Raw genomic sequence first — 922,746 nt, forward strand, 5'->3', positions numbered from 1 at the left:
CCACCGCCGACCCGCATGCGCAGTGCCCGACCTGCCCGGAGTGGAACAGCGCCGACCTGCTCTGGCACCTGACCACGGTGCACCGGTTCTGGGCCGCTGTGCTGGAGCAGGATCTGCGCACCGACGAGCAGGCCGAGGCGGTCGAGTCCGGCGAGGAGCAGCAGCCGTCGGCGATCTCGGCGATGCTGCCGGAGCGGTCGGCCGCGACCGAGACGCTGGTTGACCAGCTCCGCCGGCTCGGCGACGACCAACCGCGATGGACCTGGTGGGAGCCGGAGCAGACCGTGGGCTTCACCCGACGGATGCAGGTCTGCGAGGCGACCATGCACCGGATCGACGCGGAGCTGACTGCGCGGGTGGACGCCGGCCCGATCGACGATGAGGTCGCGACCTTGTGCCTGGACCACTGCGTGGATGTGATGTGGGGCTGGATGCCCGACTGGGCCACCTGGCAGGCGGAGACCGTGGCCGAGCTCCTCGCGCCGGATACCGGCGGGCGCTGGCTGGTCGAGGTCGGGCACTGGTTCGGCACCGGGCCGGAGTCCGGCCGCGAGTTCGACGTGCCGCGGGCGGTGCGGGCGGGCGCCGGGGCCGCAGCGCCGACCGTGCGGGTGACGGCACCGGTGGAGCAGCTGGCCCGCTGGGCCTGGCGGCGTCAGGGCGAGGCCGAGGTGACCGGCGACACGGCGGCTCTGGACGCCCTCCTCGCCCAAGGCATCCAGTAGCCCGCCCCGGGCCGGCGGCGTGCGGCGGGTCAGGCGCTCGCGACCAGGCCCAGCTCCGCGAAGCCGGCCAGCCCGGGGTGCATCGGCACGATCCGCACCGTGTACCCGAACGGCCCCGACCGGCTCAGCGTCAGCTCCCGGGCGAACTGGTACCGGCCGCCTTCATAGGAGTCGGTCAACGCCAGCGGCACGATCTCGAACTCGTCGATCTCGTCATCGTCGCCCACCCGGCCGGAGGCCATCTGCACCTGCACGTCCTCAGGCACCAACCCGCCCAGAGACACGAACGCGCGCACGGTCACGTGATCGCCGACCTGCACAGTGTCATGCAGGCCCTCGGACTCCACATGCTCCACGCGCACCCCGGACCACGCCTGGTGCACCCGTGTCTTCCAGTCCGCGAGCGCCATCGCCCCGGCACCGCCGTCGGCCCTCAGCTCTCGGGCGGACTCGGCCACCGGGGTGTACAGCTCGCTGATGTACTCCCGCACCATCCGGGTGGCCTGCACCTTGGGCCCGAGCGTGGCCAGCGTGTGCCGCACGTTCGCCAGCCACTGCACCGGGAGGCCGTCGGTGCGGTCGTAGAACCGTGGCGCCACGGTGTTCTCCAGCAGGTCGTACAGCGCGGCGGACTCCAGGTCGTCGCGCCGATCGGCATCGGTCACCCCGTCGGCAGTGGGGATCGCCCAGCCGTTCTCGCCGTCGAACATCTCGTCCCACCAGCCGTCCAGGATGGACAGGTTCAGCCCGCCGTTCAGCGCCGCCTTCATTCCCGACGTCCCGCAGGCCTCCAGCGGGCGCAGCGGGTTGTTCAGCCAGACGTCGCAGCCCGGGTACAGGCTCTGCGCCATCTCGATGTCGTAGTTCGGCAGGAACACGATCCGGTGCCGCACGTCCTCGGCGTCGGCGAACTGCACCAGCTGCTGAATCAGCCGCACCCCCTGCTCGTCGGCCGGGTGGGACTTACCGGCCACCACGATCTGGATCGGCCGCTCGGGGTGCAGGAGCAGCCGGCGCAGCCGGTCGGTGTCCCGCAGCATCAGCGTCAGCCGCTTGTAGGTGGGCACGCGGCGGGCGAAACCGATGGTGAGCACATCCGGATCGAGGATGCCATCCACCCAGCCCAGCTCGGCCGGGGAGGCGCCCCGCTGCAGCCAGGACTTGCGCGAGCGCACCCGGGCGTCGGCCACCAGCCGTTCCCGCTGGGCCCGGCGCAGCTGCCAGAGGGTGGCGTTGTCGATGCCTCCGGTCTCCTTGTACCAGCCGGAGCCATCGGCGATCTCGTCCGGGGAGAAGTACTCCCGCTGTGCCTCGGCGAACATCGGGTCGGTCCAGGTCTGGGCGTGCACCCCGTTGGTGATCGAGGTGATCGGCACCTCGTCGGCGTCGAACCCGGGCCACAGGTGCTGGAACATCCGCCGGGAGACCCGCCCGTGCAGCCGGGCCACCCCGTTGGCGCGCTTGGCCAGGCGAAGCCCCATCACCGCCATGTTGAACACGGCGGGGTCGCCGCCGGTGTAGTCCTCCCGGCCCAGTGCCAGCACCTGCTCCACGCTGATCCCGGGCACCTCGTTCCCGCCGCCGAAGTACTCCGCGATCAGGTCCGCACCGAACCGGTCGATCCCGGCCGGCACCGGAGTGTGCGTGGTGAACACCGTGCCGGCGCGCACCGCCTCCCGGGCAGCCTCGAAGTCCAGGTCGCTGCCCGCGAGCAGCTCGCGGATCCGCTCCACACCGAGGAACCCGGCGTGACCCTCGTTGCAGTGGTACACCTCGGGCTCGGGGCCGCCGGTGAGCCGGGAGTGCAGCCGCAGCGCCTTCACCCCGCCCATCCCGAGCAGCAGCTCCTGGTTCAGCCGGTGCTCACTGGTGCCGCCGTAGAGCCGGTCGGTCACCCGACGGGAATGATCGTCGTTCTCCGGCACGTTGGAGTCGAGCAGCAGCAGCGGCACCCGGCCGACATCGGCCCGCCACACCTGCGCGTGCAGCATCCGGCCGCCGGGCAGCGGCAGGCTGATCCGCGCCGGAGTGCCGTCGGCCTCGCGCAGGAGGGAGAGCGGCAGACTGTCCGGGTCGAGCACCGGGTAGGTCTCCGCCTGCCAGCCGTCCCGGGTGAGCGACTGGCGGAAGTAGCCGGCGCCGTAGAGCAGCCCGACCCCCACGATCGGTGCACCGAGGTCGGAGGCAGACTTCAGGTGGTCCCCGGCGAGGATGCCCAGACCGCCGGAGTACTGCGGCAGCGCACCGGTGATGCCGAACTCCGCGGAGAAGTATGCGATCGAGGCGGGCAGAGCGGCCTCACCGGCCGATTCCCGACGGCGTTGCTCCCCCTGGTACCAGCGCTCGTCACCGAGATAGGTGCGCAGGTCCGCGGCGAGCTCGCGGGTCCGGGTGACGAACCCGTCATCGGCGGCCAGCTCGACCAGCCGCTCCGGGGAGAGCGAGCCGAGCAGGCGCACCGGGTCGCCGTGCACCTCGTCCCAGAGCTGGGCATCGATGCCGGCGAACAGGGCCCGGGTGGGCTCGTGCCAGGACCAGCGCAGGTTCAGCGCCAGCTCGTCCAGGGCGGCCAGAGGCTCGGGCAGGACGGTGCGCACAGTGAATCGTCGAATCGCTCTCACGCGGCTGAGCATAGGCCACCTGGCACCCGTCCCCGCACGCCAGCAGCCGCGATGGCCCGCTCGGCTCCGAACAGGCCTATTCCAGGTAGCCGGTCACTGGATCAACAGCGTCCAGAAGGGCGCCGATTTCCTTGCGATGCTCGAGCGGAACCGGTCATCCCGCACCGGTTCGAGATCCCCAGATCCCGACACACCGTCTTCTGCGACGACCCCGTCGTGACCATCGCCACAGCATCTCGATCGAACTCATCAGAAAACTTCTGCGGTCATGGACTCAACCGAACCATCAGCCGAACCATCAGCCGATCCGCAGGTGCGCCACGAGCCCGTCGCGGAGCCGGAAGACCAGCGGGCCCGTGCCGTTGTAACCGTTGCCGGTGACCCGAGCGGTCAGGACAAATGTATCCGGACGGTCACCGTCCTCGATGCCGAGCACCTCGAAGTGGGCCTGGACACCGATGTTGTCGGTTCGATCCCAGGCGCGTACACCGTCACGACCGGTGAACTCGCGACCCCAGTCGTAGACGCTCCCGTCCGGAGTGAAGGCCGCCACGAAGGTGTCCGAGTCGCCTGCGTTGGTGGCCTCAACGAAGGCCCTGATCGCCCGAGGAAGTTCGATGTTGTGCATGGTGCTTCTCCTCATGCGCCGTAACCGGTGGTGCGGACCTGCGGGAGTTGGCCGAAGCCGAGCCGAGTGACGTACTGCTGCTGCGGCTGCCACATTACTTCGTTGACGCTGGCCACGCCGGCTGCACTGACGTCGACGGCGGTCCGGAACGGACGAGTGCCGTAGCTACTCCAGGTACCCGGTCACTGGATCGACACCGTCCAGAAAGGCGCGAATCGACTTGCGATGATCTGCCATCGACCGCGGCCCATCCTCATTCCTCGTGGAGCCGAAGCCGTAGTCACCCTGATGTCGCCCACCGACCCACAAGAAATCGCACTCTCGACCACGTTCCCGAACCTCAAACGTCTCACCGTCGACGGTGATCACCTTGACGTCCATCGACCCCTCCCAGCGTCCGCACTGACTGCAGTGAACTCGGTAGGTCAAGCCAACGGTGCGGCCTGACCCGGCGAATCCGCGGGTGGCGTGCCATCGAGATGTACTCCGCCGCCACGATGGGTAGGTTCGACCTGTGACTACACCGAGCCCCACCCCCGCTGCCCCGATCGGCCGGATCCCCGTCCTGGACGTCGGACCGAGTGTGGAGAACGGCCGCTGGCCCACCAAGGCGGTGGTCGGTGAGGCGATTCCCGTGCGGGCGACCGTGTTCCGGGAGGGGCACGATGCGGTGGCCGCGACCGCAGTGCTGGTCCGCCCGGACGGCACCGACCACTCCCGGGCACAGATGCGAGACATCTCCCCCGGCCTCGACCGGTACGGGGCCTGGCTGGTGCCGGACGCCGAAGGCGACTGGGGATTCCGGGTGGAGGGCTGGTCCGACCCATACGGCACCTGGCGCCACGACGCTGTGCTGAAGGTGCACGCGGACGTCGACACCGAGGTGATGCTCACCGAAGGGGCCCTCCTGCTGCAGCGGGCCGCCGCGGAGCTGACCCTGACCGACGCCCAGTCCCAGGTGCTCACCGATGCTGTCACCGCGCTGCAGGACGCCGGCCGGCCGGCGCTGGCCCGGCTGGCCGCCGGCACCGCCCCGGAGGTGCAGGAGGTGCTCACCGAGGTGCCGTTGCGGGACTACGTGTCCACCTCAGCGACCTACCCCCTGGTGGTGCACCGCGAACGGGCACTGTACGGCTCCTGGTACGAGATGTTCCCCCGCTCGGAGGGGGCTCACCAGGACGAGACCACCGGCGAGTGGCACTCCGGCACGCTGCGCACAGCGGCCGAGCGCCTCCCCGGGATCGCGGCGATGGGGTTCAACGTGGTCTACCTCACCCCGGTGCACCCGATCGGGACCACCAACCGCAAGGGCCGGAACAACACGCTGGTCGCCGAACCGGCCGATCCGGGCTCCCCCTACGGCATCGGCGCTGCCGACGGCGGGCACGATGCGATCCACGCCGACCTGGGCACCTTCGACGACTTCGACCACTTCGTCGCCCGCGCGCGCGAGCTGGGCCTGGAAGTGGCCCTGGACATCGCGCTGCAGGCTTCTCCGGACCATCCGTGGGCGAGCGAGCACCCGGAGTGGTTCACCACCCGGGCGGACGGGTCGATCGCCTATGCGGAGAACCCGCCGAAGAAGTACCAGGACATCTATCCCCTGAACTTCGACAACGACCCCGAGGGCATCTACACCGCCGTCCGGGCGATGCTGCAGGTCTGGATCGACCATGGCGTCACTCTGTTCCGGGTGGACAACCCGCACACGAAGCCGCTGACCTTCTGGGAGCAGATCCTCGCCGATGTGGCCCGCGCCCACCCGGAGGTGATCTTCCTCTCCGAGGCGTTCACCCGGCCGGCGATGATGCGCACCCTGGGGATGCTCGGCTTCCACCAGTCCTACACCTACTTCACCTGGCGGCACTCCAAGACCGAGCTGGCGGAGTACTTCACCGAGGTCAGCGGTGACCTGGCCGCGGTGATGCGGCCGGCGTTCTGGCCCACCACGCACGACATCCTCACCCCGTACATGCAGCAGGGCGGACCGGCAGCGTTCGCGATCCGCGCAGTGCTGGCCGCCACCGGCTCCCCCACCTGGGGCATCTACTCCGGGTACGAGCTGGCCGAGAACGTCGCCCGGCCCGGTGCCGAGGAGCAGATCGACAACGAGAAGTACGAGTACAAGCCGCGGGACTGGGAGGGGGCCACCCGCACGCACGGGCTCACCGATCTGCTCACCCAGCTGAACCGGATCCGTCGTGAGCACCCTGCCCTGCAGCGGCTGCGGAACCTCACCGTGCACCCCACCACCGATGACGCCACGTTCTGCTTCTCCAAGCATCTGCCCGCTGCGCACTCCCCCACCGGGCAGGCGGACACGGTGATCGTGGTGGTGAACCTGGACCCGTTCACCTCCCGGGACTCCCTGATCCACCTGGACACCGCAGCCCTCGGTCTCGGTGAGCAGGGCGAGTTCACCGCCCATGACGAGCTCACCGGGGAGAGCTACGCCTGGGGACCGGTGCCGTTCGTGCGACTGGACCCACACGGGCGGTGCGCACACATCCTCGAGGTGAGGCATCGATGAGCACAGCGTTCGCACCGGCCCGCCGGCCTGGACTGACCGAGGATCCGCACTGGTACCGCACGGCGGTGTTCTACGAGGTGCTGCCGCGCGCCTTCTCCGATTCCGACGGTTCCGGCACCGGCGACCTGCGGGGTCTGATCGCCCGGCTCGACTATCTGCAGTGGCTCGGCGTGGACTGCCTCTGGCTGCCACCGTTCTACCCCTCCCCGCTGCGCGACGGCGGCTACGACGTCTCGGACTACACCGCGGTGGCCGACGAGTACGGCACGATCGAGGACTTCACCGAGCTGGTGGCGGCAGCGCACGAACGCGGGATCCGGATCATCATCGACCTGGTGATGAACCACACCAGCGATACCCACCCGTGGTTCCAGTCCTCCCGGTCCAACCCGGACGGCCCGTACGGGGACTTCTACGTCTGGGGCGAGGACCCGGAGCGGTATCCGGACGCGCGAATCATCTTCGTGGACACCGAGGTGTCCAACTGGACCTTCGACCCGGCACGCCGGCAGTACTTCTGGCACCGGTTCTTCTCCCACCAGCCCGACCTGAACTACGAGAACCCGCGGGTACGGGCGGCGATGTTCGACGTGGTCCGGTTCTGGTTGCGTACCGGGGTGGACGGGTTCCGCCTCGATGCGGTGCCCTACCTGTTCGAGGAGGAGGGCACCGACTGCGAAAACCTGCCGGCCACGCACGAGTTCCTCGCCGCGGTGCGCGCGATGGTCGATGCCGAGTTCCCCGGCCGGCTGATGCTCGCCGAAGCGAACCAGTGGCCGGCCGACGTGGTGGCCTACTACGGCACCGAGGACGCGCCGGAGTGCCACATGTGCTTCCACTTCCCGGTGATGCCGCGGATCTTCTACGCCCTCCGGGAGCAGTCCGCGCGCAGCATCGCCCAGATCCTCGCCGACACTCCCCCGATCCCTGCTGGCGCCCAGTGGGGCACGTTCCTGCGCAACCATGACGAGCTCACCCTGGAGATGGTCAGCACCGAGGAGCGTGCCGCGATGTACGGCTGGTACGCCCCGGAAGCCCGGATGCGCGCGAACGTCGGCATCCGCCGCCGGCTCTCCCCGCTGCTGGACAACTCCCGCGCCGAGGTGGAGCTGGCGCACGCGCTGCTGCTCTCCCTGCCGGGCAGCCCGTGCCTGTACTACGGCGACGAGATCGGCATGGGCGACAACATCTGGCTGCCGGACCGGGACGCGGTGCGCACCCCGATGCAGTGGACCCCGGACCGGAACGCGGGCTTCTCCGCCGCCACCGACCCCGGGCGGCTCTACCTGCCGGTGGTGCAGAACCTCACCAACCACTACAACCAGCTGAACGTCGAGGCGCAGCTGGCGATCCCCACCTCACTCCTGCACTGGGTGCGCGGGATCCTCGAGGTACGCCGAGCCCACCCGGTGTTCGGCCTCGGCGAGTATGTGCCGCTGGACAGCGATAACGACGCCGTGCTGGCGTTCCTGCGCCGCGACGAGTCCGAGACGATGCTGTGCGTGGCGAACCTCGCCGCCACCCCGCGCTCCGCCGTCGTCAGCCTGCCCGGACTCGCCGGCCGGAGCCTGCGGGACATCTTCGGGGGAACCTCCTTCCCGCGGGTGGCCACCAGTAGCGGATCAAACAGAGCCGAGCCGACGACGGCGCAGCCCGCCGATACCGGCGACTCACCTTCCGCTGGGGTAGGCCGGGGCGAAGACGGTGAGCTGACGCTCACCCTCGGCTCCCGGGACTTCTTCTGGCTCACCGTGGAGCAGCCGTGAGCGAGCCGGACAGCTCGCTGCTGCTCGACCTGATCGGTGACTGGGTCCGGGAACAGCGTTGGTTCCCGGCGAAGGATGCCGCCGACGCGGAGCTGGACATCCTCACCTCCTTCGACCTGCCGGACCCGTGGGACGAGGCCGCGTGCACAGTCGTGCTGCTGGTGCTGCGCCGCGGTGGCCAGGAGCCGGCCGTGCTGCAGGTTCCGCTGGTGGCCACCGCGAGCTGGGCACCGGACCACGGGCTGATCGCCAGTCTCGGCAAACGAGAGGTCCTGGTGGACGGTCCGCACCACCCGGCGTTCCTGCGCGCCTGGCTGGCCGCCGCGACTCCGCGCCCGGGCGCCACGATCGCGCTGGCGGAGCTGGACCCTTCCGCCGCGCGAGTGCACACCGGTGAGCAGTCGAACACGTCCGTGCGGATTCCCGGGCGGGTGGCCGACGGCGAGACGGCTACCAAGGCGGCGGTGCTGAAGATCTTCCGCGTGCTGGCCGCAGGGCCGAACCCGGATCTCGAACTCGTGGCGGCGCTGCGCGAGGCCGGCTGGCGGCACGTCCCGGACGTGCTGGCCGGCTACTCCCGGTCCTGGCCCGATCCGAGCGGCTCCGCGGTCGCCGGCGACCTCGGCGTGCTCACCGCATTCGTCCCGGCGGCCGAGGACGGGTTCGAGCTGGCCTGCGGCTATGCCCGCACCGGCCGCGACCTGACCCCACTGGCCACCGACCTGGGTGCCTGTGTGGCGCAGCTGCACACCCACCTGCGCACCGCAGTGCCCGCCGAGACCGGCAACCGAGGCGGGCCCGACCTCGCCGGCCAGCTGCGCCAACGCGCCCAGTGGGCACTGGACCAGGTACCGGCACTGGGCGTGTTCGCCGACGGCATCGAGGCGGTGATCGCCGGAGTCGTCGGCGCCCAGGTGCCACCGGACCAGCGCATCCACGGCGACCTGCACCTCGGACAGGTGCTGCACGGCACAGACGGCTGGTACGTGCTGGACTTCGAAGGCGAACCGCTCCGCCCGCTGGCCGAGCGCCGCAGCGCCGACCAGCCACTGCGGGACGTGGCCGGCATGCTGCGTTCCTTCGACTACGCCGCCGCCGTAGGCCGGGCGGCCACTGCGGCCTGGGCCGAGGAGGCCCGCGGATCGTTTCTCGCTGGCTACCGTGCCGAGCGGGCCGATCTCGACGAGACTGTCCTGCGAGCGCTGGAGCTGGACAAAGCGCTGTACGAGGCCGTGTACGAACAGAAGAACCGTCCCGACTGGTTGCCGATCCCGCTGACCGGCATCCGGCGACTCACCGAGGAGCAGACTGTGGCCGAGAACGCACCGCCGGCCGGTGAGCGACTGCTCGCCGGCATCTTTCCCAGCCCGAGCCGCAGCGTGAGTGCACCCGCCGAGGCCAGCCAGGCTGCGCCGTCGACGGCTGAGGCCCGCCCTGCACCGGTGCCGGACAGCGTGCTCGCGACCCTAGCGACAGGCGCGCACTTCGCCCCGCACGATGTGCTCGGACCGCACCTGGACACCGGCAGCGGCGTGCTGACGATCCGCGTGGTGGCGCACCTGGCGACTGCTGTGCAGGTACGCACCGCCGCCGGCAGCCACCCGGCCGAGCACGTCCGGGACGGGATCTGGGCGGCGGCGTTCGATGCCGAGGAGGTGCCGGACTACCGGCTGCAGGTCACCTACGCCGACAACGAGGTGGAGGTCGACGATCCGTACCGGTTCCTGCCTACGCTCGGCGAGGTGGACCAGCACCTGATCGCCGAAGGGCGCCACGAGAAGCTCTGGGAGGTGCTCGGTTCCTGGGTCCGGCACTACCCCGGCACACTCGGCGAGGTCAGCGGCGTCTCCTTCGCCGTCTGGGCGCCGAATGCGCGTGCCGTGCGGGTGGTCGGTGACTTCAACGGCTGGGACGGGCGCGGGGCGATGATGCGCTCCCTGGGCAGTACCGGGGTGTGGGAGGTGTTCCTCCCCGGGCTCGCGGCGGGCGAGCGGTACAAGTACGAGATCTGCGTTGCCGACGGCTCCTGGCACATGAAGGCCGATCCGATGGCCCGCGCTACCGAGGTACCGCCGGCCACGGCGTCGGTGGTTACCGAGAGCAGGTACACCTGGGCGGACCAGGACTGGATGGCCGCCCGCGCCGAGCAGGACCCGCACTCCGGACCGCTGAGCGTCTACGAGGTGCACCTGGGCTCCTGGCGCAAGGAGCTGAGCTATCTCGAGCTGGCCGAGCAGCTGGTGGAGTACGTCACCTGGATGAACTTCACCCATGTGGAGCTGCTGCCGGTGGCCGAGCATCCGTTCGGTGGCTCCTGGGGCTATCAGGTGACTTCCTACTACGCGCCCACGTCCCGGTTCGGCAGCCCGGACGAGTTCCGGTACCTGGTGGACGCCCTGCACCGGGCCGGTATCGGCGTGATCCTGGACTGGGTACCGGCGCACTTCCCCAAGGACGCCTGGGCGCTGGCCCGCTTCGACGGCACCCCGTTGTACGAGGACCCCGACCCGCTGCGCGGCGAGCAGAAGGACTGGGGCACGTATGTGTTCAACTTCGGCCGGAACGAGGTGCGCAACTTCCTGGTGGCGAACGCGGTGTACTGGCTCACCGAGTTCCACGTGGACGCGCTCCGGGTGGATGCCGTGGCCTCGATGCTCTACCTGGACTACTCCCGAGAAGCGGGCCAGTGGCGGCCGAACGCGCGGGGCGGACGGGAGAACCTGGAGGCGATCCAGTTCCTGCAGGAGGCCAACGCCACCGCCTACCGCGCGGCGCCGGGCACGATGATGATCGCCGAGGAATCCACCGCCTGGCCCGGGGTGACCACGCCCACCGAGCACGGCGGGCTGGGCTACGGTCTGAAATGGAACATGGGCTGGATGAACGACACGCTGCGCTACCTGGCCGAGGAGCCGATCAACCGGCGCTACCACCACGGCGAGCTGACGTTCTCCCTGGTGTACGCCTTCTCCGAGCAGTTCGTGCTCCCGCTGAGCCATGACGAAGTGGTGCACGGGAAGGGCTCGCTGTGGCAGAAGATGCCCGGGGATCTGTGGGCCAAGCTCGCCGGGGTGCGGCTACTGCTGGCCTACCAGTGGACCCATCCGGGCAAGAAGCTGCTGTTCATGGGCGGGGAGTTCGCGCAGAACACCGAGTGGAACGAGGCCCAGTCGCTGAACTGGGAGCTCGGAGACACCCCCGGTCACGCCGGGGTGCGGGAGATGCTCCGCCGGCTGAACCAGGTGTACGCCGACCATCCGGCACTGTGGGCCGAAGACTTCTCCCCGGCCGGGTTCGAGTGGCTGGAGGCCAACGACGGCGACCACAACGTGCTCGCGTACCTGCGCAAGGGGCGCGGCGAGGATCTCGTCGTGGTGGCGAACTTTGCCGGCTCGCCGCACGAGGACTACCGGGTGGGGGTGCCCACCGGCGGTACCTGGGTGGAGCTGCTGAACACCGATCATCTGGACTTCGGCGGTTCCGGCGTGGTGAACACTGCGGAGCGGCCCGCCGAGGAGGTGCCCTGGCACGGCCGACCGCAGTCGATCCAGCTCCGTGTCCCGCCACTCGGGGTGACGATCCTGCGCCGGGTCTGAGCGGGAGTCCCACTCTGAAGGCGCCGCCCCCGCGCCATCGGAGGCAACCTGCGGTATCGGAGCCAAGGTTAAACCTCACTCCGACCCCGGAAGGTACCTCCGTGGGGCCGTCAGCCAGCGGAGCGGCTGGTCAGTAGAGGGCGATCGCCAGGTCGCGGCGGGCCTTGACCACCTCGGGGGCGTCGTCGGCAGCGAGCCGGAACAGTTCGAGCAGGCGCACCCGGGCGCGCTCCTTGTCCTCACCGGCAGTCACTCGGATCACCTGCAGCAACCGGGCGAACCCTTCGGCCAGGCGGCCACCGGCCACCTCCAGGTCCGCGGCGGGCAGCTGGGCGTCCAGGTCGCCTGCGGGCGCCTCAGTGGCGTGCTGCAACACCTGGGCGGGGTCGAGCCCGCCGATCCGCTGCAGCAGCTGCACCTGGGCCAATCCGGCGACGGCCTCCGCATCTGCGGGATTCTCCGCGATGGCCCCTTCGAAGGCGGCGACAGCACCATCCAGGTCATCGGCCTCGATCGCGTCGTAGGCGGCCTGAATGTGCGGCGGCAACGGCGGCTCCGCCGGCTCCTGGTCATCGGCGCCGGGTTCCTGGCCGGCGTCCACCGTGCCCGTCACGCCCTGCTCCTGGGCCAGCTGCAGCAGCTGGTCGAGCACCGGGCGCACCTGCTCGGCCGCCGGCGCACCCTGGAACAGCGGCACCGGCTGCCCCTTGATCACCGCGAGCGCCGCCGGCACCGCCTGCACCTGGAAGACCTGCGCCAGCCGCGGATTGGCGGCCACGTCGATCCGGGCGAGGACGAACTTGCCGGCCTGCTCGGTCACCAAGGTCTGCAGGGTGGTGTTGAGCTGGATGCTCTGCCCTTCACCGACCTGCCAGAGCAGGACCACCACGGGCACCTGATTGGACTGCTGGACGACGTCGTTGAAGGTCTCTTCGGTGACGTCCAGGACCAGCCCGGCCGGGGTGTCCGCGCTGGGCGGGGGTGGCGGGGGTGCCGCGAGGGCGGACAGGTCCACGGCGCCGTGCAGATTGATCGACGGAGGAGGCTGCTGAGTCATGGTGTAGATCCTAGTTCGGCTCTGCGGTTCTCAGGCACACCGCTCTTCATCGCGCGGACACTCCCGCGAGACCCCGGTGAGCACCCGCTCGGCGCCGAGGACAGTCACTGCACCGTCCTCGGCATCCTCGGCGGGCACGTACATGGCCACCATGGTGCGGAACGAGGCGATCAGCGAGTCGTCGAGATACTCCAGGAGGCCGTCCTCGGAGTCGAGCGCTTCGATGTGCGGAGAAGGCACGGTGATCTCCGAACCGGAGATCGTCTTGGTGAACTTCTGCCGGGTCCGCATCTCCCCCACCACGATGTAGCCGCCGTCCTCCGTGGCCATCGTGAGCACGGGAGCATCGGTGGCGTGGGTGCGTTGGGAGAACGTCCCGGCTTCGTCGACCACGTCCAGGTTCTCCGCCTCGTCCTGGACCAGACCGTAGAACTCGTCGTCCTCGAGGGCGAAGGAGCCGGCGAAGTCGCTGCCGTCTCCTTCGGTCAGGACGTCCGCGTACTGCGCGATCGCGTCGGTCGGGCTGACCAGGTAACCGGACGCGTCGTCGGCGACCTGTGCGCTGCCGGTTGCCGGTACTGCGGTCGGCGGCATCTCCGAGCCCGGCAGCAGCCGCACCCAGTGGTGAAGCTGGTAGGGCGAGCGCGGGTCCTCCTGCTGCAGGGTGAGCAGCAGGGGCACGTTCGCGCCCTCGGCGATCTCGGTGACCACCATGATCGTGCGCGGCCAGTCCTCTGCAGCGGAGACGATCTCCACCTGCGGGGAGGTGATGAGCGTGCGCGGGGAGTAGGTGCCGTCCCCGTCCGCTGTCGCCTGGGCGAGCGCGTACTCGGCTTCGCGAATCCGCAGCGCCGGATTGGCCATCCGGTCCGACGCCAGCTCGGCGTCGCCCTCCTCGTCCGCAGCGCTGATCGCCTCGCCGAGCTCCTCGAGGACCCGGTCGATCCGCGGCTCGTCCAGAGCGGGCATCGACTCCGGTGCTTCCGGTTGTGGATCCGGTGACGGCACGGGCATGGCGCAACCGGCCAGCAGGCTCAGTGCGGCCAGAGCGGTCAGACCGGCACTCGCGCGGCGAGAGATGCGGCTCATCGGTCCACCTCCTCGTCGTTGCCTCGGTCGTCGGCATCGGGCGCAGACTCGGCGGCCTGGGCACTGTCGCGCTGATCGGCGTCCGGGGTCAGTCCCCAGGTCTGCCGCCAGGAGGCACCGGAGGCCTGCGAGTTCTCCTCGCTCGCGTCGTCGGTGCCCGCGTCGCCAGGTGCGGCCGATTCCGCCGGATCCGTGCTGCTCGCTTCCGCTGCCGCCGGCTGGTCACCTCTGGTCTGAGACTTGCCGCGCCGCTGCCACCAGCGCCGTGGGCGATCCTCATCCTCGGGTGCGGCCTCGGGCGTCGGCTCGCCGGCAGCCTCATCGGGGGCGTCCGCACCCCGCCAGGTCACGCCGGCCGCGCTGGCGGGCTCTGCGCCCAGCCCTCGGCCGGGAGCCGGGGACTCATAGGTGCTGACCGGTCCCGCCTCGCCGCCGGTGCGGCCGCTGCGGACCCAGTCGTCCAGGTCCGTGGCACCGCCGGCCTGCGAGGCCGCGGAGTCTGGCTTCTGCTCGGTCGCTGCCGCAGTGCCGTTCGCGTCGCCGGGTGCGCCGCTGATGATGGCCGTCCAGTCGCCGGGCGCTCCGGTGTCCGTGGCCTCTGCTGGCGTGGCCGCGCTGGTGGTCTCCGGGCCGGAGCCGGCCATCGTTCCGGCGCCGGCTGCGGCAGCTGTGCTGCGCTCGCCCTTTCCGGACCGGGCGGCTTCGCGGAGCTGGCGCCTGGTCAGCGGGGTGCCGTCCTCGTCCGTCGTGGCGGCGGCCGGGGCTGCGACCTCCTCGTCGGCGGAGCGCCGGCGAGCACGCCGTTCCTCACGGCGGACCAGCAGCTCGATGATCAGCCAGACCAGGCCGATCAGGAAGATCACCCCACCGACGATCATCCCGGGCACCATCAGCGGGGTGGTCACCTCGCGCGTCCAGGTCATCGAGACGGTCGGGGCGGGCTCGGTGCCGTCCGTGGCCACCAGCATCATCCAGCGGCCGTCCACCTGGGACCAGTCGTAGGTCAGCTCGCCGGTGTCGGTGACCTCTTCGATCCACAGGTCCGAGCCCGCCGGGTTCGGCACCGTGGCGTCGGCCGGTGCATCCTCGCCGCTGTCGTCGGTGGCGTCGTCAGTGGGTTCGGCACTCGCACTCTCGCTCGGGTCTTCACTGGCGCTCGGGTCTTCGCTCGCGTCTTCGCTGGCGCTCGGGTCTTCACTCGCGCTCGGGTCTTCGCTCGCGCCGTCATCGGAGCCGGTCGAGTCCTCGACGGCGAGGGTCTCCCAGTCGGTCAGTCCGGTGACCTCCTCGTACGGCGACTCACCCAGCCAGGCCCGAACATCGGCCTCCCGGCCCATCGCCAGCACCAGCGGCGTGTCCGCGTCCGGCGCGGTCACCGTCACCGTCACATTCGGGTTCACCGTGGCGAGCACGTTGCCACCGGCCACCACCACCGGGACCTCTGGGTCTTGTGGCAGAGTGGCAGTGACCACCTCATCTGCTCGCCAGATCGTGCCGGACGCGACGCCGGCACCAGCGATGGCAAGTCCGAGCACGATGAGCACGGTCGCGAAGATCCGTCGTAGCACCAGCTCTTCAGCCCTTCTCGTCGATGTCGACCGATCGCCGACGACCCCCCAGAGTACGTGACCCTTCCGTGACATTTCACATCGTGGTGATCCAGAACACGCGCGAGGCAGTGCTGGATCTACGGTTAGGGTGAGTGATAGGGGTGCGTTGCCTTGTGCCGGTGACCGCCCTCCGGCCGCTGGTCCAGCCCGGACTCGGCCCCAACTCCACCCCCGAAATCACGCCAAGGAGCACCTGTGGCTGACGACTCATCGACCTTCCCCGTAGTGATGCGTGGGTACGACCGTGCGCAGGTCGATCAGCGGATTCACGCACTGCAGCGCCAGCTCGCCGAGGCCCGCACCCAAGTGGAGTCCCTGGACGCCTCGAGCATGCAGATCTCCGGTGAGCTGGCTGATGCCCAGGCACAGCTGAAGGAGGCGGAGAAGCCCAGCTATGCCGGCCTGGGTGCCCGGATCGAGCAGCTGCTGCGCTCGGCCGAGGAGCAGTCGGCCGGTGTGCTCACTCAGGCGAACCAGCAGGCCAAGGACATCACCGCCCGGTCCCGAGCCGCGGCAGAGGAACTGACCTCGCAGGCGGAGAACGAAGCCGGCGAGCTGCTCGCGAACGCCCGCCGGGACTCCGAGAGCAGCACTCAGCGCGCGGCCAGCCAGGCCGAAGGCACTCTGCTCGCCGCGCAGCGCAAGGCCGAGGAGCTGGTGGCTTCCTCCGAACGGGAGGCCGCACGGATCTCCAGCGTCGCCCGCACGGAGCAGAGCGAGAAGCACGCCAGCCTCGAGCGCGAGCTGGGTACCGCCCGCGCGGAGGCGGAGAAGGAGATCGCCGAACGCAAGGTGGAGTCGGAACGGACCGCACGCGAGCTGAAGTCCACGAGCGAGACCGAGGCCGAAGAGGTGCGCAGCCGCGCCAAGGCCGAGGCGCAGGCCGCTCGGGAGGAAGCCCAGCGGGAGGCCTCCTCGACGATCGCCCAGGCTGAGGACGAAGCCGCGGAGATCCTCCGCCAGGCGAATGCGGACGCGGAGGAGATCCGGCGGTCGGTCGCGCAGATGCGTGAGGACGCGGAGCTGGAGATCGCTGAACGTCGGGCGGCCTCGGAGGAGTCGGACGCCGCACTGCACGCGCAGGCCAAGGCGGACACCGACGAGATGATCGCCAGCGCTCAGGCGCACGCCCAGGAGGCGGAGGCTCGGGTGGCCGAAGCACTGGCCAAAGCCGAAGAGCTCCGGTCCTCTGCGGAGACCCAGGCCGAGCAGATCCTCGCCGACGCCCGTAGCAGCGCCGACCGGGTGACCCGGGAGACCCGCGAGGCGGCAGACCGGTACCGTGCCGACACCGCAGCCGAGACCGACCAGGAGCGCCGCACCGCTCAGCGACAGGTGGACGAGCTGGACCGGCAGCGGGAGTCGATCACCGGGTACCTGGACGAGCTGCGGGCGCTGCTCGGGGCCGGACAGGTGGCCGAAGCGGCCGACCTGGCGGTGCCGGAGGCCGACCCTGAAGCTGCCAACGGTGCCGAGGCCGCAACCGAGGACGCCGAGGCCGACTCGGCCAGTGCCGCCGAGGATGCCGAGGTACTCGCGGAGGAGCCCGCCGCCGAGAACGCGAGCGCAGACCTGACCGAGGATGCCGTCGTCGCGGACGAGCCGAGCGGTGTCGACCAGACCGCAGACGCACACGCAGTCGAACCGGACGCCGCGACTGCAGACGCAGCGGATCTAGACACCGCTGCGGCGGAAACCCCGGAGGAGCCGGCCCAGGCCTCGAGCACCGCCGATGGTGACACCGAGGTGATGGACGCCGTCGTCGACGGTGAGCAGGAGTCCTCGAAGCAGAGCTGAGCGGTCCGCTCAGCGCACCATCCGTACAGTCCGCAGGTCGCCCCAGCGCTGGACCTGCTGCTCGGTGCCGTCCAGGTCGAACCCGTGCTTGCGGTAGAACGCGACCGCTCGCGGGTTGCCCGCCGCCACCCACAGGTAGCAGGGGGCGTCGCCCACGGCGAGCTGCAGCAGGTTCGCCGCCGTTCCCAGGCCGTACTCAGTGGCGCGCACGTACAGCCCCCACAGGCGGAGCGCTCGGACCTCCTGGGTGCCGGTGGCGGTCGCACTCGCGAAGCCGACCGCCGCGCCGTCCCGGTGGGCCAGCCAGACGGCGTCCCCGGTCGGGTCGCTGAGCCGGGCCTGCCACTCGCTCAGCCCGTGCTCGCGCTGGTGGGAGAACACCTCGTCGGGCACCAGCTCGGCATAAGCCTCCCGCCAGGTGTCGCAGTGCAGCTCGTGCAATGCGTCAGCGTCGCCGGCATGTGCCGGTCGGATCCGTGCGGCGGGTGGTGCGGCAGTCATAGTCGCCCAGCATAAGAGGCCCGCCCTACCGCTGCGCCACCGCTTACCCTGGGAAGGTGAGCACCGACTGGGCCCAGCAGCGCACCGAGGCCGCCCGCGAGCATGAGCGGCGCCTGGAGCAGCGCCGTCGCGCGCAGAGCGAGCGGGCCCGCGCTCTGCTGCACACGTTCGTGGCAGCCGCCCGCGCCGCAGACCTGCCCACGGAGCCCCTGGTGGTCAAGGGGTACGGGAACCGCGGCAGCGCCCGCACGCCGCTACGCGGCTGGTACCTGCGCGTGGACCGGACCAGCGCCGTCACCCCCACCGGCGACTTCTACGTGCTCACCGCACCGCTGACTGCGTGGGAGCGGCTGCGAGGCACCAGCCCCGAACCCAGCGACCCGCCGCTGGTGCTCGGTGCCGGCGGCAAGGATGGCGACTCGATCGACCTTGCCGACGCCCTCACCCGACTCCTACCCGGCTGGGACGCTGCTACACCCTGATGCCGTAGGTGAAGCCTGGGAGGACCGCCCGGGAGTGGGCCACCGAGCCGTTCAGGTGCTGCGGCACGGCTCGGGCCGCGCCATCGGCGAGCTGGACGAAGCCGGCCCGGTGGGCGGCGGCAGCGATCTGGGCGGTCACCTGCTCCGGCGGGGTCCTGCCGGTGCCGGCGAACCAGATCCAGGCCCGCCCGTTGGTGGTGATGCGCAAGATCTTGCCCCGGCTGAACTGTGGCTGGAGCGGCGGCGGGCCGATGAGGTAGATGCCCTGATGGATCCACGCCCCGCTGCGGATGGTGTGAAAGATGCCCTTCGGCGGGATGCCCAGGCTGAGACCGATGCGCCGGGTGCCGGTGACCGGCGTGATGCTGCCGGGCATGATCTCCTCGTAGCGCAGCACGTACGGCCGCAGGAACAGCGCCGTGGACCCGATCAGCAGACCGCGCTCACACACGGCGAGCGTCTCCCCGCGGATCAGGGCGTAGAAGCCCAGCACCAGCACTGCCATGACGGCCGGGAAGAGCAGGTTCAGCATCGGGTCCGGATCGGGGTTGACCGCCGCGGAGGACAGGGTCAGCAGCCAGAACGCGAGGCAGATCAGCTTCGTCCACACCCCGGGGCGGCTGTAGTGGACGGCGATCGGTGCGCCCAGCTCATCGGCGTGCCGGCGCAGCGCACGGCGGGCCCTCACGCCGTGGCGCGGGCGTACAGGTCGGACAGGGCGGCCGCCACCTCGTGAGGTGACTCGAGCGCGCTGAGGTGACCTGCGCCGTCGACCTCGATCACCTGCGTACCCAACGCGGTAGCCATCTCCTCGTGCTCGGCCAGGCTCGCCGTCGCATCCTGCGCGCCGCGCAGCACCAGGGCGGGCACGTCCAGCCTGGTCAGCGTCGCCAGTCGGTCTGCTCGGGCGGCCATCGCGCGTTGCGCCCACGCGATTCCCGACGGCGAAGCATGCCTCAGCCAGCCCGCCACCTCAGTCCGGACTGCTTCGGGCGCGCCCGGGGCGAGCAGGGAGTCCAGCATCGGCGCCACCGCCCGGGCACCGGCCTCGCCGAGGGCGTCCTCGGCCATCTGCAGCCGGTCGACCCGCTTGTCCTGAGGGTCTGCGCCGGCCTTGGTGTCCAGCAAGCCAATACCGGCGAGCAGGTGCGGGTGGCGCTGCGCCAGCTCCAGAGCGGCATAGCCGCCCATCGAGAGTCCAGCCACCACAGCGCGGGCCATCCCCGCATGCTCGAGCGTTGCGGCGACAGCGTCGGCGTAGGCGTCGAGACCGCCGTCGACCGGGGGTGAGGCGCCGAAGCCGGGGGCGTCGATAGTGATCACCGGCAGCTGCGGCGCGGCCGAGATCGTGTAGGCCCACATCCGCGAGTCCAGCGGGAAGCCGTGCAGCAGCACCAGGGGCGGTGCGCCGTCGCTCGGCTCGGGCCCGTACCTGTGCCAGGCGAGCTCATTCACCACGGACCTCCTCCACTCGCCGATCAGGCTACCTGCCGAACCTGTGGCGCACCGGCCGGAACGGTGGTGGGATGGCCTCTGTGGGCGACGAGATCAGCACCCAGACCTTCAGCCGGGAACAGCGACTGCGCTACCGGGAGAAGGTACGTCGGTGCCTCGATGTTTTCGGCGAGATGCTCGCCCACCACCATTTCGACTCCCATCCCGCGCTGACCGGCCTGGAGGTCGAGCTGAACCTCGTGGATGCTGGCGCGCAGCCGTCGATGAAGAACGCTCAGGTGCTCGCCGCGATCGCCGACCCGGCCTTCCAGACCGAGTTGGCCCGGTACAACATCGAGTTGAACGTACCGCCCCAGCCGCTGCCGGGGGACGCCGTGCTCGATCTCGAGAAGGACATCCGGGCGGCGCTGAACCACGCCGACGATCGGGCCCAGCAACACGGCGCGCAGATCGCGATGATCGGGATCCTGCCCACGCTCCGGCCCGAGCACCTCACCGGGGACTGGATGAGCCCGAACCCGCGCTACCAGGCGCTGGAGGATGCGGTGTTCGCCGCTCGGCGCGAGGACATCGAGCTGGACATCTCCGGGCCGGAGCCGCTGCGGATGCTCACCGCCACGCTCGCCCCGGAGTCGGCCTGCACCTCGGTACAGCTGCACCTGCAGGTCTCCCCCACCGAGTTCGCCCCACACTGGAACGCCGCCCAGATTCTCGCCGGGCCGCAGCTGGCCCTGGGCGCGAACTCGCCGTTCCTGTTCGGTAAGCGGCTCTGGGCGGAGACCCGTACCGAGCTGTTCCTGCAGGCCACCGACACCCGCTCCCCGGAGCTGCGCAACCAGGGGGTCCGGCCGCCGGTGTACTTCGGCGAGTCCTGGATCACCTCGATCTTCGACCTGTTCGAGGAGAACGTGCGCTACTTCCCGGCGCTATTGCCGGAGACCACCGATGAGGACCCGGAGGCGGAGCTGGCCGCCGGGCGCACCCCGCGGCTACAGGAGCTGCGGCTGCACAACGGCACGGTGTACCGGTGGAACCGCCCGGTGTATGACGTGGTGGACGGTAAACCGCACCTGCGGGTGGAGAACCGGGTGCTGCCGGCCGGCCCGACTGTGAGCGACATCCTCGCCAACGCCGCGTTCTACTACGGCGCGATGGAGATGCTCGCCCACGAGGACCGGCCGATGTGGTCGCGGATGTCCTTCTCCGCCGCCGAGGCGAACTTCACCGCCGGCGCGCGGGACGGGGTGGAGGCGATGATGTACTGGCCCGGCTACGGCGAGGTGGGCTGGGACGAGCTGGTGCTGCGCCTGCTGCTACCGCTGGCTGCCGAGGGACTGAGCCGGCGCCGGGTAGCGAGCACAGTGATCGACCGGTTCCTCGGCATCATCGAAGCCCGCTGCAAGCTGCGCCGCAACGGCGCCTGGTGGCAGACCGCGACCGTTGCCGCGCTGGAGGACAAGGGCATGGACCGGGAGCAGGCGCTGACCGAGATGCTGCTGCGGTACATGGACGGGATGCACTCGAACGAGCCGGTGCACACCTGGGAGGTGCCGGCCTGAGCGCGACGGGCGCTCAGCGGGTGCTCGGTGGTCGCTCAGCGGAGGGGGCCGCGGCGGTCCCGGGCGCGCCAGCAGCCGTTGTGCCAGTGCCGCCGGTCCGCGAGCGCAGCGTCGGCACCGAACAGGTGATCCTCGCCCCAGGCGACCACGTGCGCCACCCCGGGCGGGATCTGCTGCTGGCAGCCCGGGCAGAGGTAGCTCTTCGCCGACCCGGTGACGCTGCGCACGTTCCAGCGCTGCCCGTTGCCCCCGGACTCCACCCGGGCACCGCCGCGGAGCAGGGCGTCAGCGTCGAGCTCCGGGTGGGGCTCGCCGTAGGGACGCTTACGGGATCGACGGGCCATCAGTCCATTATGGCCGCCGGCTCTAGGCTCGGAACGTCAGGGGCGGCAACTAGCGACGGGAGACCCGTGCGCCGAGCGCGCCTGGCTTCAGTCACCGGGCCATTCACCGGTCCATCTCTCGAACGCCCGCGCCCCGCCTCGGCTGACTGCAGCTTTGACCACGGCGAAGATCGCACCCTGGATCAACGCGCCGAGGACGACTTCCTTGAACGTGTACTCGGATTCGAGCGCGTTCGGTGGATCGTCATGCTCACCCGGCACCGCGCGTTTCCAGATCTGTTTGAAGACCTGGCTCGCGACGAGGCCGGCAAGCATGCTGGTCACCAGCCCGAACGGCTGGTACAGGATCTTCGCCGACTTGTTCGGATTCTTGTTCTTCTCTGCTGACATCATCAAGCCCTTCGGTTCGGAACTGCGTGGTGGGCGTTGCCGATGCAGCTCACCGGCGCGAATACCGGTAGCGCGTGCTCGCCGGCGGAGGTCATTGTGCGAACCTACGCCCGGGGGTAGGGGGCCGCATCTGCGCGCGGGATGCCCCGCCAGCCGGGAGCACCGTTGAGCTCCGGCCCAGAATACGACCGCGAGCGCAGGCGCGTTCCGGGGCCGCTAGCGTGTCCTTATGCGTGAGCTCCAGAAGGTCATCGTCGCCGAGATGGGCGTTCAGCCCGACATCGATCCTGCTGCCGAGGCGGAACGCCGGGTCGCCTTCCTGAGCGAGTACCTCGCTGCGACCGGGGCGCGGGGCTATGTGCTCGGCATTTCCGGCGGGCTGGACTCCACCCTTGCTGGTCGCCTCGCCCAGCGTGCTGTTCAGCAGCGCCGCGCGGAGGGCGGGGAGGCCGTCTTCGTGGCTGTGCGCCTGCCGTATCGGGTGCAGTTTGACGAGGAGGACGCCCAGGCGGCGCTCGAGTTCGTGGCTGCCGACGAGATGATCACCTACAACGTGGCGCCCGCTGTGGACGCGTTCGAGTCTGAGTACCTGACGGCGACCGGCCACCCGATCTCGGACTTCACCAAGGGCAATACGAAGGCACGGCTGCGCATGGTCGCTCAGTACGCCGCCGCCGGCGACCGCGGCCTGCTCGTGATCGGCACCGACCACGGATCAGAGTCGGTGACCGGATTCTTCACGAAGTTTGGTGACGGTGCTGCCGACGTGCTGCCCCTCTTTGGGCTGAACAAGGGACAGAATCGGCGGGTGCTGCGGGCGATCGGTGGCCCGGAGCGGCTCTGGTCGAAGGAACCGACCGCCGACCTGCTCGACGGCCTACCCGGCCGGCCCGACGAGGTGGAGCTCGGCGTCACGTACGAGTACATCGACGCCTACCTTGAGGGCCGAGAGGTGCCCGATGAAGTGGCCGAGACCATCGAGGCAGCCTGGCGGCGCACGCGGCACAAGCGGACCGTGCCTGTCACCCCGCAGCACACGTGGTGGAAGGGGTGATCCTGGCCTCGCTCCTGTCCTGGCAGCCGATGCTCCCCACGCCCGAAACGACCGCCAGCTGCAGAGGTTGAGAAGATCAGCGGGTCGGGGCCAGCTCGTCCGTGGAGGTCCGCTCGGACTCCGGTCCCGGATCATCTGCCTCGGCGGGATCGCTGGGCACCGTCGTCCGGCTCGGCTGCTCGGAGGCGACCGAGAGGCTGCCCGTGGTCGGTTCGGCCTCCGATGAGCGCTCGATCCGGGTGGCCAGCGGCTTCTCGTGGACGAACATCAGCAGCACAGCGGCGATCAGGCCCAGCGGGGCGATCCACAGGAAGATCGGGGTCAGCGCGTCCGAGTAGGCGGTGATCACCAGGTCATGCACCGGCTCAGGCAGCCCGGACACAACGGCTGGGGTCAGGGAATCTGCGCTGCCCATCTGGCCGGCACTCGCTGCGGGCAGGCGCTCGGCCATCAGGCTGACCAGCCGTGAGGCGAACAGACTGCCGACCAGGGAGGAGCCGAGGGTGGCCCCAATCTGGCGGAAGTAGTTGTTCGAGGCGGTGGCGGTGCCAACCATCGTGATCGGGAAAGTGTTCTGCACGATCAGCACGAGGTTCTGCATCGCCAGGCCCAGGCCGACACCCAGCAGCCCCAGGTAGGCGCAGGCCAGCCACAGCGGCTCGTGGGGATCCATCTGGGAGAGCAGGACCATGGCAGCAGCGATGGAGAGCGCGCCGGCCACCGGGTACCACTTGTACCGGCCAAACCTGGAGACCAGGGCACCGGAAGTCGTGGAGGTGATAAGCATCGCGGCCATCATGGGGATCATGGCCAGCCCGGCCACGGTGGCGTCCAGGCCGAAGGACATCTGCAGGTAGGTGGGCATGTAGCCCAGGGCACCGAACATGGCCACGCCGATGAGGAGCCCGGCGATCGTGGTGAGCACAAAGTTGCGCTCCTTGAACAGCGTCATCGGGATCAGCGGCTCGGCGGTTCGCCGCTCCACCAGCACGAAGGCGACGGCGGTCACCACGAACAGGGCGATCAACCCCAGGACGACCGGGTCCGTCCAGGCGTAGGTTCCACCACCCCAGGTGGTCACGAGCACCATGGAGGTCGTGGCCGTGGCAATCAGGGCCATGCCGCCCCAGTCCAGGGTCGGCCGCCCGTGCTGGCGAGGTAGCTTGAGGAAGAAGGTGGCCGCCAGCAGGGCCAGCACGCCGATGGGCAGATTGATCCAGAAGGCCCAGCGCCAGCCAGGACCGTCGGTGAACCAGCCGCCGAGCAGCGGGCCGATCACGGAGGACAGGGCGAAGACGCCGCCCATGACGCCCATGTACTTGCCGCGTTCACGCGCCGGTACCACGTCCGCGATCGCTGCCTGGGACAGGATCATCAGGCCGCCGCCGCCGAGGCCCTGGATGACGCGGGCCACGATCAGTGTGCCCATGTCCGCGGAGAGCCCGCCGACCACGGATCCGATCATGAACACGGAGATGGCGAAGATCAGCAGCGGCTTACGGCCGATCTGGTCGCCGAGCTTGCCGTAGATCGGCATGGCGATGGTGGTGGCAAGGATGAAGGCGGTGATGACCCAGACCATGCTGCTGACGCCGTTGAGCTCACCGACAATCGTGGGCAGAGCCGTGGCGAAGACCGTCTGGTTCAGTGAGGCCAGCAGCATGGCCAGCATCAGGCCGATGAACAGGGGGACGAGCGTTCCCTTCGGGACCGCGGAGACGGGGGCAGACGCGGACCCCTGGCGTGCGTCCCGGGACGTGGTGGTCATGAAAGCTTCCTGTAGAGGTCCTGATAGAGGTCAAGTGCGCCGGCCACGGAGTCCGGCTGGAGCCGCCTGCCCGTGGTGCCCTGCGTGACGATGAGATAGCGCAGGGGGACTCCGGCGGCTGTGGTGAGCATGCGGGCCACGCTTTCGACGCTGTGCCCGGTGAGCCCGTCGGACCAGTCCGGATGCGCAGCCATGGCGTCGGCGAGCACCGAAGAGACGAGGTCCTCGCCCTCGAGCATCATTTCCCGACGCTGCCATAGCAGGTGCGGGAACTTGTCGAGAAGCCGAGACCGGCGGTCCTCGTCCCCCTCGGAGTACGTGCTCCGGGTCACCGTCAGCAGGAGCTCGGTGGTTCGATGGATCAGGCCGTCGCCGTCCAGGAAGTCCTCCGGCAGCTCTGGGACCGTGGGGGCCCGCACGCCGAGGATGGCGTCCTCCTTGGTGGGGAAGTAGTTGAAGAACGTCCGCTGGGAGATCCCGGCCTCACTGGCAATCGCCTCCACGGTGACCTGGGTGGTGTCGTCGTCAAGGGCAAGCTCGGCCGCGGCATCGTGGATCGCATGCCAGGTCTCGACCTTTCTGCGCTCGCGAAGTGAAGTGGTCATCGTGGGGGACATAGATACATTGTTGCGCGACTGCACTTATTGCGCTACTGCATCATGGCGTGTTGTGCGTCACTCACTGCGGGAACCGGCGTACCCGGTGGTTCCCACGCGCCAACAGTGTTCCAACGAGGCAGCGGCGGTCGGCGGCCGAGGGAAACCACCAGAACCCGCTAGTCGCCACAACTCAGGATGACTGGCCCGCCACCGGCGCGCCGCCGCGCCACACCTCGAGCACCTGCAGGTCGCCATCGGTAACGAGCACATCCGCGCGGTAGCCGGCCCGCAGCGCCCCGAACGGCTCCCCGCCGACGGCCGGGCCGATCATCTCGGCCGGAGTGAGCGAAGCCGCCCGCACCGCCGGCACCAGCGGCACGCCGCCGGTCACGGTGGTGCGCAGCACATCCACCAGATGTGCGGTGCCGCCGGCGATCGAGCCGCCCTCGGCGAGCCGGGCCACGCCGCCGGCCACCTCCACGTCCAGACTGCCCAGCCGGTAGCGCCCGTCGCTCATCCCGGCGGCGGCCATCGCATCGGTCACCAGCGCGATGTTCTCCGCTCCCACCAGCGTGAACACGTCCCGGACCAGCTCCGGGTGCAGGTGCACCCCGTCGGCCACCAGCTCCACCACCAGGTCGCCGGCGGCCGCAGCGGCCAACGCCACCGGTACCGGCCCGGGCGTGCGGTGGTGCATCGGCGCCATCCCGTTGCACAGGTGCGTCACCGTGGCCCGCCGGCCGGAGCCGGCCAGCAGGGCGTTCCCGCGTTCGACGGCGGAGCGCATCTGGGCTGCATCGGCGTCGGTGTGTCCGTAGGAGGGCAGGCTTCCGGCGGCCACCAGCGCCTGGATCACCTCGGCGGCCCCGGGCACGTCCGGCGCCACGGTCATCGTCACCAGCCGGCCGTCGAGCGCCTCGGCGAGAGCCGAGACCAGGGAGGGATCGCCGTCGCGCAGGAACTCCGGGTTCTGTGCCCCACACCGGGCCGCGGCCAGGAACGGCCCCTCCGCGTGCACTCCCTCGATCTCACCGGCCGCCACCAGATCGGCGAGCAGTTCGGCGCGGGCCAGCAGCACCTCGTCGGGCGCGGTGACCAGGGAGGCGAGCATCCGGGTGGTGCCGTGCCGGCGGTGCTCGGCGACCGCCTGCTCGGCCTCGGCGCGCCCGCCGGCGTCGGGGAAGCTGGCACCGCCGCCACCGTGGTTGTGCACGTCCACCAGACCGGGCAGCACCAGGCGGTCCGGAGCAGCCACCGGAAGCTGGTCAGCCCAGCGAGCGGGCAGTTCCGCCGCTGGCCCGACCCAGCGGATCAAGCCCTCGGCGCCGGCCAGCACACCGTCGGCGATCTCGGCCTCCGGGGTGATCACGCGACCGCGGATCAGCTGCTCCATGCGAGGGTCCTCTCAGTGGTCCGGCGGGTCAGGCGGTCGAGACAGTCAGAACAGCCGGGACTCCACGTCGTCCAGCCCGCGCATCGCGTCGTAGTCCAGCACCACGCAGCGAATACCGCGGTCGGTGGCGAGCACCCGCGCCTGCGGTTTGATCTCCTGCGCGGCGAACACTCCCGCCACCGGGGTGAGCAGCGGGTCCCGGTTCAGCAGGTCCAGGTACCGGGTGAGCTGTTCCACGCCGTCGATATCCCCGCGGCGCTTGATCTCCACGGCGACCGTCCCGCCCTCAGCGGACCGGGCAAGGAGATCCACCGGCCCGATCGCGGTCGGGTACTCCCGCCGCACCAGGGAGTGCCCGTCGCCGAGCAGCCCGATCTGCTCGGCCAGCAGCTTCTGCAGGTGCGCCTCCACGCCGTCCTTGACCAGGCCCGGATCCACGCCCAGGTCATAGCTGTGGTCGTCGATCAGCTCATGGATCGAGACCACCAGCTGATCGTCGGTCTTGGTGCTGGCCACGGTCCACACCGCCTGCACACCGGCCTCGCGCTGGTCCTCGGTCGGTTCGCTCTCCTTCAGCGCACACGGCGGACTCATCCAGTTCAGCGGCTTGTACGAGCCGCCGTCGGAGTGCACCAGCATCGACCCGTCGGACTTGATCATCAGCACCCGCCGAGCCAGCGGCAGGTGGGCCGTCAGCCGGCCGGTGTAGTCCACCGCGCACTCGGCGATCACGAGCCTCACGACTGGTCCTTCCTGCTCACACGATCCTCGAGGTGCTCGGGTCCGGCGGCGCCGCCTCCAGCCAGGACCGCAACCCGTCCAGTGCACCGTCCTCGGCGGCCAGCCGGAACTCCGCGCCGGAGTAGATGCAACGCGCCTCACTCAGCGCACCTGGGCCGTCGTCTGCGGGCCGCTCCCGGCCGAGGATGTCCATCTCCCGGCGGGCCCACCGGCGCGAGGGCCCGGGCGACAACGAGACCACCTCGTAGAAGTCGAGGTGGTCTCGGGTGTAGGTGGCGATACCGGAGGCCCAGCGCTTGCCCTCATAGACGGCACACTCGAACGAGCCGACCCGGTGGTTGAGCGTGCGCAGTCGCCAGAAGAAACCCACGGCGAGCACGACGACGACGAGCGCCGCCACGATGATCACCGTCCAGGCTGCTGGCACCGGCTCGCTCAGCTCTCCTGGGTGTCGGCCGCGGCCTCCGTGGTTGTCGGGTCGACCACGATCGTGATGTCGTCGTGGTCCACCGAGAGGAAGCCACCGCTGACCTCGAGCTCGACCGTGTCACCGCCCTCGGCGGCGCGCACCCGGACTACTCCGGGGCGCAGCACGGCGAGCACCGGCTGGTGACCGGGCAGTACCCCGAGATCACCGTCGGCCGCGGGCGCGGCGACGCTCAGGGCTTCCCCCGACCAGACCGTGTGGTCGGCGGAGACCATCTCCACGTTCAGCGGCACGCCGCCTCCTTCGTCATTGCTCCTGCGCCTGCACCGACAGGCTACGCCGAATCAGTTCGGCGTAGCCGGGTCGGCTCAGTCCAGCTCGGACTGCAGACGCTGCCAGTTCTTCTCCAGATCCTCAAGTCCACCGATGTTGAAGAACGCCTGCTCGGCGACGTGGTCGTAGTCGCCGTCCGCGATCTTGCTGAACGCCTCGATGGTTTCGCTCAGCGGCACCGTGGAACCGGCCACGCTGGTGAACTTCTCCGCCATGTAGGTGTTCTGGGAGAGGAACTGCTCGATCCGGCGGGCCCGGTTCACCGTGACCTTGTCCTCTTCGGACAGCTCGTCCACACCGAGGATCGCGATGATGTCCTGCAGTTCCTTGTTCTTCTGCAGGATCGCCTTGACCTGGTTCGCCACCCGGTAGTGCTCCTCACCCACGTACTGCGGGTCCAGGATCCGGGAGGTGGAGGCCAGCGGGTCGATCGCCGGGTACAGACCGCGCGAGGCGATGTCCCGGGAAAGTTCGGTGGTGGCGTCCAGGTGGGCGAACGTGGTGGCCGGGGCCGGGTCGGTGTAGTCGTCAGCAGGGACGTAGATCGCCTGCAGCGAGGTGATCGAGTGACCCCGGGTGGAGGTGATCCGCTCCTGGAGCAGACCCATCTCATCGGCCAGCGTGGGCTGGTAGCCCACTGCCGAGGGCATCCGGCCGAGCAGCGTGGACACTTCCTGACCCGCCTGGGTGAACCGGAAGATGTTGTCGATGAACAGCAGCACATCCTGCTGCTGCACGTCGCGGAAGTACTCCGCCATCGTCAGCGCGGACAGCGCCACCCGCAGCCGGGTGCCCGGCGGCTCGTCCATCTGGCCGAAGACCAGTGCGGTCTTGTCGAAGACGCCGGCCTCTTCCATCTCCTCGATCAGGTCGCCACCCTCACGGGTGCGCTCCCCCACGCCGGCGAACACCGACACACCACCGTGGTTGGCGGCGACGCGGTAGATCATCTCCTGGATGAGCACGGTCTTACCCACACCGGCACCGCCGAACAGGCCGATCTTCCCGCCCTGGACGTACGGGGTGAGCAGGTCGATCGACTTGATGCCGGTCTCGAACATCTGGGTCTTGGACTCGAGCTGGTCGAACGCCGGCGGCTCGCGGTGGATCGGCCAGCGCTCGGTGACCTCGAGCTTCTCGCCCTCGGGGAGGTTCAGCGCCTCACCGATCACGTTGAAGACCTTGCCCTTGGTGATGTCGCCGACGGGCACGCTGATCGCAGCACCGGTGTCGTAGACCTTGCCGCCACGGACCAGGCCGTCGGTCGGCTTCAGGGCGATCGCGCGGATCAGGTTGTCACCGAGGTGCTGCGCCACCTCGAGCGTCATCTCGGACGAGTCCTCGCCGATCTCCACCGTGGTGGTGAGCGCGTTGTACATCTCCGGGATGGCGTCCGGTGGGAACTCGATGTCGATGACGGGGCCGATCACACGGGCGATCCGGCCCACGCCGGGCTCACCGGCGGCGGCAGCCGGAGTCTCGGATGCGGTAGCAGTCATGGGTGGGGTTCCTTCGGTGTGGTTGGTGCTCAGCTGGCGGCCATGGAGTCGGCACCCGAGACGATCTCGCTGATCTCCTGGGTGATCTCGGCCTGCCGGGCCTGGTTGGCGAGCCGGGTGTAGTTACGGATGATGTCCTCGGAGTTCTCCACTGCAGTGTGCATGGCGCGCTGCCGGGCAGCGAGCTCGGAGGCGGAGGCCTGCAGTAGTGCGTTGTACATCCGGCTGCGGATGTACCGCGGCAGCAGCGTGTCCAGCACGCCCTCGGGGGACGGCTCGAACTCGTACAACGGCAACGGGTCCTCGCCCACCGGAGCAACGCCGTCGACCACTTCCAACGGAAGCATGCGCACGACCTGCGGCTCCTGCGAGACCATCGTCTTGAACCGGGTGTAGACGATGTGCAGCTCGCTCACGCCACCGGACTCAGCGGGGGCGCGGAACGCGTCCAGCAGCGCGGAGCCGATCTCCTCGGCGGTCTCCACTGCCGGGTTGTCCGAGTTACCGGTCCAGCTCCGGACGATCTCCTGACGCCGGAACTGGTAGTAGCTCACACCCCGGCGGCCGGTGACGTAGAGGGCGATCTCCTTGCCCTCCTCGTGCAGCTGGCCGCGCAGCCGCTCCGCCTCGCGCAGCACCGACGCGGAGTAGGCACCGGCCTGCCCGCGGTCGGCGGTCACCACGAGGACGGCCACCCGGTTGGTGTCGGTGCGCTCCGTGGTCAGCGGGTGCTCCACGTCGGCATGGGTGGCCACGGCGGAGACGGCGCGGGTGATGGCCCGTGCGTACGGGCTCGCCGCGACCGCGCGGTCGCGTGCCTTCCCGATCCGTGAGGCAGCGATCAGCTCCATGGCGCGGAACATCTTCTTCATGGTCTGGGTAGACCTGATCTTCTGCTTGTAGATCCGCTGTTGGGCGCCCATGCTCAGCCCCGCTTCTGCCGGACGATCTGCTCCTGATCGATGTCCACGTCGCCGTCCTCGACCGGTTCGGCCGGCGCGGAGCCCTCGGAGCCGAGGAAGGTGTCGCGGAACTTCTCCACGGCCGCCTTCAGCTCCTCCTCGGTGGAGTCCTCGAACTTGCCGGTCTCGGCGATCTGGTCGATCACCCCGGTGTTCCGGCGCACGTACTCGAGCAGCTCGCGCTCGAACCGGCGGACGTCGGTCAGCTCGACCTCGTCGAAGTAGCCCTTCGTACCGGCCCAGATGGAGACCACCTGGTCCTCGGCGTCGTACGGGCTGTACTGCGGCTGCTTGAGCAGCTCCATCAGCCGCGCACCCCGGGTGAGCTGGCGGCGCGAGGCCGGGTCCAGGTCCGAGGCGAACATCGCGAACGCCTCCAGAGCCCGGTACTGCGCCAGGTCGATCTTCAGCGTGCCGGAGACCTTCTTCATCGCCTTGATCTGCGCGTCACCACCCACGCGGGAGACCGAGATACCCACGTCGACGGCGGGGCGCTGGTTGGCGTTGAACAGGTCCGACTGGAGGAAGATCTGCCCATCGGTGATGGAGATGACGTTGGTCGGGATGTACGCCGAGACGTCGTTCGCCTTGGTCTCGATGATCGGCAGACCGGTCATCGAACCGGCACCCAGCTCGTCGGAGAGCTTGGCGCAACGCTCCAGCAGCCGGGAGTGCAGGTAGAACACGTCACCGGGGTAGGCCTCACGGCCCGGCGGGCGGCGCAGCAGCAGGGAGACCGCACGGTAGGCCTCGGCCTGCTTGGACAGGTCGTCGAAGACGATCAGGACGTGCTTGCCCTGGTACATCCAGTGCTGGCCGATGGCCGAACCGGTGTAGGGAGCGATGTACTTGAAGCCCGCAGCGTCCGAGGCGGGGGCCGCCACGATCGTGGTGTACTCCAACGCGCCGGCGTCCTCCAGGGCGCCGCGCACCGAGGCGATGGTCGTCCCCTTCTGACCGATCGCCACGTAGATGCAGCGCACCTGCTTTTCCGGGTCGCCGGACTCCCAGTTCGCCTTCTGGTTGATGATCGTGTCCAGCGCGATCGCGGTCTTCCCGGTCTGCCGGTCACCGATGATCAGCTGACGCTGACCGCGACCGATCGGGATCATCGCGTCGATGGCCTTCTGACCGGACTGCAGCGGCTCGTGCACGCTCTTGCGCTCCATCACGCCAGCAGCCTGCAGCTCCAGCGCCCGCCGTGCGTCGGTCTCGACCTCGCCGAGGCCGTCGATCGGCTGACCCAGCGGGTCCACGACGCGGCCCAGGTAACCCTCACCGACCGGGACGGAGAGCACCTCACCAGTGCGGCGCACGCTCTGTCCCTGCTCGATGCCGTCGAACTCCCCCAGCACCACCACACCGATCGTGCGCGTGTCCAGGTTCAGGGCCAGACCGAGGGTGCCGTCCTCGAAGGTGAGCAGCTCGTTGGCCATCACCCCGGGCAGACCCTCAACTTCGGCGATGCCGTCGGCAGCCAGGGTGACGGTACCGACCTCCTCGGCCGCGCTGGTCGCCGGCTCGTAGGAGTTCACGAAGCTGTCCAGCGCCGCCCGGATCTCCTCGGGCTTGATCGTCAGTTCAGCCATCTGTTCGTCCTTCTCCTTAGACCGCCTGGTGGCGATCGGTTCACATCTGAGTGGGGCTTGTCAGCCGGCCAGCCGCCGGCGAGCTTCTTCGAGGCGGGAGAGCATGGTCGCATCGACCACCTCGTCGCCGATCTGGATGCGCACACCGCCGATGACGGAATCGTCCACCGCCACGTTGATGTGGGCGCTACGACCGTAGGCACCTTCCAGGATGCCGCGCAGCCGATCCTGCTGGGCCGTGCTCAACGGCCTGGCCGCCGTCACCGTGACCACGAGCTGCTGGCGGCGGTGCGCCGCTGCCTCGATCAGGCGCACCAGGGCGGCGGCCAGCGAGGTCTCGTGGGAGGCAGTCAGTGCACGTTCGAGCAGCACCTGCGTCTGTGCTGCCACCTTGCCCTGCACCAGCGAGGACAACAGTTCGGCGCGGGCGCCGACGCTGCGGTCCTTGTCCGCCAGCGCGAGCCGCAGCTCGCGGTTGTCGGCGAGGATGCGCTGCACGGTGAACAGCTGGGACTCCACGTCCAGCAGTGCATCGTCGGCCTCCGCGCTGGCGAGCACCGCATCGGTGCCGATCAGCTCCACGGCGGCCCGCAGATCGTCGTCTGCCGACCAGCGCCGCCGGGCCATACCGTCCAGAAGGTCCAGCACCTCGCCGCGCACCTTGCCGCCGAAGACGGCATTGACCACGGCAGCCTTGTCCTCGCCCTCGCGGGAGGGGTCGGTCAGCGCCCGGCGCAGGCCGCCGCTGCCGTCGAGCACATCGGCCACGGCGAACAGGTCAGTTCCCAGCGCCTGCGCATCGGCACCCGCCTGGCGCAGGACGGCGGCGAACGAGCTGCGCGCGTCGTCGGTGGAGGTCTGGCTGCTGGCCCGCATCACGCCTCCGAGTCAGCCGCGGCGGGAGTGGATTCGGACATCGTGGTCTCGATCTCGTCGAGGAACCGGTCCACCACACGGGACTGGCGTGCGTCGTCGGCGAGAGACTCCCCCACGATCCGCGAGGCCAGCTCCGTGGCCAACGTGCCCACATCTGCCCGCAGCGAGACGACCGCGGACTGCCGGGCAGCCTCGATCTGCCGCTGTGCGTTCTCGGCGATCCGGGCGGCCTCGGTCTGCGCCTTGGTGCGTGCCTCGGCGACGATCTGGGCGCCGTCGCTGTTGGCCTCCTCGCGGATGCCAGCGGCCTCCTTGCGGGCAGCAGCGAGCTCGCGCTCGGTCTCTACCTTGGCCTCAGCGGCTTCAGCCTGCGCCTTCTCGGCGAGCTGCAGCCCACCTTCGATCTTGGCGGCACGCTCATCCAGGATCGCGTTCAGCTTCGGCAGCAGATACTTGAAGAAGAAGAACCCGATGATGACGGTCACGACCAGTGACCAGATGATGTCGTACGCCGCCGGGATGAGCGGGTTCGGTGTCCCGTCTGCTGTGATCATGTCGGCTCCCAACGCCTACTGGTGAGGGATGGATCAGAACATGAGGCCGGCGACGAGGCCGAGCAGACCGAGCACCTCGATGAGGGCGGCGCCGATCATCATGTTGGTGAACAGCCGGCCGGCCACCTCCGGCTGACGAGCCGTGGCGATCTGGGTCTGGCCGAAGACGATACCGAGGCCGATGCCCGGGCCGATCGTGGCGAGACCGTAACCGATGGTTGCGAGGTTACCTTCCACTGCATTTCCTTCCTGTGGCGCTCACGGTGAGCGTCTGGGTGTGTCGTGCGAACTGCTGACCCACCGGAGCGGGCCGAAGCCTCTCGGTGAGGTCAGTGCTCCTCTTCGAGGGCCATGTTGAGGTAGATGGCGGACAGAAGCGTGAAGATGTAGGCCTGCAGGAGAGCGATGAAGATCTCGAACAGGGTGATGAAGATCCCGCCGGCAAAGGCGAGGGCGCCGGTGGCCTTGATCAGGCCGCCGCCCTCGAGGATGAGGAAGTGGGTGGCGGCGAAGCACAGCACCAGCATCAGGTGCCCGGCCATCATGTTGGCCACCAGCCGGATGGTCAGCGTGGCCGGGCGCAGGATGAACACCTGCAGCGCCTCGATCGGCGTGATCAGCACGTAAGCCGGCCACGGGATCCCGGGCGGGAAGAGCTGCGCCTTGAGGTACTTGCCCAGGCCGTGCTTGCGGATACCGGCGGACAGGTAGACCACCAGCACCCAGAGCGCGAGCAACAGCGGAAGGCCGACTCGGGAGGTACCGGCGATATTCAGGAACGGGACCACTCCGGCGAGGTTCATCGCCAGGATGAGGAAGAAGATCGTGGTCAGCATCGCCACGTACGGTCGGGCGCGCTCCTTGCCCATGATCTGCTCGGCGACCTGCTCGCGCACGAACGTCACGCCGAACTCGATGATGCTCTGCCCGCGGGTCGGGATCAGCGACGCCTTGCGGGTGCCCAACCAGAAGAGCAGCAGCATCAGTGCCACCACGATGAGCCGCACCATCATGATCCGGTCGAAGCCCCACACGGAGGTCAGCTCGGTACTCCCGAACAGCGCGTCCGGGAAGAACTCGTCAAGTCCTGGGGCGTGGAAGCCGCCGCTGTCCTCACCCTCGGCGAGGACAGGCGCGGCAGGGGCTGCGGTGGACAGAGTGAACTCCCCAGGTACATCGAGCTCGACCATCACTGCACTATGGGCAGCGTCGCAGGAGACAAGCTCAGGTGGGCTGGAAGTGAATATGTGTAGCGTACCGGATCACTCCGGACGATCGTGACCGTCCGGGTGGCGCTGAACCTTGGAAGGATCGGCTGAATCCGTAGCTTCCCGGACATCCTCACCGGCCGTAGGTGGACTCGTCAACTCCGACTCAGCGCCCGATGAGGCGGTGGGGGTACCTTCACCCTCCCCCGGACCGGGATCGGCCACTGTGGAGGCGCCGTCGTCGTCCTGTGACGGTTCTGTGCTGCTGGGGGCAACGTAGGGGATACGGGCGGTGACCAAGGTGCCGATCTCGACGATGAGTCCGACGATCACCACCACGAACAGTGTGGCCAGGAACACACCGCGGTGATAGAAGTTCTCGTTCCGCAACCAGAGCAGGAGGACCGCGAGCAGACCCATCTTCAGGATCCACCCGCCGAGCAGGACGATCTGCAACAGCTCCGGCCCGCGGCCGACGATCGCGTACAGGCTGGCCATCGTGGTGCCGGTGAAGAGCACGCTGATCGCCGTGGCCAGCAGCGCGCTCCACAGGCCGGGTAGGCCGCCGACGAGCAGGCCGACGCCCACGCTGACCACACCGATCACCGCCGAGGCGAGCAACAGCCGGCGCAGCACCGTGCGGATCATGGTCAGGACCGCCTCGGTGCGGAGGTAGCGGTCGTTCAGGAAGGCGGGCTCGGGCACGGCGGTGGTGTCCTTCAGCTGGGGTGGTGAGCGGTCCGGCGCTTGCCGAACGAGGGGGTGGGGATCGGTACCACGGTAATGATCACGGCGATCACGACGCCAATCGCGGCGCCGATCAGCACCTGGTACACCGGGAACAGCACCAGGGCGGCGGCGCTGCACGAGGCCACGAAGGTCCACACGTACAGGATGGCTACCGCGCGGCGGTGCGAGTGGCCGCGATCGAGCAGCTTGTGGTGCAGGTGGGTGCGGTCGGCGTGGAACGGGGACTTGCCGGCGAGCAGCCGCCGCAGGATGGTGATCGTGACATCCATCAGCGGCAGGATCAGCACGGCGACCGGCAGCAGGATCGGCACGAAGGCCGGCAGGGCGGCTGTGGTGGAGACCAGGCCGGGGTTGATCTGGCCGGTGACCACGATCGAGGCGGCGGCCAGGGTCAGCCCGAGCAGCATCGCCCCGGAATCGCCCATGAACACCCGTGCCGGATGGAAGTTGTGCGGTAGGAAGCCTACGCACACCCCGACCAGCGCGGCCACCACCATCGTGGCGAGGTCAGAGTAGTCGGCCGGGCTGCTGGTCCGGGTGAGCACGTAGGTGTAGACGAAGAATGCGGTGCCGCCGATCGCGATCATCCCGGCGGCCAGCCCGTCCAGCCCGTCCACCCAGTTCACTGCATTGATGGCCACCACCACAGCGATCACGGTGACCACCAGGGAAAGCCGCGAGGAGCCGATGGTCAGCCCGAAGATCGGGAAGCTGATCAGCTGCACGCCCTGCCAGGCCATCGCCCCGGCCACGATCACCTGGCCGACCAGCTTGGTGAACCAGTCCAGGTCCCAGATGTCATCGGCAACGCCGAGCAGGCAGATGGCGGCGGCGCAGCCGAGGATCGCCCAGGGCAGGTTGTCGTCGAAGACCGGCTGCAGGAACTCGATCTGGGATGCGACCAACAGGGCGCCAGCCAGTCCGGCCAGCATGGCCACCCCACCCAGGCGCGGGGTGGGCACGGAGTGCACGTCCCGGACCCGGACCGGGGTGACGGCACCGATGCGCTGCGCCAGCAACCGCGCCACCGGGGTCACCAAGTAGGTGACCGCTGCCGCGATCGCCAGCACCAGCAGATAGATCCTCACGGCACGCGGCCGTCCGGAGTCTCGTCACTCTCCTGCTCGTCAGTCCCTTCGGCGACGGCGTCACTCACCGGGGCATCGCCGTCCTCGCCGACGGCGTCACTCACCGGGGCATCGCTCTCCTCGCCCGGCTCCTCGCTCTCCTCGCCGACGGCGTCACTCACCGGGGCTTCGCTCTCCTCGCCGACGGCGTCACTCACCGGGGCATCGCTCTCCTCGCCCGGCTCCTCGCCCAGGTCACCGTTCTCCTGCGCGTCGTCCGCACCATCCTCGCCGGCCGCATCCTCGATCACCTCGGGTACGTGCATCGGCAACAGGTCCGGCACCACGGACCCGAGCTCCTCGGCGGTGAGCGCTCCCTCGCGGACTACCCGCAGCTGCTCCCCGGTGGCGTCCACGATGGTGGACGCGACCCCGCCAGGGGCAGTTCCGCCGTCGAGATAGACCCGCACCGCCCGGCCCAGCTGCTCAGCGGCCTCGGCGCAGGTGAGTGCGGCCGGCTCGCCGCTGCGGTTGGCGCTGGAGACGGCGAGCGGCCCGGTGCGCCGGAGCAGCTCGAGGGTGATCTCGTGGTCGGGCATGCGCAGCGCCACAGTGCCGTGGGTCTCCCCCAGGTCCCAGCGCAGGCTGCCGTGCGCGCGCAGGATGATGGTCAGTGGACCGGGCCAGAACTCCTCCACCAGATCCCGCACGGCGGCGGGGATCTCGGTGGCCAGGCCGTCCAGCGTGCGCAGGTCCCCGATCAGCACCGGCGGCGGCATCTGCCGGTCGCGGCCTTTCGCGGTGAGCAGCGCGGTCACCGCACGGGGGGTGAACGCGTCCGCAGCGATGCCGTACACGGTATCCGTGGGCAGCACAGCCAGCCGTCCCTCGGCGAGCTGATGCACCGCCTCGGTGAGGTGACCGGCGCGCACTGCAGCATCGGTACAGTCGAGGAGTTCTAGATCTGGCACGTGGCTAAGCCTCTCACGCCCGCCGGGCCGCTCCGGCGTGGGATCGTACCCGGGTGACCACTCCTGCCGGCAGCTCCGCTCTGCTCCGCGCGATCTTCGTGGCGACGATCGCGGTCCAGCTCATCGTGCTGTATCTCCCCCAGCCGCCGAGCACCGCGGAGGTCGGCGTGCCCGGGGCGGACAAGGCGATCCACGTGCTGGTCTTCGCCCTGGTGATGCTTACCGGCGTCCTCGCCTCCGTGCCCGCGCGCTGGCTGGCCCTCGTCCTGGCGGCGCACGCGGTCCTCAGCGAGGTGGTCCAGCACCTGCTGCTGCCCAGCCGGAGCGGGGACCCGCTGGACGCAGTGGCCGATCTCGCCGGCATCGCCCTCGGCTGGTACGTGGCGTCGATGATCACCCGGCACCGGCTGTCCGGCGCACCGCGTCGCTAGCCGATGGCCTCACCACAACCGCCCTCGGCGCTCCTCCGGACCCTTCCGGTAGCCGGCCTCCTCGCGCTGATCGCCGGCATCAGCTGGCCGCTCCGCGCCACGGTGTACCGCTCGGTCGCACCGTCAGTGGCAGCTTCGCCGGTGGGCTCAGCGCTGGCCGGTGCCTTCGCCCAGTACGGACCGCTGCTGCTGGGGGTCCTGGCCGGTGTCCTCGCGGTGAGCTCCTTCTGGCGTGAGCGGGCCGTGTTCTGGCGCCTGGTCAGCGGGGGCGTCGGCGTGATCGGCGCCTCGGTGCTCAGCACGCTGCTCAAGCTGCTCGTCACCGAGGAACGGCCCTGCCGGGTCTGGGACGTCGAGACGGTGCTGGCCTGCCCGAGCGTCGGAGACTGGTCCTGGCCATCCGGCCACTCGACGGTCGCCGCGGCGTTGGCCACCGCCTGCATCATCGCGGCACCCCGCACCGCCTGGTTCGCCGTCCCGGCTGCCGTTCTGGCGGGTGCAGCGCGGCTGGCCGCCGGCGTGCACTACCTGCACGACGTGGCCTCCGGGCTGGCTCTGGGCGCGGTGGTGGTCGCCCTGGTGGTCGTGCTCCTCCGCCCGTTGGCGGCTCGCCTACCGGTAGCCCGCGGGCGGTAGCGGAGGCTACCGGAGCACCCCGGTGCGGGTGGCGACGACCATCCGGTCCCGGCCGGTCAGGTCCACCTCGGTGCGCACCTCGGTGAACGCGCCGGTTGCGGCGACGATCTCCCGCAGCGCTGCGGCCTGCACCTCGGCGTGCTCCATCACCAGCACTCCCCCGGTGCGCAGCAACCGGGCGGCAGAGGCCACCACCCCGCGCGGCACCTCCAGCCCGTCGGTCCCACCCCCGTAGAGGGCCAGGTCCGGATCGTGATCACGCACCTCCGGGTCCTGAGGGACCGCATCCGGGGGGATGTAGGGCGGGTTCGCCACCAGGACGTCCACCCGGGCATCCAGCTCGCTCAGCGTGGAATCCGCCGTGGCATCAGCCTGGACCACCCGTACCGGCAGGCTGAGCCGGTCAGCATTCGCACCGATCGCGCGGACCGGTTCGCCGCCCAGCTCCACGGCCACCACCGCTGCGGCCGGCACCTCCTGGGCGAGTGCGAGCGCGATCGCACCGGACCCGCTGCACAGATCCACCACCACCGGGTGGGGGCCGGCGGCGCGGGCGGCCTCGATCGCGGCCTCGGCCACCAGCTCGGTCTCCGGTCGGGGCACGAACACCCCCGGCCAGATCGCCAGTTCCAGGTAGCGGAACGGCGCCCACCCGGTGATCTGCTGCAGCGGCTCCCGCAGCCGACGGCGCTCCACCAGCTCGGCGTATCGGCCCGCGAAGTCGTCCGTGAGCTCCGGCGGCCGGACCAGGTCGAGCCGGTCGACGCCGAGCACGTGCGCGGCCAGCGCCCGAGCATCAACGTCCGGTGAGCCGACGCCCGCCTCGGTGAGTATCGCCGTCGCGGCCTGGATCAGCTCGCGCAGCCCGGCCGGGCGCGCGGCAGGTACCTGCTCAGTCACCGGCCCCGGCCAGCCGTTCGGCCTCGTCCATCTCGATCGCCGAGGTGATCACCGGGCCGAGGTCGCCATCGAGCACATGGTCGAGGTTGTACGCCTTGTACCCGGTGCGGTGGTCGGCGATCCGGTTCTCCGGGAAGTTGTAGGTGCGGATCCGTTCGCTGCGGTCCACCGTACGAACCTGGGAGCGGCGCAGTTCGGCGGCCTCGGCGGCAGCCTCTTCCTGCTGAGCGGCGAGCAGCCGGGCGCGCAGCACCCGCAGCGCCTGCTCCCGGTTCTGCAGTTGGGACTTCTCGTTCTGCATCGAGACCACGATCCCGGTCGGCTCGTGGGTGATCCGCACGGCGGAGTCGGTGGTGTTCACGCTCTGCCCGCCGGGCCCGGAGGACCGGTAGACGTCAATCCGCAGGTCGTTCGGGTCGATCTCCACCTCGCCGGGTTCGTCCACCTCGGGGAAGACCAGCACACCGGCGGCGGAGGTGTGGATCCGGCCCTGGGACTCGGTGACGGGGACCCGCTGGACCCGGTGCACCCCACCTTCGTACTTCAGGTGCGCCCACACTCCTTCGGCCGGGTCGGTCGCGCGGGACTTCACCGCGATCGAGATGTCCTTGTACCCGCCCAGGTCGGAGCCGGTCTCATCGAGCAGCTGCACCGACCAGCCCTGCCGTTCGGCGAACCGCTGGTACATCCGCACCAGGTCGGCGGCGAACAGGGCGGACTCCTCGCCGCCCTCACCGGCCTTGACCTGCAGGATCACGTCCCGGCCGTCGTCCGGATCGCGAGGCACGAGCACACCGCGCAGGTGGTCGGCAGCAGCATCGGCGGCCTGCTGCAGCGGCTCCACCTCGGCCGCGAACGCGGGGTCGTCGGCGGCGAGCTCCACCGCCGTCTCCGCATCCTCGGCAGCCGAGCGCCAGGTGCGATAGGCGGTGACGATCCGGCCGAGCTCGGCGTACCGGCGGCCGAGCGTGCGGGCCTTCGCCTGGTCAGCATGCACACCGGGGTCGGCCAGGGCCTCTTCCACCTGCGCGTACTCCGCCAGCAGCGGCTGCACCGCCGCGAACTCCTCTGTCATGCCTGCTCCGTCCGCCTCCCGTGCTGGTCCTCGATGCCTCGCGGGTGGCCGGATCGGCGCGCCCGCCTCTCGCGAGTGGCCACTCCTGCGCAGTTGCTGGTGATCAGAGACTGCCGGAGTGGCCGCTCGCGATGGAGAGCGGCGCTAGTCGCGGTCTCCCGCGGACGGGCGGCTCGGCGTGGTCTTCTGCACGGTGAGCAGGAACTCGGCGTTCGAGGAGGTGGCGCGGAGCTTGGACTGCAGCAGCTCGATCGCCTGCTGCTGGTCCAACGAGCTCAGCAGCCGGCGCAGCTTCCAGACAATCTTCAGCTCGTCGGCCTCCACCAGGATCTCCTCCCGGCGGGTGCCGGAGGCGTTCACGTCCACGGCGGGGAAGATCCGCTTGTCCGCGAGCTGGCGGGACAGGCGCAGCTCCATGTTCCCGGTGCCCTTGAACTCCTCGAAGATCACCTCGTCCATCTTCGAGCCGGTCTCCACCAGCGCCGAGGCGAGGATGGTCAGCGACCCGCCGTGCTCGATGTTGCGGGCGGCACCGAAGAACTTCTTCGGCGGGTAGAGCGCGGAGGCGTCCACGCCACCGGAGAGGATCCGGCCCGAGGCTGGTGCCGCGAGGTTGTAGGCGCGGGAGAGCCGGGTCAGCGAGTCCAGCAGCACCACGACGTCCTGGCCCAGCTCGACCAGGCGCTTCGCCCGTTCGATCGCCAGCTCGGCGATCAGGGTGTGGTCGGTGGCCGGCCGGTCGAACGTGGAGGCGATCACCTCGCCCTTGACCGTGCGCTCCATATCGGTGACTTCCTCGGGACGCTCGTCCACGAGCACCACCATCAGGTGCACATCGGGGTTGTTCGTGGTGATCGCATTCGCCACCTGCTGCATGACGATGGTCTTACCGGCCTTCGGCGGGGCCACGATCAGGCCACGCTGGCCCTTACCGATCGGTGCGACGAGGTCCACGATCCGCGCGGTGACCTGCCCGGGGGTGGTCTCCAGCCGGAGCCGCTCCTGCGGGTACAGCGGGGTGAGCTTGGTGAACTCGGGACGGCCGGTGGCCTCGGCCAGCGGGACCCCGTTGATCGAGTCGAGTCGCACCAGAGCGTTGAACTTCTGCCGCTGGTTACCCTCACCGTCACGAGGCTGGCGGACCGCACCGGTGACGGCGTCGCCGCGGCGCAGGCCGTACTTCTTCACCTGGCCGAGGGAGACGTAGACGTCGTTCGCACCGGGCAGGTAGCCGCTGGTGCGCACGAACGCGTAGTTGTCCAGGATGTCCAGGATGCCGGCCACCGGGAGGAGGACATCGTCCTCGGTGATCTCGATCTCTTCCTCGACGTCGCGCCCGCGGCGCTTGCGGTCCCGGTCGCGGTACCGGTCGCGGCCGCGCCGGCGCCGACCGCCGGAACGGTCGTCGTCGTTATCCCGGCTGGTGCGGGGTGAGTCCTCCGGCTGGTCACCGTCGATCCGGCGGCCCTCCGGTAGCTGGATGTCGTCCAGCGAGGGACGGCGGTCGCCGCCCTGCTTCCGGTCGTTGCCACCCTGGTGAGGGTCGCCGCCGTTCTGACGCTGGTTACCGCCGCCCTGACGCTGGCCGGCGCCGTTCTGACGCTGGTCCTCACCGGTCTGACGCTGGTTACCGCCGCCTTGGCGCTGGCCTCCGCCACCTTGGCGCTGGTTGGCACCACGTGGGCGCTGGTCGTTGGCCTTGCCGTCACCACCGCGCGTGCTCTGGCGGCCGTCGTCGTTGCGGTCACCCGTGCGGTCACCGCCAGTGCGGTCACCACCGGTCGTTTCGGCAGGTGCCGTCTTCTCGTCCCGACCCGCGGTCAGCGCGGAGAGGTCGAGCTGGGGCTGACCGCCAGCGGAAGCGGCCCGGCGGTTACGCCGAGCCGGCGGCTGGCTGTTGGCAGCGTCGGCCGTGCTAGCCGCCGCACCGTCCTGGGCGGGTGACGCACCAGTCGCCGGTGCACCGGAGGCGGCGCCCTTCGCCGATGCCTCGGAGGCGGCGCCCTTTGCCGGTGCCTCGGAGGCGGCGCCCTTCGCCGGTGCGTTGTCGGTCTTCTGCTGCCGTCCGGCGGGACGCTGCCCGCCGTCGGTCGCGCCGTCTCGGGCGGCGCGGATGGCAGTCACCAGATCGCTCTTGCGCATCTTGGCGGTGCCCTTGATCCCGAGCTCACCGGCGAGTGCCTGCAGCTCGGCCAGGCGCAAGGCGGACAACGCCTTGCTACGGCCCGGAGTGGTCGTGCTTTCGGTCACGAGGTTCCTTCCCTCGACACAGCCCGACTCAGATTTGTCAGGCTGGAGATGTCCGGATCGAATGTCCGGGTGGAATAGATCACGCGCAAACATCAGCAAGGATGCCAGCGTGGGAGGCACCGCCGCGGTGAGCGAGTCACCTGCGAACTATGGCGCACCTGCGAGCCTACCATCGACACCCGCGCCGTCGAGGGCGACCCGCGACCGAATGCGCGCTCGCCTGCTGGTGCGGCTATCCGCGGGACGGCTCGGGGACGGTGACCTGTCCGCCGTCGAAATCGATCGACGGCGAGAGCACCTGCCATGCCTGCCCCACCACGGCCTGCTGCGCCGCGGTGAGCGGCGCGAGAACGAGCACGGTGGGACCGGCTCCGGAGATCACCGCGGGCGCACCCGCCTGACGCAGCCGGTCCACGAGTGCCGAGGTCGCCATCATCGCGTCCGCACGCTGTGCCTGGTGCAGCCGGTCCTCGGTGGCCGGCAACAGCAGGTCCGGCCGGGTGCTGAGCGCCAGCACCAGCAGCCCCGCCCGGCCGGCGTTGAATGCAGCATCGGCATGCGCCACCGTGGCCGGCAGCACCGCACGGGCACGGCTGGTGGGCAGGCGGTCCGTGGGGATCAGCACGGTCGGCTGCACGTCCGGGTGCAGCGGAATCTGCGCCGCCCGCGCCTGCGGGCCCTCCATCCACGCCACGGTGACTCCACCGAACAGCGCCGGAGCGGCATTGTCCGGATGTCCCTCGAACTCGGTGGCCAGGTTGAGCAGACTGTCGTTGTCCAGCGCCTCCGGCTCGTTGATCAGCCCTCGCGCGACCAGCAGCCCGGCCACCACCGCCGACGCGCTCGAACCCAGCCCGCGACCATGCGGAATCGCGTTGTGACAGTGCAGGCTGAACCCGGCCTGCGGGGCCCCGGCGTAGTCCAGCCCGGCGCGCAGCGCGCGTACCACCAGGTGGTCCTCGCCGGTGGGTACCTCGCCGACCCCTTCACCGGTGACCTGCACGTCCGTCGCACCGGCGGTGGCACGCACGGTGACCACGTCATGGATGGCGTGCGCCAGACCGAACGCGTCAAAGCCAGGGCCTAGGTTCGCACTGGTGGCCGGAACCCGCACGGTCACCTCGTCCCGCATGAGTCGCATGCTCAGGCCAGGCCGAGCGCGCGGGCCGCGTCCGCCGTGTCTCGCCCGATCACTTCGGGCTGCACGGGGCTATCGCCGAGCGCGGTGGCGGTGTCCTTGAGACCGTTGCCGGTTACCGTGCACACCACTGTGGCCCCGGCGGGCACGTCCCCGGCGTCGGCGCGGGCCAGCAGTCCGGCCACGCTTGCCGCCGAGGCAGGTTCGACGAACACTCCCACGCTGCGGGCGATCAGGGCCTGGGCATCGAGGATCTCGGCATCGCTGACCGCGTCGATCCGCCCCCCGGAGTCATCCCGCGCCGCGACGGCCAGCGACCACGAGGCCGGGTTGCCGATCCGGATCGCCGTGGCGACGGTCTCCGGGTGCTCGATCGGCTCGCCCTTGACGAACGGCGCGGCCCCGTCGGCCTGCACCCCCCACATCTGCGGTGTGCGGCTGGACTTCCCGTCCGCGGCGTACTCGGCGTAGCCCATCCAGTAGGCGGAGATGTTCCCGGCGTTGCCGACCGGCAGCACGTGCAGGTCGGGCGCGTCACCGAGGGCGTCCACCACCTCGAAGGCGGCGGTCTTCTGCCCCTGCAACCGGAACGGGTTCACCGAGTTCACCAGGGCGACCGGGTAGGCGTCGGCCAGCTCGCGCACGATCCGCAGGCAGTCGTCGAAGTTGCCGTCCACGGCGAGCAGCTGGGCGCCGTGCACGATCGCCTGGGCGAGCTTCCCGGCGGCGATCTTCCCGTGCGGCAGAACCACGGCGCAGGTCAGGCCGGCGTGCGCGGCGTAGGCGGCCGCGGAGGCGGAGGTGTTCCCGGTGGAGGCGCAGACCACTGCCTCGGTGCCCTCGGCCACCACCTTGCTGATCGCCATCGTCATCCCCCGGTCCTTGAAAGAACCGGTCGGGTTGGCACCCTCGACCTTGAGGTAGACCTGCGCACCGGTGGCCTCGGAGAGTGCGGGCGCGGCCACCAGCGGGGTGCCCCCCTCACCGAGGGTCACCACCGGATCCCCCTCGGTGATCGGCAGACGGTCGACGTACTCGGCGATCACACCGCGCCACGGCTGAGCCATCAGTTTCCTTCCACACGCAGGATCGAGGTGATCCGCTTGATCACGTCGAGGGTATCGAGGTCGACGACGGTCGCGGCAAGCGCGGACTCGCTCCCCTCGTGGGTGACGATCACCAGTTCGGCGACGTCGTCCACGTCGAACGCACCCTGACGCACGGTCTCGATGGAGATGCCACGCCCAGCCACCAGGGCGGCGACCTCGGCGAGCACACCGGGCCGGTCGACGACCTCGATACGAATCTGGTACCGGGTGCGCACCGCCTCCGGCGGCATCGAGGTGAGCGCCGCATGCGCGGACTCCGAGGGCGCCTTGCCGCCGTTCACCACGTTCCGTGCAGCGGCAACCACGTCCCCCAGCACGGCACTCGAGGTAGCCACTCCCCCGGCACCGGCGCCGTAGAACATCAGCGTGCCCGCGGCCTCGGCCTCCACGAACACGGCGTTGTACGGTCCGCGCACACTGGCCAGCGGGTGATCGGTGGGCACCAGGGCCGGGTGCACCCGGACGGCGATGCCCGGGGTGCCGTCGTACCGGCCCACCTCGGCGATCGCGAGCAGCTTGATCACGTGCCCGGTCTGGGCGGCAGAGTCGATATCGGCCGGGGTGATGTCCCTGATGCCCTGCGCCGGCACGTCGGCCAGGGAGGTGCGGGAGTGGAAGGCCAGGGAAGCGAGGATGGCGGCCTTGGCGGCAGCGTCGAGTCCCTCGACGTCGGAGGTCGGGTCGGCCTCGGCGTAGCCGAGCTGCTGGGCCTGGGCCAGCGCCGTCTCGAAGTCCAGGCCGGAGGCGGTCATCTCGTCCAGGATGTAGTTGGTGGTGCCGTTCATGATGCCGAGGATCCGGGTGATGCGGTCACCGGCGAGCGATTCGCGCAGGCCGCGCACCACTGGCACCGCTCCGGCCACCGCCGCCTCGAAGAACAGGTCCACCCGGGCGTCGTCCGCGGCTGCGTAGAGCTGGGGGCCGTGCTGGGCCAGCAGCGCCTTGTTCGCCGTCACCACGCTGGCGCCGGAACCGATAGCCTCCAGGATCAGCGCCCGGGCCGGCTCGATACCGCCGAGCAGCTCGATCACCAGGTCGGCACGGCGGACCAGGCCGGTCAGGTCCTCGGTGAGCAGATCGGTCGGTACCACGCTGTCCCGCGGGGTGGCCACCGAACGTACGCCGATGCCCACCAGGTCCAGGCGCGTCCCCGTGCGGGCGTGCAGCTCATCGGCGTGCTCCACCAACGTGCGGACCACCTCCGTGCCGACCACCCCGCAGCCGAGCACGGCCACGCGAACCTTCTGGGCACCTTCGTTCATGCTGTCCTTCCCTGGTTGCGGCGGGTGCGGCTCTCCCGCCCACGCCCGCACCACAATAGACGCAGCAGGGCCGGGCGTTCCGGGCCGTGCCGCAGAGTGGACGGTCCGGTCCACCTGGCTGCTCGGCCACCCACCAGCGGGCCACTCGGCCACCCACCAGCGGGCCGTTCGTTACCTGGCCCGTCCAGTCGTGCTCCGCGAGCACTACTCACCGCGCCAGGTAACGAGTGCATCGATTCACGGGGGTGGGCGGGGTGTGGGTGTGGGTGTGGGGCGGGCGGGGATGCGTGGGTGGGTCAGCCGAGGTCGAGGGCGAGGATGTCCTCGATCGTCTCCCGGCGCACGATCTCCCGCGGCTCCCCGTCCCCGACGGCTACCACGCCGGGCCGGGGCAGCAGGTTGTACTGGCTCGCCATCGACCGGCCGTAGGCGCCGGTGGCCGGAACCGCGAGCAGGTCCCCGGCCTGCACGTCCGCGGGAAGCTGGACCTGGTGCACCACGATGTCCCCGCTCTCGCAGTGCTTGCCGACCACGCGGGCGAGCACCGGGGCGGCCGTCGAGTCGCGCACCAGGGCGGCGTGGTAGTCGGCGCCGTAGAGCGCGGGCCGGATGTTGTCGCTCATCCCGCCGTCCACCGAGACGTACCACCGCGCGCCGCCCTCGTCGAGCGGCACGGGCTTGACCGTGCCCACCCGGTACAGGGTGAGCATGCTCGGGCCGACGATCGCCCGGCCCGGCTCGAAGGAGAACTCCGGCATCGGGGTGCCCAACCGCTCGCACTCCTGCGCGCAGGTGCGGGCCAGCGAGCCGGCGAGGGTGGCGATGTCTGCTTCGGCCTCATCGGGCAGGTACGCGATCCCGTACCCGCCGCCCAGATCCAGCTCACCGAGCAGCACGCCGGTGCGCTCGGCGTGCTCCGCGCGCAGCTGCAACAGGGCGCGGGCCGCTGCGGCGAACCCGTCCGGGTCGAGGATCTGGGAGCCGATGTGGGAGTGCAGACCGAGCAGCTCCAGATGCGCACGGCCGGCGATCCGGCTCAATGCCTCGGCGGCGGTCCCCCCGGCGAGGGAGAGGCCGAACTTCTGGTCCTCGTGGGCGGTGGCGATGAACTCGTGACCACCGGCGTGCACCCCGGTGGTCACCCGCACCATCACCGGTGCCCGCACCCCGCGGCGGGCCGCGAGTGCCTCGACCCGGTCGATCTCGTCCAGCGAGTCGATCACGATCCGGCCGACACCGGATTCCAGGGCGCGGTCGATCTCCTCATCGGACTTGTTGTTGCCGTGCAGGCCGATGTCCGCACCAGGGACTCCGGCGGCCAACGCCGTGGCCAGCTCCCCGCCGGACGCGGTGTCGATGCGCAAGCCCTCCGCGTGCATCCACCGGGCGACGGCGATGGACAGGAACGCCTTGCCCGCGTAGTAGACCTGCACCGGCGCCGGCGCGAAGGCCTCGGCAAAGGCGCGGCGGTAGCGCGCGGCGCGCGCCCGGAGCCCGGGCACATCGAGCAGATAGGCAGGCGTGCCGAACTGCTCCGCGAGCTCGGTGAGCGGCTGCTCGCCCAGGTGCCAGACGCCGTCGACGATGGTCAGGTTCTCCGGCCACAGGCCGGGCTGTTCGGGATGGGTCACAGGTGCTCCGGAGCGTGCAGGCCGAGCGAGGCCAGTCCAGTGGCGAGCGCCACAGCAGTCGCCTCGGTCAGGGCCAGATGGGTGCGGTGCTTCGAGGTTACCGGTCCCGCCCCGCGCGGTGCGGTGCGGGTGCCGGCGTAGAAGTCCTGGTAGGTGGTAGCGAGGTCACGCAGCGCCACGGCCGCACCGCGCCCGCCCGGGTGGTCGGCGGTCAGGCGGACCAGCAGCGCTCGAGTCAGGTCCCGGTCGACGACGGCGCTCCCGGTGGTGGTCAGCTCCGCACCCAGGGTGGGGCGTACGCCGTGCGCGCGGGCTGCGCGGGCAACGTTGCGGCACCGGGCGTGGGCGAGGGCGACCGGGAGCAGACCAGCCGGCCATCCGCCGTCGAGGGCCCGGGTGGGTGTGGCGCCAGCTCCGGGCCGGAGCAGCCGACGCACGCTGTCCAGGAGGACGTCGGTGGTCAGCGTCAGGGTCAGGTAGCCGGCCTCGGTGCGCACCTCGGCGAAGCCGGGTGCACCGCGCAGCCGGTCGGCGAGCTCACCGGCGAGGCGCTCCGCGGCCGGGCCGGAGCCGGCCGCGGCGTAGGCGACCGCGGTGCCGAGATCACCCGGCTGCCCCCGGCGGACCGGGCGCAGCCGGATCGGTTCCGGCGTCCTGCAGCCGAGCTCGCTCAGGTGGGTGCTGAGCAGTTCGGCCAGCTGGCTGGGCACCCGATCAGAACGGCAGGGAGCCGTAGAAGGACTGAGCCGTGTCCGCGTCCGGGGCGTCGATCTGGTACACCACCGCCGAGTCGTCGTACCAGTAGACGCTGTACACATCGCCGTCGTAGTCGATCCGGGTACCGAGCCCGTTGCCGTTGTCCGACTGCCAGACATCACCGGAGTAGTCCGGATCGCCACGCTCGTCCTGCACACCGGCCACATAGGTGTCGGCCGCCCCGGAGTCCGGGAAGGAGATCGCGGTCATCGTGATCTCCCCGGCGTCGGAGCTGTAGGTCGCCGTGTAGGCCTCCATCGCGTCCGCGCTCAGGTCGCTGGCGTCCGCCCAGTCACCCTGGATGGTCCAGGTGTTACCCGAGTCGCCCGCCACCTCGGCGGCCTCGGTGCTGAGCAGGTCGTAGAGCTCGCCGCCACCAGCGTCGGTGCCACTGGAATCGTCGGTGGACTCGTCGGTCGCGTCATCGGTGGGCTCGCTGTCGGCGTCGGCGCTGCCGTCGGTGCTCGGGTCCGTGGCCGTGGGGGTCGGTGTGGGGATGGTGTCGTCCCGGCCGTCGATCAAGGTGATTGCGCCCCAGATCAGCAGGGCGAGGACGAGCAAGCCACCGATCACGATCCCGGCGATCACCCCGGCGTTGCTCCGCCGACCACCTGGGGGTGGGCCTGCCGGACCGCCGGGCTGGTTCGGACCGGTCCCGTCGGGCCCGCCGGGTCCGTCCGGCCCGCCGGACCCGGACTGAGCCGGAGCGGGCGGGCCATAGGGCTGCTGCGCAGCACTGGCGCCGTCAGGCTGCCCCGCCGGAGCAGCGCCGTAGGACTGCTGCTGGCCGGCGCCGTAGGGATACTCCCCGCCTTGCTGCGGCTGCTGTCCCGGTGCACCGTAGGGCTGGGAGTCGCCGGCTCCGAACTGCTCGGGCGACCCGTACGGCCCGGGCTGACCACCTGGCTGGTCGGGTGGGTTCTGCGTCACCGTGCTCTCCTCCGGTCTACCTCGCACGCTTGCTCTCCGATGAGCAATGCTACGGGGACCGGCCGCGGGTGGCTCGGCCGGAGCCGATTTCAATCAGCGGCCCCTCCCCTGATAGGCTCACGCCGCGGCGAAAGCCCCTGTAGCTCAGTGGATAGAGCGTCTGCCTCCGGAGCAGAAGGTCGTGGGTTCGAATCCCGCCGGGGGCACCGATTTAGACCGGGTCCGGGCGCGTCCGCTCGGCGATCACCGGATGCGGCACCACGGTGTACAGATGCGCCGACGCGAGCGCGAGCCACGCCCATCCGGCCAGTACCGCGAGCCAGAGCAGCGCCACACCCGCCGGAGACTGGGCGAGCGCCGCTCCACCGACGAAGCCGGCGACGATCACCACAGCGCTGACCACGCCGAGCCGGGACTGGCCCGACGCACCCCGCTGCGCCGCCCAGCGCGAATAGGTGAACGCCGCGACCGCCAGCGCCACAAAACCGAGCGCACCGGCCATCAGATGCCCGATACCGCCGGCCGAGGCGACCCCGCCCTCAGCCCCCGGCGGGAATCCCGCGACCGGATCGGGGATGACGATGCCACTGAGCACCAGGCAGAGCCCGTACACACCGGTGAGAATCCCGATCGCGAGTCCCCGACCGTCCCGGATCGCTCGAAGCACCCCATAGGCCGCGGCGAGCACCATCAACCCTGCGACGATGATCGTGGTGCGCTGCATCCAGCCATGCTCGCCCAGCATCAGCAGGCTCAGCGCATGACGGCTCAGGTCGAAGCCGGACCGGGTCAGCGCCAGCACCAGGCCGACGACCAGATAGAAGGGACCGGCCACGACACCCCAGCCGAGCAGACTGCGGGTCACCGCCGCGGCGCGGTCAAAAGTCGAAGCGTCATCGCTCATGGCCCGATGCTAGCCGGTCGAGAACTAGACTGTCCAGTACTATTCCGTAGGATGAGCGCATGACTGAAGGCACAGCGGAACCGGTGATCGGACGCTCGGCGCGAAAGCGGCAGGCGATCACCGCCGAGGCCACCACCCTGTTCCTCCGCCAGGGGTTCCGCGGCACGAGCATGGACGAGGTCGCGGCAGCGGCAGCTGTCTCGAAGCAGACCGTGTACAAGCAGTTCTCCGACAAGGAGGGGCTGTTCCGGGAGATCGTGGCGGGCATCACCCGGAACGCGGACGCGATCATCGCCAGCATCACTGCGGCCTTCGGTGCCACCCCGGCCGGCAACCGGGAGGAGCTGGAGACACGGCTCACGGGAGTGGCTCGCACCTATCTGGACGGCGTGCTCCAGACCCGCGTGTTCTCGCTGCGGCGGCTGATCATCGCCGAGGCGGAACAGTTCCCCGACCTTGCTGCCGACTACTACCGCCAGGCACCGGCGGCCGGGATCGAGACCGTCGCCGCGCAGCTGGAGCCCTACCGCGCCTCAGGGCTGATCATCGCCGACGACGTCCGAGTCGCTGCTGCGCACTTCGCCTACCTGACCCTCTCCCCCGCCCAGGACCGGGCCATGTTCATCCCCTCGGACCTGCCCAGTGCAGCGGACCGGCAGCGTTTCGCCGCGACGGCTGCCAGCGCTTTCGTTGCCGCCTATGGCGCGAGCGCGCGCTGAGGTCAGCCCGGTCCGGCCGCCCGGGCGCGGAGCAGAGCGGGGTCAGCTCCGCTGCAGCCGGTACCACCGCGGCCGAGTCCGGTTCATCGGCCAGCCGAGCCCGGCGGTCTCCGCCGGCTCCGAGCTGGTCAGCCGCCAGCCGGGGAACGCTTCGCTCACCTGTTCCTCGGATACGCCGCCGATCATCGAGCGCAGCCGGGTGCGCCCGAAGGCGAGCATCAGCACCCGAGCGCGCGGCGCCGCGCGCTCGGTCACACTCCGGCCCACCGCGGCGCGCTCGGGAGCCTCGAACCCCTGGAAGCACCCGATGTCCAGGAACAGGTCGAACTGGCCCAGGTGCGGATCGAGATCGGTGACGTCCGCTACCTCGTACCGACCGCCGTCGGGGTCCTTGCGCCGTGCCCCCTCGATCGCTGCTGGAACGATATCCACGCCCACCGCGCTCCACCCGCGGCGCACCAGCTCCGGGGTGAACTGCGCGCGGCCGCAGCCGAGATCGAGCGCCCGCCCGGGCGGGTCGTCCGCCTCCGCCCGTTCCCGGTCCAGCACTGCGGCGATGCTTGCGCTCGCTGCCTGCCCGTACCGCTCCCACGGGGTCATCCCCAGGCGGTACATCAGTGGATAGCTCGGCATCAACACGCTCCTACTCGTCAGTGCTGGCGAGCACCGCTGCCAGCGGGGTGGGTACCCGGTCCTCGGCCATCGCAGCGCACATCGCGGCGGCATAGCGCTCCTTGCGCCCGCTGAGCGTGCCCATGAAGCGCCGCAGCTGGGCCGTCAGGCCTCGCTCGCGCTGGGCCGGCTGACGCTGGAAGAGCCGCCAGGCACTGAGGTCGCCCTCCGCGGCGATCACCTCGATCGTGCCGCTGCCGCCGAGAGCGCGGATGAGCTCCTCCTCCAGGTCGGCCCGGCAGACCAGGACGTCCTCGGCCGGTAGCACCGAGCGGAAGAACCGCTCCTCGCCGGCATCGCACAGCCCGGTCAGTGACAGGCCGAGCCCACTCGGGCCGAGCAGCTCGGCGTAGCGGCGCACGTTCGTCGCCCCGCCCATCGGAATCAGGGCAACACCGCGGCCCTGAAGCGGCGGGCCGGTCCGAGCGGCGAGCGTCTCCAGCGCTGCGACGTCACTGATGCCCTCCACCAGGACTGCTCGATGCAGGCCGCCGATCTCCGCCCGATCCAGCGCCCGCCCGCCCGCAGCCCAGCCACGCACCGCTGCGCGCACGTCTGCCGGTTCTCGCACCCGACCATTCTGTGCCACCCGCGCGAGCAGGACCAGGACTTATCCTCCGCACCGTGCGGGGGCGTTGCCTGGTCGTCATTCGGCACGACGTTGCCCGGTCGTCAGGCGATGCCGCCGGCAGCTATCGTGCACACTGCCACGCCGGTCACCGCGGACCCTGGGGAGCCGGCGTGAGCTGAGCACCCTGCCACCACCATGACGAGCGGAGGACCGACGCGTGACCCAGGACTTCTCCTCCGACGAGGCGGGCGCCGCGGAGCAGGCAGCCGTGCCGGAGGAGGCCGAAGCCCTCCCCGCGAACAGCGCCGACGGCGCCGGGCAGGACACGGCCAGCCACGCGCGGCCGAGCCCGGCGGGCCTGTTCAAGTCGATGCGCCTGCGCGCCGGTGCGATCATGCGCGCTGTCCGCGAGCCTACCCAGCAGATCGTGGTCACCGACCGGGAGGAAGAGATCTCCCAGCGCCATGCGCGGGCAGTGATCGATCTGTGCCTGCGCGCCGGTGAGGCGATGCTCGCCGCCGGTGCCTCCGCTGCTGACGTCGTCGCCACCACGTTACGGATCAGCGAGTGCTACGGCGTTACCGGAACACAGGTGGACATCACGTTCACCTCGATCACGATCTCGGTCCGCCGCGGCCTCGATGAGGATCCGATCTCGGTGCTGCGGGTGATCAAGAACCGCACCACCGACTACTCCCGGCTGCAAGGTGTGTATCTGCTGATGGCAGAGATCACCGATGCGGACGAGCCGATGGACGTCACCGAAGCGCTGCGCCGGCTGCGGGAGATCGTCACCCAGCGTCACCCCTACCGCCGCTGGGTGGTCACCCTCGGGAAGGCGGTGCTGGCCGGTGGCGTCGTGGTGATGTATGACGCCAGCCCCGTTCTCATCCTGGTGGCCGCTGCCGCCGCAGTGGCGGTCGACCTGATCACCCGGCTGATGGAGCGGTGGGGCATTGCAGCGTTCTTCACCCAGATCGGCGCCGCCGCCATCACCACCTCGATCGCGGCGTTCATGTATTGGCTGCAGTCGCTGGGAATCGAGCTTCCCGGCGCGAACCGGCCCACAGTGATCGTGATCTCCGGCATCATCATGCTGCTCTCCGGGATCGGCCTCACCTCGGCCGCACGCGATGCCATCGACGGCTACTACGTGACCGCCTCGGCGCGTGCGATGGAGGTGGTGATGCTCACGCTCGGCCTCGCCGTGGGTATCTCCACCACGCTCGGGATCGCGCTCCGCCTCGGCGTCCCGATGTACGTGGGCACCTCTCTCGGGCCCGACGGCGGTCTGCTCGCCGGCACTGCCGGGTCCGCCCTGATCGGTCTCGGCTTCGCGCTCACCTCCTATATCCGCCTCCGCGTGGTCCCGTTGCTGCCGCTGGTGGCCGGGATCGTCTTCGCGGTCTACTACCTGCTGCTGCCGTTGACCAATCAGCCAGGCTTGGTACCCGGCCTCGCGGGAGTGGTGGCCGGCGTGCTCGGACACCTCACCTACCGCTGGTTCAAAGTGCCGGAGGCCGCGATGACGATGGCCGGTGTGATCGGACTGATCCCCGGACTGGCGGTCTACCGAGCGCTGTACTCCCTGATGGGCACCGAACACGCGGTGAGCCAGGCACTGCCGGCGCTCGTGCTGGCGTTCGCGACCGGTTTCGGTCTGGCTGCCGGGTCCACGATCGGCGGCTACCTCGCCCGGCGCCTGTTCGGCGAGGACGCGGCCTCGGAGAAGGCCTCCCGGCGCACCCAGGAGGCAGACTAGGTGCGGGGCGTTCGTACCCGCACCAGATGGACGGTGCAGCCGGGCCCACCCGGATCGCCGATAGGGTCAGTGGCTGTGAATGCACTCACCGGTCAGCAGTTCGAGATCCGCCACGGCGGCGCCTACGCCGTGATCACCGAGGTGGGCGCGCACCTGCGCCTGTTCCAGACCGACGGACGAGACGTCGTCGTGCCGTTCGGTGCTGACGAGCTACCCCCGGCATGCAACGGCGCTGTGCTGGCACCGTGGCCGAACCGGCTCCGGGACGGGCAGTACAGCTTCGACGGCGCGGACTACCAGGTACCGCTGACCGAACCCGCACGGCAGACCGCGCTGCACGGGCTGGTCAGCTGGCTCCGCTGGGAGGTGCGCTCGCACACCGCCTCCGCCGTCGAGCTGGCCGTGGACCTGCCCCCCACTCCCGGCTATCCCTTCCCGCTGACCGTGGCCACCCGCTACGAGCTGAGCCAAGCCGGGCTGGAGGTGACCACCACCGGCACGAACACCGGGGAGAGCAACGCTCCCTACGGCGTCGGCTTCCACCCGTGGCTCTCCCCGGGCCCGGGCACACTCGACGACGCGGTCCTGGAGGTGGACGTGGCGCAGTGGGTACCGACGGATGACCGGTTGCTGCCGACCGGGGTGGCCGAGGTTCCGGCCGAGTTCGATTTCCGGTCCCCGCGGCCGCTGCGCGGGGTCGACCTCGACGACGCCTTCCTGTCCCCCCGGTTCAACGCCGACGGCCGGGCGTGGCTACGCCTGCGCGGTAGCGACGGGCGCACTGTGCAGGTCTGGATGGACTCTTCGCTGACCTGCTGGCAGCTGTGCACCGGTGACCACGTGCGCGCGGCTGCGGCGCGCCGCACCGGGTTGGCGGCGGAGCCGATGACCTGCGTGGCGGACGCCTTCCGGACCGGGGAGAACCTGATCCGGCTCGCTCCCGGGGACCGGCACACCGTGCACTGGGGACTGCAACTGGTCTGAGCAGCTGCTCGCCCGGCTCCCGGCTCAGCCTCGCAGCGGGTGCTCAGCCTCTCCGTGGGAGGCTCAGCCCTCGGCGCACTGCAGCGTCTCGCTGTTCAGCGGTGCTGCGGTGCTGGCCAGCCAGCTCTCCGGGTCTATCGTGGTCTGGGCTTCGTCCAGGTGCACCTCGAAGTGCAGGTGCGGACCGGTGGAGTTGCCGTAGGAACCGACGGCGCCGATCACCTCGCCGGCGCTGACCTGCTGTCCCTCGGAGACGTAGACGCCGTTCGGGTACATGTGCACGTACCAGGTCCAGATCGGCTGGCCGTCCACCTCGTGCTCGATGATCACCAGCATGCTGCTGCGGCCGTCCATACCGTTGCCGGCGTGCACCACCGTTCCGTCGGCGACCGCGTGGATCGGTGTCCCGGCGGCAGCCGCCATGTCCAGTCCGGTGTGCTCGCCGTAGCTGCCGAAGATGGGGTGGGCGCGCACACCGTACCGGGAGGTGTAGTGGTAGCTGCCCTCGGAGAGCGGCATCATCACCTCGGGCGTGATGACGACCTCCACCTCGCTGGCGAGTACGCCGTTGGCCTCCATCGCACCGGCCGCGCAGGTGCTGCTGCGCTCATCACTACGGCTGGTGGCCACCATCGAGCGCACCGAGGCCAGCGGATCAGCCGCCAGGGCGGCCGAGGCGTCGGTGGAGATCTGGGTGCCGCCGCTGGAGAACACGTCCAGGGCGCTGGCCTCGGCGAGTGGGGTTCCGGTGCTCGGATCGGACGAGGTGGTCGGTAGCGCGGCGCCGGTCAGCGGCACCACGGTGGTCAGCGCCGCGAGCGCACCGAGCACAGCCAGTCGAGGCAGCCACCGGCGCGCCGGTGACTTCTGCGCAGCCTTGCTCGCGCGGGACCCGGGCACGATCTCGGCCCACGAGGTTCGCGCTGGCGGGGTGACCGGTCGCTCGTCGGCGGCGACGTTCGCGGCGACCGCAGACGGCCGCTCGTCGCTGGCGAACGGCTCGTCCGCGCTGGCTACGAGCACGTCGTCGTCGGCCGGCGCCGGGGCGCTCGATGCCGTCGGCTCGCCCGATACCGATCCTTGCGCTGCGGCCTGTCCCGCCTGCTCGGCGCGCGCTCGTTCACGCAGCTGGCGCCGGGTCAGCGTTGCGGGCGCCGATGTCGGGGCCGGCTCCGCGACGGCGGCCGGTGTGGCTGCACTGGTGCTCGACGCAGCTGCAGGAGCTGGATCGGTGGGCTGGGCAGCACGGGCCGCTTCGCGGAGCTGTCGACGGGTCGGGTAGGCGTCAGCGGTCCAATCACGCTGCGAGCTCACACGACCTCCGGGCACAACAATTCATACGGGCACGTTTCTGGGGTACTGCTGGGGAAGGATCCGCAGCTGGCGTCTTCGTCGAGACAACCGCGCAGATTACGGAATCATAACGGACCTGCCATGCTCGGTCCACCACCCCTGGCTGCACAGCCGCGATCGTGCGGCGGATCACTGGGATCGTGCACACAATCTCCACGACTGCACGGTCTGGGGCTGTCGCGTCCACGACATTTTCACACTCCGGCCGGCGTCAGCGCGTTCGCTGCATCGAGTCCCGCACCTCCCCGACCAGCTCTTCGAGGATGTCCTCGAGGAAGACGACACCGACCGACTCTCCGGCCGGGCCCTTCACCCCGGCCACATGGGCACCGGTGCGCTGCATCGCCCCCAGCACGGTCTCGATCTCGTCGTCGGTGTGCGCCACCGCCAGGGGCCGCACCCGCCACGGGGGCACCGGAGCCGTCCGTTGCACCGGTGTCTCGGCGTAGAGCACGTCCTTCACGTGCAGGTAGCCCACGATCGTGACGTCCTCCACGATCGGGAACCGGGAGAAGCCGGTCCGTGCCACCGCACGCTCGACCTCTGCAGGAGTGCACCCGATCGGCAGCGTGGTCAGTCCGGTTCCGGAGACCATCACCGATCCGGCGTCGGCCTCGGAGAACTCGATCGCCCCGGTGAGCAGGCCCAGCTCGTCCTGGAGCAGCCCCTCGGCGCGGGAGCGCTCGACGATCGCTGCCACCTCCTCCGCGGTGAAGGTGGAGGTGACCTCGTCCTTCGGCTCGATGCCGACCAGCCGCAGCACCCCGTTGGCAAGCCAGTTCAGGAACCGGATCAGCGGGGAGAGCACACGGGAGATCCACACCAGCGGCGGGCCGAACCACAACGCAGCCCGGCCAGGTGCCGCCACGGCCAGGTTCTTCGGAACCATCTCTCCGATCACCACGTGCAGGTACACCACGATCGCCAGGGCGATCACCAGGGCGACGGCGTGACTCGCCCCGGCGGGAAGGCCCACCGCGGTCAGTGGTCCCTCGAGCAGGTGGGCGATCGCCGGCTCGGCTACCGCGCCCAGACCCACGGAGCAGACCGTCACGCCGAGCTGGGCGCAGGCCAGCATCAGCGAGACGTGCTCCAGCGCCCAGAGCACCGTCCGTGCCGAGCGGGACCCGGCGTCGGCCAGCGGCTCCACCTGAGAACGCCGCACAGACATGATCGCGAACTCGGCACCGACGAAGAACGCGTTGCCGAGCAGCAACACCACGGTGACCAGCAGCGCCGTCGGTGAGCTCACTCGTCCCCCTCCGGCTCGGCTGCAGCCACGGCCCGCACCCGCAACGTCTCCACCCGGCGCACGTCCATCGTCTCCACCCGTAGCCACACCCCGGGTACCTCGACCTCGTCGCCCACCTGGGGCATCCGGCCGAGCACGGTCATCACCAACCCGCCGAGCGTCTCGTACGGCGCTTCATCGGGCACCCGCAGACCGGTGCGCAGCGCCAGCTCGTCCGGGCGGACCGTCCCGGGTACCAGCCAGGACTCCTCCGGCCCGGCCCGCACGTCCCGGCGGCGGCGATCGTGCTCATCGGCCACCTCGCCGACCAGCTCCTCGATCACGTCCTCCAGGGTGACCACTCCGGAGGTACCACCGAACTCGTCCACCACCACCGCCATCTGTAGCCCGTTGCGCAGGCTCACCAGCAACGGTGCCAGTCGTGCCGTCTCCGGTACCTGCGGGGCCTCGTCCATCAGCGCCGCGACCGGTACCTCGCCACGCCGGTCGTGCGGCACCCCGATCGCCCGGCGCAGCTGCACGATCCCGACCACGTCGTCCGGTGAGGTCTCGATCACCGGGAACCGGGAGTGCCCGGTGCTGCGTGCCAACGCCACCAGCTCCTCGGCGGTGGCGTCCCGGCGCAGCGTCTGCATCCGCATCCGGTCGGTCATCACATCTTGGGCGGTCAGCTCTCCGAAACCGATCGACCGCGTCAGCAGCAGCGCCGTGGACCGCTCCAACGTGCCGGCCTTGGCCGAGTGCCGCACCAGGGCGGCGAGCTCGGTAGCGGACCGGCCGCCGCCGAGCTCCTCCCGTGGCTCGACACCGGCCAGGCGCAGGATCTTGTTCGCCGACCCATTCAGCACGGTGATCACCGGGCGCAGCGCCGTGGTGAAACCGTGCTGCGGGCGCACCACCAGGCGGGCCACCCGCATCGGGTCCGCGATCGCCCAGTTCTTCGGGACCAGCTCACCGAAGAGCATCGAGAAGGTGTTCACGATCAGCAGGCTCAGGACTACCGCGATCGCCGCTGCCCCGACCTCGGCCAGCGCGGTCACGGCCAGTGCCTCGGTGAGCAGGTTCGCCAGTGCCGCCTGCATCGTGTAGCCGAGCAGCACCGTGGTCAGCGTGATCCCCACCTGTGCACCGGAGAGCTCGGTGGCCAGCTGGCGGAGCGCCCGCTGCACCAGCCGGGCGGTGCGGTCGGTGCCGCGGGCCCGCTTGTCCACGGCCGCAGGGTCGAGCGCCACCATGGAGAACTCGGCCGCCACGAACAGAGCGGTGCCGGCAGTGAGTACCACGCCGAGTGCGACCAGGAGCCAGTCGGTGATCATGACGCCGGGTTGCACCTCGAGGCGCCGGTATGGCCAGACATGATGGAGGTCAGAATAGCGGCCCGCGTACCTCCCGACAACGAATCGCAGGTGCGCCCTGCAGCCGCCACCGGGCCGAGGTGTGTCAGGCTTTGCCGCATGAGCCCCTCGCATACAGTCGTCCTGGTGGTCGAGGACGAACCGGAGATCGCCACCCAGATCGCTCGCCGTCTGGAGGCGGAAGGCTGGCAGGCGCACACGGTCGGTGAAGGCACCACCGCGGTGAGTTCCGCCGCCACGCTGGCGCCGGACCTGATCGTGCTGGATGTGATGTTGCCCGGTATCGACGGTCTCGAGGTGTGCCGGCGGATCCAGGCGGACGCCACCAGCGCCGGACGGCAGGTGCCGCCGATCATGATGCTCACCGCCCGCGATGACGAGACGGACATGCTGGTCGGCCTCGGCGTCGGCGCCGACGACTACATGACCAAACCGTTCTCGATGCGAGAGCTGCTCGCCCGCCTGAAGGTGCTGCTGCGCCGCGTGGAGCGCTCCCAGGCGCCGCCACCGGCCACCGGCGAGGCGGCGATGCAGCTCGGTGACCTGACCATCGACAAAGCCGCCCGCCGGGTCACCCGCTCGGGCAGCGAAGCGCATCTGACCCCCACGGAGTTCGACCTGCTGGTCTGCCTGGCGGCAAGCCCCCGCACCGTGCTCTCCCGCGAGCGCCTGCTCGCGGAGGTGTGGGACTGGGCTGACGCCTCCGGCACCCGCACCGTGGACTCGCATATCAAGGCACTGCGGCGCAAGCTCGGCTCGGACCTGATCCGCACCGTGCACGGGGTCGGCTACGCCCTGGAGCCGACCGAGTAGATGTGCTCCCACCGCTGCGTGCCCGCCCGGCAGAGCACCCGATGACCAGGCATCAGCGGCTGTTCCGGCACGCTCGCAGCAAGACCGGGTGGCAGGAGGCGCAGCACGCGCTGTACCGGGACCTGCGCCCGCTGGACCCGTTGCGCTCGATCAAGATGAAACTGATCGTGATCATCGGCGCCATGGTCGCGCTCTTCACCCTGGTCACCTGGGCCGGCGACCAGTTCGGTTTCGGTGTGCTGCGCACGTTCCCGGTGGCGCTGGTCTGCTCCCTGGTGCTCACCCAGATCCTCGCCCGGGGGATGACCCGTCCACTGCGCGAGATGACCACGGCGGCGCAGGCGATGGCCCGGGGGGACTACAGCCAGCAGGTGCACACCAACAGCCAGGATGAGGTCGGCGAGCTGGCCGCGGCGTTCAACTCGATGGCCCAGGACCTGGACACGCTGGACACCCGGCGCCGCGAGATGGTCGCGAACGTCTCGCACGAGCTCCGTACGCCGGTCGCCGCACTCCGGGCGCAGCTGGAGAACCTCGCCGACGGCGTGGTGTCGCCATCGCCAGAAACGCTGGAGTCGGCGCTCGATCAGGTGGAGCGACTCTCCCGGCTGATCGCCTACCTGCTCGATCTGTCCCGGCTCGAGGCCGGTGCGGCCGACCTGGACCTCACCGAGATCGAGATCGGCCCCTTTTTGCAGGAAGCGGCCACCCAGTCCCGGCACGCCGCCAGCGAGACCGGCCACGATCTGGAGTGGGAGGTGACCAGCACGCCGTCGGACCTGCGGGTGGTCGGCGACCCGGAGCGGTTGCACCAGGTGGTGGCGAACCTGCTCGCCAACGCTGCCCGGCACTCCCCCGCCGGAGGAAAGATCTACCTGGCCGGTCGCTACGAGTCGCTACCGGACGCCGTCGTGATCGAGGTGCAGGACGAGGGGCCCGGCATCCCGGTCCAGGACCGGCAGAAAGTGTTCGAACGGTTCGAGCGCGGCAACACCCCCGCCCAGCGCGGTGGGCAGTCCACCGGGGGTACCGGTCTGGGGCTGGCGATCGCCCGGTGGGCGGTGAGCCTGCACGGCGGAACGATCGAGGTAGTCGATCCGACCCGCGGCAGCGGTGCCATGATCCGGGTGACCCTGCCGGCCACCGGCCCGGTCGAGCACAGCTGAGCGGCTCCAGGACAAGAACACTTCCCCCTCATCGGCCGCAGCGTCGCACCTGACCGATTATTTGCCCCGGCTTGAACCGATGTCCCGCAGAGTGCCTGGTTGACCACACAGATGGGTCGAAACACCCGGATCTGCGGTTGTCCTCGTGCGGCGTCACCTAGGCTGGTAGTACGCATCCACCACGCACAGCATCGGAAGAGGGCGATCCCCGAGTGTCCCAGCAGGCACCCCACGACTCGACATCCGCAGCCGAGGCCTTCGGCGGGAACGAGTGGCTCATCGAAGAGCTGTACTCGCAGTACAAGCAGGACAAGAACCTCGTTGATCCGTCCTGGTGGGCGTTCTTCGAGACGTACTCCCCCGCCGACCTCTCCAGTTCCGAGAACGGCAGTGCCGCTGCCTCGGCCGCCAGCCCGACCCCGGTGGCTCCCACCCCGGTCGGGCAGTCGGCATCCTCGGCGAGCGCACCGGCGCAGCAGCCGCCGGCGAGTGCCGCCAAGGACACCGAAGCGGCGCCGACCACCGCACCACAGGCTGAGCCGGCCGACCCCAAACCGCAGACCTCCTCGGCCACCTCCGCCCAGCAGAGCGACACCACGCCGCCGCCGGCGGAGGTGCAGGGCGACGTTCCCCCCGAGGCACCGGTGGCCACTGCAGTCGCCCCCACGGCCGCCTACACCCAGGCAGTCAGCGGCGGCGGGCCGCGGGAGGCCGGTGGTGAAGGTGAAGCGACCCGGCTGCGCGGCGCCGCCGCCCGGGTGGTCACGAACATGGAGACCTCTCTGGAGGTCCCGACCGCCACCAGTGTGCGCACCATCCCGGCCAAGCTGATGGTGGACAACCGGATCGTGCTGAACAACCATCTGGCCCGCAGCCGTGGGGGGAAGGTCTCCTTCACCCACCTGATCGGCTTCGCCGTGGTCGAGGCTCTCAGCGACATGCCGGAGATGAACGCCGGGTACCGCGAGGTGGACGGTAAGCCTGGTGTGGTGCGCCCGGCGCACGTGAACTTCGGGCTCGCGATCGACCTGGCGAAGCCGGACGGGACCCGTCAGCTCCTCGTCCCCTCGATCAAGGGTGCCGAGGAGATGGACTTCGCCGAGTTCTGGCACGCCTACGAAGAGCTCATCCGCAAGGCCCGCTCCGGCGGGCTCGAGGTGGGCGACTTTGCCGGTACCACGATCAGCCTGACCAATCCCGGCACCATCGGTACGGTGCACTCGGTGCCGCGGCTGATGTCCGGGCAGGGCACGATCATCGGTGTCGGCGCGATGAACTACCCCGCCGAGTACCAGGGCGCCTCCCTGGAGACCGTGTCCCGGCTCGGCATCTCCAAGGTGATGACCCTCACGTCCACCTATGACCACCGGATCATCCAGGGCGCCCAGTCGGGTGACTTCCTGCGCATCGTGCACGCCAAGCTGCTCGGTGAGGACGGGTTCTACGACCGGGTGTTCGCCTCCCTGCGGGTGCCGTACGAACCGGTGCGCTGGACCGTCGACGTCACACCGAGCAATGAGGAGGACTTCGGCAAGCCGGCCCGGGTGGCCGAGCTGATCCACTCCTACCGCTCCCGCGGTCACCTGATCGCCGACACCGACCCGCTCGCCTACCGTCAGCGCAAGCACCCCGACCTGGATGTGCAGACCCACAGGCTCACGCTCTGGGACCTGGACCGGCTCTTCCCCACCGGCGGCTTCGGTGGCAAACCGAAGATGCTGCTCCGGGACATCCTCGGACTGCTGCGCAACTCCTACTGCCGCACCATCGGCGTGGAGTACATGCATCTGCACGACACCACCCAGCGCAAGTGGCTGCAGGAGCGGCTGGAGTCCGGCTGGTCCAAGCCTGACGGGGACGAGCAGAAGCGCATCCTGCGCACGCTGAACGCCGCTGAGGCGTTCGAGACGTTCCTGCAGACCAAGTACGTCGGACAGAAGCGGTTCAGCCTGGAGGGTGGCGAGTCCCTCATCCCGCTGCTGGACCGCGTGCTGGACCGTGCCGCCCAGGAAGGGCTGGACGAGGTCGGTATCGGGATGCCGCACCGGGGCCGGCTGAACGTGCTGGCGAACCTGGCCGGTAAGTCCTACGGGCAGATCTTCGCCGAGTTCGAGGGCAACCAGGACCCGCGCACCGTGCAGGGCTCCGGAGATGTGAAGTACCACCTCGGCACCGAGGGCACGTTCACCGCGCTGAACGGAGCGACGACCAAGGTCTACCTGGCTGCTAACCCCTCCCACCTGGAGGCCGTGAACGGGGTGCTCGAGGGGGTGGTCCGGGCCAAGCAGGACCGCCTCAACCTGGGCGGCGACGGGTACTCGGTGCTTCCGGTGCTGATCCACGGTGACGCTGCCTTCGCCGGCCAAGGTGTGGTGACCGAGACGCTGCAGCTGTCCCAGCTGCGCGGCTACCGCACCGGCGGCACCGTGCACATCCTGATCAACAACCAGGTCGGGTTCACCACCGGTGCCTCCTCCTCCCGGTCCACGATGTACGCCACGGACGTGGCCAAGGGGCTGCAGGTCCCGGTGTTCCACGTCAACGGCGACGACCCGGAGGCGGTCGCACACGTGGCCGAGCTGGCCTTCGACTACCGGCAGGAGTTCAACCGGGACGTCATCATCGATATGGTCTGCTACCGCCGTCGCGGTCACAACGAGGGCGACGACCCGTCGATGACCCAGCCGGTGATGACCTCGCTGATCGAGAAGAAGCGCAGCGTCCGCAAGCTGTTCACCGAGGCACTGGTGGGTCGCGGCGACCTCACCGAGGACGAGGCTGAAGAGGCGCTGCAGCACTACAAGAGCCAGCTGGAGCGGGTGTTCACCGAGACTCGCGAAGGCAACGCCCGCACCGATCACCAGGTGCAGGGCTTGGAGCTGCCGGAGTCCCAGCAGGAGGACGCCGGGGTGATGGTCGGTTGGCAGACCGCTGTACCGGCCAAGGTGATCTCGCACATCGGCGCGGCGCACACTCGCCCGCCGGAGGGCTTCACCGTGCACCCGAAGCTCACCCAGCTGCTGGAGAAGCGGCAGCAGATGTCCACCGAGGGCGCTATCGACTGGGCCTTCGGTGAGCTGCTCGCCTTCGGGTCGCTGCTGATGGAGAACATGCCCGTGCGGCTGGCCGGGCAGGACTCCCGGCGCGGTACGTTCGTGCAGCGGCATGCCGTGCTGCACGACCGGCGCAACGGAGCCGAGTGGACCCCGCTGTCCTACCTCTCCCCGGACCAGTCCAAGTTCTGGGTGTACGACTCCTCGCTGAGCGAGTATGCGGCCCTGGGCTTCGAGTACGGCTACTCCGTGGAGCGCCCGGACGCACTGGTGGCCTGGGAGGCGCAGTTCGGCGACTTCGTCAACGGCGCCCAGACGGTGATCGACGAGTTCATCTCCTCCGCCCAGCAGAAGTGGGCGCAGACCTCCTCGGTGGTGCTGCTCCTGCCACACGGCTACGAGGGTCAGGGACCGGACCACTCCTCGGCGCGCAAGGAACGTTTCCTGCAGCTGGCCGCCGAGGACAACATGATCGTGGCCGAGCCATCTACCCCGGCGAACTACTTCCATCTCCTGCGGCGCCAGGCGTACCAGCGCCCGCGCCGCCCGTTGGTGGTGTTCACCCCGAAGCAGCTGCTCCGGCTGCGGGCCGCGACGTCGTCGGTGGAGGACTTCACCTCCGGCACGTTCCAATCGGTGATCGGGGACTCCACCGTGGACCCGGGTAACGTCGACCGTGTGCTCCTGTGCAGCGGGCGGGTCTACTACGACCTCGTCGCCGAGCGCACCAAGCGCGAGGACGACCGCACGGCGATCGTCCGCCTGGAGCAGCTCTACCCGCTCGACCACGAGGCCGTCCGCGCTGAGCTCAGCCGGTACTCGAACCCGGAGTTCGTGTGGGTGCAGGACGAGCCGAAGAACCAGGGGGCGTGGAGTTACCTCGTGCTGAACATGGTCGCCGCCCTGCCGAACCTGCCCGAGCGTGAGCAGCTGACCGGCAAGTCCCTGCGCGTGGTCTCCCGCCCGAACATGGCGGCACCGTCGGCCGGGACCGCCAAGAAGCACCAGGCGGAGCAGTCCGTGCTGATCAGCGAGGCCTTCGCCCGGTGAGCGCGCCGGACCGGCAGCAGGAATTGGTGCGCCAGCGGATCTGCGTCGTCGGTGATGAGCTGGTGGCCGGTGTCGGCGATGCCCGCGGGCTCGGCTGGACCGGCCGGGTGGCCGCCCGCTCCGCCGGGGAGGAGCCGGCCCAGTGGTACCCGCTGGCCGTTCCCGGGGAGTCCAGCACGGCGCTGTCCGGGCGCTGGGAGTCGGAGTGCAACCGGCGCTTCGGTCCCGGGGACAACCGGCTGGTGGTGGCCCCGGGGGCCGCTGACCTGCTCGACGGGGTGTCCCTGGCCCGGAGCCGGCTGAACCTGGCGAATGTCCTCGATGACGCCACCAACCGGCGGATCCCGTGCTTCGTGCTCGGCCCACCGCCGCGAGCCGATGTGGACGCCGAGGCACTCGCCGAGCTGTCGAACGCGTTCGCGGACGTGTGCGGCCGGCGCCGGATCCCGTACGTCGAGACTCATCAGCCGCTCCGAGATCATGAGCAGTGGGTCGCCGATCTGGCGTCCACCGACGGTACCCACCCGCAGCAGGCCGGTTACGGACTGCTCGCCTGGTTGGTGCTGCACAACGGCTGGCACGACTGGATCGGCCTCCCGCAGGACGCCTGAGCCGCGCGCAACACCACCGACCGCCACAACCACGGTGCGCCCACCGGCGGTGGGTGACATGAGCGTCGCTTCCAAGCGATCTAGCGACGCTCATGTCACCCGCCGGTAGCCGGCGGCGCCCATGGCTGCCGGCGGTCGGGCTTAACCGGCCGGCGGGCTGGCGTCGCTGACCGGTTCCGCCTCGTCCGCTTCTTCCGGGTGCCGGCGCAGGTGGATGATGGCGACCACCAGCCCACCCCAGACCAGCAGCAGCGCGATGATCATCATGATGAGGGCTGGTGTCGTCATCGGAGCGCTCCCTTCTTCTCCGTGCGCGGACTCTGACTCTCCTCCAGCTCCAGAGCCTCAACCACTCCGGGCTTCCACTTCATGTTCGAGAGCACCACGGCGATCACGAAGATCGCCACGCTCATCCCCCAGCCGAACATCTCCACGTACCAGCGGGGCATCTCGCCGTAGCCCTCCTGGACTGTTTCGATCAGCTTGCTGATGAACATGAAGCCGAGGACGACGGGGGTCACGACGGTGAGGAGGATCGTCCAGGTCCAGCCCACTTTGAACGAGGAGACCGAGTTCAGGTGCCCCCGCATCACCCGCAGGTGGCGCAGACCCCAGCCGAGGGTGATCGTGATGGTCAGGCCCGCACCAACGATCCCGAACTGGTTGGCGAAGTTGTCGACGACGTCGAGCAGGTTCAGCCCGGTGGTGGTGGGGAACAGCACCAGCGAGACCACCGCCATCAGCCCGCCGACCAGCAGCACCGAGGCGGTCCGGCTCAGGCCGAACTTGTCCTCGAAAGCGTCCAGCACCACCTCCACGATGCTGACCATCGAGGTGATCCCCGCCAGCACGATCGAGGTGAAGAACAACACGCCGATGATCACGCCACCAGGCATGGTGGAGATGATCGCCGGGAAGGCGATGAACGCGAGTCCGACGCCTTCTGCCACGACGTCCGCGATCTGTACCCCGGACGCCTGAGCCATGAAGCCGAGCGTGGCGAACACACCGATTCCGGCGAGCATCTCGAACCCGGAGTTCGCGAACGCCACCACCAGCCCAGGGCCGGTGAGGTTGGTCTTGCGCTTCAGGTGCGCCGCATAGGTGATCATGATGCCGAAGGCGATCGAGAGGGAGAAGAAGATCTGCCCGTACGCCAGCACCCAGACCTGCGGATCCTTCAGGGCCTCCCAGTTCGGGGTGAACAGTGCGTTCAGTCCCTCGACCGCCCCTGGCTGGCGCAGTGCCTGGATCACCAGGATCACGAAGAGCACCACCAGCACGGGGATGAACACCTGGGACAGGCGCGCGATCCCCTTCTGCATACCGGCCCGCAGCACCACCAGAGTGAAGATCCACACGATCAGCAGCGGGACGAACACCGCCGGCACCAGCGACACACCGATGGTGAACTCCCCGCTCTGTTGCAGGAACTCTCCACCGAAGAAGCCCTCGGGATCATCGCCCCAGGTCTGGTTCACCGAGAAGCCGACGTACCGGACCGCCCAGGCGATCACCACGGCGTAGTAGACGGCGATCACGAAGCAGATACCGACCTGCCACCAGCCGATCACTTCCGTGCCCGGATGCAGGCGGCGGAAGCTCAACGGCGCGGAGCCACGATACTTGTGACCGATCGCGTAGAGCAGGAACAGCAGCGGGATGCCGGCGGTCAGCAGCGCGGTCAGATAGGGAATGATGAAGGCGCCGCCGCCGCCCTCATAAGCCACGTACGGGAAGCGCCAGATGTTGCCCAACCCGACGGCAGAGCCCATAGCCGCGAAGATGAACGCGCTTCGCCCCTTGAACTGCTGTCGTTCACTCATCTGCGAGCCTCCACATCGACGTCCGCCGGCGAACGTCCTCGTCCACTGTCACTTCAACCGGTCGGTGTCCCACACCGTAGCCACATCCGCACCGTTCGTCACGGATCAACGCGGTGGGTCCACCGATCGGGCCCGGCCCCCGGCTCATGCCTCGCGGGTGAGCACCACCTTCCCGAACGCCTCACCCGAGGCGAGACGGGAGAATGCGGACCGGACGCCGTCGTCCTCGGCGAGGTCAAAGCGAGAGTCGATCACTGGCCGCACCCCGGTGGCCAGCAGCATCGCGGTTACCTCGTGCAGCTGGGCCAGTGTGCCCATCGTGGTGCCGACCACCCGCAGGCTACGGAAGAACACCCGGTTCAGGTCAGCCGATGGCGCCGGCCCGCTGGTGGCCCCGGCGACCGCGACCACCCCGCCCGGCCGCAGCGAACGCAGCGAGTGCTTCCAGGTGGCCTCACCCACAGTCTCCAGCACGGCGTCCACCGGCTCCACGCGGGTGCCGGTGGGCACGGCTTCGTGGGCACCGAGCAGCTCGACGGCGCGGTGCTGCTTGGCCTCACTACGCGAGGTGGCGATCACGTAGCAGCCAGCGGCGCGGGCAAGCTGGATCGCAGCGGCGGCCACTCCCCCACCGGCGCCCTGCACCAGCACCCGCTGGCCGGGCCGGACCGCCGCGGCGTCGAACAGCATCCGGTAGGCGGTCAGGTACGCCGTGGGTACGCAGGCAGCCTCGGCAAAGGTCAGCTCGGCAGGTTTGGGCACCAGGTTGCGCGCCGGCACCCACACCGTGTCGGCGAAGGTGCCCGGGTGCAGCTCGGACAGCAGCGTGCGCTTCGGGTCCAGCGTCTCCTCCCCGACCCAGTCGGGTGAGGCGATCACCGCGTGCACCAGCACGTCGTTGCCGTCGGGGTCGGTGCCGGCGGCGTCCGTGCCGAGCACCATCGGCAGCCGCTCGGCCGGCAGGCCCACACCGCGCAGGCTCCACAGGTCGTGGTGGTTCAGGGCCGCGGCGCGCACTCGGACCGGCACCCAGTCCGCCGGCGGATCCGGGTCGGGGAGGTCGGCGATCTCCAGACCGTGGAGCGGGTTGTCGGTGTCCTGGCTGGCAGCGTAGACGGCGCGCATCCCTCCACCGTAGGGGCGGCTCCGCGGCGGGGCCAGGCGGGCGGTGCGTTCAGCCGAGGAGCCGGGGTTCGGCCCGCCCCTGCGGATGTGGGATCATAGGCGGCGGCCCGAATTTCCGCCACCAAAGGAGACACCGATGAGCAAGCGTGGTCGTAAGCGCAAGGACCGCAAGCGCCGCAATGCCAACCACGGCAAGCGCCCCAACTCCTGAACCAGTGGCGCCCACACCGGCGCTCTGATCCACCGACGCCGAGCCCGTCATTGGGCTCGGCGTCGTCGTGTCGAGGCCCTCGCCCCGTACTCTGGGACCGCACCATGGCAGCAGGTCGGGGAGGACTGGGCGGGATGCGGGATGTCGAGTTCGAGATCGGTGCCGGCACAGACAATCGCGGCGACCCGGTCAGCCGGATCGAGCGCGCGCGGCCGCTGCTGCCCTGGTTCCTGCTGCTCGCGGCCGGCCTGATCGGCGCCGGGTCTGGTCTGGCGCAGCAGACCGAGCTGCCCCTCTTCGCCGAAGAAGACAGCGAGACGCACTACCTCAGCCAGAACGCGGACGGCGGCGTGACCGCCTGGTCCTGGCGCGGCGACCAGTTCCTCGACCACGGCACTATCACCCGGGTCGGTGCTGCCCTAGCCCCGTCCACGGACGTGCCCGAGTGGTCCTGCCTCGATGCCGACGAGCCGGACGCTCCCGCTGCGCCCTACCCGGAGGTGGCGGGCGGGATCCTGTGCACGGGCTCGGGCTGTCATGTCGATGGCGCAGCAGAGAACAGGTCGCCGTGCACCGTCACCCAGTGGATCCCACCCGAAGGTTGGGAATGGCCCACCGACGGTGCTACCAGCGTGAACTGACCCGCACGGCGGCCAGCGGGCCCGAACCGCCGCACGGCCGGACCTGCTACCTCAGACCGACCGGCTCTGCCGCAGGATCGTCAGCTGGGTGCGCACCCGCATCCGCAGCGCATCCGGGGCCACCTCCGCGCAGGAGCGCTTCAGCACGATGCGCAGCTCACGCTCGCGGCTGACCTCGTCCAGGCACGTGTTGCACTCATCGATGTGGGCGCGAAGCCGGCCCAACTCTATTTCGGACATCTCCGCGTCCAGGTACTCATACAGATGCTCCAGCGCCTCTTCGCACCGGCATCCCTCTAGGCCGTTCTCCGCGGTCATACCTTCTCCACCTTCATCCCCAACGACCGAGCGTGATCGGCCAACAGCTGCCGCAACTGCCCCCGGCCACGGTGCAACCGCGACATCACGGTGCCGATCGGGGTGTCCATGATCTCGGCGATCTCCTTGTAGGCGAAGCCCTCGACATCGGCCAGGTAGACCGCCAGCCGGAAGTCCTCCGGGAGCTGGGCGAGCGCATCCTTCACCTCGGTGTCGCCGAGCGCATCCATCGCCTCGGCCTCCGCCGAACGCAGCCCGGTGGAGGTGTGCGAGGCGGCACGATGGATCTGCCAGTCCTCGATCGAGTCGGAGTCCGACTCCAGCGGGGCGCGCTGCTTCTTCCGATAGGTGTTGATGAACGTGTTCGTCAGGATCCGGTACAGCCAGGCCTTGAGGTTGGTGCCAGGCTTGTACTGGTGGAAGGCGGCGTACGCCTTCGCGAACGTCTCCTGCACCAGGTCCTCGGCATCGGCCGGATTACGGGTCATCCGTAGGGCTGCACCGTAGAGTTGGTCGATATACGGCATAGCGTCGGTCTCGAACCGCCGCTCCCGCTCTAGGGCGCTCTCATCCTGGGGCGCGCGCTCAGTCTGCTCGGTCATCACCGACGAGCCTAGCCTGGCCTCGTCGTGACGCATCACGGTATCGCCAGCAGCGGACACGTGCGGGGTGAGCATGGTGATCGCCGCCGGCGCGCTCTGCCCGGGGCCGCCCAACGGCGGCGTCGCCGAGGCGGACAGCGGCACCAGCGTCGGATCCACGGTGCAGGAGTCGGGGCCGCACACCATGCCGAAGGCCGCAGTGGTGGCGGTGCTGACGGGGCTCTGGGTACTCATCACCGGTATCAACCACGGTGATGGCCGTTCCATTCCGACGCCCGGAGCGCGCCGTGCTCGCCGCCGTGGCCGGTGCGCCGCCGGGGCCTGGCCACATTTTCGTTCACCGTTCGGGTTCGCACCGCGGCCCGATCTGCGGTAGCAATGGAACATGGATCCTGTGCGCGCATTCGCCCGCCCCCTGCTCGCTTCCGTCTTCGTGGTCGATGGGCTGGACGCCCTCCGCCACCCGGAGAAGCATGCCGCCCTGCTCGAGCCGTATGACGCTGCTCTGGACAAGGCCGCCGAGACCGTCCCCGGCCTGCCCGCGAAACGCATCGTCCTAGTGCGAGTCAGCGGCGGTGCGTCGATCGCCGCCGGGGTGCTGCTCGCCATCGGCAAGGCACCGCGACTGGCCGCGGCGACCCTCGCCGTCATCGGCCTGGGCAGCACGGTGGTGCGGCACCCGTTCTGGTCGAAGAAGGGCGAGGAGCGGCGCGAGGAGCTGAGTGCCTTCCTCACCCGTGGTGCGGTCACCGCCGGGGCGGTCTTCGCGGCCACCGACCGCCGGGGCAAGCCCTCGATGGCCTGGCAGTACCAGAACTGGCGGGAGCACCGCGAGGAGCTGGCGATCGCGAACGAGGAGTTCGAGGCCCAGCTCGAGGAGGTCAAGGCCAAGGCGAAGGAGAAGGTCGCCAAGGCCAAGTCCTGACCTGGCCGAACACCGGGTCGTCATGTGGCGAGTGCGCTGGGGCGCACTCCTGACATGACGACCGAGGAGAGGGGCACGGCTAGGCTGGGGTGGTGTCTAATCTTCCCCCCGCCTGGCCCGCGCCCACCGCGACCGGTCCGCTGGACGCCACAGTCACCATTCCTGGGTCCAAGTCGCTGACCAACCGGGCCCTACCGCTGGCCGCGCTGGCCAGCGAGCCGACCACGATCCGGGGTGCGCTCAGCTCCCGGGACGCCGACCTGATGATCGCGGCGCTGCGCGCCCTCGGCACGCAGGTGGAGTCCGCCGATCGCGGCACCACCCTACGGATCACCCCGGCACCGATCACCGGTGGACGGCGGGTGGACGCCGGCCTGGCCGGTACGGTGATGCGGTTCGTGCCGCCGATCGCAGCGCTGGCAGACGGCCCGGTCACTCTGGATGGCGACCCGGCCGCCCGTAAGCGCCCGATGGGCCCGGTGCTGCGCGCGCTGGCCGCCCTCGGTGTGCAGATCACCGCCGCCGGCGACCAGCCCAGCACCTCCGCCCCGGCATCGAGCGACGGCGCAGCGCCGGAGTACCTGCCGGTCGTGGTGCACGGCACCGGTCAGGTCCGCGGCGGCGAGATCGAGGTGGATGCCTCCGCCTCGTCGCAGTTCGTCTCCGCGCTGCTGTTGGCCGCTCCGCGGTTCACCGAGGGACTCACCCTGGCGCACATCGGCGAGGTGCTGCCGAGCAAGCCGCATATCGACATGACGGTCGCTTGTCTGCGTGAGCGGGGCGTTGCGGTCACCGAGTCGGCCGACGGCGTCTGGCGGGTGGCTCCCGGACCGATCAGCGGCGGTGAGGTCACGATCGAGCCGGACCTGTCCAACGCGGCCCCGTTTCTCGCCGCCGCACTGGCCGCTGGCGGCACGGTCCGGATCCCGGGCTGGCCGACCGCGAGCACCCAACCGGGCATGCTGCTGCCCGAGATCCTCACCCGCATGGGTGCGCAGACCGACGTCGTTGACGGCCTGCTCACGGTGACCGGTACCGGGACGATCACCCCGGTGGATCTGGACCTGTCCGCGGCCGGGGAGCTCAGCCCCACGATCGCGGCCCTGGCCGCTCTGGCCGACGGCGTGACGCACCTGCGCGGGATCGCTCACCTGCGCGGACACGAGACCAACCGGCTGGCCGCCCTGGTCACCGAGATCACCCGCCTCGGTGGGCATGCCGATGAGCTCCCCGACGGGTTGGTGATCCATGGTGGCGGCCTGCGCGGCGCCCGGGTCGAGACCTATGCCGATCATCGGATGGCCACATTCGCGGCAGTGGTCGGTATGGCGGTACCGGAGGTCGGCGTGGTGGACGTGGCGACCACCGCCAAAACCATCCCCGACTTTCCTGGCCTGTGGCACGAGCTACTCGGCGGCAGCGGGAACTGATGCCCCGGCGGCGGGACTACTCCGAGGCGGACGTCCGGGTCCGCCCCAGCGGGCGCGGCACGCGCCCTCGCTCCAAGCAGCGCCCCGGCCACGCCGACGCCGTCCCGGGACTGGTCACCGCCGTCGACCGTGGCCGCTACCAGGTGCTCACCGACGCCGGTGGACCGGTGGTGGCGATCAAGGCCCGCGAGCTGGGCCGAGGGGCGATGGTGGTCGGAGACCGGGTGGACCTCGTCGGTGACGTCTCCGGCACGGAAGGGACCCTGGCCCGGGTGGTGCGGGTGCACGATCGACAAACGGTGCTGCGCCGCAGCGCCGAGGACAACGACTCCCATCAACGCGTGATCGTGGCCAATGCCGACCAGCTGGTGATCGTCACCGCGCTGGCCGACCCGGAGCCCCGCCCCCGGATGGTGGACCGCTGCCTGGTGGCTGCGTTCGACGCCGGGATGGACGCCCTGCTCTGCCTGACCAAGGCCGACCTCGCCCCGCCGGAGCCGTTCCTGGAGCGTTACACCGGGCTGGACGTGCCGGCCGTGTCCACCCAGCGGGTCGAGGAGCAGATCCACGGCCTGGACCGGGTCACGGAGCAGCTCAGCGGGCGGGTGTCGGTGCTGGTGGGCCATTCCGGGGTGGGCAAGTCGACGCTGGTGAACGCGCTGGTGCCCGATGCCGATCGGGCCACCGGAGGGGTGAATGCGGTCACCGGGCGCGGTCGGCACACCTCCTCCTCCGCTGTGGCGCTGCCACTGCCCGGCGGCGGGTGGATCATCGACACCCCGGGGGTGCGCTCGTTCGGGCTGGCGCATGTGGATACCGACCGGTTCCTGGCGGCGTTCACCGACCTGGCGGAAGTGGCGCAGGAGTGTCCGCGCGGGTGCACACATGCCGCCGACGCCCCGGACTGCGCACTGGACGAGTGGGTGACCGGCGCCGGGCCGGTGGCCCATGCCCGTCTGGACTCGTTCCGGCGGTTACTGGCCAGCCGCACCGGTAGCGACGACTGACCGCAGCCCGCGAACCCGGCGCGGAGGTTCTTCTGGAGCTGGGAGGTCTGATAATTGCACCTCCGTGCACCGGGAGCACCTCCGCGGCCATCGCGACGCGGACGGGGCGCCGTCCGGAGTGGATCAGCGGCGGTGCGCCAGCGCGGAGAGCACGTCCCGGTCCATCCGGGAGATCAGGTCGATCTGGATACCCTTCGGGCAGGCGGCCGTGCACTCACCGATCTGCGTGCAGCCACCGAAGCCCTCAGCGTCGTGCTGGGCGACCATGTCCAAAGCCCGGGAGTGCCGCTCCGGCTGACCCTGCGGCAGCATTCCGAGGTGGGCGATCTTGGCGGCCATAAAGAGCGACGCGGACCCGTTCGGGCAGGCGGCCACGCAGGCCCCGCAGCCGATGCAGGTGGCGGCGTCGAACGCGGCGTCGGCGTCGGCCTTGGGCACCGGGGCGGCGTGCGCGTCCGGTGCAGTGCCAGTCGGTGCGGTGATGTAGCCACCGGCCTGGATGATGCGGTCGAACGAGGACCGGTCCACCACAAGGTCCTTGATCACCGTGAACGGCTCCGCGCGCCAGGGCTCCACGTCGATCACGTCACCGTCGGAGAAGCTGCGCATGTGCAGCTGGCAGGTGGTGACGTTCTGGCCCGGGCCGTGCGCCAGCCCGTTGATCACCAGGCCGCACATCCCGCAGATGCCTTCCCGGCAGTCCGAGTCGAAGGCGATCGGGTCCTCACCGGAGATGGTGAGCTCCTCGTTCAGCACATCGAGCATCTCCAGGAAGGACATGTCCTCGGAGACGTCGGCCACCTGGTAGGTGTGCATCTTGCCGCGGACGTCACTGTTGGGCTGACGCCACACCCGCACGGTGATGTTCACTTATAGCTCCGCTGCTTCATCTGGATGTTCTGGTACACCAGGTCTTCCTTGTGCAGGATCGGTTTGTCCTCGCCGCCGAACTGCCACGCGGCCACGTAGGCGAAGTTCTCGTCGTCGCGCAACGCTTCACCCTCCTCGCTCTGGTGCTCGGCGCGGAAGTGCGCACCACAGGACTCGTCCCGGTGCAGCGCGTCGATGCACATCAGCTCGGCGAGCTCGAAGAAGTCCGCCACCCGGCCGGCCTTCTCCAGCGTCTGGTTCAGCTCCTCGTTCACGCCGGTGACCTTGACGTCCCGCCAGAACTCCTCACGTAGCTCACGGATCAGGTCGATCGCCTTGACCAGACCCTCCTCGGTGCGTTCCATCCCGCAGTACTCCCAGACGATGTGGCCCAGGTCGCGGTGGAACGAGTCCACGGTGCGGCTGCCGTTCACGGCGAGCAGCCGCGCGATCCGGTCCTTGACGTCGGTCGCGGCCGCGACTGCCTCCGGGTGCTCGGCGGAGACCTCCTCGAATGGGGCGTCAGCGAGGTAGTTGCCGATCGTCGGCGGGAGGACGAAGTACCCGTCGGAGAGGCCTTGCATCAGCGCGCTGGCACCGAGCCGGTTCGCCCCGTGGTCGGAGAAGTTCGCCTCACCGATCACGAACAGGCCGGGAATGGTGCTCTGCAGGTCGTAGTCCACCCACAGCCCGCCCATCGTGTAGTGCACGGCCGGGTAGATGCGCATCGGCACCTCGTAGGGGTTCTCGCCGGTGATCTGCTCGTACATCTCGAACAGGTTGCCGTACTTGGCCTCCACGGCCGGGCGCCCCATCCGCTCGATCGCCTCGGCGAAGTCCAGGTAGACCCCTCGCCCGCCCGGGCCCACGCCACGACCCTCGTCGCAGACCTGCTTCGCCGCACGGGAGGCGACGTCCCGAGGCACCAGGTTGCCGAAGGCCGGATAGCGCCGTTCCAGGTAGTAGTCCCGCTCCGCGTCCGGGATGTCCCGCGGGTGGCGGCTGTCGCCGCCCTGCTTCGGCACCCAGATGCGGCCGTCGTTGCGCAGCGACTCGCTCATCAGGGTGAGCTTGGACTGGTGGTCCCCGGAGACCGGGATACAGGTCGGGTGGATCTGGGTGAAGCACGGATTGGCGAAGTAGGCGCCCTTGCGGTGTGCCCGCCAGGTGGCGGTGACGTTGCAGCCCATCGCGTTGGTGGACAGGAAGAACACGTTCCCGTAGCCACCGGAGCCGAGCACGACGGCGTCAGCCATATGGGTCTCGACCTCACCGGTGACCATGTCCCGCACGATCACGCCGCGGGCACGCCCCTCCACCAGCCCCAGCTCGAGCATCTCGTGCCGGGTGTGCATCTCCACGTTCCCGAGCCCGATCTGCCGCTCCAGCGCCTGATAGGCGCCGAGGAGCAGCTGCTGCCCGGTCTGACCACGGGCATAGAAGGTACGGGAGACCTGCACACCACCGAACGACCGGTTGTCCAGCAGCCCGCCGTACTCCCGGGCGAACGGCACACCCTGGGCCACGCACTGGTCGATGATCTCCACACTCACCTGAGCCAGCCGCCAGGAGTTGGACTCCCGGGAGCGGTAGTCCCCGCCCTTCACGGTGTCGTAGAAGAGGCGCTGGATGCTGTCGCCGTCGTTGCGGTAGTTCTTCGCCGCGTTGATCCCACCCTGAGCGGCGATCGAGTGCGCCCGGCGCGGCGAGTCCTGATAACAGAAGTTCTTCACGTGGTAGCCGGCCTCACCGAGGGTGGCTGCGGCAGCGCCGCCGGCCAGACCGGAGCCGATGATGATCACCGAGCGCTTGCGCCGGTTGGTGGGGTTCACCAGCTTGGCGTCGAACCTGCGCTGGTCCCAGGACCTGCTCAACGGGACGTCCGGTGCAGCGGAGTCGGCGACCGGTTCGCCATCGACGTAGTAGTTGCTGAGGTTGACGCTCACTTAGCCGACCAATCCAAACAAAATCGCGAAGGGTGGGAGGAGGAAGCCCAGCGTGACCACGACGGCCACGAGGGTTGCCAGCATGTTCAGTTGGCGGCGGCGCCGCTGGCTGGTGTTCGCACCGAGGGATGCCAGTGCTGCCCAGACGCCGTGCCGCAGGTGGAACCCGACGGCGAGCAAGGCGATGGTGTAGGAGAGCACCACCCACCAGATCTCGAAACCGTTCACCACCCGCTCGTACGGGCTGTCGGTGGCGCCACCCGGGGCGATCGTGTTCCAGGTCAGGTGCAGCAGGTGATACACCACGAAGAGCACGATGATGATCCCACCCCCAGCGCATCGTGAATGAGGCGTAGGAACGCTGGCTACCGCGGGGGGCCTTCTTGGACTCGTAGCGGCCGCCGCCGCCCCCGGCGGTGGCTACCCGAGCGCGGCGCCATAGGGTGACCGCGGAGAAAATGTGTATCCCGATCGCCACCAACAGCACCACGCGGATAATCCACAGCACTCCGGCGTAGGGCAGCATCGGCTCGCCCATCTCGCGCAGGTGGTGGGAGTACTCGTCAAAGGCCGCCTGACCGGAGAAAACCTTCAGGTTCCCGTACATGTGCGCCAGCAGGAAGAGCACGACTATCAGTCCGCTGATCGCCATCGCGACCTTGAGGACGACGGTCGATCGCCATACCGATCTGGCCGTAGTTGTCACCGTTCGCGTTGCCACCCTTCTAACTTAGCCCCTTCCGGCGACGCCGAGGTGCAGGACCAGCCGGGAGGTGACGAACTGTCCGCATCGCACGGCGGGCGGCAGCCGGGTAGAGACGGGCGGCAGCCGGGCAGCGACGCGCGGCCGGCCAGCGGCCGCCCGCCGTGCGAGTCAGGTCACCGGGACATGGTCAGGCTGCTGGCGAAGAACCGCTGGGCACTGAGGAAGAGCACCAACGTCGGGATGGACACCACGAGGGCGGTCGCCAGCGCCACCGGCGGCCCGACGCTGTAGATGCCACCGGTCAGCTGCGCCAGTGCCGCCTGCACCGGCCGGATCTCCGGACTGGTGGAGAGCGTGATCCCGAACAGCAGGTCGTTCCAGATCCAGGTGAACTGGAACACGAACGCCGCCATCAGGCTGGCCTTGATCAGCGGCAGGTGGATCTGGAAGAACAGCCTGCCCCAACCGGCACCGTCCAGCTGCGCAGCCTCGGCGATCTCCTCCGGAACGGTCATCAGATAGTTCCGGATGAGGAAGTGCGCGAACGGGATGCAGATCGCCACGTAGATGATCATCAGACCGAACTGGGTGTCATAGATGGCGGTCTGGTTGTAGGCCTTGAACAGCGGCGGCAGGAAGATCTGCAACGGCAGCAGAGTGCCGGTGTAGATGAGCCAGAACCACAGCGCCGGTCGCTTCACCGGCATCACGACCACTGCGAACGAGGCCAGCGCCGCGAACACCACGGCGCCCAGTCCGCCGGTGACCGCATACAGCAGCGAGTTCAGCAGTCCGCTACCGATGTCGGCCTGTTCGGCCGCCACGTTCAGGTTCTCCAGCAGCCCGAAGCTCCCGGGCCACCAGCTCGCCTCGCCGGCGTAGTCGCTCATCGGAGTGATCGCGTTCACCACCAGCAGGTAGAGCGGTACCAGCCACGCTGCGGACACCAGGGTGAGCAGCAGATAACGAATCGTCAGTCGTGCCATCGGTTATCGACTCCTCCGGGGCATCTGGGCGCGAAGGTAGATCCAGGACGTGACCACCACGATGATCGTGAGCACCACGGCCACCGCGGACCCGACCCCGTACTGCCCGAGCACGAAGGTCCGGCGGTACATGGTCACCGCGAGCGCCTCGCTCACCTGGCCGGGCCCGCCACCGGTGAGCACCCAGATCAGGTCGAAGACGCGCAGCCCGTTCGTCAGCGAGATGCCGATCACCACCACGGTGATGGCGCGCAGCTGCGGAAAGATGATCTGCCAGAACAGTGCCGGGCCCTTGGCCCCGTCCAGCTGCCCCGCCTCGATGGTCTCCTTCGGCACGGCATTCAGGCCGACCAGGAAGAGGATCACCGCGACCCCGGACACCTGCCAGACGTAGACCCCGATCATCACCAGGGTGTTCACCGGCCAGGTCAGCAGCCAGCCCTGGGCGAGGGATCCCAGCCCGACGCCGGCGAGCACGGTGTTGATCGGCCCTTCGGTGCTAAGCAGGAAGGACCAGATAGTTCCCGTCGCTACACCGGAGAGGGCGTAGGGAACGATGAAGACCAGCTGGAAGATCTTCCCGAACCGCAGGTGTTGGGTGAACGTAGCGATCGCCAGTCCCACCCCTGCCGGGAGCAGGATCGCACCCACGGTCCACAGCACGGTGTTCAGCAGCGAGTGCAGGAAACCGGCATCGCGCATCAACGCGATGTAGTTGTCCAGACCGATGAAGGTCGGCGGCTCGAGGCCGTTGTCCTGGGTGAAGCTCTGATAGGTGGTCAGAGCGAACGGAACGAGGAGGAGGACTCCCACGACAAGGACAGAGGGTGCCAGAAATGCGCCGTTCTGCACTGTGGTCGCGAAGGTCGACCGCGTTCGCGCGGCTGGGCGCGGGCGGCCGGTTCGGCCGGGCCGCCTTCGACCGTTCTTTGAAGGCGGCCCGTCTGCCTGAAGGTTTGCCGTGGCCATCGAGGTGCCTATTCGCCGTCGTTCCAGTTGGCCCACTCGGTCTCCGACCGGTCGGCCATCGCGGACAGGGTGCTATCGATCGCACCCTCGGACGGGTCGGCCATGAACGCGGCGAGATCCTGCACGTTGCCCTCGACCAAGGCCGGCGGACTGGCTTCCCAGTAGCGGGTGAGCACCTGGTACTCGTTCTCGGCCACGTCAGCCGAGACGGTATCCAGCACCGGGTTCGGCGGCGTGACCTCCACGGTGGGGCTCATCCCCTGCGACTCCTCGAGCGCAGCGGACTGTGCGTCCGGGCTGACCAGGTTCAACAGCCAGTCGGCCGCATCCTCGGTCTGGTCACCACCGGAGGCAGCAGCGATGATCCCGCTCTCGGAGATCACCGACGGCGGCGTCCCGTCCTCGATCACCGGCATCACGAAGGCTCCGTAGTCGTCCTCGGTCAGGCCAGCCTCGACGAACGAGCCGTTCCGCCACGCGCCCGCCACGGTCATCGCGACGTTCCCGGAGGCCAGCATCGAGGGTTCGTCCGCCCACGGGGTGTCCGCGGGGGTGAAGTAGTCGCTCTCGTACATCTCGAGCCACAGCTCCATCACCTCCCGGACCTCGGGGTCGGTGTACTCGGCGTCCCCGCTGGTCAGGTCGATGTACAGCTGCGGGTCGGTCTTGCTGAGCAGTTCCTCGAACCAGATGAACGAGGTCCATCCGCCGTCGATCGTGGCGAAGAACGGGGTGATGTCCTCTTCGGCGATCGCGTCGGCATTCGCGGTGAACTGTTCCCAGGTGGTCGGCACCTCGAGGCCGAGGTCGGCGTAGATCTGCTTGTTGTAGTAGACCACCCAGTAGTTCGCGTCGAACGGCATCGCATACACGCTGCCGTCGTAGGAGAAGGCGTCCCGAGTGGAGTCGTCCAGCCACCCGTTCGCGACGGCTTCGTCCCACTGTGCGGTGATGTCCAGGAGTCCGTCGCTGCGGGCGAGCTCCTGGAGGCGGTACCCGTTCCACCACTTCAGCAGGTCGGGCGTGCTCGCCGAGGTGAGCGAGGACCGGATCACCTGCTGGTAGTTCTCGGTGGACTGGACCGTGCGGGGCGCGAACTGGAGGCCGGTCGCTTCTTCGGTGACCGCGGCCGCTGCCTCGAGCTGAGGCAGCACTGCCGCTTCGTCACCGATGTAGTCGAGAGTGCTCTCGTCCGAGCTTGCTGTCTGTGAACCTTGGCTGCAGGCGGCGAGCATCATGGCAGCAGCTGCCATGGCTCCCACCATCACGGGGGTACGTCTCACGATCACTCCTTTGGATTCGTCTTGCGTGGGGGTACGTCCTCTACTGCGCGGCCTGTCGTGGCGGCCGCGTTGCCCTGGAGCGTCACTGCCGGGTCGCTGCCTCCGCATCTACGTCGTAGCTGACCCCGGCTACCCGGAGTCCGCGGAGCACGGCATCGGCGTCCACCTCGGCCAGCTTCGGACTGGCGGTCACGGTGCCGGAGGGGTCCACCTGCACGCCGAAGATGCCGGAGATGATCAGCTCCACCCAGGAACCCGCCGACGAGCAGGACCAGTCGATCAGGTACGGGAACTGCGGCGGGGTCTTGCGCGCTCCCCCATTCAGCGGCTCGGCCGCCTCCTCCACGAAGTGCGCCTGCCCGGGAGGCCCCTGGTTGGTGCTCCGCGCCAGACCGGGCAGCCACTGGGCCACCACGTCCGGGCGGCCCAGGTCGATCACGGCCCGGGCCGCGTCCGGCGGCCATGCCGGGTAGGCGCCGTTCCACTGGTGGTCGGCGCGCAGCGAGTAGCCGGCGTCGGGGTCGTGGGGGGACAGGGCCCGCATCCAGGACGGGCTCTGCAGCTCGCGGGTGAAGAAGTCCACCATCTCCGCACGCACCTGCTCGTCCAGGTCGTCGGCGATCGTGGTGCCGACGGTGGCGAAGTCGTAGCAGTGCCGGGTGGGCACCAGGGTCCCGTCGGGCTGGCGGGCGTGGAAGAACCCGGCGCCGGGGATGTACAGCTCCTTCACCAGCTCGACGAGCTCGTCGGCCTCCGTGCGCAGCTGCGTGGCTTCCTCGGCGTCCCCGTCCAGCTCGGCCAGCCGGGCGGCGGTGCGCAGGCACCAGACGTTCGCCGCGTTCAGGCTGGCCACCTCGTGCACGTAGGAGGAGACGCACTCGAGCAGGTTGTCGATCTCGCCGTAGTCGGCCAGCCCGCTGGCGGAGCGGATCCGGTGCCAGGCGCGCGCCCAGGAACGGACGTGGTCGCGCATCGGCCGAGCGACGCCGCCGGGGGTGGTGTGCTCCTCACCGAGGAACGCCTGGTCCCCGGTGTAGGCCACGTAGTCGCGAACCAGACGGGTCATCGCGTAGTGGTTCACCGAGTACCAGTAGCCGACCGGTCCGCCGGTGAGCCACTCGGTGCCGAAGTGGGAGTCGATGTCCAGGCCCACCCAGTGCCCGAGCTGACGGCGCATCACGGCCGGGTCGAGCAGCGCGTGTACCTGGGAGGAGAGCGAGTAGTCCCAGATGAACGTGGTGGTCTGCCAGTACCGCGGCATCAGGGTGTCGTAGGTGCGCCCAAGCACGGAGGCCGGGTTGTCCCGGCGGAACCAGAGCACGCCGACGGCGCCCCACCAGTAGAGCTTTCGCAGCGCCTCGTTGCTGGTGTCCAGCACGGGCAGGCTGCCGGAGAACTCGTCGTTGCCGGCGTCGAACATGGCCGCGAGCTTGGCGTTCCAGGTGCTCTCGCTCACCGCCGCGGCCTGATCCAGCCCAGCCACCAGGGCGTCCGCGGCACCGGCCGCCGCTGCCTCGGTGGCAGCGATGGCGTGCACATACCCCCCGGTCACACTGCCCCCGGCGGGCACCTCGACCTCGGCCTCCACTACGCGGTCCCCGCCGTCGATGAGGACGGCACCCTCGGGCAGCACGAGCTCCTGGGCGGACCAGGCGCTCTGGTCGGTGCCGAGCACTCGGGCCCCAGCCCGGGTGGTGGTGTTGGCGGCTTGCGGGGGCTCGGCGGACAGCCAGGCCTCGCTGGCGCGGGTCACTGTGGAGGTGAGCCAGACCCCGAGGCGCAGGGTGCGCGCCGGGCCGGTGTTGCGCACCTGCAGCTGGACCGCCACCCCGGGCTGGCCCGGCGGGCACACGGTGACGGTCTCGATCTCCCAGCCGTCGATCGTGGTACGGCGCTCCACCCGGTCCGGGCGCCACCGCACGCGCACCGGCTGACCGTAGGAACGGGCCAGCCGGCCGCCCAGGTAGAGCTGGCCGGAGATGGAGTCTCCCTGAGAGATCGGGGGCACGTTCAGGCTGCGGACGGCGAGGACATCGTGGTCCACCTGGGCGGTGGCCCAGTGGTTGGTCAGCCCGGGCGGGTTGACCATGTCGTCGAAACGGTCCAGGTCCTCGTCACCGGCCAGGTCGGCGCAGGTCGGGATGAGCGGGTTCGGCACGTGGGTCTCTCCTGTTGCTCAGGTCGCGTGGGTCGGTGTCGTCATCGGGTCAGTTCCCTCAGCCGGGGAGCTGCTGGTGCAGCCAGCCGGCCAGGTGGGCTTCGTCGTGCGGGCCGCCGGCCTCGTGGCCGTTGTAAGGCCACGTCCGTACCTCGGGCCGCACCTGGCCAAGAGCGTTGATCGCGCCGAAGATGCCCGACGGTGGGCAGATCAGGTCGGTCAGACCGACCGAGATCCAGGTCGGGCAGGCGATCTGCGGGGTGAGGAAGGTGAGGTCCACATGGTCAAGCACGTCGAGGACCTGCTCGGCGCGGTCACGGTACAGCGCAAGGTAGGCGGACAGCTCGCCGTACGGGACGGCGTCGGTCAGCTGCAGGTTGCGGGCGATCCCGCAGAGGAACGGCGCACGGGCTCCGGTGGCGGCCACCCTCGGGTTCAGCGCTGCGGCGGCCAGCGCCATCGCCCCGCCCTGGCTGTGCCCGATGGTGGCGATCCGATCGGGGTCGGTACCGGGAAGCTCAGCCGCGGCGTCCACGGCCAGTGCCGCATCGGTGAGCAGACGGCGGTAGTACAGCTGGTACGGGTGCTCCACCCCGCGGGTGAGCAGCCCGGGGGTTGCCGGGCCGCTGCCGTGCGGGTCCGGGGTGTCACCGGTGTTCCAGATACCGCCCTGGCCGCGGGAGTCCACCACCAGCTGGGCGAAGCCGTGCGCGGCCCAGGTGAGGCGTTCGTGCACCAGTCCGCGCCCGCCGCCGTAGCCGAGGAACTCCACCACCACCGGGAGCCGGTCGCCGAGCCCACGCGGTACCAGGTGCCAGGCGTGCACGTCGTGGCCGCCGAATCCGGAGAAGGTCACGTCATAGGCGTCCAGCACCGCCAGGCCGGCGTCGACCGCCTGATAGCGCACCGATCCGCCAGCGGCGCGACTCTGCGCCAGCGTGCGCTGCCAGTACTCGGTGTGCCCGGGCGGCGCCGCCCGGGCGGTGCGGTAGCTGCGCAGCTGCTCCAGCGGCAGGTCGAACTGCGGCATCAGGGCCACCTGGCGTACTCGGCGGCCAGAGCCGGAGGCAGCCGGTCGTCGGTGTGATCGGCGAAATCGCTGTTCGGCAGCAGCGGATACCAGTCCGGCCGGCCGGGGTCGCGGTCGTAGGGGTAGGGGCCGAGCTCGCGGTAGAGCTCGGCATACTCGGCCACCTTGTCCCGGTCCAGGGTGACCCCCAGTCCCGGTTCGGTGGGCACAGCCATCTTCCCGTCGGTGTACGGCCGCAGTCCCCCGGTCACCACATCGTCGAGCAGGTGGTGGTAGTGCGCGTCCGCAGCGAAACTCAGGTTCGGTAGCGCCGCGCCCAGGTGCAGCATGGTGGCGAGCTGGATGCCCAGCTCGCCGGAGGAGTGCACGGCGATCCCGAGCCCGAAGGTCTCACAGATGTTGCCGGCGCGGATGCACGCCCGGATCCCGCCCCAGAAGGTGGTGTCCAGCAGGATCACGTCCACCGCCGGGTGGAGCACGTTCGCGGCCAGCTGCTCGAAGTTGACCACCACGGTGTTCGTGGCCAGCGGCACCCGGGTGTTCTCCCGCACCCGGCGCATCCCGGTCAGCCCGTAGACCGGGTCCTCCAGGTAGTCGTTCGGCAGGTCCTCGATCGCGTGGGCGAACCGGATCGACTCCTCCACACTGAGCGCACCGTTCGGGTCGTACCGGAACCGGTCCTGCGGAAAAGCCTCCGCCAGGGCGCGGTAGCCGGCCAGCTCGACGTCGGTCTCGAACACTCCGGACTTGAGCTTGTGCACCCGGAAGCCGTGCTTCTCCTTCAGCCGGCCGGCCTCGGCGACCAGCTGGTCGATGGTGCGCACCTCGCCGGTACCGTCCCGGCCCGGGTAGCGGTAGAACAGGTAGGAGGCGAACTCCACCTCGTCACGCACCTTGCCGCCGAGCAGATCGTGCACCGGCAGCCCGGCGTGCTGGCCCACCAGGTCCAGGCAGGCGAACTCGATCGCCGCCAGCAGCTGGGTCCGGTTGTTGTACAGGCTCGCCGTCGGGTTGGCGATCATGAACCGCAGCGCCTCGAGGTTCGCCGGATCATGGCCTTCCAGGTACGGCTGCAGGGCGAGGATCGCTGCTTCGGCGCTCTGCCCGCCGCCACCCATCTCCCCCAGGCCGATCAGCCCGTTCGTGGTCTCGACCTCCACGATCGTGCGCACGAACCGGCCCCAGTGTGCTCCGTTGGAGTGCCGCAGCGGCGCCTCCAGCGGCACAGCCACAGTGGTCGCCCGAACCTGGGCGATACGAAGCGAACTCATCTCAGCGGTTCTCCTTGGTGTCGTCTTCGGGCAGGACGACGGCGTTGCCCGCGGTGAGTCCGCCGTCGACCTTGATATCGGCTCCGGTCACGAACGAGGCGTGCGGGCCGAGCAGGTAGGCGACCACATCGGCCACCTCCCGGGGCTGGGCGACCCGGCCGATCGGGTGTGATCGGCCCCAGTCGGCCACGATGGCCTCCACCTCGGCCTCGTTCTCGGCATGCAGCCCGGCGGCCCAGCGCAGCATCGGGGTGTCCACCGAGCCGGGGCAGACCGCGTTCACCCGGATCCCCTCTCCGGCGTGGTCCACCGCCATCGCGCGGTTCAGGGAGAGCAGCGCACCCTTGGTCGTGGCGTAGGCGGCCACACCCTGCTGAGCCACGTAGGCCTGAACGGAGGAGACCAGCACGACGGCGCCGCCGCCGTGGCTGCGGATCTGCGGGATGGCCAGGTGGGCGGCCAGGAAGGCCCCGCGCACGTTCACGTCCATCGTGCGGTCGTAGGTGGTCATCTCGGTGGCATCGACAGTGCCGTAGGTCTGGATGCCGGCGGCGCAGACCAGGGAGTCGATCCCGCCGTCGGTGGCGATCTGATCGAACGCTGCGGTCATCGCCGCCTCGTCGGTCACATCGGCCGGGACGGCAACGATCCGCCCGGCGCCGACCGGCCGTGCGGCGAGCGCCTCGAGGGCGCGTACGTTCACGTCGATGGCATACACCACCGCGCCCTGCTCGGCGAGCAGCAGTGCGGCCGCCTCACCGATCCCGGCGGCGGCCCCGGTGACGGCCGCTCGCCGTGGCGGATGGCCGCCCGGCTGCGCCGGGTGAGTGGACAGATCTCGGTGAGCTCCGCCGTCGGGCTGGGATACGGACATGGCGACCTCCGGACAGATAGGGCAACGACTAGAACTGGCCCAGGGACAGGCCCCGGGTGAAGATGCGCTGGGTGGCCAGGAACAGCACCACGGTGGGCAGCGAGACCAGCAGGCCACCGGCGAGCACTGTGGACATCGTCGAACCGCCGTAGGTGCTCTGCAGTGCCGAGAGCGCGGTGACGATGGGGCGCACCTCCGCCGACTGGGTCAGGGTGAGCCCGAGGAGCAGGTCGTTCCAGACGAACGTCGCCTGCAGGATGAACACCGCCACCAGCGCCGGCACGGCCATCGGCAGGTAGATCCGCCAGAAGATCCGCCAGGTGCTGGCGCCGTCCACTACTGCGGCCTCGAACACGTGGTGCGCCACCCCGGTGAAGAAGTTGCGCATCACGAACGCCGAGAACGGCACCGCGATCACGGTGTAGACCAGGATCATCCCGAGCCGGGTGTTGAACAGTCCCGTCTGGGCATATCCGACGAACAGGGGCATCAGGATCATCTGGAGCGGGAAGATGGATGCGGCGAAGATCACCACGAGCCAGAAGAACCCGTTCCGCAGCCGGAGCGCCACGATGGCGAACCCGGCGGCAGCACCGACCACCACGGCGATCGCCGGGGCGACGATCGCGTAGATCGCCGTGGAGAGCACACCACTGTTCAGCTTTCCCCGGCTCCAGGCATCGAGCATGTTCTGCCAGAGTCCGCCCAGGGTCCCTGGCTCCCACAGGCCGTAGCTGCCGAACTCCGCAGGAAGCTTCGAGGCGTTCGCCAGCAGCAGGTACACCGGTACCAGCCAGATCAGGCCGAGGACACCGAGCACGATCTTGCGCGCGAGCATAGTGGGCTCCTTCCTCACATCGACCGGCTGTCGGCCAGCTGACGGCGTAGGTACAGGATCGAGGCGAGCACCGTGATCACGGTGAGGAACAGCGCGACCGCTGCGCCGAGGCCGTAGTCGTTGTTCACGAACGTTTCCTTGTACATGGTCAGCGCGAGCGTCTCGGAGACTCGGCCCGGGCCACCCTGGGTCATCGCCCAGACCACGTCGAAGGTCTTCAGGCTGCCCACGATCGCCAGACCGACCACCACAGTGGTCAGCGGTGCGAGCATCGGCCACGTCATCGTCCGGAACAGCGTGAACCCGCTGGCACCGTCGACCCGCGCAGCCTCGATCGGCTCCTTCGGGATGGACTGCAGCCCGATACCGAACAGCAGCGCGTTCACCCCGGCGCCCTGCCAGCTGGCGGCCAGGATCATCATCACCGTGTTCAGCGGTCCGTCCAGCAACCAGCGCAGATCCGCACCGGGGAGGTGGAGAAAGGCCATCGCCTGGCTGAGCGCGCCGTTGGTCTGCAGCACGAAGGACCAGATCACGCCCACGGCCACGCCGGAGATCGCGTACGGGACGAGGAACGGCAGCCGGAACCAGGTGGCACCGCGCATCCCGTGGCTGAGCACCGCGATCAGCAGGCCAAGCCCCACCGGAAGCAGGATGGTCCCGATCACCCAGAACAACGTGTTCCGCAGCGAGACCAGGAACCCCGGGTCGGCGAACATCGCCGTGAAGTTCTCGATGCCGACGAACTCGGGATCGCCGAGCCCGCTGTACTCGTTCAGGCTGATCCAGCTGGTCCAGATGAACGGGAGATAGAGGACGACGGCAACCAGCAGCACCCCGGGTGCGACGAATCCGATACTGGAGACCCAGTACGGATTCTTCGGTTTCTTCCCCCTCGGGAGCAGCTCGGCCCGCCGGGCGGTCGGAGCAGACACACGGTCTCCTTACTCTCAGCGTGGGCAGGGGTGGGGCGGACCGTGGTCCGCCCCACCGAGCAGGTCAGGAGTTCTCGGCCCAGTAGGCGTCCGCAGCATCCTGGATCGCCTGCAGGTGGCCCATCGGGTCGTCGTTGTTGGTCACGAACGCACCGAACTCCTCCGAGGCGACCGTGTAGATGTCGTTCGGGGTGGCCTCGAGGTAACGGCGCATCTGCAACGAGTCCTCACTGGTGGCCTGCGTGGTGATCTCCTGCAGCCCCTCGTCGGTCACCGTGGCCTCCGGGTTGAAGGAGACGTCGCCGCGGGACTCACTCCATGCCGTCTGGGCATCGGTGGTCATCCACCACTCGGAGTAGGCCAGTGCGGCCTCCTCGTTGGCGCTGTCCGCACCCACGCAGAGCGGCCCGGTCTCGACGACCACCGGAGTCTGCGGCTGGTCACCGTTGACAGCAGGCAGGAGGAACGAGCCGTAGTCCTCGCCGGAGACCATGTCCAGATCGTTCAGCTGGCCGGTGAAGAACGTACCGAAGTAGGCCATCGCGACGTCCCCGCTCTGCAGCAGGACCTGGGGGTCGGTCTCCACACCGGGGTCGATGAAGTAGCCGTCAGACTGCATCTGGTGCCAGGTCTCCATCGCCTCCACGACTACCGGGTCGGTGTAGCTGACACTGCCGTCGGACAGACCGTCGTAGGCCTCGGGGTCGAGTCCGGCCAGGATCGCCTGGAACCAGACGAACTCGAAGATGATGTTCATCTGGTGCAGCGGAGTCACGTCGTTGGCGACCAGCGTGTCGGCGACGTCGATGAACTCCTCCCAGGTGGTCGGCACCTCGACGCCGTTGTCCTCGAAGACCTGGGTGTTGTAGTACATCACCCAATAGACGACGTTCAGCGGCACGCAGTACTGCGCACCCTCGTAGGTGTAGTTCTCGGCGAGCTCCTCGGTCACATACCCGTTGGCGATCGCCTCGTCCCAGATGTCGGTGGTCTCGGCCACCAGTCCCTGGTCCACCAGCTGGGCCAGCTGATCGCCCGTGTGCCAGGTGAACAGATCGGGGCGCTCGTTGGTGCGGAACGACTGCTTGATGAACGCGTCATAGGCGGTGGGGTCGGAATAGCCGGTGAAGTCCAGCTCCGGCGCCACCCCCTCGGACGCACCGTTCATGTCCTCGAAGGACGACTCCCAGGCCGCTTTGTCGGTGAAGAAGCTCAACGTCGTCTCGGCCGGGTCGCCACCACCACCGCCGCCGTCATCGCCGGAACATGCGGTCAGCGCGAGGGCAGCCGAGGCAAGCATCGCCGTGGCCATCGCCATCTTGGTTCTCATCGAGACACCCCTTCGTGGTCGGGTGATAGGTGATGTGGATCCGCCGCCGCCCGGTCCGGCGGCGGAGGTGGAGGGACTCCGCTAGACGCGGGCCCGGACTATCGCGGATACCTCTTCGAGGTGCTGGCGGGCTGAGGACCTGGCGTCCTCCGGCCGGCCCTCACGCACTGCTGCGGCGATGCGCGCATGTTCGTCGTAGTCCTCGACGGCGTCCCCGTGCAGGCGCAGGATCTCCCGTTGCGAATCGGCGTGGATCAGCACGATGGAGTCGAGCACCTCGGCGAGCACACTGTTGCCACTGGTCGCGGCCACGGCCCGGTGGAAGTCCAGGTTCGTCAGCCAGAGGGCGTCGTCCCGTTCGGCCACCTGCTGGCGCGCACGCCCGAGGGTCTCCTCCATCCAGACGAGCCCGGCGCCATCCTGCACCTGCGCGGCCAGTCCGGCGATCTGTGGCTCGATCTGCAGCCGGGCCTCGAGCAGCTCGAGGAGCTGGCCCTGGTCCGGTTTCGGGCTGAGCGGGTTGGCCAGCACCCGCCGGCCGGCGTTCGCACCGACATAGATTCCGGACCCGTGCCGGAACTCCAGCACGCCGAGGCCTTCCAGCCGGCGCAGTGCTTCCCGCATCGTCGGCACGGCGACATCGAAACGGGCCGCGAGCACCTTGACCGAGTCCAGCGCATCACCGGGACCGAGACCGTTGTCGTTGACCATCCGCACCACAGCCCGCGCCAGGTCACTGGAGAGGGTGTGCCGGAGCGTGGGGGCCGAAGACATAGAGTGATCTAATCAGTTGATCACCCTGATGGCAAACCACCAGCCGCTTTCGAGATCATCTTGTGACGTGCGCTATCAGCGACCGGCCCGCACTCGGCGAATGGTCAGCAGAGCCGTTCCGGCGGCGAGGGTGAGCGCAGCGGCCAGCACAGCGCCGGTCCCGGTCCCGGTGTTCGCCAGCGACCCACCAGCCGGCCGGTCACCTGCCGGGGCGGCCGCGAGTGTCGCGTCCTCGCTGGGCTCGGCGTCCGGGGCGTCGGGTGCCGTGGCGGTTGGCTCCTCGGCCGGAGCCGTCGTGCCGGCCGGCGTGGGGTCGCCGGCGGGGTCCGGCTCGCTCGTCGGCGCCTCGGTGGGCACCTCTGTCGGCTGCTCCGTGGGCTCGTCCGTGGGCGCCTCGGTGGGGTCCTCCTCGGGGGCCGGTGTCACGGTGAAGTCCACCTGCACGAACCGCGGCCGGTAGATGCTCACGTCCTGATACAGATCAGCCGACTCGAAGCTGTTCACGTTGTAGGACAGCAGTGCACTGTCGCCGGTCCGGAACTGCGGGTGCTCGTGGGCGTTGTAGGCGTAGATATTGGGGTTGCCGTAACTGCCGGCGGCGCCGACCTCGGGCATCTGGTGAATCGTGCCCACCTCCTCGAACGGGCCGTTCGGGAAGCAGGAGGTGTAAGCCTTGATCTCGGCGCTGAACGTCTCGTGGGTGTCCTGGGTGATCAGCAGGTACCCGTCGTGGAAGGCGGTCACGCTGTACTCGTTGGCGACGCCGTCCATCACCCGGGCGCTGTGTGTCTCGTCGCTGTCCCAGCCGTGCCCGGTCCAGTACTCCCACTCACCCCGCAGGTCCGGACCGCTCACCCGGGCCACGTGCATGTACTTGCTTTCCCCGGCGTCCTCGATGCCGTAGACGTAGGTCACCTCCCCCGCCGGCTCGATCCAGCTGGACCACTGCACCCCCGACTCGGACGGCAGGTCGCTCACGTCGAGCAGCTCGAAGGTGTCGGCGTCGAAGGTGGCGAGATGGTTGCTGTCCCACCAGAAGTCCCACATCCCGCCGCCGCCGGAGGAGAACTGCGCAGCGGTCACCTGGAGGTTGCCGTCGGCGTCAACGATGCTGTCACCGACCCAGTACCAGCTGTTCTCCGCAGGCGGCGGCAGCAGGCTGTCCGGCTCGGCATCGGTGCCTCCGCGCACGGTGCTCAGGTCGAGACCGTCCTGGACCACGAAGCTGTTGTTCAGGAACGGCGTGCTTTCCGGTCGGCTCAGGTCGTCGTTGACCGGCCCGAGAAAGGTATCCGAGAAGACCCAGACCTGACGGCCATCGTCCAACTCCACCGAGTACGTGGAGTCCCCGCCGGTCCACCCCACGCCGCTGTCGGAGTAGGTGTCGAACAGCGTGGTGAAGTCCTCCCGGACCGCCGAGGTACTGGTGATCTCGGCCTGCCCGAGAGAACAGCCGTCGTTGGCATCTGCCCGAGCGGGCTGTGCGGTCGCCGTCAACAGCAGACCGCTGCCCACGAGGGCAGTCGCAGCCGCGACGGCGCACCCTCGCCTGGACATCGGGACTCGACCTGGTGAAGAGATGGGCATAGGGCTCCCTCGCCTGGAGTAGTTGGCGGCCGAGGATCGTCGGGGCCGCCCCGGAGTAATAGATCGAGCGTTCCGTGGTAGCGAACGCTTATTCCGACGATGGTACCGAACCGGGCTCGCCGGTCAGAGGGCGCGGGGCAGAGTGAGTGGTTCGGGCAGGCCCGTGTCCATCAGTTCCCGGAGCCGCAGCCCGAGCCGTGGCAGGCGAGGGGCCAACCGCTCGGCCGGCATGGTCACGCTGACCGCGGCGATCGGCCGGCGGGTCCGGAGCACCGCCACGGCGACGCACCCGATGCCAGGTTCGGAGTCGCCGTCCTCGCAGGCATACCCCTCCAGCCGGGCGGAGACGATCGCCTGCCAGGACCGCAGCACCTCCTCCTCGGTGAACTGCGCCGGTGGCGCGAACCGAGTCAGAGTGCGCTGGTCCACCTCCTGGGCAGCAAGGATCGCTCGGCCGAGGGCCGTGGTGATCGCCGGCAGACGCCGGCCCACCTCGCTCCACACCCGGATCGCCCGCGGCGGCTCAGCCTTGTCGACGTAGACGATGTCGGTGCCATCGAGCACGCCGAGCTGGCAGAGCTCGCCGAACTCGTCCCGGACCGCCGCCAACAACGGGTGCAACAGTGCGGGCAGATGCTCGTGATCGAAGAAGTTCGCGCTGAGCGCGAGCGCTGCGTGCCCCAACCGGTAGTCGCCGGTGCCGGCGTCCTGGCTGACGAAGTGCCGGTGCCGCAAGGCAGCAAGCGTGCGGTGCAGGGTCGACTTGGAGACCCCGAGCCCCCGGGCGAGCTCTGCCAGGCTCCGGCCCCGCGGCCCGGCGGCGGACAGTTCGGTGAGCACGAGCAACGCCTTGTCGACGCTGGCCATCGGCGAGGTACTCGTCATCGCGCCCGGTTCCGGCGCTCCGTGCTGAGTGGCCACGGAACCTGAGAGTACGCGAGCACGGAGCGCTCGGAGGGCGCTTCGTCCCGCGCGCCCCGACCGGCCCTGCCTGCCCGGACGGTACGTTGCCGCTATGACCAACCCCGCCGACCCTGCCCAGCCGGCCCGCCGACGCTACGACGACGACCTGCGTCTGGCACATGTGGTCGCCGACCAGGTGGACGCCCAGACTATGGCGCGGTTCAAAGCCATCGACCTGCACGTGGAGACCAAGCCGGACACCACCCCGGTCACCGACGCCGACCGCACCGCCGAGGAGATCGTCCGCTCTCAGCTCGCCCGCACCCGCCCGCGGGACTCGGTGCTCGGCGAAGAGTTCGGAACCACCGGGCACGGGCCGCGGCAGTGGGTGATCGATCCGATCGACGGGACAAAGAACTTCGTCCGCGGGGTGCCGGTGTGGGCCACCCTGATCGCGCTGATCGACGACGGCGTCCCGGTGCTCGGTGTAGTTAGCGCACCGGCGCTGAACCGGCGCTGGTGGGCAGCCACCGGCTCCGGTGCCTGGACCGGCCGCTCGCTGTCCTCCGCCACCCGGATGCAGGTCTCCGGGGTGACCGAGCTCGAGGACGCCTCGCTGTCCTACTCCAGCCTGGCCGGCTGGGAGGAGGCGGACCTGCTGGATGAGTTCCTCGGCCTCGAGGCCTCGGTATGGCGCTCGCGCGCCTACGGCGACTTCTGGTCCTACATGCTGGTGGCGGAGGGCGCCGTGGACCTCGCCTGCGAGCCGGAGCTGGAGCTGTACGACATGGCCGCACTGGTTCCCGTGGTCACGGAGGCCGGTGGACGCTTCACCTCTCTGAACGGTGAGGACGGACCGTTCGGAGGCAACGCCGTCGCCAGCAACTCCCACCTGCACCAGTACGCCCTCGCTGCCCTGCATCGGGCCTGAGCGGCTCGCTCAGTCTGTACCTGCGTCACGCTGGCCGAACGGCACCCCGATGACGTCATCGCTGCGGGGCGTCAGCCCGAGCACACTGAAGGCGTGACCGGCGACGTCGGCCAGCTCCAGCTCAGCAGGCGGGCTGTCCGGCACACCTGCACCCTGGGCCGCGATCCAGGCGGTACGTTCCTCCGGAGAGTCGCCGCCGTGCCCGCCTTCCGGGCGGTGCCCGTGGTCGGTGGCGGCGATGATCACCCAGTCCTCCTCGGCCCGCGACACCCGCGCATCCACGGCGCGCACCAGCTGCCCCACCCGCTCATCGGAGGCCCGGACCAGCTCGCGATAACGCTCGCTCACACCCGTCTGGTGACCGGCCGTGTCGCAGCCGTGCAGGTACACGAAGGACGCTGATCCGCGCCGGCCGTCCAGCCCGGCAAGGAAGGTGGCCGCCGCATCGGTCACCAGCTGGTCGGCGCGGTGCCAGTCGGCCGGCTCGGCCTCCTCACCACGCCGGCAGTCCGGCAGATAGCCCCCGTCGGCGAACAGCGGTCCGCCGCTGTGCGCGGTGACCAGTGGCTGCCAGTCGGCACCGATGAACGCCTGCAGGTCCGGCTGCGCGCGGCGGGCCAGGTGGACGAAGTCCGGATTCGCCGCCAGGGCGTGGCCGGACAGGTCATTGTCGTAGATGCGGTGGGTGCCCGGCAGCACTCCGGTGACCATCGTCGCCCAGCTGGGTCCAGAGATCGTCGGGACCTGCGGGTGCACCTGGACGGGGCGCCGGAAGCCCGCGGCCGCTATCGCATCCAGGTGCGGGGTGTCGACCTCGACGAGGGTGTCGTAGCGCACCCCGTCGACGCCGACCACCAGCACGTGGGCAGCTGGAACACTCATCGATCGAACCCCCTCGACGTCATACCGTCGATGCTAACGGTGGGCTCAACCCGGACACGCCCTCGACCGTCTGTGCACAACCCTCCCCCGCGATGTCAGCGACGCGAGTTAGCCTCGGACCATGCGCTTCCTGCACACCGCCGATTGGCAGCTGGGGATGACCCGGCACTTTCTCGATGCCGATGCGCAGGCGCGGTTCACGGCGGCGCGCACCGATGCGATCGCGCGGATCGGTGAGGTGGCCGAGGCCGAGAACTGCGAGTTCGTGCTGGTCTGCGGGGACGTGTTCGAGTCGAATGCACTCCCCCGTCGGGTGGTGGCCCGCGCGTGTGAGGCGATGCGCGCGATCAACGTGCCGATCTATCTGCTCCCCGGCAACCACGACCCGCTGGATGCGGCCAGCATCTACGACTCGGCGGCTTTCACCGAGGCGGCCCCGGAGCACGTGCACGTGCTCCGGGGCACCGCACCGATCGCCGTCGGCACGGGGGTGCAGATCCTGCCCGCCCCGTGGACCTCTAAGCGCCCCACCTCCGATGCCGTTGTCCCCGCCGTGGCACACCTGCTCCAGGACCAGGCCGACGACGGCGCTCCCCCGGCAGAGCTCGACGTCACCCCTTCCGGGGCTCACCCGGGCACTCCCGGCATAGTGCGGATCGTGGCCGGCCACGGCGCCGTGGATACGCTCAGCCCGGACGCACACGATCCCGCGCAGATCCGCACGGCGCCGCTGCTGCAGCTGCTCGCCGAGGGCCAGATCTCCTATGTGGCCCTGGGCGACCGGCATTCCACCACGGAGGTGGCCCCGGGGATCGCCTACTCCGGAGCGCCCGAGGTCACCGACTTCATCGAGACCGACCCGGGCAACGTGCTCGTCGTCGAGGTGACCGACGCGCGCGCGAGGACCACCCGTCACCCGCTGGGCACGTGGTCCTTCCAAGACCTGCAGTTCGATCTAGACAGCGCCGAAGAGGTCGCGGCGATGGACCGGGTGCTGGCCGAGCTGCCGGCCAAATCCCGCACCGTGCTGCGCCTGGCGCTGCGCGGCACGCTCACCCTGACCGAGCATGCGGAGATGGAAGCGGTCCTGGAGCGGCACCGGGAGACGTTTGCCTCGGTGCGGGTGTGGCAACGGCACACCGACGTCGCGGTGCACGTCTCGGACGAGGACCTGGTGCAGCTCGGCGTGGGCGGTTTCGTCGAGGAAGCAGTAGCCGAGCTGGCCGGCACCGCCACCGGTGAGGGACCCGACCGGGAGGTCGCGCGGGACTCCCTCGCGCTGCTCTATCGGCTGTCAGGCGGAGGAAAGCGATGAGGATCCACCGCCTCCGGCTCGTCGACTTCCGGGGTGTCGCCGACCGGGAGGTCGAGCTGCCGACCTCGGGCGTCGTGGTGCTGCAGGGCGAGAACGAAGTGGGCAAGACCTCGATGATCGAGGCGATCGACCTGCTGCTGGACAAACCCGACTCCTCCAAGGCACGCGAGGTGCGGGAGGCCAAACCGGTCAACCGGGACGTCGGCCCGCTGGTGGAGGCTGACCTGAGCTGCGGCCCCTACCGATTCACCTACACCAAGCGCTGGCTGCGCGAGACTCGCACCGAGCTGCAGGTGCACTCGCCGCGGGCGGCCAGCTTCACCGGTGCCGAGGCGCATGCCGAGGTGCGCCGGATCTTGGACGAGACGCTGGACACCTCGCTCTACCAGGCCCTGCGAGTCCTGCAGGCCAGCGAGCTCACCTCCGCCGCTCTCGCTGAGAGCTCGGCCCTGGCGGCGGCGCTGGATCAGGCGGCCGGCACCACCGGATACGACGACGACGGCGACGCCCTGCTGGAGGCCGTGAACGCCGAGTACGCCACCTACTTCACCCCGACCGGTCGGGAGACCGGTGAATACGCAAGCGCCCGCAAGGATCTCGCCGGTGCCGAGGATGCGTACGGGGAGGCCGAACACCGGCTGCTGCAGCTCGCCCGCGATGTCGACGCCAGCGCCCGGCTGAGCGCTGAGCGAGACGCGCTGAGCGAACGGCTCGATCTGGCTCGCCGGGACCTCACCGCACATGAGCAGTCCTGGCAACGCCTGACCGGTCTGCGCGAACGCGTCGCCGAGGCCCAGGCGAACATGCGCACCCGCAGCCGGGAGCACGGCTGGCTCACCGAGGCCGCCGAACGCCGTGCCAGCCAGGACCGTGCCCTGGCCGGAAAGGTAGCAGCCTGGGAGGAGCTCACCCGGCGCCTGGACGAAGCGCGCGAACAGCTGCACGAGGCTCGCACCGAGCAGCGCACCGCCACCGCGGCCGTGGAGACTGCTCAGGCCGAGGAACTCCGACAGCGCGACCTGGTGGACGCTGCGAACCGTGCCGCCGAACGGCTCCAGGATCTCGCCGAGCTCGACCGGGTCCGCACCAGGCTGGCCACGATCGAGCACGCTCAAGCCACGATCGAGGAGTGCGAGGCGATCCTGGCCGACTCCCGCATCGATGCCGAACTGCTGGCGGCGATCGACGAGGCGGACACCGAGCTGGCGGTCAGCCGGGCACAGCACGAAGCAGCGGCAGCGCGGGTCCAGGTGACCGCGCTGACCGAGGTGGACGTCACCGTCGACGGCACCAACCATCCGCTCAGGCCCGAGGAGGAGCTCGACGCCGCCGTGACCGAACCGGTGCAGGTGGAGCTCCCCGGCACCTTACGGGTCTCGATCGCTCCGGCACGGTCCAGCGCGGACACCGAGGCGGCGCTCACCGCTGCCCGGCAGCGGTTCGAGGAGGTGGTGCATCGGGCCGGGGTCACCGACCGCCGCGCGGCGCACCGCACGTTCGAGTCCGAACAACGCACCCGCACCGAAGCCGCTCGAGCTCGGGAACGGCTCGACGAAGAGTTGGACGGCCAGTCGGTGAGCCGGCTCCAGGCCGAGCAGGCGCGGTTGTCTGCCCGGCTGACCCCCGGCGCCGAGCGCGCCGGCGGTGGGCCGGACGGCGCCCGCGGTGAGCCCGACGCGGTGGTCGACGGTGAACCGGGCGCGCCGCCGTCGGTCACGGCGCAGGTGGACACACCTGCGGATGCAGCCTCCGCGCAAGCCGCCAAGGAGTCAGCGGTCCAGGCGCACGCCGCCGCTCGGGACCGCAGCGCAGAGGCCGCAGCAGCACGGGAGTCGTTCACCCAGAGGGCAGCGCGGCTCGAGTTGGACTGCACGCTGATCGAGGGCAAGGCCACTATGGCTGAGACCGATATCAACGACCAGCGCACCGCACTCGCCGCCGAGCGGGAGAAGACCCCAGACGTCGAGCTGGAGGAGGCTGCCGATCACGCCGCCCGCCAGCTCACCGAGGCCAGGGAGGCAGCCGCTGCCGCCGAAGCCGAGCTCGCCGACGCCCCGGTGGAGCAGATCGAGGCGGCCCGCACCAATGCCCTCGCGCTCACCGAGCGCCTGGCCAGCGAGAGCAACGACGTCGAGGAGCAGCTGCGCCGGCTGAGCGTCTCCCTGGAGATGCGCGGCCAAGAGGGTCTGCAGGAGGACTACGACACAGCGCGTACGGTCCGCGAGGCCACCCGAGCCCGGTTGCACCAGCTGGACCGCCGGGCCCAGGCCTGCCGGCTCCTGCACGAGACGCTGCACCGGGCCCGGGATGCGGCCCGGTCCCGGTACGTCCGCCCGTTCCGGGAACAGGTGGTGGCCCTCGGCCGGATCATCTACGGCACGAGCTTCGACGTGGATGTGGACGAGGACCTGACAATCCGGTCCCGCACCCTGGATACGGTCACCGTGCCCTTCGACCAGCTCTCCGCCGGAGCACGCGAGCAGCTCGCGATCATCACCCGGCTCGCCTGCGCAGCCGTGGTCGAACCCGAGCAAGGCGTCCCGGTGATCATCGACGACGCGCTCGGCTACTCCGACCCGGACCGGCTGGAGCGGATGAACGCCATGATCGGGTCGCTCGCCGCCGACGCACAAGTCATCCTGCTCACCTGCACCCCGGACCGCTACCGCGGCATCGGCAATGCCTCGGTGATCCGCCTGGAGCGCTCCCTGCCTGCTACCGGCTGACTCGGAGAGCCTCAGGCGCTACCCGCCTGGTGAGGATGATGCTCAGGATCGCTCACCGATGCGGGACCTGCGGGCGGCAACGAGGAGCTGCAGGCGTTCGCGTCGACTCAGCGTTCCCTCCTGCACCAGCCGGGTGCTGACGTCCTCGACGTGCCAGAGGAAGGCATCCCGGGAGTCCCAGTCCAGATCGTCCTCGATCGCGTCGTTCACCGAGCTTCGTCCCCAGGCGATGCGGTTGGTCACTCCCGAGTCCTGCGCACCGATGATCACAGTCTCCCGCTCATCGGGCTGCCGGGACTGCCGCCGCGGACTGGTGACCTCCTCGCCCATCCTCGTGGGCAGCGCCCAGTACCGGCCACCGGAATCACCGAAGTAGATCCGGGATTCGGTGAACTCGGATGGGTCACCATCGGCCCAGAGCGCGAAGAACGGGTCAGCCTGCTCGAGCGGGCGGCGTGCATAGCTGTGGTTGTACTCGCTGTCGAGCGTGACCTGCACGGTCTGCGTCCAGGACTGTCCCAGACCTGTGCTGCGCCAGAGGGCCATCTCACCGCCGGTCTGATAGGGCTGCGGTCCGGTCCCGGTCGGCGCGTAGACCAGCCACTCCTCGCCGTCGAAGTACAAGCTCCCGGAGTCGTAGTTGTGATCAGAGGTGGTGATCTCGGAGGTCTCCCACGCCGTGCCGGTCCACCGCGTCAGCTCCCAGGTGCGTGGATCACCATCGGGGCCGGGCTGGTGATGGCCGCTGGTGACGTACAGCACGGCGGGGTGACCGTCGCCGTCGAAACCCAGGTCCTTGACGTACACCAGCCGGTCGGACGCCTCGTAGTCGACGACCAGCGCGGGATTGTCCCGCCCGGTCAGCGGAAGGTCGAGCAGCTGGCCGTCCATCGTCGTCCAGGTCTGCCCGAAGTCATCACTGGTCACGACGTACAGGTTGGTACGGATGTCGACATTGCCGCCTCGGTGGTAGTCGAAGGCGGTGACGATCCTGTCGCCGTGGTGTTCACTGACCTGGTAGTGACCGCCGAATCCGGCCAGCTGGCGGTCCTCGCTCCAGGTGAGGCCGTCCGTGCTGGTCTCCCAGTACAGCTCTCGACCGTTGCTGTACTTGGTGAACAGGTTGACGAATCCCCGACCGTCGATCCACCGCGGTTGCGGATAGGTCATCTCCTCGACGGTGACCTGTTCGAACTCTGCGACGCTGTACGGTTCGGTGCTGCGGTACTTGTATCCCGGGCGGGCGGTGGCTCGACCACTGATGAACACCCACACGTAGCCCTCGCCGTCCAGAGCGATACTGGCGTTGTCATGCGGATCGTTGACGCCGATCTTGTTGTGCACGACGGTCGGCTGCGGCACCTGATGGTGGTGATGGTCATAGGCCGAGGCCATGATCAGCAGGTGCCGCTCATCTGCCGCTGTGGTGCCCCCGTAGACGAAGAAGGTCTTGCCGACCTCCGCGGCGTGCACGGCGATCGGCGAGTGCTTCATCGTGTAGGTGCCCAGGCCGCCGGAGTACTTGTCGCCCCACTCGGAGACCTGGTCGAGGGCGAACCAGATGCCGAGGTAACCCGGGATCTTGGTGTTCGGTTCACCGGCCGGCGGGGGCTGCTGGCGAAGCTCTTCGCGAGGACGTTCGCCGGGAAAGGCCTCGGCGGAGGCTGCGACGGTGTAGTCGGAGACCACCACGACGCCGGCCTGGTCGGCGATCTGCACGCTCACCGTGTGCTCCCCGGCCGGGACGGCAAGCCAGTAGACCGTCTGCGGCCGGTGCGTCTGGTTCGCGGACGGCCAGGTCAGACGATGGAAGAACGCGCCGTCGAGATGAATGTCCAGCACGGCCCCATCGCGAGAGACGGCGTCGATGAAGATGCCGAGCACCGCGTCCTCGTCGTAGTGCGCGGTCAGCGTGAGCGGGTGGAACAGCTCCGCCCCACCGCGATGGCTGCCGTACACCCTGCTGCTCAAGCCTTCGGCCGCGGCGCGTGCTTGCTCCGGGGTGAGATCGCGAAGGTCGAGCGTCCACGTGTCTGGAACCGTGTTGACCTCGGTCACCCCGGGCACGAGAACCAGTGGCTCAGCCGGTAGTGGTTCCGCCCGTGCCGCCGGAACGGCCTGCGGTAGGCCCCCCAGTCCCGCTACTCCAGCTGTCGCCCCGAAGATCGTCAGGGCACGCCGCCGACTGATGCTCCCCGCCATCTGGCCCTCCTTTGTGACCGACGCGCTATGGTGATAGCGCTTTCCGGAGCGTATGGGCAGCCACGCGGTACGTCAACCCCAGCTCCGATCTGCGGTGCGAGCAGCAGGTGAACCTCACCAGACTCGCCTGCGCCGCCGTGGCGGATCCGAGCAGGGCTTTCCGATGATCATCGACGACGCTCGGGGCCGTCCGTCTCGTGCTGCAGTTGGTCTCGTGCTCCAGTTGGTGCCGTGCTGCAGTTGGTGCCGTGCTGCAGTTGGTGCCGTGCTGCCCTCAGGTCGCGTCCGGGCGGTAGCGCAGACCATCGAAGAAGAGCCGCACCATCGCTTCGGCACTCTCCCGCGAGTCCTCGTTGCCTGGCGCGGGGGCGGACACGTTCGCGATCACGTGCAGCAGTTCACCAGCGACAACGTCCTTGTGGATGTCGCCGGCCTCCCGTGCTGCCGAGAGGAGACCGTCCAGCGCCGGGCCGAGGTGCTCGGTGAAGTAGGCCGGGAGCGCCTGGAAGGCCGCGTCGCCAGAATGTAGCGCCGCAGCCAGTCCACGCTTGGTGGCCACGAACTCGGTGTAGCGCAGCAGCCATCGCAGCAGCGCCTCCCCCGGCGGGAAGGCCGCGGCGAGCACCGGAGCCTGCGCAGCGCAGGCATCCACCTCCCGGCGGAAGACTGCGGCCACCAGATCCGAGCGTTGCGGGAAGTGCCGGTAGACCGTACCCACCCCGACGCCAGCCTCCGCGGCGATCCTGCGCACCGGAGCATCCACACCGTCGGTGGCGAAGATCGCCTTGGCCGCCCCCAGCAGCGCATCCAGGTTGCGCTGGGCATCGGCCCGGCGACGCGGAGCCGATGCGGCCGCCGGCTGCGTTTCCACCGACCCGGCCGATGCGCCCTTGCGCGCTGCCATAACCACCCCTTGCATAACCGGAACACTGTTCCGTATAGTTTCGACATAAGCGGACGAGCGTTCCGCTTCTCCAGGATAGTTCACTGGAGCAGCACCCGCACGCACGGCGAGAAAGGCTTCCTCATGCACTACCGCACCCTCGGGCGGACCGGGATCAAGGTCAGCCCCTACGCACTGGGCGCCATGATGTTCGGCGCCGCCGGTAATCCCGACCACGAGGACTCGGTGAAGATCATCCACCGCGCCTTCGACGCCGGAATCAACTTCGTCGACACCGCCGATGTGTATTCAGCCGGTGAGTCCGAACGCATCGTCGGCAAGGCGCTGCGCGGCCGTCGCGACTCGGTCGTGCTCGCCACCAAGGTCCGGTTCGGGCAGGGTGAGCGCCTCGGCTCGGTCGATCCGCACGACCCGAATCAGCTCGGCGCGTCCCGGCGATGGCTGATCCGCGCAGTGGAGGACTCCCTGCATCGGCTGCAGACCGACTACATCGACCTGCTCCAGATCCACCAGCCCGATCCGGACACCGACCTGGAGGAGACCCTCGCGGCACTGACCGACCTGATCCGCTCGGGCAAGGTCCGCACGATCGGCACCTCCTCGCTGCCGGCCTCGGAGATGGTCGAGGCGCAGTGGGTCTCGCAGCGGCGCGGCCTTGCCCGGTTCCGCACCGAGCAGCCCGCCTACTCGATCCTCAGCCGCGGTATCGAACGTGAGGTGCTGCCGGTGGCACAGCAGTACGGGCTCGGCACCCTGGTGTGGAGCCCGCTGGCCGGCGGACTGCTCACCGGGCGCTACCGCAAGGGTGAGCAGGCACAGACCCACCGCTCCCGGTTCGGCTTCAGCCATCTGACCGACGAACGCCGTCTCGACGCTGTCGAAGCGCTGCTGCCGCTCGCTCAGAGCTCCGGGGTGTCCCTGACCCATCTGGCGCTCGCCTTCGCGATCAGCCATCCGGGGGTGACGTCAGCGATCATCGGTCCGCGCACGATGGACCAGCTCGAGGACATCCTCGCCGGCGCTGACACCGCGCTCGACGAGCAGACCCTGGACGCCATCGACGAGATCGTCCCCCCGGGCACCGACGTCGGGCGTCTGGACATGGCCTACGACCCGCCGGCGATCAGGCAGCAGCACCTACGCCGGCGGCGGCCGGTGGAGCGGGCGGCAGCCTGAGGCGCCGCGGAGGGAATCGCTGAGGCACTGCACCGACTGAACCTGCGGCGCTGGTCAGCCTTCGGCGGCCAGCGCCGCACGTTCGGTGACGTCGTACCAAAGCAGATCCAGCTCGGCGACCTGTGCCTGAGCGTCCGGCTCGCCCCGGCGAGCGGCCGTGACCAGGGCGCGGACGCCGTCGTCGTTCTCGTCCGCATGAAAGCTGACCACCTGCGACCAGACCACGGCCGGAACGCTGACCCGGGCGACCTCATCGCCAGCCTGCACCTGCGCCTCCGGGACGTCCGCCGCCGCCACCACCCGGCGAGCCGGGTCCGCCTCGGTCAGCAGCGCCAGCGAGTCCTCGGCCGCGAGCACCAGAGCAGCGAACTCCGCGGTCTCCTCGTCCGCGCCCCCGCCGAGCGCCGTGTGCAGCGCTGGGGTCACCGCACGGGCCTGGCGACCGCTCGGTCCGGCAGGGTCGGCGAGCTCGGTCAGCGTGATCGGAAGGAAGACGCGCATGGGCCCTAGTCTGCCGTAGCCCGGGGCAAAGTCGGCGGCAGCACGCGACGCAGCCCCCGTTCGCGGGCCGGCGCCGGTCGCCCGGCAGCAGTGCGCAGCGTGCTGGCCAGGTCGGTGAGCACCGTCCGAGCCGGCGAGCGCCCGCCCGCCTCACGCCAGGTGGTGCCGGCCAGCAGAGCCCGGTCGCACAACGCACGGTCGTCCGGAACGAGGATCGGATCGAGCACATCGGCGAACCGGGCGAGCGCCTCGGCGACTGAGTCGGCCGCTCGCGGACCGGCCGCACTGCCACGCAGCCGGTTCACCACTACGCGGCGGGTGCCGGTGGTGGTCAGGTCGTCCAGGTCCAGCAGGGTCTGCACCAGCCGCTCGATACCGATCGGCTCGCCGGCCCCCACCACGATGATCTCGTCCGCCGCGCCGAGCAGGCTGCGGGCAACGTCGTTGCGCCCGGGGCCGAGCAGATAACCACCGTCATCATCCGGGACGAGCACCGGGGCCTCCACCACCACCCAGGTCCCGGCACGCTGGGCCGTGTCCAGCAGCGCCTCCATGCTGACCGCACTGACCTCCCGCCACCGCGTGGCGCGCGCCAGGCCAGGCAACACACGCAGCCCGTCGGCAGCTCGAGGGGCGAGCCGGGCGAACGTACCCGCATCGAGCGTGCCATGGTCGGCGGCTCGCACTGCAGCGGAGAGCCCGGCTGTCTCGGCGAGCAGGCCCAAGGTCTGCGCGATCGCCCCACCCCACAGATCGGCGTCGATCAGCACGGTCTCTTCTCCGTGCCGGGCCAGTTCCTGGGCAAGGTTGATCGCGATCGTGCTCCGCCCCGGAGCCCCGATGGCTCCGGTGACCACCACCAGGCGCGGCGTTGCGCGCCGTGGTGGCACCTCGGGCTCGCCGGCGCGCAGCCGTCGCCGCCGCGCGCTGCGGGTGGCGGGCAGTTCGGGCGCAGCCGGGCTCGGCGCCGAACCGCCGCCACCGGCCTCAGACCCACCCGTGCCAGGCACTGCCATCCCGGCCGCCGCTGCACCATGCTCGGCCGCCGAAGCCTCGGCGCCCGGCACCTCCGTGCCGGCAGGCTCCGTGCCCGGAGGCTCCCCCGGCTGGAGCGCGCCGGCTCGCTCCGGATCTAGCACGGCGCTGACCCGTTCGACGTCGTCGCGCTCCTCGGCCAGAGAGCGGATCGCCGGGACCGGATCCACCTCTCGCGCCAGCGCCAGCGTTCCCAGTGCGTCATAACGGGGAACGTCGGCGGCGTCACAGCACACGATCGTGCGGGCTCCGTGCCCGCGCAGCCGGTCGACGAGGGTGCGGTCCACCCCGAGCTCGGCGTCCAGCACAGCCACCCGGGCGAGTCCGGCGATCACAGCAGCAGTCACCTCGGCCAGATCGGCACACCGGCGCACCACGGTCAGGCCCGGCTCGGTGGCGAGCCGGCGGACCAGGTCCTCCTCCGCGCTCCCTTCCAGCGCGAGCAGCACGCCCACCGGAGTTCGTGCTGACATCAGCCGGGCACCGGAACGATGGTGATCTGCCCGCCGCCGGTCTGTGCGGCCAACACTGCGGCCAGGTCGTCAGTGGGTACGAGCACCTGGGCGATCATCTGGTCCGCCCCGGCGAAGATCGAGGTGTCTTCGTGGACCTGCGCCACCTCCACGCCCTGCACGAGCGGCTCCGGGGGCAGCAAGGACTGGGTGCCGGCCCCTTCCGCGGGCTCGGCCACCCAGAGGTCCACCCGCGAACCCGGGCCGATCGTGTCGGCGAGCGCGGCATCCAGGGCCACGGTCACCGTGCGCACCTGCACGGCATCGGCCGAGCCGAGCGCGGTCAGCGGCACCATCTCCCCCTCCCCCACAGTGCGCAGCACCACGAAGTCCTGGTCCAGCCCGACCTCCGGGGTCAGGTACATGTCCGCCACCTCCGGCACGCTGACCTGGGTGGCGATCACATCCTCCTCGGTGAGCTCCTCACCCGGCGCGAGCACGCTCGCCGCGGTGAGCACGGTGACCGTGTGGTCCGCTCGGGCGATCGTCCACGACCCCAGTGCCACGGAACCGGCCACCAGCAGCACCCCTACGCCAAGCCGCGGGTCCCGCCAGCTCGGACGACGTATCCGTGACATCACCGGCTCAGTCATGCGCCCCTCCACCCTCGGCTCGCTGCGCGTGGGTTCATGCTGCCAAACCCTGGGCCGTCATGTGCCGGATTGGGGGGTTTTCCACAGGCGCTGAGTCGCTACCCATTCGGCCAGGAGTGGTGGGACACTAGAGCCATGGAGCAACGCTTCCTGTCTCTCGCCGATGTGACCGAGATCCTCTCGATCAGTATGTCGCAGGCTCGCGCACTGGTGCGCAGCGGCGAGCTTCGTGCGATCCAGGTGGGGGGCAAGGGCACCTGGAGGGTGGAGAACAGCGAGCTGGAGGACTACATCCAGCGCCAGTACGCCAAGTCCGCTGCACGGTTGCAGGTCGACGGCAGCTCTCTCGACTCGATGGACTGATCGGGGACCGGTCAGAACGAGTCGACGCTCAGCAGCGCTCGCCATGGGACGGTGAGCACCCCGGCATCGCCGGCGAGGTCGAGGTGATCGGCCCCCACCCGCAGGATCTGGCCACGGTGGTCACCGGTAGCGGTGCAGACCAGCGCCGGAAGCCGCTGTTCGGCCAGTGCGCGCAGCGCATGTCCCAGTCCGATGCGGGCCTCGACCGGCCCCGGTTCGGGTGCGCTGCCGTGCAGCGGCCACGCGAGCACGACGGCGGTCAGTGGCACGAGGGAGCGTCGGTCACCTTCCGCGAGCAGTACCCAGGCGCGAGTGGCATCGCGCACTGAGCCGGATCGAGTGCTGCCGTCCTGCAACCGGACGGTCAGCGGCTGCCCACGTCGGGCGCGGCAGCGGTCGGCGAACGTGGTCCCGGCGACCTCGGCCGCCACCAGGGCACTGAGCTGCGCCTGGCTCTCTTCCCGCTCGGCGGCGACGAACTCGGCCGCCAGCTCGGCGAAGACGTCATCCCAGCGCATGACTTCACCCTAGGGCGCTCGCCCGGCCTGACGAGGCGGTCCGTCCACAACCGTCACCGAAACGGTAGACAGCAGCACCAGCGAAGAGTACACATAGTGCTACTCAATATGATGAACCGACACGAACTGAAATGAAGATGATCACAGTGGCACACGGTAGGACTCGGTGGGTTGCGGTGCGCGGGGCAGGTCTCGGGCTGCTGACCACCGCCGGGACTGCGATCCTGGCCGCGCTTCTCGGCGGCTTCACCATCGAGGCTGTGCACACCCTGAGTGGTCCAGCCACCGGCCTGGGCTCGGCTACCACCCTCGAGGCGTTCCTCGCCGCGGTAGTCACCGGCACGGGAGCGCTCATCGCCGGCTGGTACGCACTCAGCGGGTCGGTCGCTACCTGCTGCACCATGGCGCGGGCCGTCGGCGGAGTCTGGCGGGCCGGTGAGCTGCTGCTGCGGCGGCGCGGCGCGCCCGGAGTGGCACGCCTGGTCGGGGCCGGAACGGGGGCCGTGCTCACCGCGAGCCTGGTCCTGGCGCCCGCCCAGGCCGAGCCACCGGAACCGGCGCCGGAACCCGCCGTCGCCGAAGACCTCACCTGGGCCGCGGCGGCGGACGGGCCGAACCAGAGTGAGTCTGATGCCGCCAGGGAACCCACCTCCACCGCTTCCGCTGAAGCGCCCAACTCCTCCACCGCTTCCGCTGAAGCGCCACCCGCCGAGGACTCGCCCGCATCGTCCTCCCGGAACGCCGGTGCCCGGCCCTCGGAAGCCACCGGTGACGACTACGTGGTCCAGGACGGCGACAGCCTCTGGGCGATCGCCGCGGCCCACCTGGACCCCGACGCCTCCGCCGACCGGATCGCCGCAGCATGGCCCAGCTGGTACGAGACCAACCGCGCGGCGATCGGCGCCGACCCCGACCTCATCCTGCCCGGCACCGTCCTGCACGCACCTGACTGACCCGGTCTGCACCGTCCGGTGCACACACCGTCCCGCACCAACCCCGCAGCAAAGGAGCTCCGATGTCCGTTCTGACCGCCCCCGCCGTACCCGTACCGCTGGCCCCCGCTCCGCCCGACCTCGGGCCGGACTGGGATCCGGTCGCATTCTCCGTCACCGCCGGTTCCTGCCACCGAGACGACCAGGACCTGACGTCGCGACCCCAGCTGGTGTGGTCGAACGGGCGCCGACGAGAGCTACCCGACCCGCAGACCTGGGCCGGCACCGTGGCCCGGGCTTGCGTCGAAGCGCTCCGCGGCATTCGCCCGGCCGCTCAGCTACACCGCTGGCTGGACCCGGAGGTGTTCACCGCGCTGCACCGGCGCGCTGCCCTGGCCGCGCGGGTCCGCCGCCATCCACTGCGCCGGCGCGTCGTCCGGATCCGGCGAGTGCGGCCGTGCCGGGTGGCGCCGGGGGTGTGGGAAGCCGCTGTGGTCCTGGTCGACGGAAGCAGGGTGCGCGCGGCCGCGGTGCGGATCGAGGAGCACCGCGGGCACTGGCGCGCCACCGCCATGCAGATCGCCTGACCGCAAGGGTGGGGTGCTCGGGCACTCCGTTGCCCATCAGCGGTCGGCCTGCGCGTCTGCGGTGAGGAGAGCAGCGTGGCCTGACCAGCTGCCTGGGCCGTGGGCCGTCAGCGCCGCTTCTGGGCCGTCAGCGCTGCTTCTTGGCCGCCTTCGCCGCGCGGCGGCGGGCCTCCCGGTTCGCGCCGCCGCCCGCAGGCGCCGCGGTATCGGTCGCCTGCTGGCTCGAGCCACCCGCCGGCGCGCTGCTGCGCACCGTGTTGCCGGAATCGCCGTCCACGCTCGGCGCGGAGTAGCGCAGGGTGGTGGCCCGGTCCGGCTCACCTAGGCCGAGCGGATCCTCCGCCTTCTGGGCCGGCTGCGGGATCGACTTCTTCCCGGCGCGACGGCCACCGTCACGGGCAGCGGAGTCCTTGTTGCCGCCTTGCGGGGCACCCTCCTTCTCGGCGCCCTGCCCGCCACCGGCGGTCCGGGTGCCCGAGACAGCCGCCTTGGCCGCGGTACTCGCCGCTGAGGCCGCGGTCAGCGCCCCGTCGGCGCCTTGCCCGGCCTCGATCGTCGCCCCGGACTCCTCGTCCTGCTCGCCCGGCTTCTTCACCTCGAGGTTGAACAGGTAGCCGACCACCTCGTCCTTGATCGACTCGTTCATTGCCTGGAAGAGGTGGTAGCCCTCGCGCTGGTACTCCACCAGCGGATCGCGCTGGGCCATCGCCCGCAGGCCGATGCCCTCCTTGAGGTAGTCCATCTCGTAGAGGTGCTCCCGCCACTTGCGGTCCAGCACGGAGAGCACCACCCGGCGCTCGAGCTGACGCATCGTGTCCGAACCGAGCTCGTCCTCGCGCTTCTCGTAGGCCACCTTCGCATCGGCCACGAGCTCATCGTTGAGCTGCTCAGCGGTGAGGCGGGTGCGGTGCCCCACCTCCTCGAGCACGTCCTCCTCGCTGATCGAAACCGGGAAGACGGTCCGCAGATCGGTCCAGAGCTGCTCCAGGTCCCACTCCTCTGGATGCGGGTCAGTCGTGGCCTCCTCGACCATGCCGTTCACCACATCGACGATGAAGGTGGACACCTGGTCCTGCAGGTCTTCACCCTCGAGCAGCTCGTGCCGGGTCTCATAGACCACCTCACGCTGGCGGGAGAGCACATCGTCGTACTTGAGCACGTTCTTACGAATCTCCAGGTTCCGCCGCTCGACCTGGCCCTGGGCGCTCTCGATCCCGCGGGAGATCATCTTGAACTCCAGCGGCTGGTCGTCCGGGAAGGAACCGCTCATGAACCGCTCGGCAAGCCCGGTGTTGAACAGACGCATCAGGTCGTCCTCGAGGGACAGGTAGAACCGCGACTCCCCCGGGTCGCCCTGACGGCCGGACCGCCCGCGGAGCTGGTTGTCGATCCGGCGGGACTCGTGCCGCTCCGTGCCCAGCACGTACAGTCCACCGAGCTCGGTGACCTCGTCGTGTTCGGCTGACACCGACTCCTGGGCCTCGGCCAGTGCCTCCGGCCAGGCCTCCTCGTACTCCTCCGGCGATTCGTTCGGGTCCAAGCCCTTCTTCTCCAGGGCGGCGATCGCCAGGTGCTCGGCGTTACCACCGAGCATGATGTCGGTACCACGGCCGGCCATGTTGGTGGCCACGGTGACTGCGCCCTTGCGGCCGGCCATCGCCACGATCGAGGCTTCCCGGTCGTGCTGCTTGGCGTTCAGCACCTCGTGCGGCACCCGCTTCTTCTTCAGCATCTTGGAGAGCTTCTCGGACTTCTCCACGCTGGTGGTGCCCACCAGGACCGGCTGACCCTTGGCGTGCCGCTCGACGATGTCCTCGACCACGGACTCGAACTTGCCGTCCTCGTTCTTGTAGACGATGTCGATCTGGTCCTTGCGCGCCAGCGGCCGGTTCGGCGGAATCGGCACCACACCCACCTCGTAGGTGCTCTGGAACTCCGCCGCCTCGGTCATCGCGGTACCGGTCATCCCGGACAACTTGTCGTAGCGGCGGAAGTAGTTCTGCAGCGTGATCGTGGCCAGAGTCTGGTTCTCGGCCTTGATCCGCACCCCCTCCTTGGCCTCCAGCGCCTGGTGCATCCCCTCGTTGTAACGCCGGCCCGGCAGGATCCGGCCGGTGTGCTGGTCCACGATCAGCAGCTCGCCCTCGAGCACCACGTAGTCCTTGTCCCGGGCGAACAGTTCCTTGGCCTTGACCGCGTTGTTCAGGAAGCCGATCAGCGGCGTGTTCAGCGACTCGTACAGGTTCTCGATACCGAGGTAGTCCTCGACCTTCTCGATCCCGGGCTCGAGGATCCCGACGGTCTTCTTCTTCTCGTCGAACTCGTAGTCGGTCTCGTTGTGCAGCCGCCGGACCAACCGGGCGAACTCCACGTACCACTTGTTCACATCGCCGGAGGCCGGTCCCGAGATGATCAGCGGGGTACGGGCCTCGTCGATGAGGATCGAGTCCACCTCGTCCACGATGGCCATGTTGTGCCCGCGCTGGACCAGCTCGCTGGTGGCCCAGGCCATGTTGTCGCGCAGGAAGTCGAAGCCGAACTCGTTGTTGGTGCCGTAGGTGATGTCCGCGGCGTACATCTCCCGCCGCTGGTCCGGCTTCTGCCCGGAGAGGATGACGCCCGTGGTCATGCCGAGGAAGCGGAACACTCGCCCCATCAGTTCGCTCTGGTACTGGGCGAGGTAGTCGTTCACCGTGACCACGTGCACGCCCTTGCCGGAGAGGGCGTTCAGGTAGGCCGGCAGGGTGGCGACCAGTGTCTTGCCCTCACCGGTCTTCATCTCGGCGATGTTGCCCAGATGCAGCGCGGCTCCGCCCTGGATCTGCACGTCGAAGTGCCGCTGGCCGAGGGTGCGCTGTGCGGCCTCGCGCACGACTGCGAACGCCTCAGGCATCAGGGCGTCCAACGACTCACCGTCAGCGACGCGTTCTCTAAACCGGTCGGTCTCCTCGCGCAGCTCGTCGTCGGTGAGGTCCGAGACGGAATCCTCCAGGGCGTTCACCTGCTCCGCGATGCCCTGGAGCCGTTTGAGGATCTTCCCCTCGCCCAAGCGCAGGATCTTGTCGAGGATCGAAGGCACACGGACTCCCAGATGGTTGGATCACTTCAGGCGCCGTGACCGGCGCCCCAAGAGTCCATGGTATGCGAGTGCTCGCCCTGACTGCACAACCGGGTCCGGAGAGACCCTGGGCGCCACGACCGCATCAGAATCCACTGTCCCCGATGGCAGCCACCGACAGCCGGATTCGCAGCCGGCTCGTGGATTCCGATGCGGTGCGGGCAGCGCGGTTCGCTCAGGCGCTGGCCGCGGTCATGCGCCCGCCGCGGTCATGCGCTGGCTGCGCTCAGGCGCTGGCCGAGTGAATCGTCTCCTCGGCGGCCTCGCTCCCGTTGCTGGTCGCGGTGTAATTCAGCCGGATCACCCCGTAGGTCCAACCACGCCGGTTGTAGACCACACACGGGTGCTGTGTCTCGGCGTCGATGAACAGGTAGAACGGGTGCCCTACCAACTCCATCTCCGCGAGCGCCTGGTCCACGGTCATCGGTTCGGTCTCGTGGACCTTCTGCCGAATCACCACGGGGGAATCGCCGAGCTGCGCCTCCACGGCAACTCCTGGTTCGGTGGGTGGCTGCGGCGTCTCGGGCACCTCCTCCTCAGCAGCGGGCTGCTCGCCGACGATGCCGAGTTCCTCCGGCGTCGGTGGCTGGACGGACCGACGGCGGTGGTGCGTCTTGCGGCGGTCCCGGGCCCTGCGCAACCGTTCGAGCAACTTGGCGGTCGCCAGGTCCAGCGCGGCATATCGATCCGACGCACTAGCTTCGGCACGCACCACCGGGCCCTTGGCCCGAACCGTGAGCTCGACCCGCTCAGAGCGGTCTGCGAGCCTCGGGTTGTTCTCGTGTGTCACCTCGACGTCGACGCGCTGCGCGTACGGAGACAACTGTGGCACCTTCGCCAGCTTCTCCTCGACATGCCGCCGGAAGCGCTCCGGCGACTCGGTGTGACGGCTGACCAGGACAATCTCCATGACGAACCTCCACGGATCTTCACAAGGGGTCCGGGTTCAGCCCGGACCGTTGAGACGACGCGGCCGTCGGTCCCCCGAACAGCCGCGGAACGCTAGTCGGCATCACCTCCCCTGCGCACCACGTGAGTGTTCATCTCAGCTGAGGTAGCACTCACTGGTGGCTCCATGACACGACGCTAGTCCACGTTCGCGGGTAGCGACACCCCAACGCGCGCACCGGTCCCGCGGACCGGCTTGGATTCGAAGAAGGTGGCCTGACCATCTCCGCCGTTGCACGACGTGGCCGGGCCTCCGGGCACCACCGGCACTAGGTCGCCGGGCCTCCTGGCACCACCACGGGGCGTCCGGGTCGAGGCGTGGCAGCGAGCGCAAATGCCCCGATCACCTCCGCGCCCGCTCCGGCCAGCGCCGTACGGGAGGCGTGGATGGTGGACCCGGTGGTGACGACGTCGTCGACAATCAACACGGGCACGCCCGTGGGCACAGCGGTGACCACCCGCGCCGAGCCACGGCCCCGGCGGGTCCGGGCAGCGGCACCGAGCCGGTGGCCGCTGCCGCCGCGCCGGCGCAGCACGTCGACAGCCCAGACCCGTGCCCCGGTCCCGGCGGCAAGGCCACCGGCCAGCGCTGCGGCCAGGTCGGCAGCGACCAGCAGACGAGCCGTCCGGCGGCGCCACCCCGACGGCGCCGGGACCACCAGCAGGTCCGCCCCCTTGGCGCCGGAGGCCGTGCCGGAGCCTGCGAAGGTAGCGGAGCCAGCGGGCAGCACCAGCTCCGAGGCGAGCCGGCGCCCGGCCCGCTCGCCGACCTCGGCAAGGACCCGGGAGAGGTCGGGGCGGGCACCGGACTTCCAGGCCAGCACCACATGGCGCGCCGGTCCGGCGTATGCAGCGGTGGTCCAGGTGGGCAACCCCAGCGCGGGCGCATAGTCCTGCGCACCGAGCACCACCGTGTCCTCTTCGCAGCGGTACGGCGCCCCGAACAGTGCAGCGCACGCAGCGCACAGCGAACGTTCCCCGCGGCCGCAACCCGCGCAGGCCACCGGCAGCATCAGGCCCACCACGTCTTCGGAGAGCGCGACGGCGGAGCGCACCACGGTCTGCAATCTCACCTGGCGCTCCTCTCCCCTGCGCCCAGACTCTCCCCTGTGCGCGGAGGCACTCTCTGCAGATCGAGGTGTGAAAGGAGCACCTCGGTGCCACATGAGTGTCTCCACCGGATCGGCCAGCCGTGCGCTGCGACGCTCACGGCACGAAGAGACGTCGGCGCGGACGGGTGCGGGGCACTCCGGCGCGCTCGAGCTTCCGCTCCAGCGGATGCACCCGCCACGCGTCGTCCCAATCCCAGCGTCCGAACTTCTCCACCTGAGCACGGATCTCATCCTCCCGACGCTTCTCTCGGACCACCCGCTGTGCTGCGCGCGTACCGGAGCCTGCGTCCAGGTACTTGCCGTGCCCATCGGCTTCCATCGCGATGCCGAGCTCCGGCCAGCAGAAGTCCACCCAGGCGTACTCGCCGAGGTCGGGCAGCCAGAAGCGGTGCTGCAGCTCCGGAGCGGCGAATCCGAGCTCCTCGATCACCAGTCGGCTGATCGACTCCAGCGCACCGTCGGCGAACGGCGTGGCGCGGCACAGCACAGCCGCCGCGCGAGCGTGCCCACGGTACGGGCGTAGCCGCTCGTGCTCGCCGGACAAGACCTCCGGAGTGAGCAGCGGCGCTCTTTCGGCATAGGGCGGGTGGCGCAGAGCAGCGTCGGCGGCGACCAAGCCCGCAGCCAGGGTGGCATTGCGGGCTACCTGAATCACCGTGTATGCGGGCGCGGTCAGCCGGATCCCGTCGACGCGGACCTCCGGGGCATCCAGGCGGTGACCGATGTAGCGCACGTCGCCGCGTCGAGAACCGTTCGGACCGCCAGCGAGCACGTAGACCGCGCGCGGCCACCGGCCCACGATCGGCAGTCCGAGCAGGGCCGCCGCGGAGTAGGAGGTGAAGACCCGGCCAGGCATCTGGTGCGCGGCCGCCCGGACGCGTCGCAGGTATCGCGCAGCATCCGCCCGGGGACCGCGTTGTTCCTCCGTCTCGGTCACCGCGTAGACACCGGGCCAGACGCGCGTGAGCGTGCCCGCCTGGTGCAGCCGGTGCACGCGGTACCTGCTGCCCACCGCCGAGGCATCTGCGACCAAGATCAGTCCGTCCGGCCGCACGGGAAGATCGTCAAGAAGTGAGTGCATAGGTGACAGACCACCAGCTTCACCGGGCGGCCCGAGAGCGGAGGCGGGGGTGTTGTGGATAACGCAGCAACGTCAGCACCCACACCCAGACCCACACCCACTGCGGAAGTACCCGGCACCCACACCCACTGCGGAGGTACATCTGTGGCAGGGAGGTGCAATTCTTCGCCCTCAGTGCACCGGAACGACCTCCGCGCCAGGCAGCACTACCCCGGGAACGTCGGAAACCGCACTCCGCTGATCACCGGCGCCCAGCCGTTCCCTGAGCGCCCATAGAGCCCGCCGTCCTCGGTGGCCAGATACAGGTCCCGCACGCCCCGGCCGGAGGCGATGCGCACCGTGTCGGCCACGCTGGGCAACGGGGTCGTGCGCCCACCGACCTCCACCACGTGCACCGTCTGGGTCGCCTGGCTCACGCCGAGCACGCCTAGCTGGGTCTCGTCCACCCAGACCACGTCGCTGGCGTCGCTGAGCTCGCGGCCCACCCCGCACGCCGGGTCCGATCCCGGTGGGAGTTCCGTCGGCGTCGATGGTGATCGCGTGCACCATCACCTGCACCGACCCGTCCGAGTCGACGATCATCGCCAGCCGTGCGCCGTCCCTGCTCACCCGGAGGGCGCGGATGTTCATCCCGGCGAGCGTCGGCGTCTCGATCGCCTCCAGGTTCCCTTCGGCGCGGGCGATGAGGAGCTCGCCAGAGTTCTGCTGCTCCCCGGTCCAGATCCACCCGTCCGGAGCGTACGAGGGCGGCAGCAGGTTCTGTCCCTCCAACAGCACCGTGGCCTCGGCCTCGGCACTGGCCGCGGTGAGCAGCTGCGAGCCGCCCCGCGAGCAACACCGTCTGCTGGTCGGAGCTGTACCCCACCGCCGGGTCGGCCGGATCCAGCGAGCCCAGATCCACCGCATCCGGCACCGGAGTGAGCTCGGCACCGTTGTAGGTAGCGAGCTGGTTCTCGTCGTTCAGCACGGTCAGGGTGCGGCCGACACCAGGGTCCACCGCGAGGTCCGGGGTCGCGGCACTGACCTCCAGCGGCACATCGCCCACGGTGACCTCCACGCCCTGGACCTGCGGCAGCGCCGTCAGCGTCTGCTCGAGCTGCGCCACCAGGAGGGCGCGGTCGTCAGCGCTAGCGGTCTGCACGGCCGAGGTGAGGGGAACGTTGGCGGTCCCGCCGCTGACGGTGACCGAGTCGATGGACAGCTCGGTGCCGTCCGGGATCGCCGAGATCACCGCCGGTGAGAGCCACTCGGCGGCTCCGGCCAACAGCCCTCGGACCGCGTAGGTCGCTCTGTTCCGCAGCGGGTACCAGCGCAGATCGGGCACCAGGGTGCTGCCGTCCGCACTGAGGAAGTACACCGCAGTCTTGCGGTACAAGGTGCCGAAGTTCACCTCGGACATCAGCACACCGTCCGGCAGGCCGCTGATCCGCCACTCCCCGGACGCATCCTGGACCACCGTGTAGGTCATCGTGGAAGAGGTACCCGGTGCAGCCTGGGTGTAGATCCCGTCGCTGTCCACTGTCGCCACGACGGTGACCTCGACCTCCACGGTGCCCTCGACCGAGTCGTCGTAGGACAGTGGCACTGACCCGTCGTAGATCACCACCTGTGCAGCGGGGTCCCAGTCCGAGCGGGTGGAGTCGGTGAGGAACTTGCGCGCCGTGGTGAACTCGTCGCCATTCCCGGCCACCGCAGCGGACTGAAATCCGCGCACGATCTCATCCGGCCCGGCCCCGCGCTGGGGGTCAGCTGCCACCACGTAGCCGACCCCTTCCTCCTGGCCGGCCTCCACCCCCGGCTGCACCGCGCCGTCGGTCGGCAGCGAGGCACAGCCGGCCATCAGGGCGAGCGCGGTCAGCGCGGCGAGCAGGCGGGGCGATCGGTTCACGACTCTTCCTCCTGCTCCCATTGTGGGACGGCGGCCGGGCCTGCCGGGTCGTTGGCGCGGGCCAAGGTGGCCTCGGCGCGCTCCGGTCGCAGCCGCAGCGGGGACTCGCCGATCTCCAACCCCGCCCGGCGCGGAAGCGTCAGCCGGAACGTGGCCCCCTCCCCGGGGGTCCCCCAGGCATCCAGGGTGCCGCCGTGTAACCGCGCGTCCTCGAGCGCGATTGCCAGACCGAGCCCGGTGCCGCCGAGGGTCCGGGCGCGGGCCGGGTCGGCACGCCAGAACCGGTCGAACACGTGCTCGGCCTGCACCGGAGTCATGCCTATCCCGTGGTCCCGCACGGCGACCGCCACGGCGGTCTCGTGCTCGCCGACGAGAACCTCGATATCTTTGCCCTCGCCGTGCTCGACGGCGTTCACCAACAGGTTGCGCAGCACGCGTTCGACCCGTCGGGCATCGGCGTCGGCCACCACAGGCGCCTCCGGCGTTTGCATCCGGATCGTGGATCCGCGTTCGGCGGCGAGCGGTTCGGTCAGGGCGGCCACCCGGTCCAGCACCACGCGCAGATCGAGGGCTTCGACGTCCAGCACTGCGGCACCGGCATCGAACCGGGAGATCTCCAACAGGTCGACCAACAGGTTCTCGAACCGGTCGAGCTGATTCTGCAACAGCTCGGCCGAGCGCGCCTGCGACGGCCCGAAGCTCTTCCTGGCCTCGTAGAGCACCTCGGCCGCCATCCGCACGGTGGTCAACGGGGTGCGCAGCTCGTGGGAGACATCGGAGACGAAGCGCTGCTGCATCCGGGAGAGCTCGGCGAGCTTCTCGATCTGGTCCTGCAGGCTGGTGGCCATCTCGTTGAAGGACTTGCTCAGCGTGGCCAGCTCGTCGCGCCCCCGCACCTCCATCCGCTCGGTCAAGTGACCATCGGCCAGGCGCTCGGCCGTGCGGGCCGCCTGCTGGACCGGATCGAGCACCTGCCGGGTCAGGTACCAGGCCATCACCAGAAGCAGCACCACCAGGCTCGCTGCACCGACCGCCAGCACCCGCTGCAGCAGGCTCAGCTGCGCCTGCTCCGAGGCCAGCGAGTAGACGATGTACAGCTCGTTCTCCCCGGCCACGGGCATCGTCACCGGCGAACCGACCGCGATCCCCGGAACTGTCCCGGAACCGTCCGGCACGGCCACGGACTGCCACTGCTGGAACTGTTCGTCGCGGACCTGCGCACGCAGTTCGTCGCTGATCACCGGGCGCAACGCGTTGTTGGTGGCGGGAGCTTGGATCAGCCCCGAGCCGGACTGGTCCGGCGAGGGCAACAACAGCACCCCGGCGGCGTCCAGGGAGGACTGCTGCAGGGCGCGCACCATGTCGTCCCCGAGCTGCTGCACATCCTGCACGCTGGAGACCGTGGTGGAGTCGAACTGCTGCTGCGCCTGCTCAGCGCCGTTCGCGGCATCGGCGAGCACCTGCTCACGTCGCTGGTCGAACAAGCCGTCCCGCACCTGGTCGGCCAGCACTACGGCGAGCAGCACCAGCGCGAGGGTGCCCACGGCCACCGTGGTGGCCGAGACCCGCAGCCGCAACGAGTGCCGCCACGCCCGGAGCGCTACCCGGGCGCGCCGTCGCAGCCACCGGCTCGCCTGGATCGAGGTACGTACGGCCCGTTGCCACCAGGACCGTTCCCGTCCGGCGGGAGCGTTCACGAGACGGGCGTGCCTGCCCGGTATCCGACGCCGCGGACGGTCACGACTACCTCAGGGTTCTCCGGATCCTTCTCCACCTTCGCGCGCAGTCGCTGCACATGCACGTTCACCAGCCGGGTGTCCGCCTGGTGCCGGTATCCCCACACCTGCTCGAGCAGCACCTCCCGAGTGAACACCTGCCAGGGTTTGCGGGCGAGTGCGACGATCAGGTCGAACTCCAGCGGGGTGAGGTTGATGGCCTCCTCGCCGCGGACCACCCGGTGCCCGGGGACATCGATCACCAGGTCCCCGATCGGCAGCCGTTCGGTGCCCTGGGTGGTCCGGTTCCGCAGCCGCGCCTTGACCCGGGCTACCAGCTCGGTGGGTTTGGCCGGTTTGGCCATGTAGTCGTCGGCGCCGGCTTCCAAGCCCAGGACCACATCGGCGGTGTCGCCCTTGGCGGTGAGCATCACGATCGGCACACCGGACTCGGCCCGGATCCGCCGGCAGATCTCGATCCCGTCCATCCCCGGCAGCATCAGGTCGAGCAGGATCAGGTCCGGCTGCTCGGTGCGGTAGGCCTCGACCGCTTTGGCACCGTCGGAGCAAAACGCCGTCTCGTACCCCTCGGACTGCAGCACGATGCCGATCATCTCCGACAGCGCGGCGTCGTCGTCCACCACCAGCACGCGTCCATTCATGGTCCTATCGTGTCACCTTCGCCGCACAATCGGGGTGAGGTCGGGCACAGAGCAGGCGGCGCACGCCGGATCCGGGGGCCTGCCCGGCGGTATACGAGTGTCTGAGGTCGTCAAGGCGGTCTGAGGCTGTCGGCGCTTACCTCCGACGGCGGAACCTCCCTCCGTTGGCAAGTCACCGGGGGTGGGTGGTGCGGCGGGTGGAGGCGGGCCGGGCGCGGATGAGTCCAGCGCGGCGTCCGTGCGAAGATGAGGCGACCACCACGACCAAGGGGACGCAGACCACGATGAGCCACCCGGATCCACCAGGGCAGAACGGAGCCGAGCCGCCCAGCTGGGGCGGTCCGCCCTCGCCGCCGCCAGGCCCGCAGCCACCTGGTGCGCCCACCGGTGGACAGCCCCCTGGTAGCCAGCCCCCTGGATCCGGCCAGCCGTCGGGATGGGGCGAGGCCCCCGCACCTGGCGGCTACGGACAACCGACTGGCTACGGGCAACCGAGTGGTTACGGACAACCCGGTAGCCCTGCCGCCGCCGGGCAACCCGGCTACGGCCAACAAAGTGGCTACACGCAGCACGGCGGCTACGGCCAACAGCCAGGCCAGCAGCCCGGAAGCGGCTACGGCCAACAGCCGGGCCAGCAACCACCGGGCCAGCAGCCCGGAGGCGACTACGGCCAGTACGGCGCGCAGGCCGGTGGGATGCCGCCAGCGTGGGGACCGGCACCGCAGCCCGGCATCATCCCGCTGCGTCCGCTCACTCTCGGCGAGATGTATGACGGCGCCATTCGATCCATCCGGACCAACCCGGCCGTGATGTTCGTCCTCTCCGCCGTGCTGGTCTCCCTGGCGATGCTGGTGCAGGGCATCGCCACCTGGGGCGTCTTCGAGGATCTGAACGCCCTGGTCGGGATGGACCCGGAGACGATGGCCACGCTGGACACCAGCTCGCTGCTGGCCACGCTGCAGTCCGCCGCGCTCGGCTACGCGATCTCCGGGCTGGTCTCGTTCCTGATCACCACGATCCTCAACGGTCTACTCATCCACGCGGTGAGCCAGGCGGTGATCGGTCGGAAGATGAACCTGGAGGAGGTCTGGCACGCCACCAAGCGGCAGATCCCCCGGCTTCTGCTGCTCAGCCTCGTGGTCACCGTACTCATGCTCGCCGTGGTTGCCGTGCTCGTCGGCATCATCGCGCTCCTGGCGCTCACCGGGAGCACCGCCGCGATCGCCCTCGGCGTCCTGGTCGTTTCGCTGCTGATGCTGGTCGGGATCCTCGCAGTGGCCACCCTTACCGTGCTGGCTACACCGGCCCTGGTGCTTGAGCGTGCCGGAGTGTTCACGGCGCTGCGGCGTTCGTTCACGCTGGTCAAGCAGTCGTTCTGGCGGGTGCTGGGCATCTACCTGCTGACCGCGATCCTGGTCGGCATCCTGAGCTCGATCATCGCCTACCCGGTCGCGATCTTCGGTCAGTTCATCGGCTCCGACGGGATGTACGTCCTGAACCTGGTGGCCAACGTGATCGCGCTGTCCATCACCACCCCGTTCATGGCCGCGGTGACCGCACTGCTCTACATCGACGTTCGGATGCGCCTGGAAGCGCTCGACGTCGAACTCGCCCGAGCCGCCCAGGAGTCGTGAGCGTGCTTGGCCCCTGGTCGCGGGACGTTCCTCTGACGCCGTCGGCGGACGATGCCCGCGAGTGGGCCCAGGCCGAGCTCGCCAAGGCCATCTACAACGACGAGCCCACGCTGCTGGAACGGCTGCTGTTCTGGCTGTCCGAGCTGTGGCGCAAGCTGATGTCCTGGAACGAGGACGTCGGCCCGGTGGTGGTCCCGCTGGTGGTGCTGGCCGTGGTAGCGCTGATCGTGGCTGCGGCGCTGCTGATCGGTGGACCGATCCGGCGCCGTCGTGCACGGCAGCAGGGTGCGAGCGCCGTCGTGCTCGACGGTGACGAGCGCACCTCGGGTGAGCTGAGGTCGGCGGCCGAGGCCGCGGCCGCCGCCGGGGACTTCTCCCGGGCCGTGCTGGAGCGATTCCGCGCGATCGTGCGGTCTTTGGACGAACGGGTGGTGCTGGAGGACCGGGCCGGGCGCACCGCCTACGAGGCCGCTACCGAGGCCGGGCGTGGGCTGCCGGACTGCGCCGCAGACCTGCTGGTGGTCTCCCACCTGTTCGACGCGGTCTGCTACGGCGACCGGCAGGCCGAACGCGATGACTATGACCGAGTGGTGGCCGTGGACGACGCGGTCGCCGCCGCCCGACCGGTGCAGCTCGCCGGGATGGAGCACGACGAACCGGCGGTGACCGGATGAGGGCCGCCCCGGCCACGTTCGACGCGCTCGGGCGGCGCGCCAGTGCCCCCGAGGACGAGAGCACGAAGCAACGCTCCGGCCGGCGCAGCCTGATGTTCGTCGCGATCGCGCTGGTGGCGCTGATCCTCGCGGCAGTGCTGCTCAGCCGGCTGTCCCCGGACACCAGCCAGGCTCCCCTCTCGTCGACCAACCCGGATGAGGTCGGCGCCCGGGCGGCGGCCCAGATCCTCGGCGAGCAGGGTGTGCAGGTCACCGAGGTCAGCAGCACCGATGCCGCCCTGGCCGATGCCCGCCCGGACGCCACCTTGTTGATCACCGGCGCCGACGAGCTGCGTCCCGAGCAGCAGCAGGCACTCGCAGACGTGCCGGCCGATGTGGTGCTGATCGGTCTGGGCTACGGCGATCTCGCCGAGCTCACCGACCGGGTCCAGGTGGAGGGCGGCGGCGGGCAGAGCACCTACCCGGCCGAATGTGCCAACGAGCACGCCCAGGCCGCCGAGGGCCTGTCCACCTCCGGGCCGAGCCTGACCACGCAAGCGGATATCGAGGGCTGCTTCCCGCTGGATGACACCGGCGCCGCCGTGGCGTTCGGGACCTGGACCGAGGAGGACGGCCAGACCTGGTCGGTGCTGCCGAACCCGCACCCGCTCACCAATGCCGGGCTGGACGAGGCCGGGAACGCGGCGCTGGTGCTGCGCATCCTCGGCCAGCACGAGCACCTCACCTGGTACGTGCCCGACCCCAACGACGACTTCGGGATGACCGAGGAGGGCACGCCGTCACTCGTCCCGGGCGTGGTCGCCGTGCAGGTGCTGATCGCCCTGGTGGCGTTCGCCTACTGGCGCGGCCGACGGCTCGGCCGGGTGGTGGTGGAGCCGCTGCCGGTGATCGTGCGTGCCACGGAGACCACCCGCGGACGAGGCCGGCTGTACCGCAGAGGTCGGGCGCACGAGCATGCAGCTGCGGCCCTGCGCGCCGGGACCATCTCCCGGATCGCTGCTCGGCTCGGCCTGCCCCGCACCGCCACCGGTCCGGACGTGGTCGAGGCGTTCGCGCGCGCCACCGGTCGACCGGCGGACGCGATCGACTCCCTGTTGTACGGCCCACCACCCACCGACGACGCATCGCTCGTCACCCTGACCCAGGCCCTGGACACACTGGAAAGCGAGGTTCATCGCTGATGACCACCCCCTCAGGACCCGCCGCCTCCCACCCCGAGCAGGGTGAGCAGCCGAGCTCGCCGTACGCTCCCCCCGCACCGCAACCACCTCCGGAGTCCGGCGGTGCGCACGCGGCGCCCCAGGGCGGCACCCCCGCCCCCGCTGGGGGGCCTCCGCAAGGCGGCGCCCCCAGTCCAGTTGGCCAGCCCCCGCAAGGCGGCTCCCCCAGTCCAGCCGGCCAGCCTCCGCAAGGGGGCTCCCCCGGCCTGTCTCCCCAGGGCGACGGCGCCCCCTCCGCGGGACCTCCGCCGTCGCCCGGCTTGTTCGGTCAGGCCAGCGGACAGGCCGCCGGTCAAGACGGACCTCCGCCGTCGCCCGGCTCATTCGGTCAGGCCAGCGGACAGGCCGCCGGCCAAGGCCAGCCCTACCCGCAGTACTCCTACGGCAGCACGGGCGCGCCGCTCTATCCCGGTCAGGGCCAGCCGGCACCGCAGGGCGGGCAGACCTACGGGCAGGGCTACTCCTACGGACAGGACTACCCGGCTCAGCCCGGCGGCGCACCAGCACCGGATGCGCACCCGGCCCAGCCCGGTGTGCCCGCCGAAGCCCCCGCCAGCGACTCTCCGGTGCGCGCCACCCTGGCGGCAGTGCGCGGTGAGGTGGCCAAGGCGGTGGTCGGCCAGGACGCTGCGGTGACCGGTCTGGTGATCGCCCTGCTCTGCCGTGGCCACGTCCTGCTCGAAGGGGTGCCCGGGGTGGCCAAGACGTTGCTCACCCGCACCCTGGGGGCCGCGCTGGAGCTGGAGATGAAGCGGGTCCAGTTCACCCCGGACCTGATGCCTGGTGATGTCACCGGCTCGCTGATCTACGACGCACGCACCGCCGAGTTCTCCTTCCGCGAAGGTCCGGTGTTCACCAACCTGATGCTCGCCGACGAGATCAACCGCACCCCGCCGAAGACCCAGGCCTCGCTGCTGGAAGCGATGGAGGAGCGGCAGGTCAGCGTGGACGGCGAGCCGCGCCCGCTGCCGGACCCGTTCATGGTGATCGCCACCCAGAACCCGGTCGAGTACGAAGGCACCTACCCGCTTCCGGAAGCCCAGCTGGACCGGTTCCTGCTGAAGCTGATCCTGCCGCTGCCGCAGCGGGGCGAGGAGATCGAGGTGCTGCACCGGCACGCCCACGACTTCAACCCCCGGGACCTGGCCGCGGCCGGTGTGCGGGCCGTGGCCGACGCCGAACAGCTCGCCGCTGCGCGCGCCGAAGTGGCCGAGGTGGAGATCGGACCCGAGGTGCTCGGCTACATCGTGGACATCTGCCGGGCCACCCGCACCTCCCCGTCGCTGCAGCTGGGGGTCTCCCCCCGCGGTGCGACGGCGTTGCTCGGCACCTCCCGTGCGTGGGCGTGGCTGTCCGGTCGCCGGTTCGTCACCCCGGACGACGTCAAGGCGCTGGCGCACCCCACGCTCCGGCACCGGGTACAGCTGCGCGCCGAGGCCGAGCTGGAAGGCGTGACCGCCGAGACCGTGCTCGACGGGATCCTGGGGTCCGTCCCGGTTCCGCGCTGATGGTCATCACTGGTCCGGCTGTCGCGCTGGTCGCGCTCGGCATCCTTCCGGTGGCGCTGGTTCCTCAGGCCGCCACCGTGTGGGTATGGGCGCTGATCGTGGTGCTCGCCGTGGCGGCGGACCTGCTGCTGGCCGGCTCGCCTGCGGCAGTGCAGGTGCGGCGTGGCTCGCTCGGGTCGGTGCGCCGGGAGCAGCCGGTCACCTCGGTGCTCACCCTGACCAACACCAGCAACCGGACGCTGCGGGTCCTGGTGCGCGACGCCTGGCAGCCGACCGCCGGCGCCGGGACGAACCGGTTCCGGCTCACCGTGCCGCCCGGCGAGTCGCGCCGGGTGCGCACCCCGCTGCGGCCGCACCGGCGCGGGGATCTGCAGGCGGACCTGGTGACGGTGCGCTGCTACGGCCCGCTGCGGCTGGCCGCCCGGCAGGCGTCCCGGAACGTGCCCGGCAGCCTGCGAGTGCTCTCCGAGTTCAAGTCTCGCCGGCATCTACCGTCCCGACTGGCCCGGTTGCGGGAGATGGACGGGCGCACGGCAGTGAACGTGCGCGGGCAGGGCACCGAGTTCGACTCATTGCGCGAGTACGTGATCGGCGACGATGTCCGCGCGATCGACTGGCGCGCCACCGCCCGGCGCTCCGAAGTGGTGGTGCGCACCTGGCGCCCGGAGCGAGACCGGCGGGTGATGATCGTGCTGGACTCCTCCCGGCTCTCCGCCGCCCGGCTCGGGGACGAGCCCCGGATCGAGGCACAGATCGAGGCCGCGCTGCTGCTCACCGCGCTAGCCTCCAAGGCCGGGGACCGGGTGGACCTGCTCGCCCTGGACCACACGGTGCGCGCCCGGGTGCGCGGCAACCACGGACCTACCGTGATGGCCAAGCTCGCCGATGCCCTCTCAGTGGTGCATCCTACTCTGGTGGAACCTGACTGGACCCGGACCACCCAACAAGTTCGGGACACGCTCTCCCAGCGGGCGCTGGTGGTGCTGCTCACGGCGGTGGAAGCGGGAGTGGCCGAGACCGGGCTGCTGCCGGCTGTGGCCACCCTCGCCCGGGACCACCAGCTGATCGTCGCCTCGGCCACCGACCCGGGCACCGACCAGCTGCGCCGCTCCCGGGAGACCTCCGCAGAGGTGTTCGACGCTGCCGCCGCCGAGCGCAGCGACCTGGAGCGTGCGGCGTTGGCCGCGCGGCTGCGGCGCACCGGCGCCGAGGTGGTGGAGCGGCTGCCCGACCACCTCCCACCCGCGCTGGCGGACACCTATCTGGCGCTGAAGGCCGCCGGCCGGCTCTAGTCCGCTGCCAGGGCGCCGCTACCGGCCGTGTGCCCGGCTGAGCTCGATCCTGGCCGTGCGCCCGGCTGAGTTCGATCCTGGCCGTGCGCCCTCCTGGTCGAGCGCACCCCCGGCTGAGGACCGATTGGCAGGCTGAGCACCCGATTTCCGGTACTCAGCCTGCCGAACGGTGTTCAGGCGCCCGTCGATCAGCGCCGCCGCCCACTCACGGTGCCCTCGTACTCCTCAGCGAACGCCTCGGCCGCACGGTTCATCACCAGGGTCACGGCCTCCCCACCGGCCGTGACCATCAGGTCGATCTGCGCGAGGTAGCGCCCGAGCACGTGCGAGTGGACGTGCAGGGTGTTCTCGTCCAGCCAAGCACCTGAGCTGTGCGTCTCATAGCCGTAGCCGGGCAGGCCGTGCCGCACCAGCGATCCCAGTCCGAACCGGAACTCCCGTTGCTGGCCATCAGCGGTGTGCAGCCGAAGCACCCCGAAGTCCGGTGAGACGTCCAGTTCCAAGCCGACGAACGCCGTCGGACCGGGATCGAGCTCGTACTCGGCACGGAACCTGCCTCCCGCCCGGCTGCCGGTGACCGGCACCGGGGCTAACGCCAGTGAGCGCGCGTAGCGAGCCAGCTCCGCCGCGGAGTCCGGGTCTACGGCGCGCGGTGCCCCGAGCGCCGGCACCAGTTCCTCCGCCACTGCGTCGAAGAACGCCTGATCGGCTCCACCGACGCCCTGGTTGTCGCCGGTGGTGACGATGACGACGTCCTCCTCCGGCAGGCACAGGGCGATCTGACCGCCCATGCCACGCATGCTGTACCCGCCGCCCCGGTTCCGCCAGAACTGGTAGCCGTAACCGCACCTGCCGTCCGGGAACGCTGGGGACGTGAGCGCCGTCGATACCTGGTAGTCGGTAGCGGCGCGCAGGAACTCCGCTGAGATCACCTGGTCGCTCCCCCACCTGCCCTGGGCCAGGCAGAGCTGCGCGACGCGGAGCAGGTCCCGGGGTGTGCAGAACACTCCGGACCCACCGTGGGAGGTGCCCTCGGGGTTTGACTCCACCTCCCGCCAGGTTGGCTGCCCACCCCGCTCGGCGAGATCCATACCCGTCGGACTGACGAGCGAGAACCATGGGTCCTGCACACCGATCCGCGTCAGCACCCGGTCCGTCAGATACTCGGTCAAGGGCTTCCCGGAGAGGCGTTCGACCAGGGCAGTCAGCACCACCGATCCCGAGGTGTCATAGGAGAACACCATGCCTGGCTGCCGGTTCGGCGGCACGGTGAAGAAGGTGCGCACCCAGTCGGTATCGGCCACCTGCTTGAAGGTGGTCGAGCCGTGCGCGGTGCGCATCGTCAGCAGGTCGACCACCCGCATGGCCGTCAGGTACGGGTCGAGGTCCCCGGACGGTAGCTTGTCCGGAAAATGGTCGATGATCCGGTCCTCGAGGCTGAGCCGGCCGTCGTCAACCAGAGTGCCGATCGCCAGCGACACCAGCGACTTGCTCGCCGAGTACAACCGGTGTGGCGTCTCGGGCGAGTACGGGTGCCAGTAGGCCTCGAACGCGATCGCGCCATGACGGGCGATCAGCAGCGAGTGAGCGTTCAGACCGCGCCGTTCCATGCGGCGCAAGAGTGCGAGGATAGCGGAGCTCGGAATGCCGACGGTCTCCGCGCTGTCGGAGCTGCGCAGGACGGCACTCACGTCGGTCTGAGACATGGTCTCGGCTCAGGCCGCCATCGCCACAGTGTCCTCGGCGTGCTCGGCGCGCACGTCGCCGGTCTCGCCGTCGCGCACCGCCCGCCGGCCGAGCACGATCGTGTAGACCCCAGTAGGCCGCGAGGACGAGCGCGCCGATGGTGATCTTCACCCCGGTGGGCAGGTTCGACGGCGTGACAAAGCCTTCCACGAGGCCGCTGACCCCGAGCACGATCGCCAGTCCGATCGCTACCGTCACAATGGCTCGGCCCTCTTCTGCGAGGGCCCGTGCGCGGGTACGCGGGCCCGGGGACACCCAGGCCCAGCAGAGCTTGACCCCGGCACCAACGGCGATGAAGATCGCGGACAGCTCCATCAGCCCGTGCGGCAGGATCAGTGCGAAGAACACGTCCAGGTAGTCGTGCTCGGCCATCACGGCCGCGGACATCCCGATGCCCTGAGCGTTCTGCAGCAGGATGTAGATCGGGAAGACCCCGGTGATGCCGCCGCCGATGGCCCGAGCGGTGATCCCACGCATTGTTCGTCCATACCTGGGCCGCGAAGTCCGGGGCCGGGTAGTTGGAGTAGTACGCCTCGAACGCCTCATTCGCGTACTGCTCGCGCATCGCCGGGGTACCCATCTGTGCCAGCACCGCCGGGTCGTTATAGGCCCAGAACCCGGCCGCCACCCCGTAGACACAGAACAGCAGCATCGCGGCGATCGTCCACCAGCGCACCCGGTAGAACGCCGCCGGCAGCGAGATCACCGCGAACCGGGCGACGTCGTTCCAGGCCGGCTCGTGCGCCCCCGCGATCAGGCCACGAGCGCGGGCGAGCAGGATGGACAGCCGGGTGACGATGCTCGGGTCCGGGGCGCTGGTGCGCACCCGGGACAGGTCGGTGGCGGTGAGCTGGTAGTTACGGATCAGTTCATCTGCCTCGGCACCGTCCAGCCGGCGCTGGCGCAGCAGTGCAGCGAGCCGCTCCCACCGCCCGGAATTCACCGCCACGAATGCATCGATGTCCACAGCGACTAATGTGCCATAGGTGAGCACCTCGAACCCATTCGCCGCCCCCGCCGCAGCGGCTGGCTCCCGATCCGCGGCCGCGGCGGGCCCGAGCGGGCGACCGGCACCGGCCGGTCCGCAGGGGCAGCCGCCCGGCCCGGGGCAGCCCGGCCCGGGGCAGAGCCAGGGTGGCCCACGCCCCTCGGCGCAGCCGCCGGCCACCAGCTCTGGCCCCAGCGACCCGACGAACCCGCTCGGCCTGCCGGATGATCTGATCATCACCGGTGAGGCGGTCGCGCTGGATGTGCGCCCGGCGATGCTGCTCAGCCGCGTGGGTTCCGGGATCATCGACCTTGCCACCTACGGTCTGGCCGGGCTGATCCTGGTGCTGCTCGGCCTACGACTGGTCTCCAACGACGCGCAGATGAGCGTGCTGATGGTGGTCGCGATGGCCTCGGCGATGCTGATCCTGCCCACCACGGTGGAGACCCTCACCCGCGGGGTGTCCGCGGGCAAGTTCATCACCGGGATCCGGATGGTCCGGGACGACGGCGGACCGGTCCGGTTTCGGCAGGCGTTCGTGCGTGCCCTGGTGGGTACCGTGGAGATCTGGGCGACCTTCGGTGCGGCGGCGGTGATCACCTCCTTGGTCAACGCTCGCGGCAAACGCCTCGGCGACCTGCTCGCCGGTACCTACGCCGCCCGTATCCGTGGCTCGGAGATGCCGTTGCAGCCGCTGCTGATGCCGCCGGACCTGGGCAGCTGGGCCGAATCCGCCGATATCCGGCGACTGCCCGACGCGCTCGCCGTGCAGGCCCGGGTGTTCCTCTCCCGCACCGGCACGCTGCAGCCCCAGTCGCGGGTGCGTGCGGCCTACACACTGGCCGCCGCCGTGGAGCCCTACGTGGCTCCACCGCCGCCGTGGGGTGCGAACCCGGAGCGGTTCCTGGCCGCAGTGCTGGTGGCCCGCCGGGACCGCGAGTACGGGAGCAGCCTGCGCCGGCAGGAGCAGGAGGCGCATCAGGCCGAGCGGATGCGCGAGCTCCCGTTCGGGGTCACCGACTACTCCTGAGGCTCCACCCGGGCATCCGGTGCCAACGGCCAAGCGGGCGTGCGGCGGGCACCCCGTTCGTCACCGCGCTCGGGGAGTAGATACCCGGGAGCACGACCCAGCGTTCCCGGTGACGAATGAATCGATTCACGCGGATTCTGAGGTGGCTATTCGGAGGCGGTGACGGTGCCGCGGGCGCGGTGCACCCGGCCGCGCCACCAGAGCAGCGCACTGCCCACCAGCGCGGCGAACACCGAGGCGGACAGTACCGCGATCTTCGCGTGCTCGTCCCGCGGGTGCCCCACCCCGAACGCCAGCTCGGCCACCAGCAACGAGACGGTGAATCCGATCCCGGCGAGCACGCCCATCGCGCCGATGTCCAGCCAGCCGAGCCCGCGGGCCAGCGTGGCGTGCCGGGTCCGGGTGATCAGCCAGGTGGCGGCCAGGATGCCGAGAGGTTTGCCGACCACCAGCCCGAGCGCCACCCCGATCGCGACCGGATCGCGCAGTGTCGCCCCGATCACGCTCGGGTCCACCATCACCCCGGCGGTGAACAACGCGAACACCGGCACCACGAACCCGGCCGATGCCGGCCGCCAGACGTGCTCGAAGTACGCGGCCGGGGACTGCTCCGCCGCCCGCGCAGGGGCCCTCGAGGCAGCCTTACCCTTCAGCGGCAGCGCGGGCGTAGCCATCCCCAGCGCCACCCCGGCGATGGTGGCGTGTACCCCGGAGGCGTGCATGAAGTACCAGGTGAGGATGCCCAGCGGGAGCAGAACGTACCAGGCAGTGATGCCCTTGCGGACCAGCATGGAGAACACCGCCACACAGGCGACCACGGCCAGCAACCACAAAAGCGCCAGCGAGTCGCTGTAGACCACGGCGATGATGATGATCGCCAGCAGATCGTCCACCACGGCGAGAGTGAGGAGGAAGGCGCGCAACGCCGTCGGCAGCCATTTGCCGACCAGTGCGAGCACGGTGACCGCGAAGGCGATATCGGTGGCGGTGGGGATCGCCCAGCCGTCCGGGGCGCCGTCGGCCATGGTGAGGTTGAACGCCAGGTAGATCAGCGCCGGTGCGGCCATCCCACCCGCTGCCGCGGCCACCGGCACGATCGCCGTGGACATCCGGCGCAGCTCCCCGGTGACGACCTCCCGCTTCAGCTCCACGCCGACCACGAAGAAGAACACCGCGAGCAGCCCGTCGGCAGCCCACTCGCCGATGCTCAGGTCCAGGCCTAACGCGTCGATCCCCAGCCGGGTGTCCCGCACAGCGGCGTAGGAGTCCTGCCAGGGCGAGTTCGCCCAGATCAGCGCGACCACCGCACCGACGATCAGCAGCACCCCGCCGATCGTCTCCCCGCGCAGGGTGTCCAGGAAGTTGCGCTCACCGCCCGGGGTCAGCCTGGAGAACAGTGGCTCCCGCCCGCCGGATCCACCGGCATCTGCGTTCGGCGCCGCATCCTTCTTCTCGCTCACGCCCGCCTTCTCAGTACCGGTAGTGCTCGGACTTGTACGGTCCGGCGACGTCCACGTCGATGTACTCGGCCTGCTCCTTGGTCAGCTCGGTCAGCTCCACCCCGAGCGCCTCCAGGTGCAGCCGGGCGACCTTCTCGTCCAGCACCTTGGGCAGACGGTGCACGTCGAGGTCGTAGGTCTCCTCGGCATCGGGTGCGTACAGCTCCATCTGCGCGATCACCTGGTTGGCGAAGGAGTTGCTCATCACGAACGACGGGTGCCCGGTGGCATTGCCCAGGTTCAGCAGCCGGCCCTCGGAGAGCACGATGATCGAGTGCTCGTCGCGCTCAGCGGTGGCCGGGAAGGTCCACTCGTGCACCTGCGGCTTGATCTCGGTGCGCTGCACCCCGGACCGGGCCAAGCCGGCCACGTCGATCTCGTTGTCGAAGTGGCCCACGTTGCCCACCACGGCCTTGTCCTTCATCCCGGCCAGGTGCTCCGTGGTGATCACATTCACGTTGCCGGTGGTGGTGATGAAGAAGTCACCCTCAGCCAGTACCGACTCCAGCTGGGCGACCTGGTAGCCGTCCATCGCGGCCTGCAGCGCGCAGATCGGGTCGATCTCGGTGACCACCACCCGGGCGCCCTGACCGCGCAGCGACTCCGCGGCGCCCTTGCCCACATCGCCGTAGCCGCACACCACGGCCACCTTGCCGCCGATCAGGATGTCGGTGGCGCGGTTGATCCCGTCGGGCAGGGAGTGGCGGATGCCGTACCGGTTGTCAAACTTGGACTTGGTGACCGAGTCGTTCACGTTGATCGCCGGGAACAACAGCTCCCCGGCGGCCGCGAGCTGGTAGAGCCGGTGCACACCGGTGGTGGTCTCCTCGCTCACCCCGCGGATCCCGGCGGCAACCGTGTGCCAGCGCTGCGGGTCGCTGGCCAGAGAGCGGCGGATCACGTCCAGGAAGACCACTTTCTCCTCGGAGTAGTCGGCGTCCCCGGGCTGCGGGGCGGGCCCGACTGCTCCGGCCGCCTCGAGCCGTCGACCCTCGTGCACCAGCATGGTGGCGTCTCCGCCGTCGTCCAGGATCAGATTGGGGCCGCCGTCCGGCCAGAGCAGGATCTGCTCCGTGCAGTCCCAGTACTCCGCCAGGCTCTCCCCCTTCCAGGCGAACACCGGCACCCCGCGCGGGTCCTCCGGCGTCCCGTGCGGGCCGACCGCCACGGCAGCGGCCGCCTCGTCCTGGGTGGAGAAGATGTTGCAAGAGGCCCAGCGCACCTGCGCGCCAAGTGCCGTGAGGGTCTCGATCAGCACTGCGGTCTGCACGGTCATGTGCAGCGATCCGGCGATCCGCGCACCGCGCAGCGGCTGAGCGTCGCCGTACTCGGCGCGCAGCGCCATCAGGCCGGGCATCTCGTGCTCGGCCAGCCGAATCTGGTGCCGGCCGGCCTCGGCCAGGGACAGGTCACGCACCTTGTAGCGCCCGCTTGCTTCGGAAAAGGTCATAGGGGTGAGCGTACGGCACCAGCAGGCGAGAAACGGCAGGTATGAGCCGGCGACGGCGGAACTCGCCTGGTGCGGCACAGTCCGCTGTCGTAGGGCTCGCGTGTGGGTCTGTTGGTGCCAGCGCCCCAGCAGACCCACACGCGAAGTAGCACTGCATAACGGCGAGGGCCGGCCACCCCTCGGGTGACCGGCCCTCGCCGTTATGCAGTGCTACTGCTCATGCAGTGCTGCTCGTCATGCAGTGCTGCTGCGGCTCACTCAGCGGCCGGCAGCTCCGGAATGGCGTCCGGGTACTCCTCGAGGAACTGCTCGATGCCGGCAGCCGGGTCGTCCGGGTTGTCGTTCACCACGGCCGACTCCATCCCCGCGTACTGCTCGTCGTCGAGCGCGATCTGGCCGATCCACTCGGCAACTTCCGGGAACTCCCCGCTGAAGTCGATGTTCGCCAGGAAGTGCAGGCCCTCGGACTCCCCGAGTGCACCCTCCGGGTCTTCCAGGTCACGCACCGGGTAGGCGTCGTTCGCCCAGAACGGCCGCCACAGGGTCACCACGATGGGCTCCTCGGCGTCGATGGCGCTCTCCAGCTCGGTGATCATCGTGGCGGTCGAGGAGGTCTCCAGGGTGAAGCCGGCATCGCCCAGCCCGTAGGTGGGGAACACATCGTCCTCGGTGACCCCGGTCAGACCGGCGCTGGGCTCGATGCCCACGACCCGGCCACCCAGCTCGTCCACGTGGTCCGGCAGCTGATCGATCGAGGTGATGTCGCTGTACTCCGGCACCGCGAAGGTCAGAACGGCACCCTCGTAGTAGGTGGCCAGGTCCTCGATATCGTCGCCGTACTCCTCCATGTAGGAGGCGTGGGTCACCTCGGGCCAGGCGGACGGGTAGAGGTCCACGTCGTTCTGGGCCAGCGCGGTGTAGAGGATTCCCGCCTCGCTCAGCTCCTCGTGCTCGACGGTGTAGCCCGCCTCGGTGAGGAAGTGGTCCAGCAGGTAGGCGGTGCTCAGACCGTCCGTCCAGGACGGGAGGTAGCCGAGGGTGATCGTGTTGTCACCGCCGCCTTCTCCGCCGTCGCCACTGTCGCTGCCACCGTCGTCACTGCCGCAGGCGGCCAGGGACAGGCCGATGGCACCGGAGGCGAACAGAGCGGTCACCTGACGGCGACGCAGCGTCTTTTGGGGGGTCTTCATAGAAACTCCAACTCTCTTTCCTAGCGTGGAATAGGTGTCAGTGAGCGCCTTGCAGCGCCTTCTCGGTCTCCTCCGAGTCGGTCTCCGGCGCAGTGGCCTGCGCCTTGGCCTTCTTGGCAGCAGCCTTGCGGCGACCGCGGAGCATCGTGGCCAGCGAGCCCTTGTTCTCCTGGCCCACCGCACCGGTGGTCCGGTCCAGGAAGATCGCCAGGATCACGATGCCCAGACCGGCTTCGAAACCCTTGGCGACATCGACGGTCCCCAGGGCGGCGACCACCTCTTTACCCAGGCCGGGAGCACCGACGAACCCGGCCATCACGGCCATCGACAGACCAAGCATGATCACCTGGTTGACGCCGGCCATGATGGTCGGCAGGCCGAGTGGGAGCTGGATACCGCGCAGGATCTGCCCGCCGGTACCGCCGAAGGCCTGACCGGCCTCCACGGTCTCGGAGTCAACCTGGCGGATGCCCAGCTCGGTCAGCCGGATACCCGGAGCCATCGCGAAGATGATCGTCGCCACCACACCGGGTGCGTAGCCGATGCTGAAGAAGATCACCACGGGCACCAGGTAGACCAGCGCAGGCATGGTCTGCAAGAAGTCGCAGATCGGGCGGACGATCGCACTGACCGTGCGACTCTTCGCCGCGAGGATTCCGACCGGGATGGCGATGATCACTGCGACCAACGTGGCCACCAGCACCATGGCCAGAGTCTGCATGGCCAGCAGCCACAGCTCCATGCTGATGATCAGCCCCATGCCGATCACCACAAAGATCGCGAACTTCCAGGACCGGACCACGAACGCCAGCAGCGCGAAGACCACCGCCATGACCAGTGCAGGCAGGAACATCAGCACATCGGTGAGGGTCTCCGAGGCCGTGTTGAACGTGTCCTGGATGCCCTGGAGCAGCTCGGGCATCGTCTGCTTGATCCAGTCGACGGCTTTGTCGGCGAACTCGCCGAGCGGCGGGTGGGGCAGCGGGGACTCACTCATCGCGCACCTCCTTCGCTCAGCGCTGGCACTTTGTCGTCAGGGTCGGAGTGGCCGTTGCTGGACGGGAGGCCGACCGGCTCCAGCTCCACCTCGTCGTCACCGAGGGTGAGCGCGCTGAGCAGAGTGACGCGGGGGATCAGCCCCACCAGCACATCCTTGTCGTTGACCACAGCGAGCGGGGCATGGGTGGCCGCCGCGTACGGGAACAGGTCTGCCAAGGGAGTGTCCTCGGCAACTTGAGCAACGCCGTCGTGCTTGATCGGCAGGGTGTCCTTACCGCTGCGCACGGCCTCGGCGATGTCCTCCTCCCAGACGATCCCGCGCACGTGCCGGTCATTGCTGACCACCAGCAGGGACCGGGTCTGGTGCTCGCCCATCAGCCGGTGGGCGGCGCGCGGACCGTTACCCGGGCCGACCACAGCCACCGGACGCTCCATCACGGCGCTGGCGGTGAGCACCCGGGTGCGGTCCACATCGGCGACGAACTGGGAGACATACTCGGTGGCCGGTTCGTTCAGGATCTCCTCGGCGGTGCCGATCTGCACGATCCGCCCGTCCCGCATCATCGCGATCCGGTTGCCGAGGCGCATCGCCTCGTTCAGGTCGTGGGTGATGAACAGGATCGTCTTGTCCAGCTTGCCCTGCAGGTCCAGGAGCTGGTCCTGCATCTCCTTACGGATCAGCGGGTCGAGGGCGCTGAACGCCTCGTCCATCAGCATGATGTCGGTACCGGCGGCCAGCGCCCGAGCCAGTCCGACGCGCTGACGCATCCCGCCGGAGAGCTCCGAGGGCAGATAGCCACCCCAGCCACCTAGGCCGACCATCCCCAGCGCCTCATCGCCCGCCTTCTCCCGCTCGGCGCGATTGACGCCTCGAAGCTCGAGAGCATAGGCCGCGTTCTCCCCCACGGTGCGGTGCGGGAGCAGGGCGAAGTGCTGGAACACCATGCTCACCTTGTTCCGGCGCAGCGCCCGCAGGCCCTTGGTGGAGAGCGTGGTGATCTCCTCGCCGGCTACCTGCAACGTCCCGGCGGTGGGCTCCAACAACCCGTTCACCGTGCGGATGAGGGTGGACTTACCGGATCCGGAGAGACCCATCACCACGAAGATCTCGCCGGGCTCCACATCGAACGAGGCATCGATCACCGCCGCGGTGAGGCCTTCCTTCCGCAGCTGGGCGCGGTCGACGCCTTCGCGCAGCATCTTCACTCCACGCTGCGGTCGTCGTCCGAAGATCTTGGTTAAGCCTGTTGCCTCGATGGCCGGCACGATGCTCCCGGGGTTCGGGGATACTGACAGATCACCGGGTTCGCCGAGACGCTTCCGGTGGGGAGAGCAGGCGCGCCGAACCGAGGTCCGCACCCTGCCACGACGTTCCACTTTGCCTGATCTTGGTCACAGATGCACACTCAGGCGGTTACGAGGCTATAACGATCAAGGACTGGTGAACGGCCCACCAGGCTCAGGATCTGGCGGCGGAAGCGACACCGGTGAGATCCTCCGGCAGCGTACGGTGTCCTCACCTGTTCTGACCGATTCTGGGAGCCGTTACCGTGAAGATTGCCGTTGCCGGGTGTGGGTACGTCGGCCTGTCCATCGCCACACTGTTGGCCCAGCACCACGAGGTGGTGGCCCTGGACGTGGACCAGGACAAGGTCGATGCGGTCAATGCCGGCCACTCCCCCATCGTGGACCCGGAACTCTCCGAGTACCTCGCCTCCGGGCGACTGAACCTGCGCGCGACCGTCGACGGTGCCGACGCCTACCAGGGCGCGGCCTACGTGGTGGTCGCGACCCCCACGGACTACGACCCGAAGAACAACTACTTCAACACCTCCACCGTGGAGACAGTGGTGGCCGAGGTGGAGCGGACCAACCCCAGCGCCGTGCTGGTGATCAAGTCCACGATCCCGGTCGGTTTCACCGAACAGATGCGCACGGAGCACCCCGGGCTGCAGGTGCTGTTCTCCCCGGAGTTCCTCCGCGAGGGTAAAGCCCTCTGGGACAACCTGCATCCCTCCCGGATCGTGGTGGGCGACCGGAGCAGTGCCGGCCAGGAGTTCGCCGACCTGCTGATGCAGGGCTCGCTGGAGTCGGAGGTACCGGTGCTGCTCACCGATGCCACCGAGGCGGAGGCGATCAAGCTGTTCGCCAACACCTACCTGGCGCTGCGGGTGGCCTACTTCAACGAGCTGGACACGTTCGCGGTCACCCGGGGCCTGGACTCGGCGCAGATCATCCAAGGAGTGGGTCTGGATCCCCGGATCGGCTCGCACTACAACAACCCGTCCTTCGGCTACGGCGGATACTGCCTGCCCAAGGACACCAAGCAGCTGCTCGCGAACTACCAGCAGGTGCCGCAGAACCTGGTTCGGGCGGTCGTGGACTCGAACACGACTCGGAAGGACTTCATCGCCGCTGATGTGCTCGCCCGTCAGCCGCAGGTGGTGGGAGTGTTCGGGCTGGCGATGAAATCCGGGTCGGACAACTTCCGGGCCTCCTCGATCCAGGGCATCATGAAGCGGATCAAGGCCAAGGGTGTCGAGGTGATCGTCTACGAGCCTGCGCTGGACGCCGAGGACTTCTTCCGCTCCGAAGTGGTCCGGGACCTGGCGGAGTTCAAGCGCCGCGCGGACGTGATCATCACCAACCGCCGTGACGACGCTCTTGCCGATGTGGCCCAGAAGGTCTACACCCGGGACGTCTACGGGCGGGACTGAGCCGGCGGCCGGTCAGGTCAGCCGCCTTCGGGTCCGCCCTGGGCGGTGCTCTCCGCCACGATCGGCACCAGCTGACGGCCGAGCGGGCGGGTGAGGGTGCGCACGTAGCTGTCGGTCAGGTGCGAGCCCTGCCGGTAGACGAGCACATTGCCGATCACCGGCACGCACTGCTCCTCCGGGCAGATCGAGTCGGTCAGGTCCACTGTGCGCACCCCGGGCACCTCGTCGGCAGCGGCGAGCTGGGCGGGCTGCCCGGAGCGGGCGATGCCATCGGCCCGGTCGAACGCGCACGGGCGCAGATCGTTCAGGTGCGCGGCCACGCACTCGTACACCGTCTGCTCACCCGGGCTCGGGTTGTCCAGGATCACCACGACGGCGCTGCCCGCCTCCTCGAGTTGCCGCCAGCTGGTAGCCAGCGCGCTGACCATCGCCGCCTGGGTCTCGGCCAGCTCCTCGGAGATGTCCAGGGCCGTATTCACGTAGTTGGACACGAGCACCACATCGGGTGGGTCGGCGAGCAGATCAGTCAGTACGTCCTCGTTCCACGCCCGGCAGTTCAGGTAGGGCTCACCGTGATTGGTCTGCAGGCCGGCGTGCAGACCGCAGTTGGACTTGGTGTAGGAACGCACCCGCCAGGAATTCTCGCGGGCGAGCGTGGCCACCGCCGACTGCCACTGCAGGATCTTCGAGTCCCCCACCATCGCCACCGTGATCTCGCCGTCCGGGTCGCCGAAGTCGCATCGGAGGGCCTCCGCGTCCTCCTGGTTCTGCTCACAGCCGTACTCGTAGCCGCGCGGCATGTCGTAGCGGGCATCGTCGGTGTCCGGGATGAACCAGGCCACGTCGCGCAGCGCCTCGAGAGAGCCCGGTGGGTCCTCGTCGACCGCTTCTCCGTCCCGGTCCAACGCCTCGGCACCGGGTGCGTTCGCCGTCTCGGCGGGAGCCTGCGTGGGCGGGCCGGTGAGCACCAGCGCGAGCAGGAAGGCGGTAGCGAGCACCAGGGCCACGTTGCCGGTCAGCGACCAGCGCAGCGCAGGCGAGGCGAACCGCGTCGCCGTCGCCGCGCGCGAGCCAGGGGTCCGTCGATCCGTCATTGCTGCGTGCGCTCTCCCGCGGCTACCCCACCGCCTCGTTGACGGCGGGGACGAGTCGGTCGGCGAGCTCGGGCGCGAGGGTGCGCGCGTAGGTGCTGGTGATGTGCGAGGTCTGGCGGTAGACGAGCACGTTGCCGATCACCGGCACGCAGGTCTCCTCGGGGCAGATGAACTCGGTCATATCGATGGTCCGGACCCCATCGACCCGGTCTGCTGCCGCCTGCTGCACTGGTGCGGCCGAGCGCTCGATGCCTTCTTCGCGGTCGAAGGTGCAGGCCTCGAGGTTGTCGAGGTTGTCCGCCACGCACTCATAGACCGAGATGTCACCCGGGCTGATCGTGTCCAGCATCACCACGACGGGGATACCCGCCTCGGCGAGCTGGGTCCACCGTTCGGCGAGGGCGTCCTGCATCACCTGCTCCGATCGGGAGTCGACGTCGGTGGGATCGGCCAGAGCATTGTCGATCCGATTCGAGACGATGACGACGTCCGGATCCGCTTCGAGGATGAGGGGCAACATCCGCTCGTTCCACTGCGCACAACTGGTGTAGGGCTCGCCCTTCGCTGCCTGCATACCGGTGCTGAAGGCGCAGGCCGACTTGATGTAGGAGGAGACGTGCCAGCCTTCGTCGGTGGCGATCTGCTCGATCGCGGACTGCCACTGGATCACCTTGGAGTCACCGATCACTGCGACGTCCAGGTCGCCGTCCGGATCGCCCCACTCACAGACGATCGGTTCGGGATCGGTCTGGTTCTGCGAACATCCCGCCTCGGACGACTCCGGATTGTCGCTAGTCGCGACGGTGGCTTGGGGGGTGAACCAGTCGATGCTGGCCAGGCTCTGCACCGATCCCGGGGGTTCCTCCTGGTTGGCGGACCCACCCTGACGCAACGCCGCAGCCCCAGCAGCCTGCCCCTCCTGAGGATTGGTCCCCACCTGCGGAACCACGAGCATTAGCACGAGTCCGGCGGCGACTCCGGCGAGGGAGAAGTTGGCTCCCATCGACAACGCCAACCGGTTCGACTTCGCGATCGGCTTGGCGAACCGGAACGGGTTCTCCACAAACCTGTAGGACAAGTACGCCGGGATGAAACTCGCCCCAGCGACCAGCAGCCCCCGCTTGCCACCGAGCTCACCCCAGAAACCAGCAGCAGCAACCAACAACGGCCAGTGCCACAAATACAACGAATACGACAGGCCCCCCACCCACACCGCCGGCTTCCACGACAACAACCCCGCCGCACCCGCCCGACCCGAGGTATACCCCGCCACAATCACCGCAGCAGTACCCAGTACCGGCCACACCGCCGCATACCCCGGCCACGCCACCGCACTACTCAGGAACACCCCACTCGCGATCACCGCGACCAAACCAGCCCAACCCAACACCACCGCAACCAACCGCGGCACCCGCAACCACCACGTGGCCCCGATCGCGACCAACGCCCCCACACCCAACTCCCACAACCGCGTCGGAGTCACAAAGAACGCCGCCTCCGGATTCGAAGCCGTCATCACCACCGACCAGATCAACGAAGGCACGATCACCAACCCGATCGCCACCCCCATCACCGGCCGCAACCGCGCACCACTGCGCCGACGCACCCACCAGGCGACCAACACCAACAACAACGGCCACACGATGTAGAACTGCTCCTCCACCGCCAACGACCAAAAATGCTGAACCGGCGAAACCCCCACACCCTCAGCCAGATAATCCACCGACCGCCCAGCAAGAACCCAATTCACCACATACAACGCCGCACCCACGATGTCCCCACCAAAAGTGCGCCACTGCACCACCGACACCGACGCCCACGTCAAGGCCGCCGTGACCACCAACACCAACCCAGCAGCCGGCAACAACCGCTTCGCCCGACGCGCATAAAACCGGCCCAACGACACCCGACCATCACGCTCGAGCTCCCGAATCAACAACCCCGTGATCAAAAACCCCGAAATCACAAAAAAGACATCAACCCCCACAAACCCCCCAGGCACCAACTCCACCACCCCAGCGTGATAGACCAGCACCAAACCAATCGCCACAGCCCGAAGCCCCTCAATATCAGGCCGAAAACCCCCACCCCCACGCACCCTGCCGCCAGCCTCTCGCCCAGCACCGGTTGCCCCAGCCCCAGCCGCCGCCTCGACACGCGAACCCATCAACACCCACCTTCCACAAAACCGACCCCGCGTACTGTAACCGCTCCACCCACACAGACCCGCCCCAGAACGCTACCCACACACCGACCCCTCAGCCCCCACCCCCCACCTCACCCACCACCGGAACAAGACGGTCGGTAAGGTCGGGGATGAGGGTGCGCACATAGGCATCGGTGACGTGTGAACTCTGGCGGTAGACGAGGACGTTGCCGATCACCGGCACGCACGTTTGCTCGGGGCAGACCAGGTCGGATAAGTCGATGGTCTGGACCCCGTCGACCCGGTCGGCCGCCTCTTGCTGAAGCGGTGCCTGGGAGCGGTCGATGCCTTCTTCGCGGTCGAAGGTGCAGGCCTCGAGGTTGTCGAGATTCTCGGCGACGCACTCATACACCGAGAGGTCTCCGGGGCTCGGGTTGTCCAGGATCGGCACGACCGGGATCCCCTCATCGGACAGGTGAGCCCACTGTTCGGCGAGAGCATCGGTCATCGCCTCCGTTGAGCCGCTGTCCGGGTCCTCCCAGTCCTCCAGCGCCTCGGCGTTCCGGCCGGAGGTGAGGACGACGTCCGGGTCGAGCTCGACCAGGTCCGCGAGCACATTCTCGTTCCACTGCGCACAACTGGTGTAGGGCTCGCCCTTCGCTGCCTGCATACCGGCACTGAACGCGCAGGAGGACTTGGTGTAGGACTGTACGTGCCAGCCTTCGTCGGTGGCGATCTGCTCGATCGCGGACTGCCATTGCAGGATCTTGGAGTCGCCGACGACGGCCACCACCATGTCGCTGTCGAGGTCGCCGTACTCGCACATCACCACGTCTGCCGATTCCTGGTCCTGCTGGCACTCGTCGGCGTAGGCGGAGGGCACCGATGCCGTGGCTTCGGTGGCTTGGGGGGTGAACCAGTCGATGCTGGCCAGGCTCTGCACCGATCCCGGGGGTTCCTCCTGGTTGGCGGACCCACCCTGACGCAACGCCGCAGCCCCAGCAGCCTGCCCCTCCTGGGGGTTGGTGCCGACTTGGGGGACGATGAGCATTAGCACGAGTCCGGCGGCGACTCCGGCGAGGGAGAAGTTGGCTCCCATCGACAACGCCAACCGGTTCGACTTCGCGATCGGCTTGGCGAACCGGAACGGGTTCTCCACAAACCTGTAGGACAAGTACGCCGGGATGAAACTCGCCCCAGCGACCAGCAGCCCCCGCTTGCCACCGAGCTCACCCCAGAAACCAGCAGCAGCAACCAACAACGGCCAGTGCCACAAATACAACGAATACGACAGGCCCCCCACCCACACCGCCGGCTTCCACGACAACAACCCCGCCGCACCCGCCCGACCCGAGGTATACCCCGCCACAATCACCGCAGCAGTACCCAGTACCGGCCACACCGCCGCATACCCCGGCCACGCCACCGCACTACTCAGGAACACCCCACTCGCGATCACCGCGACCAAACCAGCCCAACCCAACACCACCGCAACCAACCGCGGCACCCGCAACCACCACGTGGCCCCGATCGCGACCAACGCCCCCACACCCAACTCCCACAACCGCGTCGGAGTCACAAAGAACGCCGCCTCCGGATTCGAAGCCGTCATCACCACCGACCAGATCAACGAAGGCACGATCACCAACCCGATCGCCACCCCCATCACCGGCCGCAACCGCGCACCACTGCGCCGACGCACCCACCAGCCCACCAACACCAACAACAACGGCCACACGATGTAGAACTGCTCCTCCACCGCCAACGACCAAAAATGCTGAACCGGCGAAACCCCCACACCCTCAGCCAGATAATCCACCGACCGCCCAGCAAGAACCCAATTCACCACATACAACGCCGCACCCACGATGTCCCCACCAAAAGTGCGCCACTGCACCACCGACACCGACGCCCACGTCAAGGCCGCCGTGACCACCAACACCAACCCAGCAGCCGGCAACAACCGCTTCGCCCGACGCGCATAAAACCGGCCCAACGACACCCGACCATCACGCTCGAGCTCCCGAATCAACAACCCCGTGATCAAAAACCCCGAAATCACAAAAAAGACATCAACCCCCACAAACCCCCCAGGCACCAACTCCACCACCCCAGCGTGATAGACCAGCACCAAACCAATCGCCACAGCCCGAAGCCCCTCAATATCAGGCCGAAAACCCCCACCCCCACGCACCCCAGACACCCCGCCACCAGGTTCGCTCTTCTGCCGTGCCTCGCTCACGCTCTGTCCTCCAGGGTCCGCCGGTCTGGTTGCGCCAGTTCGTGCAGCGATGTGCACGCGTGGCAGGTACGGAGTGTAACGACTTCCGCTGAAGTAACCGGCCCGGCTTCCGGGCGTGGTGGATTCGCGTGCCTGCCCTCGTGACGGACCTAGCCCATCGAGTCGATAGCAGCAGTAATGCGCGCGCAGTTGCGGTGGTCGCTGTGGCTGAACACGCGGCTGACCCTGTCGGTGTACGTTCCCTCGCGGGTGAATCCCTGCCCGGCGTACGCGGCGACTGCCTCGGCTGCATCGTGGACGGTGGTGACCACTGGTCCGAACCCGTCCCGGTCCGGATCGAACCAGGACGTCCCGCCATGTCCCGCCGCGTACTCGTCCCGGTCAAACTGGGTGTAGATGACCGGTGCTCCGACGTAGGCAACATCGAACTGCACCGAGGAGTAGTCGGTGACCAGGAGCGCGCAACTGCGCAGGAGGCACGGGATATCCGCCGTCATGCCGTCGAGGATGCTGATGCGCTCACTGCCGAGGTGTTCCGGTCGCAACAGCCCGGCCAGGTTGTAGTGCGGGACCACGAGCATGGTCAGATCATGCTCCTCGAGTGCTTCGGCCAGATCGGGACTCGCGAGGAGACCATGAACGAACTGCTGGTAGGTCGATCCTTCATAGCCAATGAGCGCATTGTCGCCGGCTCCGAAGAGTTTGGGTACCAAATATCGGCGCCAGGTAGGCATGAACAGCACCTTCCGGCTCGGTCGCTCCGGCACGAGATTGTCGTAGCGAGCCAGGCCGGTCTGACGCAGCTGCGTCGACGTGTAGCCGGAGGTTCGAGCTAGGGCCTGCGTCTCCTGCGGTCCGACGGTGAGGACGAGGTCATACCCGCCGTTGGACCGTTTGACGGCGTCCGGACTCAGATGCACTCCGTGCTTCAGGTAGACCCGCCGGGCGCCTACCCGCCAAGCACACTGGTTCATGTATGCCCCTGGCCGCCACCTGCTCGGCAGCATGTGCTTGATCGAGTAGGCGTTGGCGATCACTGCCGCATGCAGCATGAGGATCCGGTGTTGTAGTGATGAGTGCCAGACCACATGTCCGAGTTCGGCGACCGCTGCCGCGCTTGGACTGTCCCGCGCGATCACATAGAAGACCGGATCCTCTGGCCGCTGCTGCCGCAGGTGAGCGAAGAATGCGAACCCGTTGTCGCGGGCTGTCTCCCGTCGCTCCCCGATCAGCCAGATCGCTCCTCGGGGAACGAAGATCCAGGTCAATACACGCACCAGGCGCACCCACGTGAACCGGCGCGCATGGATGGCAAAGGCGAATTCGCGACCAACGTTCCGCAGGGCCCAGCCGACCTGAGCAGGCTTGGACCAGGAGGACAGCCTCAACCACGTGGCGGGCTGGCCCGCGGCAGGAAATACCTGCAGCCGCCGCGCACCCACCGGCTCCGGGCGTGAATTCGCGAGGATCCCCGGGGTCGTACCGACCGGCGTCCACACCCCGGAGCCGACCCGGCTGATCTCTAGACGCAGAGCCCCGTTCGGGAGTCGGTCCACAGGAAGGGCGAACCGTAACGCGGCCCGGGTTCGGTGGCCCACCGTGTTGACGCGATCGACGACCGGCGCCTCTACCGTGAGTAGCGCTGCTCCCCATCTGGTCCGCAGCCGGAGCCGGAATCGGGCATCTGCATCCTCGTCGCCACCGCGCAGATGGACACCAATAGTGAGCCGACCGGGGTTGCGGTCGACGAACTCACACACCGGTCGAAAGCTCATAGCCCACTCACTTTACGAGAAGGAAGTCCGAACACCGGCGCATCGGCACTAGTGTCGGTCAGACCAGTCCGAGGTTCACGACCCAGGGAGGCCCACCGGATGACCGATCGCCCGGTCGTGATCCTCATGACGAGCAACGGCGTAGGCATGGGCCACCTGTCCCGGCAACTCACCACTGCTCTCAGCGGAGCGCATCGCTTCGATCCGGTGATCTTCTCGCTCTCGCGGGCGCTACCCCGGATCATCACAGCGGTCGAGAGCAACGAACTGACCGAGGCCCACGGACGTCATCTTCGGTTCGAATATGCACCCAGCTGGGAGTCCGGTTGGTTTCCGACTGGCTGGCGCGCACCGGTCCGGCGCCGTTACCGCTCCTACCGGTGGGCTCCGTATCTACGTGACCGCATTCACGCTCTCGCCGTCGAGACCGGCGCGCGTGCGCTGATCTTCGACGGCGTGGCTCCCTACCCGGGTCTCGTCGCCGCCCGAGAGGCACTTCCAGAACTCCAGTTCGCCTGGGTGCGCCGCGGCCTGTGGCAGTCCCAGGCTCCATCGGAACGCCTGAACTTGTCCCGATACTTCGACCTGACGATCGAGCCCGGTGACGTCGCCGGTGCGTGGGACCGTGGCCCGACGAGAGATCGTACCGACGCGATCCGGCTGGACGGACCGGTGAGCCTCACCGACGTGCTCGAGCCGTTGGCGCCAACTGCCGCACGTCTCGCGCTCGGGCTACCCACCGAACGGCCAATCCTGCTACTGGCGCCAGGTTCGGGGGCGCTCGGCTCAGTGGATGCGACCGCCGCCGAGGTCCTGACGGCGGTGCGGCGCACTCATCCCGACTGGCTGGTCGCAGTCACTCGCCAATCGATCGCGCGGCACTCCGTGCAGGGCAACAGTGACCAGGTGGTCATGCTCGACGACGTCTACCCCCTCGCTCGTTTCTTGGGTGCGTTCGATGCTGCCGTCGGCGCGGCGGGCTACAACGCGGTGCACGAGCAACTTGCTGTCGGCCTTCCTACTCTGCTGATCCCGAGCACCAGCCACGTCACCGACGATCAGCCGACCCGGGCGCGTGGCGCGGCCGAGCGCGGCGCAGCGCTCGTCGTGGAGGACACGATCGCAGCGGCCGTGACCCGCCTGCTGGACGCCGCAGAGCAAGAGCGTCTGCGGGACGGAATGGCTCAGCTGGAGGCGGCGGATGGTGGGCGCGACATTGCCGAGAGGGTGGCTGACCTGGCTGCCGCTGGTCAGACGGCACCGCCGTGGACAGCGGTGCCCCCGTCCCGCCCGTTGCCGGACCTCCGTACTCGCGCTACCGAGGGATCCGAGGGTGAGCTGGCCTGGACCAACCAGCTGGATCGGGAGCTTCTCGCTGGCGTTCGTCCGGTGGAGCACCTGCTCCCCGGGAGTTCACCGGCGTATGTCCAGGCTCGGCGCACGACGGCGAACTGGCTCTATCGGACCTGACGGTGCGCTTGTTCACCCTGACGGCGCCGTTGCCTGGACAGGGTGCGCCCCCGCCGGACCCTCCCCAGGAGCGACCGCGCTGCGACCAACGACCGGCGGACCTGCAGCCGCACACCCTCCGTGCGTGCCCAGCGTCGAACGTCGGTCCCGGCGCCGTTGAAGGTGGCCACGCCGACCTCGTCGGCGCGTACCCAGGCACGCGCCTGAGGGTCGACGTGCGACAGGTGAGCCCGGTCGAACGCGAGGCCGTAGGCCGGGAGGTTCTCCAGATCGATGCCCTGACGGCGAAGCCACGCCCCCGACCACAGCGCGACTCCTCCCGGGTCCTGATCAGGCAGGAGCACGCGGGTCACGATCCGGTTCGGATGCGCGGCAAGATGCTGGATGCGCTTGACCGCCCCGTGGGCGAAGACGACGGGCGAGGACACCACCAGCACCGCATCCGTCTGAAGGTGACGGAGGAGGTCGGCGGAGCCGATCTGCGCGACCTGGTCCTGCAGGCTCATCGCCACCGCGTGCTGCGACGCGTCAGACCACTCCTGCGTGCACAGGAGAGCGTGTACCGACGTGGTTGGGTTCAGCCGCATATCTGGAATCGTATGTCACTGACGAGGACCGAGCGCTGGCCCCGATGCTTGGCTCAGATCCCTATACTCGCCGGGTGGACATTCGCAGGGACAACCCCGTGGGGCGCGTGCCCGACACGCGGTCCACACGGCGGCAGACCCTTCAGCTGAGCAGCGCAGGATGGTCCCTGGGGCGTCACAGTGGGCCGTGGACCCTGGCCGGCATCGACGACGTCGTCAGACGGCTCGACACTGCGCATGCACTGCACTGGACCGGCGCACTCCTCCCACTGCATGCACCGCTATTCGCTGAGCTGGCACACCGGGCCGTCGCACGTGGGACGTTCGTCAGTGGAGCACTGGACGAGGCGGTGACGGCGCACCTGCCCGAGTCCCTGGCTAGGTCGATTGCGCCCGCACCGCACCCCGGAGAGGTGGGGGACCTGGCGTGGGACGTGGCGGCCGTCAATCAACGCCGCGCCGCCCTGCAGCCGCTGATCGGGCCAACACCGTCGATGTCCGCAGTGCTGGTCAGCCAGCGTCCCGAGTTGATCATCCCGATGGTGCGCCAACTCGCTGCCCTGCACTACGACAAGCTCGAAATCGTGGTGGCATCCCACGGCGCCCCATTGCCAGACGGTCTGCAGACTGCGGCAGGCGAACGCCCCGTAGTCGCCCGGGAACTCGATAGCGCACTGGTATTCGGAGACGCACTGAACCAAGCGTTCGCTATGGCCTCCGGCGATCTCGTCAGCAAGGTCGACGACGACGACTACTACGGCTACCACCATCTCTGGGATCTTGCCGCGACCCACACATACTCCGGCGCGACGCTGGTTGGGAAGACGACGACGGTGGTCTACCTTGAAGCGCTCGACACGACCGTGCGACGTGTGTTCGGTGCCCGAGAGACCTTCACCCACCGGATTGCCGGCGGCACCATGACCCTGTCCGCACAGGACCTGAGGGCAGTGGGCGGTTGGCCCGCGGTGCCGCGTGGGGTGGACACAGCGCTGCTCCGCTCGGTGCGCGAAGCCAGCGGCACGGTGTACCAGCCTCACGACATCGGCTATCTCTACGTGCGCGGGCATGATCATCAGGCCCATACCTGGACCGCTGACGTTGGACACTTCCTGCGGAACGTCCGGGAGCAATGGATCGGCCTGCTGCAGCACGCTGCCTTCGGCACCGACGTCAACTCAGATGGAGCACCCTCTCGATGACACCTTTTGGTGATCTGACCCTCATCCTGACGGTGAGGGGACCGAGTCCCTCGAGCCTGCACTGGCTGAAGGAACTCAGCAAGAACGACCTATTGCGCAATGTCCGCCTGGTGATCGCCCACCACCCGGATGCGGACCCGATCGTCAGCCAGCTCCGTGTGCAAGTGCCGGCGGCAACCTTCGCTGAGCTACCGAGCGATGAGGGCCCCGACGACTCACCGACAGCGGACGCGTACGCACAGGTCTTTGCCGATATCACCACCCGCTACGCCGCCCTCACCGAGCCAGGCAAGAACGAGAACGATCCGATCGGGGATCTCCACCGCGAACTGGTGGGGAGCCGTGCCCGGGTCGAGTCCACCGGTCTGAAGATGGAGGAGACCTGCCTCCTCTACACCAAGCACGACCGGTCTACCCCCACTCGCGCCTACATCCGTTATGTGCAGGCACAGGGCGAGACCGTCGCACCATTGACCGACTACCTCGGATACCTCGCGCTGATGGCCGGGTCCCACAGTCTCGAAGGTGTCGATGCTGTCTACACGGCATCAGCTATAGACCTGCAAGCCCGAGTGTCGATCGGCAAGTTCAACTCGTCCTCACCCCCGCCCTGGAGCTATCGCTTGGCCATCGGCGACCGTCGCGGACCCACCCATGCCGAGGCGCGCGCCACGATGACGGAGAGGATCAGCAACCAAGGCGTTCGACGCTGGGAGAACGTCAACGCTCGCGTGCCACTGGTAGACATTCCCGACGGCAACCACGTGATCACGGTCAGTCTTGACACCACATATCCCGAACTACAGGTCTCCCGGCCCCTGCGTCCGCGGCCGGGAGCCCTAGCGTGTGCCCGTACCTTCGTGGTCGGTGGCGAGGAGTCACCGCAGCAGACCCGCTACCTGATACACGCCATCAGACGGGCACCACAGACATGGATCACCATCCAACACGGCGTCGGGAAGAAGGCGCGCCAACGGTGGTACCGGGCGTTGCTCCGCAAGGATCTCCGCACGATCCTCCGCGATCGTGCCGCGGGGATACGGATGCGCTCCGCCCGCCTGACCAGACTGGTGACCGCACCGTTCATGCGACGCCAACAGATCTGGCTCATCGGTGAGCGGGCAGACACAGCGCAGGACAACGGCTACCACCTGTTCCGTCACCTGCGGACGGAACATCCCCGCCGTCAGGTCTACTACGTGATGGACAAGACCAGCCCACATCACAGCCGGATCCGCGACCTCGGGAACGTCGTGCAGCACTCGTCGCTGCGACATCAGTTCCTCATGCTGCACGCGAACGTGCTGGCCAACGCCTACTCCGTCAAACATATGATCCCGCGGCAGTGGAGCCCCACCGCCTACACCCGCCACCTGGCCTGGCGGGTGGGCGCGGCACGGGTCTACCTCAAACACGGCGTCAACGTGTCCGCGAACTCGGTGAAGCGCGGCACCGGCGGCTATGACCTGTACCTCAGCGTGAACCCGATGGAGAGCGCGGCCCTGCGAGAAAGCTCGGGATACGACCGCCAGATCGCCGAGACAGGCATGCCGCGCTACGACGCCCTAGAGCCTGGCCCGCAGACCCGCACCGTGCTCTTCATGCCCACCTGGCGACGCTACCTGGTACCCAAGTTGTTCAGCGGTATGGACGAGGCACAGGTGCCGTTCGAGGGGTCCACCTATGAGACGTTCCTGCGTTCCTTCCTCGGCAGTCCACGGTTGCACGAGATCCTGGAGCGGTACGATTACCGGCTGCAGTTCCTCCCGCACTACAACCTGCGGGACATCCTCTCGTCCTTCCCCCTGACCAGCGCGCGGACGCTACTTGCCGACACCGACCAGACGTCGTTCCAGGAACTGATCCGCGGCTGCGACGCCTTCGTCACCGACCACTCGTCGGTGCATTTCGACGTCGCCTATCTCGGTACGCCGATCATCTATACGCATTTCGACGCCAAGGAGTATGCCGAGGGGCACGCCTCGGTCTCGTGGTTCGAGCATGTCCGGGATGGCTTCGGGCCGGTGGTCTACACCCTGGACGAAACCCTGGACGCACTCGAGGAACTCCTCGCCCGAGACTGCGCTCCGGACCCGTTCTACACGGCACGGGTGGATGCGGCGTTCACCTACCGCGACCACAGCAACTGCCAGCGCGTGGTCAGGGTGGTGGAGGACCTGCTCCGCCGCTCGGCAGTCAACCCGTAGCGCCTAGGTCCTGCCACCGATCACGCTGGCTTCTGGTCGCCGTATTCCACTCCCAACGCGCCCTCGTCAGCCAGATCCGCCAGTAGGCGAGCGTAGGCGTTCTCGTAGATCGCGCCCAGCTTCTCGTCCCATTCGGGCACGAGCGACGGCGGACGGCCAGGGTTCTGGGTGATCTCGCCGAAGACGATGCCCCGATCGGTCTCGTAGAAGTCGATCCGCTGAATGGGTCGCCGAATAGCCTGAGACAAGATCCGGCTCGCCTGCGCCACTCCTTCGAAGTCTTCGGGTGCTTTCACGTCGGTACCTGCGGAGATCAGCGCCCGCACGTTGGTCAATTCCGTGCCGTCCGGGAGGAAGGTACGCAGCCGCTGCTCGGTCTCCCGCGCCCGGGACCAGTCTCCGGTCCGAACCTCGATGAAGGCCGGCTCGCCATAGAAGCAGAACACTTTGATGTCGTGGGGCATCTGGCCCGGCTCCCCCGACTTCGCCTGGAGGAACTCCTCGGCGATGTACACCGACTCGTCTTTGTGCTTCTTCCACAGTTTGGCCGTGACCTCCTCGGGCGTCACCGGCTGTTCGAGCATCCGGTCGATGAAGCCATCGCCGGTACGTTCCAGCGGGAACACACTGATCCCGCCACCTCCCCGGCTGGACTTGAGCACGAACCGCTCCGGCAAGGAGTCCCAGTCCACCGCATCCGGGTCGGCCCAGCGGCCCAACTCGGCAGGAATCTGTATCCCATGTGCTGCCGCGAACGCTCGTCCGGCCGTTTTGGTGTAGAGGTCGAGGATCGGCTCGCGCAGGCCCTCGCGGGTGTTCACACCCGTGGTGTTCGCGCGACGGTGGAAACGGGCCGAGAGTGCGTAGGAGGGCTTACCCGGATCATGCTCCGGGTCGGTTGTCCCGGTCGCCTGGCGCTCGGCCGGAGTCTTGACCTCCGCGGAAAGCACATCGATCTGTGCCTGCAGCACCTCGTTGCCGACCAATCTCTTCTTGAGACGCCCCCGCAGGGTGGTCAGTCGCTCTTCCGCGCGCGCAGAAGTCTCGCTGCGGGTCCGCCCTGGTTCAGTCGTCACACTGTCTCCTCGTACCGGAAAGTACCCCCGGGTGTCCGGTTATCCAAGGCTCCGGCACGGTAGGGCTGCATCAGCATGCGAGCGTGTCCGCGGTCGAAGGCCCTCCCCAGACGCTCATCCCACTCAGCGGTCATGCTCGGAATGCGGGCGAGGGTCACGTCGATCCCGCTGAGGATCATCGCGCCGTTTTTCTCGTGCCAGCCGATCTGGACGTAGGGCCTCGAGATGTGTTCGGACAAGACTCGGGAACTCCGCACAATCTCGCCGAGCCATTCCGGCACTGCGATGTCCGGGGCGTAAGTGTCCCCGGGGCGGATGTCCCCCAGGTCCTTCCCGCCTGAGCTGACATGCTTGACGCGTCCGTCCTGCCGCAGTTCGATCAGCGGAGTTCGGCCTCTGAAAGCGTGTACGACGGCGGTCGGTTCGCTGTCCAGATCGACGCCGAACTGCATGCCGTGCGAGCGGACATAGGCTTCTGTCTGCGCAGGGTCAGTGAAGATGGCACCAGCACCGTCGAGACCAGCGTGAGGATCGCTGGCCTTGGCGTGGATCCGCTGCATCATCCGCGCACCGGCCACCAGGCTCGGGACGCCATTGGTCTTCTCGACCTTCAACCGAGGCAAGACGCGCTTGCCGTGCTGCGCACCGAGCACCTCTTGTAAGCGAAGCCGTTCGGCCTTGAGCGCTTCCCGCTGCCGGCCTGCCGCTTCGATCTCACCTCGCACGGTGGCGATCTCTGTCTTCAAGGTCCGCAGATCTCCATCGGTCGCCCCTGCCGATGGCTGTCCCTGAGTTCCAGAAGACGCTCCCGTCGCAGGCGAATCCGGTTCGTCCGAAGATCCCTGCGCTGCGTCCTTCGAGCGCCGCATCTTCCGCACGATGCGCGTCACCGTTCCAGTCGAACCCTTATCTTGCCGCATTCTTCGAATCATCGCACAGCGGTCTGTGATCCTCGCGACTACTCGCCGCACCCCGAGGGAACTGTTCGCCTTGGCGGGACCCGGGACCGTATGCTGTCTCACGGCCCGAGTTCACGCAGCGGCCGTTGACGAAACGCACCTGGCCCTAGGGAGTACGGCAGTGACAGTAGACGTAGTGATCCTCGGTTTGGGGTACGTCGGATTACCACTCGCGCAAGAGGCGGCACGCAGCGGTCTGTCGGTCCTCGGCTTCGACATCAGTTCGCACGTGGTCGAGGGGTTGAACGCCGGACGCTCGCACGTGGACGACCTCTCCGCGGCGGACATCCAGGAGATGCTCGACGCGGGCTTTCGCGCCACGAGCGACGAAGCCGAGCTGGGCAGCGCCAGCACCATCGTGGTGTGCGTGCCCACGCCTCTCGCGGAGGACGGCTCCCCTGATCTCGGCGCCGTCACCGGCGCCACCCAGACGGTCGCTCGCCAGCTTCAGCCGGGGCAAGTGGTGATCCTGGAGTCCACCACCTGGCCGGGCACAACCGAAGAGATCGTCCAGCCGCTGCTGGAAGAGGGTGGGCTCCAGGCCGGCACTGACTTCCATCTCGCGTTCTCGCCAGAGCGGATCGACCCGGGCAATCCCACCTACGGCATCAAGAACACGCCGAAAGTCGTCGGCGGCGTCACCCCAGCGTGCACGGAGCGTGCCGCGGACTTCTACCGGAAGTTCATCGATACCGTAGTGCCAGCCAAAGGTAGCCGTGAGGCCGAGACCGCGAAGCTGCTGGAGAACACCTACCGGCACATCAACATCGCCTTGGTCAACGAGATGGCGCGATTCTGCCACGAGCTCGGCATCGACCTCTGGAACGTCATCAGCCTCGCTGCGACGAAGCCGTTCGGCTTCCAGGCCTTCTACCCGGGCCCCGGCGTCGGTGGGCACTGCATCCCGATCGACCCGAACTACCTCAGCTACACGGTGCGGACCCGACTTGGTTACCCGTTCCGCTTCGTGGAGCTGGCCCAAGAGGTCAACTCGGGTATGCCGGGGTACGTCACGCGCCGCGCCCAGGACATCCTGAACGAGGACGGCAAGGCGTTGCGCGGTGCGAAGGTGCTACTGCTCGGAGTCACCTACAAGAAGAACATTGCCGATCAGCGTGAATCGCCCGCTGTTCCCCTTGCTGAGCACCTCCGCTCCGGCGGTGCGGAGGTGACGTACCACGATCCGGCCGTGCCCGCCTGGAACCTGCCGGACGGGACCCTCGAGCGGGTGCCGGACCTCGAGCAGGCGGTGGGCGCAGCGGACCTGGTGATCTTGGTGCAGAGCCACTCTGCCTACGACGTGGAAAGCCTTGCCTCGCAGGCCCAGCAGTTCTTCGACACCCGGGGTGTCACCTCCTCGCCAGGGGTGCACCGGTTGTGACACGTCGCGGGCGGGCCGAACAGAAACCGCCCTCCGCACTGGCCAGACTGGCCGCCGACCACGGTCTGACGGCGATCGGAGGCCGTCCCTCACTGGGCGGCTATATCCGCTCGTTGTGGCAACGGCGGGCGTTCCTGTGGGCGATGGCGTCGTCCCGCTCTTACGGCAAGAATCAGAACAACTATCTGGGTCAGTTGTGGTCGGTGCTGAGCCCACTCAGTCTCGCTGCCGTCTATTACCTGGTCTTTGGGCTGCTGCTGGCGCGCGTCAGTGACGGTGTCGACAACTACGTCGGATTCCTGACGGTCGGCGTGTTCATCTTCTCCGCAATGGCCAGCACGATCACTTCGGGCTCCACGGCAATCACGAACAACCTCAACCTGGTGCGTGCTCTGCACTTCCCGCGCGCAATCCTGCCCATCTCCGTGGCGCTGGCAGAAGCGATTTCTCTTGTGCCGGCGATCGCAGTGATGCTGGTCATCGTCGCCGTCACCGAGCAGGCGGTGAGCTGGTCCTGGTTGTTGCTGCCGGTGGTAGTGGTGCTCTTCTTCCTGTTCAGCGCGGGCGTGGCGATGATCGCCGCACGCTTGGTGGTCGGTGCCCGCGACCTTCGCAACCTCATCCCGATGGCGATCCGCCTCTTGCGTTACGTCTCCGGGGTATTCTTCCTGATCAGTTCACTCGATGCGCCACGAGTCCTGACCGCGGTCATGGAGTACCAGCCGGTCGCCCTCTACCTCACCCTGGTGCGCTCGTGCGTGCTTGGCGAGTTCAGCCCGCAGCTGGACCAGTGGCTGATGGGAGCCGGGTGGGCGATCGTGACCGCAATCATCGGATTCATTGTGTTCTGGCAAGCTGAGGATCGCTATGGCAGAGACTGACGACCGCGATTTCGACGAGATCGATCACGAGGCCGACGACCTGGAGGACGCTCCGGCGGAGCCGGCCCATCCCCGATCGCTGGCAGGTGCGCCGGTGGTGGTGGCCGACGATATCCACGTGCGCTACCGGGTCTTCGGAGGTCGGAAGAGCACTGCTCGTGACATGGGGCGGATCCGTCGCCTGCTGAACCGCTCACGCGCCCATGTCGGTGCCGTCACCGAGGTCCATGCCGTGCGTGGTGTCTCGTTCGTGGCTCGGCACGGTGAGTCGGTCGGACTGATCGGCACCAACGGAGCTGGAAAGTCCACACTGCTGCGGGCGATCGCCGGACTGATGCCGACCAGTTCCGGGACGGTCTACGTGGGCGGCAGCACTGCGCTCCTCGGCGTCAACGCGGCCCTCGTGCCCGCATTGACAGGGGCGAAGAACGTGATGATCGGTGGACTTGCGCTGGGCCTCACCCCCGATGAGGTGCGTGAGCGGTTCGACGACATCGTCGAGTTCGCCGGTATCGGTGATTTCATCAACCTTCCGATGAAGGCCTACAGCTCCGGTATGGCGGCTCGGCTCCGATTCGCCATCTCCACTGCGGCGGTCCCGGACATCCTGATGATCGACGAAGCCCTCGCCACCGGTGACGCCGCGTTCCGCACCCGCAGCCGGCAGAAGATCGAGGAGATCCGCGCGCACGCAGGCACCGTGTTCCTGGTGAGCCACTCGACCCAGACCATCGAACGCCTCTGCGACCGAGCGATCTGGATCGACCAGGGCGAGATGGTCATGGACGGCCCCTCCGCCGAGGTGGTCGAGCAGTACCGGCAGGCGCTGAAGAAGAAGCTGTGACCACTACGGCCCTGCGCATTCTGGTCGTCACGGTCGTGCACGACCCGGAGGATGCGCGGATCCGCTACCGGCAGATCCCTGCTCTGCGCGAGGCGGGCCATGCGATCACCTACGCCGCCCCGTTCCACGCCTTCGGACGCACCGTGCCGACCGGAGTGCACGGTATCGATCTGCCACGGGCGACCGGCCGCCGCCGCCTGGTCGCCGTCCGTGCCGCGCGGCGGCTGATTCTCAAGGTCGGCCCCAGTGCCGACGTGATCCTGCTGCATGACCCCGACCTGCTGCTCGCGGCGGCCGGTCTGGCCAAGCGGGTCGCGCCGATCGTCTGGGACGTGCACGAGGACACCGCCGCAGCTCTGTCCATGCGCAGCTGGGTGCCGAACCTGCTACGCCGACCGCTCGCCTGGGCCGTGCGGCTGGCAGAACGGCTCGCGGAGCGCCGGTTCCACCTGCTGCTCGCCGAGCACAGCTATCGGCAGCGGTTCCGGAAAGCGCACCCGGTCGTCCCGAACTCGGTGCGGGTGCCCGCGGACCGGCCCGAGCCGCCAGGCCCCGACCGGGTGGTGTACCTCGGCAAAATCTCCCGGGCGCGCGGCGGCGAAGAGATGCTCGCGCTCGCTCGAGCGGTTCCGGAGCTGACCTTCCAGCTCATCGGCCCCGCGGAAGCAGCGCTGCGTCCGCAGCTGGCTGCAGCGCACCGGGCGGGCGAGCTGGAGTGGTTCGACTTCCTTCCCAATGAGCAGGCACTGGCGAAGTTGCCCGGTGCTCTGGCCGGGCTGGCGTTGCTCCATGACGAGCCGAACTACGCCCGATCCCTGCCGACCAAGCTGGTGGAGTACCTGGCCCATGGGGTGCCGGTGGTGAGCACTCCGAACCAGACCGCCGTCGACCTGGTAGAACGCTCCGGCGGGGGTGCCGTCGTGCCGTTCGGGGACGTCTCCGCGGCAGCAGCAGCGCTACGGCGCCTAGCAGCAGACGAGACACGCCGCCGGTCGCGGGCCACCAGCGGGTATGACTACGTGGCCGCTCACGTGAACTGGAACCGCGACGGAGCAGAGTTCGTCCGAGTGATCGAGGGCTTCAGCAGGAGCTAGCCGCCGGCACCCTCGGATCCTGGCGACGTGCGCTCCACTCCGTGCGCGCGGGCAAGATCAGGTTCGAGGTAGATCACCAGCTCCAGCGGCGTACTTTCCCGGATGCGAACTTCTGCCGCGTCGATCGCCCACGCCACCGCAGCGGCGCTAGCCCCCGTCTCCACGGCCACCTTGGCAGCGACGAGCACTCGGTCCGGACCCAGGTGGAGAGTACGCATGTGGATCACCGAGGTGATCCCCTCGCCCACCACGGCAGTCTCGATCGCGTCCTGGTGCTCCGGCAACGCGGACTCGCCCACCAGCATCGACTTCATCTCCACCGCGAGGAACGAGGCGATCACCACGAGCAGCACACCGATGGAGCCCGAGCCGATCGCGTCCCAACGGCCGTCGCCGGTGATCAGGGTCATCGAGACGCCGAACAGCCCGAGCACCAGGCCGACCAGGGCACCGATGTCCTCGAGCAGGATCACCGGCAGCTCCGGCGAGCGGGACCGGCGCACGAACCGCAGGAGGGACGTCTTGCCGCGCACGTGGTTGGCTTCCAGCACGGCGGTGCGCAGGGAGAAGGACTCCATCACGATTCCCGCTACGAGGACCGCCACCGGCACCCAGTGCCAGGCGGTGATCGGGTGCGGTTCGGAGAACTTGTGCCACGCCTCGTACAGGGCGAAGCAGCCACCCAGGGTGAACAAGATGATGGACACGATGAACGCGTACACGTACCGCACCCGGCCGTAGCCGAACTGGTGCGTCTCGGACGCCTCCTGCTTGGCTCGCTTACCGCCGACCAGCAGCAGCACTTGGTTGCCGGCGTCGGCCACCGAGTGCACCGCTTCGGCGAGCATCGAGCTGGACTGGGTGAGCAGATAGGCAATGAACTTGGTCACCGCGAGCCCGCTGTTGGCCAGCAGTGCCGCGATCACGGCCTTGGTGCCGCCGCCTGATGCCATCTGTCAGTCCTCTCGCCCCGAGTGCTCCGGGGAGAGCATAGCGGTCCGGCGGCCTGTTACTCGGGCTCTTCGCCCTGACGGACCAGGTCGAGTACGCCGTCGCGGATCTTGATCATGATGTCCTCGTCCTGAGCCTCGACGTTCAGGCGCAGCAGCGGCTCGGTGTTCGAGGAGCGCAGGTTGAACCACCACCGCGGAGTGCTGTCCCAGTGGCTGTAGGTGACGCCGTCGAAATCCTCGATCTCGACGGTGCCGGCATCGATGTCGTCGGCAAATGCCTGTCGGACCCGCTCGTGCGCCGCACCGACGTCCGCCACCCGGGAGTTGATCTCACCGGAGGCGAAGTACGGGGTGTAGATCTCGGCGAGCTCGGACAGCTGGGCTGTCCCCTCCCCCAGGGCGCGCAGCACGTGCAGCGCGGCGAGCATGCCGGTGTCGGCAAACCAGAAGTCTCGGAAGTAGTAGTGCGCACTGTGCTCGCCGCCGAACACTGCACCGACCTCGGCCATCTGCGCCTTGATGAAGGAGTGGCCCACCCGGGTGCGTACGGCCCGGCCGCCAGAGCCCTCCACCAGCTCGGGCACGGCCCGGGAGGTGATGTGGTTGTGGATGATGGTGGCCTCACGTCCAGCGCCCTGCTCCTTGAACAGCTCGCGCAACCCGACCAACGCCGTCACTGCCGACGGGCTGACCGGCACCCCACGCTCGTCCACCACGAAGCAGCGGTCCGCGTCGCCGTCGAAGGCCAGGCCCAGGTCGGCTTCCTCCGCGATCACCGCCGTCTGCAGGTCCATGAGGTTCGCGGGATCGAGGGGATTCGCCTCGTGGTTGGGGAAGGTCCCATCGAGCTCGAAGAACAACGGCACGATCTCCATGCCGACGTCGGGCAGACCGGAATCCGGGCCGAGCACTGCGGGAACGGTCAGGCCGGCCATCCCGTTGCCGGCGTCCACCACTACCCTTCAGCGGGCGGATCCCCTCCAGCGGAACGAGCCCGCGCAGGTGCGCGGCGTAGTCCGCGAGCAGATCGGACTCGGTGACCGTGCCACTGTCACCGGCTGCGGGGATGCCCTCGGCCAGGTACTGCGCGGCCAGGTGGTGCAGATCAGCCAGCCCGGTGTCCTGCCCCACCGGTCGAGCCCCAGCGTGACACAGCTTGATGCCGTTGTACTGGGCCGGGTTATGGCTGGCAGTGAACATGGCCCCGGGGACGTCCAGAGAGCCGGAGGCGTAGTACAGGCCGTCGGTCGAGCACAGGCCGATCATGGTCACGTCCACACCACGCCACGCAGCGCCCTCGGCAAAGGCTCGGGCGAGCCCGGGTGAGGAGTCGCGCATATCGTGCCCGATCGCGATCGCACCGGCTCGGGCAGGGGCCGCCACTACATCGGCAAACGCACCGCCGAGGGCGCGGGCCACCTCGGCGTCCCACTCCTGCGGGACCACGCCCCGGATGTCGTAGGCCTTGACGATGGCATCGAGATCAGACACGCGGCCAGCCTACAATGGCCACAACCGCAACCCGCAAACCCTGTTTGATTACCCACCGACGGTGACCCACACCAGCGGTAGGGACGAGAGATACCCATGGCGCAGGCACTTCGTAAATTTATTGAGCGGCACTTCGGTCCGATTCGACGCCGCGACGAAAAGATCACTACACAAAAGAAGCTCTTGAAGCGTAGCCGTCGTCAGGTGGTGCAACTCCGTCGACGGCTACGGGCCGCCGAAGCGGAACTGAGCAGGCTGCACAGCGAGAAAATGGCACTGGTCAGCGGGCAAGAAAATGCCGACGCTCAAGAGAAGAAACGGGAGGAACTGCCATCCTTTCGACGTGAAATATTATCGCATCGAGCACTCGTGCGCCAGGCACGGTTCATCGATCCGGAATCAAAGACCGCACTTCGCCAGATCCCGCATAAACTCCGGACCTACACTCTTGCGGAATCGCACGGACTCCGCACTCCAGAAATCCTCGGCCTGTGGCCAGATATCGACTCGATTGACTTTACCGGCCTCCCCGAAGCTTTTGTACTGAAATCAGATGGCGGCGCGGGCGGTCAAGGCATCTTTCCACTCATCCGCACGTCGGAAAATAGATTCACCATCGCCGGTTCAACAAACGAGGTTACCCAGCAGGAAGTGAAGGACACTATTCGGTCCTTACGTCCCGGCAAGGCGCGACCACCCTTTTTTGTCGAGAAATTTATCACTTCAAAGAATCAGCAAGACCCGATACCTCAGGACATAAAAATATACGCATTCTATGGAGAAATAGGACAAATACTTCTCCGTTCAGTATCACAGCACGGCTCTCATCACGGGACCCGATACCGCTTCATCTGGCCCGATGGTTCCGATCTCGGTGAAGTCTCGTTCGACACCGCTGCCCCTGCGATCGACGCTAATGTCCCAATACCGGACAACCTCGACAAGTTGGTCGAGGTCGCACGCCACCTCTCGCTCTGCGTGGGTACGTCATTCATTCGCGTCGATGTGTACGACACGTCCGGCGCTCCCACGATCGGCGAGCTCACGAGAGTTCCCGGAGGCCAGCACAGGTACCGCACGGAACATGACCAGGTGATGGGTGCCATGTGGTTGCGTGCCCGGGCGCGTCTGGAGTACGACCTCACGGCTGGCCGCCCTCCGGGAGCTATACATGGCGAGCACTCGGCGGTCGATTACTATCAACAGCTCGGAACGGTCCAAACCGGACCTGGGTCCTGGCCAACGATCCACCGCCCATGCTCCCAGTGGTGCCAGCGGCCGCTCGCGTGAAAGAGTAACTCTCTGGCGGGACACAGCAACGGAGGCCCTCCGGTATCGCAGGGTATACACCGCATCCCGCGCCATCATCCTCGAGGTAAACGTGCCGCGAATTCGGTATGAACTTTTCGAGATGTGGTCGGCCCGTATCGCACCTATCGTCCGTTGAAACGTATCGTTGGAGTCCATGTCGTCAACCGCACCTTCCCGTCGATGAGTTCCACGAAAGCTTGGCTGCGCGCCCGCATCCGGCCGATCGCTGTTCGCGACCGAACCATCGCAGAACAGAAGTCGACCCTCACCAAGCTCCGCGGCGAACGAGAGCGGTACCGGCAGCAGATCGAGACGCTCACCCAGGACCTTGAACACACCCGGACGGCTCACCACCTGGAGCAGGAGCGCCAACGGGAGCGGGCCAATGGCACCCCCTCTTTCCAGCACCTGCTGCACTCCCTCCGGCAACAGGCGAACATCTCCGTGCGGTACGACGGATCAGCACAGACGCCGCTGATGCAGATCCCCTACAAGCTGCGGAACTATCGGCTCGCCCAGTCGCACGGCATTGCGGTGCCGGAGATCCTTGCCGTGTGGGAGTCGGCCGCCGCCGTCCGCGACCTCGGTCACCTTCCTGCGCAATTCGTCCTCAAGTCGGACGGCGGAGCAGGCTCGTCCGGGGTGTTCCTGCTCGAACGAACCGGCACGGACGGGTACACCATGCTCGGCACGACTAGCACCTTCAGCGAGCACGAACTCACCTCGCATCTGGCCAGCCTGGATTCTCGTCGCGTGCGGCCTCCCTTCTTCGTCGAGGCCTTCTTGAATACCGGCCCGTCGACCGGCCCGATCCCGGAGGACGTGAAGATCTACGCGAGCCACGGGCGCATCCTGCAGGTCATGCTCCGCCGCGTCGGCAAGCACGGGGCACCGAGCACGATCCGCACCAGGTTCGTCGACGCCGAGGGAGAGGACCTCGGGTCGGTGGCGCTGGACCGCACCGGCGACGACACGATCCCCCTCCCCCAGTGGCTGCCCGAGATGGTCGCTACCGCCCGGCACTTGTCCCGCGCGATCGGCGTCCCGTTCTGCCGGGTCGACCTCTACGACGGTGTCGACGGCCCGATCCTCGGCGAGATCACCCGAGCTCCCGGCGGTACGCAGCGCTACAGCGAAGACCACGACCGATGGATGGGCGAGCAGTGGCTGCGCGGCGCGGTCGATCTTGGTCGAGACCTGGCGGGCGGCCGGCCCTACGGCGTCCTGCACGGCGACCATCCAGCCACAAACTTCTATCCGGCGGGCCACCTCTCGCAGGCGGCTGATCCCGGTCCGTGGCAGCAGCAGGTGGTCCACTGCGGCCGGTGGTGCTGACCGGGCCTACTCCCCGTCGCCGCGGATCACCCGCAGGTGCCCGCGTCGGCCCACCTCCGGGGTCGGGCGTGGCGCGGTGACCGGAGCCGCCGGCCCTGGAAAGTCTCCACGCGCTGCGGGTACTGCAGTAGGCGGCGGTGTGCGGGAGGCCTCCCGCACGGCGTCGGCGAGGGCGAGCAGGTCATCCGGGCTCGGCGGTGCCGGCTCGAACTCGGTGGCCAGGCGCACCACATCCCAGCCCCGGGGCACAGTGAGCCGCTCCGCGTGCTGCACGCACAGGTCGTAGGTGTGCGGTTCCGCGTGGGTGGCCAGTGGCCCGAGCACCGCTGTCTGGTCGGAGTAGACATAGGTGAGCGTCGCCACGGCAGCTTCCTGGCACGCGGATCGGGTGCAGCCTCGAGTCGCTCTCACAGAAGATCACCGTACTCCGCCACGCCGCTGATCTGTGCCTACCACGCCGTGACTCTGGCAGGCTGGCACTATGACGCCCGCCCTGCCTGAGACCTCGCCGCGCAAGCGCCGGCGTGACCGGCACGGCCGTGGCCTGCGCGGCCGGTTGCTGCCACCCACCCTGCCAGGCTGGCGCACCCGCGCCGAGCGCTTCGACGAGCTGATGTTGTCCGCAGTGCAGCGCCTGGAACGGCACGTCGGGCCGGAGCTGGACGGTGTCGAGTTCGCCGTCGAGGCGGTGCCGCCCTCAGACCCGGCACCGTGGGAGGTCGGCGCCGTGCCGCTGGGCCGGTACTTCCCGGCCAACCCCGCGGCCGGCCTCGCCGACCGCATCGTGGTCTACCGGCACCCGGTCATCGCCCGCACCGACAGTGAGGCAGAGATCGCGCTGCTGCTCCGCGATGTGCTGGTGGAGCAGATCGCCCACCTGCTCAGCAGAGCCCCGGAGGACATCGACCCCGACTATCTGAGCTGATCGGAGCGCCGGCCGCCGGTCAGTACCTGCCGAGGCGCACCGACACGGACTGGTCCCGGTCAGCATCGGCGGTCAGCGGCAGCACGCCCACGAGCGAACCGTCACCAGCGTCACCAGACAAGGCCAGGCTCGCCAGCACCGGCCCGCCGGTGATCTCCACTGCGCTGGCCTCGCCCAGCTGCAGCTCATCGTCGTCGCCCACGGTCACGGTGGCACCAGCGGGGACGCTCACCTCGGTCGCCTCGCCGGCCTCACCGTCGGCACCGATCGGGCGCACGCTAGCCTGCACCTCGGCCTCGCTCGGGTTGGCCACGGCGACGGTGGCGTTGTCCACCAGCGAACCGAGCCCCAGCAGCGGCAGCAGACCGTGCTCGGCCGGCGGGGTGGCCGGCACCCAGGCCCGGTCGATCACCGGCTGGTCCGGGTCCTGCTCACCCGGCTCCCCGGTGCGGGAGAGCAGCACCGACCCGGTCACCGGTTGATCGGAGTGCACGGCGATGCTCACGTAGCCGGGATCGATCCCGTCCAGCGCCACGTCGGTCACCGTGTGCGGGTCGATCTGCAGGTCCTGTGCTCCGGGCAGCCCGGTGCTTCCGTCGGCGCCGAGCACATCCAGGGACACGGTGGCCACCTCGTCGCCCGGGTTCACCAGCCGCAGCGAGCCACCACCGTTGTTGTAGATCGGCACCGGCCCGATCTGCACCTCCTCGGCGGGCGCCACCGTGGGGGTGACAGTGGCCGTCCCGGCCGCTACCAGACCGTTCAGCACGGTGTCCTGGATGCTGGCCGCCACAGCGCCGCCGTCCACACTCAGGTGCACAGCCAGCCGTGGTTCCATCGAGACCGACTCGAGCAGCACCTGGCGCACATCGTTCGCCGGGATGGTCACCGTCACCGGCTCCTCCAGGGCACCAGTGGCGCCCCACATCCGCGCGGTGACGTTCACCGGAGTCTGACCCGGGTTCGCCAGGGTGAGCCTGGCGCTGGCACCGGCCTCGGTCTGCCCACCTACCAGCCAGGTCGACGGCGCGGGCTGGCTGCACGTACCGGCCGTCAGGCCGCGCAGGTCGCCGGAGTCGCTACGGGCCAGCGCGGCGCCGGTCGCGAGCGCCGTGGTGTCCGCCGAGGGTGCCGCCTGCAACGCGACCGGTACCCCGTCGGTGCTCTCGAACAGGCGCAGGTTGCCGGACGCGGAGATCTCCTCCGGGTCACCGGCACCCACCTCGCCGGCGGAGGCGGTCTCTGCCGGCCCGTCCCGGCCGAGCACCATCAGCTGGCTGAGTACCTGGGCCTCCGCTCCCCCGGTGCCGAACTCCTCGTCGTAGTCGATGTCTCCGCCGTCGCCGGTGGGTACCACCGGGGCCGGCGGGCAGACCAGGGACAGGGAGGCGGCGCCGACGTCCACCGCCGGTGCGGGGACCGGCTCCGAGCCGGGTGCCTCGGCGATCATGCCACCGGCCACTCCGGCTGCGGCCAGAGCCACCACGCCGGCACCGGTCACTGCAGCGCCGAGCACCCGCAGAGTGGTGCGCAGCCGTCCACCAGCCATCAGCCAGTCTCCCCTCGGCGCCGCCTGGTCGGCAACGCCAGTAGCACGGTGAGCACACCGACCACCACGGCCACCACCCGCCACGGTCCGAACCAGAGCGGGCGATGGTGCAGCACGAGATCGCCGGTGGCCCCATCGGGTACCAGGAAGGTCTGGCGCCAGGGGTCCTCACCGGCGCGCAGCGGTGTGCCACCGAGCCAGGCGCGCCAGGCCGGATCGGCCCGGTCGGCCAGCGTCACGGTGCGATCGCTACCCTCGGCGGTGATCGGTCCGCCCAGGTGCGCATCGGTGGCCGGAACGTTCTGGATCAGGGTGCCGTCGCCGTCCCGGAGCTGCAGCCGTGCGATCGCGGAGTCGGAGCTGCCCTCGCCCAGACTCAGCCGCCAGATCACCCCGGCGCTGTTCTCGGTCACCCGCTCCAGCCCGGGCACCGCGTCCAGCTCGGCGATGATCGCGGAGCGGCCGGAGGTATCCACCGCGGCGGGCCCGGTCACCGTAGTCTCCTCAGGAGGAACGATCACGACGGCGATCGCGTGCTCGGCGAGGGCGCCGGCAGCGTCCTCGGCGGTTCCGCTGACCAGGGCGGCCACCAGCTCGGTGAGGCTGGCATCGGCCGGGTCAGTGGTGCCGGTGGTGCGCTCTGCCCAGCGCTGCACCTGCACCGTGGCGGCGGTCTCGGTGAGCTGGGGACCGTTATCGCGCCAGAGCTGGGCGTCCACCCCGGCGGAGGTCGCGGTGACCATCAGCACCCGGGACTGCTGCTCCGAGCTCTGCAGCTCCAGGCCCAGCGCGGGCACCGGGCTGATGCCTCGGGAGCCGATCAGCATCAGCTCGCTCTCGCTGGTCCCGGAACGATCGGCCAGCACCTGGGCGGTGAAGCCCACAGCGCTGGCAGTCAGGGTGAGCAGCACCACCACGGTGGACACGGCAGCAGTCACCTGCCGCCAGCCGAAGTTCGCGTCGCTGAGCGTCCCGCGCAGCCCGTCGGCGGCACCGAGCATGGCGATCAGCAGCCCGGCGAGCACCAGCGAGGTACCCGGTCCGGCCCAGCCGTGCACCACCTGGTCGAGGCCGTCGCTGCCGCGGCCGATACCGACGGCGACCCGGGTGCTCACCAGCGCCGTGGCCAGGCCGGCGAGTGCCACCAACCACCCGATCCGCACGCCGCGGGCTCGCCCACCGCCACGGAAGAGGGCGGCGACGGCGCCGAGGAGGATCACGGCGGTGCCGGCCAGCGGCACCCAGCCGGCGATACCGGCGGGCAGGATCGCCAGGTCCAGCGGCTGCTGCGGCCAGCCGAGCATCGCCAACCAGGCGGGCCCGGGATCACTGGGCACCGGAGCACCCGGGTCCGCGAACAGCACTCGCCAGCCGTTCTCGGTGCCGGCGGCATGCAGGAGGAGCGGAACGAGCGCGACCACGGCGGGCAGCAGCACCAGGACCAGGCGGCCGCGTCCTACCGGCAGGTTCCGCCGCCGGCCGAGCGCGAGAGCCAGCACCACGGTGGCCAGGAGGCCGGCGCCGAGCAGCACCGGGGCCCCGCTCACCACCACGGTCAGCGCCAGGCCAGCCGCGGCGGCAGCGCCGAGGGAGCCCGCGCGGGAGACCCGGGAGACGACCGCGGCACGGGGCTGCTCGTCGGCGGCGGATTCGTAGGGGGTGCCGGTGTTCGACGGGATCGGGCTCACACCGGTCCAGTCCAGGCCCGACGACGTGGCTCGGGGTGTGGGCCGGTCGGTCGCCTGGGTCGGCGCCTCGTCGTCGGTCGCCTCACCGGCGTGCTCGCCGTCAGTCGCCTCACCGGCGTGCTCGCCGTCAGTCGCCTCACCGGCGTGCTCGCCGTCGGTCGCCTCACCGGCGTGCTCGCCGTCGGTCGCCTCACCGGCGTGCTCGTCGTCGGTCGCCTCGTCTGCGGGAGTGCCGTCCGTCTCCTCGCTGGCCGGCTCAGGTGCCGTACCCCCAGCATCCGTCCGGTCGGCCGGTGCCGCCGCAGCAGCGTCCGCCTCGTCCCGCGTGGACTCGGCGCTCTCCGGCTCCGCAGCGTTCTTGTCCGGTTGGTCCGAGCCGGGCCGGGCCACCCGGGCGAGCGCAGCGAGCCGCGCGCGTTTCGCCTCCCGGGCGGACTTCCCGGCGCATGAGGAGGTGCGCTGTGGCATCCGCTGGGCCCCGACCATACCGGAGACGAACACGTCCCGGCGGTCCAGGCCGAGGCTGCGCACCACGGCGAGCACCGCGAGGGGAAGGACGATGTGGGCCACCACACCACCGAGGCGTCCGGCACCGAGACCGATCAGCAGCGTAGGGCCGAGCGCCCAGGCCAGCGCCGCCCACGCCCGCAGCAGCACCGAGCGGGTGACGGCCCCGGCGGCAAACCAGGCGGTCAACGCGGCCAGTGGTATCGCCAGCACCAGCAGGATCGCCACGGTGAGCTGGACGGGGACGCCGAGCGGCCCCCCGGTGAGCCCGGAGATGCCGGTCAGCACCAGCAGGAACGGGTCCGGCGGCCCGGCGTACCCGTCTCCGGAGGCGATCCAGGAGGAGGTGGCCGCGCGCCACAGCTCGGCGAACGTGTCGTCGCTCGGCAGCAGGGCGCCACCGGTGAGGGCCCCGGAGAACGCCGTCGGCGCCACGGTGACCAGGCTGAGTGCGACCGCGACCAGGCAGACGGCGGCCAGCGTGATCCGGCGTCGGCGGGCCACGGCGGCCCGTTCGGCGATCTCCAGCTCGCTCGGGGTGCGTGCCGCGCGCCGTGCGGCTGCCGCCTGCATTCGCCGGTCCCGGCGCAGGCGCGCCACTTCGCTCCAGGGCGCCTGCAGTGACCGGAGCCGCCGCTGGGGTAGCCGGCGAGTACGCCGTGCTCGGCGGCGGGCGCGAGCGATCGCGCGCGGGTGGCTGAGCACCACCAGCGGTGCGATCACCTCGGCCACGGCGAGCCCGAGCTCGTTGGCGCTCACCCGCCACAGCGCGCGGGCGGGCCCGGCCAGAACCGCGAGCACGGCCAGTAGCGGCACCGCCAGGGCCCGGGCGGAGGCCAGCCGCAGGTGCAGCACCGCCTCCCGGCGGGCCCGGAACGAACGGCGCGTGTCCGAGGGCGTGTCCGGTTCCTCGCGCCACCCGCGGTAGCCCGCCCGGGCGTGCCGGACCACGGCGCGCGGCACCACCACCACCCGGTGCCCGGCCAGTCGGGCCCGCTGGCTGAGGTCGCGGCCGTCCTCGAACGGGCCGAGCACGGGATCGGGGCCGCCGAGCTGACGCCACAGCCTCAGGTCGATGAGCATCCCCGCGGTGCCCACGGCGAGCACGTCATCGGTGCCGTCGTGCTGACCCTGATCGATCTCGCCGTCCTCGATACCGGTGAACCGGCGCCCCCAGCGGGTAGCGCGGGCGCCGACCGAGATCAGCCGGTCGGGGTCCTCCCACTCCACCTGCTTGGTACCGGCCACGGCGATCGAGTTGCTCACGTCGACGGCGGTGAGCAGGTGCTCCAGCGCTCTCGGCTCGGGTGCGGAGTCGTCGTGCAGCAACCACAACCAGCTCCGGTCGGTGCCGCCTGCACCCGAGGAGGCTGCGCCGTCGTCGATCGTACGCAAGGCGCGCCGCACCGCTGCGCCGAAGGTGGGAGCTCCGGCCGCCGGGACGTGCCGGACCCGGTCAGGGTCCAGGCAGGCGTCCGCCAGGAGCCGGTCCCAGGTCTCGGTGCTCGGCTCGTGGTTCCGGTCGACGGTGGCCAGGACGATCTCGTCCGGCCGATGGGTCTGGGTGGCGAGAGCCGCCAGCGTCTGCGCGAGGTAGGGCGAGTCGAGCGAACCGACCACCATCGCGCGCAGGTAGGTCTCACGGGTGGTCATGGCGTCATCGCTGCGCCGACGCACCCGGCGTCATACTCGGTTCTCACATGGCACGGCGCTTGAGCTTGCGCCGCTCCCGCTCGGACAGGCCACCCCAGATGCCGAACCGTTCGTCGTGAGCCAGTGCGTACTCCAGGCACTCCGCCCGGACCTCGCAGGAGATGCACACCTTCTTCGCCTCGCGGGTAGAGCCACCCTTCTCCGGGAAGAACGCCTCCGGATCGGTCTGCGCGCACAGCGCACGCTCCTGCCAGGACAGCGCACCGTCGTCGTCGAACACCTCCGCCAACGGCAGATTTGCCTCGGGCCGCGGGGCTGGTTGCGGGATCCCGTTGGTGAGAGGACCCTCTCCTAGGATGTTCCACACGGGCTACCCCAATCGTCGGACGCTACTGCCGAGCGACTCTGCTCGCTCCCTGCCTACGTAAATTACAAGCGTGTCATCCCCACAAAGTCAAGCCCAGAGGTGATATCCGCAGACATTCACTCCAGCGCATATTCTGGTGTCATGACGATGAACCGCTCCCCCGTGCTCGGACTGCTGGACTCCTGGTCAGGTGGCCAGGGAGCACCTGCGCTGACCTGGTATGGCCCGGCCGGTGAACGGGTGGAGCTCTCCGAACGGGTGCTGGCCAACTGGGTGACCAAGGCGGTCAACCTGCTCACCGATGAGGCCGACGTCGCTCCCGGCAGCACGGTCGGGCTGGACCTGCCGATGCACTGGCGCACCCTGGTGTGGGCCCTGGCTGCCTGGGGCTGCGGAGCCACGGTGGTGCCCTCGGAGGAGGGCGCCTCCCCTGCTGGGGTGGACGTGCTGGTCACCGCCGACGAGGCTGCCGCGGCACCGGTGGTGATCGCGATCGCCCTCCCGGCACTGGCCCGGCAGGTGGACCAGCTCCCGGCGGGAGCGGTCGACGGGGCCGCCGAGCTGATGGCCCAGCCGGATGTGCTGATCAGCCCGCCGGACTGGGATCCTGGCGCCCTCGCACTGGGTGCGACCCGGCACGCGGGGCTCGCCGAGGACCTCGGCGTCGAGGTGCCGAGCCGGGAACGGGTCCTGGTACCCGCCAGCGGGCTGGACCAGGGTCTGCGCACCTGTCTGGCGATCTGGTCGACGGGCGGCTCGGTGGTCCTCGTCGGCGATCCGGATGCCGACCTGGACCGGATCGGCGAGCAGGAAGGTGCCCTCCCGCTGCCCGGATGAGCTGCGCGAGCTCGTGAGGACGGTGCGGCGAGTCAGGGCACGTCGGCCTGGACCAGCACCCCGGTGCCGGCCACCTGGAGGTCGCCCTCATCGGCAGCGACGAACACCGCCTGGCCGCGGCCCAGGGTGCAGGTCTGCTCCGCGGTGGCCACGTGCACCCCGCCGTCCAGACCGAGGAGCACCCGCGGGCCCCGGCCGGGCAGGCGGCTGCCGGGATCACCGTCCAGCCGGGTCAGGGACAGCTCGAAGTCGTCCACCGGGGCGTAGAACACACCGGTGGCCTCGGTGAGCAGCTCCGGTGCGATCCGGATCGGTGGGGCGGCCACGCTGTCCACGGCGGCGAGCAGCTCGGGGATGTCCACGTGCTTACCGGTCAGTCCGGCGCGGAGCACATTGTCGGAGTTGGCCATCACCTCCACACCGAAGCCGCTGAGATAGGCGTGCACGCAGCCGGCCGGCACGAACATCACCTCCCCCGGCTGCAGGGTGACCGGGTTCAGCAGCAGTGCCGCCACAGCGCCGGGGTCGCCGGGGTGGATCTGGGCCAGCCGAGTCACGATCGCGTCGGCGCGCTGCGAGGGCGAGGTGCCGGCAGCGAGCCGGGCGGCGCACTGGCGGACCACCTCCTGCACCTGCTCCGCGGTGCCGATCTGCAGCAGCCGGCCGAAGGCGGCGTGCACCCCGATCGCGCTGGGCTCGGCGCGCAGACGCACCAACAGGTCGCGGGCCAGCGGGGCGGACAGGTCGGCGAGCAGCTCGGCGGCCCGGCGCGGGGCCCGGAAACCACACACCGCCTCGAACGTGGTGAGCGCGTACACCAGCTCCGGCTTGTGGTTCGCGTCGTGGTAGCTGCGCCGCTCCCGTGGCGTGGCCCCCGCCTCCTCCCGGGCGAAACCTTCGCGTGCCTGGGCCAGATTCGGGTGCACCTGCAGGGAGAGTGGCTGCATCGGGGCGATCAGCTTCAGCAGGTAGGGCAGCTGCGGGCCGAACCGGGCGACGACGTCCGCCCCGAGACGTTGCTGCGGCGCCTCGGCGAGGTGGGTACGTAAGTCCGTTCCGCCGTCGGTCATCGACGGTGCGCTCGGGTGAGCGCCGTACCAGGCCTCGGCCACGGGCACACCCGTGGCCGTCTCGCCGAGGAAGTGTGGGATGACCTCGGGTGAGCCCCAGGAGTAGTGCTGGGGCCGCGGAACCAGGGTGAGCACTCCGCTAGCGTTGCACGTCCACCGGGGGCAGGTGGACCACCGGGGTGGCGTGGCGTCCCTCCCGCTGATACCAGTCCACCATCGTCTCGATCCCCTCCGGCAGGCTGACCGAGGCAGTGAACCCGACCTCGCGGATCCGGTCCGCGGTGAAGGCGGTCTCCGCTGCGGAGAGTTTCTGTACCCGGGCCGAGGTGATCGGCAGGTCCTTGCCGGTGGCGCGGCCGACCAGATCGAACGGTTTGGCGGCGAGCAGCACCGGCGCCAACGGCAGCCGGGCGCGAGGTTCGCGCCGGCCGAGCGCCCGGTACACCAGGGACACCGTCTCCCGCGAGGCCAGGTCTGGCTTGTCGACGTAGTTGTACACCTCCGGCTCACCGTCCGGCAGTCGGGAGGGCGCCGACCACAGGTAGCCGATCGCCGCCACCACGTTGGCGACGAAACACATACTCTTCCGGTTCGCGCCCGGCCCCACCGGGAGGAACCGGTGGCGGTCGATCTGGCGGATCAGCTTGTACAGGTTCGCGAAGTTCCGTGGGCCGAACACCACAGCAGGGCGCACGATCAGCGCGCGCCGCCCGCCACCGGCCTCCCACTGGCGGTAGACCGCTTCGGCGGCGAGCTTGGAGCGGCCGTAGTCGTTGACTGGCTCCGGCGTGGTGTGCTCGTCCGGTGGGGTGGCGTGCTCGCCGTAGACGGCGACCGAGGAGTAGAAGCACAGGTTGGTGATGCCGTGGTACTCCATCGCGGCGCAGATCGCGCGGGCGCCGCCGACGTTGACCGATTCGAAGGTGGCGGTGCCGATGCCGAAGTCGTGGTGGGCGGCGGCCAGGTTGAGCACGGCGGTGCAGCCGGCCATCGCCTCGATCAGCGCGTCGACATCGCGAACGTCGCCGATCTGGGTGGGCCGGGCGCTGTGCGGGTCCGGATGCAGGTCGAAGCGGACCAGCTCCACGCCGAGGGCGTCGAAGACCGGCGCCAGGTGGGAGCCGACGAAGCCCGAGCTGCCGAGGACCAGCACCCGGTCACCAGAGGTCAACGTGTTCGTCACCAGCATCTCCTTCACCTGGTGGCTGTGCTACCACCGGTGGTCACGGTACCCGTCCCGGCTGAGGGTACTGTGGACGCTGCCCGGAACCGCCGGGGTACCCACCAGATGCGGGAGGTCCGATGCCGCGGGTGTCCGTGGTGATGCCGGTGCACAACGCCGCCGAGACCGTGGCGGCCTCGATCCGATCGGTGCAGGCACAGTCGCACCCCGACTGGGAGCTGCTGGTCACCGATGACGGCTCGAGCGACGACTCCTGGCAGATCCTGACCGAGCTGGCCCGGCTGGACTCGCGGATCCGCCCGGAGCAGAGCACCGAGCAGCTCGGCGCCGCACGGGCACGCAACGCCGCTATCGAGCGGGCCACCGGGGAGTACGTGGCGTTCCTGGATGCCGACGACCTGTGGCTAGCGGACAAGCTCACCCGCCAGCTCGACTTCGCCGCCGAGCACAAGGCGCCGGTGACCTTCACCGCGTACTACAAGATCGCCGCAGATTTCGACGGCGACGCTCGCGACTTCTCGCCGAACGGTCGGGTGGTGCCCGCCCGGGACGAGCTGACCTATTCCGCGCTGCTGCAGCAGAACTACATCGGCTGCCTGACCGGGATGTACCAGGTGAGCGCGCTGGGCAAGCGATTCATGCCGGACCTGCGCAAGCGCCAGGACTACGGGCTGTGGCTGTCCCTGCTCCGGGACGGCACCGTCGCCCGCGGGCTGGACGAGCCGCTGGCGCTGTACCGGGAGCAGCGGGCCGGTTCATTGTCCGGGTCCAGCCGGCTGTCGTTGGCGAAGTACAACTGGCAGCTGTATCGGAAGGTGGAAAAGCTCTCCCTGCTCCGGTCCGTGTGGGCGCTCGGTCAGGCCACGGTGCGTTCCACCCTCAAGCGCCGGATCTGAGCGTCGTCTGACTCTCCAGTGCACTACTCAGCAACGTAGCCGCTCCGCCCAACGGCGGCTCTTACCCAACGCGTGCTGCAGCTCGGCGATCCTTTCGTGACGTTCTTCCGACGCAGAACCCCGCCTACACCGCACCGTTGACCGCGAAAGTAACGAATTGCCGTTCCTCGGTCATCGACGGCGCTCGAGCTCGTCGATGGCCGTCACAACCCGGGCACTGTTGTCGCGGTCGCGGTAAGTGAAAGAGTCGGCGACCCGATTCGCATACATCTGCTCGACTGCGCAGTCCCTTTCGAGCAGGTGCTCTAAGGCATCGAGAGTCTCGTCCACTGAGTGAGTGACCGGGCCGTACCCGTCCCGCTCGTAGTCGAACCAGGACGCCGAAGCGTGCCCCGCCTCGTAGTCATCCTCGTCGAAGCGCGCGTAGATGACCGGGGTGCCCAAATAGGCAACATCGAAGTGCACCGACGAATAATCGGTGAGGAAGGCATCGCAGGTGCGCAGGAGCTCCTGGAAGCTGGTCAGGTTGGTGTCCGCTACTCCGATCCGGCCAGCCGCCGCCAGGGTCCGATCGAAGTGCGCGGTCATGTTGTAGTGGGGCAGAAACGTCAGCCGGTAGTCGTACTTCTCCAGCATCTGGAGCAGCCGAGGACTGTGCAGCACCCCGGAGATAAACCGCTCGTATGCCGAGCCTTCGAAGGGAATCTGGCCCGGGTTCGCCCTGCCACTCAGTCGAGGCACCAGGTATTGCCGCCAGGTCGGCATGAAGAGGACAGTTCGACTTCGTGGCGCCGGAGTAAGGCCGTCATACCGGGGCATGCCGATCTCGTGAATCTGCCGGTCGTAGCCGGACACGGCACGGAGTGCTTCGCTCTCACGCGACATGACCGTCAGCACCATGTCATAGCCGGAGAGACCGCGCTTAAAGGCGTTGGGGTTGAGATGCACACCGTGCTTGAGGTACACGCGCAGGGCACCGATCCGCCAGGCGAGGTGTCGCACGTAGCTTTCCTGACCCCACGGTGTCGGTGTGAGGTAGCGGATCGAATAGGCGTTGGCCAGCACACCGGCGTGCAGCATGAGCACCTGATGTCGCAGCGAGGAGTGATCGACGACATTTCCCAGGTGCGCCACCCGATCGCGCTGCGGACTCGAGCGGTCGATGACGTAGTAGACACGACGCTTCGGGTGCGTCTTGCGAAGGTGTTTGAACAGATGCAGACCATTGTCCTGGGCGGTGTCGGTCCGCTCCCCGATCAACCATATCTGCCGACCAGCGAAGAACGGGCGGGTCAGTAGGCGCACCAACCGCAACAAGACCATTCGACGACTCCCCCGCCGTCGAAGGAGTGAACCTAGATCCTTGCGCACCATCGTCGCCCCCCAGCGGAGCCGTCCTTGCTGACCACGGCCGCTCTGGACGGTGAGGAAGGCGACGAGGCCGCTCCCCGTGGTGTGCAGCAGGTAGCGGACGACTTTGCTCGGGTCCGTCGGCGCGACCATCTCGACGGTACGGGCATCGAGCAAGACGCCCTTCGCTGGGCGCATCCGTCGACTGATTCGGAATGCCTCAACTTCTGTTTCCAAGTGAAGTGCCAGCCGATAATTTCCATCTACGGCAGCGTCCAGCGAAAGTGTGCCGCTACAGTCCTCCCACACCGCATTTCCATGCTTGTCGACACGCTCAGTGAGTCGAACCGAATCTGACGTGATGCGGCGATCTTGGGCTTCCAGGACGAGGCGGTACCGCCAAGGCGGACGACGCATTCCAGGAGGGAACCTCGCGGCCATCCATCCGAACACCTGAATATCGCCATCACGGGGATCGACGGCCTCGACTCGCGGTGTAGAAGCGAGGAGAGAAAGGCGACCCAAGTAATCAGCGAAAGGCCCAGCCACACTCGGCGCCACAGATAACGCGTGGGCAATATATGAGGCTACCTCTAACTGTGAAGTCTGCCTTGTCCAAACCAAGAGTGGAACAGGGGTATCGAGTTCTACTTCACGTAATCTACGTTCCTCCCGACGAAATGCTCGGGACCAAGATCGCACCCCTCGCACCCTGGGTAAGCTACTGATCGAAACATACCGCTCATCCGAATTCTCTAAATCAATACACGCGGCGTCAGCCAACTCGCTCCGCGAGCCGCCCTCAGCCTCGATGAACCGGACACTCGGATGATGAACTGCCGCCTCGCCCACGTCCGCCCGGGCGTCCCGTGGGTAGATGACCGTTATCGAAGTTCCGAAAGCGAGTTCGGTACGAACCCTATGCAACGTATCGACAAGTCTCCACGCCACATTAGCCGTAACCATGAAGACGACACCGACGTCGTCCGGCGGCAAGCCCTCAACAACAGCGGACGATCCCGAAACCGCCACGACGTCCGGCTCATCCATCACCCTTCCTGGCGGATCGGCCAGCGGAACCTCCACTGGCTGCGATTGTGGCGCTCCAACAAATTGACTGATCGCGCCGATATACGCGCCACGTCCGAACCGTTCCCTCATGATCGCTAGACCACGATCGGATTGCTCTCGGTAGCGAGCCGGGTCAGCATACAGAGAGCGCACAAGATCGGAAACCTCAGATGGGTCCGCATAGAGCGCACTCTCGCCGAATATGGAGGCGAACCGAGGGGGCAAGATTGTGACGCAACCGCTCGCAATCGCGCGAGCAGCCGTAGGCTCGAACACCTCGATCGAAGACGGATGAGGAAAGTACGCGTAGAAGTCGAGTTGATCAACGAACTCTCGCAGGTCGAACTCGCGCTTCCGAAGTGAGACCCACGAGGTTGGACGCTCTGCGGACCCGAGCAGTTCCGTCACCGGTTCGTCGTCACCCAGAATTCGCACGCTCATGCTGCCATCGGCGGGATACACGCTGAGCAGCTCTTCGCGAGACGCCGGCCAAGCCGATGTCGCGTCATCACCTTGGCGACCCAACACAGGTAGGGAACTCCGGAAACTGTCCCGACCGACATTCGACGCAGCGACGTCCACAATATCGGGAACGACGATCTCGGTGAGGCGGTCGGACGGGATCTCGTCGGAAAGTAGCGACTGCACCCTGGCGCTCTGTGCCGCCCAGATCGGCTCCGCTGAAAACAACGAACGAACATTCCTGTCGCACGCACTCGGTGAGTAAAGATCGAGCCCATCTATGCTTCTCGGCGCCTTGTCCGCCACGAGGACCACCTGACCGATATCAAGCGCGCTCTTGTTCGCCGGCGGGAACTGCAGCAGCTCTGGCGACCGCACTATCAGCAAGGAAGCAGATGAGACCTGGTCTAGTGCGACAAAATCCACGACCCGGGAATTGATCAGATCCAAAACCTCGGGACGGAGCGGTAGTCGACGTCGACTCAAATGCAAATACGACTCTATTTGGCTCACGCCAACCCGATACCCAGCGTCTGCCAATGCAGAAATCTGGTCGAGCAACGCCCGCTGGGCTGTCTCGAGGTGGCGCCAATCGCTCAGCAACAAAACATCGTAGCGAGGCGGATTCACGGCGATTCGATCCTGATCGATTTGGAATCGCTGGGGAATTGCGAAACGTCGCTCATCCTGGAATCGCGGCAAGTATAATTCACGACGCGTCCTGACACCATTGTGCCACCGCTCGTAAGCGTTTCTATAGATGTAGCGCGAGACATGATGCCATCCGGGAGTGAAATCGGCCCGGGAAAGGGAGCCACTACCCATACGGTACATCGACAGAGGTGCTTCCAAGTCTATCGTCAACCGTCCCGTTGCCCGCTCGAGCCGTTTACGATACTCGGTATCGGCACCTTTTCTCGAACTATCGAAATATCCGACCGTGTGCAATGCAAGCGCACGACGAAACATCAACGATACAGCGTTCTCTTGACTCGTCTCATATCCGGGCCTCTGGAAGTCAAGGTTCTCTTGCACTCTGAAACAGTAGCTCCGCGAGGCTGGCGCGTCGGGGTTCTCCAGCAGCGCCTTTGCCTGCAATTCGATCCGCCTCGGATGTGACCAGTCGTCCGCATCCTGACATGTAACGAACTCGCCCGAAGCTAAGTCAAGTGCAGCGTTCCGCGCAAGATAGGTGCCCCCGTTCCTCGCCATCCGATGGAGTCGAATTCGCGGGTCGAGGGCGGCGCACTCGGCCAGCAGTTCCGTGTACTCGGGTGGTGAGGCGTCGTCCATCAGGAGAATCTCAATATTGCGCCACGTCTGGTTACAGATTGACCGAACGGATGTGACGAGTCCCGGGCCTGGCTTGAACACTGACAAGATCACGGTCACAAGCGGGCCGTCGTCAACCGCGGAATCGACCTCGCAGGTGAGGCCGTCAAAAGGCGTCATCGCCCCATCAGTCACCGCGATCGGCTCGAGCTCATGTTGCGCGAACATCTTGTCAACCAGACGCTGCCAGGCGCCGCGCTCCTTGCGATCCTCACCGGCGCCGCGTCCGCTCGCGAACGGGTTGGTCAGGTCTGCGTTCAGGAACAGACGGGAGTGCGGCTTCAAGTCAGTGAAATCCGGAAGCCACGACCTGAGAAGGTCGGTGGCACCTGCCTGCCACAACCTGTCGACGACGACCTGCTGATCCGCGGCTGAGAACGCTGAGCGCCCATGCTGGCGCCTGACCTCTTCTAGCAGCATGACGGAGTCACCGAGATCACCGTCGTCAAGGTTCTGCATACCGATCAGTTGCGCCAGCGCGATCGTCCACGCAGGTTCGAGTGGTGGGAGTGGATCGCCTGACAGGCGGCTAGCTCGGGCCTTCGAGATGAGGTCGTCACAGGACCAGCCGCCCGGGGCCGCCGCATAGGCAAACAAGTCACGTGCGGCTCGCGACCTGGTACGAAGAGCCGTCCGTAGGAGCGCGTTCATGCCCCGCCGCATCGGCAGTGTCCCGAGGTAACTCGTAGCAAGAGCGGGCTGCAACCGAGCCGTTCGCTCGTTCTTGGTCATGTGTCGAGTACTCCTCCAGTTGCCAGTAGCCGACACAGGATATCTGACCGTGTGAACTCCATGCCGTACTCTGTTCCAGTCAGTCACGGCCTGCTCACCCCAACCGTGGGCTCAGATGGAACGGACGTATGCTCGGTACCACGAGGCGGCAGCGCGCCCTCACAGGGGCGGTCCTGATTGTTGCTACCGGGACCGTCACCGCCGTGTTACTCGACCTGCCTCAGATCGGGCTAGCAGGCATCATTGCCCTGGTCACACTCGGCGTCCTGGTGGTCCTCAACATTCGGGCTCGACTCAAAGCCCTTGCCAGCGGCGTCCGCCGTGCCGGTCGAGGTGAGGATTCCTCCCGATCCCTTCGTCAGCGCCTACGCGAACTAGAGGGGGAACTTGCGTCCGTCCAGCACGAGCGTGACCGTCTCGACGACCTGACCAGTGCCTCGTTTCGACAGTCGATCCGGCAGTACATTCGGGTGGTGCGCGCCGAGCATAAGCTCAAAGATCCGCATCGCTCCGCGGCCCTTCAGCTGCCGCACAAGCTACGGAACCTGGAGTTCGCTGCCAGCCACGGCGTCGGGGTCCCCACCGCCTATCAGGTGTGGCCGGACATCGCATCGATTGACCTAGGCGCTCTGCCGGAGACCTTCGTGCTCAAGTCTGACGGGGGCGCAGGCTCAGTCGCTGTCTTCCCCCTGCAACGGCTCGACGACGATCGGTACGGGGTCATTGGCGGGAAGGCCGAATACACCGAGTCCGAGTTGCTAGGACACCTGCGCTCTCTCGGCCGTCGCGCGCGCGCTCCCTACTTTGCCGAGGAGCTGCTCGTCGCTGCGGACCGTGCCCCGCTCCCCGACGACGTCAAGTGCTATATGTTCTACGGCGAGGTTGGACAGATCTTGGTCCGCAAAGTTGGCGAGCACGGTGACCCGTCCACCATCCGGCTCAAGTTCGTTAACGAACAGGGCAAGGACTACGGCCCCGTCGCAGTCGGTAGAACACACGACGAGACCATCCAGGTGCCGAACTCTCTGCCCGAGATCTCCACCGCCGCCAAGCATCTGTCCCGGGCGATCGGACTACCGTTCTGCCGCGTCGATCTCTATAACACTTCGCGCGGGATCGTACTCGGCGAGATCACCCGAGCTCCGAGTGGTGGCAATGAGTATTTCGTCGAGGACCATGATGAGATGCTCGGCTGGCAATGGGTCCGGGCCAGCGCTCGGTTGGAGGTCGACCTGAACTCCGGGCGGCCGGCTGGGCCGGTTTTTGGCACAGCAGCGGATCTACGCCTCTATCCACCTAGTGATGATCCTCTCTCACCGGCCAACTTCGGCCGGACCACCGTGGACTGCACGCAATGGTGCGAATGATCGCACCACACACGGCCGACCGTCTTGTTCCGGTGGTGGGTGAGGTGGGGGGTGGGGGCTGAGGGGTCGGTGTGTGGGTAGCGTTCTGGGGCGGGTCTGTGTGGGTGGAGCGGTTACAGTACGCGGGGTCGGTTTTGTGGAAGGTGGGTGTTGATGGGTTCGCGTGTCGAGGCGGCGGCTGGGGCTGGGGCAACCGGTGCTGGGCGAGAGGCTGGCGGCAGGGTGCGTGGGGGTGGGGGTTTTCGGCCTGATATTGAGGGGCTTCGGGCTGTGGCGATTGGTTTGGTGCTGGTCTATCACGCTGGGGTGGTGGAGTTGGTGCCTGGGGGGTTTGTGGGGGTTGATGTCTTTTTTGTGATTTCGGGGTTTTTGATCACGGGGTTGTTGATTCGGGAGCTCGAGCGTGATGGTCGGGTGTCGTTGGGCCGGTTTTATGCGCGTCGGGCGAAGCGGTTGTTGCCGGCTGCTGGGTTGGTGTTGGTGGTCACGGCGGCCTTGACGTGGGCGTCGGTGTCGGTGGTGCAGTGGCGCACTTTTGGTGGGGACATCGTGGGTGCGGCGTTGTATGTGGTGAATTGGGTTCTTGCTGGGCGGTCGGTGGATTATCTGGCTGAGGGTGTGGGGGTTTCGCCGGTTCAGCATTTTTGGTCGTTGGCGGTGGAGGAGCAGTTCTACATCGTGTGGCCGTTGTTGTTGGTGTTGGTGGGCTGGTGGGTGCGTCGGCGCAGTGGTGCGCGGTTGCGGCCGGTGATGGGGGTGGCGATCGGGTTGGTGATCGTGCCTTCGTTGATCTGGTCGGTGGTGATGACGGCTTCGAATCCGGAGGCGGCGTTCTTTGTGACTCCGACGCGGTTGTGGGAGTTGGGTGTGGGGGCGTTGGTCGCGATCGGGGCCACGTGGTGGTTGCGGGTGCCGCGGTTGGTTGCGGTGGTGTTGGGTTGGGCTGGTTTGGTCGCGGTGATCGCGAGTGGGGTGTTCCTGAGTAGTGCGGTGGCGTGGCCGGGGTATGCGGCGGTGTGGCCGGTACTGGGTACTGCTGCGGTGATTGTGGCGGGGTATACCTCGGGTCGGGCGGGTGCGGCGGGGTTGTTGTCGTGGAAGCCGGCGGTGTGGGTGGGGGGCCTGTCGTATTCGTTGTATTTGTGGCACTGGCCGTTGTTGGTTGCTGCTGCTGGTTTCTGGGGTGAGCTCGGTGGCAAGCGGGGGCTGCTGGTCGCTGGGGCGAGTTTCATCCCGGCGTACTTGTCCTACAGGTTTGTGGAGAACCCGTTCCGGTTCGCCAAGCCGATCGCGAAGTCGAACCGGTTGGCGTTGTCGATGGGAGCCAACTTCTCCCTCGCCGGAGTCGCCGCCGGACTCGTGCTAATGCTCGTGGTTCCGCAGGTGGGGACCAACCCCCAAGAAGAACAAGCAGCAGCCGGAGCACAGGCGGTCGGTTCCGGAACCGAACCGCCAGCCGGGTCGTTGGCGAGCCTGGCATCCGTGGAATGGTTCGTTCCGGCCGCAACCCAGGCAACCGAGGATATTCCCCCGCCGGCAGCACAGGAGTGCCACGCAGGTCAGCAGACCTCGGAGGCGCAAATGTGCGAGTTGGGCGACCCGGACGGCGATATGACCATCGCCATGGTGGGTGATTCCAAGATGCTGCAGTGGTGGTCCGCGGTGGATCAGGTCGCTCAAGACCAGGGCTGGCGGGTCATCTCGTTCACCAAGTCCTCCTGCGCGTTCAGTGCCGGGATGGAAGTACGGTCAGGCGAGCCCGACACCACCTGTGCGCAGTGGAACGAGAATGTGCTCGCTGAACTGCTCGAGCTCGACCCGGACGTCGTCCTCACCTCCGGCCGGTCTTCCGAGGCGCTGGAGGACTGGAACGATCCGGACAGCGGCTCACGCGCGGCGATGGCCGACGCTCTCGTCGAACAGTGGACACCACTGACCGACGCTGAGATCCCCCTCATCGCCCTGCTAGACAATCCGAGTCCCAACGGGAACGTGTACGAATGCGTCGCCGAGCATCCGGACGACCTTGCTGAGTGTGCCTTCGGCCTCGACAACGCTATCGACAGCAGCGGAGCCTCAGCGCAGTTGGTCGCCGCTGAGCGGGTCGACGGGGTCCAGACCATCGACATGAGCCCCGTGATCTGTCCCGAGGACAACGTCTGTGTTCCGGTGATCGGAAACGTCCTGGTCTACCGCCAGGGCTCACACCTGACCGACACATTTGTCCGTACCACGTCGAGTCGATTGGAAGAGGAACTCGTCGCAGCAGTGGCCGCGGCCGAATAGCCCGCACTCTGAGGCCGCGGCCGCTCCGGCTGGACTCTCTCGGCAGCCCGGTTCACTGGCGCAGCGCGGCATGGACACCTTCCACCTGCGCATCCGTGACGGGTCGCCGCAAGGGGTTGCACCGGGGCCATCTCGTCTGCACAGGCGAGGCTCTCAGCGGATCTGGACGCGGCCACACGGGCCGAGCGCGCCGACCGGGGCATCCCGGCCGAGCGGAGGGGCGCAGGAGTGGCCGCACAGGTGGTGCTGGCCCGGCGGGTGTCACCCGTGCGCGGCAGTCAGTGCCTGGGTCTTGCCAAGGCGTTGATCGCCGAGATGCCGCATACGCTGTCGGCACTCGCACACGGCCGCCTGAACGAGTGGCGGGCCACTCTGCTGGTGGGAGAGAGCGCATGTCTGACCGTGGCCGATCGTGAAGCCTTTGATGCTGAGCTGTGTGGCGACCCGGACCGGTTCGCCTCGTGGGGCGACAAGCGTTTCATTGCTGAGGCACGGTCGCTCACTGCACGGCTGGACCAGGCGGCGCTGGTACGCCGGGCCGCCAAAGCCGAGGCCGACCGGAGGGTGACGATCCGTCCGGCGCCGGACACGATGGCGCAGGTCACCGCGTTGCTTGCGGTCGCGCAGGGCGTCGCTGTGCATGCCGCACTGCTCCGGCGGGCCGACGAACTGCGGGCCCAGGGCGACGAGCGCTCCAAGGGACAGATCATGGCCGACACGTTGGTGGAGCGCGTCACCGGCCGGACGTCGGCCGAGCGGTGCCGGGTGGACGTGCAGCTGGTGATGACCGACCGGTCGCTTCTGAACAACGCCGACGACCCGGCGTTCGTGCCCGGACATGGGGTGGTGCCAGCCCGGTGGGCCCGGGAGCTGGTCGCTCGGGCGAGCGACACCACCGACGACGGTGGCGGGCTGGGGGCCTGGGTCCGGCGGCTGTTCACTCCACCCGGCGGTACTCAGCTGGTTGCGATGGAGGCACGTTCCCGGATAGCGCCGCCCGGCCTGGCGCAGTTCCTACGCCAAGGAGGCAGCCGGCTGGCGATTTTGCCTAGCCTTCGTCCTACACTTTGCCTAGTTTCCGTCCTACATTTTGCCTAATCATCCGCAGGCAGTGCGTCCCCGACGTCGGCCACGATCTCCGGTGCGATCTCCTCGATCGTGTCCAGGCAGCGGGTGAAGCCGCCCTGGTCGCCGTACCAGGGGTCGGGAACGTCCCCGCCACTGCCGTCCGGCGGATAGGACCGGTACAGCCGGATCTTCTCCTCCGGCACCCCCACGCGGCGCAGCCCGCGGACATGCTGCCCGGTCATCGCCAGGAACAGGTCGTAACGCTCGGCATCTGCAGCGGTAACCTGCCGGGCCGTGTGGTGCGGCACCGGGTAGCCCCGCTCGCGCAGTTCCTGCTGGGCACGTGAATCGATCGGGTTGCCATGCTCCTCATCGCTGATCCCCGCCGAGTCCACCCGGACCCGCTGAGACAGTCCGGCGTCGTCGAAGCGCTCGGTGAGCACCACCTCGGCCATCGGCGAGCGGCAGATGTTGCCGGTACAGACCACCAGCACGCGGTAGTCCGGGTCGGGCAGCACACTCATCTCGAGACCTCCACCGTCAGTTCGTCCTCGCCGATCCCTGTGCACGTTACCTGGAAACCGCTCACCGTCAGTGACTCGTTCGGCTTCATCCCGCCGCGGTCAGCTCGAGGGCGCCGTCGGCGATCGCGGTGCAGGTCACGGACAGGTCGCCGACGCTCACCTGGTCCCCCGCGGCGCACTGGCTCTCGGTGCCGCCGATTGCGAAGGTCGCGTCACTACCGGCGATGCTGACCAGCTCGAAGGTGATCTCACCGGAGGTGGTCAGGCCCAGGGACAACGGGTCGATCTCGGTGCTCGCACCCTCACCCTTCAGCGTGATCGAGCATGAACCGCCGGAGCAGCTGTAGCTGGTGCTGGTGCAGCCGGTCAGGCCGACGAGGGCGAAGGTGATGGCGGCAACTGCGGTCAGGGCGGTGCGGACAGGAGATCGGGACATGCGCTCAGCGTGGCATGCCTCGACCGGACCAGCCGCTCTCCGGAACGGGCAGCACTACCCAGGGGCAGCACTCCCCATCGGGAGCTCAGCGAAACCGTTCGCCGCGCTCCACGACCTGAGTTCCGCCGTCGGGCGTGGGCTGCTGCACCACCGTGCCGCCGATGATCACGTGCTCACTACGGGCGCCGATCTCCAGCGGGTCCGCGTCCCAGACCACCACGTCCCCGTCCCGGCCGGCCTCCAGGGCGCCCACCCGATCGGCGAGGCCGAGGATCTGGGCCGGATTGGCGGTCAACGCCTGCAGCGCCACCTCCCGCGGGAGCCCCTCCTTGACCGCAAGCGTGGCCTGGTGCACCAGGAAGTTGATCGGCACCACCGGGTGGTCGGTGGTGATCGCCACCTGCACCCCCGCAGCCGCGATCGCGGCCAGGTTGCCGATCGCCCGATCACGCAGCTCGACCTTCACCCGGGAGGTGAACATCGGGCCGAAGATCACCGGGATGTTCTTCTCTGCGAGCACGTCGGCGATCTTGTGCCCCTCGGTGCCGTGGTTGATCACTAACCGGTAGCCGAACTCCTCGGCAATGCGGATCGCGGTGGCCATATCGTCATGGCGGTGGCAGTGCTGGTCCCAGGCGAGCTCGCCGTCGAGCACAGCCACCAGCGTCTCGTGGGTGAGGTTGCGAGCGAACGGCTCCCCCTTGCTCTCGGCGTGCGCCCGTGCCGCGGCATAGTTCTGCGCGGCCACGAACGCCTCCCGGAGCACGGCGGCCACCCCGAGCCGCGTGGACGGAGTCTCCTTCTTCTCCCCGTAGACGCGTTTCGGGTTCTCCCCCAGCGCCGACTTCACCGAGACGTCCGCGCGAATCAGCTGCTCGTCCACGGTCCGCCCGCCCCACGTCTTGATCGCCACCGTGCGGCCACCGATCGGGTTCCCCGACCCGGGCTTGACGACGGCCGTGGTCACCCCGCCGGCGAGCGCATCGCGGAAGCCGACCTCCTCGATGTCGATACCGTCCAGAGCGCGGAAGCGGGCACCGTTCGGATCGGTCATCTCGTTCGTGTCGTCACCGGACCAGCCCTCACCGTCCTCAGCGACGCCCAGGTGCGCGTGCGACTCCACGAACCCCGGCAACACCCACTTGCCGCGTGCGTCGATCGTCTCGGCGCCGTCCGGGACAGCGGTGTCGGAACCCCCGACAGCGCTGATCACCCCATCGGTGATCACCACAGTGCCGCCGGGGAGGTCAGGTGCGTTCACCGGGACCACATGGCCGCCGGTGATGGCCAGGATGCGTGCGTCAGTCATGCACCCAGTCTGCTACAGGGCGCAAACAGAACTGACGGAGCCGCTCACCCCAGCGCATTCGGCACCTACTTCGCCCGGTCGTGCTCCCGGGTATCGACCGGCCGCAGGAGGTGACGAGTGAATGGATTCAGCGCGCGGTGCGGGTTTGCGGCAAGGAGCGGTCAGCCGACGCCGATGCTCAGGTGCCGAACGCCATCCCACCGGGCCGGGTCGGTGAGGTGGCGCCCGTCCACGAGCACCTGGATCCCGGGCAGATCGCTCGGGCCGAGCTCGGTGTACTCGCGGTGGTCAGCCTGGACGATCGCCGCATCGGCCGGCTCACCCAGGTGGTAGGCGTCCAGGCCGTGGGCGGTGAGTTCCTCGTCGGTGAACATCGGGTCGTGCACCACCGCCCGGGCCCCTGCTTCGGTCAGTGCAGCCACAGTGGGGAACACTCCGGAGAACGCGGTCTCCTTCACCCCGCCACGGTAGGAGGCGCCCAGGACCACGACGGTCTTCCCGGCCAGGTCCCCAAGGGCGCCGGTGAGTAGGCCCACGGTGTAGGCGGGCATCGCCATGTTCGCCTCGCGAGCGGTGCGCACCACGCTCGCGTCCGGGTCGGTCCACAGGTACAGCCGCGGGTAGACCGGGATGCAGTGCCCGCCCACAGCGATCCCGGGCCGGTGGATGTGCGAGTACGGCTGGGAGTTCGAGGCGGCGATCACCTCGTGCACGTCGATGCCGTGCGCAGCGGCGAACGTGCCGAACTGGTTCGCCAGCGCGATGTTGACGTCCCGGTAGGTGGTCTCGGCAAGCTTGGCCATCTCCGCTGCCTCGGAACTGCCCAGGTCCCACACCCCGTTCGGGCGGTCCAGGTCCGGCCGGTCGTCGAAGGTGAGCACGTCGGTGTAGAACGCCGCTGCCGCGCGAGCCCCTGCCTCGCTGAGCCCCCCGATCAGCTTCGGGTAGCGGCGCAAGTCGGTGAACACCCGCCCGGTGAGGACCCGCTCCGGGGAGAACACCAGGTGGAAGTCCTCCCCCTCCGTCAGCCCGGAGATCTCCTCGATCATCGGCTTCCACCGGGTGCGGGTGGTGCCCACCGGCAGGGTCGTCTCGTAGGAGACGAGCGTGCCGGGCGTCAGGTGCGTGGCCAGGGACCGGGTGGCGCTGTCCATCCAGCCGAAGTCCGGCTCCCAGGTGTCGTCGTCCACGAACAACGGGACCACCACCACTACGGCATCGCTACCGGGGACGGCGTCGGCGTAGTCAGTGCTGGCGCGCAGCCGGCCGGCAGCCACCTCCTCGGCGAGCTTGGCATCGAGGTCTGCCTCACCAGGGAACGGCTCGGTGCCCGCGTTCACCTGGTCCACCACGGCCTGGTTCACGTCCACGCCGATCACCTCATGCCCCCGGGAGGCAAACTGCACGGCCAGCGGGAGGCCGATCTTTCCCATCGCGACGACGGTGATCCTCAATGTGGCTCCTCGGCTCCTCGCAGACTGGAACGGTGCGGGCACCACAGAGTCAGTGCGGTCCACCGCCCTCGCCGATCATACCGACCTCGTCAGCGAGCAGTTCGATCTCCTCGGCGAGCAGGCCCAGTCCGCTGAACCCGTCCTCGGTGAGGGTGGTCAGGTCCCGCTCGGAGCGGGTCACCCAGCGCGGGCGGCGGCCGAAGGCGTGCCGACAGCCGTCGGACACGGCGAGGTGGTCGAGCACCTCCTCAGCACGGGTGGGCACTCTCACCACGGTGAGCACCGCCGTCGTGTGCACCCGCGGGGGCGGCTCGCGGCGGGTGAGCAACAGATGCGGATCTGGCACCAGCACCACCCGGGCATCCACCGGCGTGGTCGAGGCGAGCAGGTGACACTGCGAGCGCGCGGCGCGCTCCAGCACCTCCGGGTCCAGGTCAGGGCGCTGCGCCCGGGCCTGGAAGGCGTCCTCCTGGTGGAGCACGCCGAGTGTCAGCCCACTGCTCGCCACCTGCTGGAGTAGCTCGTCGAACCGGGCCAGGTCCACCGCACCGACGGAGAGGTCGGCCACCACGAGCACGTCCACCTCCGTCGGGTCGAGCTCTCCGCGCGCTGTGGTGAACGATGGTGGCGCAGCGAACGGCCGGGTTCCGTCGGCCGGCATCCGCAGCTCCGCAGCGGTGCGGTGCCAGTGCCGATAGCTCTCCCGGTAGAGCAGCCGCTCCGGGTGCATCCACCCGTACCGGAAGTCCGACCGAGAGAGCGTGCCCGCCCGCAACCGGGTGATGGCCAGCGGCTGCGACACGTCGAGCACCGGGCCGACGGCGTGCTGGATCCGTTCGTAGAACTCTGAATCGGCGCTCTTGCGCACGGGGTCGAACGGACCCACCGCTGCCAGCACCTCATGGCGGATCATCAGGGATGAGGCGTTCCGCCGGCGCGGCGAGTACCCCAGCCACTGGTGGGTCAGGTCGTCCATCGCGCGAATCGCCTCACTGAGAGATCCGCTCGCCTCCGGATTCTTCTGCAGCACGTCGAGCTGTCTGCGCAACCGCTCCGGGTGGGACCAGTCGTCGCTGTCCTGGAAGGCGATGTACTCCCCGGTAGCTTCTCGGAGTCCGGCGTTGCGCGCCGGATACGTACCGCCGTTGGCCTCCAGGGTGAGCACCCGCACCCGGGAATCCAGAGCCTGCGCCCGCTCATACCAGGGCCAGTAACTCGGGCCGGAAGCGTCGTCGACGATGATCAGCTCCAGGTGCGCGTGCGTCTGCGCCAGGATCGATGTGACCGAGGTGAGCAGACCGGCGTCCGGGCGGTAGGAGGGCATGATCACACTCACCAACGGTCCTCCGGTGGAGGGCGACGACGGCGCAGCGAGCCCGTCGAAGAACGTCGCCTCTGTGGTGCTCACCGTGGGGGGCGTCAAACCGGCCTGGGCGAACGGCTCACCCAGGAGCCGTTCCCACACCCGGTGCGCAGCCGGTCCGGCGGCGTTGCCGATCGGTCGACCGGCCTGCGAGTACGGGTTGGCCAGGTCCACCTCGAGATAGTGCCGGATCGTGGGGTGCAAGCGTTGCCCCGTGGCAAGCACCGTACGCACCACGTCCCGGCGACCGGCCTGCAGCGCCAGCTGCGCGAGCAGCAGCTGGGCGGTCTCCCCCATACCCGCGGCGCCACGCGCCCGCTGGAGCACCAACCAGCCCGCCAGGGCTGCGTCAGCGTGCGCACCGTCGGTGGACAGAGCGGTGAGCAACGAGGCGAACGTGGCTCGACGACGGGAGTCAAACCACGCCGATGGCACCGCCGGATCGCGTAACCGGGCAGCAAACCCGGTGTGGTCATGCTCCCCGCGAGTGGTGGCGCGAGCCAACAGGTCCAATACCGCCCCGGACCGGGTTCGCAGGGCAGCGCGGGTGTAACCCACGGGGTTACTGAGCACGTCCGCCTCGGGGCTCCGGGCGATCGTCACCAACTGTTCATCACATGGAGGACTGGCCGTCACGTAGTGATCCCTCTTCTCTGGTGTGGTCGGAGAAGTTCCGCTTCTGACGACTGCACCCGAGGAGGGCACGTGATGATGAACACCGCGAGACTAGCAGGAGGACGAGCGGCGTGAGGTCACGCAAGTTTCTGCTCGGTCTCGGCGTTCTCGCCGTTCCAGCGCTGTTTACTGCGGCAACCGCAGCCCTCGGCCATCCCTGGCTCCCCGCTGTCGGTATGGCGGCTTTGCTCCTGCTGATCGGTGCCGTCGCGTTGGACACAAACAAGCGCTCCCGGGCCCGGTACGGCCAGCGGCCGGTAGCCGCGCCGGTCAAGGCTGCACCGGCCACTACTGAGGAGGATCTGATGGGCACGATCCGCCTGCTGCAGGCCCAGTACGTGGGTCGGCTGGACCGCGCCCAGGACAGCTTAGAACTCGCCACCACTGCCCTGGTGGCGGCCGCTGAGGAGCGGGCCCGGGCCGGGGCTCAGCAACAGTGAAGGAGCGTGCACTGAGCACTGCGGCAGTGCATGCAGACCACGCCCGACTAGCCGGTCGCGACCCGGCGGCACTCGCCGCCACACTGCTGCGCACCCGGTCCGTGGCCGGGCGCGAGGTGCTCGCACACCTGGCGAGTCTGGGCCGGCTCTCCTCAGCGGAGATCGCTGCACTGCCCTATCGAGGCCTGGACGCACGGGGGGTGCGCAACTTGCTGGATCCGCAGTGGGCGGCCGAGCTCGCTCGCGTCCTGGCGCTGCAGACCGGTGACCTGGACGAACAGCGGGCAGCGTTGGACCTGTTCGAGGCCCTCGCCGAGGCGGGCGGGCTCCGTGCTCTCGGTGATCACAGCACGCTCTACCTGCAGCTTCTGATGCGTCATCGCCGGCGCGAGCAGCTGGAGCATCTGCTCGTCAGCGCCGATATTCCCGGCCGTCAGCACCGCGGCATCGTGGCGGATCTGCAGAACCCGTTCCTGCCCGGCGGCCCGGAGGTGACCGGACCCTGGTTGGCCGAGCTCAGCAGCGCGGTGCTGAAGCGTTCCTTCGCTCCCCTCGAGCTACTGCCGGGCAACGCAGCACCGCTGGACCGAGTCGGCGCCGAGCTGGGCGTCCCGGTGACCGGTGGCCCGCTGATCACGGTCATCATGGCAGCCCACAATCCTGGTGCCGAGCTGCTGACCGCGGCGCGATCGATCCGGGACCAGACCTGGCAGCGCTGGGAGCTGTTGGTGATCGACGATGCGTCCACCGCTGCCGCACCTGGTATCTGGACACAGGTACGGGCACTCGATGAGCGGGTGCGGGTCATTCACAAGGCAGTCAACGGCGGCACCTACCGCGCCCGGAACACCGCGCTAGCCCAAGCGCGCGGCGAGCTGGTCACGTACCTCGACTCCGACGACTGGGCCCACCCGGCCTACCTGGCCACCGGTGCCGCACCGTTGCTGAGCTCGCCCGGAGTACCCGCCACCCGAGGCTGGGGAGCGCGGGTGAGCGCGAACCTCGAGGTCACCCGGCCCGGATACCAGGTGGTGGTGCCGGCAGCTACGTCGCTGATGTTCCGGCGTGAGCAGGTGATGGCCCGGATCGGGTTCTACGACCCGGTCTACAAGGCTGCCGACACCGAGTTCGCCCGACGCCTGGAGGCCGCGTTCGGCCGTGCGATCACACTGACCACGAAGGCTGCGCTGACGCTGATGCGGGCAGATCCGGACTCCTTGTCCGCCTCGGACTTCGCTGCCGGCTGGCGGCACGGGTCCCGGAACGAGTACACCCAGGCACACCGGGACTTTCATGACCAGATCCGCGCTGGCCGGTCCGCCTATCTCGATCCGCTCGCGGAGCGCCCGTTCCCGGCGCCGCGGCGGTGGTCCACCCGGCTGGCCGACGCTCATGCGCCCGCTCCCAGGTTCGACGTCGTGTTCGCCGGGGACTGGCGCCGGCATGGCGGTCCGCAGAACTCGATGTTGGCGGAGATCGCTGCCTGCCGGGCCGACGGACTACGGGTGGGCATCATGCACCTGGAGGCGCTGCGATTCATGACCCGGCGCAACGACGGGCTCTGCCTCCCCGTGCGTGAACTCCTCGCCGCCGGCGAGGTGGAGTGGATCCATCTCGACGACCGCGCCAGTATCGGCACCCTCCTGCTGCGCTATCCCCCAATCCTGCAATACCCACCGCACACGCTGGCTGCTGTCCGGCCGGAGCGGGTGCTGATCGTGGCGAACCAGGCGCCGTGTGAACCTGATGGGTCTGACCAGCGGTACGTGCCGGCGGACGTCACCGCAAACGCCACCACGTTGTTCGGGGTGCCGCCCACCTGGGTGCCCCAGGGACCCACAGTGCGACGCGCGCTGGAGCGTGCCGGCGGGGCGGCGCTGGCGGACTGGGACAACACCGGGCTGATCGACACCGAGGCCTGGGAGGTGCGCCGGAACCGGGCGCTGGGTCGGCCGCTGGTCGTGGGCCGCTACTCGCGGGACGATGCGATCAAGTTTCCAGCGTCGGCCGAGGAGCTCCTCACGGCGTACGCCTTCGCGGCCACGGTGCGGGTGCGGATGATGGGCGCGACCAGCACTGTGCCCCGGTTGCTGCGCCAGGCGGGCCGGAGCGTGCGTGTCCCGGGCAACTGGGAGCTGTTGCCGCACAAGTCCCAGGACGTGCGCGAGTTCTTGGCCGGGCTGGACTTTTTCGTCTACCTGGACAACCCGCGCGCGAACGAGGCGTTTGGCCGGGTGATCCTGGAGGCAGCGGCTAGTGGTGTGCTGACGATCGTCTCGCCCAAGCACCGGGACACCTTCGGCGACGCGGTGCTCTATGCCGAACCGGACGAGGCGGTAGCGCTCGTGGATCGGTTGGTGGCCGACCCAGCCGCCTATGCGGCCCAGGTCGAGCTCTCCCGGCGTCGGGTGTCCGAGCAGTTCGGTTACGCCGGTTTCGCTACCCGGATGCGGTCGCTGGCCGGTGAGAGCGCTGCGGCATCGCGGCTCCCCCGGGGCCCCGAGTGGGCAGTTCAGGTGGCCCCAGACCGTCACCTGCCGCTTCCCGCCCACGACGGCGTGGCTGAGCGGGTGATGTCAGTCGCCGTGCGCACGCTCGCCGATGGGCAGCGGGCCGGTCGGCTCGATCTGGTGCACCCGCGGTCGGCTCCACCGGCGGAGGTCCAGGCGGCTCTGGTCGCCGCGCTGGCGGAGCTGGAACAGCAGCCTGCACGGCCCGTTGCCGAGAGCGGCGTGCAGGCGACGGCTGACACCGTCGGCTCATGAGCGCATTAGGTTACGCTCGGGTCACACTCCGATGAAGGGATGCGCTGGTGCCCAGACGTCAGCTCGCGATGGTCGCCGTAGTGGCGACTGCGGTGTTCGGTGCGGTCTTCCTTGTGTGGCGCGGTGAGGGCCTTGCCGGGGCATTCCTGCTGGTCGGTCTCGCCGCAGCAATACTGATCCAGTTGGACGCCCGCAAGCGGCTCTCCGATCTGGCTGCCGATCTGCGCCGGAACCGGGCGGAGCTGCGGACCCTGGCCGCTCGGACGGCGAACCAGGCGACCGAGCTGAAGGAACTCAACCTCGGAGTGAGGCGGAACACGAGAGTCACCCGCCAGGCTCATGATGAGGTCACCGCGGTCGCCGACCAGGTTCGCGCCGTCGGCGGCCAAACGCGCGATGTCGAGGCCCTTCTTACCGACGAGGCGGAGCGGGCGCGCAAGCATCGCCAATCAATGCGCTCCAGGCTGCGGGCGATGAGCCGGGACTCGCTCACCCAGAACCAAGCGCTGCTGCAGTTGCACGGGCAGTTCGCCCCGAACGCGCCGCTCCCGGCAGTGGCGGGGTGGGCGATGGAACCCACGGCGTTGGTGGAGCTGGTCAACTTGATCTCCCGGCTCCGTCCGCAGCTGGTCGTCGAGTGTGGCTCCGGCACTTCCACGCTGTGGATCGCCTATGCGTTGCGCCGCAATGGCAGCGGCCGGGTGGTGGCCCTGGATCACGACGCCGAGTACGCCGCGGCTAGCAACCGCGTGATCGCCGAGCACGGCCTGAGCGACTGGGCCCAGGTGCAGCACGCACCGCTAGCACCGACCAGCACCCCGCGGGGCGATATGCCCTGGTACTCCGCCGACCTCACCGGGTTGGCGGGTATCGAGCTGCTCATCGTCGACGGGCCGCCGCAGGCCACCGGCGAGCTCGCCCGCTATCCTGCCCTCCCGGTCCTCGCCGACCGGCTGGCCCCCGGTGCGCACATCCTCTTCGACGACGCCGACCGTCCCGGTGAGGTCGCGGCCCTGGACACCTGGCGGGAGGGCCACGCGCTGGACACGGTGCGCGACCTCGCCGGCCGGGCACTGCTGCTGCGCCTGCGGACCGACTGAGCCCGCACCGGCCCGATCAGGCCAACTGGATCGGCAACTCCAGCGAACCCGGGTCCGGCCCAGCAGAGACCTCGCACGAGTCGATCGTGGACAGCTCGGGAGCGAGCGTGAGCACCGCTGCGGTCATGTCCAGCGGGATGTGGAAGAACATGCTGCCCTCCATCTCGATCATCTCGCTGCCCTCGAGATTGTCGGTCGCCAGCGGCTCGGTCGGCTCACCGCCCTCGGGGGTCAGCGTGACCGAACCGGCCGGCAGCGACCATCGCGGCGAGCAGACCCCGATGCCCTGATTCGTGCTGATGCCGTCGATCTGCAGGTACGCCTCTCCTTCTGGCGCCCACCCGGGCCCGTCGATCCAGGCGTGCCGGGAGCCGGTGGCGCCGTCCAGACCGATGGTGAACTCGACGTCACCGCCAAGTATGGGCTCCATCAGCGGGTCCACCGCGCGCAGGGTGGCCGACATCGTCTCCGAACCCGACAGCTCAGCCCAGGCACCGGGCAGCAGGCGAGTGCTGGTCGCGTCCACGGCATCCCCGCCTAGCTCACCGGTGCGCAGATCGAGGGTGGTGCTGCGGTCGGCATCGGTGACCTCGAGCTGAACGGCGCTACCCTCCGGCACACTCACCAGGAGCAACGCCCGCTCCTCGGTCATCGGGACCAGGTCCGCGGTGAGATCGTGCTCGGTACCGCCAGCCGTCAGCGTCACCGCCGGCTCACCGCCGTCAGAGTAGGAGGGTGCCGCCCGGTCCAACCGCGCGAGCACGAACTCCTCCCCCGGCGCCGGCGCGAACGCTTCCTCGCCCAAACCGAAGCTGGTGGCATACGGCTCCTCGATCGTGTCGAGGACCTCCAGGGAGGTCAGCTGGAAAGCCACGTGCGGCATGGCAACCGCGGCATCGGTGATCTGCTGATCCAGGGCAGCCATCGAGTAGCTCTGGCTCAGGTCCAGATATCCGGGGCTCCTCTGCTCGGGGCTGCACGCCGTCAACCCAGCGGCAACCAGCAACACTCCGACACCAGCGGCGATCCTTCTCACAGCGCCGATGCTAGGGGCTCACCTCTCGGCGCCAGGCCGCCGGGAGCGGGCAGAACTGCCCACCCGAGGGCTCAGCCGCTCTGGGCCTGCTCGTGGGCGCGGATGGCTGCTACCTTCTCGGCCGAGGCCGAGCTCTCGTCGAACCGATAGTCGAGCCATTCGGAGGCCAGCCGTTTGGCGACTTCGAGACCGATCACGCGCTGGCCGAAGGTGAGCACACTCGCGTCGTTGGAGAGCACGGAACGTTCTACCGAGTAGCTGTCATGCGCGGTCACGGCGCGCACTCCCGGGACCTTGTTCGCCGTGATCGCCATTCCGAGTCCCGTTCCGCAGATGAGCAGGGCCCGGTCGGCCTCTCCGCGGGTGAGACGGCCGGCGGCCTCGACGGCGACATCAGGGTAGATGGTGTGTTCCTCGGACGTGACGCCGACGTCGGTCACCTCCGCCACACGCGGGTCGGCTTCGAACAGCGCCTTGATGGCCGTCTTGTACTCATAACCGGCGTCGTCACTTCCGACGACGATCCGCCACGTGGTGGACATCGGTGGTCAACTCCTCTTCTCGGGTGGGTCTAGGTCACGGCACGTGCGGCTGCACGGGCACGTCTAGGTGGAGATCACCTGTTCACGGTCATCGTCGATCCACGCACCTGCAACTCCGGGGCGAACCGGCGGTGTGCCGGGGCGTGGTCACTCCCGGTGCGGACGCGTTGGATGATCCAGTCGACGGCGGCCGCACCGATCTCCTGGACCGGCGCCCGCACCGTCGTCAGCCCCGGGTTGAGGAAGGCCGAGAACGGGTGGTCGCCTTGCCCACAGACGCCCAGGTCTTCGGGCATGGACAGTCCGAGCTCGTTCGCAGCACGGTATACACCAAGGGCAAGGAAGTCGTTACCGGCGATGACGCCGGTTCCCCGCGGGATGTGTGCCAGCCGTCGCCGTGCTTCGGCATAGGCGGACTGCGGCTGCCACGGCAGCGTGCTGTTGTTCTCCCGCGGACTCTCGATCCGGACGATCGAGACGTCCTCGGGCGCCCGCCCTCGGGCTACACAGGCACGGTGGACACCGGCGATTCGCGAGTGCACCGTGGTGATCTCCAAGTCCTCCTCGAACACCACGAGCGGCCAGTGACCACTGTCGAGCATGTGCACCGTGGCATCGTAAGCACCCTGCTCGTAGTCGATGCCGACCAGCTCGCAGTCCACCTCGAGCAGCGGTCGGTTGACGCAGATCATCGGCACCCCGTTGGCCATCAGACGCTGCCACGGGGCGTCGGAGCCCTGAGAGGACACGACGATCGCGCCATCGACCCGCCACCGCAGCATCGCATCGACGGCGCTCTCCTCGTTCTGCAGGTTCTCCTCCGTTGCCGCGAGGTGCAGCATGTAGCCGTCTTTCCGGCTGCGCCGCTCGACTACGCTGAACAGCTCGGAGTAGAAGGGGTTGGACGGATTCGTCATGACCAGTCCGAGGCTGTTCGCAGAGCCCAGCACGAGTGCGCGGGCAGCAGCATTGGGGACGTAACCCAGTCGGCGCGCCTCCGCCAGGATCTTGTCCCGCGTGGTCGGACTGATGCTGCCCGAGCCGCGGAGCGCACGCGAGACGGTGTTCGCAGTCATCCCGACGTTCTGCGCGATCGTCTTGATCGTCGGCGGTCGAGCGGCCTCCGGCGTCATGGCCCACGCCTCCGATACACGATCCCCTACCCCACCATCATCCGAACCTTCGCGAGACCACGGCCTGCAGACCCACAGAACATGCTACGCGGACCCGGCAACGGGCACTCCTCACTTCACCGACCCGCTCATCAGTCCGCTGACCAAGTGCCGACCAAGAGCGAACAGGAGAACCAGGATCGGCACCACGGCAAGGATCGCGGCCGCTGTCAACGGTCCCCAAGCCCTCCCGAAAGCAGTGATATAGGAGTAGATCGCTACCTGTACCGGCCGCAGCGTGGGGCTCTGCACGAGCACGGTCCCAGCCAGGAACTCACTCCAGGCCCCGATGAAGACGAGCATTCCAGCCGCGAAGATCCCCGGACGGCACAGGGGCAGGATCACTCGGGCGAGAATGCCGATATTCGACAGGCCATCGAGCTTGCCGGCTTGGTCCAGCTCTGTGGGCACCGCCTCGATCGCACCTTTCATCACCCAGGTGGCGAGCGGAAGGTTCAGCGCGAGGTAGATCAACGGCAGCGTGTACCACTGGTTGCTGACGCCCAGCGCCGTGAAGTAGATGTAGGTGGGGACCACCAGAATCGCTGCTCCCATCGCAAGGGGAACGCAGGCCACGATGACATAGAAGACCAGCTGCCTCATCCGAAACCTGAGGCGGTCCAGCGCGTACGCGGTCATCGAGGCAAGGATCACGGCGAGGCAGGTCGCCATCGCTCCGTAACCAAGGCTGGTGAGGAACGCCTTGCCGAAACTGCCGAAGATGACCGTCTCATAGTGTTCGGTCGTCGCGCTGAAGCCCCACAGTCTCGGTTGTGGCGACAGGATCTCCTGCACGGGTTTGAGCGAGGTCGCCATTCCCCACAGCACGGGGAGCAGATTGACCAGGGCGATCAGAGCAACCCCGACCATCGCCGCGAGGCGGCCGACGAACGCGTTCTGCCGTTGGCCATTCATAGGTCCGGCCTCCCAATTCGGCTCAGCCTGGTATAGGCAAGAACGAGGAATATGTTGATCACCATCGCGGCGCTCGCTAGCGCTGCGGCACCGCCGAACTCGAGGTCGGTGAACGCCGTCTGATAGATCTGCAGCGCCAAGGTCATCGTCGCGTCACCAGGGCCGCCGCCGGTCACGACGAGGGGCACCTCGGCGTTGTTCAGGCTGCTCACCAGCAGGACGATGACCACGATGGTCAGTGATGTCCTCAACAGCGGAACGGTGAGTAACCAGAATCGTTGCAGCGCTGAGGCGCCGTCGACCTTCCCGGCCTCAAAGACTTCTGCGTCAATCGACTTCAGGCCGGCAACGAGCAGCAGCACCGCAAAGCCGAGCGTGCGCCACGTGGCTACCAGAATGAGGCTCACCATGGCGCTCGCTGGTTCCAGTAGCGGGGTGATTCTCGAGCTGAAGAGCACCTCCGCGAGCCATGATCCGATTCCCAGGCTCTCCAACCAGGTCCACCGAAACAACAGCGAGGCCACAACCGTCGAGAGCACCCAGGGAACGATGACGACGACTTGCAACGCCAGCGACCGGTTACGGGTGAGCCGGTCCAACAAGGAGGCGATGGGAAGCGCGAGCGCCACCGTGAGCACGACAGTGCCGGCCACGAAAACTGCCGTACGAGCCAACAACGGCACTGTCGAGGAGGTGAACACCGCCTGCTGCCAGTTCTCCAGCCCGGCAAACCCGGCCACGGTCGCGAGCCGCAGGTCCAGCAGGCTGTAGACGAAGGCGAAGATCGTCGGCAGGACGAGAACGATCAGCAACAGAATCGCGGTGGGGGCGAGGAGGAGAGCGGCAAGACGCCGCTCCCCTCCTCGAATCGTTGGCGCAGACGACATCAGTCAGCGGCGAATTCTTCGGCCGCAGTCTGCAGCGCCGTCGCCGGATCCGTACCGTTGGTCATCACGTCGAGCACGATCTGGTTCATCACCGGGCGATAGTCCCCACCGGCGCCGGCGGGAGGAAGCCACCCGTCGTCGAACGCGGCATCGGCCACCTGGAGATACTCCGGTAGATCGAGCTCTTCAGTCGTCGATTGACGGGCCGGCGACTGCCCAGCGGTCTCTACCCACAACCTGTCCGCCTCGGGGCTGATCAGGTGGGCGGCGAATCGTGCGGCGGCTTCCTGGTGCGGGCTTCCCGACCAGACGCCGACGGTCCACCCGTTGATGACGTTCGAGGTGCCCTCGGCGGACGGGAACAGAGCGAAGCCGGTCTCCTCCTCGCCGAGTTGCTCCTGGATCGTGGGGACACGAGTGGCCGAGGCCATAGCGGCAACGCAGTTTCCTGCGGAGAACTGCTCGTAGGGATCCTCACTGCTCCAGGTGACGGACTCCGGCGGTGTGATGCCGTCCTCGACCAGACCCACCGTGTAGTCGAGCGCTTCGACCGCCTCGGGTGTATCCCACATCGGCGCACCGTCATCAGCGAACAGCGTGCCCTGCTCGTAGACCATCCGTGCTGCGAGCGTCGTGACATCGGAGGTGGCTTCGCTGAAACCTTGGCAGAAGCCCCACTGGTCACTGTCGCCGAGTTCGCTGAGGGTCTCGGTGAACTTCTCCCAGGTGTCGAGATCGCTCGGCGAGACGCCAGCCTCCTCGAAGAGGTCGGCGCGGTAGAGATACCCCATGGCTACCCGGGAGAGCACCACCCCGTAGGTCTCGTCACCCTCGGTCAACCGTTGCCAGAACGCATCGTCCAGGTCTTCTCGGTCCTCGTCCGTGAAGGCGCCGGAGACATCGGCGAACAGTTGATTATCCAGTACCGGATCGAGATCGAGGACGGTCACCCAAGCGAGGTCGGGTGCATTGCCCGAGGCAGCCGCGGCCATGAACTGCGGCGCCAGCAGGGACCACTGCGAGGTCTGCACCTCGACGTTGATTCCTTCATTGGCCTCTTCGAAGGAGTCAATCAGCTCCCGCAAGGCGACTTCTCGTCCACTCTGACCGTTCGGATCGAGGAACGTCGACATGGTGATCGTGATCGGCCCATCCTCTTCTGAGCCGCCTGGACCGCACGCTGCGAGACCCAGGGCAGTGGCCACCGCGACACCCGCTATAGCGGCCTGACGTTGCTTTGTCATCTTCTATCCTCCGTTGGACTAGATTCCGAACTTCTTTGCCCGGTATCTGTGACTCATCGAGCCGTTCCCGGCCCAGGCGCGCGCTCCGCGCCCAGGCCGGTCCGACTACGCCTTGAGAGCCAGAAAGATCGACCCCTTCACCTGCCCTTGGCCGGCAACCGAGCCGCGGACCCGCAGCCACCCGCCGAAGTCGCGCACCGACCAGGACGTCACCCGGGAACCGGCCACGTGCGGCTGCACGTCCTCGAGCGGGCACCAGTCCAGACCGTCCGGCGAGATCTCCGTCTCGAGTCGGAACTCCACCCCGTTCGGCGGCTCGTCCAGCACCACGAACCAGCGGGCCTCTCGGGCCCATGCGACCTCATAGGGTTCGGTGGCGAACTCCGAGGCGAATTCAGTATTGCGTTCGATCAGAACAGTCAGCGATTCATTCACGGTGGTCACCAGTCAATCGAAACGAGGGCGGAGTCGATGTAGAGGAAGTTGCGCACGTCGGCATGGGTGCGCACCGAGAAGTAGAAGTTCAGCAGCCCGTTGAGGGAGCGGTACTTCTCCGTATAGAGCGGAACGTCAACCTGTGAGGTGTCGTAGATTCTGTCGTTGACCTGAAGTTCGACGTTCGTCCGCGTCTCGGTGTCGAATTGCCACCGCAGATAGTGCCAGTTGATCTTCGTCGGCACCTCGTTGTAGCAGAGGTCCTGCGGCTCGGTGAACGGCTTCCAGTCATCGGGATTGGGCGCTGTGAAGTCGTCGAGCTTGCTGTAGTTCACCTTGCCGTCGAAGCGCTCTTTGCCGGTCGGCTCCACCACGGTCGGCGCCCACCAGCGGCGGTCCGGGACATTGTCCATCGTGGTGTTCATGTACCGAGCGACAACGTGGTACCGCGTGCCGTCGTCCATGTCGCTGCCGAGGGTGAAGGCCCCGAACAGGTCTTCGGACGGGTGGTAGTTGCCGTCCCACTCCTTGGGCGGGGCGTTCTTCGGATCCAGAGCCCTGGCCTCGGACTTGTAGGTGAAGTAGGCCTCCAGCTGCACTTTGCCGCGTACCGGCATGGTGAGCCGTCGGATGGCGGTCGCGGTGTGCCCCTTGATCGGCCTGGTCGCCATCTTCAGCGCGTAGGTGCCGCTCACCGCGCCATGGGTGCCCACGTCATAGAAGTTGCACGAGCTGAGCTGCGGCGGACGGAAGTCCGACATCTGCGGCTCGAGGGTGTCCAGGTTGCCCGCGGCGTCGTAGTTGCCGGACAGCTGGGTCCAGCCATGGGTACCCGAGTTGAAGTCGTCGTGGGCGATGATCCGTGACAACGGCTGGAACTTCGTCACCCCCGGCGCAGCATCGGAATGGGCCCGCCGCATCGTTGTGTAGTCGGGCGCTGCTCGATCGGTCACGACTGCTCCTCCATCGTTGGTTCCAGTAGTGGGTTCGAGGCCGAGCCTCCACTCGCGGAGAGCGAGGAGCGACTTTGCGTCCAACCCGATCTCAACGTTTATATATTAACGTTGAGATTTGCGCAAGCCGTTCCGGTGTAAACGTTGAGATCGGGGCGCCTGTTGACATCGAGGCAACCACGACTGCCCTACCGAGTGTGGGTGCTCCGGGGCGCGCTCTGGGGCCCGGTCCGGGGCGCGCTCCGGGGCCCGGTCCGGGGCGTGCCGCGGGGCGCACGCCGTAGTGCGCTCCTCACCAGATCGGGCCTGCTGGGCTCAGTCGGAGATGTGCGCCTGGACCTGGTGGATCTTCTCCCGCAGCTGCGGGTAGCTGTCGATATAGGCGTCCACGAAGTATGCGTACTCCTCGTGCCTGTCCCGATCGGGTTCCACCACATCGGTGCGGTGCACCATCGCATCGGCAGCGGCCTGGACCGAGTCGAACAGTCCCGCCCCGGCTGCGGCGAGGATGCAGGAGCCGAGGACGGCAGCATCGCCGACCTGAGTGATGGCGATCGGCACGCCTGTCACGTCAGCGTGCATCTGCATCCAGTCGGCCGAGTTCGTCGCACCACCGCAGGCGACCATCTCCTCCAGCTGGAGCCCGGCCGTGCGCATCGATCGCAGGATGTGCTCGGTGCCGTAACAGACGCCCTCCTGGATCGCGCGGTAGAGGTGCTCAGGTCCGTGATGCAGGCTCAGGCCCCAGATGATGCCGCGCGCCTGGCCGTCGGTGTACGGGGTGCGATTGCCCTGGAAGTATTCGTTCACGATCAGGCCCTCGGAGCCGGGAGGCAGATGCCGGGAGCGCTCGTTGAGCACGTCGTAGGGGTTACGGCCGGCGGCTTCGGCAGCGGCGGTGACGTCCTTGGCGAAGTTGTCCTTGAACCACTTCAGCACCGACCCGGTCGAGACCTGACCTCCCTCCACCGTGTACTGCCCGGGCAGGACACCATCGGTGTAGGCGCCGAAGAAGCCGCGACCGGACAGCGCCTTGTCGCTCTGCCCCGAGAGCACATGGGAGGACCCGGTGATCAGCGCCATCCGGCCCGGTTGCAGCACATTGAGTCCAATCTGACCGGCCCAGGCGTCCGCACCTCCTTGGGCCACCGGGGTTCCCGGTACCAATCCCAGGTCGCGGGCCGCGCCGGCAGTCAGACCGGCCACCGGGGTGCCCAGATCGAGGACCCGCTCGGGGAGCTTCTCGAACACGTCGCCGGCACCGACGTCCGCGTAGAAGTCCTCGGGCCAGCCCCCCTCGTCCCGGTCGTAGTACATCCGGTGCGCTGCGGAGTTGATGTTGACGGTCCACTCACCGGTCAGCCGGTAGTTGATCCAGTCCGGGGCGTCGATCAGGTACTTCGTGGCCCGGTAGGTGTCGGGCTCGTTCTCCCGCAACCAGGCGGCCTTGAACGGGTACCACTCCGGGCTTGCCGGCCCGGTGCCATCGCCGTTGTAGCGCCTGGCCACCGACGCGCTCGCTTCTGCCCGCTTCGCCTGCGCCACCGCGCGCACATCCATCCACATGATGGCGGGCCGGAGTTCGCGGCCGCTCGCGTCCATGGCGACGACGGTCATCGTGGTGGCGTCGTAGGAGATTCCGGCGATCTGCTCCGGCTGCAGGCCGGAGGCCGTGAGGCACTGCGCCGTAGAAGCCGATAGGGCCTCCCACCAATCGTGCGGACTCTGTTCCGCCCAGCCGGACCGGGGATGGTGCGTGCGGTAGGGGGTGGCCGCGAAGGTGACCGGCGTGCCCGCGATGTCGAAGATCGCGACCCGACAGCTCTCGGTGCCGAAATCGATGCCCATCACGAACGGGCCGTCAGAACGGGGGGAAGTGGTCATGGTCTGCCCCTTCATCGAGTCGGTGCGGTAGGAGGCGCGGGCCTGGTGTGCGAAGCAGACTACTGTCGCCGACGCTCGGCCGCTGACGAGTGCTCAAGCGAGCGGGCGTGACCGGGCAGGCAGCGGGCGAACCGGCCCCGAGGGCCGGGAACTGCCCACCGGCGGCGATACACTCCGAAGCATCCCCCGATCCGAAGGACACAGGTGATGGCGACCCCCGCCCCGGACACCCACGACGCACTGCACCGGCTGCGGCAGGCGATGCCCGAGGTCACAGTGCTCAGCGCCGACGACGAGTTGCAGGCGCACCGGTGGGACCGGGCGCTGGACCCGAACGCCGGTGTCCCGCTGGCGGTGGTACTGCCCCGCAGCACCGAGGACGTGCAGCAGATCGTGCGGTATGCCGGTGCGCACGGCATCCCCCTGGTGCCCCGCGGCGCCGGCTCGGGGCTGTCCGGGGGAGCCTCCGCCGTCGACGGCTGCCTGGTGATCTCGATGGCGGAGATGACCGACTACGAGATCGACCCGGTGACCCGGATGGCCACGGTGCAGCCGGGCATCATCAACGCGGACCTGAAGCAGGCGACCGCCGCGGAGGGGCTCTGGTACCCGCCGGACCCGGCGAGTGTGGGGTTCTCCTCGATCGGCGGCAATGTGGCCACCAATGCCGGTGGACTGTGCTGCGTGAAGTACGGGGTAACCACCGACTACGTGCTCGGGTTGACCGTGGTGCTCGCCGACGGCACCGTGGTGAACCTGGGCGGCCCGCGGCTGAAGGAGGCCGCCGGGCTGAGCCTGACCAAGCTGTTCGTGGGCAGCGAGGGCACGCTGGGCATCATCACCCAGGTCGTGCTCCGGCTGATCCCGCCGCCGCCCCCGGCGTGCACTGTGGTCGCCACGTTCGCGGACCTGGATGCCTCCTGCCAGGCGGTGCTCGAGGTCGCCTCCACCGTGCGGGCCTCGATGCTGGAGTTCATGGACGCCGCAGCGGTGAACGCGGTCGAAGATGTGCACGGCTACGGGTTGGACCGCACCGCAGCGGCGATGCTGATCGCCCAGTCCGACCAGCCCGGTGAGGCCGGTACCCGCGAGGTGGAGGTGATCGCTGAGGTGTTCCGCAAGTTCGGTGCCACCGAGGTGCTGGTCACCAGCGACCAGGCCACCGGGGACACCTACACCGCCGCCCGCCGGGCCGCGATTCCTGCCGTGGAGGCCAAGGGCCGGCTACTGCTCGGCGACGTGGGCGTCCCGCTGCCGGAGCTGGGCTCGCTGGTCACCGGCATCGCCGAGATTTCCGCCCGGCACGAGGTGGTGATCAGCGTGATCGCACACGCCGGCGACGGGAACACCCACCCGCTGGTGGTCTTCGACCCCGACGACGCAGCTCAGGCCGCCCGCGCCGAGGTCGCCTACGGTGAGGTGATGGACCTGGCGATCGGGCTCGGTGGCACGATCACCGGGGAGCACGGGGTGGGCCGGACGAAGAAGGCCTGGCTGCCGGACTATGTGGGTGAGGACGTCGTCGCACTGAACCGCACCATCAAAGACGCACTCGACCCACGCGGCCTGCTCAACCCCGGCGCCATCCTCTGATCACACCCGCGCCACGCCCGCTCGCCCCGCTCGCAGGGCGAATCCATTCACTCGTCACCCGCTGCAGGGGTCGTGCTCCCGGGTATCGACCGGGCGAAGGACGTGTCGAACCGATTCTTGGGGTGCTCCAAAACGCGCACCCAACGCGCTCAGCGCGCCGCGGGGGCCGGCAGTTGTCCAACGCCGCGTTGGACAACTGCCTTGGCGCAACTGGGACCGCGAGATCTAGCGGGCGAGCACTGACGCCGCCATCATCCGCAGCGGCGCCTCCCGCGCCAACAGGTGGCTCAGGTCCCGGGTGACCAGCGTGCCCGGCCGTCCATGGTGACGCCGTTCCTGGGCGAGACGAATGAGCACCTCGGCTGCGCCGTCGCCGGCAATGATCGTATCCAGCAGCGCCCGGTCCGCCCGGGAGAGCACGGCCTCGCACCCCGGTGCTGCCCGCAACAGCGCCAGCGCCACCTTGGCCAGGTCCGCTCGCTCGGTCGCGGTCCAGGTCTGCGGCTCCGGGCGGTGGTAGACGGCGCCGAACAGGTGGATGCGCAGGTACTTCACCACGGCGGCGCGGCGCTGCACGAGGTCCAGGCGGGCGAACCAGGACCGCTCCAGCAGCCGGGTGAGGAACTTCAGCTCCTCGGCCACCGGGCGGGGACTGTAGGTGATCCGGTCTGCGGCGTCCTCGCCGATCACGTAGGCCGGCCCGCGGCGGTCGAAGGCCACGGCGGCCTGGAACCACAGCCGGGTGACGAAGCCGACGTCTTCCCCCACCGCCACCTTCTCGTCCAGCCGTAGGCCGAGCCGGGCGATCGTGGCCGTGGAGACCAGGCCGAGGGGTGCGGACCGGTAGCAGAGGCGGTCCTTCACCCCGTCCAGACCGGTGCGCCGCCACGGCCGGGTCGGCGGGGTGGGCACGGCCCGGTGGCCGCGCTCCAGTCGTGCGATCACCGCCTCGGCACCGGTGTTCTTCGCGAGCCAGTACCAGGACGAGATCGCCCCGGGCTGGAGGGTGTCGTCCGAGCCCATGATGGCCACGTACTCCCCGGTGGCGGCCTCGATGCCGGCGTTGAACGGGCCGGCGGGCCGGCGGCGGCCATCGTGGTGCTCCAGCCAGGTGACCTGCTCCCGGTGCTGCTCGTCCACCTCGGCGCGGATGGTGTCGGCGTCGATGTTGTGGCAGACCACCGTCAGCTGTACCCCTTCGCCGTTGTGGTCGAGCACGGACCGGACCGCTCGGGCGATCGGGCGCTCGGGGGTGTGCACGGCGATCACCAGGTCCACCCCGGGGCGCACCCGCTCCGGGCCGGTGGAGGGGTCAGTCACGGCCGGCGGCCCGGGTGCCGGTGCCGGCGTATACCGCCGCGTACTGGCTCGCCACCTGGTCCGGGGCGAACCGGTCGCCGATCGTGGCGGCCACGTCCGAGGCGTTCAGGTGGCGGGTACGGCGTTCGACGGCGGAGATCGCGTCCGCGTAGGCACTCGCCTCCTGCTCGCTCACCAAGGCTCCGACGCTGGGGTCGATGTACTCGCCCTGGCCTCCGGTCGCACCGACCACCACGGGCCGGCCGGCCACCAGGGCCTCGGCGGCCGAGACGCAGAAGTTGTCCCCCTTGGTGGGCAGGAAGAACAAGTCAGCGGCGGCCAAGGCCTCGCGGACACCCGAAGAATCGGTGGCCCCCGGCAGTCGGACCAGGTGCTCGACGCCGCGCTTGCGTGCCCGCCGAGCGACAGCCTCACGCAGCGGCCCCTCCCCCACCCAGGTGAGCCGTGCCGGGCTGCCGCGGCGGTCCAGCTCGGCCACCGTGTCCACGGCGATCAGCGGGTCCTTGCGGTCCACCAGGCCGCCGACGGCGACCAGCCGGGTGGGCGTGCGTGGCCGGATCGGGCGGGGGTCCAGGTGCTCCGGCGGGGGCACGATGCACGGCACCACCACGGTGGGGCCGGTGTTCCGGCGCTGGCGAATCGGCCGGGCCAGGTAGTCGCAGACGGCGGTGACCACGTCCGGTCGGCGGACCAGCGGCCAGAGCAGCGGCAGGGCGAGCCGCCAGAGCAACGGCAGGGTGCTCGGTGTGGTCAGTCCGGACCAGTGCTCGGTGTGCACCCAGGTCCCCTTCGGGCGCCACCAGGCCATCGCGAGCAGCGTGGAGAAGGCCATCGTGTGCACCAGGTCAGCGCCGCGGACCTCGTCGCGCAGCGCCTTCCCGGCGGCCAGGATCTGCGCCGGTGAGGTGGTGCTCATCGGGATCCGGACCACGTCCAGGCCTTGGTAGGTCAGGCGCCGGGTGCCGTCGTCGGTGTGTGGAGGTACCAGGTGCACCACCCGGATCTCGCTGACCTCGCGCCGAGACTTGATCGCCTGGATGTCGGCGAGGGTGAAGGTGCCCGAGGTGGGCACCTTTTCCGTGGGGAACCAGGTGGTGACCGCGACGACCTTCATCGGCGTGCCCCGGGCAGGCGGCCTGGTTCGGTGGAGGTTCGCACGGTTACGAGTATGGCCCACCGAGGGGTTCCGGTGCCGGGTGGGAGCGGTGAGGTGCACCACCCGGGTGGGTCACCACTCGGCGATGCTGCCGTCGGTACGGTGGAACCCGGGGGTGCGCCAGCGGTGCGGGCTCTGCGCGGCGCGGCGCACCGCGGCCTCGTCGATCTGCACCCCCAGGCCTGGACCGGTCGGGCGGTGGATGTAGCCGTCGGCGAAGGTGAACACTTCGGTGTCCAGCAGGTAGTCCGTCAGCTCGGCGGAGCCGGCGTTGTAGTGGATACCGAGGGACTGTTCCTGGATGAGGAAGTTGCTGCTGGCGAAGTCCACCTGCAGCGCGGCCGCGAGCGCCAGCGGCCCGAGCGGGCAGTGCGGGGCGATCGCGGCGCCGTAGGTCTCGGCCAGGACGGCGATCCTGCGGGTCTCAGAGATGCCGCCGGCGTGTGCCAGGTCGGGCTGCACCACGCTGACCCCGGCGGTGAGCACCGGCAAGGTGTCCCAGCGGGAGTAGAGCCGCTCGCCGGTGGCGATCGGGATGGAGGTGCTGGCCACGAGCTGGTCCCAGGCGGTGTTCAGCTCGGGCACCACCGGCTCCTCCACGAACAGCGGGTGGAACTCCTCCAGCAGCGGCAGCAACCGGCGGGCGTAGCCGGGTGAGATCCGGCCGTGGAAGTCGATGGCGAAGTCCCCCTCGGTGCCAAGGGTCTCGCGTGCTGCGCGAGCGCGGTCCAGGATCGCTGTGGTCTCGGCCAGGGATCCCAGGTGCTCGGTGGCACCGGAGGCGTTCATCTTCACCGCGGTCAGCCCGGTGGCGAGCTGGGTCTCGATCGCGGCGGCCACATCGCTCGGATCGTCCCCGCCGATCCAGCCGTAGACGCGGACCTTGTCCCGCACGGGTCCGCCGAGCAGCTCGTGCACCGGGACCCCAAGCGCCTTGCCCTTGATGTCCCAGAGCGCGTGGTCGATCCCGGAGACGGCGGAGCCGAACACCGGGCCGCCGCGATAGAAGCCGGTGCGGGTCATCAGGTGCCAGAGGTGCTCGATCCGGGTGGCATCCTGGCCGATCAGCAGGTCGGTGTACCCGTCGATCGCACCCTGGACGGCCTCGGCGTGGCCCTCCAGACTCGCCTCGCCCCAGCCGACGTGCCCGTCCTCGGTCTCCAGCCGGACCAGCAGCCAGCGAGGGGCGACCTGAAAGGTTTCGATGCGCTCGATGATCACAGTGCCCACCGTACCCAGGTGCCGAGACCGTCCCGACGAGTGAACGCCGTCGGCCCCCGTATCGCAGGCAGGGGCGAATCCTGACCCAGGTCGGCTCACTCTCGTCAACTCGTTCTATGACTCCGAGGCTGGCGGACTACATCAAGGCGGGCATGGCCTTCGATGCTGACGAGCGCCTTGATGCCGCGCACCACCTATTGCTGAGTGTGGATCAGGATTCCGACGTGGACGGGGCAGGCATCGATGCGGCGTGGGACGAGGTCATCGACCGCCGCGTCGAGGAGATCGTGAGTGGCAGGGCGGAACTTGTGGACGGGCGCGAGGCGCACGCTGGAGTCCGCGCCGAGATCGCCGCGCTCCGCAGGTGAACTTCGCCGGGCGCGATGGTGCTACATAGGTGCTACATTGGAATCATGAAGACAGTCAGTCAGCGTGAGTTGCGGAACGACTCCGGCGAGGTCATGCGGCAGGTCCAGCAAGGTGCCTCGTTTCGCGTGACCAGCCGCGGTGTCCCGATCGCGCACCTGGCACCGATCGAGGAAGACCCGCTGCAGGAACTGACCCTGCGAGAAGGCACCGGAGTCATGGAGTTTCCTCCCGGTTCGCAGGTACCGGAGTCAACCGAAGATGTCCTGTCGGAGCTTCGCGGCGACCGATGATCCTCCTCGATACCTCAGCACTGGCGAAGCTACTGGTAGACGAGCGGGAGTCGTCAGAGCTGCGCACTGCCCTTGCGAACGAGAGCGCCGATCGACAGGCCTTCGCGATCTCAAGAGTCGCGGTGATCGAGTTGCGTAGGCTCGGAATTCGCTTCCATCTCGCCGTCGAGAACGTCGAAGCCGTGCTACGCCCGTTCCGCATCCTGCGCCTCACCGAGGCGATGATGCAACTGGCAGCACGGCTTCCGTTTCGGCATCTGGGCACGCTGGATGCGTTGCATGTCGCAACAGCTCTGGCGGCCGAGGCGCGCGGCCTCCTGACCTACGACGCCCGACAGGGCGAGGCCGCTGAGGCTGAGGGTCTGGTCGTGACTCAACCAGGACACTGACCGCCTGCTGGTGGACACACGCACCAGTTGACGCGTCGACTCGCCAGTGGTGGTGGGTCCCAGCCTGAACACCCTGCCGGACTGGAGGGTCGGCGAGGATCGGGGGCAGGCAGAACACCTAGACTCACCGGCATGAAGATCCTGAGCGTGGTGGGGGCCCGTCCGCAGTTCGTGAAGCTGGCACCGGTGGCGGCGGCGTGCCAAGAACGCGGTGTGGAGCACGTGATCGTGCACACCGGTCAGCACTACGACGCGGCGATGTCGGACGTGTTCTTCACCGAGCTGGGCATCCCCGCCCCGGACACTCACCTGGGCATCGGTTCCGGCTCGCACGCCGAACAGACCGGGAGGATGCTGATCGGCCTGGAGGGCGCTCTCGCCGAGGCCGACCCGGACTGGGTGCTGGTCTACGGCGACACCAACTCCACCCTGGCCGCCGCAATCGCCGCGGTGAAGCTGCAACTGCCGCTGGCGCACCTGGAGGCCGGTCTGCGCTCGTTCAACCGGCGGATGCCCGAGGAACACAACCGGGTACTCACCGATCACGCTGCCGACGTGCTGCTCGCGCCCACCCAGGTGGCCGCCGACCACCTGGCGAACGAGGGCCTGGCCGCGCGCACCCAGGTGGTCGGCGATGTGATGACCGACGTGCTGCACCAGGTGGCCACCACCGTCGGGGATCGGGTGCCGGCTGCGGTCACCGCCGCCGGCCTGACCCCCGGGGAGTACTCGATCGCCACCATCCACCGAGCCGAGAACACCGACGACCCCGCCCGGCTGGAGGCAGTCCTGGACGGCCTGGGTGCCGTGGACCACCCGGTGCTGCTGCTCGCCCACCCGCGGCTGCGGGCCACCGGAGCGAACCTGGAGCGCGGCAACATCCACGTGGCCGACCCGCTCGGCTACCCCGACCTGATCGCGGCAGCCGCCCAGGCACGCGGGGTGATCACCGACTCCGGCGGGCTGCAGAAGGAGGCGTTCGAGCTGCGCACCCCGTGCACCACTGTGCGCACCGAGACCGAGTGGGTGGAGACCGTGCAGCTGGGCTGGAACACCCTCGCCGAACCTGCCGACATCCCGGCCGCGGCCAGCCGTCCGGCCCCACCGGCCACCAAGGCCACGCCGTACGGCGACGGCCACGCCGCAAAGCGGGTGCTGAGCGTGCTCGCCGCCTCCTGATGCAGCCCAGCACCTGGCGGCAGGTCGACCGCGCCGAGCTGCTCCGGCTCAGTGGCGAGGACCCGTTCCTGCGCTGGGGGACCGATGACCGGGTGCTGGCGATCGCCGGGCCGGCTGGCTGGGCCTGGCTGCACCCGTGGCGCCCGGGCGGGCGGCACTGGGGTGGGGCCTTCGTAGGCCCAGATCACGACGGCGGAGCGCTGGCCGGGTCTGCGCTGTCCCGTCTCATCTCCCTCGCCCAGGCGCGCGGGGTCACCCCGGAGTGGTTCTCCACCACCGATAGCAGCCCGCTGCCGTTGCCCGCGGGTTGGGAGCAAGCGGGCGTCGGCGAGTGGCACTTCATGTGGGCCGAAGACGTCACCGAGCGGGCACCTACTGAGCTGACCTTCATCGAGCTCGACGACGCGGCCGACGCCGCCACGATCGACGCCTTTGGTCAGGCGCACAACGCCGCGTTCGAAGGTTTTCCCGGGATCGGCTACGCGCTGCTCTGGCTCGGCATCCGGGAGCGTGGTGAGCTGGTGGCGATCGGCGCCCTGCATGCCCTGGCCACCGGAGTGCCGCACCTGGCCGGGATCGTCACCCACACCGAACGGCGCGGCCAAGGCCTGGGCCGCGCGATGGTGACCGAGCTGACCAGACGAGCGATCGCCGTCGCCGGAGTGAGCACCCTCGGGGTGACGCGCACGAACACCGCCGCCGTCCGGCTGTATCAACGCCTCGGCTACCGGACCGCGCACACCTTCCGCACCGCGGACCTGACCCGCTGAGTCCTCAGCGTCAGACCACTCAGCGCTGGGCGCGCTCCGCGAGCGCGGCCACCGGCTCGGCCCAGCCGGCCACCTGCTCCTCGGCGCAGAGCACCCCAGCGGCCGCGTCGGCCGCCTGCTTGGCCGCCGTCACGCCGTCGGCAGTGAGCGCATCCACCGCTGCGGCGAATGCCTCCGCGGTGAAGTCCTCGGCCACAGTGCCGAGATGGTGCTCGGTGACCAGTGCGGCCATCTCCGGGCTGGGCCCGACCAGCAGCGCGAGCCGGGCCTGGACGAAGTCGAAGAACTTGTTCGGCAGCGCCCAGCGGAAGTTGAACGAGATCGGCGGCAGCGAGTACACGCCCACGTCGTAGCCGTTCAGCGTGGGCACCACCTGATCGGTGGGCACTGGGTCGTGGATCCGGATCGCCGGGTGATCGCGGTAGCGCTCGCGCAGCCCCGGCACGTACCCGTCGCCCTGGTCGATCAGGTACAGGTCCAACGTGGCGCCGGAGGTGATCAGGTCCATCGCCTCGAGCATCACCTCCAGCCGGGTGGCCACCCCGTTGCCGGCGTGCACCAGCCGCAGCGGGCTGGCCACCGGGGTGGGTCTCAGGTCGCTGCGATGGTGCGGGGCGTTCATCACCACCCCGGCCTCGAGGCCGAACTCGCGCCGATACTCCTCGGCGATTCCTCGGCCGACGGTGGTGACCGAGTCTGCGCGGGTGCCATAGCTGCGCACCAGCCAGCGGTAGTAGGGCGCCACGAACCAGCGCCAGCGGCGCAGCTCCTCGTTCTGCCGCGGGTGGTACTCGTGCAGATCGGCGTGCACTCCACCGCGCGGGGCCAGGTCCAGCGCGAGCGGGACGGTGTCGATATCGTCGGCGAGCACCACGTCGTAGCGCCCGGCCCTGCCGGTGAGCAGGTCGGTGGCGGCGCGGACCACCGGGGCGGTGCGGTACGCCGCCCGGTAGCGGCGCAGGATGAGCAGCCGCCGGTCCTTGTGCCAGCTGATCGCCGACTCGGGCAGCTGCAGGTGCTCGGACACCCCCTCCGGGGCGGGGCCGTAGCCGAGCGTGCTGACGGCGTAGCCCTCCTGCTGGAACAGCCGGATCTGGCGGAGCACCCGGGCGTCGGAGCGCAGCGGGCTGAAGGACAGGATCAGCAGGCTCGGCGCCTCAGCCACGGCGGCCTCGCAGCACCCGGGTGTAGAGGTCGATCAAGTCGGCGGCCTCGTGCTCCCAAGTAAGTTCGGCGGCGGCCGCACGGGCGGCATCCCGGTAGCCACTAGGGTCGGCGAGCACCTGCTCGATCGCCGCGGCGAGCTCTTCGGGTGTGTCGGCGTCGAACACCTCACCCACCCCGTACTGGCGCACGATCGCGGCCGTGTCCGGCAGGTCGGCGGCCACGATCGGCAGCCCGGCGTGGATGGACTCGAACAGCTTGTTCGGCAGCGAGTACAGGTAGGACAGGCAGATCGGGCGCACGTACACCACCGCTGCGTCGGCATCGGCGAGGGTCTGCGGGACCTGCGCCGAGGGCACGCTGCCGGCCAGGTGCACCCGCTCGGCCACCCCCGCCTCGCGGGCGCGGTGGAGCAGACCGGTGATGTAGGCCTGGTCGCCGTAGCCGAGCAGCACCAGGTGGACATCCGCTGGCAGGAGGGCGACGGCGTCCACCGTCTCCTCGAGTCCTCGTCCGGTGGTGATACCTCCGGTGTAGGAGACGATCTTGTCCGCCGGGCTCAGGCCGGTGAGCTGGCGTAGCCGGCCGTGGGTGGGGTCCGGGACGGTGCGCGCGGTGGGGATGTTCCGCACCAGAGTGGGGCGTTCCGGCAGCCGGTAGGTGCGCTGCAACCAGTCCGCGATCGACCCGGAGACAGTGATCACCCCGCCGGCACGGCGGATGCCGATGCGCTCGATGATCGCCTCGGCGGCCGGAGCAAGCCACCGGTCTTGGCGGATGTTTCTCCGCCGCCACAGCTCGTGCGAGTCGTAGACGACCCGGGCCCGGGTGCCCGCGCAGATCAGCAGAGCCGGGACCAGGGCGTTGGCATCGTTGGCGTGCACCACGTCCGGGGCGAGCCGGCGGCCCTCGCGCACAGCGCCGATCCACCAGTAGGTCAGCCGCGCGGTCTGGTAGAGCCGCATCCAGGCATCGGCGGCGAAGGCGGTAGCGCGGGTGGCCGGCGTGGGGTTGGGCGCCGGTGCTGCCGGTGCTGCCGGTGCTGCCGGTGCCAGGCTGGCGGCGGCGGGCGTGGGGCCACCAGCGGTCCGCTCCTCGCCAGCACCCCCGGCCGAGGTGACCTTCTCCTCCCCCGCCGACCCTCCGCCGTCGGCCATCGGCGACACCAGCGGCTTCCCGGTGACCAGATCCTTGCCACGCAACCGGCGCCAGGCCCGGGTGAGCCGGGGCAGCATCCGGGTGAGCAGCAGGTCTGGGGCGCGGTGCACCTCGGTCTCGCCGACGTACCCGATCCCGGCCGAGTGGCCGGCCAGGTCCCGGGCGGAGGCGACGATCCGGGCATCGGCGCCGGCGGCGCGCAGGGTGGCGGTGGTCTTCAGCACCCGAGAGTCGGTGCTCGCGTCGTTGTAGACCAGGGAGACCACCCGTGGGCCGCGGCCTCGGTGGGTGGGGAGCGGCGGGATGCTCATCGTGGGCCTCCCGCTATCGGCGAACCGGTGGCGGCTGGGCCGTCGGGGTCGGCGGCCTCCACGTCCGGGTCATCATCCGGATCATCGAGGTCGGCATCGGCGACCAGTCCGGCGAGCGCGGCCTGCTGGGCGAAGTCGGGTTCGGCGGCCACCACCTCGTCGAAGGAGCCGTGCGCCACCAGCTCGCCGTCGCGCATGAAGCAGACGATGTCGGAGTGCCGGATCGTGGCCAGCCGGTGCGCGACCACCACGATCGTCACCTCACCGGTGAGCTCGGCGATCGCCGTGGTGACGGCAGCCTCGGTGGAGGTGTCCAGCGCGGAGGTGGCCTCATCCATCACCAGCACCAGCGGGTCGGTGTACAGGGCGCGGGCGATGCCCAGCCGCTGACGCTGGCCGCCGGAGAGAGCCAGGCCGCGTTCCCCGATCCGGGCGTGGATGCCGCCGGGCCGGGCCTCGACCACATCGAGGAGCTGGGCGCGGGCCAACGCACGGCGCACCTGGTCCTCGTCGACATGCTCGGCATCCCAGCTCAGCGCCACGTTCTGGGCGATGGTGGAGTCGAACAGGGACACCTCCTGGGGCACGTACCCCACCCGGGAGCGCCAGTCCGCCAGTACCCGGCCCATCGGCACCTGGCCCACCAGGATCTGCCCGTCGGTAGGTTCGAGCAGGCCGAGGAGCAGGTCCACCAACGTGGACTTCCCGGACCCGGAGGCACCGACCAGGGCCAGCGACTGACCGAACGGGAGGTCGAAGGAGACCCGGTGCACCGCGTGGTCCTCACTGCCCGGATACGCGAACGTGACGCCTTGGACGTGCACGCTCCGAACGCCGTCGGGAATCGGCTCCGTGGCGATCTGGGCGGACTCGGCGGAGCGCTGCTCCCCCTTGCGGATCTCGTCCAGCACCTGCTGCGCGAACGGCATCGAAGCACCGGTCTGCGCCATGATCGACTGGAACCGGGTGAGCGAGGGCACGATCCGGAAGCCCGCGACGGCGAACAGCGCCACTGCGCTCAATGCACCCGCGGTCTCGTTCTGCAGGTAGCCGACCACGGCACCGAGTGCGAGGCCGCCGACCAACCCGGCCTCGAGCACATACCGCGGGATCACGCCGAGGAAGGACATGTTCGCGCGGGCGCGGGAGGAGAGCAGGCGTTCGGCGCGGACCACCTCGGCCACCTCGGGGCCCTTGTCCCGCAGGGTGATCTCTTTCAGCGAGTGCACCATCTCGCTGACCAGGCGCACGGAGCGGGTGGAGTGCTCCCGGTTGGTGCGTCCGGCGTGCACCGCTTTGCGCAGCACCCACAGGTACAGCACAGCGCCGATCAGTCCGAAGTAGACGATCGCGACGGCCGCGATCAGTGGTTCGGCCACGATCAGCACTGCGAGCACGGCCACGAAGGTGAAGACCTCCCCGGAGAGCATCGCCGAGGGGATCAGCACCCCGGTGACAGTGGTGGCGACGCCGACGTCGGTGGAGCGGACCAGATCGGTGGAGTTGCGGCCGAGGCGGTCGGTCCACGGGGAGCGGAAGAAGGCATCCAGCAGCTGCACGCCGAGCTCCTGCTCGAAGGTGGCGAACCGGCGGGTGGCCAGCCACTGCAGACCGATCGCCAGCACACTCTTGGCCACGATCAGCGCGCCGACACCGGCGAGCAGGTAGGGCACCTGGTCGGCGGCGATCTCGCCGATCACCGGCAGGTTCAGCGGTTGGCCGGAGAGCAGCGGGGACAGGGTGAGGGCGAGCAGGCCGAGGGCAGCCACGTCCAGGATCGCCAGGGCGCCGGAGGCGATCGCGAACGCGACGATGAACCGGCTGGAGCCGCCGGGCAGCACGCCGAGCAGGGCGCGCATCATCCGCCACAGCGCACCCATCTGCTCACCTCCGCTTTTTCTGGCCGCCGGCCCGGTGCTGGGCGCGGCCTCGGCTAAACCCTATGTCGAGGCAGGGTGGGCGCGGGCCCAGGCGCGCCCCGGGCCGGTGAGGGGCCGTGCTGACCCACCAGCCCGTCCCACCCCGCCCAAGCTACGCCGAACCTCCAGTCCGGCAGGGTGTTTCCGGCTCGTACCCACCACAGTTGAGGTCTCGACGCGTCAGTCGGCGCCGGCGGCCGCGTTCCAGCTCGACGGCGGGCCAGAATCCTGCTGGAACGGCCTGATCGTTCCTGCAAAACCGACATTGGCCGTCCTGCAAAACTGACATTGGCGCGGAGGAGATCATGCCCGACAGTGCTGCTCGGTATACCCCGGGGCATCGTGCCCCTTACCAGGACCACCACCAACCCGCTCGGCGAGAAGCTGTGGGCGATGCCGATCGCGGCGTTGTGGCAATAGACCACCGGAGGGGTCTGTGGGTCAGCCGGTACGCGCCGCGGCCGTGATCGCCGCTGCGCTGCGGTGCCCGACCGCGGCCAGTGACCGGTGCTCGGCCACCCAGGCGGCGAGCCGGTCCCGGTCATCGTCGGTCGGCCTGGTGCGCAGCGCGGCGATCATCGCTTCGGCCACCTCGCCGGCGTCGTAGCCAGTGGCCCGGCCGAGGGACTTCTCCGCAATCAGGTCGGCGGCCGGCCCTACCCCGGCGAAGGTCACCGGCGTGCCGCAGGCCAGAGCGGCGAACATCTTGGTCGGCATCGCGAAGTCGTAGCCGATGCCGGGCTTCAAGCTGACAACGGCGGCGCGGGCGGCGCGCTGCCAGATCGCAGACGTGGCGGCGTCCACCGGGTCGTGCAGCTCGATCGCACCGGTAGGCAAGTCCGCCGCGAGCGCGCGCAGCGCCGGCCAGGAACTGCCCTGCCCGAGGTAGACCAGCTTCGCGTCCGGGAGCTCCGCCAGCACGCGGGCCATCGCTCGGGCGAAGATCTCCGCGCCCTGCCACTCCGAGGCAGTGCCGGCGTAGAGCAGGAACGGGACGGCAGGGATCCCGGCTGCACGATCGTCTGAGTACCCGATGGACATCGGAGTACCGAACCTTCGGCCCTCAGATGCGGTTTCGGTACTCAGACGATCGTCTGCCGGTGCCGGGTGAGGTGAGTCCGGTGCCGGGTGAGGTGAGTCCGGTGCCGGGTGAGGTGAGTCCGGTGTCGCGGGCGCGCCGCGGTGAAAGATCCCGGTGTCCACCCCGTTGCCCACAGTGACCACCTCGCCGGCGCCGAGCTCACGGACCCGGTCGGTCACGCCGTCGTTCACGCTCAGTACCGCCGCCGCACCGCGCAGCGCGAACCGCTCCATCGCCCGCACCACGCGCACCACCACTGCCGGCGCGCCGGTGGAGGCGGAGGCATCGGACCACACGTCGGCGGCGTAGTACACGTACGGGATCCGGCGCAGCGCGCAGACCGCCCGCACCACGGCCCCGGTGGTCGGCGGCGGTTCGACCACCACCACGTCCGGGCGCCGGGTGCGCAGCAGCCGCCAGGCCAGCGGCACGTCGAAGCTCAGGTAGGGCAGATACCCACGCACGTACCCGGAACCGTCCCGCAGCACCGGGGCACGCCGCACCCGCGCGGGCAACCCGGGCGAAGGTGCGCCGTCTCCCCGCTCGACCCCTGGGCCAGGTGCCGTGGTGAGCACATCCACCCGTGCGCCGTCGTCGGCAAGCGCCCGCACCAACGCGGCCAGCCGGAACGAGGCGGCAGAGGGCTCAGGCAGGAAGATCCGGGAGACCAGCGTGACCCGCACGCCGCGGCCCGCCCGCGCAGCGCTCCCGCGGGAGCGTCCGGCCCGGCCATTCGGCACCCGCCCGGCCCGGTCATCCGGCACCCGCCCGGCCCAGTCCCTGCTGCCGCGGAAGCGCCCGATGCTCATCCCAGCGAGACGCTCTGCCCGGTGGCGGCCGATTCCAGCACAGCCTCAGCCACCCGCACCGTGTTCAGGCCCTGCGCCATCGTGACGATGTCGGTGTCCTTGCCCAGGATCGCGTCCCGGAAGTTCTCGTGCTCGGTGCGCAGCGGCTCCGGCTTGTCGATCGCGAACCGGATCATGTCCCCCTCGGACACACCACGGAACTGAGCGACGTCGTCCCAGCGGGTGACGATCTCGCCGTTCGCGTGGAAGGTCAGGTCGGCGAGCAGCGTGTCGGCCACGAACGCCCCCTTCTCCCCGGTCACCACGGTCACCCGCTCCTTCATCGGGGAGAGCCAGTTCACCAGGTGGTTGGTCACCACCGGGCCGGTGAGGAACCCGGTGATCGCCACCAGGTCCTCGTGCTCGCGGCCGGACTTGTACGCGGTGCGGGCGGCCACCGAGGTGAACTCGCGCTGGGCCACCCAGGCGGTCAGGTCGATGTCGTGGGTGGCCAGGTCCTTGACCACGCCGACGTCGGCGATCCGGGACGGGAACGGGCCCTGGCGGCGGGTGGCGATCTGGTACACCTCGCCCAGCTCACCGGCCTCTAATCGCGTGCGCAGGGACTGCAGCGCCGGGTTGTACCGCTCGATGTGCCCGACCGCGCCGACCAGCCCGGCCGCCTCGAACGCGTCCGCGAGGCGCTGCGCACCGGCGGTGTCGGAGGCGAGCGGCTTCTCGATCAACGCATGCACCCCCGCTTCGGCCAACGCCAGCCCGGTCTCGGTGTGGAACCGGGTGGGGGCGGCGACCATCGCATAGTCGATCCCCGCACCGATCAGGGCCTGCACATCCGGGAGCACCTCCAGCGGGCCGGCCACCCCGTGCGGGTCCCCGGCCGGGTCGGCCACGGCCACCAGATCCACACCCTCGAGCTGGCGCAGCACCCGGGCGTGGTGCCGGCCCATCATGCCCAGGCCGATCAGACCCGCTCTCAGGTTCGCCATCTCACGCTCCTGCCTTGGCCACCGTGTTGACGGCGGTGGTGATCGTTTCCAGGTCGGCCTCACTCAGGCTGGGGTGGACCGGGAGGGAGAGCACCTCGGCCGCGGCCTGCTCGGTGACCGGTAGCTCGCCGGCCGGCGCGTACCGGGTCAGGGACTCCAGCCGGTGGTTCGGGATTGGGTAGTACACCCCGCAGCCGACGCCGCGGGCGCGCAGTGCCTCCGCGAACGCGTCCCGCTCCGCGTGGGAGGCGCCGGTGAGGCGGATCGTGTACTGGTGGTAGACGTGCGTGGCGCCCTCCCGGACGGTGGGGGTGGCCACGCCTTCGAGGTGAGTGTCGAGGAAGGCCGCGTTCGCCTGCCGGGTGCGGGTCCAGCCGGGCAGCTTGCCGAGCTGGACCCGGCCGATAGCGGCGTGGATGTCGGTCATCCGGGCGTTGAAGCCGACGATCTCGTTCGCGTACTGGCGCTCCATCCCCTGGTTGCGCAGCAGCCGCAGCCGCCGCGCGATCTCGTCCGATTCGGCGGCGACCATGCCGCCCTCACCGGAGGTCATGTTCTTGGTGGGGTATAGGGAGAACATCGCGAAGGTGCCGAAGGCCCCGACCGGGGTGGCTTGCCAGGTGGCGCCGTGCGCCTGGGCGGCGTCCTCGAATATCTGCAGGCCCCGTTCGGCCGCGAGCGCGGTCAGTGCGTCCATATCTGCCGGGTGCCCGTACAGGTGCACGGGCATGATCGCGCGGGTGTTGGCCGTGATCGCTGCTTCGACGCTGGCCGGGGCCAGGCAGAAAGTGTCCGGCTCGATGTCGGCGAACACCGGGGTAGCGCCGGTCAGGGCCACCGAGTTGGCGGTGGCGGCGAAGGTGAACGAGGGCACGATCACCTCGTCCCCCGGTCCGATCCCGGCAGCGAGCAGACCCAGGTGCAGCCCGGAGGTGCCCGAGTTCACCGCCACGCAGGTCCGCCCGGCGGTGAGTGCGGTGGCGAACTCCTCCTCGAAGGCCGCAACCTGTGGGCCCTGAGCGATCATGCCGCTGGCGAGCACGGCGTCGACAGCGGCTCGTTCCTCTGCCCCGACGATCGGCTTGGCCGCAGGGATCATCGCCTGGTTCACCTGGTCTCCTCGTTGTTCTCGACGGCGCTGGTGTGCTCGACGGCGGTCAGTACCCCGTCATTCTCCCGGTACCGGGCATGGGTGGCCGGGCAGGCCCACTCCCCCGGGCCGTCTTCGGTCAGCGGCACCCCGGCCTTGCCCACCCAGGCGATCCGGCGGGCCGGCACCCCGGCCACCAAGGCGAAATCGGGCACATCCTTGGTGACCACGGCCCCGGCGGCCACTGTGGCCCAGGCACCGATGGTCACCGGGGCCACGCACACGGCGCGGGCGCCGACGCTGGCGCCGGTGCGCAGGGTGACCCCGACCGGTTCCCAGTCGGTGCCGGACTTGCGGGTGCCGTCCGGGTTGATCGCGCGGGGGTAGACGTCATTGGTGAGCACTGCGGCCGGGCCGATGAACACGCCGTCCTCGAGGTGGGCGGGCTCATAGACCAGTGCGTAGTTCTGCACCTTGCAGTTGTTGCCCAGCTGCACCCCGGAGCCGATGTAGGCCCCGCGGCCGATGATGCAGCCCTCGCCGAGCACAGCACTCTCCCGCACCTGAGCGAGCTGCCAGATACTGGTGCCGTCGCCGATCCGGGCAGTGGGATCCACCTCGGCGGAATCGACGATCATGGGCTTCCTTCTCGGCTGCGGCAGGGTGCCTCGGCAGTCTCCCATACCGGATACCGGGCAGCGGCGGATCTGCTCCGGACCTGCACGCGCGTCTGAGGCACCGCTGCTGCACTGAGGTAGGAAAATTGCACCTCCGTGCACCAATCGAACCTCAGCGCGTCGGTGCGCGGGGTGCGCGGGGCGGGGAGCGGGGCGCGGGGAGTGGCGGGCCTGACACACGATCGCCGCCGGTGCTGGAAGAATGCTCCCCATGCCGACCATCGACGACACCTGGATCGTGGTGCCGTTGTACAACGAGGCCGCCGTGATCGCCGGCGTGGTCCGGGACCTGCACGCCACCTTCGCCCACGTGGTCTGCATCGACGACGGCTCCACCGACGCTTCGATTCCTGCCGCCGAGGGCGCCGGCGCGCTGGTGATCCGGCACGCCACCAATTTGGGCCAAGGCGCGGCCCTGCAGACCGGCATCGACTTCGTGCTCGAGCAGACCGAGGCCCGCTACCTGGTCACCTTCGATGCCGATGGCCAGCACCAGGTCTCGGACGCCGCGGCGATGGTCACCCGCGCCCGCGAGGAAGGCCTGGCGATCGTGTTCGGCTCTCGGTTCCTGGACGAGCGCACCAAGGCCGGCTGGGCGAAGCGGATCGTGCTGAAGACCGCCGTGTGGGCCACCAACCAGACCACCGGCCTGAAACTCACCGACGCCCACAACGGGCTGCGGGTGATCCGCCGGGACGCCGCCGCCGGGGTGATGCTGAAGCAGAACCGGATGGCCCATGCCTCCGAGATCGTGCTGCAGCTCGGACGCACCCGCCTACCGTGGGCAGAGCATCCGGTGCACGTGCTCTACACCGACTACTCCAAGAGCAAGGGCCAGTCGCTGCTGAACGCGGTGAACATCCTGGTGGACCTGGTGTTCCGATGAGGCGGAGGGTGCGATGAACGAGGAGAAGATCTGGATCCAGCTCCTGCTGCTGCTCGGCGTCGCCGTGGTGACAGTCCTGCTGACCCGGTCCACCGCCGACGCCCGGCACCAGGCAGTGCGCCGGGTCCTGCTGGCGCTGTTCGCGCTCGCCACCGCGGCAGCGATCCTGTTCCCCACCCTCCTCGGCCGCGCCGCTGGCCTGGTCGGGGTAGGTCGCGGCGCCGACCTGGTGCTGTACCTGCTGGTGATCGCGTTCCTGTCCTTCATCGCCACCACCTACCGGCGGATGAAGGCCACAGACCGCCAGATCACCGAGCTCACCCGCGAGCTGTCCCTCACCGAAGCCCGGCTGGAACAGGCCGGGCTGCCCACTGCGCACCAGGCCGGCGACGGCGGAACCCACCCTGGTCACGGCCACGCCCCTGCCGCTCCGCCTCAGCAGGCGCAGCCCCGGCCCGACGCAGCAGCGCAGCCGGACACTCCTCCTGACACCGAGCCCGACACGCCGTGACCAGCACGAGCATCCTCGGCGCCGGCTGGGCGTTCGTGGTGGGTGGAGTCCTGCTGTTCGCCCCCGGCATGCTGGCCCTGCGGCTGGTCCGGCTGCGCGGACTGACCCTGCTCGCGCTGGCACCGGTGATCAGCATCGCCGCCTACGGCCTCGCCGCGATCGGCGCACAGGCCTTCGGGGTGCGCTGGGGTCTGGCGCCGGCGCTGGTGGGTGCCTTCGGGGCGGTCGCGGTCGGTTTCGCCATGCGCGCGCTGGAGGCCCTTATCCGGGTGACCCCACGCAGTGGTGAGCCGCGCCTGCTCCTGGCGCTCGCCGTGGTGATGGGGAGCGTGCTGGCCACGGCGGACATGTGGACCGGTGCGGTCAGTCCGGACGCGATCCTGCAGCGCTGGGACGCGATATTCCACCTGAGCGCACTACAGCTGGTGGAACAGAGTGGGTCCGCTTCCTCTCTCACGCTCGGGGCGCTGTCCTACGGCACCGGGCAGGACGCCATCTATCCGGCGGCGTGGCACGCGTTCACCGCACTGCTGCCCGGGGAGAGCCCGCCGGCGGCGCTGATCGTCTCCTCCTCGCTCTTCGCCGGGCCAGTCTGGGTCCTCGGCACTGCTGCGCTCGCTCGCGAGCTGTTCCCGGGCAGCCGCTGGGTACCGATGGCGACGGCGCTGCTCGCCGGGATCGTCACGGCCACCCCGGCCTCGCTGTGGGTGGGCTGGGGACATCTGCCGAACGCCGCAGCGTTCGCGATGGTCCCCGGGGTGGCGGCGTTCCTGCTCCGGATGCTGGTCCGCCAGCGGCCGACGACTGCCGGAGCCCGGGCCGGGGTGCTGGTGGTGCTGCTGGCCGCAGGCGCCGGACTCGGCCTGACCCACCCGAACGCCTTCCTGGCGCTGGTGCTGCTCACCGCACCCGCACTCGCCTGGGTGGTGGCCGATTTCGCGCAGCGGTGGTGGCGGGCCGGACGGCGGACGCGCGCCGTCGTCCTGCCCACGGTGCTCGCCCTGGCGATGGTCGCCGGTGCGGTGGTGTTCCTGGCCAGCCCGCTCTCCGCGGCGGTCACCGGGTACGAGGGCAGCCCGGTCAACCCGCCGCTGGTCGCGCTCGCCGAGACGCTCACCGGCTGGTACGACCTGTGGGGAATGCCGGCGTCGGCGATCGTGCTGGTGGTGGCGCCCTGGGGGGCTTGGCTCGCCCACCGCCGCGGTGGAACCTGGGTGCTGGCCACCCTGGCGGCGGTCTGGCTCGCCTATCTGGACGCCGCGCTCGGCAGTCCGGTCGGGCTGTCCGGGCTCTGGTACTCCAGTGCGGCGCGGCTGTCCGTGGTGGCGACGATGGTGACCCTTCCGCTGGGCGTGATCGGCTGGTCGGACCTACTGCGCCGACTCGGCGCGTGGGCTCACAGAACGGCACCCAGCCGCGCGCGCGGTCTGCTCCGGCAGGCGGTGCTGCTCTGGGGCACCGCCCTGCTGGTGTGCGTGCTGGCCGTGATCAGCTCGGTCTACACCGCCGGCCGCGCAGAGAAAGTGTTCGACGCCGACCGCACCGACCAGCCGCGGTTCGCTGCCACCGCCGAGCTGGAGATGATCACCTCGGTGCACCTGGACCCCGACAGTGCCGTGCTCGGCAGCCCGTTCGCCGGTACGCCGCTGCTGTACTCGCTGCGCGGGCAGCCGGTGGTGTTCCCGGTCGCGGGGCAGGTCTGGTCCCCGGAGCAGACCGCACTGATGGACAACCTCGACGATCTGGTTGGACCTGAGGCCTGCGCCGCCCGGGCGGCGCTGAACGTTCAGTACCTGTACCAGGACACTGCCCCGTACCAGGTGGACCATCGGTTCGAGGAGCTCGACCAGATCCAGGTGCCCGGTGCCCGAGTGGTCGCCGAAGCCGGAACCGCGCGGATCCTCGAGCTGCCCGCCTGCTGAGGCGGCCCCGAGTTCCAGGAGAGAACTCACCGAACAAACCCATTGACAGATCCGCACATGTGCGGACAATCGAACAGATCGCCTGCTCGTTCCGACGATGAGCAGCGCCGAGGATCGTGCGCAGGGGGCCGCAGACACAAGCGGCAGGGGGCCTGTGGCCACGAGCCGTGCAGGGGGCCACCATCACAACGTGCATGGGCACTGGAGCAATCGCTATGGGTCAACCCACCATCACCGTCTTCGGACGATTCGAGATCACCGCCGACCCCAAGCCACTGAGCCTTGCCGGCGGACTGCAACGGATGCTGCTGGCACTGCTCGCCGGCAGCCAAGGTCGCTGGGTGCCAGGATCTCTCCTCGCGGAGGGCCTCTGGCCAGGAGCACCGCCCGGGGCCGCGATGTCTCGACTGCACGTGCACGTGCACCGGCTGCGCACCCGGCTCGGCCCGGGAGTGGTGGAAGCCGGTCCGGACGGCTACCGGCTGCAGCTCGCGGCCGACAGTGTGGACGCCTGGCGGTTCGACCGTGCGGCCGGCGGCACCCTCGCCGCGCACTCCGACGGCGGTGACGAACTGGCGCTGCTGGAGCGGCTGGACGAGGCCGCGGCCTGCTGGCGCGGAGAACCCTACCCCGGTGTGGACCACCCCCTCGTCGACGCTGAACGGCACCGGCTCACCGAGCTGTACCTGCTCGTGGAGGAGACTCGCGCGCAGCATCGTCTTGACCGGGGTGAGCACCGCGAGCTGCTCGAGCACCTGATCCCGGCTGCGTGTGCCCATCCCACCCGAGAACGCCTGCACACCCTCTGGATGACCGCGCTGTACCGCTGCGGCGACCATGCTCAGGCACTCGAGGTGTACGCGAACGGACGCGAGATACTCGCGGCCGAGCTCGGCCTGAGCCCGGGACCGGCGCTGGAGGCCGTCCACGCACTGGTCGTCGACGCCTTCGAGGGAACCGATGCGGTGCCGAACGCCTCCGGGGCGAGGCAGCCGGCACTGCCACGAGTCGACCGGACGCCGTGCTCGGACGCGGTCAGCCTCCCGGCCGGACACGAGCAACTGCTGCGGGAGGAGCTGGCCACCACCGAGTGCCCCGATCAGCGGGCCCTGTTGCGCCGTCAGCTCGGGATGCTGCTCGGTAGCACCGGGCGGGTCCAGGAGTCCCTGGAGCTGCTGTTCCAGGCGGAGGCCCGCTATCGGCTGCACGGCCCGATCCGCGCTCACCGCTCGGTGCTGCAGCAGCTGGCGATGGAGATGAGCAAGGTCGGCGACCTGCGCCGCGCCATCCGGCTCCTGGACGAGGCCCAGCAGACCTATCCGGGCGGTCGTGCCTCGGACCGGCTGCGGATCGTGCGCGCGATCGTGCTGACGCATATGAAGGACGCGGCCGGTGCGGAGACGGCGCTCGCCGGGGTCAGTGCACCGGGCCCGAACGACGACCCGATCCTGGCCAGCATGTGGTGGCGGGCTCGGAGCATCGTGGCCCGGTTGCGGGGTCGACACGAGGACGCGATCGCCTCGGGGCGGGTGGCGCTGCGTCTTGCGCAGCAGGTGAACGCCGCAGCGCTCGAAGGGGTGGTGATGGTCGACCTGGCGTGCGCGCTGCGCGACGCCGGCCTGCCGGAGGCGCACCGGTGGTACCGGGCCGCGGTCCGGCTCGGTCACGAGCACGACCGGGCGCCGCTGATCGCCCTGGCCGAGGCTGCGACCGCGAAGGCCGTCCTGCTCGCTGGCGACCCGGCAGGAGCCACAGTGCATGCTCGCGAGGCGCTCCGGCACGCCCGTCAGGCCGGGGCCTGGGGACTGGCCGGGCGCGCCAGCGCAAGGCTCGCCGAGGCTGCCGAGGACCTCGGCGAGACGATGCGCGCGGGCTGGTACCGGCAGGAGAGCCTGTCTCAGTACCGGCGGGTGGACTACCCGCTCACCGAACAGGAGCAGCGGCGAATCGCCGCCGGCCCCACATCCGGCCCCACATCCGGCCCCACATCCGGACGCACTGTGGCGGCGGCCGGGGCTTGAGTCTCCACATAATCTCCCCGGGATGCTCGCCAGGTAGCCGCCCGATTGCGCACTTTCCGACCTACGATCGTTTCGATGGCTACCTCTGACACTCGCGCTGCCCCACGTGGCCCGCGGCACTCCACCGGCCGGGCGAACCACCCGTTGCTGCGCGGCCTGCTGGTCGCGCTGGTGGGTGTCGTCGCGTTCACCGGTACCGGAGCCGCGTTCGCCTACCAGTCGCTGCAGGGCGGGATCGACCGGCATGACGTCAACGACATCCTCGGCTCGGACCGGCCCGAACGCGAGCAGGAGAACCCGGACGACCCGAACGCCGGGAACGAGTACAACATCCTCGTGATGGGCTCGGACTCTCGTGAGGGCGATGACAACCAGGCGATCGGCGGCGGCGACGTCCAGGGCATGCGCTCGGACACGACCCTGCTGGTGCACGTGGCCGCCGACCGGTCCCGGGTGGACGTGGTCTCCATCCCGCGCGACCTGGTGGTGGACATCCCCAACTGCCCGCTGCCGAACGGCAGCGAGACCGAAGCACGGCTCGAGGGTCAGGGCTGGAGCGACGACAACCGGATGTGGAACACGGCGTTCGCGCTCGGTGCGGAGAGCGGCGACCTCGGCTACGCCGCCGGGTGCACGATCCGCACCTTCGAGAACATGACCGACATCTACGTCGACGATTTCGTGATCGTGGACATGTCCGGGATGGAGCGAATGGTCGACGCCATCGGCGGCGTGGAGATGTGCTTCGAGGAGGACCTCTACTCCCCCCAAGCGAAGCTGGACATCGAGGCCGGCTGCCAGACCCTCGACGGTGAGACCGCCGTGGCGTTCGCCCGCGCCCGGAAGGGTCCGGGGTTGGGCGATGGCTCCGACATCGGCCGGATCGGCCGGCAGCAAGAGCTGCTCACCAACATGGTCGAGCAGGTGCTCGACCGGAACATCCTCACCCAGTCCGGTGAGCTCTACCGGTTCCTCCAGGCCGCTACGTCGTCGCTGACCACCGGAGACGAGATCGGCGACCTCACCGCGATGGCCGGGCTGGCGTACTCCCTGCGGGAGATCGACATGGAGAACGTCAACTTCGCGACCGTCCCGTTCGACTGGGCCGGGAACCGGGTGCGCCCGAACTACCTGTCCGATGAGCTGTGGGACTCGATCCGGTCCGATGATCCGATGGCGCTACCGGACGATCCGGAGGCCGAGGAGGAGTCCGAGAACGCCGACGGGGCCGAGGACGGTACTGGGCCAGAGGACGCCGACGGCACCGGTACTGAGGATGCCAACACCGACACGGGCGAGGCCGGCACAGAGGGCTAAGACTGGCCACACTGCGTGGCGGTACCCGGCTGGGCGCACCGGCGGCTCTACTCTGTGGCGCGAGAGCCTCGCGCCAGCCGGCACTTCCCCAATCCCTGCGGAGAGCACGAGCGGATGACTGACCAGAACCCACCCGGGCCCGGCGACCCGTTCGCCGACGAGCCGCGCCGCGCCCCCGGGCGGCGGCGTCCTTCGTCGGGAGCCAGCCGAGCACGCCAGGGTGGGCCGGCCCGGCCGTTGCCGACCGAGAGCGGCAACGCCCCGGCGCCCGGTCGTTCCTCCGGTGCCCCCGGGCGCCGGGTGCCTCCGCGGCCCCGGACCCAGCCGCCGGCCACCAGCCAGAAACCGCCGCCGAGCTTCGCTCCCGGCTCCGGTCAGCGGATCGACCGCGGCAGCGACTCCCCCACCGCTACCCGGGTGATGCCCACCCAGCCGGCCGGCCAGGCCCGCGGCGGCGGGCCCGCCGCCGGCCCGGGTGGTCCCGGCGGCCCGAACGGCCGCCAGCAGCCCGGGGTGAGCGCCCCGCCCCGGGACCCGCGCAGCCGAGGCAAGGTCCGCCGTCGTCGGATCGTGGTGGTCTTGGTCCTCCTGCTGGTCCTGGTGCTCGCCTGGCCGGTCGGGCTACTGATCTGGGCGAACGGCCAGATCCAGCACGTGAGCGCGCTCAGCGATGCCGCCGACACCCCCGGCACCACGTATCTGCTCGCCGGCTCCGACTCCCGCGAGGACTCGGATCTGACCGACTCCACCGAGGGGCAGCGAGCGGATACGATCATGCTGCTCTCCGCACCGGAGAGTGGCACACCGTCGCTGATCTCCATCCCGAGGGACACCTTTGCGGAGATTCCCGGGTACGGGGCGAACAAGCTGAACTCCGCCTACTCCTTCGGCGGGCCCGAGCTGCTGGTGCAGACCGTGGAGTCGCTGACCGGTATCACCGTGGACCACTTCGTGGAGATCGGGATGGGCGGTGTGGCCGACGTGGTGGACGCCGTCGGCGGGGTGGAGCTGTGCCTGGACTATGACGTGGACGACGCCGACTCCAAGCTGACCTGGACCGCCGGCTGCCACGTCGCCGACGGGGAGACCGCACTGGCATTCTCTCGGATGCGGCACTCCGACCCCCTCGGTGACATCGGCCGCACCCAGCGCCAGCAGCAGGTGATCCAGGCGATCAGCGCCGAGGTGGCCACCCCGTCTCTCGCCGTCCGCCCGGGTGACCAGGTGGCGCTGCTGAACGCCGGTCTGGGCGCGCTGCGCGTCTCCGAGGGCACCGGCATCATCGACCTGGGCCGGATGGCACTGAGCTTCCGCTCCACGATGAGCGAAGGGATACACGGCACGCCACCGATCGGAGTGATGGACTACCGGCCCGGTGGCGTCGGCTCGACCATTCTGCTCGACGAGGAACGCGCCCCGGGGTTCTGGCAGGCTGTGCTCGACGGCACAGTGACCGAGGACGATCTGCAGGAGTACTGACCGCCAGGCGGGCAAGGAGCTGGGATGAGCCATCACAACGACCCCGAGGTGATCCGTCGTCTGCTCACCACCCCAGGCCGGTGGGCGGTGGTGGGCCTGTCCACGAACACCTCTCGTGCCGCCCACGGTGTGGCCCGCTACCTGCAGCGCAATCTCGGCCAGGAGATCGTGCCGGTGCATCCGAAGGCGGAGACCGTGCACGGTGCGCCGGGATACACCGAGCTGGCCCAGGTGCCCGGCCACGTGGATGTGGTGGACGTGTTCGTGAACTCCACCCTGGCCGGTGCGGTGGTGGACCAGGCGATCGCGATCGGCGCCGGCGCGGTGTGGCTGCAGCTGGACGTGATCGACGAGGAGGCGGTCGGCCGGGCCGCGGCCGCCGGGCTGGACGTGGTGATGGACACCTGCCCGGCGATCGAGGGCCCCGGCCTCGGCCTTTCCTGACCCCGCCTCAGAAGCTGCGGTCACCACCGAGGATCGATCCCAGCCCACCGAGGACGGAGCCTTCGCCGCGGTCCTGGCCGCCGGCCTGCGGGGCAGCGGCGAGCATCCGGCCGGCCATCCGGGAGAACGGCAGCGACTGCAACCAGACCTTGCCCGGGCCGGTGAGCTTGGCCAGGAACACGCCCTCCCCGCCGAAGAACATGCTCTTCACACCGCCGACCGCTTCTACGTCCATGTCCACCGTGTCGTGGTAGGCGACCACGCATCCGGTGTCCACGTCGATCCGCTCACCGGGGGCCAGCTCCCGCTCGATCACTGTGCCGCCGGCGTGCACGAACACCCAGCCGTCGCCTTCGAGCTTCTGCATGATGAACCCCTCGCCACCGAACAGTCCGGTGAGGATCTTGCGCTGGAAGTGGATCCCGATGGAGACTCCGCGGGCTCCGGCCAGGAAGCTGTCCTTCTGGCAGATCAGCCGGCCGCCGTGGTCGGCCAGCCGCATCGGCAGCACTGTGCCCGGGAACGGGGCGGCGAAGGACACGTGGGCCTTCCCTGAGCCTTCGTGGGTGAACATCGTGGTGAACAGGGACTCGCCGGTGAGCACCCGCTTCCCGGCGGACATCAGCTTGTCCATGATTCCGCCACCGCCACCGCCGGGGCCCGCGCCACCACCCGGTGTGGAGCCGTCTCCGAACACGGTGTCCATCCGCACCGAGGCGTCCTTGACCATCAGCGCGCCGGCCTCGGCGATCGCCGTCTCGCCGGGGTCCAGCTCGATCTCGACGAACTGCATATCCTCGCCGTGGATGGTGAACTCGATATCGTCCGCTGCCCGCGCGCGACCGAGCGGCGGAGGCGGAGGCGGGGGTGCGCCCGCGTCGGCATCCAGCTCGGGCACCGAGCGGATCGGTAGCCACTCGCTGAACCCCTCCTGCCACGCGTGTCCGTCGGGCTTGCGTGCGGCCTGGGCGCGCGCGTCAGCGTCATCGAACGGACCGGACCGCTCCCCGTTGTAGCTGAAGAACCACTGGGCCATCTCCGCACTCCTTTGTTGGTCGGTCGTTCGGAGCATAGCCGCGGGCGGGCCCCGGCGAGCATGCCTTTGCTCCGGTCCGGCTACGGTTTCGTACCCTGGAGTCCATGACCGCACATCGAACCGGGCTGATGCCGCCCGGGCGCCGAGCCCGGGTCCTGATCGCGCTGCTCGCATTCCTGCTGCCGGTGGCCGCCGTGACCGGCTGCAGCCAGGTGCGCGAACAGGCGGGAAGCGTGGTGGAGCACGCCATCGAGGAGGCGATCGAGGGTCTGGACCTGACCGACGGGCTGCCGCCGGACTTCCCGGTCGATGACGTGCCGCTGGTCGAGGGATCGGTCCGGGGCGCGTCACAGACGGATGCGGACGGGCAGGCCACCTGGGTGGTGCTGGTCGAGGCCGAGGACGCCGGCGAGAGCGCACGCCAGGCGCTCCTCGACGCCGGCTTCGAGATCACTCATACGGTGACCACCGATGCGGGGGTGCTGGCGGAACTGGCCGGCCATGGCTTCGCCGTGAAACTGATCGCCTCCACCAGCCGGGTGGTCTACGTGGTGACGTCGAGCTAGTGCCTACCGCCGGCGTGGCCTGGTTCATCGGGCTGACGACGCTGGACGTGGTGCACCGGGCCAGTGCACCGCCGTCGGCGAACGAGAAGGTCACCGCGAGCCGGCAGGACGTGGCAGCGGGCGGACCCGCGGCGAACGCCGCAGTGGTGGCTCGCGCCCTTGGTATCGGCGCCCACCTGATCAGCGCACTGGGCGGCTCGCCGATGGCGGCCGCCGCCCGCGCGGACCTGGAGGCGGCCGGTGTCCAGGTGGTCGATATCGCACCCGAGCATGAGCTGGCGGTCTCGGCGATCCTGGTGGACGAGGGCACCGGCGCCCGCTCGGTCACCTCTACCGACGGTGGTGCCGCGGACCCGGCCCCGCCGGACTTCAGCGGATCGCCCGATCCGGCGGTCGTGCTGATCGACGGGCACTATCCGCGGCTGGCAGTCGCGGCAGCGCGGGCGGCGCGCGAGCGCGGAGCGCTGGTGGTGCTGGACGCGGGCCGGTGGCGGCCAGTGTTCGCCGAGCTGATCGGTCTGGCCGACCTGGTCGCCGCCTCGGCGGACTTCGCCCTGCCCGACGGCGGTCGCGGCCCGGGTGCGTTGGTGGCAGCCGGCGCCGGGGCCGGCGTGGTCACCGCCGGGTCGGGTCCGGTCCGCTACGCCACCGGGACCGAGCACGGCGAGATTGCCGTACCGGCGGTGCCGGTGGCGGACACGTTGGCTGCCGGGGACGCGTTCCATGGCGGGCTGGTGGCCGGGTTGGTCACCCGCCGGCTCCGGGCACCCGGACCTGGTGCGTCCCTGCCCGCTGCACCGTTACGCCGTGCGCTCGACTACGCCGTCGCCGTGGCCTCTCACCGGGTGCAGCACGTGGGACCGCGCAGCTACCTGGAGACGCTGCCCAGGCGCTGACCGCCCAGACGCGGATCGACTCAGGCGTTGAAGCCGGTGCGGTGGGACCGCTGGGCGCGTAGCCGGGCCCCCTTCTCCTGAGCCGCGGTACGCAGGTCGGCCTGGAAGGTGCGCATCCGCGCCCGCAGTGCGGCGGCCTGCTCATCGGCGCCGGCAGCGAGGATCCGGGCGGCGAGCAGACCGGCGTTCTTCGCCCCGCCCACGGAGACGGTGGCCACCGGGACACCGGCCGGCATCTGCACGATGGACAGCAGCGAGTCCATCCCGTCCAGGTGCGCCAGTGGCACCGGCACCCCGATCACCGGCAGCGGCGTGACCGCGGCAAGCATCCCGGGCAGGTGGGCGGCCCCGCCGGCACCGGCGATGATCACCCGCAGCCCGCGCTCATCGGCCTCCTGCCCGTAGCGGATCATCTCCTCGGGCATCCGGTGCGCGGAGACCACGTCCACCTCGGTCTCGATCTCGAACTCGGCGAGGACGTCCGCGGCGGCGGACATCACCGGCCAGTCCGAGTCCGACCCCATCACCACACCGACTGCAGCAGTCATCCTGTTCCCTTCCGACCTGAGCGTTGCGGTGCCTCACTGCGGCACAGCTCGTCCCTCGCCGTACCTCCGTGGGGGCTCCTCGCGCTCATGTCAGTTCCTTTCCTGCCTGAGCGGCCTTCCAGCAGTCGGGCCGCTTCCTGGGCCCGACGGCGTACCTCGGCCGGGTCGGTCCCGGTCACCGTGACATGTCCGAGCTTGCGCCCCGGACGTACCCCTTTGCCGTAGAGGTGCACCTTCGCGTCCGGATAGTCGGCCATCAGTTCCGGGTAGGCGATGGCCGGATCGTCGAGCTCGGAACCGAGCACGTTCACCATCGCCGCGACCTCGGCGGTCAGGTCGGTGCTGCCCAGTGGTAGGTCCAGGACGGCGCGCAGGTGCTGCTCGAACTGGCTGGTGACCGCGGCGTCGATGGTCACGTGGCCACTGTTGTGCGGGCGCATCGCGAGCTCGTTCACCAGCAGGATCCCGTCCCGCGCCTCGAACATCTCCACTGCCAGCACGCCGGTCACGTCCAGGCCCTCGGCGATCGAGCGGGCAACGTCGGTGGCGTCCTCGGCCACGTGCGCGGGCAGTCCGGGGGCGGGGGCGAGCACCTCCGCGCACACTCCGCCGGCCTGCACGGTCTCCACCACCGGCCAGGTGCGCATCTCCCCCGATGGCCGGCGCGCCACCAGGACGGCGAGCTCACGGGTGAAGTCCACCTTCTCCTCCAGCAGCACCTCCCCGCGCGGGTGGCTGAACCAATCGGCCACCTCGGCGGCATCCCCAGGTCCGGCCAGCACGGCCACGCCCTTGCCGTCGTACCCGCCGACGGGGGTCTTGGCGACCACCGGCCAGCCGAGCCGTGCGGCCTCGGTGACCAGGTCCTCCTCGGTGCGCACCGCGGCCCAGCGCGGACACGGTGCACCGAGCTGGCTCATCCGCTCCCGCATCACGATCTTGTCCTGCGCGTGCCGCAGCGCGGCCGGGCCGGGCTGCACGTTCACCCCGGCGTCCACCAGCGCGGTGAGGATCTGCTGCGGGACATGCTCGTGCTCGAAGGTGAGCACATCGGCGCCCTCGGTGAGCGCGGCGATCGCCTCGGCGTCGTCGGACCGGCCCACGGTGGATGCCGGGATCACCTGCGCGGCGGCGCCATCATCGGCCTCCACCAGGGCGCGTAGCTGGATCTGCAGGGCACCGGCGGGTTCGGCCATCATGCGAGCGAGCTGCCCGCCTCCCACCACGGCTACGACTGGTCCCATGACCGACCAGCCTACCGACGCTGAGAGCCTGCCGGTGCACGGCGTCCACGCCTCGCCGGTGGGTAGGCGTGCTGCGCCGGTGGGTGGGCGTGCTGCGCCGGCGGGGGCCGGAGGTGTCGTGGGGCAGGCTACTGCTGACCGGGCCGCTTGCGGCGGGCCAGCAGGGCACTCACCTCGGCCCGGGTGGCGAACATGATCTCCGCGGACGCGCGCTGCGCCACCTCCGGCTCACCGGCGGCGACGGCCTCCGCGAGCTCGCGGTGCCGGCGGGCGGACTCGGAGTCGAGGCTCTGCGCCGTGGAGTACGACCGGGAGGCAGCAGTCCCGCGGATGTTCAGCGAGGTCATCACCGTGTCCGAGAACTGGGAGATCAGCGCATTCCCCGATCCTTCGAGGATCAGCCGGTGTAGCTGGGCGTCGGCGTCGAAGAACCGGTGCGGATCATGCTCCGCGTAGGCCTTCTCCATCGCCTGACCGGCGGCAACGACGGCGGTGCGCTCCTCGGCACCCATCCGCTCCGCCGCGAAGTGTGCGGCCGCATGCTCGATCCCGAGGCGGAGCTCGAGCAGCTCATACATCTGCTGCAGGTAGTCGGGACCCTCGCCGCGCCAGTGCACCACCCGCGGATGCAGCAGGTCCCACTCCTGCCGGGGCAGCACCCGGGTGCCACGCTGCGGTCGCGACTCCACCAGGCCCATCGAGCTGAGGGTGCGTACGCCTTCGCGGACCACCGACCGAGAGATGTCCAGCTCGGCGCAGATCTGATCCACGAACAGGGTGGTTCCGACCGGGATCGCCCCGTTCACGATCTGCTCCCCGATCACATCCACGACCCGGTCATACAGGCCGCGACGGCGAGTCGCTAGGCGGGTGCGGCCCGTACCCGTGACGAGAACCGCGGCAGCATCGTCGGTCATGACTGCCCCTTCGCGGTCGGCTTCTCGTCAAATCTGTCTAAAGTATTGATAGAGCATACGTATCGACCCTATGGTGAGTCCACCGCGAGGTAGCGGTTGGGACAGTGCAAGGACGCACGGGAGGTCACTGATGCAACACCGACAAGCAGTACGGGTCGCCGTCATCACGACGGCCGCAGCACTCAGTATGGGAACTCTGGCCGCGTGCAGCGGCGACGGCGATGGCGAGTCCACGACGCTGAATGTCACGCTCGCCAACCATGTCTGGACCGACATCATCACGGAGAAGATCCCCGAGTTCGAGGAACAGTCAGGGCTCGACGTGGTGGTCACCCAGCTCAGTGAGGACCAGCTCGTCGACAACTACAAGGTGAAGCTGAACGCCGGCTCCACCGACGTCGACGTGATGATGTACCGGCCGCTGCAGGTCGGCAAGCTGTTCGGTCAGAGCGGCTACTTCGCCGATATCACCGAACAGGTCAATGGTGCCGAGGATTGGAACTGGGACGACTTCCAGGCGGGTCCGGTCGGCCTGACCACCTACGAGGACCAGATCGTCGGCGTCCCGATGATCACCGAGAGCGAGATGCTCTACTACCGCACCGACCTGCTCGAGGAGGCCGGGCTCGAGGTTCCGACCACGATGGCGGAGCTGGAGGAGGCGGCCCGCACCATCAAGGAGGAGAACGAGGGCACCGCCGGGATCGTGATGCGGTCCCAAGCCTCGGCCGCCGTCACCCAGTTCTCCGGTTTCCTGTACAGCTTCGGCGGTACCTGGATCGACGATGACGGAAATTCGGCCATCGACAGCCCCGAGGCGCAGGAGGCCTACGCCTACTACGGCGGCCTGCTGCACGACTACGGGCCGGACCAGATCAGCACCGACATGAGCTGGCCCGAGGCAGCCGCGATCTTCGCGCAGGGCGATGCCGGGTTCTGGATCGACGCCTCCAGCCTGTACGAGAACGTCTACAACCCGGAGAACTCCCAGGTCGGTGACCAGGTCGGGTTCGCGCCGTTCCCGGAGGGTCCGGCCGGGTCCCAGCCGTACAACGTGGCCGCATGGGCGCTGGGCATCAACTCCGCATCGGAGAACCAGGAGAACGCGTGGGAGTTCATCCAGTGGGCGACCAGCCCGGAGATGACTCTGGATATCCAGACCGAAGGTGTACCGAGCGCACGAACCTCGGTCTGGGAGGACCCGGAAGGCACAGCGAGCTTCCCCGAGGATCTCGCCGCGGCGATCGCCACCAACGGCGAGAACGGTGTCGGCCAGGACCGGCCGCTCGTGGTCGGGGTGGCCGAGGCCCGCGAGATCGTCGGTGCGCCGATCGTGGCCGCCATCACCGGAGAAGATGCCGCCGCGGCTGCCACCCAGGCCAATGAGCAGTTCCAGGCCCTGCTGGAATCCGAGGAGTAACCAACGGTCCCCCGACCCGCTGCGGTCGTCCGGTCCAGCGTGCGCCAGAGCGCACGCCTGACCGGACGACCTCCGATCACGGGCCGGCAATGACGACGACGAAGCGAGAGCCGGGTATGACATCGACCTCGACCCACGGCGTCCCGATGGCGGAGCGCCTCTCCCTCTGGGCCAACCGGAACCGGAAATGGCTGTTCGCGGCACCTGCAATGGTGTTCACGTTCCTGCTGATCTGCATTCCGATCGGGTGGACCCTCTATCTCAGCCTCACCGACGCGAAGGGCTCGGTGCGCCGGCCCGCTGACTTCATCGGCATCGAGAACTACGTCGAGGTGCTCACCGACACGGACAGGTTCTGGCCGGCGGTGGGCCGCACGGGCCTGTTCACTTTCGGCGCGCTCGCGCTCGAGCTGATCCTCGGTATGGCCATCGCGCTGCTGCTCTGGCGCTCGTTCCGTGGTCAACGATGGGTGCGGGTATCGATTCTGCTGCCGTTCGTGGCCACGCCGGTGGCGATCGCGATGATGTGGCGGCTCATCTTCGAGCCGAACATCGGGTTCGCCAACCGGGTGCTCAGCTGGGTCGGACTGCCCGCGCAGCCGTGGCTCGCCGACCCCGGGATGACGTTACCGACGCTGATCTTCATCGACGTCTGGGAGTTCACCCCGATGGTGGCGATCATCCTTCTCGCCGGTCTGTCCACCTTGCCGGACGACCCGGACGAAGCGGCGCGGATCGACGGCGCCGGCGTCTGGCAACGCTTCTGGTACATCACGCTGCCGCTGCTCAAACCCGTGGTGCTGGTGGCCGTGCTGCTGCGAGCGATCGACGCGCTGAAGACCTTCGACCTGCTGTACGTGACCAAGGGGCAGGGCGGCGGTTCCTTCCACGAAGCAGAGACGCTGAACATCTACGTCTACGGACTCAGCTTCAAGTACAACGACTTCGGTGTCGCCTCTGCGGTGCTGATCCTGTTCTTCCTGATGATCCTCGCGGTGATGTGGATACTCACGTTCCGTCGGAAGGGAGCCAAGCTGTGACGACGACTTCGGCTGCGCCCGCGCGCACACCCCTGCCCCGCCGGCGCCGGCCGGCCCGCGCCCGTGCCTACACCGCGTTCCGCACCACGATGATCATCTTCGTCGTCCTGGTGTTCGTGGTCCCGCTGCTCTGGATGGTGATGGCCTCGTTCAAGACCAACGTCGACATCCAGGACACCACCAAGACGTTCGCGTTCACCCCGATCCTGGACAACTACGCCAACGTACTGCGCAACGACAGCTACCTGAGCTTCGTCCGGAACAGCTTCGTGGTGGCCGCCGGCGCCACCGGCATCTCCCTGCTGCTCGGCGTACCAGCGGCCTACTCGATGAGCCGGTTCAACATGCAGAAGTCGGCCCTGATGGTTCTCCTGGCGCGGATCATCCCGGGCGTGAGCCTGCTGGTGCCGTGGTACTACGTGTTCGCGAACCTCGGCCTCGTCGGTGGCTACAGCGTGCTGATCATCTCGCACATGTTCATCCTGATCCCGATCAGCGTGTACATCATGATGTCCTTCTTCGACTCGATGCCGCGCGAGCTGGAGGACGCCGCCCTGGTCGACGGCCTGACACCGATCGGCGCGTTCCTGCGCATCCTGCTGCGGCTCTCCGCGCCCGGGGTCGCGACGGCAGCGATCCTGTCCTTCATCTTCTCCTGGAACAACTTCATGTTCGCCCTGGTGCTCTCCGGTGCGAACACGAAGACCTTGCCGGTGGCCGTGTTCGACTTCGTCTCCTACGCGAGCATCGACTGGGGTGCGATCATGGCGGCTACCTGCATCATGACGCTGCCGATCATCGTGGTGGCTCTACTGGCGCAGAAATACATCGTCTCCGGGCTGACCGCGGGCGCAACCAAGGGGTGAGGATGCCGACGACGATGCCCGCGGTGGTCAAGCACGGTCCAGGTGAGGCCGGGGTAGCGCTGCGCGAGGTGCCGGTTCCGGTGCCAAGGACCGGTCAGGTGCTGCTGCGGGTGGTGGCAGCGGGCGTCTGCGGCACCGACCTACACATCGCCCGGGACGAGTACCGCCATGAGGCTCCGGTGGTGATGGGCCACGAGCTGCTCGCCGAGGTCGAGGACGTCGGCGGCGAGGTGAGCACCGAGTGGGTCGGTGCTCGAGTGGTGTGCGAGACCTACTTCTCCACCTGCGGCAGCTGCCCCCTGTGCCGGGCCGGCCGGCCAAACCTCTGCCCGTCCCGCCGGTCGATCGGCTCCTTCGCCGACGGCGGCTTCGCACCGCGGCTGGCGCTTCCCGTGGGCAACCTGCACCGGATCGAGCAGGGCGGGATCGGCGCGGTGCTCGCCGAACCTCTCGCCTGCGCTGCGCAGTGCCTGTGCGACCCCGCCGTGGTGAACCCGGGCGACGAGGTGCTCGTGCTCGGGCCCGGGGCGATGGGCCAGCTCAGTGCACAGATCGCCCGCGCCCAGGGCGGCACGGTCACCCTCGCCGGGCTGCCGGAAGATGCGCACCGGCTGCAGATCGCTGCCGGCCTGGGGCTGCAGACACTGGCCAGCACCCCGCCTGCGGAATCGTTCGACGTGGTGATCGAGGCCACCGGCAGCGGCGGGGGTGCCCGCGCCGCGCTCGCCGCCGCCCGGCGCGGTGGCCGGTACGTGCAGGTCGGCATCATCGGACAGGAGACACCGCTGAACCTCGACGCCGTGCTGTACAAGGAGCTGACCCTCACCAGCGGGTTCGCCTCCACCCCGCAGTCCTGGCGCCGGGCGCTCGCTCTGATCTCCGCCGGTCAGGTCCGGCTCGAACCACTGGTCACCAGCCGGTACCCGCTCTCCCAATGGTCTGCGGCGTTCCAGGCCGTCCGGACCGGCGAAGGGGTAAAGACCATCCTGGAGCCCGAGGCGTCACCAGCCCCCGGCGTCCTCGCGTGACGACGTGACGCGGCGGCGGACCCCGAGAAGAGTTGCCCCGCCGAGGCCGAGCAGCAGCACGCTGGCCAGCAACCAGGTGGATACGTCGAGACCAGTGCTCGGCAGTCGTGGATCGACAGCGTTCGCCGGGGTCGAGTCGGGAGCCGGGTCGGCGGCGTCTGCGTCGGGAGCCGGGTCAGCGGCGTCTGCGTCGGGAGCCGGATCGGCCGGGTCCGCGGGAGCCGGATCACCCGGGTCCGCGGGAGCCGGATCGCCCGGATCCTCAGGCGTCGGGTCGACCGGCGGCACCGAGTCAGCGGTAACCGTCCAAGTCACGGCCACCGTTGACGCGAGATGGTTGGCGTCACCGCCGTAGTTGACCTCCAACGGGTAGGAACCCTCCGCCAGGTCCGCAGGTAGTGCGCACGCTGTGCCACCGTCGGACACCGGCTGGCGGCACAGCTCGGTCTCCTCGTGAGTCACGACGATCTCACCGGTGGCAGCCGCAGGAAGTCCACCGACTGCGAGTGACGTGGCCGAACCCTGGACGCTCTGCAGGTCCGATGCCGAGACCTCGGTCGGGGCCCGGGTGACCTGTAGCTCCGCGGTGATCGTCGTCGAGGCGTAGTTCGCGTCACCGGAGTAGCGGACCTCCAGGTCGTAGGACCCGGCCGCCAGATCAGCCGGCGCCGAGCACGATGTCGCCGTCGCGACGTCGTAGGAGCACAGGACTGTCGTGCCGGTGGCGACCGTGACTGTCCCCGTTGTCGCGGGAATGGCCGCGATACCGATCCCGGCGGTGTCGAACGTCCGCCAAGGCGTCGCCAGTGCGCCGGGCTCCGAAGGGCCAGCAGCCCCAGGAGCGCCGTCGGCCGCGATGGTCACCGCAAACTCGGCCGCCGTCCCGTACACCGAGGACACCGGCTCCAGGGCGAGCTCCACCTCTCCACGGCTGACGGTCCCGGTGAACTCCCGGTCGGCGAAGACCTCACCGGAGGTGACCCGCAGCGTGACCGTGTACGGACCGGCCTCCTCCGGCGCGCCACCGAGGGCCCCGGCGGACGACAGGGTCACGCCAGCCGGTAGCGCGCCGCTGAGGACCGTGTAGGTGAGCGCGCCGTCACCGGTGGCCGCGAGCTGCTGACTGACCGCGGCGCCCACCGCCATGTCGTCCAGGGCAGTGCTCTGCCACTCCGGCGGCAGCGGACCGTAGCCGGCGTAGAAGATCACGCCGAAGGGGCTGCCGTCGCTGCTGGCAGTGCTGATGCTGGTGTCGTCGCCGATCGGGGTGCCGTCGGCGGTGGGTGTCAGGTGCCAGCCGTTGAACGGGTCGTCCAGTCCTGTCGGGGTGGGCAGGTCAGCCAAGGCCAGATCTGCGCCCTCGAAGGTCTCCGAGTAGACGGTCATGTCGCCGGGCGCCCCGGTACCCCCGCTGGCGTCGAAGGTGACGGCGAAGTGATGGTCGGTGACGGTGAGGTCATCGCCGACCGCCACAGTGTGCGTGATGGACCCGCCGTTGTCGACAGCGCCCCCGCCGTTGATCGCGCCATCCCCGGTGATAGTGCCGTCGTTGACGACGGTCGTCCCGGCCGGGACGGTCATCCGGCTGTCGGAGAGGATGGTCAGGGTGCCGTGGTTGGTCAACGAGCCGAACGCGGTCGCGTCGGCGCCCGGACCGATGGCGCTCTCCTGCGCGCTGGACACTGTGACATCGGCGTCCTCGGCGATCGTCACGACCCCGCCCGGTCCGGCGTCGCCGCCGCCGATCCCGGCGCCGCGGTCCCAGGGGTTGTCGGGGTTGGCCTCGGCCGCGGCGATCACAGTGCCGCCGAGGATGTCGATGGTGCCGCCCCCGCCCTCCTCGGTGACGGGGTCGCGGCTGTAGCCACCGCCGATGCCCGCCCCCGCACCGGATGCCGTGGCGCTCACGTGCGCAGCACCGCTGATCTCGATGGTCGGGGTCGAACGGGAGTACTGCCCGGAACCGATGGCGGCGCCGGTGCCGCTGGTCGTCGCGTCCACGGTGCCGCCGGTGATGGCGATGGTGGGTCCGGGCGAGCTGCCGTTGGACCCGATCGCTGCGGCGCCGCCGCCGGCGGTCGCATAGACCTCACCGCCGTTGATGGTGACGTCCGTGGCGGTGTTCCAGCCCTGCCCGCCGCCCAGGCCGGGACCGCTGGTACCGGTCGCGTGCACCTCGCCGCCGTTGATGGTGATCTCGCCACTGCCGGTGTCCAGTCCGCCACCGATCCCGGTTCCCCCGGTAGCGTGCACCTCGCCGCCATTGATAGTCACCGGCTGCGGGTCGTTGCCGACCCTGCTGTTACCGCCGCTGCCGCCGATCCCCGGGGCGTGACCGGTGCCGGTGGCGTGCACCACGCCGTCGTTGATGATGACCGTTCCGCCGTTGTCGCCGCCGCTGCCGCCGATACCGGCGCCGTTGCCGTACTCGTCGGTCGCGCTGGCGATGATCGTGCCGCCGTTGACGATCAGGGTGGCGTGCTCCGGGCGCGGACCCAGCTCGATGCCGGCCTGCGAGGCACCGGCGGTTGCGGTCAGTGTTCCGCCGCCGACGGTGTCGTCGATCGTCAGGGTCGCGTCGGCACCCACGGCGAGCGCGGTCCGCTGCCACCGTCCGGTGGCGGTCAGGTCGTGCCCGGCCAGGTCCAGCGTGACCGATCTGCCACCGGGGACCCGGAGCTCGTTGTCGCCGGGCACGACAGTGAGGTCACCGCACAGCGTCACGGTCGAACCGTCGGTCGCCGTGCTCAGCTCCCGGGCGAACGTGGTCGCCGTGCACTCGCTGAGAGCGTCCCAGTGGGCGTAGATGGTCTGACCGGCGAGGTCGGCATCCGGGTCGACCCGCTCGCCGCCCTCTGCTGCGGTGAACCAGCCGACCAGCGCGTGGTCCGGGAGTATCGGCCAGGGCGTGGGCAGCGAGCCCACGGCCTCGATGGCCCGGCGGATGTCGGTGGTGTAGACCTCGACCGTTCCGGGTGCGTCGGCGCCATTGCCGTCCAGCGTCACGGACCCTCCGGTTCCACCCCATACGGGTGCGTCCGCGCCGGGAGCGCCGTCGGCGCCGGCCGGATCGCCCGCACCACCCGGGCCGGCAGCACCGCCGACGCCACCATTGACGCTCTCGGACCCGTCGGCGATCACCAGCACCGAACCGGAGATGAGGATGCCGGGTGCGGCGTCGCCGCCGTCACCGCCGTTGCCACCCGCGCCGCCGTCGGCGCCCTCTCCTCCTTCGCCGCCGGCGCCCCCGTCGCCGCCCGTGGCCGTGAGGTCGACATCCAGCAGGGAGAGGCGGGCGCCGTAGAGGGTGTAGACAGCTGGCGCTCCGTAGCCACCGTCTTCACCGTCCCCACCAGCGTCGCCCCCGGTGCCTGACGCCCCCGGCGCACCGTTCCCACCGTTCCCGCCGACGGCCGTCAGCACGCCGTTCTGGACGACCAGGTCGCCCTGGTTCAGGACCGCCACCTGCTCGACCAGGTCGTTCGGATCGGGCGGGCCGGCCGATCCGCCGGACCCGGTGACGGTCAGTTCGTGCCCGGCCAGGTCGAGGGTGAGCGCAACCCCCTCGGCCAGCACCAAGGTCTCCGAGACTTCGACATCCTGGTCGAGGGTGAGCTCGCCGCCGGAGGCGAACGCGTCCAGGACGTCCTGTCCGGTGACGGCCGCGGCTGCGGGCGAGGCCAGGGCAGTCAGCGCGCCGAAGGTAGCGACGACTGCGGCCAGGGCGGTGGTCCCGACCCTGCGGATCAGACCAGCCCGCCGGTGGTGAGGCAGCCTCCCGGCGCCGTGCGTGGTCGATCGCGTGTGCATAGAACTGGACCTCCGTCATGGACTACGTGCCATACCCCCGACCACTGGCACGGGCAGGCCCGTCGGTCTCGGTGGACCAGCGGAACCGGACAGCCCGGCGAAGAGATCGCCAATCGTACGGGCGGCCGGCCCATCCCAGTCGCTCGTACAACAACATCCTATACAGGGAAGTAAGGAAGAGGGAAGGGGGCGCGAGGTGACCGGTTGAGGTGCGCCCACGGTGAGAAGTCCCCAGGCCCCGGCCCGCGTCGCCCCGGGACGGGTGGCTATCCTGGATCGATGACCTTCACCGACCGGGCCCGACGCCTGCGCGCCTGGCTGGGCGAGCTCGCTCGGTTCGGCACGGTCGGTCTGCTCGCCTTCGTGGTGGACATCGGCCTGATGAACCTGCTCCGGTTCGGCCCCGGTGAGCTCCTCGGCCCGAAGCCGCTGACCGCCAAGGTCATCTCCGTCTCGGTGGCCATGCTGGTGGCCTGGCTGGGCAACCGGTACTGGACGTTCGCCGCCAAGCGCAGTGCCCCCACCGCCGCAGCGCGCAGCCGCGAGCTGGTGCAGTTCGTCGCGGTGAACCTGGTGGGGATGGCGATCGGCGTGGGCTGCCTGGCGATCTCGCACTACCTGCTCGGGTTCACCTCACCCTTGGCGGACAACATCTCCGCCAACGGAGTCGGCCTGGTGCTGGGTACCGCCTTCCGCTACCTGGCCTACCGGTACTGGGTGTTCACCGGCGACGGCGCCGACGCCCCACCACCACCAGAGCCCCCGGTGGCAGCACCGAGTTCGGATCGAGACGCTTCGGAACTGCGCTGAGGAAGATCGCGAACACCGGCGGGCGCCGCTGCGCCAGCTCCAACCGGCCACCGTCGGCGGTGACCAGATCGCGCGCCAGCGCCAGTCCCAGCCCGCTGCCGCGCCCGGCAGTGACGTGCCGTTCGAAGATCCGCGGCGCCAGGTCATCACTGACACCGGGCCCCTCGTCCGCCACCTCGATCACCACACCGGTGTCCGATCCGGACTTGGACTCGCGCACCCGCACGCTGGTGGTGCCCTCGCCGTACTTGAGCGAGTTCTCGATCAGGGTGGCCAAGGTCTGAGCGAGCGCCCCCGGAGTAGCGAACACCGCCTCATCGTCACCGGCGTCGAACTCCAGCGAGCGCCCGTCGCGTAGATAGGTCTGCGACCACTCGTCGGCCTGCTGAGCGAAGACCTCCTCGAGGCGCAACGCCTCGGTAGTGCCGCCGTCGGCCTTGCGGGATGCCTTCAGCAGATCGTCCACCACGTGGACCAGCCGCTCCACCTGCTCCAGGGAGATCCGCGCCTCCTCGCGCACATCCTCATCCTCGGAGAGCAGCTGGATCTCCTCCAGCCGCATCGACAGCGCGGTCAGCGGGGTGCGCAGCTGGTGGGAGACGTTCGCGGCGAACTGCCGCTCCGCAGCGATCCGCCCGGCCAGCCGATCACTGGTACGGACCAGCTCGGCCCCCACCAGGTCGATCTCCTCCACTCCGGAGGACTCCAGCCGTGGCCGCACCTGGCCGGACCCGATCTGCTCGGCAGTCGCGGCCAGGTAGATCAGTGGTGCGGCGAGGCGCCGGGCAGACCACAGCGCCACCATCGCCGCCAGCGCGAATGCCACCAGCGAGGCGATCACCACCAGGATCACCACCTGCGCGGCGCGCCGCCAGAACACCAGCGGACCCGCTCACTTCGAGGGTCACGGACGCCCCCGACGGCGAGGTGCTCTCCGCAGCGTAGGTGCTGCCAGGTTCGCCGACATCCGGACCAGCCGTGGTGACCGTGCCGTCCAGATCGGTGACCGTGATCCGGACCGGCATGTCCGACTCCACGTCCACCCAACGTTCCAGGAACTCCTCGTCCACGGGGTAGTTCAGGCTCACCCGGGTCTCCACGGCCCGGGTGACCGACTGGGTGCGCAGCTGCAGGTTCTGGTCGATGCTCTCCCGGGCGTTCAGAGCGCCGAAGATTCCCATCGGCACACCAAGGAGCAGCACCGCGACGGTCACCGCGGCCATGGCAGCCGTCAGGACACGTCTGCGCAGGCTAGCTCACCCCGTTCTCAAACCTGAACCCCATGCCCCGCACGGTCGAGATGTACCGAGGGGCGTTCGCGTCGTCACCGAGCTTGCGGCGCAACCAGGACACATGCATGTCCAGCGTCTTGGTGGATCCGGTCGGATCGGAGGCCCAGACCTCACGCATCAAGGCGTCTCGGGAGACCACCGAACCGGCCTCACGCACCAGCACCCGGAGCAGGTCGAACTCCTTCGCGGTCAGCTGCAGCTCGCGGCTCGCCTGGAACGCCCGGTGGGCGGCGACGTCCACGCGCACGTCCTGCGCGGAGATCTCGTCGCTCTCCTCCCCCTCGGCTCCGGCCCGGCGCAGCAGCGCCCGCACCCGGGCGAGCAGCTCGGCCAGCCGGAACGGCTTGGTGACGTAGTCGTCGGCACCGGCGTCCAGGCCCACCACCAGGTCCACCTCGTCGGCCCGTGCGGTGAGCACGAGGATCGGGGTGGTCAGCCCCTGGTTGCGGATCCAGCGAGCCACATCCAGCCCGTCCATGTCCGGGAGGCCCAGGTCGAGCACGAACAAGTCGGCCTGAGCGGCGTCGTCGATGGCTCCCCGGCCCGTGCCGTGCACGGACACGTCGTAGCCCTCACGCGTCAGTGCCCGCGCCAGCGGCTCGGCAATGGCCGGGTCATCTTCTGCTAATAGAACTCGGGTCACAGTGTCATGCTAATGCCACGATCTCTTCGTTGGCGCGTACTTTCGAAATTGCGGTGCGCGCCACACCTGCCCCGGCCCGGCTGCACCACTGGCTAGTCGGTGGTCGTGCTCCTCTGGCGCTGCACCTGCACCGGGCGCACCTCCCCCAGGCCCTGCACCTGGGCCGGAGCACTGTGCACCATCTGGAACTCCTGCCCCGCCGGCAGGCTCTCCAGTACCGCTGCGGAGACGTCGTCCATCAGGATCGTGAACGGGTCAGCCAGGTCGGTCAGCCGGGAGGCGAGGTTGACCACCGGGCCGAAGACGTCCCCGGACCGGGAGAGCAGCCGCCCCCAGACCACGGCACCGCGCACCGGAAGGTTCTGGGCGGCCATCACCTGCACCAGGCTGGTAGCCACCCGTGCACCGGCAGGCAGGTCGTCGGCCACGAACAGCACGGCGTCACCGATGGTCTTCACCACCCGGCCGCCGTAGCGGGCCACCACGTCCCGGGCGGCGGACTCGAAGTCCTGCACCAGCGTGGCCAGCGCCTTCGGGGTCAGGTCCGCCGACCGGGTGGTGTAGGAGACGATGTCGATGAACCCGATCGCGCGCTCCAGCGGCAGCTGGTCCGGTTCGCCGACCTCGGACCCGAGCCGCGCGATGTCCCGGTCGATCCGGCCCAGCAGGGCGATCAGCTGGCGCCGCCAGGCATAGTCGAGCTGTTCGCGCAGCAGCGGGCTGAGCTCGACCATCCGGTCCAGCACCACCAGCCGGGCGCTGACGTCGTCCAGCCGGTAACGGGCGGACAGGTCCTGCACCATCGCCTCCACCTGCCAGAGCACCAGCCGGTCCATCGAGTGCCCCAGCCCGCGGACCAGGTCCTGGGCTGCATTCAGGCTCACCGTGTCGGACTCGACGGCCTCGGCCAGCGCGCGCAGCGCCGCCACGTCGGTATCGGTGAACCACTGCTCGTCGCCGGGCACGTCCGGGAAGCCGAGCGAGCGCCAGTACTGGCGGGCGATAGATTCCTCCACCCCGGCCCGGGAGGCGAACTCGGCGGCGGTCAGCTCCGGTGGACCGCCGAGCAGGCGTTCATGGTGGCGGTTCACCGTAGTGCGGCCCTCATCGCCCGACGGCGCAGCGTGCGCTGCGTGGGGTCGCTCACCGTCCGTAGGGGGCGGGGCGGTACCAGGCGGGGCGTTCACAACGCCGAGGGTAACGGGTATGGCCGCCAGATCCGCAGAAGGACGGCCTCGGCGCGGATCAGGCGCCGTGGATAGCGGCGGCTACCTGCTCGTCCAGCACGGCACGAACACAGGCGGCGGCCAAGCGGATCACGTCCGCTCGGGAACCAGGCGTGCCAGGCGGTCCGAGGCCTCGGGCAATCCGGCCCGCTTCGCCCCCTGCAGCGCCTTCCTGTCCAGGTACGGCACCAGCTCCGGCCAGACGGCCTGCGCCTCCCGGCAGAAGATCTGCGCACCGGCCGGGCCGATGCCGGGCAGCTCCTGGAGTCCGGTGCGCAGCGCCGCGGCACCCTCCAGGTGGTCGCCACCCTCCTGGTCGTCGCCTCGTAGTCCGCGCAGGTCACCGCCTCGTAGTCCGCGCAGCACCGCTCGGCGCGTGCATCACTCGCGCGCCGATCTCGCCTCCGCTACGCCGGCCACCGCCGATCGGAGGCACTTTGCGGGATCGGAGGTCAGGTAGAAGGTGCCTCGGATCCCGGAAGTTACCTCGGTCGGGCTGGGTGGTCGGGCTGGTGGTCGCGCTGGGTGGTCGGGCTGGTGGTCGCGCTGGGTGGTCGGGCTGGTGGTCGGGCTGGTGGTCGGGCGGACTGCGGCGCGCCAGTCGGTCGCGGCACTGATCTCACCGCGCAGCCCGCGGCGTTCGTGGTTAGCGTGGAAGGCGAGCCAGGGGCGGGCCGATGGCTGAACAGACATCCAGAATCGCGAAGGGAGCCCATCATGGCTGATCTCACCGGAACGACGGTGGCATTCCTGCTCACCGACCACTACGAGGACAGCGAGCTGACCAGTCCCTGGGAAGCCGCCACGAACGCGGGCGCTACCGCCGTCCTGGTCTCACCGGCCAAGGGCACAGTGTCCGGAAAGAAGGGACACAGCCAGTCCGTCGACCTGCGCGTCGAAGAGGCGAACGCGGCGAATTTCGACGCGCTGATGCTGCCCGGCGGTACCGGGAATGCCGATGCGCTGCGGATGAACGCTGACGCCGTCGCCTTCACCCGGGACTTCTTCGCCCAGCACAAGCCAGTGGGTGTCATCTGCCACGGCGCGTGGATCCTCACCGATGCCGGGGTGCTCGCTGGCCGCACGCTCACCTCGTTCCCGAGCTTGCAGACCGATCTGCGCAACGCCGGTGCCGCATGGGTTGACGAGGAAGTGGTGGTGGACCAGGGACTCGTCTCCAGCCGCACCCCGGACGATCTACCGGCGTTCAATGCGAAGTTCGTGGAGGAGCTCGGCGAGGGCAAGCACTCCGGGCAAACCACCTGAGCCAGCCCGCGAGGCCTCAGCGCCCCGCAGGGCGTGCCGCACCCGCTCAGGCCGGGCCGCCGAACCTCAGGCCGGGCGCAGGTGAGTCACGTCGCCGGCGCGGACCACACGGTCGGTGCCGTCGTCCAGGCGGACCACCAGGGCCCCATCCTCGGCGAGGTCGACGGCTTCACCTTCCAGTGCGCTCCCGTCCGGGCGCCCGACCCGCACTGCGGTGCCCAGCGTCAGGCACATCGGGGCGACGAGCTCGCGCGGGTCGGTGCCGGCGGCCCAGTCGGCCAACGTCGCGGAGAGCTTGCCCCGGATGGCCCCTGCCAGGCGGGTCGGATCGGTGCGCACGCCGAGGTCGGCGGCGGTTCCCGCCCAGGGCACCGGCAGCCGGTCCCCCACCAGGTTGATCCCGATACCGAGCACCAGCGAGCGCCCGTCCGGCAGGACCTCGGCCAGCAGCCCGCCGACCTTGCGCAGGCAGCCCCAGTCCTGCAGCACCTCGGTACCGCCGAGATGCACCACATCGTTGGGCCACTTCAGTCCGACAGCCACCTCACGGGTGACCGCACCCACTGAACCGGCAGCAGTGGTGGAATCGCGGGAGAGGTGACCTGCGCCGTCGGCCGAGGCCTGCGACAAGCGGGACTCCCCCGCCAGGTCAGTTCCGGCGTCGGCGGCGGGCATCGCCGCTCGCAACGCCTGCACCACGGCTGCCCCACCGAGCAGCGGAATCCATCCCCACCGCTCGCGAGGTTCCTCCGGGCGCAACAGGATCGAGAAGGTCAGGGCCGCGTGCTCGTCCGTGGTCCAGGTGCGCCCGGACCTGCCCCGCCCGGCGAGCTGGCGGCGGGCCAGGAGCGCGGACAGGTGCGGCCAGGCACCCGGATCGCTGCCGGCCACCCGGGCGAGGTCAGCGTTGGTGGAGCCGGTAGCCTCGACGATCTCCAGCCGCGGCTCCGGACGGTCTTCCGGGCCCATTCCCATCTGCCCAGCCTGCCATCGCGGCCCCCGCCATGGCGAACTGGCGCGCCCGACCCAGGAAGAGTTGTGGACATTCCACAACGAACCACGCGACGCGCGCGGGCTTGCCGCCAGCAGATTGGCGGGTGGACACAACTACAGTGCCTATGTGACCTCCGAGATTCACCCCGACACCTCCACCACTGCCGGCAAGCTCGCCGACCTCGCCGGGCGCACCGAGACCGGTCCCCAGGCTCTGGCGGCGACAGCGACCGAGAAGCAGGGGGCCCGCGGCAAGCTCTCCGCGCGGGACCGCATCGACCAGCTGCTCGACGAGGGCAGCTTCACCGAGCTGGACGCCTTCGCCACTCACCGCTCGGTGAACTTCGGCCTGGACGCCAAGCACATCCCCGGTGACGGCGTGGTGGTCGGCTACGGCACGATCGACGGCCGCCAGGTGTGCGTCTACTCCCAGGATTTCACCGTGTTCGGTGGTTCGCTCGGTGAGGTGCACGGGCAGAAGATCACGAAGGTGATGGATCTGGCGCTGCGCACCGGGGTGCCGCTGATCGGGATCAGCGACGGCGGTGGTGCGCGGATCCAGGAGGGGGTGGCCGCGCTGACCCAGTTCGCGGAGATCTTCCGCCGGAACGTGGCTGCCTCCGGGGTGATCCCGCAGATCTCGCTGATCCTCGGCCCGAGTGCCGGCGGTGCGGTCTACTCCCCCGCGCTCACCGACTTCATCGTGATGGCCGATCAGACTTCGAACATGTTCATCACCGGCCCGGACGTGATCCGGGCGGTCACCGGCGAGGACGTCGGCTTCGAGGAGCTCGGCGGCGGGCGCACGCACAACGAGCGCTCCGGGGTGGCGCACTACCTGGCCGCCGACGAGGAGGACGCCTTCGACTACGTCAAGGCCCTGCTGCACTACCTGCCCAGCAACAACCTCTCCGACCCGGAGACCTACCCGGAAGAGGCGGAGCTGGAGATCACCGACGCCGATGCCACGCTGGACGAGCTGGTGCCGGACTCGGACAACCAGCCCTATGACATGCATGCGGTGATCGAGCAGGTCCTCGATGACGACGAGTTCCTCGAGGTGCAGCCGCTGTACGCGCCGAACGTGATCGTCGGGTTCGGGCATGTGGAGGGGCACCCGGTGGGGGTGGTGGCCAACCAGCCACAGCAGATGGCCGGCACCCTGGACATCGCGGCCTCGGAGAAGGCCGCCCGGTTCGTGCGCACCTGCGACGCGTTCAACATCCCGGTGCTCACCTTCGTGGACGTGCCGGGGTTCCTGCCCGGTACCGACCAGGAGTGGAACGGGATCATCCGCCGCGGTGCGAAGCTGATCTTCGCCTACGCCGAGGCCACGGTGCCGCTGATCACCGTGATCACCCGTAAGGCCTACGGCGGGGCGTACATCGTGATGGCCTCCAAGCAGCTCGGCGCGGACCTGAACCTGGCCTGGCCCACCGCGCAGATCGCGGTGATGGGCTCGGGTGGGGCGGTGAACATCCTGCAGCGGCGCACGCTGAAGAAGGTCGCCGAGGATGGTGGTGACGTCGAGGCGGAGCGGGCCCGGCTGGTGGCGGAGTACGAGGAGGCGATCGTGAACCCGTGGGACGCCGCCCAGCGCGGCTACGTGGACGCGGTGATCCGCCCGGCCGAAACCCGGGTGCAGATCGTCAAGGGACTGCGGGCGCTGCGCACCAAACGGGCGTCGCTACCGGCGAAGAAGCACGGGAACATTCCGCTATGAGCGCGCCGAGCCACTTCTCCGGCCAGGGTGAGGTGCCCGCCGGCCTGGTGCGCGTGCTCCGGGGTGCCCCAGACGAGGCGGAGCTTGCCGCTCTTGTCGCCGGGATCGTCGCTGCACGAGCCGACGACGGCGCCGCGGAGTCCGAGGAGGACCTCACCTCGGTCTGGGGTGACCATGGCAGGCGGCTGGGCCTGGCGGCCCGGCCCGGTGGTGCGGCCTGGCGGTGGAGCGCGCGGGCGTACTGAGCAGACGACCCGCAATGTGGTTCAGGCGGTGACCTCTGTGATTGCCTCGTCGACGGCTTCGATGGCGGCCTTGAGCTTCTCCAGAATGGCAATCGCCTTCTTGATAGCGTCGGTGAGCGTGCCGGTCCACTTGAGTGCACTCGTTGCCGTATCGGCGATCGCGATCGATGCCTGGCCGATCACGACCGGCAATGCCGCGCCCAAGGTCGCCCCAGTTTCGATCACATAGGAGATCAATCGGCCGACCAAATCGGCGATCAGGTCGCGGACGATCGTCCGGACAAACTCCACCACTGTGCTGGCGACGGCGAAGCCGCACCCGATCCCCATGGCGGCAGAAGAGAGCCCAGTGGTCAGACCGATAAGGAACTCCATCCGCGCGCGATACGCGTCTGCAGCTGCGCCGCGCCACTTGGCCAGCATCTGACTCATCGCAGCCTCGAGGGCAGCAGCCCTTTCGGTGAGCGCCCGCGAGACATTCACCCAGGTCTCACCGATGCTCATCACCAGCGCTGGGTTACCGGCCAGCACATCCAGCATCTGCGGCAACGGCGGCATGTAATCGAGCAGGAAGGCAGCACAGGAGGACATCAAAGTGCCCAGTGGATCTGAGACAGCCGCTGCGATGGCTGTGCCCGCACTGGCGGCCGCTTGCAGCCCACCGGCCCAGTCCCCTTCTCCGAACGCTTTCGCTGCGTCGTAGCAGTCCCCGACGACCGGGGCATAGTCGAGCATCTTCGTCGGGTCTTCGACGGACGCGGCGAACTGGTGGAACGCCTCTGTGCCGTCGACAGCAATGAGGTCATTCATCTCGGCTCCCCCTGACGATCGCCTGCACGTTCCCCTTGCTCCCCATCGGTACTCCCCTGTCTCTGGGTCTGTCGTCAGCGTCTCGGACGACCCACCGCCATCGGAAGGAGCCGTCCCTCGTTCACCACGTTAGGGGAGTGAATCAGTCCCGGCGATGGGCAGATCTACCCCGTGGCGCCAGCCTCGAGCAGACCCGCCACGTGGTCGGCCAGATCCAGTCGGCGCAGGGCTGCCGCGGTGCTCGCATCACGATCTGCGCTGATCAACACCCAGCGACCGACACAGACGATCTTCAGCCAGTCCTCGTGCCGGACCTCCAACGCCGGCCGCAACGCAGTCGCGATCACGGCCTCCAGACCTGCCGGCGTGAAGAGCGCTGTGCTGGTGCCGAAGGGTTGCGGTACCCGGGACAGGCCCACGGCCGGCTGGACGCGCACCGTCCGGGCGCCGGCAGCATTCATGCGGGTGAGGACGACGGTGCGGGGCAGCTCGATTCGCGCTTCCACCCCCACTACTTCACGACGGCTGGTGTCCAACCGGGACATCACGCGGACCCACGTGTCTCGGGAGTGGACGAAGGCTCGGCGGCCTCGGTGCTGACCGGTCGCTTCGTCGGTGATCCGGATCGGGTCCGCGCGCTGGCTCGTCTCTACCTCGCTCAGTGCGTCCGGTGGGATCTCCCTCGGTCGCGGGTGGTAGGACCAGCCCACCGAGTGGGCCCACGCCGTCCGCTGCTGACCGGTGGCAGCGTGCACGCGCTGCTGCCCGCCACGGCGAGCGAGCGATGCCACCACGATCACCACCACCAGGACCACGCCGATGATGGCCAGCACGATGGGCGGATCGTCGGCGATCCGCTGGAACGAGCCGCGGGCGCGCGCGAAAGCGATGGTGACGACCACGAACAGCCCGACCCAGCCGAGCAGGACGATCAGGAACGCACGCCGACGCGCCCGCACCGCGCCAGCGGCACGGGCCGGGTCGGGCGACGAGGGGTCGTCGTTCAGGCGGCTACTCCGACTCCTCGTCGTCCAGGTCGACCGGCATGGCCTCCTGGACTGCTGCCTTCGTCGCGACACGGAGCTCTTCGGCGTCCGCGTACTCCTCGTCGGCGATCGTGTCCATGCCCTCCTTCCACTTGCGGAGGGCATCGTCATGGGCCTTCTGCACGGCCCGGCTGAGGGTCATCGGTGACTCCGTCGGTGCCCACTCGGCGAACTCGAGGTCGGCCACCAGGCCCTTGGAGTCCAGAGCCACCCGGACCTCGCGCCGCGTCGACCACGCTTCGACGGAGAATTCCTCCATCCGCGCTACGGCCCGCTCGGCCGCCGCACCGCGCTTCTGCGCCATCTCCCGGAACTGGTCGATCTGTGCCTGGGCTTCTTCCGGACTCTGGAAGATGTCAGCCATCACTATCCCCCTCCTGCACTCTGTGCTTGTGAGTTACCGCTGTTCAGCGCACCGATCACCGTCTGGATGTGACCCAGTGCGTCCTTGAGTTGCTCGGTCATCTCGGCGCCGGTCTTGATCGTCTTCACCAGGTCGTCGCTCCACTTGGCCGCCTGCGTGACCGTGTTGGTGATCGCCGTGACCGCTTGTCCGATCACCACCGGCAACGCGACGCCCAACGTGGCACCGGTCTCGATGATGTAGGCGATCAGACGCCCGACCAGGTCGGCGATGATGTCACGGGTGATCGTCCGGACAATCTCCACCACCACGCTGGCCACCATGAAACCTGCGCCGATACCCATCGCGCCCGCCGAGAGCGCGGTGGTCATCCCGATGAGGAACTCCATCCGGGCCTTGTAAGCATCGGCCGCGGCCCCCCGCCAGTTGCTCAGCATCTGCGCCATCGCCGCCTTCAACTCTGCGGCGCGTTCGGTCAGCGCACCGGCCACGTTGGTCCAGGTCTCACCGATGCTCTGCACCAGCGCGGGGTTACCGGCCAACGCATCCAGCATCTGCGGCAACGGCGGCATGTAGTCGATCAGGAACGCAGCGCAAGAGGAGAGCAGCGTACCGAGCGGGTCGACGGCGGCCGTGACGGCACCGACCACGGCGGCGCCTCCACTGAGTATGGCCCCTGCCCAGTCACCATTGCCGAGCGCCTGGGCGTACCCGACGACGTCCCCGACCACGGGCACGTACCCGAGCATCGTGGAAGGATCTTCGACGCTGGCGAAAAACTGGTGCGCGATCTCCGTTCCATCGACGGCGATCAGATCGTTCATCAGACGCTCACCGCGCCGCCCGGAAGACCCTGCCAGCTCTGACCGGCGTCGTTCTGCGCCAGCTTGGTGTAGCGGCGGGCGGCATCGTCATCCACCTGCACATAGTCGGTGTGGCACTGCTCTACTGCCTGGGCAGTCTTCTCGATGCCCTGGGCCAGTACGTTTCAGCGCAGCGATCTCGATCCCCTGCACCAGCTGGGCCGGCGGGGTGAAGAACGAACACAGGATGCCGAACGAGAGGGGTGCGAGGCCGTTGCTCACATTCGCTGCTTCCAGGATGTCGCCGAACCCGCCGCGAATCCCCTGCAGCTCGGAACAGCCTCCGGTCAGCGCGCTCAGCTCCACCTCTACTGCGTCGCTCATGCCTGTCCCTTCATCTCGGTGAAGATCGCGTCCAACTGGTCGGCGACCGTACTGTCATGGAGCGCAGCGGCCGGGGACCGTCCACTGCTCGGCGGGCGCACCTTCTCCTGCGCCGCCTGCAGGGCGTCCATGGTGACCGTCCGCAGCTCCTCGGCATCCAGGTCTGCGACGGCATGGTCGAACTGGACAGCGCGGAGCAATCCCTTGCCGTCCACGGTGACCGTGGCCTCACCACGTTCGGACCGGCCGGTGCCGGTCTTCGCTGGTTCTTCCGCGGTGTACTCATCGGACGCCGCCATCGCGTCCGCCAAGCTCCGCTGGATCTGCTCGTGCAAGGCCGCGAACTGGGCCCCCGCGTCTTGACTCATGCTGCTGACTCTACGAGCCGCGGGCCGTCCAACTCAATGGGAAGGACTCCCCATCGTGCTTCTCACAGCATCGAGGCGTAGCCCAGCTCCACCAGCGCGGCCCGAGAGGCGGCGAGCGCCTCGAACGGATCCCGGCCGTAGGTGCTGTCCTGCTCGATGAACAGATACTCGGCGCCGGCGGCAATTCCGGCTTCCACGATCGGGCCCCACTCCAGGTTCCCGGAGCCGACCTCGGCGAACTGCACCGGGTTGCCCCAGAACTGCCCGAACGCTTCGCGGTCGCCGGCGGCCGCGGCGTCGATCACCTCGGCCGGTGGCAGGGTGAGGCGGAAGTCCTTCAGGTGCACCAGGTCCACTCTGGGTGCGAACCGTTGCAGCGTGCGCACTGGGTCCGCGCCGCCGCGAGCCACCCAGTGCACGTCGATCTCCCAGGCCAGCGACGGCGCCTCGTCGTTGATCAGGTCCATCACCTGGCGTCCGCCGATGCGGGCGAACTCCACATGGTGGTGGTGATAGGAGAGCTGGATACCGTCCTCGGCGAGCCGCTGTGCCGTCTCTTCAGCAGCCCGGCAGAAGGCGAGGATGGAGTCCAGGTCGCGCATCGCCGTCAGCGGCATCATGCCGATCCGCACACGCGAGGCGCCGAGACTACGGCACTGGGCCACGACGTCGTCGTACTCCTCGACCAGGGAGGGGTTCGCCCCGGGCCGGGCGGCCTCCATCGTGCCGGACAGCGCGCCGAACTCGACGCCATGCTCGCCCCGGGCACGCACCATCGCGGCCACGTTCTCCTCGGTCATCGCCACCTGGGAGACCTCGATCACCGGCAGTCCCGCGGCGGCCAGGCGGCGCAACACCTCAGCCACGCCGAGCTCGGTCACCTTCTCGCGCACGGTCATCAGCTGGACACCGATGCGGGCCATGGTCATCTCCTTCGAGTCAGGGGCGCAGATTCCGTCCAGTCTGGCCATGCCCGACGGCGCAGCGTCAGTAGTTGCTCTCAGTTGCCGCCCGTTGCGGGTACCTGGGGCGTGCGCTGGGCTGCTGACCGGGGGCGGATCATCTCATCCGGGTTCCACCCAACCGTGCGGAGATCGCCTCGCCGGCGGCGAGAAGCCGCGGCAGGGTGCCCTCGGCGCGTGCACCGGCCAGCCGCTCGGACGGACCGGAGACCGAGAGAGCGGCCAGAACCCGCCCAGAACCATCGTTGATCGGAACTGCCAACGAACTGATGCCGCCGATCGCCTCGTCCGCGGCCTCGGCGTAGCCGTCCCGACGGATTTGTGCGAGTCGGTCCCGCGTCTCCTCAACGGAGAGCGGGTTCTGCACTGCGGCGTCGTACTCCCGCGAGCCCAGCGCCCGCTCGACCTCAGCCTCCGTCATCCCGCTGAGCAGCACTCGGCCGTTGGCCCCAGACCAGAGCGGGTACATCCTGCCGAGCTCGGAGGCGAAGCGGAGCCCATGGGTGCTCTGCACCTCATCGATGAACACCCGCGCCGTCCCAGCGGCAATCGAGATCCCGACAGTCTCACCCGTCTCATCACGCAAGGCGACCATCTGTGGACGAGCCTCGTTCAACAGCGTGGTCGCCCCGTTGTAGCCGAGACCGATCAACAGTGCCTGCGGGCCAACGCGGTAACGCTGGGTCTGCAGGTCCTGGATGACCATCCCCGTCGCCTCCAGGGTGGTCAGGATTCGCTGGGTCGTACTGCGGGGGACCCCGGTGGTCGCTGCGAGCTCCCGGGCGCTACCCCCGTCGGCCAAGGTGCGCAGAGCACTCAGCACATGCACAGCCTTGGTGATCGCGTTGTCCCGGCCGGCCTCCATGCGCGGCAGTGTATCTGCCACCGCCGTCACGGAGTCGACCCTCACTCGGACGGGAGGCCGCCACCCCGTGCCGCGTACAGGTCGAGGATCTGCTCGCGAGGGACAACTCCGCATCGTTGCGCCCACGCGGTGTACGCGGCGCTCAGTTCGGCGACGATCTGCGGATGCTCCGCGACCTTGTCGTCGAGCTCGGTGCGGTCAGCAACCAGGTCATACAACTCCCACGGCTGAGCGTGCTTCTTCACCAGCTTCCACTGCCCGCGGCGCACACCACAGTTGCCCTCGTGCTCCCAGTACAGCAGCCGGTCAGCATCGGTGGCTCCCGCCTGCAGCGTCGGCAGCATGCTGACTCCTTCCAGCGGTAATGGCGTGCCCTGGGGGCCGGCGGCGGGGTACTCCACACCTGCCGCGTCCAACAAGGTCGCCATCACATCGGGGAGCTGGTGCGGCTGCTCGCGCTGCACACCACGCGGTAGTCCGGCCGGCCAGTTCACAATCAGTGGAGTGGCGTTTCCGCCTTCGTGGATCCAATGCTTGTACTCGCGAAAGGGTGTGTTCGAAAGGTTCGCCCACGACCGGCCGTAGGTGGTGTAGCTGTCCTCACCCCCCGGCTCGATGCTCGGGTCGTTGCCAGCGTGTACCTCGCGGCCGTCGCGGGTCTGAGCGTCGAAGCTGACGTACGTGGTGACAAAATCCTTGGCGGTCTCCACGGGCATCTCCTCGGCGCACCCGCCGTTGTCGGAGAGGAAGAGCACGATCGTGTCGTCGCTGATCCCTTGTGCGTCGAGCTCGCCGAGGATCCGACCTACTCCCTGGTCCATCCGGTCGATCATCGCCGCATACACAGCCATCCGGCGTGCCTCCCACCCCTGGTCGGCGACGTCTTCCCAGGCGGGTACGCGCGGGTCCCGGTCGGTGAGGGGCCAGGTCTCGTCGATGATGCCCGCGTCGACGAGGCGGCGTAACCGCGCGCGGCGTAGCTCGTCCCAGCCAGCATCGAATCGACCGAGATACTTGCGAACATCCTCCTCCAGGGCGTGCAACGGCCAGTGCGGAGCCGTATAGCCGACATAGAGGAAGAACGGGTCCTCGGCGTGCTCCGCGCCGTGCCGACGGACGAACTCGACGGCGTTGTCACTGATCGCGTCGGTGTAGTAGTAGCCCGGGTCCGCGGCCGCCTCATGCTCGATGTTGTTCTCATCGCGAGTCAGAGTTCGGGGCAGGAAGTAGCTGCCGGCACCTTCCAGCGTGCCGTAGAACTCGTCGAAGCCGCGGCGGGTCGGCCAGGAGCGAGACGGCGTGTGGATGTCCCTGGCGACGTGCCACTTGCCGGCGAGGTAGTTCCGATAGCCCGCTGGCTTGAGCGCCTCGGCGATCGTGACGCACCGGTCGTTCAGGTCACCGGGATAGCCCTCGGGTGAGTCGTCGTAGTTGAGGATGCCGATCCCGGTCTGGTGCGGGTGCAGTCCGGTCAGCAGCGAGGCACGGGAGGGGCTGCACCGGGCCGTGTTGTAGAACTGCGTGAGCGAGACGCCCGTCGCTGCGAGCTGATCGATGTTCGGTGTCTCGATCTCCCCGCCGAAGCAGCCAATATCGGAGAAGCCCATGTCGTCGGTGAGGATCAGGACGATGTTGGGCCGCGTGTGAGTCATCGGTGTTCCATCCCTTCTGGTGGTGCGGGTCAGTGGTCGGCGCGAGCGGTGATGCGCAACTCTTCAGCCCTGGCCCGTAGCTCGGTGTCGATCTCCTCGTGCGCGGTCTCTCGCAGGAAGTACAACGAGACGAGCGCGATAGCCGCGGCCGCCATCACATACACCGCCACCGGCCAGGCCGATCCGGTGACGGAGACGAGCCATACCGACAGGGCCGGCGCCACGGCACCGGAGGGCAGCACGCCGAACTGGTACACGATGGACATACCGGTGTAGCGCACTCGCGCGGGGAACAGCTCCGCGAAGGTTGCCGCTTCAGCGCCGAACATCGTGCAGGCACCGAGCGACCAACCGAGCACGACCGCCACCCAGATCAATTGCTGTACTCCGGTGTCGATCAGCATGAAGGCGGGGAACGCCGTGACGAGCGCCACGAGTGCTCCCGCACCGAAGATCGGCCGACGACCGAACCGGTCGGACATCTTGCCCGCCACCGGGATGATGACGAAGCCGATCACGCTCGCGATCAGCAGCGCATTGAGCGCGTAGCTGTTGTCCAGGCCCAGCACCGTGGTGGTGTAGGTGACGATGAAGGCGTTGTAGACATTGAACGTGATGCTCTCACTGAAGCGCGCGCCGATACCGAGAATGATCTGTTTCGGGTAGTTCCGGAGCACCTCAAACATCGGCACCTTGGCTCGGGTGTCCGTGGCCACCATGTCCCGGAAGGACTGCGGCTCCTGGACCTTCAGTCGCACCAGCAGACCTACGACGACCAGGAGGATGCTCGCCAGGAACGGGATTCGCCAGGTCCACGACTGCAACGCCTCGTCCCCGGGGAGGCTGACCAGGTTCACCGCCAGGGTCGAGAGCAACAAGCCCAGTGGCACACCCGTCTGTGGCCAGGAGGAGAACAGCCCGCGCTTGCCGCGTGGCGCGTGCTCGAAGGTCAGGACCGCTGCCCCGCCCCATTCGCCACCGAGGCCGATTCCCTGCAGCATCCGCAGTACGAGCAGCAAGATCGGCGCCAGGACGCCGATCTGCTCATAGGTCGGGAGAGTACCCATCAGGAACGTCGACCCGCCCATGATGAGCATGGTGATGACCAGGATCTTCTTCCGGCCGATGCGATCGCCGAAGTGACCGAAGATGACCCCGCCGATCGGTCGCGTGATGAACCCAGCAGCGAAGGTCGCGAAGGCGACCATCGTGCCGATCAGCGGGTCGAACTCGGGGAAGAACTGCTTATTGAAGACCAGCGCCGCCATCGTCCCGTAGAGGAAGAAGTCGTACCACTCCACCACCGAGCCGAGCATGCTCGCGATCACGGTGTTGCGGTTGTGTGTGCGGGTTCCACCCGGCGAAGGCACGGCCGAAGCGTCATTACCTGCGTGCATCATTGAACTCCTTCTGTCCCGTAGACTGGGACAGTGTCCCATCTGTGAGCTGTTCTGACAGTAGGCGAGGCTGCGGCGCTCCGTCAACCGGCCACCACCGAGCTCACGGTGTGGCCGGTTGACCGGGCCACCGAGGAGCACCGGGGCACACGCTCTCGCGTTCACCATGTCGTGGATCGCTCGTCGGTCGGCGTTCCTGACCACGCTCGCCGTATCGGACGCGAGCCGGCCGGCAGCAGGAACCAGGTGCCGACTGCCGGAGTGCCGGTTAGGGTCGGCGGGTGAGCCACGCATCGACGCCCCGCACTCCCACCCCCACCGATGTCCTCGCCGACGAGTACGTCGCCACGCTCACCCGGCTGAGCCCGATGACAGCCACCGCGATCGGGCTTCCCGGCGCCGAGGACCAGCTCGACGACTTCTCCCCCGGCGGGTATCAGGCCGGCACCGACGCCGCACGACGGGTGCTCTCCGACCTGGCCGAGATCACCCCGGTGGACGAGACCGACCGCATCACCCAGCACGCGATGCGCGAGCGGATCGGGCTGGAGATCGAGCTGGCCGAGGCCGGGGAGGACCTGGCGGACCTGAACGTGATCGCCTCACCGGTGCAGCACGTGCGCGAGGTGTTCGACCTGATGCCCACCGACACCCCGGAGCAGTGGGAGACGATCGCGGCGCGGATGGAGGCGGTCCCGCAAGCCCTGGCGGGGTACATCGAGTCGCTGCAGGTGGCCGCCGAACGGGGCCAGGTGGCGCCGATCCGGCAGGTCGAGGCGTGCATCGCCGAGGCTGAACAGCTGGCCGGGCCGGACTCGTTCTGGCGCACCTTCGCCGCCGGAGCAAGCGTGGACGGCAAACCGGTGAGCAAATCGGTCACCACGGCACTGAGCACAGGCGCACAGAGCGCGGCAAGCGGGTACGCCCGGCTCGCAGATGCACTGCGTGAGCTGGCCCCCCAGGCACCGGCCGACGACGCTGCTGGCCGGGAGCGGTACACCCGGTTCTCCCGGATGCACATCGGTGCCGAGGTGGATCTGGACGAGACGTACGAGTGGGGGCTGGCCGAGCTGGCCGCGATCACCGCCGAACAGGAGCAGGCCGCCGCACAGATCTCCGGGCCTGGGGCGAGCGTCGAGCAGGCGATGGCGGACCTGGACGCGGACCCGGCCCGCACCCTGCACGGCACCCAGGCGCTGCAGGAGTGGATGCAGACCACCGCCGATGCGGCCCTGGCGGCGATGGCCGGCACGCATTTCGACATCCCGGACCCGGTGCGCACGATCGAGTGCAAGATCGCCCCGACCACCTCGGGCGGGATCTACTACACCCCGCCGAGCGCAGACTTCTCCCGGCCCGGACGGATGTGGTGGGCGGTGCCAGCGGAGGTCACCGAGTTCAACACCTGGCGGGAGACCACCACGGTCTACCACGAAGGCGTACCCGGACATCACCTGCAGCTCGGTCAGACCATCTACCGCGCCGAGCTGCTGAACACCTGGCGCCGGCTGGCCTGCTGGGTGAGCGGGCACGGCGAGGGCTGGGCGCTGTATGCCGAGCGGCTGATGAAGGACCTCGGCTTCCTCGACGACCCCGGTGACCTGATGGGCATGCTCGACGGGCAGCGCCTGCGCGCCGCCCGGGTGGTGATCGACATCGGCGTGCACCTGGGCAAGCCCTGCCCGCCGGAGTGGGGCGGCGGCACCTGGGACGCGGCGAAGGCCTGGCCGTTCCTGACCGCGAACGCGAACATGGCCGAGGGGTTCCTCGCGTTCGAGCTGAACCGGTACCTGGGCTGGCCCGGGCAGGCGCCCTCGTACAAGGTCGGCCAACGGCTCTGGGAGCAGCTGCGGGACGAGACCAAGGCCCGCGAAGGCGCCGGCTTCGACCTGGCTGCCTTCCACCGCCGCGCGCTGGACGTCGGCTCGGTCGGCCTGGACACGCTGCGCGCCGCTCTGCTGCCCTGACCCAGCACCCCACCGCGCACCGGCCGACCTCGTCGCCATCTATCTGGACCGAGTGTTCGCCCGGCCGCCACGCCCTGGCGACCTACCGGCTGATCGGCTGCAGTGCCGAGTTGTTGACGTGAGCCGGACACCGGCTGCTCCGATCACGATCAGAGATCGCCACCCCACCGGCGAACCGGTTACGGTCGCCCCGTGCCCACTATGCGTCCCCGTCTGATCCTCGCCTCCGCCTCCCCTGCCCGCGCCGGACTGCTGCGCGGTGCCGGGGTGGACCCGATCATCCAGGTGGCGGACGTGGATGAGGAGGCGCTGACCGCCGCGCACACCGCCGCCCACGGGCCGATCTCTGTGGCCGAGTCCGTGCAACTGCTCGCGCGGGCGAAGGCGGAGAAGGTCGCCGCCGAGATCTTTGCTGCGACTGAAGGGCCCACTGACGGCGGTGCTCCGCTACCCGCCGCTTTCCCCGCCGATGGGCCCACCGCAGTACTCGGCTGCGACTCGCTACTCGAAGTCGACGGCGAAGCGCTCGGCAAGCCGCACACCCCGGAGCGCGCCCGCGAGCGCTGGCAGCGGATCCGGGGCCGCTCCGGAGTACTGCACACCGGTCACCACCTGATCACCGCCTCCTGCGAGGCGGGCGCCACCTCGCACACTACGGTGGACTTCGCCGAGATCACCGACGCCGAGATCGAGGCCTACATCGCCACCGACGAGCCGCTGGAGGTGGCCGGGGCGTTCACCATCGACGGCTACGGCGGGGCGTTCATCCGCCGCATCGAGGGCGATCACCACGGGGTTATGGGGATCAGTCTGCCGCTGCTGCGCGACCTGCTCGGCCAGGTGGGCCTGACCTGGGTCGACCTGTGGAGGCATCGACCCGCACCCGGTCTCACGCACCCGATCAGCGTGGATCCGTGAGCTCTGCCAGCGGCGGGCCGACTGCGCCACCACCACCGAGCACCAGGAATGGGCTCGACACCCGGCAGTACTGTTGACGAGGTGACTTCCGCCTACCTGCGTGATCCCGATGTCCATGCCGAGCTGGTCACCTTCGTCGCCGTCGACGATATCTGGCTCGCCCCCGTCTCCGGTGGCCGCGCCTGGCGGCTGACCCACGACCGTGCCCCGGCCCGTACGCCCCGGTTCTCCCCGGACGGGCAGCGACTCGCCTACGTCTCGCATGCGGGCGGCCACCCGGAGCTGATGCTCACCGACATCGAGTCGGGTCGGCCGGTCCGGCTGACCTGGTGGGCCGGCTCGGTGATGATCGTGCTCGGCTGGGCGGACGAACACACGGTGCTGGTCGCTTCGAACGCCGGGGAGGCGAGCATCCGGCACACGGTGGTCAAGGCCGTGCGCACCGACGGCACCTGGCAGCGGCTGCAGATCGGTGCCGCCGGTAGCCTGGCCATCCACGCTGGCGGCGCGATCGCGCTGAGCACCTTCAACTCCCGCGGGCCCGCCATCTGGAAGCGCTACCGCGGCGGGACCGCCTCCCGACTGTGGCTGGACCGCACCGGCGACGGGGACTGGCAGCGCCTGTTGCCCGAGGAGCGAGCCGCGCTGGTCAACCCGCTCTGGCTGGGCGATGCTCTGGCGTTCGTCTCCGACCGGGCCGCCGGGTTCCCGGACCGCGCCGATGAACAGGCGAACCTGTGGCTGTGGGAGACACCGGGCGTGGGCGAGCCGCGGCAGATCACCCATCAGGGCCCGGAACAGGGGTACGTGCGCGATGCCAGCACGGACGGCACCCGCCTCACCTGGCACAGCCGCGGCCGGATCTGGCTGCTCGAGGATCTCCATGCGCAGCCGCGCATGCTCCCGATCACCCTGCCCGGCAGCACGCCGGCGCCGGTCGCTCTCGACCCGACCGTCCGGCTGGAGGCGCTGGCCCCGGACCACACCGGCACCGCCAGCGTGGTCAACTGGCGCGGGAAGGCGTTCTGGCTGACCCACCGCGACGGCCCGGCCCGGGCGCTGGCGGCCGAATCCGGGGTGCGGGTGCGCGAACCGGTGCTGCTCGGCCGAACCGGACGGGTGGTACTGGCCACCGACGCCGAGGGTGCGGACACCCTGGAGGTGCACACCATCGACGGCTCGGCGCCTGCGCACCGGATGCTCAGCGGGCAGCTGGGACGCGTGCTGCACCTGGCCTCCGACCCGGCCGGGAATCGCCTGGCGGCGATCTCCCACGATGGCTCGGTGCGGCTGATCGAGCTGGCCAACGACGGCGCAGCCCCGGTGGTCCAGGATGTCACCCGGTCCAGCTATGGGGAGCCGATGGGCCCGGTGTTCTCCCCGGACGGGCGCTACCTCCTCTGGTCCGAGCCCACCGATGCCGAGAGCAGCCAGCACCGGGTGATGGTGCTGGACACCCGCCACGGCGGGGAGCCGGTGGCGCTGACCAGCGGCCAGTTCCACGACCGTTGCCCGGCGGTCACCGACGACGGCAAGTTCGTGGTGTTCCTCTCCGACCGGACCCTGGACCCGGAGTACGACACCCAGGCGTTCGATCTGTCCTTCACCGGCGCCACCCGGCCCTGGCTGATCCCGATCGCGGCCCGGGAACCGGCACCGTTCGGACCGAGCGTGACCGGCCGGGCGCCCGCGGCGACGACCCCGGAGCACGGTGCTGGTGACCAGACCCCGGCGAGCTCCGCCGTCGCCAGCCCGGAGCTGGACGCCACGGACGCCGAGCAGCGGATCATGCCGTTCCCGGTGCCCTCCGCCAGCTACCGCGACCTGAAGGCCGCCTCCGGTGGGGTGCTCTGGATCAAGGCCGCCGAGGAAGTGGGCGTGCTCGGATCGCGGCGCGCGGGAGTCAGCGGTGAACCCGCCACGGATGTGGTGCAGCGCTGGTCCTTCGCCGACCACGAGGTCACCACGATCGTGGCCAAGGCGGACTCCTACGCCGTCTCCGGTGACGGGCAGCAGCTGGTGGTGCTGCACGAGAAGGAGGTCACGCTCACGCCGGCCACCCGCAAGCCCGCCGAGGGTGGCGACTCCGCCGTGGTGACCGTGGACACCGGCCGGCTGCGGTTCGACCTGGACCCGGCGGCAGAGTGGCAGCAGATGTTCGCCGAGACCACCCGGCTGATGGCGGAGCACTTCTGGCGCGCGGACATGGACGGGGTGGACTTCGCTGCGGTCACCGAGCGGTGGCGCCCGGTGGTGGATCAGGTGCGCAGCCACGACGACCTGGTGGATCTGCTCTGGGAGACGGTCGCGGAGCTGAACACCTCGCACGCCTATGTGATGCCGGCCGATCCGCCGGGTGATGCCGCCCGCCGCCTCGGGCTGCTCGGCGCGGACCTGGCGCCCGCCAAGGACGGTTGGCGGATCGAACGGATCCTGCCCGGCGAGTCCAGCGACCCGGGCGCGCGCTCCCCCCTGCTCGCCGCCGGGGTGGGAGCCCGCCCCGGCGACCTGATCGTGGCGGTGGACGGGATCGCCGTGGACCCGGTGGCCGGCCCGGGGCGGCAGCTGGTGGGGGCCGCGGACAAGCCGGTGGAGCTGACCCTGCGGCGCGACGGCGCCGACCGCCGGGTGGTCGTGGTGCCGCTGGCCGACGAGGAAGCCCTGCGCTACCAGGACTGGGTGCGTTCGCGCCGGGAGTACGTGCGGTCCGCCAGCCAGGGTCGGTTGGGATACCTGCACGTACCGGACATGATGAGCGCCGGCTGGGCCCAGCTGCACCGGGACCTGCGCAGCGCCAGCCACGCCGAAGGCATCATTGCCGATGTGCGGTACAACCGCGGTGGGCACACCTCTCAGCTGGTGATCGGCAAGCTCGCCGCCCGGGTGATCAGCTGGAGCCGCACCCGGTACGAGGACCGGCCCGCCGCCTACCCGGACAGCGCTCCGCGCGGGCCGGTGGTGCTGGTGGCGAACGAGTACTCCGGCTCCGACGGGGACATCGTCAACGCCGCTGCCCAGGCGTTGGGCGTGGGACCGGTGGTCGGCGTGCGCACCTGGGGTGGTGTGGTCGGCATCGACGGCCGCTATGACCTCGTGGACGGTACCGAGGTGACCCAACCCCGGTACGCCACCTGGATGCAGGGCAAGGGCTGGGGCGTGGAGAACTACGGTGTGGATCCGGACATCGAGGTGGTGCACACGCCGGCGGACCTGTTCAGCGACGCGGACCCGCAGCTGGACCGCGCGATTACCGAGGCGCTGGCTCGACTGGAGCAGGCTCCGGCGGCCGCTCCGCCGCCGTTGCCTGAGCCGAAGGTCCGGCCCTGACCGTCCGGCGCGGGCGCGGGCGCCGGCCCCGCTGGGTGCCGGGCGGGCGCCGCCAGCCGCGCCGCACGGCACCTACTCGGCTTTGTGTGACCTGGACTACGGCAGACGGGTCCGGATGCGCCATGCCGGGCTCGTCCTTGTAGGAAACCTACAAACTGAGCCGGGTCGGGTTGCCAGGGCGTACAGACTTCTCCGGCACCCGGTGCGGTGGTTGGGCCCGAAGGGCATCGCGGTATTAGCGTGGACCGACGCCGTGTGTGTCACCGTCCCGGCTCACCCCACGGTGCACGGGCCCCAAAGAACTTCGAGGAGAGTGCATGTCGACGAGCGCGGCGCCGCAACCAGCAGTCCGTCCGGTGCGCAAAGTGCTCATCGCCAATCGGGGCGAGATCGCTGTCCGGATCGTCCGCGCCTGCCGGGACGCCGGTCTGACATCGGTGGCGGTGTACGCCGACCCGGACCGGGAGGCACTGCACGCCGCACTGGCCGACGAGGCCTACGCGCTGCACGGTTCGCGTGCCGCGGAGACCTACCTGGACATCAACAAGATCCTCGATGTAGCCCGCCGAGCCGGTGCCGACGCTGTGCACCCCGGCTACGGGTTCCTCGCTGAGAACGCCGAGTTCGCCCGTGCCATGATCGCCGCGGGCCTGACCTGGGTGGGTCCCCCGCCGGAGGCGATCGAGGCCCTCGGGGACAAGGTCAGTGCCCGGCACATCGCCGAGCGTGCCGGTGCGCCTCTGGTGGCCGGCACCCCCGAACCGGTCACCGGAGCGGAGGAGGTGCACGCCTTCGCCGCGGAGCACGGACTGCCGGTGGCGATCAAGGCAGCGTTCGGTGGCGGCGGTCGCGGGCTGAAAGTAGCGCGGACCAGCGACGAGATCGACGACCTCTACGAATCCGCTGTTCGCGAGGCAACGGCGGCGTTCGGCCGCGGGGAGTGCTTCGTGGAGCGGTTCCTCGACCGCCCCCGGCACGTGGAGACGCAGTGCCTGGCCGACGACTTCGGCACCGTGGTGGTGGTCTCCACCCGAGACTGCTCGCTGCAGCGGCGCCACCAGAAGCTGGTGGAAGAGGCCCCGGCACCGTTCCTCACGCAGGAGCAGGACACTCAGCTGCGCGAGGCCTCCCAGGCGATCCTGGCCGCCGCCGGCTACCGCGGCGCAGGTACCTGTGAGTTCCTCATCGGCGCCGACGGCACCATCTCCTTCCTCGAGGTGAACACACGGCTGCAGGTGGAGCACTGCGTGACCGAGGAGGTCGCCGGGATCGACCTGGTCCGCGAGCAGTTCCGGATCGCCGCCGGTGAGCCACTGGGGTACACCGAGGTGACCACTCGCGGGCACTCGATCGAGTTCCGGATGAACGGCGAGGACCCTCATCGCGGGTTCCTGCCCTCCCCCGGCACGATCGGCACGCTGCGCTGGCCGGGAGGCCCCGGTGTGCGGATCGACTCCGGGGTCAACGCCGGGGACGTGATCTCCGGTGCGTTCGACTCGATGCTCGCCAAGGTGATCGTCACCGGTGCCACCCGCACCGAGGCGATCCAGCGGGCCCGGCGGGCGATGGCCGAGACCGAAGTCACCGGGATCCCCACGGTGCTGCCGTTCTTCCGCGCAGTGCTCGGCGATGAAGACTTCGCGGCCACCGAGGCCGCCAGCTTCGGCGTGTACACCACCTGGATCGAGAGCGAGTTCGCCGAGCGGCTCGCCTCCTATGCCGACGGCGCAGCCACCCCTGCGCCTGTTCCGGCACCCGCCGCTTCGGCCGAGGAGGCCATGGAGCGCGTGGTGGTCGAGGTGGGCGGTAAGCGCCTGGAGGTCGTGCTGCCGGCCGGGCTGAGCATGGGCAGCGGTGGCCGCAGCAAGTCGAAGAGCAAACCCTCTCGCCGCAACGGTGGCCGCACGGCGGCCGGCGCTTCCGGTGGCAACGGGCTGGCCTCGCCGATGCAGGGCACGATCGTCAAAGTCGCTGTGGCCGACGGTGAGCTGATCGCCGAGGGCGACCTGGTAGTCGTGCTGGAGGCGATGAAGATGGAACAGCCGCTGGTGGCGCACCGCGCCGGCCGCATCCACGGACTGTCCGCCGGTGTCGGCGAGACGGTCAGCGCCGGCACGGTGATCTGCCAGATCGACGCGGCCGAGGACGCAGCCGACTGACCTGACCGGCGCCGCGGAGGCCGAGGACATCGACCAGGAACCTGCCGACCGACGTCGCGAGCGACCGGTCCCCGTGAGGCCCACCCAGGGGCGGGCCCCACGACGGCTCACCGCATGAACTCTTCCGGGTCGAAGAGTTCCTGCTCGATCCCGCGGTCCCAGGCTTCCTGGTAGCGCTGCTGAAGTGCGTCGAGCTCGGTGGCGATGTCAGTCGACGGCTCCAGCAGAATTTGCTCGATGGCCTCCGTCGCGGTTGCACCCTCGACGGGAATGACCCCGCCCGGCTTCTTCGGCCACTGCTCGTCGGTCTCGTTGATGGTGAACTCCTCGAGGAGCGGGTTTGCTTCGACCGCAACCTCCCAGGCGTCCTGACTGGCTGGCGGCACGCCGCCCTCGGCCAGCGCGGACTGCATCTCGGTACCCGCGATCACTTCGAGGACCGTGGCCGCGGCCTCCTGGTCCTCGGCGGTCGAGGAGATCGAGTACGGGAAGCCCGCGTTCATCGGGGAACGCACCAGTTCTGTGCCGTCGGCGACCGGGATCGGTCCGGCGGCGAGATCGATGTCGGCATTCAGCGCGTGTACTGCCGACGTCGTGCCCGAACTGCCCATCAGCATGCCGACTTCACCCTCGGCGAATGCGGAGACTGCGCCGGAGATGTCCATCGTGGAGGCACCCGGGAACGCCCAACCCTCCTCGAGGAGCGTCCGGTAGTGCTCCATCACCTCTTGGTATTGCTGCGACTCGAACTCGCCGGTGGCGATGTTGAACAGACCATTCTGTGTCAGGTCCGGGTTGGATGCCATCACGTGCAGGTCGACGAACCAGTCCCGGAAGCCCACCCACGCAATCGGCAGGGCGGTTCCGTACACCTCGCCACCGCTGTTCTCCGCGATCTGCTGCGATGCCTCCTCCACCTCGGAGAACGTCTGAGGCGGGTCATCTGGATCGAGACCCGCTTCCTCGAACACCGCACGATTGATCATCAGTCGGTTCGAGAACGTGGTGGTCGGGATCGCATACGGCTGGCCGCCCCAGACCAGCTCACTCGTGTCCGGCAGGAACTGCTCGGCCGAGGCCAGGGTTTCCTCAGCGATCAGGCCGTCAAGGGGAGCGACCCAGCCGGCGGCCACATAGGCGCCGATCTGTGAGCTCGGGCCGTGAAAGATGTCCGGTGCCCGGCCAGTCTGGAAGCCCTGATTGATCAGTTCCTCGTACCGGTCGATCGCCTGGGGGACGTACTCGACCTCGATGCCGAGATCGGCACCCTCCGTCTCGTTCCATTCCTCGAAGAACGGCGCGCGGACATCGGCCTCCGCGCCCGCTCGGTCCCAGACGGTGACGACGGTCGTATCGCCATCGCCTCCGCCGTCGTCGCTACCACCGCAGGCGGCCAGCAGCATCGATGCCGCCACCACCACACTCGCTGTACGGATCGCCCTTCGATCTCTTCGGTGTCATCTGACTCAGTCCTCTTCTCTTACTCATCGAGATACTTCTCTTGGACAGTTGCGAGGCAGCGCAGCGGAACCTGCGCCATCACTGGCGGCGCCACCAGGGCCGCCAGCAGGGCGACCGGTGCTGGCATGAGCCAGAGGAGGGCAGCGCCGGCAAGCAGCGACGCCAGGGTGAGGGTGGCTGCCGCGGGTCGGCGCAGTGCGCACAGGTACGAGGTGCGGATCGCATCCCATGCCCCGCGGGACCGGCGCTCCAGCAGCAGGAAGGACCAGGGGGCGGTGAGCAACCAGGTGGCGAGGACGGAGAACACGACAACGCGGATCGCCTGGCCGGCCGGCCCATCCGGTACCGCACCTGTTCAGGCTCACCAGGAAGTAGACACCGACGGCGAGGTGAATCAGCGCCAACCGCAGCGCGGGCCACGTGCGCGCCACGATGTACCGGCCCACCTCGCGCGCGCCCTCGCCCGCGTCGCCGACAGTCTGTCTGCGCACGGCGTGCACCAGCCAGATCGTGGCTGCCGGTGCGGTCAGCACAGGCAGGCAGCCCAGCCACCAGAGCAGCCCGAGCCGTGCGTAGGCCCAGACGACGTCGACCGCGCGGAAGATGCCGGTGCTTGCAATGACCAGCATCAGCCCTTCACCGCCCCTTCGGTCCAGCCCCGCACGAAGTAGCGCTGGAGGAAGACGAACACCACGATGATGGGGATCAGGGCGATGTTCGCGCCGGCAAGGACGGTGTTGTAGTTCGCCAGACCTTCGACGGCGTCGTACTGCAGGGCGTTGACGCCGACCACCAGGGTGCGTAGCTCCGGCGCGGACAGCGAGAACGTCAGGGGCACCTGGTAGTTGTTCCAAGACGCCTGGAAGCCGAGGATCACCGTGGTGGCGATGATCGGCGTCATCAGGGGCAGCACGATGCGGCGGTAGATGCCGAAGAAGCCACAGCCGTCGATCCGGGCGGCATCCTCGATCTCCTCTCCCTGGCCCTGCAGGTAGCTCTTCATCAGCAGGATGTGCACGACCATCACGCTGGCGAGCTCGACCAGGGTCATGCCCATCAGATTGTCGAGGCCGAGGGACTGCGCGATTCGGTACTGGGGGTAGAGCACCGCGGTGGTCAGGCCGATGAACAGCGTGGTCATGTACAGGCCCTCGAGTGCACGTTGACCACGCATCCGCCGCCGGGCCAGCACATAGGCGGTCATGCTCGATGCCACCGTGTCCAGCAGGACCACTCCGGCAGTGATGATCACACTGTTGACGAAGTACCGGCCAAAGTTGCCTCGGGTCCAGGCCTCGGCGTAGTTGCTCCACTGCCAGGTCTCCGGGATCACCTGCAGGCTGGAGCTGAGCAGCTGCTCCAGGGGGGTCACCGAGGCCAGCAGCGAGAATGCGATCGGCGTCATCATCACCACGGCGAGCAGCACGAGGCCCGCGAACAGCAGTGCTCGGGTGAGCTTCCGGCGCCGCGAGCTCTTCTTATCGGCGAGCACTCGGCGCGGCGTGGCGTCCTGCGTCAGGCCCGCCGCGGCGTCCCTGTTCGTCGTGGGGATCGGGGAGGTCGGTCCGGATGTCATCACTTGCCCTCCCGTGACAGCCGCAGGTGCACCAGGGCCACGATCGCGATGATCACGCTGGCCACGACCCCCAAAGCTGCCGCATAGCCGATCTGGGGGATGGTGTCGGGATTGAAGAAGAAGCGGTACAGATGCGTGAACATCACCTCGGTGGCGCCGGCGGGGCCGCCGTCGGTGAGGGTCTTGACGATGTCGAAGCTGCGCAGGATGCCGATGATGGTGATGAGGATGACGATGCGGGTCATCGGCGCGAGCATCGGAAGCACGATGTGCCGGAACAGCTTCCACTCCCCGGCGCCCTCGAGCGCGGCGCTCTCCATCACCTCCTTGGGGATCTGCGTCAGACCAGCGAAGAAGAGCAGCATGATGATTCCGACGTTCGCCCACGACCCGACGCCGATGATGCTGCGCAAGGCGTTCTGCGCATCACCTAGGAAGTTGATCGCGTTGTCGGTCAGCCCCAGTCCCATCAGGAACTGGTTGAGCGGGCCGCCGACTTCGGCAAGGAAGAAGGAGAAGATGATGCCGATGATCGCCGGGGCCAACACATGGGGCAGGAAGTAGAAGGTGCGCAGCGCATGGGCGCCACGAATCCCGCGGAACATGATGTAGGCGAGTCCCAGACCCACGGGGATCTCGATGAGCAGCCGGCCCCCGCCGTAGATCAGCGTCGTCAGAACCGAGCCCCACCACTGGTCGTCCCGTAGCACTCGGGCGAAGTTGTCGACTCCGATGAAGACCGGATCGGTGTATCCGTTCCAGCGAAAGAAGCTGTGGTACACCAGCCAACCGATGGGAATGATCGCGAACAGCAGGTACGGCACGAAGGCTGGGAGCAACATCAGGTAGCCGATCAGGTCCTCCCGCGCGCGCCACCCTCGAGTGCGTAGCGTGTCGACCTTGCTCTTCACGGCGATTCTCCTCTGAATCGTGTCGGGACAGATCGTGCTCGGCCGCGGGGCTGCGACGCCGGATGTGGACACCTGCGCCGGTGCGGAACGCCAACGGCGGCGGTCATCATGCCCAGCCCGCCTCGGTCACGGTCTGGAGAACCTCCGAGGGATCGTCAGGAAAACCGGTGACGCCCCGGGACCGATCGAACTGGTAGATCCGCTCCCTGGGCCAGATCTGGTACGGCACGGTGCGGAGTGAGTTGCCGTCAAACGCGTCCGTGAGGTCCTCGGCTCTGAGCTGTTCTACCAAGAGGTCGTACAGGCGAGCGGCTGTCGCGGAGTGCTCCACCCCTAGCGGGTGGCACTCGTCCGGATCGGCCTTGAGGTCGAAGAGCAGCTGGCTGTCCCCGTTCGCCATCCAGATCAGCTTGTGATCGCCTTGGCGCACCATCGCCTTGAATCCGCGCGTGCCCGGCTCTCCGTGGAATCCGAAGAGCACCTCTCGGGCCGGTCGCCCGGTCTCGAGGCAGCCGAGGATGTCTACCCCCTGCCGGAGCTCGGACCGGCCGGCCGCGGAAGTCGCGACACCAAAGAGGTCGGTGAGGCAGACCAGATCCTCGCGTACCTGTTCGTGGGGAAGGCGCTCTGGCCAGCTCAGCAGGAACGGGACGCGGGTGGAGGCTTCGAAGAAGCTCTCCTTCTGCCAGGCGTGATGATCGCCCATGTGATCGCCGTGGTCGGCGTAGAAACAGATCAGCGTGTTGTCGGCGTCTGCGCGGGACTCGACAGCATCGAGTATTCTCCCGATGCAGTGGTCGATGTAGGAGATCTCGCCGTAGTACCGGGCGGTCAGTGTCCGAGCGAGCGAGTCGGGTACATCCTCAGCAAACACCGCGTGGTTCATCCACGGGATCTGCTGGTCCAGATGATCATTCTCGAGGGCGCCCTTGACCGGGACGGGCATGCGGTCCGGGTCGTACATGCGGTTGAACGGTAGCGGTGGCGCCAGTGGCGGATGGGGTCCGATAAATGACACGAACCCGAAGTAGGGCCGATCGTCGGACTGGCAGATCAGCTCTGCTGCCTGGTCGGCTGCCCACGCTTCAACCGTCAGCGACGGGGGCAGGGGGCTCATCTGCGGCGCATAGTACATTTCCGTACGTTCGCCCATCAGGGCCTCGATCCACGCGTACTCCGGGTGCTCCTCAGCGAGCCATGAGGCGTAGGCGTCACGCTGGCGCTGATCGGCGGACTCATAGAGCTCTTCGCTGTGCATCTGGGTCTCGAACCCTTCGTCGGCATCCCAGGGCAACGTATGGAACTTGCCTACTCCGAAAGTCCGGTAACCGAAGCTCTGCATGCGATCGGCGAGATACGGACCGCACCGCTTGGCGACCTTCTCGTGTGTACCCGGGTCCGCTGTATTGGCGAAGACGCCCGTGCGGGTGGGTTCGCATCCCGACCGGATGGTGTAGCGGGCGGGCATACACACCGGGCAGGTCGAGTACGCATTGTCGAAGGTCACCCCCCGTCGAACCAGACGATCGATGTTCGGCGTGCGGATGCGGTCATTGCCCAGGGAGGCGATGGTGTCGAAACGCTGCTGGTCTGTCATCACGAACAACACATTTGCTGGGCTGTCCATCGCGTACTCCTCTTTCCTGCAACGTGATTGTCGGTGTCCACCGGTCAACGGGTGCCATGCCCGCCGCGGCTCGCTTCTCCTGCTGCGGCCCACGGCACCAGCGGGAAGCTACTGCGGCGCCTCCTGCGCCCGCCTGTCCGGAATCGACCACTCGTGCCTGCCTGAGCCAACCTGGATGATGTCCTCACCAGGGAGCTCGACCACTGCTGTGGTGTTCGGTGGCAGGACGGCATGGATGCGGATCTGGCCGTCGGAGGCCTGCCACCCGGCCTCAGCCGGTCCGTAAGGCGTCTCGTGCCGTGCGTTGGCAGAGGACAACCCGCTGATCGGGACCGGCGCGATCCGCAACCGCTGGTAGCCGGGCGTGTCCGGGCCCAGACCGGCCAGTCGGCGATAGAGCCAGTCGGCGACAGCCCCGAAGGCATAGTGGTTGAAGGAGGTCATCTCGCCGGGGTTGATGGTGCCGTCCGGCAGCATCGAGTCCCAGCGCTCCCAGATCGTCGTGGCACCCATCGTGACCGCGTACAGCCAGGACGGGACGTCGGTCTGCAGGAGCAGAGCGCCGGCCACTTCAGGATGTCCGGTGGTCGTCAGCGCGTCGGCGATGATGGGCGTCCCGACGAAGCCGGTCCCCATGCGATATCCGGACTCACGGACGAGCTGCGCGAGCCGGTGGCCCATCACCGTGCGCAGCTCAGCGTCGACCAGTTCGTAGGCGATCGCCATCGCATAGGCAGTCTGTGCGTCGGAGACGATCCTCCCCTCGGACGTCGTGTACGCACGCACCCAGGCGCCTCGCGCTTCCTCAGCGAGCGCGCCGTACCGGTCTGCGTCCTGATCGTGACCCAGCTCAGCGGCTGCTCGAGCCACTAGCCGCGTCGACCGGACCAGGTGGGCGCTGGCCACGATGTCGCTGTCGACCTTTGCCGCTCCGGGCCGGTCCGCCGGGGCGTCCGGGTCCAGCCAGTCGCCGTACTGGAACATGCCTTCCCAGAGTTTCTCTTCACCGGCGAGCTCCAGCAGCACGTCGACCCAGGCGCGCATGCTCGGATACTGATCAGCCAGCGCACGCCGATCGGCGAAGCGCTCAAAGAGGACGGTGGGCACCACCGTGGCTGCGTCACCCCAGGCTGCTGCCGGCTGGTCTCCGTCCGGTAGCACCTGGGGCACCACGAACCCACAGACACCCCCGGCCGCTGCTTGCTCAGCCGCGACGTCCTTCAGCCACGCGGCAAGGAAGGCGTCCGCATCGAAAAGGGTGGCCGCGGTCGGGCTGAACACCTGGATGTCCCCCGTCCAGCCCATCCGCTCATCCCGTTGCGGACAGTCGGTCGGGATCGACAAGAAGTTGCCGCGCATGCCCCACACGACATTCTCGTGCAGGCGATTGACCATCGGCTCGGAACACTCGAACCACCCGGTGCGGCGCATATCGCTGCCGACCACGACCGCGGTGACCGCCGCAGGGTCACACTCACCTGGCCAGCCGTCGATCTCCGCGTAGCGAAAGCCGTGAAAGGTGAACTCTGGTTCGAACAGGTCTTCGCCTCCGGACAGCACGAACTCGTCGGTGGCCCGCGCATGGCGCAGCGGACGAACCCCGAGTTCGCCGTGCTCGAGCACCTCAGCGTGACGGACGACGATCTCCTGGCCGCGAGGTCCACGAACCCGCAGTCGCAGCCAACCGACGAGGTTCTGGCCGAAGTCCAGGACCGTGCGCCCGGCCGGAGTAGTGATGACCTCGCGCACCGGCAGCTCCTGGGTCCGGCGTACCGGCTCAGCCACGGCGGCCTCCGGGACGGTCGCCACCTCACGGACGGCGACGGCCGACCAGTCGCTGTCCTCGAAACCTGGCTCATCCCATCCGGGGAGGGCACGACGGGCATCGATGCGCTCACCCTGGTAGATACCGCTGCGCTCCACCTTTCCGAGCGCAGCACCCCGCCAGTGCGCACCGGTGGTGATGAGGTCCTCAGTCCCGTCCGTGTAGGCGATGTGGATCTGCGCGGCGGCCGCCGGCTGATCGCCGTAGACACGGCGGGCCTGACCGTGGAACCCGTACTCCTCGGTGAACCATCCGCCGGCAAGGCGGATGCCCAGGGCGTTGCCGCCGGTGGTGAGCATCGCTGTGACGTCGGTGGCTTCATGCTCGAGCCGGTACTGGTAGCTGGTCCAGCCCGGCTTGAGGACGGAGTCGTCGACGTCACTGCCGTTGATGCTCACCTGGTAGAGACCGTGAGCCGTCGCGTAGAGCGTAGCCGCCCGGACTTCCTTCGCGATCTGGACCTCGGTCCGCAGCAGACCCGGCTGGGCCTGCCTGGTGTGGTTGCCGAGTTCGATGAACTGCGCCTGCCACGCGCCGTCTGCCAGAAACCCGCTCTGCATCTCCACGGGGCTGCTCCAGCTGGAGACGTCGCCATCGGGGCCGAACACGCGGACCTCGAGAACATGCCGCGAGTGTGGTGCCAGGGGCGGAAATGGCCAGTCGACGAAAACCGACTGGTCGCCCTCCAGGCGAACGACCTGCTCTTCGTCCAAGCGGACCTCGGCAGCGGTCTGGTTCCAGCCCGAGATTGTGGTGGAGATCGTCCAGGACAGCCTGGGTGCCGGTGTGTCGGCAACGGCACGGTCGCGACGCCGCTCGACTCGGACATCGCTGACCTGGGTGGACACCATCGTTCCTGCTCTCGTTCGCTGCCGTGACCCGTGCAGGGCCGTACCGGCGACTGTCGGTGCGGCGGATTCACTCTGCGGTCCGGCACTCTGAGCCGTGTCAACCGATCTACGTTTGTAGACTGAATCCTTTCATGTTTCGGACACGATAGTGTTGCCTTAGGGTCGTGTCAACCGATCTACGAAGCGGAGTCGTGATGACTGAGCATTCACCTGCCGGCCGGCACCAGGAGCGGCCTGAGGCGGGTTCAGCAGCGTCTGAGAACCACGATCGGCCGAGGCGTTGAGCGGCAAGGCGGCCACCATCCAGGACGTGGCCGCGGCAGCGGGAGTCTCTCGTGCCGCCGTCTCGAAGGTCATTCGGAACGCCTATGGTGTCTCACCACAGATGCGAGATCGGGTCGAGTCGGCAATCGCGCAGCTGGACTACCGTCCGCGTATCGCCGCGCGGGCGATGCGCGGCTCCACGTTCACCCTGGGGTTGGAGATCCCGCAGATCGCCAACGACTTCCACTCGGTGATCGCGGAGAGCGCGACCGACGTGCTGGCCGGCACGAAGTACCAGCTGGTGATCGCGCCGATCCGCAACCCCGAGGAGGGTGACCTGGCCATCCAGAGCCTGGCTGACCGGCAGGTGGACGGCATCGTCGCGATCGCGCCGGTGGTGAGCACCGACTGGCTCGACCAGCTGGCCGCGCGCATTCCGATCGTGATGATCGGCCACCACGACATCTCAGCCCGCTACGACACCATCGCCGGTGACGATGCGAGCGGTACCGACGCGGTGATGTCCCACCTCATCGACCTCGGGCACCGGCGGATCGCCTTCCTGGACTCCACCGGGATGCAGTATCAACCGCCCGGGAGCTCGGAGATGTCCCCCGGCCGCGATCCGCTCGCGGTCCGGCGGCGCGTCTACTCCGAGCGCATGCACGCACTCGGCCTCCCTCCCCAGCTGGTCCGAACCGCAGGCAACATGGAGGAGGACGCGCGGGTCGCCGTCGCCGATCTCCTGGCGAGCGAAGCCCGTCCGAGCGCGATCTTCGCCGGGCACGACACCCTCGCCATCGGCGCGCTGCGCGCTATCGCCCACGCAGGTCTGGACGCCCAGGACGTGTCGGTTGCCGGGTTTGACGACATCCCGATCGCCAGCCACCCGATGATCTCCCTGACCAGCGTGGACCAACAGGGCTATGCCATCGGGCAGGAGGCGATCCGGCTCGTGCTGGAACGCATCGACGGACGCACCGAGCCGGTACGGCTGCAGATGCCCACTGAGCTCAAGGTCCGGCGCTCCACCGCGCCGCCCCGCCACCCCTGACCCGCGGGCGGGGAGCGAGCGCGAAAGTACCTCTGCGCACGGCGCGCAGACCTACCCGCGGTGAGCTCCGCCGTCGGGTGACAGCTACGGTGAAGTAGTGACGGGTGAAGAGTGGGTCGAGTGCCGGTGCGGGATGCGGCACTGGGGTGCATACGGCGCTGCTGGCCTGCTCCTGGTGGACCGGGTGCCCGCGCAGCAGGTGGTGCTGCAGCACCGCGCCAGCTGGACCCACTTCGGCGACTCCTGGGGCATACCCGGCGGTGCCCGCCACCGGGGCGAGGACGCGACCGCCGGCGCGCTGCGCGAGGCCGAGGAGGAAGCCGGGATCGCGGCGGCCCACGTGCAGTTGCTGGCCACCCGCGTGCTGGCTCACCCGGACTGGAGCTACACCACTGCCCTGGCGCGAGTGGCCGGGCCGGTGGACCCGCAGGTCACCGACTCCGAGAGCGCCCAGATCGAGTGGGTGGACCTCGGCGCGGTTCCTGAGCTGCCGTTGCTTCCCGCGTTCGCCGACGCCTGGCCGGAGCTCGCGGCGATGGCCGCCACCACCGCCACCCTGATCGTCGATGCCGCGAACGTGGTGGGCTCGCGCCCGGACGGGTGGTGGCGCGACCGGGCCGGCGCCACCACCCGTCTGCTCGCACAGCTGGAGACCTGGGCCGGGCACGGAGTGGCCGCGGACCTGCTCGACCTCCCGGGGCAGCGGTGGTGGCCGCAGATCGTGCTGGTCACCGAGGGGCAGGCCCGGCGCGTCCCGGCGATCGAGGGCGGCCAGGTGCAGGTTGTGGCGGCCGAGCGCGACGGCGATACTCAGATCGTCGCCGAGGTCGCCGAGCGTATCGCGGGAGCGGGCACGCAGGCGGTCTGCGTCGTCACCGCCGATCGCGAGCTCGGCCAGCGCATCGAGGCACTCGGCGCTCGCCGCATCAGGCCCCGTGCGCTGCTGGACCTGCTGGGCCGGTCCGCCGCCAGGTAGCCCGCCCCCGGCCCCTCCGCCGTGGACCGCCCCTATCGCGCACCGTCCTGCCCCGCAGGTCGGTGCTACTCGAGCAGATCATCCGGCGGACGAGGGGCCGATTCCGCACCGACCCCCACCCCGACGAATGCGTACTCGACCTGCGCTCCGGCGGTGAAGTGCATGACGCCGATCCGGCCCTCGTCGAACGAGCGGCTCTGCGCCAGCACAGACCAGTGCTCAGGTTCGTCGGTGCCGGCAGGCCACAGCTTCGCCCGAAGCTCGTCACCGTCGCGTTGGAGCACCACGTGGTACCAGGTGTCCTCGTCCACCGAGAACGGTAGCGGTGCGCTGGCCAGCGTCCCGAACGAACCGTCCTGGTGCTGGTTGATCCGCAGATGGTTGGCGGACGAGCCGTTCACTCGGGCGTCGACGTAGAAGGCGTTCGCCTCCCCCGGCCCGGTACCGGAGACATTCAGACCGAGCTGGAACAGCGTGGTGTCACCTTCGCCGCGAACCATCGCCGCGACCTCCACATCGCCGCGGACCACGCCATCCTCCCCGACGGCGTCGAGCACCAGGGCCTGCCGCCCGTCGCCGGGCTCACGGTCCTGGACGTCGTGGTGCAGTCGGCTCGGGTCGTCCAGCACCGCGAACGCGCTGTCGTTCCACCACGAGCTCCAGTCGGCGGGAGCCGCTCCGACGACGTCAGTGGAGAAGTCCGTCGCGTACTGCTCGTCGGGTGACCCGGGTGGTGGCGGAGGCGGTGGATCCACAGCACCGGGATCGGAACAGTCCGCCAGCGCGAGGCCTTCCACCTCGTTGCTCCGACCCCGTTCATCGACCAGATCGGGGATCAACGTCATCATCGGCTGCGCCATGGTGAGGAAGACCGACTCCTCGCTCACCCGCTCGGTGGCGATCCCGAACGCCTGGGTGTGCTGTTCGATCTGCTCGGCCTGGTAGGTGTTCAGCAGGTAGCCGCACGGTGGTGGGTCGAGCACCATGTCCGCGGGTGGTGGCTGGGTGTCCCAGTCGGCGCCGCGCATGAAGAACGGTTCACTCTGGTTCTCTCCTCGTGCGGCCGCCCGGCCCGGCGCCTCGGCCACGACCTGGGCGACGGCGTCGGCCCGCTCGCGCTGGAACCGCAGCGATTCGTGCGCAGTGGCCAGCTGCAGGTCCACGCGCGTGGCCAGCGTGCCGCCGAAGGACTCGATGAGCAGGCCCAGCCCATGCCGCAGCCCCAGCGACTGGCTGAGGAACTGCGATGACTCCTCGCCGTCATCGGGAGACCCGTAGTGGTCGGTGTCCGGGAAACCCGCAGCCTGCACGCCGGGGAAGACGTAGTCCTCCACCAGGTCCACGTTCAGGTCGTACAGCTGATCATCGACGTTCAGATTGCGTTGCCAGGCGATCCGCAGCCACGGGGTCTCTTCCGGCTGGTGCCGCGGGGACCCTTCATGGGCGTCCAGCGTCAGGTCAGGAGTGAACTCCTGCAACACTTGGGCGATCGTCTGCGCCTCCGGAGTGCGCAGGTTGAGGTGGTCGCGATTGATGTCCAAACCTTGCCCGTTCCGGCGGGTGTTGGCTGCGACGCCGTCCGGGTTCGCGTTCGGCAGCACCAGGATCGCCGTCTCGGAGAGCTGCTCGATCAGCTCCGGGTCATCGGTGAAGGCGAGGTCGCGCAACAGCTGCAGCGCCATCTCTCGCCCGGCTGGCTCGTTACCGTGCTGACCCCCGATCACCAGCACGTTCGAGCGCTCGGCCATCCTCTCGTCCGCCGGCGGCGCCGGGTGGCCGAGGCGCACCAGGTTCAACGGCCGACCCTGCGAAGACTCGCCGACAGCCGAGACCGCCACTCGCGGGGACGCCGCTGCCACCGCGTCGAGGAAGGCGAGCTCTTCATCGTTCGTGGTGGTGCCGTCGTCTCCCCGGCTTTCGAAGCCGGTCTCGGGGAGCTGTTCGGGAACCACCTGGAGTGCGGTCCCGACGGTCGTCGATCCCAACTCACGCGGATCCGGTCGCTGGTTGGGGAGGAAGATCCGCAGCCGGAGGTCGTAGTGGCCAGGCTCGAGCTCGACTGGCACCACGGCGTCGACCGTGTTCTCCCCCCGCTCGGCGCGTCCCTCGGCCGCGTCGCCGTCGAGCAGCTGCCAGTCGCCGGCGCCGCCGGCGGCGCGCGCATCGATCGAGTAGCGCCAGGGTCCGTCCGTGGAGAACGCCACCTCGATGGACTCCCCGGCCGCTGCCGTGACCGGCGCTACCGAGGTCGGAGACTCGATCTCCACCTGGTGCCGCTGGTCAGCCTGAGCCGCCGGCCCACTCGCTAGCAGACCAGCGATCAGCGCAATCACACCGGCAAGCGCCATGGCGGCAACCTGCGGTCGGGACGCAGCGCCGCGTCGCTCTGCCGTCAGCATCTTGAGATCTCCCCCGCCCAAGGTGCCACGCCTGTGCAGCCCTATGCCTGGACGTTCCCAGAATTGTTCATGCGATGGTCATGATTGATCCTAGAAAGATTCCATGGATTCTATGCAGAGTCAATGGCGAGGAACTCGCCTACCACCGCTCAGTCGTCCACGCTCACCGCACCGCTGGCCACATCCACCGTGACCTCCACCTCATCGCCGTCGGCGGTGATCTCCACCTGATAGGTGCGTTCGCCGTCGTCGAACTCCAACTGCCAGCTCCGCACCGGACCGTCGACCTCCGCCACGGCCAGGTCGATCGCCTGCTCCGGGGTCATCGGGTCGGCCGGGTCGACGGCTTCGACCTGGTCGTCGCTGGACTCCTGCTCATGATCGAGCACGTCCCCGGTGTCGGCGTCGATCTCGACCTCATGATCGGTGCCGCCGGTGATGGTGTCGATGGTCCACACCCAGGCGCTGTAGTGCTCGGAGTAGTCCAGGTCGATCGAGTAGACCACGGTGTCAGCGCCTACTTCATCAGCGGAGATCTGCAGCGCTTCGGCCACAGCCACACCCACGCTCACCTCGCGGAGGTTGGCATCGGCCGGGGTGCGGGCCGCGTCGCCGGAGCCCTGAGACGAATCGGTCGCCGTCTCGCTCGGCTCGCTCCCGCTTCCCGTGCTCTGATCGGCGGAGGGGTCCTCGGACGCGGTACTCGACTCCTCGTCGCCCACCACGATCGGGTCGCCCGGGCTGGTCGTCTCCTCGCCGTCGCCGCTGCCACCACAGCCGGCGAGCGCGAGAGCGCCGACCAGCGCCAGTCCCGCACTTCGCGTGCTCCGCATCCTCGTCCTCCCTCTGCTGTCCTGGGCACAGCGTAGGCACTGCGGCGGCCGGGCACCACTTCGGCTCTGCGCGGACCGCATCCCGGTCCGGCGGGTCAGCACGTACGCTAGGCGACATGAGCGCACGTGCTGCCTGGGGCATCGGCCTGGCGACCGTCACCGAGGACGACCAGACCCTCGACGTCTGGTTCCCGCGGCCCGCCCTGGGCGATGCGCCACCGGAGGCGTCGGGCCCGTATGGGGTGCCAGCGGACCTGGCCGCACTCGCGGCCACCGACCGGGCTCGTCGGACTCGTCAGGTGGTGCGCCATCTCCAGGTCGACCTGGACGCCCCACCGGCCGATACCGCCGATGCGTACCTGCGCCTGCACCTGCTCTCCCACCGGCTGGTGCAGCCGAACACGATCAACCTGGATGGCCTGTTCCGTGTGCTGCCGAACGTGGTCTGGACCTCGGCGGGGCCGTGCGCCGTCGGTGGCTTCGAGCAGACCAGGCTCGCGCTGCGGGTGGCCGCCAAGGGAGCGCCCGTGCACGTGTTCGGTGTGGACAAGTTCCCGCGAATGACGAACTACGTGTTGCCCAGCGGGGTACGCATCGCGAACGCCGACCGGGTGCGACTGGGGGCGTACCTGTCCGAGGGCACCACGGTGATGCACGAGGGTTTCGTCAACTACAACGCCGGCACTCTCGGCGCCTCCATGGTGGAGGGCCGGATCTCTCAGGGTGTGGTGGTCGGGGATGGTTCTGATATCGGCGGCGGTGCCTCGATCATGGGCACGCTCTCCGGCGGCGGAAGCCACCGGGTGGCCATCGGGCAACGCTGCCTGCTCGGTGCGAACGCGGGGGTGGGGATCTCCCTCGGCGACGACTGCGTGGTGGAGGCAGGTCTGTACGTGACCGCCGGTACCAAGGTCTCCATGCTGACCGACGGCGGTGAGCAGGTGGTCAGCGCCCGTGACCTCTCCGGGCGCTCCCAGCTGCTGTTCCGGCGCAACTCGGTGACCGGGGCGGTCGAGGCAATCGTGCGGGAAGGTGGCGGCGCCGAGCTGAACGCGGACCTGCATGTCCAGTAGTCGGCGCGGCCGGCCGGCCAAGATCCTGGTCACGGCGCTGGTTGCTCTGCTCCTGGTGGTCGGTGGGGTGTTGGCGGTGAACCGGCTGACCGGCACCGACACCAGGTTCACCGCGCGCTGCGTGGCCGGTACCGAAGGGGACGCTGCGGCGCTGGACCTGGAGCAGGCCGACACCGCCGCACTGATCGGGGCGGTCGCACTCGAGCGCGCGCTGCCCGCGCGGGCGCTGACCATCGCTATCGCCACTGCGATGCAGGAGTCCCGGATCCGGAACATCGACTACGGCGACCGAGACTCCCTCGGCATCTTTCAGCAGCGCCCTTCCCAGGACTGGGGCAGTCCGGAGGAAGTCATGGACCCCTACTACGCCACGAACGCGTTCTACGACGTGCTGGTCACCATCGAGGGGTACCAGGAGATGGAGATCACCGACGCGGCCCAGGCGGTGCAGCGGTCCGCGTTTCCGAACGCCTACGCCCAGCACGAGACGCTGTCCCGGCACTTCGCCTCGGCGATGACCGGCCACTCCCCCGGCACGCTGACCTGCCGGCTGCCCCCGGCCGAGCCGGAGGCGACCGCGGGCCTCGGGGAACAGCTCCGTTCCCGTCTCGCCCTGGACCTGCCCAGTCTGGAGGTTGCCGACGACGGCGATCGCCAGGTGATCGACGCCGTCGCCCTGGGTGGAGGTGCTCAGGTGGAGCGGATGGGCTGGGCGGTAGCCGCCTGGGCGCTGCTGACCGCCGAGCACACCGGCGCATCCTCGGTCACCGTCGACGGGCAGGTGTGGGACCGGGCCGACGGTGCGGACGCCGCCTGGCGCCCGCTCGCCGAGGGCGAACCCGGCTACGGTGACGACGCCGGCCTGGTCGGGGTGAACTGATCCGGGCCGACGTCACCGGCCAAGACAGGGAACCTAGCCGGTGCCCCAGCGAGGCGAGCAGACGATAGCCCGTCAGCCGATCGCCCTGCTCAGAACTCGTCGCAGCTCTGCTCCATGGCAGCCAGGGTGGTCTGTGCCAGCTCCGCGTCGAACGTGCTCATCGCCTGGAACAACTCTATGCCCTGCTCGCCGAACGCCTCGTAGTCCTCGTCACCGGTCGCCGCAGCCTTCGCGAGCGCTCCGGCCGCTTGCAGCTGCCAGATCAGCGGTTGGTCCAGGGCCATCGCTTCCTCGCTCACCTGGTCGACGCTGGCCTCGACGTAGGCGCAGGCGGTCGCGGCATCATCAGCGGCCCCGCCGCCGGCGGCTCCACCGCCGCCCAGCAGCGTGCTACCGGCCAGCACCCCGACGAGCAGCCCGACCACGACCCCGATCCCACCGAAGAGCAGCGGCTTGCCGCCTCCCGGCGGTGCTGGCTCGGACGATGCTGATTGGGACGGCGGACCCGGGTACGCGCCGGAGGAACCAGGTGGCGGCGGCTGCTGACCGGCGGGCGGGTATGCCCCGGAGGAGGCGGGTGGCATCGAATCACTCATCCGCTGACCTTAGCCGAGCACCCGGTACCGCCCGCGACCGGCCAGTGGTGGTGGGTGTTCGGTCCGCAGCCAGCACACCAGGCCGATCGCAGGGCAGCACAGCGACCAGGCACCGGGCCAGCGTCCCGGGGTGTGGTCAGTGCCAGCCGGAGAGCACCGGGAGACCCGTCGCGGCGAGTATCGCGGAGGCGACCCACGCGATCACGAGGGCCCAGCCCCCGGTCAGCCGCCGGTCCCCGGCACCGAGCAGCGGCCTCGGCCGCAGGCGGGCGGCCGCCAACTGCGCACTCAGCCGCAGGGGACGCGGCTCGAGGGCGAGGAACGCCACCCAGAGGGGCGGTATCGCCCAGACCAGCCAGAACCAGGCCCACTTGGTCGCGAACCACGGCCGCGGACTGGTGATCAGCATGATCATGCTGGCGACGATGACCAGCAGCCCGACCGGCATGACCCACGGCCCGAGCGCTGCGACCACCCACCCCTCGGGCGTGACCGTCGCCTCGTTCCGGTACTGGTCGACCGGGACCACCCGGACCGGAACGCCGGCGGTGCGGGCCTGCGCCAGCAACGGTGCTGCCTCATCCACCCCGGCGGACGGGTCGTACTCGTACAGGGTGAAAGAGTCGAACAGGCCCGCATCCCAGCGCACCGGAAACCGGCCCTGGCCCTCGGCGTCCGGGCCGGCGCGCACCACCTCGATGGCAGTCACCCTGCCCTCGACCAGATCGCGCTGCAGGTCGCCGAGGGAGGCCTCCCGCGCCCCGGTCGCGGCGTTACCGGCTATCACCAGCCAGGCCAGCACCAAGGCGACGCGGACGATCACGAGGACGAGGGTGGGCCGCCCGCCCTGGACCGTGACCGGAGGTACCGCCCCCGGATGCTGCGCCGTCGCCCCTTCGTTCCCCATCCGTCCACGCTAACGCAGCCACCCCGCACCGAGTGGTCGGTCGTGCAGGGTGATTGCGGTCCACACCCGTCACAAGCGCCCACTCGCGGACCGTGCGCGGCCCACCTGGCGGACCGCACGAGTCGCTCCCCGCGGGCAGGCGGCGCACACGCCGCCGGTCGCCGTCAGCGAGCGGCGACGTCGGTGTAGTCGCGTTCCGTGTAGCCGGTGTAGACCTGCCGCGGGCGGCCGATCTTGGTGGCCGGGTCGTTCATCATCTCCCGCCACTGGGCGATCCAGCCCGGTGCACGGCCGACGGCGAACAGCGGGGTGAACATGTTCGTCGGGAAGCCCATCGCCTTGTAGATCAGACCGGTGTAGAAGTCCACGTTCGGGTAGAGCTTGCGCTCGATGAAGTAGTCGTCGGAGAGAGCGATCTCCTCCAGGCGCATGGCGATGTCGAGCAGCTCGTCGCGCTTGCCGAGCTTCTGCAGCACCGTGTCGGCGACCTTCTTCACGATCGCGGCGCGCGGGTCATAGTTCTTGTACACCCGGTGGCCGAAGCCCATCAGGCGTACGCCCTTCTCCTTGTTCTTCACCCGGTTCATGAACGTGTCCACGTCATCGTCGCTGGAGTGAATCTCGTTCAGCATCGCCAGCACGGCCTCGTTCGCCCCACCGTGCAGCGGTCCGGAGAGGGCACCGATACCGGCGGCCACGGAAGCGTAGATGTTCGCGTGCGAGGAACCCACGATCCGCACCGTGGAGGCGGAGCAGTTCTGCTCGTGGTCGGCATGGAGGATGAGCAGCAGGTTCAGGGCGCTGACCAGCTCCGGGTCCACGTCCTGATCGCCGCCGTTGGCGAAGCTCATCCGGAGGAAGTCCGGCAGGTAGCCGAGCGACTGGTCCGGGCCGATCATCTCCTGACCGCGGGACTGGCGGAAGGCGTAAGCGGTGATCGTCGGCAGCTTGGCCAGCAGCAGCACCGTGGCCAGCTCCACCGCATCGGCGTCGAACGGGTCCACGCTCTCCGGGTAGTAGCCCGGCAGCGCGGACACGGCCGAGGTGAGCACGGCCATCGGGTGCGCGGAGTCGGGGAAGGCGCCGATCAGGGCCTTGAAGTTGTCATGCAGGTGGGTGTGCCGCTCGATCCGCTCAGTGAACGCGGAGAGCTGCTCGGCCGTGGGTAGCTCGCCCTTGATCAGCAGATAGGCCACCTCAAGGAAGGAGGACTTCTCCGCCAGCTGCTCGATGGGGTAACCGCGGTAGCGCAGGATCCCGGCCGCACCGTCGATGTAGGTGATCTCGGACTCGCAGCTGGCAGTGTTCACGAAGCCGGAGTCCAGGGTCACCAGGCCGGTCTCTTTGAGCAGCTTGGAGATGTCGACGCCGGCATTCCCCTCGACCGCAGGGACCCGAGCGAACTCGAGCTGATGATCGTCCACCGTGAACGTAGCCGGGGGGAGCGTGGCGTCGGACATATCGTCCCTTCCTTGCGTTAAAGAGGGTTCCCACGGGGCTACCGGATCACGGCAGCCTTCATCACTTCTTCACTCAACGTACCCGCCCGTCGCGCCAATCGGGAAATCAGCAGGGTCGTCATGTCAGCAGTGCGCTATGACGCACGGCTGACATGACGACCCTCCAGGCGGGTGGCTGCTTCCTCGATCCGCTCGTCCGTCGCGGTCAGCGCGAGCCGCACGTGATCGCCGGCGGAGTCGCCGTAGAACGCGCCAGGGCCTACCAGAATCCCCAGTTCGGCGAAGTCAGCCACCATCTGCCAGCAGGTCTGCGCCGCATCGGCCGGCCGGGTCCACAGGTACAGACCCGCTTCAGAATGGTCGACGGCGTACCCCGCCCTGGTCAGTGCTGGTACCAGCCGCTGGCGGCGGCTGTGGTAGATCTCACGTTGGTTGTGAACGTGAGCCTCATCTTCCAGGGCTGCGATCATCGCCGCTTGCACCGGCGCGGGAACGATCATCCCGAGGTGGCGGCGCAGCAGGAGCAGCCGGGAGATCAGATCGCCGTCGCCGGCCACGAACGCGGCCCGGTAGCCGGCCAGGTTGGACTGCTTGGACAACGAGTACAGGCTGAGCAGCCCGGTGTGATCACCGCCGGTGACCTCGTCCGCGAGCAGGCACGGGACGCCGTCGCCTGCCCACGGCTGCGCCCAGGCCAGCTCGGCGTAGCACTCGTCGGAGGCGACCACAGCGCCCAGGCGCCGGGCAGCGGCGACCACCTCTCGCAGGTGTGCAGCCGAACGCACCGCACCCGTGGGATTCGACGGGGAGTTGACCCAGACCAACCGGACGGCCGGATCGCCGGCCCAGGCTGCGACGTCGTCGGCAGCACGCACCTGTGCCCCGGCCAGGCGAGCGCCGACGGCATAGGTGGGGTAGGCGACCTCCGGGAGGACCACCACGTCCCCGGGCCCGAGGCCGAGCAGGGACGGCAGCGTGGCGACCAGCTCCTTGCTGCCCACTGTCGGCAGCACCGCCTGCGGCTGCAGACCCGAGACTCCGCGACGGCGGGTATACCAGTCGCAGACCGCTTCCCGCAGCGCCGGGCTGCCATGGGCCTTCGGATAGCCGTGCGCGTCGGCGGCGGCGCGCAGGGCCTCCTGCACCACGGCCGGGGTGGGATCCACGGGAGTGCCGATGGACAGGTCCACCACACCGCCGGGGTGGGTGCGGGCGCGCTCGGTGTAGGGAGCGAGCTGGTCCCACGGATAGTCTTCGTCGAGGGGGACGAAGCCCACGTCAGCCGGCCTGGGGCGGCAACTTGGCGATGATCGGGTGGTCCTTGGGAATGAGGCCGAGCTTGGCCGCGCCACCGGGTGAACCGATGTCGTCGAAGAAGTTGACGTTCGCCTCGTAGTACTCGGCCCACTGCTCGGGGGTGTCGTCCTCGTAGTAGATGGCCTCCACCGGGCAGACCGGCTCGCAGGCGCCACAGTCCACGCACTCGTCCGGGTGGATGTACAACGACCGTTGGCCCTCGTAGATGCAGTCGACGGGGCACTCGTCGATACAAGCCTTGTCCTTGACATCCACGCATGGCTGCGCGATCACGTATGTCACTGCAGTCCCTTCATCGCACCAGCGGGGTGGGCGGTGCACCCATGTCCTGCCTTCTAGTATCGCCCATAGCGGACCTTTCGGGGCCACCGGACGAGCATCCGCCGATGTGGGGCAGCACCCCGACCCGCGAGCAGGGCGGGCAAGCAGGAGTGGAGGTGGATCGATGGCCGCGCAGTTCTGGCGCGAGTGGCAGGTCGGTGAGCGCGTGGTGGTGCGCTACCGGGTGAGCGGCGGCTACTCGGACGCGCTCGGCGAGCTCACCCGCATCGATGCCAGCGGGGTGGAGGTCAGCACCCGGCGCGGCCTGGTTGCGGTACCGGCCGCGGACATCGTGCTGGGCAAACATGTACCGCCACCACCACCGCCCCGCCACCGGTAGCGCAGGCGGCGGGTCAGCTAGTTGTCGTTGCTTTCGTCGTTGCCGCTGTCGTCGCTGTCGTCGCTGTCGTCCTCATCGTCGTCGTCACTCGGCGGTGCGCCGCAGATCACCCGGTTCCACGCGCTGTAGGCGTGGGTGTAGGTGCGCTGCTCGACGACTTCGTTGCCCTTGCGCACGGTGCGGGTGACCTGGACGCTGAACCCGCTCTGGCCGCCGCCTTCCGGGGTACAGCTCGGCGAGGTGTTGTAGACGGTGCGCGGCGAGGTGAAGTTGTACCGGTCACCGGTGCTGATGGACACATCGAACACGTCCGTTCCCCACATCCGGACCACGACGTTGGAGTCGGACACGTAGGCCTGGATGAGCACTCCGTAGCCGGTGTTGTTCTCGAACACCATGTCGATCGACGGATCCCAGAGCGTCGCCTCACGCCCTTCCGGGTACCGGGAGAACCAGCGGGAGTGCGGCTGGTGGGTGACGTCGGTCAGACCGGACTCGAAGGCAGCATTGAACGTGGTGGTGGACACCTGGGACAGGCCCCCGCCCACGGCGTTCGACTCGAACCCGTTCTCCACCACCCCGGAAGAGACATACCCGTTCGAGGTACTGATCGGGCTCAGCGCAGCCAGGAGGGAGAACTCCTCCCCCGGCTTGACCAGGGTGCCGTTGATGTGTGCGGTGCCGGCCTCCAGGTTCTGCGTGCGCTCTGGGTTGTACGGGTAGGGGGTCTCGTAGCTGCCGATCAGCTCGGTGACACCGAGCTCCTCGGCGTCCTCGGTGGAGAAGTCCGGGTCGGTCTGAGCCAGCTCCACCGTGGCGGTGCGGTTCTGGGCATCCACGGCACTGTCTCGCACAGCCGGGCCGAGCTCGTCCGGGTCCAGACCGGTGCCGGTGACGGCAGGGATGATGCGCGGTTCGCCATTGCGCAGCACGATCCGCGCATCCTCGGGGGTCTCCCCCACGGACGGCACCTTCTCGGTGACCAGCTCGGCCAGCCGCTCACCGTCCAGCGCCAAGGTGAGCTGATCGCCGTCGACCTGCATCGAGGCGGCGGAGACCATCTCGGCCGGGCTGAGCTCGGCCTCGGTGTCGTTGACCGCCACGGTTACCGGGCCGCTCATCATCACCTCGACCTGATCGGTCATCGCCGCGTCAATCTGCTCCTGGCCGACCTGCGGCGGCACGGCGGTGGTGGGCAGCGCGAACGGACGGTCGCCGGTGAGCCAGTTCTCGGTGAGCTCCTCGGCAGCGGCCGGGACGTCCAGCTCGGTCCCCTCCTCGGGCTCGGTGACCTGCGGCTCGCCGTCGGCGAACTCGATCACACCCTCCACCGGTGCGACCGCAAGCTCTTCACCGAGCGTCTCCAGCGTGGAGTTCAGCTTCTCCTCGTCCACTGTGGTCACCGCGGGCTGCTCGCCGAGGCCGAAGAGATGACCGAACACCACCTTCGGGTCGAGGGTGAAGCCGGTGAACGCGGCGACGGTGGCTTCGGTGTCCAGGGTGAGCCCGGCCTGCTCCGGGTCAAGCTCGGTGGTGGAATCGCCGAAGGTGACCTCGATCGGCTCAGTGGTCTGGTCCGCCAGTCCGTCGGCGAGCACCTGCTCCGCTTCGTCGACCGGCAGCCCGGACAGGTCCACCCCGGCCACGCTGGTCTCTCCGGGTACGCGGTCGCCGAGGAACCAGGAACCGGCCACGTAGGCACCGGCGAGCACCACCAGGATGGCGGCACTCCAGATCACAGCCTTCGCCCCGCGGCGTCGCTTCTTCGGTGTCACGGGTTCCTCGTCTATGGGCTGGTCGGCATCGTCAGGGGCAGTGGCGGACAGGACCTGGGTGGCGTCGGCGTCGGGTTCGGCATCGGGTGGTTCGCCCGGCGTGCTCTCCTCGGCGGGGAGCTCGCTCGGCGCGCTCTCCTCGGCTGCGGACTCGTCACCGCTGGCCTCGCTGCTGCCGGCGGCCAGCTCGGTGGTCTCCGGCGTCTGAGCGTCGTCGGCGTCGTCGCCAGCTTCAGGGGTCAGTCCCCACCTACTCGTCGCCGTGACATCCTCGTCCGGCTGGTTGCCGCCCGGCTCCTCAGAGCCTGGCTCCTGCTCACCTCGCACCCGTTCGCCCTCCACGTGTCGGCCACTTCTCGACGACGTGGCCCCCGCCGGATTCTACCGGCAGATCCGCGGTTTCTCGCACACGCACGCGCCCACGTCGTCACTTTCTCTGACGCTTGCCAGGCGCGGAAGGTTGTGTCGGTCAGCGCAGGGGTCGAAGTCCGCCGAGATGGTGAACGACCGCACCTGTCTTCTCCGGGGCGACTCCGGTGGCCAGGACGGTCCCGACGACCACATCGTGGCTGGCTGCGGGTCGCACCCAGGTGGTCTCGCACTCCAGCCAGGCGGCCGCTGCGGTAAGGACGGCGGCCCCGGAGAGCTCCCCGCGGGTGTGCGGAACCCGGACGAGCTGGTCCAACGTGGGCCGGCCTGGGGTAGCGAGCCAGTCCGCCTCGGGGAGCCCGCTCTCGGCGAGGATGCTCACCGCCCAGCGGCTTCCCTCGGACACCGCGTCGGCGATCCGGGCGTCCGAATGCACGCAGAACAGCACGGTCGGCGGGTCGAGAGAGACCGATACCAGCGAGGTGGCCGTCATCGCCAGGTCGTGCCGGCCGTCCCGCGCGGCCACCACACTCACCCCGGACGCCAGCCGCGACATCACTGCGCGGAAAGCGTCCTTCTCGTCAAGGCTCGTCACGGAACCATCCCTTCGGTGCGGCCATCCCCACGACCCCGGCCACCAGCGCGCCTACCAGCCAGATGTACCCGATCGGCTGGGCGGTGACCAGCACATCTCCGCCAGGACGCCACCAGGTGGTCGCGAAGACCGTCACGGTGACGGCGAGCGCGTACCCGACGGCGCCACGACGGTCGGCGAACGTGCGGGCGAGCACTCCCCCGGCCGCCACGGCGACCAGCGCCATGATGATGCCCCACGGCGGGGTCCACCGGTGGAAGGCGGTGCCGGCGAAGGCGAAGATCACCCCCATCACCACGGTGAAGGCCGTCATCGCGGTCAGGTACCAGCGCGGCACCTCGTCGACGGCGGAGCCGTCCTGGCCCGGTCCGGTTCGCCCGTCCAGATCGCCGACGGCGGAACTGGCGGTGGTCAGGTCCGTCAGGGTGGTGCGCAGCGTCGCGGGCGCGCACCAGCTGGTGTCAGCGCGCAGCCAGGCCCGGTTGTACAGGGGTTGCAGGATGTCGTTGCTGAGTGCGAACCAGCCGATCACCGATTCCGGGCGGGGCGGGGCGCCGGGATCGTGCGCCCGTGCGCTCGGTGCGGCTGGTGCCTCCGGTACCGCTGGTGCCTCCGGTACCGCTGAGGCGGCCGGTGCCGCCGGAACAGCGGCTACCGCCGGTACCGCCCCTTCGGCGAGCGTGGCTTCCTGCACCTGGCTGCGGTGGGCGCGCACCGCGGCGAGGAGCTGGTCCGCTACTGCGGAGGTGTCCACTGTTGCGTCCACCTGCTCGTCCGGGACCACGATCGTGGGCTGCTCGCCCTCGGCGTCGACCACCTGCAGCGCGCGCCCCATCATGCTCAGCCGCGGGCGGGCCGGACTGTGCTGCAGCCAGGCCGCGGCAGTGCGCACCTCGGATGCTGGCCGCACGATCCAGGCGAGAGCCGGGACCCACCACGGATCGCCGTCGACGGCTACCTCCGGATCGGCCGCCAGCCGGACCGCTCGAGCCGTCACCCGGGCGGCGTGCACATGGTCCGGGTGACCGTATCCGCCGTCGGGCTCATCGGTGACCACGAGCGCCGGGCGCAGTCGGCGCAGGTGCGCGGCCAGCACCCAGGCCACCTGCTCCGGGTCCGCCTTGCTGAACGCGGTCCGGTCGGCGCCGGGATCGGACAGCGCCCGCACCCGGGAGGTGCCGTCCCAGCGCATCCCGGAGTCGGTGTAGCGGGCCGGCCCGGTGTGCCCGGCGAGCTGGTCGAGGAAACGGTGCTCGGTCACGCCGAGGGCGGCCAGCGCAGTGCCGAGCTCGGCCGTGCGCAACTCGGCGAGCTCGGCCGGACGGCCCTCCAGATGGGCGATGTCGGAGGGGATCACCTCACCGCGCTCACCACGGTTGCTGGTGACCAGGTGCACCTGCGCGGTGCGGGCCAGTTGAGCGAGCAGACCGCCGGCGCTGAGCGTCTCGTCGTCCGGGTGGGCGAAGACCGCGAGCACAGGTCCGGGCTGGACGGCGGGCTCGGTCGGCGGGGTGCTCACCCGCCCATCCTCTCCCATCACGGGCGCGGGGATGACACCAGCCGTGCCGCAGACCCGGCTGAGTACCGATTCGCAGGTGGAGTACGGGAATTCCGGTACTCAGTCTGCCAATCGGTGTTCAGACGAGTGTCTGGCGCGGCATCTGTGGCGGGTGGACCCTCGCGAGCAGCCCGCGCGGCTCAGCCCTTCCGGCGCGCCGCCTTCACCCGGCCGTGCTGGTCCAGGATCACCTTGCGGATGCGCACTGCCTCCGGGGTGACCTCCACGCACTCGTCCTCGCGGGCGAACTCCAGCGACTCCTCCAGGGTGAGGGTGCGCGAGGGGGTGAGGTTCTCGAACGTCTCGGCCGTGGCGGACCGGATGTTGTTGAGCTTCTTCTCCTTGGTGATGTTCACGTCCATGTCGTCACCACGAGCGTTCTCACCCACGATCATGCCCTCGTAGACCTCATCGGTCGGCTGGATGAAGAACGTGCCACGGTCCTGCAGGTTCAGCATCGCGAACGGGGTGGCCACTCCGGCCCGGTCGGCCACCAGCGAACCGGTGGTGCGGAACTCGATCGGCCCGGCCCAGGGCTCGTAGCCCTCGGCGATCGAGGCGGCGATCCCGGTGCCGCGGGTCTCGGTGAGGAAGCGGGTGCGGAAGCCGATCAGGCCACGGGCGGGGACCACGAACTCCATCCGGACCCAGCCGGTGCCGTGGTTGGCCATCGTCTCCATCCGGCCCTTGCGGGCGGCGAGCAGCTGGGTGACCGCACCGAGGTAGTCCTCCGGCACATCGATGGTCATCCGCTCCATCGGCTCGTGGGTGCGGCCGTCGATCTCCCGGACCACCACCTGCGGCTTGCCGACGGTCAGCTCGAAGCCCTCGCGGCGCATCTGCTCCACCAGGATCGCCAGGGCGAGCTCACCGCGGCCCTGGACCTCCCAGGCGTCCGGGCGCTCGGTGGGCAGCACACGCAGGGACACGTTGCCGATCAGCTCCCGGTCCAGCCGGTCCTTGACCTGGCGGGCGGTCACCTTGGCGCCCTTGACCCGGCCGGCCAGCGGTGCGGTGTTGATCCCGATCGTCATCGAGATCGCCGGGTCGTCCACGGTGATCAACGGCAGCGGGCGCACGTCGTCGGGGTCGGTGAGGGTCTCCCCGATGGTGATGTCCTCGATCCCGGCTACGGCCACGATGTCGCCGGCGCTGGCCTCGGTGGCCGGCACCCGGTCCAGCGCCTGGGTGCGCAGCAGCTCGCTGATCTTCACGTTCCGGGTGGTGCCGTCGTGACGTACCCAGGCCACGGTCTGACCCTTGCGGATCGTGCCGTTGTGGATCCGCAGCAGCGCGAGCCGGCCGAGGAACGGGGAGGCGTCCAGGTTGGTGACCTGCGCCTGCAGCGGGGCCTCGGGGTCGAAGGAGGGAGCCGGGATGGTGCCGAGGATGGTCTCGAACAGCGGCTCCAGGTCGGCGCCGTCGGGCAGGTCGCCGTCAGCGGGCTGGGACAGGGACGCGCGGCCGGCCTTCGCGGAGGCGTACACCACCGGCACGTCCAGCACGGCGTCCAGGTCCAGGTCGGCCGCTTCCTCGGACAGGTCGGCGGCGAGGGAGAGAAGCAGGTCCTGGGCCTCGGAGACCACCTCGGAGATGCGCGCGTCGGCGCGGTCCACCTTGTTCACCACGAGGATCACCGGCAGTGCCGCGGCGAGGGCCTTGCGGAGCACGAACCGGGTCTGCGGCAGGGGTCCTTCGGAGGCGTCCACCAGCAGCACCACACCGTCCACCATGGACAGTCCGCGCTCCACCTCGCCGCCGAAGTCCGCGTGCCCGGGGGTATCGATCACGTTGATCGTCACGCCTTCGGGGTGGCCGGCGGTAGCAGCGGCCGGGCCGGCGTAAGCGATGGTGGTGTTCTTGGCGAGGATGGTGATGCCCTTCTCCCGCTCCAGGTCGCCGGAGTCCATCGCCCGTTCGTCCACGTGGTCGTGGTCGCCGAACGCACCCGACTGCCACAGCATCGCGTCCACCAGGGTGGTCTTCCCGTGGTCGACGTGGGCGACGATCGCCACATTGCGCAGGTCGGTGCGCAGCGCGGCAGGCAGGGTGGGCACGCTCATCCGGGTACTCTCTCTTCGCGTGGGAGGAAGGCAGCGCCACAGATCGCACTCGACGCGCTACCGATCGCAGGTTCGTTCGGGCAGCGGGAGACACGGGCGCCAGAGGGCAATCTTACCGTCTAAGGCCGCGATCTGGTGAGGGCCAGGTCACAGAGGCCAGCGTGTGATTCGTCACCGCGGCGTCGGTGCGAGTGAATCGAGCCCGTCGACCAGCCGCCAGGCTCCTCGTTACTTCGCCCGCCCGGTCGTGCTCACGGAGCACGACCGGGCGGGCGAAGTAACGAATCCGCGGTCTACGGCGCGGCGGCGCCCCGCCGCAACCGGGTCAGACCCCGGCGCCGGGCCCGCGCTGGGTGTCCATCCCGTTCAGCCGGTCGCCGCCGCCGTGGGTGGCGGCGTACTCGTCGTCGGCTGCCTGCTCCGCAGCATTCGCCGCGAGCAGCGCGTCCCGGCGCTCCCGGCGGGTCCGCTGCTCGGCCGGGTCCGGTACCGGCACCGCAGCGATGAGCCGCTGAGTGTAGGCCTCCTGCGGGTCGTTGACGATCTGCGACGTGGGTCCGATCTCCACCAGCTTGCCGTGGTGCATCACCGCGATCCGGGTGGCGAGCATCTCCACCACGGCCAGGTCGTGGCTGATGAACAGGCAGGCGAAGCCGTGCTCGCGCTGCAGCTCGGTGAACAGCTCGAGCACGTTGGCCTGCACCGAGACGTCCAGGGCCGAGGTGGGCTCGTCCGCCACCAGGATCTTCGGCTCCAGGCTCAGCGCCCGGGCGATGCCCACTCGCTGCCGCTGCCCGCCGGAGAGCTCGTGCGGGTACCGGTTGCGCATAGCGCGGGGCAGCTCCACCTGGTCCAGCAGCACATCGATGCGTTTCGTGAGCTCGGTGCCCTTGATCCCGGTGTGCAGGTAGAGGGGTTCACCGATCGACTCACCGATCGGTAGCCGCGGGTTCAGCGAGGAGCCCGGGTCCTGGAACACGATGCCGACCTGCTTGCGCAGCGCCCGCAGCGGCTTCGGCTTGATCCCGACCATGTCCTGGCCGGCGATCTCCAGCTTGCCCTCCTTGACCGGCAGCAGACCGACCACGGCCCGCCCGATCGTGGTCTTGCCGGACCCGGACTCGCCGACCAGACCCACCACCTCACCGGCCCCGATACTGAGGTCCACCTGGTCCACAGCCCGGAAAGCGGGCACCCGGCCGCGCTTGGGGTACTCGATGACCATGTCCTGCGCCACCAGCACGTGCTCGCCGCCCAGGTCAGCGGCGGTCTGGTCGTTGGTCCCCGGGGTGGGTGCAGCGCCCGGTGCGGGTTCGGTGACGTCCAGGGCGGACTTGCCGCCCAGGTGCGGTACGGCGCCGAGCAGCTCGCGGGTGTAGGGATGCTGCGGGTTGTTGAAGATCTCGTCGGCGGTGCCTCGCTCCACCACCTTGCCGCGGCGCATCACCACGATTGAATCGGCCATATCGGCCACCACGCCCATGTCGTGGGTGATCAGGATGATGCCGGAGTCGATCCGTGACCGCAGGTCCCGCATCAGCTTGAGGATCTCCGCCTGCACCGTCACGTCGAGCGCGGTGGTCGGTTCGTCGGCGATCAGCAGCCTCGGGTCGCAGGCCAGCGACTGGGCGATCATCGCGCGCTGGCGCTGACCACCGGAGAGTTGGTGCGGGTAGGAGTGGAACCGGACCTGCGGGTTCGGCATTTCCACCAGCTCGAGCAGCTCCAGCGCACGCTCGGTGGCCTTCGACGGGCCCATGTCGAAGTGCGTGCGCAGCGTCTCCACGATCTGGAAGCCGACCGGGTAGACCGGGTTCAGCGCGGTCATCGGCTCCTGGAAGATCACCGCGATCTCGTTGCCGCGGATCTTGCGCAGTGCCGGACCGGTGAGCCCCACCAGCTCGGTATCGCCCATCTTCGCGCTGCCACGGGTGCGCCCGTTCGGAGGCAGCAACCCGAGCAGCGACATCGAGGACTGGGACTTCCCGGAGCCGGACTCGCCGACGATGGCCAGCACCTCACCGGCCTTGACCTCGTAGGAGATCTTGTCGGCAGCAGTGAACCACTCCCCCTCGACGTAGAACTCGACGCTGAGGTCGCGCACCTGCAGGAGGAACTCATCGCTGCTGGTCGCAGAGTCCGTGGTGGTCGGCGTGCTCACGCGTGGTCACCGTTCCTTCCTACCGGGCCCGCCGGGTGCGCCATGCGCGCGCGGCAGAAGTTGTTTGGGAGCATAGAGCCATGGGCGAAACTCTCACGTTCCGCACGCCGATGGCCCGGGTGCTGACGATCGGGGTGGCTGTGGTCGCCGTGGTGGCGCTGGCCTACTTCGTCAGTGACGGCGGCATCCGCGAGCTCTGGCGCTCCGGCCCCACTGTGCTGTGCATCGTGGTGGTGACCTGGGCGCTGTTCTGGCGCCCGCAGGTGCAGGTCTCCGACGGCGGAGTCACCGTGGCGAACATCCTGCGCACGGTGCACGTGCCCTGGCCGGTGCTGCGCGCTGTGGACAGCAAGTGGTCCTTGACCGTCACCGCAGCGGACCTCACCGTCAGTGCCTGGGCGGTACCGGCCAGCAGCGGAATGGCCGCTCGCACCCGCCGCCCGGGCGCGCGCGGCGGCCAGGAGACCGCCAGCCCGTTGAAAAGCAGCGGGAACGCGGACGCCGCAGCCCTGGCGATCGCGCAGCGGCGCGAAGCCCTCGTCGAGGCCGGGCACCTGAAGGCTCAGCCGATCGGCTCGTTGTCCCCCCAGACCACGTGGAACCTGCCGGAGGCCGCCGCGCTGGCCGGTTCGCTGCTGCTCGCCGTGGCCTCGTACCTGTTCAGCTGAGACCGCGAACATGATCGAGCGCTCGACGGCGGCCGGTCGCCAGGGCGAGCACGCCGTCACCATGGCCGGGCTCACGAGGCCGAGGCTTCCGTGCTCTGCTGTGCGATCCGGTCGGCTCGCTTCATCGAACGCGCCGACGGCAGCTTCTTCTGCCGGGGGTCGAAGGCATCCCGCAACCCGTCCCCGATGAAGTTCACGCTCAGCACGACGACGATGATGAACAGCCCGGGCCACCAGAACAGCCACGGCCGGGTACTGAACGAGCTCTGGTAGTCGCTGATCATCCGGCCCAGGGACACGCTCGGCGCCTGGATACCGAAACCGAGGTAGCTCAGGGCGGTCTCCAGCAGGATCGCTGCGCTCATCATCAGCGTGACCGACACGATGATCACGCCCATGGCGTTGGGCAGGATGTGCTTGAAGATGATCCGGGAGTTGCTGGCACCGGCCACCCGGGCGGCGTCGACGAACTCCCGTTCTCGCAGGGAGAGGAAGTCTCCGCGGACCAGCCGGGCGATCGTGGTCCAGGAGATGAATCCCAGGGCCAATGCCAGCGGGAGGGCACTGGCACTGCCGACCAGCTTTCCGAGCACCGCACCGACCACCAGCGTGGGCATGGTGATGAACAGGTCGGTCAGCCGCATCAGACCGGTGTCCGTCCAGCCGCGGTAGAAACCGGCGAGCGCGCCGATCAGCACTCCGACCACGGTGACGACGACGCCGACCACCACCATGATCACCAAGGAGGTCTGCACCCCCTTCATCGTGCGAGCGAAGATGTCCCGTCCCAGCGTGTCCTGGCCGAACGGGTGGGCACCGATCGCGAAGCCGGCATCGCTCCACGGCATGGTGAGCGTGGGGGCTCCCCCGGGGTTCACCAACGCCGGCGTCTCCACCGGGTTCCACTGCCACCAGCCGCCGACGTACCAGCCGAAGACCGGGAAGCCGATCGAGGAGAGCGCGAGCAGCGCGATCAGGATCAGTGCGACGAGGCCGATGATCGCGCCCCGGTGGCTGAAGAACCGTTCCCGGACGATCTGCCCCTGGGACTTGCCCTCGACGGCGCGCAGCTCGATCGCGTTCTCGGCCTCGCCGGCGCGGGACTCGTCGGGGGGCTGCGGAGTGTTCATATCGCTACTCATGCTTCCACCCGGATCCGTGGGTCGAGGACGGCGTAGATCAGGTCGGCCACGATGTTCGCGACGATCGCGAGGAACGCGACGATCAGCAGGTAGGCCATCACCGGTTCGATATCGCTGGCGTTCAGATGTCGGACGAACATCTGCCCCATCCCCGGTCTACCGAAGATGTTCTCGGTGATGATCGCGCCACCGATCAGGGTGATGATGTCGATCGGGACGATCGTGGCCATCGGGATCAGCGAGTTCCGGAATCCGTGCCGCATGATCACCGTGCGCTCGGTGAGGCCCTTGGCCCGCGCCGTGCGGATGTAGTCCTGGCTCATCACCTCGAGCATGCTGCCGCGGGCGTACCGCGTGTAGCTCGCGAAGGAGATGAGCATCAACGAGACGGTCGGCAGGATCAGGTGGGTGTACTGGTCCAGCGTGACCACCCAGAAGTTTCCACCCAGGTTCGGTGTGGTGTCCCCGATCGTGGGGATCGGACGGCCACCGATGGCGTTGGCATTCGTGTACGGTCCCCAGACCTGCATCACCTGGTCGATGAAGATCAGCGCCGCCACCGGCACAGCGGTGAGCGCACCGGTACGGACCGACTGACGCCAGTCCGGGCCGCGGTAGAGGGCTCCGACCACCCCACCGACTACACCGGCCAGCACGCCGAGGCCAAGCACGAGGGCCCAGTTCATCATCGGGGTGAGGTAGTAGAACACCCACTGCATCGGGATGTACAGCGCGACGCCGAGGACTGCCACAGTCAGGGCGGTCAGTAGCGAGCGCCGGTTCTTCAGACCGGTGGACAGCGTGGTCACGCCGAGTGCGATACCCAGGGAGGTGATGGTCAGCAGCACCGGGCCGATGTTCGGCGTCGTCCACCAGTCGGTGAGCTGGATGTAGAGCAGCACAGCGAGGGTCACCGCGCCGGCGGCGGCGCCGTTGATCAGCCTGCGCTGGGGAGCCCCGCCCAAGGCGAGTGCCCAGACCAGGCCGAACACTGCGGCGATACCGATCATCACCGGGATCGCGATCACCGGGTCGCGGAGGAAGTCATTGTACCCGATCGCTGCCCACTGCTTCAGCAGGACCGCCACCCAGAACGAGGGCAGCGAGAACATCAGGAAGGAGACGAAGGTGATCAGGTAGTCGAAGGAGGAGTACTGGCGCAGTGCGGAGACGATGCCGACTCCGATGCCGAGGATGATCGCCAGCACGGTGGAGGCGGTGACCAGCTGCATCGTGGAGACCATCGCGCCGGCGAGGATATCCACCACTTCACGGTTGGTGGTCCAGGCGGTACCCATGTCCCCAGTGACGAAGTTGCCCAGCCACATGAAGTAGCGGCTGATCACCGGTTGGTCGAGGTGCAGCAGCTCGATGCGCTGCTGCATCAGCAGCTCTTTGGTCGCGTTCGAGTCCGGGCGCATCCGGATGTCTTCGAGCGGGTCCATCGCCAGATCGACCATCAGGTACATCAGCAGTGATGACAGGATCAGGATGCCCACGCCGATCAGGACTCGGCGGACAATAAATCTCAGCATAGGTGGGAACCTCGCGGGGCAGCACGGGCGAACCTTCGGCCAGCTCTAGCGCCAGCCTCTGGCAACGCACCGGACAACGGTGGAAGCCTCACGCGGCACTCGTGGGGGGCGCCGGGCAGGCGCCCCCCACGAGCTGTGACCGCGTCAACGGCTAGAGCCAGGATCAGGCGTCCGACTCCTCGCCTCCGCCTTCGTCATCGGTCAGGGTCGTGCTCCACTCCCAGAAGTTCCAGAAGATGGTCGGAGCCAACGCGATCGGGTCCACACCCTGCAGCTCCGCGTTGTACCCGGTGATCAGCGGGTGCTGATAGATCGTGTTGCCGAAGCCCTCTTCCACCAGGATCGTCTCGACCTGACCGAGGATCTCGATCTGCGCGTCGGGGTCGGTCTCGGTCTGCAGCTGGTCGAAGAGGCCGTCGACCTCGTCGTTGCTGAAGCCACCCATATTGTTGATGCTGCCGGTGCGGAAGTTCGCGTCCGGGGCGGTCACCGCAGTGGAGGTGGACTGCCAGCCGAACATCGAGGCGTCGTAGAGGCTGTTGTCGGACAGCTCCGAGCCCCAGTCACCGCTGGAGACGTCCACGATCTCGAACAGACCGTCGGCGCTCACCGCCTGGGTGATCAGCGTCAGCTGATCCTGACGCCGCACGTTGTCGGCGGCAGTGAGCATCCGGACCTCGACGGGGGTCTCCACGCCGGCGTCCTCGAGCAGCTGTGCGGCGCCCTCCGGGTCACCGTCGACCGGGTAGGCCTCGGCCATCCCGTTCACCTCGGTGATCGGACCGTAGCCCGGTGCACTCGGGGTCTGGCTGTAGGACTCACGAACCTCGGCCTCGGGGTTCAGCGGGGTGATGATCCGGTCGATGATCTCCTGCCGCGGGATCAGCTTCAGGAAGGCCTGTCGCACCGCCAGGGCGGTGTCCTCGTCACCGTCATAGGTGGCCGGGTCGAACGGTCCCCCGTTGTTGAAGACCAGGTCGACGTGCTCATACGTCGGGCCGATCCCGGTGAGCACCTCGAATCCGTCGCCGAGGTCCTCCAGGGCGGTCAGCGTGTCCGCACTCGCCTGCGGGGAGATCAGGTCCAGCTCGCCGTTCTCCAGCGCCTGCACCTGAGCCATCGGGTCCTCGTTGAACCGGACGGTCACCGTCTCGATCTGCGCGGCGTGCTCGCCCGTGTAGTCCGGGTTCGCCTTCAGGGTGATGTACTGGTCGCGTACGAAGTCGTCGAGCACATAGGCGCCGCTGGACAGGTACAGGGACTCGTCGTCCGGCAGGGTGTCACCGAACTGGAAGCCCGTGTTCCAGAACTCCGAGATGGGCGCGAGCGCTTCAGCGTCGTTGTTCGCGAACGCGTCGACCAGGGCCTGCTTGGCCTCGGTCGGGTCCTCGATGCCGAGAGCGTGCATCGCCACCACGTGTGCCGGGACGCCCATACTGAGGTTGGTCTCCCAGTCGGCGAACGGCTTGGTGTAGGTAAAGGTGATGGTCTGGCCATCCTCGGAGATCTCCGGCATGTCCTCGATCAGGGCGACCGTGTCCACGGTGGCGTTGAAGAAGACGCTGTTCGCCAGCTGGTCCTCCGGGACCGGGTCCCCGTTCTCGTCGATCGGGGTACCTTCGGCGTCGGTCTCGAACTCTTCCGTGTTGAAGTTGCCGCTGACCGCGCCCCAGTACATGAGCAGATCGGCCGCGGTCACCGGAGTGCCGTCGGACCACTTCTGATCGTCGTTGATCGTGTACTCGACGGTCAGCGGGTCATCGCTGAGCTTCTCGTAGCTACCGAACGAGGTGTCCTGCACCAGGTTCAGGTCAGCGTCGTAGTAGTTGAACCCCGCGTTCAGCATGTAGTTGATGTTCGCGTTCGCCGTGGCGTTGCCGGTGGCGCTGTCATCGTTGTACTCGTAGTACGACTGGTTCCAGCCCACGGTGACGGCTGTGCTCTGGTCGATGCCAGCGTCGTCGCCTTCTTCTTCGCCCGGCGTCTGGCACGCACTCAGTACGAGCGCGCCCGCTGCAACCATTGCAGCGGCGGCGGAAATTCGCCTGATCTTCAATGTTCCTCCTAGAGATGGCGTCGGTGTTCGGCCCCGGACCGGTATCCGGAATGACCTGGTGGGCCTGCCGAACTGAGCGTCCGCCATGGACACGGGAACTGTACACACGCCCCGTTGCTGTTGGACCCGCCAATCGCGATGTTGTAGCCGCATCGTTACCTAAGAGAGACCCGGATGTCTACCGACGGGCCTTTCAATGGCACTCATCGTGCCGGAGAAGCTGCTTCTTGGTCACCGGACCGAAGGGGCAAAGTCGGCCAGGAAACTGGCCCGTCCCAGGGTTCGGACGGCAGAGGAGGCACGTCTGCGCTGCTCAGGTGGACAACTTACAAACGATCTCACATGTTGATATTCCCGTCTAAGCAGGCGAGACGGGATGCGGCGAGGCGGGAAAGTGCCCGTTTATCCCGCAGCCACGAAGGCCACCTATTCGAGCAAAAACAGACCGTCCATTTCAGGTCGCCCGGAGTGATCGAGCGGGCATTGTTCTGCCCCGTTCGCCGCCACCTGCTCGATTGCCCGGGGCGCCGACGCCCTACCCACACGGCATCGGTGCGACCACGCCCTCTGCTTCGGCGCCGCGCAACCGAGAGCGCGGTGGCCGGGGTCACTGCTGATCTAGCCCGAAGGAGATATCTTGATGTCGAGCAATTACCAGACACAGCCGAGACGACGGGAACGACCTGCGCATGTCCACCATCATCTACACCCACACCGATGAGGCGCCGATGCTGGCGACCCACTCCCTGCTGCCGGTGATCGAGACCTACGCAGCCAGCGCGGGGGTGCAGGTGACCACCCGGGACATCTCCCTGGCGGGACGCATCATCGCCGGCTTCGGCGACCGCCTGCCGGCCGATCAACGCATCGGCGATGCGCTCGCCGAGCTCGGCGAGCTGGCTACCACCCCCGGCGCCAACATCATCAAGCTGCCGAACATCTCCGCCTCGGTGCCCCAGCTCAAGGCAGCGATCGCCGAGCTGCAGGCACAGGGCTACCAGCTTCCGGACTACCCGGAGGAGCCGGCCACCGAGGAGGAGAAGGACGTTCGCGCCCGGTACGACTCGGTCAAGGGCAGCGCCGTGAACCCGGTGCTGCGCGAGGGCAACTCGGACCGGCGGGCGCCGGCCGCAGTGAAGGCCTACGCGCGCAACCACCCGCACCGGATGGGCGCCTGGTCGCCGGACTCGAAGACCAACGTCGCCACGATGGGCGCCGACGACTTCCGCAGCAACGAGCAGTCCGTCGTGCTGGGCAGTGCCGACACCCTGACCATCCGGTTCGTCGGCGCAGACGGCACCACCACAGTGCTGAAGGAATCCATCCCCGTACTGGCCGGTGAGGTGGTGGACGCCACGGTGATGCGCGCCGTCGCCCTGGATGAGTTCCTCGCCGCGCAGGTGCAGCGTGCCAAGGCCGAGGGCGTGCTGCTGTCCGTGCACCTGAAGGCGACGATGATGAAGGTCTCCGACCCGATCATCTTCGGCCGCGCCGTGCGCGCCTTCTTCCCCGAGCTGTTCGCCACCTACGGCGACCAGCTGGCCGCCGCGGGCCTGGGCCCGGAGCACGGGCTGGCCGCCATCCTCGGCGGACTGGACACCCTGGAGCCCGAGGTAGCCACCGGGGTGAAGTCGCTGATCGACAAGGGCCTGGCCGAAGGCCCGGATCTGGCGATGGTGAACTCGCACAAGGGCATCACCAACCTGCACGTGCCCAGCGACGTGATCATCGACGCTTCGATGCCGGCGATGATCCGCACCTCCGGGCACATGTGGAACGCCGATGACGCAGAGGCAGACACTCTCGCCGTGATCCCAGACTCCAGCTATGCCGGTGTGTACCAGGCGGTGATCGAGGACTGCCGCGCGAACGGTGCCTTCGACCCGACCACGATGGGCTCGGTACCGAACGTCGGCCTGATGGCGCAGAAGGCCGAGGAGTACGGCAGCCACGACAAGACCTTCGAGATCAGCGCTGAGGGCACGGTCGAGGTCGTCGACGCGGCCGGCACCGTGCTGATGAGCCACCAGGTGTCCCCCGGTGACATCTGGCGCGCCTGCCAGACCAAGGACGTGCCGATCCGCGACTGGGTGAAGCTCGCCGTCACCCGCGCCCGTGCTACCGGCACCCCGGCGGTGTTCTGGCTGGACGAGACCCGCGCGCACGACCGCAACCTGATCGCCAAGGTGACCGAGTACCTCGGTGAGCACGACACCGAGGGCCTGCAGATCGAGATCATGTCTCCGGCGGAGGCCACGACGTTCTCCCTGGAGCGGATCCGCCGGGGCGAGGACACCATCTCGGTCACCGGGAACGTGTTGCGGGACTACCTCACCGACCTGTTCCCGATCCTGGAGCTGGGCACCAGCGCCAAGATGCTCTCCGTGGTGCCGCTGATCAACGGTGGCGGTCTGTTCGAGACCGGTGCCGGTGGCAGTGCCCCGAAGCATGTCCAGCAGCTGGTGGAGGAGAACCACCTGCGCTGGGACAGCCTGGGTGAGTTCCTGGCGCTGGCGGAGAGCTTCCAGCACCTGGCCACCTCCACGCAGAACGCCCGCGCGCAGGTGCTCGCCGACACGCTCGGCGGCGCGACCGCCACGTTCTTGAACGAGAACAAGTCCCCGAGCCGCAAGGCCGGTGAGATCGACAACCGCGGCAGCCACTTCTACCTGGCGCTGTACTGGGCGCGCGAGCTGGCGAACCAGAGCGCCGACGCAGATCTGGCCGACCGCTTCGGGCCGCTGGCCGCAGCGCTGGCGGAGAACGAGGAGGCGATCGTCGCCGAGCTGCTCGCGGTGCAGGGCTCCCCGGCGGAGATTGGCGGCTACTACCGGCCGGACGAAGCCAAGGTGAATGCCGTGATGCGGCCCTCGGCCACGCTGAACGAGGTGCTCGCCACCCTCGGCTGATAGATCACGCACGACGGCGGGCGTCAGGTGGGGATAGCACCTCACCTGGCGCCCGACGTGCGTGGACATGCCCCGTGCCCCGCGTGCGTGGGCATGCCCGGTGCCCTCATCCGGAGGGGCAGAATGGCGGGGTGCGCTACGACCCGGCCAGGCACCACTGGCGGCCACTCACCGTCGATGCGGTGATCGCCCTGCTGGGCTCGAGCAGCACGAGATGGTGGCTCTCCGGCGGCTGCGGCCTCGACCACTGGCTGGGTCGCACGACCCGGGAGCACGGCGATATCGACGTCAGCGTCATCCGCGAGGACTGGCGGCGGCTGGTCGCCGAGTTGCCCACCAGGCTCGAACTGCTCGCCGCGATGTCCGGTGCGCTGCTACCACTCGCAGAATGCGCTGACGACCCCGCCCTGCACAACATCTGGGTGCGATCAGCAGAGACCGGCGAGTTCGTGCTGCAGATCAACATCGAGGACGGCGATCAGCACCTCTGGCGGTACCGCCGCCTCCCAGCGATCACCCGAGCCTGGGCACACGCGGTCGAATCGGTGCGCGGTGTGCCGACGGTCAATCCCGCCGTCCAGCTGTTGTGGAAGTCCGCCCGACCGGTGGACAAGGACGATGAGGATCGGGCTGCGATCCTGCCTGTGCTGACGAGGACCGACCGCCGGTGGCTGACCGATGCTATCGAGCGGGCCCACCCGCAGTCCCCCTGGTTGAGCGGTCGGGAGAACCTCGCTGACTGACGGGCCCGGCGCTGACTGACGGGCCCAGTCTCGCTGATGGGCTCAGTCGGTGCGCCGGGCCGCTTCCCTCGCGGCGGACTGCACCCGGTCGTAGTACTCGCGCCACCAGGCGGCGTCCTGGCTGGGCAGGTTGTCGTTGCCGTCACTGAGTCCGGCGGCGGCGTCGATCGACTCCCGAACGATGTCCGCGTGGCCGGCGTGCCGAGCGACCTCGGCGAGCATGTGCACCACAATCCGCCCGAGGGTGACCTCGACACCGCCGTTGCCCCACCAGGGCACAACTCCCGTCGCGTCCAGGTCGAGCGCGGCGATGGTCTCGGCGCCGTGCTCCCGCACCCGAGCGAACAAGTCGAGGATCGACGCGGTGGACTCCTCGGCGGTGACCCACATGTCGACGTTGTCCGCAGGCTCCTCGTCCAGCAGCCAGGCCGGCGCGTCCGGGAACGGGCGACCGAACACCAGGCCGAAGTACTCTGCCTCCACTGCGGCCACGTGCTTGACCAGCCCGAGCAGATTCGTACCGGTCGGCGTCAACGGCCGGCGCAGGTCGTACTCCCCGAGTCCGTCCACCTTCCACAGCAGCGCTGCGTGCTGCTCGTCCAGGTACTGGGTCAAGACTGCTTTGAGATCATCCATCTCGGAACGGTATCGCCGACCTCCGGACACCGGCACTGCATTTACTGCGCACTCAGAGCCCCAGACCAGGTGCATCCGTGACTCATCACCTACACCTCGACACTCACGTCCTGGTGTGGATGTACTCCGGAGAACACGATCGCATCTTGGCCGCATACCCGGCACACGCCGTCTGGGCCTGAATCAGCCGGCACGTTCGGCCGCGTCGTTGCGCGCGGGGACCGCGATCAAGCCAGTCCGAGACCGGCGAGCTTCGCCTGCAGGTCCTCCTCGCTCGGCTCCACCTGGTGGCTGCCGTCGGGGAAGACGACCACCGGGATGTTGGTGCGCCCGCTGATCTGCTGGGCGCGATCGGCGGCACTCGGATCGGCCACCAGGTCCACGTACTCGTACGCCACGCCGGTGCGCTCGAGTGTGGCCTTGGCGCGGCGGCAGTCCCCGCACCAGTCGGCGCCGTACACGGTGATCCTGGGCTGATCGATCGGCGGCACAGTTTCTCCCTCTCGCCAACGGTAGGAACGGTCCGCAGCACTCTACGTCCGCCGGTGATGGCGCACGATGATCATCCGGGATGCACCCACCCCGCCAGCAGCGCCGCACTCTCCTCGGCCGACATCCGCCCGGTCGCGACAGCGATCACCAGGTCATACGCGGCGTCCTCGGGCGCATCGAAGCGATGCCCGTTCAGGCCGTAGAACACGAAGACCGCCGTCCAGCCGAGTCGCTTGTTGCCGTCCACCAACGGGCGGTTCCGGGTGATCGACTCGAGCAGTACCGCGACCTTGTGGTGCAGCGACGGGTACGCCTCCCGGCCCCACAGCATCGACGTCGGCCGGTGCGCGGCCGCGTCCAGCAAGCCGACGTCACGCACCGCACTGACCCCGAGCTCACCGGCCAGGAAGAGCAGGTCGTCCACGGTGAGGAAGGTGGGCGACTGCTCGTTCACCGGGACAGTCGATCGAGCAAGCCGGCGTAGCGCTCGCGTCCCTCATCGGAGAGCGCCTGAACTCGATCCCGATGAACCGAGCGGGCCGCTGCATCCTCGATCGCTCGCACAGCAGCCTCGTGCTTGCTCATCCGGTGCGCTGCAGCGAGCGTGGCCAACGCTTCGTCCTGTTCCGGTGTCAGCCGCAAGGTCATCGCCATGAAGCGATGGTATCACTGTGGTATCACACCCGCCTCGCGACGAACACCCACTCCCGGCCCGGGCGGTCCGGCGCATCGCGCACCTGCTCCACCTCGAACCCGCATCGGGCCAACGAGGCCTCGATCGCCGCCCGGGAGCGAAACCGCAGCGTGGAGACGTCCGGGATACTCACGCCGTCGTCAACGAACCGCGTCACCCCACGGAAGGTGACCAGCTCCCCGCGCACGTCCAGGAGCTCGTTCCAGGTCTCCACCCTGCCCACACCGGGAACCCGCACCGCAGTGAACGAGTCCTCCCGGCTCCACCGCTCCCAGGCCCGCACCTCGGGGATCCGGGTCTCGAACACCAGGTGCCCACCGGGCACGAGCGCGGCGTGGATACCGGCCAGTGTGTCCTCCCACTCGGTATCGGTGGTGAACACCTGGGCCACGTTCGCGGTCATCGTGGCCAGGTCCACCTGCATCGGCGGCAACGTGGTCGCATCCCCGTCCAGCCAGGTCACCGCAGCCGCACCGGTCTTCGCGCGGGCCACCTCCAGCGAGGCGGCCGCCGGGTCCACCCCGGTCACCTGGTAGCCACGCTCGGCGAGCAGGACAGCGAACGTGCCGGTACCGCAGCCGACGTCCAGCACGCTGGCGGCTCCGAGTTCCTCGGCCAGCGCCACGTAATGGTCCAGGTCGGAGCGGTCCGGATCGAGTGGGTCGTACAGCGCGGCCAGCCGCGGGTCGCTGAAGCCGCCGTCGGCAAACACCTCCCGATCCGAGACGGCGGCGATCGCCTCCACCTCCACCAGCTGGCCGGTGTAGCCGAGCACGGTCACGCCCATCAGCGTGCTCGGTACGTCGTGGTCGCCGAACGCGGCCCGGACCACGTTCCACACCGTCACCAGGTCGGCTTGGTCGCTCGAGGCGACCAGTACGCGAGTGGAGACGACGTCGTGCAGGTTCGCTCCGCCGTCGGCAAGGGCCTGGATGAGGTTTTCCACGACGGCGCGGGCCTGGGCCTGGTAGTCCCCCTCCCCGACCGTTCGCCCACTCGCGTCCAGCGGGCACGCGCCGGCGAGGAACAGCAGGCGGGACGAGGCGGGCACGCTGGCGGCGTAGGCGTAATCGGCGGGGGCGAGGGTGGCGGAGCGGATCAGGCGGACGGTCATAGCGGTGACGCTACGGCCCGCAGTACCTGAGCGGCCAGGCGAATTCCGCCCCGCTGCGTCAGGTCAGTGACCGACCCTGGTCGGCGAGCGCGTCGGCCAGGATGCGCACCGCCCGCGGGCCGACCCCGTGCAGTGCCAGCAGCTCCGACTCGCTGCGGGCGGCAACCTGGTCCAGGTCGGTGATCCCGGCGGTGACCAGCGCCCGAGTGGCCGGCCGGCCGATCGCCGGCAGGTCGGTGGTGACCTCGCCGGAGTCCGCGCTGTCGGCGTCTCGGCGCAGCTGCGCGGGCGCCCGGTGGCGCCACGCCCGGGCCACCAGCGCGTTCAGGACCATCCCGTTCACCTCCGCAAGCGGCACGTGCAGCCCCTCCCGGTTCGGGGTGCAGCCGGGGTGAGCCTGGCGTACCTCGGCCGCGTCCTCGGCAGCCATCCAGAGGTCGACGGCGGAACTATCGGTGGTCAGGGCCGCGAAGGTGCTCCCGTGCACGGTGTAGCTGCGAGGCGGTCCGTCCTGGCGCTGCACCTCGGGCAGGGCGCGAGCCGCCTTGTCCAGCTGTGCCTTCGTAGTCATGGCTGCGATGCTAACGGGCACGCCGGGTCAGGGTGCGCGTGGCAGGCCGGGTCAGGGTGCGCGTGGCAGGCCGGGTCAGGGTGCGCGTGGCGGCCGGGTCAGGGCACGTGATGGCCGGCCGCGCGGGCCAGCTCGTACCACTGCGGCCGGGTCAGGGCCAGCGCCGAGCCCTGCGCGGCGGCGCGCACCCGGCCGGGGTTCGTGGTGCCGAGCACCACCTGCATCTGCGCCGGATGCCGCGTGATCCAGGCGGTGGCGATCGCCATCGGATCCACGCCGTACTCGGCGGCAAGCCGGTCGATGACCTCATTCAGCTCCGGATAGTCCGGCGAGCCGAGGAAGACACCCCGGCCACCACCGGACTGGAACGGCGACCAGGCCTGCACCGTGATGTCGTTCAGCCGGCAGTAGTCCAGGGCGCCACCGTCGCGCATGATCGACTGGTCCTGCCCCTCCCGATTCGCCGAAAGGCCCTGGGTGATCATCGGCGCGTGGGTCAGGGAGAGCTGCAGCTGGTTGACCACCAGCGGCTGGTTCAGCGACTTGCGCAGCAGCTCGATCTGCCCGGGGGTGTGGTTGGAGACGCCAAAGGAACGCACCTTCCCGCCCGCGTGCAGCTCGTCGAAGGCGCGGGCCACCTCCTCGGGCTCGACCAGGGCATCCGGGCGGTGCAGCAGCAGGATGTCCAGGTAGTCGGTGCCCAGCGCCTGCAGCGAGCCGTGCACCGAGTCGATGATGTGCTGGTAGGAGAAGTCGAAGTACGGGCCATCGGCCACGATGCCGCACTTGGTCTGGATGATGAGCTGCTCGCGCTCGCTCGCGGACAGGTTCAGAGCGCCTGCGAACCGGCGTTCGCAGGTGTGCGGCTCGCCGCCGTAGATATCGGCGTGGTCCAGGAAAGTGATCCCGGCATCCCGGGCGGCCGCCACCAGCTCGCGGATCTGCTCGTCGGTCTTGTCCGCGATCCGCATCAGCCCGAGCACGACGTTCGGCACAGTGAGGGTGGTCCCGGGCAAGGTGAAGGTTCTCATGGGTGCAGGCATGGTGCGACGATAGCGGCCGCTCGGCCCGGGGTGCTTCCCGCCGGATGGTGGCGGCCCCGGGGGCGCCGCCCGCCCGGGGGTGCTGCCGGCCCCGGGAGTGCTGCCGGCCCGTCAGCGCAGCAGCCAGCGCGGCACCTGCTCACAGTAGGCGCGGTAGGCCCTGCCGAACTTCTCCGCCAGCGCTGCCTCCTCAGCAGGGATCTGCAGCTGGTCGATCGCTAGCACGAACCCACCGGCCGGCACCAGGGCGCGGCCGGAGCGGAGCCAGAGCGCGTGCGCGACCAGCAGCCCGGCCAGGCCGAGGTAGAGGGGGTTGCGGGTGGCGTCGAACACCCCGGTGGTGACCAGTGCCGATGTCTGCGACGGGTGGCGGGGATCGAGCGTGGTCTCGGCTGCTCCCAGCTCGCTGGCACCAGCCACCAGCAACCCGATCGAGGCGGCGCCCACACCCACGCTGAGCACCCGGCGGCCACCGCGGCGGCGCCGGCGCTCCGGCTCCGCCGCCTTGCCATGCTCAGCGTCGGAACATTGCCGGGCCGGCTTCTTCCGCCGGGCGAGCAGCCGCTGACCCACGGCGGCGAGAGCGAACGCGGCCGGCGGGACGAGGGCCATACCGGTGGCGGCGGTGGCGGTGGCGGTGCGAGCAGAGGACATACGATCAGCGCTCCAGGGTCGGGGTTCTATCATCGCCGCAGACCGGGGCAGATGGCACCCCGAGGGCAGGGCAATCTGCTACCTCTCCTGCTCGAGTCCCGCATCCTGGCCGGCGCCGGCTCCTGCGACCGGGCGGCGCAGCACCGTCCGGTACAGGTGGCGCAGCATGGCGACGAACACCAGCAGACACACCAGCATCGCGAGCCAGAGCTCCGCCCGGCCGATCCAGCCCACGATCGGCAGCATGTCCGCCTGACCCAGGTAGATCCCCGCGACCGCGTACATACCCAACGGGAAGACCATCGACCACCAGGTGGCCTCGTAGCGCAGCGGGATCCGGTGCCGCCAGTGCCGCCACAACCCCACCCCGAACAGCACCGGGATCAACCAGGTCGCGAACGCCCAGAACACCACCGCCAACCCGGCGACCAGCCCCCGGGTCGCATCGACCATCGGAGCCGCAGCCATCTCCACGATCCGCGCACCGGCAAGCACGGTGATCGCACAGGCCCCCATCGACACCCAGTACGGCGGGTTCAGGTCGACCGGCTTCAGCTCGTACAGCATCATCCGCAGCGCCACCAGTACCCCGGCGGCGGCATAGAGGAACAGCCCCACGGACCAGGTCAGCACTGCGACGATCGCGAGCGCACCGCGCACGCTCGGGCTGGTGGGCTCCAACGTTGCGGCCGCGACCGCCACCGACTGGCTGGCCACCACCCAGATGAACCAGGTGCCGTTCGCATACTTGACCACCGGCCGCTCGGACTTGGACAGCACCGCCGTCCACGGCACCACGTAGCCGAGCACGAACCAGGCCAGCAGGGTCACGATCAGGAAGACGGCAGTCACTGTGTGGTAGCCGGCCATGAACAGTCGCACCCCGAGCACGTTCGTGCCCGCCACGTAGGTGAAGAAGCCGAACGCGCGCGCCGGATCGAGGAAGTCCTCGACGATCCGGTCTCGATGCCGCACCAAACGCAGGGCGGTCAGTGCGAGCAGCAGGACGAAGGTCACCAGGCAGAGCACGAGCAGCACGTTGGACAGCACCATCACCCCCTCGAGCGCCGCCCCGATGGACAGGATCCCGGTAGCCATCACTAGCGCGAAGTAGCCGGGAGTCAGCCCGGCGACAGCGCTGTCCGCCCGCATGCTGATCGTCCTGCTCACCCGGCCGATGGTAGCGCCGGAGCACACCGCCGGCAGGTACCACGGGCAGCCGCCGGCGGTCACCGCCACTCTCCCGTCGGAGGTAGCGGCGGCGGTCGGAGGTCAGCCCGGACAGCCTCCGACCGCCGCCGCTACCTCCGATGCGAGGAGCAGGGGTCCTCGAGGTGCCCTGGGTCACTGCGCCGGGCGGACAGATCGGGTAGTACTTGACCCATGGAGCGTTCCTCCGGAACTGAGGCCGCCACATTCGAGGTGGTGGTGATCGGAGCCGGGCAGGCGGGGCTGGCGGCGGCCCGCACGTTGGTGCAGGCGGGGCTGCGCCCGGGGATCGACCTGCTGGTCCTGGACGCCGGCGACGGGCCGGGCGGCTCCTGGCGGCACCGGTGGGACTCGCTGACCCTGGGCCGCGCACACGGGATCGCTGATCTGCCCGGACTCCCGCTCGGACCGGTGGACTCCGAACGCCCTGCGTCGCAGGTGGTCGCCGACTACTACGGGCGCTACGAGGACGAGCACGAGCTGCAGGTGCGCCGCCCCGCGCAGGTGACCGAGGTCCACTCCGGGCCGCGGCCGGACCAGCTGACCGTGCACTACGAGAGCGAGGGAACGCCGTCGAGTATCACCACCGGAGTGCTGCTCAACGCCACCGGCACGTGGACCCGGCCGTACGTGCCCTACGTCCCCGGGATCGAGACCTTCACCGGCAAGCAGCTGCACACCACCGGCTTCCGCGCGGCCGAGGACTTCACCGGACTGCGCACCCTGGTGGTCGGCGGCGGGCTCTCCGCTGTGCAGTTCCTGCTCCAGCTCGCACCGGTCACCGAGACCGTCTGGGCCACCCGGCGCCCGCCGAACTTCACCGACCGCGCTTTCGATCCCCGCTGGGGTCTGGACGTGGAGAACGCGGTGCGCGAGCGCACCAGGGCCGGCCGGCCGCCGGCGAGCGTAGTGCGCACCACCGGCATCCCGTTGCTGCCCGAGTACGTGGCCGGCGCCGAGTCCGGGGTGCTGGTCAGCCGCGGGATGATTACCCGGATCCACCCCGAGGGCGTGCACTTCCCCGGGCAGAGTGCTGCTGCCGGCGACGGCGCGGAGGGGCTTGGTCCGTCGGCGTCCGGGGAACTCGTGGTCCCGCAGTCCTGGCAACCGTTCGAGGCACCGGTCGATCTGGACCTGGACGTGATCTTCTGGAACACCGGGTTCCGGGCCGCGCTGGACCACCTGGCGCCGCTGCGGTTACGGGAGCGCGGCGGCGGGATCCGGATGCGTTCGGAGGTCGAGGTCGCCGCCGACGAACGGGTGCTGCTGGTCGGCTACGGCTCGAGCGCCTCCACGATCGGGGCCACCCGCGCCGGCCGAGCGGCCGGCCGGGCCGCGCTGCGGCGGCTGGGCCGCACCCGGAGCGCACAGCCGTGAGACCAGCACTGGCAGCGGCCCGCAGGGAGCGACATGATGGTGCCGGTCCGAGCAGAAGGAGCCTCAGCCGATGACCCCCGCCGAGCCGCCGACCCGAGCCGCCGACGTCACCACCGGCACCCGCAGCCCCTCCCCCCTGCTGATGCTCATCCTGGCGACGATGGGCTTCGCGGTGAACTTCTGGGCCTGGTCGCTGCTCAGCCCGCTCGGCCCGGTGTTCCGGGACACCGGGCAGCTCGGCGCCCTGACCGAGTCGCAGGTCTCGCTGATCGTGGCGGTCCCGGTGCTGGTCGGGTCCCTCGGCCGGATCCCGGTAGGGGCGCTGACCGACGCCTACGGCGGCCGGGTGATGTTCGTGATCGTCTCGCTGGCCACGATCGTGCCGGTGCTGTTCATCGGCTTCTACGGCCAGACCAGCTTCGTCGCCCTGCTGATCGGCGGCTTCTTCCTCGGCATCGGCGGTACCGCGTTCGCCGTGGGGGTGCCGTTCGTGAACTCGTGGTTCCCACCCGCCCGGCGCGGTCTGGCCGTCGGCATCTTCGGTGCCGGGATGGTCGGCACTGCGATCAGCGCGCTGACCACGGTGGGCCTGTACACCTCGGTCGGCTCCACGGCACCGTTCCTGTTCGCCACCGCCGGGCTGGTGATCTTCGCTGTGGTGGCCTGGGTGCTGCTGCGTGATGCCCCTGGCCGCCTCGCCCCGACCACCTCGATGATGGCGCGGGTGCGCTCGAACGCGGTGCTGCCGATCACCTGGCAGGCCTGCATCCTGTACGCGGTCTCGTTCGGCGGGTACGTGGCCTTCTCGGTGTATCTGCCCTCCTACCTGAAGACCACCTATGACCTGTCCGCCGCCGACTCGGCCACCAGGATGGCTGGATTCGTGGCCGTCGCCGTCGTGATGCGCCCGATCGGCGGGTGGCTGTCGGACCGGTGGGGAGCGACCCGGGTGCTGGCCGCGGTGTTCGCGATCGTGGCGGTCGGGGCCGGGATCGCGGCGCTGGAACCGGTGTTGGAACCGGCCGGTGCAGGGGCGTTCCTGGCGATGGCCGCCGCGCTCGGCGCGGGCTCCGGCGCCACCTTCGCCCTGATCGCCAAGGCCACCGACCCGGCACGGGTGGGTGGGGTGACCGGTCTGGTGGGCGCCGCCGGCGGCCTGGGCGGGTTCGTGCCACCGCTGATCATGGGCTATGTGTACGGCCGCACCGAGTCCTACGCGATCGGGCTGTGGTTGCTCGCGGCGACGGCTGTGCTCACCCTCGTGCTCACGCTCACCGTGGTGCGGCGCACCACCGCAGCGGCCGAAGACACGACGGCCACTGACGGTGCGGCGGCCGAATGAGTACGCCGCGGCCGCGGATCGCGTGGACGTCGGTGACGATCATGGCGCCGGCACCGCGCGAGCTGGCCGCGTTTTACGCCCGGCTGCTCGATGGTGAGGTGACCGCGAGTGAACCGCCGGGCGCCGGCGACCCGGAGCATGCCGGGTGGGCGCAGGTGCGCGCAAGCGGGCGCACCCTGAACTTCGAGTTCGAACACTGCTGGAGCCCGCCGGTGTGGCCGGCGCAGCACGATCGGCAGATCAGCAGCCAGCACCTTGATCTGCACGTGGTGGACCTCGCCGCGGCCACTGACTGGGCGCGCGAGTGCGGGGCGATACTGGCCGAGGTGCAGCCGCAGGAGGACGTCCGGGTGCTGTTCGACCCGGCCGGTCACCCGTTCTGCCTGTTCCGCTGAGGTGTCTGCCCCAGCGGTTCGCTGCGGCGGCGCGGGAGGAGTGCCGCGATCGCGAGCACTGCGGCCATCCCCTCGGCCACGGCACTGAGGGTCTTCAGCGGGTACCAGGCGGGATCATGCATCGCCGGGATCGGCCCGAGCGCCGGAGTCACGAACCAGGTGGCGGCCAGCACCGCGGCCAGGGCCGAACCGGCCACCAGCAGACCGAACGCGTAGGCCGCCAGTCGGCCGGTGAGCAGCACCAGTAACGCGGCGATGGCGGCTGCACTCGCCTGCAGCCGGAACACGGTGTCCCCGCCCCAGCCGCCCGGTGCGGCGAGCCCGAACGGCTCGGCGAGATGCCAGTGCACGATCGCGTCCACCAGCAGTCCCGCCGTCACGCCCACCCGGAGCAGCCACCCGGGCCGGCGCGGCCGCTTGCGAGACAGAGCGGAAGGATGCCGGGGTGCCGCCACTCAGCCCACCACCAGGGTGCCGGTCATCTGTGGGTGCGGGATGCAGTGGAACGGGTACTGGCCGGGTTCGTCCGGCGTGGTCAGGGTGACTTCCTCCCCTGGGCCGACCGGCACATCGAAGATCTCGGGCTCGTCGGAGGTGACCGTGTGCCCGACGTCGTCCTCGTTCCGCACGGTCACGCTCGCTCCGGGTGGCACCGTGTCCGGGACCTGATAGCTGAACTCGGAGATCACGATGGTCATCGCCTCGTCGCTGCCGGCTGCGGTGGGTGTGGCGTGATCCTCCTCCCCGGGCGAGGAGCAGGCGGTGAGCAGAAGCAGCAGGGCGAGGACCGCACCGCCCGTACCTGCGGTGCGCGGCACGAACGGTTCGGGGCGCAGGGAACTGGTGGCGGCCATGACAGTCATACGTGCCGCAGCCACGGCCGAGATTGCCTGACCGGACGGCCGGTCACAGGTCGGCCGAGGACCAGACCTGGCCGTCAGCACCGATGAGCTGTACCTGGCGCAGCTCAGCGTCACTGCCGGGCTCGATCACCCAGCTGTTCGGACGCTGGTCGGAGAGCTCCCAGTGCGCGACGTCCTCGGTGCTGCCGTCGCCGCGGACCAGGCGGCAGGTGTAGGACTGCCCGGCCGGACCGTCGATCACTTCCAGCACCAGCACCGGACCGTCAGCCGAATAGCTGCGGGCGACGCGACCAACGTCCTGCCCGTCGGCGGCCACGAGCGGCGCCTGCCACGCGGAGGTCGCGGTCGGTTCCTGTTCCCCGCCGGGCCACCAGGCGATCGCTCCGCCGCCGACGCCCAGCACCACGCCGAGGGCCGCCGCCGCGGCCACGAGCAGGAGATGCCGCCGCGGTGCGTCCCGGGTGCCAGCCTCCGGCGTGGATGCGCGATCATTGCCGGCGCTCTGGTGCGCGGACCGGAGCCGGTCCAGCACCGTGACCTCGAAGTCCACCGGCGGTGAGGTCCGCGGTGCGGCCGGCAGCACCAGAGCGATCGAGGCGGCGACCTCGTCGTAGTGGGCGCGGCAGCCGGCGCAGGTGGCCAGGTGCTCGGTGACCTGCGGGCTCTGGCCGGGGTCGAGGTGGCCGAGCGCCAGCGTGACCAGGTCATCCTCGGCCGGGTGGGTGGGCTCAGTCATCGCGCACCTGCGCATCCTGACGCAGACGCCGTAGGCCGTCCCGGATGCGGGTCTTCGCTGTACCCAAGGGGATCCCCTCTCTCTGGCCGACCTCAGCCGCGGTGCAGCCGCCGAGCACGGCCAGCACCACCGCGCGGGCCTGCTGCGGTGACAACTGGTGCAGGTGCCGGATCGCTCGTTCGGTCTCCACCTGGTGCACGGCGGTCTGTTCCGGATCCGCCGTGGCTGCGGAGGTCTCACTGAGCAGCTGTTCCAGCAGAGCGCCATCGGTCGGCACCTGCCGTCGGGCCCGCACCGCGTCGATCGCGGCATTGCGGGTGATGGTGAGCAGCCAGGTGAGCACCGAAGCCCGGCGGATGTCGTAGCTGGCCGCGGCACCCCACGCGCGCAGAAAAACCTCCTGGCTGACGTCCTCGGCGAGTCGTGGATCGTGGGTGATGCTGACGGCCATCCCGAACACGGCCCTCTGGAACCGGCGCACGAACGCGGCGGAGACGTCCGGGTCGTCGAGAGCCAAGCCCGCGAGCAACGCAGCATCGTGAGCCCGGTCCGCGCGGGAGAGCACAGCCATACCCCACGATACGGCTGCGGCACCCATCCGGGATTGCCGAGGGCGAGGACTAGTTCTCGACCAATCGCTGTGCCACTGCGCGGACGTACCACTTCCCATCAGACGAGTCGGCACCTGGCCGGCCCGACGGACGAAGGAGACGGGCGATGCGACGATCGGCAGCTGTCCTCCTGCTCGCGGCGGCCGCCGTCCTGGCGGGCTGCGGCAGCGACGCAGGCACGGACGAGGACCCAGAACCGGCCGCTGAGGCGACCATGCTCACGGTGGCGAGCTCCGCCGTCGGCGACATCGTGGCCGACGGCGCGGGGATGAGCCTGTACCTGTTCACCGAGGACTCCCCGGGTACCAGCACCTGCACCGGGGACTGTCTGGAGGCCTGGCCGGCGCTGGAAGGTGAACCGAGCGCCGGTGAGGGTATCGACGCCTCGCTGCTGGGCACGATCGAACGGGAGGACGGTACGACGCAGGCCACCTACGCGGACTGGCCGCTGTACTACTTCGCTCAGGACACCGCACCGGGCGACGTCACCGGTCAGGGGGTGAACGAGGTCTGGTACCTGCTCTCGCCGGCGGGTGAGTCGATCACCGAAGCGGTGCCGGCGGACACCTCCGGCTACTGAGCGGCGGTCAGAGCCGCGCGGGCAGACCGAACTCGGCGAACCGCTCCTGGCTGCCGAGGAAGGTGATGATGTGCGCCACCTGGCCGGCGCGAAGCTCCAGGGCGAGGATCGCGAACGGACGCAACACTCCGCCGTCGTCGGGGCGGTACTGACCCAGACCGGTGGTGCCGTTCACCGCGATCGGCACCAGCCGGTCCCCGGCACAGGCATCGCTGCTGGTCATCACGGCCGCGATCTGCGCCCCACCGGAGAGCCACCAGGCGAACGGCGGCATCGAGGAGGCGGCGTCGGTGCGCAGCAGTTGGACCAGCTCGGCGACGTCGTGGGACTGGAACGCGGCCACGTACCGGTCCAACAGGTCCCGCTGGGCCGGATCGCTCTCGTCCCGCACCTCGGCCGGGGCCAGCGGCCGGGCGGCCAGCGTGGCACGGGCACGCTGCAGCGCACTGTTCGCCGCGGCCTCGGAGGTCTCGACGATCTCTGCCGTCTCCCGTGCGGTGAACGCCAGCACCTCGCGCAGGATCAGCACAGCGCGCTGCCGGGGCGGCAGGGTCTGCAGTGCGGAGAGGAAAGCCAGCCGCACACTCTCTCGGCCGGCCACCTCCTCCGCCGGATCGGCCAGCACCCGGGAGTCCGGCATCGGCTCCAGGAACACCTGCGGTGGCAGCGGTGCGCCGAGGTCGCCGCTGGTCGCCGCCGGTCCCAGGTCTACGGCGAGCGCCCGCCGGCGCGCGCCGCGGAGCAGGTCCAGGCACACGTTCGTGGCGATCCGGTGCAGCCAGGTACTCAGCTGGGCCCGGCCCGGATCGAACCGATCGGCGTGCCGCAGCGCCCGGATAAAGGTCTCCTGCACCGCATCCTCGCACTCGGCGGAGCCAAGCATCCGGTAGCAGTACCCGGTCAGCCGCACCCGGTGCGTCTCCAGCACCTCGGCGCTGACCTGTGCCGTGACCGTCATCGGCTGCCTCCTCGGGGAGTGATCACCACCAGCGTAGATCCACCGACCCACAGGGCGGAAATGAGTTCCGCCGCGCCCTCCCGCTCACTAGGCTCGCCGGTGCAGCGCCCCACCGCATACTCCGGAGCCCAGGACGGTGCCATGTTCTCCCCCGTGGTCACCGAGTTCTGGGACCGCAGCTTCGCTACCGCCACTGTCAGCCCAGACGGCGGGGCGACTGTGCTGATCGACCCGCACCGGGAGAGCGGGGCCGCCCTGCTCAGCACCCCGGACGGGCGCGATCGAGTGGCGTTGTCCCCGCAGGTGGCCACGGCCAGCGGGCTGGCCGCAGGTGCCGCGGATATCGCCGCGGTGCACCGGCGCCTGGAGTCCATGGGCCTCGCCCTGGACGACGCTGCCGAGCTGTACTACCTGCCCGAGCACGCCAAAGAGGAACTGCTCGGGCAGGAGACCGCGGCTCAGGTGCGCCCGCTCACCTCGGCCGATGCCGGCCGGTTCGCGGCGCTGACCGCCGTCTGCTCCGCCGAGGACCTGGACGAGGCCGAGGTGGAGCTGGACGACTGGGACGTGCTCGGCGTCGTTGCCGAGGACCGGCTCGTCGCCGCGGCCAGTGCCTACCTCTGGGCGGGCAGCCAGATCGCTGACCTCGGCGTGATCACCCATCCCGACCACCGCAACCAGGGACATGCCCGGGCGCTGGTGCGCGCATTCAGCCGGCGCCTGCTCACCGCCGGGTACGAGCCCCAGTACCGCTGCGACCCTGACAACTATGCCTCTGCGGCCGTGGCCCGTGCGGCAGGTCTGGCCCGGTTCGGCACCTGGACCACTGTGGCGGATGGTTAGGGTGCCCCTATGAGCACCGAGAATGCCCCCACGCTGGAGCCCTTCGACGAGGACATTGCGCGTGTGCTGTGCGTGGTGGCCCACCCGGACGATATGGAGTACGGGGGGTCCGCGGCTGTCGCGGAGTGGACCTCGCGCGGGGTGCAGGTCGCCTACCTGCTGCTCACGGCCGGCGAGGCCGGAATCCGGGACCAGGAACCGGCCCAGGTGGCGGCCCTGCGCGCGATCGAGCAGCGCCGGGCGTGCGAGCTGGTGGGGGTGAGCGACCTGACGATCCTGGACCTGCCGGACGGGCTGTTGCAGCCCGATGTGGCTACCCGGGAACAGATCGCGCGCCAGATCCGCCAGTTCCGCCCGGATGCCGTGGTGTGCACCACCTGGGAGCTGGAGGCGGGCTGGGGACTGAACCATGCCGACCACCGGGCCGCCGGTATCGCCGTGGTGGACGCGATCCGGGATGCGGACAACCCGTGGCTGTTCCGCTCCCAGATTACCGAGGAGGGTCTGGAAGCCTGGTCCACGCGGTGGCTGCTGGTCAACGGGGGCGCCCCCACGCACGCGATCGAGCTGACCGAGGAGTCGGTGGAGCGGGGCATCGCCTCGCTCGCTGCCCACGAGGTCTACCTCGCCGCGCTGCCGGACCACCCGACGCCCCGCGATCTGGTCACCGGGATCACGGCAGATGGTGGCGCCGCGGCCGGAGTCGACCGTGCGCTGCCGGTGCGTGCGATTCGGATGGGCTGAACGGGCCCCGCTCCTCTGGACTACTCCCGGTCGGTAAGTGCTCGCCGCCCCGTGATCACCCGGAGGATCTCCCGCGCGGACAGCTGCAGTGGTTCACCGTCACCGACGCTGACCTCGGCATCGGTGGCCACCAGCCGGCGGCCGGCAAGATCTACGCCGAAATACTTCAGGCTGCGCGCGTCGCTGCCGGCCAGCACCAGGGCGATGCGCTGGGTGGGCGGCCCCGGCAGGCCCAGCGGCTCGGTGATGTCCAGACCGTGGATCACGTCATGGCCGAGCCCGGCCTCCGGCCCTCCCCCGCTGGGTGGCCAGGGAGTACGCAGGTTCGCCTGCACGATGCGCAACAGCTCGGCGTCGCTCATCCGGGCGGTGTCCCGGCGGGCAGCCGGTGCGGCATACCGGTCGTAGTTGAAGCGAGCACGGGCCATACCGGCGAGCATCCGCAGCGGCGACGTGTGGAACGGTGCGGTCATATGGGCCACCACCTCCCGCACTCGCCAGCTGGCACAGAGCGAGGGGTGGGCCCACTGCTCGGGGGTGAGTTCCGCCAGCAGACCGGCGAGGCGGGTGCGCTCGGCGTAGGCCTCTTCGGTGAGTGTGGTGGTGTCGGTCATGGCCGGTTCCTCTCGATCGGTGTCACTGGTACCTACGACGCCGAGCGGCCGAACTCATCGCCTCCGCACACGCCCGCTCCGACGACGAGCCCGCACCTCCATGCGCGCCCGACGCCCGGCTGAGTAGCGACTGGCAGGCTGAGTAGGCGCAGGTCGGTCCTCAGCCTGCCGATCGGTCCTCAGCCGCACGGAGAACCTCGGATAGTCTGGGGCGCAGACGAGCCGGGAGGGTGATCGGCGCCCAGGTGGGAGGACGATGGGCCGCGAGGTGGTGCTGCACCTCCCGTTCGCCGGGCGCTCGCTGGTGCAGATGAGTCCGGCCCGACGGGTGCCCAGCCATGGCACCGACCTGATGGGGTCGCGGTACGCGATCGACTTCGTCGGAGTGGACGCCGAGCACCGGCTCGCCGCGGTGACCGACTGGCGCACCTACCTGGGCACCGAGCCTCCGGAGCGGTTCGTCTCCTTCGGCCGCCCGGTGCTCGCCCCGTGCGGCGGCGAAGTGGTGGCTACCTGCGACGGTGAGGAGGACCACGAGGCCCGGCGCTCGCCGATCACGCTGCTCGGCTACGCGCTCACCCAGGCATCCCGGGTGCGCGCGGGAATCCCGGCGATCGCCGGCAACTACGTGACGATCGCGGACGAGGCCAGCGGTGCGTTCATCACCCTGGTGCATCTCCGGCGCGACTCGCTGCGCGTGGCTGTCGGAACCCGGGTCCGCGTGGGTGAGGTGCTGGCCGAGTGCGGGAACTCCGGGAACTCCACCTCCCCGTGCGTGCATGTGCAGGCGAGTGACCGGAGCGACTTTCGCTCCGCCGTCGGCGTGCCGTTGACGTTCCACAGCTTCCGGGAGTGGCACACAGCCACGACCAGCAGTACCCGCCACCTGGCTGTGCCCGACGAGCGCACGGTGGTGGAACCGGTCCCTCCGCCAGCCGGCTGACCGCCGCCGGTCAGGGCTCCTCGTCCGGCTGAACGATGTCCCGATAGGCCTCGATGAACTCCGCCAGCAGAGCGTTGAACTCCGCTGTGTGCTCCGTGCCCATCCGCTCCAGCGCCTGCCGGTAGCCGTTCAGCGACCGGTCCACGTCTTGATCGAAGGCGGCGATGCCCTCCTTCGTGGCGAGCACCAGGCGGGCGGGCTGATCGTCGGAGATCTGCACCAGGTTCGCGCGGGCGGCGCTGTTCACCTGCCGGTTCACCGTGGACTGTTCGAGGTTCAGCTCCTCGGAGATCTCCCGGAAGGTGCGCGCTCGGTCGTCGGAGAGCAGCCAGAGCAGGCGCATGTCCGCCGGATTCAGGCTGTGCCGCCGCGCCATTGCTCGGCGCAGCGCGTCGAGGTGTTGCAGCTGGCCCGCCAGGGAACGCCCGGGGTGTGGGCTCCTGTCGCTGCCGGACGCGGACCGGTGTGCCATCGCTCCTCCAGATTGACCATGTGGGACACTTCCATGTATCTTACACATAGTCGCATGTAAGTACCATACATAATCGTCGGAGTTTGATGCCATCATCACCGCGCACGCGAGCGCCGTTTATCGCGCCGCCTTCGCTGATCATCGCAGTGCTCTGCTTCGGCAGCCTGTGCGGCTCGCTGATGCAGTCCCTGGTGATCCCGATCCAGTCCGAACTGCCCGAACTGCTCGGCACGAACGCCTCCAACACCTCCTGGGTGGTCACTGTCACGCTCCTCGCCGGTGGCATCGCGATGCCGGTGTCCGGCCGGCTGGCGGACATGTACGGCAAGAAGCGGGTGATCGTGATCTCCGCGATGATCCTGCTGCTCGGTTCGGTGGTGACGGCCGCCTCGAGCACCCTGCTGCCGGTGCTCGTCGGTCGCGCGTTGCAGGGCGTGGCGATGGGCTACATCCCGGTGGCGATCTCGCTGGTGCGGGAGATCGCGCCACCGCACCGCCGCGCCGGTGCCGTGGCAACGGTCAGCGCCACCCTCGGCGTGGGTGGCGCACTCGGGCTGCCGCTGGCAGCCTGGATCGCCCAGTCGCGGTCCTGGCACGATCTGTTCTGGGTGTCCGCCATCCTCGCCGCCGTGGTGATCGTCGTCTCCTGGCTGCTGGTGCCGGAGCAGGGTGCGCGAGAGCCGGGCCGCCTGGATGTGCCCGGGATCATCGGCCTGGCGATCGGGCTCGCTGCGCTGCTCATCGGTATCTCGAAGGGCTCGGCCTGGAGCTGGGGGTCCGTGACCACCTGGGCGTGCATCGCCGGCGGTGTCCTGGTGCTGCTCGCCTGGGGCGTGTATGAGCTGCGCCAGTCGGAGCCGCTGGTCGACCTGCGCACGATGGTGCGTCCGGCGGTGCTGTTCACCAACCTGGCCGCGATCCTCATCGGATTCGGCATGATGGCGCAGATGATCGTGGTGCCGCAGCTCCTCGAAGCGCCCGCTGCCACCGGCTACGGCCTGGGCCAGCCCATCTTGATGGTCGGGCTGTGGATGGCACCGGGCGGGCTGATGATGCTGGTGATGGCACCGGTATCGAGCCGGATGATCACTCGGCTCGGCGCACGGCTGACGATGGCGATCGGTGCTGTGGTGCTCGCCGGCGGGTACTGCGTGGCGCTCGGCCTGATGAATGCCCCGTGGCAGCTGATGGTGGCCACCATCGTGGCCTCGACCGGGGTGGGGATCGGCTACGCCGCGATGCCGACGCTGGTGCTGGACAACGTGCCGAAGGGTGAAGCCGGCTCGAGCGTGGGGGTGAACTCCCTGATGCGCTCGATCGGCACCACCACCGCCGGTGCGGTGATGGCGGCCCTGATGACCAGCCAGACCCAGGTGCTCGCGCCCGGGACGTCACCGATCCCGACCGCCAGCGCGTTCCAGCTGTGCTTCGCCGTCGGTGCGCTCGCCGCGCTGGTCGGTGCGGCGATCACCCTGCTGGTCCCGCGCGACCGCCCCGAGCGAACCATCCCCCCGGCCCCGGGCATGGCGGCATCGGCGGCATCGGCGGAGTCGGCGGCACCGACCCTCGCGCACTGAGCCGCCACGCTCTTCGCCCGTGGCATGCTGACCCGATGACGGACCGGAACGATCACGTCCAGGCCAGTCCCGCCGTCGGGAGCGTGCACCATATCGAGCTCTGGGTGCCCGACCTGGCCCGGGCGGCGCGGGAGTGGGGCTGGCTGCTGAGCCGGCTCGGCTACCGGCCGTACCAGGACTGGCCCGATGGCCGCAGCTGGCGGCTGGGCGACGCGTACCTGGTGGTGGAGCAGTCACCGGCGCTCACCGCTGCCGAGCACGAACGCCGCCGCCCCGGTCTGAACCATCTGGCGCTGCATGCCGGCAGCCGCGCGGACGTGGACGCGCTCACCGCCGAGGCGCCCGCGCACGGCTGGAACCTGCTGTTCGGCGACCGGCACCCGCATGCCGGCGGTCCGGACCACTACGCCGCCTATCTGGCCAACAGCGACGGCTTCGAAGTGGAGCTGGTCGCTCAGCCGGTCTCGGGCAGCCCGTCGGCGTGAAAATGCCTGGTCCGGATCGCGGACCGCCTGGTTGCGTGCTCGACTATGGACGGATTCGACCGCAGGACCAGCTTTGGCCCGGATCGCCGGGTTGCGCCTGGCACAGCGGTACGGCTGGTGGGACTCCCGCCCGTTCGATGCCTCCTGTTCCTCGCACGTGTCCGTCTACCAGCGCTCGACGGCGCAGGCGGGGGCCGCGTAGGCCGTCCCGCCCGGGCCTGAGGTACTCGACGGCGCAGTCCGGGCAGGCGTGGCTCGTCTCACCTTGGTCTGAGGTACGCGACGGCGCAGGGCGCGTGGGCCCGGGTGACTCGCCCGGGCCAGGTCTCCAGGTGTGACAGAGTGCGCACATGGGGAGCGAGCCGGGAGGAGAGCTGCCCCGGGTGTTCCGGTGGTTCTGGGCCGGCGAGGCGGTCTCCGGTCTCGGCTCCTGGATCACTCTGCTGGCCCTGCAGGCGCTGGTGGTCACCGAACTCCAGGCCGGGGCGACCGGCACCGGACTGCTCTCGGCGGCCCGCTGGCTGCCCTACCTGGCCCTCGGTCTGCTGATCGGCGCATTCCTGGACCGGCGGGCGCGCCGGCCGGTGATGATCGGCACAGACCTGGTGCGATCGGTGCTGCTGCTGGCCATCCCGGTGTGCTGGTGGGCCGGTGTGCTCTCCCTGCCGCTGCTGCTGGTGATCGTGCTGGCCTTCGGCACGGCGACGCTGATGAACGACAGCGCCTCGCAGGCGTTCGTGCCCCGGCTGGTGCCCCGGAAGCAGTTGCAGACCGCGCACGCGCGCATCGATGGCACGAACGCGGTGGCCGAGACCGCCGGTCCGGCTGCCGGTGGCGGGCTGCTCGGCCTGGTCGGCGCCCCGGTGGCGGTCCTGGCGAACTCGGTGACGTTTGTCTTCTCCGCCGTGATGGTGGCGCTGACCCGCGTCGAGGAGCCGCCCCGCAGTGAGGAGCTCCGGCCGGACCTGCGTGCGGAGATCGGCGCAGGTCTGCGCTGGGTCTACCGCAGTGGGAGCCTGCGGCATCTGGCGGTCTGGACCCATGTGTGGTTCGCCGGCCAAGCCATCCTCGGCGCGGTGCTGGCGGTCTACCTGCTCACCACGATGGACCTGAGCTACCTCTGGTTCGGGCTGGTGACGGCGGCGTTGGGGGTGGGCGGGTTGTTCGGCGCGCTCGCCTCGCTCCCACTCGGCCGGCTCTGGGGCAGCGGCCCGACCGTGATCGTGGCGCACCTGCTCAGCGCAACCGGTGTGCTCGCGCTGCTCCTCGCCCAGGTGCCCGAACCGGTGTGGGCGACCTTGGTGCTGCTCTGCTTCGGTCAGGCGCTGCACGGCTTCTCCATCGGCGCGAGCAACTCCCATGAGATGGCCTACCGGCAGCTGATCACCCCGGACGAGCTGCAGGCCCGCACGAACACCACGATGCGCTCGATGAACCGGGCGGTGGTGGTGATTGTGGCGCCGGTGGCCGGAGTGCTGGCCGAGGTCGTCGGGATCGTCCCGGTCCTCGGCGCCTCCGTGGTGGTGTTCACCCTGACCGCTGTGGGGCTGTGGTTCAGTCCGTTCCGGCACGCCGAGCTCGCGGTCGAGGAGAGCTGACGCTCCAGCGCCGGTTCGATCGAGTGGTGCTCTAGCGTCAACTCATGGCGAAGCAGGCGACGTTGGCGCAGATCGCAACGGAAACCGGTGTCTCCCTCGCCACCATCTCCAAAGTGCTCAACGGCCGCAGCGACGTCTCCCCCGGCACCGGAGATCCCCGCGGTGGGGTCGGCGAACTGGTGCGGCGGACTGGCTGCCGTCCGGCACCTGATCGAGGAAGGACACGAGCGGATCGCGGTGATCAGCGGGCCGAAGGACATGATGTGCTCGCACGCCCGGGTGGACGGATACCGCTCGGCAATGGCCTCAGCCGGGCTCCCGGTCCGGGACGCGTCGGTGACGTTCGGGAACTTCCACATCTCCGGCGGAGCGGAGCACGGCGCCCACCTGCTCGATCTACCCCAGCCCCCGACGGCGATCTTCGCCGGCAGCGACCTCCAGGCGCTCGGGGTCTACGACGTGGCGCGGGAGCGCAGGCTGCGCATCCCGGACGATCTCTCCGTGGTCGGCTACGACGACATCCCGCTGGCGCACTGGGTCAGCCCGCGCCTGACCACAGTGCACCAGCCACTGGTGGCGATGGGCCGGGAGGCCACGCTGCTGGCTCTCCGGTTGGCGGACGGGACCGGAGAACCGAGTCCGCGGATGGACCTGGCCACCAGCCTGGTGGTGCGTGAGTCCACTGCGCCGCCGTGCTGATCAACACCTCCCCCGGCCACGCCCACCGGCAGCACCAGCGCGTGCACCGCCGCTCGCGCCCAGCCACACCGCCATCCCCATCATCGGGGTGGGCCCGGCGCAGTCGCTGCGCTCAGCGCATCCGGTGCGGGGTGAGTTCTACCTGGGCCGGGGTGCGGGTGATCGTGAAGTTCACCGACGCCGATCCGGTCCAAACGCGATAGTCGCCGTGGAACCCCGTGACCCGCACCCGCCCCTGGGCGTCGGTGCGCAGCGTGGTGGGCGGCAGCCACCACTCACCCCTGATCAGCCCATCCAGCGCGTCGTAGGCAGGTTTACGAGAACCGTCGGCGCGGAGCAGCCCGGTCGGCGCGCCGAGCCACGCACCACGGTCGGTCAGCCCCCAGTACGTGATCGCCGCAACAGCCGGGTGGCCGACCAGGGTGCGGTAGTGCCGCTCGATCTCCTCCGCCTGCCGGGCCTCCCCCTCCTCGGTGGAGGGCCACTTCGGCACCACGTGGTCGTTCAGGTCGACCACGTCGGCCGGCATCAGGTCCCCGGAGACCAGGCTGGTCTCGGTAAAGTGCAGTGGCAGCCCGAACTGGGCGAACCGGTCGGCCACCTCGGTGAGTTCCTCCTCGCCACGGAACCCCTGGTGCATATGGGTCTGCAGCCCGATCGCTTCGAGCGGCACCCCGGCCTCGAGCAGCTCGGTGATCAGCTCCTCGTAGCGCGGCGTGAGGTCGAAGTCGTTGATCAGCAGCCGGGCCGCCGGATTGGCCTCTCGGGCCGATTCGAACGCGAGCCGGACGATCCCCACCCGGCCGATCTCCCGGGCGAGACGGGAGATCGCGTTCGGGACGCCGTCGGGCTCGTTCCCGAACTCCGGCATGAGCACCGTCTCGTTGATCGCATCCCAGGTGTCGACCAGACCGGCGAAGTCGCCGGCCTCGCGGCGCACCCGCGCTCGTACCACCTGCTCCACCTCGGCGGTGGGCAGCAGGTCCAGCCACGGTGCTTTGACCGTGTGCCAGACCAGGGGGTGGCCCTTCACCCGCACCCGCCGCTCGCCGAACCAGCGGGCGGCCGCACGCAGCCGCGCGGTGTCCGGCCGGCCTCGCTCGGGTTCGAAGGTGCCCCAGTAGAAGGGCAACGTGGCGGTGTTGAACAGCCGCAGCCAGTCCGCGGCGAGCCGGTCCTGCTGCTCCTCCCCGGTGGCGTGCGCGACCAGATCGAATCCGATGTTGCCGAACTCGAAGCCGTGCCGGGTCTGCTCCACCCTCACGTCCTGATCGGCGAGCGGCTCACCGGTGGGTGCGGTCAGGGTGAGGTCGGCGGTGCCGGTGCGGTGCAGCACAGTGGCGGTAGCGGTCATCCCTTCACCGCACCGGTCAGTCCGCTGACGATCCGCCGCTGGGCCAAGGTGAAGAACAGCAGTGCGGGCACCATCGCCAGGGACGTGAACGCGAGCACACCGGCCGTGTCCTGAGAGTAGGTGGTGGAGTAGAACTGCACCCCGACCGGCAACGTGGCCTCGGCGGGGTTGCCGAGCACCAGGAGCGGCAGCAGGTAGGCATTCCAGCTGGTCACGAAGGCGATCACGCCGACGGTCACCAGACCCGGTCCGGACAGCGGCAGCATGATCCGACGGAAGAATCCGAACCGGCTGGCACCGTCGATCGAGGCAGCGTCCTCCAGCTCGGCCGGGACCGAGCGCAGGAACGGCACCAGGATGATCACCGTGATGGACATCTGGAACGCAACCTGCGGGATGATCACCGCGAGCAGGTTGCCGAGCAGCCCCATCCCCCGCAGCATCGTGAACAGCGGCAGCACGGCAACGGTGAGCGGAAACATCATCCCCGCGGTGAACAGGGTGAACAGGGCCGCCCGCCCGCGAAACTCATACCGCGCGATCACGAATGCGGCCATCACCCCGAGGATGACCACACCGGCGGTGGTGGCGACCGCCACGAGGGTGGAGTTGGTGAACTGGGTCCAGAACATCGGGTCGGTGAGCACCCCGGTGTGGTTCTCCCACTGCCACGGTGCGGGCCAGCCGCTCGGATCGCGGTTGATCTGGGCGGTGGAGCGAAACCCGTTCAGCACCACATAGACCACCGGTGCGACGGTGATGCCCACCACCACCAGGGCCACCAGGTAGGCGAACGGCTGGGACCAGTCGATCCGGTTCTTCTGTGAGCCGGCGGTCATTGGAGCGGTGGCCATATCAGCCTCTCCCTGTGACGGCGCCGACCATGTCGCGGCGCAGGACGGCACGTTGATAGATCAGCGCGATGACCAGGGAGATCAGGAACAGGATGACGGCCACTGCGCTACCGAACCCGATCTGGCTGCGGCCGTTGCCGATGTCGACCATGTAGGTGGCCATCGTCTGAGTGGCATTAAGCGGTCCGCCGCCGGTGAGGATCCAGACCATGTCGAACAGCTGCAGCGAGCCGATCATGGACAGGAACGCCCAGATTCGCACTGTCGGGCCGAGCAGCGGGATGGTGATACGCCGCTGGGTCTGCCACCAGGAAGCGCCGTCCAGGGCGGCCGCCTCGTGCAGCTCTTCGGGTATGCCCTGCAGCCCGGCGAGCATCAGGATGATCGCCAAGCCCAGATACTTCCAGGTGAGCACGGCGAACAACGTCCAGAACGCGATGTCCGGGTCGGCGAGCCACTGCGGCTTGGGCCCGCTCCAGCCGAGCGAGGTGAGCACGCCGTCGACGGGACCCTCCGGGGGAAGCATCAGCCGGAACGCGAGCCCGGCCACCACCTCGCTGAGCACGTAGGGCACGAAGATCAGCGTGCGGATCAGCGTGCGCCCGCGCAGCTTGCGGTTCAGCAGCAGCGCGATGCCGATCGCGAGCGGGCCCTGGATCGCCAGGGAGAGCACCAGGATCACGACGTTGTTGCGCAGTGCCCCGAGGAAGACCGGGTCGGAGAACGCGCGCACGTAGTTCTCGAACCCGATGAACCGCTCCAGCGGGCCGAGCCCGTTCCAGTTAAAGAAGCTGAACACTGCAGCGAGCGCCACCGGCACGATCACGAAGCCGATGTAGACCACTAGGGCGGGTGCGGCGAAGCCCCAGACCAGCGCCAGGTCCCGCAGCGAGCGGCGAGACCTGCGGACCCGGGCCGGCGCCGGGTCCGGGTCCGGGCGCGCCGGTGTGGCGCGCCCGGCCGTCAGATTCGGTGCGGTCATCGGCTACAGAGTGGCGGCCGCGTCGGTCATCGCCTGCACGATGTCCTCCGGTGCGCCCTGACCACCGACGAGCTGGACGACGGCGTCGTTCATCGCGCCGCCCACCGTCGGCCCGTAAGCGGTGTCGAACCAGAGCTGGACGTAGCTGGCCTCGCGCAGCCCGGCGAGCACCTCCTGCAGGTTCGGGTCCCCGATGCCTTCCTCGGACCCGGGGGTGACCGGCACTCCGGCACCGATCTCGCCGAACCGGGTCTGCACGTCCGCGCTGGAGATGTACCTCAGCAGATCCACGCACTCCGGTGGTGCCCAGGCCGAGCAGGAGAACCCGTCACCGCCACCGAGCGCTGCGGTCGGGTCGCCCGCTGCGCCCTCAATCCCAGGGAAGTTGAACCAGCCGAGGAACTCCGGCGGACTGGCCTCCTCCTCCCCGGTCTCCTCCTGCAGGATGCCGCCCATCACGCCCGGGTTCCAGTGGCCCATCAGCTCCATGGCGACCTCGCCGGTGGCGAGCATCCCGGCCGAGCTGCCGGCACCCTGCTGGGCGCTGGTGGCCAGGAATCCGTCCTGGAACGGTTCGGCAGCGACGAACTCGGCCAGCATCTCCCCGGCCTCCACGAAGCACGGGTCATCCCAGGCCAGCTCGGACTGCGACTGCTGCAAGACTTCCGGGGAGCAGGACTTCAGCGCGAAGTTGTACCAGTAGTGCGCGGCCGGCCAACCGTCACCAGCGCCGACGCCGATCGGGGTAATACCGGCGTCCTTGAGCGCGTCGATCGCGTCGTAGAGCTCCTCGAGGGTGGTCGGGAGCTCCGTGATCCCGGCCTGGTCGAACAGCTCCTTGTTGTACCAGAATCCCTCGATCCCGAAGTTGTACGGCAGACCGTAGGTCTGGCCCTCGTACTGCCAGGGAGCGACCACACCGCCGAGAGCCTCCACCTCTTGCGTCACCTGGTCGGAGACGTCCATGACGTAGCCGGCATCGACCTGGCCGGCCAGCTCACCGGCACCCCACTGCTGGTACAGGTCGAGTCCTTCGCCGGTACGCAACTGGTTCGGGATGAGCGTGCGCTGCAGCTCCTCGTTCTGATAGCCCTGGACCTCGACGCTCACCCCAGGGTTGTCTGCTTCGAACTCGGCGGCGACGTCCTGCCAGAAGCCGGTCAGTGGCTCCCCGGTCGCGTTGTGCCACCAGACCAGGGTCACCTCACCGTCACCCCCGCCTTCATTGCTGGAGCCGCCGCTGCAGCCGGCGAGCACGCCGACTGCGAGGGCGGAGGCAGCGGCGACCGCGGCCCACCTGATATTCGTGTTCATCATCGAACTCTCCTCGAAAGTTTCGACGGCGACGTCGAAAGTATTACGGACAGCCTCAGCGTAGGCATGCCCGGTTTTGCTGTCAACAGCAACTTATCGAGGACCGCGAACCGGCCGGCACCACACGTCACCCATGGTCGGCCCTACCTCCTGCCGATATCGGCAGCAGGTAGGGCACGCCGAGCCCAACCGCCGAGAGTTTCGGCAGCCAGCAGGAGGAGTGGGCCAGGTCGGCCCGGTCGGCGGACTACTGGGCCCAGGGCGGAGTGAGCCGCTCCCCCGCCGCGGTCACCGCCTCGAGCCCGCGGGTGGTGCTCACCCAAGCGGTGCCGCCTTCCGGCCCGCCGTCGATGCGCACTTCCACGTCGGCAGGCACGTGCAGCACCTCTCCCGGCACGAGCGCGAACTCCTCGCCACCGAGTGCGCCGCACAGCGTCCCGCTGAGCACGAGCAGGACCTCCTCGTTGCTCGGGCGGTGCGCCAGGCCCCGCGCACCGGGCCTCACGACCAGGCGCCAGGCGCAGAGGTCCTCGCTCCCAGTCGACGGCGCGACGTAGGTCTCGAACTGAGCGTCACCCAACTCGTGGCGAGTGGAGTCTGTAGGACGAACGACGGGCATTGATCCCTCCAAGTAGTCAGGTTGATTGACTATATGGTCAAGCGTGTTGACTACATCTGTCAAACTGGTGGCCATGGGCCAGGAGTGGACGACGGCAGTGGCCACCTTGCGGGTCGCTGGCCAGCTGGTGGACGGCATTCAGCGGGGAATGCGCGAGCGCGGCTATACCGACCTGCGCCCGGCCCACGGCTTCGCCTTCATCCGCCTGAGCGCCGGGCCGGCCACCACCGTTCAGGTCGCCGAGCACCTGGGCGTGACCAAGCAGGCGGCCAGCGAGATGGTCCGGAACTTGACCGCACAGGGCTATCTGCGCCGCCAACCAGACCCCGTGGACCGGCGCCAGGTACTGCTCGAACTCACCGCCCAGGGGCAGGACGCCACCGCTGCTGCCACAGCCGCTGCCACCGAGACGGTCGCCGCGTGGCGAGACCAGTTGCCGGACGGCGACCTCGAGCGCCTGACCGCCGCACTGCTGCACCTCGCCGAGCCAGGACCGCTACGGCCGGCATGGTGAGCGGCGATCACTGCCGCCTACCTCAGCACTCTTTCCTGGACGGGGAGTATCGATCTCGCCGCACTACCCCGCCGATCTGCCCTCGCGAAGAAGGAGCCATCATGTTCACCGGCCTGAGCGCGTTCCCCCTCACTCCGCTCCACGATGACATTCTCGATGAATCGGCCTACGCGGGCCTGATCGATCGTCTCGTCGGCGCCGGAGTGGACTCCATCACTGCGCTCGGCTCGACCGGGTCCTACCTGTACCTCGACCGCGACGAACGCCGCCGAGCAGCCCGGATCGCGGTCGAGCACGCCGGAGATGTGCCAGTGGTGGTCGGTATCGGTGCGTTGCGCACGTCGAGGGTGCAGGCCCTCGCCGCGGACGCGCAGGAAGCGGGCGCAACAGCCGTGCTCCTCGCCCCGGTCACCTACCAGAGCCTCACCGACGACGACCTCGTCGGCCTCTTCGAAGACGTCAACGCCGAACTATCCGTGCCGTTGGTGGCGTACGACAACCCCAGCACCACCCACGTCACCTTCACCGACGATCTCTACGCCCGCATCACCGCCCTCCCACACGTCGCCTCCATCAAGATCCCCGGCGTTCCCGCCGACCCCGACGACGCGGCCGCACGAGTATCGACGATCCGAGAGCGTATTCCCTCTGGCGTCACCCTCGGGGTGTCCGGCGACCCGGCCGCCGCGACCGGGCTGAACGCCGGATGCGACGCCTGGTACTCCGTCATCGCCGGCACCCTCCCCGCCCCCGCACTCACCATCACCCGAGCGGCACTCAGCGGCGACCACGACGCCGCGACGCGCGAATCCCAGCGCCTACGACCCCTGTGGGGGCTGTTCGCACAGTACGGCAGCTACCGGGTCACCGCAGCCATCGCCGAACACCTCGGCCTGGTCCGCGAGAGCCCTCTCCCCCTGCCCATCCGGGGACTCCCCGCCAGCGCCCGCGCGCGCGTCGCCGACATCGTTGCCGCACTCGACCTCCACGCCTGAGTGCCCGCCTCCACCACGGGCACCCACGGGCGTCAACCTTTGTTGACACTGAACAGCGGCGTCAACTAAGGTTGACACATGTCCGAGGATCTGATGACCGCAGCGGCAGGTGCCGACCCAGCCACCGGGCTGCGTGCCGTCCGCTCACTTCGCGAGCTGGCCGATCGGCTTGAGCTGTTGCAGGTTCGGCGCGCCCGCGAACTCGGCCTGCCCTGGCAGGAGATCGCCGAGGCGCTCGGGGTCACCCGGCAGGCCGTGCACAAGAAGTACCGGAAGGAGCTGTGATGTTCGAGAGGTTTACCTACGAAGCACGCATCGCCGTGGTCGGCGCCCAGGAGGTGGCCCGCGCCCGCGGTGCCAGGCAGATCACCACCACCCATCTGCTCGTCGCCCTGCTCTCCCCCGGCGCTGAGACCACCGCTGCAGTCACCGCGGCCGGCGGCGACGTCGAGGCCCTTACCCGACCTGGCGAGCACGGCGAGCTGGATAGCCACGCCCTCTCCGCCGTCGGCGTGGATCTGGAGCAGGTCACCGCCCGGGCCGAAGAGGTGTTCGGCCCCGGTGCGCTGGCCCGCGCCGGCCGATCTCCCAAGCACCTGCCGTTCCGCCGGGAAGCGAAGAAGGCGCTCGAGCTGGCACTGCGCGAGGCGGTCCGCCTCCAGGAGCGCACCATCACTGGCCGCCACCTGTTGCTGGGGCTGATCCGGGCCGAGTGCGACGGCCGCACCGCGCTCGTTGGCGCCGGCACAGACCTGCCCGGCCTGCGCGCGGCACTGGAGCAGCCCAGGGCGCAGAGCGCCTGATCTGCCCACTCAGCCAACCAGCTCAGCCAACCCCGCTCACCATCGGCGGGACCGCTGAGGGCAGTCAGCCGATCAGGATGCCGGCGATCGTGGCGCTCATCAGGTTCGCCAGCGTGCCGGCCAGCACGGCACGCAGGCCGAGCTGGGCGATGTCACCCCGGCGCTTGGGGGCGATGCCGCCCAGCCCACCCAAGAGGATGGCGATCGAGCCCAGGTTGGCGAAGCCGGTCAGCGCGAAGGTGATCACTGCCTGTGCCTTGGCGGAGAACTCACCGGCCTGCGGGCCGAAGTCACTGAAGGCGACGAACTCGTTCAGGACCACCTTCTGGCCGAGGAAGCTGCCTGCCTGCAGGGCCTCGGGCCAGGGCGTCCCGGCGAGGAACATCACCGGCGCGAAGACATACCCGAGGATCTGCTCAATGGTCAGATCCGCACCGAACCAGCCGGCGACCCAGCCGAGGATGAGGTTCGCGAGCGCGATCAGCGAGATGAACGCCAGCAGCATGGCACCGACGTTCAGCGCCAGCCACAGACCGTCACCGGCGCCCCGGGCGGCGGCGTCGATGACGTTGCGCGCCTGGCCCGGTTCGTCCTCGTCCCGGTCCTCGTCGCCGGTGTCCGCCGGTACGGCCGTCGCGGCGTCGGCGGCGGCTTGCTCGGCCGATTGGTCGGCCGATCCCTCGGCCCCTCGGTCGGCTACCACCGTGCCGGTCTTCTTCCGGCGCCGGTAGCGATGCCCACCGAGTGCGGACTCGTCCGGGGCGGTGCCTGCCGTCTCCGCCGTCTCGGCCGGCCCAGCAGTGGCGACCGCGGCTGCCTCCCCGGTTCGCTCCAGGGATCCGGCGGGCACCAGGATCTTGGCCATCGCCAACGCACCCGGCGCCGCCATGAAGCTCGCGGCGATCAGGTAGTCCAGCCGAGCGCCGAGCAGCGAGTAGCCCACCAGCACCGAACCGGCCACAGTGGACAGGCCTCCGACCATCACGGCGAACAGTTCAGACTGGGTCATCTTCTTCACGTACGGCCGGATCACCAGCGGCGCCTCGGTCTGACCCACGAAGATGTTCGCCGCGGCGTTCATCGACTCCGGTCGGGTGGTACCGAGGATCTTCGCGAGCCCGCCACCGATGATCCGGACCACCCACTGGAGCACGTTGAGGTGATAGAGCACGGCGGTGAGCGAGGCGAAGAACACGATCACCGGGAGCACCTGGAACGCGAACACGGAGCCTTCCTCCGGCAGGATGGCGCCGAAGAGGAAGTCGATCCCGTCCGCCGAGGAGTCGATCATGGCCTGCACGGCGGAGGACACCCCGCCCAGGACGGCCTCCCCCCACGGGACGTACAGCACCAGGACGGCGATCACCAGCTGAGTGGCCAGTGCGAGCCCCACGGTGCGGACTCGGATCTTTCGTCGGTCGGCGGAAAACAGGACAGCGAGCGCGAGCAGGGCGAGCATTCCGCCCAGCCCCCAGAGCAGATCGACCACGGAGCACCCCTTTGAAATCTGTGCGATGTGCACCTGCCAGGCTGGCATGCCTCCGCATGGGCAGCACGCTCAATTCCTAGGCGGGGGTGCCCGGGATCCCGTCCAGACCGGCCCGGCCTGGCCCGCGCCGTCCGCAGCCCGGCCCGCGCAGTCCGCAGCCCCGCCCGCGCCCGTCTGCAGCCCGAACGGCGCCAGCCGCAGCTCGGCTCAGCCCGCCCGGGCCGGCGGCTCGCCGGTGGGCCTGTCCTCCTCGGGCAGCACGATCACCCGGTCCTTGGCGATCACGTAGTAGAGGATGCCGGCGATCGGGGCGCCGATGAACCAGCCGAAGTCTTTGATCACCGAGAACCACGGCACCAAGGCGAACTCAGTGCGAATCCAGGCTCCTGGCGGTGAACAATCTCCCGACCGGGGTCCGATCGTCCCTCACTGACGGCAGTGCACGTGGACAAGCAGTTGTCCGAATGGCCGCGGTACAGATCCCGCCCGTTTGAACCGCGATAGAGAACGACAACACCTCGCCCTGGGCTTGAACCCTCCAGCGAAGCTCCCTGGGGCGCCCCGGCCCTCCTCCTACTACCAGCACGCGGTCAAGTTGAGTATGACTGACCCGAATATCGTCGACGATCTGTCCGACCACTCGACCAGGCCACCCTGAAGATAGGCAGCGTTTCCGCCCCGCACGACCAGATCGACCATAGGCTGTGCCGTGTGCCGTGTGCCGTGTGCCGTGTGCCGTGTGCCGTGTGCCGTGTGCCGTGTGCCGTGTGCCGTGTGCCGTGTGCCGTGCGGCCCGGGAATCGCAGCGTTGCTCATGGGTCTGACTTGGTTCTGGTCGACGGGAGCTTTATCTTTGGCTAAAGTGGAGAGACGACTCGTCGTCAAGGGAGCGTTCTACGACGTCGAGTGTGCGCGAACAGCCGACGGGTCCGAACCAGCCGGTCAGTTCCTAGATGAACTCAAGAAGGGCATGTGGGATGGTGATCCAAACGATCCGGATAGGCCGTCTGACGAGCAGATTTACGACTATCCGGCGATCCTTGCCGTCCTCAAGCATGTGGCGACTGTGGGCGAACCGCCGCACGCCCGGGCAGTCAACTACTTGGAACGAGGCGTCTGGGAGTTCAAGCGCGCTGCCAAGCGTCTCTCGTTCTTCGATACGCCGGGCGACGGCACCTACACGGAGCGGCCCAAGATCCTCGACCGAACAAACGGGATCGAGTCGGTGTACTGGTGGTTTCCCAACTTCGACCACCAGCTCAGGCTGGGGCACTGCTTTGCCAAGCTGGGGGAGAAGGCGTTGCCTCAGGACGTTCAGCGGTCCCTTGACGTACGAGAGGAGGATCTGACGTATGACCAGGACACCTAGACAGAAGCTCAATGTCAGCGATGATCGCGTGTCGATGCTGGACGAGCTCGTTTCGACACCGCGAGGGCGGGCGGAGCTCGCCGCAGCCGAAGCAGCCCTGCGGGCTCAAGCTCTCATCGAGCAAGCCTTCGAGGAGACGGCACTATCGGCACGAGACGTTGCGAACGCCTTAGGGGTCACTGAGGGCAGGGTATCCCAGTTGCGCCATGGAGATGGCAACGTCCGTTTGAGCACCCTCGCCAAACTGATGAGCGTGTTGGACCAGAACCTGGCGCTTGAGGCACACCACACGGCATCTGAGCGCGGCCAACAGGTCGCCGACGAACGTGACGATGCAACGAGCAAGTTCTGGGTCCAGCGATTCGTCGGCATCGATGGGGTGCACGAGGCTACGTATGAAGGGCCGTCGTCACCCACGTCGGTGACACCCATCGGGGAACCGGAAGAACGGAGCCGACGTCGGGACGCAGCTTGGTCGCGCTATGCGAAGCATGCAGTCGCGGCCCGTTCGCAGACGCAGCAGCCACAAAGGCGTTTGGCTGGACTGTGAGACCCCAACCTGACCACGGTGTGCACGACGACTTCCCATTCCGGCTGAGCATGTTGGCCCTAGACCACATGGAGGTTGACCGGACGGGGTTCCTCGACCGGCCTGGCACGTACCACTGGACGACGGAGTTCCGTGTCACGGATCAGGACGAGGTCGTTCTGTGCCTGATCGTGAATGAGGTCGTGCTACAAGACTCAGAGAGTCGGGCACTTTCGGGCACCGAGGAGCCCTCCGTTCCGGACAAGACCTCGAACGGCGAGCAGGTCGCCGAGAAGGGCCCCGAATCTGACGCAACGGACGTCGCACGCATACACATGGCACACATGGGTATATTCACCAAGCCTGACATCGGCTCGCTTTCCTCAGAGCAGCGTGCTGAGCTTGTCGACGTCACCCGTATGTCGGTCCAACCGCTGCTCCGGGCCCAAGTCTTAGCCTCGACGGCCGATCTCGGCTTCCCTCCGCTGACATTGCCTTTGCTTCTGCGGGGTCAACTGCCACCCGCGATCGACCTTGGGGCGACGCAAGATGACGGGGCCGACAGCCGAGGATCTCGGTAACTGATGCGGCCACCGCGTGTGCTGAGACGACGATTCCGTCCATCATCGACTCCGTGGCGTTGAAGTTCACTACCAGGATGCGCGTCATCACTCTCTCGGCTCGATTCCGAGATGCGGAATTTGACCTCCGCATGATGAGTGGAGGATAGTCCTGCCTGCCGAGGAAGTCCAGCCTTCCAGACCCGCGAACCCTATGCGCCCGGGGGACACGCGCCGGTCGACGCCTCGGCGCGCTCACGCCAGTGCGCCGAGCACCTCGTTCAGCGCCTCGGTGGCCGAAGGGTGGGTGTAGATCGCGTCCCGCAGCTCGGAAGCGGTGATCGAGTGCCGCATCGCCAGCGCCACCAGGTTGATCACTTCCTGGGAGTGCACATGCATCAGGGCCACACCCAGGACCCGGTCGTTCGCCCCGTCGACCACGCACTTGACGATGCCGCGGGGCTCGCCCTCGATCTTCGCTCGCGGGGCCGCGGCGATATCGGCCATCTGCTTCGCTGCCACCCGTACGTCGTAGCCCTGCTCGCGCGCCTGCGCCTCGGTCAGGCCCACACGGGCCAGCGGCGGGGTCAGGAAGATGGTGTACGGCACGGCCACCCGGTCCTGCGTGGATCGCTTCCCGGCCCCGAACAACTGATCGGCCACGATCCGGTTGTCGTCCAACGACACATAGGTGAACTGCGGACCACCGTTGACATCACCCAACGCATAGACGCCCCGGGCGGTGGTGCGCAGGTACTCATCGACGGCGACGAACCCGCGGTCGTCCACGTCCACTCCCCCGCGCTCCAGACCCAGCCCGTCGGTGGCCGGTTCCCGGCCGAGGGCCAGCAGCACGGCATCCGCGCCGAGCCTCATCTCGCGGCCGTCGGCCGCATAGGTCACCTCCGCCTGCTCCGGACCAGCAGCGATCGAGGTGACCTCCGCGGCCGAGGTGACCTGGACGCCGTCGCCGGCAAGGATGCTCACGGCAGTTTCGGCGACTTCCGGATCTTCCTGCCGCAGCGGGCGCTCGCCCCGGTCCAGCACAGTGACCTCGGCGCCGAAGTGGGCAAACATCGAGGCGAACTCCAGCCCGACGTAGCCGCCGCCGACCACGATCAGTGAACCCGGCAGCGGCGAGACGTGTTGCAGAGTGGTGGAGTCGTGGATCCGCCCGCCCACGTGCGCCCCCTCGATCGGCGGGACGGCGGGGCGGGAGCCGGTGTTGACCAGCACGGTCTCGGCGGTGATCCCTAGGGTCTCGTCACCCCCGGTGACCAGTACCTCGCGGTCACCGGTGAACTCAGCGTGCCCCGAAACCAGAAGCACAGAGTCGAGCTCGTCCAGCAGCTGGAAGTTCTTCGTCCGCATCGCGCTGGTGAGAGTGTCGCGGCGTTGGACAGCCGCCGCGAAATAGTCGTCGGGGTCATCGGCCTCGCGGCGCTGGTCCGCCTGGTGCACGAGGATCTTCGTGGGCACGCAGGCGACGTTGATGCACGTGCCGCCGATCATCTCGGCGGACTGCTCGATCAGGGCGACCCGCTTGCCCCGGCGGGCAGCGGTACCGGCGAGGGTCTTGCCGCCCTTGCCCCAGCCGATCACCAGGAGATCAACATGTTCGGTGTGGTCGGCGGGACCGCGCTGCGTGGACATCGCTCGTCACGCTACTCCCGGCTCGCCCGCTCCGCGCCTGGAGCACTGGCTGTGCCCAGGGCACGCTGCCCCGCCGCGGGTCGCACGCCGCACCCGGCCCGCCGCCGGGAGCGGGCCGGGCTGCTGGAGCGGGCAGGCCGCTACTATCGAGGAAGCGACCCGTCGGTGTGCGTCGCGCCTGGCCTTGGCTGCACGAGGTCGAGCCCACTGCCGCCATGGGCCGGGCTCTCATCGCGCCGGAGGCACTCGCCATGGACACCCCGAACACGGCCCCACCCCAGGACACCGCCGATACCGGGGCCGGCCTGACCGTCATCCAGACCTCCCCCGACCCAGAACACAGCACGCTCGCCGCGCGTGGGAGCACCATCGCGATGCGGGTCCGCGCCATGGGGCGCACCCGCGTCGGTGCCCTGCTCCTCCTGCTCGCCACTGTGGCGGCGATCATCTGGGCGAACACCTCCCCGGGCAGCTACAGCGGGTTCTGGGAGTCGCGGGTGCTGATTGGGATCGAGGACCTGCGCCTGGAGTTCACCGTGCATGCGTTGGTGAACGACGCCTTGATGGCGCTGTTCTTTTTCACCGTGGGCCTGGAGGTGCGGCGGGAGTTCGCCATCGGTGAGCTGACCAGCTGGTCCCGGGCTCTCGTGCCCGTGGTCGCAGCCGCTGCCGGTCTGGCGGTGCCCGCGCTGCTCTACGTCCTGATCACCGCCGGAACCGGATACTCCGGTGCCTGGGGGGTGGTCATCTCGACGGACACCGCCTTCCTCATCGGGGCACTCGCCCTGATCGGCCCCCGCGCTCCCGGGCGGCTGCGCGTCTTCCTGCTCGCTCTCGCCGTCGTCGACGATATCGGCGCGCTGACCATCATCGCGTTCGTCTACACCGACGAGTTCATGCCCGCGCCGCTGATCATCGCGGCCCTCGGTCTGCTCGGCGTGTACCTCACCAGGTATCTGCGCAGCGGCCGCGGCCCGGTGTACGGCGTGCTGGCCGTGGGAGTCTGGCTCGCGTTCCTCGCCTCCGGTGTGCACCCCACCCTCGCGGGCGTCGCGATCGCCCTGCTGATTCCGGTCTACCGCCCGGAGCGCCGCGACGTGGAGCACGCACTGGACCTGGCACGGACCTTCCGGCAGTCCCCGAGCTCGGAGTACGCCCGAGCCGCCGCGAACAGCCTGCGGGAGTCGATCTCGATCAACGAGCGACTGCAGTCCGCCTACGCCCCTTACATCGCCTACGTCGTGCTCCCGCTGTTCGCGCTGGCCAATGCCGGGGTACGGCTGAGCACCGACATCCTCGTGGCCGCGTGGAGCTCGCCGATCACCTGGGGCATCATCGCCGGACTGGTGCTCGGCAAGCTCCTCGGCGTGGCCGGGGCCACCTCGCTGTTGCGGGTGCTGGGGGTGGGAGACGTGGGCACCGGGCTCACCACCGGGCGCCTCGCCGGTGGCGGGGTGCTGTGCGGTATCGGGTTCACCATCTCGCTGTTCATCGTGAACTTGGCCATCACCGATCCGGACGTGCAGAACCAGGCGCGGGTGGGGGTGCTGGCCGCGTCGGTGATCGCCTTCGTCGTGGCCGCTGTGGTGTTCCGGATCTCCGATATCCGGCACCCGGCAGCTGAGGCGGGGCGAATCCTGAGCCGCCCGGTGGATTCCGGCCGGGACCACTTCTGGGGCCCGCCGGAGGCACCACTGACCCTGGTGGAGTACGGGGACTTCCAGTGCGGCTTCTGCCTGAAGGCCACCGGCTCGGTCGAGGAGGTGCACCGCATCTTGGGTGACCGGCTGCGCTACGTCTGGCGGCACGCCCCACTCACCGAGTACCACCCGAACGCTCTGGCCGCTGCCGAAGCCGCCGAGGCGGCCGGCCGTCAGGGGCAGTTCTTCGAGTTCTCCCGCAGCCTGTTCGCAGACCAGGAGCACCAGCTGCCCTCCGATATCGTCCACCGGGCAGAGGAGCTGGGCCTGGATGTCGAGCGCTTCGAGTCTGATCTGGACACCGGCGAGACCGCCTCCCGGGTGCGCGACGACCTGCTCGACGCCGAAGCGATGGGGATCATCGCCGTCCCCACGTTCTTCATCAACGGGCGGCGGCACACCGGTCCGTACGACGCCCAGACACTGATCCGCGAGCTCGAGCGGACGGCACCGGTGCAGCGGTGAGCAGGTGGACGGCAACGACCGCACACGGCTGAGCTCACCCGCGACGCCGGTCGCTGCGTCTCCTACGATCGAGAAGATGACTCCCGCTCTCCCGCTGCTGATGGCGACCACGCCGCCGAGGCACACCCGACCGCACCGCAGGAGCGCCGATGGTGCGCGGTAGCGGCGGGCAGCAGGACCCCGACTCCCTCCGGCAGGTACGCAGGTTCACTCTGCTCTCCGTGGTGATCCTGGCGGCCGGGGTGATCGCTGTGGTGACCGGCGCCGTGCTGATCGGCATCGTCGCGATCCTGATCGGCCTGGCGAGCCTGCTGCTGTGGTCGGCGATCTGGATCGGGTCTCGACGACCGGCCCAGCCCACCGGATCCGGCCGGTCACCGGGCAGGGACGTCCCGGTCGTGGTGAGCGTCGCCGTGATCCTGATCGGCCTGGCGAGTCTCGCGTTGTTCGTCTTCGCCCTGACCTCGTGGGACACCACCGGCCTCGCCACCCGGGCCCGCTACTCCCAGCCGATGGCGCTGGCTGCCAGCGCCATCGGTACCGCGTTGTTCGGTGGTGGCGGCGTGCTGCTGCTCGTGCGGCGCGTCCGCGGCCAGCGCGGCACGCCACCCGAGTGAGGGTGGACCACCACCGCCGACGCTGTCGCTGGCTCGGCCCCTGCGCTGCCGGTACAGCGCTGCCTATCATCGAAGGGATGCCCGACTACGACGCTCGCCACCTGGTGGACCTGAGCCACACGATCCGTGCCGGACTGGTCACCTACCCCGGCCTGCCCGGGCCGCGGATAAGCCCGCACCTGAGCCGGGAGGCCTCGGCCTCGCACTACGCCCCGGGAACCACGTTCAGCATCGATGCGATCACCATGGTCGGGAACACCGGCACCTATCTGGACACGGCGTTCCACCGCTACGCCGACGGTCCGGACCTGGCGGCGCTGGAGCTGGAGACCCTGGTGGACCTGCCCACCGAGGTGTTCCATCTCGAGGAAGCGGCCACGCGGGGCATCGTGGCGTCGGCGCTGGCCGAGCGGGACGTGCGCGGCAAGGCGGTGCTGCTGCACACCGGCTGGGACCGCCACTTCGGCACACCCGCCTATGGCGAGGATGCACCGTTCCTTACCGCCGACGGCGTCCGTCACCTTCTCGAGGCCGGCGCCACTGCCGTGGGGATCGACTCGGTCAACCTGGACGACGCCTCGCCGGCTGCCGAGGGCCAGCGGCCCGCGCACAGCACGTTCCTCGGTGCCGGGATCCATGTGCTCGAGCACCTGACGAACCTCGGCGCCCTGCCGGCCAGCGGCGCGCGGTTGACCGTGGTGCCGCCGAAGATCGAGGGCTTCGGAACCTTTCCGGTGCGGGCATTCGCGACGGTTCCTGCGGTGCACTGATGGCCCGCCGCCGACTCCCGCCAGGGCAACGCAAGCAGCTGCGCGAGGCCAGGCTGATGACGGTGATCGGACTGGTGTTCGTGGTGGCGGGCGGCTGGGGAATCAGCCAGGGATCGGTGGGCTTGGGCGTGGCCGCGGTGCTGTTCTTCGGCGCCTGCCTGCTCTTCGGCATCCTGAACTGGTGGTCGACCGAGGCGGAGCTGCGTGGGACTGACAGCGAGGCCACGACCAAGGCGTTCGTGATCGCGCTGCTGGGCATCTCCGTGCTCCTCGGCCTGGGCTGCCTGGCTGCGTTCGGCCTCGCCCTGATCGGCTGGGACCAGTTCAGCTTCGCGACCACGGTGATGTTCCCCCGAGCCCTCGTGCTGGTGGCCGGACTCGTCGGCGGAGTCTTCTTCATCGGCGGGCCGATCGTTCTGGTCCTGCGCAACGGGCGGCCGTTCGGCACCAAGGACCCCGGCGGCGAGAACGCCGCGAATCGCGGCGGTGAGGACACCAAGGACCCCGGCGCGGACGCGGACGCCGACACGACGCCGACGCCGACGCCTGAGACTCCTGCCTCCGGACCACCGAAAGATCCCACGGATCAGACTTTCGGGTGACGATCCTGCTGCGCACCGGCACCTAGCGTGCTCGGCATGTCCTCACCCACCGACACCCAGCAGCACCCGCCCACCGGCCCGACCGGGCCCACCCACCTGCCGGCGGGCCAGCCGACAGCCACGCGACTACCGGCCGACTCGACTGCGCGGCTATCGGGTGGTTCGGCTGCGCGGCCGTCCGGTGGTTCGACCACCCGGCTGCACGGTCTGGACGCCCTCCGCGGCGGCGCGCTGCTGCTCGGGATCGTGCTGCACGCGCTGATGCCGTTCCTCCCCCAGTCGACCTGGATGGTGGTCGACTCGCAGCCATCGGCGCTGGCCGGGCCGATCGTGTTCGTGATCCACCTGTTCCGGATGGTGCTGTTCATGATGCTCGCGGGCTACTTCGGGTCGATGGTGCTCCGGCGCCGCGGCGCCCGCCGGTACTTGGGCGACCGCAGCAAGCGGATCCTGCTCCCGGCGATCGTGTTCTGGCCGGTCTCGGTGATGTCCACCTGGCTGATCAGCGCACTCAACCTGAGCGTGCGCGATCTCCCACCGCCACCGGCGGCCGAGGACGCGAGCCTTTGGCTGATCTTCGGGCCCGGTGTGCTCTGGTTCCTCTGGACGTTGATGGAGGCGCTGCTGATCGTGGTGCTGGTCCGCGCTGTGCTGGTGCGCACCGTCGGGGCCGAGCGCCTGGGTCGCGCGGCACGCGCGCTCGGCCGGCTGCTCTCCTCGCCGGGTGCGGTCCTGCTGCCCGCTGTGCCCTACGCCGTCGGGCTGGTCCTGCAGGGCAGCATCAACGGCGGCCTGCGAGAGCCACTCACCCTGATCCCCCAGGGCTCCTCCCTGGTGACCTACCTCGGCGCTTTTACCACCGGGTGGCTGCTCTTCGCCCAGCGCGGCAGCCTGCAGCGCCTCGCCGGGCAGTGGCCGGCGCACCTGGCCGCCGCCGTGGTCGGCACCGCCGCGGCCTACCTGGCCGTGGAGCAGGACGTCCCGTTCGTAGCTGGCGCGGCCATCCTCGCCGTGGCCGGCTGGTGCTGGGTGTATGCGCTGATCGGGGTGTGCGTGCGGTTCCTGCGCCGAGAGCGCCCAATGGTGCGCTACCTGGCCGACTCCTCCTACTGGGCCTACCTGCTGCACCTACCGATCCTTCTGCTGTGCGAGCTGGTGATCGCCGACCTGACCTGGCCGATGCCGGTCAAGCTCACCCTCACCCTGGCGGTGACGACGGCGCTGCTGCTGTCCAGCTATCACCTGCTGGTCCGGCCCCGCGCCCTCGGTGCGTGGCTGAACGGGCGCCGCTACCCGATCTGAGCTGCGCGGCCGGATCACGCGATTCACCCGAGCGAGGGGCCGGTTCACCCGTGCGGGGAGCCCCTTCACCCGCGCGGGGAGCCCCTTCACCCGCGCGGGGAGCCCCTTCACCCGTACGGGGGAGCCAGCGACCACCCACCCGCTCCTAGCGTGACGGCATGCGCACTAGACAGGCTCCTGAGCTGCCCACACCCGAATCACACCGAACAGCGGCACGGCCGAGCACCGGCCCACCCGCCTGGTTCACCACGCTGACCGCCGCTTGGTTGGTCGGCTATGCGGTGGTCCGCCTGGTGCTGATGGCGATCGACGTGTCGGTCCCGCTCTCGGCGATCGGAACCGACCTGATCGTCCTGGCCGATCCAGCGGCCGCCGGCACGCTGGCCGTCGGGCTGCTCACCGTCGGCGCCCAGGCGGGGCTGCAGCGGCGGGCTGCCACGTCAAGGCTGCGGTTGCTGGTCACGATCATCGGCGGGTGCGCCGCCGCTGCGCTGATGGCGGCGAGCGCTCTGGTGATCCTCGACCTCATCGGTGGCCTCCTCCCGGGCCTCGGCCTGCCCTTCTTTGCCTGGGGTGCACTGAGCCGCCTGGGCTGCGCGATCGCGGCGGTGCTGATCGGTACCCACACGTGGCTGTTCTGGCGAGCGACCGGCACGTTCCGTGGCGCCCGACCACAGGTGCAGCAGACGCCCGGCTGGGCGATCGCGGCCGGCTACGTCACAGTAGCGGCCTGCCTGACCCGGCTGGTCGCCCAGCTGATCGTCGGCATGGAGATGAACCCGCTCGCAGACGGCCCAGCGCTGGTGGTGTTCGAAGCCGGATTCCTGCTCGCCGGAGTGCTCCTGCCGTTGGCGCTGGTGCATCGCTGGGGACGGGTCCTGCCCGGGTGGATCCCCTGGCTGGGCGACCACCGGGTGCCGCGGCCGCTCCTGCTCATTTGCGGGGCGGTGCTCGGCGTCACCATGGTGGCCTACTTCGGGATGATGACGGTGATGATGGTCCTCGACCGGCTCGCGGGGCGCAATCCGTTCCCCCCGTCTCCAGGCATGGATCTGCCCGAGGCCTTCTTCTGGGTGTCGGTGCCCGCGTACCTGGTCTGGGGAATCGGCCTGGTGATCACCACGCTGAGCTACGCACGAGTGACCGCGCGCCGCCGCGAGCGGACTGCGGCCTGATCACCATCTTCCGTGCGCGGGCGTGGGCTCAGGGGCCAGCCGCCGCCCCCGCCCACAGCACAAGAGAAGCCCGGGTGCCACGCCGAAACGTGGCACCCGGGCTCTGGACCTCGACCGCAGCAGCGGTCAGCCAGCAGTGCTCAGAGGGCCGCCGGCGCCTCCACTCGAGACTCGGGACGGCGCAGCGTGCGCCGACGACGGATCTTGCGCGGCGCAGCAGGACCCTTGACGCTCGCGAGCGTACCCGGCCACGGCGGAACGGCAGTGGCCGGAAGCCCGGCTCCCGAGCAAGGGCTGCCGGTGGAACGGGAGGTGTGGGCAGGTACCGTGCCGTAGGTCGTCAGGTCGACCTGGCTGCGGCAGTGTGGGCAGACGTTCGGCGATCCGAACGAAGAACCGAAGAAGCTCATGGTGAGTCTCAGCTTTCCAGACGGATCGCTGCGCCAAGGAGAGAACGAGGCTAAGCAACGCGCGAACACGTGGGTCGCCACGCCACCTTGAAGGCAGCGATGCGGGTGATAAATGAATGGTGATGCCGTGCGGACCCCGTCGGTTCATCGACCACTCCAAACACTACCCCAGATCGCGCCGGTTGAAAAGCGACTTTTCCGCACCAGAGCAACGCAAACAGGGTGATCTGGCGCACCCGGTCCGCACCCCGCCGGTGCCGCAAGTGGAGGCGCGCATAGCCGTCATTGAATAAGCACGTCCGGCGATAGCATTTTGGCAAATAGAACGGTTGACCATTGCCAATTGGTCACCCTGATAACTCGCCTGCCGCCGAGGTTGTGCCGACCGGTCGATTCAGGTCAGTCGGCAGCGGAAGGACAGCACTGTGGTCCTCGCCCCGGAGGGGGTGGCCTCTTCGCGAGCCTCCCCCACTGCGGTGAAGCCCGCTCGGGTCAGCGCGCGGCGGGAGCCCAGGTTCTCCGGATGGGTCCGCGCGCGCAGTTCGCCGAGTCCTCGTGCGCGTGCGAGCCGGGCCGCCACCCGGAGCGTCTTCTGAGCCACCCCTCGACCTCGCGCCTGGGGTGCGAGCCAGAAGCCGACCTCCGCACTCTGGTCGCCGATGTCGAACAGGACCAGCGAGCCGAGGAAGACGTCGGTGTCCGCATCGGCCACGGCGAGCACAGCGAGACTGTCCGATTCCAGACCGTCCCGGATCACGCCGTCGATCTGCTCCCGAACGATCTGCGGGGTGTACTCAGCCAGCGGCAGATGACCGTACTCGCGCACTGCCTCATCCCGGGTGCCGGTGGCGAACGGTTCGGCATCGGCCTCACCCAGCCGGCGTACCAGGACGTCTTCTTCACGGCTGGGCAGCTGGTCGGCCACCGTAGCCACCGGACCGAGGCGGTAGACGTAGTGCAGTGGCGGGTCGATCGGGTTGTCCGGCTCGAGGTCACCTTCGGCGATGCGCTCGAAGCCGGTGGCCTCCAGCAGCCGCCAGGAAGCTCGGTTCCCGGCCACGACCGGGACGACGATCTCGGCGGCCTCCGGGTGAGCGACGCGCAGATCGGCGACGGCGGCACGGAGCATCGCCGCGGCCCATCCGCGGCCGCGATGGGCGGCCCCGAGCAGGTAGTCCACCGTCCACGCCTGCGGCGAGAGCGGCGTCAGGGCAGCCAGCGATGTGGCGTACTCCGAATAGTCGGCCAGCCGGCACCGTTGCACCAGCCCGGCCGGAACGCCGTCACCCAGAGCGAGGAGATCTTCGCCGGGTTCACCGCGGTCGACGCTGGGGCCGAAGTCTCGCTCGAGCGCTTCGTCGCTGACCTCGTGGTACCACCATCGCGCGACGACGGGATCGGCCAGCCATTCCTGCAGCTGGTCGAAGTCCTCACGATGCAACCGACGGAAGTTCCAGGTGGGCACAGCGAGTCGATCGTCCACATCGCGTACCCTACCGCCCGCCGGTCAGCATCCGCTTTCCACCTCGGGGCCGGATCACGAGGACTATCACGTTGACCCGTTCAGCGGCATCGGACAGCCTGACAGAGCCCTGGGACAGGACTCTGTCCAGCCGCCTGCTGCCCGCTCGGAGACGCCTATGTCCACCTTCCTGTGGATCGCGACTGGAGTGCTCGCCGCGATGATGCTGATCGCCGGACTGACGAAGTCACTCCAGACCAAGGAGAAACTCTACCAATCCGGGCTTACCTACGTCGAGGACCTTCCGGCGCGGTTCGTGCGCGTCCTCGGCGTGGCCGAAGTGCTCAGCGCGATCGGGCTGGTGCTGCCGGGCTTGGTGGGGGTGGCGCCCGTTCTGGTCCCCATCACGGCGCTGTGCGTGGGCGTGACGATGGTCGGTGCTGTGGTGGTGCATGCGCGCCGGAGCGAGTGGGACAAGGTGCTCATGCCGATCGGCCTGCTGGTGCTGGCCGCGCTCGTGGCGTGGGGCCGGTTCGGCTCCTGGCCGCTCTGACGGACACTGCCGACAGCGGAGGCCGGTCGCGGCAGCACTCACCCCTGATCGGCGCGCTCCTGCTGCTGGCGCGGCCGGAGGATCGCGCCGCTGATCGCCATCGACGCTGGCCAGGCCACCATCGTCAGCGCGAACGCGATCGGCCACGCGATGAGGAACTGCTTGGGCCAGCCGGCCAGCCACTGCATCGATGGTCCCGCGAAGATCAGGCTCATGATGGCCGACATCGTGGCCGCCATGATGAAGGTCATGATCACCTGGGTGACGAGGGCGCGCTTCTTGTTCATCGCCAGTTCCTTGTCCCGGACGACGGCGCCATCGGCTCTCGCTGTGGCGCCACCATCCGCTACGTCGAGGGGTTGGGCGCCTCGGGTTCGCGCTGGCGGCGCGACTTCATCTCAGCAGTACCGAGGGCTGGAATAACCACACCAGCCTGAATCTTTTAGGCGCGTTCAGTCTATCGGCGACCAGGGGTTCGGGCTCGGGCCTCGCTGGTGTGGTCATGCACACGATCCGCCCGCTTGCCCTGCAACCGTGGGGCCCGGCCAGTAACCGTGGGGCCCGGTGCCGGGTACGCGCAGGTCCGGTGCGGTGCGGTGCAGGGCCGGTGCGGTGCAGGGCCGGTGCGGTGCATACTCTGGCCAGTCAGAGCTCAGTGGCCGTCTCAGCCAGGAACTGGCGCACGATCCCGCCGTACTCCCGGGGGCGCTCCACCGGGGCGAAGTGTCCGGCGCCCTCGATCACCTCGAGCTGCCCACGGTGGGCTGCAGCGGCGGCGTCCCGGGGATGACGCAGCGGCACCGCGGCATCGTTCTCGCCGTGCACGAACAGCACCGGTTGGCGCAGTTCGGGGATCCTGCTGCTGAAGTTGACCCGGTGGTGCCGTGGTGCGGTCTCGAACCGGTTCCAGTCGCAGAACATGTGCCCGCCGTGCTCCCGTTTGGTGAGCAGTTCCTCAGCCGCGAGATCGGCCAGCGCGTCGATATCCTCCTGCGGGACGTAGTCGGCGAAGGCCACCTTGGTGCGCACCCAGTTCCGCATGGACTGTGCGGTCATGGTTCGCCCGATCAGCCAGGAGAACGGCCGGCGCAGGGAGAGCCAGGCGAGCTCATGGGTCTGGACCCGATTCTGCAGACCGCCAGTTGAGGTCAGCACGAGTCGCTGCACCCGCTCGGGGTGGCGCAGCGTGTAGCCCAGTGCGGTGGCCGAACCGAGGGAGAGCCCGATCAACGTGGCACGCTCGAGCTGCCAGTGGTCGAGCATCCTGGCCAGCATCTGCTCCTGACCGCGCTGATCGGCCCGCTCCCGCCAGGGCCAGCTCTGCCCGTGCTTGGGCTGGTCCGGGACGTACACGCGGTGGTCCGCGGCGAGCTCAGGTGCGAGCCATCGCCACATCCAGTCGCCGTTGTCGATACCGCCGCCGTGCAACAGCACGACGGCGGGACCGGACTCTCCCAGGACGCGGTAGTTGATCCTGCCCTCGGGCAGGTCGGCGCTCTGGTGGGTGATCATGAGGGGTCCTTCTCGATGGTGGGCCGGGCTGGGTGCTCTGCCGCTGCCTGGAGTACTTCGGTGAAGAACTCCAGGATCGCTGCCCCGAGCACGTCCGGACGGTCGTAGGAGACGATGTGGCCGGCGTCGGGGATGGTGAGTATCCGGGAGTCTGGGGTGGCGGCGTGCGCGGCGGCGATCGCGGCCGGATCGATCGCCCCGTTGCTGCGTCCGCCGGCCACCCATAGCGTGGGAACGGTCAGCCGGTGCAGCTCCGGGATGCTGTGGTAGCGCATCCGGAACGGGCCGAACCAGTCGATCTGCCAGTCGTCGAGAGCCTTCTCACCGTGCCGGTCCTTCGCCCGCGCCTCCTCCATTGCCCGGGTGATGATCCGGTCGAAACCCGGTGTGGCGGCGCCGTTGGTCAGGTGGCTGTCCATGCTGGAGCGCTGGTAGCCCTCCGTGCGGGCCAGCAACCAGGTGCACAGCCGCAGGAATCCGGGGACCCGCTGGGCAACCCAGATCGGGAACTGGTACGGCCGCGTCGCCTCCAACCCGCCAGGTTCGATCGCCACCAGGGCGCTGACCCGGTCCGGATGCGCGAGGGCGAAACGGTGCGCTACCCCGCCACCCATGGACAGGCCGACGAGCGCTGCCCGGTCCAGACCGAGCTGATCGAGAAGCTCGGCCATGAAGCGGGTGTAGAAGGCATCGCCGAGCATGCCCGTCCAGGGACGGCTGCCGCCGTGGCGAGGCATGTCGATCGCGTAGACCTGATAGTCCGGGGCGAGCTGACCGGCGATGTCGTGCCAGACGCCATGGGCCGTGTCCAGCATGGCGCCGTGCAGCAGCAGTACCGGCGGTCCGGCATCCCCGGCGCGGTAGAGGCGGACCGGCCCGCCGAGGACGGTCAGGTCGACGGAGGTGTCGAATGGGGTCATCGGGACTCCTCCGCAGGATCGGTCTGGAGCTGGTCGAGCTGGGTCTCGAGGCGTTCGATCAGCGCGAGCTGCGCGCGTCTCGCCGCGCCGGCATCGGGGGTGGTGTCGGCGTTCTGGATGGTGTCGGCGTCGGGGGCGGGGGTGGTGTCGGGGGCGGCCGGCCGCCGGGGCGCCAGGCCACGATCGACGAGCGCGGAGAACAGCCCCACCGTGCTGTGCAGTTCCGCATCGGTGATCGCGCCGAGCGTGCCGGGCGCGTGCAGCAGACCGATGGTGAACACACTGAGCATCCGCACCGCGGCCGGCAGCTCGACGTCCGAGGCGATCAGCCCCGCGTCCTGCAGCTGCCTCAGGTAGTCACCGAGCCAGTCGAAGCGCTGCCGATATCGGTCATCATCCACAGCGCGCACATGATCGCCGAGCGCACCTTCGTCACCCAGGTAGAAGGCCCGCATCAGCGGGTCGGCCAGCAACGCCTCCACACCGAACCGGTAGATCGCCGACAGTCCGACGGTCTCCTCCGCCTCGAGCACCCGGCGGCGCACCTCCGCGCCTAGCGAGCGCATCCCACAGTTGACCAAGGCGTCGAGGATCGCCGCCTTGGTGCTGAACTCCAGGTACACGGCACCCTTGCCGATCCCGGCCCGCTCGGCGATGTCGGACACGGTCGTCGCCGGCCACCCCTGCTCGAGCGCAAGCTCTCGCGCGGCGACCAGCAGGTGCTCCCGACGCTGCGGGATCCGGGGTCGCGGCATAACCTTCCCTCCGTAGTGACTCATTTCTAGTTTCGAGTCACTACCGTACCTCCTCATCGCCGGACCGACTGACCACATCCTCCGCTCGGTCACAGCGGAACCACAGGCTGCTCAATGCCTCCAATGCCCGCCATTACGAGCTCGAGGCGGTTACTGAAGGGGACCAGCGCCTCGATCTCGTCCAGATCGGCGCCGACCAGGGTCTGCTCGCCCACCCCGTCACGCACACCGGCCTGAAGCTGGCTCCCGCGGAGCGCTATGACGTGATCATCGACTTTGCGGCCGTGCCGGTCGGAACTCTGGTGCGCCTACGCAACCGGATTGGCGCCGGTGTCACCCGCGACGTGATGGCGTTCCGCGTCGCGCGCGCCGCTGTGGACGACAGCCACATCCCGGACGCTCTCGCCGACGACATCCCTCAACTCCATCGCGCCGAGGCCACCACAGTGCGAGAGTTCTCGTTCGGCGCCGGTCAGATGATGCACGGTCGCGGCTGGGTCATTGGCGGGAAGGCCTTCGACCCCGCGCGGACCGACGTCAGCACCTCCCTCGGCGCCGTCGAAGTGTGGCGGTTCGTCGCCGACGTCCATCACCCGATCCATCTCCACCTGGTCGGATTCCAGGTGCTGTCCCGCGGCGGGGGTCCCCGTTGCTCCAGGACGCAGGGCTGAAGGACGTCATCTCGTTGCGACCCGGCGAATGGGTCGAGATCCTCGCCCGCTTCGACGGCTATCGCGGCCGCTACCTCTTCCACTGCCACAACGCTGAGCACGAGGACATGGGGATGATGGCCAACCTAGAGATCACCTGACCCCCGCACGACGCGGCGGTCAGCGGGGCCGCCGACGACCAGGACGGACGGGCTGCCACAGCTGACCATGTCAGCCGGTGAATGCGACCTACCGAGGGGCTGCGTCCGGGAGCCGGAGCCACGGCGTGAGGCCATGCCCAGATGGGCAGTTTCCCTCGACGAACGAAAACGACGCTCGTGACGACACTCATGCGCAGCCGGGAAACCCGCGCCGCGCCTGGCACCGTCCCGAGCAACGCGGTCACAACCAGCTACCTGCTTCGACGACGACCAAGACCGGCTCTGCGGGCCCCCTCGACGCTGTCCCAGATCGCCACCACGATCAGGAACGCGGCGATCGAGCCAATCGGCATCGACCACGTGACCTTCTCGTCAAAGGCGTCGGCGAGCTGTTGCGGCACGTTGTCCATCAGGAGGCCGCCCCCGATCAGAGGAACCACGGTGACGACGGCTCCGATGCCGTTCGCGACGATATTCACGACCGCCAGACGAGGGCTCCAGCGACCGAGGCGCCACACCAGTAGGACGAGAACGACATCGAGTGCGAGCACCGCGACGATGAACACTCGCCACAGCAATCCCACGTCGGGATCGAGAACCTGGATCTGGAATCTGTCATCGGCAACTCCGGTGAACTGCCACACCGCAACGACGATCAGCACGAGATAGAAGAGCGCTGAAGCGATAGTGCCCGCGGTTCCACCCTTCCTGCCCGCGCTGCGCCGGGAGTCCTCACCCCCGTTTCGGACCGGCTCGTCAGCGCTGTCTCGAGCACTCGATCGGGTCGCACGCCCGATCATCGGAGGACCCCGAGTGCGGCCCCGATGCCGGCGGCAGCCGCCAGCGAACCCATCACCAGCACGACTGCTGCGACGACCGTCAGCACCAGCGACGTCGTCGTCCATGGCATCACCGGCAGCGATCGCACAACAAGAAGACCGAGCGGCAGCAGTAGCAGAGCGCCGCTAAGGGTCCCCGGCATCAGACTCCAGGACACGACGCTCAGCACGACATGGCTTCCGGCATTGATCATCAGCGCATAAGCGACGCTGACCAGGACCCCCTCGCTCCATCGGGCGCGGGTCGCCACCGCGATCAGGGCGATGACCAACACCGCCGCAGTCACGATCGCCAGAGCGATGGCGAACTGCGCCTGGTCCCCATGCAGGGAGCGTCCCGGCAGCCAGGGATGGTCAGCCATCCAGCCAGTCAGGCCGAACAGCCATTCCTCGGCGTTGTGCAGCGCCAAGCCGCTGACCATCAGCGCCCACAGCAGGCCTAACCGCCGCGGTGTCACCGCTCGGGGATTCGCCTCGGCGGACTTCAACATCTTGGTCATCTCACCTCTCTCTTACATTCGTAAGACGTGCTTCTCGTACGAGTGTAAGGTAGGAGCATGGAGCGATCAAGAGATGGAAAGCGTCGGATCGCCGAGGCGGTGTGGCGAACCGTGGCGCGCGACGGTGTGGCAGGAGTGAGCGTCCGGGCCGTCGCAGCCGAGGCCGGCGTCACGGGCGGCACGGTCCAGTACCACTTCCCCACCCATGCCCAGATGCTGCACTTTGCCATGGAGCTCCTCGCCGAGCAGTTCACCCAGCGGCTGGTGAACATGCCACGCTCCGGGCCGGTGCTGGAGTGGACGCGCGCCATCCTGCTCGAACTCCTTCCCCTTAGCGACGAGCGCCACCGCGAGTTCCAGGTCTGGCTGGCATTCACCACCCACGCGCACACGGATCCCGGACTGACAGCGCTCAAGCAACGCTTCGCCACCCAGCTCCGCGAGCTCTACCAACGGCTCATCCACGCGCGTCACGCTTCGAGCGGCCGCACCAATGTCCCCTCGAGTCCTGCACCCGACACCGCAGACGATCAGGACGCCGCAGTGCTCCAAGCGGTCATCGATGGGCTCGCGCTGCAGCTGGCAGACATGACGCCGAGCGAAGCGGGCGCGATGGGACCGTCGCTCCTCGATCACTTTCTGGAGATCGCGGCGGCTAGCGCCGACCTCCACCCACATCACTCGGATCGGGGATGAATTCGTGCGGCGATCACGCTGGCACTCCGCATGTCCCGACACGTTGAACCAGGACTCCACGACGTTCCGGCGATAGCCGGCTCCTGCCACGCCGAGCAACCAGGAGCTCTCTTCGGCCGAACGGGGATGCTGACCGACGCGTTCATCATTGCCGTTCCGTTACGTGCTAGCATCGTAATGTGACGAAAACTTCCCGGCTGATGTCTGGCCGACCGCAGGATGCGCGCAAGCGCGCGGCGATGTTGGCCGCAACGCTCGATATCCTCCGGACCAAGGGGTACGAGGCGCTGACTCTGTCCGACGTGGCTCGGGGCGCGGTGACCACCACGCCGGCGCTCTACCGCCGGTGGACCAGCAAGGTCGAGCTCGTCGCAGAGGCACTCGGAAGCCTGCAGCCAGCACCGCGGGTCGCGCCGAGCGGCAGCGTGCGGGCAGATCTTCACACGCTCGCGGATGCCCTGACCGCCTCCGACGCACGCACGGATGCCCCACTCGTACTGGGTGTGCTTGCCGCGGTGCACCGGGAACCGGCCCTTCGGAAGGCATTCGATACGCATTACCTTGCGCCCCGGATCGCGTCGATCCGGGCAGTGCTCGCGGCCGCCGTCGACCGGGGAGAGCTAGCGCCAGGGGCTGCCTCGGACGACATCGCGCTGCTGTTCTCCGCCATCACCCTGCAGGACTATCTCGTCCTGGGTCGTCCCCCGGACAAGGCTCGCGGCCGCCGTGTCATGGATGAGGTCGTCCTCCCCCTCGCCCGACAAGCCAAGCACGTGACGGAGTAGCCATGACGTCCCTGCCTTCGGAGACCGGCAGCGCCGCTGCCGTAGTCGTCATCATCGGGGGCACCACCGGGCTCGGTGCGGCGCTCGCTGCATCGTTGACCAGGCGCGGTGCCGCTGTCGTACTCACCGGACGGGGCCCGAGGAAAGCGCAGGAGGTCGCGCAGAGGCTGCCGGGCGAGGAGACGCTGGGACTGGCCTGTGACATACGAAGTCCTGGCAGTGCTCAGGCCGTGTGGGACGCGGCCATCGAACGATTCGGCCGGGTCGACCACTGGATCGTCAATGCCGGCATCGGACTGCCGATGCACAGCCTGGATCGGGTGGATCCTGGCGAACTCGCTGCTGTTCTGGACACGAATCTCACCGGCAGCCTGATGAGCGCGCAATGCGCGCTGGCCGGGATGCTGCGCCAAGGGTCCGGTCGGGTGTGGCTCACCGAGGGTCTCGGCAGTAGTCGACGACCGGCCGTTCCCGGTTCGATTGCCTACAGCGCCAGCAAAGCTGGTCTGACGCGGGCAATTGAGCTCCTCACGGCCGAATACCGGTCATCCCCGGTGGGCATCGGGGCCATCCGGCCGGCCATCATGGCGACCGGCCTCACCTCAGCTGGTCCCGCTGCCCCGCCCGGCCCGGCCGGATACCTCTCCCGGCTCATCACGGCGTCCCCGGAGGACGTGGCAGAAGCATTCGCTCCGCAGATCCTCTCCGCCAGCGGACCGTTCGTCCGTGTCAACTGGGCAGCCCCGGCCAAGGTGGCGGGCCGGATCGCCCGAGACCTCCGTCCCGGTACGTTGTTCGGCGCCCAGTAAGCGATAGACGGTCATCGGCCAGTCGGTCAGGTGCCGGACGTCAGCGCCCGACGTATCTCTCCGGCCGTACCTGGCACAGCCAGGCAGCATCGGCCCGGCGCTGATCGCCCTGGCTCGTGCCCCTCCCCCAGGTCGCACCTTCTGGCCGCCCTACTGCGGCAGCCAGATCCACCCCTCGCGGGAGGCAAGGTCCCGAAGCGCGTCAGGAGGCGGCACGCATCTCATCAGATCGACTTCGCGAGCAATCACCGCAGCAAGCACGGCATCCAGCGCGTTGTCATCGGCGGCGCACCGGTCCTGGTGCCCATTCCAGTCCAACCAGGTGAACTGCTGCGAGAGCCGAGCCACGAGATCGGCACGTGGTGCGGCGTTCTTCTTTCCTTTGTAGCCCCGGTAGGGAAGCGACCAGCATCGAAGCGCTGCCGCCGGATAGACCTCGCAGATGACTCCGGAGCCATCTCGTGACGGGGACAGGCCGAATTCACGCAAGCGCGCCTCGATCCCCGCCCAGCGCATCGCCGGGTGAGCGATCCGATCGGTGGAGACGCTCAACGGAGTCAATCCGATGCGTCGATAGACCTCGCGGTCGGTGGCGCGCATCGCCAACCCTCGCCGCCACTGGGGACCGGTCGTCCCGGGAGCAGGCAGCGTGCCAGCGGCGTGGGCCCTCAGAAGGTCGACAAACGGCTCCGGCCACCCCAGTGGGACATCGACTCCGGCGCGCGTAGCAGTCCGGATCGCTTCGATGATGGTCTCGTCCTCAGCACCGACCTCGACGCGCTCGAGGACGCACCGGCCCTCGCCGCGCATCACCGCGAATCCGGTGCGTACTGGATCAGCGGCGAGATCAACTCCGACGAACGTCACGCCGTCAGCCTAGGCAGCCACGCTCCAGCTTCAGCCGGCCGACTCCCGAATCCTGGCGGCGGTCGCGTGATAGACGGCGTCGGGAACGGCGCCGACCGCCCGCATCTGTTCCAGAGCGGCCAGCTGCTGCTCGGGTGGCAGCGTGGAGTCGATAGTGACCGTCATCTGCGCGGAGTCCTCGGACGTGGGGCGCTGGGCCGGAGCCTGCTGGGCGCGCTGGGCGTACGCCCGGCGAGCTGTCTCGGTCGCCTCAGCGAACGCCTTCACATCCTGCGGGTCGAAGCCCAGGCATCCGATGCGGTAATTATTCGTCCCGTCACTGCCACTGACCAGGATGCCGTCGTCGCCCTCATGGCTGAAGATCTCAACCTTCTGCATCCCCCAGAAGGGCAGTTCAGCCCCCTGCACCTTCATCTCCTTGTCCCGAACTCGCTGATATGCGCCCCACCGGATGCTCAGCCCGTCGTCGAAGAGCACTCCGGCGTAGAAGGTGGCCTCGGACAGCTTGAAGCCGTGCAGCACTCGCCGGGGGGTGGCACCTGGTGGCACGGCTTCGAGGTGGAGCGTGACCTGTTCCTTCGAAGGAACGTCAGCCGACTGCGCCAGCACCTCCAGCAGCTCAGGAGTCATCTGCGGAAAGTCGGTGTACTTGGCTCGGATCTTGGCTGCGCGGCGTTCACGTGCCTTGGCGCCGCGACCGTAGAACATGTCGGAAATCCCCATGGACCTGACGGTAACCGACCGTGGCATGCCGGGCAGATTCACGCGCACGACCGGCAGTCGATCACCGTGACCGGGAAAAGACCGGTGTCACACCCAGGACAATCATCCTCCAGGCGGCTATACGGTGTGGGGAAGTTCACGCGTCGAGCCAGGCTCAACGGGTGCTGTTCCACCACACCCACGAAAGGTGCGTAGTGTTCAGTCCTCTCCGGCGCGCAGTGGCGCTGGCAGCTGCAGTCATCGTGATCGCGGTGGTCATCTGGGTGGACGTGATGACGCCCGTCTGGCAGAACCTGGTGATCATCGCCGGACTCGTCGCGGGTGCGGTCACGTTTCTGCTCACCACGCTCTTCATCGACCGGTTCCTCCAGCGCGCCGCACGGCGCCGGTGGGCGCCGGTGACCCGGCTGGCACTCACCGAGATGCTTCATCAGCTCGCTGCGGACGACGGCGGGGACGCTCAACGCCGAGCCGAACCACACCGTCTTCCCATTCCCGCCGGCACCGGCGGGCCGCAGGCCTTGCTGGCGGGGACCGCGGAGTTGCGCACGGCCGTGCGGTCCGAACGCAGTCGGCTATCCACAGCGCTGGTGACCTGGTGGGCCCTCTTGTCCTCGATTCCAGACACCGAGGAGATCATCCGGCATACGGCGGACGTCGCGCTCCTGTTCGACGGTGTGCGCGACGCCTCGTTAGCACTGGACCAGGCGGTGACCAGCGGAGCGAAGGCCAACGAGACCGAAGCCGCTGAGCGGTCACTGCGCTCGCAGATCATGGCCTGCAACCACTCCATCGCCGGCATCGTTGAGGAGATCTCCGCCCGGCTGGCGCAGGACCAGACCGAGCTGAGCGGGAAAGCGGAGCAGACCCTCGCAGCCATGCACCGGCGGGTCGCGCACGAATAGGGGCTGCCGACCGGCCGCTCACGCTGCGTGCCCGCCCCGTGTGAACCACACCTCACTTGCGCCACACCGACCGTTGGGATACTCGTCCTCATGAAGCGGCGGAGGAGGCATGGTTGGCTGCCCGTCATACTGAACGCCCTCGGCCAGCCGGAGACGAGCACGGCCGTCGGCGAGCTGGTGGACGCGTTTGAGCTCCCGCCGGTGGAGATCTGGGAGAAGACCGCGGGTGCTCCCGTTCGCCAGGTGCGCCGGCTCCTGTTCGACTCGGGTGGTGAGATCGTCCTGCACAACGACGCAGTGGCCGCCGTTCTCCTGCATCTCCTCCCGACCGGGAATGCCACACGCGGCGTGCATCTCGCCCACTGGATCGCCGGAAGCCGCAACGACGCATCTCTCGACGATCTCGCGAAAGCTCTCCGGAGCCCCGCCCGCACCGCCCCAGAAGCCATGCCCTACTTCTCCGTGGACGGCGGATACCTGCAACCGACGTTCAAGCCAGGCCACCCCTGGCGGAAGAAGGGTGGCCTGCTGCGAGTCACCATCACCCCCACGAATCCGGGAAGAACGGCCCTGCCCAAGGACGATGACTGCCCCACTTGCAGACGTCTGCTCGTCCGAAATGACGATTTTCGGGGCGGCGTCGATGTCGACGCCACCATTCGCGAGCTCACGTCCAACCAGGCAGTCGGTCTGCTCACCGAGGACGCGACCCGGGTCAGGCTCGCCGACCTGCGTCCGCTCTACGACTCAGGGCTGATGGAACGCGTGGAGAGTCAGCTCACCTGCAAGAGCTGCAAACGGATCATCTGCTTCACCCTGGCCCGAGACTCCGCCCCGACGTTCGACTACTACACCTGGAGTGCCGCGGTCATGCGACCGCGAGATCCGATCCCGCCCGTCGAGCAGTGGGGCGACGCCGCCCGAATCGTCCAAGCGGAGGATGAGCTGCACTACGTCGACCACGCGCGCAGCGGCTGGTTCCTGCTCAGTCGGCGCGCCGACCTCTACCTGGACGCCCGCTACTCCTACAGCGGCATTATCGACGACTCCGTCTTGATCCGGCTCGACGAGTCCGAGTGCGAGGCCTACCGCACGGGCGGGCGCGACTACCTCTCGGACCTCGCCATGCGCATGCACAACAGCAGCCCCTTTCAGGAGAAGTCGCCCTACTACGCGCGGGATCTGTACCGCGGACCGGACGGAACGAGATACCGGCGCGAGGTGAGCGCCGCCGTCGCCGACCACACCTGGATGGCCGAACGGCGCCGAAATGCCGCGGATCGACAGCGCTGACCTCGGAGCGCGACGACAGATGAGCAGTCCGGCCCAACCGGTCACGGACGGAGCAAACGGGCCTGCACCAGTCCGCTAACCCGTTGCGATAGCCTCAGCCGGGCCCACCGCCGGGGCCCATCCAGACACCGTGAACCGAACGAGCGATCTGTCGGCGGCGCACACCTGACGTGGGAGAAACAATGACCGCACTGACCGGGGAGATCCTCCCCTACCTCGACGCCATCGGGACCACAGACGGGTCGGAGGCGATGATTGCCGCGATGAAGCTTGTCGGCACGAAGTTCACCATCGACGAGTACACGTCGGCGGGGATGCACGAGAAGTACCTGGTGTTCGGTAAAGGCGGCGTCGATTTTCTCGTGATCGACGACATCCTCGACACGATCTTCTTCCGCCTCGTGGCCACCGAGAACGGCGCACCGTACGCCCGGCCGGAGGCCCTCATCGACGGCCTGCATCACGGGATGTCTCGAGGCGCAGTTGTCGAGATCCTGGGCGAGCCACTTCGCAACGAACCGCACTATCTGCTGTACGCCATCGAGGCGAAATTTCTGAACGTGCAGGTTCGAGACAACAAGGTGGAGGACTTCTCCATCCACCGCGTAGATGTCGCCGCTGGATTCGAGGATTCACCCGATGTTCCGGTCGCCACCCCTCTCACCGGCGAGATCTCCCTCTTCATCGACGCAGCAGGCACCGCATTCGACGGCACGGTCATGAGCGACCTCATCGATGCCGTTGGACCCGGTTTCGACTCGCACAACATCGACGACGACCAAGGAACAGGCCTATTCCTGGTCTTCAGAGACGGCGGCGTCGACGTGCAGTATCGCAACGGGATCCTCACCGGAGTGCTCATCCACATCACGGGCGACGAACGCGTCCCCTATCCGCGCCCGCACACACTCGTCAACGGACTCACGTTGCCTGCGACCCGAAACGAGGTCACCACCGCGCTCGGTACCCCGCAGCAATCACTCGCTGACATCGACCTGTTTCACGAACGTGGCCGACACATCCTGTTCGACTACTCAGGCGACAATCTCCAGACGATCAGCATCGTCCACGTGCCCAAGCACGCGTAGCGAGTTCGCGCTACAGCGCCGACAAGCTACGAGGACGAGCGCGTCCGATGTCGGGGCACTGCCGAGTGCTGATCGTCCGGGTGCCGCGGAGTCCGGTGGGTCCGCGCGCTACAAACCGGAACAGTGACGCGGCCGCACGGTCACAGTCGTGCCGGTCTCCCGCGGCCCGTCGGCCGCAACCGGACCCAGCGGACGGACATCGCCGCCGTGGGCGGTGACCATAGCCTCCACGCTCATCGATCCCTGCTTGACCCTGACGCGACGTCAGCGTTTCAGATGGTCGCATGGTACGGATCATCGTCTTCTATCTGGCTTCCTTTGGCACATCGCTGCTGGGCAATTCAATCACCGCGATCGCGCTCCCGCTGCTGGTCCTGTTCACCACGGGCAGTCCGCTGGGGGCGGGGGCCGTCGCTGTCGCGGCGGCGGTGCCCTCGGCTGTCGCCGGACTGCTGATGGGCTCGCTCATCGATCGGATCAACCGCCGCACCGCCGCGATCCTCTCCGACGTGATCTCGGCTGCAGCGCTGCTGATCCTGCCGTTGATCGATCTCACCGTCGGACTCAATCTGGGATGGTTCATCGCGGTGGCGGTGCTGAACTCCTTCGGCGACGTTCCCGGCATCACTGCCCGGGAGGCCATGGTCCCGGCGATCGCTCGGGCCGCTGGGATGGATCCCTCGCGGCTGATCGGCCTGCGGGAGTCCATCGCAGGGGTGTCGCTGCTGGTCGGACCCGCCATCGCCGGAATCCTCGTGGCCTCCCTGGAGCCGGTGACCGTGATGTGGGTGACCTCCGGCATCGCAGCATCGGCGGCCCTGCTGACCCTCGCCATCCCCTCCCGTGCCTCGAGACTGCCGCGTGCACAGCAGGGAAGTTCTGGGGCCGAGGCGCCCGGATCCATCTTCGAGGGCCTGGTGATCATCACTCGCACACCGTTGCTGCGCGTCGTCGTCCTGCTGGGGCTGGCGCTGGCAGTCGTGCTCGCCGCCACCCAGGGCATGGTGATCCCGGTGCACTTCGCATTCCAGGATGAGGCCGGGGCCGTCGGATTCGTTCTCAGTGCGTTGGCCGCGGGCCTCCTCGTCGGCGGTGCGCTCTTCGCCGGATTCGGGGCCAGGATCCCGCGCCGGGGGTGGTTCATCACCGGAGTCATCGTCGTCGCGGTGGGCTTCGTCGTCCTCGGTATTCTGGGGCCTATGTGGTCGATCTTCGCCGGGGCTGCGATCGTCGGCGTCGGCGGTGGTTGCATGAATGCCGTCGTCGGGTTGACCTTCGTCGAGAACGTCGCAGATGCCCAGCGCGGGAAGGTGCTGGGTGCCCAGAACGCCGTCATGACTCTTGTCCCGGCGGCGGGCATCGGGGTGGCTGCTCTGCTCATCGAGATCGGCACCCTGCATCTGGCCACGACCACCCTCGCGCTCCTGTGGATCGGCGCGGCGGCCCTGGCCCTGCTGAGTCCCAGCATCCGCCGACTCGGGCAGATGTCACCCTGATGCGCATCTCAGCGCTGGCGGAGCTCGCCGGGGTGACGGTCCGAACCATCCGCTACTACCACCAGATGGGCGTGCTGCCGGAGCCTCCGCGTCGATCCAACGGGTACCGGGACTACACCGGGGATCATCTGGTGGCAGTGCTGAGGATCAGCCAGTTGACCGGCTCTGGCCTTTCGCTGGCGCAGGCCGGAGCCGTGGCCGCCGGCTCCGGTTCCTCCTCAACCGAGGAGGCGCTGGATGACGTGGACCGGGCCCTGGAAGCGAAGATCACGGCTCTGACCGCGCAACGCGAACGATTGGCCCGCGCTCGCGCCGGACACCACGTCGGACTCTCGGGAGCGGCAGCCGCGCTCAGCCTGACACGCGCCGACATCCCGGTCGCGATCGTGATCGCCCACCTCTACCGGGATCATCCGCAGACCGAAGTTCTCGCCGACGCGCTCCGTGACCCGCAGACGCGGTCGGCCTTGGCGTCCTTGCAGGAGCGCTTCGACGCCATCGACGGGACCACCACCGACGGCGAGCTCGGTGAGCTCATGGCGCAGGCGCAGTCGCTGGTCGCCGAGGTCGCCGACGGAATGCCGCCGCTGGCCGAGAAGCAGTTGCAGGTCATCCTCGACCTGGCCGAGAAGGGTCTGAACGACCGGCAGAAGGACTTCGTGCGCACGGGGATAAGGCCACCGTTCTAGGCCAAGCCTCGTGCTCGCGCGGCCTCGCGGCCTCGGCGCAGAGCACCGCCGCGACGTGTCAGGTGATCGCCAGGTTCTCGTAGGCGGCCGAGACTTTGCACCATCGCGAGACCAGATCGAGATGCCGCTCCACGACGTCGCAACCCCAGTGGCACCGGAACTCAGGCAGAGGCGCGTCAGTCATGCCTCATTTTGACGGCGGCCAGTCGGAGCGAGATCAGTTCGGCAGTGACGTTGCCTCGCAGCGCTTCGGCGAGTGGCGGGAGATGGGCCTCAACGAGGCCGCGCACGATGTCAGCGTCGACTCCGAAGCACTGGTGGACGAAGACATTGCGGAAGCCCCGGATCTGCGGCCAGGCTATCCCCGAACTACACGCCCTTCGCGGTCATGGCCTCACACAGTCCACGGGTTCAGAACCCGAACACCTGTCTCCGCAAAGTCCTTTTCGTTGCGCGTGGCGCACATCGCACCATGTGCTCGACAGATCGCCGCGATCTGCGCATCAGGGGTACTGATCGGCAGCCCCGCTTGTTCTCGAGCGAACAGAACTTCTGCATACTCTTCAGCAGCCTCATCATCGAACACGAGAAGCGAACGCGTGTTGCGGTAGGGATCGATCGCGGCACCGAGCGCCGCCTCCAAATCGCTCTTACGCCGACCATCCGGCAGCCATCGCACACCCGCGAGCAATTCGGCGAGTGTGATCGTCGTGATCGCAACGTCGTCAGTGAGGGACTCGAGCCACTCGATCACACCAGGATCAGGCGTCGGCCGGAATGCCTCCGAGATGACGTTCGTATCGAGAACGATCATCCGAAATCTACCGAACGCGCGGCGTCCGACCGTTCCGGAATCCGCAGTTCCTCAGCGCCACCGGCCTCGCGGGCGACACGCATGAGCGCGATGCCGATGTGCGGCCTCAACGATGCACGCATCAAGATGTCGCGCACCTCTGCTTCCATAGAGCGGCCATGTTCCTTTGCCTGCGCAGCCAGACGGTCTTTCACAGACTCATCAAGACCGCGGACGATGATCGACGACATCAGAACCACCTCCTGGAGTGATAGCACCAATGCTATCACTCCGCTTCGCGTTCGCAAGTGCGGCGAGGATCGGCTCGAGGTCAGGCATTAACCTCTTGAGCCCAGGTGGGCATGGCTCGGTCTGCGACCGGCGCACATGCGGGCTGGAGGCCGTCACCGAACGCTCGTCCGGCGAGACAGTTCCGCTGCACGACACGAGACGCGGCGGGGCCCAGGATGCCGCTCTGCCAACGTGCCGGAAACCTTGACCCGGACGCTCCACTCCCCCGGCGAGTCCTGCTCACGAAAAGTCTGGGGCGTGATCATGCGCCCACTGTTGATAGGGACGCGCCGCGGCACCCGTGATCTGGTCAAGCGTGAGGTAGGTACCGTCTTCTGGCGCGGTGGTCTCGTGAGGTTCGTCCGCGACGCCCTCGACGCCATCGTAGCTCTCGAAGCCGAACAGGAAGTCAGCATTCGCCGCCGCGAAGCCCCCTTGTTCCTGGTAGAAGGCACGCGCTTCGCGTGCAGTGACCTCGTCGAGAGTAATGGTCTCTCCGACAGCACTTGCGATCGCCGCGATCTGTTCGCGTTTTGTGAGGCTGTCAGGGCCGATGATCGTATCGATCCGCCCACGACGGCGAGAGTCAAGCAGATTGGCCAGGACGACCTCTGCCACGTCATCCTCATGGACGGGATGGCCGACTTGATCAGGGAAGGGTTCGACGACTCGCCGGCTTCTGCTGATCGACGGGCCCCAAATAAGAAGCGAGTTCGTCGCGAACTCGCCGGGACGGACGATGCTCCACTGCAGCCCCGAGCCTTGCACAGCCTCCTCCGCGGTCGCGTTGTACGTGGTGTCGTAGCCGGCTGTCACCGCTGCCGAGGAGATCAGGACGACGTGCTCGATTCCTTGGCTGCGTGCGAGCGCCAGCACGTCGTCGATGGTTTCCGGCACTGCGATCAACACCAGCTGTGAGACGCCATCAAACGCGTCCCTGAGCGAGGAAGGGGAGTTCAAGTCTCCGTAGGCGACCTCTGCGCCCGGGGGGAGCGATGCGCGTTCGGGGCGGCGAGAAGTTCCGCGCGCGGAGCGCCCAGCTTTGAGGAGTCCTGAAACGACGCGACGACCGATGGCACCCGTCGCGCCGGTGACCACCGTGAGTTGCCGCGAAGCCCTATGAGACATCATAGTCTCATTATAAGCCATCGTAGTATCCTCATTCAATGCACCTATCGCCGCAGCGCGCCCGCACCCGACAAGCGATCCTGGATGCGGCAGCCGCGCGCTGGACTCACGACCCCACTGCCAGCCTGAGCCACGTGGCCTCCGCTGCAGGAGTAGGTCGCGCCACCATTCACCGCTACTTCCCCGATCGCTCGGCCCTTCAATCAGCGCTTGTCACCGACTCCTGGACAACCCTCCTCGGGACAGTCCGAGAAGCCCAACCATCCATGGGCTCAGCAATCGAGGTGATCCAACGGATCGTCACTGCGATGGTGTACGAAGGCGACCGAGTGAGATACCTGTTCACGGCCACCGAGGGCTCCCCCTCGGACGAGGACGCCGGAATCGCCCAGACGGTGGACGAATTGATCCTCGATGAGATAAAACGGGGCCAACATGAAGGGACCCTTGATCCAGCCGTCCCGCCGAGGTGGATCGAATTGATGATCTGGAGCACTGTTTACACAGGCCTGCAAGCCGCATCGGACGAACTCGTGCCCCGACACGGCGTAGAGGCACTGATACACCGCACCCTCAGGCGCATGATCACCATCGATTCCCAGGGTTCCCCTGGGCACCCCTAAGAGCATCTCGACGGTATAGATCAATTCACTACGTGCGATCGGGGTTAGACGTTGAACCGGAACTCAGGCAGAGGCGCGTCAGTCATGCCTCATTTTGACGCCTGACCTGTGCTTTTGGTCCATCAAGCAGGCACGGTGCTACACATCACGAGGAGTCCTCGTCGCAATCCAGGGCTCCTGTCACGACGTCAGGAGGAGTCCGATGGCGTACCCGCACCAAGGTGGTCCGCGGCGTCGTGAACCAGACGTTGCAGTGTCTGCACGGTGCCGAGAGTCCGCTCGCGTCGGTCCATCCAGTCGACCCGGATCCTCCCGAGGTATTCGTCTCTGGCCAGGCTCAGCAGTTCGGCCTCCGCCTTGACCAGACGAGGGCGAACCCGCTCAGCGGCTTCGTGCTTCGGAAGTATCTGTCCCGATTCGGCCGTGACGACCATCCGTGCCAGGGTCAGCAGGACATTGCGTTCGTCACCGACCAAGCCGTTGGGCATGTCGGGGAGAAGCGCGAGCTGAGCCCGCTGGAGCAGAGTCGGAGGGACGCGAGGAACGACGTCCTGCAGTGCCTCTCCGTGCAGCACCCGGTGAGAACCCAGCGCCGTGAACAGGAGGATCACCACATCCGGATCATGTTCCGGGTCGGATGCGAGGCCGTCGACGAGTTCGCCGCGCATCCATTCTCCGTATTGGAAATCGGGACGCGGATTCTCCGTCAACGGGTGCACGTCGTCCACGACTAAGCTGGTCACTTCCAGCGGTCGACGGCCGGCGACCTCGGGAAACCGGCTCTCGTTCCCACTCCACCCCGAGACGCCGAGCAGTAGAGCGACCAACGAGGCCCGCTCCGCTGCGGTCAGAGTTCTGCGGGTGAGGACGAGCAGGTCGATATCGCTGTCCGGGCACAGTCCGGTCGTAGCACCCGATCCGTAGAGGTAGACGCCGACCAGCCCGCCGGGGTCCTCTTTGCGCAGATGATCAAGAACCGGACGGATCTGATCGTCTACCGCCGCGATGGAGCTGCCGCTCACGCCACCTCCAGCGGCGTGATCGCGGCGATCTGCTCCCCGGCGCGGTCCTCTGCGCGATCCAGGTCGTAATGGCTCTGCAGGTTGATCCAGAACTCTGCCGACGTGCCGAAGTACTTCGCGAGCCGCAGGGCGGTATCAGCCGTGATCCCCCGCTTGCCATGCACGATCTCGTTGACCCTCCGCGGCGGCACGCGAATCGACACGGCGAGCTTGTTCTGCGTGATCCCGAACCCCTCGATGAAGTCCTCCATGAGCACCTCACCGGGGTGAATCGGATCGATCCTGTCAGTGGTAGTCAACGATCTCCACCTCCTCCGGTCCGGCCGCGGTCCACACGAAGCAGATCCGCCACTGGTCGTTGATCCTGATGCTGTGCTGTCCGGCCCGGTCGCCCTTCAGCGCTTCGAGCCGGTTTCCTGGTGGAACGCGAAGGTCCTCCAGAGACTCGGCGGATCCCACCTGACGCAGCTTGCGCAGCGCGACCCGATGGATCCGAGGATCGATCGAACGCGCGCGTTCACGACGCCACAGACGCTCGGTGTCCTTGCTTCCGAACGATCTGATCACGGGACCAGCGTATAACGGAAAGCGTCAATAACGCTAGACGTTAAACCTGAACTCCACCACGTTCCGGCACATACCATCCTCTGGGCCAAGGCAAAGCGGGCACACACAGCGGGAACTGTCGGCAGAGGGGCCGCCCCTCCTCGGAGAGTCCGAGGAGGGGCGCGCCGCGATCAGTCGACCACCGAGCGAACGATCTCCGCAATGCGCTTCTCTGTGTGCGCGTCCACCGTCTCGAAGTACCAGGCAGCCGGCATCAGCGTCCCGTCGACGCCTCCCGCTGGCCGCAAGTCGGCCTTCTCGGTGAGCGCGAGGTTCAATCGCTCGTCGTTGCGCAGCGTCACGAGTGCGGGCGTGCTCGCCGACATCGCATAGGCAGGCATTCCGTACCAGATCCGCGGCTTGAGAGCGGGGGCAGCGGCCACGATGATGTCGTGCACACGTCGCACGACCGACTGCCGCGGTTCCTCCATGCTCGAGATCTTGTCGATGACTTGGGTCAGGTTCTTCTCGTCCTTCGACGACATGTCATGTCCTTTCGTCGGCCGATATCGCATCGGCGGGAATGAAGTTGGCGCATCGTGCGCCGCACCCCATCCGGACATGTCCTGAGCGACTCAGGTCTCTCCGCGATGATTCACGTGACCTCACGTGGAAGCGCAGTCGGTGGCGTACCACCAATGTCAGGCTACCTGCCGCCGAGTCAGCGAGTCCAGCCCGATGCGTGACGCGCACGGGTCGCGATCACCGAGTCAGACCAGATCGTCATGAGTCAGGCCATCGTGCACGACGACACAGATCGTCGCGCTCCGACGATGACAACCGCCCGCCCCAAGCTTCGTCTCACCTGCGGATCGCTCAACGGCGGCAGTCTCAACCGGTCAGACGTTGAACCGGAACTCGACCACGTCGCCGTCCGCCATGACGTAGTCCTTGCCCTCGATCCGCACGCGGCCGCGCGCCTTGGCCTCGGCCATCGAGCCAGCGTCCATGAGGTCGTCGAAGGAGACCACCTCGGCCTTGATGAAGCCGCGCTCGAAGTCTGTGTGGATCACACCAGCGGCCTGCGGCGCCTTCCAGCCCTTGCCGATCGTCCACGCGCGCGACTCCTTCGGCCCCGCGGTCAGGTAGGTCTGCAGGCCGAGCGTGTCGAAGCCGACCCGGGCGAGCTGGTCCAGGCCGGACTCCGGCTGGCCCGACTCGGCAAGCATCTCCGCTGCCTCGTCAGCCTCCAGCTCCACCAGCTCGGCCTCGAACTTCGCGTCCAGGAAGATCGCCGACGCGGGGGCGACCAGCTCACGCAGCTCGGCTTGCATCGCCTCATCGGCCAGACCGTCGTCGTCGGTGTTGAAGACATAGATGAACGGCTTCGCGGTGAGCAGCTGGAACTCGGCGACAGTCTCCGGGTCCAGGCCTGCCGCAGCCCCGCCCGCCGAGATCGTCTGGCCCGCCTCGAGCAGCGCCATCGCACTCTTGGCCGTCTCCAGCACCTGCGGTTCGATCTTCTTGCCTCGCAGCTCCTTCTCCAGCCGCGGCAGCGCCTTCTCCAGAGTCTGCAGGTCGGCGAGGATGAGCTCAGTGTTGATCGTCTCGATGTCGTCGGCCGGGGAGACCTTGCCGTCGACGTGCACCACATCCGGGTCGGAGAACGCGCGGGTGACCTGGCAGATAGCCTCCGCCTCGCGAATGTTGGCGAGGAACTTGTTCCCCAGCCCCTCCCCCTCACTGGCGCCCTTGACGATGCCGGCGATGTCCACGAAGGACACCGTCGCCGGGATCTCCTTCTCGCTGCCGAACACTTCGGCGAGCTTGCCGAGCCGCTCATCGGGCAGCGGCACCACCCCCACGTTCGGCTCGATCGTGGCGAACGGATAGTTCGCCGCGAGCACGGTCGCGCGGGTCAGAGCGTTGAAGAGCGTCGACTTGCCCACGTTGGGCAAGCCAGCAATACCGATAGTCAGGGCCACGGGAGTCCAGTCTACGGGTCAGAAGCACAGGCCGACGCCGACCCCGCCGGTCCGCCCAGCACCGCCATCAACGCGGCAGCCGCAGCGCCATCGCCACCTGCACCACGTCACCTTCGCCGATCTGCTCGGCCTGTTGGACCGCAGCCTTCACCGGCAGCAGGTACCGGCCGTCCTTCGGGAACAGCGCCGTGGTGAACCGGGTGTCCCCGATCACTGCCTCGACCGCCACCTGCCCCCAGTACTCCAACCCCCGGGCGGCGGACTTCACGTCGGCAGACAGCTCCGGGTCCAGGTCGACGAACAGGAACGGTGCCGGGCCGCGCCACTCGATGATCTCGCCGTCGAACTCCCAGTCCATCCGACCCACTCTAGAGGTGGGTCGTCAGGTGAGGAGTGCGCGATGGCGCACTCCTCACCTGACGACCTCAAGCTTGTGCCACCACCTGCTGCAGCAGCTCCGGGGTGCGCCGGTCGTACCAACGCCCACCCATCCGGATCCCGATCAGGCAGGCCGTTACCCCCCAGACCACGCCGACCACCAAGCAGGCCCAGCCGAAGGCCAGGGACTGCGCAATGGTCAGGATCGCCAGCACGATCACCGGGGAGGACAGCACCAGCGCCGCGAGCACGCCCACCCCCTGGGCGATCATCGTCGGGATCACCGCGCCCTGCGGCTGCTTCATCGGGCTGTCACCGGGCTTGACTGCCGGGTAGATCAGCCGGGCCGAGGTCACCGAGGACACTCCCGCGGTCACGCCGAAGGCCGCCACGGTGATCCCGATCAGCATCAGCGCCAGCTCCCAGCGGCCGGTGGCCACCAGTGTGCCGATCAGGAAGATCACCAGCACCGGCACCGCGAGCGCCGTCAACGCCAGCACTCGGCCGCCTCGGTCCGCCCGGCCGGAGACCGCCGTGGAGGCGTGCAGGGCGAACGCGGTGTGGTCGTAGGCGATGTCCGCGGAGATGCTGAACGCCAGGATCCACGCGGTCAGCGGCGCGAGAATCAGTACCAGCTCGGACAGGCCACCACCGGCCACCGCCAGCACCACCGGCAGCAGCGGGATGATCGCGATCGAAGCGGAGTACCGCGGATCGCGGAACCAGTAGGTCAGGCACCGGGCGGCCACCGCGCCGGTCGGGGTGCTCGGCATCCGATCAAACCAGCCCAAGCCCTTGGCCTTGCCGCCACGCGCCGTCGAGGTCGGCGGGCTGACCAGGGACTTGGCGAGGGTGACGTCCCAGACCCACCAGGCGACCCCCACAGTGACCACAGACACCAGGAGACGCGCCAGCGCCAGCAGCCATGCGCCGTCGTGCACGGACAGGCCGATCGCCCACGGCGCCCCGAGCGGGGTCCAGGAGAGCACTCCCACCACCGAGTCCAGCATCGCGGAGATGTCGGCCGCCGAGAAGCCACTGCCGTCGAAGTATTCGGCCACTGTGCCGATCATCGGACCGATCAGCACGATCGGTATCAGCGCCACCACCATCAGCACCTCACGCGAACGGCGCGAGTCCAGCAGCGGTACAAGCGCCGTGGTCAGCGCCCGCGACCCGATCACGCAGGTCGCCACTGCGAGCGCGGCGCCGACCAGCGCGAACGGAACCACCAGCGGGGTGCGCCACCAGGCGAAAGACACACCGGCAGCAACCAGCAGCGTGGCCGCGCCGGGGATCGAGGTCAGCCCGGCGGCGGCGAGCCCGGCCAGGAGCGAGCGCCTCGGGATGCCGAAGGTGACGAATCGCTGCGGGTCCAGCGTGGCGTCGGTACCGAAGGCGAACACCGGGATCACCAGCCAGCCGAGGATCACCAGGGAACCGATCACCACGATCACCTGGCCGGTCAGGTCGGCATTCACAGCGCCGCCTGCCACGGCCCCGATCACCGCCATCACCACGATGAACAGCGCGTAGAGCACGCCGAGGATGAAGCCGATGGTCTGCCACACGCTCCGTCGGAACGTGTTGGCCATCAGGGTCAGTCGGAGTCGGACGAGGTGCGCAACCATTCCAGTCCCTCCGTCTGCTGCCGTCCGCCGACCAGCTCCACGAACCGGTCCTCCAGGCTCGCGCCGGCCCGCACCTCGTCGATGGTGCCGGCGGCGCGGATCTGCCCGGCCGCGATGATCGCCACGTGGTCGCACATCCGCTGCACCAGGTCCATCACGTGCGAGGAGACGATCACGGTGCCGCCGGAACGCACGTAGTCGGCGAGGATGTCGCGGATGTTCGCCGCCGAGACGGGGTCGACCGCTTCGAACGGCTCGTCCAGCACCAGCGTCCGCGGTGCATGGATCATCGCGCAGCCCAGGGCGATCTTCTTGGTCATCCCGGCGGAGTAGTCCACCACGAACGTCTTCGCGTCCTTGGTCAGGTCGAGCGCGCGAAGCAGGTCGTCGGTGCGGCCGGCGACGGTGTCCCGGTCCATCCCGCGCAACAGGCCCGCGTAGGTGAGCAGCTGGGCACCGGTGAGCCGGTCGAACAGGCGCACACCATCGGGCAGCACGCCGAGCTGAGCCTTCCCGGCGACCGGGTCGGCCCAGAAGTCCTTCCCGTGTACCGCGACCGTGCCGTGGTCCGGGCGAAGCAGCCCGGTGGCCATCGACAGGGTGGTGGTCTTCCCGGCGCCGTTCGGACCGACAAACCCGTAGAAGCTGCCACGCGGCACATCCAGGTCGATACCGGCCACTGCGGTCTTCTGCCCGAACCGCTTCCACAGCGCGCGGATCGAGAGCGCGGCGCTGGCATCGGGCGGTGGGGCCTGGCTCTGTGACGGGTACTGCCCCTGCGGCGCGTACTGCGCGGCGGGGTCGGTACCCCCGGCGTGGCCGGACATCTCGGCGGAGGCCGGCGACGGCGGTCGTTGTGGTTCGGTCATAGCAGTCACCTTATGCGGAGGCCAGGCCGGGACAGATCGGCCGCGTGAGGGAAATCTGCCGTTGCTCACCCTCCTCCGAGCGGATGAGATCGCGTGTCCGGTGCGGGGTGGCTCAGATGTGGTCCCGCGGGATGGACCGGCTCCAGGTCTGGGAGTGCACCCGTTCTGCGCCGAGCCACGCGTCCTGTTCGGCATAGACGTGGAAGTGGGTCGGGCTGGAGGTGAGCACCGTGCGGGTGGTGGCGTGGGTCTGCCAGTCGCCACGGCTGAAGCCCATCTCCCACACCGTCTCCCCGCGCACGGAGTTGAAGTCGTTCCCGACGAACCGGTACCGCTCGTTCGCACTGCGCCGCACGGTCAGGTCGATACCGGGGAAGTGCACGACGCCCAGGTCCTTGACCACCTCGAGCTCACCGGAGAGGTCCACCATGTTCCGGCTCACCCGCCAGTCCTGCTCTCCGGCCTCGATCTGATCCACGGCCAGAGGCGGTGCGCCCTCCGGCTCTCCGAACGACGGCGGAGTCTCACCCTGGTCCACGCCGACCGGTCGCACCGGCAGCACCAGGGAGCTGCTGTCCGGGTAGACGGTCAGGTTCACCGGCTCCGGAGCGGGCCAGACCACCGGCCAGTAGGAGGTGGACACGGACAGCCGCAACCGGTGCCCGGGCGGGAAGGACTGGGCCATCCCGTTCAGCGGCACCCGCACCCGATACCGCCTGCCGGGCTCCAGGAGCGCGGGCTGATGGTCGCCGCGGTGGTGGTTCAGGTTCCGCACCCCGTAGCTGACCCGGGTGGCGGCACCGTCCGGTGCGACCTCGGAGAGTCGGACGATCAACTGCGCGACCGGCTGGTCGACCGAGACCTCCAGATCGGCGACCGGGGCGCCGAGCACCTCGAGGGTCTCGTCGAGCTCCACGCTGTTGAAGACCAGTGATCCGCCGTCCTCCTCACGCTGGTCGTACGGCATGTCCGGGGGTGCGTTGTAGGAGCACCACTTGCCCGCGAACTGCCCCACCGAGAGCGGGGACTGGACCGTGCTGGCCGGCGAGCTCGCAGAGTCACCGGGCTGCAGAATCCGGTACAGCTCGAGCGGGTAGGTCGTGTCCACGATCCGGTCGCTGGGCCAGGACGGCTCCCCCACCCAGCGCCCCGGCCGGTCCTCGTAGGTAGTGGCCGGCGGTGCGGCATCCTGCATCCAGATGGTCAGAGCCGGCCCGTCCATCGCGCCGTTGTCCGTGGCGTCCTTGAGCCAGTGGTCCCACCACGCGACCATCTCCTGCAGGAACCCGATCGCCGGGCCCGGCTGCCCGAGGTGGGGGTACTTGTGGCTCCACGGCCCGATCAACCCTCGGGTGGGCACCTGCAGACCGGCGAGCAACCGAAAGACGGAGTTGGAGTAGCCATCCGCCCAGCCGCTGACCGCGAACACCGGCACCTGCACGCTGGCGTAGTTCTCGATGATCGATCCGTGCCGCCAGTAGTCGTCCCGGCGCTGATGGCGCAGCCACTCCTCGAGCCACAGCCCGCTGCCGTCCAACCGCTGGTGCCACATCTCCAACCAGCGCTCACCGACGATCGCCGGATCGGGCGGGCAGGAGTTGTAGGCGAACATGGTCGAGGCCCAGGACAGATTGTCGGTGAGCAGGCAGCCGCCCATGTAGTGCACATCATCGGTGTATCGGTCGTCAGTGGAGCACACGGTGACGATCGCCCCCAGGCTGGGCGGGCGGCGAGCGGCGACCTGCAGGGCGTTGAACCCGCCCCAGGAGATCCCCATCATCGCCGTGCGACCGTTGCACCAGGGCTGATCGGCCAGCCAGGCCAGCACATCCTCGGCGTCGGCCAGCTCCTGCTCCAGGTACTCGTCCTCGAGCACTCCCTCGGAGTCGCCGCTACCGCGCAGGTCCACCCGCAGGCACGCGTAACCGTAGCCGGCCATGTAGGGGTGGTGGATCGAGTCACGCTGGGCGGTCAGGTCGCGGCGGCGGTACGGGATCAGCTCCAGGATCCCCGGCACCGGTTCGTCCTGCGCCGACACCGGCCGCCACAACCGCGCGGCGAGCCGGGTGCCATCGCTCATCGGGATCCAGAGATGCTCGATCTCCTCCACCTCATGTGGCAGGGAGGTGACAGTACGCACTCAGGCCTCCTCGTCGTCGATCGTGAACGGCAGCGTGCTCACGAACTCCTCGTACTTTCGCTTCAGGTCGTCCTCGTCCGCGCCGCCGAGGAACACTTCGGCGAGCACGTAGCTGTAGCTGTCCTCGCCATACCCGTCGGACAGCCGCGCGCCTTCCTCGACCTTGACCAGCACCGTGCAGCCAGGTACCCGAGCCTCCAGATCGGCAACTTCCCCCGGCGTGGGTGTCCGGCGCACCACACCGTCGGCGAAGTGTCGCAGGAACCATTTGGCGGCCATCGCGTACTCGCCCTCGCGGCGCGGCAGCTGCGGATGGTGGCCCAGCCCCAGGCTGACCATCGCGGCATGGTTCGCTACGCCGTCGACCATCTCGAACAGCCGCGCGTGCTCCTGGGAGTGGCGCGCGTTCACCTCGAGCAGGCGCAGCCTGCTCGCGTCCGCATCCCAGAAGAACTCGATGTTGAAGGTGGAGTTGTCCAGGCCCGAGGCGCTGATCACCTCGCTGGCGACCTCGACGATCCGCTCGAACACCCCTTCGCTCATCGCCGAGGGGTACTGATAACGCAGGAAACTGTCACTGCCGGGGTAGTCGATCGAGGCCACCAACCCGTACACGTCCACTGTGCCACCGGCGATGTAGCCCTCGACGGTGACCTGCTGACCCGCCGCTGCCTCCTCAGCCATGTACGCGGCGCCGCCGATCTGCTCGATCTCCGGGGGCAGCTCGATCATGTCCAGGACGGCCTCGAACGGCCGGCCCAGCCGAACCACGTCCTCACGGGCCTGGGGCAGGGTGCGGGCAAGCTGCTCGGTATCGGTGATCCGGTAGGCGCCCTCGGAGGAGGCCGACTCCACGGGTTTGATCCACGCCGGGTAGCTCACTCCGGCCGGTAGGTGCGGTTGCTCGGCGTCCAGGTCGAGCAGACCGAACGCCGGCAGGGCGTTGGTCACGCGGCTCTGCACCAGCCGGCTCCAGTACTTGTGCTCACAACGGATCACAGCCTTGAGGTCGGCGGAGGGCAGCCCGCGGCGCCGGCAGAGGATCGGCACCATCATCGTGGCGGGGAAGTCCCAGTAGGTGACGATCGCGTCCACCGAACCGTCGAAGTCCGCGAGCTGGGCCTCGGCCCGCTCCAGCAGATCAGGCACGTTGACCTCTCCTTCTTGCAGCTCGTCCTGGGTGAGCAGCTGGTGGAAGGTGAGCGAATCGGCGTCGGGCAGGCCGCGCAGCACCTCGCGGTTGGCGTCGTCCAGACCGAGCACGAAGACGTTTTTGTTCATGTGCCCGATCGTCGCAGCGGGCGGGTGGGCCCGCATCTGCGCCGCAGCCGGACCAGCCGCCGACGTGGTCCTCGTGGGCGCGCTGTCGTCGCGATGTCGGTGGCTGCTGAGAGCCTGACGTCATGGACATCATCTGGCTGGTTGTGGGGCTCCTCATCGGCGGTGCGTGCGGCGTGCTGCTGGCCAGGCGCACCACCGGCGCCGGCGAGCCTCGGCTGACAGCGGCGCAGGCGGAGATCGCGCGCCTGGCCGAACGGTTGGCGGCGCAGCAGGAGGCGCACGGGCGCGCGCTGGCCGCGGCGGAACGGGCCGCCGACGAGCGCACCGATCTGCAGCAGGCCGCCCACGAGCGAGAGCTGGCCACCGAGCAACGACGCAGTGCCGAGCGTGTAGCTGAGCTGAAGGAGAGCACGCAGCGGCTCAGTGACGAGTTCGAAGCGCTCTCGGCGAAGGTACTCGCCCAGACCCGCAAGGAGTTCCTGGAACATGCCGAGGAACGGTGGACGCGGACACAACGGGAGTCAGAGGCCGAGCTGGCCAAGCGCGAGGAGGCGGTACGGCACCTGGTGGAGCCGCTGACGCGCACTCTCGGGGAAGTCAAGCAGGAGATGACCAGCGCCGAGAAGGAGCGGGCGTCAGCGCATGCCACGCTCACGGAGCAGGTGAACGCGATGCGCTCCTCCTCCGAGCATCTGCGCACCGAGACCAGCCAGCTGGTCAACGCCCTCCGTGCCCCGCAGGTGCGCGGCCGCTGGGGTGAGCTGCAGCTGCGCAACGTGGTGGAGTCGGCCGGGATGGTCGAGCATGTGGACTTCGTGGAGCAGCCCAGTTTCACCACCGACGACGGCGCACTCCGCCCGGATCTGATCGTCACCCTTCCCGGTGAGAAGCATGTGGTGGTGGACGCCAAGGTCGCGTTCAACGGGTACCTGGAGGCGATGGAAGCCAAGGACGACCAGATCCGCGGCAAACGGTTGGCCGCCCACGCCAGGCATGTGCGCGAGCACATCGACTCCCTCGGCGCGAAGTCGTACTGGGAGCACGTGCCGCACACACCGGAGTTCGTGGTGATGTTCCTGCCCGCGGAGGTGTTCCTGAACGCAGCTCTGGAAGAGGATCCGACCCTGCTGGAGCGCGCCTTCGAGAAGAACGTGGTGCTGGCCACCCCGGCCACCCTGGTGGCGCTGCTGCGCACCGTGGCCTACACCTGGCGCCAGGAACGGCTCGCCGACGATGCCGCGCAGGTGTTCACCGCCGGGCGGGAGCTGCACAAGCGGCTCGGCACCCTGGGCAAGCACCTGACCACCTTGGGCAAGCGGCTGAACTCCACTGTGGAGGCCTACAACTCGTTCAACGCCTCGCTGGACTCCCAGCTCGTCACGCAGGCTCGGCGGTTCTCCGCCCTGCAGGGACTCGAGCCGGGTCTCAGCGCCCCTCCACCACTGGAGGTGCTGGCCGTACCGGCGCAGAAGGAGGACGTGCACGCCTCGGCTGAGCTCGAAGCACTGGTGGACCGGGCGGCTCAAGACGCCACGCGTGCGGGTGCCACCTCCGGCCCCGATGCTGACCTCGGGCACTCCACCGGTACGTGAGACTACCCACGCACGTGCACATCCGTGATAGATACTGCACCTATGAGCAACCCACTCACGATCGACCAGCAGGTCCTGCACGTCTACGTCGCCCTGCAGAACCTCGCCCACGGTCGCGCCGTCAATGACATCGCCGCCGATATCGGCAAGTCCCGCTTCGCCACTGCGCGAATGATCAAGCGAGCCCGCGCGCTCGGTCTGGTCGAGGTCCGGCCCACGGTCTCCGCGCCGGTGGACGTCGGACTGTCCGCCCAGCTCGCCCAGCGCTACGGCCTGCGAGGCGCGTTGGTCGTGGCCACACACTCCCCGGACGTGCTGGAAGCCCGCGAGGCGATCGCCCGGATCACGGCACGCTTCATCGTCGACAACGTGGCCGAGGACGACATCCTCGGATTCGCGCCGGGCCGCACGCTGGTACTCGCCTCTCGGCTGATCGAGGCTCTCCCCTCGGCCGATGTCGTCCAGCTCACCGGGGTGGGTGCGCCCCGCCTGGAGGACGGCGTCGAGGTGATCGCCAACCTCGGCCGGTTGACCGGTGGGGCGACCCATCCGCTGTACGCACCGGGCATCCTGACGAAGGACCCGGAGGCCCGGGTCATCCTCAAGCACCCTTCGATCCAGCGGACGCTGCGCAAGTTCGAGCACATCGACAAGGCGTTCCTGACCATCGGCGGCTGGCCGGAGGCCTCGCTGATGGCAGGCCAGCTCTCCGATCTGGGCGAGCGGGAGGAGTACGAGCAGAAGGGCGTGGTGGCCGAGATCGGCACGATGCTGCTCGATGCCGATGGCGGCACCGTCTCCGGGCTCGAGGGCCGGTTCGTGGGCATCTCCGAGGAGCAGCTGCGGGCAGTGGACATGCGGGTCGCGATCGGCGGCGGGCCGGGCAAGGAGCACGCGGTGCTGGCCGCGCTGCGGTCCGGGATCGCCGACCACCTGATCACCGACATCCGGTGCGCCAAGGCGGCTCTCGCGGTGTGAGGAGTGCTCAGTCCAGGTGCCGGAATCGGTCCCAGAGCTGCGGCCATGGCTCGACCGGGCCGGTGCACACCAGCACCGGCTCCCCCTCCTCTTCGGTGTCGACGCCCAGCCCGTTGTCGAGCTCGGCCACGCGGCGGCAGGAGTCGAACCAGTCCGGTGCCCGCTCGCTCTGGCCACCGACGATCAGCGCAGTCTGCGCATCGTCCGGCGACCGGTCCAGATGCCACAGCTGCACGTGCCCGCTGACCACCGGCAGCCCGCCGGAACCGAACCGGTCCAGGGCGCCCGCCTCGCCGTAGTTGCTGGTGATGATCACCTCCGCACCGGACTGCGCGGCCCCCTGGCGCACCTGTGCGGCGTACTGCGGCCAGCCGACCTGATCGGCGGCAGCCGAGTTGACCGCCGCCAGCCCGCTCGCACCGAAGGTCCGCACCGGCAGCACCGGTAGCGCGGCTACTGCGCAGCCCAGGGAGTTGACCACCAGCAGGGCGACCATCGCCCGTCGCCGGGACCGGCTGCTCAACCACTGCGCCACACCGGCCGAGCCGATCGCCACCAGCACCCCGAGCATCCCGGCGGTGTAGTAGAACTGTGTCCCCCCGATAAAGACGAACGCGACCACCAGAGCGAACGCGACCGCGAGGAACCGCAGCGGCCGCCACTGCGGGCGCCGGAACATCCCGACGATCGCCACCACCCAGAACGCCGCGAGCACCGGCCCGACCAGCAGCACCAGCATCGGCCACATCATCACCCGGACCTCGCCGGAGTTCGACCCCCGCAGCGCCTCACCCATCGCCAGCTGGGGCCATCCGTGCATCGCCTGGTACAGCACGCTCGGCAGCGCGAGCAGCCCGGCGATCGCCACACCCCACCACAGCCGGGCCGAGCCGAACCACGCCCGCGGGCCACAGACAGCGAGCCCGAGCGCGATCCCGAGCATCAGGACCACCACCAGCAGCTTGTTCGCCGAGCTCACCCCGATCACCGCCCCGGCAGCGATCCACCACCTGCCGTCCTCGCGCAGCACCGCCCGGATCGCCAGCAGCAGCACCACCGGCCAGACCACCAGGTCCAGGCTCGCGGTCAACAGCACGTGCCCGAACTGCAGCGTGAGAGTGGCACCAGCCATCCCCCACCCGGTCAGGGCCTGAGCGCGCCGGCCACCACCGACCTCACGGGTGATCAGCGCCAGCACCGGCAGGGAGGCCACGGCACAGAGCAGAGCCACCACTCGCAGCGCCACCACGCTGTCCCCGAACAGCGCGATCGCGGTCCGCGCGAGCAGCGGGGTGAGGAACGGCTGGTCGACATACCCCCAGGCCGGCGGGAGCATCCGGAAGTACAGCTCGTCCCGGTGATACCCATACTCCGGTGCCAGGACGGCGAGCAGCACGGCAAGGGCGAGCATCGCGCCGATCACCGGCCCGCGGGCGAAGCGTTCGCGTACCAGGCCGGGTCCGATCACGAGGCTAGTCTGCCCGGCAGCGCAAGCCACGACCCGTGGCGAGACGGCTCACGCCCCGGACGCTCCGCCGTCGGCCGCCTTCAGAGTGGGGTGACGTCCAGGTTGTGGCGCCCGCCACGCGGCGGCCGTCCTGCTTCCTGCCCGGCCTTCTTCAGGTCGGCGCGCAGTTCCTTGGGCAGGGAGAACATCAGGTCCTCGGTGGCGGTGCGCACCTCGGTGGTCTCACCGAAGCCCCACTCGCCGAGGCGTTCGATCACCCCACGCACCAGGATCTCCGGCACCGAGGCACCGGAGCTCAGGCCGACCGACGTCGCGCCGTCGAACCAGTCCGGATCCAGCTCGGCAGCGGTGTCCACCCGGTACGCCGACGTGGCGCCGGCCGCCAGCGCCACCTCGACCATGCGTACCGAGTTGGAGGAGTTCGCCGAGCCGACCACGATCATCACGTCCGCGTCCGGGGCGATCTTCTTCACCGCGACCTGCCGGTTCTGGGTGGCGTAGCAGATGTCGTCGCTCGGCGGGTCATGCAGCTCGGGGAACCTCTCCCGCAGCCGCCGGACCGTGGCCATCGTCTCGTCCACCGACAGCGTGGTCTGAGACAGCCAGACCACCTTCGCCGGGTCCCGCACGGTGACCCGATCAGCGGCCTCCGGCCCGTCCACGAGCTGGACGTGCTCCGGCGCTTCACCCGCGGTGCCCTCCACCTCCTCGTGGCCGTCGTGGCCGATGAGCAGGATCTCGAAGTCGTCGCGGGCGAACCGGACGGCCTCCTTGTGCACTTTGGTGACCAGCGGGCAGGTGGCGTCGATCGTGTCCAGGTTGCGCTCGGCCGCCTGGGCCCGCACCGCCGGAGAGACCCCGTGCGCGGAGAAGATCACCCGGGCACCCTCGGGCACCTGGTCGGTCTCGTCCACGAAGATCGCACCACGCTCGGACAACGTCGTCACGACGTGCTTGTTGTGCACGATCTCCTTGCGCACGTACACCGGTGCGCCATAGTGGTCGAGCGCCTGCTCCACCGCTTCGACGGCCCGGTCGACCCCCGCGCAGTAGCCGCGCGGGGCGGCGAGCAGGATCTGCTTGGTCGGCGTAGTCACGCCATCCAGTGTAGGCGGCTGGCCTCCGCCGGTGGCCGTTCTCACTGCGGCGCCGAGAAGCCGTGGGAGGAGAGCCAGTCGAAGAACTGGCCCGCGTCCAGCACCGGTTTGCCGTACTCGCGCGCTTTGCGCGCCTTCCCGGACTGGGTACCGGTCTCGGCGGTCACCAGGACGTCGGTGCGGGTCTTGGTCATCGACGGCACGGGGTGTAGGCCGCCGGCGCGCGCCAGCTCCTCCATCTGCGTGCGGCTGAGGGCACCTCCCGACGGCGTGAGCACCTCTCCCGTGAAGCACACCCGGGCGCCGGGGTACAGCGCCTCCGCGGCTCCGACGATCTCGGGTGCCTGGGCCGCGAGCTGGTCGGTGAGTCCAGAGCCGAGCAACGTCTCCAGCCCGCTGAGCCGGTCCAGAACGGCGGTACTGGCCGGCACCCGGCCGGCGGCCGTCAGCACCTGCGCCCGGGCCAGTTGCACGGTCGGCCCGGACAGGTCCGCCATCGCAGGCACGGGGCCACCGAGCAACGCCGCTGAGATCGGCCCGCTCACCGCGAGCAGGTCGGCGAGTCCCGGCAGGTGCGCCGGCTGCGGCGCCGGGAAGCCGGCGTCCCGGGTGAGCAGGTAGCCCAGCCCGCCGGCCGGCAGGTCAGTCTCGGCCGGGTCGGTGAACGCGTCCACCGCGTCCGTGGCGGCGCCGTCGGTCTCGAAGGCGGTCAGAGCCTCCCGGGCCAGGTCGAGTGCCGACGGGGCCGGCGGTACCGACAGGGCCGGCGGTACCGACGGGGCCGGCGCCGAGCGGCCAGGCCGGGCCGGTACGGTCACCAGGACGCCGAGCGGCAGCGGGACCACCGCCCCCAGTCGCTTCAGCTCGAAGTCGATCAGCGCGATCGTCTCGTCGATGTTCGCCCCGACCGGCGTATACCCCTGAAGCACCGGTGCAAGCACCGCCCACGCTTCGGCCAGGGTGGGGGCCAGGGCGACATCCGCCGTCGTGATCTGATGGCGCGCCCGAGCATCGGCGAGGTCGCGTTGCGGGTTGACCAAGGTGCTCAGCGCTGTGCCGTCGGGCAGCGCCACTGCCAGCTCCACCGGACGAGGACGGCTGCGCCGCCCCTCCTCCCCCACGACCAGGGCGGCGATCGCGCAGAACCGGCCCTGCGCCGTCGACGGCCGTGCCGAAGCGAGGAAACGGGTGATCCGCCGGTCGGACTTGAGGTCCTTGGCCAGCACCGGGCGCCGCAGCACCAGTCCTGCCATCGAGGTGCAGCGGCTCAGTGCCACATACACCTGCCCGGCGGAGAACGTGCCACCGGTCAGGTCGACCAGCACCCGGTCCAAGGTCTGCCCCTGGCTCTTGTGGATGGTGACCGCCCACGCCAACCGCAGTGGCAGCTGGGTGAACGTGCCGACCACCTCGTGCCGTAGGGCGCCACCGTCCAGCACCGGCCGGGTCGCCTCCCAGACGTTCCGGCCGACCTCGGCGGCCGACCCGTCGGTGAAGGTGACCACCACCGACAGCTCGCCGGCACCGCGGCCCGGATCGATGTGCTCGATCCTCCCGAGGGTGCCGTTCACCCAACGGTCGGCGGGATCGTTGGTGAGCATCATCACCTGGGCCCCCACCTTGAGGTGCAGAGTGGCATCCGCGGGCTCGTCCAAAGTGGACAGGTCGCCGGTGCGGGTCGCGGTACTGAGGTGCTCGGGGGTGTCCAGCTGTTCCAGCCGCTGCCGGTTCCGGGAGGTGGCCAGCCGGTTCGTCGGCGTGAGGGTGAGCCAGAGCTCGCCGGCCGGTGGCTGGAACTCTGGATCGGTGCGCTCGTTCAGCTCGGCCATCGCGTGCCCGAGCAGCGCGCCTTCCCGCAGCGCGTTCAAGATGGCGGTGAGCCGGTCATCGCCGGCCTGCCGGAAGACCGTGGTCAGCTCGACCGTGGGGAACAGCTCGCCCCGGTAGCTGTCCGCAGAGAAGAAGAACGGGCTCGCGTACCGGGTGCTGAAATAGTCCGCCTCCCGGTCGGTGACCACCGGCGGGAGCTGGTGCAGATCCCCGACCAGCACGAGCTGTACCCCGCCGAACTGGCTCCCCGGGCGCGGGCCGAACCGTTCCAGGGCAGCGGTGAGCATGTCGAACAGGTCGGCGCGCACCATCGAGGCTTCGTCGATGATGAGCGTGTCCAGCCCGGTGAGGGTCTTCGCGAACCTGCCGGGGCGGTAGCGGCCGCTGCGCACGTCCTCGACGGTGGTGGTGGCGGTCAGGCTGAGCAGCCGGTGGATCGTGTACCCGGTCACGTTCAGCGCGGCGATCCCCGTGGGCGCCGCCACCACCACGCGGCGCTTCGTGGTGGCCAGGAACTGTCGGATCAGCGTGGACTTCCCGGTGCCCGCCCGCCCGGTGAGGAACAGGTGCTTCCCGCCCTCGAGCAGCTCCAGGGCACGGCTGAGCTCCTCGGTGCGGACAAGACGGGCGGTCATGGTCACCACCGTAGGTCCGCGCACTGACCGGTGCGCACGCGTTGTCACCGGGGTGCGGCACAGTAGGGGTCATGAGCACCACCGAGCCTGCTGGCAGCGACCTTCCGGCCAAGGCCCTGGAGACCACCGCCGAACGGCCGTGGCCGGTGCGAGTGCTGAGCAGCAAGATCGCCGCCTACGTGGACCGGATGGCCCCGGTCTGGGTGGAAGGCCAGCTGGTGCAGCTGAATGCGCACAACGCCTCATCGATGGCCTATCTGACGTTGCGCGACACCGATGTGGACATGTCGCTGAACGTGACCATGCTGAAGCGGCTGCTGCATGGTGCCGGGGCCGGCGTGGAAGAGGGTGCGCACGTGGTGGTGCGTGCCAAACCCTCGTTCTGGGTCAAGCGCGGCACGCTCAGTCTGCGGGCCAGCGATCTGCGGGCGATCGGCGTCGGTGAGCTGCTCGCCCGGATCGAGGAGCTGAAGAAGCACCTGGCCGCCGAGGGGCTCTTCGACGCCGAGCGCAAGCTGCCGCTACCGTTCCTGCCCGGGCGGGTCGGTCTGATCTGCGGCCGGGATGCTAAGGCCAAGCACGATGTGCTGGTGAATGCCCGAGCCCGGTGGCCGCACGTGCACTTCGAGATCCGGGAGGTGGCGGTGCAGGGGCCGAACTGCGTGCCGCAGGTGTCCCGGGCGATCGCCGAGCTGGACGCGGACGAGGACGTCGAGGTGATCGTGGTGGCTCGCGGTGGTGGCTCGGTGGAGGACCTGCTGCCGTTCTCGAACGAGACGATGGTCCGGGCGGCCGCGGACTGCCGCACCCCGCTGGTCGCCGCGATCGGGCACGAGACCGACACCCCGCTGCTGGACCTGGTGGCCGACTACCGGGCCTCCACCCCCACCGATGCCGCGAAGCGGATCGTGCCGGATGTGGCCGGTGAGCTCACCAACATCGCCGCGGCCCGCACCCGGATGGCCGAAGCGCTCACCCGCCGGCTGCACCTCGAGCAGGACCGGCTCACTGCGATGCGCAGCCGCCCGGTGCTCGCCGATCCGACCACGATGGTGACCACCCGGGCCGAGCACCTCGACCGGCTGCGCCAGTCCGCCCGCAGCACGTTCTCCGGACGGCTGGACCGGGCGCACGGGGAGGTGACTGCGCTACGGACCGCCCTGCGCACCCTCTCCCCCAAGGCGACCCTGCGCCGCGGTTACGCCGTGCTACGCACCGAGAGTGGCGCCGTCGTGCGGGATCCGGACGAGGTGAGCACCGGCGAGAGGCTGCAGGCCCTGGTGGCCGACGGGAAGTTCGACGTAGAGGTCCGCCCCGGGCGGACGGACGAGAAGGACGTGGTTTGATGAGCACCGTGAACTCGCAGGCACCCGATGTGGCCACGCTCAGCTACGAGCAGGCACGCGATGAGCTGGTGGACGTGGTCGGCAAGCTGGAGAGCGGCGCCGCCTCGCTGGAGGACTCCCTCGCCCTGTGGGAGCGCGGTGAGGCACTGGCGGACAGGTGCCAGAGCTGGCTGGACGCCGCCCGAGACCGGCTTGCCGCCGCCAAGGGCGACTCGGTGGTCACCGCTGAGGAGAACGGCGGCGCAGGGCCGGCGGCCGGCGAGGACGCCGAGAGCGAGCCCGCCCCGTGAACCAGCGCGCCCTGGTGATCGGGGAAGCGTTGGTGGACGTGGTGCACGCGGCGGACGGCACCGTGACCGACTACCCGGGCGGGTCGCCGGCGAACGTGGCGCTCGGACTGGCCCGGCTCGACCGGATGGCCGAGCTCGCTGCCTGGTTCGGCACCGACGAGCGGGGCCGCCTGGTCCGGGACCACCTGGAAGCCAGCGGAGTGCAGCTGGTGCCCGGCTCCGACCACGCCGAGCGCACCTCGACCGCCGTGGCCACCCTGGCCGGTGACGGCGGAGCGACCTACACCTTCGACCTCACCTCCCAGGTGCCGGAGGTGGTGCTGGACGACTCGATCGCGGTGCTGCACACGGGCTCGATCGCCGCCACCCTGCCGTCGAGCGCCGACGCGATCGCCGAGCTGTGCGAGGCGGCCCGCGAACACGCCACGATCAGCTATGACCCGAACGCCCGGCCCACCATCATGGGTGCCGCTGACCAGGTCCGTCCGCGGATCGAGGCGCTGGTGGCCGCAGCGGACGTGGTGAAGGTCTCCGACGAGGACGTCGCCTGGCTCTACCCCGGTCAGGACGTCACCGCTGCGGTGCGCCACTGGGCGGCCACCGGACCAGCGCTGGTGGTGCTCACCCGCGGCGGCGAAGAATCGTTCGCGGTGACCTCGGCCGGTGTCGAGGTGACGGTGCCCTCGCCGCAGGTGGCCGTGGTGGACACCGTCGGGGCCGGGGACTCCTTCATGGCCGGCCTGCTCGACGGGCTCTGGTCCGCCGGCCTGCTCGGCGCCGGCCACCGCGAGCTGCTGCATCAGATCGACGCCCAGACCACCCGCGACGCGATGGCTCATGCCGCCCGGATCGCCGCGATCGTCGTCTCCCGCGCCGGGGCAAACCCGCCCACCCGCCGTGAACTGGAGGACACCGAGTGACCGAGACACCCACCCTGCCGACCACCCCCGCGGAGGCCTGGGCGGCCCTGCAGGAGGGGAACGTCCGGTTCGTCGGCGGTCAGGCCGACCACCCGAACCAGAACGTCGAACGGCGCTCCGAACTGTCCGCTGCGCAGAACCCGTTCGCCGTGCTGTTCGGCTGCTCGGACTCCCGGGTGGCTGCGGAGATCATCTTCGACCGCGGGCTCGGCGACCTGTTCGTGGTGCGCACCGCCGGACACGTGGTGGACACCACCGTGATCGGGTCGATCGAGTTCGGTGTGGACCTGCTGCACACCCCGCTGGTGGTGGTGCTCGGCCACCACGGCTGCGGTGCTGTGGGAGCCGCCGCCGACGCGTTGGCCACTGGCTCGCTACCGAACAACTTCGTCCGGGCGATCGTGGACCGAGTGATCCCGAGCCTGGTGACCGGCACCGCCGAGCAGGACGGCGCCGACGGCAGCGTGAACAAGGACTCGCTCACTCTGCACCTGGCCGACCAGCGGCACCTGCTCACCGAGCACGTCCGCTCCACGGTGCACATGCTGCACGACTACTCCGCGGTGCTGGAGGAGGCGGTGGCCGAGGGACGGTGTGCGATCGTCGGCATGGAGTACGACCTCGCCGACGGCACAGCCCGCACCGTCGAGGTGATCGGGGACATCGGCGCGAGCTGAGCGCCTCAGCCTGACCGCCAGGGTGTGGGTGCGTCCCGATCGCGCGGGTGTGGGTGCGTCCCGATCGCGCGGGTGTGATTTCTGTCGCCGAATCGCGGTTCCGCGACAGAAACCTCACCCCGCGTGGTCGCCGACCTCGCCCCTGGCGATCGGCGGTCAGTCCCTGAACGTCTCGATCTGCGCGCCGAGCCGGATCAGCCGCTCCTGCAGCTGCTCGTAGCCGCGGGAGATGATGTCCACCCCGCGCAGCACCGAGGTGCCCTTCGCGGCGAGCATCGCCAACAGGATCACGACGGCGGGGCGCAGCGCAGGCGGGCAGCTCACCTCTGCACCGGACCAGCGAGTCGGGCCGGTCACGTCCAGCCGGTGCTGGTCCAGCAGCCGCACGTCCGCGCCCAGGCGGGTCAGGTCGGTCAGGTGGATGGCGCGGTTGTCGTAGACCCAGTCGTGGATGGTGGAGGTTCCGGAGGCAGTCGCGGCGATCACTGCGAAGAACGGCAGGTTGTCGATGTTCAGACCGGGGAACGGCATCGGGTGGATCTTGTCGATCGGCGCCTTCAGCTCGCTGGGGTGCACGGTCACATCCACCAGCCGGGTGCGCCCGTTCGCTGCCGCGTACTCCGGCGAGATGGTGTACCGCAGGCCCATCTCGGCCAGCGTGGCCAGCTCGATCTCCATGAACTCGATCGGCACTCGGGACACGGTGATCTCCGAGTGGGTGACGATACCGGCGGTGAGCAGGCTCATCGCCTCGACCGGGTCCTCACCGAGGGAGTAGGTCACGTCGGTGTCGATCTCGCTGAGGCCGTGCACGCGCAGCGTGGTGGTGCCGATCCCCTCGACCTGCACACCGAGCAGCTCCAGGTAGAAGCACAGGTCCTGGACCATGTAGTTCGGGCTGGCGTTGCGGATCACGGTCACGCCCGGGTGCCGGGCGGCTGCCATCAGTGCGTTCTCGGTGACCGTGTCACCACGCTCGGTGAGGACCACGGACAGTTCCTCTGGCTGCCCGCCCGTGACCGCCGCCTGGTACCAGCCACCGGTGGCGAGTACGTCCAGGCCGAACGGCCGCAGCGCGATCATGTGCGGCTCCACCGTACGGGTGCCCAGGTCGCAACCACCGGCGTAGGGGAGCTGGAAGCTGCTCGTGCGGCCCAGTAGCGGGCCGAGGAACATGATGATGCTGCGGGTGCGCCGGGCGGCGTCCTCGTCGATGGCGGTCAGATCCAGCTCGGCCGGCGGCACGATCTCCAGGTCCTTGCCGTCCTCGGACCAGGTGGCCCGCACTCCGATGGAGCGCAGGACGTCCACGATCCGGTCCACCTCGACGATCCGGGCCACCTGGCGCAGCGTGGTGCGGCCCCGATTCAACAGCGAGGCGCACAGCAACGCCACGGCACCGTTCTTGGACGTGTTCACCCGGATGGTGCCCGAGAGCTGCTGCCCACCGGTGACCCGCAGGTGCGCCGGACGCGGGGCACCGATGGAGAGCAGATCCGCATCGAGTACCTCGTTGATCCGCGACAGCATCTCGACCGAGAGGTTCTGGCTGCCTTGTTCGATTCGGGCGATCGCGCTCTGACTCGTACTGAGCAGCTCGGCGAGCTGACTCTGGGTCATCCCCCGGTTCTGCCGGGCCCCCCGGATCAGGCTGCCGATCTGGGCAATGGTCGTTCGCGAATCCTCGATCACCGTCGTCATATCAGCACCGTATCTCAGATCTGAGATACGTCGAGCCCAACACGGGGTTCTGAGACGTAATCTACGCCACTACGACCGGCCGAACATGCGGATAGCGGATGATGGCGTACTCTATGCACCCTCCAGCATCTCGGTCACCAGCGCGGCGACCGGGGAACGCTCCGAGCGGGTGAGGGTCACATGGGCGAACAACGGGTGCCCCTTGAGCGACTCGATCACCGCGGCGATCCCGTCGTGGCGACCGACTCGCAGGTTGTCCCGCTGGGCCACATCGTGGGTGAGCACGACTTTTGACTTCTGCCCGATCCGGGAAAGCACCGTCAGCAGCACATTACGTTCCAGGGACTGCGCCTCGTCCACGATCACGAACGCATCGTGCAGCGAACGGCCCCGGATGTGGGTGAGCGGGAGCACCTCGAGCATCCCCCGGCTCATCACCTCGTCCACCACGTGCGAGGAGACCACTGCACCGAGAGTGTCGAATACCGCCTGGGCCCAGGGGTTCATCTTCTCCGACTCGCTGCCCGGCAGGTAACCCAGCTCCTGACCACCGACGGCGTACAGCGGGCGGAACACCACCACCTTCCGGTGCTCGCGGCGTTCCAGCACCGCTTCCAGCCCGGCGGAGAGCGCGAGAGCGGACTTCCCGGTCCCGGCGCGCCCGCCCAGGGAGACGATGCCGATCTCCGGGTCAAGGAGCAGGTCGATGCCGATCCGCTGCTCGGCGCTGCGACCGTGCATACCGAACACCTCCCGGTCCCCGCGCACCAGCTGGATCTGCTTGTCCGGGGTGATCCGCCCGAGTGCCGACCCCCGTGGGGAGGTCAGCACCAGTCCGGTGTGGCAGGGCAGGTCGCGAAGACCCTCACCGCCGGAGACATCCGCCACGGCGATGCTCTCCTCGCTGAACAGCTGATTCATCTCGGGTTCGGACAGCCCGCCCTCGGCCATCCCGCGCCAGCCGGACTCCACGGCCAGCTGTGCCCGGTATTCCTGAGCGCTCAGCCCCACGGCCGAAGCCTTCACCCGCATCGGCAGGTCCTTGGAGACCACCACCACCTCATGACCTTCGGCCCGCAGGTTCGCGGCCACGGAGAGGATCCGGGTGTCGTTGTCCCCGAGCCGCATCCCGGACGGGAGCACAGTGGGGTCGGAGTGGTTCAGCTCCACCCGGACCGTGCCGCCGGCCTCGGCCAGCGGGACGGGCTGGTCCAGGAAACCGTGCTCCACGCGCAGGTCGTCCAGGTGTCGCAGGGCGCTGCGGGCAAAGTAGCCGAGCTCGGGGTGGTGGCGTTTCGCCTCCAGCTCGGTGACCACCACGATCGGGAGCACCACGTCGTGTTCGGCGAACCGGAACAACGCGCGCGGATCGGAGAGCAGCACCGAGGTGTCCAGCACGTAGGTGCGGCGCCCATCGGTGTCGGTGACACCCGGCACTGCTGCCGTCAGCTCCTCACCTCCGGACGTGGCTCCCGATACCTGATGGGACGGCGCGGGCGTGGCGAGGGACTCACGGCTCACGGCTAGCTCCTGCTGTTCAGCCTGCCTCGCCGTCGGCAACGCCGCGGCGAGTGCGGGGTGCGGACCGGCGACCCTTGGGGCCGGCGGCCCCTCACCCACATCAAGTCGAGTTCCATGGGCTGGCCTTCCGGTGGGTGGCGGGTGCCACCCGATGACCTCAACGTACGACGCGGGTGAGCACTTCTCGGTGATGGGACCGGGCGTGGCGCAGATCACATCTCAGAGTTCATCCGCCGTTCACTCGGAAGGCGGAAGGCGGGAGGCGGGAGGCGCGATCCGGGCAAGTTCCGCCGTCACCCTCTCGCCGAGTGGTCGCGAACGGGGTGCCACCACGGCTAACCCCGCACAAGTGACCACTCACCGGAGCAGGGCCTGGCCTCCCGGCGGGAGGAGCCGCCCCGGTGGGCGCCGCCGTCACCGTGATGCCGGACTCAGCGCCCCATCCGGCGCTCCCGGCCGGCGTAGTCGCGCAGCGCGCGCAGGAAGTCCACCCGGCGGAAGTCCGGCCAGAAGGCCTCGCAGAAGTAGAACTCGCTGTGCGCACTCTGCCAGAGCAGGAAGCCGCCCAGTCGCTGCTCCCCGGACGTGCGGATCACCAGGTCCGGATCCGGCTGGCCCTTGGTATAGAGGTGCTCGGCAATCTCTTCCACGGTGACCGACTCGCCGATCTCCTCGACCGACTTGCCTGCCGCCACATACTCGGCAATCAGCGACCGCACCGCACCGGCGATCTCGTGCCGCCCGCCGTAGCCGACGGCGATGTTCAGGTGCAGACCGGCGACATCGCTGGTCAGCTCCTCGGCGGCACGCAGCCGGTCCGCGATCTCGCTCGGCAGCAGGTCCAGCTCACCCACCAGCTGCAGCCGCCAGCGCCGGGTGGTGGCCAGCTTGGCCACCGTCGCAGCGATGATCTCCAGCAGGTCGGTGACCTCACGCTCGTCCCGGCGCAGGTTGTCGGTGGAGAGCATCCACAACGTCACCCGCTCGATACCCACGTCCTCGCACCAGCCGAGCAGGTCCGCGATTCGATCCGCCCCGGCCTGGTGCCCTTGCGCTGTGGCCAACCCGACCGAACGTGCCCAACGGCGGTTGCCGTCCAGCATCAGACCCACATGGCGCGGCAGCCGGGCGCCCTGCAGTGCTCGGGACAGCCGACGCTCGTAGAGCCCGTAGAGGAACGCGGGTGGGCGCATCGAGTCTCCAGAGGTGGTCCATGCAGATGTGCTCGCGTGCGGCGCTCCTGGCCCACACGTCGATTGACACCGTAGCCCTCACTACCGAGCCGATGACGGAGTTTCGCTCCGGCACACGGAGCCCACACATCATCTCTACATCGTCGATCGCCTACCTACGCTTGCGTAACTTACGATGGCGTAGGAACGTCGTCTGCAGTACCCCACTCCCTGGAGCCCCTATGCCCCGTCCGCACGTGCCCGCCTCCGCGTCCGAGTCGACGCCGGAGTCGGTGGTGCTGGCCACCGCGGGGGCACGGGAGCCGCAGGCTCCGATCGAGGAGTCCGTGCCGGCGCCGGAGGTCGGTGGCGAGACGGTGGCGGCCAAGCCCCGGCTGCGGGGCTGGATCCATGCCGTGATGACCCCAGTGGCCCTGGTGGTGGCGCTGCTGCTCACGATCGGCGCGCCGACGGTCACCGGAACCGTCACCAGCGCGGTGTTCGGAGCTGCCACGGTGCTGTTGTTCGGCACCAGTGCCGTGTACCACCGCGGTACCTGGTCGCCGAAGGCTGCGGGTGTGCTGCGCCGGATGGACCACTCAAACATCTTTCTGGTGATCGCCGGCACCTACACGCCACTCGCCGCGCTGCTGCTGCCGGACGGCACGGCGCGGCTGCTGCTCTGGCTGGTGTGGGGCGGCGCCGTCCTGGGTCTGCTGGCCCGGGTGTTCTGGCTCGAGGCGCCACGCTGGCTGTATGTGCCGATCTATCTGGCCCTCGGCTGGGTCGCCGTCGGATTCCTCCCGGCGTTCTGGACCGCTGGTGGGCCGACGATCGCCCTGCTGGTGATCATCGGTGGCCTGGGCTACACCCTGGGTGCCGTGGCCTACGGCTTCAAGCGCCCGAATCCCGTTCCTGGCTGGTTCGGGTTCCACGAGCTGTTCCACACCGGCACGGTGATCGGCTACGGCTGCCATGCGATCGCGATCGCCCTGGCGGTATTCACTCTCTAGAGGAGTGAGTCAGGCTCACTCCTCTAGCCTGCGGCACTACAGTGGGCCCACCCCGGCGAGAGGAGCCCGATGGGCGCGCACTGGTCCGAACCCGTGGCAAGGCTTTTGCGGGTCGGCGAGGACTTCGATCTGCCCCGAGTGGACCGCAGTGCCACCCCTGGCTGGGACCACGGGAAGAAGAAGGCCGAGAAGTTCATGGCCAAGCGCGGCAAGGAGCTCTCCGAGTTGCAGGAGCGCCTCTACGCCGACGGGCGCAGCGGCGGGAACCGATCGGTGCTGCTGGTGCTGCAGGGTCTGGACACGGCCGGCAAGGGTGGGATCGTCCGGCACGTGCTCGGCATGGTGGACCCGCAGGGGGTGGCCCTCGCCTCGTTCGGCGTGCCCACGGCGGAGGAGGCTGCCCACGACCATCTGTGGCGGATCCGCCGGGAGCTGCCGCCGCCTGGCCGGATCGGGGTATTCGACCGGTCGCACTACGAGCAGGTGCTCGTGGTGCGGGTGAACGGGTTGGAGCCGCCGGAGGTGAACGACTCCCGATATGCCGAACTGGTCGACTTCGACTTGGAGCTGGCCGCGACCGGGACCACCGTGATCAAGGTGGCGCTGATGGTCTCCTACGACGAACAGTTCGAGCGACTCGCCGAGCGGCTGGACCGGCCGGACAAGTACTGGAAGTACTCCCCCGGCGACATCGACACTCGACTGGACTGGGACGACTTCCAGGCCGCGTATGCCGAGATGCTCACCCGCACGTCGGTACCGCAGGCACCCTGGTACGTGGTCCCCGCCGACCACAAGTGGTACGCCCGGCTGGCCGTGACCGAGCTGGTCATCGAGGCGCTGCGCTCCCTGGACCTGGGCTGGCCACCGGCGGACTTCGATGTGGAGACCGAGAAGCGAAGGCTCGCCGCAACCCACTAGCCGGACGGCGCTCGTGCCCAGCCGCCGGAGCGCGCGCAACTGGCGGACGTGCGCAGCTGGCCGGTGTGCGGCGGCGGCGAACACGCGCCGGTGGCGCGCCCTCGACCTCAGCCGGTGGGCGGTCCGGGACGCACGTGGAACTGCCGGTGGCTCAGACTGGGCACCTTCGCGCGCGCCTCAGCGATCACGTCCTGCGTGAGGGTCGCAGCAAGGATCACCTCGTCGCCGGTGCCACCCTGGTCGATCACCGTACCCAGCGGCTCGATCAGCGCTGACCTACCGACGCGGCCCTCCCCCGGCTGGCTGGCCAGGAGCAGGTAACAGGTATTCTCCAACGCCCGGGCGCGGGTGAGCACCTCGAGCTGCTCGGCCTTGCCCGGCCCGTCCGCCCAAGCCGCGATCACCACCAACACGTCCGCACCGGCGTCGGCAAGCAACCGGAAGGTCTCCGGGAAGCGCAGGTCGTAACAGGTAGCAACCCCCACCCGCAGCCCACCCAGGTCCACGGTGAGGACGTTGTCCCCACCGGGCCGGCCGCCGTCGAGCACGTCGGACTCGCGCACCCCGAACGCGTCGAACAGGTGCACCTTGCGATACTCGCCGGCCACCTCGCCGTCCGGGCCGAGGAGCACCGCGACGTTCTCGCACCGGCCCGAGGGCCACTAGGGCTCGGCGTAACCATCCCGGCCACCACCCATACCTTCGCCTCGGCAGCCGCGGTACGAAGGGCGGCCAGGAACGGGCCATCCGTCTCCTGGGCAAGGTCTGCCGTGATCGTCGGCGCCCAGCCGGAGGCGTACTCCGGCAGGATGACCAGGCGAGCACCCCCGCGGGCGGCGTCTCGGACGGCGGCCGCGCTGCGGCGAGCATTCGCCTCGGCGTCGGAGTCCGAGGCGAGTTGGGCGATGGCGACCGAGAGGCTCACCGGTGCGCCCCGCCGTCGTCCTTCGGCTCCACCACACCCGAGGGGTGCGACGCCACCCCCGGAGCAGTATTCGAGTCTGGAGCTGCCCGAACGGACGACGCCCCCTCAGCAGTCTCGCTCGGCGCACCCTCAACAGCCTCGTCCGACGGCTCTTCGGGCCGAGCCTCTGCCTCCTCGGCAGCGACCGGAGCCTGCGCCGCACCGGAGGTGGCTGCGCCGGCCTGCTCGGCATCCGCCTGCTCCCCATCCGCCTGCTCCGCCGCGGCCTGTTCTGCCCGCTCCGCCGCATCCTGCTGGGCGTGGGCGCGGATCCGACGCTGGTGCCGAGTGAAGGACCAGGCGAGCAGGATGATCACCAGCGCGAGGATTGCGAACGTGATGAACGCGCCGATACCCGGACTGGCGTCCTTGGGGTCCACCCCTCCGGCAAGCAGCACGGGCAGGCCGGCGATCATTGCCGGAGCCCGGCGAACAGATCGTCTTCCGGCGTCTGGACCGGCACCCGAGACTGGGCCAGCTCGAACTCCTCCACCGGCCAGGCAACCTTCTCGATCTCCCGCGGGACAGCGAAGAAGAATCCGTCCGGATCGATCTGGGTGGCGTGGGCGAGCAGGGCGCGGTCTCGGTGATCGAAGTAGTCCGCGCACTCGATCCGGGTGGTGACCTTCTCCGCCCGGTCGTCCCGGTCCCACCGGTCCATCCAGTCCGCATACGGCGACTCCCGCCCGGCCTCGAGCAGCGCCTCGTGGACCGCCACGATCCGGCTCCGGGAGAAGCCGTGGTCGTAGTAGAGCTTGGATACCTCCCACGCCGGGCCGGCGTCGGTGAAAGCGTCCGGGTCGGCGGCGGCATCGAAGGCTGCGGCCGAGATCTTGTGGGTCATCACGTGGTCGGGGTGCGGGTAGCCACCGTTCTCGTTATAGGTGGTCATCACCTGCGGACGGAACTCACGCACCACCCGGACCAGGGCCTCGGTCGCAACGTCCAACGGCTCGCGGCCGAAGCTGCCCTCCGGCAGCGGCGGCAGCGGATCACCTTCGGGAAGGCCGGAGTCGACAAATCCGAGCCACTGCTGGGAGATGCCCAGAGCCTCGGCCGCGGCGGCCATCTCCCGCCGGCGGAAGCCCGGCATGTCCCGCAGCACCTCCGGGTCGTTCTGCAGACGGGGGTTGAGGATGTCACCCCGCTCACCGCCGGTGCAGGTGACTACCAGGACCTGCACCCCCTCGGCGGCGTACTTGGCCATCGTGGCCGCGCCCTTGCTGGACTCGTCGTCGGGGTGGGCGTGCACGGCCATCAGCCGCAGTTCTTGTGCACCGGCCACTGAGGATCTCCTGAGGCTCGTGAGAGTGTGACAATGAGGGACGGACGCTCGCCGGTCGGCCACTGGCGTCCATCGGTCTTTCCAGTCTAAGGATGTCACGCGTTGGTGGAGTCACAGGCACCAGGCACCGCCCAGGATGCCCCGAGCGCTGCCCAGGCCGAACGCACCGCCCAGGTGATGGCCGAGCGTTACGGCTCCCGTCCGCCGGTGCGGCGGCGCAAGCGCGCGCTGTGGCTGACTGCCGGTTCCCTGGGGACGATCGGGATCGCGACCCTGGTGTGGATCTCGGTGCAGTTCTTCGATCCGGACGCCACCTCCGAACAGGTCGGCTTCGACGTGGTGGACGACACGCAGGTCCAGGTGATCGTCGACGTGAGCAAACCGAACGAAGCGACCGCGACCTGCACGCTGGAGGCCCTGAACGAAGGCTACGGACAGGTCGGTATCACCGACATCACCATCGGCCCGCAGGACCAGCGCACCACCCGGCTGACCGTCGACATCGCCACCACTGAGCTCGCCACCACCGGTGTGGTGCGCGAGTGCAGCCTCGTCGACTGAGCCACCAACCCGGCCGGCGAGTGACCCGCGCCAGCCACACGGCCAGGTCAGCCGAGTGACCCGCGCCAGCCACACGGCCCGGTCAGCCGAACTGCTCCTGCAGCCAACTGCTCCACCCCTCGGCGGTAAACGCTACGCCGTCGCGCTCGACCAGGGACCACAGCGGTTCCCCGGTTGCCAACGCCTCGTCCGCGAGCGCGTAGACATCCACTCCCAGGCTCTCGGCGTAGGCGTACAGACTGCCGCTGAGGGCATAGGCACAGGTGGCGTCGTCCGCGTCCACGAAGTCCTGTTCGGTGGGGAACGCGCTGTCCATCTCCGCTACACAGCCCCGCAACGTGCGGCCGGTGACTCGCAGGCGCGGTGCGTAGGTGCCGCTGCCCTGGAACAGCGACTCGTTGTAGGTCGCCCACCCTTCGGCGATCACTGACGAGGAGCCCGATCCGTGCGGCACGTTGGTGACGTGGATCGCGTGGACGAACTCGTGCACCAGGGTGTCGGTGGTGTCGGCGATGCCGTACTGCAGCCCGTTCGGGCCGACGGTCAGGATCCCGCCGGCGTTGGTCATCCGGTTCCCGGTGGCGATGCTCGGGTCGAGTCCGGGTGCGGCCAGCGGGCGGCTCTGCGGGAACATCGTGCCCGCCCGGTCACCGATCCATCCGGCGAGATCCTCGGCGTCGATGAACCAGGAGTTGAACCGGTCGTCGGTATCGGTCACGAACGTGAGGTATCGGTTCGCGTTCGCGACGCCGGTCCGCTCCTGGTAGGTCTCGGTGACCCACTGCGCGGCCTCCTCGGCGGCACCGGCGGTCTCGTCCACCAGGTCCCGCTCGTCGGCGTATCCGGCCACGACGGCGTGGTCGCCGATCACGGCGTACAGCGGCTCCAGGTCCCACGGTGCGGTGTAGCGCTGCGGCTGCCACCCGGTGATCACCCCACTGGCGCCGTCGTCGGTGACATGGATCGTGACCTGGTAGAGGTTCGCCGGTGCGTAGCTGAGCCCAGCGTCCGGGTGCGCGGAGTCGGCCGGGATCTGCGGCGAGCCGGCGGTCACGGCGCCGAGGAGCACCTGCTGGGTGACGGTGTTGTCGGAGTAGTCCGACGTCTGCGGCGCCTGCAGGGAGATCGCCCCAGTGGTCCAGCCCAGGGTGTCCATGTTGTCCCACCACAGTTCCAGCGGCTCCACGGCAGCGCCGTCGACGTAGCTGAAGAAGGTCTCCCGGTCCCGGGCCGCGAGCGCCTCGTTCAGCCGAGTGATCAGGTGCTCGCCGGTGAACTCCCCGCTCGGTGCCGTGTTCGGCTGCCCGTAGCCGTCCTCCCCTTGGGTCACTGTGGGTGGCGTGGTCGGTGGCGTGTCCCAGGGCCGCCGTTCCTGTTCGGCCACGGTGACGGCGCCCATCACCGCCACCGCGACCACCAGGACCGTGATCAGCGCCCAGGCCCAGCCGGGCGTGTGCGGGCGGGGCCGATGTGGCGGTGGCGGGAACTGGGGCGGCGGGTAGTAGGGCGCCGGCTGGTAGGAGTAGCCGGCCCCTGGATCCGGGGGAAGGTAGGCGCCCGGGTGCGACGGCGGTGCGTACGACCCGTGCTGCGAAGGCCGACTCGCATCACCCATAGGTCGAATGTACCCAGTCTTCCCATCCCGCCTGCGCCACGTCCGGGCCGGCCAGGTGCTCGCTCACTTCGATCAGCGACTGCCCGGAACTGCGGGCCTGCCGAGCGAGCTCGAACGGGTCCACACCACGCTCGGCGGCGTAGGCGTACACGCTGGCGCTGAGGGCGTAGGCGCAGAAGATGTCCGCGCCGTCGGTATCGAAGGCATCATCGCTGGGATAGCCCCAGCCATCGGCGAGACACTCCTCGATCCGCTCCGCCCGCCAGGAGCCCGGTGGCGCGAACTCGCCGCTCGAGTCCCACAGTTCCTGCAGGTACTCGGCCCAGCCTTCGCTGATCACCCGGGACCGGTCCTGCGGCACCGGGAGCCAGGCGAAGTCCACTGCGTGGGTGAGCTCGTGTGCGGTCAGTGAGCGGAAGGCCTCGGGCGAGTCCAGTCCGCCCGGACCCACGATCACCACTGTGGAGCCCCACTGGGTCTCCTCGTCGGTAGCGATCCGCGGGTGCAGCCCTGGCGCCTCGCCCAGGCGCAGCAACGGGATGGTGAACCCGGCGAGCTCATCGTTGTGGTCGCCGGTGTCGAACCAGGTGCCGGCGCGCTCGGGGTCCTCGGTGAGGAAGAGGGTGAACCGGTCGATCGGCGATCCGTGCTCGGCATCGGCGTACCGGTCCAGCACCCAGCTGGCTGGCTCTTCGGCGGCGCCGGCGAACTCCTCGAGCAGCTCCGCTTCGTTGGCGTCGCTGGCCACCAGCACGTGCTCGGTCTGCACCGCGGCCAGCCGGCCCTGGTCCCACGGCTTGACCGGGTCGGTGGGACGCCAGCCGCTGATCACCCCCTCCCCGGCCGCTGAGACCGAGATGGTGATCCGGTACCGGGCGGCGGCCACCAGGTACTGGCCCGCGTCGGCGTACTCGGAGTCGTCCCCGGCCCGCGGGGTACCGAGCGTGATCGCGCCCAGCCGGATGGTCAGATCGGCCGAGCCACCCGGCCCCAGCCCGTCCAGCGTGCCCGACTCCACGGACAGACCGGCGCCGCTCATCCCGAGCGTGGCCATGTTGTCCCACCACAGGTTCAGCCCGTCGACAGCACCCGGTCCGACAAGCTCGAAGAAGCGCTCGCGGTCCGCATCCGCGAGCGCTTCGTTCAGCATGCGCAGGAAGCCCGTCGCGGTGAACGGCGCACTCCCTCCACCGTTCTCGGTGCCCGAGGAGGGTGGACTGGCACTCGGCTGCGGGATCGCGGTGGCGGCCGGTGGCGGCGCCGGATCGGTCTCGGTGCTGCCGGAGAGCAGCATCGGAAGATACTGCAGCCCGCCGAGCACCACGGCGGCCACGGCAACGATGGCGATCACCGCGCCCGGCCACTTGCGCCGCTGTCGCAGCGGCTGGTCATCCGGCCGCTCGCCCAGGTGCCCGCCCGGCCGCTCGGGCAGACCGGAGGCGGGTTCCGCACCGGTTCGATCCCCGGCTTGTTCCTGCCCCGGATCATGACCGGTCATCGGTGCCCCTTGGCCGTCAAGTAGCGTTTCTCGGGCAGCCTAGCCGTCCGCCCGAGCGTATAATGGCCCACGGCCAGGATTGACGTTGACCACCGGTGCCGCGGAATCGCTATGATGGTTCTTTCCGCCGCCCCGGCGCGGCCGCATCGGTAGCCAGCCCGGGGACCGGAGTTTCGCACAGCCATCCCGAGTTTGCGCCGTCGCAGCCGCCTGTCGGCATGACGAAATGAAGGAGGAACCGTGTCCGAAACCACATGGCTCACTCAGGATGCGTATGACCGCCTGAAGGGCGAGTACGACCACCTCGTCGGTGTGGGACGGACCGACATCGCCGACAAGATCGAGTCTGCTCGCGAAGAGGGTGACCTCAAGGAAAACGGCGGCTACCACGCCGCCCGTGAGGAGCAGGCCAAGCAGGAGGCCCGGATCCGGCAGCTCGACGAGCTGCTCCGCAACGCTCAGGTGGGCGAGGCTCCTGCCGACGACGGCGTGGTCGAGCCCGGCATGGTGGTGACGGTCTCCCTGGCCGGTGAGGACCTCACCTTCCTGCTCGGCTCCCGCGAGGTCGCCGGAGACACTGACCTGGACGTCTACTCCTCCGGTTCACCGCTCGGCGCAGCGATCCGGGACAAGAAGGTCGGCGAGACGGCCGAGTACGCCACGCCGAACGGGAAGATGCTGAAGGCGAAGATCCTCAAGGCGACGCCGTACTCCAGCTGAGGCACGCGCAAGCGCGCCCGCGCGACGCCCGAGGCAGACGCCCGTCTGAGTAGTGGGCCTCAGCGACAGCCGAGCCCCACTACTCAGACGGGCGTTCAGTTGGAGAGCACCCGGCACCCGCCAGGTTCAGTTGGAGAGCACCCGGTACCCGGACTCCTCCAGCTCGACGAGTACCTCGCTGCAGTGCCCCGGCCCCTTGGCCTCGCACTCCACCGCGATATCCACCTCGTCCACGGCCAGCCCGACGGCGGTACGTACGTGGGCTACTTCGAGCACGTTGGCATCCAGGTCCGCCAGGCAACGCAGCAGCGCGGCCAGATGGCCCGGTGTGTCCCGGACCCGCACCTTGAACTGCAGGAACCGGCCAGCGGCCGCCATCCCGTGCCGGAGCACCTTCATCAGCACCAGCGGATCGACGTTCCCCCCGGAGAGAATCACCACGACCGGTCCCTCCAGCCGGCCCGGTCGCCGCATCAGCTCGGCCACCCCTGCCGCACCGGAGGGTTCCACCACGAGCTTGGCCCGCTCGGCCAGCACGAGCAAGGCCCGGGAGAGGTCCTCCTCGCTGACTGTCTCCACCCGGCGCACGTGCTCGCGGACGATCCCCAGCGGCACCTGCCCCGGGGTGCCGATCGCGATCCCGTCGGCCATGGTGTGCATGCTCTCCAGCGGCACCGGGCGGCCCGCGGCCAGAGATGCCGGATAGGCGGCAGCTCCCTCGGCCTGGACGCCGACGATCTGCACCTCGGGGCCCAGCGTGGCGTGCGCGGCGGTCGCGATGCCGGCGAGCAGGCCGCCGCCGCCGGTGGGCACCACGATGGTGCGTGCGGTCGGTACCTGCTCGGCCACCTCGAGGGCCACGGTCGCCTGCCCGGTCACGATGTCCTCGTGGTCGAACGGGTGGATCACCACCTGGCCGGTGCGCTCGGACTCGGCTCGGGCCTCGGCGAGGGCCTCGTCCACCGTCCGGCCGTGGATGCGTACCTCGGCGCCGTAGCCGCGGGTGGCAGCGAGCTTGGGCAGTGCAGCGCCCTGTGGCATGTAGATCGTGGCGGAGATGCCCAGCAGCCGAGCGGCCAGGGCCACCCCCTGGGCGTGGTTACCGGCACTGGCCGCGAGCACGCCGGCAGCCTTCTGTTCGTCACTGAGCCGGCACATCCGGGTATAGGAGCCGCGGATCTTGAACGAGCCACCGGTCTGCAGGTTCTCGCACTTCAGCCACACCTCGGCCCCGGCGAGCTCGCTGATCGCGCGGCTGTACTGCACCGGGGTCTCCTGCACCACCGGCCGCAGTGCGGCAGCAGCCTCTCGAATCGCCTCGATCGTCACGCTCATGTGCGCCTGGCCCGCACCCGTTGGATCAGTGGCGGTATCTCCCGGTGCGGATCCTGGCCGCCGTTGAGATAGTGCAGCACCGTATTCGCCACCGCCACCACGGGTACTGCGAACAGGGCGCCGACCACGCCACCGACGATTGTTCCGGTGGACACGGCGAGCAGCACCGCCACCGGGTGCAGCTTCAGCGCCCGGCTCATCAGCAGCGGTTGGAGCAGATTGCTCTCCGCCTGCTGGACGAGCAGCACCACACCGAGCATCGCCAGGGCGATCCAGATGCCCTGGTCCACCAGTGCCACGGCGACCGCTACCGAGCCGGTCACCACGGCACCGACGATCGGGATGAACGATCCGAGGAACACCAGCACACCGAGCGGCAGCGCCAGCGGTACGCCGAGCAACCATGCGCCCAACCCGATGCCGACGCCGTCGATGAAGGCCACCATGATCTGGGTGCGGGCGTAGCTACTGAGGCTGAACCAGGCCTTCTGCCCAGCCACGTCCACGCGGTCGCGAGCGACCTGCGGGAACAGTTTAACCAGCCAGCTCCAGATGGTCGAGCCGTCCTTGAGGAAGAAGAACAGGCAGAACAGCGCGATCAGCGAGCCGGCGAGCACGTTGCCCACCGAGGTACCGACCGAGAGCGCACCCGAGGCGATGGTCTGCGCGTTCGACTCCAGCTGCGCCTGGATCTGCTGGACGTAGGTATCGATGTCCTCCTGGCTGAGTTGCAGCGGACCGGTGGACAGCCAGCTGAGCAGCCTCTGGATGCCCTCCCAGGCGGTCGCACTCAGATCTCGGATACCGGAGGCGATCGACGCGCCGGCCAGGGTGAGCAGCCCACTCAATAGCAGGACCATGGTCAGCAGGGTGATGAGGGTTCCGGCCGTCCGCGGAATCTTGTGCCGCTCCAGCCAGTTCACCGCAGGGCCGAGCAGCGAGGTGATCAGTGCAGCCACGAGGATCGGCACGACGACCGTCTTGATCTGGATCAGCCCGTACCCAGCAACCACTCCGGCGGCGACGATCACCAGGAACCGCCAGGACCAGGCAGCCATTCCGCTGACCGCGGGGGTGACCGGGGACCGCTTCGGGTCGGACTCGACCACGGCGATCACGTCATCATCGTCCTGACGCTCGGCGGCGAGCGCGGCAGCGGCACCGACCGCGATGTCCTCAGGCTCGGTGCGCCCCCGCTCGGCAGTCCCGTCGCGACCTGCGGCGACCGTGGCGTCGGCGGACTCGCGCCGCCCGTCCTGACCCTGACACTCGGCCCGGTTGCCCTGCTCCAGGTCCTGATCCTCGGGCGGGTGCTGCTCGTCCCGACCGCCAACAGGATCAGGTGTCGATCCTGGTTCACCCTTGTGCATGGCACCACCCTCTCTCGGACTGCATTCAGGGTACCTGGCGGGGAACATCTCGCCCTGGCGTAGCGTTGTCGTGGACGGCGCGAGTTCAGCGGATCGATCCGCTCGCCCGTGGTCCACCTGCCACCGGGCGAAGGTTGCGCCGCACGAGCGCAGGAATGAGGGAGCCAGATGATATTCGGTGCATGGACGAAGGCCACGATGGTCGCCCCCGAGGACGCTCTCTCCGGCCGGGAGGAACCGCTGCCGGTACCGGCCACGCACACCGTGCTGGGCACCTCGCTGCAGGGCCCCTGGCCGGCAGGCACCCGCACCGTCCAGGTGGGGATGGGCTGTTTCTGGGGCGCCGAACGCATCTTCTGGCGGCTGCCGGGCGTGGTGTCCACCGCCGCCGGGTACGCCGGGGGCTACACCCCGAACCCCAGCTACGAGGAAGTGTGCACGGGGATGACCGGGCACACCGAGGCGGTGCTGGTGGCCTACGACCCGGAGCAGATCGACCTGGAGCACCTGCTCAAGGAGTTCTGGGAGAACCACGATCCCACGCAGGGCTTCCGGCAGGGCAACGATCGCGGTACCCAGTACCGCTCGGCCATCTACTGGACCGACCCGGCCGACGAGGCCCTGGTGCGGGCCTCACGGGAGGCGATGAACGCCGTCGCCCACTCCAGCGGATTCGGTGAGATCACCACGGAGCTCGCCCCGGCGGGTGAGTTCTACTACGCCGAGGACTACCACCAGCAATACCTGCACAAGAATCCGGGCGGCTACTGCAACCACGGCCCGAACGGGATGAGCTGCCCGGTGGGGGTGCTGCGCCAGGACCAGGTACCGAGCCAGGAGTCGGTGCTCGCGAACCAGCGGGAGGCGCGGCCCGAGACCGCCTGATTCCACGAAGTGGGACCGCGACGTTTCACCACCCGGTCCCGGGTGGTGATACATCGGCAGCGGTGTCGGGCACCCACGGGGTCTGGCCGGCGTCGAGCACCTCGCGCGGCCCGGCCGGGAACCACCCTCACGAGGTGTGCCGCAGGATGGCCTCGGTCACGATCGGCCAGATCATCCGCGGTAGGCCCTGGCCGATGCCGGGCAGCGTGATCAGTTCAGCGCCAGGGATCTCCGCAGCCAGCGCCACCCCGTTTCCGTGCGGGAAGAACAGATCCTCCTCGCCGTGCAGCACCAGGGTCGGCGCGGTGACCTCGCCGAGGCGCTCGCGCCACCGCGGCGTGCAGTCGATCGCCGCGAACACGGTGCCCAGCTGGCTCGCCTGCTGCGCGGCCGGGGTCGGCGCCGCCCGGTCGAACACCGCGCCGGCACTCGCGCGAACCTCCTGCTCGTCGAAACCCCGCGAGCCGGACGTCAACCGGGCGGAACCGGTCATGTACTCCACCACGCTGGCTCGATCGGTCCAGTCCGGCTCGGAGGCCGAGAACATCTGCCCCATCAGCTCCGGGTCGTGGTCGGGCAGGTCAGGATCGACCGGACCGGGTGCGACCGGGCGGGTGGCCACGAGCGTCAGCGACGCCACCTGCTCCGGATGGTCCAGCGCGAGCAGCTGGGCGATGAACCCGCCCACTCCCATCCCGACCACGTGCGCAGCACCCAGGCCCAGCGTCCGCAGCAGGTCTGCGGCGTCGGTGACCAGGTCGCGCAGGTCGTAGCCGGGGGCCTGCGGGTCCACGAACGTCGACCGGCCGGTATCGCGCAGGTCGTAGCGCAGCACGTATCGCCCGGCCAGCGCCGTACACAGCTCCGCCGGCCAGCTCAGCATGGTCACGCCGACCAGCAGCACCGGCGGATCCGCCGGATCCCCGAACGTCTCCACACACAGCTCCACGCCGTTCACCGCTACCTGCATACCGTGTCCCTTCCGCCTTCATGATGGATCGCCTCATCACCTGGTACGACCCGGCGTGCGCAAACTCATCGCCGCGGCTGGCCCCACCCTGTGCCGATCAGCGGGTGGACGCCGCTGGCGGGCCGGAGCGTCGCGATGACCACACGCCGTCGAGAGCGCCGCGGCCGTCCCGGAGCAAGTAGGCCCCCTCGACGTAGACGGTGTCGAACGGGCCGCCGACCACGTGGAAGGACGTGGCCCGGTTCGGCCCGGCCGCGATGTGCGCGGACATCGGGTCCGTGGCGCAGTGGTACATCCAGATCCCGGCCCGCCCCGCGGTGAAGGTGTAGCGGAGCGAGGCCCCCGGCGCGATCGTGCGCATCGGCCCGTCCGGGGCGAGGGCCCCGGCGTGGAAGTCGATCGAGTGCCCCATCGATCCGTCGTTGACCAGCGTGACCTCGAACGTGTCCCCCACCCGGCCGTGCAGTGTGGGCCCCGGTACCGTGCCGCCGAAGGTCCAGCGCCGCTGCCACACCCCGGGCGCCACCTCGAGCTCGACCTCCTGCACCTCGAGGGTGAGCCGGTGGGTGCTCTCCTCGGTCAGCTCCGGCAGCTGCGGATCGATCACGTTCTCGACGGCGGGGCTCACCTGGGCGGTATCCGCACTATGGTCCGCGCTGCTGTGCTCCCCGTCGACGGCGGCGCCCGGCGGGGCGGTGGTCTCACCCTGGTCGGTGCTCGTCTGGTCCCGACCGGCCTCGGCGGTGGCTCCGGAGGCCACCAGGGTCAGCGTCATTCCCAGCTGCCGATGCCCGGCGACAGTGCACCAGCCCTCCAGGTCCCCGCCGACCACACCGATGTCCAGACGCTGGCTCTCGCCGGGGGCAAGCCGTTCGGAGGTCGCGCCGCCGACGGTCAGGTCGTGCACGTTCTGCGGATCGTCGTTGGTCAGCTCGATCACCAGCCGGTCACCGGCTGGCACGCTGAGCGTGGCCGGGACGTAGCGCATGTCCTGCGCGCTGACCTGCACAGTGGTGGTCTCGCCGGTGGCGGCCACGTCGCGGTGGGCACTGCCGGCTGCGTTCAGTCCGGCCGCTGCCGGGTCGATACCCACGCCGATGCTGACCGCGAGCAGCACTGCCACCACGGCGACCACCAGCTGAGAGCGGCGCCAGAACACCGCCTCCTGCGCAGCGGGTGGGGCCGGCGCCCCGTGCCCGGCCTCGCCGGCGGTGCGGCGGGACCGGATCGCGCCCACCATCATCGGTAGGAACGAGGCGAGGCCCACCAGCACCAGCACCGAGCAGGCCACCCGCACCCAGCTCGGCACCGGCAGCAGGCACAGCAGCAGGGCGACGTTCGTGGTCACGATCCGCACCGCTCCGTACCGGTCGAACCACGCACTGGCGGCCTTCAGCTTCGCCGGTCCCCCGCCCAGGGCCACCGGGAGCAGGTAGGACAACGCGCCGAGCAGCACCTGAGCAGCCACTCCGACCACGAAGATCACCGTGGCCGGGGTGAACGCGCCCGCCACCTGTTCCCAGGAGTCGGCGCGCGCCGTGGCCACCGCCACCACCACGAGCCCGGCCAACAGCCAGACCAGGGCGGCTGCCACCGACGCCGCCGGGAACGAGCGGGGCGGACGCGCGATCGCGGGCCGAGCCAACGCCCGGCCCCAGCCGAGCACACCGAGGGTGTAGGTCGCGATCCCGGCCACGGTGACCCAGCGCAGGTCCGCGACTGCGCCAGCGAGCGTGGCCAGCAGGCCCAGCAGCAGCACCGGCAGCGCCTGGCGTGCCCAGCGTTCGGCACGCTCGTCGATCCGCGTGCGCAGGATCGTCGGCCAGAGGGTGAGCAGCGTTCCGGTCACGGTCAGGCCCACCCAGCCGAGCAGGTTGACCATCGTGTGCCCCACCAGCAGTCGGCCATGCCAGTCGCCGGGCAGCCCGCGCGCGAGCAGTACGCCGAGCACCGCACCGACCGGGAGCATGCCGCAGGCGCCGAGGTAGTAGCGGATGGTGATCCGAAACCGGCCCGGCAGCGCCCGGCGGAGCCGGCGCACCAGCTGCACCCCGTGCCAGAGCACAGCAGCCACGACAGCACCCGCACCGGCGATGACCACGGGGAGGGACGCCGTCGGCACGCCGATCAGCACAGCAGTCACGCCGGCCAGCAGTAGCCAGAGCCGCCGGGACTGGACGCGGCGGTCGTCCAGCGTGGGCGGGGTCTTCAACAGCGCCTGGGCGAAGTAGGTGCTCCACACCATGATCGCGTGCGTGATCGCCCCGAGCAGCACCAGATGCACCATCAGCCAGCGAGCGGAGGGGACCGCCTGGTGCGCCACCGCGAGGATCGCCGCCAGCACGAGCCAGAGCACCGCCGGATAGTCTCGCAGCGGCCATCGGCCCCGGGAGGCCACCGGACGAGATCTCGGACCGCCGGAGCTGGTCATCGCTGCAGTCAGCCCTGCCGGGTCAGCCGCAACGTCCAGGCTTGCGGGCCCTCCTGCAGGTAGGTGACCTGCACCGGGTCCCGGTCGGCGATCTGGGCGAGCAGCGGCTTCGGGTCGTGCGGGGCGACCAGGTCCAGCGATCCTCCGGCGGGTACGGCGCCGAGGGCGCCGAACACGGTGGCGTGCCGGATGGCATGGGGGATCTCCCGCACGTCCAGCATCGGGATTCCCTCGTCCGTGCAGCCGCATGCGCACCCGGAGGCGCTCACATCGGTCACCGGCAGCGTCGCGGGAGCGGCGGGCTGTGCTTGGGGATCGGTCATCGTTCCTCCTCATGTTGGGCGCATCGCCGTGGCGAGAAACCACTGGTCGATTCCGGTGGTGGACCACCTCCTCGAATATTACACTCCGAATTGTGAATAATTCTGCTGCCTTCGGGCCGGTGCCGACGCCGGAGCCTTCGGCCGCTCCCGGTCCGGCGCAGCGCGTCCTGTCGACTCTCGGCCCGGCCGGCCAGACCGCCTCCGTGACGGACCTGAGCGCGGCCACCGGCACCCACCCGAACACCGTGCGCCGGGCCTTGTCGGACCTGCACACCGCCGGCCTGGTGCAGCGCTCCCGGGTACCCACCGGCGGTCGCGGCCGGCCGCACTACACCTACTCCCTGACCACCGCCGGCCGGCACGCCCAGCCGACCGGCAGGGCCTTCCGCGAGTACCGCAGCCTCACCGAGGCATTCGCCACCCACCTAGCGCAACGCTCCGACGATGCCGGGGCCGACGCCCGTGCGATCGGGCGGACCTGGGGCGCCTCGCTGGCCGAAGAACAGAACAGCAGCGCCCGCCCGGCCGCTGAGGACCGGGTGACCGACCTGCTCGCCGAGCTCGGCTTCGGGCCAGTGCCTGACGACGAGGGCACCGCCCTGCGCACCTGCCCACTGCTGGAACTGGCCAAGGAGATGCCCGAGGTCATCTGTCAGGTGCACCAGGGCCTGGTGGAGGGCGCACTGGAGAGCTATGGCGCACCCGCCGGCGACGTGCAGCTGACTCCGTTCGCCGAAGTCGGGGCCTGCCGGCTGCGCCTGCACGCCGAGCCGAGCCGAGCCGAGCCAATTCTCCGCTACCGCTGACGGAGAACCGGAAAGCGAACAATGAATCGCCCACTGAACTTCACGCACATTTCCGCGGAAATTAGTGCCGCCGAGCCGGCTCGATTTAAGCGACGTGAGCGTGCGGTAAATCGCCCTGGAAATCGCAGTTCGTGCTGGTTGCCGCCCCTATTCGGTCGGGTTATGTTAGGACGAAATACTCACTCGTCTGCAGTTCCTCAGGAGGGCACATGCTCGCCCCAGCAGTTACTGATCTGCCGATCGCGGCCGGGGGTGGTGCAGTGGGTCCGTGGCGGCGCGGGCTGCCGGCGCCGGCAGGCACCGAGCCCAGGGCGGGTGGCTCGCGATGACCCCGAGCAAGCTGTCCGTCGAGGGGCCGCTGGGGGCTGCGCTGGTGCAGACCCGCCGATTCTTCACCGCTGACGCCGAGGTCTCCGACGACAACCGCACCCTCAGTCTGACCGGTGGGCGCTCCGGCGATTCCTTCTACCGGGACCGGTGGAGCCACGACAAGGTGGTCCGCTCCACCCACGGGGTGAACTGCACCGGCTCGTGCTCGTGGAAGGTCTACGTCAAGGACGGGATCATCACCTGGGAGGCGCAGCAGACCGACTACCCCTCCGTAGGTGATGACCGGCCCGAGTACGAACCTCGCGGCTGCCCCCGTGGTGCGGCGTTCTCCTGGTACACCTACTCCCCCACCCGGGTGCGCTACCCGTACGTGCGCGGCACGTTGCTGTCGATGTTCCGCGAGGCCCGGGCACGCCTGGGCGATCCGGTGCTGGCCTGGGCCGAGATCGTGCAGGACCCGGAGAAGACCACGCGCTACAAGTCCGGGCGTGGCAAGGGCGGCCTGGTGCGAGCGACCTGGTCGGAGGCGGTGGAGCTGATCGCGGCCGCGCACGTGTACACGATCAAGCGCTGGGGTCCGGACCGGATCGCCGGGTTCTCCCCCATCCCGGCGATGTCGATGGTCAGCTATGCCTCCGGCGCCCGGTTCAACGAGCTCATCGGCGCTCCGATGCTCAGCTTCTACGACTGGTACGCCGACCTGCCGGTGGCCTCACCGCAGGTCTTCGGCGACCAGACCGACGTCCCCGAGTCCGGGGACTGGTGGGATGCTGCCCTGCTGATGATGTGGGGCTCGAACGTCCCGCTGACCCGCACCCCGGATGCGCACTGGATGACCGAGGCGCGCTACCGCGGCCAGAAGGTGATCGCGGTCGCTCCCGACTACGCCGAGAACGTCAAGTTCGCCGATGAGTGGATCTCTCCGGCTCCCGGCACCGACGCCGCTCTCGCCCTGGCGATGGGGCACGTGGTACTCAAAGAGTTCTTCGTAGACCGCAGCACGCCTTTCTTCGACGAATACGTGAAAACCTTCACCGACCTTCCTTTCTTGGTGCGGTTGGACAAGGCCGACGACGGAACGTGGCGTCCGGGGAAATTCCTCCTCGCCGCAGACTTCGACAATCCCGAGTCGACAGCAGAGAATTCTGAATTCAAACCCGCGGTCCTGGACCGGATCACCGATGCGCCGGTGGTCCCGAACGGGACGCTCGGGCACCGGTACGGCGACGAGGGCGAAGGTCGGTGGAACCTCGACCTGGGCGACGTGGACCCCGTGCTCACCCTGCACGCCGAGGGAGGCCCGAGCGAGCAGGTGCTGCTGCCCCGGTTCGACGCCCCGGACGGGAAGGTCGCCCACGAGCCGCGCGGCGTGCCGACCCGGCGCATCGGGGAGCACCTGGTGACCACGGTGTTCGACCTGATGCTGGCCCAGTACGGCGTGGCCCGGCCCGGACTCAGCGGCACCTGGCCGAGCGGGTACGACGATCCGACCACGGCCGCCACCCCCGCCTGGGCGTCCGAGATCACCTCGGTGCCGATGGAGAAGATCATCCGCCTGGGCCGGGAGTTCGCGCAGAACTCCGAGGACTCCCGGGGTCGGTCGATGATCCTGATGGGGGCCGGCACCAACCACTGGTACCACTCCGACCTGATCTACCGGGCGATGCTGATGCTCACCACGATCACCGGCTGCCAGGGGCGTAACGGCGGCGGGTGGGCGCACTACGTGGGGCAGGAGAAGGTGCGCCCGTTGACCGGGTTCCAGCACAGCGCGTTCGCCCTGGACTGGAGCCGGCCGCCGCGGCACATGAACCAGACCGCCTACTGGTACGTGAACACCAGCCAGTACCGGTACGACACCTACGACGCGGACACGGTCGGCGCCGGCACCGGCGCGTTCGCCGGGCAGTCGGTGATGGACCTACTGTCTCTGTCGGTACGGCTCGGATGGACGCCCAGCTACCCCACCTTCGACCGGAGCTCGCTGACGATCGCCGACCAGGCGGCCGAGGCCGGACAGGACCCGGTGAGCTACGCCGTCGACGAGCTGGCGAGCGGGCGGATGCGCTTCGCCGTCGAAGATCCGGAGGCGGAGGAGAACTGGCCCCGCCTGCTCACCCTGTGGCGCTCGAACCTGTTCGGCTCCAGTGCCAAGGGCAGCGAGTACTTCCTCAAGCACCTGCTCGGTACCGACCACGCGGTGACCGCCACTGAGGCCCCCGAGCGGCAACGCCCGGCGGGTGTGGAGTGGCCGGAGCAGGCACCGCAGGGCAAGCTCGACCTGCTGATGACGATCGACTTCCGGATGACCAGCTCGACCATTCTCTCCGACGTGGTGCTACCGGCGGCCACCTGGTACGAGAAGTACGACATCAACACCACGGACATGCACCCGTACGTGAACACCTTCAGCCCGGCCATCCCGCCGCCCTGGCAGTCGAAGACCGACTGGGACGCATGGAAGGCGATCGCCAAGACGTTCTCCGAGCTGGCCGGCACCCACCTGGGCACCCGGACCGACCTCGTCGCCAAACCGCTCTGGCACGACACTCCGGAGGCGATGGCCACCCCCCGCGGCGAGGTGAAGGACTGGCGGGCCGGGGAGTGTGCGCCGGTACCCGGCAAGACGCTGCCGGTGCTGGTCCCGGTGGAGCGGGACTACGCCGCCGTCTACGAAAAGATGACCTCGGTAGGGCCGCTGCTGGACCGGCTCGGCACCACCACCAAGGGCATCACCTACGACGTGCGGCCCGAGCTGGATCTGATCGCGGGACGAAACGGGCGCCGTCAGGGTGGCGTGGCCGATGGCCGCCCCGCGCTGGACACCGATGTGCAGGTGGCCGAGCTGATGCTGACGCTCTCCGGCACCACGAACGGGCGGCTGGCCACCGAAGGGTTCAAGACCTTGGAGAAGCGGGTCGGCCGGAACGACCTGCACCACCTGGCGGCGGAGAACGAGGGCAAGCGGATCACCTTCGCCGACGCCCAGATCGCGCCGGTGCCGGTGATCACCTCCCCGGAGTGGTCCGGTTCCGAAGCCGGCGGGCGACGGTACAGCCCGTTCACCATCAACATCGAGCACCTGAAACCGTTCCACACCCTCACCGGTCGCCAGCACTTCTACCTGGACCACGACTGGATGCAGGCGATGGGCGAGGCGCTGCCTGTCTACCGGCCGCCGCTGAACATGACCGAGCTGTTCGGCGAGGCGAAGATCGGCGAACAGAACGAGCTCGGGGTCTCGGTGCGCTACCTCACCCCGCACAACAAGTGGTCCATCCACTCCGAGTACCAGGACAACCTGTTCATGCTCAGCCTCTCCCGGGGCGGGCAGACGGTATGGATGTCCGACCGGGACGCGGCCAAGGTGGGGATCGCGGACAACGACTGGATCGAGCTGACCAACCGCAACGGCGTGGTGGCCGCACGCGCGGTGGTCAGCCACCGGATGCCCGAAGGCACCGTGTACATGCATCACGCCCAGGACCGGCTGATCGACGTGCCGCTGACCGAGCGGGACCGCAAGCGCGGCGGGATCCACAACTCGATGACCCGGATCATGGTCAAACCCAGCCACATCATCGGCGGCTACGCCCAGCTCGCGTACCAGTTCAACTACATCGGCCCGACCGGGAACAACCGGGACGAGGTCACGATGATCCGCAAGCGCACCGCGCCGGTGGAGTACTGACGTGGCCACACCTACCCGTAGGGAGTCAGCATGAAGGTCATGGCGCAGATGGCCATGGTGATGAACCTGGACAAGTGCATCGGCTGCCACACCTGCTCGGTGACCTGCAAGCAGGCGTGGACCAACCGGTCGGGCATGGAGTACGTCTGGTTCAACAACGTGGAGACCCGGCCCGGGCTCGGCTACCCGCGCGGGTACGAGGACCAGGAGAAGTGGCAGGGCGGCTGGGTCCGTGGCAAGAACGGCCGGCTCCAGCTGCGGGCCGGCGGGCGGGTGAAGAAGCTGCTGACCATCTTCTCCAACCCCAAGATGCCCTCCATCCAGGACTACTACGAACCCTGGACCTACGACTACGAGACGTTGCTGAACGCCCCGGCCCAGGACCAGGTACCGGTCGCCCAGCCGTACTCGCTGATCTCCGGGCAGAAGCACCAGATCACCTGGTCGGCGAACTGGGACGACGACCTCGGCGGCAGCCAGGAGCACGCAGTCAACGACCCGATGCTCAAGGGCCTCGAGGACAAGGTGAAGATGGAGTTCGAGGAGACCTTCATGTTCTACCTCCCTCGCATCTGCGAGCACTGCCTGAACCCCAGCTGTGCGGCCTCCTGCCCGTCCGGGGCGATCTACAAGCGGTCCGAGGACGGCATCGTGCTGGTGGACCAGGACAAGTGCCGCGGCTGGCGAATGTGCGTGACCGGCTGCCCGTACAAGAAGGTCTACTTCAACCACAAGACCGGCAAGGCGGAGAAGTGCACGTTCTGCTATCCGCGGATCGAGGTGGGCATCCCCACAGTGTGTGCGGAGACCTGCGTGGGCCGGCTGCGCTACATCGGGCTGGTGCTCTACGACGCCGACAAGGTGCTCGAGGCCGCGTCGGTCGAGGATGAGCATGAGCTGTACGACGCTCAGCGTGAGGTGTTCCTGGACCCCCACGATCCGCAGGTGCAGCGCGCGGCCGAGGCCGAGGGGATCCCGCTGGACTGGATCGAAGCCGCGCAGCGCTCCCCGATCTACACGCTGATCAACAAGTACAAGGTGGCGCTGCCGCTGCACCCGGAATACCGCACCATGCCGATGGTCTGGTACATCCCGCCGCTGTCCCCGGTGGTGGATGCCGTCTCCGATACCGGAGCCGACGCTGAGGACGCCCCGACCCTGTTCGCGGCGATCGAGAAGATGCGCATCCCGATGGAGTACCTGGCGAACCTGTTCACCGCCGGGGATACCGCACCGATCGAGCGGGTGCTGCGCCGGATGGCTGCGATGCGCTCCTACATGCGAGACATCAACCTGGACAACGACACCCAGCCGGAGATTCCCGCGTCGGTGGGGATGACCGAGGACGAGATGTACGCGATGTACCGGCTGCTCGCCCTGGCCAAGTACGACGAGCGGTACGTGATCCCCTCGGCGCACGGCGAGGAGGCACACGCGCTGGAGGAGCTGGCCACCGACTGCCCGGTGAGTGGCTTCGACGAGGAGCTCACCCGCGGGTCCGGACCGTTCGGCGAGGGCTCGGGCGGCTACTCCACCGTCGCGGTGGAGAACTTCCAGATGCTGCAGAACCGGCAGACCTCGGACCAGCTGGCCGGTGGTGGGTCCAAAGCCGGCCGGGTGAACCTGCTGAACTGGGACGGCAAGGGGATGCCTCCGGGTCTGTTCCCCGAGCCCGACGGCGAACGTGAGCCTTCGGACCAGCCATGATGCGCACCTGGCGCCGGCACCGGCGCACCCGACCGGCGATGGAGGCGCGCCAGCAGGCTGCGGTGTGGCAGTGCGTGTCGCTGCTGCTGGAGTATCCCGAGCCGGCGTTGGTCGAGCGGCTGGACCTGCTTGCCGAGGTCGCCGGTGAGCTTCCTCCAGCGGCCGGGGAGCCGATCGGCGCCCTGGTGGCCCACCTGCAGGACCGAGGCTTGCGCGAGCTGCAGGTGGAGTATGTGGACACCTTCGACGTGACCCGCAAGTGCAGTCTGCACCTGACCTACTTCACCGATGGCGACACCCGCAAGCGTGGTGTCTCGCTGGTCCAGTTCAAGCAGGCCTACCGCCGCGGCGGCGTGCACCTGACCGATGAGCAGGCGGAGCTGCCGGACCACCTGTGCGTGCTGCTGGAGTTCGGTGCGGTGCACGATCCGGACACCGCCTGGCGGCTGCTGAACGACCACCGGGTGGGCATCGAGCTGCTGAACCGGGCCCTGGAGCAGCGCACCTCACCCTGGCGGTATGCGATACGGGCACTGCGAGCCACGCTGCCCGAGCTCGGTGGGGATGACGAGGACGCACTGCGCCGGCTGATCGCCGAAGGCCCGCCGAGCGAACAGGTGGGGCTGGACTCCTCCCCCTACGCCGCCTTCGACCCGGCACTGGATGGCCCGGCCGAACGGCACCCGCTGGCACAGGACCCGCACGCCTCCGGCCCGCCCGGGGTCGGCGTCCCTGCTGGCGTGGCTGGACAGCCCGCCGGCGCGGGGCGGCCCGGCGAGGTGGCACACCTGGGGCCCACCATCGACGTCGGGCACCGACGATGACCCCCTGCAGACCGACTCGGATCGGAGCCTGGCGATGAACATCGCACTGTGGATCGTCTTCCCCTACGTCTGTCTCGCGATCTTCATCGGCGGACACATCTGGCGCTACCAGTACGACAAGTTCGGCTGGACGACCCGGTCCTCACAGCTGTACGAGCGCAAGCTGCTGCGGATCGCCAGCCCGCTGTTCCACTTCGGCATGCTCGGGGTGGCGGCTGGCCACTTCCTCGGCCTGGTGATCCCGCAAACCTGGACGGACGGCATCGGGCTGAGCCACACCGCCTACCACGTGATTGCGATGGCCGCTGGTATCCCCGCCGGGATCGCCTCCCTGGCCGGGCTCGCTCTGTTGATCTACCGACGGCGGACCGTCGGCCCGGTCTTCCGCGCCACCACGATCAACGACAAGGTGATGTACGCGATGCTCGCCTTGGTGATGGTGCTCGGGATCTGGAACACGATCGCCGGTGGGGTGTTCAACCTCGGCGGGGAGTACAACTACCGCGAGGGTGTCTCCATCTACTTCCGGGAGATCTTCTACCTGCAGCCGGACGCGACCCTGATGGAGTTCGCGCCGTTCGGCTTCCAGGCGCACGCTCTTGCCGCGTTCGGGTTGTTTGCGATCTGGCCGTTCACCCGGCTGGTGCACGTGTTCAGCGCGCCGATCGGGTACCTCACCCGGCCGTACATCGTCTACCGCAGCCGGGACAGCCGCACCGGGTCCGGGACCGGGTCTCGGGCCCCGAAACGCGGCTGGGAAAAGGTGCAGTGACGCCGCACGAGGGGGCTGTAGCCGGTGCGGGAGACGGTTCCACTGGGCCCGGAACGGTCAGCGGCGGATCTGGTGGACTAGGCGGATCCGGCGGGCCAGGCAGACCCGGGGGGCCAGGCAGACCCGGGGGGCCAGGCGGGCCAGCCAGACCCGGGGCGCCAGGCGAGCCAGGTGAATCCAGAAGGCCCACGTTCGACGCGCTGATCCTCGCCGGCGGGCAGGGCCGGCGCCTGGGCGGGCGGGACAAGGCCACACTGCCGGTGGCCGGGCAACCGCTGCTGCAACGGGTACTTGCCGCGTGTACCGGGGCGCAGCGGGTGGTGCTGGTGGGCCCGGGCCCAGCGCCGGACGGCGTGCTGCGAGTTCAGGAGGACCCCCCTGGCGGCGGACCGGTGGCCGGGATCGTGGCCGGCCTGGCGCAGGTGCGCAGCCCCTGGGTGCTGGTGCTGGCGGTGGACCAGCCGGATGCGGCCCGGGCGACACCGGCCCTGGTGGCCGCTCTCGCCGATGAGCCGGAGGCCGATCTGCTCTGCCACCGGGACGGTACCGGGCACCCGCAGTGGCTGCTCGGCGCCTATCGCGCGCGGGCGCTGCGCGAGGTGCTCGCACCGTTGGGGGCCGGGCACGGTGTTCCGGTGGCACGGGTGGCCGACGGACTGCGGATGGTCGAGATCAGCGACGGCGCCGCGCATGTGGGCGATATCGACACCTGGGACGATCACGCCGCTTGGGAGCGCCGCCTGCGCGACTAGCACCGCCCGCCACACACTCCGCGTCACCCACCCATCGGAGGTAGGTTGCGGGATCGGAGCGAAGCTAGAAGTCGCCTCCGATCCCGCAACCTACCTCCGTTGGGGCGGGCGGCGAGTGCCGGGTGGAGCGGCGATGACCGGGCAGCTGGGGCGCCGACTACTCGAGGCGGGTGGGGAGCGGATACCCGGACACGGTGCTCAGCGGGCGTTCAGGATGTCGACGACGAACACCAGGGTGTCGTCGCCGCCGATGCCCGCCTGCGGCACGCCGCGGGGGCCGTAACCCTCGTGCGGCGGGATCGCCACCAGCACCCGGGAGCCGATCGGCTGACCGACCAGGCTGTTGTCCCAGCCGGCGATCACCGTGCCGACGCCGATCGGGAACTCGATCGACGAGCCGCGGTCGTAGGAGTTGTCGAACATCGACCCGCCCCAGACCTCGCCGTAGTAGTTCACCTCGATGGTCTGGCCGGCCTCCACCAGTGGGCCGTCGCCCGGGCTGAGCACCTGGATGGCGAGCTCGGCCGGTGCCGGGCTGTCCGGGAAGGTGAGCGTGGGCTTATCGCCGAAGGAACCGGAGGCGGTGGGCAGATCGGTCATCAGGGGTCCGTTCATGGTCGGGAGCTTTCCTGCTCCACCCTACGGGCGGCCACCCGCCGCACACCAACCCCGGGCCTCCCACGCCCCGCCTCCGCAGACAAGCTCGCGCCACCAGGCCGGCATGGCAGCGGCCCGCGCCCCCAGGCACACCAGCTTGGCCGGGCAACCGGATCAGGCCCGAGTCCCGGCCATCGCTAGGCGAGCGCCCGGCATGCGAAACGGGCGCCCGGACAATGCCGGCCGCCCGTCTCGCGCACCTCGAGAAGTGCAGGGCCGTCCAGCGCCGTCGCGCAGCGCTGGACGAGGAACGCCTGTCGTTCGGTGGCTCAGTCGCCGCCGCGCAGGATCGCCAGGATGCGGAGGAACTCGATGTACAGCCAGATCAGCGTCACGGTGATGCCGAAGGCAGCGGCCCAGGCGAACTTGCGCGGCGCACCGGCCTCCACACCCCGCTTGATCGCATCGAAGTCCATGACCAGGCTCATCGCGGCCAGCAGCACAGCAACCGCGCCGATCACCACGCCGATTGGGAGACCGAAGATCTCCATGCTGCGCATCCCGAAGGCGCCACCCATGTCGGTGAACCACATGACGCCCAGGTTCACCAGGCAGAAGATGCCGTAGCTGATCAACCCGATCATCAGGACCTTGGTGAACTTCGGGGTCACCCGCACCTTGCCGGACTTGAACAGCGCGAGGGTCACACCGAAGGTGACGAACGTGGCCAGTACGGCCTGGACCACGATCCCGGGCCAGAGCGTCTCGAAGAACCCGGAGATCATCCCCAGGAACACACCTTCCAGGGCTGCGTAGCCGAGGATCAGCGCCGGGCTGGGCTCCCGCTTGAACGCGTTCACCAGGCCGAGCACGAACCCGCCGAGGGCTCCGACGATCATCGCGGGGAGCGTCAGTGCGGGTGGCACCAGGAACCAGGAGGCGACCGCGACGCCGACCACCACGGCCAGCACACCCGCGGTCTTCATGATCACGTCGTCATAGGTGAGCCGTCCGGTCTGCGCCGACCCGGCGGATGGGCCGTAGAAGGACTGCTCCACCCCGGCGAACTGCTGCTCGTAGCCCGGCGTGGCCGTGGCCTGCGCGCCGCCCGGGATCGGCTGGTTGCCCCACGGGCCGCCCTGCTGCTGCGCCTGGCCCCGTGCCTGGCCGCGACTCGGGTAGGGGTTGACTGCTCTGCGTTCCCCGAAGATCTTGCTGTTACTGAAGTACGGATTGCTCATCGTGCCTCCTGGTCGCGACGGCCAGGCCGCGGTCGCGGACTGACGGGGGCGTTCCTGAACCCCATCCTAGGTGTCATACCCCGCGTGAACCGACCGGCCGCGGCAGAATTTCTCCCACTGTGACCGGTCCGTGACACATCGGGTGCGTCTACCCATGCAACGACCGACCAGTGCGCGATGTTCCCCGTCACCGCCAGGAGTTTCCGCGCGCGCCGCCGCCGGCAGGTGAGCCACACCACCAGAGCTCCGACCTAAGGATGAGTTCTCCGCCCCCGGACCGACCCTCGGGCCGGTGCAGAATCCCCCTACAGCAGGTGTCCTCAGCCGTTCCGGCGCAATAACGTGGGACACGGATCGGCGATACAGCGCATGATCGCGACAGAGAGCGAGACCACCATGATCGAGGCACACGGCCTGACGAAGAGATACGGCGAGAAGACCGCCGTCGACAATGTGTCCTTCACGGTCGAGCCCGGCCGGGTGACCGGCTTCCTCGGCCCGAACGGTGCCGGGAAGTCGACCACCATGCGGATGGCGGTCGGGCTGGACCACCCCACGGCCGGCCACATCACCGTCAACGGCAAGCCCTTCAGCCAGCACAAGGCCCCGCTGCGCGAGGTCGGTGCCCTGCTGGAGGCCAAAGCGGTGCACACCGGCCGGAACGCCACCAACCACCTGCGCGGCCTGGCTGCTACCCACGGCATCGGCCGCAAGCGGGTGAACGAGGTCATCGAGATGACCGGCCTGGGTGCGGTCGCTGGTAAGCGCGTCGGCGGCTTCTCCCTCGGGATGGGCCAGCGGCTCGGTATCGCTGCCGCCATGCTGGGCGACCCGCGCACGCTGATCCTGGACGAGCCGGTGAACGGCCTCGACCCGGAGGGTGTGAAGTGGGTGCGGACCTTGGTCCGCTACCTGGCCGACGAGGGCCGCACCGTCTTCCTCTCCTCACACCTGATGAGCGAGATGGCCATCACTGCGGACTCGCTGATCGTGATCGGCCGCGGCAAGATCATCGCCCAGGGTCCGGTGCAGGCGATCATCGACTCCTCCAGCACCGCCTCGGTGCGGGTGCGTTCGCCGCAGTCCGGCGATCTGGCCACCCGGTTGCACGGTGACGGCGTGACCGTCACCTCCGTGGAGGGCTCGCTGCTGGAGGTCTCCGGACTGACAGCAGAGCAGGTCGGTGAGGCCGCTGCCGCCGCCGGCATCGTCCTGCACGAGCTCACCCCCCAGCGCGCCTCCCTCGAGGACGCGTTCATGTCCCTGACCGCGGACGATGTGGAGTACCACTCCACGGACGTCCCGGAGAACGAAGGAGCCCTGCAGTGACCGCCGCCGCCACCGCCCGTCGCGCCGACCCGCTGGCCGGCGCCCATGTCACCTTCGGCCGAGTGCTGGGCTCGGAGTGGATCAAGTTCACCAGCCTGCGCTCCACCGTCTGGACGATCGCCGTCACCCTGGTGGTGATGGTCGGCTTCGCCCTGCTGATGGCCTGGGGGATGTCCTTCGCCAACGAGGCACCCGCGGGCGCTGAGGCGCCGCCGATGCCCGACGGTGCCATGCTCGGCCTGGCCGCAGTGACTACCAGTTACGGCCTGGCACAGATCGTCATGGCGGTCTGGGGTGTGCTGGTGATCAGCGGTGAGTACAGCACCGGCCAGATCCGCTCCACCCTCACCGCAGTACCCACCCGCCTGCCGGTGCTCGCCGCCAAGGGCCTGCTGATGGCTCTCGCCTCGTTCATCGTCGGTGCCCTCGGCGTAGCGCTCTCGGTGCTGGCAACGGCTCCGATCCTGTCCTCGAACGACATGGCGCTGGACCTCGGCGACAGCGCGACCCAACAGGTGCTGATCGGCGTGCCGCTGTACCTGACCGGTATCACGCTGCTCGCCCTCGGGATCGGCGCCCTGGTGCGACACTCCGCCGGAGGGATCGCGGTGGTGCTCGGTCTGATCATCGTGCTGCCGATCCTGACCACCATCCCGCTGGACTTCATCGACACGATCGCTCCGTACTTCCCGTCCGCCGCCGGTGAGCGGATCGTGATGGGGGAGATGACCGGCGCGGTCCTTACTCCGTGGCAGGGCTACGGCGTGTTCATGATCTACGTGGTCGCCGCTCTGGCGGCTGCGGGTGTGCTGCTGCGTCGGAGGGACGCCTGAGCACACGTGGAGGGCAGACGCCGGCGGGTACCCACCCGCCGGCGTCTGGTGTGTGCGGGACCGAACCGGACACGCTCGACGGCGCAGGTCCCGGGGAAGAGGTCGTCGCACCTCCCGTAGTGGCCGAGGAGGACTTTGCGCGCCGAGGGCCGGTGCGCCGGTTCATTCGCCGCCACCCCTGGGTGATGGACCTGGTGGTAGTCGCGGTCTTCCTCCTGCCGAACGTCATCTCGACGACGTTCATCGGCTCCGCCTGGATGCACCTGACAGTGGCCGTGGTGATCGCCGTCGCACTGATGTGGCGGCGTAAGTACCCGATCGCGGTGACGGCACTGTCGGTGGTGCTGGGCGTAGCTGCCATCGGCTCCTCCGGTACACCCGGCGATGCCGACCTGGCGGTCGCATTCGGCCTCTACGCCGTAGTCACCGTACGAGGCAGCCGGACCGGCTGGCTCTGCCTCGCGGGCACGACAGTGGCGTACTCGCTGGCGTTGTCGGCCTGGGCCCAGCCGGCCGTGCTGGACCTCTTCGGCGCGCCGTCGATCGGGCGCCCGCAGTTCGTGATAAGCAACGTGGCATCGTTGCTGGTTCTCTGGCTGATCGCCGTCGCCATCGGCTTGAACGTACGCAACCGGCGCGATCAGATCCAGCGCCTGGTGGACCAGGCGAACCAGTTCCGCCTGGAACGGGACCAGCGGGAACTGCTCGCCGCCGCCTCCGAACGAGCGCGGATCGCTCGGGAGATGCACGACGTCGTCGCGCACAGCCTGTCCGTGATGGTCGCCCTCGCCGATGGTGCACAGGCGAGCCTGCGCAAGACACCGGACCGGTCCGCGACAGCCCTGACCGAGCTGTCCGGAACCGGCCGGGCCGCCCTGACCGATATGCGCCGCATCCTCGGCGTGCTGCGAGCCGAGCCCACGGACGCCGAGGCCGCGCTCAGCCCACAGCCGGGGGCGCCTGCGCTGGAGGACCTGATCGACCGGTTCCGCGCCACCGGGCTGGACGTCGCCTACAGCCACACCGGCCCGCCGTTGCCGGAGGACGCCGGACTGCAGCTGACCACCTACCGGGTGGTGCAGGAGGGGCTGACGAATGTGCTCCGGCACGCACCTGGGGCGGGTGGGATCGCCGTCTCCGTGCTGCACCAGGGGGAGATGGTGACCATCCGGGTGCGCAACGACCGGCCGGCCCGGCCCGGGGAGGCACGCGCCGGAAGCGGTCAGGGGCTGGTCGGCATGCGCCAGCGCGCCGCGGTCTACGATGGCACCGTGGAAGCCGGGCCGGACGGGGGCGGATGGACGATGACCGCGCGCCTGCACGTCCCGAACGGCATCGAAGCGGGGGCCTCATGATCTCCGTGCTGCTGGTGGACGACCAGTCGCTGCTCCGGCTCGGTTTCCGGATGGTGCTCGAGGCCGAGGACGATCTCGACGTGGTCGGTGAGGCCGGCGACGGTGCCACGGCCGTGCGGATGGCCCGCGAGCTGAACCCGGACGTCGTGCTGATGGACGTGCGGATGCCGGGGACGAACGGGATCGAGGCGACCGGTCAGATCACCGCCACACTGCCGGAGACCAAAGTGATTATCCTCACCACCTTCGATCTGGACGAATATGCCTTCGCGGGGCTGCGTGCCGGTGCTTCCGGCTTCCAGCTGAAGGACTCCGAACCGGCCGAACTGGTCGGTGCGATCCGCACCGTGCACAGCGGTGATGCGGTCGTTTCCCCCAGGATCACGCGGCGAATGCTGGAGATGTTCGCCGATCGGCTCCCCCAGGACGCCGAGGGCGCGGTGGCCGATCCGACCAGCGCCGGCCCGGCCTCGCACCTCACGGAGAGGGAGCGTGAGGTACTCCTGGCCATCGCCCACGGACTGTCCAACTCCGAAATTGCTGCCCGTTTGTACGTGTCCGAGGCGACAGTGAAGACTCATGTGGGTAAGGTGCTGGCAAAACTGGGGTTGCGAGATCGCGTCCAGGCAGTCGTGTATGCCTATGAAACCGGGTTGATCCGCCCCGCGTGAACGCATGGTGCTCGCGCACCGGGAAGGGCATGAATGGCTGAGCAGGTCCGCCAGGGCTCGGTGGGTGTCCGGGCAGCCGGCCCGGAGGACGCCGAGTTCCTCGTCGACATGCTCCTCGAGGCCTTCAACTGGTCGGGTGAAGAACGCTTCACCCGCAAGCAGATCCTCAAGGACAAGTCGACCTCGCTGTACGTCGCCGGCTGGCAGCGCGAGGGAGACCTGGGCGTGATCGCCGTCGACCTGGCCGGCCCGAGCGGGCTGCAGATCCCGATCGGCGCCGCCTGGCTGCGCCGATTCCCCGCCCGCAACCCCGGGTACGGCTTCGTCGCCGAAGACGTGCCCGAGCTGTCCATCGCCGTCGCCAAGGCCCACCGCGGCCGTGGTATCGGCACCGGCCTGCTCCGCTCCCTGGCGAGCAAGGCCCGCGAGCAGGGGGTGGGCCGGATCAGCCTGAGCGTCGAGCACGGCAACCCCGCCAAGGAGCTCTACACCTCACTGGGGTTCACGACCTTCTCCGAGCAGGAGAACGCGGTCACCCTGGTGCTGGACCTGCGCACCTCGCCGCTGGGCCAGCCGGCGCGCTGAGCCTCTAAGCGCGCGAGCCGGTCAGAGCGAGCCGGTCAGCCTCAAGCGCGCGAGCCGGTCAGAGCGAGCCGGTCAGACCGTGCGCTGGAACACCACGGTGCGGTCCGGCACGTCCACGCTGAACTGCGCCACCACCTGGTCGATGCCGGTGACGGCATAGACCCGGCGCGTTCCGTCGTCGGTGGGCATCGGCATCTCCACCAGGGACAGACCAGGGCTGGCTTCGATCACCGACTGGAGCACCTCCAGCTCGGTCCGGTCACTGTTCGCTCCGCCGGAGAACCGCGCGAGGGCTTCCCATCGGGACTGGCCCACCAGGTCCAGAAACCGGTCCACCGCCCCGGTCGGAGAGCCGAGACCGACACCGGCATCGACCAGCACCGCTCCGTCGTCGCGAGCCAGCGGGGCGAGGTACTCCAGCGTGCCGCCGGTCCAAGACAGCAGGTACTCGTACTCGCTCTCCGTGGTGGGCCCGGGGGAACCGGTCGTGGTGATCGCGAGGCTCACCTGCGCCAGCGGGTTCCCGTGCCAGCTGCCCACTACGCGCGCGTTGGAGACCTGCACGTCCACCTCCGCGACCGGGTCCCGATCCGCCCAGTCCTGCGCCCAGGCGGCGGCCACGGCAGCCACCTGATCGCTCAGCTGCAGCTGCGCGCGCAGGTCGGCGACGGCGACCTGCACCGTGGAGTCCGGTTCGATCAGCTCGTTCCCGTCTGTCTCCCGGGTGCCGAACGCCGTCGCGATCTCGCCGAGCATCTCGGTCAGCTCAGCACTGGCGCCGCTGACCGAGGGCGCCGGAACAGGTGCCGGTTCCGGTTCGCGGTAGGCCTGGGTGGAACATCCGGCAAGGCCCACCGCCAGCAGCACCGCACTGAAAGGCGCCCCTATCCGCAGGCGGCGTGGCATCGTCGTCCTTCCCCCTAGGATCAGTGGCAGCGGCGAACAGGTCGGTCCCGATCGTAGACCATCCGTACACCAGCGCAGAGGAGGGTGAATGCCGGAACCGGAACGCAGGCCGCCGGAGATTCCCGGCTTCACCTTTCAGCGGCTCATCGGGCGGGGTGGCTTCTCCGACGTGTACCTGTACCGGCAGCGCATGCCGACCCGGGACGTCGCGGTGAAAGTGCTGCGTACCGAGGACTTCAGCGAGGCCAGCCGTGCCCAGTTCGCCGCTGAGGCGAACCTGATGGCCCGGGTCTCCAGCCATACCGCGATCGCCTCGATCTTCACCGCCGACGTCGATGACGACGGTGAACCGTACCTGGTGATGGAGTACTGCTCGGGCGGGAGCCTGGGCGGGGTCTACCGCAAGACTCCGTTATCCGTGGCCCGCACGCTCCGCCTCGGAGTCCGGCTGGCGAGCGCGCTGGAGTGCGCCCACCGGGTCGGGATCGTGCACCGGGACGTGAAGCCGGCGAACATCCTGTTCACCGAGTATGACGTCGCCGTGCTCAGCGACTTCGGCATCTCCACTATCGACGACGAGTTCCCGGAGGCCACGCTGGCGCGCGAACAGGTGTACTCCGGGGGGATCGAGGACTCCACCACGGTGGGCCTGAGCCTGCCGTGGGCGGCACCGGAGTCGCTGGGTGAACGGCCGGTAGCGGATACCCGCTCGGACCGGTTCAGCCTGGCTGCCACGCTGTACACGCTGGTGGAGGGCCGCTCGCCCCGGGAGGTACCAGACGGACCGAACGGTGCCACCGCTATCCGCGCCCGGATCCAGACCGGGTTCATCGCCCAGATGCAGCGCCCCGGGGTTCCCGAGTCGTTCCAGGAGGTGCTGCGCCAGGGAATGTCTTACGACCCGAGCCAGCGGTTCTCCAGCATGCTGGAGCTGGCCCGGGCGCTCCAGCAGGTGCAGCGTGAGCTCGGTGGTGAGATCACCCCGGTGGAGGTGCCTGGGGCGGAAGCCTACGACGACGTTCCTCCCCCGGGTGCGGCGCTCACCGCTGCCGGGGGTGCTCCGGATGGCAAGGCCGGCGAGGTCGAGGCCGACTCGGCCCCGTCTGCTCCGGCCGAGGACACCTGGCTGCCGGCCGATGCAGCACTGCCGCCGCCGGACACCAAGGACCGGGTACCGCTGCCTCCTCCCGAGCCGCGCAGTGCTGAGTCCCCCCAGCACGCCCTGCGACTGCCGCACGAGCACACCGGCGCCGCTGGCCCGGTGCACACCGGCTTCCCCGACCCGCGCACGGTTGACCCGCATCTGCACGGCACGTTCGCCCCGGCCGGAGGCCCGGCCTCCTCCACGCCACCCGCCGGCCCAGCGATCCTGCCGATGGCCCCGGAGGACATCAGCTCACCCCCGCCGCGCTCGGCCACCACGAAGAAGCTGGAACGTGGCGCGCTCGTGGCTGGTGTGGTGTTCGTGGTGGTGGCTCTGATCGTCGGATCCAGCGTGCTGATCCGGCACTTCCAAGAACCGCACTTCACCGGTGCCGCGATCGACAACCTCACCGTCACCGAGACCTCCGCCGACGCCTACGACGTCGCCATTCCCGAGGGTCTCGAGCTCCCTGAGGATCTGCAGATCCGGGTACTCGACCCGGGAGAGGGGGAAGCACTGACGGAGTTCGGCTACGCGTTCGTCTCCACCGACCACTCCACCTGGCCACCGGGTGAGACGGTCACGCTGAACCCCTGGGCCAGCGATGTCGCCAATGACAACGTGGGCATCGACGCCCGCGATCTGCGCACTGAGCTCGCCCTCCCGGATGACCTGGAACTCCGGCCGGGCACGATCCTGCTGGCTGTGGCCCCGCGGGCGTACTTCGCCAACCGAGCACCCGATCTCGGGATCACCGACGGCGACTCGGTGCTGGCGGTCGTCACCATCGTGGGCTAGCTGGGCGAGAACAGCTCCCGCCGCTGGCTCCCCTGCCGCCTCTAGCGCCCCTAGCGCCCCTAGCGCAGGATGCCGGCGTGCAACGCCCGGAGTACCGCATTGGTTCGATCGCGGGCGGAGAACTTGTCCAGGATCGTGGAGACGTGGTTCTTCACCGTGCCCTCGGCCAGGAACAGCACGCCGGCGATCTCCCGGTTGCTGTAGCCCTCGGCGAGCAACCGGAGCACCTCCACCTCGCGGGCGGTGAGCGGCTGCACCGGTGGCAGCCCTTCGGCTTCCGGGGATGCTCCGGACCGGATCGCCCGGAGCATGCGATCGGTGATCGACGGCGCGACGAACGTGCCGCCGTCGGCCAGGGACTGCACCGCATGGGTCAGCTGTTCGACCGTGACGTCCTTGAGCAGGTAACCGCGCGCCCCGGCGCGCAGGGCCTCGAGCACCAGCGTGTCGTCGTCGAACGTGGTCAGCACCAGCACCGGGGTGTCGATCCCGAGATCACGTAGCTGCTGCAGCGTCCAGAGCCCGTCGTAGCCGGGCATGCGCAGGTCGAGCAGGATCACGTCCGGAGCGCACTGCGCGATCACGTCCAGGCCGGCTCGTCCGTCGTCGGCCTCGCCGACCACCTCGACGTTCGCGATCTCCAGCAGGCTGCGGATCCCGTGCCGCACCAGGGTCTGGTCGTCCACCAGCACCACCCGGGTCATCAGCTCGGTACCTGGGCGGTCACCCGGAAGCCCGCGCTTCCGTCGAAGGTGATCGCGCCGCCGAGGGCCTCGAACCGTTCGGCGAGCCCGGCCAGGCCGTGCCCGGGTGCCGGATCGGGGTGACCGTACCCGTCGTCGACAGCAGTCAGTACCGTGCCTGTCCCATCGGCGCGCACCTCGATGTGCAGGCGCCGGGCCTCGGAGTGCCGGATGGTGTTCGTGGCGATCTCCTGAGCCGCACGGACGAACGCGGCGGTCCGCTCCTCGTCCAGGCGGAGATCGTCATCGATCTCGACAGTGGCCTGCAGCCCGGGGAGGTCGCCGACCACCTCACGCAGAGCGGCCGGCAGGTGGGACGGCGCAGCGCGGAGCTCACCCACGGTCTCCCGCACGTCACGGAGCAGGTCGCGGGCCACCTGGTTGGCCCGGTCCACGTGGTTCCGGGCCTGGTCACCGTCACGGTGCCGCGCCGCCTCCAGCTCCAGCGTGAGCACCGTGAGCTGGTGCCCGATCAGGTCGTGCAGCTCCCGGGAGATCCGCAGCCGCTCTGTGGTCCTGGCCGACTCGGAGAGCAGAGCACTCGCCGCCCGCAGCTCCACGTGCGCGGCGGTGAGCTCACGGCGGGTGTGCTGCTCGCGGATGAAGGCGTGCGAGCTCAGCAGTGAGGCGAGCTGGATCACCAGGTAGAAGGCGACCACCACGACCGACTCGGACGGGCCGTCTCCACGGGCGGTCTTGATCCAGATGATCACCCCGGTGTTCGCCGCGATCACCACCAGACCCACCGGCACTGGCACGACGGACGCGCTCACCGCGGCGACCAGCACCAGCAGGATCCAGAGCATGTCCATCGCCATCGCGGTGAGCACCACCGACCAGGAGATCAGCACAGTGACGGCGAAAGCGGTGTACCGGACCTGAGGCCGCTCTGCCACCACAGCCACCAGGAGCACGCCGAGGAAGAGGGCGAAGAGGGTGGACCAGCCGGCGCGTGGGATGTCCGGCGGCACCATCCCCACCAACACTGGTGTGCCCACCGCAATGGCTGCGACGAGCATGAACAGCCCCGCCCACTCGTTGGAGCCGAACCGCCGCATCCCGTCACTCTAGGCGGACTCGGCGTGTACCCTCCAGTGCCAGAAGTCATGGCGCCACGTGATGACCAGCGGCACAGGCGCCGGAGTGCTGGTTCTTCCTAGCGTGGTCGTCATGACCACGAACAGCACTGCCATCGAGGCGACCGGCCTGCAGAAGAGGTACCGCGACGTCGTCGCCGTGGCCGACGTCAGCCTGACCATCGGCGCCGGCGAGGTGTTCGGTGTACTCGGCGCGAACGGCGCCGGGAAGACCACCACGATGGAGATGATCGCCGGTCTGCGTGCACCCGACCAAGGACTCATCCGCGTTCTCGGTCTGGATCCGCAGCGGGACCGCGCCAAGCTCCGGCAGGTGCTCGGGGTCCAGCTACAGGAGGCCTACCTGCACGGCGCCCTCACCGTCAGCGAGCTGATCGGGCTGTATCGCAGCTTCTACCCGCGGCCACGGCCGGCAGCGGAGCTGATGGAGCTGGTCGGGCTGACCGAGCAGAAGCGCACCCGGTTCGAGCGGCTCTCCGGTGGTCAGCAGCAACGGCTGTCCATCGCCCTCGCGCTGGCCGGCCGGCCACGGGTGGTGATCCTCGACGAGCTCAGCACCGGCCTGGATCCACGAGCGCGGCGGCAGATCTGGCGCACGGTGGAGCAACTGCGCGACGACGGTGTCACCGTGCTGCTGGTCAGCCATGCGATGGAGGAGATCGAGCGGCTCTGCGACCGGATCGCCCTGCTGGACGGCGGGCGTGTGATCGCCCTGGACACCCCCGCCGCAGTCGTCGCCCGGTCCGGGGCACCCACTCTGGACGACGCCTTCGTGGCGCTCACCGGAAAAGAGCTGGAGGTCAGCGAATGAGTATCGCCATCGAAGCCCACCGACCGGGTGCGCGGTCCCTGATGATCATGGTTGCCGGTGAGGCAAAGATGGTCATCCGGGACACCGCCGGTCTGGTCATCCCCCTCGCCCTCCCGCTGCTGATCATGCTGATGAGCGCCTCGGCCGCCGGCGAGGAGGTGGTGGCCAACGGACGAACGGTGCTGGAGGTCTTCGTTCTCCCGCTGGCTCTGACGATGGTGGTCGCCACGATCGGGATCATCAACATGCCCAGCTTCCTGGCCTACTACCGGCGGTCCGGGATCCTGCGCCGGCTGGCGGTCACCCCCGCGTCCGCGGTCATGGTGCTCACCGCCCAGGTGATCGTCAGCGCCGCGCAGACCGTGATCGGCGTGGCGATCGCCATGACGGTGGCGATGATCGGGTTCGGCGCACAGCTGCCGGTGCACCTGGGCGCGGCGCTGGCAGTGTTCGCGCTCGCCGCGGCGGCGATGTACGCCCTGGGCATGGTGGTGGCGGCGATCGCACCGACGCCGAACTCGGCGGTGGCGATCGGGCTGATCGGCTTCTTCGCGATCGGTGCGCTGGGTGGCATGTTCGGCGGGCGGGATGCACTGCCCGAACCGCTCGCGCGAATCGGTGAGCTGCTGCCCTTCGGCGCTTCGATCGACGCCCTCGGAGCAGCCTGGGTCGGCGCCACCCTTCCCCTGGAAGCGCTGATCAGCATGGCCGTGACCATTGCGGCTGGCACCACGATCGCCGCCACCCTGTTCCGCTGGGGCTGAGCGAGTAGCATCAGGGACCCGTCGACAGCCGCGACCTGAGGGGCATGATGTCTGGCCGTTTCGTGTACTGGATGAACATCTCCATCGATGCCCGGATCGAGAGCGACCCGGCAACGCCGGGCGGCGGTGACTGGCTGCAGATCACCGAGGAGCTGCACCGGGAGTTCAACGCCCGAGCGCGTGCGCTGGCGCTGATGGTGCAGGGCCGCAAGGTGTATGAGCTGATGGACCCGTTCTGGCCAAATGCCCGGGACGACGCCTCGCTGCCCGACTACCTGCGGGAGTACGGCGAGATCTGGACCTCGAAACCGAAGATCCTCGTCTCCCGCACCCGCTCCAGTGCCGAGCACAACACCCGGGTGATCGGCGGCGATGACGCGATCGACCAGCTCGCCGAGGTCCGGGCCCGCACCGACGGCGCAATCGGCGTCGGGGGCGCCACCCTCGCCAGCCAGCTGCTGCGCGCCCAGCTGCTCGACGAGCTGCTGCTGTTCGTTCACCCGGCGTGGTTGGGGTACGGCCGACCGCTGTTCGACCCGCCGCAGGAGCCGCTCGATCTGGAACTGCTCGAGCACCAAACGTTCGACGGCGGAGCTGCCCTACACCACTATGCGGTCCGCGGCGTAGCGGGCTGAGCAGTCACGGGCCCTCACCGGCCATCGTGTAGGCGCCCCCGTCGAGTCGGTCGATCAGCTCCTGGGTCCACGCGATGGCACTGTCGGCGGTGCTCGCCCAGAGTCGGATCGCCTCGACGTGATGCTGCCAGTCCTCGTCCAGACTCTGCTCGTACTCATCGACGACCCGAGCTCGCTTCAGCTGGTAGGCCGCCACGCGCTCGCGCAGCAGCTCGAGCACCCGGTCGCGCGGCAGCACCGTCATGAACCCGATTCCGGCGATAGCCTCGGCCAGGCCGCCATCGGCCGAACGCAGCGAGGCCTCGAGCAGCGTGAAGAACTCCCGCTCGCCTGAAGCGGTCAGGGAGTACTCGGTGCGAGCCGGTCCGGCCGGCTCTCCGACGCCGGTGACTTCGCGGACCAGATGTTGATCGTGCAGGCGTTTCAGCCCGTGATAGATCGACCCCTGTTTCAGACTCCCCCACAGACCCGCGCTCCATGACTCCAGATCGAGCCGGACCTGGTACCCGTGAGCGATCCCTCGTTCTCGGATGGCGCCGAGGATGAGCAGTCGGGTCGCGGTCATCGGTCAGCTCCTTCCCGGTCGAAACGCTCGAAACGCTCGACACCAACCTAGTACATCTTGACTAGTTGACGTAGGCTTCTGACTAGTCAAGTTGTACTACTCATCCACCCGGTCGACTCCGCACCGGGCCGACGCTCAACCGGAGGACCAATGACAGTTCGAGGCACGCGATGGCTCAGGGTGGGATACCTCGGGGACGGGCTGTTCAAAGCAGTCCTGGCCGCCGTCTACGCCCTGGCTGCGGCACCGATCGGCCGGCTCCTCGGTGTGGACGTTCCGCTGATCCTCCTCACTGCGGGGATCCTGCTGCTGAGCGGCGTGGCTGAGATCGTGTTCGCGCGGCGCCGAGCGGCTCAGCCGTACATCTGGTACCTGGTGGGTTACGACTCGGGCTGGCTGGTGCTCACCGCCCTGGCCCTCATCCTTGCTGGGCAAGGCAGTTCGGCCGGCGGAGAGCTCTGGTTCGCCTACCAGGCGCTCGGATCAGTGGTGCTGGCGACGGCGTTCGCGATCGGTGCCCGGTCACGCCCGGCGAGTCAACGTGCTGCAGCCGGCACCTGATCGTTGGCCGGCCTCAAGGAATGGCCTCCGTCAGAGGCAGCCACCCCAGGCAGCCAGCAGCAGGGGCAGGTGGACGGCGGCGTTCACCACGGCGAGACCGGTCAGCAAGACGGCGACAACGGCCGCGGGACCATGGCCGCCGGCTTCCGGTGGGCAGACCAGGTGCCGGATGCGATCTGGTCCGGCGGCGTGCAGCACCTCCGGACCGGCTCCGGTGAACGCTGCCGGTTCGGCCCGCTCCCCCAGCCGGAGCAGCGCACTGGCCAAGGCCGGGGTGCCGGCGCGGCGCCGAGCGGCATCGTCGGCGGCAATCTCCAGGTAGTGCGGCAGCGCTGCCCGGATGGCCGCCAACAGCGGCACCCAGGACAGTGCGCGCACCAGGGCGCCGACGAGCGCGAGGACGAGATGGTGACGTTGCTGCACATGCGCCTGTTCGTGGGCCAGCACTGCGGCCAGTTCGTCCTCTTCCAGCGTGCCCAGACACCCATCGGAGACCACGATCCCGCCGTGCCGGGCCGGGAGCGCGAAGGCATACGGGCGCTGGTCCGGCACTCGCCACACCTGGTGACCGAGCACCGTGGCAGGCTCGCCGAGGAGCTGCGCCGCCACCCCCGCGGTCCGCCGTCGGCGGCGGCGCACCTCCGCCACCCCGGCACCGACCAGCAGCGCACCGCCGAGCACCGGGATGCCGAGCAGCGCGACGGTGGGCACGATCGTGCTCACCGCGGAGCTGCCGAACGGGTTGGCCGAGTCCAGGCACCGCTGGCAGACCTCGCCGGCCGGACCGGTGAGCAACGCCGGACCGTCGTTGACCCAGGAGAGCATCGGACCGAGTGCCAGCAGCGTGAGCACCCAGAGCCCCGCCGTCGCGAGCAGTGCGACGGCGGCCAGGCGTGGCACGCGAACCAGTACGGGGACTGCTCGGCGGACCAGCCACGGTCCGCCTACTCCCGCCACGATCAGCCCAAACCCGAGTAGCAGTACCAGGAGCAGCGCTGTCACGTCTGCTCTCCCTGCCGGTCGAGATACTCGCGCAGCAGGTCCAGGTCACCGGCAGGCATCGTCTCTACGAAGTGCAGGATGGAGGCGGCCCGGTCCTTGCTGGCATCCAGCGCATAGCCCATCACCGCGGCCGTGTGCTCGCCGCGGCTGAGGGCGGGACGGTACCGGGTGGAGTGGCTGGACCGCTCAGCGGTGACCAGCTCCTTCCGATTCAGGTTCGAGAGCACGGTGGCGATCGTGGTGTAGGCCGGCGTTCCGCCGAGCCCGTCGATCAACTGACGCACGGTCTGGCCCGGCTGGTCCCACAAGGCGTCCATCACCTGAGCCTCCAGGGCGCCGAGGCGGGGCGGCTCTGGCCGAGCCGAGCCTTCGGACGCGCCGGTCACCGGGCCACCTGGACATCGCCCGCCGGGAGGGGGCAAGCCACCTGGCCGCGCAACCGCCAGTACAGGCCCAGGCCGGTGAGCAGCAGAGCGCCCAGTGCCAGCACCGGCTGCAGCGGCGCGAACCAGGTGAGCGCCCCCGTGTAGCCGAGAGCGATCAGGGCGATCTTGTTGCACACCGGACAGCCCACGGCGAACCAACCGAGCACGGCACCCGCGACCCCGAACCGTCCGCTGCGCTGCTCGGTCTGCTGGTCAGTGCGCACATAGGTGGCGAGCAGCAGGCCGGCCAGCAGTGAGGTCAACAGCCACACCGGGTAGTTCCACCACACTGGCGGGATGTCGCGGGTGAACACCGAGTTCGGGATCAGCACAGTAGCCACTCCCATCAGCAGGGCGATCGCCACGCTCGCGATGGCGGCGATCGCGATCTGCTTACCGGTCCAGCTGCGCAGCGCCAGCAGCACCTGAACAACAGAGGGCCGGCCCGGGCGCGGTGGCGCTTCCTGGGCAAGATCAGGGCGGTCGGCAGTGGTCATCGAGCCAGTATGGCATGTTCTACTATGGTGCATAGTTACTATGCTTCATAGTCGACCGAGGGAGCCTTCGTGACCACTACGCCCGGACGCCGATCGCCGCTCGTGCCGGTACTGGTCAGTGCGGTGGCGATCGCGTTGATCGTCCTGGTGTTGGCGCTGCGCGGCGGCGGCGACGAACCGCCCGCCGCACTCGAGGAGGAGGCGACCACCGCTGGCACGGGAGAGGGCAGCGGACAGGAACCGACCGCCGTCGAGAATCCGGACGAACCGGACCTGACCGTGATCGAGCAACGCGACGCGGATGACCCGCTCGCCGCGGGTCCGGTCGATGCGCCGGTGGGCCTGGTGGTCTTCTCCGACTACCAGTGCCCGTTCTGTGCCACCTGGAGTCGCGAGACGCTGCCGGTGCTGATGGAGCACGTGGAGGCCGGGGACCTACGGATCGAGTGGCGGGACGTGAACGTCTTCGGCGAGGACTCCGTCCGCGCTTCTCAGGCCGCCTACGCCGCGGCGCAGCAGGACGAGTTCTGGGCCTACCACGACGCTCTGTTCGCTGATGGCCAGACGCGGCCTGCCGGCGCCCTGACCCGGGAGGCCCTGGTGGACCTGGCCGGCGAGCTCGGCCTGGACGTTGAGGAGTTCAGCACAGACCTGGATTCGGCGCAGACCGCCGAGGCGGTGACGGTGAACGCTGAGCTGGGCCACGGACTCGGCGTGTACTCCACCCCGGCCTTCGTCCTGGCTGGGGAACCGATCCTCGGTGCTCAGCCGACCGAGGTGTTCGTGACCGCCTACGAGCAGGCCTTGGCGGAGGCGGGCTGATGGACATCGGCCTGCTCGCCGCGTTCCTCGGCGGTGTCCTGGCGCTGCTCAGCCCGTGCGGGGCACTGCTGCTGCCGGCATTCTTCGCCTCCTCCGTGGGCGGCGGCCTCCGGCTGGGACTGCACGCGCTGGTCTTCTACCTCGGGCTCGTGGTGGTCCTGGTCCCGCTCGGACTGGGCATCGGCGCGCTGGGCGCGTTGTTCGTCACCTATCGGACCACGATCGTGGTGGTCGCCTCGGTGCTGCTGATCGGATTCGGCGTGCTGCAGCTGCTCGGGCTCGGATTCAATCCGGCGCGGCTGATCCCCGGCGCCCAGGGCCTGCAGCAGAAGGCGGCTGCCCGAACGGGCCTGGTGAAGACTCTGCTGCTCGGCGCCGCGAGCGGGTTGGCCGGAGTCTGCTCCGGACCGATCCTGGGGCGCCGTACTCACCCTGGCCGCAGCCCGAGGAGATGCGATCCTCGCCGGCGCCCTGCTGGCGGTGTACGCAGGCGGAATGGTGGTGCCGCTGGTGCTGATCGCCTGGGCCTGGACGCGGATGAGCGACCGCGCCCGGCGTGCGCTGCGGGGACGGTCGTTCACTGTGCTCGGGCGCGAGCTGCACACCACGTCGGTACTCACCGGACTGCTGCTGATCGGCGTCGGCGTCCTGTTCTGGGTCACGAACGGGCTGGTGAGCGCTCCGGCGCTGGTCCCCTCCGGAGTGCAGCTGTGGCTCCAGGAGCGCAGCGCACTGCTGTCCGGGCCAGTCGTGGACATCGTCGCCATCGTGGTGGTAGCCGGGGTGATCCTGGCTGTGTGGGCGCGGCGCGGGAAGCGACGTCGGCCGCCGGAGCCGGTGGCCGACGAGCCGGATCACACCGGCGGCGACAGGGCGAGGCGTTGATGCGGCGGCACACGCCAGCGGTTGCCGGCGCCGGGCTGCTGGCCGTGGCGCTGGCCGGATGCACCGGCTCGGCAGAGGAGCCCGAGGGCGCCACGCCCGTCGAGCAGCTCGACCTACAGCGCGAGCCTCAGCTCAGTGACGACCCCCTCCCCGAGGTGAATCCTGAGGACCTGTGGCTGCCGTACCAGATCGAGCAGCTCGCCCTGGTGGCCCCGCCGTGGCCCATCGGGGCTGCCCAGGAACACCACGGCGTGTTCGTGGCTCCGCAGGAGACCGACGGCGCGCTCGAGTTCCGGGCCGTCGACGCCGACGGGAGCATCCTGTGGTGGGCGCAGCGACCGGCCAGCTGTACCGGCTTCGTGCTGACCAGCACGACCGAGGGACAGGACATCGCCGTGCTCGCTGATGTGGGCGGTCCATCGGCGGAGCTGGCCACTACCGTCAGCGCCCACGATCTGCACACCGGCGACCTGGTCTGGGGCCCGGTCGAGGTACCCGGTCCGCACCGGGGCCCGGGACTGGTGTACGCCGAGATGCCAGACACCTTCGGTCAACCGGCGGGGACCGTCGCACTGGACGCCGACACCGGGCGGACCCTCGACGTGGCCGACCCTGTGGACACCCGGATGGTGGGCGAGTACGACGGCGTGCTGCTGGCCGTCGACGAGACGGAGCTGACCGCACTGGAGTCGGGCGGCGGGAACGGACTGGAGGTCCGCTGGCAGGTGCCGCTGAGCGACTACGGCTGGTCGGCAGATGAGGTCGCCGCGGCCGCCGGCACCAACCCGGGCCAGGACGTCGCGCTGCTGGACGTCGGAGCCGAGGGGCACAGCCTGCTGGATCTCACCGACGGTGCGGTGCTTGCCGAAGGCGTACGGGATGCGGTCACCGACGCGGCCACCGGTGCCCGGGTGCTGCTGGACGCGGACGGGCTGCACGGCCTCGACCCCGAGGGCGAGGCGTCCTGGTCAGCACCGGCCGGAGCAGAGGCGCAGTTCCGGGCCGTCGGGGGTGCGTTGGTCTACCTGCTCGACGGCGGCGCGGTCCGGGTGCACAACACCCTCACCGGGGAGATCGCGGTCGGCTACGACTCGGCAGGGTCGGGCGACATCGCGATCCCGGAACTGATCGCCCCGACCGGTGCCGTCCTGCTGACCGCCGGCGACCAGAGCGTGCTCGCGACCACCCAGCAGGGGCCATCGGGCGATGCCGCGAACGGTGCTGAGGGCGGTGGCACGATCGGTCGAGCGAATAGTGCTGAGCCCTCTCGCGGGATACGGCGCCGATAAGACCGATCCGGACGCCTTGTAGCGTTGTGCCTGACCGGTCCCGACGGGCCACCGAGATCTGGATCACGGCCCTGCACCGACGGCTGATCCTCTCCCCTCTGCTCACCGTTCCACTGATTTACCTGACCATCGTCCTCGTACTCGTGCCCGGGTGGCGATTCCCCGGCCGGGAGGCGGTCTGCGTGCTGATCGCGGTGCCGGTCGTCACCTGGGCGGCCTGGCCGTTCCACCGTGCCACCCCCGAGGACACGGATTCACTTCCAGGCCGGGGCTCGGCGCCTCGGCACATGTCGACGGTCAACTCGCCGGTAGTGCGGACCTGATCCGCGAGCACGAGATACCGATCCCCGCTGCCCTGCGCCACGACGCCGATCAGGGCTTGGGCCCCGGGGTACACCGTGGTCCTCCTCGCCCGCGGGCAGGAGGTGGTCGGCGCCCTCTGGCCGGCCGACCGGCTTCGCCCGCACGCGCAGAACCTGCAGACCGTTCTGCTCACCGGCGATGGTGAGCGCGCAGCACGCGGGTAGCCGATCAGCTGGGTATCAAGGAGGTCCGGGCTGGTGTGCTACCGGCACGTCGGCACCCACCATTCGGGGACTTCACTTGACCCGTGCGCACGCTCTGTTGATAATAGTTCTCATTATGAGAACAGCACTCTTCTGCGACAACTGATGCCGGCTGGCCCTGAGCTGACCGCACTGCGGCCTGCACCCGCGCCCGACGGCGACCGGTCCACTGGTTCCCGCCGCGCCGCCGTTCTCATGGCGGGTCTCACTGCTGCGCTGCTCGTCTCGATCCTTGTCGCGATCGGACTGGGATCGTCCCTGGTTCCTCCGGCCGATACCGCTCGCTACCTCTGGGCGGCGGTGACGGGTGGGACGATCTCCGCCGACGAGGTCACCCGCTACCAGATCATCTGGCAGATCCGGACGCCTCGGGTACTCCTGGCCGCAACCGTTGGCGCGGGGCTCGCGACGGTGGGCGCCACGATTCAGGCATTGGTGAGAAACGCTCTGGCCGACCCCTACATCCTCGGGGTCTCGTCGGGTGCGTCGGTCGGGGCCGTCACCGTGTCGCTGTTCGGAGCACTGTCGGCGCTCGGGATCTATGCGGTCTCCGTCGGCGCGTTCATCGGCGCGATCGGGGCGACCGTTCTGGTGTACACGATCGCCTATGGAAAGACCGGCGCTAGCCCGCTACGACTTGTCCTCACCGGCGTGGCGCTCTCGTTCGGGTTCCAAGCGGTGATGAGCGTGATGATCTACTTCGCCCCCACCGGTGAGGCCACAAGTACGGTGTTGTTCTGGACGATGGGCTCCTTCGGCGCCGCGACCTGGGGAGCTTTGCCGATTGCTGCTGGCGTCGTGATGGCGGGAACTGTCGTGATCCGCAGGTTCAGCCGACCACTCGACGTGATGTCTCTGGGCGACGAGACGGCAGCAAGTCTCGGGATCGATGCGACGCGGACCCGGAAGTCGCTCTTCGTGATCACCGCTGTGATGACCGGCGCGATGGTCGCCGTCAGTGGAACGATCGGATTCATCGGACTGGTCACGCCGCACATCACCCGCATGCTGATCGGCGCGACCCACGCACGGCTACTCCTGATCACCCCTCTCATCGGCGCGTCCTTGATGGTCTGGGTGGACCTGCTCGCCCGGACGCTCGCTGCCCCACGGGAACTACCCGTCGGGGTTCTCACCGCGATCATCGGTGTGCCCGTGTTCATCTACCTGATGCGTCGCAAAGGCTACGTCTTCGGGGGCAAGTGATGGAACTGCACATTGACGAGCTGACCGTCACCATGGATGGGCGCGACCTGGTCCAGCGGTTGAGCCTGACGGCACTCGTCGGCGAGGTCGTCGGCCTGGTCGGGCCAAACGGCTCCGGGAAGTCGACAGCGCTACGTTGCGTGTACCGCGCGCTGAAACCCTCCAGCGGCGTGGTGCGGGTCGGCGGGGATCAGATCTGGCAGCTCCCACTTCGGGAAAGCGCACAGCGGACGGCAGCGCTGACCCAGGAGAGTGGAGCGGATTTCGACTTCACCGTCGCCGAGGTGGTCGCTCTTGGCCGGACACCGCACACTCGCGGGAACGAACCTCTCAACGAGGCCGGGCGACAACTCTGCCAGCGCGCGATGCGACAGATGGATGTCCTGCACCTTGAGCACAGAGGGATCCTCGAACTCTCCGGCGGCGAGAAGCAGCGCGTCCTGATCGCCAGGGCGCTGGTGCAACAACCCCGGGTACTGGTCCTGGATGAACCGACCAACCACCTGGACCTCCGCCACCAGATCCAGATCCTGGGATACCTGCGACGCTGCGGCCTCACCGTCGTCGTCGTCCTCCACGACCTGAACCTCGCCGCAGCCGCCTGCGACCGGATCGGTGTTCTCGCGGACGGGCAGCTCATCGCCAACGGAACGCCCCGGGATGTGCTGACCGAAACCCTGATCGCTCAGGTTTTCGGCGTGCAGGTCTCCATCGTGAACCACCCGATCACCGACGACCCTCAACTGCTCTTCGATCTCACCGCCGAGCCCATGCAGCCCACCGCCGAGCCAGTCCCCACGATGAGAGGAACCCAGTGATGACGCCCATCGCACGTAGCCGAACGAGAGTCGCGGCGATCATGGCGACCGCAGCAGGAGCACTCCTGCTGGCAGGATGCGGCGCACAGATCGACGCCCCCGACGAGGGGGACGACACAGCGTCGACCGTCACCGTCAACCGGTGTGGTGAAGCCGTGGAGTACACCACCCCACAGCGTGCCGTCGTCTACGAGGGGGGTAGCGCCGACAAGATGTTCGCACTAGGGCTGGCCAATCACGTGCACGGATATGTCCTCCCACCCGCGAACCCTCCGGTCAGCGAATCCCCGTGGGCGGCCGAGTACGAGAGCGTGGAGTTCCTCTCGGATGATCTCCTCAATCGCGAACTCGTCGTCGACGCGAATGCAGACTTCGTGGTCGCCGGGTGGAACTCTGGGTTCTCCGATTCGCGCGGTATCACCCCGGAGATTCTGGACACGCTCGGCATCCAGAGCTTCATGCACGCCGAATCGTGCTTCAACTACCCGGGCTACCCCGAAGAACACACCCCGTTCGAAGGCCTGTACACAGACCTTGAGCGCCTCGGCCAGATCTTCGACGTCGAGGATCGCTCGGCCGACCTCGTCGCCAACTACAGGCAGCGGGTCCAAGCGGTGCAGGAGCGGGCCCCGGAGGGCGACCCGATCAACGTCTTCCTGTACGACTCCGGCACCGATAAGCCTTTCACCGCAGCCAGCCAGGTCCCGCCGAACGACATCATCACCTTCGCCGGCGGAGTGAACATCTTCGGCGACGTCGAAGCGCGCTGGACCGAGGCCACCTGGGAGGCGGTGGTCGAAGCAGAACCCGAGGTGATCATCATCCTGGAGTATCAGGACCAGCCGGCCACGGAGAAGATCGACTTCCTGAAGTCCAACCCTGCGACGGCAACACTGCCCGCTGTGGTCAACGAGAACTTCTACATCCTCGATTACAACGAGGCGATCTCCAGTCCGCGAAACATCGATGGCCTCGAACGCTTCGCCGACTATCTCCGTGAGTACGCCGAGTCCCGGTAGGGCTGACGGTCCCAGACTGACCGCACCGGACCACTTGATCGTTCGAGCGTTGTGGCCAGTGCTCCTCGCGGCCGTGATCAGCCTGTTCCCGTTCACGATCTTCTCCACCTTTCTCGTCCCGATTGCCGCAGCCGCGAATGAGGAGACGTCGGTGGTGGGGATGCTTCGGGGACTCGGCGGAGTCGCGGCGCTCGTCACCGGGATCGGGATCGCGCCACTGATCGCACGATGGTCAGCACCGCATACCACCGCCGCCAGCCTCGTGATGCTGTCCGGCACGAGCCTGATCGCCACCGTTGGCACGCTTCCAACTCTCATCGTCTTCTGCGTGGGTATTGGTGCGGCGACGGCGATCCTCACGCCCACGCTGCTCCTGACCGCGACCACCAGGTACCCGAACCGGGGCGACTCCGGACGGGCGGCAACGATCGTCACCGCCACACAGTCCCTCGCAGCAGTGCTTGCCGCGCCCGTGATCGGTGGAATCGCCCTCTGGCGCGGCTGGCAGGGCGTCCTGTGGATCACCGCCATCGCCGCCTCGATCCTCGCCGTGTTCTTCCTCCGGGCATCGCGAGTTCCCCGGGCCGGCAGTGCACCACGCCTTCCGTACGCGGTGTCCTTCGCGCAGTTGCGCCACCGCCACGATCTTCTCGCGTTGGTCGCGATCGCCTTCCTACGCACCACGGCGTTCATGGGCTACCTCGCCGTCCTCGCGGCGCACTACCACGACCGCTTCGGCCTCGAACCGACCGCAGTCACGCTCGTCTGGACCCTCAGCGGGGCGTCGTTCTTCACCGGTAACTTCCTCGCCGGCCGCTGGGCGAGAGGAGGTCGCCGTCGGCAGAAGCTGCTCCTCGCCCTGGGACTGATCGGGGCCGCCATCGCACTCATCGCTCTGTTCACCACAGAGGTCCTCGCCGGGGCGTTGATCGCGACGGTTCTGATGGGCTTCTGCCACGCCATCGTCGCAGCGTTGATCACCACGCTGATCGCAGAGCGGGGCGACGAGCTGACGGCAGCCGCCTACAGCATCAACGCGGCTGGGATGAGCCTGGGCGTGTTTACCGGCGCACTCCTCGCTGGGGCGGGACTCGCTTTCGGCGGAGGCGGTGCCATCGCGTGGGCGCTGGGCATCCCTACCCTTCTCGCACTAGTGTTCGTTCCAGTCGCCACTGGCCGAACAGCGGTCCACAACGGCCCGTGAACGGGACCAGGAGCTGCGCAGTCGCCGCACCGCGAGTTCGTCACCGTCGTCCCAAGGTGTGCCAGCTCAACCAGCAACGTCCCGGCACTGGAAGGCGGCGAACCCGGTCACCAGCAGCGCGTGAGGCGGGCGATCCAGATCTGGCTGGAAGCTCGACGAAACGCACGTCCTGACCGCTCCGGTGCCCCCACTGGGACTCGAACCCAGACTGAACCGATTTTAAGTCGGCTGCCTCTGCCGGTTGGGCTATAGGGGCGGCTGCTCTGGGCATCCTACGGGCAGCTGACCTACCAGTTGGAGACACGCGTCTGCAGCACGATGCGGTACCTGCAGGTCCTTTCCGTGTGCGTCAGATACCACCGCGAACTACAGACCGTCATGCGGCGACGCGGAGCGCATGGCGCCCCGGTCACCGGTCCGAGCGCGCTACTTGCCCACCGGCTCCTTGTTCGCCCGGTCCGCCCGGTCCGCGGCTGCGGCAGTGAAAGCCTCACGCGGGCTCTGCAGCGACCCGAGGGCCACCATCTCCCGGTTGAAGATCAGCGCAGTGGTCCAGTCCAGCAGGATGCGGGCCTTGCGGTTGAAGCTCGGCATGGCCCACATGTGATAGGTCCGGTGCATGAACCAGGCGAGCGGGCCACGGAACTTGATCCCCTGGATCTGCGCGACCCCCTTGTACAGCCCGAGCGAGGCGACCGTGCCCATGTTCTTGTGCGAGTAGTCGGTGACCGCCTCACCACCGAGGTGCCGGACGATATTGTCGCCCAGATGCCGGGCCTGACGCACCGCATGCTGCGCCGTCGGGCCGCAGTAGACGTCCGGCTCGCCGGTGGAGATGTCCGGGACACCGGCGCAGTCCCCTGCGGCCCAGGCTCCCTCGACCACGGAGCCTTCGTCATCGACCACCTGCAAAGTGGGCAGGGTGCGCACCCGGCCCTGCTTGTCGATCGGCAGGTCAGAGGCGGCGATCACCGGGTTGGCCTTCACCCCAGCGGTCCAGACCAGGGTGTCCGAGTCGAACTCGTCCCCGTCGGAGCAGACCATGTGCCCGTCCTCGGCAGAGTTCAGGAACGTGTTCAGCTTGATCTCGATACCGCGGCGGCGCAGCTGTTCGAGCGCGTAGCCGCCGAGCTCGTCGCCCACCTCGGGCAGGATCCGGCGGGTGCCCTCGATGAGCACGAACCGCAGGTCCTCGGGGCGGATGGAGTCGAAGTCCTTGCAGGCGGCGCGCGCCATGTCCTCGATCTCGCCGATCGCCTCGATTCCGGCGAAGCCGCCACCCACGAAGGTGAAGGTGAGCATCCGGCGCCGTGCCTCCGGGTCCCAGGTGGAGGCGGCCACATCCATCTTGTTCAGCACCTGGTTCCGCAGGGCGATCGCTTCTTCGATCTGCTTGAACCCGATGCCATTCTCAGCCAGGCCCGGGATCGGCAGCACGCGCGCGACCGCGCCGAGGGCGACCACCACGTGGTCGTAGGAGACGTCGTAGGACTCCCCTTCCACCGGAGTGATCGTGGCCTTGCGAGCGCCGTGGTTCAGGTCGGTCACCCGCCCGGAGAGCACCGTGGACCCGCGGAGCAGCCGGCGGTGCGGGGCGACCACGTGCCGCGGCTCGATCGACCCGGCAGCCGCCTCAGGCAGGAATGGCTGATAGGTCATGTAGGAGCGGGGATCCACCACCACGATCGCCGCTTCGCGCCGGCCCATCCGCTTGCGGATCTGCAGTGCGGTGAACAACCCGACATAGCCTCCGCCCAGAACCAGGATCCGGGGGACCTTACGGGCCCGGCCGGTGCGGGCACTGAGGGTAGGTGCTTCGCTCATACCTCCACTCTAGGGTGAGCGGCCGAGGCCGGCACCGTGGTCTTGCACACGCTCGCAACCGGGGGCTTGCCCGCCCCGAACCAGAGTACGAACGCGCAGCGAGCACGCCGACCAACCATCGACCGGCTCGAGCGAAGGGACCGGTCAGACGTCCCGCGCCCGGGTGAGAACGCCGTCGAGCATCTCCTCGGTGAGCCGGCCGGTGAAGGTGTTCTGCTGGGAGACGTGGTAACAGCCGAACACGTGCACCGGCGCACGTCCCCCACCGCGGCGCTCGGGTGGGAACACCAGCGCCTCTGCCCCGTGACCGAACTTCGGCAGCGGCCGTGGCACCGTCCAGCCGAGCCGGCGCAGTGCGGCGAACGTGGCCTGCCAGCCGATCCCGCCCAGAGCGAGGATCGCCGTCACCGTGGGGGTAAGCAGCTCGATCTCCCGGTCCAGCCAGCCGGCGCAGGTGTGCCGCTCGTCGGGGCTGGGGGCGTTGTCCGGCGGCGCGCAGCGCACAGCGGCGACCATCCGGGCATCGGTGAGGGCCAGCCCGTCCGCGGCGTCCACGCTGAGCGGCTGGTTCGCATAGCCGGCGCGGTGCAGCGCGGCGAAGATCCAGTCCCCGGACCGGTCGCCGGTGAACACCCGCCCGGTGCGATTCGCCCCGTGCGCGGCCGGGGCCAGGCCCACGAGAAGCAGCCGAGCCTTCGGGTCTCCAAAGCCCGGTGCCGGCCTGCCCCAATACGGTTGGTCGGCGAACGCACGCCGACGGCGGTGGGCCACCTCCTCGCGCCACGCCACCAGCCGCGGGCAGGCCTGGCAGACGCTCGAGCGGGCATCGAGCACCTCGAGGCTGCGGGCGGAGGCGGCCAGGCGCTTGACCTGGTCGCCGTTCTGGGCACGGGTGGTCCGCGGTGCTGCCGGATCACCGGGCCAACCGGTGCCGGGCGGCACCGGGGACGGGTAGAGGTCACCGGTGCGCGGGTGTGGCAGCTGCTCGCTCACGACGGCGCAGGGTCAGTCACGTCCGCCACCTCCGCGTGCAGGTGGTCGGTCAGGGCGTCCCCGTCGACCGTGGCGGCAATGCCGTGCCCGCCGGCCCCGATCGAGACCCGGCGGCCACGGATCCGCTCGTCGGCGACCACCGGCCACGCCTGGGTAGCGCCGAACGGGGTGATGGTGCCGCGCTCGTACCCGGTGACGTCCTTCGCCGTGGCGGCATCGGGCATGGAGAGCCGGTTCACCCCGAGCAGCGTGCGCAGCTTCGGCCAGGAGATCGCCCGGTCCCCGGGAACCAGCACGAACAGGTAGTCGCCCTTGCCGCGGCGCACCACCATCGTCTTCACGATGTCGCCGGGGTCCACACCGCGGGCGGAGGCTGCCTCGGCCAGCGAGCGCACCGGGCCGTGCCGGGTGACCTCGTGTGCCAGGCCGGAGGCGGCCAGCGCCTCAGTGGCGGGGGTACCGGGTGCGTCGTCGGTCATTTGTTCACTGTACCGAGCCGGCGCTGCGCGGCCCGCCGCTCGCTAACTCCCGGCAGGCCTGCTCAGGCGCCGCTACCGCACAGCACCGGCGCGGGCAGCCCCCGTGCGGCGGAAGGTGTTCACGACGACCCCGGTGGAGAGGGGCTCGGTCTCGACCCGGGCGAAGGTCGAGGCGGGGAACCCCTCACCGAACAGCTTCGTGCCCCGGCCCAGCACCAGCGGGTAGAGCGCCAGCCGGTACTCGTCGACGAGGTCGTTCTCGGCGAGCGTGCGGATCAGCTGCGTACTGCCCCAGACGCGGATCTCGCCGTCGATCTGATCCTTCAGCCTTCTCGCAGCAGCAGGTACATCCGCATCGAGGAGGTGGGAGTCCTTCCAGCCAAGCTCGGTCAACGTCGTGGAGGCGACGAACTTCGGCACCCGGTTGTAGCGGCGCGTCAGCTCTCCTTCCAGCCCGCCGGCGTTCTCGTCCCAGACGCCCCAGGCTCCCGCCCAGATCTCGTAGGTGATCCGGCCCAGCAACAGAGCGGCCGTCCGCGTCTCCCACTGCCGGACCAGCGCGTTGATCTCTTCACCACCGTGCTCGGCGTCATAGTCGAGCGTCCAGTTCGGCTGCTCCATCGGCGTCTCGTCCTCTTCGTTGCTCGACTGCACCACGCCGTCGAGGGTGAGGAATGCCTGCACCACGATCGCGCCCATACCCTGTCCTCTCGTTTCCGCTACCGCCCGCTCTACTGCGGCGATTGCGTTGCTGTACGTCCTTGTTGGAACAGTTCCTTTTGAACTTCATTTAGTGAAGCGTACTTCATGGCTATCAGTCAAGACGTACACTGGATCGCATGCGAGATCGTTCCTACGGCCAGTTCTGTGGGCTGGCACATGCCGCGGAGTTGCTGGGTCAGCGCTGGACGATCCTGGTGCTACGCGATCTGCTCCTCGCACCGCGCCGCTACTCCGAGCTGCAGGAAGGACTGCCGGGCATCCCGTCCAATGGGCTGGCACGCCGACTCAAGGAGCTGGAGGCCGACGGACTGATCGTGCGCGAGCTCAGCGAGGCGCCGGACCGGTCAGTCCGCTACCGGGTGAGCGAGCGTGGGCAGGAGCTCATCCCTGCCCTGGATGCCCTGGCGCGATGGGGTGCCGCGGACATGCGGGAACCGCGCCCCGGCGAGGTCGTGACCGCCGCGTCGCTGGCGAGTGCGCTGCGATCGGGCATCCGCTCGAGCACGGCGGCTGCGGACCGGACCGGCAGGACCGTCTACCAGGTCCGGGTGGGTGATGCTGTGGCACATGCTGTCCTCGAGGACGGCGTGGTGCAGGTGGGCGTAGGTCCGCGCGAGGACGCCACTCTCAGCCTCGAGGGTGGTCCAGCCTTTCGCGACGTACTGGCCGGGGACTTGGAACTGGCAGACGCCGTCGATCGTGGCGAGATCACCGCGCACGGTGACCATGGCCTGTTCGAGGCCTTCACCGCCACGTTCCAGGTGCCCTATCGGAACGCGAACCCGCCGGTCGAAGCGGCTCCGTCTGGACGTTGAGCTGGCGGCGCCGCCAGCGAGGTGTGGTGCAGTCCACACTCGACGCGCGCACCGCCGCCGGAGGCCGTAGCCTCACTGCCACGGCGCTGAGTACCGGCGCCGAGGGAGGAGCGGTCGTCGTGGAGGACAAGCCGGCAGTCAACCGTCTGAATGCCCGCGTGGTCGGGATCTGCATCGCCGCAGCGCTCGGCGGATTCCTCTTCGGTTTCGACACTGCGGTGATCAACGGTGCCGTCGATGCGCTGGCCGGGCAGTTCGAGCTGGGTGCCGGCCTGAAGGGGTTCGCGGTCTCCTCGGCGCTGCTCGGCTGCGCGGTGGGGGCCTGGTTCGCGGGGCCGGTGGCGAACAAGCTCGGCCGGGTTCCGACGATGATGATCGCGGCGGTACTGTTCTTCATCTCCGCAATCGGCTCGGGCCTGGCGTTCGGCGTGGTGGATCTGATCGTCTGGCGGGTGATCGGCGGCTTCGGCGTCGGCGCCGCGTCGGTGATCGCGCCCGCGTACATCGCGGAGGTCTCCCCCGCCCGGGTGCGCGGCCGGCTCGGGTCGCTGCAGCAGCTGGCGATCGTGACCGGTATCTTCACCGCCCTGCTCTCCGACGCGCTCCTGGCGAACACTGCCGGTGGTGCCGCCGAGATGCTCTGGTTCGGCCAGGAAGCGTGGCGGTGGATGTTCCTGGCCGAGGCCATCCCGGCGGCCGTCTACGGGATCATCGCGATCAAGCTGCCCGAGTCACCGCGGTTCCTGGTGGCCCGCGGGAAGCTGGACAAGGCGTCCCAGGTGCTGCACGACTTCACCGGTGAGCTGGACGTCAACCTGAAGATCGAGCAGATCCGCAAGACCCTGCAAGTGGAGAAGCGAGAGTCCCTGGGCGATCTGCGCGGCCATCGGCTGGGGCTGAAGCCGATCGTCTGGGTAGGCATCCTGCTCTCGGTGTTCCAGCAGTTCGTCGGTATCAACGTGATCTTCTACTACTCCACCACGCTGTGGCGCTCGGTCGGGTTCGAGGAGTCCGATGCGCTGACCATCACGGTGATCACCTCGGTGACGAACATCGTGGTGACGATCGTGGCGATCCTGCTGGTGGACAAGGTGGGGCGGCGACCCATCCTGCTCGCCGGGTCGGTGCTGATGACGCTCTCCCTGGGCTTGATGGCCCTGGCGTTCTCCTTCGCCACGATGGTCACCGGCCCGGACGGCGAGGCCACGGCCGAGCTCGGTGAACCGTGGTCCTTGGTGGCGCTGATCAGCGCGAACGTGTTCGTCGTCGGGTTCGGGGCGAGCTGGGGACCGCTGGTGTGGGTGCTGCTCGGAGAGATGTTCCCGAACCGGATCCGGGCAGCCGCACTCTCGGTGGCGGCAGCAGCGCAGTGGGTGGCCAACTTCTTCATCTCGACGACGTTCCCCGCCTTCGCGGAGATCGGCCTCACCTTCGCGTACGGGTTCTATGCCACCTTCGCGCTGCTCTCGTTCTTCTTCGTGCTCTGGAAGATCCCGGAGACGAAGGGGCTCGAGCTGGAGGACATGGGCGAGAACCCGGTGGTCAGGCGCGGCAAGGTGGTCAAGGCGGACTGAGCTGGGGCGACCGCCGGGCTGGTGTGGCTGCCGACCGTCCCCTCTTGACGCCCGTGGCTGGTCGGAGCAGAGTCTCTGCCACCAACGATCGCTACGGAGGGCCTCTCATGGCGCACGGCGACATCACCCACATCGATATTCCGGTCGGCGACCTGGACCGGGCCACCCGCTTCTACCACGAGCTGTTCGGCTGGCAGATCAGCGAGATCCCCGGCTTCGAGGGCTACCCGATGTGGCGAGCTCCGAACCAGATCAGCGGCGGCGGGCTGGCTCCGCGTGGCGAGGGTTTCACCCAGCCACGGTCCTACGTCGAGGTCGACTCGATCGAGGACACCCTGGCCAAGGTCACCGCGCTCGGCGGTGAGGTGGTGATGGGCAGGAGCCCGATCTCCGACACCAGTGGGTTCGCCGTGTTCACCGACGCCGACGGCAACACCATCGGCCTGTACGAGGGCGTCACCGAGAGCTGATCGGCTCCCGCTCGCGGACCGCTCTCTGGCACCGCAGTGCGCGCGATGGCGCCGCGCGAACCTGCGTTCGCGGACCGCTCCGACCTCAGACCGAGAGGGCGATACCGTCCAGGATGTCGTGCTCACTGGTGATGACCTCGTCCAGGTGACCTCCGCCGTCGGCGACCGCCTGGGCGACCCGATCGACCACCTCGGCCCAGATCAGGGCTCCGGCACCGATCACGTCCACCCGGCCCGTGTGCATGAAGGCGAGGGCGCCCCGTTCCTGGCGCGACATGGTGAGCAGCGCTTGCGCGGCGGCCCGCACGTGTTCGAGCGAGAGCCGCGCTCCGTTGATCTGCTCCGGACGGTAGGCGTCCAGCCCGAGGGCGAGCGCGGTCAGCGTGGTCACCGACCCGGCCACCCCCACCAGCGTGCGCACCCGGCTCAGGTCCAGCTCGTCAGCGGCCCGGTCCAGGGCGGCGCCGATGTCCCCGCGGGCGGCAGCCACCTGCTCCGGGGCCGGCGGGTCGGTGCGGATGTGCCGCTCGGTCATCCGCACCGAGCCGATGTCCAGCGAGATCGCCCGGTCCACCTGGCGCTCACCCAGCACCAGCTCGGTGGAACCGCCACCGATGTCCACCACCAGATTCGGTGCCGGGTCCTGCGCACCAAGGATGCTCACCGCGCCAGCGAAGGAGAGGGCGGCTTCTTCCTCGCCGGTGATCACCTCCACCTCGACGCCGAGCGCTTCGCGCACCCCGGCGAAGAACTCCTCCCGGTTCTCAGCGTCCCGGGTGGCGGAGGTGGCCACGAACCGCAGGGCCTGCACGCCGTGGGTGCGGCACTCGGCGGCGTAGTCCCGGGTCGCGGCCAGGGTGCGTTCCAGCGCTTGTGGGTCCAGTCTGCCGGTGCGGTCCACCCCCTGCCCGAGCCGGACGATCTCCATCCGGCGCACCACATCGACGAGGGCACCCTCGGCCCGGTCGGCGATGAGCAGGCGGATGGAGTTGGTCCCACAGTCGATGGCTGCCACACGAGTCACGGCGCCTACCTTGCCACGTCTGACCCGGCACTCGCCGCACTCGCCGCACGGCAGCCCGGAACGGGCACCGAGACGGCAGGCGCGGCCGCGGGCTCGGCCGACGACCACTGCGACCCGGTCAGCGGGACAGGTGCCGCGCCCAGGCGAAGCAGTACAGGCCGAAGCAGGTGAATCCGGCGGCCACGATCACCAGGGCCGCTGGACCGAAAGGTTGCTCGAGCAGCCGAGCCAGGGCCTCGTCGAGCCCACCGGAGCGCTCCGGGTCCCGGGTTGCTGCTGCCCAGACGAACAACAGCCCAACGAGGAGGAAACCCACGGCCCGCGCCGTGTAGCCGACCTTCGCAAAGGCACCGATGGCCTTACCGCGGGCGCCGACGACGCCTCTGCTCTCCAGATTCTCCTCGAACCGCCTGGACAGGGCCCAGTAGACGGTACCCACGGCGTAACCGATCGCGGCCACTCCCACAGCCGCGACCAGCACGCTTCCATAGGGCATGTCCATCAGTCGAGCGCTGAGAGTGTCCGGCCGGGTCTGCGTGCCGCTCGAGCTCGAGCCGAGGGCGATCTTCACCGCACTCACCCCGAGAGCGCCGTACATCACCGCCCGGCCGAGTGAGACCGCCCGCCGAAGGGCACGCTGTACCCCCTGCTGGCTGCGGTGCCCGACGAACGTCTCCAGCAGCTGCCAGAGCACCAGCGCAGCGAATCCGGCTCCGAGGATGACCAGAAGACCCCGCCCGGCGGTGCCTCCCGCCAACGCACGCAGCGCGCCCGAGGTGCTCACGTCGGCATTGCGGGACCCCAACGCCAGCTGGAGCATCAGCCAGGCGAGCAGCAGGTGCACCACCCCGTAGGAGCTCAGCCCTACCCGCACCGCGCGGTCGAGCGCTGTGCTCGACTCCGCCTGACGGCCTGCGTCCTTCGCCGTCTTCGTCACGTCGTCGACGCCCATCAGAGCCTTTCTCCACTCGCCGCAGAATCGGGCTCACAGTACCGGCAATGCCCGCAGCCAGCCCGGTCAACGCGCCCCACATCCGACCCGCTACTGATGGTGGCGACCGCCCGGGAGTAGCGGCGCCGGCAGTCTCAGCAGGTGCACCGGTCCGGGCGCCACACGTGGGCGATCAGCTCCAGCGCCTCGTCCCCGAGCGGGTTGACCCCCGGCCCGACGGCCAGCGAGTGCGCCACCAGCACGTGCAGGCACTTCACCCGGGTGGGCATGCCACCGGCGGAGATGCCCTCGATCTCGGCCACCTCGCCGAGTTCGGCGCGGCGGCGCAGGTAGTCGGTGTGGGCGCGTTGGTAGGCGGCGGCCAGCCCCTCGTCCTCAGCGAGGCGGTCGGTCATCTCCCGCATCATGCCGTCGGCCTCCAGGGTGCCGACCGCTTTCACCGCACCGGGTACGGTCAGGTAGAACGTCGTGGGAAACGGGGTCCCGTCCTCCAGCCGTGGCGCCGTGCGCACCACCAACGGGCGCGAGCACACGCACCGTGCGGCCACCCCCACGACTCCGCGGGGTGGGCGGCCCAGCTGCTCGGCGATCACGTCGAGGTCGCCGGCGCGCAGTGGTCCGGGCGCCTCAGCGCTCACTCGTCGGCCTCGCCTGCCACCTGGACGGATTCCCAGACGGTGAGGTACCAGGGGCCCTCCTGGGGCACCGAGACGGGGCCGTCCTCACCGAGCTCATCAGGCACCTCCTCACCGGTCACGGTCTGCGGGTCGACCACACGGTACGGCGTCTCCCCCGGCATCACGAAACCGAGCCGCTCGCGGGCGCGGGCCTGCACGAAGGCCGGGTCGTCCCACTTGTCGATCTCATCCTGCAGCACGACGTTGCGCTCCTCGGTGGCCACGATCTGGGCGGCGAGCTCGCGGTGCTGCTCCTGTTGGGCGACATAGGCGCGCAGCGTGGGGGCGAGCACGATGAAGGCCATCAGCACCACAACGAAAAGCACCAGGCCGCGGACGGTGATCTGCCGCGGCTCGTTCGCTGTCTCGCTCTGGGCTGGCGCCTTCCGGGCGGAACCTCTGCGGGTCGCGGACTTGGCCCCCGGTTTCCCGCGCGGGCGGGGCGGGACCGAGGGCGGAGCCTTGCGGGTGCCGGTCGCGGCGCTGCCCTTGGTGCCGGTGGCCGCCGGCCGCCGAGGGCTGGTGCTCCGCGATCGTGCGGAGCCGCTGCTCGTGCGAGCCGACGCCCCGGTCCCCGCAGCCCGCGTACGGCTGCGCGGCGTGGGTGGGCGTCGCGTGTTCACCTGCTCATAGTCTCGCAGCGTCCGCCGATTGGCCGGGAGCGCAGCGGCGCGAGTCGCCGGGTAGCACTGCCCATCTGCCACCGACCGAGGTCGCGCCAGCCATCTCGCCGAGTGGTCACCTGAGCCGGGGCGCAGCGCTGAGGACCCTGCACACGCGACCACTCGAGCCCTGGCGGTTGGCGTCGGTTGACCCACTGTGCGGGCCCAGGAGAAGTGCAGCCGGCTTGCCCGGAGGAGAACAACGACGGCGGAGCCCACCGTGGCACGGTGGGCTCCGCCGTCGTTGTAGTGCTCTGGGTGAGCGGGCCCGGCGGGGCCGATCAGACTCGGCTGATCAGGCGCCAACACCCTTCCACCGCGGGAAGGCCGAGCGGCCGGCGTACTGCGCCGCGTCGTCCAGCTCGTCCTCGATCCGCAGCAGCTGGTTGTACTTGTTGATCCGCTCGCCGCGGGCTGGGGCACCGGTCTTGATCTGGCCGGCGTTCACTGCCACGGACAGATCGGCGATCGTGGTGTCCTCGGTCTCCCCGGAACGGTGCGAGACCATCGCGGTGAAGCCGGCGCGCTGGGCCATCGTGACCGCTTCCAGCGTCTCGGTGAGGGTGCCGATCTGGTTCAGCTTGACCAGCAGCGAGTTGGCCGCGCCGAGCTCGATGCCCTTAGCCAGGCGCTCCGGGTTGGTGACGAACAGGTCGTCGCCGACGATCTGCACCTTGTCCCCGATCTTGCCGACCAGCTCGGCCCAGGAGTCCCACTCGTCCTCGGACAGCGGGTCCTCGATGGAGACCAGCGGGTAGTCCGTGACCAGGGTCTCGTAGTAGGAGATCAGCTCCGAACCGGAGAGCGACTTGCCCTCGAACTGGTAGGCGCCGTCGGAGAAGAACTCGGTGGCGGCCACGTCCAGCGCGAGTGCCACCTGCTCGCCGGGGGTGTAGCCGGCCCTCTCGATGGACTCCATGATCAGGTCGAGTGCGGCCCGGTTGCTGTCCAGGTTCGGCGCGAAGCCACCTTCGTCGCCCAGGCCGGTGGCCAGGCCGCGCTCCTTGAGCACGCTCTTGAGTGCGTGGTAGACCTCGGTACCCCAGCGCAGCGCCTCCTTGAAGGACTGGGCACCGATCGGAACGACCATGAACTCCTGGACGTCCACGTTGGAGTCGGCGTGCGAGCCTCCGTTGAGGATGTTCATCATCGGCACCGGCAGCAGGTGCGCGTTCGGGCCGCCGACGTAGCGGAACAGGGAGAGGTCGGCGCTCTCGGCGGCGGCGCGGGCCGCGGCCAGGGAGACGCCGAGGAGGGCGTTGGCGCCGAGCTTGCCCTTGTTCGGGCTGCCGTCCAGGTCGATCAGGGTCTGGTCCAGGTGCCGCTGGTCGGCGGCGTCCAGGCCGAGGATCTCCGGGGCGATGGTCTCGGTGATGGCGGAGACGGCGTTCTCCACGCCCTTGCCGAGGTAGCGCGACTTGTCTCCGTCGCGGCGCTCGACGGCTTCGAACGCACCGGTGGATGCGCCGGAGGGAACGGCTGCCCGGGCGAACGACCCGTCGTCCAGGGCGAGCTCGACCTCTACGGTCGGGTTGCCGCGAGAGTCGAGGATCTCGCGTGCTCCGACGGCCTCGATTGTGGCCACATTGACTCCTTCATGAGAGTGCATCATCTTCAGTTTCCGCGGTCCACTGTAGTGGGGCGGGGGTGTCGGGCTCGCCGGGGAGCAGGTGACGAGACAGTGACGATCCGGGGCGGCCTCCTGCGTGGCGGTTGCCGGGGTGCGCAGGCAGCGGTTGCCGGGGTGCGCAGGCAGCGGTTGCCGGCGGGACGGGTGCAGCGGTTGCCGGGCTGACGGAGGTAGGTTGCGGGATCGGAGTCAGGGTAGAAGCCCACTCCGATCGTCAAGGTTGCCTCCGTCAGGATCGGGCGGCCTCAGCGGCGTGCACTGTGGCCTCCACGTCGCGGATTCGGGAGCGCAGCGCTGCCTCGGCATCGATACCCTCGGTGCGGGCACGGCGGACGGCGGCGAGCAGGTCGTCGGCGACGGAGCCGACAGGGCCAGTCGGGTGCGGGTGCGGGACCGGGTCCGCCGCCGCGCCAGCCAGCGTCGTGGCCGTCGGGGCGGGGTGGGGGCCCGGGTCTGGCTCCGGGTCTGGGTCCGACGACGCTCGGTCAGCCGCCACCGGATGCAGGTCGATACCGGCACGCTCCGCGCGGGAAAGCACCTTCTGTGCACGTGCCAGTGCGGGCAGCGCGGCTGGGATGCCCTCCAGCACGGAGCTGCGCGGCTTCTCGGTGGCCTTGATCTCGTCCCAGCGCTGGTTCACCTCGTCCGGCGTGCTGGCGGCCCCGTCGGCGAACACGTGCGGGTGCCGCCGGACCAGCTTGGCGATCAGAGTGGCGGCCACGTCGTCGATGTCGAACGGTGCGCCGAGGGTTCCCTCGGTACCCACTCGGGCGTGGAAGAGCACCTGCAGCAGCAGATCACCGAGCTCCTCCACCAGCGCGTCCCGGTCACCGGTCTCAGCGACCTCGGCCAGCTCATGCGCCTCTTCCACGGCGTAGGGTGCCAGCGAGGCGTGCGTCTGTTCGGCGTCCCACGGGCAGCCACCCGGTGAGCGGAGCCGGTCCATCACGGCGACGGCGTCCAGCAGGGTGCGTCCTGCCGGTTCGGCTGGCGAGGTGGTCACGTTGGACACGGTGGCTCAGCCGAGCGGTTGCTCGGTCTCGTCGGTCGGGGCGAGGATCCACTCCGGCGTGATCGGCGCGATGAAGCTGCCGCCGGCGGCCTCCGGGTCCCACTCTCCGTAGCGGGGTGAGAGCTCCACATCGAGCTCATTGATCCGCTCGGTCAGGTCAGCGGAGACCTGCTGGGGGTCCACGCTGCCACCGTTGAGTACCTCGACGACGATCTGCATCCTGGCCACCTCAACGGCACCGTCCGGGTACTCCTCCGGCGGCGTCACCTGCGCCTGCTCGGCCCGGTCGTCCAGGTACTGCACGGCGTCATCCACGGAGGCGCCGATGCCGTGATCGGCGGCAACGTCCAGCAGCACCGGCGCTTGGATCATCGGCGCGAGCATCGCGGCCGGGCTGAGCCGGTCCTGCAGCAGCGGCTGCCAGATCTCCACGGTCTGCGCCACGTCGTTCTCGGAGATCCGCTGACCGTCCACCACGGCGGCCGCACCGGGCTGGCCCGAGCAGGCCGTCAGCGCGAGCCCTGCTGCGGTCAGAGACGCTGCGATACCGAGCAGTCGAGACTTACGTGCCACCGATGGACCCTTCGCCGATGCGATCGTTGCTGGCACCATGGTAGGCGAGGACGCCGATGGTGATGCGCAGCTGCAGCTCCGAGGCACCAGGTAGCGATGCGCAGCCGTGCCTACGCGGTGCCGGATAGGCCCGTTCCACAGTAGTGCCAGGGCCTCATCGAGTCGGGACGGATCCGGACATCGTGGCACCGACGAGGCCGCGCGGGAGCACCTGTTCTATTTAGGCCTGTCCGCATTGCCTATTCAGTAGGCGACAATACTCCTGGTGGTCGATAGGGTGTGAGCAACGGACGAGTCGAACAGGAGGCATCGATGCCCGGCACTGAGCACAGCAGCCGGCTGAGCGTGAGCCTGACTGAGCTGAACACCGGCTCCGATGCACCGGAGATCCTCCCCGAGGGCCAGGAATGGCCGGACCGCCGAGCGTTGATCGAGAGCGTGTGGCGGGACTTCATCGGCGTCCTCGATGAACCGGGAACCGGCGATCTCACCGTGCGGGAGAAGTCTCGTGAGGACGGTGAAGCCTTCGAACGGTGGTCCGTGCAGATCGACGGCGGCGACATCGGTCCGATACCGGCGCACCTGCTGGTTCCGGATGGTGCCCTGACCGCGGCCACCGGCACCATCCCGGCGCCCGCGATGATCGCCTGCCACCCCACGAACCCGGACGGCCAGGCAGCCATCACCACCGAGTCCGGCGAGGGCCGCCGGCCGTATGGGCTGGAGCTCGCCCGGCGCGGGTACGTGGTGATCGCACCGGACTGTCTGAGCGCCGGTGAGCGGATCTACGACGGCCACAAGGCGTATCGGACCAGCCCGTTCTACCGCGAACATCCGGACCGCACCATCGTGGCGCGCAACATCTCCGACCATCAGAGTGCACTGAATGCGCTGTGCCAGCTACCGTTCGTCGATGCCGACCGGATCGGGGCGATCGGGCACTCGTTGGGCGGCTACAACGCCTACTTTCTGGCTGGCCTCGACCCGCGCGTGCGCGCGGTGGTGAGCTCCTGCGGATTCGGCCCGTTTCGCCACGATCCGCGCCCCGGCCGCTGGGGCCGGCGGGACTGGTACACGCACCTCCCGGCGATCACCGACGAATTGGAGCAGGGCCGGGTGCCGTTCGACTTCGGCCAGATCGCTGCACTGGTGGCCCCGCGCCCGTTCTTCCACTACTTCGGGCAGACGGATGCGATCTTCCCGCACTGGCAGGCCATCAGCGAAGCCCTGCAGGGCATCCGGCAGCTCTACGACTCCCTCGGTCACGTGCAACGGTTCGAGATGCTGATGGGCGGTGGATCGCACGACTTTCCGGCCGAGATTCGGCAGCTGTCCTATCAGTTCCTGGACCACTGGCTGGATGCGAGCGACCCCTCGGGGGCCTCGGCGTCAGTCGGCGACGGCTAGGACGTCGGCGGGCCGCGGCCGAGAGGGCGAGACCGGCTGCCGCCCGACGGACCGGGTAGGCCTTCGGCGGGCCGGAGTTCAGGACGAGCCGGCTGAGGTACTCACTGCCACGGCCAGGTCGGGCCGACGTCGCTCTTGGTCAGCGGGAGGGTCGTCATGTTGTGCCGGAGCGGACTGGTCTCGGCGTACCTGTAGGTGCCGTCAGCCTGCTCCATCAGGCCCGGATCGGCGACCTCGATGCCGGGGACGTCGCCGAGCTCGTCGACATTGCCGCCGAAGAACAGATTGCCCTGGTAGACGTCGCCGACGGGCGGGTCGATCTCCTCGATCAATGAGATCGGGGAGGCGTCGTCGCCGAGGATGGCGTTCTCCCGGTAGGTGACGTTCTCGACCGGGACGTCGATCCCGTTCTCCGGGTCGTAGAGCTTCCCGACGACGACGGACCGGTAGTTCTCGATGAACGTGTTGTTCTCGACGACCACATCCTTGGTCGGGTAATAGCTACCGACACCGGGACCGTTGTCGGCGTTGCCCTCGAACAGCTCCAAGGCTCCCCGACCACTCTGGCTGCATCCCTGGACGTAGTTCTGCCGGATCACGTGGCCCTCACCGATCATCAGCATCCCGCCGGTGTAGAACCCCTCCTGCTCCTCGAGACCGGGGAGGATGAAGTTCCGTTCGACGGTGTTGAAGCTTCCCGACCGGCTGCAGATGGAGCCCGATGCTCGCCGGAAGGTGTTGTCCCGGATGGTGCTGTTGCTGCACTTCAGGCTGACGATCCGGCCTCGGCCCTGCATGTCCTCGAAGAGATTCTGTTCGATCACCGAGCTGCCATCGGTCAGCGAGTCGGTCTTGTCCAGGGTGATGGCCACCGACCCCGCGCTGTAGGGGGTGTCGACGACGTTGCCGAAGTAATTGTTGTCTACCTGGAAGTAGCTCGCCTGTTCGTCGAAGCCTCGACCGACGATCACCTTGGAGCGACTCGTCTTGCCGAGGAATGCGCAGTGGTCGACCCGGTTGTGCTGACCCCACAGACTGACCCAGATATCCGTACCTTCCGGAGCAGGCGCCAGCTCCTTGTTGAAGGCGTCGACGACCACATTGGTGAGGCGGCAGTGGTTGGCGTAGGTCACGCCCGGAGTCTCCTTGCCGTCGTCCCCGGCATCGCCGAAGCCGATCACCTGCTGCGTCTGCAGCGGAGCCGCCCCGTCCCGGAAGGTCAGGCCGTCGACCACCAGATGGTCGCCGACGATCTGCAGGTACGACTCCCCGGAGATGATCACCTGGCCGGCGGACTCGGCGCGCAAGGTGATCGGCGAGCTCGCGCTGCCGGTGGCCCGGAACGCGACCTTGATGTCCCGCCAGGTACCGTTCTTCATCGCGATCGTCTCGCCCGGGAGCGCTGCTGCGATCGCCGCCTCGAGCTCCGCCGGAGTTCCGACCAGAACCGTCCGCGCGGCCTGAGCGGGGGTGGCATCCAGGCCGGCGATGCCGATACCTCCGGCGCCGGCCATCGCCAGGAATCCTCTCCGCGACCAACGAGGGGACCGGACCGGAAGATCGGACTCTTCTGCAGTGGCGTGCGACATGCCTTCTCCCTTGATGAGCTGATGAGCACGGACAGGTGAGGGCGCCCGCTTACGCTGCGCCGTCGTCGACCCAGATGTCCTTGAAGTAGTAGCGCTCGGACTGGGTGTGCAGCTCCAGACCCTGCACGCGCGGCTGGGCCACCATCACTGCTGACCCCCAGAACACCGGGATGGAGACCTCGGACTCCTCTCGCAGCGTTGCCGCCTCAGCGAGGATCGCGTTCTGCTCCGCCACGACGGCGGTCTCGCTAGCGTCCGCGACGCGTTCGGCGTAGGCCTGTGCTTCTGGGGCAGACTCGGTGGCCAGGATCTCCTCGAGCTGGTCGTTCCGGTCGGTCAGGCTGAGGTCGGAGTTCTGGTTCACCTCCAGGTACTGCGCGTACCCGTCGGCATTGAGTGCGAACTCCCGGGTGAAGGTCGGGTTCCAGAGCTGCTGGACCTGGTGGGACCAGGTGCTGAGTCCACCGAATGAGCCATACCAGAAGCCGACGTAGTCCTCCTCGTGCAGCTCGGCCCGGCGCTCGACGTAGACACCGGCCTCCACCACGTCCTTGTTCACGGTGATCCCGAGGTTGGTCTGCCAGGTGTCCACCATCGCGTCCAGCTCCGGAAAGTCAGCGGCCGCAAGCAGGTTGATGGTCGGCAGGCCCTCGCCGTCGGGGTAGCCGGCTTCGGCGAGCAGCCGCTGGCCCTCCGCGACGGCCTCCTCACCCCACATCTGGTCGTGGGCGGCGATGCTCTCGTCCCAACCGGGCACCAGTGGGGAGACCAGCGTGGATGCCGGCTGGTTCGTCTCGCTGATCCCGGCGATCTCCTCGCGGCCCAGACCCAGGCTCAGCGCGCTGCGTATCTGCGGGTCCTCCAGCACAGTGTTCCGGCTGCGCAGGAGGGTGAGGTAGTGAGTACTGGAGTTCTCCAGCACGTACAACTGGTCGGCCAACTCCGGGTCATTGATGAACGTGGCGATCTGTGCGGGTTCACTCAGATCTTGAATGTCCACTTCGCCGTTCTCGTACGGCACGGTGGTGTTGATCGACCCCTGCTCGATCAGCTGGACGTCGATGCTGTCCAGGGCGACGTTCTCGGCGTCCCAGTACTCCTCGTTGCGCTCCAGGCGCATGCTCGAGTTGGCGACCCAGTCGGTCAGGTTGTACGGCCCGTTGCCGACCCAGTTCTCCGGCTGCTGCCAGTCGTCCTCACTCTCGACCGCCTCGGGGTACAGCGGGAGCAGCGAGGGGTGGGTCAGCCCCATCAGGAAGCCGGGGTTGGGGGCTTCCAGGGTGAACTCCAGCGTGGACTCATCGATCGCTTTCACTCCGACCTCGTCGAAGTCCTCCACCTCCCCGGAGTTGAACGCGGTGGCATTCTCAATGCCCATCCTCGCCTGGTAGGTGGTCTGCTGGACGCCCGGGCCACCAGCGCCGCGGTCCGGGTCGAGCAGGCGTTCGTAGGTCCAGGTGAAATCGTCGGCGGTGACCGGCTCGCCGTTGGACCAGGAGGCCTCGGGGTTGAGGTGGAAGGTGTAGGTCATCCCGTCCTCGCTGACCTCCCACTCCTGCGCCACCCCCGGACGCACATCGGTGCCGTCCAAGGTCTGCAGCACCAGCCCCTCCAACACGCCTTGCTGCAGCAGCCACATCCCGAAACTGACCGTATGGGGATCGATGTGGGCGAAGTTCTCCGACTGGATGGTGATGTGCCCACCGCTGCTGGCGCCGCCGTCGCCCTCACCGTCGGTAGCCCCGCCCCCGAACAGGTTGCACCCAGCCAGCACCAACGCGGCCGAGACTGTCAGGGCCGCTGCACCGGCCCGTCGACGAGGTGCGGTGCGCCCCCTGGCTCCAGCTGCCATCGATTCCTCCTCGAAACGATCCCTACCATTTTATACTGTCCATAATACGGATAGTTTCTTGACCTTATATGGCTGCGCAAACGGGCGTCAATGCCTGCGCCGCAGGCGCCGGATGATCGGTGAAACTCCGCGCACCACTGCGCTCGCGCAGTGACCGAATCGCCCGACGGCAGAGCTCGCCGCCCTCGCGGCCGGTACGAGGGACCGCCAATTTGAGCTGTGCACATTTCGCCCTAGCACTCCGGCCCTACTGGCGGCGCGGCACGCTCCCGAACGCTAGGCTCAAGTCTTCGAGATCACCAGGAGGGCAGATGAGCAGGCAGCGCAGCGGACCTGCACTGGAGGACGTCACCGTCGGAGTGGTCGGTGCAGACAACTTCCTGCACCGGGTCGCCGACGTCGCTCGTGCCGAGGTGCGCGCGCCGTACCGATTGGTGACCGCATCCGAGGCGGGCGCCAGCGGCGCGCAGGGGCAGGCGGTGCGGATCGCCAAGAGCGTGGACGTGCTGCTCTTCTCCGGACCGCTGCCCTATGACGTCGCCATGGCCGGCGAGCCGCTGCCGGTACCGGCGACCTTCGTCCCGCTCGGCGGGGTTGCGCTACCGACCGCTCTGCTGCGCGGCGCCCTGACCGGCACTGTCGACACCAGGCGCCTCAGCATCGACTCGGTCAACACCCGGGAAGTGCGCGAGACCTACGCAGAGCTCGAGCTGCCGATGGACGCCGTGCACGTGATCGAGTACCACGAGTCGGTCTCGGAGAAGGAGTTCTTCGAGTTCCATCTGGAGCATTATCGGGCCGGGCGGACCAGTGGCGTCATCACCACCGTGCCGACGGTCGCGGAGTGGTTGACCGCGGAGGACATCCCGAACCTGACGATGGCACCTGCGCCACTGACCCTGCGCAACGCGCTGCGCACGGCACGGCTGCTGGCCAGCGGCGCGCGGATGGACGACTCCCGGATCGCGATCGTGATCGTCCGGCTGCCTGCGACGGCTCTGCCCAACCGGACCAGCTCCAGCAACTACTGGTTCCAGGAGCTCAAGCTCTTCCTGCACCGCACCCTGCTGCACGAGGCCCGCCGGATGGATGCCGCGGTGCTGCAGCGCGATGAGCAGAGCTATCTGGTGATCACGACGATGGGCTCACTGCGTGCCGGAACCGACGACCTGCGTCGGGCACCGTTCCTGGCCAAGGTCTCCGCGGACCTGGGCATCGACACCGAGGTCGGGATCGGGCTCGGGCGCACCACCCTGCAGGCGGAGGAGAACGCTCAGGACGCGCTGAACCTCTCCGCCGAGCGCCCCGGCGACCGCGCGTACCTGATCGGCGGGCCGGGCGGACCGATCTCCCTGTCGGCGTTTCCCGATCACGATCCCGACACGCTCGCCCCGCCGGTCCCGGACCAGAAGAACGAGACCTTGCGGCAGATCATCGAAGCGTTGGACGCCGACGGGGACAGCAACCGCGTGGTCGACGCCGAACGGGTCGCGACCGTACAGGGCGTCACCCTGCGGACAGCCCGGCGAACCTTGCACAACCTCGTGGACGCGGGCCTCGCCTGGCCGATGCCGCCGGCCCGGCAGCAGAAGGTGGGCCGGCCACCGGTGCGCTATCAGTTGCTCGATGAACGACTCCAGGCTTCAGATTCGGCGACGCCGAAACCTAAATTCAACCTTGCCTAAATCTCCTTGAGTCGGCAGGCTTGGGGATGTGACGTCCCTCCCTGGCAACGATGCTCTGCCGCTGACCCTCTGGCCCTCCCCCGCCGACGCCGAGCAGGTGCCGTGGTCGGCGTATGCCGCCGAAGTGCTCGACCACGCCGGCTTCAGCTACGCGACCAGCACCGACCCGAGCGACCTGGCCCCTGGCGGCGTTCTCCTCCTCACCGCGGCGGTCAGCGCGCAGGAGGCTGACAGCGTGACCACCTGGGTCACCCGCGGCGGCACCGCCGTGCTCGCCACCGGCGCCGGGGTGCTGGCCGGTTCGGCCGACCTGGCCGCGTTGGCGGGGGTCAGCACCGGGCGCGGCATCGGCTCCGAGCCGGTGGAGTGCGCACCACTGTGGGCCGATCGCCCACCCACGGCACTGCGGGCCCTGGCCGGACAGGCCCTGCACGCCGAGGAGGGCGCCGAGGTGCTCGCCACCTTCGCTGACGGGTCCGCAGCGATCACCCGCCGGCGGGTGGGTGCCGGTCTCGTCTTCACCTTCGGTGTGGACCTCTGGTACACGATCGTGCGCATCCAGCAGGGCTATCCGGTCACCGCTGACGGCATCCCGGCAGCCGACGGCACAGCGCCGATCGATGATGGTCTGCTCAAGGCCGAAGATGGGATGGCGCTGGATCTGGAGACCGACCGCTCCATGCCGCCCGGGTATCCGGCCCTCACGGACGAGTACACCCACACCTACCCACCACCGGCCGCGGTGCCGATCTTCGGCCAGCCGCACGCCGACTGGTGGCGCTCCCTGCTGCTCCAGACGCTCTGGCAAGGAATCGAGCACAGCGAGGCGGCGCTCGTCTGGCTGGACTACTGGCCGGCAGGGATCGACGCGGTGGCCCATATGTCCCACGACGCCGACGGCAACGATCCTGAGGACGGCCGGGCCGCGCTCGATGCGTTCGCTGCCGCCGAGGTCGCGGTCACCTGGCACCAGGTCTTTCCCGGCGGCTACGACGGCGAGCTGTTCGAGGCGATCGCCGCGGCCGGGCACGAACATGCGCTGCACTACAACGCGATGGCCGACACCGATCTCTCCACCTGGGGCTGGCCGCAGCTACGCGCGCAGTACGCCTGGGCACAGGCGGTCACGGGCCGTGAACGGATCGTCTCGAACAAGAACCACTACACCCGCTGGCAGGGGTGGACCGAGTTCTACACCTGGTGCGAACGGGTGGGTCTGCAGATCGACTCCTCCCGCGGGCCGAGCAAACAGGGCACGGTCGGGTTTCCGTTCGGCACTGCGCACGTGTCCTACCCCCTCACCCCGGCCGGCAACGAGCGGCGGTTCCACAACGTGCTGAACCTGCCCCTGCACACCCAGGACCTGGCCTGGGCGGGACACATCGCCGTCCGTGATGTGATCCTCGACGGCGCACAGGCCCAGCACGGGGTGGCACACTTCCTGTTCCACGGACCGCACCTGAACCTGCGACCGTTGACCCGCCAGGCCTGTGTCGAGGTGGCCGCCGAAGCCCGCGGCCGGGGTATGCCCTGGTGGACCGCCGAGCAGATCAACACCTGGGAGCGCGCCCGTCGCGGCGTCCGGCTGCAGATCGAGACGGTCGACGGCGGTTGGCGGGTCAGCGCACACAGCTCAGTGGCCATGGTCGACGCGGCCCTGGTGCTCGCCCTGCCGGACTCCGTGCAGCCGGCGGACGCCGGGGCCACGGTGCGCCCTGTGCACCGGCACGGCCATGAGTTCATCGAGCTCGGCGTCAACCTGCCCGCGGGGACCAGCACCTGGCTGTTGCACCGATGACGCACAGTCCAGGGTGATCAAGCCGTGATCTGAGATGCATTGACGGACGCCCCGACGCCACATAAAGTCAGGGCACTACCCATATTTCGGACAGTCTAAAATGTCAGGGATCGTTTCGAGGAGGAATCGATGACATCCAGCAGCACCCCCAGACGACGGATTCGCGCCGCCGCCCTGACCGCATCAGCCGCGTTGGTGCTGGCCGGGTGCAACCTGTTCGGTGACGGCGGCACCGACGGCGAGGGCGAGGGCGGCGACGGCGGGGCAAGCAGCGGTGGGCACATCACCGTCCAGGCCACGAACTTCGCCCACATCGACCCGCAGTCGATCACCTTCGGCATGTGGCTGGTGCAGAAGGGGCTGCTGGAAGGATTGGTGCTGCAGACCCCCGATGGCACCGACGTCCGCCCAGCGGTCGCCCAGGAGTGGGAGGTCAGCGAGGACGGGATGACCTACACCTTCCACCTCAACCCCGAGGCCTCCTGGTCCAACGGTGAGCCGGTCACCGCCGACGACTTCGTCTGGACCTATCAGCGCCTGCTCGACCCGGACCGCGGTCCCGGTGGTGTCACCACTGAGGCCTCCTCCTACCAAGTGACGATGGGGATCGAGAACGCCGAGGCGTACAGCACCGGTGCCGAAGAGGACTTCGGGGCAGTCGGGGTGGAAGCGATCGACGAAGCCACGCTCGAGTTCACTCTAGAAGCCCCCAACCCGGGCTTCGTGATGGGGCTGACCCACCCCTCGATGCTGCCGCTGCATCCGGAAACCCTCGAAGGTGAGGGCGACTGGCAGCAGCCGGAGAACTGGGTCGGCAACGGTCCCTACAACCTGACCGACTGGGTCGCCAACTCAAGCATGCGCCTGGAGCGCAACGAGGAGTACTGGGACGCCGAGAACGTCGCCCTGGACACGATCGACGTCCAGCTGATCGAGCAAGGATCGATCAACACCACCGTGCCGTACGAGAACGGCGAAGTGGACATCCAGGCCCTCGGCGAGCCGGCCGACGTCTCCCGGTTCATGAACGACCCGGAGCTGGCCGACCAGGTGCACGTGCTGGAGAACTCCGGCACCACGTATCTGGCCCGGCTGCACAGCCAGAACACCTTGCTGGAGGACCCGCAGATCCGCAGCGCGCTGAGCCTGGGTCTGGGCCGCGAGGAGATCGCCGGGATCAGTCCGACCAGCCAGCCGGCCTCCACGCTGGTCTCCCCGCTGGTGCCGGGCTGGGACGAGAGCATCGCCGCCCACGACCAGATGTGGGGCGAGGAGGCCGTCGCGGAGGGCCAGCGTCTGCTCGCCGAAGCCGGCTACCCCGACGGCGAAGGCTTCCCCACGCTCCACCTGCTCGCCGGTTCGGACTTTCCGGAGCTGGACGCCGTCATCGACACCTGGCAGACCAACCTCGGGATCACTGTGAACAAGGACGTGGTGGAGGTCGGCGTCTACGTCGAGCGCCGGGCCGAGCTGCACGAGGAGGACTACCTCGGCTTCTGGTACGGCTCCTTCTCCGGGGTGAGTACCTGGCCCTATCAGGCCCAGCAGCTCTGGGACCCGACCTGGACCCGCGAGTACGCGCTCAGCGCCGACGGGTACCAGGAGTACCTGGAGGTCGGCCAGGACAGCAACCTGGGCGCAGTCGAGCGGAACGAGCAGCTCGAGGAGATCCTGGCGACCGAGTCTGCCCCGGAGGCTCAGGCCTATGCCGAAGGCGTCGAGGCGGCCGGTGAGACCGTTGTCGAGGAGGAGCAGCACGCGATCCTGGCGGAGGCAGCCGCCGCCCGTGAGCAGTCCCAGATCTTCATCCCGGCCACCTGGAGCTCCACGGTCATCGTGGCTCAGCCACGCGTGCAGGGCCTGGAGCTGCGGGCGCAGGCCGATCGCTACTACTTCAGGGACCTCTCGGTCGACGACGATGCGGAGTAAGCGGGCACTGATGACGAGGAGGGGACAGCCGTGATCTCCTTCATCGCCCGCCGCGTGGTGCGGATGTTCGTCTCCCTGATCGCCGTCTCCATCCTGGCCTTCACCCTGTTGCAGATGGCGCCGGGAAGCTTCGCCGACATCCAGCGCGCCACCTCCGGAGCCACCGGGATGGCCGGTGGGGACATGCAGTCGGTCGCTGGGGAGTTCTCCTCCCGCTACGGCGACGACGTCCCGGCCTGGCAGCAGTACCTGATCTTCATGCGGGGCGCACTGACCTGGAACCTCGGGCCGTCCTACCGGTACCCGGCCCAGAACGTCGAAGACCTCATTGCTCAAGGGTTCCCGATCTCGGCCACCCTGGCAGTGCTGGCGGTGCTGGTCGCGCTGACCATCGCCATCCCGGTCGGTGTGATGGCGGCGCTGCGGCAGAAGAGCCTCTGGGACACCGGGTCGATGTTCGTGCTCACCATGGGCCACGCCCTGCCGAACTACCTCACCGGGGTCTTCCTGGTGCTGATCGTCTCCGGGTGGCTGCGCATCCTGCCGGCCGCCGGCTGGTCAGGACCAGAGCATCTGGTGTTACCTGTGCTCGCCCTCGCCGTCGGACCGCTGGCGGTGCTGGCCCGCTACGTGCGCTCAGCGATGCTGGAGACGCTGCGGGAGGAGTACGTCACCGCCGCCCTGGCGAAGGGTGGTCGGTACTACGTGGTGATCATCAAGCACGTGCTGCGCAACTCCCTCGTCCCGCTGGTCACCGTCAGCGGTCCGATGCTGGCGGCACTGATGACCGGCACGGTGTTCATCGAGACGCTGTTCCGGATCCCGGGTCTGGGCCTGGCCTTCGTCCAGGCGGCGAGCAGCCGGGACATGCCGCTGCTGATGGGCACCACCTTGTTCTTCGCCGCCATCTTGATGGTGACCAACCTGATCGTCGACCTCGTGTACGGCCTTCTCGATCCGCGCGTGCGCGCAGAAAGTGGGCGGAAGCCTCGTGGCACTCGAAACCGCAGAACCGCACTCTCCGACCCCTCAACAGACGCAGAAGACGGGCGTCGGGCCGTGGTCCAGGGCGTGGACTAGGTTTCGGCGCAACCGGATCGCCGTCATCAGCCTGGTGGTGGTCCTGGTCCTGGCGCTGGTCGCGATCCTCGCACCGGTCATCGCTCCGTACGGCCACGCCGAGACGAACTACGACCAGACCCTGGCGCCGATCGGCACTGCCGGCCATTTCCTCGGCACCGACGTCCTGGGCCGGGACATCCTGTCCCGGATGATCTTCGGCTTCCGCACCGCTCTGCTGGTAGCTGTCGTCGCCGAGATCATCTCGGTCGTGTTCGCCCTGCTGGTGGGGGTGACCGCGGGGTACCGCGGCGGACGGGTCGGATCGTTCCTGATGGCGATCACCGACGTGATGTACGCCTTCCCCGGCTACCTGTTCGCGGTGCTGCTGGTCACCGTCTTCGGCCGCAGCTTCTGGGCCGTCATGCTCGCGATCGCGATCGCCGGCTGGGTCACCCAGGCGAGATTGATGCGCGCCCAGGTGATGACGCTGAAGCGACGAGACTTCGTCGAGGCAGCCATCGGGATGGGAGCGAAGGGACCTACCATCGCCACCCGGTACATCCTGCCCAACGCCATCGGTCCGCTGTTGGTCACCACGAGCTTCGCCGTCCCCGCAGCGATCACCACGGAGGCCGGGCTCTCCCTGCTCGGGATGGGCATCGCCGATATGCCTTCCTGGGGGGCGATGATCAACGAAGGGGTGCGCTACGCCACCTCGATGCCGCACATGGTCATCTCCCCCGCTCTTGCCTTCGCGATCACCCTGCTGGCCTTCACCTGGATCGGCGACGGGATCCGCGACGCTTTCGATGTCACCCAGGAGGAAGGATGACTCAGCAGTCCCCCCAGCCCACCACGGAGCAGACCGCGCAGCCGTTGTTGCAGGTGCGCGGGTTGCGCACCGGGTTCCGCCGGCCCGATGGCAGCACCTTCGTTGCCGCCGACGGCGTGAGCTTCAGTCTGGAGGAGGGCCGCGCCCTGGCGATCGTGGGTGAGTCGGGCAGCGGTAAGTCGGTCACCGTCCGCTCGCTGCTGCGCCTGCTCCCGAAGACCGCGTCGATCCTCGATGGTGAGGTGCTCTACCGCGGTCAGGACCTGGTCACCACCGCCCCGAGCAAGCTCCGCCGGGTCCGGGGCCAGGAGATCGGCATGGTTTTCCAGAACGCGATGGAGGCGCTGAACCCGACGATCCCGGTGATCAAGCAGCTCGCCGAAGCCCTCACCTGGCACGACCTCTGCTCCCGGCGGGAGGCCCGCCGTCGTGCCGTACAGGTGCTGGAGGAGGTGGGCATCCCCGATGCGGCCCATCGGGCCTCGATGTACCCGTTCCAGTTCTCCGGTGGCATGCGCCAGCGGGCGATGATCGCGATGGCGATCATCAGCTCCCCCCGGCTGGTGATCGCCGACGAGCCCACCACAGCTCTCGACGTCACCGTCCAGGCGCAGGTCCTGGACCTCCTGGCGCAGATCAAGGAGCAGGGCACCGGGATGATCATGGTCACCCACGACCTGGGCGTGGCCCGGCGGTTCTGCGACGACGTGATCGTGATGCACCAGAGCACAGTGGTCGAGTCCGGCACGATCCAGGAAGTGCTGGACGACCCCCAGGACCCCTACACCCAGATGCTGCTCGCGGCCACTCTCGAGACCGGCCGCACCACCCGCCACGTGCCGATCCAGGCAGTCCCGGAGGGGTCTGGCCCGGGCGCCGAGGACGCCGGTAGCGATCCCGGCACCGGTAGCGCACCGCCACCGGGCCAGAGCGCCGGCGGGGCGGGCCTGACGGCCGGCAGCGCCCGACGGCCGTCCTCCGCGCAGCCGATCATCATCGCGAAGAACCTGCACAAGACCTTCCACACCTCCGGCGGTGAGATACCCGCCGTGCAGGACGTCAGCCTGCAGATCAAGCCGGGAAGCACCCTGGGGCTCGTCGGCGAGAGCGGGAGTGGCAAGTCCACGGTCGCCCGGCTGGTGATGGGCCTGTATGAACCGGACGAGGGTTCGGTGCACCTGGATGGGGTCGATGTGCACTCCAAAGCGGCGCACGAGCACCGGAACCGCATGCAGATGGTCTTCCAGAACCCGCACGGCTCGCTCATCCCGCAGTACACCGCCGGCACGAACATCACCGAGGCACTGCGGCTGCAGAAGATCGGCACCAAGTCCGAACGCATCGAACGTGCAGCGGAGCTGTTGCGCCTGGTGGGCCTGTCCCCGGACGACGCCCAGCGCTATCCCCAGCAGTTCAGTGGCGGCCAGCAGCAGCGCATCGCCATCGCTCGGGCCTTGGCGCCGGAGCCTGAGGTGCTGGTCTGCGACGAGCCGACGTCCTCTCTCGACGTGTCCATCCAGGCGCAGATCCTGGACCTGCTGGAAGAGATCCAGTCCCGGCTCGGTGTCGCCTACCTGCTGATCTCGCACAACCTGGCAGTGGTGGAGAAGATGTCCGACACCGTGTCCGTGATGCGCCACGGCAAGATCGTCGAGCACGGCGACCGGGACGAGGTCTTCGCCAACCCCCAGCACCCCTACACCCATCAGCTGCTCGACGCGATCCTGCCGGTCCGGGCCGCAGCCTGAGCGAAAGGCCAACGATGCCGGCCACTGCCACCTTCTCCCGTCGCGCCCTGTTTGCCGGCGGAGCCGGCGCCTTCGCACTGACCCTCACCGGCCCCGGCCGGGCGATGGCCACCACGTCCGATCTCACCGAAGATCTGGACTACAGCTCCCCCGAAGCCTTCGCCGTGGCCGAGCAGGCCTATCTGGACCTGGCGGCGGAGAACAACGAGGCCGGTGGCTTCGCCTGGGGTGAGTCCTACTACCTGAACGCCCTGCTGCTGATGTACCGGGCGCACGGCGATCCCCAGTATCTGGACCAGTTCGAGGACCGCCTCGACCAGGTGCTGGCCAGCACCGATGCCGCTCGCGGGGTCAGTGACTACTCCGGCCGCTCGGGTCCGTGCTGGCGGGCTGGGGGCAACTACACCGCCGGCCACGGTGAGCTGCTGCTGACCGGCGGCGCTCCGGGGATCCAGGTGCGCTGGGCCGGGGCCACCTCCGGCGATGCCACGGCCACGGTCACTCGGATCGACGCCGACACCTTCGATCTGGAGCTGTACCACCCCTCCTCCAGCATCACCCTGACCAGCCTCAGCCTGGACCCTGCCAGCCAGAGCTACGTCGTCGACGCGGTGACCGAGGCCTACACCCCGTGGCAGCGGTGGACCGCGATCGATCATCGCGCCGAGCACGCCAGCGGCGAGGAGCTGGCCGAAACCGCCGTGGCCTTCGAGTCGCAGTTCTACGCCTTCGCCGTGCACACCGGGATGATGGTCCTGCCGATGTGCCGCTACATCCGCCTGGTGGGCAGCACGCCGGAACTCTCCGGTCGGACCGCCAAGGCCACCCGGCTGATGCGGGCGGTGCGCGAGTCCATGCGCTACCACCGCGATGACGTCCACGTGGACGAAGACGGACTCGGTGACTTCCGCGCGCCGCTGGGGGCGCCGGTTCCCTTCGACGGTGCGATCCAGCCGCTCAACCAGTCCCACGGGCTGGGGGCGGCCTTCGCCGAGATGTACGCGCTCACCGGGAACCAGCGCTACCTCACCAAGGTCAACGGCCTGCTGAAGAGCCTGCGGTTGTCGCTGGAGAACCACGACGGTGCCTACCAGTGGCCGTACTGGCCGGTGCACTCCGAGATGTTCCAGGGCTACGAGATCGAGGACGAGGTGTCCAGCTACACCCCGTCCTTCACCCCGCACACCCAGTGGGAGGACATCAGCCACGCCGCGATCACCCTCGAGTTCATCCAGTCGGTGCACGAGTGTGGGATCGCGGACATGAGCGCCGACCGCGAGCGGTTCGCTGCCACGTTCACCGACACGGTGATCCGCAGTGAGGACTCGCTCTGGTACCGGGTGGACGGTGCCACGGACACGACTCCGGCCACTGCGGTGCAGTCGGCCCGCTGGCTGATGCTGGACGATATCGAACCGGCCATCCGCGAGCAGGTCCTGCGGGTGTTCCGGGCCGAGGCGCTGGAGCCAAGCCAGGGCTCGCACACGCTGGGGATCGCCTACCTGAACTACACCGCCTGACCGGGCCGCGGCTCCCGGTGCCGGCGGTCAGCGGCTGACCGGAAGCACCCGGTCCAGCACGTCGAGAGCGAGATCCTGGATCTCCGGCGGGAAGTCGTGGCCACAGTCCGGATGGACGGTGACCAGGTTCTCGTCCGCGTCCAGCGCGGCGTAGGTGCGCCGGGCGCGGCCGACCAGTCGCCGCACGCTGGCGCAGCTGAAGTTGTCGTCATGCTCTGGCGCGCTCACCAGCACCGTCCGCGGTGCGAGCGCGGCCAGCAGCTCGTCGAAGTCGAACGGGACGCCGTGCTCTTGGCCGAGGAGCGGCATGTAGCGTTCCTGCTGCCAACCGGACAGGTCGCCGCCGGCGTAGTCCGAGAACGAGTCGAAGCCACAGCTGGTCACCACCGCCTGGATCCGGGGATCGAAGACCGCGGTGTACAGACCGTTGTGGCCACCGAGGGAGTGGCCCACGGCGGCCACCGGTCCCGGGCGGACACCGGGCAGTGACTCCAGCAGGTCGATGCCCCGGACGTTGTCCCAGATCGCCTTCATCGTCCCGCTGCTATACCCCAGCGCGGCGAGATCCGGATGGTAGCCGGCCAGCAGGGGGTACGCCGGGGCGAGCACGACGTACCCGGCCTGGGCCACGCGCCGGCCGTAGTCCCGGCCGGGCCTGCCGCCCAGACCCACCACGACGCCGTGCCCGAGGGTGTCATCGGTCGGGTGCAGGGCCAGCGCAGCCGGGGCAGTGGCCTCCCCCTCGGCGACCGCCCGCGGCAGGAGCAGGTACGCCGGGGTCCACTGCCCGTCCTCCGACTGGTAGCTGAGCAGACGGCGGATCACACCGTCGGTCTCGACCTCTTCCGCCACGCGAACGGCCAGATCGGTAGGGCGCCGCTGCGGCAGGAACGGGCCGGTCACCTTCTCCATCTGCGCCTGGACCTCCGCCAGGGCCGGCGAGCTCGTGGTCATCGGGGACATCCTCTCGGCAGTAGTCGTGGCGGTCGCAGGGCCAGCGGGCGGGCGGCGGCGCAGCTACTCCAGGAAGGTCAGCAGCACTGTGGCTCGTTCCTGCAGGTCCTCGCCAGCGCGATCGGTCAGGGTGTCGGAGTCGCGGACCCCGTCGAGATGGCGGCTGAAGCGTTCCAGCCACCGGGCGGCGGACTGCGTGTGTCCACTGGCCACCGCCTGCTGGGCCCGGTCCAGGGTCAGGGTCAACGGCCGCTCGATACCGCCGTCGACGTCACCGGAGGCGATGTACCCCTCCAGCGCCGCCACCAGCGCGCGGACCTCGCCGGGCCGCTGCAGGGTGATGATCATCGCCGCCACCTCGCTGCGCCAGGCCCGGTACTCGCCGGCGTCCCGGGTGAACTGCGCCTGGTCGGTCACGATCGCCTCGGCACTGAGCAGCTCGCGGGCGCGGGCCAGGTCAGGCTCGCCCGCGCCGTGCTGTTCGGCCCGGTCGATCGCCTGCTGCAGGACGTTGAGCAGGTTGAAGTCCTCCATCCCGTCCCGGAAGTTGTGCAGCCGCTGAGAGGCCAACGGGCCGTCGGCGCCGGGATAGAACAGCGAGCCGTCGCCGTTCGCCGTCTCGTAGGTCTGCGGATCCCAGTCGCTGAGCACCCCATCGGTCATCGGCTCACGGTCGGGCCAGCGCATGATGTTGTAGTACAGGAAGCCGTCGACGCCGGTGGTGTGGGACAGCGGTCCGAGCAGCACCCGGGTGTCGCTCGGCGGATAGCCGTTGAACCAGTTCGGCAGCGGGTGGCGCACCGCCTGGTGGGTGTACCAGTACACCTCGTCGCCTCGCTGCTGTGCTCGCGCCATCGCCTCGGTGTCGAGGGTCTCCACCCCGGGCACCCAGATGTCGATCTCCTCGGCCAGTCCGGAGTCCACCCCGAGCGAGGGGTCCATGAACGTGCTCATCACCTCAAGATCGGGGAACTCCGCCTTGATCTGGCCGAGCACGGCCTGGGCCAGCTCGGTGTCGCTGCGCTCGTCGAAGCCGTAGATGTAGGCCTTCTCGGCCAGGCCGGCGTCCTCGTACTCGGCCATCGCCGCCCCGACGATGTCCAGGATCTCGTCGATCTCCGGTTGCCAGCTGTCCGGGTCCTCCGGATCGAACTCCCGGTCGGCATAACCGGGCAGGTAGAGCACGTTGAACTGCCGCAGACCGATACGTTCCTCGAGCTCGAGCAGCTCGGCGACGGCGGGTGGCTCGGTGTTGTAGATGAGGTCCGGTTCGATCTTGAAGTCGCCGAGGAAGTCGATGTAGGCGTGCCGGAGGTCCTCGAACTCCCCCTGGCCGGCCGAGTCGTAGACCTGCTCGAGCATGTACCAGCGTTCGGAGTACTCCGTGGGCGCACCCGGGTCGGTGGACTTGGTGGTCATCGACGTCGCCAGGTCCGGGCGGTCCGGGATCTCGAACGGCCAGACGGTGGCTTCGACCTCCAGCTGCTGTGCCTCCACCCCGGCTGCCTCGAACTCCACGGTCACCGTGTACGTGCCGGGTGGGGCTTGCGCGGGGGCGTGGAGCTGCAGCCAGTACGGCTGGAGCACCCAGGGCTGCAGGTCCACACTGGTCAGGTCGGTGCGCACCGGATCGGGGATCCAGCCCTCGTAGTTCTGCGGGCGGCCGGGCATCGCCGGGAGCACCACGTCGGTGTTCTGCACGAAGACCGAGCCCAGCGGGTGCACCCTCGCCTCGAGCCCGGTCGGCGCCTCGGCCGCATCGTTCTCGGTCGGCCCATCGGCCGGATCGCTCTCGACGGCGTCACCCGGCCCGCGGACGTCCGTCACCCGTGCCTGCACATCGGCGAGGCCCTGGGTGTAGGGCAGCAGGACGGTCTGGATGGACTCGTACTCCCCCTGAGCCAGGGAGAGGCTCGGGTTCTGCTGGGTGCAGGCCGCGCAGGGCAGGTCGCTCGGGTAGACGAGGCTCATCGCGTCGGCGGTGGCGATCCCGAACGGTGCCTCCGGGCGTTGCCGGCGCGCCTGGACGAAGTCACCGAGCCGGTCCACAGCCAGGCCGGTCGCCTCGGTCTCCTGCCGGATCTGGTCGAGCTCGGTGAAGTCCCCGGTGAGGTCTTCGGCGCGCTCAGCCAGCTCGTCGAGACTGGCGGTGTGGTCGGCGGCGCGTGCGCGCAGGCCGGCGTCGTCGGGGTGATCGGCCTCGGGGATCTGCTCGCCGATCCGGGTCAGCGTGGTGCGCACCTCATCGATACCGGAGAGCAGGTGGTCCAGCCGTTCCTGCCGGTCGCTCTCGTCCAGGATCGCCAGGCGCATGAAAGCGCCGAAGTGGCCGGTGGACAGCGGGTCCGTTCCGGTCGCCTCGATGGTCAGCGTGTGCCGTCCCTCGGGCAGCGCCCGGGTGTCGATGTGCTGGTAGCTGCCGGCCTGGATCGACTCGGCGTACAGGTTCAGCTCGGTCGGGGACTGCTCGTCCAGGGCCACCTCGTAGGTGCCGTAGCTCGGTGCCAGCAGCGGCTGCAGGGAGATCTCGTACTCCGCATCGGCGGGGACCTCGAACGCGAGGGTCAGCCGCTCCCCCGGTCCTGCCGAGTTCTGGAAGAGCAGGACGTCGATATCCTGGCCGATCTCCTCCCCCGTCATCACCCTCGTGCCCTGGCTGGCGTGGGCCACCTCCAGGTCGGCCGCCCGGTGGACGGTGCCGAAACCAGGATCCTCGGCAGCGTCCGCAGTGGCTGTGGCCGGCTCGTCCGTGGCTGGCTCCTCGGCGTCGGCGTCGGCGACTGCCGCCGTCGCGGACAGCGCGCCGAGTGCGAGCGCTGCACTGAGCACACCGGCCAGGCTCCGGGTGCGGTGGCTAGCTGCCGGCCGCATCAGCTGTGCTCCGGAACGATCCGCAACATCTCGGTAGCACCGAGCCGGGTGTAGAGGTTGCCGTAGTCATCGAGCGTCAGGTGCGGGCCGGCCCCTTCGTAGAGCACCTCGAGGCCGGACTGGGCCGCACCGCTGCGCAGTGCGCCGGCCGGGTCGAAGCCGAACACCCGCCCACCGACGTTGCCGTAGATCGTGCCGTCCTCGGCGGTGACCAGCTGGGCATAGTTGCCGGAGATCCGCCCCTCGGGCTTGAGGTCGGGAAACACCTCTTCGGTGTGGATCCACTCCAACGTCTCCGGGTCCATCGCGAACAGCCAGCCTTCGGCGTAGAACCAGACCGTGCCGTCGGCGGCGGCGGTGGCCCCGCTCACCGCGCGCAGCCCGGGCTCGGGCAGGGCCACCTCGTCGACCTCTTCGGTGGTCTCGTCGAAGACCATCACGCTGGCTTCGTCCTGCTTCGGTCGCTCGGTGTAGGCGTAGTAGATGTTTCCGCCGCCGAAGATGCGGTCCCCGCTACCGGTAAGGGTGTCCACCGACTGGAGGCCGATCGGCCCTTCGATGGTGTGGCACTCGCCGGCAGCGGTGTCGAACCACCCGAAGGCGCCGACGTCCTGACCGGAGGAGCCCGCCTGACTGCCGTAGTAGAGCCGGTCACCGGAGCTGTGCAGTCCGTAGGGGCGGTTCTGGCCGGCACCGATCTGGCACTCCACTGTGGGCTCCTCCTCCGCTGCCAGCTGGGCGGGGGTGAAGGAGGTGATCTCCCCCCGGGGATAGGCGCCCTGGAAGATCCGGCCGTCGTGGCTGATCATCTGCTCGGCCTGTCCGCCGAGCTCGAACGTCTCGTGCGCGTCGTCGCGCATCGGCGTGTACCGGCCGATGCCGCCCTGCAGGTATCCGGAGCTCCAGATCGACCCGTCCGGACCGGTGGCCAGGCTGTTCACCCGCACCGACACGTCCGGGATGCCCTCGATCTCCTCGACGCTGATCTCCTCGTTCTCGATGTTGTACCGGGTCAGGAACCCATAGGAGTTCAGGCCCACCAGAGTGGACCCGGGCCACGCGGGATCGTCCAGCTCGACGATGTCCCACTGCCGGGCGAGGATCACCACGTCCTCGGGCAGCTGGGTCTCCTCGCCGGACTCGATGGTGTAGCGGAACAGCGGCCAGCCTTCGTGGCCGGCTTTGGTGTAGTAGATCTGGCCGTCGACGATAGGGCTGGAGCCGGGGTAGGCCACACCGCGGATCTCGTCGATGACCTCGGCCTGCAGCTCACCGCTGTCGGTACGGTCCACGTCGAGCACCACGAGCCAGTCGTTACCGGTGCTGCCGGCGTCTCCGGCCCAGGCCAGCACGTAGCCGTCGCTGATCGTCAGAGTGCGGACCTCGACGGAGTCCTGGATCTCCTCATCCAGCAGCGGGGCGAGGTTCTCGCACTCGTTCGTGTCGATGCTGCAGGCGAACAGGTTGACCTGGTTCCCGGTGCCGACGAAGACGGTGCGGCTGGCCTCGTCATAGCCCAGGGCACGGGTGTAGTTCGCGTCCTCGGTCAGCGGCAGATCGCCGAGCACTCCGGTGAAGCCCTCACCCTCGGTGAACGTGTACACCGAGGCCCCGGGGTAACCCGCCGTGGGTTCACCCCAGCCACCCCCGTAGGCGTTGCCCTCCTCGTCGAAGGCGATGCCGTAGGCGAAGTTCCAGTGCGGGATGTCGGGCTTGCCGGCATTGACTGCTTCGTCCTCACCGGGGGTGTACAGCCACAGGGCAGCCGCGCCGTAGGTGCCCACGTAGACCGTGCCGGTCACCGGGTTCTGATTGACCTCCCAGCCTCCGGTGACCCCCGGCAGCCGCACGGTTCGGGTGACTTCTCCGGTGAGCACATCGGTGGCCAGCAGGATCCCGGGGTCGTCCTCGCTACCGGTGGCCATCGACCAGAGCACGTCGCGGCCGTTCTCATCGACGCCGGCGTCGCTGGACAGCATCCGGGGCTGGCGGACCACCTGAGCGCCCAGTGCGGTGTACTGCGCACTGAGCAGCACGTTGTCCACGCTCAGCTCGCCGATGGCGCCGACCTCGACCTGCACACCGGTGGCTCCCTGCGGTGCCTCGGCACTGAGGTCCAGCCGGTCGCTGCGCACGTCGCGGCGGGTGTGTTCGACGTCGATCACCTCCCCGTCGGCGTCCACCCAGTGCAGGCCGAGCCAGGCGATCCTGCCGTCGTGCACATCCGCCCAGGCGGTATAGCTCTGCCCGGACTCGACCGGGGTGCTCTCGCTGATCACGCCGGCCTGGCGGCAGCTGCGGTCGGCGCCGATCAGCAGCGAGAGGTCTCCGGCGCTGGACCAGTCCTCGGTGGTGGAGAGCGCATCGGCACAGGCGTCACCGGCGGGCTCGCCGTAGCCGTCGGTGAGGGACCAGCCGCCGAGCCCGTCCTCGAAGCTGTGGTTGGTCACCAGCGCGTCGCCCGACGCCGGGTCGGCCGCCGCCTGCGGTGGCTCGGTATCGGCAAGCGGTGTCCCAGCGTCGGCCTGGGCAGCCGGCATCCCGGCCGGATGCACCAACGCGGCGGCCAGCACGCCACCCACGGCTACGGCAGCGAGGTGACGGAGAGACAGTCGACGGCGCTTCATTACGTCCATGTCAAAAACCTATTACAAGCAAGGCACAAATAGAAGGCCTGGTCTCGATCCGGTGCCTGATCCCGTGCCTGATCCGCCCCGTTTACTCCGGTAGACCAGGCAGCACCCGTCGTGCGTTCTGTGCTGCCAGCGCCTGCCGGGCTGCGTCGTCGATCGTGGCAGTGGCGAGCTGGTAGGCGCTCGCCACCGGCTCTTGGACCGGCTGGCAGGTGCCGTAGGCGAGCATCGACGCCAGGGGGGTCTCGCACATGGTCCGCAACACACCGATCGGGCCGTTCATCCGCCAGGTGTCCAGCAGCACCCGGCGCAGGTCGTGACCGGCGTCCAGATTGGCGCGGACCTCGGTCCAGTCCCCCGATCGCAGGCCGCTGAGCACGATCGGCACCGGCTGCGCGAGGCGCAGGAAGTCCGCGATCTGACTGGTGGTGCATTCTTCGACGATGTACCGCGGATGGCGTTCCCGTGGGTCTTCCAGGGTGGTGGACAGGTGCAGAGCGATCCCAGCGTCCTGGACGGCGGCGACCAGATCGGCCGCTGCCGGGTGGCCCAGGGTGTAACCGTGGTAGCCCGGCACGATCCGTACCCCGCGTGCCCCGTGCCCCAGCGCCCAGGCCAGCTCGGCCTGCCAGCCCGGCTCGGTCGGGTTGAGGATCGGCGTGAAGGAGAATCGCGGCTCTGCCTCGACCACGCGGTGCAGCTCCTCGTTGCCGCTGCGGGTGTCGTAGCCGAACACCGAGGCCAGGTGGCTCAGGCACAGGCCGGAGAGCCCGAGCCGGTCGGCCTGCCGGGTCAGTGCCGCGGCGTCGGCGTGCGCCTGCAGCCGCCATGGGAAGAGGCCGAGGAACGCGGTGACGTCCACCGCCTGCTGGGTGGCGAAGGACTCCAGTGGATCGCTCATGAGCGCACCTCCTTCAGCAGCTGGGCCATCGTCGCGCCCATCACCAGCTCGCTCTCCTCGGGCCGTAACTCGGCGGCCACGACTTTGCCGATGCTGTGCCCCATGCAGACGCCGTGCAGATCGGAGCCGAAGACCACGCGCTCGGCGCCGAGCCGGTCCACGGCGATCCGGACGGCACCGCTGTTGATCGGCGTTCCGGAGGTGTCGGTGCGGATGTTCGGATAGGGCGCGATCGTGTTCATCGCAGTTTCGACCTGTCCGCCGAGGTGGGCCATGATGATCCGCGCCTCCGGGTAGCGGGCACCGATCCTGGCGATGTTCTGCGCGTTCGACTCGTACGGCAGCTGACCGGCGGTCTTGCGCCAGGCGTGCATGAGGATCGGTATCCGGTACTCGATCGCCTGCTCCACCACGGGATCGACCAGCGGGTCGTCCGCCGTGGTGGCGACCCAGAGCTTGATCCCGACCATGCCGCGCTCCTCGACGTTGCGCCGCAGGTCCTCCAGTGCGGCGCTGCCGTGGCGCGGGTTCACATAGCAGTAGCAGGCAACGAAGTCCGGATGGTCGCGGTGCACGGCGTACAGGTCCGCGTTGGCGGCTTGCACCGCCTCCAGGCTCGGGTAGTGCTGGTAGCCGGCGATCGAGGAGACCATGATCGTGTCCACGCCGTGGGCGTCGCACTCCTCGATCACCTGCGGATGGAGCTGGGAGCCCTGCAGGTGCGCGTGTGCGTCGATGATCACCGCTGGGCCACCTGCTCTGCCACCTCGGCGCCGGCCTGGTCCAACCGGTGCACCGTCTCGGCGATGTCCTCGGAGGTGTGGGAGTAGTTCACGAACGGGACGTTGGTCAGGGACACCCCATGACGATAGGCCGCGCGGAAGAAGGTATCGAGGACGCCGGGCTGGCCGTCGGTGGGCCGGAACGTCGGGCAGGGCGCCAGGCCGGTCAGCACCAGCGGGATGGCTCGGCTCTGGAAGATCGCGTTCAGTCCATCCCGCAGCGCGGCCCCCTGGCGCCACAGGTGGCCGATCACGTCAGCACCGGTGTAGGTGTCCAGGCAGGCTGCGGCGGCCGCCAGGGAGAGCGCCTCCCCGCCGAACGTCGAGGAAACGACTGCGCGGCCGGGGCCGCAGGCCGCCATCACCTCGCGGCGGCCGGCGTAGACGGCGATCGGCATACCGTTGGCCATCCCCTTGCCATAGACCATCAGATCGGCGCCCACCTCGAAGTACTCGTTCACGCCGCCGAGGGCGATCCGGAAGCCGGTCACGATCTCGTCCAGGATCAGCAGCGTGCCGTGCTGATCGAGCAGGGCGCGCAGCTGGGGATAGTACGTCGCGCCGTCGGCCATAGCGGCGTAGTCCGCGGCGACGACGACGGCGGCGACCTGGCCCGGATGCGCGGTGAGGATCTGCTCGACCGCCGCCAGGTCGTTCCATGGCACCGGGTGGTGCAGCGCCGCGACGGCTGCCGGCACGCCGGCGGGCACCGGTGCCGGCTGTCCCGGGAGCGCGGCCGCGCCCGCGCCGAGGGCGTTCAGCCAGCCGTTGTAGCCGGTCTGGATCACGTGGTCGCGGCCGGTGTAGCTGCGCGCGATCCGGATCGCGGCGGCGATCGCCTCGCCGCCGGTCTTGAGGAAGCGGGCCTGGTCCATCCCCGGTAGCTGGGCACAGAGGCGCTCGGCAACCTCCGCCTCCAGCGGCGTCGGATGGCCGAACACGATGCCCCGGTCCAGCTGCGCGCGGATCGCCTCATCCACGGCCGGGTAGCGGTAGCCCAGGCTCACCGGGCCGAGAGAGTTTCGATAGTCGATGAACTCTCTGCCCTGTTCGTCCCACACCCGGCAGCCGTCTCCGCGGACGATCACCTCGGGCTCGTCGGGGAGCAGCCGAGGTGCTTTGGACGCGGTGCTCGAGCCGAACGGCATCACCGTGGCGAACCGGTCCGTCCAGGAGGTCTGGCTTCGCGTCTGATCCGTCATCGAGGGCGTACTCATCCTGGTCCTATCGCTGTGGAGTCATATCGCTGATTGCTCCCGAGGAATCAGGGCTGCGGGTGCTCACCGTGGATTCCGCGGATTGGCAGAGGCATAGACGACGTGCGCCAGGCAGTACAGCGACGACGGGAGCTCGTCGAGAACGCCCGAGTCGAGCAGCGCACGGGTATGACCGAGCACCCCCTGGTTCCAGGGGGTCAGACTCGCCCAGGCCAACGACTGACGCTCGTAGGCCGGCATCCCGGTGGCACCATCGCCGTCCACAAAGCGAAAGACGCTGGGCGAACCGTCGTCTTCTGTCGTTGCCACATTCTCGGTGTAGGTGGCGGCCAGTCCGCGTAGCTCGGCCGTGCCGAACGGCGGGCGGCGCCCGGGCCGGAAGGACCGGAGGCCGCGGTAGTACTCGAGCGCGAAGTTCACATCGATCTGGGCGTGACTGGTGTCTTCAAGGACTTGGTTCGGCGGATACCAGGGCCGGTACTGCGAACGTGGGCTGTCGATGTCCCAGCCGTTGTAGGCATCCCCCTGCGGCCGCCAGTACGGCCACACGTAGGCCGAGCCGTCCGGCACCATGCTGTCTCGCAACGTCCACCCCAGGGCCGTGGCGCGGTCGATGTACTGACGGTCACCGGTGACGGTGGCCATCGCCGCGATGGCCCGGCCGAGGGCAAGGAAGTGGTTCAGCGGGTTGTCCATCCCGGCGTGCCACACCGGCGCATCGGGCAGCGTGACGTAGTAGCCCGACCCCTCCGTGGTCTCGCGCCACTCCGGGTCATGGACAGCGATCGCATCGGCGGCTGCCGCCAGATAGGTCTCGGCCCGCTGGGCGTAGGTCGGGTTCGACCGCAGGCCCGAGTCGCCTCGCACCAGCTGGGCGAAGAGCACCATCGGCTGCACGATCTGGCCAGTGTGCGCCTCGAAGATGTAGGGCGGCGAGTGCATCTGGTACTCGCCCGGTGCGATATCGGTGGCCGCCGGGTCCGCACGGAGGTCTCGGAGGGTGATCAGCATCCGCTGCGGGGCTTCGGTCTTGAACCCCTCGAGCACCCGCTGGACCGCGTAGTGAGGATCGGCCGGGTCGGCGCTCAGGCCCTCATGGGTTGTTGTTCGGTCATAGTGAGTGTTGTGCGCCGACAGGCCGAACTCGCCAGCGGCTCCCGACGTCACCGTGACGGTAGTCCAATCGGCATAGGCGAGCGCCGACCGCACTTCGAAGACCGGTTGCCCGGTCCTGTCCGGGATGGTGGCGTAGCCCACTGTCTGGTGGTGGTCCGCACGCCAGGCCGGGTGGGAGACGCCGGCGAAGTCGGTCACGCCACGTTCACTGTCCCGGCTGGCCAGCACGTGATCGATGTGGTCGATCATCTTGTCCAGGTAGTGCGTGTCGTGAGTGGACTGATACATCAGCGCATAGCCCTGCAGCACATAGGCCTCACCCCAGGCAAGCTTCCCGCTCAGCCCGGAGCTGTCCTTGTCGTTCGTCTCGTGCTTGTACCCGTCGCCACCGTTCAGCGCAGTGTCCAGCCGATCAAAGTGCGCACGGGAGATGAGATCGTCCGGCGCAGTGGCGCGTGCGAGCGGCGGACGGCGATCCAGGAGCGTCATGCCGACAGTGGCGGCGCCCACGATGCCTACGCCGCGCAAGAACCCCCGGCGTCGCACCAGCCGATCATCGCGGTGCGGATGAGTCACGATTCTCCTGTCCGACGCGGTCCTGGCAACGCCTGTGGATGCCGTGTCACCACTGCACTCACCCGCCCGCCTGGACCGTGCTGGATTGCAGCTCCGCTGCGGCGCCGGCCACCTTGGCCAGGGCGGACGCGACGGCACTGGTCTGATCCTCGGTCCCGGAGAGGTAGCGGTGCGGGAGCCAGATCGTGTCGGTGGAGACCAGGTCGGCCTGCGGGCACGGTGCCTCCGGGTAGGGCTGGCCCAGCCGGGCGGCCACCTCCCGGGCGTCGGTGACCACTGCCTCGTTGCGGTGCAGCGGCACGTAGCCGGGCGAAGCGTGCACGCCTTCGGCGGCGAGCGCCTGCACGGCGGCGTCCCGCAGCCCGAGCCGGCCCAGCTCGGCCAGGCGCAAGATGAACAGGTGGTGCCCGTGGCTGGTGAGGTTCGGATCCGGCGGCGCGAGCTGGACGCCCTCGACCCGCTCGAGCTCGGCGCGCAGCTGCTGGCTGCGGCTCTCCCGCAGCTCCTGGTCCGCGGGATGGCGCCGGAGCTGGGGGCGGAGCACAGCGGCCTGGAACTCGGTCAGGCGCAGGTTGTAGCCGACGTGCTGGTGCTGATACCAGCCGCCGCCGCGGACCCGGCCCACGTTCACCAGCGAGTAGAGCGCGTCAGCGAGCGCGGGGTCGGAGGTGGTGACCAGACCGCCCTCACCGGCGGTGATGTTCTTGCTGCTCTGGAAGCTGAACGTGCCCATATCGCCGAGGGATCCGACGGCCTGGCCGCGGAAGCGGGTGCCGATCGCCTGGGCGCAGTCCTCGATCACCGCGATGCCGCGGGTGCGGCCCAGCTCGCGGAAGGCGTCCATATCGGCAGCGCGGCCGGCCAGGTGCACCGGGACGATGGCCCGGGTGCGTTCGGTGATCGCCGCGGCACTGGCCGCCGGGTCCAGCAGGTGGGTCTGCGGGTCGACGTCGGCGAAGACCGGCACGGCGCCGAGGAACAGCGCCGCAGAGGCGGTCGCGATGAACGTGTACGGCGGCACGATCACTTCGTCGCCCAGGCCCACGCCGCAGGCTCGCAGGGCCGCGACGATCGCCAGGGTGCCGTTCACCAGGGCGGTGCCGTGGGCCGCGTCCTGGTAGTGGGCGAACTCCTGCTCGAACTCGGCCACCACCGGCCCGGCAGTGCTCCCCCACTTCCCGGAGCGGTAGACCTCGAGGAGTGCTTTCTCCTCGTCGGCGTCCGGTTGCGGCCAGGTGGGAAAGTCGCCGAGGCCCTGCAGTGCAGGCGTGCCTCCATGGACGGCGAGCTCCGACATGGACAATCTCCTTCGAGTTACGGTCATGCCTTTATAGGCTTCACAGTAGCGACAAAATTATGGATAGTCGATAGCGTGTGCGGAACGACCGCATCCGGAAAGGCGAGAACCCTGCTATGTCCGACCAGCTGGCCCTCGACGGCGGAACCCCGATCCGCAGCACACCGTTCCCGCAGGTGGGCGACGCCTCGGGACGCACCTTAGGTGAGGAAGAAGCGCAAGCTGCTGCCGCCGTCGTGCGCAGTGGGCGCCTGAACCTGACCGTGGGTGAGCAGACCCGGGAACTGGAGCGTGAGTTCGCCGACTACTACGGCGTGGGCCACGCCGTGGCCTCCACCTCCGGTACCGCGGCGATCCATCTCGCCGTGGCCGCGGTCAACCCGGAGCCCGGTGCGGAGATCATCACCACCGGGATCTCCGATGCCGGCACCATCATGCCGATCCTGGCGCAGAACGCGATCCCGGTGTTCGCTGACGTGGACGCGAACACCGGCAACCTGGACGTGGAGTCCGTGCGGGCGCTGATCTCCGACCGCACCTGCGCGATCATCGCCGTGCACCTGTTCGGCTGCCCGGCGCCGGTGACCGAGCTGCGTGAGCTGGCCGATGCTCATGGCATCACCCTGATCGAGGACTCGGCGCAGGCGTATCTGACCAGGACGGACCCGGACGGTGCCCTGGCCGGCACGGTCGGGCACATCGGCTGCTTCTCCCTGCAGCAGTCCAAGCACATCACTGCCGGAGACGGCGGGCTGACCATCACCGACGATGACCAGCTGGCCCGCCGGGCGAGGCTGTTCGCGGACAAGGCCTGGCCGCGAGACACCGGGGAGCGCACCCATTTGTTCCTCGGACTGAACTACCGGATGACCGAGCTCCAGTCCGCGATCGCCCGGATCCAGCTCACCCGGTTGGCCGGTGTGGTGCAGCGCCGGCGGGAGCGAGCCGAGGAGCTGACGGCCGTGCTGTCCGAGCTGCCCGGGCTCGAGCCGGCGCCGAGCCGCGGGCACAGCTACTGGCAGTTCCCGGTGTTCGTGGACGAACACACCGCAGGCGGGGACGCGTTCCGGTACGCCGAGGCGCTGGTCGCCGAAGGGATACCGGCCACCGGGGGCTACATCACCCGGCCGCTGTACCTGACCCCTGTGCTCACCGAGGCGCAGACCTATGGCACGTCGGGATACCCGCTGGCGCAGGCGAGACAGGAGTATGCCCCCGGGCTGTGCCCGGTGACGGAGTCGCTGATCAACGGCCGGCTGCTCGTGATCGCGTGGAACGAGCAGTACACCTCCGGCGATGTGGCCGATATCGCCGCCGGCCTGCGCAAGGTACACGCTGCGAGCCATGGCTGATCCGGTGGGGGGTACAACAGTGCGAGCGGGGGTCGCGGTCCGGGACGTCACGCCGGCGAGCGGGTCGCCGATGTCCGGTTACGGGGTGCGCACGGCACCGTCGTCGGGGGTGCACGATCCGCTGACGGTCCGCGCGCTCGTGGTCGAGCACACCGCTTTGGTGACCGTGGACGTCGTGGGCCTGCACGAGGACACCTGCGCCCAGGTGCGGGCCGCCTGCCGGCCCTGGGCCGAGCACGTCCTGGTGCACGCCACGCACACCCACGGCGGTCCGGTGAGCATGCCCGACCGGCTGGGCGAAGGCCTGGTCCAGGCCTGGCTGGAGACGGTGGTCCACGCCTGCCGGGACGCCGTCGCCGAGGCCAGCGCCGCGCAGCAGGAGGTCACCGTGCGAGCCGGTTACGGCGCCGACCCGGGGGTGGCGAACAACCGGCGCCGCCCGGACGGTCCGATGGACCCGGCGCTGCCGGTCCTCCAGCTCGCCCGCGCCGACGGCAGCGTGCTGGCGACCCTGATCTCCTACGCCTGCCATCCGGTGGTGCTGAGCGCGGACAACCTCCTGCTCACCGCCGACTACCCCGGCCCGACGCGCCGCGCCCTGGAGGAGCAGATCGGCGGCACGGTGCTGTTCGCCACCGCCTGTGCCGGGGACCAGAACACCGGCCACTCTGCCGAGGTCACCGCACAGGGCGAAGCCGACGACCGGACCTTCGCCCGCTGTGAGCAGGTGGGGATGCGGATCGCCACTGCCGCCCGCGAGGCCGAGCTGCGCAGTAGACCCGAGGTGCACAGTGCTTCCGGGCAGCACGGTACTTCCGAGCAGCACAGTAGTTCAGAGCAGCACAGCGGTGACGGCGAGGTGACCTCCGCAAGCTCCGCCGTCGAGCTGGCTCTGGACGTGCCCAGCGCGGCCGAGCTAGACCGCGAGAGGGAGCACTGGGCCGCCCAGGCGGCCACCGGCTCGCGGAACACCCCGCTGTACGAGAACTGGCACGAGTGGGCCGCCCGGACCGACCCGGCAGGTCCGGCGACCTGGCAGGCGCGGGTGAACGTGCTCCGCTGGGGTCCGGCGGTGATCATCACTATGCCGGGGGAACCGTTCTGCCAGGCCGGTCTGGACCTGCGAGAGCAGGTGGCCGGCGCTGCGGCAGTGTTCGTGCTCGGCTACACCGACGGCTGCCCGGGATACCTGCCCAGCGCCAGCGAGTACCCTTTCGGCGGGTACGAGGTGTGCGATGCGCACCGCTACTACGGGATGCCCGGACCGTTCGCGCAGGGGTCGCTGGAGCGGCTGGTGGACGGCGCGGTGAAGCTGCTGCCCACGGCCGGCGTCGAGGTCACCGGCGGCACCGGGGTCACTGCCGGCTGAGTCACTGCACCACCCCGCGGGTTCACTGCGCCGCTGCGTTCACTGCGCCAGCCCGCGGGTTCACTGCGCCCCCTCCCGCGTTCACTGCGCCAGCCCGCGGGCGGTGACCTCGATCTCGAACCCGTCCGCCCAGGGCATCAGCACCCAGGGCAGCACCGGCGGGCGCACCCGCGCGGACAAGGTCACCTCGGCCACCTGCCCGTCCGGGGTGCCCGTCGGTGCCGCCACGGCGAAGTCCTCGAACTCACCGGCCACCGAGGCGGGCGCCGCCGCCAGGTAGTCCTGCACCGCGGCGTGCACGGAGGCGTCGGTGAGCGGCAGGTGGGCCACACCGGGGTCGGTGTAGTAGGTCTCGGCGTCCACCGCATCGGCAGCGTCGGCGGCGAGCGCGTCGGCCAGGGCGAGCAGCTCCTTACGCTCCAGGTAGATCGAGGAGATGGATGCGACCACCAGCACCAGGGCCAAGGTGATCACGCCGAACACCAGGGAGAGCAGCAGGATCTGCCCGTCCTCGCGGCCGGCGTTCACTCGCGCCCACCGGGCACGCCACCAGGCGATCATTGCGTCTCCCGGAAGTCGTCGACGGCGGTCATCGCCTCGGCCTCGACCCGCACCGTATCGCTGAGCGCGTCATCGAGGAACGGCGGGGTCAGCGGGAGGGGTACGTCGGTGGCCACTTCCAGGTGCAGGTACGCCCCCGGGCTCAGGCACGGGTCCTCCTGGCAGGTCACCTCGAGCGCGCTGGGGCCGTCGACGTCCATCCCCTGATCCGCGAACGCAAGCTCGACTGCGACCGCGGCATCGGCAAGGCCCTGGTCGAAGCTCTCCGCCTGGGCGATCAGCCGGCCAGCATCGCGGGCGGCGCCGTCGGCTGCGAACGTGGCGGCCTGGACTCGGCCGAGGGTGATGATCAGGTACACCGTGGGGATCAGCAGCACGAGGGCGACGCCGAGGAACTCCACCACTGCGCTGCCGCTCTCGTGGTCGCGGAGCCGGGCCAGGCGGCGGCGTAGCCAGAGGATCGCTTTCACCGGTCCGCCTTCGATGCCCGCTGCAGTGCCTCACTCCGGCTCATCGGCGTTCGTCCACTGCCCGGCCGGTCACGTCGATCATCCCGGCGGGCCCGAGCAGTCCGAGCACCGGCACCGGGGCGGCGATGTGCACCTCCACCACCTGGACGTCGCGGTAGTCGGCGCGCCCGGTCTCCACCTGTTGGGCGTAGTCAGCGGGCAGGGAGGAGTCGATCAGCCAGCGGGTGCGGGCGGCACCATCGGCCAGGGAGTTGCCGTCCAGCGCGGCGTACCGGGCCCCCTCGGCGGCGCTGTCGATGAGGCTGGTGCGCACGTGCAGGGTGAGCGCCAGTTGCACCACACCGAGCACCAGCACGGTCACCAGCACCGAGACGAGCAGGAAGTCCACCAGCGCTGATCCGCGGTCCTGGTCAGCCGGCCCGTTCCCCCGGCCATCCGGCCGCCGCTCCTGGTCAGGACCTTCAGGCGCCGAGGACACGGTCCATCGCGGTCTGGAACACCTGGCTGAGCGCATCGCCGGCGAGCGCCCAGATCAACACCACCAGCCCCGCCGTCATCAAGGTGACCATCACCCACCCGGGCACGTCGCCACGGTCCGGCTCGGCACGTAACCGGCCGACGGCGCCCGCCCACCAGCGGCGCATCTGCAATCGACTCGCTCTCATCGTCATACTCCCTCTCTGCCCGGCCGAACGGTGACCGTCCAGCTCTCGTCGTTCGACTCACGCCACGGCGCAGCTGCGCGCCGCACGCTCTGCTCATCCGATCCGCAGCACCACCAACCCTGGGAAGATCGCGAACAGGATCGAGATCGGCAGGATGATGAAAACGACCGGTATCATCATGAAAATCTCCCGCCGACCGCCCTCCTCCATCAACGCCCGGTGCCCCACTTCACGCGCATCCTGCGCTTGCGCACGAAGCACATCCGCCAGCGGAGTGCCACGATCGACGGCGGTGGCCACGCCGTCGGTGAACCGCGCCACACTGGACAAGTCCGTGCGGGCAGCCATCCGGTCCAGCGCCTGGGTGAGCGTCCGACCGGACCGGACATCGGCCAAGGTGAGCTCCAGCTCGGCGGAGAGGTCGCCCCGCGTCGTCCGGACCACACGCTCCAGCGCAGCGACTGGGGACTCCCCCGCCGCCACGGCCAAGGCCAAGAGCTCGGCGACGGTCGGGAACTCGGCGATCATCCGCTTCTCCCGCGCATTGGCTTGATGGCCCAGATACTGTTCCCGGGCCACTGCACCGGCCACGCCGGCCAGCACCACCAGAATCACCAGCGCAGGAAACGGAGCGTCCCTGGTGGTGCCCAGTACCAGCGCGAGCGCCAGGCCACCGGCCAGACCGAGCGCAGCCCAGATCACCTGCTCCACCCGAAAATGCTCGACGGTCATGGCCGAGCCCGCCCGGGTCAGCCGGCGCTGCACACCAGTAGCGGGACTACCGATCCGATCGAAGGCTCGCACCAGATCCCCGAGCACCGGTTGCAGCATGCGTTCCAGGGTGGGGAACGGAGTATGTGCCGGTCGGCTCCGCAACAGGCGCGACGTCGACGGCCGGTCACGCAGGTAAGGCGAGACCCGGTCGATGAGCCGCACCCGGCGGGCACTCAGCCGCCAGAGGACAAGGACCAGACCGAGACCGAACGCCAGCCCGAGCCCGGCGCCGGCCAGTGCCGCGCTGCTCGCCATCAGCGCAGCACCCGTTCGTCCTCGGGCAGCCGACCCAGGCGCACCATCACCAGGTAGGCACCGACCGAGGCGACACCGCCGATGAGCAGCACCAAGGCTCCCACCGCTGAGTTGAACGCCTCCACGGTCTGCGGCCGGGTGCTCAGCATCGCCAGGATCAGCCATGGCGCGGCAGCCGCCAACCGTGCCCCGTTCACCGTCCAGGACTGCCGAGCCTCGAGCTCACCGCGAGCACGCAGGTCCTGGCGCAGGAACTGGGAGAGCGTGCGCAGCAACCGGCCCAGATCGGTGCCGCCGACCTCGCGAGTGAGTCGCAGCGACTCGATGAGGCGGTCAGCCACCGGGTCGGCAAGCCGAACTTTCAGCCGCTCGAGCGCATCGATGAACCGCCCGGTGGCACGGTAGTCCTCAGCGAACTCCGCAAACGCCGGCCGGAGCTGCTCGGGTCCGCGCTCGGCCAGGCTGCCGACGGCCTCGGGCAGCGACATTCCTGCGCGGATCGCCGAAGCGAGATCGTCGACGGCGTCCGGCCACAGCTCACGTAGCGCCACCCGTCGACGCCGAGCCCGGACGCGGATGTAGGTCTGCGGTGCCAACAGGGAGAGCAGACCGAAAGCCGCAGCGATCGTCGGTGACCCGGTCAGGCCGAGCACCACCACCCCCACCACCACGGCGACCGCCACCGAGGTGGTGAGCACCGCCGTCGGCGTGATCGTGGGCATCCCGGCCTGGACGAGCAGATCGGTCAGCTTGCTCTGCCTGCGCTCGCCCCGGTCGCGTCTCGGTGTGAGCGGCCACCAGGACCACCAGAGGCACACCAGACCGGCGCCGAGGAGGAGTCCGACGATGGTGCCCACGCTTCAGCCCTTGGCCAGGAGGTCCTGGAGCTCGAACCCCGCCCGCTCGAACCGTTCCGGGTGCGGCGGGAAGCCGCCGGTGCGGACAAGGTCCCCGCCGGTGCGCGAGTACAGCGGCGACAGCTCAACGACGCCAGCTTCCACGCGTCCGGAGAGCGCGACGATCTCGGCGACCTGCCGGTGCCCGTCGGCGTGCAGGTCCAGGTGCACCACCAGGTCGAAGGCGGCAGCCACCGTGGGGACCACGAACTGGGCGGAGACGTTCTCACCTGCGAGCAGGGGCAGCGTCGTCATCTTCACGACGGCGTCGCGCGCGGAGTTGGCATGGACCGTGCACGCGCCAGGGATGCCCGCGTTCAGGGCAATCAACATGTCCAGCGCCTCGGCCTCGCGCACCTCCCCGATGATCAGCCGGTCCGGCCGCATCCTCAACGCTTCTTTCACCAGGCGGCGCAGGGGAATCTCGCCGGTACCCTCCAGATTCGGTTGCCGGCACTGCATCGCCACCCAGTCGCGGCAGTGCAGCTGGAGCTCGAAAACCTCCTCGCAGGTGACCACATGCTGATGCGCGGGTATCGAGCCCGCGAGCGAGTTGACCATGGTGGTCTTGCCGCTCTGGGTGGCTCCGGAGACCAAAATGTTCAGCCCGCTGGCGAACGCCGCGTGCAGGAATGCGGCAGCGGCCTCGGTCAGCGACCCCAGGGCCACCAGGTCGGCGAGACTGCGCGAACGGACCAGGAACTTGCGGATGTTCACCGCCCAGTGCCGGCGGGTGACGTCCGGGATCACCACATGCAGCCGCTCCCCGGTGGGCAGCGTGGCGTCCACAAAGGGGGTGCTCAGATCGAGGCGGCGACCCGAGGTGCGCAGCATCCGCTCGACGAGCTCGTGCACCTGTTCTTCGGTGAGCATCGTGGTGGTCAGCTCGGGCCGACCGTGTCGCGCGACAAATACTTTCCCTGGGGCGTTGATCCACACCTCCTCGACCTCGGGGTCGTCCAGGTGCTGCTGCAGGGCGCCCAGTCCGACGATCGCGTCGCGCACCGACTTCACGGCCGCGTCCAGGTCATCGAGGCGGGGCACCAGGCCCTGCAGGGAGCGGTCGTCGTAGTCGGCGACGGCGTCCCGGATCAGGGTCTGCACGTCGCCGTGGTCACGGCCCGGGTCGAGCCCGCGACGGCGGATCAGCTCGCGCACCTCGCCCTCGAGGAGCGCTACCCCTTCGGCCATCATCAACGTCCCAGATTGCCCGCCCCATCCGCCCCGGCGCGGTGAATGCGGTCCAACCTAGCGAATCTTGGGCCGGCGCGTGGCCCGATTGTGGATAAGTCTGCCGATCCGGTCGATTGCCTGCCGGCCGGCACCGCCGAGAACGGCGAAGCCCAGCAACGCCACCAGGGTCGGTACCAGGGCCACTGGCGCGAGCGTCTCGAGCGAGGCCCGCTCCAGCACACCGCTGCCGAGCGCAGAACCCGCGGCGATGCCCAGGTTCATCGCCACCGGTATCAGCGTTCCGGCGGTGGTGCGGTGCCGCGTACCGGCTTGGCGCATCACCCGTGTCTGGATCGCCGGCCCCAGGCCACCGACGGTCAGTCCCCAGACGAGCACGACGGCCACATCCGTGATCGCGCTGCCGCCGATCAGCATCAGCCCGGCCAGGCTGAGCGCCAGCATCCCGGCAAGCACGATGGGAACGGCCGCCGGGTAGCGATCGCTCGTGGCTCCGACGCCCACCACACCGCCGACGCCCACCAGCCCGAACAGCAGCAGCAGGAGCAGCGGTGTGGGCACGGCGCTGGGCTGGAACAGTTCGGCGACGAAGGTGAACGCCGCGAAGTGTCCGATCAGCAGGCTGCCACCGAAGGCGGTCGTGACCAGGATCGGGCCGAGCCCGCGCAGCCGTTGCCTGGCGCCCACCTCGGCCTCGGCCTCGACCGGCTGGTCCTCGTGCCGGACCGGATAGCGCCGCAGGACCAGGAGAATGGCGGCGGCCGCCAGCAGGGTGAGCGCCGCGAGCGCCAGGAACGGCGCCCGCCAGCCGACCCACTGTGCGATCGCGTTCCCGGCGGGGATGGCCGCTACGGTGCCGAGGGTGCCACCGAACAGCACCACCGCCGTCGCGCGTCCGATCTGTACGGCCGGCACGATCGATGCGGTGTGTGCGTTGATGGTCGACCAGAGCAGACCGGTGGCCGCTGCGGCCACCAGCCGCGAGGCCATCGCCACGGGGTAGTCGCTGGTGGTCGCGGTGACCACAGTGGCGAACGCGGCGACCAGTAGTGCCCCGGCAATGACCGTCGGCCGCGGCACGCGGGCGGTGACTCGAACGAGGGGGAAGCTGGCCACCACCACGGTCAGCGCCCAGGCGGAGACCAGCAGCCCCGCGCGGGCTAGGGACACGTCCAGCCCGGCCGCCAGCTGCGGCAGCACCGCGGTGGGCATCATCTCGCCACTGACCACCACGAAGATCGCCACGGTCATGGTGATCAGAGCCGGCCAGGGCAGTCGGTCCGGACTTCTCTTGCCGGCGACGGCGGAGGATCGGGTGTCGTGGTCGTCGCGGCGGCGGCGTAGCTGTTCCGTCATCTGACCGACGGTAGAGTTTGACATTGGTGTCAATGTCAAGGTGGTGTGGCTCACCGGCTACCGGGGTCGCGCCGTCCGGCGCGGAGCACCAGCTGCGGAGCCACCGTCACCTTCTGCGACGAGCGCTCGGTCGCGGGCTCGAGTGAGCGCTCCACGGCGAGCCGGAGGGCGAGCCGGCCGACCTCTCGCTTGGGTGGTGCGATCGCATCCAGCGGCGGGTCAGCGAGGGCGGCGATCTCATCGTCGTAGGCGATCAGATCCAGCTGGGCGGGGATCGTCACCCCTCGCTCGCGTGCGCGTTGCGCCAGCACCCCGGCGGCGACGTCGGAGTGCACCAGAGCACCGGTGATCCCGCGGCTGGCGAACCGGTCGAGGATCTCGTCCATGCGAGTCTGCATCGCCGGCTCGTACTCCGGGGCGGAGGCGATCGTCAGGTGTTCGCTGCGCCCAGTGTCGAACAGTGGGCGCTTCGTGTCGAATCCGGCCTGCAGCCAGCCGGCCGTTGCCGTGGACTCGGCGCACACCAGCGCCACCGCCCGGTGGCCCAGGTCGGCGAGCCGCTGGAACGCGAGGCGAGCGCCCAGGGCATGGTCCGACCGGACCGAGTCGAGGTCGGTGAACTCGTCCCCGCCGTCTCGTTCCATCAGCACCACCGGCACCGCCTGCTCCTGCAGCAGCCGGTAGGTGCTCGGATCGCGTTCGGGCGTCTGGGCGGGGGTCACGACCAGCGCGCTGACGCCCCGCCTGATGATCCGGCGGATCTGTTCCTGCTCCTGTGCCACGCTGTAACCCGAGTTCGCGAACGCGATCGGCACCCGCGCGGCCGCGGCCGCCTCTTTCATCCCGTCCAGGACACGCAGGTAGTAGTAGCGAGTGGACGGGATGATCAGCCCGATGGCGCCGGCCTGCGAGCGCCGCGCCGGGCGGCGTTCCCTCGGGCTTGGGAGAGGTTCCGGGCCTCCGGTTGATTCCCCCTGGCCTGCGGTGGGACCCGGCCGACCGACGGCGATCGCGCGGCCATACGCTCGGCGTGCGACGCCCTGGGCGACCAGGACGTTGAGGTCCCGCCGGATACTCACCGGAGACACCGCCAGCGCCGCTGCCAACGACGAGACGCTGACCTGGCCGGTGATGGCCAGCTCCCGCTCGATATACATCCGGCGTTCGGCAGCTCGCACGTCGACCTCTCCTGAATCCGCGACCATCGGCGCCGCCGTGGTGGAACCGGTCAACCGATCAGATCGGGTTCACGGTACGCCAGCCACAGAAGGGCAGACCATTGGCGACCTGCTCGGCCCAGTGACGCGCTCGGCAGAGGTGATCGTTTGAACGGTCTGTTTTGACAGACCTGGCCGGCCAATGGATGGATAGCGGAATCTCGAACCCTCACCGCGGAAGGTCTTGCTATGGATTCTCACGACGGCGTGCAGACGAATCTGTCCCGACGCAGCCTGCTCCTTCTTGGCTCGGCACTGCCGCTGGCAGCGGCGATCCCGGTGTTCGGTCCGGGAGCGTCGCCGGCGCACGCCGCCGATGCGTTCGAGGATCTGCGGGTGCGGTGGGCGCACTACCTGACCGGCGGCCCCGACCTCGACCTCGACCACCCGCAGATCGCACCCCAGGTGGCCAGCCTGTCCGACGATGCCGCCGAGCACCTGGCGACTGCGGACCACAACCCGTCAGCTGACGCCAGCATCTGGGCCGACCTGCCGATGGTCAGCAACGACGCCGCCAACATGGACCTCACCTACCAGCGGATGCTCGTCATCGCGACGGCCTGGTGCACTGCGGGCACGGACCAGCATGATGCGGCCGAGGTGCAGGAGGTCCTGATCCGCTGGTACCGGCACATGTACACCTCCTGGTACAACCTGGAGAACTGGCGCGGCGGTAACTGGTGGTTCTGGGAGATCGGGATCCCCAGGGATCTGGGCTACCTGTCGATCTTGTTGGCCCCGGTGCTGACCGAGGAGGACCGGATCGCGGCCACCGACCGGATCCGGCGGCAGGCTCCCGACCCCAACCTGCGCACCGGCACGTCGTTGCGCGAGACCGGCGGCAACCGGGCCGACAAGGTCTTGGCCTGCATCTTGCGCGGTGTGGTCGCCCACAATGAGGATGACATCACGTTGGCGCGCGACGCGCTCAGCGACGTCGAGGGTGACGGTGCCCGGAGCCTGTTCCAGTACGTCTCCTCGGGCAACGGCTTCTACCCGGACGGTTCCTACATCGACCACGGCTACCTGCCCTATGTGGGGACCTACGGCAATGTGGCGCTGATCGGTGTGGCCCGGTCGCTGATGCTGCTGTCGGGCAGCCCCTGGGCGGTCACCGACCCGAACGTCTCGGTGATCCTCGACGCTCCGGAGAAGTCGTTCTCGCCGTTCATCTGGAGCGGCCGGATGATGGAGACGGTGCGCGGCCGCGCCGTCTCGCGCGAGCACGAACGGGACTACGACGACGCCTGGTCCGCGGCCAACGCCGTCATGCTGCTGGCCACACAGATCGACGAGCCGTACCGCTCGACCTACCGGTCGCTGGCGAAGGGGTGGCTGACCCGGTGCAGTGCGGACTACAGCGCGGCGGCCGACCTGAGCGACCTGTCCCGCGCACTGCCCCTGCTGGCTGACCCGAACGTGCCGGCGGCGCCCGAAGGCACCGGCCATCGGCAGTTCGGCAGCCAGGAACGCATGGTGCACCGCGGCGAGGGATGGGCCTACACGGTCGCCACGTCCTCGGCCAGGATCGGGCGGTACGAGTGGGGCAACAACGAGAACAATCTCGGCTGGCACCAGGGCGATGGTGCCGCCTACCTGCACCTGGAGCACGACCAGGGTCAGTTCGCCGACGACTACTGGCCCACCATCGACCCGTACCGCCTGCCAGGCACCACAGCGTCCCTCACCCCGCGGGAGAGTGGCGAGTCCGGTGCCGGAACTGGCATCCCCCGCGCGGCGAACCGCTGGGCCGGCGGCGTCGGGCTGAGCGCGAGGTGGGGCACCGCCGGGATGGACCTGACCAACAGCCTGGGCACGGTCACGGCGAAGAAGTCCTGGTTCCTCCTCGACGACATGGTGATCGCCCTTGGTTCCGGCGTCTCTGCCGACGGGGATGACGCCGAGACCATCGTGGAGAATCGGTCTTTCCCCCGCGGCCGCTCCGGGGCGCTGACCGTCGGCGGCAGGACCATCACGACGACGAACTACCGCCGCACGCCCGGCTGGGCGCATCTGGAGGATGTGGCCGGCTACGTCTTCCTCGGTGAACAGCAGGTCCGTGCCGAGGTCGCCAATCGCAGCGGGTCGTGGCAGGAGATCAACTCCGGCGCCGACACCGGCGGCAGCCCCGATGAGGTCACCCGCAGCTACGCCACCCTGGCGGTCCAGCACCCGGCCGGCACCAGCGGAGGCCAGTACGGATACGTCATCCTGCCCGGCCGAAGCCCGCAACAGACCCGGGCAGCGGTGCGGACCCTCGATCTCGAGGTGCTCCGTCAGGACGACGTGGCGCACATCGTCCGGGTGCGCCAGAGGGGCCGGTGGTTCCTGTTCGCCCACCTCTTCGCGGCAGCCACGGAGGGTAACGTGCGAGCGTCCGGACCCTGCGCGGTCCTGGCCTCCGGTACTGGCAACACCGCCGCAGTCGCGGTCTCCTCACCGTCGAAGTCGCTCGAGCACGCGAGCATCGAGCTGGACCTCGGCCGGCCCTTCCGCCGCGTGACCGCAGCACACGAACGGCTCGCGGTCACCGGCGGGCACCAGATCGCGATCGAGGCCGAGTTCGCCCATGCAGCTGGCGCGTCGTTCGAGGCTGAGCTGCGCGTCTGACCGGCTCCGGGCCACCGCGCGTAGCCGCCGTGGCTCGACGGCTAGAGTGTGACATTGATGTCAATGTCACGGTGGTGAGTCAGATGAGGATCGGTGAGCTGGCGCGACGCTCGGATGTGGCGCCCCGGCTGTTGCGCTATTACGAGCAGCAGGGGCTGATCCAGGCCGCACGTGCCGAGAACGGCTACCGCGAGTACGCCGAGGAGGATGTAGCGCGGGCACAGCGAGTGGCGGCCATGGTCCGCTCCGGGATCCCGACCCGACTGGTCCGGGCCATCCTCGATCTGGAGACCACCCCGAGCGCTGGAGTGGCCAAGTGCAGCCGGCTCCTTGCCGAGCAGCTCGCCAGCGAGCTGACCGAGATCGAGGGCCGCATCGACTGCCTGGCGAAGAGCCGGGACACGATCCGCGGCTTTCTCGCCCAGACCGAGCACAGCGCGCTGGTCACGCCGGCGGCGACCACCGCTGCATTCGACCAGCGACCGCGGCGGCCAGTCGCTTCGGGGTGATGCCGGTCAGCACGTCCCGCGCCACCGCCCCGAGCGGTGAGCGCAGCTGGGCAACGCGGCCGGCGGCGCGGGAACTCCGCGCGATCTGCTGGCTGCGCCTGCGGCGGACGGTGTCGTAGCGCTGCAGGGCCGCCGGCAGCTCCCGGCCCCGGAGCAGCAGGGTGAGGGTGACGGCATCCTCGATGGCCTGACCGGCACCCTGGCCGAGGTCCGGGGTCATCGCATGCGCGGCATCGCCGAGCAGCACGGTGCGGCCGCGGACGAACGAGTGCAGCGGCCGGGCGAGGTCGTGGATGTCGTGCCGGAGCACAGCGTCAGGGTCGGTGGCTTCGACCAGGTCGCCGATCGGGTGGTGCCAGGACGCGAACCGGTCCAACACGGCCTGGCGCTCATCGGGGAAGCTCGTGCCGGCCGGCAGGGCGTCGGTGGCGAACCAGTAGACCCGGCCGTCCGGTAGCGGCACGATGCCAAACCGCCTGCCCCGACCCCACGTCTCCCCCGCGCCCCCGCCGACCTCGGCCGGCTCGGTCGTCACGCCTCGCCAGGCGGTGTAGCCGGCGTAGCGCAGCCCGGTGTCCAGGCCCAGGGCGTGGCGAGCAGCGCTGCGGATGCCGTCCGCCGCGACTACCAGGTCGTAGGTCTGCGCGCCGCCGGAGGCGGTGAGTGTGGGTGACCCGTCGGCGGCGACGGTGGCCGTAGCACCCGACCGGAGCGTCCCCTCGCGCAGCTGCCCGAACAGCGCCTCGTGCAGGTCGGCGCGGTGCAGCACCCGGAGGGTGTCCACCGACCCGGGAGGACTCAGCACCACCCAGCGTCCGGACGGGGACCGTTGCCCGGTCGTGGTCACCGTCTCCAGGGTCGCGGGCGCTGCCAGCACCTCACCCAGACCCACCGCTTCCATGGCGGCGATGGAGTTGCCGAACAGGGAGATGCCGGCACCCACCGCGCCCGGTTGCTCCTGCCGCTCCAGCACGGTGGCCTCGTGCCCGTCCCGCTGCAGAGCGGCGGCGGCCACCAGCCCGCCGATCCCGGCGCCGATGATCCCGATCCGCATACTCACTGCTCGCTTCCTCTTGCCGTATTCCATCACGAACCCTACAGTTGGGCACATGCCCAAGTCGAACGCACAAGACCGAGGGGACCTCTCCGCCGTCGCCCGTGGCCACGCTGTCCGCACCAGACTGCTGACCGCAGCAGCGGACCTGATCGGCGAGATCGGCTGGAACGCCGTGAGCACCCGGAACCTGGCCGAGCGCGCCGGAGTGGGGCCCGGCCTGGTGCACTATCACTTCGACTCGTTGCAGGCGCTGCTGCGCCAGGCGGCGCTGGCCCAGATGCGCCACGTCCTCGAGGAGGTGAACGCAGCGGTCGGAGAATCCGGCGACCTCGCCGGGAGCCTGGAGGCCATGCTGTCCCAGCTCGATGACTACACCGGCGCCGACCCGTCGTCCCTGCTGGTGATCGAGGCCTACCTCGCCGCCACCCGCGACCCGGAACTGCACACCCAGATGGCCGAGCTGATGCTGGGCTGGCGCACGGCCGTCTCCGAGGCACTCAGCGCCGCCGGGCATCCCCACCCGGAGGCCGCCGCCGCCCTGCTCCTGGCAGCACTGGACGGTCTGTTCCTGCAGAAGGGACTGGACCCGGACCTCAGCCACACCCAGGTCGCACCGCTGCTGCGCCAACTGATCCAACCCGAGACCACAGGAGGCAACCGATGAAAGCACTGATCTGCGGGGCCGGGATCGCCGGTCTGGCCCTGGCGAACCGACTCGACGCCCACGGCTGGGACGTGATCGTCCTCGAGCGCACGCCGGGACCGCGCGAGGAGGGGTACATGGTCGACTTCTCCGGCCCCGGCTTCGAGGCAATCACCGCGATGGGGCTGCGGGAGCAGCTCCTCGCTGCCGCCACCTCTGTGGGCGAGTTCCGTTACATCGACCGGGGCGGCCGCGCCACCGTGAGCCTCGACTACGACCGGTTCGTGACCGCCCTCGACGGCGAGATCGTGAGCATCATGCGACCCACGCTCGAACACCTGCTCCAGGAGTCGCTGAGCGAACGCGTCGACGTCCGCTACGGCCTCAGCATCGACGAGGTCACCGATCAGGCCGATTCCGCGACCGCCGTGCTCACCGACGGCACTCCGGTGACAGCGGATCTCGTGGTCGGCGCGGACGGGGTGCACTCCCGGGTCCGCGCGCAGATCCTCGGCCCCGAGCGGGATTACCTGCGCTATCTCGGCATGCACACCGGCGCCTTCATCTTCCACGACCCTGAACTGTTCGACCACGTACACGGCCGGTTCGTCCTCACCGAAACCCTCGACCGGCAGATGGGCTTCTACGGTCTGAGCGAGGGCCAGGTGGCGGTGTTCACCGTGCACCGGACGGCAGACCCCACCCGGCCGGAGGACCCGCGGGCCGAGCTGCGGTCCCAGTTCGCCGGGATGGGCGACATGGTCGACCGAGCACTGCGGCACTGCCCGCCACCGGCGCAGATCTACTACGACCAGGTCGCTCAGATCCTCGCACCCCGCTGGCACACCGGGCACGTCGCCTTGGTCGGAGATGCGGCGTACGCCGTGTCCTTGGTAGCCGGGCAGGGCGCGTCGCTGGGTATCGCCGGTGCCTACGTGCTGGCCGAGATGCTCGCCGCACACGCCACCGTGCCCGAGGCGTTGGCCGAGTACGACCGGCGCTGGCGCCCCGTCGCCACCGAGGTGCAGGACTCCGCCCGGGACCGGGTGGTCGAATGGTTCCTGCCTACCTCGCGGCTCACCCTGCTGCTGCGCCGCTGGGGCTTCCGGGCGATGAAGCTGCCCGGGTTGAGCAAGGTGATGGTCGGCTCGCTGCTGCCGAAGGACCACCAGACTGTCACCGAGCTGGCGAGCGCCACTCACTGGGAGACATCGGCCTGAGGTTCGCCCTGGCCCCGCCGCGGGGATGCGACGATGTCCCGAGACAGTCCCCCGCCCGGAAGGTGCCATGTCGACGATCGCTGCCCGCCCCGCACGCCTGTACGGCGTGCTCGCCCTCGCCGAGATGATCACCTGGGCGCTGCTGCTCAGTGGCATGTTCGTGAAGTACGTGCTGGATGGCTGGGACGGCTTCGTACGCATCGGCGGCAGCATCCACGGGTTCGTCTTCCTGTCCTATGTGGTCGTGACCGTCCTGGTCGCCGTCGACCAGCGGTGGAAGTTCTCCTCGCTCGCCCTCGGGCTCGGCTCCGCGATCATCCCGTTCCTCACGCTGCCGTTCGAGCGGTCGGCGGCCCGGCGCGGCATGCTCGGTGCGACCTGGCGGCTGCGCTCCGAGGAGCCGACCACGCCGGTCGAACGGGTCGCGGCGCTCGCGCTGAAGCATCCGGTACTCGCAGCGGTCACCGCCGTGATCGTGGTCGCGGTGGTGTTCTCGGTGCTGCTCTCCCTCGGTCCGCCGACCGAGTGGTTCAGCTGAGCCTGACCGAGGCCCGCGGCGCAGACCGTGCGAGGGGGCCGAGCCAGCCCTTGGGTCGGCCCGCGCCGCGATGACCGCCGGCCGGCCGATGTTCGCGCCGGCCTCAGCCCCGCGCCGCGACCGTCCGGAACCCGGCGTTCCCCATCGAGGAGTCCGGGGTGTTCGAGGAGCGGGCGGCGTTGCGGTACCTGTTGCAGTAGGAGTCGTGGCACAGGTAGGAACCGCCACGCATCACCCGGGCGGTGCCGATCTTGGCCCCGGCCGGCTCATGCTCGGGTGAGCGGGCGTAGTAGCGGGCGTTGAACCAGTCCGCGCACCACTCCCACACGTTGCCCACGGTCTGCCACAGGCCGTAGGCATTCGGGGAGAAGGTGCGCACCGGCGCGGTGGTGAGGAACCCGTCCTCGGTCGTATTCGAGCGTGGGAAGTCGCCCTGCCAGATGTTCGCACGCCACTTTCCGCCCTTGCCCGGAAACTCCCCTCCCCAGGGGTACCGGACGCCGTCGATGCCGCCTCGGCTGGCTGCCTCCCACTGCGCCTCGGTGGGCAGCGCGCGCCCGGCCCACGCGCAGTAGGCCGCGGCGTCGTTCCAGGACACGTGCACCACCGGGTGGTCCTCGACGCCCTCGATCGAGGAGTCCGGGCCGCCCGGGTGTGCCCAGTCGGCGCCCTGGACGCCGTACCACCACGGTGTTCCGGTGGCCGGGCCCATCACAGCCTCCTTCGGAGCGGCGAGTGCCAGGTGGAACACTGCGGAGAATCCGAACGACTCCGCTTCGGTGCGGTACCCGGTCGCGGCCACGAAGCGGGCAAAATCGGCGTTGGTGACGCTGGTGGCGTCGATGCTGAACTCCTCCAGGCGCACCGGGTGCACCGGCGTCTCCCCGTCCGCTGGGTAGCCCACACCGTCCGCATCGCCCATCTGGAAGGTCTGCGCCGGAACCACCGCCTGCTCGATGCCGTGCCGCTCCCCCGAGGCGCTACCCAGCGCGAGATCAACGGAGACCGGCCCCTCCGCCGTCGGCTGCTTCTTCGCCCCTTCATCGCGCATCGGCGCACAACACGAAGACACTCCGGCTCCTTCCACAGACCGCGGGCCAATCTTCACACAGTGAGCTGCACGAAGGCGCGCAGCTCCGGATCGTGGTCATGAGTCTCGGTGAACCCCAACGCTGTGTAGAAGGCGCGCTGGGCCGGATCGGCGTCGGTGAGCAGCACCCGCTGACGCACGTGTGGGTCCGCGGCGAGCACCTCCTGCACCAGGCGCCGGCCGAGCCCGCGGCGCTGCCAGTGTGGATGCACCAGCACATCCTGCAGGTAGACGATCGTGACGGCGTCGGAGATGGTGCGGGCCAGCCCGACCAGCACGCCCTCCGCACGTGCGAGCGCCACCCGGTGCGAGCCACGCACTGCGGCCAGCAGCATCGCCGGCTCGCGGGTATACGCGGACCAGCCGACCGCGTCGTACAAAGTAGTCAGCTCGGCCTCGGTCACGGTCTGCGGGTCGGTGAGCTGCACTGTCGGCACGGCACGAGCCTAAGACGTCGATCCCCGTTCGGCCTGCAGACCCGAGCCGGATTGCCTAGGGTCAGGTATGGCAAGCGTCGGCACTTCGCTCCCCCGGCTCCCCCGGCAGGACTCCCCCTCCCAGAGTTCCCGGGTGCGCGGACTTCTCGGGCTCCTCTGCGCGGCCAGCGGCCTGCTGCTGATGATCGCGCAGGTGCCGTTCTTCGTCTCCATCGCGCTCACCGCGCCGCTGACTGCGCGGATCGGGCTCGGTGCGCTGTGGCTGCTGCAGTTCACCCTCGGGGTGCACTGGCGGAGCAACCGGCCGATGCTGCCGCTGCTGCTGGCCGCGCTGATGACCGGCACCTGGTACCTGCTCGGTGTGGTCGCCGCCCCCTATCTGGGCTGGACGCTGGAGCCGCTGGGCTGAGTGTCACCGGGCGGTGGCAGAGTAGAGGTATGTGCGGACGGTACGCCTCATTTCGGGAGGCGCAGGACTTGGCCGACGCGTTCGACGTCGAGGAGATCAGCGCGGCCGCACGCGAGGCACCGGCTAGCTATAACGTCGCGCCTACCGATGGGGTCCGGGTGGTCATCGAGCGCACCCCCAAGGCCACCGGCGACGGCGCAGCCTCACCTGGCCAAGGCGGCTCACCTGCCCAGGAACACAGCTCGCAGAGCGGGCGTGCCAGCACGCCTGCCGAGGAATACGGTGCCGCCGGCGAGGCGGGCAACAGTTCTGCTCAGGCCTCCGCGCCGGTACGGCGGGAGTTGCACCTGGCGCGCTGGGGGCTGGTGCCCGGCTGGGCGAAGGATCTGAGCGTGGGTTCACGGATGTTCAACGCCCGCTCGGACTCGCTGGCCACGAAGCGCTCGTTCTCGCCCTCCTTGGCGAAGCGGCGCTGCCTGGTGGTGGCCGACGGCTATTACGAGTGGCTGAAGGAGGAGGCGCCCGGGCAGTCCAAGCCCAAGCGCACCCCGTTCTACATCCACCGCACCGACGGCGCCCCGATCGCCTTCGCCGGCCTCTATGCCTGGTGGCCGGACCCGACTAAGGACAAGGGCGACCCGGACCGCTGGGTGCTGTCCACGACCATCGTCACTACCGACGCCCACGGCGGTCTGGAGCAGATCCACGACCGGGAGCCGGTGGTGCTCGCCGAGGCAGGGGCCCGTGCCTGGCTCACGCCCGAGATCAGCGGTGCGGATGAGGCGCTGGCAGTGCTGACCCGAGAGGGTCCGGCGCTGAGCTGGTACGAGGTGTCCTCGCGGGTGGGGTCGGTGCGCAACAACGATGCGAGCCTGATCGACGCGGTCTGAGCGGCGGGCTTACCCGGCGTCACCCCCGCTGCCACCTCACGCGGCGTCGTCCAACGCGACCACCTCACGCGGCATCGTCCAACGCAGCCACCTCACGCGGCGTCGTCCAACGCAGCCACCTCACGCGGCGTCGTCGAGCGCGAACGGAAGCACGGCTCCCTCGGCGGCGAGGAACACCGCGCGCACTCGCACGTCTGCCTCAGACATCGCCAACCGCAGCATCGTGTGCCAGGCGTGATCGGCTTGGGTGCGCCGCGAAGGTCCGGGTCGCTCCAGCAGCATCACCACGCACCCCTGGGGCGCGGATCCGGACAGCAGGGAGCCAAGCGCTTCGGCGATCCGGGTGGTGCCCTCGGCGTCAGGCAGGTCGGGTATCTCCTCGATCGGGATGATCTCCGGCAGCGGCACATCCTCCTCATCGAGCAGCAGCACCCACAGCGTGCGCATCCGGGGATGGACGCCGTGGTTGATGAAGCGGGCCCAACGCAGCAAGTCGGCGTCGGTGCGCAGCGGTTCTTCCGGGGTGACGGGTTCGATCTCCATCGGCCCAGCGTGCGTGACCTCCGCGCACGGCGAGAGAGTTATCCACAGAGCCGCCTCGACAATGCCTTCCCGGGCGAGTTCTCCACAACTGCGCTACCCCCGCGGACTGATGCTCCGCCGTCGTGCTCCACCTGCGGTTGGACGCCGATACCGAACCGCCGCTCGTACGCTGGGGCTGTGACACAGCCGGCGACACCGCCACGGACGGGCTCCTCCTGGGCGCGCCCGTTCACTGTCGACGCCATCATCGCCGCCATCCTCGTGTTCACCCTCGGCATGCTGTCCGTGGCGATCGGCATCGCCTCCAGCAGCGCCGTGGGTGGCATCGTGGCCGCGTTGACCGGCCTGGGCATGCCGGCCGCGCTCGCCTGGCGGCGCACCCGACCAGTGGCCTCCTCGGTGGCCGTGTACGCGATGGCGCTGGCACACGTGCTCGCCGGAGTGATCCTCACCGGCTCCGACGTGGTGATCTTCATCGCGCTGTACTCGGTGACCGTATACGGCCCGGTGTGGGCCCGGCGCACGGCGCTGTTCTCCGGCATCTTCGGCTGCCTGATCATCGGCGGCTGGCTGTTCTTCGCCCGGGGTGAGGTGACCACCAGCGCAGTGGTCGCTTCGCTGAGCGTCGCAGGGTTGCTGTCCGCGTTCGTGCTCGGCACCTGGGCGATCGCCCTGATGCGGCGCGCACGGGTGGTGCAGATCGAGACGCTCGCCGAACGCGCCGCCCGGCTGGAGGTGGAGCGGGACCAGCAGGCGCAGATTGCCACCGCCGCCGAGCGGGCCCGGATCGCCCGCGAGATGCACGACATCGTGGCGCACTCGCTCTCGGTGATCATCGCGCAGGCGGACGGCGGCCGGTACGCGGCCGCCACCTCCCCCGAGGCGGCTACGCACGCGTTGACCACGATCTCCGAGACCGGGCGGGACGCACTGGCGGACATGCGCCGGATCCTCGGAGTACTGCGCAGCGACGGGCGCGGCGATGCGGCGCTCACCCCGCAGCCGGCACAGGCCGACCTGGACACTCTGGTCGCTCATGTGCGCGATACCGGGCTTGCGGTCTCGCTGGTGCGGATGGGCACGGCGCGGGCACTACCGCCGGGCGCCGGGCTGACGATCTACCGGATCGCCCAGGAGTCGCTGACGAATATCCTCAAGCACGCCGGTCCGGGCGCCGGCGCCACGGTGCTGCTGCAGTGGACGCCGGCCAGCCTGGTGCTCCAGATCGACGACGACGGTCGGGGCGCCGCAGCGTCCTCCGACGGAGCCGGGCAGGGGCTGCTCGGGATGCGAGAACGAGCCACGATGCTCGGTGGCACCCTCGCTACCGGACCGCGCCCGGGTGGCGGCTACCGGGTACATGCGGAGATCCCGGTGCCGGCCGGGGCTCCGGTGGTGGGCCACCCGGGCCAGTCCGAACCGGCCGGTGTTCCCCGCGGCGCCCCCACCGGGCGACCGTGGCCGCCACCCCAGGCTCCACAGCAGGCATTGCCGATCCGGCCGCCGAACACCGTGGGCCCGGGCCGGCCGCCGACGGCACCGCTCACCTCTGGCCATCCCGCACCTGCCGAGTGGCAGACTGGGGCTGGCCAGCCCTACCCCGCCTCTCCCGATCATGAGGACCACTCCCGACGATGACCATCGACCCACCGGCCACCGGTGCCCCGATCCGAGTCGCCCTGGTGGACGACCAACAGCTGGTGCGGGCCGGGTTCGCCCTGGTGATCAACTCCCAGCCGGACATGGAGGTGGTGCTCGAGGCCGGTGACGGCGCCCAGGCGCTGCGGTTGCTCACCTCACACCAGGTGGACGTGGTGCTGATGGACATCCGGATGCCGATGATGGATGGGCTTGCCGCCACCGCGCAGCTCACCGACGCGGACACCAGCCGCGTGGGTGAGTCCCCGCGCGTGGTCATCCTCACCACGTTCGACCTGGACGAGTACGTGCTCCAGGCGATCAAGGCCGGTGCCAGCGGCTTCCTGCTCAAGGATGCCCCGCCGGAGGAGATGCTCACTGCGATTCGGACTGTGCACAGCGGGGACGCGGTGATCGCACCGTCCAGCACGCGCCGGCTGATCGCCCACCTCGCGACGGTGCTCCCGGACGAGCAGAAGGCACCGGCGACGATCCTGGACTCGCTCACCGAACGCGAACGCGAGGTGCTGGTGCTGATGGCCCGCGGCCGCACCAACTCCGAGATCGCTACCGACCTGTTCGTGGCCGAGGCGACGGTGAAGACGCACGTCGGCCGGGTGCTGGCCAAGCTCGGCGCCCGGGACCGGGTGCAAGCGGTGGTCACCGCCTATGAGACCGGGCTGGTCAATCCCGGCTCGTAGCCGGTTGCGCGGACGCTCGTCGGCCGGATGCTGGTGTGCCGGTCGATAGCCGCTGGCGGCCGGTCGCCGGTCACCGGTAGACCAGCAGACCGGTTCGATACTTCCTGCGGCGAGGCGATACCCGGGAGCACTACTGCCCGGGCCAAGTAACGAATGAATCGATTCACGGGTGCGGGTGCGGGTGCGGGTGCGGGTGCGGGTGCGGGTGCGGGTGCGGGGGCGGGTGCGGCTGCGGGACGGGGGTGAGGCGGGCGCTGGCTGGCGGGGTGGGTGGAGCCGTGTCACCCCCGGGTCCACCTACGGGATGACAGCAGAACCAGCCCCTGGCGCGACGACGACCCCGGCCCGTGCTCCGTAGCGTCAGCAGCATGACGACAACAGCGCAGAACCCACCGGCCGCAGTCAGCGCCCGCGACCTCACCAAGGTCTACGGCAGCGGCGATGTGGCAGTGACCGCCCTCGACCAGGTGAGCGTGGACTTCGCCCGCGGTGCCTTCACCGCCATCATGGGCCCCAGCGGCTCCGGCAAGTCCACCCTGATGCACCTGCTCGCCGGGTTGGACTCGGCCACCTCCGGCCGAGTGGTGCTCGGCGGTACCGAGCTGACCAGCCTCACCGACTCCCAGCTCACCGTGCTGCGCCGGGAGCGGATCGGGTTCGTGTTCCAAGCGTTCAATCTGCTGCCGATGTTCACAGCGGAGCAGAACATCACCCTGCCGTCCGAGCTCGCCGGAAGCAAGATCGACCAAGAGTGGTTCGACCTGCTGGTGGGCACCTTCGGGCTGACCGACCGACTCTCGCACAAGCCGCACCAGCTCTCCGGTGGCCAGCAGCAGCGGGTGGCGATCGCCCGTGCGCTGAGCACCCGGCCGGATGTGATCTTCGCGGACGAGCCGACCGGCAACCTGGACTCCCGGTCCGGGGTGGAGGTGCTCTCGTTCCTGCGCCGCAGCGTGCGCGAGCTGGGTCAGACCATCGTGATGGTCACCCATGACCCCGCCGCTGCCTCCTACGCCGACCAGGTGGTACTGCTGGCCGACGGCCGGATCGCCGGCACCATCGCGGACCCGACCCCGGACTCCGTGATGGCCGGACTGGATGCGCTGCGCGCTGCCGAGACCACCGCGACGGCCCGCTGATGCTTCGCCTCACCCTCACCCAGATGCGCGCGTCCGCGGGCCGGCTGGTGGCCGCGGGGATCGCGATCCTGCTCGGCACCGCGTTCGTCGCGGCCAGCCTGATGGCGGGCGCGGTGATGGAACGCACCACCTATGACGCCGTCACCAGCCAATACGCCGACGCCGACCTGGTCCTGTCCGGGGACGCGATCACTCCCGAGCAGGTGGACCAGGTTCGCCACACCGACCAGGTCGCCGCCGCGGACCCGATGACCAGGGTGGGCGGACAGCTCGAAGCCGGGGCGCGCACCGAGTACGCCTCCCTCGGCGCCACCGCGAGCGACGAACGGCTGAACAGCGCGACCCTCACCGATGGTGAGCTGCCTACCCAGACTGGACAGATCGCCGTCGCCGAAGGGGCAGCCCAGCGCCTCGGCCTGAGCATCGGCGACGAGTTCACTCTGGTCCAGGAACAGTGGCAGTCCACTGACGACGGCGGCACGGTGACCAGTGAGGACCGCCCGGTCACCGTGGTCGGGCTGATCGCCTCCCCGGACACCTATCTGTTCGCTCCCATCGGTGCGCTGGTCACCGCCGACGATCTGGCCGAGATCCTCGCGTACTCCGCACCGGAACAGGAGGGCGCAAGCAGCGAAGTGCTGGTCGCCCTGGAGCCCGGCGCGGACGTCCACGCGGCCGCCGCCGAGCTCTCCGACCTCGCCGGCAGTGGCGCGCGGGTGGAGACGGTGGAGGAGATCGCCGAGCACCAGACCGCCGATCTGACCGGATCGGACCGCACCATGCTCGCCCTGCTGCTGGCGTTTGCCGCGGTGGCTCTGATCGTGGCCGCGCTGGTGATCGCCAATACCTTCCAGGTGCTGGTCGCGCAACGCACCCGCACGCTGGCGTTGCTGCGCTGTGTCGGCGCCGACCGCCGCCAGATCCACACCTCGGTCCTGGCCGAAGCAGCGATTCTGGGCGCGGTCAGCTCACTCGCTGGTGTCGGCGTCGGAGTGGGCCTGATGGCTGTCGGGCTCCGGGTGCTGGCCGGCTCTGACGCGCAGATCCCGCTGTCCACCGATCTGGTGATCACCCCGGCTGCGGTGATCGTCCCGGTGCTGACCGGCCTGGTGGTGACGATCGCGGCGGCGTTGCTTCCGGCCCGGCTTGCCACCCGGGTGGCGCCGCTGGCCGCGCTCCGGCCCGCGGATGCACCCCCTACCTCCCGCGCCTCCAAGGTGCGGGTCGTGATCGCGGCAGTGGCCGTGGTCGGTGGCGGCGCGCTGCTCGCCCTCGGTCTGTCTCTGGCCGGCTCCGGTGGCGACTCGGACCTGCTGATCGTCGCCCTGGGGGTGGGCATGCTCGGCGGATTGCTCTCCCTGTTCGGGCTGCTGCTCGGCTGTGTGCTGATCGTGCCGGCACTGATCCGGCTGGTCGGGCGCCTGCTGCAGCGCAACGTCCCGGCCCGGGTGGCGGTGGCGAACGCGGTACGCAACCCCCGCCGCAGTGCGGCCACCGCCAGCGCCTTGGTGATCGGGGTGACCTTGGTGACGATGATGAGCACCGGTGCGCTCGCCGCCGGCAACGCACTCAGCTCAGAGCTGGACTCACGCTTCCCGGTGGACCTGGAAGTCAGCACGGCGACCACCCTCGGCGACGAACAGGTCCAGGCGGTGACCACCACCGACGGCGTCCAGGACACCGCCCTGCTCGCGAGCACGGCGACCACCGGGGACCTGCCGGACCTCGGTGAGGTGAGCCAGGACGTGGCCGCGGTGGCGACCGGCGACCTGAACCAGGTGGTCCGCAGCAGCGACGCGACCGCCGGGCTGGCCGAGGACACCATCGTGGTCGGCCACCAGCTCGCCGAGGGCTATCAGCTCGATACCGGCGACGAGATCGCGCTGACCGGCAGGAGCGAGGAGGAGGTGACGTTGACCGTCGCGGTGACCAGCCTAGACGGCACCACCTCGCTCGTCACTCCCGACGTTCTCACCCGCCTCGACCCGGAGGCCCAGACCACGATCCTCTGGGCCCGGGTGGCCGAGGAGGGCGAGTACGACACGGTGACGGCGGTCCAGTCCAGTCTCACCGACGCCTCGCAGACGCTCGACGGTGCCGACACCCCGATGGTCAGCGGCGCCGCCGTGGAGCGGGCCGGATACCAGCAGGTGGTGAACACCATTCTCGCCGTGGTGATCGGTCTGCTCGCCGTCTCCGTGGTGATCGCGCTGATCGGGGTGGCGAACACGCTGTCCCTCTCGGTCCTCGAACGACGGCGGGAGTCGGCCATGCTCCGCGCGCTCGGCCTCACCCGTGGTCAGCTTCGCGGGATGCTCGCGATCGAGGGTCTGATGATCGCCGGCGCCGGGGCGCTGATCGGGATCGTCGCCGGTCTCGTCTTCGGCTGGGCCGGATCGGCCATCGTGCTGACCCAGATGGCCGAGGTGCCGATGGTGGTGCCGTGGCGGGACCTGGCGCTGGTCGCCGGCGTCTCGCTCGCGGCGGGGCTGCTCGCTTCTGCGCTGCCGGCCCGCTCGGCGGCACGCACGCCCCCGGCCGCGGCGCTCGCCGTGGACTGAGCGCGACCGCCTGGCGCCCGGCGGATCGGAGGCAGCCTCCGGGATCCGAGGCAACCTCTACGTTGGCTCCGATCCCGGAAGCTACCTCCGACGCCGGGTGGCCCCGACAGCAGCCGCCGTTGTCCACAGGGCTCCGGCGGCTTCTGCGCACGCCGGGCACGATCGAGGGATGGACATTGCTGCACGACACCACCTCGCGGTGACCGCCGGGCCCGGGGTGGGCTGGGTGGTCCCGCTGTGCGCGGGCGCAGTGGTGGTGGGCCGCGGTGAGGACGCCGACCTTCCGCTCCCCGATCCGGCTCTCTCCCGCCGGCACCTGCGGGTCCGGGACCGCGGCGGGCGGGTCCGGATCCAGGATCTGCGCTCGGTCAACGGCACCCGGCTGCGGCTGGCTCGAGGTCAGCCGGCGGCCGGTGCACCGCCCCGGCCGGCCCGGTGGACCACCCGGGCGGGACGCCGCTGGCGACCGCTGCCGGTGGGCAGCCGCATCCTCGCCGGGTCGTCGGTGCTGGAACTACGGGCGCACCCCGGGATGGTGCTGCCGGCCGACCCGGAGCACGCAGCCGACCTCGGTGGTGGTCTCCTCGGCCGGCTGATGCTGCCGCTGCTGATGTCGGTGTCCACGCTGCCGCTGCTGCTCGGTGGCGGGGGCGGCCGGTGGCGGGTGGTGCTGCTGATCGCGCTGCCGGTGGTGCTGATCGCGGCGATCCTGTGGCCGGCGTTGCGGGAGCGTGCCCGGCGGCTGCGCCGGGCCGTGGGTGGCCAGGAGCCTGAGCCACCCGTTCCCCAGCCGATCGCGGATCCGGCTGCGCTGCTCGCCGCGGCCGGCGCCCCGGTAGTGCTTCCGGAGGAGGGTCCGCGCTGGGAGATCGGCCGTGCGAACGTGCGCGCACCGGTGCCGCGCCGACCGGATGGCCTGCTCCGCGGGCGGGTGGGCCGCCGCGCGGAGCGGATGCGGTTCGTGCCGATGCCCGCACCCGGGTCCGGACTGGCCCTGGTGGGTGCGGCGGAATCGGTGACGGCGTTGGGCCGGTGGATCGCGTTGCGGCACGCGGCGATGACCGCGGAACGGGTGCAGGCTCCCTGGCCGGAACTTGCCGGTCTGGCCAAGCAGCGTGGAGCCGTCGACGGCGTGCCGCTGCTTCGGGTGGTCGAGGCTCACTCTGGTCTGGACTTCCCTACCGCCGAGGAGGGTGCCCGGTACCTCGTGCTGGCAGCCGGGATGGCACAGGTGCCCCGGTGGTGCTCAACCGTGGTGGAGGTGCGCACGGGGCACGATCGTCAGGTAGGTGCGGACTGGGCCCGGGCCGTGGTGGCCGAGCTGAACCACTCCCCCGACGGCGCAGCCACCGTGCCCAGTGCGGTGCACCTGGCCGAGCTCCTTCCCGAGTCGGAGGAGGCGCTGCTGACCGGGTGGGCAGAGCCGGCGGTGCGGGCGCCGCTCGGCATGAACGACCAGGGTCCGGTCTGGCTCGATCTTGCCGAGCATGGTCCGCATGCGCTGGTGGCCGGCACCACCGGATCGGGGAAGTCGGAGCTGTTGCTCGCCTGGATCCTCGCCCTGGCACACCAGGGCTCGCCAGCGGACACCAGCTTCGTGCTGTTCGACTATAAGGGCGGGGCGACGTTCACCCCGCTGCGCGAGCTCGCCCACGTCGCCGGGGTGCTCACCGACCTGGAGGAGTCCGCGACGGCACGGGCCCTGACGAGCCTGCAGGCGGAGCTGCGGGCCCGAGAGCGCGCGCTGGCCGCGGTCGGCGCGCACGACCTGGCCGAGCAGCGCCGCCGGACCGAGGGAGCCAACCGGCTCGGCCGGCTCCTGGTGGTGGTGGACGAGTTTCGGGTGATGGCCGATACCCACCCGGAGCAGCTGGAGGCTCTGGTCCGGTTGGCTGCCCAGGGCCGGTCGCTGGGCATCCATCTGGTGCTCGCCACCCAACGCCCGGGTGGGGCGATCACGCCGGACATGCGCGCGAACCTGACGGTGCGGCTGTGCCTCCGAGTGCTGGAGGAGACCGACTCCCTCGACATGCTCGGCGACTCCACCGCCGCGCGTCTGCCGCGGATCCCCGGGCGAGCGGTGCTGCGCACCGAGATCGCGCAAGAGGTGCAGGCGGCGTGGTGCGGAACCGCGGCCGAGGGGTGGGTGACCAGACGGGTCACGGCGCTGAACCGGGCGGCCCTGCTGCTGGTCGACCAGGAGCCCTGGCGCCGCGCGCTGCGACGGCCGTGGGCGCCGCCGCTCCCGGAGTCCTGGTGGGCGGAGCAGCCGGCCGCCGGCAGTGCAGCGGCCCCCGACCACGCGCTCGCCTCGGCCGACGCCGGTGCAGCGGCGCCCGACCACGGGGTCGCCTCGGCCGACGCACCCACAGTCCACCGACCGCTCGCCCCGGCCGATGACGAGTCATCGTCGCGCTACCGCCTGCCCTGGGCGCTGCTGGACCTCCCCGACGAGCAGCGCCTGGGCACGCGGTGCTTCACCGGTGGGACCCTGCTGGTCAGTGGCCCACCAGGCAGTGGACGCAGCACGGTTCTGCGCGCGCTGATCGAGGCGGCGTTGCGCAGCGGGACGTGTGTGCATGTGCTCGCTGAGGACGCCGAGGCGTGGCCCGGCCACGACGCGCCGGCCGCCGGCACCTGGTGCCCCACCGACGATCCGCGACGCTGCCGTCGGCTGCTGGAGCGCCTGCTCGCCGGATCGACTCCCGGGCTGCTCGTGATCGACGATGTGGAAGCGGTGGCGACGTGCCTGGACGAGGTGGGCAGCCTCGGCGATGGCACCGAGCTGCTGCAGAGCGTGCTCCGCCGGTCCCGGCGGCTCGGGCTGGACGTGGTGCTGACCGCGGCAGAGAGCTCCCGGCGGTGGGCAGCCTCGGCGGATCAGCAACTTCTGCTCTGCCCCCGGGATCCTGCCGACGCGGTACTCGCCGGGGCTCCCCGTGGGTTGGTCGCCTCGGGCTGGCCGCCGGGGCGTGGGGTACTGCTCGGGCGCGGTGACGCCTGGGTGGCTCAGGTCGCGCTCGCCGCACCGGACCCGCAGGAATGGCAGCCGGCCGGTGCGGACCCGCTGCGGTTGGCGCCCTTGCCGGTCACTGTCCGGCTTGCCGAGGCGCCACCGGGCGATCAGCCCTCGGACTCTTCTGCGCCGCCGGACTGCGGTGCGATCCCTGGCACTCCTGCACCACCGGGCAGCGGCGCGATCCCCGGCACTTCTGCGCCACCAGGCAGCGGCGCGATCCCCGGCACTCCTGCACCACCGGGCCGCGCAGCACTGGCTCTTGGCCGGGGCGGGGACGATGCCTCATGGCTGCATCGCACGATGGACCGCGGCGACACCTGGCTGGTCTGCGGACCACCGGGTTCGGGGCGGTCGAGCGCGCTGGCGGCGATCACCGCCCAGCTCACCGGGCACGGTTGGCAGGTGTTTCAGGGAGGCGAGCCGCTCTCCAGCCAGAGCGCGGACGCGCTAGCGCCGTCGGGCAGGGAAACCGGAGCCCCGCAGGTACTGGTGATCGACGACGCTGACCGGCTCCCTGGCGCCGCTGCCGAGCACTGGGCAGCGTTCCTGGACGAACGACCAGGTGTCTGCGTGCTCGGCAGCGCTCGAGCCGAGTCACTGGCCAGCTCGTTCCACCCGCTCGCGATGCGGCTGCGCGAACCCGACCTGAGCCTGGTGCTCGCCGACCCCCGGCCGGCGCACGCGTCACTGGACCTCCGGAGCGTCCAAGACCCGGTCACCCGGCCCGGCCGCGGTGTGCTGGTCGACTCCACGGGCGCCGTACCGCTCCAAGTGACCACAGTGGACGGCGACTCCCGCGCGGACTAGAGAACGCCGTCGGGACGGCCGTGCTGAGCAGTGGCCGCCAACGAAGCCGGCAGCAACAGGCACACCACCACGATCACGGGCAGGACCAGCGCGGGCACGAGTGCCCACCACTCCAGCGCGCCCCAGGAAGTGACCGCTACGAAGAACTGCAGCAGTTGCCACGTGATCACCGGACCTCGGCCCCACCGCTTTCCCTGCCACATCGCGCGCACAGCAAGAAGGAGGAATCCACCGATCAGGATGAGGACGGCAAGCACGCCAGCATTGGTGCCGAGCATGTCCCCGTGGTCCAGCAGAGAAGCGACCACGACCCCGATACCGAGCACCACGAGAACGGCAGCTTCGAGCAGCACCACAGCCAGGCCGATCAGCAGCGGTGCCGAGCGGGAGGCAGGCTTCTCGTCAGTCACCCTCACACCCTAGCCAGCACGAGCACGAGCCTTGGTGAGCAATACCACAGAGGTGGCGAACTAGTCTCCGGCGACATCGCAGAGTGGCGCGATTCGGCGGCTGATGTGACTCATCTCTCAGGCAACATTGATTGAAAGTTCGCAAGAACCCCTTGTGTACGGCGAGTGAACCATGTGACAGTTGTTCTTAGAGAAATGACGCGAACGCGCGGTTCTCACCTCCTGCCTGACGATCGAATCGGGCTCCCAGCGCGTTTGCATGCCCCTAGAAGGAGAGTACGCATGGATTGGCGTCACGACGCGGCCTGTCTCACTGAAGACCCCGAGCTGTTCTTCCCCATTGGGAACACCGGTCCGGCGCTGTCTCAGATCGAAGAGGCTAAGGCCGTCTGCCGCCGGTGCCCGGTGGTCGACACCTGCTTGAAGTGGGCGATCGAGACGGGGCAGGACGCCGGAGTCTGGGGCGGGATGTCCGAGGACGAGCGTCGCGCTCTCAAGCGCCGTACCGCCCGGGCGCGCCGCGCCGGCTAACCGGACTGCACTTCTCGAACGGCCGATCCCCACTCCGGGGGTCGGCCGTTCAGTATGTCCGGCCGGCTGAAGGCTGGGCTGGCTGAAGGCTGCCGCGGCCCGGGTGTGCCGGTCCCGAGCTGACTGGTTCTGGTGGGCTCGTCTGAAGTGGCGCGGCTCAAGCCTCGCGGATCTCCGCCAGCCGCGCCTTGAGCACCACTTCGGTTCCGCCACCCTCCAGTGGCGCCCAGTCGATGCTGCCGTCCAGTTCGGTCGCCACCAGAGTGCGCACGATCTGGGTACCCAGCCCGTTCATCGCCGCCTGTGGTTCCATCCCTGAACCGTCGTCCATGACCCGCACGCGGAGCATGTTGCCGGAGCGCTCGGACTCGATCGTGACCGTGCCGCCGACCTTAGCCAGACCGTGCTCGACGGCGTTGGTCACCAACTCGGTGAGCACCACCGCCAGGGCGGTGGCATCGGTGGCCGGGACCCGGCCGAAGGTGCCGGTGCGCACGGTCTTCACGTGCGCCTCACCGGAGGCGACGTCAGCAGCCAGCCGCAGCGTGCGTCCGAAGACCTCGTCGAAGTCCACCACCTCGTCGATCGTCTGGGAGAGCGCCTCGTGCACAGTGGCGATCGTAGCCACCCGGCGCATCGCCTCCTCGAGGGCGGAACGAGCGTCGGTGGAGTCGGTGCGGCGCGCCTGCAACCGGAGCAGGGCGGCCACGGTCTGCAGGTTGTTCTTCACCCGGTGGTGGATCTCCCGGATGGTGGCGTCCTTGGTGAGCAGCTCACGTTCCCGGCGGCGCAGTTCGGAAACGTCGCGCACCAGAAGCACCGCCCCCACTCGCTGGCTGTACTCGGTGACCGGCACCGCACGCAGGGACAGGCTCACCCCTCGCGCCTCCACCTCGGTGCGCCAGGCCGCCCGGCCCATCACCACCAGCGGCAGCGACTCGTCCACGGGGGAGCTCGCCTCGATCAGCGGGGTGACCACCTCGGCGAGCGGACGCCCGACGATCTCGTCGGTCACCCCGAGCCGGTGGAAGGCGGACAGCGCGTTCGGGCTGGCATACAGCACGTCGCCCTCGCTGTTCAGCCGAACCAGCCCGTCACCCACGCGCGGTGCCCCACGGCGCGGGCCGGTAGCAGCGTTCGGGAGGGGGAACTCACCGCGGGAGATCATCCCGCACAGCTCGTCAGCCGACTCGACGTAGTTGACCTCGAGCCGGCTAGGCGTGCGGCTGGCGCCGAGGTAGGTCTCCCGTGCGATCAACGCCAGAGTCCTGCCGGCCCGGACCACCGGGATGATCTCCTCGCGGATGGCGTATGTGCCGTTCCATCGGGCCTCTTTGGCGCGGCTGATCCCCTCGCGCTCGCGTGCCCGCGTGAGTGTGTCGCGCAGACTGTCCGGCACACTCGAGCCGACGACGTCGTCATGGTGCACGGTTGCACCGGTGGACGGGCGGGAGTGCGCCACCGCGACGAAGTCTCCCCCCGTGGTGGGGAGCCAGAGCACCAGGTCGGCGAAGGCCAGGTCGGAGATGACCTGCCAGTCGCCCACCAGCAGGTGCAACCACTCGGCGTCCTGAGTCGTCAGGTCGCTGTGCTGCTTGACTAATTCACCCATCGTGGACACGCGCATAGCCTACGCATCCCGAGCCGGGACTCTGACCGACCCGGCGGCATTCGCCGGTGACCTCGCCGACAGTGTGCCGACCACGAACCCTGGTGGGCGGACTGCACATCCGCTACCGACCGCGAGTCCTGGTCCGACATGCGTCAGACGCGCACTACTCTGTCGCGATGCAAGCTGATCGGCAGGACGGCCAACGCGTTGAGGCGCTCACTCGCGGCCTCACCGTGTTGCGGAAACTGGTCGACGCCGGACGGCCGCTCAGTGCGACCGCCATCGCACAGGAGATGGGACTGCATCAGTCGTCGGTGTCCCGGCTCCTGGCTTCGCTGACCGACACCGGGTTCGTCCGGAAGACCTCCGCCGGTTTCACCCCGGATTTCGGCGTGCTGTCCCTGGCCTCCGCCAGCGAGCAGTTCCCACTGATCGATCGGCCTCGGGCTGCGATGCGGCGCATCGGCGAGCGGGCGGGAGGTCTGAACGTGTCCCTCGGGATGCTCTGGCGCAGGCAGATGATCTACTTCCTGCGCAGGCTCGCCTCCGGGGAGATGATCGACTTCTGGTGGTCCAACTATCCGATCCAGGTCTCTGCCCCGGGCATGCGGCTCCTCCTCGACCAACCGGAGCACGATGCGTTGGCGACCCTGCAGGCCTCCCGGGTACGGCACGGGTGGCACGGCAATCACGACGTGCTGCCCGCGACCGAGGAAGCAGCGCTCGCAGCGGCACGGGAGCGGACCGAGCACGACGTCCTGGTCCTGCGGCACTGGCACAACCCGGGCGAAGTAGGCGCCGCCATCCCGATCCGTGCCGATGAGGCCTACCCGGTGGCACTCGCGCTGTCCGGACCGGCTGAGATTGCCGACGATGCCACCCTCCGCATCTGGCTGCACGACTTCCGCCGCGAGGTCGAGGCCACGCTCCAGAACAACCCTCGCCTTGGACATGCGCATGACGCATAGTCAGGGAAAGTCATGCGTGCTAGCGTGCCACGATGGTCGGGATACAGCAGTCTGACTCCCTGTTTCGTGACACCACTATGGGCCGCCGGGCCTTGTTGGGTGGGATGGGCGCCGCAACTCTGGCCTTCACCTTCAACATGCCCGACCCCGCGTCCGCCCGGGTCCGGGAACCACGGTTCCCGTCCAATCCCTTCACGCTCGGCATCGCCTCCGGAGATCCGCTCCGCAATGCCGTCGTCCTGTGGACACGGCTTGCCCCGGAGAAGTTCGCTCCGTACGGCGGCCTGGACCCGAGCGCATCGATCCCGGTGCACTGGCAGGTGTCCAAGGACGAGAACTTCACCACCATCGCCCGGGAGGGTACCGAGCTCGCCCATCCGGAGTACTACTTCTCTGTCCATGCCGACGCTCGAGGTCTTCGGCCCAGCTACACCTACTTCTACCGGTTCATCGCCGGTGACTACGTCAGCGAGGTCGGCCGCACCCGCACGGCACCGGCCCCTGGGACACGCCTGGGCCAGCTCAACTTCGCCTTCGCCTCCTGCAACTCCTTCGGCGCCGGCTACTTTACGTCCGCACGGCACCTGGGGGACGAGGACCTGGACCTCGTCTTCTTCCTCGGTGACTACATCTACGAGTACGCCATCAGCACGGAGACGAGTCTGCGCGTGGGGATGGAGCCCGTCCCGACCGAGCTGAACGTCGAGACGGGATCACTCAGCAGGTACCGGCTGCAGTACTCGTTGTACAAGTCGGACCCGGACATGATCTATGCGCACCGACAGGCACCGTGGATCGCCACCTGGGACGACCACGAGGTGGAGAACGAGTATCCGGTGGAGGAAGCCACCGCTGACGATGTGGTGCGGAGAGCCAACGCCTACCGGGCCTACTGGGAACACATGCCGCTGCGAAAGCCGCAGCGGCCGGCGGGGCCAGAAGCGCGGATGTACCGCAGCTTCGACTACGGCCGCCTGGCGCGTTTCAACGTGCTGGACGTCCGCCAGTACCGCAGCGTGGAGTTGTCCACCAAGCCGATCCCCGACTCACCCGAACGGCGGGACTCCGGCCGGACGATGCTGGGTGCTGACCAAGAGTCCTGGTTCCTGCAACGCCTCACCTCCTCACCTGCCCGCTGGAACATCGTCCCGCAACAGGTCTTGATGGGGATGCTGGACACCCTGCCGGGCGAACAGTCGCAGTTCGCCCCCGCCGGGTGGGACGGCTACCAGGCGTCCCAACAGCGGGTGCTCAACACCGTCGCCGAGCAGGACGTCTCCAACTTCGTCGTCCTCACCGGAGATATCCACCGCAACTACGTGTTGGACCTCAAAGCCGACTACGACGACCCGGACTCAGCGACAGTCGGCGCGGAGTTCGCCGGCACCTCTCTGACCAGTGGATCCGACGGCACCGATGATGACAGCGGTCTTGACGACCGTTATGCGGCCAACCCTCACCTGCACTGGGGCTCACTGCAGCGTGGCTACGTCCGATGCCACCTGGATGAGGACCTGCTGCAGGTGGACTACCGGGAAGTGCCGTACGTCACCACGCCGGGCGCTGCGGTCTCGACGCGCTCCTCGTTCGTGGTCGAAGCCGGAGTGCCCGGCGTCCAGAATGCCTGACCGCACCGTCCGTTCCGGGTGATCGGCGGTTGCCGCCCCGGCGGTCCTGGCTGATCGGCCGTACCCGCTGATCCGGCCGTACCCGCTGATCCGCCGTGCGCGCAGCGGGTCGTGCTGGTGCGGTGCGGTGTGTTGGTGGCGTGTTTGTAGCGCGTCGGTGGGCACCTACCTGGCCGTGGTGCGGGTGGTCGACGCGTTGGAGTGTGCTGGGTGCTGTTGCCCGGGGTGTGTGGGTTTTGCTGCTCTGGTGGGGCCGGTGGTGGTTGGTGGTTGGTTTATTGGCGTTGTGGTGGTGTGGGTGGGGGTGGGGTGTGGGTGGCTGTTGGGGGTGGGATGGTGGTGATCTCTTGGCCGTGGGGGTCGGTGAAGGTCCACCATCGGGGCTGGTCGGGGCTGTGGGCGGGGTGGGCGGTGATGCTGAGGTGGTGTTGGTGGACGAGGGTGTGGTGGTACCAGCACAGCAGGATCGCGTTCTCGGTGCTGGTGTGTCCTTGGTGGTACCACCAGATGCTGTGGTGGATCTCCCCTTGTCCCGGGGGTGCGGTGCAGGAGGGGTATTGGCAGTGCCGGTCCCGGGCGATCACGGCCCGGGTCTGGGCGGGGGTGAATAAGCGTTGGGTGCGTCCGGAGTCCAGGATCTCGCCCTCGGGACCGAAGATGACCCGGTGGAACTCTCCATCGCAGACCAGCTTGGTCAGTTGCCCGTGCGGGATCGGGGTGCCATCAGCAAACGTGGCCGGTGCCGTCCCGCGCAGGAGGTCGTAGTCCAGTCCGGCCGGGATCACCACCCCACCACCGCTGGCATTGGCATCACTGAGGGTGGGTTGGCCGAAGGCGTCTCGGGGGGTGCAGGTGGGTCCGGTGGCGCCGAGGAGGCGTTCGAGGGTGGTGTAGTCGATGGTGATCGCTAGGTGGGGTCGGATCCGGGCTCCGGGTTGCAGGGTGCCGGCATCGAGGAAGGTCCGGCACAGGTGCACCAAGGCATCCGCGCGGCGTTGAGCGGGGGTGCGTTCATCCCCGGCAGCCGGGGTACCGATCACGGCGTCCAGGGCGGTGTTGATCACGGCTCCTTCTTCGGTGCCGAGCCAGCCACGAATATCGGTCCCGTCCAGCACCTGGGAGACGAACAGCTCCCGCGTCGCGCCCTGCTCGCGCCAGTTCCGGTCCCCGGCACCGGGGTCGGTGCGCAGCGCCCAGGTCTTGACCACCCCGGTAAAGTCCTCGGCGTTCATCCGCCCGGCCGCAGCGACGAGGAATCCCTCACCCATGGCCTCGTCCTCGAGCTGGGCCCGTTGGCCCTCGCTCTTGGTGAACCGGGCCAGTACCCGGGCGTGCTCGAGTCCTAACTGCCCCTCAGTCAAGGCTTGGGCGGTCAAGGGGAGGCGCTCGCGTAGGTCGCGGGCCAGCATCCGCGTCGCGTGCGAGGTCGACCGGCGCCGGTGGGTGTGCAGGCTCCACCAGGCGGCGAAGGACTGATACCCGCCCCTGGACCACGCCTGCCCGGAATCGATACCCCCTGCGCACTGGGTCTGCAGCGCTTCCACCGCGCGGGTGACCTGCTCCACCCCGGCGACCACGACCCCGGCATCAGCCTCGGTGAAGGAACCGAACGAGGCCCGCGCCAACACCGACAACTCCTCCCGCACCCCCGCCAGGCGCTCACACACCTGCCCCGCCGTGACCGGGATCTGCGTATCCGTGGTCAACGTCATACCTCATTCACCTCCCTTCCCATATGCCGAATTGTTCTGCTCTACTCTTACGCTTCTACGAACTAGTGTTCGAGGTTTCTGTTTCTACTATACCCACCACCACCGACACCCCATCAAACACCGACACACCCGGATTTGAGAACCGCTGACGAAGCCGAGACTACCGACCCGGGCACGACTATCTTGGACCGCGACGACCAGACGCGAAGGGGTGCGACCACCCCACCACCACGGATCGCGACTACCAGACCTCCAGGGGTGCGACCACCCGATCTGCGCGCCGTTTACTACGATCCTGCCCCACCCGAGGGCTCACACCACCACACCCACGAAGGGGGCTGTGGAAAACCTGGCACCAAGATCCCGAAACACAATCGGGGGTGTGGAAAACGTGGCAATAAGTCCCCGAATCACCGGGAGGGTTGTGGAAAACGTGGCAATATTGGAACGCTTCATTCGCCGCCCTGGATATCTCAATCGATCCTCTAGACCGCGACCGCTCCTTGCTGCGACAAAAATGCTTGATATAGCCGCGCAACATGGCGTTCACGAGCTCATCGGGCCCCGCCACGCGATCACCCGCCCCAGCCGCCACGAGATCGCTGATAGGCGACCCGTCCACGCTCCGTGCACCGCTCCGCCCACCGCGTCGACCGGGCCGAGCACGCCCGCGACTCCCCCAACCAGGCCACGTATCATGGAGGCATGCGAATCGGTATCGGGAGCGACGCCTCCGGCAGCGAGCTCAAGTCTCTGGTCATCACCCATCTGCGCGAGCAGGGACACGACGTCGTGGACTACGGCTTCACGCCGGAGACCGGCGGGGAGGCCGAGTACTCCGCCACCTACGCCCGGGAAGTCGCCCACGCGATCCGCGACGAGACAGTGGAGCGTGGTGTCCTGATCTGCGGAACCGGGATCGGCATCTCGATCTCAGCGAACAAGGTGCGCGGTATCCGCGCCGCGGTCTGCTCTGAGCCGTTCACCGCCCGGCACACTCGGGAGAACAACGGCTCCCAGATCATCGCCTTCGGCGCCTTCGTGGTGGGCCCGGAGATGGCCACCAGCATCGTGGATGCCTTCCTCGGCGCCACGTTCAAGGGGGAGAGCGACCCGGAGTTCGTCGGCCGGTTCAACAAGATCGCTGCCATCGAGAACGAGGAGCTGGCCGCCTCCGAGGCAGCGGCGAGCTAGAACCACACCACCCCGGGCGACATCGCCACGCCGCCCGCTACAGCGCCCGGGCGATACTCCGCCGCAGCAGCAGGCTGCCCAGCAGCAGCACGGCGACCGCCATCGCCACCAGCACTGCGAGCGGGCCGAGGATGTCGCCGAGGCCACCGTCGTGACGCTGGATCTCCGCAAACGCCCGATAGGCCCAGCCGTGCGGGGTGAACGAGGAGACGAACTGCAACGACGCCGGGAAGATCTCCTGCGGCACCATGCAGCCGCCGAGCGCCGCCAGTACCAGGGCGATCCCCACCCCGAACCCGGAGGCTGCACCTTCGTTGTCCAGCAGGGATCCGATGGTCATCGCTGCTCCGGCTGCCACCGCCGCGAACACGGCCAGCACCAGCACGCACAACCAGATGTTCCCCCAGCTCACCCCGAACAGCACAGTGGTGCCGGCCATCACGTAGACCCCTTGGAACAACGCGATGACCCATCGGCCGAATACCTGACCGGCCACCACGGAGACCACCGACACCGGCGCGGCGAGGGTCCGGGCGATCACTCGGTTCCGCCGGGCATCGATCAGCGTTGCCGAGCCGGCCAGGGCGGTCAGGAACACGAACAGCAGCGCCTGGGACGAGGCCCCGACGTCGAACCCGGTCACGCCGGCGAACGCCTGACTGACCTCATCGACATCCACCACCTCCAGGTCCGCCGGTGGCACCTGCTCCTCGGCGTCCTGCCACGCCGCCGCAGCATCTTCCTGGCCCACCCCCGCGTCCGTCAGGGCCGCGACTCCGGCCTGCTCACGGTCCAGCTCGTCCACCCCGGTCTGTACCAGCTGGGCCACGGCCGAGGCATTGCTGGATGCCGCCGAGATCATCTCCAGCTGCACCGGCTCACCGGTATCGAAGGCAGCGGCATCGTCGGCGTCGATCAGCACACCTACATCGGCCCGACCGCGCGCGAGCGTCTCCCGAGCGTCGTCGGCTGAGCTGACCTCCACGGTGAGGTCCCGCTCGGTCAGTTCGGCGGCGATGCGCTGCCCGAGAGCGCTGGAGTCGTCAGTGAGGACCACTCGGCCGTTGCTGGCGCCGCCCCCGAACTGAGCGCCGATCACCACCACCAGCATGAACGGGAAGATGAAGGTGAAGAAGATGTTCGACCGGTCCCGCAGGAATCGGCGCAGCTCCACTGTCGCCACCGCCCACGCCGCGCTCATCGCGCACCTCCCCATGACCCGCACTGCCGCGCGAGCGGCACCACTGCCCCTGCCGCGCTCACTGCGCCACCCCGCGATTCGGGATCAGCCGCGAGGCCACCAGGCACACCACAGCGAAGCCCACCATGATCGCCACCGGCACCCCGATCTCGCCCAGTCCACCGCCGCCGGAGGTGATCCCCAGCCCTCGGGTGAAGGCGGCGATCGGATTCAGGTCCACGATGGTGCCGAGCACCCCCTGCGCGGTGATCGGGAAGAACGCCCCTCCGGACATCCCGAGCACCAGCGCGATGATCGACTGCACCACATTCGCCTGTTCGGCGGTGCGCGCCAGCCGGACCACCACGAACGTCAGCGACGTCGCGGCCAGCACCGCAGCGAGTACCAGCGCCCCCACTGCCGGTACCGAGCCGAAGTCGACCCCGAACAACAGGGACCCCACCGTCAGCAGCACGCTGGTGGCGACCAGCCCCAGCACGAACGCGGTCAGCGCCTTGGCCGCCACGATCGTCGACATCCGCACCGGCATCGACCGCAGCCGCACCAGCGTGCCCTCCTCGCGCTCGGTGATCAGCCCGAGCACTCCGAACCCGACGGTGAACATCAGGAACAGCCCCGCCTGACCAGCGATCAGCATGCCACCGGTGCTCAGCTGCTCCGAGGATGCCTCACCCTGTTCCAGCTGCACCTGAGCCTGCGCCGCAAGCACCTGCTCGGCGAGCACACCGGCGTGCTCGGGATCCAGTCCGGCCGTACCGGCCGCCACAGCGGCCACCGAAGCACCCCGGAACTGCTCCACCACCCCCTGCGCCACGGTGACGAGCACCTGCCCGGACAACCCTGCGCCGTCGCCGATCACGAACCGCACCGGCGCCTCCTCACCGGAAGTGAGCGCAGCGGTGAACCCCTCGGGCACCACCATGCCCAGATCGGCCGAACCGGCCTGAACTTCCGCCCGCGGGTCTTCGCTGTCGATCACGGTCACGTCCACGATGCCGGTGTCGGCCAGAGCATCGACGAGCACACCGGCGAGCTCGTCGTCGGACTCAGCGGACACCGCCAGGTCCACGGGCTCGAACTCCCCCTCGTTCACCCCACCGAGGAGCAGGTTGAGCACGGTCATCAGCGCCAGCGGAACCGCCAGGGAGAAGATCAGCACCGATTTGTCTCGCAGCCGGCGGCGCAGATCCACCGCGGTCATCGTCAGCAGGGCGCGCATGGTCTAGTCCCGCAGCTCCTTGCCGGTCAGATGCAGGAACACCTGCTCCAGATCCGGCCGGGTGATCTCCACATCGGCCAGCTCCAGCTCGCGCGAGGCCGCGGTGACGATCGCGGCCAGGTGCGCGGGTGCGTCCGTCACCGAACACACCACGCCGCCGCTGACCAGATCCACCCGCTGCACCCCGGCCACCTGCTCCAGCGCACGCACGGCGGCGTCGGTGTCCCCGGTTCCGGCCAACCGCACCTGGTCGAGACCGCCGACCAGCCGAATCAGCTCGGCGCGGGTGCCCTCCGCCTGGATCGCGCCGGAGTCGATGATCCCGATCCGGTCGCAGAGCCGCTCGGCCTCCTCCATGTAGTGCGTGGTGTACAGGACCGCCATCCCCTCACCGGAGAGGGGCTTCGACCGACTCCAGGATCGCGTTCCGGGACTGCGGGTCCACGCCCACGGTGGGCTCGTCCAGGATGAGCAGCGCGGGCCGGTGCAACAGCCCGGCGGCGATGTTCAGCCGTCGCTTCATCCCTCCGGAGTACTCCTTCACCGGGTCCTTGGCGCGGTCCGCGAGCCCCACCACCTCGAGCACCTCGTCCACCCGGGCTCGCAGCTCGCTGCCGCGCAGGTTCTGCAGCGCCCCGAAGTAGCGCAGGTTCTCCCGGCCCTTCAGGTCCGGGTAGAGGGCAAGGTCCTGCGGCACCAGCCCGATCCGGGACCGGATCGCCACGTGCCGGGGACCCATCGGCTCACCCAGCAGGGACACGCTGCCGGAGTCCGGGGCGAGCAGACCGGCGATCATCGAGATCGTGGTGGTCTTACCGGCACCGTTCGGGCCGAGCAGCCCGTACGTCTCCCCCGGGGCGATCTGCAGCGAGACTCCGGCCACGGCCTGCAGGCCGCCGAACGAGCGCGTGACGTTGTCCACGCGCACCACCTCGGCGCTGGTCCCGGCTTCTGTCATCGCATGCCCCGTCCCTGGCCGGCCGACGTCTCTCCGCGCCGAATACTACTCACCTGTGCGGGCCGCGTAGGCTCGCCGTGTGTCGCACCCTGCTCGTGGAGACCTGCTCGCCGTGGCCGACCGGGCCCGCAACGGCACCTTCGAAGCTCTCGCCGGCCCGCACTCCTATGACGCGGCCGCTGCCACCGGTTTCCGGCAAGCTGCTGTGCTCGCCCTGTTCACGCCGACGGCGCAGCGCACCGGCGCAGGTCCCCTCGCCGTTGATCAGTCGGTCACCGTGGGTACCGAGTCGGTCACCGCAGCAGGTCAGCCCGCCGCTGCGATCGATGCCGACGACGGCGCAGCCCGGCGGGAGCGGGCATCGGCACCGTCCGAAGCGCTTCTGGATACCGACGTGTTCCTGGTGCAGCGGTCCCCGCTGCTGCGCCACCACCCCGGGCAGATCGCGCTCCCGGGCGGGTCGATCGACCCCGGCGACGACGGACCGGTGGCAGCGGCCCTGCGAGAGACCGAGGAGGAGACCGGCATCAGTGCCGACCAGGTGGAGGTGCTCGGCGAGCTCCCGCCGGTGCTGGTACCGGTGAGCTCGTTCGTCGTCACACCGGTGCTGGCCTGGGCCCCCTCGGTGCGGGCGGGGCGGGTGCTGGATACCGCGGAGGTGCTGCACACGCTGCGCGCGCCGGTCGATGAGCTGCTCGATCCGGCCGCGCGTGCCACGGTGTGGATCGGCGGTCACGGTTCCAGCGGATTCCGGGTGCCGACCGGCTGGGTGTGGGGCTTCACCGGTAACCTGCTGGACCACCTGTTCACCGCGCTCGGCTGGACCCGGGACTGGGACAGCTCGGTGCGGCACACGATGAGCTGGGACGAGGCGCGCGGCGCACAGCTGCTCGGCCACGTACCCTCCCCGGACTGACGCCGGAGGCCAGCGAGACCCGACCGGCCCTGCCTCAGCGCGGACCGATCAGTTCCGCCACCCGACGGTGCGCGATCCGGCGGGCGCGTGCGGGGTCGATCCGGCCATCCTCGGCGACGATGCTCACCGCCAGCCCGTCCAGTAGAGCGAGCAGCTCGGTAGCGTCCTGCTCCGCGGTGTCAGCGCGCCCGCCGGCGGCCGGCAGCAGTAGCCGCAGGCCCGCGCGCATCCGGCCCCACAGGTCGGCATAGGCCGCCGCGGCGGCGTCGTCCACGGTGGCGCGGGCAGCGAGGGCCAACCAGATCCTCGCCACCACATTCTGGGCGTCCGCGGGTAGGAGCCGGTCCACGAGGGCGGACAAGCGCTCGGCCGGGTCCTCGATCTTCTCCAGCTCGCCGTACCGCTCCGCGGCGCCGGTGGCGATCGAGGCCATCGCGGCGGTGAGCATCTCGGCCTTGGTCGGGAAGTGGTGCTGCACTGCGCCCACCGATACCCCGGCGCGGGCGGCGACGGCACGCACGCTCAGCCCCTCGAATCCGGACTCCGCCACGATCGCGATCACTGCAGTCACCACGCCGTCCCGCGCGCTCGAACTCATCGGTACCTGCTTCCGCGATAGGTGCTGTACAGACGCCATGCTGCCATCCCGGCACGGCGGGCCAGCTCGGTGGGCTCAGGTTGCGAGTCCGCGGGTGCGCGGTGCGCCACCGCAGCCACTGCCAGGAGCAGGACGCCCAGCCCGAGCAGCGCCGCCTCGACCGCTTCCATCAGCAGCTCGACCACGACGGTGAGACCTTCGTGCCCTTCGATCGGAATGTCGACGGCACGGGTCACCACACCGAGTACCCCGAACACCAGTCCGCCGAGGATCCAGCCCATCGGCCGGCTCCGGTCCGGCCGGTCGACCAGGGCTGCGACCACCAGCAGCGCGACCGCCACTACCAGGAACAGGAACCGCAGCCACGCCCAGGACCCCATCTGCTCCAGCACGCCCGCCATACCGCCACCGGAGCCCAGGGCGGTAGCGAGACTCGCCCGTTCACCGATCACGCCGATCCCGGAGGCCAACGCGGCCACCACGCAGCCCGCGATCCCCCACCCGAACGCAGCACGCGACCGCCGCCGGTAGCGCACCAGCAGAACTCCCGCCGCGACCGGGGCCAGCAGTCCGAGCAGCTCGATGATGCGGAGCATCACTTCTCCAATACGATCGACATGGTCATGAAGTACGATCGTATGGCTAGGACGACGCGCCGCACAACCCCCTCGCGCCGATGGGAGTGCATGGTGGGTGACCTGAGCGTCGCTCCGCGGCCGTTTCGCGACGGAAATCTCACCCGGCGAGCACAGTCGACGGCGGAGCTCACCTGGGCCAGGTGAGCTCCGCCGTCGTACGTGGTTGCGATGGGCGCCTAGACGCGCCGGAGCACCTCGTCGAAGATCGCATCCAGGTGCGGGTCACCGCCCTGCCGGGCCTCGTCGGCCAGGTACCAGTCCAGGCTCTCGCCGAAACCCTCCTCGAGCGTCGCGGTGGGCGCGAACTCGGGCACCAGGGCGCGGATCTTGCTGTTGTCCAGGACGAAGTCGTTGGCCTTGTCCCCCAGCGCGGAAGCGCCCACGCGTTCGTCGACGGCGGCGATCGCCTCCGCGGGTACGTGCGCGAGCTCTGGCGTCACCCCGAGCAGATCGGCAAGGGTGGTGTAGATCGCGTTCCAGGTGGGCGCCAGATCGGAGGTGATGTGAAATGCCTCGCCGAGCGCCTCGGCCCGGCCGAACAGCCCCACGAAGCCGATCGCGAAGTCCTTCGCCCGGGTCACCGTCCACCGGGTAGTGCCATCGCCGAGCACCACCACCGGGGCACCACGGCGCAGCCGCTCCACGTCGGTCCAGCGCCCAAGCGTGGGAATCCGAGTGCGGTCATAGGTAGCCGAGGGCCGCACCACCGTGACCGGGAAGTCCGACTCCTCGTGGGCCCGCAGGAGCAGTTCTTCGCTGGCCGCCTTGTCCCGGGAGTACTGCCAGTACGGGTTCTCCAGCGGAGTCTCCTCGGTGACCGGAAGCCGTGCCGGCGGGGTCTGGTAGGCGGAGGCAGAGCTGATGTACAGGTACTGGCCGGTGCGCCCAGCGAACAGGTCGACTGCAGTGGCCGCATGTTCAGGGGTGAAGGAGATGAAGTCGGCGACCGAGTCGAAGCTCGCATCCCCGAGCGCAGCACGTACTGCGGCCGGGTCGCGGACATCGGCATGCACGCTGCGCACGCCGCCGGGCAGGCTGCGCACACTGGACTCACCGCGGTTCAGCACGGTCACGTCCCAGCCGCGGGCCAGCGCTACCGGCACACAGGCCGCGCTGATCTGACCGGTACCTCCGACGAACAGCACACGGGGCATGGCTCGCTCCTCTCCGTCCGCCCCGGGCAGGCGGCTCCGTGGTGAACCTACCGCGCCGCCACTCTGCTCGGCTGAGCATCGGGACTCTTGCCCTCGGGATCCGGGCTGCCGACCGGTGGCTCAGGTTCCCGTGAGCGCCTGCGCCGCGGCAGTCAAGGGACCCGGGGTGGTCCGGTAGTAGGCCCAGCGCCCCCGCTGCTCCCTGGTGACGAGTCCGGCGTCGACGAGGAGCTTCATGTGGTGGGAGACGGTCGGCTGAGAGAGCCCCACAGGTTCGGTGAGGTCGCAGGCGCACATCTCGCCCGGGGCGGACCCGCCGATCAGAGAGTACAACTTGACGCGGGTGGGGTCACCGAGCGCCTTGAACACCCGCGCGATCAGTTCGGCGTGCTCGTCGGTCAGCGGCTGCTGGGCCGGGTTGCAGCATCCACTGAGCGCGTCGGCGAGAAGCTCGGGTGCGGTGCCGATGGTCATGACTCCTAGTTTGCACGATGCATTGACACCTGTCGATACGTCGTGCCAGGCTCGACCGCGCACGCATTGAAGTTTGTCGATATGAGGAGGTTGTCATGGAGCTACCAGTGGTGGTGATCGGTGCTGGTCCGCAGGGCCTGGCCGCGGGAGCTCACCTGCTCGAGCGCGGCATCGAGCCGGCGATTTTCGAGGCCGGGCGGCGTGCCGGTGCGGCTGTTTCTGAGTGGGGCCATGTGCGGTTGTTCTCGACGTGGAGCGAGCTGATCGACGCCGCCTCTGAGCGACTGCTGGCAGCTGCAGGATGGCGGCGTCCGGACGAGGGGTATCCCACCGGGGCGGCCTGGGTCGAGGACTACCTGACGCCGTTGGCCGACCTGCTCGGTGATCGGGTGTCACTCGGCGCACGGGTCGTGGGTGTGGCGCGGAACCGTCGCGACCTGTCGGTGGATGCAGGCCGCGACGAGGCTCCGTTCGTCGTCCACGTCCGGCACACCGACGGCCGGGAAGAACGAATCGAGGCCCGCGCAGTGATCGATGCCTCGGGCACCTGGACGAGCCCCGCCCCGGCAGGCGCAGATGGGCTCCCCGCGCTCGGTGAGACAGCGGCGGCCACGGCCGGACTGGTCTCCGCTGGCATTCCTGACGCTGGCGAGGCGGAGGCGTTGGCGGGTGCGCATGTGGTGGTCGTCGGCGCCGGACATTCGGCAGCGACGGCTGTCATCGCGCTCGCTCAGGTGGCGAAGACGCAGCCCGCGATGCGCCTCTCGTGGGTGCTGCGCCGCGGTCAGGTCGGTCAGGCCTTCGGTGGAGGTGACGCGGATGAGCTGCCTGAGCGTGGTGCGCTGGGCCTTCGGGCGAAGCAGGCCGTTGCCGATGGGCTGGTGGAGCTGGTGACCGGGTTCCGCACCGAACGTATCGACAGCGACTCGGGCCGGGCAGTGCTCGTCTCGGAAGACGGGCGCGAGCTGGCTCCGGCGGATCGGGTGTTCGTGCTCACCGGGTTCCGTCCCGACCTGTCGTTCCTGTCGGAGGTACGCCTGGACCTGGATGTGCGGTTGCAGGCTCCTTCACGGCTGGCGGTCGAGGTGGACCCGAACGTCCACTCCTGCGGCAGCGTGCGTGCCACCGGCGCTGCCGAGCTGGCACATCCGGAGGTGGGCTTCTTCATCGTGGGCGCGAAGTCGTATGGGCGGGCGCCGACGTTCCTCGCGCTGACGGGCTTCGAGCAGGTGCGTAGCGTCGTCGCGAGCCTGGCCGGTGACCATGAGGCCGCCGTGCGGGTGGAGCTCGACCTGCCGGACACCGGGGTGTGCGGAGGTAGCGGGGTGTTCGATGCTCCGGCAGAAGTGGACGCCACCGGGTGCTGTGCGCCGCAGCCGCAGCTGGTGCAGCTCGGTGCCCGGGAGCCGGTATGAAACGGGCGCGTCTGGTGATAGTTGGCGGCGGCCAGTCCGGCCTCGCCGCCGCCCGGGCGGGCCGTGATCGCGGCTGGGAGCCGATCGTGCTGGAGGCTGGGCCGGAGCCGATCGGGTCCTGGCCCGACTACTACGACAGCCTCCGTCTATTCTCCCCACGCCAGTTCAGCAGCTTTCCTGGCTACGACTTCCCAGGTCCCGCAGACAGCTATCCCGCGCGGGATGAGGTGGTGGACTACGTGCGCGGGTATGCCTCCTGGCTCGGCGTTGACATCCGGACCAGGTCCCGCGTCACCAACGTCACCTCGGACCGTGCTGGGGGCTTCACGGCGCACCTGGCCGACGGAGCCGCCGTCTCCGGCGATGTGCTGATCGCCGCGAGCGGATCGTTTGGCAACCCTTATATTCCGCCGGTCGCCGGCGGTGAGGAGTTCGGCGGCCAGGTGTTGCCTGTGGCCGAGTACCGGTCGCCGGAGTCGTTCGCCGGGAAGCGGGTGGTGGTGGTTGGCGCGGGGAACTCCGCGGTCCAGGTCGGCCACGAGCTCGCCCAGGTAGCCGAGGTCTCGCTGGCGGTGCGGGATCGGGTGCGGCTGGTCTCCCAGCTGGTCGCGGGGCGCGATCTGCACTGGTGGTTGCGGCTGACCCGGGCCGATCTGCTGCCGCCGTGGGCGCTCGACCGGTTCGTGACCGGTACACCGGTGATCGACGCCGGCCGCTATCAGCAGGCTCTGCACTGCGGGCAGCTGGATCAGCGGCGGATGTTCACCGCATTCACCCGCGACGGTGTGGTCTGGCCCGACGGCACCCCGGAGCGGGTCGATGCGGTGATCTTCGCGACCGGGTATCGCCCCCATCTGCCCTACCTCGGTTCGCTCGGCGCACTCGATACCGACGGCGCACCGCGGCACCGGCACGGCATCTCGACGTCTGCGCCCGGGCTGGGGTTCCTCGGGTTGGAGTTCCAGCGGACGTTCTCCTCGAACACGTTGCGCGGCGTGCACCGCGACGCCGGCTTCGTGGTCGGCGCACTCGCTCATCAGCGGCGAAAGGTGGCCGTTGGCTAGCACGCAGCAACAACGCGCCAGCGTGCAGCCTGGCGGGCTGCGCCCGCGGCTGGCGGTGGTGTTGGCGGCGCTGTGCGTGACCGAGATCGTCTCCTGGGGCCTGTTGTACTACGCCTTCCCGGTCCTGGCGCCGTTGATCAGCGCCGATACCGGTTGGTCGTCGGTGAGCGTGAGCGCCGCGTTCTCGGTGGCGCTGGTCGTCTCTGCCCTGGCTGGTGTGGCAGTGGGGCGGTTCATCGACCGGCACGGACCACGTCGGATGATGACCACCGGCTCGGTGCTCGGTGTGATGGCACTCCTCGTGGTGGCCAGCGCACCGAACCTCCTGGCGTTCTTCGCCGGGTGGGTGCTGGCCGGTGCGGCGATGTCCGGAGTGCTCTACCCGCCGGCCTTCGTGGCGATCACCGGCTGGTTCACCACCCGGCGGCTCGGTGCCTTGGCCACCCTGACGCTGGTCGCCGGCCTGGCCAGTACCGTGTTCGCGCCGCTCGTGGCGAGCGCAGGAGCGCAGCTGGGTTGGCGGGGTACGTACCTGTGGGCGGCCGCAGTGCTGGCGATCCTGACGATCCCGGCCCACGCCCTAGTGCTGCGACGTCCATGGCCGGCCAGCGAGCACGCGCACGACGATGCCCGAGCAGCGGAGAAGGCCTACACCTCAGCCGTGGTGGCAAGCCCCCAGTTCCGGCTGCTCACGATCGGGCTGACCGCGGTCTCCGTGGCGATGTACGCGGCGCTGCTCGCCCTGGTGCCGCTAATGCTCGAACGCGGCCTCACTGCCCAGTCGGCGGCCTGGATCCTCGGCCTCGGCGGACTCGGGCAGGTCGCCGGTCGTCTGGTCTACACCGCCCTGGCACGCCGCGCCTCCCTCCCGGTCCGGACCGCGAGCGTGTTCGTGCTGGTCACGGTGAGCATCGCCGCGCTCGCAGTCCTGCCCGGGCCCACCGGTGTTCTGGTGACACTGTCGATGATGGCCGGCGTCGGGCGGGGCGTGGCAACGTTGCTGCAGGCCACAGCGGTCACCGACCGGTGGGGGCCACGCGCCTACGGGCACCTGTCCGGCATGCTCGGCCTACCGGTGCTGCTGGCCACCGCCCTGGCGCCCTGGGCCGGTGCGGTCCTCGCCGAGGTCACGGGTAGCTACGCGACCGGGTTCGCGATCCTGTCCGTGCTGGCCGGCCTCGGCACCGTGCTGATGATCGCCAGCACCCGCAGCCCGGCCGCGGTCACGGCGTCGAAGGCGGGGTGACCAGGCTCTCGATCAGCGCCTGGACGCGCGCCTTGATGTCGTCCCGGATCGGCCGCACCGCCGCCAGACCCTGGCCGGCGGGGTCGTCGAGCGTCCAGTCCTCGTAACGCTTGCCGGGGAAGATCGGGCAGGCATCCCCGCAGCCCATCGTGATCACCACATCAGAGGCATGCACGGCCTCAGTGGTGAGCACCTTCGGTGCCTCGGCTGTGATGTCGATGCCCTCCTCACGCATGGCCTCGACCGCGACCGGGTTGATCTGCTCGGCAGGCATCGACCCGGCCGAGCGCACCTCGATGCGCTCTGCCGCGAGATGACGCAGGTACCCGGCGGCCATCTGGGAGCGTCCGGCGTTGTGCACGCAGACGAACAGGACAGAGGGTTTCTCGGCGGTCATGATTCGGCTCCTGAACGGTGAACGGTCATCGGGAGGGAGTCCAGCAGGGCACGGACACGGTCGGCGAGGTCGTTGCGGATCGCCGCGACTCCTTCCGCTGAGGCAAGGGCGGGGTCGGCGACCGCCCAGTCCTCGTAGCGCACGCCCGGAACGATCGGGCACACGTCGCCGCAGCCCATCGTCACCACCACATCCGCGGCACGAACCGCGTCATCGGTGAGCGGCTTCGGAAACACCGTCACCTCGTGCTGGTCGAGCTCCTCAATCAACGCGCGCACCTGCGGGTGGACTTCGGCTACCGGGGCCGAGCCGGCCGAGCGGGCGATGACCCGGCCGGCAGAGAGGTGGTGGGTCAGAGCGGCGGCGAGCTGGGAACGGCCGGCGTTCGCCACACACACGAACAGCACCTGCGCCTGGGCGTGGTCGCCGTCTCGGGTGAGATCGGCCAGGCGCTGTTTCGCGAACCGCTCGGTCAGCGGGATCAAGTGCCGGGTGATCTTCGCCGACCTGGCCAGCGCGACATAGGAATCCCGGACGATCCGCAGCACCGTCTCCCGGCCCAGACCGGTCGCCGTCGCCGCGAGCTCATCGGCCAGGCGGGCCACCCGTGCCTCTAGCTCTGCCGCCTCCGGTCCCGCCAGCTCTTCGGTGCTGATGTCGGTCGTGAGAGCTGCGGGGGCGAACGCCTCGAGCAGCGCGGTCACGGCGGCACGACGGCCAGGTTTGATGCGATACCAGACCCAGGTGCCACGGCGTTCGGATTCGAGTACTCCGACCTCCTTGAGGACCTTCAAGTGGTGGGAGATCGTCGGCTGTGACACCTCCGCCAGCTCGGTCAGGTCGCACACACACGACTCACCCCGCGGGTCGGTCGCAATCGCCGAGAGCATCCGCAGCCGCAGCGGGTCGGCCAACCCTTTCAACGTGGCTGCGAGCACTGTGGCCGGCCCGGTGTCTATCGCCTGCGCCGCGATCGGCGCACAGTCCTGGCCGGTGAGCGTGGTCTCGGTCATCGGGTCTGCTCCTTCACTGCTGGCGGCAGTGCGTAGGGGTCGGTGTGGAACCAGGCGCGGGCCGCCCAGAGGGAGACGTAGACCAGGCCGACCAGGACCGGAACCTCGATCAGCGGGCCGACCACCCCGGCAAGCGCCTGCCCGCTGGTCGCGCCGAACGTACCGATGGCCACAGCGATCGCGAGCTCGAAGTTGTTTCCCGCCGCAGTAAACGCCAGCGTCGTCGACCGCGCATACCCGAGTCCTAGACCTTTGCCGAGGAGGAGTCCGGCGAACCACATCAGCGCGAAGTACACCAGTAGCGGGAGCGCGATCCGCACCACGTCCAGGGGGTTCGAGGTGATCGCCTCGCCCTGCAGGGCGAACAGCAGGACGATCGTGAACAACAACCCATAGAGCGCCCACGGACCGACCGCGGGCAGGAAGCGTTCCTCGTACCAGGCCCGCCCCCGGCGCTGCTCACCAATCCAACGCGAGGCGAACCCGGCGATCAGCGGTATGCCGAGGAAGACGAGGACGTTGAGCGCGATCTGCCCGACCGACACGTCCAAGCCTTGGGTGTCCAGGCCGAGCCAGCCGGGCAGGATCGTGAGGTAGAGCCAGCCCAGGAAAGAGAACGCGATCACCTGGAAGACGGAATTGATCGCCACCAGCACCGCGGTCGCCTCCCGATCGCCGCAGGCCAGGTCGTTCCAGATCACCACCATCGCGATACAGCGCGCCAGGCCCACGATGATCAGCCCGGTCCGGTACTCCGGCAAGTCGGGCAGGAGCAGCCAGGCCAGGGCGAACATCACCGCCGGGCCAGCGATCCAGTTCAGCACCAGCGAGGAGACCAAGAGCTTCTTGTCACCGGTCACCGCGGCGACCTTGTCGTAGCGGACCTTCGCCAGCACCGGATACATCATCACCAACAGACCCAGCGCGATCGGCACCGAAATGCCCGCTACCTCCAACCGGACCAGCAGGTCGGAGACAGCGGGAACGAACCGGCCCAACAAGAGACCGGCGAACATCGCGAGACCGATCCAGGCGGGCAGCCACTTGTCCAGCGTGGACAGGCGCGGCACTGCCATCGGGCTCGCGACTACGCTCCGCTCTTGGTTCGACACTCTTCTATATTGATAGATATCGAATCAACAGGCAAATCGGCAGTCATGAAATCCGGTCCAGCACCCGAGCAGGAGAATGCTCAGTGCTCAGTGGTGGCCAGGTGTCCGAACCGGTGCATCGTGCGGGAGATCGCCTGCTCGCGCAGCACGTAGAGCAGCTCCCGGCGTCCGGATGCGAGCACCTCGCCAGGTAGCGGGTCGACGTCGGCACGCTCGTCCGCCGCCGCCTGCCACAGACCGGGCACCTCGCCGATCACCCGGAGGCGGCCGGTCACGTCCCCAGCAGCCACTCGGTGGCAGAAGTCCTCGTCGGACTCCACACCCCAGCCAAGATCGCCGACCTCGGCGCCGAGCAAGCTCTGCGCCGCACTGGCCACGTCCGGGTGCAGGCTCACCTCCACCGGTACTCCGGCACAGGCGGCGGCGAGCACCATCCGGCCCACCTCCACCGGGAGGCCGTCGGCGCCGGCGCGCACCGCCAGCAGAGGGGCGGGCCGGTACCGGAAGATGTTCGCCTCGGCGCGCAGCCCGGTCAGGTCGCTCTCTTCGCGGTAGTGCTCGTCCCGCGCCCAGGCATCGCTGGCCACCGACGCACGCAACCACTCCGCCTGAGCGGGGTCGGCCGCCAGGCGCAGATACGTGCCGAGCAGATCGGCCACCCGGCTGCCGACCGCACCCTGGCCGTGCGGTCGTTCCCGCGTGGTCCAGGCGCCGAGCTGGGCCACATAGTTCGGCCCGCCGGCCTTCGCACCCGGGCCAACCGAGGACCGCTTCCAGCCACCGAAGGACTGCCGCTGCACGATCGCACCGGTGATGTGCCGGTTGATATAGGCGTTGCCGACCTCGACATGCGCCAGCCAGTGCCGGATCTCGTCCTCGTCCAGGCTGTGCAGCCCGCCGGTGAGGCCGTAGGCAGTGGCGTTCTGCCACTCGATCGCCTGCTCCAGAGTCTCGGCGGTCATCACGCCGAGCACCGGGCCGAAGTACTCGGTGAGGTGGAACGGAGAGCCCGGCCAGACCCCTTCCTTCATCCCGGGGGACCAGAGCCGCCCGGTCTCGTCCAGTTGCCGCGGCTCCACCAGCCAGTTCTCCCCCGGCTCCAACCGGGTCAGTGCCGTGTGCAGCTTGCCCTGCGGGGGCTCGATCACTGGGCCCATGGCGGTGCTCAGGTCGGTCGGCCAGCCCACCGGGAGCGAGGCCACCGCATCGATGAGCTGGCGGCGGAACCGCTCGGAGGTGGCCACCGAGCCCACCAGGATCAGCAGCGAGGCAGCCGAGCACTTCTGCCCGGCGTGTCCGAACGCGCTCCGCACCGCGTCCGCGACGGCGAGGTCGTAATCGGCGCTCGGGGTGACGATCAGGGCGTTCTTCCCGGAGGTCTCGGCGAGCACACCGGGACCACTGGGGTGCTCGGACCGCCACGAGGTGAACAGCCGGGACGTCTCATAGCCGCCGGTGAGAATCACCCGGTCCACCTCCGGGTGGGCGACCAGACGCTGACCGGCCCCCTCCTCCTCGGCGCGGACGATCTGAATGGTCTCGGCCGGGATTCCGTGCTGGGCCATCGCGGCATGGATCGCCGCCACTGCGATCTCCGCGCACCCAGGCACCGGCGGTGCCGGCTTGATCACCACGGCGGACCCCGCTGCGAGCGCGGCCAGCATGCCCCCGGTGGGGATCGCCACCGGGAAGTTCCACGGTGGGGTGACCAGCACCACCGAGTCGGCGGTGAAGGTCAGCCCCTCCTCCTCCTCGATCCTCGGCAGTTCCTCGGCGCGGTCGGCGTAGTACCGGGCGAAGTCGATCGCCTCGGAGACCTCCGGGTCCGCTTCGGCCACCGTCTTGCCACCCTCGTGGCTCATCGCGGTGACCAGCTCACCGCGCCGGGCCTCCAGCTCGTCGGAAACGGTGCGCAGCACGGCGGCACGTTCGCTCGCCGGCCGAACCGCCCACGCCGCGGCGGCGGACCGGGCACGGGCCACTGTGCGGTCCACATCCTCGGCACCGGCGAGCATCGGGGAGGTGAGCTCACGGGCCGGGGCGTGGACCCACTCCCGTGCGGCGGCCCGTACCTGCGGCAGAGCGGGATCGGAGTCGGTGGTGTTCACGAACGTATCCGGCGTCGCCGGCCGGATGTCCGTGCGCCGGCGCTGCGCGCTCAGCTCGGTCGCCGCAGCCACGCTGGCGCGGAACCGCGCTTCCTGGTCCGCCATCGGCGAGAGGCTCACCTCATCCCCCTCGTGCGGGGCGAAGATGGCGTGCACGAAGTTCTCCGGGGCGGCGTTCTCCTCCAGTCGCCGCACCAGGTAGGAGACGGCAACGTCGAAGTCCTTCGGGGCGACCACCGGCGTGTACAGGATCAGCGGTCCATGGGTGTCCACGTCCGCCGCTACGGCTCGCGCCTGAGCCGGAGCCATGCCCTGCAGCATCTCCACGTCCATCGACCGGGTCACCCCGCGAGCGGTGGCGAGCTGGAAGGCGAGTGCCAGGTCGAACAGGTTGTGCGAGGCGACGCCGGTGCGGACCGCATCGGCCACCTCCGGGCGGAGCATCCGGTCCAGCATGCGCACATAGTTGGCATCGACGTCCGCTTTGGTGGGGTACGGCGCCTGAGCCCAGCCGTGTACCTCCGCCTCGACCCCTTCCATCGCCAGGTTGGCCCCTTTGACCAGCCGCACCTTGATCGGGGCGCCCCCGCCGGCCACCCGCTTCTGCGCGAACGTGGTGAGCCGCTCCAGTGCCGCCACCGAGTCCGGCAGGTAAGCCTGCAGCACGATGCCCATCTGCAGCTGGGCGAACTCCGGCTCGGAGCAGATCGCCTCGAACACTGCGACGGTCAGGTCCAGGTCGCGGTACTCCTCCATGTCCAGGTTCACGAACGCCGCCGGCGACTTGGCTGCCGCCGTGCGGTAGAGCGGACGAAGCCGCTCCAGCACGCGCGCCACGTTCTGCTCGGTGTTCCAGGTGGAGAGCTGGGAGACGAGCGAGGAGACCTTGATGGAGACATAGTCCATATCCGGGCGCTCCAGCAGGGCACGGGTACGTTCGGTGCGGGCGGCGGCTTCGCTCTCGCCGAGCACCGCCTCACCGAGCAGGTTGATGTTCAGCCGGCGGCCGTCCGCCTTGGCGTGGGCGAGGTGGTTCGCCAGGGCCGGGTCCTCAGCGTCGACCACCAGGTGACCGACCAGCTGACGCAGCCGGGTGCGCGCGAGGGGCACTACCACCGAGGGGGCCAGCCGGGAGACGGCCGCACCGGCACCGAGCATCAGCCGGTCCACCGGGGAGAGGAAGCCCCCGGCCGCGGACGCGGACAGCCGGGCGAGCTCCCGGGCGGCCACCCGCAGGTCCTCCGGCCGGGCCACCCGGTCCACGAACCGCACGGCCAGGTCTAACCCCTCGGGGTCGGCGACCAGCGCCGCCAACCGCTTGCTGGTCCGAGATTCGGCACCGGTGGTGGACTGGGCGGTCGCTTGAGCCCACCGGTGCGCCAGCTCGACGGCGGGCTCGACGGCAGAGTCGATCGTCGCAGAAGTCATGACACCATCTTGCGCCGGATCCTGGCTCTGCGTCTTGTCGGATCGCCGCGGCGGCACCCGCGCATCGGTACCAAGGGTGTTCACCGGCGTCACCCGGCGGGCAGCCAGTAGCATCAGCCCTCGTCATGTCCACTCCTGCCGACCGGGCTCGCAACGCGCTCAACCCGGCGATGTCCGAGCTGTTCGCCTCGCTGACCACCACGATGTTCTGCGCCAAGGACGTCACCGGGGCCTACGTCGCGGTCAACGACGTGTTCGTGGCCCGCACCAGCGAGCGCACCCGGGCCGCTGTGCTCGGCCGCAGGGCCCTCGAGCTGTTCGTCACCCCGCTGGCACTGCGGTACGAGAAGCAGGACGCCGCTGTGCTCACCGGGCGCACTCTGCGGCACGAGCTGGAGCTGATCCGCCGTCCCGGTGGTCGGCCGGGCTGGTACCTGACCACGAAGGTGCCGCTGCGCACCGACGGCGAGATCGTCGGCGTCGTGAGCATCTCCGAGGACCTGCACGTGGCCACCGAGACCGCCGAGCCACTGCAGTCCCTGGCGCGAGTGCAGGAGTGGATCGCAGCGCACCTGGAGGGGCCGATCCAGGTGGCGGACCTGGCGGCAGTCGCCGGCTGCTCCCGGCACGCACTGGAGCGGCGCACCCGCCGGGTGTTCCACCTCTCCCCCGCCCAGGTGGTGCTGCGGGCCCGGATCGACCGCGCCGCCGAGCGGCTGACCACCACCGCTCTCCCGATCGCGCAGATCGCCACCACCTGCGGCTTCTACGACCAAGCGGCCTTCACCCGCACCTTCGCCCGGGTGACCGGGGAGACCCCGGCCCAGTTCCGCCGTCGGGCGTGGTGACCTGCGCGATCGTTCGTCAGCCGACCGAGGCTTTCGTGGTGGCAGCGTCGGTCCGTGCCGGTAGCAGCGCCCAGGGCCGGCGATACCGGACCAACGTCCCGATCAGCACTGCGGCCAGGAGCGCCGCACCACCGTCGGTCACCGCGCTGGGCAAGATCCCGGGCACACCGTAGCGCTCGATCACGGCGGTCCACATCTGCGACGGGATCATCGCGAATCCCAGTCCCTGGGTCAGATTGACCGCGAGAACGACCCAGAACAGCCACCGCGACCGCAGCCAGAAGGCCAGAATTCCGAGTGCGTTCCCGAGCATGTAGAGGCAGCCGACGATCCGAAACCCGGTGGTGAAGCCGGGGGCCTCCCCGCCCGGGTCCGCCCCACCCGCCTGCGTCATCATCGTCTCGATCAACGCGACGTCGACCACCACGAAGTTCTGCAGCGTGGTGCCGATCAGGAAGACGACGGAACACAGAGCGGTCAGCACCTGCAGCGGTCGGGTCCACCGGGACGGGGTCAGGGCGGGCGACGAGGACATGATCTTCCTTCCCTATCGGTGATAGGGAAGGACTCTACCACCGATAGAGGGTCTGCTAGATTCCGGTGATATGCCCATCGACCCGCCCCCCGAAGCGCCGACCCACGCCCAGGGAAGGACCCGGCTCGATCGCAACCGGATCGTCACCGCGGCCATCCAGCTGCTGGACGAGGAGGGGATCGCCGAGCTGAGCACGCGTCGGCTGGCGGCACGGCTGGGGGTCCGATCTCCGACGCTCTACTGGCACGTCCGGGACAAGGCCGAGCTCCTCGACCTGGTCGCCGAGGAGCTGTGCGCCGACAGCTTCGACATCGACGCCGGACTGCCGTGGCGCAATCAGCTCGAGCAGGGTCTGCACCAGTTCCGCTCCCTGGTCCTGGCGCACCGGGATGTCGCGGCGTTGCTGCGGGACCGGCCACCCCATGGTCCGAACCGGCGGGGCCACATCGAGACAACGGTGCGGATCCTGCTCGAGGCGGGACTCACCGTCGAGGATGCGGCGGGAGTCTCACGGCTGCTCGTCTCGCACGTGCTGAGCACCCACCCTGGCGATCTTGCCCCGCTGGCCGAGGCCGCCGGCGAGGTCGGCTCGAGTGACGACTATCCGAACCTGCGCCGTGTCGCTCCAGCCCTGGCCGGACTCTCGGGGGATGCACTGTTCGAGCTGGGGATGCAGGTCATTCTGGATGGCATCGAGGCGCGCCTGACCGCACACCGCTGACGGGCGAGCTCAGCCGATGCTGGAAGAACCCGCGATCAGCGCCGCTGCGCGGCTAGCCAGGCGTCCTCAGCGGCATAGTCGAACAGGTGGGCGCCCATCGCGGCGAACTCGGTCAGCTCGGTGCGCCACTCCCCGGCGGCCGCCACCTCCTCGAGCCAGTCCAGATAGTCCGGCAGCGCCTCCACGTAACCCAGCACCGGCCGGTAGCCGAGGTCGCGGCCGGCCGCCGCCATGTCCAGCACGATCGGGGTGGGCACCGACCACGGCGTGAGCCCGAGGGTGCCCTCCGGGTAGCCGTGCAGCCGGTGCACGGTGAGCTCATGTCCGCGCGCGGCACCGACGCTGGCCACGATCTCGGCCACGGTGAGGGCCGCTGGGTCGGCCACGTTCAGCACCCGGGCGCCCGGACGACCCGCGGCCAACCGGACCAGTTCGGCAATGGTGCGAGCCGCCGTCGTCTGGAACCGGGAAGCGCCGCTGTGGGCGAGGAGAACCTCGCGGCGGCCGTCGAGGATCCGCTTCAGCACGTACCACTCGCGGGGGTTACGCGCGTACCGGCCATGAATGGCACCCGGGCGCAGCACGGTGACCAGAACGTCACTGGCGAGCCACCGATGCTCATAGCCGACCTTGCCACCGGCGTAGCCGGGCAGGTCCGCCGACACCGTCGCCTGGTCCTCGGCGATCGGCACCGGGAGCTGCGGCGGGTCCGCCGAGCCGAGGGTACGCCCGGCCTCGTCGGCGTACACGGCCGCACTGGAGAGGACGACGGCGGAGCCCAGCCGGTCGGAGTGCGCGAGCACCCGCTCGGCGTCGGTGGCGTCGAAGCCGACGCAGTCCACGAGCAGGTCCACCCCGTCCCCGATCGCTCGCGCCAGGCCTGCCGGGTCGGCGTAGTCGCCACGCACCTCGGCGACACCGAGCTCGGCCAGGCCGGGGGCCAACGGCCGGCTGCCCCGGTGCAGTACTCGCACCGCCCAGCCCTCTCGGGCGAGCGCGCCGGCGGTGGGCACTCCGGTCTGTCCGTTGCCACCGAGGATGAGGGCCGTGGTCACCTGGTCAGGCTAGGCCGGGGCAGCGACGGGGAGAAGTGCCCGCTGCCGAGAGCAGAACCGCGCAGGGGCCGCCATAGGGTGGTGGCCATGACCACCGCTGAGCAGATCGCCGCGTGCGAGCGCACGTTCCGGCGTTACGGGCTGCCGCTGCTGGTGCACGGTCACAGCGCTCGGCGGGATGTGTTCGGGCGAGCGGCACCGTTCCTGGTGGTGGTGCTGCTGCTGGAGGCGTTCGCCACCATCCAGCTGGACTGGCCGTGGTGGCTGAACCTGCTCGCGCCGATCGGCGTACTGGCCGCGCTCGGGGCCTCCTACGCCGGCCTGAACGTGGCCCGCGGCCGGCGCTGGTCCACGCTGCCGCAGGACGTCGGCGGTCCGGAGCTGGCATTCTTCGTACTCGCTCCGGCGGTGCTGCCGGTGCTGTTCGGCGGGCAGTGGGTCACCGGTCTGGTGAACGCCTTGGTGAACGTGCTGCTCCTGCTGGGGGTCCGGGCCGTGGTCGGTTACGGCCTGGCGGCGACCCTGTGGTGGGGTATGAGCCGGGTGGGCAGCGAGCTCGGTTCCTCGCTGGTGCGGCTGATCCGGTTCCTGCCGTTGCTGCTGATCTTCTCCATCGCGCTGTTCTACAACGCCGAGGTCTGGCAGGTCTTCGACCACACTCCCGGGGCCTCGGACGTGATCCTCGGCATCTTCTTCGCGGTCCTGATCCTGGTGATCCTGTCCATGCGGCTGCGCCCAGAGACCGCCGAGGTGCTCACCCGGGCCGAGGCCGAGCACCCGACCGCGGGCGATCTTCCCGCGCTCACCCGCGCGCAGCAGTTCAACGTCACCGCGATGGTCGGTGCCAACCAGCTTCTCCAGGTGATCGTGGTCAGTGCCGGTGTCGGACTGTTCTTCTTCGCCCTCGGCGTGCTCACCATCACCCCGGGGGTGCTGCAGGAGTGGGGTATCGACGGCGGCACCTGGCAGGTGGAGCTTCCGTTCTGGGGCGAGACGCTGCTGGTCAGCCAGACCCTGCTCCGGGTCTCGGTGGCGCTGGCCACGTTCACCGGGCTCTACTACGCCATCTCGGTACTCACCGACGCGGTCTACCGAGCCGACTTCATCGACGAGATGGTGGTGAAGATGTCCGATGTGGCCGGTCATCGGGTCACCTACCACCAGCTGCTCAGCCAGGCTCGGGCCGGCGCCGACCAGCCCGGCTGAGCGGGCGACCCCGGCACCCGGCCAGCCCGGCTGAGCGGGCTCTCCGGCACCCCCGCCAGCCCGACCGCCCCGCCACTGTTCCCGGCCGGGCACGGGGCGCGAGGTGAGCAGCTGCTCCCTCAGCCGAAGATCTGCGCGATCTCCGTGATCCGCTCCTCCCGCTGCTGCGGTGGCAGCCGGCCGTCCCGCTCCAGGACGGCGACTCCGTGCAGCATGCTCCAGAACAGTTCGGTGCGGGTGTCCGCGTCCGGGCTCTGACCGAACAGCACCACGAGTGCATCGAATGCCCGGCGCAGCTGAGCCGGGGTCTGCTCGCTGGCGAACCTGTTCAGCGAGGGCATCTCGAACATCGCCGCGTAGAGCGCGCTGTGCTCGCGCGCAAAGGCGAGGTAGGCACGGGCGGTCTGCGCTACTGCCTCTGGATGGGTCGGCTCGGGAGGCACCCGGTCCGCGAGCTGGGCGAACCCGCTGCGGGCGACCGCTGCGATGATCTCTGGGCGCCCGTGCGGGAAGTGCTGGTAGAGCACCGGCTGGCTGTAACCGATCGCGGCAGCCAGCCGGCGCACCGTCACCGCCGGCCAGCCCTCACTCTCGGCGATAGTGCGCGCCGCCGCGACGATCGCTGCCTCCCGGTCCGGCGGCGCCGCTCCCGCTCTACCGCTCGCCGCCTCTTTCGGCTTCGAGCCCGCTCGTGTCGGCGCGCCCGCTCGCGTGCTCGCACCTGTTTTCGGGGTCGAGTCCGCTCGCGTGCTCGCCGTCGCTCTCCTGCTGCTCACCGCTGCCCCTGTTCACCACTGGACCCTGTTCACCACTGCAGCCTAGCAATGCTAGATTGCCTTCGTTACCATACCTAGCGTTGCTAGATTCGAGGAGGATGCCATGTCCGAACTGCTGATCGGCGCCACCATCGTGGTCGCCGGCGTCCTGGTCGGCGTCGAATTCTGCGTCGCTGTCCTGGTCAACCCGATCGCGGACCGCCTACCCTCCGGCGGCGGCCTGACCTTCCGCAGCTCCGCAGGCCGACTGCTGGGCACGGTGATGCCGCCCTGGTACATCGCCACGGTGGTGCTGGCCGTGGTGAGCACTGTCCTGCTGCGCTCGTCGTCCGCAGGGGTACTCAGCGGCGTCGCCGCCGCGCTGTTCGTGGCCACGATCGTGCTCGCGGTGACCGTGCTGGTACCGATCAACAACCGGGTCAAGGCGTGGTCAGAGGGCGACCACCCACCGGACTGGCGCCGCCAGGTGCAGCGCTGGGACCGATGGCACCTCCTCCGGGTGCTGCTCTGCACCGCCGGGCTCATCCTGCTAGTGACGGCGGCTCTCACCGCGCCCTGAGCCCGCGCGGCTCCGAGCACGTGACCATCTGCCAGGTCGCGGCCGAAGAGAAGGCGCGACACCTCCGCCCGTCAACGCTCCAGAACGCCGTCCTCAGTGCGCCAACGAAGCGCGGCGTAGCCCACGAGGAAGGCAGTTGTCGCGATCTCGATGATCGAGAAGTAGGCGTAGTGCAGGGTCAGGCCGCTACCGACGAGCAGCGATGCCGCCTGCACCACCGTCATGACGCTGCCTGCCGCAACGGTTGCCCACCGGGCCACCTTCCGCGGCGCGATCCGGGACACCAGCACCATCGCCATCGGGATCGACATGAGCACAGCCGAGCCGAGCAGGAAGCCCTGGGTGACCGCGATCTCGCCGGCGCGTCCCGCCAGCAGTTCTTGCAGATGCGGGGCGTAGTAGAAGCCCAGCACATCGCAGTAGAGATAGTTCAGTGTCGCGAACAGCCAGAGCGCTGACACCAGGCGGCGCGGCCGCAGCCACCCGGATCCGGCTCGTTCGGGCGCGGGCGCCGGAGTGATGGTGGCCATGAGGTCTCCCTGAGTCTGAGCACCCGGCTGCCCGGCGCTGTCTTACGCTGTAAGATCGACCTTACAGCGTAAGATCGATGAGTCAAGAGGGTCAGTCAGGAGGAGTAGTGAAGGTCACGCCGAGTGCACAGGAAGCGATCACCCCGGAGCGCATCGTTCACGCTGCCGTCAAGATCGCCGACGCGGAGGGGCTGGCCGCCGTCACGATGCGCCGGCTGGGCGCCGCACTCGACCGCGAGGCGATGACGCTCTACCACTACACTCCGAGCAAGCACGCGCTACTGGCGGCTCTGATTGACCACATCCTCGGCCAGATCGCACACGAGTCGGCACGCATCGCCCACGACGACTGGCGAGACACGGTGCGGAGCCGCTGTCTCGCCGCACGTAGGCTGATGCTCCGCCACCCCTGGGCTCCCGCCCTGATCACCGCGCAGGACGAAACTCCGGCTGCAGCGTGGCCGATCTATGAGTTGCTCATCGCCACCGTGACCGCCGGCGGATTCGACAACGAGCTCTCCCACCGCACTGTGCACGCCCTCGGGTCGATGCTGTTCGGCTTCAGTAGCGAGCTGTTCCAACCTGACGCGCAGTCCCCCGAGCCCGATCCCGCGGCCATGCGCGCGATGGCGGAACGTTTTCCGCACTTGGCGCGGATGGCATCCGCCGTCGTGCACGAGAGGGATGGAGCGCTCTCGATGTGCGACACCCGTGCCGAGTTCATCTTCACTCTCGACCTTGTCCTGGACGGGCTCGAACGCGCACGCACGGCCTGACTGCCTGCTCCAGCCCCGCCACCCTCGTCCCCAGTTCCGCCGCAGACCGGTGCGTGCGAAGATCGGGGACATGCAGGAATCTCCCGACCAGGTGTCGATCGAACGCTCCAGCACGCGCCGCTACGTCGCCCGGAACGACCGCGGTGCCGAAGTGCAGATCGGTGGTGAGGAGACCGATGCGGTCTTCACACCCGGCGAACTTCTCGCCATCGCGCTCGGTGCCTGCAACGTGATGAGCGCGGACATCCCGCTCAGCCGACGCCTCGGCGAAGACTTCACGGCGAGCGCCACGGTGCACCGGACCAAGCTCGCCGAGGAGAACCGGTACACCGCCGCCGCTGTGGAGCTGGTACTCGGACCCGAGGCGGCCGGCCGGCTGGCCGAGCTGGAGCCGGTGATCACCCGCGCGGTCGAGCGCGGCTGCACGGTGGGACGTACCCTCGAAGCCGGGCTGACCGACAGCCTGACGATCCGCGCCGACCCGGAGGGGTGATCTGTGCCTCGTAAGCCAACTCGCAGCGAGCGGCTGCTGGACTCTGCTGTGACCATCCCGAGCCAACGGATCCGCGGCTACGTCGACTCCGTGCGCCGGGACCATCCGGACGCCGACCCGGAGGAGATCATCGAGATCCTCACCAGTCGGTACCTGTGGACGGTCAGCGGCTCTGGTGGGGCTGTCGGTGCGGCCGCCGCGTTCCCGGTGGTGGGCACCACGGCTGCCCTCGCCCTGACCGCCGGACAGGTGACCGCGTTCCTGGCTGCCTCGAGTGCGCTCTGCCTCGCGGTCGCCGAGGTGCACGGGATCGGCACTGAGGACGCCGCCCGCCGCCGGGCGCTCCTGCTGAGCACGCTGGTCGGCGAAAGCGGACCACGGCTGCTGGAGCAACAGTTCGGCCTGTCCACGGCTACCTGGGGAAGGGTGCTGCTCACTCGGCTGCCGGTGGCCACGGTGAAGACGGTGAACCGCACGCTGCGTGGCCGGATGGCCAAGACGGTGATCACTAAGGGGTCCACCGTGTTCCTCGGCCGGTTGCTGCCGTTCGGCATCGGCGCGGTGGTCGGCTTCGTGGGATCGCGGGCGATGGGAAAGAACCTGATCGTCGGGCTGGCCGAGGCGTTCGGCCGGCCTCCGGCGGACTTCCCCCACGAGATCGGCGCCGCCTCGGAGGCGGCCGCGATCGAGGGCGATCTGTTCGCCCGGGCCGACACCCTGATCGAGCCGGCCGGGGAGGACTCGGACGCGCCCTGAGTGCGGAGCATGCGGTCCGCACCGGTGTCGCCGACCTACACTGCGGGTATGCCGGACACCCAATTCGAAGACCTGCTCGCCCATGTGCTGAGTGAGGGCACTGCGAAATCGGACCGGACCGGCACCGGCACCCGATCGGTCTTCGGCCACCAGCTGCGCTACGACCTCCAGCGCGGCTTCCCGCTGATCACCACCAAGCGGGTGTTCCTGCGCGGACTGGTCGAGGAGCTGCTGTGGTTCCTGCGCGGATCGACCAACGCCAACGAGCTGATCGCCAAGGACGTCCACATCTGGGACGAGTGGGCTGACCCGGCCACCGGTGAGCTCGGCCCGGTCTACGGCGCCCAGTGGCGGTCCTGGCCCACTCCGGACGGCGGCCACATCGACCAGCTGGAGCGTGTCCTGCAGCAGCTGCGCGAACAGCCCGACTCCCGGCGGATTCTGGTCTCGGCATGGAACGTCGCCGAGCTGGACAAGATGGCCCTCGCCCCCTGCCACGCGTTCTTCCAGTTCTACGTGGCCGACGGCAAGCTCTCCTGCCAGCTCTACCAGCGCAGTGCGGACCTGTTCCTCGGGGTCCCGTTCAACATCGCCTCCTATGCGCTGCTCACCCACATGGTCGCCCAGCAGAGCGGCCTGGCCGTCGGCGACTTCATCTGGACCGGCGGCGACTGCCACATCTACGACAACCACACCGACCAGGTGCGCACCCAGCTGGACCGGGAGCCGTACGAGTTCCCCACCCTCGAGCTGCACCATGCACCGGACCTGTACTCCTACACCTTCGATGACGTCCAGGTGCTCGGCTACCAGCACCACCCCGGGATCAAGGCGCCGGTGGCCGTCTGAGATGTTGGGAATGATCTGGGCGCAGGCCCACCACCGAGTGATCGGACGGAACAACGACCTGCCGTGGCATCTGCGCGAGGACCTGAAGCACTTCCGCACCACCACCGCGGGCGATGCGGTAGTGATGGGTCGCCGGCAGTGGGAGTCGCTGCCGGAGAAGGTGCGCCCGCTGCCTGGCCGGCGCAACGTCGTGCTCACCCGGGACCCGGACTACCAGGCACCCGGCGCTGAGCTAGCCGCGAACCTGGAGCAGGCGCTGGCGCTGGTGGCCGATGAGGACGCGTGGATCTGCGGCGGCGGGCAGGTCTACGACGAAGCGATCGACCACGCCGACCTGCTGGTGGTCACCGAGATCGATCTGTCGGTCGAGGGCGACACGTACGCGCCGCAGATCGGCGCCGAGTTCCAGACCAGCGAGGTCGGCGCTTGGCAGCAGGCCGAGAACGGGGTGCGGTACCGGATCCTCACCTACCGGAGGCGATAGCACCGGTGCCCTCCCCTGATCCGTCGACGACGCCGGACGCCTCGCCCCGAGCCGGCGACTCGGCGTCGGGGCGCCGGCTGCACGCCCTCACCCAGATCGCGGCGGTCGGCTTCGTGGCGCTGTTGCTGGTGGTCGCCGCGACCGCGACCGGCGCGTGGGAGCTGAACCCGGCCTGGGAGGTCGAGGGACCGAGCACTACCGACGCCCCGCCCCCGCCGCCGGCCACCGGGGTCCCGAGCCAGACGCCATCTCCCGATGTGCCCTTCGATTCCGACGACGTCCCGACCCCGGACCTGACCTGGCTCGCCGTGGTGGTGAGCGTGATCGTGGCGGCAGTGTTGCTGCTCGTGCTGCTCCGGGTGCTCGCCTACCTGCGCCGTCCCCGGGCCGAGGACCTCCCGGATCCGGGCACCAGTGCCGACTACGGCGAGGAGGAGCCGGAGCCGGACCTGCCGGCGCTGCACGAAGGGGTGCGCCATGCCGTGGAGCAGCTGCGCGCGGTGGGGCCGCCGCGGGACGCCATCGTCTCGGCCTGGTTGGCGATGGAGGAGGCAGCCGACCGCTCCGGTGTGCATCGCCGGCCGGCGCAGACCCCCACCGAGCATGCCGCGGCCGTGCTCGCCCGCACCGGGGCGGACTCCGAGGCCACGGACACCCTGCTGCACCTGTATCACCGGGCCCGGTTCTCCAACAGCGAGCTGGGCCGGGCGGATGTGGACCGGGCCGGACGTGCCCTGGAGGCGCTGGCCGCGTCCTGGCCCGAGCTCGCTCGCGGGTCGAGCAGCAGTCCCGCCGAGCCCGCCACCGGAGCGGACCGGTGACCCGCGCTGAGGACCGGCGGGACCGACGCGCCGCGCTGGGCAGGCGCTGGGCGCCGTTGGCCGCCGCGATCGTCACCCCGTTGTTCGCGCTGCTGATCGGCGCCGACCTGCCGCATGCGCTGCTGCTCGGCGGCGGGCTCGTGATCGCCACCCTGGTCAGCCGAGCGTTGCCGTACGGCAACCGCGCCGCCTGGCCGGTGCTGCCCTACGGCCGGCGCGCCGGCGCACGGCGGGACGTGTCCAGCCTCACCTGGACGATGATCGACCGAAGCGGGTCGATCTCCTCCACCGGTGAGCAACGGCTGCGCACTGTGCTCACCGCTGCGCTGGAGCTGCGCGGAGTGGACCTGGACTCGACCAGTGGCCGCGAACAGGCCGCAGCTGTAGTGGGCTCCGGTGTGGCCCGCTGGCTCAGCGACCCCGAGCCGCCCACCCCGGATCCGCGTGCGGTGCGCCGGACCATCGCCCATCTGCTCGACGAGAACGTCACCACCTGAGAAGAAAGGTATCTCGTGACCGAGACCCCCATTGCCCCGCTGTCTGCCACCCAGGTCGCCCACCTGGGCGAGCAGGTGCTGACCGAGGTGAGTTCCGTCGTCGTGGGCATGACCGAGCCGCTGCGTACCGCGCTGGCCGCGATCTGTGCCAGCGGCCACGTGCTGTTCGAGGATGTGCCCGGCCTCGGCAAGACGCTTGCTGCCCGGTGCCTGTCCGCAGCGCTGGGCCTGGAGTTCCGACGGTTGCAGTGCACACCGGACCTCCTGCCGGCGGACATCACCGGCTCGTTCGTGTACGACCCGGCCAGTTCCGACTTCACCTTCCGCCCGGGGCCGCTGTTCGCCGGGCTGTTCCTGGCCGACGAGATCAACCGCACGCCACCGAAGACTCAGTCCGCGCTGCTGGAGGCGATGGCCGAGCGGCAGGTCACCGTGGAGGGCACCAGCTACCAGCTGCCGAGGCCGTTCCACGTGCTCGCCACCTCCAACCCGGTGGAGTACGAGGGCACCTACCCGCTGCCCGAGGCCCAGCTGGACCGGTTCATGGTGCGGCTCTCCGTGGGCTACCCGGACGCCGCCGGTGAGGCGGACGTGCTGCTGCGCCGGATCGAGCGGCGCCAGGAGGAGGCCACCGTGGCGCAGGTGACCGACGCGGACACCCTGCGCGCGATGCAGGCCGGGGTGGAGGCTGTGGACGCCGACCCCGACGTCGCTCGCTACTGCGTGGACCTGGCCGTGGCCACCCGGTCCCATCCGGCGGTGGAGGTCGGTGCCTCTCCGCGCGGCTCGCAGGCGCTGCTGCTGGTGGCCCGCGCGCGGGCGGTGCTGGCCGGGCGGGAGTTCGTCACCCCGGAGGACGTCAAGGCGATCGCGGTACCGGCCCTGGCGCACCGTCTGGTGCTCACCCCGGCCGCCTGGGCACAGGGCACCACACCGGAGGCCGTGGTCGCACAGCTTCTCGACGAGGTGCCCGGGCCCGCGGCGACCGCGAGCGCGGGTGCACACCAGCAGTGAGCTCGCCGCGCTGGTTCGTCGGGCTGGAGTCGCTGACTCTGGCTGTGATCGGCGTGCTCGCTCTTGCCGTGGGCGTGCTCGCCCGGCGTCCGGACGTCGCACTGCTCGGGGTCCCGTTCCTGCTCAGCTTCGCCTGGGGCTGGATCACCCGCCCGACGGCGCAGCCTCAAGTAGTCCTGCGCCGCACCGCTGCACGGGCTCGTGCGGGCGCAGTGGGTGCCGAAGTACAGCTGCAGCCCACTGCCGGTGCGGACGTGACCCGGCTGCGGCTCTCCTCGACCGGGTTCCGCCCGATCGAAGCGCTGGTCGATGCCCGGACCGAACGGACGGTGCCCGCCGAGCTGGCCACCGCCCGCACCGGCATGCAGGAGATGTTCCGGCTGGACCATCTCAGCTCCGGCTTCGACGCTGCGGTGCTTTCTCCGGTGGAGACCGCGCCGCCGTTGCGGGTGACCGTGCACCCGCCGCTGGTCACCCTGCAGGGCACCCCGGTCCCGCCACGGCTGGCCGGGCTGACCGGTAACCACACCTCCCGCCGCCCGGGCGACGGCACGGACTTCCGCGATGTGCACCTGTTCACCCCGGGCGACCGGCTGCGCCGGATCGACTGGCGGGTCAGCGCACGGCGGTCCCTGGACGTACGCACCGGACGGTTGACCGAGCTCTACACCCGCCGCACGTTCGCCACAGCGGACGCGTCGGTGATGCTGGTGGTCGACTCCCGGGACGCTGTCGGCCCGGACGTGTCCGCCTGGGGCGGCGGACAGGCTGCGGCCGTGGACGAGCCGATCTCCTTGGACCTCGCTCGGGAAGCAGCGGCCGCAATCGCTCATGTGGTGCTCGCTGCCGGGGACCGGGTGGGGCTGGACGATCTCGGGCTGCGCCGCCGGCCGGTGCGCCCGGCGGCGGGCCGGAGCCAGTTCGAGCGGATCTCCCGGCGGCTGGCGGCGCTGCACCCGGAGAGCTTCCCGACGCCGCGCAAGCGGGCCCCCCAGGTGCCCTCTGCCGCGTTGCTGGTGGTGTTCTCCACGTTCCTGGACGACGAGGCCGCCCGGATGGCCCGGACCTGGCGCGGGCAGGGGCACCGGGTGATCGCCGTGGATACGCTGCCGCCGGTGCGCACCACCGAGCTGGACTCGCTCGGCGACTTCGCCTACCAGGTGGTGCGGCTGGAGCGGCAGGTGCGGTTGGCCCAGCTGGGCCGCGCAGGCGTGGAGGTGCTGCGCTGGATCGACCCGGATGGACCGGCCGGTGCCCGGTCGATCAACGTGGCCTGGCGGCTGCTCACCCGGGCGCACCGGCGCCGCGGCACAGGAGTTCCGGGACGCCCTGGCGCGGGGGTGGCTCGATGACTGTCAGGAACGATGACCCCGGCCGGAGTCCGGGCATGCGTGAGCAGATCGCCTCGATGTGGGGCGACTGGGACGTGACCACCCCGCGGCCGCGGCGCAAGCCCCAGGTACAGCTGCAGCTGGGCCGGTGCGTGCCGGCCTGGCTGGTGCGGTTGGTGGCGGGGCTGCTGGTCGCTGCGGCCGGAGTCTTGGTGGCCAGCGGTGTCACGCAGCTGGTCGCGGCTGGGTTGCTGGCCGTAGGGGTGGCGGTGAGCAAGAACGGCGTACTGCCCGGGGTGAGTGTGGCACTACTGCTGGTGGCCATGCTCCTCCGGCTCCCTGGGGAACCGGGACTGGTGACCGTCTCCGGGCACCCTCTGGTGACGGCGGCGCTGCTGCTGAGTCTGCACGCGATGGTGTTCCTGTCCGGGAAGGTCACCGAGCTGGCCGCTGGAGCGAAGGTCGAGCTTGCGGCGCTGGCGGCTGGGACCCCGGCAGCGGCGGCGATCCAGGCGTTCGCCCAGTTGCTCGGGGTGGTGGTCGCCCTCGCCGGGGACGCGGGCGCCGGAATGACCTGGCTGGCAGTGGTGGCGCTGGTCGCACTGGTGGCGTTGGCCTGGCTCGGCCTACGCGCGCTCCGTCAGCATGCCTAACCCACCCCGCACACCCCTCCCGGCATGAATTGATTCATGCGTCACTTGCGACGCGGAGTCGTGCTCGCTGGTATCGCGCCAGCGGCGGGAGTATCGAACCCGCGACGGGGACCGGTCGCGACCTCCACCGGTTAGATTGTTGCCGACGACCACGGAAGAGGCAGGCGATGACCGAGACGAACTGGGCCGGCAGCTACACCTACACCGCGCAGCGGCTGCACCAGCCGGACACCGTGTCCCAGGCGCAGCGGATCGTGGCGGACGCCCACCAGATCCGGGCACTGGGTTCGCGGCACTCGTTCAACGACCTGGCCGACAGCGCCGGAGACCTGATCAGCCTGGCGGCTCTGCCCGCGGACATCCACGTGGATGCGCAGGCCCAGGTGGTGCGGGTGGCCGCCGGAGTGCGCTACGGCGACCTCGCCGCCGAGCTGGACCGCGCCGGCTGGGCCCTGGCCGCGATGGCCTCGCTGCCGCATATCGCGGTGGCCGGTGCGATCGGCACGGCGACCCACGGCTCAGGTGACCGGGTCCAGAACTTGGCGAGCGCCGTCGTCGGCCTGGAGCTGATCTCCCCTGACGGCGACCTGGTCACCCTCGACGCCGACCACCCTGACCTGCCCGGTGCAGCCGTGCACCTGGGCGCACTCGGGGTACTCACCAAGGTGTGGTTGCGGATCGAGCCGAGCTACCAGGTGGCGCAGTACGTGGTGAACGACGTGCCCTGGGATCACGTCCTGACCCATTTCGACGAGATCACCTCCGCGGCGTACAGCGTGAGCCTGTTCACTCGCTGGGACGCCGATGTGGCGGACCAGGTGTGGCTGAAGAGCCGGACCGGCGAGGTCAGCCTGCCGATGGGTGTGGCGGCTCCTGGTCCGCAGCATCCGATCCGGGGCGTCGACCCGGCCTGGGCCACCGAGCAGGCCGGTCTGGCCGGCCCGTGGTTCGACCGGCTGCCGCACTTCCGGCTGGAGTTCACCCCCAGTGCCGGAGAGGAGATCCAGGCCGAATACCTCGTGCCTCGCCCGGCTGCGGTGGCGGCGATCCGTGCGGTCCGCGACATCGCGCCGCAGATCGCGCCTCATCTGCAGGTGTGCGAGTTCCGGACGATGGCCGCCGACGAACTCTGGCTGTCGATGGCCCAAGGGCAGGACACGGTCGCGCTGCACTTCACCTTCGACCGGGTGCCGGAGGCGGTGCGGGCGCTGCTCCCGCTGCTGGAGGAGACCCTGGCACCGTTCGACGCCCGGCCGCACTGGGGCAAGTGGTTCGCGATGGGCATCGGCCGGCTGGAGCGGCTCTACCCGCGGATGGCCGGCTTCCGCGACCTGGTCCGCCGCTACGACCCCGACGGCAAGTTCCACAACGCGTTCCTGCAGCGGACCGTGCTGGCGCGCTGACCCGCTAGCCGGCGGACGCTGCTGCCTGCGGCGCACGGTCGCAGGCGTGGACGGCCAGATCCACCAGGTCGTGCTCGCCGCCGTCACCGCCGAGGAACGACGGCGGCGCACCGCCGCGGTGATCGAGCAGACACTGCGGCAGGTCAGCCCTTGACCGCGCCGGTGGCCAGCCCACTCATGATGTAGCGCTGCATGACGATGAAGATCGCCAGGATCGGCACCACCGCCAGCAGCAGCGTCGGGAAGACCACCTCGTAGTTGGTGCTGTAGCTGGAGACCGCCGCATACACGCCGGTGGTGATCGTCTTGAACTGCGAGCCGGGGCCGAGGATCAGCTGCGGGCTGACGAAGTCGTTCCAGGCGCTGAGGGCGTTCAGGATGAACGCAGTAGCCACGATCGGCTTCATCAGCGGGAACACGATGGTCCACAGCACCCGTTGCCGGCCGGCGCCGTCGATCGCGGCAGCCTCGTCCAGGGACCGCGGCAGCATCCGGATGTACCCGGTGAAGATGAACAGCGTGAACGGCACCATGGTGGCCGACATGAACAGCACCAGCCCCGGGATCGTCCCCATCAGACCGAGGCCCTTGAGCACCAGGATGGCCGGTACCAGGATGATCTGCGGCGGGATGAACATCCCGGCGAGGAAGAACAGCAGCAGGAACTGGAAGAACGGTTTCGGTGTCCGAGCGATGACATACGCCGCTGGGACCGCGGTGCCGATCGCGACCAGGTTGCAGGCCAGCACGAGGAACAACGTCACCGCGTAGCCCTCCACCACCGGGAACGCGGTGTTCGACCAGGCAGCAGCGAGGAAGTCGGTGGAGGCGGTGTCCGGGTTCAGTCCCAACGGGGTGCGCAGGATCTCCTGCTGCGGCTTGAACGCGTTCACCACCATGATGTACATCGGCACGAGCATGGCCACCGACAGGATGGCCACGAACGCGACCCGCAGCCGGGCCGGGATCCGCGATGCGCCTCTCATGAGACCGCCTCCGCTCCGGTCTCCGCGCGACGGCGGAGCGCGATGATGGTGAACGAGAGCAGCCCGGCGACCAGGATCAGCAGGACCGCCTGCGCACAGGCGAGGCCGACCTTGTTGTTCGCGAACGAGACTGCGAGGATCTCGTACGCCCAGGTCTGGGTGGCATCACCCGGACCGCCGTTGGTCAGGCCGAGAACGACGTCGTACACCTTCAGCAAGGAGAGGATGGAGGTGACGATGGTGACCGTCACCGTGGGTGCCAGTGCGGGCCAGGTGACGTGCCGGAACACCTGGACCCGGTTCGCGCCATCGATCCGGGCCGCCTCCTGGAGCTCGGCGGAGACCGCCTGCAGCCCGGCGAGGTAGAGCACGAGCTGCACGCCGAACTGTCCCCAGACGATCACGCCGATCATCGTCGCCAGCGCCCAGGTGGGGTCGGACAGGAACGGCAGAGTGGACTGGCCGGCGCCGGCGAGGATGTTGTTCACGGCGCCCTGTGGGCCGAGAATCGCCTGCCAGAGGAAGCCGACGATCAGCGCGGACAGCACGTGCGGGTAGAACATCACCGCCCGCGCGAACGTGTTGAACCGGTTCGTGCGCTGCAGCAGCAGCGCGAGCCCGAGTGCGGCGGCGTTCACCAGGAAAGCACCGATGAGTGCGACCGCGGCGGTGACCCACACGGCCGGGCGCATCTCGTCGATCGGATCAGTGATGATCCGTAGGTAGTTGTCCCACCCGATCCACTCCGGCGCCTGGCTGGGGATGCCGTTGTAGCTGGTGAACGAGTAGTAGATGGCGAAGCCGACCGGGACCACCATCAGGACCACGTAGACCGCGGCCGCGGGGACGGTCAGCGTCAGGGCACCGAGGGTGTCCCGTCCCCGCGTCCATGTCGAGCGTGCTGCCATATCAGCCGGTGGCCTCCGCGTCGTACCAGGCGGTCAGGTCGGCGGCGACGTCGGCAGCGGGCCGGCCCTGCCACAAGCCCTGCACCAGCTCGGTGAACTTCGGGTTGAACCCGGCTACCGGAAGGGCGTAGTCGCCCACGGTCTGGTTGCCCGGGACCGCGAACGACGGCGCCGCCTCGACGATCTCCTGGACGCTCGCCGAGTACTCGTCGGTGGTGACGTCCAGTCCTTCGCGGTTGAAGTTGTCCATCTCCGCCTGGGTGGCGATCGCGTCCTCGTCGGTGACCAGGTACTCGACCAGCTGGGTGGCCGCGTCCACATCGCTGGCACCGTCGCGCACCATGTACGGGAAGGCCAGGGTGGCGCCCATCGGGCCCGGGGCGTCGGCCGCGTCATCGACGGGGGCGGCGAAGACACCGACCTCGAAGTCCGGTGGCGAGGCCGCGAGCGTGGTGGTGAACCAGGACCCCATCGGGTAGATGCCGACGTCCCCGGCGATGAAGTTGGCCTCCTGGGTGCCGCTGTCGGTGGCGACGTCATCGGCGGTCGTGTAGCCGGCCTCGACCCAGTCGCTGACGTGGGCCAGCATCGGCTCGAACTGTTCACCGAGGGTGCTCGACCCGTCCGCGACACTCTCCTGCCAGCCCGGGGTGGCCACGTTCTGCTGCGGATGCCACATCTGCTGCACCTGCACCCCGGTCGCCCAGTCGGCGGCAAACCCGATCGGCGTGGGGACACCGGACTCCTGCAGTGCCGCGAGCGCATCGTCGAGCTCGGCCCAGGTCTGCGGGGGCTCGCTGATGCCGGCCTGGGAGAACAGGTCCTTGTTGTAGAAGAGCAGGGACTGCGCCTGCATCCCCACACCAACGACGTTCACCTGCCCGTCGGTCGCGTACAGGTCGGACATCGGGGTGTCCTGGGCCCACTCGAACTCGGTGAGGTCGAGGATCTCCGGTGCAGTGTCCGGGCTCGGGAAGATGGACTCGATCACGTCCGGCGCGGTGCCCGCGGCCAGCTGCGAGGGGAACGTCTCTGCGACCGATTGCCCGGTCGGGCCCTCGATCTGGACGTCGATGCCGGTCTCCTCCTCGAAGGGGGCAACCAGCTCATCCCACTTGGCCTGGGTGAGGTTGTCGGTGATGTTCACCAGCATCCGAACGGTGCCGCTGCCCCCTTCGTCTCCTCCGTCACTGCCGCCACAGGCTGTCGCCACCAGTGCCGTAGCGAGTGTGATGGCCGTCGCCGGCAGTGCCCGGCTGCGTCGTGTGGACATCCTCGTCTCCTTCATTGATCCTGTCACTTGTCATACATCCTATATATGCTGAATTGTGGGTGGAAGCCTAGGCCGACCGGAGGTGGCCCAGGTAGGGGAGGTCGCCAAAAGCGGTGACGTCGGTCGGCCGGGTCGACTCATCGATCCGGTAGATGCCCTCGTCGGCCACGAAGAACACCGGCGCCTCCGGGTAAGTCAGCTCCTCGGCCAGCGGCTCCTTATCCGTCCAGGCGAAGAACGAGCGGCCGAAGGTATCCCGGTCCTTGCGGCCGAAGATGCTCAGGTCGCCGGCGGTCAGCGGGCTCTGGATGCTCCAGTGTTCGCCGTACTCGGCCCAGATCGCCCGATCGGTCAGGAGCACCGCCTGCCGCTCCCGCGGGGCGAAGACCTCGTCCCAGAACGTCGCCGGGGTCTCCTGGTTGCGGGCCAGGAACAACAGGTCGTGGGCGTGCCAGGCCGTGCTCGGGGCCACATCGGCCTCGTTGTGCCAGCCGGTGGCGGAGGCGAAGAACCCGGCCGGGCTCTGGTACGCGGCGTAGGTGCTCAGGCACTGCTCGACGAACTGGGACAGCTCAGCGTCCGCGCCGTCGATGAGCAGCTCGTCCACGCCGTACAGGGACAGGCCCATCCCGGCGATCAACATCGGCGTGCTGGTCCGGCGCTGGGTCTGGCCACGCACGTACCAGTACCGGTGGAAGCGGGTGAGCCCGGCCTCGTCCACCCAGGCGGAGCGGACGAGGTGCCGGGCGATCCCGACGGCCTCGGCGCGCAGGTCCGGGCGGTCGAAGCGCCGGGCACCGAGCACCAGCGGCACGATCATCAGCCCGTAATACTCGGCGGGTTCCAGGATGCCGCCTTCGGCGCGGTCGGTGGGTTGCCGGTACGTTGCCACGCAGTCCGCATCGGGCACTCCGGGCACGTGGGCGAGGTGCACCAGGGAGTCCAGGTCGTCCTCGAGCTCGTCAGCGTAGACCGGGTCCTCGGACAGTTCGGTATACCGGAGCTTGGCCCACACCCGGGCGTACTCCTGGTTGACCGTACCCTCCGGTGTCGGCCGGCCACCGCCGTAGGCGCGGCAGGCGTCCAGGTTGCTCCGCACGGCAGCGAGGATCTCGGTCACCTCGTCCGGCTCGAGCAGGTGCCCGGCCGTGCGCAGGCCCTCGAGCAGGCCGAGACAGCCGGCCATGTTGTGGATCAGTCCGGAAGTGGCCGACTCCCCCACCTGGAACCCGATGTGGCAGAACTGGCCGTCGGGCTGGACGGTGCGCGCCTGGAACAGCATCATCGACCGCCAGAGCCGCCGCCCGCGGTCGTCCGGGCGGCGGACCAGTGCGGTGGCGAACGCGGCCAGCGCGGGCGCGGAGAAGGCCTGGTGACCACTGGTGAAGTCCTGGAAGGTCGCCGGGTTCGTCCCCCAGACGCTGTGGTTGTGAAAGCCGCGGAGCTGTCCGTCGTCACCCACCCAGCTGCGCAGCCATCCGGCAAGAGCGGCCACCTCGGGAACTGCTGCGGTCATCGTGTGGTCCTCTCCATCTCTTCGGTCTGTGGCGCCGGCACGAGACCACGCCGGTCCATCTCGGTCCAGATCTCCTCGGGCACCTGCGCCCGCATACGGTCCACGTTGGTCCGCACATGGGCCGGCGTCCGCATCCCGAGCACCACTGAGGCCACCGGTGCGAACTGCAGCGGGTACTGCACAGCGAGGTCCGGCAGCGTCAGGCCGTGCTGCTCGGCCACGTCAGCGATCTGGAGCGCCCGGCGGTGCAGGTCCTGTGGCGCCCGCTGGTAGTCGTATCGGGCGTCGGCCGGCGGCCGGGCCCGGGACAGCAGTCCGGAGTTGTACACCGCGGCGGCAACCACGGCGACCCCGCGCTCTGCGGCGGCCGGGAGCAGGTCCTCGTGTGCGGCCTGGTCGAGCAGGGTGAGCCGTCCCGCGCACATCACCAGGTCCACATCCCTCTCCCGGACGAACCGGGCGAGCATCGTCGCCTGGTTCATTCCCACGCCGACGGCGGAGATGACACCTTGGTCCCGCAGCTCCAGCAGCGCATCGAGCGCCGTGGTCGAGGCCTCCGGCCAGTGGTCGTCAGGGTCGTGCAGGTAGACGATGTCCACCCGGTCCACGCCGAGCCGGTCCAGGCTGCCCTCGAGCGAGCGGCGCACGCCGTCGGCAGAGAAGTCCCACTCCCGCACGTAGCTGGCGGGCACAGCGAAACCGTGCTCATCGCTCAGGTGGGCGCGCTCGGGGGTGGCCACGAGCCGGCGGCCTACTTTGGTGGAGAGGACGTACTCGTTCCGGGGGTGGCGGGCGAGCGCGGCGCCGAGACGCCGCTCGGAGAGGCCGAGGCCGTAGTGCGGGGCGGTGTCGAAGTAGCGGATCCCGGCATCCCAAGCGGCATCGACGGCGGAGGTCGCCTCCTCGTCGGAGATGCTCTGGTACAGGTTGCCCAGCTGGGCCGCTCCATAGCCGAGGCGAGTCAGCGATGTCCCGGTGCGCAGCGAGCTCTCGGCGAGCGTGTCGGTCATATCAGCTCCTCGGGATAATGCACGGCCTCGCCGCGGACGAACCGCTCGACCTCGAGCACCACGTCGAGGCCGAGCCGCTGCAGCTCGTTGCCCATCGAGCCCGCGATATGCGGGGTGAGCAGGACGTTCGGCAGGCGCCACAACTCGCTGTGACCACCGGGCGGTTCGGGATCGGTGACGTCCAGAACGGCGTCCAGCCGGCCGCGCCGCAGCTCGTCCAGGAGCGCGGACTCGTCGAGAACAGCTCCACGGGCGGTGTTGATCACCGTCGCACCGTCGGGCAGCAGGCTGAGGATCCGGGCATCGATCTGCCCAGTGGTGGCGGCAGTGAGCGGCTGGTGCAGGGAGAGCACCTGGCTGGCGGCCGCGACCTCCTCCAGGGTGCCGGTCTGTACACCGAGCCGCTCCGCTTCCTCCTCGGCCAGCGTCGGGTCGTACACGATGACGTCCAGGTCGAACGGGCGCAGCAGCTCGATGACGAGGCGGCCGACCTGGGAGGCACCCACGATCCCGACGACCCGCTGGTAGTTACCCACTCCCGGCCGCAGGACTGGCTTCTCCCGGAGCACGCGATACTCCTGCGCCGCCGGCCGCGCACCCTTGTTCGCGAGCAGGATCATCGCCAGGGTGTACTCGGCCACCGGCACGGCGTTCGCTGCCCGCGCGTTGGCGGCCACCACGCCGCGCGCGGCAAACTCCTCCGGATCCTGCAGGCAGGTGCGGGCCACGCCACCGGCGTAGAACACGCCGCGCAGCTGCGGCACCGCGCTGCTGGGCACGCGCGGGGCGCCCCACCCGGCGATCAGCACTTCGGCCTCGGCCAGCTGCGCGCGGGCCGCGGCTGAGGTGGTCTCGGTGAGCACGACGCCCGTCTCGAGCCGGACTGCGCTGGCGAGCCGTCCCCACAGATGCGGCGGGAAGATGTCCGCCGCCAGCGTCGGTGGGTCGAACGCGAGGACGGCGCGGGGCCGGGCATCCATCAGGCCCTCGCTTTCGGTCCGGAGCAGTCAGTCATCAACCCACCTGGGCATTCCGACGTCGTGCCAACTGCAGACCGGCATCGGCGGAGCGCACGTGCGGGCCGGCGGGCACCTCCCAGTGCCCGGTCGCCGTGTGCGCCGCGATCGCAGCCTCGTCCACATCGATCCCGAGCCCGGGGGCGTCGCCGAGCACCAGTCCGCCGTCCGCAATCTCCTGATCGACGCTCAGTCCGACCGGTGCGCACAGGTTCTGAAGCTCAGTGCTCAGATGGTTCGGCACCGCCGCTGCTGCATGCGCGACCGGGTTGGTGTTGTAGGCGACCGGGCTGACCGGGAGGTCCCGGCCGAGTGCGAGTACGGACACCCGGAGGAAATGGGTGATCCCCCAGACACTCCCGGTCTGCACCACCTCGACGGCATCGGCATCCAGCAGCGCCCGGTACTGCTCCAGACCGGTCAGATTCTCTCCCGTAGCGACAGCTGCCGTGGTGGCTCGGGCGACGGCTCGGTGCCCGGGAACGTCCCACCGGCGTACCGGCTCCTCGATCCAGGTCAACGCCACACCTTCGTCCGCCTGCCGGGCCAAACGCACAGCCTGGTGGCGGCCCCAGCTTTCGTTGACGTCATACATCATCGCGGGCTGGTCGCTGTTCACCCGGAGTACGTCCCGGACCGCCTCGATCCGGTGCAGGTCGCGGTCGATGTCCAAACCTCCTTTGACCTTCGCGCCGGTGAAGCCGCGGTCTGCCCATCGCTGGTACAGCGCTACCAGTTCGTCGTCGGAGAGTGCGTAGTCCAGACCCGAGGCATACCCCGGGACGAACCGGTCCGCGGCGCCGAGGGTGCGCCAGAGCGGCTCGCCAGCCGCTTTGGCCTTCAGGTCCCACAGCGCCATGTCGAGGGCTCCGATCGTGGCGAACGTCGCTCCACCGTGGCCGGTCTTGAACACCCGAGCGAGCATCCGGTCATACAGCGCGAAGGTCGCCCGCGGATCCTGGCCCTCGAGGGCGGGAAATATCCGGTCCACGTCTGCGTGCCCGCCCAGACCGACACCGGTCAGTCCGTCGTCGGTCTCCAGCAGCACGAGCGGAACCTCGGTGACCCCGTCGGTCACCACACCGTTGACGTCACCGACCGGACGGCGCCAGTCGTGCACCGTGGTCAGGGTGCGGTATCCGATAATGCGCATGTCGCGGTTCTTCTCCCGTCTCGGCACCGAGACAGCAGACCTCGGCGCCCGGACCAGCGTTCTTCCGAGCGCCTGGTACTTGTCACTTATGATACGAGTGATAACACTAACACGGTCGGCTACCCTGGTGAATCCGGGCCGGCCGCCCGGTCACGAGGTCGAGTGCGATTGGCGGAATTCATGGAGACCACCCCTGCGCGTCCCCCGGCGGTGCCGCTCCCCCATCGGCACCGCCCGCCACTCTCCGAGGCGGTGATCCGGAGCCTGGTCACCGAGATCGTCGTCGGCACGTATCCGCCCGGCTCACCACTCCCGTCGGCGGGGGTTCTCGGGGAGCACTACCAGGTGAGCCGCACGGTGATCCGGGAGGCGACCACGTCGTTGACCGAGAAGGGGCTGGTGGCTACCCGGCAGGGCTGGGGCACCGTAGTGCTCGACCAGGGGCAGTGGAGCCTGCTCGACCCGATGGTGCTGGACGCGTTGTTCCAGCGCGAGGACCGGCTCGTCTACCTGGATAACCTGATCGAGATCCGCGCACTGCTGGAGTGCTCGATGGCCTCTCGGGCCGCAGACCGAATCGACGACAGTGGCCGTCGCGAGCTGCGCGCCGCCGTCGAACGCCTGAACGGTTTGCGCCACGATCCGGACGCCTACCCCCCGGCAGATATCGACTTCCACGAGTGCATCCATCAGATCTCCGAGGACGCGTTCGGACGCGCGATCGTGAAGAGCATCCAGGGCAAGGCCGTGCGCTCCCCGCAGTACCGCGGACGTCCCGGTGAAGAGGAGATGGCGATCACCCACCAGGCGCACACGAAGATCGCCGACGCGATCCTCGACGGAGACCCGGACGCCGCTGCCGCCGCGATGCGTGAGCACATCACCTCCTCCTGGGATCGGCGCCGCCCGAACGCTACCGAACCGGTTCAGGCCACCTAGCTGCGCACACTGACGCGCTGACCACATCCCGGCCAGCGCCGCTCCGCCGACCCCACCACCCGGCACCGCCCAGCCGGCCCCACACCACCCGGCACCGCCCAGCCGGCCCCACACCACTCGGCACCGCCCAGCCAAGCACACCGTTCTCTCCACCCGGACGCACCACCATCGATGGTTAGCACTTGTGATATGTGTTAAGTGCTACCTGTCCGATCAGGCTCGTGGCGGTGATGCCGCCACTACATATGGGAGAGAGCTCGATGATGAGAACACGACAGCGGCTCCGTATCGCGGCGCTGACGCTGGCCTTGGGGCTGACCGCTCCGCTGGTCAGCACCGGTGGGACGCCCGCCGCCGAGGCAACGACCGGAACCGGGCCGGTGGTCTACGTCGCCACCGACGGTGACGACGGCAACCCCGGCACCCTGGAAGCCCCGTTCGCCACCATCACGGCGGCGCGGGACGCCCTAGCCGGTCGCACCAGCGCCGAGGAGGTGGGGACCGTGTGGATCCGGGGCGGCGACTACACCTTGAACGAGGCGATCACGCTGACCGGTGAGGAGAACTCGTGGGTCAGTTACGGCGCCTACCGCGGCGAGGACGTGCAGATCACTGGCGCCCACGACCTGGAGACGCAGGACTGGCAGCGGTTGGGCGACCTCGGGGCGGACGAGCTGGCACAGACCCAGCTCTCCTCGAACTCCCGCCTGCCGGAGGAGGTGCGTGACGACGTCTGGGTGTACGACCTGGGCGAAGCCGACGTGAATCCCGGCACCCTGTACAAGAACGGCTTCAACTGGGTTCCGCAGCCGTTCGCACCCGAGCTGTCTGTGGACGGCGGGCTGCAGACACTCGCCCAGTACCCGAACGAGGGTGACTGCAGTACCACAGAGACCGAGTGCCACTTGTGGGGCACCGGGGACAAGTGGGGTGCCGAGGGGACCGAAGACCTGATCCAGGTCGACCTCGACGAACGATTCGGACTCCAGGACGACTGGCAGACCAGTGGCACCACGCCGCGAGCGCGGTTCGAGGACAAGCTGCAGGGCCGCGAGTCGGAGGACACGTGGAGCCTGGAGGAGATGTACCGGATGACTCCGTCGATCTTCGAGATCGGCGGGCGTCTGGTCGACGGCGACCGGTACCAGACCTGGGCGCCCGAGGCCGCGCCGACCATCGACGATGCGGGCACCCGCGGATTCGACGAGTACTCGGACATCCCGGTGCAGAGCGATCCGGAGTGGATCGAGACCATCGACAACAGCCAGTACGAGACCGAAGGCTGGCTGTCCGGCTACCTGGGCAACAACTACGCGGTCGACATGGTGCGCATCCTCTCCTGGGACGGCACCACGATGTATACGAAGTACCCCTCGATGTACATTCCGCAGGACGAGTGGACCAAGGTCACCGCGATCAACATCCTCTCCGAGCTCGACACCGCCGGCGAGTACTACATCGACCGCTACGACGGCAACGACATGCTCTACTTCCTGCCCGAGGACGGGACGATCGAGGGGCACGACATCTCGCTGTCCACCTTCGACGACAACTTCTTCCGGATGGAGGGCACGACCGGAGTCACGCTGCGCGGCCTGACCATGACGGACTCGCTGACCTCCGGCGTGCAGCTCCTGGATGCCCACGACACGCTGATCGACGGCGTGGAGATCGCGAACGTGAGCATGGATGCGGTCCGGATCGGTGAGACCACAGAGTCGATCACCGCCATGCCCGACTACGAGGCCGTTCGCGGGGGCACTGGCAACGTCGTGCAGAACTCCTTCCTGCACGATCTCGGAGGTGGTGGTGTGCTGCTCGGCGGCGGCGACCGGGACACACTGGAGCCTGGCAACAACGTCGCCCGGCACAACGAGATCGCCCGGTTCTCCCGGCTGGCGACCTACACTCCGGCCGGCTACCTGTACGGCGTCGGGAACACCTTCGAGTACAACGAGGTCTACGACGCCCCGCACATGGCGGTCCAGATCATGGGCAACGACATGCAGATCACGAACAACTACTTCCACGATCTCGTGCTGAACGCGGGTGACCAGGGCGTGATCTACACCGGCCGGGACTACACCTACCTGGGCAACGAGGTGGCCTACAACCTGTTCGAGGGCATCGGCGGTTCGAACGATGCGTTCTACATGGACGACGGCGCGTCCGGAATGCGGTTCCACCACAATGTGGTCAAGGACGCGCGATCCGGGCTGTACTTCCAGTCCGGGCACAGCAACACCGCGAACGACAATGTGTTCATCGACGTCGGCCGGACCGGCCACGACCGCCAGTACGCTCTCGACGGCGAACCGGGCCTGCCGGTCTCGAACGCCTGGGTAGTGCACAGCCGGTTCAACGCCTTCCTCGATGTCCGCGACGGAGAGAAGTACTCCGCCACCCCGGAGATCGTGCAGACCTGGCACGAGCACTACACCAGCGGTGAGCACGCCTATACCGACGGTGAGCCGATCCTGTTCCCGGAGATCGAAGACTGGTACATCCCGCGAGTGACCGAGACGGGTGCGGAGTGCTTGCCCGAGGACTACGCCGTCGACGCGACGAACGGCTGCAGCCGGGCTACCGTCTGGGAGGACCCGAACTCCCTGTATGTGCCGGCCCGGGTGGAGATCGACCACTCGGTGATCATCGGCGGCGGGGAGTATGAGCCCAGCACTGCCCACTTCAGCGAGCCGGCGGCGGAGTACACGCTGTCCACCTGGTCGGAGGAGATCAACACCAACCTGGTGCAGCCGGAGTCGACCGACGCTGCTGGATTCGACCTGGACACGATGCAGTTCACCGAGTCCGGGCTGGTCGCCGAGACGTTCGGCGCGCAGTGGGTGCAGACCTGGAACTCCCTGGTCTCCCGCGACGGCATCGGCCGCCCGGAGGCCGGCGATGCCACCGCGCTGTGGGAGACGGTCAAGCAGGCGGAGGAACTGCTCGCCACCGATCCGGCCGGTGACACCGCCGACCTGGCAGAGGCGCTGGCCCAGGCCATCGAGGTCGGCGAGCGCACGGACGCCTCCCAGGCGGAGATCGACGACGCCGAGCAGGCCCTGCGCGCGGAGCTGGAGGCCCTCCTGCCACCCGCGCCGGGGACGGCCGTGCTCAGCGACGACAACTCCCACGACGGCGTACGCGGCAGCGCGTTCACTGTCACCGCGAACCTGTGGTGGGGGCAGAACGGGACCTCCTTCCGGCTGTTCGAGGACGGCGAGCTGATCGCGGAGGTGCCGCTGACCGACGACACCCCGCACGCTCAGGAGGTGAGCGTTCCGGTCGAGGGCCGGGCGAACGGTGAGTACACCTACACCTGTGAGTTGGTGAACGCCGGTGGCGCGACCGAGTGCGAGCCGCACACCGTGGTCGTGAACGCGGCCGCCCCCGGCACGCCGGTGCTCAGCCACGACAACTGGGACGGCGACGGGGACTACACCCTCAGCGCCGACCTGTGGTGGGGCACCAACGCGACCTCCTGGACGCTGACCGAGGACGGTGAGGAGATCGACTCCGGTGAGCTGACCGACCGCACTCCGCAGGCACAGCACGTCGAGATCCCGATCACCGGACGGGAGCCGGGGTCACGGGCGTATGTGGTGACGTTCAGCAACACGCTGGGGAGTACGCACAGCGAAGAGCTGACCGTCTCGGTCGACTGACGGTTCCCGGCGAACGGCAGCGGCGGTCTCCTGGAGATCGCCGCTGCCGCCGTTCGTGGTCAGGGTGTGGCTTCGAGCACCAGGTTGAACGGGGTCTGCGCCACCTGACGCACAGTGGCGAACCCGCCGGCCCGGATCACCTCGGACAGTCGCGCCGGGCCCGCCTGGGTACCCAGGGCGGCACCGACATCCTGGGACAGTGAGGACGGAGTGCAGAGCAGCGTGGAGAAGCCGTAATAGGTGCGGCCGACCGGGTTGAAGTTGTCCTCGACGCGGTCACCGGCCATCGGTTCGACGATCATCCAGGTCCCGTCCGGCGCGAGCACATCGTGGATCTGTCGGGCTGTGCCGACCGGATCGCCCATGTCGTGCAGACAGTCGAACATGGTCACCAGGTCATACGGCCGGCCGTCGATACTTCGCGCGTCGGCCGCGGTAAAGGTCACCCGGTCGGACACGCCAGCCGCGGCGGCCCGCCGCCGCGCGGTCTCCACGGAGGCGACGTGGGAATCGACCCCGGTGAACCGACTCCTGGCGAAGGCCTGTGCCATCAGCACGGTGGAGGCGCCATGTCCGCAGCCGACGTCGGCGACACTCGCGCCGCGCTCGAGCTTGGCCACGACCCCGTCCAGGGCGGGCAGCCAGGAATCCACCAGGTGTGCCCGGTAGGAGGGCCGGAAGAACCGTTCGCAGCCCAGATGCACGTTCCGGTGGTGGGCGTGCCAGCCGACGCCGGCCCCGGTGCGCGCGTCCGCGATGATCTGCGGAGCGTCGTGGATGGTGCCCTGGACGGTCTGGAACAGTCCGGGCAGGAAGAACGGTGAGTCCTCATCCGCGAGGGCGACGGCGTGCTCGGCGGGCAGAGAGAAGGTTCCCTGGCCCGGGGCATAGGTGACGATGCCGCCGGCCGCCTGGGCCCGCAGCCACTCCCGGGCGTAGCGCTCATCGGTGCCGGTACGGGTGGCGAGGTCGGCCGGAGTGGTCGGGCCGTGAGCTGCCAGGTCCCGGTAGTAGCCGAGCTGGTCGCCCATCACGATGAGTGCGCAGTTCAGTGCACTACCCGCCTCGTCCACCGCCCGGTGGACGAAGGTCATCACCGCGTCCGGATCGATGCTCGCCTGGTCTGTGGTGGGGTGGTCTGTGGTGGTCATCTCAGGGCTCCTCGGTGCGTGGTGGGTCGGTGGGTGGGACGAACTCTGCGGTGGTGTCGGCGAAGAAGATCCCGCGTTGCGGCAGGCGCACCGGGCCGATCCGCGGCGCTACGGCCAGTGGCTTCGGTTCGCCCAGGGACCGCCGGCCGATCTGGGCGGCGGACTCATGCACCAGCCACATCCGCAGGGGCCGGACCCGGAACCGGTGCCCGTTCGGGGTCCGGCCGGCCATCTGCACGGGACCGGTGCCGAGCACGGCGCCGGCGATGCCGCCGAGCAGCCACAGGGCCGTATCGGAGTGCCAGACCTGCTGCGGGAGCACGCCGGCGAGTGCGGAGAGCATCCGGGTGGTCACTGGCTGCGCCAGCCGGAGGCTCCACTCGAGGTCGGTCCCAGCAACGATGTCGAGGGTGTCCTCGCTGGGCCAGTGCAGCGAGATCGGCACGGTCATGGCGTGCTCGACGGCGGAACTCATGAACCGTGCACAGCTCACCTCGGGCGGTGCGTCCGCGTAGAGGGTCCAGGAACCTCTCGGGCTCCGGTGCCACACCGAGGTGTAGCCGGGGCCGAACGAGCTGATCGGCCAGCGGCGTAGTGCCAGGTAGTCGCCGGAGGCGAACGGGACTCCCATCACCCCACAGCCGACGACTCGGTCCGCACCGAATTTGGCCGGTCCGGTCGGCGTCGGCGGGTGCCCGGCATATGTCTGTGGGCTGGTGTGCATCGCTCCTCCTCGGTCCTGCACCTACTGTGCGCGCGCAGGAGGGAGCGGCGCATGGGTCAACTGCCCCATCTTTGCCGGTCAGGGGAGGGCGGGAGGCGGGGGTGGGTCGAACGGGCCGACGAGGCCGTGGTCGAGAGCGAAAAGAGTCGCGCTCACCCGGTTGCTCACCCCGAGCTTGACGTAGATGTGCTCCAGATGGTGCCGGGCGGTCTTCTCGGTGATCACCAGGTCACCGGCCATCTCCCGGGTGGACCGGCCGCGGACCAGCAGCCGGAGCACCTCGAGCTCGCGAGTCGTCAGCCCGGCCGGGCCCACAGTGCGGCGCCGTGGGCTGTTCCCGGCAGCGGTGAGCACCGCCTCGACGGCCTGGGGATCGAGGTGGAAGTCGATCACGTCCTTCCGGAGCCGCTCGGAGCTCTCGGCCTCGGTCCGGGCCGCCCGGTGTGGACGGTCCTCACGCCACGTGCAGTAGCTGTCCGCGGCAGCGAGGATGCGCTGGCTCAGGTCCAGGCCGGTGGCATCGACGCCCCTCGGGTACCCGGACCCGTCCAGGCGTTCGTGGTGCGCCCCCGCGATGCGAGCGATCTCGGTGAGCCCGGAGACGCGGATCAGGATGCGTTCGCTCAGATAGGGGTGCAGCCGGACCCGCTCCCTCTCCGCATCGGTGAGCGTGGCCGATTTGTCCCACACCGCGTTCGAGACGCCCATCCGGCCAAGGTCATGCACCGAGCCGGCGCGGCGTAGGTCCGAGCGAGTGCCCTCCGGCAGGCCGAGGACCTCGGCGGCGGTCTCGGCCAGGTACGACACCCGCCGGGAGTGGCCGGCGGTGTAGGGGGACTTCAGGTCGGCGAAGTCGCCGAGTGCGGCGAGGATCTGGTCGAGCTGGGCGGCGTCGGCCACCCGGTCGGCGGAGGTGAGGCGAAGCACCTGCGTCCAGGTGTCCGCCTCCAGCAACTCGTCGGTGAGGTCGGCGGAGCGGGCGCAGAACCGGTCGGCGACATCGGGGTCGAAGTGGCTCCCGCGGCGCCGGCGAACCATCTGCTCGGCGGCAACGCAGCCACCTTCGCGCAGGTACACCTCGGCAGTCTCGGCGAGGTGTACCACGCGCATCTCGATCGGCACCTGATCCCGGCGCACACCGCGTGGCAAGCCTGCGCCGTCCCAGCGTTCGAAGGCGTAGCCGAGCAGTGCGCCGACATCCGCACCGACGCCCACCCGCTCGGCCAACGTTCCAGCGGAGGAACAGTGCGACCGGATCAGCTCGGTCAGCGCCGCCCGGCCGGTGGCCAGGAAGCCCGCAGCGTGGCCGAGTCTGCTGGCGGTGGACTCGGTGCTGCCGACCCGTCGGAGCAGGAACAGCAGCATCGGGAAGCCGCGCTTGTCCAGGGTGTAGGTACCGCGGCGGAAGTCGATGTCGTCGCCGAACAGCTCGGTGAGCTCGTGGGAGTCGACGTGGCAACCGAGCCAGGAGAGCAGAGTTGCATAGAAGACCCGGTCCCGCTGATCGGCGCTCAGGCCGAGCTCGTCGGCCAGCCGCATGCCGAGCAACCCGGCGCGCAGCATGTGCTCCATCGGCTGGCCGAGGCCGAGGTCGATAGCCAGCGAGAGCGCGGCGAGCAGCTCCACCCGACGCGGCAGCGTCGACTGCCCGCCGCCGGCAGGATCCGTGGTGACGCTGGAGGTATCCATACCGAGCCCTCGAACCGAAGTGAGTCGACAGTACTCCTGCTGGCAGGATGGCGACCATGGCACACCAGGTGATCGGGATGCTCGGCGGGATGAGCTGGCAGTCCACGGCGAAGTACTACCAGCTTGCCAACGAGCTGGTCGGCGAGCGCCTCGGCGGGTTGCACTCGGCCCGGCTCGTGCTCGCCTCGGTGGACTTCGCCGAGGTCGAAGAGAGGCAGCGCGCGGGCCGGTGGCACGAGGCCGGTGAGCTGCTCGCGCGCGAGGCCGTCGGGCTGCAGGCGGCCGGTGCCGAGCTGCTGCTGATCTGCGCGAACACGATGCACAAGGTCGCCGAGCAGGTACAGCAGGCGGTCGATATCCCGCTGCTGCACCTGGCCGACGCGACCGCGATGGCGGTTCGCCAGCGCGGCCTGAGTACTGTGGGCCTGCTCGGTACCGCGTTCACCATGGAGCAGGACTTCTACCTCGACCGACTCGCCGCCCATGGCCTGCAGGTGCTGGTGCCGGAGGCGGCGGACCGGGCCGAGGTACACCGGATCATCTTCGACGAACTGGTCCGCGGTGAGATCCGTGCCGACTCCCGGCAGATCTACCGGGAGGTGATCGGCCGGCTCACCGGCGCCGGGGCCGAGGGTGTGATCCTCGGCTGCACGGAGATCGAGCTGCTGATCGGTGCCGCGGACTCCCCCGTGCCGGTCTTCCCGACCACTCGGCTGCACATCGAATCCGCTGTGGCGGTAGCGCTCGGTACTGCCGACGTCGGCGGGTTCGCCCCCCGCTGACCCGCTGGTGGGCAATACTTGCTCGTGTGAACAATCGCGGGTCCGGGCACCGCTGGGTCCCGTGGGTCGCCGCCGGTGTCCTGGTGGCAGTGTTGGCCGGTTTTAACCAGGGCACGGTGATCATCGTGCTCGCGGTGATCACAGCAGTGCTGGGTCTGGCTCTGCTGCTGGTCCGGGGCCAACGCGGCCGTGGGGCAGTGCTGGCCGCCGCCGGCCTGGTGGCCTGCCTGATCGGCGCCGCGGTCCTCGATTCCGAGCCCACCACTGAGCCACCTACCCCAAGCGCTTCCGCGGAAGCGTCCACCGCTCCCGAGGTGAGCACCCCTGCTCCGGTGCGGGAGTCGCCGTCGCCGACCGCTTCCGCGGAAGCGTCGCAGACACCCGCCCCGAGCGCTTCCGCGGAAGCACCCTCGCCCAGCCCGGCCCCCACGGAACCCGAGCCGAGCTCCGGCGGCGAGCTGCGCGCCGTCGACGTGCTCGCCCTGCTGGAGATCAAGGGCCGGGCAGCGAAGACCGGCTATGACCGGGATGCCTTCGCCTACCGCGAGGTGGACCTGGACCGGAACGGCTGCGACACCCGCAACGACATCCTGAACCGGGACCTGCAGGCAAGGACCCACCGGCCGGGCACCGATGGCTGTGTGGTGCTGACCGGGATGCTCGAGGACCCCTTCAGCGGCGAGTGGATCAGCTACGTCCGTGGTGCGGACACCTCCAGCGACGTGCAGATCGACCATGTGGTGGCACTCTCCGACGCCTGGCAGAAGGGGGCGCAGGCGTGGGATGCGGCCACGTTGCAGGCGTTCGGCAACGACCCGCTGAACCTGCTCGCCGTCTCCGGCCCGCTGAACTCGCAGAAGGGCGACGGGGACGCCGCCACCTGGCTGCCACCGAACCGTTCGTACCGGTGCGACTACGTGGCCCGGCAGATCGCAGTGAAGTACGCCTACGAGCTCTGGGTCACCGAGGCCGAGCACGAAGCGATGGCGCGCATCCTCGGCTCCTGCCCGGACCAGCTGCTGCCCGAGGGCGCCGAGCCGGCCCAGGAGCCGACCACCGACGTGCCCACGCCAGGACCGGTCGCCGAACCCAGCCAGGCTCCGTCGTCACCTGCTCCAGCCGACGACGTTCCCGGGGAGCCGTCCTACGCGAACTGCTCCGAGGTGCGCGCCGCAGGTGCCGACCCGATCCGAGCGGGTGATCCCGGATGGAGCCCCAGGTTCGACGGGGACGGTGACGGCGTCGGCTGCGAGTAGGCCGCGGTGGTGCACCACGCGCCGCGCGGCTCCCGGCGGGGTCAGCGGCGGCAGCCGAACCGACCGGAGGCTGCCCCCATCGCGCTGCCGATGGCGATCCCGATGGCGACGCCGATCGGCAGGTTGTCCATCAGGATCCCGATGGTCACGCCGACCACCGCGCCGATGCCCATCCCGGCCCATGGTTCTGCTCGTCGGGGCCGGTTCGCGCGCTCGTCGGGGACCATGAGGTTCACGCTACGTGGCCGCTGCTGCCCCGAGATCCCCCGCGCGGCGGAGATCTGCGCCCGCCCGCACGGGGGATTGGCTCAGGCGGTGGCGCGGCCGATGAACTCCAGCTGCTCCGGGCTGGGGCCGCCGTGCTCGCGGCGGATCTGCTCGGAGTTCTCCGCCTGCATCGCCAGCAGCGACTCGCGCATCTGCTCGTCGCCCCGGTGGAACTGGGCGAGCAGGTCCTGCCACTCGCGGCCCAGGGCCCGCCCTTCCGAGCTGGTCGGGTCCACACCGTTCTCGACGGCGGTCTGCACCCGGCCGATCAGGTGTGGCCAGGCGGCCTGCACCTGGGCGATCTGCTCGGCCTCACCTTCCTGACGCTGTGCCAGCTCGGCGAGCTGGTCCGGGGTGAAGTACTTCTCCACGATCTTGTCCACGACGATCACCTTTCTGATCAGGGTCAACAAGTCGGCGGCAGTCCGGTCCTCGGCAGCGGTCAGGGTGGCCTGCAGGCTCGCCCGCAGCCGGGTCAGCTCGGCGAGCTGGTCCTCCACGGCGGCGAGGTGCTGGCTGAGCACCGGTCCGAGAGGGGCCGAGTTCGCCAGCACCTCGCCGATGGTGGCGAGCGGCACGCCGAGCCGGCGCAGCGCGAGCACCTGGTACACCCGCTCCACGTTCGCACCGGTGTAGTACCGGTGCCCGGAGAAGGTATCCCGGCTCGGTGCGACCAGACCGAGGTCGTCCCAGTGGTGCAGCGTGCGCACAGTCAGGCCGGTGGTTCGGGCGAGCTCACCGATCTTCCAGGTCTCCTGCTCGGCCCGGGCCTCCTGGTCGCTGGTCACGACTGTCCTTCCGTCGACTTCACCGGCCACGGGTGCGGCCGGCGTCATGGACGCTAGGACCTGACGTCACGTGAGGTTCAAGTCCTCGGTTCGCCGCGGTAGGGGCCGAAGGACCAGAGGTTACCTTCCGGGTCGGCCGCGGCGAACTCGTAGTTGCCGTAGTCCTGGCCGGCCGGTTCGCGCACGATCGTAGCGCCGGCGGCCTTGGCCCGGGCGTGGAGCTCGTCGACGTGTTCGGTGACCACGTAGCCGCCGAACGTGCCCGGCTCGCGGGTCCATTCGGTACCGGGCTGGTAGGAGCCGAGCATGATGCCGCCGCCTTCGGGCCAGTCGAGCTGAGCGTGGGCGACCTGGTCGCCGTCGGCGTAGACCGCGGTCTTGACGAAGCCGAAAGCCTCGACCAGGAATTCGATCAGGGCCGGGCAGTCCCTGGCCTGCAGCGTGGGCCAGACGGTGGGCGCGGGTGTGCCGTGGGGTGCTGACTGAGGAGTGTTCATACGCTGGAGTCTGCTCCGCCCAGGTGGCCGCCGGCTTGGATAATTCGGCGCTCCTGGGTGATCCACTCGGTGGGCGCAGCGTGGGTGAGCTCGCGGAACTCCCGCACCAGGTGGGACTGGTCGTAGTAGCCGCACCGGTGCGCGACCTCGGCGAGCGTTCGCGGGTATCCCGTGCTCGCCCCTTGGGCGACCTGCTGTGACGCGTGCTGGAACCGCATCAGCCGGCTGACCACCTTGGGGCTGTGGCCGACCTCCCGGTCGAAGAGGGTGCGCAGCTGCCGCGGGCTGAGCGCCACGTGCTCGGCCAGCCCGCGCATCGAGCCGGTACCGCGGTGGCGGGCCATCCAGGTCCACGCCTCCACCAGCTCGGGACGGACGCGGCCGGCACGGCCGGCGGTATCGGTGCGACGGCGCAGGTAGTCGGCGATCAGATCGAACCGGCGCGGCCAGTCCGGCTGCTCGAGCAGCTGGTAGCGCAGCCGGGCGATCTCCGCCCCGAGCAGGTCCGTACCCTCCACGGTGAGCGGGTCCAGCTCGCCGGCGGGAGCCCCGAACAGGACGCGAGCCGCCAGTGGGTGCACGGCAATCTCGATACCGGCCTCGTGACTGGGCTGGCGCACGTAGGCGGGAGCCGTGTGCAGGCCGGCCACCAGGACCTCATTGGAGTAGGCATGGCTCGAGGCCAGGTGCTCCGGGCTCTCCCCGGTCGCGATCGGCTCGTCCAGCGAGATGATGAAGGTCAGGTGCGGCGAGGGCAGTCCGCGGTGCACCCCGGGGCGCTGGCCGGAGCTGTGGTAGCCGACAGTGGAGGCGACCAGACCGGGCAGGGCTGGAGCGGCTGCCAGGAACGTGTACGGCGGGACGCCCTCGTCCTGCCGGCTCTCATCCTGCTGCGGGTGCTCATTCTGCACCGCCTGCTCGGTGCCCATCCCGCCACGGTAGTGCGCGGGCGGGTGCGACCGGTAGATCAAGTGGCCCCGAATGCGCAGTGTGCGCCGATATCACTGCGCGTTGGTGACCGGTCGATCGGACGCCAGCGGGAGTCAGAGCAGGCGTTCGACCAGGGCGTCGGTGTAGTCCTGCTCGAAATGCTCCGCCCCGAACACCACCCGGAGGTAGAGCGGGGCGAGAATGTGGTCGATCACCTCGAGAACCTCGGGCGGGGCTTCGCCGCGTTCCCGGCTCCGGTCGAGCATGGCCTGCAGCTGGTCATAGCGTTCGTTCGCGAACTCGTCCCGCAGCTGCACACCCGCTGCACCTCCGGCGGACAGGGCGATCGCCAGGCGCAGGACGGCCGGACCGGCGGGTCCGGTGATGTCCTGAGCTACCTGGGCTGCGTAGGCGCGCAGGTCCCCTTTCAGGCTTCCGGTGTCCGGAATCGGGGACTGCTCGCTACGCACCACCTCGATGAGCAGCGCATCGAGACCGCCCCAACGGCGATAGATGCTGCTGTCGGCCACTCCGGCTCGGGTGGCGACGTCACCGACGCTGAAGTTGCCATATCCGGATTCATCCACGAGGTCGATGACCGCCCGATGCACGGCTGCCCGGACCCGGGCGCTGCGGCCACCGGGCCGGCGGGCCGGGTGTTCCTGCTCGTTCACACCGTCAGCATAACGCAGTTCGCTCTTGCGTTTACGGTCCTGCTCCTGCTACGTTCGCAAACGCAGCTATCCACTGCTTTAGGAGTGAGAGTGAAACCCCTGTTCTTCCCTGACGACGCCCAGTTCTGGTTCGAGACACTGCGTACCTTCGGGCACATCACCTACGGCGGCGCCGACTTCGGCGAAGTCGCGGTGACCGCCGAGCGGATCACCTCTGGTGACTACGACAGCTGGCACGACCAGTGGCGGCACACTGCCGACCGAGTGGCCGGCGAAGGCCGCGACAGCCTGGCCAGCGGTCACCGGATCAGTGCCCGGGACGCCTTCCTGCGCGCCTCGAACTACTACCGCAACGCCGAGTTCTTCCTGCACGGGGACCCGGCCGACCCGCGGATCCGCACGGCCTACGACGCCTCGGTCGACTACTTCCGGCGGGCCGGAGCCCTGTTCAGTCCAGCGATCGAACCGGTCGAGATCCCCTATGCCGACACAGTGCTGCCCGGCTACCTGTACCGGGCCGACCACTCCGGCGCCCCACGGCCGACCGTGGTGATGTTCAACGGCTTCGACGGCAGCGTGGAGGAGATGCACTTCTTCGGCGCTGCCGCCGCCCTCGAGCGCGGCTACACGGTGCTGTCCTTCGACGGCCCCGGCCAGCCGGGCACGCGCCACCACCACGGACTCACCTTCCGCCCAGACTGGGAGAACGTGGTCGGTCCCGTGCTGGACTACGCCGGGACGATTCCCGAGGTCGACCCGGACCGGATCGCACTGCTCGGCAACAGTATGGGTGGCCTGCTCGCTCCGCGTGCGGCAGCATTCGACCAGCGGATTGCTGCGCTCGTCGCGCTGGACGGTGTCTACGACCTGAGCCTCGTGGCGACGTCGCTGTTTCCGGGCGATGCGGCCGAGGCCGAACGCCGGCTGCGAGCCGCCGATGACCCCGAGGTGGACGCCGCACTCGCCGCCGCCATGGCCGCGGACCCGACGGCACGCTGGGCCATCGAGCACGGCATGTACGTGCTCGGCGCCGCCACCCCGCGCGCCTTCGCTGCCGCCTACCTTGACTACCACCTGCGGGACGGCATCGCGGAGCAGATCAGCTGCCCCACCCTGGTGTGCTCCGGCACCGAGGACGACTTCTTCGCCGGGCAGCCCGAGCTGCTGTTCGAGCACCTGACCTGCACGAAGACACTGGTGCCGTTCACTGCGGACGACGGCGCTGGCGCGCACTGCCAGGCCGGCGCCCAGCGGCTGGCCTACGCCCGGGTCTACGACTGGCTGGACGACGTCTTCGGCGCCCAGCCCTCGCGCGCCGCGAGCTCACCCACCTAGGAGATTGCATGGCACTGGCAGTCGAAACCCGCAGCACGCCGTACACGAAGCGCTGGGCCGCCCTCGCCGTCATCCTCGGCGCGGAGGCGATGGACCAGCTGGACGCCTCGATCGTGGCCGTCTCGGTGCCGACCATCCGCGACGACCTCGGCGTCTCACTGCCGGTCATGCAGTGGATCGTCGCGGGCTACTCGCTCGCGATGGCCGTCGGCCTGATCACCGGCGGCCGGCTCGGTGACATCGTCGGCCGCCGGCGGATGTTCCTGGCCGGTGTGCTCGGATTCCTGCTCACCTCCCTGCTGTGCGCGCTCGCACCTTCTGGTGAGGTATTGATCGCGAGCCGAATCCTGCAAGGCCTGTGCGGGGCCCTCATGCTCCCGCAGGGCTTCGGGATGATCAAGGAGATGTTCCCGGCGCAGGAGATGGTCAAGGCCCTGGCGATGTTCGGACCGGTGATGGGGCTCTCCTCGGTCGGCGGGCCGATCGTCGCCGGCGTGCTGATCGATCTCGACCTGTTCGGCCTGGGCTGGCGGTCCAGCTTTCTCCTCAACCTGCCGGTGGGGCTGCTCACCCTCGTGGCAGGGATACGGCTGCTACCGCACCGCCGCCAGGCACGAGCAGCCCCGGTCCGGTTGGACCTCCCGGGGGTGCTGCTCGCGGGCTCCGGGAGCCTGCTGCTGATCTTCGGTCTGGTCCAGGGTGGCGAACTGGGCTGGCCGAGCTGGACGTTCCTCGCGCTCGCCGCCGGCATCGCCGTCTTCGGCGTGTTCGCGCTGCGCATCCGGCGGGTGCGGTTCCCGCTGGTGGAGCCGAGCCTGTTCGGCAAACGGGCCTATACCGGCGGTGTACTGATCGCCATCATGTTCTCCGGACTGGTCGCCTCGCTGGCGCTGATCCTCAACCTGCTGACCCAGCTGCAGCTGGGCTACTCCCCGACCGAGGCGGGCGTGGCGATGGCACCGGTCTCTGTGGGCGTCGTGATCGGAGCGGTCGGCGGCTTCGGTCTCGCTCGCCGGATCGGACGCCGCACTCTTCAGCTGGGGCTGATCGTGACCGGGGTCGGTCTGCTCACGCTGCTGGCCCTGCTGCCCGAGGCAGGCGGGAGCCCCTGGTATCTCGTTCCCGGGGTCTTCATCGCCGGCCTCGGCATGGGGCTGATGATCGCGCCCCTGTTCTCTTTCATCCTGGCCGGCGTGGATGACCACGAGGTGGGCTCGGCCTCCGGCGTGCTGACCGCCAGCCAGCAGCTCGGGTCTGCCCTCGGGGTCGCGACGCTCGGCACGCTGTTCACCGCCACCTCGTTCAGCGCGACCCTGCTTGCCATGGGCGCGGCGCTGGTGCTGACCTTCGCTCTGGTATTCCTGCTCCCCCGGCACGGGCGCGCCGAGACCGCCTAGCTGCCCCGACCGGAATTGCGATGAACCCTGGCAGGTCTGGCAGGCCCGGCAGGCCCGTCAGGTCTGTCAGGCTCGTCAGGCCCGATAGCGACCAGCGACAGCTTCGGCACGGTCACGCAGCGCCGTCCGCAGTGAGTCTGGAGCCAGAACCTCGGCGTCGGTGTCCAGCTGCCAGACGGCCCACACCGCATGCCGCAGATCCTCGAAGTCGACGTCGAGACGAACCCAGCCGTCAGCCTCTGACTCTTCCGCACGGACCGCACGCACGGTGTTCAGGAGTTCTTCGCGCCGCGTCGGATTGACTCTCACCAGTACCTGAAGGTGGTTCTCAGCGAGAAACTGGGCACTGCGCTCGGTCCAGATCCGGTCGAGGTCCACCTGATCCGGGCGCTGCGCACGTTCCGGCAGCACTGCTGCCGTCATCATGCGCGAGACCCGGTAGGTGCGATCCTTCCCCGCCTTGATAGCCAGCAGGTAGGTACGGCCCCGGACGGTGACCAGACCAATCGGGTCAACGGTGTGCCAGCGGGGTTCCCGCTCTGGCGCGGCGTAGTGGAAGCGGAGCCGGTGCCCGGTGAGCACGGCCTGGCGAACCTGACCCATCACCGCGCTCGCTGCCTCCTCGGGGACCAGTCGCCTGGAGAGCAGATCGGTCTCCGGCTCAACCAGGAACCGAGTGGCGGCATCGTCCAGGCTGGCCCGATGCCCCTCGGGCAGCGCATCCACCACCTTCCGCATCGCGGAGGCGAGAGCGGTGCCGAGGCCGAAGACCTTGGTGCCGCGCCCCGACCCGGCGGTGAGCAGTGCGAGCGCCTCGTCATGGTTCAGCCCGGTCAGCTCGGTGCGCAGGCCCGGTAGGAGCGAGAACCCGCCGTGTCGCCCGCGATCAGCGTAGAGCGGGATGCCTGCTGTCGACAGGGCCTCGACGTCGCGCAGCACAGTACGCGCGGACACCTCCAGCTCGCCGGCCAGTTGACCCGCAGTCATCCGGCCCCGCTGCCGCAGCAGCAGTACCAGAGAGACCAACCGATCGGCACGCACGTGGTCATTCTTATCAAGAATCATGACATGACGTGTCGTGTTTTGTTGTCAGGCTTGGTCTGAGGGGCGTCGAGGACGGCGGCTACCCAGCCGCCGGGCGCCCCGCAACGATGGGAGTCGAAGTGGAACGCACAGCAGTCAACCCGGTGACCTGGTCGCTGGAGCTGGGGTTCAACCAGGGTGAGGCCGTCTCTGGGGCGACCCGGACCCTGTACATCTCGGGCCAGACCGCGATGAGCGGGGACGGCACACCGGAGCACGCTGGGGACATCGCCGCGCAGCTCCGGCTCGCCGTGGACAACCTCGAAGCAGTGCTCAGCGAGGCCGGCATGTCATTGGCGAACCTCGTTCGTCTGAACGTGTACACCACGGACGTGGACGCCCTGTTCCCGCACTACGGTGTGCTCGCCGGAAGGCTCGGGGCGGCGGCCGTCGCGCCGACCACCACGATGCTCGGGGTGACGCGACTCGCGGTACCGGGCCAGCTGGTCGAACTCGACGGCACAGCTATCGCCTAGAGCCACTGCCACCCCGGGGCAGAAATGACGAACGGCGCAATCTCGACTTTCGCCTGAGATTGCGCCGTTCCTTAGTGGCGGGGGGAGGATTTGAACCTCCGACCTCCGGGTTATGAGCCCGGCGAGCTACCGAACTGCTCCACCCCGCGTCGGTATCCCCTACTCTACGGCAGCGCCGGGAGCAGGGGCAAATCCTTGGCCGGTGGCCCCGGTCACATCTGCGCCGGGGCCACCGCCGTCACCGCGGCGAGGTCATCCCTCGCCGTCGGTCGGTTCCTCGCTCGCGCCACCTTCACCAGAACCGCCGTCACCCGTGCCGGCCACCGGCTCACCGGTGATCTCGGCTTCGGCCTCCAGCGCCTCGGCCAGTGCGGTGTTCAGCCGCTCCTGCGCCTCGCCGTACGCCGCCCAGTCACCAGCAGCCATGGCCTCGGAGGACTCCTGCATGGCTGTGGACGCCTCGTCGAGCGCCTGGGTCAGCCGCTGCTGGGCATCGGCGTTGCCGCTACTGCCGTCGCCAGTGTCCTGGCCTCCGTCCCCGGAGCCGTCGTCGGAGCCGTCGCCGGTACCAGCATCGTCGCCCGGGTCCACTCCGGCATCGCCGGCGTTCGCCCCGGAATCACCCTGGAACACCTGGTCGAGTGCCTCGTCCAGAGTCTGGGCGAACCCGATCTCGTCACCGAAGGCCACCAGTACCCGACGCAGCAGCGGGAACTGCGTACTGCCCGAGGACTGCACGTACACCGGTTGCACGTAGAGCATGCCCTGACCGACAGGCAGCGTGAGCAGGTTGCCCTGGATCACTTCCGACCCGCCTCGGGAGAGAATATTCAGCTCGTTCGCGGCATCGGTATCGGAGTCGAAATTGTTCTGCACCTGCCCGGGCCCGGGCACAGTGAGGTCTCGCGGTAACTCCAGCATGGTGATCGTGCCGTAGTCCTCAGCCACCTGCCCGGCCTCGTTCCCGGGTTCGGCGTTCACCGCCATGAACCCGGTGAGCACATTGCGTTGGTCGTCGTCCAAGATGAACGAGGACGTCAGCGAGAAGTTCGCGTTCTGCTCATCGCCCGGCATCGCCAGAGTCAAGTAGTACGGCGGCTGGCGTACCTCGCTGCCCTCGGTCGGATCGTTCGGCACCCGCCAGAAATCACTGCCGGTGTAGAACGTCGCGGCATCGGTGACGTGATACTGGCTGAGCAGCTCGCGCTGCACCTTGAACAGGTCCTCCGGATAGCGCAGGTGGCTCATCAGGTCACCGCTGATCTCCGACAACGGCTGGATCGTGCCCGGATAGACATCCATCCACGTCTGCAGCACCGGATCCTCGGGGATGAACTCCTCCCCTTCGTTGTTGCCCTGACCCCAGGCGTACAGCGTGACCGAGCCGTCGTGGGCGTTCACCACGGCCTTCACCGAGTTACGGATGTAGTTGATGTACTCCGGCAGCTCGGTGATCTGCTGCTGCTCACCAGTGGACAACGAGTCGGTGATCGCCGACTCCAACTCTTGCCGGGCCGAGTAGGGGTACTCGTTCGAGGTGGTGTAGGCGTCGACGATCCAGACGACCTCATTGGTGCCGTCACCGTCAGTGTCCACGACGGCCGGGTAGGTCGTACCGTCAGTGGTCAAGAACGGTGCCACCCGGTTCACTCGGTCAATCGGGTCCCGGTTGTACAGAATCTGCGACTCTTCGGTGACCCGGTCGGAGAAGATGATCTGCTCGCTACCGAAGCGTGCCGCGTACAGCAACTGGTTCCACCAGTTGCCCACGGACGGACCGCCGTCGCCGGTGTAGGTGTTGTTCACCACCCCGTTCGGAGCGCTGTCATCCGGGTAGTCCAGCTCCCACGGATCCGTACCCTCGGGCGCGCCCACGATGGAGTACTCCGGCGAGTTCGGGCTGAAGTAGATCCGCGGCTCGTACTCGCCGAACTCGCCGACACTGGGGATACCGCGCTGGATGAACTGCGGACGCCCATCCGAGGTGACGGTGTTGCCGCGGGCGGCGACCACGCCGAACCCGTGGGTGAAGACGGTGTGGTCGTTGACCCAGCTGCGCTGCCCGGAGCCCTCCAGGTCCAGCTCGCGGACGGCGATCACCGTGTCCGTGCTCTCCCCGTCGATGTCATAGCGGTCCACCGCGAGCGTCTCGGGGAAGGTGTAGTACTGCTTGTTCTGCTGCAGCTGGCGGAACGTCGGGGAGACGATGTTCGGGTCGAGCAGGCGGATGCTCGCCGTGGACGCGGCATCCTCACGCAGCGCCCCGGCCTCGGCCACGGTCTCCGCCTCGTACGGCTCCACCTCCACCCGATTCAGCCCGTAGGCGTCATAGGTGGAGTCAATGTTGCGTTGGATGAACTCCGCCTCGAGCGCCTGGGCGTTCGGGTTCACCCGCACCTGCTGGATGATCGCCGGGTATGCCCATCCGACCAGGAGCCCGGCAACGACCATCAGCGCCACGCCCACGGCGGGCAGGCGCCAGTTCCCGCGCACTCCGGTCCACACGAACAGCAGCGCCACGAACACGCCGATGACGGCGAGGATCGCCTTGGCCGGCAGCACAGCGTTGATGTCGGTATAGGAAGCGCCGTCGAACCGGTCGCCCACCTCGGAGAGCAACGAATACCGGTCCAGCCAGTAGTTCGCAGCGATCAGCACGGTGATCACCGCTGCCAAGATCGCCGTGTGGATCCGCGCCGCCCGGGAGATCTTCTCCCCCTGCCCCATCGGCTGCAACGCCCCGTACAGGTAGTGCGTGAACACCGAGACCACAGCGCTGAGAATCGCGGTGACCATCAGGAAGGACACGATGAACCGCAAGAACGGCAGCGTGAACATGAAGAAGGACAGGTCGATCCCGAACTGCGGGTCGGTCTGCCCCCACTCACGCCCGTTCAGGGCCAGCAGCGCGCTCTGCCACTGTGCGGTGGCCGTGGAGCCGGCGAAGAAGGCGGCCACGATCGGCGCACCGATGAACACCGCACGGCGCAGCGGCTCGAACGCCTCCCGGTAGCGGTCCAGATCCTGCTGCTGCGGGGTTGTCGGCACGTACATCGGCCGGTTCCGGTAGGCGATCCGCAGGTTCACCCAGATCGAGGCGCCCATCACCACAGCACCGGCAACGAACAGCGCCGCCCGGGTGAGCCACTCGGTACGGATCACGTGGGTGTAGCCGAGCTGGGCGTACCAGAGCCACTCCGTCCAGAACCGGGAGAGGATGAGGAAGAGGACAACCACACCGACGATCACCAGGATCGTAGGCAGCAGCGGACCCCGCCGTCGGCGCCCAGTGGAGCCTGATGCGGGGCGGCTGGCAGCAAATGACACGAAAGCACCTCGGGAGGATCGTCGGGGCGTGGCAGGCCCGGCACTCGCTGGGGCTCTACTGCCACAACGCACGGGCCTCCAGTAAAGTTTCGCACACCCTGGAAGTGCTGCGACCATAGGCGGTATGGACTCCGAGTACTCTGCGCGCACCACGGCACTGGCCGAGGCAGTCCGTGAGGTCGAACGGCACGTGGCCAGCCAGGGCTGGGACTCCTCGGTCGCGGTGTACTCGTTAGTCCGGTCGGCCGCTCTGGTCGCCACCAGTGCGGAGCTGGCCGAAGAACTTCCCGACGGCGCAGCCTCCGATCCCGAGCATCTCACCGCGGTCATCCAGGACGGTCTGCCCGAGGCGGACACGCTGGAGGACCTGCTCGCCCAGCTCGCCTGGCCGGAGACGGTGGACGGGACCGCCGTCGTGGTCGAACGCGTGGTGGTCCCGCCCGAGGCGGAGGCGGCGATGCCCGACAGCTCCGAGGGCGGCCTCGAGTATCTGATGAACCACCCGGAGCGACAGGACGTGCGGATCGCCGCCGGGGTGTTGCGCACCGGGGAGTCCTGGTGCGCGCTGCGCTCCCGCGCTCACGACGACGACGCAGCGGTCGGTGGTGGCCCGACAGCGGTGCCCGGCCTGGTCGAGGCGCTGGCCGCGACCCTGCGCTAGGCGGCGCGACCCACGTCGTCGATCAGCTCGAGCACCAGGTCCGCGAACCGCGCTTGACCCTGCGGCGCTGCGTCGTCGAGATAGCCGGAGTGCCGGTAGCCGGCCATCACCTCCAATCGGACCTGCGCATCCAGCCCGTGCGCGCCGAGCGTGGCCAGCAGCACCTGGGTCTGCTCCCGGCGGCCCGGGACGTCATCGGCGGCGAGCACGATCAGCGTGGGGGCAAGTTGGCTCTGTGTACCGACGTGGAACAGCGGTGCTGCCTCGTCGACCAGGACGCGACGTGGATCGATCCCGCGTTCGCGCAGGACGTTGAAGTGGGTGGTGCTCTGTCCGGCGTCGAAGACCCAGCCGGCGACGTCCGTGACAGCCGCGCCGGCGCCGGCCAGCCAGTGTGCGTCGAAGCAGAGCATCATCGCCAGATATGCCCCTGCCGAGCTGCCGCCGACGAGTAGTGGGCGCTCGGGAAGCTCTCGAACCGCCCATGCGACGCAGGCCGCGGCATCGGTGATGAACTCCGGGTAGCGGGCATCGGGGTAGAGGCGATAGCTGGGCGAGGCGACGGTGACCCCGGTGCGGGCCAGCCGGTCGAGCACACCGGCAGCGTCCCGCCGATCGCCTCCCTCCAGTCCACCGCCGTGGAAGTAGACCAGCACCGGTGCGCCCCGTTCGGCTCCGGCGGTGCGGATGTCGACACGCTGGCCAGGCAGGCGCCCGTATGCCGTGGTGCGCAGGTCCACAGCCGGATCAGCCGGCACAGCTGGGCAGATCAGCGGCGCTGCCGTCGGCGATCGCCTGCACGGCCTGCTCCGCCTCTGCCAGGGTGGCGACGCGGATCACCTGCAGCCCCTCGGGCACATGTCCGACCACCTGGTCGCAGTTGCTCACCGGCGCCAGGAAGTACTCGGCACCGTCCCGCAGCGCGGCGAGCATCTTCAATCGGATGCCGCCGATCGGCCCGACCTGTCCGTCCGGGGTGATCGTGCCGGTACCCGCCACCACGTGTGGGCCGGCGATCGGGCCGGGGGTGAGCAGATCGATGATGCCGAGCGCGAACATGGTGCCGGCGCTCGGTCCACCGACGTTGTCGATCTCGATCTGCACGTCGATCGGATAGTCGAACTCGGCATTCAGGTACACGCCGAGGACGGCACCGCCCTGCCCGTCGTCGCCGGTGGTGATCTCCAGGTCGGCGGGCGCGCCGTCCCGGTCCACGGTCAGGGTGACAGTGCTGCCGGCGGCAGTGGCGGCGAGCGCGTCGGACAGATCCTGGTACGTGTCGATCGGTTGCTCACCGTCGGCGGTGCGCAGGTCGGTGATCACGTCACCGCGCTGCACTGCGCCGACGGCCCCACTGCCGGAGACGGGTTCGACGATGGTCAGCACAGCGGGGACGTCATGGCCGAGCGCGGTCAGTGCGGACACGGTCGCGTTCTGCTGCGAGGAGGCCATCTGCCGCGCAGCGGCCTGGCTGCGCTCCTCTTCGGTGACATCCGGCGCGAACACCGCCTCGGCCGGTTGCACCACCATGTCCTCGGCGAGCCAGCCGCGCAGCACGCTCCCGGCGGTGACCGGGAAACCGGGGCCGCCGGCGGAGGTGACAGTGGTCAGCCGCAGCTCGCCTTCCTCATTCGGGTAGGTCTCGGTGCCGTCGACGCTGATCAACGGATGCTCCGCCACCTCACCGAGGGTGTTGAACGTCGGTCCGGAGGCTTCGACGGCGTAGGGCACCGGCACCAACAGCATCGCCACGAGCAGGCCGAAGGCGGCGAGGCCGGACCCGACCATGGTGATCGCCCGAGTGCCGATCCGATACCGCTGGCGGATCTGCTGCCACCGGCTCGGGCCGGGCGGCGGCACGCTGGTCTCGGGAATCATCTCTCCATCATCGCGCGCCCGCGGGGATGGTGAGGCACAGCGGGCGTTGGTGCGCCGAGAGCGAAAGCACGACCCGGCGTCTGGTCCGGCCGTGCGCTGGTGGTTACCGTGAGGCATGACCGAGGATGACTCCCGCGAGCAGATGCGTCGGATGCTTGAGCAGATGCTCGGACCGGACGGCGCCGAGGAGGCGCTGCGCGCCCTGGAGGCCAGCGGGATGGACCCGGCCGCCTGGTCCTCGGCGGGGATGCCGGTGAACCCTGAGCAGATGCAGGCAGCGATGGCGCAGATGCGTCAGGTGCTCGCCGCAGGGGACGACGACGAGTCCCGCTGGCGGATGGCCCATGACGTCGCCCGGCAGGTGGCACACAGCGGTGGCGACCCGTCGGTCACCTCCGCGGAGGCTGCCCGGGCCCGTTCCATCCTGTCCGTGGCAGACCTGTGGCTGGATGCGGCCACCGAGCTGCCACCCTCTGGCGGGTCGCACTTGGCCGTCTCCCGAGCGCAGTGGGTGGAGCGCACACTGCCCACCTGGCGGGCGGTGGCCGACCCGGTCGGCTCCTCAGTGGCCGATGCCCTGGCTCAGATGGTCGACCCGGAACAGCTCGCCGAGCAGGGGCTCGCCGTGCCGGAGATGCCGATGCTTGCCGGTGCCGATATCGGTTCGATGATGCGCACGATGGGTTCGCTGAGCTTCGCGATGCAGGTGGGTCAGGCTGCCGGCACCCTCTCCCGTGAAGTGTTCGGCGGCACCGACGTCGGTCTGCCGCTGCTTGCCGAGCCCGCACTGCTGCTGGTACCGGCGAACGTGGCCGAGTTCGCCGAAGGCCTGGACGCGCCGGCCGACGAGGTCTGGCATTTCCTCGCGGTCCGCGAGGCAGCGCACGCCCGGTTGTTCACGCATGTGCCCTGGCTGCGCGCCAGTTTGCTCGGTGCCGTGGAGGAGTACGCCCGCGGCATCGAGATCGACCTGGAGCAGATGGAGGAGTCGATGCGCGGCATCGACCCCACGAACATGGACCAGCTGCGCTCGGCGTTGGCCGGGGGAATCTTCGCTCCGCACCACACCGAGGCCCAGACCCGGGCACTGAGCCGGCTGGAGACCTCGCTGGCGCTGGTGGAGGGCTGGGTGGAGGAGGTGACGGCCACTGCCGTCGCCCCACACCTGCCGCACGCGGTCCCGCTGCGGGAGATGCTCCGGCGCCGGCGCGCGGCCGGCGGTCCCGCCGAAGACACCTTCCGCACTCTGGTCGGGTTGGAGCTGCGGCCCCGGCGGGCCCGCGACGCCGCCACGCTGTGGGCGATCGTCGCCCAGGAGCAGGGACAGCACGCTCGGGACGAGCTCTGGTCGCACCCGGACCTGTTCCCCAGTACGGCGGATCTGGACTCCCCGACCGACTTCCTGGAGCGGCGCGCCGCCCGCGATGCCGAGTCCTCCGAGATCGATGCGGCGCTGGAGGCGATGCTGGACGGGACGCTCGGCACCGAGACTCCCGACGGCGACGGCGGCGGCGGCGAGGAGCCTGGCGCAGATAGCGCCGAGGACATCTCAGTCGATGGCGACGCCTCCGATCAGGGGGGCGGGACCGATGAGGGGGGCGGGACCGATGAGGGGGGCGGGACCGATGAGGGGGGCGGGACCGATGAGGGGCACGGCCCCCCGGGTGGGCCCGCGGCGGGCGAAGACGGCGACACCGAGCCGGGGCACAGCACCGACTGAGCCACCCTCCCGAGCCCTGCGTTCTCCCCGCCAGCGCCGGCCAAGCCCAGTGCCGGCCAAGCCCAGTGCCGGAGCGTCGTGACCCACTCCCTCACCCTGGCGGCGACACCATATGGCAACGCAGGGGTGCGCCGTCAGCCGTGCCAGACGTGCGTGACCCCGAGGAGGAAGCCTCGCGCCCGCTCGGTGTGCGGATAGGTACCCAGCAGCGCCCAGAACTCGTCCCCGTGCCCCGGTTCGATCAGATGCGCCAGCTCGTGCAGCAGCACGTAGTCGATCACCCAGGACGGCATCCCCTGCACCCGGTCGGAGATACGCACGGTGCGCCGTGCCGGGGTGCATGAGCCCCATCGGGTGCCCTGGTTCGAGGTCCACCGGATCGCTTCCGGTACCGCACGCTCGTCCAGATACTGCCGCGCGAGTGCCGCGGCGCGGCGGGTGAGCTCAGCCCCGTTCGGGCTGCGCCGCCGGTCGGAGTCGGCGAGGCGGGCGAGCATCCGGCGCACCCAGGTGTCCTCCTCCGCCCGGGTGAAACCGCTCGGGATGGCGACGATCGTGCGGCCGGCTTCCCGATGGGCGGAGACGGTCTTACGACGGCGACTGCTGCGGCGCACCACCACACGTTGGCCGTCCACCTGACGCGCGGAGTCGCGTGTGTTCACCGGGCAAGCGTGGCACACCCGGCCTGGGTTATCCACAGCCTTGGCGGCAGATCCGCACGGGCGCCGCAGATGTGCCAGCCTCGCTGGAGGAGGGAGCGATGATGCGGTTACGTCCCGGCTACGAAGTGTTCTGGCGCGGGCCCGGGTCCACTCAGATCGGCGTGGACCCGAGGTGCGCGGTGGTACTGGACCGGCTCAGCGAGGCCGAACAGCAGCTACTCGCCGACCTGCCCCAGATGATGGATGTCACCTGGCTGCAGGCTCGGGGCAACGAGCTCGGCATGCGGCCGGCGCAGGTGCGGGCACTGCAGCGCCGCCTGGCCCGGTCTGGGGTCCTGACCGAGTCCCCTGCCGGCGGGACTACCAGAGCGGACGAGCAGTACTGGCAGCTCGCCCAAGTGGCCGGCGTGGACCGTCCGGCGGACCGCCGTCGCGGGGTGGTGGAGCTGCGTCGAGCAGACCCGGTGGGCCTGCGTACTGCCCTGGTGCTGGCCCAGGCCGGGGTAGGAACGATCGTGCTCACCGACCCCGGCCAGGTTCTCGCCGAGGACATCGCCGCCGGCCTGTACCGCTCCGATGACCTGGGTGAGCCGCGGGCACGGGCAGGGCTGAGCGTGCTGCGCAACCTCGCTCCGCACCTGCGCACCAGCGTGCCGGCCGGTCGCCGGCCGGATGTCGTGCTGCTGGTGGACCATCTGGTGGTCGATCCGGTGCCGCTGCGCCAGCTGCAGCGCACCGGGCAGCCGTACCTGAACGTGCTGGTCACCGAGGTGGCGCTGCGGGTGGGTCCGTTGGTGCGCGCCGGGAGTGGCGCCTGCAGCACCTGTGTGGAGCACTACCGCAGTGCCGCCGATCCCCGCTGGCCCGCAGTGGCGGCGCAGGCGGCGGTGCGCGGAAGCGGCCGCGTAGAACCCAGCCTCGGCTGGTGGGGTGCGGTCACTGCCGCACAACAGTTGCTCGCCCTGGTCGATGGGCGTCAGGTGGCCGCCGAGTCGGCGACGGTGGAGCTGACGGCGTGGGAGGCGGTGCCCACCCGTACGGTCTGGTCACCGCACCCGGACTGCGAGTGCGTCTCGAGGCGGCGAGGGCGGACGCGGCCGTCCTCACGCAGCTCCACGGCTGCGTGAGGACGACGGCGCGTACGGGTCGTTCTTGCGGGGGCGTCCGCGGCCGCGCTTGCGGGCGACTACGGCACCGTCGACGAACACCTCGCCACCCCAGACGCCCCACGGCTCTTGCCGCTCGAGGGCGCCGGACAGGCACGCGGCCTGCAGCGGACAGTCGGCGCAGAGCGCCTTGGCCGCTTCGACCTCATCGCTGCGCTCAGCGAACCAGAGGTCCTGGGTGGTGGTGTCCTGACACGGCAGTGGCTGGTCTGCGACGCTGACGGTGTCGGTCAGCGCCGGAAAGGTCCAGCTCGTTGCCGAGCCTCCGCGGGAAAGTTGATCAAGTACGGAGGTGTACTGCACGACGTGCTCCTGGTGCGAGTTCTGGGTGGTCTGCCAGGGGGCCCGTGCTTCCGGAATGGGTGATACCCGGAATGAAGAAAGCCACGGACCCGAGGGGTTCCGTGGCTGCTGCGAAGCAGATGTGGCCTGCTTAGCGCAGTCCTGGCCCGGAACCCGGTGCGAGAGTGCCGCCGGTGGCACCGATACCGCATTCAGCGGTGGCGCCACGGAGGCCGGCGGTGCGATCGATGCGCGGGTAGGTGAACACCTGGGCATCGCGCACACGTGCGCCGGTCTTCGGCAGAATCATCGTCGCGATCATTTCCATGCTGTTCACCTCCTTCTATTCATCGAACCGCTGGTGCTGGCTAGGCACGGCTCGTACCGATCAGGAACGTTGACTACTCTAGGGGCAGCCTCATCCGGGGCCCAAGCCTTTTTCTGAACTTTTTTGAGAATTCTTGTCGGACTACCCGTTTTCCGCGTGATGCTGCGGGAAAGTCATCTCGATCTGATCGGTACTCGCCTCCGGATCGGCCCGGAAGCCCCAGGGCGCAGCCGAGATCTGCGCCACCGGCTGCGCTCAGTCGGCCGCTCCTGCGGGATCCTCTCCACGCACCACCGCGAGGATCTGCGCGCCGTAGGCTTCGAGCTTGGTCGGTCCGATACCGCGTAGCAGCGCGAGCTGGCGCAGCTGAGTCGGCTGGACCGCGGCGATCGCCACCAGCGTGGAGTCGTGCAGCACGGTGAAGGCGGGTTTGTCGATCGCCTGAGCTGTAGTCGCCCGCCAGGCGCGCAGCCGCTCGAAGACCTCGGGATCGGCATCGTTCTCGGTCAGAGCTGCGGACAGTGCGTCGGCTCGGCCGGCCCGGGACCGGCGAGACTTGGGCTTGCTCCCGCTGTCCTCGGCCGGCCAGATGCCGTCGAGGAACCGGGTGTGCCGCCGGGTCCCCCGGCCGCCGACGTTTCGGGCACGGGAGAAGGACAGGTGCAGGTGCTCCCGGGCGCGGGTGATGCCGACGTAGAGCAGCCGCCGCTCCTCGGCGACGGCCTCCTCGGTCTCCGCCATCGAGATCGGCAGCAGCCCGTCGCTGACACCCACCAGGAACACCGCATCCCATTCCAGACCCTTGGCGGCATGCAGGGAGGCGAGCGTGACGCCGTCGACGGTGGGCGCGTGCTGGGCGGACGCCCGCTCCACCAGCTCGGTCACCAGATCCACCAGCCGCGCCCCGCGGCTGGTGTGCAGATCGTCCGCCAGCTGGACCAACGCGTTCAGCGACTCCCACCGCTCCCGCACCGCACCCCGAGCCGCCGGAGGCTCGGGCGCCCAGCCGGCACCGGTGAGCACGTCCCGCACCGCATCCGGCAACGGCATCTCGCCCTGGCTCCGGGCGGCGCCGCGCAGCAGCACGATCGCGTCCTTGACCTCCTTGCGGGAGAAGAACCGTTCACCGCCACGAACCAGGTAACCGATACCGGCCTCGCTCAGCGCCTGCTCGAACGCCTCCGACTGGGCGTTGGTGCGGTAGAGCACGGCGATCTCACTGACCGGCACTCCGCTGTCGACCAGCCGTCGCGCCTTCTGGGCGACACCGGTGGCCTCGGCCTGATCGTCGTCGTAGGCGGTGAAGGTAGCCCCCGGACCGGAGGGGCGCTGCGCCTTCAGCTCCACGGTGGCCTCCGACCGGTGCCGCCCGGCTCGGGCCAGCACCGAGTTCGCCAGGGACACCACCTGCGGGGTGGACCGGTAGTCGCGCACCAGCCGGATCACCGGTGCCTCCGGGTAACTCCGGGAGAAGGTGGTCAGGTACCGGGAGGTGGCACCGGTGAAGGAGTAGATCGTCTGCGCGGCATCGCCCACGACACACAGTTCCTTGCGGTCCCCCAGCCAGAGCGAGAGCAGCCGGTGCTGCAGCGGGGAGACGTCCTGGAACTCGTCCACCACAAAGTGCCGGTACTGGCGGCGCACGGTATCGGCGACGTCACCGCGCTCAGAGAGGATGCCAACCATCAGCAGCAGCACGTCCTCGAAGTCGATCACGTGCCGGTCGGTCTTCGCGTCCTCGTAGACCGAGAGCAGGCGAGCGATCGTGGTGGCGTCGAAGCCGGCCACCCCCTCCCGGCCGGCCCGGGCCGAGGCACGGGCGTAGTCGTCCGGGGTGACCAGAGAGACCTTCGCCCACTCCACCTCGGCAGCAAGGTCCCGGATCGCCAGCCGGTCCACGGACATCCCGAGCCGGCTGGCCGCCTCGCCGATCAGCGGTGCCTTGTGCTCCATGATCCGGGGCACGCTGCCGCCGATCGTGGTGGGCCAGAAGTAGGAGAGCTGGCGCAACGCCGCCGCGTGAAAGGTGCGCGCCTGCACCCCGGCCACGCCAAGATCCCGCAGCCGCGAGCGCATCTGTCCCGCTGCCCGGGCCGTGAACGTCACCGCCAGCACCGTGGTCGGGTTGTACACCCCGGCCGCAACGCCGTGCGCGATCCGGTACGTGACCGCCCGGGTCTTGCCGGTGCCGGCACCGGCAAGCACACACACCGGACCGGTCAGCTGCTCGGCGACAGCACGCTGGTCCTCGTCGAGAGCATCGAGGAGGGTGTCGGCATCCGGCGGGGCTGGTGTGGTCATCGCCTCGATTCTCGCAGCCCCCGCCGACATCCCGGCCCAGGGTGTGCACAGCCGGCGCCACGGCCGGAATACCGCCTCGTCGGCAGCGGTTGACCGCAAAAGAGCAACCGACCGTGCGACCACCGACCGCACCCCACTGGAGGACTTGTGAGCAGCACCGCCCGACCGGAACCAGGCAGCGTCGTCATGTACAGCACGACCTGGTGCGGCTACTGCCGCCGGCTGAAGACCCAGCTCACCGGAGCAGGTATCCCGTTCACCGAGGTGAACATCGAGGACGAGCCGGCCGCGGCTGCACTGGTGGAGCAGGTGAACGACGGCAACCAGACCGTGCCCACGCTGGTGTTCCCGGACGGCTCGGCGGCCACGAACCCGTCCTTGGCGCAGGTGACCGAACGCCTCGGCGGCTGAGCGGAGAGACCGCAACTGGTCGGCAGAGGGCCCTGACCACCAGCTGGTGGTCAGGGCCCTCTGTGCTGTGCTGTGCTGTGAGGAGTCTCAGGCGCTACCGAAGTTCACCGAGACGTTCTCCACCGCGTGCGAGACAGAGATCCGCACGCCTGCGACCGATCCATCCGCCAGACCGGTGATCAGCTCGGTGAGCTGGTCCGACCGCTCGTCGGCGGTCCCGGCGAGCTCGTCGGCGTACTCGGCGATCTCGGCGTGCTCGGCATAGGTGGCGGCCTCGGTCAGTGCAGCGAGAACGTCCGCGACGGAGTCCTCGGTGACCTCCACCTGGGTCAGCTCGGCGAGCTGGTCCGCACTCACCGTGAGGACGGTCCGGTAGTCGTCATCGGTGAGCACGGTGTAGGCCGGGCCCTCGGTCGCCGTGTGCCCCTCAGAGGACAGGCCGACATCGCCGGAGTCCTCACCACTCTCGTCGCCGGAGTCCTCATTCTGCTCGGCGGAGGCGTCCTCGGCCGGAGCGGAGGCAGCCGGAGCGTCTTCCTCCGGGGCGTCCGAGGTGGCGGACCCGGCGCCACCACAACCTGCCAGGGCCAGCACTGCCATGAGTGCTCCCGCAGTCCACAACCGCTTCACGTACGTCCTCCGATGCTCTCGAGTGGGCATGACGATGTTGGCCGAAAATCTCGGCCAAGGATGAAGCCCCCGTCGCGCCCCGATATCTGGACGCTACGCGGAGCTGAGAACGGCGGTCAAACAGTTTTCGGTGAGGCAGATCGCACTGTGATCAAGGACACCGGCACAGCTGCTCCGCCCCGGCGCGACCGGGCGTCATTCCGGCTGCGGGAGCGGGCGTCCGAACCACTCCTCGATCAGCGCTCGGGCCACCGAGGTCGGCCGCGGTGGGCGGATCACGCCCTCCGCCCATGCCTGGGCGATCTCCGCTCGGGCGACGAACCGGGCATCGACCACCTCGTCGCCGTCGGGCACCGGATCGCGGTCCTGGGTACGACCGGTGAACGCGCACATCAGCGACGCGGGAAACGGCCACGGCTGGCTGGCCCCGTACTGCACTGGCCCGACCCGCACCCGGGTCTCCTCGAGCACCTCTCGGCGCACGGCCCCTTCCAGGGACTCCCCCGGTTCCACGAACCCGGCCGGCACGGAGTACTGAGTCGCCGGCCAGTGCGCGGAGCGCGCGATCAGCAGCCGGTCGTCCGGGTCGGTGATCGCCATGATCACCGCCGGATCGGTCCTGGGGAAGTGCTGTGAGCCGTCCACCGGGCACCGCCGGACCCAGCCGGCGGCCTCCACGTCGGTGACCGCACCGCACCGTGGGCAGTGGGTGTGGCCGCGGTGCCAGTTCGCCAGGGCGAGGGCCGCGGTGACCAGCCCGGCGTCGATCTCGCCGAGCAGAGCGCCGATGTCCCGCAGATTCACCGCTCGGGGTCCGCCGGTGGCCAGATCGGGCGACCCGTCCCCCGCCGGCCAGCGCTGCTCGGCCCCTTCGTCCGCACCGGCGGCCGGTTCCAGCGCCGCCAGGTAGCGCCGGCCATCGGCAACGCCCAGGTACGCCCAGAGGACCTCAGCTCCGGTCGCCGACGCCGGCGGAGTACCCTCAGCCGCCGTGGTGACCAGCGCCGGCTGCCCGGTGCGGAAGTCGGCGAGCACCTGGGTGCCGCGCACGGTGAGCACGCGGGTGGCCGGATCCGCGGCGAGGTCGTCGAGCAGCCCCTCCTCGACCCGCCGGGCGGTGTCCCGGTCCAGCCCGAGGCGGGCGAGCGGGAGTTCGTCCGAGTTCACCGGTCCACCGTAGTACCGCGACGGAGTTCGGGGCGCGCCGCGACCAGCGCCCGGGGAAGAGCCTCGGCTGGCCTACCGTGGTGCCGTGCCCGAGAACCAGCGCTCCCCTCTCGCCCTGGCGGCCTTGGCCACGGTGGCGATCCGTGGTCTGGACGTGGTCGCCACGCGGCCTCCGCGCAACCCCGGCGCCGACTTCGACGTGGTCGGAGTGATGGATGCGCAGCGACGGCGATGGATCGTGCGCGCACCGCGCACGGCGGCTGCCGGTGCCGCGCTGGAGGGCGAGGTCGCGCTGCTGGAGCAGCTCGGGCAGGCCGTCGACGGCGGAGCGTTGCGTTTCCAGGTCCCTCGCCCAGGTGGGTTCGCACCTCTTCCCGAAGGCGGTCGAGCCATGGTGTACCGCGAACTGGTCGGCGCGCCGATCCAGATCGGCGCGCTGCGGCAGGGGCCCGGCCTGGCTGCTCAGCTGGGCCGGGCGCTGGCATCGGTGCACGAGCTGGACCCCGCTCTGGTGGCCGACGCCGGTCTGCCGTCCTACGACGCCGAGTCCTACCGACAGCGGCGGCTGACCGAGGTGGACGAGGCCGCCCGCACCGGACACGTTCCGGCCGGTCTGCTGCGCCGGTGGGAGCATGCCCTGGAGAACGTGGCACTGTGGCGTTTCGGTGCCACCCCGGTGCACGGCGACCTCGCGGCAGAGCACCTCCTGGTCGACGACGGTGACGTGACCGCCATCCTGGACTGGTCCGAGGCCCGGGTGGCCGATCCCGCCGATGATCTCGCCTGGCTCTATGCCGAGGCCGGAGACGAGGCGCTGGAGTCGATCCTGGAGGCCTACGCGCTCGCCCGGACGGAGTCCACCGACGACCACCTCGGCGACCGCGCTCTGCTCGCCGGTGAACTAGCGCTGGCCCGGTGGCTGATGCACGGCGTACGCACCCGGGACGGGCAGGTCATCGACGAGGCGATCGCGATGCTCGGCCAGCTGGAGGTGGACCTTGCCGGTGCGGCCCCGATCGGCCATGTGGAGCCGGTGGTCGAACCGGTGGAGCCAGTGGTCGAACCGGTGGAGCCGGTGGCCGCACCCCTCGACGACGAACTGGTCGAGGACTTCGACCCGGCGGAGGACTACGCCGACGAATCGGCCCCCGACATCCCCGCTGAGGACACCGGGCCGGACGAGATACCGGCGGAACCGGGTGGCACCACCTTCATCGGGGACGATTCGGACACTGCGGAGCTGCGCCGTGAGGACCTTCGGGTGCCCGACTACGAGCGGCGCTCGGTACCGCGCGGCCAGGACGACACCCCCACCACGCAGCTCCCGCCCCAGTCGCCCGCCGAGGAGGACTGAGGCGACGAGCCTGCGCCGTCACGCTGCAGCACGCTCGAACTGGGACCGGTAGAGCTCGTCGTACCGGCCGCCGGTGGCGAGCAGCTGGGCATGAGATCCGGACTCGACGATCCGGCCGGCCTCGAGCACCAGGATGGTGTCCGCGGACCGGACGGTGGAGAGCCGGTGGGCGATCACGATCGCCGTGCGACCGGCCAGGGCCTCACCGAGGGCTTCCTGCACGGCAGTCTCGGAGGTGTTGTCCAGGGTGCGCGGTCGCCTCGTCCCAGGATCACCACCTGGGAGCGGGCGAGCAGCACCCGGGCGATGGTCAGCCGCTGACGCTCACCACCGGAGAGGCGGTAGCCGCGCTCACCGACGACGGTGTCCAGCCCGTCGGGCAGGCCGGTGACGAGCTCGGCGAGCCGTGCCCGCCTCAGCGCGTCCCAGAGTTCGGTATCGGTGGCCTCGGGCCGAGCCAGCTGCAGGTTGGCCCGGATCGTGTCATGGAAGAGGTGACCGTCCTGGGTGACCATCCCCACCGTGGTCCGCAACGAATCTGCGCTGAGGCTCCGGACATCGGTGCCACCGATCCGGACCGTGCCCTCGTCCACGTCGTACAGCCGAGGCAGCAGCGAGGCGATGGTCGACTTCCCCGCACCGGAGGAACCGACCAGAGCCACGGTCTGGCCCGGTTCGGCGCGGAAGGAGACCTCGTGCAGCACCGGTTCGCCGCCCCGGTCGTCCAAGGCGGCGACCTCTTCCAGCGAGGCCAGGGACACCCGCTGCGCTGACGGGTAGCCGAAGCTGACCCGGTCGAACTCCACGGAGACAGCGCCGGCAGGCACCGCCTGAGCGTCGGCACGGTCCTGGATCAGGGGCTCCAGGTCGAGCACCTCGAAGACCCGCTCGAAGCTGACCATGGCACTCATCACCTCGACCCGGGCGTTGGCCAGCGCGGTCAGCGGGGCGTACAGCCGGGTGAGCAGCAGAGCGAGGGAGACCACATCGCCGGCCGCCAGCCGGCCGTCCAGGGCAAGGGCCCCGCCGAGGCCGTAGACCAGCGCCAGCGCGAGCGCGGAGACCAGGGTGAGGGCGATCAGGAACACCTGCTGCAGCATGGCGCTACGGACGCCGATGTCCCGCACCCGCGCGGCGCGCTCGGAGAACTCTGTCGACTCCTGAGCGGGCCGGCCGAACAGCTTGATCAGGGTGGCGCCCGGGGCAGAGAACCGCTCGGTCATCCGGGTGGTCATGGTGGCGTTGTGGTTCGCCGCCTCGCGGCGCAGCCGAGCAAGCCTGGCCCCGAGCTTGCGCGCGGGCAGGACGAACACCGGGAGCAGCAGCAAGGTCAGCAGCGTCACCTGCCAAGACAGGCTGGCCATCACCACCAGTGCCAGGAGCAGCGTCACGGTGTTGCTGACCACCCCGGAGAGGGTGTCGCTGAAGGCCCGCTGCGCCCCGAGGACATCGTTGTTCAGCCGGCTGACCAGTGCCCCGGTGCGGGTGCGGTTGAAGAACGCGATCGGCATCCGCTGCACGTGGTCGAAGACCGTCGTGCGCATATCGAGGATCAGCCCTTCACCGATCGTGGCCGAGAGCCAGCGCTGCGCCATGCTCAGCCCTGCCTCGACCATGGCGATCACCGCGATCACCACCGCCAGCGAGATGACCACCGAGAGCGCCGCACCGGCGACGATGGCATCGATCACACGACCGGCGAGCAGCGGCGTCGCCACAGTCACCGCGGCGAGGACGACGCCGATGCCGACGAATACGGCCACCCGCCGCCGGTGTGGGCGCGCGAACCCACCGATCCGGCGCAGCGTCTCCTTCGAGAACGGCCGCCGGTCCTGCTGCGCGTGCATCGCGGTGTACATCGAGTGCCACGCGGCCGATTCCATACTCATCCGAACAACTCCCGTCCAATGGCTCTTGCGGGTCCAGCCTGCAACCTCAACAATGGTTGAGGTCAACAGGGAGAGGAGTGTGAGGATGACCACGCCAGCCTGGCATCAGGGTGAGCTCAGCGTGGGTGAGGTGGCAGCCCGCAGCGGAGTCCGTGTCTCGACCCTGCACTTCTACGAGCGCAGCGGGTTGATCCAGGCCCGCCGCACCACCGGCAACCAGCGCCGGTACCGGCGCGATGTCCTGCGCCGGGTCGCCCTGATCCGGATCGCTCAGCGAGTCGGGATCCCGCTCGCCGACGTGCGCGCAGCACTGGCCGAGCTCCCCGAGGCACGGACCCCCACCCGACGGGACTGGCAGCACCTCTCAGAGCGTTGGCAGGCCGAGCTGGACGAGCGGATCCACCGCCTCCAGCAGCTCCGGGACGACTTCACCGACTGCATCGGCTGCGGCTGCCTGTCCATCGACCGGTGCTCACTGGCCAACCCCGAGGACGCGTTGGCCACACACGGCCCAGGACCCCGGCGGCTGCTGGAGTCCTGAGCTCAGAGCACAGAACTCAGAGCACGGTGGCGGCGTCGGCGAACTCCAGCCGGGGCAGCCGCGGCAGCGCCGTACCGCTGCCCTCGGTGTAACCGACGTTGACCACCATCAGGGACTGCCAGCCGTTCTCGGCGAAGAACTCGGCGTCGACGGCGTCGAAGTCCATTCCGTTCATCGGGCCGGTCGCCAGCCCCGCGGCCCGCAGCCCGACGATCAGGTAGCCGGCCTGGATCAGCGCATTGGTCCGAGCCATCGGCGCACAGGCTTCCGGTGACTGGCTCAGTTGCTCCTGCACCTGCGGAGCGTGCGGGAACAGGGTCCCCATGTGCTGGTAGAAGGCGGGATCAGCGGCGAGCACCAGGGTCATCGGTGCCGTGGCGACCCGTTCCCGGTTCCCTTCGGCCATCAGCGGCACCAGCCGCTCGCGTGCGGCTCCCCGGCGCAGCACCAGCAGCCGCAGCGGCACGATGTTCATCGCGGTCGGTCCCCACTTGATCAGGTCGTAGACGTCCCTGATCTGCTCGACACTGACCTCCGTGTCGGTGAACTCCCGCGCTGTCCTCGCGGTGCGGAACAGCTGGTCCGCGGTCTCCGGATCGAGCTGCAGGTCTCGGACGAGGGTGTCGATACTCATAACCAGAAGCCTACGGTTGAACGTTGAACAAACTGTCATCGGGCGGCCGTGAGGTTCCCCACGGTCGCCACCGATCGCGGCTCAGGTGACGGTCGCCAGCACCTCGTCGATCTCCGCCTCCGTGATGGTGCCGGAGCTGATCGACTCGCCGGCACCGACGTAGACGAACGACGCCTGGATCATCTCCAGCGGCTGAGCGTGCAGCCGGGACCAGGCCAGCCGGTACAGCGCGAGCTGCATCTGCCGAGCGCGCAGTGTGCGGGTGTCCCGCGGTGGCGCCCCGGTCTTCCAGTCCACGATGTGCACGCCACCGTCGGATGCGGCAAAGACGGCATCGATGCGACAGCGCACCATCACCGACCGGACCGGGGTCTCGATGTCCACCTCCACTCCGACCGGGGTCGCAGTGGCCCAGTCGCTGGCCAGGAACGCGCGCTGCAGCTCGGCCAACGCAGCGTCCTCGCCACTGAGATCGTCGTCAGCACCCGGCAGATCCTCCCAGTCGAGCAGGGCTCGGGAACCGAAGTACTGCTCCACCCAGGCGTGGAACCTGGTGCCCCGGCGGGCCTGGACGCTGGGCTGGTGCGGCACCGGCCGGCGCCGGCCCCGCTGGAAGGCGGTCTGGTCCTGGGCGAGGGCGACCACGGCGGAGGCGGACAGGTGCGCCGGCCGGTCCGGTGCTTGGGCCCCGGCGCGGTCCCGTTCGGCCAGCAGCAGCTCGGCATCGCGCCACCAGTCTTGCGCCTGCTCGCTCACCCCGGGCAGCGAGGCGGTCCTCGGATCGGGCCAGAGCTGTTCCCACTGCCGGCCGATGGCTGCCTCCGGCTCCGGCCAGGCCGCGACCCGGGCGGCGGCACCGGCGGGATTGCTCTCGTACTGGGACTGGGCAGGCAGCGCTGCCAGCTCCACCAGGCCGGCGTCGAGCAGCTCCACCAGGAACGGCGATGGACGCTTCGGCCGGATCTGATTGACCCAGAAGGATCCGGTGAGCAGCAGATCGTGCCGGGCGCGGGTCAGCGCCACATACGCCAGGCGCCGTTCCTCCCGGAGCAGGCGCTGCCCCTCGTCCAGCCGGAACGCCTCGAGCGCGGACTCCATCTCGGTGTGCGTCCCCGCCTCCTCCACGGCCAGCTCGGGCAGCGAAGCAGCGTCACCGCGCAGGAAGTACGGCAGGGTACCGATCGGGCTGAGCCAGCCACCGCTGGTCACCGGCTTACCCTCGGCCGGAGTGTGCTGCAGGGAGGGGAAGTCGCCCATGTTCATCCCGGCGACCACGACGCAGTCCCATTCCAGACCCTTGGCGGCGTGCACGGTCATGATCTGGATCGCGCGGGAGTCCGGTTCGGCCTCGACCACTTCCAGCCCGCGCTCCTCGTCCTCGGCGACGTCCAGGTAGGTGAGGAACGCGCTCAGCGTGGGCGAGTCGGCGGAGCCGGCGAAGTCGGCACCCGCCGCGGTGAAGGCATCCAGGTGACGGCGGGCATGTCCGGCACTGCCGGGAGTGGCCGCCAGCACCTCCATGTCCAGCTCGAGCGCCTGCTCCGTGGCGGTGATCAGTTCCGGTACGGACAGGTGGGTGAGCGAGCGCACCTGGCGGATCGCACGGGCCAGCCGCTGGAGCCGACTGGTCGCCACCTCGCTGAGGGACCGCCCGCGCGGACTCTGCCAGCCCGCCTTCGGAAGCCGGTCCACCGCTTCCACCAGGCTGGCTTCCTCGACTGCCTCGCGAACCTGCGGAACCTCCTCACCGGCGTCCGGCTCGGCAGCAGAGTCCGCACTGCTCGGCCGGGCCCAGGACTTGGCCTGGCTGCGCGCCCAGTCGGCAAGTACCCGCAGGTCGGCCGCGCCGAGATTCACGCTCGGCCCGGTGAGCAGCCGCATCATCGCGTCCCCGCGGGAGGGGTCGTGTGCCACCTGCAGCGCCGCCCGCAGATCGGAGACCTCGGGCGTGGACAGCAGACCGGCCAGGCCCACCACCTGGCACGGCAGCCCGGCAGCGGTCAGCGCCTGCTCGACGGCGACGAACTGGGCCCGCCGGCGGCACAGCACAGCCGCCGAGAAGCCCTCCGGCGACCATCGAGGAGCGAGGTAGTCGGCAATGTGCTCGGCCTCTTCCAGATGAGTCTCGAGGTAGCGGGCCTGCACTCGCCCCGGCCCGGCCCCCGGGCGCGGGACCAGCGGTGCTACGGCGCCGGAGCGTAGCGGTGCGGCCAGATGGTTGGCGGCGTGCAGCACGGCCAGGTCGTTGCGCCAGGCCGTGCTCAGGTTCACGCTCCGAGCCGGACCGGCCGCCCCCGGGAAAGTGTCCGGGAAGTCGAGCAGAGTGCCGGCAGCGGCACCGCGCCAGCCATAGATGGCCTGGTTCGGGTCGCCGACCGCGGTGACCGGGTGCCCTGCGCCGAACAGGGCGCGGAGCATCTGCACCTGTGCGATCGAGGTGTCCTGGTACTCATCCAGCAGCACTGCCCGGTACCGGGACCGCTCCCCTGCGCCGACGTCGTCGACCTGGGCAGCGATCGTGGCTGCCAGGCGCACCTGGTCACCGAAGTCCACCACACCGTCGGCACGCTTGCGGGCGCCGAAGGCGGCCACCAGGTCCATCAGCTGCAGCCGGGTGCGCAGCGATCCGACCACCTTCAGCACGGCGGCACGCACCCCCGGCTTCTTGCCCGGTTCGTCCTCCTTGTCGAGGATCGTCTGGATCAGCCGGTCGATCTCGGCTGCCGCCTCCTGCGGGCTGCGGCCATGCTCGGAAAGCTCGGCCGCCAGGGCCGCCACCGCATCGACGACGGTACTCACCGCCGAGGTCGTCTCCAGGTCCTCTGCCCAGGTCTGCACCAGGTCGTCGGCAAGCTGGTACCGGCCGGCGTCCCCGATCAGCGTGGCGTCCGGATCGATCCCGATCCGGAGTGCGTGGTCGGTGACGATCCCCGCGGCATAGGAGTTGTAGGTGGCGATCCGGGGCTGGTCCTCGACCGCGTCCGTGCTGATCACCCCGGCCCGAGAGAGCCGCCGTAACCGGGAGCGGATTCGCACGGACAGCTCGGAGGCGGCCTTCCGGGTGAAGGTCAGGCCGAGGATCTCGCTGGGCCGCACCCGCTGGTTGGCCACCAGGTAGACCACCCGGGCGGCCATCGTCTCGGTCTTGCCAGAACCCGCGCCGGCCACCACCAGCATCGGTTCCAGTTCGGCCTCGACCACCACCCGCTGCTCATCGGTGGGGGGCGGCTGGCCGAGTGCTTCGGCGATCGCCGCAGCGGTCCAGTCCGCACCGGCCGGTGTTCCTGCGTGCTGGCTCATCGGGCGACCCGATCGCCGGTGGGCTGCGCCGGGCAGGAGGTGAGCACCGGGCAGGTGCGGCAGGTGTCGTTCGGCCTTGCCTCGAACCGGCCAGCCGCCATCGTCTCGGCGCCATCCCGGATCAGATCCTCGGCCCAGCGGGGATCAGCGGCCTCGGTGAGCAGCCCCTGGTCCCGCTGGGCGGCATTCTTCGCCTTGGTGCCCACGTAGAGCAGGGCGGCCCCGGCACTGCGGCCGAGCTCCTCAGCACCGGCGGCGACCTGCTCGTCGAACGCGTCGGCGAAGCCTCCCCGGTCAGCGGCCACCTGGTAGGAACCGAGCTGCGGGTGCTGCGCTGCATCGGCAGCAGTGACCGCGGTGGAGCCGGTCTTCAGGTCCACGATCCGCACCCCCGTCCTGGTCAGTTCGACGCGATCGACCTGACCACGCAGAACCGCCCGGCCCAGGTCCACCTCGAACGGCACCTCAGTGGCTACCGGATCCGGATGGGCGCCGAGATAGTCGGCCAGCTTGTCCGTCATCTCCTCGGCGCGGCGGCGCTGCACGTGACCCACCCATCCCTCGGGCAGGTCCAGCTCGTGCCAGCGTGCCTCCAGCTCGGTGCGCAGCTCGGCGCGCGTGCCGTGCGGGTGGGTCGCGGCGATCTCATGGATCAGGTTGCCCAGACTCTGGGCGGCACTGTCCGCAGGCTGGCCACCGGACCGGGTGAGCATCCAGCGCAACGGACAGGTGTTGACCAGGTCCATCGTCGATGGGCTCACCGGCACCGGCTCGCCGGCTTCGGCCAACGGTCCGGAACTGGTTGGAGTGAGCAGTGCGGGCCACCCCTGCGGGTCCGCCCCGGGGACGTCCCGCTCGGCCAGGTGGCTGAGCACCGCCGCAGCCTCCGAGGCGAGTGCCAGCTCCTCAGCGCCCGCCTCCTGGCCGAGCAGCACCGGTCGGACCTGTGCGCGCAGCCGCCCGACCAGACCTCGAAGGTCCAGCGGATGCGGCACCTGCGCGACGGCCGGGACTTCCTCGGTGTCGGGCAGCAACGTCTCGAAGAACATCGACGGCCGGGCGTCGGTGTTCAGCACGGCGGTGACCAGCACCTCCTCCCGAGCCCGGGAGCAGGCGGAGACGAACGCGCGCAGCTCACCCTCGTACACCTCCCGGCGGGCCCGGCGGAACCTGTCCAGCTCGGCGCCGGCCTGACCGCGGGAGGTGGCCACATGCCGCGCTGTGGCGATATCGGCCAGCTCGGCGGCACCCAACAGCGAATCCCGGATGCGCAGATCTGGCCAGATCTCCTCCTGCACACCGGCCACCACCACCACGTCCCACTCACCTCCGGCGGCACCGGCCGGAGTGTGCACCGCGACCGCATCACCCAGACGGCCCTGCTCGGCGAGAGTATCGGCAGGAAAGTCCTGGGCCTCCAGGTGCCCGAGGAACCCGGCCGGAGATGCCATCGTGGCCCGGTCGGTGAACTGCTCCGCTGCCCGGAACAGCGCCATCACCGCATCCAGGTCGGTATCTGCCCGGTCCGCACCGGCTCCACCCGCCAGCGCCTGCCGCTGCCAGGTGCCGGACAGCCCGGTGGCCGACCAGATCGCCCACAGCACCGTCTCCACAGTGGCTGCCTCCTCACCGAGGGCCGCTCGGCCCGCAGCCAGGACACCGACCACGCCGCGCACCCCCCGGGCCAGCCGGGCGGGCAGCTCTAGCTCGGTGTCCAGCTCACCCGTGGCGGCACCGGTGAGCAGGGCCGCGACCAGCTCGTCGGAGTGCCGGGCGCCGCCGGCAGCACGCTCCGCCTGACGCAGGTGCCGGCGCAGCGCGCGCACAGTGACGGCGTCCATCCCCCCGACCGGGGAGCAGAGCAGCGCCACCGCAGCCTCGGCGTCGACCTGTTCGTCGAGGATGCAGCGCAGCGCGAGCAGCAGCGGGCTGACCGCCGGCTCGTCCCGCAGCGGCCGATCCGGCAGCGCCATCTCCAGCGGGACCCCGGCACTGCGCAGCCCCCGGCGGATCGCGCCGGCCAGTGCGCCGGAACGCACCAGTACCGCCATCTGGGACCACGGCACCTCCTGGTGCACATGCTGTTCGCGGAGGTGGCGGGCGATCGCGGCGACCTGTTGCGCCTCGCTGGCCAGCAGGGTGGTGCGCAGCTGGGACCCGGTGTGGGTCGGGGTGGCGCGGCGGCGCTGGGTCTCCTGCAGAGTGGGCAGTGCGGCGGTCAACGTCGCGATCGGTTCCCGCAGGCCAGAGCCGTGCCGCCACACCTGGGCAAGGACGTGCGAGCGAGCGCCCCAGGCACCGTCCTGGCCCGGGGGCAGGGACGCGGTGTGCAGCAGCGCCGGGAGCCCGCCGCGGAACTGCTGGACCGCGAGATCGGCATCGCCGAACACGGCCAGCCGGGCGCCGTCGTCGGCAAGTGCGTCCAGCAGTCGAGCCGTGGCCAGGGTGGCGTCCTGATAATCGTCATGCAGCACCAGGTCCCATCGCGGCCGTTCGGTGCCAGGAGCCTCCTGGTCCCAGGTACGCAGCGCATGGGTGGCCTCGTCCACGATCGAGGCGGCGTCGTAGCGCGCCCCGCGGTCGGGTGTGGTCTGCCCGAGCGCCATCACCTGGGTGTACTCGGCGAGCAGCGCCCCGGCGGCCACCCACTCCGGGCGGTCATGCCGGCAGCCCCACTCGGCCAGCCCCTGCCCGTCCAGACCGGCTTCGGCGGCGCGCATGTGCAGATCGCGCAGCTCGTCGCGGAAGGCGCGCAGCTCGAGTGCCTCTGGCGGGACGGACGCCGGCCAGTCGATCCACGCACCGTCCCCGGCGGCATGCCCGGCGAGCAGCTCGGTGAGGATCTGGTCCTGCTCGGGTCCGCTGATCAGCGTCGGCGGCGGTTCCCCGCGCAGGGTCGCACGCAGGCGCAGGATGGCGAACGCCAGCGAGGCCGGGGTGCGCACCAGCACCGAGGAGGTGGTGCGCTGCAGGCGAGCGGCGACGGCGTCCCGCACCACCGCTGCCCGGCGGCGGGTGGGGACCAGCAGCACCCCAGTACCCTCGGTGGTGGTGAGCCACCGCGTGAAGGTGTCGATCGCCGTCGTACTCTTTCCCGTTCCGGGTGCCCCGTGCACCACGTGGTGTCCGCCGGCGAGGATCGCCTCACCGGCAGCGCGCGCGATCGGGTCCTGCGGGATGGTCATGATCCGATCCCATCATCGGCTACCGACATCCGCACACGTCTCAGGGTGCCGGCCATGCGTTCGGCACGCAGCCGTCCAGAGTGATCGTCTGCTGCTGCATCACCGGCGCTACCTCGCCGGTGCCGGGGCAGTCCTGATGCTGGTGCCCCAGCAGGTGCCCGACCTCGTGCGTGATGACGTACTGGCGGTAGCCGGTGATGCTGCCCTCGGCGAGGAACTCCTCCGTCGCCTGCGCGAACCGCGTCGCGTTCAGTGCCGCGTGCCCGTACCGGCCGCAGGAGTACTCCCCGACGGTGCGCAGCGGGGCGCACATCTGATCGACCTGGTCCGGGGAGGCGAGCACCACCCGGAAGTCCGGCTCACCGTCGGTGCGAGCAAAGGAGACCGCGCCGTCGTGCCCCCAGCCGCGTTCGTCGTTCAGGGTGTCCATCACGAAGCCGGCGAAGGTCTCGCCGTCGATGGCGAGCCCGTCCTCGACCTCGACCCGCACGGTGACCACCCGCTCGGCGCCGGGATCGGGAGCGTCCTGCTCACCGGAGACTACCGAGAGCGTGCCGTCGGCGGAGTCGGGGATCTCCCGGTCCTGGACCCCGGCCCTGCGGTCGGCCCGCTCGGCTGGGGACAGGGTCGGTTCCTCGGTCGGCTCGTCCGTGGGCTCGTCCGTGGGCTCGGCAGTGGGTTCCTCGTCACCGGCGGTCGACTGCTCCGCCAGCGCCTCCGGATCACGTTCGGACTCCCGGCTGACGCCGTCCTCGCTACGCAGGTCACCGGCCGTGGGAACCAGCTGCTGGCCCGCAGGGGTCAGCACATGCGGGGCCACGAGCACCCCGATGACCACCCCGACCGCCACTGCGGCCATGGCTAACAGGAACCGACGCATGGGTCCATGGTGTCACTGCGGGGACATACGATGGGACGCAGCAGGCCGGGCGGGGTCGCTCGGCGCGAGTCGCGACATGAGGAGTAGCAGTGGAGATCACCATCGGGGTGAAGCACGTCAGCCGGGAACTGACCCTGGAGGTCGACGGCGAGGCGAAGGACGTTCTCAAGGCCGTCAACGACGCCTTGGCGGAGCAGGCGAAGGGCAACAGCGCCGCTGTGCTCAGCCTGACCGACGAGAAGGGGCGACAGGTCGTGGTGCCGGCCGCATCGCTCGGCTACATCGAGATCGGCGCGCAGGCACCACGGCCGGTGGGCTTCGGCACGAACTGAGCTGCCTGACTCACCTGCTCGCCCCTGGCTGAGCCGATTGAGCGCCGAGACCCGCTAGACTCGGCGCTGTACACGGTTGCCCGGTCGCCCGAAGGAACGGTAGATCACGCGGTACTCGCCGGTATTCCCGGCACGGCATCTCTGCGATCGGCTACCACGACCAGGTGAATGGTGCTGCCCCGCATCGCGTGCGCGGGACGCGCAGCACCGCATCACCACGATGCGAACAGGTAACTCGTGACCGAATCGATCCAAGAATCCACTCCTCCGACTGCGGAGGACCTCGACGACGTCGTCGTTGACACCGTCGAGGCCGGCCCGGTGCCGGACCCTCACGCCGAGGAAGCGGCCTCGTTCGCCGATTTCGGCGTCCGCGCCGAGACGGTGCAGTCCCTCACCGACGTCGGCATCACCCACCCGTTCCCGATCCAGGCACTCACCCTCCCGGTGGCACTGCAGGGCCGGGACATCATCGGTCAGGCGAAGACCGGCACCGGCAAGACCCTCGGCTTCGGTATCCCGCTGCTGCAGAAGATCGTCGCTCCGGGTGAGGACGGCTGGGACACCTTCCCCACCGCCGGTAAGCCGCAGGCGCTTGTGGTGGTGCCCACCCGCGAGCTCGCCGTCCAGGTCGCCGGCGACCTGGCCACCGCTTCCCGCAGACGCAACGTGCGGGTACTGCAGGTCTATGGCGGCCGTGCCTATGAACCACAGATCGATGCCCTCACCCGGGGCGTGGAGGTCGTGGTCGGCACCCCCGGGCGGATGATCGACCTACTCAAGCAGCGGCACCTGGACCTGGGGCAGGTGCGCACCGTGGTGCTGGACGAGGCCGACGAGATGCTCGACCTCGGCTTCCTGCCGGATGTCGAGACCCTGCTCGCCGCCACCCCGGGCAGCCGGAACACCATGCTGTTCTCGGCGACCATGCCCGGTCCGGTGATCGCCATGGCCCGCCGGTACATGTCCCGGCCCACGCACATCCGCGCCCAGGATCCCGGCGACGACAAGGCCACGTTGGCCACCACGCGCCAGCTCGCCTACCGCGCGCACGCGATGGACAAGGTGGAGCTGCTCGCCCGCATCCTGCAGGCCGACGGTCGGGGGCTGAGCATCGTGTTCGCCCGCACCAAGCGCACCTGCGCGAAAGTTGCCGACGAGCTCAACGATCGCGGGTTCGCCGCGGCGGCGATCCACGGCGACCTCGGCCAGGGGGCTCGCGAGCAGGCGCTGCGGGCCTTCCGGCACGGCAAGGTGGACGTGCTGGTCGCCACCGACGTAGCCGCTCGCGGTATCGACATCGACGACGTCACGCACGTGGTGAACTACCAGTGCCCCGAGGACGAGAAGACCTATGTGCACCGGATCGGGCGCACCGGCCGGGCCGGCAACACCGGCACCGCGATCACCTTCGTGGACTGGGACGACGTTCCGCGGTGGATGCTCATCGACCGCACCCTGGAGCTCGGGGTGGGTGAGCCGGCGGAGACCTACTCCTCCTCTCCGCACGTGTACTCCGACCTGAACATCGCCGAGAACGTCACCGGGCGGCTGCCCCGCTCCGAGCGCACCCGCGCTGGGCTGGACGCCGAAGCGGTGGAGGACATCGGCGAGACCGGTCAGCGTGGTGGCGGCGGCGGTGGCCGCGGCGGGCGCGGCGGCTCTGACCGCAGCGGTGGCCGTGGCGGGCGCGACGGTGGCCGTGGTGGCTCCGGTCGTGGTGGCGGCCGCGGGGACGGTGGCCGGGGTGGCCGTGGCGGTTCCGGCCGGGACGGTGGCGAGCGTTCTGGGTCGCATCAGCGCTCCGAGGGCGGCGAGGGTTCGGGCGGCTCCGCCTCCCAGCGCCGCCGGCCTCGTCGCCGCACCCGTGGCGGTAACCCGGTAGAGCGTCCCAGCGGCGAGTAACGCTGCACGCTCCGGCACCGCTGCACTCCGGCACCGCTGCACACTCGTCTGAGTACCCGATGAACATCTGAGTACCGAACTTTCGGTACTCAGATGTTCATGCGGTACTCACACCGGGCGAATGCCTCCTCAGGCCTCCTCAGACCGGGCGGATGCCCCCGGTCAGCCGGCGAGGATGAAGGCGCGCACCGCGTCGGCGATCAGCTGGACCGCGATCGCGGCCAGCAGCAGACCCGCGATCCGGGTGACCAGGATGGTGCCGCCTTCGCCGAGCACCCGGTGCACGATCACCGAGAACCGCATCGACAGGAACAGGCACAGGTGCACGGCCACGATCGCCGCGATGATCGCCACCCAGCCGGGCACGTCCCCGCCGGAGGACTGCACTGCCAGCATCGCGGCCACGATCGCCCCCGGGCCGGCCAGCAGCGGAGTGCCCAACGGCACCAGCGCCACGTTCACCTTTCCGCTGGCTGACGCCTCTTCCGCCTTGCCGGTGAGCAGGTCCATCGCCACCAGCAGCAGCAACAGGCCACCGGAGGCCTGCAGTGCGGGCACGGAGATGCCGAGGAAGTCCAGGATGTACTGGCCGAACAGGATGAAGGCCACGATCACCCCGAACGCCACGGTCACCGCCTGGATCGCCGCGCGCGCTCGTTGCTTCCCGGTCATCGTGGAGGTCAGCGCCAGGAACACCGGCACAGTGCCGATCGGGTCCATGATCACGAACAGGGTCACGAACGTGGTCAGGAACAGCGTCCCGTCGATCACTGCCTCCATCAGCGCACCACCTCCAGCCGGCCGCGCTCCGCGATCTGCTCGAACACCTCGGGCGCGGTGGTGTGCTCCCCGAGCCGGTTCGGCTTGCCGGCCCCGTGGTAGTCGCTGGCGCCAGTCACCAGCAGGTCGAGCTCGCCGGCCAGTGCCCGCAGGCGCGCCTTGTCCGCCTCGGTGTGGTCGCGGTGGTCCACCTCCAGCCCGGCCAGACCGGCAGCAGCGAGCTCGCGGATCACGTCTTCGCTGACCACCCGGCCCCGGGTGCTGGCGCGGGGGTGCGCGAACACCGGAACCCCTCCGGCGGCCAACACCCGCTCTACCGCCTCGGTCACCTCCGGAGCGTGGTAGCGCACGTAGTACGGGCCGCGGGGAGCCAGCATCGTGGCGAACGCGGCGCCGCGGTCGGCGGCGTAGCCGCGGGCGACCAGAACGTCGGCGATGTGTGGGCGCCCGATCGTGGCGCCGGGCCCGGCCTGAGCCGCCACCTCCGCCCAGGTCAGGTCGAAGTCCTCGGCGAGCCGGTCCACCATCGCTCGGGCGCGTCCGTCGCGGGAGGACCGGGAATCCGCCAGCACCTCGGCCAGCGCCGCGTCCGCGGGATCATGCAGGTAGCTGAGCAGATGCACGCTGATCCCGCCGGCGGTGCAGGACACTTCGGTGCCACGCACCAGCCCCAGCCCCTCGGCCTGCGCGGCACGTGCCGCTTCGGCCCAGCCGGCGGTGGTGTCGTGGTCGGTGAGTGCCAGCACGTCCAGCCCGGCGCGGCTGGCGTCGGCCACCAGCTCGGCCGGGCTCTGGGTTCCGTCGGACACGCGCGAGTGCGTGTGCAGGTCGATGCGCACGATCACCCAGGGTATCGGTGAGTGTCCGGTTCCTGAGACGATCCACATTTGAGACGATGGGGCCCATGGTCACCACGCCCTCCGAACCGTCCCCCCTGTCCACCGATCAGCCCAGCGAGGAGAAGCAGCAGCTGGCCGACCGGGGGTCGAACCGGTCCCAGCGGCCGAGCTCGCAGGCGTTCCGCGACTTCATGGCCTCCGACTGGGCTCCCCGCACGGCGCCCCAGGTGGCCCGGGAGGACGTGGCCGACCACACCGAGCGGCGCCGCGCGCAGGTCAGCGCTGCCTTCCCCGGTGAGCGTCTGGTGGTTCCCGCCGGCGGGCTGAAGGTGCGCTCGAACGACACCGACTACCGGTTCCGGCCGCACTCGGCCTTTGCGCACCTGACCGGTCTGGGCAGCGACGAGGAACCGGACGCTGTGCTGGTGCTCTCCCCCGAGGAGGCAGGCGGCCACGAGGCAGTGCTGTACTTCCGCCCGCTCGCCGGCCGAGACACCGAGGAGTTCTACGCCGACGCCCGGTACGGAGAGTTCTGGGTGGGCGCCCGGCCCACTCTCGAGGAGCTGGAGACCCGCACCGGATTGCGCTGCGCGCACATCGACGAGCTCGGTGATGCGCTAGCCAAGGACGCCGGACTGGTCCGGCTACGCGTGGTGCCGGGAGCGGACCAGGCGATCTCCGCCGTCGTGAACGAGATCCGTGACGCCAGGGCCGAGGAGGCGGACGCCCAGCTGGCCGAGACGCTCTCCGAGCTGCGCCTGGTCAAGGACGACTGGGAGGTGGAGCAGCTGCGCGAGGCGGTGGCGGTGACCATCGCCGGATTCGGCGACATCGCCGGTGAGCTGGACCGGGCCACCTCTCACCCACGTGGTGAGCGGGTGATCGAGGGGGCGTTCGGCGCCCGCGCCCGGGAAGAGGGCAACGGCATCGGCTACGACACCATCGCCGCCGCCGGGAACCACGCCACCACCCTGCACTGGATCCGCAACGACGGCACGGTCCGGCCCGGGGAGCTGGTGCTGGTGGACGCCGGGGTGGAGGTGGACTCGCTGTACACCGCGGACATCACCCGCACGCTGCCGGTCGATGGCACCTTCACCGACACCCAGCGCCGGGTGTACACCGCCGTGCTGGATGCTGCCGATGCGGCCTTCGCCTTCGCCCGGCCGGGGGTCAAGTTCCGGGATATCCACACCACCGCGCTGCGGGTGCTGGCCGAGCGGCTGCAGGAGTGGGGGCTGCTGCCGGTGAGCGTCGAGGCGGCGATCTCGGCCGAGGGGCAGCAGCACCGCCGGTGGATGCCGCACGGCACCAGCCACCATCTCGGCCTGGACGTGCACGACTGTGCCCAGGCCCGCCGCGAGATGTACCTCGACGCCGAGCTGGTCCCGGGCATGGTGTTCACGATCGAACCCGGCCTGTACTTCAAGGCCGACGATCTCGCCGTACCGGCCGAGTACCGCGGTATCGGGGTACGGATCGAGGACGACGTCCTGGTCACCGAGACCGGGGTGGAGAACCTGTCCGCCGCACTGCCGCGCCGGGCGGAGGATGTGGAGGCGTGGATGGCCTCGCTGCGGTGACGTCGGCCGAGGCGCCGGCCCCTGCCCCCGAAGGCAGGACCGACCGCACCCGGCTGATCGCGGCGGGGGCGGTCGGGGTGATCATCGCGGGCGTCTACACGCTTTTCTCGGCGCGGCAGTGGGCCCGGTTCGACGTGCCGTCCTGGGACCTGGGCATCTTCACCCAGGTGCTGCGCCAGTACTCCGAGCTGGCCTCGCCAGTGGTGACGATCAAGGGCGAGGGCTTTATGATCCTCGGCGACCACTTCCACCCGCTGCTGGCGCTGCTCGCCCCGGTCTACCGGCTCTTCCCCTCCGGGCTCACCCTGCTGGTGGTCCAGGCCGTGCTGATCGGGCTGAGCGCCGTGATCGTCACCGCGTGCGCCGCCCGGCACCTGGGCACCCTTGCCGGAGTGCTGCTCGGCCTGGCGTACGGGCTGTCCTGGGGGTTGCAGTCGGCGGTGGCTTCGCAGTTCCACGAGATCGCCCTGGCGGTGCCGTTGTTAGCGGCCTGCTGTGCGGCTCTGGTGCGCCGGGACCACCGGGCGGCCGCGCTCTGGGCCGCACCGCTGGTCCTGGTCAAGGAGGACCTGGGGATCACGGTCGCGGCGGTCGGGCTGGTGCTGCTGATCCGGGGCAGCCGGCGGCTCGGGATCACCCTGATCGGCGGCGGGGTAGCGGCGTTCTGGCTCACCACCGAGGTGATCCTGCCGGCGCTGAACCCGGACGGGGTGTGGGACTACGCCGAGGACTCGATCCTGTCCCTGCTCAGCAACGATCCGGGCGCGGCGGTGAACGTGCTGCTCGCTGGCGCCGGGGAGAAGGCGCTGCTGGTGCTCTCGGTGTTCGCGATCGTCGGCTTCCTGGCATTGCGCAGCCCGATTGCCCTGATCACTCTGCCCACGTTCGCCTGGCGGCTGACCTCGGATGTGCCGTTCCACTGGGACCTGCACTGGCACTACTCGGCCGTGCTGATGCCGGTCGTGTTCCTGGCCGTGGTGGATGCCCTGCGGCTGCTGCCGGCGCTGCTTCGCTGGGCCCGTTGGATCTCGGCCGGGCTGGTCGCCGTGAGCCTGGCGGTGACCACGCAGTTCCCGTTGGCGGACCTGATCGAGCCACGCACCTATGCGCCCTCGGAGCACGACGGCGGAGCTCAGGCTGCGTTGGCGGTCGTTCCCGATGATGCCGTGGTCGCCACGGATATCACCCTGATGGCGTATCTCGCGCCACGGGCGCAGGTGTACTGGGTGGGCAACGAGGACAACCCGGTTCCGGATTACGTGGTGGTGGACCGCAACTCCGGTGTCTACGGCGGGAATCCGCCGGAGGATGTGGTGGCCTACGCCGTCGAGAAGTATCCGGGTGCCGAGTTCGTCGAGGTACTCGACGAACAGGGCTACGCCGTGGCGGAGCGCACGTCCTAGCGCTGAGCGCACGTCCCAGCGCCCTGGCCCTCGCCTGCGAGTGGGTGCTAGCTGCCGAAGCCGCCGGTGGAGTCCGACGGCTGTTCGCTGCTCGACAGCTCGCTGAGCAGCCGGCGGGCCGCCTCGGCCTTCTCGGTCAGGCAGAGCACGGAGAACGCGCCGGCCACCACCTGTGAGGTGGAGGTGAAGTCCCGCTTTCCCCCGGTGAACGCGTAGGCGATCACGGAGAACAACATCCCGGCGCCGGCGCCGATCAGCACCGCCGGCAACAGCACCTCGAGCAGGCCGCCGCCCATCAGGAAGAGCAGCAGACCGATGAAGAACCCGAAGTAGGCACCGGAAGCGGCACCGCGCAGGGCCACGCTCGGGTAGGTGCGCCGGCCAGTGATCCGCTCCACCATCTTCAGGTCGGTGCCGACGATCGTGACGGCGTTGACCTCGAACTCCTTGTCCGCGAGGAAGTCCACGGCACGCTGGGCTTCCAGGTAGGTGGTGTAGGAGGCGATCTCATCACCGCGCGGCTGGAGGCTGCCTCGGGGGTCGGTCGGACGCATCGCTGACATATGCCCAGTATCCCCCACTGGTAGCCGGGTGTCACCCGAGCCACCCCGTGCGGACGGGTGCCCGCTGCCCGGGTGCGAGCGGGGGTGCTGACATAGGCTGACCGCGTGAACACTGCGACCGGCCGAATCTATGTGGCACGCCTGGCTGGCACCGGGGTCTTCGACCCGCTCGGCGACCGGGTGGGGCGGGTGCACGATGTGGTGGTGCTGCTCCGGGTGCGTCAGCCACCCCGGGCGCTGGGCCTGGTGGTGGAGGTGCCGGGCCGACGGCGGGTGTTCCTGCCGCTGTCGCGAGTGACCTCGATCGACTCCGGTGCGGTGATCACCACCGGGCTGATGAACATCCGACGGTTCTCCCAGCGGGCCGCCGAGACGCTAGTGCTCGGCGAACTGCTGGACCGTGAGATCCGGCTGCGGGACGGCTCCGGCACCGTCACCATCCAGGACGTGGCCCTGGAGCAGCAGCGGAACCGGGACTGGCTGGTGACCCGGTTGTACGTGCGCCGCAGCACCGGCCGGGGCGGCTTGCTCCGCCGGGGTGAGCGGCTGACCATCGACGTGGACCAGGCGCTCGGGCTGGCGCCGACCACCGAGCAGCAGGGGGCCTCCGCACTGCTGGCCACGATGGCCGACCTGAAACCGGCTGACCTGGCCGATGTGCTGCACGATCTACCGCCACAGCGGCGGGTGGAGGTGGCCTCCGCACTGCGGGACGAGCGACTGGCGGACGTGCTCGAGGAGCTCGGCGAGGACGACCGGGTGATGATCGTGTCCTCGCTGACCACCCAGCGGGCCGCACAGGTGCTGGACGAGATGCAGCCCGACGACGCCGCCGACCTGGTCTCCGAGCTCTCCACCCAGCAGGCCAGCGAGCTGCTCGCGCTGATGGAACCGGACGAGGCCGAGGATGTCCGCCGGCTGCTGGTCTACGACGAGCACACCGCCGGTGGGCTGATGACCACGGAGCCGATCATCCTGCCCCCGGAGGCCACGGTCGCCACAGCGCTGGCCCACGCCCGCCGCCAGGACGTCACCCCGGCGCTCTCGGCGATGGTCTTCGTGGTCCGGCCGCCCCTGGAGACACCCACCGGGCGGCTACTCGGTGTGGTGCACCTGCAGCGGATGCTGCGCGAGCCCCCGCACGAGGCGATCGGCACCCTGCTGGACCAGGACCTGGACCCGCTGGGCCCACACGACGTGCTCGGGAAGGTCACCCGGCTGCTAGCCACCTACAACCTGACCGCGCTTCCGGTCACCGATACGGAGCGCCGTCTGCTCGGCGCGGTGAGCGCGGACGACGTGCTCGACCACCTGCTGCCCGAGGACTGGCGCGAAGCAGACGACGAGGTCACCGACCAGGCGATGGGAGCACAGCGTGTCTGACCGGCTCGACACCCCTCTGCGCAGCCGACGCCGCTGGCTGCCGAAGCGACCCCGGAACAAAGATGCCTTCGGCAAGATCGCCGAGGGGATCGCCCGATTCCTCGGCACGCCACGGTTCCTGCTGTACATGACGGCGTTCTGCGCTGCCTGGCTGGGCTGGAACACCCTCGCCCCGGAGGCGGCCCAGTTCGATCCACGGGCGCTGAACTTCACCCTGCTCACCTTGATGCTCTCGCTGCAGGCCTCCTACTCGGCGCCGCTGATCCTGCTCGCCCAGGACCGCCAGACCGACCGGGACCGGGTGGCCGCCGAGCAGGACCGGCAGCGGTCCGAACGCAACCTCGCCGACACCGAGTACCTGGCCCGGGAGGTGGCGGCGCTTCGGCTGGCGATCAGCGAGGTGGCCACCCGCGACTTCCTCCGCAGTGAGCTGCGCTCGCTGCTGGAGGAGCTCCAGGACGACCGCGAGGAGGAGAGGAGCTCAGCCGCGGACCCGGGGTAGGTGGGCGATCCCACACCTCGCCCGCTCCCCCGACCCCGCCCGCGGCTTAGACTCGGAGTATGGCTGAGTTGATCGATCGTGTACACGAGGCACTGACCACAGTGCTGGACCCGGAGATCAGGCGGCCGATCACCGACCTGGACATGGTCCGCGGTGTGGAGGCCATCGATACCGGCGATGGCGCGCAGGTGACGGTCACCATCGCACTGACCACCTCGGGATGTCCGCTGCGCGAGACCATCACCCGGGACGTCACGAACGCCGCTGAGTCCGTTGACGGCGTGACCGGCGCGTCCGTGACCATGACCGTGATGACCGATGACGAACGCACCGCCCTGCGTACCAAGCTGCGCGGCGGCATGGCCGAGCCGGTGATCCCGTTCTCCCAGCCGGACAACCTCACCCGAGTCTTCGCTGTCGCCTCCGGTAAGGGTGGCGTGGGCAAGTCCAGCGTGACGGCGAACCTGGCGGCGTCGATGGCCGCCGACGGCCTGAAGGTCGGTGTCGTGGACGCGGACGTGTACGGCTTCTCCCTCCCCCGGATGCTCGGGGTTGAGCTGCCGCCGACCAAGGTGGACGACATGATCCTGCCGCCGGTGGCCGGGGACGTGAAGGTCATCTCGATCGGGATGTTCACCGACCCGGGCCGTGCGGTGGTCTGGCGTGGACCGATGCTGCACCGGGCGTTGCAGCAGTTCCTCGCCGACGTGTTCTGGGGTGACCTGGACGTGCTGTTGCTCGACCTGCCGCCGGGTACCGGAGACATCGCGATCTCCGTGGCGCAGCTGCTGCCGAACGCCGAGCTGCTGGTGGTCACCACACCGCAGCTGGCCGCCGCCGAGGTAGCCGAGCGGGCGGGCTCGATGGCCAAGGCCACCAACCAGCGGGTGGCCGGGGTGATCGAGAACATGTCCTGGCTGGAGCAGCCGGACGGCTCCCGGCTGGAGCTGTTCGGGTCCGGCGGCGGGCAGCGGGTGGCCGAGCAGCTCACCGAGGCGCTCGGCGCGGAGGTGCCGCTGCTCGGGCAGGTGCCGCTGGAGGTGGCGCTGCGGGAAGGCTCGGACTCCGGTCACCCGCTGGTGAGCACCGACTCCACTTCTGTGGCGGCCGAGGTGCTGCGCTCGGTGGCCGGTACCCTGGGGCACCGCTCCCGCGGCCTGGCCGGGCGCAAGCTGGCAATCTCGCCGGTGGGCTGAGCCGGGCGCAGGCCCAGGCATCTGAGTACCTGCTGCACATCGGAGTACCGAACTTTCGGACCTCAGATGTGCATCCGGTCCTCAGACGTTCGCTGGCCGCTCAGGTGGCCTCGGAGTCGAACGGCGCACCGTCGGCGAGCGGGTCCACCACGTCCTCCGGCGCCGGGCTGTCGGTGGGGGCTGCGGCCGCCTTCGTGGTCGCGGCACCCGCTGCAGCGGTACCAGCGGTCGCAGCAGCCGTGCCTGCGGAGTTGGACGAGCCACCGCTCGAGCCCGACGAGCTGGACCGCGACTTCCGTGAGCTCGAGGAGCTACCGGTCGATGAGAGGTCCTCGGCCAAGGCGTCCCTGACGATCCGCCGTGGGTCGTACTGGCGCGGGTCCAGCTTGGTGAAGTCGAGATCCGCGGCCTCTGGTCCGAGCTCTTCTTTGATCGACTGGGTGGCACCGCGCGCCATATCCCGCAGCGTGCGCACGAGTCGAGCCAGCTGCTCGGCATACTGCGGTAGGCGCTGGGGCCCCACGATGACGGCGACCAGCACCAGCAGAATGACGATCTCACTGCCGTTCACGCGCCCCAGCCTAATCTGCGCGGGGGCGTGCCCAGGACCTCACCGGCTCTCGGTCTCCCCCAGCGTTACCTGCAGGTCCGTGTCCTGATCGTCCTCACGCACCGTCAGAGTGACGACCTCGCCGGGGGCGCTGGCCCGGATTCGCACGATCAGCTCGTCCGGACTGGTCACCGGATCACCGTCGATGGCCACGATCACGTCCCCGGGAGCAAGACCGGCCTGGTCTGCCGGTCCCCCGGGAGTGATCGCCGGAGCATCGGTGGCATCCTCCTCGGTGACCACCTGGACTCCCTCACCCCGGTAGGCGGTGTTCAGCAGGGCGCCGATCACCGGGTAGGTGGCCTGCCCGTTCTCGATCAGCTGCTCCGTGGTGCGGCGCACCTGACTGCTCGGGATCGCGAACCCCAGGCCGACACTGCCGCTCTGCCCCGAGGTGGCGGTGGTAGCGATCGCGGAGTTCACCCCGATCACCTCGCCGGCGGCATTCACCAGCGGTCCGCCCGAGTTGCCGGGGTTGATCGCGGCGTCGGTCTGGATCGCGTTGATGAACGTGGCGGTCTCCTCACCGGGAACACTCACCGGTCGGTTCAGCGCACTGACGATCCCGGAGGTGACCGTGCCCTCCAGCCCGAGCGGCGCTCCGATCGCCACCACCGGCTCACCTACCAGCAACCGGTCAGAGTCACCCAGGACCAGCGGCTGCAGATCGTCCCGGTCCACCTCGAGTACGGCGAGGTCGTAGTCCGTGCTCGCGCCGACGATCTCCGCTTCCTCCTCGCTGCCGTCGGAGAACACCACGGTGATCTCGCCGCCGCCTTGCCGGGCGGGGGCGATCACGTGCTGGTTGGTGACGATATAGCCGTCCTCGCGGAGCACGAACCCGCTACCGGTGCTGCCCTGGGCAACGTTCACTACCTCGATATAGACCGTGCTGGGCAGGACGTTCGCGGCGATCGCGGCCACCGACCCGTCCTCCAGATCTCCTCCGGCCGACCCACCGGTCCCCGGACTCACCTGCGAGCTGGGTAGCTCGGCGCTGCGCTCACCCAGCAGCGGCGGGCCGACCAGCACACCGAGGAGCAGCCCGACCAGCAGGCTGACCGCCATCAGCGGGACGGCCACAGCGAGCAGGATCTGCCGCCGTGGGCGGCGCTCCGGGGTGTTCCGGTACGACGGCGGTGCCTCCTGCCGTCCTGGCATCTCCTGCCGTCCTGGCATCTCCTGCCGCGCAGGCGGCACCGGAGGCTGTGGACCGGTCACCGGCTGGTAGGGCGGAACGAACGGTCCGTGACCGGGGCCCGTGGGGGTGCTCAACTGCGTGCTCCTCTGCGTCGCTCAGCCGCTACCGAGCAGCACATGCACACCCTGGGCGAGGCGGTCCACCACACCGTCCTCGGTGCCCGCGGGCATCCGGGCGAGCAGCTCGTGCGCCGCTGCGGGATCAGCGCCGGAGGAGACGGCCACCACCGAGTCCCCGCACTGGGCCACCCACCAGTGGTCGGCCACCTGGAACACCTCGTGTCCGCCGACCAGCACCGGCTCCAGCGGTGCTGTCGTGTCAGCATCCAGCATCCCGCGGGCTTCCATCACCTGCACAGTGCCGCGCGACCCGGCCAGGTCGATCTGCAGGATCTGCGTGCCGGCCTCGGCGTCCCCGGTGACCAGGACATCCTGCACGGACATCCCGTGCGGCAGGTCCGCGGGTGCGGACCAGCCGCTGCTGTTCATCCAGTCCAGCACCGTGGCAGAGAGGCCGTCGCTGCCGCTGGTGACTGGGGTGATCGCCGCACTCGGAACGGCGGCAGAGCGGCTGTCCGTACCTCGGTCCGGCGCCACCAGCGGGGTGAGGTCGTCCACCTCACGCTGCTGTCCACCGAGCACGAACAGCGCGGCGGTGAACACTCCCACCGAGGCGACCGCTCCAGAGACCACCCGAAGCCGGGCGCCACGGCCGCTCCGCGGCGACCCGTCGGATCCCTCGGTCGCGGCACCGGCCGACAGCGGGCCCGAGGTCTGACCGGGCAGGTTCATCGCGAGCAGCTTGCGGGTGAGGTCGGCACTGGCGTGCACCTCGTCAGCGGACCGGGCGGCAGCCTCGCGCAACGCCCGTTCGGCCTGCACCTGGGCACGGCAGCCGGCGCAGCAGACCAGGTGGGCGTAGGCACGCTCGGCCTTGGCCGGCGCCAGATGACCGTCCACCAACGAGGAGACCAGGGGTCCGAGGTGACTCACCCGGCGACCTCCGTGACCACGTGCGGGCTGCGGTGCGCCAGCGTGCTGCGCAGCTGCGCCCGTCCCCGGTGGATCCGGGAGCGCACCGTGCCCATCGAGATGCCGAGCACCTCGGCGATCTCCTCGTAGGAGAGCCCCTCGATGTCGCAGAGCACGACGGCGGCCCGGTACTGGGGCTTGAGCCCGTCCAGCGCCTCCTGGATGTCCCGGTCGAGGTTGTCGTGCTCGTACCGGCGTTCCGGTGAGCCCGAGTCGGTGGTGGCGGCGATCCGCTCGACCGCCGGACCGAGTGCGTCGAAGCGGATCCGCTTCTTCCGGCGCTGTCCATCGAGGAAGAGGTTGGTGGTGATCCGGTGCAGCCACCCGGCAAACGTTCCCGGCCGGTAGGAGTGCAGCGAGCGGAACACCCGCACGAACACCTCTTGGGTCAGGTCTTCCGCATCTGCCCGGTTCCCGGTGAGCCGGTAGGCCAGCCGGTAGACCCGGTCGGTGTGCTCCCGAACGATCTCCTCCCAGCTGGGCGCCACCCACTCCTCGTCGGCCACGGCCTGCTCCCCTGCCGAGCGTTCGTCGGCGGGCAGATCGGCGGGCGGTGGGAACACAGCGGGGCTAGTCATCAGACTCCTATGCTAATCGGCTTGGCTGGGAACTTCCTGAGAGCCGCACTGGCTCCGGTCTCCCCGCCGGATTCGCGCTCGCGCTAGCATCGGAGCACAGCAGCGGGGCACATCGCTGCCGATCACCAGTTTCTGCCGCCGACAAGCCCACCTGGAGGCCCACCATCGTTGCCGACAAGGCCCTGAGCTGGGCATACACCGAGGAGTTCCTCACCGAGTCCGAGCCGGCACGCACCGCCCGCGCTCGTGCCGAGGAGTTCGGTATCGACGCCGTCACCGTGGGAATCGGCGCCGCCCTGCGGATGATCGCTGCGGCGAGCAACGCCCGAGCGGTGGCCGAGGTCGGCACCGGGACCGGTGTCTCAGCACTGTGGCTGCTGGAGGGAATGGCCGAGGACGGTGTGCTCACCACGATCGACGTGGAGGTCGAGCACCAGCGAGCCGCGAAGGAGGCGTTCGCCGCCGCCGGCATCCGCTCCACCCGCACCCGGACCATCTCCGGCCGCGGGCTGGACGTACTCCCCCGGCTGGCCGACTCCGCCTACGACCTGGTGTTCCTGGACGCCGAGCCGAGCGAGACCAGCGACTACGCCGAACAGGCCATCCGGATGCTGCGCTCCGGTGGCGTGCTGGCCGTCTCCGAGGCGCTCTGGCACGACCGGGTCGCCGACCCGGCCCGGCGCGACGAGCTCACCGTGGCCATGCGTGAGCTCGGCCGTACCGTACGGGAGAACGAGGACCTGATCCCGACGCTGCTCCCGGTCGGCGGCGGGCTGCTGATCGCCGTGCTGCGCTGAGCAACTCGCTGGCGCTGCGATGGCGGAGGTCACTCCCTGGACGGTGTCGCTGCTGGTCGCCCATGTGCTGGTGATCTTCGTGACGGCGACGTCGGTGTCGGCGAACCGGAAGCCGTCCTCTGCGGTCGCCTGGCTGCTGGTGGTCCTGTTCATCCCGGCGTTGGGCGTGATCGCCTACCTGCTGATCGGCACGGCGAAGCTGCCGCAGGACCGGCGGGACAAGCAGCAGTTCGTCACCGAGCAGATCCTCGCGCGCACGCCCGGTGACCTGGACCAGCTCCTACACAGCTCGCCCTGGCCGGACTGGCTGCCCACCGTGGTGCAGCTGAACCGCACGCTGGGCTCGTTGCCGATGCTGCCGAACAACCGGGTGGAGCTGATCGGCGAGTACGACGAGATGATCGCCGCCATCGCAGCTGACATCGACCGGGCGCGAGACTATGTGCACGTCGAGTTCTTCATCTTCACCCTCGACGAGACCACCCAGCCGTTCTTCGACTCGCTCGCTCGGGCCCGAGACCGCGGCGTCACCGTGCGGGTGCTGGTGGACCACCTGTCCGCGCTCACCTACCCGAACCGCCGAGGAACGGCCGACGCCCTGGCCCGCATGGGTGCGGAGCTGACGATGATGCTGCCGATCAGCCCGATCCGCTCCGGCCGACGCCTGGACCTGCGCAACCACCGCAAGCTGGTGGTCATCGACGGCCGGATCGGCCACACCGGGTCGATGAACATGATCGCCGAGCACTACCACAAGAAGAAGGCACTACGCCGGGGCCTGCACTGGCACGAGCTGATGATGCGGATGGAAGGTCCGGTGGTCCGCGAGCTGGACGCGGTGTTCGTCACCGACTGGTACTCCGAGACCGACGAGCTGCTGCCGTTGGACTACTCCGCGGTGCCGGCCACGGCAACCGAGCTACTCGATGCTCAGGTGCTGCCGAGCGGCCCGAGCTTCGACAACGACAACAACCTCAAGCTGTTCGCCGCAGCAATCCACAATGCCCGCCGCCGGATCAGCATCACCAGCCCGTACTTCGTCCCGGACGACACGATCCAGAAGGCGATGGTGACCGCCGCCGCCCGCGGGCTGGAGGTGGAGCTGTTCGTCGCCGAGATCAGCGACCAGTTCATGGTGTACCACGCGCAGCGCTCCTACTACGAGGAGTTGCTCCGCGCCGGAGTGAAGATCTACCTGTACCGGGCGCCGACCGTCCTGCACGCCAAACATCTGAGCATCGATGAGGACGTCGCCATCATCGGCACCAGCAACATGGATATTCGGTCGCTGAGCCTGCACATGGAACTGATGGTGATGTTGGTCGGCGAGTCCGTCGTCACCGACCTGCGCGCCGTCCAGGACGACTACCGGTCGAACAGCCGCGAACTCACCTTGGCCGAGTGGCTCCAGCGCCCGCGCCGGGAGAGGTGGCTGGACAACCTGATGCGGCTGACCTCAGCATTGATGTGAGGCCAGCCGGCGCCGGTATCCGTCGGCGCGGTTGTCAGTCGGCGACGGCGCTGAGCGCGGTGCTCAGCTCGCTCGCCTCGGTCGGGTTCAGCTCAACAACCAGCCGGCCGCCGCCTTCGAGCGGCACGCGCATGATGATCCCACGGCCCTCCTTGGTGACCTCGAGCGGTCCGTCACCGGTCCTGGGCTTCATGGCGGCCATGGGCATGCTCCCTGATCTGTTCGGTTGAAACGCGTTGCTGGGACCATTCTATGCCAGAGGTGCCCGGCGGCTCCAAAGCCGGCCCACGCTCTCGCCGGCCTCTGGAGCGGACTCCCGGCAGCCAGGCGGGCAGCCGGCCGGCGGAGATCAGTGCCGTGACGAGCAGCACCACGACAACCACGCCGAGGAGAATCCAGGTCACCGGCGTCACCCAGCCCATCGGCTTACTCCGGTCCGCCGGGAGCAGCCTCGGCGGCGGCATCGGCTGCCGCGGCCATCTCCGCGCGGCGACGGCTGCGGTTCGCCTCGATCACTACCGCTACGGCCTCGGCCGGGTCGTCGGTGAGGTGCACCAGGTCCAGGTCGTGCGGGGAGATGGTGCCCCGTTCGGCGAGGGAACCACGCAGCCAGTCCAGCAAGCCGCTCCAGAACTCGGTGCCGATCAGGACGATCGGGAACTGCTTCACCTTGCGGGTCTGCACCAGGGTGAGTGCTTCGAACAGCTCGTCCAGGGTGCCGTAGCCCCCAGGCAGCACGATGAACCCCTGCGCGTACTTGACGAACATCGTCTTCCGCGCGAAGAAGTAGCGGAAGTTGACGCCCAGATCCACGTACTCGTTCATCCCCTGCTCGAACGGCAGCTCGATACCCAGGCCCACGGAGACCCCACCGCCCTCGGCGGCCCCCTTGTTCGCGGCCTCCATGATCCCCGGCCCACCGCCGGTGATCACCGCATGATCGCGGTCGACGACGTGCCGGGCCACCTGCACGGCCAGCTCGTACTCCGGTTCACCAGCCTTGAGCCGCGCGGAGCCGAACACGCTGATCGCCGGGCCGAGCTCGGCGAGCGCACCGAAGCCCTCGACGAACTCGGACTGGATCCGCAGCACCCGCCACGGGTCGGAGTGCAGCCAGTCGGCCTCCTGGTCCGGCTCGAGGAGACGCTCGTCCGTGGTCTTCTCCGGAATCAGCTTCCCGCGCAGCCGCACCGGCCCACGGAGGTAGTCGGTCCGTCGCTCCGGCATGCTGCCATTCTGCTCAGCGCTCATCAGGTTTGCCTTCCTCACGCAGGTGGGTGCACAGGGGATGTTCCGGTCAACCAGGCCCGCAGCGCCCGGGTACAGGAGTGGATCTGATCGATGGGGACCTGCTCGTCGTCCGCATGCGCCAACGAGGGGTCCCCGGGCCCGAAGTTCACCGCGGGAATGCCCAGCTCGGCGAACCGCGCCACATCGGTCCACCCGTACTTGGGACCCGGCCGGCCGCCGGTGACCGCGGTGACCGCGGCGGCGAATTCTGCCGCCAGCGGGTCATCCAGGCCCGGCCGGGCGCCGCGCGCAGCGTCGGCCAGCTCCACGTCGAAGCCGTCGAAGACCTCGCGCACGTGTGCCAGCGCGCTGTCCACCGTGGCCGAGGGGGCGAACCGGTAGTTGACGCTGACCACGCACTCGTCCGGAATCATGTTGGTGGCGATGCCACCGGTGATGGCGACGGCGTTCATCCCCTCCCGGTAGACCAGACCGTCCACCTCCACCTCGGCCGGGGTATAGCCGGCCAGGCGGGTGAGCACGTCCGCGGCGGCATGGATCGCGTTCTGCCCCAGCCACGCTCTGGCCGAGTGCGCGGTGGTCCCCCGCGTGCGCACCTGGACCCGCAGTGTGCCGTTGCAGCCGCCCTCGATCCCGCCGGCAGTGGGTTCGCCGAGCACGGCGAAGTCCGCCGTCAACCAGTCCGGGTGGTGGCGCGCGAGGCGGCCGAGCCCGTTCAGCTCCGCCGCCACCTCTTCATGGTCGTAGAACACCCAGGTGACATCCACTGCCGGATCGAGCAGGGTGACGGCCGTGTGCAGCGCCATCGCCACACCAGCTTTCATGTCCACCGTGCCACGGCCCCAGAGCACCTCATGCTCGCCGTCGGTGCGTCGCTGGGTGGGCAGGTTGCCAGCCAGCGGCACGGTGTCCAGGTGCCCGGCCACCAGCACGCGCCGGTCCCGGCCGAGCTCAGTGCGAGCGAGCACCGTGTCCCCGTCGCGATAGGTCCGCAGGTGCTCACAGCTGCGCAACAGCGTCTCCACTGCGTCGGCCAGCGCCGTCTCCCCGCCGCTGACGCTGGGCAGGTCGCAGATCGCCTGGGCGAGGGTGACGACGTCTACCGTGCGCGGGTCGGGCAGTGCGGCTGGGACAGGCATCACTCGAGGATATCGGGCCCGACGCCGCCTCCGGTACGCCCACGACGAGCCGGTCGCCGGTCGGTTCAGCCGTTCTCGATCCTCGAGGTGCGCAGGTCCGCGGGTAGTGCGGCGGCTGCGTGCTCGTCCAGGAAGACGGCCACGTCCTGGTGGGTGCGCAGCGCACTGGCCGGAAGGTCCGGCGTGACCGGGCCGGTCAGGGCTGACGCGACCGACGCAGCCTTGGCGGGGCCGAGCACGGTGACCACCAGAGCGTCGCCGCGCAAGATCGCCGGCACCGTGAGGGACAACGCGTGGGTCGGCACCTCGTCCAGGCCGGGGAAGAGACCTTCGTCCACCTGCTGCTTCCGGGAGGCGTGAGTGAGTGCGACCTCGCGGACCAGGATGGTCGAACGGAAGTCAGTATCGCCGGGTTCGTTGAAGGCGATGTGCCCGTTGACGCCGATACCCAGGCAGATCAGGTCGATCGGGCCCGCGGTGAGCAGGTCGGTGTACCGGCTGACCTCGTCGTCGCTGGTGCCGTGCGGGCTGATCCGGTCCAGACCGGCTTGCGCCGGCGCCGGCAGCCGGTCCGCGAGCCACTGCCCGAACGCCGCAGGATTGGCCTCCTCGATCCCGCGGTACTCATCGAGGTGCATCGACTGCACACGGCTCCAGTCGATGTCCGGTGCCGCTGCCAGGGTTCGCACGCAAGCGTCCTGTGACGGCGCGCTGGCGAAGATCACGCGGGCACGGCTCTTCCGGCGCAACACCTCCCGCAGCGCAGTGGCGGCGCGCTCACCAGCGGCACGTCCGGCCGCAGCAGCGGAGGAGCCGATGTGCACACCACCGGCCACCGGAACCTGCTCCGTCAACGACATCGACTCACCCGTGCCCTCACCTCAGGAGTATTCCTGCTCTTTACTACTGCAATCGGTTGCAGATAGCATGTCAGAAGTCTTGCTGAATTGGCAACCGATCGATGAAAATCCCGCCTTGCACGCCGCGATGTGGCGCTCTATTCAGCACAGCTGACACCCGCCCTCTCAATGACCAGTGACTGATAGCCAGAAGGTGGCACTGCTCCGTAAGGTGAACCAGAAGAGGAGGACCATGATGACCGTTCTGGCTGAACCCGAGATCGGCTACCCGCAGCACCGGACCACCTGGGAGAACGTTGTTCGTCCGCAGGTGATGGCGCAGTTCCGGGACGAGATCTACGGCCGGGTACCGGAGGGCAGGGTCGAGTTGGACTGGCGCCTCCTCGAAGAAGGCCGCGCACCGGGCGGCGCTATCCGTCGGCAGATTGCGGTGACGCTCTCCGGGCCCCTCGGCACGCTGACCGTCACCGTCCTGGTACACCTGCCGGTACAGGCGGGGGGCGTGCCTGCGTATCTGGGACTCAATTTTCGTGGCAACCACACCTGCACCCTGGACGATGCTGTGCTGCGCACCGGGATCGACCACCCCGCGCAGACGGGGCAGATCCATTACGACGGCCTGCGAGAAGCGTTCGAGATCCCCCCGGCGCGAGGTTCACACGCTCACCGGTGGCCACTGGAACGCATCGCTGAGCGAGGGTACGCGGCGATCACGGTCAGCTATCTCCAGGTGGGTCCGGACCACGCGGGGATCTTCTCCAGCGGGCTGCACACGATCCTGTCCAGCACGGGCAGCAACGACCGGCCGGCGGAGGAGTGGGGTGCTATCGGCATGTGGGCCTGGACCCTCTCCCGCCTCCAGGACGCATTGGAGAAGGGCATGGTGCCCGAGGTCGATCCGGCCCGGGTAACGGTGGTCGGTCATTCCCGGCTGGGAAAGACCGCCTTGTGGGCCGCTGCCACTGATCCTCGGTTCGCCGCGGCGATCAGCAACGATTCGGGTTGCCTGGGCGCCGCGCTGTCCCGGCCGGTCGGTGAGACCCCCGAGGTGCTGGCCCGAATCCGCCCCTACTGGTTCGCGCGTGCGTTCAGCTCCCGCGTGCTCGAGGGCCGGCCGCTACCCGTCGATCAGCACCAGCTGATCGCGTGCATCGCACCCCGGCCCGTGTACGTCGCCAGCGCGAGCGAGGATGACAACGCCGACCCGGAGGGCGAGTTCCTCTCCTGGCGAGCCGCCGCGCGGGTCTGGGAGCTGTACGGCTATCCCCGGCCGAGCGGCGGTTTCCCCGCACCCGGTGGCACCCGCGAGAACGGCCGGACCCCGCTGGGCTACCACCTCCGGCCCGGAGAACACTCCATCGAGCGGTTCGATTGGGAACACTGGCTCGACTTCTGCGACCGCTGGGTTCCCGAGCGTCCCTCGCGCTGACCGCGCCGGTGGCCTCGAACCGGCCGTACGCGTTCAGAACTTCAGCGCACCCTGAGCGATGCCGCTGGAGAACTTACGCTGGAAGAAGGCGAACACGATGAGGACGGGCAGAACACTGATCACCATCCCGGCGAAGAGGATGGCCCAGTTCGAGGAGTAGTCGGCCAGCTGGTTCAGTCGGAAGATGCCGACGGCCAGCGTGTACACCGAATCGTCCTGGACAAATGTCAGGGCATAGATGAACTCGTTCCAGATGTGCAGCACGTTGACGACACCGCAGGCCGTCAGCGCGGGACCGGTCAGCGGCAGCACGATCCTGCGGAACGTCTGGCTCGCCGACGCTCCCTCGATCGCGGCCGACTCCTCCAGCTCCAACGGCAGTGTCTGGTGGAACGAGGTGAGGATGAACGTGGTCAGGGGTAGCTGCATCGCCACGTACACCAGGATCAGTCCGGTGCGCGTATTGAGCAGCGAAGCCCAGGAGAGCGCATCGAACAACGGCACCACCAGGGCGAACGGAGGGATCATCATCGCCGCCATGAAGACCGCTTTGAGGAGGTTCCGCCCCGGGAACGCCACCCGGGCGAAGACGTAGCCGCTGAGGCTGCCGAGAATAAGTACCGCAGCGGTCGAGATCGTGGTGACGACCACCGAGTTCAGCAGGTACGTGCCCATCTGACCGATGCTCCAGGCGTCGGCATAGTTCTGCCAGAGCGGTGTCTCCGGCGGCGCCCAGGGACTGGTCGCCATGATCTCCGCCGAGCCCTTGAGGGACGTGCTGAGCAACCAGATCAGGCAGAGCACATTGAAGAGCGCGTGTGTGGACAACGCCAGAAAGACGAGGGGGTGACGGCGCACGTTCCGGGTCATGCCGTGCAGCGGGCTAACTGTCAAAACGATCACTCCTGAGCATCCTCGACCCGATCAGGCTGATCACCAGGACGATGATCGTCATGACGATCGCCATCGCCGACCCGTAGGCAAACATCCGACCCTCGAAGGCCATCCGGTACATGTAGGTCGCCATCACCTCGGTCGATCCGTACGGTCCGCCGTTGGTCATGACGTAGATGAAGGCGAACGTCTGCATGGACTGGATGAACCACAGCACCAGAAGGGTGCTGAGCACTGGCCAGAGCAGCGGCAGGGTGACCCGCGTGTACACCTGCCAGTTCGAGGCTCCATCCAGTGACGCTGCCTCGTTGAGCTCGGTCGGGATCCTGTCCATCCCGGCGAGGATGAGGATGATCCAGGTGGCGATGCCGTGCCAGATCACCGCGATGACGATGCCGAGCATCGCCGTCGACGGGTCGCCCAGCCATGGCCGGGTGAGGGCCTCGAGCCCCACCGCCTCCAGCACGGTGTTGATGATTCCGAAGTTCGGGTTGTAGATGAACTTCCAGAGGACCCCGGCCACTGACACCGAAAGGACTGCCGGGGCGAAGATGGCGAGCTGGAAGAAGGAGCGGCTGCGCTTTGTCCGCAGCAGCGCCCAGGCGATGAACAGCGCCATCGGGAAGAGCACCACGAGGGACAGGCCGAAGTAGAGAAGCGTGTTCAGGACGGCACTGCGGAATAGGTCGTCGGCGATCAGATCCCGATAGTTCTGTAGGCCCACCCAGTTCGTCGTCTGGAACGTTCCGAACCAGTCGGTCATCGACATCGAGATGGACTGGACGAACGGAAAGACGAAGAGTGCTCCGAGCAACACGCACGGAAGTGCCAGGAACGGTAGCGCTAGGCGTCGGCGCTGTCGATCAACATTGTTCATCGCGTGCTACTCACTCTCTCGAAGGTCGCACCCCTCACGAGGCTTCACCGTCCTCGGGAGCCGCTTGGAGAGTGGGCCGGCCCAACGCGTCGTTCCACTCCCAGACCTCGTCGAAGTCCCAGCCCAGGGTCTCGGCGTAGAACTCCTGGGAGGAGGTCTGCTGCTGCGAGACCGGCCCACCCCGCGGGTTGTCCGGCGCCGGGTCCATCGTGTAGCTCTCCGACCCGACCTCCATGTCCTCCCTCGCGTAGTTGCCGTCCAGGGTGGGCGTACCCGAGGAGTAGCGCCCGAGGATCGCGTGCGCAGACTGGACGGCTGTCACCGATGAGTTCAGTGCCAGGGAGTCGCGGATCGTCGTGCCGCCGTAGGCGTAGCCGACCAGCCCGCCGGCATTATTGGTGCCGGAGGTCACGTCACCGGCCGCGTACACCCGCTCGGTCGTTGATCCGGAAGCGCCGACGCCGACCACGCCACCTGTCTCCGTGGCGATCGTGGCCACGGTCGCCAGCGAGTAGCTGTCCTGGATCACCCCGGCCGAGTTACCGACGAGGCCACCTATCCGCGCACTGCCGGCCACGGTCCCGGAGGTCCAGCTCTGTTCGATAGTTCCGGAGTTGCTGTCGGCAAGGAGCCCACCGATGCGTGGCCCGCCCTCGACGCGAACATCGGCCACACCCAGGTTGCGGATCGTCCCGGCATTCTCGTCGAACAGCCCGGCTCCGAGGGCGTACCGTCCGCCGCCTGCTGCGGCGTCAGCACGGAAGCCGTAGATCGTGTGTCCGCCGCCGTCGAAGGTCCCGGTGAACGCTCCCGGACCTCTGGTCGTTCCGTTGGCGTCATCGCGGAGCACCCACTCCGCGCCGATCTGTGGCCGTGGCGTCTCATGGAGCTCCAGGTCGTTGGCCAACAGATAGTGCGCATCCGGATCCTCAGCGATCAGCTCCATCTGGTCCCAGGAGTGGATCAGGTAAGGGTCAGCCTCCGTTCCGGAGCCGATGAAGCCCTCGTGCACGGTCACCGGTTCCACCAGGACGTTCCCCTCGGTGTCCCGGATCTCCACGACGGCGTCCTGGTCCCGCGCGACCGGGAGCGGTTGGTCGAACGAGACTGCCTGCTCGCCACCGTCGCGGACCATCGCCACCTCCTGGGTACGGCTCTCGATCACGTTCTCACCGGCTGCGTCGTACGTCTGCGCCATGACGAGGACCCGCTCCGGAGAATTGGCGTACCCGGCCAGACCGACATCCAGCGCACCGTCGACCACCGCCGCGGAGCTGAGCCGGATCTCCTCGCTCTGGCTCTGGCCGATGGTGAGCTGGTCGATCAGGTCACCGTCGCTGTTGTAGGCCTGCAGCTCGAGGCCGGCGTCGGTCAGCTCGAGGATCAGTCCGGTCTGGAGGTCCTCGTCGTAGACGACGTCATCCCACCAGAACTCTTCGTTCTCATCGAAGTGTGCTCCGGCTGAGCCGGTCGTGACGAAGGTGGTGCCCAGCGCGACCTCTTCCGGCGTCTGTGCCACTTCTCCGTCGGTGATCGTGGTCCGCTTGTAGAGGTGGTCGTGGCCTCCGAGGTAGAGATCCACGCCCAGCTGCTCGAAGGTCTCGGCGATCATCGCCTGACCGCCCGAGACGCCGTAGTCGGAGCTGTTCGCACCGCCGTAGTAGGAGTAGTGCCCGACCACCACTCGCCATCTGGCGTCGGTGGTCCGCATGTCCTCGACCAGCCACTCCAGCTGGGTGTCGAGGTCGTAGCGTGCGTTCAGGACCGATACGTGGACGTCGCCGTGCTGGAAGGAGTAGTTGCTCTCGCCGACCTGACTCCCGTTGTCGGGAAGGTTGTACATCCCCTGGAATACGGAGTTGCGGTCAGCGGAGACCTCGTTGAACTCCTTGTCTCCGTCCGGAGCATCAAAGACTCCGGTCTCTCCGTCGCCCACTGCAGTGGCGAGCGGCAGGTCGAGACCGGTGAACACGTGCTCGGACACTTCGTCCCAACGCTCGGCGTGCCCACCGGGATTGACCAGATCGCCGGTCTGGAGCAGCACCTCACCCTGATCATCCTGGTCCCGCAGGACGTCGAGCATGTCGGTGAACAGCGCGTAGTCGGAAGCGTCCGAGGAGTCGACCTCAAGGTCACCGAGGACATACAGCGGCGTGTTCTCGTCCGACGGCGCGGTGAACGTGCCGGAGACGTCGGTCCAGGGCCCCGACTCGCTGACACCGAGACGGTACTGGTACCGCTCCCCGCCCTCCAGTGCGCTCAGATCGAACTCATGACTACGCAGCGGCTGACCGCCGATGGAATCGATGTAGTTGTCCGCCTCGCGTCCTTGACGGGCGACCTCGTAGACCTGATCCCCCGCGGTGGAGACCGTCTGCGCCTCGTCCCAGTCGCTGGCTCCCTCGGGAAGGTACTGCAGATGAGCCTCGGTGATCGCCACGTCGGTCGAGACGCTGATGCCGACCTCGCCGGCTGACTCCCCGACACCGACCGTAGGACTGAAGTGTCGATAGACGCCCTCGGGATCCAGTGCGTCCTGGCGGACCTGGATCCGGTAGTAGGCCGCCGCCGTACTGCCTTCGTCATCTGTCGCTCGGACCACCACGAAGTGGTCGTCGTAGCTGGCGATGTCGAACGAGTTCCTGTCCTGGGCCACCTCGCCCTCAGAGTTGTACACCGTCGTCTCGATCTGCGGCCGGACTCCGCTGTCGTCCTGCATCCGCACAGCGGGCAACGGAATCGACTGCCCGTAATCGGCGGTCTCCGGCATCCGGCCGCCCAGCTCGATCTCCGGGGCATAGTTGGCGTCCTGGACCCGGTCGCCGATCCAGATCGGCGCGGAGACGATCATGTCACCGTCCGCCTGGAGCACCTCGACCCAGAAGTAGTCGCCGTCCTGGACGTCCAGCGGCACCGTCAGATCGACCCGGGGGCCCAGATTTTCCTCGGTGTAGACCACCTCACCGCCGTTGGAACGGACGATGACCTCGGCGAAGGTATCTGTCAGGTCGGCATCCATCGCCTCGATCGCCAGGTCCAGGGTCGTGGCTCCCCCGTCGAGGATGGAGCCCATCATCTCCCCGTTTCCCCGGACGAGCAGCTGGGCATTGTTGTCCTTGGTGGTGTAGACGGACCGTTGCCTCACGGCGTCATAGAGTGCTTCCTGGGACTGGGCCTGCGCCCAGATCCCGGTGACCGCGGCATTCTCGCCCCACCGGTCGTGGTGTTCATCGTCGCCGTAGACCGGTGCGATGTGCCAGCCGGCGTCCAGGGCGATGGTGTACTCCTCCCGGAACCGATCGTCGGCACGGACCTCGATCGTGTGCATCCGCGAGTCGGCCTCCGGGGTGATGTGGTTGAAGTCGAAGAAGTTGCCTCCGCCGCCCGGGGCTGGGTGGTTGAACTGCCCCCAGGCGCCGGGGTCCTCGGCCATCCGGGCGTAGAACATCGGGAGGTCGAACATCATGTTCCCGATACCCCAGACACCGGCGGCATTGTGGGTTCCGCCGCTGTGTGCCGTGGCGAGCCAGTCGGTGTTGAAACTGTTGATGTGACCGGCGAAGTCGTACCAGGTGTGCTCGGTGCCCGGAACCGCTACCAGACCAGTGGATTCGACGTCCGCGTTGAACTCCTGGGCCTGCGCGTTCACGAGCCGCCACTCCTCGGAGATCGCGTCTTCCCAGTTCTCGGTATAGAGGTCGGCGTTTCGCACGTCATAGGTGACGTCGTGCTCGGTCACCCCGAAGAAGTCCAGATCGGAGGCTTCGGCCACATGCTGCCAGGCATCCATCGGCTCGCCGCGGGTGGTGGGGTGGTCGCTGCTGATCCCGGTGTGGGAGTGGAACTGGCCGGTGTAGTGGTTCAGGTCTCCGCCATCGAGCTCTCCGTCGTCGACCTCGTCCTGTCCCTCGTCCGCTGCAGCGGCCCGGAGGGTCGGCCGGGTGAGCTCCTCGTCCCACTGCCAGGTCTCCTCGAAGTCCCAACCGAGAATGTCGGTGTAGAACTCCGGGGATCCGCTCTGCCAGGCCGCGACCGGGGCGCCCTTCGGGTTGTCGGCCGCGGGCTCGTCCGGGTAGGCCGCAGGGCCCACCTCCATGGCCGCACTGGCATAGTTGTTGGCGAGCGTGGGCGCACCGGAGGAGTACCGCCCGAGGATCCCGTGCGCCGACTGACTACCGGCGTGCACTGTCGGGTTCAGCGCGACCGAGTCCTGGATGGTCGTCCCGCCATAGCCGTAACCGACCAGCCCGCCGGCGTTGTTCCGCATCGAGGCCACGCCGCCGGTGGCGTAGACCCGTTCGGTCGTCGATCCGGCCCGGGCGACGCCGACCACCCCACCGGACTCGGTGGCACCCGAGACCACGATGGCCCGGGAGTAGCTGTCCCGGATCACTCCCGTGGAGTCCCCGGCGATCCCGCCGACCCGCGAGCCGCCGGAGATCCTTCCCGAGGTCCAGCTGTTCTCGATCGTGCCGGAGTTGAGGTCAGCGATGATCCCGGAGCGCCGTGACCCGTCGACGATCTGTGCGCCCGTCACCACCAGGTTTCGGATCGTGCCGGCATTCTCGGCGAACAGCCCGGCGCCGTCCTCGGCGACGAATCCGGAGATCGAGTGACCGTTTCCGTCAAAGGTGCCGGTGAACTTGCCGATGGCATCGGAGGCGATCTGCGCCCGCGGGGTGCCATCGAGCTCCAGGTCCGCCATCAGCCGGAAATGAGCGTGGGGAGCCTGTGAGAGCAGTTCGATGTCCTCCCAGGAGTGCAGTTGGTAGGGGTCGGCCTCGGTGCCAGACCCCTCGAGCCCGTCGATCGGCTCGGCACCTTCGTCCGGTGCGGCGGCCTGGAGAGTGGGCCGGCCGAGTACGTCATCCCACTGCCAGGTCGCCTCGAAGTCCCAGCCAAGGCTCTCGGCGTAGAACTCCTCGGAGGCGGTCACGCTCCGCGCGACCTGCTCTCCCTTGGGGTTGTCGGCGGCTGGATCATCGGAGTAGTTCTCCCGTTCGACCTCCATGTCCTCGACGGCATAGTTGTTGGTGAGCGTGGGGTCACCCGAGGCATACCGCCCCAGGACCGCGTGGGCGAAGGCGTTGGCGTGGACGGCCGAGTTCAGCGCGAGCGAGTCCTGGATCGTGGTGCCGCCGTAGCCGTAGCCGACCAGCCCGCCCGCGTTGTTCGTCGTCGAGGCCACCGCACCGGTGGAGTACACGCGCTCGGTGGTCGATCCGGAAGTGCCGACGGCAGCCACTCCTCCGGACTCGCCGGCCTCGGAGGTCACCGTGGCGAGCGAGTAGCTGTCCCGGATGACACCGGAGGAGTTACCGGCGATCCCACCGACCCGCGAGTCGCCGGTGATCGCTCCAGAGGTCCAGCTGCCCTCGATCGTCCCGGAGTTGACGTCTGCGATGAGGCCGGCGATCCGCGGGCCGGTCTCGATAGCGGCCTCGGTCACCGCCAGGTCACGGATCGTCCCGGCGTTCTCGGCGAACAGTCCCCCGCCGACCTCAGGGATGCCCACGAACCCGGAGATCCGGTGCCCGTTCCCGTCGAACGTCCCGGTAAAGCCGGTCGCGCTCGCGCAGGCGATCTGGGCTCGGGGTGTGTCGTCAAGCTCCAGGTCCGCCATCAGTCGGTAGTGGGCGTCCGGTTCGCCGGAGACGAGTTCGACGTCCTCCCAGGAGTGCAGCTCGTAGGGGTCCTCGGCTGTTCCGGAGCCGGAAAGCTCCGCACTCGGGTCGCGTCCGGAACTGCCGGGGCGTTCCAGCGGCTCGCCCCACGCGGCGAAGATGGTGCGAGCGATGTCGACGTTCTCCAAGTACTCGCCACGGACCGGATCCTGCGCGGTGGCGCGTGCGCCGATCTCTTCAGCGCCGACTCCCCGGGCGAAGACCGGCACCAGGTGGTTGGAGTGGCCACTAGTGTTCCACTCGGCGCCCGGCAGCTCGCCTTCTGCTCCGCTGATCGGCTCCCACGTCGGATCCGATCCGGTACCGGCCAGGTAGCCGGTCTCATGATCAGCGGTGACGACCACCAGGGTCTCCGACCAGCTGCTCTCCCGCTCGACCCACTCGATGACGGTCTCGATCGTCTCGTTGAAGGAGAGCTGTTCTTCGATCATTCGGTTCAGCCTGTTGGCGTGGCCGTTCGCATCGATCGCCCCGCCCTCCACCATCAGGAACAGACCCTCCTCGGAGGCGTCGTCCAGGACGTTCAGGGCACCAGCAGCCATCACGGACAGGTCGGGCACGGACTCCACGGGCGGCGCTTCGTAGGGCAAGGCACCGGGGACCGGGTCACCGTTCTCATCCCGGTCCGGTCCGCTGCGGTCGTACTGCAGTCCTGCGCCGACCTCGGCGAGGCCGAAGAGGCGTTCGGGAGTCTCGTCGGCGGTGGCAAGGTCGGCGAACGCCTCATGCTCGCTGATGTACTCGAAACCGCTGTCACCACTGCTCAGCTGTTCATAGGTGGTCTCATCGACGAACTCGAAGTCGGGGGCGTCTCGCTCCTCGCCGTCACCGTCGAAATAGGGGTGCCCCGTCCCCATGACGACGTCGATGTCTTCCCCGGCCACCATCTCCTGCGCGATCGCGTGGTAGTTGTGGCGGGAAGGATTGTGGGCGACGAAGGACGCGGGCGTCGCGTGGCTGAACGGGACGCTGCTGACCACACCAGTGGCCATCCCGCGCGCACTCGCGCGTTCGGTGACGGTCTCGACCGGCCGTCCGCAAGAGTCGAGCCCGATCGCGCCGTTGAAGGTGCGTACCCCGGAGGCCAGGGCGGTACCACCGGCAGCGGAGTCGGTATGGCTGTTCAGTGCCTGAGAGAAGTCAGACCAGGTGGCATCCGGGTCGTAGCTGTTCCCGTGCTGGTAGGTCGCTACGGCTTCCTGCACCGGAAAGTCCTGGTAGGCCGGGTCCACCTCGCCGGGCAGGAGCTCGATCTCGCCCGTGGCCGGGTCAGCCCGGAACTGGTAGTTGCTGGTGCCGTGCTGGAACATCGACCCGGCGTCGATCTGGTTGAAGCCCATACCGTCACCCACCAGATAGATGACGTTCCGGGGGCCTTGCCCGCTCTCGGTCGTCTCCCCGCCCGGTGCGGCAACCGCGATCGCGGGTGCAGTCATCGTCATGGCCAACGTTGCCGCCGCCACCGCGCGTACTCGCATCCTCGTCATACGTTCTCCCCGTCCCCACAGTGAGTCAGCTGTCCGATCGCTGCCGACCGATCGGTCCATTCGTCGTTCTGGCACAAGTCAGCGCCGCCAGCGGTGCCGCAGGAGGTGCCGAACCGGCCGTGCGACACCTCGAATCGATCAGAAGTCGCGGCTCATCGCCTCGGTCAGGGCGTCGATGAACTGGGCGGCATCCTGCTCACCGAAGAAGAATCTGGCGACTTCGCGGTAGTACGCAGCATGCCGGTCCGGAACGAACTCGGTTCCGAAGTACCGGTAGTTGAGTTCGCCGGCGCTCGCGAGCAGCTCGTCCAGGCCTTCCACACCAGGAGGGCCAGGCACTCCTTCCACCGCCGATACTGCACCTTGTTCGAGCGCTCGATCGGTCTGGGTCTGCGCTGAGGTCAGCTCACGCATGTACGCAATCGCGGCGTCGATGCTCTGACTCTCCTTGTTCACCACCATGATGTTCGACGCCGACGTGAAGCTGTTGTCCTCCCCGTCCTCGGTCACCTGCGGGAACGCCACCACCCCCAGCTGGAAGTCGTCCGGGATCGAGTCCTTCATCTCAGCGGACAGCCAAGTTCCCATCAAGATCATGGCAGCGTTGCCTTGGAAGAACTCCATCTGCACCGCCGTGAAGTCGGTGCCTTGGAAGCCGTCGAGGAACGCACCTTGGTCCCGTAACGCTTGGAATCGCTCCGCGGCCCGAAGATATCCGGGATCGGCATAGTCCCCGGAGAAGGCTGCGTCCCGGGCAGCCTCGTAGCCCACCTCGCGCTGGAACAGGTAGTCGACCCACATCCCCATATAGGGCTCGTACATTCCGGTCACCGCGATCGGATCGATCCCCTCTTCGCTCAGGGTGCTGCTCACCTCGAGCAGCTCGTCCCAGGTATGAGGTGGCGTGATACCGAGGTCCTCGAAGATCTGGATGTTGTAGAACATCGCGATCACGTGGGTATCGGTCACTGCGCCGTAGATCTTCCCGTCGAGCTCTGTCTCCTGAATGGCCGCATCCAGGAAGCTGTCCCGCCAGGTACCTCCTGCCCCGATCTCCTCCTCCATGTACGGGGTGAGGTCGAGCAGGTTCTCGGCGAAGTCGTGGGTCGCGGGAACCTGCGCGTTGAACACCTCGTAGTCCGTGTCTGGTGGGTTCCCCGCCCGCCAGCGCTGCTCGATCTGCGGGCGCACCTTGGTGTTGACGAAGGTGTAGGTAAAGGTGAACTCAGGGTGATTCTCGGTGACCTTGTCGCCCACGCCGACAAGAAAGTCGTAGCCGGATGTCCCCTCAGCGGGCTTGACGCCGATCTCCGCTTCTTGAGACCCCGAGGAGTCTCCCCCATCTCCCTGCGAGCCGTCCCCCGAACTGAGCGGGCCACAGCCAGCGAGCGCCACGGCACCGGTACCCACGCCCGCCATCTGCAGCAGACGTCGTCGGGACACTGCCGTGGGCACCGCCCGACGACCAGCGGTTTCTCTGATTGACTCCATCGTCCACTCCTCAGCAGGTTGTCCGGCATCTCGCCGGCACGGGCCATTCGAGATGCCTGCCGGCTCACCAGGACGTTGCGCTACTTTGCAACCGATTGCAACAAATATATCACCCCCTCAAACGACGGGTCAAGGTAGCCGGTATCGGTGACGGCGCTGGTCACCGCAGAGGCAGCCGAGCACCAGGGCGGCCACCCCGAGCGCCGCCAGCACCAGGACCGACCAGGGCTTCCCCCGACCGGTTGCCGGCGGTCTCAGCCATGCGCATCGTGCAGCAGTCGGCTCGCCTCCGCGATCGAGCCGGACAGCGACGGGTAGACGGTGAAAGCGTTGGACACCTGGTCCACAGTGAGCCGGTTGCTGATCGCGAGGGTGATCGGGAAGATCAGCTCACTGGCTCGCGGGGCGACCACCACACCGCCGATCACCACGCCAGAAGAACGGTGGGAGATCAGCTTGAGGAAGCCTTCGCGGATGCCGAGCATCTTCGCCCGCGGGTTGCGCGCGAGCGGCAGGGTCACCACCTCCCCGCGCACTTCCCCGGAGGTGACCTGCTTCTCCGAGACGCCCACCGTGGCGATCTCGGGGGCGGTGAACACGTTCGCCGAGACCTGGCTCAGATCCAGCGGCGAGACGGCGTCGCCGAGGGCGTGCCACATCGCGATCCGGCCCTGCATCGCAGCCACGGACGCCAGCGCGAGCACACCCGTGCAGTCCCCGGCCGCATACACCCCGCGCACCGTGGTGCGGGAGACCCGGTCCACGTGGATATGCCCGGACTCGCTCACCTCCACCCCGGCGCCTGCGAGACCGAGGTCCTCGGTGTTCGGCACCCCGCCCACGGCGATCAGGCAGTGCGAGCCGGTCACCACGCGGCCGTCGGTGAGCTCGACCTCCACCCCGTTCTCGGTGCGGCGGGCGCCGGCGGCCCGGGAGCGGGAGAGCACCTGCATCCCCCGCCGCTTGAACACGGCCTCGATCAGGTCGGCGGCGTCGGAGTCCTCCCCCGGCAGCACCCGGTCCCGGCTGGAGACCAGCACCACCTCGGCACCGAGCGCCCGGTAGGCGCCGGCAAACTCCGCCCCGGTCACCCCGGAGCCGACCACGATCAGCCGCTCGGGGATCTCGGTCAGGTGGTACAGCTGGGTCCAGCTGAGGATCCGCTCACCGTCCGGCTGGGCGGTGGGGATCACCCGCGGGCGGGCCCCGGTGGCGAGCAGCACCACATCCGCGTCCAGCGACACGGACTGGCCGTCCGCATGCTCGGCAACCACATGTCCGGGCCCGTCCAGCCGCCCGGTGCCATCGATCAGCTGCACCCCCTCCCGCTCCAGCCGGGTACGGATGTCCCGGCTCTGCGCCTGTGCCAGGCGGAGCACCCGGGCGTCCACTGTGGCGAAGTCGGCTTCGAAGGAGGCTTCGGACTCCCCGCGCGGGCGGATTCCCAGGTCACCGGCGCTCTCGGTGAGGGTCATCCACTCCGCCGTGGCGATCAGCGTCTTCGACGGCACCACATCGGTGAGCACGGCGGAGCCGCCCACCCCCTGGCGTTCCACCAGGGTGACGGCGGCACCGAGCTGGGCGGCCACGAGTGCGGCTTCGTAGCCGCCGGGGCCGCCTCCGATGATCACCACCCGTGAGCCTGCGCGGGTGCTGGAGCGGCCTACGTTGGTGTGCTGGTCTGCGGTCACCGGGGTGCTGGGAGTGGTGGTCACGGCTGCCATTGTGCCGCTCCGGAGCACACTGGGGCGACTGCGCAGGTAGGTTTCAAGGGTGAACACCGCGCTCGAGTCCTCCGCTGACCCCTTCGACGCCGCTCGCGCAGCCGCTGCCACCATCGCGGAACGCACCGGTGTGCCCCGCCATGACATCGCCCTGGTGCTCGGCTCCGGGTGGGGCGGTGCCGCTGACCTGCTCGGCGAGCAGGTGGCCGAGTTGCCCGCCGAGGATGTGCCCGGGTTCAGTGCCTCCGGGGTACCCGGACATGCCGGCACGCTGCGCTCGATCCGGATCGAGGTCGACGGCGGGACTCGCCATGCACTGATCGTCGGCGCCCGTACGCACTACTACGAAGGCAAAGGCGTGCGCGCGGTCGCGCACGGGGTGCGCACCGCAGCTGCCGCCGGCGCCTCCGCCGTGGTGCTCACCAACGGGTGCGGCGGGCTGCGCACCGAGTGGCCGGCCGGGACTCCGGTGCTGATCAGCGATCACCTCAACCTCACCGCAGCGTCCCCGCTGGAGGGCGCGACGTTCGTCGACCTGACCGATCTGTACTCACCGCGGCTGCGCGCACTGGCCCGGGAAGTGGACCCGAGCCTGGCCGAGGGGGTGTACTGCCAGTTGCCCGGCCCGCACTACGAGACCCCTGCCGAGGTGCAGATGGTCGGCCGCCTGGGCGGGGACCTGGTGGGCATGTCCACCACGCTGGAGGCGATCGCCGCCCGGCACGCCGGGCTGGAGGTGCTCGGCATCTCCCTGGTGACCAACCTGGCCGCCGGGATCTCCCCGGAGCCGCTCTCCCACGCGGAGGTGATCGAGGCCGGGAAGGCGGCCGGGCCACGGATCTCCGCACTGCTCGCCGAGATTGTCCGCCGGGAGCTCTCGTGACGCTCCTCGACCGGGTGCGCACCTGGATCGCCGACGACCCGGACCCAGCCACGGCCGCTGAGCTGACCGCCCTGCTCGATACTGCCGGCGGTACCGGTCCAGCCGCTGAAGAGGCGCTCGGCGAGCTGGCCGACCGGTTCAGCGGACCGCTGACGTTCGGCACCGCGGGTCTGCGCGGCCGTCTGGGCGCCGGGCCACACCGGATGAACCGGGCGGTGGTGATCCGGGCCGCCGCCGGCCTGGTCGGCTACCTCACCGAGGCGCTCGGCTCCGGCCAGCACCCGGTGGTAGTGATCGGCTACGACGCCCGGTACGGCTCGGCGGACTTCGCCACCGACACTGCGGACGTGGTGGCCGCAGCCGGAGGCCGCGCATTGCTGCTGCCCGGCCCACTGCCGACGCCGGTGCTTGCCTATGCAGTCCGAGCCCTGGAGGCGGACGCCGGGGTGATGGTCACCGCCTCGCACAACCCTCCGCAGGACAACGGCTACAAGGTGTACCTGGGCGGCCGGGTGGTCACCGATGCCGGGCAGGGTGCCCAGATCGTGCCGCCGCACGACGAGAAGATCGCCGAGGCGATCGCTGCCGTGCCCGCGGTGGCAGCGGTGCCCCGGTCCGCCGAGGATGCGCACCGCTCGGGAGGCCGGCGTGAGCTGCTCGAACCCGCGCTGGTGGAGGACTACCTGGCCCGGGCCGCAGGCACGCAGGTCTCACCAGACCAGCCGCTACGGGTCGTGCTCACCTCGATGCACGGCGTGGGCGGGCAGCTGGCACAGCGGGCACTGGAGGGCGCAGGCTCCGAAGTCCATCCGGTGCCCGAGCAGGCCGAACCGGATCCGGACTTCCCCACGGTGGCGTTCCCGAACCCCGAGGAGCCCGGTGCGCTCGACCTGGCCCTGGCCCTGGCACGAGAAGTCCGCGCCGACCTGGTGATCGCCAACGACCCGGATGCGGACCGCTGCTCGGCGGCGATCCCTGACCCTGCTGCTGAGGGCGGCTGGCGCCAGCTCACCGGCGACGAGGTGGGTGCCATCCTCGGCCAGGACGCCGCCGAGCGGCTGGTGGCCGCGGGTGAGCAGCGAGTGCTGGCCAGCTCGGTGGTCTCCTCCCAGCTGCTGGCCGCGATCGCCGCTGAGCACGGGCTCGAGCACCGGGCCACGCTCACCGGGTTCAAGTGGATCAGCCGGGTGCCGGACCTGGCCTACGGGTACGAGGAGGCACTCGGCTACTGCACCGACCCGGATGCGGTCCGGGACAAGGACGGCATCTCCGCGGCCGTGCGCCTGGCCCGCCTGGCCGGCGCCCGGAAGGCCGAGGGCGGCAGCCTGCAGTCGCTGCTGGACGAGCTGGCCGTCCGGCATGGGGTGCACGCCACCGCCCCGGTGACCGTACGGGTGGAAGACTCCGGCGACATCGCCGTCCTGATGGACCGGCTACGCACGGCGCCGCCGCAGACCCTGGTGGGCTCCGCCGTCGTGCAACGCGTGGACCTGACCCGGGGCAGCGACGACCTCCCGCCCACCGACGCGCTGGTGCTCGCCACCGAGGCCGGGGACCGGGTGATCGTGCGCCCGTCCGGGACGGAACCGAAGCTGAAGTGCTACCTGGAGGTGATCGAGCCGGTGTCCGGGCCGGAGACGCTGACCCAGAGCCGCGCCCGAGCCACCGGCCGGCTGCAGCAGCTACGCACCGAGGTGAGCGCCGCCGTCAGCCTGTGACTACTGGTCTCCGCCGGCCGGTCCCTCGAGTACGTCGCCGTCCCGGCGGCCCTGTGGCGGCTGCGGCAGCGCGGGGGTGGAGGGGGCGGGCAGGGTCTGCTCGGTGAACGTGACCCGCTGCAGCGGGAGAGCCTCGGGATTGTGTTCGCGCAGCCAGGTGGCGAGCCCTTCCCGGACGTCGCAGCGCAGGAACCAGTCGTCATCGGTGTCCTTGGTACTCACCTGAGCCCGCACGGTGAGCCGCTCGGTGGAGGAGTCGGTGACCCGCACCGCGCGGGAGCGACCGTCCCACATCCCGCTCTCATCCACCAGGCGCTCGAACTCGGCCCGGAAGCCGGCCAGGTCCACCCGCCAGTCCAGGGAGAAGTAGATCAACCCGATCACCGACTCCCCGGTGCGGCTCCAGTTGATGAACGGGGTGGTGGTGAAGTAGGTGGACGGAAGCACCTTGTGCTGCTCGGTCCAGATGCTCACCACCACATAGGTCAGGGTGATGTCCTCCACCGTCGCCCAGGTGCCGTCCACCTCCACGATGTCCCCGATCCGGATCGCATCGGTGAACGCCAGCTGCAGCCCGGCGAACATGTTGCCGAGCGAACTCTGCGCGGCGATACCGAGCACCACCGACAGCAGACCGGCCGAGGCCAGGATGGTGGCGCCGATCTGCTCCACCCCCTCGAACGTCAGCAGCACCATCGCGCCACCGAGCACCACGAAGACGGCGTTCACCACCCGGCGGATCAGCAGCATCTGGGTCTGCACCCGCCGCTGGGCCCGGTCGTCGTCGCGCATCCGGGCAACCACCCGCTGCTGGGTCTGCCAGAGCCAGGCCAGCACCAGCGTGGCCACCAGCCACACCGCGGAGACGATCACCGCGATCAACAGCACGTGCAACCCGATGTCCCGGAACGTGGAGGGGTTGGCCGCCTGTGAGAAAGAGATCCGCAGCGCCACGCTGAGCAGCAGCGCGGCAACCGGTCGACGCACCCGGGTCCAGGCGCGCTGCACCGGCCGCACCTTGCGTCCGACCCGGTTCAGCACCAGGTTGACCACCACCAGCACGATGAGTGCGCCAGCGGCCGCCGAGAACACGGCGATCAGCCATTTCAGTACCGGCCAGAAGTCCATGTCTCCATGACAACACACCCTCCTAGACTTCCGCCCATGAGCTTCGACACCCACCAGGTCACCGCGACCACCGTCCGCGAGGCGGCTCAGCGGATCCAGCACGCTGTCACCCGTACCCCGCTGCAGCCGTGGCACCGGGTGAGCGAAGCCACTGGGGCCCGCGTGCTGGTCAAGCGAGAGGACCTGCAGGGCGTGCGCTCCTACAAGGTGCGCGGGGCGTTCAACCTGATGCTGCGCCTGGACGAGGCCGAACGGGTGCGTGGGGTGGTCTGCGCGAGCGCCGGCAACCACGCCCAGGGGGTGGCGATGGCGTGTGCGGAGCTCGGCATCGCCGGACGGATCTTTGTACCGCGGACCACGCCACGGCAGAAGCTGGACCGGATCGCGGGCCTGGGCGGCGATCAGGTACAGATCGTCGAGGTCGGCTCCACCTACGACGAAGCCTCCGCGGCAGCGCGGGCGTTCGCCGAGTCGGACGGCGCGGTGATGGTCCACCCCTTCGACGACCCGCGCACGATCACCGGGCAGGGCACGGTGGCCAAAGAGGTGCACGACCAGCTCGGTGCTCCCCCGGATGTGGTGGTGGTGCCGGTCGGCGGGGGCGGGCTGGTGGCGGGGATGGCCGCTTACTTCGCCGAGGCGTGCCCGCGCACCCGGGTGGTGGGGGTGGAGCCGGCGGGGGCGGCGAGCATGGCCGCCGCACTCGCCGCCGGAGCACCGGTCACTCTCACCGAGGTGGACACCTTCGTCGACGGCGCGGCGGTGCGCCGGGTCGGGGACGCCTCGCACGAGATCGTCGCCAGGCTGCAGGTGCCGATGGTGGCGGTGGACGAGGGCCGGATCTGCGCGGAGATGCTGGATCTGTACCAGGTGGAGGGGATCATCACCGAACCCGCCGGGGCGCTCGCTCTGGCCGCAGTGGGCCCGACCGGTTCCGGTGCGACGGTGGAGGTCGGCCCGGGCGCGACCGTGGTGTGCATCCTCTCCGGTGGGAACAACGACATCTCCCGGTACGCCGAGGTCCAGGAGCGCGCGCTGGTGCACGCCGGCCTCCGGCACTACTTCGTGATCGAGTTCCCGCAGGAACCCGGGGCGTTGCGACGGTTCCTGGACGCGGTGCTCGGCCCGGAGGACGACATCTCCCTGTTCGAGTACACCAAACGGTCCAACCGGGAGACCGGGCCGGCGTTCGTGGGGCTCACTCTGGGGTCAGCCGAGGACTACCGGCCATTGCTGGAGCGGATGGACGCCTCCCGGCTCACCTACCGCCCGATCCCGCCGGACTCGCCGCTGTTCCGCTTCTTCGCCTGACCCTCGCGGCGAGTATCGTGAGGTCATGACCGAGTCCGGGTACGGCGACTTCGAGTTCGAGCGCAAATTCCTGGTGCGTGCTCTGCCCACGGACCTGCTGGTCGGTGCCACACCCGATGTGATCGTGCAGAGCTACTACCTGGCCAGCGAGGGCTACGCGCTCCGGGTGCGGCTGCAGGCGCCGGCACCGCCCGAACCGTTCCGCCGCTCCGCGGACATCCCCGGAATTCTCGCTGCCGTGGCCGGCGACTGGTCGATGTGCACGCTGACCGCCAAGGGCCCGGCTGTGGGCGGCACCCGGTACGAGGCCGAGCGCGAGCTGGACCCGCTGGTGGCCGAGGAGATGGTCCGCCGGGGTGGCGCGAAGGTGCTCAAGCTGCGCCACGCCGTCTGGCTCGGTGAGGACGGCTGGGTGCTGGATGAGTTCCTCGGCAGCAACGCGCCACTGATCGTCGCCGAATGCGAACGCACCAGCCCGGTGACCGATCTGGTGATCCCGGACTTCTGCGTCACCGAGGTCTCCGAGGACACCCGGTTCGGCAACGAGAATCTGGCCTCGCGCCCGTATGCCGCCTGGGCGCGGGAGTTCGAGGCGGAGCTGGTGGCCGGTGGCACCGGGTACCTGACCTCGTTCGGACGGAACAGCCGCGTCTGAAGTGCCAGGGCGGCGGAGCCCCGACTGAGGCCCGCGACCGATGGTCGGGTAAATCTGGGAATCCGCTGTCAGCGGAGAACGCCTATTTCGCGAACAGATGCTAAGATGTTCGGGTAACCGGACGATTCCACTGCCGGTTGAACGGCGTGGATACCTGAACGGGAGTGTGCGCTCATGGCAACCGATGAGGTGCTGACTGCTGCCGAGGTGGAGCGTCGCATCGTCCAGGTCATGCGTGACCGCCTCCCAGAGACCTGGAAGGTCACAGGCCCTGCTGAGCTACAGCAGCGTTCGCCGCGCCCCGATCTGTCGATCCAGCTTCGAGCTTCCGATGGGAAGGCCGCGAGACTCCTCTTCAAGGTCAAGCAGGTCATCGAGCGCCGTGACGTCGCACACATCGCAGACCAGGTTCGCCTCATCGCGGTGGAATTCGGAGGCGTTCCCGTCGTGGCAGCGCGCTATCTGTCAACTTCCGTGCGCGAGGCTCTGGTGGAGGACGGGCTGTCCTATGTAGATGCCACCGGCAACATGCGCATTGCTATCGACTCCCCGGCCATCTTCATCTCTGACCGGGGCGAGGACCGAGATCCGTGGCGCAAGGGCCGTCCGCGGGGCACGCTCAAGGGTGAACCCGCGGCGCGTGTTGCTCGCGCTCTCTTGGACTACAACCGCGACTGGACGGTCCGTGAGCTCACGGCTGCGTCGGGCGCGTCCACGGGTGCGGCGTACCGGGTGTTGGAGTATCTGCAACGCGAGGACCTCGTCATCAAGGGGGACAAGCGTTACCGCGTGACCGACTGGGAGCGGTTACTGCGCGCGTGGAGTTCTGACGCCGCCTTCCAGACGACGACGCGCGTGATGGCGTTCATCGAGCCGAGAGGAGTGGATGCCTTCCTCGCGAAGGTGGCCGCGGAACTTACCTTGCCGGCGGCTGTGACGGGGTCTGTCGCTGCGAAGCAGTGGGCGACGTACGCGCCGGCCAAGGCCGCCTACGTTTACGTCTCGTCGATCCAAGAGACATCGGAGCGGTGGGGCCTGCGGCCTAACGCGGCTGCGCCCAACGTGATCCTCTTGGAGCCCAGGACGGTCGGCGACGTCCCGTTCCAGAATACGGCGCGGGCCGAAGGTGGCTACCCGGTGGCGGCCCCCGCCCAGGTGGCCGCCGACCTGCTGAACGGACCGGGTCGCGAACCTTCCGAAGGCGAATACCTGATCGAGTGGATGAAGGCCAACGAGGAGCGCTGGCGTCGTGATTGACGAGGTGACCATGGCGCGGATGGGGCTGCTCGACGCGCTGGAAGCATTGGAGTCGCACCTCGACGCGCTCATCATCATCGGCGCACAGGCCGTCTACCTGCACACGGGAGCGACGGACATTGCCCTGGCCGAGTTCACCACCGACGGCGACGTCGCGGTGGACCCCAACCTACTGAGTTCCGACCCGCTGGTCGAGGAGGCAATGAGCGCGGCGGGCTTCTCGCCGGATCCGCGCCCGAGCGCGGTTGGGTCATGGATCTCCCGGTGGGGTGTGCCGGTCGACCTGATGGTGCCAGATGCCGTCGCCGGCGCCGGGCGCCGAGGGGTTCGGGTGCCGAGGGGTTCGGGTGCCGCCGCACGACGCGAAGTCGATGCGGAGGGCGCGAGGCATCGAGGCGGCGTTGATAGACAACTCCAAGATGATTATCCGGCCGTTTGATCGTGCCATCGACCGTCGGGAGTTCGAGGTCTCTGTGGCCGGTCCGGCAGCGTTGTTGGTGGCCAAACTGCACAAGATCCATGACCGGCTCGAGACCCGGTCGAGACAGGACAACAAGGACGCCCACGACGTCTACCGTCTGCTGCGGGCAGTCGAGACGCAGGTACTCGCCGAAGCGATCAGCCGGCTGCTGGGCGAGGACCACAGCGTGGAGGTGACACGCGAGGGCCTCGACCAACTCCGCGACCTCTTCGCGCAAGGATCAGGCGCTCGCGGATGCCTCATGGCTGGCGCAGCGGAGGAACTGGTGGGCGACCCAACTGCCGTGTCCGAGAGTGTGGCGCTGCTGGCGCAAGATCTGCTTGAAGCCGTGGACTCCCAGAGCACCTAGCACGACGACGTTACTCGCCAGCATAGGTCGGTCGGCACGCCTAGACTCGCCCCATGGCTGTCACGACCACTCACCCGGCCACCCGCTCGGCGAGCCAGGTGAACACGGACGCGAGCGCCGTCGTCGGCTCGGCCCAACTGAGCAACACGGCCCTGCGCACGTTCCTGCACGGGCTGCCCGGAACCGATGCGGTCGGCCTGGAGGGCCGCGCCGCCCAGCTCGGTTCCCGTTCGATCAAGACCACCGCCAAGGCGTGGGGGCTGGACACGATCATCTCGATGATCGACCTGACCACGCTGGAAGGCGCCGACACCCCCGGCAAGGTGCGCTCCCTCGTCGCGAAGGCGCTCACTCCGCAGCCGGGCGATCCGAGTTGCCCCCGGCCGGCCGCCGTCTGCGTGTACGGCGATCTGGTGCCGGTGGCCAAGGAAGCGATCGGCGCTGCCCCGGTGGCGGTGGCCGCGGTGGCCACCGGCTTCCCCGCCGGGCGGGCCGGGAAGGCGGCGCGACTGGCGGATACCGGCGATGCGGTCGAGGCCGGGGCGGACGAGATCGACATGGTGATCGACCGAGGTGCGTTCCTGGCCGGGGACTACCGCAAGGTCTACGACGACATCGTCGCCGTCCGCGAGATCTGCCAGTCCCGCACCACACCGGCGCACCTGAAGGTGATCCTGGAGACCGGTGAGCTGGCCACCTACGACAATGTCCGCCGCGCCTCCTGGCTGGCGATGCTCGCCGGTGCGGACTTCATCAAGACCTCCACCGGGAAGGTCTCCCCCGCGGCGACGCTGCCGGTGACCGTGCTGATGCTGGAGGCGGTCCGGGACTTCCTCGCGGCCACCGGCGTGCAGATCGGGGTCAAACCGGCCGGTGGTATCCGCTCGGCGAAGGATGCGCTGAAGTACCTGGTCGCGGTGAACGAGGTGGCCGGCGAGGCATGGCTGGACCCGGAGTTCTTCCGCTTCGGGGCCTCCTCCCTACTCAACGATGTGCTGTTGCAGCGGATCAAGCTCAGCACCGGCCACTACTCCGGTTCCGACTACGTGACGATCGACTGAGGACGGGCGCTATGAGCAAGTTCGAGTACGCACCGGCCCCGGAGTCCCGTGCGGTGGTGGACATCGCCTCCTCCTACGGGCTGTTCATCAACGGGGAGTTCACCGACGGGGCCGGCGGTGCCATGAAGACGGTGAACCCGGCCACCGAGGAGGTGCTCGCCGACGTCGCAGTCGCCGACGAGGCGGACGTCGACCGGGCGGTGGCCGCCGCGCGCCGTGCTCAGGAGAAGGTCTGGGGGCCGATGCCCGGCGCGGAGCGGGCGAAGTACCTGTTCCGGATCGCGCGGCTGCTCGCCGAGCGGGCGCGGGAGTTCGCGGTGCTGGAGACGCTGGACAACGGTAAGCCGATCCGGGAGTCGCGGGATGTGGACGTGCCCACGGCGGCGGCGCACTTCTTCTACTACGCCGGCTGGGCGGACAAGCTCGGCTACGCCGGGTACGGCGCCGATCCGCGCCCGCACGGCGTCGCCGCGCAGGTGATCCCGTGGAACTTCCCGTTGCTGATGCTGGCCTGGAAGATCGCCCCGGCACTGGCCACCGGGAACACGGTGGTGCTGAAACCGGCCGAGACCACCCCGCTGACCGCGCTGCTGTTCGCCGATCTGCTCCGCCAGGCCGAGCTCCCGCCCGGAGTGGTGAACATCATCACCGGTGCCGGGCCTACGGGCTCCGCCCTGGTGAGGCATGCGGGAGTGGACAAGGTGGCCTTCACCGGATCGACCGCCGTCGGGCGGCTGATTGCGAAACAGATCGCCGGTACGCGCAAGCACGCCACCCTCGAGCTCGGCGGTAAGGCCGCGAACATCGTGTTCGAGGACGCCGCCATCGACCAGGCGATCGAGGGCATCGTGAACGGCATCTACTTCAACCAGGGGCAGGTGTGCTGCGCCGGGTCGCGGCTGCTGGTGCAGGAGTCGGTGGCCGAGGAGGTCACCGAACGGCTGAAGCGGCGGCTGTCCACGCTCCGGGTGGGTGACCCGATGGACAAGAACACCGACGTCGGGGCGATCAACTCGGCAGCGCAGCTGGAACGGATCACTGCACTCACCCAGGTCGGGGAGGACGAGGGCGCCACCCGGTGGACCAGCGACTGCCCGCTGCCGGAGACCGGGTACTGGTTCGCGCCGACAGTGTTCACGAACGTGTCCTCCGCGCACCGGATCGCCCGGGAGGAGATCTTCGGGCCGGTGCTCTCGGTGCTGACGTTCCGCACGCCGGCGGAGGCGATCGCGAAGGCGAACAACATCCCCTACGGGCTCTCGGCAGGGATCTGGACGGAGAAGGGGTCGCGAATCCTGGCGATGGCCGATGCGATGCGCGCCGGGGTGGTGTGGGCGAACACGTTCAACCGGTTCGACCCGACCAGCCCGTTCGGCGGCTACCAGGAGTCTGGTTACGGCCGGGAGGGTGGCCGGCACGGCCTGGCCTCCTACCTGGTGGAAGGAGGTGCGCGATGACTGCCCGGGTGGATGTGCGCAAGACCTACAAGCTGTTCGTCGGGGGTAAGTTTCCGCGCAGCGAGTCCGGGCGCACCTATGAGGTCACGACGGCGAAGGGCACCTTTGCCGCGAACGCCGCCTTGGCCTCGCGCAAGGATGCCCGGGACGCTGTTCGTGCTGCGCGGGCGGCTCAGTCCGGTTGGGCCGGGGCGACGGCGTACAACCGCGGGCAGGTGCTCTACCGGGTCGCTGAGCTGCTCGAGGGCCGGCGTTCGCAGTTCGTGGCGGACGTGGCCGCCGGTGAGGGGGCGAGCGCGAAGAAGGCTGAGGAGCTGGTCTCGGCGGCAATCGACCGGTGGGTCTGGTACGCGGGCTGGACGGACAAGGTGGCGCAGGTGGCCGGGAACGCCAACCCGGTGGCCGGGCCGTACTTCAACCTCTCGGTGCCGGAGCCGACCGGGGTGGTGGCGGTGCTCGCGCCGCAGCGATCCTCACTGTTGGGGCTGGTCTCGGCGCTGGCGCCGGTGCTGGTGACGGGGAACTCGGTGGTGCTGCTGTCGTCTGAGGACCGGCCGCTACCCGCGATCACGTTGGCTGAGGTGCTGGCCACCTCGGACGTGCCCGGCGGGGTGGTGAACGTGCTCACCGGCCACACCGCGGAGGTGGCCCCACACCTGGCCACGCATATGGACGTGAACGCGATCGACCTGACCGGCGCGCTCGGCGCGGACAACATCACCTGGGGTGAGCTGGAGGCGGATGCGGCGGAGAACCTGAAGCGGGTGCGCCGCCCGGCCGGCGATGCCGAGGGCGACTGGTTCGATGCTCAGTCGCTGGAGCAGATCCTGGCGTTCACCGAGACGAAGACGGTCTGGCACCCGAAGGGAATGTGAGCGCGGCCTTCAGCTGATCAGTTGGATGTCCACGTTTCCGACCGGCGCCCGCGCCAACCAAGCGTCGCAGGTGAGCAATGGCGCGCCGAGTCGATCCGCGAGCGCCACGTACTGGGCGTCCGAGGCACGGAGGGAGCCCCGGCGCGACCACGCGTCGTGGAGCAGGAGTTCACTGGGGAATCGCTCGCACTCCACTCGTGACCAGGCGTCCAGTGCACGCGTCGCTTCCACTCCGGTGACAGCACCTGCACGTTCCAGCCGAGCCAACGCGGAGAGGACCTCGGAGTCGACCAGACCCGGGGCCCAGACCTCGGTCCCGCTCATCGCGTCGAGCACGCGCGCTCCGCGATAGCCGGCCAGGACTGAGTCGACCCCAGCACTCGCATCGAGAACAATCCTCACCGGTGCGGGAAAACGCTCGTCGGGGTCATACTCCTCGCGTGCTTCGTCCAGGGCGGCGACGACGTCGATCTCCCGTCGAGGCTCGTTGCTCCGTCGCTGTCTGGCGATCCAGTCCCTCGAGCGTTGGCTTGGCCAGGTCGCGTTGCAGCACCTTGGTGACGTAGTCCGACATGGTCATCCGTTCGCTTCGGGCACGCTCCTTCAGAGCCGCGTGCAGTTCGTTCGGGAGGTTGCGTACCTGAAGCATCTTCACTCGATCAGTGTTTCATGTGCAGCACATGTTCGCCATGCTGTGGATAACTGTGGAGCTCAGGTCGCGCTCACCCAACTCAGTCAACATTTACTACGCAAAGTGTCACCAAGATCGTGCCACTTTGTACACTAATTGGATGTCCTCTATGAAGGCTGTCCGGATAATCGGCCGAGCGCCGATGCAGACCGTCCGCGCACAAGCCCTGGAAGGAGCTTACGCTCGTCCACGCAAGGCCTTGGCCGATCTCGAACAGCGCGGCGTTGTGCACAAGCTCGCCTACGGCTATTACTGCCTCGTCCCGGCCAACATGAACCCAGACACCTGGCTTCCGGAGTTGGAGACGGCCGGCGCTGGAGTCGGAGCTGCCATCTGGGGCGACGGCGTGGCTGTTCTGATGGGGCAAAGCGCTGCCCGAGTTCACGGAGCACTGCCCCGCGCCACCGGAGAAGCCGTCGTGGCCGCGCCAACCGGACACCGGCTGATCCCGCTGGCCGACAGGCACGCAACGATTCGGTTCGTCACCCGCGACGTCGAAGTTCTGGAGGCAGTGAGGGTTCGTACCGAGCTCGGCAGAGCGCTGGCCACCACGCCAGCGCAGACCGTACTGGACCTGGCGCGCGACCCGAAGGCGGCTGACCAATCCGAGCGGATCGCCGTCATCAAAGCCCTGCTCGCGCAGACCAGCCTGGATGAGGTGGTGGAAGTCGCCGACACACAGGGCCGGACTAGGTCGGCATTGGAGCGCGTGCGGAAGTTAGCCGCCTCATGAGCGCACTGGACGAGGAGATGGACACGGTCGCTGCGGCGTTTGGAGTCTCCGCCGGTCAGGTCGCGCGCGATCGCTTGATCTCCCACACATTGGCAGCCATCTCTCGCGACGTGGGACTTGATGATCTGATCTTCTTTGGCGGGACGGCACTGTCGCGGACCCACCTTCAGGGTGTGCGCATGTCGGAAGACATCGATCTGATCGCCACCGGTCATCGAGCCACCATCGCTGCCACCATCCAACGCGCCGTGCGAAGCCTGCGACGCACCCATGGAACCGCCACCTGGGAGCCACCGCTCACCGAGACCCGCGAGACCGAGCCATCGGTGCTACGCATCGACGGCGATCTATCGGTGCGGGTGCAACTGCTGAGCCAGGCTGGATATCCGCAATGGCCGACCGAAGTGCGGAGCATCATGCAGCGGTACTCGGACGCGCCGCCAGCCCGGCTTCGGGTGCTGACCGCGCCCGCTTTCGCGGCGGCCAAGCTGTCGGCTTGGCTCGATCGCCATGCCAGCCGAGACCTGTACGACCTCTATGCGATGGCTCGGTGCGATCTCATCACTCCTGAGTCCGTCAACCTCTTCACCCGTCACGGCTCACTCACTCGGCTCCCGGGAGGCTGGGCCTGGTCTGAGCCGCCTAGCCTCGAACAGTGGAGGATCGATCTTGGGCATCAGCTGCGGCTGAAGCGACCGCCGGTGGCTGATCGGCCGTCCGGCCTCACCCGTGCAACCGCGCCAGGAACTCCCGGGTCCGCGGCTGCTGCGGGTCACCGAGCACCTGCTCCGGCGGCCCGGACTCCAGCACCTGGCCGCCGTCGAGGAAGCAGACCTGGTCGGCCACCCGGCGGGCGAAGCCCATCTCGTGGGTGGCGATCAGCATCGTCATCCCCTCATCGCGCAGGCCGGCGAGCAGGTCGAGCACCTCGCCGATCAGCTCCGGGTCCAGCGCCGAGGTCACCTCGTCCAGCAGCAGCAGCTCCGGGTCGTTCACCAGGGCGCGGGCGATCGCTGCGCGCTGCGCCTGACCGCCGGAGAGCTGGTCCGGATAGGCGGTGACTTTGTCCGCCAGGCCCACCCGGGTGAGCATCTCCACCGCGGCGGCCTCGGCCTCGTCCTTATCCCGCTTGTGCACCAGCCGCGGGGCGAGGGTGATGTTGTCCAGCACACGCATGTGCGCGAACAGGTTGTAGGCCTGGAACACCATGCCGAGCCGGGCGCGGACCGCATCGGCGTTCACCCACGGGTCGGCGATGTCCACCCCACGCAGCTCGATCGACCCATCGTCGATGTCCTCGAGCAGGTCGACGGCGCGCAGCAGCGTGGACTTGCCCGACCCGGACGCCCCGATCAGCACCACACAGGAGTGCTCGGCCACCTGCAGATCCACACCGCCCAGCACCAGGTGATCCCCGAAGGACTTGCGCACCCCACGCAAGCGCAGCAACGAGGCGGGCGAACCGCCCGAGGTGAGCTCCGCCGTCGACGGCTGGATCGGATCGCTCATCGGATCGCCCCCGCCACACCGCGGGCACCGCGCCAACCCCGGCGGGCGTTGTAGGCATCCACAGCTCGGGTAAGTGGGATGGACACCAGCAGGAAGAGGAACCCGGCAGCCACGTACGGAGTGAAGTTGTAGTCGCCACTGACCGCGATCTGCGCCACCCGGATCGCGTCCACCGCACCGAGGATGGAGATCAACCCAGAATCCTTCTGCAGCGCGACCACCATGTTCAGCAGCGCCGGCACCACATTGCGCACCGCCTGCGGCACCACGATCCGGCGAGTGGTCTGCGCCTTGGTCAGCCCCAGCGCGCGGGCCGCCGCCACCTGCGCCGGGTGCACCGCCTCGATCCCGGAGCGGAAGATCTCCGCGAGGTAGGCGCTGTAAGTCAGCACCAGCGCCAGCGTGCCCAGGAACGCAGCCTGGATCGGCATCCACGGCAGCCGCAGCGCCGGCAGACCGAACCCGACCACCAGTAGCACCAGCAGCACCGGAACCCCGCGGAAGATGTCCACGAACGCCACCACGGCCGCGCGGAGCGGGAACAGTGCGGGCGCAGTGGTGGTGCGCGCGATCGCCAGCAACAGCCCGAGCACCAGCGAAATCACCCCCGCGATCACCCAGACCCGCAGGTTCAACCACAGCCCGTCGGCGAGCGCGGGCAGCATCTCCACGAACCGGCCCGGGTCGAAGAACGCCTCCCGAGTGCGCTCCCAGCCGGGCGAGCTCACCAGCACCCACCAGGCCAGCGCAGCGACGACCACTGTGGAGGCCAGTGCCACCAGGAACGACCGGCGCCGGCCTCGACGGCGGTAGGCAGCCCGGACGAGCGCCTGCTCGGTGGGTTCGTGGGCCGCCGCCGGCCGATCTGCTGCCATCGGCGCCCCGGTCAGCTCAGCTCGGGGATACCGTCGGTGTTCAGCCACTCGCTCGCGAGCGCGTCCAGCGTGCCGTCGGTGCGCAGCGCTTCCACAGCGTCGGAGACGCAGGTGGTCAGCGAGGACTCGACGTCCAGCACGAAGCCGAGCTGCGCCGGCTCACCGGAGGCAGGCAGGGTGCCGATCACGGAGGTGTCCGGGAAGTACACCGTGGAGGCGGACACGCCCTGGCTCACGTCCATCACCACGGCGTCGATCTGCCCGCTGCTCATCGCCTGCATCGCCATCCCGGCGTCGTCATAGGGCACCAGCTCGACGGTGTCCCCCCAGGCGGCCTCGGCATCGGTCAAGGAGGTCTGCCCGGCGGTCACGCCGATCCGGGCACCCTCGAGGTCGGTCAGCGCGCTCGCCTCGGCGTAGTCACCGGAGTCGGCCACCACCACCCCCTGATAGGTGTCCAGGTACGGGGCGGAGAAGTCCACCACCTCGGCCCGCTCGGGGGTGATCGTGGTCTGGTAGGCGGCGAAGTCGAACGGCTTGATGTTCGGGGCGATGATCTGCTCGAAGGTGACGTTCTCCCAGGTCACGTCCTCTTCGGCGAAGCCGAGCTGATCAGCGACGGCGTAGACCAGCGCGGACTCGAAGCCCTCCCCGGTGGTCGGGTCCTCACCCACGTACCAGGGCTCGTACGGGGTGGACGTGCCGACGGTCAGCGTGCCCTCGGTGAGAGTCTCCAGCGCAGCCGGATCGCAGGTCGCGGTCTCGGTGCCTTCGCCGCCCTGGTCGGCAGTGGTGCCGCCATTGCTGCTGTCACCACCCGAACACGCGGTCAGGGCCAGTGCGAGGGCGGCAGTGGTCAGGACAAGAGCACGACGGCGCACGATGAACCTTTCCCGGGACAGCGGTCATCACCTGAACTGTAAAGCATTCGGCACTGGGCGGGACCGGTCGCTGGTGAGAGGTGATCGGGCTCACAGCACGGCGCCCGCTCAGCGCTTCCGCTGAAGCGTTCCGGGCCGGGAGGCGCTTCCGCGGAAGCGCATACCCGCCGACCGGTGGCCAGCACCGACATTGTCGGCCGGCCAGCAATGTCGGCCGGCCGGCAATGTCGGTGCTCGCTCCTAGTATCGAACACCTATTCGAAGAGGACGGTGAGGACGATGACGGCCAACGCCGATGACCGGAACACGCCCGCAGGGAAGCGGCCCGCCGGGGACGATCTGAGCGAGCGGCCGGTGTGGCAGCTAGCAGCAGAGCTGGGCTCCCTCGCGGCCGGGATCGCGGCCAGCACCTGCCGGTTCCTGGTGCTGCTCGGTGAGTTCGACGCGCGCGACGGGTGGGGGCACTATGCCGGAGTCACCTCCAGCACGCACTGGCTGTCCTGGCAGTGCGGGATGGCCGCGGTGACGGCTCGGGAACAGGTCCGGGTGGCTCGTGCGATGCGCAGTCTGCCGCTGACGTGCGCCGAGTTCGGGGCGGGCCGGCTGAGCTATTCGAAAGTGCGGGCGATCACTCGGGTGGCCACCCCGGAGAACGAGGCGGAGCTGGTGCAGGTGGCCGAGGCGGGCACCGCAGACCAGGTGCAGCGCTTCTGTGCCGGGGTGCGCACCGCCGCCGGTTCCCTGGCGGAGGTCAACGAGCGCCATGACCGCGCAGCGGTGACCTACCGGACCCTCGACGACGGGTCGGTGAGCGTCTCGGTGCGGTGCTCGCCGGAGCAGGGTGCGGTGATCGTCGACCGGCTGCACGAGGCGCGTGAATACCTGAAACGGACCGCCGCGGATCAGGACGAGTCGGGCTACTCGCTGCTCGATGCCCTGGTGCTGGTCTGCGAACAGTCCGAGATCGAGGCCGGCGCGAGCCGGACCCGTGGGTCCCGGCGGGCGGAGACCGTGCTGCACACCACACTGGCGGATCTCGCCGGTACACCGGTGACCGCGAACCAAGGCCCACCCGCCCTCATCGGCCCACGGCTGGAGTCCGGTGCGGCACTGCACCCGGAGACAGCGCGCCGGCTGGCCTGCGACTCCGGGCTGGTGACGCACCTGCACGAGGACGGCTCCGCTCCCCCGGGCGACTGGGTCCGGCCGAACCCTCGGCCCGGCCGCACTGTGGACCTCGGCCGGCGGCGGCGCCTGCCCAGCGCCGCCCTGTTCCGGGCGATGTGGGACCGGGACCACGGCTGTGTCTATCCCGGCTGTGGGCGGCGGCAGTACCTGCACGGTCATCACCTGGTGCACTGGGTCCGCGGTGGACGCACCGACCTGGACAACATGGTCCTGCTCTGCGGGGAGCACCATCGTCGGCTGCACGAAGGCGGCTACCAGATGCGGCGCGGGCCGGGTGGACCGATCGTCGTGCTGACGCCGGACGGCAGCCCGGTGTCGCAGCCGAGCAGCACAGCCAACGGGCCCGTTGTCCCGGCGGCTGAGGATGCATCGTTGGTCGCTCTCGACGGCGGCCGGTTGCACCTGGCCTACGCCGTCTCCACTGTGGTGACGAACTGGGCACGACGGCGCCAGCTCGCCGCCGAGCAGGACGGTCACGCGGCGTAGCGGTACCGCTTCCGCGGAAGCGCTCAGCGGCGTTGCTCAGCCGAGCGATGCGACGATGTGCTCGGCGATCGCCAGCGACGCGGTGGCACCCGGAGACGGCGCGTTGCGCACCTGAACGAGCGGGCCACGCTGCTCGATGGCAAAGTCGTCCAGCAGCCGGCCATCCCGGGTCATCGCCTGGGCCCGGATGCCGCGCCCGACGGGGGTCAGCCGCGCGCCTTCCAGCGCCGGGACGTAGCTGCGCGCCTCGGTGAGGAACCTCTCCGGGGAGAGCACGCCCGCCAGCTCACGCACCGCCGTCGGCATGTTCCTGGCGGCGAAGCGCCAGAACCCTGGCCAGCGTGCGACCTCGGCGAGGTCCCGCGGGCTGACCTGGCCCCGGTAACCCTCCCGAGCGCCGGACAGGAACGCATTCGGGCCGACGGTGAGCGCGCCGTCGACGCGCCGGGTCAGGTGCATGCCGAGGAAGGGGTAGCGCGGGTCCGGCACCGGGTAGATCAGGCCGCGGGTGAGGTGGGTGTGCGCGTCGTCGATCCGGTAGTACTGGCCGAAGAACGGGATGATCGCCGGTTCCCGGTCGCCGCCGGCAGTGCGGGCGAGGCGGTCCGAGGCCAGACCCGCGCAGGCCACCACCCGGTCGAAGAGCTGCGGAGAAGTCTCCGGGTCGGTGACCACCCGGACCCCGCGGGTCACTGGCACCACAGCGTGCACCCGGTGCCCGAGGAGCAGTCGTCCCCCGGCGGCCCGGACGTCCTCGGCGAGCGCCCGGGTGATCGCCGCGTAGTCCACTACCGCAGTGGTCGGGGAGAGCATCGCGGCCACCCCGACCGCCTCCGGCTCCACCTCGGCGAGCCCGGCCGGACCGACCATCTCGACACCGGGCACCCCGTTCGCCCGAGCGCGCTCGGCGATCGCTTGCAGCCGGGTGTGTTCCTCGGCGTCGCGGGCGATCAGCACCTTGCCGCACTCCAGGTAGTCCAGCTCCCGGCCGATGCAGAACTCCCGCAGCAGCTCCACCCCGCGGCGGCAGAGCCGGGCCTTCAGCGACCCGGGCGGGTAGTAGAGACCGGCGTGCACTACTCCGGAGTTGTGCCCGGACTGGTGCGCGGCGAGGTGGTCTTCCTTCTCGAACAGGGTGAGCTCGGCGCCGGGGTCGCGGCGCAGAATCTCCCGCGCCACAGCACAGCCGAGGATCCCGCCGCCGACCACCGCGTAGCTCGTCACGGCTCCACGATAGGGGCGCTTCCGCTGAAGCGCTGCGAACTCAGTGCAGCGGTCAGGCGCGGGCGGCGGCGAACCCGGGCTCGATCTGGCTGGTGACGATCTGCTGTTTGATGTGGTGCGGGGCGAAGGAGTTCCAGGCCGCCAGCAGGGTGGCCTCCTCCAGATCGTCCAGCGTCCAGCCGGCCTCGGTGACCAGCCGCTCCATCTCGTTGCTCATCGAGGTGCCGGACATCAGCCGGTTGTCGGTGTTGATGGTGACGGCGAAGCCCAGGTGCCACAGGGTGCTGATCGGGTGGTCGGCCACGGTGGTGGCGATCCCGGTCTGCAGGTTCGAGCACGGGCACACCTCCAACGGGACCTGCCGATCCAGCACCCAGGCGGCCAGCGTGCCGAGGGTCGCCTCGGTGGCGGTGCCCGGCGCGGCATCGGCCGGGGTGAGCTCGATGTCCTCGATGATCCGCACCCCGTGCCCCAGGCGGAGCGCGCCGCACACCTGCAGCGCCTCCCAGATGCTCTCCGGCCCGGCCGCCTCACCGGCGTGGATGGTGTACGGGAAGTTGGCTTCGCGCAGGGTCTGGAATGCGCTGCGCAGCCGGCCCGGACCGAACCCGTCCTCCGGGCCGGCGATGTCGAAGCCGACGGCTCCGCTGTCCCGGTTCTCCAGGGTCAGCGCGGCGATCTCGTCCGCCCGGTCGGCATGGCGCATCGCGGACAGCAACGTGCCCGCCTCGATCGTGTGCCCGGCGCGGGCGGCCTCTGCCTTGCCCTCCTCGATTCCGTCGTGCACGGCGTCCACCACCTGCTGCAGGCTCAGCCCGCGCTGCAGGTGCTGCTCCGGGGCGTAGCGCAGCTCGGCGTAGACGACTCCGTCGGCCGCCAGATCGACCACCGCCTCACGGGCCACCCGAGTGAGTGCCTCGGTGGTCTGCATCACCGCGATGGTGTGGTCGAAGGTCTCCAGGTAGCGCACCAGCGACCCCGAGTCGGCCGCCGCCACGAACCACTGCGCCAGCGCCTCCGGGTCCCCGGCCGGGAGCTGGTGACCCACCTCCGGCGCCAGCTCGAGCATCGTGGCCGGCCGCAGCCCGCCATCCAGATGGTCGTGCAGCAGGACCTTGGGCAGAGCGGCGATCGTCTCGCGGGTGAGGCTCATGGGTTCAGCGTATCGAGGATGTTCGCCACCGCCAGCGCCGCGCCGATCACACTGAGCACCATCACGGCCACGGTCACCTGCACGAGCACGGACCACCGGGAGGACGCGGTGGGCTGCCAGTACCGCAGCCGGCGCAACGCTCCACCCAGACCGGCGATCGCGGCCAGCGCCGCCAGCCCGGACAGCACCGGGTGACCGAGCCGTTGGGCGGTCATCGACGCCACCAGGGCGCCCATCGTCACCGCCAGCACCGTGCGGTGCCAGGACAGCATCGTCCGTTGTGGCTGCGCGCCCGGGTCGCCGTCGATTCCGGTGGTCACGTCACCAGCTGCACGATCACGTACCCCACCATCAGCAGGGCGAACAGCCCGACGGCGATCACCAGAGCGGGCAGGATCCGTGGCGCGGGTAAGGGCTCGCCCAGGCGCAGGGCCCGTTCCCGGCGCTGCCACCCGGAGAGCGCAGCGAAGGCGAGCACGCCGCCGGCGATGCAGGCGAGCCCGGCGACCACATCCAGGAAGGCGTTCCCGGCGCCGAAGGAGGCCAGCGTGGTCAGTGCCACCCCACCGGCCACCAAGGCGAGACCGGTGCGCAGCCACGCCAGCGCAGTGCGCTCGTTCGCCAGGGAGAAGCGCACATCGGGTTCGGTGCCCACCCCGTAGACCGAGCGGGGCCGGCGCCGGTCCTGCTCGGGCTGGCCAGCGGAGGCGTCGGTCATGCCGGGTCCACCCGGTCCAGCAGCACCGAGCCGGAAGCCGGGCGGGCCCCGTCAGCGGCGATCGTGACCGCGTCGGCGAGCGCCTCCTTGGCCCGGTTCACCTTCTCCGGGGTGTCGGTGTGCAGGGTCATCAGCACCTCGCCGGCACGCACCGCGGCCCCGGGCTTGGCGTGCAGCTGGACGCCGGCGCCGGCCTGCACCGGCTCGTCCCGGCGGGTCCGGCCGGCCCCCAGACGCCAGGCGGCCAGGCCGACGGCGTAAGCATCCAGCCCCACCAAGGTGCCCTCGGCCGGGGCGAGCACCTGCTCGGTGTGCGTCGCGGTGGGCAGCGGGGCGTCCGGGTCGCCGTCCTGGGCGCGGATCATCGCCTTCCAGGCGTCCATCGCCTGCCCACCGGCCAGGTGCTCGGCCGGGTCCGCATCGGGCAGCCCGCCGGCGGTGAGCATCTCCCGCGCCAGGGCGACGGTCAGCTCCACCACATCGGGTGGTCCCCCGCCGGCGAGCACCTCCAAGGACTCGGCCACCTCGAGCGCGTTCCCGGCGGTCAGCCCGAGCGGGGTGGACATATCGGTGATCAGCGCGGTGGTGCGCAGTCCGGCATCGGTGCCCAGGTCCACCATCGTGCGGGCGAGCTCGCGGGCGTCGGCCAGGTCCTTCATGAACGCCCCGGAGCCGACCTTCACATCCAGGACCAGGGCCCCGGTCCCCTCGGCGATCTTCTTGCTCATGATCGAGGAGGCGATCAGCGGGATGGCCTCCACGGTGCCGGTCACGTCTCGCAGCGCGTACAGCTTGCGGTCGGCTGGGGCGAGCCCGGACCCGGCCTGGCAGATGACCGCGCCCACGGCGGAGAGCTGGTCGCGCATCTCGTCGTTGCTCAGCGCCGCCCGCCACCCGGGGATCGACTCGAGCTTGTCCAAGGTGCCTCCGGTGTGCCCGAGGCCGCGGCCGGACAGCTGCGGCACCGCGAGCCCGAACGAGGCCACCAGCGGCGCCAGCGGCAGCGTGATCTTGTCCCCCACCCCGCCGGTGGAGTGCTTGTCCACACTGGGCCTACCCAGGCCGGTGAAGTCCATCCGCTCCCCGCTGGCGATCATCGCGGCGGTCCAGCGGGAGATCTCCGCCCGGTCCATCCCGCGCAGCAGGATCGCCATCGCCAGCGCGGACATCTGCTCCTCGGCCACCACCCCGCGGGTGTAGGCGTCCACCACCCAGTCGATCTGTTCGGGGCTCAGCGCGGCGCCATCGCGCTTGGCGGTGATGACGTCGGTGGCATCGAAGGCTTCGCTCATACCGTCCAGCGTAACGGGGTGGCTGCGCCGCTCAGCCAGTGAGGTGATCCGGCCCGAACGCCTGCGGGAGCACCTCGGTCATCGGCAGCACCCCGCGGGGCGTCTCCACCAGCAGGGTGGGCCCGCCGTGCTCCCAGAGCAGCTGGCGGCAGCGCCCGCAGGGCATCAGCACCTCGCCCTGACCATCGCAGCAGGTGAACGCGATCAGCCGGCCGCCGCCGGAGGCGAACAGTGCCGAGACCAGCGAGCACTCCGCACACAGCGTCACCCCGTAGGAGGCGTTCTCCACGTTGCAGCCGGTGACGACGTCGCCCCGGTCGGTCAGGGCGGCCGCCCCTACCGGGTAGTGCGAGTAGGGCACGTAGGCGTTCGCCATCGCCGTCCGTGCCGCCGTGCGCAGCCCCTCCCAGTCGTAGCTCACGGGTACGGTTTACCACTTGCGGCCGGCGGCCGCACCCGCCCGACCAGCCCGGCCACGGCAAAGATGGTCGCCAGGTAGGGCAGCATCGACATCAGCTCGTAGTCCACCGGCGAGCCGATATTGCGCAGCACCCGGTTGAGGGCGTCGGTGAAGCCGAACAGCACCGCCGCGGCCAGGGCACCCTTCGGGGACCAGCGGCCGAGGATCATCGCCGCCAGGGCGATGTACCCGCGCCCGGCGGAGACCTCCTTGGTGAACGCCAGACCGGCGGCGAGGAAGGATGCACCACCGAAGCCGGCCACCGCCCCGCCGAGCACCACCGCCCGGTACCGGGTGCGGTTCACCTTGATGCCCACAGTGTCGGCGGCCCTCGGGTGCTCACCCACGGACCGCAGCCGCAGGCCCCAGCGGCTGCGGAAGAGCATGTACTGCAGCACGAACACGGCCACGTACATGGCGTAGACGATCACCGTCTGGTTGAACAGCGCCGAGCCGATCACCGGAATGTCCGCCAGCACCGGGATCCGCCAGGTGGGCAGCGGTGGCGGGGAGTTGTAGGCCTGCGGGTTCTCGCTCAGCACGGTGGAGAACAGGTAGTTCGTCAGACCGAGGACCAGCACGTTGACCACTACGCCGACGATGATCTGGTCCACTTTGTAGGTGATGGCGAAGGCCGCGAGGATCAGCCCGACCAGGGCGCCGGCGATCGGTGCGGCGATCAGGCCGACATAGGCGTTGCCGGTGAGCGACGCCGCGATCGCGCAGAGGAAGGCACCACCGAGCAGCTGGCCCTCGATGGCGATGTTGATCACGCCGGCCCGTTCGCAGAGCACACCGGCGAACGCGCCGAACACCAGTGGGACGGCCCAGGTCATCGTCATCCCGAGCAGGAACGGGATGCGCAGGGTGCCGGTGCTGGCCGACATCACCCAGACCAGGAACATCACCAGCATCAGCGCGCCGAACGCGACCAGGTACCAGCGCCGCGGCTTGCGGGCAGCAGCCGCCTGGAACGCCAGAGCGGTGAGCGCGGCGGCGAGCAGGACGCAGATCACCAGCACCAGCTGAGCGGGTGCGTGCCAGGTCGGCCACTGCCAGGACCCGTCCGGTTCGGTGAACGCGAACTGGGCGATCGCCGTCGACGGGGTGAACAGCACGAAGGCGAAGAAGGTGACCACGGTCAGGGCGGCCATCGTGATCGGGGTACGCCAGGAGACGGCACCGAGCACATCGGCGCGCAGCATCCCGTCCGGGCCGACCGGGCCGGGGGTACCGGCCATCACCGGGGCGGTCATGATGCCGCCTCCACGGCGCGGCGGGTGCCCGGACGCCCGGGCAGGTGGAAGAGCGTGCGCACCAGCGGCGGGGCGGCGATGAACAGCACGATCACGGCCTGGATCACCAGCACGATGTCGATCGGGGTGTCCGACTCGGTCTGCATCAGCGGCGATCCGGCTCGCAGCGCCCCGAACAGCAGGGCGGCACCGACGATCCCGGCCGGTCTGTTCCGGCCGAGCAGTGCCACGGTGATCGCGTCGAAGCCGATCGTGCCGGCGGTGGTGGCCCGCAGGCTGTGGTCGGCCCCGAGGAGCTGGGCGGCGCCGCCGAGCCCGGCGAGGAGGCCGGCGGTGACCATCACCATCACGAACACCAGGTTGACGTTGATCCCGGCGGTGCGGGCGGCGTCCATGTTCGCCCCGACGGCCCGGAACTTGAACCCGATGGTGGAGCGCTCCATCAGCCACCAGACACCCACGGCGGCGAGCAGCGCCAGCACGAAGCCCCAGTGCAGCCGGAACTGACCCCCGAGCAGCAGGGGCAGCTTCGCCGTGGGATCCACGGCCGGGCTGATCGGCCGGTTCGGGGCACGGGCGAGGATGCTGGTGGTCAGCAACCAGGTGATCAGCCAGGTGGCGATCCAGTTCAGCATGATCGTCACGATCACCTCGTTGGCGCCGGTGCGGGCCTTGAGCACACCGGCGATCGCGGCCCACAACCCGCCCATCAACGCGGCGCCGAGGATCGCGACCAGCACGTGCAGCACCACCGGCAGATTCAGCGCGAACCCGAGCCAGGCGGCGACCGCGGCACCCATCAGGACCTGCCCCTGGGCGCCGATGTTGAACAGTCCGGCGCGGAAGCCGATGCCCAGGCCCAGAGCCGCGAACAGCAGCGGGGTGGCCGCCACCATCGTCTCGGTGATCGGGCGGATCATCCGGGCGCCGCTGGCGCTGTAGTCGAACACGGCACCGCGGAACAAGCTGGTGTAGGCGCCGGAGACGGCGTCCCATGCCGCACTGACGGTGTCCCCCGGCCGGTCGAAGAAGTAGCCGGCGCTGGCGCGCACCGCCGGGTCGGCCACCACGATCAGGACGGCGGAGATCACCAGGGCGGCGAAGATCGCCAGGAAGGTCAGCAGCGGCGAGGAGCGCGCAATCTGGTCCCAGTTGATCCGTGGGCGGTCAGTGGTCTCAGTCATCGTGGGCCTCCGCCGGTGCACCGCCGTCGGCGGGAACGCCGGCCATCATCATGCCGAGGGTGTCCCGATCGGTGTCGGCGCCGACGATGCCGATCACCTCGCCGCGGTACATCACCGCGATCCGGTCCGCCAGGCCCATCACTTCGTCCAGCTCGGTGGAGACGATCAGCACCGGGATCCCCGCGTCGCGCTCTTCGATGATCCGCCGGTGCACGAACTCGATCGAGCCCACGTCCAGCCCACGGGTGGGCTGGGAGGCGATCAGCAGCCGGAGCGAGCGGGACATCTCCCGGGCGAGCACCACCTTCTGCTGGTTCCCGCCGGACAGGTTCCCGGCGAGGGTGTCCACCGAGTCGGTGCGCACGTCGAAGGCGGTGGTGAACTCCTCCGCCTTGGCGCGGGCGTGGTCCAGGCTCAGTGCCAGGCCCCGTGCGTACGGGGCGCGGTCGTGCTGGTCGAGCAGGAAGTTCTCCAGCACGCTGAAGGAGCCGATCAGGCCGTCCTTGCTGCGGTCCTCGGGCACGAAGCCCACTCCGGCGTCCAGCACGCCGCGCACCGTGCGGCCGACCAGCTCGGTGCCGTCCAGCTGCACCGACCCGGCGCCGACCTCGCGCAGTCCGAGGATCGCCTCGGCCAGCTCGGACTGGCCGTTCCCCTGCACCCCGGCCACGGCGAGCACCTCGCCGCCGCGCACGGTGAAGCTGACGTCGTCGACGACTTTGGTGCCGGCGGCGTTCAGCACGGTCAGGCCGCGCACCTCGAGCTGGTGGTCGGTCAGCTCGGCCGGGTTCTTCTGCACCCCGAGCACCACGTCCCGGCCGACCATCAGCGAGGCGAGCTCGGCCTGGGAGGAGGACGGCTCCGCCGTCGCCACCACCTGACCGCGGCGGATCACGGTGATCTCGTCGGCCGCCGCGCGTACCTCACGCAGCTTGTGCGTGATGAACACGACGGCGGTGCCTGCGTCGGCGAGGCTGCGCATGATGGTCATCAGCTCGTCGGTCTCCTGCGGGGTGAGGACCGCCGTCGGCTCGTCCAGGATGAGCACCTCGGCGTGCCGGGAGAGCGCCTTGATGATCTCCACCCGCTGCTGCACGCCCACCGGCAGGTCGCCGACCTTGGCGTCCGGGTCCACGTCGAAGCCGAACTTCTCGGACAAGCTGCGCACCAGCTCGCGAGCGTGGCCCAGGTCGATGATGCCCAGCTGCCGGGTGGGCTCGTGCCCGAGCACCACGTTCTCCGCCACGGTGAACACCGGGATCAGCATGAAGTGCTGGTGCACCATGCCGATCCCGGCGGTCATCGCGTCTCCCGGCCCGTCGAACGTCACCGGCGCATCGTCGATGAGGATCTGCCCCTCGTCGGGGCGGTAGAGCCCGTAGAGCACGTTCATCAACGTGGACTTGCCGGCGCCGTTCTCCCCGAGCAGGGCATGGATCCGGCCAGGCTCGACCAGCAGGTCGATCCGGTCGTTGGCAACCAGAGCGCCGAAGCGTTTGGTGATGCCGCGTAGTTCGAGTCTCACCTGCTGATCAGTTGGCGCTCGGCGAGTCGACCACCAGGTCACCGGCGATGATCTGCGCCTGCAGGTCCTCGATCTCGGTCTGCAGCTCGGCCGGTACCTCGCCCTCGAAGTCGTGGTACGGCGCCAGAGACACGCCGCCGTTCTCCAGAGTGCCGACGTACGGTTCGGAGCTGAAGTCCCCGTTCACCGAGGACTCGATGGTGTCGAAGACCGAGTTCGCGATCCCCTTCATCACCGAGGTGAGGATCAGGTCCTTGAACTCATCGTTCGCGGGCTGCTCGTAGCCGTCGGAGTCCACCCAGATCACCGAGACCCCGTCGGCCTCGGAGGCGGCACGCAGCGACCCGGAACCCACCGGCCCGGCGACCGGGAGGATGATGTCGGCGCCGTCGGCGATGAACTGCTGGGTGGTGCTGTAGCCGGCTTCGGTGTTCGAGAAGTCACCGGTGAACGAGCCGTCCTGGGCGTCCTTGTCCCAGCCGAGTGCCTCCACGTCGGCGTCGTGCGCCTCGTTGTACGCGGCGACGCCGTCCACGAAGCCGTCCATGAAGATCGTCACCGAGGGCAGGGCCTGGCCGCCGTAGGTGGCGACAGTGCCGGTCTCGGTCATCCCGCCGGCCAGGTAGCCGGCCAGGAACGCGGCCTCCTGGGTGTTGAACAGCAGCGGCTTGGCGTTGTCGTAGGTGACCGGGTTGAAGTCGGCGTCGCTGAAGCCGGAGTCGATCAGGGCGAAGTGCATGTCCTCGTTCGCCTCGGCGGCCTCCTGGATGGCGTCCTCCAGGTTGAAGCCGACGCCGATGGTCAGCGAGCAACCGGCCTGCACCATCGCGTCCACGTTGCCGGTGTACTGGCCGGGGTCGGTGGACTCGGCGTCCTGCACGGAGATGCCGAGCTCGTCCTCGGCGCGCGTCAGCCCGTTGAAGCCGGACTCGTTGAAGGAGGCGTCGTCCCAGCCGCCCTCGTCGGAGATCATGCAGGCGAGGAAGTCGCTGTTGTCGGTGCCACCGCCGGCATCGCCGCCGGAGTCTTCCTCGGGTGCGGCGCCGCACGCTGCGAGGGTCAGTGCTGCTGCGGCCGCGAGGGCCGCGGGGATGGACTTCTTCACGTCGTGCTCCTGAGGGGGGTCGATGCCGTCGTCGGCTGAAGTGACACTAGACCGTCCTCACCGTTGCGTGTCGCATGCTGAGACAGAACGGGTGAGTTGTTACCGAACTGGTACCTGCGTGCTAGCTCTGCAGGTCGCGGCTGGCATCGGCGGCTACCCGGGCGAGGAACCGGGCGCCGACGCCGATCGCTGCCTCGTCCACGATCAGGTCCGGGCGGTGCAGATCGTAGCTGCGCCCACCAGGAGAACGCACACCGAGGCGGGCCATCGCGCCGATGGTGCGGGTCAGGTACCAGCCGAAGTCCTCCCCGCCCAGGGACTGCTCGGTGAGGACCAGGGCGTCCGGGCCGAGCACGGCACGGGCGGCCTCGTCCATGATCCGGGTGCTGCCCTCGTCGTTGTCCACCGGGGGCACACCCCGCACCAGGTTGACCTCCACCTCGACTCCGGTGGGTGCGACCACCTGGGTGATCAGCTCCTCCAGCAGCGCCTCCGCCCGGTCCCGGGTACGCGCGTCCAGGCAGCGCAGCGTGCCGGTGATGGTGCCGGTGGTGGGGATCGCGTTCGCGGCCGAGCCGGCTCGCACACTGCCCCAGGTGAGGTTCGCACCGGAGCGCGGGTCCAGTCTGCGGCCGAGCAGGGCCGGAGTGGCGGTGGCGACCAGGCCGAGGGCGTAGACGATGTCCCCGGTCAGATGCGGGCGGGAGGTGTGCCCGCCGGAGGAGGAGAGAGTGACGGTCACCGTGTCCGAAGCAGAGGTGATCGGTCCGATCCGGGTGCCGACCTGGCCCACCGGAACCTTCGGGTCACAGTGCACGGCGAAGATCCGATCCACATCCTCCAGCACCCCGGTCTCCAGCAGGTCCAGCGCGCCGCCCGGCTGGATCTCCTCGGCGGGCTGAAAGATCAGCCGCACTGCGGAGTCCAGCGCTCCGTGGCGGGCGAGGTCGGCCAGCACCAGACCCGCGCCGAGGACCGCGGTGGTGTGCACATCATGACCGCAGGCATGGGTGACGCCGGGCACGGTGGAGGAGAACGGCAGACCGGTGGCCTCCTGCATCGGCAGTGCGTCCAGGTCGGCGCGCAGCGCCACCCGCCGCCGGCGCCGGGTGGCCGGGCCCGGTTCGGTGCCCGGGTCGATGTCCGCGGCCAGCCCGGTCGGGGAGAACCGGTGCACTTTCAGCCCCGCAGCCTCCAGCCGGGCGGCCACTTTCTCGGTGGTGCGGTGCTCGGTGAAGCCCAGTTCGGGGTGTGCATGCAGATCACGCCGGAAGTCGACCAGCTCCTCGAGCAGGGCATCGGTCAGGGAGTGGATCTGGGCGGTCAGGTCGGCGGAAGTGAGCACCCTCGAAGGCTACCGCTGCCCGCGGGGCGGTCAGCTCTTCCGGTTGTAGATGAACATCGAGATCGGCCCGAACACCGCCACCAGCACCACGCAGTAGAGCAGGACTGTGGCCACCGAACCGGCCTCGAAGGTGCCGGCCATCAGCTCGCGGATGCTGGTCACCACCACCGAGACCGGGTTCACCTCCACGACCGGCTCCAACCAGCTCGGCATCGTGCGCGGGTCCACGAAGATGTTCGAGGCGAACGTCAGCGGCATCAGGATGAACATCGAGACGCCCATCGCGGCCTGCTCGCTGCGCACGGCGAGGGAGATGACCGTCCACACCCAGGACAGGCTGAAGCTGAACACCAGGAGCAGGACGAACGCGAGCAGTACACCGAGCACACCGCCGTCGGGCCGGAACCCCATCACGAACCCGACCGCCAGGATGATCACTCCAGCGAGGGTGTACCGCACCTGGTCTCCGAGCAGGGCACCCACCAGCTGGGCCGGGCGCCAGGTGGGCAGCGAACGGAACCGGTCGAACACCCCTTTGGAGATGTCCCGGTTCAGCGTGAGACCGGTGTACATCGTGATCATGATCAGGGTCTGCACGAAGATCCCGGGGATCAGCCACTGCACGTACCCGTCCACCGATCCGGCGATCGCGCCGCCGAAGATGTAGGTGAACATCACCGTCATCATGATCGGGAAGACGGTCACGTCGAAGAGCTGTTCCGGGACGTGCTTGATCTTCAGCAGTGCCCGCCAGCCGTAGGTCAGCGATGCGGACAGCGGTCCGGCACGGCGTGGCCGGTCCCCCGCCGGCATCAGCACGGTCCGGATCTTGTCCGCGTGCACCGCGGAGCCGCCGGTGGGCTGCTCAGTGGTCTCTGTCGTGGTCATCGCGCACCCGCCGTCGTCTCGGCCGTCTCGGCTGTCTCTTCCTCGGTCGGCTTACCGGTGAGGGTGAGGAACACCTCGTCCAGGCTGGGCTGGCCGAGGGCGAACGTCTCGATCCCCAGTCCGGCCTCCTGGAGAGCGGACAGCGCGGCTGCGGCCCGGGCGGTGTCGGCCACCCGGAGGGTCAGCGCACTCGGATCGCCCTCGCGGTGCGCCTCGGTGCCGATCGCGCGGGTGAGCACCGCTGCGGCCTCTTCCCGATCGGCCGGGTCGAGCACGCGCACGGTCAGGGCACCCGAGCCGACCTGAGCCTTGAGCTGGCCGGGGGTGCCCTCGGCGATCACCTGGCCGTGATCGATCACGGCGATCCGGTCGGCGAGCTGATCGGCTTCCTCCAGGTACTGGGTGGTGAGCAGGATCGTGGTGCCACCGGCCACCAGGGTGCGGATGATGTCCCAGACCTGGTTGCGGCTGCGCGGGTCGATCCCGGTGGTCGGCTCGTCCAGGAACATCAGCTCCGGGGTGACGATCAGGGAGCCGGCGATGTCTAGCCGGCGGCGCATCCCGCCGGAGTACTTCTTCACCTGCCGGGTGGCGGCGTCGCTGAGCCCGAACGCCTCGAGCAGGTCGAGTCCGCGAGCGCGGGCGGCAGCCGAGCTCAGGCCGAGCAGCCGGCCGAGCAGCACCAGGTTCTCGATCCCGGTGAGGTCCTCGTCCAGGGAGGCGAACTGCCCGGTCAGGGCGATCTTCTCCCGGATCACTTTCGGCTCGGCGAACACGTCGTGCCCGAGCACCGAGGCCTCGCCCGCATCGGGCCGCAGCAGCGTGGCCAGCATCCGGATCGCTGTGGTCTTCCCGGCACCGTTCGGGCCGAGCACCCCGTAGATTCCGCCGCGCGGGATGGCCAGGTCGATCCCGTCCACGGCCACGGTGGCACCGAACTTCTTCACCAGCCCTCGGGTCTCGATGGCCAGGGAGGTGGGCACGCTCATCCGCGGTCCTTTCCGGTGCGCAGGGTGGGGGTGGGAAAACTACTAGAACACGGTCAGCGGCCGCGGGACCATAGATTTTCACCGACGGCGTAGCCGCCGCCGTCGGAGGTTCGATCGGCGCACTGAGGTGCTCCTTTTCGGCCTCCGTGCGCCAGGAGTGCCTCAGCTCAGAGCAGGTCTGCCCCGTCCTGGTCATCGGCGAGCGCGGAGACCACCTCTTTGACCCGTTGCGCCTGCTCAGTGCTGGTCACCAGCAGGGCATCGGGGGTATCCACCACGACGGCGTCCGGCAGGCCGAGCAGCACCACGCGCCGTCCGGAGTGGGGCACCACGAGCGCCCCCGGTGAGTCCTCGATCAGGGTGAGAGACGGTTCGCCCAGCACCCGGGCGCCGTCGCCGGACCCTCCGGAGGAGGCGGGCAGCAGCTCGGCGAGGCAGGCCCAGTCGCCCACGTCGTCCCAGCCGAACTCGCCCGGCACCACCGCCACCCCACCGGTGGCGGCGACCGGCTCGGCGATCGCGTGATCGATCGCGATCCTGGTCAGCGCCGGCCACTCCTGGGCGAGCACCTCCTGCTGCTGACCGGTGTCCCAGGCGGCCGCGATCGTGCGCAGGCCCTCGGCGAGCGCCGGTTGCAGCCGGTCCAGGTGGTCGAGCAGCACCTGAGCGCGGACCACGAACATCCCCGCGTTCCACCGGTACTCCCCGGTAGCCAGATAGTCCGCGGCGGTGGCCGGATCGGGCTTCTCAGTGAAGCTGCGGACCTGGTGCCCGCCGGCGATGCCGGAGATCTCTTCACCCAGGCGGATATAGCCGAATGCGGTGGACGGGCCGGTCGGGGCGATCCCGATCGTGGCCACATAGTCCGCCCGGGCCAGCTCGACGGCGGTGCGCACGGCGTCTGCGAACGCCTCGGCATCGGTGATCACGTGGTCCGCGGCGAAGGAGCCGATCACCACGTCCTGATCCGGGTGCCGGGCGGTGAGCACGGCGGCCGCCAGGCCGATAGCAGCCATCGAGTCCCGTGGCGAGGGTTCAGCGAGCAGGTCGGCGGCCGGCAGGGCGGGCAGCTGCTCCGCGACGGCGGCGGCGTGCGCCGTGCCGGTGACCACCAGCTGGGCGTCGGCGACCGGGGCAAGCCGGTCCCAGGTGGCCTGCAGCAGGGTGCGCCCGCTCCCGGTCAGATCGTGCAGGAACTTCGGTGCACTGCGCCGGGAGAGCGGCCAGAGCCGAGTGCCGGCGCCGCCGGCGGGGATGACGGCGTAGAACATGGGCTGCATCGGCTCAGCGTAGCCAGCGGCTCAGGTCCGGCGCACCGGTCAGCCTTCGCGGGCACCCTTCCACTTGCGCCGGGTCCAGCCGATCAGCCCGCCCCAGTACGGCGGTGGCGGCGGCGGCTCCTCCGGCTGCACCTGCCCGGTGATCGGGTCGTGCTGCCAGTCCAGGGTCTCCGGTGCGGACAGGGTCACGTAGTTCGGGGTCTCGTCGGCGTGGGTGATCATCTCGTCGGCGACCACTGGCCGGGGCGGTGGGTTGGCCATCCAGGCCGCCACCATCAGCGTGATCCGCACCAGGAAGTTCACCCAGAGCAACAGGACACCGAGGGCGGCCGATCCCTGGAACAGCGGATTGTCCGAGACGCTGCCGACCACGGCGGTACCCAGGTAGCGCAGCACCCCGGACCCGATACCGGCGAGCAACGCTCCGACCCACAGCTCCCGCGGTGGCGGCCGAATACCGGCGAGCACCCGGTACACCCAGACGAACACCAGCATGTCCACGATCAGCGGCACCAGCACACCGAGGATGGTCAGGGTCCATCGCCCGCCGGTGCTGTCCTCCAAGCCGACCAGGGAGAGCACCCACTCCCCCGCCGCCCCGGCAGCCACGCTGAGCACTGTGGTGAGCAGCACCGAGATCGCCAGGCCGAGAAAGCCGAGGAAGTCCCGGACCTTGCCCATCACCGGGCTGACGTCGGGGGCGAGCAGGCCGAACATCGCCCGCACCGCGTTCCTGAGGTTGGCGGGGACCCGGGTGGCGGTGTTCAGCAGCACCAGCACGGCGATGATGCCGGCGACGCCGGTACCGCCGGAGGGCTGCAGCTGGTCGGGGCTGATCTGGCCCTGGTCGGAACCGATCAGCTCCGTCGGCATCGCATCGTTGATGGTGTCGATCACCTGATCGCGCAACTCGATGTTCTCGCCGATCACCAGCATGAACGCACTGAACCCGATCACCAGCGCCGCGAAGATCGAGAACAGCGCGGAGAATGCGATACCGCCGGACAGCATGGCGCCGTTGGCCACACCGTAACGGGCGAGCATGCGCGCCAGGCGGGTGCCTTGCCACCAGGTCATGAGTCTTTTGATCCGGTCTCCCATGACCCCCAATATGTCGAAACTGGGCCGGGCTCGCACCTTTCCGGCCGAGGTCAGGAGGTGAGTGCGAAGTCCGCAGTGTCTCGCCAGACACCGTCGATGCCATGGAAATAGAGGGAGAAGTGCACCACCGGGAAGATCGCGTCGAACGCTGCCAGGGCGCTCTGCGCGCGGTCCAGCGTGTCCTCGTCAAGCTGGTGGGCGATGGTCACGTGCGGGTGGTAGGGGAAGCGCAGCTCCTGGGTGAGGACGCCGGCGTTCACCTCCTGTTGCAGCCGGCCGCACTCCTGCGCGCCGGCGCGCAGCTGCACGAAGACCACCGGGGAGACGGGCCGGAAGGAACCGGTGCCGGACAGCTCCACGATGAACGGGGGGTGGGCGGCGGCTACTGCCGCGAGCTGCTGCTCCACGCGGACCAGCTGGTCGGCCCGGACGTCAGTGGGCGGCACCAGGGTGATGTGCGGGGGGACAGCATGCGCGAGCGGGTCGCCCGCCTCCACCCGGGCGCGGGTCAGCCGGGCCGCATAAGGTTCCGGGATCGGGATGGAGACACCGATCCGCACCACCTCGCTCGGTGTGCTGCGCCGGTCGTCCACGGCCCCCTGCCGCATCGTCCTCTGGTGGCCCACGCTGCTGAGCCTACCGGCAGCCAGGAGTGTTCACTTTTGATCAATTCCGTTCCTTGCTGTGACATACTGCGCTGGTGTCTGATCTGACTACTGACGCTGTCCGACGCACCCGCACCACGCTGGCGGACGGGCGAGAGTTCTTCTACTACGACGACTCCGAGCCCTACCTCTCCGGCGGATCCACCCGGCGCCTGGACGACCCGCGCCCGCTCCCGGACCGGTTCGCGCCGCTGGTGGCCGAGGACGGCACCGAGCAGCCGGTCACCGGGCCGCAGATGCGCTACGACGTGCTCACCGGCGAGTGGATCCCGATGGCCACGCACCGGATGAACCGCACCTTCCTGCCCGGGCCGGACACCAACCCGCTCGCTCCGGCTCAACCGGGGGCTGCCTACACCGACGGTGAGATCCCGGACACCGACTATGACGTCGTGGTGTTCGAGAACCGGTTCCCCTCCCTGCTCCGGGTGCCCGGAGCGGACGAGGCGTCCGGCTACGTCGACGGAACCGACCTGTGGCCGGTGCGACCCGCCGTCGGGCGGTGTGAGGTGATCTGCTTCTCCCCGGAACCCGACGCTTCGCTGAGCACGGTGACCCCGCAGCGGATGCGCACGATCGTGGAGGCCTGGGCGGACCGCACCCAGGCGCTGAGCCAGATCGACGGCGTGCAGCAGGTGTACTGCTTCGAGAACCGTGGCGCCGAGATCGGCGTGACCCTGCAGCACCCGCACGGGCAGATCTACGCCTACCCGATGGTCACCCCGCGCACGGAGCAGATGCTCCGCCAAGCGGTCGCGCACCGCCAGCACACTGGACGCAATCTCCTCCGGGACGTGCTGGACGCCGAGCTCGCCTCCGGCCGTCGGATCGTGGCCGAGTCCGAGCACTGGGTGGCTTACGTTCCGGCCGCGGCGCGCTGGCCGGTCGAGGTGCATGTGGCACCGCGCCGGGACGTGCCGGACCTGCCCGCCACCACCGATGCCGAGCGGACCGACTTCGCCGAGCTGTACCTGCACCTGCTGCAGCGCCTGGACCGGTTCTTCGTGGCCGAGAACGGCGATCCGATGCCGCTGCCGTACATCTCCGGATGGCACCAGGCCCCGGTGCGCACCGGTCGGAAGGACCTGCGGCTGCATCTGCAGCTGTTCTCCATCCGCCGCGCGCCGGGCAAGCTGAAGTATCTGGCCGGGTCGGAGTCCGGGATGGGCGCCTGGATCTCGGACACCTCCCCGGAGCAGATCGCCGACCGGCTGAACGAGGTGACCCTCTGATGCTGCCCGCCTGGGACGAGGCCGAGGGCAGCGCGCGGGCCCGCGAAGTGTTCGCTGCGCACTTCGACGGCGAGCCGACCGGGGTGTGGTCCGCACCGGGCCGGGTGAATCTGATCGGTGAGCACACCGACTACAACGGTGGGCTGTGCCTGCCGATCGCGCTCGAGCACCGCACGTACGTGGCACTGCGCCGCCGCTCTGACGATGCGATCCACCTGTTCTCCGAACGGGAGGGCAGCGCCTGGCAGAGCACGCTGGCCGAGGTGGCACCCGGAGCGGTCTCCGGATGGGGCGCCTACCCGGCCGGGGTGGCCTGGGCGCTCGGCGAACTGGGCCAGGACACCGGCGGGTTCGACGCCGCTGTCGCCTCCTGTGTGCCCTACGGTGCCGGGCTGAGCTCGTCGGCCGCGCTGGAGTGCGCGTTCGCGATGGCCTTCGCCGCCGCACCCGGATGGACCGGTCCGGACCCGGACACTGACGCGGGCCGGGCCGAGCTGGCCGGCGCTTGTGTGCGGGCGGAGAACGAGATCGCCGGGGCGAACACCGGCGGGATGGACCAGGCCGCCTCCCTGCGCGCCCACGCCGGGCACGCGCTGCTGCTCGATACCCGCGATGCGTCGGTCCGGCACATCCCGTTCGACCTGACTGCTGCCGGCCTGGAGCTGCTGGTGATCGACACCCGCGCCGAGCACGCGCTGGTGGACGGGCAGTACGCCCAGCGCCGGGAGACCTGCGAGGCGGCCGCGGCAGCACTCGGCGTGGCGACCCTGCGGGAGATCGAGCCGGCGGATCTCGTGGCGGCGCTGGACCGTCTGGACTCCGGAGTTGCCCGGCGCCGGGTGCGGCACGTGGTCACCGAGATCGTCCGGGTGGAGCAGTTCGTCACACTGCTGCAGACCGGCCGAGTCGGCGAGGTGGGGCCGCTGATGGACGCCTCGCACGCCTCGCTGGCCACCGACTATGAGGTCTCCTGCGCGGAGCTGGACGTCGCCGTCGAGGCGGCCCGAGAAGCCGGGGCGCTCGGCGCGCGGATGACCGGCGGCGGGTTCGGTGGGTCGGCGATCGCCCTGGTGCCGGCCGGTAGCGGACCCACAGTGGCGCAGACGGTGACGGCTGCATTCGCGGCGGCCGGCTTCACCGCGCCCGCGTTCCTGGCCGCCACCGCCGCCGCCCCCGCGCACTGACCCGCCTCAGGGTCTCCCCTGGTCCACCACTCCGGGTGAGAACCGGGGTGCTCCCCGATGCCGGCGGCACAGCTGTGGGCCTACTTTTCTGGCTATGTCGTCCACTGGAGGTCTGGCCGCGCGGTATGTCCGCAGCGACGTGCGCACGAACAAGGGTGTGCACCTCGCACTGACCGCGCTGCTGGTGCTCAGTGCGTTCCTGATGGCCACCGGTGCGATGGTCGCCGAGCGGCTGGTCGGCTCGATCGACCGGCTCTTCGAGGTGGCCCAGCCGCCGGACTTCCTGCAGATGCATCGCGGCGAGTACGATCCGGCGGCCCTGGAGCAGTTCGCTGCCGAGCATCCGGAGATCGAGTCCTGGCTGGTGGAGGAGATGCTCGACTTCGACGGCGCCGCCGTCAGCTGGCAGCACAGCAGCACCGGGGCGAGCGGCAACATCTCCGACAGCGTGATGGACAACCTGTTCGTCACCCAGAACTCCGAGTTCGACTTCCTCCTCGACGAGGCCGGGGCGATCGCGCAGCCTGCCCCCGGGCAGGTCTACGTGCCGGTGACCTACCAGCAGCGTTACGGCCTAGCGGCCGGGGACCGGCTCACCATCAAGACCGACGCCGAGCCACTCGGGCTGGAAGTCGCCGGGTTCGTCCGCGATGCGGGGATGGCCTCGTCGATGTCCTCCTCCACTCGATTCCTGGTCTCCGAGCAGGACTTCCAGGCCCTGGAGGGCGCCGGTGGCGGTGCCGCGGAACTCATGTTCGAGTACCAGCTCGTCGACGGCGCTGCGGCTGGGGACCTGCAGCGGGCCTACGAGGCCGAGGCTGACCTGCCGAAGAACGGCCAAGCGGTGACCATCGGCATGATCCGGCTGCTGAATGCGCTCGGCGACGGGCTGGTCGCCGTTGCCCTCATGCTGGGCAGCCTGATCCTGGTGGCAGTGGCGGTGATCAACCTGCGGTTCGTGATCCGCGGCACGCTCGAGGACGAGGTGCGCGAGATCGGCGCGATGCGGGCGATCGGCGTTCCGCAGCGCCAGATCAACACGCTCTACCTGGCCAAATACACCGCCTTGATCCTGCTCGCCTGTGTGCTCGGCGGGGCACTGGCAGTGATTGCCACGGCGGCACTGACCCGGGGGATACAGGTGAACTACGCGGCGGCACCAGTGGGGGTGTTCGCCGTGCTCACCCCGGTGGCCGCCCTCGGCGTGCTGGCAATCGGCGTGCTGCTGCTCTGCCGCGGTGTGCTCCGCCGGGCCGGGAAGGCGTCGGTGGTGGGTGCCCTGGTGGGTGGCAGCACGCTCAGCGACCGACAGATCGCGCGCCGTGCGCGCCGCGGAACAGTCCGTGCACGGCGGCACCGGTTGGCCTCCTACCGAGGCAGTCGCGTGAACGCGTTCCTGGCGCGGCTGGACCTGCGCGCCGACGCGCGGCAGTGGGCCCTGCTGCCGATCGTGTTCTTCCTGCTCAGCGTGCTGATGATCCTGCCGATGAACGTGCTCAGCACGTTCGAGAGTCCGCGGTTCGGCGCCTCGATGGGCGCCCCGGACGCTGACCTGTTGATGGACCTGCAGCTCTCCGACGATGTCGACCAGACGCGCACCGATCTCCTTGCCGCGCTGGACACCGACGATCGGGTGAGCGACGTCCGGGTGCTGGCGACCGAGCTGCGGGAGGTGCCCGGAGACGAGGGCTGGGAGACGCTGCGGGTCCAGGTCGGCGACCACGCCGGCGCTGCGGTGCAGTATCTGCACGGGCAGGCACCCGTCCCCGGACAGATTGCTCTCTCCGTCCTCAATGCCGAGCGCTACCAGCTCGCCACCGGAGATGCACTCCCGGTGCGGAATGCCGACCAGGTGAGCTCCGCCGTCGTGAGTGGTATCTACCAGGACGTGACCATGGCCGGCTACACCGCGAAGCTGCCCGGCGAGCCGAGCACCGGGGCCGCGGGGTACGCGATCTACGCCGATGTCACCCCGGCTGCCGACCCGGCCACCCTCGCCGCCGAGTACGCCGGCCGTTTCCCGACCGCCTCCGTGATCGACCGTGAGGAGTACCTGGGGCAGACGATGTCGTTCGTGACCAGCGCCTTCGGCAACGTGGCACTGCTCGCCGTCACGTTCGCCCTCGGCGTCGCCATGCTGATCAGCGGGCTGTTCCTCAGTCTGCAGGTGAAACGGGACCGGCAGCGGATGGGCGTGCTCTCCGCGCTCGGGTTCTCCCGCCGCGAGATCATCGGCCAGGTGCGCGGTAAGGCCCTGGCCGCCATCGCCCTCGGCACGATCGCCGGGGTGGCCTTCAGTGCGGCTGCCGGGCAGTGGCTGGTCGGCGGCTTCGTGGCCGCGGCCGGCCTGGGGATCACCGAGCTGCAGCTCTATCCGCGCCTGCCGCTGGTCTACGGCGTCTACCCGGTGGTCCTGATCGCCGCCGGATTTCTGGTGACCGTGCTGGTCACGACCCGGCTGCGGGGTGCCCCGACGAGTACCTGGCTACGAGGATGAGGAAACACCATGACTACTGACACCATGCTGCAAGCCACCGACCTGACCAAGGAGTACCTGAGCACCGACCCGCCCACGCAGGTGATCAACGGCGTGGATCTGCAGGTGCGCACCGGGGAGTTCCTCGCCGTGATGGGCGCCTCCGGATCGGGCAAGTCCACGTTGCTGTACACGATCAGCGGGATGGACCGGCCCACCGGTGGCCGGGTGCACCTCGGTGGCCAGGACCTGACCGCGCTGGGCGAGGCCGACGCCAGCCGGCTGCGGTTGACCATGATGGGATTCGTGTTCCAGCAGGCGTACTTCCTGCGCAACCTGAGCATCCGGGACAACATCCTGCTGCCCGCACTGAAAGCCACCCCGGGGCAGAAGAAGCAGGTGCTGGCCCGCGTGGACGCCCTGATGGAGCGGTTCGGTCTCGCTCGCCTCGCCGCTCGCGCGATCACCGAGGTCTCCGGCGGCCAGCTGCAGCGTGCCTCGATCTGCCGGGCGCTGGTGTGCGAGCCGGAGATCGTCTTCGCCGACGAGCCGACCGGCTCGCTGAACAGCCAGATGACCGGCGAGGTGATGGACGCGCTCACCGAGGTCCACACCGACGGCCGGACGCTGGTGATGGTCACCCACGACCCGGCCTGCGCTGCCCGCGCGGACCGGGTGGTGTACCTGCGGGACGGCCAGCTGGTCGACTCCCGCGAGCTGGGCACCTGGACGGAGGCGGACGCCGACCGGCGCACCGGCGAGCTGCTGGACTGGTTGCGGCCGCTGGGCTTCTAGGCCCGGGCCCACACCTGGTCGGGCACCAGATCGATCAGGTCCTCGAGCAGCCGCAGCGTCGGCTCGATCTGCTCCAGCTCGGGCCGACGCTGGAATACCGCGTACAGGTCTGCGCTCTCCACGCCGAGGAAGATCGCGCGCCGGGCGTCGGGCTGCAGCAGCCGGTCCATCATCGCCTGGTGCAGGAAGTCGGTCGGGAACTGGTTGTCCGGGCCGCGTACCCACCACGCCTTCTCGAACTGTGGGTAGCCAGGCTTGATCACGCGGTCGAAGCGACGCTCGCCCACGCCGTCAAGGTCGGCGAGCGAGCGCAGGAACTCTGCACCCTCGTCCTCCGGGGCCAGCCAGAGCCAGGGCAACGGTTGCGGCAACTGCATCACCACCACGTGCTGGTGCGTGCCGTACTTGTCCAGGGCGCTCTGCCGTTCGCCAAAAGTGTCCCAGTAGCTGTACTGGAAGGACACAGCGGGCCGGCCGGACCAGGTGCCGTTGACCACTTCGGTGGCCCGTCGCAGGTGCCCCTCGTCGAACGGATCGCCTTGCCACCGGCCGACCAGTGCCGGGTTCTCCGGGGCGAATGCCCACCCGTGGGCGGCTGCCCAGTGCTGCGCCGCCTCGGCGCGCTGACCGGTGAAAGCGTTGACGTCCTCGAACATGGCTGGTCCCCTCCCCGAGACTGCACGGTAGCGTTCTAGCGGCTGGCCCGCCACATCGCGATCGCCGCGTCCACCAGCTCCACCCGGTCCAGGCCGGCCACCTCGGTGAGCGGGACCCACCGGCACTCATCGGTGGAGCCGCCCACCTCCGGGCGCAGCTCGCCACCGGCGATCCGAGCCTCGTAGACGGCGCGCACCGCCTTCATCGGGCCGGTGCCGTGCAGCCGTCGCTCGGCCGGGATCCAGTGCGTGTCCAGGCCGAGCAGGCCGAGCGGTTCCACCTCGTACCCGCTCTCCTCGGCGACCTCCCGCACCATCGTCTCTTCCGGGGTCTCGGTGAGCTCGGCGCCGCCGCCGGGCAGCGTCCACCGAGGCCGCGGGCCCTCGTTCCACAGGGCGAGCAGGACGCGTTCGCGGGAGTCGACCATCACGCCGTAGGCGGCGAACCGGGTGTCGAAGTCCACAGCGGGTCAGTCCCGCACGGCCTGGAAGACGTGCGTGCAGTACGGCATGGTGATCATGCCGTCGGCGCCGGCCACCTGACCGGCGAGGTCACGCACCCCGGCCAGGATGCGATCCCGGTCCGCGGGCTCTGCGGTAATCACGTACGAGCGGGAGGCGGCGAGCGTGACCAGCGACTCGGCGTCGAACACCATGCTCCAGCTGACCACCTGCTCGGCCAGCGGCCCGAACGGGCCGGCCAGCCGGACGCCGTCGTCACCCTCGATCAGCCGTTCGGCATTGCTGGAGCCCATCACCTCACCGAGCTCGGCCACCCACTCCACCGAGGTGTCCCGGATGTTCCAGAGCAGTCCGAGCACACCACCGGGCCGCAGCACGCGAGCCACTTCGGCGGAGGCGGCCGGCACGTCCACCCAGTGCCACGCCTGACCGAAGGTGACCAGATCGGCGCACTGGTCCGGCAGCGGGATCGACTCACCGGTGCCCACCAGCGTGCCCGCGCCGGGGACCCGCTCGGTCAACCGCGCCAGCATCGCCTCGTCCGGGTCCACGGCGATCACCTCCCGGCCGGGTGCGGCGAGCGCGGCGGTGAGCTTGCCGGTACCGGCGCCCACGTCCACCACCTGCCGGGGGTGCTGGGTCAGCAGCAGGTCGACGGCGTCGCTCGGGTAGGTCGGTCGGGCTCGGTCGTAGGCATCGGCCGCTTGGCCGAACGAGGTGGCGTCAGTAGTCACCGAACCAGCGTGGCAGAAAGGTCAACCCGGCTCGAGTGGCGCGATCGCCTAGAACCGGTTCAATAGTCCATGCGCACCAACCCGCGCATCCCCTGGACAAGGAGTTGACTTTATGGGCTTCCTCGGATTCCTCATCGTCGGCCTGATCTGCGGCACGCTTGCCAAGGCGATCCTCAAGGACCGTGCCGTAGGCGGCTGGCTGGCCAGCCTGATCATCGGCGTGATCGGTGCGTTCGTCGGTGGGTGGCTCGGTGGCCTCCTCCTCGATGCCGAGCTGGGCAGCTTCTTCGACATCAAGACCTGGCTGCTGGCCCTGGCCGGATCGATCGTCGTGCTGTTCATCTACACCGCGATCACCGGGAAGCGGGCTACCCGTCGGTAGGTCAGCTGCTCGCGGCGAACGCCTGCCGGAGGAGGTGGACCACCTCGGTGTCCACCTCCTCGACCGCGGCCAGCCGGATCCGCCGGTCGAGGGGCTGGTCCCGGTTCGGGGCGAGCACCTCGACCCGGTCGGACGCCGGCACCTCCAGCCGCAGCCGCAAGTGCACCTGCGACTTGGTAGCCGGCACCACCTGCGCGAACATCCGCCGCGGGGTGCGCAGGGCGATGTAGGTCTTGCGTGCCTGCAGCTGTAGACCCGGCCAGCCTGCGACTGCAGCGAACACTGCATCGGCCACCGGCCGCAGCTCCGGCCGGTCGGCGTACTGCGCCTCGAGGAGCTCATCGCCGGTGGCGGTGAAGAACTCCGGCAGCCCGAAGGCGGCCCAGATCACCGCGTCCTGCCCGCGGCCGCCGACCCCTTGGCCGGTGAGCCAGTCCCGCGCGTGGGCCTGGTCGCTCAGACCCTCGTCCCGCAGGCGCTGGGCCCAGTCCGCACTGGAGGTTCCGGTGCGGCGCACCAGGATCGCCTCGCACTCCTGGACCATCGACTGCCAGCCAGCGAACTCCATGGTCACAGATCGTAGGTGACCCGCAGCGGGGCATGGTCGGAGAACCGCTGGTCGTAGGCGGCGGCTCGGTCCACCACCGCATCCTTGGCGCGCTCGGCGAGCTCCGGGGTGGCGAGCTGGTAGTCGATCCGCCAGCCGGAGTCGTTGTCGAAGGCTTTCCCGCGCCAGGACCACCAGGTGTACGGGCCGTCCACCTCACCGGCAAAGCGCCGGGCCAGGTCCACCCAGCCGAACTCCTCGAACCAGCGGTCCAGGTAGGCCCGCTCCTCGGGCAGAAACCCAGAGTTCTTCCGGTTGCCCTTCCAGTTCTTGATGTCCAGCTCGCGGTGGGCCACGTTCACGTCCCCGCCGACGACGGCGCAGCCGCCCTGGTCGGCGACCTCACCCAGGCGGGTGGTCACCGCATCCAGGAAGGCGTACTTCAGGTCCATCGACGGGGTGCCCGCGGTGCCGGAGTGGATGTAGGTGCTGATCACGGTCAGCGCCGTGCCGTCGACCTCCAGATCGGCCTCGACCCAGCGGCCGATCTGGTCCTCGGCGCGCCCGGTTTCGGCGTCGATACCGATCCGCACGGCCTGGAGCGGGCGCCGAGAGGCGATCGCCACCCCGGCGCGGCCCTTCGCGGCGCCTTCCTCGTGGACCAGGTGCCAGCCGTCGCCGAAGAAGCTCTCCAGGATCTCATCGGTGGCGCGGACCTCCTGCAGCAGGATGACGTCGGGCTGCTCGGTGGCGATCCAGGCGTCCATCCCGCGGCGGAACGCGGCGCGGATGCCGTTGACGTTGACAGTGGCGATGCTGAACATGGCTCCATCCTCTCCCACGCCACCGACACCGCTGGCCCACTGCTCAGTCGGCCGGTATTCGCTTGGCCCAGGGCCACCAGCTGCGCCGGCCGATATCGTGCACCAGCCCGGGGACGAGCAGGCTGCGCACGATGAAGGTGTCGATCAGTACGCCGGCGGCCACGATGAACGCAAGCTGGGCCAGGAACAGCAGCGGGATCACCCACAGCGCAGAGAACGTGGCAGCCAGCACGAGACCGGCCGAGGTGATCACCCCGCCGGTGGTGGCCAGTCCGCGGTTCACTCCGGCCCGGGTGCCCAGCAGCAGGGACTCCTCGCGTACGCGCGTCATCAAGAAGATCGAGTAGTCGATACCCAGCGCCACCAGGAACACGAATCCGTACAACGGCACAGTGGCATCTGCGCCGGGGAAGTCGAACACGTGGTTGAACATCAACGCGCTCAGGCCCATCGCCGCGGCGAAGGAGAGCACGTTCGCCGCCAACAGCACCAGTGGTGCCACGATCGCGCGCAGCAGCAGCATCAGCATCAGGGCGATCACGATCAGCACCACCGGCACGATCACCCGTAGATCCCGTGCGGCGGTCTCCTGGGTGTCCAACCGTTCCGCTGCGGTGCCACCGACGAGAGCGTCCGGGTCCACCTCCCGCACGCTCTCCCGCAGGTCGGTCACCGTGACCAGCACCTCCTGGCTCTCCGCAGACTCGGTGGTGATCGCCTCCACCAGGACGCGGGAGTCGATCTCACGGACCTGGTCCTGCTCGTCGGTGACCAACGAGGCCGAGGTCACCCCGGGAACCTCCGCGGCCGCCGCCCGGACGTCCTCGGCGGCGTCGGTAGTGGTGACGATCTCTACCGGCTCTACCGTGCCGACGTCGAAGTGTGCGGCGAGCACCTCCTCGCCGTCGACCGACTCGACCTGACCGAGGAACACGTCGTTGTCGCCGGTGCCGCTGGCCTGCAGCGTGGTGGCGAACCCGGCGAAGACCGCCAGCACGATCGCGGTGGTGATCCAGACCAGGCGGGCCCGGCGGGTGATCAGATCGGCGACCCGCTGCCACAGTCCGCGCGTGGCGGGCGCTGCCTGCGCTGTGGTGTCCGCGGCGGTGTAGAGCGGGCGACTGGGCCAGAACATCACCCGGGCACGGCGGCCCGCCACCAGCAGCACCGCGGGCAGGAAGGTCAGCGCCCCGAGCACTGCCGAGACGATCCCGATCGCCGCCACCGGCCCGAGGCTGGAGTTGGAACGCAGATCGGACAGCAACAGGCAGAGCAGGCCGACGATCACGGTGCCGGCGCTGGCCGCGATCGGCTCCAGCGTGGCCCGCCAGGCCACCCGCATCGCCGCTGCCGGATGCTCGTGCCGGGCCAGCTCCTCCCGGTAGCGGGCCACCAGCAGCAACGAGTAGTCCGTGGCCGCACCGATCACCAGGATGGAGAGGATGCCCTGGCTCTGCCCGTTCAGCAGCAGGGTGCCGGAGTCGGCCAACGGCACGATCACCAGCGCGGCCAGGCAGAGCCCGAACAGCGCCGTGGCGATCACTGCGACCGGCAGGATCGGGGACCGGTACACCACGGCGAGGATGATCAGCACCACCAGCAGGGCCACCCCGAGCAGGATGCCGTCGATCCCGGCGAACGCGGAGACCAGGTCGGCCACCCCGGCGGCCGGCCCGGTGACCCAGCCGGTCAGGCCGGCATCGGCCAGCCGTGCCTCGGACTGCTCACGCAGCGTGTCCACCACCGCGATAGTGGCCCGCTCGTCGCCGATCTGTTCGTTCGCCTGGTCCGCGGCCAGCGAGACCGGAACGAGGAGGGCGAGGCCGTCCTCGCTGGGGACGACCGGCACCTGGTCGCTGCTGAGCACGTCAGCGATCGGGCTGCCGTCGGACAGTTCGAGGTCAGGGACCGTCTCGGCCCACTGGGAGACCGCCGCGATCTGCTCCTGGGTGACTTCTCCGCCGTCGGTCGGCTCGATCACCAGCAGCGCCGGAAGGGCATCATCCACGGAGAAGTCTGCGATGATCTCGCTCGCCTGGGTGGACTCGGCGCTCTCCGGCAGGAACGCTGCCTGGTCGTTCTCCTGCACTTGGGAGAGCTGGCCCTGAGCGATACCGCCGAAGCCGCCGATCGCGAGCCAGGCGAGCAGAGCCAGGCCTACCAGGATCGCGCGCGGAAGCGTCCGGCTGCGGCGGACCGCGTGTTTACTCAGCACGTTGAGTATTTTCCGTTCCGAGCACCCCGGGCGCAACTCGGGCGCGTTCTCTGATGCCACGTCCGGGCGTGAATCGTGTCACGATATGCGCTGTGCGAGCAGATTCTTCCGGCGACGGCGATGCTTCAGCGGGCGGGGCGCCGTCACCTGGCAAGGGCCCAGGGGTAGGCGATCCACCGACCGAGTGGCCCACCGGAAGGCTGCTGTCGACCGCAGCCCGACGGGTGGAGCGGGCCTGGGACGGCTATCTGGCGCAGTGGTCGCTGAGCCATGCGTCCCTGCCGGTGCTGGCGGTGCTGGTCGGTGGCGAACGCTCCCAGCGGGAGATCGCCGCGCACCTCGGCGTCACCGAGCAGTCCACCAGCCGGATGGTCGCCGGGCTGGAGCGGACCGGATACGTCGAGCGCAGCCGGCACCTCCAGGACCGGCGCCGGCACACGGTGCGGATCACCGAGGCTGGGCGGCGCACGCTGCGCGAGTTGAACGTGCGGGACGCGATCGACTCACTCGTCGGACACGACCTCAGTGACGGCGAGCTGGCCGACCTGCGCCGGCTACTGATCCGGTTCCTCGCCGGCGGCTAACCGGGTTATCCACACGGAGGCGGGTGTGAGTCATGGAGGTGTCGTTCATGACTCCCCCCTCCCCGGAGTGCCAACGCGCGCGCCAAGCCGTTCGTTACTTGCTGCAGGGACTCGGCAGCGCGGAGCACGAATCTGCGCAGGCGGTAACGAGTGAATGGATTCAGCCCGAGCGGGGTGGGTGGATCAGGCGGCGCGGCGGCGCTCGGCGGCCTCGACGGCGTTCCGGAACAACATCGCGATCGTGGTCGGACCGACCCCGCCGATCCGCGGGGTGATCGCCCCGGCCACCTGCTCGCAGGCTTCGTCCACGTCCGGCAGCAGCTTGCGGCCCTCGTAGCGCACTCCCCCGCCGACCACCGTCACGCCCGGGGTGAGGTGCTCCGGCTGCAGGATCCCGGGTACCCCGGCGGCGGCGATCACCACCTCGGCGCGGCGGGTGTAGTCCGCCCAGTTCGGTACCCCGGTGTGCACCACGGTCACGGCGGCGTTCGCCGTCGGCCGCTTCTGGGACAGCAGCAGCGCCAGCGGCCGGCCGAGCGTGGTGCCCCGGCCGAGGATGCACACCTCCCGTCCGGCGATCGGGATCTCGTAGTGCGCCAGCAGCGCCTCGATCCCGGCCGGGGTGCACGGCACCGGACCGGGCATGCCCAGGGCGAGCCGGCCCATGTTCACCGGGTGCAGCCCGTCCACGTCCTTGTCCGGGTCGAGGGCGAGCAGAGCGGCGTCGAAGTCGATCTGCGGCGGGGTGGGGTGCTGGATCAGCACCGCGTCCACATCTCGCGCCTCGTTCATCTCCGCCACGGCGGCGAGCACGTCGGCCTGGGTCGCATCCTGGCCGAGATGGAGGTGCGGGGAGGTCAGGCCGAGCTCGGCGGCCTTCTCCTGCTTCATCCGGATGTAGCCGGCGCTGGCGGAGTCGTCCCCCACCAGGATGGTGCCCAGGCCGGGGGTGTGCCCGGCAGTCGCCAGGGCCTCGATCCGCGGGCCCAGATCGGCCAGCACCGCTTCGGCCACCGGCTTGCCCGGCAGCATCCGCGCCGCGGTCCCGGCTGCGCTCTCCCGGGCGGGTTCGCCCGCGCTCACTGCTGCAGGCCCGGGTAGAGCGGGAAGGCGTCGGTGAGTGCCTGCACCCGCGCTCGAGCGGCCTCCACATCTGCGCCAGCACCGGCGGCGAGCACCCCGGCGATGATGTCGGCCACCTCGGTGAACTCGGCCGCACCGAACCCGCGGGTGGCCAGGGCCGGGGTACCGATGCGCAGCCCGGAGGTGACCCGCGGCGGGCGCGGGTCGAACGGGACGGCGTTGCGGTTCACGGTAATCCCGGCGTCGTGCAGCAGGTCCTCGGCCTGCTGCCCGTCCAGGCTGGAGTTGCGCAGGTCCACCAGGGTCAGGTGCACATCGGTGCCGCCGGTGAGCACGGCCACTCCCGCCTCACGGGCATCCGCGGCAGTGAGCCGCTCGGCGATGATCTGCGCGCCCTCCAGGGTCCGGCGCTGCCGGTCGGCGAACTCCTCGCCCCCGGCCACCTTCAGCGCCACCGCCTTGGCAGCGATCACGTGCATCAGCGGCCCACCCTGCTGGCCCGGGAAGACGGCGGAGTTCAGCTTGCGCCCGAACGCCTCCGCATCGCGGGAGAGCAGCAGACCAGAGCGGGGGCCGCCGAGGGTCTTGTGCACCGTGGTGGAGACCACGTCCGAGTGCGGCACCGGGTTCGGGTGCAGTCCCGCGGCCACCAGTCCGGCGAAGTGCGCCATATCGGTCCACAGGTAGGCACCGACCTCTTCGGCGATCTCGGCGAACGCGGCGAAGTCCAGCTGGCGGGGGTAGGCGGACCAGCCGGCGATGATCACCTTCGGCCGGTGCTCCAGCGCAGCGGCCCGCACCTCATCCATCTGGATGCGGTGCGTGGTCTCGTCCACACCGTAGGCGGCGACGTTGTACAGCTTGCCGGAGAAGTTGATCTTCATCCCGTGGGTGAGGTGCCCGCCGTGGGCCAGCTGCAGCCCCAGGATCGTGTCTCCGGGGGTGGCCAGGGCGTGCAGCACGGCGGCGTTGGCGGTGGCGCCGGAGTGCGGCTGCACGTTGGCGTAGTCGGCACCGAACAGCGACTTGGCCCGGTCGATGGCCAGGTTCTCGGCGATGTCCACCTGCTCGCAGCCACCGTAGTAGCGCTTACCCGGGTAGCCCTCGGCGTACTTGTTCGTGAGCACGGAGCCGGCTGCCTGCAGCACGGCACGGGGCACGAAGTTCTCGCTGGCGATCATCTCCAGGGTGTCCCGCTGGCGGGTCAGCTCACCCTCTAGAACGGCAGCGATCTCGGGATCGAGTTCGCTCAACGCCTGGTCCTGAACGACGGCGGTGGTTGGCTGGGTCATGGATCCTCCACTAGGCGATGCATCATCGGGTGATCCTCGTGGCCCAGGCGGGCGACCTCGAAGCAAGAATGTTGCATCGCTCCCCGGTGGTGATCCACCTGCGCCAGTCGCGATGGGATCAGCCTAGCAAGACTCACCTACACCCTGGCCAGGGTGAGTGCACCAGGGGGTGCGTCAGCGTGTGGTGTGGCAGGTCCCGTGGGTGCCGGGGCTGGAAGAAGCAACTCGTGGACCCGGCACCCGCCGGACGGGCCGTTACGGTGTGGGTTTGACCTGCCCCGTACGTCACAACAACACCACAGTCGAGGACCGTCGCGATCACAGTGGCATCAGGACTCGCGGGCGCCCATCGGCTCTCCGGAACGACCCCAGCGGGTGTCTTCGCATCGGATGGTGCAGTGCACCACCACGAGGGGCGCGAACCTGCGCACACGCTCAGTCACCACATCGATGACCCATACCCGTGCACCAGATCAGGCGGTGGCGCCGTCGTCGGCCTGATCCTCCTCCGGCGAGGTCTCGCCGCCGGCCATGCCGCCGAGGATCTTGCGCAGGTAGGCGTAGGTGAGGTCACCGGCGTTCTGGTCGTACTGGTGCTCGAACCCGTGCTTGGCGTACAGGGACAGGTTCTGCTTGGAGTCCTGCCCGGTGAACACCCAGACCTCCTCGGTCTGCTCCGGCAGGTACTGCAGCACCGCCATGATCAACTTGGTGCCGATGCCCTGACCCTGCAGATCCGGGACCACCGCCAGGCGACCGAGCAGGGCGCGGTTGGCCTCGAGACCGACGCGGATCGAACCGACCAGACGGGGGCCGATCGAGGCGCCGATGGTCACCACGTCGCTGCGGCCCAGGTCCTCGACCAGCTCGGGCAGGGTCTGGGTCAGCGACGGGATGTTCGGGTCCCCGTACAACTGCGCCTCGGTCACGAACGCGGCCCGGCGCACGGTCAGCAGCTCGCCGGCGTGCTCGGCATCGACGACGTCGATCCTCAGCTCATCCATGGCTCCATCTTCCCATCCTCAGACAGCACCGCGCGCACGAAACGCGCCGGAGGGCGACGACGGCGGAGGGAGGAACTACCCTCACCGGTGTGACGAACGAACTCGCCGACGCCCCGCACTGGGTGCTGACCCTCTCCTGTCCCGACCGCCCCGGGATCGTGCATGCCGTGGCCGGAGCCCTTGCCGCGACCGGCGGTAACATCACCGAGTCGCAGCAGTTCGGGGACCCGGAGACGGGCCTGTTCTTCATGCGGGTCCAGGTGCAGGCCCGCGCCAGCGAGGACACACTGCGCCAGGCGCTGGAGCCCGTCGCGCGGGAGTTCGCGATGACCTGGCACGTGGATGCCGCCGGCCGGCCAATGCGCACCCTGGTGCTGGCCTCCACCACGGAGCACTGCCTCGGCGACCTGCTGTTCCGGCAGCGCTCCCAGCGGCTGCCGGTGGACATCGTGGCGGTGGTCAGCAACCACACCGTGCTGGAGCCGATCGCACAGTTCCACGGGGTGGACTTCCACCACGTACCGGTCACCAAGGACACCAAACGAGAGGCGGAGGCCCGGCTGCTGCAGCTGGTGGACGAGCTGGACGTGGAGCTGGTGGTGCTCGCCCGGTACATGCAGATCCTCTCCGACGAGGTCTGCGAGGCGCTCGCCGGGCGGGTGATCAACATCCACCACTCGTTCCTGCCCAGCTTCAAGGGGGCACGCCCGTACGCGCAGGCGCACCACCGCGGGGTGAAGCTGATCGGAGCGACCGCGCACTACGCCACCGCATCGCTGGACGAGGGTCCGATCATCGAGCAGGACGTGGAGCGGGTCGATCACGCCGACGATGTCACCGAGCTGGTGGCGATGGGTCAGGACGTGGAGCGGCGGGTGCTGGCGCGCGCAGTGCGCTGGCACGCCGAGCACCGGGTGCTGCTGGACGGGCACCGCACGGTGATCTTCCGCTGATGGCGCCTTGGCCGGCGCTGCGGTCACCAGTGGCCGGCGTCGAGTCTGGTCACTGCCCCAATGCGGTGAGCAACATCGGCAGGGAGGCGTGCAGCTCCCGTTCCCAGTAGTCCCAGCCGTGCGTGCCCGGCCCGTAGAAGCTCGTCTCCAGCTGGGTCGCTCCGAGTTCTTGCATCTGCTGCGCAAGAGCAAGGTTCTGGTGGTAGAAGTCGGCCTCCAGGGCGCTGTACGCATCGGGTGGGTCGAAGGGGCCGGCATGCCCGTTGCCACTGGACAGGTAGACCGGGATCCGCTTGAGACGCTGGGCCAGGTAGTACGGGTCGTGCGCCTCCCAGATCTCACGCTGAGCGACCGGATCACCCCACACGTTGGTCGGGTCGTTGCCGTCGTGGGCGAAGAAGCCCATCAACCGGTCGATCGATTCCTGGGTGTCCAGCGGGTGCACTGATCCGGAGTACGACGCTGCCGCAGCGAACATCCCGGGGTGGCGAGCCGCATACAGCAACGCACCCTGACCGCCCATCGACAGTCCGGCCACCGCGCGATGGGCGGAGGCGCCGTAGTCATGTTCCAGCAGGTGACGCAGCTCGTCGGTGTGGAACGTCTCCCAGTCGTCGCCAGTGCCCTCACCCTGGTTCCACCAGTCGGAGTACCACCCGTTCCAGCCGGCCTCCGGCATCACCACCAGCACGTCGCGCAGCTCGGGGACCTCGGCCACGTCGGTCAACTCGGTCCACGAGGAGTAGTCACCGCAGCACCCGTGCAGCAACCAGAGGGTCGGCCAGTGCTGGCTCCGGTCCCCCGGGTCCCAGCCGTCCGGAGTGAGCAGGCGGACGTTCACCTCCTGCCCACCGAGGGCCTGGGAACGGACCGTCAGGTCGACCTGACGGTCGGCGACCTGGGTGGTGGCGACCACCTCGGCACCCAGAGGATGCGCCTGAGCAGGCGGACGCCCCGGGGCAACGGCGACCAGCCCGATGACGAGCAGGCCCACAGCCAGCAGCGAGATGGGTAGTGATCGAGCGCGACGCAGCATTGAGTCTGACCTCCGTGCAGGAGGCTAGCGCTATCCCGCCCTCAGCGACAACCGCCTCCAGCTAGCCCGTTCGGCAGCTAGCCCGCTGAGGCGATACCCCGGAGCACGACTCGGCGCGCTACGTATCGCGTGATTGGATTCACGCCGGCATGGGTCAGCGGTAGAGGTCGCCCAGGGAGCGCTGGCCGTCGTCGTCCCGCTCGTTGCCGGACTGCGGCTGGCCGGCTGCCGGAGGCTGACCGGTTGCCTGCTGGGGACCCGGAGCGTGCTGCTGGCCAGGGCCCTGCTGCCACGGACCTGCGGGCTGCTGCTGCTGCGGGCCGGGACCGTAGGCGCCGGCCATACCACCGACCGCTGCTTCCCCCTGGGCCTTCTTCGCCTTCGACAGCGAGACCGCTCCGCGGATACCCACGATCAGGCCGATCAGACCGAGGTACCAGGGGAACCAGTAGCTCCCGCCGGTCGGCGAGGAGGCGGCGATGGCAAAGGTCACCACGGTCACCAGGATCGTGGCAGCCAGCATGCCGAAGCCGACCAGCATCGACCGCTTGTGCCCCTTGATCTGACTCTCGACCAGGGCCGCATTCGCCGATCCGGGGGCGTGGGAGGGGCCTCCGCCGTTCCCACCGGCGTCGCCGTAGCCGCCGGGTGCTGCCGGACCGTACCCGCCGGATGCCGGAGCAGCAGTCGAAGCAGCGTCGTCGACCCAGAAGTTCCAGCCGGCGGGTGCCGGCGGCCAGGACGGGTCCGGCTGCCAGCCGGTCGGAGGGACAAAACCTTCGGGCACCTGCCAGCCCGGAGGGGCGTTGAATCGTTGGGACATGAGGCCAACTTTACCTCAGTACGCGCTCGCAAAAACCGCGCGTCCATGGGCAGAACTGCCTATCGCGGCCCGCCCTGATCAGGTCGACATCATCGCCCTCGAGCGCCGAGGCTTAGCTGAGAAATTCCGCCACCCGATCGATCACACCGGCGTCCCGCAGGATCCGCTGGTGACCGAGACCGTCGGTGGTCATCAGCTCGGCTGACCGCCATGCCTCGGCGACTCGGGCGCCGTCGGCATAGGGCACCTCCTTGTCGGCGCGGTCGTGCACCACGAGGGTGCGGGGCTGGCTGTGCATCCTGGCGAGATCGAAGTCGGCGAGCGGCCGCCCCGCGAGGTTCGCCAACCGGGCGTCGAACCGGGTCTTGGTGCGATCGGTGTAGCCAAGGCGGTGCGCCATGACATCGGTCATCGTCAGCACGGCGGCATTCGGGGCCACCAGGACGAGCCTGCCCGCGGGCATCCCGTCCGCGGCAGCCAGCGCGGCCGCGGTACACCCGAGGGAGTGCGCGAGGACGCCGCTCGCCTGGCCGTACCGGGCGGTGGCGGCGTGCAGGGCGTCGGCAAACTCGATCACCGTGCTGCGCCGGGGACCGAGCTCGCCGGGCGGTGACTCGCCGTGGCTCGGCGCGTCCAGGGCCACCACCCGCCGGCCCGCGGCCACCAGCGGTGCGACGAATGCGCCCAGCTGCCCACGCCATCCGCCCCAGCCGTGCAGCAGGTACACCGGCTCCCCCTCACCCCACACCTCGGTGACCACCGAGCGTCCGCCGGGAAGCTGCAGGCGGCACGTCTCGCCGAGGGAGGTGCGCTCATCGCGGCGGCGGCCGCCGGACGCGGGCATCGTGCACCACAGCCGCACGGCCCAGCGGGCGGCGACCTCCGGTGCCACACGATCCAGGGTGGCGAACGCGGCCCGGATCCCGGCCAGGCGGGCCCGGTCGCGCAGCCGAGGCGCCGTGGCACCCGATCGCCCTCGGCTTACCGCTGCCGTCGCGCGAGACTCGGAACTCATCGGTGCTCCTCCGGTCGATTCTGGTCCAGCAGACGCTCGAACGCGGTCCGCGCCCGGGCCTCCGCCCGAGGGTCGTCCAGCAGCCGGTGCCAGTGGTAGAAGGCGAGCATCACGCCGTCCAGGTCGGCGGCGAACTGGTCGGGGTCGGTATCGGCACCCAGGTGCCCTTCCTCGATGCAGGTCCGCACCACGCGGGCGAGGGAGTCATACAGTCGGCGGTGGTCGCGGGCGAGCTGGTCGCGCACCGGACCGGGCTGTTCGTCGAGCTCGGCGCTGGCCTTGACGAACAGGCAGCCGCCCGGTGCGCGGGTGCGTCCGCTGTGCACCCAGTTCTCGAAGAGGGCCCGCAACCGCGGCTCCCCGCGCGGCTCGCCGAGTGCAGGTAGCACCACCTGCTCGGCGAACTCCCGTGCCGCCTCGGCGAGCACGGCGAGCTGCAGCTCTTCCTTGGACCCGACGTGGGCATAGAGCCCGCTCTTGCTCATCCCGGTAGCGGTCGCGAGCCTGCCGATGGTCAGGCCACCAAGACCCACGCGATAGGCGGCCAGCACGCCCTCGTGCAGGATCGCCTGTCGAGTCATCGCCCCCTTGCGCTCTTCTCGCACCATCGCCCGAGAATAGCACGATCGTTCGTGCTACGAGCGGAAAGTTGGATACCTCTCCCGCCGCATGTCTGGTTGCCACCGTCACCATTGCGCAGTTGACTGGGCGTGATGGGGCACTGGTGCCTCACCTGATCAGATGGGGAGTGGGAGATGAGGGCGGCATCACCGTCAACTGTGCGCGGCCGGTTCGGGCGGGAGCTCTGGTACTACTCCCTGATCCGCGGCATCATCGCGGTGGCCTTCGGGATTCTGGTGCTGGTCTCGCCGATGGCCACGGTCGTGGTCGGGGTGGTCTGGCTCGGCGTGTTCTGGATCGTGGACGGCGTCATCGCCGTGATCGACGGCGTCCGGCGCCGGGGCAGCACCGGCGCCGGCTGGGAGATTGCCTTCGGAGTGATCGGCATGCTGGCAGGTCTGTTCCTGGTGATCCAGCCCCTGCAGGCGGCGAGCACGTTGGTGCTGATTGCCGCCATCTGGGCCATCATCGGCGGTCTGACGATCGCCCTCGGCGCGCTGCGCGGACGCGGCCAGCCGGGCTGGGGCTGGGGTGTGGCGGTCGGCGTGATCACCCTGCTGTTCGGGCTCGTGATGGTCTTTCAGCCGGGCCTGGCGCTCGCCACGTTCGTGCTGCTCGTCGGCTGGTACGCGATCGTGCTCGGGCTGAGCATGGTGGTGCTGGCGCTGCGGATCCGGGTCGAGGGCAAACAGGCCGCCAAGGACGCGGCCCGTCGGGCCTGACCAGGGCACTTCGCCGCGGACCTACGACCCGGGCCGCCCCGGGAGAGTCCCGGAGCGGCCCGTGAAGTAGCGCGCAGCGCGGTGGGTCAGAGCAGGCCCAGCCCCTTGACGGCGTCCCGCTCCTCGACCAGCTCGGCCACCGAGGCGTCAATCTTGCCGCGGGAGAAGTCGTTGATCTCCAGCCCCTGGACGATCTCCCAGCCGCCACCGGAGAAGCGCACCGGGAAGGAGGAGATCAGGCCCGCCGGCACCCCGTAGGAGCCGTCCGAGACGACGCCGGCCGAGGTCCAGGAGTCCGCGCTGGTCCCGTGGGTCCAGTCGTAGACGTGGTCGATCGCGGCGTTCGCCGCCGAAGCCGCCGACGACGAGCCTCGGGCGTCGATGATCGCCGCACCGCGCTTGGCCACCGTGGGGATGAAGGTATCGGCAATCCAGGCCTGGTCGTCCACCACCTCGGTGGCCGGGCGGCCGGCCACGGTGGCGTGGAAGATGTCCGAGTACTGGGTGGCGGAGTGGTTGCCCCAGATGCTCAGGTTCTTGATGTCGGCGACCGGGGCGCCGGTCTTCGCGGCGAGCTGGGACAGCGCCCGGTTGTGGTCCAGCCGGGTCATCGCGGTGAACCGGTCGCTGGGCACGTCCGGGGCGTGCGCGGAAGCGATCAGCGCGTTGGTGTTCGCCGGGTTGCCGACCACCAGCACCTTGACGTCGTCCGCAGCGCCGGCGTTGATCGCCGCACCCTGGGGGCCGAAGATGCCGCCGTTCGCCTCGAGCAGGTCGCCGCGCTCCATCCCCGGGCCACGCGGGCGGGCGCCGACGAGCAGGGCGAGGTTGGCACCCGCGAACCCTGCGGTGGGGTCGTCGAAGATGTCGATCCCGGCGAGCAGCGGGAAGGCACAGTCATCGAGCTCCATCGCGGTGCCCTCGGCGGCCTTCACCCCCTGGGGGATCTCCAGCAGCCGCAGCTTGACCGGAGTGTCCGGGCCGAGCAGCTGGCCGGAGGCGATCCGGAACAGCAGGGCGTAACCGATCTGCCCGGCGGCGCCGGTAACGGTCACGTTGACGGGCTGAGTCATGACGAGCTCCTCACATCTTTCTCGGCCTGGATACCCCCACAGATTACTCGACATCGAGATATCTGCGCCCCGGTGACGATTGCCGCGCCACTCGATCGTCATCACTGTGTCAGACGCCCTCGGGGCGACACACTGAGCACAACCCAAAGGAGATCACCATGCGTTACGCACTGCTGCTGCACAGCTACGAGCCCACCCCCGGCGAGATCCCCCAGGAGGGGTTCGAGGAGATGGAGCGGCTCTTCGACGCCTACGGGAAGGCACTGCAGGCGGCCGGGGTGCTGATCGGCGCCGACATCATGCAGTTCAGCCACGCCACCACCACACTGACCCGCCGCACCGGTAGCACCCAGGTGCAGGACGGACCGTTCGCCGAGACGAAGGAAGCGTTGGCCGGGGTCTTCATCATCGAGGTCCCGGACGCCGACGCGGCCCTGGCCTGGGCGGAGAAGTGCCCGGGGGCGAGCTACGGGTCGGTCGAGATCCGGCCGGTGGCAACCTCGTTGGCCGATGGCACCTGGACCTCGCACGGCCCGGCGTGAGGCACTCCCCCGCCGCCGAGGCGGCCGCAGCAGCGGCACGGGACGGCTACGGCCGGCTGGTGGCGCTGCTCGCGGCCGCGGACGGCGATCTCGCCGCCGCTGAGGACGCTCTCGCGGACGCGCTGGAACGTGCGTTGCGCAGCTGGCCGGACCAGGGTGTGCCGGACAAGCCGGAGGCTTGGTTGCTGACCGTGGCCCGGAATCGGCAGCGGGATCGGTGGAAGTCCGCTGAGGTGCAGCGCACAGCACCGCTGGAACCCGACCGGGACGGTGCCCGTGCGGCGATCATCGAGGACGTGGACCCCGATGCGATCGGGGACCGGCGTCTGGAGCTGATGGGGGTCTGTGCGCACCCGATGATCGATCCGGGGGTGCGCACCCCACTGATGCTGAATGTGGTGCTCGGGTTCACCGCGGCGGAGGTCGCCGCGGCCTTCGCCGTGCCGAAGGCGACGATGGCAACCCGTCTGGTGCGGGCCAAGCGGCGGATCAAGGATCTGCAGCTCACCTTCCACCTCCCGGACCGGAACGAGCTTCCGGGGAGAATGGAGGCGATCCTGGAAGCCGTCTACGGCGCGTACGTGATCGAGTGGGCCGCCTCCGACCCGCAGCCACGCCTGCTGCCACCGGAGGCCGAACGGCTCGCCGAGGTGCTTGCGCAGCTGGCACCAGGTGATGCGGAGGTCCGCGGCCTGGCGGCCCTCGTGCTGCTCTCCGCCGCTCGCGCCCCGGGGCGCACCGATGCAGCGGGGAACTTCGTCCCGCTGGCCGACCAGGACCCGGCCCGCTGGGATACCACGCTGATCGCCCGTGCCCATCAGCACCTGCGCGAGGCCTACGCCCAGCGGAGCCTGGGACGGTTCCAGGTAGAGGCAGCGATCCAGGCGACGCACTGTGCCCGCCGGCCCGGCGCCGTCATCGACTGGTCCACCTTGAAGCAGCTGCACACCACGCTGCACCGGCTCGCGCCCACCCACGGCAGCGCGACAGCGCTGGCCGCGGTCCTGGCCGAGACCGACGGCCCGGCACCGGCTCTGGCTCTTCTCGATGAGGCGGTGCCGGAGTCGGTGGCGTTCCAGCCGGCCTGGGCCACCCGGGCGAACCTGCTCGCTACTCTCCGGCGGCCGGCAGCGGCAGCGGCCGCCTACGACCGGGCGATCGCCCTGACCACCCGGCCAGCGGAACGGGACTACCTCACCGGGCGGCGCCACGCCGTCGACCCGGAGCAGAGCTGAACCACCGGCAGCGGCGGCTTTCAGCAACTTCTCAGCCTCGTCTGCAAAGATCGGTGCTGTTCACCGACTTCTTTCGACGGGACCTCGCATGACCAGCCAGACCGACACGGTCGACTACGACACCGGCGATGTGGCCACGGCGGTAGCTCCGCCGAGCCTGTTCGCCCGGTTTGCCGCCGAGTTCCTCGGCACCTTCCTGCTGGTGTTCATCGGCTTCGGAGTGACCCTGTACAGCGGTGTCATCACCAACCCGGACGAGAGCCTGCGGATGCTCTCCTGGGGCGTGGCGCTGCTGGTGGCCATCGCCCTGTTCGGGCATGTCTCCGGCGGACACTTCAACCCCGCGGTGACACTCGGTTCGGCGATCGTGGGCCGGACGTCCTGGGCTGACGTGCTGGTCTACTGGGTGGGTCAGCTGGCCGGCGCCGCCGGCGCAGCAGGCCTGCTGTTCCTGACCATCCCGGCGGCGCTGCCCACCGCGGTGGGCGCGGCGTCGAAGCAAGCGATGTTCAACACCAACGCCAGCGGCTACGGCGAGCACTCGATGGTCGGCCAGCTCTCCAGCGGGCAGGTGTCCTCCGATCTGGTACCGGTGCTGCTGATCGAGGTGATCGCCACCGCGCTGTTCGTCGGGGTGGCGCTGATGGCGCACCGCTGGGTCGGCGGCAAGCGAGTGTCCGCGGGCGTGGTAACCGGTCTGGCCTACGGCGCGCTGTCGGTGACCGCCTACACCCTCAGTGGTGGAGCGTTGAACCCGGCCCGGGCCACTGCAGGTGCGGTCTTCGCCGAGGGCTGGGCACTGGGTCAGCTCTGGCTGTTCTGGGCGGCGCCGATCGTCGGTGCGGTGATCGCCGCTCTGCTGGTGAGCGTGTTCGCCCCGGACCCGCTGCCCGTCTACGACGACGAGGACTACGACGAGGACGAGGACGTCGACGAGGAGTACGACGACGGCGAGGACACCGACCACGAGGTGGAGCTGGACGGCGAGGGCCAGGACAGTGCCACGGCCGACGACCCGGGCAGCATCCCGGAGGAGAGCACCGGCCGGGACGACGCCTTCACCGAGGACTACGACGTGACGGCCGACTACGACGAGGACACTCCGGCGCAGCCCGACAAGGCCGAGTCCACCGACGCTGAGCCGCAGGCCGAGGCCGGCAAGGACGACGACGAGCCGGACACCACGCCGGGCCGCTGACCGGCTGACCCGCCATCCCTGGGCGGCGGGCTCACATATTCTGCGCAGTGAGCGCGAGCACGGCCATCAGTACCCCGCCGCCCATCAGCACGGTGACGTCGAACGCGCGCGAACGCGCCGAGATGCCGTACGGCGGGCGGCGGGCGACTGCGCGGACGAAGCCGAGCGCCACCAGCTCGACCGCGAGCGCCACCCCGCCGGCCCGGGGACCGAGGAGGAACGTGGCCAGCAGAGCGAGGACGATCCCGGCCAGGGCGACCCACATCGTTGGACGCCGCCGGCGGCGGACCGGACCGTCCGCGGCGGGCTGGGATCTGCTCATCGGCCCTGAGCCTACCGGCCCCGCCGGGCCCAGCCGGTAGCGTGGGCGCCGTGACGACTGCTGCTCATCCGGACCGAGTCCTGGTGGTGGGCGCGGGACTGGCTGGCCTGCGCACCGTCGCCGAGCTGCGAGCTGCCGGGTATACCGGCCATGTGCAGCTGATCGGAGCCGAGGAGCACCCGCCGTACGACCGCCCACCGCTGTCCAAGGAACTGCTCAGCAAACCTGCTCCGGTGTGGCTGGCCGAGGACCTGGGACACGACCTGGCCGCGCTGGCCGACGACGTGCACCTGGGGGTCCGGGCGGCCTCGCTGAGCGTTGCCGGCGACGGCGTTCAGGTCACCTCCGCGGGGGGCGTCACCTTCGCGGCCGATCAGGTGGTGCTGGCCACCGGCAGCCACGCGGTCCGGCCACCCGAGTGGACCGGGGTCCTCACCCTGCACACGCTGGACGAAGCGGAACACCTGCGCCGCGCACTGGCCGAGCGGCTCGAGGTGATCGTGATCGGCGCGGGCTGGATCGGCGCGGAGGTGGCCGGGGTGGCCGCCGGAGCAGGGAGCACCGTACAGGTGCTGGAATCTGGACCCGTGCCGCTGTGGCGTCAGCTCGGCGAGGAGCTGGGCGGACGGACCGTGCCCTGGTACGCCGAGGCCGGGGTGCGCCTGCACACCCAGGCCGCCGTGACCGCCGTCGAGCACGGGAAGGTGACGTTGGCCGACGCCAGCACGCTGACCGGAGACCTGGTGCTGTGCGCGATCGGCGCACGACCGGACACCGGCTGGCTGGCCGGCAGCGTGCCGCTGACCGACCGTGGGCAGGTGCTGGTCGATGCCGGTGGTCGGTCCCCGGTGCCGGGCGTATGGGCGGTGGGCGATGTGGCCGAGCGGGACCACCCCCTGTTCGGCCGAGTGCCTGGCGGGCACTGGTCGGCCGCGCTGACCGACCCGGCGGCCCTGGCGCGCGCGATGCTCGGCCAGGAGCTGCCCGCCGCCGAACCAGCGCCGTACCTGAACTCCAGCCAGCTCGGCCACCAGCTCACCGTCTACGGCCGGCTCACCAGCGACCGGATCACCCGCGGCGACCCGGCGGCGCCGCCGTGGACCGAGCTGTGCCTGGAAGGCGACCGGCTCACCGGAGCCGTGATCGCCGACGCCCCCCGCGATGTGGCGGCGGTGCGCAAGCTGCTCGGTCGCGGCGAGCTGCCGGTGCTGGACCGGGTAGCGGCCGCCGATCCTGGCGTACGGCTGACGCGAGCGGTGGCGTAACACCGGCCGTGACCGGACCGCACCGGGCCCCGACCCGCCAAATTGTACGTAGATGTACAATTTGTACATGAGCACAGTGAACGCGAGCCAGGCCCGGCAGACCCTTCCGGCCCAGCTCGACCGGGTGGCGAAGGGCGAGTCGGTCGAGATCACCCGGCACGGACGCGTCGTGGCGGTGCTCGTCTCCCCCGAGTTGCTCCGGTCTCGTCGCGCGCTCGAAGCGTGGAAGGACGCCGACCTCATCAACGAGCGGCTCGAGCACGCCCGCCGCGAGCCGATCCCGCCACCGAGCCTGACCGCCGAGCGGGCCGAGGAACTGGTCACGTCGGTGCGTGCCGACAGAAACGCGCGATGAGGGAACTCACCGCGTTCGATGCCGACGTGCTGATCTACGCCGCGACTGCGGACCACCCGCTCGGCATCCGCGTTGCCGCGGTGTTCACCGGCGCTCGGGGCATCGTCGGCACGGGGTCGGTGCTGTTGCTCACCGAGGTGCTGGCCAAGCCGATGCGCCAGGACCCGACCTCGGCGGAGACTGCCGCCCTGATCGGCCTGTTGAGTCGCCTGGAGCTGCTTCCACTCGACGACGGCGCAGCACGCCTCGCGCTGTCCCTGGCCGTCTCGTACGGGCTTCGGGCGACGGATGCGGCACACCTGGCCACGGCGGTGGCCGCAGGTGCCGATCGGTTCCTCACCAATAACCGCAAAGACTTTCCCCGCTCGATCACCGAGATCGACGTGGTGTACCCCGAGAACCTGCCAGCGCCGACGGGCCGCTGACGAGTCCAGGAGGTATGGGTCACCATGGACCCCGAACCTCGTCGAGCAACTCATCGATCGTCGCGGCAGTGGTCAGCTCGACACGCTCACGTGCTGCTCGTGCCCCCGGGTGTCCGTCGGCACTCGCAACCGGCGCACGTCACCACGCACCCAAAGACTCCATATCGGCGAGCACCTGCTGGGCCTCCTGCAGATCGACCGGATCGGCGGCAACCTCAGCAACTTCCGCCCGCCAGCGTTGCTTGACGCGGCGACTCGCGGAACCTCAGTGCGCGAAGTGCCGGGTGCCGGTGAAGTACATCGTCACCCCGGCCGCCCGGGCTGCGGCGATCGAGTCCTCGTCCCGGATCGAGCCACCCGGCTGGACCACAGCGCGCACGCCGGAGTCCAGCAGCACCTGCAGACCGTCGGCGAACGGGAAGAACGCGTCCGAGGCGGCCACCGCTCCGCGGGCGCGCTCGGCGCCGTCGGCCAGAGTGTTCGCCCGCTCGACCGCCAGCCGGCAGGAGTCCACCCGGTTCACCTGGCCCATCCCGATGCCCACGGCGGCGCCGGCATCGGCGAGCAGGATCGCGTTCGACTTCGCCGCCCGGACCGCGTGCCAGGCGAACGCCAGGTCCGCCAGGGTGGCCGCGTCGGCCGGCTCGCCGGCGGCGAGGGTCCAGGCGGCCGGGTCATCGCCGGCGGCGTCGAGCACGTCCCGCTGCTGCATCAGCAGACCACCGGAGATCGGCCGGGTCTCCACGCTCACCTGACCGGTTTCGGGCAGGCGCAGCACCCGGATGTTCTTCTTCCGCTGCAGCACCTCCACGGCGCCCTCGGCGTAGCCCGGGGCAAGGATCACCTCGGTGAAGACGCCGGCGACCTGCTCGGCCATCTCAACGGAGACCTCGGTGTTGCTGGCGATCACCCCGCCGTAGGCGGAGACGGGGTCGCAGGCGTGCGCGCGCTGGTGCGCCTGGGCGATCGTCTCCCCCACCGCCAGACCGCACGGGTTGGCGTGCTTGATGATCGCCACCGTGGGCTGGCTGCCGTGGTCGTGCGCGGCGCGCCAGGCGGCGTCGGCGTCCACGTAGTTGTTGTAGCTCATCGCCTTGCCGTGCAGCTGCTCGGCCGTGGCCAGGCCGGCGCCGCCGTCGGTGTACAGCGCGGCCCGCTGGTGCGGGTTCTCGCCGTAGCGCAGCACCTCGGCGCGTTCCCAGGTGGCACCGGCCCAGCCCGGGAAGCCGGAGCCGTCGTCATCGGGGGCCACCACGTCGCCGAGCCAGGAGGCGACGTGCACGTCATAGGTGGCGGTGTGCCGGAACGCTTCAGCCGCCAGCGTCTTGCGCTGGGCGAGGGTGAACCCGCCGGCACCGGCGGCCTCGACGACCTCGCCGTATCGGCCGGGGTTGACCACGACCGCCACGCTCGGGTGGTTCTTCGCGGCGGCGCGCACCATCGAGGGCCCGCCGATGTCGATCTTCTCGATGCACTCGTCCTCGCTGGCGCCGGAAGCGACGGTGTCGGCGAACGGGTACAGGTTCACCACCACCAGGTCGAACGGTTCCACCTCGAGCTCGTCGAGCTGCTCGTTGTGGGAGTCCAGCCGCCGGTCGGCGAGGATGCCGGCGTGGATCCGCGGGTGCAGGGTCTTCACCCGCCCGTCCAGGCACTCGGGAAAGCCGGTGATCTGCTCCACCGGCGTGACCGGAACCCCGGCGGCGGCGATCACCCCGGCCGTGGACCCGGTGGAGACCAGCTCCACCCCGGCAGCGTGCAGGGCGGTGGCGAGCTCGGTCAGGCCGGTCTTGTCATAGACGGAGACGAGGGCGCGGGTCAGGCGAATCTGGTCGGTCATAGCTGCTCCAGTCGTGGGGGAGGTCGACGACGGCGGTGGCCGGCGCTTCCTACCGCGGCACCCAGGCGTTCGGTGCTGGAGGAGATGATCAACAGGGCCGCTTCCCGGTGGTGCTCCACCTCTGACGCCAGTCACGCCCCTTCGCGGCCAGTCTAACGGCCTGATCCGCACGAGACCCAGAACGCGCCGCCTCCCACGGCACCGGATACGGCGCTGGCGGTGCGCCCTAGGCTGAGCCGTGACCACCACCTCCACCTGAGGACCCGATGCACACCTCCGCCACTCTGATCCTGCGCCGTGTCGACCGTCTGGTCCGCGAGCGCCTGCAGCCCGCCGTGATCGCCGACCGCCGTCCGCTCGAGCTGACCGCGTGGGAGGCGCCCGGAGAACCCGTGCCGTTCGCCGAGGCCACCGGCCAGACCTACGCCCCGGCCGCGGCACGGATGGCCTGGGGCGCGCCGTGGAGCACCACCTGGCTGCACGCCCGGGGCCAGGCGCCGGCGCACTGGCCCACCGACGACCGGCACCGGATCGAACTGGCGGTGGACCTCGGCTTCACCGGCTCCGGGCCCGGCTTCCAGGCCGAGGGGCTGGTCTACACCCCGGACGGGGCGATCGTGGAGGCGATCTCGCCTCGGAACCAGCGGGTGGTCCTGGACGACCCGCGCGCCGCCGTCGAGATCTACATCGAAGCCGCAGGCAACCCGGACGTGAGCAACTTCGACGACTTCCGCCCCACCGCGCTGGGAGTGCCGGAGGCACGCGAGCAGGGGCCGTTGTACACGCTGGGGCACGTGGACCTGGTGCTGCGGGATTCGGAAGTGGCCGAGCTGCTCGCGGACGTCACGGCATTGGTCGAGCTCGCCCGGGAGCTGGGTGAGGACTCCACCCGCCGCGCTCAGGTGCTGCGCGCCCTGGACCAGGCCGTGGATCTGGTGGACCCCGAGGACGTACCGGGCAGCGCTGCGGCGGCTCGCGGGCGGCTGGCGCCGGTGCTGGCGGTGCGCGCCGCTGAGGGCACCCACGAGGCGGTAGCGGTCGGGCATGCGCACATCGACTCCGCCTGGCTGTGGCCCACCCGGGAGACGATCCGCAAGTGCGCGCGGACGTTCGCCAACGTGCTGGCTCTGATGGAGGAGGACCCGGACTTCGTGTTCGCGTGCTCCTCGGCACAGCAGTACGCGTGGATCGCCGAGCACTACCCGCAGCTGTTCGAGCGGATCAAGGCGCGGGTCGCCGAGGGCCGGTGGGTGCCGGTCGGGTCGATGTGGGTGGAGTCGGACACGAACATGCCCGGCGGTGAAGCGTTCGTCCGCCAGCTGGTGGCCGGGAAGCGGTTCTTCCTGGAGCACTTCGGTGTGGAGACCCGGGACGTGTGGCTGCCGGACTCGTTCGGCTACTCCGGGGCGCTGCCGCAGCTCGCGCGATTGGCCGGAGCGCAGTGGTTCCTCTCCCAGAAGCTGAGCTGGAACGAGTCCGACAAGATGCCGCACCACACCTTCTGGTGGGAGGGCATCGACGGCTCCCGGGTGCTCACCCACTTCCCGCCGGTGGACACCTACAACTCCGAGCTGTCCGCGGCGGAGCTGCGCCATGCCGAACGCAATTTCGCGGACAAGGCCATGGCGTCGTCCTCGATCGTGCCGTTCGGGTATGGCGACGGCGGAGGTGGCCCGTCCCGGGAGATGCTCGCCCGGGCCAGGCGGTACGCCGATCTCGACGGCGTGCCCCGGGTCCGGATGGACTCACCCGTGGCGTTCTTCGCCGCCACCCAGGCCGAGGTGCCGGCCGACCTGGGCACCTGGACCGGAGAGATGTACCTGGAGTTCCACCGGGGCACCTACACCTCCCAGGCGCGCACCAAACGGGGTAACCGGCGCAGTGAGCACCTGCTCCGGGAGGCCGAGCTGTGGGCGGCAACCGCCGCGGTCCGCACCGGCGCCGACTACCCCTACGACGTGCTGGAGCGCAGCTGGCACACGGTGCTGCTGAACCAGTTCCACGACATCCTGCCCGGCAGCTCGATCGGCTGGGTGTACCGGGACGCCGAGGCGAGCTATGCCCAGGTGAGCCAGGACCTGGAGAGCGTGATCGAGCAGGCGAGTACCGCCGTCGCCGGTCAGGGTGAGCAGCAGGTGCTGCTGAACGCCGGACCGCTGGCGGTGCGTGGCGTGCCTGCGGGGGCCGGCGGCGTGCCGGCCGTAGCCGACGGGGCGGAGGTGGAGCTGGTCCGTGCCGGCGGCGCTGTGGAAATCGACAACGGGCTGCTGCGGGTGCGCATCGACGAGCGCGGCCTGGTCACGTCCCTGGTGCAGCTGCCCAGCGGGCGGGAGGCGATCGCGGCGGGGATGGCCGGGAACCTGCTCACCGTGCACCGGGACGTACCGCGGCAATGGGATGCCTGGGACACCGATGTGGAGCACCGGCGGGTGGCCACCGACCTGACCTCGGCTGACTCGGTCGAAGTGAGCGCCGAGGATTCGGAGGCGATGAGCGTGCGGGTACGGCGGACCTTCGGGGCGTCGACCTTCGAGCAGGTGCTCACGGTGCGCCGCGGGGATCCGGTGCTGCAGATCGAGACCGAGGTGGACTGGCACGAACGGCAGAAGCTGCTCAAGCTGGGCTTCCCGTTAGCGGTGCATGCAGACTCCTCGGCGGCGGAGACCCAGTTCGGGTACGTGCGCCGGCCCACGCACACGAACACCTCCTGGGACGCGGCGAAGTTCGAGATCTGCGCGCACCGCTGGGTGCATGTGGGTGAGGCCGGATTCGGGGTGGCGGTCGCGAACGACGCCAGCTACGGCCACGACGTGACCCGAGTGCGGGCCCCGATGCCCGATCCGGCCGACACCGCGCCCGGGCCGCTGCCGGTGAGCGACGAGGGGCCGGCGACCTTGGTGCGCCAGTCGCTGCTGAAGGCGCCGCTGTACCCGGACCCGGAGGCCGACCAGGGCCGGCACACCTTCACCACACTGGTGCACGCCGGGGCCGGGATCGCCGAGGCGGTGGCCGCCGGCTACCGGGCGAACCTGCCCGCGCGCACTGTGACCGGGGCCGGGCCGGTGCAGCCGCTGGTCCGAGTGGATGGCGAGGGCGTGCTGGTGGAGTCGGTGAAGCTGGCCGAGGACCGTAGCGGCGACGTGGTGGTGCGGCTGTACGAGGCGCTCGGTGGGCGGGCCGAGGCACGGGTGCACGCCGACTTCGACTGCCGCGAGGTGGTGGTCACCGACCTGCTGGAGCGCGAGCTAGAGCCGGTGGGCGGGCCGGGCGCGGGCGCGGCGGGCGGGAGCGCAGGTGCGGCAGGTGACCGCGCGAGTGCGGGCGACGCCGACGGTGCACGTGCAGGCGGCGGCTCCGATGCAGGTGCGGATGATGGCTCGAGCGCGGGTATCGAGGTGCAGCTGCGCCCATTCGAGGTGCGCACGCTCCGCTTCCGCCGCTGACCCCACTATCCGATCGTCTGAGTACCGTCTGAACATCTGAGGACCGGAATTTCGGTACTCAGATGTCCAATCGGTACTCAGATGCGCGTGCAGGGGCGCGGGCCCGGGCGGGGCGCGGTCAGCCGATCAGCACCCGGCGGCCCTGCACCCGCCAGCCCTCGCGGGCCAGCCGCCCGGTGCACTCCACCAGCTGTGCGCGCTCGGCCACCTTGATCCGCTCGGTGAGGGTCTCCTCGGTGTCGTCATCGCGCACCGGCACCGTCACCTGGGCCACGATCACCCCGGTGTCCACGCCCTCGTCCACCACGAACAGGGTGGCACCGGCTACCTTCACCCCGTACTCCAGGGCGTCCCGCGGGCCATGGATGCCGGGGAAGGCGGGCAGCAGCGAGTTGTGCGTGTTCAGGTAGCGGCCGCCGAATGCCGCCAGGAACGCGGGGCCGGCGAGCTTGAGGAACCCGGCGGAGATCACCAGATCCGGTTCGTGCGCCGCCACCTCCGCCGCCAGGGCCACGTCCCAGTCGGTGCGTTCGGGATAGTCGCCGAGCCGGCAGATGAAGGTGGGCACCCCGGCATCGGCGGCGAGCTGGAGACCAGCGGCGCTGGGGCGGTCCGCGCCCACGGCCACGATCTGCGCGCCATAGGCGGGGTCCTCGGCCGCGGCGAGCAGGGCAGCCAGGTTGGAGCCGCCGCCGGAGATGAGAACGACGATGCGCGTGGACTTCACAGGCAGCGAGCGTAGTGCAGCGGTGGGCATCTGGGAGAATGGCCATAGTCCCGATCACCAAAGGAGCCTCGTGCGCAACCCGTATGCCCCGCCCGACCCGTCGGCGCCGCCACCGGTGCGCCGGCGTCCGGAGAATGGGCAGGACGGCGAACAGGGACCGGAGCAGGGGCCGGGTTGGCAAGACCCGCACGCGCACGACCCGCGACGGCCTTTGGATCCCCGCGCCGATCCGCGGCGCCGGCAGGACCCTCGGCAGCAGCGCCCCGAGCGCAAGCCCCCGACTCCGGAGGAGGCGGCAGCCGCCGGCAAGAGCGTGCTGAAGTTCGGGGCCGCACTGCTGGTGGCGATGCTGGCGATGCGCTGGCCGATCCCCTGGCAGCTAGTGGCGCCGGCGGCTGGGCTGCTCGCGGTGTACCTGGGCGTGCGAGCGCTGATCACCTACCGCAAGGTGGGGATGACCACCTTCGCCTCGGTGTTCCTGATGCTGGGTGTAGCCATCGCGACGATGCTCGCGCTGAGCTCGCTGACGCTGCTGACCATGTGGAACGAGCAGGTCACACACCAGGAGTGCATGGACCGAGCGTTGACCGTGCAGTCCGAGCAGGCGTGCACCGACGCCTACGACCAGGCGCTGCAGGAGCGGCTCAACCCCGCCGTGGACTGAGCCCGGACGAGATCGAGGGGGATCGCGGCGAATCAATCGCAGGCGAAATGGCAACTGCGCCGGACTCCTCACCGTCGCGGTCGCGCTCGGCGCCTCGACAGGCTGCGGCTCCCCCGCACCCAAGACCTAGGTGGCGACGCCAGGCTCGCATGATGCCGCAGATGCGGGCGTGCTACTCCGCTTGCGCTCGCTCGTAGTGGAGCACAGTCGTGCCCCCGGGCAGTGGCGTCACATCGGCCCTCGTCCACGTGCTCAGCTCGAATGTCGCCTCGGCGCCCCAGAGCGGAACCCCCGTGCCGATCGTGACCGGGCTGAGCTTGACGATCAGTTGGTCGATCTCGGATCGAAGCGTAGACGCGAGAGATCCTCCTCCGACCAGCCAGAGGCCCTTTCCTGGTTCGGTCTTCAAGGCACGAACACGCTCAACCGGGTCATGCCGGACCAGTTCGACGGGATCGGATACGGATTCCAGAGTTGTCGAGAACACCAGGTGTCGCAGATGTGGATAGGCGTCCCGGACGCCGGCGGCCAGACCCAGCTCATAGGATCGGCGACCCTCCAGCACGGTGTCGAAGCGGGTCCCCTGCGCTGAGACTCCGAGCGCCTCCCGGCCGGCGGCGGGCAGCGTCTCGGGATACTCCTGCGCGAGGAACTGGATGTAGTCGTCGGTCAGTGGCCAGAAGCCGCCGGCACCCGTCGGATCGTTTCCCCCAGGTCCTGCGACAAACCCGTCGATCGTCGCCGCAATGAAATAGGTCAATGTTCGAACACCAGTCATGGGTTCTCCTGCCCCCCCTTTAGATCCACCTCAGTCGCATATCAGACTAGGGCGGGTCACTTTCTCGTCCCGGTGACCTGCTCCCACCAGACGCCCGCCGCCGCGCGCAGCCGGCGCAGACCGGAAGCGGTGATCGGGTGGGCGAGCACGATCACCACACCGGCGCCGAGTGCGCCCTGCCAGGCCATCGCGATCCCGGTGGCGAGCCAGTCGGCACCCATCGTGGCCATCCGGCCCGGACCCACTCCCCCGGCGGCCAGCGCGCTCAGCCCGCCGAGCACCAGCCCGGCGAGCACCGCGCCACCCACGACGGCGCCGAGCATGCTCAGCGCACCACGTTGGCGCAGCCGGCGCGCCATCCACACCCCGGCCGCCAGACCGGCGAGCAGGCCGACCAGGCCGAGTACCGGCAGCTGGCCGAGCAGTCCGTCCGGGTCCGGCAGCGCGCCGAGCAGCGGAACCAGCGGCACGGGCCCCGCCTCGATCCCACTCGGGGCGAAGACCGTGTCCGCGCCCACGGCGAACCCGGGCCCGAGCAGATAGGCCGCCACCCAGAGCATCAGGTTCGGCAACACGAGCAGCTGCGCGAGCACCAGCACCACCGCGCTGACGACGTCCGGGCCAAGCTGATCGTGCACCTCCCGGATCGTTCCGAAGCCGGTAACCACCATCCAGGTGGTCGCCACGGCGGCCACGCCGACGTGCACCAGGGCGATCCGCCAGCCCAGCCCGACGGCGTCACGCGCCCAGGCGGGAAGTCTCGCCTTGGCCTTCACCCACCAAGACGGCGCCGGCACCCCGCGCAGCCCGAGGCTCACCCCGCACACCGTCACCAGGACGGCCCCGAGCAGCCCACGCCCAGCTCCCGGCGTAGCCGCGAAGGTGACGAACGCCGTCGTGAGTGCGAGGTAACCGACGGCGGCGAAGACGCCGGTGGCCCACGAACCCAGGCGGGCCCGGCGGACCGAGGCGGCCAGCACGCCCAGAGCCACCAGAGTGATACCCAGCGGCATCAGGGTGATCGTCAGGTCCGCCAGCGTGATGCTCGCGCCATGGCCGAGCAGCCAGGTGGCGGTGCCGACCCGGGCCGCCTCGAGCCAGCCGGCCGAGCCGAGTTCCGGTGAGGAGGCCGTGGCCACGTAGGTGGCGATCGCCGGGATCGCAACCACCAGCCAGCTCAGCACCGCGGCCTCACCACCGGCGAGCAGACCACGCAACCACTGGTCCGGGAGCTGCACGCGGGGGGTCGCGCCGGCGGGTTCGACCACCCGGCGCGCACTGGTCGAGGTACTCACTCCCTCATGGTGCGCCAACGCCGCCCCAGCGCTGGTGTGCCGGGGCGGCGTGTCGAGCGGTGATGGGTCAGGCGGAGAGGATCTCCTTGACCAGCTCAGCGGCGTGGGACGGGGTCTTCCCGACCTTCACCCCGACCGCCTCGAGGGCTTCCTGCTTCGCCTGCGCGGTGCCGGAGGACCCGGACACGATCGCACCGGCGTGACCCATGGTCTTACCCTCCGGGGCAGTGAACCCGGCCACGTAGCCGACCACCGGCTTGGTGACGTGGGCCTTGATGTACTCGGCGGCCCGTTCCTCGGCGTCGCCGCCGATCTCACCGATCATCACGATCACGTCGGTCTCCGGGTCGTCCTCGAAGGCCGCGAGTGCGTCGATGTGGGTGGTGCCGATCACCGGGTCGCCGCCGATGCCGATGGCGGTGGAGAAGCCGAACTCCTTGAGCTCGTACATCATCTGGTAGGTGAGCGTGCCGGACTTGGACACCAGTCCGATCGGGCCCTTCCCGGTGATCGTGTGCGGGGTGATCCCGGCCAGGGACTCCCCGGGGGTGATGATTCCCGGGCAGTTCGGACCGATCATCCGGGTCTTCTTGCCCTCGAGGTAGGCGAATACTTCGGCACTGTCCTGCACCGGCACGCCTTCGGTGATCACCACGAGCAGCTCGATACCGGCGTCGATGGCCTCGATCGCGGCGTCCTTGGTGAACGCCGGCGGTACGAACGCCACGGAGACGTTCGCCCCGGTCTCGGCCATCGCCTCAGCCACGGTGCCGTACACGGGCAGCGTGACGTCGTTGCCCTGGTGATCCTTGTGGCTCACCGTGGTGCCGGCCTTGCGCGCGTTCACGCCGCCGACGATGTTCGAGCCAGCGTCCAGCATCAGCGCGGTGTGCTTGGCACCCATCCCGCCGGTGATGCCCTGGACGATGATCTTGGAGTCAGAGTTCAGGTAGATCGACATGTCTGTGTGTTTCTCTCTCGGCTTCTGGGGCGGCTCAGGCGTGGGCCAGCTCGGCGGCCTTGTCGGCCCCGCCGTCCATGGTCTCGGCCAGGGTGACCAGCGGGTGGGCGCGATCGTTGAGGATCTTGCGCCCGAGGTCGACGTTGTTGCCGTCCAGGCGGACCACCAGCGGTTTGGTCGCGGCCTCGCCGAGCAGGTCCAGGGCACCAACGATGCCGTTCGCGACCTCGTCGCAGGCGGTGATCCCGCCGAAGACGTTCACGAACACGCTCTTCACCTGCTCGTCACCGAGGATCACGTCCAGGCCGGCGGCCATCACCTGGGCGTTGGCGCCGCCGCCGATGTCCAGGAAGTTCGCGGGCTTGACGCCGCCGTGGGCCTCTCCGGCGTAGGCGACCACGTCCAGGGTGGACATCACCAGGCCGGCGCCGTTACCGATGATGCCGACCTGTCCGTCCAGCTTGACGTAGTTCAGGTCGTTCTCGGCGGCCTTGGCCTCCAGCGGGTCTGCGGCCTCCGCGTCCTCGAGCTCGGCGTGCTCCGGATGGCGGAAGTCGGCGTTGGCGTCCAGCGACACCTTCCCGTCCAGGGCGACGATGTCACCCGCGCCGGTCTTCACCAGCGGGTTGACCTCCACCAGGGTGGCGTCCTCCGCGGTGAACACGGTCCACAGCTGCTGGATCACGGCGGCGACCTTCTCCGCCGTTCCGGCCTCGAACCGGGCCTCGCGAACGATCTCGGCGGCCTTCGCCGCGTCGATGCCGACCAGCGGGTCGATGGCCACCTTGGCGAGGGCCTCGGGACGCTCGACGGCGAGCTGCTCGATCTCCACACCGCCCTCGACGCTGGCCATGGCCAGGTAGCGGCGCTCCGCGCGGTCCAGCAGCACGGAGAAGTAGTACTCCTCGGCGATCTCCGCACCGGCGGCGATCATCACCCGGTGCACGGTGTGCCCCTTGATGTCCATGCCGAGGATCTCGCCGGCGCGCTCAGCGGCCTCATCGGCGGACTTGGCCACCTTCACCCCACCGGCCTTGCCGCGGCCACCGACCTTCACCTGAGCCTTGACCACGACCACGCTGCTACCGGCGCCGAGCATCTGCTCAGCCGCGGCGCGGGCCTCCTCGGGGGTCGTGGCGACGATGCCAGCCAGCACCGGAACCCCATGCTTCTCGAACAGATCTCGTGCCTGGTACTCGAACAGGTCCACCTGCGCCTCGCCCTTCGTCTCACGCGCCGTCCTCGATGCCTCGACATCGAGACTTTCCTGAGAAGGGTACCGCGCGAGCGAAATCCCGGGCTTCCGTCGGCAGGTGACGTGCCCCACGGTGCGGGCAGCAGAGCAGGGCGCTGAGGTCGGTGTCAGCCGGCGAGCTCGGAGAGGGCGGCCTCGACCACATCCGCGTAGAGGTGCATCCCCTCCATGTCCGGGTGGATGTTGTCCGGCTGCAGCTGGTCCGGATGCTCGGTGGCGGCGGTGTTCCAGTCCGCGACCACCACGTTCGGGTAGTCGGCAGCGATCTCCTCGAGGTTCTCGTTCGACTCCGGCACCCAGGAGCTGGCGCCGTAGATGTTCACCAGCACCACCTCGCGCTCGGGCCCGATGTCGTCGAGTGTCTCGCGCACGATCTCCTGGTCGCGCACGCCGGCGTTGGTGCCGGCGGCGATGATCACCACGTCACCGATCGAATCGTCGTCGATCGCGTTCTCGACGGCTGCCTGCACGTCCGGCCACTGCCGGTTGGAGACGGCATCGATGTTCATCTCCGGGAAGGCTTCGGTCAGCCCCGGCGCAGCCACGTACATCATCGAGTCACCGAAGCCGGAGATCTCGTCAGCGGCGTCCCCGCCGCCCGAGCTGCTGCCGTCGTCACCGGAACCCCCGGAACCGTTCGATCCCTCGGAGTCCTCGGAGCCGCCGGAGCCTTCGGAGTCACTGGAGCCTTCGGAGTCACCGGCCCCGTCGGAGTCACCGCTCTCCGCGTCACCGCTGCCGCCGGACTCGTCCTCACCATCGCCGGATTCCTGCTCACCATCGGTCGCACCGGAATCCTCGCCGGCACCCTCGCCGGCCTGCTCCTCACCGGAGGCACCAGTTCCCGGATCGGCCGCCGTACCGCCACTGACCAGCCCGGCTGCTTCGTCCATCGCTATCTCTACCTGGGACCGGTCCGGCGCCGTGCCGATGGCCACACCGAACAGGGCCAGGCAAGCGACGGTCACCCCGGCACCGATCCGGGCGGAGGTGAGCCGGCCGGGGGCTGCGATCGCGCCACCGATGCGGCGGAAGGTCTCCCTGAAACCGTTCCGGCGGACCGGGTTCTCGATCCATCGGAACGAGGCCGCTGCGAGCGCGATGCTCAGCACCAGGGCAGCGCCGCGCTGCAGCCAGCTACCGAGACTGTCCGGGGCCACGGCCGGGGTGAACGCTGCGAGCAGCAGGATCACCGGCCAGTGCCACATGTAGATGCCATAGGAGCGCTGGCCGATCCACACCAGTGGGGGGAGGTCGAAGAAGGCCCGCAGCGCGTTCCGCCGGCCGGGGAAGGCGCCGATCACCAGTGCCGTGCAGATCGAGGCGAGCAGGATGCCGCCGCGGTAGGCAAATGAGCTGGACGGCTCCAACCAGAACATCAGCACCACCAGGCCCACCAGTCCGGCGATGCCGAGCAGCACCCGGGAGCGGGCGTACCACCGCTGGGCGAAGATGTTCCAGGACTCCGAGGCGGCGCTGATGGCCATCGCGGCCCCGATCATCAGACCGAACGCATGGGTGTCCGTGCCGTAGTAGACCCGGGTCGCGTCCTGCCCGGGGGTGAACAACACCGCCATCAGGATGGCCGAGGCGGCCGCCAGGCCGAGCAGGATGCCGACCCGCTGCCGGCCGGTGCGGGTTGTGGCCATCAGGATGATGAACGCCAGCGGCCAGATCAGGTAGAACTGTTCCTCCACCGCCAGCGACCAGAAGTTCACGAACAGCTGGGGCGAGGTGGTGTTGAAATAGCTCGAGCCGGCGCTGATCTCCAACCAGTTGTTGGAGAAGGTGAGTGCGCCGATCACCTGCCGCTCGATGTGCACGAGCAGGTCGTTGCCGGCGAACAGCGCCAGCACCACCGAGACCACCACCACGGTGGCCAGAGCGGGCAACAGCCGGCGGGCACGGCGGGTCCAGAAGGAACGCAGGTCGAGCTTGTGGTTCTTCCGCAGCTCGCGCACCAGCAACGTGGTGATCAGGAACCCGGAGATGACGAAGAAGACGTCCACGCCCAGGTAACCACCGGGCAGGCTGAGCGGGCGCAGGTGGAACACCAGCACAGCCAGGATCGCCACGGAACGCAGTCCGTCCAGGCCGTGGATGTGACCAGACTGTGCTGTCGAGCTCTCGGCCGCCCCATCCCTAGGGGTCACACCGTTCCCCTTCCTCGAGAATGACCACCAGCCTCAGGATACGGTCCAGCGCCCGCCAGGCTGCGGGCACACGCCGGAGCGCGCCTGAGCCGCTGCGCCTCAGCTGCCCTGCGCCACGGTGAGCAGACTCGGCTGCTCCTCGTTCTGCGAGCTGAGCACCGCAGCGGAGTCCGTGCTGGAGAGCCACCCGGCGGTGACGTCCTGCCGGTCGATCTCCTCCCCGGTGCTGGTGTCGATGCGCAGCAGCTGCCCCTGCGGCCCATCCGGTGAGGTGACCACAGCGGTCAGCACACCGGCCTCGCTGACATGCCCGAGGGTCAGAAAGCCCGCGCCCTCTCCGTCACCGGCCACCCACAGCTCCTCACCGGTCTGGGCGTCCAGGGCGGTGAGCAGGTCGTCGCCCGTGGAGACTACCCACGCGTTCCGCTCGCCGGCAGGGATCGGATCCACCTGAGCAGGCACCTCCATGTCCAGGCCGGACTGACCGGGCACGCTCCAACGCTCCTCGCCGTCAAATCCGAGGGACTGCACCGGTGCGTCCTCGGTGGAGAGGTCCACCCGCAGGCACCCGTCGACGGCGGCGTCCGGGGCCGCGAGTCCGTCACCGAAGCAGGGCGCTACGTCGTCTGCGGGCTGCAGCAGGGTCTCCGGATCGTCCTCGCTGGTCCAGTCCAGCAGGGCCGACGCGCTGACGCCCTCAGTGCCCCAGAGCTGCAGGATGGCCAGATCGGCTGTCACCTGGCTGACCCGGAGCTCCTCGTTCTCGTTCTCCGGCCGCAGTTCCTCCGCTGCTGGAACCTGCCAGCCGATCTCCCGGGCATCGACCTCGCCGCTGGCCGGGTCGAACCGTTGCACGGTGAGCGCCTCGTCGGTCACCTCGGCGCTCCACACCTCATCGGTAGCCAGGGCATCGGTGGTCTGCACGGTGCCGGCGCTGGGCAGGTGCTCCTCGCGCACCTCGCCGCTGGCGGCGTCCAGGGTGATGACCCCGGCACGGTCCGGTTCAGTACCCGCGCACGGCGGCCCGTCGGACGTCATCGACACCACCTCCGCGGCCGGAAGAGCGCTGAACCGCCACGGATCACAGCCGCCCAGGTCCTCGGCGGACAGGCTCCACAGCTCCTCACCGGAGGCCCAGTCCAGCATCGTCAGCGCGCTGCTGTCCCCGTCCGGAGTGAGCACAGCGACCCCTGCCTCGGTGGCGAGCGTGGTCGGCTCGTAGTAGTCCTCGATCACCCCGGGGTAGGTCCACAGCTCTTCACCGGCGGCGTCGTACGCGGCGACGTCCCGGGTCGTCCCGTCGTCGCTGTTCTCGGGTTCGCCGACGGCCAGCACCGCGGTGCCGGGTGTGGACGCCACCACGATGGCGCCAGCAGGCACCTCGACCCAGTCCCCTAGCTCCACTGAGGGCTGCGTCGGATCCTGGCTCGGGTCCGCGCCGCCGTCGGAGTCCGCGCTGCCGTCGGAGTCCGAGCCGCCGGCCGCAGCGTCGCCGCCGCCGGGATCTTGACCCTCGGTGCCACAGGCCGTGGCGAGCAGGGCCAGGCCCAGCCCAGCGGCCGTCACCACCGTGCTGCGGATCAGGCGATGCTGGTTGCGAATACGACTGATGGACATCTTCCCCCTCAGGTAGATGTGATCTCACGCCTGGCCCCCACCGGACGCTTCGACATTCAGGTCGGCCGGGGCCGTCCCCTCGAGTGCAGTGGACTCTGCCACAGTCCGGCCACGAGTGCACGCATGAATTCGGCTACGTCCAAATCTCCCCCACGCGGTGGAGACACATCGGCCGGAGGGAGTACACCGCTCGTCCGCGCCGTCCGCCGCTGTGGTGAACCTCACGCTGAACCCTTGTCCAGCCTGAGACCGAATTGTTACGAAGGGGTGCATGAGACGCAAAGAGAGGGTCCTCAGATCAGCACCAGCAGCCGCGATCGCCGCCGCCGCGATCGTGATGGTCGGAGCCGTAGTCCCTGCGGCCGCCACACCTGCTCCGACCGGTGGCGGATCGGCAGGTGCCGAACGAACCCAGGTAGACGCCCCCGTGCCCGACGTGAACTGGGGTGACTGTGGCGAGGGCCTGGAGCAGTTCGACTGCACCAGCGTGGAGGTGCCCAGCGACTACGACGAGCCGAACGGGTCGACCACCGAGATCGCGATGACCCGGATGCCGGCCACCGATCCGGAGAACAAGATCGGGTCGCTGTTCCTGAACTTCGGCGGCCCCGGCGGCCCGGGCGTGCAGAACCTGCAACTGATGGGTGATGCCCTGTTCACCGACGAGGTTCGCGCCCAGTTCGACATCATCGGCTTCGACCCGCGCGGCGTCGGTCAGTCCGATCCGGCGACCTGCTTCCCGGACCAGGAGACGGAGAACGAGTTCCTCGCCGGGATGGATGCCTTCCCGATCACCCAACGCGAGGAGAGGCGGATGATCGCGCAGTCCGCCGCCCTCGGTATCTCCTGCACCGCGGTCTCCGGGGACCGGATCTCCACCTCGTCGACGGCGAACGTTGCCCGGGACATGGACCTGCTCCGCCAGGCCGTGGGCGATGAGGAGCTGAACTACGTGGGCTACTCCTACGGCACCTTCCTCGGCGCCACCTATGGTCAGCTGTTCCCGGACCGGATCCGCACCATGGTGCTGGACGGCACCGTGGACCCGGAGGCGTACGTCGGTGAGGGCGACGACCGCACCATGGGCCGGCGGATGGGCCAGCACGTGGCCACTGACGAGACCTACCAGCAGTTCCTGCAGCTGTGCGAAGAGGCGGGACGCCAGCAGTGTGCACTGGCCGGGCTAGGTGACCCGGAGCAGGTGGTCGAGGATCTGTTCGACCAGCTCAAGGAGAACCCGGTGGACCTGGAGCTGCCGGACGGGTCGACGATGGAGTACGGCTACGACGACGCCGTGATGACCATCTTCCAGGCGATGTACTCGCCTATGCAGTGGGGCGACCTGGCCGCCACCCTGGCGGCGCTGGTCGAGCCGGCAGAGGCCAACCGCGCCTTCTCCACCCAGTCCGGTGGGGTGGACTCGATCCGGGACTTCCTCCGCGCGATCGGGTTCTTCCAGGACTACGCCTCGGTCGGCGGGGCGATCGCGAGCACCTGTGTCGATGCCGAGCACCCGGGCACCCTGGCCGACTACCCTGCGCAGGCCGACGCCGCCGAGGAGGAGGCCGAGCATTTCGGTGCGGCCCGCGCCTGGGTCGGTTCGCAGTGCGAGACCATCAGGGCCAATGACGAGGACGCCTTCACCGGCCCCTGGGAGCAGACCACCGACGCCTCCGTGCTGGTGATCGGCACCCGGTACGACCCGGCGACGCCGTACGCGTTCACCGAGCCGTATGCGGACCTCTGGCCGAATGCGAGCATGCTGACCGTCGAGGGCTACGGGCACACCACGATGATGACCCCGAGCGCATGTGCGAACACGGCGATCGAGGACTACCTCATCGACCTCGAGGCCACCGACGGGGCGACCTGCACGCAGGACGTTGCCCCGTTCGCCCCGGCCGCCCAGTCCGAGCAACCGGAGGTGGCCCCGGCCACGATCGGCTGACCCACCCCAACCGCGAACGCGTCAGCCGCGAGGGTCGCCTTGATGTCGCAAATCCACCGGATCCCGACATCAAGGCCACCCTCGCGGACTGATCAGTGCCAGTGAACGCTCAGAGTTTGGTGACCGGGGAGTAGCGCAGCAGCAGGCGCTTGGTGCCGCTCTCGCCGAAGTCGATCTTCGCCACGGAGTTGTTCCCCGAGCCTTCCAGGGCCACTACCCGGCCCATCCCGTAGGCGTCGTGGGTGACCCGGTCGCCGATGTCCAGGCTGGGCACGTCCGCGCGCGGGGTCGCTGAACCGAACGACGGCGCAGCCTCGCCTCGCGTGGTGCGCGCCGCCGGGCGGGACGGTCCTCGGGAGCCGCGCCGCCCGGTACCCGACCCGATCGCCCCGCCGACGAACGACCCGCCCCGCAGCGTGGCCGAGGATGCCTCGGCGCGCTCGTAGTGCACCAGCTCCTCGGGAACGTCGGCGAGGAACCGGCTGGCCGGGAACTCGTTCGGCAGGCCGAAGGTGGTGCGCACCGCGGCGCGGGTGAGGTAGAGCCGCTCCCGCGCCCGGGTGAGCGCGACGTAGGCGAGCCGGCGCTCCTCAGCGAGCTCGCTGGAGTCGGCCAGGGACCGTTGGTGCGGGAAGGTGCCGTCCTCGAGGCCGGTGACGAACACCACCGGGAACTCCAGCCCCTTGGCGGTGTGCACGGTCATCAGCGTGACCATGCCCTTACCGTCGTCGTTCTCCGGGATCTGGTCAGCATCGGCGACCAAGGCGACCCGCTCCAGGAAGGCGCCCAGATCGCCGTCCGGCTCGGCGGTGGTGAACTCGGCGGCCACCGCGTGCAGCTCGGCCAGGTTCTCCACCCGGGAGGCGTCCTGCGGGTCGTTGCTGGCGCGCAGCTCGGCGAGGTAGCCGGAGCGGTCCAGGGCAGCGTCGAGCACCTCCGCCGGCGTGGCATCGCCCTCGGCGAGCTCGCGCAGCCCGGTGATCATTTCGGCGAAGGACTGCACGTTGGCCATCGACCGGGTGGCCAGGCCGAGCACGTTCTCGTGGTCGTCCACGGCAGCGCCGAAGGAGATCCGCTCCCGTTCGGCGTGCGCGGCGAGCATTGCCTCCGCGCGGTCCCCCAGACCGCGCTTGGGCACGTTCAGGATGCGTCGGATACTCACCGAGTCGTCCGGGTTGATCACCGCGCGCAGGTAGGCGATCGCGTCCTTGATCTCGCGCCGCTCGTAGAACCGGGTACCGCCGACCACCTTGTACGGCAGCCCCACCCGGATCAACACTTCTTCCAGCGCGCGGGACTGGGCGTTGGTGCGATAGAAGATCGCCACCTCGCCGGGCACGATCTTCCCGGCGTCCACGAGCCGGTCGATCTCCGTCGCGATGTACCGGGCTTCCTCGTGCTCGTTGTCCGCCACGTAGCCAACGATCTGCGGCCCCGCACCGGAGTCGGTCCACAGGTTCTTCGCCCGCCGGTCCGGATTGCGGGAGATCACCGAGTTCGCCGCCGTCAGGATGGTCTGTGTGGAGCGGTAGTTCTGCTCGAGCAGGATGGTGCGCGCCTGCGGATAGTCGGTCTCGAACTCGACGATGTTGCGGATCGTCGCACCCCGGAAGGCATAGATGGACTGGTCGGCATCGCCGACCACAGTGAGCTCGGCGGGCGGAAGCGAAGGCGCTGAGTCCTCGGCAGGTGAGGCTCCGCCGTCGGGCTCAACCCCGGTGAGCTCACGGACCAGCACGTACTGCGCCTGGTTGGTGTCCTGGTACTCGTCCACCAGGATGTGCCGGAATCGGCGCCGGTAGTGCTCGGCCACTGCGGGGAAGGCCTGCAGCAGGTTCACCGTGGTCATGATCAGGTCGTCGAAGTCGAGCGCATTCGCCTGCCGGAGCCGTTCGGCGTAGAGCCGGTAGGCAGCGGACAGATTCTGCTCGAAGGGGTTCGACTCGGAGACGGACGCGGAGTAGGCGTCCGGATCAGCTCGTTCTTCAGGTCGGAGACCCGGTGGCTGAACATCTTCGGTGGGTAGCGCTTCGGGTCCAGGTCGAGCTCGCGGCAGACTAGGGTCATCAGCCGCTGGGAGTCGGCGGCGTCGTAGATGGAGAACGAGGAGCGCAGTCCGAGGGTTTTCGCCTCCCGGCGCAGGATCCGCACGCACGCCGAGTGGAACGTGGACACCCACCATGGTCCGGGCCCGGTCGCCGACCAGCTCGGCCACCCGTTCGCGCATCTCCGCCGCGGCCTTGTTGGTGAACGTGATCGCGAGGATCTGCCCGGGCCGGGCGCGGCCGGTGGCGAGCAGGTAGGCGATCCGGTGGGTGAGCACCCGGGTCTTGCCCGAGCCGGCGCCGGCGATGATCAGCAGCTGCCCGCCTTCGTGCTCCACGGCGGCGCGCTGCTGCGGGTTCAGGCCCTCGAGCAGCGCTTCGGCGGCCAACGACGGCGGAGCGTGCGTCCCGCTCTCGGCCTCCTCGGCCGCGGGTGCGGTGGGCAGGTGGGAGTTGGAGCCCAGCGGGGGTGCGCCGTCGAACATGGGCAGGTCATCGAACAGTGAGGTCATGGCGGGTCCGAGCCTACGTGCTGGCGCCGACATCGTGGCGCGGTGTCCACCGGGCTCCGGCCGCTCGGCGCAGTGGAGAGTTATCCACAAGCCGGTGCCAGGGGTGCGGCTCGGCCGTAGACTCCGTAGGCATGGCGGACCACCTTGCTGGAACAGGACCGGCCCGACACCGACTGACGCGCTACGGCAAGGAGCGTCAGTTGGGCAGCCAGCGGTCCGTGTCCTGATCGAAGGTCCACGCCCGGGGAGCGCCTACCTGAACCGAGGTGAGCCAGTGGGTCGCGTCCGGGCCCCAGCCGGCGATCATCGTGGCGCTGTGGTCATCAACGGGCAGAGGGCGGGTGGCGCCGGCGAGATAGGCGGCAGTGGTCAGGTGCACCGCGTCGTGCCGCTCGGCAACCGCGGCCCAGTCCGGGATGACCCAGCGCCCGTCCCGGCCGGTGACCCGGTACCAGTCGTGCCGGCGGGAGTCGGTTACCTCGAGTGGATGCGACCGGCACAGGTCGGCCCAGACCTGCGGGTGGTCGATCTCCAGCACGCGGGCACCAGCGGGCACCTGCACCTCGAAGGCGCGCGCCTGGTCGTCGCCGGCGTCCTCGGTGAGGTCCAGCCCGGCGGGCACACCGTCGATCGCGCGGGTGGAGTCCACGCCGTCCGGGAAGGACCACCATTCACCGCTGATCGGGGCGTCGATCTCCGCTGGCCGTAGGCCGGGGGTCGGGGACCAGCCCTCCTTCGGATACTCGACCCGGTTCTTGCGGCGCAGGGTAGCCGCTCGGTGCTCCTCGGCGAGCGTCTGCTTCCGCCACTCGGCGAGGTTCGGAGACTTCCCTTCGCGTGGGTCGTGGCCCCACCAGCTGACGGCCCACTGCTCCGGTGCCATCGGCGCGATCCACCAGTCGGGAACATGCGGGGCGAGCCAGGTGGCGATCCGGGCGAGACCGTGATCCAGCTCCTGGTGACCGGCGAGTATGTCCTCGCCGTGCGGCGCCTGCCAGTACATCGCGGTGGAGACGGACTCGACCAACGCCTCGGCGACCCGGGTGGGTGCCGCGCCGCCCGCAGGCAGGTCGACCTGCTCCAGGAGCCGGGCCACATCGCCGACCGTCGGGATCGCACGCGCCGCCTCGGCCGCCCGTGCCGCGTCCATCTCTTCTTGCGTGGACCCCGGCGAGAACGCCATCGCCCGGTGTAGTGACGTGCCCTTGCCGGGGTCCAGCTCGTAACCGCGATCGAACACGGCCAGGCGAAGGGCCTCGTCCAGCACGCAGGCGAGGCTCAGGCAGAGCCGCCGCCCCCTCGGGCCGATCGTCAGCAGCTCAGGGTGCATCACGCGAACCTAGCAGCCGTCAGCTCCCGGACTCAGACGTGGGAGCAGGGCCGCGGATCAAGGCCGTGGAATCAGTGGGAAACGCGAGTGGCCGGGCACCTGGTGGGTGCCCGGCCGTTCGCGCTGGTGGGTGGTTCAGGCGTGCTGTCGGCGTGCCCGGGTTGCGATACCGGTACCGACCAGGAGTAGGAGTGCGGCCAGGGCGGCCAGCACACCGACGTCGGCTCCGGTGGTGGGCAGGTCGCCACCGGTGGACCCCTCGGTAGGTGCCTCACTCGAACCAGTTGGCTGCTCGCCTGGGCCGGTGGAGTCCTCGCCTGGGTCGGTGGGGTCCTGGCCCGGGTCGGTCGGGTCCGCACCCGGGTCGGTGGGCGCCTCCTGGCCGGCGGTGCTGAACTCGAAGGTCCACTCCGTGGTTGCACCCTCCGGTAGCACGTAACCCTCAGCTGCCCGGGCAATGATCGTCACCGAACCCTGCGCCGCATAGGTCCCTGGTTCCAACACCTCATCCGGGGTAGGCACCAACGCCGTAGCCAGGGACCGCCCGAGCACCGACCGCGACCCCGCCACACCAGGACTCCCCCCGGCGCTCTCACCGAGCAGGACATACTCCACACCCTCGACCTCAGGGATCGTGAACGCATCATCCTCGGTACCGGGTTCGTCGGTGAAGACCACCTCTTCCGGGGTCACCTCCACCAGTTCCCCCGGCCCACCGGTGGCATCGAAGGTGTGCGACCACTCCACCGTCGCACCCTCCGCGAGCTCATAACCCTCCACGGCCTGCGCGGTCACCGTCACCGTGCCTTCACCGGGGTGGGTCCCAGCCTCGATCACGTCACCACCGGCCAGGTACTGCACACCCTCGACCTCAGGAACCACGAACGAATCGGAGTCCGTACCGGGCTCGTCGGTGAACGTCACCTCCTCCGGAGTGACCTGCACCGGTTCCTCGGGTTCGGGCTGCCCAGCTTCGATGCCGGTCAGGTACTCAAACCCCGACGTCGCGAAGGACTCCCCATCGCCAGCCATGTCGTACTCCAACGCGTAATACGCGATCGGAGCCTCCTGCGCGGCAGCGAGGATCTCCTGCAACGCCATCTCGCCCTCACCCAGATTCGTGAACGTCGGACCATCCGCACCACCCAGGTCGGTGGCGTCCTTGATGTGCAGCAACTCGACCCGATCCCCATAGGTACCGATCAGCTCGACCACATCCACACCCGCATGCGCAGCCCAGGCCACATCCAGCTCGAACGTCACATACTCCGGGTTCGTCTCAGCCACCAGGATCTCCCACGCCGACAACTGCTCACCCTCATGCTCATACATGGTCGTGAACTCACCATCATGGTTATGACCGAAGAACTTCCCCACCCCGGCCTCCACCGAAAGCTGACCCAGCCGGTTCATCGTCTCCGCAGTCGCCAACGTGTCCTCATACGAGCCGATACCCGGAGCAGCGAAACCACCCGAACCCACATACTCCTGACCCAACGTGTCCACGAACTCCAACGTCTCACCGAAAGAGTCCTCATCGACGTTGTAATGCGAGGACGGAACACTCAACCCATACCCCGCAGCCAGCTCACGAAACTCCTGCGCCGTGTAGCCCTCGAAATTGCCACCAAAAGGCTCAATATTGACAAACCCGATCTCACCCAGGCGCTCCAACACCGCCTCCAGACCAACCTCATCCACCCACGGAATCAGAGAGAACATCTGCAACGAGACATCCTCCACCGGAACAGCCAACCGCTCCGGATCAATGTTCGTGAACACGAACGACCACTCCGCCGTCGCACCCTCAGCGAGCTCATAACCCTCACCTGCTTGGGCAGTGATGGTGACCGTGCCCTCGCCCGGGTGGGTACCAGCCCCGATCACGTCCTCACCGGCCAGGTACTGCACACCCTCGACCTCAGGAACCATGAACGAATCATCCTCGGTGCCGGGTTCGTCGGTGAACGTCACCTCCTCCGGAGTGACCTCGACCGGCTCCGCCGGTTCCTCGTCCAGTGCCTTGATCTGCACGTCGCGGTAGTAGAGGGTTTCCCCGCCACCGTGGTTCTGCAGGCCGATGAATCCCTGGCTCAGGTCCCGCGCGGGGTCGGTGCTGGTGAAGTCATTGATCAGCACCCCATTGAGGTAGATCAGGACGTTGTCTCCCTCGACGCGGATGTCGTAGGAGTTCCATTCACCCACCGGGTGGAGCGCGGCATCCCGGGCCTCTTCGTCGGCGCCCTGGAAGGTGTAGATGGCACCGGTCGTCCGGTCCGGTTCGTCCGAAGCGTCGATCTGCACCTCGTATCCCTGGTCGACGGCAACCCACGGATCGTCACCGGGATCGGGGAAGCCGATGAACACCCCACCGTTGTCGTCCTTCACCATCTTCCAATCCAGGGTGAGGCTGTAGTCGCCCACGTGTTCGTCGGCGTGCCACAACAGACCCATGCCGCCGCTGGTCCGCAACGTGCAGTTCTCGTCGCGTCCGAACGAGCCGTCACCGGCCAGGCTCCAGTCCTCGAAGCTGGCGAGAGTTCCGTCGAACAACGAGGAATAGCCGGCTTCTGGCTCGACCGGTGTGCAGATGTCCGGTTGGTTGATGGAGAGGACGTCGAGGTTGACGTTGCCATCATCTCCTTCGTCGTACCGCAGCGACACGTCGTTGGTTCCGGCGTCGAGCTCCAGATCACGGCTGACGGTGTCCCAGCTCTGCCAGGATCCTGTGCTCGGCAGCTCCCATGGACCGACTCGTTCGCCATTGACGTACAAGGACACGGTCTTGGGCCCGTCGAACGGATTCGGACCGTTGGCGTACCGCAGGAACGTGGGATAGGTGCCCGCTTCTTCCACCGTGACATCGAAGCTGACCCCGGCACCGACCTCTTGGATGGCATCGGCGAAGCCGGCACCCGAGTAGCCGCTGTGCTCGGTGTCGATGTCGGCGCCACCGCTCAGCGTCGCCTGCTCGGCCTCGTAGAAGCCACGGTCGGCCGGGCCGACATATCCGGGCAGCTGGTTCAGCGTGTACCACGCCTCGGTGCTCCAGAGCTGCTCGCCTCCCTCGGACTCGAACGGCTGTGGATCGTGCGGGGAGCGAATGTGCACGACTCGGTCGGGCCGGAGGCCGTCGATCTTCAGCGTCACGGTGGTGCGATCCGCTGAGGCCTCAGCACTCACCACGGGGAGTACCTCTTCGCCGACCTTCGGGCCGCCGTAGGAGGAGGTGGGCACATAACGCCACTGCGAGACGTCGTAGGCGTCCGCGAGGTTGTCGACAGTCGCTTCGGACAGCGGCTCGGTGTAGGTGATCTCGAAGCCGTCCTCGACGAGGTTGACCGAATGCATGTCGAAGGTGTCCTCGTTCACCGGAACGAGCTTCTGCAGCCCGTAGTCCAGCTTGCCCGGCTCGCTCCAGTTGCCGGCTTCGCCGATTCCGCCGACGTAGACAGAGCCGTCCGGACCGACGATCGTCCGGTTGACACCGGCCTCGAGGCCCGCGCTGTGCCGGAAGACCGCACCTTGGTATTCACCCTCGACCTCTTCGAGCGCGATGCGCTGCAGCCCGCCGTAGGTGACGTCTCCGAAGAGCATCTGGCCGGCGAAGGGTCCCGTCTCCATCGTGATGGGAGCACTCGGCGAGTTTCCGATGGCGTTCTGCGGGATCCAGACGGCCGGCGGGGTCACCGGCTGATCGTCGAACGGACCGGCCGGCTGGTTGTAGTGGTTGAAGAAGCGGTCCTGCTCGATGTGCACGAGCTTCGAGCTCGGCAGCCAGTCGCCCTGATTGTCCATCACGAACAGGTCCTCGTTCGGACCCCAGGCAATGCCGTTCGGGGTACGCAGTCCGCCCGCGATGTAGCTCACTTCGCCCGTCTCGCGATCGACCTTGATGGTCGTCCCCCGGTTCTCGGCAGGCTGCGGTTCGGTCGAGGCACCACCCTGATCGATGGCCACCGACAGGCTCAGGTAGAAGTAGTCCTCGTCGTGGATCAGGCCGAACGCGAACTCGTGGAAGTTCTCTCCGAACGGCCAGGTGGCGATCTGCTCGCGTTGGTCGTACTGACCGTCACCATCAGGGTCTGTCAGCTCGGTCAGACCGTCCCGTTCGGAGACGAAGATGGAGTCGTCGATGATGTCGACGCCCATCGGGTTGAACAGTTCGGAGGCGACCAGTGTGGCGGTGACGTCCTCCGGGCCGGTGGCGTCCTGGACACCTTCGAGGAGGTACACCTCGCCGGAATGTGGATCGTCGGTCCAGCCCCCGGGGCTCACATTGCCCGAGGTGACGACGACCATGTCGCCCTCCGCGGTGAAGTCCAGTGCCGAGACCATCGGCTCGAAGCCCTCGGGACGGAGGTCGACCAGCTCGTAGTTGGGGTTTACGTCGAAGAGCGGGAGGCCGTCTCCGGCGGTGTCACTGTCACCCACGCAGTTCTTGATCCCCGGTGCGGTCACCCGCACCACTCCCGCCTCGGTGCTCAGCACGTCGTTGGGTACGGTGACGAACTCGCTGGTTCCCGGGACCTTCCACTCCAGGGTCAACCGCTGATCGTTCGTACCGTCGAAGTGCTCGATGCGCAGTGCGTGGAAACCGGCCTCCAGGGTCACCGTGCCGGTCACGGAGGTGGAGTCCTGGGGACCATCGTTCTCCAGGATCAGCTCGTCGTCGAGGTAGAACAGCGCACCGTCGTCATTGGTCATCCGGAACTCGTAGTCGCCTGCTTCGGCAACGTCCAAGTTGGCGAGGGCATGGGTGACGAAGTGGTCACCAAGGCCGAACTGCTCCTGGGAGTCCCAGTCGATGGTCTCCATCACCTTGTCGACGTTGGGTGTGGTCCCCGGCACCAGCTCGCAGACCGCCTCAGGAGCGCGGCCCAGCTGGAACGTTCGCAGGGTGACACCGGCCTCCTGCTCCGGGAGGGCATTCGGAGGCACCGGAGCAGCGCTCACCCCGGCAATAGTCAGCGGCATCAGCACTGCGGCGGACAACGCAGCAACGGCCCCTCGGGCCAGCCAGCGGCCGCCTCTGGAAGGTCTGGACACAGTCTCCTCCTTGAGTTCTCCCGGCAGACCGGGCGCGATCGGCGTGCACCGACTACCGATGTCGTGCTGCCCTCGTCGATCAGCCCGTGGGTGAGGGCGCGCGACAAAAGCCTTGGTTCGAGGTGTCGCTGGCAAGGTGCTGCCTTACACCGCACAGGGACCCTAGCAGAACTTTCGCTCTCGACAACACAAAAGTAGTGCATCAATGCACTGGGTTACGTCAGCGAATCCGCAATTCGCAGCGACGGCGGTGCGTGCCGCGCGGCGCCAGGAGTGGTAGCGACGCGAGGCATCGAGGCATCGAGGCATCGAGGCATCGAGGCATCGAGGCATCGAGGCATCGAGGCATCGAGGCATCGAGGCATCGAGGCATCGAGGCATCGAGGCATCGAGGCATCGAGGCAAGCGTGCACCGAATGAGGACGCACGGAATCGCGGTCGGCCGAACATACAACTGGACACAGCCGCCCCGCGACGGGGCAACCGGGGCTCAGGAGCCGCCGGAGAACCGCGCCAATACTGCCGGTTCGCGCGGCAGCCGGAGTCGGCTCAGCTCACCAGAGAACGGCGATGGCGACGTTGACCACGGTCAGGCCGGCGATGCCGCCGAGGAACCCCTTGGACACCTTCTCGCGGCGACCGCCCACGATCACCAGCGCGGTCACCACCAGGGCGATCACCAGTTTGATGCCCATCTTGATGTTGTCCGGTTCCGGTCCAGCCACCCCGGAGGACCCCAGGCCCATCATGATGATGCCCGCGATCAGCGCGGTGAGGATGCCGTGCAGCATGCCCTTGTTCATCTTGCTCTCACGCAGGCCGTACACCGCGCCGCCGAGAACGAGGGCCCAGCCGATCAGATGCAGGATGAGGACGATCCCGTAGACGATTTCCATGTTCCTGACACTACGTCAGTTACGGGGCGTCGGGCGACCTCCGAGCGACCACCTCGTCCAGGGCAGCTGTGATGCTGGTCTCACCGTTCACGAACGGGATCGTGGTGCTGGCAGTATCCGGGCGGGCGAGCGCCTCGGCAGCCACCTGAGCGACGTCGTCGCGGGTGATATCACCGCGATCCTCGGCAAGCGTGATGTGGCCCGTGCCAGGGTCGTCGGTGAGCTTGCTCGGCTGCAGGATGGTCCAGTGCAGCGAGGTGCCGCGCAGGTGCTCGTCGGCGGCAGCCTTGGCCTCGGCGTAGGGGAAGAAGGCGGAGTCCTCGGGGACGCCGTGGTCCGTGCGAGCGCCGAGGTAGGACACCATCACGAACCGCATCACCGCAGCGAGCTGCGCGGCGTCCATGGAGCGGATGGCGGCGTCGCGGTCCACCGCGTAGGTGCGGTCCGGGTTGCCACCGCCAGCACCGGCGGACCAGACCACGGCGTCGTGCCCGGCGATCACCTCGGCGATCTGGGTGGCGGAGAGGTTCTCCACGTCGGCGACCACAGGGCGGGCGCCGGTGGCCTCGACGTCGGCGGTGTGGTCCGGGTTGCGGATCACCGCGGTGACCTCGTCGCCGCGGCCGGAGAGCAGGGATGCGAGCCGGAGGGCGATCTTGCCGTGGCCTCCGATGATGGCGATGCGTGTCATGTCCCCACGCTAACCCGTTGGGGGTGGCGCGGCCAGGAGGCGTTGGCCACCCGTCTGAGCACCATCTGAACACTGGAGTACCGAACTTTCGGTCCTCACATGTTCATCCGGTACTCAGATGGGCGTCTGGCCGCAGTGGCCGCCGCCCGCGCCACCTCAGAGGAGTCGGCGCACCGCCGCCCATCGGGTGAGCTCGTGCCGGGAGGACAGCTGCAGCTTGCGCAGCACGGCCGAGACATGCGTCTCCACGGTCTTGATGGAGATGAACAGCTCACTGGCCACCTCCCGGTAGGTGTACCCGCGGGCGATCAGCCGCATCACCTCCTGCTCCCGGGCGGAGAGTCGGTCCAGCTCGTCGTCAGCAGTGGCCACATCCGCCGGCGCAGTGCCGAATGCATCCAGCACGAAGCCGGCCAGCCGCGGCGAGAACACCGCGTCCCCACCGGCCACCCGGCGAATCGCATCGGACAGGTCCGGCCCGATGATCGCCTTGGTGACGTAGCCGCGGGCGCCGGCGCGGATCACCGAGACCACATCCTCAGCGGCATCGGAGACGGACAGGGCGAGGAACCGCACGTCCCCGAGGAGGTCGGCGCAGGCGCGGAGCACTTCGGCGCCGCCGCCACCCTGCCCACCCGGCAGGTGGACGTCCAGCAGCACCACATCGGGGCGCTGCTGGTGGGTGATCGAGATCGCCGAGGGCACATCGGCAGCCTCGCCTACCACTTCCAGGTCCGCCTCGAGCTCGCTGCGCACCCCGGTGCGGATCATCCGGTGATCGTCCACCAGTACGACTCGTAGTGTCATGGTTCCTCCGCTGTCGGGCTGGTCGTCCCTGATGGACTCGTCTCCGCTGATGGGCTGGTCGTCCCTGATGGGCTGGTCGTGTGCGGCATGGCCAGGTGCACCTCGGTGCCGCGCTCGGAGTCCGTGCGGATCGTCGCCCGTCCGCCGTGCCGATCCATCCGCTCATAGATCGAACCACGGATGCCGTGCCGGTCCTCGCCGATCGCGTCCAGGTCGAAGCCGGGCCCGCGGTCGCGCACGAACACTTCGGTGACCCCGGCCCCCACCTCCACGTAGACCGAGACCGGCGGCGCGCCGTGCGTCACCGCATTGATCAGGGCTTCGCGGGTGGCAGCGATCAGGGCGGTGGTCCGCGCATCCGGCGTGGCATCGCCCGCGGTGACGACATCGATCGGCACCCCTCGGGAATCCTCCACCTCGGCGGCGGCGTCCCGCAGCGCCTGGGCGATCGAGTCGCCCTCCTCGGCGCGGTCGGTGTAGAGCCACTCGCGCAGCTCACGTTCCTGACCGCGGGCCATCTGCCGCACGAACTGCGGGTCGTCGGCGCGGGAGCGGATCAGAGATAGGGTCTGCAGCACCGAATCGTGCAGGTGAGCAGCGATATCGGCGCGCTCTGCCTCGCGCTCGCGAGCGGCGCGTTCGGACATCAGGTCCCGCCACAGCCGTAACCCCAGCGGTGCGAGCACGAACGCAGTACCGGCCAGGATCGCCAGCCCGGCCAGCACGCCGGTGACCACATCACCAAGCGGACGGTCCCGCGCCACGAAGATCACCACACCGAGGATCGCCAGCGCCACCCCGCCTCCTACCCGCAGCACCACCGAGCGGCGGCGCACCCGCTGGCCGGCCAGATGCTGCTTCTCCACAGCGTCGAGCTGGCTCCAGGCCAGGGCGGCGCCGGCGATCAGCACCAGCAGCGGGAGCACCCAGGCGATCCCGTCGTTGGCCCCGGTCTGCAGCAGGAGCAGCAAGGCGGCCACCACCAGCAGAGCGCCACCGACCACCAGATCGCCGGTGGGCCGAGAGGTGGTACCGGACCGTAACCGCGGCACCAGTCGGGTCAACCGGGTAGGCCGACTCTGGGCGGCGGCATCCTGCGGATCACCCACCGGAACCGTCACGACGAACCAGAGGTAGAGCAGCAGCCCGGCGCCGAGCATCAGGGTGAGCACGCCGAACACCACCCGCATCACGTTCGCCCGTACGCCCAGATGTGCGGCCAGACCCGCGCACACTCCGAGCAGCACGCGGCCGGACAGCGGCCGGCGCAGCGGGAGCGCTCCGACCGCCTGGCCGGTGCCCGCACGGGCTGAAGGAGTGGTCATCACGGTGCCCATCGTGGCACGTGCCGCCCGCAAGCAGCAGTGCCGGAGGCCACATTTTCGGCTCGGACACGCGGATTTCAGGGTTGTTCCGGATCTATCGGCGGCGAGTGGACCGGTGAGGATCAGGGACGGGTCAGGGTGTCCCCGGATACCGTTCTGCCCGCTGGCGGAGTTGACTTCTGGGTATGACTTCGACTCCTCCCCCACCGCGGCCGGCCGGCACCGGCGCGGCCAACGGGTTCTTCGACTCCCTGCGCCGGCTGAACATGCCGCGCGGCCAGGAGCGATGGATCGGTGGCGTCGCCAGCGGTATCGCCTCCCGGTTGGGCATCGATCCGTTGATCGTGCGCGGTGTGTTCCTGGTGATCACGATCTTCGGCGGCTTCGGACTGCTCGTCTACGGGATCGCCTGGGCTCTCCTGCCGGAAGCCGCCGACGGCCGGATCCACTTGCAGGAGGCCATCCGTGGCCGGTTCGATGCGGCCCTCGTGGGCGCCGCCGTCTTCGCGGTGATCGGCCTGTCCCGGGTCGGGTTCTGGTGGGACGGCTGGGTGGGCATCCCGTTCATGGTCGGGATGATCGCCTTGGTCGCGCTGGCGGTGGTCGTGGTCACCGCGATCCGCAACTCCTCCACTTCCACTCCGCCAGGCGGCACACCCCCGCCCGGAGGCGGTACGCCGCCTGGGGGCGGCACTCCCCCGCCGACGGCGCAGCCCAGCTCGGGCGGGCATGTCCCCTTTCCGACGGCGCAGTCCGGCTCGGGCGGGCATGTCCCGTTCCCGACGGCGCACCCTCAGCAGAGCGGGTCCGCCGGGTTCACTACAGGGCCGGGCACGCAGACCCCTCAGATCACCTCGGGCGAGCCGGGCGGTCAGGCCGGTGCCGGCCCTTGGTCCGAGGCGCACGCCGGCGGGCCCTGGTCCGACGAACCGTCCGGCTCGGTGACCTCGACCGGCACTGCCAAGGCCGCCGAGCCGGACGGCGACGAGCGAGCGGCCGACGAGGACACCACGGCGGCCGCGGCAGGTACGGGCACCACCACGGAGTCGGAATCCGAGACCGATCCTGCCGGGAAGACCGAGGTCTCAGCAGATCCCGCCACGGCCCACCTGGCCACGGATGCCACGCCTACTGTCGCCTACCCAGGCGCCGCCACGGACGCCATGCCTCCTGCCTCCCACCCGGATGCCCCCACGGACGCTGCCTACAGCTCGACCACGCACGCGGATCAGACCTCCACCTGGCCCGGGCACAAGGATGCCGGTGGCGGGACTGCCTGGGCCACCGGTGCGAGCTCTGCGCCACCGGCCACGCCGCCACCCCCACCGGCCGGCGAGCCTCCGCCGCAGCCCCCCAAGCCGCGGCGGGGTCGACCTGGCCCGGGCAGCGTGCTGGTGCGGGTCACCTTCGGTCTGGCGCTGCTGGTGATCGCTGCCCTGGTGCTGGCCGCGCACTACTTCGAGTGGCAGACCAGCCCCTGGTTGGTGGCCCTCGGCGGCGGCCTAGTGATATTCGGGCTCGGCGCCACCCTGGCCGGACTCCTCGGGCGCCGGTCCGGCTCCCTCGGTGTGATCGGCACGCTGCTGGCCATCGTGCTGGTGCCGTGGGCGGTCAGTGAGCCGTGGCTCACCCAGTACAACATCACCGACTCCAGTAACTACGGCGACCGCTACTGGTCCCCGCAGAGCGCGGACGAGGCCGCAGACGGCTACAACCTGGCCGCCGGAACAGTCCAAGTCGACCTGAGCGACCTGGCCGACGAGCAGATCAGCTCCCCGATCGACATCGAGCTCGGCGCCGGAGAGGTCGACCTGCGGATCCCCGACGGTATGCCCGTGATCGTCGAGTCCACCCTGACGGGCGAGATGACCGTCATCAACCTCACCGAGTGGTCCGCCGAGTTGAACGGCGAGCCGGTCAACCTCAGCGAACGCACCGACCTCGGCTGGAACATGGGCAACTCGACCGAGTTGCTGCTCACCTCACCCGAAGCAGAGGAGAGCGACCCGATCACGGTGACCGTCGACGTCGGCTTCGGCGCCATCGAGGTGCGTGAGCTGCGATGACTGAACCGACTCCACCGATCGAACCGAACCAGAATCCCCGTCCCGACGAGAACCCCACGGAGGAAGCGATGACTACCCCCACCACGTCCAGTCCACCCGAGGGTGACTTCTTCACCCAGATGGGCGGCCCGGCCACGTCCGAGCCCGTCGGCGCTGAGTCCACCGATGCCCGGACCGAAGGCGGCGCTTCCGGTGCGCCCACGATGACCTACTCCGGCCCGCAGGAACCCGCACCGCCCAAGGGTCCCCGGATGCGCAGCGTGGCCTGGGGTCTGGTGCTCGCCCTGCTCGGCGCCGTGGTGATCGCAGTCGGCTTCGGCGTCCGCCTGGACCTGGAGCTGGTGTTCATCGGCATCCTCGCAGTGGCCGGTCTGACCCTGCTGGTCGGCTCGCTGGTGTCCAGCAGCCGCAAACGCTGACCTCTCCGATGGTCCGGGCAGCCGGTCGGGTTCTCCCGGCCGGCTGCCGCGCTGTTGCATGGCCTGCCACAGTGAAATGACCGGGCACCGCTACACCGCAAGGATTCTGATGCCGACACTGAAGGTGAACGACACCACCATCGCCTATGAAACCAGCGGTGACGGGCCACCACTGGTCTTCGCTCATGGTCTCGGCCTGAGCCGGGAGATGTGGCGCGGGCAGATCGAGCACTTCAGCGCCACCAACCGGGTGATCGCTTTCGACGCGAGGGGCGCGGGTGAATCAGGCCAGCTGGCCCGGGGTGAGGATGTGCTTCCGCGCCAGGCCGCCGACCTCGAGTCCCTGCTGGACCAGCTGGACGTATCCCGGGCGGTGCTCTGCGGAGTCAGCTACGGCGGTGTGCTCGCCCAGGAGTTCGCCACTACCTCTGCGGACCGGCTCGCCGGCCTCGTGATCGTCGACTCGTTCCCGGACTCCCGGTTGGCGAATCCGATGCAGCGGATCGGGCTGCGGGTGAGCGCCGCGCTGGCCGGGCCGATGCTGTTGCTGCCGCCGGCCCTCATGCTTCCGGCCGTCCGGCAGGCGTACGCGCAGTGGCCGCTCGCCCGCGAGGTGGTGACCGACGGGTACGCGACGATGCGGCGGGTGGAGACTGCTCGGGTGCGGCGTGCGATCAACCGGGCCGACTACGTTCCGCGGTTGGCGCAGGTCTCCGTGCCGACGCGGGGCATCGTCGGTGACACCTCACCGGTGCTGGTGGAGCTGATGCACCGGTTGATCGATGCTGTGCCGAACGCTTCGCTCGATGTCGTGCCCGAGTCATTCGATCCCACCAACCTGTGTCAGCCGGAGCGGTTCAACGCACTGCTGGAGGGATTTCTCGCGGAACTGGGGTGGACGGCGCACAGCTGACATTCACTACCCGCGGCTGCGCACGCTCGCCCGAGACAGCTCCGCCGGCCCCGAGCAATGAGAAGATCACAGCGTGCGCATCACCCACGTCACCGACTCCTACCTGCCCCGGCTGGGCGGGATCGAGGCTCAGGTGCACGGACTGGCGATCCGCCAGGCGCGGGCAGGGCACGAGGTGCACGTCCTCACCACCACCCCCCGCGAACCGGGCGATCACGGCCAGAGCACTGAGCACGACGGTCCGCTGACCGTGCACCGCCTCGCCGCGCGGCTGCCGATGAACCTACCGGTGCACCCGCGCGGACCCCAGCACTTCGACGCGCTACTCGCCCGGCTGCGTCCGGACGTGGCGCACCTGCACTCGGGCATCGTCGCCCCGGTCACCCAGGCGATGTTCGGCACTCTGGTCCGCCACCGGGTGCCCACCGTCTTCACCCAGCACAGTGTGATCGGCCGCTACCAGGGTGCCTTTGCCGCCCTGGACCGCCTGACCGGCTGGTCCCGCTGGCCGGTGCTGTGGACGTCGGTCAGCGAGATGGCCGCGTCCCCGCTGCGGCGCGTGGTCGGCGACCGGGGCCAGGTGTGGGTGCTGAACAACGGGGTGGACCTGACCGAGTGGCAGGTACCGCGCACCGAGCGCACCGGCCGCGCCGACACCCGGGTGCACGCGGTGGCCGCGACCCGGTTCATGCCCCGCAAACGCGTGCTGCCGATGCTGCACAGCTGCGCCGCCGCGGTCCAGCAGCTGCCCACCGACAGCCTGCGCGTGACCATCGCCGGCGACGGCCCCCAACGGGCTGCCGCCACCCGATTCGTGGAGCGCAGCGGTCTGGATGAGACGGTCCTTTTCCCGGGCCGGCTGACCCGGGAACAGCTGCAGGACCTGTACGGCCAGGCGGACATCTTCCTCGCGCCCGGCGTGGCCGACTCGTTCTCGATCGGCGTGCTGGAGGCACAGGCCGCCGGCCTGGCCATCCTGTGCCGGTCCCAGTCCGGTGCCGCCGAGCGGATCGAGCCTGAGGTCAGCGGTCTGCTCGCCGCAGATGACGAGTCGTTCACGGCCGCGCTGGTGCGCCTGGTCCGCGAACCGGACCTACTGGCCGCGATCACCGACCACAACCAGGCGGTTCCGCCGACTTCCGGATGGCCACAGGTGCTGGCCCAGGTGGAGGCGGCCTACGCTGAGGCGATCCGGATCACTGCCCGCACCTGACCGCACCGCGGCCACTCTCGCCCGATTGTCGGTACCCGGCGCTACGTTCGGCAGATGAGCGAGCAACGGCACTGGGTGATCGTCGCCTCCCGTGACCATGCCCGGCGCGGCCTGGCCCACGGCTTCGTGATGGCCAACCACGGCAAGCGGGCACCGCTGGCACGGATGTCGGCCGGTGACGGCGTGCTCGTCTACTCCCCGACCACCACCTACCCGCGCGGTGAGCCGCTCCGGGCGATCACCATCCTCGGCGAGATCACCGGGCTCGAGCCGGAGGAGAGCGAGGTGATCGCGGGCGGGTTCCGCCGAGCGGCTGCACTCCGCGAGATCGAGCCACTACCGCTCGCGGCGATCCGCCAGCATCTGCCGGTCTCCCGCCTCCGGTTCGGCTTCTTCGAACTCGATGCCGCCGACGCTCAGGCCATCCGGGAGCTCGCAGCCCAACGGCCAGTCTGAGCCGGGCTCACTCCCACTCGATGGTGCCGGGCGGCTTGCTGGTCACGTCCAGCGCCACGCGGTTCACCTCGGGCACCTCGTTGGTGATCCGGGTGGAGACGCGGGCGAGCAGGTCGTAGGGCAGCCGGCTCCAGTCCGCGGTCATCGCGTCCTCGGAGGAGACCGGTCGGAGCACGATCGGGTGACCGTAGGTGCGGCCGTCGCCCTGCACGCCCACTGAGCGCACATCGGCGAGCAGCACGACCGGGCACTGCCAGATCTCCCGGTCCAGGCCCGCTGCGGTGAGCTCCTCTCGGACGATCAGGTCCGCGGCGCGGAGGGTCTCCAGCCGCTCAGCGGTCACCTCACCGACGATCCGGATGCCCAGGCCGGGCCCGGGGAACGGCTGACGCCAGACGATGGTCTCCGGCACGCCGAGTTCGAGGCCGACCGCGCGCACCTCGTCCTTGAACAGGTCCCGCAACGGTTCGATCAGCTCGAACTGCAGGTCGTCCGGCAGACCGCCGACGTTGTGGTGGGACTTGATGTTCGCCGCACCTTCGCCGCCGCCGGACTCCACCACGTCCGGGTAGAGCGTGCCCTGCACCAGGAACCGGACCTCCTCGGCCTGGCTGCCGGCGCTCTGGTGCGCCTCGGCCACCACAGCACGCGCAGCGTCCTCAAAGACCCGGATGAACTCTCGGCCGATGATCTTGCGTTTGGTCTCCGGGTCGCTCACCCCAGCCAGTGCGGACAGGAACCGCTCCCGGGCGTCGACCACCTTCAGCTGCACCCCGGTGGCGGCGACGAAGTCGGTCTCCACCTGCTCCACCTCACCGGCGCGGAGCAGACCGTGGTCCACGAACACGCAGGTGAGCTGGTCACCGATGGCGCGCTGCACCAGTGCGGCAGCGACCGAGGAGTCCACCCCACCGGAGAGTGCGCAGATCACCCGGGCGCCACCGACCCGGTCCTGGATCGCGGCCACCTGGTCGGCGATCACGTTGCCTGAGGTCCACTGTGGGGCCAGGCCGGCGCCGCGGTAGAGGAAATTCTCCAGAGCCTGCTGACCGCGCTCGGAGTGCTTGACCTCCGGGTGCCACTGCATCCCGAACAGGCGGCGCTCGGCGTGCTCGAACGCGGCCACCGGAGAGGCCGCAGAGGTGGCCAGCACCTCGAAGCCTTCCGGGGCGGCGTGTACCGCGTCACCGTGGGACATCCACACGGTCTCTCCGCCTGGGGAGCCCTGCAGCAGCGTGCCCGCGTCATCCACGCTCACGCTGGTGCCGCCGTACTCGCGGGCCCCCGTGTGCGCCACCACACCACCGAGGGCGCTGGCCATGGCCTGGAAGCCGTAGCAGATGCCGAGCACCGGGACGCCGGAGTCGAACAGCGCCGGATCCACCGCCGGGGCACCCGGGGCGTAGACCGAGGCCGGCCCACCGGAGAGGATGATCGCGGCCGGGTTCTTCGCGAGCATGTCCGCCACCGGCATCGTGTGCGGGACGATCACGGAATACACCCGCGCCTCCCGCACCCGCCGGGCGATCAGCTGCGCGTACTGCGCGCCGAAGTCGACGACGAGGACGGGGCTGGGATGTGCGTGGTGATTCACCACTCAAGGATACGCAGCGCGGACGGGTGAGCTGCGCCGTCGCGAATCTCCAGTGCAGCATTTCGGGTGGTGAGACGAGGCGAGCCCGGTGAGCTGCGCCGTCGCCCTCCTGGCGGAGAACCCTCAGCGCTCGGTAGCAGCCTCGCCACGCCGGGCCGCGAGCGTGGTCTCGGTCCAGCCCTGCGCTTTCTGCTCCATCACGAAGGACAGCACGGGGATCACCCCACCGGCGATCAGTACCACGATCCGACCGAAGCTCCACCGCATCCGGCTCCACAGGTCGAACACGGTGACCGCGTAGACCACGTAGATCCAGCCGTGCACGAACGCGATCCACGAGCCGAGTACCGGCTCACCGGAGCCGTTCACCTGCACCACGTACTTCAGCAGCATCTCCAGGCACAGCAGCAGCAGCATCCCGCCGGTCACGAAAGCCATCACCCGGTAGCGGGTGAAGGCACCCCGGTCCTTCATCTCCTGGGCATCGCTGACCGGTGCGTCGCTCTCACTCATCCCCCCATTCTCACCCACGGCGCTACCTGCCCAGCACCGATCCCTCGGTTACTCTGACCGGCATGCGCAGGTGGGTGATCGTGGCGGTGGTGTTGGTGCTGGCGGCCGCTGGCGTGACGATGGCGCTCACCCGGGATGCTGGCGGGGACAACGCCGCCGCTGCCGATTGGCAGGCTGACCTGACTGGCTGGGAGGGCGAGCAGGCGCAGGCTCTGGTGCCGCCGGACGGGCCGGCGCTCAGCGCCGTGGTCACCGGAGAGGCGATGTCGCCGCTCGGCGGGGACGGCACTGAGGAGTCCGTCGACGAGGTGAATGCGGCCTGTACGAGGCTGACCGCGTTCGCCGACCAGGTCCGCGACACCCCCGGCCCGCCGGCGGTTCCCGCGCAGGTGCAGGTCAGCGAGGAGCAGACCGCGGCGTTCGAGTCCGACCTCGCTGCGCTGACCACGTTCCAGCAAGCAGTGCAGGAGCCCGCCGCGACACTGCGCCAGTTCTGCGGCACCTACCCGGTGTTGATCGGTGCGCACCAGAGCGACGGTGACGCCGACGAGGCCCGGCAGACGTTCGCGCAGGCGCTGGACGCCCAGTGTCCACTTCCCGACCTGGCCGACGCCTGCAGTGCGCTGAGCGCCGGTGCGCAGCAAGGCGGTGAGGGATCAGGCGGTGAGCCAGGGTCGCCGCCGGCGATCGAGCCGGCACGAATCCGCCAGGTGATCGTCGCCGAGCTCACCGCAACCGAGGAAGCGATCGACGACGCGGCCACGGCTTTCGCGGCAGAGCTCGCCTCGGCCTGACGTCACCCGCCCTGGCCGCCGGGACTCAGGCGGCCGTCGCCACTGCCGAGCGCTCCTGGCGGATGTGCCGTACCTCGTCGCGCACCATCCGCCACCAGAGGAACAGCGCGAAGCCACCGAAGATCCACCATTCGGCGGCATAGGCGAGGTTGCGGATGTTCAGCCCGGCGTCCTCGATCACCGGTGGACCGACCGGCTCGATCGCCGGCAGTGCCCCGGTAGCCGGCGCCGGCTCCTGGGCTTGCAGCCGCAACTGCCCGGAGTACATCGGCCCGCCCCAGACATTGACCAGCTGCGCCGGGCTGATCAGCCCGATCTCCGCCCCGGTCGGCAGACCCGGATCCAGACCGGAGGTCGCCGCCTCGGACCCTGCCACGAAGCCGGTCAGCTGTACCTCACCGTCGGGGACCTCGAGGTACGCGGGATCGGGTTCGCTGACCCAGCCGCGGACCACCGGCAACACGGCGTCATCGGCGTCTGCCACGGCGAAGGCGCTGAGCAGGTAGTAACCCTCGACGCCCTCGTGCTCCCGGGCGTCGATGAAGAACTGCTGGTCCGGGACGTACTGCCCGGTCACCGTGACGTGGCTGCCGACCATGTTCTGGGTGAAGCTGGTCTGGGGGGCGACCACGTCCCCGAGCGGTACCGGGTTGCCGTCTACCCGGGCGGCCTGCTCCAGCGCGGCGGCCTGGTCGCCGCGCTCCTGGGCGCGGTCCAGCTGCCAGGCACCGAGCCGGATGCACAGTGCGGCACCAGCGAGCAGGATCACCAGGATCCCGAGCAGCCGGGGCCGGGTGCCCGCCCGCAGCCAGTCGCTGAAACCACCACCAGTCGCCACTCCTCCAGCCTACGTGCTCGCCGCTGTGCCGCCGGCCCGCCACCTCTCCCGGCAGACGATCGTCTGAGCACCGAACCGCAGGCTGAGGTCCGACATGTTGGTGGTCAGCCTGCAGTCCGGTGTTCAGACACCTGACCACCCCGGGGGCGCGCAGGTGAACCCACCCTGCGGGACCTTTGGCCCTGCTCCCGCACCCCACCGGCGGGTAGCGTTCATCCTGGTGCGCAGCCGCGCGCCCGGACGCAGGAGCAGAGCAGATGACCACCAGTGTGTACGTGGCCTCCGCGGAGGGGCACACCGGGAAGTCCTCCGTGGCCCTCGGGCTGGTAGAAGCCTTCGCCCGCCGCGTGCAACGGGTCGGGGTGTTCCGCCCGGTCAGCCGCGGCAACGCCGGCGAGCCGGACTCGGTACTCAGCCTGCTGGTCAGCCGTGCCACCGCCCGGATCCCGGAGGCCGAGTGCGTGGGGGTGGACTACGACGCCGTGCACACCGACCCGGACGCCGCGCTGGCCACGATCGTGGCCCGCTACCGGGAGATCGCCAGCCGGTGCGACGCCGTGGTGATCGTCGGCTCGGACTACACCGACGTGGCCGGCCCCACTGAGCTCACGTTCAACGCACGCGTGGCCGCGAACCTGGGCTCCGCCGTCGTGCTGGTGGTCTCGGCGCGCGAGCGCGAGGCCGCTGAGGTGCGCCAGATGGTGGATATCGCCTCCGCGGAGCTGTCCGCCGCGCACGCCTCCCTGGTCGCGGTGGTCGCCAACCGGTGCCCTTCCGAGCACCTGGCCGAGGCGTCGTCCGCGCTGGCCGACCTGACGGTGCCGGCCTGGGTGATGCCGGACCTGCCGCTGCTGTCCGCACCGAGCGTGCGCGAGCTGATGGCGGCCGTCGATGGCACGCTCACCGCCGGCGACCCGGAGCTGCTCGACCGCGAGGCGGAGGCACTGATCGTCGGCGGGATGACAATGGAGCACATCCTCACCCGGCTCGCCGAGGGTGCGGTGGTGATCGTGCCCGGGGACCGGTCCGATGTGATCCTGGCGGTGCTCGCCGCCCACGCCGCCGATACTTTCCCCTCACTCGCCGCACTGATCCTGAACGGCGGCTTCACGCCGGCGGAACAGGTCAGCCGGCTCGTGGAGGGGCTCAGCCAGCGGCTGCCGGTGATCGCCACCGAGCACGGCACCTTCGAGACCGCCAGCGCTGCCGCCCGCACCCGCGGACTGCTCTCCACCGGCTCCCAGCGCAAGCTGGACCTGGCCCGATCCACGTTCGAGAACGCCGTCGACATCGAAGCGTTGATGGATGCGGTGAACGTGCCCCGCAGCCAGGTGACCACCCCACTGATGTTCGCCCACGATCTGCTCGAACGGGCCCGCGCCGACCGCAAGCACATCGTGCTGCCCGAAGGTGGCGACGACCGCATCCTGCGCGCGGCGAGCACGCTGCTGTCCCGCGACGTGGTGGACCTGACCCTGCTCGGCGACGCCACAGCGATCCGCGCCCGCGCCGCCGAGTTGGGCCTGGACGTGAGCGCCGCGCAGATCATCGACCCGGCTACCTCGGAGCTGCACGAGAAGTTCGCCACCCGCTACACGCAGCTGCGTGCGCACAAGGGGATGACCACCGAGCGGGCCCGGGAAGTACTCACCGATGTCTCCTACTTCGGCACGATGATGGTGGCCGAGAACCTCGCGGACGGGATGGTCTCCGGCGCTCAGCACACCACGGCGCACACGATCAAGCCCTCGTTCGAGATCATCAAGACCACACCGGGGACCTCGATCGTGTCCTCGGTGTTCTTCATGTGCCTGGAGGACCGGGTGCTGGTCTACGGCGACTGCGCGGTCAACCCCGACCCAGATGCCACCCAGCTCGCCGACATCGCGATCTCTTCGGCCGCCACCGCCGCCCAGTTCGGGGTGGACCCGCGGATCGCGATGCTGTCCTACTCCACCGGGGAGTCCGGCTCGGGTGCGGACGTGGACAAGGTACGCACGGCCACTGCGGAGGTCCGCGAGCGCGCCGGGGATCTGGTGGTGGAGGGCCCGATCCAGTACGACGCTGCCGTGGACGCTGCAGTGGCCCGGGCGAAGATGCCGGACTCGCAGGTGGCCGGGCGGGCGACCGTGCTGATCTTCCCGGACCTGAACACCGGCAACAACACCTACAAGGCGGTGCAGCGCAGCGCCGGCGCGGTCGCGGTCGGGCCGGTGCTGCAGGGCCTGCGTCGCCCGGTGAACGACCTGTCCCGCGGGGCCCTCGTGCAGGACATCGTCAACACGGTGGCGATCACTGCCATCCAGGCCCAACAAGGAGTCCGATGAGCATGAGCACGACGGCGGAGCACGTGTTGGTCATCAATGCCGGCTCTTCTTCGCTCAAGTATCAGGTGGTGGACGAGAGCACCGGTGCGGCCACGGCCACCGGTCTGGTCGAACGCGTCGGGCAGGCCAGCGGGCACCTGACGCACACCACTGACGACGGCGAGTTCGACCGCGACCTGGAGGTGCCGGACCACACGGCGGCGATGAAGGCGATGAGCGCTGCGTTCGAGGAGCACGGCCCGGACCTGGCCGCCGCCAATCTCGTGGCCGTGGGCCACCGGGTGGTACAGGGCGGCGCCCGGTTCGGGCACTCGGTGCTGATCGACGACGAGGCCGAGCGCATCATCGACGAACTCTCCGATCTGGCACCGCTGCACAACCCGCCGAACCTGGCCGGGATCCGTGCGGCCCGCGAACTGTTCGCGGACCTGCCGCACGTGGCGGTCTTCGACACCTCCTTCCACCTGAGCATGCCGGAGCGGGCCGCCACCTATGCCCTGGACCGGGAGGTTGCCGACCGGTACCGGGTGCGCCGGTACGGGGCGCATGGCACCTCGCACCAGTACGTGGCCCGGGAGGCGTCCCACTTCCTCGGCCGGGATCCGGCCGAGACCAACCTCATCGTGCTGCACCTGGGCAATGGCGCCTCGGCCACAGCGGTGGCGAATGGCAGGTCGGTGGACACCTCGATGGGTCTGACCCCGCTGGAAGGGCTGGTGATGGGCACCCGCACCGGGGACATCGACCCGGCGGTGGTGTTCCACCTGTCCCGGCAGGCGGGGATGAGCATCGACGAGATCGACAACCTGATGAATCGCCGCTCCGGGATGTACGGGCTGACCGGGATGATCGATATGCGGGACATCACCGCTGCTGCCGATCAGGGCGATGACGCAGCGGTTCTGGCGCTGGAGATCTACTGCTACCGGCTACGCAAGTACATCGGGGCCTACACCGCCGTGCTCGGCCGCGTGGACGCGATCGCGTTCACCGCCGGCATCGGGGAGAACAGCGCCCCGGTGCGCGCCGGGGTGCTCACGGACCTGGCGCACCTCGGTGTGCGGCTGGACGCCGCCGCGAACGAGGAGCGCTCAGACCGGGCGCGGCGGATCTCTACCCCGGACTCCCCGGTGGCGGCACTGGTGGTACCCACCAACGAGGAGTGGGAGATTGCCCGCGAGGCCGTGGCGATCACCGCCGGCTGAGCGGGCTGAGGCGGTCACCGCCGGCTGAGCGGACTGAGCGGACTGAGCGGACTGAGCAGCGCGCCCGCGCTGTGGGCGCCCGGAGTCCTGCGCTCAGGCTGAGCTTCTTGCCCAGGTGATGCTCGCCCGTGCGGCTCGGACGCGGCTGGTACTCGGAGCACTGACCCCAGCCAGAGCAGCCGTGCCGAGAACGGTGATCGAGGTGGCCTCCCAGTGCGGCGGAACGGCGAATTCGCACGCAAGGCCGTCGCGGTCAAACCCGCGAATCTGGTGGGCGGCCAACCCCAGGGCCAGTCCCTGGAATGTCATATGGGCCACCGCCTGGCCGAGGTCGTACCGGGCGAACTCCGAGTACTCCTGACCGGGTGTGCCTTCGACGCTGATCTGGGCCAGGTTCACCACGAGCAGTGAGGCATCGGGGGCCCAGCTCGACGAGCTCCGCGCGAGGTGCCGCACGATCCGCCTATGGTTCACGTCGCTTCGATGGCCGACGATAAACATCCACGGTTGAGAGTTGCCTGCCGATGGTGCCAGTCGGGCGGCGTCCAGCAGCAGGTCCACCTGCCCGGGCGTGACCACGGCGCTGCCGTCGAACCGGATCGGGCTGAACCGGTGCGCCAATGCGGTGCTGACCTTCAGGGACGACCGATCCCCCGTCATCGTGCCGGGCCGGGTAGCGGCAGATCGGCCGGATGCTTCACCGCTGACGCAGACAGACGCCGCGCGGCCCGGTTCAGCATCGCGCGGACCAGGACCGGATGGAGCCGGCGCACCAACGCCACGCGGGCACGGCCCCGTGGGTTGCGCCGCTGCACGGTCGTCGTCAGCACGACCCGGTCGGATTCGCGGCGCACGGATGCACGCAGGTCCAGGTGCCGCCCGCGAGCGCCGAGCAGCACCTCGTCGTCGCTGTGGGCAAGCGTCTTGGCAGCGCCGGCCCCGCTGCGGTGGATCCCCGTCACCAGGTGCCATCCGCCGGCGGCCACCGTCGGCGAGCGTGGCCAGTCGCGGAAGATGGCCTCCGCCCAGGTCTGCGGGTCTTGCGGCATGCCGGGCAGGACCTCGAGACTCTGCGCGTCAGCCCAGTCGACGCCGGGCAGCGTGCCGGCGAGCAGCGAGGCGACGGGGATGGCTGCGGCGCGTGCGCGCGGCGATTCCGACAGCCGCAACAGCCCCACCCCCAGCGACCGCCGCGGTGACCGCTGCGGTTCGTTCCCGACCATGCGTTCAGCGTTGTCGAGCAGTTCCTCCACCACGGCGTCGTGTGCCCATCGGACCGCCAACGGCCAGGCCAGCACCATGACACCGCTGAGCTGAGCCTCGGCCACAGCCCGTACCAGGGTGTGGGTGAGACCTGACGGTTCCGCAGTGATCCTGAACCACCCATCGAGCCCCTGTCCGGGAGCAAACTCGACCTCGACCTGACGACCGGGCTGATGCACTGTGACGCGGTAGCGAATCGAGCCGTGACCGCCGGCAGCGCCTACGCCCATCGGTCGGTCGAGCACCATCGGCTGCCAGGCCGGTGACGGCCACAGCATGTCGTTCGGCCCACCGAGCCGGTCGAGTAGTGGCCCGACCCACTCGATCGGCGCGGCCACCAGCCGCTCGTGCGCGTTACGCGTCATCGTGGATACCTCTATCCCGAATCTGTCCGAAACTGTTTCCGAGGGCGAGGCGGGCGAACACTGTCACGCCTCCCCAGAGGTGCGCACCACCGGCCGTGCCTACGGGTGGCTGCGGGGCTGAGGATCTGTAGGTGGTCACGAGCTGCCCATAGCGATAGCGGTCCCGCCGTCCGGGGCCGGGCCTTCCAGCCCGAGGCCGGTGCGAAGGTCCGGAATCGTCGGCGTCCAGCCGAGCTGTTCGGTGGCTTTGGCGTGTGAGGCTCGGAGCCGGGTGTCCACCAGCAGGCAGCCCAGGTAAGGCACCATCAGCCGGATGACCCAGCCGGGGACGGAGAGCGGCCGCGGGGTGCGGTGAGCCTCGGCGACGGCATCGATGAACTCCTGCCAGGTCGCAGGAGTGTCATCGACGATGTTGTACGCCTGGCCGGCCCTGCCGCGCGCGAGCGCCGCCACCGTTGCCGCGGCCGCGTCGTCGACATGGATGAAGCAGTTCGAGCCGGCCCCGCCCAATGGGCGGATGGGGAAGTGCTTGCGGAGCAGTCCCGCGAACATGTCGCTGAAGGCGTTCGGCCCGTAGAACATGCCGTACCGCAACGCGATCCCGTCGATGCCGTCCGCGGCGAACACCTGCCGCTCGGTGGCCACGCAGCCCGCGGCGACCAGGTCGCCGACACTGCCGACCGGCTCACCGAACGGATCGTTCTCGGTCAACGGCCGCTCGCCGTGATCCCGATAGCCGTAGCCGGTGATCAGCGATTGGGTGACGAACCGGCGAGCGCCCACCGCTCGCGCCATCGCCAGCAGGTGCCGGGTGCCGGCTTCTCGCAGGGCGTTGGTCGGATCGTCCGGCCCGAGCGTGCGCTTCGCCGTCCGCAGTGCGGTGGCCTGGTGCAGCACTGCGTCGGCGGTCAGTCCCTCGGCCGCGGACAGCAGCGAGTCTTGGTCCATCACGTCGGCGATCACCGGGGTGGCGCCGAGATCTTCCACCAGCTGCCAGTGTGCCGGGTTGCGGATGAGCGCATGGACCTGGTGGCCGGCGGTGGACAGGGCAGCCAGTAGTGGCCGTCCGATGGCGCCCGTGGCGCCGGCAAGGATGACCCTCATGGCGCCATCGCCGTCAGTCCGTCGTGGATCGACGGGTAGGCGGGGTGCCAACCCAGATCCCGTTTCGCTTTGTCGCAGTTGAGCCGGATCCTCGAGACGGCCATCAGGCTGTGCAAGTACGGCAGTGGCTTGAGCAGCCACGCCGGCACGGTTCTCGGCGGTCCGGCCCCGACGCTCGCGGCCAAGGCGGTCAGGAACTCGGTGAACTCGACCGGCTGGTTGTCGGCGATGTTGTAGGCGTGGCCGGCCCGACCGCGCTCGAGGGCTGCAACGGCGGCGCTCGCGGCGTCGTGGAGGTGGATGGGCGAAGTGAGGCCGCTCGGACGGACGGCGGGCAGTAGCCGCCGTCGGGTCAGGTCGGCCATTCGCTGTGTCATCGGCTCGGGGCCGTAGAACATGCCGTAGCGCAGGGCGATGCCGTCTATGCCGTCGGTCTGCAGGACCTGGTCCTCGCAGGCGCGCATGGAGCGCATGTGTCGGTCGGTCTTCCGGTGTCCGGTCAGGGTGGCGAAGGGCTGGTCTTCGGTCACCGGCGTGGGCCCGTGGTCGTGGTACCCGTACCCGAGGAAGAACGACTGGGCGACGAATCGGCCGGCGCCGATCAGCGCGGCGGCGTCGAGCAGGTGCGCGGTGCCCTCATCCCGCAAGGCATCGGTGGGGTACAGGTCGCGATGGAGCATGGGAGGGCGAGCGATCGCGGTGGCTTGGTGCACCACTGCGTCCGCACTGTGTCCATCGAGCGCACGGAGCAGTTCGTCGCGGTTCATCAGATCCGCCAGCACGGGCTCGACGCCGGCCTCGCGGAGCTCGTCCGCACCACGGCCGGACCTGGTCAGCCCAAGGATCGAGTGGCCGGCCTCATGCAGCTGCGGCACCAGTTCCCGCCCGATAACCCCGGTCGCCCCAGCCAGCAGCACTCTCATCGGGCCTTCTCCTCGACGCGTTCGCCCTTCGTGTCCGCAGCGCGGTGCCGCCGGGTCCACCGCAACCGGGCCACGAGCCCGACTCCCGCGAGGGCCGATATCGCCAGGAGCCCCCAACTGTCTGCGGCGTGGCCACCGTGGGCGAGGTCGAGCGCGTGGTTCAGCGCGTGGAAGGAGTTGGTGAAGATGAAGCCGGTCAACACCACCCCGATCACGTCCCGCCACCACAGCCCCAGCAACATCATCAGAGCGATGCCGATCTGGAAGACACCGGCGTCATGCAGGAAATGGACATGGTTCGGCCAGTTTGCCCACACGGCGAATCCCGCTGGGTCCACCCGTGCCCAAATCCCGGTCGTGAGCATGGACAGTGCCGCGAGCACCACGATGACCCTGACGACGCGCATGGGAAGCCTTCCACTTTGATGGGGAACGATCCGGTTCGTTCCCTCAGGGCGCGACGCTAGCAGATTATCGCCGCTACAGGAAACGGACCGGTTCGTTTCCCCGTGCCGTAGGCTGTCCGGATGGCGAAAGCACCCGATCAGACCCGACGCAACCCACACTCCACCGAGGCGATCCTGCGGGCCTCCCTGGAACTGGCGCAGGAGCACGGCTGGGCGAAGGTCAGCATCGACGGCATCGCGGCCCGGGCGGGGGTGAGCAAACGGACCATCTATCGGTGGTGGCCGTCCAAGGGCGCGGTCGTCCTCGATGCCTATGTGCAGCGGATCCAGCACACCCCCCTGATGACCCCACAGCCCACGCCGCACGGGGACATCCGCACCGATCTGGTGCGCCTGGTCAAGGACGGCTGGATCCAGACCGTGGGCGACTCGGCCACCTTGGTCGCTTCGCTGATCGGGGAAGCGCAACACGACCCGCACCTCGGCACCCAGCTGTGGGAGCACTTCATCACCCCCGCGAACAAGAGCGTGATGGAACGCATCTCGCTCGGCCAGGACGAGGGGGAACTGGCGCCCGGAGTCGATCCCTACCGCGCGACAGAACTGATCTACGGGCAGATCTTCGTGCGGCTGCTCCAGACGCCCGACGCCGTCGACGCCCCATTTTTGGAGAACTGCGTCGACCTTGCCCTCAGCGGACTCAGCCCCAGCCGGCCCGCGCCGGAGAGCGAGTCTTCGTAAGGCGACTGCAGCCCGGACGAGGTCTCCGGCCTACTTGCTCAAGTTCTTGAACTGCTGCACGGCCAGCGGCAGGAACACGGCCATGATCAGCGCGGGCCAGATCACCGCCCCGGCGATCGCGTGGCCGTCGATCCAGTAGCTGGCCTCCCCCACCCCGGCGCCCGGGGTCTGGAACAGCTCACGGATCGCGTTCGCCGTCGAGGACACCGGGTTCCAGGCCGCTACCGCACCCAGCCAGCCCGGCATCATCTCCGGGGGCGCAAACACTGAGGAGATGAAGCCCAGCGGGAACGCGACGGCGAACAGCGAGCCCGCCACCTCGGTGTTCTTGATCATCAGCCCCAGGAAGATGCCGACGAAGATCAACGCTAGCCGCAGCCACAGCAGCAGGGCGAAGGCGAACAGGGTTGCCGCGAGGCTGCCGCCAGTACGCCAGCCGACGATCAGTGCGATCCCGCCGATGACGGCGAGGTCGAGGGCTGCCTGGATGATGTCGGAGACACCGCGGCCGGTCACGACTGCCGAGGGGGACATCGGCATCGACCGGAAGCGGTCCATGAACCCCTTCTCCTTGTTCAGGGTGACCGCGAACGCCGTGTTCATGAACCCGAACGCCATCGTCATCGCGAACAGTCCGGGCATCGCGTAGTCGATGTAGCCCTCGCCGGCGCCCTGGCCGGTGACGTCCATCGCCGAACCGAACACGTAGACGAACATCAGCACCATCACTACGGGCATGCCGAGCTGCCACGCGAAGGTGGAGGGTTGGCGCGCCACGTGGGTGAACTCCTGCATCACGATGGTCCAGCAGTCCTTGATCGCCCAGCCGACCCGCGAGGCAAGAGAGTCCAGATCGGGCGGTCCAGGTGCCGCGGCGGTCTGCTCGGTGGTGGTCATCAGGCGGCCTCCGTCATCGTTCGGGACGTGGTCAGGTGCAGGAATGCTTCGTCGAGGGTGGGTCGGCGCAGCCCGATATCGGCGATCTCCAGACCGCGAGCGCGGATCTCGGCCGCCACCTCGGTCAGTGCCCGGACGCCGTCGGGCACCGGGACGCTGATACTGCCTGCGGCCTCGTCCACGGCCACCTCGAGCCCGGTGACCTGCTCGACCACGGCAGCGACGCTGCGCAGCACCGCGGGGTCGGCCGCGGCAACCTCCAGGCGTTCGTCCCCGATCCGTCGCTTCAGGCCGGTCGGGGTGTCCTCGACGAAGTTGCGGCCATGGTCGATCACCGTGATCCGGTCACAGAGCTTGTCCGCCTCGTCCAAGTAGTGGGTGGTGAGGAGCACTGTGGTGCCCTGCGCGGCGAGGTCACGCACCGCATGCCAGACCTCGCGCCGACCGGCCGGGTCCAGTCCGGTGGTCGGCTCGTCCAGGAACAGCACCTGCGGGGCAAGGATCATGCTGGCTGCGAGATCGAGCCGGCGGCGCATCCCACCGGAGAACTTCTTCGGGGTGCGGTCGGCCGAATCCTGGAGTCCGAAGAGCTCCAGCAGCTCATCGGCACGACGGCGGGCGGCCGGCTTGTCCAGTCGGAAGAGCCTGCCGAACGTGGTCAGGTTCTGCCGGGCGCTGAGCAGATCGTCGACGGCGGTCTGCTGACCGGCGAGGCCGATGCTGGCCCGGACGTGCCGAGGCTGGGTCCGCACGTCGAATCCGGCTACGGCGGCGTTGCCGTGGTCGAGTCGGGTGAGCGTGGTCAAGATGCGCACCATCGTGGTCTTCCCGGCGCCGTTCGGGCCGAGGAGGCCGTGCACGGTGCCACGGGGCACGGCGAGGTCGACGTCGTCGAGGGCGAGCTTCTCCTTGTAGCGCTTCGTCACGCTGGTGGCCTGGACTGCGAACTCTGGTGGTCCCACGAGAATCTCCTTACTGGGTGCGGCGTACGCAGAACGATAGCGTACGGTGTGCGCAGAAGGCAACAGTGAAGAAGGCAGGACTGAAGATGGCCGAGGACAACCCGCTCGCGCACAGTCATCGGCTGCTCTGGGAGGGGCTGCCGGAGTCGCGGAAGGGTCCCCGACCGACTCTGACGCTGGAGCAGATCGTCACCGCGGGGATCGCGCTCGCTGACGCCGAGGGGGTGGACGCGCTCTCCATGCGTAAGCTCTCCGCCGAGCTCGGCGTGGGCACGATGTCCCTCTACCGGTACGTGCCGAACAAGCATGAGCTGCTCAACCTGATGCTCGACCAGGTCCTCGGCACGCAGATCGGCCGGACCGAGCCGGGCGCACCGTGGCGGGAGACCCTCACCGCGATGGCGGAGCACGGCCGGGCGATGTACCTGAGGCACCCGTGGCTGCTCCAGGTGAACTGGAGCCGACCGGTGCTCGGCCCGAACGCGATCGCTCAGATGGAGGAGACCGTGGCCGGGCTGACCGAGCTACCGTTCGGCGACCAGGAGACGATGATGGTCGTCTCCGCACTGGATGCGTACGTGACCGGCTCGGTGCGTGAGGAGATCCTCTACTCCCAGGCGGCTGCCGAGAGCGGCCTGACCGAGGAGGAGTTCTGGAACTATCAGCTCCCCGTGCTGGTCCGCGCGATGGAGTCCGGCCAGTTTCCGGCGATGGCAGCGCTGAGCGAGGACGTGTTCGACGCGGGCTGGGAGAGCTCGTTCACCCTCGGGCTGCAGTTCCTGCTGGACGGGATCGAGCAGCAGGTGGTCCGCCGCACCGGCGCGAAACAGTAGCCGGGCCGCTCGGGCAGGTCTCGCTCGGGCCGACCCCGGTTCGATCTGGTCAGCGGTCGCGGTCGGTAGCAGCGAGCAGCCGCGCGCCGAATTCTCGGAAGGGAGCCGCTAGCTCGGCCTCGCTGCTGACCGTGAAGTCTGCGTCCAGGAACGCGAGGCCGAGGACGAGGCGTTGCCAGGTATCGATCGCCACCGTGAGACGGGTGCGGACCTCGTCGATCTGCTGGACCTCGACGTCGTCGTAGCCGAACACCTCCAGCACGCGTCCGGTCGGTGCCTCGACTACGACGCAGACCTCTCGGCGATCACGATGCAGCCCCTGACGCAGGTACTCCAACGCAGACTCGGCCGGGAGCGGGCGCGGCGCGAAGTGCTTCGCGGTCCGCCGCAGGTCGTCGACCCGGTCGAGGCGGAACACCCGCCAGGCGGACCGGCCGATGTCCCAGGCGAGCAGGTACCAGCGCAGCAGATGGTGCACGTGCCGGTACGGTTCGACGCGGCGTGCGGTGCCCGCCCCCTGTGCGTCGGTATACCCGAAGGTGACCACCTCGCGCGCAACGATGGCCTCGCCGAGGACAGCCAGCTGCTCGGCGCTCACCGGTGGGGTACCGGCGGCGGAGGTCTCCAGGCTGGATCGCAGGGCCGCAAGCCGCGGGCGTAGCCGCGCCGGGAGGAACTGGTCCAGGGTGGCGTAGGCCCGGGTCGCGGCGTCCTGGACGGCTCCCGTGGCCAGCGGGCCGCCGCCGGCGAACGCGGCCAGCGCCACCAGGGTCGCCACCGCCTCGTCGTCGTCGAAGGTCAGCGGGGGCAGCGCAGCACCAGCAGCGAGCAGGTAGTGCCCGCCCGGTCCGGGCTGCGTGCGCACCGGGTAGCCGTACCCACGCAGCCGGCTGATGTCCCGGCGCAGGGTCCGCCCGCTCACCCCGAGGCGGTCGGCCAGCTCCGGCCCGGAGAACGAACGACCGGACTGCAAGGTCGCGAGCAGCGCGAGCATCCGTTCGGTGACATCGGCCATAGCGTTCATGCTGGCAGAAGATGCGGTCAGGATCAGGCCACATCTGGTCGTAGCGTGCCGGTCATGACCGAACGCGCGATGACTTTCCGTGGTGTCCACGTCAACAACCTCGTCGATCTGGATCTGGACATTCCCCGAGGACAGCTGGTGGTGGTCATCGGCCGATCCGGGTCGGGCAAGACCTCGCTGGTGTTCGACACGCTGGCCGCGGAGGCCGGATATCAACTGAACGAGACGTTCCCTCCGTTCACCCGCAACCGGCTGCCGAAGTGGACCCGTCCGCAGGCCGACCGGATCACCGGGCTGTCTCCAGTGATCGTCATCGACCAACGCCGGATCGGCGGCAACGCCCGCTCGACCGTCGGCACCAGCACCGAGATCTGGACCTACCTGCGGCTGCTGTTCTCCCGGCTGAGCACACCGCAGGTGGGTGAGTCGGGCCGCTTCTCCTTCAACGACCCGTCCGGGATGTGTCCCACCTGCTCCGGGCTGGGCGAGGTGGTGGTCAGTGCCGTGGAGGAGTTCCTCGATCTGGACAAGTCCCTGGCGGAGGGGGCGATCCGGCTACCCGGATTCGGTCACGGCGGCTACTGGTACTCCCAGTACGCCGATATCGGCACCTTCGAGGCCGATACCCCGCTGCGGGAGTGGAGCCCGGCACAGCGCCACGCGCTCCTCTACGGCGGGGAGGCGGCAGCAGCGCTGGGCACCCGGCCGCCGGAGGGTTACGAGGGGGTGGTGGACCGGTTCGAACGCATCTACCTGCACACCTCCGACCACCTCTCGGAGAAGAAGCAGGCCACGATCGCCGAGTTCACCCGGGCCCAGACCTGCCCGGCCTGTGACGGTGACCGGCTGAACGAGGCCGCCCGGGCCGCGACCGTGAACGGCCACACCATCACCGAGCTGGCCCGGCTGGAGATCACCGACCTGGCCGAGGCGGTCCGCGGCGTCGAGGCCCCTCAGGTCGCGCCGGTGACGGAGGCGTTGACCGAACGCCTGGCAGCGATGATCACCATCGGGCTGGGCTACCTGACGCTGTCCCGGACCAGCACCACGCTCTCCGGCGGCGAGTCCCAGCGGATCAAGACGGTGAAACACCTGGCGTCCAGCCTGACCACGATGACCTACGTCGTCGACGAACCGACCGTGGGCCTGCACCCGGCCGATGTCACCACGATGCTCGACCTGCTCGCCCGGCTGCGCGATCGGGGCAACAACGTGATCGTCGTCGAGCATGATCCTGCGGTGATGGCCCGCGCCGATCAGATCATCGAGATCGGCCCGGGCGCCGGCGCCGACGGCGGCACGCTGGTCTATCAGGGCCCGTGGGCGCAGTTGCAGCACTCAAGCACGCCCACCGCCCGCGCGCTCGCTCGGCGCCGGCCCACCAGCACCTCACCCCGCCGGGCGACCGGCCAGCTGACCGTGCGAGAAGCGGACCGGAACAACCTGCGCCGCCTCACCGTGGACATCCCCACCGGAGTGCTGACCGTGCTCACCGGCGTCGCAGGATCCGGCAAGTCCAGCCTCGCCGCCGAACTGGTCGACCAGCACGGCGCCACCGTGATCGACCAGCGACCCGTGGCAGCCAACCGGCGCTCCACCCCGATCACCTACACCGGTATTGCCGCGCCGATCCGCACCCTGTTCGCCAAGCGCAACGGCGTCTCCGCCCGGCTGTTCTCGGCCAACTCCGCCGGCAGCTGCCCGCACTGCCGTGGGCTCGGGGTGATCTACACCGACCTGGCGTTCCTGGACGGTCAGGAGCTGACCTGCCAGACCTGCCAGGGCCGGCGGTTCACTGCCGAGGTGCTGGGCTACACGGTGAACGGGCTGACCATCGCCGACGTCAACGACCTCACCGTCGAGCAGGCGGCGGAGCAGCTGGACGAGCCGGGGATCACCCGCCGGCTCGTCCGGCTGCGCGAGGTCGGCCTCGGCTACCTACGCCTGGGCCAGTCGCTGACCACCCTCTCCGGCGGGGAGTGCCAACGGCTGAAGATCGCCCGTGAGCTCGACGAGGCTGACGAGCCGCATACCTATGTGCTCGACGAGCCCACCACCGGACTGCATCTGGACGATATCGAGGTACTGGTCGCGGTCCTCGACGGCCTCCTCGCCCGCGGGCACACCGTGGTGGTGATCGAGCACAACCTGGACGTCATCCGCCACGCGGACTGGCTGATCGACCTCGGCCCCGGTCCCGGCCGGCACGGCGGCCGGGTGCTCTACCAGGGCCGGGTGGGCGACTACTCCGGCGCCAGCACCCCGACCGGTGCAGCGCTCGGCCACTGACGCCAACCATCGTGGCACTCTCAGTGGCACGGACTGCGCTACAAGCCCTTTGCCGCGAAGAGCTCTTGCGCCGTCACCTCGTCAATGATCAGTTCGGAGATGTGCCCACCACGAAGCGCACCATTGACCGCATCGGTCTTATGGGTGCCGGAGACCACGCAGATCCGGTGCGCAATATGTTTCATCTTCGCCAGGTCCGGGCCGGTGCTTCGATCATTGATGCGGATCGCCCGGTACTCACCATTCTCGTCGAAGAAGGTGGTTCCGATATCGCCGACCGCCCCGTCCTCTTCCAGCTGGGCAAAATCATGGTCGGTCAGGAATGAGCCGTACAGGTGCGGGGAGCTCGGCACACCGGTGCTCACGGTGCCGATGCTGAAGAGCATCACCCCCGCCTTCTCGCCCAGCTGCCGGACGTGCGCGAAGATGCTCTCCGCCATGGACAGGCGTTTCAGATGAGCTGAGTCGAAAAAGATCGGCGCCGGGAACTGCTGGACATTGGCCCGGAACGCCTCCGCATACCGGTTCATCATCGCGTGCGCATAGTGCACCCCGATACCGCTACCGTGACCGATCCCGTTGAGCTGGACCAGCTTGCAGTTGGTCACCGCCTTCGGCTTGAGCTGGTAGCTGATCGCATTGACCATCGTGCCCCAGGCGACCGCCAACACCGTGTCGTGCCCGACGACCTCGCGAAGATGCTCAGCAGCGTATGCCGCGGTCCGCGCGTGCCGCTCCTCCGGACCGGTGCCCTCCGGCATCGTGACCACGGTGGCCTCGACGCCGTAGGCCCGCTGCAGCCGACGCTCGATCGCCGTGGCACGCAGCTCGGGGCGGGCAACTTTGATCTCGACCAGGCCGACGTCCCGGGCGTGCGAGAGCAGCCGGGAGACCGTCGACCGGGAGACGTCGAGCTCGCGTGCGATCGCCTCCATGGTCTTGTCCTCGGAGTAGTACGCGACCGCGGCGGTCAGAGCTTTCCGGAACTGGCGACCCCGCGCTCCGTCCTCGACGGAACGGTCCGAGAGACCAGCCACGGCCGTCCTACCTCCTCCTGCATATGCGTGCATAGACTCGCTCTTCCGGCCTGGAAAGTATCAGATCGACCTCCCGGACCGGACGCACATTGGTGCAGCGCGCCGACCGGCTGTCTACTTAGACCTATCAGCGCGAGTTGAACGTTGAGCAACCGAGGGGTGTCGTGATCGTGCGCAGTGGGCCCTTGGCCTCCGCAGCCACGGCTGCGGCCACGCTGCCCGTTCAGCTGGTGGAGCGCTTCGATGTCCCGGTAGCACTCAGCCGCTGACGCTCAGCCCGGCGGCCGGCCGCACCAGCACGGTGGGCACACCGGCAGCGTCGCTGGCCGACCAGGCCGCGCCGCACGCTGCACGGAGCTCGTCCAGGCTGAGCCGGCCGCCATCTCCGAGGTCGTGGTCCGCACCGGCCCGGCGCAACCGGACCGTTCCCTCGTGGATGCTCGCGACGGCGTCGCGGCAGGTCCACCAGCCGTTCTCACCCTGGGTGGGGGCCGGGTGGGTCTCGGCGAGCGCGCGCAGGTCCAAGCCGAGATAGTGCGGCCGGTCCGGGGGTCGGGCGCAGAGCAGGTCGGCTGGGCCGTCCACGCCGGTCAGCACGTGCAGACCGGCATAGCCTGCGGCCCGCGCGCCGGCGATGTCGCCGCTGAGCCGGTCACCCACCACCAGCGGGTGGCGCGCACCACTGCGGCGAGCAGCCTGGTGAAAGATCCACGGCTCGGGTTTGCCGGCGTCGCGAGGCACGCGCCCGGTCGCGTGCGTCACGGCTGCCACCATCGCGCCGTTCGCCAGCACCACGCCTCGGTCCGTGGGCACGCTCGCGTCCAGGTTGGTGGCGATGTGATCCGCCCCGGCATTGATCGCATAGACGGCCTCGGCGAGGTCGCGCCAGCTCAGCGAGGGGTGCATTCCCTGCACGACGACGGTGGGCGCCTCGTCCGCGCTCGTCACCACGGTCAGTCCTGCTGCGATCAGGGCGGCGCGCAGAGCATCGCTACCGATCGCCAGGACCCGGGTCGTGGCCTCGCCCTGATGGGCGATCAGGCTCGCTGCCGCCTGCGCCGAGGTGACGATCTGCTCCGGCGTGGTCGGGATCGCCAGCGTTGTCAGCCGCTGCGCTACGTCATCCGGGGAGCGGGAGGCGTTGTTCGTCACGAACATCATCGCCATCCCGCTGCCGCACGCTCCCTCGATCGCGTCGGCAGCGTGCGGCACGGCCTGTGGGCCCCGGTAGACGACGCCGTCGAGATCGAGCAGCGCCGCATCGAATTCCTGCTGGAGCGGACCTGATGTACGACGGAGGATCCCGAGGCTGTCCTCTGGCCCGGTCACTGGGCTGCGGAGTGCGTGGAGCCCAGGTAGGCGCCACGACCAAGAAGCTCAGCCTGCACCCGCGGCAGATCCACGCTCCGCAGTTCTCCACCGGCCGCGGCCGCCTGTGCCGCAGCGATCCCGGCTGCCTCTCCCATCGCGAACGACGGCGGCATCACCCGCACGGCAGCCAGTGCCTCATGGGTGGCGGAGATGCACCGCCCGGTCACGAGCAGACCGTCCACCTCGGCCGGAACAAGGCTTCGATAGGGGATCTCGTACTCGTTCGCTGTCGGCGGGATTCCGTCGTCGAAGGGACCCTGATCACTGGACGGGCTGTGGATGTCGACGGGATATCCGGCGACGGCGATCACATCGTCGAAGTGCCGGCCGGTGACGAGATCATCCAGAGTGAGCTGGTACTCACCGGTGATCCGCCGGGACTCCCGGACGCCGATCGTGGCGGCGGTATCGATGAGCTTGCAGTCGGCCAGTCCGGGCAGCTCCCTTTGGAAGAAGTCCATCAACACGTCCACCTGTCGGCGAGCGTCGATCTCTCCGCGGGTCAGGTCTGCGGCATCGGTTCCATCGAGACCGAGCACCCGAGTGGTGTTGATCCGCCAGACTCCCGGCTCCAGCGTCTTGAACAGTTGCACGCCGCGGCGAGGCAACGTGTAGCGGCCGGTACGAGTGGCTTCTTCCACGATGCTCTGGAACGGGAAGAGCTCCTCCGGGTGCTCACGCTTGTACTGCTCCACCGCCGCATCGTCGACGTTGCCGATCCGGAAGAACAGCGTCATCGGCTGCATCAGTCCATCGCTGTCCCTGCCCATAGCGAACTCGGCACCGGAGAGCGCAGCGATATCGCCGTCGCCGGTGGCGTCGATGACCGCCTTCGCACCCAGGTAGGACATACCGGACTTGTTGACGACGACGACCCCCTGGATCGCGCCGTCCTCGACGACGGTATCGACCGCCCAGGTGTGCAGCAGGAGATCGACGTTCTCTTCCAGCACCATCTCCTGGGCGACACGCTTGGCTGCCTCGGGATCGAACGGGGTGACCGCGTCATGTCCGTAGCGGATGAAGCCCGAGTAGGGGGTGCCTCCCTTGGTCTGGGAGGGATGGACGGCGCCGCCTCTTGCTTCCATCCGCCGGATGAACTCGTCGAAGACCCCGCGCACGAGCTGGGTCTGGCCGTCGAGCGAGAAGGAGGTCATGCACGGGCCGACGAGTCCGGCGGTGAGGTTCCCGCCGAGGAAGCCGAACCGTTCGACCAGTCGAACCGACGCTCCGCTGCGGGCCGCCGCCACGGCGGCAGCCAAACCTGCTGGGCCACTGCCGACGACGAGGACGTCGGTGGGTTCTGCCACTGGAATCGTTCGGGTATAGGTTCTCGTGCTCACTGTCATCTCTCTGTTGTGTCGGTACGAGCTCTGCTGCCGGTCACCTGTTCGAGGTCGGCACCCGCCTGCGCAGATAGCGCTCGATTGCTTGGGCTAGGTCGGCGCCGAAGGCGCGGGAGGTGGTGGCGTTCACCTCGGCTCCCTCGGCGTTGGCATAGGGAAATTCGAGAATCGCGTGCATTCCCGCCGCAGGCTCGTCATCGAGGAACCAACCGATCGACTGCTGCGGGACAGCGCGTTCGTCTCGGGTGACGAAGTTTCCGGCGACGTTCCAGGCGGTGCCGAAGGGCAGGTCGTTGGCACGCCGATAAGGCAGCGGCCCCACGGCCGCCTGTTCCAGCTCTTCGGCGAGCAGCTGCACCGCCGCCCAGTTGTCGGCGTCGGGAGAGCCGACGAAGTAGATCCGCTCGCTGGTCCGGCCGACGATGTTCGGGCAGTGCAGATCGAGCACCACATCGAATGGGCGAACCTGCGGTTCCCGGAGCAGGTCGCGAATCGCACGCACCGAGGCATACCTGCCCTCTGCCGGACCGTAATCCCGGCCGTGATCGTGCGGTGCCCGGTTCTTGCCCTGGTCGCCGGCCTCCACGCCGTCGGTATCGACGAAGGGCACGACCACGAACTCGACATGCTCGAACAGCCATCGAGAGGCCGGGTCGTCGGCAGCGAGAATGCGCTCCATCGCCCCTTCGAGCACGTGGCTCGCCATCATCTCGCAGGCGTGGTGCCGGCAGGTGAGCAGCACTCTTGCCTCGGCACCGCCATCGATGCGGCCGAACTGCAGCATCTCCACCCGCCGCCCCTGCTCGGAGCGGGTCAGCTCGTGGCGCACCACCCCTGCCCGCCCGGCACACCGGGCAAGGAAGGCGTCCAGATTCGCAGCGGTGTACGGCATCCCCAACGAGAACCGCACGTCATCGCAGTCCTGGGGAACGGTGAACGCGAACTCCCCGTCGTGCACCTCAGCAGCGCCCAGCCACCGCCAGCTCCGACCGGCGTCCACGCTCACTGTTGGCCCGCGGCCAGCCACGGGGGTGCGCGGTTCGCCCGCGACCTGCACCGTGAGCCGGCGCCCCGCAGCCCCCCGCACCCGGAAGTACCAGTAGAACCAGTTGCCGATGGTGTCGCGCAGATCGGGGCGGACCGCGATCTGCCCGTCGCCGAGGATCTCGGTCAGGGCGTTGCCGCCCGGGATGTCAGTGTCAACCTGCATCAACGGTCCCGCGCAAGCTCTTCCCGCGGTAGCGCTCGGGGGCCGGAATCCCCAGGTGGGTCAGGATGGTCGGCGCGATATCGACGTTCTCGGCGTCCTCGGCCCACTGCGCTTGACCGCCGAGCACTCCGGCGACGACGAAGGACTGCCGTTCCTGCCACGATCCACCGCCGTGCCCACCCTCATCGAGGTGACCGTGATCGGTGGTGACCATCACGAGCCACTCCTCGTCGGCAAAGCTCGGCCGGCTGCGGAGGCAGTCGATCAGCCGGGCGAGCCGGGCGTCCTGGCGCGCGATCGCCCCCTCGTACTCCACACCGGTACCGAAGTCGTGGGCGATCTGGTCGGTCTCACCGAGGTAGACGAACGCGAGATCGGGATCCTCCTCGCGCAGCTGACGCTCGGCCGCCTCCTGAATCAGCGGATCTGTTTCGGTGAACTTGCCCGGATAGTGGCGCCGGTCCACCCAGTCCACTGTGCGGACGCCGGGGCCGAACAGCGGGCCGGGCCCGAACGTGGTGCCGAAGATCAGCGCCGACGCGGCACCGTAGGTGGCCAACGTCGGTCGCTCACAGAAGGCGGTGGTCAGCACTTCCGGGTAGCGGTGCAGCCGGTTCAGCTCTTCTTCATTGGCCAGTACGCCGTGGTCGCCGGGCCACACCCCGGTGAGGATCGTGGACCAGCCCACGGCCGTGACCGTCGGTGCGACGTCCACGTCCGGTAGCGTCGTGGTCCACCAACGGCCAGCGTCCGCGACCTCGGTCAGTGCCGGCAGCGCCAGTCGTCGCGCCGTGTCATCGCGGACACCGTCCCACCCCACGAGCAGCACCTTGCGCCGCTTCATCTGTCCTTCATCCCGCATCCGTCTCATCCCTTCACTGCGCCGGCAGCCAAGCCGGCTTTGAGTTGCCGTTGCCCCAACACGAGCACCACAGTGGTGGCGGCCATCACCATCACGGTCGCCGCCATCACCAGTGGCCACGCTGTGGTGGCGACGCCCTGCATCGCCTTCAAACCGATCTGGACCGTGCGGACCTCCTCGCCACTGGCGACGAGCAATGGCCACAGGTACTTGTTCCACGTCGTGATGAAGCTGTACACCGCGAGCGTGGCCAGCATCGGACGGGAGAGCGGGAGCACCATCGAGATGAAGAAGCGGAACCGCGAAGCGCCGTCGATCTGCATGGCCTCGTGCAGCTCCGTCGGGAGGGTGCGGAACGCCTGCCGCAGCAGGAAGATCCCGAACGCCATCGCGAACGACGGCACGCTCAGTCCCTGGAACGTGTTCAGCCAGCCGAGGTCCCGGATGGTCTGGAAGTTGACGATGATCGTCGCTTCCCACGGAATCATCAAGGTCGACAGCACGATGCCGAACAAGATGCCTCGCCCGCGAAACGGTATGAACGTGAACGCGAAGGCGGCCAACGAGCTCGTCACCAACAGGGCGACTGTGACCAGCGCGGACATCACTAAAGAGTTCTTCAGATAGTGAAAGAGCGGAAACTTTCCGAACGCCTCCGCATAGTTGCCGAAGCTCAGCGGCCAGGACGGAAGCACTGCGCCAGAATTGAATTCTGCCTGCGACATCAGGCTCGCCGAAATAGCGTAGAGCACGGGAAAGGTGGCAAGTAGGGTCGCCGCCAACAGTGCGACCCAGACAAGGATACGCGAAGTTCTCCCTTGAATAAGTTTCACTGGTAATGCACCTTCCGCTCTCCGACCCGGTACTGCACCACCGAGAGGACCACCACGATCAGGAAGAGGATCACAGTTTGTGCGCTGGCGTAGCCGACGCGGTTATGCACGAACGCATTTTGGTAGATCTCGTACACGATCAAATTGGTGGCGTCCGCTGGGCCGCCTTCGGTGAGGATATCGATCTGGCCGAACGACTGGAACGAGTCGATCACCAGCACAATACTGACGAAGAACAGCACCGGAGAGAGCAGCGGCAGGGTGATGTGCCGCAACTGGCGCATCCGTCCAGCGCCATCGAGAGCGGCACTTTCGTAGAGCTCTGTCGGCAGTGACTGCATCCCGCCCAAGAGCACGATGAAGTTGAAGCCGAGATGCATCCATATCGTGGTCAGAGCTACCGCGAACAGCGCGAAACTGGGATTGGTGAGCCACCCGATGGGGTCTATCCCCACTAGGCCGAGCATGGCGTTGAGAATGCCCTGACTCGGGTGGAATATGAGCCGCCAGACCACAGCGGCGGCCGCTGCCGAGACTGCTAGAGGCAAGGCGTAGACGGTGCGGAAGAATGCCGAACCACGCACCTTCTCGTTGGCCAGGATCGCCAGGACCAAGGCAATCACGATCGTGACCGGCACGACCATCACGGCAAACTTCAGGGTATTCCAGAGACTGGTCCTGAACGCATCGGAGGTCAGGTTACTGATGTAGTTTTCCAGCCCGATGAATACGGTCGGCTTTCCGAGCACGTTCGTGTGGAAGGCGCTGAGCCATCCGGTCTTGATGGCCGGATAGAACAGGAAGATGGCAAAGATCAGCAGTGCGGGGGCCAGGTAGGCGAGCCCGCTGAACGCGTTCCGGACCTCACGGCGGCGCTGGGCGCGCCGCCGTGAGGTGCCCGCAGGTCGGGCGCTGGACGTACGCGCCGTCACTTCGGTCTTGACTGGTGCCATCAGTTGGCCTCGCTGTAGGTCTCCAACAGTGAGGTGACCTCGTCGGCAGCACCATCGAGAGCGGTCTGTGGATCAGCGCCGCCGTAGATGGCTTCCCAGGTGTCCGCAATCGGCGAGGAGATGTCCACACTGGACAGGACACTGAGGCCACCGGCCTCGCCGTCGGCGGCCTGAGCCTGCTCGTTCGCCGAGGCTAGCGCCGGCAGCTCGTCCATCGCGTCGATCAGCACCTGCTCCTCATAGGCACCGTCGTTCACCGGGAAGTACCCGGTGTTCGCCGCCCAGCGTGCCTGGATCTCGGGGGAGACGAGGAACTTGACGAACTCGTAGGCGGCCTGCTGGGTTTCGTCAGGGCTGTCCTCGAGCATGAAGACTCCGGCCCCGCCAGTAGGAGACTGGCCGGGCTCGACACCGTTGGGCACCGGGGTCGGCATCGAGTCGAACTCGAAGTCGGCCGCCTCCTCGTGCATGATCGTGGCCGCGGTGGTGTCGACGATCATGCCGATCTGTCCCGTGTACCACGGCTGGCGCATATCGTCGTGGCTGCGGCCGTAGTTACCGATCAGGCCCTCATCGAACATTTCCTGCAGCCACGTCATGATCTCCACACCGGTATCGCTGTTGAATACCGCTTCGGTGGCAGGTGCAGAGTGGCCATTGTCATTGTTGACCATCGGCTCGCCGCTCCGGCTCATCATCGAGTGGAACCCGGAGTTATTGATAAGGAATGCCCCGCCCTGGTCCATCCCGAGCTCTTCCTGCAGAGTCCGAGCAGCGTTCTCGAAGTCATCGAAGGTGACCAGTGGCTCGTCCGGGTCAAGGCCTGCCTCGCGGAAAGCATCGACATTGTAGAAGACGACTTCCATCGAGGCCGCCTGAGGCATGTACTGCAATTCTCCATCGACGGCGTAGGAGTCGCGGACGACCGGCAGGAGAGATTCAATGTCGAACTCATCATCAGCATCGATGAACTGCTGCATCGGAGCGACGATCCCAGCGTCGACAGTTTCCTGGACGCGCCCAGAGTTGATCTGCATCAGGTCGGGAGCCTCATCGGTACCCACCACTTGCATGAGCTTGGTGTACGCCTCGTCATACATCCCGTGTTCGGATGCGTCGATGAAGATCTCTGACTGACTGTCGTTGAACTCTTCGATGTACTCTTGCAGCTGCTCGCCGTTATTTCCCCGCATCGAGTGCCAGAAGGTGACGACGGTCCTGCCTTCATCGTCGGTCGCCGGTTCATTACCCGAACAACCACTCAGTATCAGAGCAGCAACACCGACGGCCGCCAGCCCGGTCAGCCCTTTTCGTGCTCGTCTCATCCCTCGCGCCTCCAGTGCTTTGGGTATTCGCGTGATAGTCGTCGAATAGACGGATTCGGAACAGCGTCAACGTACCCCGCCTGCCCGAGCCTGCCGACGCTGTGCACGTACGTGCAGGTAGTTCTGCGGTATTCTCCGGACCGTCATGCTCTGTTTGCACCAACGTGCATCTGCTTTCTTGCCATCCGGACAGGAGCGTTGACCGGCGGGGCTGGAGTGCTGCACCCGGCGGCCTGACCCGGGCTTGCATCCATATCCGCGATGCTGAAGGCTCGAACCGGCGGCCCAGCACGAGCACCCTCAAGGAGAACCGTGACCCTCGATCAGTTCGCCACGCCCGACGGCGGTACTCGCCTTCATCTGCGAGCCGGCGGTGTCGCGGTGGTGCTCGACGTCCCCGCCGCCGGCCTGCCGCGGATCCGGCACTGGGGCACCGATCTCGGTGCGCTGGGCGAAGCGGGGCTGGATGCGCTGGTGGCCACCGGGCACGAGCAACAGCTGACCGACCTGCCCGGTGACGGCGTGCCGCTGGCACTGCTGCCCTCCCCGGCCGACGGCTGGTTGTGGACGCCCGGGCTGACCGGCCACCGAGGCGGAGCACACTTCTCCCCGGCATTCACCGGCACACAGGCCCAGGTGACCGACCCGGACCGCCCGGAGATCGCCCACCAGCTGAGCGTCACCGCTACCGATGCGGTGGCCGGTCTGGAGGTGGCGATCGAGATCACCCTCGCCCACAGCGGGCTGCTCGGTACTCGGGTGAGGGTGACCAACACGGCCGAGAGTAGCTATGACCTGGCCAGCCTGGAGGTCGCCCTGCCGGTCCCGGATGAGGCCCGGGAGCTGGTGGACATGACCGGGCGGCAGCTGCGGGAACGTTCGTTGCAGCGGGCCGCGCTGACCATCGGCACCCACCTGCGCGAGTCGCGCCGAGCCTCGGCCCACGAGGCCAGCCTGCTCACCGCCGTCGGTACGCCCGGATTCTCCTGGCGCAGCGGCCAGGTCTGGGCGATGCACGTGGCCTTCTCCGGCAACACCCGCAGTTATGCCGAACGCACCAATACCGGCGCCCGGCTGCTCGGCGGGGGCGAGCTGCTGCTACCCGGGGAGGTCCGGCTGGCAGCGGGTGAGTCCTACACCTCACCGTGGGTCTACGGCTCCGCCGGTACCGGCCTGGACGAGGTGGCCACGCGGTTCCACGAGTTCCTCCGAGCCCGCCCGGAGCACCCGCGCTCACCCCGGCCGGTGACGTTGAACGTGTGGGAGGCGGTGTACTTCGACCACCGGCTGGACCGTCTCGTCCAGCTCGCGGACCGGGCCGCCCGGGTGGGCGTGGAACGGTACGTGCTCGACGACGGCTGGTTCCGGCATCGCCGGGACGATACCGCAGGTCTGGGCGACTGGTACGTGGACGAGGAGGTCTGGCCGGACGGCCTCGGCCCGCTGGTGACGGCCGTCCGCGAGCGCGGTATGCAGTTCGGGCTGTGGTTCGAGCCGGAGATGATCAACGAGGACTCCGATCTTGCCCGAGCCCACCCGGACTGGATCATGGGCCCCGGCGAGCGGCTGCCGATCCGGCACCGCCACCAGCAGGTACTGAACCTCACCGTGCCCGCGGCGTATGTCTACCTGCGCGAGCGGATCAGTGCGCTGGTCTCCGAGTACGCCATCGACTACCTCAAGTGGGACCACAACCGGTCCCTGGTGGAAGCTGGCACCCGGTCCACCGCCCGCCCGGCGGTCCACCAGCAGACGCTGGCGCTGTACCGGTTGATCGACGAGCTGAAGGCGGCCCACCCGGGGCTGGAGATCGAGTCCTGCGCCAGCGGCGGGGGCCGGATCGACCTGGGCATCCTGGCGCGCACGGACCGGGTCTGGGCTTCAGACTGCAACGATCCCACCGAACGTCAGCTGATCGAGTCCGGCACCCGGCTGCTGCTGCCACCCGAGCTGATCGGCTCGCACGTGGCCAGCCCCACCTCGCACACCACTGGCCGCACGCACACCCTGGCCTACCGGGTCGGGACGGCGTTCTTCTCCCACCTGGGCATCGAGTGGGACCTGACCGCGGCATCCGCGGAGGACCTGGACCAGCTCGCGAACTGGATCAGGGTGCACAAGCAGCACCGCCACCTGCTGCACACCGGCACTGTCGTGCGCGCCGACCACGCACCCGAGGGCGGCTGGTGCCACGGCGTCGTGGCGAGCGACCAGCGCGAGGCGATCTACGCCGTCGTGAATCTGCAGAGTTCGGCTACCGCACCGGGTGGCCGGATCCGCCTGCCCGGCCTCGACCCGGAGGCCAGCTACCGGCTGCGCCCGCTGGCCCCGGGCGACGGGTCCGAGCTGTTCAACAACCACGGCACACCGTCATGGTGGACCGAGGGACTGACCGTTCCGGGCCGCGTGCTGACCGAGCGGGGCGTGCAGCCGCCGGCGCTGAACCCGGAGCGGCTCGCGCTGCTGCACCTCGAGCGAGTCTGAGCTGCCACCGCCGGCACCCTGCTGTGCGGCACCCCGATCCCCTCTGACCCGACCCCTCGGAATCTGGTTGCAACTGGATTCCGAGGGCCGAACTGGATTCCGTGGGACCGGTGGGGCCGGGCCGGAGCACGTGCGCGGCGGGCCCTCAGGCCGAGTGGCGGAGTTGTTCGGCCCACCGGATGTCGCCAGATCGCCCGCGGCTCTCCAGCGTCCGGGCGAGAGAGTCCCGCATCATCTGCAGGTCGAGGAACGCGTGCACCGCCTCGTGGCCGGCGATCGCCGACTCGAACAGCTCGACCGCACGGTCCAGGTCGCCGAGCTTCTCGTAGCACCAGGCGAGTACGCCGTCGGCACTGCCCCAGTACTGGCCGAACCGGAAGAGACCGTGCTCGCCACGATGGGGCAGCAGATGCGTCACGCACTGGTTGATAGCGCTCTGCTCGCCGGACCGGATGCAGACCCGGCCCAGCAGCAGCAGCCGGGGCACGATGTCGCTGTCCGGGATGTCCTGGTCGCGGACCTCCTCAAGCAGGTCGGCGCACCGGTCACGCGTCTCCTCCAGCGGTGCCGAGCCGGAGCGCAGGTAGGCGCTGACGTAGCGCATGATCGGGTGCCTGCTGGCCCAGCTGGGGTTGCTCAGCAGGGGCGAGCGGCGGGCGGCCTCCACATCGCCGGAGACCATCGCCAGATAGGTGCGCTGACCGTAGAAGCTCGCTGCGCGGCGGGCGTTCTCCGCCGGGTCGAGGTGCGGTGGTGCGGCGAGTGCCTCGTCGATGAGCCGGTGCCCGCGCTCGATCTGGCCAGTGGCGATCGTGGTGGTGATCCGCCACTGGGTCAGGTCGAACCGGGTCTGGTCGTCCGCCTCGGTGATCGGCACCGGGCAGGCCGGCTGATCGTCCATGGCCCGGACTCCGGCGGCGACCTCGCTGACCCACAGCCGCAGCCAAGATCCGACCGGGTCGGCCGTCGGGTCCTGGACCAGCTGGCGGGCGGTGGCCAGCTGGTCCGGTACCGTCTGGTGCTCCCAGACGGCCGTGCGCAACCGGCCGGTCAGGGCGGGTTCGACCTCAGTGGCGGCAGCCAGCAGTTCCGCGGCGCGGCCGGGCCGGTAGACCTGGATCGCCGCGAGCGCGTCCCCGGCCAGCTCCGGCAGGTTCGCGATCACCCCGGTGCTGCTGGCCTGCGCCACTGCCGCGACCAGCGGGTCGGTGACCTCGGGGCCCACTCGTCGGGCATAGTGCGTGCGCAGGTTGCCGAGCGCCGCGAACAGCTGCCATCGGGGCATCCCGGCGGTGCGCGCCAGCTGCAGCTGGGACTGGTACAGCTCGTTCGCGGACTGGGTCTGCCCGGCGGCGGCGCACGCTCCGGCAGCGGCACCGAGCAGCTGGGCGGTGTCCTCGTCCGGCGAGTGCTCCGGATCCATCGCCAGATAGTCGAGCCCGGCCCGGTAGTGCGCGGCGGCCTGGGTGAAGTCGAGCTGGGCGGCGGCGGCCCGGCCGGCGGCGGTGAGGTGGTCGACCACCTCACGGGTACTGGTGTGCGGCCAGCCACGCATGTAGTGGTGCGCGAGCAGGTCCGCCGGGCACGGCCGGCTGAGGGCGAGCCGGCTCAACGCCCGGCCGATCCCGGCGTGGGTGCGGGTCTGCTCCTCCGCGGCGAGCTGCTGGTAGAGGTGCTCCCGAATGAGCGTGTGCACGAACTCGTGCGACCCCGCCCCGGCGGCCTCGCGGATCAGCCCGTGACTGGCAGCCACGGTGAGGTGGTCGCGCCAGGTGGGCAGGTCCTGCCGGAGCTCACCGGCCAGCGCCGCCAGGGTCATGATGGTGAAGCTGTCGCCCACGGCGGCGGCGATCCGCAACGTGACCAGCACCTCCTCGGAGACGATCTGCAGGTGCGCGTCGATGGCGGCGCGCAGATCGTCCGGCCGGTCCGCGGTGATCACGGTTCCGGCCTGGTGGAGCTGGTGCAGGTACAACGGGTTCCCGCCGGTCAGCCGCTGCATCGCCGCAGCACGGTCGGGGTCACCGCCGGCACCGATGAGCTCGGCGACCGCCTCATGGTCCAGACCCGTCAACCGGATCCGCCGGGTGATCCACGGGGCCAGCTGCCTGCCCGCCGTGCGGCGCCGGGTGGTCAGCACCACCGCCATCGGCAGCGGCCCGGCGCGATCGAGCAGCGCCGCCAGTGCTTCTGCCGTGCCGGGCGGCGCCCAGTGCAGGTCCTCGACCACCAGCACCAGCCCAGCGGGCGAGGCGATCGCCCGCAGCCGCCGGGACAGCTCCTCATGCAGGACGTCAGTACTCACTGCCGGTTCGGCACTCGCGTCACCACCGAGGAGCCGCGCCAGCGGTGATGCGCTGTCCTCGTCCGGGACGAGCGGGGCGAACAGGGCGTACGGGAGGGTCCGGCGGGGGTCGCACGGCAAGATCAGGGCGCGGGGCGCCCCTTCGGCGGCCAGGCGTGTCAGCGCCGCGCGCACCAACACGCTCTTTCCGATACCTGCCTCACCGGAGATCACGACGGCGGCCGGTCGCCCCGTGCGGATCGCCGTCGCCGCCGTATCGGCGACAGCCTCCAGATCGGCCGTGCGACCGACCAGTGCTGCACGGTCATCGGTCGGGGTGGCCTCGGCTGCCCGGACGGCGACCGCGGGGTGCCGAGGTCCGCTCGAGTGACCGGGGCTGGCCACCTGGCCACCCGGGCGAGCGGGCGAAGGTGCGCTGGCAGCGGCGTCGCCGAGCCGCTCGATCGCGCGGGACAGCTCGGGCCCGGGCTCGATGCCCTGGTCGATCAGCGCGCGCCGGGCCCGGTCGCAGACCCGGTGGGCGTCGGCAGGGTTTCCGAGCTCAAGGTGGCAGCCGATCAGCAGCGCCTGACTGTGCTCCCACTCCGGCCGCGCGGCCGCCACCGGCTCGAGCAGCTCGATCGCTTCGCTCGTGCGCGCGTCAGCGGCGAGCAGCTCGGCAAGTCGTTCCATCGCCCCCAGGCGCAGCTCGGTCAACCGGTTCGCTTCGGTGGCCGGCAGGTGCGGCGGGGGCTCCTCGGTGCCGCGCCACATGGACAACGCTTGCCCGAACGCGGCGGTGGCAGCGGGCCGGTCGCCGGCCCGATCCAGCGCACTGCCGCGCAGCAGCAGCGCCTCAAAGTCCGCGGCATCGATCCGGCACCGTGCGGTGACCAGCCAGTACCCGTACGGGTCGGAATCGATGACGCGGGCACCCCACTTCTTCCGGAGCCGCCACACCAACGTCGCGAGCGATCGACGGGGCCGGGGCGGGAGCTCACCGGCGTAGACGGTATCGACGAGCTCGGCGATCGGCAGCCGCGCCTCACGTCGCGCGGCGACGGCAAGTGCCGCGATCAGACGCCGCTGGGTGGGTCCGCGCGGGGTGACATCCTCACCGTCGACAGCCACGGACAGCTGCCCCAGGATCCCGATTCGGACGACGGCGTCGGCCCCGTCGTCCGCTGCCGGCACGCGCGCGGGCGCACTCCGTCCAGACTCCGTCGCCGACATCCGCTCCCCCGGATCGTCATCCTGCCTCGTGCAGGCCGTAGCAAGTGTATAACCCTGGACGCCCGATCAACAGTGACTTGGATCACAGTTAAGGTGCTTCTCGGCTCGATCAACGCCGGACTGATGAGAGCGCCGGACTGATCAGAGCGGATGGTCGTCCACGTCGATCACCGAGATCGACGCGACCTGGGGGTCCCGGTGCGCGATCAGGTCGGTCAAGCGCTGGGAGACCGGGTGGCCGCCGAGCTCGGCGACCGCCTGCCGCAGCACAGCCAGCGCATCTGCCTGGCGGTCGAGCAGGTGCAGCGCCCGTGCCAGCAGCAGCCGGAAGCCGAGCCGGTCCGGATGTGCGGCCACCAGCTGACGTAGCTGGGCGACGGTGGTGAAGTCCACCCCGGACTCCATGGCGAGCTCCTGCTGCATCTCCAGCACGGCGAGCCGAGTCCGGCTGAGCGCCTCGATCGCGGGCATCGCATCGAGGAGGTGAGCCAGCTCGGGATAGGGATCGGAGCGCCACAGAGCCAGCGCGCGCTCGACGTCCTCGGCGACGCGCTCGTGGTCCCCCTCACGCCAGTGCTGACGCGCGTCGGCCGCCAGGGTGGCGAACCGGGCGGCGTCGATCACCTGATCGTCGGCGGTGAGCCGGGCGCTTGCCGGTTCCAGGGTGAGTACACCCGGGAGGTCGGCGGCCAGCCCACGCAGCACGGCGCGGGCGCGTTGGTCGGGGTCGGACGGACCGTCATCGGCCAGCAGCTGAGCGAGGTCGGCGATCCGCACCGGCCGGTTCGCGTGCATCACCAGCCAGCCGAGCACCACGCTCGCCTGCCCACCGACCCCGACCGGACCGTTCGCGGTCTGGACCTGGAGCGGCCCGAGAACCCGTATCTGCATCATTCTCTTCCTCCAGGGCACCACCACCGGCGCCACACCGCGCCGGCGACTCCGGTTCAGCGTAGTCACGCGGGCGCACCTGCCGGTCACCACTCGGTCTCCGCCTCGAACCGCACTGTTGACCGGGCGGTGACCGAGCCACCAGGACAGGTGACCGGCCGGTGACCCGCCCTCCCTCCCCGGTTGCCACCGTGATGGCTGCTGCGGCCGTGAGCCGCACCGCACAGACACCATCGAGGGGAGTTGCCGCAGGCCATGTACACGAGCAGAGGTCCGGGGATCGGAGTAGCAGCCGGTCTCGCCTACACCGGAGTCGCCACCGGCTTCTACCTGGTCGTGGCGCTGGTGGTCGTCGTGGCTGGCCTGCTGCTGGTCCGCGCGGCCAGGCTGCGGAAGGCCGAGCACCGATGATGCCGCTACTGATCGGCATCTCGCTGGCCATCGTGGTGATGTTCCTGTCCTACCTGACCACGATCGCCCGGGCGTTCTTCCGCCGTCGGCCGGACCAGCCGGGTGAGGCAGCCGCGTTCGAGTGGCACATGTTCGTCCCCTGCCGGGACGAGGAGGTGGTCATCGGTGCCACGGTCGACGAGCTGCGGCGCTCCTTCGGCCAGGCGCATGTGTGGGTGATCGACGACGACAGCGACGACGCCACTGCGGAGGTGGTGACCGGCCGCGCGACGGGCGACGCGATGGTGCACCTGGTCCAGCGCCGTCGCCCACTCGCCCGCACCGGCAAAGGGGATGCACTGAACGCGGCCTACCAGCAGTTGAACGACTTCCTGCCGGCCGGTTGCGACCGCTCCCGGGTGATCGTCTGCGTGGTCGACGCGGACGGGCAGATGGCCGACGACGCCCTGGACCACGTGGCCGGAGCGGCAGTCTTCGGTGACCCCCAGGTGGGTGCGGCGCAGATCTCGGTGCGGATGCGCAACCGTGACGAACGCCTGCCCCGGCCGGCGAAGGGACGAGTAGCCAATGCGCTCTCCCGCTACCTGGTCCGGATGCAGGACATCGAGTTCCGCACCTCGATCTGTGCGATGCAGGCGCTGCGCACCAAGACCCGGAGCGTGGGCCTGGGCGGTAACGGCCAGTTCACTCGGCTGACCGTGCTCGACGCGATCGCCGACCAGGCCGGGCAGCCGTGGCACGGCGCGCTGCTGGAGGACTTCGAGCTCGGCGTGCATGTGCTGCTGACCGGGTACGAGGTGCGCTTCGTGGCCGATACGCACGTCTCGCAGGAGGGCCTGACCGACGTCAAGCGCCTGTTCACCCAACGGACCAGGTGGTCCCAGGGGAACGTGCAGTGCATCAGCTATCTGCCGCAGATCGTGCGGTCCCCACACTTCACCTCAGGCGCCGTGCTGGAGGCGGGCTACTACCTGCTGCTGCCGTTCATCCAGATGGTCGGGCTGTTCCTCTGGCCGACGCTGCTGGTGCTCACCGTGTCCGGGATGCTGCAGCTACCGGTCGGCCTCGGCGAGCTGCTCGCCAACTCGTGGTGGTTGCTCGCCCTGTTCTTCCTGATGAGCGTGGTCCCGTTCGCGATGTGGGGCCCGATCTACCGGGCCAAGTGCGAACCCGCCTCCGGGCGCTGGCGCTCGATCGGCTGGGGCCTGGGGCTGTGGCTCTACACCTACTACATGTACGTCTCGGTGACCCGAGCGTTCATCCGCCTCGCGCTGCGCCGCCGCGGCTGGGCGAAGACCCGGCGCAACGCCGAGAACCTCACCATCGGACTGACAGCGAAAGAAGCGTGACCCGATGACCTCAGTACCCACCACCTACCCGCGCTCGCGCAGGATGGTGCGCATCGCCGTCGGGCTGGTCCTGCTCGCCGCGGCGACGGCGTTACTCACCTGGCAACCGCAGGTACGCGCGGGCGAGATGGGCCTGGCCGGCAGCTGGTTCCACCTGGTGCTGGCCGGAACCACCCACACCGCCGGGGACACCATCTACTTCAGCTGGACCGGCGGGCCGTTGATCGGCCTGCAGGACACCTGGGAGTGCACGGTCGCGCTGCTGGCGGCACCGCTGTGCGCCATCGGCGGAGCGCTGCTGGCGCTGACCCGAGTACCCGCGCACCGGCTCCTGACCGGGCTGGTGCTGGCGCTGGTGCTGGTGGTCGCCGTGAACCAGGTGCGCCTCGCGATGATCGCGATCTCGCTGCAGCGCTGGGGCCTGGACGGCTACGACCTCAGCCACAAAGTTCTCGGATCGATCGTCGCCATCGCGGGCTTCGTCCTCGCCGCGATGGTCTTCCTGAAGATCGCCGGGGCATCCCCGAAGGGCCGGCACCGGCCGGTCGCACCACTCGGATAACACCAAGGGAGAGGAAACACGGAAATGAAGACACGAACACAGAGACACGGCGCGAGGCGGGCACTGACCGTGCTGGCCGGAGTGGCCATGGCCCTCGGGCTCGGAGCGGTTGCCGCCCCGGCTGCCCAGGCGGCTGATACCGATGCCGACCTGTCCCTCCTCAACAGCGGCCAAGGCCGTTGGGGCGAAACCGCTCCCGGTGCGTTCAGCATCGGAGCCCACAACCACGGACCGGCCGTGGCCACGAACTGGGTCGCAACCGCAACCTTCACTGACTTGGTCACGATCGATCCGGCCAGCGTGACCTACGAGGGCGCAGTGACCTGCCCGGTGGTGACCGATCAGGAGATCATCTGCTCGGGCGATGCCTTGGCCGTCGACGAGGAAGCCGTAGTTCGATTTGAGGTCATCCCGAGCGGACCGGGCACCGGTTCATGGGAGGCGTCGGTCACCGCCGACGAGGTCGACCCGAATCCCGGGCCCAACTCCGTGTCCGGCCCCTTCGAGGTCACCCCGGTCGACGAGCCAGATCCCGCCGGCTCCGGCGACTGGGGCACCACCGGAAGCAATGTGATGGCGCCGGGAACGAGCGCGTTCTACGACCTGGCCTTCACCTGCCTCTCCACCGAGGGCTGCGACTACGGGCCAGGCGTGACCATCACCGACAAGGCGGTCAACGGCGCCACCTTCAACGCCGGCACCAACAACGTCTTCATCAACGGCGAGACGAGCATCGGCGACTGCGACGTGACCACCACCGACATCAGCTGCACGGTCACCGAGACCGGGCATGCCGACCAGGGTGACGTGATCAGCTCGCAAAGCATCAGCTACAACGTCTCCGAGGACGCCCCGGCTGACTCTCAGGTGTTCGCCCAGACGATCGCCTTCCCCGCCGGCTGGACCGGGAACGACCCGAGCAACGACGTCTACCCGATCTCCACCCCGCCCGAGGTACCAGGACCGATGGTCTCCTGGCAGGTCGGCGCCGGCCTCGGCGGGCTCGTTCTGCTCCTCGGCGGCGGCGCTCTGCTCTGGCGCCGGCAGCACAGCCCGCAACCAGTAGCGGCCTGACCGCCACACAAGCCGCACCGCCGGGTGGATGCCTGCCCATACAACCCCACCCGGCGGTGCTACCCCACACAGCACGTTCAGAAGGGAGGGGTGAGCGATGGCCACCCTGGCGCCTGAACCCGAGGCACCGATCGCCGTCGTGCTCGGGACCCGCCCGGAGATCATCAAGCTCGCCCCGGTGATCCGCGAGCTGGGCGAGCGCGCCTGGGTGATCCACACCGGGCAGCACTACGACCCGAACCTGGCCGACACCTTCTACACCGGCGCCGGTCTGGTGCCGCCCGAAACCCAGCTCGACGGTGTGGGCGGGCGGACCCGCACTGCGCAGATCGCCGGCATCCTCAGCCAGCTCGAGACCCTGTTCACCGCTCGCCGCCCGGCAGCGGTGATCGTGCAGGGCGACACCAACTCCACCAACGCCGGCGCCCAGGCGGCCAGCTATCACGGCATCCCCCTGGTGCACGTGGAGGCCGGGCTGCGCAGCCACGACCGGGCGATGCCGGAGGAGCTGAACCGGCTGCTGGTCGGGGTGCTCGCCGATCTGCACTGCGCCGCGACCGAGCACAATGTGCGCAACCTGCAGCAGGTGGGCGTACCCGCTGAGCGGATCGCACTCACCGGAAACACCATCGTGGCGGCCGTGGAGAACATCCTCGGCCAGGCCGACGACGGCGTCCGGGCGGGCCACGACGCTGCCGAACGCTTCGTGCTCGCCACCATCCACCGGCCGGAGAACACCGACGACCCGGCCCGGCTGGCCACAGTGCTGACCGAGCTGGCCGCCATCGAGCTCCCGGTCCTGCTGCCGCTGCATCCACGCACCCGCGCGCTGCTCGCCCGGCACCAGCTCGAGCACCTGCTCGAGCCGCTCATCGTGCTCGACCCGCTCGGCCATGCCGATTTCCTCACCGCGGCCGCCAACGCCGCGCTGCTGATCTCCGATTCCGGAGGCGTGCAGGAGGAGTGCACCGTGTTGAAGAAGCCGCTGATCGTGGTGCGCAACTCGACCGAACGCCCGGAGTCCATCGACGCCGGCTTCGCTCACCTGGTGCCGCCCGGGCCGGCGATCCACACCCTCGCCGGTGACCTCCTCGCCGACGCCGACCTGGCCCGCCGGTTACGGGCCACCCCCAGCCCCTACGGCGACCAGCACGCCGCCGCCCGGATCGTGGCCGCGACGCTGCGCCTGGTCGGCGGGTCCGGCACCGCGCATTCGAACAACGAGGGAGCGGCAGCCCGGCGCCCGTTGGGCCGAGACCCCGACCGTGTAAAAATGGTTTCCGTCCCAACTGATTTCTACGTTGCTCGTTGACGTAATGTGCCGGTCACGGCATAGTGTGGCCCACGCCACATCGAAGTGCTGGAGGGAACCGACGTGCGTCTGCGCCGCGCCACTGTGACCGCGACTGCTGGACTTCTGTTCGCATCGCTGACCCCGATCACCGCTGGAGCAACCAGCCAGCCGGCCGAGGTCTCCACTGACATCGACGCCATCATCGAGGAGATGACCCTCGAGGAGAAGGTGGGTCAGATGTTCGTCCCGTACATGTACGGCTCGACCATCGACGCGGAGGACTCCCGCAACCTCGCTGCCGCCGGTGTGCTCAGCATCGGGGAGATGATCGAGGAGTTCCACCCAGGCGGGATCATCTACTTCGGCTGGTCGAACAACCTCGATTCTCCGGGGCAAGTGGCCCAGCTCTCCAACGACATCCAGGACCGCTCGGTATCCACCGGCGGGGTACCGATGACGATTTCTATCGATCAGGAGGAGGGTGTGGTCCGGCGCCTGCCCGAGCCCTCGGCGCAACTGCCCGGTGCGATGGCGCTCGGAGCAACCGGCAGCGCGGAGCACGCCCGCAACGCGGCACGGATCACCGCGGAGAAGCTCGCTGCCGTCGGCGTGACCCAGAACTACTCCCCGATCGTCGACGTCAACTCCAACGCGATGAACCCGGTCATCGGGGTGCGCGCGTTCGGTGGTCAGACCGATCTGGTCAGCGCACTGGGACAGGCGCAGGTGGCCGGCTTCCAGGACGACGGCGGGATCTCCGCCTCGGTCAAGCACTTCCCTGGCCACGGGGACACCGATGTGGATTCGCACTACGGCGTACCGTTGATCGACAAGTCCGAGGAGGAGTTCCGCGCCGAGGACCTCCCGCCATTCCAGGCCACGATCGACGCGGGTGCCGACTCGATCATGACGGCCCACATCGTCGTGCCGGCGCTCGATCCCTCCGGCCGGCCCGCGACCTTCTCCCACACGATCCTCACCGACCTGCTCCGTGACGAGATGGGCTTCGAGGGGGTGGTCGTCACTGACTCACTGAGCATGGACGGCGCTCGGGAGGAGTTCGGTGACGACCGCGTCGCGGTCGAGGCGATCCTCGCCGGCGCCGACCAGATGCTCATGCCCCCAAACCTGCGCGTCGCCTACGACGGGGTGATGGCCGCCGTCGCGGACGGGGAGATCAGCGAGGAACGGATCGAGGCCTCGGTGCGGCGCATCCTGGAACAGAAGCAGCAGCGAGGGGTGATAGCCGACCCGCTGGTCGACGTCAGTGCCGTGGACGGGGTGATGGCCACACCCGAGCACTACGCCACGGCGGCACAGATCGCCGACGACAGCGTCACGCTGCTGGAGAACCACGACGATCTGCTCCCGATCGCTGACGGGGAGGAGGTACTCCTCACCGGCTGGGGTGGCCAGGACCGCCTCGACACGATGGCAGCCGAGCTGACCAGCCACGGCGCGGCGGTCACGGTGCACCCTGCTTCGGATCCCAGCGATGAGCAGATCGCCGCGGCTGTGGCTGCCTCGGCCGACCATGACGTCGTCGTGGTGACCACCCAGTCCGGGACCTTCGCGCCGAGTGCGTCGCAGCAGGCTTTGGTGGCGGCGCTCGCCGGCGGTGACGTGCCGGTCGCTCAGGTCTCCCTCCGCAATCCCTACGACGTGGCTAGTACCGCACCGACGGAAGCGGCGCTCGCCGCCTACAGCTGGGCCGACGTCTCCCTCGAGGCAACCGCACGGGCGCTGATGGGCGCAGTCAACCCCGTGGGCCAGCTCCCGGTGCGGATTCCGACCGCTTCCGGTGCCGGCACCGAGTTCGACTTCGGGCATGGCCTGCACTACCCCGTCACTCCAGAGCCGACGACCTTCACCGACCGGACTGGCCGCGGCCAGGACACCTACGAGATCCCGGCGGTCCAGGGGGTGGATTATCTCGTCGACGGCGAACCCGCCGAGGCCGGGACGTACCGGAGTCCCCAGGACGTGACCGTGACCGCCGTGCCCGCCGAGGGGTACGAGCTGGTCGATGGGGCGGCGACCGAGTGGGCCTCAGACTTCACGCCGGGCATTCCCGGCGGGCCTCCGCCGGGGCACGCCGGGTAGTCGCCGGGGCACGCCCGGGTAATCGCCGGCGGGCCGGGCCTCGCGCCGGTCGAGGCACCGGCGGCCCCGCGCTACCTACGGGTGCGTCATCGACATCACGTCGAGCGCGGCATCCAGCTGCTCGGCGGTGACCTCCCCACGCTCCACGTAGCCGAGGTCCTCCACAGCCTGGCGGATCGTGATGCCCTCGGCGATCGCGTGCTTGGCGATCTTCGCCGCCGCCTCGTAGCCGATGTAGCGGTTCAACGGGGTGACGATCGACGGTGAGGACTCCGCGAGCGCTCGCGCGTGCTCCACATTGGCACTGATCCCGTCCACGCACTTGGTGGCCAGGTGCTCCGACGCGGTGGCCAGCAGGGTGATCGACTCCAGGATGTTGCGGGCCATCACCGGCAGCATCACGTTCAGCTCGAACGAGCCGGAGGTGCCGGCGAAGGCGATCGCGGCGTCATTGCCGATCACCTGGGCACAGACCATCAGCGTGGCCTCCGGGATCACCGGGTTCACCTTGCCGGGCATGATCGAGGAACCAGGCTGCAGGTCCGGGATGGCGATCTCGCCGAGGCCGGTGCGCGGACCGGAACCCATCCAGCGCAGGTCGTTGCAGATCTTCACCAGGGAGACCGCGATCGTGCGCAGCTGCCCGGAGGCCTCCACCAGGGAGTCCTGCGCGCTCTGCGCCTCGAAGTGGTTCGGCGCCTCGGAGAGCGGCAGCCCGGTGCGCTCGGCGATCAGTTCGATCACCCGGGGGGCGAACCCGACCGGGGTGTTGATCCCGGTGCCTACGGCGGTGCCACCCAACGGAAGCTCGGCAAGCCGCGGCAGAGCAGCGGCGATCCGGTCGATGCCGTTGCGGACCTGCTGGGCGTACCCGCCGAACTCCTGGCCGAGGGTCACCGGGGTGGCGTCCATCAGGTGGGTGCGGCCGGCCTTGACCACCTCCGCGTACTCGTCGGCCTTGCGCTGCAGCGAGGCGGCGAGCGTCTCCAGGCCCGGCAGCAGCTCAGACATCACCGCCTGGGTGGCGGCGATGTGGATGGAGGCCGGGAAGGTGTCATTGGAGGACTGCGAGGCGTTCACGTGGTCGTTCGGGTGGACCTCGAGCGCGTCGGTGCTGGCCAGGGTCGCGATCACTTCGTTGGCGTTCATGTTCGAGGAGGTGCCCGAACCGGTCTGGAACACGTCGATCGGGAAGTCATGGTCGAACTCACCGGCGATCACCCGGTCGGCAGCGGCCTGGATCGCCGCCGCACGCTCGGCGTCGAGCACCCCGTGCTCGGTGTTCGCCTGCGCGGCGGCGCGCTTGATCTGCGCGAGGGCCGCGATGTGGTGGGCGGAGATGCCGCTCCCAGAGATCTGGAAGTTCTCCACCGCCCGCTGGGTCTGCGCCCGGTAGGTGGCGTCTTTGGGCACCCGCACCTCGCCCATCGTGTCGTGCTCGATGCGGTAGGCGGTCTCGTCGTTCATCAGCTGGTCATTGCTCCGGTTCGCTGGGTTTGTGGCCTGGGGCCAGTATCGCACCGGGCCACGGGCACCTAGCACCCGGTCGCTGACACTCGGCGACGGAACAGATCCTCGCTGTCCCAGGTTGCAGTGCACATGGCACAGAGCGGAATAGACCGACAGGACTACATCCAGCCCGCAGAGGGCTGGGTGCGCAAGCAGCTCGACGCGATCGACGGAGCCGGCGGGAACACCTCCGCCGCACAGGTCCAGGGACGACCTGTGGTGGTCGTGACGATGATCGGGGCGCGCTCGGGCCGGCCGCGTCGGGTTCCGCTGATGCGGGTGGAGCACGAGGGGTGCTACCTAGCCGTGGCGAGCAAGGGCGGCGCACCCGCCGACCCGCAGTGGGTGGCCAACATCCGCGCCCACCCCGACGAGATCCGGGTGCTCGACGGAACCACCGAGACAGCGATGACCAGCCGCCAGCTCACCGGCGAGGAGCGCGCCACCTGGTGGGATCGCGGGGTCGTGGCGTTCCCGTCCTACGCCGACTACCAGCGCAAGACCGACCGCGAGATCCCGGTCTTCCTCCTCGAGCCGCGCTGAACCGCCGACCACAACCCTCGGCTCGATAGGGCACTGCGGGAGACTGTCCACATGGTTGACCTTGAGGACGTCGTCACCGCAGCGGAAGCCTTGCTACCGCTCGGTGAACGGGCAGACGGGAACCCGGCATGGCAGTCGGCGGCTGCGCCGACGTCGTGGAGCGCAGCGCACACTGTCGAGCACATCGCTGACGCGTTGACCTTCTACGCCGGTCAGATCGCTCGACGAGCCGACCGGCGGTTGCCGGTCCTGCGCGATGGCCGGGCTGCTCCGCCGGGCGAGCAACTGGACAACGTCCTGACCGCGGCACATGTGTTGACCGGACAATTGCGCTGTCTCGGCGCTGAGCGCGCCTGGCATCCCAGCGGGCTGGCCGATGCCGCTGGTTGGGCCGGGATGGCAGTCACCGAAGTGCTGGTGCACGGCACCGACGCTGCCCGCGCCGTCGGAGTGAGGCTGGAGCTTCCCGCCGCGGTGTGCGCGCGCACTGTCGCACGCGTGTTCCCGTGGATTGATCGAAGTCTGGCGCCGCCGGCAGAATTGCTGCTCGGCGTGACCGGCCGGCTCGCCGTTCCTGGTGTGCCGTCGGACCCGGGATGGTGGTGGCAGTCGGCGCCTTTGCAGGAGTGGGACGGCACCCCGCAACGACGCGATATTTCGCCCGGGTGGCTGTGAGCGCCGGACCTACTCCAGGAACTCGGTCCCGTGTCGCGGCCGGCTCAGTCCGCAGCCGTTCCAGGGATCGACGACGGCGGAGCCGCCCTGGTCTGTCGCCGCACGGATCCGGGTGGTCACCCGGGCGTCACCGCGGGGCGTACGGGGAGAGCACGACCTCCACCCGCTGGAACTCCTTCACGTCGGAGTAGCCCGTGGTGGCCATCGCTCGGCACAGTGCGCCGAACATGTTCAGCGTGCCATCGGCGCGGTTGCCGGGGCCGAGGAGGATCTGCTCCAGCGTGCCCACCGTGCCCACTCGGACCCGCTCGCCCCGGGGCAGCTGGGGGTGGTGCGCCTCCGAGCCCCAGTGCCAGCCACGGCCCGGTGCCTCCTCGGCACGGGCAAGCGCCGCGCCGAGCATCACCGCGTCGGCACCGCAACCGATCGCCTTGACCAGGTCGCCGCTGCGGCCCACGCCACCATCGGCGATCACATGCACGTACCGGCCACCGGACTCGTCCAGGTAGTCCCGGCGGGCGGCGGCCACGTCCGCAACGGCGCTGGCCATCGGAGCGTGGATGCCCAGAGTCTGCCGGGTGGTGTGCGCAGCACCGCCGCCGAATCCGACCAGCACACCGGCCGCACCGGTGCGCATCAGATGGAGGGCCGCCGTGTAGGTGGCTGCCCCGCCGACGATCACGGGAACATCGAGCTCGTAGATGAACCGCTTCAGGTTCAGCGGCTCGGCCTGGCCGGAGACGTGCTCAGCAGAGACCGTGGTGCCGCGGATGACGAACAGGTCCACCCCGGCATCCACGACCGTGCGCCAGTGCTCCTGGGTGCGCTGCGGTGACAGGGCACCGGCCACGGTCACCCCCGCGGCACGGATCTCCTTCAGCCGTTGGGTGATCAGCTCGGGGATGATCGGGGCCGAGTACAGCTCCTGCATCCTCGCGGTGGCGCTCTCCGGCGAGAGCTGGCTGATCTCGGCGAGCAGGTCGTCCGGCGACTCGTACCGTGTCCACAGACCCTCGAGGTCGATCACGCCGATGCCACCGAGCTTGCCGAGGGTGATCGCGGTGGCCGGGCTCATCACCGAGTCCATCGGCGCCGCGAGCACCGGCAGGTCCACCTGGTAGGCGTCGATCTGCCACGCGATCGACACTTCCTCCGGGTCACGGGTGCGCCGGGACGGCACCACCGCGATGTCGTCGAAGGAGTAGGCGCGGCGACCCCGCTTACCTCGGCCGATCTCGATCTCGTTGCTCACCCCAGCAGGTTACCCGTCAGTGACGATCCGCACGGACTCTCGGCCGCTGACCAGCACCGATTTTCTCCCGTCGGCGAGTACGACCGGGCATTGTCGGTGGGCTGTGGCAGCGTGAGGGCCATCGACGGACGAAGCGAGGCGACGATGACTTGGATGGATGGCCCACTGCTGGGGTTCGACACCGAGACGACCGGCGTGAACCCGTTCCGGGACCGGATCGTGACCGCAGCCCTGGTGGGACGCGGTCAGCACGGCACCGAGGAACGTACCTGGCTGATCGATCCAGGGGTAGAGATCCCGGAGCAGGCTGCGGCGATCCACGGCATCAGCACCGAGTACGCACGCGAGCACGGGATGGCGCCGCGCAAAGCGCTGGCACAGCTCTCCGCCGAGCTGGTGGCCGCGTTCTCCCGGAACATCCCGGTGGTGGCCTACAACGCCGCCTTCGACCTGACCATCATCGAGCGAGAGCTGGAACGGCACCACTTGCCCACGATCGGTGAGCGGCTCGGCCGGCCACTGGCGCCCGTGCTGGATCCGTTGGTCCTCGACCGCGGTCTGGACCGCTACCGCAAGGGCAAGCGGAAGCTGGTGGACCTGTGCGGCCACTACGGCGTGCAGGAGTCGGGCGCACTACACACTGCGGATGTGGACGTGGCCGCCACCCTGGATGTCCTCGCCGCGCAGGCGAAGGTGCACCCGCAGATCATCGAGCGGAGCTTGGTCGACCTGCACGAGTGGCAGTCGAGCAAGCATCGGGAATGGGCCACCGGGTTCAACGAGTGGCGCAGCCGGCAGGGCCTGGATGGCCCCGGCGCTGGGCTGGAGTGGCCGCTGCACACGGTGGAGGAAGGGGCGGCTCCGGCGCAGAAGAGCGCCTGATGAACAGTGCGTCGCCACCGACGACCTGACACTGATCGGAATCCGTCACAGGGACCAGAGCGCGGCGATCGGCAGCGCCGTGATGCGATCGCCAAGAGCACGGGCGTGTTCGCCCGTGTGCAGGACGTAGCCGCCGACGAATCGATCCCCAAGCGATCACGCAGCGCGCGCAGCCCCGCGACGTCCGTGCTCCGGACCGTCGCCGCGGCCTTCACTTCGATCGCCACGACGCGGCCGTCGGGTGCCTTTCAGCGGCTGCCGTAGTTGGGCGACTCGGCCACCATCTGCACGTCGTGCGGGTGGGACTCCTTCAGTCCGGCTGCGGTGATCCGCACGAACTGCCCGCGCTGCTGCAGCTGCGGCACGGAGTGGGCACCCACGTAGAACATCGACTGGTGCAGCCCACCGGCAAGCTGGTGCACCACCTGCGAGAGCGGGCCCCGGTAGGGCACCTGCCCCTCGATGCCCTCGGTGATGATCTCCTCGTCGGACAGATCACCCTGGAAGTAGCGATCCTTGGAGTAGGAGCGACGGTCCCCGCGGGACTGCATCGCCCCGAGCGAAGCCATCCCGCGGTAGCGCTTGTACTGCTTGCCGTTGACGAACACCAGATCCCCGGGCGACTCATCACAGCCGGCGAGCAGGCCACCGAGCATCACCGAGTCCGCTCCGGCCACCAGAGCCTTGGCGATGTCGCCGGAGTACTGCAGGCCGCCATCGCCGATCACTGGCACCCCGGCGGGCTTGCACGCCAACGCCGCCTGATAGATCGCGGTCACCTGCGGCACGCCGACACCGGCGACCACGCGGGTGGTGCAGATCGAGCCGGGCCCCACCCCCACCTTGACCGCGTCCACACCGGCGTCCACCAGCGCCTGCGCACCGTCCCGGGTGGCGATGTTCCCGCCGATGACCTGGACATGCGTGGTGCCGGGGTCGGACTTGAGCCGGCGCACCATGTCCAGCATCAGCCGGGCGTGCCCGTTCGCGGTGTCCACCACCAGGGCGTCCACACCGGCCTCCACCAACGCAGTCACCCGGTCCCAGGCATCACCGAAGAAGCCGACGGCTGCCCCCACCCGGAGCCGGCCCTCGTCATCCTTGGTGGCCAACGGGTACTGCTCGGACTTGACGAAGTCCTTCACGGTGATCAGGCCCTGCAGCACGCCGGCGTCGTCCACCAGAGGCAACTTCTCCACCTTGTGCTTGCCGAGCAGGGCCGCCGCGTCGTCGGCGGAGATGCCCACCCGGCCGGTGACCAGCGGCATCGACGTCATCGCTGCCCGGACCGGGGTGATCTCGAAGTCGGAGTCCGCGATGAACCTGATGTCCCGGTTCGTGATGATGCCGAGCAGCACGCCGGCCTCGTCGGTCACCGGCAGACCAGAGATCCGGTACCTGCCGCACAGCTCGTCCATCTGCGCCACAGTGGCGTCCGGGCCGATGGTGAGCGGATTGGTGACCATGCCGGACTCCGAGCGCTTGACCAGATCCACCTGGTTCGCCTGGTCGGCGATCGGCAGGTTCCGGTGCAGGATGCCCAGACCACCCTGGCGCGCCATCGCGATCGCCATCCGCGCCTCGGTGACCGTGTCCATGGCAGCGGAGACGAGCGGCACCGCGAGGGAGATCTCCCGGGTGAGCCGGGTCGCGGTGTCCACCTCGCTGGGGATGACATCGGTCTCCCCGGGAAGCAGGAGCACGTCGTCGTAGGTGAGTCCTACGAAGGAGAACGGGTCCCGGGCGTTGGTGGTGGACGAGGATACGGAGAACGGCTCAGTCACCTCTCGATGATAACCGCGCTCCCTGGCCGTGGCGGACGTCAGCGCTGCAGTGCTCGTTGCTCGGAGAGCAGGTCATAGATCTCGTGCACTGCACCGCCGAGAGTACGCGCCCGCGGCAGGTTCTCCATCGCCGCGGGGAGGTCGTCGGTGGAGACCACGAACGGCACGCAGTCGGTCTCCGCGAGGATCTCCACCACGGTCGCAGCGTGCGCCGGAGGTCCGAGCAGCACCACCATCTGCACCCCCGCATGGGTGACCGTGGCCGCGACATCCAGCTGACGCCCCCTCCGGGACGGTCGCAACACCCGAGCCCGCGCCCCACGCAGCGCCAGCTCGGCGGCGAGGACGTGCGCATCCAGGTGACGATCGCCGTCGGCGTGGATGAGTAGCGAGCCCCCGGTACCACCGCCCTCGGCAACGGTGCGGATCACCGCGAGCAGCGCTGCGCCGAGCGCCGCTGCCGGATCCCGGCCGGGCCGGTCGCCGTGGTCGCGCGCCTCCACCAGATCCAGTGCCGGACGCACCAGCGTCTGCCAGGCGGTGAGCACCTCGTCAGTTCCCACCGACCGGGCGATCATCCGGTGCAACCGGGCATCGTCGGCCTCGACAGCCGCCGCGGCCAAGGAGAGCGGGTCGAGCACCTCAGCCGTTTCCTCGTGGTTGCGCTCCTGCACCGCGTCGTCGGCGCCGTCCGGGTCCTGACCCAGAGCGAGCCGGGCCGCGTCGGCCGGAGCCACCCCCTCGCCGGTGAGCCGGCGCATCGTCTCCAGCCTCGTGACGTCATCGGCGTCATAGCGGCGATGCTTCCCGGCAGTCCGTGCCGACGGGCCGAGCCCGTACCGGCGCTCCCAGGTGCGCAGCGTGGACGCCGCCACCCCCAGGCGCCCGGCCACGGCGGCCACGGTCAGTCGGATGCCGTCATCGAGACGGCGATTCGAGGGCCTATGGCCGGATCGCGCGGCTGCCACCACTGACTCCTCTCCAGGAACTGTTGCGCGCAGCACGGAGCAGTCGCGGTGCGCCCGATCGCCCCACACAACTGGGACTGACTTGAGATTACGTGGCGGACCGTTCTTGAACAACTTGACCGGACCGCACGACCGATTTGTGCACGGGTCTTGAACAACTTCTGAATGAGTTGTAGGTTGGCTGCACGCGATGAGGACAGCGACCGACCATCGGAAGCCCCGAGTCACTGGGAGGAAGCTCCATCGCAAAGAACGACTAGAGCACGACGGTCCATCCGGACCGGCAGGGTGCAGTCCCGGCCGGCCCGGCCAAGCGAACGGAAGGTGGCATCGTGGCAGAGCTTTCAAGGCTTCCCGGCCCGATTATGGATCTGTGGGAGTGGCAGTATCAGGGCGCGTGCCGACAGACCGGTGACGAGCAGTTCTTCCACCCCGAGGGCGAGCGCGGCGCGGCACGGCGCCGTCGCGATGCGAACGCCAAGACCATCTGCGCCACCTGTCCGGTCATCCAGCAGTGCCGCGAGCACGCACTCCAGGTGCGCGAGCCGTACGGCGTCTGGGGCGGACTCACCGAGGAGGAGCGCTCAGGCATCCTCGCGCGGCAGGCTCCGGCGGCGAGCTGAGGCGCACGACTTCCCTCGGCGCACCTCTCCCCTCGGCGCCCCTCCCCCGCGAGTGGCCAAAGTCTGTTGGCGGAGCATCCTCCAGGCAACGAATTCTGACCAGTCGGCGACACACACGACGAAGGCTCCGACCCATAGCGGGTCGGAGCCTTCGCGCGTCAGCTCAGTGAGTCACTTCTGGACCACGGCGAGCACGTCGCGGGCGGAGAGAATGAGGTACTCCTCGCCGGCGTACTTCACCTCGGTGCCGCCGTACTTGCTGTAGATGACAACGTCGCCCTCGGCGACGTCCAGCGGGACGCGGTTGCCGTTGTCGTCGACCCGACCCGGGCCGATCGCCAGCACCTCACCCTCCTGGGGCTTTTCCTGAGCGGTGTCCGGGATAACGAGCCCGGACGCGGTGGTCTGCTCGGCCTCGAGCGTCTTGACGACGATCCGGTCCTCGAGCGGCTTGATGGAGACCGACACTGCGGACCTCCCCTTCGCATGAGTGGTGAACATTGACAAAGCTCTCCCGCCGCCTCAGCACCCAACCGCCGTCGCGGGGGCCGGTCAGGACTGGTGCGTGCGGGTGAACGCTCCCTCCGAAGAAGAAGCCTCGTGTCTAAATCTAGGCACCTGTTAGCACTCGGTCAAGGCGAGTGCTAAAGCGAGTCGACGGCGGGGTCCACTCCACCGTCGTAGTCACCTGGCTCCGGGGCCGCCTGCGGCGGGCATGCGCGCCACTGCTGGCGCAGCATGGCGATGTCGGTGAGCACCGCAGCGTCGGTGACCACGAGCGCGAAGTAGTCCCGCAGAATCTGTGCCGCGCTGATCACCTCGGGCTCGTGCAGCGAGTGCAGTTGCACTCCGTCCCAGAGCGCTACCACTGTGGCTGCGGCGGTCTTCGGGTCCACCCCCGGGCGCAGCAGTCCGGCCGCGGCCAGCTCCTCGAACTCGGCGGCGATCCCCTCCCGTACCTTCGCGAACCGGGAGGCGAAGTACTCCTGGGCCGGGTGGCCCCGGGTGGCCGACTCGGCGCTGAGCACCGCGTACAGCTGGATCAGGTGCGGGATCTCCTCGTTCGCCACTGCCTGACCCACCACCCGGTCGGGGAACCCGCGCACTCCGGCGTTCCCGCCGGTGAACTTGTGCGCGTCCCGGTGGGCCATCGTCGCCCAGAGCAGTTCCTGCTTGCTGCCGAAAAAGTGCAGCAGGCTCGAGGGGCTCATCCCCGCCTCGGCCGCGATCTGCCGGATCGTGGCGCCGCGGTAGCCGTCCCTGGAGAACGCCTGCGCCGCCGCGGTCACGATCCGCCGGCGCCGCTCGGCAGACTTGCGGTAGTGCCCCCGCGGGCCGCGCGGAACGGACGCTGCTGCCACCTGCACTCCTTTCCTGGAGCCGAGTCTCGTGCTCCGGCCCGGGCCGCGGGCAGGGCCCCGGCCCCTACCTAGGGTCGAGCCCTTGGTCTGGTCGAGCCGCGGCCTGCGGCGGTCTGGTCGAGCCTCGGCCTTGAGACCGGTTCTCGGATCCTTCGCGATGCGGTCGGCGCTGCCGAGCGTACCGACCAGTCTAATCTCGAACGCTCGATCGGGTTTGTGTTAGCGTGCCGCACGTGTCCAGGAGCACAGGTAATCGGCTCCTCGCGCTCCCTCGCCGCACGATCGCGCCATGCCACCGCCGAAGCCGCAAAGGAACCCTCCGTGCCCGACACTCCGCAGACCACTGCTGTGCACACTGCCACCCCGGCACCCGGTGCCCCGATCCCGGGCTCCCCCGCTGCACCGCACACCTCCTTCGCACCGGGAAGCGGTGCCCTGGCCCCGGCGCGCTCCGCGCTGCACAGCGATGCCGGCCGCCTCGACCTCAGCGGCCAGTGGCAGTTCCGCCTGCTGCCGGGAGTGCCCGCCGCCGCCGGCGCGCAGGCCGCACCTAGCACCCCGGCAGGTTCCGCCTCCCTCCCCGAGCACGAGGCCCCCGAGTCGTTCGCCGCCCCCGGCTATGACGACTCCGGCTGGGACACGATCGCCGTGCCTGCGCACTGGGTGCTGACCGGCCAGGGCCGCTACGGCCACCCGATCTACACCAACGTGCAGTACCCGTTCCCGATCGATCCCCCGCACGTGCCGGACGAGAACCCGACCGGCGACTACCGCCGCACGGTCACGATCCCGGCCGACTGGCTCGGCACCGGCCGGATCCTGCTGCGCTTCGACGGGGTGGAGTCCTTCTTCTGGCTCTGGGTGAACGGTGAGCTGATCGGCTCGGCGGCGGGCAGTCGGCTGGCGCACGAGCTGGACATCACCGAGGCCGTCCACGCGGGTGAGAACACGGTCGCCGTGCGGGTGGCGCAGTGGTCGGCCGGCTCCTACCTGGAGGACCAGGACCAGTGGTGGCTGCCGGGGATCTTCCGCGAGGTGACCGCCCTGCACCGGCCGGCGGGTGGTGTCCAGGACGTCTGGCTGGACGCGGACCGCGACCCGGTCACCGGCGAGGGCTACCTGGTCCCGGAGATCACCGCCACCGAGGACGCGTTCCCGATCCGACTCCAGCTGCCTGCCCTCGGCGTAGACGTGCACTGGGCCTCCCCCGAGGCGGTGGACACGATCGACGTCGGGCCGGTGCAGGCCTGGTCGGCCGAAGACCCGGTGCGCTATCAGACCACGGTGAGCTCCGCCGTCGAGACGGTGACGCTCGAGGTGGGCTTCCGCAGGGTGGAGATCGTGGGCGATCAGTTCCTGGTGAACGGGCGCCGGGTGGTGTTCTCCGGGATGAACCGGCACGAGTCCCACCCCGACCGTGGCCGGGTATTCGACGAGGCCGATGCCCGTGCGGACCTGGCGCTGATGAAGCAGCACAACGTGAACGCGATCCGCACCTCGCACTACCCGCCACATCCGCGGCTGTTGGACCTGGCGGACGAGCTGGGCCTGTGGGTGGTGCTGGAGTGCGACCTGGAGACACACGGTTTCGGCGGCGGCGGCTGGGTCGGCAACCCGAGCGATGACCCGCGCTGGCGCGAGGCCTACCTGGACCGGATCGTCCGCACAGTGGAGCGGGACAAGAACCATCCGAGCGTGGTGATGTGGTCGCTGGGCAACGAGTCCGGGACCGGCCGCAACCTGGCCGCGATGGCCGAATGGGTGCACGACCGGGACCGCACTCGCCCGGTGCACTACGAGGGTGACTACACCGGCGCCTACACCGATGTCTACTCCCGGATGTACGCGAAGGTGCCCGAGACCGCCTCGATCGGCACCGACGGGGACCACACCGCGCTGCTGGGCTGCTCAGTGGCTGAGTCCACGCGGCAGCGGACCAAGCCGTTCGTGCACTGCGAGTACGCCCACGCGATGGGCAACGGTCCGGGCGGCTTGACCGAGTACCGGCAGATGGTGGACGAGTTTCCGCGGCTGCACGGCGGCTTCATCTGGGAGTGGCGCGACCACGGCATCCGCACGTCCACCGCCGACGGCGTCGAGTTCTTCGGCTACGGGGGCGACTTCGGCGAGGTGGTGCACGACGGCAACTTCGTGATGGACGGGATGATTCTCTCCGATGCCACCCCGACCCCGGGGCTGGCCGAGTTCGCCGCGGTGGAGGCGCCGGTGCTCCTCCGGCGCGCCGGGCGCGGCGTGGTCGAGGCGCGCAGCCGCTACCACTCGATCGACACCGCCCACCTGGAACTGCACTGGCGAGTGGAGGTCTCCGGGCACGAGGTACTCTCCGGCGCTACTGCCCTTGCCGACGACGCCGGCACGCCAGTTCCACCCGGCGGGCGCACCCAGGTGCACCTCTTCTCTGCCGAGTCGCTCGACGGCGCAGCTCACCGGGGCGAGCGCGTGGTCACCGTGACGGCCGTGTTGCGCGAGGATGCGCCGTGGGCGCCGGCCGGGCACGTGGTCTCGCGCGGGCAGTGGGCCGAGCCGGTCGGTGGTGGCCCCGCTCGTACCCGACGCAGTCCGCAGGTGCCGCTGGCGCAGGCGCCGGTGGTGTTCGCCGGGGCGGAGCTGACCGGTCTGGCCGGGGAACAGGTGGCGGGCCCGGCGGTGGAGCTGTGGCGGGCGCCGACGGACAACGACGAGGGCGGGCACTCCTCGAACTATGACCAGGTGGACCCGCGCGACTTCAACGATCGCACGCCGTCGGCACCCTCAGCGGACCGGTGGCGGGCGCAGGGTCTGCACCGGCTGGTCTCCCGGGTGGTGGAGGTCAGCGGCGACACTCAGGTGCGCACCGTGCGCCGGCGGGTGTCCACGGCGGACTCCCGGGCCGGGATCGACGTGCTGGAGACCTGGACCGCTGAGCGTTCCGCGGAGGAGGTGGTCGAGGCAGTGCTTCGGGTGACGATGACGCCGAGCCCGCACTTCGAGGACGTGTGGCCGCGGCTCGGGTTGCATCTGCGGCTTCCGACCACGGTAGACGGTGCCCGCTGGTTCGGGCTCGGCCCACACGACGCCTACCCGGACACGATGGCCTCGGTGTGGCTGAGCCGGCACGAGGCCGGGATGGATGAGCTGACTGTCCCCTATGCGCGGCCGCAGGAGTCTGGGCACCGGCCGGGTCTACGCGAGCTCACGCTGTTGCGCGGCGGGCAGCCGTGGCTGCAGATCGTGGCGGAGCCGGATCCGGCCGGCCGGCGGCCCGGGTTCACCCTCGCCCGGCACAGCGCTCAGGAGGTGAGCGCGGCGGAGCACCCGCAAGAGTTGCCGGTGCCGCAGGTGCATCACCTCTACCTGGATGCTGCCCAGCACGGGCTGGGTTCGCGGGCCTGTGGGCCGGACGTGCTGCCCGGGGACATGCTGCGCCCGCAGGCGCGCACGCTCACCCTGCGCCTGCGCGCCCTCTGACCCGGGGCGCCGCCCACCCGACACCCATCTGAGTACCGATTGAGCATCTGAGGGCCGAAAGTTCGGTCCTCAGATGCTCAATCAGTACTCAAACGAACGGTCGCGCGATGCAGCGACGGCCACTCAGACCCTGAGCGCGGCACGGAACCGTGCCCGCGACTGCCCCATCTGGTTCAGCAGAGCCATCTCGTCCTGCCGGGCCCGGATGCCGGTGTGCCCGGTGTGCAGGTCCTGACGCGCATACGCCAGGGCGATGGCACTCTTCTGGAACTTCTTCATCGCGTCCTTGCCCTGAGGCCCACTACGGGCCGCCCAGTTCCGCGCGGTGCGCCGCCCCTGCATAGAGCTGATCATCTGGATCTCCTGCGGCACCACCCAGCCGGACGGCACGTACTCACCAAGCCGTTCGGCCACCACCTTGATCTCCCGGCGACGCAGCATCACCACGATGATCGCCCAGACCACCAGCGGCAGCCAGTTCACGAAGACCACCAGGGCAGCGAGGTCGGCCAAGCTGTAGGCCAGACCGGCGAACCCGTTCCACGCCATGTGCAGCAGCATCGCGCCGACGTAGCCGATCGGCAGCGCCCACACCCAGGCGATCTTGCTCTTCGAGCGGGACGCCAGACCGAGAGCGACACCGATGCACGCGGTGTAGATCACATGTCCGAAGGGGGACACCAGACCGCGGATAATGAAGGTCTGCGTCAGGGCCTCGCCGGAGCCGACGAAGTACTGGATGTTCTCCACGAAGGCGAACGCCACTGCGATCACCGAGGCGTAGACGATACCGTCCACCGGACCGTTGAACTGGCGGCGGCGGAACAGGAAGATGATCAGGACGCCGAGGCCCTTCCAGAACTCCTCCACCACCGGTGCACCGAACACAGGTGGCCAGTTCGCCGGGTTCATCGCCGGCGCGATCACTGACCCGATCGCCGGCCCCACCACGCCATTGAGCAAGCTGGACAGGAAGGTGGCGACGCCACCGCCCCAGAGGAAAGCTGCCGCCAGCAGCAACCGCGGCTCCGGCTCCCACCGATCCACCCAGATGATGGCGGAACCGACGATGGCCAGCGGGATTGCCGCGAGCAGCGCGGCGACGAGGACATTGTCAGCCCCGGCACCGATTGCCATGAAGCCGACGAAGATGAGGACGCCCAGGATGCCGAGGGAGAGCAGCACGATCTCCAGGGCGACCCGGCGTTTGCGGGGCATCGCCATGGGTACTGCACCCCACGGCTGCTGCGCGGCGGGTGCGTACTGTGCCGATGGCGGGTTGACTGCCACCGGGCTCGGTGCCGGGCGGCCGTAGGCTCCGGGCCCCTGGCCGCCCTGGTAGCCACCTGGCGCTGGTGCGCCCTGGTAAGCCTGCTGCTGGGCGTAGGCCTGCTGCTGCTGGGCGTAGGCCTGCTGCTGTTGCTGCTGGGCGTACGCCTGCTGCTGCTGCTGGGCGTACGCCTGCTGCTGCTGCTGGGCGTACGCCTGCTGCTGCTGCTGGGCGTACGCCTGCTGCTGTTGAGGGTGCGCCTGCTGCGCGGGCTGGCCCTGCGGCGGCACTCCGAACCCCTGCTGAGCCTGGGGCTGCGGCTGACTCTGTGGCGGCTGTTGACCGTATCCCTGAGGCGCCTGCTGTTGGCCAAAGCCCTGCTGCGGCTGCTGCTGCTGAGCCTGCTGCTGAGCCTGCGGCTGGCCCTGAGGTGGTCCAAAGCCCTGCTGCGGCTGTTGCTGAGCCTGCGGCTGACCCTGAGGTGGCCCAAAGCCCTGCTGCGGCTGCTGCTGCTGCTGCGGCTGCGGCTGCGGCTGCGGCTGCTGAGGGGCACCTGCCTGCGCGCCTTGCTCCTGCGGCTTCTGGGCAGGACCCGGTCCGCTCGGCGTAGTTTCCCCTGGGCCCGAGTAGCCGTCGGGCGGCGGCGTAGAAGCAGTCACAGCGAGAACCGTATCTGGTCCGGCCCACCGGATGCATCGATTGGCGTGGGCTGAACTCCCCACTCTGGTGCCGTTCCGGGCTCCCCCACTCACCGTGGGAGGATCGTAGCGTGGACTCCCGCGCGCTCTCCCTGCTGCTCTCCCCCGAGGGGTGGACACTGCTGAACCAGTTGCCGCCGTACCAGGAGGACACCGCCCTGAAGATCGCCGACGGCCTGCGCTCGCGCGGGATGGACCCGGAGCTGGTGGCGGCTGCGCTGACGCAGAGCAAGCTGCGCGCCCGGGCACGGGAGAAGTTCGGCGAGTTCGCGAACGAGCTGCTGTTCACCCGCGCCGGGCTGGAGCAGGCCACCCGGCTGCCCGTCGCCGCCCGGCATGCCCGCCGGTACGCCGACGCCGGCGCCACGCTGGTGGCCGACCTCGGCTGCGGCCTCGGCGCGGACGCGCTGGCGATGGCCGGTCTGGGTCTGCGCGTGCTGGCGGTGGAGCTGGAGGAGGAGACGGCAGCACTGGCCACGGTCAACCTGCGCGCCTTCGAGAATGCCCAGGTCCGGCTCGCCGACGCCCGCGACCTGGATCTCGCCGCCGAAGGAGTCGACGCCGTGTTCGCCGACCCGGCCCGCCGGACCCGCTCCGGCGCTCGGGTATTCGACCCGCGCGCCTACTCTCCGGACCTGGACACTCTGCTCGGGTTGCGCACCCAGGTGCCGAACCTGGGACTGAAGGTCGGGCCTGGCATCCCGTACCACGCACTACCCTCGGACACCCACGCCCAGTGGGTCAGCGTGGACGGCGCCGTGGTGGAGGCCGGGCTGTGGTTCGCCGGCCTCGCCCCGGAGGGGTCCGGCCGCAGCGCACTGCTGCTCGCCGGCGAGGACAGTCACCTGCTCTCCTGGCCCGGGGACGCCGACGCCCCCGCACCCCAAGCGCCTGCCGGCCCGCTGGGACGCTTCGTCTACGAGCCGGACGGGGCGGTGATCCGCGCCGGACTCGTCGCCCCGCTGTGCACGGAGCTCGACGCCACCCTGCTGGACTCCTCGATCGCCTACTTCAGCACCGGCACCCCTGTCGACACCCCGTTCGCGACCGGCTTCCGAGTGCTCGACTCCTTCCCCTTCGGCCTGAAGAAGCTGCGGGCCTACCTGCGGGAGCGCAACGTGGGGCGAGTGGAGATCAAGAAGCGAGGCACCGCCGTCGTGCCGGATCAGCTGCGCCAGCAGCTCGCCCTCAAGGGCGAGAACGCGGCCACGGTGATCCTCACCCGGTTGCAGGGTAAGCAGAGCGTGCTGGTGGTCGAACGGGTCTGAGACAGACCGGCCAGCCTCTGCCGCAGTCCGGCCGCGAGTGCAAAGATTGTGCCCGTGACGATCGAGTTCGCTCATTCACCGCGCTCCACTGTGGGTGTCGAGTGGGAGCTGGCCCTGGTGGATACCGACTCCGGCGACCTGCGCCAGGTAGCCCAGACGGTGCTGGACGCCGTAGCCCCGCCCGGCGGGGGTCAGCATCCGAGCATCCGTCAGGAGCTGTTGCTGAACACCGTGGAGGTGGTCTCCGGGGTGTGCACCAGCGTGCCGGAGGCGATGCGGGACCTGGACGCAGGCGCCGCCCTGGTGCGCGAGGTCAGCGAAGCGCTGCGGGTGGAGCTGATGTGCGCCGGCACGCACCCGTTCGGGCACTGGGGCAACCAGAAGGTCACCGACAAGGAGCGCTACGCCACCCTGATCGACCGCACCCAGTGGTGGGGCCGGCAGATGCTCATCTACGGCGTGCACGTGCATGTGGGCATCGAGTCGCGGGACAAGGTGCTGCCGATCCTCGGGGCGCTGCTCGCGTACTACCCGCACCTGCTCTCATTGTCCGCCTCCTCCCCGTTCTGGGACGGCCGGGACACCGGATACGCCTCCAACCGGGCACTGCTGTTCCAACAACTGCCGACGGCGGGACTTCCGTTCACCTCGATCGGCACCTGGGACGAGCTCGAGCACTACGTGCGGGACATGCTGCATACCGGGGTGATCGAGGACTTCGACGAGATCCGCTGGGACCTGCGCCCCTCGCCGAAGTTCGGCACGCTGGAGATGCGCATCTGCGACGGGCTCTCCAACGAGCTGGAGCTGGCGGCCGTAGCTGCGCTCACCCAGTGCCTGGTGGAGCACTTCTCCCGGATGATCGACGCCGGCGAACCGCTGCCGCAGATGTCGCCGTGGTTCCTGGCGGAGAACAAGTGGCGCTCGGCCCGGTACGGGATGGAGGCGATCATCATCCTGAACGAGGCCGGCGACGAGGAGCTGGTCACCCACGCGGTCGCTCGGCTGGTGGAGGAGCTCGCGCCGGTGGCCGCGGACCTGGGCTGCACCGAGGCACTGGCCGGGGTACATCAGATCATTGCCACCGGCGGTGGCGCCCACCGGCAGCGGCAGGTGGCCGCCGCCAATCCCGGGGACCTGCGCGCCGTGGTGGCGCACCTGGTCGCCGAGTTCCGCGCCGGCCGGCCGCTGCCGGTGGGCTGATCCCCGCCCCCGGTCCGGGCACCCCACCTCCGGGGTCCCACCCATCGGAGGGCACCCTGCGGGGACGGAGCCAGGTTCTCCCTTGCTTCCGTCCCCGCAGGTTGCCTCCGCCAGGTCTAGCCGATTACGCGCCGATCTCCGAGGCGGCCGCCGCACGGACGATCGCGCCGGCATCACGCGGGGTGATCACGCCGTCGTCGGCGAGCGGCTGGACGATGGCTCCGACGTGCCGGACGAACTCGCCCTGGCTCTGGTAGTCCCCGTCCTCGTCGATCCGGTCATTGATCGTGCAGCCGTCGCCCAGGTCAGCGTTGGCCACACCGGTGTCGACACCATCGATGATGACCGTTTCCCGGGTGTCCGGGCACTCCCCCGGGTCGGTGTCGCCCTCGACCACGGTGAAGCTCACGCTGTCCTCAGCGGTGTTACCCGCCACATCGGTGGCCCGGAAGTCGACCGTGTGCTCACCGACCTCAGCCACCGTCACCGGCGACTCGTACGCAGCGAACTCACCGCCGTCAAGGCTGTACTCCACCGACTCCACACCAGAATCAGCATCCGTGGCCGTGATGGTCACCTCAGCCGCACCGACATAAGCGCCAGCGTCGTCCTGCTCACCAGCAACCTCCGCGGCAACCTCCGGAGCAGTGGTGTCCTCACCCGGATCGGGCTCACCCTCGACCACGGTGAAGCTCACGCTGTCCTCAGCAGTGTTACCCGCCACATCGGTCGCCCGGAAATCAACCGTGTGCTCACCGACCTCAGCGACGACCACAGGTGCGTGGTAGTGCGTGTACTCGCCGCCATCGAGGCTGTACTGGACGGTCTCGACACCAGAGTCGGCGTCGGTGGCCGTGATGGTCACCTCAGCCGAACCGACATAGGCGCCAGCGTCGTCCTGCTCACCAGCAACCTCTGCAGCAACCTCCGGAGCAGTCGTGTCCTCACCCGGATCGGGCTCACCCTCGACCACACTGAAACTCACGCTGTCCTCAGCGGTGTTACCCGCCACATCGGTCGCCCGGAAGTCGACCGTGTGCTCACCGACCTCAGCCACCGTCACCGGCGACTCGTACGCAGCGAACTCACCGCCGTCAAGGCTGTACTCCACCGACTCCACACCAGAATCAGCATCCGTGGCCGTGATGGTCACCTCAGCCGCACCGACATAAGCGCCAGCGTCGTCCTGCTCACCAGCAACCTCCGCGGCAACCTCCGGAGCAGTGGTGTCCTCACCCGGATCGGGCTCACCCTCGACCACGGTGAAGCTCACGCTGTCCTCAGCAGTGTTACCCGCCACATCGGTCGCCCGGAAATCAACCGTGTGCTCACCGACCTCAGCCACCGTCACCGGAGACTCGTACGCAGCGAACTCACCGCCGTCCAGGCTGTACTCCACCGACTCCACACCAGAATCAGCATCCGTGGCCGTGATGGTCACCTCAGCCGAACCGACATAAGCGCCAGCATCGTCCTGCTCACCAGCAACCTCCGCGGCAACCTCCGGAGCAGTGGTGTCCTCACCCGGATCGCCGCCGCCGCCGTCGGTGACCACCAGCTCGCCCCACATCATCCCGTGGCCCGGGATCGCGCAGAAGTACCGGTAGGTTCCGGGCGTGAGGGTGATCTCGGCCTCGTAGTAGCCCTCGTTCGCGTCATAGGGGTTGGCGGTGATGTTGAGGTCGACATCGTGGTTGTAGCCGGGGGTGGACGTGTCGAAGGTGAGGGTGTGCGGCATCCCAGCCGTGTTCCCCGCCGCCACGCTGTTGTCGAAGATGACCGAGACGGTGCCGGCCTCCGCAGTCGTCGGAGCAGAGGTGTACTCGGTCACGCTGTTGCCGGCGGTCCAGGTCAGGACCTGCTGCTCCTGCTGCGGGGCAACGGGCGCCGAGATCGCGGGCGCCGTGGCACCGAACAGCGCGGTCACCGCCGCGAGGAGCGTGATGACGAGCCGGTGGACGGGCCGCCAGCGGCTAGTCCGAGGTTGAGGGGCAGTCACTTGCTGAGACATGAGAGCAATACACCTTTCGCGTGACGAAATGCTCAAGTTCAAGGGCCGGTGCGGCGGGCAGTAACTGCCCGCCACACCGGCCCGTGGGCAGACCTAGGACAGGTCCTGTACCCGGATGTTGCGGAACTCCATCAGGTCGCTGTCACCGTGGTTCTGCAGACCGATGAATCCACTGGCGAACTGCCGCAGATCCGTGGGCGGGTCACCGTCACGCGAGGACTCCTGGCCTGGCGTGTTCTCGAACTCGTTGATGACCTCACCGTTGCGCAGGATCGTGTAGTGCTGACCGACCACGCGGATCTCGTAGTCGTTCCACTCACCTCGATCCGTGGCGCCGGCATCCTCGAGGCTGACCGGGTCGAAGTTGTACACCGACCCCGTCTTCTGCGGTTCACCGGAGGGTCCGTCGTAGATCTGGATCTCGTGACCACAACTGATCGCCACCCAGGCCTCGGACTGACCCTGCCCGCACTCCGGCTGCTCCTCGGCAGTCGGGTCCGGGAACCGGACGAGCACTCCGCTGTTCGCGTAGTGGTCGCCCTCGGACACGTCCCGGAACTGCAGCCTCAGCGAGTAGTCCTCGAACTCCTCGGCCTCGTACCAGAGCATCCCCAGGCCGCCTTGTGAGGCCAGTGACCCGCCCGGAAGCAGATCGAAGTGACCACCCGGTGCCTGCCGCCAGCCTTCGAGAGACTCGGCGGTCCCGTCGAAGAGCCACCGGTAGCCGGAGTCATCGGCGTTGCCGACGTCCGACCGGGTGGCGGCATTGCTCAGCCGCCCGGCGTCACGACCGGCAAGCACATCGTTCTCGCGCAGCTGGTCGATCACGTCGTTGACGTGCCGGATGAACGCTCCGTGGTTGTCCCACTCGCCCTCATCGTTGATGAGGTCGGCGATGGTGCAGCCACCGAGGTCCTGGTTGGCTACCCCGGAGTCCTCGTCACCGATCCACACCGTCTCCCGGGAGTCGGGCACAGCGCACTCGATGGTGGCGCTGGTCTCGATGGTCTCCTCGGTCCCGTCCGCGTAGGTCACGGTCAGGGTGGCGGTGTACTCGTCCACCCGGGTGTAGGTGTGCTGCGGGTCGGCTTCGGTGGAGGTGGTGCCGTCACCGAAGTCCCACTCCCAGGCCACGCCACCGGAGTCAGATCCGGTGAACTGCACGGTGAGAGGGCTGCTCTGGATGCTCGCGGCCGACGCGGTCGGCACCGGGGTCGCCGGGCCGCCCGTGTAGGAGATACGGATCAGCTTCTGGTTCTCGTGGAGAGTGAAGAAGCCACTGCCGTAGTCGAGCATGTACAGGGCACCATCAGGCCCGAACTCGGCGTCCATCCAGCTCTGCAGCTCGTTGTCGCCACCACCGGAACGGATGATCTGACGGAGATCCTCCGCGAACGCCGGCGCACCCTGCTCGTCGACCGTGTCCGGGTCGACCGTGATGGCCGTGCGGTTGGTCGCACTGGTCTGGTCACCGAGGAGCCACTTGCCCTCCCAGTACGAAGGCCAGGCGACGTCGCTGTCGGCGTTCACCTGCGACATCCGGTAGGTCGGGCCGGACATGACCGCCTGACCGCCGCCCTGCAGGTACGGCTGGGTGTAGGTGGCCTCCTCCTCCATGTAGCTGGGGATGCCGTTCTCGTCGAGCGGGAAGACCGGGCCACCCCCGCTGGGGGCGTACCAGATCATGTTGTCCCGGGCGTCCGGAATGTCCACCAGACCGGTGTTCCGCGGCGAGTTGTTCTGCAGGTCGTCGCAGTCGTACCAGTCGGTGAGAACGGTGGCATCCTCGTTGCTGCGGTCGCGGTACGGCTGCTGGTTACCCATGCAGTAGGGCCAGCCCTGATTCCCCGCCGAGGTGATGATCGTCGCCGTCTCGTACTTCGCCGGGCCCAGCTCGGGGTCCGGCAGGTAGGCGTCCGGTCCCACCCAGGCTGCGGTGAGCCAGTCGGTGTCCGGGTCGATCTGGATCCGGGACGGGTTACGCACACCCATCACGTAGATCTCCGGGCGGGCCAGGTCTCCACCACCTTCTTCCCCAGTGAACAGGTTGCCCTCGGGGATGGTGTAGGTGCCGTCCTCTTCGGGGTGGATCCGCAGGATCTTGCCGTTGAGGTTGTTGGTGTTACCGGAGGTGCGCCGAGCATCCTGGAAAGAGATTCCGGCGTACTCCTCGGTCCAGTTGTTACCCGAGTAGCCGTCCGACCCCTGGGAGGAGTTGTTGTCCCCCGTGGAAACGTAGAGGTTTCCGTCGTCGTCGAAGGCCATCCCGCCGCCGGCGTGGCAGCAGCTGTGGATCTGCGTCTGCCAGTCCAGCAGGTCGACCCGGGTGTCCTGGTCGATGGTCTGGTTCTCCCGGTCGTAGGTGAACCGGGAGATCGTCCGCATACCGGTCCGGTCCTCGGTGTCGATCGAGTCGTACGGCATCCAGTAGACGTACAGCCAGTTGTTCTCCGCGAAGTTCGGCGAAGGCTCGATGCCCAGCAGACCTTCCTCGGTCTTGACCAGCTCACCGCCGCTACCGCGGTTGCCGAACACGTCCAGCACGGTCAGCAGGGTGACCTCACCGTTCTCCGGGTCCCACTGGTGGATGGTGCCGCAGCCCAGGCCCACGTTCTCGTCGTCCCAGGAGGGGATCGGGCCGGTGGCACACGCGCCGCGACCGATGTAGAACACTGTGCCGTCGTCGGCCACCGTCAGCCCGTGCGGCTCACCGATCTGGTCGAGCTCACCCTCGGCGTTCGTCGCCGTCAGGCGCTCGATCTCGTAGTTCGAACCGATCGTGGCCTGGCAGTCGGCGCGTACGGTACCGGTGGTCCATTGCAGGGCACCGAGCAGGTGGCTGCGGAACTGCTCCTCACCGTAGCTCTCCTCGGTGCCACCCATCCCGGTGTAGAAGGACCGGCCGCCGTCGTAGTCACGGCACCAGGAGATCGGGTGGAATGCGCCGTTGCCGTTGTCGCCGGCGTCGTAGTCCCACTCCTGCACCTGCGCCACGGTGTGCACTTCACCGATCGGGTTGGTTTCCCAGTTGTACCACTTGTCCGAGCGGGTCCAGTTCAGCGGTAGCCCCTCGTTCGCCACGTGCTGACGGTCGACGACGTTGACCGTCGCTTCCTGGACCGGGATCTCGACGTCGGGCGGCTCGATGGGCTCCTCGGGGACCACCAGCCAGTCGGCGAGCTGGGTGGAGGAGTCACCGGCGTTCTCAGTGATCTCCAGCTGGAGGAACTGGTACGCCTCGGAGTTGTCGAGCTCGTACTCCTGGCGCTGGAAGCGCTCGTCGAACTCCTCACTGCGGGTGTCCAGCTCCGTCCAGGTCTCCCCGTCCGTGGAGCCACTGACCGTCCAGGTCTGCGGGTCGCGGCCGGGGAAGTCGTTCGCGGAGACCATCGCATACTCGGAGATCACCACTGGCTCGGTCAGCTCATAGGTGATCGTCGCGGTCTCCTCGAAGGCGAGCCACTTGGTGTTCTCGTCACCGTCGGTGAGGTTGCGGGCGACTTCGCTCGGCGGGTTCTCGGCGCTCGCCACGACCTCGGTGACCAGGTTGGTACCCGCGGGGCGAGCACCGATGAGCTCGGTGAACCAGGTCGACTCCTGCTGCGCCTTCGCGGCGTCCCGGATGCCCAGGAAGCCGCCACCGTCGTTGATGTAGCCCTGCAGCGCCGCCTCTTGACCACCACTGAGTTCAGTGCCCTCGGCGGACAGGAAGACGACCCCGCGGTAGCCGTCCAGGTTCTCGTCGGTGAAGTCCGCGGGATCGGTCGAGGAGGTGACGGTGAAGCCCTGCTCCGCACCGATCTCCTCGATGGTGCTGGCGGCCTCGAGGACCGGGTCCTCCTGCTCGGCCGGGTCGCCGTGGAAGACCAGGACGTTGATGTCACCCGGCGATTCCTGGGTGGTGTCCGCGGAGTCGTCATCCTCCCCGGATGGGTCCGCGAGGGCCGGTGACGCGCTCACACTCAGCATGAGGGCGGCACTGGCCATCAGGACACCGGCATGCTTGCGTCGGCGTCCTCGGCCAGCAGGTTTGCTGGCGGGTGCTCTTGAAGTCGTGCGCACTGCTCCTCCTTTGGAGTACGTCATTCACCGGCCGGATACCGGAGACCGAGCTGGTTTAGCTGCTGTGGCCTCCTTCGTGCTGATGGAACCGATCGATCGCAGCCTGGGCGCCGTCGGGCATGGACCCGTCCTCGTTGCGGACGAGGAAGACTCCGGCCATCCCGCCATCGGAGTGGAACTGGACGTGGCAGTGGTACATCCACGCCCCAGGGCCGACGTCCTCACCGGCCACGACCTGGAATCCGAAGGAGGAGCCGGGATTGAGATCCCGGTTGTCGATGACCTCGCTGGAGTCGAGCGACCCCTGCAGGTAGCCGGTGCGGGTGTTCGCCCAGCGGTGGGCGTGCAGGTGGAACGTATGGAACAAGTCCCCGTGCCCGATACAGATGAACTCGACCGTCTCGCCGAGCCGCGCCTCGAACATCGGGGTGTCGGGCGCGGTCTTGTTGTTGATCAGCATGCCGTTGAACACCACGGTGAACTGGTGGTCCGGCAGGACGTCCCCGCGGCGGCGCACGATCAGCGCGCCGTACAGACCGGCAATCAGGCCACCGCTCCCGTGCGCGCCTCCCATGGCGTGATCGTGATAGTGCCAGTAGCCCGCACTGCCTGGTCGGCTCCGCCGGCCCAAGGACTTCTCGTGGGTGGTCCGCCAGATGTAGGTACGGGTCTGCCCGGGATCGTTGAAGGAGTCGTTGAACGGGGAGCCGTCGGACTCGGTGTCGTACAGCACGCCGTGGGGGTGGATGGACAGCCGCTGTTCGGTGGTGTTGACCAGGGTGATCTCCATGGTGTCCCCCTCGTACATCTCGAGGACGGGACCGGGGATCGTCGCCTCACCTGGGGCCAGTCCGTAGCCCACCTGGCCACCGCCCAGGTCCTCGGCGTACATGGTGATGCGGTGGGTCTCCCCTTCGGAGGTGTCGTCCTCGTCGCCTGGTGCAGCGGTGGCCGGGGTGCCGAACGCCGCCACAGCGGCCGGGGTCAGGATCGCCGTGGCCGCGCCTGCCAACACCGCGCGTCGCTGCAGCCCGTGTTCCCGTGGACCGGTTCTCGTGCTGTTCTCGGTCATGCGTCTCCCTCCGGCTGGCGCCAGAATTCCCTCCCACACCCGCCCACTCAGTGACGGGCGCCGTGGCCGACACGGATCGCGAGCTCCTCAACCCTCCCCGGGTGCGTCACTGCGTGCATATGAGGGGCTCGCCAATTGCGTGTCAGCGTAAACGACCTTCTGGATGTCGTCAACCAAAACCACTACCCCCAGCGCGATCTTCTGTACGCTATCTTCATGAAGGGGTTGCTGTTTGCCCGCTGAAGCGCTTGACTCTCTTCCGGGGTTTCCCTGACATAGATGTCCTCCACAAGGAAGTTGTGGCACATGAGATACGGAACGTTACGGACGCGACGCGCTGCGCCTCAGCGGTGCAGCCACGCGGCCGGAGCAGTTCTCATCCGGACGTCGATCCAGGTCCGCGGACACGGAGAGTTCGCGGCAGCACCCCGCTGTCCCACCACCCAGCACGTGAGCCGTCGAAGCGGCGTGCCCGGGTACCGCACCACACACAAGGAGAAGCGATGAAGAAGAGACTGTCCAGTGCTCTGATCGGCGGGCTGGTGCTCGCCGGGTTCGCCGGGTTCGGATCCGCCCCTGCCCAGGCCGCACTGACCACTCACTGCGTCGGTGAGGGCGGCGAGGTCACGGTCCCGGGCGATCTCGTCGTCCCCCAGGGCGAGGCCTGCTCCCTGGAGAACACCACGATCAACGGCAACGTGCGCGTGTCTGCCGGTGCCGACCTCGTGGGTGAGGGCGTCACCGTCAACGGGAACATCGTCATTCGCGATGACGCCTACCTCGACCTGGCCGAGTCCACAGTGGACGGCAACGTCGTCAACCGCGGCTCGTTCGGGGTCTACCTGGAGGGCACCGACGTCAATGCCTACACCACCCAGGGCACCGCCAATCCCGAGTCCTTCCTGTGGACGGACGGGGCGAACTTCAACGCTCGGGTCGCCGCCACGGGTGGCTCGTTCCTGCTGGAGAGCTCGTTCGTCGAGGGTCTCGTCCAGACCACCGACACCCAGTACACCGACATCGTCGACTCCGTCGTCGGCGGCACCCTGACCGTGACCAGCGCCGAGTTCGGTGCGATGGTCTGCGGCAGCGAGGTTGACGGCCACGCGACGTTCGCCAGTGTCGGGGTGGCGGTCCAGCTCGGCGCCAGTGGCGCACTCGCCGACTGTGCGCAGGGCCCGAGCGTCTGGGGAGGGAACCTCCTGGTCTCCGGCACGACCGGCACGGTCGAGGTCTCGGACAACATCATCCGGGGCAACCTGGCCGGCACCGGCAACGACTCGGTCGCCGCCAGCGACAACCGGGTCCGCGGTGACCTCGAGGGTCAGTTCGCCGAGCAGGAGGAGCAGTCCCTCATGCAGATGCAGCGTGAGGCGCCGGCCGAGGCCGACGCCGGGCGGGAGCTGCTCGAGGAGCTGCGTAGCGACCGGCTCGGTGACGCCGAGGAGCTCGCCGACGCTGCCGGACCGGCCAACCTCTGACCCCAGCGACGCACGCGGGCCTGCACCGTCGCACAGGCGGTGCAGGCCCGCGGGTCGAACGCTCCCGACAGCTCGGCACACAGCCCAGCACACCCCCAGGCTTGCCCACGCCCGGCCCAGCCAGCCACTGAGCCGCGCGGCGGTTCAGTGGCTGCGCAGCCAGGCCACCGCCTGGCGGGTGAGCTCATCTGGCGCCTGGGCCACGTCCAGCACCAGCCCGGACTCATCGGCCTCGAGCGGTTCGAGCGTCGCGATCTGGGAGTCCAGCAGGGTGACCGGCATGTAGTGACCCTCCCGGGCGCCCATCCGCCGCCGGATCACCTCGGCGGAGCCGTCCACCAGGATGAAGTCCACCGACGGCGGCCCGGCCCGGAGCACGTCCCGGTAGCTGCGCCGCAGCGCGGAACAGGCCATCACCGTGGAGACTCCCTCGGCGGCCCGCGTGCTCATCCAGGTGGCGAGCTCGGCCAGCCACGGCCACCGGTCGGAGTCGGTGAGCGGCTCCCCTGCGGCCATCTTGGTCACGTTCGACTCGGGGTGGTACTCGTCCGCCTCGGCGAAGGTGAAGTCCGTGGCTACGGCGATCCCGCTGGCCACAGTGGTCTTGCCCGACCCGGACACCCCCATCACCACCACATGCTGGGTGTTCACGCTGGACTCCTTCCCTCGTTCTCAGCAGCTCGAGGCGGGTAGCCCGCGAACCTGCACCGGCAGCGTACCTGGGGCATCGGCCTCACCGGTGAGCACGTCCACCGCCGCTTCGAAAGTGCCGGCCGTGTGCCCGAAAGCCGCCAGCTGCACCGGGTTTCCGGCACCGCGCAGCAGCCAGGGGCCGTCCAGGGCGATGGCCACGTCCGAACCGGTCTCCGGAGTCTCGGCGGTGACCAGCCGGATGTCGCTGTCCGCGTCCTCCTCCAACGGCACCACCTCCAGCCCACCGGCCTCGGCCGCCGCGACGAACGCGTCCCAGTCCTGCGTGGACCCGCCGCGCACGTGCACCCGCGGCCCGGCCAGTACTCCCCCGCACTCCCCGGCCACCTGGGTGATCGCAGCCCGGCTCAGCGCCAGCGAGGCGGCGGCGCCGAAGCTGGACTCGTCCGGGTCGACCGGGCCGGTCGCCTCACCGGCCTGCGCCTGCCACCGCATCATCGCGATCACCCGGCCGGCCGCCTCATCCACCCGGTCGCGGTCCAGGCTGCCGTCCTCAAGCGCATCGACGATCCCCTGGTGAGCGGCGCCGACGTCGGTAGGCCCGAGCAGCAGATCGGCACCGGCGTCCAGAGCCATCACGGCGATCTCGTCCGGGCCGTAGCTGTTCGTCAGCGCCCCCATGTCCAGGCCGTCGGTGATCGCGACCCCGGTGAAGCCGAGGTCCTCGCGCAGATGCTGGTAGGCGGCCGGTGAGAGCGAGGCGGGCAGGTCCTCATCCCAGGCGTCGACGGCGATGTGCCCCATCATCACCGTGGCGGCACCGGCGTCGATACCGGCCTGGAACGGCACCAAATCACGGCGGGTGAGCTCTCGGGCACTGGCGGTCTGCTCCGGCAGGCTCTCGTGCGAGTCGACAGTGAGCGATCCGTGCCCGGGGAAGTGTTTCAGGCTGGAGATCACGCCGCCGTCGGTGAAGCCGTCGACGGCGGCGCTCACCGTGGCAGCGACCCGTTCCGGGTCGTCCCCGGCGGAGCGGGTACCGATCGCGGCGTCGTCGGCGCCGATGGTCACATCCGCCACCGGGGCGAAGTCGAAGTTCAGCCCGCTGGCGCGCAGCTCGATCGCCATCGCCTGGGCGGCATCATGGGTCACCTCGGCGTCGTTCGCGGCACCGGCCGCCATGAAGTCCGGGAACGAGGTCCACGGTCCGGTCTCTGCACTCAGGCGTTGCACCAGCCCGCCCTCGTTGTCGACGGCGAAGATCGCCGGCCAGGACCGGTCCAGCTCTGACTGGGCTGCTTGGATCGCCTCCGAGGTGGCCACCACCTGGTCCAGTGAGCCGACGTTCTCGCCGAAGAGCACGAGTCCGCCCAGGTGGTACTGGCTGAGCTGGTCGGCGGCGGCCGCCGGGTCGGTGCCCGGGTAGCGGGCCAGGATCACCTGACCTGCCACCTGCTCCGGGCTCATCGCCGACGCTGTCGCGATCGCGGCCTCCACCTCGGCCTCGGTGGGGCCCCAGGGCAGCGGTTGCGCTGTTGCGCTCTCCGACGGTGACTGCGAGGGGTCGGTGGTCTCCTCGGGCGGTGTGGTCGGCGGCTCCGCTGGCCCGGTGGGCGTGCAGGCGGCGAGCGCGAAAGCCGCCAGCACCAACGCCACCAGTGCGCGCAGCCCCCACCCCGCACCACGCCCACCGCGCACCCCGCGCCCCACGCGCACCCCGCCTTTCTCCGTCATGAGGCGGCGAGGACCTGGGTGAGCGGCATCCCGGAATCGATGGTGATGTCCAGGTCCGACGGCGGCAGGCCGGCGGCCACCACGGCCGAGCCGAGCGCTGCGATCATTGCCCCATTGTCTGTGCAGTAGCGGATCGGTGGGATCCGCACGGTGATCCCGGCGTCGGCGAACCGTTCGGCGGCCAGCTCGCGCAGCCGGCTGTTCGCGGAGAACCCGCCGCCGATCACCACCGTGTCCACTCCGCGGCTGGTGGCCGCGGTCAGCGTCTTGGTCACCAGCACGTCGGCCACGGCTTCGGAGAACGAGGCGGCGATATCGGCTGCCGGCACGTCCTGGCCGGCGTCCTCGAACCCCTCCACCACCCGGGCCACGGCGGTCTTCAGTCCGGAGAAGGAGAAGTCGTAGGCGTGCCGGGCCAGGTCCCGGCTACGGCTGAGGCCGCGGGGGAAGGCGAAGGCTGCCGGGTCTCCGGTCTGCGCGAGCCGGTCCACGTGCGGTCCGCCCGGATAGGGCAGGTCGAGCAGGCGTCCGACCTTGTCAAAGGCCTCGCCAGCGGCGTCGTCAAGAGTCTGGCCGAGCTCGGTGACGTCGGTGGCGATGTCCCGCACGTGCAGCAGGCTGGAGTGGCCACCAGAGACCACCAGCGCGAGGAACTCCTCCGGGAACGCACCGTCCACCAACGCATCCACCGCCACATGCCCGAGGATGTGGTTCACCCCGTACAGCGGCACCCCGAGGGCGAGGGCGAGCGCCTTGGCGGCCCCTACCCCCACCGTCAGCGATCCGACCAGCCCGGGACCGGAAGTCACTGCGACGGCGTCGACGTCCGCCAGGGTGATCCCGGCTCGCGCAGTGGCAGCCGACAACGTGGGCCCGAACGCCTCCAGATGGGCTCGGCTGGCCACCTCGGGGACGATGCCACCGAACCGGGAGTGCTCATCCATCGACGAGGCGGTGACGTCCACCAGCAGCTCGTTCCCGCGCACCAGCGCGATCCCGGTCTCGTCACACGAGGTCTCGATGCCCAGCACCAACGGAGAAGGGTCGGACTCGAGCGCCATAGGCACCAGCCTACGCCGGTTCGCTGGGGCCCGAGCCTGGCGTCTCCAGGCCGGTCGCCACCGGGCGAGCAGCATCGGCGGCCCACTGGGAGAAGGAGCCGGCGTAGAGCCGAGCATGCACCCCGATGCTCTCCAGCGCGGCCACCTCGTGTGCCGCAGTGACCCCGGACCCGCAGTAGACCACGACGTCTGAGTCGGCGGCCACACCCATCTGCGCATACTGCTGACGCAGTTCGTCAGTGGACCGGAACCGGGCCGCCTCGTCCAGGTTCTCGCTGGTCGGGGCGCTGCGGGCACCGGGGATGTGCCCGGCGCGCACGTCCACCGGTTCGTTGTCACCGGTGTACCGCTCCGGGGCGCGGGCATCCAGCAGTACCCCGGCCTGCCCCACCCGAGCGGCCTCGTCCGCATCGGCCACCGGCATCTGACCATCGACCAGAGTCACATTCCCGGGTGCGACCGCGACGTCACCGTCCTCGAGGATGCCGCCCAGTTCGCTCCAGCCGGCCAGACCGCCGTCGAGGATACGGACATCGGCCACACCGCCCCAGCGCAGCAGCCACCACGCGCGGGCGGCAGAGGTGCCGCCGGCGTCGTCATAGACCACCACCGTGTCGCCGTCGTCGACGCCCCAGCCGCGAGCGGCCTGCTGCAACCGGGGCAGGTCCGGGAGCGGGTGCCGGCCGGCCTCCGGGGTAGCCGGGGAAGCCAGGTCGGCATCCAGGTCCACGAACTGGGCCCCGGGGATGTGCCCGGCCACGTAGTACTTGTGCCCGTTCGGTTCCGCCAGGGACCAGCGCACGTCGAGCAGCACCACCCGGTCCCCTCGTGCCATCAGGTCCTGCAGCTGAGCCGGGCTGATCAGGACGGCCGCTCGGGAGTCCTCAGTGTCCACCAGTTCTCACTCCTCAATCGCCTCTGACCCGACCGGGCCGAGGCTAGGGGTCATCGGCCGCAACGCCAGCTGCATCACCAGCGCGTCGGCCCCTTCGGGTTGGTAGTAGCCGCGACGCACGGCGAGCGGTTCGAAACCGAACGACCGATAGAGCGCCTGAGCTCCGTCGTCGCTGATCCGCACCTCCAGGAACACTGACTCTGCCCCGGTGCGGCGCGCCTCGTCCAGCAAGGCAGTGAGCATGGTGCGGGCATGTCCCTGCCGGCGGTGCGAGGCCGCCACGCCGATGGTCATCACCGTGGCCTCGATCCCGGTGGCCAGACCGGCATAGGCGATCACCCGGTCCGGTTCGCTGGATGTCCCCACGGGCGTGGCGACCACCAGGTAGCACCGGTCGGCGCGCTGCAGTTCCTCCTCGTACACCCCGCGGGACCACGCTCCGGCACCGAACAGCTCGGGCTCGAGCGCGATCACCACGCCCAGGTCCTCGCTGCGCATCGGGCGCAGCAGTGCGGTCATGACGCGCGTTTCCTCCGGCTCGGCGGGGCGATGTCCGGGCTGCGCAGGTACAGGGCCTGAGTGGGTTGTGCCGCACCGGCGGCGGCCCGTTCCTGGGCCAGCCGGCCCAGCGTCGCAGCATCCACCACGTATCCACCGACTGCCTCGATGGCCGCCTGGTCGCGCCCGGGTGCCAGCGACTCGGGGTAGAGCCGGACGCCGGCGCCGACCGCCGTCCCGGCGTCGATCAGGTCGGTGTGCTCGGCGGCGAGCTCGGCAGCGGTGGCCACCCCCGGCCCGGCCACGGTCTGCACCCCGGTCTCGGTGCGCCGGTAACGCCCCCAGTACACCTCGCGGCGGCGGGCGTCGGTGGCGACCAGGATCTCGGTGCCCGGGGTCGCGGCCGCCGCGGCGATCGCCTCCAGCGAGCTCACCCCGAACGCCGGGATGCCGCGGGCCTCGGCGAACGTGCGCGCAGTGATCAGCCCGACCCGTAGGCCGGTGAACGGCGCCGGACCGGTACCCACGGCCACCTCGGTGATCTGCGCCGGGTCCGCCTCGGCCTGCTGCAGACAGGCGGTGATCAGCGGGGTGAGCGTCTCCACGTGCCGGCGGGTTTCCTCGCTGCGGGCTCCGGCGATCTCTTCTCCGGCTCGCAGCAGCGCCACGGCCACCCCGTCGGAGGTGTCCAGGCACAGCGTCAGGCTCGCGGTCACAGTTCTTACTCTAGAACGTCCGCGAGCGCCGCCAGGTCGGTCTGCGCCCACCGCTCGCCCACCGCGCGGAGCACCGCGCGCCGGGGTGGCTCGACGGCTCCGGGGTCGGTGCTGCCGCGGGGACGTTCCAAGACGACCTCCAGCCGGTCCTGGGCGAGCTGCTCCACCAGATCGGCGCCCCACTCCACCACGGTGACCGCGGCGTCCATCGAGCTGTCCAGATCGAGGGAGTCGACCTCGGCCAGCGAGGTGAGCCGGTAGGCGTCCACATGGATCAGGCCTGGGCCGGAGCCGAGTGGGCGGTGCTCCCGGGCGATGATGAAGGTGGGGGACGAGACGCGTCCGCGCACGCCGAGGCCGTCACCGAGGCCCTGGGTGAGGGTGGTCTTCCCGGCGCCGAGCCCACCGGTGAGGATCACCAGGTCCCCGGCGTGCAGCAGGGAGGACAGCCGGCACCCGAGCGCTGTGGTGGCCGCCGCGTCGGGCAACGTGACGACGACGCCGTCCGCGCTCACGCTGTGCCTCCTGTGCGCAACCACTGCGGTGCCTCGCTCCGGCACCCTGGGCCCGCAGCGGCTCCCGGCGTACCTACGCGGGGGCTCCTCGCGCTCACGGCGTCCTCCCTGCGTGAGCACTGCGGCGCCTCGCTCCGGCACCCTGGGCCCGCAGCGGCTCCCGGCGTACCTACGCGGGGGCTCCTCGCGCTCACGCGCCTTCCCCGAGGTAGACCCGAGGCACCTGCCTGCCGAGCCGGGTGACGATCTCGTAGCTGATCGTGCCGGCCGCTTCCGCCCAGTCCTGCGCGGTCGGTTCGCCGTCTGCCCCGGACCCGTACAGCACGGCCACATCCCCGGCCTGCACCCCACTCCCGCGCCCGATGTCCAGCACGAACTGGTCCATGCACACCCGCCCGGCAATCTGGTGCCGACGCCCGCCGAGAAGCACCGGCGCCGCGTTCCCGGCGTGCCGCGGGATACCGTCGGCATAGCCGAGCGGGATGTTCGCCAGCGCAGTCTCCTCGGTGGTGGTGTAGGTGTGCCCGTAGGACACCCCCTGCCCGCGGGGGGCGTCCTTGACCAGGTGCACCTGAGCCTCCAGCCGCATCGCCGGGGTCAGTCCCGCCTGCGCGGACGGCAGCGTGTCCGGCATCGGGGAGAGCCCGTACACCGCGATCCCCGGGCGGACCAAGTCGTAGTGCACCTCGGGCACGCTCAGCGTGGCCGCCGAGTTTGCCAGGTGCCGCACCTCCAGCGCTGCTCCGGCCTGCTCGGCACGCTGAACCGCCTCGGCGAATACGCCGAACTGCTCCCGCACCCCTGGGTGGTCCACCTCGTCGGCACGAGCCAGGTGGGACCATACGCCCACCACGGCCAGTACTCCTTCGGACTGCAGCCGGACCGCATCGGCGAGCACCGCCGTCCAGTCCTCGAAGAACGCTCCGCCGCGGCCCAGGCCGGTGTCCACCTTCAGGTGGACCCGGGCGGTGATCCCGGTGGCGCGTGCTGCTGCGGCCACTTCGGCCAGCGCCCAGGCGGCCGGTACGGACACGTCGATCCCGGCGCGCAGCACGGATTCGAACGGGGCACCCGGCGCGTACAGCCAGGTGAGGATCGGTGCGGTGATCCCGGCCTCGCGCAGGGCGAGGGCCTCCGTGATCTGCGCGGCGCCGAGCCAGGTGGCCCCGCCGCGCAGGGCTGCGCGGGAGGCCGGCACCAGGCCGTGCCCGTAGGCGTCCCCCTTGACCACGGCCATCACCTGGCTGCGGGGGGCGAACTCCTGCAGTCGGGTCACGTTTGCGGCGATCTGGTCCAGATCCACGACGGCGCGCGCCGGGTAATAGCTCACTCCCCTAGTGTGCCAGGCAGGCACCCGTGCGACGGCGGAGCTCCCCCTCGCAGGCGCGCGTCACGCGGTAGAGGCCAGCCGCGACGGCGGAGCTCGCCCGGGCGGGGGTGGGTCACCTCGGCGGGCTCAGGTAGCCGCGGGAGAATGCGGCGGCCACGGCGGCGGCACGATCGTTCACCCCGAGCTTGGCGTAGGCGTGCAGCAGGTGGGTCTTGACCGTCGCTTCGCTGATGAACAGCTGCTTGGCCGCCTCCCGGTTCGTGCAACCGCCGGCGACCAGTTCCAGCACCTCCAGCTCGCGGCGGGACAGCGGCTCGGCAGCGGGGCGGCGCATCTGGCCCATCAGCCGGGCCGCCACCCCAGGGGCGAGGATCGCGTTCCCTGCTGCGGCCGCCTCCACCGCCCGGAACAGCTCCTCCTTCGGGGTGTCCTTGAGCAGGTATCCGGTGGCCCCGGCCTCGATCGCGGGCAGCACATCGCTGTCGGTGTCATAGGTGGTCAGCACCAGCACCCGCGCCGGGTTCCCCCGCTTGGCGAGCTCCCGGATCGCCGTGACCCCATCGGTGCGCGGCATGCGCAGGTCCATCAGCACCACGTCGGGGCACAACGACTCGGCAGCGGCGACCGCCGCGCTGCCGTCTGCGGCCTCACCGAGCACCTCGAACCGGCGGTCAGCGCTGAACATCCCGTGCAGTCCGTCCCGCACCACCGGATGATCGTCCACGATCAGCACCGAGATCATCGCTAGCCTCCCACCGGGATCGCCGGCACGGACACCGAGACCGCGGTGCCGGCGCCGGTCTCGGACTCGATCGCCATCTGCCCGGCGAGCCGCTGCGCCCGGCGGCGCATCCCGATCAGGCCGAACCCGCCGTCACCGGTCTGGCCGCTGGGCGTGGCCTGCGGATCGAAACCTACGCCGTCGTCCCGGACATCCAGGGTGACCAGATCGGCCATGTAGGACAGGGTGATCCCCACCCGACCCGCGCGGGCGTGCTTGGCCACGTTGGCCAGGCTCTCCTGGGTGGCACGCAAGAGGGTGACCTCCACCTCGGTGTGCATCGGGCGGGCGTGGCCGGTAGTGGTCAGCTCGGCCTCGATCCCGTGCGCTTGAGACCACCGGCGGGCAACGGAGTCGATCGCCTCCGGCAACAGTGCCTCGGCAAGCAGCGCGGGCTCGACCGCCTGCACCGTGCGGCGGGCCTCGGCCAGGCTCTCCCGGGCCAGGTTCATCGCCTTCCCCAGGTGCGAACGCCCGGCCGGGTCCTGCCCGGACTGCTCCGCGGCCTGCAGCTGGGTGAGGATGCCGGCCAGGCTCTGGGCGAGGGTGTCGTGGATCTCCCGCGCCATCCGCTGCCGTTCGTCGTGCACCCCGGCCTCGCGGGCCTGTACCAACAGCTGGGCGTGCAGCCCGGCGTTCTCCTCGGCCGCCTCCTCCAGCTGCAGGTTCGCCTGGTGCAGAGCGGTAAGCGCCTGCTGCTGCTCCTCAGACCGCGCCAGCCAACGCTGTACCCCGTACAGGGACGCACAGGACAGGACCGCGGTCAGCGTGGCGAGCGCGAGCCAGAGCCACCACTCCTCGGCGTCGATCCTGGGCAGCCCACCCATATACGTCACGGCCATGATCATCGAGGTGAGCGCCGCCCCGACGTACGGCCAGCGGCCGGTCAGCGACTCGAGGGCGTGCACCCAGCCAGTGATCGCGAAGATGCCGTACCAGGGGGCGAGGGCGACCAGCGTGGCTGCGAGCACGATCAGACCGGCGTAATAGCCAGCCATCAGCAGCCGATGGTCCCGGCGGCGCGGATACTGGGTCGCGAACCCGGTCAGCCAGATCGCTGCGGCCGCCGTCAGGGCAAGTACGAGCGGACGGTTCACCGGCATCGGCTCGAACAGGGTGATCAGAGCGCTGATCGCCAGCAGCGCGAACGGGAGCGTCCGGACCAGTGCGGCCTCGCGGCGCTCGGCGGCCTGCGCCCGCTCCCGCAGTTCGGCCTCGATGCTCACCGGCTCGCTCCGCTCACAGCCCTACTCCCACCGGAACGTCCGCGCCGCGAGCCCGCCGGCCACGATCGTCCACGCTGCCAGAACACCGACGTGGAGCACCTGTGGCCATCCACCGGCGGCAGCATCCCCCAATGCTTGCACACCGGCGCCGAGCGGGGTGAAGTCGCTGATGGTCAGCAACACCTCGGGCATCGATTCCCGGGGGATCCAGAGCCCGGCGAAGAACAGCATCGGAAACAACACCAGCAGACCGATCGCCGTCGCCCCAGTTCCGCTCGGCGCCAATGCTGCGGCGAGGAGTCCGAGGCTCAGCGTCGCCAGCGTGGTCAGACCGAACGCGAGCAGGTACCCGAGCAGGTTCTGCGGCACAGCCACCTCGAAGCCGAGCGTCGCGATGGCCAGCACCGCAACCATCGTGACCGCGGCGATCGCCGTACACATCATCAGGTGCGCGCCGAGCAGCACCGAAGGGGTCACCGGAGTGGTCCGCATCCGGCGAAGCACCCCCTTGTCACGGTAGGTGGCCAGCTGAGGCGGAAGGTGGGTGAACGCCACCATCGCGATAGCCATCGCCAGGATGATCGGTGGGTACAGGTCGATGATCCGGAGCCCGCCGAGGTCCGGGTTGGGTTCGTTGAAGGACGGGATCACGCCGAAGACGATGATCAGGATCGGGGGCAGCGCGAAGGTGAAGATCATCGAGATCGGTTCGCGCAGGAACAAGCGAGTCTCGGCGCCGGTCAGGCGAAGCAGGGCGGACATGGCTGGTCTCCTCAGTTCTCGATCGTGCGGCCGGTGAGCGCGACGAACGCGTCATCCAGCGAGGTCTGGTCGACCCGGAGGTCGGCTGCGGTGATCTGGCGCCGGGCGAGCATCGTGGTCACGGCCGCGAGCAGGTCGCTACTACCGGTCACCACGAGCCGGTCGCCACGCTGCTCCACGCTGGTGACCTCCGCCAGCGTGGTCAGCTCGGCGGGCTCCAGCGGCGCCGAGGGCCGGAACGTCAGGCGTTGCTGGTCGCCGGCCTGGGCCACCAGGCCGGCCGGGGTGTCGATGGCCACCACGCGGCCGGAGTCGATCACCGCCAGCCGGTCGCAGAGGCGTTCAGCCTCCGCCATGAAGTGGGTGACCAGCAGGATGGTCACGCCGCGGTCGCGGACCTGCTCGATCAGGTCCCAGGTATCGCGTCGGGCCTGCGGGTCCAGCCCGGTGGTGAGCTCGTCCAGCACCACCACGCGCGGGTTGCCCGAGCATCGCGAGCGCGATCGACAGCCGTTGTTTCTGCCCTCCGGACAGCCCCCGGAACTGGGTGCCGAGCTTGTCCCGCAGCCCCAGGGCCTCGATCAGCTCACGCCAGTCGGCGGGCTCGGGGTAGAACGCGCTGTACAGGCGCATGATCTCGCCCACGCGGAGCTTGTCCGGCAGCTCGCTCTCCTGCAGCTGCACCCCGAGGAGCTGGCGGAGCTCGCGGCTCTCGTCCCGGGGATCGAGCCCGGCCACCCGGGCCGTTCCTCCGTCCGGGCGGCGCAGGCCTTCGATGCACTCCACGGTGGTGGTCTTCCCGGCGCCGTTCGGCCCCAGAATGCCGAAGATCTCCCCCTGCTCGACGGCGAAGCTCACCTTGTTCACGGCAGTGTGGCTGCCGTATCTCTTGACCAGGTCCTGGACCTCGATGATTGCCATGGCTCCAGCCTGTCGCCGGGCCAGTGTGCTGCGGATCGACCGCTCGGTCACGGCAAGGTGGAGGGCCGGTGGAGGCCGGGGTCCACCGATCAGTGGATGCCGGCCAGCGGGCGGGGACCGAGCCCATCCCCTCCGGAGTGGTACCATTAATCGGTACCACTTGACGAGCGAGGGGTCATCGCCGTGTCTATGAGTGCGAGCGAAGCGCGCAAGATGCTCTTTCCGCTCATCGAGCGCGTGAACCAGGATCGTGACGCTGTCGAGATCGTCTCCCGCAAAGGCAGCGCCGTCCTCATCTCGGCGGACGAGTTCGCCGCGTGGCAGGAGACCGCTTACCTGTTTCGGTCACCGGCCAACGCTCGGCGACTGCTCGACGCCTACGAGCGCGCTCGCGCAGGCCGAACCGAGACGCACGACCTTGATCGTACGGACGAGGATGCCTGAGTGCGTCTGGTCTGGGACCCGTCCGCATGGCAGGACTACACGCACTGGCAAGCGGCTGATCGACGGATCCTGAAGCGGATCAACTCACTGATCGACGCTTGCCTGCGCGATCCGTTCGATGGCATCGGCAAGCCGGAGCGGCTCAAGTACGGCGCAGAAGGGGCTTGGTCACGGCGGATCACCGACGAGCACCGGCTCGTCTACCTCGTCGACCGCGATGACCTGGTGATCCTTCAGGCGCGTTACCACTACTGAGCAATGCGGAGACAGTGATCGGTGGAGGCCGGGGATCGAGTGGGAGCCACCGGCGAGATCAGCGATGCATCGTGACCTGATAGCGGTAGGCGGCGTTCGCCGAGTCGGTGGTCGCAGTGTCGTCGATCCGGCAGGTCAGGCCGTGCTCGCTGGCGATCGCGGTGAAGAACTCCCGCGGCAGGAACAGCTGGTCGAGACCGGAGTAGTCGAGGCCTCGCTCCCGCTGTGCCGCCTGCCGCATCGCGAGCGCCTCCTCGCGTCGGGCGAGGTCGTTGACGTCGAAGATCCCGATCGACCGGGTCGCCTTGGCGATCATCAGTTCGGTGACGGTCCGGGCGTACTCGGCGGACTCGAAGTAGAGGAACACGCCGTTGCTGAGCACGACGTCGTAACGAGGTTCGGCCTCGATCCCGGCCGCATCGGCGTGCACCAGATCGCCGGACGACGGCAGCGCCGCGCGCGCGTGCTCGACCAGAGGTGCGGCGAAGTCGGCGCCACCGACGCGCGCGCACTGATCGTGCAGCCAGTACAGCAGCGCCCCGCCGCCGCAGCCGACCTCGTAGACGGAGTCATCAGCACCGATCGAGAGGCTGTCGCGCACATACCGGAAGTGGCGCTCGTAGGCGCTCAGCGCCCCTGCGGCGGTGGGCGAGGTGTAGCCGCCCAGCTCCATCAGCACTCCGAGAGTGCTCGCATCGGGAGCGCGCTGAGGCTGCACGGCGGCGCCTTTCGCGCTCCAGACCTGCTGCCATCTGACGTTGACCACGACTCTCCCAGCGTGTTCTCCGTGCGAGGTCCACACTAGCGCGGCACGAGTCGCTCGTGGCCGATTGCGAGTCCCGGTATGAGCCGCTGGTGGCCGAGGAGCCCGGCACTACCGTCGCGGGCAGCGCTGCAGGATGTCGGCGATCGTCGCCGGGATCGCGTCGAGCAGGTGGTGGGCGCCGATCGGGCCGCCGGCTCCGGCCAGCCGGGCGGCCTGGCCGTGCACCAGGGCGGCTGCGGCAGCGACCCGGCCGAGCGGGGCGCTCGAGGTGGCGGCCAGCGCCCCGAGCACTCCGGCGAGGACGTCCCCGGATCCTGCTGTGGCCAGCCACGGTGAGCCGTCCGCCTGGCTGAACACTGCGCCGTCGGGCTGGGCGATCACGGTGACCGGACCCTTGACCAGCACGACAGACTCGGTGAGCTCAGCGGCACGGACGGCCCAGGCGGCCGGATCTGCCTCGACCGCGGTCCGGTCCACGCGCTCGCCGTAGGCGGTGAGCAGGGTGGCGAGCTCACCGGCGTGCGGGGTGAGGATGCTGCGGGTGGCGCGCAGCAAGTCCTGCCGGCCCGGGAGAAGCTGGAAGGCGCCGGCGTCCCAGACCACGACCGGAGGCTGGTCCTGCGGGGCGTGCTCGATGGCCGCGACCACCGCGCCGGCCAGGTTGGCGACCGGCTCCTCGCCGGCAATACCCGGGCCGATCACCAGGGCCTGTACCCGGCCAGCGGCGGTGACCACCTCGGGGAAGTGGTCCAGCACGCGGCTGGCCACCTCGGGGGCGCCCAGGTAACGGACCATGCCGCAGCCGGTGGCGGTGGCGGCACCGGTGGTGAGCACACCGGCGCCGGGATAGTCCGGGGAGCCGGCAACCACGCCGAGCACGCCGCGGGTGTACTTGTGGTCAGCGGGCCGGGGCACCGGCCAGTCGGCGGCCACGTCCGCGCTGTCCAGCCGGGTGACGGCGGCCGGTTGCGCGGCGAAGTCCTGTTCCAGTCCGAGCGGGGCGAGGTGCAGCGTGCCCACCTGGAGTGCGGCCGGTGGCAGCAGCAGCCCGGCCTTGACCCCGCCCATCGTCACCGTGTGGTCGGCGGTCAGGAGCGGCCCGTCCAGGCGGCCGGTGCCGGCGTCGATACCGCTCGGGGTGTCCACGGCGACCACGGTCGGAGAGCCCTCCTGGCGGAGCTCGGTCAGCGCGGTGACCAGGGCGGCGGTCTGGCCGCGCAGCCCGCCGCGGATGCCGATACCGGCGAGAGCGTCCACCCACACGTGCGCGCGCCGGGCAGCGTCCCGCCAGCCGGGGGCGGCGAGCTGCTCCTCGGTGGTCACCGGGAGCAGCTGGACGTGGGCGCAGCGCGCGCGGTCCAGCCCGCCGGGGTGCACGTCCTCGCGGGCGAGCAGTGCGGTGACGGCGGCCCCGCGGCGGGCCAGGTCGGCGGCAGCGTGCAGCCCGTCGCCCCCATTGTTGCCGCCGCCGACGAGCACCAGCACGCGTGCGGCGCGGGCCTTCCGGCCGTCCACGGTGAGGACTTCGCGCACGGTGTCAGCCACCGCCTGGGCGGCCCAGCGCATCAGCGGACGGCCGGCCGCGAGCGCTGCGGCCTCGGCGCCGCGAACGGCGTCGGCATCGTAACCGTGGGCGGTCATCGCGGTCAGCCTTCAGCGATCGCGACCGCGGAGGCGATCCCGGCATCATGGGAGATGGACAGGTGCCAGCTACGCACCCCGGCCGAGGCTGCTGCGGCCTGCACGGTGCCGGTCAGCTCCACCACCGGTGGCCCACCGGCCACCCGCCGGACGGTTGCGTCCTGCCAGCGCAGGCCGGCCGGGGCACCGAGGGCTTTGGCGATCGCCTCCTTGGCGGCGAACCGAGCGGCTAGGGAGGCGGGTGGCAGCTCGCGCTCCGGTGTGGTGAACAGCCGCTCGCGCAGGCCGGGAGCGCGCTCCAAGGTGGACACGAACCGGTCCACGTCCACCACATCGATGCCGACTCCGACAATCATGCGATCACGCGGCTATTCGACGGTGACGGACTTGGCGAGGTTGCGCGGCTGGTCTACGTCCAGGCCCTTCGCCCCGGCGAGCGCGCACGCGAAGATCTGCAGCGGTACCACGGTCACCAGCGGCATCATCAGCGTGGGCGTGCGGGGCACCCGGAACACGACCTCGGCGAACTCGTTCACCGAATCGTCCCCCTCTTCGGCGATCACGAGCGTCCGAGCACCGCGGGCGCGCACTTCCTGGATATTCGAGACCACCTTGTTGTGCAAGGTGGGCCGCCGCGGGGTCGGCACGATCACGAAGACCGCCCGACCAGGCTCGATCAGCGCGATCGGGCCATGCTTGAGCTCCCCGGCGGCGAACCCCTCGGCGTGGATATAGGCGAGCTCCTTGAGCTTCAGTGCACCTTCCAGCGCGACCGGGTAGCCGACGTGCCGGCCCAGGAACAGCACCGTCGGGGTGTCCTTCATCTCCTCGGCGACGGCGACGACCTCCTCCTCGGCGTCCAGGATCTGCTGGATCTTGCCGGGAAGCTGGGCCAGCTCGTCGAGGTAGCCGGACACTTCGTCCACGTACTTGTAGCCGCGCAGCTGAGCCAGGTAGAGGCCGAGCAGGTAGCAGGCGGTGATCTGGGCGAGGAACGCCTTCGTGGAGGCGACAGCGACCTCGGGGCCGGCGTGGGTGTAGAGCACCGCATCCGATTCCCGGGCGATCGTGGAGCCATGGGTGTTCACGATGGCGAGGACCTTCGCCCCCTGCTCCCGGGCGTGCCGGATCGCCATGATGGTGTCCATCGTCTCCCCGGACTGGGAGATCGCCACCACCAGGGTCTTCTCACCGACCACCGGGTCGCGGTAGCGGAACTCGTGTGCGAGCTCGACCTCGACCGGGATACGGCACCAGTGCTCGACGGCGTACTTGGCCACGTGCCCCGCATAGGCGGCGGTCCCGCAGGCGACGACGATGATCTTGTCGATGCCCCGCAGTACCGACTCGTCCACGCGCAGCTCGTCGAGGACCAGGTTGCCGGCTTCGTCGTGCCGGCCGAGCAGAGTGTCGGCAACCGCTTTGGGCTGGTCGTGGATCTCCTTGGCCATGAAGGTGTCGTAGCCACCCTTGACGGCGGCGTCGGCGTTCCAGTCCACGGTGTACCGGCGGCCCTCGACCGGCTCGCCGTCGGCGTCGACGACGCGCACGTCGTCCGCGGTGATCGTCACCACCTGGTCCTGGCCGATCTCCAGTGCTTCCCGAGTGCCGGAGATGAACGCCGCGACGTCCGAGCCGAGGAAGTTCTCCCCCTCGCCCAGGCCGATCACCAGGGGTGAGTTACGGCGGGCTCCGACCACGGTGCCGGGCTGATCGGCGTGCAGCGCCAGCAGCGTGAAGGCGCCCTCGAGCCGGCGGGTGGTGGCGAGCATCGCCGCGGTCAGGTCGCCGGCTTCGGCGTAGTCACGGGCGAGCAGGTGGGCGACCACCTCGGTGTCCGTCTCGGAGACGAGCGTCACCCCCGCCTGGGCCAGCTCGGCCCTGAGCGCGTGGAAGTTCTCGATGATGCCGTTGTGGATCACGGCCAGACGGCCGCCGTCGGCCAGGTGCGGGTGGGCGTTGATATCGGTCGGCCCACCGTGGGTGGCCCACCGGGTGTGCCCGATCGCTGCCGTGCCCTCGGGGATCGGGTGCGCCTCCAGCTCAGCCACCAGGTTGGCGAGCTTTCCCGCCTTCTTCGCCGAGGCGAGTCCCTCAGGTGTGGCGACGGCGACTCCCGCGGAGTCGTACCCGCGGTACTCGAGCCTGCTCAGCCCTTCCATCACGACCTCGAGGGGCCGCGGCCCGGGCTCTGCTGGCCCGACGTATCCGACGATTCCGCACATGGTGCCCAGCGTAACCGGCGGGGCTGCCCCTCGTCCGCGCACGGCCGGCTCGGCGGCCAGGCGCGGGGAGCGCACCCGCCGCCCCGCTCGAGGTGGAAGAGTAGTCCCCGTGCTTCCTTCCGATGCTGCATCCTCTGACCGGGCCATGACCGGTAGTTCCAGCGACCCGGCGCGACCACTGGAGCTCGTCTCAGCGGTCAGCCCGTTCATCGAGTTCGACCGGGACGCCTGGAGCCGGCTGTCCGCCTCCACTCCGCTGCCGCTGACTGCGGAGGACGTGGAGAACCTGCGCGGTCTGGGGGACCCGATCGACCTGGCCGAGGTGGACACTGGCTACCGGCCGCTCTCGCGTCTGCTCACCCTGTACGTCGCGGCGTCGCAGCGGCTCCGGGCGACGACGGCCACGTTCCTGTCCGAACGGGCCCACCGCACACCGTTCGTGATCGGCGTGGCCGGCTCGGTGGCGGTGGGCAAATCCACTGCTGCGCGGGTGCTGCGGGAGATGCTTCGCCGCTGGCCGGAGACCCCCCGGGTGGAGCTGGTCACCACGGACGGCTTCCTGTACCCGAACGCGGAGCTGCAGCGGCGTGGGCTGATGGAGCGCAAGGGGTTCCCGGAGTCCTACGACCGGCGAGCGCTGCTGGACTTCCTCACCCAGGTCAAGTCCGGGGCCGAGGTAGCGACCGCCCCGGTGTACTCCCACCTGACCTACGACATCGTGCCGGATCGGCGGATCGAGGTGCACAGCCCAGAGGTGCTGATCGTGGAGGGGCTGAACGTTCTCGCGCCGGCGCGAGTGAGTGCCCTGGGCGAGCCCACCCTGGCGGTCAGTGACTTCTTCGACTTCAGCATCTATATCGACGCCGCTACCGAGCATGTGCGGCAGTGGTACATCGACCGGTTCCTCGACCTGCGGCAGACGGCGTTCGCCGACGAGCGCTCCTACTTTCACCGGTACGCCAGCCTGGACGACGACGAGGCCAGGGCGAAGGCGAGCCAGATCTGGGGCTCGATCAACGAACCGAACCTGGTGGAGAACGTGCTGCCCACCCGCGGCCGAGCCACACTGGTGCTGCGCAAGGAGTCCGACCACCGGCTCAGCCGATTCCTGCTCCGGAAGATCTGAGTTCGATGAACACCTCGGGGCCAGAGAGGGGCACGCGATGAGCGAGACCGTAGTGGCCATGACCGCCAGCGGCCGGGTGCGCGGCGAGCAGCGCGAGCGTTCCCTCGCGTTCCGCGGGATCCCCTACGCCGCCCCGCCGGTGGGTGAGCTGCGGTTCGCCGCACCGGCACCACATCCAGGGTGGGTCGGAGTCCGCGATGCGCTGGCGAACGGGCCGACACCGAGCCTCGGCCCGACGACGGATACCTATTCGATCCCGGAGCCGGTGGTGCCGGGGGACGAGGTGCTAAACCTCAATATCTTCACCCCCACGCTCGAGGCGGGTGCCCGGCTGCCGGTATACGTGTGGATCCACGGTGGTGGTTTCGTGGGCGGCTCGCCCGGTGGGGCATGGTTCGACGGCGACGAGTTCGCCCGCCGAGGTGTGGTCACCGTGGTGATCACCTACCGGTTGGGCTTCGAGGGGTACGGGGACATCCCCGGCGCACCGGGCAACCGGGCGCTGCGGGACGCGATCGCCGCGCTGGAGTGGGTGGCGGAGAACATCGCCCACTTCGGCGGCGACTCCGGCCAGGTGACCGTCGGTGGGCAGAGCGCCGGGGGCAGTGCGGTGCTGGCGCTGCTGGTCTCCCCCGCCGCCCGTGGCCTGTTTCGCCGTGCGGTGTGCCACTCCGGGCCGTTACCGGACATCCCGCAGGCACGGGCGGAGCGGGTGGGGGTGGAGATGGCCCGGGGCGCTGGACTTCCCGAGCATGATCTGGACTCCTGGCAGCAGGTGCCTCGCGAACACGTGGTCGCCACCGAGCGGGCGCGGGCCGGTGCCGACCTGCTCTCCGCGGTGCGGGACCTGCACCAGGTGCTGAGTGGCCGGGACCCGATCACCGATTTCGGTCCGGTGATCGATGGTGACCTACTGCCCGAGGATCCGGTGACGGCGATCGGCTCCGGCGAGAGTGGGCAGGTGCCGCTGCTGCTGGGAGTGACCAGCCACGAGTTCAACCGGGTCACCGCGGTGGTGGAACGTTTCCTCGCCTCGGGGGTGTCCGCTGCGGTGCTGATGGGGCTCGGGGTGCCACCGGTCCTGGCCCGCGCCTACCCGCGTGCCTATCCGGACTTCTCTCCCGCGGAGCTGCTCGGCCAGGCGGTGACCGACCGGGTGTTCCGTATCCCCGCCGTGCGGGTGGCACTCGCGCGCGCCGAGGTGCAGGCCCCTACGTGGCTGTGGGACTTCCGCTGGCGGTCACCGGTGACCGACCGGGCGTTGCATTGCGTGGACCTGCCGTTCGCCTGGCACCGCCTGGGAGTGGACCGGGTAGCGAGGATTGCTGGGGAGGACCCGCCAGCGGGGCTCGCTGAGGAGTTCCACGGGGCGGTGGTGGAGTTCATCACGGGCGGTGGTGTGGACTGGCCGAGGGTCACCGTGCAGGAGCCGGCGGCGAGAGTCTGGGACACACACTCGTGGGTGGGCCGGGACCCGTTCCGGTTCGAGCGAATCGCGCTGGAGCAGCTGGGCCTGGCACGCACCGCCTCGGACTGAGACCCGCCGGCCCCAGGCACTCAGGCTTCGCAGCTGCGAGCTCCAGGTGCTGCCTGCAGGCCGAGGCTCAGGGAGTGTGCTCCAGCTCCTCGTCTGCATCCTTGAGGGAGAAGTCGGGCTGCATGGTCTCCTCCGGGGTCAGGCCCTTGCGGCCCAGGACGCGGCGGACGATGAAGTCGACGACGAAGCCGATCGCCACCCCGAGCACCACACCGACGAGCACACCGATGAGCGGGTGCTCGTGCAGGAACGCACCGGCGCTCACGCCGAGGAGCACCGAGTAGCCGGCCCACATCACCGCGGCGATCCCGGTCACGTAAACGAACCGCCGGTAGGGGTAGCCCACGGCGCCAGCGGTCATGTTCACCGCGACGCGGCCAACCGGGACGTACCGGGCAGCAAGAATGAACACCGCACCCCGACGTGCGAGCGCATGCTCGGCCCACGCCAGGGTTTTCTGCCCTCGCCTGCTGCGGAAGATCCGGAACCGGTGGATGGGGAGCTTGGTACCGATCAGGTAGGCGATGTTGTCCCCCACGAAGGCACCGAGTGCTGCCACCAGCGCGATCCAGAGGATGTTCGGCGCTTCACCGCTGATCGACAGGCTGGTGAGCGCGATGACCAGGGACTCGCTGGGAATCGGAGGGAAGAAGCCGTCGATGACGCAGCAGGCGAAGAGCACCACGAGCACCCATGGCGACGCCGCCATGGCCAGAACGGTCTCTACTGCAGTTTCGAACACGTGCACTCCTCGCGTCGGATCCCAGTCTCCCACGCTAGAGACTCAGGTTCTCATCCGGAATCGGGGATCGCCCTGATCCTCCCCTGAGCCCGCACGGCCCGCGCACGGCGTGGGCACGACATCATCACCGTCCCTCTGAGTTCGGTCATGTCGTTAGTGCCTTGGATCGCGGACCTGAGGGCGTCGATGATCCGGAATCGGGACCCCTCCGCGGTGGAACGGCCCCGCCACCGTCCGTCGCGAGGAATATCTACCCCGTCCCCAGCCGTTCCATGGGTAGGTGTAGCCGAGATCTGTGCTCACCACACATGCTCCAGCCGCACCACTGCCTGGTGCTGCACGAGGCACCTTCGACACGCTGTAAGGAGAGAAGTTGTCACGGTTAGACGGAAAGATCGCCCTGGTCACCGGTGGAGCCAGCGGGATGGGTGTCACCCATGTTCGCCTGCTCGCCGCGGAGGGCGCCAAGGTGATGATCGCCGACATCGACCGAGAGGGCGGCGAGAAGCTCGCTGCGGAGTTCGGTGCCGAGGTCGCCTTCACCCACCTCGACGTCACCTCCGAGGAGTCCTGGAAGGCCGCCGTCGCGGCGACGAGGGAGCAGTTCGGCACCGTCACCGTCCTGGTGAACAACGCCGGGATCTCCGGGGGCGCGGGGGTCACCGCCGACATGGACCTCAACACCTACTACCGCACGATCGACGTCGACCAGCACGGCACGATGCTGGGGATGCGCGCCACCATCCCGGCTATGGTCGAGGCTGGCGGCGGATCGATCGTCAATATCTCCTCTCTGGCCGGGATGACCGCAGCGGTTGGCTTCCCGAACATCGCCTATGTCGCGGCCAAGTTCGCGGTCCGCGGCATGACCAAGGCCGCCGCGATGGAGTACGCCGCGCAGAACGTCCGGGTCAACTCGGTGCACCCCGGTACCGTCACGACCCCGCTGACTGAGGACATGCTGACCCAGTACGGTGAGGAGTTCCGCCGTTCCTACACCGACAAGATCCCGATGAAGCGCCTGGCGACGCCGGAGGAGATCTCCCACGCGGTGGTGTTCCTGGCCTCCGATGAATCCGGCTACATGACCGGAACAGAGATCGTGATCGACGGCGGCCAGCTGGCCGAGCAACTAGCCCGACCGGCTCTCCCCACCGCGAAACGCCCTTCTTGAGCGGGGCGATACCGACCGCATAGGTCGTACCCTCGTTCGAGCAGGGCGTTCTCGTGTGCCTGGACTGGCTTCTGAGCCCTCGGTCCTGGGTTCGGTCAACGCGATCGTCGCCGGGTGCAGCCGCCGCAGGTGACGGAGCACCTGGCACAGCCGAGCCCACAGGGGCGGTGATACCCGCCCGCCAGCAGACTCAGCGATCCAGTCCCGGGTGACGGACCCCGATGCCGCCCGCGAGCCTCACACCTTCCGAGACGCGCGCCGGTGGCGTCTTCACCGAGGTGTGCGCCCTGAGCCTGGTTGGTTGGGGGGTGGTTAACGCAGTCAAGCCACCCCGGGGTGGGGTGGCTTGACTGGAATGGTTGTCCGGCGGTGTCCTACTCTCCCACGACCTCGCGGTCGCAGTACCATCGGCGCTGAGGGGCTTAGCTTCCGGGTTCGGGATGGATCCGGGCGTTTCCCGCCTCGCTATGGCCGCCGTAACTCTATGGAGATATCAAACCCCGGGGCCCCCGTGTTGACACCGGTGGTGTGGTGGGGGGTGGTGGTTGCCGGTATCTCGGGAACCGCACAGTGGACGCGTAGCAGTGATGACTCTGGGGCACTACCCCCTTGGGGGGTGGTGTGTGTTTAAGTCTTTGGCGTATTAGTACCGGTCAGCTTCATGAGTCTTGAGTCCTCACTTCCACATCCGGCCTATCAACCCAGTGTTCTAGCTGGGAGCCTCTCGGGGCACGAAGTCCCCTAGGAAATCTCATCTTGAAGCAGGCTTCCCGCTTAGATGCTTTCAGCGGTTATCCCTTCCCAACGTAGCTAACCAGCCGTGCTCCTGGCGGAACAACTGGCACACCAGAGGTTAGTCCGTCCCGGTCCTCTCGTACTAGGGACAGGCCTTCTCAAATTTCCTGCGCGCGCAGCGGATAGGGACCGAACTGTCTCACGACGTTCTAAACCCAGCTCGCGTACCGCTTTAATGGGCGAACAGCCCAACCCTTGGGACCAACTCCAGCCCCAGGATGCGACGAGCCGACATCGAGGTGCCAAACCATGCCGTCGATATGGACTCTTGGGCAAGATCAGCCTGTTATCCCCGGGGTACCTTTTATCCGTTGAGCGACGGCGCTTCCACGAGCCACCGTCGGGTCACTAGTTCCGACTTTCGTCCCTGCTCGACCTGTACGTCTCACAGTCAAGCTCCCTTGTGTACTTACACTCGACACCTGATTGCCAACCAGGCTGAGGGAACCTTTGAGCGCCTCCGTTACTTTTTAGGAGGCAACCGCCCCAGTTAAACTACCCACCAGGCACTGTCCCTGATCCGGATCACGGACCGAGGTTAGATATCCAGAACGACCAGAGTGGTATTTCAACGTTGACTCCACACCCGCTGGCGCGGATGCTTCAATGTCTCCCACCTATCCTACACAAGCCGTACCGAACACCAATACCAAGCTATAGTAAAGGTCCCGGGGTCTTTCCGTCCTGCTGCGCGTAACGAGCATCTTTACTCGTAGTGCAATTTCGCCGAGTTCACGGTCGAGACAGCGGAGAAGTCGTTGCGCCATTCGTGCAGGTCGGAACTTACCCGACAAGGAATTTCGCTACCTTAGGATGGTTATAGTTACCACCGCCGTTTACTGGGGCTTAAATTCTGAGCTTCGCCCACAAGGGGCTGACCCGTCCTCTTAACCTTCCAGCACTGGGCAGGCGTCAGTCCGTATACATCGTCTTGCGACTTCGCACGGACCTGTGTTTTTAATAAACAGTCGCTTCTCCCTGGTCTCTGCGGCCCTCAAACGCTCTCTACCGCAAAGGGTAGGTCACGCCTCAGGCCCCCCTTCTCCCGAAGTTACGGGGGCATTTTGCCGAGTTCCTTAACCATGATTCTCTCGATCGCCTTAGTATTCTCTACCTGACCACCTGAGTCGGTTTAGGGTACGGGCGGCTAGAACCTCGCGTCGAGGTTTTTCTCGGCAGCATAGGATCACCCAATCATCCAGCATACGCTGTCACCATCAGTTCTCAGGCTATATGAGGTGCGGATTTGCCTACACCTCGCCCTACAAACCTTGGACGTGCCAAGCCATAAGACACGCTGGGCTACCTTTCTGCGTCACCCCTGTTAATACGCTTACCTACTGCCGGTTCGGGTCACGCGCTCCACCAATACTCCTTGTCCCGAAGGACTCGGTAGCACTGGTTTCGGGCGTTTAGCATCACCGGGCTCGGTATGGGCGGTTCTTCGCCGGTAGCAGAATATCAACTGCTTGTCCATCGACTACGCCTGTCGGCCTCGCCTTAGGTCCCGACTTACCCAGGGCGGATTAACCTGGCCCTGGAACCCTTGGTCATTCGGCGGACGGGTTTCTCACCCGTCTTTCGCTACTCATGCCTGCATTCTCACTCGTGTGGCGTCCACGGCTAGGTCACCCTGCCGCTTCACTCCCCACACGACGCTCCCCTACCCATCCACACACCTGGACCAAGTCCCACAAGGAGACCAGGCCTGGTTACTGCATGAATGCCACAGCTTCGGCGGTGTACTTGAGCCCCGCTATATTGTCGGCGCAGAATCACTTGACCAGTGAGCTATTACGCACTCTTTCAAGGGTGGCTGCTTCTAAGCCAACCTCCTGGTTGTCTGTGCAACTCCACATCCTTTCCCACTTAGCACACGCTTAGGGGCCTTAGCTGGTGGTCTGGGCTGTTTCCCTCTCGACTACGAAGCTTATCCCCCGCAGTCTCACTGCCGCGCTCACACTTACCGGCATTCGGAGTTTGGTTGACGTCAGTAACCTGGTTGGGCCCATCAGCCATCCAGTAGCTCTACCTCCGGTAAGGAATACGCGACGCTGCACCTAAATGCATTTCGGGGAGAACCAGCTATCACGAAGTTTGATTGGCCTTTCACCCCTATCCACAGCTCATCCCCCCAGTTTTCAACCTAGGTGGGTGCGGTCCTCCACGCGGTTTTACTCGCGCTTCAACCTGGCCATGGATAGATCACTTCGCTTCGGGTCTAGAACACGCGACTATGGCGCCCTATTCGGACTCGCTTTCGCTACGGCTCCCCCACACGGGTTAACCTCGCCACATGCCACTAACTCGCAGGCTCATTCTTCAAAAGGCACGCTGTCACCCCAACTAAGGAGGCTCCAACGGATTGTAAGCACACGGTTTCAGGTACTATTTCACTCCCCTCCCGGGGTACTTTTCACCTTTCCCTCACGGTACTTGTCCGCTATCGGTCACCAGGTAGTATTTAGGCTTACCAAGTGGTCTTGGCAGATTCGCACGGGATTTCTCGGGCCCCGTACTACTTGGGATACTCATCAGGAGGCTACGCAATTTCGTCTACGGGAGTCACACCCTCTATGCTTGGCCTTTCAAGACCATTCGACTACCACGTAACTTTGTAACTCCTCACCAGCTCGGCAGAACCAGTCAACGAGTCCCACAACCCCACAAGTGCAACGCCTGCCGGCTATCACACACCCATGGTTTAGCCTCATCCGCTTTCGCTCGCCACTACTCACGGAATATCTCTTCCTGCGGGTACTGAGATGTTTCACTTCCCCGCGTTCCCTCCACGCACCCTATATATTCAGGCACGGGTAACCGGGCATGACCCCGGCCGGGTTTCCCCATTCGGACATCCTCGGATCAAAGCTCGTTTGCCAACTCCCCGAGGCTTATCGCAGGCTACTACGTCCTTCATCGGCTCCTGGTGCCAAGGCATCCACCGAATGCTCTTACTAACTTAAACCACAAAAATCAAAGATGCTCGCGTCCACTGTGCAGTTCTCAAGCTACCGACGATCCCACCACCAACCACAGAAAACCCTGCAGCCGACCAGCAGGCCGTACCACCAAACAACAACCCACCCCTAACGGAGTAGCTCGCTGCCCGGGAGCCCAACAGTGTGCCCCCACACCACCAGCCCCGCATAAAACAGGACCCGTGTGGGGAGTAATGATCGATGTTCCACCCATGAGCAACCAACCCACACACACTCGGTGTAGGCCTGGCCCTGCACACCCCCACCACATGAGCGGGGAATGTGTAGAAGCTCCTTAGAAAGGAGGTGATCCAGCCGCACCTTCCGGTACGGCTACCTTGTTACGACTTCGTCCCAATCGCCAATCCCACCTTCGACAGCTCCTCCCCACAAGGGGTTAGGCCACCGGCTTCGGGTGTTACCGACTTTCATGACGTGACGGGCGGTGTGTACAAGGCCCGAGAACGTATTCACCGCAGCGTTGCTGATCTGCGATTACTAGCGACTCCGACTTCATGGGGTCGAGTTGCAGACCCCAATCCGAACTGAGACCGGCTTTATGAGATTCGCTCCACCTCACGGTATCGCAGCCCTCTGTACCGGCCATTGTAGCATGCGTGAAGCCCAAGACATAAGGGGCATGATGATTTGACGTCATCCCCACCTTCCTCCGAGTTGACCCCGGCAGTCTCCTATGAGTCCCCACCATCACGTGCTGGCAACATAGGACAAGGGTTGCGCTCGTTGCGGGACTTAACCCAACATCTCACGACACGAGCTGACGACAACCATGCACCACCTGTACACCAGTGTCCAAAGAGCACTCTATCTCTAGAGCGTTCTGGTGTATGTCAAGCCTTGGTAAGGTTCTTCGCGTTGCATCGAATTAATCCGCATGCTCCGCCGCTTGTGCGGGCCCCCGTCAATTCCTTTGAGTTTTAGCCTTGCGGCCGTACTCCCCAGGCGGGGCACTTAATGCGTTAGCTGCGGCGCAGAATCCGTGGAATGGACCCCACACCTAGTGCCCAACGTTTACGGCATGGACTACCAGGGTATCTAATCCTGTTCGCTACCCATGCTTTCGCTCCTCAGCGTCAGTAGTGGCCCAGAGACCTGCCTTCGCCATCGGTGTTCCTCCTGATATCTGCGCATTCCACCGCTACACCAGGAATTCCAGTCTCCCCTACCACACTCTAGTCTGCCCGTACCCGATGCAAGCTCAAGGTTGAGCCTTGAGTTTTCACACCAGACGCGACAAACCGCCTACGAGCTCTTTACGCCCAATAATTCCGGACAACGCTTGCGCCCTACGTATTACCGCGGCTGCTGGCACGTAGTTAGCCGGGCTCTTCTGCAGGTACCGTCACCCCGAAAGGCTTCTTCCCTACTGAAAGAGGTTTACAACCCGAAGGCCGTCATCCCTCACGCGGCGTCGCTGCATCAGGCTTTCGCCCATTGTGCAAGATTCCCCACTGCTGCCTCCCGTAGGAGTCTGGGCCGTGTCTCAGTCCCAGTGTGGCCGGTCACCCTCTCAGGCCGGCTACCCGTCGTCGCCTTGGTAGGCCATTACCCCACCAACAAGCTGATAGGCCGCGAGTCCATCCCCCACCAATAAATCTTTCCGAATCCCACCATGCGAAAGGACCCGAATATCCAGTATTAGACGCCGTTTCCAGCGCTTATCCCAGAGAAGAGGGCAGGTTACTCACGTGTTACTCACCCGTTCGCCACTAATCCCCCAGTGCAAGCACCAGGATCATCGTTCGACTTGCATGTGTTAAGCACGCCGCCAGCGTTCGTCCTGAGCCAGGATCAAACTCTCCATACAAAGCCATAAACACCACACCCAAAATAAAGGCGCAGCATCAACAACCATACGAAAACAAAAACCCTGACCAAACAACCACCCCCAAGACGGGATCCCGAAGGCAGCCATTCAACCAATAAAAAACTGGCATCAATCACTACAAACACACTGTTGAGTTCTCAAACAACGAACACACACCATCAAACCCACCCACAACAGGCAAGCCATCCGGGGCAACCGCTCCATCCTACCCGAAGTTCGATCCTCTCCGCGACCGGAGCTGATCGTCCTCCCGACGTTCCTCGGTGCGCAGCACCGTGTGGTTCGTTTCGGATGGGCTGCCCTGCTGGGATCCGGCCACCAGATCGGTGTCCGTTCCTCCCTCGCTTGGGGCAACGAGTGATGACATTACGCGTCCCGGGGGTCGGGGTCAAATCCTGCCCCGACCCTCGGACGGCGCTGTCAGGCAGGCCCCCTCGGCCCCTCTGCACCGGCTGTCAGGCGCTAGATTCCGCGGTTCTCGTGCCGCGCACCGTTGACTCCGCGTGCTCCGAACACCGGACGTCAGGCTCCAGAGCGCCGTGATCCGAGCGCAGTTGTGGTGCACCACACACTCGGTGGTTGCTGGCCGAAGCGAGGGCGCACCACGGGGACCCACCGTGCGGGTTCGCTGCACCGGCGCATGGCCGGACATCGTCGGTTTTCAAGCAGTGCTGGTGGTGGGCGGGAGGAGGCACCAACCGTGTGTCCGGTAGGGACAGAATGTCGTGTCTCCGGCAGCGACCGAATGGCCGGCCCGCAGGGTCAGCCGGCTCAGGCCAGGGCGAGTCGCTCCCGGACGACGTCACTGAGAACATCCGCCTCACGCTCGGCCTGATCCTCAGAAGCGGCCTCAACCATCACCCGGACCAGTGGCTCAGTACCGGAAGGGCGCAGCAATACCCGGCCGCTGGTGCCCAGCCGCTGCTCGGCTGCCGTGACGGCAGCGGCGAGCACCTCGTCGCTGTCCACCCGGGACTTGTCCACTCCGGGCACGTTCACCAGCACCTGCGGGAGGCGGGTCATCACCCCCGCCAAATCGGCCAGCGAGCGGCCGCTCGCCGCCATCCGGGCGGCAAGCTGCAGGCTGGTCAGCACACCGTCTCCGGTGGTGGCGTGCTCGGCCAACACGATGTGCCCGGACTGTTCTCCGCCCAGGCTGTGCCCGCCGGCCCGCATCGCCTCCAGCACGTACCGGTCCCCCACCCCGGTCTGCACCAGGTTGATCCCGGCCTCCTGCATCGCCAGGGTCAACCCGAGGTTGCTCATCACGGTCACCACCAGGGTGCTGCCGGCCAACCGGCCGGACTCGTTCAGTCCCACGGCGAGGATGCCCATGATCTGGTCGCCGTCCACGAGGGCGCCGGTGTTGTCCACGGCCAGGCACCGGTCGGCGTCGCCGTCGTAGGCGACGCCGAAGTCGGCCCCGGAGGCGAGCGTCACGGCCTGCAGCTGCTCCGGATGCGTGGACCCACACTGCTCGTTGATGTTGCGCCCGTCCGGCGAGGCGTTGATCACCACCACATCCGCACCGGCCGCACGCAACGCGGCCGGACCCACCTCACTGGCGGCACCGTTGGCGCAGTCGACGGCGATCCGCAAGCCGGACAGGTCGACGTCGATCGTGCCGAGCAGGTGCTGGACGTACCGGTCCCCGGCCTCGCCGCGGTTCTGCGTCACCGTGCCGACATCGGCCCCGATCGGCAGCTCCCAGTCGGTAGACAGGTTGGCCTCGATCGCGTCCTCGACCGCATCGTCGAGCTTGACCCCGCCGCGGGTGAAGAACTTGATGCCGTTGTCCGCCATCGGGTTGTGCGAGGCGGAGATCATCACCGCAAGGTCCACGTCCTCGGCACCGGTCAGGTAGGCGACCGCCGGGGTGGGCAGCACACCGAGATCCTCCACGTCCACTCCGGCGCTGGACATACCGGCCACCACCGCGGCGGAGAGGAAGTGGCCGGAGAGCCGGGGGTCTCGGGCCACGATGGCCCGGGGCCGGCTCCCGGTCAGCCGCCCTTGCTCCCCCAGCACGTGCACGGCTGCGGTACCCAGATGCAACGCCAACGAGGCAGTGACCTCTCGGTTCGCCAGTCCCCGCACGCCGTCCGTTCCGAACAGTCGTCGCCCCATCTGTGGTCCTTCTTTCGATTTTCCGCCCGCTGCTCGGACGTGCCTGGATACACCATCGGCCCCGGCGGACTAGGTCCGAACGGGGCCGATGATAGTGCGCGGGTCAGCGCTTGGAGTACTGCGGTGCCTTACGGGCCTTCTTCAGACCGGCCTTCTTCCGCTCGGTGGCGCGCGCGTCCCGAGTGAGGTACCCGGCCTTCTTCAGCGCGGCCCGGTTGGAGTCGGCGTCGATCTGGTTCAGCGCACGGGCGATCGCCAGACGCAGTGCACCGGCCTGGCCGGAGGCGCCGCCACCGGTGATGCGGGCGACGACGTCGAAGCGGCCCTCCAGGTCGAGCAGGGCGAACGGGGCGTTCACCAGCTGCTGGTGCAACTTGTTCGGGAAGTAGTCCTCCAGGGTGCGGCCGTTCACCTTGTAGGTGCCGGTGCCCGGAATCAGTCGCACGCGGGCGATAGCTTCCTTGCGGCGGCCCAGGGCCTGGCCGGGGGCGGTCAGCGAGCTGCCTCCACCGGTCGGTGCCTCACTCTCGGAGGTGTAGGTGCTCGGGGCGTCGCCCACGAGTTCCTCGGTCTCGGCTGTGGTCTCGGACACGGTTCTCCTCAGTTCAGTGTTCGCGTCAGCTCGCCGCGTTACTGCGCGACCTGGGTGATTTCGAAGGTCTCCGGCTTCTGCGCACCATGGGGGTGCTCAGCGCCGCGGTAGACCTTCAGCTTGTTCATCTGGGCACTGCCCAGGCGGTTCTTCGGGATCATGCCCCGGATCGCCTTCTCCACGGCCCGCTCCGGATTCTTCTCCAGGAGCTCGGCGTAGCTGGTGGCCTTCAGTCCACCCGGGTAACCCGAGTGGCGGTAGGCGAGCTTCTTCTCCCGCTTCGCGCCGGTCAGCGCGACCTTGTCTGCGTTGATGATGATGACGAAGTCACCACCGTCCGCATGCGGGGCGAAGGTGGGCTTGTGCTTGCCCCGGAGCAGCGTGGCGGCGTGGGTCGCCAACCGGCCCAGGACGACGTCGGTAGCGTCGATGACGTACCAGGCACGCTCGGTATCGCCGGGCTTGGGGGTGTACGTACGCACGGTCGTAGCCTTCGTTCCTCTGCTGGTCTGTGGGGCTCGCCGTAACGGCCGCGGGCGGAATGCCCGCGCCATCGGAGACGAACCCCTTGGTCACTTCAACGTTGGTGAGCATCCTCCGGTCACGCGATGCGGTGAGTGGGAGGCACCGACCAGCGAGCGGACGCACAACGAGGCACCAGAGTACTCCGCGCCCCGGTCAACGGTCAAAGCACAGGATACCGGCCCGGGGCGATCTTGGTCACGTTCGCCCCACTGCTGCCGAGCCCAGCCCTCGCCCACGACACAGTACTCCGGGCTGGCGCCAGCCCGTGCGTGCCTGCCGCGTGCGTGTCAGGGTGAACAGATGAGCTCCACCGACGATACCGGGCCCGGGCCGGCCCCGGACTCCAACCAGCTGCCCCTGGAGGACACGCTCGAGGAGCGCGGCACCGAGGACCTCTTGAACGAGAGCTACTCCCCACCGGAACGCTCCCCCGGCCCGCACTGGGGTGAGACGCCCTATGAGGAAGCCGTCGGCGAACCACAGGGCGTCCGACTCTCGGCCGAGGTGCCAGAGGATGCCGGCCCGGACGCGTCCCGGCAGGCCGATCGCGCCGGTCGTCTCGTCGAGGGCGAGGCGTCCGACCAGGCCGAAGATGTGGGGGTGGCCGGCGGTGCCGCTACCGCCGAGGAGGCTGCGATGCACCTGGTGGACGAGGACGGCCAGGCGCCACTGGCCGCTGTCACCCCGGAGCAGCCCTGACCCCAGGTGGCCCGCAGCGGGGCTGATGACGGTCCTCCCCGGAGCGGCCCTGACCCCAGGGCCACGCCGGCCTCCGCCGACCCCGGTGAGCTACGCCGTCGGCGAGGTGGGAGGCAGGGTGCGCATCGCGCGCGCCTGCTGCGCTCGGAGGCCGTACGCCTCCTCCTGCGGGTACCCGACCTCCTCGAGGGCCAGCCCCAAGGCGGGTGCCACCTGGACCGCCGAGTCCCGCAGACCGGCGCCGAGCACCTCGGCGGGCCAGCCCACCGGCCGGCGGCCCTCCCCCACCGCCAGGCTCGCGCCCACCAGCGCGCGCACCATGGAGTGACAGAACGCATCCGCGCGCACCCGCGCGAGAACCAGGCCGGACTCGGTACGCTCCCAGGCGAACTCCTGCAGGATGCGGATGGTGGTGGCGCCCTCGCGTGGTTTGCAGTAGGCGGCGAAGTCGTGCTCGCCGGTCAGCAGGTGCGCGGCGGCGTTCATCGCCGTCTCGTCCAGGGCGCGCCGGTGCCAGAGCACCGAGGACCGCCGCAGCGGGTCGCGGGTGGTGAGGCGATCGCTGATCCGGTAGCTGTACCGGCGCCACAGGGCGGAGAAGCGGGCGTCGAAGGTCTCCGGCACCTGCCGCACACCCTGGATCACCACATCATCGTCGAGCACCGCGCTCAACCGGTGCGCGAGCGCCACCGCCGGAGTCCGGTCGCTGCGGCCAGGAGTGGCACTCCACTGCTCGGCCGGCAGGTCCACATGGGCCACCTGCCCGCGGGCGTGCACTCCGGCGTCGGTGCGCCCGGCCACGGTCAGTCGCGGCGGTTCGGCCAGCCGCAGCACTTGGGCCAGACCCTCCTCGACCGCCTGCTGCACCGTGCGCAGACCGGGCTGGCGGGCCCAGCCAGAGAATGCGGTGCCGGCGTAGGCGATGTCCAACCGTGCCCGCACGGTGGCAGGGGCCTGCGGCTCCGCCGGTGGTGCGGTGTGCTCCCCGCTGTTCTCGCCCACGAGCCCCAGTCCATCACACCTGGCCGGTAAGGTGGGCGGAGTGCAGCAGACCCCGCCCACACTCGCCGTCGACTGCGGTGGCGGCGGTATCAAGGCCTCGGTGCTGGATGCCGCCGGGACGATGCACGCCCAGCCGGTCCGGGCCGCCACCCCGTACCCGCTGTCCCCCCAGCGGCTGGTCTCGCTGATCACCGATCTGGCCGGAAAGCTGCCGGAGGCGGGGCGAGCCACCGTCGGGATGCCGGGGATGATCCGGCACGGGGTGGTGGTGGCCACCCCGCACTACGTGACCAAGGCCGGTCCGCGCACCCGGGTCCTGCCCGAGCTGGTGGACGCCTGGTCCGGGTTCGACATGCGCGCTGCGATCGAGCGCGGGCTGGAGATGCCGGCGCTGGTGCTCAACGACGCCGAGGTGCACGGTGCCGGCGTGGTGGCCGGGGCCGGGTTGGAGCTGATGCTCACCTTTGGCACGGGGCTGGGTAATGCTCTTTTCGACGGCGGAGTGCTGGCTCCGCATCAGGAGCTCTCCCAGTCTCCGGTGCGGTGGGGGCTGACCTACGACGAGTACGTGGGCGAGCACGAGCGGCTCCGCCTCGGGGATGCCCAGTGGTCCCGGCGGATCCGGCGGGTGGTGGAGGCGCTGCGCCCGGTCTATCTGTGGGACCGCCTGTATGTGGGCGGCGGGAACTCTCGCCGGCTCACCCCGCAGGTGGTGGAAAAGCTCGGTGATGACGTGGTGATCGTGCCGAACAGTGCCGGGATCATCGGCGGTGTGCGGGCCTGGTCGCTGCAGGTCTGACCGACCGGGGCTGGCCCGGCGAGAACTGGCACGGGCCGGGTCGGTTCACTCGTCGAAGGGCAGGTCCGTGCTCGTCGGGATCAGCGCGTCTGCGCGATCGCTGATGCTGGCCGCCGTGCTGGGTACCCCGGCCGATGCCGCACTGCCGTCGAGGGCAGCGACACCCTCCTCGGGCACCAGCCGCAGCCGTGGTGTGGGCCGGGGCGCACCGGTAGACATCGCACCGGCGGGCCAGGTCTGAGCCAGGCCGAGGACGTCATCGGTGGCGGTGTTCAGCCGGGCGCGCTGCGCATCCGTGGGTACATACGAGGGCAGCTCCCCCGCCGCCCCGGCGCCGGCCAGATCGGGGTAGGGCGTCCCGCCGGGGGCGGGCGCGGTGTACCCGTGCTGCCAACTGCCGAGCCACTGCTCCAAACCCGCACCCGCGGTCCGTAGCCGGATCCAGCGATGGTTGTCGAAGCCGTGCGTGGGTACCTGGCCCGGCTGCGGTCCGGCGAACACGTCGACCAGGCGGCCGGCGGCGGCGTGGCCCCGGTCGGCCAGTGCGCTCACCACCTCGGGCGGCATGGCCAGGTTCATCCCGCCTTCGTCCTTGGTGTGCCTGATCAGCACCACCCGGTCGCGGTAGCCAGGAAGCACAAGCTGGGCTTCGTCCACCCAACTGCGCGCGGTCTCCACCAGCGCGTTCAGAAAGCCGAACAGGCCACCGAGGCCGATCGGCGAGAGCGTGCGCCAGGTGCGGTAGCCGCCGCCGATGTTGTTCGTGGGCAGGTAGACGTTCTTCGCCGGGTCCGGATCGGCCTGCGCGCCGTCCGGGAGCTGACCCAGATTGATCGCGAACGTGGGCCGGGTGGGCAGCGGGCTGTCGAAGAAGTGCACCGGCAGATTCGCGCACAGGCCGCCGTCGCTGAACCAGTTGGTGGCGAACTCCGGGCGAGAGCGCACCGCGGTGAGTGCCTCGGCCGGATCGGAGTCCGGGTTCGCGGTGAGCCACTCCTCGGCCTGGCTGCGGAAGGAGGTGTTCACCTCGCGGGAGAAGTCCACGGCGAGCAGCGGGACGGCGGCGATGAGCACCGGGAAGCTCAAGCTCAGCCGGGTGGCAAAAAGGATGGGCACGCGCTCGGGCGGGGGCATCCGGACCAGGCCGCGGTCGCGTGCACAGGCGTCGAGCACTGCACCCCACCGGTCCCGGCGGCTGGTGGCTGGTGAAGCCGGAACGGGCCCGGTGAGCCAGTCGACCACGTCGGCCGGGAAGTAGTCGGCCATCACGGCCGGGTCCAGGTAGTACTCGCGGGCGGCCCACGGCATGCTCATCGGCTGGTGCCGGGTGACGTTCGTGGTCATCGTCCGCAGGGTGATGCCTGCCTCGTTCAGGTCGCCGAAGGTCACCGGGGCATCGGTGGGTGCCCGCCCGGCCATGGTCTGGATCCGTTCGTGCAGCCACGGGGTGAGCGCCGGTGCCCCCTTCGCACCCACTCCGGGCATCCCGGTGCACATTCCCCATCCGGTCAGCCTCCCGGCCAGCCCGACGGCGGAGAGGGCGAGACCGAACACCCCGCCCAGGATCGCCAGCACGACGGCGGCGACCACACCCGCCCACCCTCCGGACTGACCGGCGAGCACGGCGAGCACGATGCCGGGAAGGGCGCCGACCAGCAGTGACCACCAGAAGCCGCGGAGCACGGCACCGACGATGCCGACAGCTCGCGACATCCCCTTCTTCATCGCCGCGGTGAGCACCCCGAACAGCGGCGAGGCCATCCGCGTGGGCTGGAACAGCCGGAGCAGCACGGAGCCGCCGGCCGGGGAGGGTGCGGTGATGTCGTCCGGCATCTGCTCCAGCTCGGTGAACCCGCCGGACTCGCGGCCGAGCTCAGCGGCGGCCGCGGCTGCTGCCGCGATGGCTCCGGCGGAGGCACCGCCGACGGAGCGCAGCCGGTAGGTCTTGGCGAGCTCGCACACCGCCCGCGGGTAGATGACGCCGGAGGTGATGCCGCCTTTCATCACCAGGTCGCACTCGAGGGGCGGATGGGTCGGGTACGCGCTCATGGCGGGCTCCAGGACGGGGGCTCAATCGTCCCACCGAAAGGCCTCGTGCGGGGCAGAATCGCCGCGACGGTGAACGCCCGTCCAGTCCGCCCGCTTATCACCCGGGCAATTCCCGCTCCGATCCCAGAAAACTTCGCCCATCTTTTGGTTGAATAAGAGCCGGCCCCTGGTGCAAGGAGGACCTCCGATGGCGGCGCCCAACGACGGCCACGTCGACCCGGCGCAGTTGCGCGCGCAGGCCCGTTCCCAGCGCAAGTCGCTGAGCCGGCTCTCGGTGCTGATCCGGCAGAGCGTGCGGCTGGTGTGGGCCTCCGGGCGCGGACTGTTCCTGGGGCTGCTGGCGCTGCAGATCGCCGCCGCGCTCGCGCTCGCCGGCCAGGTGCTCGCCGTGCAGGCGGTGCTGGCTGCGGTGCTCGATCTGGAGGCCGGTTCGCAGGCGAGCGCCGCACTGTGGGTTCCGGTGCTGCTGCTCGCCGTACTGACCGCGGTGACCTCGATCATCAGTGCCGTGCAGGGGCACATGCAGCGGCTGCTCGGGGAGCGGGTGGCACGGTCGATGTGGGACCAGGTGCTCGAGGTCTCCACCGGGGTGGGCCTGGCCAGCTTCGAGTCCCCGGACTTCTTCAACCGGCTGCAGCGGGTGCAGTCGAACGCGCTCTCCCGGCCGTACCAGGTGACCCAGGGCCTGATCGCGATGGGTGGGGCGCTCGCTGCCGGCATCGGGGTGGGCGCCGCACTGGTGAGCATCAGCCCGCTGCTGCTCCCGCTGCTGATCATCGGCGGGGTTCCGGTGCTGCTGTCCAGCCGGCGGGAGAGCCGGCTGGAGTTCGACTTCGCGATGACGCAGACCCCGGTGCTGCGGATGCGCCAGTACCTCACCCTGGTGCAGACCGGACGGGAGGAGGCCAAGGAGGTCCGGGCGTTCGGGCTGGCGGCGTGGCTGCACGCCCGGTTCGCCCTCGTGTACGACACCTACCTGGGCGATCTTTCTCGCCACCTGCGCCGGCGCGCCACTCTCTCCGTCCTCGGAAACCTGGGCAGCGCCGTCGTGCTGGTGCTCACGCTCGCGGCTCTGGTCTGGATGATCCTCACCGGCCAGGTGACCGTGGCGGGGGCCGGGGCGGCGATCGTGGCGATCCGGATGCTGGCCACCCAGATCCAGACGCTGTTCGCCGGGGTGCAGCGGATCTTCGAGTCCGGCCTGTTCCTGGAGGACCTGCGCGGGTTCCTCGCACTCGCCGAGCCGGCGCGGGAGGACGTGCGCGGCCCGGATGCCCCGGCCGGCTTCGCCGCGGTGGGCGCGGATCGGGTCTCCTTCACCTATCCCGGCTCGGAGCAGCCGGCGGTGCGCGAGGCCACAGTGGACCTGCGTGCCGGCGAGGTGGTGGCGGTGGTCGGGGAGAACGGCTCCGGCAAGACCACACTGGCGAAGATGCTCGCTGGCCTGTACGAGCCGAGCACGGGCGCGATCCGGTGGGACGGCACGGACATTCGGCAGTGGTCGTTGGCGAGCGTGCGGTCCAAGATCGCGGTGATCTTCCAGGACTTCGTGCGGTATGCGCTCAGCGCCGAGGACAACATCGCCACCGGTGATGTTTCCCAGCCACCGACCAGTGACCGGGTACGGCGGGCGGCGCGGGCGGCCGGGGCAGCAGAGGCGATCGAGTCGATGCCAGACGGCTACGCGACCCCACTCTCCCGGCTGTTCGCCGGCGGCCGGGACCTCTCCGGAGGGCAGTGGCAGCGGGTGGCGATCGCCCGCGGCTACTACCGGGATGCGCAGCTGGTGATCCTGGACGAGCCGTCCGCCGCACTGGACCCGCGAGCCGAGCACGAGCTGTTCGCGAGCCTGCGGCACACCCTGGAGGGGCGCACCGCGCTGTTCATCTCGCACCGGTTCTCCACGGTGCGCGCAGCTGACCGGATCTACGTGATGGACGCCGGCTCAGTGGTGGAGCACGGCACACACGAGGAGCTGATGGCCGCCGAGGGTCAGTACGCGGACCTGTTCCGGGTGCAGGCGGCGGCCTACCTGCCGCCGGAGCAGGCCGGCGAGACGGTCTGAGATCAGCGCAGCGGATCGAACGGACGCAGCTCCGTCGGCCTCCGACCGGCCATGATCTGCTCAGCCAGTAGGCGCCCGGTGGTGGGGCCGAGGGTGACTCCCCACATCCCGTGGCCCCCTGCCACGAACACTCCAGGCGCGCGCGTGGCCCCGATCAGTGGTAGCCCATCCGTGGTGCAGGGCCGCGATCCCACCCACTCGTCCTCACGGTCGTCCACATCCACGCCTCGAAGGAACGGTCGAGCCGCATCGGCGATGGCTCGTACTCGTCGCTGGTCCAACGGCGCGTCGGGCTGGCGAAACTCCATCATCCCAGCCACGCGCAGCCGCTGACCCAACGGAGTACAGGCCACCCGCTGAGTGGGCAGGTAGATCGGCCCCGACGGCGGAGTTCGCACCGGCACGCTGAAGCTGTAGCCGCGGCCGGCCTGGACCCGTGCGCGTACTCCGAACGGCCTGGACAACGCGTTCACCCGGGCTCCGGTGGCGATCACCACAGCGTCACACCGGTGGATGTCGCCGTCGGCGGTAGTGAGCCGGGCTCCCTCGTCGAGGGCACGGATCGAGTCGACGGCCGCCCCGGTCTGGAAGGTACCGCCCCGCCGGCGCACTGACTCCGCGAGCGCTGCCACGTACGCGCCTGGCGCGATGTAGCGCTGCCCGTGCAGTCGAATCGCCGCCCCGATGCCCTCGGAGAGGGTCGGCTCGACCGCACGGGCCTCATCTCCGGTCAGCAGCTCAAACTCCACGTCCTGCCCGGCACGCTGGATCTGCTCCAGCTCCCCGCGCAGAGCGGCACGCTCGCGAGTCGTCCGGAATGCTGCCAGGAACGAGTCCGCCGCCAGCGTAGGCGCCGCGACGCCGCCGTCGGAGAGCAGGTCGAACGACTCCAGGGCAAGCCGATTGATCGGTACCAGCTTGTCCATTGCCGCCGACCATCGCGATGCTGTCGAGTTCCGGGCGAAGCCGAACAGGAACCGGACCAGCGAGGCGTCGGCCGACGGCGGGACGTACACCGGCGAAGCCGGGCTGAGCACAGCCTTCGCGCCATAGCGCAGCACCGACGGTTCGGGAAGCGGCGTTGCCAGGCCGGGGGTGAGCCATCCGGCGTTGCCCCACGACGAACCGGCGCCGACACCTGCGCTGTCGAACACGGTGACCGCGGCGCCCCGCTCTTGCAGGAACCACGCCGTCGCCAGACCCACCATCCCGGCGCCCACCACCCCGATAGTTCGCGGAGCCGTTGACTCAACCATGCTGCTCCCTTCCGCGTGAGCCGATGACTGAACTGCGCTGGGCTGGTCGGTGAGTTGAGCGTGACGCGACCGCCAGGGTCGCGGGCCACGCTGCAGTAGCGGAGCTACTTCGGAAGCCAGCCCATTCCCGTCAGTAGGTCTCCACACCCCCAGGGAGCGGCACGTTGTACCGCACCACCGCGTGGCCCACCCCGCCCAACCGGAGCACCGTCCGAGAGCAGTTGCTCGCCGGCGCCATGCTGTGGTGCCCCGGGCTGGGAAGGCCCGCCGCGTAGGCCGCGCCCACTTGGATCGACCCGCCGTGGGTGAACACGAGAACCTGGTCGAGACCGGTCTGCGCGAGCTCCTCCAGGCACTCCGAGACCCGGGCACGCTGCTCCACAAAGGTCTCCCCACCGCCACGGCGTGGGTCCAGCCCGGCCTTGGAGGCAGCCACCACCTCAGGTAGCTCCGCAGCCACCTCCTCCAGCGTTCGACCTGACCAGTCGCCCACACTGATCTCGCGCAGGCGCTTGTCCTCCACCACGGTGGCACCGGTGAGATCGGCATACGCCTGTGCGGTGTCTCGTGCCCGGGGCAGGTCGCTGCTCCAGACTGTCTCCATTCGGCCGACTTCCTCCACCAGCGTGCGGGCCGCCTGCGCTGCTTGGGCGCGTCCCCGTTCGGTGAGGCCGGAGTCGGCCTGCCCCTGGTAGCGCTGCTCCACGTTCCAGTGCGACTCGCCGTGACGCACCATGATGACCTGCATGTCCTATGACTCCTCCCACGGCACCAGCCGTGTCTGCGACCCGTACTGGTCAACTAGCACTTGCACTTCTTGATACTGCCGCCGGCGAACCGCAGCGGCGTCCCGGTCAACGGCCTCCGGGTCACACACGGCACGCAGCTCCCTCTCGAGCTTGCCGACGATATCGGGCCGGTCCGCCCAGAGGTTCACCAGCTCCTCCGGGTCGTCACGGAGGTTGAACAGCTGGTGCGGGGCTGCCGTGTGATAGAGCAGCTTCCACTCACCCAGCCGCAGCATGAACGATCCTCCGCGGACGTTGTGTCCGTGGTAGGTGGCGAACGCCGGCCGGCTCGGGTCATCGGCGGGGATCAGCTGCAGGGGCACACCGCGCCACGCCTCCGGTCGGCGAGCGCCGACGGCGTGGAACATCGCGGCCTGCAGATCGAGGCTGGAGACTGAGGTGCTCACCCGCTGGCCGGGCGTGAACCCAGGGCCAGCGGCGATGAGGGGGATGCGCACCGAATCCTCGTACATGCTCGTCTTGCCCCACATACCGAACTTGCCAAGCATCTCACCGTGGTCGGTGGCATAGCAGACCACGGTGTCCTCGGTCAGGCCAGCGGCGTCCACGGCGTCAAGCAGTCGCCCGAGCTGGTCGTCTACGTAACTAACAGCGCCGAAGTAGCCCTGCCGCAGCTGACGGACGAGCTCCTCAGTAAAGTCCCAGCGGCCGTTGTCGCGCGCGTCCTGGGCGTGCGGATGCTGGGCCGACTCCTGCTCGAGTCCGCAGGCGGGCACATCGCCAAGCCCCTGGTACATCTCCCAGTAGCGCGGCTCCGTGGTGTACGGAGGATGGGGCGGGTTGATCTCGATCGTCATCGTCCAGGGTCGGGCCAGTCCTTGACCCCGAGTCTGCAGCCAGTCGATCGCATCGTCGATATGAGCTCCCTCCGGCGCATACATGTCCTCGACGGGGCCGTGGGCGGTGGTCGTCATCAGCGGCTTTCTCGAGGGACGCTCGGCCTGGATGGAATGGGTCCCTAGGCCCTTGCCGGTGCGTCTCACTCCCAGCATCTCGGAGAATCCGAGCGCGAACGGGTCCCGGTAGAGGTTGGACCCACCACCCACATAGACGGTGTGTACACCCTGCTCCGCAAGCTCTCCCCCGTAGCTGGGATGACGCCGTTCCAGCACCTTCGAGTTGTTGTAGGCCTGCGTCTCGTGGGTGTACCGGCCCGCCATGAAGGCCGTTCGCGACGGCACACACAGCGGCGACGGGCAGTAGGCGTTCTCGTACACCGTGCCACGAGCCGCGAGCCGGTCCATGTTCGGGGTCCGGACCACCTCGTGACCGTAGGTCGAGGAGTATCGAGGATTGTGCTCGTCGCTGACGAGCAGCACCACGTTCGTCATGCACGCACCCTTCGTCGGATCATCACACCGGTCAGCACGAGCATGAGCACGGCGATCAACAGCGGTAGCTGCTCCGCTCCCGTGCTCGCCAGCTCGGAGCTCGGAGCCCCTGCTGCAGCGGGTGCGGGACCCTCTCCCGGGACAGGCTCGTCCACCGCAGGCACCCCTCCCGGAGCCGAACCACCAGGAGCGGGAGCCTGCCCCGGATCAGGACTCATCGGATCTGGCTCATCTGGGGCGGGGCGCTCCGGGGCGGGCTCAGTGGGCGCCGGCTCGCTGCCCTGCGCCTCCCCTGTGCCGGTGAAGACCCCGAACTGGACGATGCCCTCATCGAGATCGGCATCGGCTGTGCCGGTCAGCGCCAACGTGCGCAGTCCGTCGACGTCGTCGGTCTCGACGACGTCCCTGGTGACGGCGAACCACCCGTACGGAACCCCGTCCTCCAGGTCCTCCCAGGTCACCGTGGCGTCCTCACCGGAGTCATGAGTCACCGCGCCGATGATTGCCTCGGTGGGCGTCAGCCCGACGAGCGCGTCGGTGGTGAACGCCGTGGTGCGACCCTGGGTCTGGATCGGCACCCGGAAGTCGTCCTCCTCGCCGTTGTAACGCTCGTCGGTGTCATAGTCGGTGGCACCGAACTCGTCCAGATAGGCGGAGTAGGTGTCCACACTCAGTTCGCCACGGTCGAGGTCGAACTGGAGCAGCCGGAAGAACGTGGCACCGAAGGTGACGGGTGTGTCACCGTCGTAGTTGCCGATGTCGGTCAGACCAAGATGGTCGGTCCCGATCCGGTAGCCCTGGTAGTCATGGGTGAGCTCGACCACGTTGTTGCCGTTCTGTCCCACATCCTGGCGAACGTTGATGGTCACGCCGGTGACGTGCCCGGCCAGCAGCAGCATGACGTTCGGACTCTCCTCCATCACGCGCTCGCTGATGAGTTCCCCGTCGGCCGTGCGCACCCCATCGCGGCCATTCGGCTGCGAGCTGGTCTTGTGGGCCGCGTGGGTCATCACGATGCCGTTGCGAGCCGAGTACTCCTCGAACACAGCGCTGGCCCAGTCGCCTTCCTCCTCGGTGACCTGATACCCGAGAGTGACCACCACGAAGTCCTCACCACCTGCGGAGAAGAGCACGTAGCCGTTGTCATTGTCACCGGGCTGCCACGGGTGGTACTCGGCATCGCGCTGTCGCCAGCCCTCGCTCTGGGCGAGCTGCTCGTAGCGCTCCGGGCCGAAGTAGCTGTTGTAGAGGCTGTCCGAGCCAGACTCCTGACCGTTGAGGTTGTCATGGTTGCCCGGCAGCACGGCGTTCGGGATCCCGGTCTCCTCCAGCATCTCCTGGCTCTGCAAGGCGAGCTCGAACTGAGCGATCGCGCGGTCCCGGTCTGAGTCGTTGGCCCAGCTATCCACGAGGTCACCCGTGTGCGCGACGAACTCGACCTGGTGCTCCTCGCCGTGCTCGGCCAGCCATCGGTAGGAGTCCTGGTAGCCGGCCAGCCACTCGTCCTGCTCGGCGGGCGGCTTGTCCGGGTTGGTCGCTGCTCCCACCATGTACTGGGTGTCGGTGATGTGCATCAGCGAGAAGTCGACGCCGTCAGGGTCCTCGAACCCATCCTCGACCGGGTTGTCCAGGTCGTCGGCGAACGGGTCAACGCCCACGACGAGGGTCCGGACCACGCCGTCGACATCGTTCTCCTCCGAAGCCGAGGTGCTCAGCTGGATCTGGCGATCTGCGGAGCCTCGGGCCGAGTCCGCCACCTCATACCGGCCGGTCTCGGTACTGAGCAGGAGTAGGTGTACTTCACGGGCTGGGTCGACATTGCCGCGCCACACCACGGACTGGCCGGCCGCGGTGAACGGCACATCGGCCTGCAGGGCGGGGATCTCGGCGCTGGCGGGAGAGTCGAACTCTTCGCCGTCAGCCGGAAGCAGCGGATCGTCGACGGCGCTCGCCTCCTGCAGCTCGACGTCGCCCGCCACGCCCGTCTCACGGTCGAAGGCAGCCGCACGGATACTTCCGGATTCGGCCTGCTCCGCTGCGGAGAGGTCCCCGGCCAGGAACGTGGTGCGAAGCGCGCCGCCCGTTGGATGGGTCGCTCGGGCGGTGAGCTGCGCCGTCCCATCTCCGCTGCTCTGGGTTGCGCCGTCACCGGTGGGGATTGCCGCTGCGGTGAACGTGACGTCGCCGGCTATGGCGCGTCCCAGTCTGTCCATTCCTCGGTAGGCGAGGGTGTGCTCGCCCCGGCTCAGGCCAGGTCCGATCTCGTCCCCGGGCGTGATCTGCTCACCGTCAAGGCTGAGGGACAGGTCGCCGGCGAGCAGGTCCGCATTCTGCACGTCCGCTGCCAGCGTGGTCGGTGCCCGCAGCCGCGACTCAGGGGCGGGGCTGATCAGCTCGAAGGATGGCTCCTGGTCGGTCTGCTCGGCGAACACCTCGGCGTACCGGGCCGCCACCTCCTCGGCCGAGAGCGCGCTGCTGTACAGGGCCGCCTGAGCAAGTTGTCCGGTGGCGATGAACTCGGGGTCGCCGGCCGGGTCGGTATCCGCGGCGAGGTAGAAGTACTCGGCCGACGGGGTCCTGATCTGATCGCCCTCTGCGGCGACCTCGTCAACGAGCTCGCCGTTGATATACAACGCGAGGGCGGCGCCGTCCCAGACCCCGGCCACGTGGTACCAGACTCCGTGGGCAATGTCTGTCTCGACCGTGTAGTAGGTCCCGTCCACGTTGAGGAGGACCTTGACCTGCTCACCTGCGTTCAGCGAGAAGCCGCCGCCCTCCTTGCTGCCGCAGAAGTTGTTGCGGTTGTCCACTTCCGATTCCGGTCCGCCTACGCGAATCGTGCACTCGACGGTGAACTCGGTGGTGTCATAGATCCCGGGCACGTAGTACCGCACGGCATTGGTGCCGTCGAAGGTGGCAACGGGGTGGCCGAGCGCCGGCCCCGGCGCGATCGGCGGCTCCGTGCCCACCACCGTCGGCTCGCGGCCCATGGCCGCGTCCTGAAACGGCTCCCCGGTCAGGTCCACGTCGAGCAGGTCCGGCTCCGGGGGCGCTGCCTGCCCGGGGCCCGGCTCCGCTGAGGCGGAGGCTGACCAGAGACCTAGCGCGAGCACCCCGGCGAGTGCGGTCGTGAGCGTGCGCCGCAAGGCTGAGGCGGGCAGGGGTGATGTGCGGCGGGAGTGAACCATGCGGATGCTCCTTGGTCGGCGATGATCAAGACTTGACAGAGCCGATGAGCACTCCCTTCTGGAAGTGCTTCTGGATGAACGGGTAGACGACGATCATCGGCAGGGCGGTGATCACTACCGCGGCCATGCGAAGCGTGAGCGCGGGTGTCACCTCATCCGGGTCGAAGGCTGCATCGGGGTTTGAGGTGAGCAGGTCGCGCAACACCACCTGCAACGGCTGTAGTGACGCGTCCCGCACGTAGAAGATGGCAGCGAAGAAGGTGTTCCAGTTGGCCACGGCGTAGAAGAGCCCGATGGTCAACAGCACCGGCACGGCGAGCGGGAAGATGATCCGCAGCAGCAGCCGCACCTCACCGGCCCCGTCCAGCCGGGCTGACTCCGATAGCTCGCTGGGTAGCCCCTCGAAGAACGTCTTCATGATGAACACGTTGAAGACGCTCAGCGCCGAGGGGATGATCATTGCCCAGATCGAGTTGAGCAAACCTGTGTTCTTGACGATGAGGTAGGTGGGGATGATTCCCGCGTTGAACACGGTGGTGAACACCAGCGCCAGCAGGATGAAGGTCCGGCCCGGCATTTCCTTGCGGCTCAGGGGCCAGGCGATGCCGGTGCTGAGGATCATGTTGAGCGCCGTCCCCACCACAGTGACGAAGGTGCTCACGAGCATCGCTTGCGGGATTCGTGTGGTGTTCCACATCGCGATGTAGCCCTCAAGGGTGAAGCTCGTCGGGAACAGCACGTACCCGCCATTGGCGAGAACCTCGGAGTACGGTGTCAGCGAGGCGGCCACCACCACGAGCAGCGGCACCAGGGCGAAAAGCCCAATGACGATCAGGGCGACGACAACGATACCGTCGAACACCCGGTCCGGTGTAGATCGCTTTACCATACTTGACCATCCCAGCGTCGCGCCATCCGATTCACCGTCACCATGAGAACGAATCCGATCACCGACTTGAAAAGACCCACCGCGGCTGCCTGGCTATAGTTCAAATCGACAAGACCCGCTCGATATACCCAAGTATCGATAATGTCGCCTACCGAGTACACCTGCGGGTTGAGAAAGACGAAGATCTGATCGAACCCGGCGTCGAGGATTCCGCCGATCTTCAGCACGAGCAAAAGGATAATGACGTTCCTGATCCCAGGCAGTGTGATGCTCCAGATCTGACGCAACCTCCCGGCACCATCCATGCGAGCAGCCTCGTACAAGTCCTGGTTGATTCCCACCATTGCGGCCAAATAAATGATCGCTCCCCAGCCAATGTCCTTCCAGACGTCGGAAGTGACCAGGACGGTGCGGAACCAGTCGGTGGAGTTCAGAAAGGGAACCGTAAAGCCGAAGGTATCCGACAGGAAATTGTTCAGCACCCCGGTACTTTGCGAGAGCAGAGCGACACACACACCGTAGACAATCACCCAGGAGAGGAAGTGCGGCATATAACTGACGGTCTGCACCGTGCGACGGAACCAGTTGGTCCGGCACTCGTTGAACAACAGCGCCACCACGATGGCCGCAACCGTTCCGATGACGAGTTTGTACACCGAGATGAGGAGGGTGTTCGTCAATAGCTGGCCGGCGTAAGGCGAGCTGAAGAATTCTGAGAAGTGGCGGTACCACGGGTCGGCCCACTGACTCGCCAGGATCCCGAGGCCCAGGTTGTAGTTCTTGAAGGCAATAAGCAGGCCATACATCGGGCCGTACTTGTACACAGCCACATACGCAAGGGCCGGCACCATCATGATGTACAGGGCCTTGTACCGCTTGATATGAGCCCAGGTGCGGCGCCTGCGGGAGGGAGCCGGTCGCTTGGCGGCCCTCTGCTCCGTATGACTCAGCTGGTGCTGAGCGGATTCTGCCATCACCATGTCGACCGCCTCCGTCCGGCGCTCTTGACCTTCTGCCGACCCTCTAGCACGGAGGCCGACAAACTCGTCACCAGAGTCGCCCAGACCCACCCCAGGACAAGCAGCAGCGGCGGCACCAGCACCACGCCGACCACGACGGCCACCGTGAGCATCAGCGCCGCGACCGTAGTCATCGGCCGGCCGAGGCCGGCCGCCCCGGCGATCCGCAGACTCGCAAGCAGCGACCGGCCTTCCGGCTGTGCACGCAACGGCAACGCGGTGACTACGGCGCCACCGACGGCAAGAAGGCCGAGGAGGCCCGCAGCCTGGAAGACTACGGCCAGCGTCGCATCGCGCAGGGCCATGCCCGTCGTCAGCGTCTGCACCGCACCAAGCAGCGCGAGCAGGATCACCAGCGTGATCCCGGCACGCGCTAGCGGCGCCCGCCTGAACCCCGCCCAGTAGGCCCGGGCTATCGGACGGTACTCACCACGGCGGCGCTGACCGACCACCTCGAAAAGCGCCACGGTCGAGCTGCCCGCAGTGAGCACCGGCAAGCAGCCCAGTACCCAGAGGGTATTGAGGCCGACACATTCCCAGAACCGCTCGAGCACGCCATACAGGCGAAGCGTGCCTCGAGCGGGTGCGGTCGCCGTCCGTGCCACTTTCTCAGTTCTCAGTGTTCACGTCTGCGAGTTGCTCGCGAGCAGCATCAACAAACTCCGCGTAGCCGAACTGCCCTTGCAGCGTGTCGACGACGTCCTGGTAGTTGGACGCAGGCTGCTGACCGGTCATCAGCTGCACCATCTGATCCTCCGAGAACCTGTCCGCGTCTGCACGGTTGTAGCCGTCCGGCGGGACGACGTACTCCTCCCACGTGGTCACCGTGGGCTGGCCATGAGCGACTTCGATGTAGTCCATCAGGTCGGGGAAGAGGGCTTCCAGGTAGGGCAGTTCCTCACGGCCGGCCACCAGGTAGATGAAGAAGATGCCATTCTCAAAGTCATCTCGGGCCGGAAGTGCGGAGATGTTCCCGTCATCGTCCACCTCGTAGTGAGTCCCCTCCTCGCCCCACATGGCGAAGCGGTTCCCCTCCGGCGTGGAGAGATAGTTGATCAGCCCTATGATCTTTTCGATCTTGGCGTCGTCGCCTTCCAGAGATGATGGAATGGCGTACATCGAGGCGGAGTCGGTGCTGACGGGCAGCATCCCCGGGGATCCGTCGGCCTGCTGGAGCTGGTCGATCTGCGCCCACTCAGCATCGGGGTTGGCCTCCCGCCCCAGGCTCGCCGAGGGCTCCTTGACCACGGCGGTCCAGCTCACACCCATGACTCCAGCCGTGCCCTGGAAACCGCGGTCACGCGCTTCCAGCCCATCGATGGTGTAGCTGTCGGGATCGACAAATCCGGATGTCTCAAGATCTGCGATGTACTCCACAGCTTCGGCCATGCCCTCGTCCTGGTAGCTGTCCCGGATCTCACCGGCTTCGTCGGCGTAGATCCGCCCGGGCCCGGGTGTGCCGAAAGCTCCCCACAGGTACTTGTAGGTTCCCGGGGAGGAGCCGGTGAGTCCGTACGTGTCGTCGCTACCGTTGCCATCGGGATCGTCCTCGGTGAACGCTCGGAGCACTTCACGGAACTCCTCGGCGTTGGTGGGGATCTCCATGTCGAGGTTGTCCAGCCAGTCCTGGCGGACCCAGTACGTACCATCGTTGGTGTTGTTCTGATAGGGCGTGATGGCCATCAGCTGGCCATCGATTCTGCCCTGGTCGACGGTGTCCTGTCCGACGAAATCGACGTAATCACCCAACTGGTCCTCATAGGGAGTCAGGTCCAGCACCAGACCTTGTTCCATATAGGTGTTCAGTTCGTTCCTGGTCACCTGGAAGATGTCCGGGGAGTCACCCGCCGCCAGTGAAGCCGAGACGTCTTCCGGCTCCTGGTCATGGATGACGGTGGCGCCAATCGCCTCACCAATTCCGGTGGCAATCGGATTGTCCTCGGGCGGGTTGTGGTTGTTACCCGATCCGCCCAGTGCGATATGAATCGTCACATCGTCACCTGAGCTTCCACCGTCGTCAGAACAGGCCGTGAGCGCCATCAATGAGATTGCGCAGGCACTAGCAATGATGGTGTACCGCTTTGACGTGGTCATCTGGCTTTCACCCTTCTATCGTCCCGGGCTGCATCACCCGGGAACTCTGCCGCGCGAATCACGTCAAGCGCGGATGGTTCAACGCGTGCAAGATGTTGATGAGTAGTATCGCGGCCGACCCGGTCAGTAGATCGGTTTACCAAAGCGTAATCACCCTGTTCTTGTGGATCAAGTAAAATCGGTTTACTGGTTCTGACCTGCATCGATACCAGGCGTCGGCGGATCAGCGAGCGTCTCGGTCGGTCGGGGCCCCGTGACCAGTCCGTTGCATTGACGCCGCGGGCCATGGTTACCGTCGCCAGCGATCTGTTGTTGATCTCTGGCAGAGCCCTCACGCCGACATTCGATCCAATGCTGCCACCGCCTCCGGGAGCCAGCCGGAGTCCCACCGGTGGTCGCGGTAGGTGTCGTTGTCGTACACATGTGGGATGCCGAGGCTGGTCATCAGCTCGTGCGCAGCGCCCAGGTGATCGAAGGTCCACTCCGGCGCGTTCTTACCGAAGTTTCCGTAACCAAACAGGCCGATCCGCGGGTCCGAACCGAGATCGCGACCTCGAGTACGGAGGAGGTGTGGGATCGCGAAGTCCTGGAAGTGCTCCGGGTTCGGCCAGAAGTAGGGCATCTCCCACTGGTCGGGCTGCTCCTTCATCACCGGCGAGTCGAAGGCCGCCGCCGCCTGGAACATGTCGGGGTAGCGCAGCAGCAGCTGCAGCGCCGCTGATCCGCCCTTGCTGTAGCCGATGAGCAACCGTGTCGCATCCGGATGGAGCTGGTCGATGAAGCCCACGACATCTTCGATGAAGTACAGCACCTGCTGGAACATCTGCTGATCCGGCAGGTCGGTCATCCATGGCCAGTCGGCGAACGTGGGGGCCACGGCGATGAACCCATACCGGTTGTGCAGGTCGTGCTTGAGTACCTCATCGAGGCCATCGCCGGATCGGTGACTGAGCTCTGGGCAGGAGGGCAGGAGGAAGAGGATCCGAGGGCGGACAGTGGTGTCCAGACGATCGGGTTCGAGCACGCGAATCGTTGTCTCGACCATCTGCCGGTTTGAGGTCACGACGTACTGCAGGTAGTTGAGCCGCAAGGGCGCGGAGTACTGCGCGGGCACGGGGGTGTTCCTTTCCTAGGGTCAGGCCGTTCCGGGACTGAGCGAACGCCGCGGCATCCTCGGTTCTCGCTGCACCTTCAGGTGCCGGCGCCGCCGTCAGCCCTTGAGATTAACGTGCACGAGGACTCGGGCAGGATGTTGTGAGCTCGCGCCTCGGATCCGCACCCGCACCCAGGTCCCGAAGGTGGTGAGCGCGTTCTCGGTGATGGACTCCTCGATGGTGAGAGTGCTGCGCCCACCTCGCTCGATCCAGGTGATGCCGTCAGGCGAGATCTCGGTGGCGACCGTCAGCTCGGGATGCTCTCCTTCCACCTGGGTGAAGAACACCGCCTCGCTTGCCCAGCCAGCCTCGTAGGCGAGCGTGGCGTAGTCGTCATCAATCCATATCCGGCGTGCGAGCACGGAGGTGTTGGTGGTCTGCATGGGTGATTCCCTTCGCGTCACTCGGTGGAGTAGACAACCGAGTCCAGGAACAGGTGTACTGGGCGGTCGGTGTCGGTCTCGACGTAGAAGATCGGGTTGATGAGGTTGTCGATAGAGCGGTACCGGTCGGCCAGAGTGGGCTGGATGCCCCGCATGTCGAAGGTCTGGTCCATGCTCTGCAGTTCGATGTACTCGCGCTTGCGCACGTCCACGAGCAGGCGTAGGTAGAGCCAGTTGATCTTGTCCGGGCTCTCGTTGTAGAGCAGGTCCTGCTCGCCGCCGGGCAGCCACTGATAGCCGTCGGTGGAGCCGTCCTCGTAACGCCGCCCGTACCAAAGGTTGTCGATGCCCGGCGCGCACCAACCATCTTCCACGCCGAAGTTCCAGTCTGCGTGGGTGATGCCCTCGCGGGCCTTCCAGTACTGCCACCGCTTGACGAGTTGGCCATCGAGAGAGTTCACGTAGCGCACACCAGGCATATACCGGTGCTCGCCGTCCTGAATGTCGAAGTAGAACCCAAAGGCGCGGATGTCCTCCTCGCCGATACCTTCACGGTCCTGGGCCGGGGTGTAGGAGTACCACGTCTCCATCTGGATCTTGTCCGGGTCACTGAACCGCGAGAGCCGCTTGACCGCTACGCCCATGCTGCCGTCTGCCGGCGGCTCGGTGTGCGGGGCAGCAGCGGCCCGGGTGGTCAGTTTGAGCGAGTACGTCCCCTCCATCGACCCATGGGAGGCGGCGAAGCGCATCGGGGCCGAGCTGAGCATGCAGGGCGCCCAGCTAGTGAGGTCGACGGCGCTGTTGAAGGACTCGTAGTTGTCGTAGACGAAGTTCGGGGTCAGGTCCATCCACCCGTTGAAGCCGGTGTCGAAGTCATCGAAGGTGATGACCCGATCCAGGGGGTTGAACCGTTCAAGCTGCCTGTCGTAGGCGATGTGTCGTTGCATGCCCTTCCTCAGTTGCTATCGGTGTGTGCTGCTGGCGCAGCCACGGACTCTCGCGGGCGGATCTGCGGCGCCGCCCCCACCGTTTCGGACTCCTGCACGTCCTCACCGTCGATATAGGCGATGAGGGTGCGCACCGCGCACTGCCCCAGCTCCCTGAGTGGCAGCGCCACCGTGGTGAGCCGGGGCGTCGTGAACTCCACCGCCCAGCTGTCCTGAACGGCCACCACCGACAGGCTCTGCGGCACTGCGCGGCCCGACTGCTGGGCAGCTGCCATGGCGCCGGTGCCGATGAGCACGTTGGCGGTCACGACTCCTGTGGTTCCCGGCGCTAACCGGAGCAGCTTCTGCATCGAGGCGAAGCCGCTCGGCGCGCTCCAAGGCCCATGGACGGTCTCCAAGGTCCCACCGACCTCGGCAACTGCGGTGGCGGCACCCTCGAGGCGGGCGGAGTTGGTGTAGGTGCCGGCCGGGCCGCCGATGAAACCGATCTGACGATGCCCTGCCCTGATGAGGCACTCGGCTGCGCTCCGGCCGGCGCTGCGTTCATCGACCTGGATCCCGGGCGAGAGGCTTCGGCCGGGGGTGTTGAATACGACGGTGGGCAGCGTCCCGGCGATCTCGTCGATGGCTGACCCCAGATGGGCGTGGCCGTCCTGCATGATGAGGCCGTCGATGCGGGCTCCTCCCAGGTACAGCCGCCTGCTGGAGTCGTGAAAGGCGATCTCGTCGGCGTCAGTGAGCAGCAGCAGGTAGTCGCGGGAGGTCGCCTCCTCCCGGGCTCCCTCGAGCAGGTCGACGACGATGGTGCTCGCCAGGTCGTGCACGGCCAAGCCGATGACCTTGGTGCGTTGCTGGCGCAGCGCCCGTGCCGAAGCGGATGGCACATAGTTCAGCCGCTGCGCGGCGGCCTCCACTCGATGCCTGGTCTCATCGCGCACGCTGACTGTCGGGTCGTTGTTCAGCACGCGAGATGCCAGCCCGATGGAGACCTGGGCCGCCTTGGCCACGCTTGCCAGCTTCGGCGCCCGTGCCTTCGGCAAGGTCGAGGATGGTCGCTTCATGGATCAGCCTCCCACCAACACATCCGTCATCGCCGGCGTCGACGCGTCGGGCAGACTGACACCGAGCACGGCAGCGAAGGTCGGCGCCTCGGCGAGCATGCTCCGCCGGCCCAGATCCAATCCCGGCCTGAACGCCGGGCCTGCCGCGATGAACAGCGGCTGACCGCCATAGGCGGGGATGTGCCCGTGCGAACCTCGACCGCTGGGAAAATCCGCGTCGCCGTCCGCCATCACCGGCCGCCGGGTCCATGAAGCACCCACGGACACACCGGGATCGGACTCGACCACCCACTCGAAGGGCCCGTCCAGGCCGAAGGCCTCACGAGTCTCGTCGGAGGTCCAGATCCGCCTGATCCGGTACTGCGGATCAGCCTCGATCTCGGCCAACAACTCCTCAACCTCGCTCCGACGTTCGGGGGTGATGTCCGGGCCGAGGAAGAGCTGCCCGGACAGGCCGGCTCCCAGGCAGAACACGTCATAGCTGGCCACTGTGTCGTCGTTGCCGATGCGCAAGAAGCCACGGTCGGCGAACACGGCGTTGAGGCTGGTGTGCTGGACCAGGTCGATGTGGCCATGGTCGGAGATGATGGCGATGTTGGTGGCGTCCAGCAGCCCGCCCTCCTCGAGCACATCGAGGTAGCGGCACAGGGTGGCGTCCACCGCGCGCAGCGCTTGCTCCACATGAGGCCCATAGGTGCCGTGGGCGTGACGTGCGAAGTCAAGCTCCACCAGGTGCGCGAGCATGAGGTCGGGGCGCTCGGCTCGAAGGATCTCGGTGGAGACCTCACTGACGAACCGCACGTACCGCGGCTTCGGCTGTTCGCGGATGAGGTCCAGGTTCGGGAGGACGTACCGCTCCAGCGTGGCCGCGTTCGTGGTCTGGCGGTACTGGTCCTCGAGCCCGGTGAACAACCACGGGCTGGCGATCTCTGGGATCAGCCAGTCGACGTTCGGCTCGTTGGCTGTGACGGGCCACTGGACCGATGCCGTACTCAGGCCCGCTTGCTTCGCCGCGGCGAAGATGGTGGGTACCTGGATCAGTCGCGAGTCCCAGAACCACTCCGGGCGGGTCCCGCGCTGTGGCTGGAACTGCTCGTTGTTGTACACCCCGTTGACCGCAGGTGGGCAGCCGGTGATCTGGGCAGCATGGCTGGGGTAGGTGTTGGTAGGAAAGACACCCTCGATCTCCGCGACTGAGGCATGCTCGAGGATCCGGGCGAACCCTGGCAAGGTGCGCGCGAACGGCAGGTCGTCGATCTGCATCGCGTCCACAGAGACGACCAGAAGCTTGGCTCGTGGCTGTTCAGACATGCCTTCCTTCCCTCGGGCGCGGTCCGCCGTTGGCATCAGAAAAAACAGATGCGCGCTGCTTGTGGGCGGCTGTGCCACCGAGATAAGGCGCTTCAGTAGATCGGTTTACCGAGCGTATTCACGGGAGGGTCGCCTCAGCAAGTAAAATCGGTTTACCCCAGCGATGAGGCGACTCTTGGGTGCCTGCGCGTCGTTGAGTTGGGCCGGGAACTCAGGGCGCAGTCAGTCGACGGCGGAGGTTCAGCTCCTCTCGACGGCACGGCTGTCGATCGGCAACAGCGCGGCTCAGCCTGGGACTTCGTTCTCCTTGCTCACCGCGGTGTCGTCGATTGCTGGTCGCGCATCGACCAGGTGATGCGCGAGCCGCACGGCGAGCGCCGCGGCGAAGAACGTCGGGTTGGCTTCGGCCGAGGTCGGAAAGACGCTGGTGGAGGCGAGGAAAAGGTTGCGCGTACCGTGCACACGCAGGTCGGCGTCCACCACACCCGCGGCCGGATCTCGACTCATCCGGGTCGTGCCGATGCTGTGCAGGCCGTGGACTGCCTGTTCCCACGCCAACGCACGGATTCCGGCGGGGTCCTTGGCGAGATACTCGAGCCGTCCGAGGCCGGCGGATCGCAGATCGGCGTCCAGCAGTTCGTGGCACCGCAGAACCGAATCGATATCGGCTTCGAGGTAGCGGTAGTCGACGTCGAGCACAGCCTCCCCGTCATCACTGGTGTGCATCATGACTCGGCTGTCAGGATTCGGAAGCTGTTCGGCGTGGTAGTGAACGGCATATCGACCGCTGTCGTTGCGGAGGATGAACCCCGGCTTGCGGACCGGCGAGAGATAGCGCCGGCGGATGATGTCAACGACATCGGCAACGATGCGCCACGGGTGGCGCAGGATGTTCCTTAGGTGCATTCCTACGCGGTAGGGACGCGGTCCGATGTGCCGCAGCCGCATGCGTTCGGCAACGATCCTGCGACCGATCGGCGGGATCGCCATCGCGAGAAAGACAGCCGACAAGGTGGCGTTGTGGTGTTCGTACTCGTAGAACGCAGGGTTGTCGAGATAGAAGCTGGTATTGAGTACGCGATTCTCGCGCTGTGCTTCCTCGGAGAGGGTGAACCGCCGGCGGACGTAGGAATCGTGCCCGTCGCGGACGAAGTCGAGGTCGACCACCTGGGCAGGGTCGTCGAGGACGATCTCGGCAATGCTGCCGGTGGTGTGCCCCATGTAGAAGCGACCCAGCGGCCCGTCAATGCCACCGAAGGCAGTGGGCAGCCTGCGCTGAACCTCGAGCAGAAGGCGGGGAATCTCCAGACCACCCATGGCCAGTACGTACTGGTCGGCGTGCAACCGGATCCGTGCTCCGTTGTGCTCGGCAACAACTGCGGCGATCGATCCGTCGGCGTCGATCTCCAGATCGGCCAAGCGAGTATCCAGCAACGTGGTGACCTGCGGGTGAGCGAGTACTCGCGCGCCGAGGCCCGGGTCCAGCCGCGGCTGCCGCGACCACCGTTCCAGATTCGACATCTCGAAATTCGACAGGCCGGGCCAGTCCGGTGCCTCGGAGCGGAATACGGGCGGCCCACAGTCGAGGTGGCGCGCGGCCGCCCGGTACCAGGGCACCACATCCTCGAGGGTGATCGGCCACTCGCCGCCAGGCACATAGTCGCGCTCGGCGAGGTCGATCGGTTCGAGCGCCACGCATCGCCCGCCCCACAGCTGTGAGGTGCCGCCGATCCCCCGACGGATGGCTTGCTCCAGCGGAGCGTGGCGGTCGGGATCGACGATATGGGTCTGCTGGCCGGACAAGGAGGAGATGGGCCGTCTCGCCGATTCGCCGTTGCCGGCGTCTATCAGCAGCACGCGAGCGCCCGCGTTGGCCGCCTCCATCGCGAAGGTCAGCCCTACAGGCCCTGCGCCCACCACGCAGCAGGCATAATCTTCGGCCGGTCCGGGGGGCGGGGCGGTCATCGGATGTCTTCGGTGTTCGCTCGACTTGATGCGTCGCGGTCCCAACCACGGTGGCCCTGGCGCCAGGTTCGGAGTGCGCGCCGACGCGCCAGCAGGGTCAGGACTGTGTACCAGCCTGCGTCGATGGCGCTGCGCGGACCGCGGACGGATCGCAGCAGCGCTCGACCGCGCGAGGACGCCTCGTCAGTAGCGCCGAGCTCGAGGACGCCGCGACGACGACGGGCCAGGACGGCGACCAGGTCGGCAGCGTTCCGGGGCGTCCGGACGCGCATCGGAGCGGTGGCGACCACCCGTTTCTCGCTGGCGTGGAACTGTTCGTCGAACCACGAGTCATCGGCGATGACATCAGCAAACCTGCCAAACCGGCGGTGGCCCTTCTCGGTGGTCGCATACCCTCCGGCGCCCCACAGCCGAGCGGGTGGAGCGGGAATGCGACTCCGGGCCCGGTAGTACGCGCGCACCGGGATGCTCACGCCGATCGCGTCATAGACATACCTTGCCCGAGCAGCGAGCACGCCGGGCTGTGCGAGTGCGGCGAACACGGCGAGCACGCTGTGTGGGTCAGCGTCGATATCCGCGTCGAGATACAGCCGCGGCCACGCTGTCGCTGCGTCATCACCGAGATTCATCGCTACCGTCTTTGACGCCTGATCGGTCTCGATCACCTGAACGCCGGCAAACTCACGGGCGATCTCGGCGGTGTCATCGGTGCACCCGTTACAGGCCACGATGACTTCCATGCCCTCGACGGCAGTCAGCGGGGCGAGAGCGCGCAAAGTGCGAGCGATGACTGCGGCCTCGTTGTGCGCCGGAACGATGACCGCGCCGTCAGCGGAGGTCGGGAGTGGCCCCGCTGCGAACTCGGGCATGCGCCGGAACTCCACGGACCCGTCCTTCGGGTACTCAGACACACCTGGGGCCATCCGGAATCACCCGCCATCGAGATGCACTCGGACGAGTGAGACAGTACTCCGGATGGTCTCCCTCCGGGTGCGTATACGGAACTCGTCGCTCAGCTGATCACCTCGAGTTCCTCGCCAACAGCGGGCCCCTGGCCATGCCAGCCCGCAGCCGCCTGCGGATGTCGGCCATCAGGGGGCTGGTGACGAACCGGTCGCCGGGTGCTGCCAGCTGCAGCGGAGAGTGCACGGTGATCCCTACTATTCGGTGCAGCGCGCCGATGGCCCCGAAGATGATGAACATGGTCCCCACGAACGTCGAGAAGGAGAACGAGTCGAACGTGCCACTTGCCATGAGTGCAGCCGGAAGAGTGGCCGCCAGCGCCTGACCCAAGTGGCGCGTCTCCTGATCCTTGGCTCGCAGTCGAACGCTCCGCGCCAGCAGATACGGCACGAAGAACAGCATGACGAGGCCGAACAGCCCGAGAACCCCACCGGCCAGCAAGGTCATGTACAGCTGGTTGTCCAGCAGGATGTATCGCTCTGGGGTGACCATCCCGGCGCCACGGCCGAGCCAGGGTCGCAAGGACCAGAGGTCAATCACGTAGTCGGTGCGGGCAATCCGGTCCTGCACGCTCGGGTCATTATCCGCGTTCAGAAACAATCCCTTGATCGTTCCCAGTACCCCTCGGTTCACGACGTGGAAGGCAGCCGTCGCAAGGATCGCGATCACCCCTGCGTTGTACCGCTGCCGCCATGGCCAGACCACGGCCAGCATCGACACCGCCACCATGACGGTGAGGATCGCTGATCGGGAGATCGAGAAGGGGATACCGGACGCGATGAGGCCGACCGCAACCCACCGCCACACCCGCGTGCGCCCTGGAGGGGAGAAAAGTGCGTAATGCAGAGCAATCGGAAGCATGAGGGCCAACACCACACCAAACTCAATGTAGTGATTCGCGGTGCTGGCGACTCTGGGGAAGTTGCCGTCACCGCGAGCGCTGATCCCGATCTGCTCGGCATTGAGATGGAGTCCCGGGATTCGAATGTAGCGAGTCAGATCCACGATGCCGAAGAACTGCAAGGCCCCGATCAGAGCCATCACCGCCGCGACAAGGACCACGGCGCAAAGCAGGCGATCAACCTCGCGCCGATCCCGCAAACCATCCGACGCTGCCAACGCAACGCCGGCCATGGCCAGGATGAAGATCAGCCACATGTTGGCGCTGCTCAACTCATCCGGCGTCGGCCCCCGATCCACGCCGATGGCGTATCCGAACAGCTGTAGCGCCACGAAGCCACAGATGAGCACTCGGATCGGTGCGGTCCCTGAGGGAAGCTGATGCGGCCGGATAGCCGCAACCAACCAGAGGAAGGCGATCATGACACCGACGGCCACGGATGGACGGCCCGCAGCACCCATCCCACCGATGACAAGCCTGGACGGGATCAGAAACTGCAAGGCCACAAACGCGATCAGCAGGCCCAGCACCGTCAATTGTCGACGACGGAGCAGCAGGGGGATCCAGTAGACCCACAGTCGATGGAGAACTGGGGGCACACGCAAAAGTGCGGGTTTCCACTCGTCGTTCACCGTGCGGGTCCTGCGGTTCCCGGTGATCGCCGGTGCGCGACTGGCCGGAGTCATCGCACGATCAAGCCGCAGTATTCGGATCACGCACGGCGGCGTGACGACCGGTGATCACGATCGCTCACCGACAGGCGACGTGTCCCGAGAACTGCGTACTTCAGCGTCAGGCCGATCCGGTTCCCGCGGAACTCTCGACGGAACTTCCGTCGTGACGCCCTCGGCCGGGTCCACCTCGTTGGCTCGCTCAGCACCATCGTCGGTACGGGCCTCCTCCGCCGAATCAACTAGTTCGTCTGCTCGTGCTTTGCGCCGACGGCGACGACGCCTGACGAGCCCCACGATGTCATCGAACAGAACAGCGACCACGAGTGCGACGCTTGCGCCGAGGATGCCGATAATCGCCTGCACCCGCAGTTTGCCGTCGTAGATCGCCTCAAGCACAGAAGGGGGCGCGAGGACATCGATTCCGTACTGGCTGGAGCTGGGCACCTCCGCCGCACTCTGACGGGCAGTCAGTTCTGCCTCGACCATGTCGATGAGGGCTACCCCGGTAGTGACGGCGGTTTCCGGATCGTCTGCCCGCACGGTGAAGTACATGATCGTGCTCCGCGACTCTGGGACGACCTCGTACTCGGTGCTCAGCCCTTGTTCGACGATCTGAGCACGGGACTCCGTGCTGTTCAGGACGATGCCGACGGCCTGGTTCGCCTCTTCGAGCCCGCCGTACGGGTTCGGGACTTCAGTCGCCGCCGTTCCCGGTGTCAACATGATCGTGGCCTGTGCCTCGTACTCCGGCTGGATCCCGTTCCCGGCCGTCCAGGCTCCCCACCCGGTCAGGGCCAGTAGGGGCAGCAGGATGTACCAGCGACGCAATGCCGCCAATGTGATCCGCCAGACGTCCATCGAGCGCCACCTCTCTCACGTTGCGCATCGTTGCTCTCAACACCGGACATGTTAGGCGCGAAGAGCCTCCACGTTAGCGGTCCGCGCCGGATCCGCGCAGGAGTTCTCCAGCGACAACACAAGAGGCACATAACAGCACCACAATTTCCTGCGTGGATGCGCCGGTCCACAGCGAAACCGTAGTACAACGAGGGTGCATGATTTCGGCGCGTGATTCAGGTGTAGAAACGCTACTCAGATGCGTCGCCACCGGCCATACTGGAGCTATGTCCGGGCTTCAGGTAGTACTCGCTGGTGCCGCTATCGGCAACGGCAACCGGGGCGTCGAGGCGCTCGGGCGTTCCGTTGCGGATGCGATCCAGCGAGACTCGCCGGGGAGTCGGCTCACGATCCTCGACGACGGGTGGGGTTGCCGCCCGGACTCGAGCGGTCGCTACCCCGCTGCGGAGATCGAGTATCTCGGCGTCCGTATGTCACGACGGTGGCACCGCCCCGAGAGCTGGGCACAGATCCGTCTGGCGCAACGGCTCGCTCCGCGACTGAACCCCGCAGCACGTCGGTTTGTCGACGCAGATGCAATCCTCGACATCTCCGCCGGTGATAGTTTCACCGATCTATACGGCCCCACCCGGCTCGCGTCGGTCTCTGAGCCGAAGGAGGCGGCACTACGCGCCGGTCGGCCGCTGGTCCTGCTGCCACAAACCTACGGACCGTTCACCACCGCGGACGGCCGGCGGAAAGCCGAACGTTTGGTGCGCGCGTCCGCCATCGCGTACGCCCGAGACGAGTGGAGCTACCACCAGCTCCACGACCTCGCCGGTCCCGACGCCGACCTCTCGCGCCTGCGCCAGGGTGTCGACGTCGCCTTCGCGCTTGAGCCTCGTGAACCCGACAGCGCCACGGTCAGTGCACTGAACGGTCTCGGCGAAGACGTCCGCGCTGGCGTCAACGTGAGCGGACTTCTTCGTGACCGATCCGGCCACGAACGGTTCGGTCTAGCAGGCAACTACATCGAGACGATGACGAGTCTGGTACGGCGTCTGATTGCCGATGGGGCACAGGTCGTCTTCGTGCCTCATGTCCATCTGCCAGGTGGCGCCGGCGAGAGTGATGTGGCAGCCATCGAGGCTGTTCGGTCCGGGCTCGACGAGACCGAGGTTGCACGCACCAGCGACATCCCTGCCACCCTGGATGCAGCCCAGTTGAAGTGGTGCATCTCGCGGATGGACTGGTTCGTCGGCAGCCGGATGCACTCCACGATTGGCTCCCTCTCGACCGGAACACCGACGTTCGGGTACGCCTACAGCGACAAGACCCAGGGCGTTTTCGACAGTTGTGGAATGGGATCCGAAGTTGCCGACGCACGTCGCATCGCCGGCGAAGACGCTGTCAACGCCATGTTCGAGTCGTACGCATCGCGTTCTCGCCTCCGTGCGGAACTCACCCGTTCGATGCCCCCAGTAGTCGAAGAGTCGCAACAACAGCTGCGCGACGTCCTGGCCACGGTGGCCGGATGGCCCAAATCTGACATTGTGAGTGCGATCGCATGAACACCCGCCTCAACAGCATCGATGCCGTGGTCGACGCGCACCTGTGCACCGGCTGCGGCGTCTGCGCCCACCTGCGACCTGATGCCCTCCGGATGCAAAACATCGACGGCGTCGGTGCACGTCCGCTGCCTATCGTCGGAATCACCTCTGGCGTCGCTGGCGATGCCCTCGCAGCGTGCCCCGGTCGTTCCCTGGAGCACGAGAAGGTCAGCCTCGAGGGGGCACCGTTCCGCGGCGAGTGGGGTCCAATCCTCGATCTCTACGAGTGCTGGGCTTCGGACCCCGAGGTTCGACATCGCGGTTCCTCCGGCGGAGTGGTCAGCGCCCTTGCGGCCCACGCGGTCACGTCCGGGGCGGCCGTGGGCGCTCTTCAAGTACAGGCACGGAAGGACGCTCCGCTGCTGAACGAAACGCTGCTGAACCGCAGCTACGCGGAGATCGTCTCGGCAGCCGGGTCGCGGTACTCACCGGCGAGTCCTTGTGAGCGCCTCGATCTGGTCGAGGCAGCCGAGGGGCCATGTGTGGTGGTCGGCAAACCATGCGACATCGCCGCGACCCGTGCAGCTGCAGATCGACGCCCGGAACTAGCCGAGAAGGTCGGGCTCACCATCGGGATCTTCTGTGCCGGCACACCGTCGACGGCCGCGACGGCCGACCTGGTCCGTGGCCTCGGAGCTGACCCTGCGGACGTCGAGCGCCTGGACTACCGAGGCGAAGGCTGGCCCGGTGAGTTCCGTCTCCAGACCCGATCTGGAGATAGCCACTCGCTCAGTTACGCCGAGTCGTGGGGCTCCTTGACGAAGCGGCGTCAATGGCGGTGCATGATCTGTCCCGACCATACCGGTGAGTTCGCTGACCTATCCGTTGGCGACCCCTGGTATCGCCGTACCGAGGGGCAGGACGGCCGTTCGCTCGTGGTGGTGCGCACCGAGCGCGGTCGAGCGGCCCTGCGCCAAGCAATCGCCGACGGCGCAATCGAAGGCGGGCAGCTACCGCTCGACAAGCTTCCCGCATCGCAGCCCAGCCTGGAGTCGAACCGAGGGGCTCTCTGGGGACGATTGGTCACGCTGCGACTCGCCCGCGTGGGCCGGCCGACCTATCGTGGCCTTCCCACCTTCCGACTCTGGCTCACGCTCAAGCTGGGCCAGAAGTTGTCCTCGTTCGCAGGCACCATTCGTCGAATAAGAGTGCGGAGCCTGCGCCGACCTGAGTTCGACCGAGAGCAGCGCTGACGTGTCACATCGGGCGGACATCCTGATGATCACTTACAAGAGCGCGGGCTACCTTCACCTGAGCCTGCCGAGATTGCTAGAGACCTTGGGAGAACACGACCGAGTCTGGCTCTGGCACAACGGTGACGACGAGGCCACCATTGAAGCCTTACGACCGTTCACCACCGACTCTCGAGTTCACCGGTACCACCACAGCCGGGAGAACGTGAAACTTCGCGAGCCCACGACGTGGTTGTGGCGCGAGTCGACGGCACGATTCGTCTCGAAGGTAGACGACGACTGCCGAGTAGCACCGGGATGGCTCGACACCTTCGCGGATGCTCATGGCACCAATCCCGAGTTTGGCGTCATCGGAAGTTGGCGGCACCCCGAGGAGGACTTCCGCCCGGAGTTGGCCAGGAAGAAGATCCAGACTTTCAACGGTGGCCACCAGTTGATGCGCAACCTGTGGGTGCAGGGAAGTGGCTATCTGATGTCTCGCGCCCTCACTGACAGGCACGGCTACCTGGAGCCCGAAGAATCGTTCACTGGCTACTGCATCCGGCTGGCACGCGCAGGGGCGGTCAACGGTTTCTACTTTCCGTTCGTTCCCGAGGATCACATGGATGACCCGCGATCCAAGCACACCCTCATCCACACGGACACCGATCTCCGCGAGCGAATGCCGCTGTCGGCCCAGGCGAACGGGGTGCGCACCGTCGCAGAGTGGACCGCGCAACTTGTGCAGAGTGCCGCGGTACTGCAAAGCGCCTCGCTCGATCCACGGGCTTACGGAGGTTGGCGAAAGAAGCTGAAGTCCGCGCAACGCCGACTGCGCACCATGAACGGCAGACCCGCCCAGTGGTGATTCAGGAGCCTGTGCTCGCTCCGACCTCCAACGTCGATAGCGCTCACAGTTCACCACCCGACGTTGGCGTAATCGCGGTGACCTACAACGCTGCAGCAATCATCGAAGATTTCCTCCGTGCTCTCCCGGATGCGCTCTGCGGTATCGACTCCACAGCAGTCACCATCGTGGACAACGCGTCTGCGGACGGCACCGCCGACTTGGTCGAGAGAATCGCCCCCTGGGTCAGACTCGTCAGGTCTGACGTGAACCTGGGCTACGCAGGAGGTATCAATCTCGGCTACGAGCGGGGACTCGGTAGTCGCGGTACCTACATCCTGAACCCCGATGCCGTTCCTGCGAGCGGAAGCGTGCGCGTCCTGCTTGACGTGATCGAACGTGACCCCACCGTTGGGGTGGTGGCCCCGATGATCCAGAACGCCGAGGGCGGACTCAAATTCTCGCTCCGGCGGGAGCCGACACTGCTTCGCGCCGTGGGGGAAACCGTGCTCGGCGGACACCGAGCCGCCCGCTTCGCCCCGCTCGGCGACATGATCCGGGATCCCACCGCATACCGTGAAGGCGCCACTGCCGACTGGGCGACAGGCGCCGCTATGTTTCTCTCCCGTCAGGCAATCGACGACGTGGGCCTCTGGGATGAGAGCTTCTTCCTCTACTCGGAGGAGACCGACTACGCGCTCCGGATGCGTGATGCGGGCCACCGCCTTCACTACACTCCCAGGGCAGCCGTTCAGCACCCGGGTGGCCAGATGAGCAGGTCGCCCTTTCTCTGGAGCCTGGTGGCGACAAGCCGCATGCGCCTCTACCGGAAGCGACATGGGCCGGTCCGGTCGGCTGCCTACTGGGCCATTCTCGTGGCGAACGAAGGCATTCGTGCTGCTATGGGTCGCCCGACTCACAGGGCCGCATTCCGAGCGCTGCTCGGCATCGGGGAAGACCCGCGCGCCCAACCCACCTCCTGACCTACGCCCGGTTGGCAGGCGCTGTCATTCACCTGCGGGCGGAGGTCTGGAAACAAGCGCAGGGTCCCGGCTGCTCTGCTCGCGGTGGAGGTTCTGCTCTCGGCTCTCGAAGTCACTCAGCCAGTGACCAAGGGATGCGACTTTAGCTACAGTCGCGACGGGAACACCGCGTCCCGCCTGCAGGGCCGAGACGGCGGCCGCGATGGCATCCTCCGACACCAGCCCGGGGACAGCCATCGAGCTCTGCACGAACGTTGCGATTCGGTCGGCGAAGGTCGCCCTGGTTTGAGCCCACAAGTCGAGGGGAAATACGTTGGTCCGCTCGTCCCACCATTTCGTGACGGCGTTGGCTGCGTAGCGCTGATCCAGTCGTCGTGCGCCGACGGCGCCGGCCCGTCGACCGACGCGCCTCAAACCGGCGATCGGATGGCGAGACGCCAGTTGCGCCAGCTGTGCGCCGTAGCCTCGGTCACTCGACCAGTAGACGTGGTTCAAGGAATCAGGGCTGTTCCCGTCGTCGCCTCGTCCAATCCCTGCAGTCCTGGTAAACACCTGTCGCTGGACCTTCAGATGCAAGCGGCCGTTCAGCCGCTGCTCGGCTGTGAGTGCGGCGCAAAAGCGCAGGAACCGCGAGTCGAGGAACGGGGTCTCCGATCTCATCCCGCCTCGACGAACAGCAGTCACGAGCGCATTGCCCCATCGGACCTGACGGTTTGCGATTCGCCAGAAGACCGAGAGGTCGCTTCGATCCCAGCCGGACCACGTCGAGAGCGAAGACGCGACGCCATCTGCGAGTACCGACGTCAGACCGTCGCGCACGTCAGCATCGAGAAACGGTCGAATTGCGGCGATGGCCCCGCCGTAACGGCGGACCGTTGCGTTCACGATCTCGTTCGGCTGACGTAGCCCCATGGACTTCTCATCACCCCAAAGCGGACCACCGCCGGCTCCGTTCACGAGAACGTCAGCCACCGTCGACAGCGTCTGTCCGAACCACAGTTCGTACATCTCTGCGGGGCTGTGGACGCCGTCCAACCTCGCGAGAATCGACGGAGCCGCAGGCATGAGTCGCTCGTCCACGACGGGCAGCTGCAGATGATCGAAACCGAGTGTGGCCGCGACCTCAGCAGCCACCCGCGACTCGATCACCTGCTCAGTTCCATAGGCGAACGTGAGCGGCCGTGCACCGACGAGGGCGGAGCCTGCCGCGACCGCGCGACTATCCAGGCCGCCGCTGACCCCCAAGGCGACGCGTCGCTCAGCATTCCGCTCGAACATCTCCCCCAGCAGGGTCTTCCAGACGTCCTCGAACGTCTCGATCGCCTCCGCATCACTCATCGCGTCGTTGTTGGGCGTGAAGATCGGGCGGGCCTGCACCCGAGCCCCGCCCAGCGGCGACCACTCCAGCAGGCCACCGGGCGGCAGCACCCGGACCCCGTTGAGGATCGTCTGATCACCGAGTGGATGGAGGAGCACTAAATACTCGAGTGACGCCCCCTGATCAAGTCTTGCCGGAACGCCCAAACTCACCAACGACGCGAGATGGGTGGAAACGTAGAGGCCATGCTCATCTGCGAACCAGTAGACCGGGACAGCACCGATGCCGTCTCCGCTCACCCGTACGCGCCCATCGGGTTCAATGGTGATACGGACGTGCCCAGCCTCCGAACCGACCGACCGGGCTTCCTCAATCGGGCCAGCTCCGGCCGAGAGCCCGCGCGCGTTGGTAGCCACAACAGCTGAGACCATTCCGGCCGTGCTCCGGAGCTCGCCCTCAGATCCGCCGGGCGGGTCGGTCGCTACGAGAGCAACAGCCGTGGCACCCAGCGATCCCACCTCACTGCCCGTTGCCCCTGGCACCCGCACAGCCGCATGACGCAGCGTGCTGGACACCGGTCCGGTCTGTGCTGACCGTGCCTTGGCGATCGCAAGCAGTTCGTATGACATCAATGCTCTCTGACGATTATCGTGCTGATGCAGCGTGACGGTCTAGCCCAGTGACACATCGTCGCCGGTGTCCTCCCAGGTGTTTCCCTCCCATATAAACCCCGGGCCACCCCCACTGTTCAGGCCGGCAACCGGGCCGTATCTCCCGCAGGTGTCGAAGAACTCCTGACCGAAGACGTTCTCGATATAGCGAACGTCTAGGGCAGTCGGGAACGGTTTCGAATCAAGCGATCCAGCGTACGTACAGTAGGACCCCGTTGTATTGAAAAGGTTCCGAGTCACAAGAGTGTCCGTGATGCGCGAGTTGCTCCCATACATGACGAAAGCACCGGAACAGCCCGGCCCGTCGCAAGTGACCGTATTCCCTTCAATGACGTTGTGAGATCCTCCATTGATCCCGATGGCAGACCGGTGCGAGTCGGAACCCTCGTTGCTAAGATCGGCCAGGATGTAGTTTCCTCGGATGACCGACCCCGAGGTGAGCCGTACGGCGGATCCGACCCCGTAAATCCGAGAGTCTTCCAGGGTAAAGGGACACGGTGCATACACGGCTTTAGCTTGATCGTCCAGTATCGCCGGATCGCCGACAACTTCGATATTCTGAACGATGACACCCGTCGGGCACGTCCCGTCGGGGTCAGCCTCGATGAGAAGCGCATACTGGCCGGGCACGGTAGCGATGTGGTTGATCCGGACGTTGCGCAGAACGACGTTGTCGTGGACGATACGCACCCGGCCGTCCACCTCGACACCCTCGATCACCTCCCCCACCTCTTCTGAGGAGACGGATTCGGAGTGTTCCAGCTCCGATCGCGGCACGAGTGGGCCCGTCGATTCCATGGTGGGAAAGGCACCCTGCTCCTGTTCTCCCGCGGCACCAGCTGCGACTGTAGGGCGCTCGGAAACTGGCTCACCCTGCGTCGTGGGTGAACAGGCAGCCATCAGTGCCGCACACGCCATCGTGACGAAGACCACGGACGGCCATCGCGGTCGCCGACCAACTGTTCGGATCTTCATGGCTGCTCCACGGCCGATGCGTCCTGATCCATTCGGCCTCGCGATGTCCGTACTTCAGCGGGGCGACGCCTCAAACGCTCGCGCGCCACGGCAACGACGTCGCGCAGTTCGGGCGATACTGCCAGCACGACCAACCCGGCAGTGAGCCCACCTGCAGCCCCAGCGATCACCAACTCGAGAAGCGGCGCCAGACTCAGGACCCACACCACACCCCCTGTGACAACGACGGCGACAAGTGCTCCTACTCCGCCAGGTACCCAGGCGCTCATCATGTCCGCCAGCCGAACCCCTAAGACTCGGGCAGCCACAGCCACGATCAGGATCGAACTCATAGCCGTGGCGGTGATCATCGCAACACACAGCACGATTAGGCCACCCGAGCCGCCCGCCAGCCAGGCTGCTGCAGCAAGCGCGAGGACTTTCAGCCCACTGGAGATCCAGATGACGATCGAAAGTGTGCCCGGTCGGTTGCGGGCTTGGAGTGCTGGACCCAGCAGGAGCGAGATGGCTGTGAAAGCCTGCATGATGGCGAGCAGTTGGATGGCTGTTGCGGTGCCCTCCCACTCCTGCCCGAGGATCTTTTCGAGTGGCGACGCAGCTCCGGCGAGGAGCCCTAGCAGCGGGAGTGCCAACATGCTCGTGATCCGCTGCATTTTCAGGAGGCGGGTCGCGAACGCCGTCGAGTCATCCTGGATGCCCGACAGGCCTGGCAGTGCGACAGCTTGCATCCCCCGCGCGGTGACGTCGACAGCCGTCGACGTCAGCCGCTGAGCGAGGCGGTAAAGGCCAACGACCACCGGCCCGAAGAAGAGACCAGTGAGAAGAACGTCGACCCGGCCACCGATGAACAGCCCCAGACTAGAACTGGCGGCACGCGTCGAGTACGACCAGAGCTCGCGGGCCGCCACGCGGTCAACCCGAAACCGCGGCCGCCACGGCGAGACCGTCCAGAGAACGATCACCACCACGACCGACGTGACAACCTGCTGAAGCACCAGGGCCCACACCCCTAGGCCGAAAACTGCCCCAAGGACCCCAGCGATCCCGCCGGCAACCAGCGACACCCAGGTCCGCACCGTCAGCTTCTTGAAGGCGAGGTTGCGCCGCAGGAGGGCCTCATGGATGACCACAGTTGAGGTCAGCGGGACCGTCAGAGCGAGGACTCGGATCACCGGCGCAAGTTCAGGCAGGCCATTGAGGTCAGCCCACCACGGAGCGATCACGACCGCGGCAATGGTGCACGCCAGTCCTACGGCAGTTACCAGCCAGAACGCGGTGTCGGCATGCCGATCGGTGAGCACTTTCCTCGACACGATCGCCGGCATGAGGCCCTGCTGCTGCAGCATCTCGACAAAGTTGATAAATACCAACGCCATCGCGATGACGCCAAATGCCCGCGGGCCGAGGAGCGCAGCCAGTACGAAAGCGAGGCTCAGGCTGATCGCCATCTTCCCCAACGAGAGGGCGTAGGACCAACTGGTCGCCCGCCGCAACGAAGTCTCCGGCGCACGCTCTGCCATGGAGCCCTTCGTCGCGCTCACCTTCCCCGCCCTCATCCTCGGATGCCGCATAGCGTTTCCGATGCTTGGCCATTGGTGCATGAGGACATGCACCAGATAGCAGTGCTTCGATGCTAGGTCACGGGCAGATTAGCGAGAAGGTGAACAGCGGGTGATTCCAGGGCTGCTTCAGAGGTCACCCTCAGGGTGACCTGAGGGCGATGCACTGGCGTGCGTTGGCACTACGGGGCTTCTCAACGGCTTCAGAGCACGTGGAGCCAAGCCCAAGTAGGGGCATGGCTCCACGTGCATCGACGAAGTGCTCAGCGAGCACACCTTCGATCAGAAGGTGATCGGCTCTCCACTCTCGTGCCAGACGTTCCCACTCCACTCGTTGCCACGGACACCACTATCGAACGCCGCTATCGGTCCGTACTGGCCGCAGTTCGGGCCGTACCTCGTGGAGAAGTGGTTGTCGATGAATCGAATATTCGACCCGTTGGGGTAGGGCTTGCTCCCGACGCTCCCGCCGTACGCGCAGTAGGAGCCGGTGGTGGCAAGCAGGTTGTGCTCGACCAGGTAGTCATCCACCTGGGCGAAGTCGCCGTACATCGGGATCGCCGCGGAACAGCCACCGCCCTCACAGAGGAGCACATTGTTGATCAGCGCGTTCCCTGTGCCTCCGTTGTGCCCCACCGCACCGCGGTGTGCTCCAGAGTCGCCGGTACGGGAAGAGAAGATGTAAGAGTTGCTGATGGTCGTGTCGTTGACCACGCGCGAGGACCGCCCGACGTCGTGGATGTACCCATGGTCGAAGGTGTAGCCACACTCCGGCGAGTACAGCGGGATATCATTCTCCGCCGCATCCGATCCGTCGATCTCTACATAGTTGAACGTCACGTTCGTGGGGCAGGTGCCGTCAGCTGTCGGGACGACCTGAATCATGTAGGTCCCGGTGCCGTTGACGAGGACATCGCGCACAACCACGTTGTCGTGGCTCACGGTGAGTCGCCCGTTGACGGTCGTGCGCTCGATGACCTGTCCTTCGCTCGAGGAACTCAGTGATCCAGTCGAGGACTGCGACGCGTACCGCGGGCCGGTCGTCTCGGGTGTGGGCCAGTCACCGTCCATCTCGGGAGGAGTCGTGGGCTCCGGCTCCGGCTCAGGCGTGGGCTCCGGCTCAGGCGTGGGCTCCGGCTCAGGCGTGGGCTCCGGCGTGGGCTCAGGCTCCGGCTCAGGCGTGGGCTCCGGCGTGGGCTCAGGCTCAGGCGTCGGCTCGGCACCAGTCGGAATCAACTCGAACGCCTCACCGTCCACCGTGCTGTCGATGACCGTCGTGGAGTTGTCGCCGTTGCTCATGAAACCGTTTCGGCAGCCCTCAAGCTCAACCCGCTCTGCGATGTAGCCACCGAACACGATCCCGTTGGTCCGCTCAGAATCGAGGCACTCGACCGTGGAGTCCTGGATGAGAGTGCCGGTGGCACCTGGATAGATCCTGATGCTGTGGTACCCGCCATAGGTGACGGTCGTGTTCTTGATCGTGACATCGTCGGCCTGGACCGCGATGGACCCTTCGACATGGAGCGCGTCGATGACCGCGCCATCCTCGGTGACCGTAATGCTCCCTGACTCCGTCAGGTCGCTCGGCTGATCGCGCGGAGTACTTCCGCCTGGACTTGCAGTAGCAGAGGCCATGCTTCCGACAGCGGTGAGCAGCACAGCTGCCATCGCGATTCGAGTACCCCGTGTACGGCGTTCTCTCGTTTTGTTGCTGATCACAGCTTGGGTTCTCCCTCGGTGTTCAGGCTGATCTCGTGGAGACCGCCTCGGACGTCGAGGCCCTGGCAATTCGATGTACCCGGACCTTCCGCACCACGGCTCAACACCCAAACGTCAGCTCAACGCTAGGAGACGTGCAGCCGACTGTGTCTCGCTATGGCGCGGGTGGGTACCCCCGCCCGGAGCGTCCTCGGCCTCGCAACAATTGCGGTGCGAAGGAGCACCCGGACCCGCGGTGGTTGCGATCCGATGTTGCGGAAGCACAACCACCATTCAGATGTAACGGCAAGGTAACAGCGCCCGGGAGAGGGCGAAAGTTGACTTCCCGCGCCTCCTCCGCCGGCCGGCCCGGATCGGCCAGCGAACCGTTCCTCACCGCCATCAACCCATTCGAACCGGGATCATTCAGCCTGTGACAAGGATCACTTTATTGCCTGTGTCCGCCCCAGGTGCCCTCAGGGCCTCATCACAGGTGCGCGCGACCTCGCGCGTGGATGGGACTGGCAGGCTGCCGTCAACGCCAGCGCAGCTCCTCATCGAGACGCCCGGCTTCCTTGTGGTCGAGGACCGTCCGGATCCGCAGGTACTTGGCCGAGGTGAATTCTTCCGCGGTGAGCCCGTGGTCCTGGTAGGCACGGTAGAGCTCCGCGACCCCGGCTGGCACCGTCCACTTCGCTTGAAAGCCCGGCAGCTCTGCGGCGATCCTGGAGAAGTCCACCCGGTAGTTGCGCGCGTCCGGGCTGGCCCCGGGCGCGTACTCCACGACCGATCCCGGTACCACCTGCTCGACGATCTCGGCGACTTCCTTGACCCGGTAGTTCTCCGACGTCACGCCCACGTTGAAGGCCCGATCATGCACCACCTCGCGCGGCGCCTCGAGTGCGGCCAGGAACGCGCGGGAGATGTCCTCGATGTGGATCAGTGGCCGCCACGGCATGCCGTCGGACTTGATCAGCACCTTGCCGGTGGTGATCGCGTAGCCGACGAGGTTGTTCACCATCAGATCCGCCCGCAGGCTCGGTGAGACGCCATAGGCCGTGGCATTGCGAAGGTAGACCGGACTGAACGTCTCGTCGGCGAGATGGGTCAGGTCCTGTTCGACCTTGATCTTCGACTCCCCATAGGGAGTCAGGGGGTTGAACCCGGCCGCCTCGGTGAGGTGTTCGTCGCCAGCGGCACCGTACAGGCTGCAGGAGGAGGAGAAGAGAAACCGGTCGACCCCTGCCTGCTTCGCGGATTCGGCCAGCTGCACAGTGGCGAGGTGGTTGATGTCGTAGGTCAACTGCGGGCGCAGGTCCCCCAGTGCATCGTTGGACAACGCGGCCAGGGCGATCACCGCGTCGATCCCCTCGAGGTCGGTCGGTTTCACGTCGCGCATGTCCTTGCGGATGACATCCGTCGGGCTGACCTCGGCATCGAACTGGCAGCCCTCGTAGTAGAAGGTATCCAACCCCACCACGTCATGACCGGCCGCGCGCAGCAGCGGCACCATCACCTGTCCGATGTAGCCATTGTGGCCGGTGACCAAGACCTTCACGGCGCGTCTCCTCCGAGTAGTACTGCCTTGCGGCTGTAGAACGCCTCGGCGTAACGGCCGGGCGCGTGGCATTCCATTCCGCGTAGGCGCATGAGCCCGCGGAAGGTGTCGTCGTCGTACCAGGGCTTCGCGAACTGCGAGGCGTAGTGCTCACCCAGGACCCGCAGCTTGGTGGCCACATCCTCCGCCGAGAGCGGCACAAACACTTGGGGGGCTCCCATATCGCCGTCCCACTTCGGGATCTCGTACTCGAGGATCAGGTGGTCCCGGAAGGTGTTCCAGGTCAGGTCCGAGATCGTCCGGTGATCCTGGTGTCGGTCGTGGCGTTGATGGGTCAGCACGAGGTGGGGGTCGAACTCGGCCTTGATCAGCTCAAATCGGTCCTTGATCGCATCCCCGACATACGGGAAGTACGACTCCCGGTACTCCCCCACCCAGATGCTGACGGAGCGGGCGAGGCTCAGCAGATCGGTCGCCGCCGCGCGTGCCTCCTCGGCGCGCTGAGGGGTGGAGGAGAACACTTCGTACCGGACCTCGAGCCCTCCGGCTCGCTGGGCCAGTCTGCTGAGCGTCCCGCCGCAGCCGATCTCCACATCGTCGCAGTGGGCGCCGAGCGCGAGCACGCGCAACGGTTCAGACTCATCGATCCCGAGGTCGAGCGAGATCATGCTGACGCCGCCGGGTCCTGCTCCCAGACCTTCCACGGCGCCCGGCCGCGGGCGTTCATCTCGTCCATCTCCTGGCGGTCTTTGAACGTGTCCATTCCGGCCCAGAAGCCCTCGTACTTATAGCCCACCAACTGGCGAGCCTCGAGAAGCCGGCCGAACGGCTCGTAGACGAGTTCCTCACCGGGACCGATGTAGTCGAAGACTTCCCGGCGCAGCACGAAGAAGCCGGCGTTGACCCACATGTCGGCACCGCTGGACTCACTGATCCCGGTCACGTGCGGGTCCTCGTCGTCGAAATTCACGATGTGGAACGTCTGGCTCGGTTTGGTGCACAGGAAGGTCGCGATGGCGTCGTGTGCGTGCGCGTGGTCGATCAGCGCGGGCAGCGGGACGCTGGAGAGTCCATCGCTGTAGTTGGCGAGGAACTCGGTGTCGTCGCCGAGGAAGTCCTTGACCTTCACCATCCGCTGGCCGATGTTGGTGGTCAGCCCGGTATCCACGAACGTGATCTTCCAGTCCTGGGCATCGGTGTGCAGCATGGTGATCTCGCGGCCACCACCGGAGAGCACGAAGTCGTTGCTGAGCCATTCCTTGTAGTGGAGGAAGTACTCCTTGATGACCTCACCCTTGTAGCCGAGGCACACAATGAACTCCGTGTGCCCGTAGTGGGCGTAGTACTTCATCAGGTGCCAGATGATCGGGCGCGATCCGATCGGCACCATCGGTTTAGGAACGGACTCGGAGAACTCACGCATCCGCATCCCCATGCCGCCGGCGAACAACACCACCTTCATCGCAGACTCCCTTCGGCCGGCCAGTCGACGATCGCGGCCTCCGGGATCGGCACGACGCATCTGCCGCCCCACTCCTTGATGTAGTCCAGCTGTGCGACGATCTCGCCGGTGAGGTTCCACGGCAGGATCAGCACATAGTCGGGCTTCGTCTCCGCGATCCGGCCCGGTTCGTGGATCGGGATGTGGGTGCCGGGGGTGTAGCGGCCGTGCTTGTACGGATTCCGGTCCACGGTGTAGTCGAGGAAATCGGTGCCGATCCCGCAGTAGTTGAGCAGGGTGTTGCCCTTGCCGGGAGCCCCGTAGCCGACGACCTGCGCACCGTCCCGCTTGACGCCGATGAGGAACTCGAGCAGCTTGCGCTTGGTCTCGCGGACCTGCTCGGCGAACAGCTCGTAGGTCTCCGGCCGTTCCAGGCCCGCATCCAGTTCACGTTGGCGCAGCTCCAGCAGGCGTTTGCTCAGTGCCGGTGCATCCGCGCCGGCGTGGGTGGCGTGGATCCTCAGCGAGCCACCGTGGGTCCACAGCTCCTCGACATCGTGGATGACCAGCCCGTGCGCTGCGAAGATCCGCTCCGCGGTCACCAGCGAGAAGTAGGAGAAGTGCTCGTGGTAGATCGTGTCGAACTGGTTCTCCTCCATCAGCCGCAGCAGGTGGGGGAACTCGATGGTGATCAGTCCACCGGGTGCGAGGAGGAGCTTCATCCCGGCGACGAAGGTGTTCAGGTCCGGCACCTGCGCGAGCACGTTGTTGCCGGCGATCAGGTCCGCCGCAGTACCCTCGGCCACCAGTCGCCGCGCCAGCTGTTCGTCGAAGAACTCGACCAGGGTCGGCACGTCACGCTCGTCGACGGCAACCTTGGCGACGTTCGCGGCCGGCTCGATCCCGAGGACGGGCACGCCGGCCTGCACGAAGTACTGGAGGAGGTACCCGTCGTTGCTGGCGAGCTCCACCACCAGGCTGTCCGGGCCGAGACGTCGTTCAGTGATCATCGTCTCGACGTAGGTCCGGGCGTGCTCCAGCCAGGCGTCGGAGTAGGAGGAGAAGTAGGCGTACTCGGTGAAGATCTCCTCTCGGGTCACGTACTCCTGCAACTGCACCAGGAAGCACTGGTCGCACACCCAGGTGTGCAGAGGGTAGAACGGCTCCATCGCGTTGACCTGGTCCGCTGGTACGAAGCTCTCGCACAGCGGGGACATGCCGAGGTCGGCGAAGGTGCGGGTCAGCGGTGCCCCGCAGAAGCGGCACGGGCCGCCGGTCAGCGCATCGGACATCGTGGCTCCCGATCAGAGGGTCTGGATGTGGGCATCGACACCGAGTTCCGCGAGCGTCTGCCCGATCTCGGTGGCGTAGTACGGGTTCATCACCAGGACGGTGCCGGGCGGGTCGGTCACCAGCGCCTCCGGCGCCACCACGGCCTGCCCGGTTCCGGCGAGGAAAGTCCCCTGCTTGCGGGGATTGACGTCGACCACACGATCGACGGCGTCGGTCACGCCGAGCAGGTTGAAGACGCCGACGGCCTTGGCCCCTGCGCCCCAGGCGACCACGCGTTCGCCGTCATTGGCGAGTTGAGCCAGTTGGTCCGCCCACGCCGTCACTCGCTCCCGGGCGCGCTCATCGAAGGCCTGGATGTCGGCCAGCACGTCCGGGTCCGGGGGCGTAGGTGACGGGCGCTGTGGCAGTTCGGCGGGCCGGGCCTCGACGGCGAGGAACTGCCCGTCGTAGGACTCACGCAGGTCCAGGATCTCGAATCCGGCGGACTCCACGGCGGTGCGCAGCGAGGATGCGAGGAAGTAGGAGACGTGCTCGTAAATGAGGTCGCCGACCGACAGCCGACGCAACGCCAGCAGTCCGTTCGGGACCTCGAGGTACAGCACGGTGTCGGAGCGGTCACCGATGCCCTCCCGAACGGAGCGCAGCATCCCGGCCGGATCGGCCACATGCTCCAACACGTGTCGACAAACCACCAGGTCCGCCTCCGCGTCGACGTGGTCCCGGGAGAAGTACTCATTGACCACACGCACCCGGTCCGGGAGCGGCTCGGCGTGCTCGGCGTCGTAGCTCGGGTCGAAGCCGGTGCCGCGGTTCTCGCCGAGGGCGCAGACGAGGCCGAGGAAGTGCCCGCTCCCACTGCCGATCTCGACGACATCGGCATCCCGGATGCCGTAGGTATCGATGAGCCGCTGAGCCAGGTTCTGCTCGTAGTCCTGGAACACTGCGGAGAAGTGCAGGGCGTTGTCGTAGCTGTGTCCGTAGGCGTTCCGGCTCGCGTCGAAGCCAGTGTTGTAGACCAGCCCGCACGTGGTGCAGTAGCCAAGCTCCAGGTCCCCGCGCGGGCACTCAAGCGCCTCCCGGCGAGTGGGCCAGAGGATTCCAACGTGCGTCGGAACGCCCGCTTGCGCGTAGAACGGGCGGAGCTCCGCCGCATCGCACACCGGGCAGCGCATCCCCGGACGCACCATTGACGTCACCCTCCAGACACTAGTCCAGCGCGGCACCGACCGTAGGGCGATTGGATCGCGTAGTGCATGTGAACCCATCGGCTAGGGCACCGGCGTCACGGTGACGTTCCCGAACGTGGCGTCCACGTGATGAGCGATCAAGACGACCGACCCGCTGGGGACCGAATCGTCGTCGGTGATCGTGCCCATCCACGACGTCGGCTCCGCAGTACCCTGCTCCCACATCTTCATCGAGTAGGTAGCACCGCCAGAGGGCAGCGACTCAGCTCGGACACGCATGATGTAGGTATCGCCGGGGCCAAAGTCGATAGCGTTCCGCCGACCCCGATCGACTGGGGTGTTGTGGTTGCCGAAGAGTTCCCAGCGTGGCCCATTGTCGTGGAACCGGTACCAGGAGTAGGCGCCGGCCGGGTACCAGCCGTATGGCAGCGGCTCACCCTGGACCCGAGTGTGTCCCTGCCATCGGAGACCGATGCCGATCATGGCCGCACCGGAGAGATATTGCCCCGCCCCGGGTCCGAAGGCGTGCAGGGTCATCGGCACCGTGACCTCGTAGTCCGTCCACGACGAGTCGCCGACCGCGAGGATCCGGTCATAACCGAGCTGGACCGTGCTCACCGACCCGTTGCCTGTCTGCCAGAGGCCGTCCACCGATTGCGCCTGCAGCTGCAGCGGTTCGCTGGCGGACCAGTCGGTGGCGTAGGGCAGAGACAATGCCTCAGCGGCGTACACAGTCACGTTGACCGTTTGGGTCGCGGACGATCCGTCCGAGCCGAGGGCACTGATGGTGACGACATTCTGCCCGGTGTTCAGGTCGGTGTACGGGATGTCGGCGTTGAAGTCTCCGGGTGCGGCCAACCTCCGGTTGTCGGGCCCGATCGACAGGCCCCGCGCCGATCCACCGTTGACGCTGTAGGTCAGGGAGGTCACGCTCGCCGAGTTACTGACCGACCCGACGATGTTGACGCGTTCCTGTGGCCGCGCCGGGGACCCGAACGACTGGTCAGGGCCGTACCAGACATCGATGGCCACGGACGATGCCGGCGTCGTGAACACACCGTCCCCCGTCACCGTGGTGTTGCCGCTGGTGTCGGTGGCGGTGACGCGGTAGTGATAAGTGGTCTCTGCGGCTAGTCCGGTCAGGGTCGCCGAGTGCGACGTACCCGATCCCGACGACGTCCTCGTACTCCCGTAGGACGTGGTCTCCCCGAAAGCCACCGCCCCGGTGGTCTCCTCATCCGTGGACCACGAGATCACCGCCGACGACGACGTCGGCGACGCCTCCACAGCGCTGACCACCGGCGCCGTCACATCCGGCTCAGGCTCCGGGTCAGGATCAGGATCAGGCTCCGGGTCAGGATCAGGATCGGGATCTGGATCCGGGTCCGGTGCAGGACCAGCGCCACCATCCTCAGGAACAATCGGGTTCGCCCGATCGAACACAAAATCCACCAACGCCGTGTACTCAGCAGGGTTCGACCCCGCATTCGCCGCGAACGGGCCCACCGCACCGACCGTCAACGCCTGCGAGAACGTGCCAATCACCTGCGGCGAACCACCATCAACCGCCACCGTCATCGTCCAGACATTCCCCGCCCGACTCACCCCCACCACCACAGAGTCCGAAGGCTGAACCGGCAACACCTGATTGAACCGCATCTTCGACGACCCATTCGTCGTCGCCCCCGCAAACGCCCGCACCACCCCACCACTGGAGAAAACATCGAACCGCAACCAGTTCGAAGCATCCTGCTCCACCAACACACCCTGATCATCATTCGTCGCCGCAGGAACCGAATCAAACCCCGCATCCACCGCGAAATCAGAATCCGACACCGCCTGCATCACCCGCAACGACCGATTAGTCCGCCACGCATCATGCGACTCCCCCGCCCCCACCGTCAGCGACAAATACGCATCCCCCGTACCCTGCGCCACCAACTCCACCGACCCATCCCCCACGTGATCAGTCACCGACCACTCAGACCCCAACACCGACCCAGAAAAATCATCAGAAGACAACACCGCAGCCGCGGGGCTAGCCACCGAAGTGGTGAAGGTCAGGTCGGTCGAGCTGCCCGCATTGCCGCTGGTGTCGGTGGCGGTGACGCGGTAGTGATAAGTGGTCTCTGCGGCTAGTCCGGTCAGGGTCGCCGAGTGCGACGTACCCGATCCCGACGACGTCCTCGTACTCCCGTAGGACGTGGTCTCCCCGAAAGCCACCGCCCCGGTGGTCTCCTCATCCGTGGACCACGAGATCACCGCCGACGACGACGTCGGCGACGCCTCCACAGCGCTGACCACCGGCGCCGTCACATCCGGCTCAGGCTCCGGGTCAGGATCAGGATCAGGCTCCGGGTCAGGATCAGGATCAGGATCGGGATCTGGATCCGGGTCCGGTGCAGGACCAGCGCCACCATCCTCAGGAACAATCGGGTTCGCCCGATCGAACACAAAATCCACCAACGCCGTGTACTCAGCAGGGTTCGACCCCGCATTCGCCGCGAACGGGCCCACCGCACCGACCGTCAACGCCTGCGAGAACGTGCCAATCACCTGCGGCGAACCACCATCAACCGCCACCGTCATCGTCCAGACATTCCCCGCCCGACTCACCCCCACCACCACAGAGTCCGAAGGCTGAACCGGCAACACCTGATTGAACCGCATCTTCGACGACCCATTCGTCGTCGCCCCCGCAAACGCCCGCACCACCCCACCACTGGAGAAAACATCGAACCGCAACCAGTTCGAAGCATCCTGCTCCACCAACACACCCTGATCATCATTCGTCGCCGCAGGAACCGAATCAAACCCCGCATCCACCGCGAAATCAGAATCCGACACCGCCTGCATCACCCGCAACGACCGATTAGTCCGCCACGCATCATGCGACTCCCCCGCCCCCACCGTCAGCGACAAATACGCATCCCCCGTACCCTGCCCCACCAACTCCACCGACCCATCCCCCACGTGATCAGTCACCGACCACTCAGACCCCAACACCGACCCAGAAAAATCATCAGAAGACAACACCGCAGCCGCACTGGCCGAGGGCACTACTGCGGCGAGGATCAGGGCACTCGTACCGACGGTCGCGAGCAGTGCCCGGACCGCACGGACCTGCAACACTGGCGAGGTCATCTGGGGGTTCATGAGACTTTCCCGTCCACTTCGTGGATGAGCTCGGCCGGGGCGGCCGCCGTACCGCGGAACCTGGCGCGCAGTCCGCCCGCCGCTATCCGGGCTCGGCGAGCCGAGTAGGCAGCGGCAAATCCGGCAGCAGCACCGAGCCGATCAGGGATCGGTGCTGCCCCCGTTGCCAGAGCTCCGGTAGTGCGTCCGAGCAGCTTGAGCCGGACGAACGATGGCGCGCTCCGCGAGGCTGGATCGAACCACCTGGCCACTTCCGCCGCAGTGGTGTGGCCCTGCCGCGAAGAACTCTCGTGGACCCGGCGCAGGAACAGCCGCTCATCGACCAGTGCGAACGAACCGAGCGCCGCCATCTCCGCCAAGAAAGTCACGTCGGATGACATGTACGGCCGAATCAGGCCAGTGCTGGCCATCGTCTCTCGCCGCATCACCCCGAAGCAGGCATTGCAGAGATTGAACCGCCAGGCAAAGGACGCAACGCGGCGCCATGGTGTCGAGGCGACGACGTCCAGCTTCTCCGCATAGGGACGGATTCGCCGGCCAGCACCGTCGATGATCGTCGCTTGTGCGAACGCAATCACGGCCGCCGGGTTCGCATCCAAAGCCGCCACACAGGAACGCACGTAGCCCGGTTCGAGAAGATCGTCGTAGCCGGACCACTTGAAGAGTTCGGCGTCTGAGTCTGCGACGAGACGGTTGTAGTTGTAGGCCGCTCCCCTGTTCCGGTCATTCCGGACGAGCCGGACCCGCGCATCCCGTTCAGCGAACGACTCGACGATGCTGACGGTGGCATCGGTGGACGCATTGTCCGAGACGACCAGCTCGAAGTCCTCGAAATCCTGCGCGAGGAGGCTCTCCAGCGTCTCCGCCAGGTAGGCCTCGCCGTTGTACACGGGCAGGCCGATGGTGAGCCGGGGGGTACTCACAACGCTTCCACGATCGGAGTGAGTCCGAGGTCGGCGAGCTCGTTGCCGATCTCGGTGCGATAGGCCCCGTTCATCACGATCACCAGCGCGGGTTCAACAGTGGTCAGCTCTTTCGGTGCCAGCACCCGGTGACCGGTACCGGCCATGTACTGGTTCTGCTTGAACGGGTTGATGTCGACCACTCCGGCCACGAGGTCGGAGTGCGCACCGAGCGCGGCCAGAAATGCCACCCCTTTGGAACCTCCGCCCCAGATGACGGTTCGGCCACCGCCGGCCTCGACGGCCTGGATCCGGTCCCGCCAGTGCTCCACCATCGCCTGATGACCGCGCGCGAATCGCCCGGCGGCTTCGGCCAGCTCGGCCGGGCTCTCCTCGATCGGGAGCACCCCTGCTAGACCACCGATCGCGGGCCGAGCCTCGACGAGCAGTGTCTGGTCGGAGTACGCCCGCTCGATGCGGAGCACCTCGAAGCCGGCCGCCCGGAACAGCCGGCCCACCGAACCGGCAGAGAAGTAGGAGCTGTGCTCGTAATACACGTCCCAGAACGCCACCTCGTCGAGGACCCGGAGCACATCGGGGACCTCGAACAGGAGCACGGTACGGTCCGGCTCGGTGATCGCTGCCCGGATCGAGGTCAGGAACTCTCGGACCGGGGCGATGTGTTCCAGCGTGTGGCGGCAGACGATGGCGTCCGCGCGCAGCTCGGGCAGGTCCTGCGGGAAGAGCCCTTGGATCCAGGTGATCGGTACGTCGTCGGCAACCCGGGAGGGCTGCACGCCCGGGTCGATTCCGATCGCGGTACCGACGCCGGCGCGGGTCATCTCCACCAGGAACTCCCCCTTGCCGCAGCCGATCTCGACGACGGTCCCACCGCTGAGCGAGTACCTCTCGGTCCAGTCGGTGGCGAGCTCGCGGATGAACGCCTGGAAGGTCGGTGAGAACCCTTGGGTCTCCTCGTAGTCTTGCGAATACGTCGTGAGCGCCGGGTCGAACTGGCCGTTCCAGATGAGTCCGCACGCCGGGCACAGGGCGAGCGCGAGCTCCCCCTGCGGAAAGTCGACGGCGGCGGCCCGGTCTCGCAGGAGCAGGCAGCTGTTCACGGGTACGGGTTCGCCCAGGTGGAACGGCTCGGGAGCTGCGGCGCCGCAGGCGGGGCAGCCACCGACGTCATCGATGCTCCCGATGACCACTTCGGTGCCCCTCATCTCGTCTCCGCTCCCATCCGCGTTCTGCACGACCCCCGAGACGGGTGACGCCCCGGCGTCGCGGCTCCGGCTCCGACCTGCCGGACGACCTCGTGACGCGCTTCTTCGCGCCCCATACCGGCATCGCCAGACTAGCGTTTTACGCATGTCCGGACAGGGGTGAACCATGGGTGATCCTGGCCCTCAGAACGCCTCACCCCGAGGGTGAGACGCCGTAGGGTCGCGAGAGTAGTTCCGGCTCGATCACGGTCCGGCAAGGGCTGAGTTACCATGTTCCCGATGGAAAAGACCGGCGTCGGCCTCCGATCGGATGCCGACGCCGGACACCGACAGTGAGAACGACGTTGACCGCGCTGGAGGTCGGCATGGCCCGCCTGGGGTGGCATCAGCAGGCCTGGGACAGAATCCATGCGTTGGAGTAGACCTGGGTTCTCGCCCGGGGTGGGAAGCGCACACCTGCTGCTGGTAATCACACTGCTGGCGCTCCTGACCGGTTGCTTCACCGTCCGGGACAACAGGTCCACCGCGCCAGAGGGCCCCGAGCCGACCGCCCGAACCGTCGTCGACGGCGTCGAGACATGGGATCTGACCTTCGAGCCGAGCGAGGAGGGGTTCGGCATCGAAGGAGACAGCACCGCCGAGATCTACGAGACCGACGAGCCGAGGACCATCGTCCTGAAGCTGCCGGGCGGGGAGTCTCTTCGCCTCGACGCGCAGGTCATCGCGTTCTCGCGCTTCTCCGGAGCCGCCGGTGATCGGTACACCGTCGGGGTTCGGGGAGCGACTGTCGAGCCCGAAGATCTTGGCGAGCAACTGCGAGTCCTCCTCGAGCAACTGGAGACCTCCCCCGACGAGGTGGACGAGTTCATCGCCGAGGTGAACGATGCTCCGGCCGATCAGACCGAGCGGGTCCGGTTCTCCTCACCACGGGTGACCTTCGGCGATCTGAGGCTGGGCGTCGGGGCCAACGTCGCTCCGATCGCCGAGGGGGGACGCTTCACCCTCGGCGGGGCATGGGACTGACCGTTGGGTCGACGTGACAGAAGGGGAATCATTGATAGCGCAGTCGGATTCGAGGGGAACGCCTGACCTGCCGGGGGGCGACAAGGGCGGACCTGCCTGGTCGAGACTCGGGAGAGAACCGGAGAAGGAATGACGACACGCACCGGCACGCACCACCCGCGAACACGACGCTGGACCATCGGTATCTGCGCCGCTCTTGCTCTGGCCCTGGCTGTCGGCCTAGGGCTGTGGTTGCGATCCGACGGTTTCCGCATCGCCAACGAGATCGGCGACCTGACCGGGGTGGAGTCCGCCGGGCTCGTGCCCACGGAGGGGGCCGCATCCGAAGAGATCCTCCGGGTGGAGATCGCTCCGTCGACGGGAAGGGCGGAGATCGAGACGATCCTTGAGACGACCGAGGAGGTGATCGACGACGAAGTGGTGCCCGCTGCCAGAGTCTCTCTGGGGACTGCAGAGGTGAAGGTGGGCGCTCGCTACAGGGCCGGGATCCGCGATGCCGCGCAAGTCCTCGTCGCGCTCAGCACGCTGGCGGACGGCCGGGCCATACTCGACGAGCGGAACATCGTCTTCGTCGAAGCGACCGAACCCCCCTTGGCGAACATTCTCGATTGGCTGACGCTGATCGAGGAGGAGAGTCTCCGCGTCGAGGACGTGACGGTCGAAGGTGAGGACGGCTGGAACGCGATCTCCATCTACCGGCCGCAGACGAACCATCGAGAGGCCCTGGAGGCTCTGCGCGAGTGGGACCCGGATGTCACCTCCATCACTCTCGAGGAAACCTCTCTGACAATCCGGACGACCATCCCGTTCCTCGATCTCGGGCCGCTCGCCCAGGATGCGCAGTCGGCAGCACGCATCCTGAACCCTGAGTCACCGCGCGTCAGGCTCGAGACTTCCGATCAGCGCAGACTCTCCGTCGGTGACGAAGACCCCGGCACCGCCTTGGAGATGGCGGGCAAAATCGAGGACGACGGCTGGGCAGTGCACAGCCTCAACAGCGGTCTCACATCCATCGACGTGGCGCACGCGGATCGAACCGTGGACCCGTCGCAGCTGCCCGACCTCGCAGAGGCTCTGCGCTCCGCTGGTCTGCCACAGGAGGCGACGACCCGGGTCGACGAAGGTGCTCTGTTCTGGGGAACGCGCTCCGACCTCGAGGACCTGGCGCCGTCGATCGCGCAGGCGCACGCGGACGGGTACCTCGTGCGCTGGACGCGTGATGACCGAGGCCCGGGTCCTGATGCGCGCGTCTGGGTGGAGCTGCCCACCGGCCACTCCTTGTCCGAGGGCTCCGATCTGGCGGGCGCCATCGACGTGGCACGTTCCATCCCATGGCCCGGCACCGGCCTGATCACGCTCCAGACCACACCCGAGTCCGGGTCGTACAAGGACGAGCGGGAGGTGACGCTCAACTCCACTGCCACCGGAACCGCGGAGGACGTCCAGGTCGACCCGGACTACCTCCCCGGGGAGGGGCAGGTGCAGGATGCGTGGGACGCCACCGCGACAGAGAACTAAGACCTCCGGCGCTCCACCAGCTGGTCGAACACCCCGACGTAAGCTCTCGCCTGGAGCGACCACGCCAGCTCGGTCTCGATCCGAGCCCGGCCGGCTCGCCCCATCTCTGCCCGGCGTTCGGGATCGTCCAGCAGCTCCGCGATCGCAGCCGCGGTCTCGGCCGGGTCCGCACCGGAGACGTAGACCGCGGCGTCCGCAGCACACCGCCGGGTCTCCTGCAGATCGGTGGCCACCACGGCCACCTCGTGCGCCATGTACTCCAGCGTCTTGTTCATCGTCGACCGGTGGTTGAACTCGTTCTGCGGGTCCGGGGTGACGCCGAGGTCCGCCGTCGAGAGCCACCGGCCGAGCTCCTCATGGTCCACCCGACCGGTGAACGTCACCCACTCATCGAGCCCCCGCCGGGTGCAGTCCGCCATCAGCCCCTCGAGGCTGTCACCGAAGCCGAGCAGCACAAACCGGGTATCCCGGCGGTCGAGCTGGTGGACGTACACGTCGACCGCGGCGAGCAGCGCGTCGACGCCGTCCTGCGGGCCCATGATGCCGACGTAGCAGACCAGGTGGCTGAGCCCGCCGCGTAGCTCCGGGTGCTCGGCTGCCCGCCGCATCCGCTCCGGATCCGGAGTACTCATCACGACGGCGGTACGCGCCTGGGGTAGGCGGCCTCGCTGCACGGCGAGGTCGCGGTAGGAGGGATTGGGCGAGACCACCCGATCGGCAACCCGATAGGTCTGCCGTTCGAGCCAGAGCAGCGCCCGGTGGAGGAAGCCGCGCTTGCCGAAACGGGCCTCGTAGACCTCCGGGCACAGATCATGCTGGTCGAAGACGAACCTGCGACCCCGCAGCTTCCACCACGCCCCCAGCAACCAGTAGGTATCGGGCGGATTGCACGCCTGCAGGACATCGAAGCGCCGCTCCCGGTTCACCCGGACGCTCAGGCGCGCCGCGTGCAGCCAGCAGACGACGAACTCCCGTGCATAGGACAGCAGCCCTCGCGCACCTTCCGGCGCCGGGTAGGAGAACACCACAGCACCGTCGATCTCGTGCCGATCGGGCTCGGCCGAGTCCTCCTTCGGACAGATCACGCTCACGTCGTACCCGGCGTCCAGCAGCGCCCGGCACTCGTTGCGCACCCGCCGGTCCAGGCGCAACGGCAAGTTCTGAATAATGATGAGGGCATGGCCTCGAACGAGGGCCATCGGTGGTCTCCCTCAGCTCCGGCGGGACAGGTGTGCAGCGCTAGGGCAAGGATGGCACGGTTCGCTGCCGGGCGAGGGCTCATTCACACGATGCGTGCGGCGGCGATGCGCTAGATTCCAGATCAGTCACCTGCAGCGACGAGGCGGCGGTGAGAAGCAGCTGGAGGCTGGCGATGAAGTTGCGGGCGAACGAAGTCAGCGTGCGTGAGATCGACGGCGAGATGGTGTTGCTGGACCTGCGCACCTCCAAGTACCTGAGCGCCAACCGGGTGGGCACGATCCTGCTTCAGCTGCTCGCCGAGGAGCGGTCCGCCGACGAGCTGGCCGATGCGCTGGTGGCGGAGTTCGACGTCCCGCACGAGACGGCCCTGGCCGATGTCACCATGTTCGTGGACGAGCTGCGCACCCGCGGCCTGCTCGAGCCCGCCGGCTGATCGAGCGGTGCCGAGCCGATGAGAAGGGTGCCGGTCCGCGAGGTCCCCGCGGTGATCGCCGCGCTGGCCCTGGCCTGTGCGGTGGAGGTCGGGCTGCGCACCCTCTCCCTGCCGCGCACGGCACGACTGGTCGGCGCACCCCTGCGCAGCACCTCCTCCCCCACCGCTCCGCAAGTGCGCGGCGCCCGGCTTGGCCGCAGGGGACGGCGTCAGGCACGTGCGGTACAGCGGGTGATGCGGCACTGGCCGTTCGGGGACACCTGCCTGCGGCACGCGCTGGTTGCCGGCCACCGGCTACGCCGGTTCGATCCCGAGCTGGTGGTCGGTGTGGCCAAGGTGGACGGCGAGATCCGGGCGCACGCCTGGCTGGAGTTCGACACCGGTCTGTACGACCCGTTGCGCGCCGCCCAGGCCTACCTCCCGCTCGGCTCGCCCCGGCCCGTGGAGGAGGAGTGAGGACCGCACTGTACGGCCTGGTGGTGGACAGCGAGATCCCGCTGCACCACGACCGTGCGGCCACCGGGCCGGCCGACGTCACGATCCGGTACGGCGCACCACGGCAGGCCACGCACGAGCCGCCGGACGGGCGCCGGATGCTGCACCTGGAGACCGACCGCTCCCTGTTCACCGCCGCGGAGACCGAGACCGGCTACCTGCTCCGGTTCTACCAGACCTGCGACTTCGTGATCGATGCGGACCTGGGCGCTGTGACGGTGCATGCGGTCCCGGGTGCGAAGGAGGACACCCTCGGTGTGCTCATCTCCGGCACGCTGCTCTCGTTCCTGCTCTCGCTGCACGGCGTGGCCGTGCTGCACGCCAGCGCCGTGCAGGTCGGGGAGTCCGCCCTGGCCTTCGTCGGCAGCTCCGGGATGGGGAAGTCCACGATGGCCACGCTGGCCTGCGCCGGTGGAGCGCAGCTGATCACCGACGACGTTCTCCGCCTGGATCTGGCCGCAGACCGGCCACGGTGCCACCTGGGCGGGACAGCCTTGCGGCTGCGCAAAGCGGCCACCGACCTCTCCACCCTCTTCGGTGCCGCGCCGGCCCACCGAGTCACCGGCGACGGCCGGGACGCGCTCACCATGACCCCGGCGGTGCAGGAGCTGGTGCCGCTGGCGGCGATGGTGATCCCGGCGCCGCAGCACGACTCGGTGCTCACCCGGCCCGAGCTGGTCCGGCTGGAGCCCAAGCAGGCACTGCTGGCACTGCTGCAGTTCCCGCGGATCGTCGGCTGGGAGGACGCGGGAGTGCTGGACCGTCAGCTGCAGGAGCTCGGCGTCATCGTGGCGCAGACCCCGGTGTACGTGGCCCGGCTCCCGTGGGGGCCGCCGTTCTCCCCATCGCTGGCTGCTGACCTGTTCGAGGACCTTCGGCTGCGACCCGCGGCAGCTGCGGCAGGCCGTGCTGGTGCAACCACGCGATCTGCGCAAGGAAGTAGCTCACCGGGTGCGGTCGCGGACTCAGCCACACCTCCTGCAGGCGCGCATCGTCGATGAGATCCGGATCGAAGGCGCCGCCGGTGTAGCTGCGCGCGAACTCGCGTTCGGGCTCTGCCCAGCGGGAGGCGTTGAACGCAGCCTTGCTCCGCCGGGCGAGCACGGCGTCCGGGAGCAGATCCGCGCCCAGCCGGCGGAACAGGTGCGTGCGGCCCGGGAAGCCCCACCCGCCGCCTTCGGCCGCGAGCGCGGCGACCACCGCAGTCTCGGCGATCGGGTGCCGCATGGTCAGGCCATACTCGGCGGCACTGACCACGGCGTTGTCCAGACCCAGCCGGGTGGTGCGCTGGTGGTGGATCGCCCAGGTGGCCACATCCCAGCGGAGCGGGCCGCGCAGCGCCGCTTCGTCGGCGGCGAGGATCTCCCGCGCTGCCGGCCGCAGCCAGGGCAGCAGGTCCGGGTCGGCATAGGTGCGCCGAGCCTGCGCACGCACCACCGCCGCAGGCAGCAGCGCTGCTCCCGCCGCGCGGAGCAGGGCGAGGCTCGGGAGCCGGCGGCGCCGGCGGAGCAGAAACAGCGGCGTGACCCGCCGCCCCTCGAGGAAGGCGTCTCCGCCCTCGCCGGTGAGCACGGTGCCGCTGCCGAGCTGGGCGAAGAACAACGGTTGGGTGTGCACCGCTTCCGGCCACACCAGCCCGCGCCGGCGCAGATGCGTGGTGGCCAGCTCGCCCAGGGTGGAGCGTTCGTCGGTGACCGAGAGCACCAGGCGTTCGGTGAGGCCGAGATGCTCGAGCACCAGGTCCTGCCAGTCGGTCTCGTCGGCCTGCTCGTCCCCCGGGTAGACGGCGGTGACCGGGACCGGATCGTCCGCGCCCAGCTGGCGGGCGGCGTGGGTGGCCAGGGCGAGGATGAGCGAGGAGTCCCGGCCGCCGGAGAACAGCACATAACAGGGGCCACTGCTGCTGACAGCGTCGGTCACCGCCCGCTCCAGGGCGGCCCGGACGGTGCGGGCGTCCGCTGCGGGATCGTCATTGACCACCGCAACGGAGCCCAAGGGTGCAGCGACGCCGACCTCGGTGTCGGTCAGCCGCTGGTAGATCAGCACGCCGGGATCCTTCCGATCAGAGGTGTGCCGCGTGCCGGCTGGGCCGGCACGCGGCACAGTGGGGTGTGCTCAGCTGAACTCACCCGGAAGTGGGATGGTGACCTTCCACAGCCGGATCTCGTCCGACCAGTCCTGCAGGTTGGCACCGCCAAGGGTCATCTCGCGCACGCTCCCGACTTCGGTGAGCATAGGAGCCTCGTAGATACTCATGTGTCCCTCCCTTCCTCTCTTCCAGCGGTGTGGCACCGCGCCGCCCCCTGGACGGGTGCCCAGGCGATCTGACCAGACTAGGAGGAGGGGCCCTCCGGCGGCACTGAAGCGCCGGGTGATCTGAGGGTGAGGCCCGGCAGCGATCGAGGGTGAGGAGGGTGAGCCGCTACGCCTCACCCCCACGGTCAGGACGTGGCTTCCACCCGGTCCAGGTACAGATCGAGCGCACCGTCTCCGGCCGGGGACCGGCCGGTGCGAGCCTGCGCGGGCCGCTCGCTCAGACGCCGGGCCACGCTCTGCGCGGACGCCAGCGTGGTCCGCACTGCCCCGGGCCGTACCGCCCGTGCCACCAGTCGGGCCACCCCAGGCTCGGTGCGGGCGGCGGCGACCGGAGCCGCGCGGTCGACCGCGGCGGTGAGCGCTCGGAACGCCGCCGTGCTGCCGAGCAACCGGTCCAGACCCTCCGGGAGCTCACCGCCGAGGCTGCGCTGGGCCCGGTGCAGGACGAGCGCCACGTGCGGGGCCGCCCGCCAGTCGGCCGCCCGCTCCCCCACCAGCGCCCAGTCGGTGATCCGCGCGGCCATCCGCTGCGCATCCACCAGGTAGAGCAGCTTGTTCGCCCCGGTGAGCGCGGCGTGCAGGCAGACGTGCAGCAGTCCGTCCACCGGATCGAGGGTCCACGCCGAGGCGAACCCGAGCGAGACCTGTTCCCGCCGGTGCAGCAGGTCCGCAGTCGGTACCGTCAACCGCCGGCGCCGGTCCGCCATATTGATCATCGACCAGTGCAGGTCCATCAGCACCCCGGTAGGGCTGCGCCAGTGCATCTCGCCGGGCAGCTGCGGGTTGCGGAGCATGTCCTCGAAGTCGGCGATCGTCCAGCCCGCGCCGAGCAGTCGGACGCTCACCTCGCGCAGGTCCTCCGGGCGGACCAGCAGGTCCAGATCCTGATAGCTGCGCAGACCGGGCACCGGATGGGCGAGCTCGGACAGCACGGGACCTTTGAACACCACCCAGCCCACGCCGTCGAGCAGGTCCCCGAGGTGACCGAGGAGCGTGGTGGCGTGCAGGTGCAGCGCCCGGGCCTGGTCCCGGTCCCGCTGGACCGCCTGGGCCAGGTCCGGCTCGCCATCCCGGAGCAGCACGTGCGCCAGCGGCGCGAGGCGGTGATAGCGCGCGGCGCCGGCGAACGCCGCCGGGTCCGCACGCAGCGCAGGGGTGATCGACGGGCGCTCACCACGGGCGATCGCCACCAGGCTGCGCGACAGCGCCTGTTGCCGCGCAGCGTCCTGCGCGGCAGGTCTCCGGCTCAGAGTTCGTCCTCCCGCTCGGTCGGCGTCAGCACGCCGCTGGACGTCAGGATAGGGGACGTGCACACCCGCCGTGATGCGAACGACGGCGCACGCCGGGTTGGCCGTCCGGCGGCAGCTTCTCTGCCGGTATCGCGGGCAGACGCTCAGGCGTCCTGCAGGTACTCCGCGAGCGCGGTATCAGCCGCTGCTGGCCGGTAGCCGGTGGCGATGATCTTCGCCAGGTCCAGCACGCTGTTCGCCGGCCGGGGGGCCACCGGGGCGGTGGCACCGGCGAAGTACTCCGGTGTGCTCACCTCCTGCACCCGGGCCGGATCGTGGCCGGTCAGCGAGAACACGGTGCGGGCGATGTCGGCCCAGGTGCGCGGCGGCCCGGAGCCGGTCACGTGGTAGGTGCCGTACGGCGCGGCCGTGTGCAGGAGGTGCACGATCGCCGCCGCCAGGTCCGAGGTGACGGTGAGCCGGCCGACCTGGTCGGCGACCACCCGGGGATCGATCCCGCGCTCGGCGAGTGCGGCCATCGTGCGGACGAAGTTGGGGCCGTCACCGATCAGCCAGGAGGTGCGCACCAGGTAGTGCCGGGGTGCCGTGCTGGCGGCAGCCTCACCGGCGGCCTTGGACTGCCCGTAGACCCCCAGGGGGCACAGGGGCGCGTCCTCGGCATACGGAACCGGAGCTGCGCCGTCGAAGACGTAATCGGTGGAGACCTGCACCAGGGTGAGGCGGTGCTCGGTGGCCACCCGCGCGAGCGCTGCCACGGCCGTGGCGTTCACCGCCCAGGCCTGCGCCCGCCCCGCCGGAGTCTCGGCCCCGTCGACGTCGGTGTAGGCGGCGGTATTGATGATCGCCTCGTAGTCGCGCCAGTGCCGCGCCTCGGCCAGGCCGGGGTCGGTAAGGTCCAGGTCGGTGCGGCCGGCGTACTCCAGGTGCGCCGCCTCGCCCAGCCGGTCCCGGAGCGCACGGCCGAGCTGACCGTCGCTGCCGAGCACCAGCGTCTTGCGTGGGCGGACGCCGGTGACCTCCGCCAGGTGCGGGTGGCCCTGGTCCTTGGCGGAGACCACCGCATCGGCCAGCGGGATCGGCCAGTCGATGGCCAGAGTCGGGTCAGCCAGGTTCAGCAGGGGGTAGGAGGCCTCGGCCGTCCAGTGGTCGTTGACCAGGTAGGTGTAGGCGGTGCCGGGCAGCAGGGTCTGGAACGCGTTGCCCACCCCCCGGGGCACGTACACCGCCCGGGAGGGATCGAGCTCGGCGGTCACCACGCGGCCGAAGCCCGGACCCTCCCGCAGGTCCACCCAGGCTCCGAAGAGGCGCCCGGTGGCCACGGAGACCCACTTGTCCCACGGTTCGGCGTGGATGCCGCGGGTGGTGCCGATCTGGTCGTTATAGGAGATGTTCTGCTGCACCGGGGCGAAGTCCGGCAGGCCGGCGGCCACCATCTTCTCCCGCTGCCAGTTCTCCTTGAACCAGCCCCGGTCATCACCGTGCACCGGCAGGTCCACCAGGAGCAGCCCGTCGATCGTGGTGCCGGTGATCGTCAGTGGCTTGCCGAACACCCTCACTGCCCCTTGGTCGCGTAGAAGCTCTCCGTGGCCTCCTTGGCCGGGCGCCACCAGCCCTCGTGGGCCTGGTACCACGCGATCGTGGCCTCCAGGCCGTCGGCGAAGCCGGCGAAGCGTGGCCGCCAGCCCAGCTCGGTCCGCAGCTTCGTGGCGTCGATCGCGTACCGCAGGTCGTGCCCGGGCCGGTCGGTCACCCGGTCGTAGGCATCCGGGGACTGGCCCATCAGGGCCAGGATCAGCTCGACGACGTCCCGGTTGCTGCGTTCACCGTCGGCACCGATCAGGTACGTCTCGCCGATCCGGCCGCGTTCCAAGATGGTCAGCACGGCCGAGGAATGGTCCTCGGTGTGGATCCAGTCCCGCACGTTCGCCCCCGCGCCGTAGAGCTTGGGCCGGATCCCGGCCAGCACATTGGTGATCTGCCGGGGGATGAACTTCTCCACGTGCTGGTACGGGCCGTAGTTGTTCGAGCAGTTCGAGATCGTGGCCCGCAGCCCGAAGGAGCGCATCCAAGCCCGCACCAGCAGGTCACTGCCGGCCTTCGTGGCCGAGTACGGCGAGGACGGGTGGTACGGGGTGTCCTCGGTGAACCGGTCCGGGCTGTCCAGGGCAAGATCGCCGTACACCTCGTCGGTGGAGACGTGGTGGAACCGCACGTCGTGGGCACGCACCGCCTCCAACAGGGTGTAGGTGCCCACGATGTTCGTGGTCAGGAACGGGCGCGGGTCGTGCAGCGAGTTGTCATTGTGGGACTCGGCGGCGAAGTGCACCACGACATCCGCCGCCGGCACCAGCTGCCCCACCAGCGCAGCGTCGGTGATGTCGCCGCGGACGAACTGCAGCCGGTCGGAGGGCAGCCCGGCCAGGGAGTCCCGGTTGCCGGCGTAGGTGAGCGCATCGAGCACCGTGACAGAGGCCTCGGTGTGGGCCAGGACATGGCGCACGAAGTTCGAGCCGATGAAGCCGGCACCGCCGGTCACCAAGAGCCGCATCAGTAACGCCCCCGATCCAGCAGGCTCAGCAGATAGGTGCCGTAGCCGGACTTGGTGAGCGGCTGGGCCCGCTCGCGCAGCTCCTCATCGGTGAGGAAACCCTGCCGCCAGGCCACCTCCTCCGGTGCACCGATCTTCAGACCGGTCCGGCGCTCCATCGTGCGGACGTAGTCGGCAGCGTCGGTCATCTGGTCGAAGGTGCCGGTGTCCAGCCATGCAGTGCCCCGGGGCAACACCTCCACCTGGAGTTTGCCGCGGTCCAGGTAGTGCCGGTTCACGTCAGTGATCTCGTACTCGCCCCGGGCGCTGGGTGCCAGGTGGCGGGCGATCTCCACCACGTCGTGATCGTAGAAGTACAGACCGGGCACCGCATAGCTGCTCTTCGGCCGTGCGGGCTTCTCCTCCAGAGACACCGCGTGGCCGGCCTCGTCGAACTCCACCACCCCGTACGCCTGCGGCTCGGCGACCCAATAGGCGAACACCGCTCCGCCGTCGAGATCGTTGAACCGGCGCAGCCGGGTGCCCAGACCCGGGCCGTAGAGCAGGTTGTCGCCCAAGACCAGGGCGACCCGATCGCCGTCGATGAAGTCTGCCCCGATGGTGAACGCCTGGGCGAGACCGTCCGGTGAGGGTTGCTGGGCGAACGAGAGCGAGATACCGAACTGCGAGCCATCGCCGAGAAGCCGCTCGAAACCGGGCGCATCCCGCGGGGTGGTGATCACCAGGATGTCCCGGATCCCGGCCAGCATCAGCGTGGCGAGCGGGTAGTAGACCATCGGTTTGTCGTAGACCGGGACGAGCTGTTTGGACACCCCCGTGGTGATCGGGTGCAGCCGGGTCCCGGAGCCGCCGGCGAGGATGATTCCCTTCACGGCATCACCCTTCGCCGGGCCCAGCAGGGCCTCGGCCGGGAACGGTCAGTACGCGCCACGGCCACCGAACACCGCCCGGAAGGTCCGGCCGAGGATGCCCAGGTCCATCAGCAGCGACCGGTTGTCCACATAGTGCAGATCGAGCCGCACCGTCTGTGCCCAGTCCAGGTCCGAGCGGCCACTGACCTGCCACAGACCGGTCAGGCCCGGCTTCACCCGGAGCCGCTGCCAGGCGTCCTGGTCGTAATCGGCGACCTCCTCGCGCAACGGCGGCCGAGGACCGACCAGCGACATGTCCCCGCGAACCACGTTCCACAGTTGCGGCAGCTCGTCCACGGAGAACCGGCGCAGCATCCGCCCCACCGGGGTGATCCGCGGATCGTTGCGCATCTTGAACATCACCTCGTTGCCGTCGCTGTGGGCCAACAGCTCGGCCCGGCGGCGGTCCGCGTCCACGTACATCGTGCGCAGCTTGAACATGGTGAAGGTCGTGCCGTCCCGGCCCGCCCGCTGCTGGGTGTAGAACGGCGAGCCCGCAGATCCGATCCGGACCAGGAGCGCCGCGACGGCCAGCACCGGCAGTGCACCCGCCAGCAGCACACCGCCGAGCACCCGGTCCAGGGCCACCTTGATCGAGTGCTGGGTGCGGCTCGGCCCGATCGCCACGGTGAGCAGCGGGGTTCCGGAGACCGGGCGGACCGCGACCCGGGCCGCCGCCACCTCTTCGATGTTCGGGGCGATCAGCAGCTCCACCCCGCGGCTCTCCACCTCCCAGCAGAACCGGCGTAGCTCGGCCGCCGCCATGCAGGAGGCCGCCACCACCACCACACCCACGCCGTGCTCGGCCACGACGTCCGCCGCCTCGGTGACATCCCCGAGGACGGGCACTCCGGCCCAGCCCGGGGCAGCCCCGTTGACACACAGACCCACCACGTCCAGCCCCTGGTGCGGATCCTGGCGCAGCTGCATGGTCAGGCTGCGCAGATGCTCGGGGTCGCCGACGAGCAGGGTGCGGCGCTGCCACTCCCCGTGCCGGCGGCGCCGGCGGACCAGCGCGCGCTCCAGTGTGCGGGCGAGCAGCACAGCGGTGAGGCTGCCCGCGATCGCCCCGATGACGTAGATCGGCTCGATCGCCACCTCGGCGACGTACAACACCGTGATCAGCAGAGTGGCCCACACCCAGCCGGCCCGGACGATCACCTTGTACTCGTGGCTGCCGGACCCGGTGCGGCGCAGGTCATAGCCGCGGGTGGCGCCGATCAGCAGGGTGAAGGCCATCCCCGCGGCGAGGCCCCCTGCCAGAGCGAGGTCGAGGCCCAGGGCGGATGCCAGGACAACTGCGACGGCCGCCGTCACCAGCAGGAGATCGCCAGCGGCGATCCCCCACTGGTACGCGCGGCTCCATGTACCTTCTGGCCGGATTCTCGAGCGAGCGCCGGATCTCGTCGCGGCCAGTGGGGTGGGAACAGTCGGATCGGGGAGAACAGTTCCACGGAGGGGGCGGTGCGCACGGACGTGAGTGAGGTCCAGCGCCACCGCCCTCACCCCTTCCTTGCAGGTACATAGAGCCGCGCCCGGCGACCAAGGACGAGGTGTCCGGGCTCATCCATTACTCAAACAGAACCCGAGCCGTCAGCACAGAATGAAAGACGGGTGAACAGCGGCTCAGCAGGCCGTACCCCCCAGGGTGAGATCAGGGTGAGGCAGGGTGAGGCAGGGTGAGTCGTCACGCGGTGGGGGTGAGGGGTCACGCGGTGGGCGTGAGGCGTGCGCCGAGACGGTGTGGCGAGTGGGGGGGCGTAGTCGGGTGCGGGCGATCTGGCGCGCTACTGGTCGTTGAGGAAGTCGGCGAGGATGGCGTTGAACGCCTCCGGCTGACACAACGGGGTGGGGTCGTTCGAGTCGGGGACCCGGATCAGATGTGTGCGGGGCACGGCACGTCGGAGTTCTTCCATGAAGGTGAGCGATCGCGGCCAGGAGTTCTCGCCGACGACACCGAGGATCGGATAGTTCGCGGCGTTCAGCGCGGGTGGGTAGTTGACGAGGTTGATCGCGCATCGAGTCTTGAGCGCATCGAGCGGTCTCAGCCGCGTCACGGCCTCGGCAAGGTAGTCGGCGGCGTGCGGCCACCGGCGGTACTGATCTCGCATGAGGCGAGCCAGGGCGGCAGGCGGGAGGAGATTGGAGATCGAGCCGGCGTAGACCGACGCGAGCCACAGCGCTTTGCCCACGGAGGTTGGCCGAGTGTCGCTGTAGGCGTCCACGACGATGAGCCGCTGAACACGCTCTGGATGACGTGCGGCGAAGTGCTGGGCGATGACACCCCCGAAGCTGACCCCGCAGACCGCTGCCTGTTCCTCCGCGAGGTGGGTCAGCAACTGTGCGATGTCATCGGCGATCTGATCACGCACCTGCCACCATCCGCTGATCGGTCCCGATCGACCGACCCCGCGGGCATCGAACACGATCACGCGGTGGTCTTGCGAGAACCTCTCGACCTGAGCCGACCACATCCCGGCTCCGGCGCTGATGGCGTGGATGAGGACCAGTGGGCGACCCCGGCCATGGGTTTCGTAGTAGATCGGCGCGCCACCGGACCAGAAGACTGGCATCAGCGGTCGGCTCCCTCATCGCCGGCGGTAGCCCGGGCGGCGTCCAGCAGGTGTGAGTCGGTGTAGAGGCCGTAGGTGTACAACTCCAGCAGCGGGATCGTGATCCGGCGGGTGACCGCCTCCAGATCGGGGGCGCCATCCAGGAGGCCGCGCAGCTGCCGCTGCATCACCAGCGGCAGGAGACCCTGCAGTGTCACCAGGACCGCGAGCATGCGGGGGTTCTCGTGGGCACGGATGGTGCCCGCTGCGACACCACCTGCGATCCCCTGCTCCGTCTGGGACACGAGCCGTTCGAGCAGCGAGCCCGAGGCCTCTGGGCCCTCGACGAGCATCCGTGCTAGGTAGTTCAGCAGCACTGTCTCTGACCGCGCTGCGTGCAGCCATCGCTGGATAGTGGCCGCAGGGTCGGCGGCGCCCAGTTCATCCTTCGCGTCGAACACCGCGGCGAGGACGTGCTCGTCGCAGGCCCGGCGCAGGTCCGGCTTCGAACCGAAATGGTGAGCGACCAGTGCCGAGCTGACCCCAGCGGCCTCGGCGATCGCGCGAACACTCGCTCCGGCATACCCCCGTTCGGCGAACAGCGCGAGCGCTGCATCGCGAATGCGCGCACGTCGGGTCAGGTCCGTGTCTGGTGCTGAGCGCATGGTCAGCAAACTACACGATCGATCAGTTTTACAGGACGGCAGGTAGCGGCAGTGTTGCGGGCAAAGAGCATCAGGGCACAGGTCTGGGGTGTGCTTTCCATTCCTGGCTGAGCCGGGCGAGCTGGACCACCACGCGTGCGAAGATCTCCGGCTGATGCGCCGTGATGATGTGACCGGCACGCGGGATCTTGACCAGACGCCCATACTGAACGGCGTCGAGGAAGGCACGCTCCTCGATCCGGAAGTGGTCCCAGGTGCCGTTCACCAGCCACACCGGCACCTTGATCCGGGCCAGGTCCTCCAGTGGGTGGACGGCGGCCATCGCGCGCAGCGCCGGCACCATCACCTCGAACGCCACGTCCTCGTTCAGGTCCGCAGCGGAATCTTCACCGAGCACCAGCCGGGCCATCAGGTCGTTCACCGCCCGGCCCTCGTCGGGCAGCTGGGCGAATACCTGGGCGGCGAGCTGGTAGGCCCACAGCGGCAGCCCTCGGGGGCGGACACTGCACGAGGCGGCCAGTACTGCCAGCGGTGGGTTCGCGGTCCGTGCCGCCCAGTTCAGGGAGAGGAAGCCGCCGAGGGAGAGACCGGCGACCACTGCCTCGCCACCGAGTCCGGCCATCCCCTCCTCGATCGCCTCCCGGCATGCGGCGATGGTGAACTCCTCACCCCGCCGGCGCCCGTGCCCGGGCAGATCGATCACCGCGTGGCGGATCCCGGCCCGGTCCAGCAGCGGCTGCACCGGGCGCCACATCGTGCTCGAGCTGCGGATGCCGTGCACGAGCAGAACGGGCGCGGAGTCCATCGCCTCAGTCTACGGACCGCCGGCCCCGCGACCTGCGCCCCGCGAGCTGGCACCCATCGGAATCCACTTCAGACCTCGGAATCCACTTCCACCCGGATTCCGAGGCGCAAGGCGGATTCCGAGCCGGTGGATGTGCGGGGCAGAGCGGACGCACGACGACGGGCCCGGACCGGGAGATCATCCCGGGCCGGGCCGGTCGGTGGCCGACGTTCGACCGGTCAGGTCGGGGTGCGGCGCATCCTCACGAGGAGGAGTACTTACTTCGAGTCGTCCTTGGACGCCTCGGTGTCCTCGGTGTCCTCCGCAGAGGCGGCGGAGGAAGCAGCGGCCTCCGGAGAAGCAGCAGACTCAGCGGCGGCGTCCTCCGGCGAGGCGGCTGACTCAGCCGATTCAGCAGATTGAGCCGACTCAGCGGACTCCGCCGACTCAGCTGCAGCGTCGGTGGCGGCAGCAGTGGCGGCCGCATCCTCCTTGACCGCACGCTTGGTGGCGCCCTCGGCCTCCTTCACCGTGGCCTGCTTCGGGCTGACCGGCTCGGTCACCAGCTCGATGACCGCCATCGGGGCGTTGTCGCCCTTGCGCGGGCCGATCTTGGTGATCCGGGTGTAGCCACCGTGGCGCTCGGACATCGACGGTGCGATGTCGGCGAACAGGGTGTGCACGATGTCCTTGCGGGAGAGCACCGCCATCACCTGGCGGCGCGCGTGCAGGTCACCGCGCTTGGCCTTGGTGATGAGCCGCTCCGCGACCGGACGCAGTCGCTTGGCGCGGGTCTCCGTGGTGCGGATCGCACCGTGCTCGAACAGCGACTGGGCCAGGTTGGCCAGCATCAGGCGTTCGTGCGCCGGTCCGCCACCGAGACGAGGACCCTTCGTGGGCTTAGGCATGATCTTTCCTCAGTTCCTTGTGTGATGGTCCGGCGGCTCAGCTGTACGCGTCGAAGTCGTCGCCGTCGTCGTACGCGCTCGCCACCAGCGACGGGTCGAAGTCCGCGGGGCTGTCCTTGAGCGAGAGGCCCAGGCCGACCAGCTTCTCCTTGACCTCGGTGATGGACTTCGCACCGAAGTTGCGGATGTCGAGCAGGTCCGCTTCGCTCCGGGCGACAAGCTCACCCACGGTGTGGATGCCCTCGCGCTTGAGGCAGTTGTAGGACCGGATCGTCAGGTCGAGCTGCTCGATCGGCAGCGCCAGGTCCTCGGCCAGGGCCGCATCTGTCGGCGACGGGCCGATCTCGATGCCCTCGGCCTCGACGTTCAGCTCGCGGGCCAGCCCGAAGAGCTCCACCAGGGTCTTCCCGGCCGAGGCGAGTGCGTCCCGCGGGTCCATGGACCGCTTGGTCTCCACGTCCACGATCAGCTTGTCGAAGTCGGTGCGCTGCTCCACACGGGTGGCCTCGACCTTGTAGGTGACCTTGAGCACCGGCGAGTAGATCGAGTCGACCGGGATCCGGCCGATCTCGGCGTCGCTGTACTTGTTCTGCGTGGCGGAGACGTACCCACGGCCGCGCTCGACGGTCAGCTCGATCTCGAGCTTGCCCTTGTCGTTGATGGTCGCGATGTGCAGGTCCGGGTTGTGGATCTCCACACCGGCCGGCGGCGTGATGTCCGCAGCGGTGACCGTGCCGGGGCCCTGCTTGCGCAGGTACATCACCACGGGCTCGTCGTTCTCGGAGGAGACGACGACGTTCTTCAGGTTCAGGATGATCTCGGTGACGTCTTCCTTCACACCGGTGATCGTGGAGAACTCGTGCAGCACACCGTCGATGCGGATGCTGGTGACCGCTGCCCCCGGGATGGAGGAGAGCAGGGTGCGGCGCAGCGAGTTGCCGAGGGTGTAGCCGAAGCCAGGCTCGAGCGGCTCGATGACGAACCGGGAGCGGTAATCGTCGACGACATCCTCAGTGAGGGTGGGGCGCTGTGCAATGAGCACGGGATAGTCCTTTCAGCAGGCGTCCGCTATATGACGCCTTGCAAAACCCCTCGGCCATCGGTCCGGACGAGGGGGTCCTACAAAGTTCGCGGGATCAGACCCGGCGGCGCTTCGGCGGGCGGCAGCCGTTGTGCGCCTGCGGCGTCACGTCCTGGATGGAACCGACCTCGAGGCCCGTGGCCGTCAGCGACCGGATCGCGGTCTCCCGGCCGGAACCGGGGCCCTTGACGAACACGTCGACCTTCTTCATGCCGTGCTCCTGCGCCTTACGGGCGGCAGCCTCGGCGGCAAGCTGGGCGGCGAACGGGGTGGACTTGCGCGACCCCTTGAAGCCGACCTGGCCGGAGGATGCCCAGGAGATCACCGCACCGGACGGGTCGGTGATCGAGACGATCGTGTTGTTGAACGTGGACTTGATGTACGCGTTGCCCGCGGAGACATTCTTCTTCTCCTTGCGGCGGGGCTTGCGGGCGCCAGCTGCCTGGCGAGTCTTGGGAGGCATTCGCTTCTCTCTTCTTCGGTGAGGTCGTCGGTCCGCGCGCTGGCGTGCGTCAGCGGACTACTTAGCGGCCGGCCTTCTTCTTGCCGGCGACGGTGCGCTTGGGGCCCTTGCGGGTACGCGCGTTGGTCTTGGTGCGCTGGCCGTGCACCGGCAGGTGACGGCGGTGACGCAGACCCTGGTAGCAGCCGATCTCGACCTTGCGGCGAATATCGGCGGCGATCTCGCGACGCAGGTCACCCTCGAGCTTGTAGGTGCCCTCCAGGTAGTCGCGCAGCTGCACCACCTCGGCGTCGGTCAGGTCCTTGACCCGGACCTCCGGGCTCAGACCGGTGGCGGTCAGGGTCTCCGCGGCGCGGGTCCGCCCCACCCCGAAGATGTAGGTGAGTGCCACCTCGAGCCGCTTGTCGCGGGGGAGGTCGACACCAACGAGTCGTGCCATGAAATTCTCACTCCTGTGAGTTACGGAGGTCTTCCACATCACCGCCCCGCGTGCTGCGGGCCCCGGCCTCCGACCGGGGGTGACCCGCCAGGCGGCGGGTGGTGATGCGCTGGTGCGTCAGCTGACGCTCAGGTGTTGCTCAGCCCTGGCGCTGCTTGTGACGCAGGTTCTCGCAGATCACGCGCACAGTGCCGTGGCGACGGATCACCTTGCACTTCGGGCAGATCTTCTTGACACTCGGCTTGACCTTCATGGATTTCCTTTTCCCGCGCGACGGCGCTCCCGGCAGACTGCCTGGTCGCGTGGACGTGATGGTGGAGGTGGACTACTTGTAGCGGTAGACGATGCGGCCACGGGTCAGGTCGTAGGGGCTCAGCTCGACCACCACCCGGTCCTCGGGGAGGATCCGGATGTAGTGCTGACGCATCTTGCCCGAGATGTGAGCGAGTACCTTGTGACCGTTGCTCAGCTCTACGCGGAACATCGCGTTCGGCAGTGCCTCGACCACGTGGCCCTCGATCTCGATGACCCCGTCCTTCTTAGCCATGTCCTCCGCTAACTGCAGTGCTGTTCTGACATCGGTGCGCATGCGACACACCTCACCCACCCCGACGAGCAAGAGGGACCAACGACCTCACGCGATCGTCGGAAAGGTGAGCACACGACACGCCCAGCGACCTACTCTACGCCACGGACCAGCTTTGACGAAACCCGCCCGGGACGCCAGCCGTGCGGTCTGCCTCACATCTGCAGCTGGTCCGGCGCAGCAGGCAGCAGCCGCAGCTCTCGTGCCCGGTCGACAGCACGCTGGCGGTCATGCACCCCGAGCTTGCGATAGATCGCGCGAAGCTGGCTCTTCACCGTGTTCGCGGAGACGAACAGCCTACTGGCGACGGCGACCACCGGCTGCCCCTCCGCGATCGCCTCCAACACCCGCAGCTCACCCCGGCTGAGCTCGACCACCGGAGCGGGGAGGCCGAACAGGTCCACCTCGTTCAGCAGTGGTGGCTCGCCGAGGAGCTCGCGCATCTGGGGCACCAGAGTGGCGATAGCCTCCAGATCGCCGCGAGGAACCAACAGGTAGGGGCGCACCAGGCCATGGGTATGCGCGATCAGCATGGCGCTGTGCAGGGTGTCGGCCGCCTCCTCGATCCGGTCCAAGCGATGCAGGGCGCAGGCACGCAGGAGGATGATCTCCACCTCGAACCGCGGAAGCAGGCCGTCGGGGTCGGCGTACCCGCCGCCGCGGTCGTGTCCGAGCACCCCGGTGAAGTCTCCGGCGTAGAACGCCAACCGGTGCCGCAGCCACCGCTCCGTCGCATCGGCGGTGCTCTCGGCAAAGGCGAGCAGCTCCCGGCACCGCTCCAGCTGGTGCCCGGCCAGGAACACCGTGGTCAGCACCTTGACCAGCACCGTCCGGGCGAGGGTGTACTCCACCCCCGCGAGTCGATGCAGCCGCAGCTCGAGCATCCTGCTGTGCTCGGGCACCGGCGAGCTGAGATTCAGCTCGCGGGTCACGGCCAAGGCAGTCTCGATCAGTTCCAGTCCCGCGGGCACGGTGATCTCGGCAGGGGGCGGCGGGGTACCGATCGTATACGTCGAGAGGTCCGGCCAGATGTCCTCGTCCGTGAACGTCATCGAGTCCAGAGCAACCAGTTGCTTCGCCACCCGGACCAGGCCGGCAGTCGCCGGAAGATCGTCGCGACAGGTGCGCAGCCACTCCTCAGCCTCGCTCACCGCGCCGGCCATCGCCCGGCCGAAGGCCAGACCCGCGACCGCCTGCTGCGCAACGTCCACTTGACCGAGCGACTCTGCCCGGTCGAGCGCATCCCGCAGCGCTTCTTCGCCGTCGGCGAGCTCACCGGCACCGAGCCGGGCCAGGCCCCACTGCGCCAGTGTGCTCGGCAGCGCCGCACCGACCTCGCCCGGCGGTGGCGGACCGGACATCAGCCCGGCATCGACGGTGGCACCGCTCTGCCGACTGAGCACCCAGGTGCGCGGATCCTCGTCCAGACTGACCGAACCCAGGCTGGCCGCAACCTCGCGAACCAGCTCGGGGTCGTCGGCGAGGCGGAGCCACTCCTGAAGCAGGATGCGTCGGCACCGATCGGCGTCACCGGCGTGCAGCGCATGGCGGAGCGCGCGCGAGATGTCACCCTTCTGCTCGTACCACCGGGACAGTCGCGCGTGCGCCTGCTCCGCAGCCGCCGGATCGAGCTCGGCGTAGCTGGCCGCCAGAGCACTGCGGACCACGGCGGTCAGCCGTCCGTCCTCGCCGGTCAACCCGGCCTCGACGAGCGGGTGCATCGCGGCGGTGAGTCCGACGCTGTACCCCAGCAGCCGGACGATCTCCTCGTCGAGCTCGTCGGCCACCGCCAGCCGCATGGCCGAACCGATCACCTCTCGGATCGACGGGTCCCGAAGCACCACCTGGAGATAGCTGTTGATCACATCGCCACTCTCGCTGGGCCCGGACGGGCCCGCGAACGTGGCGCGGACCAGCGCCGGCCAGCCACCGACCGCCGAGGTGAGCTCGGCGGCCTGCTCGGTAGTCACGTCGGCGCCAAGTTCACCAGCGACCTCGTGCACCTCGACGGCCTGCAACCGCAGGTGCTGCACCCGGAACACCACGCCGTCGGCCTCGATCGGGGCGAGCGTCTCGATCGAGCGCTCGGTCCGGCTGAGTGCCATCACATACAGGCCCCCGATGTGCACCACCGCATCGACCAGGGCTTCGTCCACAGCCGGGTCGCTGACCAGGTGCAGGTTGTCCACGGCGAGCACCAGATCGCGCTCCCGCGCGGCGAGCACCTGGTCGCAGTGGGCGTGGTCGTCCAGGTCCAGGTGCAAGCCCAGGTCAGCCAGTCGTTCGCTGACCAGGTCCCAGAACTGCGCCGCCGTGATCGGCCCGCGCACGCTCACCCAGGCGAACTCGTACTCCGGCCCGAGCGAGCGGAGCCAGGCGGTGGCCGTCGCGGTCTTCCCCCAGCCGCGGGGCGCACGGAACACGGTGATCGGGGCGAGCGAGCCGAACCGGGCAGCCGGCTCGGCGGCGGGGACGAAACCGTGTGGCACCCGGGGCAGGCCGAGCCCGTCTCCTTGTGTTCGCATCATCACGCCTCTCCTCAGCAACACCGCTGGGCCTGAGGCGCGTCGCGTTGACCCGCCGTCAGGTATGGATCATTATACGCCCGACCTTCGCCAAGGCCTGGTTTCGGTTCGAGACGTCCAGCTTTCGATACACGGCACGCATGTGCGTCTTCACCGTGTTCACGGACAGACCGAGCGCATGTGCGATCCCGACCGGCCCGGCGTGCTCCTCCAGCGCGTGCAGCACCTGGGCCTCCCGCACCGTGAGGGTGACCATCGGGATGTCGTCGTCGACCTCCTCGGCGACCTCGGAGGTGGGCAGGTGGTCGGGCCACAGGGACAGGATCGACTCGTCGCCGCCGGCGAGTGCGGTGAACGCATATCGGTGCATCAGGGCGAGCCCTCGGCGCTGACCGGTCTGCCGGGCCCGGGTGATCGCTGCCCGGAATGCCTCCCGCGCCTGCGCGAACCGCCCCGACCGGAGCTCGGCACTGGCGATCACCCCGTGAGCAGCAAGCAGGTACCGCCCGGACGCCGCGCTGCTGTGGATGGCGGTCCGGGCCGCTTCGATCGCCTCCGGGTAGCTCTCCTGGGCCAGCCGCAACCGGGCGATCGCGTTCCAGGTGAAGCCGCGGTGCTCCATCGACTCGGTCACCTCCTGCGCGACCATCAGCATGCCGCCCTCGATCAGTACCTCGACCAACGTCGCGGTGAGCAGGGCTTCCATCAACGAGCCGCGGCGGATGTACCGCAACGCCGAGCGGACCACGTTCGCCTGCCGGACCACCTCCTCGCTGCTGCCCACCCGCATCACGTGCAGGGCACGGATGAACACCGACAACGCCCACAGCTCGTCCCGGTGCCGCGACTCGGCAAGCACCTCCACGGCGGCATCGGCCTCCGGGTGGGCGGCATCCACCAGAGCGAGGGCACGCGCGGAGAGCGCGAGCAGGGCCATCGCGTCTACGGTGCCGTCCTGTTGCACTCGCTCCAGCCAGTCAGCCACCCCGGGTTCGTCCAGCCAGCGCAATGCCTGGTCCGGCTCACCCTGTAGCGCGTGCACCAGCGCGAGACCGGCGGCGCCGAGGTAGCTCTCGGTCTCGCCGTCGGTCATCATCGCCCATGCTCGCGCCTGGGAGAAGGCGTACATCGCCGTATCCAGATCACCCATCAGCAGGCAGGTGGCGCCCCACTGCATCAACAGCAGGAGCTCGTCGTCCCCGGCATCGACCAGCTCGGTGCGGTGCATGGCGATCTCGGCGTTGAAGCTAGCCGACTCCGCCCCTGACCAGACGGGTTTGCCGACCGGACCGGCCACCTCGGACAGATACCGGGTGGCCACCCGCAGGCGCACGTTCTCGGCGACCATCGGCGCAGGGAACATCTGCGCGGCCTGCACCAGCGCCCGTGGCGCAGTGGTCAGCAGCATGCCCCAGTCGCTCTCGATCACGTCCAGTGCCGCGGTCCACTCCCCGGCGTGCACGGCGTGCACCAGCGCCTCGGCGGGATCGTGCCGGCTGGTCGCCAGCCGCATCAGCTCCAGGTGGACCTCGTGCTCCACCTCGGGGCGGGACTCGCGCATCACCCGGATCAGCGCCGCACGGATCGCCGGCGGGTAGGAGTAGGACGGGCCGTCCACGGTGCGGCGCTCGGCGAGCAGTCCGGCGGCGCGGATGTTGCGCAGCATCCGGACCGTGTTCCCCTCGGGGGCGATCATTCGCGCGGTCTCGATGTCGAACTGTTCCGGGATCGCGGTCCGGAGCAGGAACGCGCGCACGTTCTCGAACCGCAGGTCCCGCACCATCGCGCCGATGTAGTTGTCGGCAAAGGTGACCTCGGCCGTGTCCCGGCCGCCGCTGGCTGCTGCCCGTTGCAGGCCAGCCCGGATCGCCGAGGGCCATCCGCCCAGGTCGACGACGATCTGCTCCGCCCGGTCGTGGGTCAGCTGCACCCCGGTGCGGGTCGCGAGCGCGTACACCATGTCGCCGGTGAGCCGCAGCTCGTCCGGGCCGATCACCAAGGTGTCCACCGAGAGCGACCCGACGGTCTCCAGCGCGCGCAGCGTCCGCCCGGCCGCAGCCAGGTAGAGCTGGTCGTTCTGCCGGACCAGGTCCACCAGGGTGTCGTCGATGCTCGCCGCCCCATGCCGCAACCCGGCCTCGTGGTAGTCATCGATGATCACCAACAGCGGTTCGCGCCGCTGCGCCAACCAGGTCGTCACCACCCGCTCGTCGTCGTCAGCCGCCGACGGCGCAGGGTCCAGCTGGCCACCCGCTCTCGCCAAGGCGTCTCGCAGCTGGGCCCAGAACCCTTCTCGTTCGTTCGACTCGGTGGTGAGCGTGGTGTAGACAACCTCGGGCAGGTCCTCGGCCTGGCGCAGCCAGGTCACCACCGCGGAAGTCTTGCCATAGCCGCGCGGGCCGCGCAGGATGCTCAACGGATGCAGCCGGGCGAGCGCCTTCACCAGGTCATCGGCGATCCCGCTCTCCAACGGGATCCGGGGAAGACCGGACACAGATCGCAGTGAACTCTTCATCGTCAGACCCCACGCATGCGCGCCTGCTGCACTGCGGCAACAGGCGCAACCCAACTCGGCATGACGACACCAGGAATGGCTGACTGCCCTTCACTCACGCGACCACCACAGCATGGCGCACTGACCCGATCACCTTCGAGACTACTCCCCAGCGTCGTCCGCTGCTAGGAAACCGGGTATCGGTCCGCACCGCCTCAGGCCAGCGGTACCACCTGCACACCGCGTGCCGCCAGCTCCGCTGCTCCCCCGTCGCGTGCTGTGAGCACCCAGAGCCCGCCGTCGTGCACGGCCACAGTGTGCTCCACGTGCGCGGCTCGGGAGCCGTCCGCACTGACCACGGTCCAGTCGTCCTCGAGCAGCCGGGTGGCTTCATCGCCGCGGGTGAGCATCGGTTCCACCGCCACGCACAGCCCTGGCCGGATCGACGGCCCACGCGGCCTGCGTGCGTAGTTGAACACGTCCGGTGGCTGGTGCATCGCGGTACCGATGCCGTGGCCGGTGTACTCCCGCACGATCCCGTAGTCACCAGCGGCATCCTCCACGGCGGCACCGACATCGCCGAGGCGGCCGCCACCGTCGAGCGCAGCGATACCGGCCCACATCGCGGCCTCCGTGGTCGCGACCAGCTGCTCGTCGGCCGGGTCGACCTGCGCCTCGTCACCAGGCACCACCACGGAGAACGCCGCGTCCCCGTGCCACCCGTCGACCACGGCGCCGGCATCGACGGAAACCACGTCCCCGGCCCGGATCACCTGGTCACCGGGGATGCCGTGCACGATCTCGGAGTTCACCGATACGCAGAGCACTCCGGGGAACCCGTGATAGCCGAGGAAGTTCGACGTGGCCCCGGCGCCCGCCAACACGTCCCGGGCGACGGCATCCAGCTCACCGGTGGTGACTCCGGAGGCGATCGCGGCGCGGACAGCGTCGTGGATATCGGCCACTACCAGCCCGGCCGTGCGCATCCGGCGGATCTGGTCGGGCTGCTTGTACTCGATCCCCCGGCCGAACATCTAGCCGGCCGAGGAGCCCAGAGCGTCAGCAAGGCGCGCGGTGACCTCGTCCACGTCTCCCATCCCGTCCACCTGCACCAGCAGACCGCGGCCCGCGTAGATGCGCACCAGTGGCGCGGTCTGCTCGACGTACACGTCCAGCCGGCGGCGGATCACCGACTCGGTGTCGTCGGCGCGGCCCTGCTCCTCGGCCCGGTTCAACAGCCGGGCGACCACCTCGTCGGTGTCCGCGGTCAGCTCCACCACATGGGTGAGCTCGTGGCCGTTGCCCGTCAGGATCGAGTCCAGCTCGCTGACCTGCGCCTCAGTGCGCGGGTAGCCGTCGAGCAGGAACCCGTCGGCGGCGTCCGGCTCGGCCAGCCGGGCGGCGACCATCTGGTTGGTCACCTCGTCCGGGACGTACTCCCCGGCGTTCATGTACTTCTGTGCCAGCTGGCCCAGCTCGGTTCCCTCCGAGACGTTGGCGCGGAAGATGTCGCCGGTGGAGATCGCCGGGACGCCGAGCCGGGTGGCCAGACGGGCGGCCTGGGTCCCCTTACCTGCTCCGGGCGGGCCAAGGAGGATCAGACGGGTGCTCATCGCAGGAACCCTTCATAGTGACGTTGCTGCAGCTGGGAGTCGATCTGCTTGATCGTGTCCAGCCCGACGCTGACCAGGATCAGCAGCGAGGTGCCGCCGAACGGGATCGAGGTGGACACACCCATGATCTTGAAGGCGATGGTCGGGATCATCGCGACGATCGCGAGGTACAGCGCACCGGCGGTGGTCACGCGGGTGATCACGTGCTGCAGGTACTCGGCCGTGGGCCGGCCGGCGCGGATGCCGGGGATGAATCCGCCGTAGCGCTTCATGTTGTCCGCGACCTCGTCCGGGTTGAACGTGATCGAGGTGTAGAAGAACGCGAAGAAGATGATCAGCAGCACGTAGATCGCGATGTAGATGTTCTGCCCCGGGTTGGAGATGTTCGCGGCGATCCACTGCACCCAGCCCTCGGACTGGTCCCCGAACTGGGCGGCCAGCATCGGCAGCGCCAGCAGCGAGGAGGCGAAGATCACCGGGATCACACCGGACATGTTGATCTTGATCGGGATGTAGGTGCTGGATCCGCCGTACATCCGGCGGCCGACCATCCGCTTGGCGTACTGCACCGGCACCCGGCGCTGGGACTGCTCCACGAACACGATCAGCCCGATCACCACCAGGGAGATGAGGATGAAGATGATCAGCTTGACCAGACCGTTCTCGGCGGCGTTGATCTGCCCGAGGGCGGAAGGGAAGCTGGCCGCGATCGAGGTGAAGATCAGCAGGGACATACCGTTGCCGACACCGCGCTCGGTGATCAGCTCACCCATCCACATGATCAGACCGGTTCCGGCGGTCATGGTGAGGATCATCAGCAGCAGCGTCTTGATCGAGTCGTCCGGGATGATCGGCACGTTGCAGCCGGGGTACAGGTTGCCAGAGTTCGCGACCGTGATGATCGTGGTGGCCTGCAGGATCGCCAGCCCGATGGTCAGGTACCGGGTGTACTGGGTCAGCACGGCCGTGCCGGACTGACCCTCCTTGTGCAGCTCTTCGAAGCGGGGGATCACGACCCGCAGCAGCTGCACGATGATGCTGGCGGTGATGTACGGCATCACCCCGAGGGCGAAGACGGACAGCTGGAGCAGGGCACCGCCACTGAACAGGTTCACCAGCGCCAGCGCGGAGGTGTCCTCCCCCATCGGAGCCGCACAGGTCTGCACGTTGGTGTAGTCGATACCCGGCGTCGGCACGAAGGACCCGAGACGGAAGACCGCCATGATCGCGAGCGTGAAGAGCAGCTTCCGCCGCAGATCCGGCGTACGGAACGCGCGGGCGAATGCGCTGAGCAATGGTCCTCCAGAGAGGGTTTCACGGGACGGTGTGTGCCGGGAGCCACCACGGAGGAGCCCCGGCGAAGAAGTCAGTACGAGTGCTTACGGTACGGCATCAGGCGATGGCGTCGGCGCCGACGCCCGATATGCCAGCGGCGGTGCGGGTCATCGAACCCGCACCGCCGCCCGTGCACTGCTGGCCTGGATCAGGCCTGCTCGACGCTGCCGCCGGCCGCGAGCACCTTCTCCTTGGCCGAGGCGGACACTGCGTCCACCGCCAGGGAGAGCTTGACGCTCACGTCGCCGGTGCCGAGCACCTTGACGGGGTGTCCGGCGCGAACCGCACCCTTGTCCACCAGGTCCGCCACGGTGACGTCGCCACCCTCGGGGTAGAGCGCGGTGAGCTTGTCCAGGTTCACCACCTGGTACTCGGTGCGGAACTTGTTCTTGAAACCGCGCAGCTTGGGCAGCCGCATGTGCAGCGGCGTCTGGCCACCCTCGAACCGGGCGGGCACCTGGTACCGGGCCTTGGTGCCCTTGGTACCGCGACCGGCTGTCTTACCCTTGGATCCCTCACCGCGACCCACACGGGTCTTCGCGGTACGAGCGCCGGGTGCCGGGCGCAGATGGTGCACCTTCAACGGGCTCAGCCCGTCGGTGTCCTTCTCCTGCTCAGCCATGTTCAGTCGACCTCCTCGACGGTGACGAGGTGCGCCACCGTGGTGACCATGCCGCGAATCTCGGGCCGGTCCTCCTTGACGACAGTGTCGCCAATACGCTTCAGCCCGAGCGAACGCAGCGTGTCGCGCTGGTTCTGCTTGCCGCCGATGGCGGACTTCTTCTGGGTGACCTTGAGCTCGCTCATGAGGCCGCCCCCGTCTTCTGCTCCGTCTTCTCCGCTGCTTCGGCGCGACCCTCGGCCTGCGCGCGCAGCAGGGCTGCCGGAGCCACGTGGTCCAGCGGCAGCCCGCGACGGGCAGCCACAGCCTCCGGCTGCTCCAGCCCCTTCAGGGCGGCCACCGTGGCGTGCACGATGTTGATCGCGTTCTCCGAGCCGAGAGACTTGCTCAGCACGTCGTGGATTCCCGCGCAGTCCAGCACCGCACGCACCGGACCACCGGCGATAACACCGGTACCCGGGGACGCCGGACGCAGCAGCACGACGCCGGCAGCGTCCTCGCCCTGCACCCGGTGCGGGATGGTCTTGCGGATCATCGGAACCTTGAAGAAGTTCTTCTTCGCCTCTTCCACGCCCTTAGCGATGGCCGCGGGTACTTCCTTGGCCTTGCCGTAGCCGACGCCGACGGTGCCCTCACCGTCGCCGACCACCACGAGGGCGGTGAAGGAGAACCGGCGGCCACCCTTGACCACCTTCGACACGCGGTTGATCGTGACCACGCGCTCGACGTAGGTGTTGCGGTCGTTGTCGCGACGGTTGTCCCGGCGGTTGTCGCCGCCACGGCGGTCGCGACGATCGTTGCTGCGCTCGCCGCCGCCGGACGTCGCGCTGGTGCGCTGCGGTGCAGCCATCATGCGATCCTTTGTTCGTTGGTCTGCTGGACTCCGGTCACAGGGACAGCCCTCCCTCGCGGGCGCCGTCGGCCACTGCGGCCACACGTCCGTGGTACTTGTTGCCCCCGCGGTCGAACACCACGACCTCCAGGCCCTTGGCCTTCGCGCGCTCGGCGACCAGCTCGCCGACCTGGCGTGCCTTGGCGGTCTTGTCCGCCTCGGCGCTGCGCAGATCCGCCTCCAGCGTGGAAGCCGAGGCCAGGGTGGTGCCGGTGGTGTCGTCGATCACCTGCGCCACGATGTGCCGCGCGGAGCGGTTGACCACCAGGCGCGGGCGGGTGGCAGTGCCGGTGATCCGCTTGCGTACGCGGAGGTGACGGCGGGACCGCGCGTTGCGCTTCCCGGTTCCCTTGATGGAAACAGCCATGGCTACTTACCAGCCTTTCCGACCTTGCGGCGGACCTGCTCGCCCGCGTACCGCACACCCTTGCCCTTGTACGGCTCCGGCTTGCGGATCTTGCGAATATTGGCAGCGACCTCGCCGACCTGCTGCTTGTCGATGCCGGAGACGGAGAACTTCGTGGCCGACTCCACTGCGAAGGTGATGCCCTCCGGAGCGGTCACCGACACCGGGTGGGAGAAGCCGAGGGCGAACTCCAGGTTCGACCCCTTGGCCAGCACCCGGTAACCGGTGCCGACGATCTCGAGCTTCTTCTCGTAGCCCTGGGTGACACCCTGGACCAGATTGGACAACAGCGTGCGGGTCAGCCCGTGCAGGGCCCGCGACTCGCGGGCCTCGTCCGGACGGTTGACCACGATGGCGCCGTCGTCGTCGCGGACGACGGTGATCGGTGCCGGGACGACGTGCTCGAGGGTCCCCTTGGGACCCTTGACGGTCACCGTGGCACCGGAGATGGTGACGTCGACGCCGCTGGGCACGGCGACCGGGATCTTGCCGATTCGTGACATGAGTGTGGCTCCTTTCGATCCCTCGATCACCAGACGTAGGCGAGGACTTCCCCACCCACGCCCTTCTTGGCTGCCTGCCGGTCGGTGAGCAGGCCGGAGGACGTGGACAGGATCGCCACGCCCAGGCCGCCAAGCACCCTCGGCAGGTTGGTCGACTTCGCGTACACCCGCAGTCCGGGCTTGGACACCCGACGGACTCCGGCGATCGAGCGCTCCCGGCTCGGGCCGAACTTCAGGTCCAGGTGCAGCGTCTTGCCCACCTCAGCATCGGCAACCGACCAGCCGGTGATGTACCCCTCGGCCTGGAGGATCTCTGCGATGTGGGACTTCAACTTCGAGTACGGCATAGTCACCGTCTCGTGGTACGCCGAGTTCGCGTTGCGCAGGCGCGTCAACATGTCGGCGATCGGGTCTGTCATTGTCATTGCGGGCTCATGCCCTTCCTCGTCGCGGTTTCCTCATCGGACCTGCGACGTAGTCGATTTACCAGCTGCTCTTGGTCACGCCGGGAAGCTGACCCGCCAGGGCCATGTCCCGCAGGCAGACGCGGCACAGGCCGAACTTGCGGTAGACCGAGTGCGGACGGCCGCACTTCTGGCACCGGGTGTAGCTCCGGACCTTGAACTTCGGCTTACGCGCGGCCTTGTTGATCAGAGCGGTCTTCGCCATCTCAGTTCTCCTTGAACGGGAAGCCGAGCCGGCGCAGCAGCGAACGGCCCTCGTCGTCGTTGGTCGCCGTGGTCACCACGGTGATGTCCATCCCGCGGACCCGGTCGATCTTGTCCTGGTCGATCTCGTGGAACATCGACTGCTCGGTCAGGCCGAAGGTGTAGTTCCCGTTCCCGTCGAACTGCTTGGGCGAGAGACCACGGAAGTCGCGGATCCGCGGCAGCGCGAAGCTGAGCAGACGTTCGGCGAACTCCCACATCCGGTCCCCGCGCAGGGTGGCGTGGGTACCGATCGGCTGGCCCTCGCGCAGCTTGAACTGCGCGATCGACTTGCGCGCACGGGTCACCAGGGGCTTCTGCCCGGTGATCGCGGCGAGGTCGCGCACGGCGCCCTCGATCAGCTTGGAGTCGCGAGCGGCGTCCCCCACGCCCATGTTCACCACGATCTTGACCAGACCGGGCACCTGGTGCACGTTGGTGTAGCCGAACTCCTCACGCAGCGCGGGGAGGATCTCCTCGCGGTACTTCGCCTTCAGCCGCGGGGCGGCCGAGGGCGCACTCGTTTCGGTTGCTGTGCTCATCACACGTCCTTACCGGAGCGCTTGGCCACGCGGACCCGGGTGTTCCGGGTGCGTCCGTCGCGCTCGACTTCCTCGGTGCGGTACCCGACCCGGGTGCCCTTCTTGGTCTCGGGGTCCACCAGCATCACGTTGCTGACGTGGATGGATGCCTCGATGGTCTCGATGCCGCCGCTGCTTCCGCCCCGCTGGTTCTGTGACACCTTGGTGTGCCGCTGGACGCGCTGGACACCCTCGACGATCACTCGGTCGCGGTCGGTGAGGACCTCGAGAATCCGGCCCTGCTGCCCCTTGTCGCGACCGGCGATGACGACCACCAGGTCGCCCTTCTTGATCTTTGCCATGGTTACAGCACCTCCGGTGCGAGCGAGACGATGCGCATGAACCGCTTGTCCCGCAGCTCACGGCCGACAGGGCCGAAGATGCGGGTGCCGCGCGGTTCGCCGTCGTTCTTCAGGATCACGGCTGCGTTCTCATCGAACCGGATGTACGAACCGTCCGGACGACGGCGCTCCTTGCGGGTGCGCACGATGACCGCCTTGACGATCTCGCCCTTCTTCACGTTCCCGCCGGGGATCGCATCCTTCACGGTGGCGACGATGGTGTCGCCAATGCCGGCGTAGCGACGTCCGGAGCCGCCGAGCACACGCACGCAAAGGATCTCCTTCGCGCCCGTGTTGTCGGCGACCTTCAGTCGCGACTCCTGCTGGATCATTCGATCTACTCCTGTCGTCGTGCCGGTTCTCGCCTCTCAGCGAGCCTGGCCGAACGGATGGTTGTCTTCTCCTCCGGTCCACCCACGCGGGTGGACTGGATCACTTGGCCTTTTCGAGGACCTCGACGATGCGCCAGCGCTTGGTGGCTGACAGCGGCCGAGTCTCCATGATCGACACGAGGTCGCCCACGCCGACGGCGTTGGTCTCGTCGTGCGCCTTGACCTTGTTGGTGCGTCGCAGAACCTTGCCGTAGAGCGGGTGCTTGACCCGGTCCTCGACCTCGACCACGACGGTCTTGTCCATCTTGTCGCTGACCACGTAGCCGCGGCGGGCCTTGCGGATGTTCCGCTCAGCGGCGGGCTTCTCGATGCTCATCGCTACCTTCTCGTTCACTTCGCCTCGGCGGTCGGCGCGCTGCGAATGTGCAGCTCGCGCTCCCGCAGGATCGTGTAGATGCGGGCGATGTCGCGCCGCACGGTCTTCAGCCGGCCGTGATCCTCGAGCTGGCCGGTGGCAGAGGAGAACCGCAGGTTGAACAGCTCCTGCTTGGCCTTCTTCAGCTCAGCGGCCAGGCGCTCGTTGTCCATCCCGTCCAAATCGGCAGGCATGAGGTCCTTGGACCCGATAGCCATCAGATGTCACCACCCTCACGAGAGATGAAACGCGTCTTCATGGGAAGCTTGTGCTGGGCACGCCGGAGCGCTTCCCGAGCCAGCTCTTCGTCGACACCGCCGAGCTCGAACATCACTCGACCGGGCTTGACGTTGGCTACCCACCACTCGGGGGAGCCCTTACCGGAACCCATCCGGGTCTCGGCCGGCTTCTTGGTCAGCGGACGGTCCGGGAAGATGTTGATCCACACCTTTCCGCCACGCTTGATGTGCCGGGTCATGGCGATACGGGCCGCCTCGATCTGCCGGTTGGTCACGTAGGCACGCTCGAGCGCCTGGATGCCGTAGTCACCGAAAGCGACTGTGGTGCCGCCCTTGGCGATACCGCTGCGCTTCGGGTGGTGCTGCTTGCGGTGCTTGGTGCGCCGGGGGATGAGCATGGCTCAGGCCTCCGTCTCGGTTCCGGTTGCGGGCTCAGCCGCAGCGGACGTGGGTGCGGGTGCGTCGGTAGCTGCCGCTGCCGGGGCACCGGACTGCTCGCCGCGGGACTCGCTGCGCGGCTCACGGCGGTCGCCACCGCGGCGGTCGCCGCCACGGTCGTTCCCCCGGCCACGGCCACGCGGGGCGCGCGGTGCAGCAGAGGCCTGCTCACGGGCGAACTCACGCTCGGTCTGGTCGCCCTTGTAGATCCACACCTTGACGCCGATGCGGCCGAAGGTGGTGCGGGCCTCGAAGAAGCCGTAGTCGATGTAGGCGCGCAGCGTGTGCAGCGGCACCCGACCTTCGCGGTAGAACTCGGTGCGGCTCATCTCCGCTCCACCGAGCCGGCCGGAGACCTGCACGCGGATGCCCTTGGCGCCGGCGCGCTGGGCGGACTGCATGCCCTTGCGCATCGCGCGGCGGAAGGAGACACGCGAGGCGAGCTGCTCGGCGATGCCCTGGGCGACCAGCTGCGCATCGATCTCGGGGTTCTTCACCTCGAGGATGTTCAGCTGCACCTGCTTACCGGTGAGCTTCTCCAGCTCGCCGCGCAGGCGGTCGGCCTCGGCGCCGCGGCGGCCGATCACGATGCCCGGACGCGCGGTGTGCAGGTCGACGCGGACCCGGTCCCGGGTGCGCTCGATCTCCACCTTGGCGATGCCGGCACGCTCCAGGCCGGTGGCCATCAGCTTGCGGATCTTCACGTCCTCGCGGACGTAGTCGCGGTACCGCTGACCCTCCTTGGTGGAGTCAGCGAACCAACGGGACCGGTGATCGGTCGTGATGCCGAGCCGGAACCCTGTGGGGTTGACCTTCTGGCCCATCAGCGAGCCCCTCCCTTGGTCTGACGCTCGGCCACGATCACGGTGATGTGGCTGGTGCGCTTGAGGATCTGGTTCGCGCGGCCCTGTGCCCGAGGGCGGAACCGCTTCAGCGTCGGACCCTCGTCTACGAATGCCTCGGTGATCACGAGATCACCGGGGTTGAACGGCTGCGAGGCCTGCTCCGCCTTCACACGGGCGTTGGCCAGCGCACTCTCCACGAGCTTGCGGACGGGCTCCGCCGCCGCCTGCGGGGCGAACCGGAGCGCGGTCACGGCCTCCTCGGCCCGCTTGCCGCGGATGTTGTCCACGACGCGCCGGGCCTTGAGGGGCGTGACGCGAGTAAATCGCGCCTGCGCCTTGGCTTCCATCGATGTCCTGCCTTCTTGATCAGTTCGGGTAGTTGTTCGCTCGGTCAGCGACGACGTGCCTTGCGGTCGTCCTTCTCGTGCCCACGGAACGTGCGGGTCGGGGCGAACTCCCCGAGCTTGTGGCCGACCATCGACTCGGTGACGAACACCGGGACGTGCTTGCGACCGTCGTGCACCGCGAAGGTGTGGCCCAGGAAGTCGGGAGTAACAACCGACCGACGGGACCAGGTCTTGATGACGTTCTTGCTGCCCTTCTCGTTCGCAACGTCCACCTTTTTCTGCAGGTGGTCGTCGACGAAGGGGCCCTTCTTCAAACTGCGAGGCATCTCGTGGTCCTCTCCCTATCAGCGCTTCTTGCCGGTGCGCCGACGACGCACGATGAGCTTGTCGCTCGGCTTGTTCGGACGGCGGGTACGACCCTCCGGCTGGCCCCACGGGCTCACCGGGTGGCGACCACCGGACGTCTTACCCTCACCACCACCGTGCGGGTGGTCGACCGGGTTCATCACCACACCACGGACGTGCGGGCGCTTGCCCTTCCAACGCATCCGGCCGGCCTTGCCCCAGCTGATGTTGGACTGCTCAGCGTTGCCGACCTCGCCGATGCTGGCGCGGCAGCGAGCGTCCACGTTGCGGATCTCGCCCGAGGGCATCCGCAGCTGGGCGTACGGGCCCTCTTTCGCCACCAACTGCACGGAGGCACCAGCCGAACGGGCGATCTTCGCCCCGCCACCCGGCTTGAGCTCCACGGCGTGGATCACGGTACCGACCGGGATGTTGCGCATCGGAAGGTTGTTACCGGGCTTGATGTCTGCCCCGGCGCCGTTCTCCACCCGGTCGCCCTGCTTCAGCCGCACCGGAGCGAGGATGTAACGCTTCTCCCCGTCGGCGTAGTGCAGCAGCGCGATCCGTGCGGTGCGGTTCGGGTCGTACTCGATGTGCGCGACCTTGGCCGGCACGCCGTCCTTGTCGTGGCGACGGAAGTCGATCACGCGGTACGCACGCTTATGCCCGCCACCGATGTGCCGAGCGGTGATCCGGCCGGCGCTGTTGCGCCCCCCGCTCTTGGTGAGCGGACGGACCAGCGACTTCTCCGGCGTCGTACGGGTGACCTCGACGAAGTCGGCGACGGAAGAGCCACGGCGGCCCGGCGTCGTCGGCTTGTACTTACGGATTCCCATGAGATTCGATCCTCACTCTTCTCCGGCGGCTCAGGCGCCGAAGATGTCGATGGTGCCCTCGCGCAGGGTGACGATGGCGCGCTTGGTGTCCTTGCGCTTGCCCAGCCCGAAACGGGTGCGGCGCGTCTTCCCCTTGCGGTTGATCGTGTTCACCGAGGCCACCTTCACGCTGAAGATCTGCTCGATGGCAATCTTGATCTCGGTCTTGTTCGAGCGCGTGTCCACCAGGAAGGTGTACTTGCCCTCGTCGAGGAGGTTGTAGCTCTTCTCCGAGACGACCGGTGCGATCACGACGTCGCGCGGGTCCTTGGTCAGTGCAGTCACTTCTGCTCCTCCTCGGCAGTCGTCGCGCCGGCGGGTGAGACCAGCGCCTCGAGGGCAGCGGACGTGAACACCACGTCGTCGCTGACCAGCACGTCGTAGGTGTTCAGCTGGTCCGGGTGGATCAGGTGCACCGTGGGTACGTTGCGCAGGCTGGCCCAGGCGAGCTCGTCGTCACGGTGCAGCACCACGAGCACGTGGCGGGACTCGGTGACGTTCGCCAGCGCCTGCACGGCGGTGGAGGTGGACGGAGTCTCACCCGAGACGAGCCCGGAGAGCACGTGCACGCGTCCACCGCGGGCCCGGTCGGAGAGGGCTCCGCGCAGGGCGGCGACCTTCATCTTCTTCGGGGTCCGCTGGCTGTAGTCGCGCGGCACAGGGCCGTGCACGATGCCACCACCGGCGAACTGCGGGGCGCGGATCGAACCCTGACGGGCGCGGCCGGTGCCCTTCTGCCGGTACGGCTTGCGGCCACCACCGGCGACCTCAGCGCGAGTCTTGACCTTGTGCGTGCCCTGGCGCGCGGCCGCGAGCTGGGCCACGACCACCTGGTGGATCAACGGCACGTTCGCGGTCACGTCGAAGATCGACGCAGGCAGAGTAGCGGTGCCGGACTTGGCACCCTTGGCGTCGAGCACGTCGACGGTCACGTCATTCTGTGCGACAGCGGTCATCTTCGTCACGCCCCCTTCGCAGCGGTACGGACCACGACGAGGCCACCCTTGGGCCCGGGGACGGCACCGGAGACGAGCACGAGGCCCTTCTCCGCGTCCACCGCGTGGATCGTGAGGTTCTTGGTGGTCTGGCGCGCGTTGCCCATCCGGCCGGCCATCCGCTGGCCGCGGAACACGCGACCTGGGGTGGCGGCGCCACCGATGGAACCCGGCTTGCGGTGGTTGCGGTGCGCACCGTGGGAGGCGGAGACGCCGGCGAAGCCGTGCCGCTTCATCACACCGGCGGTGCCCTTGCCCTTGGTCGTGCCGACGACGTCGACCGTGGCGCCGGCCTCGAAGGCGTCAGCGGTGATCTCCTGGCCGAGGCTGTACTCGGCGGCGTCGGAGGTGCGGAACTCGGCCACCCGCCGACGCGGGGTCACGCCTGCCTTGTCGAAGTGGCCGCGCAGGGGCTGGGTCACGCGTCGGGGATCCAGCGATCCGAAGCCGAGCTGGACGGCAGAGTAGCCATCGTTCTCGACCGTGCGGACCTGGGTCACGACGTTGGTGCCCACCTGCACGACCGTGACGGGCACCAGGCGGCCGGCGTCGTCCCATACCTGGGTCATGCCGAGCTTGGTGCCGAGGACCGCCTTGACGACGCGCTCGGACTGGGAGGGAAGTGAAGTCATGACTGATGTCCTCAGAGCTTGATCTCGATGTTCACGTCAGCCGGGAGGTCGAGTCGCATCAGCGAGTCGACTGCCTTCGGCGTCGGGTCCACGATGTCGATCAGCCGCTTGTGCGTCCGCATCTCAAAATGATCGCGGCTGTCCTTGTACTTGTGCGGAGAACGGATGACGCAGAACACGTTCTTTTCCGTTGGCAGCGGCACCGGGCCCACGACCGTCGCACCAGCTCGGCTCACCGTGTCGACGATCTTGCGCGCCGAACTATCGATGACCTCGTGGTCGTAGGACTTGAGCCGGATGCGGATCTTCTGTCCCGCCATGGCGTCGTCTGACTCTCTCTCGTTGAACCGCTACTGACCGACCCCCGCGCTCGGGCGTGTCGCGACTTTCTGACACACCCCACCGCTGCGCACCGGGATTCGGTGCTGGTCGGAGGATGACTTTCGTGTGTTCACCGCCTGGCCATGCTGGTCAGTCGGTCTCGAACCACTGGGATGGTTACCATCCCGGGCCGCCGGCGGAGGTCCGAGCCAAGACTTCGGCTGACGCACACACTGACGCACCTCACGGGCGAGGCAACCTGTACAGTCTGCCACACGGGGCCCGGATTCCCCAAGTCGGGCTCGGGTGGGCTGGACCACAATCCCCGCCGAGGCGACCTGAGGCGGGCGAGCTCCGCCGTCGCCGGCCTGCCCGCCTGCCCGCCTGCCTGCCCGCCTGCTGAGGTTCTCGTGTCGCACGGAGGTTGAACAGGAGCACCTCCATCTGCAAGCAGTGCCTCCGTACCGCAAGCGCGCCTCACTGCCGCGCACCGCCCCAGTGGAGGGTGCGCAGCGGCGTCACCGCACAGCAGCCGCACGCCCAGCACCGCAGCCGGCGCAAGCGGAAGGCCCGCCGAGCGAACTCGACGGGCCTTCCGTGATCGCCAGGGAATCCCTGGCATCAGATCACTTGAGGATCTTGGTCACACGACCGGAGCCCACGGTGCGGCCACCCTCACGGATGGCGAAGCCGAGGCCGTCCTCCATGGCGATCGGCTGGATCAGCTCGACCGACATCTCGGTGTTGTCGCCCGGCATGACCATCTCGGTGCCCTCGGGCAGCGTGATGACGCCGGTGACGTCGGTGGTGCGGAAGTAGAACTGCGGGCGGTAGTTCGAGTAGAACGGGTTGTGCCGTCCACCCTCGTCCTTGGCCAGGATGTAGACCTGGGCCTCGAAGTTGGTGTGCGGGGTGATCGAACCCGGCTTCACCACGACCTGACCGCGCTCGACGTCCTCACGCTTCGTGCCGCGCAGCAGCAGACCCACGTTCTCGCCCGCGTCGGCGGTGTCCAGCAGCTTCCGGAACATCTCCACGCCGGTGACGATGGTCTTCTGCGACGGACGGATGCCGACGATCTCGACCTCTTCGTTCACCTTCAGCTGACCGCGCTCGACACGACCGGTGACCACGGTGCCGCGGCCGGTGATCGTGAAGACGTCCTCGATCGGCATCAGGAACGGCTTGTCGATGTCGCGCTGCGGGTCCGGGACGTTCTCGTCCACGGCGTCCATCAGGTCCTCGATGGCCTTGACCCACTTCTCGTCGCCCTCGAGCGCCTTGAGTGCGGACACCTGGATCACCGGAACGTCGTCGCCGGGGAAGTCCTGGCTGGACAGCAGCTCACGGACCTCCATCTCGACGAGCTCGAGGATCTCCTCGTCGTCGACCATGTCGGACTTGTTCAGCGCCACCAGCAGGTACGGCACGCCGACCTGACGGGCGAGCAGCACGTGCTCACGGGTCTGGGCCATCGGACCGTCGGTCGCGGCGACCACGAGGATCGCACCGTCCATCTGGGCGGCACCGGTGATCATGTTCTTGATGTAGTCAGCGTGACCCGGGGCATCGACGTGCGCGTAGTGGCGCTTCTCCGTCTGGTACTCCTGGTGGGAGACGTTGATCGTGATGCCGCGCTGCTTCTCCTCCGGCGCGTTGTCGATCGCGTCGTAGGCGGACGCGGTGTTCACGTCCGGGTACTTGTCCGCCAGCACCTTGGAGATCGCCGCGGTCAGCGTCGTCTTACCGTGGTCGACGTGACCGATGGTGCCGATGTTGAGGTGCGGCTTGGTCCGCTCGAACTTGGCCTTCGCCACTGGTGTTCCTCCTGGAACTCGGGTAGTTGTGCGCAGCTGCTGCGGCGACGGTTGTCACCACGTGGGGCGTACGCGTCCTACGGGTCGGTTGTTGGTGATGTTACTGGTCGACCAGTGGGACTACTCGCCCCGGGTCTTCTTGATGATCTCTTCGGCAACATTCCGAGGAACCTCGGAGTAGTTGCTGAACTGCATCGAGTACACCGCACGTCCCTGCGTCTTGGAACGCAGGTCGCCGATGTAGCCGAACATCTCGGTCAACGGCACCAAGGCGCGAACCACCTTAACACCGCTGGCGTCCTCCATCGACTGGATTTGGCCACGCCGGGAGTTCAGGTCGCCGATCACGTCACCCATGTACTCCTCAGGGGTCCGCACCTCGACGTCCATGACCGGCTCGAGCAGCACCGGGTCGGCGCGCTTGACGCCTTCCTTGAGAGCCATCGAACCAGCGATCTTGAAGGCCATCTCCGAGGAGTCGACGTCGTGGTAGGCGCCGTCGAGCAGAGTGGCCTTGATACCCACGAGCGGGTAACCGGCGACTGCACCGCCGGTCATCGCGTCCTGCACACCGGCGTCGACGCTGGGGATGTACTCGCGCGGGATCCGGCCACCAGTGACCTTGTTCACGAACTCGTACATCTCGCCGGCCTCGGAGTCCAGCGGCTCGAAGGTCATCTGCACCTTCGCGAACTGCCCGGACCCACCGGTCTGCTTCTTGTGGGTGTAGTCGAGCTTCTCCACCGTGCGGCGGATCGTCTCGCGGTAGGCCACCTGCGGCTTACCGACGTTGGCTTCGACCTTGAACTCGCGCCGCATCCGGTCGACGAACACGTCCAGGTGCAGCTCGCCCATTCCGCCGATCTCGGTCTGCCCGGTCTCGTCGTTCAGGGACACGGTGAAGGTCGGGTCCTCGGCCACCAGCTTCTGGATCGCCGTGGACAGCTTGTCCTGGTCGCCCTTGGTCTTCGGCTCGATCGCCACGAAGATCACCGGCTCCGGGAAGCTCATCGCCTCCAGCACCACGGGCGCGTCCAGCGCGCTCAGCGTGTCACCGGTGGTGGTGTCCTTCAGGCCGATCACCGCGTAGATGTGCCCGGCGTGCAACTCCTCGACCGGGTTCTCCTTGTTGGCGTGCATCTGGAAGAGCTTCCCGATGCGCTCCTTCTTGTTCTTGGTGGCGTTCAACACCTGAGTACCGGGCTTGGCGGTACCGGAGTACACCCGGATGAAGGTGAGCGTGCCGAAGAACGGGTGCGTGGCGATCTTGAACGCCAGCGCCGAGAACGGGTCGTCCTCGCCGGCCTTACGGGTGAGCTCGATCTCCTCGTCCTTCGGGTCGTGACCGCTCATCGCCGGCACGTCCATCGGAGAGGGCAGGTAGGAGATCACTGCGTCCAGCATCGGCTGCACACCGCGGTTCTTGAACGCGGAGCCGCAGAACACCGGGTAGGCCTGCGAGGTGATGGTCAGCTCGCGGACACCGGCGACGATCTCCTCATTGGTGAACTCTTCGCCCTCGAGGTACTTCTCCATCAGCTCTTCGGTGGCGTCGGCGACCTGCTCGACGAGCTTGGCGCGGTACTCCTCCGCCTTCGCCTGCAGCTCGGCCGGGATCTCCCGGGTCTCGTACGCGGCGCCCAGGCTCACGTCACCCTTGGCATCGCCTTCCCAGACCAGCGCCTTCATCGTGATCAGGTCGACCACGCCGACGAAGTCGGACTCGGCACCGATCGGCAGCTGCATCACGATCGGGGTGGCACCCAGCCGCGAGATGATGGTGTCCACGGTGTGGTAGAAGTCCGCACCGAGCTTGTCCATCTTGTTGACGAAGCAGATCCGCGGCACCTCGTACTTGTCCGCCTGCCGCCACACGGTCTCGGACTGGGGCTCCACACCCTCCTTGCCGTCGAAGACCGCGACAGCGCCATCGAGCACACGCAGGGAGCGCTCCACCTCGACGGTGAAGTCGACGTGCCCGGGGGTGTCGATGATGTTGATCTGGTTGTCGTCCCAGAAGCAGGTCACCGCGGCGGAGGTGATGGTGATGCCGCGTTCCTTCTCCTGCTCCATCCAGTCGGTGGTGGAGGCACCATCGTGGGTCTCACCGAGCTTGTAGTTCACCCCGGTGTAGTAGAGGATCCGCTCAGTGGTGGTGGTCTTCCCGGCGTCGATGTGCGCCATGATCCCGATGTTGCGGACCTTGGTCAGGTCGGTCAGCACGTCCTGTGCCACAGTTGCTCTCTTCTGGTCGTAACGAGCGAGGTCGATGCCGGCGGTCGGGCGCCTCCGAGGGAGGCGCCCTGGCCACTCACCAGCGGTAGTGCGCGAACGCCCTGTTGGACTCGGCCATCTTGTGCGTGTCCTCGCGGCGCTTCACCGCGGCACCGAGGCCGTTGGAAGCGTCGAGGATCTCGTTCATCAGGCGCTCGGTCATGCTCTTCTCCCGGCGAACCCGGGCGTAGTCCACGAGCCAGCGCAGCGCGAGGGTGGTCTGCCGGGGGGTACGCACCTCGACCGGGACCTGGTAGGTGGCGCCACCCACGCGGCGCGAACGCACCTCGAGCGTGGGGCGCACGTTCTCCAGTGCGCGCTTGAGCACGACGGCGGGGTCCGACTGGGTCTTATCCCGCACCCCGTCCAGGGCGCCGTAGACGATCCGCTGCGCCGTGGACTTCTTGCCGTCCACCAGCACGCGGTTCACCAGCTGGGTCACAGTGCTCGACCCGTACACGGGGTCGGCGGTCAGCGGCCGCTTCGGGGCCGGGCCCTTACGAGGCATTACTTCTTCTCCTTCTTCGCGCCGTAACGGCTACGGGCCTGCTGCCGTCCACGTACACCCTGGGTGTCCAATGCACCGCGCACGATCTTGTACCGCACACCCGGCAGGTCCTTCACACGTCCACCGCGCACGAGCACGATGGAGTGCTCCTGCAGGTTGTGGCCCACGCCCGGGATGTAGGCGGTGACCTCGGTGCCGTTGGAGAGCTTCACACGCGCGACCTTGCGGAGGGCGGAGTTCGGCTTCTTCGGGGTGGTCGTGTACACGCGGGTGCAGACGCCACGACGCTGCGGGCTGCCTTTCAGCGCCGGCGTCTTGGTCTGGCCGACCCGTGCGCTGCGGCCCTTACGGACCAACTGCTGGATGGTGGGCACTACTTCTCCGTCTCGAACGATTGACTGCTCTGGGTGATCGGGGGCCGATCGATGGTTCCGGCGCACGGCGCCGGCGGAATCCACCCCGAGAAGACCCCCGCGCTCGGGTGTGTCGCCACCTTCTGGGCTCGCCGCACGACCGGACCGAGAAAAAGTGTGGGGGTCGTGCTCGCGTCCAGCTGGTGGAGAACCACCGCACGCCAGGCCGGGACTCGTAGACGAATTCCTACCGTGTTGCGCGCACGCGAGAGCCCGACAGAGCGGGCACTGCCGACCAGAGTACTCCGGACGCGGTAACGGCGTCAAAGCCAGGGCACTGTGGTCCGTGCCACGTCACCGGCTGACTGAAACGGACGGCCGAGGCTTTGGCTGCTGACGCGATTGCGCCCACAGCCAATGCCCAGCGTGGCACAGTGACAGCGTGCGAACAAGCAGCGGCACGCCTGCCGTCACGGTCGATGCAGTCCCGGTGCGGCCCACTGCCCCGGCGCGCTACGCCGTCGGCATGTTCGGCACCTCGTTGCCGATCAACATGTTCACGGCCTTCATGGCCTACTTCTATATCAACGATCTGGGCATGTCCACGCGCGCGTACGCGGCGGTCCTGGCGGTGTACGCGGTGATCGACGCCGTGGACAACCCGGTGTACGGGTACCTCTCCGACCGGACCCGGACCCGGTGGGGCCGGCGCCGGCCGTGGATGGTGCTCGCCGCTCCGGTGCTGGGGATCTCGTTCGTGCTGTTCTTCTCCCCACCGAACCTGGACGGCTGGGCACTGGTGGCCTGGTTCGCGCTGTTCGTGCTGCTCACCGGCACCAGCGACTCCCTGGTGAACGCCAACTACGGCGCGCTGCTGCCCGAGCTCTTCCCGCAGGAGAAGCGCCGGGCGGTGGCGAACTCCATGCGGCAGGGCTTCCAGCTGGTGGCGATGATCCTCTCGGTGGCGATGGTGCCGATGGTGGCCGCGCAGATCGGCTACTCCGCGACGGCGCTGATCCTGGCGGTGGTCGCCGTCGTGGTGATCATCTTCTGCGCCACCGGTGCCCGGGAGGACCCGGCGGCCTGGCAGGTGGAGCCGCCGCGCCTGTGGGACACGGTGAAGACGATCGTGTCCCAGCGCAAGTTCTGGATCCTCGCCCTGGCCGGTGGCGCGTACTCGGCCGGGATGGCGCTGGTGATCGCCGCGGTCGCGTTCTTCGTGGACTACACCCTGGGTCTGCCGAGCGGGAACTCGACCTACCTGCTCGCCACGGTGATCGGGGTCAGTGCGCTGTGCCTGCTGGTCTGGACCAAGCTGGTGCGCCGGTACGGGCCGGAGCGGATCTGGCGGCTGGCGCTGATCCTGCTGGCGGGGGCGTTGGCGCTGATGTCGCTCGCCACCGGGCTGTACTCCGCGATCGCGATCGGGATCCTGGTGGGGATGGGCTACAGCGGGGTGATGGCCACCAACGACCTCATCGTGGCGCGACTGCTGGATGAGGACGCGGCACGCACCGGGCAGCGTCGGGAGGGGATGTTCCTGGCCGCCTTCGGGTTCTTCAACCGGCTGAATGCCTGGATCAAGTCGCTGGCGTTCCTGGCGGTGTCGGTGCTGTTCGGGTTCGAGAGCGGCGAGGATCCTGGTCCGGCGCCGGACCAGGCCGCCCGGTTCCTGATCTCGGTGTTCCCGGCGGTGCTGGTGGCGATCGCGGCGGTGCTGTCCTTTTTCGTCCGGTTCGACCGGCGCGTGGTGGCGCGGGCGCGAGCGGGAGCCGACGGCGGGGACGGCGGTACCGGCGGGTCGGGCGGCGGGGCGGCCGCCTCGGCACCATCTGAGGTCACAGGTGCGGTCGGAGGTCAGCGCGGCGCGCCTCAGTCCGCAGCCGGTACCTCGGATGGGCCGGCGGATCCAGGTGGCGCGGACCCCACCGGCACCGGTGACGGCGTCGGCGGCCGCAGCCAGTGACCGCGGGCGTTCGGCTGCGGGTGGTGGCCGATGATGTCGGCCAGTCCGCCGCGATCGACGACGGCGTTGCTGCCTTGGCCAGGGCCGGTCACCTGAGCGCAGCGTCGGTGTTGGTGCGAGCGCCGGGTGCGCTCGCGGCGCTCGCCGCGCTCGACGGGGTGGTCCCGCTCGGTGTGCATGTGCAGCTGGAGCCAGCTGAGCTCGCCGGCGCCAGCAGCGCACAGATCACCGCGCTGATCACTGAGCAGGTAGAGGCGATGATCACCGCCGGCTACTCCCCTGCACATCTTGATCTGCACACCGCTGCGTTGTACGGCCTGGCTGAGGGCGAGAGGCGTACCGGCGAGAGGCGCACCGGCGGGAGGCATACGGGCGAGAGGCGCACGGGCGCGAGGCGCACCGGCGGGAGATGCACCGGTGCGGCGCGGGAGGGCGGAGTGCTCGCCGAGGCGATCGCGGTGGCTGCGGCCTACCGACTCCGGTTCCGGCTCCCCCGGCGGGCGCCGGTGGGTCTCAGCGGTGCGCACCTCGCGGCACACGCTCGGGCAGTCGCAGCGGCCCAGGCGGCTGGGGTAGAGCTGCCCGACGTGCTGATCACCGAGATGCCCGACGCCGCGGCCGTGCCCGCGTTCCTCGCCGAACTTTCGAACCTGCTGGCGAGCGGACCGGACGGGCCAACAACTGCGCCGCTTCGAACCGGCCCGCAGCCCCAGGGACTACGCGGTGAGGTGGAGCTGGTCACCCATCCCGCGCTGCGCGCTGACCCGGGCGACCCGCTGGGCCCTGAGCGGGTGCGCCAGCACGCGCTCCTCGCCTCGGGCGCGCTGCACCCCCGGTGACGCACCCCAGCCCCGCGAGCTCCGCCGTCGCCGGCGCTTGAAATCACCCCCGCCGCCGCGCCGCACACCTGCAGACGCGTGTCTGAGGACCCCGTGCACATCTGAGGGCCGAAACTTCGGTACTCCGATGTCCAGGAGGTACTCACATGGGCGACCGGTGCGCCGGTCAGAGGTCGGCGAACAGCTGGAAGAACTCGCGTGGGTGGCGGAGCAAGATCACCGGCGGCACGTCCGGATCCGCGTGCCAGCTGCGCATCTGCGCGCGTTTGCGTGCCCAGCTGCGGAAGTGCCACCAGATGATCGAGTCCCGCGCCAGCGTCCGCCGCCACGTCTCCACGTTGCCGTTGCAGACGAGCTCCTGGCTGCGGATCCGGCGGACGGTGCGGCGGAGCAGACGGCCCAGGGAAAGGTACCGGGGATAGTCGAGCGCCACGATCACGTCCACCCGCTGCAGAGCGTGAGCGTGCTGCGGGCGGTAGATCGAGTCGAACACCCACGAGGGCTCGTCCAGCCGATCGGTGATGATCGCGTGCTGCTCCGGCGCGGGCCGCTGCTGCCAGCCCGGTAGCCAGCAGATGTCGTCCACCAGGGTGACCGGGAGATCGAGGTAGGTGCCGATCATCGCGGCGGCGGTCGACTTGCCGGACCCGGTGGCCCCAAAGCAGAGCACCCGCCGCGCACCGCGCAGGTCGGCCACGCTCCCCTGGCTCACCGGCGGTCCCCTCGTCGTTGCTTCTTGCCGTTCATCCGGGATGGGCCGCGCCACCCGCCCGCCGCGCACTCGTTACTTCCCGCGCTCGGACGATACCGCAGAGCACGATTTCCTGCGGCGAGTGACGACTGCATCGATTCACGGCGAGGGGCGGCGGGTGGGTGAGTGCGGGCTGGTGGGCTGGTGGGCTGGTGGGCTGGTGGGCTGGTGGGCTGGTGGGCTGGTGGGCTGGTGGGCTGGTGGGCTGGTGGGCGGACGTTAACGAGCGACGGCCCGGCACCCCTGTGGGTACCGGGCCGTCGCTCGTCAGCCGGGCTGGCTCAGCGGAAGTCCGCCTCGTAGCCGCGGCCCAGGTCCAGCTCCTCCAGGGCGATCGCGTCGCCGCCGTCGGTCATCGGACCATAGTCGATCTCGTCATAGCCGAAGCTCGGGTAGAGCTCAGCCTTGGCCTCTTCGGTGGGCTCCACCCGGATGTTCCGGTACCGGGGCAGACCGGTGCCGGCCGGGATGAGCTTACCGAGGATCACGTTCTCCTTCAGGCCCATCAGCGAGTCACTGCGACCGCTCATCGCGGCTTCGGTGAGCACCTTGGTGGTCTCCTGGAAGGAGGCCGCCGACAGCCACGAATCCGTGGCCAGCGATGCCTTGGTGATACCCATCAGCTCCGGACGACCCGAGGCCGGCTGACCGCCCTCGGAGACCACACGCCGGTTCTCGTCCTCGAACCGGGCCCGCTCGGCGAGCTCGCCGGGCAGCAGGTTCGAGTTCCCGGAGTCCAGCACGGTCACCCGGCGCAGCATCTGCCGCACGATGACCTCGATGTGCTTGTCGTGGATGTCCACACCCTGGGAGCGGTAGGTGTCCTGCACCTCGTCCACCAGGTGCTTCTGCACCGCGCGCGGACCGAGGATTCGCAGCACCTTCTTCGGGTCCACCGCACCGGCGACCAGCTGCTGACCGACGGCCACGTGGTCGCCGTCGTGCACCAGCGAGCGCGCACGGCGGGTGACCTGGTAGGACACGTCCTCGGTACCGTCGTCGGGAGTGACCACGATCTTCCGGGCGCGGTCGGTGTCCTCGATGGTGACCCGGCCGGCCACCTCACTGATCGGCGCCTCACCCTTGGGGGTGCGGGCCTCGAACAGCTCGGCCACACGCGGCAGACCCTGCGTGATGTCCTCGGCGCTGGCCACACCACCGGTGTGGAACGTCCGCATCGTCAGCTGGGTACCGGGCTCACCGATCGACTGGGCGGCGATGATGCCGACGGCCTCACCGATGTCCACCAGCTTCCCGGTGGCCAGCGAGCGGCCGTAGCACTTGGCGCAGGTGCCCACGCGAGACTCACAGGTGAGCACGGAGCGCACCTTGAGCTGCTCCACGCCAGCGGCCACGAGGTTGTCGATGAGCACGTCGCCGACGTCGTCGCCACCCTCGCCGAACACCGTACCGTCCGGTCCGGTGACCGCACCGGCCAGGGCGCGGCCGTACACGCTGGTCTCCACCGTGTCCGCACGGCGCGTCGACCCGTTCGGCAACTGCTCCACGATCGGCAGGGTCAGACCCCGCTCCGTGCCGCAGTCGTCCTCACGGATGATCACGTCCTGGGAGACGTCCACCAGGCGCCGGGTGAGGTACCCGGAGTCAGCGGTCCGCAGCGCGGTGTCAGCCAGGCCCTTACGAGCACCGTGGGTGGCGATGAAGTACTCCACCACGGTCAGGCCCTCGCGGTAGTTCGACTTGATCGGCCGCGGGATGATCTCACCGTTCGGGTTCGCCACCAGGCCACGCATACCGGCGATCTGGCGCACCTGCATCCAGTTACCGCGGGCGCCGGAGGTCACCATGCGGTTCACCGTGTTGTCCTCGGTGAAGTTCTTCTGCATGGCCTTGGCGACCTCCTCGGTCGCCTCGTTCCAGATCTCCACGAGCTCCTGACGCCGCTCGTCGTCGGTGAGCAGACCACGGTCGAACTGCCCCTGGACCTTCGCGGCCTTGGCCTCGTAGGACTCCAGGATCTCAGTCTTGTTCTCCGGCGTGGCGACGTCGGAGATCGCGATGGTCAGCCCGGACCGGGTGGCCCAGTAGTAACCGACGTCCTTGAGGGCGTCCAGGCTCGCAGCCACGACCGCCTTCGGGTACCGCTCGGCGAGGTCGTTGACGA

Annotated in this window: 826 protein-coding genes, 3 tRNA genes, 3 rRNA genes, 12 pseudogenes and 2 riboswitches (2 of these 846 running past the window's edge); of the genes and pseudogenes, 311 read left to right on the forward strand and 533 right to left on the reverse strand. The window is 69.0% G+C overall.

Features of this window, described 5'->3' with window-relative positions; genetic code table 11:
• Nucleotides 1-725, forward strand: the 3' portion of a protein-coding gene (locus tag FU260_RS15455; RefSeq protein ID WP_147917872.1) for a maleylpyruvate isomerase family mycothiol-dependent enzyme. The gene continues 55 nt to the left of window position 1, outside the view; the window shows 725 of its 780 coding nt (coding positions 56-780); the start codon falls outside the window, past its left edge; the stop codon is at nt 723-725.
• A 29-nt stretch (nt 726-754) separates the two neighbouring features.
• Here the strand turns inward: FU260_RS15455 and glgP are convergent, their stop codons facing one another.
• The 3 genes from glgP to FU260_RS15470 form a co-directional block, all read right to left on the reverse strand.
• The gene (gene glgP / locus FU260_RS15460; protein ID WP_147917873.1) at nt 755-3,346 is read right to left on the reverse strand and encodes an alpha-glucan family phosphorylase; all 2,592 of its coding nucleotides are present in this window, start codon (nt 3,344-3,346) and stop codon (nt 755-757) included.
• A 298-nt stretch (nt 3,347-3,644) separates the two neighbouring features.
• Nucleotides 3,645-3,974, reverse strand: a complete 330-nt coding sequence (locus FU260_RS15465) for a nuclear transport factor 2 family protein (protein WP_147917874.1) — start codon at nt 3,972-3,974, stop codon at nt 3,645-3,647.
• Nucleotides 3,975-4,139: 165 nt separating this feature from the next.
• Nucleotides 4,140-4,355 carry a hypothetical protein gene (locus FU260_RS15470; RefSeq protein ID WP_147917875.1) on the reverse strand — a complete coding sequence of 72 codons (216 nt, stop codon included), beginning with the start codon at nt 4,353-4,355 and terminating at the stop codon, nt 4,140-4,142.
• A 133-nt stretch (nt 4,356-4,488) separates the two neighbouring features.
• Between FU260_RS15470 and FU260_RS15475 the strand changes: the two genes are divergently transcribed.
• From FU260_RS15475 to glgB, 3 genes are read left to right on the forward strand one after another with little or no spacing between them, the layout of a single operon-like run.
• Nucleotides 4,489-6,504 (forward strand): alpha-1,4-glucan--maltose-1-phosphate maltosyltransferase, encoded by a 2,016-nt coding sequence (locus FU260_RS15475; RefSeq protein ID WP_147917876.1) that lies wholly within the window; start codon nt 4,489-4,491, stop codon nt 6,502-6,504.
• Nucleotides 6,501-8,270: a maltose alpha-D-glucosyltransferase gene (treS, locus tag FU260_RS15480; protein WP_147917877.1), complete on the forward strand. Its 1,770-nt coding sequence runs from the start codon at nt 6,501-6,503 to the stop codon at nt 8,268-8,270. The genes FU260_RS15475 and treS overlap by 4 nt, the downstream gene beginning before the upstream one ends.
• Nucleotides 8,267-11,866 (forward strand): 1,4-alpha-glucan branching protein GlgB, encoded by a 3,600-nt coding sequence (gene glgB / locus FU260_RS15485; RefSeq protein WP_147917878.1) that lies wholly within the window; start codon nt 8,267-8,269, stop codon nt 11,864-11,866. Before treS ends, glgB begins: the two co-directional genes overlap by 4 nt.
• Before the next feature lie 130 nt (nt 11,867-11,996).
• Here glgB and FU260_RS15490 read toward each other — a convergent pair whose 3' ends face one another.
• Genes FU260_RS15490 through FU260_RS15500 form a run of 3 tightly spaced genes read right to left on the reverse strand, consistent with a single transcriptional unit; the run spans nt 11,997 to nt 15,580 of the window.
• A complete protein-coding gene (locus FU260_RS15490; protein WP_147917879.1) occupies nt 11,997-12,923 on the reverse strand; it encodes a tetratricopeptide repeat protein in 927 nt (308 codons plus the stop codon).
• 30 nt (nt 12,924-12,953) lie between these two features.
• Entirely contained in the window at nt 12,954-14,012 is a 1,059-nt protein-coding gene (locus FU260_RS15495) for a DUF8094 domain-containing protein (RefSeq protein ID WP_147917880.1), read from the reverse strand.
• The gene (locus tag FU260_RS15500; protein WP_147917881.1) at nt 14,009-15,580 is read right to left on the reverse strand and encodes a hypothetical protein; all 1,572 of its coding nucleotides are present in this window, start codon (nt 15,578-15,580) and stop codon (nt 14,009-14,011) included. Before FU260_RS15500 ends, FU260_RS15495 begins: the two co-directional genes overlap by 4 nt.
• A gap of 237 nt (nt 15,581-15,817) precedes the next feature.
• Between FU260_RS15500 and FU260_RS15505 the strand changes: the two genes are divergently transcribed.
• Nucleotides 15,818-17,419, forward strand: a complete 1,602-nt coding sequence (locus tag FU260_RS15505) for a coiled-coil domain-containing protein (protein WP_147917882.1) — start codon at nt 15,818-15,820, stop codon at nt 17,417-17,419.
• 9 nt (nt 17,420-17,428) lie between these two features.
• Here FU260_RS15505 and FU260_RS15510 read toward each other — a convergent pair whose 3' ends face one another.
• Nucleotides 17,429-17,920 carry a GNAT family N-acetyltransferase gene (locus FU260_RS15510; RefSeq protein WP_147917883.1) on the reverse strand — a complete coding sequence of 164 codons (492 nt, stop codon included), beginning with the start codon at nt 17,918-17,920 and terminating at the stop codon, nt 17,429-17,431.
• Nucleotides 17,921-17,976: 56 nt separating this feature from the next.
• Here FU260_RS15510 and FU260_RS15515 point away from each other — a divergent pair, with 56 nt between their 5' ends.
• Complete coding sequence (locus FU260_RS15515) at nt 17,977-18,402, forward strand: hypothetical protein (protein WP_147917884.1); 426 nt, start codon at nt 17,977-17,979, stop codon at nt 18,400-18,402.
• Here the strand turns inward: FU260_RS15515 and FU260_RS15520 are convergent.
• Nucleotides 18,392-19,090, reverse strand: a complete 699-nt coding sequence (locus FU260_RS15520) for a hypothetical protein (protein ID WP_147917885.1) — start codon at nt 19,088-19,090, stop codon at nt 18,392-18,394. The genes FU260_RS15515 and FU260_RS15520 overlap by 11 nt on opposite strands.
• Nucleotides 19,087-19,857: an alpha/beta fold hydrolase gene (locus FU260_RS15525; protein ID WP_235912449.1), complete on the reverse strand. Its 771-nt coding sequence runs from the start codon at nt 19,855-19,857 to the stop codon at nt 19,087-19,089. Before FU260_RS15525 ends, FU260_RS15520 begins: the two co-directional genes overlap by 4 nt.
• 80 nt (nt 19,858-19,937) lie before the next feature.
• Here FU260_RS15525 and FU260_RS15530 point away from each other — a divergent pair, with 80 nt between their 5' ends.
• Nucleotides 19,938-21,416, forward strand: coding sequence for a glutamate-cysteine ligase family protein (locus tag FU260_RS15530; protein WP_147919534.1), 1,479 nt, complete (start codon nt 19,938-19,940; stop codon nt 21,414-21,416).
• Nucleotides 21,417-21,451: 35 nt separating this feature from the next.
• Here FU260_RS15530 and FU260_RS15535 read toward each other — a convergent pair whose 3' ends face one another.
• Nucleotides 21,452-21,760, reverse strand: coding sequence for a hypothetical protein (locus FU260_RS15535; protein WP_147917886.1), 309 nt, complete (start codon nt 21,758-21,760; stop codon nt 21,452-21,454).
• A gap of 87 nt (nt 21,761-21,847) precedes the next feature.
• Nucleotides 21,848-22,153, reverse strand: coding sequence for a DUF4235 domain-containing protein (locus FU260_RS15540; RefSeq protein WP_235912450.1), 306 nt, complete (start codon nt 22,151-22,153; stop codon nt 21,848-21,850).
• A gap of 226 nt (nt 22,154-22,379) precedes the next feature.
• On the opposite strand from FU260_RS15540, the gene nadE reads away from it, so the two are divergent.
• Nucleotides 22,380-23,204 (forward strand): ammonia-dependent NAD(+) synthetase, encoded by an 825-nt coding sequence (gene nadE / locus FU260_RS15545; protein ID WP_147917887.1) that lies wholly within the window; start codon nt 22,380-22,382, stop codon nt 23,202-23,204.
• Between the two features lie 76 nt (nt 23,205-23,280).
• Here the strand turns inward: nadE and FU260_RS15550 are convergent, their stop codons facing one another.
• The 16 genes from FU260_RS15550 to FU260_RS15625 all read right to left on the reverse strand — a co-directional run bounded on the left by FU260_RS15550 (nt 23,281) and on the right by FU260_RS15625 (nt 37,941).
• Entirely contained in the window at nt 23,281-24,972 is a 1,692-nt protein-coding gene (locus FU260_RS15550) for an MDR family MFS transporter (RefSeq protein WP_147917888.1), read from the reverse strand.
• Complete coding sequence (locus FU260_RS15555) at nt 24,969-25,577, reverse strand: TetR/AcrR family transcriptional regulator (protein ID WP_147917889.1); 609 nt, start codon at nt 25,575-25,577, stop codon at nt 24,969-24,971. The genes FU260_RS15550 and FU260_RS15555 overlap by 4 nt, the downstream gene beginning before the upstream one ends.
• 184 nt (nt 25,578-25,761) lie before the next feature.
• Nucleotides 25,762-26,964, reverse strand: coding sequence for an N-acetylglucosamine-6-phosphate deacetylase (locus FU260_RS15560; protein WP_147917890.1), 1,203 nt, complete (start codon nt 26,962-26,964; stop codon nt 25,762-25,764).
• A 45-nt stretch (nt 26,965-27,009) separates the two neighbouring features.
• Nucleotides 27,010-27,705 (reverse strand): endonuclease NucS, encoded by a 696-nt coding sequence (gene nucS, locus FU260_RS15565; protein ID WP_147917891.1) that lies wholly within the window; start codon nt 27,703-27,705, stop codon nt 27,010-27,012.
• A gap of 16 nt (nt 27,706-27,721) precedes the next feature.
• Nucleotides 27,722-28,132: a DUF2550 family protein gene (locus tag FU260_RS15570; protein WP_168211795.1), complete on the reverse strand. Its 411-nt coding sequence runs from the start codon at nt 28,130-28,132 to the stop codon at nt 27,722-27,724.
• An 8-nt stretch (nt 28,133-28,140) separates the two neighbouring features.
• The gene (locus FU260_RS15575; protein ID WP_235912451.1) at nt 28,141-28,425 is read right to left on the reverse strand and encodes a F0F1 ATP synthase subunit epsilon; all 285 of its coding nucleotides are present in this window, start codon (nt 28,423-28,425) and stop codon (nt 28,141-28,143) included.
• 75 nt (nt 28,426-28,500) lie between these two features.
• On the reverse strand, nt 28,501-29,964 hold the full coding sequence (gene atpD, locus FU260_RS15580) for a F0F1 ATP synthase subunit beta (protein WP_147917893.1): 1,464 nt from the start codon (nt 29,962-29,964) through the stop codon (nt 28,501-28,503).
• Between the two features lie 29 nt (nt 29,965-29,993).
• Nucleotides 29,994-30,887, reverse strand: a complete 894-nt coding sequence (locus tag FU260_RS15585; protein ID WP_147917894.1) for a F0F1 ATP synthase subunit gamma — start codon at nt 30,885-30,887, stop codon at nt 29,994-29,996.
• A 2-nt stretch (nt 30,888-30,889) separates the two neighbouring features.
• Entirely contained in the window at nt 30,890-32,515 is a 1,626-nt protein-coding gene (gene atpA, locus FU260_RS15590) for a F0F1 ATP synthase subunit alpha (protein WP_147917895.1), read from the reverse strand.
• A gap of 60 nt (nt 32,516-32,575) precedes the next feature.
• The gene (locus FU260_RS15595; protein WP_147917896.1) at nt 32,576-33,391 is read right to left on the reverse strand and encodes a F0F1 ATP synthase subunit delta; all 816 of its coding nucleotides are present in this window, start codon (nt 33,389-33,391) and stop codon (nt 32,576-32,578) included.
• On the reverse strand, nt 33,391-33,945 hold the full coding sequence (locus FU260_RS15600) for a F0F1 ATP synthase subunit B (protein WP_147917897.1): 555 nt from the start codon (nt 33,943-33,945) through the stop codon (nt 33,391-33,393). Before FU260_RS15600 ends, FU260_RS15595 begins: the two co-directional genes overlap by 1 nt.
• A 33-nt stretch (nt 33,946-33,978) precedes the next feature.
• A complete protein-coding gene (gene atpE, locus FU260_RS15605; RefSeq protein WP_147917898.1) occupies nt 33,979-34,182 on the reverse strand; it encodes an ATP synthase F0 subunit C in 204 nt (67 codons plus the stop codon).
• A 92-nt stretch (nt 34,183-34,274) separates the two neighbouring features.
• Entirely contained in the window at nt 34,275-35,135 is an 861-nt protein-coding gene (gene atpB, locus FU260_RS15610) for a F0F1 ATP synthase subunit A (RefSeq protein WP_147917899.1), read from the reverse strand.
• A 72-nt stretch (nt 35,136-35,207) separates the two neighbouring features.
• The gene (locus FU260_RS15615) at nt 35,208-35,858 is read right to left on the reverse strand and encodes a Cg1360 family ATP-synthase-associated protein (protein ID WP_147917900.1); all 651 of its coding nucleotides are present in this window, start codon (nt 35,856-35,858) and stop codon (nt 35,208-35,210) included.
• A gap of 14 nt (nt 35,859-35,872) precedes the next feature.
• Complete coding sequence (locus tag FU260_RS15620) at nt 35,873-36,991, reverse strand: MraY family glycosyltransferase (RefSeq protein WP_147917901.1); 1,119 nt, start codon at nt 36,989-36,991, stop codon at nt 35,873-35,875.
• Complete coding sequence (locus FU260_RS15625; protein WP_413038356.1) at nt 36,988-37,941, reverse strand: L-threonylcarbamoyladenylate synthase; 954 nt, start codon at nt 37,939-37,941, stop codon at nt 36,988-36,990. The genes FU260_RS15620 and FU260_RS15625 overlap by 4 nt, the downstream gene beginning before the upstream one ends.
• A 53-nt stretch (nt 37,942-37,994) precedes the next feature.
• Between FU260_RS15625 and FU260_RS15630 the strand changes: the two genes are divergently transcribed.
• Nucleotides 37,995-38,372, forward strand: a complete 378-nt coding sequence (locus tag FU260_RS15630) for a VanZ family protein (protein ID WP_210418099.1) — start codon at nt 37,995-37,997, stop codon at nt 38,370-38,372.
• A gap of 3 nt (nt 38,373-38,375) precedes the next feature.
• The gene (locus FU260_RS15635; RefSeq protein ID WP_147917902.1) at nt 38,376-39,008 is read left to right on the forward strand and encodes a phosphatase PAP2 family protein; all 633 of its coding nucleotides are present in this window, start codon (nt 38,376-38,378) and stop codon (nt 39,006-39,008) included.
• Nucleotides 39,009-39,014: 6 nt separating this feature from the next.
• On the opposite strand, the gene prmC is transcribed toward FU260_RS15635, so the two are convergent.
• The 9 genes from prmC to FU260_RS23640 form a co-directional block, all read right to left on the reverse strand.
• Nucleotides 39,015-39,908 (reverse strand): peptide chain release factor N(5)-glutamine methyltransferase, encoded by an 894-nt coding sequence (prmC, locus tag FU260_RS15640; protein WP_147917903.1) that lies wholly within the window; start codon nt 39,906-39,908, stop codon nt 39,015-39,017.
• Nucleotides 39,901-40,983: a peptide chain release factor 1 gene (prfA, locus tag FU260_RS15645; protein WP_147917904.1), complete on the reverse strand. Its 1,083-nt coding sequence runs from the start codon at nt 40,981-40,983 to the stop codon at nt 39,901-39,903. The genes prmC and prfA overlap by 8 nt, the downstream gene beginning before the upstream one ends.
• A 144-nt stretch (nt 40,984-41,127) precedes the next feature.
• Nucleotides 41,128-43,233, reverse strand: a complete 2,106-nt coding sequence (gene rho, locus FU260_RS15650; protein WP_235912452.1) for a transcription termination factor Rho — start codon at nt 43,231-43,233, stop codon at nt 41,128-41,130.
• 232 nt (nt 43,234-43,465) lie between these two features.
• Nucleotides 43,466-44,374, reverse strand: a complete 909-nt coding sequence (gene thrB / locus FU260_RS15655) for a homoserine kinase (protein ID WP_147917906.1) — start codon at nt 44,372-44,374, stop codon at nt 43,466-43,468.
• A 2-nt stretch (nt 44,375-44,376) separates the two neighbouring features.
• Nucleotides 44,377-45,438 carry a threonine synthase gene (thrC, locus tag FU260_RS15660; protein WP_147917907.1) on the reverse strand — a complete coding sequence of 354 codons (1,062 nt, stop codon included), beginning with the start codon at nt 45,436-45,438 and terminating at the stop codon, nt 44,377-44,379.
• Nucleotides 45,438-46,742 (reverse strand): homoserine dehydrogenase, encoded by a 1,305-nt coding sequence (locus FU260_RS15665; protein WP_147917908.1) that lies wholly within the window; start codon nt 46,740-46,742, stop codon nt 45,438-45,440. Before FU260_RS15665 ends, thrC begins: the two co-directional genes overlap by 1 nt.
• 296 nt (nt 46,743-47,038) lie before the next feature.
• A complete protein-coding gene (gene lysA / locus FU260_RS15670) occupies nt 47,039-48,373 on the reverse strand; it encodes a diaminopimelate decarboxylase (protein WP_147917909.1) in 1,335 nt (444 codons plus the stop codon).
• Entirely contained in the window at nt 48,370-49,083 is a 714-nt protein-coding gene (locus tag FU260_RS15675; RefSeq protein WP_168211796.1) for a DALR anticodon-binding domain-containing protein, read from the reverse strand. Before FU260_RS15675 ends, lysA begins: the two co-directional genes overlap by 4 nt.
• Before the next feature lie 4 nt (nt 49,084-49,087).
• A complete protein-coding gene (locus FU260_RS23640) occupies nt 49,088-50,059 on the reverse strand; it encodes a hypothetical protein (protein ID WP_168211797.1) in 972 nt (323 codons plus the stop codon).
• A gap of 133 nt (nt 50,060-50,192) precedes the next feature.
• On the opposite strand from FU260_RS23640, the gene FU260_RS15680 reads away from it, so the two are divergent.
• Nucleotides 50,193-50,265: transfer RNA gene (locus FU260_RS15680), tRNA-Arg, on the forward strand.
• Between the two features lie 5 nt (nt 50,266-50,270).
• On the opposite strand, the gene FU260_RS15685 is transcribed toward FU260_RS15680, so the two are convergent.
• A complete protein-coding gene (locus FU260_RS15685) occupies nt 50,271-50,963 on the reverse strand; it encodes a DUF998 domain-containing protein (protein ID WP_147917911.1) in 693 nt (230 codons plus the stop codon).
• Between the two features lie 59 nt (nt 50,964-51,022).
• On the opposite strand from FU260_RS15685, the gene FU260_RS15690 reads away from it, so the two are divergent.
• Nucleotides 51,023-51,682: a TetR/AcrR family transcriptional regulator gene (locus FU260_RS15690; RefSeq protein WP_147917912.1), complete on the forward strand. Its 660-nt coding sequence runs from the start codon at nt 51,023-51,025 to the stop codon at nt 51,680-51,682.
• A 42-nt stretch (nt 51,683-51,724) separates the two neighbouring features.
• Here FU260_RS15690 and FU260_RS15695 read toward each other — a convergent pair whose 3' ends face one another.
• Nucleotides 51,725-52,315: a class I SAM-dependent methyltransferase gene (locus FU260_RS15695; protein ID WP_210418100.1), complete on the reverse strand. Its 591-nt coding sequence runs from the start codon at nt 52,313-52,315 to the stop codon at nt 51,725-51,727.
• Between the two features lie 10 nt (nt 52,316-52,325).
• Nucleotides 52,326-52,925, reverse strand: a complete 600-nt coding sequence (locus tag FU260_RS15700) for an ATP-dependent endonuclease (protein ID WP_147917913.1) — start codon at nt 52,923-52,925, stop codon at nt 52,326-52,328.
• Between the two features lie 217 nt (nt 52,926-53,142).
• Between FU260_RS15700 and FU260_RS15705 the strand changes: the two genes are divergently transcribed.
• On the forward strand, nt 53,143-54,687 hold the full coding sequence (locus FU260_RS15705) for a threonine/serine exporter family protein (RefSeq protein WP_235912453.1): 1,545 nt from the start codon (nt 53,143-53,145) through the stop codon (nt 54,685-54,687).
• 75 nt (nt 54,688-54,762) lie between these two features.
• Entirely contained in the window at nt 54,763-55,671 is a 909-nt protein-coding gene (locus FU260_RS15710; RefSeq protein ID WP_235912454.1) for an aldose 1-epimerase family protein, read from the forward strand.
• 63 nt (nt 55,672-55,734) lie between these two features.
• On the opposite strand, the gene FU260_RS15715 is transcribed toward FU260_RS15710, so the two are convergent.
• The 3 genes from FU260_RS15715 to FU260_RS15725 all read right to left on the reverse strand — a co-directional run bounded on the left by FU260_RS15715 (nt 55,735) and on the right by FU260_RS15725 (nt 59,592).
• On the reverse strand, nt 55,735-56,985 hold the full coding sequence (locus FU260_RS15715; protein ID WP_147917915.1) for a peptidoglycan DD-metalloendopeptidase family protein: 1,251 nt from the start codon (nt 56,983-56,985) through the stop codon (nt 55,735-55,737).
• A gap of 250 nt (nt 56,986-57,235) precedes the next feature.
• On the reverse strand, nt 57,236-58,276 hold the full coding sequence (locus FU260_RS15720) for a hemolysin family protein (protein WP_147917916.1): 1,041 nt from the start codon (nt 58,274-58,276) through the stop codon (nt 57,236-57,238).
• Complete coding sequence (locus FU260_RS15725) at nt 58,273-59,592, reverse strand: hemolysin family protein (protein ID WP_147917917.1); 1,320 nt, start codon at nt 59,590-59,592, stop codon at nt 58,273-58,275. Before FU260_RS15725 ends, FU260_RS15720 begins: the two co-directional genes overlap by 4 nt.
• A 138-nt stretch (nt 59,593-59,730) precedes the next feature.
• Between FU260_RS15725 and FU260_RS15730 the strand changes: the two genes are divergently transcribed.
• The 4 genes from FU260_RS15730 to FU260_RS15745 all read left to right on the forward strand — a co-directional run bounded on the left by FU260_RS15730 (nt 59,731) and on the right by FU260_RS15745 (nt 66,324).
• Nucleotides 59,731-60,444 (forward strand): response regulator transcription factor, encoded by a 714-nt coding sequence (locus FU260_RS15730; protein WP_147917918.1) that lies wholly within the window; start codon nt 59,731-59,733, stop codon nt 60,442-60,444.
• Between the two features lie 41 nt (nt 60,445-60,485).
• Nucleotides 60,486-61,610, forward strand: coding sequence for a sensor histidine kinase (locus FU260_RS15735; RefSeq protein ID WP_147917919.1), 1,125 nt, complete (start codon nt 60,486-60,488; stop codon nt 61,608-61,610).
• Nucleotides 61,611-61,822: 212 nt separating this feature from the next.
• Nucleotides 61,823-65,713, forward strand: coding sequence for a multifunctional oxoglutarate decarboxylase/oxoglutarate dehydrogenase thiamine pyrophosphate-binding subunit/dihydrolipoyllysine-residue succinyltransferase subunit (locus tag FU260_RS15740; protein ID WP_147917920.1), 3,891 nt, complete (start codon nt 61,823-61,825; stop codon nt 65,711-65,713).
• Nucleotides 65,710-66,324 (forward strand): GDSL-type esterase/lipase family protein, encoded by a 615-nt coding sequence (locus tag FU260_RS15745; protein ID WP_235912455.1) that lies wholly within the window; start codon nt 65,710-65,712, stop codon nt 66,322-66,324. Before FU260_RS15740 ends, FU260_RS15745 begins: the two co-directional genes overlap by 4 nt.
• A 141-nt stretch (nt 66,325-66,465) precedes the next feature.
• On the opposite strand, the gene FU260_RS15750 is transcribed toward FU260_RS15745, so the two are convergent.
• The 3 genes from FU260_RS15750 to FU260_RS15760 all read right to left on the reverse strand — a co-directional run bounded on the left by FU260_RS15750 (nt 66,466) and on the right by FU260_RS15760 (nt 69,275).
• Nucleotides 66,466-66,612, reverse strand: a complete 147-nt coding sequence (locus FU260_RS15750; RefSeq protein WP_147917921.1) for a methionine/alanine import family NSS transporter small subunit — start codon at nt 66,610-66,612, stop codon at nt 66,466-66,468.
• A complete protein-coding gene (locus FU260_RS15755; protein ID WP_147917922.1) occupies nt 66,609-68,150 on the reverse strand; it encodes a sodium-dependent transporter in 1,542 nt (513 codons plus the stop codon). The genes FU260_RS15750 and FU260_RS15755 overlap by 4 nt, the downstream gene beginning before the upstream one ends.
• A gap of 144 nt (nt 68,151-68,294) precedes the next feature.
• The gene (locus FU260_RS15760) at nt 68,295-69,275 is read right to left on the reverse strand and encodes a zinc-binding dehydrogenase (RefSeq protein ID WP_147917923.1); all 981 of its coding nucleotides are present in this window, start codon (nt 69,273-69,275) and stop codon (nt 68,295-68,297) included.
• A 136-nt stretch (nt 69,276-69,411) separates the two neighbouring features.
• Between FU260_RS15760 and FU260_RS24625 the strand changes: the two genes are divergently transcribed.
• Both FU260_RS24625 and FU260_RS15765 read left to right on the forward strand, forming a co-directional pair.
• A complete protein-coding gene (locus FU260_RS24625; RefSeq protein ID WP_413038357.1) occupies nt 69,412-69,486 on the forward strand; it encodes a 50S ribosomal protein bL37 in 75 nt (24 codons plus the stop codon).
• A 104-nt stretch (nt 69,487-69,590) separates the two neighbouring features.
• Nucleotides 69,591-70,127: a hypothetical protein gene (locus FU260_RS15765; protein WP_147917924.1), complete on the forward strand. Its 537-nt coding sequence runs from the start codon at nt 69,591-69,593 to the stop codon at nt 70,125-70,127.
• 51 nt (nt 70,128-70,178) lie between these two features.
• Here the strand turns inward: FU260_RS15765 and rsrA are convergent, their stop codons facing one another.
• Both rsrA and FU260_RS15775 read right to left on the reverse strand, forming a co-directional pair.
• On the reverse strand, nt 70,179-70,445 hold the full coding sequence (gene rsrA / locus FU260_RS15770) for a mycothiol system anti-sigma-R factor (protein WP_147917925.1): 267 nt from the start codon (nt 70,443-70,445) through the stop codon (nt 70,179-70,181).
• The gene (locus FU260_RS15775) at nt 70,442-71,281 is read right to left on the reverse strand and encodes a sigma-70 family RNA polymerase sigma factor (RefSeq protein WP_280527358.1); all 840 of its coding nucleotides are present in this window, start codon (nt 71,279-71,281) and stop codon (nt 70,442-70,444) included. Before FU260_RS15775 ends, rsrA begins: the two co-directional genes overlap by 4 nt.
• Nucleotides 71,282-71,432: 151 nt before the next feature.
• On the opposite strand from FU260_RS15775, the gene FU260_RS15780 reads away from it, so the two are divergent.
• The 3 genes from FU260_RS15780 to rsgA all read left to right on the forward strand — a co-directional run bounded on the left by FU260_RS15780 (nt 71,433) and on the right by rsgA (nt 74,409).
• Entirely contained in the window at nt 71,433-71,972 is a 540-nt protein-coding gene (locus tag FU260_RS15780) for a DoxX family protein (protein WP_147917926.1), read from the forward strand.
• 89 nt (nt 71,973-72,061) lie between these two features.
• Nucleotides 72,062-73,402, forward strand: a complete 1,341-nt coding sequence (aroA, locus tag FU260_RS15785) for a 3-phosphoshikimate 1-carboxyvinyltransferase (RefSeq protein WP_147917927.1) — start codon at nt 72,062-72,064, stop codon at nt 73,400-73,402.
• Entirely contained in the window at nt 73,402-74,409 is a 1,008-nt protein-coding gene (gene rsgA, locus FU260_RS15790; protein WP_147919543.1) for a ribosome small subunit-dependent GTPase A, read from the forward strand. The genes aroA and rsgA overlap by 1 nt, the downstream gene beginning before the upstream one ends.
• A gap of 123 nt (nt 74,410-74,532) precedes the next feature.
• Here the strand turns inward: rsgA and FU260_RS15795 are convergent, their stop codons facing one another.
• The 16 genes from FU260_RS15795 to FU260_RS15870 all read right to left on the reverse strand — a co-directional run bounded on the left by FU260_RS15795 (nt 74,533) and on the right by FU260_RS15870 (nt 92,887).
• Entirely contained in the window at nt 74,533-75,279 is a 747-nt protein-coding gene (locus FU260_RS15795; protein ID WP_147917928.1) for a succinate dehydrogenase/fumarate reductase iron-sulfur subunit, read from the reverse strand.
• A complete protein-coding gene (locus FU260_RS15800; protein WP_147917929.1) occupies nt 75,276-77,225 on the reverse strand; it encodes a fumarate reductase/succinate dehydrogenase flavoprotein subunit in 1,950 nt (649 codons plus the stop codon). Before FU260_RS15800 ends, FU260_RS15795 begins: the two co-directional genes overlap by 4 nt.
• Nucleotides 77,226-77,540 carry a succinate dehydrogenase/fumarate reductase transmembrane subunit gene (locus FU260_RS23855; RefSeq protein ID WP_210418101.1) on the reverse strand — a complete coding sequence of 105 codons (315 nt, stop codon included), beginning with the start codon at nt 77,538-77,540 and terminating at the stop codon, nt 77,226-77,228. It abuts the gene before it with no gap.
• Between the two features lie 564 nt (nt 77,541-78,104).
• Nucleotides 78,105-78,917 carry a carbohydrate ABC transporter permease gene (locus FU260_RS15810; RefSeq protein WP_147917930.1) on the reverse strand — a complete coding sequence of 271 codons (813 nt, stop codon included), beginning with the start codon at nt 78,915-78,917 and terminating at the stop codon, nt 78,105-78,107.
• A 3-nt stretch (nt 78,918-78,920) separates the two neighbouring features.
• Nucleotides 78,921-79,730 (reverse strand): carbohydrate ABC transporter permease, encoded by an 810-nt coding sequence (locus FU260_RS15815; protein WP_210418102.1) that lies wholly within the window; start codon nt 79,728-79,730, stop codon nt 78,921-78,923.
• A gap of 164 nt (nt 79,731-79,894) precedes the next feature.
• The gene (locus tag FU260_RS15820) at nt 79,895-81,169 is read right to left on the reverse strand and encodes an ABC transporter substrate-binding protein (protein WP_168211798.1); all 1,275 of its coding nucleotides are present in this window, start codon (nt 81,167-81,169) and stop codon (nt 79,895-79,897) included.
• A gap of 82 nt (nt 81,170-81,251) precedes the next feature.
• Nucleotides 81,252-83,327, reverse strand: coding sequence for a glucosidase family protein (locus FU260_RS15825; RefSeq protein ID WP_147917933.1), 2,076 nt, complete (start codon nt 83,325-83,327; stop codon nt 81,252-81,254).
• 58 nt (nt 83,328-83,385) lie between these two features.
• Nucleotides 83,386-84,357 carry an acetylxylan esterase gene (locus FU260_RS15830; RefSeq protein ID WP_147917934.1) on the reverse strand — a complete coding sequence of 324 codons (972 nt, stop codon included), beginning with the start codon at nt 84,355-84,357 and terminating at the stop codon, nt 83,386-83,388.
• Entirely contained in the window at nt 84,357-85,628 is a 1,272-nt protein-coding gene (locus tag FU260_RS15835) for an enolase C-terminal domain-like protein (RefSeq protein WP_147917935.1), read from the reverse strand. The genes FU260_RS15830 and FU260_RS15835 overlap by 1 nt, the downstream gene beginning before the upstream one ends.
• A gap of 1 nt (nt 85,629) precedes the next feature.
• Nucleotides 85,630-86,502, reverse strand: a complete 873-nt coding sequence (locus FU260_RS15840; protein WP_147917936.1) for an SDR family NAD(P)-dependent oxidoreductase — start codon at nt 86,500-86,502, stop codon at nt 85,630-85,632.
• A gap of 28 nt (nt 86,503-86,530) precedes the next feature.
• Entirely contained in the window at nt 86,531-87,340 is an 810-nt protein-coding gene (locus FU260_RS15845) for a carbohydrate ABC transporter permease (protein WP_147917937.1), read from the reverse strand.
• Between the two features lie 14 nt (nt 87,341-87,354).
• A complete protein-coding gene (locus tag FU260_RS15850; protein ID WP_147917938.1) occupies nt 87,355-88,275 on the reverse strand; it encodes a carbohydrate ABC transporter permease in 921 nt (306 codons plus the stop codon).
• A gap of 64 nt (nt 88,276-88,339) precedes the next feature.
• Entirely contained in the window at nt 88,340-89,605 is a 1,266-nt protein-coding gene (locus FU260_RS15855) for an ABC transporter substrate-binding protein (protein WP_147917939.1), read from the reverse strand.
• A gap of 81 nt (nt 89,606-89,686) precedes the next feature.
• Nucleotides 89,687-90,379, reverse strand: a complete 693-nt coding sequence (locus FU260_RS15860; RefSeq protein WP_147917940.1) for a FadR/GntR family transcriptional regulator — start codon at nt 90,377-90,379, stop codon at nt 89,687-89,689.
• Nucleotides 90,380-90,454: 75 nt separating this feature from the next.
• Nucleotides 90,455-91,936 carry a glycoside hydrolase family 183 protein gene (locus tag FU260_RS15865; protein ID WP_187368433.1) on the reverse strand — a complete coding sequence of 494 codons (1,482 nt, stop codon included), beginning with the start codon at nt 91,934-91,936 and terminating at the stop codon, nt 90,455-90,457.
• 153 nt (nt 91,937-92,089) lie between these two features.
• The gene (locus FU260_RS15870) at nt 92,090-92,887 is read right to left on the reverse strand and encodes an IclR family transcriptional regulator (RefSeq protein ID WP_235912457.1); all 798 of its coding nucleotides are present in this window, start codon (nt 92,885-92,887) and stop codon (nt 92,090-92,092) included.
• Between the two features lie 94 nt (nt 92,888-92,981).
• On the opposite strand from FU260_RS15870, the gene hisN reads away from it, so the two are divergent.
• Complete coding sequence (gene hisN / locus FU260_RS15875; RefSeq protein ID WP_147917941.1) at nt 92,982-93,800, forward strand: histidinol-phosphatase; 819 nt, start codon at nt 92,982-92,984, stop codon at nt 93,798-93,800.
• Nucleotides 93,801-93,809: 9 nt separating this feature from the next.
• Here hisN and FU260_RS15880 read toward each other — a convergent pair whose 3' ends face one another.
• Nucleotides 93,810-94,682 carry an alkaline phosphatase family protein gene (locus FU260_RS15880; protein ID WP_147917942.1) on the reverse strand — a complete coding sequence of 291 codons (873 nt, stop codon included), beginning with the start codon at nt 94,680-94,682 and terminating at the stop codon, nt 93,810-93,812.
• A gap of 121 nt (nt 94,683-94,803) precedes the next feature.
• Here FU260_RS15880 and FU260_RS15885 point away from each other — a divergent pair, with 121 nt between their 5' ends.
• Together FU260_RS15885 and FU260_RS15890 are read left to right on the forward strand one after the other, a co-directional pair.
• Nucleotides 94,804-95,997, forward strand: coding sequence for a metallophosphoesterase family protein (locus tag FU260_RS15885; protein WP_147917943.1), 1,194 nt, complete (start codon nt 94,804-94,806; stop codon nt 95,995-95,997).
• Entirely contained in the window at nt 95,994-98,723 is a 2,730-nt protein-coding gene (locus FU260_RS15890; protein ID WP_147917944.1) for an AAA family ATPase, read from the forward strand. The genes FU260_RS15885 and FU260_RS15890 overlap by 4 nt, the downstream gene beginning before the upstream one ends.
• A 42-nt stretch (nt 98,724-98,765) precedes the next feature.
• On the opposite strand, the gene FU260_RS15895 is transcribed toward FU260_RS15890, so the two are convergent.
• A complete protein-coding gene (locus FU260_RS15895) occupies nt 98,766-100,925 on the reverse strand; it encodes a BNR-4 repeat-containing protein (protein ID WP_147917945.1) in 2,160 nt (719 codons plus the stop codon).
• 274 nt (nt 100,926-101,199) lie between these two features.
• Complete coding sequence (locus FU260_RS15900) at nt 101,200-101,829, reverse strand: TetR/AcrR family transcriptional regulator (protein WP_147917946.1); 630 nt, start codon at nt 101,827-101,829, stop codon at nt 101,200-101,202.
• A gap of 123 nt (nt 101,830-101,952) precedes the next feature.
• On the opposite strand from FU260_RS15900, the gene FU260_RS15905 reads away from it, so the two are divergent.
• The gene (locus tag FU260_RS15905) at nt 101,953-103,005 is read left to right on the forward strand and encodes an aldo/keto reductase (protein WP_147917947.1); all 1,053 of its coding nucleotides are present in this window, start codon (nt 101,953-101,955) and stop codon (nt 103,003-103,005) included.
• A gap of 54 nt (nt 103,006-103,059) precedes the next feature.
• Here FU260_RS15905 and FU260_RS15910 read toward each other — a convergent pair whose 3' ends face one another.
• From FU260_RS15910 to FU260_RS15920, 3 genes are read right to left on the reverse strand one after another with little or no spacing between them, the layout of a single operon-like run.
• On the reverse strand, nt 103,060-103,506 hold the full coding sequence (locus FU260_RS15910; protein ID WP_147917948.1) for a DUF6912 family protein: 447 nt from the start codon (nt 103,504-103,506) through the stop codon (nt 103,060-103,062).
• 5 nt (nt 103,507-103,511) lie between these two features.
• Entirely contained in the window at nt 103,512-105,014 is a 1,503-nt protein-coding gene (locus FU260_RS15915; RefSeq protein WP_147917949.1) for a CpaE/TadZ family protein, read from the reverse strand.
• On the reverse strand, nt 105,014-105,646 hold the full coding sequence (locus FU260_RS15920) for a CpaB family protein (protein ID WP_147917950.1): 633 nt from the start codon (nt 105,644-105,646) through the stop codon (nt 105,014-105,016). The genes FU260_RS15915 and FU260_RS15920 overlap by 1 nt, the downstream gene beginning before the upstream one ends.
• Before the next feature lie 135 nt (nt 105,647-105,781).
• On the opposite strand from FU260_RS15920, the gene FU260_RS15925 reads away from it, so the two are divergent.
• Nucleotides 105,782-106,009 carry a helix-turn-helix domain-containing protein gene (locus FU260_RS15925; RefSeq protein WP_147917951.1) on the forward strand — a complete coding sequence of 76 codons (228 nt, stop codon included), beginning with the start codon at nt 105,782-105,784 and terminating at the stop codon, nt 106,007-106,009.
• Between the two features lie 11 nt (nt 106,010-106,020).
• Here the strand turns inward: FU260_RS15925 and FU260_RS15930 are convergent, their stop codons facing one another.
• Nucleotides 106,021-106,527 carry a hypothetical protein gene (locus tag FU260_RS15930; protein WP_147917952.1) on the reverse strand — a complete coding sequence of 169 codons (507 nt, stop codon included), beginning with the start codon at nt 106,525-106,527 and terminating at the stop codon, nt 106,021-106,023.
• Between the two features lie 176 nt (nt 106,528-106,703).
• On the opposite strand from FU260_RS15930, the gene FU260_RS15935 reads away from it, so the two are divergent.
• Nucleotides 106,704-107,480, forward strand: a complete 777-nt coding sequence (locus tag FU260_RS15935) for a LysM peptidoglycan-binding domain-containing protein (RefSeq protein ID WP_147917953.1) — start codon at nt 106,704-106,706, stop codon at nt 107,478-107,480.
• A gap of 62 nt (nt 107,481-107,542) precedes the next feature.
• The gene (locus FU260_RS15940) at nt 107,543-108,046 is read left to right on the forward strand and encodes an Rv3235 family protein (RefSeq protein ID WP_147917954.1); all 504 of its coding nucleotides are present in this window, start codon (nt 107,543-107,545) and stop codon (nt 108,044-108,046) included.
• Between the two features lie 127 nt (nt 108,047-108,173).
• On the opposite strand, the gene secA is transcribed toward FU260_RS15940, so the two are convergent.
• The 9 genes and pseudogenes from secA to mtrA all read right to left on the reverse strand — a co-directional run bounded on the left by secA (nt 108,174) and on the right by mtrA (nt 118,570).
• Nucleotides 108,174-111,125 carry a preprotein translocase subunit SecA gene (gene secA, locus FU260_RS15945; protein WP_147917955.1) on the reverse strand — a complete coding sequence of 984 codons (2,952 nt, stop codon included), beginning with the start codon at nt 111,123-111,125 and terminating at the stop codon, nt 108,174-108,176.
• Nucleotides 111,126-111,390: 265 nt separating this feature from the next.
• Entirely contained in the window at nt 111,391-112,074 is a 684-nt protein-coding gene (gene hpf / locus FU260_RS15950) for a ribosome hibernation-promoting factor, HPF/YfiA family (RefSeq protein WP_147917956.1), read from the reverse strand.
• Between the two features lie 307 nt (nt 112,075-112,381).
• Nucleotides 112,382-113,185 (reverse strand): ComF family protein, encoded by an 804-nt coding sequence (locus FU260_RS15955; protein ID WP_168211799.1) that lies wholly within the window; start codon nt 113,183-113,185, stop codon nt 112,382-112,384.
• A gap of 133 nt (nt 113,186-113,318) precedes the next feature.
• The gene (locus FU260_RS23645) at nt 113,319-114,305 is read right to left on the reverse strand and encodes a hypothetical protein (protein ID WP_168211800.1); all 987 of its coding nucleotides are present in this window, start codon (nt 114,303-114,305) and stop codon (nt 113,319-113,321) included.
• A 206-nt stretch (nt 114,306-114,511) separates the two neighbouring features.
• Nucleotides 114,512-114,751, reverse strand: a complete 240-nt coding sequence (locus tag FU260_RS24405) for an LpqB family beta-propeller domain-containing protein (protein WP_168211801.1) — start codon at nt 114,749-114,751, stop codon at nt 114,512-114,514.
• 100 nt (nt 114,752-114,851) lie between these two features.
• Nucleotides 114,852-115,211: pseudogene (locus tag FU260_RS24630) on the reverse strand (LpqB family beta-propeller domain-containing protein); the annotation flags it as partial.
• 130 nt (nt 115,212-115,341) lie between these two features.
• A pseudogene (locus FU260_RS24635) lies at nt 115,342-116,214 on the reverse strand (LpqB family beta-propeller domain-containing protein); the annotation flags it as partial.
• Complete coding sequence (gene mtrB, locus FU260_RS15970) at nt 116,190-117,890, reverse strand: MtrAB system histidine kinase MtrB (protein ID WP_235912458.1); 1,701 nt, start codon at nt 117,888-117,890, stop codon at nt 116,190-116,192. The pseudogene FU260_RS24635 and the gene mtrB, both read right to left, overlap by 25 nt.
• A complete protein-coding gene (gene mtrA / locus FU260_RS15975) occupies nt 117,887-118,570 on the reverse strand; it encodes an MtrAB system response regulator MtrA (protein WP_147917961.1) in 684 nt (227 codons plus the stop codon). The genes mtrB and mtrA overlap by 4 nt, the downstream gene beginning before the upstream one ends.
• 695 nt (nt 118,571-119,265) lie before the next feature.
• Between mtrA and FU260_RS15980 the strand changes: the two genes are divergently transcribed.
• The 5 genes from FU260_RS15980 (at nt 119,266) to FU260_RS16000 (ending at nt 124,898) form a co-directional block, all read left to right on the forward strand.
• On the forward strand, nt 119,266-120,204 hold the full coding sequence (locus FU260_RS15980) for a DUF7847 domain-containing protein (protein WP_147917962.1): 939 nt from the start codon (nt 119,266-119,268) through the stop codon (nt 120,202-120,204).
• A complete protein-coding gene (locus FU260_RS15985; RefSeq protein ID WP_235912459.1) occupies nt 120,201-120,878 on the forward strand; it encodes a DUF4129 domain-containing protein in 678 nt (225 codons plus the stop codon). Before FU260_RS15980 ends, FU260_RS15985 begins: the two co-directional genes overlap by 4 nt.
• On the forward strand, nt 120,875-122,059 hold the full coding sequence (locus tag FU260_RS15990; protein WP_147917963.1) for a DUF4350 domain-containing protein: 1,185 nt from the start codon (nt 120,875-120,877) through the stop codon (nt 122,057-122,059). Before FU260_RS15985 ends, FU260_RS15990 begins: the two co-directional genes overlap by 4 nt.
• Nucleotides 122,060-122,631: 572 nt before the next feature.
• The gene (locus tag FU260_RS15995) at nt 122,632-123,606 is read left to right on the forward strand and encodes an AAA family ATPase (RefSeq protein ID WP_147919546.1); all 975 of its coding nucleotides are present in this window, start codon (nt 122,632-122,634) and stop codon (nt 123,604-123,606) included.
• Nucleotides 123,606-124,898 (forward strand): DUF58 domain-containing protein, encoded by a 1,293-nt coding sequence (locus tag FU260_RS16000; protein ID WP_147917964.1) that lies wholly within the window; start codon nt 123,606-123,608, stop codon nt 124,896-124,898. Before FU260_RS15995 ends, FU260_RS16000 begins: the two co-directional genes overlap by 1 nt.
• Nucleotides 124,899-125,086: 188 nt before the next feature.
• On the opposite strand, the gene FU260_RS16005 is transcribed toward FU260_RS16000, so the two are convergent.
• Nucleotides 125,087-126,604, reverse strand: coding sequence for a serine hydrolase domain-containing protein (locus tag FU260_RS16005; protein ID WP_147917965.1), 1,518 nt, complete (start codon nt 126,602-126,604; stop codon nt 125,087-125,089).
• Nucleotides 126,605-126,613: 9 nt separating this feature from the next.
• A pseudogene (locus tag FU260_RS16010) lies at nt 126,614-127,611 on the reverse strand (stage II sporulation protein M).
• A 19-nt stretch (nt 127,612-127,630) separates the two neighbouring features.
• Here FU260_RS16010 and FU260_RS16015 point away from each other — a divergent pair.
• Nucleotides 127,631-128,662, forward strand: a complete 1,032-nt coding sequence (locus tag FU260_RS16015; protein ID WP_235912460.1) for an RDD family protein — start codon at nt 127,631-127,633, stop codon at nt 128,660-128,662.
• Nucleotides 128,663-128,808: 146 nt separating this feature from the next.
• On the opposite strand, the gene nhaA (FU260_RS16020) is transcribed toward FU260_RS16015, so the two are convergent.
• From nhaA (FU260_RS16020) to FU260_RS16040, 5 genes are all read right to left on the reverse strand, one after another.
• Nucleotides 128,809-130,122 (reverse strand): Na+/H+ antiporter NhaA, encoded by a 1,314-nt coding sequence (gene nhaA / locus FU260_RS16020; protein WP_147917966.1) that lies wholly within the window; start codon nt 130,120-130,122, stop codon nt 128,809-128,811.
• 10 nt (nt 130,123-130,132) lie between these two features.
• Entirely contained in the window at nt 130,133-131,611 is a 1,479-nt protein-coding gene (ahcY, locus tag FU260_RS16025) for an adenosylhomocysteinase (RefSeq protein ID WP_147917967.1), read from the reverse strand.
• A 254-nt stretch (nt 131,612-131,865) separates the two neighbouring features.
• Entirely contained in the window at nt 131,866-132,801 is a 936-nt protein-coding gene (locus FU260_RS16030) for a glycine betaine ABC transporter substrate-binding protein (RefSeq protein WP_147917968.1), read from the reverse strand.
• A 37-nt stretch (nt 132,802-132,838) separates the two neighbouring features.
• Nucleotides 132,839-133,798, reverse strand: coding sequence for an ABC transporter permease (locus tag FU260_RS16035; RefSeq protein WP_147917969.1), 960 nt, complete (start codon nt 133,796-133,798; stop codon nt 132,839-132,841).
• Nucleotides 133,795-135,000, reverse strand: a complete 1,206-nt coding sequence (locus tag FU260_RS16040; protein WP_210418103.1) for a quaternary amine ABC transporter ATP-binding protein — start codon at nt 134,998-135,000, stop codon at nt 133,795-133,797. The genes FU260_RS16035 and FU260_RS16040 overlap by 4 nt, the downstream gene beginning before the upstream one ends.
• 350 nt (nt 135,001-135,350) lie before the next feature.
• Here FU260_RS16040 and FU260_RS16045 point away from each other — a divergent pair.
• Nucleotides 135,351-136,490, forward strand: a pseudogene (locus FU260_RS16045) (nucleotide sugar dehydrogenase); the annotation flags it as partial.
• A gap of 44 nt (nt 136,491-136,534) precedes the next feature.
• Here the strand turns inward: FU260_RS16045 and FU260_RS16050 are convergent.
• The 4 genes from FU260_RS16050 to FU260_RS16065 form a co-directional block, all read right to left on the reverse strand.
• Nucleotides 136,535-137,611 (reverse strand): SGNH hydrolase domain-containing protein, encoded by a 1,077-nt coding sequence (locus FU260_RS16050; protein WP_147917972.1) that lies wholly within the window; start codon nt 137,609-137,611, stop codon nt 136,535-136,537.
• 22 nt (nt 137,612-137,633) lie between these two features.
• Nucleotides 137,634-139,778 (reverse strand): acyltransferase family protein, encoded by a 2,145-nt coding sequence (locus tag FU260_RS16055; RefSeq protein ID WP_147917973.1) that lies wholly within the window; start codon nt 139,776-139,778, stop codon nt 137,634-137,636.
• Nucleotides 139,779-139,869: 91 nt separating this feature from the next.
• Nucleotides 139,870-142,056, reverse strand: a complete 2,187-nt coding sequence (locus FU260_RS16060) for an acyltransferase family protein (protein WP_342355239.1) — start codon at nt 142,054-142,056, stop codon at nt 139,870-139,872.
• A 92-nt stretch (nt 142,057-142,148) separates the two neighbouring features.
• Nucleotides 142,149-143,276, reverse strand: coding sequence for a CDP-glycerol glycerophosphotransferase family protein (locus tag FU260_RS16065; RefSeq protein WP_168211805.1), 1,128 nt, complete (start codon nt 143,274-143,276; stop codon nt 142,149-142,151).
• Between the two features lie 597 nt (nt 143,277-143,873).
• Here FU260_RS16065 and FU260_RS16070 point away from each other — a divergent pair.
• On the forward strand, nt 143,874-145,244 hold the full coding sequence (locus tag FU260_RS16070; protein WP_168211806.1) for a UDP-N-acetylglucosamine--N-acetylmuramyl-(pentapeptide) pyrophosphoryl-undecaprenol N-acetylglucosamine transferase: 1,371 nt from the start codon (nt 143,874-143,876) through the stop codon (nt 145,242-145,244).
• On the opposite strand, the gene FU260_RS16075 is transcribed toward FU260_RS16070, so the two are convergent.
• Nucleotides 145,232-145,831, reverse strand: a complete 600-nt coding sequence (locus FU260_RS16075) for a hypothetical protein (RefSeq protein ID WP_147917977.1) — start codon at nt 145,829-145,831, stop codon at nt 145,232-145,234. The genes FU260_RS16070 and FU260_RS16075 overlap by 13 nt on opposite strands.
• Nucleotides 145,832-146,244: 413 nt before the next feature.
• Between FU260_RS16075 and FU260_RS16080 the strand changes: the two genes are divergently transcribed.
• Together FU260_RS16080 and FU260_RS16085 are read left to right on the forward strand one after the other, a co-directional pair.
• Nucleotides 146,245-147,033: a glycosyltransferase gene (locus tag FU260_RS16080; protein ID WP_147917978.1), complete on the forward strand. Its 789-nt coding sequence runs from the start codon at nt 146,245-146,247 to the stop codon at nt 147,031-147,033.
• Nucleotides 147,030-149,240: a CDP-glycerol glycerophosphotransferase family protein gene (locus FU260_RS16085; RefSeq protein WP_168211807.1), complete on the forward strand. Its 2,211-nt coding sequence runs from the start codon at nt 147,030-147,032 to the stop codon at nt 149,238-149,240. Before FU260_RS16080 ends, FU260_RS16085 begins: the two co-directional genes overlap by 4 nt.
• Before the next feature lie 20 nt (nt 149,241-149,260).
• On the opposite strand, the gene FU260_RS16090 is transcribed toward FU260_RS16085, so the two are convergent.
• Both FU260_RS16090 and FU260_RS16095 read right to left on the reverse strand, forming a co-directional pair.
• Entirely contained in the window at nt 149,261-150,316 is a 1,056-nt protein-coding gene (locus tag FU260_RS16090) for an ATP-grasp fold amidoligase family protein (protein ID WP_147917980.1), read from the reverse strand.
• A complete protein-coding gene (locus FU260_RS16095; protein ID WP_147917981.1) occupies nt 150,313-151,206 on the reverse strand; it encodes a hypothetical protein in 894 nt (297 codons plus the stop codon). Before FU260_RS16095 ends, FU260_RS16090 begins: the two co-directional genes overlap by 4 nt.
• 190 nt (nt 151,207-151,396) lie before the next feature.
• On the opposite strand from FU260_RS16095, the gene FU260_RS16100 reads away from it, so the two are divergent.
• The 4 genes from FU260_RS16100 to FU260_RS16115 are packed head-to-tail and all read left to right on the forward strand — an operon-like array spanning nt 151,397 to nt 155,475.
• Entirely contained in the window at nt 151,397-152,656 is a 1,260-nt protein-coding gene (locus tag FU260_RS16100; protein WP_147917982.1) for a nucleotide sugar dehydrogenase, read from the forward strand.
• Nucleotides 152,653-153,537, forward strand: coding sequence for an ABC transporter permease (locus FU260_RS16105; protein ID WP_244951241.1), 885 nt, complete (start codon nt 152,653-152,655; stop codon nt 153,535-153,537). Before FU260_RS16100 ends, FU260_RS16105 begins: the two co-directional genes overlap by 4 nt.
• The gene (locus FU260_RS16110; RefSeq protein ID WP_147917983.1) at nt 153,524-154,381 is read left to right on the forward strand and encodes an ABC transporter ATP-binding protein; all 858 of its coding nucleotides are present in this window, start codon (nt 153,524-153,526) and stop codon (nt 154,379-154,381) included. The genes FU260_RS16105 and FU260_RS16110 overlap by 14 nt, the downstream gene beginning before the upstream one ends.
• Nucleotides 154,378-155,475, forward strand: a complete 1,098-nt coding sequence (locus tag FU260_RS16115) for a glycosyltransferase (protein ID WP_235912505.1) — start codon at nt 154,378-154,380, stop codon at nt 155,473-155,475. Before FU260_RS16110 ends, FU260_RS16115 begins: the two co-directional genes overlap by 4 nt.
• Here the strand turns inward: FU260_RS16115 and FU260_RS16120 are convergent.
• Together FU260_RS16120 and FU260_RS16125 are read right to left on the reverse strand one after the other, a co-directional pair.
• On the reverse strand, nt 155,472-156,428 hold the full coding sequence (locus FU260_RS16120) for a cation diffusion facilitator family transporter (protein WP_147917984.1): 957 nt from the start codon (nt 156,426-156,428) through the stop codon (nt 155,472-155,474). The two genes, FU260_RS16115 and FU260_RS16120, sit on opposite strands and share 4 nt — an antisense overlap.
• 56 nt (nt 156,429-156,484) lie before the next feature.
• Nucleotides 156,485-157,919, reverse strand: a pseudogene (locus FU260_RS16125) (phosphomannomutase/phosphoglucomutase).
• Between the two features lie 96 nt (nt 157,920-158,015).
• Here FU260_RS16125 and FU260_RS16130 point away from each other — a divergent pair.
• Nucleotides 158,016-159,209, forward strand: coding sequence for an ATP-grasp fold amidoligase family protein (locus tag FU260_RS16130; protein ID WP_147917985.1), 1,194 nt, complete (start codon nt 158,016-158,018; stop codon nt 159,207-159,209).
• Nucleotides 159,210-159,410: 201 nt separating this feature from the next.
• The gene (locus tag FU260_RS16135) at nt 159,411-160,565 is read left to right on the forward strand and encodes an ATP-grasp domain-containing protein (protein WP_147917986.1); all 1,155 of its coding nucleotides are present in this window, start codon (nt 159,411-159,413) and stop codon (nt 160,563-160,565) included.
• 6 nt (nt 160,566-160,571) lie between these two features.
• Here FU260_RS16135 and FU260_RS16140 read toward each other — a convergent pair whose 3' ends face one another.
• Entirely contained in the window at nt 160,572-160,976 is a 405-nt protein-coding gene (locus tag FU260_RS16140; RefSeq protein WP_147917987.1) for a DUF3499 domain-containing protein, read from the reverse strand.
• Nucleotides 160,977-161,046: 70 nt separating this feature from the next.
• Between FU260_RS16140 and FU260_RS16145 the strand changes: the two genes are divergently transcribed.
• Nucleotides 161,047-161,490 (forward strand): metallopeptidase family protein, encoded by a 444-nt coding sequence (locus FU260_RS16145; RefSeq protein WP_147917988.1) that lies wholly within the window; start codon nt 161,047-161,049, stop codon nt 161,488-161,490.
• Between the two features lie 19 nt (nt 161,491-161,509).
• Here the strand turns inward: FU260_RS16145 and FU260_RS16150 are convergent, their stop codons facing one another.
• From FU260_RS16150 to FU260_RS16160, 3 genes are read right to left on the reverse strand one after another with little or no spacing between them, the layout of a single operon-like run.
• On the reverse strand, nt 161,510-163,039 hold the full coding sequence (locus FU260_RS16150; RefSeq protein ID WP_147917989.1) for a DUF5719 family protein: 1,530 nt from the start codon (nt 163,037-163,039) through the stop codon (nt 161,510-161,512).
• A complete protein-coding gene (locus FU260_RS16155; RefSeq protein WP_147917990.1) occupies nt 163,039-166,887 on the reverse strand; it encodes a glycosyltransferase in 3,849 nt (1,282 codons plus the stop codon). The genes FU260_RS16150 and FU260_RS16155 overlap by 1 nt, the downstream gene beginning before the upstream one ends.
• A 43-nt stretch (nt 166,888-166,930) precedes the next feature.
• A complete protein-coding gene (locus FU260_RS16160; RefSeq protein ID WP_280527393.1) occupies nt 166,931-167,182 on the reverse strand; it encodes a WhiB family transcriptional regulator in 252 nt (83 codons plus the stop codon).
• Nucleotides 167,183-167,395: 213 nt separating this feature from the next.
• On the opposite strand from FU260_RS16160, the gene FU260_RS16165 reads away from it, so the two are divergent.
• On the forward strand, nt 167,396-168,091 hold the full coding sequence (locus FU260_RS16165; RefSeq protein ID WP_235912504.1) for a TIGR03089 family protein: 696 nt from the start codon (nt 167,396-167,398) through the stop codon (nt 168,089-168,091).
• A 32-nt stretch (nt 168,092-168,123) separates the two neighbouring features.
• On the opposite strand, the gene manA is transcribed toward FU260_RS16165, so the two are convergent.
• Nucleotides 168,124-169,296: a mannose-6-phosphate isomerase, class I gene (manA, locus tag FU260_RS16170; protein ID WP_147917992.1), complete on the reverse strand. Its 1,173-nt coding sequence runs from the start codon at nt 169,294-169,296 to the stop codon at nt 168,124-168,126.
• Between the two features lie 4 nt (nt 169,297-169,300).
• Nucleotides 169,301-170,344 (reverse strand): NAD-dependent epimerase/dehydratase family protein, encoded by a 1,044-nt coding sequence (locus tag FU260_RS16175; RefSeq protein WP_168211808.1) that lies wholly within the window; start codon nt 170,342-170,344, stop codon nt 169,301-169,303.
• Between the two features lie 119 nt (nt 170,345-170,463).
• On the opposite strand from FU260_RS16175, the gene FU260_RS16180 reads away from it, so the two are divergent.
• Nucleotides 170,464-171,240 carry a glycosyltransferase family 2 protein gene (locus FU260_RS16180; RefSeq protein ID WP_147917994.1) on the forward strand — a complete coding sequence of 259 codons (777 nt, stop codon included), beginning with the start codon at nt 170,464-170,466 and terminating at the stop codon, nt 171,238-171,240.
• A gap of 171 nt (nt 171,241-171,411) precedes the next feature.
• Here the strand turns inward: FU260_RS16180 and FU260_RS16185 are convergent, their stop codons facing one another.
• Nucleotides 171,412-176,187, reverse strand: a complete 4,776-nt coding sequence (locus tag FU260_RS16185) for a bifunctional glycosyltransferase/CDP-glycerol:glycerophosphate glycerophosphotransferase (protein ID WP_147917995.1) — start codon at nt 176,185-176,187, stop codon at nt 171,412-171,414.
• Nucleotides 176,188-176,390: 203 nt separating this feature from the next.
• Here FU260_RS16185 and FU260_RS16190 point away from each other — a divergent pair, with 203 nt between their 5' ends.
• From FU260_RS16190 to FU260_RS16200, 3 genes are all read left to right on the forward strand, one after another.
• Entirely contained in the window at nt 176,391-177,554 is a 1,164-nt protein-coding gene (locus tag FU260_RS16190; protein WP_168211809.1) for an ATP-grasp fold amidoligase family protein, read from the forward strand.
• A 153-nt stretch (nt 177,555-177,707) separates the two neighbouring features.
• Entirely contained in the window at nt 177,708-179,840 is a 2,133-nt protein-coding gene (locus tag FU260_RS16195) for an acyltransferase family protein (protein WP_147917997.1), read from the forward strand.
• A 228-nt stretch (nt 179,841-180,068) separates the two neighbouring features.
• Nucleotides 180,069-180,938 carry a 13E12 repeat family protein gene (locus FU260_RS16200; protein WP_425328558.1) on the forward strand — a complete coding sequence of 290 codons (870 nt, stop codon included), beginning with the start codon at nt 180,069-180,071 and terminating at the stop codon, nt 180,936-180,938.
• Here FU260_RS16200 and FU260_RS16205 read toward each other — a convergent pair.
• From FU260_RS16205 to FU260_RS16225, 5 genes are all read right to left on the reverse strand, one after another.
• Nucleotides 180,935-181,432, reverse strand: coding sequence for a low molecular weight protein-tyrosine-phosphatase (locus FU260_RS16205; RefSeq protein ID WP_147917999.1), 498 nt, complete (start codon nt 181,430-181,432; stop codon nt 180,935-180,937). The genes FU260_RS16200 and FU260_RS16205 overlap by 4 nt on opposite strands.
• Nucleotides 181,433-181,517: 85 nt before the next feature.
• Entirely contained in the window at nt 181,518-181,868 is a 351-nt protein-coding gene (locus FU260_RS16210) for a hypothetical protein (protein ID WP_147918000.1), read from the reverse strand.
• A gap of 85 nt (nt 181,869-181,953) precedes the next feature.
• The gene (locus FU260_RS16215) at nt 181,954-183,177 is read right to left on the reverse strand and encodes an amidohydrolase (protein WP_147918001.1); all 1,224 of its coding nucleotides are present in this window, start codon (nt 183,175-183,177) and stop codon (nt 181,954-181,956) included.
• 161 nt (nt 183,178-183,338) lie between these two features.
• Complete coding sequence (locus FU260_RS16220; RefSeq protein ID WP_147918002.1) at nt 183,339-184,631, reverse strand: nucleotide sugar dehydrogenase; 1,293 nt, start codon at nt 184,629-184,631, stop codon at nt 183,339-183,341.
• A 49-nt stretch (nt 184,632-184,680) separates the two neighbouring features.
• On the reverse strand, nt 184,681-186,597 hold the full coding sequence (locus FU260_RS16225; RefSeq protein WP_147918003.1) for a glycosyltransferase family 2 protein: 1,917 nt from the start codon (nt 186,595-186,597) through the stop codon (nt 184,681-184,683).
• A 143-nt stretch (nt 186,598-186,740) separates the two neighbouring features.
• Between FU260_RS16225 and FU260_RS16230 the strand changes: the two genes are divergently transcribed.
• Genes FU260_RS16230 through FU260_RS16240 form a run of 3 tightly spaced genes read left to right on the forward strand, consistent with a single transcriptional unit; the run spans nt 186,741 to nt 190,974 of the window.
• A complete protein-coding gene (locus tag FU260_RS16230; protein WP_147918004.1) occupies nt 186,741-187,109 on the forward strand; it encodes a hypothetical protein in 369 nt (122 codons plus the stop codon).
• A complete protein-coding gene (locus tag FU260_RS16235) occupies nt 187,106-189,874 on the forward strand; it encodes a glycosyltransferase (RefSeq protein WP_147918005.1) in 2,769 nt (922 codons plus the stop codon). Before FU260_RS16230 ends, FU260_RS16235 begins: the two co-directional genes overlap by 4 nt.
• Nucleotides 189,875-189,921: 47 nt before the next feature.
• Nucleotides 189,922-190,974 carry a class I SAM-dependent methyltransferase gene (locus FU260_RS16240; protein ID WP_147918006.1) on the forward strand — a complete coding sequence of 351 codons (1,053 nt, stop codon included), beginning with the start codon at nt 189,922-189,924 and terminating at the stop codon, nt 190,972-190,974.
• A gap of 16 nt (nt 190,975-190,990) precedes the next feature.
• Here FU260_RS16240 and FU260_RS16245 read toward each other — a convergent pair whose 3' ends face one another.
• From FU260_RS16245 to FU260_RS16295, 9 genes are all read right to left on the reverse strand, one after another.
• A complete protein-coding gene (locus FU260_RS16245; protein WP_168211811.1) occupies nt 190,991-192,010 on the reverse strand; it encodes a hypothetical protein in 1,020 nt (339 codons plus the stop codon).
• Nucleotides 192,011-192,081: 71 nt separating this feature from the next.
• A complete protein-coding gene (locus tag FU260_RS16255) occupies nt 192,082-192,552 on the reverse strand; it encodes a ribose-5-phosphate isomerase (protein ID WP_147918008.1) in 471 nt (156 codons plus the stop codon).
• 74 nt (nt 192,553-192,626) lie between these two features.
• Entirely contained in the window at nt 192,627-193,685 is a 1,059-nt protein-coding gene (locus tag FU260_RS16260; protein ID WP_147918009.1) for a LacI family DNA-binding transcriptional regulator, read from the reverse strand.
• Between the two features lie 111 nt (nt 193,686-193,796).
• Entirely contained in the window at nt 193,797-194,540 is a 744-nt protein-coding gene (locus FU260_RS16265) for a carbohydrate ABC transporter permease (protein ID WP_168211812.1), read from the reverse strand.
• Nucleotides 194,541-194,635: 95 nt separating this feature from the next.
• Nucleotides 194,636-195,526, reverse strand: a complete 891-nt coding sequence (locus tag FU260_RS16270; RefSeq protein ID WP_147918011.1) for a carbohydrate ABC transporter permease — start codon at nt 195,524-195,526, stop codon at nt 194,636-194,638.
• Nucleotides 195,526-196,770: an ABC transporter substrate-binding protein gene (locus tag FU260_RS16275; RefSeq protein WP_147918012.1), complete on the reverse strand. Its 1,245-nt coding sequence runs from the start codon at nt 196,768-196,770 to the stop codon at nt 195,526-195,528. The genes FU260_RS16270 and FU260_RS16275 overlap by 1 nt, the downstream gene beginning before the upstream one ends.
• Before the next feature lie 105 nt (nt 196,771-196,875).
• On the reverse strand, nt 196,876-197,214 hold the full coding sequence (locus FU260_RS16280) for a hypothetical protein (protein WP_210418104.1): 339 nt from the start codon (nt 197,212-197,214) through the stop codon (nt 196,876-196,878).
• Nucleotides 197,211-198,158 (reverse strand): DUF6772 family protein, encoded by a 948-nt coding sequence (locus FU260_RS16285; RefSeq protein ID WP_210418105.1) that lies wholly within the window; start codon nt 198,156-198,158, stop codon nt 197,211-197,213. The genes FU260_RS16280 and FU260_RS16285 overlap by 4 nt, the downstream gene beginning before the upstream one ends.
• Before the next feature lie 315 nt (nt 198,159-198,473).
• Nucleotides 198,474-200,042 (reverse strand): FGGY-family carbohydrate kinase, encoded by a 1,569-nt coding sequence (locus tag FU260_RS16295; RefSeq protein ID WP_147918013.1) that lies wholly within the window; start codon nt 200,040-200,042, stop codon nt 198,474-198,476.
• A 207-nt stretch (nt 200,043-200,249) separates the two neighbouring features.
• Here FU260_RS16295 and FU260_RS16300 point away from each other — a divergent pair, with 207 nt between their 5' ends.
• On the forward strand, nt 200,250-201,635 hold the full coding sequence (locus FU260_RS16300) for an FAD-binding oxidoreductase (protein WP_147918014.1): 1,386 nt from the start codon (nt 200,250-200,252) through the stop codon (nt 201,633-201,635).
• 225 nt (nt 201,636-201,860) lie between these two features.
• On the opposite strand, the gene FU260_RS16305 is transcribed toward FU260_RS16300, so the two are convergent.
• From FU260_RS16305 to dgoD, 3 genes are all read right to left on the reverse strand, one after another.
• Nucleotides 201,861-202,955 carry a glycosyltransferase family A protein gene (locus FU260_RS16305; protein WP_147918015.1) on the reverse strand — a complete coding sequence of 365 codons (1,095 nt, stop codon included), beginning with the start codon at nt 202,953-202,955 and terminating at the stop codon, nt 201,861-201,863.
• Nucleotides 202,948-204,069, reverse strand: coding sequence for a glycosyltransferase family 4 protein (locus FU260_RS16310; protein WP_147918016.1), 1,122 nt, complete (start codon nt 204,067-204,069; stop codon nt 202,948-202,950). The genes FU260_RS16305 and FU260_RS16310 overlap by 8 nt, the downstream gene beginning before the upstream one ends.
• Before the next feature lie 114 nt (nt 204,070-204,183).
• Nucleotides 204,184-205,332: a galactonate dehydratase gene (gene dgoD / locus FU260_RS16315; protein ID WP_147918017.1), complete on the reverse strand. Its 1,149-nt coding sequence runs from the start codon at nt 205,330-205,332 to the stop codon at nt 204,184-204,186.
• Between the two features lie 116 nt (nt 205,333-205,448).
• On the opposite strand from dgoD, the gene FU260_RS16320 reads away from it, so the two are divergent.
• The 5 genes from FU260_RS16320 to FU260_RS16340 all read left to right on the forward strand — a co-directional run bounded on the left by FU260_RS16320 (nt 205,449) and on the right by FU260_RS16340 (nt 208,329).
• The gene (locus FU260_RS16320; RefSeq protein ID WP_147918018.1) at nt 205,449-205,700 is read left to right on the forward strand and encodes an addiction module protein; all 252 of its coding nucleotides are present in this window, start codon (nt 205,449-205,451) and stop codon (nt 205,698-205,700) included.
• Between the two features lie 45 nt (nt 205,701-205,745).
• Nucleotides 205,746-205,991: a type II toxin-antitoxin system Phd/YefM family antitoxin gene (locus FU260_RS16325; RefSeq protein ID WP_168211813.1), complete on the forward strand. Its 246-nt coding sequence runs from the start codon at nt 205,746-205,748 to the stop codon at nt 205,989-205,991.
• Nucleotides 205,988-206,380, forward strand: coding sequence for a type II toxin-antitoxin system VapC family toxin (locus FU260_RS16330; RefSeq protein WP_147918020.1), 393 nt, complete (start codon nt 205,988-205,990; stop codon nt 206,378-206,380). Before FU260_RS16325 ends, FU260_RS16330 begins: the two co-directional genes overlap by 4 nt.
• Nucleotides 206,381-206,512: 132 nt before the next feature.
• A complete protein-coding gene (wecB, locus tag FU260_RS16335; RefSeq protein WP_147918021.1) occupies nt 206,513-207,559 on the forward strand; it encodes a non-hydrolyzing UDP-N-acetylglucosamine 2-epimerase in 1,047 nt (348 codons plus the stop codon).
• On the forward strand, nt 207,559-208,329 hold the full coding sequence (locus FU260_RS16340; RefSeq protein ID WP_147918022.1) for a GNAT family N-acetyltransferase: 771 nt from the start codon (nt 207,559-207,561) through the stop codon (nt 208,327-208,329). Before wecB (FU260_RS16335) ends, FU260_RS16340 begins: the two co-directional genes overlap by 1 nt.
• 19 nt (nt 208,330-208,348) lie before the next feature.
• Here the strand turns inward: FU260_RS16340 and FU260_RS16345 are convergent, their stop codons facing one another.
• The 7 genes from FU260_RS16345 to FU260_RS16375 all read right to left on the reverse strand — a co-directional run bounded on the left by FU260_RS16345 (nt 208,349) and on the right by FU260_RS16375 (nt 217,485).
• Nucleotides 208,349-209,494: a glycosyltransferase family 4 protein gene (locus FU260_RS16345; protein ID WP_147918023.1), complete on the reverse strand. Its 1,146-nt coding sequence runs from the start codon at nt 209,492-209,494 to the stop codon at nt 208,349-208,351.
• A complete protein-coding gene (locus FU260_RS16350) occupies nt 209,487-210,962 on the reverse strand; it encodes a glycosyltransferase (RefSeq protein WP_147918024.1) in 1,476 nt (491 codons plus the stop codon). The genes FU260_RS16345 and FU260_RS16350 overlap by 8 nt, the downstream gene beginning before the upstream one ends.
• Nucleotides 210,959-212,842 carry an ABC transporter ATP-binding protein gene (locus FU260_RS16355; protein WP_147918025.1) on the reverse strand — a complete coding sequence of 628 codons (1,884 nt, stop codon included), beginning with the start codon at nt 212,840-212,842 and terminating at the stop codon, nt 210,959-210,961. The genes FU260_RS16350 and FU260_RS16355 overlap by 4 nt, the downstream gene beginning before the upstream one ends.
• 480 nt (nt 212,843-213,322) lie before the next feature.
• The gene (locus FU260_RS16360; RefSeq protein ID WP_147918026.1) at nt 213,323-214,771 is read right to left on the reverse strand and encodes a glycosyltransferase; all 1,449 of its coding nucleotides are present in this window, start codon (nt 214,769-214,771) and stop codon (nt 213,323-213,325) included.
• Nucleotides 214,768-215,757 (reverse strand): Gfo/Idh/MocA family protein, encoded by a 990-nt coding sequence (locus FU260_RS16365; RefSeq protein WP_147918027.1) that lies wholly within the window; start codon nt 215,755-215,757, stop codon nt 214,768-214,770. Before FU260_RS16365 ends, FU260_RS16360 begins: the two co-directional genes overlap by 4 nt.
• Nucleotide 215,758: 1 nt before the next feature.
• The gene (locus tag FU260_RS16370) at nt 215,759-216,868 is read right to left on the reverse strand and encodes a DegT/DnrJ/EryC1/StrS family aminotransferase (protein ID WP_168211814.1); all 1,110 of its coding nucleotides are present in this window, start codon (nt 216,866-216,868) and stop codon (nt 215,759-215,761) included.
• Nucleotides 216,865-217,485, reverse strand: coding sequence for an acyltransferase (locus tag FU260_RS16375; RefSeq protein WP_147918028.1), 621 nt, complete (start codon nt 217,483-217,485; stop codon nt 216,865-216,867). Before FU260_RS16375 ends, FU260_RS16370 begins: the two co-directional genes overlap by 4 nt.
• Before the next feature lie 250 nt (nt 217,486-217,735).
• Between FU260_RS16375 and FU260_RS16380 the strand changes: the two genes are divergently transcribed.
• The 7 genes from FU260_RS16380 to FU260_RS16410 all read left to right on the forward strand — a co-directional run bounded on the left by FU260_RS16380 (nt 217,736) and on the right by FU260_RS16410 (nt 226,104).
• The gene (locus tag FU260_RS16380; RefSeq protein ID WP_235912306.1) at nt 217,736-218,410 is read left to right on the forward strand and encodes a glycosyltransferase family 2 protein; all 675 of its coding nucleotides are present in this window, start codon (nt 217,736-217,738) and stop codon (nt 218,408-218,410) included.
• 13 nt (nt 218,411-218,423) lie between these two features.
• Entirely contained in the window at nt 218,424-218,921 is a 498-nt protein-coding gene (locus FU260_RS16385; RefSeq protein ID WP_168211815.1) for a DUF2304 domain-containing protein, read from the forward strand.
• Entirely contained in the window at nt 218,918-220,843 is a 1,926-nt protein-coding gene (locus FU260_RS16390; protein WP_147918030.1) for a DUF6541 family protein, read from the forward strand. The genes FU260_RS16385 and FU260_RS16390 overlap by 4 nt, the downstream gene beginning before the upstream one ends.
• Nucleotides 220,844-221,058: 215 nt before the next feature.
• On the forward strand, nt 221,059-222,864 hold the full coding sequence (locus FU260_RS16395; RefSeq protein ID WP_168211816.1) for an AfsR/SARP family transcriptional regulator: 1,806 nt from the start codon (nt 221,059-221,061) through the stop codon (nt 222,862-222,864).
• A 75-nt stretch (nt 222,865-222,939) separates the two neighbouring features.
• On the forward strand, nt 222,940-224,181 hold the full coding sequence (locus FU260_RS16400; RefSeq protein ID WP_147918032.1) for an LCP family protein: 1,242 nt from the start codon (nt 222,940-222,942) through the stop codon (nt 224,179-224,181).
• Between the two features lie 114 nt (nt 224,182-224,295).
• Nucleotides 224,296-225,660, forward strand: a complete 1,365-nt coding sequence (locus tag FU260_RS16405) for an LCP family protein (RefSeq protein ID WP_235912305.1) — start codon at nt 224,296-224,298, stop codon at nt 225,658-225,660.
• A 24-nt stretch (nt 225,661-225,684) separates the two neighbouring features.
• Nucleotides 225,685-226,104, forward strand: coding sequence for a CoA-binding protein (locus FU260_RS16410; RefSeq protein WP_147918033.1), 420 nt, complete (start codon nt 225,685-225,687; stop codon nt 226,102-226,104).
• A 7-nt stretch (nt 226,105-226,111) separates the two neighbouring features.
• Here FU260_RS16410 and FU260_RS16415 read toward each other — a convergent pair whose 3' ends face one another.
• Nucleotides 226,112-227,140, reverse strand: coding sequence for an AIM24 family protein (locus FU260_RS16415; RefSeq protein WP_147918034.1), 1,029 nt, complete (start codon nt 227,138-227,140; stop codon nt 226,112-226,114).
• 104 nt (nt 227,141-227,244) lie between these two features.
• Between FU260_RS16415 and FU260_RS16420 the strand changes: the two genes are divergently transcribed.
• Both FU260_RS16420 and FU260_RS16425 read left to right on the forward strand, forming a co-directional pair.
• On the forward strand, nt 227,245-227,706 hold the full coding sequence (locus FU260_RS16420; protein WP_147918035.1) for a hypothetical protein: 462 nt from the start codon (nt 227,245-227,247) through the stop codon (nt 227,704-227,706).
• The gene (locus FU260_RS16425) at nt 227,706-228,602 is read left to right on the forward strand and encodes a PfkB family carbohydrate kinase (protein WP_187368387.1); all 897 of its coding nucleotides are present in this window, start codon (nt 227,706-227,708) and stop codon (nt 228,600-228,602) included. The genes FU260_RS16420 and FU260_RS16425 overlap by 1 nt, the downstream gene beginning before the upstream one ends.
• A 20-nt stretch (nt 228,603-228,622) precedes the next feature.
• Here FU260_RS16425 and purE read toward each other — a convergent pair whose 3' ends face one another.
• The 3 genes from purE to FU260_RS16440 all read right to left on the reverse strand — a co-directional run bounded on the left by purE (nt 228,623) and on the right by FU260_RS16440 (nt 231,311).
• Complete coding sequence (gene purE, locus FU260_RS16430; protein ID WP_147918036.1) at nt 228,623-229,150, reverse strand: 5-(carboxyamino)imidazole ribonucleotide mutase; 528 nt, start codon at nt 229,148-229,150, stop codon at nt 228,623-228,625.
• Complete coding sequence (locus FU260_RS16435) at nt 229,147-230,394, reverse strand: 5-(carboxyamino)imidazole ribonucleotide synthase (protein ID WP_147918037.1); 1,248 nt, start codon at nt 230,392-230,394, stop codon at nt 229,147-229,149. Before FU260_RS16435 ends, purE begins: the two co-directional genes overlap by 4 nt.
• A 128-nt stretch (nt 230,395-230,522) precedes the next feature.
• On the reverse strand, nt 230,523-231,311 hold the full coding sequence (locus FU260_RS16440; protein ID WP_147918038.1) for a FadR/GntR family transcriptional regulator: 789 nt from the start codon (nt 231,309-231,311) through the stop codon (nt 230,523-230,525).
• 130 nt (nt 231,312-231,441) lie between these two features.
• Between FU260_RS16440 and FU260_RS16445 the strand changes: the two genes are divergently transcribed.
• From FU260_RS16445 to FU260_RS16460, 4 genes are all read left to right on the forward strand, one after another.
• Nucleotides 231,442-232,731, forward strand: a complete 1,290-nt coding sequence (locus FU260_RS16445) for an ABC transporter substrate-binding protein (RefSeq protein WP_147918039.1) — start codon at nt 231,442-231,444, stop codon at nt 232,729-232,731.
• Nucleotides 232,732-232,847: 116 nt separating this feature from the next.
• Nucleotides 232,848-233,771 carry a carbohydrate ABC transporter permease gene (locus FU260_RS16450; RefSeq protein ID WP_235912304.1) on the forward strand — a complete coding sequence of 308 codons (924 nt, stop codon included), beginning with the start codon at nt 232,848-232,850 and terminating at the stop codon, nt 233,769-233,771.
• Nucleotides 233,768-234,637 (forward strand): carbohydrate ABC transporter permease, encoded by an 870-nt coding sequence (locus FU260_RS16455; RefSeq protein WP_235912303.1) that lies wholly within the window; start codon nt 233,768-233,770, stop codon nt 234,635-234,637. The genes FU260_RS16450 and FU260_RS16455 overlap by 4 nt, the downstream gene beginning before the upstream one ends.
• Nucleotides 234,638-234,639: 2 nt before the next feature.
• Complete coding sequence (locus tag FU260_RS16460) at nt 234,640-235,665, forward strand: zinc-dependent alcohol dehydrogenase (RefSeq protein WP_210418106.1); 1,026 nt, start codon at nt 234,640-234,642, stop codon at nt 235,663-235,665.
• Here FU260_RS16460 and FU260_RS16465 read toward each other — a convergent pair.
• Nucleotides 235,639-239,475, reverse strand: a complete 3,837-nt coding sequence (locus tag FU260_RS16465; protein ID WP_147918040.1) for an autotransporter outer membrane beta-barrel domain-containing protein — start codon at nt 239,473-239,475, stop codon at nt 235,639-235,641. The genes FU260_RS16460 and FU260_RS16465 overlap by 27 nt on opposite strands.
• 279 nt (nt 239,476-239,754) lie before the next feature.
• Here FU260_RS16465 and FU260_RS16470 point away from each other — a divergent pair, with 279 nt between their 5' ends.
• Nucleotides 239,755-240,285 carry a GtrA family protein gene (locus tag FU260_RS16470; RefSeq protein WP_147918041.1) on the forward strand — a complete coding sequence of 177 codons (531 nt, stop codon included), beginning with the start codon at nt 239,755-239,757 and terminating at the stop codon, nt 240,283-240,285.
• Here the strand turns inward: FU260_RS16470 and FU260_RS16475 are convergent.
• From FU260_RS16475 to FU260_RS23860, 5 genes and pseudogenes are all read right to left on the reverse strand, one after another.
• Nucleotides 240,197-241,165: a sensor histidine kinase gene (locus tag FU260_RS16475; protein WP_342355240.1), complete on the reverse strand. Its 969-nt coding sequence runs from the start codon at nt 241,163-241,165 to the stop codon at nt 240,197-240,199. The genes FU260_RS16470 and FU260_RS16475 overlap by 89 nt on opposite strands.
• 70 nt (nt 241,166-241,235) lie before the next feature.
• Nucleotides 241,236-241,508, reverse strand: a pseudogene (locus tag FU260_RS24485) (sensor histidine kinase); the annotation flags it as partial.
• A gap of 28 nt (nt 241,509-241,536) precedes the next feature.
• Nucleotides 241,537-242,220, reverse strand: coding sequence for a response regulator transcription factor (locus FU260_RS16480; RefSeq protein ID WP_147918042.1), 684 nt, complete (start codon nt 242,218-242,220; stop codon nt 241,537-241,539).
• 92 nt (nt 242,221-242,312) lie between these two features.
• Nucleotides 242,313-243,407, reverse strand: a complete 1,095-nt coding sequence (locus FU260_RS16485; protein WP_147918043.1) for an adenylate/guanylate cyclase domain-containing protein — start codon at nt 243,405-243,407, stop codon at nt 242,313-242,315.
• Nucleotides 243,408-243,536: 129 nt separating this feature from the next.
• Nucleotides 243,537-243,812, reverse strand: a complete 276-nt coding sequence (locus tag FU260_RS23860) for a hypothetical protein (RefSeq protein ID WP_187368386.1) — start codon at nt 243,810-243,812, stop codon at nt 243,537-243,539.
• 351 nt (nt 243,813-244,163) lie between these two features.
• On the opposite strand from FU260_RS23860, the gene FU260_RS16495 reads away from it, so the two are divergent.
• Nucleotides 244,164-244,712 carry a type 1 glutamine amidotransferase domain-containing protein gene (locus FU260_RS16495; RefSeq protein ID WP_147918044.1) on the forward strand — a complete coding sequence of 183 codons (549 nt, stop codon included), beginning with the start codon at nt 244,164-244,166 and terminating at the stop codon, nt 244,710-244,712.
• A gap of 66 nt (nt 244,713-244,778) precedes the next feature.
• On the opposite strand, the gene FU260_RS16500 is transcribed toward FU260_RS16495, so the two are convergent.
• Nucleotides 244,779-245,687, reverse strand: a complete 909-nt coding sequence (locus FU260_RS16500) for a biotin--[acetyl-CoA-carboxylase] ligase (RefSeq protein ID WP_147918045.1) — start codon at nt 245,685-245,687, stop codon at nt 244,779-244,781.
• A gap of 145 nt (nt 245,688-245,832) precedes the next feature.
• Here FU260_RS16500 and FU260_RS16505 point away from each other — a divergent pair, with 145 nt between their 5' ends.
• Together FU260_RS16505 and FU260_RS16510 are read left to right on the forward strand one after the other, a co-directional pair.
• Complete coding sequence (locus tag FU260_RS16505) at nt 245,833-247,428, forward strand: acyl-CoA carboxylase subunit beta (RefSeq protein WP_235912302.1); 1,596 nt, start codon at nt 245,833-245,835, stop codon at nt 247,426-247,428.
• On the forward strand, nt 247,425-247,673 hold the full coding sequence (locus tag FU260_RS16510) for an acyl-CoA carboxylase subunit epsilon (RefSeq protein WP_147918046.1): 249 nt from the start codon (nt 247,425-247,427) through the stop codon (nt 247,671-247,673). Before FU260_RS16505 ends, FU260_RS16510 begins: the two co-directional genes overlap by 4 nt.
• A 21-nt stretch (nt 247,674-247,694) precedes the next feature.
• On the opposite strand, the gene FU260_RS16515 is transcribed toward FU260_RS16510, so the two are convergent.
• The 10 genes from FU260_RS16515 to FU260_RS16560 form a co-directional block, all read right to left on the reverse strand.
• On the reverse strand, nt 247,695-248,483 hold the full coding sequence (locus FU260_RS16515) for a WXG100 family type VII secretion target (protein WP_147918047.1): 789 nt from the start codon (nt 248,481-248,483) through the stop codon (nt 247,695-247,697).
• Between the two features lie 164 nt (nt 248,484-248,647).
• Entirely contained in the window at nt 248,648-249,442 is a 795-nt protein-coding gene (locus FU260_RS16520; RefSeq protein WP_147918048.1) for a hypothetical protein, read from the reverse strand.
• 52 nt (nt 249,443-249,494) lie between these two features.
• Complete coding sequence (locus FU260_RS16525) at nt 249,495-249,893, reverse strand: YbaB/EbfC family nucleoid-associated protein (protein WP_147918049.1); 399 nt, start codon at nt 249,891-249,893, stop codon at nt 249,495-249,497.
• Between the two features lie 2 nt (nt 249,894-249,895).
• Nucleotides 249,896-250,717 (reverse strand): WXG100 family type VII secretion target, encoded by an 822-nt coding sequence (locus tag FU260_RS16530; RefSeq protein ID WP_147918050.1) that lies wholly within the window; start codon nt 250,715-250,717, stop codon nt 249,896-249,898.
• 87 nt (nt 250,718-250,804) lie between these two features.
• Nucleotides 250,805-251,080 carry a hypothetical protein gene (locus tag FU260_RS16535; protein ID WP_147918051.1) on the reverse strand — a complete coding sequence of 92 codons (276 nt, stop codon included), beginning with the start codon at nt 251,078-251,080 and terminating at the stop codon, nt 250,805-250,807.
• A complete protein-coding gene (locus tag FU260_RS16540; protein WP_147918052.1) occupies nt 251,077-251,448 on the reverse strand; it encodes a YbaB/EbfC family nucleoid-associated protein in 372 nt (123 codons plus the stop codon). The genes FU260_RS16535 and FU260_RS16540 overlap by 4 nt, the downstream gene beginning before the upstream one ends.
• Nucleotides 251,449-251,510: 62 nt before the next feature.
• The gene (locus FU260_RS16545; RefSeq protein WP_147918053.1) at nt 251,511-252,371 is read right to left on the reverse strand and encodes a sugar phosphate isomerase/epimerase family protein; all 861 of its coding nucleotides are present in this window, start codon (nt 252,369-252,371) and stop codon (nt 251,511-251,513) included.
• Between the two features lie 136 nt (nt 252,372-252,507).
• Nucleotides 252,508-253,275 carry an IclR family transcriptional regulator gene (locus FU260_RS16550; protein ID WP_168211817.1) on the reverse strand — a complete coding sequence of 256 codons (768 nt, stop codon included), beginning with the start codon at nt 253,273-253,275 and terminating at the stop codon, nt 252,508-252,510.
• Nucleotides 253,276-253,316: 41 nt separating this feature from the next.
• Entirely contained in the window at nt 253,317-254,927 is a 1,611-nt protein-coding gene (locus FU260_RS16555; protein WP_147918055.1) for an arylsulfatase, read from the reverse strand.
• Nucleotides 254,928-254,956: 29 nt separating this feature from the next.
• The gene (locus FU260_RS16560; RefSeq protein ID WP_147918056.1) at nt 254,957-256,324 is read right to left on the reverse strand and encodes an MFS transporter; all 1,368 of its coding nucleotides are present in this window, start codon (nt 256,322-256,324) and stop codon (nt 254,957-254,959) included.
• Nucleotides 256,325-256,605: 281 nt separating this feature from the next.
• Here FU260_RS16560 and FU260_RS16565 point away from each other — a divergent pair, with 281 nt between their 5' ends.
• From FU260_RS16565 to FU260_RS16580, 4 genes are all read left to right on the forward strand, one after another.
• Complete coding sequence (locus tag FU260_RS16565) at nt 256,606-258,291, forward strand: DUF885 domain-containing protein (RefSeq protein ID WP_235912301.1); 1,686 nt, start codon at nt 256,606-256,608, stop codon at nt 258,289-258,291.
• Between the two features lie 201 nt (nt 258,292-258,492).
• Nucleotides 258,493-259,209: a Maf family protein gene (locus FU260_RS16570; protein ID WP_147919563.1), complete on the forward strand. Its 717-nt coding sequence runs from the start codon at nt 258,493-258,495 to the stop codon at nt 259,207-259,209.
• Nucleotides 259,210-259,290: 81 nt separating this feature from the next.
• Nucleotides 259,291-262,536 (forward strand): S41 family peptidase, encoded by a 3,246-nt coding sequence (locus FU260_RS16575; RefSeq protein ID WP_235912300.1) that lies wholly within the window; start codon nt 259,291-259,293, stop codon nt 262,534-262,536.
• A 317-nt stretch (nt 262,537-262,853) separates the two neighbouring features.
• Complete coding sequence (locus FU260_RS16580; protein ID WP_147918058.1) at nt 262,854-264,695, forward strand: acetyl/propionyl/methylcrotonyl-CoA carboxylase subunit alpha; 1,842 nt, start codon at nt 262,854-262,856, stop codon at nt 264,693-264,695.
• Nucleotides 264,696-264,802: 107 nt separating this feature from the next.
• Here FU260_RS16580 and FU260_RS16585 read toward each other — a convergent pair whose 3' ends face one another.
• From FU260_RS16585 to FU260_RS16610, 6 genes are all read right to left on the reverse strand, one after another.
• A complete protein-coding gene (locus tag FU260_RS16585) occupies nt 264,803-266,110 on the reverse strand; it encodes an ABC transporter substrate-binding protein (protein WP_147918059.1) in 1,308 nt (435 codons plus the stop codon).
• Nucleotides 266,111-266,175: 65 nt separating this feature from the next.
• Entirely contained in the window at nt 266,176-266,463 is a 288-nt protein-coding gene (locus tag FU260_RS16590) for a hypothetical protein (RefSeq protein WP_147918060.1), read from the reverse strand.
• Nucleotides 266,464-266,784: 321 nt separating this feature from the next.
• Entirely contained in the window at nt 266,785-267,732 is a 948-nt protein-coding gene (locus tag FU260_RS16595) for a carbohydrate ABC transporter permease (protein WP_147918061.1), read from the reverse strand.
• Nucleotides 267,732-268,643 (reverse strand): carbohydrate ABC transporter permease, encoded by a 912-nt coding sequence (locus tag FU260_RS16600; RefSeq protein ID WP_147918062.1) that lies wholly within the window; start codon nt 268,641-268,643, stop codon nt 267,732-267,734. The genes FU260_RS16595 and FU260_RS16600 overlap by 1 nt, the downstream gene beginning before the upstream one ends.
• 106 nt (nt 268,644-268,749) lie before the next feature.
• The gene (locus FU260_RS16605; protein ID WP_147918063.1) at nt 268,750-270,270 is read right to left on the reverse strand and encodes a sulfatase family protein; all 1,521 of its coding nucleotides are present in this window, start codon (nt 270,268-270,270) and stop codon (nt 268,750-268,752) included.
• Nucleotides 270,271-270,378: 108 nt separating this feature from the next.
• Nucleotides 270,379-272,946 (reverse strand): alpha-L-rhamnosidase, encoded by a 2,568-nt coding sequence (locus FU260_RS16610; protein WP_147918064.1) that lies wholly within the window; start codon nt 272,944-272,946, stop codon nt 270,379-270,381.
• 310 nt (nt 272,947-273,256) lie between these two features.
• Between FU260_RS16610 and FU260_RS16615 the strand changes: the two genes are divergently transcribed.
• Together FU260_RS16615 and FU260_RS16620 are read left to right on the forward strand one after the other, a co-directional pair.
• A complete protein-coding gene (locus tag FU260_RS16615; protein WP_235912317.1) occupies nt 273,257-274,264 on the forward strand; it encodes a LacI family DNA-binding transcriptional regulator in 1,008 nt (335 codons plus the stop codon).
• Between the two features lie 97 nt (nt 274,265-274,361).
• Nucleotides 274,362-275,240 carry an NUDIX domain-containing protein gene (locus tag FU260_RS16620; RefSeq protein ID WP_235912299.1) on the forward strand — a complete coding sequence of 293 codons (879 nt, stop codon included), beginning with the start codon at nt 274,362-274,364 and terminating at the stop codon, nt 275,238-275,240.
• Nucleotides 275,241-275,305: 65 nt separating this feature from the next.
• Here the strand turns inward: FU260_RS16620 and FU260_RS16625 are convergent, their stop codons facing one another.
• Nucleotides 275,306-277,639, reverse strand: coding sequence for a M14 family zinc carboxypeptidase (locus FU260_RS16625; RefSeq protein WP_147918066.1), 2,334 nt, complete (start codon nt 277,637-277,639; stop codon nt 275,306-275,308).
• A gap of 149 nt (nt 277,640-277,788) precedes the next feature.
• Entirely contained in the window at nt 277,789-278,472 is a 684-nt protein-coding gene (locus tag FU260_RS16630; protein ID WP_147918067.1) for a PepSY domain-containing protein, read from the reverse strand.
• A gap of 116 nt (nt 278,473-278,588) precedes the next feature.
• Here FU260_RS16630 and dapD point away from each other — a divergent pair, with 116 nt between their 5' ends.
• Both dapD and FU260_RS16640 read left to right on the forward strand, forming a co-directional pair.
• Nucleotides 278,589-279,545, forward strand: coding sequence for a 2,3,4,5-tetrahydropyridine-2,6-dicarboxylate N-succinyltransferase (dapD, locus tag FU260_RS16635; protein WP_147918068.1), 957 nt, complete (start codon nt 278,589-278,591; stop codon nt 279,543-279,545).
• On the forward strand, nt 279,535-280,425 hold the full coding sequence (locus FU260_RS16640) for a hypothetical protein (RefSeq protein ID WP_147918069.1): 891 nt from the start codon (nt 279,535-279,537) through the stop codon (nt 280,423-280,425). The genes dapD and FU260_RS16640 overlap by 11 nt, the downstream gene beginning before the upstream one ends.
• Before the next feature lie 89 nt (nt 280,426-280,514).
• On the opposite strand, the gene FU260_RS16645 is transcribed toward FU260_RS16640, so the two are convergent.
• From FU260_RS16645 to fdxA, 5 genes are all read right to left on the reverse strand, one after another.
• On the reverse strand, nt 280,515-281,021 hold the full coding sequence (locus FU260_RS16645; RefSeq protein ID WP_147918070.1) for a hypothetical protein: 507 nt from the start codon (nt 281,019-281,021) through the stop codon (nt 280,515-280,517).
• A 136-nt stretch (nt 281,022-281,157) separates the two neighbouring features.
• The gene (locus tag FU260_RS16650; RefSeq protein ID WP_147918071.1) at nt 281,158-281,928 is read right to left on the reverse strand and encodes a hypothetical protein; all 771 of its coding nucleotides are present in this window, start codon (nt 281,926-281,928) and stop codon (nt 281,158-281,160) included.
• A 164-nt stretch (nt 281,929-282,092) separates the two neighbouring features.
• Complete coding sequence (locus tag FU260_RS16655; protein WP_147918072.1) at nt 282,093-283,388, reverse strand: citrate synthase; 1,296 nt, start codon at nt 283,386-283,388, stop codon at nt 282,093-282,095.
• Between the two features lie 134 nt (nt 283,389-283,522).
• Nucleotides 283,523-284,665: a succinyldiaminopimelate transaminase gene (gene dapC, locus FU260_RS16660; RefSeq protein ID WP_168211818.1), complete on the reverse strand. Its 1,143-nt coding sequence runs from the start codon at nt 284,663-284,665 to the stop codon at nt 283,523-283,525.
• A 1-nt stretch (nt 284,666) separates the two neighbouring features.
• Nucleotides 284,667-284,987, reverse strand: coding sequence for a ferredoxin (fdxA, locus tag FU260_RS23650; RefSeq protein ID WP_168211819.1), 321 nt, complete (start codon nt 284,985-284,987; stop codon nt 284,667-284,669).
• 163 nt (nt 284,988-285,150) lie between these two features.
• Here fdxA and FU260_RS16665 point away from each other — a divergent pair, with 163 nt between their 5' ends.
• Nucleotides 285,151-285,366 (forward strand): putative acetyltransferase, encoded by a 216-nt coding sequence (locus FU260_RS16665; protein WP_147918074.1) that lies wholly within the window; start codon nt 285,151-285,153, stop codon nt 285,364-285,366.
• A gap of 17 nt (nt 285,367-285,383) precedes the next feature.
• Here FU260_RS16665 and FU260_RS16670 read toward each other — a convergent pair whose 3' ends face one another.
• The 5 genes from FU260_RS16670 to FU260_RS16690 form a co-directional block, all read right to left on the reverse strand.
• A complete protein-coding gene (locus tag FU260_RS16670) occupies nt 285,384-287,483 on the reverse strand; it encodes a VanW family protein (RefSeq protein ID WP_147918075.1) in 2,100 nt (699 codons plus the stop codon).
• Nucleotides 287,484-287,610: 127 nt separating this feature from the next.
• Complete coding sequence (locus FU260_RS16675) at nt 287,611-288,105, reverse strand: flavin reductase family protein (RefSeq protein ID WP_235912298.1); 495 nt, start codon at nt 288,103-288,105, stop codon at nt 287,611-287,613.
• Entirely contained in the window at nt 288,092-289,624 is a 1,533-nt protein-coding gene (locus FU260_RS16680; protein ID WP_168211820.1) for a PIG-L family deacetylase, read from the reverse strand. The genes FU260_RS16675 and FU260_RS16680 overlap by 14 nt, the downstream gene beginning before the upstream one ends.
• Nucleotides 289,625-289,803: 179 nt before the next feature.
• Nucleotides 289,804-291,726, reverse strand: coding sequence for a translational GTPase TypA (gene typA, locus FU260_RS16685; RefSeq protein WP_147918077.1), 1,923 nt, complete (start codon nt 291,724-291,726; stop codon nt 289,804-289,806).
• A 325-nt stretch (nt 291,727-292,051) separates the two neighbouring features.
• The gene (locus tag FU260_RS16690; protein WP_147918078.1) at nt 292,052-293,887 is read right to left on the reverse strand and encodes an ABC transporter ATP-binding protein; all 1,836 of its coding nucleotides are present in this window, start codon (nt 293,885-293,887) and stop codon (nt 292,052-292,054) included.
• Between the two features lie 80 nt (nt 293,888-293,967).
• Between FU260_RS16690 and FU260_RS16695 the strand changes: the two genes are divergently transcribed.
• Entirely contained in the window at nt 293,968-294,555 is a 588-nt protein-coding gene (locus tag FU260_RS16695; protein WP_147918079.1) for a PH domain-containing protein, read from the forward strand.
• A gap of 71 nt (nt 294,556-294,626) precedes the next feature.
• On the opposite strand, the gene FU260_RS16700 is transcribed toward FU260_RS16695, so the two are convergent.
• The 3 genes from FU260_RS16700 to FU260_RS16710 form a co-directional block, all read right to left on the reverse strand.
• On the reverse strand, nt 294,627-295,697 hold the full coding sequence (locus FU260_RS16700; RefSeq protein WP_147918080.1) for an ABC transporter permease: 1,071 nt from the start codon (nt 295,695-295,697) through the stop codon (nt 294,627-294,629).
• Nucleotides 295,694-297,232 (reverse strand): ABC transporter permease, encoded by a 1,539-nt coding sequence (locus FU260_RS16705; protein ID WP_147918081.1) that lies wholly within the window; start codon nt 297,230-297,232, stop codon nt 295,694-295,696. Before FU260_RS16705 ends, FU260_RS16700 begins: the two co-directional genes overlap by 4 nt.
• Nucleotides 297,233-297,395: 163 nt before the next feature.
• Entirely contained in the window at nt 297,396-299,288 is a 1,893-nt protein-coding gene (locus tag FU260_RS16710; protein ID WP_147918082.1) for an ABC transporter family substrate-binding protein, read from the reverse strand.
• A gap of 689 nt (nt 299,289-299,977) precedes the next feature.
• Between FU260_RS16710 and FU260_RS16715 the strand changes: the two genes are divergently transcribed.
• Nucleotides 299,978-302,197, forward strand: coding sequence for an NADP-dependent isocitrate dehydrogenase (locus tag FU260_RS16715; protein WP_210418107.1), 2,220 nt, complete (start codon nt 299,978-299,980; stop codon nt 302,195-302,197).
• A gap of 131 nt (nt 302,198-302,328) precedes the next feature.
• A complete protein-coding gene (locus tag FU260_RS16720; RefSeq protein WP_147918084.1) occupies nt 302,329-302,940 on the forward strand; it encodes a nucleotidyltransferase domain-containing protein in 612 nt (203 codons plus the stop codon).
• 42 nt (nt 302,941-302,982) lie between these two features.
• On the opposite strand, the gene FU260_RS16725 is transcribed toward FU260_RS16720, so the two are convergent.
• The 9 genes from FU260_RS16725 to FU260_RS16765 all read right to left on the reverse strand — a co-directional run bounded on the left by FU260_RS16725 (nt 302,983) and on the right by FU260_RS16765 (nt 309,314).
• The gene (locus FU260_RS16725) at nt 302,983-303,576 is read right to left on the reverse strand and encodes a DinB family protein (protein ID WP_147918085.1); all 594 of its coding nucleotides are present in this window, start codon (nt 303,574-303,576) and stop codon (nt 302,983-302,985) included.
• Between the two features lie 227 nt (nt 303,577-303,803).
• Nucleotides 303,804-304,058: a mycoredoxin gene (locus FU260_RS16730; RefSeq protein ID WP_147919566.1), complete on the reverse strand. Its 255-nt coding sequence runs from the start codon at nt 304,056-304,058 to the stop codon at nt 303,804-303,806.
• An 80-nt stretch (nt 304,059-304,138) separates the two neighbouring features.
• Entirely contained in the window at nt 304,139-304,522 is a 384-nt protein-coding gene (locus FU260_RS16735; RefSeq protein ID WP_147918086.1) for a type II toxin-antitoxin system death-on-curing family toxin, read from the reverse strand.
• Nucleotides 304,519-304,722, reverse strand: a complete 204-nt coding sequence (locus FU260_RS16740) for a CopG family transcriptional regulator (protein ID WP_147918087.1) — start codon at nt 304,720-304,722, stop codon at nt 304,519-304,521. The genes FU260_RS16735 and FU260_RS16740 overlap by 4 nt, the downstream gene beginning before the upstream one ends.
• Nucleotides 304,723-304,745: 23 nt before the next feature.
• The gene (locus tag FU260_RS16745) at nt 304,746-305,876 is read right to left on the reverse strand and encodes a methyltransferase domain-containing protein (RefSeq protein WP_148239392.1); all 1,131 of its coding nucleotides are present in this window, start codon (nt 305,874-305,876) and stop codon (nt 304,746-304,748) included.
• Between the two features lie 58 nt (nt 305,877-305,934).
• On the reverse strand, nt 305,935-306,447 hold the full coding sequence (locus tag FU260_RS24215; protein WP_147918088.1) for a helix-hairpin-helix domain-containing protein: 513 nt from the start codon (nt 306,445-306,447) through the stop codon (nt 305,935-305,937).
• Between the two features lie 98 nt (nt 306,448-306,545).
• On the reverse strand, nt 306,546-307,478 hold the full coding sequence (locus FU260_RS16755; RefSeq protein WP_147919568.1) for an aldo/keto reductase: 933 nt from the start codon (nt 307,476-307,478) through the stop codon (nt 306,546-306,548).
• Nucleotides 307,479-307,601: 123 nt separating this feature from the next.
• Nucleotides 307,602-308,144, reverse strand: a complete 543-nt coding sequence (locus tag FU260_RS16760; RefSeq protein ID WP_210418108.1) for a methyltransferase family protein — start codon at nt 308,142-308,144, stop codon at nt 307,602-307,604.
• 78 nt (nt 308,145-308,222) lie between these two features.
• Nucleotides 308,223-309,314, reverse strand: coding sequence for a tellurite resistance/C4-dicarboxylate transporter family protein (locus FU260_RS16765; protein ID WP_235912297.1), 1,092 nt, complete (start codon nt 309,312-309,314; stop codon nt 308,223-308,225).
• Nucleotides 309,315-309,527: 213 nt separating this feature from the next.
• Between FU260_RS16765 and FU260_RS16770 the strand changes: the two genes are divergently transcribed.
• From FU260_RS16770 to FU260_RS16780, 3 genes are all read left to right on the forward strand, one after another.
• Nucleotides 309,528-310,730, forward strand: coding sequence for an NAD(P)-binding domain-containing protein (locus FU260_RS16770; RefSeq protein ID WP_147918089.1), 1,203 nt, complete (start codon nt 309,528-309,530; stop codon nt 310,728-310,730).
• A 70-nt stretch (nt 310,731-310,800) separates the two neighbouring features.
• Nucleotides 310,801-312,072 carry an MFS transporter gene (locus tag FU260_RS16775; RefSeq protein ID WP_235912296.1) on the forward strand — a complete coding sequence of 424 codons (1,272 nt, stop codon included), beginning with the start codon at nt 310,801-310,803 and terminating at the stop codon, nt 312,070-312,072.
• Nucleotides 312,069-312,467, forward strand: a complete 399-nt coding sequence (locus tag FU260_RS16780; protein WP_147918090.1) for a VOC family protein — start codon at nt 312,069-312,071, stop codon at nt 312,465-312,467. The genes FU260_RS16775 and FU260_RS16780 overlap by 4 nt, the downstream gene beginning before the upstream one ends.
• On the opposite strand, the gene FU260_RS16785 is transcribed toward FU260_RS16780, so the two are convergent.
• From FU260_RS16785 to FU260_RS16800, 4 genes are read right to left on the reverse strand one after another with little or no spacing between them, the layout of a single operon-like run.
• Nucleotides 312,443-312,922: a hypothetical protein gene (locus tag FU260_RS16785; RefSeq protein ID WP_235912295.1), complete on the reverse strand. Its 480-nt coding sequence runs from the start codon at nt 312,920-312,922 to the stop codon at nt 312,443-312,445. The genes FU260_RS16780 and FU260_RS16785 overlap by 25 nt on opposite strands.
• Entirely contained in the window at nt 312,923-313,321 is a 399-nt protein-coding gene (locus FU260_RS16790; protein ID WP_168211821.1) for a cupredoxin domain-containing protein, read from the reverse strand. It lies immediately after the preceding gene.
• Nucleotides 313,322-313,373: 52 nt separating this feature from the next.
• Nucleotides 313,374-314,066 carry an anti-sigma factor family protein gene (locus tag FU260_RS16795; RefSeq protein ID WP_147918092.1) on the reverse strand — a complete coding sequence of 231 codons (693 nt, stop codon included), beginning with the start codon at nt 314,064-314,066 and terminating at the stop codon, nt 313,374-313,376.
• Entirely contained in the window at nt 314,059-314,637 is a 579-nt protein-coding gene (locus FU260_RS16800; protein WP_147918093.1) for an RNA polymerase sigma factor, read from the reverse strand. The genes FU260_RS16795 and FU260_RS16800 overlap by 8 nt, the downstream gene beginning before the upstream one ends.
• 146 nt (nt 314,638-314,783) lie before the next feature.
• Here FU260_RS16800 and FU260_RS16805 point away from each other — a divergent pair, with 146 nt between their 5' ends.
• Complete coding sequence (locus FU260_RS16805) at nt 314,784-315,257, forward strand: COG4315 family predicted lipoprotein (protein ID WP_147918094.1); 474 nt, start codon at nt 314,784-314,786, stop codon at nt 315,255-315,257.
• 7 nt (nt 315,258-315,264) lie between these two features.
• Here FU260_RS16805 and FU260_RS16810 read toward each other — a convergent pair whose 3' ends face one another.
• Nucleotides 315,265-316,215, reverse strand: a complete 951-nt coding sequence (locus tag FU260_RS16810) for an RNA polymerase subunit sigma-70 (RefSeq protein WP_147918095.1) — start codon at nt 316,213-316,215, stop codon at nt 315,265-315,267.
• 99 nt (nt 316,216-316,314) lie between these two features.
• Here FU260_RS16810 and FU260_RS16815 point away from each other — a divergent pair, with 99 nt between their 5' ends.
• Together FU260_RS16815 and FU260_RS16820 are read left to right on the forward strand one after the other, a co-directional pair.
• Nucleotides 316,315-317,058 carry a GNAT family N-acetyltransferase gene (locus tag FU260_RS16815; RefSeq protein ID WP_168211822.1) on the forward strand — a complete coding sequence of 248 codons (744 nt, stop codon included), beginning with the start codon at nt 316,315-316,317 and terminating at the stop codon, nt 317,056-317,058.
• A gap of 9 nt (nt 317,059-317,067) precedes the next feature.
• Entirely contained in the window at nt 317,068-317,802 is a 735-nt protein-coding gene (locus FU260_RS16820) for a PIG-L deacetylase family protein (RefSeq protein WP_147918097.1), read from the forward strand.
• Nucleotides 317,803-317,822: 20 nt separating this feature from the next.
• On the opposite strand, the gene FU260_RS16825 is transcribed toward FU260_RS16820, so the two are convergent.
• The gene (locus FU260_RS16825; protein ID WP_147918098.1) at nt 317,823-318,416 is read right to left on the reverse strand and encodes a maleylpyruvate isomerase family mycothiol-dependent enzyme; all 594 of its coding nucleotides are present in this window, start codon (nt 318,414-318,416) and stop codon (nt 317,823-317,825) included.
• Between the two features lie 256 nt (nt 318,417-318,672).
• On the opposite strand from FU260_RS16825, the gene FU260_RS16830 reads away from it, so the two are divergent.
• Nucleotides 318,673-319,359 (forward strand): M23 family metallopeptidase, encoded by a 687-nt coding sequence (locus FU260_RS16830; protein ID WP_147918099.1) that lies wholly within the window; start codon nt 318,673-318,675, stop codon nt 319,357-319,359.
• A 10-nt stretch (nt 319,360-319,369) separates the two neighbouring features.
• Here FU260_RS16830 and FU260_RS16835 read toward each other — a convergent pair whose 3' ends face one another.
• Nucleotides 319,370-319,831, reverse strand: coding sequence for a MarR family winged helix-turn-helix transcriptional regulator (locus tag FU260_RS16835; RefSeq protein WP_168211823.1), 462 nt, complete (start codon nt 319,829-319,831; stop codon nt 319,370-319,372).
• Between the two features lie 86 nt (nt 319,832-319,917).
• Between FU260_RS16835 and FU260_RS16840 the strand changes: the two genes are divergently transcribed.
• The 5 genes from FU260_RS16840 to FU260_RS16855 all read left to right on the forward strand — a co-directional run bounded on the left by FU260_RS16840 (nt 319,918) and on the right by FU260_RS16855 (nt 324,190).
• On the forward strand, nt 319,918-321,408 hold the full coding sequence (locus tag FU260_RS16840) for an MFS transporter (RefSeq protein ID WP_147918101.1): 1,491 nt from the start codon (nt 319,918-319,920) through the stop codon (nt 321,406-321,408).
• 35 nt (nt 321,409-321,443) lie between these two features.
• Complete coding sequence (locus FU260_RS16845; protein ID WP_147918102.1) at nt 321,444-321,893, forward strand: VOC family protein; 450 nt, start codon at nt 321,444-321,446, stop codon at nt 321,891-321,893.
• A 73-nt stretch (nt 321,894-321,966) separates the two neighbouring features.
• On the forward strand, nt 321,967-322,095 hold the full coding sequence (locus tag FU260_RS24415; protein ID WP_268957789.1) for a hypothetical protein: 129 nt from the start codon (nt 321,967-321,969) through the stop codon (nt 322,093-322,095).
• A 148-nt stretch (nt 322,096-322,243) separates the two neighbouring features.
• The gene (locus FU260_RS16850; protein ID WP_147918103.1) at nt 322,244-323,491 is read left to right on the forward strand and encodes an MFS transporter; all 1,248 of its coding nucleotides are present in this window, start codon (nt 322,244-322,246) and stop codon (nt 323,489-323,491) included.
• Nucleotides 323,492-323,653: 162 nt separating this feature from the next.
• Nucleotides 323,654-324,190, forward strand: a complete 537-nt coding sequence (locus FU260_RS16855; protein ID WP_235912294.1) for a substrate-binding domain-containing protein — start codon at nt 323,654-323,656, stop codon at nt 324,188-324,190.
• Between the two features lie 112 nt (nt 324,191-324,302).
• On the opposite strand, the gene FU260_RS16860 is transcribed toward FU260_RS16855, so the two are convergent.
• The 5 genes from FU260_RS16860 to FU260_RS16880 all read right to left on the reverse strand — a co-directional run bounded on the left by FU260_RS16860 (nt 324,303) and on the right by FU260_RS16880 (nt 329,313).
• Nucleotides 324,303-325,544, reverse strand: coding sequence for an endo-1,4-beta-xylanase (locus tag FU260_RS16860; RefSeq protein ID WP_147918105.1), 1,242 nt, complete (start codon nt 325,542-325,544; stop codon nt 324,303-324,305).
• Nucleotides 325,541-326,398, reverse strand: coding sequence for a carbohydrate ABC transporter permease (locus tag FU260_RS16865; RefSeq protein WP_147918106.1), 858 nt, complete (start codon nt 326,396-326,398; stop codon nt 325,541-325,543). The genes FU260_RS16860 and FU260_RS16865 overlap by 4 nt, the downstream gene beginning before the upstream one ends.
• A gap of 1 nt (nt 326,399) precedes the next feature.
• Nucleotides 326,400-327,380 carry a carbohydrate ABC transporter permease gene (locus FU260_RS16870; RefSeq protein WP_147918107.1) on the reverse strand — a complete coding sequence of 327 codons (981 nt, stop codon included), beginning with the start codon at nt 327,378-327,380 and terminating at the stop codon, nt 326,400-326,402.
• A 3-nt stretch (nt 327,381-327,383) separates the two neighbouring features.
• Complete coding sequence (locus FU260_RS16875) at nt 327,384-328,697, reverse strand: extracellular solute-binding protein (RefSeq protein WP_235912293.1); 1,314 nt, start codon at nt 328,695-328,697, stop codon at nt 327,384-327,386.
• 244 nt (nt 328,698-328,941) lie between these two features.
• Nucleotides 328,942-329,313 (reverse strand): cupin domain-containing protein, encoded by a 372-nt coding sequence (locus FU260_RS16880; RefSeq protein WP_147918108.1) that lies wholly within the window; start codon nt 329,311-329,313, stop codon nt 328,942-328,944.
• A gap of 46 nt (nt 329,314-329,359) precedes the next feature.
• On the opposite strand from FU260_RS16880, the gene FU260_RS16885 reads away from it, so the two are divergent.
• The 4 genes from FU260_RS16885 to FU260_RS16900 all read left to right on the forward strand — a co-directional run bounded on the left by FU260_RS16885 (nt 329,360) and on the right by FU260_RS16900 (nt 331,625).
• Complete coding sequence (locus FU260_RS16885) at nt 329,360-329,827, forward strand: MarR family winged helix-turn-helix transcriptional regulator (protein WP_210418110.1); 468 nt, start codon at nt 329,360-329,362, stop codon at nt 329,825-329,827.
• Nucleotides 329,828-329,928: 101 nt separating this feature from the next.
• On the forward strand, nt 329,929-330,822 hold the full coding sequence (locus tag FU260_RS16890; RefSeq protein WP_147918109.1) for a dihydrodipicolinate synthase family protein: 894 nt from the start codon (nt 329,929-329,931) through the stop codon (nt 330,820-330,822).
• A gap of 78 nt (nt 330,823-330,900) precedes the next feature.
• Nucleotides 330,901-331,107 carry a helix-turn-helix domain-containing protein gene (locus tag FU260_RS16895; protein ID WP_147918110.1) on the forward strand — a complete coding sequence of 69 codons (207 nt, stop codon included), beginning with the start codon at nt 330,901-330,903 and terminating at the stop codon, nt 331,105-331,107.
• On the forward strand, nt 331,107-331,625 hold the full coding sequence (locus tag FU260_RS16900; protein ID WP_147918111.1) for a Clp protease N-terminal domain-containing protein: 519 nt from the start codon (nt 331,107-331,109) through the stop codon (nt 331,623-331,625). The genes FU260_RS16895 and FU260_RS16900 overlap by 1 nt, the downstream gene beginning before the upstream one ends.
• A 64-nt stretch (nt 331,626-331,689) precedes the next feature.
• On the opposite strand, the gene FU260_RS16905 is transcribed toward FU260_RS16900, so the two are convergent.
• Complete coding sequence (locus FU260_RS16905) at nt 331,690-333,114, reverse strand: NupC/NupG family nucleoside CNT transporter (RefSeq protein WP_244951242.1); 1,425 nt, start codon at nt 333,112-333,114, stop codon at nt 331,690-331,692.
• Between the two features lie 207 nt (nt 333,115-333,321).
• Nucleotides 333,322-333,474 (reverse strand): hypothetical protein, encoded by a 153-nt coding sequence (locus FU260_RS23655; RefSeq protein WP_168211824.1) that lies wholly within the window; start codon nt 333,472-333,474, stop codon nt 333,322-333,324.
• Nucleotides 333,475-333,976: 502 nt separating this feature from the next.
• Here FU260_RS23655 and FU260_RS16910 point away from each other — a divergent pair.
• From FU260_RS16910 to FU260_RS16920, 3 genes are read left to right on the forward strand one after another with little or no spacing between them, the layout of a single operon-like run.
• On the forward strand, nt 333,977-334,483 hold the full coding sequence (locus tag FU260_RS16910; protein WP_147918113.1) for a hypothetical protein: 507 nt from the start codon (nt 333,977-333,979) through the stop codon (nt 334,481-334,483).
• Nucleotides 334,467-335,033, forward strand: a complete 567-nt coding sequence (locus FU260_RS16915; RefSeq protein ID WP_147918114.1) for a helix-turn-helix domain-containing protein — start codon at nt 334,467-334,469, stop codon at nt 335,031-335,033. Before FU260_RS16910 ends, FU260_RS16915 begins: the two co-directional genes overlap by 17 nt.
• A gap of 20 nt (nt 335,034-335,053) precedes the next feature.
• Entirely contained in the window at nt 335,054-335,593 is a 540-nt protein-coding gene (locus FU260_RS16920) for a hypothetical protein (RefSeq protein ID WP_147918115.1), read from the forward strand.
• A 234-nt stretch (nt 335,594-335,827) separates the two neighbouring features.
• Here FU260_RS16920 and FU260_RS16925 read toward each other — a convergent pair whose 3' ends face one another.
• Nucleotides 335,828-337,225, reverse strand: coding sequence for a dihydrolipoyl dehydrogenase family protein (locus tag FU260_RS16925; protein ID WP_147918116.1), 1,398 nt, complete (start codon nt 337,223-337,225; stop codon nt 335,828-335,830).
• A 251-nt stretch (nt 337,226-337,476) separates the two neighbouring features.
• Here FU260_RS16925 and nhaA (FU260_RS16930) point away from each other — a divergent pair, with 251 nt between their 5' ends.
• The 6 genes from nhaA (FU260_RS16930) (at nt 337,477) to FU260_RS16955 (ending at nt 343,856) form a co-directional block, all read left to right on the forward strand.
• Nucleotides 337,477-339,390 (forward strand): Na+/H+ antiporter NhaA, encoded by a 1,914-nt coding sequence (nhaA, locus tag FU260_RS16930; RefSeq protein ID WP_147919575.1) that lies wholly within the window; start codon nt 337,477-337,479, stop codon nt 339,388-339,390.
• 149 nt (nt 339,391-339,539) lie between these two features.
• Entirely contained in the window at nt 339,540-340,007 is a 468-nt protein-coding gene (locus tag FU260_RS16935) for a hypothetical protein (RefSeq protein ID WP_147918117.1), read from the forward strand.
• Between the two features lie 77 nt (nt 340,008-340,084).
• The gene (locus tag FU260_RS16940; protein WP_147918118.1) at nt 340,085-340,777 is read left to right on the forward strand and encodes a cyclase family protein; all 693 of its coding nucleotides are present in this window, start codon (nt 340,085-340,087) and stop codon (nt 340,775-340,777) included.
• Nucleotides 340,777-341,379: a hypothetical protein gene (locus tag FU260_RS16945; RefSeq protein ID WP_147918119.1), complete on the forward strand. Its 603-nt coding sequence runs from the start codon at nt 340,777-340,779 to the stop codon at nt 341,377-341,379. Before FU260_RS16940 ends, FU260_RS16945 begins: the two co-directional genes overlap by 1 nt.
• Nucleotides 341,380-341,415: 36 nt before the next feature.
• The gene (locus tag FU260_RS16950) at nt 341,416-342,681 is read left to right on the forward strand and encodes an acyltransferase family protein (RefSeq protein ID WP_147918120.1); all 1,266 of its coding nucleotides are present in this window, start codon (nt 341,416-341,418) and stop codon (nt 342,679-342,681) included.
• A 158-nt stretch (nt 342,682-342,839) separates the two neighbouring features.
• Complete coding sequence (locus FU260_RS16955) at nt 342,840-343,856, forward strand: hypothetical protein (RefSeq protein WP_147918121.1); 1,017 nt, start codon at nt 342,840-342,842, stop codon at nt 343,854-343,856.
• An 804-nt stretch (nt 343,857-344,660) separates the two neighbouring features.
• Here FU260_RS16955 and FU260_RS23870 read toward each other — a convergent pair.
• Nucleotides 344,661-345,749 carry a GNAT family N-acetyltransferase gene (locus FU260_RS23870; RefSeq protein ID WP_210418111.1) on the reverse strand — a complete coding sequence of 363 codons (1,089 nt, stop codon included), beginning with the start codon at nt 345,747-345,749 and terminating at the stop codon, nt 344,661-344,663.
• A gap of 157 nt (nt 345,750-345,906) precedes the next feature.
• On the opposite strand from FU260_RS23870, the gene FU260_RS16970 reads away from it, so the two are divergent.
• Complete coding sequence (locus FU260_RS16970) at nt 345,907-346,281, forward strand: DoxX family protein (RefSeq protein ID WP_147918122.1); 375 nt, start codon at nt 345,907-345,909, stop codon at nt 346,279-346,281.
• 38 nt (nt 346,282-346,319) lie between these two features.
• Here the strand turns inward: FU260_RS16970 and FU260_RS16975 are convergent, their stop codons facing one another.
• The 5 genes from FU260_RS16975 to FU260_RS24420 form a co-directional block, all read right to left on the reverse strand.
• On the reverse strand, nt 346,320-346,568 hold the full coding sequence (locus tag FU260_RS16975; RefSeq protein WP_147918123.1) for a DUF2798 domain-containing protein: 249 nt from the start codon (nt 346,566-346,568) through the stop codon (nt 346,320-346,322).
• A 358-nt stretch (nt 346,569-346,926) separates the two neighbouring features.
• Entirely contained in the window at nt 346,927-347,793 is an 867-nt protein-coding gene (locus FU260_RS16980) for an alpha/beta fold hydrolase (RefSeq protein ID WP_147918124.1), read from the reverse strand.
• Nucleotides 347,790-348,713, reverse strand: coding sequence for an alpha/beta fold hydrolase (locus tag FU260_RS16985; protein WP_147918125.1), 924 nt, complete (start codon nt 348,711-348,713; stop codon nt 347,790-347,792). The genes FU260_RS16980 and FU260_RS16985 overlap by 4 nt, the downstream gene beginning before the upstream one ends.
• A complete protein-coding gene (locus tag FU260_RS16990) occupies nt 348,710-349,468 on the reverse strand; it encodes a TetR/AcrR family transcriptional regulator (RefSeq protein WP_147918126.1) in 759 nt (252 codons plus the stop codon). Before FU260_RS16990 ends, FU260_RS16985 begins: the two co-directional genes overlap by 4 nt.
• 89 nt (nt 349,469-349,557) lie before the next feature.
• Nucleotides 349,558-349,683, reverse strand: coding sequence for a hypothetical protein (locus FU260_RS24420; RefSeq protein ID WP_268957788.1), 126 nt, complete (start codon nt 349,681-349,683; stop codon nt 349,558-349,560).
• A 264-nt stretch (nt 349,684-349,947) separates the two neighbouring features.
• Here FU260_RS24420 and FU260_RS24220 point away from each other — a divergent pair.
• Nucleotides 349,948-350,279 (forward strand): annotated as a pseudogene (locus FU260_RS24220) (multicopper oxidase domain-containing protein).
• A 251-nt stretch (nt 350,280-350,530) separates the two neighbouring features.
• Here the strand turns inward: FU260_RS24220 and FU260_RS17000 are convergent.
• Nucleotides 350,531-350,941, reverse strand: a complete 411-nt coding sequence (locus FU260_RS17000; RefSeq protein ID WP_147918127.1) for a hypothetical protein — start codon at nt 350,939-350,941, stop codon at nt 350,531-350,533.
• A 134-nt stretch (nt 350,942-351,075) separates the two neighbouring features.
• A complete protein-coding gene (locus FU260_RS17005; protein WP_147918128.1) occupies nt 351,076-351,618 on the reverse strand; it encodes an HXXEE domain-containing protein in 543 nt (180 codons plus the stop codon).
• Nucleotides 351,619-351,675: 57 nt separating this feature from the next.
• Here FU260_RS17005 and FU260_RS17010 point away from each other — a divergent pair, with 57 nt between their 5' ends.
• The 3 genes from FU260_RS17010 to FU260_RS17020 all read left to right on the forward strand — a co-directional run bounded on the left by FU260_RS17010 (nt 351,676) and on the right by FU260_RS17020 (nt 353,908).
• Entirely contained in the window at nt 351,676-352,314 is a 639-nt protein-coding gene (locus tag FU260_RS17010) for a TetR/AcrR family transcriptional regulator (RefSeq protein WP_147918129.1), read from the forward strand.
• A 179-nt stretch (nt 352,315-352,493) separates the two neighbouring features.
• On the forward strand, nt 352,494-353,099 hold the full coding sequence (locus FU260_RS17015; protein WP_147918130.1) for a TetR/AcrR family transcriptional regulator: 606 nt from the start codon (nt 352,494-352,496) through the stop codon (nt 353,097-353,099).
• A gap of 2 nt (nt 353,100-353,101) precedes the next feature.
• Entirely contained in the window at nt 353,102-353,908 is an 807-nt protein-coding gene (locus FU260_RS17020; protein ID WP_147918131.1) for an SDR family NAD(P)-dependent oxidoreductase, read from the forward strand.
• 150 nt (nt 353,909-354,058) lie between these two features.
• On the opposite strand, the gene FU260_RS17025 is transcribed toward FU260_RS17020, so the two are convergent.
• Together FU260_RS17025 and FU260_RS17030 are read right to left on the reverse strand one after the other, a co-directional pair.
• Entirely contained in the window at nt 354,059-354,775 is a 717-nt protein-coding gene (locus FU260_RS17025; protein WP_168211825.1) for a DUF429 domain-containing protein, read from the reverse strand.
• A 30-nt stretch (nt 354,776-354,805) separates the two neighbouring features.
• Nucleotides 354,806-355,498, reverse strand: coding sequence for a hypothetical protein (locus tag FU260_RS17030; RefSeq protein WP_147918132.1), 693 nt, complete (start codon nt 355,496-355,498; stop codon nt 354,806-354,808).
• Between the two features lie 194 nt (nt 355,499-355,692).
• Between FU260_RS17030 and FU260_RS17035 the strand changes: the two genes are divergently transcribed.
• The 5 genes from FU260_RS17035 to FU260_RS17055 all read left to right on the forward strand — a co-directional run bounded on the left by FU260_RS17035 (nt 355,693) and on the right by FU260_RS17055 (nt 360,969).
• Nucleotides 355,693-356,403 carry a hypothetical protein gene (locus tag FU260_RS17035; RefSeq protein WP_147918133.1) on the forward strand — a complete coding sequence of 237 codons (711 nt, stop codon included), beginning with the start codon at nt 355,693-355,695 and terminating at the stop codon, nt 356,401-356,403.
• Between the two features lie 90 nt (nt 356,404-356,493).
• Complete coding sequence (locus FU260_RS17040; protein WP_147918134.1) at nt 356,494-357,696, forward strand: hypothetical protein; 1,203 nt, start codon at nt 356,494-356,496, stop codon at nt 357,694-357,696.
• Between the two features lie 182 nt (nt 357,697-357,878).
• Nucleotides 357,879-358,784 (forward strand): hypothetical protein, encoded by a 906-nt coding sequence (locus FU260_RS17045; RefSeq protein WP_147918135.1) that lies wholly within the window; start codon nt 357,879-357,881, stop codon nt 358,782-358,784.
• A gap of 284 nt (nt 358,785-359,068) precedes the next feature.
• Nucleotides 359,069-360,280, forward strand: coding sequence for an MFS transporter (locus tag FU260_RS17050; RefSeq protein ID WP_147918136.1), 1,212 nt, complete (start codon nt 359,069-359,071; stop codon nt 360,278-360,280).
• On the forward strand, nt 360,280-360,969 hold the full coding sequence (locus FU260_RS17055; protein ID WP_147918137.1) for a MerR family transcriptional regulator: 690 nt from the start codon (nt 360,280-360,282) through the stop codon (nt 360,967-360,969). The genes FU260_RS17050 and FU260_RS17055 overlap by 1 nt, the downstream gene beginning before the upstream one ends.
• A 58-nt stretch (nt 360,970-361,027) precedes the next feature.
• Here FU260_RS17055 and FU260_RS24425 read toward each other — a convergent pair whose 3' ends face one another.
• From FU260_RS24425 to FU260_RS17075, 5 genes are all read right to left on the reverse strand, one after another.
• Nucleotides 361,028-361,153, reverse strand: a complete 126-nt coding sequence (locus tag FU260_RS24425) for a hypothetical protein (protein ID WP_268957787.1) — start codon at nt 361,151-361,153, stop codon at nt 361,028-361,030.
• Entirely contained in the window at nt 361,146-361,331 is a 186-nt protein-coding gene (locus FU260_RS24645) for a HepT-like ribonuclease domain-containing protein (RefSeq protein WP_147919578.1), read from the reverse strand. Before FU260_RS24645 ends, FU260_RS24425 begins: the two co-directional genes overlap by 8 nt.
• Before the next feature lie 32 nt (nt 361,332-361,363).
• Nucleotides 361,364-361,783, reverse strand: coding sequence for a type II toxin-antitoxin system VapC family toxin (locus FU260_RS17065; protein ID WP_147918138.1), 420 nt, complete (start codon nt 361,781-361,783; stop codon nt 361,364-361,366).
• A complete protein-coding gene (locus FU260_RS17070) occupies nt 361,780-362,013 on the reverse strand; it encodes a FitA-like ribbon-helix-helix domain-containing protein (RefSeq protein WP_147918139.1) in 234 nt (77 codons plus the stop codon). Before FU260_RS17070 ends, FU260_RS17065 begins: the two co-directional genes overlap by 4 nt.
• A gap of 280 nt (nt 362,014-362,293) precedes the next feature.
• Entirely contained in the window at nt 362,294-363,202 is a 909-nt protein-coding gene (locus FU260_RS17075) for an SDR family oxidoreductase (protein WP_342355241.1), read from the reverse strand.
• Nucleotides 363,203-363,219: 17 nt separating this feature from the next.
• Between FU260_RS17075 and FU260_RS17080 the strand changes: the two genes are divergently transcribed.
• The gene (locus FU260_RS17080) at nt 363,220-363,804 is read left to right on the forward strand and encodes a TetR/AcrR family transcriptional regulator (RefSeq protein WP_147918141.1); all 585 of its coding nucleotides are present in this window, start codon (nt 363,220-363,222) and stop codon (nt 363,802-363,804) included.
• A 188-nt stretch (nt 363,805-363,992) separates the two neighbouring features.
• On the opposite strand, the gene FU260_RS17085 is transcribed toward FU260_RS17080, so the two are convergent.
• The 10 genes from FU260_RS17085 to FU260_RS17130 all read right to left on the reverse strand — a co-directional run bounded on the left by FU260_RS17085 (nt 363,993) and on the right by FU260_RS17130 (nt 373,656).
• A complete protein-coding gene (locus FU260_RS17085) occupies nt 363,993-364,826 on the reverse strand; it encodes an aminoglycoside adenylyltransferase domain-containing protein (RefSeq protein ID WP_147918142.1) in 834 nt (277 codons plus the stop codon).
• Nucleotides 364,823-365,125 (reverse strand): HigA family addiction module antitoxin, encoded by a 303-nt coding sequence (locus FU260_RS17090; RefSeq protein ID WP_147918143.1) that lies wholly within the window; start codon nt 365,123-365,125, stop codon nt 364,823-364,825. Before FU260_RS17090 ends, FU260_RS17085 begins: the two co-directional genes overlap by 4 nt.
• A complete protein-coding gene (locus FU260_RS17095) occupies nt 365,112-365,393 on the reverse strand; it encodes a type II toxin-antitoxin system RelE/ParE family toxin (RefSeq protein WP_147918144.1) in 282 nt (93 codons plus the stop codon). The genes FU260_RS17090 and FU260_RS17095 overlap by 14 nt, the downstream gene beginning before the upstream one ends.
• Before the next feature lie 170 nt (nt 365,394-365,563).
• The gene (locus FU260_RS17100; protein WP_147918145.1) at nt 365,564-365,917 is read right to left on the reverse strand and encodes a DUF1801 domain-containing protein; all 354 of its coding nucleotides are present in this window, start codon (nt 365,915-365,917) and stop codon (nt 365,564-365,566) included.
• 354 nt (nt 365,918-366,271) lie between these two features.
• Complete coding sequence (gene ychF, locus FU260_RS17105; RefSeq protein ID WP_147918146.1) at nt 366,272-367,357, reverse strand: redox-regulated ATPase YchF; 1,086 nt, start codon at nt 367,355-367,357, stop codon at nt 366,272-366,274.
• 67 nt (nt 367,358-367,424) lie between these two features.
• A complete protein-coding gene (locus tag FU260_RS17110; protein ID WP_147918147.1) occupies nt 367,425-367,715 on the reverse strand; it encodes a DUF1905 domain-containing protein in 291 nt (96 codons plus the stop codon).
• A 67-nt stretch (nt 367,716-367,782) separates the two neighbouring features.
• Nucleotides 367,783-369,366, reverse strand: a complete 1,584-nt coding sequence (locus FU260_RS17115) for a hypothetical protein (protein ID WP_147918148.1) — start codon at nt 369,364-369,366, stop codon at nt 367,783-367,785.
• Nucleotides 369,336-370,235 (reverse strand): ABC transporter ATP-binding protein, encoded by a 900-nt coding sequence (locus FU260_RS17120; RefSeq protein WP_147918149.1) that lies wholly within the window; start codon nt 370,233-370,235, stop codon nt 369,336-369,338. The genes FU260_RS17115 and FU260_RS17120 overlap by 31 nt, the downstream gene beginning before the upstream one ends.
• A gap of 112 nt (nt 370,236-370,347) precedes the next feature.
• Entirely contained in the window at nt 370,348-372,375 is a 2,028-nt protein-coding gene (locus FU260_RS17125) for a CocE/NonD family hydrolase (protein ID WP_147918150.1), read from the reverse strand.
• On the reverse strand, nt 372,376-373,656 hold the full coding sequence (locus FU260_RS17130; protein WP_147918151.1) for an ATP-grasp domain-containing protein: 1,281 nt from the start codon (nt 373,654-373,656) through the stop codon (nt 372,376-372,378).
• A 122-nt stretch (nt 373,657-373,778) separates the two neighbouring features.
• On the opposite strand from FU260_RS17130, the gene FU260_RS17135 reads away from it, so the two are divergent.
• Both FU260_RS17135 and FU260_RS17140 read left to right on the forward strand, forming a co-directional pair.
• Nucleotides 373,779-375,248, forward strand: a complete 1,470-nt coding sequence (locus tag FU260_RS17135; protein ID WP_147918152.1) for a DNA recombination protein RmuC — start codon at nt 373,779-373,781, stop codon at nt 375,246-375,248.
• Nucleotides 375,249-375,290: 42 nt separating this feature from the next.
• Nucleotides 375,291-376,226, forward strand: coding sequence for a sugar-binding transcriptional regulator (locus tag FU260_RS17140; protein ID WP_147918153.1), 936 nt, complete (start codon nt 375,291-375,293; stop codon nt 376,224-376,226).
• 7 nt (nt 376,227-376,233) lie between these two features.
• Here the strand turns inward: FU260_RS17140 and FU260_RS17145 are convergent, their stop codons facing one another.
• The 3 genes from FU260_RS17145 to FU260_RS17155 form a co-directional block, all read right to left on the reverse strand.
• The gene (locus tag FU260_RS17145) at nt 376,234-377,694 is read right to left on the reverse strand and encodes an ArnT family glycosyltransferase (RefSeq protein ID WP_147918154.1); all 1,461 of its coding nucleotides are present in this window, start codon (nt 377,692-377,694) and stop codon (nt 376,234-376,236) included.
• Between the two features lie 80 nt (nt 377,695-377,774).
• Complete coding sequence (locus FU260_RS17150) at nt 377,775-378,800, reverse strand: 4-hydroxy-3-methylbut-2-enyl diphosphate reductase (RefSeq protein WP_413038339.1); 1,026 nt, start codon at nt 378,798-378,800, stop codon at nt 377,775-377,777.
• 32 nt (nt 378,801-378,832) lie between these two features.
• Nucleotides 378,833-381,256: an AAA family ATPase gene (locus tag FU260_RS17155; protein ID WP_147918155.1), complete on the reverse strand. Its 2,424-nt coding sequence runs from the start codon at nt 381,254-381,256 to the stop codon at nt 378,833-378,835.
• A 71-nt stretch (nt 381,257-381,327) separates the two neighbouring features.
• Here FU260_RS17155 and xseA point away from each other — a divergent pair, with 71 nt between their 5' ends.
• From xseA to FU260_RS17175, 4 genes are read left to right on the forward strand one after another with little or no spacing between them, the layout of a single operon-like run.
• Nucleotides 381,328-382,602, forward strand: coding sequence for an exodeoxyribonuclease VII large subunit (gene xseA / locus FU260_RS17160; RefSeq protein WP_147918156.1), 1,275 nt, complete (start codon nt 381,328-381,330; stop codon nt 382,600-382,602).
• A complete protein-coding gene (locus FU260_RS17165; RefSeq protein WP_147918157.1) occupies nt 382,602-382,892 on the forward strand; it encodes an exodeoxyribonuclease VII small subunit in 291 nt (96 codons plus the stop codon). The genes xseA and FU260_RS17165 overlap by 1 nt, the downstream gene beginning before the upstream one ends.
• On the forward strand, nt 382,889-383,812 hold the full coding sequence (locus FU260_RS17170) for a carbohydrate kinase family protein (RefSeq protein ID WP_147918158.1): 924 nt from the start codon (nt 382,889-382,891) through the stop codon (nt 383,810-383,812). Before FU260_RS17165 ends, FU260_RS17170 begins: the two co-directional genes overlap by 4 nt.
• Complete coding sequence (locus FU260_RS17175; protein WP_280527367.1) at nt 383,809-384,489, forward strand: carbonic anhydrase; 681 nt, start codon at nt 383,809-383,811, stop codon at nt 384,487-384,489. The genes FU260_RS17170 and FU260_RS17175 overlap by 4 nt, the downstream gene beginning before the upstream one ends.
• 156 nt (nt 384,490-384,645) lie before the next feature.
• Here FU260_RS17175 and FU260_RS17180 read toward each other — a convergent pair whose 3' ends face one another.
• From FU260_RS17180 to FU260_RS17190, 3 genes are all read right to left on the reverse strand, one after another.
• Nucleotides 384,646-386,190, reverse strand: a complete 1,545-nt coding sequence (locus FU260_RS17180) for a UDP-N-acetylglucosamine 1-carboxyvinyltransferase (protein WP_147918159.1) — start codon at nt 386,188-386,190, stop codon at nt 384,646-384,648.
• Between the two features lie 111 nt (nt 386,191-386,301).
• Nucleotides 386,302-387,627 carry an RNA 5'-3' helicase PhoH2 gene (gene phoH2 / locus FU260_RS17185; RefSeq protein WP_235912314.1) on the reverse strand — a complete coding sequence of 442 codons (1,326 nt, stop codon included), beginning with the start codon at nt 387,625-387,627 and terminating at the stop codon, nt 386,302-386,304.
• A 515-nt stretch (nt 387,628-388,142) separates the two neighbouring features.
• Nucleotides 388,143-388,904: an isoprenyl transferase gene (locus FU260_RS17190; protein WP_147918160.1), complete on the reverse strand. Its 762-nt coding sequence runs from the start codon at nt 388,902-388,904 to the stop codon at nt 388,143-388,145.
• A gap of 221 nt (nt 388,905-389,125) precedes the next feature.
• On the opposite strand from FU260_RS17190, the gene trhA reads away from it, so the two are divergent.
• Complete coding sequence (gene trhA, locus FU260_RS17195; RefSeq protein ID WP_147918161.1) at nt 389,126-389,896, forward strand: PAQR family membrane homeostasis protein TrhA; 771 nt, start codon at nt 389,126-389,128, stop codon at nt 389,894-389,896.
• Nucleotides 389,897-389,965: 69 nt separating this feature from the next.
• The gene (locus FU260_RS17200) at nt 389,966-390,817 is read left to right on the forward strand and encodes a PPK2 family polyphosphate kinase (protein WP_147918162.1); all 852 of its coding nucleotides are present in this window, start codon (nt 389,966-389,968) and stop codon (nt 390,815-390,817) included.
• 107 nt (nt 390,818-390,924) lie between these two features.
• Here FU260_RS17200 and FU260_RS24430 read toward each other — a convergent pair.
• The 4 genes and pseudogenes from FU260_RS24430 to mca form a co-directional block, all read right to left on the reverse strand.
• Nucleotides 390,925-391,458 (reverse strand): annotated as a pseudogene (locus FU260_RS24430) (nitrilase-related carbon-nitrogen hydrolase); the annotation flags it as partial.
• 47 nt (nt 391,459-391,505) lie between these two features.
• Nucleotides 391,506-391,742 (reverse strand): annotated as a pseudogene (locus FU260_RS24650) (nitrilase-related carbon-nitrogen hydrolase); the annotation flags it as partial.
• Complete coding sequence (locus FU260_RS23660) at nt 391,739-392,197, reverse strand: hypothetical protein (protein WP_168211828.1); 459 nt, start codon at nt 392,195-392,197, stop codon at nt 391,739-391,741. The gene FU260_RS23660 and the pseudogene FU260_RS24650, both read right to left, overlap by 4 nt.
• Nucleotides 392,194-393,039, reverse strand: coding sequence for a mycothiol conjugate amidase Mca (gene mca / locus FU260_RS17220; protein ID WP_147919582.1), 846 nt, complete (start codon nt 393,037-393,039; stop codon nt 392,194-392,196). The genes FU260_RS23660 and mca overlap by 4 nt, the downstream gene beginning before the upstream one ends.
• Before the next feature lie 132 nt (nt 393,040-393,171).
• On the opposite strand from mca, the gene FU260_RS17225 reads away from it, so the two are divergent.
• Nucleotides 393,172-393,627, forward strand: a complete 456-nt coding sequence (locus FU260_RS17225) for a DUF4307 domain-containing protein (RefSeq protein ID WP_147918164.1) — start codon at nt 393,172-393,174, stop codon at nt 393,625-393,627.
• A gap of 82 nt (nt 393,628-393,709) precedes the next feature.
• On the opposite strand, the gene FU260_RS17230 is transcribed toward FU260_RS17225, so the two are convergent.
• The gene (locus tag FU260_RS17230) at nt 393,710-395,242 is read right to left on the reverse strand and encodes a hypothetical protein (protein ID WP_147918165.1); all 1,533 of its coding nucleotides are present in this window, start codon (nt 395,240-395,242) and stop codon (nt 393,710-393,712) included.
• The gene (locus tag FU260_RS17235; RefSeq protein WP_147918166.1) at nt 395,235-396,740 is read right to left on the reverse strand and encodes a hypothetical protein; all 1,506 of its coding nucleotides are present in this window, start codon (nt 396,738-396,740) and stop codon (nt 395,235-395,237) included. Before FU260_RS17235 ends, FU260_RS17230 begins: the two co-directional genes overlap by 8 nt.
• Before the next feature lie 240 nt (nt 396,741-396,980).
• Between FU260_RS17235 and greA the strand changes: the two genes are divergently transcribed.
• Nucleotides 396,981-397,460, forward strand: coding sequence for a transcription elongation factor GreA (greA, locus tag FU260_RS17240; RefSeq protein ID WP_147918167.1), 480 nt, complete (start codon nt 396,981-396,983; stop codon nt 397,458-397,460).
• Nucleotides 397,461-397,586: 126 nt separating this feature from the next.
• Here greA and ilvA (FU260_RS17245) read toward each other — a convergent pair whose 3' ends face one another.
• Together ilvA (FU260_RS17245) and FU260_RS17250 are read right to left on the reverse strand one after the other, a co-directional pair.
• Complete coding sequence (gene ilvA / locus FU260_RS17245; protein ID WP_147918168.1) at nt 397,587-398,795, reverse strand: threonine ammonia-lyase; 1,209 nt, start codon at nt 398,793-398,795, stop codon at nt 397,587-397,589.
• Nucleotides 398,792-400,165 (reverse strand): AI-2E family transporter, encoded by a 1,374-nt coding sequence (locus tag FU260_RS17250; protein ID WP_168211829.1) that lies wholly within the window; start codon nt 400,163-400,165, stop codon nt 398,792-398,794. Before FU260_RS17250 ends, ilvA (FU260_RS17245) begins: the two co-directional genes overlap by 4 nt.
• 168 nt (nt 400,166-400,333) lie before the next feature.
• Here FU260_RS17250 and msrA point away from each other — a divergent pair, with 168 nt between their 5' ends.
• Nucleotides 400,334-401,050 (forward strand): peptide-methionine (S)-S-oxide reductase MsrA, encoded by a 717-nt coding sequence (gene msrA / locus FU260_RS17255; protein ID WP_235912291.1) that lies wholly within the window; start codon nt 400,334-400,336, stop codon nt 401,048-401,050.
• 127 nt (nt 401,051-401,177) lie between these two features.
• Here msrA and FU260_RS17260 read toward each other — a convergent pair whose 3' ends face one another.
• The 3 genes from FU260_RS17260 to FU260_RS17270 all read right to left on the reverse strand — a co-directional run bounded on the left by FU260_RS17260 (nt 401,178) and on the right by FU260_RS17270 (nt 404,774).
• Nucleotides 401,178-402,020, reverse strand: a complete 843-nt coding sequence (locus tag FU260_RS17260) for an alpha/beta fold hydrolase (protein WP_147918170.1) — start codon at nt 402,018-402,020, stop codon at nt 401,178-401,180.
• Between the two features lie 97 nt (nt 402,021-402,117).
• Nucleotides 402,118-404,376, reverse strand: a complete 2,259-nt coding sequence (locus FU260_RS17265; protein ID WP_235912290.1) for a multicopper oxidase domain-containing protein — start codon at nt 404,374-404,376, stop codon at nt 402,118-402,120.
• An 83-nt stretch (nt 404,377-404,459) separates the two neighbouring features.
• Nucleotides 404,460-404,774 (reverse strand): DUF2249 domain-containing protein, encoded by a 315-nt coding sequence (locus FU260_RS17270; protein ID WP_147918172.1) that lies wholly within the window; start codon nt 404,772-404,774, stop codon nt 404,460-404,462.
• Nucleotides 404,775-404,866: 92 nt separating this feature from the next.
• Between FU260_RS17270 and FU260_RS17275 the strand changes: the two genes are divergently transcribed.
• From FU260_RS17275 to mobA, 6 genes are all read left to right on the forward strand, one after another.
• A complete protein-coding gene (locus FU260_RS17275; RefSeq protein WP_168211830.1) occupies nt 404,867-405,580 on the forward strand; it encodes a helix-turn-helix transcriptional regulator in 714 nt (237 codons plus the stop codon).
• A gap of 325 nt (nt 405,581-405,905) precedes the next feature.
• Complete coding sequence (locus tag FU260_RS17280) at nt 405,906-409,601, forward strand: nitrate reductase subunit alpha (RefSeq protein ID WP_147918174.1); 3,696 nt, start codon at nt 405,906-405,908, stop codon at nt 409,599-409,601.
• 30 nt (nt 409,602-409,631) lie between these two features.
• The gene (narH, locus tag FU260_RS17285) at nt 409,632-411,308 is read left to right on the forward strand and encodes a nitrate reductase subunit beta (protein WP_147918175.1); all 1,677 of its coding nucleotides are present in this window, start codon (nt 409,632-409,634) and stop codon (nt 411,306-411,308) included.
• Nucleotides 411,305-412,132 (forward strand): nitrate reductase molybdenum cofactor assembly chaperone, encoded by an 828-nt coding sequence (narJ, locus tag FU260_RS17290; protein WP_235912289.1) that lies wholly within the window; start codon nt 411,305-411,307, stop codon nt 412,130-412,132. The genes narH and narJ overlap by 4 nt, the downstream gene beginning before the upstream one ends.
• A gap of 34 nt (nt 412,133-412,166) precedes the next feature.
• Nucleotides 412,167-412,904, forward strand: a complete 738-nt coding sequence (gene narI, locus FU260_RS17295; protein ID WP_147918176.1) for a respiratory nitrate reductase subunit gamma — start codon at nt 412,167-412,169, stop codon at nt 412,902-412,904.
• 203 nt (nt 412,905-413,107) lie between these two features.
• Nucleotides 413,108-413,656 (forward strand): molybdenum cofactor guanylyltransferase, encoded by a 549-nt coding sequence (mobA, locus tag FU260_RS17300; RefSeq protein WP_280527394.1) that lies wholly within the window; start codon nt 413,108-413,110, stop codon nt 413,654-413,656.
• 198 nt (nt 413,657-413,854) lie between these two features.
• Here mobA and FU260_RS17305 read toward each other — a convergent pair whose 3' ends face one another.
• Both FU260_RS17305 and FU260_RS17310 read right to left on the reverse strand, forming a co-directional pair.
• Entirely contained in the window at nt 413,855-414,271 is a 417-nt protein-coding gene (locus FU260_RS17305; RefSeq protein WP_235912288.1) for an FKBP-type peptidyl-prolyl cis-trans isomerase, read from the reverse strand.
• A gap of 311 nt (nt 414,272-414,582) precedes the next feature.
• Entirely contained in the window at nt 414,583-415,494 is a 912-nt protein-coding gene (locus tag FU260_RS17310; protein WP_147918177.1) for a Bax inhibitor-1/YccA family protein, read from the reverse strand.
• Nucleotides 415,495-415,890: 396 nt separating this feature from the next.
• Between FU260_RS17310 and FU260_RS17315 the strand changes: the two genes are divergently transcribed.
• From FU260_RS17315 to FU260_RS17335, 5 genes are read left to right on the forward strand one after another with little or no spacing between them, the layout of a single operon-like run.
• The gene (locus FU260_RS17315; RefSeq protein WP_147919587.1) at nt 415,891-416,823 is read left to right on the forward strand and encodes an ABC transporter ATP-binding protein; all 933 of its coding nucleotides are present in this window, start codon (nt 415,891-415,893) and stop codon (nt 416,821-416,823) included.
• Entirely contained in the window at nt 416,820-417,656 is an 837-nt protein-coding gene (locus tag FU260_RS17320) for an ABC transporter permease (RefSeq protein WP_147918178.1), read from the forward strand. The genes FU260_RS17315 and FU260_RS17320 overlap by 4 nt, the downstream gene beginning before the upstream one ends.
• A gap of 50 nt (nt 417,657-417,706) precedes the next feature.
• The gene (locus FU260_RS17325; RefSeq protein WP_147918179.1) at nt 417,707-419,011 is read left to right on the forward strand and encodes a sensor histidine kinase; all 1,305 of its coding nucleotides are present in this window, start codon (nt 417,707-417,709) and stop codon (nt 419,009-419,011) included.
• Nucleotides 419,008-419,682 carry a response regulator gene (locus FU260_RS17330; RefSeq protein WP_147918180.1) on the forward strand — a complete coding sequence of 225 codons (675 nt, stop codon included), beginning with the start codon at nt 419,008-419,010 and terminating at the stop codon, nt 419,680-419,682. Before FU260_RS17325 ends, FU260_RS17330 begins: the two co-directional genes overlap by 4 nt.
• A 33-nt stretch (nt 419,683-419,715) precedes the next feature.
• Nucleotides 419,716-420,267 (forward strand): GNAT family N-acetyltransferase, encoded by a 552-nt coding sequence (locus FU260_RS17335; RefSeq protein ID WP_147918181.1) that lies wholly within the window; start codon nt 419,716-419,718, stop codon nt 420,265-420,267.
• Nucleotides 420,268-420,339: 72 nt separating this feature from the next.
• Here the strand turns inward: FU260_RS17335 and FU260_RS17340 are convergent, their stop codons facing one another.
• Nucleotides 420,340-421,173, reverse strand: a complete 834-nt coding sequence (locus FU260_RS17340; protein ID WP_147918182.1) for a hypothetical protein — start codon at nt 421,171-421,173, stop codon at nt 420,340-420,342.
• 88 nt (nt 421,174-421,261) lie between these two features.
• Here FU260_RS17340 and FU260_RS17345 point away from each other — a divergent pair, with 88 nt between their 5' ends.
• On the forward strand, nt 421,262-423,115 hold the full coding sequence (locus tag FU260_RS17345; RefSeq protein ID WP_147918183.1) for a serine/threonine-protein kinase: 1,854 nt from the start codon (nt 421,262-421,264) through the stop codon (nt 423,113-423,115).
• Between the two features lie 59 nt (nt 423,116-423,174).
• On the opposite strand, the gene FU260_RS17350 is transcribed toward FU260_RS17345, so the two are convergent.
• Both FU260_RS17350 and FU260_RS17355 read right to left on the reverse strand, forming a co-directional pair.
• The gene (locus FU260_RS17350; protein ID WP_147918184.1) at nt 423,175-423,819 is read right to left on the reverse strand and encodes a response regulator; all 645 of its coding nucleotides are present in this window, start codon (nt 423,817-423,819) and stop codon (nt 423,175-423,177) included.
• On the reverse strand, nt 423,819-424,916 hold the full coding sequence (locus FU260_RS17355; protein WP_235912287.1) for a sensor histidine kinase: 1,098 nt from the start codon (nt 424,914-424,916) through the stop codon (nt 423,819-423,821). Before FU260_RS17355 ends, FU260_RS17350 begins: the two co-directional genes overlap by 1 nt.
• 112 nt (nt 424,917-425,028) lie before the next feature.
• Between FU260_RS17355 and FU260_RS17360 the strand changes: the two genes are divergently transcribed.
• The 3 genes from FU260_RS17360 to FU260_RS17370 all read left to right on the forward strand — a co-directional run bounded on the left by FU260_RS17360 (nt 425,029) and on the right by FU260_RS17370 (nt 427,165).
• Nucleotides 425,029-425,766, forward strand: coding sequence for an ABC transporter ATP-binding protein (locus FU260_RS17360; protein WP_147918185.1), 738 nt, complete (start codon nt 425,029-425,031; stop codon nt 425,764-425,766).
• On the forward strand, nt 425,763-426,530 hold the full coding sequence (locus FU260_RS17365; protein ID WP_147918186.1) for an ABC transporter permease: 768 nt from the start codon (nt 425,763-425,765) through the stop codon (nt 426,528-426,530). Before FU260_RS17360 ends, FU260_RS17365 begins: the two co-directional genes overlap by 4 nt.
• A gap of 71 nt (nt 426,531-426,601) precedes the next feature.
• Nucleotides 426,602-427,165 carry a dihydrofolate reductase family protein gene (locus FU260_RS17370; RefSeq protein ID WP_235912286.1) on the forward strand — a complete coding sequence of 188 codons (564 nt, stop codon included), beginning with the start codon at nt 426,602-426,604 and terminating at the stop codon, nt 427,163-427,165.
• A gap of 4 nt (nt 427,166-427,169) precedes the next feature.
• Here FU260_RS17370 and FU260_RS17375 read toward each other — a convergent pair whose 3' ends face one another.
• Entirely contained in the window at nt 427,170-427,730 is a 561-nt protein-coding gene (locus FU260_RS17375; protein ID WP_147918187.1) for a PadR family transcriptional regulator, read from the reverse strand.
• Between the two features lie 180 nt (nt 427,731-427,910).
• On the opposite strand from FU260_RS17375, the gene FU260_RS17380 reads away from it, so the two are divergent.
• Nucleotides 427,911-428,291: a hypothetical protein gene (locus tag FU260_RS17380; RefSeq protein WP_210418115.1), complete on the forward strand. Its 381-nt coding sequence runs from the start codon at nt 427,911-427,913 to the stop codon at nt 428,289-428,291.
• 30 nt (nt 428,292-428,321) lie between these two features.
• Here FU260_RS17380 and FU260_RS17385 read toward each other — a convergent pair whose 3' ends face one another.
• Genes FU260_RS17385 through FU260_RS17395 form a run of 3 tightly spaced genes read right to left on the reverse strand, consistent with a single transcriptional unit; the run spans nt 428,322 to nt 430,215 of the window.
• A complete protein-coding gene (locus FU260_RS17385) occupies nt 428,322-429,293 on the reverse strand; it encodes a M56 family metallopeptidase (RefSeq protein ID WP_147918189.1) in 972 nt (323 codons plus the stop codon).
• Nucleotides 429,290-429,679, reverse strand: coding sequence for a BlaI/MecI/CopY family transcriptional regulator (locus FU260_RS17390; RefSeq protein ID WP_147918190.1), 390 nt, complete (start codon nt 429,677-429,679; stop codon nt 429,290-429,292). The genes FU260_RS17385 and FU260_RS17390 overlap by 4 nt, the downstream gene beginning before the upstream one ends.
• On the reverse strand, nt 429,676-430,215 hold the full coding sequence (locus tag FU260_RS17395) for a hypothetical protein (RefSeq protein ID WP_235912285.1): 540 nt from the start codon (nt 430,213-430,215) through the stop codon (nt 429,676-429,678). Before FU260_RS17395 ends, FU260_RS17390 begins: the two co-directional genes overlap by 4 nt.
• A 69-nt stretch (nt 430,216-430,284) precedes the next feature.
• Between FU260_RS17395 and FU260_RS17400 the strand changes: the two genes are divergently transcribed.
• Nucleotides 430,285-431,037, forward strand: a complete 753-nt coding sequence (locus FU260_RS17400) for a DsbA family protein (RefSeq protein ID WP_147918191.1) — start codon at nt 430,285-430,287, stop codon at nt 431,035-431,037.
• On the opposite strand, the gene FU260_RS24695 is transcribed toward FU260_RS17400, so the two are convergent.
• Complete coding sequence (locus FU260_RS24695; RefSeq protein WP_483407248.1) at nt 431,007-431,468, reverse strand: hypothetical protein; 462 nt, start codon at nt 431,466-431,468, stop codon at nt 431,007-431,009. The two genes, FU260_RS17400 and FU260_RS24695, sit on opposite strands and share 31 nt — an antisense overlap.
• Before the next feature lie 64 nt (nt 431,469-431,532).
• Between FU260_RS24695 and FU260_RS24235 the strand changes: the two genes are divergently transcribed.
• The 8 genes from FU260_RS24235 to FU260_RS17435 all read left to right on the forward strand — a co-directional run bounded on the left by FU260_RS24235 (nt 431,533) and on the right by FU260_RS17435 (nt 438,024).
• On the forward strand, nt 431,533-431,922 hold the full coding sequence (locus FU260_RS24235; RefSeq protein WP_244951290.1) for a hypothetical protein: 390 nt from the start codon (nt 431,533-431,535) through the stop codon (nt 431,920-431,922).
• The gene (locus FU260_RS17410) at nt 431,922-433,211 is read left to right on the forward strand and encodes a hypothetical protein (RefSeq protein ID WP_147918192.1); all 1,290 of its coding nucleotides are present in this window, start codon (nt 431,922-431,924) and stop codon (nt 433,209-433,211) included. The genes FU260_RS24235 and FU260_RS17410 overlap by 1 nt, the downstream gene beginning before the upstream one ends.
• 26 nt (nt 433,212-433,237) lie before the next feature.
• Entirely contained in the window at nt 433,238-433,534 is a 297-nt protein-coding gene (locus FU260_RS17415) for a hypothetical protein (protein WP_187368383.1), read from the forward strand.
• 75 nt (nt 433,535-433,609) lie between these two features.
• The gene (locus FU260_RS24435) at nt 433,610-433,738 is read left to right on the forward strand and encodes a hypothetical protein (protein WP_268957785.1); all 129 of its coding nucleotides are present in this window, start codon (nt 433,610-433,612) and stop codon (nt 433,736-433,738) included.
• A gap of 144 nt (nt 433,739-433,882) precedes the next feature.
• Nucleotides 433,883-434,983 (forward strand): FecCD family ABC transporter permease, encoded by a 1,101-nt coding sequence (locus tag FU260_RS17420; RefSeq protein ID WP_147918193.1) that lies wholly within the window; start codon nt 433,883-433,885, stop codon nt 434,981-434,983.
• Nucleotides 434,983-435,801, forward strand: coding sequence for an ABC transporter ATP-binding protein (locus FU260_RS17425; RefSeq protein ID WP_147918194.1), 819 nt, complete (start codon nt 434,983-434,985; stop codon nt 435,799-435,801). Before FU260_RS17420 ends, FU260_RS17425 begins: the two co-directional genes overlap by 1 nt.
• A 41-nt stretch (nt 435,802-435,842) precedes the next feature.
• Nucleotides 435,843-436,820: an ABC transporter substrate-binding protein gene (locus tag FU260_RS17430; RefSeq protein WP_244951244.1), complete on the forward strand. Its 978-nt coding sequence runs from the start codon at nt 435,843-435,845 to the stop codon at nt 436,818-436,820.
• A gap of 58 nt (nt 436,821-436,878) precedes the next feature.
• Nucleotides 436,879-438,024 (forward strand): MFS transporter, encoded by a 1,146-nt coding sequence (locus FU260_RS17435; RefSeq protein WP_168211831.1) that lies wholly within the window; start codon nt 436,879-436,881, stop codon nt 438,022-438,024.
• 182 nt (nt 438,025-438,206) lie between these two features.
• On the opposite strand, the gene FU260_RS17440 is transcribed toward FU260_RS17435, so the two are convergent.
• The 5 genes from FU260_RS17440 to FU260_RS17460 all read right to left on the reverse strand — a co-directional run bounded on the left by FU260_RS17440 (nt 438,207) and on the right by FU260_RS17460 (nt 442,019).
• Nucleotides 438,207-438,280 (reverse strand) — tRNA-Leu (locus tag FU260_RS17440).
• 170 nt (nt 438,281-438,450) lie between these two features.
• Nucleotides 438,451-439,848 carry an NAD(P)/FAD-dependent oxidoreductase gene (locus FU260_RS17445; protein ID WP_147918197.1) on the reverse strand — a complete coding sequence of 466 codons (1,398 nt, stop codon included), beginning with the start codon at nt 439,846-439,848 and terminating at the stop codon, nt 438,451-438,453.
• A 144-nt stretch (nt 439,849-439,992) separates the two neighbouring features.
• The gene (locus tag FU260_RS17450) at nt 439,993-440,841 is read right to left on the reverse strand and encodes a uracil-DNA glycosylase (protein WP_280527369.1); all 849 of its coding nucleotides are present in this window, start codon (nt 440,839-440,841) and stop codon (nt 439,993-439,995) included.
• Nucleotides 440,838-441,320 carry an aminoacyl-tRNA deacylase gene (locus tag FU260_RS17455; protein ID WP_147918198.1) on the reverse strand — a complete coding sequence of 161 codons (483 nt, stop codon included), beginning with the start codon at nt 441,318-441,320 and terminating at the stop codon, nt 440,838-440,840. The genes FU260_RS17450 and FU260_RS17455 overlap by 4 nt, the downstream gene beginning before the upstream one ends.
• 72 nt (nt 441,321-441,392) lie before the next feature.
• Nucleotides 441,393-442,019 (reverse strand): dihydrofolate reductase family protein, encoded by a 627-nt coding sequence (locus FU260_RS17460; protein ID WP_147918199.1) that lies wholly within the window; start codon nt 442,017-442,019, stop codon nt 441,393-441,395.
• A 140-nt stretch (nt 442,020-442,159) separates the two neighbouring features.
• Between FU260_RS17460 and FU260_RS17465 the strand changes: the two genes are divergently transcribed.
• The 3 genes from FU260_RS17465 to FU260_RS17475 all read left to right on the forward strand — a co-directional run bounded on the left by FU260_RS17465 (nt 442,160) and on the right by FU260_RS17475 (nt 444,902).
• A complete protein-coding gene (locus FU260_RS17465) occupies nt 442,160-442,858 on the forward strand; it encodes a winged helix-turn-helix transcriptional regulator (protein ID WP_147918200.1) in 699 nt (232 codons plus the stop codon).
• 119 nt (nt 442,859-442,977) lie between these two features.
• On the forward strand, nt 442,978-444,432 hold the full coding sequence (locus FU260_RS17470; RefSeq protein WP_147919592.1) for a sugar porter family MFS transporter: 1,455 nt from the start codon (nt 442,978-442,980) through the stop codon (nt 444,430-444,432).
• Nucleotides 444,433-444,539: 107 nt separating this feature from the next.
• On the forward strand, nt 444,540-444,902 hold the full coding sequence (locus FU260_RS17475; RefSeq protein ID WP_147918201.1) for a VOC family protein: 363 nt from the start codon (nt 444,540-444,542) through the stop codon (nt 444,900-444,902).
• Between the two features lie 85 nt (nt 444,903-444,987).
• Here FU260_RS17475 and FU260_RS17480 read toward each other — a convergent pair whose 3' ends face one another.
• The 7 genes from FU260_RS17480 to FU260_RS17510 all read right to left on the reverse strand — a co-directional run bounded on the left by FU260_RS17480 (nt 444,988) and on the right by FU260_RS17510 (nt 451,432).
• Nucleotides 444,988-445,926, reverse strand: coding sequence for a Ppx/GppA phosphatase family protein (locus tag FU260_RS17480; RefSeq protein ID WP_147918202.1), 939 nt, complete (start codon nt 445,924-445,926; stop codon nt 444,988-444,990).
• A gap of 118 nt (nt 445,927-446,044) precedes the next feature.
• Entirely contained in the window at nt 446,045-446,878 is an 834-nt protein-coding gene (locus FU260_RS17485; protein WP_147918203.1) for a DUF1206 domain-containing protein, read from the reverse strand.
• A gap of 134 nt (nt 446,879-447,012) precedes the next feature.
• Nucleotides 447,013-447,516: a DUF501 domain-containing protein gene (locus tag FU260_RS17490; RefSeq protein ID WP_147918204.1), complete on the reverse strand. Its 504-nt coding sequence runs from the start codon at nt 447,514-447,516 to the stop codon at nt 447,013-447,015.
• Complete coding sequence (locus tag FU260_RS17495; RefSeq protein WP_235912284.1) at nt 447,513-447,881, reverse strand: FtsB family cell division protein; 369 nt, start codon at nt 447,879-447,881, stop codon at nt 447,513-447,515. Before FU260_RS17495 ends, FU260_RS17490 begins: the two co-directional genes overlap by 4 nt.
• A gap of 631 nt (nt 447,882-448,512) precedes the next feature.
• Nucleotides 448,513-449,802 (reverse strand): phosphopyruvate hydratase, encoded by a 1,290-nt coding sequence (gene eno, locus FU260_RS17500; RefSeq protein WP_147918205.1) that lies wholly within the window; start codon nt 449,800-449,802, stop codon nt 448,513-448,515.
• Nucleotides 449,803-450,076: 274 nt separating this feature from the next.
• Nucleotides 450,077-450,850, reverse strand: coding sequence for a nucleoside triphosphate pyrophosphohydrolase (locus FU260_RS17505; RefSeq protein WP_235912283.1), 774 nt, complete (start codon nt 450,848-450,850; stop codon nt 450,077-450,079).
• A gap of 15 nt (nt 450,851-450,865) precedes the next feature.
• Nucleotides 450,866-451,432, reverse strand: a complete 567-nt coding sequence (locus FU260_RS17510) for a SurA N-terminal domain-containing protein (protein ID WP_147918206.1) — start codon at nt 451,430-451,432, stop codon at nt 450,866-450,868.
• A gap of 312 nt (nt 451,433-451,744) precedes the next feature.
• On the opposite strand from FU260_RS17510, the gene FU260_RS17515 reads away from it, so the two are divergent.
• Nucleotides 451,745-452,839 carry a dienelactone hydrolase family protein gene (locus FU260_RS17515; RefSeq protein ID WP_147918207.1) on the forward strand — a complete coding sequence of 365 codons (1,095 nt, stop codon included), beginning with the start codon at nt 451,745-451,747 and terminating at the stop codon, nt 452,837-452,839.
• A gap of 101 nt (nt 452,840-452,940) precedes the next feature.
• Here the strand turns inward: FU260_RS17515 and FU260_RS17520 are convergent, their stop codons facing one another.
• Entirely contained in the window at nt 452,941-454,353 is a 1,413-nt protein-coding gene (locus tag FU260_RS17520; protein WP_168211832.1) for a polysaccharide lyase 6 family protein, read from the reverse strand.
• Between the two features lie 124 nt (nt 454,354-454,477).
• Nucleotides 454,478-456,280 (reverse strand): peptide ABC transporter substrate-binding protein, encoded by a 1,803-nt coding sequence (locus tag FU260_RS17525; RefSeq protein WP_147918209.1) that lies wholly within the window; start codon nt 456,278-456,280, stop codon nt 454,478-454,480.
• A gap of 311 nt (nt 456,281-456,591) precedes the next feature.
• On the opposite strand from FU260_RS17525, the gene FU260_RS17530 reads away from it, so the two are divergent.
• From FU260_RS17530 to FU260_RS17560, 7 genes are all read left to right on the forward strand, one after another.
• Nucleotides 456,592-457,965 carry a hypothetical protein gene (locus FU260_RS17530; RefSeq protein ID WP_147918210.1) on the forward strand — a complete coding sequence of 458 codons (1,374 nt, stop codon included), beginning with the start codon at nt 456,592-456,594 and terminating at the stop codon, nt 457,963-457,965.
• Between the two features lie 28 nt (nt 457,966-457,993).
• Nucleotides 457,994-459,763 (forward strand): polysaccharide deacetylase family protein, encoded by a 1,770-nt coding sequence (locus tag FU260_RS17535; RefSeq protein ID WP_235912282.1) that lies wholly within the window; start codon nt 457,994-457,996, stop codon nt 459,761-459,763.
• 129 nt (nt 459,764-459,892) lie between these two features.
• A complete protein-coding gene (locus FU260_RS17540; RefSeq protein WP_147918211.1) occupies nt 459,893-461,692 on the forward strand; it encodes a peptide ABC transporter substrate-binding protein in 1,800 nt (599 codons plus the stop codon).
• 30 nt (nt 461,693-461,722) lie between these two features.
• Nucleotides 461,723-462,772, forward strand: a complete 1,050-nt coding sequence (locus tag FU260_RS17545) for an ABC transporter permease (protein ID WP_235912281.1) — start codon at nt 461,723-461,725, stop codon at nt 462,770-462,772.
• 34 nt (nt 462,773-462,806) lie between these two features.
• Nucleotides 462,807-463,586: an ABC transporter permease gene (locus tag FU260_RS17550; RefSeq protein WP_235912280.1), complete on the forward strand. Its 780-nt coding sequence runs from the start codon at nt 462,807-462,809 to the stop codon at nt 463,584-463,586.
• Nucleotides 463,583-465,334 (forward strand): dipeptide ABC transporter ATP-binding protein, encoded by a 1,752-nt coding sequence (locus FU260_RS17555; RefSeq protein WP_147918213.1) that lies wholly within the window; start codon nt 463,583-463,585, stop codon nt 465,332-465,334. Before FU260_RS17550 ends, FU260_RS17555 begins: the two co-directional genes overlap by 4 nt.
• 14 nt (nt 465,335-465,348) lie before the next feature.
• Complete coding sequence (locus FU260_RS17560; RefSeq protein WP_147918214.1) at nt 465,349-466,854, forward strand: hypothetical protein; 1,506 nt, start codon at nt 465,349-465,351, stop codon at nt 466,852-466,854.
• A 27-nt stretch (nt 466,855-466,881) separates the two neighbouring features.
• Here the strand turns inward: FU260_RS17560 and FU260_RS17565 are convergent, their stop codons facing one another.
• From FU260_RS17565 to FU260_RS17600, 8 genes are all read right to left on the reverse strand, one after another.
• Nucleotides 466,882-467,808: an alpha/beta hydrolase family protein gene (locus tag FU260_RS17565; protein ID WP_147918215.1), complete on the reverse strand. Its 927-nt coding sequence runs from the start codon at nt 467,806-467,808 to the stop codon at nt 466,882-466,884.
• A gap of 63 nt (nt 467,809-467,871) precedes the next feature.
• Nucleotides 467,872-470,679, reverse strand: a complete 2,808-nt coding sequence (locus FU260_RS17570) for a glycoside hydrolase domain-containing protein (protein ID WP_147918216.1) — start codon at nt 470,677-470,679, stop codon at nt 467,872-467,874.
• A complete protein-coding gene (locus FU260_RS17575; protein ID WP_147918217.1) occupies nt 470,679-473,315 on the reverse strand; it encodes a hypothetical protein in 2,637 nt (878 codons plus the stop codon). Before FU260_RS17575 ends, FU260_RS17570 begins: the two co-directional genes overlap by 1 nt.
• 82 nt (nt 473,316-473,397) lie before the next feature.
• On the reverse strand, nt 473,398-474,213 hold the full coding sequence (locus FU260_RS17580; RefSeq protein ID WP_147918218.1) for an amidohydrolase family protein: 816 nt from the start codon (nt 474,211-474,213) through the stop codon (nt 473,398-473,400).
• Complete coding sequence (locus FU260_RS17585) at nt 474,210-474,956, reverse strand: amidohydrolase family protein (protein WP_168211833.1); 747 nt, start codon at nt 474,954-474,956, stop codon at nt 474,210-474,212. Before FU260_RS17585 ends, FU260_RS17580 begins: the two co-directional genes overlap by 4 nt.
• Entirely contained in the window at nt 474,953-476,197 is a 1,245-nt protein-coding gene (locus FU260_RS17590; RefSeq protein WP_168211834.1) for an aminotransferase class III-fold pyridoxal phosphate-dependent enzyme, read from the reverse strand. Before FU260_RS17590 ends, FU260_RS17585 begins: the two co-directional genes overlap by 4 nt.
• Before the next feature lie 78 nt (nt 476,198-476,275).
• Nucleotides 476,276-477,904, reverse strand: coding sequence for a hypothetical protein (locus FU260_RS17595; RefSeq protein WP_147918221.1), 1,629 nt, complete (start codon nt 477,902-477,904; stop codon nt 476,276-476,278).
• A 58-nt stretch (nt 477,905-477,962) separates the two neighbouring features.
• Nucleotides 477,963-479,201 carry a DegT/DnrJ/EryC1/StrS family aminotransferase gene (locus tag FU260_RS17600; RefSeq protein WP_147918222.1) on the reverse strand — a complete coding sequence of 413 codons (1,239 nt, stop codon included), beginning with the start codon at nt 479,199-479,201 and terminating at the stop codon, nt 477,963-477,965.
• Between the two features lie 116 nt (nt 479,202-479,317).
• Here FU260_RS17600 and FU260_RS17605 point away from each other — a divergent pair, with 116 nt between their 5' ends.
• Both FU260_RS17605 and FU260_RS17610 read left to right on the forward strand, forming a co-directional pair.
• A complete protein-coding gene (locus tag FU260_RS17605; protein ID WP_147918223.1) occupies nt 479,318-480,553 on the forward strand; it encodes a DegT/DnrJ/EryC1/StrS family aminotransferase in 1,236 nt (411 codons plus the stop codon).
• A complete protein-coding gene (locus FU260_RS17610; RefSeq protein WP_168211835.1) occupies nt 480,546-481,922 on the forward strand; it encodes a neutral/alkaline non-lysosomal ceramidase N-terminal domain-containing protein in 1,377 nt (458 codons plus the stop codon). Before FU260_RS17605 ends, FU260_RS17610 begins: the two co-directional genes overlap by 8 nt.
• Nucleotides 481,923-482,003: 81 nt before the next feature.
• On the opposite strand, the gene FU260_RS23665 is transcribed toward FU260_RS17610, so the two are convergent.
• The 9 genes from FU260_RS23665 to FU260_RS17650 all read right to left on the reverse strand — a co-directional run bounded on the left by FU260_RS23665 (nt 482,004) and on the right by FU260_RS17650 (nt 489,268).
• On the reverse strand, nt 482,004-482,483 hold the full coding sequence (locus tag FU260_RS23665) for a hypothetical protein (RefSeq protein ID WP_168211836.1): 480 nt from the start codon (nt 482,481-482,483) through the stop codon (nt 482,004-482,006).
• Nucleotides 482,480-482,953: a TadE/TadG family type IV pilus assembly protein gene (locus tag FU260_RS17615; RefSeq protein WP_235912279.1), complete on the reverse strand. Its 474-nt coding sequence runs from the start codon at nt 482,951-482,953 to the stop codon at nt 482,480-482,482. Before FU260_RS17615 ends, FU260_RS23665 begins: the two co-directional genes overlap by 4 nt.
• A gap of 40 nt (nt 482,954-482,993) precedes the next feature.
• Complete coding sequence (locus tag FU260_RS17620) at nt 482,994-483,341, reverse strand: TadE/TadG family type IV pilus assembly protein (protein WP_235912278.1); 348 nt, start codon at nt 483,339-483,341, stop codon at nt 482,994-482,996.
• 73 nt (nt 483,342-483,414) lie between these two features.
• Entirely contained in the window at nt 483,415-483,597 is a 183-nt protein-coding gene (locus FU260_RS17625; RefSeq protein ID WP_210418336.1) for a hypothetical protein, read from the reverse strand.
• A gap of 114 nt (nt 483,598-483,711) precedes the next feature.
• Nucleotides 483,712-484,647: a type II secretion system F family protein gene (locus FU260_RS17630; RefSeq protein WP_147918227.1), complete on the reverse strand. Its 936-nt coding sequence runs from the start codon at nt 484,645-484,647 to the stop codon at nt 483,712-483,714.
• Nucleotides 484,647-485,504 (reverse strand): type II secretion system F family protein, encoded by an 858-nt coding sequence (locus FU260_RS17635; RefSeq protein WP_147918228.1) that lies wholly within the window; start codon nt 485,502-485,504, stop codon nt 484,647-484,649. Before FU260_RS17635 ends, FU260_RS17630 begins: the two co-directional genes overlap by 1 nt.
• A 3-nt stretch (nt 485,505-485,507) precedes the next feature.
• Nucleotides 485,508-486,734, reverse strand: a complete 1,227-nt coding sequence (locus tag FU260_RS17640) for a TadA family conjugal transfer-associated ATPase (RefSeq protein ID WP_147918229.1) — start codon at nt 486,732-486,734, stop codon at nt 485,508-485,510.
• A 57-nt stretch (nt 486,735-486,791) separates the two neighbouring features.
• Nucleotides 486,792-488,090 carry an MFS transporter gene (locus FU260_RS17645; protein ID WP_168211837.1) on the reverse strand — a complete coding sequence of 433 codons (1,299 nt, stop codon included), beginning with the start codon at nt 488,088-488,090 and terminating at the stop codon, nt 486,792-486,794.
• Nucleotides 488,091-488,140: 50 nt separating this feature from the next.
• Nucleotides 488,141-489,268 carry a LacI family DNA-binding transcriptional regulator gene (locus FU260_RS17650; RefSeq protein ID WP_168211838.1) on the reverse strand — a complete coding sequence of 376 codons (1,128 nt, stop codon included), beginning with the start codon at nt 489,266-489,268 and terminating at the stop codon, nt 488,141-488,143.
• 228 nt (nt 489,269-489,496) lie between these two features.
• Here FU260_RS17650 and FU260_RS17655 point away from each other — a divergent pair, with 228 nt between their 5' ends.
• Nucleotides 489,497-491,917 carry a polysaccharide lyase 8 family protein gene (locus FU260_RS17655; protein ID WP_147918232.1) on the forward strand — a complete coding sequence of 807 codons (2,421 nt, stop codon included), beginning with the start codon at nt 489,497-489,499 and terminating at the stop codon, nt 491,915-491,917.
• An 83-nt stretch (nt 491,918-492,000) separates the two neighbouring features.
• A complete protein-coding gene (locus FU260_RS17660; RefSeq protein ID WP_147918233.1) occupies nt 492,001-492,426 on the forward strand; it encodes a MerR family transcriptional regulator in 426 nt (141 codons plus the stop codon).
• On the opposite strand, the gene FU260_RS17665 is transcribed toward FU260_RS17660, so the two are convergent.
• Nucleotides 492,362-493,480 carry an FAD-dependent monooxygenase gene (locus tag FU260_RS17665; protein ID WP_235912312.1) on the reverse strand — a complete coding sequence of 373 codons (1,119 nt, stop codon included), beginning with the start codon at nt 493,478-493,480 and terminating at the stop codon, nt 492,362-492,364. The genes FU260_RS17660 and FU260_RS17665 overlap by 65 nt on opposite strands.
• A 55-nt stretch (nt 493,481-493,535) precedes the next feature.
• Here FU260_RS17665 and FU260_RS17670 point away from each other — a divergent pair, with 55 nt between their 5' ends.
• From FU260_RS17670 to FU260_RS17680, 3 genes are all read left to right on the forward strand, one after another.
• Nucleotides 493,536-494,147, forward strand: coding sequence for a TetR/AcrR family transcriptional regulator (locus FU260_RS17670; protein ID WP_147918235.1), 612 nt, complete (start codon nt 493,536-493,538; stop codon nt 494,145-494,147).
• A complete protein-coding gene (locus tag FU260_RS17675; RefSeq protein WP_147918236.1) occupies nt 494,144-495,346 on the forward strand; it encodes an FAD-dependent monooxygenase in 1,203 nt (400 codons plus the stop codon). Before FU260_RS17670 ends, FU260_RS17675 begins: the two co-directional genes overlap by 4 nt.
• A 67-nt stretch (nt 495,347-495,413) precedes the next feature.
• A complete protein-coding gene (locus FU260_RS17680) occupies nt 495,414-495,884 on the forward strand; it encodes a DUF3817 domain-containing protein (protein WP_147918237.1) in 471 nt (156 codons plus the stop codon).
• A gap of 103 nt (nt 495,885-495,987) precedes the next feature.
• On the opposite strand, the gene FU260_RS17685 is transcribed toward FU260_RS17680, so the two are convergent.
• Both FU260_RS17685 and FU260_RS17690 read right to left on the reverse strand, forming a co-directional pair.
• Complete coding sequence (locus FU260_RS17685; protein WP_147918238.1) at nt 495,988-496,935, reverse strand: formylglycine-generating enzyme family protein; 948 nt, start codon at nt 496,933-496,935, stop codon at nt 495,988-495,990.
• A 53-nt stretch (nt 496,936-496,988) separates the two neighbouring features.
• A complete protein-coding gene (locus FU260_RS17690; RefSeq protein WP_235912277.1) occupies nt 496,989-497,411 on the reverse strand; it encodes a GNAT family N-acetyltransferase in 423 nt (140 codons plus the stop codon).
• Nucleotides 497,412-497,544: 133 nt separating this feature from the next.
• Between FU260_RS17690 and FU260_RS17695 the strand changes: the two genes are divergently transcribed.
• Both FU260_RS17695 and FU260_RS17700 read left to right on the forward strand, forming a co-directional pair.
• A complete protein-coding gene (locus FU260_RS17695) occupies nt 497,545-497,820 on the forward strand; it encodes a hypothetical protein (protein WP_147918239.1) in 276 nt (91 codons plus the stop codon).
• Nucleotides 497,821-497,849: 29 nt separating this feature from the next.
• The gene (locus tag FU260_RS17700) at nt 497,850-498,710 is read left to right on the forward strand and encodes an SOS response-associated peptidase (RefSeq protein ID WP_147918240.1); all 861 of its coding nucleotides are present in this window, start codon (nt 497,850-497,852) and stop codon (nt 498,708-498,710) included.
• A 120-nt stretch (nt 498,711-498,830) separates the two neighbouring features.
• On the opposite strand, the gene FU260_RS17705 is transcribed toward FU260_RS17700, so the two are convergent.
• Nucleotides 498,831-499,253 carry a hypothetical protein gene (locus tag FU260_RS17705; RefSeq protein WP_147918241.1) on the reverse strand — a complete coding sequence of 141 codons (423 nt, stop codon included), beginning with the start codon at nt 499,251-499,253 and terminating at the stop codon, nt 498,831-498,833.
• Between the two features lie 177 nt (nt 499,254-499,430).
• Between FU260_RS17705 and FU260_RS17710 the strand changes: the two genes are divergently transcribed.
• From FU260_RS17710 to FU260_RS17730, 5 genes are all read left to right on the forward strand, one after another.
• Nucleotides 499,431-500,891 carry a sensor histidine kinase gene (locus tag FU260_RS17710; RefSeq protein WP_235912276.1) on the forward strand — a complete coding sequence of 487 codons (1,461 nt, stop codon included), beginning with the start codon at nt 499,431-499,433 and terminating at the stop codon, nt 500,889-500,891.
• Nucleotides 500,888-501,592: a response regulator gene (locus tag FU260_RS17715; protein WP_147918242.1), complete on the forward strand. Its 705-nt coding sequence runs from the start codon at nt 500,888-500,890 to the stop codon at nt 501,590-501,592. Before FU260_RS17710 ends, FU260_RS17715 begins: the two co-directional genes overlap by 4 nt.
• 368 nt (nt 501,593-501,960) lie before the next feature.
• Entirely contained in the window at nt 501,961-502,731 is a 771-nt protein-coding gene (locus tag FU260_RS17720; protein ID WP_147918243.1) for an ABC transporter ATP-binding protein, read from the forward strand.
• Between the two features lie 23 nt (nt 502,732-502,754).
• Nucleotides 502,755-505,292 carry an ABC transporter permease gene (locus tag FU260_RS17725; protein ID WP_168211840.1) on the forward strand — a complete coding sequence of 846 codons (2,538 nt, stop codon included), beginning with the start codon at nt 502,755-502,757 and terminating at the stop codon, nt 505,290-505,292.
• 169 nt (nt 505,293-505,461) lie between these two features.
• Nucleotides 505,462-509,118, forward strand: coding sequence for an FtsK/SpoIIIE domain-containing protein (locus FU260_RS17730; protein WP_147918245.1), 3,657 nt, complete (start codon nt 505,462-505,464; stop codon nt 509,116-509,118).
• Here the strand turns inward: FU260_RS17730 and FU260_RS17735 are convergent.
• Nucleotides 509,115-509,528 (reverse strand): hypothetical protein, encoded by a 414-nt coding sequence (locus FU260_RS17735; RefSeq protein WP_147918246.1) that lies wholly within the window; start codon nt 509,526-509,528, stop codon nt 509,115-509,117. The two genes, FU260_RS17730 and FU260_RS17735, sit on opposite strands and share 4 nt — an antisense overlap.
• Nucleotides 509,529-509,810: 282 nt before the next feature.
• Between FU260_RS17735 and FU260_RS17740 the strand changes: the two genes are divergently transcribed.
• Complete coding sequence (locus FU260_RS17740; protein WP_147918247.1) at nt 509,811-510,059, forward strand: WhiB family transcriptional regulator; 249 nt, start codon at nt 509,811-509,813, stop codon at nt 510,057-510,059.
• A 157-nt stretch (nt 510,060-510,216) separates the two neighbouring features.
• Here the strand turns inward: FU260_RS17740 and FU260_RS17745 are convergent, their stop codons facing one another.
• Nucleotides 510,217-511,671, reverse strand: a complete 1,455-nt coding sequence (locus tag FU260_RS17745; protein ID WP_147919600.1) for a sensor histidine kinase — start codon at nt 511,669-511,671, stop codon at nt 510,217-510,219.
• A gap of 176 nt (nt 511,672-511,847) precedes the next feature.
• Between FU260_RS17745 and FU260_RS17750 the strand changes: the two genes are divergently transcribed.
• Together FU260_RS17750 and FU260_RS17755 are read left to right on the forward strand one after the other, a co-directional pair.
• A complete protein-coding gene (locus FU260_RS17750; protein ID WP_147918248.1) occupies nt 511,848-512,639 on the forward strand; it encodes a helix-turn-helix domain-containing protein in 792 nt (263 codons plus the stop codon).
• Between the two features lie 32 nt (nt 512,640-512,671).
• Complete coding sequence (locus FU260_RS17755) at nt 512,672-514,267, forward strand: alkaline phosphatase D family protein (RefSeq protein ID WP_147918249.1); 1,596 nt, start codon at nt 512,672-512,674, stop codon at nt 514,265-514,267.
• 275 nt (nt 514,268-514,542) lie between these two features.
• Here FU260_RS17755 and FU260_RS17760 read toward each other — a convergent pair whose 3' ends face one another.
• On the reverse strand, nt 514,543-515,979 hold the full coding sequence (locus FU260_RS17760; RefSeq protein WP_147918250.1) for an HNH endonuclease signature motif containing protein: 1,437 nt from the start codon (nt 515,977-515,979) through the stop codon (nt 514,543-514,545).
• 705 nt (nt 515,980-516,684) lie between these two features.
• Between FU260_RS17760 and FU260_RS17765 the strand changes: the two genes are divergently transcribed.
• Nucleotides 516,685-517,173, forward strand: a complete 489-nt coding sequence (locus FU260_RS17765; RefSeq protein ID WP_147918251.1) for an RpiB/LacA/LacB family sugar-phosphate isomerase — start codon at nt 516,685-516,687, stop codon at nt 517,171-517,173.
• Between the two features lie 37 nt (nt 517,174-517,210).
• On the opposite strand, the gene FU260_RS17770 is transcribed toward FU260_RS17765, so the two are convergent.
• Genes FU260_RS17770 through FU260_RS24245 form a run of 4 tightly spaced genes read right to left on the reverse strand, consistent with a single transcriptional unit; the run spans nt 517,211 to nt 520,551 of the window.
• A complete protein-coding gene (locus FU260_RS17770; RefSeq protein WP_147918252.1) occupies nt 517,211-518,374 on the reverse strand; it encodes an ABC transporter permease in 1,164 nt (387 codons plus the stop codon).
• 58 nt (nt 518,375-518,432) lie between these two features.
• Nucleotides 518,433-519,593 carry an ABC transporter permease gene (locus FU260_RS17775; RefSeq protein WP_235912275.1) on the reverse strand — a complete coding sequence of 387 codons (1,161 nt, stop codon included), beginning with the start codon at nt 519,591-519,593 and terminating at the stop codon, nt 518,433-518,435.
• 3 nt (nt 519,594-519,596) lie between these two features.
• Nucleotides 519,597-519,977, reverse strand: coding sequence for a DrrA family ABC transporter ATP-binding protein (locus FU260_RS24240; RefSeq protein WP_244951245.1), 381 nt, complete (start codon nt 519,975-519,977; stop codon nt 519,597-519,599).
• Nucleotides 519,978-519,981: 4 nt separating this feature from the next.
• Entirely contained in the window at nt 519,982-520,551 is a 570-nt protein-coding gene (locus FU260_RS24245; protein ID WP_244951246.1) for an ABC transporter ATP-binding protein, read from the reverse strand.
• A gap of 79 nt (nt 520,552-520,630) precedes the next feature.
• On the opposite strand from FU260_RS24245, the gene FU260_RS17785 reads away from it, so the two are divergent.
• Nucleotides 520,631-521,467, forward strand: coding sequence for an NUDIX hydrolase (locus FU260_RS17785; protein WP_147918253.1), 837 nt, complete (start codon nt 520,631-520,633; stop codon nt 521,465-521,467).
• A gap of 34 nt (nt 521,468-521,501) precedes the next feature.
• Here the strand turns inward: FU260_RS17785 and FU260_RS17790 are convergent, their stop codons facing one another.
• The 4 genes from FU260_RS17790 to FU260_RS17805 all read right to left on the reverse strand — a co-directional run bounded on the left by FU260_RS17790 (nt 521,502) and on the right by FU260_RS17805 (nt 524,331).
• Complete coding sequence (locus FU260_RS17790; protein WP_168211841.1) at nt 521,502-522,065, reverse strand: TetR/AcrR family transcriptional regulator; 564 nt, start codon at nt 522,063-522,065, stop codon at nt 521,502-521,504.
• A complete protein-coding gene (locus tag FU260_RS17795; protein WP_147918255.1) occupies nt 522,062-522,661 on the reverse strand; it encodes a hypothetical protein in 600 nt (199 codons plus the stop codon). The genes FU260_RS17790 and FU260_RS17795 overlap by 4 nt, the downstream gene beginning before the upstream one ends.
• Before the next feature lie 218 nt (nt 522,662-522,879).
• Nucleotides 522,880-523,857 carry an NAD-dependent epimerase/dehydratase family protein gene (locus FU260_RS17800; protein ID WP_147918256.1) on the reverse strand — a complete coding sequence of 326 codons (978 nt, stop codon included), beginning with the start codon at nt 523,855-523,857 and terminating at the stop codon, nt 522,880-522,882.
• A gap of 120 nt (nt 523,858-523,977) precedes the next feature.
• Nucleotides 523,978-524,331 carry an ArsR/SmtB family transcription factor gene (locus FU260_RS17805; protein ID WP_147918257.1) on the reverse strand — a complete coding sequence of 118 codons (354 nt, stop codon included), beginning with the start codon at nt 524,329-524,331 and terminating at the stop codon, nt 523,978-523,980.
• 95 nt (nt 524,332-524,426) lie between these two features.
• On the opposite strand from FU260_RS17805, the gene FU260_RS17810 reads away from it, so the two are divergent.
• Genes FU260_RS17810 through FU260_RS17820 form a run of 3 tightly spaced genes read left to right on the forward strand, consistent with a single transcriptional unit; the run spans nt 524,427 to nt 528,056 of the window.
• On the forward strand, nt 524,427-525,746 hold the full coding sequence (locus FU260_RS17810; RefSeq protein ID WP_147918258.1) for an NAD(P)-binding domain-containing protein: 1,320 nt from the start codon (nt 524,427-524,429) through the stop codon (nt 525,744-525,746).
• Entirely contained in the window at nt 525,743-526,810 is a 1,068-nt protein-coding gene (locus tag FU260_RS17815; protein WP_147918259.1) for a flavin-containing monooxygenase, read from the forward strand. Before FU260_RS17810 ends, FU260_RS17815 begins: the two co-directional genes overlap by 4 nt.
• Nucleotides 526,803-528,056 carry an MFS transporter gene (locus FU260_RS17820; RefSeq protein ID WP_210418116.1) on the forward strand — a complete coding sequence of 418 codons (1,254 nt, stop codon included), beginning with the start codon at nt 526,803-526,805 and terminating at the stop codon, nt 528,054-528,056. Before FU260_RS17815 ends, FU260_RS17820 begins: the two co-directional genes overlap by 8 nt.
• Here FU260_RS17820 and FU260_RS17825 read toward each other — a convergent pair.
• The 4 genes from FU260_RS17825 to FU260_RS17840 all read right to left on the reverse strand — a co-directional run bounded on the left by FU260_RS17825 (nt 528,034) and on the right by FU260_RS17840 (nt 534,114).
• Nucleotides 528,034-528,453, reverse strand: coding sequence for an arsenate reductase ArsC (locus FU260_RS17825; protein WP_147918260.1), 420 nt, complete (start codon nt 528,451-528,453; stop codon nt 528,034-528,036). The two genes, FU260_RS17820 and FU260_RS17825, sit on opposite strands and share 23 nt — an antisense overlap.
• The gene (locus FU260_RS17830; protein ID WP_147918261.1) at nt 528,450-529,466 is read right to left on the reverse strand and encodes a metalloregulator ArsR/SmtB family transcription factor; all 1,017 of its coding nucleotides are present in this window, start codon (nt 529,464-529,466) and stop codon (nt 528,450-528,452) included. Before FU260_RS17830 ends, FU260_RS17825 begins: the two co-directional genes overlap by 4 nt.
• Nucleotides 529,463-530,542 (reverse strand): ACR3 family arsenite efflux transporter, encoded by a 1,080-nt coding sequence (arsB, locus tag FU260_RS17835; protein ID WP_168211842.1) that lies wholly within the window; start codon nt 530,540-530,542, stop codon nt 529,463-529,465. The genes FU260_RS17830 and arsB overlap by 4 nt, the downstream gene beginning before the upstream one ends.
• Nucleotides 530,543-530,658: 116 nt before the next feature.
• Nucleotides 530,659-534,114, reverse strand: coding sequence for a bifunctional proline dehydrogenase/L-glutamate gamma-semialdehyde dehydrogenase (locus FU260_RS17840; RefSeq protein ID WP_147918262.1), 3,456 nt, complete (start codon nt 534,112-534,114; stop codon nt 530,659-530,661).
• 125 nt (nt 534,115-534,239) lie between these two features.
• Here FU260_RS17840 and FU260_RS17845 point away from each other — a divergent pair, with 125 nt between their 5' ends.
• The gene (locus tag FU260_RS17845) at nt 534,240-534,962 is read left to right on the forward strand and encodes a helix-turn-helix domain-containing protein (protein WP_147918263.1); all 723 of its coding nucleotides are present in this window, start codon (nt 534,240-534,242) and stop codon (nt 534,960-534,962) included.
• A 16-nt stretch (nt 534,963-534,978) separates the two neighbouring features.
• Here the strand turns inward: FU260_RS17845 and FU260_RS17850 are convergent, their stop codons facing one another.
• The gene (locus FU260_RS17850; protein ID WP_147918264.1) at nt 534,979-535,497 is read right to left on the reverse strand and encodes a hypothetical protein; all 519 of its coding nucleotides are present in this window, start codon (nt 535,495-535,497) and stop codon (nt 534,979-534,981) included.
• A 70-nt stretch (nt 535,498-535,567) separates the two neighbouring features.
• Between FU260_RS17850 and FU260_RS17855 the strand changes: the two genes are divergently transcribed.
• Nucleotides 535,568-536,218, forward strand: a complete 651-nt coding sequence (locus FU260_RS17855; RefSeq protein ID WP_147918265.1) for a TetR/AcrR family transcriptional regulator C-terminal domain-containing protein — start codon at nt 535,568-535,570, stop codon at nt 536,216-536,218.
• A gap of 35 nt (nt 536,219-536,253) precedes the next feature.
• Here the strand turns inward: FU260_RS17855 and FU260_RS17860 are convergent, their stop codons facing one another.
• On the reverse strand, nt 536,254-537,273 hold the full coding sequence (locus FU260_RS17860; protein ID WP_147918266.1) for a Rossmann-fold NAD(P)-binding domain-containing protein: 1,020 nt from the start codon (nt 537,271-537,273) through the stop codon (nt 536,254-536,256).
• Nucleotides 537,274-537,360: 87 nt separating this feature from the next.
• Between FU260_RS17860 and FU260_RS17865 the strand changes: the two genes are divergently transcribed.
• Nucleotides 537,361-538,479: a hypothetical protein gene (locus FU260_RS17865; protein WP_147918267.1), complete on the forward strand. Its 1,119-nt coding sequence runs from the start codon at nt 537,361-537,363 to the stop codon at nt 538,477-538,479.
• Between the two features lie 119 nt (nt 538,480-538,598).
• On the opposite strand, the gene FU260_RS17870 is transcribed toward FU260_RS17865, so the two are convergent.
• A complete protein-coding gene (locus FU260_RS17870) occupies nt 538,599-539,051 on the reverse strand; it encodes a TetR-like C-terminal domain-containing protein (protein WP_235912274.1) in 453 nt (150 codons plus the stop codon).
• Between the two features lie 28 nt (nt 539,052-539,079).
• Here FU260_RS17870 and FU260_RS23675 point away from each other — a divergent pair, with 28 nt between their 5' ends.
• Nucleotides 539,080-539,301, forward strand: a complete 222-nt coding sequence (locus tag FU260_RS23675) for a hypothetical protein (RefSeq protein WP_168211583.1) — start codon at nt 539,080-539,082, stop codon at nt 539,299-539,301.
• Nucleotides 539,302-539,358: 57 nt separating this feature from the next.
• Nucleotides 539,359-539,814, forward strand: coding sequence for an anthrone oxygenase family protein (locus tag FU260_RS17875; RefSeq protein ID WP_147918268.1), 456 nt, complete (start codon nt 539,359-539,361; stop codon nt 539,812-539,814).
• A 71-nt stretch (nt 539,815-539,885) separates the two neighbouring features.
• Here the strand turns inward: FU260_RS17875 and FU260_RS17880 are convergent, their stop codons facing one another.
• Nucleotides 539,886-540,344, reverse strand: a complete 459-nt coding sequence (locus tag FU260_RS17880) for a DUF6326 family protein (protein WP_147918269.1) — start codon at nt 540,342-540,344, stop codon at nt 539,886-539,888.
• A 107-nt stretch (nt 540,345-540,451) separates the two neighbouring features.
• Between FU260_RS17880 and FU260_RS17885 the strand changes: the two genes are divergently transcribed.
• From FU260_RS17885 to FU260_RS17935, 11 genes are all read left to right on the forward strand, one after another.
• The gene (locus FU260_RS17885) at nt 540,452-541,120 is read left to right on the forward strand and encodes a TetR/AcrR family transcriptional regulator (protein WP_168211843.1); all 669 of its coding nucleotides are present in this window, start codon (nt 540,452-540,454) and stop codon (nt 541,118-541,120) included.
• A 70-nt stretch (nt 541,121-541,190) separates the two neighbouring features.
• On the forward strand, nt 541,191-541,613 hold the full coding sequence (locus tag FU260_RS17890) for an OsmC family protein (protein ID WP_147918271.1): 423 nt from the start codon (nt 541,191-541,193) through the stop codon (nt 541,611-541,613).
• Nucleotides 541,614-541,616: 3 nt separating this feature from the next.
• Nucleotides 541,617-542,369: a hypothetical protein gene (locus FU260_RS17895; protein ID WP_147918272.1), complete on the forward strand. Its 753-nt coding sequence runs from the start codon at nt 541,617-541,619 to the stop codon at nt 542,367-542,369.
• A 48-nt stretch (nt 542,370-542,417) separates the two neighbouring features.
• Nucleotides 542,418-543,218, forward strand: coding sequence for a thymidylate synthase (locus FU260_RS17900; RefSeq protein WP_147918273.1), 801 nt, complete (start codon nt 542,418-542,420; stop codon nt 543,216-543,218).
• 10 nt (nt 543,219-543,228) lie between these two features.
• Nucleotides 543,229-543,702: a dihydrofolate reductase gene (locus tag FU260_RS17905; protein ID WP_328593000.1), complete on the forward strand. Its 474-nt coding sequence runs from the start codon at nt 543,229-543,231 to the stop codon at nt 543,700-543,702.
• A gap of 5 nt (nt 543,703-543,707) precedes the next feature.
• Nucleotides 543,708-544,523, forward strand: a complete 816-nt coding sequence (locus FU260_RS17910; RefSeq protein ID WP_147918275.1) for a DUF4129 domain-containing protein — start codon at nt 543,708-543,710, stop codon at nt 544,521-544,523.
• Entirely contained in the window at nt 544,520-545,020 is a 501-nt protein-coding gene (locus tag FU260_RS17915) for a vWA domain-containing protein (RefSeq protein WP_147918276.1), read from the forward strand. The genes FU260_RS17910 and FU260_RS17915 overlap by 4 nt, the downstream gene beginning before the upstream one ends.
• Nucleotides 545,021-545,035: 15 nt before the next feature.
• On the forward strand, nt 545,036-546,034 hold the full coding sequence (locus FU260_RS17920; protein ID WP_235912273.1) for an AAA family ATPase: 999 nt from the start codon (nt 545,036-545,038) through the stop codon (nt 546,032-546,034).
• Entirely contained in the window at nt 546,031-547,386 is a 1,356-nt protein-coding gene (locus tag FU260_RS17925) for a DUF58 domain-containing protein (protein ID WP_147918277.1), read from the forward strand. Before FU260_RS17920 ends, FU260_RS17925 begins: the two co-directional genes overlap by 4 nt.
• A complete protein-coding gene (locus tag FU260_RS17930) occupies nt 547,383-548,018 on the forward strand; it encodes a hypothetical protein (protein WP_147918278.1) in 636 nt (211 codons plus the stop codon). Before FU260_RS17925 ends, FU260_RS17930 begins: the two co-directional genes overlap by 4 nt.
• 167 nt (nt 548,019-548,185) lie before the next feature.
• Entirely contained in the window at nt 548,186-549,421 is a 1,236-nt protein-coding gene (locus tag FU260_RS17935; protein ID WP_147918279.1) for a D-arabinono-1,4-lactone oxidase, read from the forward strand.
• Between the two features lie 143 nt (nt 549,422-549,564).
• Here the strand turns inward: FU260_RS17935 and FU260_RS17940 are convergent, their stop codons facing one another.
• The 7 genes from FU260_RS17940 to FU260_RS17970 form a co-directional block, all read right to left on the reverse strand.
• Nucleotides 549,565-550,407, reverse strand: a complete 843-nt coding sequence (locus FU260_RS17940) for a carbohydrate ABC transporter permease (RefSeq protein ID WP_147918280.1) — start codon at nt 550,405-550,407, stop codon at nt 549,565-549,567.
• Complete coding sequence (locus FU260_RS17945) at nt 550,404-551,315, reverse strand: carbohydrate ABC transporter permease (RefSeq protein ID WP_147918281.1); 912 nt, start codon at nt 551,313-551,315, stop codon at nt 550,404-550,406. Before FU260_RS17945 ends, FU260_RS17940 begins: the two co-directional genes overlap by 4 nt.
• A 1-nt stretch (nt 551,316) precedes the next feature.
• Nucleotides 551,317-552,588: an ABC transporter substrate-binding protein gene (locus tag FU260_RS17950; protein WP_168211844.1), complete on the reverse strand. Its 1,272-nt coding sequence runs from the start codon at nt 552,586-552,588 to the stop codon at nt 551,317-551,319.
• 67 nt (nt 552,589-552,655) lie between these two features.
• Nucleotides 552,656-554,104, reverse strand: a complete 1,449-nt coding sequence (locus FU260_RS17955; protein ID WP_147918283.1) for a hypothetical protein — start codon at nt 554,102-554,104, stop codon at nt 552,656-552,658.
• The gene (locus tag FU260_RS17960; protein ID WP_147918284.1) at nt 554,101-555,114 is read right to left on the reverse strand and encodes an aldo/keto reductase; all 1,014 of its coding nucleotides are present in this window, start codon (nt 555,112-555,114) and stop codon (nt 554,101-554,103) included. Before FU260_RS17960 ends, FU260_RS17955 begins: the two co-directional genes overlap by 4 nt.
• The gene (locus tag FU260_RS17965; RefSeq protein WP_147918285.1) at nt 555,111-556,094 is read right to left on the reverse strand and encodes a hydroxyacid dehydrogenase; all 984 of its coding nucleotides are present in this window, start codon (nt 556,092-556,094) and stop codon (nt 555,111-555,113) included. The genes FU260_RS17960 and FU260_RS17965 overlap by 4 nt, the downstream gene beginning before the upstream one ends.
• Before the next feature lie 34 nt (nt 556,095-556,128).
• Complete coding sequence (locus FU260_RS17970) at nt 556,129-557,283, reverse strand: mandelate racemase/muconate lactonizing enzyme family protein (protein ID WP_147918286.1); 1,155 nt, start codon at nt 557,281-557,283, stop codon at nt 556,129-556,131.
• 252 nt (nt 557,284-557,535) lie between these two features.
• On the opposite strand from FU260_RS17970, the gene FU260_RS17975 reads away from it, so the two are divergent.
• Complete coding sequence (locus FU260_RS17975; RefSeq protein ID WP_235912272.1) at nt 557,536-558,222, forward strand: FadR/GntR family transcriptional regulator; 687 nt, start codon at nt 557,536-557,538, stop codon at nt 558,220-558,222.
• Between the two features lie 263 nt (nt 558,223-558,485).
• Nucleotides 558,486-561,890 carry a right-handed parallel beta-helix repeat-containing protein gene (locus FU260_RS17980; RefSeq protein WP_168211845.1) on the forward strand — a complete coding sequence of 1,135 codons (3,405 nt, stop codon included), beginning with the start codon at nt 558,486-558,488 and terminating at the stop codon, nt 561,888-561,890.
• A 59-nt stretch (nt 561,891-561,949) separates the two neighbouring features.
• Here FU260_RS17980 and FU260_RS17985 read toward each other — a convergent pair whose 3' ends face one another.
• From FU260_RS17985 to FU260_RS17995, 3 genes are all read right to left on the reverse strand, one after another.
• Nucleotides 561,950-563,041, reverse strand: a complete 1,092-nt coding sequence (locus FU260_RS17985; protein ID WP_147918289.1) for a class I SAM-dependent methyltransferase — start codon at nt 563,039-563,041, stop codon at nt 561,950-561,952.
• A gap of 1 nt (nt 563,042) precedes the next feature.
• Entirely contained in the window at nt 563,043-563,765 is a 723-nt protein-coding gene (locus tag FU260_RS17990; protein ID WP_147918290.1) for a hypothetical protein, read from the reverse strand.
• A gap of 78 nt (nt 563,766-563,843) precedes the next feature.
• Nucleotides 563,844-565,454, reverse strand: coding sequence for an HD domain-containing phosphohydrolase (locus FU260_RS17995; protein WP_147918291.1), 1,611 nt, complete (start codon nt 565,452-565,454; stop codon nt 563,844-563,846).
• 56 nt (nt 565,455-565,510) lie between these two features.
• Here FU260_RS17995 and FU260_RS18000 point away from each other — a divergent pair, with 56 nt between their 5' ends.
• Both FU260_RS18000 and FU260_RS18005 read left to right on the forward strand, forming a co-directional pair.
• Nucleotides 565,511-566,236 carry an aspartate/glutamate racemase family protein gene (locus tag FU260_RS18000; protein WP_147918292.1) on the forward strand — a complete coding sequence of 242 codons (726 nt, stop codon included), beginning with the start codon at nt 565,511-565,513 and terminating at the stop codon, nt 566,234-566,236.
• Nucleotides 566,237-566,262: 26 nt separating this feature from the next.
• A complete protein-coding gene (locus FU260_RS18005; RefSeq protein WP_235912271.1) occupies nt 566,263-567,492 on the forward strand; it encodes a GmrSD restriction endonuclease domain-containing protein in 1,230 nt (409 codons plus the stop codon).
• 41 nt (nt 567,493-567,533) lie between these two features.
• Here FU260_RS18005 and FU260_RS18010 read toward each other — a convergent pair whose 3' ends face one another.
• From FU260_RS18010 to FU260_RS18030, 5 genes are all read right to left on the reverse strand, one after another.
• Nucleotides 567,534-567,719, reverse strand: coding sequence for a hypothetical protein (locus FU260_RS18010; protein ID WP_147918293.1), 186 nt, complete (start codon nt 567,717-567,719; stop codon nt 567,534-567,536).
• 81 nt (nt 567,720-567,800) lie between these two features.
• Nucleotides 567,801-568,547 (reverse strand): MerR family transcriptional regulator, encoded by a 747-nt coding sequence (locus tag FU260_RS18015; protein ID WP_210418117.1) that lies wholly within the window; start codon nt 568,545-568,547, stop codon nt 567,801-567,803.
• Between the two features lie 77 nt (nt 568,548-568,624).
• Entirely contained in the window at nt 568,625-569,044 is a 420-nt protein-coding gene (locus FU260_RS18020) for a VOC family protein (protein ID WP_147918295.1), read from the reverse strand.
• Nucleotides 569,041-569,973, reverse strand: coding sequence for an AraC family transcriptional regulator (locus tag FU260_RS18025; protein ID WP_147918296.1), 933 nt, complete (start codon nt 569,971-569,973; stop codon nt 569,041-569,043). Before FU260_RS18025 ends, FU260_RS18020 begins: the two co-directional genes overlap by 4 nt.
• A gap of 114 nt (nt 569,974-570,087) precedes the next feature.
• Nucleotides 570,088-570,648 carry a TetR/AcrR family transcriptional regulator gene (locus FU260_RS18030; protein WP_147918297.1) on the reverse strand — a complete coding sequence of 187 codons (561 nt, stop codon included), beginning with the start codon at nt 570,646-570,648 and terminating at the stop codon, nt 570,088-570,090.
• 90 nt (nt 570,649-570,738) lie between these two features.
• On the opposite strand from FU260_RS18030, the gene FU260_RS18035 reads away from it, so the two are divergent.
• Both FU260_RS18035 and FU260_RS18040 read left to right on the forward strand, forming a co-directional pair.
• Nucleotides 570,739-571,983 (forward strand): alpha/beta hydrolase family protein, encoded by a 1,245-nt coding sequence (locus FU260_RS18035; protein ID WP_147918298.1) that lies wholly within the window; start codon nt 570,739-570,741, stop codon nt 571,981-571,983.
• 8 nt (nt 571,984-571,991) lie between these two features.
• Nucleotides 571,992-573,380: an MFS transporter gene (locus FU260_RS18040; RefSeq protein ID WP_147918299.1), complete on the forward strand. Its 1,389-nt coding sequence runs from the start codon at nt 571,992-571,994 to the stop codon at nt 573,378-573,380.
• A gap of 75 nt (nt 573,381-573,455) precedes the next feature.
• On the opposite strand, the gene FU260_RS18045 is transcribed toward FU260_RS18040, so the two are convergent.
• Nucleotides 573,456-574,421, reverse strand: coding sequence for a helix-turn-helix transcriptional regulator (locus FU260_RS18045; protein WP_147918300.1), 966 nt, complete (start codon nt 574,419-574,421; stop codon nt 573,456-573,458).
• A gap of 122 nt (nt 574,422-574,543) precedes the next feature.
• Between FU260_RS18045 and FU260_RS18050 the strand changes: the two genes are divergently transcribed.
• Nucleotides 574,544-574,939 carry a RidA family protein gene (locus FU260_RS18050; RefSeq protein WP_147918301.1) on the forward strand — a complete coding sequence of 132 codons (396 nt, stop codon included), beginning with the start codon at nt 574,544-574,546 and terminating at the stop codon, nt 574,937-574,939.
• Between the two features lie 75 nt (nt 574,940-575,014).
• Here FU260_RS18050 and FU260_RS18055 read toward each other — a convergent pair.
• Both FU260_RS18055 and FU260_RS18060 read right to left on the reverse strand, forming a co-directional pair.
• Nucleotides 575,015-575,088: transfer RNA gene (locus FU260_RS18055), tRNA-Met, on the reverse strand.
• A gap of 103 nt (nt 575,089-575,191) precedes the next feature.
• Nucleotides 575,192-578,266: a UPF0182 family membrane protein gene (locus tag FU260_RS18060; protein ID WP_235912270.1), complete on the reverse strand. Its 3,075-nt coding sequence runs from the start codon at nt 578,264-578,266 to the stop codon at nt 575,192-575,194.
• A 124-nt stretch (nt 578,267-578,390) separates the two neighbouring features.
• Here FU260_RS18060 and FU260_RS18065 point away from each other — a divergent pair, with 124 nt between their 5' ends.
• Nucleotides 578,391-578,927 (forward strand): PPA1309 family protein, encoded by a 537-nt coding sequence (locus FU260_RS18065; protein ID WP_147918303.1) that lies wholly within the window; start codon nt 578,391-578,393, stop codon nt 578,925-578,927.
• On the opposite strand, the gene FU260_RS18070 is transcribed toward FU260_RS18065, so the two are convergent.
• Entirely contained in the window at nt 578,924-579,685 is a 762-nt protein-coding gene (locus FU260_RS18070) for an alpha/beta hydrolase (protein WP_168211846.1), read from the reverse strand. The genes FU260_RS18065 and FU260_RS18070 overlap by 4 nt on opposite strands.
• A complete protein-coding gene (locus FU260_RS18075; protein WP_168211847.1) occupies nt 579,675-580,805 on the reverse strand; it encodes a YlbL family protein in 1,131 nt (376 codons plus the stop codon). Before FU260_RS18075 ends, FU260_RS18070 begins: the two co-directional genes overlap by 11 nt.
• A gap of 115 nt (nt 580,806-580,920) precedes the next feature.
• Between FU260_RS18075 and FU260_RS18080 the strand changes: the two genes are divergently transcribed.
• Nucleotides 580,921-582,525: a zinc-dependent metalloprotease gene (locus FU260_RS18080; RefSeq protein ID WP_147918306.1), complete on the forward strand. Its 1,605-nt coding sequence runs from the start codon at nt 580,921-580,923 to the stop codon at nt 582,523-582,525.
• A gap of 134 nt (nt 582,526-582,659) precedes the next feature.
• Here FU260_RS18080 and FU260_RS18085 read toward each other — a convergent pair whose 3' ends face one another.
• A complete protein-coding gene (locus FU260_RS18085) occupies nt 582,660-583,187 on the reverse strand; it encodes a M48 metallopeptidase family protein (protein WP_328592999.1) in 528 nt (175 codons plus the stop codon).
• A 98-nt stretch (nt 583,188-583,285) separates the two neighbouring features.
• On the opposite strand from FU260_RS18085, the gene FU260_RS18090 reads away from it, so the two are divergent.
• Entirely contained in the window at nt 583,286-584,314 is a 1,029-nt protein-coding gene (locus tag FU260_RS18090; protein ID WP_147918307.1) for a ubiquitin-activating E1 family protein, read from the forward strand.
• On the opposite strand, the gene FU260_RS24250 is transcribed toward FU260_RS18090, so the two are convergent.
• The 3 genes from FU260_RS24250 to FU260_RS18100 all read right to left on the reverse strand — a co-directional run bounded on the left by FU260_RS24250 (nt 584,291) and on the right by FU260_RS18100 (nt 587,264).
• The gene (locus FU260_RS24250) at nt 584,291-584,656 is read right to left on the reverse strand and encodes a WhiB family transcriptional regulator (RefSeq protein ID WP_280527374.1); all 366 of its coding nucleotides are present in this window, start codon (nt 584,654-584,656) and stop codon (nt 584,291-584,293) included. The two genes, FU260_RS18090 and FU260_RS24250, sit on opposite strands and share 24 nt — an antisense overlap.
• A 130-nt stretch (nt 584,657-584,786) precedes the next feature.
• The gene (locus FU260_RS24255; protein WP_235912269.1) at nt 584,787-584,963 is read right to left on the reverse strand and encodes a hypothetical protein; all 177 of its coding nucleotides are present in this window, start codon (nt 584,961-584,963) and stop codon (nt 584,787-584,789) included.
• A 255-nt stretch (nt 584,964-585,218) separates the two neighbouring features.
• On the reverse strand, nt 585,219-587,264 hold the full coding sequence (locus FU260_RS18100) for an ATP-dependent helicase (RefSeq protein WP_147918309.1): 2,046 nt from the start codon (nt 587,262-587,264) through the stop codon (nt 585,219-585,221).
• Nucleotides 587,265-587,450: 186 nt separating this feature from the next.
• Here FU260_RS18100 and FU260_RS18105 point away from each other — a divergent pair, with 186 nt between their 5' ends.
• Nucleotides 587,451-587,675, forward strand: a complete 225-nt coding sequence (locus tag FU260_RS18105; RefSeq protein WP_147918310.1) for a mycoredoxin — start codon at nt 587,451-587,453, stop codon at nt 587,673-587,675.
• 87 nt (nt 587,676-587,762) lie between these two features.
• On the opposite strand, the gene FU260_RS18110 is transcribed toward FU260_RS18105, so the two are convergent.
• A complete protein-coding gene (locus FU260_RS18110) occupies nt 587,763-588,275 on the reverse strand; it encodes a hypothetical protein (protein WP_147918311.1) in 513 nt (170 codons plus the stop codon).
• A gap of 225 nt (nt 588,276-588,500) precedes the next feature.
• Entirely contained in the window at nt 588,501-589,472 is a 972-nt protein-coding gene (gene nudC, locus FU260_RS18115; protein WP_147918312.1) for an NAD(+) diphosphatase, read from the reverse strand.
• A gap of 85 nt (nt 589,473-589,557) precedes the next feature.
• Between nudC and FU260_RS18120 the strand changes: the two genes are divergently transcribed.
• Nucleotides 589,558-590,826 (forward strand): phosphotransferase, encoded by a 1,269-nt coding sequence (locus FU260_RS18120; protein ID WP_280527375.1) that lies wholly within the window; start codon nt 589,558-589,560, stop codon nt 590,824-590,826.
• 18 nt (nt 590,827-590,844) lie between these two features.
• Here the strand turns inward: FU260_RS18120 and FU260_RS18125 are convergent.
• Nucleotides 590,845-592,715, reverse strand: a pseudogene (locus tag FU260_RS18125) (ABC transporter ATP-binding protein).
• Between the two features lie 85 nt (nt 592,716-592,800).
• Between FU260_RS18125 and soxR the strand changes: the two are divergent.
• On the forward strand, nt 592,801-593,256 hold the full coding sequence (gene soxR, locus FU260_RS18130; RefSeq protein WP_147918313.1) for a redox-sensitive transcriptional activator SoxR: 456 nt from the start codon (nt 592,801-592,803) through the stop codon (nt 593,254-593,256).
• Nucleotides 593,257-593,272: 16 nt separating this feature from the next.
• Here the strand turns inward: soxR and FU260_RS18135 are convergent, their stop codons facing one another.
• The 4 genes from FU260_RS18135 to FU260_RS18150 form a co-directional block, all read right to left on the reverse strand.
• Nucleotides 593,273-593,890: a malonic semialdehyde reductase gene (locus FU260_RS18135; RefSeq protein ID WP_147918314.1), complete on the reverse strand. Its 618-nt coding sequence runs from the start codon at nt 593,888-593,890 to the stop codon at nt 593,273-593,275.
• A gap of 81 nt (nt 593,891-593,971) precedes the next feature.
• Nucleotides 593,972-597,190 (reverse strand): ATP-dependent helicase, encoded by a 3,219-nt coding sequence (locus tag FU260_RS18140; protein ID WP_147918315.1) that lies wholly within the window; start codon nt 597,188-597,190, stop codon nt 593,972-593,974.
• A complete protein-coding gene (locus FU260_RS18145; RefSeq protein WP_147918316.1) occupies nt 597,187-600,375 on the reverse strand; it encodes a PD-(D/E)XK nuclease family protein in 3,189 nt (1,062 codons plus the stop codon). Before FU260_RS18145 ends, FU260_RS18140 begins: the two co-directional genes overlap by 4 nt.
• Nucleotides 600,376-600,415: 40 nt before the next feature.
• A complete protein-coding gene (locus FU260_RS18150; protein WP_147918317.1) occupies nt 600,416-601,255 on the reverse strand; it encodes a DUF3152 domain-containing protein in 840 nt (279 codons plus the stop codon).
• Between the two features lie 89 nt (nt 601,256-601,344).
• Between FU260_RS18150 and FU260_RS18155 the strand changes: the two genes are divergently transcribed.
• Both FU260_RS18155 and FU260_RS18160 read left to right on the forward strand, forming a co-directional pair.
• Nucleotides 601,345-601,587: a DUF3107 domain-containing protein gene (locus tag FU260_RS18155; protein ID WP_147918318.1), complete on the forward strand. Its 243-nt coding sequence runs from the start codon at nt 601,345-601,347 to the stop codon at nt 601,585-601,587.
• 237 nt (nt 601,588-601,824) lie between these two features.
• Nucleotides 601,825-603,492, forward strand: coding sequence for a DEAD/DEAH box helicase (locus FU260_RS18160; RefSeq protein WP_147918319.1), 1,668 nt, complete (start codon nt 601,825-601,827; stop codon nt 603,490-603,492).
• Nucleotides 603,493-603,654: 162 nt separating this feature from the next.
• Here the strand turns inward: FU260_RS18160 and FU260_RS18165 are convergent, their stop codons facing one another.
• Together FU260_RS18165 and FU260_RS18170 are read right to left on the reverse strand one after the other, a co-directional pair.
• Entirely contained in the window at nt 603,655-604,272 is a 618-nt protein-coding gene (locus tag FU260_RS18165) for a MarC family protein (protein ID WP_147918320.1), read from the reverse strand.
• The gene (locus FU260_RS18170; RefSeq protein WP_147918321.1) at nt 604,272-605,111 is read right to left on the reverse strand and encodes a PHP domain-containing protein; all 840 of its coding nucleotides are present in this window, start codon (nt 605,109-605,111) and stop codon (nt 604,272-604,274) included. Before FU260_RS18170 ends, FU260_RS18165 begins: the two co-directional genes overlap by 1 nt.
• Nucleotides 605,112-605,176: 65 nt before the next feature.
• On the opposite strand from FU260_RS18170, the gene FU260_RS18175 reads away from it, so the two are divergent.
• Together FU260_RS18175 and FU260_RS18180 are read left to right on the forward strand one after the other, a co-directional pair.
• Nucleotides 605,177-606,694, forward strand: coding sequence for an aminopeptidase P family protein (locus FU260_RS18175; RefSeq protein WP_210418118.1), 1,518 nt, complete (start codon nt 605,177-605,179; stop codon nt 606,692-606,694).
• Entirely contained in the window at nt 606,673-608,097 is a 1,425-nt protein-coding gene (locus FU260_RS18180; RefSeq protein ID WP_147918323.1) for a DUF2079 domain-containing protein, read from the forward strand. Before FU260_RS18175 ends, FU260_RS18180 begins: the two co-directional genes overlap by 22 nt.
• 47 nt (nt 608,098-608,144) lie before the next feature.
• On the opposite strand, the gene FU260_RS18185 is transcribed toward FU260_RS18180, so the two are convergent.
• Nucleotides 608,145-608,660, reverse strand: a complete 516-nt coding sequence (locus FU260_RS18185) for a YflT domain-containing protein (protein ID WP_147918324.1) — start codon at nt 608,658-608,660, stop codon at nt 608,145-608,147.
• A 105-nt stretch (nt 608,661-608,765) separates the two neighbouring features.
• Between FU260_RS18185 and FU260_RS18190 the strand changes: the two genes are divergently transcribed.
• From FU260_RS18190 to FU260_RS18200, 3 genes are read left to right on the forward strand one after another with little or no spacing between them, the layout of a single operon-like run.
• Nucleotides 608,766-610,043: a magnesium transporter MgtE N-terminal domain-containing protein gene (locus FU260_RS18190; protein WP_147918325.1), complete on the forward strand. Its 1,278-nt coding sequence runs from the start codon at nt 608,766-608,768 to the stop codon at nt 610,041-610,043.
• Entirely contained in the window at nt 610,036-610,545 is a 510-nt protein-coding gene (locus FU260_RS18195; RefSeq protein WP_147918326.1) for a DUF1003 domain-containing protein, read from the forward strand. The genes FU260_RS18190 and FU260_RS18195 overlap by 8 nt, the downstream gene beginning before the upstream one ends.
• Before the next feature lie 59 nt (nt 610,546-610,604).
• Entirely contained in the window at nt 610,605-611,741 is a 1,137-nt protein-coding gene (locus FU260_RS18200; protein ID WP_147918327.1) for an Mrp/NBP35 family ATP-binding protein, read from the forward strand.
• A gap of 100 nt (nt 611,742-611,841) precedes the next feature.
• On the opposite strand, the gene FU260_RS18205 is transcribed toward FU260_RS18200, so the two are convergent.
• The 4 genes from FU260_RS18205 to sigE are packed head-to-tail and all read right to left on the reverse strand — an operon-like array spanning nt 611,842 to nt 615,161.
• Complete coding sequence (locus FU260_RS18205) at nt 611,842-612,312, reverse strand: twin-arginine translocase TatA/TatE family subunit (protein WP_235912268.1); 471 nt, start codon at nt 612,310-612,312, stop codon at nt 611,842-611,844.
• A 39-nt stretch (nt 612,313-612,351) separates the two neighbouring features.
• A complete protein-coding gene (locus FU260_RS18210) occupies nt 612,352-613,626 on the reverse strand; it encodes a S1C family serine protease (RefSeq protein ID WP_235912267.1) in 1,275 nt (424 codons plus the stop codon).
• A 21-nt stretch (nt 613,627-613,647) separates the two neighbouring features.
• Entirely contained in the window at nt 613,648-614,544 is an 897-nt protein-coding gene (locus FU260_RS18215; protein WP_147918329.1) for a hypothetical protein, read from the reverse strand.
• Complete coding sequence (gene sigE / locus FU260_RS18220; protein ID WP_147918330.1) at nt 614,541-615,161, reverse strand: RNA polymerase sigma factor SigE; 621 nt, start codon at nt 615,159-615,161, stop codon at nt 614,541-614,543. The genes FU260_RS18215 and sigE overlap by 4 nt, the downstream gene beginning before the upstream one ends.
• A gap of 278 nt (nt 615,162-615,439) precedes the next feature.
• On the opposite strand from sigE, the gene FU260_RS18225 reads away from it, so the two are divergent.
• Together FU260_RS18225 and cls are read left to right on the forward strand one after the other, a co-directional pair.
• Nucleotides 615,440-615,958: an O-methyltransferase gene (locus FU260_RS18225; protein WP_328592998.1), complete on the forward strand. Its 519-nt coding sequence runs from the start codon at nt 615,440-615,442 to the stop codon at nt 615,956-615,958.
• Between the two features lie 19 nt (nt 615,959-615,977).
• A complete protein-coding gene (cls, locus tag FU260_RS18230; protein ID WP_147918332.1) occupies nt 615,978-617,429 on the forward strand; it encodes a cardiolipin synthase in 1,452 nt (483 codons plus the stop codon).
• A 34-nt stretch (nt 617,430-617,463) separates the two neighbouring features.
• Here the strand turns inward: cls and FU260_RS18235 are convergent, their stop codons facing one another.
• The 4 genes from FU260_RS18235 to FU260_RS18250 all read right to left on the reverse strand — a co-directional run bounded on the left by FU260_RS18235 (nt 617,464) and on the right by FU260_RS18250 (nt 620,679).
• Entirely contained in the window at nt 617,464-617,631 is a 168-nt protein-coding gene (locus FU260_RS18235) for a DUF3117 domain-containing protein (RefSeq protein ID WP_147918333.1), read from the reverse strand.
• A gap of 224 nt (nt 617,632-617,855) precedes the next feature.
• Nucleotides 617,856-618,656: an LOG family protein gene (locus tag FU260_RS18240; protein ID WP_235912266.1), complete on the reverse strand. Its 801-nt coding sequence runs from the start codon at nt 618,654-618,656 to the stop codon at nt 617,856-617,858.
• A gap of 38 nt (nt 618,657-618,694) precedes the next feature.
• Nucleotides 618,695-619,819 (reverse strand): succinyl-diaminopimelate desuccinylase, encoded by a 1,125-nt coding sequence (gene dapE / locus FU260_RS18245; RefSeq protein ID WP_147918335.1) that lies wholly within the window; start codon nt 619,817-619,819, stop codon nt 618,695-618,697.
• Between the two features lie 65 nt (nt 619,820-619,884).
• Nucleotides 619,885-620,679: a 6-phosphogluconolactonase gene (locus FU260_RS18250; protein ID WP_147918336.1), complete on the reverse strand. Its 795-nt coding sequence runs from the start codon at nt 620,677-620,679 to the stop codon at nt 619,885-619,887.
• Between the two features lie 235 nt (nt 620,680-620,914).
• On the opposite strand from FU260_RS18250, the gene FU260_RS18255 reads away from it, so the two are divergent.
• A complete protein-coding gene (locus FU260_RS18255) occupies nt 620,915-622,108 on the forward strand; it encodes a glucuronyl esterase domain-containing protein (protein WP_147918337.1) in 1,194 nt (397 codons plus the stop codon).
• A gap of 33 nt (nt 622,109-622,141) precedes the next feature.
• Here the strand turns inward: FU260_RS18255 and FU260_RS18260 are convergent, their stop codons facing one another.
• The 5 genes from FU260_RS18260 to FU260_RS18280 all read right to left on the reverse strand — a co-directional run bounded on the left by FU260_RS18260 (nt 622,142) and on the right by FU260_RS18280 (nt 634,265).
• Complete coding sequence (locus FU260_RS18260; RefSeq protein WP_147918338.1) at nt 622,142-623,002, reverse strand: carbohydrate ABC transporter permease; 861 nt, start codon at nt 623,000-623,002, stop codon at nt 622,142-622,144.
• Nucleotides 622,992-623,879 (reverse strand): carbohydrate ABC transporter permease, encoded by an 888-nt coding sequence (locus FU260_RS18265; RefSeq protein WP_147918339.1) that lies wholly within the window; start codon nt 623,877-623,879, stop codon nt 622,992-622,994. Before FU260_RS18265 ends, FU260_RS18260 begins: the two co-directional genes overlap by 11 nt.
• A gap of 34 nt (nt 623,880-623,913) precedes the next feature.
• Nucleotides 623,914-631,050, reverse strand: a complete 7,137-nt coding sequence (locus tag FU260_RS18270) for an alkaline phosphatase (RefSeq protein ID WP_168211848.1) — start codon at nt 631,048-631,050, stop codon at nt 623,914-623,916.
• A 138-nt stretch (nt 631,051-631,188) separates the two neighbouring features.
• Nucleotides 631,189-632,541: an ABC transporter substrate-binding protein gene (locus tag FU260_RS18275; protein WP_147918341.1), complete on the reverse strand. Its 1,353-nt coding sequence runs from the start codon at nt 632,539-632,541 to the stop codon at nt 631,189-631,191.
• A gap of 254 nt (nt 632,542-632,795) precedes the next feature.
• Nucleotides 632,796-634,265: an NAD(P)H-quinone dehydrogenase gene (locus FU260_RS18280; RefSeq protein ID WP_147918342.1), complete on the reverse strand. Its 1,470-nt coding sequence runs from the start codon at nt 634,263-634,265 to the stop codon at nt 632,796-632,798.
• Between the two features lie 49 nt (nt 634,266-634,314).
• Between FU260_RS18280 and FU260_RS18285 the strand changes: the two genes are divergently transcribed.
• Both FU260_RS18285 and FU260_RS18290 read left to right on the forward strand, forming a co-directional pair.
• Entirely contained in the window at nt 634,315-635,148 is an 834-nt protein-coding gene (locus FU260_RS18285; protein ID WP_147918343.1) for a purine-nucleoside phosphorylase, read from the forward strand.
• Entirely contained in the window at nt 635,145-636,866 is a 1,722-nt protein-coding gene (locus tag FU260_RS18290) for a phospho-sugar mutase (protein ID WP_147918344.1), read from the forward strand. Before FU260_RS18285 ends, FU260_RS18290 begins: the two co-directional genes overlap by 4 nt.
• Here the strand turns inward: FU260_RS18290 and FU260_RS18295 are convergent, their stop codons facing one another.
• On the reverse strand, nt 636,867-637,994 hold the full coding sequence (locus tag FU260_RS18295) for a mechanosensitive ion channel family protein (RefSeq protein WP_147918345.1): 1,128 nt from the start codon (nt 637,992-637,994) through the stop codon (nt 636,867-636,869). It lies immediately after the preceding gene.
• 36 nt (nt 637,995-638,030) lie between these two features.
• Here FU260_RS18295 and ilvA (FU260_RS18300) point away from each other — a divergent pair, with 36 nt between their 5' ends.
• The 8 genes from ilvA (FU260_RS18300) to FU260_RS18330 all read left to right on the forward strand — a co-directional run bounded on the left by ilvA (FU260_RS18300) (nt 638,031) and on the right by FU260_RS18330 (nt 645,440).
• Nucleotides 638,031-639,305: a threonine ammonia-lyase IlvA gene (gene ilvA / locus FU260_RS18300; protein WP_147918346.1), complete on the forward strand. Its 1,275-nt coding sequence runs from the start codon at nt 638,031-638,033 to the stop codon at nt 639,303-639,305.
• Between the two features lie 25 nt (nt 639,306-639,330).
• On the forward strand, nt 639,331-639,960 hold the full coding sequence (locus FU260_RS18305; RefSeq protein ID WP_147918347.1) for a CYTH domain-containing protein: 630 nt from the start codon (nt 639,331-639,333) through the stop codon (nt 639,958-639,960).
• Between the two features lie 174 nt (nt 639,961-640,134).
• Nucleotides 640,135-641,217 (forward strand): hypothetical protein, encoded by a 1,083-nt coding sequence (locus FU260_RS18310; RefSeq protein WP_147918348.1) that lies wholly within the window; start codon nt 640,135-640,137, stop codon nt 641,215-641,217.
• Nucleotides 641,210-641,656, forward strand: a complete 447-nt coding sequence (locus FU260_RS23885; RefSeq protein ID WP_210418119.1) for a hypothetical protein — start codon at nt 641,210-641,212, stop codon at nt 641,654-641,656. Before FU260_RS18310 ends, FU260_RS23885 begins: the two co-directional genes overlap by 8 nt.
• Nucleotides 641,637-642,047, forward strand: a complete 411-nt coding sequence (locus FU260_RS23890; protein WP_210418120.1) for a nucleotidyl transferase AbiEii/AbiGii toxin family protein — start codon at nt 641,637-641,639, stop codon at nt 642,045-642,047. Before FU260_RS23885 ends, FU260_RS23890 begins: the two co-directional genes overlap by 20 nt.
• Nucleotides 642,048-642,100: 53 nt before the next feature.
• Complete coding sequence (gene deoC / locus FU260_RS18320; protein ID WP_147918349.1) at nt 642,101-643,108, forward strand: deoxyribose-phosphate aldolase; 1,008 nt, start codon at nt 642,101-642,103, stop codon at nt 643,106-643,108.
• A gap of 11 nt (nt 643,109-643,119) precedes the next feature.
• Nucleotides 643,120-644,565 (forward strand): aldehyde dehydrogenase family protein, encoded by a 1,446-nt coding sequence (locus tag FU260_RS18325; RefSeq protein WP_147918350.1) that lies wholly within the window; start codon nt 643,120-643,122, stop codon nt 644,563-644,565.
• The gene (locus FU260_RS18330) at nt 644,562-645,440 is read left to right on the forward strand and encodes an aldehyde dehydrogenase family protein (RefSeq protein ID WP_147918351.1); all 879 of its coding nucleotides are present in this window, start codon (nt 644,562-644,564) and stop codon (nt 645,438-645,440) included. Before FU260_RS18325 ends, FU260_RS18330 begins: the two co-directional genes overlap by 4 nt.
• 9 nt (nt 645,441-645,449) lie before the next feature.
• Here FU260_RS18330 and FU260_RS23680 read toward each other — a convergent pair whose 3' ends face one another.
• Both FU260_RS23680 and FU260_RS24655 read right to left on the reverse strand, forming a co-directional pair.
• Nucleotides 645,450-645,842, reverse strand: coding sequence for a type II toxin-antitoxin system VapC family toxin (locus FU260_RS23680; RefSeq protein ID WP_148239381.1), 393 nt, complete (start codon nt 645,840-645,842; stop codon nt 645,450-645,452).
• A 25-nt stretch (nt 645,843-645,867) separates the two neighbouring features.
• A complete protein-coding gene (locus FU260_RS24655; protein ID WP_425328565.1) occupies nt 645,868-646,089 on the reverse strand; it encodes a FitA-like ribbon-helix-helix domain-containing protein in 222 nt (73 codons plus the stop codon).
• A 142-nt stretch (nt 646,090-646,231) separates the two neighbouring features.
• On the opposite strand from FU260_RS24655, the gene FU260_RS18340 reads away from it, so the two are divergent.
• The gene (locus FU260_RS18340; protein WP_168211849.1) at nt 646,232-646,864 is read left to right on the forward strand and encodes a type IV toxin-antitoxin system AbiEi family antitoxin domain-containing protein; all 633 of its coding nucleotides are present in this window, start codon (nt 646,232-646,234) and stop codon (nt 646,862-646,864) included.
• Nucleotides 646,865-646,881: 17 nt separating this feature from the next.
• Nucleotides 646,882-647,454: pseudogene (locus FU260_RS24660) on the forward strand (nucleotidyl transferase AbiEii/AbiGii toxin family protein); the annotation flags it as partial.
• A gap of 133 nt (nt 647,455-647,587) precedes the next feature.
• Here FU260_RS24660 and FU260_RS18350 read toward each other — a convergent pair.
• From FU260_RS18350 to FU260_RS18360, 3 genes are read right to left on the reverse strand one after another with little or no spacing between them, the layout of a single operon-like run.
• The gene (locus FU260_RS18350; RefSeq protein ID WP_147918353.1) at nt 647,588-648,373 is read right to left on the reverse strand and encodes an amino acid ABC transporter ATP-binding protein; all 786 of its coding nucleotides are present in this window, start codon (nt 648,371-648,373) and stop codon (nt 647,588-647,590) included.
• Complete coding sequence (locus tag FU260_RS18355; RefSeq protein ID WP_147918354.1) at nt 648,370-649,248, reverse strand: amino acid ABC transporter permease; 879 nt, start codon at nt 649,246-649,248, stop codon at nt 648,370-648,372. The genes FU260_RS18350 and FU260_RS18355 overlap by 4 nt, the downstream gene beginning before the upstream one ends.
• Nucleotides 649,249-649,259: 11 nt before the next feature.
• Nucleotides 649,260-650,129, reverse strand: a complete 870-nt coding sequence (locus tag FU260_RS18360) for an ABC transporter substrate-binding protein (RefSeq protein ID WP_168211850.1) — start codon at nt 650,127-650,129, stop codon at nt 649,260-649,262.
• Between the two features lie 279 nt (nt 650,130-650,408).
• Here FU260_RS18360 and FU260_RS18365 point away from each other — a divergent pair, with 279 nt between their 5' ends.
• Nucleotides 650,409-651,803: an HNH endonuclease signature motif containing protein gene (locus FU260_RS18365; protein ID WP_168211851.1), complete on the forward strand. Its 1,395-nt coding sequence runs from the start codon at nt 650,409-650,411 to the stop codon at nt 651,801-651,803.
• Between the two features lie 36 nt (nt 651,804-651,839).
• Here the strand turns inward: FU260_RS18365 and lhgO are convergent, their stop codons facing one another.
• The 16 genes from lhgO to FU260_RS18445 form a co-directional block, all read right to left on the reverse strand.
• Nucleotides 651,840-653,027 carry an L-2-hydroxyglutarate oxidase gene (gene lhgO / locus FU260_RS18370; protein WP_147918357.1) on the reverse strand — a complete coding sequence of 396 codons (1,188 nt, stop codon included), beginning with the start codon at nt 653,025-653,027 and terminating at the stop codon, nt 651,840-651,842.
• Between the two features lie 52 nt (nt 653,028-653,079).
• Nucleotides 653,080-654,180, reverse strand: coding sequence for an adenosine deaminase (locus tag FU260_RS18375; RefSeq protein WP_147918358.1), 1,101 nt, complete (start codon nt 654,178-654,180; stop codon nt 653,080-653,082).
• Complete coding sequence (locus FU260_RS18380) at nt 654,177-654,500, reverse strand: DUF202 domain-containing protein (protein ID WP_147918359.1); 324 nt, start codon at nt 654,498-654,500, stop codon at nt 654,177-654,179. The genes FU260_RS18375 and FU260_RS18380 overlap by 4 nt, the downstream gene beginning before the upstream one ends.
• Nucleotides 654,497-654,898, reverse strand: coding sequence for a YidH family protein (locus FU260_RS18385; protein ID WP_147918360.1), 402 nt, complete (start codon nt 654,896-654,898; stop codon nt 654,497-654,499). Before FU260_RS18385 ends, FU260_RS18380 begins: the two co-directional genes overlap by 4 nt.
• Nucleotides 654,895-656,190: a thymidine phosphorylase gene (locus tag FU260_RS18390; protein WP_147918361.1), complete on the reverse strand. Its 1,296-nt coding sequence runs from the start codon at nt 656,188-656,190 to the stop codon at nt 654,895-654,897. The genes FU260_RS18385 and FU260_RS18390 overlap by 4 nt, the downstream gene beginning before the upstream one ends.
• 31 nt (nt 656,191-656,221) lie before the next feature.
• Nucleotides 656,222-656,611, reverse strand: a complete 390-nt coding sequence (locus FU260_RS18395; protein ID WP_147918362.1) for a cytidine deaminase — start codon at nt 656,609-656,611, stop codon at nt 656,222-656,224.
• Complete coding sequence (locus FU260_RS18400) at nt 656,608-657,906, reverse strand: ABC transporter permease (protein WP_147918363.1); 1,299 nt, start codon at nt 657,904-657,906, stop codon at nt 656,608-656,610. The genes FU260_RS18395 and FU260_RS18400 overlap by 4 nt, the downstream gene beginning before the upstream one ends.
• Nucleotides 657,903-659,090: an ABC transporter permease gene (locus tag FU260_RS18405; protein ID WP_147918364.1), complete on the reverse strand. Its 1,188-nt coding sequence runs from the start codon at nt 659,088-659,090 to the stop codon at nt 657,903-657,905. The genes FU260_RS18400 and FU260_RS18405 overlap by 4 nt, the downstream gene beginning before the upstream one ends.
• Nucleotides 659,083-660,615, reverse strand: a complete 1,533-nt coding sequence (locus tag FU260_RS18410) for an ABC transporter ATP-binding protein (RefSeq protein WP_147918365.1) — start codon at nt 660,613-660,615, stop codon at nt 659,083-659,085. Before FU260_RS18410 ends, FU260_RS18405 begins: the two co-directional genes overlap by 8 nt.
• Nucleotides 660,616-660,622: 7 nt before the next feature.
• Nucleotides 660,623-661,720, reverse strand: a complete 1,098-nt coding sequence (locus FU260_RS18415; protein WP_147918366.1) for a BMP family lipoprotein — start codon at nt 661,718-661,720, stop codon at nt 660,623-660,625.
• Nucleotides 661,721-661,841: 121 nt separating this feature from the next.
• On the reverse strand, nt 661,842-663,065 hold the full coding sequence (locus FU260_RS18420) for an amidohydrolase (RefSeq protein ID WP_147918367.1): 1,224 nt from the start codon (nt 663,063-663,065) through the stop codon (nt 661,842-661,844).
• A 30-nt stretch (nt 663,066-663,095) separates the two neighbouring features.
• Nucleotides 663,096-663,953: an ABC transporter permease gene (locus tag FU260_RS18425; protein ID WP_187368381.1), complete on the reverse strand. Its 858-nt coding sequence runs from the start codon at nt 663,951-663,953 to the stop codon at nt 663,096-663,098.
• The gene (locus FU260_RS18430) at nt 663,950-664,942 is read right to left on the reverse strand and encodes an ATP-binding cassette domain-containing protein (RefSeq protein WP_147918368.1); all 993 of its coding nucleotides are present in this window, start codon (nt 664,940-664,942) and stop codon (nt 663,950-663,952) included. Before FU260_RS18430 ends, FU260_RS18425 begins: the two co-directional genes overlap by 4 nt.
• Nucleotides 664,943-665,109: 167 nt before the next feature.
• Nucleotides 665,110-666,222: a mannose-1-phosphate guanylyltransferase gene (locus tag FU260_RS18435; RefSeq protein ID WP_147918369.1), complete on the reverse strand. Its 1,113-nt coding sequence runs from the start codon at nt 666,220-666,222 to the stop codon at nt 665,110-665,112.
• 39 nt (nt 666,223-666,261) lie between these two features.
• A complete protein-coding gene (locus FU260_RS18440; protein ID WP_168211852.1) occupies nt 666,262-667,299 on the reverse strand; it encodes a YihY/virulence factor BrkB family protein in 1,038 nt (345 codons plus the stop codon).
• 74 nt (nt 667,300-667,373) lie between these two features.
• A complete protein-coding gene (locus FU260_RS18445) occupies nt 667,374-667,949 on the reverse strand; it encodes a 2'-5' RNA ligase family protein (RefSeq protein WP_235912265.1) in 576 nt (191 codons plus the stop codon).
• Between the two features lie 74 nt (nt 667,950-668,023).
• Between FU260_RS18445 and galT the strand changes: the two genes are divergently transcribed.
• From galT to FU260_RS18465, 4 genes are all read left to right on the forward strand, one after another.
• On the forward strand, nt 668,024-669,220 hold the full coding sequence (gene galT, locus FU260_RS18450) for a galactose-1-phosphate uridylyltransferase (protein WP_147918371.1): 1,197 nt from the start codon (nt 668,024-668,026) through the stop codon (nt 669,218-669,220).
• The gene (galK, locus tag FU260_RS18455) at nt 669,220-670,404 is read left to right on the forward strand and encodes a galactokinase (protein WP_147918372.1); all 1,185 of its coding nucleotides are present in this window, start codon (nt 669,220-669,222) and stop codon (nt 670,402-670,404) included. Before galT ends, galK begins: the two co-directional genes overlap by 1 nt.
• 94 nt (nt 670,405-670,498) lie before the next feature.
• Nucleotides 670,499-672,901: an ABC transporter permease gene (locus FU260_RS18460; protein WP_147918373.1), complete on the forward strand. Its 2,403-nt coding sequence runs from the start codon at nt 670,499-670,501 to the stop codon at nt 672,899-672,901.
• 9 nt (nt 672,902-672,910) lie between these two features.
• On the forward strand, nt 672,911-673,675 hold the full coding sequence (locus FU260_RS18465; RefSeq protein ID WP_147918374.1) for an ABC transporter ATP-binding protein: 765 nt from the start codon (nt 672,911-672,913) through the stop codon (nt 673,673-673,675).
• Here FU260_RS18465 and FU260_RS18470 read toward each other — a convergent pair.
• Genes FU260_RS18470 through FU260_RS18480 form a run of 3 tightly spaced genes read right to left on the reverse strand, consistent with a single transcriptional unit; the run spans nt 673,672 to nt 675,527 of the window.
• The gene (locus FU260_RS18470) at nt 673,672-674,331 is read right to left on the reverse strand and encodes a type III secretion system chaperone family protein (RefSeq protein ID WP_147918375.1); all 660 of its coding nucleotides are present in this window, start codon (nt 674,329-674,331) and stop codon (nt 673,672-673,674) included. The two genes, FU260_RS18465 and FU260_RS18470, sit on opposite strands and share 4 nt — an antisense overlap.
• A 35-nt stretch (nt 674,332-674,366) precedes the next feature.
• Entirely contained in the window at nt 674,367-674,795 is a 429-nt protein-coding gene (locus FU260_RS18475; RefSeq protein WP_147918376.1) for an NUDIX hydrolase, read from the reverse strand.
• Nucleotides 674,796-674,801: 6 nt separating this feature from the next.
• Nucleotides 674,802-675,527, reverse strand: a complete 726-nt coding sequence (locus FU260_RS18480; RefSeq protein WP_147918377.1) for a class I SAM-dependent methyltransferase — start codon at nt 675,525-675,527, stop codon at nt 674,802-674,804.
• Between the two features lie 112 nt (nt 675,528-675,639).
• Here FU260_RS18480 and FU260_RS18485 point away from each other — a divergent pair, with 112 nt between their 5' ends.
• On the forward strand, nt 675,640-675,909 hold the full coding sequence (locus FU260_RS18485) for a GlsB/YeaQ/YmgE family stress response membrane protein (protein ID WP_147918378.1): 270 nt from the start codon (nt 675,640-675,642) through the stop codon (nt 675,907-675,909).
• Between the two features lies 1 nt (nt 675,910).
• On the opposite strand, the gene FU260_RS18490 is transcribed toward FU260_RS18485, so the two are convergent.
• The 3 genes from FU260_RS18490 to FU260_RS18500 are packed head-to-tail and all read right to left on the reverse strand — an operon-like array spanning nt 675,911 to nt 679,495.
• Entirely contained in the window at nt 675,911-676,477 is a 567-nt protein-coding gene (locus tag FU260_RS18490; protein WP_147918379.1) for a DUF5655 domain-containing protein, read from the reverse strand.
• Nucleotides 676,478-676,479: 2 nt separating this feature from the next.
• Nucleotides 676,480-677,280 (reverse strand): exodeoxyribonuclease III, encoded by an 801-nt coding sequence (locus FU260_RS18495; RefSeq protein WP_147918380.1) that lies wholly within the window; start codon nt 677,278-677,280, stop codon nt 676,480-676,482.
• A gap of 43 nt (nt 677,281-677,323) precedes the next feature.
• Complete coding sequence (locus FU260_RS18500) at nt 677,324-679,495, reverse strand: MMPL family transporter (RefSeq protein ID WP_235912264.1); 2,172 nt, start codon at nt 679,493-679,495, stop codon at nt 677,324-677,326.
• A 92-nt stretch (nt 679,496-679,587) separates the two neighbouring features.
• On the opposite strand from FU260_RS18500, the gene FU260_RS18505 reads away from it, so the two are divergent.
• Complete coding sequence (locus FU260_RS18505; RefSeq protein WP_235912263.1) at nt 679,588-680,079, forward strand: MarR family winged helix-turn-helix transcriptional regulator; 492 nt, start codon at nt 679,588-679,590, stop codon at nt 680,077-680,079.
• A 183-nt stretch (nt 680,080-680,262) separates the two neighbouring features.
• Here FU260_RS18505 and FU260_RS18510 read toward each other — a convergent pair whose 3' ends face one another.
• The 3 genes from FU260_RS18510 to FU260_RS18520 form a co-directional block, all read right to left on the reverse strand.
• Complete coding sequence (locus FU260_RS18510) at nt 680,263-681,162, reverse strand: bifunctional 5,10-methylenetetrahydrofolate dehydrogenase/5,10-methenyltetrahydrofolate cyclohydrolase (protein WP_235912262.1); 900 nt, start codon at nt 681,160-681,162, stop codon at nt 680,263-680,265.
• Nucleotides 681,159-682,454, reverse strand: a complete 1,296-nt coding sequence (gene glyA, locus FU260_RS18515; protein ID WP_147918382.1) for a serine hydroxymethyltransferase — start codon at nt 682,452-682,454, stop codon at nt 681,159-681,161. The genes FU260_RS18510 and glyA overlap by 4 nt, the downstream gene beginning before the upstream one ends.
• A gap of 34 nt (nt 682,455-682,488) precedes the next feature.
• Nucleotides 682,489-682,575: riboswitch (ZMP/ZTP riboswitch) on the reverse strand.
• A gap of 352 nt (nt 682,576-682,927) precedes the next feature.
• On the reverse strand, nt 682,928-683,458 hold the full coding sequence (locus FU260_RS18520; RefSeq protein WP_147918383.1) for a GNAT family N-acetyltransferase: 531 nt from the start codon (nt 683,456-683,458) through the stop codon (nt 682,928-682,930).
• A gap of 89 nt (nt 683,459-683,547) precedes the next feature.
• On the opposite strand from FU260_RS18520, the gene purU reads away from it, so the two are divergent.
• The gene (gene purU / locus FU260_RS18525; protein ID WP_187368380.1) at nt 683,548-684,411 is read left to right on the forward strand and encodes a formyltetrahydrofolate deformylase; all 864 of its coding nucleotides are present in this window, start codon (nt 683,548-683,550) and stop codon (nt 684,409-684,411) included.
• A 49-nt stretch (nt 684,412-684,460) separates the two neighbouring features.
• On the opposite strand, the gene FU260_RS18530 is transcribed toward purU, so the two are convergent.
• The 4 genes from FU260_RS18530 to FU260_RS18545 form a co-directional block, all read right to left on the reverse strand.
• On the reverse strand, nt 684,461-685,447 hold the full coding sequence (locus FU260_RS18530) for an alpha/beta hydrolase (RefSeq protein ID WP_147918385.1): 987 nt from the start codon (nt 685,445-685,447) through the stop codon (nt 684,461-684,463).
• Between the two features lie 154 nt (nt 685,448-685,601).
• A complete protein-coding gene (locus FU260_RS18535) occupies nt 685,602-686,270 on the reverse strand; it encodes a DUF4175 domain-containing protein (RefSeq protein WP_147918386.1) in 669 nt (222 codons plus the stop codon).
• Nucleotides 686,271-686,382: 112 nt separating this feature from the next.
• On the reverse strand, nt 686,383-687,285 hold the full coding sequence (locus FU260_RS18540) for an alpha/beta fold hydrolase (RefSeq protein ID WP_147918387.1): 903 nt from the start codon (nt 687,283-687,285) through the stop codon (nt 686,383-686,385).
• Nucleotides 687,282-687,893: a TetR/AcrR family transcriptional regulator gene (locus FU260_RS18545; protein ID WP_147918388.1), complete on the reverse strand. Its 612-nt coding sequence runs from the start codon at nt 687,891-687,893 to the stop codon at nt 687,282-687,284. The genes FU260_RS18540 and FU260_RS18545 overlap by 4 nt, the downstream gene beginning before the upstream one ends.
• A 147-nt stretch (nt 687,894-688,040) precedes the next feature.
• Here FU260_RS18545 and FU260_RS18550 point away from each other — a divergent pair, with 147 nt between their 5' ends.
• Nucleotides 688,041-688,628, forward strand: coding sequence for an HdeD family acid-resistance protein (locus FU260_RS18550; RefSeq protein WP_147918389.1), 588 nt, complete (start codon nt 688,041-688,043; stop codon nt 688,626-688,628).
• A gap of 86 nt (nt 688,629-688,714) precedes the next feature.
• Here FU260_RS18550 and FU260_RS18555 read toward each other — a convergent pair whose 3' ends face one another.
• Entirely contained in the window at nt 688,715-689,701 is a 987-nt protein-coding gene (locus FU260_RS18555; RefSeq protein WP_147918390.1) for a malate dehydrogenase, read from the reverse strand.
• A gap of 158 nt (nt 689,702-689,859) precedes the next feature.
• Here FU260_RS18555 and FU260_RS18560 point away from each other — a divergent pair, with 158 nt between their 5' ends.
• From FU260_RS18560 to FU260_RS18570, 3 genes are all read left to right on the forward strand, one after another.
• Entirely contained in the window at nt 689,860-690,243 is a 384-nt protein-coding gene (locus FU260_RS18560; RefSeq protein WP_147918391.1) for a YciI family protein, read from the forward strand.
• Complete coding sequence (locus FU260_RS18565) at nt 690,240-691,478, forward strand: RNA polymerase sigma factor (RefSeq protein WP_147918392.1); 1,239 nt, start codon at nt 690,240-690,242, stop codon at nt 691,476-691,478. Before FU260_RS18560 ends, FU260_RS18565 begins: the two co-directional genes overlap by 4 nt.
• Nucleotides 691,479-691,566: 88 nt before the next feature.
• Nucleotides 691,567-692,676 carry an MIP/aquaporin family protein gene (locus FU260_RS18570; RefSeq protein ID WP_147918393.1) on the forward strand — a complete coding sequence of 370 codons (1,110 nt, stop codon included), beginning with the start codon at nt 691,567-691,569 and terminating at the stop codon, nt 692,674-692,676.
• Between the two features lie 31 nt (nt 692,677-692,707).
• Here FU260_RS18570 and FU260_RS18575 read toward each other — a convergent pair whose 3' ends face one another.
• Nucleotides 692,708-692,998, reverse strand: a complete 291-nt coding sequence (locus tag FU260_RS18575) for a DUF3017 domain-containing protein (RefSeq protein WP_147918394.1) — start codon at nt 692,996-692,998, stop codon at nt 692,708-692,710.
• Between the two features lie 50 nt (nt 692,999-693,048).
• On the opposite strand from FU260_RS18575, the gene FU260_RS18580 reads away from it, so the two are divergent.
• The 3 genes from FU260_RS18580 to FU260_RS18590 all read left to right on the forward strand — a co-directional run bounded on the left by FU260_RS18580 (nt 693,049) and on the right by FU260_RS18590 (nt 695,043).
• Nucleotides 693,049-694,263: an NAD(P)/FAD-dependent oxidoreductase gene (locus FU260_RS18580; RefSeq protein ID WP_147918395.1), complete on the forward strand. Its 1,215-nt coding sequence runs from the start codon at nt 693,049-693,051 to the stop codon at nt 694,261-694,263.
• Between the two features lie 67 nt (nt 694,264-694,330).
• Complete coding sequence (locus FU260_RS18585) at nt 694,331-694,618, forward strand: type II toxin-antitoxin system Phd/YefM family antitoxin (protein ID WP_168211853.1); 288 nt, start codon at nt 694,331-694,333, stop codon at nt 694,616-694,618.
• Complete coding sequence (locus tag FU260_RS18590) at nt 694,615-695,043, forward strand: type II toxin-antitoxin system VapC family toxin (protein ID WP_147918397.1); 429 nt, start codon at nt 694,615-694,617, stop codon at nt 695,041-695,043. The genes FU260_RS18585 and FU260_RS18590 overlap by 4 nt, the downstream gene beginning before the upstream one ends.
• Before the next feature lie 265 nt (nt 695,044-695,308).
• Here FU260_RS18590 and purH read toward each other — a convergent pair whose 3' ends face one another.
• Nucleotides 695,309-696,883 (reverse strand): bifunctional phosphoribosylaminoimidazolecarboxamide formyltransferase/IMP cyclohydrolase, encoded by a 1,575-nt coding sequence (gene purH / locus FU260_RS18595; RefSeq protein ID WP_147918398.1) that lies wholly within the window; start codon nt 696,881-696,883, stop codon nt 695,309-695,311.
• Between the two features lie 52 nt (nt 696,884-696,935).
• A riboswitch (ZMP/ZTP riboswitch) is annotated at nt 696,936-697,028 on the reverse strand.
• Between the two features lie 121 nt (nt 697,029-697,149).
• Between purH and FU260_RS18600 the strand changes: the two genes are divergently transcribed.
• Nucleotides 697,150-700,326, forward strand: a complete 3,177-nt coding sequence (locus FU260_RS18600) for an alpha-mannosidase (protein WP_147918399.1) — start codon at nt 697,150-697,152, stop codon at nt 700,324-700,326.
• 118 nt (nt 700,327-700,444) lie between these two features.
• On the opposite strand, the gene purN is transcribed toward FU260_RS18600, so the two are convergent.
• Nucleotides 700,445-701,083 (reverse strand): phosphoribosylglycinamide formyltransferase, encoded by a 639-nt coding sequence (purN, locus tag FU260_RS18605; protein WP_147918400.1) that lies wholly within the window; start codon nt 701,081-701,083, stop codon nt 700,445-700,447.
• Nucleotides 701,084-701,123: 40 nt separating this feature from the next.
• On the opposite strand from purN, the gene FU260_RS18610 reads away from it, so the two are divergent.
• Nucleotides 701,124-701,717 (forward strand): DUF3995 domain-containing protein, encoded by a 594-nt coding sequence (locus FU260_RS18610; protein WP_147918401.1) that lies wholly within the window; start codon nt 701,124-701,126, stop codon nt 701,715-701,717.
• 172 nt (nt 701,718-701,889) lie between these two features.
• On the opposite strand, the gene FU260_RS18615 is transcribed toward FU260_RS18610, so the two are convergent.
• The 6 genes from FU260_RS18615 to FU260_RS18640 all read right to left on the reverse strand — a co-directional run bounded on the left by FU260_RS18615 (nt 701,890) and on the right by FU260_RS18640 (nt 709,776).
• Nucleotides 701,890-702,495: a dihydrofolate reductase family protein gene (locus tag FU260_RS18615; protein WP_147918402.1), complete on the reverse strand. Its 606-nt coding sequence runs from the start codon at nt 702,493-702,495 to the stop codon at nt 701,890-701,892.
• 56 nt (nt 702,496-702,551) lie between these two features.
• Complete coding sequence (locus tag FU260_RS18620; RefSeq protein WP_147918403.1) at nt 702,552-703,790, reverse strand: cell division protein PerM; 1,239 nt, start codon at nt 703,788-703,790, stop codon at nt 702,552-702,554.
• 67 nt (nt 703,791-703,857) lie between these two features.
• Nucleotides 703,858-704,751, reverse strand: coding sequence for a succinate--CoA ligase subunit alpha (sucD, locus tag FU260_RS18625; protein WP_147918404.1), 894 nt, complete (start codon nt 704,749-704,751; stop codon nt 703,858-703,860).
• Nucleotides 704,752-704,785: 34 nt separating this feature from the next.
• Nucleotides 704,786-705,961, reverse strand: coding sequence for an ADP-forming succinate--CoA ligase subunit beta (sucC, locus tag FU260_RS18630; RefSeq protein WP_147918405.1), 1,176 nt, complete (start codon nt 705,959-705,961; stop codon nt 704,786-704,788).
• Nucleotides 705,962-706,113: 152 nt separating this feature from the next.
• On the reverse strand, nt 706,114-708,159 hold the full coding sequence (locus tag FU260_RS18635; protein ID WP_147918406.1) for an acyltransferase family protein: 2,046 nt from the start codon (nt 708,157-708,159) through the stop codon (nt 706,114-706,116).
• Nucleotides 708,160-708,258: 99 nt separating this feature from the next.
• Entirely contained in the window at nt 708,259-709,776 is a 1,518-nt protein-coding gene (locus tag FU260_RS18640; RefSeq protein WP_147918407.1) for an outer membrane protein assembly factor BamB family protein, read from the reverse strand.
• A gap of 271 nt (nt 709,777-710,047) precedes the next feature.
• Here FU260_RS18640 and FU260_RS18645 point away from each other — a divergent pair, with 271 nt between their 5' ends.
• A complete protein-coding gene (locus FU260_RS18645) occupies nt 710,048-711,724 on the forward strand; it encodes an alpha/beta hydrolase (protein ID WP_147918408.1) in 1,677 nt (558 codons plus the stop codon).
• Between the two features lie 109 nt (nt 711,725-711,833).
• Here FU260_RS18645 and FU260_RS18650 read toward each other — a convergent pair whose 3' ends face one another.
• From FU260_RS18650 to FU260_RS18680, 7 genes are all read right to left on the reverse strand, one after another.
• A complete protein-coding gene (locus tag FU260_RS18650) occupies nt 711,834-714,281 on the reverse strand; it encodes a 3'-5' exonuclease (RefSeq protein ID WP_425328559.1) in 2,448 nt (815 codons plus the stop codon).
• A gap of 196 nt (nt 714,282-714,477) precedes the next feature.
• Nucleotides 714,478-715,611 (reverse strand): hypothetical protein, encoded by a 1,134-nt coding sequence (locus FU260_RS18655; RefSeq protein WP_147918409.1) that lies wholly within the window; start codon nt 715,609-715,611, stop codon nt 714,478-714,480.
• A gap of 135 nt (nt 715,612-715,746) precedes the next feature.
• Nucleotides 715,747-720,660, reverse strand: a complete 4,914-nt coding sequence (locus tag FU260_RS18660; protein ID WP_147918410.1) for a 3-keto-alpha-glucoside-1,2-lyase-like domain-containing protein — start codon at nt 720,658-720,660, stop codon at nt 715,747-715,749.
• 554 nt (nt 720,661-721,214) lie between these two features.
• Entirely contained in the window at nt 721,215-721,556 is a 342-nt protein-coding gene (locus FU260_RS18665) for a hypothetical protein (protein ID WP_147918411.1), read from the reverse strand.
• A 19-nt stretch (nt 721,557-721,575) separates the two neighbouring features.
• Complete coding sequence (locus FU260_RS18670) at nt 721,576-722,247, reverse strand: SDR family oxidoreductase (protein ID WP_147918412.1); 672 nt, start codon at nt 722,245-722,247, stop codon at nt 721,576-721,578.
• A gap of 156 nt (nt 722,248-722,403) precedes the next feature.
• Nucleotides 722,404-723,054, reverse strand: a complete 651-nt coding sequence (locus FU260_RS18675; protein WP_147918413.1) for a LuxR C-terminal-related transcriptional regulator — start codon at nt 723,052-723,054, stop codon at nt 722,404-722,406.
• Nucleotides 723,051-724,379, reverse strand: coding sequence for an ATP-binding protein (locus FU260_RS18680; protein WP_147918414.1), 1,329 nt, complete (start codon nt 724,377-724,379; stop codon nt 723,051-723,053). The genes FU260_RS18675 and FU260_RS18680 overlap by 4 nt, the downstream gene beginning before the upstream one ends.
• A gap of 185 nt (nt 724,380-724,564) precedes the next feature.
• On the opposite strand from FU260_RS18680, the gene FU260_RS23895 reads away from it, so the two are divergent.
• The 5 genes from FU260_RS23895 to FU260_RS18705 all read left to right on the forward strand — a co-directional run bounded on the left by FU260_RS23895 (nt 724,565) and on the right by FU260_RS18705 (nt 729,446).
• Nucleotides 724,565-726,445 (forward strand): PspC domain-containing protein, encoded by a 1,881-nt coding sequence (locus FU260_RS23895; RefSeq protein WP_210418121.1) that lies wholly within the window; start codon nt 724,565-724,567, stop codon nt 726,443-726,445.
• Nucleotides 726,442-726,864 (forward strand): hypothetical protein, encoded by a 423-nt coding sequence (locus FU260_RS18690; RefSeq protein ID WP_147918415.1) that lies wholly within the window; start codon nt 726,442-726,444, stop codon nt 726,862-726,864. The genes FU260_RS23895 and FU260_RS18690 overlap by 4 nt, the downstream gene beginning before the upstream one ends.
• A gap of 109 nt (nt 726,865-726,973) precedes the next feature.
• Nucleotides 726,974-727,777 (forward strand): alpha/beta fold hydrolase, encoded by an 804-nt coding sequence (locus FU260_RS18695; protein WP_168211854.1) that lies wholly within the window; start codon nt 726,974-726,976, stop codon nt 727,775-727,777.
• 73 nt (nt 727,778-727,850) lie between these two features.
• A complete protein-coding gene (locus tag FU260_RS18700; protein ID WP_147918417.1) occupies nt 727,851-728,990 on the forward strand; it encodes a glycosyltransferase family 4 protein in 1,140 nt (379 codons plus the stop codon).
• Between the two features lie 54 nt (nt 728,991-729,044).
• A complete protein-coding gene (locus FU260_RS18705) occupies nt 729,045-729,446 on the forward strand; it encodes an EVE domain-containing protein (protein ID WP_147918418.1) in 402 nt (133 codons plus the stop codon).
• Nucleotides 729,447-729,453: 7 nt separating this feature from the next.
• Here the strand turns inward: FU260_RS18705 and guaA are convergent, their stop codons facing one another.
• Both guaA and FU260_RS18715 read right to left on the reverse strand, forming a co-directional pair.
• Nucleotides 729,454-731,040 (reverse strand): glutamine-hydrolyzing GMP synthase, encoded by a 1,587-nt coding sequence (guaA, locus tag FU260_RS18710; protein ID WP_147918419.1) that lies wholly within the window; start codon nt 731,038-731,040, stop codon nt 729,454-729,456.
• Nucleotides 731,041-731,163: 123 nt separating this feature from the next.
• Complete coding sequence (locus FU260_RS18715; RefSeq protein WP_147918420.1) at nt 731,164-731,553, reverse strand: DUF3817 domain-containing protein; 390 nt, start codon at nt 731,551-731,553, stop codon at nt 731,164-731,166.
• 62 nt (nt 731,554-731,615) lie between these two features.
• Here FU260_RS18715 and FU260_RS18720 point away from each other — a divergent pair, with 62 nt between their 5' ends.
• Nucleotides 731,616-732,347 (forward strand): hypothetical protein, encoded by a 732-nt coding sequence (locus FU260_RS18720; RefSeq protein ID WP_147918421.1) that lies wholly within the window; start codon nt 731,616-731,618, stop codon nt 732,345-732,347.
• A gap of 25 nt (nt 732,348-732,372) precedes the next feature.
• Here FU260_RS18720 and FU260_RS18725 read toward each other — a convergent pair whose 3' ends face one another.
• The gene (locus FU260_RS18725; RefSeq protein WP_147918422.1) at nt 732,373-733,185 is read right to left on the reverse strand and encodes an SURF1 family protein; all 813 of its coding nucleotides are present in this window, start codon (nt 733,183-733,185) and stop codon (nt 732,373-732,375) included.
• A 257-nt stretch (nt 733,186-733,442) separates the two neighbouring features.
• Here FU260_RS18725 and pta point away from each other — a divergent pair, with 257 nt between their 5' ends.
• Nucleotides 733,443-735,512, forward strand: a complete 2,070-nt coding sequence (pta, locus tag FU260_RS18730) for a phosphate acetyltransferase (RefSeq protein WP_147918423.1) — start codon at nt 733,443-733,445, stop codon at nt 735,510-735,512.
• On the forward strand, nt 735,509-736,717 hold the full coding sequence (locus tag FU260_RS18735) for an acetate/propionate family kinase (protein ID WP_328593030.1): 1,209 nt from the start codon (nt 735,509-735,511) through the stop codon (nt 736,715-736,717). Before pta ends, FU260_RS18735 begins: the two co-directional genes overlap by 4 nt.
• A gap of 93 nt (nt 736,718-736,810) precedes the next feature.
• On the opposite strand, the gene FU260_RS18740 is transcribed toward FU260_RS18735, so the two are convergent.
• From FU260_RS18740 to FU260_RS18760, 5 genes are all read right to left on the reverse strand, one after another.
• Nucleotides 736,811-737,377 carry a nitroreductase family protein gene (locus tag FU260_RS18740; RefSeq protein WP_147918424.1) on the reverse strand — a complete coding sequence of 189 codons (567 nt, stop codon included), beginning with the start codon at nt 737,375-737,377 and terminating at the stop codon, nt 736,811-736,813.
• Nucleotides 737,374-738,345: a DUF2867 domain-containing protein gene (locus FU260_RS18745; protein ID WP_147918425.1), complete on the reverse strand. Its 972-nt coding sequence runs from the start codon at nt 738,343-738,345 to the stop codon at nt 737,374-737,376. The genes FU260_RS18740 and FU260_RS18745 overlap by 4 nt, the downstream gene beginning before the upstream one ends.
• Nucleotides 738,346-738,480: 135 nt before the next feature.
• A complete protein-coding gene (locus FU260_RS18750) occupies nt 738,481-739,449 on the reverse strand; it encodes an NAD-dependent epimerase/dehydratase family protein (RefSeq protein WP_147918426.1) in 969 nt (322 codons plus the stop codon).
• A complete protein-coding gene (locus tag FU260_RS18755) occupies nt 739,446-740,372 on the reverse strand; it encodes an NAD-dependent epimerase/dehydratase family protein (protein ID WP_147918427.1) in 927 nt (308 codons plus the stop codon). Before FU260_RS18755 ends, FU260_RS18750 begins: the two co-directional genes overlap by 4 nt.
• The gene (locus FU260_RS18760) at nt 740,369-740,779 is read right to left on the reverse strand and encodes a hypothetical protein (RefSeq protein ID WP_147918428.1); all 411 of its coding nucleotides are present in this window, start codon (nt 740,777-740,779) and stop codon (nt 740,369-740,371) included. The genes FU260_RS18755 and FU260_RS18760 overlap by 4 nt, the downstream gene beginning before the upstream one ends.
• Before the next feature lie 120 nt (nt 740,780-740,899).
• Between FU260_RS18760 and FU260_RS18765 the strand changes: the two genes are divergently transcribed.
• Nucleotides 740,900-741,520, forward strand: coding sequence for a TetR/AcrR family transcriptional regulator (locus FU260_RS18765; protein ID WP_147918429.1), 621 nt, complete (start codon nt 740,900-740,902; stop codon nt 741,518-741,520).
• A gap of 30 nt (nt 741,521-741,550) precedes the next feature.
• Here FU260_RS18765 and FU260_RS18770 read toward each other — a convergent pair whose 3' ends face one another.
• Nucleotides 741,551-742,417 carry an ABC transporter permease gene (locus tag FU260_RS18770; protein WP_147918430.1) on the reverse strand — a complete coding sequence of 289 codons (867 nt, stop codon included), beginning with the start codon at nt 742,415-742,417 and terminating at the stop codon, nt 741,551-741,553.
• On the reverse strand, nt 742,417-743,379 hold the full coding sequence (locus FU260_RS18775) for an ATP-binding cassette domain-containing protein (protein ID WP_147918431.1): 963 nt from the start codon (nt 743,377-743,379) through the stop codon (nt 742,417-742,419). Before FU260_RS18775 ends, FU260_RS18770 begins: the two co-directional genes overlap by 1 nt.
• A gap of 65 nt (nt 743,380-743,444) precedes the next feature.
• Between FU260_RS18775 and FU260_RS18780 the strand changes: the two genes are divergently transcribed.
• A complete protein-coding gene (locus FU260_RS18780; protein WP_210418122.1) occupies nt 743,445-744,212 on the forward strand; it encodes a TetR/AcrR family transcriptional regulator in 768 nt (255 codons plus the stop codon).
• A gap of 49 nt (nt 744,213-744,261) precedes the next feature.
• On the opposite strand, the gene FU260_RS18785 is transcribed toward FU260_RS18780, so the two are convergent.
• On the reverse strand, nt 744,262-745,227 hold the full coding sequence (locus FU260_RS18785) for a helix-turn-helix transcriptional regulator (RefSeq protein ID WP_147918432.1): 966 nt from the start codon (nt 745,225-745,227) through the stop codon (nt 744,262-744,264).
• 63 nt (nt 745,228-745,290) lie between these two features.
• On the opposite strand from FU260_RS18785, the gene FU260_RS18790 reads away from it, so the two are divergent.
• On the forward strand, nt 745,291-747,525 hold the full coding sequence (locus FU260_RS18790) for an ATP-binding cassette domain-containing protein (RefSeq protein ID WP_147918433.1): 2,235 nt from the start codon (nt 745,291-745,293) through the stop codon (nt 747,523-747,525).
• 38 nt (nt 747,526-747,563) lie between these two features.
• Here the strand turns inward: FU260_RS18790 and FU260_RS18795 are convergent, their stop codons facing one another.
• The 8 genes from FU260_RS18795 to FU260_RS18830 form a co-directional block, all read right to left on the reverse strand.
• Complete coding sequence (locus FU260_RS18795; protein ID WP_168211855.1) at nt 747,564-748,562, reverse strand: sugar-binding transcriptional regulator; 999 nt, start codon at nt 748,560-748,562, stop codon at nt 747,564-747,566.
• A 258-nt stretch (nt 748,563-748,820) separates the two neighbouring features.
• Nucleotides 748,821-749,891, reverse strand: a complete 1,071-nt coding sequence (locus FU260_RS18800; protein WP_235912488.1) for an HAD-IIA family hydrolase — start codon at nt 749,889-749,891, stop codon at nt 748,821-748,823.
• Nucleotides 749,888-751,243 carry an FAD-dependent oxidoreductase gene (locus FU260_RS18805; protein WP_235912487.1) on the reverse strand — a complete coding sequence of 452 codons (1,356 nt, stop codon included), beginning with the start codon at nt 751,241-751,243 and terminating at the stop codon, nt 749,888-749,890. The genes FU260_RS18800 and FU260_RS18805 overlap by 4 nt, the downstream gene beginning before the upstream one ends.
• Before the next feature lie 73 nt (nt 751,244-751,316).
• Entirely contained in the window at nt 751,317-752,489 is a 1,173-nt protein-coding gene (locus tag FU260_RS18810) for a M14 family zinc carboxypeptidase (RefSeq protein ID WP_147918436.1), read from the reverse strand.
• On the reverse strand, nt 752,479-753,333 hold the full coding sequence (locus FU260_RS18815; RefSeq protein ID WP_168211856.1) for an alkaline phosphatase family protein: 855 nt from the start codon (nt 753,331-753,333) through the stop codon (nt 752,479-752,481). Before FU260_RS18815 ends, FU260_RS18810 begins: the two co-directional genes overlap by 11 nt.
• Before the next feature lie 23 nt (nt 753,334-753,356).
• A complete protein-coding gene (locus tag FU260_RS18820) occupies nt 753,357-754,076 on the reverse strand; it encodes a carbohydrate ABC transporter permease (RefSeq protein ID WP_147918438.1) in 720 nt (239 codons plus the stop codon).
• A 104-nt stretch (nt 754,077-754,180) separates the two neighbouring features.
• Nucleotides 754,181-755,137, reverse strand: coding sequence for a carbohydrate ABC transporter permease (locus FU260_RS18825; protein WP_147918439.1), 957 nt, complete (start codon nt 755,135-755,137; stop codon nt 754,181-754,183).
• On the reverse strand, nt 755,137-756,462 hold the full coding sequence (locus FU260_RS18830) for an ABC transporter substrate-binding protein (RefSeq protein ID WP_147918440.1): 1,326 nt from the start codon (nt 756,460-756,462) through the stop codon (nt 755,137-755,139). The genes FU260_RS18825 and FU260_RS18830 overlap by 1 nt, the downstream gene beginning before the upstream one ends.
• Nucleotides 756,463-756,774: 312 nt before the next feature.
• On the opposite strand from FU260_RS18830, the gene FU260_RS18835 reads away from it, so the two are divergent.
• Nucleotides 756,775-758,946 (forward strand): alpha-galactosidase, encoded by a 2,172-nt coding sequence (locus FU260_RS18835; RefSeq protein ID WP_235912486.1) that lies wholly within the window; start codon nt 756,775-756,777, stop codon nt 758,944-758,946.
• Between the two features lie 145 nt (nt 758,947-759,091).
• Here the strand turns inward: FU260_RS18835 and FU260_RS18840 are convergent, their stop codons facing one another.
• Both FU260_RS18840 and FU260_RS18845 read right to left on the reverse strand, forming a co-directional pair.
• Complete coding sequence (locus tag FU260_RS18840) at nt 759,092-762,424, reverse strand: ATP-binding protein (RefSeq protein ID WP_168211857.1); 3,333 nt, start codon at nt 762,422-762,424, stop codon at nt 759,092-759,094.
• A gap of 180 nt (nt 762,425-762,604) precedes the next feature.
• The gene (locus FU260_RS18845; protein ID WP_168211858.1) at nt 762,605-763,357 is read right to left on the reverse strand and encodes an AfsR/SARP family transcriptional regulator; all 753 of its coding nucleotides are present in this window, start codon (nt 763,355-763,357) and stop codon (nt 762,605-762,607) included.
• A gap of 252 nt (nt 763,358-763,609) precedes the next feature.
• On the opposite strand from FU260_RS18845, the gene FU260_RS23685 reads away from it, so the two are divergent.
• The 6 genes from FU260_RS23685 to FU260_RS18870 all read left to right on the forward strand — a co-directional run bounded on the left by FU260_RS23685 (nt 763,610) and on the right by FU260_RS18870 (nt 770,147).
• Nucleotides 763,610-763,765 carry a hypothetical protein gene (locus tag FU260_RS23685; protein WP_168211859.1) on the forward strand — a complete coding sequence of 52 codons (156 nt, stop codon included), beginning with the start codon at nt 763,610-763,612 and terminating at the stop codon, nt 763,763-763,765.
• Nucleotides 763,765-765,114: an XrtP-associated glycosyltransferase gene (locus FU260_RS18850; protein ID WP_244951247.1), complete on the forward strand. Its 1,350-nt coding sequence runs from the start codon at nt 763,765-763,767 to the stop codon at nt 765,112-765,114. The genes FU260_RS23685 and FU260_RS18850 overlap by 1 nt, the downstream gene beginning before the upstream one ends.
• 4 nt (nt 765,115-765,118) lie before the next feature.
• Entirely contained in the window at nt 765,119-765,676 is a 558-nt protein-coding gene (locus tag FU260_RS18855; RefSeq protein WP_147918445.1) for a hypothetical protein, read from the forward strand.
• Nucleotides 765,677-765,700: 24 nt separating this feature from the next.
• On the forward strand, nt 765,701-766,750 hold the full coding sequence (locus FU260_RS18860; protein ID WP_147918446.1) for a hypothetical protein: 1,050 nt from the start codon (nt 765,701-765,703) through the stop codon (nt 766,748-766,750).
• 97 nt (nt 766,751-766,847) lie between these two features.
• Entirely contained in the window at nt 766,848-768,062 is a 1,215-nt protein-coding gene (gene wecB, locus FU260_RS18865) for a non-hydrolyzing UDP-N-acetylglucosamine 2-epimerase (RefSeq protein ID WP_147918447.1), read from the forward strand.
• Nucleotides 768,063-768,125: 63 nt separating this feature from the next.
• Entirely contained in the window at nt 768,126-770,147 is a 2,022-nt protein-coding gene (locus tag FU260_RS18870) for a glycoside hydrolase family 3 protein (RefSeq protein WP_147918448.1), read from the forward strand.
• A 75-nt stretch (nt 770,148-770,222) separates the two neighbouring features.
• Here the strand turns inward: FU260_RS18870 and FU260_RS18875 are convergent, their stop codons facing one another.
• Nucleotides 770,223-771,614, reverse strand: a complete 1,392-nt coding sequence (locus FU260_RS18875) for a class II fumarate hydratase (RefSeq protein ID WP_147918449.1) — start codon at nt 771,612-771,614, stop codon at nt 770,223-770,225.
• A gap of 132 nt (nt 771,615-771,746) precedes the next feature.
• Here FU260_RS18875 and FU260_RS18880 point away from each other — a divergent pair, with 132 nt between their 5' ends.
• Nucleotides 771,747-772,199: a nitroreductase family deazaflavin-dependent oxidoreductase gene (locus tag FU260_RS18880; protein ID WP_147918450.1), complete on the forward strand. Its 453-nt coding sequence runs from the start codon at nt 771,747-771,749 to the stop codon at nt 772,197-772,199.
• 51 nt (nt 772,200-772,250) lie between these two features.
• Nucleotides 772,251-772,874: a maleylpyruvate isomerase mycothiol-dependent enzyme family protein gene (locus FU260_RS18885; RefSeq protein ID WP_147918451.1), complete on the forward strand. Its 624-nt coding sequence runs from the start codon at nt 772,251-772,253 to the stop codon at nt 772,872-772,874.
• Between the two features lie 127 nt (nt 772,875-773,001).
• Here FU260_RS18885 and FU260_RS18890 read toward each other — a convergent pair whose 3' ends face one another.
• Nucleotides 773,002-774,126 (reverse strand): GuaB3 family IMP dehydrogenase-related protein, encoded by a 1,125-nt coding sequence (locus tag FU260_RS18890; RefSeq protein WP_147918452.1) that lies wholly within the window; start codon nt 774,124-774,126, stop codon nt 773,002-773,004.
• Nucleotides 774,127-774,270: 144 nt separating this feature from the next.
• On the opposite strand from FU260_RS18890, the gene FU260_RS18895 reads away from it, so the two are divergent.
• The gene (locus FU260_RS18895; protein WP_147918453.1) at nt 774,271-775,008 is read left to right on the forward strand and encodes an exonuclease domain-containing protein; all 738 of its coding nucleotides are present in this window, start codon (nt 774,271-774,273) and stop codon (nt 775,006-775,008) included.
• A 248-nt stretch (nt 775,009-775,256) separates the two neighbouring features.
• Here the strand turns inward: FU260_RS18895 and guaB are convergent, their stop codons facing one another.
• Nucleotides 775,257-776,792 (reverse strand): IMP dehydrogenase, encoded by a 1,536-nt coding sequence (gene guaB / locus FU260_RS18900; RefSeq protein ID WP_147918454.1) that lies wholly within the window; start codon nt 776,790-776,792, stop codon nt 775,257-775,259.
• Nucleotides 776,793-776,830: 38 nt separating this feature from the next.
• Complete coding sequence (locus FU260_RS18905) at nt 776,831-777,760, reverse strand: MerR family transcriptional regulator (RefSeq protein WP_235912485.1); 930 nt, start codon at nt 777,758-777,760, stop codon at nt 776,831-776,833.
• Nucleotides 777,761-778,092: 332 nt separating this feature from the next.
• On the opposite strand from FU260_RS18905, the gene FU260_RS18910 reads away from it, so the two are divergent.
• Nucleotides 778,093-778,383, forward strand: coding sequence for a WhiB family transcriptional regulator (locus FU260_RS18910; protein ID WP_147918455.1), 291 nt, complete (start codon nt 778,093-778,095; stop codon nt 778,381-778,383).
• A gap of 171 nt (nt 778,384-778,554) precedes the next feature.
• On the opposite strand, the gene groES is transcribed toward FU260_RS18910, so the two are convergent.
• Together groES and FU260_RS18920 are read right to left on the reverse strand one after the other, a co-directional pair.
• The gene (gene groES, locus FU260_RS18915; protein WP_147918456.1) at nt 778,555-778,851 is read right to left on the reverse strand and encodes a co-chaperone GroES; all 297 of its coding nucleotides are present in this window, start codon (nt 778,849-778,851) and stop codon (nt 778,555-778,557) included.
• Nucleotides 778,852-779,027: 176 nt separating this feature from the next.
• Nucleotides 779,028-779,744: a TetR/AcrR family transcriptional regulator gene (locus FU260_RS18920; protein WP_147918457.1), complete on the reverse strand. Its 717-nt coding sequence runs from the start codon at nt 779,742-779,744 to the stop codon at nt 779,028-779,030.
• Nucleotides 779,745-780,125: 381 nt separating this feature from the next.
• Between FU260_RS18920 and FU260_RS18925 the strand changes: the two genes are divergently transcribed.
• Nucleotides 780,126-783,212 carry a glycoside hydrolase family 2 TIM barrel-domain containing protein gene (locus FU260_RS18925; RefSeq protein WP_147919618.1) on the forward strand — a complete coding sequence of 1,029 codons (3,087 nt, stop codon included), beginning with the start codon at nt 780,126-780,128 and terminating at the stop codon, nt 783,210-783,212.
• A 123-nt stretch (nt 783,213-783,335) separates the two neighbouring features.
• Here FU260_RS18925 and FU260_RS18930 read toward each other — a convergent pair whose 3' ends face one another.
• A complete protein-coding gene (locus FU260_RS18930; RefSeq protein WP_147918458.1) occupies nt 783,336-784,436 on the reverse strand; it encodes a PrsW family intramembrane metalloprotease in 1,101 nt (366 codons plus the stop codon).
• Between the two features lie 195 nt (nt 784,437-784,631).
• Here FU260_RS18930 and FU260_RS18935 point away from each other — a divergent pair, with 195 nt between their 5' ends.
• From FU260_RS18935 to FU260_RS18945, 3 genes are read left to right on the forward strand one after another with little or no spacing between them, the layout of a single operon-like run.
• Nucleotides 784,632-785,195 carry a hypothetical protein gene (locus tag FU260_RS18935; protein ID WP_147918459.1) on the forward strand — a complete coding sequence of 188 codons (564 nt, stop codon included), beginning with the start codon at nt 784,632-784,634 and terminating at the stop codon, nt 785,193-785,195.
• A 56-nt stretch (nt 785,196-785,251) separates the two neighbouring features.
• The gene (locus FU260_RS18940; protein ID WP_147918460.1) at nt 785,252-786,448 is read left to right on the forward strand and encodes a class I SAM-dependent methyltransferase; all 1,197 of its coding nucleotides are present in this window, start codon (nt 785,252-785,254) and stop codon (nt 786,446-786,448) included.
• Nucleotides 786,449-786,502: 54 nt separating this feature from the next.
• Nucleotides 786,503-787,651 (forward strand): glutamate--cysteine ligase, encoded by a 1,149-nt coding sequence (locus FU260_RS18945; RefSeq protein WP_147918461.1) that lies wholly within the window; start codon nt 786,503-786,505, stop codon nt 787,649-787,651.
• Nucleotides 787,652-787,775: 124 nt separating this feature from the next.
• On the opposite strand, the gene FU260_RS18950 is transcribed toward FU260_RS18945, so the two are convergent.
• The 3 genes from FU260_RS18950 to FU260_RS18960 form a co-directional block, all read right to left on the reverse strand.
• The gene (locus FU260_RS18950; RefSeq protein ID WP_210418123.1) at nt 787,776-789,578 is read right to left on the reverse strand and encodes an OmpL47-type beta-barrel domain-containing protein; all 1,803 of its coding nucleotides are present in this window, start codon (nt 789,576-789,578) and stop codon (nt 787,776-787,778) included.
• A gap of 177 nt (nt 789,579-789,755) precedes the next feature.
• Complete coding sequence (locus FU260_RS18955) at nt 789,756-793,631, reverse strand: ThuA domain-containing protein (protein WP_244951288.1); 3,876 nt, start codon at nt 793,629-793,631, stop codon at nt 789,756-789,758.
• Between the two features lie 148 nt (nt 793,632-793,779).
• Nucleotides 793,780-794,796, reverse strand: coding sequence for a multicopper oxidase domain-containing protein (locus tag FU260_RS18960; RefSeq protein ID WP_147918463.1), 1,017 nt, complete (start codon nt 794,794-794,796; stop codon nt 793,780-793,782).
• Between the two features lie 503 nt (nt 794,797-795,299).
• On the opposite strand from FU260_RS18960, the gene FU260_RS18965 reads away from it, so the two are divergent.
• Nucleotides 795,300-796,277, forward strand: a complete 978-nt coding sequence (locus FU260_RS18965) for a hypothetical protein (RefSeq protein WP_147918464.1) — start codon at nt 795,300-795,302, stop codon at nt 796,275-796,277.
• A gap of 144 nt (nt 796,278-796,421) precedes the next feature.
• Here the strand turns inward: FU260_RS18965 and FU260_RS18970 are convergent, their stop codons facing one another.
• The 13 genes from FU260_RS18970 to FU260_RS24495 all read right to left on the reverse strand — a co-directional run bounded on the left by FU260_RS18970 (nt 796,422) and on the right by FU260_RS24495 (nt 807,367).
• The gene (locus FU260_RS18970) at nt 796,422-796,928 is read right to left on the reverse strand and encodes a gluconokinase (RefSeq protein WP_235912483.1); all 507 of its coding nucleotides are present in this window, start codon (nt 796,926-796,928) and stop codon (nt 796,422-796,424) included.
• Between the two features lie 21 nt (nt 796,929-796,949).
• Nucleotides 796,950-798,662: a glycoside hydrolase family 3 protein gene (locus FU260_RS18975; protein ID WP_147918465.1), complete on the reverse strand. Its 1,713-nt coding sequence runs from the start codon at nt 798,660-798,662 to the stop codon at nt 796,950-796,952.
• Entirely contained in the window at nt 798,659-799,723 is a 1,065-nt protein-coding gene (tsaD, locus tag FU260_RS18980; RefSeq protein ID WP_147918466.1) for a tRNA (adenosine(37)-N6)-threonylcarbamoyltransferase complex transferase subunit TsaD, read from the reverse strand. Before tsaD ends, FU260_RS18975 begins: the two co-directional genes overlap by 4 nt.
• A gap of 10 nt (nt 799,724-799,733) precedes the next feature.
• Nucleotides 799,734-800,618, reverse strand: coding sequence for a sulfurtransferase (locus tag FU260_RS18985; protein ID WP_147918467.1), 885 nt, complete (start codon nt 800,616-800,618; stop codon nt 799,734-799,736).
• A gap of 6 nt (nt 800,619-800,624) precedes the next feature.
• On the reverse strand, nt 800,625-801,137 hold the full coding sequence (gene rimI, locus FU260_RS18990) for a ribosomal protein S18-alanine N-acetyltransferase (RefSeq protein WP_147918468.1): 513 nt from the start codon (nt 801,135-801,137) through the stop codon (nt 800,625-800,627).
• Entirely contained in the window at nt 801,134-801,832 is a 699-nt protein-coding gene (gene tsaB / locus FU260_RS18995; protein ID WP_235912482.1) for a tRNA (adenosine(37)-N6)-threonylcarbamoyltransferase complex dimerization subunit type 1 TsaB, read from the reverse strand. The genes rimI and tsaB overlap by 4 nt, the downstream gene beginning before the upstream one ends.
• Before the next feature lie 5 nt (nt 801,833-801,837).
• Nucleotides 801,838-802,347: a tRNA (adenosine(37)-N6)-threonylcarbamoyltransferase complex ATPase subunit type 1 TsaE gene (tsaE, locus tag FU260_RS19000; RefSeq protein ID WP_210418124.1), complete on the reverse strand. Its 510-nt coding sequence runs from the start codon at nt 802,345-802,347 to the stop codon at nt 801,838-801,840.
• Nucleotides 802,348-802,537: 190 nt separating this feature from the next.
• Nucleotides 802,538-803,677: an alanine racemase gene (alr, locus tag FU260_RS19005; RefSeq protein ID WP_147918470.1), complete on the reverse strand. Its 1,140-nt coding sequence runs from the start codon at nt 803,675-803,677 to the stop codon at nt 802,538-802,540.
• A 112-nt stretch (nt 803,678-803,789) separates the two neighbouring features.
• On the reverse strand, nt 803,790-804,419 hold the full coding sequence (locus FU260_RS19010; protein ID WP_147918471.1) for a response regulator transcription factor: 630 nt from the start codon (nt 804,417-804,419) through the stop codon (nt 803,790-803,792).
• Nucleotides 804,420-804,421: 2 nt separating this feature from the next.
• Nucleotides 804,422-805,684, reverse strand: a complete 1,263-nt coding sequence (locus FU260_RS19015; protein ID WP_147918472.1) for a sensor histidine kinase — start codon at nt 805,682-805,684, stop codon at nt 804,422-804,424.
• Between the two features lie 21 nt (nt 805,685-805,705).
• A complete protein-coding gene (locus tag FU260_RS19020) occupies nt 805,706-806,446 on the reverse strand; it encodes an ABC transporter permease (protein ID WP_147918473.1) in 741 nt (246 codons plus the stop codon).
• Between the two features lie 11 nt (nt 806,447-806,457).
• Nucleotides 806,458-806,829, reverse strand: a complete 372-nt coding sequence (locus tag FU260_RS24490) for an ATP-binding cassette domain-containing protein (protein ID WP_342355242.1) — start codon at nt 806,827-806,829, stop codon at nt 806,458-806,460.
• Nucleotides 806,789-807,367 (reverse strand): ABC transporter ATP-binding protein, encoded by a 579-nt coding sequence (locus FU260_RS24495; protein WP_342355243.1) that lies wholly within the window; start codon nt 807,365-807,367, stop codon nt 806,789-806,791. The genes FU260_RS24490 and FU260_RS24495 overlap by 41 nt, the downstream gene beginning before the upstream one ends.
• A 183-nt stretch (nt 807,368-807,550) precedes the next feature.
• Here FU260_RS24495 and FU260_RS19030 point away from each other — a divergent pair, with 183 nt between their 5' ends.
• Together FU260_RS19030 and FU260_RS19035 are read left to right on the forward strand one after the other, a co-directional pair.
• Nucleotides 807,551-807,811 carry a type II toxin-antitoxin system Phd/YefM family antitoxin gene (locus FU260_RS19030; protein WP_147918474.1) on the forward strand — a complete coding sequence of 87 codons (261 nt, stop codon included), beginning with the start codon at nt 807,551-807,553 and terminating at the stop codon, nt 807,809-807,811.
• A complete protein-coding gene (locus FU260_RS19035; RefSeq protein WP_147918475.1) occupies nt 807,812-808,066 on the forward strand; it encodes a Txe/YoeB family addiction module toxin in 255 nt (84 codons plus the stop codon).
• 58 nt (nt 808,067-808,124) lie between these two features.
• Here FU260_RS19035 and FU260_RS19040 read toward each other — a convergent pair whose 3' ends face one another.
• The 4 genes from FU260_RS19040 to glmS form a co-directional block, all read right to left on the reverse strand.
• Nucleotides 808,125-808,832: a class I SAM-dependent methyltransferase gene (locus FU260_RS19040; RefSeq protein WP_147918476.1), complete on the reverse strand. Its 708-nt coding sequence runs from the start codon at nt 808,830-808,832 to the stop codon at nt 808,125-808,127.
• A 108-nt stretch (nt 808,833-808,940) separates the two neighbouring features.
• A complete protein-coding gene (locus tag FU260_RS19045; RefSeq protein WP_147918477.1) occupies nt 808,941-810,473 on the reverse strand; it encodes an NAD(P)H-hydrate epimerase in 1,533 nt (510 codons plus the stop codon).
• Between the two features lie 5 nt (nt 810,474-810,478).
• On the reverse strand, nt 810,479-810,829 hold the full coding sequence (locus FU260_RS19050) for a holo-ACP synthase (protein WP_147918478.1): 351 nt from the start codon (nt 810,827-810,829) through the stop codon (nt 810,479-810,481).
• Between the two features lie 12 nt (nt 810,830-810,841).
• Nucleotides 810,842-812,698 (reverse strand): glutamine--fructose-6-phosphate transaminase (isomerizing), encoded by a 1,857-nt coding sequence (glmS, locus tag FU260_RS19055; RefSeq protein ID WP_147918479.1) that lies wholly within the window; start codon nt 812,696-812,698, stop codon nt 810,842-810,844.
• Nucleotides 812,699-812,843: 145 nt separating this feature from the next.
• Between glmS and coaA the strand changes: the two genes are divergently transcribed.
• Both coaA and FU260_RS19065 read left to right on the forward strand, forming a co-directional pair.
• On the forward strand, nt 812,844-813,824 hold the full coding sequence (coaA, locus tag FU260_RS19060; protein WP_147918480.1) for a type I pantothenate kinase: 981 nt from the start codon (nt 812,844-812,846) through the stop codon (nt 813,822-813,824).
• 37 nt (nt 813,825-813,861) lie between these two features.
• Nucleotides 813,862-815,361 (forward strand): carboxylesterase/lipase family protein, encoded by a 1,500-nt coding sequence (locus FU260_RS19065; RefSeq protein WP_147918481.1) that lies wholly within the window; start codon nt 813,862-813,864, stop codon nt 815,359-815,361.
• A 67-nt stretch (nt 815,362-815,428) separates the two neighbouring features.
• Here FU260_RS19065 and FU260_RS19070 read toward each other — a convergent pair whose 3' ends face one another.
• Nucleotides 815,429-816,103, reverse strand: a complete 675-nt coding sequence (locus FU260_RS19070) for a DedA family protein (protein ID WP_147918482.1) — start codon at nt 816,101-816,103, stop codon at nt 815,429-815,431.
• A 373-nt stretch (nt 816,104-816,476) separates the two neighbouring features.
• Between FU260_RS19070 and FU260_RS19075 the strand changes: the two genes are divergently transcribed.
• Nucleotides 816,477-817,277, forward strand: a complete 801-nt coding sequence (locus FU260_RS19075; RefSeq protein ID WP_147918483.1) for an SDR family NAD(P)-dependent oxidoreductase — start codon at nt 816,477-816,479, stop codon at nt 817,275-817,277.
• Nucleotides 817,278-817,638: 361 nt separating this feature from the next.
• Here FU260_RS19075 and rrf read toward each other — a convergent pair.
• The 6 genes from rrf to rplM form a co-directional block, all read right to left on the reverse strand.
• Nucleotides 817,639-817,756 (reverse strand): 5S ribosomal RNA (gene rrf, locus FU260_RS19080).
• Between the two features lie 144 nt (nt 817,757-817,900).
• Nucleotides 817,901-821,040, reverse strand: a 23S ribosomal RNA gene (locus FU260_RS19085).
• A gap of 312 nt (nt 821,041-821,352) precedes the next feature.
• Nucleotides 821,353-822,881: ribosomal RNA gene (locus FU260_RS19090) — 16S ribosomal RNA — on the reverse strand.
• Together the 16S, 23S and 5S rRNA genes form the textbook arrangement of a ribosomal RNA operon.
• A 792-nt stretch (nt 822,882-823,673) precedes the next feature.
• Nucleotides 823,674-825,029: a phosphoglucosamine mutase gene (glmM, locus tag FU260_RS19095; RefSeq protein WP_147918484.1), complete on the reverse strand. Its 1,356-nt coding sequence runs from the start codon at nt 825,027-825,029 to the stop codon at nt 823,674-823,676.
• 103 nt (nt 825,030-825,132) lie between these two features.
• On the reverse strand, nt 825,133-825,621 hold the full coding sequence (gene rpsI / locus FU260_RS19100; RefSeq protein ID WP_147918485.1) for a 30S ribosomal protein S9: 489 nt from the start codon (nt 825,619-825,621) through the stop codon (nt 825,133-825,135).
• Between the two features lie 38 nt (nt 825,622-825,659).
• A complete protein-coding gene (gene rplM, locus FU260_RS19105) occupies nt 825,660-826,103 on the reverse strand; it encodes a 50S ribosomal protein L13 (RefSeq protein WP_147918486.1) in 444 nt (147 codons plus the stop codon).
• A 343-nt stretch (nt 826,104-826,446) separates the two neighbouring features.
• Between rplM and FU260_RS19110 the strand changes: the two genes are divergently transcribed.
• The gene (locus FU260_RS19110) at nt 826,447-826,845 is read left to right on the forward strand and encodes a DUF5709 domain-containing protein (RefSeq protein ID WP_147918487.1); all 399 of its coding nucleotides are present in this window, start codon (nt 826,447-826,449) and stop codon (nt 826,843-826,845) included.
• Nucleotides 826,846-826,935: 90 nt separating this feature from the next.
• Here FU260_RS19110 and truA read toward each other — a convergent pair whose 3' ends face one another.
• Nucleotides 826,936-827,847: a tRNA pseudouridine(38-40) synthase TruA gene (truA, locus tag FU260_RS19115; RefSeq protein WP_235912391.1), complete on the reverse strand. Its 912-nt coding sequence runs from the start codon at nt 827,845-827,847 to the stop codon at nt 826,936-826,938.
• A gap of 40 nt (nt 827,848-827,887) precedes the next feature.
• Here truA and FU260_RS19120 point away from each other — a divergent pair, with 40 nt between their 5' ends.
• Nucleotides 827,888-828,646: an ROK family protein gene (locus tag FU260_RS19120; protein WP_147918489.1), complete on the forward strand. Its 759-nt coding sequence runs from the start codon at nt 827,888-827,890 to the stop codon at nt 828,644-828,646.
• A 45-nt stretch (nt 828,647-828,691) separates the two neighbouring features.
• Here the strand turns inward: FU260_RS19120 and FU260_RS19125 are convergent, their stop codons facing one another.
• Nucleotides 828,692-830,695: a patatin-like phospholipase family protein gene (locus tag FU260_RS19125; RefSeq protein WP_147918490.1), complete on the reverse strand. Its 2,004-nt coding sequence runs from the start codon at nt 830,693-830,695 to the stop codon at nt 828,692-828,694.
• 187 nt (nt 830,696-830,882) lie between these two features.
• Here FU260_RS19125 and FU260_RS19130 point away from each other — a divergent pair, with 187 nt between their 5' ends.
• Nucleotides 830,883-832,760, forward strand: coding sequence for an ABC transporter ATP-binding protein (locus tag FU260_RS19130; RefSeq protein WP_147918491.1), 1,878 nt, complete (start codon nt 830,883-830,885; stop codon nt 832,758-832,760).
• 2 nt (nt 832,761-832,762) lie between these two features.
• Here FU260_RS19130 and FU260_RS19135 read toward each other — a convergent pair whose 3' ends face one another.
• The 8 genes from FU260_RS19135 to FU260_RS19170 form a co-directional block, all read right to left on the reverse strand.
• Nucleotides 832,763-834,016 carry an NAD(P)/FAD-dependent oxidoreductase gene (locus tag FU260_RS19135; protein WP_147918492.1) on the reverse strand — a complete coding sequence of 418 codons (1,254 nt, stop codon included), beginning with the start codon at nt 834,014-834,016 and terminating at the stop codon, nt 832,763-832,765.
• A gap of 130 nt (nt 834,017-834,146) precedes the next feature.
• Complete coding sequence (locus FU260_RS19140) at nt 834,147-834,764, reverse strand: histidine phosphatase family protein (protein ID WP_147918493.1); 618 nt, start codon at nt 834,762-834,764, stop codon at nt 834,147-834,149.
• Nucleotides 834,765-834,767: 3 nt separating this feature from the next.
• Entirely contained in the window at nt 834,768-836,156 is a 1,389-nt protein-coding gene (locus tag FU260_RS19145; protein WP_147918494.1) for a sulfatase family protein, read from the reverse strand.
• Entirely contained in the window at nt 836,153-839,344 is a 3,192-nt protein-coding gene (locus tag FU260_RS19150; protein ID WP_147918495.1) for a LamG-like jellyroll fold domain-containing protein, read from the reverse strand. The genes FU260_RS19145 and FU260_RS19150 overlap by 4 nt, the downstream gene beginning before the upstream one ends.
• 25 nt (nt 839,345-839,369) lie before the next feature.
• Nucleotides 839,370-840,206 carry a carbohydrate ABC transporter permease gene (locus FU260_RS19155; protein ID WP_235912392.1) on the reverse strand — a complete coding sequence of 279 codons (837 nt, stop codon included), beginning with the start codon at nt 840,204-840,206 and terminating at the stop codon, nt 839,370-839,372.
• A gap of 20 nt (nt 840,207-840,226) precedes the next feature.
• Nucleotides 840,227-841,213 carry an ABC transporter permease gene (locus FU260_RS19160; RefSeq protein WP_210418127.1) on the reverse strand — a complete coding sequence of 329 codons (987 nt, stop codon included), beginning with the start codon at nt 841,211-841,213 and terminating at the stop codon, nt 840,227-840,229.
• Nucleotides 841,207-841,806: a DUF624 domain-containing protein gene (locus FU260_RS19165; RefSeq protein WP_168211860.1), complete on the reverse strand. Its 600-nt coding sequence runs from the start codon at nt 841,804-841,806 to the stop codon at nt 841,207-841,209. The genes FU260_RS19160 and FU260_RS19165 overlap by 7 nt, the downstream gene beginning before the upstream one ends.
• Before the next feature lie 55 nt (nt 841,807-841,861).
• Nucleotides 841,862-843,244 (reverse strand): extracellular solute-binding protein, encoded by a 1,383-nt coding sequence (locus FU260_RS19170; RefSeq protein ID WP_187368410.1) that lies wholly within the window; start codon nt 843,242-843,244, stop codon nt 841,862-841,864.
• A gap of 37 nt (nt 843,245-843,281) precedes the next feature.
• On the opposite strand from FU260_RS19170, the gene FU260_RS23900 reads away from it, so the two are divergent.
• A complete protein-coding gene (locus tag FU260_RS23900) occupies nt 843,282-843,452 on the forward strand; it encodes a hypothetical protein (RefSeq protein ID WP_187368411.1) in 171 nt (56 codons plus the stop codon).
• Nucleotides 843,453-843,677: 225 nt separating this feature from the next.
• On the opposite strand, the gene FU260_RS19175 is transcribed toward FU260_RS23900, so the two are convergent.
• The 9 genes from FU260_RS19175 to FU260_RS19215 form a co-directional block, all read right to left on the reverse strand.
• A complete protein-coding gene (locus tag FU260_RS19175) occupies nt 843,678-844,460 on the reverse strand; it encodes an alpha/beta hydrolase-fold protein (protein WP_147918499.1) in 783 nt (260 codons plus the stop codon).
• A gap of 96 nt (nt 844,461-844,556) precedes the next feature.
• Nucleotides 844,557-844,883 carry a DUF6385 domain-containing protein gene (locus tag FU260_RS19180; protein WP_147918500.1) on the reverse strand — a complete coding sequence of 109 codons (327 nt, stop codon included), beginning with the start codon at nt 844,881-844,883 and terminating at the stop codon, nt 844,557-844,559.
• Between the two features lie 17 nt (nt 844,884-844,900).
• Nucleotides 844,901-845,830 carry a DUF6772 family protein gene (locus FU260_RS19185; RefSeq protein ID WP_147918501.1) on the reverse strand — a complete coding sequence of 310 codons (930 nt, stop codon included), beginning with the start codon at nt 845,828-845,830 and terminating at the stop codon, nt 844,901-844,903.
• Between the two features lie 8 nt (nt 845,831-845,838).
• Nucleotides 845,839-846,891, reverse strand: a complete 1,053-nt coding sequence (locus tag FU260_RS19190; protein WP_147918502.1) for a LacI family DNA-binding transcriptional regulator — start codon at nt 846,889-846,891, stop codon at nt 845,839-845,841.
• A 3-nt stretch (nt 846,892-846,894) separates the two neighbouring features.
• On the reverse strand, nt 846,895-848,202 hold the full coding sequence (locus tag FU260_RS19195) for an alkaline phosphatase family protein (protein WP_168211862.1): 1,308 nt from the start codon (nt 848,200-848,202) through the stop codon (nt 846,895-846,897).
• Between the two features lie 285 nt (nt 848,203-848,487).
• Entirely contained in the window at nt 848,488-850,167 is a 1,680-nt protein-coding gene (locus FU260_RS19200; RefSeq protein WP_147918504.1) for a GMC oxidoreductase, read from the reverse strand.
• Nucleotides 850,164-851,036, reverse strand: coding sequence for a glycosyltransferase (locus tag FU260_RS19205; RefSeq protein WP_235912393.1), 873 nt, complete (start codon nt 851,034-851,036; stop codon nt 850,164-850,166). Before FU260_RS19205 ends, FU260_RS19200 begins: the two co-directional genes overlap by 4 nt.
• 151 nt (nt 851,037-851,187) lie before the next feature.
• Nucleotides 851,188-852,663: an O-antigen ligase family protein gene (locus tag FU260_RS19210; protein ID WP_147918506.1), complete on the reverse strand. Its 1,476-nt coding sequence runs from the start codon at nt 852,661-852,663 to the stop codon at nt 851,188-851,190.
• Between the two features lie 108 nt (nt 852,664-852,771).
• Nucleotides 852,772-853,563, reverse strand: a complete 792-nt coding sequence (locus FU260_RS19215) for a YveK family protein (protein WP_147918507.1) — start codon at nt 853,561-853,563, stop codon at nt 852,772-852,774.
• Between the two features lie 197 nt (nt 853,564-853,760).
• Between FU260_RS19215 and FU260_RS19220 the strand changes: the two genes are divergently transcribed.
• From FU260_RS19220 to FU260_RS19235, 4 genes are read left to right on the forward strand one after another with little or no spacing between them, the layout of a single operon-like run.
• Entirely contained in the window at nt 853,761-855,113 is a 1,353-nt protein-coding gene (locus FU260_RS19220) for a polysaccharide pyruvyl transferase family protein (protein WP_147918508.1), read from the forward strand.
• On the forward strand, nt 855,110-856,345 hold the full coding sequence (locus tag FU260_RS19225) for a Coenzyme F420 hydrogenase/dehydrogenase, beta subunit C-terminal domain (RefSeq protein WP_147918509.1): 1,236 nt from the start codon (nt 855,110-855,112) through the stop codon (nt 856,343-856,345). The genes FU260_RS19220 and FU260_RS19225 overlap by 4 nt, the downstream gene beginning before the upstream one ends.
• 25 nt (nt 856,346-856,370) lie before the next feature.
• Nucleotides 856,371-857,192 carry a glycosyltransferase gene (locus FU260_RS19230; RefSeq protein WP_210418128.1) on the forward strand — a complete coding sequence of 274 codons (822 nt, stop codon included), beginning with the start codon at nt 856,371-856,373 and terminating at the stop codon, nt 857,190-857,192.
• Nucleotides 857,193-857,203: 11 nt separating this feature from the next.
• On the forward strand, nt 857,204-858,154 hold the full coding sequence (locus FU260_RS19235; RefSeq protein WP_268957805.1) for a glycosyltransferase family 2 protein: 951 nt from the start codon (nt 857,204-857,206) through the stop codon (nt 858,152-858,154).
• Between the two features lie 24 nt (nt 858,155-858,178).
• Here FU260_RS19235 and FU260_RS19240 read toward each other — a convergent pair whose 3' ends face one another.
• The 13 genes and pseudogenes from FU260_RS19240 to FU260_RS19295 form a co-directional block, all read right to left on the reverse strand.
• Nucleotides 858,179-860,101, reverse strand: a complete 1,923-nt coding sequence (locus tag FU260_RS19240) for an asparagine synthase-related protein (RefSeq protein ID WP_147918511.1) — start codon at nt 860,099-860,101, stop codon at nt 858,179-858,181.
• Between the two features lie 42 nt (nt 860,102-860,143).
• Nucleotides 860,144-860,863: a right-handed parallel beta-helix repeat-containing protein gene (locus tag FU260_RS19245; RefSeq protein WP_168211864.1), complete on the reverse strand. Its 720-nt coding sequence runs from the start codon at nt 860,861-860,863 to the stop codon at nt 860,144-860,146.
• Between the two features lie 251 nt (nt 860,864-861,114).
• Nucleotides 861,115-862,659, reverse strand: a complete 1,545-nt coding sequence (locus tag FU260_RS19250; RefSeq protein ID WP_168211865.1) for an oligosaccharide flippase family protein — start codon at nt 862,657-862,659, stop codon at nt 861,115-861,117.
• A 300-nt stretch (nt 862,660-862,959) separates the two neighbouring features.
• Nucleotides 862,960-864,507 (reverse strand): hypothetical protein, encoded by a 1,548-nt coding sequence (locus FU260_RS23690; protein ID WP_168211584.1) that lies wholly within the window; start codon nt 864,505-864,507, stop codon nt 862,960-862,962.
• Nucleotides 864,508-864,910: 403 nt separating this feature from the next.
• Nucleotides 864,911-865,933: an NAD-dependent epimerase/dehydratase family protein gene (locus FU260_RS19260; RefSeq protein WP_147918514.1), complete on the reverse strand. Its 1,023-nt coding sequence runs from the start codon at nt 865,931-865,933 to the stop codon at nt 864,911-864,913.
• On the reverse strand, nt 865,930-866,601 hold the full coding sequence (locus tag FU260_RS19265; protein ID WP_147918515.1) for a PIG-L deacetylase family protein: 672 nt from the start codon (nt 866,599-866,601) through the stop codon (nt 865,930-865,932). The genes FU260_RS19260 and FU260_RS19265 overlap by 4 nt, the downstream gene beginning before the upstream one ends.
• A complete protein-coding gene (locus FU260_RS19270) occupies nt 866,598-867,395 on the reverse strand; it encodes a sugar phosphate nucleotidyltransferase (protein ID WP_147918516.1) in 798 nt (265 codons plus the stop codon). Before FU260_RS19270 ends, FU260_RS19265 begins: the two co-directional genes overlap by 4 nt.
• A complete protein-coding gene (locus tag FU260_RS19275; protein WP_147918517.1) occupies nt 867,392-868,666 on the reverse strand; it encodes a class I SAM-dependent methyltransferase in 1,275 nt (424 codons plus the stop codon). Before FU260_RS19275 ends, FU260_RS19270 begins: the two co-directional genes overlap by 4 nt.
• Before the next feature lie 12 nt (nt 868,667-868,678).
• A complete protein-coding gene (locus FU260_RS19280) occupies nt 868,679-869,854 on the reverse strand; it encodes a class I SAM-dependent methyltransferase (protein ID WP_235912407.1) in 1,176 nt (391 codons plus the stop codon).
• Between the two features lie 81 nt (nt 869,855-869,935).
• Nucleotides 869,936-871,612, reverse strand: a complete 1,677-nt coding sequence (locus FU260_RS24260; RefSeq protein WP_244951248.1) for a fibronectin type III domain-containing protein — start codon at nt 871,610-871,612, stop codon at nt 869,936-869,938.
• Between the two features lie 303 nt (nt 871,613-871,915).
• Nucleotides 871,916-872,170, reverse strand: a pseudogene (locus FU260_RS24665) (fibronectin type III domain-containing protein); the annotation flags it as partial.
• Between the two features lie 836 nt (nt 872,171-873,006).
• A complete protein-coding gene (locus FU260_RS19290; RefSeq protein WP_147918520.1) occupies nt 873,007-873,933 on the reverse strand; it encodes a glycosyltransferase family 2 protein in 927 nt (308 codons plus the stop codon).
• A complete protein-coding gene (locus FU260_RS19295; protein ID WP_147918521.1) occupies nt 873,930-875,138 on the reverse strand; it encodes a class I SAM-dependent methyltransferase in 1,209 nt (402 codons plus the stop codon). The genes FU260_RS19290 and FU260_RS19295 overlap by 4 nt, the downstream gene beginning before the upstream one ends.
• Nucleotides 875,139-875,579: 441 nt before the next feature.
• Here FU260_RS19295 and FU260_RS19300 point away from each other — a divergent pair, with 441 nt between their 5' ends.
• Both FU260_RS19300 and FU260_RS19305 read left to right on the forward strand, forming a co-directional pair.
• Complete coding sequence (locus tag FU260_RS19300; RefSeq protein WP_147918522.1) at nt 875,580-876,161, forward strand: hypothetical protein; 582 nt, start codon at nt 875,580-875,582, stop codon at nt 876,159-876,161.
• Between the two features lie 129 nt (nt 876,162-876,290).
• Nucleotides 876,291-877,679: a hypothetical protein gene (locus FU260_RS19305; protein ID WP_147918523.1), complete on the forward strand. Its 1,389-nt coding sequence runs from the start codon at nt 876,291-876,293 to the stop codon at nt 877,677-877,679.
• Here FU260_RS19305 and FU260_RS19310 read toward each other — a convergent pair.
• Complete coding sequence (locus FU260_RS19310) at nt 877,676-878,878, reverse strand: glycosyltransferase family 4 protein (protein WP_235912394.1); 1,203 nt, start codon at nt 878,876-878,878, stop codon at nt 877,676-877,678. The two genes, FU260_RS19305 and FU260_RS19310, sit on opposite strands and share 4 nt — an antisense overlap.
• A gap of 149 nt (nt 878,879-879,027) precedes the next feature.
• Between FU260_RS19310 and FU260_RS19315 the strand changes: the two genes are divergently transcribed.
• Complete coding sequence (locus FU260_RS19315; RefSeq protein WP_235912395.1) at nt 879,028-879,312, forward strand: PqqD family protein; 285 nt, start codon at nt 879,028-879,030, stop codon at nt 879,310-879,312.
• A gap of 18 nt (nt 879,313-879,330) precedes the next feature.
• Nucleotides 879,331-879,768: a lasso peptide biosynthesis B2 protein gene (locus tag FU260_RS19320; RefSeq protein ID WP_147918524.1), complete on the forward strand. Its 438-nt coding sequence runs from the start codon at nt 879,331-879,333 to the stop codon at nt 879,766-879,768.
• Nucleotides 879,769-880,590: 822 nt separating this feature from the next.
• Here the strand turns inward: FU260_RS19320 and FU260_RS19325 are convergent.
• From FU260_RS19325 to rpsL, 46 genes are all read right to left on the reverse strand, one after another.
• Entirely contained in the window at nt 880,591-881,853 is a 1,263-nt protein-coding gene (locus FU260_RS19325; RefSeq protein ID WP_168211868.1) for an asparagine synthase-related protein, read from the reverse strand.
• A gap of 69 nt (nt 881,854-881,922) precedes the next feature.
• Nucleotides 881,923-882,063: a lasso RiPP family leader peptide-containing protein gene (locus FU260_RS19330; protein ID WP_147918526.1), complete on the reverse strand. Its 141-nt coding sequence runs from the start codon at nt 882,061-882,063 to the stop codon at nt 881,923-881,925.
• A 185-nt stretch (nt 882,064-882,248) separates the two neighbouring features.
• Entirely contained in the window at nt 882,249-883,313 is a 1,065-nt protein-coding gene (locus FU260_RS19335) for a nucleotidyltransferase family protein (protein ID WP_147918527.1), read from the reverse strand.
• Nucleotides 883,314-883,516: 203 nt separating this feature from the next.
• Nucleotides 883,517-884,923 carry a dTDP-4-dehydrorhamnose reductase gene (gene rfbD / locus FU260_RS19340; RefSeq protein ID WP_413038350.1) on the reverse strand — a complete coding sequence of 469 codons (1,407 nt, stop codon included), beginning with the start codon at nt 884,921-884,923 and terminating at the stop codon, nt 883,517-883,519.
• A gap of 2 nt (nt 884,924-884,925) precedes the next feature.
• Entirely contained in the window at nt 884,926-885,924 is a 999-nt protein-coding gene (rfbB, locus tag FU260_RS19345) for a dTDP-glucose 4,6-dehydratase (RefSeq protein WP_147918529.1), read from the reverse strand.
• Nucleotides 885,921-886,793 (reverse strand): glucose-1-phosphate thymidylyltransferase RfbA, encoded by an 873-nt coding sequence (rfbA, locus tag FU260_RS19350; protein WP_147918530.1) that lies wholly within the window; start codon nt 886,791-886,793, stop codon nt 885,921-885,923. Before rfbA ends, rfbB begins: the two co-directional genes overlap by 4 nt.
• A gap of 45 nt (nt 886,794-886,838) precedes the next feature.
• Nucleotides 886,839-888,149 (reverse strand): sugar transferase, encoded by a 1,311-nt coding sequence (locus FU260_RS19355; protein ID WP_147918531.1) that lies wholly within the window; start codon nt 888,147-888,149, stop codon nt 886,839-886,841.
• Between the two features lie 470 nt (nt 888,150-888,619).
• Nucleotides 888,620-889,405: an alpha/beta fold hydrolase gene (locus tag FU260_RS19360; protein ID WP_147918532.1), complete on the reverse strand. Its 786-nt coding sequence runs from the start codon at nt 889,403-889,405 to the stop codon at nt 888,620-888,622.
• A complete protein-coding gene (locus tag FU260_RS19365; RefSeq protein ID WP_168211869.1) occupies nt 889,405-890,049 on the reverse strand; it encodes a TetR/AcrR family transcriptional regulator in 645 nt (214 codons plus the stop codon). Before FU260_RS19365 ends, FU260_RS19360 begins: the two co-directional genes overlap by 1 nt.
• A gap of 70 nt (nt 890,050-890,119) precedes the next feature.
• Nucleotides 890,120-890,854 carry an alpha/beta fold hydrolase gene (locus FU260_RS19370; RefSeq protein WP_147918534.1) on the reverse strand — a complete coding sequence of 245 codons (735 nt, stop codon included), beginning with the start codon at nt 890,852-890,854 and terminating at the stop codon, nt 890,120-890,122.
• A 257-nt stretch (nt 890,855-891,111) separates the two neighbouring features.
• Complete coding sequence (rplQ, locus tag FU260_RS19375) at nt 891,112-891,741, reverse strand: 50S ribosomal protein L17 (protein ID WP_147918535.1); 630 nt, start codon at nt 891,739-891,741, stop codon at nt 891,112-891,114.
• A 37-nt stretch (nt 891,742-891,778) separates the two neighbouring features.
• Complete coding sequence (locus FU260_RS19380; RefSeq protein WP_147918536.1) at nt 891,779-892,783, reverse strand: DNA-directed RNA polymerase subunit alpha; 1,005 nt, start codon at nt 892,781-892,783, stop codon at nt 891,779-891,781.
• Between the two features lie 94 nt (nt 892,784-892,877).
• A complete protein-coding gene (gene rpsK / locus FU260_RS19385; RefSeq protein ID WP_147918537.1) occupies nt 892,878-893,285 on the reverse strand; it encodes a 30S ribosomal protein S11 in 408 nt (135 codons plus the stop codon).
• A gap of 61 nt (nt 893,286-893,346) precedes the next feature.
• Nucleotides 893,347-893,724 (reverse strand): 30S ribosomal protein S13, encoded by a 378-nt coding sequence (gene rpsM / locus FU260_RS19390; protein WP_147918538.1) that lies wholly within the window; start codon nt 893,722-893,724, stop codon nt 893,347-893,349.
• A gap of 139 nt (nt 893,725-893,863) precedes the next feature.
• Nucleotides 893,864-893,977, reverse strand: coding sequence for a 50S ribosomal protein L36 (rpmJ, locus tag FU260_RS19395; protein ID WP_147918539.1), 114 nt, complete (start codon nt 893,975-893,977; stop codon nt 893,864-893,866).
• A 72-nt stretch (nt 893,978-894,049) separates the two neighbouring features.
• Entirely contained in the window at nt 894,050-894,271 is a 222-nt protein-coding gene (gene infA, locus FU260_RS19400; protein ID WP_022917277.1) for a translation initiation factor IF-1, read from the reverse strand.
• Nucleotides 894,272-894,465: 194 nt separating this feature from the next.
• A complete protein-coding gene (locus FU260_RS19405) occupies nt 894,466-896,838 on the reverse strand; it encodes a helix-turn-helix transcriptional regulator (RefSeq protein WP_147918540.1) in 2,373 nt (790 codons plus the stop codon).
• Between the two features lie 55 nt (nt 896,839-896,893).
• On the reverse strand, nt 896,894-899,329 hold the full coding sequence (locus FU260_RS19410; RefSeq protein WP_147918541.1) for a helix-turn-helix transcriptional regulator: 2,436 nt from the start codon (nt 899,327-899,329) through the stop codon (nt 896,894-896,896).
• 215 nt (nt 899,330-899,544) lie between these two features.
• Nucleotides 899,545-900,363: a type I methionyl aminopeptidase gene (gene map / locus FU260_RS19415; RefSeq protein ID WP_147918542.1), complete on the reverse strand. Its 819-nt coding sequence runs from the start codon at nt 900,361-900,363 to the stop codon at nt 899,545-899,547.
• Nucleotides 900,364-900,942, reverse strand: a complete 579-nt coding sequence (locus FU260_RS19420; RefSeq protein ID WP_147918543.1) for an adenylate kinase — start codon at nt 900,940-900,942, stop codon at nt 900,364-900,366.
• Nucleotides 900,939-902,237, reverse strand: a complete 1,299-nt coding sequence (secY, locus tag FU260_RS19425; protein WP_147918544.1) for a preprotein translocase subunit SecY — start codon at nt 902,235-902,237, stop codon at nt 900,939-900,941. Before secY ends, FU260_RS19420 begins: the two co-directional genes overlap by 4 nt.
• A 188-nt stretch (nt 902,238-902,425) precedes the next feature.
• Nucleotides 902,426-902,899, reverse strand: a complete 474-nt coding sequence (gene rplO / locus FU260_RS19430; protein WP_147918545.1) for a 50S ribosomal protein L15 — start codon at nt 902,897-902,899, stop codon at nt 902,426-902,428.
• Between the two features lie 2 nt (nt 902,900-902,901).
• Nucleotides 902,902-903,084 (reverse strand): 50S ribosomal protein L30, encoded by a 183-nt coding sequence (gene rpmD, locus FU260_RS19435; protein WP_147918546.1) that lies wholly within the window; start codon nt 903,082-903,084, stop codon nt 902,902-902,904.
• Nucleotides 903,081-903,749, reverse strand: coding sequence for a 30S ribosomal protein S5 (rpsE, locus tag FU260_RS19440; protein ID WP_147918547.1), 669 nt, complete (start codon nt 903,747-903,749; stop codon nt 903,081-903,083). Before rpsE ends, rpmD begins: the two co-directional genes overlap by 4 nt.
• Before the next feature lie 37 nt (nt 903,750-903,786).
• The gene (gene rplR, locus FU260_RS19445) at nt 903,787-904,158 is read right to left on the reverse strand and encodes a 50S ribosomal protein L18 (RefSeq protein ID WP_147918548.1); all 372 of its coding nucleotides are present in this window, start codon (nt 904,156-904,158) and stop codon (nt 903,787-903,789) included.
• Between the two features lie 2 nt (nt 904,159-904,160).
• Nucleotides 904,161-904,700: a 50S ribosomal protein L6 gene (gene rplF, locus FU260_RS19450; protein ID WP_147918549.1), complete on the reverse strand. Its 540-nt coding sequence runs from the start codon at nt 904,698-904,700 to the stop codon at nt 904,161-904,163.
• Nucleotides 904,701-904,726: 26 nt separating this feature from the next.
• On the reverse strand, nt 904,727-905,125 hold the full coding sequence (gene rpsH, locus FU260_RS19455) for a 30S ribosomal protein S8 (protein ID WP_147918550.1): 399 nt from the start codon (nt 905,123-905,125) through the stop codon (nt 904,727-904,729).
• A 58-nt stretch (nt 905,126-905,183) separates the two neighbouring features.
• Nucleotides 905,184-905,369: a type Z 30S ribosomal protein S14 gene (locus FU260_RS19460; protein ID WP_147918551.1), complete on the reverse strand. Its 186-nt coding sequence runs from the start codon at nt 905,367-905,369 to the stop codon at nt 905,184-905,186.
• A 1-nt stretch (nt 905,370) separates the two neighbouring features.
• Nucleotides 905,371-905,949: a 50S ribosomal protein L5 gene (gene rplE / locus FU260_RS19465; protein ID WP_147918552.1), complete on the reverse strand. Its 579-nt coding sequence runs from the start codon at nt 905,947-905,949 to the stop codon at nt 905,371-905,373.
• The gene (gene rplX, locus FU260_RS19470; protein WP_147918553.1) at nt 905,949-906,290 is read right to left on the reverse strand and encodes a 50S ribosomal protein L24; all 342 of its coding nucleotides are present in this window, start codon (nt 906,288-906,290) and stop codon (nt 905,949-905,951) included. Before rplX ends, rplE begins: the two co-directional genes overlap by 1 nt.
• 2 nt (nt 906,291-906,292) lie before the next feature.
• Nucleotides 906,293-906,661, reverse strand: coding sequence for a 50S ribosomal protein L14 (gene rplN, locus FU260_RS19475; RefSeq protein ID WP_147918554.1), 369 nt, complete (start codon nt 906,659-906,661; stop codon nt 906,293-906,295).
• Between the two features lie 100 nt (nt 906,662-906,761).
• Nucleotides 906,762-907,037, reverse strand: a complete 276-nt coding sequence (gene rpsQ, locus FU260_RS19480) for a 30S ribosomal protein S17 (RefSeq protein WP_147918555.1) — start codon at nt 907,035-907,037, stop codon at nt 906,762-906,764.
• A gap of 14 nt (nt 907,038-907,051) precedes the next feature.
• Nucleotides 907,052-907,294 (reverse strand): 50S ribosomal protein L29, encoded by a 243-nt coding sequence (gene rpmC, locus FU260_RS19485; RefSeq protein ID WP_147918556.1) that lies wholly within the window; start codon nt 907,292-907,294, stop codon nt 907,052-907,054.
• On the reverse strand, nt 907,294-907,713 hold the full coding sequence (rplP, locus tag FU260_RS19490; protein WP_147918557.1) for a 50S ribosomal protein L16: 420 nt from the start codon (nt 907,711-907,713) through the stop codon (nt 907,294-907,296). Before rplP ends, rpmC begins: the two co-directional genes overlap by 1 nt.
• Nucleotides 907,714-907,716: 3 nt before the next feature.
• Entirely contained in the window at nt 907,717-908,577 is an 861-nt protein-coding gene (rpsC, locus tag FU260_RS19495) for a 30S ribosomal protein S3 (protein WP_147918558.1), read from the reverse strand.
• Nucleotides 908,577-908,945, reverse strand: coding sequence for a 50S ribosomal protein L22 (gene rplV, locus FU260_RS19500; RefSeq protein WP_147918559.1), 369 nt, complete (start codon nt 908,943-908,945; stop codon nt 908,577-908,579). The genes rpsC and rplV overlap by 1 nt, the downstream gene beginning before the upstream one ends.
• A gap of 44 nt (nt 908,946-908,989) precedes the next feature.
• A complete protein-coding gene (gene rpsS, locus FU260_RS19505; protein WP_147918560.1) occupies nt 908,990-909,271 on the reverse strand; it encodes a 30S ribosomal protein S19 in 282 nt (93 codons plus the stop codon).
• Nucleotides 909,272-909,289: 18 nt separating this feature from the next.
• Nucleotides 909,290-910,126 carry a 50S ribosomal protein L2 gene (gene rplB, locus FU260_RS19510; protein ID WP_147918561.1) on the reverse strand — a complete coding sequence of 279 codons (837 nt, stop codon included), beginning with the start codon at nt 910,124-910,126 and terminating at the stop codon, nt 909,290-909,292.
• 30 nt (nt 910,127-910,156) lie between these two features.
• Nucleotides 910,157-910,450, reverse strand: coding sequence for a 50S ribosomal protein L23 (gene rplW, locus FU260_RS19515; RefSeq protein WP_147918562.1), 294 nt, complete (start codon nt 910,448-910,450; stop codon nt 910,157-910,159).
• Entirely contained in the window at nt 910,447-911,121 is a 675-nt protein-coding gene (gene rplD, locus FU260_RS19520; protein ID WP_147918563.1) for a 50S ribosomal protein L4, read from the reverse strand. The genes rplW and rplD overlap by 4 nt, the downstream gene beginning before the upstream one ends.
• A 5-nt stretch (nt 911,122-911,126) precedes the next feature.
• Nucleotides 911,127-911,792 (reverse strand): 50S ribosomal protein L3, encoded by a 666-nt coding sequence (rplC, locus tag FU260_RS19525; RefSeq protein ID WP_147918564.1) that lies wholly within the window; start codon nt 911,790-911,792, stop codon nt 911,127-911,129.
• 11 nt (nt 911,793-911,803) lie between these two features.
• Nucleotides 911,804-912,112 (reverse strand): 30S ribosomal protein S10, encoded by a 309-nt coding sequence (gene rpsJ / locus FU260_RS19530; protein ID WP_022917251.1) that lies wholly within the window; start codon nt 912,110-912,112, stop codon nt 911,804-911,806.
• 627 nt (nt 912,113-912,739) lie between these two features.
• Entirely contained in the window at nt 912,740-913,930 is a 1,191-nt protein-coding gene (gene tuf, locus FU260_RS19535; RefSeq protein ID WP_147918565.1) for an elongation factor Tu, read from the reverse strand.
• A 120-nt stretch (nt 913,931-914,050) separates the two neighbouring features.
• Nucleotides 914,051-916,165 (reverse strand): elongation factor G, encoded by a 2,115-nt coding sequence (fusA, locus tag FU260_RS19540; RefSeq protein WP_147918566.1) that lies wholly within the window; start codon nt 916,163-916,165, stop codon nt 914,051-914,053.
• A gap of 76 nt (nt 916,166-916,241) precedes the next feature.
• Nucleotides 916,242-916,712, reverse strand: coding sequence for a 30S ribosomal protein S7 (gene rpsG / locus FU260_RS19545; protein WP_147918567.1), 471 nt, complete (start codon nt 916,710-916,712; stop codon nt 916,242-916,244).
• Nucleotides 916,712-917,086, reverse strand: a complete 375-nt coding sequence (gene rpsL, locus FU260_RS19550) for a 30S ribosomal protein S12 (RefSeq protein WP_147918568.1) — start codon at nt 917,084-917,086, stop codon at nt 916,712-916,714. The genes rpsG and rpsL overlap by 1 nt, the downstream gene beginning before the upstream one ends.
• A 421-nt stretch (nt 917,087-917,507) precedes the next feature.
• On the opposite strand from rpsL, the gene FU260_RS19555 reads away from it, so the two are divergent.
• Together FU260_RS19555 and FU260_RS19560 are read left to right on the forward strand one after the other, a co-directional pair.
• Nucleotides 917,508-919,031: an MFS transporter gene (locus FU260_RS19555; protein WP_147918569.1), complete on the forward strand. Its 1,524-nt coding sequence runs from the start codon at nt 917,508-917,510 to the stop codon at nt 919,029-919,031.
• 23 nt (nt 919,032-919,054) lie between these two features.
• A complete protein-coding gene (locus FU260_RS19560) occupies nt 919,055-919,870 on the forward strand; it encodes a ChbG/HpnK family deacetylase (protein WP_210418130.1) in 816 nt (271 codons plus the stop codon).
• Nucleotides 919,871-920,036: 166 nt separating this feature from the next.
• Here FU260_RS19560 and FU260_RS19565 read toward each other — a convergent pair whose 3' ends face one another.
• Nucleotides 920,037-920,582, reverse strand: a complete 546-nt coding sequence (locus tag FU260_RS19565) for a P-loop NTPase family protein (protein WP_147918571.1) — start codon at nt 920,580-920,582, stop codon at nt 920,037-920,039.
• 121 nt (nt 920,583-920,703) lie between these two features.
• Here FU260_RS19565 and FU260_RS23695 point away from each other — a divergent pair, with 121 nt between their 5' ends.
• Nucleotides 920,704-920,844 (forward strand): hypothetical protein, encoded by a 141-nt coding sequence (locus FU260_RS23695; RefSeq protein ID WP_168211870.1) that lies wholly within the window; start codon nt 920,704-920,706, stop codon nt 920,842-920,844.
• A 58-nt stretch (nt 920,845-920,902) separates the two neighbouring features.
• On the opposite strand, the gene FU260_RS19575 is transcribed toward FU260_RS23695, so the two are convergent.
• A protein-coding gene (locus tag FU260_RS19575; RefSeq protein ID WP_147918573.1) for a DNA-directed RNA polymerase subunit beta' crosses the window boundary here: on the reverse strand, nt 920,903-922,746 show its 3' end. Its footprint extends 2,047 nt past the window's final position; 1,844 of the gene's 3,891 nt are visible here — the last part of the coding sequence; its start codon lies beyond the right edge, outside the window — the gene reads right to left on this strand; its stop codon occupies nt 920,903-920,905.

The organism is Ruania zhangjianzhongii (genome assembly GCF_008000995.1).
Classification (GTDB): Bacteria; Actinomycetota; Actinomycetes; order Actinomycetales; family Beutenbergiaceae; genus Ruania; species Ruania zhangjianzhongii.

Coding starts and splice junctions, on each gene's coding strand:
- FU260_RS15465 (WP_147917874.1), bottom strand. CDS start 3,974: ATGCACAACATCGAACTTCCTCGGGCGATCAGGGCCTTCGTTGAGGCC.
- FU260_RS15470 (WP_147917875.1), bottom strand. CDS start 4,355: ATGGACGTCAAGGTGATCACCGTCGACGGTGAGACGTTTGAGGTTCGG.
- treS (WP_147917877.1), top strand. CDS start 6,501: ATGAGCACAGCGTTCGCACCGGCCCGCCGGCCTGGACTGACCGAGGAT.
- FU260_RS15490 (WP_147917879.1), bottom strand. CDS start 12,923: ATGACTCAGCAGCCTCCTCCGTCGATCAATCTGCACGGCGCCGTGGAC.
- FU260_RS15495 (WP_147917880.1), bottom strand. CDS start 14,012: ATGAGCCGCATCTCTCGCCGCGCGAGTGCCGGTCTGACCGCTCTGGCC.
- FU260_RS15510 (WP_147917883.1), bottom strand. CDS start 17,920: ATGACTGCCGCACCACCCGCCGCACGGATCCGACCGGCACATGCCGGC.
- FU260_RS15535 (WP_147917886.1), bottom strand. CDS start 21,760: ATGGCCCGTCGATCCCGTAAGCGTCCCTACGGCGAGCCCCACCCGGAG.
- FU260_RS15540 (WP_235912450.1), bottom strand. CDS start 22,153: ATGATGTCAGCAGAGAAGAACAAGAATCCGAACAAGTCGGCGAAGATC.
- nadE (WP_147917887.1), top strand. CDS start 22,380: ATGCGTGAGCTCCAGAAGGTCATCGTCGCCGAGATGGGCGTTCAGCCC.
- FU260_RS15550 (WP_147917888.1), bottom strand. CDS start 24,972: ATGACCACCACGTCCCGGGACGCACGCCAGGGGTCCGCGTCTGCCCCC.
- FU260_RS15555 (WP_147917889.1), bottom strand. CDS start 25,577: ATGACCACTTCACTTCGCGAGCGCAGAAAGGTCGAGACCTGGCATGCG.
- FU260_RS15560 (WP_147917890.1), bottom strand. CDS start 26,964: ATGGAGCAGCTGATCCGCGGTCGCGTGATCACCCCGGAGGCCGAGATC.
- atpD (WP_147917893.1), bottom strand. CDS start 29,964: ATGACTGCTACCGCATCCGAGACTCCGGCTGCCGCCGCCGGTGAGCCC.
- FU260_RS15585 (WP_147917894.1), bottom strand. CDS start 30,887: ATGGGCGCCCAACAGCGGATCTACAAGCAGAAGATCAGGTCTACCCAG.
- atpA (WP_147917895.1), bottom strand. CDS start 32,515: ATGGCTGAACTGACGATCAAGCCCGAGGAGATCCGGGCGGCGCTGGAC.
- FU260_RS15595 (WP_147917896.1), bottom strand. CDS start 33,391: ATGCGGGCCAGCAGCCAGACCTCCACCGACGACGCGCGCAGCTCGTTC.
- FU260_RS15600 (WP_147917897.1), bottom strand. CDS start 33,945: ATGATCACAGCAGACGGGACACCGAACCCGCTCATCCCGGCGGCGTAC.
- atpB (WP_147917899.1), bottom strand. CDS start 35,135: ATGGTCGAGCTCGATGTACCTGGGGAGTTCACTCTGTCCACCGCAGCC.
- FU260_RS15635 (WP_147917902.1), top strand. CDS start 38,376: ATGGCCTCACCACAACCGCCCTCGGCGCTCCTCCGGACCCTTCCGGTA.
- prfA (WP_147917904.1), bottom strand. CDS start 40,983: ATGACAGAGGAGTTCGCGGCGGTGCAGCCGCTGCTGGCGGAGTACGCG.
- thrB (WP_147917906.1), bottom strand. CDS start 44,374: ATGCGACTCATGCGGGACGAGGTGACCGTGCGGGTTCCGGCCACCAGT.
- thrC (WP_147917907.1), bottom strand. CDS start 45,438: ATGGCTCAGCCGTGGCGCGGTGTGATCGCCGAGTACGTCGACCGTCTG.
- FU260_RS15665 (WP_147917908.1), bottom strand. CDS start 46,742: ATGAACGAAGGTGCCCAGAAGGTTCGCGTGGCCGTGCTCGGCTGCGGG.
- FU260_RS15685 (WP_147917911.1), bottom strand. CDS start 50,963: ATGAGCGATGACGCTTCGACTTTTGACCGCGCCGCGGCGGTGACCCGC.
- FU260_RS15690 (WP_147917912.1), top strand. CDS start 51,023: ATGACTGAAGGCACAGCGGAACCGGTGATCGGACGCTCGGCGCGAAAG.
- FU260_RS15695 (WP_210418100.1), bottom strand. CDS start 52,315: ATGCCGAGCTATCCACTGATGTACCGCCTGGGGATGACCCCGTGGGAG.
- FU260_RS15725 (WP_147917917.1), bottom strand. CDS start 59,592: ATGATCACCGACTGGCTCCTGGTCGCACTCGGCGTGGTACTCACTGCC.
- FU260_RS15730 (WP_147917918.1), top strand. CDS start 59,731: ATGAGCCCCTCGCATACAGTCGTCCTGGTGGTCGAGGACGAACCGGAG.
- FU260_RS15735 (WP_147917919.1), top strand. CDS start 60,486: ATGACCAGGCATCAGCGGCTGTTCCGGCACGCTCGCAGCAAGACCGGG.
- FU260_RS15750 (WP_147917921.1), bottom strand. CDS start 66,612: ATGACGACACCAGCCCTCATCATGATGATCATCGCGCTGCTGCTGGTC.
- FU260_RS15755 (WP_147917922.1), bottom strand. CDS start 68,150: ATGAGTGAACGACAGCAGTTCAAGGGGCGAAGCGCGTTCATCTTCGCG.
- FU260_RS15760 (WP_147917923.1), bottom strand. CDS start 69,275: ATGCGCGCCGTCTACGCTGCCAGCCAGGACACCGACAACCCGCTCCAC.
- FU260_RS15765 (WP_147917924.1), top strand. CDS start 69,591: ATGGCAGCAGGTCGGGGAGGACTGGGCGGGATGCGGGATGTCGAGTTC.
- rsrA (WP_147917925.1), bottom strand. CDS start 70,445: ATGACCGCGGAGAACGGCCTAGAGGGATGCCGGTGCGAAGAGGCGCTG.
- FU260_RS15775 (WP_280527358.1), bottom strand. CDS start 71,281: ATGAGTACCCAGAGCCCCGTCAGCACCGCCACCACTGCGGCCTTCGGC.
- FU260_RS15780 (WP_147917926.1), top strand. CDS start 71,433: ATGGATCCTGTGCGCGCATTCGCCCGCCCCCTGCTCGCTTCCGTCTTC.
- rsgA (WP_147919543.1), top strand. CDS start 73,402: ATGCCCCGGCGGCGGGACTACTCCGAGGCGGACGTCCGGGTCCGCCCC.
- FU260_RS15810 (WP_147917930.1), bottom strand. CDS start 78,917: ATGGCACGACTGACGATTCGTTATCTGCTGCTCACCCTGGTGTCCGCA.
- FU260_RS15830 (WP_147917934.1), bottom strand. CDS start 84,357: ATGCCGCAGTTCGACCTGCCGCTGGAGCAGCTGCGCAGCTACCGCACC.
- FU260_RS15835 (WP_147917935.1), bottom strand. CDS start 85,628: ATGAGTTCGCTTCGTATCGCCCAGGTTCGGGCGACCACTGTGGCTGTG.
- FU260_RS15840 (WP_147917936.1), bottom strand. CDS start 86,502: ATGTCCGTATCCCAGCCCGACGGCGGAGCTCACCGAGATCTGTCCACT.
- FU260_RS15845 (WP_147917937.1), bottom strand. CDS start 87,340: ATGCTCGCGCGCAAGATCGTGCTCGGTGTCCTCGGCCTGATCTGGCTG.
- FU260_RS15855 (WP_147917939.1), bottom strand. CDS start 89,605: ATGAGAACCAAGATGGCGATGGCCACGGCGATGCTTGCCTCGGCTGCC.
- FU260_RS15860 (WP_147917940.1), bottom strand. CDS start 90,379: ATGTCTTCGGCCCCCACGCTCCGGCACACCCTCTCCAGTGACCTGGCG.
- FU260_RS15865 (WP_187368433.1), bottom strand. CDS start 91,936: ATGTCCAGGCGAGGGTGCGCCGTCGCGGCTGCGACTGCCCTCGTGGGC.
- hisN (WP_147917941.1), top strand. CDS start 92,982: ATGACCAACCCCGCCGACCCTGCCCAGCCGGCCCGCCGACGCTACGAC.
- FU260_RS15880 (WP_147917942.1), bottom strand. CDS start 94,682: ATGAGTGTTCCAGCTGCCCACGTGCTGGTGGTCGGCGTCGACGGGGTG.
- FU260_RS15885 (WP_147917943.1), top strand. CDS start 94,804: ATGCGCTTCCTGCACACCGCCGATTGGCAGCTGGGGATGACCCGGCAC.
- FU260_RS15890 (WP_147917944.1), top strand. CDS start 95,994: ATGAGGATCCACCGCCTCCGGCTCGTCGACTTCCGGGGTGTCGCCGAC.
- FU260_RS15895 (WP_147917945.1), bottom strand. CDS start 100,925: ATGGCGGGGAGCATCAGTCGGCGGCGTGCCCTGACGATCTTCGGGGCG.
- FU260_RS15900 (WP_147917946.1), bottom strand. CDS start 101,829: ATGGCAGCGCGCAAGGGCGCATCGGCCGGGTCGGTGGAAACGCAGCCG.
- FU260_RS15905 (WP_147917947.1), top strand. CDS start 101,953: ATGCACTACCGCACCCTCGGGCGGACCGGGATCAAGGTCAGCCCCTAC.
- FU260_RS15910 (WP_147917948.1), bottom strand. CDS start 103,506: ATGCGCGTCTTCCTTCCGATCACGCTGACCGAGCTCGCCGACCCTGCC.
- FU260_RS15915 (WP_147917949.1), bottom strand. CDS start 105,014: ATGTCAGCACGAACTCCGGTGGGCGTGCTGCTCGCGCTGGAAGGGAGC.
- FU260_RS15920 (WP_147917950.1), bottom strand. CDS start 105,646: ATGACTGAGCCGGTGATGTCACGGATACGTCGTCCGAGCTGGCGGGAC.
- FU260_RS15925 (WP_147917951.1), top strand. CDS start 105,782: ATGGAGCAACGCTTCCTGTCTCTCGCCGATGTGACCGAGATCCTCTCG.
- FU260_RS15930 (WP_147917952.1), bottom strand. CDS start 106,527: ATGCGCTGGGATGACGTCTTCGCCGAGCTGGCGGCCGAGTTCGTCGCC.
- FU260_RS15940 (WP_147917954.1), top strand. CDS start 107,543: ATGTCCGTTCTGACCGCCCCCGCCGTACCCGTACCGCTGGCCCCCGCT.
- hpf (WP_147917956.1), bottom strand. CDS start 112,074: ATGGAGATTGTCCTGGTCAGCCGTCACACCGAGTCGCCGGAGCGCTTC.
- FU260_RS23645 (WP_168211800.1), bottom strand. CDS start 114,305: ATGCACTCACTTCTTGACGATCTTCCCGTGCGGCCGGACGGACTGATC.
- mtrA (WP_147917961.1), bottom strand. CDS start 118,570: ATGAATGGACGCGTGCTGGTGGTGGACGACGACGCCGCGCTGTCGGAG.
- FU260_RS15980 (WP_147917962.1), top strand. CDS start 119,266: ATGCCGCCAGCGTGGGGACCGGCACCGCAGCCCGGCATCATCCCGCTG.
- FU260_RS15990 (WP_147917963.1), top strand. CDS start 120,875: ATGAGGGCCGCCCCGGCCACGTTCGACGCGCTCGGGCGGCGCGCCAGT.
- FU260_RS16000 (WP_147917964.1), top strand. CDS start 123,606: ATGGTCATCACTGGTCCGGCTGTCGCGCTGGTCGCGCTCGGCATCCTT.
- FU260_RS16005 (WP_147917965.1), bottom strand. CDS start 126,604: ATGTCTCAGACCGACGTGAGTGCCGTCCTGCGCAGCTCCGACAGCGCG.
- ahcY (WP_147917967.1), bottom strand. CDS start 131,611: ATGACCTTTTCCGAAGCAAGCGGGCGCTACAAGGTGCGTGACCTGTCC.
- FU260_RS16030 (WP_147917968.1), bottom strand. CDS start 132,801: ATGAAGACCCCCCAAAAGACGCTGCGTCGCCGTCAGGTGACCGCTCTG.
- FU260_RS16035 (WP_147917969.1), bottom strand. CDS start 133,798: ATGAGTGAGTCCCCGCTGCCCCACCCGCCGCTCGGCGAGTTCGCCGAC.
- FU260_RS16040 (WP_210418103.1), bottom strand. CDS start 135,000: ATGCTGCGCGAAGGCGTCGACCGCGCCCAGCTGCGGAAGGAAGGCCTC.
- FU260_RS16050 (WP_147917972.1), bottom strand. CDS start 137,611: ATGACGGATCGACGGACCCCTGGCTCGCGCGCGGCGACGGCGACGCGG.
- FU260_RS16055 (WP_147917973.1), bottom strand. CDS start 139,778: ATGGGTTCGCGTGTCGAGGCGGCGGCTGGGGCTGGGGCAACCGGTGCT.
- FU260_RS16070 (WP_168211806.1), top strand. CDS start 143,874: ATGACCGATCGCCCGGTCGTGATCCTCATGACGAGCAACGGCGTAGGC.
- FU260_RS16075 (WP_147917977.1), bottom strand. CDS start 145,831: ATGCGGCTGAACCCAACCACGTCGGTACACGCTCTCCTGTGCACGCAG.
- FU260_RS16085 (WP_168211807.1), top strand. CDS start 147,030: ATGACACCTTTTGGTGATCTGACCCTCATCCTGACGGTGAGGGGACCG.
- FU260_RS16110 (WP_147917983.1), top strand. CDS start 153,524: ATGGCAGAGACTGACGACCGCGATTTCGACGAGATCGATCACGAGGCC.
- FU260_RS16120 (WP_147917984.1), bottom strand. CDS start 156,428: ATGGCATCAGGCGGCGGCACCAAGGCCGTGATCGCGGCACTGCTGGCC.
- FU260_RS16130 (WP_147917985.1), top strand. CDS start 158,016: ATGGCGCAGGCACTTCGTAAATTTATTGAGCGGCACTTCGGTCCGATT.
- FU260_RS16135 (WP_147917986.1), top strand. CDS start 159,411: ATGAGTTCCACGAAAGCTTGGCTGCGCGCCCGCATCCGGCCGATCGCT.
- FU260_RS16145 (WP_147917988.1), top strand. CDS start 161,047: ATGACGCCCGCCCTGCCTGAGACCTCGCCGCGCAAGCGCCGGCGTGAC.
- FU260_RS16150 (WP_147917989.1), bottom strand. CDS start 163,039: ATGGCTGGTGGACGGCTGCGCACCACTCTGCGGGTGCTCGGCGCTGCA.
- FU260_RS16155 (WP_147917990.1), bottom strand. CDS start 166,887: ATGACCACCCGTGAGACCTACCTGCGCGCGATGGTGGTCGGTTCGCTC.
- FU260_RS16165 (WP_235912504.1), top strand. CDS start 167,396: ATGACGATGAACCGCTCCCCCGTGCTCGGACTGCTGGACTCCTGGTCA.
- FU260_RS16180 (WP_147917994.1), top strand. CDS start 170,464: ATGCCGCGGGTGTCCGTGGTGATGCCGGTGCACAACGCCGCCGAGACC.
- FU260_RS16185 (WP_147917995.1), bottom strand. CDS start 176,187: ATGACCAAGAACGAGCGAACGGCTCGGTTGCAGCCCGCTCTTGCTACG.
- FU260_RS16195 (WP_147917997.1), top strand. CDS start 177,708: ATGGGTTCGCGTGTCGAGGCGGCGGCTGGGGCTGGGGCAACCGGTGCT.
- FU260_RS16205 (WP_147917999.1), bottom strand. CDS start 181,432: ATGAGTGTGCTGCCCGACCCGGACTACCGCGTGCTGGTGGTCTGTACC.
- FU260_RS16210 (WP_147918000.1), bottom strand. CDS start 181,868: ATGTCCCGATCTCCTGTCCGCACCGCCCTGACCGCAGTTGCCGCCATC.
- FU260_RS16215 (WP_147918001.1), bottom strand. CDS start 183,177: ATGACTGACGCACGCATCCTGGCCATCACCGGCGGCCATGTGGTCCCG.
- FU260_RS16255 (WP_147918008.1), bottom strand. CDS start 192,552: ATGTCCACCACGTGGCGGATCGTCGTCGGAAGTGACGACGCCGGTTAT.
- FU260_RS16260 (WP_147918009.1), bottom strand. CDS start 193,685: ATGACGCCGGAGGCCGCTCGACCGCCGACGATCAAGACGATCGCGCAG.
- FU260_RS16265 (WP_168211812.1), bottom strand. CDS start 194,540: ATGGCGACCTCGCTCAAACCCGTGCAGGAGATCCTGTCGCCACAACCG.
- FU260_RS16270 (WP_147918011.1), bottom strand. CDS start 195,526: ATGTCGTCTGCGCCAACGATTCGAGGAGGGGAGCGGCGTCTTGCCGCT.
- FU260_RS16275 (WP_147918012.1), bottom strand. CDS start 196,770: ATGACAAAGCAACGTCAGGCCGCTATAGCGGGTGTCGCGGTGGCCACT.
- FU260_RS16295 (WP_147918013.1), bottom strand. CDS start 200,042: ATGACCACTTCCCCCCGTTCTGACGGCCCGTTCGTGATGGGCATCGAT.
- FU260_RS16300 (WP_147918014.1), top strand. CDS start 200,250: ATGGCGACCCCCGCCCCGGACACCCACGACGCACTGCACCGGCTGCGG.
- FU260_RS16310 (WP_147918016.1), bottom strand. CDS start 204,069: ATGAAGGTCGTCGCGGTCACCACCTGGTTCCCCACGGAAAAGGTGCCC.
- FU260_RS16320 (WP_147918018.1), top strand. CDS start 205,449: ATGACTCCGAGGCTGGCGGACTACATCAAGGCGGGCATGGCCTTCGAT.
- FU260_RS16325 (WP_168211813.1), top strand. CDS start 205,746: ATGAAGACAGTCAGTCAGCGTGAGTTGCGGAACGACTCCGGCGAGGTC.
- FU260_RS16330 (WP_147918020.1), top strand. CDS start 205,988: ATGATCCTCCTCGATACCTCAGCACTGGCGAAGCTACTGGTAGACGAG.
- wecB (WP_147918021.1), top strand. CDS start 206,513: ATGAAGATCCTGAGCGTGGTGGGGGCCCGTCCGCAGTTCGTGAAGCTG.
- FU260_RS16340 (WP_147918022.1), top strand. CDS start 207,559: ATGCAGCCCAGCACCTGGCGGCAGGTCGACCGCGCCGAGCTGCTCCGG.
- FU260_RS16350 (WP_147918024.1), bottom strand. CDS start 210,962: ATGAGCATCCCGCCGCTCCCCACCCACCGAGGCCGCGGCCCACGGGTG.
- FU260_RS16355 (WP_147918025.1), bottom strand. CDS start 212,842: ATGGGTGCGCTGTGGCGGATGATGCGCGCCCTGCTCGGCGTGCTGCCC.
- FU260_RS16360 (WP_147918026.1), bottom strand. CDS start 214,771: ATGAGCATCGGGCGCTTCCGCGGCAGCAGGGACTGGGCCGGGCGGGTG.
- FU260_RS16365 (WP_147918027.1), bottom strand. CDS start 215,757: ATGGCGAACCTGAGAGCGGGTCTGATCGGCCTGGGCATGATGGGCCGG.
- FU260_RS16375 (WP_147918028.1), bottom strand. CDS start 217,485: ATGATCGTCGATTCCGCCGAGGTGGATCCCACTGCCCGGATCGGCGAC.
- FU260_RS16380 (WP_235912306.1), top strand. CDS start 217,736: ATGCCGACCATCGACGACACCTGGATCGTGGTGCCGTTGTACAACGAG.
- FU260_RS16385 (WP_168211815.1), top strand. CDS start 218,424: ATGAACGAGGAGAAGATCTGGATCCAGCTCCTGCTGCTGCTCGGCGTC.
- FU260_RS16395 (WP_168211816.1), top strand. CDS start 221,059: ATGGGTCAACCCACCATCACCGTCTTCGGACGATTCGAGATCACCGCC.
- FU260_RS16400 (WP_147918032.1), top strand. CDS start 222,940: ATGGCTACCTCTGACACTCGCGCTGCCCCACGTGGCCCGCGGCACTCC.
- FU260_RS16405 (WP_235912305.1), top strand. CDS start 224,296: ATGACTGACCAGAACCCACCCGGGCCCGGCGACCCGTTCGCCGACGAG.
- FU260_RS16410 (WP_147918033.1), top strand. CDS start 225,685: ATGAGCCATCACAACGACCCCGAGGTGATCCGTCGTCTGCTCACCACC.
- FU260_RS16415 (WP_147918034.1), bottom strand. CDS start 227,140: ATGGCCCAGTGGTTCTTCAGCTACAACGGGGAGCGGTCCGGTCCGTTC.
- FU260_RS16420 (WP_147918035.1), top strand. CDS start 227,245: ATGACCGCACATCGAACCGGGCTGATGCCGCCCGGGCGCCGAGCCCGG.
- purE (WP_147918036.1), bottom strand. CDS start 229,150: ATGACTGCTGCAGTCGGTGTGGTGATGGGGTCGGACTCGGACTGGCCG.
- FU260_RS16435 (WP_147918037.1), bottom strand. CDS start 230,394: ATGGGACCAGTCGTAGCCGTGGTGGGAGGCGGGCAGCTCGCTCGCATG.
- FU260_RS16440 (WP_147918038.1), bottom strand. CDS start 231,311: ATGACCGACGATGCTGCCGCGGTTCTCGTCACGGGTACGGGCCGCACC.
- FU260_RS16445 (WP_147918039.1), top strand. CDS start 231,442: ATGCAACACCGACAAGCAGTACGGGTCGCCGTCATCACGACGGCCGCA.
- FU260_RS16450 (WP_235912304.1), top strand. CDS start 232,848: ATGACATCGACCTCGACCCACGGCGTCCCGATGGCGGAGCGCCTCTCC.
- FU260_RS16460 (WP_210418106.1), top strand. CDS start 234,640: ATGCCGACGACGATGCCCGCGGTGGTCAAGCACGGTCCAGGTGAGGCC.
- FU260_RS16465 (WP_147918040.1), bottom strand. CDS start 239,475: ATGCACACGCGATCGACCACGCACGGCGCCGGGAGGCTGCCTCACCAC.
- FU260_RS16470 (WP_147918041.1), top strand. CDS start 239,755: ATGACCTTCACCGACCGGGCCCGACGCCTGCGCGCCTGGCTGGGCGAG.
- FU260_RS16495 (WP_147918044.1), top strand. CDS start 244,164: ATGGCTGATCTCACCGGAACGACGGTGGCATTCCTGCTCACCGACCAC.
- FU260_RS16500 (WP_147918045.1), bottom strand. CDS start 245,687: ATGGGAATGGGCCCGGAAGACCGTCCGGAGCCGCGGCTGGAGATCGTC.
- FU260_RS16510 (WP_147918046.1), top strand. CDS start 247,425: ATGAGCGCGCCGAGCCACTTCTCCGGCCAGGGTGAGGTGCCCGCCGGC.
- FU260_RS16515 (WP_147918047.1), bottom strand. CDS start 248,483: ATGAATGACCTCATTGCTGTCGACGGCACAGAGGCGTTCCACCAGTTC.
- FU260_RS16525 (WP_147918049.1), bottom strand. CDS start 249,893: ATGGCTGACATCTTCCAGAGTCCGGAAGAAGCCCAGGCACAGATCGAC.
- FU260_RS16530 (WP_147918050.1), bottom strand. CDS start 250,717: ATGAACGATCTGATCGCCGTCGATGGAACGGAGATCGCGCACCAGTTT.
- FU260_RS16535 (WP_147918051.1), bottom strand. CDS start 251,080: ATGAGCGACGCAGTAGAGGTGGAGCTGAGCGCGCTGACCGGAGGCTGT.
- FU260_RS16540 (WP_147918052.1), bottom strand. CDS start 251,448: ATGAGTCAAGACGCGGGGGCCCAGTTCGCGGCCTTGCACGAGCAGATC.
- FU260_RS16545 (WP_147918053.1), bottom strand. CDS start 252,371: ATGGCCCGCATCGGTGTCCAGCTGATGACCGTGCGCGAGAAGGTGACC.
- FU260_RS16550 (WP_168211817.1), bottom strand. CDS start 253,275: ATGGAGGCCGGCCGGGACAACGCGATCACCAAGGCTGTGCATGTGCTG.
- FU260_RS16555 (WP_147918055.1), bottom strand. CDS start 254,927: ATGACTCACACGCGGCCCAACATCGTCCTGATCCTCACCGACGACATG.
- FU260_RS16560 (WP_147918056.1), bottom strand. CDS start 256,324: ATGCACGCAGGTAATGACGCTTCGGCCGTGCCTTCGCCGGGTGGAACC.
- FU260_RS16570 (WP_147919563.1), top strand. CDS start 258,493: ATGCGTCCCCGTCTGATCCTCGCCTCCGCCTCCCCTGCCCGCGCCGGA.
- FU260_RS16580 (WP_147918058.1), top strand. CDS start 262,854: ATGTCGACGAGCGCGGCGCCGCAACCAGCAGTCCGTCCGGTGCGCAAA.
- FU260_RS16595 (WP_147918061.1), bottom strand. CDS start 267,732: ATGACATCCGGACCGACCTCCCCGATCCCCACGACGAACAGGGACGCC.
- FU260_RS16605 (WP_147918063.1), bottom strand. CDS start 270,270: ATGGACAGCCCAGCAAATGTGTTGTTCGTGATGACAGACCAGCAGCGT.
- FU260_RS16610 (WP_147918064.1), bottom strand. CDS start 272,946: ATGGTGTCCACCCAGGTCAGCGATGTCCGAGTCGAGCGGCGTCGCGAC.
- FU260_RS16625 (WP_147918066.1), bottom strand. CDS start 277,639: ATGCTGACGGCAGAGCGACGCGGCGCTGCGTCCCGACCGCAGGTTGCC.
- FU260_RS16630 (WP_147918067.1), bottom strand. CDS start 278,472: ATGCGGAGCACGCGAAGTGCGGGACTGGCGCTGGTCGGCGCTCTCGCG.
- dapD (WP_147918068.1), top strand. CDS start 278,589: ATGAGCGCACGTGCTGCCTGGGGCATCGGCCTGGCGACCGTCACCGAG.
- FU260_RS16640 (WP_147918069.1), top strand. CDS start 279,535: ATGTCCAGTAGTCGGCGCGGCCGGCCGGCCAAGATCCTGGTCACGGCG.
- FU260_RS16645 (WP_147918070.1), bottom strand. CDS start 281,021: ATGAGTGATTCGATGCCACCCGCCTCCTCCGGGGCATACCCGCCCGCC.
- FU260_RS16650 (WP_147918071.1), bottom strand. CDS start 281,928: ATGGGGAACGAAGGGGCGACGGCGCAGCATCCGGGGGCGGTACCTCCG.
- FU260_RS16655 (WP_147918072.1), bottom strand. CDS start 283,388: ATGTCCGACGCCACGCTCCCCCCGGCTACGTTCACGGTGGACGATCAT.
- FU260_RS16665 (WP_147918074.1), top strand. CDS start 285,151: ATGGCCGCGCAGTTCTGGCGCGAGTGGCAGGTCGGTGAGCGCGTGGTG.
- typA (WP_147918077.1), bottom strand. CDS start 291,726: ATGAGCGTGCCCACCCTGCCTGCCGCGCTGCGCACCGACCTGCGCAAT.
- FU260_RS16695 (WP_147918079.1), top strand. CDS start 293,968: ATGGGCGAAACTCTCACGTTCCGCACGCCGATGGCCCGGGTGCTGACG.
- FU260_RS16700 (WP_147918080.1), bottom strand. CDS start 295,697: ATGAGTAGCGATATGAACACTCCGCAGCCCCCCGACGAGTCCCGCGCC.
- FU260_RS16705 (WP_147918081.1), bottom strand. CDS start 297,232: ATGCTGAGATTTATTGTCCGCCGAGTCCTGATCGGCGTGGGCATCCTG.
- FU260_RS16715 (WP_210418107.1), top strand. CDS start 299,978: ATGTCCACCATCATCTACACCCACACCGATGAGGCGCCGATGCTGGCG.
- FU260_RS16725 (WP_147918085.1), bottom strand. CDS start 303,576: ATGGATGATCTCAAAGCAGTCTTGACCCAGTACCTGGACGAGCAGCAC.
- FU260_RS16740 (WP_147918087.1), bottom strand. CDS start 304,722: ATGGCGATGACCTTGCGGCTGACACCGGAACAGGACGAAGCGTTGGCC.
- FU260_RS16745 (WP_148239392.1), bottom strand. CDS start 305,876: ATGACCGTCCGCCTGATCCGCTCCGCCACCCTCGCCCCCGCCGATTAC.
- FU260_RS24215 (WP_147918088.1), bottom strand. CDS start 306,447: ATGACTACGAAGGCACAGCTGGACAAGGCGGCTCGCGCCCTGCCCGAG.
- FU260_RS16755 (WP_147919568.1), bottom strand. CDS start 307,478: ATGAGAACCTTCACCTTGCCCGGGACCACCCTCACTGTGCCGAACGTC.
- FU260_RS16760 (WP_210418108.1), bottom strand. CDS start 308,144: ATGTCCTCTGCTCGCACCGCCACCGCCACCGCCGCCACCGGTATGGCC.
- FU260_RS16770 (WP_147918089.1), top strand. CDS start 309,528: ATGGAGCGTTCCTCCGGAACTGAGGCCGCCACATTCGAGGTGGTGGTG.
- FU260_RS16775 (WP_235912296.1), top strand. CDS start 310,801: ATGACCCCCGCCGAGCCGCCGACCCGAGCCGCCGACGTCACCACCGGC.
- FU260_RS16780 (WP_147918090.1), top strand. CDS start 312,069: ATGAGTACGCCGCGGCCGCGGATCGCGTGGACGTCGGTGACGATCATG.
- FU260_RS16790 (WP_168211821.1), bottom strand. CDS start 313,321: ATGGCCGCCACCAGTTCCCTGCGCCCCGAACCGTTCGTGCCGCGCACC.
- FU260_RS16795 (WP_147918092.1), bottom strand. CDS start 314,066: ATGACTGAGCCCACCCACCCGGCCGAGGATGACCTGGTCACGCTGGCG.
- FU260_RS16800 (WP_147918093.1), bottom strand. CDS start 314,637: ATGGCTGTGCTCTCCCGCGCGGACCGGGCTCACGATGCTGCGTTGCTC.
- FU260_RS16805 (WP_147918094.1), top strand. CDS start 314,784: ATGCGACGATCGGCAGCTGTCCTCCTGCTCGCGGCGGCCGCCGTCCTG.
- FU260_RS16810 (WP_147918095.1), bottom strand. CDS start 316,215: ATGACGGTCACGGCACAGGTCAGCGCCGAGGTGCTGGAGACGCACCGG.
- FU260_RS16820 (WP_147918097.1), top strand. CDS start 317,068: ATGAGCACCGAGAATGCCCCCACGCTGGAGCCCTTCGACGAGGACATT.
- FU260_RS16825 (WP_147918098.1), bottom strand. CDS start 318,416: ATGACCGACACCACCACACTCACCGAAGAGGCCTACGCCGAGCGCACC.
- FU260_RS16830 (WP_147918099.1), top strand. CDS start 318,673: ATGGGCCGCGAGGTGGTGCTGCACCTCCCGTTCGCCGGGCGCTCGCTG.
- FU260_RS16835 (WP_168211823.1), bottom strand. CDS start 319,831: ATGGCACACCGGTCCGCGTCCGGCAGCGACAGGAGCCCACACCCCGGG.
- FU260_RS16840 (WP_147918101.1), top strand. CDS start 319,918: ATGCCATCATCACCGCGCACGCGAGCGCCGTTTATCGCGCCGCCTTCG.
- FU260_RS16845 (WP_147918102.1), top strand. CDS start 321,444: ATGACGGACCGGAACGATCACGTCCAGGCCAGTCCCGCCGTCGGGAGC.
- FU260_RS16850 (WP_147918103.1), top strand. CDS start 322,244: ATGGGGAGCGAGCCGGGAGGAGAGCTGCCCCGGGTGTTCCGGTGGTTC.
- FU260_RS16860 (WP_147918105.1), bottom strand. CDS start 325,544: ATGACCGCTACCGCCACTGTGCTGCACCGCACCGGCACCGCCGACCTC.
- FU260_RS16865 (WP_147918106.1), bottom strand. CDS start 326,398: ATGGCCACCGCTCCAATGACCGCCGGCTCACAGAAGAACCGGATCGAC.
- FU260_RS16870 (WP_147918107.1), bottom strand. CDS start 327,380: ATGACCGCACCGAATCTGACGGCCGGGCGCGCCACACCGGCGCGCCCG.
- FU260_RS16875 (WP_235912293.1), bottom strand. CDS start 328,697: ATGATGAACACGAATATCAGGTGGGCCGCGGTCGCCGCTGCCTCCGCC.
- FU260_RS16880 (WP_147918108.1), bottom strand. CDS start 329,313: ATGCCCGTCGTTCGTCCTACAGACTCCACTCGCCACGAGTTGGGTGAC.
- FU260_RS16890 (WP_147918109.1), top strand. CDS start 329,929: ATGTTCACCGGCCTGAGCGCGTTCCCCCTCACTCCGCTCCACGATGAC.
- FU260_RS16895 (WP_147918110.1), top strand. CDS start 330,901: ATGTCCGAGGATCTGATGACCGCAGCGGCAGGTGCCGACCCAGCCACC.
- FU260_RS16900 (WP_147918111.1), top strand. CDS start 331,107: ATGTTCGAGAGGTTTACCTACGAAGCACGCATCGCCGTGGTCGGCGCC.
- FU260_RS16915 (WP_147918114.1), top strand. CDS start 334,467: ATGACCAGGACACCTAGACAGAAGCTCAATGTCAGCGATGATCGCGTG.
- FU260_RS16925 (WP_147918116.1), bottom strand. CDS start 337,225: ATGTCCACGCAGCGCGGTCCCGCCGACCACACCGAACATGTTGATCTC.
- nhaA (WP_147919575.1), top strand. CDS start 337,477: ATGGACACCCCGAACACGGCCCCACCCCAGGACACCGCCGATACCGGG.
- FU260_RS16935 (WP_147918117.1), top strand. CDS start 339,540: ATGGTGCGCGGTAGCGGCGGGCAGCAGGACCCCGACTCCCTCCGGCAG.
- FU260_RS16940 (WP_147918118.1), top strand. CDS start 340,085: ATGCCCGACTACGACGCTCGCCACCTGGTGGACCTGAGCCACACGATC.
- FU260_RS16945 (WP_147918119.1), top strand. CDS start 340,777: ATGGCCCGCCGCCGACTCCCGCCAGGGCAACGCAAGCAGCTGCGCGAG.
- FU260_RS16950 (WP_147918120.1), top strand. CDS start 341,416: ATGTCCTCACCCACCGACACCCAGCAGCACCCGCCCACCGGCCCGACC.
- FU260_RS16955 (WP_147918121.1), top strand. CDS start 342,840: ATGCGCACTAGACAGGCTCCTGAGCTGCCCACACCCGAATCACACCGA.
- FU260_RS16970 (WP_147918122.1), top strand. CDS start 345,907: ATGTCCACCTTCCTGTGGATCGCGACTGGAGTGCTCGCCGCGATGATG.
- FU260_RS16975 (WP_147918123.1), bottom strand. CDS start 346,568: ATGAACAAGAAGCGCGCCCTCGTCACCCAGGTGATCATGACCTTCATC.
- FU260_RS16980 (WP_147918124.1), bottom strand. CDS start 347,793: ATGATCACCCACCAGAGCGCCGACCTGCCCGAGGGCAGGATCAACTAC.
- FU260_RS16985 (WP_147918125.1), bottom strand. CDS start 348,713: ATGACCCCATTCGACACCTCCGTCGACCTGACCGTCCTCGGCGGGCCG.
- FU260_RS16990 (WP_147918126.1), bottom strand. CDS start 349,468: ATGCCGCGACCCCGGATCCCGCAGCGTCGGGAGCACCTGCTGGTCGCC.
- FU260_RS17005 (WP_147918128.1), bottom strand. CDS start 351,618: ATGACCAAGATGTTGAAGTCCGCCGAGGCGAATCCCCGAGCGGTGACA.
- FU260_RS17010 (WP_147918129.1), top strand. CDS start 351,676: ATGGAGCGATCAAGAGATGGAAAGCGTCGGATCGCCGAGGCGGTGTGG.
- FU260_RS17020 (WP_147918131.1), top strand. CDS start 353,102: ATGACGTCCCTGCCTTCGGAGACCGGCAGCGCCGCTGCCGTAGTCGTC.
- FU260_RS17030 (WP_147918132.1), bottom strand. CDS start 355,498: ATGGGGATTTCCGACATGTTCTACGGTCGCGGCGCCAAGGCACGTGAA.
- FU260_RS17040 (WP_147918134.1), top strand. CDS start 356,494: ATGAAGCGGCGGAGGAGGCATGGTTGGCTGCCCGTCATACTGAACGCC.
- FU260_RS17045 (WP_147918135.1), top strand. CDS start 357,879: ATGACCGCACTGACCGGGGAGATCCTCCCCTACCTCGACGCCATCGGG.
- FU260_RS17050 (WP_147918136.1), top strand. CDS start 359,069: ATGGTACGGATCATCGTCTTCTATCTGGCTTCCTTTGGCACATCGCTG.
- FU260_RS17055 (WP_147918137.1), top strand. CDS start 360,280: ATGCGCATCTCAGCGCTGGCGGAGCTCGCCGGGGTGACGGTCCGAACC.
- FU260_RS24425 (WP_268957787.1), bottom strand. CDS start 361,153: ATGACTGACGCGCCTCTGCCTGAGTTCCGGTGCCACTGGGGTTGCGAC.
- FU260_RS17065 (WP_147918138.1), bottom strand. CDS start 361,783: ATGATCGTTCTCGATACGAACGTCATCTCGGAGGCATTCCGGCCGACG.
- FU260_RS17070 (WP_147918139.1), bottom strand. CDS start 362,013: ATGTCGTCGATCATCGTCCGCGGTCTTGATGAGTCTGTGAAAGACCGT.
- FU260_RS17075 (WP_342355241.1), bottom strand. CDS start 363,202: ATGGCTTATAATGAGACTATGATGTCTCATAGGGCTTCGCGGCAACTC.
- FU260_RS17080 (WP_147918141.1), top strand. CDS start 363,220: ATGCACCTATCGCCGCAGCGCGCCCGCACCCGACAAGCGATCCTGGAT.
- FU260_RS17100 (WP_147918145.1), bottom strand. CDS start 365,917: ATGTCGTCGAAGGACGAGAAGAACCTGACCCAAGTCATCGACAAGATC.
- FU260_RS17110 (WP_147918147.1), bottom strand. CDS start 367,715: ATGGACTGGGAGTTCGACGGCGAGATCATCGAGTGGCGCGGCCCGGCA.
- FU260_RS17115 (WP_147918148.1), bottom strand. CDS start 369,366: ATGGTTGCGCACCTCGTCCGACTCCGACTGACCCTGATGGCCAACACG.
- FU260_RS17120 (WP_147918149.1), bottom strand. CDS start 370,235: ATGACCGAACCACAACGACCGCCGTCGCCGGCCTCCGCCGAGATGTCC.
- FU260_RS17130 (WP_147918151.1), bottom strand. CDS start 373,656: ATGAACAAAAACGTCTTCGTGCTCGGTCTGGACGACGCCAACCGCGAG.
- FU260_RS17135 (WP_147918152.1), top strand. CDS start 373,779: ATGGACATCATCTGGCTGGTTGTGGGGCTCCTCATCGGCGGTGCGTGC.
- FU260_RS17140 (WP_147918153.1), top strand. CDS start 375,291: ATGAGCAACCCACTCACGATCGACCAGCAGGTCCTGCACGTCTACGTC.
- FU260_RS17155 (WP_147918155.1), bottom strand. CDS start 381,256: ATGACCGCCCGTCTTGTCCGCACCGAGGAGCTCAGCCGTGCCCTGGAG.
- xseA (WP_147918156.1), top strand. CDS start 381,328: ATGAGCACCACCGAGCCTGCTGGCAGCGACCTTCCGGCCAAGGCCCTG.
- FU260_RS17165 (WP_147918157.1), top strand. CDS start 382,602: ATGAGCACCGTGAACTCGCAGGCACCCGATGTGGCCACGCTCAGCTAC.
- FU260_RS17180 (WP_147918159.1), bottom strand. CDS start 386,190: ATGACGACGGTGATCGAGGATTCGCGAACGACCATTGCCCAGATCGGC.
- FU260_RS17190 (WP_147918160.1), bottom strand. CDS start 388,904: ATGCGCCCACCCGCGTTCCTCTACGGGCTCTACGAGCGTCGGCTGTCC.
- trhA (WP_147918161.1), top strand. CDS start 389,126: ATGCCCCGTCCGCACGTGCCCGCCTCCGCGTCCGAGTCGACGCCGGAG.
- FU260_RS17200 (WP_147918162.1), top strand. CDS start 389,966: ATGGGCGCGCACTGGTCCGAACCCGTGGCAAGGCTTTTGCGGGTCGGC.
- FU260_RS23660 (WP_168211828.1), bottom strand. CDS start 392,197: ATGATCGCCGGCCTGCCCGTGCTGCTTGCCGGAGGGGTGGACCCCAAG.
- mca (WP_147919582.1), bottom strand. CDS start 393,039: ATGGCCGTGCACGCCCACCCCGACGACGAGTCCAGCAAGGGCGCGGCC.
- FU260_RS17230 (WP_147918165.1), bottom strand. CDS start 395,242: ATGGGTGATGCGAGTCGGCCTTCGCAGCACGGGTCGTACGCACCGCCG.
- FU260_RS17235 (WP_147918166.1), bottom strand. CDS start 396,740: ATGACCGGTCATGATCCGGGGCAGGAACAAGCCGGGGATCGAACCGGT.
- ilvA (WP_147918168.1), bottom strand. CDS start 398,795: ATGAGCGTGACGATCGAGGCGATTCGAGAGGCTGCTGCCGCACTGCGG.
- FU260_RS17250 (WP_168211829.1), bottom strand. CDS start 400,165: ATGCACAAGGGTGAACCAGGATCGACACCTGATCCTGTTGGCGGTCGG.
- msrA (WP_235912291.1), top strand. CDS start 400,334: ATGATATTCGGTGCATGGACGAAGGCCACGATGGTCGCCCCCGAGGAC.
- FU260_RS17260 (WP_147918170.1), bottom strand. CDS start 402,020: ATGCAGGTAGCGGTGAACGGCGTGGAGCTGTGTGTGGAGACGTTCGGG.
- FU260_RS17270 (WP_147918172.1), bottom strand. CDS start 404,774: ATGACCGATCCCCAAGCACAGCCCGCCGCTCCCGCGACGCTGCCGGTG.
- FU260_RS17280 (WP_147918174.1), top strand. CDS start 405,906: ATGACCCCGAGCAAGCTGTCCGTCGAGGGGCCGCTGGGGGCTGCGCTG.
- narH (WP_147918175.1), top strand. CDS start 409,632: ATGAAGGTCATGGCGCAGATGGCCATGGTGATGAACCTGGACAAGTGC.
- narJ (WP_235912289.1), top strand. CDS start 411,305: ATGATGCGCACCTGGCGCCGGCACCGGCGCACCCGACCGGCGATGGAG.
- narI (WP_147918176.1), top strand. CDS start 412,167: ATGAACATCGCACTGTGGATCGTCTTCCCCTACGTCTGTCTCGCGATC.
- FU260_RS17305 (WP_235912288.1), bottom strand. CDS start 414,271: ATGAACGGACCCCTGATGACCGATCTGCCCACCGCCTCCGGTTCCTTC.
- FU260_RS17310 (WP_147918177.1), bottom strand. CDS start 415,494: ATGAGCAATCCGTACTTCAGTAACAGCAAGATCTTCGGGGAACGCAGA.
- FU260_RS17315 (WP_147919587.1), top strand. CDS start 415,891: ATGATCGAGGCACACGGCCTGACGAAGAGATACGGCGAGAAGACCGCC.
- FU260_RS17330 (WP_147918180.1), top strand. CDS start 419,008: ATGATCTCCGTGCTGCTGGTGGACGACCAGTCGCTGCTCCGGCTCGGT.
- FU260_RS17335 (WP_147918181.1), top strand. CDS start 419,716: ATGGCTGAGCAGGTCCGCCAGGGCTCGGTGGGTGTCCGGGCAGCCGGC.
- FU260_RS17340 (WP_147918182.1), bottom strand. CDS start 421,173: ATGCCACGCCGCCTGCGGATAGGGGCGCCTTTCAGTGCGGTGCTGCTG.
- FU260_RS17345 (WP_147918183.1), top strand. CDS start 421,262: ATGCCGGAACCGGAACGCAGGCCGCCGGAGATTCCCGGCTTCACCTTT.
- FU260_RS17350 (WP_147918184.1), bottom strand. CDS start 423,819: ATGACCCGGGTGGTGCTGGTGGACGACCAGACCCTGGTGCGGCACGGG.
- FU260_RS17355 (WP_235912287.1), bottom strand. CDS start 424,916: ATGCGGCGGTTCGGCTCCAACGAGTGGGCGGGGCTGTTCATGCTCGTC.
- FU260_RS17360 (WP_147918185.1), top strand. CDS start 425,029: ATGACCACGAACAGCACTGCCATCGAGGCGACCGGCCTGCAGAAGAGG.
- FU260_RS17365 (WP_147918186.1), top strand. CDS start 425,763: ATGAGTATCGCCATCGAAGCCCACCGACCGGGTGCGCGGTCCCTGATG.
- FU260_RS17370 (WP_235912286.1), top strand. CDS start 426,602: ATGAACATCTCCATCGATGCCCGGATCGAGAGCGACCCGGCAACGCCG.
- FU260_RS17375 (WP_147918187.1), bottom strand. CDS start 427,730: ATGACCGCGACCCGACTGCTCATCCTCGGCGCCATCCGAGAACGAGGG.
- FU260_RS17395 (WP_235912285.1), bottom strand. CDS start 430,215: ATGACCACTGCCGACCGCCCTGATCTTGCCCAGGAAGCGCCACCGCGC.
- FU260_RS24235 (WP_244951290.1), top strand. CDS start 431,533: ATGGTGGTGCCGCTGGTGCTGATCGCCTGGGCCTGGACGCGGATGAGC.
- FU260_RS17410 (WP_147918192.1), top strand. CDS start 431,922: ATGCGGCGGCACACGCCAGCGGTTGCCGGCGCCGGGCTGCTGGCCGTG.
- FU260_RS17420 (WP_147918193.1), top strand. CDS start 433,883: ATGCCGGCTGGCCCTGAGCTGACCGCACTGCGGCCTGCACCCGCGCCC.
- FU260_RS17425 (WP_147918194.1), top strand. CDS start 434,983: ATGGAACTGCACATTGACGAGCTGACCGTCACCATGGATGGGCGCGAC.
- FU260_RS17430 (WP_244951244.1), top strand. CDS start 435,843: ATGGCGACCGCAGCAGGAGCACTCCTGCTGGCAGGATGCGGCGCACAG.
- FU260_RS17445 (WP_147918197.1), bottom strand. CDS start 439,848: ATGAGCGAAGCACCTACCCTCAGTGCCCGCACCGGCCGGGCCCGTAAG.
- FU260_RS17455 (WP_147918198.1), bottom strand. CDS start 441,320: ATGACCGACGACGCACCCGGTACCCCCGCCACTGAGGCGCTGGCCGCC.
- FU260_RS17460 (WP_147918199.1), bottom strand. CDS start 442,019: ATGGGCGCGATCGTGGTGCAGGCATTCCTCACCCTCGACGGCGTGGTG.
- FU260_RS17465 (WP_147918200.1), top strand. CDS start 442,160: ATGCGAGATCGTTCCTACGGCCAGTTCTGTGGGCTGGCACATGCCGCG.
- FU260_RS17475 (WP_147918201.1), top strand. CDS start 444,540: ATGGCGCACGGCGACATCACCCACATCGATATTCCGGTCGGCGACCTG.
- FU260_RS17485 (WP_147918203.1), bottom strand. CDS start 446,878: ATGGGCGTCGACGACGTGACGAAGACGGCGAAGGACGCAGGCCGTCAG.
- FU260_RS17515 (WP_147918207.1), top strand. CDS start 451,745: ATGCCCGGCACTGAGCACAGCAGCCGGCTGAGCGTGAGCCTGACTGAG.
- FU260_RS17520 (WP_168211832.1), bottom strand. CDS start 454,353: ATGGCCGGCGCCGGAGGTATCGGCATCGCCGGCCTGGATGCCACCCCC.
- FU260_RS17525 (WP_147918209.1), bottom strand. CDS start 456,280: ATGGCAGCTGGAGCCAGGGGGCGCACCGCACCTCGTCGACGGGCCGGT.
- FU260_RS17530 (WP_147918210.1), top strand. CDS start 456,592: ATGAGCAGGCAGCGCAGCGGACCTGCACTGGAGGACGTCACCGTCGGA.
- FU260_RS17540 (WP_147918211.1), top strand. CDS start 459,893: ATGACATCCAGCAGCACCCCCAGACGACGGATTCGCGCCGCCGCCCTG.
- FU260_RS17555 (WP_147918213.1), top strand. CDS start 463,583: ATGACTCAGCAGTCCCCCCAGCCCACCACGGAGCAGACCGCGCAGCCG.
- FU260_RS17560 (WP_147918214.1), top strand. CDS start 465,349: ATGCCGGCCACTGCCACCTTCTCCCGTCGCGCCCTGTTTGCCGGCGGA.
- FU260_RS17565 (WP_147918215.1), bottom strand. CDS start 467,808: ATGACCACGAGCTCGCCGGCCCTGGCGGAGGTCCAGGCGCAGATGGAG.
- FU260_RS17570 (WP_147918216.1), bottom strand. CDS start 470,679: ATGCGGCCGGCAGCTAGCCACCGCACCCGGAGCCTGGCCGGTGTGCTC.
- FU260_RS17575 (WP_147918217.1), bottom strand. CDS start 473,315: ATGGACGTAATGAAGCGCCGTCGACTGTCTCTCCGTCACCTCGCTGCC.
- FU260_RS17580 (WP_147918218.1), bottom strand. CDS start 474,213: ATGAGCGATCCACTGGAGTCCTTCGCCACCCAGCAGGCGGTGGACGTC.
- FU260_RS17590 (WP_168211834.1), bottom strand. CDS start 476,197: ATGACGGATCAGACGCGAAGCCAGACCTCCTGGACGGACCGGTTCGCC.
- FU260_RS17600 (WP_147918222.1), bottom strand. CDS start 479,201: ATGTCGGAGCTCGCCGTCCATGGAGGCACGCCTGCACTGCAGGGCCTC.
- FU260_RS17605 (WP_147918223.1), top strand. CDS start 479,318: ATGTCCGACCAGCTGGCCCTCGACGGCGGAACCCCGATCCGCAGCACA.
- FU260_RS17610 (WP_168211835.1), top strand. CDS start 480,546: ATGGCTGATCCGGTGGGGGGTACAACAGTGCGAGCGGGGGTCGCGGTC.
- FU260_RS23665 (WP_168211836.1), bottom strand. CDS start 482,483: ATGATCGCCTGGTGGCGTGCCCGGTGGGCGCGAGTGAACGCCGGCCGC.
- FU260_RS17625 (WP_210418336.1), bottom strand. CDS start 483,597: ATGCGCCGCTGGTGGGCGGGCGCCGTCGGCCGGTTACGTGCCGAGCCG.
- FU260_RS17630 (WP_147918227.1), bottom strand. CDS start 484,647: ATGGCGAGCAGCGCGGCACTGGCCGGCGCCGGGCTCGGGCTGGCGTTC.
- FU260_RS17640 (WP_147918229.1), bottom strand. CDS start 486,734: ATGGCCGAAGGGGTAGCGCTCCTCGAGGGCGAGGTGCGCGAGCTGATC.
- FU260_RS17645 (WP_168211837.1), bottom strand. CDS start 488,090: ATGACGGAACAGCTACGCCGCCGCCGCGACGACCACGACACCCGATCC.
- FU260_RS17655 (WP_147918232.1), top strand. CDS start 489,497: ATGGATTCTCACGACGGCGTGCAGACGAATCTGTCCCGACGCAGCCTG.
- FU260_RS17660 (WP_147918233.1), top strand. CDS start 492,001: ATGAGGATCGGTGAGCTGGCGCGACGCTCGGATGTGGCGCCCCGGCTG.
- FU260_RS17665 (WP_235912312.1), bottom strand. CDS start 493,480: ATGCGGATCGGGATCATCGGCGCCGGGATCGGCGGGCTGGTGGCCGCC.
- FU260_RS17670 (WP_147918235.1), top strand. CDS start 493,536: ATGCCCAAGTCGAACGCACAAGACCGAGGGGACCTCTCCGCCGTCGCC.
- FU260_RS17675 (WP_147918236.1), top strand. CDS start 494,144: ATGAAAGCACTGATCTGCGGGGCCGGGATCGCCGGTCTGGCCCTGGCG.
- FU260_RS17680 (WP_147918237.1), top strand. CDS start 495,414: ATGTCGACGATCGCTGCCCGCCCCGCACGCCTGTACGGCGTGCTCGCC.
- FU260_RS17685 (WP_147918238.1), bottom strand. CDS start 496,935: ATGCGCGATGAAGGGGCGAAGAAGCAGCCGACGGCGGAGGGGCCGGTC.
- FU260_RS17700 (WP_147918240.1), top strand. CDS start 497,850: ATGTGCGGACGGTACGCCTCATTTCGGGAGGCGCAGGACTTGGCCGAC.
- FU260_RS17705 (WP_147918241.1), bottom strand. CDS start 499,253: ATGGAGATCGAACCCGTCACCCCGGAAGAACCGCTGCGCACCGACGCC.
- FU260_RS17715 (WP_147918242.1), top strand. CDS start 500,888: ATGACCATCGACCCACCGGCCACCGGTGCCCCGATCCGAGTCGCCCTG.
- FU260_RS17720 (WP_147918243.1), top strand. CDS start 501,961: ATGACGACAACAGCGCAGAACCCACCGGCCGCAGTCAGCGCCCGCGAC.
- FU260_RS17725 (WP_168211840.1), top strand. CDS start 502,755: ATGCGCGCGTCCGCGGGCCGGCTGGTGGCCGCGGGGATCGCGATCCTG.
- FU260_RS17730 (WP_147918245.1), top strand. CDS start 505,462: ATGGACATTGCTGCACGACACCACCTCGCGGTGACCGCCGGGCCCGGG.
- FU260_RS17740 (WP_147918247.1), top strand. CDS start 509,811: ATGGATTGGCGTCACGACGCGGCCTGTCTCACTGAAGACCCCGAGCTG.
- FU260_RS17745 (WP_147919600.1), bottom strand. CDS start 511,671: ATGGGTGAATTAGTCAAGCAGCACAGCGACCTGACGACTCAGGACGCC.
- FU260_RS17750 (WP_147918248.1), top strand. CDS start 511,848: ATGCAAGCTGATCGGCAGGACGGCCAACGCGTTGAGGCGCTCACTCGC.
- FU260_RS17755 (WP_147918249.1), top strand. CDS start 512,672: ATGGTCGGGATACAGCAGTCTGACTCCCTGTTTCGTGACACCACTATG.
- FU260_RS17760 (WP_147918250.1), bottom strand. CDS start 515,979: ATGACGTTGACCACGGATACGCAGATCCCGGTCACGGCGGGGCAGGTG.
- FU260_RS17765 (WP_147918251.1), top strand. CDS start 516,685: ATGCGAATCGGTATCGGGAGCGACGCCTCCGGCAGCGAGCTCAAGTCT.
- FU260_RS17770 (WP_147918252.1), bottom strand. CDS start 518,374: ATGAGCGCGGCGTGGGCGGTGGCGACAGTGGAGCTGCGCCGATTCCTG.
- FU260_RS17775 (WP_235912275.1), bottom strand. CDS start 519,593: ATGCGCGCCCTGCTGACGATGACCGCGGTGGATCTGCGCCGCCGGCTG.
- FU260_RS24240 (WP_244951245.1), bottom strand. CDS start 519,977: ATGGCGGTCCTGTACACCACGCACTACATGGAGGAGGCCGAGCGGCTC.
- FU260_RS24245 (WP_244951246.1), bottom strand. CDS start 520,551: ATGACAGAAGCCGGGACCAGCGCCGAGGTGGTGCGCGTGGACAACGTC.
- FU260_RS17790 (WP_168211841.1), bottom strand. CDS start 522,065: ATGAGTTCGAGCGCGCGGGACGGCGTGGTGACTGCAGTGATCGCGATC.
- FU260_RS17795 (WP_147918255.1), bottom strand. CDS start 522,661: ATGCTCCGCATCATCGAGCTGCTCGGACTGCTGGCCCCGGTCGCGGCG.
- FU260_RS17800 (WP_147918256.1), bottom strand. CDS start 523,857: ATGCCCCGTGTGCTGTTCGTCGGAGGTACCGGTCAGATCAGCGCGGCC.
- FU260_RS17805 (WP_147918257.1), bottom strand. CDS start 524,331: ATGACCATCGGCACCGCACCCGAGCTTCTCGCCGACGCGCTCAGTGGA.
- FU260_RS17810 (WP_147918258.1), top strand. CDS start 524,427: ATGGAGCTACCAGTGGTGGTGATCGGTGCTGGTCCGCAGGGCCTGGCC.
- FU260_RS17815 (WP_147918259.1), top strand. CDS start 525,743: ATGAAACGGGCGCGTCTGGTGATAGTTGGCGGCGGCCAGTCCGGCCTC.
- FU260_RS17825 (WP_147918260.1), bottom strand. CDS start 528,453: ATGACCGCCGAGAAACCCTCTGTCCTGTTCGTCTGCGTGCACAACGCC.
- FU260_RS17830 (WP_147918261.1), bottom strand. CDS start 529,466: ATGACCGAGACCACGCTCACCGGCCAGGACTGTGCGCCGATCGCGGCG.
- arsB (WP_168211842.1), bottom strand. CDS start 530,542: ATGGCAGTGCCGCGCCTGTCCACGCTGGACAAGTGGCTGCCCGCCTGG.
- FU260_RS17840 (WP_147918262.1), bottom strand. CDS start 534,114: ATGACTTCTGCGACGATCGACTCTGCCGTCGAGCCCGCCGTCGAGCTG.
- FU260_RS17845 (WP_147918263.1), top strand. CDS start 534,240: ATGTCCACTCCTGCCGACCGGGCTCGCAACGCGCTCAACCCGGCGATG.
- FU260_RS17850 (WP_147918264.1), bottom strand. CDS start 535,497: ATGTCCTCGTCGCCCGCCCTGACCCCGTCCCGGTGGACCCGACCGCTG.
- FU260_RS17855 (WP_147918265.1), top strand. CDS start 535,568: ATGCCCATCGACCCGCCCCCCGAAGCGCCGACCCACGCCCAGGGAAGG.
- FU260_RS17865 (WP_147918267.1), top strand. CDS start 537,361: ATGACCACCGCTGAGCAGATCGCCGCGTGCGAGCGCACGTTCCGGCGT.
- FU260_RS17875 (WP_147918268.1), top strand. CDS start 539,359: ATGTCCGAACTGCTGATCGGCGCCACCATCGTGGTCGCCGGCGTCCTG.
- FU260_RS17880 (WP_147918269.1), bottom strand. CDS start 540,344: ATGGCCACCATCACTCCGGCGCCCGCGCCCGAACGAGCCGGATCCGGG.
- FU260_RS17890 (WP_147918271.1), top strand. CDS start 541,191: ATGCAGGAATCTCCCGACCAGGTGTCGATCGAACGCTCCAGCACGCGC.
- FU260_RS17900 (WP_147918273.1), top strand. CDS start 542,418: ATGCCGGACACCCAATTCGAAGACCTGCTCGCCCATGTGCTGAGTGAG.
- FU260_RS17905 (WP_328593000.1), top strand. CDS start 543,229: ATGATCTGGGCGCAGGCCCACCACCGAGTGATCGGACGGAACAACGAC.
- FU260_RS17930 (WP_147918278.1), top strand. CDS start 547,383: ATGACTGTCAGGAACGATGACCCCGGCCGGAGTCCGGGCATGCGTGAG.
- FU260_RS17935 (WP_147918279.1), top strand. CDS start 548,186: ATGACCGAGACGAACTGGGCCGGCAGCTACACCTACACCGCGCAGCGG.
- FU260_RS17940 (WP_147918280.1), bottom strand. CDS start 550,407: ATGAGAGGCGCATCGCGGATCCCGGCCCGGCTGCGGGTCGCGTTCGTG.
- FU260_RS17945 (WP_147918281.1), bottom strand. CDS start 551,315: ATGGCAGCACGCTCGACATGGACGCGGGGACGGGACACCCTCGGTGCC.
- FU260_RS17950 (WP_168211844.1), bottom strand. CDS start 552,588: ATGTCCACACGACGCAGCCGGGCACTGCCGGCGACGGCCATCACACTC.
- FU260_RS17955 (WP_147918283.1), bottom strand. CDS start 554,104: ATGACCGCAGCAGTTCCCGAGGTGGCCGCTCTTGCCGGATGGCTGCGC.
- FU260_RS17960 (WP_147918284.1), bottom strand. CDS start 555,114: ATGACCGACACGCTCGCCGAGAGCTCGCTGCGCACCGGGACATCGCTG.
- FU260_RS17965 (WP_147918285.1), bottom strand. CDS start 556,094: ATGGATGCCCGGCCCCGCGCCGTCCTCGCGTTCGACCCACCGACGCTG.
- FU260_RS17970 (WP_147918286.1), bottom strand. CDS start 557,283: ATGCGCATTATCGGATACCGCACCCTGACCACGGTGCACGACTGGCGC.
- FU260_RS17980 (WP_168211845.1), top strand. CDS start 558,486: ATGAGAACACGACAGCGGCTCCGTATCGCGGCGCTGACGCTGGCCTTG.
- FU260_RS17985 (WP_147918289.1), bottom strand. CDS start 563,041: ATGACCACCACAGACCACCCCACCACAGACCAGGCGAGCATCGATCCG.
- FU260_RS17990 (WP_147918290.1), bottom strand. CDS start 563,765: ATGCACACCAGCCCACAGACATATGCCGGGCACCCGCCGACGCCGACC.
- FU260_RS17995 (WP_147918291.1), bottom strand. CDS start 565,454: ATGGATACCTCCAGCGTCACCACGGATCCTGCCGGCGGCGGGCAGTCG.
- FU260_RS18000 (WP_147918292.1), top strand. CDS start 565,511: ATGGCACACCAGGTGATCGGGATGCTCGGCGGGATGAGCTGGCAGTCC.
- FU260_RS18010 (WP_147918293.1), bottom strand. CDS start 567,719: ATGGTCCCCGACGAGCGCGCGAACCGGCCCCGACGAGCAGAACCATGG.
- FU260_RS18020 (WP_147918295.1), bottom strand. CDS start 569,044: ATGAACACTCCTCAGTCAGCACCCCACGGCACACCCGCGCCCACCGTC.
- FU260_RS18025 (WP_147918296.1), bottom strand. CDS start 569,973: ATGGGCACCGAGCAGGCGGTGCAGAATGAGCACCCGCAGCAGGATGAG.
- FU260_RS18040 (WP_147918299.1), top strand. CDS start 571,992: ATGGCACTGGCAGTCGAAACCCGCAGCACGCCGTACACGAAGCGCTGG.
- FU260_RS18065 (WP_147918303.1), top strand. CDS start 578,391: ATGGACTCCGAGTACTCTGCGCGCACCACGGCACTGGCCGAGGCAGTC.
- FU260_RS18075 (WP_168211847.1), bottom strand. CDS start 580,805: ATGATTCCCGAGACCAGCGTGCCGCCGCCCGGCCCGAGCCGGTGGCAG.
- FU260_RS18080 (WP_147918306.1), top strand. CDS start 580,921: ATGACCGAGGATGACTCCCGCGAGCAGATGCGTCGGATGCTTGAGCAG.
- FU260_RS18090 (WP_147918307.1), top strand. CDS start 583,286: ATGATGCGGTTACGTCCCGGCTACGAAGTGTTCTGGCGCGGGCCCGGG.
- FU260_RS24255 (WP_235912269.1), bottom strand. CDS start 584,963: ATGGAAATGATCGCGACGATGATTCTGCCGAAGACCGGCGCACGTGTG.
- FU260_RS18100 (WP_147918309.1), bottom strand. CDS start 587,264: ATGACCACACCAGCCCCGCCGGATGCCGACACCCTCCTCGATGCTCTC.
- FU260_RS18105 (WP_147918310.1), top strand. CDS start 587,451: ATGTACAGCACGACCTGGTGCGGCTACTGCCGCCGGCTGAAGACCCAG.
- FU260_RS18110 (WP_147918311.1), bottom strand. CDS start 588,275: ATGGCAGTGCTGGCCCTGGCAGGTTGTGGTGGCGCCGGGTCCGCCACC.
- soxR (WP_147918313.1), top strand. CDS start 592,801: ATGACCACGCCAGCCTGGCATCAGGGTGAGCTCAGCGTGGGTGAGGTG.
- FU260_RS18135 (WP_147918314.1), bottom strand. CDS start 593,890: ATGAGTATCGACACCCTCGTCCGAGACCTGCAGCTCGATCCGGAGACC.
- FU260_RS18140 (WP_147918315.1), bottom strand. CDS start 597,190: ATGAGCCAGCACGCAGGAACACCGGCCGGTGCGGACTGGACCGCTGCG.
- FU260_RS18145 (WP_147918316.1), bottom strand. CDS start 600,375: ATGACCATCCCGCAGGACCCGATCGCGCGCGCTGCCGGTGAGGCGATC.
- FU260_RS18150 (WP_147918317.1), bottom strand. CDS start 601,255: ATGCGTCGGTTCCTGTTAGCCATGGCCGCAGTGGCGGTCGGGGTGGTC.
- FU260_RS18165 (WP_147918320.1), bottom strand. CDS start 604,272: ATGGAGGCAGTGATCGACGGGACGCTGTTCCTGACCACGTTCGTGACC.
- FU260_RS18175 (WP_210418118.1), top strand. CDS start 605,177: ATGGTCACCACGCCCTCCGAACCGTCCCCCCTGTCCACCGATCAGCCC.
- FU260_RS18185 (WP_147918324.1), bottom strand. CDS start 608,660: ATGTCAGCGATGCGTCCGACCGACCCCCGAGGCAGCCTCCAGCCGCGC.
- FU260_RS18200 (WP_147918327.1), top strand. CDS start 610,605: ATGGCTGAGTTGATCGATCGTGTACACGAGGCACTGACCACAGTGCTG.
- sigE (WP_147918330.1), bottom strand. CDS start 615,161: ATGACTAGCCCCGCTGTGTTCCCACCGCCCGCCGATCTGCCCGCCGAC.
- cls (WP_147918332.1), top strand. CDS start 615,978: ATGGCGGAGGTCACTCCCTGGACGGTGTCGCTGCTGGTCGCCCATGTG.
- FU260_RS18235 (WP_147918333.1), bottom strand. CDS start 617,631: ATGGCCGCCATGAAGCCCAGGACCGGTGACGGACCGCTCGAGGTCACC.
- FU260_RS18240 (WP_235912266.1), bottom strand. CDS start 618,656: ATGCCGGAGCGACGGACCGACTACCTCCGTGGGCCGGTGCGGCTGCGC.
- dapE (WP_147918335.1), bottom strand. CDS start 619,819: ATGCCTGTCCCAGCCGCACTGCCCGACCCGCGCACGGTAGACGTCGTC.
- FU260_RS18250 (WP_147918336.1), bottom strand. CDS start 620,679: ATGTCGTTGACGGAGCAGGTTCCGGTGGCCGGTGGTGTGCACATCGGC.
- FU260_RS18255 (WP_147918337.1), top strand. CDS start 620,915: ATGACCGTTCTGGCTGAACCCGAGATCGGCTACCCGCAGCACCGGACC.
- FU260_RS18265 (WP_147918339.1), bottom strand. CDS start 623,879: ATGAACAATGTTGATCGACAGCGCCGACGCCTAGCGCTACCGTTCCTG.
- FU260_RS18270 (WP_168211848.1), bottom strand. CDS start 631,050: ATGACGAGGATGCGAGTACGCGCGGTGGCGGCGGCAACGTTGGCCATG.
- FU260_RS18275 (WP_147918341.1), bottom strand. CDS start 632,541: ATGGAGTCAATCAGAGAAACCGCTGGTCGTCGGGCGGTGCCCACGGCA.
- FU260_RS18280 (WP_147918342.1), bottom strand. CDS start 634,265: ATGGCAGCCGTGACCACCACTCCCAGCACCCCGGTGACCGCAGACCAG.
- FU260_RS18295 (WP_147918345.1), bottom strand. CDS start 637,994: ATGGACTTCTGGCCGGTACTGAAATGGCTGATCGCCGTGTTCTCGGCG.
- ilvA (WP_147918346.1), top strand. CDS start 638,031: ATGAGCTTCGACACCCACCAGGTCACCGCGACCACCGTCCGCGAGGCG.
- FU260_RS18305 (WP_147918347.1), top strand. CDS start 639,331: ATGACCGAGTCCGGGTACGGCGACTTCGAGTTCGAGCGCAAATTCCTG.
- FU260_RS18310 (WP_147918348.1), top strand. CDS start 640,135: ATGGCAACCGATGAGGTGCTGACTGCTGCCGAGGTGGAGCGTCGCATC.
- FU260_RS23890 (WP_210418120.1), top strand. CDS start 641,637: ATGATTATCCGGCCGTTTGATCGTGCCATCGACCGTCGGGAGTTCGAG.
- deoC (WP_147918349.1), top strand. CDS start 642,101: ATGGCTGTCACGACCACTCACCCGGCCACCCGCTCGGCGAGCCAGGTG.
- FU260_RS18325 (WP_147918350.1), top strand. CDS start 643,120: ATGAGCAAGTTCGAGTACGCACCGGCCCCGGAGTCCCGTGCGGTGGTG.
- FU260_RS18330 (WP_147918351.1), top strand. CDS start 644,562: ATGACTGCCCGGGTGGATGTGCGCAAGACCTACAAGCTGTTCGTCGGG.
- FU260_RS24655 (WP_425328565.1), bottom strand. CDS start 646,089: ATGCTTCAGGTACGCAACCTCCCGAACGAACTGCACGCGGCTCTGAAG.
- FU260_RS18340 (WP_168211849.1), top strand. CDS start 646,232: ATGTCCTCTATGAAGGCTGTCCGGATAATCGGCCGAGCGCCGATGCAG.
- FU260_RS18350 (WP_147918353.1), bottom strand. CDS start 648,373: ATGAGCGATCCGATCCAGCCGTCGACGGCGGAGCTCACCTCGGGCGGT.
- FU260_RS18355 (WP_147918354.1), bottom strand. CDS start 649,248: ATGGCAGCAGATCGGCCGGCGGCGGCCCACGAACCCACCGAGCAGGCG.
- FU260_RS18365 (WP_168211851.1), top strand. CDS start 650,409: ATGACGGCCAACGCCGATGACCGGAACACGCCCGCAGGGAAGCGGCCC.
- FU260_RS18375 (WP_147918358.1), bottom strand. CDS start 654,180: ATGAGCCTCACCCGCGAGACGATCGCCGCTCTGCCCAAGGTCCTGCTG.
- FU260_RS18385 (WP_147918360.1), bottom strand. CDS start 654,898: ATGACCGACGCCTCCGCTGGCCAGCCCGAGCAGGACCGGCGCCGGCCC.
- FU260_RS18390 (WP_147918361.1), bottom strand. CDS start 656,190: ATGAGCGAAGCCTTCGATGCCACCGACGTCATCACCGCCAAGCGCGAT.
- FU260_RS18400 (WP_147918363.1), bottom strand. CDS start 657,906: ATGACCGCCCCGGTGATGGCCGGTACCCCCGGCCCGGTCGGCCCGGAC.
- FU260_RS18405 (WP_147918364.1), bottom strand. CDS start 659,090: ATGACTGAGACCACTGACCGCCCACGGATCAACTGGGACCAGATTGCG.
- FU260_RS18425 (WP_187368381.1), bottom strand. CDS start 663,953: ATGACCACGACAGAGACCACTGAGCAGCCCACCGGCGGCTCCGCGGTG.
- FU260_RS18430 (WP_147918368.1), bottom strand. CDS start 664,942: ATGAGCGTGCCCACCTCCCTGGCCATCGAGACCCGAGGGCTGGTGAAG.
- FU260_RS18435 (WP_147918369.1), bottom strand. CDS start 666,222: ATGCAGCCCATGTTCTACGCCGTCATCCCCGCCGGCGGCGCCGGCACT.
- FU260_RS18440 (WP_168211852.1), bottom strand. CDS start 667,299: ATGACCTGGTGGCAAGGCACCCGCCTGGCGCGCATGCTCGCCCGTTAC.
- galK (WP_147918372.1), top strand. CDS start 669,220: ATGCTGCCCGCCTGGGACGAGGCCGAGGGCAGCGCGCGGGCCCGCGAA.
- FU260_RS18460 (WP_147918373.1), top strand. CDS start 670,499: ATGTCGTCCACTGGAGGTCTGGCCGCGCGGTATGTCCGCAGCGACGTG.
- FU260_RS18465 (WP_147918374.1), top strand. CDS start 672,911: ATGACTACTGACACCATGCTGCAAGCCACCGACCTGACCAAGGAGTAC.
- FU260_RS18470 (WP_147918375.1), bottom strand. CDS start 674,331: ATGTTCGAGGACGTCAACGCTTTCACCGGTCAGCGCGCCGAGGCGGCG.
- FU260_RS18485 (WP_147918378.1), top strand. CDS start 675,640: ATGGGCTTCCTCGGATTCCTCATCGTCGGCCTGATCTGCGGCACGCTT.
- FU260_RS18490 (WP_147918379.1), bottom strand. CDS start 676,477: ATGGAGTTCGCTGGCTGGCAGTCGATGGTCCAGGAGTGCGAGGCGATC.
- FU260_RS18495 (WP_147918380.1), bottom strand. CDS start 677,280: ATGTTCAGCATCGCCACTGTCAACGTCAACGGCATCCGCGCCGCGTTC.
- glyA (WP_147918382.1), bottom strand. CDS start 682,454: ATGACCCAGCCAACCACCGCCGTCGTTCAGGACCAGGCGTTGAGCGAA.
- FU260_RS18520 (WP_147918383.1), bottom strand. CDS start 683,458: ATGGATGAGCTGAGGATCGACGTCGTCGATGCCGAGCACGCCGGCGAG.
- FU260_RS18530 (WP_147918385.1), bottom strand. CDS start 685,447: ATGCTGCGTCGCGCTCGATCACTACCCATCTCGCTGCTGGCTGTGGGC.
- FU260_RS18535 (WP_147918386.1), bottom strand. CDS start 686,270: ATGTCCCAACGATTCAACGCCCCTCCGGGCTGGCAGGTGCCCGAAGGT.
- FU260_RS18540 (WP_147918387.1), bottom strand. CDS start 687,285: ATGAGTTCCGAGTCTCGCGCGACGGCAGCGGTAAGCCGAGGGCGATCG.
- FU260_RS18545 (WP_147918388.1), bottom strand. CDS start 687,893: ATGGTGCGAGAAGAGCGCAAGGGGGCGATGACTCGACAGGCGATCCTG.
- FU260_RS18550 (WP_147918389.1), top strand. CDS start 688,041: ATGAGGGCGGCATCACCGTCAACTGTGCGCGGCCGGTTCGGGCGGGAG.
- FU260_RS18555 (WP_147918390.1), bottom strand. CDS start 689,701: ATGACTCAGCCCGTCAACGTGACCGTTACCGGCGCCGCCGGGCAGATC.
- FU260_RS18560 (WP_147918391.1), top strand. CDS start 689,860: ATGCGTTACGCACTGCTGCTGCACAGCTACGAGCCCACCCCCGGCGAG.
- FU260_RS18570 (WP_147918393.1), top strand. CDS start 691,567: ATGACCAGCCAGACCGACACGGTCGACTACGACACCGGCGATGTGGCC.
- FU260_RS18575 (WP_147918394.1), bottom strand. CDS start 692,998: ATGAGCAGATCCCAGCCCGCCGCGGACGGTCCGGTCCGCCGCCGGCGG.
- FU260_RS18585 (WP_168211853.1), top strand. CDS start 694,331: ATGAGCACAGTGAACGCGAGCCAGGCCCGGCAGACCCTTCCGGCCCAG.
- FU260_RS18590 (WP_147918397.1), top strand. CDS start 694,615: ATGAGGGAACTCACCGCGTTCGATGCCGACGTGCTGATCTACGCCGCG.
- purH (WP_147918398.1), bottom strand. CDS start 696,883: ATGACCGACCAGATTCGCCTGACCCGCGCCCTCGTCTCCGTCTATGAC.
- FU260_RS18600 (WP_147918399.1), top strand. CDS start 697,150: ATGCACACCTCCGCCACTCTGATCCTGCGCCGTGTCGACCGTCTGGTC.
- purN (WP_147918400.1), bottom strand. CDS start 701,083: ATGCCCACCGCTGCACTACGCTCGCTGCCTGTGAAGTCCACGCGCATC.
- FU260_RS18615 (WP_147918402.1), bottom strand. CDS start 702,495: ATGACTGGTGTTCGAACATTGACCTATTTCATTGCGGCGACGATCGAC.
- sucD (WP_147918404.1), bottom strand. CDS start 704,751: ATGTCGATCTACCTGAACTCTGACTCCAAGATCATCGTCCAGGGCATC.
- FU260_RS18640 (WP_147918407.1), bottom strand. CDS start 709,776: ATGTCCATCAGTCGTATTCGCAACCAGCATCGCCTGATCCGCAGCACG.
- FU260_RS18645 (WP_147918408.1), top strand. CDS start 710,048: ATGAGACGCAAAGAGAGGGTCCTCAGATCAGCACCAGCAGCCGCGATC.
- FU260_RS18650 (WP_425328559.1), bottom strand. CDS start 714,281: ATGACCTCACTGTTCGATGACCTGCCCATGTTCGACGGCGCACCCCCG.
- FU260_RS18655 (WP_147918409.1), bottom strand. CDS start 715,611: ATGCACCCTGAGCTGCTGACGATCGGCCCGAGGGGGCGGCGGCTCTGC.
- FU260_RS18665 (WP_147918411.1), bottom strand. CDS start 721,556: ATGGAAATCGTCTACGGGATCGTCCTCATCCTGCATCTGATCGGCTGG.
- FU260_RS18670 (WP_147918412.1), bottom strand. CDS start 722,247: ATGACACGCATCGCCATCATCGGAGGCCACGGCAAGATCGCCCTCCGG.
- FU260_RS18675 (WP_147918413.1), bottom strand. CDS start 723,054: ATGACACTACGAGTCGTACTGGTGGACGATCACCGGATGATCCGCACC.
- FU260_RS18680 (WP_147918414.1), bottom strand. CDS start 724,379: ATGACCACTCCTTCAGCCCGTGCGGGCACCGGCCAGGCGGTCGGAGCG.
- FU260_RS23895 (WP_210418121.1), top strand. CDS start 724,565: ATGACTTCGACTCCTCCCCCACCGCGGCCGGCCGGCACCGGCGCGGCC.
- FU260_RS18690 (WP_147918415.1), top strand. CDS start 726,442: ATGACTGAACCGACTCCACCGATCGAACCGAACCAGAATCCCCGTCCC.
- FU260_RS18695 (WP_168211854.1), top strand. CDS start 726,974: ATGCCGACACTGAAGGTGAACGACACCACCATCGCCTATGAAACCAGC.
- FU260_RS18705 (WP_147918418.1), top strand. CDS start 729,045: ATGAGCGAGCAACGGCACTGGGTGATCGTCGCCTCCCGTGACCATGCC.
- FU260_RS18715 (WP_147918420.1), bottom strand. CDS start 731,553: ATGAGTGAGAGCGACGCACCGGTCAGCGATGCCCAGGAGATGAAGGAC.
- FU260_RS18720 (WP_147918421.1), top strand. CDS start 731,616: ATGCGCAGGTGGGTGATCGTGGCGGTGGTGTTGGTGCTGGCGGCCGCT.
- pta (WP_147918423.1), top strand. CDS start 733,443: ATGACCACCAGTGTGTACGTGGCCTCCGCGGAGGGGCACACCGGGAAG.
- FU260_RS18735 (WP_328593030.1), top strand. CDS start 735,509: ATGAGCATGAGCACGACGGCGGAGCACGTGTTGGTCATCAATGCCGGC.
- FU260_RS18740 (WP_147918424.1), bottom strand. CDS start 737,377: ATGACGGGGGATCGGTCGTCCCTGAAGGTCAGCACCGCATTGGCGCAC.
- FU260_RS18745 (WP_147918425.1), bottom strand. CDS start 738,345: ATGACGCGTAACGCGCACGAGCGGCTGGTGGCCGCGCCGATCGAGTGG.
- FU260_RS18750 (WP_147918426.1), bottom strand. CDS start 739,449: ATGAGGGTCATCCTTGCCGGCGCCACGGGCGCCATCGGACGGCCACTA.
- FU260_RS18755 (WP_147918427.1), bottom strand. CDS start 740,372: ATGAGAGTGCTGCTGGCTGGGGCGACCGGGGTTATCGGGCGGGAACTG.
- FU260_RS18760 (WP_147918428.1), bottom strand. CDS start 740,779: ATGCGCGTCGTCAGGGTCATCGTGGTGCTCGCGGCACTGTCCATGCTC.
- FU260_RS18765 (WP_147918429.1), top strand. CDS start 740,900: ATGGCGAAAGCACCCGATCAGACCCGACGCAACCCACACTCCACCGAG.
- FU260_RS18770 (WP_147918430.1), bottom strand. CDS start 742,417: ATGACCACCACCGAGCAGACCGCCGCGGCACCTGGACCGCCCGATCTG.
- FU260_RS18785 (WP_147918432.1), bottom strand. CDS start 745,227: ATGGCCGATGTCACCGAACGGATGCTCGCGCTGCTCGCGACCTTGCAG.
- FU260_RS18790 (WP_147918433.1), top strand. CDS start 745,291: ATGACCGAACGCGCGATGACTTTCCGTGGTGTCCACGTCAACAACCTC.
- FU260_RS18810 (WP_147918436.1), bottom strand. CDS start 752,489: ATGCAGGTTGACACTGACATCCCGGGCGGCAACGCCCTGACCGAGATC.
- FU260_RS18815 (WP_168211856.1), bottom strand. CDS start 753,333: ATGAAGCGGCGCAAGGTGCTGCTCGTGGGGTGGGACGGTGTCCGCGAT.
- FU260_RS18820 (WP_147918438.1), bottom strand. CDS start 754,076: ATGTCGCAGGCAGAATTCAATTCTGGCGCAGTGCTTCCGTCCTGGCCG.
- FU260_RS18825 (WP_147918439.1), bottom strand. CDS start 755,137: ATGGCACCAGTCAAGACCGAAGTGACGGCGCGTACGTCCAGCGCCCGA.
- FU260_RS18830 (WP_147918440.1), bottom strand. CDS start 756,462: ATGAGACGAGCACGAAAAGGGCTGACCGGGCTGGCGGCCGTCGGTGTT.
- FU260_RS18845 (WP_168211858.1), bottom strand. CDS start 763,357: ATGATGCAGATACGGGTTCTCGGGCCGCTCCAGGTCCAGACCGCGAAC.
- FU260_RS23685 (WP_168211859.1), top strand. CDS start 763,610: ATGTACACGAGCAGAGGTCCGGGGATCGGAGTAGCAGCCGGTCTCGCC.
- FU260_RS18850 (WP_244951247.1), top strand. CDS start 763,765: ATGCCGCTACTGATCGGCATCTCGCTGGCCATCGTGGTGATGTTCCTG.
- FU260_RS18855 (WP_147918445.1), top strand. CDS start 765,119: ATGACCTCAGTACCCACCACCTACCCGCGCTCGCGCAGGATGGTGCGC.
- FU260_RS18860 (WP_147918446.1), top strand. CDS start 765,701: ATGAAGACACGAACACAGAGACACGGCGCGAGGCGGGCACTGACCGTG.
- wecB (WP_147918447.1), top strand. CDS start 766,848: ATGGCCACCCTGGCGCCTGAACCCGAGGCACCGATCGCCGTCGTGCTC.
- FU260_RS18875 (WP_147918449.1), bottom strand. CDS start 771,614: ATGAACGACGAGACCGCCTACCGCATCGAGCACGACACGATGGGCGAG.
- FU260_RS18880 (WP_147918450.1), top strand. CDS start 771,747: ATGGCACAGAGCGGAATAGACCGACAGGACTACATCCAGCCCGCAGAG.
- FU260_RS18885 (WP_147918451.1), top strand. CDS start 772,251: ATGGTTGACCTTGAGGACGTCGTCACCGCAGCGGAAGCCTTGCTACCG.
- FU260_RS18895 (WP_147918453.1), top strand. CDS start 774,271: ATGACTTGGATGGATGGCCCACTGCTGGGGTTCGACACCGAGACGACC.
- FU260_RS18930 (WP_147918458.1), bottom strand. CDS start 784,436: ATGGCGATGCCCCGCAAACGCCGGGTCGCCCTGGAGATCGTGCTGCTC.
- FU260_RS18955 (WP_244951288.1), bottom strand. CDS start 793,631: ATGCTGAGTGTGAGCGCGTCACCGGCCCTCGCGGACCCATCCGGGGAG.
- FU260_RS18960 (WP_147918463.1), bottom strand. CDS start 794,796: ATGACCGAGAACAGCACGAGAACCGGTCCACGGGAACACGGGCTGCAG.
- FU260_RS18965 (WP_147918464.1), top strand. CDS start 795,300: ATGAAGAAGAGACTGTCCAGTGCTCTGATCGGCGGGCTGGTGCTCGCC.
- FU260_RS18975 (WP_147918465.1), bottom strand. CDS start 798,662: ATGACGGAGAAAGGCGGGGTGCGCGTGGGGCGCGGGGTGCGCGGTGGG.
- tsaD (WP_147918466.1), bottom strand. CDS start 799,723: ATGGCGCTCGAGTCCGACCCTTCTCCGTTGGTGCTGGGCATCGAGACC.
- rimI (WP_147918468.1), bottom strand. CDS start 801,137: ATGACCGCACTGCTGCGCCCGATGCGCAGCGAGGACCTGGGCGTGGTG.
- FU260_RS19010 (WP_147918471.1), bottom strand. CDS start 804,419: ATGATCTCGGTGCTGATCGTGGACGATCATCCGGTGGTGCGGGACGGA.
- FU260_RS19020 (WP_147918473.1), bottom strand. CDS start 806,446: ATGTCCGCCCTGCTTCGCCTGACCGGCGCCGAGACTCGCTTGTTCCTG.
- FU260_RS24495 (WP_342355243.1), bottom strand. CDS start 807,367: ATGGCAATCATCGAGGTCCAGGACCTGGTCAAGAGATACGGCAGCCAC.
- FU260_RS19045 (WP_147918477.1), bottom strand. CDS start 810,473: ATGACCGCCCACGGTTACGATGCCGACGCCGTTCGCGGCGCCGAGGCC.
- FU260_RS19050 (WP_147918478.1), bottom strand. CDS start 810,829: ATGATTGTCGGAGTCGGCATCGATGTGGTGGACGTGGACCGGTTCGTG.
- glmS (WP_147918479.1), bottom strand. CDS start 812,698: ATGTGCGGAATCGTCGGATACGTCGGGCCAGCAGAGCCCGGGCCGCGG.
- coaA (WP_147918480.1), top strand. CDS start 812,844: ATGACCGGTAGTTCCAGCGACCCGGCGCGACCACTGGAGCTCGTCTCA.
- FU260_RS19065 (WP_147918481.1), top strand. CDS start 813,862: ATGAGCGAGACCGTAGTGGCCATGACCGCCAGCGGCCGGGTGCGCGGC.
- glmM (WP_147918484.1), bottom strand. CDS start 825,029: ATGGGGCGACGACTGTTCGGAACGGACGGCGTGCGGGGACTGGCGAAC.
- FU260_RS19110 (WP_147918487.1), top strand. CDS start 826,447: ATGAGCTCCACCGACGATACCGGGCCCGGGCCGGCCCCGGACTCCAAC.
- FU260_RS19125 (WP_147918490.1), bottom strand. CDS start 830,695: ATGAGCGCGTACCCGACCCATCCGCCCCTCGAGTGCGACCTGGTGATG.
- FU260_RS19130 (WP_147918491.1), top strand. CDS start 830,883: ATGGCGGCGCCCAACGACGGCCACGTCGACCCGGCGCAGTTGCGCGCG.
- FU260_RS19135 (WP_147918492.1), bottom strand. CDS start 834,016: ATGGTTGAGTCAACGGCTCCGCGAACTATCGGGGTGGTGGGCGCCGGG.
- FU260_RS19140 (WP_147918493.1), bottom strand. CDS start 834,764: ATGCAGGTCATCATGGTGCGTCACGGCGAGTCGCACTGGAACGTGGAG.
- FU260_RS19145 (WP_147918494.1), bottom strand. CDS start 836,156: ATGACGAACGTGGTGCTGCTCGTCAGCGACGAGCACAATCCTCGATAC.
- FU260_RS19150 (WP_147918495.1), bottom strand. CDS start 839,344: ATGGTTCACTCCCGCCGCACATCACCCCTGCCCGCCTCAGCCTTGCGG.
- FU260_RS19160 (WP_210418127.1), bottom strand. CDS start 841,213: ATGGTGATGGCAGAATCCGCTCAGCACCAGCTGAGTCATACGGAGCAG.
- FU260_RS19180 (WP_147918500.1), bottom strand. CDS start 844,883: ATGCAGACCACCAACACCTCCGTGCTCGCACGCCGGATATGGATTGAT.
- FU260_RS19185 (WP_147918501.1), bottom strand. CDS start 845,830: ATGCAACGACACATCGCCTACGACAGGCAGCTTGAACGGTTCAACCCC.
- FU260_RS19190 (WP_147918502.1), bottom strand. CDS start 846,891: ATGAAGCGACCATCCTCGACCTTGCCGAAGGCACGGGCGCCGAAGCTG.
- FU260_RS19195 (WP_168211862.1), bottom strand. CDS start 848,202: ATGTCTGAACAGCCACGAGCCAAGCTTCTGGTCGTCTCTGTGGACGCG.
- FU260_RS19200 (WP_147918504.1), bottom strand. CDS start 850,167: ATGACCGCCCCGCCCCCCGGACCGGCCGAAGATTATGCCTGCTGCGTG.
- FU260_RS19205 (WP_235912393.1), bottom strand. CDS start 851,036: ATGCCCGAGTTCGCAGCGGGGCCACTCCCGACCTCCGCTGACGGCGCG.
- FU260_RS19215 (WP_147918507.1), bottom strand. CDS start 853,563: ATGGACGTCTGGCGGATCACATTGGCGGCATTGCGTCGCTGGTACATC.
- FU260_RS19220 (WP_147918508.1), top strand. CDS start 853,761: ATGATTTCGGCGCGTGATTCAGGTGTAGAAACGCTACTCAGATGCGTC.
- FU260_RS19225 (WP_147918509.1), top strand. CDS start 855,110: ATGAACACCCGCCTCAACAGCATCGATGCCGTGGTCGACGCGCACCTG.
- FU260_RS19230 (WP_210418128.1), top strand. CDS start 856,371: ATGATCACTTACAAGAGCGCGGGCTACCTTCACCTGAGCCTGCCGAGA.
- FU260_RS19240 (WP_147918511.1), bottom strand. CDS start 860,101: ATGTCATACGAACTGCTTGCGATCGCCAAGGCACGGTCAGCACAGACC.
- FU260_RS19265 (WP_147918515.1), bottom strand. CDS start 866,601: ATGATCTCGCTCGACCTCGGGATCGATGAGTCTGAACCGTTGCGCGTG.
- FU260_RS19270 (WP_147918516.1), bottom strand. CDS start 867,395: ATGAAGGTGGTGTTGTTCGCCGGCGGCATGGGGATGCGGATGCGTGAG.
- FU260_RS19275 (WP_147918517.1), bottom strand. CDS start 868,666: ATGTCCGATGCGCTGACCGGCGGCCCGTGCCGCTTCTGCGGGGCACCG.
- FU260_RS19280 (WP_235912407.1), bottom strand. CDS start 869,854: ATGGTGCGTCCGGGGATGCGCTGCCCGGTGTGCGATGCGGCGGAGCTC.
- FU260_RS19295 (WP_147918521.1), bottom strand. CDS start 875,138: ATGAGGGGCACCGAAGTGGTCATCGGGAGCATCGATGACGTCGGTGGC.
- FU260_RS19305 (WP_147918523.1), top strand. CDS start 876,291: ATGACGACACGCACCGGCACGCACCACCCGCGAACACGACGCTGGACC.
- FU260_RS19310 (WP_235912394.1), bottom strand. CDS start 878,878: ATGGCCCTCGTTCGAGGCCATGCCCTCATCATTATTCAGAACTTGCCG.
- FU260_RS19320 (WP_147918524.1), top strand. CDS start 879,331: ATGAGAAGGGTGCCGGTCCGCGAGGTCCCCGCGGTGATCGCCGCGCTG.
- FU260_RS19330 (WP_147918526.1), bottom strand. CDS start 882,063: ATGAGTATCTACGAGGCTCCTATGCTCACCGAAGTCGGGAGCGTGCGC.
- FU260_RS19360 (WP_147918532.1), bottom strand. CDS start 889,405: ATGCCAGTCTTCTGGTCCGGTGGCGCGCCGATCTACTACGAAACCCAT.
- FU260_RS19365 (WP_168211869.1), bottom strand. CDS start 890,049: ATGCGCTCAGCACCAGACACGGACCTGACCCGACGTGCGCGCATTCGC.
- FU260_RS19370 (WP_147918534.1), bottom strand. CDS start 890,854: ATGGACTCCGCGCCCGTTCTGCTCGTGCACGGCATCCGCAGCTCGAGC.
- rplQ (WP_147918535.1), bottom strand. CDS start 891,741: ATGCCTAAGCCCACGAAGGGTCCTCGTCTCGGTGGCGGACCGGCGCAC.
- rpsK (WP_147918537.1), bottom strand. CDS start 893,285: ATGCCTCCCAAGACTCGCCAGGCAGCTGGCGCCCGCAAGCCCCGCCGC.
- rpsM (WP_147918538.1), bottom strand. CDS start 893,724: ATGGCACGACTCGTTGGTGTCGACCTCCCCCGCGACAAGCGGCTCGAG.
- rpmJ (WP_147918539.1), bottom strand. CDS start 893,977: ATGAAGGTCAAGCCGAGTGTCAAGAAGATCTGCCCGAAGTGCAAGGTG.
- infA (WP_022917277.1), bottom strand. CDS start 894,271: ATGGCTAAGAAGGACGGGGTCATCGAGATCGAGGGCCACGTGGTCGAG.
- FU260_RS19405 (WP_147918540.1), bottom strand. CDS start 896,838: ATGATGCGAACACAAGGAGACGGGCTCGGCCTGCCCCGGGTGCCACAC.
- map (WP_147918542.1), bottom strand. CDS start 900,363: ATGTTCGGCCGGGGGATCGAGTACAAGCAGCCCGACCAGATCCGCCGG.
- FU260_RS19420 (WP_147918543.1), bottom strand. CDS start 900,942: ATGAGCACCCGTCTGATCCTCCTTGGCCCGCCCGGAGCAGGTAAGGGG.
- rplO (WP_147918545.1), bottom strand. CDS start 902,899: ATGGCTGAGCAGGAGAAGGACACCGACGGGCTGAGCCCGTTGAAGGTG.
- rpmD (WP_147918546.1), bottom strand. CDS start 903,084: ATGAGCGAGCTCAAGGTCACCCAGAAGAAGTCCGCCATCGGCGGCAAG.
- rpsE (WP_147918547.1), bottom strand. CDS start 903,749: ATGGCTGCACCGCAGCGCACCAGCGCGACGTCCGGCGGCGGCGAGCGC.
- rplR (WP_147918548.1), bottom strand. CDS start 904,158: ATGGCTGTTTCCATCAAGGGAACCGGGAAGCGCAACGCGCGGTCCCGC.
- rplF (WP_147918549.1), bottom strand. CDS start 904,700: ATGTCACGAATCGGCAAGATCCCGGTCGCCGTGCCCAGCGGCGTCGAC.
- rpsH (WP_147918550.1), bottom strand. CDS start 905,125: ATGACAATGACAGACCCGATCGCCGACATGTTGACGCGCCTGCGCAAC.
- FU260_RS19460 (WP_147918551.1), bottom strand. CDS start 905,369: ATGGCGAAGACCGCTCTGATCAACAAGGCCGCGCGTAAGCCGAAGTTC.
- rplE (WP_147918552.1), bottom strand. CDS start 905,949: ATGAGCACAGCAACCGAAACGAGTGCGCCCTCGGCCGCCCCGCGGCTG.
- rplX (WP_147918553.1), bottom strand. CDS start 906,290: ATGGCAAAGATCAAGAAGGGCGACCTGGTGGTCGTCATCGCCGGTCGC.
- rplN (WP_147918554.1), bottom strand. CDS start 906,661: ATGATCCAGCAGGAGTCGCGACTGAAGGTCGCCGACAACACGGGCGCG.
- rpsQ (WP_147918555.1), bottom strand. CDS start 907,037: ATGAGCATCGAGAAGCCCGCCGCTGAGCGGAACATCCGCAAGGCCCGC.
- rpmC (WP_147918556.1), bottom strand. CDS start 907,294: ATGGCTATCGGGTCCAAGGACCTCATGCCTGCCGATTTGGACGGGATG.
- rplP (WP_147918557.1), bottom strand. CDS start 907,713: ATGCTCATCCCCCGGCGCACCAAGCACCGCAAGCAGCACCACCCGAAG.
- rpsC (WP_147918558.1), bottom strand. CDS start 908,577: ATGGGCCAGAAGGTCAACCCCACAGGGTTCCGGCTCGGCATCACGACC.
- rplV (WP_147918559.1), bottom strand. CDS start 908,945: ATGGAAGCCAAGGCGCAGGCGCGATTTACTCGCGTCACGCCCCTCAAG.
- rpsS (WP_147918560.1), bottom strand. CDS start 909,271: ATGCCTCGCAGTTTGAAGAAGGGCCCCTTCGTCGACGACCACCTGCAG.
- rplB (WP_147918561.1), bottom strand. CDS start 910,126: ATGGGAATCCGTAAGTACAAGCCGACGACGCCGGGCCGCCGTGGCTCT.
- rplD (WP_147918563.1), bottom strand. CDS start 911,121: ATGACCGCTGTCGCACAGAATGACGTGACCGTCGACGTGCTCGACGCC.
- rplC (WP_147918564.1), bottom strand. CDS start 911,792: ATGACTTCACTTCCCTCCCAGTCCGAGCGCGTCGTCAAGGCGGTCCTC.
- rpsJ (WP_022917251.1), bottom strand. CDS start 912,112: ATGGCGGGACAGAAGATCCGCATCCGGCTCAAGTCCTACGACCACGAG.
- rpsG (WP_147918567.1), bottom strand. CDS start 916,712: ATGCCTCGTAAGGGCCCGGCCCCGAAGCGGCCGCTGACCGCCGACCCC.